The organism is Ralstonia sp. RRA (assembly GCF_037023145.1).
Classification (GTDB): domain Bacteria; phylum Pseudomonadota; class Gammaproteobacteria; order Burkholderiales; family Burkholderiaceae; genus Ralstonia.
On record NZ_CP146092.1, the window covers coordinates 689,024 to 1,609,156 of the forward strand.

General features: G+C 64.0%; 790 protein-coding genes, 2 tRNA genes, 3 rRNA genes, 14 pseudogenes and 3 riboswitches (2 of these 812 only partly in view). Of the genes and pseudogenes, 414 read left to right on the forward strand and 395 right to left on the reverse strand.

Features of this window, described 5'->3' with window-relative positions; all coding sequences use genetic code 11:
• Positions 1-841: the 5' portion of a helix-turn-helix domain-containing protein gene (locus tag V6657_RS21195; protein WP_248694622.1), read on the reverse strand. It extends 191 nt beyond the left edge of the window; the window shows 841 of its 1,032 coding nt (coding positions 1-841); it begins with the start codon at positions 839-841; its stop codon lies beyond the left edge, outside the window.
• Between the two features lie 169 nt (positions 842-1,010).
• Between V6657_RS21195 and V6657_RS21200 the strand changes: the two genes are divergently transcribed.
• Positions 1,011-2,129 (forward strand): DJ-1/PfpI family protein, encoded by a 1,119-nt coding sequence (locus V6657_RS21200; RefSeq protein ID WP_248694623.1) that lies wholly within the window; start codon positions 1,011-1,013, stop codon positions 2,127-2,129.
• Here the strand turns inward: V6657_RS21200 and V6657_RS21205 are convergent, their stop codons facing one another.
• Positions 2,130-2,639 carry a DUF1697 domain-containing protein gene (locus V6657_RS21205; RefSeq protein WP_048933775.1) on the reverse strand — a complete coding sequence of 170 codons (510 nt, stop codon included), beginning with the start codon at positions 2,637-2,639 and terminating at the stop codon, positions 2,130-2,132.
• A gap of 204 nt (positions 2,640-2,843) precedes the next feature.
• Here V6657_RS21205 and V6657_RS21210 point away from each other — a divergent pair, with 204 nt between their 5' ends.
• Both V6657_RS21210 and V6657_RS21215 read left to right on the forward strand, forming a co-directional pair.
• A complete protein-coding gene (locus V6657_RS21210; RefSeq protein WP_048933774.1) occupies positions 2,844-3,272 on the forward strand; it encodes a hypothetical protein in 429 nt (142 codons plus the stop codon).
• Between the two features lie 175 nt (positions 3,273-3,447).
• A complete protein-coding gene (locus V6657_RS21215) occupies positions 3,448-4,827 on the forward strand; it encodes an FAD-containing oxidoreductase (RefSeq protein WP_048933773.1) in 1,380 nt (459 codons plus the stop codon).
• Between the two features lie 18 nt (positions 4,828-4,845).
• Here V6657_RS21215 and V6657_RS21220 read toward each other — a convergent pair whose 3' ends face one another.
• Positions 4,846-5,556 (reverse strand): SDR family oxidoreductase, encoded by a 711-nt coding sequence (locus V6657_RS21220; RefSeq protein ID WP_048933772.1) that lies wholly within the window; start codon positions 5,554-5,556, stop codon positions 4,846-4,848.
• A gap of 196 nt (positions 5,557-5,752) precedes the next feature.
• Between V6657_RS21220 and V6657_RS21225 the strand changes: the two genes are divergently transcribed.
• Positions 5,753-6,664: a LysR family transcriptional regulator gene (locus V6657_RS21225; protein ID WP_048933771.1), complete on the forward strand. Its 912-nt coding sequence runs from the start codon at positions 5,753-5,755 to the stop codon at positions 6,662-6,664.
• A gap of 19 nt (positions 6,665-6,683) precedes the next feature.
• Here the strand turns inward: V6657_RS21225 and V6657_RS21230 are convergent, their stop codons facing one another.
• Entirely contained in the window at positions 6,684-7,148 is a 465-nt protein-coding gene (locus V6657_RS21230) for a RidA family protein (protein ID WP_048933770.1), read from the reverse strand.
• Between the two features lie 142 nt (positions 7,149-7,290).
• Entirely contained in the window at positions 7,291-8,004 is a 714-nt protein-coding gene (locus V6657_RS21235) for a cytochrome c biogenesis CcdA family protein (RefSeq protein WP_021193034.1), read from the reverse strand.
• 217 nt (positions 8,005-8,221) lie between these two features.
• Between V6657_RS21235 and V6657_RS21240 the strand changes: the two genes are divergently transcribed.
• Genes V6657_RS21240 through V6657_RS21250 form a run of 3 tightly spaced genes read left to right on the forward strand, consistent with a single transcriptional unit; the run spans position 8,222 to position 10,442 of the window.
• Positions 8,222-8,395, forward strand: coding sequence for a hypothetical protein (locus V6657_RS21240; protein WP_160315287.1), 174 nt, complete (start codon positions 8,222-8,224; stop codon positions 8,393-8,395).
• A complete protein-coding gene (locus tag V6657_RS21245; RefSeq protein ID WP_048933768.1) occupies positions 8,392-9,132 on the forward strand; it encodes a response regulator in 741 nt (246 codons plus the stop codon). Before V6657_RS21240 ends, V6657_RS21245 begins: the two co-directional genes overlap by 4 nt.
• Positions 9,129-10,442, forward strand: a complete 1,314-nt coding sequence (locus V6657_RS21250) for a HAMP domain-containing sensor histidine kinase (protein WP_048933767.1) — start codon at positions 9,129-9,131, stop codon at positions 10,440-10,442. Before V6657_RS21245 ends, V6657_RS21250 begins: the two co-directional genes overlap by 4 nt.
• A 22-nt stretch (positions 10,443-10,464) precedes the next feature.
• Here the strand turns inward: V6657_RS21250 and V6657_RS21255 are convergent, their stop codons facing one another.
• Together V6657_RS21255 and V6657_RS21260 are read right to left on the reverse strand one after the other, a co-directional pair.
• On the reverse strand, positions 10,465-11,547 hold the full coding sequence (locus V6657_RS21255; RefSeq protein ID WP_048933766.1) for an ionic transporter y4hA: 1,083 nt from the start codon (positions 11,545-11,547) through the stop codon (positions 10,465-10,467).
• A 223-nt stretch (positions 11,548-11,770) separates the two neighbouring features.
• Complete coding sequence (locus V6657_RS21260; protein WP_048933765.1) at positions 11,771-12,613, reverse strand: spherulation-specific family 4 protein; 843 nt, start codon at positions 12,611-12,613, stop codon at positions 11,771-11,773.
• A gap of 63 nt (positions 12,614-12,676) precedes the next feature.
• Positions 12,677-12,768: riboswitch (cyclic di-GMP riboswitch) on the reverse strand.
• A gap of 269 nt (positions 12,769-13,037) precedes the next feature.
• On the opposite strand from V6657_RS21260, the gene V6657_RS21265 reads away from it, so the two are divergent.
• Positions 13,038-14,012, forward strand: coding sequence for a D-2-hydroxyacid dehydrogenase family protein (locus V6657_RS21265; RefSeq protein WP_048933764.1), 975 nt, complete (start codon positions 13,038-13,040; stop codon positions 14,010-14,012).
• Here the strand turns inward: V6657_RS21265 and V6657_RS21270 are convergent.
• Positions 14,009-15,148 (reverse strand): hypothetical protein, encoded by a 1,140-nt coding sequence (locus V6657_RS21270; RefSeq protein ID WP_048933763.1) that lies wholly within the window; start codon positions 15,146-15,148, stop codon positions 14,009-14,011. The two genes, V6657_RS21265 and V6657_RS21270, sit on opposite strands and share 4 nt — an antisense overlap.
• Positions 15,149-15,540: 392 nt before the next feature.
• Between V6657_RS21270 and V6657_RS21275 the strand changes: the two genes are divergently transcribed.
• Entirely contained in the window at positions 15,541-15,987 is a 447-nt protein-coding gene (locus V6657_RS21275; protein ID WP_048933762.1) for a GNAT family N-acetyltransferase, read from the forward strand.
• Positions 15,988-16,002: 15 nt separating this feature from the next.
• Here V6657_RS21275 and V6657_RS21280 read toward each other — a convergent pair whose 3' ends face one another.
• Positions 16,003-16,509, reverse strand: coding sequence for a DUF2938 domain-containing protein (locus V6657_RS21280; protein WP_048933761.1), 507 nt, complete (start codon positions 16,507-16,509; stop codon positions 16,003-16,005).
• Entirely contained in the window at positions 16,502-17,368 is an 867-nt protein-coding gene (locus V6657_RS21285) for a class I SAM-dependent methyltransferase (RefSeq protein WP_137884675.1), read from the reverse strand. Before V6657_RS21285 ends, V6657_RS21280 begins: the two co-directional genes overlap by 8 nt.
• Before the next feature lie 74 nt (positions 17,369-17,442).
• Between V6657_RS21285 and V6657_RS21290 the strand changes: the two genes are divergently transcribed.
• Together V6657_RS21290 and V6657_RS21295 are read left to right on the forward strand one after the other, a co-directional pair.
• Entirely contained in the window at positions 17,443-17,889 is a 447-nt protein-coding gene (locus tag V6657_RS21290; RefSeq protein ID WP_048933760.1) for a helix-turn-helix domain-containing protein, read from the forward strand.
• Between the two features lie 54 nt (positions 17,890-17,943).
• Positions 17,944-18,582 carry a LysE family transporter gene (locus V6657_RS21295; RefSeq protein WP_048933759.1) on the forward strand — a complete coding sequence of 213 codons (639 nt, stop codon included), beginning with the start codon at positions 17,944-17,946 and terminating at the stop codon, positions 18,580-18,582.
• Positions 18,583-18,614: 32 nt separating this feature from the next.
• Here the strand turns inward: V6657_RS21295 and V6657_RS21300 are convergent, their stop codons facing one another.
• Complete coding sequence (locus V6657_RS21300; protein WP_048933758.1) at positions 18,615-19,508, reverse strand: LysR family transcriptional regulator; 894 nt, start codon at positions 19,506-19,508, stop codon at positions 18,615-18,617.
• An 85-nt stretch (positions 19,509-19,593) separates the two neighbouring features.
• Between V6657_RS21300 and V6657_RS21305 the strand changes: the two genes are divergently transcribed.
• The 5 genes from V6657_RS21305 (at position 19,594) to V6657_RS21325 (ending at position 23,191) form a co-directional block, all read left to right on the forward strand.
• A complete protein-coding gene (locus V6657_RS21305; RefSeq protein WP_048933757.1) occupies positions 19,594-20,370 on the forward strand; it encodes an NAD(P)H-dependent oxidoreductase in 777 nt (258 codons plus the stop codon).
• Between the two features lie 97 nt (positions 20,371-20,467).
• Positions 20,468-21,253 carry a sulfite exporter TauE/SafE family protein gene (locus V6657_RS21310; protein ID WP_048933858.1) on the forward strand — a complete coding sequence of 262 codons (786 nt, stop codon included), beginning with the start codon at positions 20,468-20,470 and terminating at the stop codon, positions 21,251-21,253.
• Between the two features lie 37 nt (positions 21,254-21,290).
• Positions 21,291-21,686, forward strand: a complete 396-nt coding sequence (locus V6657_RS21315; protein WP_048933756.1) for a carboxymuconolactone decarboxylase family protein — start codon at positions 21,291-21,293, stop codon at positions 21,684-21,686.
• Positions 21,687-21,824: 138 nt separating this feature from the next.
• On the forward strand, positions 21,825-22,640 hold the full coding sequence (locus V6657_RS21320) for an alpha/beta hydrolase (protein WP_048933755.1): 816 nt from the start codon (positions 21,825-21,827) through the stop codon (positions 22,638-22,640).
• Between the two features lie 5 nt (positions 22,641-22,645).
• Positions 22,646-23,191: a cysteine hydrolase family protein gene (locus V6657_RS21325; protein ID WP_048933754.1), complete on the forward strand. Its 546-nt coding sequence runs from the start codon at positions 22,646-22,648 to the stop codon at positions 23,189-23,191.
• A gap of 267 nt (positions 23,192-23,458) precedes the next feature.
• On the opposite strand, the gene V6657_RS21330 is transcribed toward V6657_RS21325, so the two are convergent.
• Entirely contained in the window at positions 23,459-23,971 is a 513-nt protein-coding gene (locus tag V6657_RS21330; RefSeq protein ID WP_048933753.1) for an acyl-CoA thioesterase, read from the reverse strand.
• A 122-nt stretch (positions 23,972-24,093) separates the two neighbouring features.
• Between V6657_RS21330 and V6657_RS21335 the strand changes: the two genes are divergently transcribed.
• From V6657_RS21335 to V6657_RS21385, 11 genes are all read left to right on the forward strand, one after another.
• Entirely contained in the window at positions 24,094-24,552 is a 459-nt protein-coding gene (locus tag V6657_RS21335; RefSeq protein WP_248694624.1) for a hypothetical protein, read from the forward strand.
• 98 nt (positions 24,553-24,650) lie between these two features.
• Entirely contained in the window at positions 24,651-25,025 is a 375-nt protein-coding gene (locus V6657_RS21340; RefSeq protein ID WP_048933751.1) for a hypothetical protein, read from the forward strand.
• A gap of 10 nt (positions 25,026-25,035) precedes the next feature.
• A complete protein-coding gene (locus tag V6657_RS21345) occupies positions 25,036-26,442 on the forward strand; it encodes a TolC family protein (protein ID WP_048933750.1) in 1,407 nt (468 codons plus the stop codon).
• A gap of 2 nt (positions 26,443-26,444) precedes the next feature.
• A complete protein-coding gene (locus V6657_RS21350) occupies positions 26,445-27,743 on the forward strand; it encodes a copper oxidase (RefSeq protein WP_048933749.1) in 1,299 nt (432 codons plus the stop codon).
• Between the two features lie 36 nt (positions 27,744-27,779).
• Positions 27,780-28,277, forward strand: a complete 498-nt coding sequence (locus tag V6657_RS21355) for a cupredoxin family protein (RefSeq protein WP_048933748.1) — start codon at positions 27,780-27,782, stop codon at positions 28,275-28,277.
• 41 nt (positions 28,278-28,318) lie between these two features.
• Entirely contained in the window at positions 28,319-28,642 is a 324-nt protein-coding gene (locus tag V6657_RS21360) for a copper-binding protein (RefSeq protein WP_048933857.1), read from the forward strand.
• Positions 28,643-29,127: 485 nt separating this feature from the next.
• Positions 29,128-30,135 carry a glycosyl transferase family 90 gene (locus tag V6657_RS21365; protein ID WP_082170191.1) on the forward strand — a complete coding sequence of 336 codons (1,008 nt, stop codon included), beginning with the start codon at positions 29,128-29,130 and terminating at the stop codon, positions 30,133-30,135.
• A gap of 125 nt (positions 30,136-30,260) precedes the next feature.
• A complete protein-coding gene (locus V6657_RS21370; RefSeq protein ID WP_048933746.1) occupies positions 30,261-31,064 on the forward strand; it encodes a phytanoyl-CoA dioxygenase family protein in 804 nt (267 codons plus the stop codon).
• A 119-nt stretch (positions 31,065-31,183) separates the two neighbouring features.
• On the forward strand, positions 31,184-31,408 hold the full coding sequence (locus V6657_RS21375) for a hypothetical protein (protein ID WP_048933745.1): 225 nt from the start codon (positions 31,184-31,186) through the stop codon (positions 31,406-31,408).
• A 219-nt stretch (positions 31,409-31,627) separates the two neighbouring features.
• A complete protein-coding gene (locus V6657_RS21380) occupies positions 31,628-32,077 on the forward strand; it encodes a DUF2141 domain-containing protein (protein WP_048933744.1) in 450 nt (149 codons plus the stop codon).
• Positions 32,078-32,097: 20 nt separating this feature from the next.
• Positions 32,098-33,630 (forward strand): carotenoid oxygenase family protein, encoded by a 1,533-nt coding sequence (locus tag V6657_RS21385; RefSeq protein WP_048933743.1) that lies wholly within the window; start codon positions 32,098-32,100, stop codon positions 33,628-33,630.
• A 13-nt stretch (positions 33,631-33,643) separates the two neighbouring features.
• Here the strand turns inward: V6657_RS21385 and V6657_RS21390 are convergent, their stop codons facing one another.
• The 5 genes from V6657_RS21390 to V6657_RS21410 all read right to left on the reverse strand — a co-directional run bounded on the left by V6657_RS21390 (position 33,644) and on the right by V6657_RS21410 (position 39,265).
• Complete coding sequence (locus V6657_RS21390; RefSeq protein WP_082170190.1) at positions 33,644-35,218, reverse strand: M20/M25/M40 family metallo-hydrolase; 1,575 nt, start codon at positions 35,216-35,218, stop codon at positions 33,644-33,646.
• A 106-nt stretch (positions 35,219-35,324) separates the two neighbouring features.
• Complete coding sequence (locus V6657_RS21395) at positions 35,325-36,806, reverse strand: AMP nucleosidase (RefSeq protein WP_048933742.1); 1,482 nt, start codon at positions 36,804-36,806, stop codon at positions 35,325-35,327.
• Between the two features lie 58 nt (positions 36,807-36,864).
• On the reverse strand, positions 36,865-37,626 hold the full coding sequence (locus V6657_RS21400; protein ID WP_048933741.1) for an amino acid ABC transporter permease: 762 nt from the start codon (positions 37,624-37,626) through the stop codon (positions 36,865-36,867).
• Positions 37,623-38,336, reverse strand: a complete 714-nt coding sequence (locus V6657_RS21405) for an amino acid ABC transporter permease (RefSeq protein WP_082170205.1) — start codon at positions 38,334-38,336, stop codon at positions 37,623-37,625. The genes V6657_RS21400 and V6657_RS21405 overlap by 4 nt, the downstream gene beginning before the upstream one ends.
• Before the next feature lie 53 nt (positions 38,337-38,389).
• Positions 38,390-39,265, reverse strand: coding sequence for an ABC transporter substrate-binding protein (locus tag V6657_RS21410; protein ID WP_082170189.1), 876 nt, complete (start codon positions 39,263-39,265; stop codon positions 38,390-38,392).
• Positions 39,266-39,593: 328 nt separating this feature from the next.
• Here V6657_RS21410 and V6657_RS21415 point away from each other — a divergent pair, with 328 nt between their 5' ends.
• Entirely contained in the window at positions 39,594-41,249 is a 1,656-nt protein-coding gene (locus tag V6657_RS21415; protein ID WP_048933740.1) for a diguanylate cyclase, read from the forward strand.
• Positions 41,250-41,269: 20 nt separating this feature from the next.
• On the opposite strand, the gene V6657_RS21420 is transcribed toward V6657_RS21415, so the two are convergent.
• Positions 41,270-42,655: a sensor histidine kinase gene (locus V6657_RS21420; protein ID WP_048933739.1), complete on the reverse strand. Its 1,386-nt coding sequence runs from the start codon at positions 42,653-42,655 to the stop codon at positions 41,270-41,272.
• 301 nt (positions 42,656-42,956) lie between these two features.
• Between V6657_RS21420 and V6657_RS21425 the strand changes: the two genes are divergently transcribed.
• A complete protein-coding gene (locus tag V6657_RS21425; RefSeq protein WP_048933738.1) occupies positions 42,957-43,454 on the forward strand; it encodes a thioesterase family protein in 498 nt (165 codons plus the stop codon).
• Between the two features lie 20 nt (positions 43,455-43,474).
• Here the strand turns inward: V6657_RS21425 and V6657_RS21430 are convergent, their stop codons facing one another.
• From V6657_RS21430 to V6657_RS21480, 11 genes are all read right to left on the reverse strand, one after another.
• Positions 43,475-44,866 (reverse strand): sensor histidine kinase, encoded by a 1,392-nt coding sequence (locus V6657_RS21430; protein ID WP_048933737.1) that lies wholly within the window; start codon positions 44,864-44,866, stop codon positions 43,475-43,477.
• 190 nt (positions 44,867-45,056) lie between these two features.
• Positions 45,057-45,809, reverse strand: a complete 753-nt coding sequence (locus V6657_RS21435; RefSeq protein ID WP_048933736.1) for a class I SAM-dependent methyltransferase — start codon at positions 45,807-45,809, stop codon at positions 45,057-45,059.
• A gap of 103 nt (positions 45,810-45,912) precedes the next feature.
• Positions 45,913-46,821, reverse strand: coding sequence for an amidohydrolase family protein (locus V6657_RS21440; RefSeq protein WP_137884676.1), 909 nt, complete (start codon positions 46,819-46,821; stop codon positions 45,913-45,915).
• 55 nt (positions 46,822-46,876) lie between these two features.
• Entirely contained in the window at positions 46,877-48,124 is a 1,248-nt protein-coding gene (locus V6657_RS21445) for an MFS transporter (RefSeq protein WP_048933734.1), read from the reverse strand.
• Between the two features lie 138 nt (positions 48,125-48,262).
• Complete coding sequence (treY, locus tag V6657_RS21450) at positions 48,263-51,085, reverse strand: malto-oligosyltrehalose synthase (protein ID WP_048933733.1); 2,823 nt, start codon at positions 51,083-51,085, stop codon at positions 48,263-48,265.
• On the reverse strand, positions 51,082-53,391 hold the full coding sequence (malQ, locus tag V6657_RS21455) for a 4-alpha-glucanotransferase (RefSeq protein WP_048933732.1): 2,310 nt from the start codon (positions 53,389-53,391) through the stop codon (positions 51,082-51,084). The genes treY and malQ overlap by 4 nt, the downstream gene beginning before the upstream one ends.
• 13 nt (positions 53,392-53,404) lie before the next feature.
• Positions 53,405-55,228: a malto-oligosyltrehalose trehalohydrolase gene (treZ, locus tag V6657_RS21460; protein WP_048933731.1), complete on the reverse strand. Its 1,824-nt coding sequence runs from the start codon at positions 55,226-55,228 to the stop codon at positions 53,405-53,407.
• The gene (gene glgX, locus V6657_RS21465; RefSeq protein ID WP_048933730.1) at positions 55,225-57,483 is read right to left on the reverse strand and encodes a glycogen debranching protein GlgX; all 2,259 of its coding nucleotides are present in this window, start codon (positions 57,481-57,483) and stop codon (positions 55,225-55,227) included. Before glgX ends, treZ begins: the two co-directional genes overlap by 4 nt.
• A gap of 118 nt (positions 57,484-57,601) precedes the next feature.
• Complete coding sequence (gene glgB / locus V6657_RS21470; RefSeq protein ID WP_048933729.1) at positions 57,602-59,905, reverse strand: 1,4-alpha-glucan branching protein GlgB; 2,304 nt, start codon at positions 59,903-59,905, stop codon at positions 57,602-57,604.
• Positions 59,902-63,387, reverse strand: a complete 3,486-nt coding sequence (gene treS / locus V6657_RS21475) for a maltose alpha-D-glucosyltransferase (protein ID WP_048933728.1) — start codon at positions 63,385-63,387, stop codon at positions 59,902-59,904. Before treS ends, glgB begins: the two co-directional genes overlap by 4 nt.
• Positions 63,384-66,941 carry a maltotransferase domain-containing protein gene (locus tag V6657_RS21480; RefSeq protein ID WP_082170204.1) on the reverse strand — a complete coding sequence of 1,186 codons (3,558 nt, stop codon included), beginning with the start codon at positions 66,939-66,941 and terminating at the stop codon, positions 63,384-63,386. The genes treS and V6657_RS21480 overlap by 4 nt, the downstream gene beginning before the upstream one ends.
• A 389-nt stretch (positions 66,942-67,330) precedes the next feature.
• Between V6657_RS21480 and ahpC the strand changes: the two genes are divergently transcribed.
• Positions 67,331-67,894: an alkyl hydroperoxide reductase subunit C gene (gene ahpC / locus V6657_RS21485; RefSeq protein WP_021192992.1), complete on the forward strand. Its 564-nt coding sequence runs from the start codon at positions 67,331-67,333 to the stop codon at positions 67,892-67,894.
• Between the two features lie 124 nt (positions 67,895-68,018).
• Complete coding sequence (gene ahpF / locus V6657_RS21490) at positions 68,019-69,593, forward strand: alkyl hydroperoxide reductase subunit F (protein ID WP_048933727.1); 1,575 nt, start codon at positions 68,019-68,021, stop codon at positions 69,591-69,593.
• Between the two features lie 64 nt (positions 69,594-69,657).
• Here the strand turns inward: ahpF and V6657_RS21495 are convergent, their stop codons facing one another.
• The 3 genes from V6657_RS21495 to V6657_RS21505 all read right to left on the reverse strand — a co-directional run bounded on the left by V6657_RS21495 (position 69,658) and on the right by V6657_RS21505 (position 71,881).
• Complete coding sequence (locus V6657_RS21495; RefSeq protein WP_048933726.1) at positions 69,658-70,455, reverse strand: alpha/beta hydrolase; 798 nt, start codon at positions 70,453-70,455, stop codon at positions 69,658-69,660.
• 133 nt (positions 70,456-70,588) lie between these two features.
• Positions 70,589-70,963 carry a GFA family protein gene (locus V6657_RS21500; protein WP_053166375.1) on the reverse strand — a complete coding sequence of 125 codons (375 nt, stop codon included), beginning with the start codon at positions 70,961-70,963 and terminating at the stop codon, positions 70,589-70,591.
• 24 nt (positions 70,964-70,987) lie between these two features.
• Positions 70,988-71,881, reverse strand: a complete 894-nt coding sequence (locus tag V6657_RS21505; protein ID WP_048933724.1) for a LysR family transcriptional regulator — start codon at positions 71,879-71,881, stop codon at positions 70,988-70,990.
• A 125-nt stretch (positions 71,882-72,006) separates the two neighbouring features.
• Between V6657_RS21505 and V6657_RS21510 the strand changes: the two are divergent.
• The 5 genes and pseudogenes from V6657_RS21510 (at position 72,007) to V6657_RS21530 (ending at position 75,570) form a co-directional block, all read left to right on the forward strand.
• Positions 72,007-72,647, forward strand: a pseudogene (locus V6657_RS21510) (ankyrin repeat domain-containing protein).
• A 31-nt stretch (positions 72,648-72,678) separates the two neighbouring features.
• Positions 72,679-73,134, forward strand: coding sequence for a nucleoside deaminase (locus V6657_RS21515; RefSeq protein ID WP_048933723.1), 456 nt, complete (start codon positions 72,679-72,681; stop codon positions 73,132-73,134).
• Complete coding sequence (locus tag V6657_RS21520; RefSeq protein WP_048933722.1) at positions 73,131-74,357, forward strand: CynX/NimT family MFS transporter; 1,227 nt, start codon at positions 73,131-73,133, stop codon at positions 74,355-74,357. The genes V6657_RS21515 and V6657_RS21520 overlap by 4 nt, the downstream gene beginning before the upstream one ends.
• Before the next feature lie 410 nt (positions 74,358-74,767).
• Entirely contained in the window at positions 74,768-75,226 is a 459-nt protein-coding gene (gene fur / locus V6657_RS21525; protein ID WP_048933721.1) for a ferric iron uptake transcriptional regulator, read from the forward strand.
• A gap of 98 nt (positions 75,227-75,324) precedes the next feature.
• The gene (locus tag V6657_RS21530) at positions 75,325-75,570 is read left to right on the forward strand and encodes a hypothetical protein (RefSeq protein ID WP_021192986.1); all 246 of its coding nucleotides are present in this window, start codon (positions 75,325-75,327) and stop codon (positions 75,568-75,570) included.
• 16 nt (positions 75,571-75,586) lie between these two features.
• On the opposite strand, the gene V6657_RS21535 is transcribed toward V6657_RS21530, so the two are convergent.
• From V6657_RS21535 to V6657_RS21555, 5 genes are all read right to left on the reverse strand, one after another.
• Entirely contained in the window at positions 75,587-75,892 is a 306-nt protein-coding gene (locus tag V6657_RS21535; RefSeq protein WP_021192985.1) for a hypothetical protein, read from the reverse strand.
• A gap of 106 nt (positions 75,893-75,998) precedes the next feature.
• Complete coding sequence (locus tag V6657_RS21540) at positions 75,999-76,319, reverse strand: DUF6587 family protein (RefSeq protein ID WP_082170188.1); 321 nt, start codon at positions 76,317-76,319, stop codon at positions 75,999-76,001.
• On the reverse strand, positions 76,316-78,181 hold the full coding sequence (gene feoB / locus V6657_RS21545; RefSeq protein WP_048933720.1) for a ferrous iron transport protein B: 1,866 nt from the start codon (positions 78,179-78,181) through the stop codon (positions 76,316-76,318). Before feoB ends, V6657_RS21540 begins: the two co-directional genes overlap by 4 nt.
• Before the next feature lie 47 nt (positions 78,182-78,228).
• A complete protein-coding gene (locus tag V6657_RS21550; RefSeq protein ID WP_048933719.1) occupies positions 78,229-78,540 on the reverse strand; it encodes a ferrous iron transport protein A in 312 nt (103 codons plus the stop codon).
• Between the two features lie 431 nt (positions 78,541-78,971).
• Positions 78,972-81,434, reverse strand: a complete 2,463-nt coding sequence (locus V6657_RS21555) for a diguanylate cyclase (protein ID WP_048933718.1) — start codon at positions 81,432-81,434, stop codon at positions 78,972-78,974.
• A gap of 276 nt (positions 81,435-81,710) precedes the next feature.
• On the opposite strand from V6657_RS21555, the gene V6657_RS21560 reads away from it, so the two are divergent.
• The gene (locus tag V6657_RS21560; protein WP_048933852.1) at positions 81,711-85,262 is read left to right on the forward strand and encodes an EAL domain-containing protein; all 3,552 of its coding nucleotides are present in this window, start codon (positions 81,711-81,713) and stop codon (positions 85,260-85,262) included.
• Positions 85,263-85,300: 38 nt separating this feature from the next.
• Here V6657_RS21560 and V6657_RS21565 read toward each other — a convergent pair whose 3' ends face one another.
• A complete protein-coding gene (locus tag V6657_RS21565; protein WP_048933717.1) occupies positions 85,301-86,890 on the reverse strand; it encodes a PAS domain-containing methyl-accepting chemotaxis protein in 1,590 nt (529 codons plus the stop codon).
• A 240-nt stretch (positions 86,891-87,130) separates the two neighbouring features.
• On the opposite strand from V6657_RS21565, the gene V6657_RS21570 reads away from it, so the two are divergent.
• Entirely contained in the window at positions 87,131-87,361 is a 231-nt protein-coding gene (locus tag V6657_RS21570) for a hypothetical protein (RefSeq protein WP_048933716.1), read from the forward strand.
• A 29-nt stretch (positions 87,362-87,390) separates the two neighbouring features.
• On the opposite strand, the gene V6657_RS21575 is transcribed toward V6657_RS21570, so the two are convergent.
• The 3 genes from V6657_RS21575 to V6657_RS21585 form a co-directional block, all read right to left on the reverse strand.
• The gene (locus V6657_RS21575) at positions 87,391-88,215 is read right to left on the reverse strand and encodes a siderophore-interacting protein (protein WP_048933715.1); all 825 of its coding nucleotides are present in this window, start codon (positions 88,213-88,215) and stop codon (positions 87,391-87,393) included.
• Positions 88,216-88,301: 86 nt separating this feature from the next.
• A complete protein-coding gene (locus V6657_RS21580; protein ID WP_048933714.1) occupies positions 88,302-88,982 on the reverse strand; it encodes a PadR family transcriptional regulator in 681 nt (226 codons plus the stop codon).
• Between the two features lie 110 nt (positions 88,983-89,092).
• The gene (locus V6657_RS21585) at positions 89,093-89,605 is read right to left on the reverse strand and encodes a MarR family transcriptional regulator (RefSeq protein ID WP_048933713.1); all 513 of its coding nucleotides are present in this window, start codon (positions 89,603-89,605) and stop codon (positions 89,093-89,095) included.
• A gap of 88 nt (positions 89,606-89,693) precedes the next feature.
• Between V6657_RS21585 and V6657_RS21590 the strand changes: the two genes are divergently transcribed.
• Genes V6657_RS21590 through V6657_RS21600 form a run of 3 tightly spaced genes read left to right on the forward strand, consistent with a single transcriptional unit; the run spans position 89,694 to position 91,266 of the window.
• Positions 89,694-90,197: a carboxymuconolactone decarboxylase family protein gene (locus V6657_RS21590; protein WP_048933712.1), complete on the forward strand. Its 504-nt coding sequence runs from the start codon at positions 89,694-89,696 to the stop codon at positions 90,195-90,197.
• Positions 90,194-90,643 (forward strand): GNAT family N-acetyltransferase, encoded by a 450-nt coding sequence (locus V6657_RS21595; protein ID WP_048933711.1) that lies wholly within the window; start codon positions 90,194-90,196, stop codon positions 90,641-90,643. The genes V6657_RS21590 and V6657_RS21595 overlap by 4 nt, the downstream gene beginning before the upstream one ends.
• Positions 90,640-91,266: an NAD(P)H-dependent oxidoreductase gene (locus V6657_RS21600; RefSeq protein ID WP_048933710.1), complete on the forward strand. Its 627-nt coding sequence runs from the start codon at positions 90,640-90,642 to the stop codon at positions 91,264-91,266. Before V6657_RS21595 ends, V6657_RS21600 begins: the two co-directional genes overlap by 4 nt.
• Before the next feature lie 484 nt (positions 91,267-91,750).
• Here V6657_RS21600 and pcp read toward each other — a convergent pair whose 3' ends face one another.
• The 3 genes from pcp to V6657_RS21615 form a co-directional block, all read right to left on the reverse strand.
• Entirely contained in the window at positions 91,751-92,371 is a 621-nt protein-coding gene (gene pcp / locus V6657_RS21605; protein ID WP_048933709.1) for a pyroglutamyl-peptidase I, read from the reverse strand.
• A gap of 78 nt (positions 92,372-92,449) precedes the next feature.
• Positions 92,450-92,869, reverse strand: coding sequence for a MarR family winged helix-turn-helix transcriptional regulator (locus V6657_RS21610; protein WP_048933708.1), 420 nt, complete (start codon positions 92,867-92,869; stop codon positions 92,450-92,452).
• A gap of 68 nt (positions 92,870-92,937) precedes the next feature.
• Entirely contained in the window at positions 92,938-94,545 is a 1,608-nt protein-coding gene (locus V6657_RS21615) for a hypothetical protein (RefSeq protein ID WP_048933707.1), read from the reverse strand.
• A 185-nt stretch (positions 94,546-94,730) separates the two neighbouring features.
• Between V6657_RS21615 and blaOXA the strand changes: the two genes are divergently transcribed.
• Both blaOXA and V6657_RS21625 read left to right on the forward strand, forming a co-directional pair.
• Positions 94,731-95,546: an OXA-60 family carbapenem-hydrolyzing class D beta-lactamase gene (gene blaOXA / locus V6657_RS21620; protein WP_048933706.1), complete on the forward strand. Its 816-nt coding sequence runs from the start codon at positions 94,731-94,733 to the stop codon at positions 95,544-95,546.
• 208 nt (positions 95,547-95,754) lie between these two features.
• Complete coding sequence (locus V6657_RS21625) at positions 95,755-96,210, forward strand: hypothetical protein (RefSeq protein ID WP_048933705.1); 456 nt, start codon at positions 95,755-95,757, stop codon at positions 96,208-96,210.
• Between the two features lie 41 nt (positions 96,211-96,251).
• On the opposite strand, the gene V6657_RS21630 is transcribed toward V6657_RS21625, so the two are convergent.
• Positions 96,252-97,865 carry a glucan biosynthesis protein D gene (locus V6657_RS21630; RefSeq protein WP_048933704.1) on the reverse strand — a complete coding sequence of 538 codons (1,614 nt, stop codon included), beginning with the start codon at positions 97,863-97,865 and terminating at the stop codon, positions 96,252-96,254.
• A 149-nt stretch (positions 97,866-98,014) separates the two neighbouring features.
• On the opposite strand from V6657_RS21630, the gene V6657_RS21635 reads away from it, so the two are divergent.
• Positions 98,015-98,350 (forward strand): hypothetical protein, encoded by a 336-nt coding sequence (locus V6657_RS21635; RefSeq protein WP_048933703.1) that lies wholly within the window; start codon positions 98,015-98,017, stop codon positions 98,348-98,350.
• 143 nt (positions 98,351-98,493) lie between these two features.
• Here the strand turns inward: V6657_RS21635 and V6657_RS21640 are convergent, their stop codons facing one another.
• Entirely contained in the window at positions 98,494-98,712 is a 219-nt protein-coding gene (locus V6657_RS21640; protein WP_274923396.1) for a hypothetical protein, read from the reverse strand.
• Here V6657_RS21640 and V6657_RS21645 point away from each other — a divergent pair, their 5' ends adjacent.
• Complete coding sequence (locus tag V6657_RS21645) at positions 98,713-99,651, forward strand: serine hydrolase (RefSeq protein WP_274923397.1); 939 nt, start codon at positions 98,713-98,715, stop codon at positions 99,649-99,651.
• A 12-nt stretch (positions 99,652-99,663) separates the two neighbouring features.
• On the opposite strand, the gene V6657_RS21650 is transcribed toward V6657_RS21645, so the two are convergent.
• Together V6657_RS21650 and V6657_RS21655 are read right to left on the reverse strand one after the other, a co-directional pair.
• Positions 99,664-100,134 carry a DUF1854 domain-containing protein gene (locus V6657_RS21650; protein WP_048933701.1) on the reverse strand — a complete coding sequence of 157 codons (471 nt, stop codon included), beginning with the start codon at positions 100,132-100,134 and terminating at the stop codon, positions 99,664-99,666.
• Positions 100,135-100,167: 33 nt separating this feature from the next.
• Positions 100,168-102,474, reverse strand: a complete 2,307-nt coding sequence (locus V6657_RS21655; RefSeq protein ID WP_048933700.1) for an ABC transporter ATP-binding protein — start codon at positions 102,472-102,474, stop codon at positions 100,168-100,170.
• Between the two features lie 289 nt (positions 102,475-102,763).
• On the opposite strand from V6657_RS21655, the gene cphA (V6657_RS21660) reads away from it, so the two are divergent.
• From cphA (V6657_RS21660) to V6657_RS21675, 4 genes are all read left to right on the forward strand, one after another.
• A complete protein-coding gene (gene cphA / locus V6657_RS21660; RefSeq protein ID WP_048933699.1) occupies positions 102,764-105,424 on the forward strand; it encodes a cyanophycin synthetase in 2,661 nt (886 codons plus the stop codon).
• Positions 105,425-105,461: 37 nt separating this feature from the next.
• The gene (gene cphA / locus V6657_RS21665; RefSeq protein ID WP_048933698.1) at positions 105,462-108,029 is read left to right on the forward strand and encodes a cyanophycin synthetase; all 2,568 of its coding nucleotides are present in this window, start codon (positions 105,462-105,464) and stop codon (positions 108,027-108,029) included.
• Between the two features lie 681 nt (positions 108,030-108,710).
• A complete protein-coding gene (locus V6657_RS21670; RefSeq protein WP_048933697.1) occupies positions 108,711-109,292 on the forward strand; it encodes a flavin reductase family protein in 582 nt (193 codons plus the stop codon).
• Positions 109,289-109,801 carry a GNAT family protein gene (locus V6657_RS21675; protein ID WP_048933696.1) on the forward strand — a complete coding sequence of 171 codons (513 nt, stop codon included), beginning with the start codon at positions 109,289-109,291 and terminating at the stop codon, positions 109,799-109,801. The genes V6657_RS21670 and V6657_RS21675 overlap by 4 nt, the downstream gene beginning before the upstream one ends.
• On the opposite strand, the gene V6657_RS21680 is transcribed toward V6657_RS21675, so the two are convergent.
• A complete protein-coding gene (locus V6657_RS21680) occupies positions 109,798-110,808 on the reverse strand; it encodes an AraC family transcriptional regulator (RefSeq protein WP_048933695.1) in 1,011 nt (336 codons plus the stop codon). The two genes, V6657_RS21675 and V6657_RS21680, sit on opposite strands and share 4 nt — an antisense overlap.
• A 185-nt stretch (positions 110,809-110,993) precedes the next feature.
• Between V6657_RS21680 and V6657_RS21685 the strand changes: the two genes are divergently transcribed.
• The 7 genes from V6657_RS21685 to V6657_RS21715 all read left to right on the forward strand — a co-directional run bounded on the left by V6657_RS21685 (position 110,994) and on the right by V6657_RS21715 (position 120,514).
• Positions 110,994-112,127 carry an acyl-CoA dehydrogenase gene (locus V6657_RS21685; RefSeq protein ID WP_048933694.1) on the forward strand — a complete coding sequence of 378 codons (1,134 nt, stop codon included), beginning with the start codon at positions 110,994-110,996 and terminating at the stop codon, positions 112,125-112,127.
• A 50-nt stretch (positions 112,128-112,177) separates the two neighbouring features.
• Entirely contained in the window at positions 112,178-113,872 is a 1,695-nt protein-coding gene (locus tag V6657_RS21690) for an AMP-binding protein (RefSeq protein ID WP_048933693.1), read from the forward strand.
• 57 nt (positions 113,873-113,929) lie between these two features.
• Positions 113,930-115,489, forward strand: coding sequence for a CoA-acylating methylmalonate-semialdehyde dehydrogenase (locus V6657_RS21695; protein WP_048933692.1), 1,560 nt, complete (start codon positions 113,930-113,932; stop codon positions 115,487-115,489).
• 19 nt (positions 115,490-115,508) lie between these two features.
• Positions 115,509-116,402, forward strand: coding sequence for a 3-hydroxyisobutyrate dehydrogenase (gene mmsB, locus V6657_RS21700; protein ID WP_048933691.1), 894 nt, complete (start codon positions 115,509-115,511; stop codon positions 116,400-116,402).
• Entirely contained in the window at positions 116,402-117,199 is a 798-nt protein-coding gene (locus tag V6657_RS21705; RefSeq protein WP_048933690.1) for an enoyl-CoA hydratase, read from the forward strand. Before mmsB ends, V6657_RS21705 begins: the two co-directional genes overlap by 1 nt.
• Complete coding sequence (locus V6657_RS21710) at positions 117,196-118,377, forward strand: enoyl-CoA hydratase/isomerase family protein (RefSeq protein WP_048933689.1); 1,182 nt, start codon at positions 117,196-117,198, stop codon at positions 118,375-118,377. Before V6657_RS21705 ends, V6657_RS21710 begins: the two co-directional genes overlap by 4 nt.
• Positions 118,378-118,744: 367 nt before the next feature.
• Positions 118,745-120,514, forward strand: a complete 1,770-nt coding sequence (locus V6657_RS21715) for a phospholipase D-like domain-containing protein (RefSeq protein WP_048933688.1) — start codon at positions 118,745-118,747, stop codon at positions 120,512-120,514.
• Between the two features lie 24 nt (positions 120,515-120,538).
• Here the strand turns inward: V6657_RS21715 and V6657_RS21720 are convergent, their stop codons facing one another.
• Positions 120,539-122,032 carry an acyl-CoA synthetase gene (locus V6657_RS21720; RefSeq protein WP_048933687.1) on the reverse strand — a complete coding sequence of 498 codons (1,494 nt, stop codon included), beginning with the start codon at positions 122,030-122,032 and terminating at the stop codon, positions 120,539-120,541.
• 175 nt (positions 122,033-122,207) lie between these two features.
• On the opposite strand from V6657_RS21720, the gene V6657_RS21725 reads away from it, so the two are divergent.
• From V6657_RS21725 to V6657_RS21740, 4 genes are all read left to right on the forward strand, one after another.
• Positions 122,208-123,131, forward strand: coding sequence for a LysR family transcriptional regulator (locus V6657_RS21725; protein WP_048933686.1), 924 nt, complete (start codon positions 122,208-122,210; stop codon positions 123,129-123,131).
• Positions 123,132-123,365: 234 nt separating this feature from the next.
• On the forward strand, positions 123,366-126,200 hold the full coding sequence (locus V6657_RS21730; RefSeq protein ID WP_048933685.1) for a molybdopterin cofactor-binding domain-containing protein: 2,835 nt from the start codon (positions 123,366-123,368) through the stop codon (positions 126,198-126,200).
• Positions 126,197-126,748 carry a (2Fe-2S)-binding protein gene (locus tag V6657_RS21735; RefSeq protein ID WP_048933684.1) on the forward strand — a complete coding sequence of 184 codons (552 nt, stop codon included), beginning with the start codon at positions 126,197-126,199 and terminating at the stop codon, positions 126,746-126,748. Before V6657_RS21730 ends, V6657_RS21735 begins: the two co-directional genes overlap by 4 nt.
• Before the next feature lie 11 nt (positions 126,749-126,759).
• Positions 126,760-128,046 (forward strand): cytochrome c, encoded by a 1,287-nt coding sequence (locus V6657_RS21740; protein WP_338755633.1) that lies wholly within the window; start codon positions 126,760-126,762, stop codon positions 128,044-128,046.
• A gap of 286 nt (positions 128,047-128,332) precedes the next feature.
• Here the strand turns inward: V6657_RS21740 and V6657_RS21745 are convergent, their stop codons facing one another.
• Positions 128,333-129,043: a helix-turn-helix domain-containing protein gene (locus V6657_RS21745; protein WP_048933682.1), complete on the reverse strand. Its 711-nt coding sequence runs from the start codon at positions 129,041-129,043 to the stop codon at positions 128,333-128,335.
• A gap of 170 nt (positions 129,044-129,213) precedes the next feature.
• Here V6657_RS21745 and V6657_RS21750 point away from each other — a divergent pair, with 170 nt between their 5' ends.
• The 7 genes from V6657_RS21750 to V6657_RS21780 all read left to right on the forward strand — a co-directional run bounded on the left by V6657_RS21750 (position 129,214) and on the right by V6657_RS21780 (position 137,175).
• Positions 129,214-129,912 (forward strand): diguanylate cyclase, encoded by a 699-nt coding sequence (locus tag V6657_RS21750; protein WP_048933681.1) that lies wholly within the window; start codon positions 129,214-129,216, stop codon positions 129,910-129,912.
• A complete protein-coding gene (locus V6657_RS21755) occupies positions 129,912-130,859 on the forward strand; it encodes an NAD(P)-dependent oxidoreductase (RefSeq protein WP_048933680.1) in 948 nt (315 codons plus the stop codon). The genes V6657_RS21750 and V6657_RS21755 overlap by 1 nt, the downstream gene beginning before the upstream one ends.
• A 5-nt stretch (positions 130,860-130,864) precedes the next feature.
• Complete coding sequence (locus V6657_RS21760) at positions 130,865-131,803, forward strand: SMP-30/gluconolactonase/LRE family protein (protein WP_048933679.1); 939 nt, start codon at positions 130,865-130,867, stop codon at positions 131,801-131,803.
• A gap of 56 nt (positions 131,804-131,859) precedes the next feature.
• On the forward strand, positions 131,860-133,233 hold the full coding sequence (locus V6657_RS21765; RefSeq protein WP_048933678.1) for an MFS transporter: 1,374 nt from the start codon (positions 131,860-131,862) through the stop codon (positions 133,231-133,233).
• A 75-nt stretch (positions 133,234-133,308) separates the two neighbouring features.
• Positions 133,309-134,634 carry an MFS transporter gene (locus tag V6657_RS21770; RefSeq protein WP_048933677.1) on the forward strand — a complete coding sequence of 442 codons (1,326 nt, stop codon included), beginning with the start codon at positions 133,309-133,311 and terminating at the stop codon, positions 134,632-134,634.
• 2 nt (positions 134,635-134,636) lie between these two features.
• Positions 134,637-135,569, forward strand: a complete 933-nt coding sequence (locus V6657_RS21775) for an amidohydrolase family protein (protein ID WP_048933676.1) — start codon at positions 134,637-134,639, stop codon at positions 135,567-135,569.
• A gap of 403 nt (positions 135,570-135,972) precedes the next feature.
• Complete coding sequence (locus tag V6657_RS21780; protein WP_048933675.1) at positions 135,973-137,175, forward strand: ABC transporter substrate-binding protein; 1,203 nt, start codon at positions 135,973-135,975, stop codon at positions 137,173-137,175.
• A gap of 71 nt (positions 137,176-137,246) precedes the next feature.
• Here V6657_RS21780 and V6657_RS21785 read toward each other — a convergent pair whose 3' ends face one another.
• Positions 137,247-138,002 carry an SIMPL domain-containing protein gene (locus tag V6657_RS21785; RefSeq protein WP_048933674.1) on the reverse strand — a complete coding sequence of 252 codons (756 nt, stop codon included), beginning with the start codon at positions 138,000-138,002 and terminating at the stop codon, positions 137,247-137,249.
• Between the two features lie 185 nt (positions 138,003-138,187).
• On the opposite strand from V6657_RS21785, the gene V6657_RS21790 reads away from it, so the two are divergent.
• Positions 138,188-139,483 (forward strand): aminotransferase class I/II-fold pyridoxal phosphate-dependent enzyme, encoded by a 1,296-nt coding sequence (locus tag V6657_RS21790; RefSeq protein WP_048933673.1) that lies wholly within the window; start codon positions 138,188-138,190, stop codon positions 139,481-139,483.
• A gap of 21 nt (positions 139,484-139,504) precedes the next feature.
• Here V6657_RS21790 and V6657_RS21795 read toward each other — a convergent pair whose 3' ends face one another.
• Positions 139,505-140,881 carry an amino acid permease gene (locus V6657_RS21795; RefSeq protein ID WP_048933672.1) on the reverse strand — a complete coding sequence of 459 codons (1,377 nt, stop codon included), beginning with the start codon at positions 140,879-140,881 and terminating at the stop codon, positions 139,505-139,507.
• A gap of 70 nt (positions 140,882-140,951) precedes the next feature.
• The gene (locus V6657_RS21800; protein WP_048933671.1) at positions 140,952-142,469 is read right to left on the reverse strand and encodes a sensor domain-containing diguanylate cyclase; all 1,518 of its coding nucleotides are present in this window, start codon (positions 142,467-142,469) and stop codon (positions 140,952-140,954) included.
• 340 nt (positions 142,470-142,809) lie between these two features.
• Here V6657_RS21800 and V6657_RS21805 point away from each other — a divergent pair, with 340 nt between their 5' ends.
• The 6 genes and pseudogenes from V6657_RS21805 (at position 142,810) to V6657_RS21830 (ending at position 150,023) form a co-directional block, all read left to right on the forward strand.
• Positions 142,810-142,998 carry a hypothetical protein gene (locus V6657_RS21805; RefSeq protein WP_048933670.1) on the forward strand — a complete coding sequence of 63 codons (189 nt, stop codon included), beginning with the start codon at positions 142,810-142,812 and terminating at the stop codon, positions 142,996-142,998.
• Between the two features lie 354 nt (positions 142,999-143,352).
• Entirely contained in the window at positions 143,353-146,019 is a 2,667-nt protein-coding gene (mprF, locus tag V6657_RS21810; RefSeq protein WP_048933669.1) for a bifunctional lysylphosphatidylglycerol flippase/synthetase MprF, read from the forward strand.
• Positions 146,016-147,803, forward strand: a complete 1,788-nt coding sequence (locus V6657_RS21815) for a virulence factor family protein (RefSeq protein ID WP_048933668.1) — start codon at positions 146,016-146,018, stop codon at positions 147,801-147,803. Before mprF ends, V6657_RS21815 begins: the two co-directional genes overlap by 4 nt.
• 331 nt (positions 147,804-148,134) lie before the next feature.
• Entirely contained in the window at positions 148,135-148,371 is a 237-nt protein-coding gene (locus V6657_RS21820; RefSeq protein ID WP_048933667.1) for a hypothetical protein, read from the forward strand.
• 161 nt (positions 148,372-148,532) lie between these two features.
• A pseudogene (locus V6657_RS21825) lies at positions 148,533-148,643 on the forward strand (IS5/IS1182 family transposase); the annotation flags it as partial.
• Positions 148,644-148,817: 174 nt separating this feature from the next.
• Entirely contained in the window at positions 148,818-150,023 is a 1,206-nt protein-coding gene (locus V6657_RS21830; protein WP_248694626.1) for a DUF6402 family protein, read from the forward strand.
• A gap of 399 nt (positions 150,024-150,422) precedes the next feature.
• Here V6657_RS21830 and V6657_RS21835 read toward each other — a convergent pair whose 3' ends face one another.
• Positions 150,423-151,397 (reverse strand): AraC family transcriptional regulator, encoded by a 975-nt coding sequence (locus V6657_RS21835; protein WP_048933665.1) that lies wholly within the window; start codon positions 151,395-151,397, stop codon positions 150,423-150,425.
• 143 nt (positions 151,398-151,540) lie between these two features.
• On the opposite strand from V6657_RS21835, the gene V6657_RS21840 reads away from it, so the two are divergent.
• The 4 genes from V6657_RS21840 to V6657_RS21855 all read left to right on the forward strand — a co-directional run bounded on the left by V6657_RS21840 (position 151,541) and on the right by V6657_RS21855 (position 153,941).
• A complete protein-coding gene (locus V6657_RS21840; protein WP_048933664.1) occupies positions 151,541-152,392 on the forward strand; it encodes an NmrA family NAD(P)-binding protein in 852 nt (283 codons plus the stop codon).
• Positions 152,393-152,529: 137 nt separating this feature from the next.
• Positions 152,530-152,943 carry a hypothetical protein gene (locus V6657_RS21845; RefSeq protein WP_137884521.1) on the forward strand — a complete coding sequence of 138 codons (414 nt, stop codon included), beginning with the start codon at positions 152,530-152,532 and terminating at the stop codon, positions 152,941-152,943.
• A complete protein-coding gene (locus V6657_RS21850; protein WP_021192909.1) occupies positions 152,944-153,066 on the forward strand; it encodes a hypothetical protein in 123 nt (40 codons plus the stop codon).
• Positions 153,067-153,185: 119 nt separating this feature from the next.
• Positions 153,186-153,941: a hypothetical protein gene (locus V6657_RS21855; RefSeq protein ID WP_048933662.1), complete on the forward strand. Its 756-nt coding sequence runs from the start codon at positions 153,186-153,188 to the stop codon at positions 153,939-153,941.
• An 8-nt stretch (positions 153,942-153,949) separates the two neighbouring features.
• Here the strand turns inward: V6657_RS21855 and V6657_RS21860 are convergent, their stop codons facing one another.
• The 3 genes from V6657_RS21860 to V6657_RS21870 all read right to left on the reverse strand — a co-directional run bounded on the left by V6657_RS21860 (position 153,950) and on the right by V6657_RS21870 (position 157,396).
• On the reverse strand, positions 153,950-155,662 hold the full coding sequence (locus V6657_RS21860; RefSeq protein ID WP_048933661.1) for a SulP family inorganic anion transporter: 1,713 nt from the start codon (positions 155,660-155,662) through the stop codon (positions 153,950-153,952).
• 98 nt (positions 155,663-155,760) lie between these two features.
• Positions 155,761-156,255: an alanine-rich signal peptide protein gene (locus tag V6657_RS21865; RefSeq protein WP_048933660.1), complete on the reverse strand. Its 495-nt coding sequence runs from the start codon at positions 156,253-156,255 to the stop codon at positions 155,761-155,763.
• A gap of 214 nt (positions 156,256-156,469) precedes the next feature.
• On the reverse strand, positions 156,470-157,396 hold the full coding sequence (locus V6657_RS21870; RefSeq protein WP_048933659.1) for a LysR family transcriptional regulator: 927 nt from the start codon (positions 157,394-157,396) through the stop codon (positions 156,470-156,472).
• A 112-nt stretch (positions 157,397-157,508) separates the two neighbouring features.
• Between V6657_RS21870 and V6657_RS21875 the strand changes: the two genes are divergently transcribed.
• The 6 genes from V6657_RS21875 (at position 157,509) to V6657_RS21900 (ending at position 162,326) form a co-directional block, all read left to right on the forward strand.
• Positions 157,509-158,258 carry an SDR family oxidoreductase gene (locus tag V6657_RS21875; protein WP_048933658.1) on the forward strand — a complete coding sequence of 250 codons (750 nt, stop codon included), beginning with the start codon at positions 157,509-157,511 and terminating at the stop codon, positions 158,256-158,258.
• A gap of 55 nt (positions 158,259-158,313) precedes the next feature.
• Complete coding sequence (locus tag V6657_RS21880; protein WP_048933657.1) at positions 158,314-159,237, forward strand: alpha/beta hydrolase; 924 nt, start codon at positions 158,314-158,316, stop codon at positions 159,235-159,237.
• A 55-nt stretch (positions 159,238-159,292) separates the two neighbouring features.
• Positions 159,293-159,937: a PAS domain-containing protein gene (locus V6657_RS21885; RefSeq protein WP_048933656.1), complete on the forward strand. Its 645-nt coding sequence runs from the start codon at positions 159,293-159,295 to the stop codon at positions 159,935-159,937.
• A gap of 8 nt (positions 159,938-159,945) precedes the next feature.
• A complete protein-coding gene (locus tag V6657_RS21890) occupies positions 159,946-160,914 on the forward strand; it encodes a threo-3-hydroxy-L-aspartate ammonia-lyase (protein ID WP_048933655.1) in 969 nt (322 codons plus the stop codon).
• A complete protein-coding gene (locus tag V6657_RS21895) occupies positions 160,911-161,300 on the forward strand; it encodes a RidA family protein (RefSeq protein WP_048933654.1) in 390 nt (129 codons plus the stop codon). Before V6657_RS21890 ends, V6657_RS21895 begins: the two co-directional genes overlap by 4 nt.
• Positions 161,301-161,453: 153 nt before the next feature.
• Complete coding sequence (locus tag V6657_RS21900) at positions 161,454-162,326, forward strand: flagellar brake protein (RefSeq protein ID WP_048933653.1); 873 nt, start codon at positions 161,454-161,456, stop codon at positions 162,324-162,326.
• Between the two features lie 7 nt (positions 162,327-162,333).
• On the opposite strand, the gene V6657_RS21905 is transcribed toward V6657_RS21900, so the two are convergent.
• Positions 162,334-163,224, reverse strand: coding sequence for a LysR family transcriptional regulator (locus V6657_RS21905; RefSeq protein ID WP_048933652.1), 891 nt, complete (start codon positions 163,222-163,224; stop codon positions 162,334-162,336).
• Positions 163,225-163,336: 112 nt separating this feature from the next.
• On the opposite strand from V6657_RS21905, the gene V6657_RS21910 reads away from it, so the two are divergent.
• A complete protein-coding gene (locus V6657_RS21910) occupies positions 163,337-163,774 on the forward strand; it encodes a multidrug/biocide efflux PACE transporter (protein WP_048933651.1) in 438 nt (145 codons plus the stop codon).
• Positions 163,775-163,896: 122 nt separating this feature from the next.
• Complete coding sequence (locus V6657_RS21915; protein ID WP_048933650.1) at positions 163,897-164,535, forward strand: helix-turn-helix transcriptional regulator; 639 nt, start codon at positions 163,897-163,899, stop codon at positions 164,533-164,535.
• Positions 164,536-164,610: 75 nt separating this feature from the next.
• Here V6657_RS21915 and V6657_RS21920 read toward each other — a convergent pair whose 3' ends face one another.
• From V6657_RS21920 to V6657_RS21960, 9 genes are all read right to left on the reverse strand, one after another.
• The gene (locus V6657_RS21920; RefSeq protein ID WP_048933649.1) at positions 164,611-164,829 is read right to left on the reverse strand and encodes a DUF1059 domain-containing protein; all 219 of its coding nucleotides are present in this window, start codon (positions 164,827-164,829) and stop codon (positions 164,611-164,613) included.
• 118 nt (positions 164,830-164,947) lie between these two features.
• Positions 164,948-165,910 (reverse strand): alpha/beta hydrolase, encoded by a 963-nt coding sequence (locus tag V6657_RS21925; RefSeq protein ID WP_048933648.1) that lies wholly within the window; start codon positions 165,908-165,910, stop codon positions 164,948-164,950.
• Positions 165,911-165,981: 71 nt separating this feature from the next.
• Positions 165,982-166,533: a hypothetical protein gene (locus V6657_RS21930; RefSeq protein WP_048933647.1), complete on the reverse strand. Its 552-nt coding sequence runs from the start codon at positions 166,531-166,533 to the stop codon at positions 165,982-165,984.
• Positions 166,534-166,643: 110 nt separating this feature from the next.
• A complete protein-coding gene (locus V6657_RS21935) occupies positions 166,644-167,045 on the reverse strand; it encodes a DUF488 family protein (protein ID WP_048933646.1) in 402 nt (133 codons plus the stop codon).
• Between the two features lie 45 nt (positions 167,046-167,090).
• Positions 167,091-168,119: an ABC transporter substrate-binding protein gene (locus V6657_RS21940; RefSeq protein WP_048933645.1), complete on the reverse strand. Its 1,029-nt coding sequence runs from the start codon at positions 168,117-168,119 to the stop codon at positions 167,091-167,093.
• Positions 168,120-168,400: 281 nt separating this feature from the next.
• Positions 168,401-169,294: an ABC transporter permease gene (locus tag V6657_RS21945; protein WP_082170185.1), complete on the reverse strand. Its 894-nt coding sequence runs from the start codon at positions 169,292-169,294 to the stop codon at positions 168,401-168,403.
• Positions 169,284-170,069: an ABC transporter ATP-binding protein gene (locus V6657_RS21950; protein ID WP_048933644.1), complete on the reverse strand. Its 786-nt coding sequence runs from the start codon at positions 170,067-170,069 to the stop codon at positions 169,284-169,286. Before V6657_RS21950 ends, V6657_RS21945 begins: the two co-directional genes overlap by 11 nt.
• Before the next feature lie 53 nt (positions 170,070-170,122).
• The gene (locus V6657_RS21955; protein ID WP_048933643.1) at positions 170,123-170,845 is read right to left on the reverse strand and encodes a GntR family transcriptional regulator; all 723 of its coding nucleotides are present in this window, start codon (positions 170,843-170,845) and stop codon (positions 170,123-170,125) included.
• A 137-nt stretch (positions 170,846-170,982) separates the two neighbouring features.
• Positions 170,983-171,708 carry an IclR family transcriptional regulator gene (locus tag V6657_RS21960; protein ID WP_048933642.1) on the reverse strand — a complete coding sequence of 242 codons (726 nt, stop codon included), beginning with the start codon at positions 171,706-171,708 and terminating at the stop codon, positions 170,983-170,985.
• A 131-nt stretch (positions 171,709-171,839) separates the two neighbouring features.
• Between V6657_RS21960 and V6657_RS21965 the strand changes: the two genes are divergently transcribed.
• The 4 genes from V6657_RS21965 (at position 171,840) to V6657_RS21980 (ending at position 176,231) form a co-directional block, all read left to right on the forward strand.
• Positions 171,840-173,111 carry an aromatic ring-hydroxylating dioxygenase subunit alpha gene (locus V6657_RS21965; RefSeq protein ID WP_048933641.1) on the forward strand — a complete coding sequence of 424 codons (1,272 nt, stop codon included), beginning with the start codon at positions 171,840-171,842 and terminating at the stop codon, positions 173,109-173,111.
• A gap of 10 nt (positions 173,112-173,121) precedes the next feature.
• Positions 173,122-173,904: an SDR family NAD(P)-dependent oxidoreductase gene (locus tag V6657_RS21970; protein ID WP_048933640.1), complete on the forward strand. Its 783-nt coding sequence runs from the start codon at positions 173,122-173,124 to the stop codon at positions 173,902-173,904.
• 9 nt (positions 173,905-173,913) lie between these two features.
• A complete protein-coding gene (locus V6657_RS21975) occupies positions 173,914-174,873 on the forward strand; it encodes a PDR/VanB family oxidoreductase (RefSeq protein ID WP_048933639.1) in 960 nt (319 codons plus the stop codon).
• Between the two features lie 110 nt (positions 174,874-174,983).
• Positions 174,984-176,231 (forward strand): MFS transporter, encoded by a 1,248-nt coding sequence (locus tag V6657_RS21980; protein WP_248694627.1) that lies wholly within the window; start codon positions 174,984-174,986, stop codon positions 176,229-176,231.
• A 41-nt stretch (positions 176,232-176,272) separates the two neighbouring features.
• On the opposite strand, the gene V6657_RS21985 is transcribed toward V6657_RS21980, so the two are convergent.
• The 9 genes and pseudogenes from V6657_RS21985 to V6657_RS22025 form a co-directional block, all read right to left on the reverse strand.
• Positions 176,273-177,037, reverse strand: a complete 765-nt coding sequence (locus V6657_RS21985) for an SDR family oxidoreductase (protein ID WP_048933637.1) — start codon at positions 177,035-177,037, stop codon at positions 176,273-176,275.
• Between the two features lie 75 nt (positions 177,038-177,112).
• Complete coding sequence (locus V6657_RS21990; RefSeq protein ID WP_048933636.1) at positions 177,113-178,147, reverse strand: phosphotransferase; 1,035 nt, start codon at positions 178,145-178,147, stop codon at positions 177,113-177,115.
• A gap of 19 nt (positions 178,148-178,166) precedes the next feature.
• Positions 178,167-178,841, reverse strand: a complete 675-nt coding sequence (locus V6657_RS21995; RefSeq protein ID WP_048933635.1) for a histidine phosphatase family protein — start codon at positions 178,839-178,841, stop codon at positions 178,167-178,169.
• A gap of 151 nt (positions 178,842-178,992) precedes the next feature.
• Positions 178,993-179,193: pseudogene (locus tag V6657_RS22000) on the reverse strand (alkene reductase); the annotation flags it as partial.
• Between the two features lie 24 nt (positions 179,194-179,217).
• A complete protein-coding gene (locus V6657_RS22005; protein ID WP_048933634.1) occupies positions 179,218-179,955 on the reverse strand; it encodes an aspartate/glutamate racemase family protein in 738 nt (245 codons plus the stop codon).
• Between the two features lie 16 nt (positions 179,956-179,971).
• A complete protein-coding gene (gene hydA, locus V6657_RS22010) occupies positions 179,972-181,387 on the reverse strand; it encodes a dihydropyrimidinase (protein ID WP_048933633.1) in 1,416 nt (471 codons plus the stop codon).
• Positions 181,388-181,414: 27 nt separating this feature from the next.
• Positions 181,415-182,143, reverse strand: coding sequence for an aspartate/glutamate racemase family protein (locus tag V6657_RS22015; protein WP_048933632.1), 729 nt, complete (start codon positions 182,141-182,143; stop codon positions 181,415-181,417).
• Between the two features lie 75 nt (positions 182,144-182,218).
• Complete coding sequence (locus tag V6657_RS22020; protein WP_053166373.1) at positions 182,219-183,442, reverse strand: serine hydrolase; 1,224 nt, start codon at positions 183,440-183,442, stop codon at positions 182,219-182,221.
• Between the two features lie 88 nt (positions 183,443-183,530).
• Positions 183,531-184,838, reverse strand: a complete 1,308-nt coding sequence (locus V6657_RS22025; protein WP_048933631.1) for an MFS transporter — start codon at positions 184,836-184,838, stop codon at positions 183,531-183,533.
• A 261-nt stretch (positions 184,839-185,099) separates the two neighbouring features.
• On the opposite strand from V6657_RS22025, the gene V6657_RS22030 reads away from it, so the two are divergent.
• From V6657_RS22030 to V6657_RS22055, 6 genes are all read left to right on the forward strand, one after another.
• Positions 185,100-185,825 (forward strand): GntR family transcriptional regulator, encoded by a 726-nt coding sequence (locus V6657_RS22030; RefSeq protein WP_048933849.1) that lies wholly within the window; start codon positions 185,100-185,102, stop codon positions 185,823-185,825.
• The gene (locus V6657_RS22035) at positions 185,822-186,670 is read left to right on the forward strand and encodes a fumarylacetoacetate hydrolase family protein (RefSeq protein WP_048933630.1); all 849 of its coding nucleotides are present in this window, start codon (positions 185,822-185,824) and stop codon (positions 186,668-186,670) included. Before V6657_RS22030 ends, V6657_RS22035 begins: the two co-directional genes overlap by 4 nt.
• 75 nt (positions 186,671-186,745) lie before the next feature.
• On the forward strand, positions 186,746-187,048 hold the full coding sequence (locus V6657_RS22040) for a LysR family transcriptional regulator substrate-binding protein (protein WP_248694644.1): 303 nt from the start codon (positions 186,746-186,748) through the stop codon (positions 187,046-187,048).
• Between the two features lie 55 nt (positions 187,049-187,103).
• On the forward strand, positions 187,104-187,988 hold the full coding sequence (locus V6657_RS22045) for a LysR family transcriptional regulator (protein ID WP_048933629.1): 885 nt from the start codon (positions 187,104-187,106) through the stop codon (positions 187,986-187,988).
• A gap of 147 nt (positions 187,989-188,135) precedes the next feature.
• The gene (locus tag V6657_RS22050; RefSeq protein ID WP_048933628.1) at positions 188,136-189,089 is read left to right on the forward strand and encodes an AEC family transporter; all 954 of its coding nucleotides are present in this window, start codon (positions 188,136-188,138) and stop codon (positions 189,087-189,089) included.
• A 160-nt stretch (positions 189,090-189,249) separates the two neighbouring features.
• A complete protein-coding gene (locus V6657_RS22055; protein ID WP_048933627.1) occupies positions 189,250-191,031 on the forward strand; it encodes a hypothetical protein in 1,782 nt (593 codons plus the stop codon).
• A 47-nt stretch (positions 191,032-191,078) separates the two neighbouring features.
• Here the strand turns inward: V6657_RS22055 and V6657_RS22060 are convergent, their stop codons facing one another.
• Together V6657_RS22060 and V6657_RS22065 are read right to left on the reverse strand one after the other, a co-directional pair.
• Entirely contained in the window at positions 191,079-192,122 is a 1,044-nt protein-coding gene (locus V6657_RS22060) for an alpha/beta hydrolase (protein WP_048933626.1), read from the reverse strand.
• A 41-nt stretch (positions 192,123-192,163) separates the two neighbouring features.
• Positions 192,164-192,562, reverse strand: coding sequence for a cupin domain-containing protein (locus V6657_RS22065; protein WP_048933625.1), 399 nt, complete (start codon positions 192,560-192,562; stop codon positions 192,164-192,166).
• A 334-nt stretch (positions 192,563-192,896) separates the two neighbouring features.
• On the opposite strand from V6657_RS22065, the gene V6657_RS22070 reads away from it, so the two are divergent.
• Both V6657_RS22070 and V6657_RS22075 read left to right on the forward strand, forming a co-directional pair.
• On the forward strand, positions 192,897-193,151 hold the full coding sequence (locus V6657_RS22070; RefSeq protein ID WP_048933624.1) for a hypothetical protein: 255 nt from the start codon (positions 192,897-192,899) through the stop codon (positions 193,149-193,151).
• Between the two features lie 44 nt (positions 193,152-193,195).
• The gene (locus V6657_RS22075; RefSeq protein ID WP_137884522.1) at positions 193,196-193,969 is read left to right on the forward strand and encodes an alpha/beta hydrolase; all 774 of its coding nucleotides are present in this window, start codon (positions 193,196-193,198) and stop codon (positions 193,967-193,969) included.
• A 37-nt stretch (positions 193,970-194,006) separates the two neighbouring features.
• Here V6657_RS22075 and V6657_RS22080 read toward each other — a convergent pair whose 3' ends face one another.
• The 11 genes from V6657_RS22080 to V6657_RS22130 form a co-directional block, all read right to left on the reverse strand.
• On the reverse strand, positions 194,007-195,098 hold the full coding sequence (locus tag V6657_RS22080) for an acyl-CoA desaturase (RefSeq protein WP_048933623.1): 1,092 nt from the start codon (positions 195,096-195,098) through the stop codon (positions 194,007-194,009).
• Complete coding sequence (locus tag V6657_RS22085) at positions 195,082-196,212, reverse strand: sterol desaturase family protein (RefSeq protein WP_048933622.1); 1,131 nt, start codon at positions 196,210-196,212, stop codon at positions 195,082-195,084. The genes V6657_RS22080 and V6657_RS22085 overlap by 17 nt, the downstream gene beginning before the upstream one ends.
• Complete coding sequence (locus tag V6657_RS22090) at positions 196,209-196,832, reverse strand: phosphatase PAP2 family protein (protein WP_048933621.1); 624 nt, start codon at positions 196,830-196,832, stop codon at positions 196,209-196,211. Before V6657_RS22090 ends, V6657_RS22085 begins: the two co-directional genes overlap by 4 nt.
• Positions 196,829-198,139, reverse strand: coding sequence for a F390 synthetase-related protein (locus tag V6657_RS22095; RefSeq protein ID WP_048933620.1), 1,311 nt, complete (start codon positions 198,137-198,139; stop codon positions 196,829-196,831). The genes V6657_RS22090 and V6657_RS22095 overlap by 4 nt, the downstream gene beginning before the upstream one ends.
• Positions 198,136-198,942 carry an MBL fold metallo-hydrolase gene (locus V6657_RS22100; protein WP_048933619.1) on the reverse strand — a complete coding sequence of 269 codons (807 nt, stop codon included), beginning with the start codon at positions 198,940-198,942 and terminating at the stop codon, positions 198,136-198,138. Before V6657_RS22100 ends, V6657_RS22095 begins: the two co-directional genes overlap by 4 nt.
• The gene (locus tag V6657_RS22105) at positions 198,930-199,946 is read right to left on the reverse strand and encodes an NAD(P)-dependent oxidoreductase (RefSeq protein ID WP_048933618.1); all 1,017 of its coding nucleotides are present in this window, start codon (positions 199,944-199,946) and stop codon (positions 198,930-198,932) included. Before V6657_RS22105 ends, V6657_RS22100 begins: the two co-directional genes overlap by 13 nt.
• Positions 199,943-200,929: a 3-oxoacyl-[acyl-carrier-protein] synthase III C-terminal domain-containing protein gene (locus V6657_RS22110; protein WP_048933617.1), complete on the reverse strand. Its 987-nt coding sequence runs from the start codon at positions 200,927-200,929 to the stop codon at positions 199,943-199,945. The genes V6657_RS22105 and V6657_RS22110 overlap by 4 nt, the downstream gene beginning before the upstream one ends.
• 163 nt (positions 200,930-201,092) lie before the next feature.
• Positions 201,093-201,797: a Crp/Fnr family transcriptional regulator gene (locus V6657_RS22115; RefSeq protein WP_048933616.1), complete on the reverse strand. Its 705-nt coding sequence runs from the start codon at positions 201,795-201,797 to the stop codon at positions 201,093-201,095.
• Entirely contained in the window at positions 201,790-202,425 is a 636-nt protein-coding gene (locus tag V6657_RS22120; protein WP_048933615.1) for a 2-hydroxychromene-2-carboxylate isomerase, read from the reverse strand. The genes V6657_RS22115 and V6657_RS22120 overlap by 8 nt, the downstream gene beginning before the upstream one ends.
• A 9-nt stretch (positions 202,426-202,434) precedes the next feature.
• A complete protein-coding gene (locus V6657_RS22125) occupies positions 202,435-203,118 on the reverse strand; it encodes a 3-oxoacid CoA-transferase subunit B (RefSeq protein ID WP_048933614.1) in 684 nt (227 codons plus the stop codon).
• A 30-nt stretch (positions 203,119-203,148) separates the two neighbouring features.
• Complete coding sequence (locus V6657_RS22130; RefSeq protein WP_048933613.1) at positions 203,149-203,913, reverse strand: CoA-transferase; 765 nt, start codon at positions 203,911-203,913, stop codon at positions 203,149-203,151.
• 241 nt (positions 203,914-204,154) lie between these two features.
• Here V6657_RS22130 and V6657_RS22135 point away from each other — a divergent pair, with 241 nt between their 5' ends.
• Positions 204,155-205,375, forward strand: a complete 1,221-nt coding sequence (locus V6657_RS22135) for a cation:proton antiporter (protein WP_082170181.1) — start codon at positions 204,155-204,157, stop codon at positions 205,373-205,375.
• Positions 205,376-205,413: 38 nt separating this feature from the next.
• Positions 205,414-205,968: an NADPH-dependent FMN reductase gene (locus V6657_RS22140; protein WP_048933612.1), complete on the forward strand. Its 555-nt coding sequence runs from the start codon at positions 205,414-205,416 to the stop codon at positions 205,966-205,968.
• Between the two features lie 433 nt (positions 205,969-206,401).
• On the opposite strand, the gene V6657_RS22145 is transcribed toward V6657_RS22140, so the two are convergent.
• Positions 206,402-207,076 (reverse strand): hypothetical protein, encoded by a 675-nt coding sequence (locus V6657_RS22145; protein ID WP_048933611.1) that lies wholly within the window; start codon positions 207,074-207,076, stop codon positions 206,402-206,404.
• Positions 207,077-207,386: 310 nt separating this feature from the next.
• Between V6657_RS22145 and V6657_RS22150 the strand changes: the two genes are divergently transcribed.
• Complete coding sequence (locus V6657_RS22150) at positions 207,387-208,100, forward strand: GNAT family protein (protein WP_048933610.1); 714 nt, start codon at positions 207,387-207,389, stop codon at positions 208,098-208,100.
• Positions 208,101-208,173: 73 nt separating this feature from the next.
• Here the strand turns inward: V6657_RS22150 and V6657_RS22155 are convergent, their stop codons facing one another.
• Complete coding sequence (locus V6657_RS22155) at positions 208,174-209,802, reverse strand: membrane protein (protein ID WP_048933609.1); 1,629 nt, start codon at positions 209,800-209,802, stop codon at positions 208,174-208,176.
• Positions 209,803-209,957: 155 nt separating this feature from the next.
• Positions 209,958-210,419, reverse strand: a complete 462-nt coding sequence (locus tag V6657_RS22160; protein WP_248694628.1) for a FlxA-like family protein — start codon at positions 210,417-210,419, stop codon at positions 209,958-209,960.
• Positions 210,420-210,708: 289 nt separating this feature from the next.
• Here V6657_RS22160 and V6657_RS22165 point away from each other — a divergent pair, with 289 nt between their 5' ends.
• From V6657_RS22165 to cheZ, 21 genes are all read left to right on the forward strand, one after another.
• Positions 210,709-211,530, forward strand: coding sequence for an ABC transporter ATP-binding protein (locus V6657_RS22165; RefSeq protein ID WP_048933608.1), 822 nt, complete (start codon positions 210,709-210,711; stop codon positions 211,528-211,530).
• Entirely contained in the window at positions 211,514-212,344 is an 831-nt protein-coding gene (locus V6657_RS22170) for an ABC transporter permease (protein WP_082170180.1), read from the forward strand. The genes V6657_RS22165 and V6657_RS22170 overlap by 17 nt, the downstream gene beginning before the upstream one ends.
• A gap of 27 nt (positions 212,345-212,371) precedes the next feature.
• Positions 212,372-213,382, forward strand: a complete 1,011-nt coding sequence (locus V6657_RS22175) for an ABC transporter substrate-binding protein (RefSeq protein ID WP_048933607.1) — start codon at positions 212,372-212,374, stop codon at positions 213,380-213,382.
• 20 nt (positions 213,383-213,402) lie between these two features.
• Positions 213,403-214,197: an IclR family transcriptional regulator gene (locus V6657_RS22180; RefSeq protein WP_048933843.1), complete on the forward strand. Its 795-nt coding sequence runs from the start codon at positions 213,403-213,405 to the stop codon at positions 214,195-214,197.
• Positions 214,198-214,259: 62 nt separating this feature from the next.
• Positions 214,260-215,447, forward strand: a complete 1,188-nt coding sequence (locus tag V6657_RS22185; RefSeq protein ID WP_048933606.1) for a CoA transferase — start codon at positions 214,260-214,262, stop codon at positions 215,445-215,447.
• A 2-nt stretch (positions 215,448-215,449) separates the two neighbouring features.
• Complete coding sequence (locus V6657_RS22190) at positions 215,450-216,310, forward strand: citryl-CoA lyase (RefSeq protein WP_048933605.1); 861 nt, start codon at positions 215,450-215,452, stop codon at positions 216,308-216,310.
• Positions 216,307-217,203, forward strand: coding sequence for an SMP-30/gluconolactonase/LRE family protein (locus V6657_RS22195; RefSeq protein WP_048933604.1), 897 nt, complete (start codon positions 216,307-216,309; stop codon positions 217,201-217,203). Before V6657_RS22190 ends, V6657_RS22195 begins: the two co-directional genes overlap by 4 nt.
• A gap of 841 nt (positions 217,204-218,044) precedes the next feature.
• Positions 218,045-218,362: a flagellar transcriptional regulator FlhD gene (gene flhD, locus V6657_RS22200; protein WP_048933603.1), complete on the forward strand. Its 318-nt coding sequence runs from the start codon at positions 218,045-218,047 to the stop codon at positions 218,360-218,362.
• A 74-nt stretch (positions 218,363-218,436) separates the two neighbouring features.
• Positions 218,437-218,997 carry a flagellar transcriptional regulator FlhC gene (gene flhC / locus V6657_RS22205; RefSeq protein ID WP_021192848.1) on the forward strand — a complete coding sequence of 187 codons (561 nt, stop codon included), beginning with the start codon at positions 218,437-218,439 and terminating at the stop codon, positions 218,995-218,997.
• A 490-nt stretch (positions 218,998-219,487) separates the two neighbouring features.
• On the forward strand, positions 219,488-220,348 hold the full coding sequence (motA, locus tag V6657_RS22210) for a flagellar motor stator protein MotA (RefSeq protein WP_048933602.1): 861 nt from the start codon (positions 219,488-219,490) through the stop codon (positions 220,346-220,348).
• A 77-nt stretch (positions 220,349-220,425) separates the two neighbouring features.
• Positions 220,426-221,385 (forward strand): flagellar motor protein MotB, encoded by a 960-nt coding sequence (gene motB / locus V6657_RS22215; protein ID WP_048933601.1) that lies wholly within the window; start codon positions 220,426-220,428, stop codon positions 221,383-221,385.
• 31 nt (positions 221,386-221,416) lie between these two features.
• Positions 221,417-221,830, forward strand: coding sequence for a response regulator (locus V6657_RS22220; RefSeq protein ID WP_048933600.1), 414 nt, complete (start codon positions 221,417-221,419; stop codon positions 221,828-221,830).
• 18 nt (positions 221,831-221,848) lie between these two features.
• Positions 221,849-224,029: a chemotaxis protein CheA gene (gene cheA, locus V6657_RS22225; RefSeq protein WP_048933599.1), complete on the forward strand. Its 2,181-nt coding sequence runs from the start codon at positions 221,849-221,851 to the stop codon at positions 224,027-224,029.
• Between the two features lie 80 nt (positions 224,030-224,109).
• Positions 224,110-224,601, forward strand: coding sequence for a chemotaxis protein CheW (locus tag V6657_RS22230; RefSeq protein ID WP_048933598.1), 492 nt, complete (start codon positions 224,110-224,112; stop codon positions 224,599-224,601).
• 121 nt (positions 224,602-224,722) lie between these two features.
• On the forward strand, positions 224,723-226,561 hold the full coding sequence (locus V6657_RS22235) for a methyl-accepting chemotaxis protein (protein WP_048933597.1): 1,839 nt from the start codon (positions 224,723-224,725) through the stop codon (positions 226,559-226,561).
• 222 nt (positions 226,562-226,783) lie between these two features.
• Positions 226,784-228,700, forward strand: coding sequence for a methyl-accepting chemotaxis protein (locus V6657_RS22240; RefSeq protein WP_048933596.1), 1,917 nt, complete (start codon positions 226,784-226,786; stop codon positions 228,698-228,700).
• A 117-nt stretch (positions 228,701-228,817) separates the two neighbouring features.
• On the forward strand, positions 228,818-229,708 hold the full coding sequence (locus V6657_RS22245; protein WP_048933595.1) for a CheR family methyltransferase: 891 nt from the start codon (positions 228,818-228,820) through the stop codon (positions 229,706-229,708).
• An 89-nt stretch (positions 229,709-229,797) separates the two neighbouring features.
• The gene (cheD, locus tag V6657_RS22250; protein ID WP_039598565.1) at positions 229,798-230,415 is read left to right on the forward strand and encodes a chemoreceptor glutamine deamidase CheD; all 618 of its coding nucleotides are present in this window, start codon (positions 229,798-229,800) and stop codon (positions 230,413-230,415) included.
• Between the two features lie 24 nt (positions 230,416-230,439).
• Positions 230,440-231,564, forward strand: coding sequence for a chemotaxis response regulator protein-glutamate methylesterase (locus tag V6657_RS22255; protein WP_048933594.1), 1,125 nt, complete (start codon positions 230,440-230,442; stop codon positions 231,562-231,564).
• A 149-nt stretch (positions 231,565-231,713) separates the two neighbouring features.
• A complete protein-coding gene (gene cheY, locus V6657_RS22260) occupies positions 231,714-232,115 on the forward strand; it encodes a chemotaxis response regulator CheY (RefSeq protein ID WP_048933593.1) in 402 nt (133 codons plus the stop codon).
• Positions 232,115-232,789, forward strand: a complete 675-nt coding sequence (cheZ, locus tag V6657_RS22265; protein WP_048933592.1) for a protein phosphatase CheZ — start codon at positions 232,115-232,117, stop codon at positions 232,787-232,789. The genes cheY and cheZ overlap by 1 nt, the downstream gene beginning before the upstream one ends.
• Positions 232,790-232,879: 90 nt before the next feature.
• Here the strand turns inward: cheZ and V6657_RS22270 are convergent, their stop codons facing one another.
• The 4 genes from V6657_RS22270 to V6657_RS22285 all read right to left on the reverse strand — a co-directional run bounded on the left by V6657_RS22270 (position 232,880) and on the right by V6657_RS22285 (position 237,521).
• Entirely contained in the window at positions 232,880-233,965 is a 1,086-nt protein-coding gene (locus V6657_RS22270) for a formylglycine-generating enzyme family protein (RefSeq protein WP_082170178.1), read from the reverse strand.
• Entirely contained in the window at positions 233,965-235,941 is a 1,977-nt protein-coding gene (locus tag V6657_RS22275; RefSeq protein ID WP_048933591.1) for an arylsulfatase, read from the reverse strand. The genes V6657_RS22270 and V6657_RS22275 overlap by 1 nt, the downstream gene beginning before the upstream one ends.
• Before the next feature lie 163 nt (positions 235,942-236,104).
• Positions 236,105-236,878, reverse strand: a complete 774-nt coding sequence (locus V6657_RS22280; RefSeq protein ID WP_048933841.1) for a hypothetical protein — start codon at positions 236,876-236,878, stop codon at positions 236,105-236,107.
• Between the two features lie 52 nt (positions 236,879-236,930).
• Positions 236,931-237,521 (reverse strand): hypothetical protein, encoded by a 591-nt coding sequence (locus tag V6657_RS22285; RefSeq protein WP_048933590.1) that lies wholly within the window; start codon positions 237,519-237,521, stop codon positions 236,931-236,933.
• Positions 237,522-237,779: 258 nt separating this feature from the next.
• On the opposite strand from V6657_RS22285, the gene flhB reads away from it, so the two are divergent.
• Positions 237,780-238,964 carry a flagellar biosynthesis protein FlhB gene (gene flhB / locus V6657_RS22290; RefSeq protein WP_048933589.1) on the forward strand — a complete coding sequence of 395 codons (1,185 nt, stop codon included), beginning with the start codon at positions 237,780-237,782 and terminating at the stop codon, positions 238,962-238,964.
• Between the two features lie 64 nt (positions 238,965-239,028).
• On the opposite strand, the gene V6657_RS22295 is transcribed toward flhB, so the two are convergent.
• Positions 239,029-239,721 carry a YitT family protein gene (locus V6657_RS22295; protein ID WP_248694630.1) on the reverse strand — a complete coding sequence of 231 codons (693 nt, stop codon included), beginning with the start codon at positions 239,719-239,721 and terminating at the stop codon, positions 239,029-239,031.
• 461 nt (positions 239,722-240,182) lie between these two features.
• Here V6657_RS22295 and flhA point away from each other — a divergent pair, with 461 nt between their 5' ends.
• Genes flhA through V6657_RS22315 form a run of 4 tightly spaced genes read left to right on the forward strand, consistent with a single transcriptional unit; the run spans position 240,183 to position 245,700 of the window.
• Complete coding sequence (flhA, locus tag V6657_RS22300; RefSeq protein ID WP_048933588.1) at positions 240,183-242,291, forward strand: flagellar biosynthesis protein FlhA; 2,109 nt, start codon at positions 240,183-240,185, stop codon at positions 242,289-242,291.
• Complete coding sequence (gene flhF, locus V6657_RS22305; RefSeq protein ID WP_048933587.1) at positions 242,288-244,144, forward strand: flagellar biosynthesis protein FlhF; 1,857 nt, start codon at positions 242,288-242,290, stop codon at positions 244,142-244,144. Before flhA ends, flhF begins: the two co-directional genes overlap by 4 nt.
• A gap of 15 nt (positions 244,145-244,159) precedes the next feature.
• Entirely contained in the window at positions 244,160-244,930 is a 771-nt protein-coding gene (locus V6657_RS22310) for a flagellar synthesis regulator FleN (protein ID WP_048933586.1), read from the forward strand.
• 8 nt (positions 244,931-244,938) lie between these two features.
• Positions 244,939-245,700 (forward strand): RNA polymerase sigma factor FliA, encoded by a 762-nt coding sequence (locus V6657_RS22315; protein ID WP_048933585.1) that lies wholly within the window; start codon positions 244,939-244,941, stop codon positions 245,698-245,700.
• A gap of 35 nt (positions 245,701-245,735) precedes the next feature.
• Here the strand turns inward: V6657_RS22315 and V6657_RS22320 are convergent, their stop codons facing one another.
• Positions 245,736-246,818, reverse strand: coding sequence for an MBL fold metallo-hydrolase (locus V6657_RS22320; protein WP_048933584.1), 1,083 nt, complete (start codon positions 246,816-246,818; stop codon positions 245,736-245,738).
• Between the two features lie 387 nt (positions 246,819-247,205).
• Between V6657_RS22320 and V6657_RS22325 the strand changes: the two genes are divergently transcribed.
• From V6657_RS22325 to V6657_RS22335, 3 genes are all read left to right on the forward strand, one after another.
• Positions 247,206-247,868, forward strand: coding sequence for a hypothetical protein (locus V6657_RS22325; protein ID WP_048933583.1), 663 nt, complete (start codon positions 247,206-247,208; stop codon positions 247,866-247,868).
• A 148-nt stretch (positions 247,869-248,016) separates the two neighbouring features.
• A complete protein-coding gene (locus V6657_RS22330) occupies positions 248,017-249,429 on the forward strand; it encodes a nucleobase:cation symporter-2 family protein (protein WP_048933582.1) in 1,413 nt (470 codons plus the stop codon).
• 191 nt (positions 249,430-249,620) lie between these two features.
• Positions 249,621-250,151 (forward strand): hypothetical protein, encoded by a 531-nt coding sequence (locus V6657_RS22335; protein WP_048933581.1) that lies wholly within the window; start codon positions 249,621-249,623, stop codon positions 250,149-250,151.
• Between the two features lie 54 nt (positions 250,152-250,205).
• Here the strand turns inward: V6657_RS22335 and V6657_RS22340 are convergent, their stop codons facing one another.
• The gene (locus V6657_RS22340; RefSeq protein ID WP_048933580.1) at positions 250,206-250,865 is read right to left on the reverse strand and encodes a cysteine hydrolase family protein; all 660 of its coding nucleotides are present in this window, start codon (positions 250,863-250,865) and stop codon (positions 250,206-250,208) included.
• Between the two features lie 137 nt (positions 250,866-251,002).
• Here V6657_RS22340 and V6657_RS22345 point away from each other — a divergent pair, with 137 nt between their 5' ends.
• Positions 251,003-251,971 carry a helix-turn-helix domain-containing protein gene (locus V6657_RS22345; RefSeq protein WP_137884523.1) on the forward strand — a complete coding sequence of 323 codons (969 nt, stop codon included), beginning with the start codon at positions 251,003-251,005 and terminating at the stop codon, positions 251,969-251,971.
• Between the two features lie 25 nt (positions 251,972-251,996).
• Here the strand turns inward: V6657_RS22345 and V6657_RS22350 are convergent, their stop codons facing one another.
• Together V6657_RS22350 and V6657_RS22355 are read right to left on the reverse strand one after the other, a co-directional pair.
• Entirely contained in the window at positions 251,997-252,179 is a 183-nt protein-coding gene (locus V6657_RS22350) for a glycine zipper 2TM domain-containing protein (RefSeq protein ID WP_048933578.1), read from the reverse strand.
• Positions 252,180-252,250: 71 nt separating this feature from the next.
• On the reverse strand, positions 252,251-252,811 hold the full coding sequence (locus V6657_RS22355; RefSeq protein WP_021192817.1) for a YggT family protein: 561 nt from the start codon (positions 252,809-252,811) through the stop codon (positions 252,251-252,253).
• A 202-nt stretch (positions 252,812-253,013) separates the two neighbouring features.
• Between V6657_RS22355 and V6657_RS22360 the strand changes: the two genes are divergently transcribed.
• Positions 253,014-253,589, forward strand: a complete 576-nt coding sequence (locus tag V6657_RS22360) for a YbhB/YbcL family Raf kinase inhibitor-like protein (protein ID WP_248694631.1) — start codon at positions 253,014-253,016, stop codon at positions 253,587-253,589.
• Positions 253,590-253,613: 24 nt separating this feature from the next.
• On the opposite strand, the gene V6657_RS22365 is transcribed toward V6657_RS22360, so the two are convergent.
• The 7 genes from V6657_RS22365 to V6657_RS22395 all read right to left on the reverse strand — a co-directional run bounded on the left by V6657_RS22365 (position 253,614) and on the right by V6657_RS22395 (position 259,532).
• Positions 253,614-254,378, reverse strand: a complete 765-nt coding sequence (locus tag V6657_RS22365; RefSeq protein WP_048933577.1) for a substrate-binding domain-containing protein — start codon at positions 254,376-254,378, stop codon at positions 253,614-253,616.
• 57 nt (positions 254,379-254,435) lie between these two features.
• Positions 254,436-255,428, reverse strand: a complete 993-nt coding sequence (locus tag V6657_RS22370) for a sulfonate ABC transporter substrate-binding protein (protein ID WP_048933576.1) — start codon at positions 255,426-255,428, stop codon at positions 254,436-254,438.
• Between the two features lie 96 nt (positions 255,429-255,524).
• Positions 255,525-255,815: a DUF971 domain-containing protein gene (locus tag V6657_RS22375; protein WP_048933575.1), complete on the reverse strand. Its 291-nt coding sequence runs from the start codon at positions 255,813-255,815 to the stop codon at positions 255,525-255,527.
• The gene (locus V6657_RS22380) at positions 255,802-256,758 is read right to left on the reverse strand and encodes a HEAT repeat domain-containing protein (protein WP_048933574.1); all 957 of its coding nucleotides are present in this window, start codon (positions 256,756-256,758) and stop codon (positions 255,802-255,804) included. The genes V6657_RS22375 and V6657_RS22380 overlap by 14 nt, the downstream gene beginning before the upstream one ends.
• A gap of 7 nt (positions 256,759-256,765) precedes the next feature.
• Positions 256,766-257,020 carry a ferredoxin family protein gene (locus V6657_RS22385; protein WP_048933573.1) on the reverse strand — a complete coding sequence of 85 codons (255 nt, stop codon included), beginning with the start codon at positions 257,018-257,020 and terminating at the stop codon, positions 256,766-256,768.
• A 2-nt stretch (positions 257,021-257,022) separates the two neighbouring features.
• Positions 257,023-258,747, reverse strand: coding sequence for a fumarate reductase/succinate dehydrogenase flavoprotein subunit (locus V6657_RS22390; RefSeq protein WP_048933572.1), 1,725 nt, complete (start codon positions 258,745-258,747; stop codon positions 257,023-257,025).
• Positions 258,744-259,532: a GntR family transcriptional regulator gene (locus V6657_RS22395; RefSeq protein ID WP_048933571.1), complete on the reverse strand. Its 789-nt coding sequence runs from the start codon at positions 259,530-259,532 to the stop codon at positions 258,744-258,746. The genes V6657_RS22390 and V6657_RS22395 overlap by 4 nt, the downstream gene beginning before the upstream one ends.
• A 117-nt stretch (positions 259,533-259,649) precedes the next feature.
• Between V6657_RS22395 and V6657_RS22400 the strand changes: the two genes are divergently transcribed.
• From V6657_RS22400 to V6657_RS22415, 4 genes are all read left to right on the forward strand, one after another.
• Positions 259,650-259,895, forward strand: a complete 246-nt coding sequence (locus tag V6657_RS22400; RefSeq protein ID WP_248694632.1) for a hypothetical protein — start codon at positions 259,650-259,652, stop codon at positions 259,893-259,895.
• A 231-nt stretch (positions 259,896-260,126) separates the two neighbouring features.
• Positions 260,127-261,698, forward strand: coding sequence for a methyl-accepting chemotaxis protein (locus V6657_RS22405; protein ID WP_048933569.1), 1,572 nt, complete (start codon positions 260,127-260,129; stop codon positions 261,696-261,698).
• Positions 261,699-261,789: 91 nt separating this feature from the next.
• Positions 261,790-262,770 (forward strand): helix-turn-helix domain-containing GNAT family N-acetyltransferase, encoded by a 981-nt coding sequence (locus V6657_RS22410; RefSeq protein WP_048933568.1) that lies wholly within the window; start codon positions 261,790-261,792, stop codon positions 262,768-262,770.
• A 34-nt stretch (positions 262,771-262,804) separates the two neighbouring features.
• Complete coding sequence (locus tag V6657_RS22415; protein ID WP_137884524.1) at positions 262,805-263,617, forward strand: arylamine N-acetyltransferase; 813 nt, start codon at positions 262,805-262,807, stop codon at positions 263,615-263,617.
• A gap of 38 nt (positions 263,618-263,655) precedes the next feature.
• Here the strand turns inward: V6657_RS22415 and V6657_RS22420 are convergent, their stop codons facing one another.
• Positions 263,656-264,672: a 1-aminocyclopropane-1-carboxylate deaminase gene (locus V6657_RS22420; RefSeq protein ID WP_048933566.1), complete on the reverse strand. Its 1,017-nt coding sequence runs from the start codon at positions 264,670-264,672 to the stop codon at positions 263,656-263,658.
• A 160-nt stretch (positions 264,673-264,832) separates the two neighbouring features.
• On the opposite strand from V6657_RS22420, the gene V6657_RS22425 reads away from it, so the two are divergent.
• Positions 264,833-265,348, forward strand: coding sequence for an AsnC family transcriptional regulator (locus V6657_RS22425; protein WP_048933565.1), 516 nt, complete (start codon positions 264,833-264,835; stop codon positions 265,346-265,348).
• Positions 265,349-265,604: 256 nt separating this feature from the next.
• Here V6657_RS22425 and V6657_RS22430 read toward each other — a convergent pair whose 3' ends face one another.
• The 5 genes from V6657_RS22430 to V6657_RS22450 all read right to left on the reverse strand — a co-directional run bounded on the left by V6657_RS22430 (position 265,605) and on the right by V6657_RS22450 (position 270,016).
• Positions 265,605-266,066 carry a MarR family transcriptional regulator gene (locus V6657_RS22430; RefSeq protein WP_048933564.1) on the reverse strand — a complete coding sequence of 154 codons (462 nt, stop codon included), beginning with the start codon at positions 266,064-266,066 and terminating at the stop codon, positions 265,605-265,607.
• Positions 266,067-266,226: 160 nt separating this feature from the next.
• Positions 266,227-266,940, reverse strand: coding sequence for an SDR family oxidoreductase (locus V6657_RS22435; RefSeq protein WP_048933563.1), 714 nt, complete (start codon positions 266,938-266,940; stop codon positions 266,227-266,229).
• Positions 266,941-267,012: 72 nt separating this feature from the next.
• Positions 267,013-267,387, reverse strand: coding sequence for a hypothetical protein (locus V6657_RS22440; protein ID WP_048933562.1), 375 nt, complete (start codon positions 267,385-267,387; stop codon positions 267,013-267,015).
• A 33-nt stretch (positions 267,388-267,420) separates the two neighbouring features.
• Entirely contained in the window at positions 267,421-268,302 is an 882-nt protein-coding gene (locus tag V6657_RS22445) for an NmrA family NAD(P)-binding protein (RefSeq protein WP_048933561.1), read from the reverse strand.
• A gap of 760 nt (positions 268,303-269,062) precedes the next feature.
• Complete coding sequence (locus tag V6657_RS22450; RefSeq protein WP_048933559.1) at positions 269,063-270,016, reverse strand: aromatic alcohol reductase; 954 nt, start codon at positions 270,014-270,016, stop codon at positions 269,063-269,065.
• 92 nt (positions 270,017-270,108) lie between these two features.
• Here V6657_RS22450 and V6657_RS22455 point away from each other — a divergent pair, with 92 nt between their 5' ends.
• Complete coding sequence (locus tag V6657_RS22455) at positions 270,109-270,522, forward strand: helix-turn-helix domain-containing protein (protein WP_048933558.1); 414 nt, start codon at positions 270,109-270,111, stop codon at positions 270,520-270,522.
• 217 nt (positions 270,523-270,739) lie between these two features.
• Here the strand turns inward: V6657_RS22455 and V6657_RS22460 are convergent, their stop codons facing one another.
• Complete coding sequence (locus tag V6657_RS22460) at positions 270,740-271,138, reverse strand: nuclear transport factor 2 family protein (RefSeq protein WP_171017925.1); 399 nt, start codon at positions 271,136-271,138, stop codon at positions 270,740-270,742.
• A gap of 81 nt (positions 271,139-271,219) precedes the next feature.
• Between V6657_RS22460 and V6657_RS22465 the strand changes: the two genes are divergently transcribed.
• A complete protein-coding gene (locus V6657_RS22465) occupies positions 271,220-272,161 on the forward strand; it encodes a LysR substrate-binding domain-containing protein (RefSeq protein WP_048933556.1) in 942 nt (313 codons plus the stop codon).
• Positions 272,162-272,306: 145 nt separating this feature from the next.
• Here V6657_RS22465 and V6657_RS22470 read toward each other — a convergent pair whose 3' ends face one another.
• Complete coding sequence (locus V6657_RS22470) at positions 272,307-273,878, reverse strand: MFS transporter (RefSeq protein WP_048933555.1); 1,572 nt, start codon at positions 273,876-273,878, stop codon at positions 272,307-272,309.
• Positions 273,879-274,029: 151 nt separating this feature from the next.
• Here V6657_RS22470 and V6657_RS22475 point away from each other — a divergent pair, with 151 nt between their 5' ends.
• Together V6657_RS22475 and V6657_RS22480 are read left to right on the forward strand one after the other, a co-directional pair.
• A complete protein-coding gene (locus V6657_RS22475; RefSeq protein WP_048933554.1) occupies positions 274,030-274,935 on the forward strand; it encodes a LysR family transcriptional regulator in 906 nt (301 codons plus the stop codon).
• Between the two features lie 602 nt (positions 274,936-275,537).
• Positions 275,538-276,161: a hypothetical protein gene (locus tag V6657_RS22480; RefSeq protein ID WP_137884525.1), complete on the forward strand. Its 624-nt coding sequence runs from the start codon at positions 275,538-275,540 to the stop codon at positions 276,159-276,161.
• 90 nt (positions 276,162-276,251) lie between these two features.
• Here the strand turns inward: V6657_RS22480 and V6657_RS22485 are convergent, their stop codons facing one another.
• The 3 genes from V6657_RS22485 to V6657_RS22495 form a co-directional block, all read right to left on the reverse strand.
• A complete protein-coding gene (locus tag V6657_RS22485) occupies positions 276,252-277,013 on the reverse strand; it encodes an alpha/beta hydrolase (RefSeq protein ID WP_248694634.1) in 762 nt (253 codons plus the stop codon).
• 300 nt (positions 277,014-277,313) lie between these two features.
• Positions 277,314-278,900 (reverse strand): isocitrate lyase, encoded by a 1,587-nt coding sequence (locus tag V6657_RS22490; RefSeq protein WP_048933551.1) that lies wholly within the window; start codon positions 278,898-278,900, stop codon positions 277,314-277,316.
• 351 nt (positions 278,901-279,251) lie between these two features.
• On the reverse strand, positions 279,252-280,223 hold the full coding sequence (locus tag V6657_RS22495) for a YafY family protein (RefSeq protein ID WP_048933550.1): 972 nt from the start codon (positions 280,221-280,223) through the stop codon (positions 279,252-279,254).
• 86 nt (positions 280,224-280,309) lie between these two features.
• On the opposite strand from V6657_RS22495, the gene V6657_RS22500 reads away from it, so the two are divergent.
• Positions 280,310-281,047, forward strand: coding sequence for an NIPSNAP family protein (locus tag V6657_RS22500; RefSeq protein WP_048933549.1), 738 nt, complete (start codon positions 280,310-280,312; stop codon positions 281,045-281,047).
• Positions 281,048-281,074: 27 nt separating this feature from the next.
• Here the strand turns inward: V6657_RS22500 and V6657_RS22505 are convergent, their stop codons facing one another.
• Complete coding sequence (locus V6657_RS22505) at positions 281,075-281,743, reverse strand: dihydrofolate reductase family protein (RefSeq protein WP_048933548.1); 669 nt, start codon at positions 281,741-281,743, stop codon at positions 281,075-281,077.
• Between the two features lie 46 nt (positions 281,744-281,789).
• Here V6657_RS22505 and V6657_RS22510 point away from each other — a divergent pair, with 46 nt between their 5' ends.
• Positions 281,790-282,152: a hypothetical protein gene (locus V6657_RS22510; protein ID WP_137884526.1), complete on the forward strand. Its 363-nt coding sequence runs from the start codon at positions 281,790-281,792 to the stop codon at positions 282,150-282,152.
• A 20-nt stretch (positions 282,153-282,172) separates the two neighbouring features.
• Here V6657_RS22510 and V6657_RS22515 read toward each other — a convergent pair whose 3' ends face one another.
• A complete protein-coding gene (locus V6657_RS22515) occupies positions 282,173-283,030 on the reverse strand; it encodes a LysR family transcriptional regulator (protein ID WP_048933547.1) in 858 nt (285 codons plus the stop codon).
• Between the two features lie 125 nt (positions 283,031-283,155).
• Here V6657_RS22515 and mdtD (V6657_RS22520) point away from each other — a divergent pair, with 125 nt between their 5' ends.
• Positions 283,156-284,568: a multidrug transporter subunit MdtD gene (mdtD, locus tag V6657_RS22520; protein WP_048933546.1), complete on the forward strand. Its 1,413-nt coding sequence runs from the start codon at positions 283,156-283,158 to the stop codon at positions 284,566-284,568.
• A 58-nt stretch (positions 284,569-284,626) separates the two neighbouring features.
• Here mdtD (V6657_RS22520) and V6657_RS22525 read toward each other — a convergent pair whose 3' ends face one another.
• On the reverse strand, positions 284,627-285,985 hold the full coding sequence (locus tag V6657_RS22525) for an ankyrin repeat domain-containing protein (protein WP_338755648.1): 1,359 nt from the start codon (positions 285,983-285,985) through the stop codon (positions 284,627-284,629).
• Between the two features lie 127 nt (positions 285,986-286,112).
• Positions 286,113-286,523 carry an HU family DNA-binding protein gene (locus tag V6657_RS22530; protein ID WP_048933544.1) on the reverse strand — a complete coding sequence of 137 codons (411 nt, stop codon included), beginning with the start codon at positions 286,521-286,523 and terminating at the stop codon, positions 286,113-286,115.
• A 287-nt stretch (positions 286,524-286,810) separates the two neighbouring features.
• On the opposite strand from V6657_RS22530, the gene V6657_RS22535 reads away from it, so the two are divergent.
• Positions 286,811-287,728 (forward strand): EamA family transporter, encoded by a 918-nt coding sequence (locus tag V6657_RS22535; protein WP_048933543.1) that lies wholly within the window; start codon positions 286,811-286,813, stop codon positions 287,726-287,728.
• Between the two features lie 8 nt (positions 287,729-287,736).
• Here V6657_RS22535 and V6657_RS22540 read toward each other — a convergent pair whose 3' ends face one another.
• Positions 287,737-288,558, reverse strand: coding sequence for an MBL fold metallo-hydrolase (locus V6657_RS22540; protein ID WP_048933838.1), 822 nt, complete (start codon positions 288,556-288,558; stop codon positions 287,737-287,739).
• 89 nt (positions 288,559-288,647) lie between these two features.
• Here V6657_RS22540 and V6657_RS22545 point away from each other — a divergent pair, with 89 nt between their 5' ends.
• Entirely contained in the window at positions 288,648-289,619 is a 972-nt protein-coding gene (locus V6657_RS22545) for a helix-turn-helix domain-containing protein (RefSeq protein WP_048933837.1), read from the forward strand.
• A gap of 21 nt (positions 289,620-289,640) precedes the next feature.
• Here the strand turns inward: V6657_RS22545 and V6657_RS22550 are convergent, their stop codons facing one another.
• Positions 289,641-290,435 (reverse strand): enoyl-CoA hydratase, encoded by a 795-nt coding sequence (locus V6657_RS22550; RefSeq protein ID WP_048933542.1) that lies wholly within the window; start codon positions 290,433-290,435, stop codon positions 289,641-289,643.
• Between the two features lie 334 nt (positions 290,436-290,769).
• Between V6657_RS22550 and V6657_RS22555 the strand changes: the two genes are divergently transcribed.
• The 5 genes from V6657_RS22555 (at position 290,770) to V6657_RS22575 (ending at position 296,910) form a co-directional block, all read left to right on the forward strand.
• On the forward strand, positions 290,770-292,131 hold the full coding sequence (locus V6657_RS22555) for a hypothetical protein (RefSeq protein WP_048933540.1): 1,362 nt from the start codon (positions 290,770-290,772) through the stop codon (positions 292,129-292,131).
• A 268-nt stretch (positions 292,132-292,399) separates the two neighbouring features.
• Entirely contained in the window at positions 292,400-292,924 is a 525-nt protein-coding gene (gene fae / locus V6657_RS22560; protein WP_064806650.1) for a formaldehyde-activating enzyme, read from the forward strand.
• Positions 292,925-292,935: 11 nt separating this feature from the next.
• Positions 292,936-293,958, forward strand: coding sequence for an aldo/keto reductase (locus V6657_RS22565; RefSeq protein WP_137884528.1), 1,023 nt, complete (start codon positions 292,936-292,938; stop codon positions 293,956-293,958).
• 14 nt (positions 293,959-293,972) lie between these two features.
• Positions 293,973-295,421 (forward strand): NAD-dependent succinate-semialdehyde dehydrogenase, encoded by a 1,449-nt coding sequence (locus V6657_RS22570; RefSeq protein WP_137884529.1) that lies wholly within the window; start codon positions 293,973-293,975, stop codon positions 295,419-295,421.
• Positions 295,422-295,575: 154 nt separating this feature from the next.
• Complete coding sequence (locus V6657_RS22575; RefSeq protein ID WP_248694645.1) at positions 295,576-296,910, forward strand: MFS transporter; 1,335 nt, start codon at positions 295,576-295,578, stop codon at positions 296,908-296,910.
• A 34-nt stretch (positions 296,911-296,944) separates the two neighbouring features.
• Here V6657_RS22575 and V6657_RS22580 read toward each other — a convergent pair whose 3' ends face one another.
• Positions 296,945-297,820, reverse strand: a complete 876-nt coding sequence (locus V6657_RS22580; protein ID WP_137884531.1) for a LysR substrate-binding domain-containing protein — start codon at positions 297,818-297,820, stop codon at positions 296,945-296,947.
• Between the two features lie 369 nt (positions 297,821-298,189).
• On the opposite strand from V6657_RS22580, the gene aldA reads away from it, so the two are divergent.
• The 15 genes from aldA to V6657_RS22655 all read left to right on the forward strand — a co-directional run bounded on the left by aldA (position 298,190) and on the right by V6657_RS22655 (position 316,083).
• The gene (aldA, locus tag V6657_RS22585; protein ID WP_137884532.1) at positions 298,190-299,614 is read left to right on the forward strand and encodes an aldehyde dehydrogenase; all 1,425 of its coding nucleotides are present in this window, start codon (positions 298,190-298,192) and stop codon (positions 299,612-299,614) included.
• Between the two features lie 108 nt (positions 299,615-299,722).
• The gene (locus V6657_RS22590) at positions 299,723-301,039 is read left to right on the forward strand and encodes an MFS transporter (protein WP_137884533.1); all 1,317 of its coding nucleotides are present in this window, start codon (positions 299,723-299,725) and stop codon (positions 301,037-301,039) included.
• Positions 301,040-301,075: 36 nt separating this feature from the next.
• Positions 301,076-302,368, forward strand: a complete 1,293-nt coding sequence (locus V6657_RS22595; protein ID WP_248694646.1) for an MFS transporter — start codon at positions 301,076-301,078, stop codon at positions 302,366-302,368.
• A complete protein-coding gene (locus V6657_RS22600; RefSeq protein WP_137884535.1) occupies positions 302,365-303,582 on the forward strand; it encodes a mandelate racemase/muconate lactonizing enzyme family protein in 1,218 nt (405 codons plus the stop codon). The genes V6657_RS22595 and V6657_RS22600 overlap by 4 nt, the downstream gene beginning before the upstream one ends.
• 18 nt (positions 303,583-303,600) lie before the next feature.
• Positions 303,601-305,271, forward strand: a complete 1,671-nt coding sequence (locus tag V6657_RS22605) for an FAD-dependent oxidoreductase (RefSeq protein ID WP_137884536.1) — start codon at positions 303,601-303,603, stop codon at positions 305,269-305,271.
• A gap of 175 nt (positions 305,272-305,446) precedes the next feature.
• Positions 305,447-306,592 carry a porin gene (locus V6657_RS22610; RefSeq protein WP_137884537.1) on the forward strand — a complete coding sequence of 382 codons (1,146 nt, stop codon included), beginning with the start codon at positions 305,447-305,449 and terminating at the stop codon, positions 306,590-306,592.
• Between the two features lie 247 nt (positions 306,593-306,839).
• Positions 306,840-307,940 (forward strand): branched-chain amino acid aminotransferase, encoded by a 1,101-nt coding sequence (locus V6657_RS22615; protein ID WP_137884538.1) that lies wholly within the window; start codon positions 306,840-306,842, stop codon positions 307,938-307,940.
• 15 nt (positions 307,941-307,955) lie between these two features.
• Positions 307,956-308,759, forward strand: coding sequence for an alpha/beta hydrolase (locus V6657_RS22620; protein ID WP_137884539.1), 804 nt, complete (start codon positions 307,956-307,958; stop codon positions 308,757-308,759).
• Between the two features lie 28 nt (positions 308,760-308,787).
• Positions 308,788-309,681 (forward strand): LysR family transcriptional regulator, encoded by an 894-nt coding sequence (locus V6657_RS22625; RefSeq protein ID WP_137884540.1) that lies wholly within the window; start codon positions 308,788-308,790, stop codon positions 309,679-309,681.
• Positions 309,682-309,856: 175 nt separating this feature from the next.
• On the forward strand, positions 309,857-311,149 hold the full coding sequence (locus V6657_RS22630; RefSeq protein WP_137884541.1) for a glycerate kinase: 1,293 nt from the start codon (positions 309,857-309,859) through the stop codon (positions 311,147-311,149).
• A gap of 292 nt (positions 311,150-311,441) precedes the next feature.
• On the forward strand, positions 311,442-312,605 hold the full coding sequence (locus tag V6657_RS22635; RefSeq protein WP_137884542.1) for an alkane 1-monooxygenase: 1,164 nt from the start codon (positions 311,442-311,444) through the stop codon (positions 312,603-312,605).
• A gap of 59 nt (positions 312,606-312,664) precedes the next feature.
• Positions 312,665-313,567: an AraC family transcriptional regulator gene (locus V6657_RS22640; protein WP_137884543.1), complete on the forward strand. Its 903-nt coding sequence runs from the start codon at positions 312,665-312,667 to the stop codon at positions 313,565-313,567.
• Positions 313,568-313,672: 105 nt separating this feature from the next.
• A complete protein-coding gene (locus V6657_RS22645) occupies positions 313,673-314,563 on the forward strand; it encodes an NmrA family NAD(P)-binding protein (protein ID WP_137884544.1) in 891 nt (296 codons plus the stop codon).
• A gap of 135 nt (positions 314,564-314,698) precedes the next feature.
• Entirely contained in the window at positions 314,699-315,484 is a 786-nt protein-coding gene (locus V6657_RS22650) for a hypothetical protein (protein ID WP_137884545.1), read from the forward strand.
• Positions 315,485-315,558: 74 nt separating this feature from the next.
• Complete coding sequence (locus V6657_RS22655; RefSeq protein WP_137884546.1) at positions 315,559-316,083, forward strand: BON domain-containing protein; 525 nt, start codon at positions 315,559-315,561, stop codon at positions 316,081-316,083.
• A gap of 3 nt (positions 316,084-316,086) precedes the next feature.
• Here V6657_RS22655 and V6657_RS22660 read toward each other — a convergent pair whose 3' ends face one another.
• From V6657_RS22660 to V6657_RS22675, 4 genes are all read right to left on the reverse strand, one after another.
• Complete coding sequence (locus V6657_RS22660) at positions 316,087-316,566, reverse strand: YbhB/YbcL family Raf kinase inhibitor-like protein (protein WP_137884547.1); 480 nt, start codon at positions 316,564-316,566, stop codon at positions 316,087-316,089.
• A 170-nt stretch (positions 316,567-316,736) separates the two neighbouring features.
• A complete protein-coding gene (locus V6657_RS22665; RefSeq protein ID WP_064809001.1) occupies positions 316,737-317,099 on the reverse strand; it encodes a DUF1304 domain-containing protein in 363 nt (120 codons plus the stop codon).
• 79 nt (positions 317,100-317,178) lie between these two features.
• Positions 317,179-317,613: a helix-turn-helix domain-containing protein gene (locus V6657_RS22670; RefSeq protein WP_048935757.1), complete on the reverse strand. Its 435-nt coding sequence runs from the start codon at positions 317,611-317,613 to the stop codon at positions 317,179-317,181.
• Entirely contained in the window at positions 317,610-317,984 is a 375-nt protein-coding gene (locus V6657_RS22675) for a GIY-YIG nuclease family protein (RefSeq protein ID WP_048935758.1), read from the reverse strand. The genes V6657_RS22670 and V6657_RS22675 overlap by 4 nt, the downstream gene beginning before the upstream one ends.
• 216 nt (positions 317,985-318,200) lie before the next feature.
• On the opposite strand from V6657_RS22675, the gene V6657_RS22680 reads away from it, so the two are divergent.
• Entirely contained in the window at positions 318,201-318,917 is a 717-nt protein-coding gene (locus V6657_RS22680) for a dienelactone hydrolase family protein (RefSeq protein ID WP_021192756.1), read from the forward strand.
• Between the two features lie 15 nt (positions 318,918-318,932).
• On the opposite strand, the gene V6657_RS22685 is transcribed toward V6657_RS22680, so the two are convergent.
• Together V6657_RS22685 and V6657_RS22690 are read right to left on the reverse strand one after the other, a co-directional pair.
• On the reverse strand, positions 318,933-320,555 hold the full coding sequence (locus V6657_RS22685) for an NAD(P)/FAD-dependent oxidoreductase (RefSeq protein WP_048935759.1): 1,623 nt from the start codon (positions 320,553-320,555) through the stop codon (positions 318,933-318,935).
• Positions 320,555-322,132 carry a polyamine aminopropyltransferase gene (locus tag V6657_RS22690; RefSeq protein ID WP_048935760.1) on the reverse strand — a complete coding sequence of 526 codons (1,578 nt, stop codon included), beginning with the start codon at positions 322,130-322,132 and terminating at the stop codon, positions 320,555-320,557. The genes V6657_RS22685 and V6657_RS22690 overlap by 1 nt, the downstream gene beginning before the upstream one ends.
• A 187-nt stretch (positions 322,133-322,319) precedes the next feature.
• Between V6657_RS22690 and V6657_RS22695 the strand changes: the two genes are divergently transcribed.
• The 7 genes from V6657_RS22695 (at position 322,320) to V6657_RS22725 (ending at position 328,734) form a co-directional block, all read left to right on the forward strand.
• Positions 322,320-322,718, forward strand: coding sequence for a DUF350 domain-containing protein (locus V6657_RS22695; protein WP_048935761.1), 399 nt, complete (start codon positions 322,320-322,322; stop codon positions 322,716-322,718).
• Between the two features lie 38 nt (positions 322,719-322,756).
• Complete coding sequence (locus V6657_RS22700; RefSeq protein ID WP_048935762.1) at positions 322,757-323,806, forward strand: SPFH domain-containing protein; 1,050 nt, start codon at positions 322,757-322,759, stop codon at positions 323,804-323,806.
• A gap of 75 nt (positions 323,807-323,881) precedes the next feature.
• A complete protein-coding gene (locus V6657_RS22705) occupies positions 323,882-325,333 on the forward strand; it encodes a DUF4178 domain-containing protein (protein ID WP_048935937.1) in 1,452 nt (483 codons plus the stop codon).
• Positions 325,330-325,518 (forward strand): hypothetical protein, encoded by a 189-nt coding sequence (locus V6657_RS22710; protein WP_048935763.1) that lies wholly within the window; start codon positions 325,330-325,332, stop codon positions 325,516-325,518. The genes V6657_RS22705 and V6657_RS22710 overlap by 4 nt, the downstream gene beginning before the upstream one ends.
• The gene (speD, locus tag V6657_RS22715; protein WP_048935764.1) at positions 325,515-325,934 is read left to right on the forward strand and encodes an adenosylmethionine decarboxylase; all 420 of its coding nucleotides are present in this window, start codon (positions 325,515-325,517) and stop codon (positions 325,932-325,934) included. The genes V6657_RS22710 and speD overlap by 4 nt, the downstream gene beginning before the upstream one ends.
• A gap of 215 nt (positions 325,935-326,149) precedes the next feature.
• Positions 326,150-327,439 (forward strand): alpha-hydroxyketone-type quorum-sensing autoinducer synthase, encoded by a 1,290-nt coding sequence (cqsA, locus tag V6657_RS22720; RefSeq protein WP_048935765.1) that lies wholly within the window; start codon positions 326,150-326,152, stop codon positions 327,437-327,439.
• A complete protein-coding gene (locus V6657_RS22725) occupies positions 327,436-328,734 on the forward strand; it encodes a HAMP domain-containing sensor histidine kinase (protein WP_048935938.1) in 1,299 nt (432 codons plus the stop codon). Before cqsA ends, V6657_RS22725 begins: the two co-directional genes overlap by 4 nt.
• Before the next feature lie 34 nt (positions 328,735-328,768).
• Here the strand turns inward: V6657_RS22725 and fumC are convergent, their stop codons facing one another.
• On the reverse strand, positions 328,769-330,154 hold the full coding sequence (fumC, locus tag V6657_RS22730; protein WP_048935766.1) for a class II fumarate hydratase: 1,386 nt from the start codon (positions 330,152-330,154) through the stop codon (positions 328,769-328,771).
• Positions 330,155-330,341: 187 nt separating this feature from the next.
• Between fumC and mdtD (V6657_RS22735) the strand changes: the two genes are divergently transcribed.
• Positions 330,342-331,778 carry a multidrug transporter subunit MdtD gene (gene mdtD / locus V6657_RS22735; protein ID WP_048935767.1) on the forward strand — a complete coding sequence of 479 codons (1,437 nt, stop codon included), beginning with the start codon at positions 330,342-330,344 and terminating at the stop codon, positions 331,776-331,778.
• Here mdtD (V6657_RS22735) and V6657_RS22740 read toward each other — a convergent pair whose 3' ends face one another.
• Together V6657_RS22740 and V6657_RS22745 are read right to left on the reverse strand one after the other, a co-directional pair.
• Positions 331,779-333,929, reverse strand: coding sequence for an ATP-dependent helicase (locus tag V6657_RS22740; RefSeq protein WP_048935768.1), 2,151 nt, complete (start codon positions 333,927-333,929; stop codon positions 331,779-331,781). It abuts the gene before it with no gap.
• A gap of 151 nt (positions 333,930-334,080) precedes the next feature.
• On the reverse strand, positions 334,081-334,560 hold the full coding sequence (locus V6657_RS22745) for a hypothetical protein (RefSeq protein WP_048935769.1): 480 nt from the start codon (positions 334,558-334,560) through the stop codon (positions 334,081-334,083).
• Positions 334,561-334,652: 92 nt separating this feature from the next.
• Here V6657_RS22745 and V6657_RS22750 point away from each other — a divergent pair, with 92 nt between their 5' ends.
• Complete coding sequence (locus V6657_RS22750; protein WP_048935770.1) at positions 334,653-335,681, forward strand: dienelactone hydrolase family protein; 1,029 nt, start codon at positions 334,653-334,655, stop codon at positions 335,679-335,681.
• A 10-nt stretch (positions 335,682-335,691) separates the two neighbouring features.
• Here V6657_RS22750 and V6657_RS22755 read toward each other — a convergent pair whose 3' ends face one another.
• Together V6657_RS22755 and V6657_RS22760 are read right to left on the reverse strand one after the other, a co-directional pair.
• Positions 335,692-336,000, reverse strand: coding sequence for a hypothetical protein (locus V6657_RS22755; protein WP_048935771.1), 309 nt, complete (start codon positions 335,998-336,000; stop codon positions 335,692-335,694).
• A gap of 154 nt (positions 336,001-336,154) precedes the next feature.
• Positions 336,155-336,487, reverse strand: coding sequence for a YnfA family protein (locus V6657_RS22760; protein ID WP_048935772.1), 333 nt, complete (start codon positions 336,485-336,487; stop codon positions 336,155-336,157).
• Between the two features lie 116 nt (positions 336,488-336,603).
• Between V6657_RS22760 and V6657_RS22765 the strand changes: the two genes are divergently transcribed.
• On the forward strand, positions 336,604-336,912 hold the full coding sequence (locus tag V6657_RS22765) for a DUF1272 domain-containing protein (protein ID WP_048935773.1): 309 nt from the start codon (positions 336,604-336,606) through the stop codon (positions 336,910-336,912).
• Positions 336,913-336,925: 13 nt separating this feature from the next.
• Here the strand turns inward: V6657_RS22765 and V6657_RS22770 are convergent, their stop codons facing one another.
• Positions 336,926-337,936: a TraB/GumN family protein gene (locus V6657_RS22770; protein ID WP_048935774.1), complete on the reverse strand. Its 1,011-nt coding sequence runs from the start codon at positions 337,934-337,936 to the stop codon at positions 336,926-336,928.
• A 49-nt stretch (positions 337,937-337,985) separates the two neighbouring features.
• Complete coding sequence (locus V6657_RS22775) at positions 337,986-338,597, reverse strand: TetR/AcrR family transcriptional regulator (RefSeq protein WP_048935775.1); 612 nt, start codon at positions 338,595-338,597, stop codon at positions 337,986-337,988.
• A 179-nt stretch (positions 338,598-338,776) separates the two neighbouring features.
• Here V6657_RS22775 and V6657_RS22780 point away from each other — a divergent pair, with 179 nt between their 5' ends.
• Positions 338,777-340,240, forward strand: a complete 1,464-nt coding sequence (locus tag V6657_RS22780) for an MFS transporter (protein WP_082170319.1) — start codon at positions 338,777-338,779, stop codon at positions 340,238-340,240.
• A gap of 37 nt (positions 340,241-340,277) precedes the next feature.
• The gene (locus V6657_RS22785; RefSeq protein ID WP_048935777.1) at positions 340,278-341,198 is read left to right on the forward strand and encodes an alpha/beta fold hydrolase; all 921 of its coding nucleotides are present in this window, start codon (positions 340,278-340,280) and stop codon (positions 341,196-341,198) included.
• A gap of 3 nt (positions 341,199-341,201) precedes the next feature.
• Here V6657_RS22785 and V6657_RS22790 read toward each other — a convergent pair whose 3' ends face one another.
• A complete protein-coding gene (locus V6657_RS22790; protein WP_048935778.1) occupies positions 341,202-342,392 on the reverse strand; it encodes a hypothetical protein in 1,191 nt (396 codons plus the stop codon).
• 177 nt (positions 342,393-342,569) lie between these two features.
• Here V6657_RS22790 and V6657_RS22795 point away from each other — a divergent pair, with 177 nt between their 5' ends.
• The 5 genes from V6657_RS22795 to V6657_RS22815 all read left to right on the forward strand — a co-directional run bounded on the left by V6657_RS22795 (position 342,570) and on the right by V6657_RS22815 (position 347,926).
• On the forward strand, positions 342,570-342,971 hold the full coding sequence (locus V6657_RS22795; RefSeq protein ID WP_048935779.1) for a DUF2946 domain-containing protein: 402 nt from the start codon (positions 342,570-342,572) through the stop codon (positions 342,969-342,971).
• Between the two features lie 96 nt (positions 342,972-343,067).
• The gene (locus V6657_RS22800; protein ID WP_048935780.1) at positions 343,068-345,386 is read left to right on the forward strand and encodes a TonB-dependent receptor; all 2,319 of its coding nucleotides are present in this window, start codon (positions 343,068-343,070) and stop codon (positions 345,384-345,386) included.
• Positions 345,386-346,648 carry a sialidase family protein gene (locus V6657_RS22805; RefSeq protein ID WP_048935781.1) on the forward strand — a complete coding sequence of 421 codons (1,263 nt, stop codon included), beginning with the start codon at positions 345,386-345,388 and terminating at the stop codon, positions 346,646-346,648. The genes V6657_RS22800 and V6657_RS22805 overlap by 1 nt, the downstream gene beginning before the upstream one ends.
• Positions 346,645-347,151: a redoxin domain-containing protein gene (locus V6657_RS22810; protein ID WP_048935782.1), complete on the forward strand. Its 507-nt coding sequence runs from the start codon at positions 346,645-346,647 to the stop codon at positions 347,149-347,151. Before V6657_RS22805 ends, V6657_RS22810 begins: the two co-directional genes overlap by 4 nt.
• Before the next feature lie 70 nt (positions 347,152-347,221).
• Positions 347,222-347,926 (forward strand): hypothetical protein, encoded by a 705-nt coding sequence (locus V6657_RS22815; RefSeq protein WP_048935783.1) that lies wholly within the window; start codon positions 347,222-347,224, stop codon positions 347,924-347,926.
• 286 nt (positions 347,927-348,212) lie between these two features.
• Here the strand turns inward: V6657_RS22815 and V6657_RS22820 are convergent, their stop codons facing one another.
• A complete protein-coding gene (locus V6657_RS22820) occupies positions 348,213-348,503 on the reverse strand; it encodes a hypothetical protein (protein ID WP_048935784.1) in 291 nt (96 codons plus the stop codon).
• A gap of 17 nt (positions 348,504-348,520) precedes the next feature.
• Positions 348,521-349,279 (reverse strand): sulfite exporter TauE/SafE family protein, encoded by a 759-nt coding sequence (locus tag V6657_RS22825; protein ID WP_048935785.1) that lies wholly within the window; start codon positions 349,277-349,279, stop codon positions 348,521-348,523.
• 134 nt (positions 349,280-349,413) lie between these two features.
• Between V6657_RS22825 and V6657_RS22830 the strand changes: the two genes are divergently transcribed.
• The 3 genes from V6657_RS22830 to V6657_RS22840 all read left to right on the forward strand — a co-directional run bounded on the left by V6657_RS22830 (position 349,414) and on the right by V6657_RS22840 (position 352,778).
• A complete protein-coding gene (locus tag V6657_RS22830) occupies positions 349,414-350,298 on the forward strand; it encodes a LysR substrate-binding domain-containing protein (RefSeq protein WP_048935786.1) in 885 nt (294 codons plus the stop codon).
• Between the two features lie 93 nt (positions 350,299-350,391).
• The gene (locus V6657_RS22835; RefSeq protein WP_248694635.1) at positions 350,392-350,949 is read left to right on the forward strand and encodes a hypothetical protein; all 558 of its coding nucleotides are present in this window, start codon (positions 350,392-350,394) and stop codon (positions 350,947-350,949) included.
• 140 nt (positions 350,950-351,089) lie between these two features.
• A complete protein-coding gene (locus V6657_RS22840) occupies positions 351,090-352,778 on the forward strand; it encodes an AMP-binding protein (RefSeq protein ID WP_048935787.1) in 1,689 nt (562 codons plus the stop codon).
• An 81-nt stretch (positions 352,779-352,859) separates the two neighbouring features.
• Here the strand turns inward: V6657_RS22840 and V6657_RS22845 are convergent, their stop codons facing one another.
• Positions 352,860-353,201 carry a DUF1488 family protein gene (locus V6657_RS22845; RefSeq protein WP_031328709.1) on the reverse strand — a complete coding sequence of 114 codons (342 nt, stop codon included), beginning with the start codon at positions 353,199-353,201 and terminating at the stop codon, positions 352,860-352,862.
• A gap of 898 nt (positions 353,202-354,099) precedes the next feature.
• Here V6657_RS22845 and V6657_RS22850 point away from each other — a divergent pair.
• The 3 genes from V6657_RS22850 to V6657_RS22860 all read left to right on the forward strand — a co-directional run bounded on the left by V6657_RS22850 (position 354,100) and on the right by V6657_RS22860 (position 358,497).
• A complete protein-coding gene (locus V6657_RS22850) occupies positions 354,100-355,176 on the forward strand; it encodes a hypothetical protein (protein WP_048935788.1) in 1,077 nt (358 codons plus the stop codon).
• A 110-nt stretch (positions 355,177-355,286) separates the two neighbouring features.
• A complete protein-coding gene (locus V6657_RS22855) occupies positions 355,287-356,876 on the forward strand; it encodes a S53 family peptidase (protein WP_048935789.1) in 1,590 nt (529 codons plus the stop codon).
• Positions 356,821-358,497 (forward strand): peptidase S1, encoded by a 1,677-nt coding sequence (locus V6657_RS22860; RefSeq protein WP_082170307.1) that lies wholly within the window; start codon positions 356,821-356,823, stop codon positions 358,495-358,497. Before V6657_RS22855 ends, V6657_RS22860 begins: the two co-directional genes overlap by 56 nt.
• A gap of 51 nt (positions 358,498-358,548) precedes the next feature.
• Here the strand turns inward: V6657_RS22860 and V6657_RS22865 are convergent, their stop codons facing one another.
• The gene (locus V6657_RS22865; protein WP_048935790.1) at positions 358,549-358,677 is read right to left on the reverse strand and encodes a hypothetical protein; all 129 of its coding nucleotides are present in this window, start codon (positions 358,675-358,677) and stop codon (positions 358,549-358,551) included.
• Positions 358,678-359,133: 456 nt separating this feature from the next.
• Between V6657_RS22865 and V6657_RS22870 the strand changes: the two genes are divergently transcribed.
• Positions 359,134-359,280 (forward strand): hypothetical protein, encoded by a 147-nt coding sequence (locus tag V6657_RS22870; protein ID WP_171017926.1) that lies wholly within the window; start codon positions 359,134-359,136, stop codon positions 359,278-359,280.
• 121 nt (positions 359,281-359,401) lie between these two features.
• Here V6657_RS22870 and V6657_RS22875 read toward each other — a convergent pair whose 3' ends face one another.
• Positions 359,402-360,028: an FMN-dependent NADH-azoreductase gene (locus V6657_RS22875; protein WP_048935791.1), complete on the reverse strand. Its 627-nt coding sequence runs from the start codon at positions 360,026-360,028 to the stop codon at positions 359,402-359,404.
• 127 nt (positions 360,029-360,155) lie between these two features.
• On the opposite strand from V6657_RS22875, the gene V6657_RS22880 reads away from it, so the two are divergent.
• On the forward strand, positions 360,156-361,106 hold the full coding sequence (locus tag V6657_RS22880; RefSeq protein ID WP_048935792.1) for a LysR family transcriptional regulator: 951 nt from the start codon (positions 360,156-360,158) through the stop codon (positions 361,104-361,106).
• A gap of 89 nt (positions 361,107-361,195) precedes the next feature.
• Positions 361,196-362,770: an MDR family MFS transporter gene (locus tag V6657_RS22885; protein WP_048935793.1), complete on the forward strand. Its 1,575-nt coding sequence runs from the start codon at positions 361,196-361,198 to the stop codon at positions 362,768-362,770.
• Positions 362,771-362,773: 3 nt separating this feature from the next.
• On the opposite strand, the gene V6657_RS22890 is transcribed toward V6657_RS22885, so the two are convergent.
• Positions 362,774-363,670: an oxygenase MpaB family protein gene (locus tag V6657_RS22890; RefSeq protein ID WP_048935794.1), complete on the reverse strand. Its 897-nt coding sequence runs from the start codon at positions 363,668-363,670 to the stop codon at positions 362,774-362,776.
• 174 nt (positions 363,671-363,844) lie between these two features.
• On the opposite strand from V6657_RS22890, the gene V6657_RS22895 reads away from it, so the two are divergent.
• Positions 363,845-364,765, forward strand: coding sequence for a hypothetical protein (locus V6657_RS22895; RefSeq protein ID WP_048935795.1), 921 nt, complete (start codon positions 363,845-363,847; stop codon positions 364,763-364,765).
• A gap of 32 nt (positions 364,766-364,797) precedes the next feature.
• On the opposite strand, the gene V6657_RS22900 is transcribed toward V6657_RS22895, so the two are convergent.
• On the reverse strand, positions 364,798-365,229 hold the full coding sequence (locus V6657_RS22900) for a PGDYG domain-containing protein (RefSeq protein WP_048935796.1): 432 nt from the start codon (positions 365,227-365,229) through the stop codon (positions 364,798-364,800).
• Positions 365,230-365,444: 215 nt separating this feature from the next.
• On the opposite strand from V6657_RS22900, the gene V6657_RS22905 reads away from it, so the two are divergent.
• Entirely contained in the window at positions 365,445-366,875 is a 1,431-nt protein-coding gene (locus V6657_RS22905; RefSeq protein WP_082170308.1) for a membrane dipeptidase, read from the forward strand.
• 64 nt (positions 366,876-366,939) lie between these two features.
• On the opposite strand, the gene V6657_RS22910 is transcribed toward V6657_RS22905, so the two are convergent.
• A complete protein-coding gene (locus V6657_RS22910) occupies positions 366,940-369,063 on the reverse strand; it encodes a hypothetical protein (RefSeq protein WP_048935942.1) in 2,124 nt (707 codons plus the stop codon).
• Positions 369,064-369,302: 239 nt separating this feature from the next.
• Between V6657_RS22910 and V6657_RS22915 the strand changes: the two genes are divergently transcribed.
• Positions 369,303-370,421 carry a LuxR family transcriptional regulator gene (locus V6657_RS22915; protein WP_048935797.1) on the forward strand — a complete coding sequence of 373 codons (1,119 nt, stop codon included), beginning with the start codon at positions 369,303-369,305 and terminating at the stop codon, positions 370,419-370,421.
• A gap of 50 nt (positions 370,422-370,471) precedes the next feature.
• Here the strand turns inward: V6657_RS22915 and V6657_RS22920 are convergent, their stop codons facing one another.
• From V6657_RS22920 to V6657_RS22935, 4 genes are all read right to left on the reverse strand, one after another.
• Positions 370,472-370,777 (reverse strand): NIPSNAP family protein, encoded by a 306-nt coding sequence (locus V6657_RS22920; protein ID WP_048935798.1) that lies wholly within the window; start codon positions 370,775-370,777, stop codon positions 370,472-370,474.
• Between the two features lie 62 nt (positions 370,778-370,839).
• Positions 370,840-371,871: a cytochrome d ubiquinol oxidase subunit II gene (locus V6657_RS22925; RefSeq protein ID WP_048935799.1), complete on the reverse strand. Its 1,032-nt coding sequence runs from the start codon at positions 371,869-371,871 to the stop codon at positions 370,840-370,842.
• On the reverse strand, positions 371,868-373,241 hold the full coding sequence (locus V6657_RS22930) for a cytochrome ubiquinol oxidase subunit I (RefSeq protein ID WP_048935800.1): 1,374 nt from the start codon (positions 373,239-373,241) through the stop codon (positions 371,868-371,870). Before V6657_RS22930 ends, V6657_RS22925 begins: the two co-directional genes overlap by 4 nt.
• Before the next feature lie 24 nt (positions 373,242-373,265).
• The gene (locus tag V6657_RS22935) at positions 373,266-373,826 is read right to left on the reverse strand and encodes a GbsR/MarR family transcriptional regulator (protein ID WP_048935801.1); all 561 of its coding nucleotides are present in this window, start codon (positions 373,824-373,826) and stop codon (positions 373,266-373,268) included.
• 592 nt (positions 373,827-374,418) lie between these two features.
• Here V6657_RS22935 and V6657_RS22940 point away from each other — a divergent pair.
• From V6657_RS22940 to V6657_RS22985, 10 genes are all read left to right on the forward strand, one after another.
• Positions 374,419-375,963: a PAS domain-containing methyl-accepting chemotaxis protein gene (locus V6657_RS22940; RefSeq protein WP_048935802.1), complete on the forward strand. Its 1,545-nt coding sequence runs from the start codon at positions 374,419-374,421 to the stop codon at positions 375,961-375,963.
• 147 nt (positions 375,964-376,110) lie between these two features.
• Positions 376,111-376,365 (forward strand): GlsB/YeaQ/YmgE family stress response membrane protein, encoded by a 255-nt coding sequence (locus V6657_RS22945; protein ID WP_021192695.1) that lies wholly within the window; start codon positions 376,111-376,113, stop codon positions 376,363-376,365.
• A gap of 175 nt (positions 376,366-376,540) precedes the next feature.
• Positions 376,541-376,840, forward strand: coding sequence for a hypothetical protein (locus V6657_RS22950; protein ID WP_048935803.1), 300 nt, complete (start codon positions 376,541-376,543; stop codon positions 376,838-376,840).
• Positions 376,841-377,206: 366 nt separating this feature from the next.
• Positions 377,207-378,538: an MFS transporter gene (locus V6657_RS22955; protein ID WP_048935804.1), complete on the forward strand. Its 1,332-nt coding sequence runs from the start codon at positions 377,207-377,209 to the stop codon at positions 378,536-378,538.
• A 23-nt stretch (positions 378,539-378,561) separates the two neighbouring features.
• Positions 378,562-381,117, forward strand: coding sequence for a nitrite reductase large subunit NirB (nirB, locus tag V6657_RS22960; RefSeq protein ID WP_082170320.1), 2,556 nt, complete (start codon positions 378,562-378,564; stop codon positions 381,115-381,117).
• Positions 381,118-381,131: 14 nt separating this feature from the next.
• Positions 381,132-381,470: a nitrite reductase small subunit NirD gene (gene nirD / locus V6657_RS22965; RefSeq protein WP_048935805.1), complete on the forward strand. Its 339-nt coding sequence runs from the start codon at positions 381,132-381,134 to the stop codon at positions 381,468-381,470.
• A 2-nt stretch (positions 381,471-381,472) separates the two neighbouring features.
• Positions 381,473-382,699, forward strand: a complete 1,227-nt coding sequence (locus tag V6657_RS22970; protein ID WP_053166426.1) for an FAD-dependent oxidoreductase — start codon at positions 381,473-381,475, stop codon at positions 382,697-382,699.
• A 292-nt stretch (positions 382,700-382,991) separates the two neighbouring features.
• Positions 382,992-385,742: a nitrate reductase gene (locus V6657_RS22975; RefSeq protein ID WP_048935806.1), complete on the forward strand. Its 2,751-nt coding sequence runs from the start codon at positions 382,992-382,994 to the stop codon at positions 385,740-385,742.
• Positions 385,743-385,864: 122 nt separating this feature from the next.
• Complete coding sequence (locus V6657_RS22980; RefSeq protein WP_338755245.1) at positions 385,865-386,497, forward strand: DUF2239 family protein; 633 nt, start codon at positions 385,865-385,867, stop codon at positions 386,495-386,497.
• Entirely contained in the window at positions 386,494-387,867 is a 1,374-nt protein-coding gene (locus V6657_RS22985) for an MATE family efflux transporter (protein ID WP_048935808.1), read from the forward strand. Before V6657_RS22980 ends, V6657_RS22985 begins: the two co-directional genes overlap by 4 nt.
• A 19-nt stretch (positions 387,868-387,886) precedes the next feature.
• Here V6657_RS22985 and V6657_RS22990 read toward each other — a convergent pair whose 3' ends face one another.
• The 7 genes from V6657_RS22990 to V6657_RS23020 form a co-directional block, all read right to left on the reverse strand.
• Entirely contained in the window at positions 387,887-388,201 is a 315-nt protein-coding gene (locus V6657_RS22990; RefSeq protein ID WP_048935945.1) for a Rieske (2Fe-2S) protein, read from the reverse strand.
• Between the two features lie 13 nt (positions 388,202-388,214).
• Entirely contained in the window at positions 388,215-388,787 is a 573-nt protein-coding gene (locus V6657_RS22995; RefSeq protein WP_048935809.1) for an alpha/beta hydrolase, read from the reverse strand.
• A gap of 97 nt (positions 388,788-388,884) precedes the next feature.
• Positions 388,885-390,027, reverse strand: a complete 1,143-nt coding sequence (locus V6657_RS23000; protein WP_048935810.1) for a porin — start codon at positions 390,025-390,027, stop codon at positions 388,885-388,887.
• A 56-nt stretch (positions 390,028-390,083) separates the two neighbouring features.
• Complete coding sequence (locus V6657_RS23005; protein ID WP_048935811.1) at positions 390,084-390,932, reverse strand: TauD/TfdA family dioxygenase; 849 nt, start codon at positions 390,930-390,932, stop codon at positions 390,084-390,086.
• Positions 390,933-390,941: 9 nt separating this feature from the next.
• Positions 390,942-391,922 (reverse strand): quinone oxidoreductase, encoded by a 981-nt coding sequence (locus V6657_RS23010; RefSeq protein ID WP_048935812.1) that lies wholly within the window; start codon positions 391,920-391,922, stop codon positions 390,942-390,944.
• A 134-nt stretch (positions 391,923-392,056) separates the two neighbouring features.
• Positions 392,057-393,394: an MFS transporter gene (locus V6657_RS23015; protein WP_048935813.1), complete on the reverse strand. Its 1,338-nt coding sequence runs from the start codon at positions 393,392-393,394 to the stop codon at positions 392,057-392,059.
• A 72-nt stretch (positions 393,395-393,466) separates the two neighbouring features.
• Positions 393,467-394,522: a 3-keto-5-aminohexanoate cleavage protein gene (locus tag V6657_RS23020; protein WP_048935814.1), complete on the reverse strand. Its 1,056-nt coding sequence runs from the start codon at positions 394,520-394,522 to the stop codon at positions 393,467-393,469.
• Between the two features lie 153 nt (positions 394,523-394,675).
• Here V6657_RS23020 and V6657_RS23025 point away from each other — a divergent pair, with 153 nt between their 5' ends.
• On the forward strand, positions 394,676-395,677 hold the full coding sequence (locus V6657_RS23025) for an AraC family transcriptional regulator (RefSeq protein ID WP_048935815.1): 1,002 nt from the start codon (positions 394,676-394,678) through the stop codon (positions 395,675-395,677).
• Positions 395,678-395,679: 2 nt separating this feature from the next.
• Here the strand turns inward: V6657_RS23025 and V6657_RS23030 are convergent, their stop codons facing one another.
• On the reverse strand, positions 395,680-396,942 hold the full coding sequence (locus tag V6657_RS23030; RefSeq protein ID WP_048935816.1) for an MFS transporter: 1,263 nt from the start codon (positions 396,940-396,942) through the stop codon (positions 395,680-395,682).
• A 94-nt stretch (positions 396,943-397,036) separates the two neighbouring features.
• Entirely contained in the window at positions 397,037-398,473 is a 1,437-nt protein-coding gene (cls, locus tag V6657_RS23035; RefSeq protein ID WP_048935817.1) for a cardiolipin synthase, read from the reverse strand.
• Positions 398,474-398,724: 251 nt separating this feature from the next.
• On the opposite strand from cls, the gene V6657_RS23040 reads away from it, so the two are divergent.
• Positions 398,725-400,431 (forward strand): phospholipase D-like domain-containing protein, encoded by a 1,707-nt coding sequence (locus V6657_RS23040; RefSeq protein ID WP_048935818.1) that lies wholly within the window; start codon positions 398,725-398,727, stop codon positions 400,429-400,431.
• Positions 400,432-400,530: 99 nt separating this feature from the next.
• Here the strand turns inward: V6657_RS23040 and V6657_RS23045 are convergent, their stop codons facing one another.
• On the reverse strand, positions 400,531-400,671 hold the full coding sequence (locus V6657_RS23045; protein ID WP_048935819.1) for an entericidin A/B family lipoprotein: 141 nt from the start codon (positions 400,669-400,671) through the stop codon (positions 400,531-400,533).
• A gap of 314 nt (positions 400,672-400,985) precedes the next feature.
• On the opposite strand from V6657_RS23045, the gene V6657_RS23050 reads away from it, so the two are divergent.
• Entirely contained in the window at positions 400,986-402,554 is a 1,569-nt protein-coding gene (locus tag V6657_RS23050; protein ID WP_048935820.1) for a methyl-accepting chemotaxis protein, read from the forward strand.
• A 94-nt stretch (positions 402,555-402,648) separates the two neighbouring features.
• On the opposite strand, the gene V6657_RS23055 is transcribed toward V6657_RS23050, so the two are convergent.
• The 3 genes from V6657_RS23055 to V6657_RS23065 all read right to left on the reverse strand — a co-directional run bounded on the left by V6657_RS23055 (position 402,649) and on the right by V6657_RS23065 (position 405,256).
• The gene (locus V6657_RS23055) at positions 402,649-404,076 is read right to left on the reverse strand and encodes a bifunctional diguanylate cyclase/phosphodiesterase (RefSeq protein ID WP_048935821.1); all 1,428 of its coding nucleotides are present in this window, start codon (positions 404,074-404,076) and stop codon (positions 402,649-402,651) included.
• A gap of 76 nt (positions 404,077-404,152) precedes the next feature.
• A complete protein-coding gene (locus tag V6657_RS23060) occupies positions 404,153-404,311 on the reverse strand; it encodes a hypothetical protein (protein WP_160315315.1) in 159 nt (52 codons plus the stop codon).
• A gap of 36 nt (positions 404,312-404,347) precedes the next feature.
• A complete protein-coding gene (locus tag V6657_RS23065; protein ID WP_048935822.1) occupies positions 404,348-405,256 on the reverse strand; it encodes a flagellar brake protein in 909 nt (302 codons plus the stop codon).
• Positions 405,257-405,425: 169 nt separating this feature from the next.
• Between V6657_RS23065 and V6657_RS23070 the strand changes: the two genes are divergently transcribed.
• Positions 405,426-405,869: a GtrA family protein gene (locus V6657_RS23070; RefSeq protein ID WP_248694636.1), complete on the forward strand. Its 444-nt coding sequence runs from the start codon at positions 405,426-405,428 to the stop codon at positions 405,867-405,869.
• Here the strand turns inward: V6657_RS23070 and V6657_RS23075 are convergent, their stop codons facing one another.
• On the reverse strand, positions 405,870-406,349 hold the full coding sequence (locus tag V6657_RS23075; RefSeq protein ID WP_048935824.1) for a hypothetical protein: 480 nt from the start codon (positions 406,347-406,349) through the stop codon (positions 405,870-405,872). It abuts the gene before it with no gap.
• Between the two features lie 672 nt (positions 406,350-407,021).
• Between V6657_RS23075 and V6657_RS23080 the strand changes: the two genes are divergently transcribed.
• Positions 407,022-408,380, forward strand: coding sequence for a diguanylate cyclase (locus V6657_RS23080; protein WP_048935825.1), 1,359 nt, complete (start codon positions 407,022-407,024; stop codon positions 408,378-408,380).
• Between the two features lie 97 nt (positions 408,381-408,477).
• Here V6657_RS23080 and V6657_RS23085 read toward each other — a convergent pair whose 3' ends face one another.
• The 5 genes from V6657_RS23085 to V6657_RS23105 all read right to left on the reverse strand — a co-directional run bounded on the left by V6657_RS23085 (position 408,478) and on the right by V6657_RS23105 (position 418,544).
• Positions 408,478-409,041 (reverse strand): acyloxyacyl hydrolase, encoded by a 564-nt coding sequence (locus tag V6657_RS23085; protein WP_048935826.1) that lies wholly within the window; start codon positions 409,039-409,041, stop codon positions 408,478-408,480.
• A gap of 265 nt (positions 409,042-409,306) precedes the next feature.
• On the reverse strand, positions 409,307-410,839 hold the full coding sequence (locus V6657_RS23090; RefSeq protein WP_048935946.1) for an AdeC/AdeK/OprM family multidrug efflux complex outer membrane factor: 1,533 nt from the start codon (positions 410,837-410,839) through the stop codon (positions 409,307-409,309).
• Entirely contained in the window at positions 410,839-413,946 is a 3,108-nt protein-coding gene (locus V6657_RS23095; RefSeq protein ID WP_048935827.1) for a multidrug efflux RND transporter permease subunit, read from the reverse strand. Before V6657_RS23095 ends, V6657_RS23090 begins: the two co-directional genes overlap by 1 nt.
• The gene (locus V6657_RS23100; protein ID WP_048935828.1) at positions 413,943-417,098 is read right to left on the reverse strand and encodes an MdtB/MuxB family multidrug efflux RND transporter permease subunit; all 3,156 of its coding nucleotides are present in this window, start codon (positions 417,096-417,098) and stop codon (positions 413,943-413,945) included. Before V6657_RS23100 ends, V6657_RS23095 begins: the two co-directional genes overlap by 4 nt.
• A 48-nt stretch (positions 417,099-417,146) precedes the next feature.
• Complete coding sequence (locus V6657_RS23105; protein WP_048935829.1) at positions 417,147-418,544, reverse strand: MdtA/MuxA family multidrug efflux RND transporter periplasmic adaptor subunit; 1,398 nt, start codon at positions 418,542-418,544, stop codon at positions 417,147-417,149.
• A gap of 243 nt (positions 418,545-418,787) precedes the next feature.
• Between V6657_RS23105 and V6657_RS23110 the strand changes: the two genes are divergently transcribed.
• The 3 genes from V6657_RS23110 to V6657_RS23120 all read left to right on the forward strand — a co-directional run bounded on the left by V6657_RS23110 (position 418,788) and on the right by V6657_RS23120 (position 421,331).
• Positions 418,788-419,528 (forward strand): response regulator, encoded by a 741-nt coding sequence (locus V6657_RS23110; RefSeq protein WP_021192659.1) that lies wholly within the window; start codon positions 418,788-418,790, stop codon positions 419,526-419,528.
• Positions 419,512-420,813 carry an ATP-binding protein gene (locus V6657_RS23115; RefSeq protein WP_048935830.1) on the forward strand — a complete coding sequence of 434 codons (1,302 nt, stop codon included), beginning with the start codon at positions 419,512-419,514 and terminating at the stop codon, positions 420,811-420,813. The genes V6657_RS23110 and V6657_RS23115 overlap by 17 nt, the downstream gene beginning before the upstream one ends.
• A 95-nt stretch (positions 420,814-420,908) precedes the next feature.
• Positions 420,909-421,331 carry a DUF333 domain-containing protein gene (locus V6657_RS23120; RefSeq protein ID WP_048935831.1) on the forward strand — a complete coding sequence of 141 codons (423 nt, stop codon included), beginning with the start codon at positions 420,909-420,911 and terminating at the stop codon, positions 421,329-421,331.
• 73 nt (positions 421,332-421,404) lie between these two features.
• On the opposite strand, the gene V6657_RS23125 is transcribed toward V6657_RS23120, so the two are convergent.
• Positions 421,405-423,060, reverse strand: a complete 1,656-nt coding sequence (locus V6657_RS23125) for a glycosyltransferase family 39 protein (RefSeq protein WP_048935832.1) — start codon at positions 423,058-423,060, stop codon at positions 421,405-421,407.
• Between the two features lie 170 nt (positions 423,061-423,230).
• Between V6657_RS23125 and V6657_RS23130 the strand changes: the two genes are divergently transcribed.
• On the forward strand, positions 423,231-424,190 hold the full coding sequence (locus tag V6657_RS23130) for a LysR family transcriptional regulator (protein ID WP_048935833.1): 960 nt from the start codon (positions 423,231-423,233) through the stop codon (positions 424,188-424,190).
• On the opposite strand, the gene V6657_RS23135 is transcribed toward V6657_RS23130, so the two are convergent.
• Genes V6657_RS23135 through V6657_RS23145 form a run of 3 tightly spaced genes read right to left on the reverse strand, consistent with a single transcriptional unit; the run spans position 424,184 to position 427,257 of the window.
• The gene (locus V6657_RS23135) at positions 424,184-425,110 is read right to left on the reverse strand and encodes a glyoxylate/hydroxypyruvate reductase A (RefSeq protein ID WP_048935834.1); all 927 of its coding nucleotides are present in this window, start codon (positions 425,108-425,110) and stop codon (positions 424,184-424,186) included. The two genes, V6657_RS23130 and V6657_RS23135, sit on opposite strands and share 7 nt — an antisense overlap.
• A 3-nt stretch (positions 425,111-425,113) precedes the next feature.
• On the reverse strand, positions 425,114-425,914 hold the full coding sequence (locus V6657_RS23140; protein WP_048935835.1) for a class II aldolase/adducin family protein: 801 nt from the start codon (positions 425,912-425,914) through the stop codon (positions 425,114-425,116).
• A 23-nt stretch (positions 425,915-425,937) separates the two neighbouring features.
• Complete coding sequence (locus tag V6657_RS23145) at positions 425,938-427,257, reverse strand: MFS transporter (RefSeq protein ID WP_048935836.1); 1,320 nt, start codon at positions 427,255-427,257, stop codon at positions 425,938-425,940.
• Between the two features lie 379 nt (positions 427,258-427,636).
• Between V6657_RS23145 and V6657_RS23150 the strand changes: the two genes are divergently transcribed.
• Together V6657_RS23150 and ribB are read left to right on the forward strand one after the other, a co-directional pair.
• Positions 427,637-428,860 (forward strand): Zn-dependent hydrolase, encoded by a 1,224-nt coding sequence (locus V6657_RS23150; RefSeq protein WP_082170310.1) that lies wholly within the window; start codon positions 427,637-427,639, stop codon positions 428,858-428,860.
• 92 nt (positions 428,861-428,952) lie between these two features.
• A riboswitch (FMN riboswitch) is annotated at positions 428,953-429,107 on the forward strand.
• Between the two features lie 120 nt (positions 429,108-429,227).
• Positions 429,228-429,953, forward strand: a complete 726-nt coding sequence (ribB, locus tag V6657_RS23155; RefSeq protein WP_048935838.1) for a 3,4-dihydroxy-2-butanone-4-phosphate synthase — start codon at positions 429,228-429,230, stop codon at positions 429,951-429,953.
• Between the two features lie 35 nt (positions 429,954-429,988).
• Here ribB and V6657_RS23160 read toward each other — a convergent pair whose 3' ends face one another.
• The 5 genes from V6657_RS23160 to V6657_RS23180 all read right to left on the reverse strand — a co-directional run bounded on the left by V6657_RS23160 (position 429,989) and on the right by V6657_RS23180 (position 434,876).
• Complete coding sequence (locus tag V6657_RS23160) at positions 429,989-430,615, reverse strand: bifunctional 4-hydroxy-2-oxoglutarate aldolase/2-dehydro-3-deoxy-phosphogluconate aldolase (protein WP_048935839.1); 627 nt, start codon at positions 430,613-430,615, stop codon at positions 429,989-429,991.
• Between the two features lie 38 nt (positions 430,616-430,653).
• Positions 430,654-432,006, reverse strand: a complete 1,353-nt coding sequence (locus V6657_RS23165) for a gluconate:H+ symporter (RefSeq protein WP_048935840.1) — start codon at positions 432,004-432,006, stop codon at positions 430,654-430,656.
• A 91-nt stretch (positions 432,007-432,097) separates the two neighbouring features.
• A complete protein-coding gene (locus V6657_RS23170) occupies positions 432,098-432,484 on the reverse strand; it encodes a RidA family protein (RefSeq protein WP_009240594.1) in 387 nt (128 codons plus the stop codon).
• Between the two features lie 35 nt (positions 432,485-432,519).
• On the reverse strand, positions 432,520-434,004 hold the full coding sequence (locus V6657_RS23175) for an amidohydrolase family protein (RefSeq protein ID WP_048935841.1): 1,485 nt from the start codon (positions 434,002-434,004) through the stop codon (positions 432,520-432,522).
• A gap of 2 nt (positions 434,005-434,006) precedes the next feature.
• Positions 434,007-434,876 (reverse strand): MurR/RpiR family transcriptional regulator, encoded by an 870-nt coding sequence (locus V6657_RS23180; protein ID WP_048935842.1) that lies wholly within the window; start codon positions 434,874-434,876, stop codon positions 434,007-434,009.
• Between the two features lie 151 nt (positions 434,877-435,027).
• Here V6657_RS23180 and V6657_RS23185 point away from each other — a divergent pair, with 151 nt between their 5' ends.
• Entirely contained in the window at positions 435,028-436,305 is a 1,278-nt protein-coding gene (locus tag V6657_RS23185; protein ID WP_048935843.1) for an amino acid deaminase, read from the forward strand.
• 13 nt (positions 436,306-436,318) lie between these two features.
• Positions 436,319-437,245 (forward strand): sugar kinase, encoded by a 927-nt coding sequence (locus V6657_RS23190; protein WP_048935844.1) that lies wholly within the window; start codon positions 436,319-436,321, stop codon positions 437,243-437,245.
• A gap of 322 nt (positions 437,246-437,567) precedes the next feature.
• Here the strand turns inward: V6657_RS23190 and V6657_RS23195 are convergent, their stop codons facing one another.
• The 4 genes from V6657_RS23195 to V6657_RS23210 all read right to left on the reverse strand — a co-directional run bounded on the left by V6657_RS23195 (position 437,568) and on the right by V6657_RS23210 (position 444,259).
• The gene (locus V6657_RS23195) at positions 437,568-440,009 is read right to left on the reverse strand and encodes a penicillin acylase family protein (protein WP_048935845.1); all 2,442 of its coding nucleotides are present in this window, start codon (positions 440,007-440,009) and stop codon (positions 437,568-437,570) included.
• Positions 440,010-440,282: 273 nt separating this feature from the next.
• Positions 440,283-442,352, reverse strand: a complete 2,070-nt coding sequence (locus V6657_RS23200; RefSeq protein ID WP_171017986.1) for an ATP-binding protein — start codon at positions 442,350-442,352, stop codon at positions 440,283-440,285.
• Positions 442,353-442,506: 154 nt separating this feature from the next.
• Positions 442,507-443,808: an MFS transporter gene (locus V6657_RS23205; protein WP_048935948.1), complete on the reverse strand. Its 1,302-nt coding sequence runs from the start codon at positions 443,806-443,808 to the stop codon at positions 442,507-442,509.
• A 187-nt stretch (positions 443,809-443,995) separates the two neighbouring features.
• The gene (locus tag V6657_RS23210) at positions 443,996-444,259 is read right to left on the reverse strand and encodes a hypothetical protein (protein ID WP_048935846.1); all 264 of its coding nucleotides are present in this window, start codon (positions 444,257-444,259) and stop codon (positions 443,996-443,998) included.
• Between the two features lie 352 nt (positions 444,260-444,611).
• Here V6657_RS23210 and V6657_RS23215 point away from each other — a divergent pair, with 352 nt between their 5' ends.
• Positions 444,612-444,860: a dodecin gene (locus V6657_RS23215; RefSeq protein WP_048935847.1), complete on the forward strand. Its 249-nt coding sequence runs from the start codon at positions 444,612-444,614 to the stop codon at positions 444,858-444,860.
• A 66-nt stretch (positions 444,861-444,926) separates the two neighbouring features.
• Here the strand turns inward: V6657_RS23215 and acpA are convergent, their stop codons facing one another.
• Entirely contained in the window at positions 444,927-447,074 is a 2,148-nt protein-coding gene (gene acpA / locus V6657_RS23220; RefSeq protein WP_048935848.1) for an acid phosphatase, read from the reverse strand.
• Between the two features lie 274 nt (positions 447,075-447,348).
• Here acpA and V6657_RS23225 point away from each other — a divergent pair, with 274 nt between their 5' ends.
• Together V6657_RS23225 and V6657_RS23230 are read left to right on the forward strand one after the other, a co-directional pair.
• Positions 447,349-448,743, forward strand: coding sequence for a cytochrome-c peroxidase (locus tag V6657_RS23225; protein WP_048935849.1), 1,395 nt, complete (start codon positions 447,349-447,351; stop codon positions 448,741-448,743).
• A 109-nt stretch (positions 448,744-448,852) separates the two neighbouring features.
• On the forward strand, positions 448,853-450,430 hold the full coding sequence (locus V6657_RS23230) for a TerC family protein (RefSeq protein WP_048935850.1): 1,578 nt from the start codon (positions 448,853-448,855) through the stop codon (positions 450,428-450,430).
• On the opposite strand, the gene V6657_RS23235 is transcribed toward V6657_RS23230, so the two are convergent.
• The 3 genes from V6657_RS23235 to V6657_RS23245 all read right to left on the reverse strand — a co-directional run bounded on the left by V6657_RS23235 (position 450,427) and on the right by V6657_RS23245 (position 452,891).
• Entirely contained in the window at positions 450,427-451,119 is a 693-nt protein-coding gene (locus tag V6657_RS23235) for a phenylalanine--tRNA ligase beta subunit-related protein (RefSeq protein WP_048935851.1), read from the reverse strand. The genes V6657_RS23230 and V6657_RS23235 overlap by 4 nt on opposite strands.
• Before the next feature lie 2 nt (positions 451,120-451,121).
• Positions 451,122-452,039: a DMT family transporter gene (locus V6657_RS23240; RefSeq protein WP_048935852.1), complete on the reverse strand. Its 918-nt coding sequence runs from the start codon at positions 452,037-452,039 to the stop codon at positions 451,122-451,124.
• A gap of 87 nt (positions 452,040-452,126) precedes the next feature.
• Positions 452,127-452,891, reverse strand: a complete 765-nt coding sequence (locus V6657_RS23245; RefSeq protein ID WP_048935949.1) for an AraC family transcriptional regulator — start codon at positions 452,889-452,891, stop codon at positions 452,127-452,129.
• A 323-nt stretch (positions 452,892-453,214) separates the two neighbouring features.
• On the opposite strand from V6657_RS23245, the gene V6657_RS23250 reads away from it, so the two are divergent.
• The 3 genes from V6657_RS23250 to V6657_RS23260 all read left to right on the forward strand — a co-directional run bounded on the left by V6657_RS23250 (position 453,215) and on the right by V6657_RS23260 (position 456,126).
• Positions 453,215-454,765, forward strand: a complete 1,551-nt coding sequence (locus tag V6657_RS23250) for an ATP-binding protein (RefSeq protein ID WP_048935854.1) — start codon at positions 453,215-453,217, stop codon at positions 454,763-454,765.
• Positions 454,749-455,408 (forward strand): response regulator, encoded by a 660-nt coding sequence (locus V6657_RS23255; protein ID WP_048935855.1) that lies wholly within the window; start codon positions 454,749-454,751, stop codon positions 455,406-455,408. The genes V6657_RS23250 and V6657_RS23255 overlap by 17 nt, the downstream gene beginning before the upstream one ends.
• A 154-nt stretch (positions 455,409-455,562) precedes the next feature.
• On the forward strand, positions 455,563-456,126 hold the full coding sequence (locus tag V6657_RS23260; protein WP_048935856.1) for a Spy/CpxP family protein refolding chaperone: 564 nt from the start codon (positions 455,563-455,565) through the stop codon (positions 456,124-456,126).
• Positions 456,127-456,153: 27 nt separating this feature from the next.
• Here the strand turns inward: V6657_RS23260 and V6657_RS23265 are convergent, their stop codons facing one another.
• The 4 genes from V6657_RS23265 to V6657_RS23280 all read right to left on the reverse strand — a co-directional run bounded on the left by V6657_RS23265 (position 456,154) and on the right by V6657_RS23280 (position 458,486).
• The gene (locus V6657_RS23265; protein ID WP_048935857.1) at positions 456,154-456,594 is read right to left on the reverse strand and encodes a universal stress protein; all 441 of its coding nucleotides are present in this window, start codon (positions 456,592-456,594) and stop codon (positions 456,154-456,156) included.
• Positions 456,595-456,733: 139 nt separating this feature from the next.
• The gene (locus V6657_RS23270) at positions 456,734-457,642 is read right to left on the reverse strand and encodes an AraC family transcriptional regulator (RefSeq protein WP_048935858.1); all 909 of its coding nucleotides are present in this window, start codon (positions 457,640-457,642) and stop codon (positions 456,734-456,736) included.
• Between the two features lie 50 nt (positions 457,643-457,692).
• A complete protein-coding gene (locus V6657_RS23275) occupies positions 457,693-458,124 on the reverse strand; it encodes a hypothetical protein (RefSeq protein WP_048935859.1) in 432 nt (143 codons plus the stop codon).
• Positions 458,121-458,486, reverse strand: coding sequence for a glycoprotein (locus V6657_RS23280; protein WP_338755266.1), 366 nt, complete (start codon positions 458,484-458,486; stop codon positions 458,121-458,123). The genes V6657_RS23275 and V6657_RS23280 overlap by 4 nt, the downstream gene beginning before the upstream one ends.
• Positions 458,487-459,192: 706 nt before the next feature.
• Between V6657_RS23280 and V6657_RS23285 the strand changes: the two genes are divergently transcribed.
• The 6 genes from V6657_RS23285 (at position 459,193) to V6657_RS23310 (ending at position 465,410) form a co-directional block, all read left to right on the forward strand.
• The gene (locus V6657_RS23285) at positions 459,193-461,970 is read left to right on the forward strand and encodes an EAL domain-containing protein (RefSeq protein ID WP_048935861.1); all 2,778 of its coding nucleotides are present in this window, start codon (positions 459,193-459,195) and stop codon (positions 461,968-461,970) included.
• Positions 461,971-462,089: 119 nt separating this feature from the next.
• Positions 462,090-462,593, forward strand: a complete 504-nt coding sequence (locus V6657_RS23290) for a DUF6622 family protein (protein ID WP_048935862.1) — start codon at positions 462,090-462,092, stop codon at positions 462,591-462,593.
• A gap of 106 nt (positions 462,594-462,699) precedes the next feature.
• Positions 462,700-463,512 (forward strand): TOBE domain-containing protein, encoded by an 813-nt coding sequence (locus tag V6657_RS23295; RefSeq protein WP_048935863.1) that lies wholly within the window; start codon positions 462,700-462,702, stop codon positions 463,510-463,512.
• 5 nt (positions 463,513-463,517) lie between these two features.
• Entirely contained in the window at positions 463,518-464,018 is a 501-nt protein-coding gene (locus tag V6657_RS23300; protein WP_048935864.1) for an NAD(P)H-dependent oxidoreductase, read from the forward strand.
• Between the two features lie 57 nt (positions 464,019-464,075).
• Positions 464,076-464,489: a hypothetical protein gene (locus tag V6657_RS23305; RefSeq protein ID WP_137884942.1), complete on the forward strand. Its 414-nt coding sequence runs from the start codon at positions 464,076-464,078 to the stop codon at positions 464,487-464,489.
• Positions 464,490-464,573: 84 nt separating this feature from the next.
• Complete coding sequence (locus V6657_RS23310; RefSeq protein ID WP_082170312.1) at positions 464,574-465,410, forward strand: ankyrin repeat domain-containing protein; 837 nt, start codon at positions 464,574-464,576, stop codon at positions 465,408-465,410.
• A gap of 41 nt (positions 465,411-465,451) precedes the next feature.
• On the opposite strand, the gene V6657_RS23315 is transcribed toward V6657_RS23310, so the two are convergent.
• Positions 465,452-466,195, reverse strand: coding sequence for a sulfate/molybdate ABC transporter ATP-binding protein (locus V6657_RS23315; protein ID WP_048935866.1), 744 nt, complete (start codon positions 466,193-466,195; stop codon positions 465,452-465,454).
• A complete protein-coding gene (gene modB, locus V6657_RS23320; RefSeq protein WP_048935867.1) occupies positions 466,192-466,878 on the reverse strand; it encodes a molybdate ABC transporter permease subunit in 687 nt (228 codons plus the stop codon). The genes V6657_RS23315 and modB overlap by 4 nt, the downstream gene beginning before the upstream one ends.
• Positions 466,879-468,691: 1,813 nt before the next feature.
• Here modB and wecB point away from each other — a divergent pair.
• From wecB to V6657_RS23400, 16 genes are all read left to right on the forward strand, one after another.
• Positions 468,692-469,885: a UDP-N-acetylglucosamine 2-epimerase (non-hydrolyzing) gene (gene wecB / locus V6657_RS23325; protein ID WP_048935868.1), complete on the forward strand. Its 1,194-nt coding sequence runs from the start codon at positions 468,692-468,694 to the stop codon at positions 469,883-469,885.
• A 30-nt stretch (positions 469,886-469,915) separates the two neighbouring features.
• Positions 469,916-472,114 carry a cellulose biosynthesis cyclic di-GMP-binding regulatory protein BcsB gene (locus tag V6657_RS23330; RefSeq protein WP_248694638.1) on the forward strand — a complete coding sequence of 733 codons (2,199 nt, stop codon included), beginning with the start codon at positions 469,916-469,918 and terminating at the stop codon, positions 472,112-472,114.
• A gap of 35 nt (positions 472,115-472,149) precedes the next feature.
• Positions 472,150-474,279, forward strand: a complete 2,130-nt coding sequence (locus V6657_RS23335; protein ID WP_048935952.1) for a glycosyl transferase family protein — start codon at positions 472,150-472,152, stop codon at positions 474,277-474,279.
• Positions 474,276-476,771 carry a bacteriophage N4 adsorption protein A gene (locus V6657_RS23340; protein WP_082170313.1) on the forward strand — a complete coding sequence of 832 codons (2,496 nt, stop codon included), beginning with the start codon at positions 474,276-474,278 and terminating at the stop codon, positions 476,769-476,771. Before V6657_RS23335 ends, V6657_RS23340 begins: the two co-directional genes overlap by 4 nt.
• Positions 476,772-476,787: 16 nt before the next feature.
• Positions 476,788-477,507 (forward strand): alginate O-acetyltransferase AlgF, encoded by a 720-nt coding sequence (locus V6657_RS23345; RefSeq protein WP_048935870.1) that lies wholly within the window; start codon positions 476,788-476,790, stop codon positions 477,505-477,507.
• A gap of 29 nt (positions 477,508-477,536) precedes the next feature.
• Positions 477,537-478,589, forward strand: coding sequence for a twin-arginine translocation pathway signal (locus V6657_RS23350; RefSeq protein WP_137884940.1), 1,053 nt, complete (start codon positions 477,537-477,539; stop codon positions 478,587-478,589).
• The gene (locus V6657_RS23355; RefSeq protein ID WP_082170315.1) at positions 478,586-479,761 is read left to right on the forward strand and encodes a cell division protein FtsQ; all 1,176 of its coding nucleotides are present in this window, start codon (positions 478,586-478,588) and stop codon (positions 479,759-479,761) included. Before V6657_RS23350 ends, V6657_RS23355 begins: the two co-directional genes overlap by 4 nt.
• A gap of 7 nt (positions 479,762-479,768) precedes the next feature.
• On the forward strand, positions 479,769-481,382 hold the full coding sequence (locus V6657_RS23360) for an MBOAT family O-acyltransferase (protein ID WP_048935872.1): 1,614 nt from the start codon (positions 479,769-479,771) through the stop codon (positions 481,380-481,382).
• 11 nt (positions 481,383-481,393) lie between these two features.
• Positions 481,394-481,630, forward strand: coding sequence for an acyl carrier protein (locus V6657_RS23365; protein ID WP_048935873.1), 237 nt, complete (start codon positions 481,394-481,396; stop codon positions 481,628-481,630).
• Between the two features lie 10 nt (positions 481,631-481,640).
• Positions 481,641-483,119, forward strand: a complete 1,479-nt coding sequence (locus tag V6657_RS23370; RefSeq protein ID WP_048935874.1) for a D-alanine--poly(phosphoribitol) ligase — start codon at positions 481,641-481,643, stop codon at positions 483,117-483,119.
• Entirely contained in the window at positions 483,112-484,035 is a 924-nt protein-coding gene (locus tag V6657_RS23375) for a hypothetical protein (protein WP_182570814.1), read from the forward strand. Before V6657_RS23370 ends, V6657_RS23375 begins: the two co-directional genes overlap by 8 nt.
• Before the next feature lie 332 nt (positions 484,036-484,367).
• Positions 484,368-486,650, forward strand: coding sequence for a type VI secretion system Vgr family protein (gene tssI / locus V6657_RS23380; protein WP_053166430.1), 2,283 nt, complete (start codon positions 484,368-484,370; stop codon positions 486,648-486,650).
• 4 nt (positions 486,651-486,654) lie between these two features.
• On the forward strand, positions 486,655-487,077 hold the full coding sequence (locus V6657_RS23385) for a DcrB-related protein (RefSeq protein ID WP_048935875.1): 423 nt from the start codon (positions 486,655-486,657) through the stop codon (positions 487,075-487,077).
• A 13-nt stretch (positions 487,078-487,090) separates the two neighbouring features.
• On the forward strand, positions 487,091-491,764 hold the full coding sequence (locus V6657_RS23390; RefSeq protein WP_137884939.1) for a DUF6531 domain-containing protein: 4,674 nt from the start codon (positions 487,091-487,093) through the stop codon (positions 491,762-491,764).
• 3 nt (positions 491,765-491,767) lie between these two features.
• Positions 491,768-492,178: a hypothetical protein gene (locus tag V6657_RS23395; protein WP_048935876.1), complete on the forward strand. Its 411-nt coding sequence runs from the start codon at positions 491,768-491,770 to the stop codon at positions 492,176-492,178.
• Between the two features lie 38 nt (positions 492,179-492,216).
• Positions 492,217-492,642: a tetratricopeptide repeat protein gene (locus V6657_RS23400; RefSeq protein ID WP_048935877.1), complete on the forward strand. Its 426-nt coding sequence runs from the start codon at positions 492,217-492,219 to the stop codon at positions 492,640-492,642.
• A 69-nt stretch (positions 492,643-492,711) separates the two neighbouring features.
• Here the strand turns inward: V6657_RS23400 and V6657_RS23405 are convergent, their stop codons facing one another.
• From V6657_RS23405 to V6657_RS23420, 4 genes are all read right to left on the reverse strand, one after another.
• Complete coding sequence (locus V6657_RS23405; protein ID WP_048935878.1) at positions 492,712-494,247, reverse strand: efflux transporter outer membrane subunit; 1,536 nt, start codon at positions 494,245-494,247, stop codon at positions 492,712-492,714.
• Between the two features lie 13 nt (positions 494,248-494,260).
• Positions 494,261-497,467: an efflux RND transporter permease subunit gene (locus V6657_RS23410; RefSeq protein ID WP_048935879.1), complete on the reverse strand. Its 3,207-nt coding sequence runs from the start codon at positions 497,465-497,467 to the stop codon at positions 494,261-494,263.
• A 28-nt stretch (positions 497,468-497,495) separates the two neighbouring features.
• Complete coding sequence (locus V6657_RS23415) at positions 497,496-498,794, reverse strand: efflux RND transporter periplasmic adaptor subunit (RefSeq protein WP_048935880.1); 1,299 nt, start codon at positions 498,792-498,794, stop codon at positions 497,496-497,498.
• 109 nt (positions 498,795-498,903) lie between these two features.
• Positions 498,904-499,986 carry an alpha/beta hydrolase gene (locus V6657_RS23420; protein WP_048935881.1) on the reverse strand — a complete coding sequence of 361 codons (1,083 nt, stop codon included), beginning with the start codon at positions 499,984-499,986 and terminating at the stop codon, positions 498,904-498,906.
• Between the two features lie 315 nt (positions 499,987-500,301).
• Between V6657_RS23420 and V6657_RS23425 the strand changes: the two genes are divergently transcribed.
• From V6657_RS23425 to V6657_RS23435, 3 genes are all read left to right on the forward strand, one after another.
• Positions 500,302-501,246 (forward strand): LysR family transcriptional regulator, encoded by a 945-nt coding sequence (locus V6657_RS23425; RefSeq protein WP_048935882.1) that lies wholly within the window; start codon positions 500,302-500,304, stop codon positions 501,244-501,246.
• Between the two features lie 99 nt (positions 501,247-501,345).
• Positions 501,346-501,750 (forward strand): hypothetical protein, encoded by a 405-nt coding sequence (locus V6657_RS23430; RefSeq protein ID WP_048935883.1) that lies wholly within the window; start codon positions 501,346-501,348, stop codon positions 501,748-501,750.
• A gap of 510 nt (positions 501,751-502,260) precedes the next feature.
• Positions 502,261-503,025: a Mut7-C RNAse domain-containing protein gene (locus V6657_RS23435; protein ID WP_048935884.1), complete on the forward strand. Its 765-nt coding sequence runs from the start codon at positions 502,261-502,263 to the stop codon at positions 503,023-503,025.
• A gap of 63 nt (positions 503,026-503,088) precedes the next feature.
• Here the strand turns inward: V6657_RS23435 and V6657_RS23440 are convergent, their stop codons facing one another.
• The 6 genes from V6657_RS23440 to V6657_RS23465 form a co-directional block, all read right to left on the reverse strand.
• Positions 503,089-503,514, reverse strand: a complete 426-nt coding sequence (locus V6657_RS23440; protein WP_048935885.1) for an organic hydroperoxide resistance protein — start codon at positions 503,512-503,514, stop codon at positions 503,089-503,091.
• 159 nt (positions 503,515-503,673) lie between these two features.
• Entirely contained in the window at positions 503,674-504,135 is a 462-nt protein-coding gene (locus V6657_RS23445; RefSeq protein ID WP_048935886.1) for a MarR family transcriptional regulator, read from the reverse strand.
• Between the two features lie 75 nt (positions 504,136-504,210).
• Positions 504,211-505,647 carry an alpha,alpha-trehalose-phosphate synthase (UDP-forming) gene (gene otsA / locus V6657_RS23450; protein WP_048935887.1) on the reverse strand — a complete coding sequence of 479 codons (1,437 nt, stop codon included), beginning with the start codon at positions 505,645-505,647 and terminating at the stop codon, positions 504,211-504,213.
• Positions 505,644-506,441, reverse strand: a complete 798-nt coding sequence (gene otsB, locus V6657_RS23455) for a trehalose-phosphatase (RefSeq protein ID WP_082170316.1) — start codon at positions 506,439-506,441, stop codon at positions 505,644-505,646. The genes otsA and otsB overlap by 4 nt, the downstream gene beginning before the upstream one ends.
• Before the next feature lie 160 nt (positions 506,442-506,601).
• Positions 506,602-508,647, reverse strand: coding sequence for an NADPH-dependent 2,4-dienoyl-CoA reductase (locus V6657_RS23460; protein ID WP_048935888.1), 2,046 nt, complete (start codon positions 508,645-508,647; stop codon positions 506,602-506,604).
• A 97-nt stretch (positions 508,648-508,744) separates the two neighbouring features.
• Positions 508,745-508,942, reverse strand: coding sequence for a hypothetical protein (locus V6657_RS23465; protein ID WP_082170322.1), 198 nt, complete (start codon positions 508,940-508,942; stop codon positions 508,745-508,747).
• A 71-nt stretch (positions 508,943-509,013) separates the two neighbouring features.
• Between V6657_RS23465 and V6657_RS23470 the strand changes: the two genes are divergently transcribed.
• The 4 genes from V6657_RS23470 (at position 509,014) to V6657_RS23485 (ending at position 514,336) form a co-directional block, all read left to right on the forward strand.
• Positions 509,014-510,009, forward strand: a complete 996-nt coding sequence (locus V6657_RS23470; protein WP_048935890.1) for a tyrosine-type recombinase/integrase — start codon at positions 509,014-509,016, stop codon at positions 510,007-510,009.
• A 158-nt stretch (positions 510,010-510,167) separates the two neighbouring features.
• Entirely contained in the window at positions 510,168-511,190 is a 1,023-nt protein-coding gene (gene galE / locus V6657_RS23475) for a UDP-glucose 4-epimerase GalE (protein WP_048935891.1), read from the forward strand.
• Positions 511,191-511,241: 51 nt separating this feature from the next.
• Positions 511,242-512,648: a PAS domain-containing protein gene (locus V6657_RS23480; protein WP_048935892.1), complete on the forward strand. Its 1,407-nt coding sequence runs from the start codon at positions 511,242-511,244 to the stop codon at positions 512,646-512,648.
• A 146-nt stretch (positions 512,649-512,794) separates the two neighbouring features.
• The gene (locus tag V6657_RS23485) at positions 512,795-514,336 is read left to right on the forward strand and encodes a methyl-accepting chemotaxis protein (protein ID WP_048935893.1); all 1,542 of its coding nucleotides are present in this window, start codon (positions 512,795-512,797) and stop codon (positions 514,334-514,336) included.
• A 110-nt stretch (positions 514,337-514,446) separates the two neighbouring features.
• Here the strand turns inward: V6657_RS23485 and V6657_RS23490 are convergent, their stop codons facing one another.
• The 5 genes from V6657_RS23490 to V6657_RS23510 form a co-directional block, all read right to left on the reverse strand.
• A complete protein-coding gene (locus V6657_RS23490; RefSeq protein ID WP_048935894.1) occupies positions 514,447-514,755 on the reverse strand; it encodes an H-NS histone family protein in 309 nt (102 codons plus the stop codon).
• Between the two features lie 402 nt (positions 514,756-515,157).
• The gene (locus tag V6657_RS23495) at positions 515,158-517,251 is read right to left on the reverse strand and encodes a bifunctional diguanylate cyclase/phosphodiesterase (RefSeq protein ID WP_048935895.1); all 2,094 of its coding nucleotides are present in this window, start codon (positions 517,249-517,251) and stop codon (positions 515,158-515,160) included.
• 269 nt (positions 517,252-517,520) lie between these two features.
• Positions 517,521-518,780 carry a helix-turn-helix transcriptional regulator gene (locus tag V6657_RS23500; RefSeq protein ID WP_048935896.1) on the reverse strand — a complete coding sequence of 420 codons (1,260 nt, stop codon included), beginning with the start codon at positions 518,778-518,780 and terminating at the stop codon, positions 517,521-517,523.
• A gap of 132 nt (positions 518,781-518,912) precedes the next feature.
• Positions 518,913-520,598, reverse strand: a complete 1,686-nt coding sequence (locus tag V6657_RS23505; RefSeq protein WP_048935897.1) for a ShlB/FhaC/HecB family hemolysin secretion/activation protein — start codon at positions 520,596-520,598, stop codon at positions 518,913-518,915.
• A 295-nt stretch (positions 520,599-520,893) separates the two neighbouring features.
• Positions 520,894-522,306, reverse strand: coding sequence for a collagen-like triple helix repeat-containing protein (locus tag V6657_RS23510; RefSeq protein WP_048935898.1), 1,413 nt, complete (start codon positions 522,304-522,306; stop codon positions 520,894-520,896).
• A gap of 501 nt (positions 522,307-522,807) precedes the next feature.
• Between V6657_RS23510 and V6657_RS23515 the strand changes: the two genes are divergently transcribed.
• From V6657_RS23515 to V6657_RS23595, 17 genes are all read left to right on the forward strand, one after another.
• On the forward strand, positions 522,808-523,932 hold the full coding sequence (locus tag V6657_RS23515) for a collagen-like triple helix repeat-containing protein (protein ID WP_048935899.1): 1,125 nt from the start codon (positions 522,808-522,810) through the stop codon (positions 523,930-523,932).
• Between the two features lie 575 nt (positions 523,933-524,507).
• Complete coding sequence (locus tag V6657_RS23520; protein WP_048935900.1) at positions 524,508-524,693, forward strand: Flp family type IVb pilin; 186 nt, start codon at positions 524,508-524,510, stop codon at positions 524,691-524,693.
• Between the two features lie 56 nt (positions 524,694-524,749).
• Positions 524,750-525,250 (forward strand): prepilin peptidase, encoded by a 501-nt coding sequence (locus V6657_RS23525; RefSeq protein ID WP_048935958.1) that lies wholly within the window; start codon positions 524,750-524,752, stop codon positions 525,248-525,250.
• Positions 525,251-525,312: 62 nt separating this feature from the next.
• Complete coding sequence (locus V6657_RS23530; RefSeq protein WP_048935901.1) at positions 525,313-525,807, forward strand: TadE/TadG family type IV pilus assembly protein; 495 nt, start codon at positions 525,313-525,315, stop codon at positions 525,805-525,807.
• A 52-nt stretch (positions 525,808-525,859) separates the two neighbouring features.
• The gene (gene cpaB / locus V6657_RS23535) at positions 525,860-526,786 is read left to right on the forward strand and encodes a Flp pilus assembly protein CpaB (protein ID WP_048935902.1); all 927 of its coding nucleotides are present in this window, start codon (positions 525,860-525,862) and stop codon (positions 526,784-526,786) included.
• The gene (locus tag V6657_RS23540; protein ID WP_048935903.1) at positions 526,779-528,146 is read left to right on the forward strand and encodes a type II and III secretion system protein family protein; all 1,368 of its coding nucleotides are present in this window, start codon (positions 526,779-526,781) and stop codon (positions 528,144-528,146) included. Before cpaB ends, V6657_RS23540 begins: the two co-directional genes overlap by 8 nt.
• A gap of 9 nt (positions 528,147-528,155) precedes the next feature.
• A complete protein-coding gene (locus tag V6657_RS23545) occupies positions 528,156-529,511 on the forward strand; it encodes a CpaE family protein (protein ID WP_048935904.1) in 1,356 nt (451 codons plus the stop codon).
• Positions 529,508-530,869: a CpaF family protein gene (locus V6657_RS23550; protein WP_048935905.1), complete on the forward strand. Its 1,362-nt coding sequence runs from the start codon at positions 529,508-529,510 to the stop codon at positions 530,867-530,869. The genes V6657_RS23545 and V6657_RS23550 overlap by 4 nt, the downstream gene beginning before the upstream one ends.
• A complete protein-coding gene (locus V6657_RS23555) occupies positions 530,862-531,788 on the forward strand; it encodes a type II secretion system F family protein (protein ID WP_048935906.1) in 927 nt (308 codons plus the stop codon). The genes V6657_RS23550 and V6657_RS23555 overlap by 8 nt, the downstream gene beginning before the upstream one ends.
• A gap of 14 nt (positions 531,789-531,802) precedes the next feature.
• Entirely contained in the window at positions 531,803-532,792 is a 990-nt protein-coding gene (locus V6657_RS23560; RefSeq protein ID WP_048935907.1) for a type II secretion system F family protein, read from the forward strand.
• A 1-nt stretch (position 532,793) separates the two neighbouring features.
• Positions 532,794-533,714, forward strand: a complete 921-nt coding sequence (locus V6657_RS23565; RefSeq protein ID WP_048935908.1) for a tetratricopeptide repeat protein — start codon at positions 532,794-532,796, stop codon at positions 533,712-533,714.
• Positions 533,711-534,043: a DUF3613 domain-containing protein gene (locus tag V6657_RS23570; protein WP_048935909.1), complete on the forward strand. Its 333-nt coding sequence runs from the start codon at positions 533,711-533,713 to the stop codon at positions 534,041-534,043. The genes V6657_RS23565 and V6657_RS23570 overlap by 4 nt, the downstream gene beginning before the upstream one ends.
• A 133-nt stretch (positions 534,044-534,176) precedes the next feature.
• Positions 534,177-535,790: a TadG family pilus assembly protein gene (locus tag V6657_RS23575; RefSeq protein WP_338755656.1), complete on the forward strand. Its 1,614-nt coding sequence runs from the start codon at positions 534,177-534,179 to the stop codon at positions 535,788-535,790.
• Between the two features lie 15 nt (positions 535,791-535,805).
• The gene (locus tag V6657_RS23580; protein WP_048935910.1) at positions 535,806-537,212 is read left to right on the forward strand and encodes a sigma-54-dependent transcriptional regulator; all 1,407 of its coding nucleotides are present in this window, start codon (positions 535,806-535,808) and stop codon (positions 537,210-537,212) included.
• 107 nt (positions 537,213-537,319) lie between these two features.
• Positions 537,320-538,120 carry a DUF2968 domain-containing protein gene (locus V6657_RS23585; protein ID WP_048935911.1) on the forward strand — a complete coding sequence of 267 codons (801 nt, stop codon included), beginning with the start codon at positions 537,320-537,322 and terminating at the stop codon, positions 538,118-538,120.
• A 148-nt stretch (positions 538,121-538,268) separates the two neighbouring features.
• Complete coding sequence (locus V6657_RS23590; RefSeq protein WP_048935912.1) at positions 538,269-541,508, forward strand: cytochrome P450; 3,240 nt, start codon at positions 538,269-538,271, stop codon at positions 541,506-541,508.
• Between the two features lie 168 nt (positions 541,509-541,676).
• A complete protein-coding gene (locus V6657_RS23595) occupies positions 541,677-541,967 on the forward strand; it encodes a membrane protein (RefSeq protein ID WP_048935913.1) in 291 nt (96 codons plus the stop codon).
• Positions 541,968-542,010: 43 nt separating this feature from the next.
• Here V6657_RS23595 and V6657_RS23600 read toward each other — a convergent pair whose 3' ends face one another.
• From V6657_RS23600 to V6657_RS23610, 3 genes are all read right to left on the reverse strand, one after another.
• Entirely contained in the window at positions 542,011-543,165 is a 1,155-nt protein-coding gene (locus tag V6657_RS23600) for a Gfo/Idh/MocA family oxidoreductase (protein ID WP_048935914.1), read from the reverse strand.
• Between the two features lie 137 nt (positions 543,166-543,302).
• Positions 543,303-543,647, reverse strand: coding sequence for an antibiotic biosynthesis monooxygenase (locus V6657_RS23605; protein WP_021192566.1), 345 nt, complete (start codon positions 543,645-543,647; stop codon positions 543,303-543,305).
• A 49-nt stretch (positions 543,648-543,696) separates the two neighbouring features.
• On the reverse strand, positions 543,697-544,833 hold the full coding sequence (locus V6657_RS23610) for a cytochrome P450 (RefSeq protein ID WP_048935915.1): 1,137 nt from the start codon (positions 544,831-544,833) through the stop codon (positions 543,697-543,699).
• A 108-nt stretch (positions 544,834-544,941) separates the two neighbouring features.
• On the opposite strand from V6657_RS23610, the gene V6657_RS23615 reads away from it, so the two are divergent.
• Positions 544,942-545,646: a winged helix-turn-helix domain-containing protein gene (locus V6657_RS23615; RefSeq protein ID WP_048935916.1), complete on the forward strand. Its 705-nt coding sequence runs from the start codon at positions 544,942-544,944 to the stop codon at positions 545,644-545,646.
• A 13-nt stretch (positions 545,647-545,659) separates the two neighbouring features.
• On the opposite strand, the gene speG is transcribed toward V6657_RS23615, so the two are convergent.
• From speG to V6657_RS23630, 3 genes are read right to left on the reverse strand one after another with little or no spacing between them, the layout of a single operon-like run.
• A complete protein-coding gene (gene speG, locus V6657_RS23620) occupies positions 545,660-546,202 on the reverse strand; it encodes a spermidine N1-acetyltransferase (RefSeq protein WP_048935917.1) in 543 nt (180 codons plus the stop codon).
• A 56-nt stretch (positions 546,203-546,258) separates the two neighbouring features.
• Positions 546,259-547,407 (reverse strand): PepSY-associated TM helix domain-containing protein, encoded by a 1,149-nt coding sequence (locus tag V6657_RS23625; protein WP_048935918.1) that lies wholly within the window; start codon positions 547,405-547,407, stop codon positions 546,259-546,261.
• Between the two features lie 22 nt (positions 547,408-547,429).
• Complete coding sequence (locus V6657_RS23630) at positions 547,430-549,496, reverse strand: TonB-dependent siderophore receptor (protein ID WP_338755657.1); 2,067 nt, start codon at positions 549,494-549,496, stop codon at positions 547,430-547,432.
• Positions 549,497-549,808: 312 nt separating this feature from the next.
• Here V6657_RS23630 and V6657_RS23635 point away from each other — a divergent pair, with 312 nt between their 5' ends.
• Entirely contained in the window at positions 549,809-550,909 is a 1,101-nt protein-coding gene (locus V6657_RS23635; RefSeq protein WP_048935920.1) for an oxidoreductase, read from the forward strand.
• Positions 550,906-553,041, forward strand: coding sequence for a cation:proton antiporter (locus V6657_RS23640; RefSeq protein ID WP_048935921.1), 2,136 nt, complete (start codon positions 550,906-550,908; stop codon positions 553,039-553,041). The genes V6657_RS23635 and V6657_RS23640 overlap by 4 nt, the downstream gene beginning before the upstream one ends.
• A gap of 6 nt (positions 553,042-553,047) precedes the next feature.
• On the opposite strand, the gene V6657_RS23645 is transcribed toward V6657_RS23640, so the two are convergent.
• The 4 genes from V6657_RS23645 to V6657_RS23660 form a co-directional block, all read right to left on the reverse strand.
• Positions 553,048-554,298 (reverse strand): patatin-like phospholipase family protein, encoded by a 1,251-nt coding sequence (locus tag V6657_RS23645; RefSeq protein WP_048935922.1) that lies wholly within the window; start codon positions 554,296-554,298, stop codon positions 553,048-553,050.
• 26 nt (positions 554,299-554,324) lie between these two features.
• Positions 554,325-555,110: a 3-hydroxybutyrate dehydrogenase gene (locus V6657_RS23650; RefSeq protein ID WP_048935923.1), complete on the reverse strand. Its 786-nt coding sequence runs from the start codon at positions 555,108-555,110 to the stop codon at positions 554,325-554,327.
• Between the two features lie 33 nt (positions 555,111-555,143).
• Complete coding sequence (locus V6657_RS23655; protein WP_048935924.1) at positions 555,144-555,887, reverse strand: acetoacetate decarboxylase; 744 nt, start codon at positions 555,885-555,887, stop codon at positions 555,144-555,146.
• A 362-nt stretch (positions 555,888-556,249) separates the two neighbouring features.
• Positions 556,250-557,653 (reverse strand): PLP-dependent aminotransferase family protein, encoded by a 1,404-nt coding sequence (locus tag V6657_RS23660; RefSeq protein WP_048935960.1) that lies wholly within the window; start codon positions 557,651-557,653, stop codon positions 556,250-556,252.
• Positions 557,654-557,813: 160 nt separating this feature from the next.
• Between V6657_RS23660 and V6657_RS23665 the strand changes: the two genes are divergently transcribed.
• Positions 557,814-559,151: an aspartate aminotransferase family protein gene (locus V6657_RS23665; protein WP_048935925.1), complete on the forward strand. Its 1,338-nt coding sequence runs from the start codon at positions 557,814-557,816 to the stop codon at positions 559,149-559,151.
• 1 nt (position 559,152) lies between these two features.
• Positions 559,153-560,676, forward strand: a complete 1,524-nt coding sequence (locus tag V6657_RS23670) for a CoA-acylating methylmalonate-semialdehyde dehydrogenase (protein ID WP_048935926.1) — start codon at positions 559,153-559,155, stop codon at positions 560,674-560,676.
• Positions 560,677-560,751: 75 nt separating this feature from the next.
• Here the strand turns inward: V6657_RS23670 and V6657_RS23675 are convergent, their stop codons facing one another.
• Positions 560,752-560,958 (reverse strand): cold-shock protein, encoded by a 207-nt coding sequence (locus V6657_RS23675; RefSeq protein ID WP_048935927.1) that lies wholly within the window; start codon positions 560,956-560,958, stop codon positions 560,752-560,754.
• Between the two features lie 204 nt (positions 560,959-561,162).
• A complete protein-coding gene (locus tag V6657_RS23680; RefSeq protein WP_021192552.1) occupies positions 561,163-561,366 on the reverse strand; it encodes a cold-shock protein in 204 nt (67 codons plus the stop codon).
• Between the two features lie 352 nt (positions 561,367-561,718).
• Between V6657_RS23680 and V6657_RS23685 the strand changes: the two genes are divergently transcribed.
• A complete protein-coding gene (locus tag V6657_RS23685) occupies positions 561,719-563,614 on the forward strand; it encodes a potassium transporter Kup (protein ID WP_048935961.1) in 1,896 nt (631 codons plus the stop codon).
• Positions 563,615-563,689: 75 nt separating this feature from the next.
• On the opposite strand, the pseudogene V6657_RS23690 reads toward V6657_RS23685, so the two are convergent.
• Positions 563,690-564,028 (reverse strand): annotated as a pseudogene (locus tag V6657_RS23690) (formate dehydrogenase accessory sulfurtransferase FdhD); the annotation flags it as partial.
• A gap of 62 nt (positions 564,029-564,090) precedes the next feature.
• Here V6657_RS23690 and V6657_RS23695 point away from each other — a divergent pair.
• Positions 564,091-565,177 (forward strand): IS3 family transposase gene (locus V6657_RS23695; RefSeq protein WP_237433453.1). Its coding sequence is split into 2 segments (ribosomal slippage): positions 564,091-564,344 and positions 564,343-565,177, totalling 1,089 coding nucleotides; the frame shifts between segments, so codons are not numbered across the junction.
• Between the two features lie 38 nt (positions 565,178-565,215).
• On the opposite strand, the pseudogene V6657_RS23700 reads toward V6657_RS23695, so the two are convergent.
• The 4 genes and pseudogenes from V6657_RS23700 to V6657_RS23715 form a co-directional block, all read right to left on the reverse strand.
• Positions 565,216-565,701: pseudogene (locus V6657_RS23700) on the reverse strand (formate dehydrogenase accessory sulfurtransferase FdhD); the annotation flags it as partial.
• Positions 565,698-565,943: a hypothetical protein gene (locus V6657_RS23705; protein WP_048935929.1), complete on the reverse strand. Its 246-nt coding sequence runs from the start codon at positions 565,941-565,943 to the stop codon at positions 565,698-565,700. The gene V6657_RS23705 and the pseudogene V6657_RS23700, both read right to left, overlap by 4 nt.
• The gene (locus V6657_RS23710) at positions 565,943-568,282 is read right to left on the reverse strand and encodes an FdhF/YdeP family oxidoreductase (RefSeq protein WP_048935930.1); all 2,340 of its coding nucleotides are present in this window, start codon (positions 568,280-568,282) and stop codon (positions 565,943-565,945) included. Before V6657_RS23710 ends, V6657_RS23705 begins: the two co-directional genes overlap by 1 nt.
• Positions 568,283-568,309: 27 nt before the next feature.
• Entirely contained in the window at positions 568,310-569,965 is a 1,656-nt protein-coding gene (locus tag V6657_RS23715; RefSeq protein WP_048935931.1) for an OFA family MFS transporter, read from the reverse strand.
• A 359-nt stretch (positions 569,966-570,324) separates the two neighbouring features.
• Between V6657_RS23715 and V6657_RS23720 the strand changes: the two genes are divergently transcribed.
• Positions 570,325-571,737 (forward strand): APC family permease, encoded by a 1,413-nt coding sequence (locus V6657_RS23720; RefSeq protein WP_048935932.1) that lies wholly within the window; start codon positions 570,325-570,327, stop codon positions 571,735-571,737.
• On the opposite strand, the gene V6657_RS23725 is transcribed toward V6657_RS23720, so the two are convergent.
• From V6657_RS23725 to V6657_RS23745, 5 genes are all read right to left on the reverse strand, one after another.
• Positions 571,734-572,237: an Hpt domain-containing protein gene (locus V6657_RS23725; protein ID WP_248694641.1), complete on the reverse strand. Its 504-nt coding sequence runs from the start codon at positions 572,235-572,237 to the stop codon at positions 571,734-571,736. The two genes, V6657_RS23720 and V6657_RS23725, sit on opposite strands and share 4 nt — an antisense overlap.
• Positions 572,238-572,349: 112 nt before the next feature.
• Positions 572,350-575,445 carry a CusA/CzcA family heavy metal efflux RND transporter gene (locus V6657_RS23730; RefSeq protein ID WP_048935933.1) on the reverse strand — a complete coding sequence of 1,032 codons (3,096 nt, stop codon included), beginning with the start codon at positions 575,443-575,445 and terminating at the stop codon, positions 572,350-572,352.
• A gap of 2 nt (positions 575,446-575,447) precedes the next feature.
• Positions 575,448-576,608 (reverse strand): efflux RND transporter periplasmic adaptor subunit, encoded by a 1,161-nt coding sequence (locus tag V6657_RS23735; protein ID WP_048935934.1) that lies wholly within the window; start codon positions 576,606-576,608, stop codon positions 575,448-575,450.
• A 4-nt stretch (positions 576,609-576,612) separates the two neighbouring features.
• Complete coding sequence (locus V6657_RS23740; protein WP_171017993.1) at positions 576,613-578,007, reverse strand: TolC family protein; 1,395 nt, start codon at positions 578,005-578,007, stop codon at positions 576,613-576,615.
• 164 nt (positions 578,008-578,171) lie between these two features.
• On the reverse strand, positions 578,172-578,558 hold the full coding sequence (locus V6657_RS23745; RefSeq protein ID WP_182570815.1) for a MerR family transcriptional regulator: 387 nt from the start codon (positions 578,556-578,558) through the stop codon (positions 578,172-578,174).
• Positions 578,559-578,642: 84 nt separating this feature from the next.
• Between V6657_RS23745 and V6657_RS23750 the strand changes: the two genes are divergently transcribed.
• Positions 578,643-579,065 carry a hypothetical protein gene (locus tag V6657_RS23750; protein ID WP_048936037.1) on the forward strand — a complete coding sequence of 141 codons (423 nt, stop codon included), beginning with the start codon at positions 578,643-578,645 and terminating at the stop codon, positions 579,063-579,065.
• Here V6657_RS23750 and V6657_RS23755 read toward each other — a convergent pair.
• The 8 genes from V6657_RS23755 to V6657_RS23790 all read right to left on the reverse strand — a co-directional run bounded on the left by V6657_RS23755 (position 579,062) and on the right by V6657_RS23790 (position 584,145).
• Positions 579,062-579,499, reverse strand: a complete 438-nt coding sequence (locus tag V6657_RS23755) for a BON domain-containing protein (RefSeq protein WP_048936038.1) — start codon at positions 579,497-579,499, stop codon at positions 579,062-579,064. The two genes, V6657_RS23750 and V6657_RS23755, sit on opposite strands and share 4 nt — an antisense overlap.
• An 83-nt stretch (positions 579,500-579,582) precedes the next feature.
• Positions 579,583-580,068: a DoxX family protein gene (locus V6657_RS23760; RefSeq protein ID WP_048936039.1), complete on the reverse strand. Its 486-nt coding sequence runs from the start codon at positions 580,066-580,068 to the stop codon at positions 579,583-579,585.
• On the reverse strand, positions 580,065-580,835 hold the full coding sequence (locus V6657_RS23765) for a DNA-binding domain-containing protein (RefSeq protein WP_048936040.1): 771 nt from the start codon (positions 580,833-580,835) through the stop codon (positions 580,065-580,067). Before V6657_RS23765 ends, V6657_RS23760 begins: the two co-directional genes overlap by 4 nt.
• The gene (locus V6657_RS23770) at positions 580,822-581,691 is read right to left on the reverse strand and encodes a DUF692 domain-containing protein (RefSeq protein WP_048936078.1); all 870 of its coding nucleotides are present in this window, start codon (positions 581,689-581,691) and stop codon (positions 580,822-580,824) included. The genes V6657_RS23765 and V6657_RS23770 overlap by 14 nt, the downstream gene beginning before the upstream one ends.
• Before the next feature lie 28 nt (positions 581,692-581,719).
• Positions 581,720-581,986, reverse strand: coding sequence for a DUF2282 domain-containing protein (locus V6657_RS23775; RefSeq protein WP_048936041.1), 267 nt, complete (start codon positions 581,984-581,986; stop codon positions 581,720-581,722).
• A 225-nt stretch (positions 581,987-582,211) separates the two neighbouring features.
• A complete protein-coding gene (locus V6657_RS23780) occupies positions 582,212-582,730 on the reverse strand; it encodes a hypothetical protein (RefSeq protein ID WP_048936079.1) in 519 nt (172 codons plus the stop codon).
• Between the two features lie 112 nt (positions 582,731-582,842).
• Positions 582,843-583,094 carry an H-NS family nucleoid-associated regulatory protein gene (locus V6657_RS23785; RefSeq protein WP_048936042.1) on the reverse strand — a complete coding sequence of 84 codons (252 nt, stop codon included), beginning with the start codon at positions 583,092-583,094 and terminating at the stop codon, positions 582,843-582,845.
• 148 nt (positions 583,095-583,242) lie between these two features.
• A complete protein-coding gene (locus tag V6657_RS23790) occupies positions 583,243-584,145 on the reverse strand; it encodes a DMT family transporter (RefSeq protein ID WP_048936043.1) in 903 nt (300 codons plus the stop codon).
• Between the two features lie 134 nt (positions 584,146-584,279).
• On the opposite strand from V6657_RS23790, the gene V6657_RS23795 reads away from it, so the two are divergent.
• A complete protein-coding gene (locus tag V6657_RS23795) occupies positions 584,280-584,732 on the forward strand; it encodes an Lrp/AsnC family transcriptional regulator (RefSeq protein WP_048936044.1) in 453 nt (150 codons plus the stop codon).
• 11 nt (positions 584,733-584,743) lie between these two features.
• Here the strand turns inward: V6657_RS23795 and V6657_RS23800 are convergent, their stop codons facing one another.
• Positions 584,744-585,922: a cystathionine beta-lyase gene (locus V6657_RS23800; protein WP_048936045.1), complete on the reverse strand. Its 1,179-nt coding sequence runs from the start codon at positions 585,920-585,922 to the stop codon at positions 584,744-584,746.
• A gap of 109 nt (positions 585,923-586,031) precedes the next feature.
• Here V6657_RS23800 and V6657_RS23805 point away from each other — a divergent pair, with 109 nt between their 5' ends.
• Together V6657_RS23805 and ggt are read left to right on the forward strand one after the other, a co-directional pair.
• On the forward strand, positions 586,032-586,508 hold the full coding sequence (locus tag V6657_RS23805; RefSeq protein ID WP_048936046.1) for an Lrp/AsnC family transcriptional regulator: 477 nt from the start codon (positions 586,032-586,034) through the stop codon (positions 586,506-586,508).
• A gap of 141 nt (positions 586,509-586,649) precedes the next feature.
• Entirely contained in the window at positions 586,650-588,380 is a 1,731-nt protein-coding gene (gene ggt, locus V6657_RS23810; protein ID WP_048936047.1) for a gamma-glutamyltransferase, read from the forward strand.
• A 69-nt stretch (positions 588,381-588,449) separates the two neighbouring features.
• On the opposite strand, the gene V6657_RS23815 is transcribed toward ggt, so the two are convergent.
• The 5 genes from V6657_RS23815 to V6657_RS23835 all read right to left on the reverse strand — a co-directional run bounded on the left by V6657_RS23815 (position 588,450) and on the right by V6657_RS23835 (position 594,044).
• A complete protein-coding gene (locus tag V6657_RS23815; RefSeq protein ID WP_048936048.1) occupies positions 588,450-589,523 on the reverse strand; it encodes a VOC family protein in 1,074 nt (357 codons plus the stop codon).
• 79 nt (positions 589,524-589,602) lie between these two features.
• Positions 589,603-590,793 carry an MFS transporter gene (locus tag V6657_RS23820; protein ID WP_048936049.1) on the reverse strand — a complete coding sequence of 397 codons (1,191 nt, stop codon included), beginning with the start codon at positions 590,791-590,793 and terminating at the stop codon, positions 589,603-589,605.
• Positions 590,794-590,798: 5 nt separating this feature from the next.
• Positions 590,799-591,632, reverse strand: a complete 834-nt coding sequence (locus tag V6657_RS23825) for a ThiF family adenylyltransferase (protein WP_048936050.1) — start codon at positions 591,630-591,632, stop codon at positions 590,799-590,801.
• A gap of 19 nt (positions 591,633-591,651) precedes the next feature.
• Positions 591,652-593,037, reverse strand: coding sequence for an MFS transporter (locus V6657_RS23830; RefSeq protein ID WP_048936051.1), 1,386 nt, complete (start codon positions 593,035-593,037; stop codon positions 591,652-591,654).
• Between the two features lie 239 nt (positions 593,038-593,276).
• Positions 593,277-594,044 (reverse strand): IclR family transcriptional regulator C-terminal domain-containing protein, encoded by a 768-nt coding sequence (locus tag V6657_RS23835; RefSeq protein WP_048936052.1) that lies wholly within the window; start codon positions 594,042-594,044, stop codon positions 593,277-593,279.
• 131 nt (positions 594,045-594,175) lie between these two features.
• On the opposite strand from V6657_RS23835, the gene V6657_RS23840 reads away from it, so the two are divergent.
• The 3 genes from V6657_RS23840 (at position 594,176) to V6657_RS23850 (ending at position 599,056) form a co-directional block, all read left to right on the forward strand.
• A complete protein-coding gene (locus tag V6657_RS23840; RefSeq protein WP_048936053.1) occupies positions 594,176-596,074 on the forward strand; it encodes a sugar phosphate isomerase/epimerase and 4-hydroxyphenylpyruvate domain-containing protein in 1,899 nt (632 codons plus the stop codon).
• Between the two features lie 125 nt (positions 596,075-596,199).
• On the forward strand, positions 596,200-597,264 hold the full coding sequence (locus tag V6657_RS23845) for a porin (protein ID WP_048936054.1): 1,065 nt from the start codon (positions 596,200-596,202) through the stop codon (positions 597,262-597,264).
• Between the two features lie 367 nt (positions 597,265-597,631).
• Positions 597,632-599,056 (forward strand): PLP-dependent aminotransferase family protein, encoded by a 1,425-nt coding sequence (locus V6657_RS23850; protein WP_048936055.1) that lies wholly within the window; start codon positions 597,632-597,634, stop codon positions 599,054-599,056.
• Positions 599,057-599,078: 22 nt separating this feature from the next.
• Here V6657_RS23850 and moaD read toward each other — a convergent pair whose 3' ends face one another.
• From moaD to fdhD, 3 genes are read right to left on the reverse strand one after another with little or no spacing between them, the layout of a single operon-like run.
• On the reverse strand, positions 599,079-599,336 hold the full coding sequence (moaD, locus tag V6657_RS23855; protein ID WP_048936056.1) for a molybdopterin converting factor subunit 1: 258 nt from the start codon (positions 599,334-599,336) through the stop codon (positions 599,079-599,081).
• 8 nt (positions 599,337-599,344) lie between these two features.
• Entirely contained in the window at positions 599,345-599,914 is a 570-nt protein-coding gene (locus V6657_RS23860) for a molybdenum cofactor biosynthesis protein MoaE (protein ID WP_082170327.1), read from the reverse strand.
• 27 nt (positions 599,915-599,941) lie between these two features.
• Positions 599,942-600,811 carry a formate dehydrogenase accessory sulfurtransferase FdhD gene (gene fdhD, locus V6657_RS23865; RefSeq protein WP_048936057.1) on the reverse strand — a complete coding sequence of 290 codons (870 nt, stop codon included), beginning with the start codon at positions 600,809-600,811 and terminating at the stop codon, positions 599,942-599,944.
• A gap of 369 nt (positions 600,812-601,180) precedes the next feature.
• On the opposite strand from fdhD, the gene V6657_RS23870 reads away from it, so the two are divergent.
• The 5 genes from V6657_RS23870 (at position 601,181) to V6657_RS23890 (ending at position 610,013) form a co-directional block, all read left to right on the forward strand.
• Positions 601,181-602,572 carry a cytochrome ubiquinol oxidase subunit I gene (locus tag V6657_RS23870; protein ID WP_021192517.1) on the forward strand — a complete coding sequence of 464 codons (1,392 nt, stop codon included), beginning with the start codon at positions 601,181-601,183 and terminating at the stop codon, positions 602,570-602,572.
• Positions 602,573-602,576: 4 nt separating this feature from the next.
• A complete protein-coding gene (gene cydB, locus V6657_RS23875) occupies positions 602,577-603,590 on the forward strand; it encodes a cytochrome d ubiquinol oxidase subunit II (protein ID WP_048936058.1) in 1,014 nt (337 codons plus the stop codon).
• A gap of 40 nt (positions 603,591-603,630) precedes the next feature.
• On the forward strand, positions 603,631-604,551 hold the full coding sequence (locus V6657_RS23880; RefSeq protein WP_048936059.1) for a bestrophin family ion channel: 921 nt from the start codon (positions 603,631-603,633) through the stop codon (positions 604,549-604,551).
• A gap of 281 nt (positions 604,552-604,832) precedes the next feature.
• A complete protein-coding gene (locus tag V6657_RS23885; protein ID WP_048936060.1) occupies positions 604,833-607,622 on the forward strand; it encodes an AAA family ATPase in 2,790 nt (929 codons plus the stop codon).
• A 99-nt stretch (positions 607,623-607,721) separates the two neighbouring features.
• Positions 607,722-610,013, forward strand: a complete 2,292-nt coding sequence (locus V6657_RS23890) for an FdhF/YdeP family oxidoreductase (RefSeq protein ID WP_048936061.1) — start codon at positions 607,722-607,724, stop codon at positions 610,011-610,013.
• A 56-nt stretch (positions 610,014-610,069) separates the two neighbouring features.
• Here the strand turns inward: V6657_RS23890 and V6657_RS23895 are convergent, their stop codons facing one another.
• Positions 610,070-611,323 (reverse strand): D-amino acid dehydrogenase, encoded by a 1,254-nt coding sequence (locus V6657_RS23895; RefSeq protein ID WP_048936062.1) that lies wholly within the window; start codon positions 611,321-611,323, stop codon positions 610,070-610,072.
• Between the two features lie 145 nt (positions 611,324-611,468).
• A riboswitch (glycine riboswitch) is annotated at positions 611,469-611,563 on the reverse strand.
• Between the two features lie 213 nt (positions 611,564-611,776).
• Between V6657_RS23895 and V6657_RS23900 the strand changes: the two genes are divergently transcribed.
• Entirely contained in the window at positions 611,777-612,166 is a 390-nt protein-coding gene (locus V6657_RS23900; protein WP_048936063.1) for a hypothetical protein, read from the forward strand.
• On the opposite strand, the gene V6657_RS23905 is transcribed toward V6657_RS23900, so the two are convergent.
• Positions 612,167-613,780 (reverse strand): ATP-binding protein, encoded by a 1,614-nt coding sequence (locus V6657_RS23905; RefSeq protein WP_048936064.1) that lies wholly within the window; start codon positions 613,778-613,780, stop codon positions 612,167-612,169. It abuts the gene before it with no gap.
• Positions 613,781-613,911: 131 nt separating this feature from the next.
• On the opposite strand from V6657_RS23905, the gene V6657_RS23910 reads away from it, so the two are divergent.
• Positions 613,912-614,517 carry a response regulator transcription factor gene (locus V6657_RS23910; protein WP_048936081.1) on the forward strand — a complete coding sequence of 202 codons (606 nt, stop codon included), beginning with the start codon at positions 613,912-613,914 and terminating at the stop codon, positions 614,515-614,517.
• 145 nt (positions 614,518-614,662) lie between these two features.
• On the opposite strand, the gene V6657_RS23915 is transcribed toward V6657_RS23910, so the two are convergent.
• Both V6657_RS23915 and V6657_RS23920 read right to left on the reverse strand, forming a co-directional pair.
• Entirely contained in the window at positions 614,663-617,830 is a 3,168-nt protein-coding gene (locus V6657_RS23915; protein WP_048936065.1) for a CusA/CzcA family heavy metal efflux RND transporter, read from the reverse strand.
• Between the two features lie 54 nt (positions 617,831-617,884).
• Positions 617,885-619,105: an efflux RND transporter periplasmic adaptor subunit gene (locus tag V6657_RS23920; RefSeq protein ID WP_048936066.1), complete on the reverse strand. Its 1,221-nt coding sequence runs from the start codon at positions 619,103-619,105 to the stop codon at positions 617,885-617,887.
• Positions 619,106-619,340: 235 nt separating this feature from the next.
• Between V6657_RS23920 and V6657_RS23925 the strand changes: the two genes are divergently transcribed.
• The 7 genes from V6657_RS23925 to flgK all read left to right on the forward strand — a co-directional run bounded on the left by V6657_RS23925 (position 619,341) and on the right by flgK (position 628,123).
• Positions 619,341-620,780, forward strand: coding sequence for an efflux transporter outer membrane subunit (locus V6657_RS23925; protein WP_137884953.1), 1,440 nt, complete (start codon positions 619,341-619,343; stop codon positions 620,778-620,780).
• 234 nt (positions 620,781-621,014) lie between these two features.
• Complete coding sequence (locus V6657_RS23930; protein WP_160315317.1) at positions 621,015-622,376, forward strand: HEAT repeat domain-containing protein; 1,362 nt, start codon at positions 621,015-621,017, stop codon at positions 622,374-622,376.
• A 144-nt stretch (positions 622,377-622,520) separates the two neighbouring features.
• Complete coding sequence (locus V6657_RS23935) at positions 622,521-623,477, forward strand: Dyp-type peroxidase (protein ID WP_048936069.1); 957 nt, start codon at positions 622,521-622,523, stop codon at positions 623,475-623,477.
• 101 nt (positions 623,478-623,578) lie between these two features.
• A complete protein-coding gene (locus V6657_RS23940) occupies positions 623,579-623,767 on the forward strand; it encodes a hypothetical protein (RefSeq protein WP_048936070.1) in 189 nt (62 codons plus the stop codon).
• Positions 623,768-624,057: 290 nt separating this feature from the next.
• Positions 624,058-625,269, forward strand: coding sequence for a flagellar hook protein FlgE (flgE, locus tag V6657_RS23945; RefSeq protein ID WP_048936071.1), 1,212 nt, complete (start codon positions 624,058-624,060; stop codon positions 625,267-625,269).
• Positions 625,270-625,360: 91 nt separating this feature from the next.
• On the forward strand, positions 625,361-626,146 hold the full coding sequence (gene flgG, locus V6657_RS23950; protein ID WP_048936072.1) for a flagellar basal-body rod protein FlgG: 786 nt from the start codon (positions 625,361-625,363) through the stop codon (positions 626,144-626,146).
• Between the two features lie 42 nt (positions 626,147-626,188).
• The gene (gene flgK / locus V6657_RS23955; RefSeq protein ID WP_048936073.1) at positions 626,189-628,123 is read left to right on the forward strand and encodes a flagellar hook-associated protein FlgK; all 1,935 of its coding nucleotides are present in this window, start codon (positions 626,189-626,191) and stop codon (positions 628,121-628,123) included.
• Between the two features lie 59 nt (positions 628,124-628,182).
• Here flgK and panB read toward each other — a convergent pair whose 3' ends face one another.
• The gene (panB, locus tag V6657_RS23960) at positions 628,183-629,055 is read right to left on the reverse strand and encodes a 3-methyl-2-oxobutanoate hydroxymethyltransferase (protein ID WP_048936074.1); all 873 of its coding nucleotides are present in this window, start codon (positions 629,053-629,055) and stop codon (positions 628,183-628,185) included.
• 74 nt (positions 629,056-629,129) lie between these two features.
• On the opposite strand from panB, the gene V6657_RS23965 reads away from it, so the two are divergent.
• The gene (locus V6657_RS23965; RefSeq protein WP_048936075.1) at positions 629,130-629,966 is read left to right on the forward strand and encodes a helix-turn-helix transcriptional regulator; all 837 of its coding nucleotides are present in this window, start codon (positions 629,130-629,132) and stop codon (positions 629,964-629,966) included.
• Between the two features lie 10 nt (positions 629,967-629,976).
• Here the strand turns inward: V6657_RS23965 and V6657_RS23970 are convergent, their stop codons facing one another.
• Complete coding sequence (locus V6657_RS23970; protein ID WP_048936076.1) at positions 629,977-630,666, reverse strand: epoxyqueuosine reductase QueH; 690 nt, start codon at positions 630,664-630,666, stop codon at positions 629,977-629,979.
• A 153-nt stretch (positions 630,667-630,819) separates the two neighbouring features.
• On the opposite strand from V6657_RS23970, the gene metE reads away from it, so the two are divergent.
• The 6 genes from metE to rrf all read left to right on the forward strand — a co-directional run bounded on the left by metE (position 630,820) and on the right by rrf (position 638,984).
• The gene (gene metE / locus V6657_RS23975; RefSeq protein WP_048936077.1) at positions 630,820-633,105 is read left to right on the forward strand and encodes a 5-methyltetrahydropteroyltriglutamate--homocysteine S-methyltransferase; all 2,286 of its coding nucleotides are present in this window, start codon (positions 630,820-630,822) and stop codon (positions 633,103-633,105) included.
• Positions 633,106-633,828: 723 nt separating this feature from the next.
• A 16S ribosomal RNA gene (locus tag V6657_RS23980) occupies positions 633,829-635,364 on the forward strand.
• 60 nt (positions 635,365-635,424) lie between these two features.
• Positions 635,425-635,501, forward strand: a tRNA-Ile gene (locus V6657_RS23985).
• A 36-nt stretch (positions 635,502-635,537) separates the two neighbouring features.
• Positions 635,538-635,613: transfer RNA gene (locus tag V6657_RS23990), tRNA-Ala, on the forward strand.
• 265 nt (positions 635,614-635,878) lie between these two features.
• Positions 635,879-638,755, forward strand: a 23S ribosomal RNA gene (locus V6657_RS23995).
• A 116-nt stretch (positions 638,756-638,871) separates the two neighbouring features.
• Positions 638,872-638,984, forward strand: a 5S ribosomal RNA gene (gene rrf / locus V6657_RS24000).
• The 16S, 23S and 5S rRNA genes sit together here with 2 tRNA genes alongside, the layout of an rRNA operon.
• A gap of 150 nt (positions 638,985-639,134) precedes the next feature.
• On the opposite strand, the pseudogene V6657_RS24005 reads toward rrf, so the two are convergent.
• Positions 639,135-639,326: pseudogene (locus V6657_RS24005) on the reverse strand (amidohydrolase); the annotation flags it as partial.
• A 205-nt stretch (positions 639,327-639,531) separates the two neighbouring features.
• On the opposite strand from V6657_RS24005, the gene V6657_RS24010 reads away from it, so the two are divergent.
• Together V6657_RS24010 and V6657_RS24015 are read left to right on the forward strand one after the other, a co-directional pair.
• Positions 639,532-639,864 (forward strand): calcium-binding protein, encoded by a 333-nt coding sequence (locus V6657_RS24010; RefSeq protein ID WP_048935488.1) that lies wholly within the window; start codon positions 639,532-639,534, stop codon positions 639,862-639,864.
• A gap of 206 nt (positions 639,865-640,070) precedes the next feature.
• Positions 640,071-641,189 carry a 3-deoxy-7-phosphoheptulonate synthase gene (locus tag V6657_RS24015; protein ID WP_048935487.1) on the forward strand — a complete coding sequence of 373 codons (1,119 nt, stop codon included), beginning with the start codon at positions 640,071-640,073 and terminating at the stop codon, positions 641,187-641,189.
• A 99-nt stretch (positions 641,190-641,288) separates the two neighbouring features.
• Here the strand turns inward: V6657_RS24015 and V6657_RS24020 are convergent, their stop codons facing one another.
• Complete coding sequence (locus V6657_RS24020) at positions 641,289-642,686, reverse strand: PLP-dependent aminotransferase family protein (protein ID WP_053166417.1); 1,398 nt, start codon at positions 642,684-642,686, stop codon at positions 641,289-641,291.
• A gap of 327 nt (positions 642,687-643,013) precedes the next feature.
• Between V6657_RS24020 and cyoA the strand changes: the two genes are divergently transcribed.
• From cyoA to V6657_RS24060, 8 genes are all read left to right on the forward strand, one after another.
• On the forward strand, positions 643,014-643,886 hold the full coding sequence (gene cyoA, locus V6657_RS24025; RefSeq protein WP_048935485.1) for a ubiquinol oxidase subunit II: 873 nt from the start codon (positions 643,014-643,016) through the stop codon (positions 643,884-643,886).
• A gap of 3 nt (positions 643,887-643,889) precedes the next feature.
• Positions 643,890-645,866, forward strand: a complete 1,977-nt coding sequence (gene cyoB / locus V6657_RS24030) for a cytochrome o ubiquinol oxidase subunit I (protein WP_048935484.1) — start codon at positions 643,890-643,892, stop codon at positions 645,864-645,866.
• Between the two features lie 2 nt (positions 645,867-645,868).
• Positions 645,869-646,507 carry a cytochrome o ubiquinol oxidase subunit III gene (gene cyoC / locus V6657_RS24035; RefSeq protein ID WP_048935483.1) on the forward strand — a complete coding sequence of 213 codons (639 nt, stop codon included), beginning with the start codon at positions 645,869-645,871 and terminating at the stop codon, positions 646,505-646,507.
• Positions 646,504-646,890: a cytochrome o ubiquinol oxidase subunit IV gene (cyoD, locus tag V6657_RS24040; protein ID WP_048935482.1), complete on the forward strand. Its 387-nt coding sequence runs from the start codon at positions 646,504-646,506 to the stop codon at positions 646,888-646,890. The genes cyoC and cyoD overlap by 4 nt, the downstream gene beginning before the upstream one ends.
• 244 nt (positions 646,891-647,134) lie before the next feature.
• On the forward strand, positions 647,135-648,217 hold the full coding sequence (locus V6657_RS24045; protein ID WP_048935481.1) for an ABC transporter substrate-binding protein: 1,083 nt from the start codon (positions 647,135-647,137) through the stop codon (positions 648,215-648,217).
• Between the two features lie 10 nt (positions 648,218-648,227).
• Entirely contained in the window at positions 648,228-649,142 is a 915-nt protein-coding gene (locus tag V6657_RS24050; protein ID WP_048935480.1) for an ABC transporter ATP-binding protein, read from the forward strand.
• Positions 649,139-649,927, forward strand: coding sequence for an ABC transporter permease (locus V6657_RS24055; protein WP_048935479.1), 789 nt, complete (start codon positions 649,139-649,141; stop codon positions 649,925-649,927). Before V6657_RS24050 ends, V6657_RS24055 begins: the two co-directional genes overlap by 4 nt.
• Before the next feature lie 46 nt (positions 649,928-649,973).
• A complete protein-coding gene (locus V6657_RS24060) occupies positions 649,974-650,900 on the forward strand; it encodes a transporter substrate-binding domain-containing protein (RefSeq protein WP_048935478.1) in 927 nt (308 codons plus the stop codon).
• Positions 650,901-650,922: 22 nt separating this feature from the next.
• On the opposite strand, the gene V6657_RS24065 is transcribed toward V6657_RS24060, so the two are convergent.
• From V6657_RS24065 to V6657_RS24075, 3 genes and pseudogenes are all read right to left on the reverse strand, one after another.
• A complete protein-coding gene (locus V6657_RS24065; RefSeq protein ID WP_048935477.1) occupies positions 650,923-651,567 on the reverse strand; it encodes a methionine ABC transporter permease in 645 nt (214 codons plus the stop codon).
• A gap of 88 nt (positions 651,568-651,655) precedes the next feature.
• A pseudogene (locus tag V6657_RS24070) lies at positions 651,656-652,423 on the reverse strand (ATP-binding cassette domain-containing protein); the annotation flags it as partial.
• A gap of 44 nt (positions 652,424-652,467) precedes the next feature.
• Positions 652,468-653,289 (reverse strand): MetQ/NlpA family lipoprotein, encoded by an 822-nt coding sequence (locus tag V6657_RS24075; protein ID WP_048935476.1) that lies wholly within the window; start codon positions 653,287-653,289, stop codon positions 652,468-652,470.
• Between the two features lie 209 nt (positions 653,290-653,498).
• On the opposite strand from V6657_RS24075, the gene V6657_RS24080 reads away from it, so the two are divergent.
• The 6 genes from V6657_RS24080 (at position 653,499) to V6657_RS24105 (ending at position 659,501) form a co-directional block, all read left to right on the forward strand.
• Positions 653,499-654,842, forward strand: coding sequence for an LLM class flavin-dependent oxidoreductase (locus tag V6657_RS24080; protein ID WP_048935475.1), 1,344 nt, complete (start codon positions 653,499-653,501; stop codon positions 654,840-654,842).
• A gap of 62 nt (positions 654,843-654,904) precedes the next feature.
• A complete protein-coding gene (locus V6657_RS24085) occupies positions 654,905-656,122 on the forward strand; it encodes an acyl-CoA dehydrogenase family protein (RefSeq protein WP_048935474.1) in 1,218 nt (405 codons plus the stop codon).
• A 22-nt stretch (positions 656,123-656,144) separates the two neighbouring features.
• Complete coding sequence (locus V6657_RS24090) at positions 656,145-657,500, forward strand: LLM class flavin-dependent oxidoreductase (RefSeq protein ID WP_048935473.1); 1,356 nt, start codon at positions 656,145-656,147, stop codon at positions 657,498-657,500.
• Positions 657,501-657,675: 175 nt separating this feature from the next.
• Positions 657,676-658,209, forward strand: a complete 534-nt coding sequence (locus V6657_RS24095) for a fatty acid desaturase (protein WP_274923401.1) — start codon at positions 657,676-657,678, stop codon at positions 658,207-658,209.
• 16 nt (positions 658,210-658,225) lie between these two features.
• Positions 658,226-658,687, forward strand: a complete 462-nt coding sequence (locus V6657_RS24100) for a fatty acid desaturase (protein WP_274923402.1) — start codon at positions 658,226-658,228, stop codon at positions 658,685-658,687.
• On the forward strand, positions 658,674-659,501 hold the full coding sequence (locus tag V6657_RS24105; RefSeq protein WP_048935472.1) for a PhnD/SsuA/transferrin family substrate-binding protein: 828 nt from the start codon (positions 658,674-658,676) through the stop codon (positions 659,499-659,501). The genes V6657_RS24100 and V6657_RS24105 overlap by 14 nt, the downstream gene beginning before the upstream one ends.
• Positions 659,502-659,742: 241 nt before the next feature.
• Here the strand turns inward: V6657_RS24105 and V6657_RS24110 are convergent, their stop codons facing one another.
• Positions 659,743-660,225, reverse strand: coding sequence for a GtrA family protein (locus tag V6657_RS24110; RefSeq protein ID WP_082170289.1), 483 nt, complete (start codon positions 660,223-660,225; stop codon positions 659,743-659,745).
• 308 nt (positions 660,226-660,533) lie between these two features.
• Between V6657_RS24110 and V6657_RS24115 the strand changes: the two genes are divergently transcribed.
• Positions 660,534-661,610: a methyl-accepting chemotaxis protein gene (locus tag V6657_RS24115; RefSeq protein ID WP_048935471.1), complete on the forward strand. Its 1,077-nt coding sequence runs from the start codon at positions 660,534-660,536 to the stop codon at positions 661,608-661,610.
• 106 nt (positions 661,611-661,716) lie between these two features.
• On the opposite strand, the gene V6657_RS24120 is transcribed toward V6657_RS24115, so the two are convergent.
• From V6657_RS24120 to msuE, 10 genes are all read right to left on the reverse strand, one after another.
• On the reverse strand, positions 661,717-662,865 hold the full coding sequence (locus V6657_RS24120) for a sigma-54 dependent transcriptional regulator (protein ID WP_048935470.1): 1,149 nt from the start codon (positions 662,863-662,865) through the stop codon (positions 661,717-661,719).
• 24 nt (positions 662,866-662,889) lie between these two features.
• Positions 662,890-664,092 carry an acyl-CoA dehydrogenase family protein gene (locus V6657_RS24125; RefSeq protein ID WP_048935469.1) on the reverse strand — a complete coding sequence of 401 codons (1,203 nt, stop codon included), beginning with the start codon at positions 664,090-664,092 and terminating at the stop codon, positions 662,890-662,892.
• Positions 664,089-664,898, reverse strand: a complete 810-nt coding sequence (locus V6657_RS24130) for an ABC transporter ATP-binding protein (protein ID WP_048935468.1) — start codon at positions 664,896-664,898, stop codon at positions 664,089-664,091. The genes V6657_RS24125 and V6657_RS24130 overlap by 4 nt, the downstream gene beginning before the upstream one ends.
• An 11-nt stretch (positions 664,899-664,909) precedes the next feature.
• Positions 664,910-666,163 carry a monooxygenase gene (locus tag V6657_RS24135; protein ID WP_048935467.1) on the reverse strand — a complete coding sequence of 418 codons (1,254 nt, stop codon included), beginning with the start codon at positions 666,161-666,163 and terminating at the stop codon, positions 664,910-664,912.
• A 55-nt stretch (positions 666,164-666,218) separates the two neighbouring features.
• Positions 666,219-667,526, reverse strand: a complete 1,308-nt coding sequence (locus V6657_RS24140) for an ABC transporter substrate-binding protein (protein ID WP_338755658.1) — start codon at positions 667,524-667,526, stop codon at positions 666,219-666,221.
• An 80-nt stretch (positions 667,527-667,606) separates the two neighbouring features.
• Positions 667,607-668,686: a branched-chain amino acid ABC transporter permease gene (locus tag V6657_RS24145; protein ID WP_048935465.1), complete on the reverse strand. Its 1,080-nt coding sequence runs from the start codon at positions 668,684-668,686 to the stop codon at positions 667,607-667,609.
• Positions 668,687-668,689: 3 nt separating this feature from the next.
• A complete protein-coding gene (locus V6657_RS24150; protein WP_137884900.1) occupies positions 668,690-669,589 on the reverse strand; it encodes a branched-chain amino acid ABC transporter permease in 900 nt (299 codons plus the stop codon).
• Complete coding sequence (locus tag V6657_RS24155; RefSeq protein WP_048935464.1) at positions 669,586-670,521, reverse strand: ABC transporter ATP-binding protein; 936 nt, start codon at positions 670,519-670,521, stop codon at positions 669,586-669,588. Before V6657_RS24155 ends, V6657_RS24150 begins: the two co-directional genes overlap by 4 nt.
• Positions 670,522-670,609: 88 nt before the next feature.
• Complete coding sequence (sfnG, locus tag V6657_RS24160; RefSeq protein ID WP_048935463.1) at positions 670,610-671,746, reverse strand: dimethylsulfone monooxygenase SfnG; 1,137 nt, start codon at positions 671,744-671,746, stop codon at positions 670,610-670,612.
• A gap of 45 nt (positions 671,747-671,791) precedes the next feature.
• Complete coding sequence (msuE, locus tag V6657_RS24165) at positions 671,792-672,373, reverse strand: FMN reductase (protein WP_048935494.1); 582 nt, start codon at positions 672,371-672,373, stop codon at positions 671,792-671,794.
• Between the two features lie 642 nt (positions 672,374-673,015).
• On the opposite strand from msuE, the gene V6657_RS24170 reads away from it, so the two are divergent.
• The 3 genes from V6657_RS24170 (at position 673,016) to uvrA (ending at position 680,957) form a co-directional block, all read left to right on the forward strand.
• The gene (locus V6657_RS24170; protein WP_048935462.1) at positions 673,016-673,903 is read left to right on the forward strand and encodes a mechanosensitive ion channel family protein; all 888 of its coding nucleotides are present in this window, start codon (positions 673,016-673,018) and stop codon (positions 673,901-673,903) included.
• 115 nt (positions 673,904-674,018) lie between these two features.
• Complete coding sequence (locus V6657_RS24175; RefSeq protein ID WP_048935461.1) at positions 674,019-674,903, forward strand: class II glutamine amidotransferase; 885 nt, start codon at positions 674,019-674,021, stop codon at positions 674,901-674,903.
• A gap of 216 nt (positions 674,904-675,119) precedes the next feature.
• Positions 675,120-680,957, forward strand: a complete 5,838-nt coding sequence (gene uvrA, locus V6657_RS24180) for an excinuclease ABC subunit UvrA (protein WP_048935460.1) — start codon at positions 675,120-675,122, stop codon at positions 680,955-680,957.
• A gap of 35 nt (positions 680,958-680,992) precedes the next feature.
• Here uvrA and V6657_RS24185 read toward each other — a convergent pair whose 3' ends face one another.
• The 6 genes from V6657_RS24185 to V6657_RS24210 all read right to left on the reverse strand — a co-directional run bounded on the left by V6657_RS24185 (position 680,993) and on the right by V6657_RS24210 (position 688,178).
• A complete protein-coding gene (locus tag V6657_RS24185) occupies positions 680,993-682,549 on the reverse strand; it encodes a TolC family protein (RefSeq protein ID WP_048935459.1) in 1,557 nt (518 codons plus the stop codon).
• Positions 682,536-684,524 carry an FUSC family protein gene (locus V6657_RS24190; protein ID WP_048935458.1) on the reverse strand — a complete coding sequence of 663 codons (1,989 nt, stop codon included), beginning with the start codon at positions 684,522-684,524 and terminating at the stop codon, positions 682,536-682,538. Before V6657_RS24190 ends, V6657_RS24185 begins: the two co-directional genes overlap by 14 nt.
• Positions 684,505-685,554 (reverse strand): multidrug transporter subunit MdtN, encoded by a 1,050-nt coding sequence (mdtN, locus tag V6657_RS24195; RefSeq protein WP_048935457.1) that lies wholly within the window; start codon positions 685,552-685,554, stop codon positions 684,505-684,507. Before mdtN ends, V6657_RS24190 begins: the two co-directional genes overlap by 20 nt.
• Positions 685,551-685,853, reverse strand: a complete 303-nt coding sequence (locus tag V6657_RS24200) for a hypothetical protein (protein WP_048935493.1) — start codon at positions 685,851-685,853, stop codon at positions 685,551-685,553. Before V6657_RS24200 ends, mdtN begins: the two co-directional genes overlap by 4 nt.
• A gap of 141 nt (positions 685,854-685,994) precedes the next feature.
• Positions 685,995-686,786, reverse strand: coding sequence for an ethanolamine ammonia-lyase subunit EutC (gene eutC, locus V6657_RS24205; protein WP_048935492.1), 792 nt, complete (start codon positions 686,784-686,786; stop codon positions 685,995-685,997).
• A 9-nt stretch (positions 686,787-686,795) separates the two neighbouring features.
• On the reverse strand, positions 686,796-688,178 hold the full coding sequence (locus V6657_RS24210) for an ethanolamine ammonia-lyase subunit EutB (protein ID WP_048935456.1): 1,383 nt from the start codon (positions 688,176-688,178) through the stop codon (positions 686,796-686,798).
• A 276-nt stretch (positions 688,179-688,454) separates the two neighbouring features.
• On the opposite strand from V6657_RS24210, the gene fliD reads away from it, so the two are divergent.
• Positions 688,455-690,482 carry a flagellar filament capping protein FliD gene (fliD, locus tag V6657_RS24215; RefSeq protein WP_048935455.1) on the forward strand — a complete coding sequence of 676 codons (2,028 nt, stop codon included), beginning with the start codon at positions 688,455-688,457 and terminating at the stop codon, positions 690,480-690,482.
• Positions 690,483-690,505: 23 nt separating this feature from the next.
• On the opposite strand, the gene V6657_RS24220 is transcribed toward fliD, so the two are convergent.
• The 11 genes and pseudogenes from V6657_RS24220 to kdgD all read right to left on the reverse strand — a co-directional run bounded on the left by V6657_RS24220 (position 690,506) and on the right by kdgD (position 703,839).
• Entirely contained in the window at positions 690,506-690,841 is a 336-nt protein-coding gene (locus V6657_RS24220) for a cupin domain-containing protein (protein WP_048935454.1), read from the reverse strand.
• Between the two features lie 26 nt (positions 690,842-690,867).
• Positions 690,868-693,654 (reverse strand): DNA translocase FtsK, encoded by a 2,787-nt coding sequence (locus V6657_RS24225; protein WP_048935453.1) that lies wholly within the window; start codon positions 693,652-693,654, stop codon positions 690,868-690,870.
• Between the two features lie 114 nt (positions 693,655-693,768).
• Complete coding sequence (locus V6657_RS24230; RefSeq protein ID WP_048935452.1) at positions 693,769-694,554, reverse strand: MHYT domain-containing protein; 786 nt, start codon at positions 694,552-694,554, stop codon at positions 693,769-693,771.
• Positions 694,555-694,893: 339 nt separating this feature from the next.
• A pseudogene (locus V6657_RS24235) lies at positions 694,894-695,046 on the reverse strand (MFS transporter); the annotation flags it as partial.
• Entirely contained in the window at positions 695,047-695,928 is an 882-nt protein-coding gene (locus tag V6657_RS24240; RefSeq protein WP_048935451.1) for an SMP-30/gluconolactonase/LRE family protein, read from the reverse strand.
• Positions 695,929-695,932: 4 nt separating this feature from the next.
• On the reverse strand, positions 695,933-696,787 hold the full coding sequence (locus tag V6657_RS24245) for an NAD(P)-dependent oxidoreductase (protein WP_048935450.1): 855 nt from the start codon (positions 696,785-696,787) through the stop codon (positions 695,933-695,935).
• A 3-nt stretch (positions 696,788-696,790) separates the two neighbouring features.
• Positions 696,791-698,392 (reverse strand): galactarate dehydratase, encoded by a 1,602-nt coding sequence (gene garD / locus V6657_RS24250; protein WP_048935449.1) that lies wholly within the window; start codon positions 698,390-698,392, stop codon positions 696,791-696,793.
• A gap of 36 nt (positions 698,393-698,428) precedes the next feature.
• The gene (locus V6657_RS24255) at positions 698,429-699,838 is read right to left on the reverse strand and encodes an enolase C-terminal domain-like protein (RefSeq protein ID WP_048935448.1); all 1,410 of its coding nucleotides are present in this window, start codon (positions 699,836-699,838) and stop codon (positions 698,429-698,431) included.
• A 19-nt stretch (positions 699,839-699,857) separates the two neighbouring features.
• Positions 699,858-701,210, reverse strand: coding sequence for an MFS transporter (locus tag V6657_RS24260; protein ID WP_048935447.1), 1,353 nt, complete (start codon positions 701,208-701,210; stop codon positions 699,858-699,860).
• Between the two features lie 93 nt (positions 701,211-701,303).
• Positions 701,304-702,875 (reverse strand): aldehyde dehydrogenase (NADP(+)), encoded by a 1,572-nt coding sequence (locus V6657_RS24265; protein WP_048935446.1) that lies wholly within the window; start codon positions 702,873-702,875, stop codon positions 701,304-701,306.
• 25 nt (positions 702,876-702,900) lie between these two features.
• Positions 702,901-703,839 carry a 5-dehydro-4-deoxyglucarate dehydratase gene (gene kdgD / locus V6657_RS24270; protein WP_048935445.1) on the reverse strand — a complete coding sequence of 313 codons (939 nt, stop codon included), beginning with the start codon at positions 703,837-703,839 and terminating at the stop codon, positions 702,901-702,903.
• Between the two features lie 338 nt (positions 703,840-704,177).
• Between kdgD and V6657_RS24275 the strand changes: the two genes are divergently transcribed.
• Positions 704,178-705,074, forward strand: coding sequence for a LysR substrate-binding domain-containing protein (locus V6657_RS24275; RefSeq protein ID WP_048935444.1), 897 nt, complete (start codon positions 704,178-704,180; stop codon positions 705,072-705,074).
• On the opposite strand, the gene V6657_RS24280 is transcribed toward V6657_RS24275, so the two are convergent.
• Entirely contained in the window at positions 705,058-705,216 is a 159-nt protein-coding gene (locus tag V6657_RS24280) for a hypothetical protein (protein ID WP_160315312.1), read from the reverse strand. The genes V6657_RS24275 and V6657_RS24280 overlap by 17 nt on opposite strands.
• On the opposite strand from V6657_RS24280, the gene V6657_RS24285 reads away from it, so the two are divergent.
• Positions 705,205-705,348 (forward strand): hypothetical protein, encoded by a 144-nt coding sequence (locus V6657_RS24285; protein WP_160315311.1) that lies wholly within the window; start codon positions 705,205-705,207, stop codon positions 705,346-705,348. The genes V6657_RS24280 and V6657_RS24285 overlap by 12 nt on opposite strands.
• Positions 705,349-705,384: 36 nt before the next feature.
• Positions 705,385-705,987 (forward strand): TetR/AcrR family transcriptional regulator, encoded by a 603-nt coding sequence (locus tag V6657_RS24290; protein WP_048935443.1) that lies wholly within the window; start codon positions 705,385-705,387, stop codon positions 705,985-705,987.
• Positions 705,988-705,991: 4 nt separating this feature from the next.
• On the opposite strand, the gene V6657_RS24295 is transcribed toward V6657_RS24290, so the two are convergent.
• From V6657_RS24295 to V6657_RS24325, 7 genes are read right to left on the reverse strand one after another with little or no spacing between them, the layout of a single operon-like run.
• Complete coding sequence (locus V6657_RS24295) at positions 705,992-706,933, reverse strand: ABC transporter substrate-binding protein (RefSeq protein WP_048935442.1); 942 nt, start codon at positions 706,931-706,933, stop codon at positions 705,992-705,994.
• A 5-nt stretch (positions 706,934-706,938) separates the two neighbouring features.
• Entirely contained in the window at positions 706,939-708,108 is a 1,170-nt protein-coding gene (locus V6657_RS24300; protein ID WP_048935441.1) for a cytochrome c, read from the reverse strand.
• 32 nt (positions 708,109-708,140) lie between these two features.
• Complete coding sequence (locus V6657_RS24305; RefSeq protein ID WP_048935440.1) at positions 708,141-708,962, reverse strand: ABC transporter ATP-binding protein; 822 nt, start codon at positions 708,960-708,962, stop codon at positions 708,141-708,143.
• Positions 708,956-709,999 carry an ABC transporter permease subunit gene (locus V6657_RS24310; RefSeq protein WP_048935439.1) on the reverse strand — a complete coding sequence of 348 codons (1,044 nt, stop codon included), beginning with the start codon at positions 709,997-709,999 and terminating at the stop codon, positions 708,956-708,958. Before V6657_RS24310 ends, V6657_RS24305 begins: the two co-directional genes overlap by 7 nt.
• A 27-nt stretch (positions 710,000-710,026) precedes the next feature.
• Positions 710,027-711,034, reverse strand: a complete 1,008-nt coding sequence (locus V6657_RS24315; RefSeq protein WP_048935438.1) for an ABC transporter substrate-binding protein — start codon at positions 711,032-711,034, stop codon at positions 710,027-710,029.
• 59 nt (positions 711,035-711,093) lie between these two features.
• Positions 711,094-711,933, reverse strand: a complete 840-nt coding sequence (locus V6657_RS24320; RefSeq protein WP_048935437.1) for a class II aldolase/adducin family protein — start codon at positions 711,931-711,933, stop codon at positions 711,094-711,096.
• A 10-nt stretch (positions 711,934-711,943) separates the two neighbouring features.
• Entirely contained in the window at positions 711,944-713,035 is a 1,092-nt protein-coding gene (locus V6657_RS24325; protein WP_048935436.1) for an LLM class flavin-dependent oxidoreductase, read from the reverse strand.
• 208 nt (positions 713,036-713,243) lie between these two features.
• On the opposite strand from V6657_RS24325, the gene V6657_RS24330 reads away from it, so the two are divergent.
• The 4 genes from V6657_RS24330 to V6657_RS24345 all read left to right on the forward strand — a co-directional run bounded on the left by V6657_RS24330 (position 713,244) and on the right by V6657_RS24345 (position 717,947).
• Positions 713,244-714,431: an acyl-CoA dehydrogenase family protein gene (locus V6657_RS24330; RefSeq protein ID WP_048935491.1), complete on the forward strand. Its 1,188-nt coding sequence runs from the start codon at positions 713,244-713,246 to the stop codon at positions 714,429-714,431.
• Between the two features lie 60 nt (positions 714,432-714,491).
• Entirely contained in the window at positions 714,492-715,136 is a 645-nt protein-coding gene (locus V6657_RS24335; protein ID WP_048935435.1) for a cysteine dioxygenase, read from the forward strand.
• Positions 715,133-716,782 carry a rhodanese-related sulfurtransferase gene (locus V6657_RS24340; protein ID WP_048935434.1) on the forward strand — a complete coding sequence of 550 codons (1,650 nt, stop codon included), beginning with the start codon at positions 715,133-715,135 and terminating at the stop codon, positions 716,780-716,782. The genes V6657_RS24335 and V6657_RS24340 overlap by 4 nt, the downstream gene beginning before the upstream one ends.
• 289 nt (positions 716,783-717,071) lie before the next feature.
• Positions 717,072-717,947: an EamA family transporter gene (locus tag V6657_RS24345; RefSeq protein ID WP_048935433.1), complete on the forward strand. Its 876-nt coding sequence runs from the start codon at positions 717,072-717,074 to the stop codon at positions 717,945-717,947.
• Positions 717,948-717,950: 3 nt separating this feature from the next.
• Here V6657_RS24345 and V6657_RS24350 read toward each other — a convergent pair whose 3' ends face one another.
• The 4 genes from V6657_RS24350 to V6657_RS24365 form a co-directional block, all read right to left on the reverse strand.
• Positions 717,951-719,963 (reverse strand): EAL domain-containing protein, encoded by a 2,013-nt coding sequence (locus V6657_RS24350; RefSeq protein WP_048935432.1) that lies wholly within the window; start codon positions 719,961-719,963, stop codon positions 717,951-717,953.
• Positions 719,960-720,517: a YfiR family protein gene (locus V6657_RS24355; protein WP_048935431.1), complete on the reverse strand. Its 558-nt coding sequence runs from the start codon at positions 720,515-720,517 to the stop codon at positions 719,960-719,962. Before V6657_RS24355 ends, V6657_RS24350 begins: the two co-directional genes overlap by 4 nt.
• A complete protein-coding gene (locus V6657_RS24360; RefSeq protein ID WP_082170294.1) occupies positions 720,514-722,484 on the reverse strand; it encodes a TonB-dependent receptor in 1,971 nt (656 codons plus the stop codon). The genes V6657_RS24355 and V6657_RS24360 overlap by 4 nt, the downstream gene beginning before the upstream one ends.
• Before the next feature lie 309 nt (positions 722,485-722,793).
• Positions 722,794-723,213 (reverse strand): F0F1 ATP synthase subunit epsilon, encoded by a 420-nt coding sequence (locus V6657_RS24365; RefSeq protein WP_048935429.1) that lies wholly within the window; start codon positions 723,211-723,213, stop codon positions 722,794-722,796.
• Between the two features lie 210 nt (positions 723,214-723,423).
• Here V6657_RS24365 and V6657_RS24370 point away from each other — a divergent pair, with 210 nt between their 5' ends.
• Positions 723,424-724,350, forward strand: a complete 927-nt coding sequence (locus V6657_RS24370) for a LysR substrate-binding domain-containing protein (RefSeq protein WP_048935428.1) — start codon at positions 723,424-723,426, stop codon at positions 724,348-724,350.
• A gap of 45 nt (positions 724,351-724,395) precedes the next feature.
• On the forward strand, positions 724,396-725,079 hold the full coding sequence (locus V6657_RS24375; protein ID WP_048935427.1) for an HAD family phosphatase: 684 nt from the start codon (positions 724,396-724,398) through the stop codon (positions 725,077-725,079).
• A 30-nt stretch (positions 725,080-725,109) separates the two neighbouring features.
• On the opposite strand, the gene V6657_RS24380 is transcribed toward V6657_RS24375, so the two are convergent.
• The 12 genes from V6657_RS24380 to V6657_RS24435 form a co-directional block, all read right to left on the reverse strand.
• Positions 725,110-726,087 carry a hypothetical protein gene (locus tag V6657_RS24380; protein WP_137884550.1) on the reverse strand — a complete coding sequence of 326 codons (978 nt, stop codon included), beginning with the start codon at positions 726,085-726,087 and terminating at the stop codon, positions 725,110-725,112.
• 14 nt (positions 726,088-726,101) lie between these two features.
• On the reverse strand, positions 726,102-727,079 hold the full coding sequence (locus V6657_RS24385; RefSeq protein ID WP_137884551.1) for a hypothetical protein: 978 nt from the start codon (positions 727,077-727,079) through the stop codon (positions 726,102-726,104).
• Positions 727,034-727,588, reverse strand: a complete 555-nt coding sequence (locus V6657_RS24390; RefSeq protein ID WP_048935424.1) for a reprolysin-like metallopeptidase — start codon at positions 727,586-727,588, stop codon at positions 727,034-727,036. Before V6657_RS24390 ends, V6657_RS24385 begins: the two co-directional genes overlap by 46 nt.
• A 102-nt stretch (positions 727,589-727,690) precedes the next feature.
• Entirely contained in the window at positions 727,691-728,542 is an 852-nt protein-coding gene (locus tag V6657_RS24395) for a hypothetical protein (protein ID WP_048935423.1), read from the reverse strand.
• An 80-nt stretch (positions 728,543-728,622) separates the two neighbouring features.
• Complete coding sequence (locus tag V6657_RS24400) at positions 728,623-730,692, reverse strand: hypothetical protein (protein ID WP_048935422.1); 2,070 nt, start codon at positions 730,690-730,692, stop codon at positions 728,623-728,625.
• A gap of 5 nt (positions 730,693-730,697) precedes the next feature.
• Positions 730,698-733,232, reverse strand: coding sequence for a type VI secretion system tip protein TssI/VgrG (tssI, locus tag V6657_RS24405; RefSeq protein ID WP_338755313.1), 2,535 nt, complete (start codon positions 733,230-733,232; stop codon positions 730,698-730,700).
• Between the two features lie 312 nt (positions 733,233-733,544).
• Positions 733,545-734,777 (reverse strand): TIGR03364 family FAD-dependent oxidoreductase, encoded by a 1,233-nt coding sequence (locus V6657_RS24410; protein ID WP_048932005.1) that lies wholly within the window; start codon positions 734,775-734,777, stop codon positions 733,545-733,547.
• The gene (locus V6657_RS24415; RefSeq protein ID WP_048932006.1) at positions 734,778-735,794 is read right to left on the reverse strand and encodes a putative 2-aminoethylphosphonate ABC transporter substrate-binding protein; all 1,017 of its coding nucleotides are present in this window, start codon (positions 735,792-735,794) and stop codon (positions 734,778-734,780) included. It lies immediately after the preceding gene.
• A gap of 64 nt (positions 735,795-735,858) precedes the next feature.
• The gene (phnX, locus tag V6657_RS24420) at positions 735,859-736,737 is read right to left on the reverse strand and encodes a phosphonoacetaldehyde hydrolase (RefSeq protein ID WP_048932143.1); all 879 of its coding nucleotides are present in this window, start codon (positions 736,735-736,737) and stop codon (positions 735,859-735,861) included.
• 28 nt (positions 736,738-736,765) lie between these two features.
• Positions 736,766-738,520 (reverse strand): putative 2-aminoethylphosphonate ABC transporter permease subunit, encoded by a 1,755-nt coding sequence (locus tag V6657_RS24425; RefSeq protein WP_048932144.1) that lies wholly within the window; start codon positions 738,518-738,520, stop codon positions 736,766-736,768.
• A gap of 7 nt (positions 738,521-738,527) precedes the next feature.
• Positions 738,528-739,631 carry a putative 2-aminoethylphosphonate ABC transporter ATP-binding protein gene (locus tag V6657_RS24430; RefSeq protein WP_048932007.1) on the reverse strand — a complete coding sequence of 368 codons (1,104 nt, stop codon included), beginning with the start codon at positions 739,629-739,631 and terminating at the stop codon, positions 738,528-738,530.
• Positions 739,632-739,760: 129 nt separating this feature from the next.
• Positions 739,761-740,627 (reverse strand): LysR family transcriptional regulator, encoded by an 867-nt coding sequence (locus V6657_RS24435; RefSeq protein WP_048932008.1) that lies wholly within the window; start codon positions 740,625-740,627, stop codon positions 739,761-739,763.
• Between the two features lie 309 nt (positions 740,628-740,936).
• Between V6657_RS24435 and V6657_RS24440 the strand changes: the two genes are divergently transcribed.
• Positions 740,937-742,676 carry a membrane protein gene (locus tag V6657_RS24440; RefSeq protein ID WP_048932009.1) on the forward strand — a complete coding sequence of 580 codons (1,740 nt, stop codon included), beginning with the start codon at positions 740,937-740,939 and terminating at the stop codon, positions 742,674-742,676.
• On the opposite strand, the gene V6657_RS24445 is transcribed toward V6657_RS24440, so the two are convergent.
• A complete protein-coding gene (locus V6657_RS24445; RefSeq protein WP_048932010.1) occupies positions 742,673-742,885 on the reverse strand; it encodes a hypothetical protein in 213 nt (70 codons plus the stop codon). The two genes, V6657_RS24440 and V6657_RS24445, sit on opposite strands and share 4 nt — an antisense overlap.
• A 22-nt stretch (positions 742,886-742,907) precedes the next feature.
• Entirely contained in the window at positions 742,908-743,207 is a 300-nt protein-coding gene (locus V6657_RS24450; RefSeq protein WP_048932011.1) for a PepSY domain-containing protein, read from the reverse strand.
• A gap of 215 nt (positions 743,208-743,422) precedes the next feature.
• On the opposite strand from V6657_RS24450, the gene V6657_RS24455 reads away from it, so the two are divergent.
• Positions 743,423-745,249: an ABC transporter transmembrane domain-containing protein gene (locus V6657_RS24455; RefSeq protein ID WP_048932012.1), complete on the forward strand. Its 1,827-nt coding sequence runs from the start codon at positions 743,423-743,425 to the stop codon at positions 745,247-745,249.
• A gap of 83 nt (positions 745,250-745,332) precedes the next feature.
• The gene (fdxA, locus tag V6657_RS24460) at positions 745,333-745,686 is read left to right on the forward strand and encodes a ferredoxin FdxA (RefSeq protein WP_048932013.1); all 354 of its coding nucleotides are present in this window, start codon (positions 745,333-745,335) and stop codon (positions 745,684-745,686) included.
• A gap of 67 nt (positions 745,687-745,753) precedes the next feature.
• On the opposite strand, the gene V6657_RS24465 is transcribed toward fdxA, so the two are convergent.
• Complete coding sequence (locus V6657_RS24465) at positions 745,754-749,359, reverse strand: hypothetical protein (protein WP_053166293.1); 3,606 nt, start codon at positions 749,357-749,359, stop codon at positions 745,754-745,756.
• Entirely contained in the window at positions 749,356-754,797 is a 5,442-nt protein-coding gene (locus V6657_RS24470; RefSeq protein WP_137884554.1) for a DUF11 domain-containing protein, read from the reverse strand. The genes V6657_RS24465 and V6657_RS24470 overlap by 4 nt, the downstream gene beginning before the upstream one ends.
• Before the next feature lie 1,414 nt (positions 754,798-756,211).
• On the opposite strand from V6657_RS24470, the gene V6657_RS24475 reads away from it, so the two are divergent.
• The 4 genes from V6657_RS24475 to V6657_RS24490 all read left to right on the forward strand — a co-directional run bounded on the left by V6657_RS24475 (position 756,212) and on the right by V6657_RS24490 (position 762,622).
• The gene (locus V6657_RS24475; protein ID WP_048932015.1) at positions 756,212-757,045 is read left to right on the forward strand and encodes a response regulator; all 834 of its coding nucleotides are present in this window, start codon (positions 756,212-756,214) and stop codon (positions 757,043-757,045) included.
• Between the two features lie 61 nt (positions 757,046-757,106).
• A complete protein-coding gene (locus V6657_RS24480) occupies positions 757,107-759,371 on the forward strand; it encodes a sensor histidine kinase (protein WP_248694728.1) in 2,265 nt (754 codons plus the stop codon).
• A 246-nt stretch (positions 759,372-759,617) separates the two neighbouring features.
• On the forward strand, positions 759,618-761,750 hold the full coding sequence (locus V6657_RS24485) for a TonB-dependent siderophore receptor (protein ID WP_048932017.1): 2,133 nt from the start codon (positions 759,618-759,620) through the stop codon (positions 761,748-761,750).
• Between the two features lie 44 nt (positions 761,751-761,794).
• Positions 761,795-762,622, forward strand: coding sequence for a crotonase/enoyl-CoA hydratase family protein (locus V6657_RS24490; RefSeq protein ID WP_048932018.1), 828 nt, complete (start codon positions 761,795-761,797; stop codon positions 762,620-762,622).
• Positions 762,623-762,641: 19 nt separating this feature from the next.
• Here the strand turns inward: V6657_RS24490 and V6657_RS24495 are convergent, their stop codons facing one another.
• A complete protein-coding gene (locus tag V6657_RS24495; protein ID WP_048932019.1) occupies positions 762,642-763,178 on the reverse strand; it encodes an Mpo1-like protein in 537 nt (178 codons plus the stop codon).
• 148 nt (positions 763,179-763,326) lie between these two features.
• Between V6657_RS24495 and V6657_RS24500 the strand changes: the two genes are divergently transcribed.
• Positions 763,327-764,052, forward strand: a complete 726-nt coding sequence (locus V6657_RS24500) for a Crp/Fnr family transcriptional regulator (RefSeq protein ID WP_048932020.1) — start codon at positions 763,327-763,329, stop codon at positions 764,050-764,052.
• A gap of 124 nt (positions 764,053-764,176) precedes the next feature.
• Positions 764,177-766,279 (forward strand): elongation factor G, encoded by a 2,103-nt coding sequence (gene fusA / locus V6657_RS24505; protein ID WP_021194035.1) that lies wholly within the window; start codon positions 764,177-764,179, stop codon positions 766,277-766,279.
• Positions 766,280-766,334: 55 nt separating this feature from the next.
• On the opposite strand, the gene V6657_RS24510 is transcribed toward fusA, so the two are convergent.
• The gene (locus V6657_RS24510) at positions 766,335-767,240 is read right to left on the reverse strand and encodes a LysR family transcriptional regulator (protein ID WP_048932021.1); all 906 of its coding nucleotides are present in this window, start codon (positions 767,238-767,240) and stop codon (positions 766,335-766,337) included.
• Positions 767,241-767,396: 156 nt separating this feature from the next.
• Here V6657_RS24510 and V6657_RS24515 point away from each other — a divergent pair, with 156 nt between their 5' ends.
• Entirely contained in the window at positions 767,397-768,227 is an 831-nt protein-coding gene (locus V6657_RS24515) for an aldo/keto reductase (RefSeq protein WP_048932146.1), read from the forward strand.
• 4 nt (positions 768,228-768,231) lie between these two features.
• Here the strand turns inward: V6657_RS24515 and V6657_RS24520 are convergent, their stop codons facing one another.
• The 5 genes from V6657_RS24520 to imuA form a co-directional block, all read right to left on the reverse strand.
• Positions 768,232-769,389, reverse strand: a complete 1,158-nt coding sequence (locus tag V6657_RS24520) for an SLC13 family permease (RefSeq protein WP_048932022.1) — start codon at positions 769,387-769,389, stop codon at positions 768,232-768,234.
• Positions 769,390-769,585: 196 nt separating this feature from the next.
• Positions 769,586-770,062, reverse strand: a complete 477-nt coding sequence (locus tag V6657_RS24525; protein WP_048932023.1) for a helix-turn-helix transcriptional regulator — start codon at positions 770,060-770,062, stop codon at positions 769,586-769,588.
• A gap of 527 nt (positions 770,063-770,589) precedes the next feature.
• Complete coding sequence (locus V6657_RS24530) at positions 770,590-773,826, reverse strand: error-prone DNA polymerase (protein ID WP_048932024.1); 3,237 nt, start codon at positions 773,824-773,826, stop codon at positions 770,590-770,592.
• 7 nt (positions 773,827-773,833) lie between these two features.
• Positions 773,834-775,396: a DNA polymerase Y family protein gene (locus V6657_RS24535; protein WP_048932025.1), complete on the reverse strand. Its 1,563-nt coding sequence runs from the start codon at positions 775,394-775,396 to the stop codon at positions 773,834-773,836.
• Positions 775,329-776,270 carry a translesion DNA synthesis-associated protein ImuA gene (imuA, locus tag V6657_RS24540; RefSeq protein ID WP_048932026.1) on the reverse strand — a complete coding sequence of 314 codons (942 nt, stop codon included), beginning with the start codon at positions 776,268-776,270 and terminating at the stop codon, positions 775,329-775,331. Before imuA ends, V6657_RS24535 begins: the two co-directional genes overlap by 68 nt.
• Positions 776,271-776,350: 80 nt before the next feature.
• On the opposite strand from imuA, the gene V6657_RS24545 reads away from it, so the two are divergent.
• The 4 genes from V6657_RS24545 to V6657_RS24560 all read left to right on the forward strand — a co-directional run bounded on the left by V6657_RS24545 (position 776,351) and on the right by V6657_RS24560 (position 782,164).
• Positions 776,351-777,337, forward strand: coding sequence for an IS1595-like element ISRama1 family transposase (locus V6657_RS24545; protein ID WP_024542051.1), 987 nt, complete (start codon positions 776,351-776,353; stop codon positions 777,335-777,337).
• 191 nt (positions 777,338-777,528) lie between these two features.
• A complete protein-coding gene (locus V6657_RS24550) occupies positions 777,529-777,714 on the forward strand; it encodes a hypothetical protein (RefSeq protein ID WP_048932027.1) in 186 nt (61 codons plus the stop codon).
• A gap of 19 nt (positions 777,715-777,733) precedes the next feature.
• Complete coding sequence (gene dbpA, locus V6657_RS24555) at positions 777,734-779,131, forward strand: ATP-dependent RNA helicase DbpA (RefSeq protein WP_338755320.1); 1,398 nt, start codon at positions 777,734-777,736, stop codon at positions 779,129-779,131.
• 105 nt (positions 779,132-779,236) lie between these two features.
• Positions 779,237-782,164: a Tn3 family transposase gene (locus V6657_RS24560; RefSeq protein ID WP_024542513.1), complete on the forward strand. Its 2,928-nt coding sequence runs from the start codon at positions 779,237-779,239 to the stop codon at positions 782,162-782,164.
• A gap of 25 nt (positions 782,165-782,189) precedes the next feature.
• Here V6657_RS24560 and V6657_RS24565 read toward each other — a convergent pair whose 3' ends face one another.
• The 4 genes from V6657_RS24565 to V6657_RS24580 are packed head-to-tail and all read right to left on the reverse strand — an operon-like array spanning position 782,190 to position 785,234.
• Positions 782,190-783,488: a site-specific integrase gene (locus tag V6657_RS24565; RefSeq protein WP_024542514.1), complete on the reverse strand. Its 1,299-nt coding sequence runs from the start codon at positions 783,486-783,488 to the stop codon at positions 782,190-782,192.
• Between the two features lie 6 nt (positions 783,489-783,494).
• On the reverse strand, positions 783,495-784,553 hold the full coding sequence (locus tag V6657_RS24570) for a DMT family transporter (RefSeq protein ID WP_024542515.1): 1,059 nt from the start codon (positions 784,551-784,553) through the stop codon (positions 783,495-783,497).
• A gap of 54 nt (positions 784,554-784,607) precedes the next feature.
• Positions 784,608-784,745, reverse strand: coding sequence for a hypothetical protein (locus V6657_RS24575; protein ID WP_157774043.1), 138 nt, complete (start codon positions 784,743-784,745; stop codon positions 784,608-784,610).
• 54 nt (positions 784,746-784,799) lie between these two features.
• Complete coding sequence (locus tag V6657_RS24580; RefSeq protein ID WP_003131969.1) at positions 784,800-785,234, reverse strand: mercury resistance transcriptional regulator MerR; 435 nt, start codon at positions 785,232-785,234, stop codon at positions 784,800-784,802.
• Positions 785,235-785,305: 71 nt separating this feature from the next.
• Between V6657_RS24580 and merT (V6657_RS24585) the strand changes: the two genes are divergently transcribed.
• The 10 genes and pseudogenes from merT (V6657_RS24585) to V6657_RS24630 all read left to right on the forward strand — a co-directional run.
• On the forward strand, positions 785,306-785,656 hold the full coding sequence (gene merT / locus V6657_RS24585; protein ID WP_003131974.1) for a mercuric ion transporter MerT: 351 nt from the start codon (positions 785,306-785,308) through the stop codon (positions 785,654-785,656).
• Between the two features lie 12 nt (positions 785,657-785,668).
• Complete coding sequence (merP, locus tag V6657_RS24590; RefSeq protein ID WP_003131987.1) at positions 785,669-785,944, forward strand: mercury resistance system periplasmic binding protein MerP; 276 nt, start codon at positions 785,669-785,671, stop codon at positions 785,942-785,944.
• A gap of 71 nt (positions 785,945-786,015) precedes the next feature.
• A complete protein-coding gene (gene merA / locus V6657_RS24595; RefSeq protein ID WP_003156770.1) occupies positions 786,016-787,701 on the forward strand; it encodes a mercury(II) reductase in 1,686 nt (561 codons plus the stop codon).
• A gap of 17 nt (positions 787,702-787,718) precedes the next feature.
• Complete coding sequence (gene merD, locus V6657_RS24600; RefSeq protein WP_000995360.1) at positions 787,719-788,084, forward strand: mercury resistance co-regulator MerD; 366 nt, start codon at positions 787,719-787,721, stop codon at positions 788,082-788,084.
• Positions 788,081-788,317, forward strand: a complete 237-nt coding sequence (gene merE, locus V6657_RS24605) for a broad-spectrum mercury transporter MerE (RefSeq protein WP_003132004.1) — start codon at positions 788,081-788,083, stop codon at positions 788,315-788,317. Before merD (V6657_RS24600) ends, merE begins: the two co-directional genes overlap by 4 nt.
• Positions 788,314-789,303 (forward strand): DUF3330 domain-containing protein, encoded by a 990-nt coding sequence (locus V6657_RS24610; protein ID WP_024542516.1) that lies wholly within the window; start codon positions 788,314-788,316, stop codon positions 789,301-789,303. The genes merE and V6657_RS24610 overlap by 4 nt, the downstream gene beginning before the upstream one ends.
• A gap of 130 nt (positions 789,304-789,433) precedes the next feature.
• Positions 789,434-789,994 carry a recombinase family protein gene (locus tag V6657_RS24615; protein WP_003124096.1) on the forward strand — a complete coding sequence of 187 codons (561 nt, stop codon included), beginning with the start codon at positions 789,434-789,436 and terminating at the stop codon, positions 789,992-789,994.
• A gap of 2 nt (positions 789,995-789,996) precedes the next feature.
• Positions 789,997-790,476 (forward strand): annotated as a pseudogene (locus V6657_RS24620) (DUF4158 domain-containing protein); the annotation flags it as partial.
• A gap of 145 nt (positions 790,477-790,621) precedes the next feature.
• Positions 790,622-793,537: a Tn3-like element IS1071 family transposase gene (locus tag V6657_RS24625; protein ID WP_045220660.1), complete on the forward strand. Its 2,916-nt coding sequence runs from the start codon at positions 790,622-790,624 to the stop codon at positions 793,535-793,537.
• A 142-nt stretch (positions 793,538-793,679) separates the two neighbouring features.
• Positions 793,680-796,172 (forward strand): annotated as a pseudogene (locus V6657_RS24630) (Tn3 family transposase); the annotation flags it as partial.
• A 37-nt stretch (positions 796,173-796,209) separates the two neighbouring features.
• Here V6657_RS24630 and V6657_RS24635 read toward each other — a convergent pair.
• On the reverse strand, positions 796,210-797,913 hold the full coding sequence (locus V6657_RS24635) for a sigma 54-interacting transcriptional regulator (RefSeq protein ID WP_024542572.1): 1,704 nt from the start codon (positions 797,911-797,913) through the stop codon (positions 796,210-796,212).
• A 337-nt stretch (positions 797,914-798,250) separates the two neighbouring features.
• Here V6657_RS24635 and V6657_RS24640 point away from each other — a divergent pair, with 337 nt between their 5' ends.
• From V6657_RS24640 to V6657_RS24650, 3 genes are all read left to right on the forward strand, one after another.
• A complete protein-coding gene (locus tag V6657_RS24640; RefSeq protein ID WP_015063409.1) occupies positions 798,251-798,643 on the forward strand; it encodes a DUF485 domain-containing protein in 393 nt (130 codons plus the stop codon).
• Positions 798,640-800,196, forward strand: a complete 1,557-nt coding sequence (locus V6657_RS24645; RefSeq protein WP_015063408.1) for a cation acetate symporter — start codon at positions 798,640-798,642, stop codon at positions 800,194-800,196. Before V6657_RS24640 ends, V6657_RS24645 begins: the two co-directional genes overlap by 4 nt.
• A 106-nt stretch (positions 800,197-800,302) precedes the next feature.
• Positions 800,303-800,989 (forward strand): haloacid dehalogenase type II, encoded by a 687-nt coding sequence (locus V6657_RS24650; protein WP_015063407.1) that lies wholly within the window; start codon positions 800,303-800,305, stop codon positions 800,987-800,989.
• Between the two features lie 86 nt (positions 800,990-801,075).
• Here V6657_RS24650 and V6657_RS24655 read toward each other — a convergent pair whose 3' ends face one another.
• Positions 801,076-802,410 (reverse strand): chloride channel protein, encoded by a 1,335-nt coding sequence (locus tag V6657_RS24655; protein ID WP_024542571.1) that lies wholly within the window; start codon positions 802,408-802,410, stop codon positions 801,076-801,078.
• Positions 802,411-802,657: 247 nt separating this feature from the next.
• Between V6657_RS24655 and V6657_RS24660 the strand changes: the two genes are divergently transcribed.
• Entirely contained in the window at positions 802,658-803,275 is a 618-nt protein-coding gene (locus V6657_RS24660) for a LysE family translocator (RefSeq protein WP_024542570.1), read from the forward strand.
• Between the two features lie 29 nt (positions 803,276-803,304).
• On the opposite strand, the gene V6657_RS24665 is transcribed toward V6657_RS24660, so the two are convergent.
• The 6 genes and pseudogenes from V6657_RS24665 to argC all read right to left on the reverse strand — a co-directional run bounded on the left by V6657_RS24665 (position 803,305) and on the right by argC (position 809,759).
• Positions 803,305-805,026 carry a site-specific integrase gene (locus tag V6657_RS24665; protein WP_015063404.1) on the reverse strand — a complete coding sequence of 574 codons (1,722 nt, stop codon included), beginning with the start codon at positions 805,024-805,026 and terminating at the stop codon, positions 803,305-803,307.
• Between the two features lie 72 nt (positions 805,027-805,098).
• A pseudogene (locus V6657_RS24670) lies at positions 805,099-806,136 on the reverse strand (HAMP domain-containing methyl-accepting chemotaxis protein); the annotation flags it as partial.
• 30 nt (positions 806,137-806,166) lie between these two features.
• Positions 806,167-807,195 carry an IS30 family transposase gene (locus V6657_RS24675; protein WP_003465026.1) on the reverse strand — a complete coding sequence of 343 codons (1,029 nt, stop codon included), beginning with the start codon at positions 807,193-807,195 and terminating at the stop codon, positions 806,167-806,169.
• A gap of 24 nt (positions 807,196-807,219) precedes the next feature.
• Positions 807,220-807,846 (reverse strand): DNA methyltransferase, encoded by a 627-nt coding sequence (locus V6657_RS24680; protein WP_003465024.1) that lies wholly within the window; start codon positions 807,844-807,846, stop codon positions 807,220-807,222.
• 414 nt (positions 807,847-808,260) lie between these two features.
• A pseudogene (locus V6657_RS24685) lies at positions 808,261-808,419 on the reverse strand (OmpA family protein); the annotation flags it as partial.
• Positions 808,420-808,829: 410 nt separating this feature from the next.
• A complete protein-coding gene (gene argC / locus V6657_RS24690) occupies positions 808,830-809,759 on the reverse strand; it encodes an N-acetyl-gamma-glutamyl-phosphate reductase (protein WP_003465021.1) in 930 nt (309 codons plus the stop codon).
• A 114-nt stretch (positions 809,760-809,873) separates the two neighbouring features.
• Here argC and V6657_RS24695 point away from each other — a divergent pair, with 114 nt between their 5' ends.
• From V6657_RS24695 to tnpC, 3 genes and pseudogenes are all read left to right on the forward strand, one after another.
• Complete coding sequence (locus tag V6657_RS24695) at positions 809,874-810,014, forward strand: hypothetical protein (RefSeq protein ID WP_157774042.1); 141 nt, start codon at positions 809,874-809,876, stop codon at positions 810,012-810,014.
• A 71-nt stretch (positions 810,015-810,085) separates the two neighbouring features.
• Positions 810,086-813,084, forward strand: a pseudogene (locus V6657_RS24700) (Tn3 family transposase).
• Positions 813,085-813,120: 36 nt separating this feature from the next.
• Positions 813,121-813,411 carry a Tn3 family transposase post-transcriptional regulator TnpC gene (gene tnpC, locus V6657_RS24705; RefSeq protein ID WP_338755337.1) on the forward strand — a complete coding sequence of 97 codons (291 nt, stop codon included), beginning with the start codon at positions 813,121-813,123 and terminating at the stop codon, positions 813,409-813,411.
• A gap of 165 nt (positions 813,412-813,576) precedes the next feature.
• Here the strand turns inward: tnpC and V6657_RS24710 are convergent, their stop codons facing one another.
• Genes V6657_RS24710 through V6657_RS24730 form a run of 5 tightly spaced genes read right to left on the reverse strand, consistent with a single transcriptional unit; the run spans position 813,577 to position 816,767 of the window.
• Positions 813,577-814,770: a tyrosine-type recombinase/integrase gene (locus tag V6657_RS24710; RefSeq protein WP_004637351.1), complete on the reverse strand. Its 1,194-nt coding sequence runs from the start codon at positions 814,768-814,770 to the stop codon at positions 813,577-813,579.
• Between the two features lie 34 nt (positions 814,771-814,804).
• Positions 814,805-815,446, reverse strand: a complete 642-nt coding sequence (locus V6657_RS24715; RefSeq protein WP_004637349.1) for a hypothetical protein — start codon at positions 815,444-815,446, stop codon at positions 814,805-814,807.
• Positions 815,447-815,460: 14 nt separating this feature from the next.
• Positions 815,461-815,736 (reverse strand): type II toxin-antitoxin system RelE/ParE family toxin, encoded by a 276-nt coding sequence (locus V6657_RS24720; RefSeq protein ID WP_004637348.1) that lies wholly within the window; start codon positions 815,734-815,736, stop codon positions 815,461-815,463.
• Positions 815,736-815,999, reverse strand: coding sequence for a ribbon-helix-helix domain-containing protein (locus V6657_RS24725; protein WP_004637345.1), 264 nt, complete (start codon positions 815,997-815,999; stop codon positions 815,736-815,738). Before V6657_RS24725 ends, V6657_RS24720 begins: the two co-directional genes overlap by 1 nt.
• 51 nt (positions 816,000-816,050) lie before the next feature.
• Positions 816,051-816,767, reverse strand: a complete 717-nt coding sequence (locus V6657_RS24730) for a head GIN domain-containing protein (RefSeq protein WP_238563858.1) — start codon at positions 816,765-816,767, stop codon at positions 816,051-816,053.
• 168 nt (positions 816,768-816,935) lie between these two features.
• On the opposite strand from V6657_RS24730, the gene V6657_RS24735 reads away from it, so the two are divergent.
• The 3 genes and pseudogenes from V6657_RS24735 to lspA all read left to right on the forward strand — a co-directional run bounded on the left by V6657_RS24735 (position 816,936) and on the right by lspA (position 820,986).
• Positions 816,936-817,976 carry a DNA-binding protein gene (locus tag V6657_RS24735; RefSeq protein WP_338755347.1) on the forward strand — a complete coding sequence of 347 codons (1,041 nt, stop codon included), beginning with the start codon at positions 816,936-816,938 and terminating at the stop codon, positions 817,974-817,976.
• A 143-nt stretch (positions 817,977-818,119) separates the two neighbouring features.
• Positions 818,120-819,913 (forward strand): annotated as a pseudogene (locus tag V6657_RS24740) (heavy metal translocating P-type ATPase); the annotation flags it as partial.
• Entirely contained in the window at positions 819,910-820,986 is a 1,077-nt protein-coding gene (lspA, locus tag V6657_RS24745) for a signal peptidase II (protein ID WP_012435818.1), read from the forward strand. The pseudogene V6657_RS24740 and the gene lspA, both read left to right, overlap by 4 nt.
• A 585-nt stretch (positions 820,987-821,571) precedes the next feature.
• Here the strand turns inward: lspA and V6657_RS24750 are convergent.
• From V6657_RS24750 to V6657_RS24785, 8 genes are all read right to left on the reverse strand, one after another.
• Entirely contained in the window at positions 821,572-821,841 is a 270-nt protein-coding gene (locus V6657_RS24750; RefSeq protein WP_012435817.1) for a hypothetical protein, read from the reverse strand.
• 131 nt (positions 821,842-821,972) lie between these two features.
• Complete coding sequence (locus V6657_RS24755) at positions 821,973-822,482, reverse strand: CzcE family metal-binding protein (RefSeq protein WP_012435816.1); 510 nt, start codon at positions 822,480-822,482, stop codon at positions 821,973-821,975.
• 116 nt (positions 822,483-822,598) lie between these two features.
• Positions 822,599-822,979, reverse strand: coding sequence for a hypothetical protein (locus tag V6657_RS24760; RefSeq protein ID WP_012435815.1), 381 nt, complete (start codon positions 822,977-822,979; stop codon positions 822,599-822,601).
• 355 nt (positions 822,980-823,334) lie between these two features.
• On the reverse strand, positions 823,335-823,673 hold the full coding sequence (locus tag V6657_RS24765) for a copper-binding protein (RefSeq protein WP_012435814.1): 339 nt from the start codon (positions 823,671-823,673) through the stop codon (positions 823,335-823,337).
• Complete coding sequence (locus V6657_RS24770) at positions 823,670-826,840, reverse strand: efflux RND transporter permease subunit (RefSeq protein WP_012435813.1); 3,171 nt, start codon at positions 826,838-826,840, stop codon at positions 823,670-823,672. Before V6657_RS24770 ends, V6657_RS24765 begins: the two co-directional genes overlap by 4 nt.
• Entirely contained in the window at positions 826,837-828,369 is a 1,533-nt protein-coding gene (locus V6657_RS24775; protein ID WP_012435812.1) for an efflux RND transporter periplasmic adaptor subunit, read from the reverse strand. The genes V6657_RS24770 and V6657_RS24775 overlap by 4 nt, the downstream gene beginning before the upstream one ends.
• A complete protein-coding gene (locus V6657_RS24780; protein WP_012435811.1) occupies positions 828,366-829,667 on the reverse strand; it encodes a TolC family protein in 1,302 nt (433 codons plus the stop codon). Before V6657_RS24780 ends, V6657_RS24775 begins: the two co-directional genes overlap by 4 nt.
• A gap of 70 nt (positions 829,668-829,737) precedes the next feature.
• On the reverse strand, positions 829,738-830,148 hold the full coding sequence (locus V6657_RS24785) for a hypothetical protein (protein WP_012435810.1): 411 nt from the start codon (positions 830,146-830,148) through the stop codon (positions 829,738-829,740).
• Positions 830,149-830,396: 248 nt separating this feature from the next.
• Here V6657_RS24785 and cueR point away from each other — a divergent pair, with 248 nt between their 5' ends.
• Together cueR and V6657_RS24795 are read left to right on the forward strand one after the other, a co-directional pair.
• A complete protein-coding gene (cueR, locus tag V6657_RS24790) occupies positions 830,397-830,825 on the forward strand; it encodes a Cu(I)-responsive transcriptional regulator (protein ID WP_012435809.1) in 429 nt (142 codons plus the stop codon).
• A gap of 12 nt (positions 830,826-830,837) precedes the next feature.
• Positions 830,838-833,258 (forward strand): heavy metal translocating P-type ATPase, encoded by a 2,421-nt coding sequence (locus tag V6657_RS24795; RefSeq protein ID WP_012435808.1) that lies wholly within the window; start codon positions 830,838-830,840, stop codon positions 833,256-833,258.
• On the opposite strand, the gene V6657_RS24800 is transcribed toward V6657_RS24795, so the two are convergent.
• A complete protein-coding gene (locus tag V6657_RS24800) occupies positions 833,255-833,656 on the reverse strand; it encodes a hypothetical protein (protein ID WP_157042467.1) in 402 nt (133 codons plus the stop codon). The two genes, V6657_RS24795 and V6657_RS24800, sit on opposite strands and share 4 nt — an antisense overlap.
• A 211-nt stretch (positions 833,657-833,867) precedes the next feature.
• On the opposite strand from V6657_RS24800, the gene V6657_RS24805 reads away from it, so the two are divergent.
• From V6657_RS24805 to dsbD, 11 genes are all read left to right on the forward strand, one after another.
• Entirely contained in the window at positions 833,868-834,083 is a 216-nt protein-coding gene (locus V6657_RS24805) for a hypothetical protein (RefSeq protein ID WP_049768034.1), read from the forward strand.
• 178 nt (positions 834,084-834,261) lie between these two features.
• Positions 834,262-834,567, forward strand: a complete 306-nt coding sequence (locus tag V6657_RS24810) for a hypothetical protein (RefSeq protein ID WP_012435805.1) — start codon at positions 834,262-834,264, stop codon at positions 834,565-834,567.
• Between the two features lie 51 nt (positions 834,568-834,618).
• Positions 834,619-834,864 (forward strand): DUF2933 domain-containing protein, encoded by a 246-nt coding sequence (locus V6657_RS24815; RefSeq protein ID WP_012435804.1) that lies wholly within the window; start codon positions 834,619-834,621, stop codon positions 834,862-834,864.
• A gap of 75 nt (positions 834,865-834,939) precedes the next feature.
• Positions 834,940-835,164, forward strand: coding sequence for a hypothetical protein (locus tag V6657_RS24820; RefSeq protein ID WP_157042466.1), 225 nt, complete (start codon positions 834,940-834,942; stop codon positions 835,162-835,164).
• Positions 835,165-835,223: 59 nt separating this feature from the next.
• Positions 835,224-836,147 (forward strand): cytochrome c biogenesis protein CcdA, encoded by a 924-nt coding sequence (locus V6657_RS24825; RefSeq protein WP_012435802.1) that lies wholly within the window; start codon positions 835,224-835,226, stop codon positions 836,145-836,147.
• Positions 836,144-836,836 (forward strand): redoxin domain-containing protein, encoded by a 693-nt coding sequence (locus V6657_RS24830; RefSeq protein ID WP_012435801.1) that lies wholly within the window; start codon positions 836,144-836,146, stop codon positions 836,834-836,836. Before V6657_RS24825 ends, V6657_RS24830 begins: the two co-directional genes overlap by 4 nt.
• A gap of 9 nt (positions 836,837-836,845) precedes the next feature.
• A complete protein-coding gene (locus V6657_RS24835; RefSeq protein ID WP_012435800.1) occupies positions 836,846-837,118 on the forward strand; it encodes a glutaredoxin in 273 nt (90 codons plus the stop codon).
• Positions 837,119-837,198: 80 nt separating this feature from the next.
• Positions 837,199-837,849: an isoprenylcysteine carboxylmethyltransferase family protein gene (locus tag V6657_RS24840; protein WP_041672617.1), complete on the forward strand. Its 651-nt coding sequence runs from the start codon at positions 837,199-837,201 to the stop codon at positions 837,847-837,849.
• Positions 837,850-837,907: 58 nt separating this feature from the next.
• Positions 837,908-838,513, forward strand: coding sequence for a ubiquinol-cytochrome c reductase iron-sulfur subunit (gene petA / locus V6657_RS24845; RefSeq protein WP_012435798.1), 606 nt, complete (start codon positions 837,908-837,910; stop codon positions 838,511-838,513).
• 59 nt (positions 838,514-838,572) lie between these two features.
• The gene (locus V6657_RS24850; RefSeq protein WP_012435797.1) at positions 838,573-838,902 is read left to right on the forward strand and encodes a P-II family nitrogen regulator; all 330 of its coding nucleotides are present in this window, start codon (positions 838,573-838,575) and stop codon (positions 838,900-838,902) included.
• A gap of 140 nt (positions 838,903-839,042) precedes the next feature.
• Complete coding sequence (gene dsbD / locus V6657_RS24855; RefSeq protein ID WP_012435796.1) at positions 839,043-840,980, forward strand: protein-disulfide reductase DsbD; 1,938 nt, start codon at positions 839,043-839,045, stop codon at positions 840,978-840,980.
• A 78-nt stretch (positions 840,981-841,058) separates the two neighbouring features.
• Here the strand turns inward: dsbD and V6657_RS24860 are convergent, their stop codons facing one another.
• The 8 genes from V6657_RS24860 to merT (V6657_RS24895) all read right to left on the reverse strand — a co-directional run bounded on the left by V6657_RS24860 (position 841,059) and on the right by merT (V6657_RS24895) (position 845,895).
• Complete coding sequence (locus V6657_RS24860) at positions 841,059-841,733, reverse strand: c-type cytochrome (protein ID WP_012435795.1); 675 nt, start codon at positions 841,731-841,733, stop codon at positions 841,059-841,061.
• 38 nt (positions 841,734-841,771) lie between these two features.
• Positions 841,772-841,936 (reverse strand): hypothetical protein, encoded by a 165-nt coding sequence (locus V6657_RS24865; RefSeq protein ID WP_248694822.1) that lies wholly within the window; start codon positions 841,934-841,936, stop codon positions 841,772-841,774.
• A 57-nt stretch (positions 841,937-841,993) separates the two neighbouring features.
• Positions 841,994-842,596, reverse strand: coding sequence for an organomercurial lyase (gene merB / locus V6657_RS24870; protein ID WP_041672613.1), 603 nt, complete (start codon positions 842,594-842,596; stop codon positions 841,994-841,996).
• A gap of 106 nt (positions 842,597-842,702) precedes the next feature.
• A complete protein-coding gene (gene merD, locus V6657_RS24875) occupies positions 842,703-843,065 on the reverse strand; it encodes a mercuric resistance transcriptional repressor MerD (protein WP_012435793.1) in 363 nt (120 codons plus the stop codon).
• A gap of 17 nt (positions 843,066-843,082) precedes the next feature.
• The gene (merA, locus tag V6657_RS24880; RefSeq protein ID WP_012435792.1) at positions 843,083-844,768 is read right to left on the reverse strand and encodes a mercury(II) reductase; all 1,686 of its coding nucleotides are present in this window, start codon (positions 844,766-844,768) and stop codon (positions 843,083-843,085) included.
• Positions 844,769-844,810: 42 nt separating this feature from the next.
• Positions 844,811-845,230: an organomercurial transporter MerC gene (gene merC, locus V6657_RS24885; RefSeq protein ID WP_012435791.1), complete on the reverse strand. Its 420-nt coding sequence runs from the start codon at positions 845,228-845,230 to the stop codon at positions 844,811-844,813.
• A 28-nt stretch (positions 845,231-845,258) separates the two neighbouring features.
• Positions 845,259-845,531 (reverse strand): mercury resistance system periplasmic binding protein MerP, encoded by a 273-nt coding sequence (merP, locus tag V6657_RS24890; RefSeq protein ID WP_012435790.1) that lies wholly within the window; start codon positions 845,529-845,531, stop codon positions 845,259-845,261.
• Positions 845,532-845,544: 13 nt separating this feature from the next.
• Positions 845,545-845,895: a mercuric ion transporter MerT gene (gene merT, locus V6657_RS24895; RefSeq protein ID WP_012435789.1), complete on the reverse strand. Its 351-nt coding sequence runs from the start codon at positions 845,893-845,895 to the stop codon at positions 845,545-845,547.
• Between the two features lie 71 nt (positions 845,896-845,966).
• Here merT (V6657_RS24895) and merR point away from each other — a divergent pair, with 71 nt between their 5' ends.
• Both merR and V6657_RS24905 read left to right on the forward strand, forming a co-directional pair.
• On the forward strand, positions 845,967-846,401 hold the full coding sequence (gene merR / locus V6657_RS24900; RefSeq protein WP_012435788.1) for an Hg(II)-responsive transcriptional regulator: 435 nt from the start codon (positions 845,967-845,969) through the stop codon (positions 846,399-846,401).
• Between the two features lie 52 nt (positions 846,402-846,453).
• Positions 846,454-846,591 carry a hypothetical protein gene (locus V6657_RS24905; RefSeq protein ID WP_248694823.1) on the forward strand — a complete coding sequence of 46 codons (138 nt, stop codon included), beginning with the start codon at positions 846,454-846,456 and terminating at the stop codon, positions 846,589-846,591.
• Positions 846,592-847,189: 598 nt separating this feature from the next.
• Here the strand turns inward: V6657_RS24905 and V6657_RS24910 are convergent.
• Complete coding sequence (locus V6657_RS24910) at positions 847,190-848,587, reverse strand: heavy metal sensor histidine kinase (RefSeq protein WP_012435786.1); 1,398 nt, start codon at positions 848,585-848,587, stop codon at positions 847,190-847,192.
• Positions 848,587-849,273 carry a heavy metal response regulator transcription factor gene (locus tag V6657_RS24915; protein WP_012435785.1) on the reverse strand — a complete coding sequence of 229 codons (687 nt, stop codon included), beginning with the start codon at positions 849,271-849,273 and terminating at the stop codon, positions 848,587-848,589. Before V6657_RS24915 ends, V6657_RS24910 begins: the two co-directional genes overlap by 1 nt.
• A 172-nt stretch (positions 849,274-849,445) precedes the next feature.
• Between V6657_RS24915 and V6657_RS24920 the strand changes: the two genes are divergently transcribed.
• Genes V6657_RS24920 through V6657_RS24940 form a run of 5 tightly spaced genes read left to right on the forward strand, consistent with a single transcriptional unit; the run spans position 849,446 to position 854,155 of the window.
• Positions 849,446-851,284, forward strand: coding sequence for a copper resistance system multicopper oxidase (locus tag V6657_RS24920; RefSeq protein WP_012435784.1), 1,839 nt, complete (start codon positions 849,446-849,448; stop codon positions 851,282-851,284).
• Positions 851,284-852,282, forward strand: coding sequence for a copper resistance protein B (locus V6657_RS24925; protein WP_012435783.1), 999 nt, complete (start codon positions 851,284-851,286; stop codon positions 852,280-852,282). The genes V6657_RS24920 and V6657_RS24925 overlap by 1 nt, the downstream gene beginning before the upstream one ends.
• Positions 852,283-852,314: 32 nt before the next feature.
• The gene (gene copC, locus V6657_RS24930) at positions 852,315-852,701 is read left to right on the forward strand and encodes a copper homeostasis periplasmic binding protein CopC (protein WP_012435782.1); all 387 of its coding nucleotides are present in this window, start codon (positions 852,315-852,317) and stop codon (positions 852,699-852,701) included.
• Positions 852,702-852,705: 4 nt separating this feature from the next.
• Entirely contained in the window at positions 852,706-853,635 is a 930-nt protein-coding gene (copD, locus tag V6657_RS24935; RefSeq protein WP_012435781.1) for a copper homeostasis membrane protein CopD, read from the forward strand.
• A gap of 31 nt (positions 853,636-853,666) precedes the next feature.
• Positions 853,667-854,155, forward strand: coding sequence for a DUF411 domain-containing protein (locus V6657_RS24940; RefSeq protein ID WP_012435780.1), 489 nt, complete (start codon positions 853,667-853,669; stop codon positions 854,153-854,155).
• Between the two features lie 589 nt (positions 854,156-854,744).
• Here V6657_RS24940 and V6657_RS24945 read toward each other — a convergent pair.
• The gene (locus V6657_RS24945) at positions 854,745-856,199 is read right to left on the reverse strand and encodes a hypothetical protein (RefSeq protein WP_012435779.1); all 1,455 of its coding nucleotides are present in this window, start codon (positions 856,197-856,199) and stop codon (positions 854,745-854,747) included.
• A 322-nt stretch (positions 856,200-856,521) separates the two neighbouring features.
• Here V6657_RS24945 and V6657_RS24950 point away from each other — a divergent pair, with 322 nt between their 5' ends.
• On the forward strand, positions 856,522-857,565 hold the full coding sequence (locus tag V6657_RS24950; RefSeq protein ID WP_235202000.1) for a DNA-binding protein: 1,044 nt from the start codon (positions 856,522-856,524) through the stop codon (positions 857,563-857,565).
• Positions 857,566-857,904: 339 nt separating this feature from the next.
• Here the strand turns inward: V6657_RS24950 and V6657_RS24955 are convergent, their stop codons facing one another.
• The 4 genes from V6657_RS24955 to pedF form a co-directional block, all read right to left on the reverse strand.
• The gene (locus V6657_RS24955) at positions 857,905-858,615 is read right to left on the reverse strand and encodes a hypothetical protein (protein ID WP_048932148.1); all 711 of its coding nucleotides are present in this window, start codon (positions 858,613-858,615) and stop codon (positions 857,905-857,907) included.
• 112 nt (positions 858,616-858,727) lie between these two features.
• Complete coding sequence (locus V6657_RS24960; protein WP_048932028.1) at positions 858,728-859,300, reverse strand: DUF4337 domain-containing protein; 573 nt, start codon at positions 859,298-859,300, stop codon at positions 858,728-858,730.
• A gap of 363 nt (positions 859,301-859,663) precedes the next feature.
• Positions 859,664-860,557, reverse strand: a complete 894-nt coding sequence (locus V6657_RS24965) for a transporter substrate-binding domain-containing protein (RefSeq protein WP_048932029.1) — start codon at positions 860,555-860,557, stop codon at positions 859,664-859,666.
• Between the two features lie 93 nt (positions 860,558-860,650).
• Positions 860,651-861,136, reverse strand: coding sequence for a cytochrome c-550 PedF (gene pedF / locus V6657_RS24970; RefSeq protein ID WP_048932030.1), 486 nt, complete (start codon positions 861,134-861,136; stop codon positions 860,651-860,653).
• A gap of 271 nt (positions 861,137-861,407) precedes the next feature.
• On the opposite strand from pedF, the gene V6657_RS24975 reads away from it, so the two are divergent.
• A complete protein-coding gene (locus tag V6657_RS24975) occupies positions 861,408-863,399 on the forward strand; it encodes a sigma-54-dependent Fis family transcriptional regulator (RefSeq protein ID WP_048932031.1) in 1,992 nt (663 codons plus the stop codon).
• Here V6657_RS24975 and V6657_RS24980 read toward each other — a convergent pair.
• Entirely contained in the window at positions 863,385-864,329 is a 945-nt protein-coding gene (locus V6657_RS24980) for an alpha/beta fold hydrolase (RefSeq protein WP_048932032.1), read from the reverse strand. The genes V6657_RS24975 and V6657_RS24980 overlap by 15 nt on opposite strands.
• Positions 864,330-864,428: 99 nt before the next feature.
• Between V6657_RS24980 and pqqA the strand changes: the two genes are divergently transcribed.
• The 5 genes from pqqA (at position 864,429) to pqqE (ending at position 867,675) form a co-directional block, all read left to right on the forward strand.
• Positions 864,429-864,503 carry a pyrroloquinoline quinone precursor peptide PqqA gene (pqqA, locus tag V6657_RS24985; RefSeq protein WP_082170111.1) on the forward strand — a complete coding sequence of 25 codons (75 nt, stop codon included), beginning with the start codon at positions 864,429-864,431 and terminating at the stop codon, positions 864,501-864,503.
• A gap of 138 nt (positions 864,504-864,641) precedes the next feature.
• The gene (gene pqqB, locus V6657_RS24990) at positions 864,642-865,559 is read left to right on the forward strand and encodes a pyrroloquinoline quinone biosynthesis protein PqqB (protein WP_048932033.1); all 918 of its coding nucleotides are present in this window, start codon (positions 864,642-864,644) and stop codon (positions 865,557-865,559) included.
• Positions 865,556-866,266, forward strand: a complete 711-nt coding sequence (gene pqqC / locus V6657_RS24995) for a pyrroloquinoline-quinone synthase PqqC (RefSeq protein ID WP_048932034.1) — start codon at positions 865,556-865,558, stop codon at positions 866,264-866,266. The genes pqqB and pqqC overlap by 4 nt, the downstream gene beginning before the upstream one ends.
• On the forward strand, positions 866,247-866,519 hold the full coding sequence (gene pqqD, locus V6657_RS25000; protein WP_048932035.1) for a pyrroloquinoline quinone biosynthesis peptide chaperone PqqD: 273 nt from the start codon (positions 866,247-866,249) through the stop codon (positions 866,517-866,519). Before pqqC ends, pqqD begins: the two co-directional genes overlap by 20 nt.
• On the forward strand, positions 866,491-867,675 hold the full coding sequence (gene pqqE, locus V6657_RS25005) for a pyrroloquinoline quinone biosynthesis protein PqqE (protein ID WP_048932036.1): 1,185 nt from the start codon (positions 866,491-866,493) through the stop codon (positions 867,673-867,675). Before pqqD ends, pqqE begins: the two co-directional genes overlap by 29 nt.
• 63 nt (positions 867,676-867,738) lie before the next feature.
• On the opposite strand, the gene V6657_RS25010 is transcribed toward pqqE, so the two are convergent.
• The 6 genes from V6657_RS25010 to V6657_RS25035 all read right to left on the reverse strand — a co-directional run bounded on the left by V6657_RS25010 (position 867,739) and on the right by V6657_RS25035 (position 876,171).
• A complete protein-coding gene (locus V6657_RS25010) occupies positions 867,739-868,071 on the reverse strand; it encodes a c-type cytochrome (protein ID WP_048932037.1) in 333 nt (110 codons plus the stop codon).
• A 79-nt stretch (positions 868,072-868,150) separates the two neighbouring features.
• A complete protein-coding gene (locus tag V6657_RS25015) occupies positions 868,151-869,905 on the reverse strand; it encodes a PQQ-dependent methanol/ethanol family dehydrogenase (RefSeq protein WP_048932038.1) in 1,755 nt (584 codons plus the stop codon).
• 219 nt (positions 869,906-870,124) lie between these two features.
• Positions 870,125-870,712 carry a cytochrome b gene (locus V6657_RS25020; RefSeq protein ID WP_048932039.1) on the reverse strand — a complete coding sequence of 196 codons (588 nt, stop codon included), beginning with the start codon at positions 870,710-870,712 and terminating at the stop codon, positions 870,125-870,127.
• Entirely contained in the window at positions 870,699-871,763 is a 1,065-nt protein-coding gene (locus V6657_RS25025) for a beta-propeller fold lactonase family protein (RefSeq protein ID WP_048932040.1), read from the reverse strand. Before V6657_RS25025 ends, V6657_RS25020 begins: the two co-directional genes overlap by 14 nt.
• A gap of 21 nt (positions 871,764-871,784) precedes the next feature.
• Positions 871,785-874,385 (reverse strand): TonB-dependent receptor, encoded by a 2,601-nt coding sequence (locus V6657_RS25030; RefSeq protein ID WP_048932041.1) that lies wholly within the window; start codon positions 874,383-874,385, stop codon positions 871,785-871,787.
• Between the two features lie 265 nt (positions 874,386-874,650).
• Positions 874,651-876,171 carry an aldehyde dehydrogenase family protein gene (locus V6657_RS25035; protein ID WP_048932042.1) on the reverse strand — a complete coding sequence of 507 codons (1,521 nt, stop codon included), beginning with the start codon at positions 876,169-876,171 and terminating at the stop codon, positions 874,651-874,653.
• Positions 876,172-876,456: 285 nt separating this feature from the next.
• Here V6657_RS25035 and V6657_RS25040 point away from each other — a divergent pair, with 285 nt between their 5' ends.
• From V6657_RS25040 to V6657_RS25055, 4 genes are all read left to right on the forward strand, one after another.
• Positions 876,457-877,230 carry a quinoprotein dehydrogenase-associated SoxYZ-like carrier gene (locus tag V6657_RS25040; RefSeq protein ID WP_048932043.1) on the forward strand — a complete coding sequence of 258 codons (774 nt, stop codon included), beginning with the start codon at positions 876,457-876,459 and terminating at the stop codon, positions 877,228-877,230.
• The gene (locus V6657_RS25045; protein ID WP_048932044.1) at positions 877,227-878,174 is read left to right on the forward strand and encodes a quinoprotein relay system zinc metallohydrolase 1; all 948 of its coding nucleotides are present in this window, start codon (positions 877,227-877,229) and stop codon (positions 878,172-878,174) included. The genes V6657_RS25040 and V6657_RS25045 overlap by 4 nt, the downstream gene beginning before the upstream one ends.
• A 31-nt stretch (positions 878,175-878,205) precedes the next feature.
• A complete protein-coding gene (locus V6657_RS25050; protein WP_137884576.1) occupies positions 878,206-879,144 on the forward strand; it encodes an MBL fold metallo-hydrolase in 939 nt (312 codons plus the stop codon).
• A gap of 267 nt (positions 879,145-879,411) precedes the next feature.
• A complete protein-coding gene (locus V6657_RS25055; protein WP_048932045.1) occupies positions 879,412-880,542 on the forward strand; it encodes a porin in 1,131 nt (376 codons plus the stop codon).
• Positions 880,543-880,670: 128 nt separating this feature from the next.
• Here V6657_RS25055 and V6657_RS25060 read toward each other — a convergent pair whose 3' ends face one another.
• The 15 genes from V6657_RS25060 to V6657_RS25130 form a co-directional block, all read right to left on the reverse strand.
• Positions 880,671-881,858, reverse strand: coding sequence for an acetate/propionate family kinase (locus V6657_RS25060; RefSeq protein ID WP_048932046.1), 1,188 nt, complete (start codon positions 881,856-881,858; stop codon positions 880,671-880,673).
• Positions 881,855-883,300, reverse strand: a complete 1,446-nt coding sequence (locus tag V6657_RS25065) for a bifunctional enoyl-CoA hydratase/phosphate acetyltransferase (protein ID WP_048932047.1) — start codon at positions 883,298-883,300, stop codon at positions 881,855-881,857. The genes V6657_RS25060 and V6657_RS25065 overlap by 4 nt, the downstream gene beginning before the upstream one ends.
• Positions 883,301-883,309: 9 nt before the next feature.
• Positions 883,310-883,816 (reverse strand): hypothetical protein, encoded by a 507-nt coding sequence (locus tag V6657_RS25070; RefSeq protein ID WP_048932048.1) that lies wholly within the window; start codon positions 883,814-883,816, stop codon positions 883,310-883,312.
• A gap of 21 nt (positions 883,817-883,837) precedes the next feature.
• Entirely contained in the window at positions 883,838-884,989 is a 1,152-nt protein-coding gene (locus V6657_RS25075) for an ABC transporter permease (protein WP_048932049.1), read from the reverse strand.
• 8 nt (positions 884,990-884,997) lie between these two features.
• Positions 884,998-887,838, reverse strand: a complete 2,841-nt coding sequence (gene rbbA, locus V6657_RS25080) for a ribosome-associated ATPase/putative transporter RbbA (protein ID WP_082170106.1) — start codon at positions 887,836-887,838, stop codon at positions 884,998-885,000.
• Positions 887,802-888,875: an HlyD family efflux transporter periplasmic adaptor subunit gene (locus V6657_RS25085; RefSeq protein ID WP_048932050.1), complete on the reverse strand. Its 1,074-nt coding sequence runs from the start codon at positions 888,873-888,875 to the stop codon at positions 887,802-887,804. Before V6657_RS25085 ends, rbbA begins: the two co-directional genes overlap by 37 nt.
• Positions 888,872-890,326: an efflux transporter outer membrane subunit gene (locus V6657_RS25090; protein WP_338755660.1), complete on the reverse strand. Its 1,455-nt coding sequence runs from the start codon at positions 890,324-890,326 to the stop codon at positions 888,872-888,874. The genes V6657_RS25085 and V6657_RS25090 overlap by 4 nt, the downstream gene beginning before the upstream one ends.
• A 60-nt stretch (positions 890,327-890,386) precedes the next feature.
• Positions 890,387-892,135 (reverse strand): alpha/beta fold hydrolase, encoded by a 1,749-nt coding sequence (locus V6657_RS25095; RefSeq protein ID WP_048932052.1) that lies wholly within the window; start codon positions 892,133-892,135, stop codon positions 890,387-890,389.
• A 154-nt stretch (positions 892,136-892,289) separates the two neighbouring features.
• A complete protein-coding gene (locus V6657_RS25100; protein WP_048932053.1) occupies positions 892,290-892,742 on the reverse strand; it encodes a hypothetical protein in 453 nt (150 codons plus the stop codon).
• A gap of 125 nt (positions 892,743-892,867) precedes the next feature.
• Positions 892,868-895,495 carry a magnesium-translocating P-type ATPase gene (gene mgtA, locus V6657_RS25105; protein ID WP_048932054.1) on the reverse strand — a complete coding sequence of 876 codons (2,628 nt, stop codon included), beginning with the start codon at positions 895,493-895,495 and terminating at the stop codon, positions 892,868-892,870.
• A 3-nt stretch (positions 895,496-895,498) separates the two neighbouring features.
• The gene (locus tag V6657_RS25110) at positions 895,499-897,073 is read right to left on the reverse strand and encodes a thymidine phosphorylase family protein (RefSeq protein WP_048932055.1); all 1,575 of its coding nucleotides are present in this window, start codon (positions 897,071-897,073) and stop codon (positions 895,499-895,501) included.
• 122 nt (positions 897,074-897,195) lie between these two features.
• The gene (locus V6657_RS25115) at positions 897,196-897,474 is read right to left on the reverse strand and encodes a DUF1488 domain-containing protein (protein ID WP_021193982.1); all 279 of its coding nucleotides are present in this window, start codon (positions 897,472-897,474) and stop codon (positions 897,196-897,198) included.
• A 54-nt stretch (positions 897,475-897,528) separates the two neighbouring features.
• Positions 897,529-898,491 carry a ribose-phosphate pyrophosphokinase gene (locus V6657_RS25120; RefSeq protein ID WP_048932056.1) on the reverse strand — a complete coding sequence of 321 codons (963 nt, stop codon included), beginning with the start codon at positions 898,489-898,491 and terminating at the stop codon, positions 897,529-897,531.
• Positions 898,492-898,493: 2 nt separating this feature from the next.
• Positions 898,494-899,852, reverse strand: a complete 1,359-nt coding sequence (locus V6657_RS25125) for an MBL fold metallo-hydrolase (protein WP_048932057.1) — start codon at positions 899,850-899,852, stop codon at positions 898,494-898,496.
• Positions 899,853-899,867: 15 nt separating this feature from the next.
• Positions 899,868-900,290 carry an Hsp20/alpha crystallin family protein gene (locus tag V6657_RS25130; RefSeq protein WP_048932058.1) on the reverse strand — a complete coding sequence of 141 codons (423 nt, stop codon included), beginning with the start codon at positions 900,288-900,290 and terminating at the stop codon, positions 899,868-899,870.
• A 320-nt stretch (positions 900,291-900,610) separates the two neighbouring features.
• Between V6657_RS25130 and V6657_RS25135 the strand changes: the two genes are divergently transcribed.
• From V6657_RS25135 to V6657_RS25150, 4 genes are all read left to right on the forward strand, one after another.
• The gene (locus tag V6657_RS25135) at positions 900,611-901,111 is read left to right on the forward strand and encodes a lecithin retinol acyltransferase family protein (RefSeq protein ID WP_048932059.1); all 501 of its coding nucleotides are present in this window, start codon (positions 900,611-900,613) and stop codon (positions 901,109-901,111) included.
• 49 nt (positions 901,112-901,160) lie between these two features.
• Positions 901,161-901,391 carry a hypothetical protein gene (locus V6657_RS25140; protein WP_048932151.1) on the forward strand — a complete coding sequence of 77 codons (231 nt, stop codon included), beginning with the start codon at positions 901,161-901,163 and terminating at the stop codon, positions 901,389-901,391.
• Between the two features lie 108 nt (positions 901,392-901,499).
• The gene (gene ftsH, locus V6657_RS25145) at positions 901,500-903,353 is read left to right on the forward strand and encodes an ATP-dependent zinc metalloprotease FtsH (RefSeq protein ID WP_082170112.1); all 1,854 of its coding nucleotides are present in this window, start codon (positions 901,500-901,502) and stop codon (positions 903,351-903,353) included.
• An 87-nt stretch (positions 903,354-903,440) separates the two neighbouring features.
• Entirely contained in the window at positions 903,441-904,457 is a 1,017-nt protein-coding gene (locus V6657_RS25150) for a CorA family divalent cation transporter (RefSeq protein ID WP_048932060.1), read from the forward strand.
• On the opposite strand, the gene V6657_RS25155 is transcribed toward V6657_RS25150, so the two are convergent.
• Positions 904,419-905,396, reverse strand: coding sequence for a 1-phosphofructokinase family hexose kinase (locus V6657_RS25155; RefSeq protein WP_048932061.1), 978 nt, complete (start codon positions 905,394-905,396; stop codon positions 904,419-904,421). The two genes, V6657_RS25150 and V6657_RS25155, sit on opposite strands and share 39 nt — an antisense overlap.
• A 163-nt stretch (positions 905,397-905,559) precedes the next feature.
• A complete protein-coding gene (locus V6657_RS25160; protein WP_048932062.1) occupies positions 905,560-906,153 on the reverse strand; it encodes a rhomboid family intramembrane serine protease in 594 nt (197 codons plus the stop codon).
• 234 nt (positions 906,154-906,387) lie between these two features.
• Here V6657_RS25160 and polX point away from each other — a divergent pair, with 234 nt between their 5' ends.
• The 3 genes from polX to V6657_RS25175 all read left to right on the forward strand — a co-directional run bounded on the left by polX (position 906,388) and on the right by V6657_RS25175 (position 909,130).
• On the forward strand, positions 906,388-908,136 hold the full coding sequence (gene polX / locus V6657_RS25165; protein ID WP_048932063.1) for a DNA polymerase/3'-5' exonuclease PolX: 1,749 nt from the start codon (positions 906,388-906,390) through the stop codon (positions 908,134-908,136).
• A gap of 81 nt (positions 908,137-908,217) precedes the next feature.
• Positions 908,218-908,601: a hypothetical protein gene (locus tag V6657_RS25170; protein WP_048932064.1), complete on the forward strand. Its 384-nt coding sequence runs from the start codon at positions 908,218-908,220 to the stop codon at positions 908,599-908,601.
• A gap of 181 nt (positions 908,602-908,782) precedes the next feature.
• A complete protein-coding gene (locus V6657_RS25175; protein WP_048932065.1) occupies positions 908,783-909,130 on the forward strand; it encodes an HPF/RaiA family ribosome-associated protein in 348 nt (115 codons plus the stop codon).
• Positions 909,131-909,186: 56 nt separating this feature from the next.
• Here the strand turns inward: V6657_RS25175 and phbB are convergent, their stop codons facing one another.
• From phbB to V6657_RS25200, 5 genes are all read right to left on the reverse strand, one after another.
• A complete protein-coding gene (gene phbB / locus V6657_RS25180) occupies positions 909,187-909,933 on the reverse strand; it encodes an acetoacetyl-CoA reductase (protein ID WP_048932066.1) in 747 nt (248 codons plus the stop codon).
• 66 nt (positions 909,934-909,999) lie between these two features.
• Positions 910,000-910,506: a hypothetical protein gene (locus V6657_RS25185; RefSeq protein ID WP_048932067.1), complete on the reverse strand. Its 507-nt coding sequence runs from the start codon at positions 910,504-910,506 to the stop codon at positions 910,000-910,002.
• 9 nt (positions 910,507-910,515) lie between these two features.
• Positions 910,516-911,166: a nitroreductase family protein gene (locus V6657_RS25190; RefSeq protein WP_048932068.1), complete on the reverse strand. Its 651-nt coding sequence runs from the start codon at positions 911,164-911,166 to the stop codon at positions 910,516-910,518.
• Between the two features lie 141 nt (positions 911,167-911,307).
• Entirely contained in the window at positions 911,308-913,119 is a 1,812-nt protein-coding gene (locus tag V6657_RS25195) for an adenosylcobalamin-dependent ribonucleoside-diphosphate reductase (protein ID WP_137884555.1), read from the reverse strand.
• Positions 913,120-913,226: 107 nt separating this feature from the next.
• Positions 913,227-914,264: a zinc-dependent alcohol dehydrogenase family protein gene (locus tag V6657_RS25200; protein WP_048932154.1), complete on the reverse strand. Its 1,038-nt coding sequence runs from the start codon at positions 914,262-914,264 to the stop codon at positions 913,227-913,229.
• A 122-nt stretch (positions 914,265-914,386) separates the two neighbouring features.
• Here V6657_RS25200 and V6657_RS25205 point away from each other — a divergent pair, with 122 nt between their 5' ends.
• The 5 genes from V6657_RS25205 (at position 914,387) to V6657_RS25225 (ending at position 918,457) form a co-directional block, all read left to right on the forward strand.
• Entirely contained in the window at positions 914,387-915,940 is a 1,554-nt protein-coding gene (locus V6657_RS25205) for a bifunctional aminoglycoside phosphotransferase/ATP-binding protein (RefSeq protein ID WP_048932155.1), read from the forward strand.
• Positions 915,941-916,094: 154 nt separating this feature from the next.
• Positions 916,095-916,601: a hypothetical protein gene (locus V6657_RS25210; RefSeq protein WP_248694726.1), complete on the forward strand. Its 507-nt coding sequence runs from the start codon at positions 916,095-916,097 to the stop codon at positions 916,599-916,601.
• A 21-nt stretch (positions 916,602-916,622) separates the two neighbouring features.
• Positions 916,623-917,087: a CBS domain-containing protein gene (locus V6657_RS25215; protein WP_048932070.1), complete on the forward strand. Its 465-nt coding sequence runs from the start codon at positions 916,623-916,625 to the stop codon at positions 917,085-917,087.
• A 32-nt stretch (positions 917,088-917,119) separates the two neighbouring features.
• Entirely contained in the window at positions 917,120-917,803 is a 684-nt protein-coding gene (locus tag V6657_RS25220) for a DeoR family transcriptional regulator (protein ID WP_048932071.1), read from the forward strand.
• A 3-nt stretch (positions 917,804-917,806) separates the two neighbouring features.
• Positions 917,807-918,457, forward strand: a complete 651-nt coding sequence (locus tag V6657_RS25225) for a phosphoribosyltransferase family protein (RefSeq protein WP_048932072.1) — start codon at positions 917,807-917,809, stop codon at positions 918,455-918,457.
• Positions 918,458-918,512: 55 nt separating this feature from the next.
• On the opposite strand, the gene V6657_RS25230 is transcribed toward V6657_RS25225, so the two are convergent.
• Positions 918,513-919,982, reverse strand: coding sequence for an efflux transporter outer membrane subunit (locus V6657_RS25230; protein WP_048932073.1), 1,470 nt, complete (start codon positions 919,980-919,982; stop codon positions 918,513-918,515).
• Positions 919,982-920,133, reverse strand: the 3' end of a protein-coding gene (locus V6657_RS25235) for a biotin/lipoyl-binding protein (protein WP_048932074.1). The gene runs 934 nt beyond the window's last position; the window shows 152 of its 1,086 coding nt (coding positions 935-1,086); its start codon lies beyond the right edge, outside the window; its stop codon occupies positions 919,982-919,984. The genes V6657_RS25230 and V6657_RS25235 overlap by 1 nt, the downstream gene beginning before the upstream one ends.

The window sequence follows — 920,133 nt, forward strand, 5'->3', positions numbered from 1 at the left end:
TTTCCTTGGTGAAGCGGCGGTGGAAGGTGCGGGGCGCCTCACCAGCCGCCGCGGCCATCTGCTCCACGTCGATCGGTTCGCGCAGGCGCGTGCGCAGCCAGTCGACCAGTGCGGCGTACTGCCCGGACTGGGTTTCCAGCGCCAGCGAGTACTGCGACTGGTTGCCCATCCGCCGCACGGCCAGAATCAACTGCTTGGCCACCCGCGCCGCCACCCAGCGGCCGAGATCCTGCTCGACCATCGACAGGCACATGTCGATGCCTGCCGTCACACCGCCCGACGTCCACGCCTTGCCATCCTGCACGTAGAGCGCGTCGGGCTCGACCGCAACGTTCGTAAAGACCTGCGCAAGCAACTGTGCCGATGCCCAGTGTGTGGTGGCGCGGTGCGCATCGAGCAGGCCCCAGTGCGCCAGCACGAACGCGCCGGTGCAGACCGACCCGAACCGCCGCGCCGAGGCACACACCTCGCGGGCCCACTGCGCCAGCGATGCATCGGCGCCCGTCGCCAGCAAGCCTTCGCGCTCGCCGCCGGCAACGATCAGCGTGTCGATGGCGGTCGATGCCAGCGAGGCGATCGATTCCGTATCGATGGCAATGCCATTCGACGCTCGCACCAGCCCACCCTGCGATGAGACCGGCACGACGCGGTAGGCCGGCTCCACGTTGAAGGCATTCGCCATGGCAAACACATCGGCGGGGCCGGCCACGTCCAGCATCTGCACTGCGGGGTAGGCGACCAGCGCGACTACGCGCGGGTCTGTCGGGCGACGGTTTGCATCAGACCGCTTGGCAGTGGAAGCGCGTGACATGGGCAGGGCAATCTTGGCAGAAATCGACAAATCATTGTCATTGCTGCCAATGGGGGCGTCAAGCTACGCTGAACTTCCCAAGACTGCATACACGCCTGACCATGAACCTCGCATTCTTTTCAACGTTCAACTGCCTGCTTGCCCGGGAGGGGCGTTGACCGTGCGGCGCGCTCTGCTAGTCGGTTGGAGTGTGTGTGTGATGGCTGTCGGCCTGGCCGGCTGCTTTGCGGTGCAGGTGCATCAGGACCCCGGTGGTGTGCCCGCTGCCGTGCAGCATGCAGACGCATCTGCCATGCAGTCTGAGATTCCCGCCAACCATACGCACCCGTTGCGCGCACGGCCGCTCGTGGCTGTGGTCGGGCATAACGCCAATACGGAGTTGACCGATTTCGTGGTTCCCTACGGCGTGCTCAAGCGTGCTGATGTGGCGGATGTGATCGCCCTCGGCACACAGCCGGGGCCGATGCAGATGTTTCCCGCGTTTCGGTTGGAACCCGATTCCACCATCGACGCATTCGACGCGCGTTTTCCCGATGGCGCGGACTACGTGGTGGTGCCGGCCGTGCATGAGGATGACGATCCGCGTTTGCTGGCCTGGGTGCGCCAGCAGTGGGCCAAGGGCGCGACGGTGATCGGCGTATGTGACGGTGCATGGGTGCTCGCGCGTGCCGGCCTGCTTGCGGGCCGCCGCGCGACTTCCCATTGGTATGCGCGGGATGCGCTTGCGAAGCAGTTTCCGCAGACGCAATGGGTGTCCGGCCGCCGTTACGTGGCCGATGGCCGTGTGGTGACGACGACGGGGGTGACCGCCTCAGTGCCCGTCACACTGGCGTTGATCCAGACGATTGGCGGGGCGGAGCGGGCCCGCGCGGTGGCGGATGCCATCGGCGCGCCGGGCTGGTCAGCCGAACACGCGAGCACGGGCTTCAGGCTGAGCCCTCGGCATCTGTACACGGCGGCCAGCAACATGCTGTCGCTGTGGCGGCGCGAAACACTGGGTGCTGCCTTGCAACCCGGTGGTGATGATGTTGCCCTGGCGCTGGTGGCCGATGCACATGCCCGTACCTATTTCACGCGCGTGTTGGCAACGGCAGATGCCTCGGGCGGTGTGCGCATGGGCAGCGGCTTGGTGTTTCTTCCCGACCGGGTGGGGGCGGCAGCACAGGCGATACCGCCGCTATCCAGCACGCCGCAACCGCCACGCGCGGTGGTTGCGCTGGACATGGCACTTGACGACATCGCCCAGCGTCATGGTGATGACACCGCAGCGTTTGTTGCCCTGCAGATGGAGTATCCGATGCACCGGACTGCACATTGATCACGTCGCCGCCCACGCAACCAGCGTGGCAACCGTGTTCATATTGCGCGCCGTCCCCGTCTTGGCAGCAGGAATCTTCAACTTGGAATGCGCCATGCCGTCGCCGTAGTGCACGTAGATCTCACGTGCGCCCAGGGCGACTTCCTCCTCCTGCCGGCCGCTCAGGGTTGCCAACGTATCGGCGGGCGGCGGCACATCCAGAAAGATGGCGACCGTCCGATTGGATGCCTGGGTCTTGAACGGATTGCCCTCCAGCACCGCCGCCAATTCCGCACCCGTGCGCACGAGCACACCCACGGGCTTGCCGGCGTAATCCTCCAGGCAGCGCTCCAGCTTGGCCTTGACCGACGCTTCCGATAGACGGCTCCGAAAGACCACATTGCCGCTTGCAATGTAGGTGCGCACGTTGGTCAGGCCGATCGATTCGCACATGGCGCGCAGTTCAGCCATGGGCAGCTTGCCGGTGCCGCCAACATTCACGGCCCGCAGGAAGGCGACATAAGTCGTCATGGGGGAGGTCTCTCCTGGTTCTGTCGGTCAACTTAGCGACGCGAGGGCTCGCGTACATTTTGTTACTCGTGTGACGGGAATGTATAACCCGCCACGCCGCCCGCCCGGTATTCTGCGCCGCGAATCGATTGACTCAGGAGCGGCCCGCCAACGGGGGTGTGGCGCATCCTGCATTTGAGCATGTGCAAACAAGGAGAACCCAGCATGTGGAAGAAGATTGCCCCGACGTTGATTGTTGCCGCACTCGCCGGGCTGACGGCTTTGCCGGCAGCGGCCGATGATTTGCGCAACGCACTTGGTGGCGCACTGGGCGGCGCAGGTGGCGCAGCCGTGGGCGGCGCGATCGGCGGCCAGACGGGTTCGGTGATTGGCGGTGCGATTGGCGGCGGTGCCGGCGGCGCTTTGACGGCCAACGGCCGCGAGCGCAAGGGTGCGATTGTTGGTGGCGCCCTGGGCGGTGGCGTGGGCGCTGCTGCGGGTAACTCCATGGGCGGTCGCACGGGCGGCATCGTTGGCGCGGGCCTGGGTGGTGGTGCGGGTGCTGCGCTGGGCGGCAACGTGCAGCGCAACTCGTACTCCGACTACGACGATCGTGGCCACCGCCGCCACGGCAAGCATCACCATCACCATTGATGTGATGTCCACCCGGGGGTGCTTGCATTCCCGGGTATCCAGATTTCCTGCCTTCAATCAGCCGTTCTGGCTGATGGCACTCATTCCCAAGTCATATCTCTGACGCCGGGTCGCTGTTGACGCCTGCGCGGTCTACCATACCGTGGCAATCGATGCCGCCACGCAGGAGATCGCCATGACGCAACGCTTCGACGCCATCATCATCGGTACCGGGCAAGCTGGCCCGGCGCTGGCCGCGCGGTTGTCCGGCGCGGGCATGCAGGTTGCCATCATCGAGCGCGGGCGGTTTGGTGGCACGTGTGTCAACACCGGGTGCATTCCCACCAAGACACTGGTCGCCAGCGCATACGCCGCGCGTCTGGCGCAGCGGGCTGCCGAGTACGGCGTGATGATCGATGGGCCGGTCAATGTCGATATGGCACGCGTGAAGGCCCGCAAGGATGAGGTTTCCGGGCGCTCCAGCCACGGCGTGGAGCAGTGGGTCCGCGGCCTTGAGCACTGCACTGTCTTCCAGGGGCATGCTCGCTTTGAGAGCGTGCAAACCGTGCGTGTCGGCAACGATCTGCTGGAGGCCGAGCGCATCTTCATCAACGTTGGCGGGCGCGCGCTGGTTCCCCCGATGCCGGGGTTGGATCAGGTGCCCTACCTGACCAACGCCACCATGATGGACGTGGACTTCCTGCCCGAGCACCTGATCGTGATCGGTGGCAGCTACGTGGGGCTGGAGTTCGGCCAGATGTATCGGCGCTTCGGCGCGCGCGTGACGATCGTGGAGAAAGGCCCGCGCCTGATCGCCCGTGAAGATGAAGACGTGTCGCAGGCGGTGCGCGAGATTCTGGAAGCCGAGGGCATCGACGTGCAGGTGGCCGCCAACTGCCTGAGCGTGCGTGGCGAAGCAGGCAACATGGTGGTCGGGCTGGATTGCTCGGGCGGCGCGCGTGAAGTGTCGGGCTCGCATCTGCTGCTGGCAGTGGGGCGTGTACCCAATACCGATGATCTCGGCCTGGACAAGGCCGGCATTGAGACTGATGCGCGCGGGTATATCCGCGTCGATGAGCAACTGCGCACCAACGTCTCCGGCGTCTGGGCCCTGGGCGATTGCAATGGGCGAGGCGCGTTCACGCATACGTCCTACAACGACTACGAGATCGTCGCGGCCAACTTGCTGGATGACGATCCGCGCAGGGTGTCGGACCGCATCCAGGCGTACGCCATGTACATCGACCCACCGCTCGGCCGCGTTGGCATGACGCTGACCGAGGCCAAGCAATCGGGCCGCAAGCTGCTGGTCGGCAACCGCCCCATGACGCGCGTCGGGCGTGCGGTGGAGAAGGGTGAGAGCCAAGGCTTCATGCGGGTGGTGGTTGATGCGCAGAGCCACGAGATTCTTGGCGCGGCGATCCTGGGTGTGACCGGCGACGAGGTCGTGCATGCATTGCTCGACGTGATGTACGCCAAGGCGCCGTACACCACCATCAGCCGTGCCATGCACATCCACCCGACCGTGTCGGAACTGGTGCCGACGCTGCTGCAGGAGATGCAGCCGGTGGTGTAGCACCGGCCGCTGGCGGGCTCAATGCCCCGCGCTCTGACCGCCATCCACGTGCAGGATCTCGCCTGTCACAAAGGGGGCGGACTCCAGAAACTGCACAGCCTGCGCGATATCGCGCATCTCGCCCATGTGGCCAACCGGATGCAGCGCGCCAAGAAAGTCGTGCGTTTCCGGTGCATGCATTGGCGACTTGATGACGCCGGGCGACACCGCATTCACGCGGATACCGCGCTTCGCATATTCAACCGCCAGCGACTTCGTCGCCGCGTTCAAACCGCCCTTGGTGAGCGAGGCAAGTACCGACGGCACACCGCTGATGGCGTGGTCCGTCAGGGTGGTCGTGATGCTGATCACGTGGCCACCGCCGTTCTTCTCCATCTCGGCAATGGCGAGCTGCGTGATGTGGAAGAAGCCGGTCAGGTTCACGCCAATGTTGGCTGCGTAGTCTTCCGCCGTATAGCTGGTGAAGGGCTTGGCCATGAAGATGCCAGCGTTGTTGACGAGCGTGTCGATGCGGCCGAACTTCGCCACACCCTCGGCAATCACGCAGCGCGCCGTTGCCGGGTCGGCAATGTCCCCGGCAACGGCCAGGATGCCGGCGTCGTCCACCGGCTTGATGCTGCGCGCCGTTGCCACCACGCGGTAGCCGCGTTCGCGGTACGACTTGACCAGTTCTGCGCCGATGCCTTGCGATGCGCCGGTGATGACGGCGACTTTTTGCGTTGCGCTCATTTCGAGACCTCATATTCAGTGGATTGGATGGCCGAGAAGCCGGTCGATCCGACGGGATCGATTGAGGTCCAATGTAGGCCGCACGCTTGTGCTGAAGAATGCCCATCGCGCACAAACACTTATGCGCGGCGGGAACAAATGCGATGCATCACATCCCGCACTATGATGGGGCCTTTGCATTGATGCGATAGGCGCCATGACGCGACAGTTCGATGATCTCCAGCTCGGCAGCATCGAGCTGTTCTGCCTGGCGGCAGAGCTTGGCAGTTTTACGGCCGCCGCAGTCGCTGCAGGCGTGACACCGCCGGCGGTCAGCCGCACCGTGTTCCGGTTGGAGGAGCGATTGGGCGTGCGCCTGTTCGTGCGCACCACGCGGCAGATCCGGCTGACTGAAGAGGGCCGGATCTACTTCGAGCAGAGCCGCCGCGCATTGGCGCAATTGGTGGAAGCGGAACGGCAGATCAGCGGCCAGCGCGCAGCGCCCTCGGGCTTGCTGCGCATCAGTCTGCCGACGCCCTATGCGCACTATCGCGTGCTGCCCATCCTGCCCGCGTTCCGGGCGCAATACCCGGATGTCGAAGTCGACGTGCACATCAGCAACCACAATGTCGATTTTGCGGACGACACGTATGACTTGTCCGTGCGCGGGCGCGCGCCGGATGACTCCAACCTCATCGCCCGCAAGCTGGAAGATGCCGAGATGGTGGTGGTGGCCGCGCCCGGCTATCTACGCCGCGCCGGCACGCCACGCAAGCTGGAAGACCTGCAGCAGCACGAGTGCATCCAGTTCGACGTACCCAGCAGCGGCCGCAAGTTGCCGTGGGTGTTCCAGGTGAACGGCGAAGAGACGGATCTGCTGACGTCGGGTACCTACGGCACGTCAGAAGACGCGCTCGGCGGCGCCACGCTGGCGCGCGCTGGGGCAGGCTTGTTTCAGACGTACCGCTTCGTGGTCGAGCAGGATTTGCGCGACGGCACGCTGGTGGAGGTGCTGCAGGACTACGGCGGCAGCACGCGGCCGTTCGTCCTGCTCTACCCGTCGGCCCGGCACGTGACGCGCCGGGTGCGGGTGTTCGTCGACTTCCTGGTGGAGAAGTGCTCCCCCTGAGAGTGCGGGGACAGGGCAATCAGGCGGGTTTGATCTGTGCGATCACCAGCAGGATGACGGCAGCATTGGCCGGCTGCTGGAAGTGCGAGATCACCATGCGCGCATGCCCGGCCTTCTCGGCCAGCACATCCGCGAAGAAGTCCGACGCGCCATCCACCACCGCAGGCTGCTGCAGCCAGCCGGGTGCGCTGGTGACATGTCCCTCGACACGGACAATGTGGTCCAGCCGCTCGAAGCCACCCAGATGCGCGTGGATCTGCGCGAGCACGTTGAGCGCGGCAAGTTCTGCGGCACGCTGGCCTTCATCCAGGGTCAGGTCCTTGCCGACCTGGCCTTGCCAGACCACCTTGCCGTTGGCCAGCGGCAACTGCCCTGACACGAACAGTAGATCGCCCGCCTGACTGACAGCGGTATAGCTGCCCAGTGGCCGCGGGGGAGGAGGCAGCACGAGGCCGCGTGCGGCAAGGCGTTTTTCGATGGTCATGGCGGCTCCGGGTTTCAAGCGGTTGTGAGGATGGAACCGACTCTAGGCGCGGCCGCCGCCCGGATGAAGGTACGGGCCGGAACAGGACTCAATACATCAAGGAACAAATCCCCCGGCGGCCGCTTTAGGCGCGACGCATGCTTCACACCCCCAGGTGAATCGACGGAAGCACCGTACTCAACCGTGCCACCACCAGCGTGTCGACCTGGAAAAGCATCGCCACGGCGGTAACAACGACAGCAGCCCCAAACACTTGCTGCAGGCGCTGCGCATACCGCGACACCTTGCGGACCTGCGCGGTGACATAGCGGCCGCCATAGGCGATGACGAGCAATGGAATGGCGGCGCCCGCAGAGAACAGCGCCAGCAGCACCCCGGCGCGGCCCAGGTCCTGTGCCTTGGCCACCAGCGCCAGAATGGCGGCCAGCGTGGGGCCGGCACACGGTGTCCAGACCACGCCCAGCGTCATGCCCAGCACGAACCCGCCCGCCAGGCCCGTGCCTGTGCCAGATGTGATACCTGCGGCCACCCCCGCAAAGCGATCGATGATGCCGCCCAGCGGTGCCACAAGCCGCTCGAACGCACTGGGCCACAGGCGGGCCAGCCCCGACAGCAGCAGGATCACGATCGCCACGGTGCGCACGGCGTCCTGCGCCCATGCCAGCGAGCTGGAGAGCGCGCCAAATGCCACGCCCAGCGCAGAAAACGCGAGCACGAAGCCCAATGCAATCGCCACGGGGCGCAGCGCGCTGGACTCGTCGCTGGACGCACTCAGCACCATGGGCAGCACCGGCAGCACGCACGGTGATGCAATCGTCAATACGCCGGCCAGTGCGGCAAGAATGAGGTCAATCATCGGGTGTCTCCTGGTTGGTTGATCCGATGACTGCATTGAAGGCCCCGCACGTATCGCGGCTGTTTCTGCAGGCCTGCGCAAGTGCAATGTTTCTTGTTCAAGAGCCTGCCAGATACAGGGCGATACAAAAGGCCCCCACATGGCCCCCCAGCCGCCGCACAATGCATCCATCGCTTGCCGTCGGTGTTACGGTGCGACTGCTGAAAGGATGCCTGCCATGAAGGATCTGCTGCTGCTTGCCGCCATGACGTTCGCTGCGTTGACCTGCGAGCTGGGCGGTGCGGGCGTGTGCCGCTGGGTGGCGCCCGGACCGGCCAGTACGTCTGACCGGCGCCGGCAGGCCACCCCCCTTCCTACGCCACTTTCCACCCCCATCGAGCGCAAACCATGAGCCAGCCCGATCACATCCTCATCGTTGATGACGACCGCGAGATCCGCGAGCTGGTGGGCACCTACCTGGAGCGCAACGAAATGCGCGTGACGCTGGCCGCCAATGGGCGCGAGATGCGCGCCGCGCTCGACAAGGGCTCGGTCGACCTCATCGTGCTCGACCTCATGCTGCCCGGTGAAGACGGCCTGGCCCTGTGCCGCGACCTGCGTGCCGGCCCGCGCAAAAACCTGCCGATTCTCATGCTGACCGCCCGCAATGAAGAGGCCGACCGCATTCTCGGCCTGGAGATGGGCGCCGACGACTACCTCGTGAAGCCGTTTGCCGCGCGTGAACTGCTGGCCCGCGTGCGTTCCGTGCTGCGCCGCACGCGCATGTTGCCGCCCAACCTGCAGATCACCGAGGCGGCTACGCTGCTGGCCTTTGGCGACTGGCGGCTCGACACTACGGCGCGGCACCTGCTGAATGCCCAGGACGTGGTCGTTGCCCTGAGCGGTGCGGAATACAAGCTGCTGCGCGTATTTCTCGACCACCCGCAGCGCGTGCTCAACCGTGACCAACTGCTCAACCTCACGCAAGGCCGTGACGCCGAGCTGTTCGAGCGCTCCATCGACCTGATGGTGAGCCGCCTGCGACAACGCCTGGGCGACGACGCGCGCGAGCCCAAGTACATCAAGACCGTGCGCAATGGCGGATACGTGTTCGCTTCGACGGTGGAGATTCGCGAGGAGCGCGCATGACGGCTTTGCGTACCCTGCGTCTATGGCCTCGCACGTTGTTTGCGCGCCTGATGGTCATCCTGCTGGTGGGGCTGGCGCTGGCGCAGGGGCTGGCCTTCAGCCTTGTGCTGCACGAGCGCGCTGATGCGGCAGACCGGCTGATGCTCGGCAATCTGGAAACCGACGTCGCCAGTTCCGTCGCCATGCTTGACATGCTGCCCGCAGCCAAGCGCGCGCTTTGGGCAGACCGCTTGAGCCGGCGTACCTATCGCTACGAACTCGACGCCGGCATCCGCAGCGACACGCCGCCGCGCGATGCCCTGTCCCGCGAAGCGGCGGCCACCATCGGTCGCGCGCTAGAGGGGCGGTACAACGTCACCGCCAACGCAGTGCCCGGCGGCGGCAATCAGTACCAGGTGCACCTGACGCTCAGCGATGGCAGCCCACTCACCATCGACGTGCATCCGAACCCCATGGGGTTGTCGACCTGGCTGCCGGTGCTGCTGGGTGTGCAGCTCGTGTTGCTGGGCGGGTGCGCGTGGCTGGCCGTGCGCCTGGTCACCCGCCCGCTCAAGCAGTTGGCCACCGCGGCAGAAAGCCTCGGCCCCGATCTCAAGAGCGAGGTGATTCCGGAACACGGCCCCGTGGAGGTGGCGCACGCAGCGGCGGCCTTCAACGCCATGCAGCAGCGCATTGCTGGCTATCTGGCCGAGCGTGTGCAGATCCTGGCGGCGATCTCGCATGACCTGCAGACGCCCATCACCCGCATGCGTCTGCGGCTGGATCTGATGGACCCTTCAGAAACGCAGGAGCGGCTGGTGCAGGATCTGCGCGCAATGGAGCACCTCGTACGTGAAGGTGTGACCTACGCCCGCACGCTGCACGGCAGTGCGGAAGCCCCCGCCCGTGTGGACATCGACGCGCTGCTCGACAGCCTGAGCTACGACTACCGGGACGGCGGCACGCCCATCGCGGTGGAAGGCAAGGTTGGCGTGCCTGTTGAAACCCGGCCGCAGGCGCTGCGGCGCATCCTGACCAACCTGATCGATAACGCCATCAAGTTTGGCGGTGATGCGGAAGTGATGGTGTCGCGCGAGTCCGGCAACCTCGCCATTGCCGTGCTGGACCGGGGTCCCGGCATTCCCGAGGCGGAACTGGAGCGGGTGATGCAGCCGTTCTACCGGCTGGAGACGTCACGCAACCGGGGGACGGGCGGTACGGGTCTGGGCTTGGCGATTGCGCAGCAGTTGGCGCAGGCCATGGGTGGACGCCTGGCGCTGGCCAATCGTCAAGGGGGCGGGCTGCAGGCAACGCTGACGTTGCCTGCGTGAGTGAGTGATGATCGTGCCGCCGTCAGGGCACGATCGAGAGGAACAGGTAGGCCGCAAAGATCGCGAGGTGAACCACGCCCTGCAGGATCGTCGTGCGGCCCTTGCCCAGCGTGAGCGCTGACACGATCAGGGTCAGGAACAGCAGGACCATCTCTTTCGGCCCAAGCCCCAGTTCCAGCGGCCGGCCGATCCAGATGAACACGGCGGCTACCGTGGGGATGGTCAATCCGATACTCGCCAGTGCCGAGCCCAGCGCGAGGTTCAGGCTGGTCTGGATGCGGTCGGCGTTGGCGGCGCGTGCGGCAGCCAGCCCCTCGGGCAGCAGCACCAGCGCGGCAATGACGATCCCCACCGTTGCCGCCGGCGCGCCCGCGTTCAGAATGGCCGCTTCCACGAAGGGGGACAGCACCTTGGCCAAGCCCACCACCGCCACCAGGGACACCATCAGCAGTACGGCGCTGGCTACGGCCACGCGGGCCGGCGGGGGTGGGGCGTGCACGTCTTCGTCCGAGCTGTCGACCAGGAAGTAATCGCGGTGGCGGATGGTCTGCACGATCACGAAGCAGCCGTACAGCACCAGCGATGTCACACCGGCAAAGCCGAGCTGCGAAGAGGTCAGGACCGGGCCGGGTGTGGAGCTCGTGTAATTGGGCAGCACCATGGTCAACGTGACCAGCGCGGCCAGCACCGCCAGCGCGGCGTTGGCGCCCGGCGCCTGGAATGCTTGCTCGCGGTGCCGCAGGCCGCCTACGAACAGGCACAGGCCGACGATGCCGTTACAGATGATCATGACCGCCGCGAATACCGTATCGCGCGCCAACCCGGCTTTCTCGGGCCCGGATGACAACATGACCGACACGATCAGCGCCACCTCGATCACGGTCACGGCAATGGCCAGCACCAGGGTGCCGAACGGTTCGCCCACCTTGTGCGCAACCACCTCGGCATGGTGCACGGCGGCAAAGACGGCACCGGCCAGCGCCAGTGCCATCAGCGCGATCAACCAGCCGGGAGGTGTCATGAGCGTGCCGGCCACCAGCACCACCCACGCGAGTAGCGGGGCGGCGATGGTCCAATGGGGCAGCTTGTTGGAAGTGACGGCCATGGAGGGTTCCTTGTTGTTGTCTCAACGCCGGTGGGCGGCGAAGGGCGCGGATTCGGGTGGCCCAAATATATAGCATGCGCCGCTGCCGACCGGTCATCGCCTGTCACCGTATGTGACGGCACGGCACGGCCGTCTCCCGCGCGCTAGCCGTCAGGGCGCGCGCCGGAGGGTGGTCAGCCTGGGCACGCCCAGCAGGACTGCCGAGCGTGTCAACCTGCCAGGATCACTTTGCAGCGGCCGCAGCCGAGACTTCCTGGCTCCAATAGCTTGGCAGTGCGCCATATGGGTTCGGCAGCGTCTTGGACGTGAAATACACACTGCCCGCGTCCTTGGCAGACGCCCCGCGCATGAAGGTCTGCATTTGCGTGGCCGATGCGGCGTACACGATATGCGCGAAGCGGCTGGCCGGGTAGTTGGCCTGCCAGGCCAGCGGCGCGTACTTGGTGTAGTTGCGCGCGCTGTCTTCAAACGTGACGATTTGGTCCGCCACCGGCAGGCTCGCGTAAATTTCCGGCACGTTGGTGCCCGGGTTGCCAATGACCGTGTACGCGGGTGACAGGCCCTTGATGTAGTTGTAGACCGATTGGTAGAACTGCACGTGTGCGGTCACGCTGTCGGCGGTCATCTCGTCAATGAAGAAGCCGTCGACCTGGTACAGCGCCAGGTAGGTGTGGATGTCCTGCACCACGGCTGACAACGCCCGGTTTGCGTACGAAGTCGACACGTAGCCGATCACCTTGCCGCCCGCGGCGTGCACCTTGGCCACTGCGGCGACGTAGTTCGGGTCTTGCGTGGTGCCCGGGCCGCTGTCGGGGTTGAGAATGACGGTGGTCGGTACCGACTGCGCCGTGGTGGCGAGCGTGTTCCACTGTGTTGCGCCGCTGCCGGATGGGTAGATGTAGGCCGGTACCAGCAGGCCCTCTGCCCTGGCGTGCGACGCACCTGCCAGTGCGCATGCCGCAAAGGCAACGGCTGATCCGATGATCCGCGCTGAATGTGCCACCGAACGTGCTACGGCGCGTGTGGCGAATGCGGGCGTGAGCCCCCCCGTGACTGTCTTTTTCATTGTGTGCCTCCTAACGGCGCAGAAATCTGCGTCCGTCAATTGGCCCGCCAGCATTGCGGGTTGGCGGGCAACTGGCTGACTTCCTGGCGGTTCGCCGTCTGGAAGTCCCTATAGCTTTGCGTCGCCGGATCACTCCGGTTTTGCCAAAGTTCTGGGCGCTCGCCCATTCGCCGAAAACTCTACCGGGGCGCCGTGCCGCCGGCAAACACAGATTGCGCAAATGCGCTGGGATTGCCCCAGAGCGTTGTCGGAAACCGACGCAGCGCGCGCTTACACGAAACAGAGCATTGACGCCGTTCGTGGATTCATAGATTTCGTGCATCAAACGGCGCCTCGAATTCATTTCACATTGGGGGGAGGCGCGGCGCAAGATTCCTGCGAATGTTCTCCGTTGCCCGCTTTTGCCACGTCTCCCGCGCCCGCCATGCACATCACCATCCTCGACGACTGGTTCGATACCCTCCGCCGCCTGCCTTGCTATGCCCTGCTCGACGGTCACGAGGTGACTGTCTGGACGGATCATGTGGAGGACACCGATGAGCTTGCACAACGGTTGGCCGACACCGACGCCCTGGTCCTGATTCGCGAGCGCACAACCATCCGCCGTGAGTTGATTGCGCGTTTGCCCAAGCTCTGCCTCATCAGCCAGCGCAGCGTCTATCCGCATATCGACATCAACGCCTGTACCGAGCACGGCGTGCTCGTCTGCTCCGACCTGCATGCCGGCACGCCGTCGTATGCGGCGGCTGAACTGACCTGGGCGCTGGTGCTGGCCGCCATGCGGCAGTTGCCGCAGCAGGTGGAGTCGATGCGGCAGGGGCGCTGGCAATGTGGCGTTGGTCATACCCTGCGCGGCAAGACGTTCGGCATCTTTGGCTATGGGCGTATTGGCAGGGAGGTGGCGGGCTATGCGCGCGCCTTTGGGATGCGCGTGTTGGTCTGGGCGCGCCCGGAATCCTTGGAGCGGGCGCGTCAGGATGGCTACGAGACGGCTGCCTCGAAGGCGGAGTTCTTCTCGACCTGTGATGTTGTCTCGCTGCACATGCGGCTGGTGGATGCCACCCGCAGTATCGTGACCGCCGCGGATCTGGCAGCCATGAAGCGCGGGTCTCTGCTGGTCAATACCAGCCGTGCCGGCTTGATCGAGCCCAACGCCCTGGTGCCCGCACTGCAAGCGGGACACCCCGGCATGGCGGCGCTCGACGTCTTCGAGCAGGAGCCACTGACCGACACCACGCATCCGCTGCTGACGATGCCCAACGTCGTGTGCACACCCCACATCGGCTATGTCACCTATGAGGAGTGGGACTTGCAGTTCACCGACATCTTCCGGCAGATCCTCGCGTACGAGGCCGGCGCACCGGTGAACATGGTCAATCCGCAGGCACTCGCGCGTTAGCGGATGCGTGCTGCCCCGGTTGCCTGGCAACGGGCCTGGTTTGCCGCCAGATCCGCCTCGGAAAACAACCCCTGCGACACCAGCGTCGCCTGTTCGCCGGGTGAAAGCGTGGCGCATGTGGCCACCGCTGCCACCAACATCTGCGTCTTGGCTTGTGTCGGGGTCTTCATGAGCCCGAAGTTGGATTCGGCCGCGTTCTTGCCGGGCTCGTCATACAGCTCGTAGAACTCGGCGCCCTCGATGTTGGCTTCGGTCTGGTTCTGCAAATAGGCGATGTGTGTTTTCAGGCTGACGAGGGCCTTTGCGTCGTCATACGGTTGGCCCTTCAGCGGGGCGTAGATTTCTGCAGCGTTCAGCTCGTTGATGATGACGGGCTTGCCGATGGTCTTCATCTCGGCAAAGACATCGACCGTGCCGCCCGGCACGCTGATCCGGTAGGGGCTGGTGCCCGCACCGTAGTAATAGTGGTATGCCAGCTTGTCGACCCGCGCGCCTTGCGCTTCCAGAAACGGAATCAGCCCGAAGTCTGCGTAGACCGTATCGACCACCGTGCGCAGGGGCCGTCCGGTGCGGGTGCCCACGTCATGCACGGCGCGTGACATGCCGCGCAGCACCGCTGCCCATTGGTGCGCGAGCGGCGTGGCGTAGTCGCTGGCGGCATAGCCGGCTCCGCTCTTGAAGCCCTGGCGCAGGCTCAGTTCGTTCTGCAATTCCCAGTCGCGGATATCGGCTGCGAAGCGTTGGACGATGGGTGCCACACGGTCGTAGCCCTGCGCTTCCAGCCCGGCGTCCGAATTGGGGTATCGGCCGCTGTCGGTTGCATCGCCCCAGGTGAACGGCACGTACAGAATCGGATGCAGTGTGATGTGGTGCGCATGAGACAGCGGTACCAGGGCTTGTAGCAATTGCACGGCGGCGGAGCCATCCCCGGTGAGCGGCACGTCAAAGCGATAGCTCTTCAGGCCGCGCTGCTCCAGCGTGGCGAACTGCGTTGCGTAGTCGGCCCAGAGCGCCTGGCTTGGACTTGGGTGCCCGCAAACGCCCCAGGTGAGGGAGGCGGCAACGGCAGCAGTGGCGCTGGTCAGCCATGTCGCGGCGAGTGTCAGCAGGATGGTGCGGATGCGTGGTGTCTTCATGGCGGGCAGGTCAAGAGGACAAGGCGAATAGTCGGCGTTCCAGCGGGGTGATGTTGCTGCCGTGAGGGTATCCAGATGGCGGGCGGGATTGCCCGAATTGCCTGTGGCTGTGTTCCCGGCATCCGCCTGCAAAGCCAATTGGAACTCGTTTGCGTGACGCCTGCGCGCATTCTGGCAGAGGTGCACGGTCCGCTCGATGTCCATAGACGGCGCACGGGTTTCATTTTTGCTGCCGGGTCTGGATGCTAGTCTGGGCGCGCACCTATTCGACGGTGGCCTCACACCCCAGAAGGCTTGATGAAGGGCGCGGCAGCGCAGTTTGCCGCGTGACGATAGAAGCGCGCCGCAGGTAGTGCATTGCCGGCGAGCGTGCTCCCGGAGACCACGTCCACATGCAGACCGACGACATTCATCTGCGCCAGGCTTCGCTCGACGATTGGAGCGAGGTTGCCGCGCTCCTCAGACGCTGCGGGCTGCCCGCAGAGGACACCCAGGGCAGCATTGATGCCTTTCACGTGGCCCTGGACAAGGGCCGCATCATCGGCTGCGTGGCGGGAGAGCAGGGCGGCCGCGCCATCGTGGTCCGCTCGGCAGCGGTTGACCCCATCTACCGGGACCGCGGCATCGCCAGCCGGCTGATCGAAACGTTGCTGCTGCGCGCACGCGGTACCGGCGCACGTGAGGCGTATCTCCTGTCGACGTCCGCGCCGTCGTACTTCGCACGCTGGGGTTTCTCGCTGTTTCCGGCGGAGAAGGTGCCGGCGGAAGTGCGCGCCTCGATGGTCTTCCGCAGCGCGGAGCGCACTTCTGCGCTGTGCATGCGGTGTGACTTGCGATAGCGCGGGATCGGGTGGTTAGCAGACACGCATCGCCACGCTGATCACCAACGCCGTCGCATACAACCCCAGACCGAACACCGTGTGCGTCACCACGCTGTGCAGCCGCGCCGCCGCCGGGCGTGGCGTGCGGCTGGCGGCAATGCCGGCACCCATGGCAGGCTGCATCACGAAGAAGGGCGCCGCCACGCTGCCGATACCGACGATGAGCGCAGGGCCGATCGTCGGATGACACACCCAGTCGAGCCCCCACCCCGCCAACAGCACGCCCGCGAAAGCGATGCCGATCACGTAGTGGGCAGTCCAGCCGATCATGCGTTCGCCCGCGATGGGGGCTGAACTTCCGATAGGGCGATGCCGGACGCGCCCCCGGACCAGATGGCCAAACCAGCGCCCGACCAGACGATAGTCCAATGGCGGCACACCAAGCAGCCGTTGCCGGACGATGGCCCAGATGTCCATGACGACCGTGGCGCCTGCGCCAATCAGCAGCGCGCAGAGCAGTGTGCGTGTGGTCTCAGTCATGTGCCGACTCCACTCGCGCGGCGCGCGCACGGGCGATCCAGCACGCAGCAGTGAAGCGGACTTCCGCGCCATGCACATAGGGCTCGAACGCCGTGCGCATTGCATCGATGACGCGCGCACGCGTCTGCGAGTCGGCCTCTTGCAGCGCCAGCCCGACCGGGCCGAGCCGGCTGAGATAGGGCACCAGTTCTCTCTCGGGTAGGGTGCATGCAAAGTCGACGGGCTGGATGTCGATATCGGTCCAGCCGCTGGCGGCCAGGGTGCAGGTCACCCGGCTGCGGTCCGCAAAGGCGAACTGCCCAGGCGCGCCGGGCTTGCGCGGTGGCAGGTTCGGCAGCAGCGGCGCTGCCGCACGTTCTGCAGCGGTCATGAACGGGTTGTCGGCAGGGCCGCGCCACGCGATGAAATAGAGCGCCGCGCCGTCGCGTGCGGCACCCCGCAGGTTGGTGAAGGCCGCGACCGGATCGTCGTAGAACATCACGCCCAGGCGCGAGACGATCATGTCGAAGGCGGCAGGTTGGAAGGCATAGGTCTGTGCGTCGGCACAAACGAAGCGCGCGGGTGGGGCTTCGCGTTCGGCACGCTCGCGGGCGGTCTGCAGCATGGGCGCCGAGATGTCGATACCGAGGCAGCTGCCGTTGGCACCAAGCTGGCGCGTAATGGCGAGCGTCGTGCTGCCGGTGCCGCAGCCGACATCGAGCACGTGCTGCGCCCGCTGGGCGCTCACCGCTTCAACAAGCCGGTCTTCAAGCGGCTGGAACATCTGGTCGAGCGCCGTCTGGCTGGCAACCCAAGCGTGTCCGGCGTGGCCGTTCCAGAGGGCGGCTTGGTTGCTGTCGATTGAGGCTGTGGTCTTCATGATGGGTGTCCTGTACGCGCGCTCCAGGCGCGAGGACTACACTGTGCAAGTTCAAGTCAACTTGAGGTCAAGCGGTGAGCACATTGGACATTGCCGAAGTGACACAGCACGCAGGTGTGCCCGCATCAACGCTGCGGTATTACGAAGAAAAAGGGCTGATTGTCTCGACCGGCCGACGCGGGTTGCGACGCCAGTTCCACGCCGATGTCTTGGAGCGGCTGGCGCTGATTGCGCTGGGGCGTGCGGCGGGCTTCTCGCTCGACGAGATCGCCCACATGTTCGCACCCGGCGGGCAGTTGCAGGTCGACCGGCCGATGCTGGCCGCCAAGGCCGAGGAGCTGGACCGGACGATCCACCGGCTCACCGCCATGCGCGACGGCCTGCGGCACGCAGCGGTCTGCCCCGCGCCAAGCCATATGGAATGCCCGACGTTTCAGCGGATCGTGCGGGCGGCCGCATCGGGCGCAATCGCACCGACCGGCACCCCGGAGCCGCGTATCCGGCGCCAGCGCGCGCGCTAGCGGCGTGCGACAATCCGGCACCCCAAGTTGCGCATGACCAACCAGGAGACCCCGATGACCGCATCTGCTGCTGTATTCGCCATTCTCGTTGCACTGCTGCTTGGGGCGATGATCCCGGGGCCGAGCTTTGTGCTGGTTGCGCGCAACGCCATCGGGTTGTCGCGTCGCGATGGCCTGGCCACTGCGCTGGGGATGGGCGCGGGTGCGCTCTTCTTTGGCGGTCTGGCGCTGGCCGGGCTCTACACGTTGCTGCAAGCCGTCGAGTGGCTCTATATCGGCTTGAAGATGGCCGGTGGCGCTTACCTGACCTATGTGGCGTGGAAGATCTGGCGCGGCGCCAAGCATCCCATCGCCATGGACGAGCGCGTTGCCCCGCAGGCCGGCAGCGCGCGCAAGTCGTTCTGGACGGGCATCACCACGCAGATGAGCAACCCCAAGACGGCGATCTGGTACGGCAGTATCTTTGCCGCGCTGCTGCCGCAGCATCCGCCAGTGTGGTGCTATTTCGTATTGCCGCCGCTGGTGTTCCTGGTGGAGTTCGGCTGGTACACGATCGTCGCACTGTGCTTTTCGAGCCGCGTGCCGCGCGAGATGTATCTGCGCGCCAAGGCCTGGGTGGACCGCGTGGCCGCCGTTGCGATTGCCGCACTGGGGCTGCGCCTGATCCTGACGGCGCCGAAGGCTGGGCTGTAACGCCCGCTCCGTCTGATTGGCCCCGGGGCGGGTTACACCGACCTGGCCACGGTCTCCCGCAACCACTGATGCGCCGGGTCTCGATGCACCCGCTCGTGCCACAGCATCGACATCTCATACCCGGGCACTTCCACCGGTGGCTCGACCACCTGTAGCGCGCTGGCACCGCGCACGAGCCGCTCGGGCAGCATCGCCACCATGTCGGAGCAGGCCACCGCCGTCATCACAAACAGGAAGTGCGGCACCGACAGCACCACGCGTCGCGTGGCACCGGCGGCCGTGAGCGCTTCGTCCGTCACGCCGAAGAACCCCCCGCCATCAGGCGACACGATCACATGGTCGAGCGCGCAGAACTGCGCCAATGTCGGCTTGCGCTTGAGGCGCGGGTGCCCCGCACGGCCGACCAAGACATAACGCTCGGTGAACAACGCGCGGCGGCGCAGGCCGGGTGGCGCGCCGTCGGTGGTGTGGAAGGCGAGGTCGATCTCGCCGTGCTCGGCCTGCTTTTCAATGCGTGGTGGCACCAGTTCGAGAATTGCCAGCCGCGTGCCTGGCGCGGCGCCACGCAGGGCGTTGAGCGCTGGCAGCACGATGGTCGATTCACCGTAGTCGGTGGCGGCCACGCGCCAGGTGTTGGTGGCGTGCGCCGGCTCAAACGGGCTGGCGGGCGCAACGGCCTGCTCCAGCGCTTCCAGTGCCTGCCGTAGCGGCTCGCGCAGTGCCTCGGCGCGAGCGGTCGGGCGCATGCCGCGTGGGCCGGGCAGCAGCAACGGGTCTCCAAAGATGTCGCGCAGCTTGGCCAGATGCACGCTCACGGAGGGCTGCGAGAAGTTCAGCCGTTCTGCCGCGCGCGTGACGTTGTGCTCGGTCAGCAGCACGTCCAACGTCACCAGCAGGTTGAGGTCCAGCCGTCTGAGATTATTCATGGCTATGCCTGGAATATGGATTATTCATTTCCAATATACCTTGGTGGCCACCATGCTTGAGCCTTCTCAGATTGGAGTTGCTGCCATGAATGTGCTGATCATCTACGCCCACCCCGAACCCAAATCGCTGAATGGCGCGCTCAAAGACTTTGCCGTTCAGCGCCTGGAGGCCGCCGGCCACACCGTGCAGGTGTCGGACCTGTACGCCATGCAATGGAAAGCCACGCTCGACGCCAACGACAGCACCGTCTCACCGATCGGCCCGCATTTTCATCCGTCGCTCGATTCCAAGCACGCCTTCCAGAACGGCCTGCAGACCGCCGACATTGCGGCTGAACAGGCCAAGCTGCGTTGGGCCGATGCGGTGATCCTGCAGTTTCCAATGTGGTGGTTTTCGATGCCGGCCATCCTCAAGGGCTGGGTCGAGCGCGTGTATGCCTACAGCTTTGCCTACGGCGTGGGCGAGCACTCCGACACCCACTGGGGTGACCGCTACGGCGAAGGCACACTGGCTGGCAAGCGCGCCATGCTGATCGTCACCACGGGCGGCTGGGAGTCGCACTACAGCCCGCGTGGCATCAATGGCCCGATTGACGATGTGCTGTTCCCGATTCAGCACGGCATCCTCCATTACCCCGGCTTTGATGTACTGCCGCCGTTTGTCACCCACCGCGCCGGCCGCATGGACGACACACGCTTTGCGCAGATCACCCGGGCGCTTGGCGACCGGCTCGATACGCTGTTCACCATCGATCCAATCCCATTTCGCCAGGAGAACGCGGGCGACTATGAGATTCCCGCCCTCACGCTGCGCGCAGAGATCGCGCCCGACAAATCCGGCTTTGCCGCGCACATCGCTTGAGACGCTGACGCTACAATTTCTCGCTCGACCTTCCGGCGGCGCGCTGTGTTCATCACGGCGCGCCGCCGTGTTTGCTTTTCTCTTCTTCCCTGCGCGCATGATGTCCCACGCTGTTCTCACTGGCCTGTTCAACCTGCTGCTCGGTATGGGCCTGGGTGTGGCGGGTGGGCTGCTGGGCATTGGCGGGGGGCTGATCGCCATTCCCGTGCTCGGCTATCTGTACGGCATGGACCAGCATCTGGCGCAGGGCACTGCGCTGGTGATGATTGCGCCCAATGTGCTGATCGGCTTCCTGCGGTATCACCAACGGCATCCGGTGCATCTGCGCTCGGTGGCGTTGATCTGCGTGTTCTCGATGGCTGCAACGTATGTGGCAGCGCGCTTCGCAGCGGGGCTGGATGCGCACCATCTGCACACCGCGTTTGCGGTGTTCCTGATCGCGCTGGCGGTGTACTTTGCTTCGCAGCTCAAAGACAAGTCGGACGTGGCCAAGGATGCTGAGCATGCTGCTCCACGTGCCATGCCGGCCGCGGCCATGCCGCTGATGGGGATCGCCAGCGGAGTAATGTCGGGCATCTTTACCGTAGGCGGCGGGCTGGTGGTTGTGCCGGCGCTGGTGACCTTCTTCGGCATGTCGCAGACACGCGCCCAAGGGATGGCGCTGGCACTGGTGGTGCCGGGCACGCTGATCGCGCTGGCAACGTATGCGCACGCGGGGCATGTGAACTGGGGCACGGGCCTTCCGCTGGCGATGGGCGGCATGGTGAGCGTGTCGTGGGGTGTGACGCTCGCGCACAGGTTTTCGCCGTTGCGTTTGCGGTTGGCCTTCTGCGCGGTGCTGCTGGGTACCGCGTTGATGATGCTGTTGGTCAAGCCAGCCTGATCGGCCTGCAACGGGTTTTCAGAACGGAGGAGGGATCGTGGCAGAACAGGACAAGGAAGCCGGGCGCGCACGCCGCGCACAGGTGATGGGCGATGCGTTTGTGGAGCGGGCGATGAGCGGGCTCGATGCCTTCTCCGCGCCGCTGCAGGACTGGCTCAATGAACACGCCTGGGGCAGCACATGGCAGCGGGATGGCATCGACCTCAAGACCCGTAGCCTCTGCACCTGCGCCATGCTCGCCGCGCTGGGCCGCGGCATCGAGCTCAAGGGCCACGTGCGCGGCGCCATCAATAACGGCGCAACGGCCGTGGAGATTCGCGAAGTGCTGCTGCACAGTGCCATCTATGCCGGTGCGCCCGCGGCCATTGAGGCATTCCGCTGCGCGCGTGAGGTTCTCAACGAACTGGGCGTGAGCATCGAAGACGGCAGCTAGTGTTAACGCGCTTAACACAACTTGCGTGACGAGAATGGCCTCCCTATGCTCGCGGAATCCTGCTTGCGGCAATGTTCTACTGGTGGTTCAAGCCGCAGTTTGCGGCGCTGGGATACGGCACCTGACAGGGAGGCTGATGTGGACATCACCGACGACGACCTCACGCGGTTTGCCGCGCAAGGTGCGGCGCCTTTGCCGGCGGCAGCCGAGCAAGGCCATGTGGAGCATGACGGCGCCAGCGTCTGGTACGCGACGTTTGGTGCAGGCACACCGGTGATCTTGCTGCACGGCGGGCTCGGCCACGGCGGCAACTGGGGGCATCAGGTGCCGGCGTTGGTGGCTGCGGGCTATCGCGCGATCCTCATCGACAGCCGCGGGCATGGTCGCAGCACGCGCGATGCACGGCCTTACACATACGAGCGCATGGCCTCGGACGTGCGCGCCGTCATGGATGCGTTAGGCATGGAGCGCGCTGCTTTCGTCGGCTGGAGCGATGGTGCCTGCATTGCACTCACGCTCGCCATGCAAGCGCCCGAGCGTGTGGCTGGCGTGTTCTTCTTCGGCTGCAATATGGACCCGAGCGGTGCCAAGCCTTTCCAGCCGACGCCGACGATCGACCGCTGCTTCAGCCGCCACCGGCAGGACTACGCCGCACTGTCCGCCACACCTGACGACTTCGACGCGTTCGTTGCCGCCGTCACCGAGATGATGCAGACACAGCCGAACGCCACGGCGGATGAACTGGCTGCGATTCGTGTGCCCGTGACCATTGCGCAGAGCGCGCACGACGAGTTCATCAAGCCCGAGCACGCGCAGTATCTAGCGCAGACGATTCCTGGTGCGCGGTTTGTGATGCTGCCTGGCGTGAGCCATTTCGCGCCGCTGCAGCGCCCCGCGTTGTTCAATGAAGCGGTGCTGGCCTTTCTGGGTGCACTCTCCCAACAACAGACATAGACCGTATGACGACCGCCCTGATCGTGATCGACGTGCAGACCGGCTTGTTCACGCCGCCGCCTGCGCAGGCCGAACGTGTGCTGACGACCATCAACCAACTGATTGCCCGTGCGCGTGAAGACCATGTGCCGGTGATCTTCGTGCAGCACGAGACGGCCGACGGCGAACTGCCCTACGGCTCGCCCGCATGGAGCCTCGTCAAAACCTTGCAGGCACTCCCCACCGATCCGGTGGTCCGCAAGACGACACCGAATTCGTTTCTACGCACAGGGCTGGCGGCATTGCTTGCTGGCCTCGGCGTCGAGCACCTGATCGTCTGCGGATACGCCACCGAGTTCTGCGTGGACACCACCATTCGCCAGGCCGCCGCGCTGGGTTATGCCATCACGTTGGCGGCTGATGCGCATACGACGCATGACAAACCGCACGCCAGCGGTGAACTGATTCGGCGCCACCACAACGCGACGCTGTCGTCGATTGAGAGCTTCGGGGTGCCGATCGTGGCCCAGTCTACCGATGCCATCGTGTCGGCAGGGCTTGCGCACGCTTAGAGCCGCTAACAAAACCGCCCTGGCGTCGTTGCGCCTCCCGCAGTGACGAACATTCGGTACTACTTGTACTGTCTGCGTCGGCGCGCCTAGCCAGGACAGTTTTGTTAGCGGCGCTTAATGCGCGTCTGCGCAAGCGTGATCAGTCGCCATGATTTATCCACAGAAACAGTGGGTAAGCCTGTGGATAACGATGGGAGTGCCCGGCGCCATGCGGTTTGCAGTGCATTGCTGCCCGCGTAGGCAGGCAGGCGTGGCGCCGATGGTGTCTTAGCTGACCACGTCCGATGTACCGGGCGTGCCGTACGCAGCCTTGATGGCCTTGTGCCGCGCTTCCATTTCCTGGCGCAGTGCACGACGCTGCTGGGCGGCTTCAAAGCGTTCCTTCTCTTCTGCGTTGGCGGGCGTGAGCGGCGGCACGTCGGCCGGCTTGCCGTCATCGTCTACCGCCACCATGGTGAAATAGCAGCTATTGGTATGGCGCACGACCTGGTTGCGGATGTTCTCCGTCACCACCTTGATGCCGATCTCCATGGACGTGCGGCCGGTGTAGTTGACCGACGCCAGGAACGTCACCAGTTCGCCCACGTGGATCGGCTGGCGAAACACCACCTGATCGACCGACAGCGTAACCACGTAGCGGCCGGCGTAGCGGCTGGCGCAGGCGTAAGCCACCTGGTCGAGCAGCTTGAGGATGTGGCCGCCGTGCACGTTGCCGGAGAAATTGGCCATGTCGGGCGTCATCAGCACGGTCATGCTGAGCTGGTGGGATTGCGTATTCATGGGGCGTTGGAACGGGAAGAATGGGGAAAAGCGGTGCGCAGAAACGGGTACGCAGTGGCGTGCCATTGTGCCGCGCCGGGGGCATTTTGTGCGTTGTCTTGTCCACCGCTGGGCAAAAATTGATGGCATCGCGCTACACTACCGGCTTTCGTGGCCGCCTTTTTGGTCGACATTCTTCTTCCATGCATCGCTTGCTGACCCGCCTTCTGCTCTGGCTGGTTGTCCTGGCGCTCCCCCTGCAGGGGATGGCCGCGACGGCCATGATGGCGCGCGCCGGCACGTTAGACGAGGCGACCGTTGCCATGGCAATGCCGGTGCACGACGGCGCCGCTATGGCGGATGCCTGTCACGAACACGAAGAGGCGATGGCTGCCGACGGCGACGCAAAAGCGCCCACGCAATCGCACTGCAAGACCTGCCCGATCTGCGCGGCCTGTTCGCTCGGTTCGGTCATCCCGCTGGCCGCCAGCCTTGGCGTGCCGCTGCTCAAGTTGCCGGCCGATGCGCCGCGCGAGCTGTCCACCGCCTTCCATAGCTTCATCCCCGAAGCGCTGCAACGTCCACCCTCGATTCGCGTTTGACGCCACCAGTCCGTCCATAGAACGGATCTGGCCTCTGGTTTCACGGCACCGTGCACGACTGCGCGGCCGTGCGTCATTACGCTTGATCGAGGTTTCTCATGTTTCTCGCACGATGGTTCATGGCCGCTGCACCGCTGCTGGCATGGACGGCGCTCGCGTCGCCATGGGCATTGGCGCAGGGCGCGGCTTCTGCGCCGGCCGCGGCTCCACCTGACCCACTGAATGCGGAGGCAGCGGTACCTGCTGTGTCCGCACCCCGCACGTTCGATCATTACCAGGCCTACCGCGACGCTGGCCCCGCGCCGTGGCGCGAGACCAATGCGGCTGTCAGCCCAAAGCCGGGCGCTGCTTCCGGGCACGACGCACATGGCGCTCACGCTGGGCCTGCAGGGCATGCAATGCCCGCGAGCGAGCCCGTGGTCTCCCCAGCCAAGCCTGCCGGCGACACCATGCCCGGCATGCATCACCACTGAGGAGGCCGCCATGTTGAATCACTCCACGCGTCGCCTTGTACCCGGTGCGCTGGGCGCGCTGGCTGCCGTGCTGCTGCTGGGCGGCTGCGCCACCGTCACCCAGGACAGCGGCTTCAAGACCGTTGCGGATGTCGCTCGCGACCGGCTCGGCAAGGACGCCACCTGGCAGCGCTCACCCGAAGCCCGCGACAGCGCCGCCCGACGCACGCGCGATCTGCTTGCCCAGCCGCTGACGATGGACAACGCCGTGCAGATCGCACTGCTGAACAACCGCGGGCTGCAGGCTTCGTACGCGGAGCTTGGCCTGTCCGAAGCCGCACTCGTGCAGGCCAGCCGCTTGCCGAATCCGGGCTTCAGCTTTAAGCGCACGCGCAGCGGCGATGACTTGTCGATCGAACGCACGTTCTCGCTGTCGTTCCTGAGCCTGCTGACGCTGCCGGTGGCTGCGCATATCGAAGGGCGCTACTTCGAGCAGACCAAGCTGCTGGTCGCCAACCAGATGCTGCAGGTGGCAGCCGACACGCGCCGCGCTTACGTCAATGCCGTAGCCGCAGAGCAGTCTGCACGTTACGCCGAGCAGGTTCAGCAAGCGGCAGAAGCCGGTGCCGAATTTGCAAAGCGTCTGGCCGCTGCCGGCAACTTCAGCAAGCTCGACCGCGCGCGCGAACAGGCCTTCTATGCCGAAGCCAGCGCCAACCTCGCGCGCATGCGCCAACAAGCCCAAGCCGAACGCGAAGCGCTCATCCGTCAACTCGGCGTGTGGGGTGCGGACACGGGCTTCAAGTTGCCCGAGCGTCTGCCTGACCTGCCGAAGGAGCGTCCGGAACTCCAGCAGATCGAGGCCTACGCGCTGCGCAACCGGCTCGACATCCAGGCCGGCAAGCTGCAGGTCGAGGGTCTTGCCTCGTCACTGGGGCTGACGAAAGCCACGCGCTTCATCAACGTGCTGGACCTCGGCTATGTGCGCAACAGCAAGTCCAATGAGCCGCGAGAAACGGGCTACGAGATCGGCCTCGAGATCCCGCTGTTCGACTGGGGTGGTGCCCGCGTGGCGCGTGCGCAGGCGATCTATATGCAGGCCGCCGATCAACTCGCCGACACGGCCGTGCGGGCACGCTCCGAGGTGCGTGAGTCGTACGTGCGCTACCAGACCGCGTACGACCTCACGCGCCATTACCGCGACGAAGTGGTGCCGCTGCGCAAGACCATCTCCGACGAGATGCTGCTGCGCTACAACGGCATGCTCGTGAGCGTGTTCGAGCTGCTGGCCGATGCACGCGAACAGGTCAATGCCGTCAATGGCTACATCGACGCGCTGCGCGGCTACTGGCTCGCGCAGACCGATCTGCAGATGGCGCTGGGCGGCAAGCTGCCGCCGGTCGAGGCCGAAGCCTCCCCTCAATCCCAAGGACACTGAACATGGTTTCCCGACGTCAATTTCTCGGTGGCACGGGCGCGGCCATGCTGGGCGCGGCGATGGTCTCGCGCGCTGGCGCTGCCTCGTTGCCCGAAGCGCCGCTGCAATCGAAGCCCGCCACGCAACCGCCGCTGGCGCCGCCCAATGGCCGGCCCTACAACCCCGTCGTTACGCTCAACGGCTGGACGCTGCCGTGGCGCATGCGTGGCGGCTGGAAGGAGTTCCACCTCGTGGCCGAACCCGTCGAGCGCGAATTCGCCCCCGGCATGACAGGCCACCTGTGGGGCTACAACGGCCAGAGCCCTGGCCCCACGATTGAATGCGTGGAAGGCGACCGCGTGCGCATCTTCGTCACCAACAAGCTGCCCGAGCACACCACGGTGCACTGGCACGGCATGATCCTGCCCGCCGGCATGGACGGCGTGGGTGGCCTCTCGCAGCCGCACATCCCACCGGGCAAGACCTTCGTCTACGAGTTCGAGATGAAGAAGTCCGGCACCTTCATGTACCACCCGCATTCCGACGAGATGGTGCAGATGGCGATGGGCATGATGGGCTTCATCGTCGTGCATCCGAAAGACCCGGCGCTGCATCGCGTGGACCGCGACTTCGTCTTCCTGCTCGCTGCGTACGACATCGACCCCGGCTCGTACACGCCGCGCGTGGCCGAGATGACCGACTTCAACATGTGGACGTGGAACAGCCGGGTCTTTCCCGGCATCGACCCGCTGCCCGTGCGGCTGGGCGACCGCGTGCGCATCCGCATGGGCAATCTCACAATGACCAACCATCCGATGCACATCCACGGCCACACGTTTGAAGTGGCAGGCACCGACGGCGGCTGGGTCCAGCCCAGTGCGCGCTGGCCCGAGGTGACGGTGGACATCGGCGTGGGCCAGATGCGCGCCATCGAGTTCGTCGCCGACAACCCGGGCGACTGGGCCTTCCACTGCCACAAGTCGCATCACACGATGAACGCCATGGGGCACAACGTGCCGACCATGATTGGCGTGCAGCAGAAAGACCTCGCCAAGAAGATGCGCAACCTGGTGCCCGACTACATGGGCATGGGCGAGGCCGGCATGGCCGACATGGGCGAGATGGAAATGCCGCTGCCCGACAACACCCTGCCGATGATGACGGGCCAAGGCCCGTTCGGCGCTATCGAGATGGGCGGCATGTTCACGGTGATGAAGGTGCGTCGCGACCTGCCGCGCAACAGCTACGCCGACCCCGGTTGGTACAAGCACCCCAAAGGCACCGTCGCCTACGAATACACCGGCAACGGCATCGATGAATGAGCGACAACTGAACCGCATCCGAATACGAGACCACCCATGCAGCGCAATCTGATCCGTTCTACCTTCCTGGCCGCGCTCCTTTCAATGGCGGCCATTGTGCACGCATCCGGCAATCACGCCGGGGGCCATGACCACGGCGACGCCGCCATCGGCGAGCCGGGCGACGCCGCGCGCGTCACGCGCACCGTGCGCGTCGACATGGCTGACACCATGCGCTTTACCCCCGCGCAGATCACCGTGCAGCGCGGCGAGACGATCCGCCTCCAGGTCATCAACAGCGGCCGCGTGCGGCACGAGATGACGCTTGGCTCGCCGGCCGACCTGATCGCCCACGCCGAGCAGATGCGCAAACACCCCGAGATGGAGCATGCCGACGCCAACGCCGTCACTGTGGACCCCGGCCAGACCGGCGAGATCGTCTGGCGCTTCACGCAGGCCGGTACGGTCGAGTTTGGTTGCCTACAGCCAGGGCATTTCGAAGCCGGCATGCGCGGCGCTGTACAGGTGCAGCAGGCACGTGTCGGCAAGTCCTGATCGCGCTCTCATTTCTTCTTGCTTACAAGGAGCCCAACATGTTGTTTCGTCATGCCCTGATGCTGGTCGCGCTGCTGGCCGGTGCCCCATTTGCCAACGCCGCGGATGACGCCGCGCCTGCACCGGCTGCTGTTGCGGCAGCCGCACCGCTGTCTGAAGGGGAGGTCAAGAAAGTCGATACTGCCGCCGGCAAGCTGACCATCAAGCACGGCCCGCTGGTCAATCTCGATATGGAGCCGATGACCATGGTCTTCCGCGTTCAGGATCCGGCAATGCTCACCAAGGTGCAGGTCGGCAGCAAGATCCGCTTTACCGCCGAGAAGGTGGGCGGCGCGCTGACGGTGACTGCGCTGGACGTGCAGTAATCGGACGACAAGGAGGCTGGGCCGGTCGGCTGAGATGGCCCAGGCCTCCTGCCCGGTTGCGTGGCTCAAGCCGCCTCTCGAGGTGATTGCCCGGCCACCTGCTGAAAAATGGACGCGCAGCCGGCCCTGCTAAGGTGCGTCGAAGTGTGACGTTATGGCAACAGTTAATGGATCGTGGATTGGGCCCGGTGCTGGCATGGGTGACATTGCCCCAAGAAACAGAAGGCGCCGCAAGAGACTTACGGTAGAGTAACGCCCGCCGCAGATGCGAATGGCGACTGGGGCTGAAACGCTGCCTGATGGGGAGCGCGATCAGTGGCGCGGCGCGTCAGTGGAATATAAAAAGTGGCCCATGTGCCACGTGTAGTCATGCGTGAGTTGGCGACTTCCACTCGAAAAACAACGTCCTGCCATCACACCTGTTGAGGAAGCGCGTCGGCGCGCTTCATCCTTGGGATCCATCTCCGCAATCGCTTGTTTGCTTCATGCCGCATTTCAAATATCGCCTGAGCCGGGTCTCCGCAAAAAAGTTCTGGTACTACTTCTCGAATGCATCGAGTCATTTTCTGGCTCGCGCGACCAAGCACGGAAGAGCTGAGGCGTTTCTGAAAAGAAAAGGCCATCACTGCAGCCGTCAGGATGTACTGGATCGCCTGAATTACTACAACTCCATTTCGGAAACGTTCGGCCCAAGTGGAAATGCAGTTGAGTATTCCAACTTCTTGTTGGAATCCTCAACAAGCACCATTCAGAGCAAAGATCGTAGTATCGGTAGCACGTATTTTTATGATCTGGTTGATCTGATGGACTATTTTGGTCCGGGCTACAACTTCGACTATGACTGCGGAGATGTAACCACCGAGCCGACTGCTCCCGCTTTTGTAAAAAGCCGTCCAATCAAGGACTCTTCGCACAACGGCATTCTTTTGAAGTTGGACGCAATCCGACATTTTTCCTTTGCGCGCGACAATATTGATTTTTCCGACAAAAAATCAATGGCGGTTTTCAGAGGGCCTTGTCATCAGGCGCATCGGCAGGCGTTTGTCGAGCGGTGCCATGACCTGCCGAACGTTGATATCGGTGATATCCGGAAATCCGTGCAGGGGAAGGCAATCTATAGAGCGCCCATGACGATTGCTGAGCAGTTGCAATACAAGTACATCGTCAGCGTTGAAGGGAATGACGTTGCCACCAATCTGAAATGGATCATGTCATCCAATTCGCTGTGCTTCATGCGGCGGCCCCGGTATGAGACGTGGTTTATGGAGGGGAGGCTGATTCCCGATGTTCATTATGTTCTGCTGAAAGATGATTTCTCCGATCTCCAGGAGAAAATGGAGCATTACCAAAAATTCCCGGGAGATGCGCTGAGGATCATTCGCAACGCCAACCAGTGGGTGGCGCAGTTCCTGAACCGCGACCAGGAGCGCCTGCTCGGTTTGATGGTCATCGCGAAGTATTTCCGCCTGTCCGGTCAACAGGCCTTTTGGTAAGGCGCGGCTGGGTCGACGCGTATAACGTTTGATCCAGGGCAGGGTTGGCGTCAGGGTGGATCGGCAGGCAGTGCGGCGGCGCGCTACACTCTTTGTCTTTCGCCGTCTCCGTACGATTCCCTGCCATGACCGCGTCTGTCGACACGCGCACCCCTGCGCCCACTTCCGCGCAATCGCTTTCCCCCGAGCAACAGGCATTTTTCAACGAGCACGGCTACCTCGTCCTGCGTGGTCTGGCCAGTCAGCATGAGTGCGCCACCTTGCTGGCGGCCGCCCAGGATGCGCTGGCGCGCGCCATTCCGCCCGTAGAACTGGAAACCGACGTCGGCTATGCCGGCGCACCCACCTCGCGCGAGGCGGAGGGCGGCCACACCGTGCGCCGCCTGCTCGACGCCGATTCGCGCGGCACGCCCTACACTGAATGGGCACGCGATGCGCGTGTTGCCGGGCCAATCGCACAGTTGATTGGTAGCCCGGTGCACCTCTCGCTTGCGCACCACAATTGCGTGATGACCAAGCATCCGGCCTTCGGCACGGCCACCCATTGGCATCGCGATAGCCGCTATTGGTCGTTCGCGCGCAATGCATTGGTGTCGTCGTGGCTGGCGCTGGTGGAAGAGACCGTCGACAACGGCTGCCTGTGGGTCATCCCCGGTAGCCACATGCTCGAATTGCCCGCCGAGCGTTTCGACGCCAAGCTGTTCCTGCGCCAGGATCTGCCCGAGAACCGGGATCTGATCGACACCGCGCGCCCCGTACCGCTGCTGCCCGGCGACGTGCTGCTCTTCCACTGCAACACCTTCCACGCGGCGCGCGCCAACCAGACCGGCACGGTCAAGTTCTCCGCCGTCTTCACGTACTACGGCCCTGACAACTACCCGCTGCCGGGCACGCGGTCGTCTGCGCGGCCTGATCCACTGGTTGGTTGAGGGGAGCTGGGGGAGCGATCAACGTTTGCTCTCCCCCGTTTGTAGGTGTGCGGCGGACAGATTCGTGTCACGCGTCTTTGCTAAGGTGAACCTCCAACGACGATGAACGGGGGAACACCATGCCGATTCAGGAAGTGACACACGGCGCGCACGTGATCCTGGTTGATTCGCTGCAGCGTGACGACCGCCGCTGGACGGCGCGTTTCCAGGTCTGCCGCGCAGGCCACGTCGTGTGTGACTGGGAGGACGTTGAGATGCCGGAGGGCTTCATCTCCGCGCAACTTGCCGTGAGCGCCAGCGTATTGCTGGCCGAGCACCGCCTCTCCAGCCTGTCGTCGCATTGATCAGAACGCCCGCCATGCAGCGGGCGTTTTTTCATGCACGTTCTTGCGCTTGCCGCGGGTGCCCAATTCCTGGTGTGCCCCATTCATCGCACGCAAGCGACCGTTTGCACCCAGCAGCCTGCACTTCGTCGCACCGTAGGCGACGCCTCCCAGGCCCCTGCCTAGACTGCCTCCTGACTGCCGGAGCCCGATCCGGCCATGCCAACTCAGGAGACTTCCATGACTGCACTGTTCTCGGCACCGCTGATGTCCCGCGCAGGCGCCACCTTGGTGTTGATGCTGGCCGCAGCTGGCGCATCCGCCGCCACGCTCACTGTTGTCGTTGAAGGCGCGCAGGGCCGCCAGGGCGCGGTGCGCGCTGCGATGTTCCGCGATGCCGCCGGCTGGCTCAAGCCCGATACCGCCGTCCGCGCAGACATTGCCGTGCTCGACAGCGTGTCCGGCAACAGCGTCACCTTCGTCTATCCGGATCTGCCGGCGGGGCGCTACGCGCTGTCGGTCTTTCATGACGTCAACAACGACGGCAAGCTCGGCACCAATCCGGCCGGCATTCCCGTCGAGCCCTACGGCTTCAGCCGCGACGCAAAAGGCCGCTTCGGCGCGCCGTCCTTTGACGATGCTGCGATCGACGTACAAGCCGACCAGCGTGTGACCATCCACCTACACTGACATTGAACCGGGGGCTTGCCATGCAACGCCGATCGTTTGTTGGGGCTGCTCTGGCGGCCTTGGGTGCCGCACCGTTTGGGCTGACGCTGCAAGATGTGATGGCGGCCAGCATCGACCCGTGGGCCGCAGGGTTTGCCGCCGCTCGCACGCAGTATCCGTGGCTGGCGGGTTACCAGGGCGCCAGCACGGACATGCCAACCAGCGCGCTCAAGGTGGAGGGCACGTTCCCGCCCGCCCTGCGCGGTGCGTTCTACCGCAATGGCCCCGCGCGGCACGAGATTGGCGGGGTGCGCTACCACCACCTGTTTGACGGCGACGGCATGATCCAGCGCTACGACATCAGTGAACAGGGTGTCACGCATCGCGGCGTGTTCGTGCGCACCGACAAATTCGTCGCCGACACCGCCGCAGGCAAGCCGCTGCGCGCCACGTTCGGAACCGCCAACCCCGACATGGAGCCGGTCACCACGCCCGACAGCATCAATGTGGCCAACACCAGCCTCGTGATGCACGGCGACGAGATGCTCGCGCTGTGGGAGGGCGGTTCGGCCACGCGCGTCGATCCGGATTCGCTGCGCACGCTGGGCGTGCAGACCTGGCGCGATGACTACAAGGGCATGCCGTTCTCCGCCCACCCCAAGGTGGAGCCCGATGGCACGCTGTGGAACTTTGGCGTGAGCAGCGCGGCGGGCTTGCTGACCGTGTACTGCGTGGGCGCGGATGGTGCGCTCAAGCGTGTGCAATCGGTCAAGGTGCCTGACGTGGCGATGGTGCATGACTTTGCCGTGACGCAGCACCATCTGGTGTTCCTGCTGCCGTCGTTCGTCTACGACGTGGAGCGCTCGCGTGAGGGGATGTCGTTTCTCGATGCACATGTGTGGCGCCCCGAGCTGGGCATGCGTGCGCTGGTGCTCGACAAGAACGACGTCACGCGCATGCGCTGGTTGCAACTGCCTGCTGGCTTTGTGTTCCACCTCGGCAATGCGTGGTCGTCACCGGATGGGCAGGAAATCCACCTGGACTACGTACGCTCGGACGACGCCACCATCGTCACCACCACGCTGCGTGAACTGATGCGCGGGCAGATTCGCCCGGCACCCGGCGCGCGCCTGACGCAACTGCATCTGAACTTGCGCACTGGCCGTGCCGAGCAGGTCATCACCGAGCATGTGGCGGAGTTCCCGAAGGTCGATGCGCGCCGCACGGCCTTGCGCCACCGCGCGTTGTTTACCGTGGCCCACACGGCGCCGTCCGGCAATGCGCAGGCGCTGCACGGCTTCGACACGGTCATGCGTTTCGATACGGACTCAGGGCAGGTGCAACAGTACCGCTTCGGGCACCGCGTGATGGTGGAAGAACACGTGTTCGTGCCGGCCTCGGCCAACGCGCGTGAGGGCGAGGGCTGGTTGATCGGCACGGTGTTTGATGTGGATGCCGGCTGCACCAAACTGACCGCGTTCGATGCGCGGAACGTGTCCGCCGGACCGGTGGCCGTGGCAAGCCTGAACGGCGTGGCGCCGCTGGGCCTGCACGGACTATTCCGCGCGGTCTAGCGCAGTAGGTGGATCAAAGCGGGCTGGTGATCAGGCCATAGATCGTGCGCACGCCGCTCACGTAGTTGCCCATGCGCAGGTTCTCGTTGGCGGCATGCTGGTTGTTGTCGGCATTGACCAGGGGGATGATCGCAAACGGCACCTGCAGCACACCCACGATTTCTGCGGTGGGCACCGTCCCGCCCATCATGCGGATGCGGACCGGCACGGGGTTGGTGCCATAGCTGTCGGTCAGCGCCTTGTAGGCCCACTTGCCCACCGCCGAGTCGATCGGCGAGCCGGCGGCGTCTGCACCCTCGGTCTGATACGAGAAGCTGGCGAGCTTGTCGTAGCGGTTGCGTTCTTCGTCCGTCGGCGTGGTCTTCACGAGGTGGTAGCCCTGGCGCACGATGTGGTCTTCGATCAGCTTGCCGAGGTAGGCCGCGCTGGAGTCCGGCGTGGTGCGCAGGTCCAGTTCGGCGACGGCCTTGTCGGGCACGATGTTCGCCACCTTGTCACCCACCGCTGCGGAGGCCATGCCGCGCACGTTCAATGACGGGTACTGCATGGCTTCCTGATAGTTGGCCCCGACCTTGTCTGCGTGGGCAATGCCCAGGCGCCGGTTGAGCGCGGCGTCGTCGTCGGGTACGGCCGCCATGATCTTGCGATCGGCTTCGCTGATCTTGACGTGGTCGTAGTAGCCCGGCACGGTTACCCGGCCCTGGTCGTTCTTCATCGATGCCAGCAGGCTGGCCAGCCGCTGCGCCGGGTTGGGCGCGTAGTTGCCGTAGTGCCCGCTGTGCAACGGCACCTTTCCACCGTAGACGGTGAGCTTGGCTTCAGCAGCGCCGCGGTTGCCGAAGATGAGCGTCGGCAGGTTGCTCGCGTGCATGGGGCCGTCGTGGATCACCATGGCGTCGCAGCGCAGGAGGTCATGGTTGGCCTGCATGATCTTGCTGATCGACGGCGAACCTTTCTCTTCTTCGCTGTCGAGAATCACCTTGACGTTGACTGCCGGCTGGCTGCCGCTGGCCTTCAGTGCGTCGATGGCGGCCAGCATCATCATGATCGGGCCCTTGTCGTCGGCGGACGCGCGGCCGAATACGCGCCATTCCGGGTCGAGCGGGCCGCTGAAGAGCGGCGCCGAATCGATTTCTTCCCAGCCGCCCTGCGCGGTCTTGCGCTTGAGGACGGGCGTCCACGGGCTCTTCTGCGCCCACTGCTCGGGAATCACCGGCTGGCCATCAAGGTGCATGTAGAACAGCACAGTCTTGCGCGCGGCATTGCTGTTGGGGAGTTCGGCATACAGCATCGGCTTGCCGTTGTTCGCCAGCTGCCGCGTCGTGAAGCCACGCTTGCGGAACGCCTGCTCCAGCCAGTCGACGTTCTTGCGGATGTCTGCTGGGGCGATGGCGTCGTTGGGCAGGGACAGCAGGTCGAAGTATTCGCGGTAGGTCGCCTGAGCGTAGCGTTCGGCATCCGCCGTCGAAAGATCGGCGGCGCTGGCCAGGCTGGCGGTGCCGAGCAGCACGGCAGGCAGCCACGCCAGCAGCAGGCGACGCGGGGTTTGGCGGGCGAAAGCTGCGCGGGCGGCGAGCTGAGTGGGCATGGGAAACCTCTACTGGTCAGACAAGGTCGCTGCAGTTTGGACAAGCGCGACCTATTTGACCATCGGAGTTTCCCTAAAGGATGAAGCTCCGCAGCCCGGCGATGCCTTATCGGAACGCCGGCTCGTCGAAGCTGCGCAGCTTGCGCGAGTGCAGCGCTTCGACACCGTTCTCACGCAGCAGGCGTACGGTTTCCATGCCGATGGCCAAGTGCTGGCTCACGCGCTGGCGATAGAACAGGTTGGCCATGCCCCGTAGCTTCAGTTCGCCGTGCAGCGGCTTGTCCGACACGCACAGCAGGGTGCCGTAGGGCACGCGCAGGCGGAAGCCGTTGGCGGCAATCGTGGCGCTTTCCATGTCGATGGCAATCGCGCGCGACTGGTTGAAGCGGCTGTACAGCGCCTGGTACTTCAGCTCCCAGTTGCGGTCGTCGGTGGAGACCACGGTGCCGGTGCGCATGCGCGATTTCATGTCGGCGCCGGACAGCCCGGTGATGCGCGCGACGGATTCCTGCAGCGCCACCTGAATCTCAGCGATGGGCGGCACAGGCACCCACGGCGGCAGGTCCTGGTCGAGTACGTGGTCGTCGCGCACATAGGCGTGGGCGAGCACGTAATCCCCCAGTTGCTGCGAACGGCGCAGGCCGCCGCAGTGGCCGATCATCATCCAGCAGTGCGGACGCAGCACGGCCAGGTGGTCGGTGATGGTCTTGGCGTTGGACGGGCCCACGCCAATGTTGACCAGCGTTACGCCCAGGCGGTCTTCGCGCACCAGATGGTAGGCGGGCATCTGCGGCAGGCCCTTGATGCGGTGCGCGTCATCTGGGGCGGGCGTGCCGAGTTCGTGCACGGTGTCGCCGGGTTCGACAAAGCGGATGTAGCCCTCGTCGTTGCCGTCTTCCATGAGCTTGCGGCCGAGCGCGGCAAACTCATCGACGTAGCGCTGGTAGTTGGTGAACAGCACGAAGCGCTGGAAGTGCTTCGGGTGCGTTGCCGTGTAGTGGTACAGGCGCTGCAGGGCCAGGTCGACGCGCTCGGCGGTGAACATCGACAGCGGTTGCGGCTCGTCGTCGACCGGGCGGTAGGTGCCGTTGGCGATGGAGTCGTCGATCTGCGCGAGGTCGGGCAGCGTGAACGCGCCACCGAGCGCGCGCGCCTGTTCGGGCGTGATGTCCACGGTGGAGGCTTCCACCACGAACGGCAGCGGAATCGGCCGGTTGCTTACGCCCACCACCACGGGGCTGTTGTGATAGTGCAGCAGCCGCTCGATCTGCACGCGGTAGTACTCGCGGAAGAGATCCGGCCGCGTGAGCGTGGTGCCGTAGACGCCCGGATACGCCACCGTGCCCCACGACGGCCGCGCATCGCTCACCAGCGTTTTCGGGTCGACGGTGATACCGAGGTACGGGTAGCAGGCGGAGCCGTCTTCGCTGCAGTCTTCACCGCGCGCGAAGGCGAGGAAGCGATCGCGAATCGTCTGCGCGGAGCGCTCGTAGATGGCGGTGATGCGCTCGACGGCGGTGTTGGCGTCGGTGCAGATCGCCAGGTCGTGCGCGGGATAGAGATGGGCGGTGGCGCGGGTATCGGTCATGTTTCGATGATACCGGCGTTTTGTGAACGCAAGATAGCCACTTACCTACGCAACTGCGCTACGTCACCGCATCTGCAGCGGGGCGGGCCCGCCAGCGCAGGAAGCGCTTCCAGGTCGACATTTCCACCTGCGGCGTGGAGGTTGCACGCCACCAATTGGGCAGTGCCTCAATCCCGCTGCACAGCAGGAAGTACAGCACGGCAACGGCGCCGAACACCTCGGCCGGATACGCCACGGTGCGGCTGTTGACCTGGCCCGCGGCGGTGGACAGCTCCACCACGCCCACGATGTACGCCAGTGACGTGTCCTTGACCGTCGACACCCATTGATTGGCCAGCGACGGCAGCATGATGCGCCACGCCTGCGGCAGCACGATCGTCAGCAGCGCCTGTGTGGGCCGCATGCCCAGCGCCAGCGCCGCATTGCGCTGCCCGGCGCCCACCGCGCGCAGGCCAGCCCCCATGCTCTGTGCGATGTAGGCGGCACCCACGGCGGCCAGGGCGGTGACCACGGTGGCGGTTTCCGGCACGGCCACGCCCAGCGCCATCGGGATCAGGAAGTACGCCCAGAACATCAGCATCAGCACGGGGATGGCGCGCAGCGTTGCCAGCGTGCCGCGCAGTGCGCGTGCCAGCCAGCGCAGGTTCGGCATGGCTTCCAGGCGATCCAGCAACAGCGCACAGCCGACCCCCACCACCGTGGCTGTCACACAGGCCAGCAGCGCCATCCACAAGGTGAGCGCCGCCCCAGACAGCGGCCCGTTCGGATACGGGCCGACCAGCAAATACCGCAGGTGCAGCAGGATGGCCTCTGCCGTCATGCCGCGGCTCCAATCGGCCCAGCCGCCGAAGCGGCCACCCACCCCAATCGGCGCAGCACCAGCGGCGCTGCCCACTGCAGCAGCAGGATCACCACCGCATACAGCACCGTTGCCACGGCAAAGGCCTGGAAGGCGAGCAGCGTATCGGTTTCGACCTGCCGCGCGCTGTAGGAGAGTTCTGCCAGCCCGATGCCCATGGCCAGCGAGGTGTTCTTGATGGTGTTGGCGCATTGCCCCAGCAGCGGCAGCGCCGATACGCGCAGCGCCTGCGGCAGCACCACGCGCAGAAAGGCCGCACGCGGCGTGAAGCCGAGCGACAACGCCGCCTCACGCTGCCCGTGCGGCACCGCCCGGATGCCGGCGCGCAGTTCTTCCGAGAAAAAGGCACCGGCATACAGCGCAATGCCAAATGCCGCCGCCAGGAATTCAAACGACGGCGCCGGCAGCCGCCAGCTACCCAGTGCGATGCCGTTCCAGCCCGTGATGGCGCCGACCACGTTCTCGCCCAGCAACTGCGCGGCCCCGAAATACCAGAAGAACAACTGCACCAGCAGGGGCGTCTTGCGCAGAAAGGCAATCAGCCCGCGCGCGGGCTGGTACAGCCACGGTTGGCCGCTGGCGCGCAGGGCGGTCAGCAGCAGGCCAATCGCCAGGCCGCCGGCGATGGCCGCGGCTGATACCAGCAGCGTCATTCCAAAGCCCTCCAGCATCCAGCCGAGGTAACGCGGCGGCAGGGGCTGGAGGAACGCCGGCAGGCTCAAGCTCACTTGGTGCTGCCGATCACGAAATCACGCGGCAGCGGTGCGGTGCTCTTCGGGCCAAACCAGCGGTCATAGATGCGGGCGGCGGTGCCGTCCTTTTCCAGGCCCTGCAGGATCTGGTCGACCGAGGCGGTGAGTTGCGCCTCGCCCTTGGGCACGCCCACGCCCATGTATTCACGCGTCAGCACGAACGGCGAGATTTCCAGCTCGCTGCGATTGGGCAGCGTGGCCAGCAGCGCGCCAAGCTTGGCGCCATCCTGCGCGAACGCCTGGATGGCACCGCTGCGCAGCGCCGTCAGTGCCAGCGGGGAGTCGTCATAGGCAATCACGCGCGCGTTGGGATAGCCGTCGCGCAGCGTGGTCTCCTGCGTGGTGCCCTTGTCCACGCCCAGGCGGATGCCATCCTTCTTCAGGTCATCCGGCTGCTTGAGGAAGCCCTTCTTGGCAATGAACTGCAGGCCGCTCGCAAAGTACGGCGTGCTGAAGTCGATCTGCTTCTTGCGCTCGTCGGTAATCGTGAAGTTGGCGGCAATCAGGTCGACCTTGCCCGAGGTCAGCAGCGGCACGCGGTTGGCCGGGTTGGTGGCGCGTAGCTCCAGCTTCACGCCCAGCTTCTTGGCGATTTCCTGTGCGTAGTCGACATCCAGGCCGACCGGCTGGCCGGTCTTGGCATCGGCATAACCGAATGGCGGGTTGGCGTCGAATACGCCCACGCGCAGCACGCCGGCCTTCTTGATGTCGTCCAGACGATCGGCCCGGGCCGCCGGCGCGTGCAGCACCGCCACCGCCAGCGCTGCCCCGATGACCACGCCCACCGCCTGACGCGCAGCGCGTGCCAACCCCTGCAACGAAAAACGCCCCGAAAATTCTGCTTGCATGACGACCCCCTGAAGATTTTGAGGGGCCCAGCGTAAGGTGGATGCTGCACCGCGCAAACGAATTCGTTGGCAGATCGATATGCGTGCTGCCCTGTTGTGGGGCAAGCGGCCCCGCATGGTGCTTCAGTTTTTACATTTACCGCCGATAGCGCTTGACAGGTGATCGAGCGTGCACCGGGCATTCACCCATCGCAGCGGCGCAGCCGATACACTGGCAAAAAAGAAAAACAGGCACAAACAGACGGGGGAAGTACAACGTGAACCAACCGGCTGGCGACAACCTCCGCCGGCATTCTCTCGGGCATTGTGGACACCGGGAGCGCGGATCATGCTGATCGCCGCGCTGGCCTGTGCTGCCCTTGTTTCCATTGCGTTGATCGGCCTGTCATGGCCGCGCCGCGACGACGCAGAAGTCTCCGCCTTCATGCTGCTGGCGCTGGGCACCGCCTTGTGGAGCGGTGCGCGGCTCATGGAGGTGGTCACCTTCGACATGCCCGTGCGCGTGGGCTGGGCCAAGGTGGCCTACCTCGGGATCATGATGGTGCCGGCCGCCTGGCTGCGCCTGGTGCTTGGCCTCACGCGGCCCGAGCTGAATGCGTTGCCGGTGGTGCGCGCGGGCTGGGTGGCCGCGCTGCTCGTGGCCGCGTCCTTCCTGGGGCTGGTTGCCACCAATGAACTGCATCACCTGGTCTGGCTCGACGCGCGCTTTGTCGCCATTGACGGCGTGCAGCGGGCGGTCTTTGAGCATGGGCCAATATTCTGGGTTGGCACCGCTTACAACTACGTGCTGCTGGCGATGAGCCTGGTGCTGCTGACGCTGCCCGCCAGCGAAGCCGTCAACGTGCTGTATGCCCACGCCGCCACGCGTACGCAGGTGCGGCTGGCACTTGTGGGCGGGCAATTGCTGCCGCTGGTGGCACATCTGGCCTATCTGCAACGCTGGACCACGGCCCTGGGTGGTGACCTCACACCCGCCACTTTCGCCATCAGCACCGCGCTGCTCGGCTGGGTCGTCTTGCGCCCGCGCCTGCGCGATACCGCCGCCTACGCGCGCGGCAAGATCATCGAAGCCATGCGCGATGGCTGCATCGTATTGGCGCGTGATGGAACCATCGCCAGCATCAACGCCGCCGCGCGCTACCTGTTGCCTACCGCGCGGCTGCACGCATTGCCGCCCGACGTGCTGAACGTGCCGGGCATCTTGCGCGAGTTTGAGCGCACGCGGCTGCCCAATCGCCACCAGGTCTGGCTGCACGACACGGGCCGCACGCTGGAGATCACGCTCGAAGGATTGATCGATGCGCGTGGCAGGCATACCGGCGTGTTCCTGCTGTTGCGCGACGTGACGGTGGAACAGTTGCAGCGTGCCGGCATGGCCAGTGCGCAAGATGCGCTGCGCGGCGAGTTGCAACGTACGCAGGCCAAGCTCAGCCTGCTGGAGAACGACGTCAACCGTGACCCGCTCACGCACCTGTTCAACCGTCGCTTTTTTGAGACCCAGGCACCGCGCCTGCTTGACCACGCGCGCCGCGACAGTCGCCCCGTCACGCTTGCGCTGTTCGACATCGATTGCTTCAAGCAATACAACGACACCTACGGTCACCTGCAGGGCGACGACTGCCTGCGCATGGTGGCCGACACGCTCGGCATGGCCTGCCGCCATCCCGATGATTTCATCGCCCGCGTGGGCGGCGAGGAATTCATCGCCATGCTGTTCGACCTTAGCCTGGACGATGCGCGCGGTGCCGTGGCGCGCGTGGTGGCCACGGTGGCCGAGCGGGCGCGTCCGCATGCGGCTTCCATCGTGGCGCCGTACGTGACGCTGTCAGCTGGCGCGGTGACAGTGACGCCAAATGGCGAACGCCTGGACGTGCTGTTCGAGCACGCGGATACGGCGCTCTACGAGGCCAAGCGCAACGGGCGGAATACGTTCCGTTTTCATCATGCTGCGTTGGGGTTGCGCAGTGTTGTGGGTGGGGAATGAGTCGGCAGCTGTAGTCAGGTTCAGATTGACGGTGCTTTGGGAAACCGCATAGAAAACAGCGCGTATTCCCCCACCACAGATTCGCATTGAATGCCGCCGTCAAATGCCTGCATTACGCGTCGGCAAAATGTGAGCCCAATGCCTGAGCCCTTGCCATGCCGCTTGGTGGAGAAGAAGGGATCGAAGATGCGGCGTTGGATCGTGGGCGGAATACCTGTCGCGCTGTCGCGCACCTCCAGCACGTAGCTGTCTTCCGTTTGCCGGCACGCAATCTCAATATGTCCTTTGCGCGCGATCTGGATGGCGTGCAGCGCGTTTTTCAGAAGATTGAACAGCACGTAGATCAGCAGGGTATTGGAGCCGATGAAACGCCAGTCCGCGTTGAAATCGTGGACTTCCACGCGTTCTCTTTCTCCCGACTGAAATGGGTACTGGGCCAGCGCAACGTCGACGCATTCGCGTAGCGAATGGCGGGCGAAGTTGCGGCGGTCCAGTTGCTCCAGCGTGACGGAAGCCAGCGCCATGTCGATCACACCATGTGCCGAAGCGACTTCGGAAGAGATGGTTCCCGCCAGCTTGGACACGCGCTCGAGCACGCCCGGATGAGGCGGCGGCTGATACAGGCCATGTTCGACCGCGAGCTGGTATCCGTGGAAGAGTTCGGGCCATGCCCGTGCGATTTCCGCGGCCTGCAGGCGGATAGTCGTCAGGGGTGTGCGTACTTCGTGCGCGACGGTGGCCGCGAGCGCGTAGGGCCGCATCAGGTCAAACATGATGATGCCGACCGCGATGGTGCCAGGGGCAATGGCCAGCGGTAGTACACCGGGCGGGTAGATCGCCACGCCGTAGTTTGTGACGTAGTCCACCGCCGACAGAGAAATCAGCCCGATGCCAAACAGGCAAGTCCGCAACCGTTTGCGTTTTTCGGCTGTGGCATGTTGTTGGCCCACATACAGCAGCCACATGCTGCGCGATACCAGCGCCAGCGTCTGGGCGATATGCACCGCCTCCAGTGGGCCAGCTTTGGGATAGAAGCCGAAGTGGAAATGCTGCACGCCGGTGATGACCAGATCGCTGCTGAGCAGGAACACAATGAGCACGGCATCCAATGCGTACGACGTGATCAGCCAGCGTTGCTGCTCCGGGTATTCCGCCACTTCTGTTGCAAAGTGGTAGAGCGTGGTGGGCAGCACAAGAATCGCCACCCAGCCCGCTTTGGCCAGCATCTGTGCGGTACCGATGTCGCTCGCCTGAAACAGAAAGGCCCACAGCCCCTGCCATACGCTGATAAGAACGGTCAGGCAGAAAAATACCCGGCCTGCGCGCGTTCGCCATCGCGTCGTAAGCACGTGGATGCCGCAGAGCAGGAAGAGGGACGAAACAAAGATCGGTAACAGCGCGTACATGGAATGTGAGGCCGGTCAGGGGCGATATTCACGACGCAAAATGTCGACGGTTCTCAAAAGTAACGATTGCTGCAGGGTTTGCGAGCGTTCAGGAGCCGTGTGTTTTAAGCAATGCGATTTGGAATGGGCTGCATAGCTGCCGTGCGCCGTGTGGTACATCGAAACAGAAATAGAGCGTATCGCGTGGGGTAGTCAATTTGCCTGTTACAAAGCTTAACGAGCGTCGCAAGAATGGGAGTGTGCGCGGGTTTCCGCGCATGCGCGGCTGCCGCCTGCAGCCAATCCATTCACGGAGCACACAATGCCGACAGGCCAATCCATTGACGCAGTGATTGATCAGTACCTGCGCAGCGCAGATCTTTCCGCCCCATTTTCTGCACACCAGACTTTCCACCATGCGTTCGATGTGTATTTGAAAGATTCCAACGCTTTTGCCAACACCTATTTCTCTCGCTATTTCGAATGGCAGGGTGTGGCGCGTGAGCGGTGGTTTTATGAGTGCATTGATGCAAACCTGGTGGGCGGCAATCTGATCTTCATCACAAAGCGGGCGCATCAGGAGTTTGTGCAGGAAACGTTTCCGTTCCAGCGGGTCGACTGCTATCTGAATACGTTCCGTGTTCGGTCCTGCTCGGCGTATCTGGTGTTCCGCTTCATGTCCGGCGGTCGACTGGTGTCGCTGGGGTATCAGCAGATTGTCATTGCGAGCACGGATCGCAACATCCAACGCATACCGGCGCACATCATGCAGCGCGCCAAGCAGTATGAGTTGATGGAGCCTGCGCAGATGGCTGCATAACGGCGTGGCGTAAAGCCTTGCTAAATCGTTGAGGGTTGGGGAAACCGCATGGAGAACAGCGTGTATTCCCCAACTACCGACTCGCATTGAATGCGGCCACCGAACGCATGCATGACGCGGCGACAGAACATCAGGCCCACGCCGGCCCCCTTGCCGTGATGCTTGGTGGAAAAGAACGGATCGAAGATGCGGCGAAGCACCTTCGGCGGAATGCCGGTCGCGTCGTCACGCACTTCCAGCACATAGGCATCGCCCTCACGCCGGGCGGAAATCTCGATCTGCCCCTTTCGGGCGATCTGGATGGCGTGCAAGGCGTTCTTGATGAGATTGAACAGCACATACATCAGCAACGTATCTGACCCGACGAAATGCCAGCCGGCGTCGAACTCGCGGACGCGTACCCGCTCACGCTCGCCTGGTTGAAATGGGTACTGCGAGACGGCCATGGCAACGCAGTCGTGCAGCGAATGCGCGCAGAACGTGCGCTTGTCGAGGCGCTCCAGCGTGACCGAGGCCAACGCCATTTCAATGATGCTGTGCGCGCTGGCAACTTCTGCGCTGATTGCACCGGCCAGTTTGGACACGCGCTCAAGCATGGCAGGCGAAAGTGGTTCGCGGTCGTTGCACAGTCCGTTGTCGACGGCCAACTGGTAGCCACGAAACAGATCAGGCCATGCGCGCGCGATCTCGCTTGCCTGCAGTCGGATGGTCGCGAGCGGTGTGCGGACTTCGTGGGCTACCGTGGCGGCCAGTGCGTACGGATGCATCAGGTCGAATTTCACGACGCCCACCGCGATGATGCCCAGGCTGGCGGCAATGAAGATCACACCGGGTGGATAGAGCGCGGCACCGTAGTTGACCGCGTAGTCTGCAGCGGAGAGGCTATAGAGCCCCAGGCCGAACAGGCAGACCCACAAGCGTTTGCGCTTTTCTGCCGTGGCATGTTGTTGGGCGGTATAGAGCAGCCACGCGCTGCGCAGCGCCAACACCACTGTTTGGGCGACATGAACGGCTTCCAGCGGGCCGGCCTTCGGATAGAACCCGAACGAAAAATGCCAGACGCCGGCGATCACCCAATGAGTGCCCAACAGCAGCGCGATCAGTACGGCATCAAGCGTGTACGAGGCGACGATCCAGCGGCGTTCTTCCACCCGCTCGGAAATTTCCGCCATGAAGTGATAGAACGCCGTCGGAACAATCAGAATGGCGACCCAGCCGAGCTTGGCCAGGAGATGTGCCACGTCGGCATCAGTGGTCTGGAACAGGAACGCCCACAGTCCCTGCCAGAGGCTGGTAAGCGCGGTCATGCTGAAGAACGCCAGGCTGGCGCGCGTCCGACCGCGTGTGCTCAGCACATACACGCCGTAGAACAGGAACAGCGACGAGACGAAAGCGGGAAGGAGGGCGTACATGTTGGCCGGAAGCCGGCGTAATGCACCGGGCACCACTACCGACACGGGCTGTCGGCGACCCTCAAGAGTACTGTCTTTCTCCGCCCTCGCGCACGGGTTCCGATGTCACATCTTTTTCATTCTGGCTTAAACGAAATCCTAAGAAGGGCGCCCTGCAAGGACCCCCCTCCAACGGATGGAACAAAACGTACTAGACCGCTTCGACCATCATCGCGTCGATGGCAAACGAATGGTCCGGTGCCACGGCAAAGTACTGGCGGGCTTCGTCGGCGGCGCGGTCGAACAGGTCGCGGATGGCATCGGCGCGCACTTGCGGTGTGCGGATGCGGCCAATCCAGGAGTCAAAGGACATCGTCAGCTTCCAGGTGCGCTGCGCGCCCGCCTGGAAGCCTGCTTCGGCCAACATGGCCTGCCATTCGGAGACACGGTAGTCGCGCACGTGTGACGCATCGCGCAGCACCTCGGCGGTTTGCAGTAGCGTGTCGAGCAGCGGGGTTTCCGGCGCAACGATGTCGACGATGACGAGCTTGCCGCCGGGTTTGAGCACGCGGCGCGCCTCGGCCAACCCTGCGCGTACGTCGTACCAGTGGTGCGCGGAGAAGCGCGTGGCGACGATGTCGAATGCGCTGTCGTCGAAAGGCAGGGTTTCTGCGCGGGCCGCTTGCGTATGCAGTTGCTTGAGGCCGCGCTTGGCAGCCTCAGCGGCCACCACGGCCAGCATGTCTTCCGACAGGTCGACGGCGACCAGGGCCGCCACATGCGGCGCCATGGCAAAGCTCACATGCCCGCCACCGCAGCCGAGGTCGAGCACCTTGGCGTGCGGCATCGACTGCGCCAGCGCGGCCAGCGCTTCCAGGTCGGCGCCCTGGGCATGTACGGCACTGGTCAGATAGGCCTGGGCCACCTGGCCGAATTGCTGGTCGACGAGTCGATGCTGCTGCATGGCTGCTCCGGTGTTCTTGTGAGGACGTGGAGCGGCCAGTGTAGAAGCGTGGCCCGTGCAGCGAAATTCGCGATTGGCGAAATGGGGTATCGCGCGAGCCGCTTTAGACGAAGCGGAACAGCTTCGCGGGCGTGTCGACCAGCACCTGCTTGCGATCTGCCGCGTCCGGCAACAGCACGTCAACAAAGGCCCACATCTTGTCGTAGGTGATGCGCGATTCGAATTGCGTGTGCGGCCAGTCGCTGCCCCAGACCAGGCGATCCAGGCCCAGCGAATCCTTGAGGCGCGGCATGGCGGCCACGGCGATGGCTTCACCGCGGCCATTGTCGCCATTGCGGTAGGCACCCGAAATTTTCACCCACACGCGGCGCGTGCGGCCGGCGGCGAGCAGCGCGCCAAAGCCAGGGTCGTCCACGCCCAGGGTGGGGTCGGGGCGGCCGAAGTGGTCGACCACCACGTTCACCTGGGCTTCTAGCAGCGGCGGCAGCAAGGTGGGCAGGCGGCGGGCTTCCACATGGAGCTCGACATGCCAGTCGAGTGCATGCAGATGCGCCAACGCGGCTTGCCATACGGGCGATTTCAACTGCGGGTCCGGTGCGCCGATCAGGTTCAGGCGGATGCCGACGATGCCCTCGGTGCCCATCTGCGCGAGCAGGGTTTCGGGCGCGGTCGGGTCGATGACGGCCACGCCGCGCAGGCGCTGCGGTGCCTGTTTGAGTGCGGCCAGCAGATAGCTGTTGTCGGTGCCCAGAAAGCTCGGCTGGATCAGCACGCCGTTCGACAGGCCATGCGCGTCGAGCTGCGCGAGGTAGGCAGACAGCGGTGCGTCATAGCCCGGCGCATAGCGGCGCGCATTGGCCAGCGGCAAGCCGCGCTCGAACACGTGCGCGTGGGTATCGATGCCGGTAATGCGTGCGGTGCTTTCACGCGCGCTGTTGGTGGCGCACCCGGCAAGAGCAGTGGAACCTAGCATGGCAAGCAACCCGGTGTTGAAGGCACGGCGTGTGGGCATGGGGTCTCCCGATGGCGACGGATGAAGAGCGTCGACATGATGTTGTTGTGGGTGTTCAGGCAGTGACCGCGGCGAGATCGCGGCCGCGTGTTTCGGGCAGCATCAGCACGGCCACGGCGACGATGGCGTACGCGATGGCGGCGTCAATACCGATGGCCGTGCCGAGCGACATCGATGCGCTCATCTTGCCCACCAGCACCGGGAAGGCGGCAGACACTACACGGCCAAAGTTGTAGCAAAAGCCCACGCCCGTGCCGCGCACGCCGTGCGGATACAGCTCGTTGAACAGTGCCCCCATGCTGGCCGGAATGCCGGCGGCAAAGAAGCCGAGCGGAAAGCCCAGCACCAGCATCGCACCGTCAGACAGCGGCACCAGCAGGTACACCAGCACCGTGACCACGCAGCAGCACGAGAACAGCAGGATGTTGCCGCGACGGCCGATCACGTCCAGCAGCCAGGCGCTGGCGACGCAGCCGCACCAGAACGCGAAGATGATCACCGCCAGGTAGCCGCCCGTGCCGAGCACCGACAGGTGGCGCTCCGTCTTCAGATACGTCGGCAGCCATGTCATCAGCGCGTAGTAGCCGCCGTGCGCGCCCACGCCCAGCAGACCGCCGATCAACGTCATGCGCAGCACCTGCGGGCGGAAGATGTCGAGCAGCGGAAAGCGCGAGATCGGCATGGCATTGGCACTCGCTTCCGGCTTGGCTGCCGGCACGGGTTCCTGCACACCCCGGCGGATGTAAATGATGAGCAGCGCCGGCAACAGGCCTGCGGCAAACATCACGCGCCAGGCGAGGTCTGGCTCGATGAGCGAGTACGTGAGCGCGTACAGCAGCACGGCCGCACCCCAGCCCACGGCCCATGCGCTTTGCACGGTGCCCATGGCCTTGCCGCGGTGGCTGGCGCGAATGCTCTCGGCCATCAGCACAGCACCCGCGGCCCATTCCCCGCCAAAGCCGAAGCCCTGGATGGCCTTGAGCACCAGGAACTGCTCGAAGTTCTGCGCAAAGGCCGAGGCGAATGTTGCGATGGAAAACCACAACACCGTGATCTGCAGCGTGCGCACCCGGCCGAAGCGGTCGGTCAGCGCGCCGGCTATCCAGCCGCCCAGCGCCGAGGCCACCAGCGTGACGCCCGACACCAGCCCCGCTTCCGTCTTGTCGATATGCCACGCCGCGATGATGGTGGGAATGACGAGGCTGAACATCTGCACGTCGAGCGCATCGAGTGCCCAGCCGCCAAAGCACGCCCAGAAGGTGCGCTTCTCCCCTTTCGAAATCTCTTTGAACCAGCCGAACATGCGGTCTCCTTCGGGTGACGTGAGCGATGTACTGAAAAGCACATTGCTCTAGTCATCTATATGAATAGAGGAATTCTAGAGCGGGCGACGGGAGGGTGCAGTCGGTGTTAACCCGTGACCGGCTGGCCGCCGGTGCGATCAGGTATGTAGCAGTGCGACGGGCAAATGGGCGAGTACTTGCCCCAGTGCCAAACGCGGCGCGTGCAGCGTTTGCCTGTCAAAGGCGCTGTGCAGCGTCACATGCGACAGGGCCGATGGCAGACAGACCGTGGTGTCGCGCCATGCGCCCGGAGGAAACGCTGGCGTTGAGCTGCGCCCGAGCAACGGCGTGACGTGCAGCGGCACGATGACGACCACGGTCTGCTCTGCGTGCTGACGCGCAAACGCCAGCACGTGTGCGGCAGCGCTGCCGGTGATGGTCAGCGGCTGGTAGCTACCGGACTCGAACACCTCTGGTAACAAGGCGCGCACGCCCAGCGCACGCGCCAGCACGGCTTGCTTGATACGGCCGTCTGCCCAGTGTGTGAGCAGCGGTGCGAGGGTATCGTCGCCGTGCGCGCACAGTGCCCGCAATGTGCGATGGCGCATGGCGTAGTCGACAGGGCGGCGATTGTCAGGATCGACCAGGCTGGTATCCCAGAAATCGGTGCCTTGATACAAGTCGGGCACGCCAGGCAGCGTTGCGCGCAGCACGGTCTGCGTCAGGCCGTTGATGGCGGCGGCCGGCGCCAGTTCCCGCACCAATACCGCCAGCGACGGTAGGAAGTCGGCGGCGGCATCGCCCGTCAGCAGCGTGAAGACGAAATCGCGGCTGATGGCTTCGTACGCGGTGTCGGGTGCAAACCAATCCGTGCGCAGCTTGGCTTCGCGCTGGGCTTTTTCCTGCCACTGCGCGGCGCGTTCTGCCAGCGCGTGCATGGCGCCCGCGTCATGCCAGTCCAGGTCGGCCGGGCACATGCCCACCAGGGTCTGGTACAGCATCCACTGTGCGGCGGGTGAGGGGGCCGGCCCGCTGGGCAGGTGGTGCACCCAGGCGGCATGTCTCGTACGCCACTGGTGGACCGCCGCGAGCCATTGCGCGGGCCGCTCAGATAGCACGGCCAGACGCGCACGTACATCTTCGCCGCGCTTGTGGTCGTGTGTGGCGGTGGTCAGCATGGCATGCGGCCAGGTGTGGGAACGCGCCTGCATGGCGTGATGAAACGCAGCGGTGCTGATGGCAAACTCACCCGGATCGGCGCCGACTTCGTTGCGCGACAGCAGCCGCCCATAGCGGTAGCACGCCGTGTCTTCCACCGCCTTGGCGGCCACGGGCGATGTCAACTGCTGACAGCGCCTGAGTGCCAGTTGGTGCAGCCTGTCATGCCCGGTCGGGTTTGCACCCATCCAGGTATCGAGCCATTGCAGCGCGGCTTGATCGACGTGCCGCAGTCGTGTGGCGGCGCCTGCCATGGCGGCTCGCATGATGGCGGCATCCTGTGCATCGCGCCCGTGAGCGTTGGCATACGTGCGATATACCGGAAAGTGGACGACCACCTCGGCCAGCGCGCGGCGGATGGCGTGCCATGTGATGTCGTAGCTCACGCGCTGTTGCTGCGCCAGCGTGTGCAGTGCGGTGGTGGCCGTGTCCAGGTCCGCTGCGAAGTGCTCGTGCAGGATCTGCCGCCGCGCAGGCAATGCCGTTGCTGAAAAAAGAGCTTCAGAAGCCGGCGCGCCGATCCATTCGAGCCAGCCCTGCGTCAGCGCGGCTTCGCCCTGCGCGTCATGCAGCAGCGCGCCCACCTGGTTCATGAAATCGTAGCCGCTGGTCCCGTCGATGCCCCAGTCGGTGCGCATGGGTTCGTCGCTGCCGAGGATCTTTTCCACGATCATCCACGGCCGGCCGACACGGCGGCTGGCCGGGCGGCCGGCATGCTCGACCAGCAGGCGCCGGCGCAGTTGGCGACAGTAGAGGGCGGGTTCTGCCAGGCCATCGACGTGGTCGATCCGCACACCGTCAATCCACCCCTGGCGATAGAGCCGGAACAGCAGCGCATGCGTGGCTTCGAAGACCTCGGTGCGCTCCACGCGCAGCCCCGCCAGCGACGTGATGTCAAAGAAGCGCCGCCAGTTGATCTCGTCGTTGGCGGTGTACCAACGCGCGAGGCGCCAATGTTGACGCTGCATCAGTGCATCGAGGCGTTCGGGTTGCGCATTGAGCGTGCGCAAGGCGCCGGTGATCTGTGCTGCGCCCGATTCCGTAGCGGCCAGGTTGCGCAGGGCATCGCGCGCCTGCTCTGCCTGATCGCGGCGGGTGCGCAGTGAGCGGACGGCGCCCAGCTGGGCAAAGCGCTCGGCCACGGCATCTGCGGCGGGGCCGGCGTTGTCTATCCGCAGTACCGTTGCGTAGTCCGCCAGGGCAATCGGGAACCGGTGATCGTGGTACGCAATCGCCAGCCGAGCGGTGGCGATGTCGAACGCGAGCCGCAGGTGCCCGGCGGCGAGCGCATCGGCGTAGGTCTCGCCCAGGAACGGGGCGAGCACCTTGTTGCGTAATGCTGGATTGGCTGGTTGCCAATCAATGTCGAAGACGTTGGCGTAAGCGCTGTCGGGGCCCGACTCCAGAACGTCCAGCCACCATGCATTGTGTGCGCCACCCACACTCATGTGGTTGGGGACGATGTCGACGATCAGCCCCATGTTGCGCGTGTGCAGTGCGTCTACCAGTTGCCCCAGCGCAGCTTCGCCACCCAGTTCGGGGTTCACGCGTGTTGGATCGACCACGTCGTAGCCGTGGAGCGAGCCGGGCTGCGCCGTCGTGATGGGGGAGGTGTAGAGGTGCGAAATACCCAGCGCAACGAAATCGTCGAGTCGTGCCCGCGCGTGGTCGAACGTAAAACCGCTGTGCAGTTGCAGCCGTACGGTAGCGCGAGGTATCGGCCGGACCGGTGCAGGTGGCGGCGGTGCGGCAGGCAAGTTCATGGCATGGCCGCGCGTGCGTGAGCGAGGGCCGTCAGGCGTGTCCGCACAACCGGGGTTTGCAGCAGCGCAACGGCAGACCCGGGCAGCCGGCGGCGCCAGTTCGGATGGGTGTCGATGGTGCTCGGCAGGTTGGGTTGCTCGACCAGCCCCAGCAGGTCTTCCAGCGGCGTCAGTGCAAGCGGTGTGGGCGCGGCACCCGTAAAGGCCGTGGCCGCAGTGGCAAAGGCCTGTGCGGTCGCTTGCAGGATGGCATCGGCCTGGGCTGCGGTGGCGCTGCGCACCTGCTCCAGTGCAGTCTGCAGCGGTGCTGTGTCGATGGTCGGTACGCCACCCGCGGCCAGTACGTATCGGTTGTGCTCAACAAAGGCCTTGATCAGTGCTGTGCGATCGGCCATGCGCTGCACGTGCGCCTGGCTCAGGCTCATGCCGACGGGCAGCAGGCCCAGCTTCCCCTGCCAATGCAGGTCATTGCCAATCCACCAGCCAACCAGCGTGGGCAGATCGTGCGTGCTGGTCATGGCCACGGAGGCCGGTGTCCACGTATGCGGCGGGCGGAACGGCGCATGCTCCTGCGCGTAGTCGCGCTCAAACCAGAGAATGCGCATGCCCAGCAGGCCATCGTTGGCCAGCTGATCACGCAGGCCGGCCGGTACGGTGCCGAGGTCCTCACCGATGACGATGCAGCGGTTGCGCCAGGACTCCAGCGCCACGAGCCGCAGCAGGTCTTGCAGTGGATAGCGCAGGTACACACCGTCGAGCGGGCGCGCCCCTTCGGGGATCACCCACAGCCGCATGAGGCCGAGCACGTGGTCGATGCGGATGCCGCCCGGTATGGCCATCACCGCACGCAGCATCTCGATGAAAGCCGCAAAGCCCTGGGTGCGCATCGCCCGCGGGTTGAAGGTGGTCAGGCCCCAGTTTTGGCCCTGTGCGTTGAATACGTCGGGCGGCGCGCCCACCGTTAGCCCGATCAGTAGCGCTTGCTGCTGCGCCCATGCGTGACTGCCGGCGCTGTCGGTACCCACGGCCAGATCGGCGATTAACCCAACGGCCATGCCGGCGTCTTTGGCAGCACGTTGCGCGTGGGCGAGCTGGTGTGCTGCCGCCCATTGCAGGAAGAGGTGGAAGTCGACCTCTTCCTGATGTTCCCGTGCAAAGGCCTGCACAGCCATACCTGCCGGGTCTTGGTATTGCGCGGGCCATTCTTGCCAGTGCGCAGCCCTTTTACCGCTGGCGTGCAGATGGGAGTGCAGCGCCTCAAAGCGTGCGTGATCGAGCAGCGCGCGGCCAGCTGCCGCGCAGTGTGCATGACATGCATTGCGCAGCCGGTGGGCGGTGTCATCGGTGCCCTGCAGCATCCGACGGTGCAGTGCGCGCAGTACCGTCAACCGGGCGGCGCCGCTGGCTTGCCAGTCGATCAGGGTGGCGGCTTCCAGGCGTGCGTAGTCGTCTACCAGCCCGTGGTCGATCACGGCTTGGCGCACGACCTCGGTGCCGAACAGCGCGGCGGGGTCAATCAGCCACGCGTTCAGGAACAGCCGGCTGGACGGTGAGTACGGTGAATATCGATGTGCCTCGGCGCTAAACATGGCGTGCACAGGGCTTAGCGCCAGCGCGTCGGCGCCGTGCTGCGCAAGCTGCTGCGCCAGTTCGGCGGCGGCGGTGTAGTCGCCCAGGCCAGCGCTGCAAGCGGCCTGTTCGCTGCCGTGCGGCGGGCCGTGGCGCAACCCATAGAGCTGTGCCGAGCCGCCCCACAGGCGTGCGTCGGTCGGCCGATCCCGTTCGCGCAACGCGTCAGCTACGCCGTAGCAGCGCGATGGCGCTATGGCCAATGTTGCTTCAATGACGGTGCCGGGGCCGGCATGAATGTGCAGGTGGTGATACCCGGGCACATCCACCGGGGGCAGGCGTAGTTGCAGGCTATGCTGATCGGCATGAACTTGGATTCGGCCGGCGGTGCCGCCACCGTGTTCGAACTCAATGCGGTAAGCCTGACCGTCAAGCAGCGTGGCTTGCGGCGCCATGGTGTCCAGCGCGATGGGTCGTCCAGCCACGCCGGTGACCAGTTTGGGGACGGCAGCGTCTTTGGCCTCGGCGCGCAGGTGGTCCCGGCTTTGCGAAACCTCCGCCGATGTATCGGCCGGCAGGCCCAGCGCATTCAATACGGTACGCAGCACGTCGTCGGCTACGTGCATGGGGTGGCCGGAGGCGTCTTCCCAATCGACCAGCAGGCCGGCATCAGACGCCAGTTGGTGAAGCGCTGAACGGGGAATGCTGGGGCGTGGCGGGTGGCTGCGTTCGTTCATGGCCGATGTGTGCCTACATGGGGGATGGCGTGTGCAGCAGGGCAACGCACGCCCGTGCCGGCATGTGGTGCGCCGCGAGTGCGGTTGCCACGCCTTCGCGCGATTCGTACAGCAGATCGGCGGGGTCGCCCGCGAGCGCGGTAGGTAAGGCCACCGGCTGCGCCCCCAGGTTGAGCACCAAGGTCAGGATGCAGCCGTCATTGAGACGCCAGCGCGCCAGCGCACCGGCGCTGCCGAGCGGCAGGGCATCGAGCGCGCGGGCGCCGGCCAGGCGCGGCACGATGTGCGTGTGGCGCAGGGCCAGCAAGGCATGTGTGCGGCTGAGCCAGCCGAGTTGCTCGGGGTCGGCCAAGCTGGCCTCACCCGGCCATGAGGCCAGGTAGGTGTGCTCGTCGTTTGGGTCGGGGATGCGCTCACGCTGGCGCGGATCGGCGAACGCCGTGAACTTTGCAAACTCGCGCCTGCGCCCTTCGCGCACCGCGTCTGCCAGCGTGCCGCGGTGGCTGGTGAAGTACAGGAAGGGACACCGGGCACCCCATTCCTCACCCATGAACAGCATCGGAATCTGCGGGCTTAACAGCAGCAGCGCATGGGCTGCGCGTAGCGCATCCGGGTGCGCAAGCTGCGTCAGCCGTTCGCCCATGGCGCGGTTGCCGATCTGGTCGTGGTTCTGCAGGAACAGCACGAAGGAGGTCGGCGGCAGATGCGCGCTGGGCTCGCCGCGCGGGGCGTTATCGTGAATGGGCGACGCTTCGCCCTGGTAGCAGAAGCCGTCCTGCAGCACACGTGCCAGACGCCGCGCGGGGCTGTCGGCATAGGCAGCGTAGTAGGCCTCGTGTTCTCCGGTCAGCAGCACGTGCAGCACGTTATGGCCGTCATCATTCCACTGGGCCGCGAAGGGGCCCGCGTCGCCCAACAGCGTGGCGGTGTTCTGTTCGTTTTCAAGCACAAGGTGAACGTGTCGGCCGGGCTCTACCGCCAAGCGCACGCGCGCTGCCAGTTCGCCCAGCCAGTCGCGCTCCGTGATGGCGTGCACGGCGTCGAGCCGCAGGCCATCGAAGCGATACTCCATCAGCCACATCAGCGCGTTCTGGATAAAGAACTCGCGCACCTCCGGCACACGAAAGTCGATGGCGGCGCCCCAAGGCGTATGCACATCGTCGCGAAAGAAGCGGCGCGCGTAATGGTGCAGGTAGTTGCCGTCCGGCCCGAAGTGGTTGTAGACCACGTCCAGGAAGACCATGATGCCGAGCCCGTGCGCGGTGTCGATCAGCGCCTTGAGGTCGTCTGGGCTGCCATAGCTGGCTTCGGGCGAGAAGGGCAGCACGCCGTCGTAGCCCCAGTTACGTGCGCCTGGAAACTCCGCGACCGGCATGAGTTCGACAGCCGTGATACCCAGACGTGCCAGTTCGGGCAGTCGTGCGCGTACACCGTTAAACCCCCCCAGCGCGCCGACATGCAATTCATAGAGCACCGTCTCGTGCCAGGGCCGCCCGCGCCACTCCGGGTGGCGCCAGTAGTAGCGGGCGGCGTCGATGACGATGCTGGACCCGGCCAGATCCTGCCATTGCGCGCGTGCGGCGGGATCCGGTACCGACAGGGTGACGCCCTCGCCGTCGACGATGCGGTAGCGATAGCCTGCGCTGGCGCCGATAGGGGCAACGGCTGCATACCAGCCGTCGGGCTCGGTGCTCATGCGTACGGTGTCGCCGTTATCGAATTCGACCCATGCTTTGGCAGCGTCCGGTGCCCACAGGCGAAAGCGCGTTGTGCCATTTGCCAGCACGGCGGCCCCAAAGGGCATGTCATGCACGAACCGGTTGGCGAGTACGGTCATGGTGTCAGGTCTCCATTGCTGGCGGTGGGGGCGATGTGGTCCGGATCCCTCGGTGTCGCATCCGGCGTGCCGGCAGGCGTTTGCGCCGGATGCGTGATCGTTTCATGGCGGGCTTCAGCGTCGGGCTGCCCGGCAATCTGCGCGATGGCTGCGAGTTGCGTGGCGAGCAGCAGCGCTACGCTGCGCCCGGCCACCTTCAACGTGCCGCCGGTGAACGGCCGTGCATCGTTCTCGGGGGCTGCGCTGTCGACGGCCAGCAACCAGTCCATGGCCGGCTCCGGCAGCGTGAAGGTGAGGTCGGCGGCGGCACCGTTGACGAGCAGCAGTGCCACATGCGGGCGGGTCCCACCATCAACGTGCTCGATGCAGGCACGGCGCAGCATCAGTGCGCGCGCTTCACCGTCGTTCCAGGCATCGGGCGAGAGCTCCTGGCCGCGCTCGTCAAACCAGGCGATGTCTGGCACGCCGGGCAGGATTTCAGTGTTGCCATGCACATAGTGCGGCCAGTGCAGCGCGGCGCTTGCTTTGCGCAGCGCGATCAATCGTGCGGTGAAGCGCGCCAGCGCCTGACCCGCATCCGTTTGCAGCAGCGACCAATCGAGCCACGACACTGCGTTGTCCTGGCAGTACGCGTTGTTGTTGCCACCTTGCGTTCGGCCAAACTCATCGCCTGCCAGCAGCATCGGTGTGCCGTTGGAAAAGAGCACCGTTGCCAACTGCGCGCGCATCACGCGTTCACGCAGCGTGCAGATGGCTGGATCGTCCGTCGGGCCTTCCACCCCCCAGTTGGCGCTGCAATTGTCATTGTGGCCGTCGCGGTTGTCCTCGCCGTTGGCCTCGTTGTGCTTGCTGCCGTAAGTGACGAGATCGCGCAGCGTAAAGCCGTCGTGCGAGGCAGCGTAGTTGATTGACGCCCAGGGCCGGCGATGTCGGCGGTCGAACAGATCGCCGCTGCCGGTGAGGCGGGCAGCCAGGTCCGGGCGCTGGCCGGAGTCTCCGCGCCAGAAGCGACGCACGCCGTCGCGAAAGCGGTCGTTCCATTCGGCAAATCCGGGCGGATGATTGCCGACCTGATAGCCGTCGGGGCCAACGTCCCATGGTTCGGCGATGAGCTTGACGGTGCTGAGCAAGGGGTCCTGGCGCACCGCATCGAAGAAGCCGGAACCGGTGTCGAAGCCGCCGTCTTCACGGCCCAGCGTGACGCCGAGGTCGAAGCGGAAGCCGTCGATATGGAATGCACTGACCCAGTAGCGCAGCGAGTCCATCACCATCTGCAGCACACGCGGATGCGACAGGTTGAGCGTGTTGCCGCAGCCGGTGTCGTTGATGTAGTAGCGTTCCTGACCGGGCACGAGGCGGTAATAGCTGGCGTTGTCCAGGCCGCGAAACGACAGCGTCGGCCCCAGTTCATTGCCCTCGCAGGTGTGGTTGTAGACCACGTCAAGAAACACCTCGATGCCGGCGGCATGCAGCCGCCGGATCGCCACTTTCAGTTCGTGCAGCGACGGCGCCGACAGGTACGAAGGCTCTGGCGCAAAGAAGCACAGCGTGTTGTAGCCCCAGTAGTTGCGCAGGCCGCGCTCGATCAGGAACTGATCGTGCAGGAATGCATGGATGGGCAGCAGCTCCACGGCCGTGATGCCCAGCTTCTGAAGATGCTCGATCAGTGCAGCATCCCCCAGCGCTTGAAACGTGCCGCGCTCGGGCGGCAGCAGGTCGTCGCGCAGCATCGACAGGCCCCGCAAGTGGGCCTCGTAGATGACGGTTTGCGACCACGGCGTGTTGGGGCGAACGTCGTTGCCCCAGTTGAACGATTCGTCGGTCACGATGGCCTTGGGCATGGCCGGCGCGCTGTCGCGGCGGTCGAACGAGAAGTCGGCGCGGTTGGAGTTCAGCCGGTACCCGAAGAGCGCGTCAGACCAGCGCAGCGTGCCGATCAGCTGATGGGCGTAGGGGTCGAGCAGCAGCTTGTGCGGGTTGAAGCGGTGACCGAGATGGGGCTCCCAGGGGCCATAGGCGCGATAGCCGTAGACGAGGCCCGCTTCTACACCGGGCAGGTAGCCGTGCCAGATTTCGTCGGTACATTCGGGCAGCGCAAAGCGGCGCAGCTCCTTGCGGCCAGTGGGGTCGAAGATGCATAGCTCGATCTTGCTGGCGTTGGCGGAGAAGACGGCGAAGTTGATACCCAGGCCGTCCCACTGGGCGCCTAGGGGGTAGGGCTTGCCGGGGGCTAGCGTGGTTGGGAGGCGGAGCATTGTGTGGTGCGGTGGTGCCTTGGTGTGTCTCTTGTCTTGGTGGTTTGCTTCCGTTTCGTCCCCTGCCGGGGCTGAAACAAGGGATGCACCACAACCAGAAAATCAAAAACCCAAAAATTCAAACCTTAAGCACAACAACCGACAGCGGAGGCAACCGCAAAACCAACGACTGCCCCTGTCCATGCGATGGCACATGGTCGACATCCACTGCTCCACCATTCCCCAGATTGCTTCCGCCATAAATGGCTGCATCGGTGTTCAGCACTTCCCGCCAGCGCACGGCCCCATCGACTGGGGGCACGCCAATGCGGTATCCATCGCGTGGTACCGGTGTCATGTTGGCCACTACCAGCATCGGCCGCCCCGCGTCGTCCAGGCGCAGATAGGCGAACACGCTGTTGACGCGGTCGTCGCCGACGACCCAGTTGAACCCTTCGGGCGCGCAGTCCCGCACATGCAGGGCTGGCTCATTGCGGTAGAGCGCGTTGAGGTCATGCACCAGGCGCTGCACGCCGCGGTGTCGCGGGTCGTCCAATAGATGCCACTCTGGCGAGGCATCATGGTTCCATTCGCCTAGCTGCCCGATCTCGCAGCCCATGAAGAGCAGCTTCTTACCGGGATGCGTCCACATGAAGGCGAGGTAGGCACGCAGATTGGCCAGGCGTTGCCATGCATCGCCCGGCATCTTGCCCAGCAGCGAGCCCTTGCCGTGTACCACTTCGTCATGGGAGATGGGCAGGATGAAGTGCTCGGAAAACGCATAGACCAACCCAAAGGTCAGACCGTCGTGGTGGTGCTGGCGGTACACCGGGTCGCGCTGCATGTAGTGCAGCGTGTCGTGCATCCAGCCCATGTTCCATTTGTAGTCGAACCCGAGGCCGTTGACGTCCACTGGGGCAGTCACACCGGGCCAGGCGGTCGATTCTTCGGCAATGGTGATGGCGCCGGGGCAGCGTTCGTGCACCACCGTGTTCATCTGCTGGAGGAAGGTCGTCGCTTCCAGGTTCTCGCGGCCTCCGTAGCGGTTGGGGACCCACTCATCGGCGCGGCGCGAGTAGTCTCGGTAGAGCATCGAGGCCACGGCATCCACGCGCAGGCCGTCGATGTGAAAGTGCTCCAGCCATTCCAGTGCGCTGGCGATCAGGAAGCCACGCACTTCATTGCGGCCGAAGTTGTAGATGAGGGTATTCCAGTCCTGATGAAAGCCCTCGCGCGGGTCTTGGTGCTCATAGAGTGCCGTGCCGTCAAAGCGGGCCAGGCCATGCGCGTCGGTTGGAAAATGTGCAGGTACCCAGTCGACGATGACACCGATGTTGGCCTGGTGGCAACGGTCAACAAAGCGTGCGAACGCTTCGGGTGCGCCGAAGCGCGCAGACGGTGCGAACAGCCCGAGCGGCTGGTAGCCCCAACTGCCGCCAAATGGGTGTTCTGCAACCGGCAGTAGTTCAATGTGCGTGAAGCCCAGGGCTCTGACATACGGGATCAGGCGATCGGCCAGTTCGTCCCAGCGCAAGCTGCGGCCGCCGGCTTCGAGATCGCGCAGCCACGAGCCGGCGTGCACTTCATAGATGGCGATGGGGGCATCGGGTTGCTGACGTTGCGCGCGCGTCTGCATCCAGGCGGTATCGCCCCAGCGAAAGGCCGCCGGATCGGCCACCACGGACGCCGTGGCGGGTGGTGGTTCGGTCTGGCGCGCAACGGGGTCCGACTTGACGAGCAACTGGCCGTCAGCGCCGATCAGTTCGAACTTGTAGCGCGCGCCTGGGCCCACGCCAAGGCCTTGCGGCAAGAACAGCTCCCACACGCCCGCTTGGTGGCGCCGGCGCATCGGATGGTGCCGGCCGTCCCACCGATTGAAGTCACCGACCACCGAGACGCGTTGTGCATTGGGTGCCCATACGGAGAACCGCACGCCTGCGATGCCATCGACCTTCATGGCCTGAGCGCCCAGGCAACGCGCCAATGCCCGGTGCGTCCCCTCGTTGATCAGATGCAGATCCAGATCGCCCAGCAGCAGACCGAACGCGTAGGGGTCTTCGGTTTCCTGCACCGCTTCATGGCCGGTACCGAAGGGCCAGATGATGCGCAGCCGGTAGGGCTCCGGATGGTCGGATTCGCGTTGGGCATCGGCAAGCAGTCGCCCATGAAAGAGGCCGGTGGGGCCGACCGGTGTCAACTCGGTGATGACCTGCCCGTGAGCGTCGATCAACTGCACGCGACGGGCCCCCGGCTGGAACGTACGCACCATCCAGCACGGTCCTTCGTCGGTTGGTACGCGATGGGGCCCCAGCACCGCAAACGGATCGCCCAAGCGGCCGTGCACGAGTGCGTCGATCGTGGCTGAGTCCACGCCCGGCGGCGGCACCACGACAGGTCGGGCCGTGGCCTGCGCCTTGGGTGGAGCAAAGTCGAGCGCGCTCATGACGGGCCTCCGGTTGTGGTTTCCGCGGCCCGCAGCGGCGGTTCTGCATGCAACACCCGGCGTGCCACGCGGGTGAGGCCACTCAGTGGAATCAGCAGCCAGGCGGGCCGGTTGGCCGCTTCATAGTTGACCTCGTATGCGGCCTTCTCCAGCAGGAAGAGATCGAGCAGCGCAAGGTTGATGACGGGTTGGTCGGTCGCGCCGAGGTCGGGCCCGCGAATGGCGGCCGCATAGCCTTCGAGGAAGCGCTCGGTGGAGGCGGCAAGGAACAGTTCCAACAACTGATCGCGACGCTCCCTTGCCGGGCCTGCCACATGCTCGGGGTGTTGCCGCATGGCGCCCACCACGTAGTCCAGCGAGCGCATCAACCCGGCAACGTCGCGTAGCGGGCTGGTCTTGCGCCTGCGCTCTTCTACGGGCCGTGAGGGTTCGCCTTCGAAATCGATCAGGAAGGCATCGCCCTGCGCCACCAGAACCTGGCCGAGGTGGAAGTCGCCATGAATGCGCGAGAGCCGGGTACCCAGGCCGTTGTCGGCAAGCGTGCGTGCAGCGCTCAGCAACGGCTCCCGCTGTGACAGCAGCCACTGCACGTCGGGGTGCGGATCGCTCTGTTGTTGCCAGGTGGCCAGGTGGTCCAGTGCGCGGGCGAGCTGCTCGGTCACACGCGCTGTCCAGTAGGTTGCATCGTCGGTATCGGCCAGACGTACATCGAAGTTCGCATCTGTCGTTGGCTGGGCCAGCGCCGCGTGCAGCTCACCCAGGCGCGTGCCGATCATGCCGATGAAGCCGGTGTAGCCGGCCAGTGCCTCGTCGGTATCCACGCGGGCCTCCGTTACCGCTACCGGGGAGGATTCACCGTCTCCTGCGGTGACGCCTTCGGTCACCACGGCCAGTTCGTCGATGGTGCGGCGCAGGTAGTCCAGCGCCCAGGTCCACGCATCGCCCTGATTGGGGACGAAACTTTGCATGACGGCCAGCGTGGCGCGCTCGCCATCGGCGCCGTGGTGAGAGATCTCGCCGATCAGCGCCGCCGTGTTGGCATAGCCCACGCGCGTGAGATGGCGTGTCATCTCCACTTCAGGATGGATACCGTTCGCGATGCGGCGGATCAACTTGACGATGACGGAATCGCCAATCACCAGCGAGCTGTTCGACTGCTCCGCCGCCAGCCAATGGATGGGCGCATCAGGTGCCAGGGGCAGCGGTGCGGGGCGCACGGAGCTGGTCTGCGGGTTCTCGGCCGGTTCAGCCAATTCAGCAAGGATCGATTCGGGTTCAAAGCAGACCGTGCCGTCGTTGGCTTGCAGCGTGGCGCCGCGCACGAGGTTGGTCAGCAGCGCACGGGCAAAGGTTTCGGTGGTGAAGGCGTCGGTCAGGTAGCCGACATGGCGGCCGCGCCGTACGCGCGCCAGCGCCAGTTGAACCGGCAACGCCGGCAACGTGGCAGATTCCCACGCAATGGACAGCGGCAGCAGGTAGCGCTCGATACGTTCCGTGTTGTCGGCATTGCCGAGCGTGACGGCGACTTCGTTCAAGAACACTTCAGGCCGCGTCGCACCGGCCAGCGGACGATTGGTGGAGGCGGCATCGACCGGCACCGCTGCGCCCCACGCAAACTTCGCGCTGCGCAGCACGCTGTCCTTGGCGGCAAACCAGCGGCGTTTTGGCAGGTACGCGGGCAGGATTTCGTGCTCGATCAGAGCGCGGTGTGCCTCACGCTGGCGTGTATCCGCCAGGGTGTCGAGTCCCGCGCGCAGTACCAGCGTGGTGAACTCGGGCAACTGCTCGGCAGCAGGCTGTGCCCAGCTCGGGCCAGGCTCGTTCTCGCGCAACTCCAACCAATAGAAGGCATACGGCGGCAGCGTGAGCAGATACGACAGCTGGCCAATGGGGGGGAACGCCGTCCCGCCTATCAACTCCAATGGCACGCGCTGTGCAAAGGCCGCCAAGTCCAGTTCCACCGCCTGTGAGGCGCGCGACAGATTGGCCACGCACAGGATGGGGGGTTCCCCTTCCAGCGCACGGATATACGCCAGCACCTTGCGATTGGCCGGCTGCAGGAACTGGATGGAGCCGCGTCCGAACACACGATGTCGCTTGCGTGTGGCGAGCAACCTGCGCGTCCAGTTCAGCAGCGAATGCGCATCGCGGCTCTGCGCCTCCACATTCACCGATTCATAGCCGTACAGCGAACCCATGATGGCCGGTAGCACAAGCTGCTCCGGGTCTGCACGCGAGAAGCCGCCGTTGCGATCGGGGGACCACTGCATGGGCGTGCGCACGCCGTCGCGGTCGCCCAGGTGGATGTTGTCGCCCATGCCGATCTCGTCGCCGTAGTACATGACGGGTGTGCCGGGCATCGAGAAGAGCAGGCTGTTCATCAGCTCCACACGGCGACGGTCGCGCTCCAGCAGCGGCGCAAGGCGGCGTCGGATGCCCAGGTTCAGGCGCGCGCGGCGGTCGCTGGCATAGACCTCCCACAGGTAATCGCGTTCGGCGTCGGTCACCATCTCCAGCGTCAGCTCGTCATGGTTGCGCAGGAAGATCGCCCACTGGCAGGCGTCGGGCACCTCCGGCGTCTGCCGCATGATGTCGGTGATCGGGAAGCGGTCTTCGCGCGCGATCGCCATGTACATGCGTGGCATGAGCGGGAAGTGGAAGGCCATGTGGCACTCGTCACCGGCGCCAAAGTATTCCTGCGTGTCTTCGGGCCACTGGTTGGCTTCGGCCAGCAGCAGGCGGTTCTTGAATTCAGCGTCCATGGCTGCGCGTATCTTGCGCAGCACCTCGTGCGTTTCGGGCAGGTTCTCGTTGGAGGTACCTTCGCGCTCCACCAAGTAGGGAACGGCGTCCAGCCGCAGGCCATCCACACCCAGGTTGAGCCAGAACTTCATGACGCCGATCACGGCCTTGAGCACGCGCGGGTTGTCAAAGTTCAGGTCGGGCTGGTGGGAATAGAAGCGGTGCCAGTAGTAAGCGTTGGCCACCGGGTCCCACGTCCAGTTGGAGGGCTCGCTGTCGATGAAGATGATGCGCGTGCCGGCGTATTTCTTGTCGTGGTCGGACCACACATAGAAGTCGCGCAGCGCGGAACCCGGCTTGGCCCGCCGAGCGCGCTGGAACCACGGATGCTGGTCTGACGTATGGTTGATGACCAGCTCGGTGATCACGCGCAGGCCGCGCGCATGTGCCTCGGAGATGAAGCGGCGCGCGTCGGCCATGGTGCCGTAATCCGGGTGCACGCCACGGTATTCCGCGATGTCGTAGCCGTCGTCCCGCCTGGGCGATGGATAGAACGGCAACAGCCAGACGACATCCACGCCCAACTCGGCGATGTAGTCGAGCTTGGAGATCAGGCCCGGAAAATCGCCCACGCCGTCGTTGTTGGAATCGCAGAACGATTTGACGTGCAGTTGGTAGATGACGGCGTCCTTGTACCAGAGTGGATCGTCCACCAGCAATGTGGTCGGATTGCGCGTCATGACGGCTGCTCCTCCGATGGCAGGGCGGGGCGCACGCGCCAGATGGCAAACGGCTGCGCCGGTTCGAGATGGATGTGCTGCCACTTGCCGCGCCACACAGTACGCTGGCCGCTGACGAGGTCTTCGGCCATCAGCGCGCCGTGGTCGGGCAGGCCCCATTGCCACAACGGCAGTTCAATGTCCGATGCGTGCGCGTGATGCGGGTCGAGGTTGATGGCAATGAACAGCGTGTTGTCGCCAAAGTGTTCAGGCGATGGGGCGTTGGCCAGGTCCGCCGGGTTGCTCGGCAGTGCAGGCGGCGTCGATTTGCTGAAAAACAGGATGTGCTCACTCGAGGCTGGCTGAAAGGCCACACCCAGGTGCGAGTGCAGCGCCGGATTGGCGCGGCGTATGCGATTGAGCAGCGCAATCTCACGCACGATGTTGCCGGGGCGGTCGTGGTCCCACGCGCGTAGCTGGTACTTCTCGGAATCGAGGTATTCCTCCTTGCCCGGGAGTGCCGTCCCCTCGCACAACTCAAAGCCGTTGTAGACGCCCCAGAGGCCCGATAGCGTGGCCGCCAGCGCTGCGCGAATCAGGAAGCCTGGCCGCCCGGACGTTTGCAGGAAGACGGGATTGATGTCTGGCGTATTGACGAAAAAATGCGGGCGGAAGTACTCGCGCACTGGCGTGCGGGTGAGTTCAGTCAGATAGTCGATGAACTCCTGCTTGGTGTGCCGCCAGGTGAAGTACGTGTATGACTGTGAAAACCCAACCTTGGCCAAGCGGTACATCACCTTGGGCCGCGTGAACGCTTCCGACAGGAACACCGCATCGGGGTAGCGCGCACGCACCTCACCGATCATCCATTCCCAGAACGGCAGCGGCTTGGTGTGCGGATTGTCGACGCGGAACAGGCGTACGCCCTCATCGGCCCAGAACATCACCACGTCGCGCAGGGCGTTCCATAGCGCGGGTTTGGCTTCATCTGCGTAGAAGTCGACGTTGACGATGTCTTCGTACTTCTTGGGCGGGTTTTCTGCGTACTTGATGCTGCCGTCGGGGCGCCATGCAAACCAGCCGGGGTGTTCGCGCAGCCAGGGGTGGTCGGGGGCACACTGGATGGCGAAATCCAGTGCGAGTTCCAGGCCGTGCTCGTGCGCACGATCACGCAGCCGGCGAAAGTCCTCCAGCGTGCCGAGTTGGGGGTGGATGGCGTCGTGTCCGCCTTCCTGCGCGCCAATGGCGTAGGGGCTGCCCGGATCGTCTGCGTTGGCGCGCAGGCTGTTGTTGCGGCCCTTGCGGTTCGTGCGTCCGATCGGGTGAATGGGCGGAAAGTACAGAACATCGAACCCCATGCCCCGTACGGCACCCAGCCGGCGGATCACGTCGTCAAACGTGCCATGCCTGTGTTCATCATCAGATGCGGAGCGCGGGAACAACTCGTACCAGCTCGCAAACGCGGCACCGTCACGCTCCACCTCCAGCGGGTAGGCGGCGCTCTCCGTATAGAACGGTCGGTAGTCCGACGCGTGGGCCATCACGCGCGCGGTGGCCGGATCCAGCAGCACAGTCAGGCGATGCGTTGGGTCGGCCTGCGCCAGCAGATCGGCCAGCTTGTGCAGGGCACTCACCGGTGCGTCCTTGGGGGCGTGATCGGCAGCATGTGCGACCAGCTGTGCGCCTTCGTTCAGCTCCAGTGTCACATCCACGCCGGCGGTGTGTTTCTTCTCCAGTTCTGAGCGGTACGTGCCAAACGCGTCGCGCCATGCGCCGATGGCGTAGACATGGCGGCCGAGCCGCTCGGGGCGGAATGCGCCTCGCCAGCGGTCATTGCCCAATGGCACCATCGGTACCTGCTGCCACGCGTCTTCGTCTTGCGCACGCCATAGCAGGCGCACTGCCAATTGATCGTGCCCATCCATCAAGACATCGGCCTCGACGACGATGTGGTCGCCCACCAGCCGCTTGGCGGCAAAGCGGCCATCGTCTACCGCAGGGCTGACCTGCTCGATGGCAATGCGCGGCGCCGCGACTGCGGCATTGGCGGGATCTTTGGTAACACCGGACTTTGCACGTGCTCCCGCGCTGGACCTTGCCGGTGCGAGATACCGTACCGGCGCGCTGCGGAATACGCGCCAGACCTGTACGCCACCGGGCGGTAGACCGATCTCCGTCAGTGGCCGGGCGCTGGGGCGTAGTGCGTCGTCGCAACTGCCAGGGGGCTCGGTCAACTGGTCCAGCACCACGCCACGCGTAAAGCCACCAGCCACGCCAGGCAGCAAGCGGTCCGCATTGACCGACACTCCCAGTTGCAGGTCCGGATTGATGACGATGAGCGTGGCCGCATCACCGGCGCGCAGGTCAGGGCCATCGGCACGCAGCAGGGCACTCACTGGAGCCTCGGGCCCAGTCAGCATGCGCAGTTCAGCGTTCGGCGCCAGCGTTCCGGAGTCCCGTGCGGCGCGGATGGTGGCGTTCACATCGCGCACGGCATTGCTGAGATCGAACGCCGCATGGGCATCGATCCACTGCTGGTCTGATGGATCGCCATGGTCGGCCAGCATGGGCAGCAGGGCTCCGCGTTCGAAGCCCCATGGCATGAGCCACCCTGCGTCAAGTGCATCGGCGGCGTGGAGGATGCGGCGATAGGCGCGCTCGCGCACCGTGGTATCGCCAAATGCCTGGCCGTAGCGCGTGCCGAACGGTGCTTCCACGGTGGCAATGGGCGGTGCCACGGCCGCAAGCCGGGCATGCTCCTCGACCACCCAGCCCGCACGAAAATCCCACCACCGCAGCGACGAGAACGTGGCATCGAAACCCACCCCAGCCAGCGTGTCCACAGCCGCGCCATCCATGCCGGGCGTCCATGCGAGGAACCGTGTGGCGCCGTCTCCGCGCACCGCGTTGATGAGCGTGCGCCAGCGTGGCGCGGCAAGGCGTGCTGGCGCTTCACAGCGGAATCCATCGATGCCCAGCGCCACCCACGCGCGCAACAGCTGCGTCCACCACGCAAGGATGGCGTCCGCATAGCGCGAATCGTCATGGTGGAAGGAAGCGACTTCCAGATGCGACGGCGGCAGGCGTGGGTCGAGCGCATCACCGTCTTCGGCTCGACTGGAGAGCCAGTCAGGGTGATCGACACGCAAAGGTGCGTCGATGGCCATCCGATCAATCACGAGATCGAGCAGCAGCGAGAGTCCGCGTGTGCGGCACGCCGCCGCAAGCGCGGCGAGTGCTGCATCGGCCGGGCCGCCACCCAGTGCGTCATGTAACTGCGTGTGGTCACGCGTGACGAATACGTTGCCGCCCGTGCCCACTGAAAACGGCGGTGCCATCAGCACGTGGTCGAAGCCCAGCGAAGTGATGCGGTCGAGCACACCCTCCCACCGGTCCAGCCGACCCAGTTGCAATGGGTGCAGATAGCAGATGGAGGGCGCATAGACCGACGCCTTCCACAGCCGGGTTGTCGGCTTTGCTACGGATTTCGCTTCGCTACCGGGCGGCTTGGTTGCCTTGAGCGCCGCAGTGGTCTTACGTGGGCTGGTGCCCTTGGGCGGTTGGATTGGGGGCATGGGTGCGGCACGGATCGACTGACCCACGTTGTCGCGCAAGAGCCATGCCAATCGGACACCTGCTGCCCGTCGTCCCCGTGCTGATGTGCCGCGCCGTGGCTTTGCGTGATCCGCTTATCCAGAGGGCGCGTGCAGCGTGTGCAACCTGGGCGTGCGCTGTGTAATTTCGTCTATGGCGCATACCGCACATCGCTTGTGGAAGCCGGGGGAAATGCGTGGGCGACGTCGGAGCCGCGTGAGATACCCGCCACCGCTCTCGCGGGAGGCGGTGCTTAGTGTCGCAATAGAAAAAAACAATCGACGAAATCAGATCAATCAACTTGTGCAATGCAGTGATCGACGATACGATCACTCCCGTCGTCAACCAAGCAACTCAACCGAAAACCACTATGTCGCTGATTAATACGCAAGTTCAACCGTTCAAGGCCGAAGCTTTCCACAACGGCAAGTTCATCACCGTTACGGAAGAGTCGCTCAAGGGCAAGTGGTCCGTGCTGATCTTCATGCCGGCCGCGTTCACGTTCAACTGCCCGACCGAAGTGGAAGATGCTGCTGACAACTATGCAGAATTCCAAAAGGCCGGCGCTGAGGTCTACATCGTTACGACCGACACGCACTTCTCGCACAAGGTGTGGCACGAAACCTCGCCGGCCGTGGGCAAGGCACAGTTCCCGCTGGTGGGCGACCCCACGCACGCACTGACCAACGCTTTCGGCGTGCACATCCCCGAAGAAGGCCTGGCTCTGCGCGGCACGTTCGTGATCGACCCGCAAGGCACGATCAAGACGCTGGAAGTGCACGACAACGCCATCGCACGTGACGTGAAGGAAACCCTGCGCAAGCTCAAGGCTGCCCAGTTCGTCGCCAACAACCCGGGCAACGTGTGCCCGGCCAAGTGGAACGAAGGCGCGAAGACCATCAAGCCGTCGCTGGATCTGGTCGGCAAGATCTAAGTTGTAAAGGCTGTTGCTGCAGAAATGCAGCGTGAAAAACGGCCGGCTCTGCCGGCCGTTTGCTTAAGGGCGCAGGCATGTGCCGCGCCCCGTAACTGAATCAAAACGAATAAAGGAAGTCGTCATGCTGGATGCTGATGTCAAGGCCCAACTGAAGGCCTACCTCGAACGCCTCGTGCAGCCCATTGAACTGGTCGCCAACGTCGATGACAGCGAGGGCTCCCGCGACATGATGGACCTGCTGCGTGATGTGGCCGAGCAGTCCAGCATGATCGTGCTGACCGAACAACGTGACGCGGCTGAGCGTGCGCCGTCGTTCCTGATCCGCCGCACCGGCTCCGATGTGAGCGTGCGTTTTGCCGCGATCCCGACGGGTCACGAGTTCACCTCGCTCGTGCTGGCGCTGCTGCAAGTGGGCGGCTATGCGCCCAAGCTCGAAGCCGACGTCATCGAACAGATTCGCAACATCGAAGGGGATTTCCGCTTCGAGACCTACATGTCGCTCACGTGCCAGAACTGCCCGGACGTGGTCCAGGCGCTGAACGTGATGTCCGTGATCAACCCGCGCATCCAGCACGTCGCCATTGACGGCGGCATGTACCAGGACGAAATCGAGCAGCGCAAGATCATGGCGGTGCCGACGGTGTTCCTGAACGGTGAAACCTTCGGCACGGGCCGCATGGGCGTGGAAGAGATCCTCGCCAAGATCGACACCGGTGCCGCAGCGCGTGATGCTGAAAAGCTCGCCGCCAAGGAGCCGTATGAAGTGCTGATCGTGGGCGGTGGCCCGGCCGGCGCTGCAGCTGCCGTGTACGCAGCACGCAAGGGTGTGCGCACTGGCGTGGTGGCCGAGCGCTTTGGTGGTCAGGTGCTGGATACGCTGGCCATCGAGAACTTCATCTCCGTGTCGGAAACCGAAGGGCCGAAGTTTGCCGCCGCGCTGGAGCAGCACGTGCGCCAGTACGAGGTCGACATCATGAACGCGCAGCGCGCAGTCAAGCTCACGCCGGCTGATGCGCCGGGCGGCTTTGCCGAGGTGACGCTGGCCAATGGTGCGGTGCTCAAGGGCCGCTCGATCATCCTGTCGACCGGTGCACGCTGGCGCAATGTGAACGTGCCCGGCGAGCAGGAATACAAGAACAAGGGCGTGGCGTACTGCCCGCACTGCGATGGCCCGCTGTTCAAGGGCAAGCGCGTGGCCGTGATTGGCGGTGGCAATTCTGGTGTGGAAGCCGCCATCGACCTGGCTGGCCTGGTCAACCACGTCACGCTGCTGGAGTTTGCTGAAGAACTGAAGGCAGACGCCGTGCTGGTGCGCAAGCTGAAGAGCCTGCCGAACGCGACCATCGTCACCAACGCACAGACCAGCGAGATCACCGGCAACGGTGAGAAGGTGAACGGTCTGCGCTACAAGGACCGCGTGGGCGGCGTCGAGCACGAGATCGCGCTGGAAGGCGTGTTCGTGCAGATCGGTCTGGTGCCCAACACCGAGTGGCTGGATGGCGCGGTGGAGCGCAACCGCTTTGGCGAGATCGTTGTCGATGCGCGCGGTCAGACCAGCGCGGAAGGCGTGTTCGCTGCAGGCGATGCGACCACCACGCCGTACAAGCAGATCATCATCGCCACGGGTGATGGTGCCAAGGCTGCGCTGTCTGCGTTCGATCACCTGATCCGGGTGCCGCTGGCGGAAGCTGCGTGAGCCTGAAGCGTTATCCGATGGAGAAAGCCGGACCTTGCGAAAGCAGGTCCGGCTTTTTTTTCGTCTAGCGCGTGTGCCTCAGTAGAAAGCGCTCGACCACCTGTACGAAATGCGGCGGACATTCCTGCATCGGGTAGTGACCGCACTGCGACAGTGTCACCAATTCCGCATTGGGATGCCAAGCAAGGAAGGTCTGCTTCATGGCCGTTTCATCCAGGCCAGGGTCGTTGCTTCCGACGATGATCAGGAACGGCGTTTCCAGCCCTTGCACGTCTTCGACGAAGCGGGTTGTCGTCAGCATGTGCAGGTAGCGCGGACGGTATTCGGGCGCGGTGCACGCTCTGTTCTGGCGCAGCTTTGCCTTGGCCCATCCATCCGATAGACCACCTGTGACGAACTGGATCAAACGGCAGAACGCCGCGTCGTTGTCACACGTGCTGGCAAAGAACGCGGCAGCGGCTTCTGGGAGCGGGTTGCCCGCAGCGGAAATCGGGCAGATCGCCACCGCGCTCTGGATGCGCTCCGGGGCGTCGGCTGCCATGCGCTGCGTTGCCATCCCGGTCATGGAGTGGCCGACTAGATGAAATTGCCGCCAGCCGAGGTGATCCGCCACGGCAAAGCTATCGGTAGCAATTTCGTTGATGGTGACGGCACCCGCGAGGTGCATGGACAGGCCGTAGCCGCGCAGGTCGACAAAGGCGTAGGTGAAGGCCGTGCTGTCCAGGTAGGGCAGTATGGCGTCGTAGTTGGTGTGGTCGCCCAGCCAGTCATGCATGACGAGCACGTGCTCTGGCCCGGAGCCGTGGAGCGTGAAGCCAAGGTGGGTGTTCGAGGGCTGGGGCGGCAAGAGGTTGCGGTGCATTTCGAAGACTCCTTTTTGGGTGTGGAAAGCCAAAAAGAAGCGCCCTCGCGGCGGACCGGGAGGGCGTTCGAAATTGGTACCGATGATATCGGCCAGGGTGACTCGATGTCAACGCGGCGCCCGACCTCGGGCGTCACTGGTCGCCTTGCGGCTGCGGACTCACCACGCTCCGGCTCTTGCCATCGACCTCTCGTACGGGCAATGCGGCAGCATCCACGCTGTCGATGCAGTACGCGTTCACGCTGAGAAACTCGGGATTGCTGCGGCGCTGGTGATAGACATAGATGCCGCACGTACCGCAAAAATAGTGCTGGGCGATGCCGCTGTTCCAGCGGTACAGGCGTAGCGCGTCCTGGCCGTGCGTGATGTGGAAGCGCTCGCGCGGCACGGTCGCCATCAGCGCATTGCGCTTGCTGCACAGTGAGCAGTTGCAGCGGATCAGTTCATCGAGTTCCGCGTCGAACATGAAGGCGACGGCTTGGCAGTGGCATGTTCCCGTGTGTTGCATCGTGTCTCTTCGCATCGTGTGGGGCTAGGCAGGATACGCTCCGACTTGCAGTGCCGTCGCCCGTTCGCTGCACATCTCCACAAGGCGATCGCGGAGCACGCGCCCTGCGCTGTCCAGGTCGGACCGCGCAAAGAGCGCCAGTTCCAGCCCGCCGATCTCCGGAAAACCGTCGGCGGTGCTGAGCATGCGATGCCCGGGCTGCATGCAACTGGCCGGCAGCAGGCTCACGCCCAACCCTGCGCTGACCGCCGCGCACAGGCTTGCCAGGCTCGGGCTCGAATATGTGATGCGCCACGCCTGGCCGAGCGATTCCAGCGCGTGCAGCATCTCCTGCCGATACAGCGCGCCCACCGGAAACACCACCAGCGGCAGCGCGGGCTGTGTCGGCCCGAGCGGCAGCGTGTGCGGCCGCTCAGCGCTATCGATCCAGCAGACCGGTTCCGCCCAGCGCGCATGGCAGTCGCTGTCGGTGCCCCATTGTTTGACCAGCAGCATGTCCAGATCGCCATTGCGGTACAGCCGCAGCAGGTGGTGGGACAGGCCACTTTCCACTTCCAGCCGCAGGCGCGGCCGCTCGCGCGCAAAGCTGGCGATGAGCGGCATCAACGCACCGCTGCCGAGGTCTTCCGGCACGCCCAGGCGCAGCACGCCCTCGGTGTGTTCCGGGCTGAGCGCCTCGCTGGCCTCACCAGCCAGACGTAGCAGCCGGCGCGCGTAGCCGAGCAGGCGGTCGCCTTCTTCGGTGGGCAGCACCTGCCGCTGGCTGCGATCGAGCAGGCGGCAGTTCAGTTGCTGCTCCAGCCGCAGGATCTGCTGGCTCACCGTCGATTGTGTGAGGTGCAGGTGCTCCGCCGCCCGCGTGAAATTGCCCGTGTCGACCACCGTGACGAAGCTGCGCAGCAAGACCAGATCGATCATTTGAAAATCCACTGAAGGTCATTCCACTATTTAATTTGAACATGTTTAGAGGCGCAACCATAATCGACCGGTTATTCAGCATGGATGGGGGGAGCCGCATGGCATTGCGTGTCTGGAAGCGCTGGATGGTTCTGGCGTGTGCCTTGGGTGCCCCAACCGCAGGTGCGGCCGCTGGCGAACCGGCGTGGCTGTTGAGCGCCGCAGCCAAGGGCGACACCGCCAGGGTGACCGAGCAACTGCGCCAGGGCGTTTCGGTGGATGTGCGCGACGGCGGCGATAACACACCGCTGCTGCTCGCCACGCATGGCAACCATGTCGACACCGCGCGCGCCCTGATCGACGCCGGCGCCGATGTCAACGCCCAGAACAAGCGCCTCGACAGCGCCTATCTGCTGGCCGGTGCAGAGGGCACCTGGACATCTTGCGCATGACACTCAGTCATGGCGCCAACCTCAAGAGCACCAACCGCTACGGCGGCACAGCCTTGATCCCGGCTTGCGAGCGCGGCCACGTGGAGGTTGTCAAGACGCTGATCGACGCCGGTGTCGACGTGAACCACGTCAACAACCTCGGCTGGACAGGGCTGCTCGAAGCCATCCTGCTGAGCGACGGCGGGCCGCGCCACCAGCAGATCGTCCGCCTGCTGATCGACCACGGTGCTGACGTCAATCTTGCCGACCGCATGGGCGTGACGCCGCTGCAGCATGCGTGCGAGCGCGGCCAGAAGGCGATTGCCGACATGCTCATCGCTGCCGGCGCGCGCTAAACCCCCTTTTCAAGAGATTCAGGAGATCACGATGTCCGGTGAACAGTACATGCACGAGGCGGTTGAGCTGGCCCGTGCCAACATCAACGCCGGCGGCGCACCGTTTGGCGCCGTGCTGGTGCGCGACGGCAAGATCATCGCCCGTGCCGTGAACGAGGTGCACACCACCCACGACCCGACCGCCCATGCCGAGATGCAGGCTATCCGCCAGGCCAGCCACGCGCTGGCCACACCGGACATGAGCGGCGCCGTCATGTACGCCAGCGGCCATCCGTGCCCGATGTGCTTTGCCGCCATGCATCGCTGCGGCATCCGCGCCGCGTACTTTGCGTATTCGAACGAAGACGGCGCGCCGTTCGGCATGTCCACCGCCGCCATCTACGAGGAGTTCAAGCGTGAGCCGCAAGCGCGCGCACTGCAGATGCGTGCACTGCGGCCGACGGGCGAGCAGGGCTTGTACGAAGCGTGGCAGGCGCACCAATCGTGACCGAGGCGACTGCACAGCAGGTCACGCCGGCTGCGTCCGCTGTAGCGCCTGCGCGCGCCGATGCCGGCTGGATCGGTGTGCTGGTGGTGATTGCGCTCGGCCTGAACTTGCGCCCCATCCTCACGACGATCGGCCCGCTGCTGGCGGAGATTCGCGCAGGCACGGGCCTCGGCCTGCAAGGCGTGTCGATGCTGACCGTGATCCCGGTGCTGTGCATGGGCGGCATCGCGCTATTCATTCCGTGGCTGGCGCGTTGGATGGCCGAGCACCGCGGCATCGTGTGCAGCCTGCTGGCAATTGCAGGAGCGTGCTTGTGGCGGTTGTGGGCCGAGCACGGCGCCGCACTGATTGCCAGCGCGGCGCTGGCCGGTACGGGCGTCGCGATCATTCAGGGTTTGGCGCCAGGCATCATCAAGCGTTGGTTTCCGCAGCGTGTGCCGCTCACGCTGGGTTTGTATTCCGCCTCACTCATGGCGGGCGGCGGCATGGCGGCCACGCTCGGCCCGCGCATTGCGCACGTGGCCGACTGGCACGTGGGCCTTGGCATCTGGGTGTTGCCGGCGCTGGCCGCGCTGGTGTTGTGGGTGACTGCCCGCCCGCGCGAGGCACTGCCAACCACGCAGCACGGGCCCGTGCTCAACTTTTTCGGCAATCGGCGCGCGTGGCTGCTGGCGTTCTACTTTGGGGCAACCAACGCTGGCTACACCAGCATGATTGCGTGGCTGCCGATGTTCTATCGCCAACTCGGCTGGAGCGCGCAGGATGCCGGCGGCCTCATCGGCGTGATGACGATCTTCCAGGTGATCGGGGCGTTTGGGGCGCCATTGCTCGCGCGGCGGCAACCGGATCGCCGCCCGTGGCTGGCGGCCATGTTGCTGGCGCAGTTGATGGGCATGACCGGTCTGCTGCTCGCTCCGCAAAGCGGGACGCTGCTCTGGGTCGCGCTGATCGGTTGCGGCCTGGGCTCCATGTTCTCGCTGTGTCTGACGCTGACGCTAGACCATCTGCCTGATGCGCGTGCTGCGGGTCATCTCGCGGCGTTCGTGCAAGGCATCGGCTTCATCATCACGGGGATCATTCCCTACGCAGTGGGCTGGCTGCGCGAATTGACGGGCGGCTTTCAGATGCCGTGGCTGCTACTGATCGCCATCGTGCTTGCCGCCATGGTCGCAACGCTGCGCTTTGCGCCGGCGGGTTACGCTCGTGCCATGGGGCGCATCTAACGCGCCTCCCGACCCCATCCCACCAAGGGTCTTCGACGATTTTCAGAAAAGGCTTGTAATGCGAATCATTCGCATTTATAGTTTGTCCATCGACAGCGCTGCGGCCGATGGAAAAACCGCCAAGCGCAACCTGTCGAACCGAATTCCGCTGTGAGTGTGCCGGCCGTTGAATGCCTGGCACCCCAGCAACCGATCTTTTGTGGGGACCGCTCTGACACACAGAGCGTTTGGCAGTAGCAAGCCGCCCGACAGTCGGGAAAGCACTCAGACCCCGCTTTCCCGACTGCGACTTTCCCGGGCCGCCAGCCATGCCGTCTTTTTTCGGAACCTCCGTCTGCACGATTGCGACGCCGCTTCCGGCCCTGCTGCGCTGTCTACGCTGACCTCCTAGCCTTACGCCCCCGAACGCCATGCCAAATTCGACCGACCTGCGCCGTGCTGGGCTCAAAGCCACGTCACCGCGCGTCAAGATTCTGGAAATCCTTGCTGCCGGCACGGACCACGGCCGTCACCTGAGTGCGGAAGACGTTTATCGTCAGTTGCTGACGTCGGATCTCGACATCGGCATCTCGACGGTCTACCGCGTCCTCAACCAACTGGTGGATGCCAGTGTGCTGCTGCGTCATACGTTCGAGGCCGGCCATGCGGTGTATGAGATCAACGAAGGTGCGCATCACGATCACCTGATCTGCATGTCGTGCGGCCGCGTGGAAGAGTTTCACGACGATGCCATCGAGGCCCGTCAGGAGCGTGTGGCAAGTGAGCGCGGCTTCGTGCTGCGCGATCACGCGCTGGCGCTGTACGGTGTGTGCCCTGCATGCCAGGCCAAAGCAGGTGCGCCGTTGGCTTCGGAGCGCGCTTCACATTGATGTGATCCCGTAACGCCTGGAAACATCATCGGCGGGATCGTGGCGAAACTCATCCGCTGCCGTGGGTTCCAACACATCGTGTTACCCAGGAGATGCCGATGCAACGCCGTCTGAAGTCCGAAGATGAACTCAAGACCCTGCTGGCCCGCTGCGTTCAGCAGCATCCGGAATGTGCCAACTGCGAACTGCGCACCATGTGCATTCACCGGCCCGATCACACCGGCTGTAACTGGAGCGCCGAATTCGATTTTCCCAGCGATGACGACGCCGCCGCCATTCGCGGTCTGTCGGTCGCCAAGCGTCTGCTGACGCGGGCGCGCACCCAGTACAACGTAGCGTCGTAACGCCCAGGTTTGGGCGTCAGCCCTTCGCCTGTCGGGCGATACGCTCGAGCAGTGCGCGGGCGCTTTCGCCGTGGCCCTGCTGTGCCAGCAGGCGCGCATTCAGTACGAGATTCTCCAGCACCAGTTTGGCAATGCTCGCCGTGAGCGAGACGATCACCTCGTCCTGGCTGAAGTGGGCATCTTCCATTTGCGTGAGCTGGCGCGAGACCAGCTTGCAGACCAGGTCGCGCAGCATCTGCTCGTCAAAGGGCAGGTTGGCGAAATCCACCGGGTCTTCCTTCTCGACTTCCGCAATCAACTGGACCAGCAGTTCTTCGGTCATGACGCGTCCCCCGTTCAGGTTTGGACCAGTCTACGCCTGCGTTCCACAAAAATAAAACGGGCCCGCATGATGCGAGCCCGTTGGTGTTGTGACGTTGCGTCGTCTGCTATTTGCGGCGCATGAAGTGGATTGGCTGTTCAGCTGCCGCAGCCGATGACGATTCGCCCGAGGCGCAGCCGCTGCAACCACTGCCGCATGCGCTGCCCGAGAGCGGATCGGAGTGACATGACGGCGATGCTCCCGGCGTAAGCAAACGTTGCCCGAAAGCACGCATCCAGTCCGGTCGCGATGGCCGATCACACCAGCCGGCCACGCGCGCCATTGTGCGGGCACGCATGGTCGGTGCATAGCGACCGGTAATCGACAGCGCGCTCATCGCCACGACTGTCGCGACGACGCCGGTTTCGACAACGTGGTACAGGCTCATGTCAGCACCCGTGCGATCTGGTAGGTGGCGAAGGCGGCCAGGTAGGCCAGCGCGAAGAGATAACCGGCCGTGCCCGCCATCACCTTCCACGAGTTGGTCTCGCGGCGGATGGTGGCCAGCGTCGAGATGCATTGCGGCGCGTACACGTACCACGCCAGAAAGGCCAGCGCCGTGGCCAGCGACCATTGCTGAGCAATGATCGGCGCCAGTTGCGCGGCGGCATCCTCATGCGTGGCCGACAGCGAATACACCGTTGCCAGCGCACCCACGGCCACTTCGCGTGCGGCCATGCCAGGAATCAGTGCGATGCACATCTGCCATGTGAAGCCGATCGGCGCGAACACGACTTCCAGCGCGCGGCCGATCATGCCGGCAAAGCTGTAGTCGATGGCCGGCAAGGTGGCGTTTGCGGGCGGCGACGGGAACGTCGACAGGAACCACAGCAGCACCATCATCTTCAGGATGACCGTGCCGATTCGGCGCAGGAAGATACGCGCGCGTTCCAGTAGACCCACAGCGAGGTTGCGCACGCTCGGCAGCCGATACGACGGCAGCTCCAGGATGAGCGGGTGCTCGTTGCGATCGCGCTTGAGGTACTTGAGTACGTAGGCCACGACCAGCGCCGACACGATGCCGGCCATGTACAGCCCGAACAGCACCAGCCCCTGCAGGTTGAACACGCCCCACACCTCGCGCACCGGAATGAACGCGCCAATCAGCAGCGCATACACCGGCAGCCGCGCCGAACACGTCATCAGCGGTGCCACGAGAATCGTCACCAGCCGGTCGCGCGGGTCCTGGATCGTGCGCGTGGCCATCACGCCGGGAATCGCACACGCAAAGCTGGAGAGCAGCGGAATGAACGAGCGGCCCGAGAGCCCCGCACCCGCCATCAGCCGGTCAAGCAGGAAGGCCGCGCGCGGCAGGTAGCCGGACTCTTCCAGCGAGAGGATGAAGAGGAACAGGATCAGGATCTGCGGCAGGAACACCAGCACGCTGCCCGTGCCCGCGATGATGCCGTTCACCAGCAGGCTCTTGAGCATGCCGTCGGGCATGACCGTGCCGACCCAAACGCCCACCGCTTCCACGGCACCCTGGATACCGTCCATGAGCGGCTGCGCCCAGGAGAACACCGCCTGGAACATGAAGAACATCAGCACGGCGAGCAACATCAGGCCCAGCACCGGATGCAGCACGATGCGGTCGAGCCGGTCATCCAGCTCGGCCGTGCTGCGCGGCATGGTGACAGCGGCGTCGAGCAGGCGTTTCACCTCGACGTGCGGGTCGGCATCGGCGGGCAGGCCCACCGGCACGGTCGGCAGTTGCTCGTGATCGATGTGCGCGACCAGCTCTGCCGCGCCATTGCGCTTGATGGCCACGGTCTGCACCACGGGCACGCCCAGTGCCGCTTCCAGCTTGGCGCGGTCGATACGGATGCCGCGCCGTTCGGCCGCATCCACCATGTTCAATGCCAGCACCATCGGCAGACCAAGGCGTTGCAGCTCAAGCACGAAGCGCAGGTGCAGACGCAGGTTGGTGGCGTCCACCACGCAGATGAGCATGTCGGGGCGCGGTTCGCCGCGGAACGTGCCCAGGCAGATATCGCGCGTGATGGCTTCGTCGGGGCTGGTGGCGACCAGGCTGTAGGCGCCGGGCAGGTCCAGGATCTGTACGTGCCGGCCCGACGGCGCCGTGAAGCGGCCTTCTTTGCGCTCAACCGTTACGCCTGCGTAGTTGGCCACCTTTTGGCGGCTGCCGGTCAGCAGGTTGAACAGCGCGGTCTTGCCGCAATTGGGGTTGCCGACCAGGGCAACGCGCAATGCCGGCGAGGAAGAGGAAGCGGGAGAAGCGTGCATCTGCATGAAGACCGGATAAGCGGGACCGGAAAGTGTCGGCAGCGAGCGGTGGGCTACGCTGCCTCGCGCACCTGCGCGGGCGGCGCCGCCTCGGTGGCGGCAACAGCCTCCGTGGCGGGTTGCGTGGTCGCTTCAGCGCGCAGGCGAACGCGAGCGGCCTCCTGACGGCGCAGCGCAAAGCGTGTAAAGCCGACCTGCACGACCAGCGGATCCCCGCCGAACGGGCCTACGGCCACCACGCGCACCACTTCGCCCGCGACGAACCCAAGTTCGCGCAGGCGTTGGCTGATGGGATCGGCGGACTCACGGTCTTCAACGTGATCCACCACCGCCGTTGCCCGGCGGGAAAGCTCGGAAAGCCGCATCGTGCCTAGTCGCTCACTTACTGAATGCGTTGATTATTACGTAAATGCGAATCGTTTTCATTATATCGCAACATCAAGCATGAAGGGGCTGCGGCACTGGGTCGCCGGGATGGTTATTTCGGACGAGGGATTCACCCGGGGGAGGGGCGTTGCACCGAACGCACAAAAACGCGGGGTGCGCGTAAAACCGCTACTGGTGCCGGGTTTTTGCCAAATTACCCTATCCTGGGTATTGGCCGGGCGGGGGTCATTGCCTATCCTTCAAGTGCGCTGAACTTCCCCGTTCAAAGCGTATTCTTGAGGCCACCGGATACCGCTATCCGGTGGTTTTTTCTTTGGTGCCTGCCGATTGTAGTCACGATCCTACTGCCCGGCCCGGTCTCGGCCCCCCGAACCGCTTGCTATGGATCGCAGGCGGATTCCCAACTATGCTAGTCGCTGGCGATCGCGCCGCGGCCTTCGCTTTTGGCGCGGTAGCAAGCGGCGTCCGCACGTGCCAGGAAGGCGCTGACGTCGGCATCGTCTGCATGCAATTCAACCACCCCCTGTGAGAGCGCAATCTCTGCCCGTGCGCCGGCGGCCAGCAGCGGCTGACGGGCCAGCGCCGCGCGGATGCGGTCGGCAAACGTAACGGCCGCCTGCATGTCGCAGTTGGGCAGGATGATCGCGAACTCGTCGCCGCCCAGGCGGGCCACGTAATCCTGTGTGCGCGTGTTCTGCACGACGAGCTCGGCCACGCCGCGCAGCACGTCGTCGCCGGCGGCATGGCCGTAGCGGTCGTTGATGGTCTTGAAGCCATCCAGGTCGATCATGATGAGGGCCAGCGGCGCACGCGTGACCGGGTTGCCGCCACGATGCGCTTCGACCTGCGCGCGCAAGGTCGCATCAAAACCGCGGCGGTTCAGCAGCCCGGTCAGCACGTCGTGCGTGGCATCCCAGGCGATGCGCTGCACGGTTTCTCGCGTGGCCGACACATCGCGCAGTACCAGGACGCCGCTACCCGACGTGCCTGGCAGCGGGCCCCATGACAACTCCACATCGTGCCGGCGCCCGTCGGCGCGTTCCAGCCGCAGGCTGCCCGAGAGCGTGCCGCCCGAGCGCAGCAACTGCGTGGGGATGACACGCCTGCCACTGTCGTGCTCCACCAGGTGCAGCAGGCGGTTGATCGATTGGCCGACCGCGCGCGCGGGGTGCGTGCCAACGAGCGTTTCAATGGCGCGGCTGGCGTGCGTGACGATGCCATCGCCGTCGATCGTCAGCAGCGGCTCCTGGATGGCATCGAGCACCAGCAGCGCGGCACGGACCTCTTGCTCGAGCGCCTCCTTGGCGCGTTGCTCGCGCGTGCTGTCGACCACGGCGACGATCCACCCGGCCAGCGGCGCGCCTGCCCCGCCGATGGGCCGCGCCGTCAGCAGCACCGCACCAATCCCGGCACCTTGCCCCGTCGTAATCACGACCGGCTGATCCGCCAGCGCCAGCGGTGCGCGCGGCAGATGGGCAAGTGCGGTGGCCACGGCCCGTGCTGCAGGTGAGACCGGGTCCCCTTCTTTGGCCTGCAAGGCCAGGCTGATGGCCTGTGCGCTCGTGCCCAGCAGCCGCTCGAAACGCACGTTGGCAAACGGCACCGCCAGCGCGCGATCCAGAAACGCCAGCCCGACCGGGGCCTGCTCGGCTAGCGCGCGGAAGAAAGCGACGTCCTGCTCGCTGATCTCCAGTGCCTGGTCCCAATACTTGGCGAGGTGGCCGACACGCACGGCCAGTGCGCCCACCTCGGTGGTCGGGTCAAATGTGGAGACCTGCGGGTCCGCCAGCTCGCCCAGGCGCGTGAGCGGGCCGGGCGGGTGGGCGTCGTGCAAGGGCGGGCGGCCAGAAGTGGGCGCGACCGGGTGGATCGGCAGACCGCCTTCCACCTCGTGGCGCAGGCGCTCCAGCGGGCTGACCGCACGCTCGATCCAGAACCAGGCGAACAGCAGGCAGACGGCGCCGAAGGCAATGCCGGCCGCAATGAGCGTGCGCGTCGTACGGGCGGCGCCCGCGTAGGCTTCCTGCACCGGCCACCAGACGCCCACGCTCCAGGGCACGGCACTCAGCCGGCGATAGCCGACGATGACGGGAGCCTGCCCCGGCGGGGTGAATTCAGCGCCCTGGCTCCAGCCCTGCGCGAGCGAACGCGCAGACGCGGGCAGCGTCGCCAGATCCGGCGCTTGCTGCAGCAGGCGCGAGCGATCCGGCGCGACGATGTATTTGCCCCCTTCCGACACCACCACCAGGCGCCCGGTGCGCCCCATCCGGACAGCCTCCAGATCGGCGAGCATCGGATTGCGCGATAGCTCGATCGATCCGATCACCAGCCCAGCAAAGCTGCCGTCATTACTGTGCAGCGGTGCCGCAAACGAGGCCACCGGGTGCTTGCCCTCCGGTGCAAGGAACGGCTCCGGTATGTAGAGCCGACGCGTGTCGCGCACGGTCTTGAAGATGGGGTGGTCGGCCATGTCGCCGCCGCGCCGTCCAGGCAGCGCCGGTGCGTCGGCCAGGAGGGTGCCGTCGGTGCCGACCACCAGTACGTTGTCGAAAGCGCCGCGCAAGTCGGCATGCGTGTCGAGCCAGGTTTGGCCGTCGGCAGGCGTGTGCAGGTCGCAGGCGCCCTCGGTGGCGGCGGAGAGGCGGTCGATGATGCTGGCCAGTCGTGCGTCGATCGGGCGGGCCGCCTGCGACATTGCCTGGTCCAGGCGGCTGTCAATCTCCTGCCGGGTGTCGTCGTACACCGTGGAGATGGCCACCGCAATCAACCCCGCAAACGGTACCAGCGCGGCAACCACCACGCCCGGCAGTAGGCGGAACAACAGGCGGCGTGGGGCGGTGCCCACGGGGCGAAATTCGGGCGTGTTTGGCATGTGCCCGGATTTTAGAGCGAGTTGGTCCCGTGGAAACCCCGAAACGTCAACAAAACCGCGTGGATTGCAATAGTTGCGTACACAGTTTCCACAAGTTGCGTGCGATAGGAATTGCAAGCAAAATGCTTGCGCACTGCGTCAGCCGTCAGCCGGCACGATGCCGCAACTGCATCGTGTGCCTTGGCGTACGGCCCCTGAGCCGCATGTCGTGCCGTCACTGAGGTGCAGCCGCAGAGTGCATCCGCTCTCCACACCAAGGCTCTACCGGTCATTCAAGTGCCGAAGCACGCTTTTTTTCCCACCACGCTGCGCGGCCGTTTGCTTGCACTGGCTGCGGTGGCCGCCTTGCCGGCCATTGTTGTGGCGATTGCCGGCGTGGCGCTCTACCGTGACCGGCTCAACGACCATCTTGCCCAGCGCCTGACCCACGAGACCGAGTCCGCCGCCGCGCGCGTCGGGATGGTGCTGTCCAATGCCAACGAACTGCTCTCCGTGCTGGTGGCCGATGATTCAGCGCTGCGCATGGACCAGCAGGAATGCAGCCGCTTCGTCAACCGCGTCTTCCATAACCAGAACGAGCTTTCCAACCTCGGCGTGATTGACGCGCACGGCAAGCTGGTGTGCACGCCCGATCCGGCCAATCTCGGGATCGACGTGTCGGATCGTGAATACGTGCACGAGATCCTGGCGACCGGTCAGCCGGCGCTGTCGACATTCGTGATTGGCAAGGCGTCCAACCAGGCCGTGGTTGTTTCAGCGCGGCCGATGGTGGCCAGCGATGGCGCCATCCGGGGTGTGGCCTACGCGGCCGTGCGGCAGAGTGCCCTGATTTCGGCAGCCTCCGGCGGCATGCCGGGTGCGCCGGTCTACCTGATCGACGCGTCCGGCAACGTGCTATCGATCAACGCCATGATGACGCCCGGGCAGGCCCCCACGATTGCAAAGGGAACGCTCGTGGCCATGGCTGGCCAGCAGCCGGGTGACCCCATACTGGTGGACGACACCGACGGCGTGCGCCGCGCCTATGCAGCCATGGTGGTGCCGCATGCCGCCGCCGGGCGCCTGCGCATTGTGCGGGGGGTGGACGCGACCGACATCATTCGCCAGCAGCGCGACATCGCGCTGGCCGGCGGCGGTGCCATCCTGTTGATGATCGTGCTGTTGCTGGCACTGATTCAGATAGCGATGCGGCGGCTGGTGCTGCCGCGCGTCGATGCGCTGGTGGATGCGGCGCGCCACTACGCCGCGGGTGATTTCTCCGCGCGCGTGGTCGAGCAGGGCACCACGCGCGATGAGCTGTCGTTGCTCGAGCGCACCTTCAACGAGATGCGCGCGGCCATCCAGCGGCACGACGCCACTGTTCATCGGCTGACGGAGCGTTTTCAGCGTGTGGCGCGTGCCACCAACGACTGGATTTTCGACTGGGATATCGCCACCGGAGAGTCCTGGGCCAATGCGAGCCTGCACCGGCTGCTGGGCAGCGACGCACTACTGGGCCCCGGCGAGGACGACGGTATGGGCGGCGGTACCTCGCGCACACTGACTTTCCACCAGTTCGTGCATCCCGACGATGTGGATGCGTTCGGCCAGCAGCTGCGTGCTGTGCTGCATTCAGACCGGGGCAGCTGGCACAGCGTCTGCCGTGTCATCGACGCCAACCGCGCCACGCGCACGGTGGAGATCCGCGCCAGCATCTATCGCGGCAAGGATGGCCGGGCCGTGCGCATGGTCGGTGGCGTGAGCGATATCTCACAGCGCTCGGCCATGGAGCAGGAACTGCGCGCGAGCGAGGCGAACCTGAGCGTGGCCGAACAGATCGCACAACTCGGTAGCTGGCGCTGGGACGTGCTGCGGGACTCCACCACGTGGTCTTCCGGCATGTACGTGCTGACCGGCGTGCCGGTGGGGTCGCCCCCCACGTTTGCACAGCAATCGCAGTTCTTTACCGCCGACAGCTTCAACCGGCTCCGCGAAGCCGCCAGCCATGCCGTGACCGAAGGCGAGCCGTATTCGCTGGAGTTGGAGATGATCCGTCGCGACGGCGAGCACCGCTGGGTGCTCTCGCGCGGCAACATCGAGCGCAATGAACGCGACGAGGTCGTGGCGCTCTTCGGCACCATGCAGGACATCACCGAGCGCCGCGAGTCCGACGAACAGTTGCGCCTGCTGCGCCGTGTGGTGGAGTCCGTGCCATCGGGCATTGCCGTGGCGGACGCGCAGCAGCCCGACATGCCGCTGGTCTACGTGAACCCGGGCTTCGAGCGCATGACTGGCTACCGCGCCGATGAGGTGCTGGGCCGCAACTGCCGCTTCCTGCATTCCTCCGAGCCGGGTCAGCCGGCGCTGAACGAAGTACGCACCGCCCTGCGGGATGCCAGCGAGATCCGTGTACTGCTGCGCAATTTCCGCAAGGATGGCCACCCGTTCCTGAACAACTTCCTGCTTTCGCCTGTACGCGATGCCAAAGGCGCAGTCACGCACTACGTCGGCATCCAGGACGATGTGACCGAGCAGGAGATGACGCGTGCGCGCCTGGCGCAGCACGCCACGGTCGATCCGCTCACCGGCCTGCCCAACCGCACGCTGCTGGCTGACCGTGTGCAGCAGTCGGTGGAGATGGCCGCGCGCCAGCGCAGCCGCTTCTATGTGGCGCTGGTCAATATCGACCGCTTCAAGGTCATCAACGACAGCCTGGGGCATCTGCTGGGCGATGAGGTGCTGCGCCGCGTGGCCGAGCGCTTGCGCGATGCAGCCGACACGGTCGACACCGTGGCGCGCTTTGGCGGCGACGTGTTTGCGCTGGTGGTCTCGCATGCGGGCTCGCGCGGCGTGGATTTCGGCTTTGACCTGTTTGCCGAGGCCATCCGCGTGGAAGGGCACGAAGTGTTCGTGACGGCGAGTATTGGCGTGGCGGAGTACCCCACGCACGGCTCGGATGCCGACACCCTCATCCGCCATGCCGAGATGGCGATGTACTACGCCAAGCAGAACGGCCGCAACCGGCTGGAGTTCTTCGCGCCCGAGATGGACATTGGCGTGTCGTACCGGTTGAACCTGGAACACCAGATCCGGGCAGCGTTGGAGCAGGGCCAGTTCCGCTTGCTGTATCAACCGCAGATCGACACCAAGACCGGCCGCGTGTGCGGGCTGGAAGCGCTGATCCGCTGGATTCATCCGACGCGCGGGCTGTTGCCGCCGGCGGCGTTCATTCCGGTGGCCGAAGAGAGTGGGCTGATCGTCGATATCGGCAACTGGGTGCTGGCCGAGGCTGCGCAGCAGCGCGCGGAATGGCATGCACGCGGCCTGGCTGACGATCTGACGATTGCCGTGAACGTGTCGCCGCTGCAGTTCAAGCGCGGCACGGTGCTGCCGACGCTGCTCAAACTGCAGCGCCAATACGGCCTCGGCTCGGGCTTCCTGGAGCTGGAGGTGACCGAGTCGATGCTGATGGAAGGCACCGAGCGCACCATCGAAGACCTGACCGCCATCCGTCAGCTTGGCGTGCGCATTGCCATTGATGACTTCGGTACCGGTTATTCGAGCCTGGCTTATCTGAAGCGCTTGCCGATCGACCTCATCAAGATCGACCGCGCCTTCGTCAAGGACATCGACCGCGATTCCAACGACGCGGCCATCTGCACGACGGTGGTGGTGCTCGCCCACAACCTGGGCGTGAAGGTGTGCGCAGAAGGGGTGGAAGACGCCGCGCAGGCTGCTTTCCTCACATCGCACCAATGCGACGTGCTGCAGGGGTACTACTTCAGCGAGCCGCTGCTGCCCGATGCGGTGGCCGCGCTGCTGGAGCGCGACGGGCGCTTCGCGGTGTAACTGCGGCTGGGCGCAGGCCTACGCGCGCCCGCACGCCATCACGCGCGGAACACCGCCACTGCGTGCTTCAGCTCTTCTGATTGCCGTGCCAGCACCGAGGTGGCTGCTGCGGCTTCTTCCACCAGCGTGGCGTTCTGCTGCGTCACTCCATCGAGTTGCGACACCGAGTCGTTGATCTGCGCAATGCCGCTGCTCTGTTCGCGCGAACTGGCCGAGATTTCCGACATGAGCTGCGTGACGGTCTGCACCGATTGCACGATCTGCGTCATGGTGGCGCCGGCCTGGTGCACCAGCGCCACGCCATCGCGCACGGACTGATCCGACGCGCGAATGATCTCCTTGCTCTGGGCAGCAGCCTGCGCGCTGCGTTGCGCGAGGCTGCGCACCTCACCGGCCACGACGGCAAAGCCGCGGCCTTCTTCGCCGGCACGGGCGGCTTCCACCGCGGCGTTGAGTGCGAGGATGTTGGTCTGGAAGGCGATGCTTTCGATGGTGGCGATGATCTCGGTCACGCGCTGGCTGTCGGCGCGGATGGCGTCCATGGTCTGCACGACGCGCTGCACGACCTGTCCGCCGTCGGCGGCGATGTGCGATGCCTGTTCGGCCAGCGCGCTGGCTTCGCGCGCGTGATCGGCATTCTGCGCAACCATGGACGTGAGCTCTTCCATGCTTGACGCGGTTTCTTCCAGCGCGGCAGCTTGCTGCTCGGTGCGGGCCGACAAGTCATGGTTGCCGGCGGAAATCTGCAGCGTGCTATTTGCGACGTTGGTGGCGCCATCCTGGATGTCGTGCACGATGGACGACAGGCTCGCGCGCATGGTGGCCATGGCACGCATGACCTCGCCCAACTCATCGTTGGAGCGGACTTCCACGGCCGTGGTCAGGTCGCCCGCGGCCAGGCGCGTGGCCAGCGTAGCCGCTTCTTCCAGCGGGCGGATCAGCGTGCGCGCCAGCAGCACGCCCGACATCGTCGCAAGCCCCGCACAGCCCACACCGGTCAGCCACAGCCAGTCACGGCTGAGCACCAGCCACGTTTTGTCGTGCAGGTCCGCTGCTTCCAATGCGATGTGCGCCCACAGCGTGCCAATCAGGATGGCCACGGCAATCAGGCTTTGCAGCCCGATGACCCTGAAGCGCAAACTGTCGCGCTGGAACAGATTGACGGCGCGTCGCCAGCCCGTGCGCAGGATGCGACCGGCACGCACGGTGTAGGACGTGTCGCCTTCGTTGATGGCGGCGTAGGCGCGCTGCGCGCGCGCAATCTGCGAGGGCGTGGCCATCGAGCGCACGGAGGTATAGCCGACGACGTTGCTGCCCTGGAACACGGGCGTGACGTTGGCGAGCACCCAGTAGAAGCCGCCGTCCTTGCGGCGGTTCTTGACGAAGCCGCGCCACGGCTTGCCGGCTTGCAGCGTGGCCCACAAGTCTGCAAAGGCGGCCTCGGGCATGTCGGGATGACGCACAAGATTGTGCGGCGCGCCCATCAGCTCTTCCAACGAGTAGCCGCTCACGCGCACGAACGCCGGGTTGGCGAAGACGATGCGGCCTTTGAGATCGGTACGGGAGATGAGGTAGTCGGTGGGGGCGAGTGCGGTTTCGGCTTGGGTGACCGGGAGGTTCTTGCGCATGATGTGCCGCGCCTTGTGGGCGCGCAGGTAGGCGGAAATCAGCAGGAATGGGCGGGAGTCCTCCCTTGCAACGGCACGCCTGGCGCGGGACTAAAGACCGAAGCCGGCCGAAATGTGACGTGATTTGATCCAGATCAAATTGGAGCGTGGTTCCTCCAGCCCCTCAGAACGGGTACGCGTGGGCATAGCCATTGCTAATTTGAAGGCAGCGGGCGCATCCGCTGGAAATGGAGGAACACGGTGTACAAGATCTGTGGCGACGTGGAGATCGTCCCTCGGGTGATCCCGGCGGGCGAGCATGGTTGGGCGGCCCGTATCGACGTGGTTTTCCGCAGTGCGGAGGGGCAGTCGATGAGGGGCTCGCAGCCCGTGCTGCCGAGTTGCACGTTCGGCTCACCGCGTGAAGCGATGGATGCCGCGCTGCTGTATGGGCAGCGCGTGCTGGGTGATTGGGTGCGCGGCGCGGCGTGACGGTACCGGCGCGCAGCCTCAGGTGGGGCCTAGCGGCGCTCCTGCGCCTTGCGTTGCTCGCGCGTGAGCCCTGCTGTCCAGTAGCCTTTGGCATCGATGGCATCACGCGGCACCGCCCAGGTGTCTTCAAGCAGCGTGCGCACCTGTTTGAGCAGTGAAGCTTCGCCCGCCAGAAAGACTTGCGGTGTGCCTGTCGGCAGCGTCTGTGCGCTCAGCGCGCCCACCACCATGGCGCCCGCGTGCGCCGTATCGGCTTCGATCCAGTGGATGTCGTGGCTGCGCGGGTGCCCGGCAAATGCACCTTCGAGTGGTAATTGCGCACGGGCATCGCTGATGGCGATAAAGGCATGCACGGGCGTGCGCTCCGGCAGACTCTCCAGAATGGCAAAGATGGCCGGCAGCGCGGTTTCATCCCCCACCAGCAACGTCCACGGTGCAGCGGGATTGGCCTGGAAACCGCGCTTGGGGCCGGCAAACTCCACTTCATCGCCCGGGGCGGCGTGCTCCAGCCAACGCGCGGCGGGGCCGTGTTGCGCAGTGGGCGTCTCGTCGTGCACGACAAAGTCAACCTCCAGCTCGGCACGCTCGGCGTGGTAGCGGCGGATGGTGTAGGCGCGGCCGAGTGTGCGATCGGCAGCGCCGTTTGCCTTGAGTGGAAACATCAGTTTGATTGCGGCGCCCGGCGACATGTCGGCCAGATCGGCCAGGTCAGTCGGCGAGATACCGGTAAAGACCACACGGCGCATACGCGGCGACAGCGTGTGGATGGCGTGCACGCGCACACGGCGCGTGGCGGGTTTGAGAGGGCTAAGCAGCTGCGACATGAGACCTTGTGTGCGGTAGAAGGCGAACATAGTTGGGCTGCGGAAAAGAGGGGAGATATGGCTGCGCAGATGTCATCCAGGTGGCGGTAGGCCACCCCGGATCAAGGCCGCACGGCTCAACGTTCCCCAGTGATTTCCTTGAGGGCGCGTAGCAGGATGTCTGCCACGCGTTGTTGCTCTTCGCGCGAAGCGAAGCGTTTTTCCATGATGGCGAACTTCAGGCGCCAGCGTGCGGTGCGCAGCGGGTCGTTGCCGGTGTCGGCCCATTCAGCCGAGCCGTCGGTTTCGCGGTCGAAGGCCATGGCTTCGTTCATGCGTTTGACGCGTTCACCCATGGCGCGCAGCTGCGCGAGGATGGCGTCGGCGCTGTGCTGGCGTTCGGCCAGCCAAGCCTCGCCTTCGGGCGTGATGCCGTAGCGCTTTTTGTTGCCCTCGGCCGTGACGGAGGCGAAGCCGTGGTCTTCCAGATAAGACAGCGCCGGGTAGACCATGCCAGGGCTCGGTGTGTAGAAACCCAGCGAGTGTTCTTCCACCGCCTTGATGAGTTCATAGCCGTGACGCGGGCTGCCTTTGAGCAGCGCCAGCAGCACGAGCTGCAGGTCGGCCGAGCTGAGTCGCCGGCCGCGCCAGGGGCTGCCGCCTTCGTCATCGCCCTCGCCGTAGCCGCCCGGGCCGCCAAAACCACCCACACCGCCCATCCCACGGCCAAAACCACCGCGGCCGTGGCCATGCCGGCCCATCATCATGAAATGCTTTTCCATCCACATTTTGTGGTGGCGCCCAAACCATCCGTGCATCGTCACGCTCCTGCTGAACATCATTCGATATATCTTAAGATACATCGAATGATAGTGGCGACCATCCTGAAGTCAAGGACGAGGGCGAAAAAAGTTTGAGGAGCAGGGCGTTAGGTTGCCGCTTTGTCGCTGCCGACCATGGCCGCGTGCACCAGCCAGCGCCGCACGACCTGTTCTTCCTCGGGTGTGAAGCCTTCGAGCAGTTCCTGTTCAATGCCGCCGGATCGCTTCCGGCAGGCGGCCAGCAGGGCTGCGCCTTCTGGCGTCACCTCGATGTGCTGGATGCGGCCGTGCACGGCATGCGGCCGGCGCGTGATGGCGCCGCTGCGCTCCAGGTTGGCGACGATCACGCTCACGGTTTGCGGAGTCTGCATGGCCAAGCGGGCGAGGTCGGCATTCGAGACGCCGGGGTAGGCGCGGATCATGGTCAGCACTAGGAACTGCGGCAGCGTGACACCCACGTCGGTCATGGCGCGCTCCATGCGCAGGCGGTGCGCCGCGTTGGCCTGGCGCAGCAGGTAGCCCAGATAGCCTTCCTCACCGCGTTTGCCTTGACCGGGCTCGGGAATGAAGGGCGTGTCCAACGTGTTGCCCGTGTTGGTGGTAGGGGCGCGCTTGCTCATAATGTCAGAGTTCGAATATTATGTTCGTGCACTGATATTACCACTCCGACAACTTCGTCACAGACAGCGCACAAAACAGGAGCCATACATGCACGATCTCTCGCCTCGCATGGACTACACAGAATTCGTCGACACCGCCGTTGGTGTGCCGGCCGCATTGCAAGCATTGAGCAAGGCGGTGGACGCCTCAGGGCTGGAAAAGCCGCTGACCGAACTCATCAAGGTGCGCGCTTCGCAAATCAACGGCTGCGCGTTTTGCGTGCAGTTCCATCTGAATCTGTCGCGCAAGCTTGGGGTGGCGCCTTCCAAGCTGGACTTGGTGGCCGTGTGGCGCGACACACCGGCGGTGTTCACCCCGCGCGAGCGCGCTGCGCTGGCCTGGACGGAAGCGCTGACGGCCTTGGCGCGCCCGGTCGATCACGGTGTGGAGGACCACGCGTACGACGCCGTGCGCGAGCATTTCTCCAAGACCGAAGTGGCATTCCTGACGGCTGCCATCGCCAATATCCAGGCGTGGAACCGCATTGCCGTGTCGTTGCGCTTTGCGCCGCCGGTGCCCGCAACCACCCCGGTTGCATCGCAGGAGGCATGACCATGGACACCATCCGCCCCATTGAAGACGAAGCCGCGTTGCGTGCGTGCTTTCCCGTCATGCATCAGCTGCGGCCGCATCTGGCCGATGCCGATGAGCTGGTCGCACGCTGGCGCCGGCAGGTTGAGGAGGGCTATCGTCTCATCGCGGTCTGGCGTGACGGCACGCCTGTCGCCTTGGCGGGTTATCGGTTGCAGGAGAACCTCGTCTATGGCCCCTTCCTGTACGTCGACGATCTGGTGACCGACGCCAACCTGCGCAGCAGCGGTTTGGGCAACGTGTTGATGGATCATCTGAAGGACACGGCACAGCGCCTGGGGTGCGCGCGGCTGGTGCTCGACACGCCGTTGTCCAACGTGCTTGGTCACCGCTTCTACTACCGCAATGGCCTGCTGGCTGGTGCACTGCGTTTCGGGTTCAACACGCCAGCAAGAGGCGCCGCATGACGACGTTGCTGCATGTGGCGGTGAGCCCGCGAGAAAGCCGATCGCACAGCCGGCGTGCTGCGCAGCTGGTGCTCGACCAACTGGCGGAGGCCAACGCTGGCTTGCGCATCATCGAGCGCGATCTTGCGGCAACGCCGCTGCCGCATCCCGATGCCGCCTTCGTCGAGGCCAGCCTGATGCGCGACGCCGATCGCACCCACGCACACCGTGCGGAACTGGCGCTGTCCGAGACGTTGATCGGTGAACTGGAGGCAGCGGATGCCGTGTTGATCTCCACGCCTGTGCACAACTACACCGTGCCGTCGACACTGAAGGCGTGGATCGACCTGGTGGTGCGGCCCGAGCGCACGTTCCGCCGTACGCCGACAGGCAAGGTGGGCGTGCTGGCGGATCGCTCGGTGCTGGTGGTGTCGGCATCGGGCGGCAATTTTGACGGTGCCCACGCGCAGACGGATTTCCTGATGCCGTATCTGCGCTATGTGTTCGCTACCGTGGGCATCCAGCAGGTGGAGGGCATCCGCTTGCAGAACACGGCGCGCGGTGCGGATTCGGTGGCGCAGGCGTTTGAGGCATTCCGCCAAGAGTTGGCGACACGCATGTTGCTGATGCCGCTGGTGGCGTAAGTCACCCTCGGCCAAAAAAAACAGGCCAGCGCTTGGCTGGCCTGTCTCGACTTCATCAGCACCTGCGGCCGGGAGGGCAGCCGTGGATGCGGTTCTTGGGGTGACCGTGGTTACGGTCCCAGCCACCTTGACGCATTTCCCAGCCATGGCGACCGTGCACCCAATGTGGGGCTCGCCAATGTTGGCCGGGGCGCCCGCGCATCTGGTGGCCAGGGCGCCAGACGTAACGGTTGCCGTGCAATTGCCAGTAGCCAGGTGCCCACACGTAGCCAGGCGGCAGTCTCGGAATCCGCTCGTGGCGTGGCGGCGGCGGTGGGCCGATCCGAACGTGAACCGACACCTGCGCCTGTGCAGGTAACGTAATCGAACCAAGCGCGCCCGCAACCGCCAGGCAGATGCCGAGCATCCATGCATTCTTCTTCATGTGAGGATCCTCGCGAAATGAAGTTTCGCCTGGATCGTAGCATCGGGCGCCGCGACTGCCCTAGTGCACCGCTCCACCGCTTACCTTGAGATCGGCACGCGTGGCGAGCGCAACGCCAATCGCCGTGCGTATCCCTTTGACTTGCGTCTCCAGCGACAGGCTTGGCCGGCCTGCATGCCGTGCGGCCAGTTCGGGCGTGGTCGGCACGTGGATGAAGCCACCGCGCACCTGCGGCGCGTGCGTGGCGATGTGGTGCATCAGGCCGTAGAACAGGTGGTTGCAGTTGTACGTGCCGGCACTCTGCGACACCGCTGCGGGCACGCCCGCCTCGCGCAGCGTGGAGAAGTACGCCGTCGGCCCGTCTGTCACCACGGGCGTGTCGACCGGCTGGTTACCTGCATTGTCCGGAATGCGCGCATCGATCACGTTGATTGCCACGCGTTCCACCGAGATCTCCGCCCGCCCGCTGGCCAGCCCGAGCGCGAACACCAGCGTGGGCGACGTCTCTTCAATTGCCGCCACCAACTGTTCATTGGCGGCGCCGAACACGCAGGGCAACTGCCGCGCCACAATGGTCGCACCGTCGATTTGCGTGCCATCGAGCGCCTGCGCGATGTCCCAGGAGGGGTTGGTCGGGTCGGATTCAAATGGCTCGATGCCGGTGACGAGGACTGTAGTCATGCATGGCTCCTTGCAAAAATGCGTAGGTATGCAACTAAATGGCGATAAAAAAGGCGGCAGGTGCCGCCTTGGCTTTTGTTACGTGTTCAGCGCGCTGCGCACGTCACGGAGGGCCTGGACCGTGTCGTCAAATACGTTGGTGCCTACGTGCTCGCGCAAGCGCCGCGCCACCTTGGCGCTGGCCGCTTGCAACGCAGCTTCCATCGCACGTGCGGCATCGGTGGGGAACAGATTCCACTCGCGGCCGTCTTCCGCTGAGGGCTGGCGTTCCACCAGTCCCTTGGCGACCAGACCATCAACGAGCCGCGTGGCGGTCGGCCGCGCAATGCCCAGTACCTCGGCCAGTTCGCGGTTGAGCACGCCAGGCCGTTTGAGCACCACACGCAGCACGAACCCCTGCGGCGGCGTCAGGCTGAACGGCGCGTATGCGGAAGTCCATTCGCGCTCGACGGTGCGGGCGAGGGCAGTCGTGTTGAAGTACAGGCAGTGATCGAACATGCGCGGCAGTCTAGCGATAGATCGTTAGGGATGCAACGAATATTTCCGCCGATCCATGATCGACAGATTCAGGGTGCAGCCTCGGTTGCCTGCGCAAGTTGCTTGAGCGCTTGCACGAAGTAGGCACGGTCATGCGGCGCGAGGTCTTGTGTGGTTTCCGACAGCCGCTCCATGGCAGTGCGGGTGGTGGCGTGATCGCCGTCGGCATTGGCAAACCAGGCCAGCTCGAGCAGCAGGCCGCTGACTTGCACGTGGCCGTAGCGATGGCGGCCGCTGTCGTGCTCACGCAGGCGCAGCGCCGCCACGTCGGCCCAGCGTTGCGGCCAGTAGCGCGCATCGAAGGCTTCGGCAAACGGGCCGGCCTGAGCCCTGAGGTCTGCCAGCGTGAGCGCGGCGTGCGGCGCATCGGCACGCGCAATGCGCATCAGCGCGATGGCGTTCCAGGCCGACTGCAGCGGCCCGCCGTTACGCAGCGCTTGCCACTCGCTCATGGCCAGCCAGCGTACGGCATCGGTGGTGCCATCGGCGGTTGCCGAGTTGCCCAGCGCATCCCGCAGCAGCCAGCACGTCATGCCGAGGTTGGCGGCAACCTGCTGCACGGCATCGGAGGCCTGGCTTTCCAGCGCGGCGGCCAGTGCAGTTTCGAACTGGGCGACGATGCGCTGCGCTGTTTGTCCGCGCACTTCCGGCGCAACGTCAGCCGTGTCGGCGTAAAGCAGCCGTGCGCGTTCGATCAGAGCACTGAGGTTGTTCCACTCAAACCGGATCTGCGGGTGATAGCGCAACAGGCTGCGGCCGGGTTCGGCGTCGGCCATGCGTGCGAGCAGGCCGGCGGCGAGGTCAAGATCGCGCCGGTCATACGCGCACCAGGCGGTGACGACACGCTCCATGGCGGCGAGGTAGTCGTTGCCGAGCACGTGCCGCTGGCGACGGTGTGCCCGCAGTTGCGAGAGCAGGGCACTGGCGCGCGTGGAGTCGCCCAGCCGGCGGGCGGCCATCGCCTCGCCCAGGGTGACGAGGGCGCGCTGGAAATCGTTGTCGGCAGCATCCCCCGCGTGGCGCAGGGCGAGGAGTGCGCCGCCGCGCTCGGCATCCGATGCGCTGCCGGTGTGGGTGCCGGCCCCCAACGCGTGCAGCAGGCGCCCTTCGCGCATGGCATGGCGTGCCGTCAGGAAGGCGTGCCAGAACGCCGGGTTGGGTGTGCCTGGGGCGGGGCCGGACAGCGCGCTGGCGGTGGCCTCTGCAGCGCTGTCCGTTGCGCATTCCGCGGTGGCGATGCCAAGGAAGGCGCGTACGTCCGTATCGTCGGCAATGCGCCCTTCGACCAGACACACGACGCGCGCGGCATCTTCGGGTGTGAGCCAGAACGGGCCCTGGCTGCGTTTGTCGGCGTTGAGGAAGCGCGGCTCGCGGTCGCGCTGTTCGCCCCAGCCGGCTTGCACGCCCCAGTTCTGCCAATCGCGAAACGCGCGGCTGATCATCATGCGCTGCGTGCTGGCATCCGATACCGCGCCGCGCAGATCGGCCAGTCGCACAAAGGGCTGCTCGGGCGACAGGCGGTGTGCATAGGCCAGCCGCACCAGCAGCCACAGGCTCTGGAACGGCGCGCGCCGGCCGTCGACGGTTTGCGGCGTGGTCAGTTCCAGGTGAAGGGCGGGCAAGGTGGGTGGCTGCATACGGAAACTGCGGTGGAGGCTGCAAGGCAAAAGCACTGCCGTCATTGTGCGCCAAGCCGTTTGTTACAGGCGTTACGCGTGTGACGTGCAGCCTGTCTTGCGCGCTGGAAAGGGCACAGCGCGCTCCCTACGATGCGCAGCGCCGGTGCTTGCCGGCAGCTACCGACAACGTTCAAGGAGTTCCTATGTTCCCTCGCTGGTCAAAGACCTTTGCGCTGGCCCTCACAGCCTGTGCTTTAGTGATGGGCGCCACTCAAGCGCACGCCGAGCTGGTCGTGCGCGATGATCTCAAGCGCGTGTTTGACGAAGCCGGTGTTGCCGGCACCTTCGTGCTGATGGACATCAGTGGCGATCGCACCTACGTGGTGGACCCGGCACGCGCCGCGCGGCGCATCCACCCTGCATCAACCTTCAAGATTCCCAACAGCCTGATCGCCTTCGATACGGGTGCCGTGCGTGACGATCACGAGGTGATCCCATACGGTGGCAAGCCACAGCCCTTCAAACAGTGGGAGAAGGACATGGCATTGCCCGAGGCGATCCGCGTGTCCAACGTGCCCATCTATCAGGAAGTCGCGCGACGCATTGGCCCTGCGCGCATGCAGGCCTACGTGGATGCCTTCGACTACGGCAACCGCCAGATCGGCAGCGTGATTGACCAGTTCTGGCTGCGTGGTCCGCTGGAAATTTCCGCATTTGAAGAGGCGCGCTTCACCAGCCGTCTGGCGCTCAAGCAGTTGCCAGTGAAGCCGCGCACCTGGGATCTGGTCCACCGCATGCTGCTAATCGAAAAACAGGGCGATGCCGCGCTGTACGCCAAGACGGGGGTCGCTACCGAGTATCAGCCCGAGATCGGCTGGTGGGTGGGCTGGGTCGAGCGTGAGGGGAAGGTGTATGCGTTCGCCCTGAACATCGACATGCCGCTTGAGGCCGACATGGCCAAGCGCATTCCGTTAGGAAAACGGCTGATGCAGGCATTGGAAGTGTGGCCAACACCCTAGATCTTGAATAACGCGGTATTTCCGATTCTGATGATCAATCGGGAATACCCGTGGTTAAGAATAAGAATCGGGTTGTGAGACGATTTTGTATGTAAAGAATTGTTGAATCTGGCTGGTACAAAATGGCGGTTAAAAACATGTCAGGTCTGGTCGTCCGTAAACGACTGGATAAAGAACATCGCCCGAGGGTCGGGTACTGGGGGTTGTTATGCGCAAGCGTTATACGAGAGGGGCCGTTGCACTGATGGCGGCGATTGGTTTGATTGGGGCGACCGGAGCACTGGCCGCTGGCGGCCAAAGCGGCGGCACGATCCGTTTTACGGGGGCTGTCGTTGCAACCGGGTACAGCGTGCAGGCTGGGCAGCGTGCTGCCGGCTCGGCCGATGGGCTGCAGGCCCGTACGGCCGCAACCGGCAATCAAGTGGTGGTGGACTTCAACACACCCGCGGTCAAGCCAGTGCCAGCCGAGGTGTCGGTTATGGCGCGCGGCAAGTCGTCGGGGATGTGGCATAGGGTTGGTGAAGCCGTGAGCGGGGCACTGATGCGCGCTCGGTATGACGGCTTCAAATCCAACGTGCTGGCGGGCAACCGCGGAATACTCACGCTCTCACATTCACCTGGCGCCGAACCAGCACTGGCCATCGTGACGGTTGCATACAAGTAAGGCGGGAATTCTCCCGCCTTTTTTATTGGTTGCGCCAACCCTTACGACGCCACCGGCCCCACTGGTGATTGAAACGGGTGGTACTGATACAGCCACGTTTCCGACAGCGGCTTGCCATCCACGCGCAGGAACAGGCGCATGTCCACCGGCTCCTTGCCGTCGACCGTCAAATCGAACTGCGCGCGCCAGTGGCCCGGCACGCCGTTGGGCACCGCTTCAGTAAATACATACGAGAACGTACCGCGCGAGGAGCTCAGCACCGCTTCGGGCTTTACGCCAAAGGGCAGCTTCTCCAGCGGGCCACCCTTGAACTCCACCATGAACTTGCGCACACCGTGCGGACGCGGTTGGCCCGGCTGGCCACCGTTGCCCAAGCGCGTGGCCACGCAGCGCGCCAGCGGCGTCGGATACGGCTCATCGGCCAGCCAGTGCAGGCGGTAGCGCAGGCGGTACTGGCTGCCTGCGCGTGCCGGCGCCTTCGGCACCCACATGGCGACGATGTTGTCGTGGATCTCGTCGTCGGTCGGGATCTCGATGAGTTGCACCGCGCCTTCGCCCCAACCTTCCAGCGGCTCGACCCACAGGCTCGGACGGCGCTCGTAGTGCACGCCGTCCTGATAATTGTTGAAATCGCGATCGCGCTGCAGTAGGCCGAAGCCGCGCGGGTTGTTGTCGCCAAACGCCGAGGCCATCGTGCGCGGCGGATCGTTCAGCGGGCGCCAGATGCGCTCGCCGCTGCCTGTCCACAGGGCCAGGCCGTCGGAGTCGTGCACCTCGGGGCGCCAGTCGGTGGCGGTGCCCTTGGCGGTTTCCGAGAACCAGTACATCGACGTAGCGGGCGCGATGCCGAAGCGGTCAATGTCCTTGCGCAGGAAGATCGCCGTGTCGATGTCCATCACCACGCCCTTCGTGCGATGCATGACGAAGCGGTACGCACCCGTGATGCTCGGGCCGTCGAGCAGCGTGTAGATCGTCACCGAATCGGCGCGGTTGTCTGCCGGCGTATCGAACCACACGTGCGTGAAGTTGGGGAATTCTTCCGGCTTGCCTGCCTGTGCCACGTCTAGCGCAATGCCGCGTGCCGAGAGGCCGTACTGATACAGCTCGCCAATCGCACGGAAGTACGACGCACCCAGGAAGGCCACCCAGTCGTTCTTCTTCCAGTCGAGCTTTTTCTGATCGCCCAGGCGGCTTTCCTGGAAGCGGAAGCCGGCGAAGCCGCTGCCGCGCGGCAGCTTGCGCGCGGGGCTGTCAGCGGGCATGTCGAAGTACGACTCGTCGTAGACGACCTCGCGCGCGGCGCCTTTCTCCACCACGTGCATGCGCACCGGTGCGCGGAAGAACGTGCCCAGGTGGAAGAACGTCACCGGAAACTGCCCCGGGCCATCGGCAAACAGCGCGTGCGCCGTGTCGAACTTGATCTTGCCGTGGGCTTCGTAGTCGATCTTGGCGAGGATGTCGGCCGGTGCGGTGGCGGGTGGCGTGTACGGTTGGCCGGCCATCGCGCGGGCGCGCTCGATCAGCGCATCGAAAGAAAACGGTGCGGCATCGCCCAGTTTGACGCGGCTGGCGGCCAGTGCTTCGGGCGTGATGCCGAGCGCTGCCAGCGTGGCGGTAACGGAGGCGGAGGCAAGAAGGGTTCGACGTGTGACCATAGGTGCCTGTAACGTAACTTTGAGAATCAGAACAGTCCGACATGGTAACGCGGGCAGGGGTTCCGGACGGGGACTTGGCGTCGCACTTGGTGAGGCCGGTTGGCATGCGACTTATACTTCGCCCATTGTGTTTTCAGAACAAGAACAATATGCCGGTTGATTGGAAAGCCCGCCCCGCGCGCGGTCGTTTTGTCCTCGGCTGCGTCGCCCTCGTCGTGATCGGGGCGCTCAGCAGCTATCTTGGTTATCAGGATGGTGAACGTCTGACGGCCGCGTGGTCGCGCCTGAGCGTCGGCGCAGCCGTTGTGGCCATTGGCCTGCTCGGCGTTCTGCTGCTGGCCTTTGGCTCCGCAGCGCGCCGTGAACGCATGCTGTTTTCGAGCGTAGCGGTGCGTTCGCGCCGCGCGCGACTCTCCGGCTGGGTGGCCTCGCTGGTGATCGGGGCGTTCGTCTTTGCTTATGTCTACACGTCGACGGGCGTGTAACCGCACCGCTCCCGCTGGCGTTCACGCCGCTGGTCCGCCGTTCGTCGCACGCCGCTTGGTTGACGCCAAACGGTTGGTGATACTGCCTGCCACCGATCCAATGTGGGGGCTTCATGGCGCAACGACATCGCAGTCTTGGCTGGTTAGCCCGCGCGGGTGTCGCGCTCGGCCTCGCCGTGTGCACGCACGCAGCGATCGCTGCGCCACAGTGCGATGCGCCAGCCCAGTTGAACGACGGCTGGCAGGTCGAAGCCAGCCCTGCCGCCGCCGACTTCGATGCCGAGCGCCTTTGCACCGTCCTGCACAATCTTGCCGACGGTGATATCAACTTCCACAGCCTGCTTGTCGTGCGCCACGGCCATTTGGTCACCGAAGTCTATCGGGCCGGCAAGGACGAGCGCATCAAAGACCTGTTCCGCACCACGCGAACATTCGGCCCATCGACCGTGCACGATGTCCGGTCGATCAGCAAATCGGTGACGAGCCTGCTCTGGGGGATTGCGCAGGCGCAAGGCAAGATGCCGTCGCTCGACACGCCCGCGTTGTCATTGTTTCCGGATCTGGCCGACCTCAATGGGCAGGGGCGTGAAGCGATCACGCTGGCGCAGATGCTCTCCATGTCGAGCGGCCTGGCCTGGAACGAATGGAACGCGACCGGCCTGCTGGACAACGACGAATTTGGCTTGATCTGGCGCGGTGCGCAGGCGCATTACGTGTTCGACAGTCCTATGGCGGCGTCGCCCGGTGCGCAGTTCAACTACAACGGTGGCAACACGGCAGTCCTGGCGCAACTGCTGGTGGAACGCGTCGGCATGTCGCTGCCCGACTACGCACGCAAGCACCTTTTTGAACCGCTCGGCATTACCGACTGGGAATGGGTCGATGATTTTCGCGGCCGCCCGATGGCGCACGCCGGGTTACGGCTGCGCCCGCGCGATCTTGCTCGCATCGGGCAACTGGTGCTGCAGCACGGTCAATGGCAAGGCCGCCAGATTGTGCCCGCCGAATGGATTGCGGAATCAACGCGCCCGCACATCGACACTGGCATCGAGCCCGGCTTGCAGTATGGCTACCAGTGGTGGCTCGGCAAGGTGGAGGCGGGCGGCGAGCAGCAGGACTGGGTTGGCGGCATCGGCCGGGGCGGGCAGCGCCTCTGGATCGTTCCGGGGCTAGACATGGTGGTGGTTGCCACCGCGGGTGACTACAACCAGCGCGCCATCTGGAAGCAGACCGAAACGCTGTTCAGCCAAGTCATGGCGACGGTACAACCAGCGCCGCCAGCTGCGTCCGCCGCCAGATAACCGCTGCGCGGTTCAGAGGAACCGGTCGAGGATCTTGCGGCTGGGCTTGTCCAGCGCAAAGTGATCGCGGATCAGGTAGTGGATGCCGTGGCTATCCGAGATCAGCAGCGTGCTGCCAGTCAAGCGGCGGATGTCCTCCTCGCCGCGCAGCACGAGGTCGGTCTGGCCGCGATCGGTCTGCACCGTCCACGTGCTGGGCGTGGCATAGGTCGATACGCCGATGATCTTGCGGATCTCGGGCATGAACTCGCGTGAGGCCAACTCATCGGCAATCAGCGTGCGTGTGGGCTCGGGCAGTGCATCCAGTCGCGTGATCCAGGCCAGCTCACGGCCGTCGGTGCTCATCAGGCTGAAGCCGTCGGTCGCCGCGGAAATCGGAAACGCGCGCACAGGCACCACGCCTTCATGCGAGGTGCCGTCGGCCAGGGTCATGACCAGCTTGCCGAGGGTGTTGCGGCTGAGGGTGAAATCGGGCGTCTGCATTGCCGTGCTATTCCAGAAACGTGATTGCTGCGCTTATTGCGCGTAAGCCGGCTCGGCAGCGTCCACACGCTCGCCGTCGCTCGTCATGTCGGTGTCTGCGTCGACATTGCGGGCCTGTGCCTGATAGAGCTTGTAGTACGCCCCTTCGCGCGCCAGCAGTTCATCGTGGTTGCCCACCTCGACGATCTGGCCGCGGTCCATGACGACCAGGCGATCCGCCTTGCGCAGGGTCGACAAGCGGTGCGCGATGGCAATGGTCGTCCGGCCCTGCACGAGGTTGTCGAGCGCCTTCTGGATTTCCTTCTCGGTGGTCGTATCCACGGACGATGTGGCCTCGTCCATGATCAGGATGCGCGGGTTGATGAGCAGCGCGCGCGCAATCGAAATGCGCTGGCGCTCACCGCCCGACAGCGCCTGGCCTCGTTCACCGACCAGCGAATCGTAGCCGTGCGGCAGACGCAGGATGAACTCGTGTGCGTGCGCGGCACGTGCAGCGGCAACGATCTCGTCGCGCGTGGCGTCGGGTTTGCCGTAGGCGATGTTGTCGGCGATCGTGCCGAAGAACAGGAACGGCTCCTGCAGCACCAGGCCGATGTTGCGGCGGAATTCCGAGATGGGCAGCGAGCGGATGTCGACGCCATCCAAGCGGATCGCCCCTTCCGACACATCGTAGAAGCGGCAGATGAGGTTCACGAGCGTGCTCTTGCCCGAGCCGCTATGCCCCACCAGGCCGATCATCTCGCCCGGCTGGATCGACAGGTTCAGGCCGCGGATCACCGCCCGGTTGCCGTAGCGGAAGCCCAGGTCGCGCAGTTCGATCGCGCCATCAACCTTGTCGAGGTGCATGGGCTTGGTCGGCTCCGGCACGCTCGACACGTGGTCGAGGATGTCGAAGATCCGCTTGGCGCCGGCCGCCGCCTTCTGCGTGACGGACACGATGCGGCTCATTGAATCCAGACGCGTGTAGAAGCGGCTGATATACGTCAGGAACGCCACGAGCACGCCCACGCTGATGGCGTCGTGACTGATCTGCCAGATCCCGAAGATCCAGACCACCAGCAGGCCCACCTCTGTGAGCAGCGTCACGGTGGGCGTGAACAGCGACCACACTGCGTTGACCCGGTCGTTGATCGCCAGGTTGTGCTTGTTGGCTTCGGCGAAGCGCGTGACTTCGCGCTTTTCTTGCGCGAAGGCCTTGACCACGCGGATGCCCGGGATCGTGTCGGCCAGCACGTTGGTGATTTCCGACCAGATCCGGTCGATCTTCTCGAAACCGTGGCGCAGGCGGTCGCGCACCAGGTGGATCATCCACGCAATAAAGGGCAGCGGCACCAGGGTGACGAGCGCCAGCCACGGGTTGATGGAGATGAGGATCACCGCCGTCATCGCGATCATCAGCACGTCGGTAGCGAAGTCGAGCAGGTGCAGCGACAGGAACACGCTGATCCGGTCGCTTTCCGAACCGATGCGGGCCATCAGGTCACCCGTGCGCTTGCCGCCGAAGTATTCGAGCGATAGCTTGAGCAGGTGCTCGTAGGTGGTGGTGCGCAGGTCCGCGCTGATGCGCTCGGACACGCGCGCCAGCAGGTAGGTGCGCGCCCAGCCCAGCGACCACGCCACCAGCGCAGCGCCAAAGAGGCCGGACAGGTAGAGGGTGACCAGGCTGTAGTCGATCGGCGTGCCGTTCTGATACGGGATCAGCACCTTGTCCATCAAGGGCATCGTCAGGTACGGCGGCACCAGGGTGGCGGCCGTGCCGAGCAGCAGCAGGGCGAAACCGGTCAGCAATTGCCAGCGATACGGCCGAGCAAAGCGCCACAGGCGCAGCAGCGCCCAGGTGGAAGGGGGCTGTTCCAGTTCGCGGCTGCACTGGGGGCAGGTGTCTTCACCGGGCGGAAGCGGCGCCTTGCAGGTCGGGCAGACGTCTGAGTCGGCTGGTGCGGGCTCCGCGCCTGTCGTGAGTGCGTTACGGCGCGCGTCGAACACATCGGTCAGCCGCAGGGCGTCGGCGTTGTGGCCCAGCGTGTACCGCCAGCTCGCCAGGCGGCGCTGGCCGTCGGACAGCTCCAGCGTGCCCACGCCGGCGTGGTCGGTGTGCGAGAGCGTCATGCCGGGCGCGATGTCCCAGCTTTGCAAGTCCTTTCCGCCGGGTGCCCGCCCGATCAGGCGGCGGTGCGTAACAACCAGCCACCCTTGGGTAAAATGCAACCTTGCGTCCAAATCCAGCTGCAGTCCGGCCAGGACGGTTTCCTCTGGAGCGAGGCTTGAGCCGAGCTCGACACTCCAGGGGTCCTGAGCGCGGGCAAGGTTGGGGGCGGATGTTGGGGAGGACTGGGTCATGAGCGGCGCAAAGAATTCAAAAAGCGCGTCCCAATGGCCCAAAAAACAGCCCAAAACGGGTAAAGGACGAACATAAATCGGAGCAATGGTGCAGCCATCGCGCGCGTTGAGCGCCCAGTGGCCCGCAAATTTTGCTCGCAAGTATACATAGGGGAGCGAGCCAGGAAATTGGTGCGATGCACAACGCACTCCTGGCTCAAGCGGTCAACGCCGAAGCCGTTGTAACGTTATTGAAAGGTAACGCTTCATTTTCTCGGGCATTTCGCCCACTGCTTTCCAAGCTAATTCGATGAAGAAGAAGGACATTGAGATTCTCGATGTCATGTCGCTGCGCGGCCCGAATATGTGGACATATCGGCCAGTGCTGGAGGCATGGGTCGACATTGGTGAACTGGAGGATTTCCCCTCCAACACGATTCCGGGGTTCTATGAGCGCCTGTCGACGTGGCTGCCAACGCTGATCGAGCACCGCTGCAGCCCCGGCGTGCGCGGCGGCTTCCTGATGCGCCTGAAGGAAGGCACCTGGCCGGGTCACATCCTGGAGCACGTCACGCTTGAGCTGCAGAACCTGGCCGGCATGCCGGGCGGCTTCGGCAAGGCACGCGAGACCCCGATCCGCGGCGTCTACAAGGTGATCGTGCGTGCCTGGCACGAAGACGTGACCCGCGCAGCACTGTTTGCGGCGCGGGACCTCGTCATGGCCGCCATTGAAGATCGCCCGTTCGACGTGGATGCGGCGGTCGAAACGCTGCGCGATATGGTGGATGACCAATGCCTTGGTCCGAGCACGGCCTGCATTGTGGATGCCGCTGACGACCGGGGCATCCCGTCCATTCGCCTGTCGGATGGCAACCTCGTGCAACTGGGCTACGGCGCACGCCAGCGCCGCATCTGGACGGCCGAGACGGACCGCACCAGCGCCATTGCCGAATCGATCTCGCGCGACAAGGACCTTACGAAAAGCTTATTGCAATCGTGCGGCGTGCCCGTGCCGGAAGGCCGCATGGTCGACAGCGCCGAAGACGCCTGGGACGCCGCTGAAGACATCGGCGTGCCGGTGGTGGTCAAGCCATACGACGGCAACCACGGCCGCGGCGTGTTCACCAACCTGATGACGCGCGAAGAGGTGGAAACCGCCTACGCGGTGGCCATCGAAGAGGGCAACGGCGTGATCGTCGAGCGCTTCGTCTCCGGCAACGAACACCGCCTGCTGGTGGTGGGCGGCCGTGTGGCGGCGGCGGCCATGGGCGAGACCGCATCGGTCGTGGGCGATGGCACCTCCACCATTGAGGAACTGATCGAATCGCAGATCAACGCCGACCCGCGCCGTGGCCCGACCGAAGAGCACCCGCTGAACCCCGTGCGCCTGGACTCCGCCGCGCGCCTGGAACTCAAGCGCCAGGGCTATGCCGATGGCACCGCCGTGCCGCCCGCAGGCCGCACCGTGCTGATCCAGCGCAACGGCAACGTCGCGTTTGATGTGACCGATCGCGTGCACCCGAGCGTGGCGGCCCATGTGTCGCTGGCGGCACGGGTGGTTGGGCTGGACATTGCCGGCGTGGATCTGGTGGCCGAAGACATCTCGCGCCCGCTGGATGAACAGCGCGGCGCCGTTGTTGAAGTGAATGCCGGGCCGGGTTTGCTGATGCATATCCGCCCCGCCCAGGGTGAACCGCGCCCGGTGGGCCGTGCGATTGTCGATCACCTGTTCTCCGGCAAGGACGGCGTGCAGGACGACGGCCGCATTCCCATCGTGGGCATCACGGGCACCAACGGCAAAACTGTCGTCGCCAAGCTGGTTGCGCAATTGCTGCAGCTGTCGGGCAAGCACACGGGCCTGGGTTGCAGCGACGGCCTGTACCTGGACCACCGCCAAGTGGAAGGTACAGCCCGCAGCGATCGCGCTGCCTGGGATGCCTGCCATCGCATCCTGATGAACCGTGCGGTGGAAGCCGCCGTGTTCGAAAGCGACAGCGGCATGATCCTGTCGCAAGGGCTGCCGTATGACCGCTGCCAGGTGGGCGTGGTCACCAACTTCGACAAGCCCGATCACCTGGGCGACTTCTATGTCGAAGACGAAGACCGCATGTACAGCGTCCTGCGTACGCAGATTGACGTGGTGCTGAAGACCGGCGTGGGCGTGCTCAATGCCGCCGATGCGCGCTTGGTCGAGATGGCCGAGCTGTGCGACGGCGAGGTGATCTTCTTCGCTCTGTCCGGCGACCTGCCGGCCATCGCCGCGCACCGCGCCGAGGGCAAACGGGCCGTGTTCGTGCGCGATGGCAAGGTTGTGCTCGCCACCGGTCAGACCGAGGTGGCATTGGCCGATGTGTCGGCCATTCCGCTCGCTTACGCGGGCCGGGTGCCGTTCCAAGTCGAGAACGTGCTGGCCGCCGTGGCCACCGGCTGGGCGCTGGGCATCTCGCATGAGCTGATCCGCGCCGGCATCGTCACGTTTGACGTTGGCCAGGTGGATGTACCGGGGCGCTTTACGCTGTTCCAGCACAACGGCGCCACCATTGTGGTGGATGACGCGCACAACGCGTCGGCGCTGCAAGCCCTGGCCGGCGCGCTGGACAACTTCCCGGCCGAACGCAGGACACTGGTGTTTGGCGCTGGCCTGCAACGTCGCGACGAAGACCTCGTGGCACAAGGCAAGGTGATCGGCCAAACGTTCGACCGCGTGCTGCTGTGCGAAGACGCAAGCGTTAAGCGCGCTGATGCCCAGTTCGAGCCCCAGGCGCGTGCGCTGCTCAAGCAAGGACTGCAGCAAGGAGGCCGCGTGGCCGAGGTCGTCGTCGACGGGGGCAAACGCCAGGATGCCGTGGAAGCGGCACTGTCGCAGCTCGCGCCTGGCGACCTGCTGGTCTTGCAATGCGACGAATGCGCGATTGATGCCACCGTCGAGCAAGTCCACCAGTGGATGGGCCGCACGGAACACCGGGCCTGACCAAAAGCAGCCCACAGCACAACGGAAAGCCGACTGTATGGAAGTTTCTCGTATCCGGGCCCTGCGCGGCCCGAATCTCTGGTGTCGTCACACGGCCATCGAAGCCATCGTGGCCTGCTCGGACCAATCGCTCCTGTTGACCGAGCTGCCCGGCTTTGAAGACCGCCTGCGGGCGCGTTTTCCGGCCATCGGCCCGCTGCGGCCGGATGACGAAGCCGATGCGCCGTCGATGGCGCACGCGCTGGAAGCCGCTGCGCTGGGCCTGCAGGCCGCTGCGGGCTGCCCGGTTACCTTCAGCCACACCGAGCCGACGCTCGAACCCGGTACATACCAGGTCGTTGTCGAATACAGCGAAGAGGACGTGGGTCGACTGGCGTTCGAGCTGGCCGGCCAACTCTGCCTGGCCGCGCGCGACGACCAGCCGTTCGATCTGGACGACGCGCTGTATCGCTTGCGTGATCTGGACGAGGACGTGCGCCTGGGCCCGAGCACCGGCTCCATCGTCGACGCTGCCGTGGCGCGTGGTATCCCGTACAGGCGCCTCACGCAGGGCTCGATGGTGCAGTTCGGCTGGGGCAGCAAGCAGCGCCGCATCCAGGCGGCCGAGACCGACATGACCAGCGCCGTGGCGGAATCCATCGCGCAGGACAAGGACCTGACCAAGACCCTGTTGCACGCGGCTGGTGTGCCGGTGCCGCTGGGCCGTTCGGTGCGCAGCGCCGAAGAGGCATGGGAAGCCGCGCAGGAAATCAACGGCCCGGTCGTGGTCAAGCCGCGCGACGGCAACCAGGGCAAGGGCGTGGCGGTGCGCATCCGCACGCAGGAAGAAGTGAAGACGGCCTACGAAGTGGCGGCCGACATCTCGTCGGACGTGATCGTCGAGCGCTACATCCCCGGCCACGATTTCCGTCTGCTCGTGGTGGGCAAGCACTTGGTGGCGGCCGCGCGCCGCGACCCGCCGCAAGTCATTGGCGACGGCAAGCACACGGTGCGCGAGCTGGTTGAAGAAGTGAACCGCGACCCGCGCCGTGGCGAAGGGCATGCCACGTCGCTCACGAAAATCCGCTTTGACGACATCGCACTCGCCACGCTCGCCAAGCAGGGCCTGAGCGCCGACGCTGTGCCGCCGAAGGGCACGCGTGTGGTGCTGCGTAACAACGCCAATCTTTCCACGGGTGGTGCAGCAACCGATGTGACCGACGACGTCCACCCGGCCATCGCGGCGCGTGCCGTGGCGGCTGCGCAGATGGTCGGGCTCGATATCTGCGGTGTGGATGCCGTTTGCGAAACGATGCTCAAGCCGTTTGAAGACCAGGCTGGCGGCATTGTGGAAGTCAATGCCGCGCCGGGTTTGCGCATGCACCTGCAGCCGTCGTACGGCAAGGGGCGCGCGGTGGGCGAGGCCATCATCTCCACGATGTTTGCCGATGGCGACGATGGTCGCATCCCCCTGGTGGCAGTCTCCGGCACCAACGGCAAGACGACGACCGTGCGCCTGATCACCCACCTGTTGGCCTCTAGCGGCCTGCGCATGGGCATGACCGGCACCGATGGCGTGTACATCCAGGGCCAGCGCATCGACACCGGTGATTGCAGCGGCCCGCGCAGCGCCCGCAACGTGCTGCTGCACCCCGACGTGGATGCCGCCGTGTTCGAAACCGCGCGCGGCGGCCTGTTGCGCGAAGGCCTGGCCTTCGACCGCTGCGATGTCGCCGTGGTGACCAACGTGGGCGAAGGCGACCACCTGGGCCTGAACTACATCAGCACCGTCGAGGACCTGGCTGTGCTCAAGAGCGTGATCGTGCAGAACGTGGCGCCGCACGGCATGGCTGTGCTCAACGCCGCCGACCCGATGGTCGCGCGCATGGCCGATGCCTGCCCAGGTTCGATCACGTTCTTTGCGCAGGACGTTGGCCTGCCGACCATGGCACTGCATCGTGCGCAGGGCAAGCGCGTGGTGTTTGTCGATGGCGCAGAGATTGTGGCCACCGAAGGCGCCAACGAAACGCGCATCGCACTGGCCGACATTCCGCTCACGCGCAACGGCACGATCGGCTTCCAGGTTGAGAACGCCATGTCGTCGATTGCAGCCGCTTGGGCGCTTGGCATCGAGTGGGCGGTCATCCGCCGCGGGCTGGCCACGTTTGTGAACGACGCCGCTACCGCGCCGGGCCGCTTCAACCTGTTCGACTACAAGGGCGCCACGCTCATCGCCGATTACGGCCACAACCCCGATGCGATCCAAGCGTTGTGCAACGCCGTGGCCACCATGCCGGCGCAGCGCCGCTCGGTGGTGATCAGCGGGGCGGGTGACCGTCGCGATGAGGACATCCGGAAGCAGACGCAGATTCTTGGTGGCGTGTTTGATGATGTGCTGCTGTATGAGGATCAGTGTCAGCGTGGGCGTGAGGATGGTGAGGTGCTGGCGCTGCTGCGTGAGGGGTTGCAGGGTGCTGAGCGCACCAGTCGCATTGATGAGATTCGCGGGGAGTTTCTTGCTATCGATACCGCGCTTGGTCGCTTACAGCCTGGTGATCTCTGTCTGATTCTGATCGATCAGGTGGAGGAGGCGCTGGAGCATATTGCTAAGCGCGTTGCTGAGTAAATCAGAGCCCCGGTTGAGTGATCGCCGGGGTTTTGTTTTTGTGGTTCATCTCTGTTTCGTACCCTGCCGGGCACGACCTACTTTTCTTTGTCTTGCCAAAGAAAAGTAGGCAAAAGAAAGGCGCGCCCGAGATGGCGACCCCCTCCTTGAATTTTCGTAACCGAGCGGAGACGGGAAAAACTCGCTGCGCTCAGACAGTTTCCCGTCTTTCTTCCGCTCGCTTACAAAAATTCAAGGCGCCATCAAGGGCAGGAACGTCAAAAGCCAAACCGACGGGGCATCGGTGCGAGCGCCGAAGCGAAGGGCTGTAGGACGCATAGCAACAGGCTCGCGTGCGAGACGAAGTGGCGCACTGGCAATCGATGGTGTGCTTTACCCCTGCCCTAGATGGCGCCTTGAATTTCTGTTGCAGGGAGGAAAAAGAGGGGAGGCTGTTTGAGCGCAGCGAGTTTGCCTCATCTCCCTCCCTGCGACATAAATTCAAGGAATCTTTCGCCATCTCGGGCGCGCCTTTCTTTGCTTACTTTCTTTGGCAAGACAAAGAAAGTGAGTCAGCCCCGGCAGGGGATGAAACAAGGGATGCACCAACACCCTAAAAACCAAAAGAAGGCCACCCCTGCCACCAGCGCATCCAATACCGTTGGCCTATGATGACGCCTCCCCCAGCCTCACCTAGCCATCATGTCCAATCCCATCCAGCTAGCTCCGGTAGAGCTGGCAAAGTCCTATCGCCTCCTGAACCACGGCCCGACCACACTGGTCACGAGCGCCCACAACGGCGTCCGCAACATCATGGCCGCCGCTTGGGCGATGCCGCTCGACTTCGACCCACCGAAGGTGCTGCTGGTGGTCGACAGCCGCACGCTCACGCGCGAACTGATCGAAGCCTCCGGCGTCTTCGCACTCAACATCCCCACCCGCGCCATTGCCGAGACCACGCTGACGGTCGGCACACTCTCCGGCCGCGACGGCGACAAGTTCGAAGCACTCGGCCTCACCAGCGTACCGGCCCGCACCATCGACGTGCCGCTGGTGGCCGGTTGCGCAGCGTGGCTTGAGTGCCGCGTCATTCCCGAGCCACACAACGAGAAGCGCTACGACCTCTTCATCGCAGAAGTGACCGCCGCGTGGGCGGACCCCGCGCTGTTCAGCAACGGCCGCTGGCACTTCACCGATGCCGGCAGCAAAACCGTGCACTACCTCGCAGGTGGTGCCTTCTTTGAAACGGGCGACGCATTCAACGTGGAAGCCAAACAGCCATGAGCGACATCGCCATCCGCCCGTTGATTGACGAGGATGCCGAAGCGTTCAAGGCGCTGCGTTTAAAGGCGATTCAGGATGCACCGACCGCCATCTGGCCGACGCACGACGAGGAGTCTGGACGCACGCTGGAGGAAACACGCAACCGCATCCGCACGACCGATCACCAGATCGTATTCGGTGCGTTTGCGGGGCAAGCGCTGATCGGCATTGCCGGGCTGCGCCGCGAGCCTCAGGCACAGGTTGTGCACAAGGCCGTGCTGTGGGGCGTATTTGTGGACCCCGCACACCGGCGGGGCGGCATTGCAGGCCGTCTGCTGGACGCCGCCATCGCACACGCCCGCACTGCACGCGTGCTGCAGATCCAACTCTGCGTCAACGCCGAAAACCCGCGTGCGCAACAGCTGTATCGCAACGCGGGTTTCGAAACCTTCGGCATCGAGCGCCGCGCCATGCGTGTCGGTGATCGCTTCTACGACGAAGAGCACATGGCGCTGCGGCTGGACGCCTAGTGTTCCGTGCGGTAATCCGTCGGCCGCATCCCCGTCCATTTGCGGAACGCGCGGTGAAACGCGCTCGGCTCCGCAAAGCCGACGGCGACTGCTATGTCGGCAATCGTCCGGCGCGTGTCCTGCAACTGGCCGATGGCGATGTCGCGCCGCAGGTCATCCTTGATGGACTGATATGTGTGGCCTTCAAGCTTGAGGCGGCGGCGCATGGTGGCTTCGGCCACGTTCAGCTTGAGCGCCATCGCATCCGATGCTGGCCAGTTCGTCACCGGCAGGTTGCGCAGCACCTTGCGCACGCGCGCCCCAAATGAATCGGGGTTGCGGTACTTGACGATGAAGCTGCCCGGCGCGTCGCGCAGGAAGGCCTTGATCGATGCGGTGGTCTGGATGACCGGCAGATCCAGAAAGCCGGGCGCAAGGTCGACGTATGAAGCGTCGTGCATGAACACCATGTCGTCGCAGAACATTAGGCGATATTCCTGCACGTCCTGCGGCTCGACACAACGGAAGCACGCAGCGATCAGCGGAATGCGCCGCCCCACCAGCCAGCAGACCAAGCCATACACCATGATGAGCCATGTGGCGTAGGTGAACATGGGCGGCACGCGTGTGCCCTTGCGGTGCACGAAGACCAGTCGCACGCGCTGCGCATCCTCTTCGATCTGCACATGCAGGTCGTCCAGCACTAGCCGCAGGAAACCCGTGGCCCGCGTCAGCGCCTGCCGGCCGGTGCGCGCGGTGAGCGCCGCCTGCGTCATCGTTACGAAGCTGCCCCAGCGCATGGGGTGTGCATCCTGCCCAAAGAACTCATCGTCCATCGCCTGCGCAATGCCGGCCCACAGCGCGCCGTACTGGGCAGACGACACGCGGCCGCGCGGTGAGGCGAGCATCTGTGGCGTGATGCCGGCCGCCGCCATGATCGGCTGCATGTCGACACCATGCGCGCGTGCCCGTGTCACCGCCTCATTGACGAGGCTGACGGAGACGGTCCCTTTTTCGTTGTTCTTCATCGTCGTAGCGAACGTTGCGGCAGCGCAGTATGGCAAATCCGCTCACGCAAGTTGAGCGTGACGGGCATCGAAGCCGGCGCGCCGCGTGCCTACACTTTTCCCCATCGAGTACACGCGCCGCGGGCTGCACAGTGTAAGGCGCCCATGCACGCAGCGTCACGCGGTCGGCAAGCAGAGAGCAAGCGATGGACGATTTCTACACGGAAGAGCAGCGGATGATCCACGACGCTGCACGCGACTTTGCCACCGAGCGCCTGGCGCCCAACGCGGCGCAGTGGGACCGCGATGGTGCACTGCCAGATGACGTGGTGCGCGAGATGGGCGATCTGGGGCTGCTGGGCATGATCGTGCCGGCCGAGCTGGGTGGCTCCTACACCGACTACGTGGCCTATGCGCTCGCGCTGGAAGAAGTGGCTGCCGGCTGCGCCGCCTGCGCCACGATGATGAGCGTGCATAACTCGGTGGGCTGCGGCCCGATCCTGAAGTTTGGCACCGAGGCACAGAAGGCGCGCTACCTGCCGGACCTGGCCACGGGGCGCTCCATCGGCGCGTTCTGCCTGACCGAGCCGCACGCTGGCTCCGAAGCCAATAATCTGCGCACACGCGCTGTGCTGCGCGATGGGCAGTGGGTGCTCAACGGCAACAAGCAGTTCGTCACCAATGGCGCACGGGCCGACATCGCCATCGTCTTTGCGGTGACCGACCCCGAGGCCGGCAAGCGTGGCATCTCCGCCTTTATCGTGCCGACGGATACGCCGGGCTTTCATGTCGGGCGGCCGGAGCACAAGCTCGGCATTCGCGCATCGGACACCTGCCCGATCACGCTGGAAGACTGCGCCGTGCCGGAAGAGAACCTGCTGGGCGAGCGCGGCGAGGGGTTGAAGATCGCGCTGTCGAACCTCGAAGGCGGGCGCATCGGCATTGCCGCGCAGGCCGTGGGCATTGCGCGTGCCGCATTCGATGCCGCACGCAACTATGCGAACGAGCGCATTCAGTTCGGCAAGGCGCTGCGCGAGCACCAGACCATCGCCAACATGCTGGCCGACATGGCCACGCGCCTGAATGCAGCACGTCTGTTGGTTCACCACGCCGCGCGCCTGCGTAGTGCGGACAAGCCCTGCCTATCCGAAGCCTCGCAGGCCAAGCTCTATGCGTCGGAACTGGCCGAGGAAATCTGCTCCAACGCCATCCAAATCCACGGCGGCTACGGCTACCTGGCCGACTACGCCGTCGAGCGGCACTACCGCGATGCACGCATCACCCAGATCTACGAAGGCACCAGCGAAGTCCAGCGGATGGTGATTGCGCGGCACGTGTAGTCACCAGGCACAGCACAAGAGAGCGCACACGCGCCGAACAGGAGACGACGATGAACGAAGTGGCATCTGCAGCACAGGGTTTTGTCGAGGCGCGCGATTTCCTGCTGCGCTATCGCACCGACTACGACCGCGCGTATCGCGAGTTTGCGTGGCCGAAGCTGGACACGTTCAACTGGGCGCTCGACTACTTCGATGTGATGGCGCGCGGCAACGACAACCCGGCGCTGTGGATCGTCGACGACCTGCAAGGCGACGGGCTGAAGCTCTCGTTTGCGCAGATGTCCGAGCGCTCGTCGCGCATGGCGAACTTCCTGCGCGGCCTCGGCATCGTGCGCGGCGACCGTCTGCTACTGATGCTGCCCAACCGCGTGGAACTGTGGGACGTGATGCTGGCGGCCATGAAGCTGGGTGCCGTGGTGCTGCCGGCGACTACGCAGCTGTCGCCCGACGACGTGCGCGATCGTGTGGAGCTGGGCGGGGCGAACTGCGTGGTTGCCGATGCGGCGGAACTGTACAAGTTCGATACCGTGGATGCTGGCGTCAAGCGTATCGCTGTGGGTGCGCAGCGTGAGGGCTGGATCGATCTGGCCGGTGCCTATAGCGCACCGGTCGAGTTCATCCCTGATGGCGCGACCAAGGCCACCGATCCGCTGCTGCTGTATTTCACTTCCGGCACCACGTCCAAGCCCAAGCTGGTGGAGCACACACACCAAAGCTATCCGGTGGGCCACCTGTCGACCATGTACTGGATTGGCCTGCAGCCGGGCGACATCCACTGGAACATCAGCTCGCCCGGTTGGGCCAAGCATGCGTGGAGCTGCTTTTTTGCGCCGTGGAATGCGCAGGCCTGCGTGTTCGTCTACAACTACGCGCGGTTCGTGCCGAAAGACACGCTGGATGTATTGGTGCGCTGTGGCGTGACTACGCTGTGCGCGCCGCCTACCGTGTGGCGCATGCTGGTGCAGGAGCCGCTGGCATCGTACGCCGTCAAGCTGCGCGAGATCGTTGGCGCGGGCGAGCCGTTGAACCCCGAGATCATCGAGCGCGTGCGCAGCGCGTGGGGCGTGACCATCCGCGATGGCTTCGGCCAGACGGAGACCACCTGCCAGATCGGCAACACGCCGGGCCAGCCGGTGGTGCCGGGCTCGGTGGGGCGTCCGCTGCCGGGCTACCGCGTGGAACTGGTTGACCATGACGACCAGCCCGCCAGCGAAGGCGAGATCGTGCTGCCGCTCTCGCATCGCCCGCTGGGTCTGATGCAGGGTTACGCCAACAACGCCAAAGCCACGGCCGAGGCGATGCGCAACGGCTACTACCACACGTCTGACGTGGCCATGCGCCGCGACGATGGCTACTTCGTCTACGTGGGCCGCACGGACGACGTGTTCAAGTCGTCCGACTATCGCTTGAGCCCCTTCGAGCTGGAGAGCGTGCTGATCGAGCACGAGGCCATTGCCGAAGCCGCCGTGGTGCCGAGCTCCGACCCGCTGCGCCTGTCCGTGCCCAAAGCGTTCGTCACGGTGCGCCAAGGCTACGAAGCCGGCCCCGAACTGGCGCGCGCCGTGTTCCTGTTCTCGCGCGAAAAGCTCGCACCGTACAAGCGCATCCGCCGCCTGCAGTTCAGCGAGCTGCCCAAGACCATCTCCGGAAAGATCCGCCGCGTTGAACTGCGCCGGCTCGAACTAGAGCGCACGCCTGAACCTGCCCGCATGCCCGGCGAGTTCTGGGAAGAAGACTTCGCCTGATTCCGGATGCCGCTGATCCCCATTGAACCCCGCCATCGATTTGCCTAGGAGACCCACATGAGCGCCGTTGCCTCTCTCGCTTCCGCCAAGCCTGCCGCCGAGCTTGCCACCAACAAGGACATCCCGCCCACCGTCAAGCTGCTGATCGGCGGTGAGTTTGTCGAGTCCAAGTCGAAGGAGTGGCGCGACATCGTGAACCCCGCCACGCAGGAAGTGCTGGCGCGCGTGCCGTTTGCCACGGCAGCCGAGGTGGATGCGGCCATTCAGTCGGCGCACGCTGCGTTCGCCACCTGGAAGAACACGCCGGTCGGCGCGCGCATGCGCATCATGCTCAAGTTCCAGGCGCTGATTCGTGAGCACTCGCCGCGCATCGCACGCACGCTCACGGCGGAGCAGGGCAAGACGTTGCCTGATGCTGAAGGCGACATCTTCCGCGGGCTGGAAGTGGTGGAGCACGCGTGCTCGATCGGCTCCCTGCAGCAGGGCGAGTTTCTGGAGAACGTGGCTGGCGCGGTGGACACTTACACGCTGCGCCAACCGATTGGTGTGTGCGCGGGCATCACGCCGTTCAACTTCCCGGCCATGATCCCGCTGTGGATGTTCCCGATGGCCATCGTGTGCGGCAACACGTTCGTGCTGAAGCCGTCGGAGCAGGACCCGCTATCGACCATGCTGCTGGTGGAACTGGCGCTGGAGGCCGGTGTGCCGGCGGGCGTGCTCAACGTCGTGCACGGTGGCAAGGATGTGGTGGATGCGCTCTGCACGCATGAGCATGTGAAGGCGATCTCGTTTGTCGGCTCCACTGCGGTGGGCACGCACGTGTACCGACTGGGCAGCGAGCATGGCAAGCGCGTGCAGTCGATGATGGGCGCGAAGAACCATGCCGTGGTGCTGCCGGATGCCAACCGCGAGCAGACGCTCAACGCGCTGGCCGGTGCGGCCTTTGGTGCTGCCGGGCAGCGTTGCATGGCAACGTCTGTCGTGGTGCTGGTGGGCGCGGCCCAGCAGTGGGTGCCCGAGCTTGTGGAGAAGGCCAAGACGCTCAAGGTGAATGCCGGCGTGGAACCAGGCACGGACGTTGGCCCCGTCGTTTCGCGCGCCGCCAAGCAGCGCATTCTTGGGCTGATCGAGTCGGGCGTGCGGCAGGGCGCCACGCTGGCACTGGACGGCCGCAATGTGCGCGTCGCCGGCTATGAAGACGGCAACTTCGTCGGCCCGACCATCTTCACCGATGTGACGACCGATATGGACATCTACACCAACGAGATCTTCGGGCCGGTGATGGTGGTGCTGACGGCAGCGACGCTGGACGACGCCATTGCGCTGGTCAACCGCAACCCGTTCGGCAACGGCGTCGGCCTGTTCACGCAGAGTGGTGCGTCGGCGCGCAAGTTCCAGAGCGAGATCGACGTCGGCCAGGTCGGCATTAACATCCCGATTCCGGTGCCGGTGCCGTACTTCAGCTTTACCGGTTCGCGCGGCTCCAAGCTGGGTGATCTGGGGCCGTACGGCAAGCAGGTCGTGCAGTTCTACACGCAGACGAAGACTGTTACCGCCCGCTGGTTTGATGACGAGGTCGATGCCGGCGGCGTGAACACCACCATCAGCCTGCGCTGAGCGGCCAAGGAGCGTTGTCATGAAGATCGCATTCATCGGCCTGGGCAACATGGGCGCCCCGATGGCGCGCAACCTGCTGAAGGCAGGCCACACGCTCAGCGTGTTCGACCTGAACACGCAAGCGGTCGGCTCGCTGGTGGAAGCTGGTGCCACGGCCGCGGCTTCGCCCAAGGAGGCCGTGACCGGCGCGGAGACCGTCATCACCATGCTGCCCGCCGCGGCGCATGTGCGGCATGTACTGACGGCGGCAGACGGTGTACTGGCGGGCATCAGCAAAGGCGTGCCCATCATCGATTCAAGCACCATCGACCCGGCCAGCGCCAAGGCGTTTGCTGCACTGGCTGCCGAGCACGGCAACACCTTTATCGATGCGCCGGTCTCTGGTGGCACGGGCGGCGCCGCTGCGGGCACGTTGACCTTTATGGTGGGCGGCAGCGCAGAGGCATTCGAGCAGGTGCGCGCGGTGCTCTCGGCCATGGGCAAGAACCTCGTGCACTGCGGTGACACCGGTGCGGGCCAGGGCGCGAAGATCTGCAACAACCTCGTGCTCGGCATCACCATGGCGGGCGTGGCGGAGGCCATGTCACTGGGTGAGGCACTGGGCATCGACCCGAAGGTACTGGGCGGGATCATCAATACGTCCACCGGCCGCTGCTGGAGTTCAGACACGTACAACCCGTTCCCCGGCGTGATCGAGACGGCGCCATCCTCGCGTGGCTATACCGGTGGCTTCGGCACGGACCTGATGCTCAAGGATCTGGGCTTGGCGGGTGATGCGGCCAAGTCCGTTCATCAGCCGGTCTACCTTGGTGCACTCGCGCAGCAGCTCTATCAGACCGTGAGCAGCAAGGGCGACGGCAAGCTGGATTTCTCCGCCGTCATCAAGCTGTACCGAAAAGACGGAGCCGCATGATGATCGAACTCGACTTCCTCCACGACAACACTGTCGCGCTGCTGACGCTCAAGCGTCCGCCCGCCAACGCGTTCACCCCCGAGGGCTTGCTGCAACTGCAATCCACCGTGGAACGCCTGAATGCCGATACGCGCGTGCGCGCCATTGTCATCACCGGCGACGGCCCGAAGTTCTTCAGCGCTGGCGCTGATCTCAACACCTTTGCCGATGGCGACCGCGATGTGGCGCGCGAGGCCGCTGCACGCTTTGGCGCGGCATTTGAGGCGTTGCAGAATGCGCGCCCCGTAGTGATTGCCGCCATCAACGGCTTTGCAATGGGCGGCGGACTGGAGTGCGCACTGGCTTGCGACATCCGCATCGCCGAGGCGCACGCCAAGCTGGCTGTGCCCGAAACCGCCGTCGGCCTGCTGTGCTGCGGTTGCGGCACGCAGACGCTGCCGTGGCTCGTGGGCGAAGGCTGGGCCAAGCGCATGATCCTGACCGGCGAGCGCGTCGACGCACAGACCGCCCTGCGCATCGGCCTGGTGGAAGAGGTGGTCGAGACCGGTGCCGCACGCGAGGCCGCCATCGCCATGGCGCTGCGGGTGACAACGCTCAGCCCGCAGGCCGTCACCTTTAGCAAGCAGTTGATCCACCAGGCGCGCAACGGTGTGCCGCGCGGTGCGGCGCTGGCCGTGGAACGCGAACGCTTTGTTGATCTGTTCGACCACCCCGATCAGCGCGAAGGCGTGAACGCATTCCTGGAGAAACGCGCGCCACGCTGGCACACCACACACGAATCGGAGACGCTGCAATGAGTGCCACCCAGATGCAGGTGCAGCCCGATACAGCTGTCACCGAACCCGAAGTGCTGATGCACGTGGTGAACCGCGTGGCCATCATCACGCTGAACCGGCCTTCTGCTCTGAACGCGCTGTCGCACGGCATGGTGCGGCAGCTGGCGGTGCTGCTGGAGCAGTGCCGTTATGACGACGGCATCGTCGCATTGGTGCTGCGCGGTGCGGGCCAGAAGGGCTTCTGTGCCGGCGGCGACGTTCGCGCGCTCTACCAGCTTGCCAAGCAAGGCCACCGGAACGGCGATGACGGCTGGCTGCAATTCTTCATCGACGAATACCGCCTCGACCACGCGCTGCACCAGTTCCCGAAACCCATCGTCGCGCTCATGGACGGCATCACCATGGGCGGTGGCATGGGCCTCGGGCAGGCTGCGCGCCTGCGCGTGGTGACCGAGCGCACGAAGATGGCGATGCCCGAGACACGCATCGGCTTCCTGCCCGACGTAGGGGCGACGCGCTTCCTGAGCGTGATGGAGCCTGAGCTGGAGTTGTACGTCGGGCTGACCGGCGTGACGCTTTCCGGCGCCGACGCATTGCATTGCCACCTTGCGGATCTGTGCGTGCCGGCGGAATGGCTGGCCACGTTTGAAGACCGCCTGCAGCGCATGCCGCACGACGGTGATCTACTGCAGGCCCTGCGCCGCGTGTTTGAGCCGCCCTGCAACATCGTTCCGCATGCGCCGCTGGCGCAGGCCCAGGCCATGCCGTGGGTGCTGCGCTATTTCGATCGGCGTTCAACGGTGGATCGCATTGTCGCCACGTTGCGCGAGAGCCTCGAGCGCGAAGCCGCCCGTGAGCCGCGCCAGTGGCTGCAAGCCACGCTTGATGCGATGACCACGCATTCGCCGACCATGCTGCATGTCACGCGCGAGGCGTTGCTGCGTGGGCGGCAACTGTCGCTGGCCGAGTGCTTCCAGATGGAGCTGGGCATCGTGGCGCGTGGGATTGAAGACGGTGATTTCTGCGAGGGCGTGCGCGCGTACCTGGTCGACAAGGACCACCGCCCGGGGTGGGCACCGTCCACGCTTGCTGCCGTGCGGCCGGAGCGGGTGCAGCACTTCCTGTCGTCGCCGTGGCGGGCAAGTGAGCATCCGTTGGCGGGGCTTGGGGCTCACTCACAAGCAGATCACATTGCTTAAATATGTGATCTATACAGACACATCCGCCAAGAATCCCGCTTTTGGTCGGCAGTTTTGCCCTAAAAGCGGCGATTAAGGCAGTTGCATGACATTTTTTTGTCATAACTTACGTGTAACTTACGCAGGCGAGGAGAGGTCTCCCTCACGTTCTCATCGTACGCAGCGGCTTCCGCTGCGTTTTTTTTTGCCCGCCGGAAAGCGCGACGGTATCCACGTGTGCGCGATTCTTGCAGATCCGATTGAAAAGGCGTTGAACGCATCGCCCGTAAACCCGCATGGCGCCTGCAAAATGCGCCGTTTGCGTCAGAGGATTGTCATGATCGCGGTGCTATAAAAACTGGATGCTTTGCCACCCCAGGAGACCCCCATGGCGACATCCGTCGATTCATTCCAGGTGAAGGTATATCAGGGCGACAGCGCGGTGCTGTTTGCTTTTGACGTGGCCGATGCAGACCGTGCTGATCTGGCCGGTTTTGCCATCCAGTGCACGCCGCAGGGCGGGGCGCCTTACTGGGTGCCCAACCGGCTGACGTTCGACACGCCCATCCACGCGGATGCCCCCCTGCAGGCCGGCAAATACGCCGACTCCATCGACGCGCCATTCCAGTCGTTCCACTGGGTCCACTTTCCGCCGCACGCAGCCGGGCAGTACACCTACACCGTGCACGCGCGCTACTTTGCGTCCACCAACCCGGTGCAGCTTGAAACACGCGCCACGCGCAACGTGAACGTGACCCTGCATCAGCCGATGAGCGACTGGGCCACGGTGGGCATGGTGCGCGGCTACGTGTCGTCTCAGGCGTTCATTGACCACTACGGTGGCAATACGGCGCTGGCGCCGGACAAGCGTGCGCAGACCAAATCGCCGCTGCTGTACGACACGCAGCCGTATCAGAACAAGTACGCCTATCTGGGTGCCACCGGCCGCCGCCTCATCATCGATCTGCTCAACCAGTGCCAGGCATCCGACGGTTACGGCATCGACGTGCTGGCCTATGACCTGGACGAACCGGACATCATCCGTGCCATTGCATGGCTGGCGCAGAACGGCCGCAAGGTGCGCGTGATCCAGGACAACTACATCGGCGCTGGCGCGCACCCAACGGGGCACGGCACCGAAGACGCCTTTGAAACGCAAGCTACCGACTATTTCAAGCAGGCCGGCGCGGATGTTCGCCGCACGCACTTCGCACGCTTCCAACACCACAAGGCGATTCTGCTGCGCGATGCCGCCGGCAAACCGGTGCGCGTGCTGGCGGGCTCGGCCAATTTCTCGCTGCGCGGGCTGTACGTACAGGCCAACAGCGTGCTGGTGTTCGAGCAGGCGCCTGCTCAGCTCTATGCGCAGGTGTTCGAGCACATCTGGGGTTTGATCGGCCAATACGGTGAAGACGCCACCGGCAGCCGCAAGGTGGCCACGGCCTTCCGCGCCGATGCGCTGGCCGCCAACTGGCAGGCTGTGCCACAGGGCGGCGCGCTGCGTGCACGCTTCGGCTTCTCGCCACACCAGACCGATGCGCTGCTTTCCGAAGCGGCTGACCGTGTGAAGGGCGCACTGTCGTCCGTGCTGTTTGCGGTGATGGCCACCGATGGAGGCGGCGAGATGCTGACCACGCTGGAACAGGTCGTGCCGCACAAGGCGGGGCTGCTCTCGCTGGGCGTGATCGACAAGCAGGGCGGCGTGGATGCCTTCGCACCGGGCCGCGACGTGCCTTCGCAAACCGTGCCATTCGCGTATTTGAAGGACGAAGCCCCCGCGCCGTTCAAGCAAGAGGTGGACGCCGGTACCGGTCAGCACATCCATCACAAGTTTGTCGTGTGCGATTTCAACGGCGACGAGCCGGTGGTGTTCTGCGGCTCCTCCAACCTGTCGAAGGGCGGCGAAGAGCAGAACGGTGACAGCCTGATCGCCATCTATGAGCCGGCTATCGTCACGGCCTACGCGATCGAGGCCATCCGCCTGTTCGATCACTACCGCTTCCGCGCGGGCGAATCGAAGGCCACGGCCGCCAACCCGCTGGTGCTGAAGACGACCGCTGCATGGGCCGACCCGTACTACGATCCGCAGAACATCAAGTTCACGGAGCGCACGCTGTTTGCCAAGTCAGGCGCGGCGCAGGCTGCTGCGGTTGCGTGACCCGCGCCAGCAGCGGTTTGGGCGTCAGACGCGCCGCTGCCGGTCGCCCCACCACGCATCGCGCAGGCGGCGCTTGGCGATCTTGCCGTTGTCGTCGCGCGGTAGGGCGGTGGTGAACTCGATCTGGCGCGGGATCTTGAAGCCGGCAATCTGGCCGCGCAGCCAGTCGATCACGGGCTCGGCCTGCAGTCCTGTATTTTCCGTCTGCACCACGGCGACAAGGCGCTCGCCGTATTCATCGCACGGCACGCCAAAGACGGCGCAGTCCACCACATCGGGGTGGCGCAGCAGCGCGTGTTCGATTTCGGCCGGGTAGATATTTACACCGCCCGAGATGACCATGTCCGAGGCGCGATCGCACACGTACAGGTAGCCGTCTGCGTCGAGGTAGCCCATGTCGCCGAGCGTGACCAGGCCGTCGCGCTCGATCTTGCTGCGCGCTTCGTCATTGCCGCGGTAGGTGAAGTCGGGGTACGCGGGTTGGCGGCTGTAGATCAGGCCGACCTCGCCGGTGGGGCAGGGCGTGCCGTCTTCGCGCAGGATGCGCACCTCAGCATCGCACACCGGGCGGCCGGCGCTACCGGGGCGGGCGGCAGCATCGCGCGGGTCCATTACGGTGATCATGCCGGTCTCGCTGGAGGCATAGGTCTCATAGATGACAGGACCGAGCCAGTCGATCATCTTGCGCTTGATCTCGGGCGCGCACGGGGCGCCGGTGGAGGCCACGAAGCGCAGTGAAGAGAGGTCGTATCGATTGCGCTCTTCTTCCGTCAGTTTGAGCATGCGCACGTACATGATCGGGACCAGGTAGACGGTGTCGATGCGGTAGCGCTCGATCTGCTCCAGCACGCGCAGCGGGTCGAAGCGCGGGTGCAGGACGAGCACTTCGGCCATCTGCGCGGCCTGCTGGGCGAAGAGGCTGGGGGCGCTGTGATACAGCGGTGCCGGCAACAGTGCGCGGCAGCCCGGCACGATGCCGAAGGTGGCGGCCACCACGGCGCGTGCCTGCTGCAGGTGGGTGTCGAGCTGGTCCAGCGGCACGGCTTGGCGCACCACGCCCTTGGGCCGGCCGGTGGTGCCTGAGGTGTAGGCCATGTGCCCGCGCGGCGCCACCAGCGGCCCGTCGTACGGCGTTTGCAGTGCGAGCCAGTTGGCGTAGCCGTCGGCGCGGTCGGTGCCTTCGGCATCCACGCGCAGCAGTTGCACGTGCGACGGCAGCAGCGGTTCCACCGCATCCACCAGGTCACGATGGCCGATCAGCACCTTGGCACCCGAATCGCGCATGAGGAATTCCACCTCGGCCGGCGTGAAGTGCCAGTTGATCGGGCAGAAGTGGCAGCCCGCAATGCGGCACGCATGCATCACGTCAATGTAGGCCGGCGCATTGCGCATCAGCACGCCGATCACATCGCCTTCCTGCACACCCATGCGGCGCAATCCACCGGCAAGGGCGGAGCCGCGCGCGAGCAGGGTGTCGGCATCGACGGGGCGGTCTTCGAAAATGAGGCTGGCGGTCATGCGTGTCTCCTTGAGGGCGAGGTCTCGTTATTGGGTTGGACCTCTGCTTGATCTGCGCAGCATGCCGGATTGAATCGCACTGAACAATCCGCTTAGTATTGCGCACACTGGTGAATGCCATTGAACAACACTGCCCGTCGGTCTCGCTTCTCAGCCGAGCCTTTCAGCTTCCATCATGGACCTCAACCTCATCCACCTGTTTGTCGAGATCGTGGAAGCGCGCAGCTTTACTGCTGCCGCGCAAAAGCTGGGCATGACGCGCTCCAACCTCAGCAACCGCTTGAAGGTGCTGGAGCGCGAGACCGGCGCGCAACTGCTGCGCCGCTCCACGCGCAGTCTGGAGCTGACACAGGCGGGCGAGACGCTGTTCGAGCACGGCCGCCGCATGCTGCAGGAGGTGGAGACCGCACGCGCTTCCATCGACGGCCTGGGCCAGACCGTGCGCGGCCACGTGCGCGTGAGTGTGCCGACGGGGCTCGGCCGCTTCTTCCTGGGCGACATGCTGCTCGAATTTGCGCGCGAGCACCCGAACGTGACATTGCGTGTGACGTTCAACAACCGCGTCAATGACCTGATTGCTTCGGAGATTGACGTGGCATTCAAGATCACCTCGGCACCGCCGCAGGACACCGTTGCGCGCGAGGTGTGCCCGATCGGCTGGAGCCTGTTCGCGACCAAGGCCTATCTGAAGACGCATGGCCCGGTGGCAACGCCTGAAGCACTGGTCGAACAAGCCATCGTCTGCCCGCCCATGCCGGGGCGGCGCCTGACGCTGGCGCTCTCGCGCACCGTGCGCGGCAAGACCACGCAGCACAGTGTGACGGTGGAGCCGCGCATGCAGTCGGAAGATTTTCCGTTCCTGGCCGATGCAGTGGCGCGCGGCATGGCCATCGGCTTGCTGCCCAATTACGTGACACATGCAGTTGCCACATCGGCCGCCACACCGTTCGAGCGCGTGCTGCCTGGCTATGAGGTGGGCGGACTGGGCACGCACCTGTTCATCCTCACGCTGCCCAATCGGTACGCCTCGCCCGCCATGCGCGCGCTGATCGATTTTGTGCGCGCGCGTGTCAGCGCGCAGGCCGCAGACTGGCGCTAAACGCAGCCACCGCAGTGGTCACGCGCTGCTGCGTATGCACAAAATCGTGCCAAGGCAGATAACGCCCGCCAAATAGACGATATTCGGCATCGCGCCTTGTCTTGGGTCAAGGCGAATACCAAAATCGAAAGAGGCGGAGCCGCCTGGCAATCACTTGCACCCAGGCTCCCCATCCCTCCCCACGCCACCCGCCGAACGCGGGTGCGCCGTAGCATTCCTTCGAGGAAGAAGTTCATGCCGCTTACCCATCCGTCGCGCCGCGCTTTCCTGAAAGCGACTGTCGTGGCCGGCGTCTCGGTGGTTATCGCACCGTTGGGCGGCCGCGCATTTGCGGCTCTGTTTGAAGAAAAGATCCTCACCCCGGTCCAGTGGGACCCCAAGACCGGTACCCCCAAGTTCCGTATTGACGGCATTGCAAAGGTCACGGGCGACAAGGTGTTCGCACGTGATATCCGCTCGCGCGACATGCCGCACTGGCCGCAGCAGCAATCGCACGCATTCATCCTGCGCACCACGCTGGCCGACCGCACGTACGAAGGCTTTGACCTGAGCCTGCTGGGCGACGCGTTGAAGCCCGATCGCGTTGTGACCGCTGAAGATCTGGTGCGCGACGGCGTGGCCTTCCCCGCTTTCTATGGCGACGACATGCTGCTGCCGACGGGCAAGACGCCTGCGTATCACGGCCACGCTGTCGCCATCCTGATCTATCACGACTTCGCGCGCTTCCGCTTTGCGAAAGACAAGCTCAAGTTCCAGGACAAGATCATCCGTTACGGCGCGGTGACCGGCCCGCTGGAGCGCGATCCGTGGGGCACCTTCCGCTTTGTGCGCGTGGGCGGCCAGACGCCGTATGACGACGACGTGTTCTCCAGCCTGAAGAACGCGCCGATCTTCCCCAGCCAGATGCGCAAGCACGAGCCCGTGTGGCCCGATGGTGTGGACCACGGCAAGCTGGGCGAGCAGGGCATGTTCTACGCCGGCCAGATCCGCGACGAACTGGCCAAGCCGCCTGAAGACTGGCTGGTGCTCGACCGCGAGTACAACACGCAGTCCATCGACACCGCCGCGCTGGAAGCCGATAACGCCAACTGCTGGTACGACAGTGCCACGCAGACGCTGCACATGGTGGTGCCCACGCAAAGCCCGATTGAAGTGGGCGAGAGCACGGCCGAGATGCTGGCCAAGGCCAAGGGCGCCTTCCCCGTGAAGCAGGTGATCGTGCACCCGTGCTACACGGTCGGCTACGGCTCGAAAGACCACTACAACTTCCCGTTCTACGGCCTGGTGACGGCGCTGTACGCGGACGGCAAGCCCGTGCGTCTGGCCAATGACCGCTACGAGCAGTTCCAGACCTCCATCAAGCGCCACGCGTTCGAGATGCATTACCGCATTGCCGTGGACAAGAAGACCGGTCTGTTCCAGTCGTTCCAGGGCGATTTCGAGGCCAACGGCGGCGGGCGCTGCAACTTCTCGCCGTCGGTGGCGATGGTGGGCGCCACGGCTGCGCAGTCGATCTACTACTTTCCGAAGAACGACCTCGCCACGGTGGCCATTGCCTCGCGCGCCATCGATGCGGGCTCGGCACGTGGCTACGGCACGCTGCAGAGCATGGCCGCGACCGAAATGATGGTCGACGAGTTTGCCGAGCAACTGAAGCTTGACCCGATCGAGTTCCGCCTGAAGAACGCGCTGCGCTCGGGCATGAAGAACACGCAGGGCGCGATTCCTGCCGGCGCCATCCGCGTGGATGAGGTGCTGGAGGCAGCCAAGGTGCACCCGATGTGGGTGAACCGCGCGAAGAAGAAAGCCGAGTTTGAAGCCGCGCACCCGGGCAAGCGCTACGGTGTGGGCTTTGCGTGCGTGCAGAAGGACTTCGGCACGGGCGCGGAGGCCTCGTTCGCCAAGGTGGAAATCCGCCCGGACGGGCAGATTGCGCTGCATCACACCGCAGCCGAGATCGGCACCGGTATGTCGACCTCGCAGGCGATGGCCGTGGCGCGCTGGCTGGGCCGCCCTGCATCGGAAGTGCGCGTGGCGGTGACGGACTGGGCAGACCTGCCCGTGACCACCAGTGGTGATCCGTACATCATGAGCCAGGCCGATCAGGACAAGCTGGCGGCCAACCCGCGCTGGTCTCCGGCCTATGCATCGCCGGCCAGTGCGACCAACTCGGCGTACTACTTCACGCACAGCACGCGTGAGGCGGCGCGCATCGTCTTCATGCACGGCCTGTGGCCGGCTGCGATGGCGATCTGGATCCAGGGCATTGGCGGTGGTCAGGCGACTTCGCTGGTGGTGCGCGTGGAAGACGCACGCTGGGTGGACGGCAAGCTCACGGCCGGCGGCCTGCAGGCGCTGCCGTACGAGCAGATCGTCAAGAAGGCGCATGACCTGGGCCTGGTGACGGGTGCCGTGGTGCACGTGTTCAACCGCTGGCAGTGGAGCGAGGCTGACTTCGACGTCAACGGTACGGCCACGCGCGTGCCGATCGATGGGCTGTCCGTGCGCTATGGCGACAACGCCGATGCCGCGCACAAGGCCAAGATGACGACAGCCGGCGGCTACCACGTGCTCGATCGCAAGAAGGTCTACATCGCGCCCACGCAGCGGAACAACGCGTCGGTCACGTACTACAGCGCGGTCGGCACGCTGGTCGAGCTGTCGGTGCACGAGGCCAGCGGCAAGGTGGAACTGCTGTCGCACCACTCGATCATGGAATGCGGCTCGCAACTCTCGCCGCAGCTCGTGTCGGGGCAGTTGCAGGGTGGTCTGGCGATGGGCATCGGCCACGCGCTGCACGAATCCCTGCCGCTGTATGAAGACGGCCCCGGCAACGGCACCTGGAACTTCAACCGCTACCAACTGCCGCGCGCCAAGGACGTGGCCGTCTGGACGCAGACCGGGACGGTGCTGCCGCCCCTGTCGGAAACCGATCCGCCCAAGGGCATCGCCGAGGTGGTGATGATCCCGGTGGTGGGCGCTATTGTGAATGGCATCGCGCATGCCATCGGACACCGCTTCACCAGCCTGCCAGTGACCGCGGAAAAGATTCAGGAGGTACTGGCATGAGCATTACGACCCAACCGATCACCTTGCACCTCAATGGCAAGGACCTGGGCCCCGTGCAAGTGCCCGAGGGCCTGATGATGATCGACTTCCTGCATGAGTACGCAGGCCTGACGGGCTCGCGCCTGGGCTGTGGGCAGGGCGTGTGCCGCGCGTGCACGGTCATCCTCGACAAGCCAGACGGTACCAGCGAAGAAGTCCGCACCTGCATTACGGGCGCGCATTTCTTCCAGGGCAAGAAGGTGCGCACTGTGGAAGGCCATGCCACGCGCAATGAGAAGGGCGAGGTGGTATCGCTCTCGTTGGTGCAGCAGAAGTTTCTGGAGCATTTCAGTTTCCAATGCGGCTACTGCACGCCGGGCTTCGTCAACGGCGCGACGGTGCTGGTGGAGCGCCTCAAGCGCCAGCCGGTGGCACGCGAGCAACTGGACGAGACCATCACCGAAGCGCTGAACGACCACATCTGCCGCTGCACCGGCTACGTGCGCTACTTCGAGGCCGTCAAGGACGTCGTGCTAAGCACACCCGGACTCGTCAAGGACGGCAAGTGATGACGATGACCATGGCTCAACCTAACCATCGCAATCTGCTTCGCCTGGCGCGCCTGGCCGTGTTGCCGCTGCTGGTCGCCGCCACGCTGGCCGCCTGCGGTGACCGCTCCACCGACATCCCGGCCGCTGCCGATCAACCATCGCCCACCAAGCTGACCGGTGCAGACCTGATCAACCGCGGCCGCTATCTCGTGCGTGCGGCGGACTGCGCGGCCTGCCACACAGCCAAGGACGGTGCGCCGTTCGCGGGCGGTGTGCCGCTGGCCTCACCGTTCGGCACGTTCTACGGCACCAACATCACGCCTGACAAGGAACACGGCATCGGCAAGTGGAGCGCCGATGAGTTCTACAAGGCGCTGCACGATGGCGTGACGCCGGACAAGCACCTGTATCCGGCGATGCCGTACACGTCGTACCGCGGCCTGTCGCGCGGCGATACCGATGCGATGTACGCGTATCTGACGCAGCAGGTGAAGCCGGTGGCAGTCGCCAACCGCGAGCATGAGTTGCGCTTCCCGTACAACATCCGCCTGGCCATGGCGGGCTGGAACCTGTTCTTCCTGAAGGACACACTGCCCGATGCATCCACCGGCAATTCGACGTCGTGGCAGCGCGGGCGCTATCTGTCCAACGCGCTCGGCCACTGCGCGGAATGCCATACCTCGCGCGGTTTTGCGGGCCAGCTGAGCGCCAGCAAACCGCTCGGCGGTGCGGATCTCGGCCGCGTGGTCGCACCGGACATCTCGCCAGCGGGCCTTGCCGCACGCGGGTGGACGCAGGCGGATCTGCAGGCGTTCTTCAGCACCGGCATCGCGCAGCAGGGCTCGGCCTTTGGTGAGATGTACCCCGTCGTGCACTTGAGCTCCCAGTACCTGAGCCAAGCGGACATTGGTGCGGTGGCAACCTACCTGCTTGGCGACAAGCCGCCTGCACCGCAACCGCTCAAGCCGGTGGCCGCCACGGCGGACAACGCTGACCAGCTCAAGGCTGGCCGCGCGAGCTACCTGGCCGTTTGCGCCGGCTGTCATGGCCGCGATGGCGAAGGCAAGCCGCACGTGGCCGTGCCGATGCTGGGCAACTCCAGCGTGCGCAATGCCAATGCGCATAACCTGCTCGTTGCCATGCTCGACGGCATTGAAGCGCAGCGCTTCCCGGGCACGGAAGCCATGCAGGAGATGCCGGGCTTTGCACAGATGGACGATGCAGAACTGGCCGCACTTGCGAACTACCTGCGCACGAACTTTGGCGGCCAGCCCGCTGATATCACCGCAGACAAGGTGAAGGGTTTGCGGCAGTAAGCAGCCTCTTTGAAGTGACAAAAGCCCGCCCCGGTGTTATGCCTGGGCGGGCCTTTCTTTTGGTGCGCGGGCGGTTGTGCCGGGTCGTGACCGCGGACACCTTCTGGCACTGTCTCGAGCGTTGCGGAGATGGCGTGCCTGCCTTAACCGCGGGTCAGCGAATAACGAAACCGGCTCAGGCCACACCGGCATTTATCACGAGCAGCGCATCGGCCACGCGAAACGCCCGTCCGAACCCGTGCGAACGCGCTCCGCCCTGACTGGGTGCGGGGGCTGGCGGCTCCAATCAGCGACCGTAGATTCGCTCGCACAGCGCCGCACTTGCACCGAGCTTGCGCGACAGGTCGGACGCCGCCTGCAGTTGCATCGCAACGACGTCACCGGAGGTGCGCGCCGCTTCGAGCCGGGAAGCCGCGCCAGACAGCGTCAGTGCCGCCATGAACTTGTCGCCGGAGCCGAAGACGGGCGTAGCAAACGCCGCCGTGTGCTGATCGCGCGCGCCCGAGGTGAACAGCGGCAGCGCTGGCGCTTCGTCATAGAGCGATTCGCCCAGGCCCCAGTAGCGGAGCACGTGGCTGATGGCCGTATCGTCCAGCGGCAGCGAGGTACCGGGCAGGCGCGTCTCGCGCAGACCCTCCGATGGCTCGGCGCGGAACAGGCACAGCCGCAGGCCGTGGTCGACGACGTAGTACGATGCGCTCTCCCGCGTGGCCGCCGCCAGCGCATGCAGCACCGGTTCCACCACGGAAGACAGGTGGAAGGACTGCTCATAGAGCTTGCCCAGATACAGCAGGCGAGGCCCGAGCGAATACGCGCCAGACTCCGAGCGAATGACATAGCTCATGCGCTCCAGCGAGTTCATCAGCCGGTACACCGTGGTCTTGTGCATGCCCGAGGCTTGCGCCAGGGCCGCCAGTGTTAGCGCTTCCGCCCCCGGCTTGAAGCAATCCAGCAAGGCCAACGCCTTTTCTACCGCGGCGACGCCGTCGTTCCCCATTCCCAACTCCCTGAACTGATGGACGGCATGATTGTACTGTGTACAACGCGGTTGTATAGAGCGGACGGGTAAACGCTAGTGGATCGTCTCGCTTGCCGTGGCTATAGTGATTTCACTCAGTACACCACTGTTGTACATTGTACAACGCTAAAGACAGAGGCAGGCTTTTCATGAGTACCCCTTCGCATACCACGTCCACCATCGTTCGCGACATCGAGCGCGTTTCCCCTCACCTCGTCGAGGCGGCTGCCCGCTTCCAGGCCGCCATCCTGGCCGACGTGGCTGGCCGCCGCGGCACGTTGAATGGCCGAGTCAAACCGCTCGCGCCAACAATGAAAGTGGCGGGCCCGGCCGTGACGGTCGAAGTCCGCCCCGGCGACAACCTCGCCATCCACGCCGCCCTGGCCGTCGCCAAGCCCGGCGATGTGATCGTGGTGGACGGCAAGGGCGACCAGAGCTGCGCGCTCATCGGCGAAATCATGGCCACGCAGGCGCATGCCACGGGCATCGCCGGGTTTGTCATCGATGGCGCGGTGCGCGATTCGCACGAGTTGGCGCACGGCACGTTCCCGGTCTTTTCTGCCGGCCTGAATCCATGCGGACCCACCAAGAGCGTGGCGGGGCGCGTGAACCTGCCGGTGTCTGTTGCCGGCGCAACGGTGCACCCGGGTGACCTGGTGGTGGGCGATGCAGATGGCGTGGTCGTCATCCCGCGTGAAGACGTCGAGCGCATCCTGGTGCTCGCGCAGAAGAAGGTGGATGCGGAAGCCGCCCGCATCGCAGCCATTCGCAAGGGCGACACGCGCGCGAGTTGGCTGGAGAAAGAACTGCGTGCCGTCGGCATGCTGGCCGAAGGCGAGGCACTCTGATGAGCGCGTCTGCACACAAGCCCGTCGTGTTGGTGACGGCGGCTGACTTGGCGCCGCAGGCACTGGACATGCTGAGCGACTTCGAAGTTGTGTTCGCTGGCAAGCAGCCCACAGAAGACGACATCGTCGCGCTCTGCACGCGCCACAAGCCGGTGGCGATCATCGTCCGCTATGGCAAGGTCAACGCACGCATCATGGACGCGGCCGGCAACCTGCAGGTGATTTCCAAGCATGGCAGCGGGATCGATGTCATCGATCAGGAGGCCGCTGCGGCACGCGGCATTGCGGTGCGTGCTGCCGTGGGTGCCAATGCGGCGGCTGTGGCCGAGCATGCGTGGGCGCTGATCCTCGCATGCGCCAAGGCCGTGCCGCAGCTCGACGCGCGCATGCGTGCCGGCCATTGGGATAAGGCTGTTCACAAGTCCGTCGAGCTGGATGGCCGTACGCTGGGTCTGGTCGGCCTGGGCGCGATCGGGCGTCGGGCGGCCGCCATCGGGGTGGCGTACGGCATGAACGTCATCGCGTTTGACCCGTATGCCAAAGAGGCACCGGCCGGTGTGAAGCTGGTCAGCCTGGGTGAGCTGTATGCACAGTCAGACGTGGTCTCGCTGCACTGCCCGCTGACCGCCGAGAACCGCAAGATGCTGAACCGCGATGCGTTCAGTTGTTTCAAGGAGGGGGCGATCCTCGTCAACACGGCACGCGGTGGGCTCATTGACGAGCCCGCATTGGCCGAAGCACTCGCCAGCGGCCGGTTGCGCGCGGCCGGGCTCGACAGCTTTGACGTGGAGCCGATGACCACGCCGCATCCGTTCCAGGGCATTGCGAACGTCATCCTGTCGCCGCACATCGGCGGCGTGAGCGACGCGGCCTACGTGAACATGGGCAAGGGTGCAGCGGCCAATGTGCTCGCGGTGATCGAGGAGCGCGCCCGCACGGCGGCGTGATAGCCATGTTCCTGCTCTCGCCACCTGTTGTGCGTGAAGCTGAAGTCTTCACGCGCATGCCGGCCAAGTTCCGCAAGCCCGACGTCCAGACGGACTGGGCGCGCGCCAATCGTGGCGGGCAAGCCACCGACTCCTTCCTCGAAGGGCCGGTGTGGAGCCCCGACGGCCATCTGTACGTGACCGACATTCCGCATGGCCGGATCTTTCGCATCTCGGCTGTGGGCGACTGGGAACTGGTGGCCGAGTACGACGGCGAGCCGAACGGCATGAAGTTGGTCGACGATGCGCATCTGCTCATCACCGACTACCGCAACGGGCTGATGCTTCTCGACATCCAGCGTGGCGAGGTCAGGCCTTACCTGGAGCGGCGCAACTCCGAGCGCTTCAAGGGCGTGAACGACCTCACGTTCGATTCGCAAGGCAACCTGTATTTCACCGACCAGGGGCAGACGGGTTTGCACGACCCGACGGGCCGCGTCTATCGCCTGTCGGTGGACGGCAAGCTCGACATGCTGCTCGGCAACTGCCCCAGCCCGAATGGGCTCGTGTTGTCGCCTGACGAGAAAGTGCTGTACGTCGCCATGACGCGCGGCAACTGTGTGTGGCGCGTGCCGCTGCAGGCGGATGGCTCCGTCAGCAAGGTCGGCCAGTTCTTTACGTCGTACGGCCCGAGCGGCCCCGATGGTTTGACGATCGATACGGCGGGGCGGCTGTTTGTGGCCAACCCCGGCCTTGGCCGTGCGTGGGTGCTGAACCACCGCGCGGAGCCCGAGGTGATCGTGATCAGCCCGGAAGGTGCCTCGCTCACGAACCTCTGCTTCGGCGGCCCTGAGATGAAGACGCTCTTCATGACGGAGTCGGTGTCCGGCACCGTGCTCAAGATCCAGATGGACGTCGCCGGCCCGCTGCCGCATCGAGCAAAGCAGGCCAGGCCCCAGCACTAGCTCATCGATACGTAACCCCTAGCGCTCACAGAAGCGCGATGGAGGAGACCATGCAAATGTCACACACCCTAGGCACGGTGAATGCCACCACGCCACCGCCTGGCGCGGATGTGCGCGCTGCGGCCACGTTGCCCGATGCGGATTACGAGGCGAGCGAACGTACGCTGGCCAAGGCGTTCCGCCGCATCCTGCCGTTCATCTTCGCCTGCTATGTGATCAGCTATCTCGATCGCACCAACGTGGGTTTTGCGGCGCTCACCATGAACAAGGACCTTGGCCTGACCGCCGAGCAGTTCGGGTTCGGGGCGGGGCTGTTCTTCATCGGCTACTTCCTGTTCGAGATTCCGAGCAACCTGATCATGCAGAAGGTAGGTGCGCGCATCTGGATCGCGCGGATCATGATCACGTGGGGCGTGTTTTCAATGGCCACGGCGTTTGTGGTGGGGCCCAAGAGTTTTGCCGCCGCGCGCTTTCTGCTGGGCGTGGCTGAGGCGGGCTTCACGCCAGGCATCTACCTGTATTTCACGCATTGGTTTCCGGGCAAGTGGCGCGCCAAGGTGACGGCTGCGTTCCTGGTGGGCATTCCGGTGGCGAACATGATCGGCTCGCCGATTTCCGGTGCGCTGCTTGAACTCGGCGGGCTGTATGGCTTGCTCAGCTGGCAGTGGCTGTTGCTGATCGAGGGGCTGCCTGCCGTGGTGCTGGGTATCGCGTGCCTGTTTGTGCTGGCGGACCGTCCCGAGAAGGCTAAGTGGCTGACGGACGAAGAAAAAGCCGTGCTCGCGCGCCGCCTTGCGATGGAGCAGCGCGACATCGCAAGCAAGCACGGCGCGAGCCTGCGTGACGCAATGACCAACTGGCGCGTGTTCGTGCTGGCGTTCATCAACTTCTGCGGCATCGTTGGCTCCATCGGCGTGGGCCTGTGGATGCCGCAGATCGTCAAGCAGTTTGGTGTCGAGCATGCGGTGGTCGGCTGGCTCACGGCCATTCCGTACGCGATGGGCGCGGTCGTCATGCTGTGGTGGGCGCGGATGGCGAACCGCGCGCAGAGCTGCATCCCGTATGTGGCGGGCGCGCTGGTGGTGGCGGCGGTCGCTCTGGCGGCCAGCACGGCGCTGGATGCGCCTGCGCTCAAGCTGGCGGCGCTGTGCCTGACGGTGAGCGGCATCCTCGCATTCCAGGCGACGTACTGGGCGATTCCCTCCAACTTCCTGACCGGCCGTGCGGCGGCGGGCGGCCTGGCGCTGATCGTTTCCGTGGGCAACCTGGGCGGCTTTGTCGGCCCGTCGATGATCGGTGCCATCAAGCAGTTCTCGCATGGCTTTACGGCGCCGCTGCTGGCGGTGTCGGCTGTGCTGCTCATCGGTGCGCTAGCCATCGCCTGGTTGGGCGACCCAGGCGCCGATGCCGGCGAGGCGGTCGCCCATTGACGGCCCGATCGCAGTACCTTGATTCCTAGACATCCAATAGCGCCGCGAAACCCACGACGGCGCCAGGAGACACACATGCAAGTGACGGGCAGTACCGGTGTGACCGATCTCGAGCAACGGACCCTGCGCAAGGTGGTCTGGCGGCTCGTGCCATTCCTCATGGTCTGCTACCTGCTGGCTTTCATCGACCGCGGCAACGTGGGCATGGCCTCGTTGCAGATGAACCACGACCTCGGGCTGACAGCCAGTGTGTTTGGGTTCGGCAGCAGCCTGTTCTTCGTGTCGTACTTCTTCTTCGAGGTGCCGAGCAACCTTGCGCTGCAGCGCTACGGCGCGCGCATCTGGATCGCGCGGATCATGATCACGTGGGGGTTGGTCTCGGCCGCCACGGCGCTGGTCCGCGGGCCGGCCTCGTTCTACACGTTGCGCTTCCTGCTGGGCGCGGCGGAGGCGGGGTTCTTTCCGGGCGTGCTGCTGTATCTGTCGTACTGGATTCCGGCAACGCACCGTGCGCGCATCGTGGCGACGTTCATGGTGGCGATTCCGGCCGCGAGCTTTATCGGCTCGCCTATCTCGGCCGCGCTGCTGCAGATGGATGGCTTTGCTGGGCTGCGCGGGTGGCATTGGTTGTTCCTCCTCGAAGGCATTCCGACGGTGCTGCTGGGCATCGCCTGCCTGCGCCTGCTGACCAATCGGCCGGAAGAAGCCAAGTGGCTGTCGACCGAAGAGCGCAATTGGCTCACGAGCACGCTGGCCGGTGAAGCGCGCGGGCCCAAGAAGGTCGCGCAGATGTCGCTGGCCAAACTGTTCTGCAACCGCTACGTGCTGTGCCTGGCGCTGGTGGATGTGTGCGCATCGGCAGCCGGCAGCACGCTGTCGGTGTGGCAACCGCAGTTGCTCAAATCGTTCGGGCTGACTGTCATGCAGACGGGGCTGCTCAACTCGGTGCCGTATGCCGTGGCATCGGTGCTGATGGTGGTCTGGGGCCGCCGCTCGGATCGCCTGAAGGAGCGCCGCTGGCACACCGCCATCCCCATGCTGCTGATCGGGCTGGGCCTGTTCGGCACATCGCTCAGTGGGTCGTTGATGCCCACCATGGTGATGCTGTGCGCGGTGCTGGTCGGGGCCTATTCGTTCAAGGGGCCGTTCTGGGCGCTGGCGTCGGGCATGCTCTCCAACAGCGCGGCGGCGGCGGGGCTGGCGACCATCAACGCGATCGCCAACCTCATCGGCGGCGGCCTGATGGTGAACGTGTACGGGTGGGTCAAGCAGGCGACGGGCAGCTATGCGCTCGCATTGATGCCGCTGGCCGTGCTGACGCTGGTAAGCGTGGCGACGCTGCTGCTGTTGAGCCGGGCGAAGCCCGAAGGGCAGATGCTGACCAAGACGGAGACAGCCTGACCATGGCCGCACTCAGCAGAAGGCAGTTCCTGCAACTGGCAGGCGCAGGTGCGGCAGCGGTGGCACTCCCCGCTGTCGCGCAGGCCGAAGAGGTGTGGTCCAGCGGCAGCGCCGGGCCGGTATTCAAGCTGCCGGCCGGCGCGGTGGATTGCCACATGCACATCTACGATGGCCGTTTTCCGAGCGCGCCGGGCACCACGCTCCGGCCGCCCAACGCGAGTATCGAGCAGTACCGCAAGGTGCAGGCGCGCTTGGGCGTGCAGCGCAACGTGGTGGTCACCCCGTCGACGTACGGCACCGATAACCGCTGCACGCTGGATGCCCTCAAACGCTTCGGCCCCAACGCGCGCGGTGTTGCGGTGGTCGACACGTCGGTAACCGACGCGCAGCTCACGGAGATGCACGCGGCGGGCGTGCGCGCCATCCGCTTCAACCTCAGCTATCCGGGGGCCACCACGGTTGACATGCTCGCGCCGCTGGCCTCGCGCATCGGCGCAATCGGGTGGCATATCGAACTGGTGGTGCAGGGCGCAAAACTGCCAGAACTGGAGCCCCATCTGCGCGCGCTGCCATGCCCCCTCGTCATCGACCACATCGCGCACGTGCCGCAGCCAGGCGGCACGCAATCCGATGCCATGCGGACCGCGCAACGCCTCGTCGACAAGGGCAACACGTGGATCACACTCTCCGGCCCCTACGTCGACAGCAAGACCGGCGCGCCGGCTTATGCCGACGTCGAGCCGGTGGCCAAGGCCTTCATCAGCATGGCCCCCGAGCGCATGCTGTGGGGCACCGACTGGCCGCATCCGACCGAGAAAGCGCACAAGCCTGACGATGCTGCACTGGTCGACGCGATGGCCGCATGGATCGGGCGGACCGATTGGCAGGAGATGGTCTTCGTTGCCAATCCGGTCAAGCTCTACGGGTTTGCATAACGCCGGAACTGCGCAGGCGGTGACCACAGCGGTCTCAATGTCTACGTGGCTTCCGAATCGGGGAGTTTGCCCGACGGCGGTGGTGGCAGCACCACGACCTGGCCAGACCGAAATGGCGCTGCGTACCGATGTGCAGAACCAGAAGTCGTGTGTGATGGCGTGCAACAGTGGGTTGCCGCATATCGTTGACTTCAGTACCGCCACCATCAACCCTAGCTCCACGGCAACAGGCATGTGCTTCTGAGCGCGGTACGGCGTATCGCAAACGGGCCACTGTCGACTCTCACTTGACAGTGTGTTTCGCACACCGGGGCTGTTCGCGATGGATGGTGTCGATACCATGTGCTCCAAACAGGTGCAGCCACTGGCATGCACCCACAACAAAACACACCAGGAGACACACATGCACGCACGCCGCGCCACGGCGGCGGTGGCTTTGGCCATCGCCTCCTTTTTCGCTCACGCACAGGTTTCCGACGACAAGGTCAAGATCGGCTTCATCACCGATATGTCGGGCGTGTATGCCGATCTGGATGGCCCCGGCGGCCTGGAAGCCATCCGCATGGCGGTGGCGGACTTCGGCGGCAAGGTGCTGGGCAAGTCCATCGAGATCGTCTCCGCGGATCACCAGAACAAGGCCGACGTAGCGGCTTCCAAAGCGCGCGAGTGGATCGATCGGGACGGTGTGGACGTGCTCTTCGCTGGCCCGAACTCGGCGGCGGGCCTGTCGATGAACCGCATCGCGGCTGAAAAGAAGCGCGTGTACATCAACCTCGGCGGCGGCACCCCGCGCCTGACAAACGAGGAGTGCACGCCCTACACCGTGCACTATGCGTATGACACCAACGCGCACGTGCGCGGCACCATCGGCGCGTTGCGAAAGCAGGGCGTGAACTCGTGGTATCTGCTGTCGGTCGACTACGCCTTCGGCAAGGACATGGATGCCGAATCGCGCCGCGTCATCACAGCCGGTGGCGGCAAGGTGGTGGGCGGCACCAGACACCCGCTGGGCGCGCCGGATTTCTCGTCGTATCTGCTGCAGGCGCAGAGTTCGGGTGCACAGGCCGTGGCGCTGGCCAATGCGGGCGGCGACACCATCAACGCCATCAAGGCCGCCAAGGACTTTGGCCTCGACAAGAAGATGCGGGTGGTGGGCCTGGTCATGACCATCGACGAGATCCACTCACTGGGCCTGCAGACTGCGCAGGGCATGCAACTGATCGATCCGTGGTACTGGAATTCCAGCGACGCCGCGCGCAAGTTTGGCGAGCGCTTCTACACCAAGTACAAGAAGATGCCGAGTGCCCTGCAAGCAGCCGATTACTCCGCCACGCTCTCGTACCTGAAGGCTGTGCAGGCTGCCGGCACAGATGACTCCGACCGCGTGATGGCCAAGCTCAAGTCGATGAAGATCGACGACATGTACACCAAGGGCGGCTACGTGCGCGCCGACGGCATGATGATCCACGACATCTACCTGTTCGAGGTCAAGAAGCCGTCGGAGTCGACCCGGCCGTGGGACTACTACAAGCTCGCGCAGACGATTCCGGGTGAGCAGGCGTTCAATACGCTGGCGGAATCGGCTTGTCCGTTGGTGAAGAAGTAGAGCGGGGTTTCCGCCAAAAAATCGCGAGCGCGGTGCTCGCGTTTTTTGTTATCCGGCGTAGGAATTGCGGACTACTTCTCTAGGAAGTAATCCACCGACACCACCACACGCACCTTCTTGTTCGGGTCCGACGCGGGCCCACCCCCACCTTCGCCACCCTCCGGGCCGGTGCGGTCACGGTCGGCAATGGAGAAGAGCCCCTGGCTAGCACGACGTATGGCCCCGACCTTGCTGCCACTGTCAGCCGCAAACTGGGTGGCGGCTTCTCGCGCAGATTTGGTGGCTTCGGCCATCATGCCCGGCTTGACGGCGTTGAGTTGCGTGAAGAGGAACTGGGGCGAAGTCTTGTCCCACGTGCCCTGAGAAGACAACACCACGCCCGCAGCGACCAGCTTGTCGGTCATCTGGCTGATCTTCTGCACCTTATCCACTTCAGCGGAGCGCACGAGGATGGTGTGCTCGACCATGTAGCGCAGTTGCGCGTTCGCCTGCGCATAGTCTGTCGCCTGGCGGTCGACGACATGAACGTCCCGTCCGACGATGTCCTTTGCGTTGATGCCGTTGTCTTGCAGGAACGCGAGGACCTTGTCGCGGGCGGCATCTGCCGATTGGCTGGCCGTGGCCAAGTCGTTGCCGGCAACGCGAACCTTCAGAGGCCAGATTGCCAAATCTGCCGTCACCTGTTTTTCTGCGACACCGCGCACCGTGACAAAGCGCTCGCTCGGGCGGATGTCGCGCAGCGAGTGACCCAGGATCGCCGCGCCGCCCAGCAGGCCGACAGCCAGTCCAATGGCAATCGCAGTCAGTCCGGTTCTTTCGGCAGCCATGTCAACTTCTCCTTCAGGTGGGTGATCGGTTACGCGGGGCGGATGGGCATTCTGGAGCATAAGCTACGCATCAGGCTGCCGCGAAGTTTCGAGGTGGGAAAGGAATAAGCAAAGACAAAAACGATCGTTTGTGCGCCGCGGGGCTGCCCATATGCTCGCCGGATCAACCCTCCGGAGACGACACGATGACGCAGCCCACCACGCCCAACTGGAAACTCGACACCCTGGCCGTCCACGGCGGCTACAGCGCCGACCCGACCACGCGGGCCGTGGCCGTGCCGATCTACCAGACCGTCGCTTTTGCCTTTGACGACACGCAACACGGCGCCGACCTGTTCGACCTCAAGGTCCAGGGCAACATCTACTCGCGCATCATGAACCCGACCAACGACGTGCTGGAAAAGCGCGTCGCGGCGCTGGAGGGCGGCATCGGTGCGTTGGCGTTGGCCTCGGGGCAGGCGGCCGTCACGTACGCGATCCAGACGATTGCGGAGGCGGGCGACAACATCGTCTCGGCCAGCACGCTGTACGGCGGCACCTACAACCTCTTCGCACACACGCTGCCGCTGTCGGGCATCACCACGCGCTTTGCTGACCCGCGGGACCCGGCCTCGTTCGAAGCACTGATCGACGATCGCACCAAGGCCATCTTTGCCGAGACCGTCGGCAACCCGCTGGGCAACATCACCGACATTGCCGCGTTGGCGGAGATTGCGCACCGGCATGGCGTGCCGCTCATCGTCGACAACACGGTGCCGACGCCGTACCTGGTGCGGCCGATCGAGCATGGCGCTGACATCGTCGTGCATTCACTGACCAAGTACCTGGGCGGACACGGCACCAGCCTAGGCGGCGCGATTGTCGATTCGGGCAAGTTCCCGTGGGCAAAGCACAAGGCGCGCTTCAAGCGCCTGAACGAGCCGGACGTGAGCTACCACGGCGTGGTCTATACGGAAGCGCTGGGTGAGGCGGCGTACATCGGCCGCGCACGCGTGGTGCCGCTGCGCAATACCGGCGCGGCACTGTCACCGTTCAACGCGTTCCTGATCTTGCAGGGCATCGAGACGCTGGGCTTGCGCATCGACCGCATCACGCAAAACGCCGCACGCATTGCACGTCATCTTCAGGGGCACGCCAAGGTGGAGTGGGTCAACCATGCCAGCCTGGATGACCACCCCGACTATGCGTTGGCAAAAAAGTACCTCTCCGGCAAGGCACCGGGGCTGCTGACGTTTGGCGTGAAGGGCGGGTTTGCGGCGGGCGCGCGCTTCCAGGATGCGCTGCAACTGTTCACGCGGCTGGTGAACATCGGCGATGCGAAATCGCTCGCCACGCATCCGGCATCGACCACGCACCGGCAGCTTTCAGAGGCGGAGCTGGCCAAGGCCGGCGTGCGGCAAGAGACCATCCGGCTGTCGATTGGCATCGAGCACATCGACGATCTGCTGGCCGATCTGGATCAGGCGTTGGCGCAGGCTTGAGCTTGGCGCGCGGTCAGGCGTTCACTGCCGGCCGCGCACCCAGCGAAACACCACCGCCATCACCACCAGAAACGGCACGCCCACCACCAGCGTCATCCGGAAATCCGCCATCCACGCCGTGCTGACGATGATGGCCGCCATGGCGACGGCGCCAATGAGGGTCAGCACGGGGTAGCCCCACATACGGAACCGCAGCGTGCGTCCTTCACGCTCCGCTGCACGACGGAAGCGCAGGTGCGTGACGAAGATGACGAGCCACGTGAACAGCGCGCCGAACATCGCCAGCGACATCATCAGCAGGAACGAGTGGCCGGGCAGCACGACGCTCAGCACCGCCGCCAGCGCCGCGCCGGAGCTGGACACCGCCAGCGCGCGCAGCGGCACGCCGCGATTGCTCACCACACCCAGCGCCCCTGGCGCCTGCCCGCCGCGCGCGAGGCTGAACAGCATGCGCGTGGACACATATAACTGCGCGTTCATTGACGACAGCGCCGCGGTGAGCACCACGAAGTTCATTACGCCCGCACCGCCGGCAATGCCCAGGATTTCCATGACCCGCACGAACGGGCTCTTGCCGGTGCCGGCCTGCTGCCACGGCACCACGGCCAGCATCAGCGCGAGCGTGCAGAGGTAGAAGAACACCAGCCGGAACAGCGTGGAGCGGAACGCGCTGGTGGCAGCGGCCTCGGGCTCGCGTGCCTCACCGGCAGCCACGGCAATCAGCTCAATGCCGAAGAAGCTGAAGATGCTGACCACCGCGCCAAACCAGACGCCAGACCAGCCGTGCGGCAAGAAGCCGCCCGCGTCCACGTAGTTGTGAAAGCCGATCGGCCCGCCATCCGGTGCGCGATAGATGGCGTAGCTCGCCACCGCTAGAAACGCGACGATGGCCACCACCTTGATCATCGAGCACCAGTATTCCGCCACGCCAAACACGTCCACGCTGCTCGCATTGATCCACACCAGCACGGCCGAGAACCCGACGATCCACACCCACGCCGGCACGCCCGGAAACCAGTACGCCATGTACACCGCCACCGCCGTCACCTCCGCGCCGATCACGAAGACGACCGCTGCCCAGTACGCATAGCGCACCAGGAAGCCGGCGAGCGGGCTGACGTAGTGCTCGGCATAGGCACCGAACGAGCCGGTGGTGGGGTGCGCGACGACCATCTCCGCCAGGCAGCCCATCAGCAGCAGCGCAATGACCGCGCCGGTGGCGTAGCTGGCAATCACGCCGGGGCCGGCCAGCTGGATGGCCGCACCACTGCCCAGGAACAGGCCGGTGCCGATCGCGCTGCCGATGGCGATCATGGTGAGTTGCGCGGAAGAAAGACGGTGCTGCAAGCCGCCTTCGCGTGCGGCCAGCGCTTCGAAGCTGCCGGTGGCCTTGTCCATCGTGTACCGTCCAGTGGAAAAAGCCGCGATGATACGCCCCCGGGCAGGATCGGCCTCAGCCGACTGGCAACTACACCACCGCCAGCTTGGGCCGCTCCTGGCGCGGGATGACTGTATTGCGCCCGGCCGCCTTGGCCTCGTACAGCCGCCCATCGGCCAGTCGTACCAGGTCTTCGGCGGTGTCTTCGGCCGTGACGATGCCCGTGTGCACGGCCACGCCGATGCTCACCGTCAGCTTGCCGTGCGCGCTGCCCGCATTGGGCTCGTCGGCGGCCAGCACGGCGGCGCGGATGTTCTCGGCCACGCGTACCGCGCCGGCCAGATCGGTACCGGGCAGGATGGCGCAGAACTCCTCGCCGCCGTAACGGCCGGCAAAATCGCCGGGGCGCTTGATGTTGTCGTTCACGCAGCGCGCGACGGTGCGCAGGGCGGTGTCACCGGCGGCGTGGCCGTAGCGGTCGTTGAAATGCTTGAACTCATCCACGTCAATCATCAGCACAGCCAGCGGCATGCGGGTGCGATTGGCGCGGCGCCATTCCACGTCCAGTGCGGCATCCAGTGCGCGGCGCGTGCCCAGGCCGGTCAGGCCATCCGTGTTGGCCAGCCACTGCAGTTGCTGCTCCATTTCCAGCCGCTTGCGCAACTGCCTGGCAAACAAGACCGACAGCGTCATGAACACCGCATCGAGCAGCAGCACGATGCCGCCGATCACCCATGCGCGCTGCCACCATTCGGCGTAAATGTCTTCAGTGGCCAGGCCGACTGCCACGATCAGCGGATGCTCGCCGATATGGCGGAAGCTGAACAGGCGCTCGACGTTGTCCAGCGCGGCCATTTCCACGTAAGACCCTTCGGACGACAGCAGGCGCCGCTGGAAGGCCGGACTATCCGCCACGCTGCGGCCGATGAGTTTTTCGTTGTACGGGCGGCGCATGAGCAGCGTGCCGTCGGAGCGCACCAGCGTTACGGCGGCGCGCGGCCCGAGGTTGAGGCCATCAAAGAGCCGCCGGAAGTAGTTCAGCCGCAGTGTGCCGACTACGATGCCCTTGAACTCGCCATGTGGCCCATTCAGACGCCGGCTCAGTCCCAGTGATGTATCGATGCCGTTGATGCGCGGCTTGAATGGCTCGCTGATATAGAGGCCGACATCCGGGGAGCCCTGATGCACCCGAAAGTAATCGCGGTCGCCCACGTGGATATGCCGCGGTGGTACCGAGTGCGAATCGATGATGACGTCGCCCGCCGGGTTGGCCACCAGCAGCGAGCCCAGGTCCTGCGCGTTGGTTGAGCGGTCGAACAGCACGAGCTGGCGGATGTCCGGGGGCAGGGCAACGATCTTCGGGTCCTGCATGCCGTCGATCACGGCCTGCAGCGACAGGTCGTACACCTCGATGTTGCGGGCGATGTCGCGCTGCAGGATCAGCGAGAGGTTGTCGGCGGCGTCGCGCGCACGTGCCAGCGCATCGACGCGCATCTCCCACAGCGACAGGGCCGTCAGCGCGGCCAGCAGCAGCGACAGCGCCGAGGCACCGATGATCAGCAGAGGAGGGTGCCGCAAGAAGGCGCCGACGGTGCGCTGGAGAGGCATGCGCGTGAGGTGCAAACAATGAATATGGAGGGATTGAAAACGTCACCTTGATTGTGTACCGGACTCCACCTGGCTAGGCAAATCGCCTAGAGCGTTTGTCGGGTTTGCAATCGTTTGCGCGATTGCTGCAACGCAGCGGTTGTCGTATTGGTGTCGAGACCGGGCCCACCGCTTGCTGAGCATCGCCTGAGTATCGTGCACGTCGCGCCCGGTTGTGCATGGCCCAGCGACATTTGCCCGTGCCACGCTGCACAGCCGCCTTTGCCGATCGCCGATCGCCCACCGCTGATTGCCGGCTGCCCGGATTGTCTATGCTGGGTAAGCCCTCTTGGAGAACGCCATGCCAGATGATCGCGTCTCGTCTGCCCCTGTGCCCGCTAACCCGCATCCGCCCGTGCCTGACACGCATGAGGAGGCCCTGCTGGACGAGGGCCTGGAAGAGACTTTTCCGGCCAGCGACCCGGTTTCCATCGACACCGGCAAGCCGGATGTGACACCAAAAGCGCCGGGGAGCGCGCCCGCGCCGTAAAATGTGTGTTTGCGTGTCAACGGAACGGCGGCTTTGTCCGTGTTACGTGGCATCAGAAACAACTGTGCGAATTCAGCGCGCGCATTGCAGGAGCAATCGGCGGAGCAACCGGTGCGCCGGTCGGACACTGTTCCGGCACGGACGACAACACGCCAGCACCGGCCAGTCGGGGTCAATTCATGATGTCGATGCCGCACATGTGGCAGCCGGGCGCCTTGCTCGCCGCCGTCTCCCGTCTGCGCGCCGTGGGATTCGCTATTGGCACATCGCCGGCGCCCGTATTCCGTCTATCAGGCTGGGATCCGGCGCCGCCTGACCCACACCAGCCCAGCCAGCGGGATCTCGTTTCACACCATGCCTGACGCCGCGTCCCACGACGCCAGCCCTAAACCACACCGATCGCCGGTCAAGCAGGCTGCGCCCGTGCCTGCTGAAACTGCGGTTGCTTCTCGCCCTGATGCCGATACCGGTCGTGGTTTTGGCCTGGGCAACTGGACCGTGCTCGGCATCGTGCTGATCGTCGGCGCGCTGGTGTTCGACAGCCTGTATGCGTTGCTCGACCACGTGCACTACGCCGATATGGTTGCCGCGCTGCATGCCATGCCGCGCTCGCATGTGTGGCTGGCGATTCTGGCCACCGTGCTCAGCTATGTCGCCCTCACAGGCTACGATGCCTCCGGTCTGCGCTATGCCGGTGCGCAGGTGGCGCCCGGCACGGTCGCCACGACGTCCTTCATTGCTTATGCGCTGGGCAACACCGTTGGCCTGGGTTCACTGACAGCCGGGGCGGTGCGCACGCGCCTGTATACCGCGGCCGGCCTGGACGCAGCGCGGGTGACCGAGGCAGTCGCCTTTGATGCGAGCGCGCTGGGTGTGTCCACCACGGCTTTCGGCGCGATCGGGTTGCTGTGGGGCGCCTCTCATATTGCCGGCATCACGCACCTACCGGCAGCGTTGCTGGAAGCGGTTGCGCTGCTGGTGCTGGCTGGCGTGTTTGCGCTGCTGGCGCTGTGCATGCGGCAGCGCCACGTCACGTTGTTCGGCCGATGGGAAATCCGCCCGCCGCCGCCGGCGCTGGCGGCGCGCCAGTTCGTGATTTCAGCGGCAGACCTGAGTGCGGCGGCCGCTGCGTTGTGGGTGCTCATGCCGGCGGGTGCCGTTGACTTGCCTACTTTCGTCGCCTTTTACGCACTGGCTGTCACGCTGGGCGTGCTGAGTCAGAGCCCGGGCGGCCTGGGCGTGTTCGAGGCGGTCATCCTGCTGGGCTGCAGCGGTCAGGCACCACCGGCCGAGGTGCTGGCTGCGTTGCTCCTCTACCGCGCTATTTACTTTCTGCTGCCGCTGATCGTGGCTGCAGCCATGCTTGGGGTGTTCGAGTTGCGCTCGGGGGCGGGGGCGCCCTTTGCTGCCCCATTCGGTCGCGCGGCGGTCAAACTGTCGCCTGGTTTGCTGGCTGCGCTGACCATGGTGGCGGGTGTGATGCTGCTCGTCTCCGGCGTCACCCCTGCCACGGATGAAGCCGAAGACCTGCTGCGCATGCATGTGCCGCTGTTCGTGGTGGAAGCGTCGCACATGATCGGCAGCGTGGCGGGCCTCATCATGCTGTTTGTCGCGCGTGGCCTGCTGCACCGGCTGGACGCTGCGTGGTGGGCGGCATTGGTGCTGTCGTTGCTGACCGGCGTGCTGGCGTTGCCCAAGGGCATTGCGGTGTCGGAGATGGTCGTGCTGGTGATGCTGGCGGTGCTGTTGATCATCTCGCGCCGGCAGTTTGATCGGCCGTCCTCATTGTTCTCGCAGCGGCTGGAGGTGGGCTGGCTGGTTGCCATGGCGTGCGTGTTTGCCGCCTGCGTGTGGATTCTCTTCTTCGCCTATCGCGAGGTGGCTTATGCCAACCAGCTCTGGTGGCAGTTCACCTTTGATGGCGATGCACCGCGTTCCATTCGCGCGCTGATGGCGGTGGCGGTCACGGGCCTGGGCTTCGGCATGTGGCAACTCTTCCGCCGTGAGTCGGGCGCGACCATTTGCCCGAGCACGGAAGAACTGGCCCGCGCCGCAGAGATCATCCGCAAGCAACCTGCCGCAGACGCCGTGCTGGCGCTGATGGGTGACAAGAGCCTGCTGTTCTCGCCGTCGGGCAACGCGTTCATCATGTATGCCAAGCAGGGGCGTTCTTGGGTGGCGCTGGGCGACCCGGCGGGCGCGCAGCAGGAGTGGCCTGAGCTGATCTGGCGGTTTATCGAGATGGCCGATGCGCACGGCGGCCGCGCGGCGTTCTACAAGACGCGCCCGCAAACGCTACCGCTGTATCTCGATGCCGGCCTGCGTGCCTACAAGCTGGGTGAAGAGGCTTATGTGTCGCTGCCTGAGTTCAGCCTCAAGGGCTCGCGCCGCGCCAACCTGCGCCACGGCGTGACGCGCGGCGAGCGTGAAGGGCTGTCGTTCGAGATCGTGCCGGCCGAAGGGGTGCCGGCAGTGCTGGAAGAGCTGCGTGCCATTTCCGATGAGTGGCTGCACAACCAGAACGCGCGTGAGAAGGGCTTCTCGCTCGGCGCGTTTGAAGACCGCTATGTGCTCAGCCAACCGGTGGCCATCGTGCGGCGCGAAGGCGCCATCCTCGCGTTTGCCACGCTGATGTGCCCCGAGGTGCTGCGCATCGAGGCCAGCGTTGACCTGATGCGCCAGCGCGGCACCGTGCCGCCGGGCACCATGGACTTCCTCTTCGGCAAGCTGATCCTGCACTTTCAGGCTGAGGGCTATCAGCGTTTCGGCCTAGGGATGGCGCCGATGTCGGGCATGGTCGAACATGAGCTTGCGCCGCGCTGGCACCGCTTCGGACGGATGATGTTCCGCCACGGCGCGCGCTTCTACAATTTCCGTGGGCTGCGCAGTTTCAAGGACAAATTCGAGCCGGTGTGGGAACCCCGCTACCTGCTCGCGCGCGGTGGGTTGGCGCCGCTATTCACATTGACAGACGTTGCCGCGCTGATCGGCGGCGGGCTGAAGGGAGTGATCTCCAAATGAGTTGGCAAGTACCGCGCACGCAAGAGGCGCGGCATCGGGGAGTGCAACGTACCGGGCGGCGTGTGGTGACGATGGCCGCCACGGCAATCGCGTGCTGGCTGGCGATGTCGTCGGCCATGGCTGCGGATGCGCCCGCGGCGGCTTCTGCACCCAAGCCCACACCGGTGCAGGGACCAGTGCTGGTGCCGCCGGTGGGCATGACCGGTGCCAGTGGCGTGACCGCAGTGCCGCCGCAAGGCGACATGCTGCCGCGCCTGCAGATGAGCGCCGCCGCCGTGACCGCCAACAAGGCCGCCAACGGTGGCGTGCTGTCGCTGCCCGTGGTGGCGCCGGCCACACCAGCTGCCGCGCCGGGCGCCGTCGAGTTCGTCACGCACGGGCGTTTTCGTGATGTGCCGGTCTACAAACCGAAGGGCGAAATCCGCTCTGTCGTGCTGATGCTCTCGGGCGACCAGGGCTGGACGCCCGCCACGTCGCGCATGGCGCAGAGCCTGGCGGAGCAGGGCGCATTGGTGGCCGGTCTCTCCACGCCCGCACTGTTTTCAAGCCTTGAGGCGGATCTGGGCGACTGCGCCTTCCCCGACGGCGATCTGGAAAACTTCAGCCGCTTCCTACAAGCCTACGAGAAGGTGCCGGGCTACTACCCGCCCATTCTCGTGGGTGACAACGAAGGCGGCGCACTTGCCTACGCGATGATTGCGCAGGCACGCCCGAACATCTTTGCCGCGGCCATGTCGATGGAGTTCTGCCCGGTGCTGGAGCTGCGCAAGCCGCTGTGCAAGGGCGAGGGCGTGCACTTCAGCCGTCGCCAGAGCGAAAGCCGCACAACCGCCAAACGCACCAAGCCACCGGAAAACGCGGGCGTGGTGCTGCTGCCAGCCACGAAGCTGTCGGCGCCGTGGGTGGCGCTGCAATCGGGCACGCTCACGCCGTTTGCGCGCCGCTCAGGCCCGCTGTGCGAGGCACGCGCCACGCAAGCTTTCATCGATACGATTTCCGGTGCGCAGTCCGTCGTGCTGCCGGCGGTGCAACCGACTGCGCCGGGCGGCGCCAACGTGCCCCCCGTGACGGCAAGCGAGCCGTTCAAGGCCGCCTTCGCCAAGCTGAACGCACAGCGCAAGCCGCCGCCCCCGCCGCCGCCTGCGGCCGTGTCGGATTTGCCGATCATCGAAGTGCCTGCACAACCGGGTACGTCGTCGGAGTTGTTCGCGATCCTGCTGTCGGGGGACGGTGGCTGGGCCGGGCTCGACAAGGAGGTGGCAGCGGCGTTGTCCAAGTCGGGCGTGCCTGTGGTCGGCATCGATTCGCTGCGCTACTTCTGGACCCCGCGCACACCGGCCTCGGCCGCGGCCGACATGGACCGCCTGGTGCGCTTCTACGCCGCGCGCTGGAAGAAGAGCAAGGCGTTGCTGATCGGCTATTCGCAGGGTGCGGACGTGCTGCCCTTCATCGTCAACCGGTTGCCTGCCGCATCGCGCGAGCACGTGGCGCTGGCGGTGATGATGGGCCTGGGCAAGCGTGCCGACTTCGAGTTCCACATGACCAACTGGGTGTCGAGCAGTGCCTCGGGCCTGCTGATCCTGCCCGAAGTGCAGAAGCTGCCGGCCGGCCTGGGCATGTGCATCTACGGCAAGGAAGAGAAGGACACCAATTGCCCGGGCCTGGACCCGAAGCAGGTGCAGCTTGTGAAGCTGCCTGGCGGTCATCACTTTGATGGCGACTACGCCAAGCTGGCACGCATCATCCTGGAAGGTGCGCGCGCAGCCGGCGCGGCTGCGCGCTAGGCGCGCCACGGTGTACGACGATTCTGATTTATAGTTTCGCCCTTGCTCGGGTGGAGCATCAGTCACTCCACTCTGCGGCACTGCTGTCGGTGCCATGGATGAAAGCGGTCGAGGCTTGGAACCCTCGTAGATAGCCGGCAAGTGTCGAGCATAGACACTTGTCGCCAATTGCTATGGCTTGGCTTCGTCTTCAAAGGGCGAGCCAGGCATGGACGGCTTCGGCCGTGCCGATCGCTATCTATCGGTGTTCCAACTGTGCTTGTGCTCGCCCACTCCCTTTCCCCGAGGGCGTGGCGCGCATCCATTCAAACAATGAAGAGGACGACGCCCAATGACCCAGCCCGCTCCCGAGTTTCTCGATTCCAAGCGCACTGACGCGCATGCCGAGTTGTTTGACAAGCTCTCCAAGTTGCGCACGCTGCTGACGATGTTGCATGCCGCCGGATTCGACATGTTCCGACGTCTTGATGTGATGAGGCGGCAGGCAGAATATCTGTGGATGTGTATCGAGCTTGGGGATCAGGCGTATCAGGCGCTGCTGGTGTCCGATGGGTTGGCGGCGGAGTAAGGCTGCCTCGTGACGATCTGAGCCTCCTGCTATCTGCTCTGAAAGCCCGCCGAAAATTGCGGGCTTACGCGTTATCCGTCAGTTCTAGAGCCGCCTTTGGCGCATCTCGCATATGCCGCATACCGGCATTCCGTGGAAAGACTCTCTCAGGACTTAGCCTTGGCAGCGGCACGCCGTGTTGGCGACGCTTGCGCGACTGGCAGGCAGCCAGCGTGTGGGATGAGGCGCGTTGGGCCGCGCTGGTGCGACTGCGTAAGTATGACCAAGTCGATACAGGTTACCGGTGGGGGCTCGGAGTCCGAGAAATACTGGATGATGAGCCGGTAACGTGCGCGCCTCAATTTGCCAACAATTGTCGTGAGCAATGGGAGTTACTTCATTCCCTTTCTATAGTCTCTGTTGCTGTCCGCGACTGAACGCGGAGAAGCTTACGAGGAGACATAGCGTTGGATCAGTCTGACCCAGAAATTCCGTACTTGGAAAGAGGTCTGATTTTAAATACATCGTGGAGACCTTCCAAGACGACCTGCTCGCGAATTGACGCTGATGAAATTGCGTTGTCGATGAATCGGGCCGCACCGCCCTTGCGAGATCAGCAGCCTCCATCGCCTCCTCCCGGCAAGCCTCCTACAGTCATGCGCCAGAAAAGGGACTTGGTCAACGATCTCATGGCGCTTCACGCATGGCTGAACACTCCATCACCGCCGAAGCCGGATAGACCAACGCCCCCTGCTGCACCTGCCATCAAGAAGCAAAAAATCAAGCCATTTGACCTTCAGGACATTCCTGATGCAATGGATCGCATCGGCTGGCCCATGTCAGCCAAGCTGCAGCGCAAGTGGTTTGCTGGGGAGCTGAACTATGCAACGACTGATGAAGGTGCGGTGAAGGGTATCAACCAAAATGGAGAACCATTTCCACCGAGCATGATTGATACAACCATGTTCAAGATGGATTGGATTCTTCAGTTCAAGCGAGCCAAAGAAAAATACGATGAACTGATAAACGAAAAAATGTTCAACCAAGCCGCCATCAGAGCGCTGAAAGAGCAATTCTCAATGCTAAATTCATCCCCGTACTATGTTTACCCATGGGACTTGTGCAATGGCGATATCCAAAGGTGGCACAGAGAATATCAATTCCAACGGGTTCCAGTTGATAGTGATAACTTGACAAAATTCGCGATGTTTGTCAAAGGAGTTGCTTGGGAAAATGGTCTGTTTATGGATGATCTATATGGTGCGCTCGGGGCATTTTCTTTTTATGCCACGCTGGGAGTGCATCAATTTAGTGCGGCCAACGGAAAAGGGGAGTTAACCATTAATAGCGTTCATGTTTACATGCGAGATGTTTTCACATTTCATGATCGCTCAGATGAGCGCGGAACTCAATATTTAGGGCATTGGAAAAAGGACGGTTTCATCGTTGTCCCCGCCGCGACTATTGCGGGGGAGCTTACAAAGAATGACTGGCCAAATTTCACTGTTGCAAAAGGTGGAGTAGTTTCGGAAAAAACAGTTTACTACCCAGTTCGAAATAAAGACTATCGGGCGTGGCAAATTCGACACGGGCGAGGTGGGGATTTGATTTTGTACTCAGATCGGAGAGAAGTCGAATTTCATCCACCAAAGGTCATAATATTTAATTTATGAAATTAATGAAGATTAAATACAGGGTTATGTCGGTTGTGGCGGTCGTAATTTGTGCTTTATATTTTACTTCCGCAATTAATCGGGTGCGGGCGCATGAATGTGTTAAAAAGGAAAGTAGATACGGGCCATATATCGGGGAGTATTGTTATCTGCCTTATCGCGACGGAATGTTGTTTAGATTATATGATGCAAAGACAAACAGGCTTCTGGCGGAAAGGGGTTACAGTGATATTGAGCCAAGAATTGTATTCAGCGAAGATGTTGTCTACTACAACATGAGTGCTTCGCCTGAGGAATACGTATCACTTCCGCCAACATGGCTAGATCGCTTGCGCGCAAAACTCCCTTGATCTTTTTTGTGCGCTCTGCTCAGCATATTCGGTAGCATGCGTCGATCAGTTAGGCCATCGCTTCCGGGGTCACGCTGCGTCGTGCGGCCCCGGGCGTTACCCCATTGAACCGTTTGAACGCCCGGCTGAACGCCGCCTCCGACTGGTAACCCAGCCGGCTGGCGGCCTCGGCCAGCGGCAGGCGGTCTTCCTGCAGCCAGCCCAGCGCAATCTGCATGCGCCAGCGTGCAACGTATTGCATGGCCGGCTCGCCTACCAGTCGCGTGAAGCGCGCGGCAAATGCCGAGCGGGACATCGCCGCCTCTTCGGCCAGCGCACCGAGTGTCCATTCCCGCGCGGGCTCGCGATGGATCAATGCCATCGCGCGGCCAATCTGCTTGTCCTGCAATGCGCCCATCCAACCGCTGCGTGCAGCGGGATCGCGCTCAATCCAATCGCGAATGGCGAGGATGACGAGAATGTCTGCCAGCCGCGTCACCATGGTTTCGCCGCCGGGTTGAGGCATGCGGGCCTCGGCGGCCATGAAGCGCAACGTTTGCTCGATCCATTGCGCGTGCGGTGATTGCCGGCTGTCGATGCATAGCGCCGCCGGCAGCAGTGCCGCCAGCCGCTGTGCGGCCGGGTGGCCGAAGCGCACAGCGGCGCAGATCATCTGTGCGGGCTCGCCGCTGCCGCCGTGGCGCAGCACTTCGTAGCGCTCGCTCATCAACTCGCGCGGAAGATCGAACAGGCCCGCACACGCCACACCCGGCTGGCTGGTCAACCGATGCCCGGTGCCACGCGGCACGATGGCCAAGTTGCCGGGGGCGAGTGCGCGTGCCGGCTCACCCTCCACCTCCAGCCAGGCGCGGCCGCTGGCCACCACGTGCAGCATCATGCAGTCGGGCATGGGCGGTAGCGCCAGTCCCCACGGCGCGGAGAACTCCGAGCGGCAATAGAACACGCCGCTCATGCGCAGAAAGTGCAGCGCTTCGCCCAGCGGGTCGATGTGGGTCCAGGGAGGTGGCGTGTTTGTCGAAGTCATGGCGACATCCTGAGCAACAACGTGCCCATTGTGCGCTGATCTGGACGATCGAGCATCAATGGTGGACGCCCGGTCACACCTGAAACGGGCCCGCTTTCCATACTGGAGGCGTCTTCCACCCCAACGCTTTCAGGAGTTTCGCCATGCAGATCGTCCAAGCTTTCCCCATCTCCTCCGTCCTCGTTCTGGGCGCCACCGGCAAGACCGGTGCACGCGTTGCGCAAGGTTTGCGTGCGCACGGCGTGACCGTGCGTGAGGGCTCGCGCAATGCCAACCCGGCCTTTGACTGGGAGGACCAGACCACCTGGCCCGCAGCATTGGCCGGCATGGACGGCGTCTACATCACCTACCAACCAGACCTGGCCGCGCCGGGCGCCGAGGTGGCTATCCACGCATTCGTCGCGGCGGCCAAGGCCGCCGGCGTGCGCCAGCTCGTGCTGCTCTCCGGCCGTGGCGAGCCCGCCGCCCAGCGCTGCGAAGCCATCGTGCAGAACAGCGGCTTGGCGTGGACGGTGCTGCGCGCCAGCTGGTTCAACCAGAACTTCAGCGAAGGCCATCTGCTGGAGCCCGTGCTGGCCGGCGTGATTGCGCTGCCCGGCGGCAACGTCGCCGAACCGTTTGTCGATGCGGGGGATCTGGCCGACGCTGCCGTCGCCGCCTTTACCGATGCACGCCACATCGGCCAGTTGTACGAGATGACCGGCCCGCGCGCGCTGACCTTTGCCGAAGTGGCCGAGATCCTGAGCGATGCGCTCGGCCGCGACATCCACTATCAGCCGATGGAGACGGATGCGTACGTGGAGATGCTCTCCGACTATGTGCCGCGCGAGTTTGCGGTGTTTCTCGGCGGGCTGTTTGCTGAGGTGCTCGATGGCCGGAACGTGCACGTGGCGGATGGTGTGCAGCGTGCGCTGGGCAGGGCACCGCGGGATTTCGCGGACTATGTGCGGGAGGTGGTCAAGACGGGCGTTTGGGATACGGCAGAGGCAATCTGATAGTCGTGGCACTGGATGAGTGTGGCACCCGTGCCGTCACATCTGCAAAGAGGGGTATTGGTTGGGCTGTTTCCGGTCATGTCGACTACTGATATGGTGATATAGCATATGTGTATTCGATTGATTTGAGGGATGCAGTGACGCGATCCTATTTAAATAGTGCCTGGAAAAAATGGCGTCGTCATTATGGTGATATGAAAATAAATGATTCAACTATTGATATTTTATCGTTTTCATTCTCACCTGAAATTAGGAAGATTGAAATTCGGTTTGATGATCAAATTGTAGTAATTCGCGAGGAGAAGTTGCCAGGATCGGATCTTTGGATTGTTCCAAGTGCGAACTTGGAAGCTGTCCTGTCCGAGAGATTTCTGCCTTTTTACCCTATGTTCTTTGGGATGCTCTTGACAGCGCTGCACGAGAATAAAACCCAAGTTCCGATTTTCGGAATTGTATTGAAAGACGTGGAGACGGCGTTCGAGGATCCGGATACGAGGCAAGGGTTTGTTAATTGTATTGCGTCTGGAATCTACATTTCGAACGGACAATAAATGAACGAGATCAGCGTTGATCCCAATCTCGTCGACCTGTTTGTCGGTATGCCGATCCACAAGCCAGCTACGTTCCATACGGCTGGCGTGACGGGCGGGTTTCAACTGATCTATCAGTACTAGTTGCACGTGCGCTGAGCGCTGCCGAGCAAGGCCCCGCGGGCGCTACGAACGCACAACGTTGCGGGCCACGATGGCGCGGCATAATGGCCGCGCCTATTAGCGCGATTCGGGGGGATCGGATGGCAGCACTCCAAACCGGGGTCATTGTGGTCGGCCTGGTTGCCACGCTGGCCGCATTTTCAGTGCGAGGGCGCTTCAAGAGCGAGCATCGTGAAGCGTTCATCCAGAACTACCGCTGGCCGCCAGGCCTGCTGGAGCGCTTTGCCGAGAAGCATCCCGACCTGACCCCTGCCCAGCGTGAGCAGGTCGTGCGTGGGTTGCGGCAGTTCTTCCTGGTCCACCTACGCAGTGATTGCGACTACGTGTCGATGCCCTCGCGCGTGGTTGACGACCTGTGGCACGAGTTCATCCTCTACACACGCGAGTACCGCGATTTCTGCCGGCGCGCATTCGGCAAGTTTCTGCATCACCTGCCCTCCGCTGCACTCTCGCCGTTGCGCAAGCGTTCCAACGTCGGGCTGCGCCGCACCTGGTGGTGGGCGTGCCGGGAGGAGTCGATCAACCCGCGCAATCCCGATCGGCTGCCGCTGCTGTTTGCCATCGACCACCAACTCGCCATTCCCAACGGCTTTCACTACGTGCCGGATTGCGCCGCCATCCTGCCCGGTGGCGAGGTCATGCAATGCGGCGCCGATTTTGCCAGCCGCCGCATTGACGGCACCATCGAGGGCTTTGGCAGAAAGCGCGACAGTGGCTGTGGCGCCAGCAGTGGTTGCGCCGGCAGTGGTGGTGATGGCAGCGGTTGCGGCGGCGATGGTGGTGGTTGTGGAGGCGACGGCGGTGGTTGTGGCGGTGGCGGCGGTGGTGGCGACTGAGTCCGCTGTCAGCGGCTGGTGCCGTTCTCCGTCAACGACTGCACACACTCATCCACGCTCAGTTCATGCAGCATCTCGGGCCGCAGCGTGTCGTCCGTGGCACGTTGCAACACCGTCAGCGCACGCGGCTTGAGCCGCACGAACATCAACTGCAAACCACGCGCCGCACATTCCGCCGCAAAGATGCGCAGCGCCTCAATGGCGGAGCCATCCACGTCGGGCGTTTCTTCCAGGCTCAGCATGACGGTGCGCAGCGGTGGTTGCTGCGGGGCTTGCAGCAGCGCGCGCACCTTGCCTAGCACACGCTCGGTGTTGGCGAAGAACAGTGGCACTTCCGGCCGCACGATCAGCACGCCGGGCAGCGGTTTGGCATCCGGGTGCAAGGAAACGTCGACAAAGTCATGGCTGTCACGCAGACGGCCGAGCAGGCTGACGGTCGGCTCGGAGAGTTTGCGCAGCGTCAGCAGCAGGCTTACGCCAATTGCGGCCAGCAGCCCGTGCAGCACGCCCAGCACCAGCACGGCGAGCAGCGCGGCAATCACCACGAGTCGATCCCGGTGCCACGACCAGTACGGCTTGAACACGCTCGGGTGCAGCGAGTGGCTGACCGCAAAGATCACGATGGCCGCCAGCACCGGCTCGGGAATGCGCGCCAGTTGCGGCAGGAACAGCCAGACGATCAGCGCCACCACCACCGCTGCGCACAGCCCGGCCAGGCGTGATTGCGCACCTGCGGCCTCGTTGGCGGAGGTGGCGGAGTAACCTGCGCCCACCGGCATGCCGTGCAGCAGGCCCGAGAGCAGATTGGCGCAACCCAGCGCGACGAGGTCTCGGTTGGCGGAGATGCCATCCCCATGTTTGAGCGCGAAGTTGCGGATGGACCCATACGACTCGGCATAGAGGATGAGCATGAGCGCGAAGCCGAGTTCGATGCTCTGCATCCACTCCGCTCGGCCAAGATCCGGCACCCCGAAGCTGATGTTCTGCAAGTCGATATGACCGACCACGGCAATGCCATACGCATGCCAGTCGAGCCAGTAGCCCGCCGCAATGGCCAGCACGATGACGACGAGCGTGGCCGGAATGCGGCCCCCCCAGCGCCCGAGACCAAACAGCAAGGCAAGCGCCACGGCACCCAGTGTCGTGCTGTAAGGGTTGGCGCTGGCTGCGCCGCTGAGCAGGTCGAGCGCAATGCGCGGCGTGTCGCTGTGGTGTACCGCCACGTCGAGAATCTTTGGCAACTGCTTGATGGCAATCGTCAGCGCTAGCCCGAAGGTGAAGCCGCGCAGCACGGGCCGGGCGATGAAATCCGACATACCGCCCAGCCGCCCCACGCCTGCGAGGATGAACAGCAAGCCTGTGGCAATGATGAGCGCCGACGCCAGCGTGAGCGCTGTGCCCGCGTTGCCGGGTTCCGACAGCACCGTCGCAAACAGCACGGCAGCCGACGATGAGGTGGCCGACACAATCGCAAAGCGGCTCGACCCGACCAGCGCATACACCACCAGCCCAGAGAGCAGTGCGATCAAACCGGCTTGTGGTGGCAGGCTGGCAATCCCTGCATACGCAACGGCTTCGGGCAGCAGCAGGCCCGCGATCGAGAACCCCGCAATCACGTCACGCAGTACGCGCTGCTGCGCAGGCAGCGGCGGTGCGCTCAATGGCGCGTAGTGGTCGGGGCGCTGGAGGGCGGTGGAAGGATGTTCGTAGCGGGGGGGCATGCGGTGCAACGGTGAGGCAGAAAAGGAATACGCCGCGACCCATGTGGGCCGCGGCGTGCGGGGCGCGCTTTAGATGGTTCGAGCGCGTCGGATTCGGCTTACTTGGTACAGGCCTTGCCGTGGCTTGCGTGCAGGCCCTGGGCCTTGGCATCGGCCTCGGTCATGTACGAACCTTGCTTGGTCTTGCCGTAGTAGCGGTCGCCCGGGCAGTGGTAGACCTTGGTGCTGGTGTTGGCCCACACCTTGTCGGGGCCGCCGCCGGGGGCGACAGCGCCAGCTGCTGCCGCCGGCTTGGCAGCGGCTGCAGCAGGTGCGGCCGGAGCAGCAGGCGTGGCCGGGGCGGCCGCAGCGGGCGCTGCGGCGGCTGGGGCGGCGGCGGAGGCTCCAGCAGCGCTGGCCTTCTTGTCTACGCCGCCGTGGCCATGGCAGGCCCCCTTGAGCGTTGCACCGGAATAAGGCGTGCCGTCCTTGCAGACCGCGTGGACAGCGGCGGGTGCTGCGGCAGGTGCCGTGGCCGGTGCGGCGGTGCCCTGCGCAAACGCCGAGCCCATCACCAGCGCGCCCATCGAAAACATCAACGCAGACAGTTTCATAACGAGACCCTCAACGAGGCACGGAGATACGTGCGTGACCGATTAACGCCGGGGTAATGCTTGCGTTGACCAAACCGAGGGTTTGTCTGAGGGCAAACGCTTCGGCGTTGATTATTCCGCAACAGTTGGCGGCGTGTAGATGATGCGCCGACGTTGCGTGATGCGGCGTCGGCGCCATCCCAGCATAGGCGAGATCACACCGCAGGGCGATGCTTCAGGCAAAGCTGTCGACGCCTTGCACGAGGCGTTTTGCCAGGCGCGGTTGACGCAATTGCTCGAGCCACCACTGGAGCGCCCGGCCTTCGCCAAGTCCGTCGCCGCTGCGCCAGCCGACGTAGAGCAGGTTGGGCTCGCGCGGGTCGGTGGTGCGTTTTTCCACCAGTTCGCCACGTGCAAGCAGCGACGTCACCCGATGTTTCGGCAGCCAGCCCACGCCCAGGCCGTCGCGCTGCGCGAGCGTTTTGGCATGCATGCTGGGCACGGCCAGCGTGGATTGCCCGCCGACAGTGCCATAGGCGCGGCCGGCCATCTGGCGCGAGGAATCGGCCACCACCACGCTGCGGTGCCGGGCGATCTCCTCGCGCGTGAGCGGCGCCTGGATGGCCGCCAGAGGATGGCGCGGCGACACGGCAAACACCCACTCGATCACGCCCAGTTCAAACCACCCCAGGTTGGGGATGGCCGGAGGCTCGTTGGTGGCCCCGATGACCAGGTCGGCACGGCCATCGCGCAGCGCTTCCCATGTGCCCGCCAGCACCTCATGCGTGATGCGCAGCGCCACACCCGATTGCAGCGCGTCAAACGCATGCATGACCGGCATGAGTGATTCGAACTCCAGCAGCTCGTCGGTCACGATCCATAGCCGGTCTTCCCAGCCGTTGGCCACCTGCCGCACGCGCTGCGTGATGCGCGACACGTCCTGCGCCAGTCGCGCCGCTTCCTCGGTGAGGAGCAGCCCGGCCCGCGTGAGCTGCAGCCGATAGCGGCGCCGATCAAACAGCAGGGCGTCGAAACGCTGCTCCAGTTGCCGCGCCGCATACGACACGGTGGAGGGCGCCTTGCCCAGTTGCGCTGCCGCGCGCGACAGGCTGCCGGTCTGGCGGATGGCCTCCAGCAAGGCCAATTCTTCGTCCGTCAACATGTGCAATTCCTTCGAACATGTTCATCGTCCGGATCGTATGGCAAACCGCTTGCCCGCGTCCACACTGCAGTCACGCGATTGTTCAAGTTCAACTTTCCTACTGGAGGACATCATGAATCGCTTCGAAGGCAAGACCGTTCTGGTCACTGGCGGCAACAGCGGTATTGGCCTGGCAGCCGCCCAGGCATTTGTGCAGGAAGGCGCCCGCGTGGTCATCACCGGCCGCGACGCAGCCGCGCTGGAAACGGCACGTGCCACGCTCGGCAGCAAGGCCATCGCCATCCGCAATGAAACTGGCACCGTGGCTGCGGCGCGCGAACTGACACGCCAACTGCAGGAAGCCGGCTTGCGTCTGGACGCCGTCTTCATCAACGCCGGCATGGCCAAGTTTGCAGCCGTGGCAGACGTGGAAGAGGCTATGTGGGACGCCACCTTCAACGCCAACGTGAAGGGTGCGTTCTTCCAGATCCAGGCGCTGCTGCCCATCCTGAACCCGGGCACCTCGATCGTGCTGAATGGCTCCATCAACGCACGCATCGGCATGCCGAATTCGTCGGTGTATGCGGCGAGCAAGGCGGCGTTGATCTCGCTGGCCAAGACGCTGTCGAGTGAGCTGCTCAGCGCGGGCATCCGCGTGAATGTGGTGAGCCCCGGCCCGGTCAGCACGCCCATCTACGGCAAGCTCGGCCTGGATGCCGACACCCTGTCGGCCACCGCTGCGCAGATCCAGAGCCAGATCCCGTTGGGTCGCTTCGGCCAACCCTCGGAGATTGCGGCCACGGTGCTGCACCTGTCGGCGCCCGAGTCGGCGTTCATCGTTGGCACGGAAATCATTGCCGACGGCGGCATGAGCCAGCTCTAAACCCATCCCCTTGTTCCTGCGGGCCGTACGGATGCGGCCCGCGCTGGAGACCACCATGAAGATTCTTCCTACCCTGGCGCGCCACCTGGGCGCCGCGCTGATCGGTCTGGCTGCGCTGCAGGCGCAGGCCGCCCCTGCCGTGCAGGACCGCATCGTCGATGCCGCCGGCCTGCAGATCCATACGCTGCAAGCCGGTAGCGGCCCAGAAACCCCGGTCGTGCTGCTGCATGGCTATGCCGAAACCAGCCACATGTGGCTGCCGCTGATTCCGCGCCTGGCTGATCGCCGCGTGGTGCTGGCGCCAGACCTGCCGGGTGCCGGCACGTCGTCGATTCCCGCCGCGGGCTTCGACAAGAAGACGCTGGCGCAGGACATCCACGCCATGGTGCAGGCCATGGGCTACCGCAAGGTCAAGCTGGTCGGCCACGACATCGGCCTGATGGTGGCGTACGCCTACGCCGCGCAGTACCCCGATGAAGTGGAAAGCATCACCCTCATGGACGCCTTCCTACCCGGCGTGGGCGACTGGACGAAGGTCTGGCTGCTGCGCGACCTGTGGCACTTCCACTTCTACGGCGACACGCCACTCAAGCTGGTGCAGGGCCGCGAGCGCATCTACTTCGAACACTTCTGGAACGACTTTGCCGCCGATCCGAAGCACTCGGTGCCCGAAGCGGATCGCCAGTTTTATGCGCGCACCTACGGCCAACCGGGCCGCATGGCTGCGGGGTTTGAGTACTTCCACGCCTTCCCGAAGGATGCGGAGGACTTTGCCGGCTTTGCCAAGACGCCGCTCAAGATGCCGATGCTTGTGCTGGCGGGGGAGAGGGCTTCCGGCGCCTTCCTGATCGAACAGGCCAAGCTGGTGGCGACCAACGTCAACAGTGTGACCATGAAGGGCTCTGGCCACTGGCTGATGGAAGAAGCACCTGAGCCCACCATGACGGAGTTGGTGCGCTTCATCAACGCGCCCGCCTAGTGAGTCCAAAACATGATATTGACGAAATGTCAGTAATTGACGTATCGTCAATATCATGACACTCGCTGAAGAAAATCACCTCCTGCTGCGCGAAGGTCGCAAGATCGTTGAAGCGCTGGGCAAGACGCTGGCGCCGCTGGTGGAGGTCGTGCTGCACGACCTGACCGACGCCGACCATTCCGTCGTCGCCATCGCCAACAATCTGTCGGGCCGACAGGTGGGCGATGCCGCCACCGAGATGGGCCTGGCGCGCATGGCCGATCCGGATTTCCCGGAAGTCATCGAGAACTACGCCAATCGCTTCCCCGACGGGCGGCCCGCCAAGAGCACATCGATCGGCCTGAAGAACAGCCGTGGCGACTACGTGGCCGCCATCTGCCTGAACATGGACGTCTCCATGCTGAGCGCCGTGACGACGGGCCTCACGCAACTGATGCGCGTGGATGTGGCTGCCCCGCCGGTGCCCGAATCCCTCACGCCACGCCGCGTGGAAGACGTGCGCACTGCGCTCGAACACTTTGCCGCCGCACGCAACACCACCCCCATGGCGATGACGCTCGACCAGCGCCGCGAAGCCATGCGTGAGTTGGCCGACAGCGGCTTGCTGAACCTGCGCCGCGCGCTGTCTGAAGTCGCGCAAACGCTGGGCGTGGCGCGCTCCACCGTCTACACCTACCTCCCCGAAAACACCCCAACTTGAGTCCTGCCATGAGCTTGCCGATTTCCTACGACGACGTTGTTGCCGCCCACGCCCGCCTGCAAGGCGTTGCCCACAAGACGCCCGTGCTGACGTCGAGTACCGCCAACGCCATGACCGGCGCCGAACTGTTCTTCAAGGCAGAGAACTTCCAGCGCATGGGCGCGTTCAAGTTTCGCGGGGCGTACAACGCGCTCTCGCAGTTCACGCCGGAGCAGCGCAAGGCGGGCGTGATCACGTTCTCGTCGGGCAACCATGCGCAGGGGGTTGCGCTGTCGGCCAAGTTGCTCGGCATGCGTGCCGTCATCGTCATGCCCAAGGACGCGCCCGCCCTCAAGGTGGAAGCCACGCGCGGCTATGGCGGCGAGGTGGTGTTCTACGATCGCTACACCGAAGACCGCGAAGCCATTGGCCGCCAGCTGGCCGAAGAGCGCGGCCTGACGCTGATTCCGCCGTACGATCACCCGCACGTGATGGCCGGGCAAGGCACGGCGGCCAAGGAGCTGATTGAAGAGGTCGGTCAGCTCGACGTGGTGCTCGCCCCGCTGGGCGGTGGCGGGCTGCTCTCGGGCACGGCCACGGCGGTGCGCGCGTTGAACCCCGCGTGCAAGATCATCGGCGTGGAACCCGAGGCCGGCAACGATGGCCAGCAGAGCCTGCGCAAGGGCGAGATCGTCCACATCGATACGCCCAAGACGGTGGCCGACGGCGCGCAGACGCAGCATCTGGGCAACTACACGTTTGCTGTGATCCGCGAGCTGGTCGACGACATCGTCACCGTGAGCGATGCGGAGCTGGTGAGCATGATGCAGTTTTTCGCTGGCCGCATGAAGGCGGTGGTTGAGCCCACCGGCTGCCTGGCTGCCGCTGCCGCGTTCACCGGCAAGGTGGATGTGGTGGCCAAGCGCGTCGGGGTGATCATTTCGGGCGGCAATGTGGACTTGCCGCTTTTCGCCAAGCTGGTCTCGGGGGCTGCATGAGTGACGTGCGCTATCTGAACGCACCGGACTTGCGTCCACCTGCGGGGCACTATTCGCACGTCGTCTGTGCGAATGGCTTCGTGTTTGTGGCGGGGCAGATTCCCGTCACGCCCACGGGTGAAAAGCTGGTCGATGCGCCGTTCGAGGCGCAGGTGCGGCAGGTGCTCGCCAACCTTGATGCGGTGCTTGCCGTCGCCGGCACGGATCGTTCGCGCCTCGTGCAGGTGCGTGTGTATGTGACCGACATGGAAACGCACTGGCCAGCCTTCGATGCGCTGTACCGCGAATGGATTGGCGAGTTGCGCCCGGCGCGCGCCGTGGTGCCGGTGCCGACGCTGCACTACGGACTGGCTGTCGAGATTGAGGCGACCGCGCTGGCAGGGTGACGCAAACGCTTGGCGTTGATGTGTGTCAGGCAAAGCGCAACGCGCGGCAGTTGATCTCCGTGCGTTTGCCGGCCATTGTTGCAAAATGGTCGACATATCTGCCGAGGCACGAGCCTTGGCAAAACCCTGACGAACACGCCCCCAACGCCAGCCATGACCCAGCCTACGCGGCAACTCACGCAGGAAGATGTACCGATCGGCCAGCCACTGCCGTTTGCCCTGGCGGACAGCGGTGGGCGGCTGCTCTTGCCGGCCGGGGTGGTGGTGCCCGACACGGAAGATGCGCGACTGTTGTTTCATCATGGCCCCGTGATGGTCTCCGACCAGCCGGGCGATGCCACCGTTGCTCCATCGGGTGATGCAGCGGAGGGCAAACCGCGCTTGGGGGCGACCGGCCTGTCGATCGGCACCATCCTGCAGGTTCAGGAGAAATCCGCCCCAGTGCGAGGCCCGTTGCCGTGCCGCTTGATTGGCTACATCGAAGGCGAGGCACTGTTCATCACGCAGCCCGCCGATGCCAAGCGCACGCTGCGTCCTGAGATGCGTGACGTGCTGCTGCTGCGCGGATTCTCCGGGCGCGCGGTGGTCAGCATGCTGTGCAGCGTGGTGGCGTCAGGGCAGTTTCCCTCGCCCTACATCGTCCTTGCGATGCCGACCAAGGTGCACAAGGTGCAACTGCGCAAGGCAAAGCGCGTGCAGGTCCGCATCGGCGCGACGATGCGTGCGGAGGGGCAACCGGCAACGGCCGCGGATCGTGTCGCCATCATCCGCGATATCTGCCTCAACGGTGCGCTGGTGCAAAGCGTGGGCGCAGCGTTCCAACCGGGCGATTGGCTGAATCTGGACTTCAGCGCCTATGTGGATGGGCAGCAAGAAGACTTCTCCATCACGGGGCGTGTTGCCAGCGGCTCACCGGCGCTGGGTGCGCCGACGTCTGCGTTTCCGTCGTTTGGCGTGGAGTTCTCGCTCTCGAAAGAGCAGACGGCGCGGCTATCGCGCCTGATCATCGAGCGGCTGGACGAGTAAGCCGCGCCTACGCCGTCTCCGCCAGCATCGTCTCCAGCAGCCACGCGCCGGCCTGGCCGAGCGTGCGCCTGCGTGACCACACCACATCGACCGGTATATGGCGGGGCCAGCCGCGCGCGCGCACCTCGTGCAAGCGGTCGGCGGCAAAGTGGTCGACCAGCCAGCGCGGCAGCTCCGTCCAGCCGAAGCCCAGCACGGCCATTTCCAGCAGCATCAGATAGCTCGGCGCAGACCACCGGCGCAGGCTGCGCACGGGCGTGGTCTCCGCACGGGGCCCCACCGGATCGACAAAGGTGTTCAGGCGCAGTTCGCGCGTCTCGCGCAGCACCGTGTGCGGCACTTCCGCGTCGCCGTATTGCGCGAACGGATGCTGCCGCCCGACGAACAGGCCAATCTCCGACTGCTCGGCAATGGTGGCCGCGCCAATGTCGGGCGGATAAGTCGGTTGTGTTGCCACCAGCCCCAGTTGCGCACGGCCCTGCTGGATGATGTCGAGCACATCTTCGTACTCGGCGATCAGGCATTCGAGTTCCAGGTCGGGAAAGCGCTGTTCAAGCGCAGCGAGGGTCTGCTCGTAGCGGTCGGACTGGTATGTGTCGGACACCACCAGGGTGAGGCGCGCCTCCAGGCCGCCGGCCATCTGCGCGGCCATGCGGTCCATCTGCTCGCCGGCTTCAAGCACGCGGCGCACCTGCGTGAGCATGGCGTGGCCGGCTTCGGTCAGGGTCGGCTGACGTGTGCTGCGGTCGAACAGCGTCAGGCCCAGGTCGATCTCCAGGTTGCCGATCGCCTCGCTGATGGTCGATTGCCGTTTGCCCAGCTTGCGCGCCGCTGCCGAGAACGAACCGAGCGTGGCGGCTTCTGCAAAGGCCAGCAGCGCTTCAGGGGAGTGACGCATGGTTGGCTCCAGGTGGCGGTGTCCGCTCAATATATCGGAAAAACCGATACTATCGAACTGGATAAACTGGCTTCCGCCGATGAAAATCACGCCCATTCATCGGAGTCCTGTCATGCAAGTCCCAGCCAAAACCCCTGTTGAGCGCGTCTTCCACGCGCTGAGCTTCGAGCTTCTCGCCACCATCATTTGCGCGCCGCTGTTCAGCTGGCTGATGGGCGTGTCGCTTGCCCACATGGGTGCACTGACACTCATGTTTGCCGGCGTCGCGATGGTGTGGAACATGATCTTCAACGCGCTCTTCGAGCGTGTGGAGCATCGCTACAAGCTCTCGCGCACGCTGGCCGTGCGTGTGGTGCATGCCTGCCTGTTCGAGGGCGGCCTGGTCATCATGCTGGTGCCGCTGGGCGCGTGGTGGCTGAACGTGAGCCTGTGGGAAGCCTTCGTGATCGACATCGGCATCATGCTGTTCTTCCTGCCGTACACGTTCTTCTTCAACCTCGCCTACGACCACTTGCGGGCCCGCTGGATGGCGCGCCGCGCGCTGGCCTGAGATTCCGGCCTAGGGCAAACGACGCAGCGCGCTGGATGGCGCGCTTTCTATAATGAAATCCCTTTTTGCAATGGGTCCTTCGGGGCGCACCGGCCGTAGGCTGCTGCGCCCGTATTCCATCCATGCCGCGTTTTGCCGCCATGCCATCCCATGCCTCGGCAACCGTGCTGCGCCGGTGTTACGAGTCGGCGTGCGCGGGTGATGCCGTGGGCATCATGAACGTGCTGCGCGATGTCTGCAGCGCGGATCATGCTGCGGCCATGGTCCGCTGGCGGGTGGATGGCCGCTTGCACTGGGCGGCCTCGCACGGTGCGCATACAGCGGATTTGCTATTACAGGCGGCACGTTGCGACGGGGTGGATGCCTGGCCGCTGGCCGATGCGGAAGTGCGCGGTGCGGTGTGGCTGGACTATCGCGTGCACGGCGTACCGCTGTCGCCCAAGCGTTCTGCGCCGCGGGATCTGCTGCCGCATCTTGCGCAAGCGCTGCCGCTTTGCTGGCAACGCATTGCGGCCCGCGCCGGCATTGCGCCTGCGCAATCCCCCAGCCTGTGGCTGACCGGCGCGTTTCACCTCACACCGCGTGAAGTCGACGTGGCCGATCTCCTTGCGCGCGGAGCAGATCCGGCTTGCATTGCGCGCACGCTGGGTATTTCACTCGACACAGTGCGCACGCACCTCAAGCACGTCTATCGCAAGACCAACACGCACAGCCAGTGCGATGTGGTGCGGCTGATGCTGGCGTCCTCTGTGCGTCGCTAGGCAGACGTTTGCGCGGTGGCGCAACACACATCCGCGTCGGCAGCAACGCATCAGGAATGGACTGCTGCACCTGCATCACGCGGTCGCCATCGGCGGCCGTTCGGCGGAGGGGGTGCCGTCCTTGAAGAGGGTTTGCAGTTGCGTGCGCAGCTCGGGCGAGTCGGTGTGCTTGTGCACGGACACAGCGTGCTGCACGGCTGCCTCCAGCAACTCGGCATCGCTGTCGGCGCTGATGGCGACCGAGCAGTTGTTCTCGCTGGGGAAGGCGCGGCAATCGATGTAGCGGCGGCCCATGGCGATACTCCTGAAATGACGAGGGCGCGCGCAGTGTGATGCCGGTCGCGCGTACTCTCGTTATAGGTCTGCCGGGAAGCCGTCGTCGTCCCCCGTATGGGGTAAGGCGGTGACGCAGTTATCGCGATGCTGACATCGTTGGGGTGGTGTTGGTGCCGCGGATGAACGCGAGGATCGCATCGCCCACACTTTGGTCCGGCGTGTTGAGCGAGAAGATCGTCGACAGGTGGTTGTGCCCCGCCAGGCGCACGAACGACGCACAGCGGTCCAGCCGGCAGCGCGCTTGCTGTAGCTGCAGGGCCTGGCGTTCGAATGGCTGTGGTTCCAACGCGCTGACCGCAATCAGCATTGGCAGACCGGTTTGCACGAGCCCTGGGAATGCGGAGCGCTCGGTATAGCGGTTCGGGTCGTCACCAAAGTACGCCTTGAGCGGTGCGCTCGGTTCCGAGGTGGTCGGGTCGAAGATGTTGGCCGACAGAAAGATTGCGCCTGCCAGCCCCACACCCGATGACCCATGGAACTGCGCTTGCCCCACATAAGAGGCCGCCAGCGACCCGCCTGCCGAGTGCCCGAGCAGATAGACCCGCTGCGGGTCACCACCTTGCGCGGCGATGTTCTCCTGCACCCAGCGCACGGCCAGGCCGACATCTTCGGTGCCGGCGGGCCACGGATTCTGCGGGGCCAGTCGATGGTTGATGTTCACGCCCACCATGCCGTGCTGCGTGGCCCACAGCATCACGTTGTCGTAGAAGGGGCTGCCGGCTGCGTGCTTGTCGCCGCCGACGAAGCCGCCGCCATGCACGAAGATCAGCACAGGGCGCGGCGTAGTGGAGGGGCCTTCCGGTGTGAAGACGTCGAGCTTCTGTGCGGCGTTCTTGCCATAGCTCACGTCGCGCGTGACGCGTGCGCCGGCGTACGACTGGTTCTTCAGCGTGGGTGCATACAGCGCGGTGACGGTGGGCAGGTCGATGGAGCGACCCATCGCCTTGAGCTTGTCGGCAATCGTGGGCGGTACCTGGGCGGTGGCGTGCAGTGCAACGAGTGCAAGGGTGCCGGCGAGGGCGCTGCAAAGGCGCATCATGCTGTCCAAAACGAGAGAAGGATGCGTGATCCTACTTGCTTTGGCGGTCTTCCGGTGAGCGGGCAGGCGACTCAGTGCACTTCCTTCAAGCCGTTCCTTTTCAGCACCATGTTGACCGTGCTGCCCATCTGCATGGAGTAGGCGAACATGCCTCTCATCAGCATTTGCTGATTCGCGGGGGAGTTCATGGCGGTCTGGTATTTCTGGTAGACCGGATCGTTCATGACTTTGACGAGGTGCGTCAACTCCGAAACCGTCATTGCTTGTGTTGCACCCCGAATCGATGTGTCCATCGGGCCGCCGGGCTCTAGGGTCAGTGCAGTCACTTCATCGGCAACCTGCTTTCGAATGTCGCGCCAGTTGATGTCGGGTTCCAGGTTGGCGTGCTGGGCAGCGCGGATCATGGAGTCGAGCAGGGGCGAGTCGTCTGCCATGTGGTAGCTGTGCACGACAGACTTGATAACCTCGTTCGTCAATTGCTCGCGCGCCGGATCATCCGCATGGCTTGGCGTGCTATGCCACACCAGGATGCTGGCGCATGCCGATAGCAGCAGCGCTTTGCACAACGCAGGGCGCGCGATGATCTGCTGCCCACCAAGAGCCGTCTTGTGTGTGGATGGCATGTGGTCCCCCCCGGTCGGGTGCCCCCGGCTGGACTTGTTGACGGGAGTCTCGGGTGTTCTATGCCAAGGCGGAGCAGTCTGCCATACGCCGTTCGGCCGAGGTGATGGTTTCAGGCTTCAGCCACCTTGGCTCCACGCTCCTTCAACAGCTCGCGCAGCACCGAGCGGTGGCAATGCGCTTCGTCCTCGCAATAGCAGCCGACGGAGAGATTGGTCTGGTGTGACAGCGCGGCCAGCATGTCGAGCAGGCGCGCGGCATCGCCGTCTCGCATTTCCGTGCGGAAGTGGCGCACGAAGGTCTGCCAGCCTTTCTCGTCATGCGCCGCCTGTGCAGCCTGGGCCTGCTTGACGAGTTCCGGCGTGGGCGAGAGCAGCGGCATCCAGACATCGTAGAAGTCGCGGCTGGCGAATTCTTCCTTGGGCACGCCGCGCGGCGGGCGTCGCACGGTGCCGATACGCAGGCCTTCATCGGGGGAGCGCGGCTCACCAAGGCGGACGATACGTAGGGTCATGGGATGTCTCCGTTTGGGATGCCGCGCTTTGTTGTTGATGCCTGCTTATGAACCCTGCCGGTTCTGCACCGTCGGGAAGAACAGGTCCTTCCACGCGGCCGGCTTGTTCTTGATGGTGCCCACGCGCTGCATGAACTCAGCATAGTGCGCGACACCCACCGGGGCGGTCGTGAAGCGCGAGTCCGGGTCGTCGAGGATCTTCTTCACCTCGTCCGGCGAGCTCTTCACCTTCGATTGCGCGATGTAGATCTGCGCCGCCTTCGTCTTGTCTTTGGCGATGAGCGCGTTGGCTTCATCCAGCGCCGCCACGAATGCCGCCGACAGCTTTGGGTTGGCGTCGTAGAACTTCTTGCTGGTGTAGGTCATGTCCAGCGTGATGTTGCCGAGCACGTCGACCGTGTTGAACACGCGGTGCAGGCCCGGTGCGGCGGCCTCGGTGTACGAGAACGGCGGCGAGGCCATGTGGCTGTTGATCTGGCTGCCGCCGGCCAGCATGACTGCGGTGGCATCCGGGTGCGGCAGCGGTACGGTGATCGGGTCGAGCTTGTTGAACTGCTTGTCGCCGAAGGTTTTGGCGGCCGCCATTTGCAGCACCACGGCCGGCAGCGAGGTCTTGATGCCTGGCACGGCGATGCGGTCTTTGTCGGAGAAGTCCGCCAGCGTCTTTACGTTCGGGTTGCGCGTCATCAGGTACATCGATGATGAGCTGAGCGACGACAGGCCGCGGACTTCCATGGCGCTGCCGCGGGTTTTGTCCCATAGCGTGAGGAAGCCTGGGACGCCGAGTGAGGCGATGTCCAATGCGCCGGAGAGCATGGCGTCGTTGATGACGTTGCCGCCGTCCAGGATGCGGTAGCTGGCCTTTACGTCGCCCAGGCCGGCGGCCTTGGCTTGCTTCTCTAGCAGGTGCTCGCTGGCCATCACCATGATGGGCAGGTAGAGGATGCCGTAGCCGTGGGAGATGCGGACTTCTTTGGCTTCTGCATGGGCAGCGGTGATGGCGCCGCCGAAGAGCGATGTTGCCAGTGTGGCGGCCATGGTCAGGCGTAGGACGTTGCGGCGGGTTTGCTGCATGGGGTGTCTCCTTGTTGTTTGTTGGGGGTGCATTCGTGGTTTCGTCCCCTGCCGGGGCCGACTCACTTTCTCTGTCTTGCCAGAGAAAGTAAGCAAAGAGAGGCGCGCCCAAGATGGCGACCCATCCCTTGAATTTCTGTCGCAGGGAGGGAAGGGAGGCAAACTCGCTTCGCTCAAACAGCCTCCCTTCTTTTTCCTCCCTGCAACAGAAATTCAAGGCGCCATCAAGGGCAGGAACGTCAAAGGCCAAACCGTCGGGGCGCCTTTGTGGGCGCCAATGCTTAGTTCTGCATGCCCCAGCGCTTCACGGTGCGCGCTTCCAGCGTGCGGAACACTAGGTTCTCCACCAGCAGGCCGATGATGATGACGGTCAGCAGGCCGGCAAACACTTCTGGAATTTGCAGCTGGTTCTTGTTCTCGTAGATGTACCAGCCGAGGCCGCCTTGGCCGGAGCTGACGCCAAACACCAGTTCCGATGCAATCAGCGTGCGCCATGCAAACGCCCAGCCGATCTTCAGGCCGGTGAGGATGGAGGGGAACGCGGCCGGGATCAGGATCTTGGTCAGGTACCCCATGCCCGACAGGCCGTAGTTGCGGCCCACCATGCGCAGTGTGTTCGACACCGACAGGAAGCCTGCATGCGTGTTGAGCGACACGGCCCACACCACCGAGTGCACGATCACGAAGATCAGGCTGCCGTTGCCCAGGCCAAACCACACCAGCGCGATCGGCAGCAGGGCAATGGCCGGTAGCGGGTTGAACATGGCGGTGAGCGTTTCCAGGAAGTCCTGGCCGAGGCGGTTGCTGATGCCGAGCACCACCAGTGCACACGATAGCGCCAGGCCCAGTGCATAGCCGGCGAGCAGGGTCTCCATGGACGTGCCGATGCGCGCAAACAGCGTGCCGCTGGCCAGGCCCGCCCATAGGGCCTGTGCTGTGTCGGAGAAGGTCGGCAGCAGCAGCGGATTGTCGAGCCAGCGTGCGCCGCCTTCCCACACGAGTGCCAGCACAATCAGGATCACCAGCTTGCGCAGCCATGCCTGTTCATACAAACGCTCGGCAATCGACAGCGGTTTTTCGACTACGCCGATACGCTCGAACGCCACAGGCGTGCGGTACACCGGCTCGCGATCGCTCACGTTGGCGGTGGGCATGGAAAGGGTCTCAGTCTGCATGGGTTTCCTCCACCGCGCGGTCGAACAGCATGTTGTGGATTTCGGCTTCGAGGGCCTTGAAGCGCTCGGGGTCATCGTCGCCGCGTGCGAGGCTCGGCAGTTCTGCGCGGACCTGGCCCGGATGCGGCGAGAGGATCAGGATGCGGCTGCCGCAGCGGATCGCTTCCGGAATCGAGTGCGTGACGAACAGCACAGTGAATCGCGTTTCGTCCCACAGTTGCAGCAGCTCGTCCTGCATCTTGCGGCGCGTGAGCGCGTCGAGCGCGGCAAACGGTTCGTCCATCAGCAGCACGTCGGGCTCCATTGCCATGCCGCGGGCAATCGCTACACGTTGCTTCATTCCGCCCGACAGCATGTGCGGATGGTGGTCCGCAAACTTGGTGAGGTTCACCTTGTTGATGTAGTGCAGCGCGCGTTCTTCGGCTTCGCGCGCGCCGAGCTTGCCGGTGGAGAGCAGCGGGAACAGGACGTTCTCCTTCACCGTCTTCCACGGCAGGAGTTGGTCGAACTCCTGGAACACCATCATGCGATCTGGCCCTGGCTTGGTCACGGGCTGGCCCTTCAGGCGGATCTCGCCTTCGGTGGGCGTGAGGTAGCCGCCGATGGCCTTGAGCAACGTCGATTTGCCGCAGCCCGATGGGCCGAGCAGGATATAGCGCTCGCCGGGGTAGACCTGGAAGTCGACACGATAGGTGGCTGTGACCAGATGCTGGCGTGTCTTGTACTGCAGCGTGACGCCGCGTACGTCCAGCAACGGCGGAGGGTTCGCCTGCATGGGGGTTGTCTCCTGTTTGTGTTTTGTAGATATGGGGTGTGGTGTTTGCGGCGCTATCGAATATCGACGTGGTACCGGAAGTGCGCCGCTGCGCCGCGCGAGCGCCGCCACTCCAGCGGCGTGCGGTCGTACCCGCGTGCCACACGTTCGATCACCATCACCGGGTCACCGGCCTGGATGCGCAGCAGGCGCGCATAGGTGGCGTTGACGGCCTCGGCGGTGAGGGTTTCTTCGGCGCTGGCGATGATCTGGCCGCAGTGCGATTCGTACAGCGGATAGAGCAGGTCGCCAAAGGCGCCCAGGTCCAGCGTGGCGAGATCGGCAAAGCGGTCGTGCGGCAGCCAGATTTCTTCGGCCAATAGCGGCGCGCTGTCGAGCAAACGCAGACGCGTGAGGCGGATGACCGGCGCGCCGGTTTCGATCTGCAGGCCAGCGGCGGGCGCAGAGGGCGCGTCGAGCACGTCTCGCTTGAGGATGCGGCTCTCGGGGATGCGCCGCTCGCCGGTCTCGCTCTGGAAGCGGAAGAAGCGGAAGAGGGAACTGGCAAAGCTGGCGCGCCGCACAAAGGTGCCGCGCCCCTGGAAACGCTCCAGCAGCCCTTCGGCTACCAGCACGTCCACCGCCTTGCGCACGGTGCCTACGGCCACGTTGTACGTTTTGGCGAGTTCCGCTTCGGTGGGAATGGCATCGCCAGGGCGCCAGTGCTGTTGGGCGATCTGCGCGGCCAGGTCATCGCGCAGTTGCTGGTAGCGGGGCAGACGGAGATCGGCGGGCATGGTCTGGTGAATGGGTCAACTATTCATCTATATGACTCCGCATTGTAGGGAGCTTGGCAGTTGCGGGCATTACAGGAAAACCCGCAACCCATGATGAGAACCGTTGACTTCATTTCCAGGCCGAGGGCCTGGCTGTGTTATTGCCCGAGCGCTTTCGACAGCGTGGTGGCTTCGGCCACCAGCCATTCGGTGAAGGTAGACACGCGGTCTTCTGTCATGCGCACGCCGGGGCCGAAGATGCAGAGCGAACCCGCGACGCGATCCGCGCCATTGAAGAACGGCGCCGCCAGTGCCACCGCACCTTCGATCAGCTCATTGCGGCTGACCGCATAGCCGCGCTCACGAATGGCGGCCAGCTCGGTCGGGTCGACGTGGACATCGAGCGCCTCCATCGCAGCGCTGTCCATGTGCGCGAGGATCGCGCGTCCGCTGGCGCCCATGGCCAGCTTTTCCCGATAGCCCAGACCACGGCGGAAGCTCAGGGGCTGCACGCTTTCGATCTCGGCCACGCACACGCGGTACGCACCTTCCGGCACGAACAGCGCCACCGTTTCTCCGGTGGCTTCCCACAGGCGGCGCAATGGCGCCTGTGCGATATCGGCAATGCGATGGCTTGAGGCCCAGACATAGGCCAACCGCGCGACCGAACTCCCCAGCCGGAACCGCTGGGGCTCCCCGGACGACACCAGAAAGCCGTTGTGCTCGAGCGCGTTGAGCAGGCGGTACAGCGTCGGCCGGCTCAGGTCGACGCGCTTGAGCAGTTCCGCCACCGTCAACGCTTCGTCGCCCGGGCGGAAGGCCAGAAGAATGTCCAGCGCACGGTCCACGGCGCGCACGCTGTCCTGGTTTTTTTCGGCTTCCATGTGATGTTTTCCCGTCATTTCTGCTTTTTTCATCTTCGCCATTGTATTCAAAGTCGGCCTTGACCTTTCTCAAGTTGTTCGTACAATGGACTGAAATCTCATCAGACGGACAAATCAAGGAGGATTTGGAGATGGACAAGCAGATGTCGGAAACATTGGTGCGCACGGGCCCCGGCACGGCGATGGGTGACCTGATGCGCCGGTACTGGGTACCGGCGCTGTTGGTGAGCGAGATTCCAGAGCCGGACTGCCCGCCGGTGCGCGTGCAACTGCTGGGCGAGAAGCTGCTGGCGTTTCGCGATACCGAGGGCAAGGCGGCGCTGATCGACGAGTTCTGCTCGCACCGTGGCGTGTCGCTGTATTTCGGCCGCAATGAAGAGAACGGCATCCGCTGCGCGTATCACGGCCTGAAGTTCGACCGCGACGGCAAGTGCGTGGACGTGCCCTCCGCGCCGGAGGCCTGCAAGCACATGGGTATCAAGGCATACCCGACGATCGAGCGCGCTGGCATCGTCTGGGCCTACCTGGGTCCGAAGGACAAGCAGCCTGCGCCGCCCGATGTGGAGTGGTGCAACCTGCCTGAGAGCCACGTGTACGTCTCCAAGCGGCTGCAGGAGAGCAACTACCTGCAGGCCATGGAGGGCGGCATCGACACCAGCCACGTGTCGTACGTGCACCGCTACGAGGTCGACGATGACCCGATGCACCAGGGCACCAAGGCGCTCGACTACATCAAGGCCGACGGCAACGTGATCTTCGAGATCGAGAAGACGCCCGTGGGCCTCACGCTGTTCGGCCGCCGCAACGGCGAGGCGGACAGCTACTACTACCGCATCACACAGTGGCTGTTCCCCTGGTACACGCTGATCCCTCCGTTTGGCGAGCATGCGCTGGGCGGCCATGTGTGGGTACCGATTGACGACCACAACTGCTGGGCCTGGAGCATCAACTTCCGCCCCGACCGCCCGCTCACCGAGCAGGAACTCGCCGATATGAAGGCCGGTAAGGGCATCCACAACGAATACGAAGAAGGCACCTGGCGCACCAAGGCCAACAAGGACAACGACTACCTGATCGACCGTCAGGCGCAGAAGGACAAACGCGCCTACAGCGGGGTGTTCGGCTTCGCGGTGCAGGACTCGTCGCTGCAGGAAAGCATGGGCCCGATTCAGAACCACGAAGCGGAGAAGCTGCTGCCCACCGACCGCGCGATCGTGATGTGCCGCCGCATGCTGTATGAAGCCGCCACGAACATGCAGAGCGATGTGGAGCCGCCCGCGCTCGACGCCAGCGCCCAGCGCGTGCGCGCTGCCGGCGTGCTGCTGCCCAAGGACCAGAAGCCGCAAGAGTGGGCACGCGTGCACCTGGATGACGGCAAAGACCAGCCGGTCTATTCGGTGTAAGGCGGTGACGATGGAACAACGACAACGGCTCCAGGGCAAACGCGCCCTGATCACGGGCGGCGGAGGCGGCATCGGGGCTGCCACGGCGCGCCTGTTCTGCGCCGCGGGCGCGTCGGTCATGCTGGTTGACGCGAGCGCCGAAGCGCTGGAACGCACCGCTGCGGACATTGCTGCGCAGATTCCCGATGCTCAGGTGCAAACGCTGGCGGCCAACGTGAGCGACCCGGAACAGGCTGAGCGCGCCGTGCGGCTGGTGGCGGACAGGTTTGACGGCATGGACGTGCTGGTGAACAACGCGGCCATGCGCAACTACTCGGCACTGGCGGACGTCACGCCGGAAGAGTGGCACGCCATGATTGATGTGAACCTCGTCGGCACCTCGAATTACTGCAAGGCGGCGCTGCCGCTGCTGCGGGCTTCCAAGCAGGGCAGCATCGTCAACGTCTCGTCGTGCTACGCCGTGACGGGCCGCAAGGGCATGGGCCTGTATGACGCCACCAAGGCCGGCATGCTGGCCATGACGCGCACGCTCGCCTTTGAGGAGGCGGCGCATGGGGTGCGGGCCAACGCAATCTGTCCTGGTTCAACGCTGACCGATTTCCATATCGGCCGCGCGCAGGCTGCCGGCAAGAGCGTCGACGTGCTCAAGACGCAGCGCCAGGACACCTCGCTGCTGGGGCGCTGGGCATCGCCTGACGAAGTCGCCTGGCCGATCCTGTGGCTGGCCAGCGACGAGGCTTCGTTTATCACCGGCACCACGCTGATGGTCGACGGTGGCTTGCACGTGATGTAGGAGGACGCGATGAACGCATCCCAACTCACCGTGCGTGTCGTGCGCAAGCAGGTGGAAGCGGAAGGCATCTGCAGCTTTGAACTGGCTGATCCGAGTGGTGCGCTGCTGCCGGTGTTCTCCGCCGGATCGCATATCGATGTGCACATTCCGGGCGGTTTGACGCGGCAGTACTCGCTGTGCAACCACCCGGACGAACGGCATCGGTATGTGATTGCCGTGTTGAACGACGCTCAGTCGCGCGGCGGCTCGCGCGCCATGCACGAGGCCGTGGAAGAGGGCAGCACGCTGCAGATCAGCGCGCCGCGCAACCACTTTCCGATCCAGCCGGACGTGCCGCGGCACCTGCTGCTGGCCGGCGGCATTGGCATTACGCCGATGCTGTGCATGGCGCAATACCTGGCGAGCGAGGGGCACGCGTTTGCCATGCACTACTGCGCCCGCTCGCGGGAACGCGCTGCCTTTATCGAGCAGCTTCGCGGCGCGTCCTATGCTGATCGGGTGGCACTCCATTTTGACGATGAGGACGCGGCGCAAAAGCTCGACATCCAGGCCCTGCTGGCGGAGGCCGGCGCAGATGTGCACTTGTATGTATGTGGCCCCAAGGGCTTCATGGATGCTGTGCTGGAGACAGCACGCCGGCTGGGCTGGTCAGAGGATCGCTTGCACTACGAATTCTTTGCCGCCAGCGTCGAGGCCACCGGCGATGCGTTTGAAGTGAAGCTCGCCAGCTCAGGCAAGACCGTTGCCGTGCCAGCGGAGCAGACCGTGGCGGAAGCACTTGCCGCGGCTGGCATTGAGGTGCCGGTCTCCTGCGGACAAGGCATCTGCGGGACGTGCCTGGTGCGCGTGCTCGAAGGGGAGCCCGATCACCGTGATCTGTACCTCTCCCCAGAAGAGCAGGCCAGGAACGACCAGTTCACGCCGTGCTGCTCGCGCGCCAGATCGCGCACGCTGGTCCTCGACCTTTGAAGAGCGGACATCGAGCCGCCAACCAACAAACGACGCCCCGGACCGCCGGTACCGGGACACCACTGACACACGCGGAGCGCCCCACACAAACGCCCGCGATGGAGGAGACCATGAAAACAAGCCTCTCGATGACGGAGGAGGCGGTGCAGGCGACGCAGGCGGCGCCGCCCGCACAGGCAGAAACATCACGTTACCGCTGGGTGGTACTGGCGGTTGTCTGGGCCGCATTCCTGCTGAGCTACGTGGATCGCGTGGCGTGGAGCAGCGTTGCCGCGCCGGTCGGTCACTCGCTCGGGCTGGCCGTATCGATGCTGGGCGCGTTCGTCACGGCGTTCTACATCGGCTACGTGCTGGCCAATATCGCGGGCGGCATCCTGACCGATGTGCTCGGCGGTCGCACCACGCTCACCGTGGCGCTGGTGCCGCTGGGCGTGCTCACGTTCTGCTTTGGCTTTGCGCATACCTTGTGGTCGGGCATTGCCATCCAGTTTGCGATGGGCTTGGCGGCGGGGGCGGACTATTCCGCCGGCATGAAGATCATCGCGGCATGGTTCCGAAAGGACCGCGGCCGCGCCATGGGGCTTTACACCACCGCCACGTCGCTGGCCGTGGTGCTGACTAACGCCACGGTGCCCACGATCTCGCAGTGGTATGGCTGGCAGAACGCCTTCCGCCTGCTGGGGGGGATCACGCTGGCGTGCGCAGTCGTTGCCTGGTTTGTCCTGCGCGATGCGCCCGAAGGCGAGCCGCCGCTCGCGCGCATCAAGGGTGCGGACATCCTCGCGCTGCTCAAGAACCGCAACCTCATCCTGCTGGCCATTGCCGGTTGCGGCGGCTTGTGGGCCACCGTGGGTTTCGGCGCGTGGGGTAATGCACTGATGACCAAGCAGTACGGGATCTCTCCGGTGACGGCCGGGTCGATTGCCGCCACCTTTGGCATCGGGGCCGTCTGCGCCAAGCCGTTGCTAGGCTGGCTCTCCGACCTGCATGGCCATGCACGCAAGCGGATCTCGATCCTGTGCCTGGCCGCCTTTGCCGTCATGCTGATGGTCTTCGGGCAGAGCTCCACGGTGACCCAGTTCTACCTGATCGCGCCGCTGCTGGGTGCCGTGGGGTTCGGCTATACGCCCGTGCTCATGGCGCAGGTGAGCGACGCATGCGGGCGCAATTCCGCCGGTGCTGGTGCGGGGCTGACCAATGCGATCTGGCAGTCGGGCAGCGCCATGTCACCGCTCGCGGTGGGCTACCTCTACGGACAGACGCATTCCTTCGCGGTGGCGCTACTGACGCTGGCCGTCGGGCCGGTGGTGGCTGTGGCGGCGCTCATGCTGCTGCCGTCGGGCCGATCGCAAAAGTAGGGTGCTCCCGCTATGCCAAGGTCTGCTGCCGCGCTGGCCCGTCAGACCGTCATGCCGCCATCCACGACGATGCACTCGCCGTTGGTGTAGCTCGCTGCATCGGACACCAGATAGAGCACCGTGCCGGCCATCTCGCGCGGCTCTGCGTGGCGGCGCAGCGGGATCTGGCTGATCCAGCGGTCGTACGTCGCCTTGTCTTCAAACAACGCACCGGCAAACTTCGTTTTGGTCAGGCCCGGCAGCAAGGCATTGACGCGAATGCCGAACGGCCCGCATTCCATGGCGAACGCGCGCGTCATGTGGGCAACCGCTGCCTTGGTGATGGAGTAGATGCCTTGCTTGTCGCCCGGGTGCAGCGCATTGACCGAAGCGGTATTGACGATTGCACCACCGCCTTGCGCCTTCATCATCTTGCCGGCTTCGACCGACATGAAGAAGTAGCCGCGGATGTTCACTTCCACCGTCTTCTCATACGCGCCGAGATCGGTGTCGAGGATGTGCCCGAAATGCGGATTGGCGGCCGCGTTGTTGATGAGGATGTCGAGCCGGCCATGCGTGCGGCGGATGGTGTCGAACGTGGCGGTGATGTCTTCCATGCGGCCGACGTGGCAGGCGAGTGCTTCGGCCTTGCCGCCGGCTGCGCGAATGCGCTCTGCCACGGTTTCGCAATCGGCCAGCTTGCGGCTGGACACGATGACGTGCGCACCCTGCTGGGCGAGCAGTTTGGCGATCTCCTCGCCAATGCCGCGGCTGGCGCCGGTCACCAGGGCGATCTTGCCGGTCAGGTCGAACAGGTTGGTGCTCATGTTGTGCTCCTCCAATGGTTGGAATGTCGTTGACCGCGGTGGTGGCCTCGTCGGGCCACCTGACTCGCGGACGTATCAGTGTTGGGTGTCGATCAGGCGTACCGCGGCTTCAGCCAGTGGGCCGGTCATGTCACCGGCCTTGCTGGCCTGCGCGCTCGACGCGTTGCCGTTGAGCGCGCGCCGTTTGACCCCCTGCGCAATGGACGCGAGGCGGAAGAAGCTGAACGCCAGATAGAAGTGCCAGTTCTCGATGGGCGGCAGGCCGCGCAGCTCGCAATAGCGCGCGACCATCTCCGCTTCTTGCGGAATCCCCAAGGCATCGCGGTCCTGTCCGGCAAGGCCTGGGATGTGCGAGCTCGACGAAGGCAACCGCAGGCACATGCAGAAGTACGCCAGGTCCGCCAGCGGATTGCCGAGGGTCGACAGCTCCCAGTCGAGCACGGCCTTCACACGGGTGCTGTCCGGCTCGAACATCATGTTGTCGAGGCGGAAGTCGCCGTGCACGAGGGCCGGTTTGCCGTCATCTGCCGGGCAGGCCGAAGGCAGCCACTCGATGAGCCGCTCCATCGCATCAATCCGCTCGGTTTCCGCCAGGCGGTACTGCTTGGTCCAGATGCCGATCTGGCGCTCGAAGTAGTTGCCAGGTTTGCCGTAGTCGGCCAGCCCCACCGCCTCCACGTCAATGTCGTGCAGTGCGGCCATCGTGTGCAGCATGGCGTCGTAGGCGGCGGTCCGGTCCGTTTGCGATAGCTCAGGCAGCGCGGGGTTCCAGAAGATGCGCCCGTCTTCGAAGCTCATCACATAGAACAGGCTGCCGATCACGGCGCGGTCTTCGCACAGGTGATATGGGCGCGCCACCGGCACCGCCGTGCCCGACAGCGCGGTCAGGATGCGGAATTCGCGATCGACTGCGTGGGCGGATTTCAGCAGCTCGCCAGGTGGCTGCCGACGCAACACATAGCGGGCTGTTGGCGTGCGCAGGAGGAAGGTCGGATTCGATTGGCCGCCGGAAAACTTCTCCGCAGTGACAGGGCCTTCAAAGCCGGGAACATGGTCTTGCAGATACCGCGCCAGTGCGGCGATATCGAGTTGTTGCGGGTCGTTCGTCATGGTGAAACGCGTGGAGCGCTTATCCGTAGGTCTGGAAATCGTGCCGCTCGGCATGGTCCAGGTGCGGGATGCCGTTGAAGGTGGCAAGCTGGAATGCGTCGGCGTTGAAGAAGTACTGCGAGATGCTGCAGTTGCGTACCTGCAGGTTCAGCGCGATGGCGCTGGGTGCCGGTGCCGCCAGTACCTGCTGTGCGGTGACGGCAATCGGGCCACCGGAGCTGACTGCCAGCACACGTTGCCCGCCACCGCGTTGGATGGCGGCGCGTGCATCGGCCACACGCTGCTGGAACTGGGCCCAGGTCTCGGGAACGGGCCCGCGAATCTTGTCTTCGGCCCACAGTTGCAACACGTGCTTGAGCGCGCGGTAATGATCGCGCATCGACCCCGTGGCCATGCGCGTCAACTCGGGGTGGTCGTCGCCAAGCGCGGCGAACAGTCCCTGGAAGTCGTATTCGTTCAGGCCGGCGTGCTGTTCGCACTGGGCGTCCGGGCGGCCCATGCCGCGCAGGATGGCTTCGACGGTCTGCTCGTGCCGCCGCAGCGTGCCGCAGATCACCCGATCAAAGGAGAGGTTCCGCTGCGCGAAGTACTCGCCCAGCCAGACGCTTTGCTGCACGCCGCGTTCGGAGAGCTGGTCGTAGTTCGCCGCGCCAAACGATGCCTGTCCATGCCGTACGAGATAAAGCTCCGCCATCGTCTGCTCGCTAAGTTGGGGGAGCCAGCTTAGCGGCAGGACATCTATTTTTGAAATTTATTGTTTTGATGGCTGGTCATTCTTCCCATGAATGACTTGCGGCCTCGCTGGGGCCGCGCTTTGGTGGCTGCATTGAACCACCAAGGGTGTTTCAGGCGCTCTGCGCTTCACGCAGCGTTGGGTAGTCCGTGTAGCCCTGCGCCGTGCCGCCAAAGAAGCCGTTGCGGTTCGCTTCGTTCATCGGCGCATCGGTTTGCAGGCGGGTCACGAAGTCCGGGTTTGCCGGCACCATCTGGCTGTACGCTTCCAGGTCTGCCACGCTGGATGCGACATCGCTGTCGATCCGGTCACGGCAGGCTGGCAGAACCGGGGGCGCTTACGCCAGCATGGCCGCCAACGCCGGCGGTAGACCACGGTTCGGTTTGTGTGGCTGGCGCGAAAAGCTGCCTTCGGCGGCACCCTTCGGGGCGAGTGCAACCAGGCTCTCACAATGGCGGATGGCGCTGGACACCCCATCGACGACCGGCACCGGAATGCGGTCCTTGAGCGTGCGGGCCAGCCCCGCGAGCGGCGCGCCGGCCACGATGATGACGTCGGCGCCATCCTCCCGCACGGCCTGCAGGCTCATTTCTTCCAGACGCGCGGCGTGGTCTTCCTGCACGCTGCCGATATCGCGCAGCGGCTGCTGCAACGAGCGCACGCTCGCCAGTCGCGACGACAGTCCATTGGCCGCCACGCACTCGCGGTACCACGCTTGAATGCGGTTCGAGATCGCGATGATGGAAAAGCGCTGGCCCAGCAGGCAGGCGCTGGCCAGCGCCGCCTCCGTCATGCCGACCACCGGCACATTGCACAGCTCCTTGATGCCGGCCAGGCCCGGATCACCGAACGCGGCCACAACCACGCCGTCGAACTGGCCCTGATGCTCAGCGACCACGCATGCCGTGGCGTAGCCGCCCACCAGCGCCTCGAAGCGCGTTTCGATATAGGCCACGCCAAACGGCGCCGTTGCCATGGTGAGCGTGGTGCCGGGGGACACGGAGCGCTGGGCCTCCGCGTGGATCAGATCCGTCACGCTCTCGGAGATGTTGGGATTGACGACCAGAATACGCATGATGAAACCCTAAAGATCAAACGAGAGACGGCGCGCCCGCCGGCAGGAACTGACCGCGCCCCGGTGCCGGTTCGAGGTACTTACCGTTTTCGACCAGTTGTTCGCCGCGCGAGAAGCAATGCACCGGCCAGCCGGTCACTTCAATGCCTTCGTACGGCGTGTAGTCCACCGCGTGATGCAGCGCATCGTTGGTGATGCGCACGCGGCGCTCCGGGTCCCACAGCGCGATGTCGGCATCGGCACCTACGGCAATCGTGCCTTTGCGCGGGTACAGGCCGTACAGGCGCGCCGGGCGATACGAGGTCAATTCCACAAACTGGTGCAGCGACAGCTTGCCGCGCGCAATGCCGTCGAACAGCAGCGGCAGGCGCGTTTCGATGCCGGGCACGCCGTTGGGGATGTGGTCGAACGGTTGCGCCTGCCCGCCGAGCTTCTTGCCTTCCGGATCGTCGTAATTGAACGGTGCGTGGTCGGACGAGAACACGCTGAACACGCCGCCGGCCAGCGCGCGCCACACGGCGGCCTGGTTTTCGGGATCGCGCGGCGGCGGGCTGCAGACGCACTTGGCGCCTTCGTAGCCGTCGTCGCCTGGCAGGCCCATGTCTTCTGCCGTCAGGTAGAGGTATTGCGGACAGGTCTCGGCCAGGATCTGCAGGCCGCGGCTCTGCGCCCAGCGGATCTGCTCGATGGCTTCCTTGCCCGACACGTGCACGATCAGGATCGGCACATCCACCAGCTCGGCAAACGTGATGGCGCGGTGCGTGGCTTCACGCTCCACCGCAGCGGGGCGCGACAGGCCGTGGAAGCGCGGCGAGATGCGGCCTTCGCCCACCAGCTTCTCTGTCAGCCACGAAATGCAGTCGGCGTTCTCGGCATGCACCATCACCAGCGCGTTGTTCTGCTTGGCGACATCCAGCACGTCCAGCATTTCGCGATCCGACAGCTTCAGGTCGTCGTAGGTCATGTAGACCTTGAACGAGGTGTAGCCCTTGCGGATCAGCTCCGGCAGTTCATGCTTCAGCACCTCGGGCGTCGGGTCGGCCACGATCAGATGGAAGCCGTAATCGGCCACCGCGCGGCCCTCGGCGCGGCGATGGTAGTCGTCCACCGCCGCCTTGAGCGAATGTCCCTTCTCCTGCGCGGCAAACGGGATGACCGTAGTGGTACCGCCGCACACGGCGGCGCGCGTGCCGGTGAAGAAGTCATCGGCCATGCGCATGCCGTCGGGCATGGGCTGGTCGAGGTGGCAATGGCCGTCGACACCGCCGGGCAACGCGAGCAGACCGGTGGCATCGATTTCACGTGCGCCGCGCGGCAAGCCATGGCCGAGCACGGCGATACGGCCGTCGCGTACGCCGATGTCGCATGTAAAGCGGTCGGAAGCGGTGACAACATCCGCGTTGCGGATCACCAGGTCGAGTTCGGTGGACATGCTGGGTGCTCCTTGATTCCCGTTCCGTTAAACCACTTCCGCAAACAGGCGGCCCCAGCCGCGCAGCTCGCGCGTGTCGACGCCAGCCAGCCGCAGCGATTTCCACACGACCGTCGAGATGGTGTCGTATACGGGGATGCCCGTCTCGGCCTCCAGCGCTTCCACCAGGTGTGCCGCGCGCAGGTTCGTGCAGAACGTGGTGATCGCTGCCGGCTTGTGCTGTGCCACTTCGCGCACCATGGCGCGGATCGTGTCTTCTTCCACGTCGGCAAAGCTGTGGTTGACGTGCAAGTCCAGGTGGCGCTCCGCCACGCAACGCATGCCACTGCGCGCGTAGTTCTGGACGATCAGTTGCTGCACGTCGTTGAGATACGGCGTGACGAGGGCAAAGTCCTGCGCGCCCGTCTTCTTCAGAATCTCGTTCAGTGCCAGCACCGACGTGGTGGCCGGGATGCCCGTGGCTTCCGTGATCTGACGGCACAGCGCTTCGTCTTTCTCAAAGCCGAGCCAGCCAGAGGACGTGCCGTTCCAGGCGATCACGTCTACATGCGCGTCGGCCAGCAGCCGGGCGGCGTTGAGGATCTTCTCCAGATCGAACTGCCCGAGCGCTTGATCGCGCAGCGAGATTTCGGTGACGGTGAAGCGCGAGAAATGCGCGCTGACATTGGGCAAGCCGCTCACCATGGCGCTGGTGATGGGTTCCAGCGCCGTATTGGACGACGGCGTGAGCATGCCGAGCTTGATGCGTTTGGTCATGGGAGTCTTCTTCGTGGTTGGCGCGGCCCTGACGCGCAGGACACTGCGCGCCGGACCGTGCTCGTTGTTTGGTGATTATTTTTCCGGCTTGTCGTTGAAGGCCATGGCGGTGCCCGGCTTGCCGTGGCTCGCGTGGGCCAGCGCCAATTCCTGTGCGAGCGCAGCCTTGCGTTCGGCATCAGGCTTGACGGTGTTGCCGGCCTTCAGTGCCGGCAGCACGTAGTCGTTGACCATCGAGCGATATAGGTTGAGGTACTTCGCATCGCGCAGGCCGCCTTCGGTCGACATGATGCTGTTCATCACGATCACCGCGTTCTCCTTCGGCAGCACCGTGATGAACTGGCCCTTGTAGCCCATGGCGCTGAACTCGCGCTCGCTCTTGACGATGTTGTTGACCCAGCAATAGAAACCGTAGTCAGGCGCCGGGCCGGACGGCGTGGTCATGCGCGCCACCCAGCTGGCCGGCACGATCTGCTGACCGTTCCAGCGGCCCTGGTTCAACATCAGCAGGCCGAGCCGCGCCATGTCGTTGGAGCGCAGGCGCAGGCCCCAACCTCCGGACACCGCACCCTTGCCGTCGGCGCCATCCCAGCGGTAATGCTGCATGCCGAGCGGGTTGAACAGGCGGGCCTCGGCATAGCGTTGCTCGGGCTGGCCGGTGATCTGCGAGATGGTCGCGCCCACCAGCACCGGATTGACGTCGATGTAGTCGAACTCGGTGCCGGGCTTGGCGCGCACGCTGGCAGAGGCTGCTACCTTCAGGCGATCAGGCACGCCGTAGTACAGCGTGTCGGTGCCTTCCACCAGCTTGTACGACAGGCCGCTGGACATCGACATCAGGTCTTGCAGGCGGATGTCTTTCTTGTCTGCCAGCGATGTTGCCAGGTCTGGCCGCGCGGCGGCCAGCAGCGCCGCAGGCTTGTCCTGCGCACTGAGCTTGCCGTCACCCACCAGCGTTCCCACCAGCAGCGCGCTGATGAACTTGGTGACGGAGTAAAGCTCATGGTTGTAGTCGCGCCCGAGTTCGTTGCCGTAGCGTTCGAAGATCAGCTTGCCGTCCTTGATGACGAGCAGGCTGCGTACGTCGAGCTGGTCGCGGCGGATCCATTGCGAGAGTTCGATTAGCTTGCGCGAATCGACACCGACCGCTTCCGGCTGCGCGGTCGGCAGTTCCTGTGAGGCATGCTGCTTGGCTGCTGGTGTGGCCGCCGGCGTGGCGGCGTGCAGCGGGGCCTGGCCGAACAGGCACAGTGCGGCGAGCGCGGCGGCGCTCAGCAGATAGCGTTGGCTTGCTTGCATGAGGTGTCTCCTCCACCGCTCCGCACCTTGCGGCGCGGGCGTGGAAAAATTTTTTGGGGGAATTGCAAGACTTCGCGAATCACGACGCTCAGATCGGCAGCTTCTTGCTGTAGTCGATCAGCAGCGTGGAGCAGACGAACAGCCCGGCACCGGCAGCGGCAAACAGCATCAGCGCCATGTCGTAGGAGCCCGTGGCTTGCACGATCACACCCACGATGATGGGCATGCCGATACCGGCCACGTTGCCGCCCAGGTTCATCGTGCCGCCCAGGAAACCAATACGCTTGCGCGTGCCCAGGATCGACGGAACACACCAGAACAGACCGCACCAGCGCAGGAAGAACAGCGTCACCGACAGCAGCACCACGACGACGACCGGGTCCTTGAAACGCGCGACGGTGTAGATAGCGATGGTGGCGACCACCGAGGCAATGCCGAACAGCGTGCGCAGCACCTTGGCCTGCGATGCGCCGGCAGCCTTCCACTTGTCGGCCAGCCAGCCGCCAAACATTTCTCCGACGAAGCCCGAGAAGAACATGGCGAACACAGCGCCGCCCATCTGCTTGATGTCCAGGCCGTGCACCTTCGAGAGGTAGGTCGGCATCCAGGTCAGCAGGCCGTAGAACAGTGCGTTGAAGCACATCCAGCCGAAGAACATGCCCCACACCGAGCGGTACTTGAAGAAGTCCAGCACATTGCCGCTCAGGTTGGCCGGCTCTGCGGCCATGTCGGCAGCGTGCGAGGCTTCGATGTAGGCGGCTTCGGCGTCATTGACGGAGGGGTGCTGGCGCGGGTGGTTGCGGACGTACCACCAGGCGAAGAAGCCCGCGATCATGGTGCCGATACCGGCCACCACGAACGAGGTGCGCCACGATTGGAACTCGGTGATCAGGCCCGCGATGATGAGCGCGCCCAGTGCCGCACCCAGCGGCGCGCCGCCGTCGAGCAGCGTGGCACCACGGCCGCGTTCGTTTTGCGTCATCCAGATGGCGTTGAGCTTGCCGCCGGCCGGATAGATCGGCGCTTCCGCAGCGCCCAGACCCAGACGCGTGAACATCAGCGACACCCAGCCGGTACAAATGGCTGCGACCGCCTGGAAGAAGCCCCAACCCAGCGTGGCGCCGGCAATCACGACGCGCGGTCCGAAGCGGTCGGCCAGCATGCCGCCGGGGATCTGCATGAAGGCATAAGTCCAGAAGAACGAGCTAAGCAGCAGGCCTTGCACCGCCGGACCGATGTCGAACTCCTTGGCGATCAGGGGCATCGCCACTGACAGCGATGCGCGGTCGATGTAGTTGATGGAGATGAGCATCAACATCATCAGAAAGATCTTCCAGCGCACGGAGCTCTTCGTCTCCGTTAGCGCCATGGCCGGGGCCTGGCTTGCGGTTTCCATTACGCGTGTCTCCTTGATCGCTCCTGAAGCCGTTTCGAGAAGCGCCCGACGGCCTGGCTGTCGTCACCAGTTTGCTTTGGGTACCGCTTCCCGAAACGACCTCAAAAGTCGGTTTGATTGAATTGTGTTGCGCAACGTGGCCGAGTATAGGATACGTAATCTGTAATTACAACACTTGTAAGTTATTGATTTATATATAATGAAATCGCACAATGTTGGTGTGTGATAGCCTTCTTGTGGTGCATGTTCCTCATTTCGGTGATGCCTGTGACTCAACCGTTGCTTCAATCCACGCGCTTGCGCACGCTCGGCATGTCGGCCGAAATCGCCACGCGTTTGCGTACCCTGATCGAAGAGGGCGAGCTGCCGCCCGGCGCCCGCATTGATGAGCGCGCTTTCTGCGAGATGTTCGATGTCTCCAAGACGCCGCTGCGCGAGGCGCTCAAGGTGCTGGTGGCCGAGGGGCTGGTGCTGCATCGGCAGTACATCGGCTATCGCGTTGCACCGCTCGACCTCGATGAACTGCGCGCCACCTTCGAGACCTTGCATGGGCTGGAAGCCACTGCCGGCGAGTTGGCGGCGTCGCGCTTGTCCGAGGTGGCCATGGCACGCCTTGAGCGCAAGCACCAGGCCATGCTCGATGCGCACGAGGCGGGGCGTCGCACCGAATACTTCCGCATCAACCAGGAAATCCACCAGCTCATCATCGACGGCGCGGCCAACCCTGTGTTGGCCAGCATCTACGCTGCGCTGATGAGCAAGGTCCACCGCGCACGCGGCGCCGCCAACGCCGACATGCTGCGCTGGCAGGAATCGCACGAAGAGCACGAGGCCATCATGGCCGCGCTGCGTGAGCCGGGCCGCCCGCGCTTGGCGCAGGTACTGCGCGAACACTCCGAGAACACGGCCAAGGAAGTGCTGAGCGTGGTCGCGCGCAGCTTGTCTGACCCGGCCCAAACCAAGAACGAAGCCAAAGGAAACCGATGAAACTTGTACGTGTGGGCCAACCGGGGGCGGAGCGCCCCGGACTGATCGATGCGCAAGGGCGTGTGCGCGACCTAAGCAGTGTGCTGAGTGACGTGGGGCCGCAGCAATTGTCCGATGCAGCCTTGGCGCAACTGGCGCAAGTCGATATGGCGGCGCTGCCCGTGGTACAGGACGCGCGCTTTGGCGTGCCATGGCGCGGCATCGGCAAGATCATCGCCATCGGCCTGAACTATGCCGACCATGCCGCTGAAGCCGGCATGCCGCCGCCTGCGGAACCGATTGTCTTTCTTAAGGCCAACAGCGCGTTGAACGGCCCAAACGATGCCGTCATGCTGCCGCGCGGTTCGGAGAAGACGGACTGGGAAGTCGAGTTGGGTGTGGTGATCGGCAAGACGGCGCGCGATGTTTCACGCGAAGAGGCGCTGTCGCACGTGGCGGGCTATTGCGTGGTCAATGACGTTTCCGAGCGCGAATTCCAGCTTGAGCTGGGCGGCACCTGGGACAAGGGCAAAGGCTGCGACACCTTCTGCCCGGTTGGCCCTTGGCTGGTCACGCGCGATGAGGTGCCCGACCCGCAGGCGCTTGGCCTGTGGCTCGAGGTCAACGGCGAGCGCATGCAGAAGGGCAACACGGCCACCATGGTGTTTGGGGTGGCGCACCTGGTGAGCTACGTCAGCCGCTTCATGACGCTGCACCCCGGCGACCTGATCTGCACCGGCACCCCCCCTGGCGTGGGCATGGGCTGTAAGCCGCCGCGCTTTCTCAAGGCCGGTGACACCATGCGCCTGGGTGTCGATGGCTTGGGCGAACAGATGCAGGCAGTGGTGGCCTACGCCAAAGGTTGACGAGCCGGTCGGCTACTGCACCCGCTGGCGCAGGCCGATTCCGTCGACCTGCGCGCGCTGGCGCGGTATCCGCTGATCCTCACCCATGCCGGCTCGCAAGACCTCGTGGCGCGCATGTTTGCACGGGCCAACGTGCAGCCGAAAGTCACGCATGAGCTGTCGCAGCTGCTGTCGATTCTCGAGTTCGTCGCGCGCGGGCAGGGCGTGTCGATCGTGGCATCGTTGGCGTTGCCCGAGCGGCATGAGGGCGTGGTGGTGCGCAAGATTACGCCGCGCACGTCACGCTGTGTCGGGCTGGTCTGCCTGAACCAGCGCCGGCTGTCGCCCGCGGCTGCCGCGCTGTGGCGGCAAGCGCAGGCCATCAAGCTGCGTCGATAGCGTTTGCACGTGCGTGCGATGCGCTATCCTCGCCCGATCAATTTCGCTCCTGACCATGTCTTTACGCGCACTGAGAACGCTCGTCGCCATTGCCCGTCACCGGACGTTTGCCCGCGCGGGTGAAGCCATCGGGCTGACGCAATCGGCCGTCAGCCTGCAGGTCAAATCGTTGGAGGAGGCGTTCAACGTGCGGCTGTTCGACCGCTCGCGCCGTGAGCCCTCGCTCACGGAAGCAGGGCGCATTGTGCTCGCGCAGGCCGAGCAGATCCTGGCCCTGTACGACCGTATTCCCGATGCGCTGAGCGATGAAAAATCGCTGATCGGCCGGTTGCGTATCGGTGCCATCCAGACCGCGTTGTCCGGGCCGCTGCCCAATGCCCTGCTGACCTTGCGGCGCGATCACCCAGGGTTGCGCGTGCATGTGGCGGCCGGCATGTCCGCCGAGCTTGCACAGCGCGTGGCCGATGGCGAGTTGGATGCGGCCATCACCTCGCAGCCCGTGCGGCCGCACCCTGCGGAGCTGGTCTGGTCAACGCTCTATGAAGACCGCTTCTGGTTGCTGGCCCCACCGCAGTACGCAAAGCACGACGCGCGTGCGCTGCTGACCGAACTGCCATTCATCCGGTTTGACGCGCAGGCATGGGCCGGCCGCATGATCGCTTCGGAGCTGCGCCGCCTGGGCGTGCGCGTGCGTGAAGAGATGGTGCTCGACAACAAGGACACCATCGTGCAGATGGTGGCGCGCGGCCTGGGCGCTGCCGTGGTGGCGCTGTCCGATGCCGTGTTGACGCAGCTGCCGCCCATCACACGCCTGCCGTTCGGCCAGCCGCAGACGCGCCGGGCCGTCGTTCTGCTTGAACATCAATCGCGCCCGGCAGAGCGCTTCACACAGGCATTGGCCGACGCGGTGGTCGAATCTGCCATGAGTATTTCTCGTTGATTGCACGATCAATCACAATGATTGCTGCTGTCACGGCGTGATAGCTTGGCGGTGTTCCTGTTCCTGATCGAGCATCGCCATGTTGTTCCGCATCTTTCCCCTGGTCTCTTCCGCGCCAAGCGCGCACTGCCACGCCGGAGTCTCGCGATGACCGCCGCGATCCTGCTGGCGCTGGCGCCGGTCGCCCTGCTGGTTGCACTCGGCTACGGGCTCAAGCACACCAGCTTCATTGCCGATACGTTCTGGCCGCAGGCAGAGCGGCTCTGCTACTACGTCCTGTTGCCTGCGCTGTTTACGCACGGGCTGGCCAGTGCACACCTGCAAGCTTTGCCGGTGCTGCCGCTGGCCGGCACGCTGATCGTGGCAACCGTGGTGGTGGCGTTGGCCCTGGTGCTGACCCGGCCCTGGATGCGTGTGGACGGCGCGGCCTTCACGTCGGTGTTTCAAGGTGGGGTGCGCTTCAACAACTATGTGGGCGTGTCGCTGGCCGCAGGGCTTTTTGGTGCCAAGGGCATTGCACTGGCGGCTGTGTGCAACGCGGCCATCGTGCCAACCGTCAATCTGCTGTGCGTGCTGGTGTTTGCGCGTTTCGGTTCGGTGCGGCTGAGCGGCAAGGCGCTTGCGCGCCAGATTGTGACGAACCCGCTGGTGGTGGCGTGCGTGTTGGGCATCGCCATGCAGATCGCCGGCGTGCAGGTCCCCACGTTGATCGAGCCGGCAGTGCGTTCGCTCGGCGTGGCATCGATGCCGCTCGGCCTGCTGTGTGTGGGTGCGGCGCTGAACTTCAGTGGTGTGCGTTCATGGGTGCAGCCGGTGGCCGTGTCGTCGCTCGTCAAGTTTCTGGCCATGCCGGTGCTGACACTGGTGGTGGGCCATGCCATCGGGTTGACCGATGTGGCGCTGATGGTCGCGCTGCTGTTCCAGGCGCTGCCGACGGCATCGTCGTCTTACATCATGGCGCGTCAGCTCGGTGGCGATGCACCGCTCATGGCGGGCATTACCGCGGCACAGACGGTGTTGGCCGCCGCCGCCATGCCGGCCGTGATGACACTGCTGGTGGTGACGCGGGGGTTGCCGCAGGGGTTGTTCTCGGCCTTGTGAGCGGCCACGGTTGGCGGCGGGTGGCGGTGTGCACACGCCGTCACCGTTGTTACGTTTTTGTCACGCGGGACGGGCGGTCGCGTGCTATTGGTTGTCGTGGCAACACCAACGCTGGCGCAGACGACGCCGGCTACGACAACCAAGCCCCCACGAGCACAACATGACCCCTCTCACAGCCAACACTTGCCGTCTTGCGGCATCCGTTGCGTTGCTTTCCACCCTCACCACCCTTGCCGCTTGCGGCGGTGGTGGTGGTGACGGAACCGCCAACGCGGCTTCCACTAGCCTGAGTGGAACTGGCAGCCCCAGCCCTGGCGCCGGCCCAGGAACAGCCACCAGCGCTACGCCGCCTTATGGCATGCAAGCCTGCGCCACCCCTAACGCCTGGGGCAGCAGCACGGCCCATAGCGCATGGGTGTATCCGTCCAACAACCTGCTCGCTTACAAGACGCTCAACGCCAACGGCGACACGGTCATGGATTACTCGTCCGCCGGCTACATGGGCGGTGGCGTGACACTGCCCGCGCCTGCGGCCGCCGTCACCGTCAACCCGCTTGGTGGCGGGCAGGACGACACGCAGAACATCCAGAACGCGATCAATCAGGTGGCCGCCTTGCCGGTTGGCAGCAATGGGTTGCGCGGCGTGGTGTTGCTGGCGCCTGGCACCTTCTCGGTGGCGAACACGCTGACGATCTCGGCGTCGGGCGTGGTCTTGCGCGGTAGCGGGTCCGGTACCAACGGTACCGTCGTCAACGACACGAGCCCGCTGCAGAACGGCACGACGCCGGCGGTGCCGACGCCCGGCACAGCCACCGGGCAGACGCTGCTGCAGGTGGGCGGCACCGGCGGCAACTACGGCATGTCGACCACGGCCAACGTGACCGACACCTACGTCCCCGCGGGCGCGCTGTCCTTCACGCTCGACAATGCCAGCGGTTTTCATGTGGGCGATGCGGTGCTGATCCAGCGCCCCGTCACGCAGGCCTGGGTGAACTTCATGCAGATGGCCAACATGGGGCCGGGCAAGAACTGGATCTCGGTCGGCTCCACGCTCAACACACCGCGCAAGATCACGGCCATCACCGGCAACAAGATCACGCTGGATGTGCCGGTGACCGATTCGTTTGATGCAACCTACCTGAACCCGCCTGGCACGAAAGTGAGCCTCTACACGCTGGGCGGCCAGATCCAGCAGGTTGGCATTGAGCATCTGCGTCTTGTCGGCGTGCCGCGCACCAGCTACACGAACAACAACATGCTGGCGATGGACAACACGTCCGATGCCTGGGTGCGTGACGTGGTGGGCGACAACTTCACCTCGGGCCTGATTCTCGGCAGCAAAGCCTCGCGCCTCACCGTTACGCAGGTCGCCCTCACGCACGAGAACAACGGTGCCGATGTGCCGTGTACCGGTGCGAAGTTTGCGGAGATCTCCGTTGGCGGCTCGCAGGTGCTGGTGGACCGCACGTCTTCAACCGGCGCGGCGGCGTCGTTCTACTACGCCACCGCAGCGCGCGTGCCGGGACCCAACGTACTGCTCAACTTCAAGGGCACGCCCGACGGTGTGTGCGGCTCCAGCTCGATCCAGCCGCATCAGCGCTGGGCCACGGGCTTGCTGATTGACGGCGCTACGCTGGCGGCTAACCCGGTCAGCGGCAACAGCTACTCGATCGACTTGTCGAATCGCGGCACCGCAGGTTCCGGCCAGGGCTGGGCAATCGGCTGGGGCGTGGTGTGGAACTCGACCGCCACCTTTAACATCCAGGCGCCGCCGGGTTCGATGAACTGGTTGATCGGCAGCACCGGTAACACGATGCCGCAGACCACAGAAACACCGGGTGATGTCGATTCGCCCAGCGTGCCTGTCGCGCCGAAGAGCCTCTATCTTGCGCAGCTCTGCCAACGTAACGGGCCAACGGCATTGACCAACATCGGCTACTGATCGCGTAGCTGCATCGGAGGGATGAGGCGTTGCCTCATCTCTCACCCTCAAAACCGCACCACATCCAGCATCGCCTGCACAAATGCCTTCGGCGCTTCCTGCGGCAGGTTGTGCCCGATGCCACCGCCGATGTTCCGGTGCTGGTATTTGCCCGTGAACTTCTTCGCATACGCAGCCGGCTCCGGGTGCGGTGCGCCGTTGGCATCGCCTTCCATGGTGATGGTGGGCACCGCAATAGCCGGTGCGGCGGCCAGGCGTTTTTCCAGTGCATCGAACTGCGATTCACCCTCGGCCAGCCCCAGGCGCCAGCGGTAGTTGTGGATCACGACGGCTACGTGGTCTGGGTTGTCGAACGCCGTGGCGCTGCGGTCGTAGGTGGCGTCGTCAAACTTCCACGTGGGCGAGGCGAGCTTCCAGATCAGGCGGTTGAAGTCTTTGCAGTTGGCGGCATAGCCTTGTGCGCCGCGCTCCGTGGTGAAGTAGAACTGATACCACCACGCAAACTCCGCCGCCGGTGGCAGCGGCTTGCGGTTGGCCTCCTGGCTGCCGATCAGGTAGCCGCTCACTGAAACCAGCGTCTTGCAACGCTCCGGCCACAGCGCCGCGATGATGTCTGCCGTGCGTGCCCCCCAGTCGTAGCCGCCAAAGTGGGCTTGCTCGATCTTGAGCGCGTCCATGAACGCGATGATGTCGATCGCCAGCGCAGCCTGTTGCCCATTGCGCGGCGTCTCTGCCGAGCGAATGCGCGAGGTGCCATAGCCGCGCAGGTACGGCACGAGCACGCGATAGCCGGCAGCCGCCAATGCCGGGGCCACTTCTGCGTAGCTGTAAATGTCATACGGCCAGCCATTCAGCAGGATCACGGCGGGGCCGTTCTTCGGGCCCAGGTCTGCATAGCCGATGTTGAGTACGCCCGCATCAATCTGATGCAGTGTGCCGAACGGGTTGGCCTGGCCAGCCGACAGTGCATTCGATGCGGATGGCGCGGGCTGGGCATGCGCAAATTCGGCCAGCCCGAGATCGAGCACGCCAATGCTGGCGATGGTGGTGCCAAGAAGACGGCGGCGACGGAGGTTGACGGCGTTCGACATGGGGGCTCCCTTCAGGTGGTCGGTTGGTGGGGTGAGTGCAGTTAGTGAACGAGCTGAACCAGCGGCTCGCCTTTCCTGACCACGTAGGTCGCCAGCTCCGATGCCTTGCCGCTGCCGACGTTTCTTGCCGAATGCGCGACACCGGCCGGAATGAACAGCGATTCACCGGCCTGCAGCGTCACGGGTGCCTTGCCGTCCAGCCGGTACTCAAGCGTGCCCTTCAACACGTGGGCGATCTCTTCGCCTGGATGCGCGTGGTTGGGGGCAAACGCCTTCTCATCAAAATCGACCCGCACCTGCAGGGTTTCGTAGCCATTTGCACTGAGGCCCTGGTGAACGAGGTCGGTGCGTTGCACGCCGCCTGACTGGGCCAACGTGCTGTGGGAAGCAAGGGCGCCGCTGAGCACGAGCAGGGCGGCGGCGATTCGAATCGGTTGCATGGGAGCTCCTGAAATCAAGGATGGATGACGAGGGAGGGTCCAGGAGTGGTCCGGCCGGCCTCGTTCCCTGCATTAGGCGACTGCGGTGTATCCCGCATGTTTCACCGTTCTGCGGATTTGTATCGCTGTGTACCAACGGGCTGCGGCGACTGGGGTTTTGTATGCGCATGTATCCGGCCATGGCGGCGGTACACGGCCAGACAAAACGGGCCGCTTGCTGCTACGTGCGGGATACGTCCGCCCGCTTCAATGCATTCCGTGGCCCGACGCTGAACCGATACGAAGCAACGCCGGGCTGCGCAACCACCAACCCATCCTTCTGAGGAGAACGATCATGACCCGCAATCTCGCCAAGTCTTTCGCTGTTGTTGCACTCGCCGTTGCTGCTGCTGGTGCACACGCCGCCACCGCGTTTGGCGGCGCACGCGACCCGTACACCGAAGGTGCGCGTTCCGTCCAGGAGGCGCGCGACGTGTACACCGAAGGCGCTCGCTCGACCGACATCTACACGGACGGCGCCCGCACGGCCGATGTCTATACCGACGGTACGCGCAACGCTGACCCGTACTACGACGGTGCCCACGCCTGAACGCCCGATCCACCACGCACTCGCTCAACGACTCAGGAATCGACATGTTGAAACGCAACGCCGTCTCCCTCGCATTGCTTGCACTGGGTACGGCCACCAGCGCACCGCTCCTGGCGGCAGACGCCGACCAGCCTTCCGTGGTGATCGTGCACGGCGCCTTTGCCGATGGCTCGGATTGGGCCAAGGTCATCCCGCTGCTGCAGGCCAAGGGCGTGAAAGTCCAGGCGGTGCAGAACGGGTTGAACTCGCTGGCCGACGACGTGGCGGCCACGCGCCGGGCCATCGGCAACCAGACCGGTAAGGTCGTGCTGGTGGGGCACTCGTGGGGTGGCACGGTCATCACCGAGGCCGGCGCGGACAGCAAGGTGGCTGGGCTGGTCTATGTGGCCGCCTTCGCGCCGGATGCCGGCCAGTCGACGGAAGAGGTCGGCAAGGACTACGCACCGGCGCCCGGCATCGGCAAGCTGGTGGCGGATGCCAATGGCTATCTCTCGCTACCCGCTGCGGCACTGGCGAGCGACTTCGCTCAGGATGTGCCGGCCGCGCAGGCCCGCGTGATGGCGGCCACGCAGGGCCCCATCAAGGCAACGGCGTTTGGTGAGCGGACCACGGTGGCCGCGTGGCAGAGCAAACCGTCGTGGTTCATTGTCAGCGAGCACGACCGGATGATCCAGCCGGACCTAGAACGCGCCATGGCCAGGAAGATCGGCGCCAAGGTGACGAGCCTGCCGACCAGCCACGTGCCACAGCAGTCGCAGCCGCAGGCGGTGGCGAAGGTCATCCTCGATGCCGTGCATGCGATCGAGGTGCGCAACTGAGGTGCGCGTGTGGTGCGAAGCGGTGACGGCCAGCGCGTCAGCTTGGCCGCTCACCCATCGCACGCAGAAAGGTCTGCTGTGCAGCCAGGAGTTCTGGATAGGTGAGCGTGCGGTAGTCGAGCGCATGCGCGCGTGCAACCTCCGCCACGCATGCGGCCAGCGCCGGATAGTGGCGGTGGCTGTAGGTCGGAAACAGATGGTGCGTGAGGTGCCAGTTCAGGCCGCCCAGCCAGTATCCGATCCACGCCGGTTGCGGTTGCCAGTCGCACGCGGTGTGGAAGGCGTGCTCGTGCCACGTGTGCGGCAACTGGCCGGATTCTGGCGGCAGATAGAACGTCACATCGGCCCAATGCGTGCCCAGGATCAGCGCCACCAGCACGCACGACGCCAGCATCTGCCCGACAAAGTAGCCGAACGCCACCCAGCCCCAGCCGAGGCCAAGCTGATGCGCTACCCAGGCCGGCACGGCCACGGCCATCAGCAGATGCAGCGCCTTTGCACACAGAAAGGTTGCCCAACCACGCAGGCCGGGCAGCACGCGGTCTGCTTTGAGTGCGGTGAGACCGAGGCGGTCTGACCAGTCGTAAATCCAGTTGATGTAGGGCAGCGACAGCGCGGCGATCAACGGCCAGTAACGATGCTGATATCGAAATTGCGGGTACCACGGCTGAAACGGCGTCTGTCGCAGGAAGCAGTTGGCGGCAGTGTCGAGGTCGTAGTGCTCGATGTTGGCGTGCGCGTGGTGGTAATGCACATGGCGCACTGTCCAGTACGCGGGCTCGATGCCGAGGGGGATGGCGGTGAGCCGGATCATGGCGCCGTCCAACCACGCCCACGGCGACAGCGCCCGGTGCGCGCCATCGTGCAGCACGTTCATCGCCAGCAGCATCGCGAAGAACGGAAACGCGAGATACGCCACCACGAAGACGACCGGGCTCGTCGCCGTGACCATGGTCACATAGAACAGCGCCGCGCAGATCGCGAGGAACAGGCCTTTGACGATCAGGCCGAGGTCGGCAAAGCGGTGGTCGCCGTTTGCCTGCAGGTACCCATGCGCGGCACCACGCAGGTCATCCGCCAGCGTAGAGGAGCGCGGCGAGGCGTAGCGGAGCTTACTGAGATTCGGCATGGGGTGAAGATTGCAACGGCGTGCCCGTACGCAGCGCATGCCACAGGCCGCAGGCGAGGCCATGCACACCCAGCGCAGTGGCCAGGCCATTGGAGAGCGCATCGCCAGTACCGCACACGCGGATCATCAGCGCAGGCAGCGCGAGCGCCAGCAAAGACCACAGCCAGCGGCCCCACGTGCGTCCGTCCGACAGGCCGCCCAGTGCAACCGTCAGCAGCAGGATGAGCGCGAACCACGCGGCCTGCCAGTGGCTTGGCCAGAAACCATCGGTGCGCACATAGTCGATCACCACGCCAAAGAGCAACACGCCGCCGGTGGCAATCCAGCCGACAGGTGTCACGCGCGTGTCGCGCTGCAGATGCGGCGCACGCAGGCCGAGCCAGTGCAGCGCAGGCACGATGTTGGCCCAGAACGGGTTGTCGCTGTGCGTGGGCTTGTGTACGCCATAGCGGATCGGCACGCCGGGCAGGGCGCGCTGGTAGGTGCCGAACACCTTGTCCCACAGCAGCAGCGTGCCGCCGAAGTTGCGGTCGATGTATTCCGGGTTGCAGCCGTGGTGCACGCGGTGGTTGGCTGGCGTGACCATGAACGTGTCGAGCACGCCCGAGCTGCCCACCAGCCCGCAGTGGTTGTAGAACTGCACGGAATAATGCAGGCCCGACACCGCCGCAAACATCTCCGGAGTTACACCCAGCAGCGCCAGCGGCACAAAAAATGGCAGCGACGTCAGCGAAGACAGCCACGCATTGCGCACCCCCAGCGACAGGTTGAAGTGCTCGCCCTCGTGATGCACCGCGTGAATGGCCCACAGGAAGCTGAACCGATGATGCATGCGGTGCAGCCAGTAGAAGCCCAGATCCCATGCCACAAAGGCAAAGGCCCAGCCGATGACCGGGGGCCAACTGTCTACCCAATGCAGGCTGGCATTGGCATACAGCCAGGTGAAGCCGGCCACCTCCAGGCCGCGGCACAACCACATCAGCACGTGACCGGAGTTCAGGTTGAGGATGACGTCACGCCACGGCAGCGGCTGGCCGCGCCACCATTTGAGCGCAGCCAGCTCCAGCAGCACGCAGCCGAGCATCAGGGCCAGCGGCAGGGCAAATGCATTCATGTCGATACGGGTTCAATCGAGAGGGTTAGAGCGCGCTGTGCGAGCCAATGGCGCACGGCCATGCCGCACAGCACGCCCACCGCCACACCGGCGGACAGGTCGAGCGCAACGTGCCGGCGCGTCTGGATGGTTGCGTACAGCACGCCAAGCCCCCACGCCGCAGCCAGCAGCGTACGGATGGGTTTGCGCGCATCGGCCAGCGCCCAGACGGAGAGCACCGTGAGCGCGCCATGCAGGGATGGCAGACAGTTCTGGCTTGAGTCCATGGCCATCAGCATGCGTTGCGCGCTGGCCGGCAGAGACCCGTCCGCCAGCGGCGGGTAGTGCAGCGTGGTCGGCCAGAGCAGGAAGACCGCGCCGCTCACCAGGGCGCTTATCTGCATGGCGCGTTCCAGCCAGCGCAGCCGATGCATGTCGGCCAGCAGATACGCCAGCGGAATCAGCGCAAAGAACGACAGGTACAGCCAGATGCCGGACGTGCTGAACGGGATGGCACGGTCCAGCGCCGTCTCGGGCACCACGGTGCCCACCCCTTGCAGCACACCGCATGTGCCGTAGACCAGGCCGACTGAGCTCCAGCCCAGTGCCATGTGACGCAAGCGTGTGGCGAGCGGGCTCATTGCGCGGCTCCCGATGCGGCAAGCCGGACGATGCGACGCCGCTTGGTGGTGAAGTCGGTCGCAATGTCTTGCGGTGCTGGGTGCCACGTCACGCGTGTCATGTCGACACCCTGGCACGCAAAGACGTCCGCCAGATGCGACTGACACGCGCGGACGATGTCGGCATCGGCGGGGTGGATGGAGAGCGCCAACGTGTGCGCATCGATCTGCACCAGGCGGTAGTCGGCCTGCAGCGGCAGCGCTTGCGCCAGGGCGCGCGAGCACACATCGGCAAACAGCGTGACGGTGCCACCGCCGTGTGCGGGTAGGACCAGCGTGTCGTCGCAGCGGCCCTCGATGCGCTCAATGGCCATTGCAGGGTTGCCGCAGGGGCAGGGCGGCAGTGCAGGGTCACGGCGGATGAGAATGTCATCGAGCCGGTAACGCACGATGGGCTGTGTGCTGCGCGTGAAATCCGTGACGATGGGCGCAAAGCGACGGTCGTCCAGCCACTGCGGCTCGATGTGCACATGTGCTTCGTTCAGGTGCAGCGTGCCGTGTGAACAGGTGGCGCCCAGGAAACCCTCGGTGGCCTGGTAGACCTCGCCCACGTTGCCGAATGCCTGCGCCAGCAGCGCGCGGTCCATCGGCTCAAGCACCTCGGCGCCAGAGAGCACTTGCACCGGCGCAATGTCCAGCCTGCCTGCCAGCTTCTCCAGCGCCAGCGCGCGCAGCACCTGCGCCGGCCCCACGACGATGGTTGGCCGCAATGCCTCCAGCGGCGCGCGGTGCGACGCGAACGGCGCAAACAAATCGAAGAACGCGAACGTCAGCCACGGGTTGCGCACTGCCGTGTACAGATTGTTGTTGGCACGCAGGAACAGGGCGACACGTTCACCATGCAGCAGCCCGCGCGGCAGCAGCTTGGCCAGCAGGACGCCGGCCCACTGGGCGCGCTCCGCAGGGCTGACGACAAACACGCCGCGTCCGCCCGACGTGCCGGAAGACAGGCCCACCGAATACGGCCCGACCATCGGTCGGAAGTCGCGCGACTGCTCGGCCTGGCGCGCGCAGGCCAGCACATCGTCCAGGCGCAGGCCGGCGGTGTTCATGGTGTCGAAGTTGGCCATCATCGTGGCCTTGTCCATCAACGGCCACTCGCGCATCGGCTTCGATGCGAAGACGCGGAAGTACGGGCTGCGTGTGAGCACACGCTGCGTGAAGCGCGCAATCTGGTGTTGCTGGTGCGCCTCCAGCGCGGCACGGTTGGTTGGCTGCAACCGGCGTGTCTGCCAGTACGACCACAGCAGGCGGTGGAACGCGGTCACAGCGTACCCTCGTGCGTGAGCAGGATGCGTACGTGGCCGCCTGCGTCCAGCGCGTGCAGTTTGCGCAGCGTGTCGAAGTAGGCGTGGCGGTCTTCCATGATGCTGTATGCCAATACCGAGGGCCCGCGCAGTTCGCGATAGCTCAGCGGTGACCACGCCGCATCCGCCGCCAGCAGCACCCAGCCATCGTGTGTGCGGACAAAGGCGCCGATGTGTCCGGCTGCGTGGCCGGGCAGCGGCACGAGCAATACGTCGCCGTTGCTGTCGGGCACAGCCCACGCCGATGTGAACGGCGCCAACTCGGGCGGCAGCGCGACTTGCTCGAACTGTTCGACAAAGCGCGTGCGCGTTTCGAAATCTTCGGGAATCAGCCCCGGCACGAAAGCGCGCCGCAATGCGGAGACTCCACGCAGCGCGCGCAAGTGCATCCAGCCCTCGCCCGAGCAGATGACGGGTACACCGGGAAAGTCGCGCAAGCCGGCCACGTGGTCACCGTGGAAGTGCGAGACGATCAGCCCGTCCAGATCGGCCGGCCGCAGCCCCTGCTGTGCAAGCTGCGCCGCCATCGATTCGGATGTATCGAAGTACACCGGCGTGACCTTGCGGTAGATCGCAAACAGGCCGCTGCGCGTGTGGTCGTGAAAGTGCGACGCATAGCCCGTGTCCCACAGCCAGCGGCGGCCGGCGGTTTCGATCAGCCATGCGCGCGCTGGAAACGCACACGTGCGCAGGCCCGCGCCGCGCAGCGCCACGCAGGCGGTGTGCGTGCAGTAGCCGGCTTCAAAGACCGTTAGCGTTGCCATATGCGGTTGCCATGTTCACGTAACCAGTGGGCAGTGCGGCGGATGCCTTCCGCCATGTCGATGGGCGGCACGTAGCCGAGTTCGGCGCGCGCACGGTCGTTGGCGAGCGTCATGTCGTAGTGCAGGGCGGCGGCGCTGTAGCGCGTGAGCAGCGGCTCGCGGTGCGTGACGCTACTGGCCGATTCCATGAGGCGCGCCGCCAGCGCCATGGCCGGATATGGCACCGCGCGAATACGGTAGCGCAAGCCAAGCTGCTGCCCTAGCAACTGGTCCAGCAGATCGCGCAGCGTGGCAGGCGCATGGTTGGTGATGTTGTACGCGGCGCCGCTGGGCACCTCGGCCGTGGTGGCGCACTGCATGGCGTGCACCACGTTCTCCAGATAGGTCAGGTCCATGCGCGCGGCGCCGCCACGCGGCAGGGGCAGTGTGCCGCCGCGCAGCTTCAGCAGATGCAGGATGCGCGGCAGCACCACGCGGTCGTGCGGGCCGAACAGACCGCGCGGGCGCAGGATGACGAAGCGGGTGCCGTGTTGCGCAGACACGTGCTGCTGAATCGCGTCTTCCGCCAGCATCTTGGTTTCCGCGTAATGATTGGCGAAACGGGCGGGGCGATAGGTCTCGGGCAGGTTCGCGTGGTGCTGGTAGTCGAAGTAGATCGACGGCGTGGAGATATGCACGAAGCGCCGAACGCCGCGTTTGACCGCGCCTTCGGCCAGAGTTGTCGTTGCACGCACGTTGGCCGCGTAGAAGTCGTCATAGGCACCCCACGGCGACGACAGCGCCGCGCAATGCCAGACCGTATCGACACCCTCGAACAGCGCATCCAATGTGGTCGGTGTGAGGCGTGCGAGATCGGCCGGTACGTAGTCGATACCACGTGCAAGAAAGGCTTCTCGCTGCGCGGCATCGCGCCCAGTAGCACGCACGCGCGCACCCTGTGCCAGCAACGCATCGACAGCGTTGCGGCCCAGTCCGCCCGTGGCGCCGGTCACCAGTGTCGTCATAGCGTCAGCACCATGCCGCCAAGCGTCAGCCCCGCTGCGGTGCCCACCAGTAGCACTGGGCGGCCCGGCGCAATACGTCCACTTGTGATGGCTTCATGTAAAGCTGTGGGAATCGATGCGGCCACCTGGTTGCCGTGCTGCGCATAGATGTCGACCACGCTAGCCTCAGGCACGCCCAATCGTTTGCGCAGGTGCTGCATGCCAAGGTGGCTGGCCTGGTGCGGCACGACCACGTGCATGTCGCGCAGCGTGTAGCTGCACCCCGCGAACAGGCGATTGAGAAAGCCGTCCATCAACTGCGATGCCAGCTTGAACACACGCTTGCCGTCCATGTGGAACAGGTAGTCCGACGGCTGCGCGCCCGTGCGCGGGTTGCGGCGCGTGCCACCGGCGGGGATCTCGCAGAAAGTCTTGCCGGCGGGGTAGGTCTCCATACGATAGGCATGGATGCCGGCGCCGGATGCCGCAGAGGCTGCCTCGACAATCACGGCGGCCGCGCCATCGCCAAAGATCAGCGCGGTCTCCGCATCGCTCCAGTTGATGCCGCGCGAGGCAAGGTCTGACGCCACCACGGCAATGCGCCGGTAGGCGCCCGTCGTCAGCAGATTGGCCGCCACGTGCAGCGCGGTGACAAAGCTCAGGCAACTGGCGTTGACGTCAAACGCGGGCGTGCCGGCGGGCAGCCCCGCAGGCTCCAGGATGCGCGTGGCCGTATTGGGCAGCGCCTGCTCTTGCACGCCTGAGGCGGAGATCAGCAGGTCGATGGAGGCGGCTGGCACATTCGCGCGGCGCAGTGCATCGCGTACGGCGGTGCCGGCAAGTGCTGACTGGTGCTCGGCAAGCGTCGCGTGGTGGCGCACGTCAATGCCGGACTTCTTGCGTACGTAGCCGGCCGAATGGCCCAGGCGCGTATCCAGTTCTGCGGACGTGACCCGTTGCTCCGGCAGCGCCTTGCCGGTGGAAAGCAGATGAATCGGCAGCATAGATGCAGGCGCGCACGTGGTGTGGCGCCCTGGTTCCTCTTCCGGCTGCGGGCGGCGCAGTGTGCGTGCCGCAGCGTAACGATCTTGTCTTCTTGTGCCGCGATTCTAGCGGCTGCAGGTCGTTGTGCTGAATGAAGATTCCGTAACAATGCGGCAGGTGTGATCAGGCGCCGTAGCTACGCAGCCGTTCGAGGTCTACCACCGTCACGCCGCCGTATTCCAGCCGCACCACGCCGTCCTTCTCCAGTGCCTTCAATGACTGGTTGGCCACCTGCCGCGTCATGCCCGAGAGCAGGCCGAGCTCTTCCTGCGTGATCTCCAGATGGTCGCCCGCGCCAGGGTAGAGCACCGGGTTGAACAGCGAGGCAATACACCGCGCCAGGCGCGGCGTGACATCGAGCAGGCGGTCGTATTCGAGCAGCGCCATGAAGTGGCCAAGCCGCTCGTTGAGCTGCTTCACCAGGAAGCGGTTGAAGGCCACGCTGTTCTCGACCAGCCACATGAAGGTGGCGCGCTCCATGAATGCCATGCGCGTGTCGCGCAGCGCAACGATGTCGTAGCGGCGTGGCTCGTTCTTGAGCACCGTGCCCTCGCCAAACCAGCCGCCAGCCGGCACGCCCGTAAACGTGATGCTGCGCCCCTCGGGCGATACCGTGCCGATCTTGATGAGGCCGGTGACCACGCCCGTCCAGCTTTCCAGCAGCGTGTTCTTCGGGCAGATGCAGGCGCCGCGCGCGTAGGTTTTTTCGACGATGCCGGCGCAGGCGCGGTCGGCTTCGTCGCCGGGCAGGTCGATCGACCAGGCAGCAATATGCGCAAGCCGCGCGCGGCTGATGCCGGGGCGCGAATTGGTGTCGTGTTCAGCCACGTTGAATGCCTACCGGCAACGTGCTCACGCGCAGCACTTCGGGTGTGGCCAGCCAATCGGTAGTGAGGCACTGCACGAACATGTCGGTTGCGTCTTCACCCCAGAACACCTCGCCGTTGTGGACCAGCGTGGGCACGCCAAATACGCCGAGTGCGATGGCGGCATCCGTGTTCGTGCGCAGGGCTTCTTTCACAGCAGGCTGCTCAACGGCTGCCATTCCCTCGGGAAATCCGACCGCCTCGCACAGTGCGGCAAAGCCTTCGGGCGAGGCCACGTCCCGCCCATCCCGCCAGATGTGCCGGAACACCGCGCGCACGGCATCGAGCGAGCCATCCATCGCGATCGTCAGCCGCAGCGCCTTGATCGGGTTGAACGGATGCGCAGGCGGCATGCAGAACGGAATGCCAAGCTGTTGCGCGCGAAAGAGCGCATGCCGATAGGTGAACACCCGCTTAGGCGCCATTTCCGCCGGGCCCTTCTGGCCCCAGTGGTTCAGCAGTGCGCCCAGCACAATCGGGCGTGGGCGGATGACGATGTCGTGGTCTTTCTGCAGCCGGTCGAACTGCTCAAGCTGCAGGTAGGCAAACGGCGAGATGACATCGAAGAACCAGTCGACGGTGGTGGGCATGAACGTTCCTCAGGCCTCAAGCGGTATGGGCGTCTGCAGCAGCGGCGCCAGTGTGAAGGGGGCCGCTGTCATGGCGCGAATGTCGGCGAGTGTCGCATGCGAGAGGATTTCACGCAGCACGAGCCCCGTGTCGGCCACATCAAACACCGCATGCTCGGTCACGATGACCTTGACGCAGCCCTGGCCCGTGAGCGGCAACGTGCAGCGCGGCAGGATCTTCGAGTTGCCGTGCTTGTCGGTATGCGCCAGCGCGGCAATCACCTTGCGCGTGCCGTAGCACAGGTCCATCGCCCCGCCGATGCCGGGCCACCACTTGCCGTGGCGATCGCACGCCCAGTTGGCCAGGTTGCCCAGCGCATCCACCTGCAATGCACCGAGGATGGTCACGTCGATATAGCCGTTGCGCATCGCACCCAGTGAGGTGGCGAGATCCATGATGGCCGCGCCGGGCGGCAGCGTGATCGGCTCGCATCCGGCATTGGTGATGTCACTGTCGATGGCGTCCAGCGCTGGGCGTCCGCCAAAGCCGAAGGCGCCGTTCTCGGTGTGGAAGATGACGCCGGCATCGGCATCCAGGTAGTTGGCCGTGAGCGTGGGGATGCCCAGGCCGAGGTTGACGACTTCGCCCGCGCGCAATTCCTGCGCGCAGCGGGCGGCAATGCGTTGTTTGGGGTGTTCGGGCAGCGGGTGCATGGCGGTCTCCTTGTTCGTGTTGTCGGCCGATCAGGCCTGCGCGGCGGCCGGCAGGCGGCCGAGCTTGGTCCAGTGCTGCTTGTAGAGCGCATGCTGGTCTTCCAGCGACAACCCTTGCACCACGGCGTTGACGAACACGCCCGGGCACCCCACGCGCTCGGGCGGGATCGTGCCCACCTCCACGATCTCGTTCACCTCGACGATGGTGTAGTCGCCGGCCATGGCGATGTCGCGCTGGTTCTGCAGCGCCGTGCCGCGAAACTCCACATTGCCGAAGGTATCGGCGCGCCAGCCCTTGATGATCGAGACGTCGGCGCGCAGCGGCGGCTCGACGAAGCACGTCATGCCGTCCACCGTGATCGTTGGCTTGGGGGCGCCCCGCTGGGGAAACATCCCCGGCTGGTCGAGGATGCCTACGCCCACCGGCACGAGTGCGCCGCCCAGGCCCATCGCGCCCGCGCGCACTTTCTCGGCCCAGGTGCCCATCGGGAAGAACTCAGCCACGCGCACGCTGTCGCTCAGGTAAGCCTGTGTCGATTCATCCGTGGTGCCGACGTGCGTGCCGATGTATTCCGCCAACTGGCCCGAGGCAAACAGTCTGGCCTTGAGGAAGCCGCCGCGCAGGCCCGCCGTGTTGGCGATGAGCGTGAGCTGGTTGACGCTGCTGGCGAGCAGCGCCTCGATGCAGCAGGCGGGCTCGCCGGCGCCGACGAATTCGCCCAGCATCAGCCGGCTGCCGCTGCGGACGTGGGCAATGGCCTCGTCCACGGAAAGGACCTTGTTGGCGTAGCGCATGTGTTGTCTCCTGGTCTGCCCGGCGGGAGCGGGTCTGCGGCGCAGTGTAGGAGCGACATTCCGGCGGCGATGTCTTCTGCATGACATTTGCTTCGTAAGGTTTGCCAAGCCGCATCCCTTATAGTTGTGACGCAACATGAACAAATCGGCACCGCCGTTGTCGCACAAGGGCCCGCAGGCCCGATCCCGCTGTTCCGCTGTCCACCCCGTCTTTCCATCCGCCCCAACTTCACAGGAACGCATGCACGTCGACACCCCGCTTATCTCCACCGTGATTGGTGGCTTGGTGCTGGCTTTCATCTTCGGCACCATCGCGCATCGGCTGCGCTTGCCGCCGCTGGTGGGCTATCTGGTGGCGGGGGTCGTTGCCGGGCCGTTCACCCCGGGGTTCGTGGCGGATCAGAGCCTCGCGCCGCAGTTGGCCGAGCTGGGCGTGATCCTGCTGATGTTTGGCGTGGGGCTGCATTTCTCGATGAAGGAGTTGCTGGCGGTCAAGTCCATCGCCATTCCGGGGGCGCTTGGGCAGATCGCACTCGCCACGCTGATGGGCATGGGGCTGGCGTGGCTGCTCGACTGGAGCTGGGGCCCCGGGCTGGTGTTCGGGCTGGCGCTGTCGGTGGCCAGTACGGTGGTGCTGCTCAAGGCACTGGAAGACCGCGGCATTGATAACTCGCACGAAGGCCATATCGCCGTCGGCTGGCTGATCGTGGAAGACCTCGTGATGGTGGTGACGCTGGTGCTGCTGCCGGCGCTCTCGGGCGCGCTGGGCGGGGCGGGCAGCACGACCGTGGGCGCGTGGGACATCATCAAGGTGCTGGCCATCACGCTTGGCAAGGTGGTGGCGTTTGCCGCGCTGATGCTGGTGGTGGGCCGCCGCGTGATTCCGTGGATGCTGGAGCGCATTGTCATGACCGGCAGCCGCGAGCTGTTCCGCCTGGGGGTGCTGGCGACCGCGCTGGGCGTGGCTTACGGGGCGACGGTGCTGTTTGGCGTGTCGTTTGCGCTGGGGGCGTTCTTTGCCGGCATGGTGCTGGCCGAATCCCCCTTCAGCCAGCGTGCGGCAGAAGAGTCGCTGCCGCTGCGCGACGCCTTCTCGGTGCTGTTCTTTGTGTCGGTCGGCATGCTGTTCGACCCGAGCGTGCTGGTGGAAGACACCTGGGCGGTGCTGGGCACGGTGCTGATCGTGGTGGTGGGCAAGTCGCTGGCGGCGTTTGCGGTGGTGCGCGCCTTTGGTCACGCCAATCGCACGGCGCTCACCATTTCCGCCAGCCTCGCGCAGATCGGCGAGTTTTCGTTCATCCTGATTGGCCTGGGCATCAGCCTGGAGATCCTGCCGGTGCGCGCCCGTGGCCTGCTGCTGGCGGCGGCCATCCTGTCGATCCTGCTGAACCCGTTGATGTTCGGCCTCATTGACCGCCTGAACAAGCGCGCTGCGCTGGCCGAGCCGGCGCGGGCGGAATAGGGCGCTACCCCTGAACCTTTGTCGAGCGAGGAGTCCTCATGAGCAATCTGACTATCGGTGTCATCGTCGGCAGCCTGCGCAAGGCGTCGTTCAACCGCCAGTTGGCGCACGCGCTGATTGGCCTGCTGCCGGCGGGTGCCACCGCCAAGATCATCGAAATTGGCGAGCTGCCGCTGTACAACCAGGATCTGGACGGCAACCTGCCCGAGCCGGTACAGCGCTTCAAGGCTGAAGTGGCAGGGGTGGACGCGCTGCTGTTCGTCACGCCGGAATACAACCGTGGCATTCCGGGCGTGCTGAAAAATGCGATTGACTGGGGTTCGCGTCCGTACGGCCAGAGCGTGTGGGGCGGCAAGCCAGCGGGCATTGCGGGGGCGTCACCGGGGGCAATCGGTACGGCTTTGGCGCAGGCGCAACTGCGCAACGTGCTCTCGGCCGTTGGCGTGCAGATCGTGCCGTTGCCGGAGGTGTTTTTCCACTTTGCGGGGGAACCGTTCGACGCCCAGGGCGGGGTTACGGATGCGCGTACGCGCCAGTTCCTGCAGGGGTTTGTCGACCGATTCGTCCAGTGGGCGGAGGCGAAGGGCGCCTGAGACGCGCCTGACGAACCAATCGACTTGAATACAAGGCCGGGCGGGAAGGGGTCCTGCTCGGCCGTTTTTGCTTCTGGGGCGGGGTCGAGCCCGATTCGGGCTTTAGGCCAGGAAGGAGGCTGCGCTGATGAGCCAGCCTGCTGCGACGCAGCTTGCGATCCAGGCGGCCATGACGGCGCCAATATCCAACCATTTCATGATTGTTCTCCTTACAACACTTGCATGTATGTCCAGGCAATCGATGTCTGGACAACTGCAGCGAAGTTTAGGTGTTGCAATGCGGAAGAACAATATGGTGCGGGGTGAACAGACTGTTCCAAAGGTAACAACAAATTTCAGAGCTTGCGTAACGCGGCCTGCGCTTGCGTGCTGACAAGCCAGAATCGGTACAGGTGATGTTGCAGCGCAACAAAGTTGGCGGTTTCAAGGCTGCTTATTTCGTGCGGAAGGTGGTGGCCACCGCATCGGCAAAGCGGGCTTCCTCGGCAAACTCGGGCTGGTTGTGTCCGGCTGCCCCGAACACCCGTAGCAGATACACCGCGCCGTTCCCGAAGAAGGCATAGCCTCGGACCATTGCGGTCTGGTTGCTGGAGGTATGCCACTCGCCTTCCCAGTAGATCACGCGGTGCTCGCCCAGCCGCCGTTGCGTGGGTGGCGTGCCGCGGATCAGGCGCACGGCCCAGATCGGCCGGTCCCCATGCACGCGGGACTCCATATGGTTGAGCAGGACGGCCAGGTGGCGCGGGGGGATGCTCTCCAGGTACTGCGGCGTGCCTTTCTCGAAATCGGATTTGCGTACCGTGACCAGGCCAAAGCCCTCGGAGGGCGTGGCCTGTTGCGCAAACACCAGCCGCGACGGCCCGAACGGCGAGTTGATCGTCCCGGCAACAGAGGGGATGGGCGCGTCCTGGCCCAACCGAGCCGGCCCCCACGTACGCGGCAGGGCAACGGTTGCACCGGCGTCAACGCGCACGGTGACCAGGTTGGCGAACTTGGGGTCAGCCAGCGCGGGGTTGCATGGCGCCAGGCAGGCCAGGGCAATCCACAACAGGAAGGCGTATCTGCACCGGATGTGCCGGCGCATCCACCTGTTGAACAATGGCGCCACGCGTGGGCTCCTGAAAGAAGACAGCAGGCCGAGGCATTGGCCGATGAACGACGCATCACGAAAGCGGACGCACGCTTTGCGAGCGGCAAAGCGCGTGCCCGCGCCGTTTCCTGGCGCTGTCCTCCCCCGCCGTCAACATATCGACGCATGCCGTTGGACGCTATTGCCACGTAGCGGGGCGCCGAATGGATTAATCCACATCAGGTGCTGCCGACCGTGGTTCTATCGTGCTGGGGCGGTATGGCTCTTTTCACAGAACCATGAGATTCGGTACGGTCTGCTGTATTGACGTCCGCACCCATGGTTTCGTATGACTGCCACCACGCTTAACCCCTACCAACAACCCATCGGCAACGCTTTGCCGAACTGGAGCCCCCGACCGCTGCCGCCGCATGTACCGTTGGCTGGCCACTACTGCCGGCTGGAGCCGCTGGATGCCGCGCGCCATGCCGACGCGTTGTTCGAGGCCTTTGGCCACGCGCAGGATGGCCGCGATTGGACCTACCTGATGGAAGGCCCGTTTGCCGATGTCGGTGCGTTTCGTGCCTATATCGAGCGCATTGCGGCCAAGCGTGATCCGCTGCAATACGCGGTGATCGACGCGCGCACCGATCGCGCGGTCGGCACGCTGGCGCTGATGCGCATCACGCCGGATCATGGTGTGGTCGAGGTCGGTGCCGTTACGTTCTCACCCTTGCTGCAGCGCACGCCGCTTTCAACCGAGGCCCAGTTTCTGCTGATGAAGCACGTGTTCGACGATCTTGGCTATCGCCGCTACGAGTGGAAGTGCGACACGCTGAATGCGCCGTCCCGTCAGGCTGCGTTGCGACTGGGTTTCGAGTTCGAGGGCATCTTCCGCCAGGCGGTGGTCTACAAGGGCCGCAGCCGAGATACCGCGTGGTTTTCCATCATTGACGCCGATTGGCCCCAACTGCGTGCGGCGTTCGAGCAATGGCTGTCGCCCGGCAACTTTGACGCGCAAGGTCGTCAGCGCGTGTCACTTGCCGCGTTGCGCGCGTCCTAGTCGTACGTGCAGCACCGCCCCACGCACAGGCGGCAGGTGATCCGGATCGCGGTTTTCCGAGAGGCGGGGAGCGTTACAAGTCCGGTGCAGACGTGCGTGCGTACATGCCGCGCAGTGCCAGCGCACGCTCGGCCTCCGGCAGCGCCAGGATGGAATGCGCGAACGCGATCAGTGCCTGGCAACGCTCGGCGGGCGGCGTTGTGTGCCGCAGCGCGGGCAAGGTCAGCACACGCTGCTCCTGCAGTGGCAGGGCCGCGACGGCCAGTTGCAGCGCGGGCAGGGCCTGCGCACGGGTGACGACGGGCACATGCTCCGGGTCTGCCGCCTGTACCAGATCGGAGAACAGGGTTTGCTCACGCGCGATCAATGCACGCGGCAAGCGTGCGGCCGCGGCGCCGGCATCGGCCGTGCCATCCAGGTACGCGACACAGGCTTCGGGGCTCAGGCGTTGCAGTGCCTGGGCCTCGTCAATGGTCAACTGCGCGTTGGCAAACAGCAGCACGTCTGGTGCGGTGGGGATGAGTGCGCGATACAGCTTGGCCGACTGGGTATGCAGCAGTGCCATGACCTCGGCGTCGTCGGCATTGCGCTTCAGGGCTTGCCACACGGTGTCGAGCAGGCGGCTGAAGTGCGCCGGATATTTGCGCTCCAGTGCGGCATAAAGCGCGACGCTGCGCAGCTCGGCGGCCAACGCATCGCGCGTGGTGAACCGCGTGGCCATGGTTGCGTATTCCCCGCCCCGTGAGACGCGCGTGACAACGTGGTTGTCCAGCAGCTCCTGTGCGCTGGGGAACCACATCTGGTCAAACGGCGTGTCCTGCACGCGGCGAATGAACGCGTCGGGCAGGCCGGCCGCCATGTAGGCTCGCCACAGCTCGCTGTCGGTGGCGCCGGGCGTCTGGTCGTGACTGGCGCCGACGGCGCGCGGGCGGTGGAAGCCGATGCGCGCGTTGGGTGCAGCAGCACGGTCTTCGCCCGCCAGGAAGGCGATCGTGCAGGCCGAGGCGCAGGCGCGTTCCACATAGGTGCGCAGATGGTGGCGGCGGATGACATCGGCCACCAGTGCACCTTCACGCAGCCAGCCGCCCTCGGAGTGCAGCACGACCGCAGTGGCGTTGGGCGCGCCACGCAGCGCAGCTTCCAGCGCATCGGCTGCGCCGTCGTTCATCCCGCCGGTGAAGAGCACCGCGCGGCCGTCACGTTGCGGCACCACGGTAAAGGGCGACGCAGCCTGCTCGCCAAGCGCCGTGCGCAGGTGTGCCTGCAGGCGCGGCAGGTCATTGATCACGCGCGAGCTTGTGCCGATGGCACCCAGCGCAATCATCAGTTTGGCAACGAGTGGCCACAGGCTAGTCATCCCGGCTTGCCGGTTGCGCGCCTGTTCGCGGTCGGCCGAACGCCATGTGCCGACCACCGCCCAGATCCACAGCATCACACCCAGCACGTAGATCACCAGCAGCGCCGACGAGGCCGCGCGTGCCGGCGCGTTGTGTGCCAGGGCGTGTGTGACACCGGCACTCAGCGCCATCACACCGAATTGCATCAGCGCGGTGTGCAGCCAGTACGAGCGGACGAGGCTGTAGTCACCACGCCAGTGGCGGGCGAAGAAGTTGCGGGACGGCACGCCCACCGGTTGCGGGTCGGCAGGCGCGTTCGGATCTGTCGGGTGAGCGGGGGGAAGGGCGTCGCTGGCGGCGGTCATGCGGGTTCTCGATACCGCACCTATCGCGGCAGCGCGGCGATTGTCGCTGTTGCCGATGCGCGCCGGCCTCCCCTCATTGGGAGGGTGTGGCTGATGCGCGAAGTGGAGATCGGCGGGAGCGCCTTCAAAACAGGGCCGCCGCCGAGGTGCTGCCGTCAGGCCCTGACTGAAACCAGGGGCGGCTCTGCCGGTTTGATGGCTTCGGCGCTGGCCGGATGGGTTGCCTGGGCGGCTTTCTGCGCTTGCAGCCGGGTATCGGTCAATGACGACGAGCCAGTGATCTTGTCAGTCGTCCGCGCCTTGGCCGCGACCTCGGTCTTGCTGGCGCTCGATTCGCCGCGGCGGCTTTCGAGTTGGGTTTCGGCCTGCTCCAGACCCTTCTGGGCCTGCAGGCGCGCGATCTGCGCCTGCACGATCTGGATCTGCTGGCTCAGAAGTTGAGCCTGCTCCTTGGCTTGCTCGGCAGGCAGCCCCTGGTTGGGCAGATCCGCCATCGACTTCTGCAGGTTTTTGAGCTGGCGCTGCAGGCGTTCGATTTCTGTGGCCGAGCTCCCGCCGCCGGAGACGCCGGTGCCCGCAGTGCTGGAAACGGGGGAGGAAGAAAGTTGCATCGCCATCTCGCTGGTCAGTACGCCCTTGAACGGGAGGCGAGCGGAAAACTTTAGGGTTGGCTTGCAAATTTTTCACGTTGACAGCGGTGTCTTCTTGGATTCTGTTGGGCAGAACTATGTTCTCTCAAAAAGAACATAGATAGGCAGGCTTTTCGCCAGGCAGTGTGGATGATTTGAGTGATTTGGCCGTGTTTACGGGTTTACGTGCCTTATTGGGTTGGATTTGATCTTATAAAATAGAACTACATTCCATCAAACAGAACGCGCGATAATCGGCGCGCTCAAGGAGACGCCAATGCTTTCCTCTTCTCAGGCCGCCAGCGGTCGGCTGCACGCCGGCTTGCCAGCGGTTCAGCTCAATCAGGTATCGGTACGGTTCGGCAGCTTCACGGCCGTGCAGGGCGTGGATCTATCGATCGGCGAGGGGGAGTTTGTGGCGGTGGTCGGCCCCACCGGTTGCGGTAAGAGCACGCTGCTCAACGCTGTGACCGGGCTGCTCAAGCCGGCTGGCGGCACCGTTACCGTGTTTGGCGAGCCGCTGACGGGCCTGAACGGCAATGCCGGTTTCATGATGCAGCAGGACTCGCTGCTGCCTTGGAAGACGGCGCTCGACAACGTCGCGCTGGGCCTGGTGTTCCAGGGCATGTCGGTGGACGAGGCGCGTGAACGCGCCCGCCCATGGATGAAGAAGGTCGGCCTGGCGGGCTTTGAGGCTCGCTATCCGCACCAACTGTCGGGCGGCCAGAAGAAGCGCATCAGCATGGCGCAGACGCTGATCCTCTCGCCCAAGATCGTGCTGATGGACGAGCCGTTCTCCGCGCTGGACGTCCACACGCGCCACCTCATGCAGAGCGAACTGCTGCGCCTGTGGCAGGAAGACCGCAAATCGCTGCTGTTCATCACGCATGACCTGGAAGAGGCGATTGCCCTGGCCGATCGCGTGGTCGTCATGTCCGCCGGGCCCGCCAGCCGCCCGGTCGGCGATGTGGAAATCACGCTGCCGCGTCCGCGCAACGTGTCTGAAATCAACATGTCTGACGCGTTCATCCGCCTGTATCGCGAGATCTGGTCGATCCTCGGCACCGAAGTGGAGAAGAGCCATGCCGTCCAGCACTAACGTCGCGCCTGCCATGAGCACGCCGCGCGCCGGTCTCGCGCACAAGACCAAGATCCGCCTGTTCCAACTCGCCGTGGTGGTGGTGCTGTTCGGCTCTTGGGAGGGCTTCGGCCGCGCGGGCGTGATCGACCCGTTCTATTTCTCGATGCCGTCGTCCATCGTCGCGCGCGTCTGGGAGTGGTTCACCGGCGGCGACATCTACACGCATCTGGCCATCACGCTGGCCGAGACGATCCTCTCGTTCGGCATCGGCACGTTAATGGGGATCAGCCTGGGGCTGTGGCTGGGTTTGTCCAAGCTGGCGGCCGAGGTGCTCGATCCGTTCATCAAGATCGTCAACGCGATCCCGCGGATTCTGCTCGCGCCCATCTTCGTGATGTGGTTCGGGTTGGGGCTCACCTCCAAGGTGGCGCTGGGCGCGACGATGGTGCTGTTCATCACGTTCTTCAATACCTATCAGGGCGTGCGTGAGGTGAACCCGGTCATCCTGGCCAACGCGCGCCTGCTCAAGGCCAGCCGCATGAGCCTGTTGCGCCATGTGTATGTGCCGTCCGCCACGAGCTGGATTCTCTCCAGCCTGCGCGCCTCCGTCGGCATGGCGGTGATGGGCGCGATCGTGGCCGAGTACCTGGGCTCGTCCGCCGGCCTGGGTCACCTGATTGCGCAGGCCGAGGGTGTGTTCGATGCCACCGGCGTGTTCTCGGGGATCGTCGTGCTGTCCGCTTTCGTGATCGTGCTGGACCGCAGCGTGGATGCACTCGAAGGCAAGTTGCTGGTGTGGCGCCCGAAGGCGGACCCGGAAACCGGCGCCTGACCCAATACAACATCTACGGAGACAACCATGAAACGATGGATTTCGACCCTGCTGTGCGCAGCCGTCTGCACGATGGCGGGCGCCAACGCAGCCGAGCCGGAAAAGAAGGACGTGAGCCTGTCGGTCGGCTCGATGATCCTGAACTACATGCCGGTGCCGCTCACGCAGTCGCTGGGCAACTTCCAGAAGGAAGGGCTGAACGTCAAGGTGGAGAACTTCCAGGCCGGCGGTAGCAAGGCGCTGCAGGCGCTGATTGCCGGTTCGACCGATGCGGTGGTGGGCTTCTATGACCACACCATCCACATTCAGGCGCAGGGCAAGGACATCGTCTCGGTGGCGTTGCTCAACACCACGCCGGGCATCGTGCTGGCGGTGCGGCCCGATCTCGACATCAAGAGTGGCAAGGACTTGAAGGGCAAGAAGATCGGCATCACCGCACCGGGTTCGTCTACGGACTTGTTCGCGCGCTACTACGCCATCAAGAGCGGCCTGCAGGTGAATGACGTGTCGTACATCGCCGTAGGGTCGGGTGCGCCGGGCATGGTGGCGCTCGATCGCAAGGAGATCGACGCGCTGGTCAACTTTGACCCTGTGGCGAGCCTGCTGGAGAAGCGCCGGGCCGCCAAGTTCCTCGTCGATACGCGTACCGATGCGGGCTCCAACGCCGTGTTCGGTGGCCGCTACCCGACCGCCACGCTGTACGTCACGCGCGACTTCATGACCAAGAACCCCGAGACCGTGCAGCGCCTGGTGAACGCCTTCATCCGCACGCTCAAGTGGATCGATGCCAGCACGCCCGAGGCCATTGCCGACAAGATGCCCAAGGAGCAGCAGGTGGGTGGCCGTGACGTGTTTGTCGACGCGCTGCGCCACTCCAAGCCGATCTTCTCCAAGGACGGTTTGATGACGGAGGCGGATGCCAAGGTGGCCCTGACGGTGCTCTCCAGTTACGACGAAAAGATCCGCAACGCCAAGATCGATCTGACGAAAACGTACACTAACCGCTTCGTCGACCAAGCCTTGAAGACGGTCCAGTGAACCGTCTCATCCAGCACGCCATGACCGCAGAGCGCCAAACCACGCAGAACGAGACCACGCCGGCCGCCAATGAAGGCGAGGCCGCTACGCCAGGGCAATCGGGTGTGGCCGCGCTGGACCGTGCGTTCGCGATCCTGTTTGCGTTCCGCCCCGGCGACTACGCACTCACGCTGGCCGAGCTGGCCGCGCGCACCGGGCTCTACAAGAGCACGATCCTGCGGCTGGCCGGCTCGCTCATTCAGCACCGCATGCTGTATCGGCTGGAGGACGGCCGCTACCAGATCGGCGCTGCGCCGTTGATGTTGGGCGCGCTCTACCAGCGCAGCATGCGCCTGGGCGACGTGGTGCTGCCGCACATGCGCGCGTTGGCCGAGGCCACGGGCGAGGCGGTGTCGTTCTACATCCGCGAGCGCGATGTGCGTGTCTGCCTGCACCGCGTGGATTCGAGCCACTCGATTCGTGACCACGTGCGCGAGGGCGACGTGCTGCCGCTGGAGCGCGGCTCGGGCGGGCGCGTGTTGTGCGCGTTCTCGGGCGTGCAGGGCCCTACGTATGACGCGATCCGGCGCGACCACTACTACGTGTCGGTTGGCGAGCGCGACCGGGAAACGGTCGGCCTGTCGGTGCCGGTGTTCGGTGCGCAGCAGGCGCTGCGCGGGGCGCTGTGCCTCGCCGGCCCGGCTTCGCGCATCGACGGGGCGCTGTTGCAATCGTGGCGCGTGCCGGTGCTGGAGCACGCGGCGCAAATCACTTCCACGCTGGGTGGCGACCCCGCGCCGTTGCGCCACGCCGCCCAACTGATCTCTAAACCCTAGGCTCCGCCAATACGCCCCAGACGGCGAGGGGCGGAGCCGCTGTAGTTGTAGGAGTTGTTTCCATGGCTTTGCCTCTCGCGGGTTTGCGCGTGCTCGACTTGTCGAACGTGCTGGCCGGGCCGTTCTGCGGCTATCAATTGGGCTTGCTCGGCGCTGAAGTGATCAAGGTCGAGGTGCCTGGCAATGGCGATCTTGCCCGCCGCCTGGGTGCCGATCCGGAACAGGCGCGCCGCAAGATGGGCGCCTCGTTCGTCGCCGTCAATGCGGGCAAGCAGTCCGTCACCGTCAACCTGAAGCACCCGGAAGGGCGGGCGATTTTGCTCAAGCTGGTGGCGCAGGCCGATGCGCTCATCGAAAACTACCGCCCCGGCGTGATGGACCGCCTGGAACTCGGTTACGACGTACTGCGCGAGGTCAACCCGCGCCTCGTCTATTGCGCCATCTCCGGCTTCGGCAAGGATGGTCCGCTAGCGCATCGCCCGGCATATGACCAGATCATCCAGGGCATTTCCGGCGTGATGAGCGTCACGGGCGACGACGCATCGGCACCATTGCGTGTCGGCTATCCGATCAGTGACACGGTGGGCGGCATCACGGCGGCGTTGGCCGTCACTGCATGCCTGCTCGGCGCGCAACGCACGGGCGTGGGGCAGATGGTGGATGTGTCGATGCTGGAATCGACGCTCGCCACCATGGGCTGGGTCGTTTCCAATTACCTGAATGCCGGCGTGACTCCGCGCCCGATGGGGAACCAGAACTTCACCGCCGCACCGTCGGGCACGTTCCGCACGGGCGATGGGCTCATCAACATTGCCGCCAACGAAGACAAGCAGTTTGCCGCGCTGTGCCGCGTGATTGGACAGCCCAACTTGGTCACCGACGCGCGCTTTGCCGAGCGCCACGCACGCAAGGAACACCGCCAGGCGCTCAACGACGCGCTGGAAGCCGCGCTGGCCGCGCGCCCCGCTGCCGAATGGGAACCGCTGCTGATCGACGCCGGCGTTCCCGCGGGGCTGGTGCTCGACGTGCCCGGCGTGCTCGCGCACGAGCAGGTGACGGGCCGCGGCTTTGTCACCTCGTTCCCGGAGGCCGGGCAGCACGTCACGCGTGCAGGCTTCCGCCTGTCGGGCGAAGACCCGTGCCCGCAGACGCCCGCCCCGGCGCTGTCCGCCCACACCGACGACTGGCTCGCCAAGCTCGGCTACCAGACTGACCAAATCGAAGTGCTGCGCGCTGAAGGCGCCATCTGACCATGACCACAACGCCTGTCCAAGACGCCGCCGGTCTCGCCGCCGACTACTGGCGCACCGACATCATCGACATCGAACCCGGCCGCATCCACGTGCGCGGCTACCCGATCCAGGAGCTGATCGGCCACATCGGCTTTGCAGAAATGATCTGGCTGATGCTGCGCGGTGAGCTGCCGACCAAGCGCCAGGCGGCGTTGCTGGAGGCGGCGCTGGTGGCCTCGGTCGACCACGGCCCGCATGCGCCGTCCATTGCGATTGCCAAGATGGCGACGAGCTGCGGCCTGCCGCTCAACGGCGCAATGGCGTCTGCACTGAATGCGCTGGACGACGTGCATGGTGGGGCTGGGCAGCAGGCGGTCGAGCTGTTCCATCACATCGAGGCGCGCATGTTTGATGGCGCATCGCTGGAGGCGGCCACAGCAGCGGGTGTCGACGCTTTCATCGCCGCACATGGCAAGTACCTGCCGGGCTTCGGGCACCGCTTCCATCCGGTGGACCCGCGCGCAGGGCGCTTGCTCTCACTGGTGGACGAGGCCGCGCAGGACGGGGAGGTAGGCGGTCACTACGCCGCCATCGGCCGCGCTATCGAGGCGCTGCTCTCCGCGCGCAAGGGCAAGCCGATCCCGATGAACATCGACGGCGCCACTGCCGTCATCTACGCGGAGCTGGGGTTTGCCGCACCGCTGGCGCGCGGGGTGTTCTGCCTGTCGCGCGCGGTCGGCATTCTGGCGCATGCGTGGGAGCAGAGCAGTCGCGGCGAGCGCAACAAGGGTCCGATGCCGCGCCAGCTGCCGTACCGCTATACCGGCGCTGCCACGCGCCATCTGGCCGAATCTGACGCTGACCCGGTGCCCGCGCCATGACGTACTTCAATTGGACGACAGTCGAGACCACGGTCTTTGCCGAGATGCCGGCAGAGCTGCGCCGCCCCGTGCCGACCGAATGGTCGCGCGCCAACAAGGGCGGGGCGCCGGTCGATTGTTTTCTGGAAGGTCCGTGCTGGGATGCGCAAGGCAATCTCTGGCTGGTCGACATTCCCCACGGGCGCATCCTGCGGGTCTCGCCGCAGGGCGATTGGAGCGTCGTTGCCGAATACGACGGCGAACCGAACGGCCTCGCCCTGCGTCACGACGGCACGTTGCTGATTGCTGACTATAAGAATGGAGTGCTGTCGCTCGACCCGGCGACGGGCGTGGTCAGCCCCTTCCTTACCCGCCGCAACAGCGAACGCTTCAAGGGTCCGAACGATCTGGTCGTCGCCCGCAACGGCGATGTCTATTTCACCGATCAAGGCCAGACCGGCCTGCACGACCCGACCGGCCGCGTGTACCGCCTGCGCCCGGATGGCCGGCTTGATTGCCTGTTGTCGAACGGCCCAAGCCCGAACGGGCTGGTACTCACCCCCGATGAATCCGCGCTGTTTGTGGCCATGACACGCGACAACGCCGTCTGGCGCTTACCATTGCTGGCTGACGGCAGTACCAGCAAGGTGGGCCGCTTCGCGCAGTTCTACGGCACCAGCGGCCCGGACGGCATGGCGATGGACGCCGCCGGCAACCTGTTTGTAGCTCATGCCTCGCTGGGCGCGGTCTTTGCGCTCTCCGCGCATGGCGAACCGCTGGCGCGCATCGCGTCGTGCCGCGGGCGGACCACCACCAATGTCGCACTGACACCCGACGGGCAATCTCTCGTCATCACCGAATCTGCCACGGGCACTGTATTGCTGGCCCGTTGGACCCCGCCCCAACACCCCTGAGCACACCTGCACGCGCGGGCGCTGTCCTACAACAGTGCCCGCGCGCAATCGCAAAAATTCCGACGTTTCTCTCGCGTGCGGTCGACCATGCTGCACTTTCCTGCGCGGCCTTGTAGGACAAGTGCTGCTGCCTTCCTTCCTGGCCCTGACAAGCTTGTCGAAGCGGTCAGTTGTGTATCTTTATATAAGACGTGTATTTTATAGAGATACATCTGGGTAGGAGGTGTCCTACAAAACCGTCATTCGGCTGTAGGAGTGTTCCTACAAAACCAGCAAGAAAGCGGTCGGAGCTGTCCTACACGACCTGTAGGACGGGGTAAGAAGTGTCCTACAAACCGTTAACCCGGCATCCGATGCTCACAGTCGCAGAAGTGCGACGCCTTCTTTGTCGATTCCGGTCTTCTTTAGGCAATAATATTGCTATTTTCAGGCAAACATTAGGGTAAAACCGTGTCAAACGACCGCTTTAGCGCACGGTCTACCCAGGCTCGCTGCGTCGGCAAGGGCCGTGTTTACAACATTTATTAACAGTTTTGTAGGAAGATGGCCTACAAGAAAACGGCTTACCTCACCCCTCCAAGGTAGGGGTCCCCCCTTCTTTACTTACCCCGGTCGTCAAACCACAATGTGTTCAACAGAAAACAACTTCGCCATGTCTTAGCGACGTGAGTAAGAAGGAGGCAGGAAGTGCCGGTAACGGTACCGACTGCCAAGAACATCCGATCTGTGGGGATTGGTGACCGCCCGGCGAGGGAAAGCGCGAGATTCAAATTGCGCCACCGGGCAGCACCATGCGGGATCGGATGCAGGTTGTACTTTTACTGCACACGACGGGACATACATGGACACGCAAGATATCGTTTCCGAGATCAGCGAGCTGAATCTCACCTATCTGATGCTTGCCCAGCAGATGCTGGCCAAGGATCGCGATGCCGCACTCTTTCGCCTCGGCATCTCTGAAGAACTGGCTGACATCCTGCAGACGATGTCGCCCGCGCAGATCGTCAAGCTGGCCAGCACGAACATGATGCTGTGCCGCTTCCGCTTCGACGATCACGCCATCCTGGGTCTGGTGACCCAGCCGCACCGTGACAAGGGCCTGCAGCAATCGCAAATGTCGATTCTGCTGGCGCGTCAGGCGGTTGAGCAGATCAGCTAAGCCTTTTGCGGCGGGTTTTCCGTCGGGTTTAGCGTGATTCGGATGGGTAGCAGAAGCAAAGCGGGAGCAGTGCCATGCGTCATACCAGCGTGATGAACGAAGTTCAGCAGATCCACCTCGCAGCGGAATTGATTTCGCTCGGTGCGCGTCTGCAATTGCTGGAACAAGAAACCACGCTCAGCCGTGAGCGTCTGGTCAAGCTGTACAAGGAAATTCGCGGGGAATCGCCGCCCAAGGGCATGCTGCCCTTCTCGGCAGACTGGTTCCTGACGTGGTCGCCGAACATCCACTCGTCGATCTTCCTGAACATCTACCGTTTTCTGGGTGAGAACAGCCGCAGCACGGGTGTGCGCCGTCTGATCTCGGCCTACAAGCTGTACCAGGAACACATTCACGTTCACGAGCAGGAAGAAGTGCTTTCCATCACCCGCGCGTGGATGATGCTGAAATTCTTCGAGGGGAAGATGCTGCACACCGTGAAGTGCACGCGCTGCACCGGCCATTTCGTGGCCCACGCAGAAGACCTGCACCATGGTTTCGTGTGCGGCGTATGCCAGCCACCCTCACGCGCAGGCAAGAAAAAGCGCGTCGCTGGCCAGGTCGATGCGGTCGCAGACAAGACGATCGACGCCTGAGCAGTACCACCGGGAACACGGGACGGTCGGGAACGAACGCCGGGGAATGACGGGAAATACGGGAATATAACAACAATAGCCGGCAAGTTCGGCACATAACAAGACAGCACAGAACACAGAGCAGGAACAGCACAGGGGCTCAGACAGCACAAAAGGGGAAGGGGGTAGGCCGGTCGTCGCAGGAAGCTGCGGACCGGCATTTTTTTTGCCGCCGCGCGTGAAGGGAGGGACGGAAAGCAATTTCCGTCCCTTTTTTCTTTCATTCGGCTTGATTTGCCTCGCTTTTCGGGTCTTTCCGGAGCGGCGTGGCGCTCAAGCCGCCCGTTTTGATGCCGTTCTTGGTGAAGAAGGGCGCAGCACAACGATTTTCAGTGGTCCTTAAGCGCCAACCCTTGCAGCAAAACCCGGTGCCAAGCCTTCAGTAAACCGGGGCGATGCCGTTAATCCCCCTTGTATTGATCGCAGGATCGCCAATTCAGGAGTTCGCCCAGTGTTAGTCGCCATCGGTTACATCGTGATTCTCGCCTCGGTGTTCGGCGGCTACATGCTGGCCGGAGGTCACCTCGGGCCCCTGTTCCAGCCGACTGAGCTGCTGATCATCTTCGGTGCCGGCATTGGCGCCTTTGTGGTCGGCAACGACAAGAAGGCCATCAACGCCACGGTCAAGGCCATTCCGGGCCTGTTCAAGGGCTCCAAGTACACCAAGGCGCTCTATATGGAAGTGATGGCGCTGCTGTATGTGGTGCTGTCCAAGATCCGTCGTGAAGGGATGATGTCGATCGAAGCCGACATCGAAGCCCCGCACGAGAGCGCGCTGTTTGCCAACTACCCCACCATCCAGGCTGACCACCACGCGCTGGATTTCATCTGCGATTACCTGCGCCTCATGGTGGGCGGCAACCTGAATCCGTTCCAGATCGAAGCGCTGATGGATCAGGAAATCGACACCCACCACCACGAAGCCGAGCAACCGGCCCGCATCATCACCAAGGTGGGCGACGCCATGCCGGCTTTCGGCATCGTGGCCGCCGTGATGGGCGTGGTGCACACCATGGGCTCGGTCGGCCTGCCGCCGGCAGAGCTGGGCAAGCTGATCGCCTCCGCGCTGGTCGGCACGTTCCTCGGCATCTTGCTGGCGTATGGCTTTATCGGGCCGCTGGGCTCGTTGCTGGAGCAGCGCGCCGAAGAATCGACCAAGTTGTTCCAGTGCATCAAGGTGACGCTGCTGGCCAGCATGAACGGCTACGCCCCGGCGATTGCCGTGGAGTTTGGCCGCAAGGTGCTGTTCTCGACCGAGCGCCCCTCGTTTGCCGAGCTGGAAGATCACGTGCGCGGCGCCAAGACGGCCTAGCGATGAACCCCGATTTCAAGAGTGCGGCCAACGAGCCGCGCCATTAACGACGCAGTACTGACCGACGGGAACGGACCATGAGCAAGTCCAGCACACCGACCTTCATTGTCATCCGGCGCAACAAGAAGGCTGCGCACGGCCACCACGGTGGCGCGTGGAAGATCGCCTACGCCGACTTCGTGACGGCCATGATGGCGTTCTTCCTGCTGATGTGGCTGCTCAGCTCGGTCACCAAGGCCGAGCTGTCGTCCGTCGAAACGTATTTCCGTACGCCGCTGAAGGTGGCGCTGTTTGGTGGCGCCGGTTCGGGCGACCAGTCGAGCATTCTGCAAGGCAGCCCGTCGCTCAAGCAGAACGTGCCGCAGCCGAACCCGAGCCCCAGCCCCACGGTGCAGCGCCAGCGCAATATCCGCGATGAGTCCGACGACGCCGCGCTGAACAAGCTCAAGCAGAAGATTGCCGAAATGGTCGAGACCAACCCGGTGATGAGCCAGTTCAAGCACCAGTTGCTGATCGACATGACCAGCGAAGGGCTGCGCATCCAGATCGTCGACCAGCAGAACCGCCCGATGTTTGCCAACGCCAGCGCCGAGGTGCAGCCGTACATGCGCACCATCCTGCGCGAGCTGGGCTCGGCACTCAATGATGTGCCCAACCCGATCAGCCTGTCGGGCCACACCGACGCCACGCAATACGCCACGCAACACGGCTACAGCAACTGGGAGCTCTCCGCCGATCGCGCCAACGCATCGCGCCGCGAGTTGATTGCGGGCGGCATGAAGCCCGAGAAGGTGAGCCGCGTGGTGGGTCTGGAGGCATCGGTGCCGCTGGATAAGACCAACGTCTACAACCCGATCAACCGTCGCATCAGCATCGTCGTGCTCAACGCACGGGCCGCTGAGGCCGTCCGTTCGGGTGGGGTCGAGCCGGTGGCCGACCTGCGCAATGACGGTAAAGACACGCTGCCCGATGCAGCCGCACGAGCAACAGGAGTGGCCGCGGCTGGTGCCGATGCCGCTGCTCCGGCCAAGCCATAAGCAATAAGCGCCCAGGGGGAGAACGTAGCCAATGAGCGAGAAACACATCCTGGTGGTGGACGATTCCACCTCGATCCGCCGCATGATCGCCGCATGCCTGCGCGAGTGCGGCTTTGCCGTGACGGAAGCCACTGACGGCGCCGCCGCGCTGGAAGCCGTGCGCAAGCAGGCCGACGGCAAGCACGACCTCGTGATTACCGACCAGGTGATGCCTGCAATGGACGGCCTCACCCTGATCCGCGCGCTGCGATCGCTGTCGGCCTATGCCGACACGCCGATCCTGATGCTGACCACCGAGGCAGACGGCACGATCCGCGAGCAGGCGCGTGCCGCCGGCGCGACGGGTTTCCTGCCCAAGCCGTTCGACCCGGATGGTCTGACGGATTCGGTGATGCAGCTGTTTGAATGGCATGCGCAGACCCACGGGTCTGCATCGACGCATTAAACGACCGAGACGACAGATATGAACCTCGACCTTAGCCAGTTTTTCGGCGCCTTCTTTGAAGAGGCGGAGGAGCTGCTCGTCGACATGGAGCGGCTGCTGCTCAATCTCGATGTCGCCAACCCTTCTTCTGATGATCTGAACGCCATCTTCCGTTGCGCGCACTCCATCAAGGGCGGTGCCGCAACCTTCGGTTTCACGCACATGACGGAACTCACGCATGTGGCGGAATCGATTCTGGACCGCGCCCGCACCGGCACCCTGCAGCTGCGCGAGAACATGGTGGATGCCTTCCTGGAAACGAAAGACGTGTTGAAAAGCCAACTTGATGCCTACCGGCAAGAGCACCCCATCGATACGGCCACGCTCGAATACATGGTGGCCAAGCTCAACAGCCTGGCTGCCGAGGATGGCGCCGCAGCGGTGCAGCCTGCACCGGCAGCCCCTGTAGCCGCGCCGGCCCCGGTGGCTGTCGAGCCCGTTGCGGCGGCGCCCGCCGTGGTGGAGGCACCGGCCGCGGCGCCGGCGGTGGCGATTGACGGCGGCCTCGACATCAAGCTCATCGACGTCTCCAACGAAGACTGCGAGCTGATCGTCACCGAACTCAAGCATCTGGGCACGCTGGTCAGCCACGCGCGCACCGGCCGCAACAGCGACATCGTTCTGCAAAGCAGCTGCACCGCCGACGACATCATCGCGGTGAGCTGCTTCATCATCGACGCTGACCAGATCGTCATCACACCGCACGTGGGTGGTGCGGCGCCTGCTGCAGCCGCTGCAGCGGTGGTGGAAGCCCAGGTTGCCGCCCCGACGCCCGCTGCTGCGCAGACCGAAGCGCACGCACCGGCCGCGAATGAAGTCGCCGCCCCGCCGGCCGCTGCCGTTGCAGCGGCACCGATGCCGGCTCGCCCGGCCGCTTCAGAGAAGCCGGCTGTTGCCGCGGAAACGTCGATTCGCGTGGGCGTGGAAAAGGTCGACCAGCTCATCAACCTGGTGGGCGAACTCGTCATTACGCAGGCGATGCTGGCACAGACCGCGTCGTCGTTCGACCCGGTGTTGAACGAGCGCCTGTTCTCCGGCCTGTCGCAGCTCACGCGCAACGCGCGCGACCTGCAGGAAGCCGCCATGTCCATCCGCATGATGCCGATGGACTACGTGTTCAACCGCTTCCCGCGTCTGGTGCGCGACCTGGCGCACAAGCTGGGCAAGCAGGTCGAACTGTCGACGTTCGGCAAATCGACCGAGCTGGACAAGGGCCTGATCGAACGCATCATCGATCCGCTCACGCACCTGGTGCGCAACAGCCTGGATCACGGCATTGAACTGCCCGAGGCCCGCGTGGCTGCCGGCAAGGATGCCACCGGCCAGCTGCTGCTCTCCGCTGCCCACCAGGGCGGCAACATCGTCATCGAAGTGAGCGATGACGGTCAGGGCCTGAACCGCGACAAGATTCTGAAGAAGGCCCGCGAGCGCGGCCTGCCGGTGTCGGACAACATGACCGACGACGAGATCAACCAGCTCATCTTCGCACCGGGCTTCTCCACCGCCGACCAGGTGACGGACGTGTCCGGCCGTGGCGTGGGCATGGACGTGGTCAAGCAGAACATCCAGTCGATGGGGGGCTACGTCGAGATCCAGTCGCAGAAGGGCAAGGGCACGACCATCCGTATCGTGCTGCCGCTCACGCTGGCCATTCTGGACGGCATGTCGGTCAAGACCGGCGACGAAGTGTTCATTCTGCCGCTGTCGTGCGTGGCCGAATCGCTGCAGCCGCGTCCGGAAGACATCAAGGCCGTGCCGGGCGGCGGACGCCTGCTCAAGGTGCGCAACGAATACCTGACGCTGGTGCCGATGTACGAGCGCTTCCGCATTACGCCGTCACTGCCCGATCCGTCGGAAGGTATCGTGGTCATCCTGGATTCGGAAGGCAAGAAGATCGCCCTGCAGATTGATGAGCTGGTCGGCCAGCAGCAGGTGGTGGTCAAGAACCTAGAGACCAACTACCGCCGGGTGCCGGGCATTTCGGGCGCGACCATCCTGGGTGATGGCAGCGTGGCGCTGATCGTCGACGTGTCGGCGCTGATGCGCGAGACCCGCGCCGGCCATTCAGAAAACGCCATGCGTGCCGTTACTGCCGAGAAGCAAGAAATGGCACAGGCACAGGGTGGCCGGTTCTCGACCGAAGCGATGGCCGCCGCATAAGCGCCACGCCGTGCTGTGTGGGATCAGTCGCCAGACAACGAATTCAATCTAGTGGCCCGACGGGGCCGAGGGGAGCCGCAATGGAAGTCAAGGAACATGCGATCGGTGAGGAAACCGGCGGGGAGGAGTACCTGGCCTTCACGCTCGGTCGCGAAGAGTACGGCATCGATATCCTGAAAGTGCAGGAGATCCGTGGCTACGAGACCGTCACGCGCATTGCCAACGCACCCGACTTCATCAAAGGTGTGATCAACCTGCGCGGCATCATCGTGCCGATCGTTGATCTGCGCATCAAGTTCCAGCTCGACCGCGTGGAGTACAACCAGTACACCGTGGTCATCATCCTGAACCTGAAAGACCGCGTGGTCGGCATCGTGGTGGATGGCGTGTCGGACGTGCTGACGCTGCAAAGCCAGCAGATCAAGCCGGCGCCGGAGTTCTCTGGCGCGCTGGACACGGAATATATCCGTGGCCTGGGCTCGATCGACGAGCGCATGCTGATCCTGGTGGACATCGAGCGTCTGCTGATGTCGGCTGACATGGCGCTGTGCGACGAGGCCGAAGCGGCCTAAGTCCAGCGAATCCGTTTGGCCGGGGCACGCAAGTGCGCCCGGCAGGCGACAAGACACCTTGCGGCGGGCACTCAAATGCCCGCCGTATAACAGGTGCGGCGCTGAAAGGGGAGGGAAATCCATGTTCAGCAAAATGACCATCCGGCTCCGGTTGGGGCTGATGATGGCGGGCATTGGTGTGCTCGCCGTCATCGTGGGTGTGACGGGCCTTGTTGGCATGCGTCACGCCAATACGCGCCTGCAGGACACATACGCCGTGCAACTGGCGGGTGCGGTGGCATTGGCTGATTCCGATTCCAACCTGCTGAGCTTGCGCATCGTGCTGGATCGCGCAGCCATGGCGCCTGGTGCGCCCGGCATGGACAAGACGATCGAGCGCGCCAGGATGTTCCTCGACAAATCGGATGCGGCCTGGAAGCGCTACCGTGCGCTGCCGACGTCATCGGAGGAGCGCACGCTGGCCGACGAAGCCGATGGGTTGCGCAACACCTTCGTGCGCGACGGCGCCGAGGTGCTCATGCGCGCCGTGCAGGCCGGTGACCAGACGACCGTCACCAAGACCGTGATGGATGTGATGCCTGCCCTGTATCGCCCGCTGGGTGACAAGGTGGCAGCGCTCAACCGTATGCAGCTGGAGTCTGCCAAGACGGGGTACGAAGCCGGCCAGCGTGAGTACGCCAGCCTGAGCGCGCTGACGATCAGCCTGCTGCTGGGCGGCATTGTGGTGGGTGGGTTGCTGACGTGGGCGCTGCGCCGCTCGATCACGCTGCCGCTGACGCGCGCCATCGAGCAGGCAGAACACATCACGCAGGGCGATCTCACGCACAGCATCCAGGTGAACCGTGCGGACGAAACCGGCCGCCTGCTGATGGCCCTGCAGCGCATGCAGGAGAGCCTGCAGAAGATGGTGGCGCAGGTGCGCTCGGGTTCTGATTCGATTGCCAGCGCCACGCAGCAGATCAGCGCTGGCAACGTGGACTTGTCACAGCGCACCGAGCAGCAAGCCTCGTCGCTGGAGCAGACCGCGTCGAGCATGGAGCAGCTCACGAGCATCGTGAAGCAGAACGCCGACAACGCCCGTCAGGCCAGCACGCTGGCCGGCAACGCGTCGGACATCGCCGTGAAGGGCGGCGAGGTAGTGGGCCGGGTGGTGGACACCATGGCCGGCATCAATGAAAGCAGCAAGAAGATTGCCGACATCATCGGCGTGATTGAAGGCATTGCCTTCCAGACCAACATCCTCGCGCTGAATGCGGCTGTGGAAGCAGCACGCGCGGGTGAGCAGGGCCGCGGCTTTGCGGTGGTGGCGGGCGAGGTGCGCAGCCTGGCGCAACGCTCGGCCACGGCAGCCAAGGAGATCAAGGAACTCATCGGCGATTCGGTGGGCCGCGTTGAAAACGGCACCACGCTGGTGGCCGAAGCGGGCAGCGTGATCGACGAAGTTGTTGTGGCCGTCAAGCGCGTGACCGACATCATGGGCGAGATCAGCTCGGCGTCGGACGAACAGAGCGCGGGCATCGAGCAGGTCAACCAGGCCGTCAATCAGATGGACGAGGGCACGCAGCAGAACGCGGCGCTGGTGGAGCAGGCGGCTGCGGCGGCGATGTCGCTGCAGGAGCAGGCCGACGGATTGCGTCAGGCGGTGGCCGTGTTCCGTACGAATGCCGGTACGCAGATCGAACCCGCCCAGCCTGTTGCCAGCGCGCCTCGCATGGTCAAGCCGGCAGTGGTGAAGCCGGTTGCGCGCCGCGCGGCAACCAAGGTTGTGCCAGCTCGCAAAACGCTCGCAGCCGTGCAGCCGACCAACGAACAACCCAAGCCGGCCGCTGCGGAAGCGGCCGCAACTGAACAACAACGCGTGCGACCCGCAGTTGCCAAGCCAACTGCGCAAGCGCCCAAGTTGCAATCGCCCAAGCTCGTTGCCGCCGGCGGCGACGATAGCGACTGGGAAACCTTTTAACCATGTATGCACGGGATCTTCGCTGCTCGCGAAAGCTCTCTCGTGTGTGTTTGTGGTGTGCAGCCTGCCCTTCGGGGCAGGTTTTTTTTTGCCTGGGCTAGGGCCTGCTAAGGAAGGGGCGATCCCCCTCTGAAGTGGCATGACCCCAAGGCGGTTCTAAAGAGCCGTCCCCTAAGAACCGATAGCGGTTACAGGGGCATACAAAAAAGAGGGGTAGACAAGATGGGTTGGATCAAGCGTTTGCCGGTGTCCACGGTACTGACCGGCGGATTCCTGATCGTGGCCGCCATGGGCGTGGCCATCGGCGGGTTGGGCATTTATACGATTACGCAGTTGACCCGCGCCAGTGAGGAGCTGGCGCAAAAGCAGATGCGCGCCATCACCCAGATGGGCAGCGCTGCCAACAGCCTCGCACATGCCAGCCGTGCGCAGACGGCATTGCTGATTGCCACCACGCTCAATGAGCGCAAGGCATTGAGCGGCGAGATCAACACCAGCATGCAGCGCCTGAAAGACGGCGTGGAGAATGTGCGTCCGCAGTTCGTGTCGGACGAAGGCAAGAAGATGATCCGCGAGGTGGATGCCATCTACCCCGTGTGGAGCAAGCGCATGACGGACTTTGTCGCGCTGATGGACAGGCAGGGCCTGGACCCGACCCAGTTCGACAGCCGCGTCACGGCAGAAAACGTGGGCTTGCTGGACGACACGGCGGCCTTTGAGAAAACGCTCGACAAGATGGTCAAGCGCGTGGAAGACGTCTCCGCAGCGTCCACCGCCCGCGCGCGTGAAGACGCGCAGCGCTCGCGCCTGTTGATGATCGTGATGGCGGCGGTGGGTGCAGTGCTGGGCATTGTGCTTGGCATCGTCATTGCACGTCGGCTGTCGCGCCAGTTGGGCGGTGAGCCGTCCTATGCGGCCGACGTTGCCCGCCGCATTGCCGCGGGTGATCTGGCTGTGCAGGTGCAGACCCGCCCCGGCGATCGGGACAGCATGCTCTTCGCCATGTCGCAGATGCAGCAGCAACTGACCGGCACCATCAGCAACATCAAGAGCTCGGCGGATTCGATTGCCAGCGCGACCAAGCAGATCGCTGCCGGCAACGCCGATCTGTCGCAGCGCACGGAAGAACAAGCCAGCTCGCTGGAGGAAACCGCCTCCAGCATGGAAGAGCTGACCAGCATCGTGAAGCAGAACGCCGACAACGCCCGTCAGGCCAGTGCACTGGCCGGCAGTGCATCGGACATTGCCGTCAAGGGCGGCGAGGTGGTGGGCCGCGTCATCGAAACGATGTCGGGCATCAACGCCAGCAGCAAGAAGATTGCGGACATCATCGGCGTGATCGAGGGCATCGCCTTCCAGACCAACATCCTGGCGCTGAATGCCGCCGTGGAAGCGGCGCGGGCAGGCGAGCAGGGGCGCGGCTTTGCCGTGGTGGCGGGGGAAGTGCGCAGCCTGGCGCAGCGCTCGGCCACCGCAGCCAAAGAGATCAAGGAGCTGATTGGCGATTCCGTTGGTCGCGTGCGCAACGGCTCCGCCTTGGTGACGGAAGCGGGCGGGGTGATCGAGGAGGTGGTGGTGGCCGTCAAGCGCGTGACGGACATCATGGGCGAGATTTCCGCCGCATCGGATGAGCAAAGCTCCGGCATCGAGCAGGTCAACCAGGCCGTCAATCAGATGGATGAAGTGACGCAACAGAACGCCGCGCTGGTCGAGCAGGCCGCGGCGGCGGCGCTGTCGCTGGAAGAGCAGGCGCACCTATTGCGCAACGCGGTATCGGCGTTCCGTACAGACGAGTCTGCTGAACTGGCGGCACCCGTGATGCCGCATCTACCGGCCGAGCCCGCCAAGCCGGCGGTGCGCAGCGAGGTTCACCCCGAGGGCAAGACGCGGGTTGTGCGTTCGGTGGCCCGTGCGATTGCTTCGCGCAAAGCGGGGCAATCAGCGAAGCCTGCACCGGCTGTTGCGGAAGCCCCGGCCGAAACGCCAGTCGTTGCGCCCGATCAAGGCGGAAAAGCGCATCAAGAAGCACATTCATCGGTTGCACCTGTGGTGGCGGCCGCAGTTTCGGCGGCCGTTGCGGCGCCAGCCCTCAAGCTGTCCGCCGCTTCTGCCGATGATGATGAATGGAGCACCTTCTGACGCCAGCGCCCGGCCAGCATCACCAGCTACAGCTGTGGCGCGGCACCAGAAGTCCGGTGCCCGCCAATCGACTGAAAGCGGGCATCAAGACTCGCGCAATTACGGGGTAGTTATCTAATGGCACAAACGGCACAAACCTTGGCGCCAGTTTCGCCGACGCTCGCGTCACGTGAGTTTTCGTTTACCGCGGCGGATTTCGCCCGCATCCGCGACCTGATCTATCGCCGCGTCGGCATTTCGCTGTCCGACCGCAAGAGCGAGATGGTGTACAGCCGCCTGGCTCGTCGCCTGCGAATAGTCAATCTCGGCTCGTTCCGCGAGTACCTGGACGCGCTTGAACACGGCCACCTGCCCGATGAGTGGGAAGCCTTTACCAACGCGCTCACCACCAACCTGACCGCGTTCTTCCGCGAGCAGCATCACTTTCCGCTCTTGGCCGAGCACGCCAAGGCCAAGCGCGCGCCATTTACCGTGTGGTGCTCGGCCTCGTCGACGGGTGAGGAGCCGTACTCGATCGCCATCACCCTGGCCGAGACGTTCGGCACGATGTCCCCGGGTCAGGTGAGCGTGGTGGCCTCTGACGTGGATACCAATGCGCTGGCGCGTGCCCGCGCGGGCATCTACCCGATGGAGCGCGTGGCAGCGCTATCCACCGACCGTCTCAAGAAGTATTTCCTGCGCGGCACCGGCAAGCAGGAGGGCTATGCACGCGTGCGGCCCGAGCTGCAGGCCATGATCGACTTCCGCCAGATCAACCTGCTCGACCGCGACTGGCCGTTGCAACAGAAGTTTGACGTGATCTTCTGCCGCAACGTGATGATCTATTTCGATAAGCCGACGCAGGCCAAGATCCTCGAGCACTTCATCGACGTGATGAAGCCCGATGGCCTGCTGTTTGCCGGCCACTCCGAGAGCTTCCTGCAGGTGACCAAGGCATGGTCGCTGCGCGGCAAGACCGTGTACGAAATCGCGCCTGAACTGCGCGCGAAGATGACGGGGGCGAAATGATCGAACTCGGCAAGAAGGCGGCCGCACATGCAACCTTGCGCACCGCCGCCGACTCCGTGCGCAGCGACAGCGGCATGACGGTCGGCGCCATGGCGACGCTTGCCCAGTCCGCCGCCAGCACCCACGCCTACTACGACACCACCTTCAGCCGCCGCGCCATGAAGGTGCTGCCCGGCGAGTACTACGTCACCACCGAAGACCTGATGCTGGTGACGGTGCTCGGCTCGTGCGTGTCGGCTTGCGTGCGCGACAAGATTCTCGGCATTGGCGGCATGAACCACTTCATGCTGCCCTCGCGCAACGAGGGCGAATCGATTCTCTCGCCCTCCATGCGCTACGGCACGCATGCCATGGAAGTGCTGCTCAACCAGCTCTACAAGGCCGGTGCCCGCCGCGAGCACCTGGAGATCAAGGTGTTTGGCGGCGCCGCCGTGCTGGCCGGCATGAGCACGCTGGACGTGGGCGAGCGCAACGGCAAGTTCGTGCTCGAATTCCTGCGCAACGAAGGGCTGGCGGTGGCCGCCAAGGACCTGTTTGACGTGCATCCGCGCAAGGTGTACTTCGTGCCCTCTACGGGCCAGATCATGGTGCGCAAGCTGCGCTCGCAAAGCTCCGCCGCCGAGCTGGACAGCGAAGCCCAATACGCCAGCAAGCTGTCGAAGTCCATTGCGACGAAGCCCACTTCACGCCTGCAACTGTTTACGTAATTCCTGACCTTGCCCCCCGAAAATATGAACGACAAACGCAAGATTCAGGTGCTGTGCATCGACGATTCGGCACTGATCCGCAGCATCCTGAAGGAGATCATCAACAGCCAGCCCGACATGGAAGTGGTGGGTGTGGCGCCCGACCCGATCATCGCGCGCGACCTCATCAAGCAGACCAACCCGGACGTGCTCACGCTGGACGTCGAAATGCCGAAGATGGACGGCCTCGACTTCCTGGAAAAGCTCATGCGCCTGCGCCCGACGCCGGTGGTCATGATCTCGTCGCTGACCGAGCGCGGCTCGGAAGCCACGCTGCGCGCGCTGGAGCTTGGCGCGGTGGATTTCGTTGCCAAGCCCAAGCTGGGCATGCGCGACGGTATGAATGAATACGCTGACCAGATTGCCGACAAGATCCGCGCGGCAGCCCGTGCCCGCCTGCGCCCGCGCGCGGCGGCACCGACCCCGGCAGCGGCTTCGGCGCACGGCGCACACGTTCGCGCGGAGCACGCACCGGCCGCTCCGGTGGCGTCCGCCCCGGCCCGTACCCATTTCTCGTCGACGGAAAAGCTCATCATCGTGGGCGCGTCCACCGGCGGTACCGAGGCCATCAAGGATTTCCTGCTGGAAATGCCGCCCGATTGCCCCGGCATCCTGATCGTGCAACACATGCCGGCGGGGTTCACCACGTCGTTCGCCAAGCGGCTCGATGGCCTGTGCCGCATCCGCGTGAAAGAAGCCGTGCACGGCGAGCGTGTGCTGCCCGGCCACGCTTACATCGCCCCGGGCGACATGCACCTGTCACTGGGCCGCAGCGGCGCCAACTACGTCACCGAGTTGGACCAGGGTCCGCCGGTCAACCGCCATCGCCCGGCAGTGGATGTGCTGTTCCGCTCCGCCGCGCGCAATGCCGGCGCCAACGCCTTGGGCGTGATCCTGACAGGTATGGGTAAGGATGGCGCGGTCGGCATGCTGGAAATGCGCAACGCGGGGGCGTATAACGTCGCCCAGGACGAAGCCTCGTGCGTGGTCTACGGCATGCCCAAGGAAGCCGTGGCCCACGGTGGCGTGCATGAAGTCCTGCCGCTGCACCAGATCGGCCCGCACGTGCTGGCCAAGCTATCAGCGCATGGTCGTGTGACGCGTGTGTAACGCGTAACTCTGCCGTTACATTGGTTGCGGGGCGCAGCAGTCAGGCGCCCCGAAGCGTTCCGGCGCTCAAGAAACGGCTCCTGGCGCCGATAAGACTGCCAAGGAAGCCCGAAACCCCCCATTTCAGTTAGTTTGCGGAGATTGTGTCCATGGACAAGAGCCAGTACCGATTCCTCGTCGTCGACGATTTCCCGACGATGCGCCGGATCGTGCGTAACCTGCTCAAGGAACTTGGTTTTGCCAACGTCGACGAGGCCGAAGATGGCGCCGCCGGCCTGGCCAAGGTCAAGGAAGGCCGGTTCGATTTCGTGATCTCGGACTGGAACATGCCCAACATGGATGGCCTGCAGATGCTGCAGAGCATCCGCGGCGACGCCAACCCGGTCATCAGCAAGCTGCCGGTGCTGATGGTGACGGCCGAAGCCAAGAAGGAAAACATCATTGCCGCCGCCCAGGCCGGTGCCAACGGCTACGTGGTCAAGCCCTTCACGGCTGCCACGCTGGACGAGAAGCTGGGCAAGATTTTCGAGAAGCTCGAAAAGGGGGCGTGATGAGCGAGATGCATGACGGCGCGCATTCCGGCACCCAAGTGCCAGCCGCAGAAGGCGTAGACCACGGTGACATGCCGGAAATGCTCCAGCGCATCGGCCACCTCACGCGCATGCTGCGTGAAAGCATGCGTGAGCTGGGTCTGGACAAGGGCGTGGAGAAGGCCGCATCGGCCATTCCCGACGCACGTGACCGCCTGAACTACATCGCCAACATGACCGAGCAGGCGGCCACCCGCGTGCTCAACGCCATTGATGCCGCCCGTCCGGTGCAAGACGCGCTGGAATCCGACGCCGAGGCGCTGGTCAACCGCTGGCAATCGTGGATGGACCGCCAACTGGGCGACGCAGAGATCCGCGAACTGGTCGGCCAGACCAACGGTTTCCTGCGCAGCGTGCCGGAAAAGACGCGCGATACGAACCAGCAGCTGATGGAAATCCTGATGGCCCAGGACTTCCAGGACTTGACCGGTCAGGTGATCAAGAAGGTGCTGGATGTCGTGCAACTGATTGAAAGCCAGTTGGTGGGCATCCTGCTGGAGAACGCACCCGAGCATCTGCGCACGGAAGCGTCGTCGACGTCGCTGCTGAATGGTCCGCAGATCAATCCGGACCACCCAGACGTGGTCGGTAGCCAAGAGCAGGTTGACGACCTGCTGGAAAGCCTCGGCTTCTGAGAAGCCGGTTACGAATCGGCTGTCAACGCTCCCCGTTTGCTGCCGGCGCCCGCCACTTTGGCGGGCGTTTTCGTTTCCGCGTGCAGGGTTTCAGTCGCGCAGAATTGTCCGGAACCCGATGTGCGCGGCGGGTAGGTCAGCCTCTTGCGCCTCACGCGCCGAGGCCCGATACCGCACGCAAAAATCCGGCGAGCACAGGAACGAGCCCCCCTTGATGACTGTCGGCCGATTCGGCTGGCTGCCGTTGCGCCCGAACAGTTGCGGCTGGTCCAGCGCCGCCACGGCACGCGTGTCGCCGTTTGCATGCGACTGGTGCGGGCCGGTGTACGCATCGCGCGTCCACTCCCACACGTTGCCGATCATGTCGTACAGCGCGAAGCCGTTGGCGGCGTAGCAGCCGACCGGGCCAATGCCGGCGCGGCCATCCTCCGCCGTGTCGAGTACGGGAAAGATGCCCTGCCAGTAGTTGGCGCCGGGTTTGCCGTTGCCGTCGCGCGGAGCTTTCTCCAGGTCGGCGCTGTCCTGCCCGGCCTTGCCGGCGTATTCCCATTCCGCTTCGGTCGGTAGGTCGTGGCCGAGCCAGCGTGCATAGGCCAACGCATCAGCCTGGGTGACCCGCGTCACGGGCTGGTTGTCGGCATCGACGAGCTTGCTGTCAGGCCCCGTCGGGTGCCGCCAGTCCGCGCCCTTGACCCAGCGCCACCACGCGTACGGGCGCGCCTGCAACCCCGCCGTGTCCGGTACGTGAAAGACCACCGCGCCACCCTGGCGCTCGGCGTCGGTCACGTAGCCGGTGGCGGTGACGAAAGCGGCGAACTGCGCGTTGGTGACTTCCGTCTGGTCGATCCAGAAGCCGCTCACGCGCGTCTTGCCGGCGCCCTGGGCGGGGCGCTCGTCCGGGTAGCCGAGCGTGGTGCCAAAGGTGAAGCTGCCGCTGCTCACATGCACCATGCCGGCCCGCGTGTCCTGGCGCCAGCCGGGCGGCAGGCCGGCGTAGCGGCCGCAGGCTTCGTTGGTGCCCAGCGGCAGGCGCGGTGCGGTGTGGGCGCTGACCACGTTGGCCGCCCGTGCGGCCATGTTGCCGCCGGCCGGGTGCAGCAGCACGGTGCCGGCGGCTGCCAGCGCCGCGCCCGCCAGCACCCAGCGCACGCGCTTGTGCGTGTTTGCTGCGCGCATCAGTAGAACCCACGCGGGCGCAGGGGCTCCACGCCGCCAACGCTGCGCATGTAGTCCTGCCATTGCTGGTACAGCGTGGCCGCCACATCCGGATATTGCGCAGACACATCGGTTGTCTCGCCACGGTCCTTCGAGATATCAAAGAGCTGCCAGTGGCCATCCGCCACGCCCAGTGGCGGTTCAGTCCACAGTGCCTTCCAGCGGCCGTCTGCACTGCGCAGGTAGGCGCGGCCATACGACTCATCACCAAAGGGCTGGGTGTGGATCGGGCCGGCATCCGCAGATTGCTGGATCGACGCCAGCAGCGACACGCCCGTCACCGGATACACCGCGCGGTTGCCGTACTGCACCTTGCCCTTGTTCTGGTCGACACCGTTGCCATCCACGGCTGGTTGTGCGGGCGTGCTGGGCGGCGCGATGCCGGCCACAGCCAGGAAGGTGGCGGTGTTGTCCGTCACGTGCGTGAAGCGCGTGATGGGCGGCAGTGCTTGTGTCTGGCCCGGCAGGCGCACGATGGCTGGCACGGAGACACCGCCTTCGGCTGCATGGCCCTTGACCAGGTTGAACGGCGTGGCGCTCACCTCGGCCCAGCGCAGGCCGTATTGCAGGCGTTGCGCGGCAGACAGGCCGTTGTCGGAGCCGAGCTTGGAGTAGACCGGGTCGGTGGCGTTAGCCTCGTCCGTGGCCTTCGGGTCTGCGCCCGAGTCGATCGGCCAGCCTTCAGCGCCGTTGTCCGACTGGAACATGATGAAGGTGTTGTCGTACTCGCCAATGTCTTTCAGGTGCTGGATCAAGAGGCCGATGTTGTAGTCGAGGTTCTCGACCATGCCGGCGTAGATCTCCATGTAGCGTGCCTGCGCCTTGCGCTCCAGCGGCGTGAGGTCGCTCCACTTCTTGTTGACGTAGCCGGGGCCGTAATCCGTATAGCCCTGCGCGGGGCCGTGGTTGGCGTTGATGTAGCGCGCGTTGGCCGTGCCGTTGTTGGGCGACGCTGCCGGGCGCGTGGTCGTGCCGGGCAGGCCGGCAAACGGCGTGAAATCGGCCGGGATGATGCCCAACGCCTTCTGCCGCGCAATGCGTGCGTTGCGGATGACGTCGTAGCCCGCGTCATAGCGGCCGGCGTACTTGTGCAGCCACGGGTCCGGCACCTGCAGCGGCCAATGCGGCGAGGTATAGGCCGCATAGGCGAAGAACGGCTTGCCGTCGCCCTTGTGCGAATCGATGTAGCTGATCAGCTTCTGCGTGTAGAAATCCGTCGAATAGAACACCGCCGGGCTGCCGCCGGTGCCGCCTGGTTGCCCAGGCTGGCCGGGCTGCACGTAGGTGCCGTCCTCCGTGTAGTTCTTGGCGTTGGCGTTTTCATGCCCGAAGTGGTTGGCTGCTGCGCCCGGCAGCAGCGCGTACGAGCGCTCGAAGCCCCACTGGTCGGGCGTCTTGCCCAGGTTGGCGGCGCTGCCCGGAATGCCGTTGCCCAGGTGCCACTTGCCGGCCATGTAGGTGTGATAACCGCCGTCCTTGAGCAGCTGCGCGACCGACAGCGAGCGGTCGTTCAGATAGCCCTCGTAGCCGGGCAGGCCGGCGCGCTCGTCATTGGGGGCGCCCATGGTGCCTTCGCCCACCAGGTGGTGGTCGGTGCCCGAGATGAGCATCGCGCGCGTGATGGCGCAGACGGTGCCGGCGTGATGGTTGGTCAGCAGCCGGCCCGATTGCACGAGCGCATCGAGGTTGGGCGTGTCGATCTCCCCGCCCATGGCGTGGATGTCGGAATAGCCGAGGTCATCGGCCATGATGTAGAGGATGTTGGGCCTGCGCGCCGGTGTAGTGGGCGTGCTGCTGTCGGCCACGGTACCGGCAGATGTGCCGGGCGGCGCATCACTGCCGCAGGCAGTGAGTGTGGCAATGGCGCCAGCAAGCAGCGCAGCCAGCGCACGTTGATGCAAGGGCAGGGCAGGAGAGATGGCTCGGTCGGGTGACATGACGGGTGGTCCGTTCTGGTTTGAAAAGAACGGGTCATGCTATGGACGCACCCGGTATAAGGCGACGAAGTTTTCCGCAGGTCGATATGACGGGGCAGGCGCTTGCCGCTGCCATGCCGGCGTGCGGCTCACATTGCGAACCGCACGTCTGCTCAGTCCTGCATCAGTTGCGCGCTTGCTGTGATACCTGCTGCAGGATCTGCCCTGCCGCGCTGTAGCTCGTGTTCATGTAGATCTTCGAGAACGAATGGCCCAGCGCATCCGACAGCGGGTGCCAACCGATCGAGTAGTTGGCGGGCAGCACTGTCTGCACCAGGCTCAATGCGCCGATCACCGTATCGGAGTGCGACGTCAGGTAGGTTGACCCCGGCAACTGATAGCGCGCCGCGTTCCCCACGTTGACCGCGCTGATCTTGCCCTGCGCCTGGTCCGGCCCGGTCACCAGCAAGTTGATCTCGAAGTTGGTATACAGCGTGCCTTGCGAGTGACCGACCAGCACGACCTTGCGCTGCGCCTTCAGATAGTTGCGGTACTGGTTCAGGTGGTCCGGCAGTTCCGGAATGTCGTTCTTCGTGAGGATGTCGATGTACTTCTGCTCAAGCGCTGCGTTCATGCCGCTGGCCGGCAGGCTGTTGCCGTCGATGGCGCGCCAGAAATCAGCCGGGCTCGAACCCTCCACGGCCTTCTGCTTGAACACCTGATAGACATCGCTGAAGAACCCCTGCGTGGCGTTATATGCGTTGCCGTAGAGGTAGGTGTTGCTCTTGTCGCGCGCATTGAGCTGGGTCTTCAGCACCTGCAGGTTGGCGACCGCATCGTCAAACGTGGTGTTGATGCCGTTGACGAACACGATGGCAGATCCGGGCGCGGCCGAGATGGCACTCAGGGGCGCAGCGAGCAGCGAACCGGCGAACACGATGGTGGCAAGTCTCTTCATCTTCTTCATGCAGCAGTCTCCTTGGTGGCGTGGGTGAAGTCAGGCGGGAAACTCAGTTCGGCAGCGTGGCCGGATCAAAACTGCACGAGGCGGCCCCGGGATCGTCGAAATATTGGCCGCCGGCCAGCGCCTGGAAGTGCAGGTAGGCCGTCGTGTCGTTGTCGCTGTCGAGCATGACGGCGCGCGCGGCCTTGATGCGGTCGAGCATCGTCTGCTGGTCGACGCCGGTTCTGGCGAGCACGCCGGGGCCCAGCGCGCAGGCAATGCCCTTGGCGATTTCGTTGCCGGCCAGCTTGGCGTCCTGCGGGCCGCGCACATCGTTGACGGCCTGGCTCCAGCCGTAGGCGATCTGCGTGAGGGCCTGGCGCGTGGCGGCGGAATTGGGGTACTCGCGGGCGAGGTAGTCGGTAAAGCGGGGTGGCAGCGGGCGCTCGGGCGGCGGCGGTGGCTGGTGTGCGGGGGCGGCTTGCGGTGGTGGTGTGCCGGCAGGTGCCGGGGCAGGCGAGGGCGGCGTGGCCGCAGCGGCTTGTCTTGGCGGATCGGCCGGCTGCGCATCAGCAGCATCGGCCGAAAACAGCCGCACCCCTGCAAAAACCAGTACTGCCGCTGCCAGGATGGCCCCGGCCTTGAACTGCCACCGCATATCCGCTCCTGCATGACGAGGTTGGACTGCCCGACGTACCGTATGCGCCACCGCGCATGTGACTGCGGCGCATGGTAGCGGCCATGGCAGGCGGTTTGGTTAGGCCAGTGTTACCAAACAGTTGTTTGGAGGTTGGCGCGGTGGCGGACGGTCATTTCATGGAAAAAGCCCGTCTGAGACGGTGTTCTCTGCGCTTTAGCGGGCGCCCGTTGCCGGAATAATGCGACCGTCTAGTCATCCATCTCTCGCACGCCCGGCATGTCCGACGATAGCGATCTCGAAAAAACCGAAGCCGCCTCTCCGCGGCGCCTCGAGCAGGCGCGCGAAGAGGGCGACGTTCCCAGATCACGGGAACTGGGTTCGTTCGCCCTGATGGCCGTCAGTGCCGGCGGGCTGTGGGTGATGGGCGAGTCGATCGTGCGTGCCGCATCGTCATTCCTGGCGCGCTGCCTGGAGCTCCACCGCTACGACTACACCCGGGCGCAGGACCAGTGGGTCTACATCGGCGCGCAGTTCACGCCGCTGGCCACCGTGCTGGGCGGGTTGATCCTCATGCTGATCTTGGCCGCGCTCACGCCGCTGGCGCTCACGCGCGGGGCAATCTCGTTCAAGCCGCTGGAGCCGGATATCTCGCGCCTGTTCAAGCTGCAGGGTTTGACGCGCATGTTCTCGGTGGAAGGGCTGCTGGAGCTGCCTCGGCTGCTGCTCAAGCTCGCGTTGGTGGGCGGCGTCGCCTGGGGGCTGATCCTGCATTACCGGGGCGAGTTCATGGAACTGCCCCAGCAGGACCTGCGCGCCGCCATGGGCGATGTCATGCACGTGGCCGGCGTGGCGTTTCTCTGCATGGCCGCGGTGATGCTGCTGGTGGCCGCCGTGGATGTGCCGCTGGTGCTGTGGCAATACGCCCGCAAGCACCGCATGACCAAGGAAGAGGTGCGCAAGGAGCACCGCGAGTCTGAAGGGGATCCGCACCTCAAGGGCCGCATCCGCGCCATGCAGCGCCAGGCGGCCCAGCGCCGCATGATGGCGGACGTGCCCAAGGCCGACGTGATCGTTACCAACCCGACGCACTACGCCGTGGCGCTGCGCTATTCCGAGAAAGAGGGCGGCGCGCCGCGCGTGCTGGCCAAGGGTGCCGATCTGGTGGCGGCCAAGATCCGCGAGCTGGGCACCGAGCACAAGATCCCCATTCTGGAAGCGCCGCCGCTGGCCCGTGCGCTGTATCGGCATACCGAGATCGGCCACCAGATCCCGGAAGCGCTCTACGCCGCCGTGGCGGAAGTGCTGGCCTACGTCTATCAATTGCGCCGCCTGCATCAGGTGGGCGGCCGTGCCCCCGTGCGGCCGACCGACCTGCCGGTGCCCGCCGACATGGACCCAGGGCCCGATCCCACGAACGCTGGCCCCGAAGACGCCGCTGACGACGTCACCAGCAACGCCTAAGGGCGGCAATAAGGGATCGGCAATCCCAACGTTGATGCTTTCGCCGGTGAGGCCCCGACTGGCGCTACCGCACCACGACGTTATATCGACCCGGGCGGTGCCATGCGATCACCATCGCACTCATGGCAACCGCGCTCAGCGCCGACCATCCCGCGCGGCCAGTCGGGATCACCAGGGTCGATGTCAGCAGAATCATCGAATCGATGGCCACCTGCACGATCCCCGCATTGATCCCATGCGCGCGTTGCAGCCAGAGCGTCAGAACGCCCGTGCCGCCAACGCCGGAGCCATGCCGGGCGAGCGCCAACACCCCCATGCCGTTGAGCGTTCCGCCCACCAGCGCTGCAAACAGCGGGCTCTCAAAATCGATGTGCAAGGCCTGCCGCGTCAACGCGAGCAGGAGGGTGATGCCACAACTGGCCAGCGTCGACTTGATGGCAAAACGCGGGCCCATCACGAAATAGGCAAACACGAAAAACGGCACGTTGACCAACGTGAAAATGGTGCCGACCGACAACGGCGCGACATACGACACGAGCAATGCGATCCCGGCAATGCCACCGGTCACGAGTCCGGCCGCGCTGAGCAACACCACCCCCGTCACGATAAACATCATGCCGACGGCCATGCCATAGATGTCCTCAAGCATCGTGTGTCCGGCTGCATGGGGGCTGCTTGCCGCAACGGTGCCGCTTGCGTGATGAAGCTGATGGTCCACGGCGCCGCTCATCGCATGAACGGCCAGTCCGGCAAACAATCGTGTATGTCCAGTAATGCAGATGTGGGGCGCTTCATTGAACGTTACCTATGATCGGGTTGGTGCATCCACGCACCGGCCAATGCACCACCTTCGTGCGGCGTGCGTGGATCCGGGTCTGGTGGGCGGGCGTTTCAGGATGATTTGCAAGTCCCATACCCAGCGCCCCTGGCGGCATGGAACATACAGCCAGGCCGCTGCTGCACTGCGAGGGTATCGCAGGGGGGCGGTTCAGGGACAGGATTGGCACAGCCCATTTGGGTACGCGATTCTGCATGGAAGTCTGGCGCGGCGCACGCCGCACCCTGCTGGGCGGCGGGAAGGGGCATAAGCGCACCCCCCGGTGGGAGGGTATTTCAAAGAAAAGCCGCCTTTTGGGCGGCTTTCTCACGTCTTCGATTTGGTGTCTCCCCCGGCAAGATGGCATTCATCGAAAAGCCCCCCGCTGCCCGTACCCTCAGATGAACGCCGCACTGCTCCGAGTCTCCAGCTTCCTGCGCCAGGGCGACTACCGCTCCGCCGCCGGCCCGGTGCTGATCATCCTGATCCTGGCGATGATGGTGCTGCCGCTGCCGCCGTTCATCCTGGACTTGTTGTTCACCTTCAACATCGCGCTGTCGATCATCGTGCTGCTGATCAGCATGCACACGCTGCGGCCACTGGATTTCTCGTCGTTCCCCAGCATTCTGCTGATCACCACGCTGATGCGGCTGTCGCTGAACGTCGCCTCCACGCGCGTGGTGCTGATGGAAGGCCACACCGGCCCGGACGCCGCTGGCAAGGTCATCGAAGCCTTCGGCCACTTCTTGGTGGGCGGCAACTACACCGTCGGCATCGTGCTGTTCGTCATCCTGGTGATCATCAACTTCATGGTGATCAGCAAGGGTGCGGGCCGGATCGCCGAGGTCAGCGCGCGCTTCACGCTCGATGCGATGCCGGGCAAGCAGATGGCCATCGACGCCGACCTGAACGCCGGCCTGATCCGCGAAGACGAAGCCCGCAAGCGCCGCACGACCATCGCCCAGGAAGCCGAATTCTTCGGCTCCATGGACGGTGCCAGCAAGTTCGTGCGTGGCGATTCGGTGGCGGGTATCGCCATTCTGCTGATCAACATCATCGGCGGCCTGGCTGTGGGCGTGCTCCAGCACAACATGGACATCGGCCACGCCGCCACCAACTACACGCTGCTGACCATCGGCGACGGCCTGGTTGCGCAGATTCCTGCGCTGGTGATCTCCACCGCGGCGGGCATCATGGTCAGCCGCGTGTCCACCGACAAGGACGTCGGCCAGCAACTGTCGAGCGAGCTGTTTGCCATGCCGATGGTGCTGATGACCACCGCCGGTGTGATCGGCCTGCTGGGCCTGGTGCCGGGCATGCCGCATATCCCGTTCATCCTGTTTGGCGGCGGCCTGGGTTATCTGGGCTGGTACCTCAAGAAGAAGCGCGAGATTCCCGAAGTCGAGCCCGTGCTGCAGGCCATTGCCCCGGTCGATACGCCGGAAGCGAGCTGGGACGACGTGTCGTGGGTCGACGTGCTGGGCCTGGAGATCGGCTACCGCCTGATCCCGCTGGTGGACAAGAGCCAGGACGGCGAGCTGCTGCGCCGCATCAAGGGCATCCGCAAGAAATTCACGCAGGACATGGGCTTCCTGGCACCGGTTGTGCACATTCGCGACAACCTGGAGCTGGGTCCGTCGTCGTACCGCATCACGCTCAAGGGCGTGGAGATTGGCCACGGCGAAGTGCAGCAGGGCAAGTTCCTGGCCATCAACCCGGGCGGTCAGGACGGGCATGGCGAACGCCTGGGCACGCAACTGCCGGGCACCCCCACCGTGGACCCGACCTTCGGCCTGCCGGCCATGTGGATCACCGCCGATGTGCGCGATCGCGCGCAGGCCGAGGGTTATACCGTGGTCGACTGCAGCACGGTCATCGCCACGCACGTCAATCAGTTGATTTACACCCATAGCACCGAGCTTCTCGGCCGTTTGGAAGTGCAGCAGTTGCTCGATCATTTGGCCAAGGAAGCACCGAAGCTGGTCGAAGACGTTTGCCCGAAGCTGTTGCCCGTCGCGACCGTGCAGAAGGTGCTGCAGAACCTGCTGGACGAAGGCCTGCACATCCGCGACATCCGCACCATCGTCGAGACGCTGGCGGAGCACGGAGGCAAGACGCAAGACCCCGCCGAACTCACCGCCGCCGTGCGGATCGCGCTGGGTCGGGCAATCGCCCAGCACCTGTTTCCGACCAAGAACGAAATGCAGGTCGTCACGCTCGACCCGAATCTGGAGAACATCTTGCTGCAAAGCATCGTTGGCGCGCATGGCGGAAACGCCGGTCCGATCGAACCGCAACTGGCTGACTCGCTCATGCAAGCGGCTGCGGATTCGTCGCGCCAATACGAACAGATGGGCCAGACGGGCGTCCTGCTCGTACCGCCCGCGCTGCGTCCCATGCTGGCCCGCTTGTTCAAGCGTGCCGCACCCAGCCTGCGCGTGCTGTCACACGCTGAAATTCCAGATCACCGAACGATTAAGGTTGTCGCCATGCTTGGAGGCCGCGCATGAAAATGCATCGATTCACCGGACTGACGTCGCGCGACGTGTTGCGTAAAGTGCGCGACCAGTTGGGCGACGACGCGCTGATCCTCTCGAACCGCGCCGTGCCGGGCGGCATCGAGGTCATCGCCGCCTCCGATACGCACCTGGATGCGCTGGTCGATACGCACTCGACCGCACCGAAGGCCGCACAACGCCGCCCGAGCATGCCGGCCCCGATTCCGGAGCCCGCACCGGTGGCTGAGGTTGCCGCCCAGGCGCCTGCCGAGCCGCAAGTGCAAGCCGTGGCCCAGGCCGACACGTCGGCCACACCGAATGCACTGGCCCGTCTGCGCAACCGCTTTACCGCCGCGCGCCGCGCTGCCGTGCAAGCCCCTGTGCAAGAAGACGCGCTGGCTGAGCCGGCCGCTGGCCGCAAGCTGCAAGCCCGCGTGGATGACGACGTGGAGCTCGGCGCATCGGAAACGCTGCTGGGTGTGGACCCGCTGGTGGCCTCCACCCGCATGCTGGCAGGCCTGTCGCTGGATCGCGCCAACGAAGATGCCGCCCAGACGCTGGCCAGCACGGCCCAGTTCATCGCCCGCCGCACCGTGGTGCCGGAAGACGAGCCGGTCGAACAGATCCAGCGCCCGGCCGCCCGCCGCGAGCCGCTGCGCACGCAAGAAGACCAGCCGACCACGCTGCGCTCGTTTGCCGAGCGCGTGGAAGCCCAGGCACGCGCTACGCGCGCCGCCGAGCAGCAGATGGCTCGCCCGCAACCGCAAGTTGAGACTGCCAAGCCGGCCGACATCTTCGTCCGCATGGAGGATTCGATGGCCAAACCTGACGCCCCGCGCGAAGACGTGAGCCTGCAGCACTCGGCCATCAAGGCCGACATCAAGGCGGAAACCGATGCCATGACCCGCCGCATGGTCAGCGAGATCGACGTGCTCAAGAGCACGTTGACCGACGCCATGTCGAGCCTGGCCTCGCTGGGCGTGAAGCTGGGCGATCCGGTGCGCACGCGCCTGTTCCAGACCATGCTGAACGCCGGTTTCTCGGCGCAGCTCACGCGCTACGTGCTGGAGAACATGCCGCAGCACGACACGTATGAAGGTGCGCTGGACTTCGTGCAGCGCGCCATTGAAAAGAACCTGACCACCGTGTCGGACGAAAACAGCCTGCTCGACCAGGGCGGCGTGTTTGCGCTGATGGGTCCGACCGGCGTGGGCAAGACCACCACCACCGCCAAGCTGGCTGCGCGCTTCGTGCTGCGCCATGGCGCATCGCGCGTGGCACTGCTCTCGACCGACAGCTACCGGATCGGCGGCCACGAACAACTGCGCATCTACGGCAAGATCCTGGGCGTCTCGGTGCATGCCGTGAAAGACGCGCAAGACCTGAGCCTGGCGCTCAACGATCTGCGTGAAAAGCACGTTGTGCTGATCGACACCATTGGCATGAGCCAGCGTGATCGCGCCGTGTCCGAACAGATGGCGATGCTGCATGCCGTGGGCCCGTCGATCAAGCGCCTGCTGCTGCTGAACGCTGCAAGCAACGGCAAGACGCTTGACGAAGTGGTGAGCGCCTACCGCGATGCCAACCTGGCCGGCTGCATCCTGACCAAGATCGACGAGGCCGCCTCGGTGGGCCACGCCATGGACGTGATGATCCGCCGCCGCCTGCCGCTGCACTACGTGTCGTACGGCCAGCGTGTGCCGGAGGACATTGCAGTACCGAACAAGAAGCTGCTGATCCACCGCAGTTTCCGTGCAAGTGCCGAGCAATCGTCGTTCGCGCTGGATTCAGATGAATCGCTGCTGGTGGCGCAAGGCGCCGCACGCAGCCGCGAACCGGGCCTGGCCGCTTTCGATTTCGCATAAAAGAGAGGGGCGACCATGACGACCCCATTCGCCAAGGACCAGGCCGCCGGGCTGCGCCGCATGCTCGGCCAGGTGGCAAGCCGCCGCGTGCTGGTGATCGGTGCAGAGGAGCAGATTGACGACTTTGTCGACAACCTGCGCATTGCGTTGTCGGCCATGGGTCGCGACGCTGCCGTGGTGAGCGCGCAAACCATGCTGGCGGTGGCCGGCATGCTTGAGCAGCACGACGACAGCGCCGACGTCACCCTGGTGGCGGCGCATTTCGGCTCCCGTGCGCTGGGCACGGTGGCCGAAGCCTGCGACGACGTGCTGCTGGTCTTCTCCGATGGCCCGGAAGGGATCAAGAGCGCGTACACGCTGCTCAAGAAGACCGCGGGGCTGCAAGGTGGCGCGGGTATCCGCACGGTGGTCTGTGGTGCGCATTCGGTCGACTCCGCCGTGCGCGTGTTCGGCAACCTGGCCAACACGGTGGGGCAGTACTTGAACACCCGTATCGACTTTGCCGGTTATCTGCCGGAAGACCGGCACGTAGAACTGGCGCTCTCGCTCGGCAAGCCCGTGGCGAGCGCGTTTCCCGCATCGCCTTCGGCCATGGCCTTCCGCCAGCTTGCCGAAGAGATGCTGAGCTGGGCCAGCGCCGAGGCCCAAGCCGCTGACGACAATGAGCCGTCGCGGGTGATGGTATCGGCGCAGGAATCGACTCAGACAGCGGCACATGAGTCGGCACAAACAACGTCGATCCTGACGCCCCGCGCGACCGCGCGCGCGGCCGAGATGGTTTATTGAGGCGCACCATGAACGAAGCGCCAAAGGCAGGCATGGATATGTACACCGCAACCGGTCGCAAGACCAAGTCCGACGAGATGGCGACGTATGCACCGCTGGTGCGCCGCATTGCCAACCAGATGATGGTGAAGCTGCCGGCCAGCGTCGAACTCGACGATCTGATCCAGGCCGGCATGATGGGCTTGCTCGATGCGCTGTCGCGCTATGAAGAAACGCAGGGCGTGCAGTTTGAGTTCTACGCTGCCCAGCGTATTCGCGGCGCGATCCTGGACGAGCTGCGCGGCTCCGACTGGCTGCCGCGCGGCCTGCGCCGCAATGCCCGCACGATCGAGCAGGCGATCCAGAAGCTGCAGCAGCAGAAGGGCCGCGCGCCCACCGAAACGGAGATTGCTGCCGCGCTGAACATGTCGCTGGCCGACTACCAGAAGCAACTGGTCGACCTGCAAGGCAGCCAGCTGCTGTACTACGAAGATTTCGACCGCGAAGACGCCGACGCCTTCATCGAGAACCGCGCCGCCGAGAACGATTCCACGCCGCTGGACCAGTTGCTGGACCACGACCTGCGCGAGTCGGTGGTGGCCGCCATCGAAGGCCTGCCCGAGCGTGAGAAGCTGATGATGAGCCTCTACTACGAGCAGGACTTGAACCTGCGTGAGATCGGCGCCGTGATGGGCGTGTCGGAATCGCGCGTGTGCCAGATCCACAGCCAGGCCATCGCACGCATCCGTGCCCGTCTGCGTGACCGTGCATGGCTGCCGACGCCGACCTGATGCCGGCTTAGTCTCTAGCGTTACCTGCCAGATTTTTACTGCGCGGCCAGCGAGTCATCTCGCGGCCGCGCTTTTTCTTTGGGCAACGCGGTGACAAGGCGTTGGGCCGCTGCGTCCCATACGCGCGTCTCGCCATGCTTGAAGAGGGCGAAGCGTTCTGCGGGCACGTCGGCAACCTTCAATGCGTGGGCCAGATCGGCGATGGGCTGGTCCAGCGGTTCGTCCGTCAGCGCGAACGTGCCCCAGTGGATGCCCACCGCCTGGCGCGCGCCGATGTCCTGCATGACCTGCACCGCCTCGGTCGGGTCGATGTGCTGGGCCTTCATGAACCAGCGCGGCTCGTAGGCGCCCACGGCAATGGCGGCCACATCAAAGTGGCTGAAGCGCGTGCCAATGTCGCGCGTGTCCTGCGAATACCCTAGGTCGCCCGAGAACCAGAAGCGCAGGCGCGGATGCAGCAATGCCCAACTGCCCCATAGCGTCTGGTTGCGGTCGTACAGGCCGCGAGCGGACCAATGCTGCACGGCGCAGAAGTGCGCGGTGAAGGGGCCGAATTGCGCTTCGTCGTCCCAGTCGAAGGCGCGCACGTTGGGGTTGTCACCTGATAGGCGCGTGCCGCGCACGTTGCGCGCAAACCAGTGGTCGATGCCCAGCGGCACGAAAAACATGGGTGCTCCGCCCGGCTGGCGCATCAGCGCACGCACGCTGGCTTTGTCCAGATGGTCGTAGTGGTTGTGCGAGATCAGCACCAGGTCGATATGCGGCAACTGCGTGAGCGACAGGCCCGGCGGCTGGTGGCGGCGCGGGCCGGCAAACGGCAGCGGCGAGGCGCGCTTGGAGAACACCGGGTCTGTCAGCACGTTGAGCCCATCAATCTGCAGCAGCAGTGTCTCGTGGCCGATCCAGGTGAGTTGCGGCACGTCGGGCGGCTGGTGTACCCCGCTCAGGTTGGGGGCAATGCAGGAGAGGTCCAGCGTGGGCGGCTTGGGGAGCCCGGCCTTGCGGCGCTCACGTTGCCATTTCCAGAAATCGCCGCCGGGGCGCGGATGGGGGTAGCGGTTGCGGAAGCCGTCCGGCGTGTGGTGAGGCTTGGCCGGATCGTAGTGAGGGTTCTTCATGGCATCGCTGGGGATGGACGAGTCCCGCAGTTGAGGGAACCCGCTTGAATATCAAGGAATATCAAGTTGTGTTGTTTCTTGAACTTTGGGTAAGCCACTGCCTAGGCTGAATCCGCCTCGCTGAGGCGCGCTGCGCAGCACATTCCGCTACGGGGTCGCGGCAGTTAAACCTTCCTCAAGGACCACAATGGATTCATCTCATCACTTGGCTGGGCAAACCGACGTTACGGATGCGCACGATGCGCATAAAAAAAGGGGACCGCCAACAATTTGACAGGTTGTCAGGAACCAGCGGCGAGCGGACAGATTGTTCTGCTGCCCGACGCCCGGGTTGCCACGTTTTCCACAGAATCACTGCCTGCCTATCGTAGTGCGCCGCCCCGCTTCATGCTGGGCAACGGGGCGCGGCAGGTCAGCGGTAGCGCTGCTCGGCTGGCGCAACTGCCTTCGGGTGCCATCGTCGGCATCAACGATTACCAGCTGATTGGCGACACCGCCGAGCTGGCCGATCTCCATCACCACCGCGGTTACATGCACGGGCGCTGGACGCGCGGCACCGTGCGCATGGGCGCGCAAACCTTAGCGGTTGGCGGCGGCGCGGGGGACTACCACTACGCCGTGATCGATCAGGCCGACTTGACCTTGCGCCAGCAAACCATGCTCGGCTGCCGCGGCTTGTTCACGACACCCACCGTGGTTGGCGGGTGCGGGCCCGTAGGCAGCGTGAGCGGCACGCTGGACATGGTCTGGCAGGACGGCACCCTGCGACTGATCGGCCGCCTGGAAGTGCAAGCCAACGGGCAGTGCGCGACGCTGCTGATCCGGCACTACCACCCCGATATTGGCGCCACCTGCCACGGTGGCAGCCCGTTTGGGCGCAGCACCTACGATCTCACGCCCGTGGTGGCCGACAACGGCATGCTGCGATGCGTCATCCTGTACCGCCAGCGATTCGACTCCGGCGTGACCTACCAGGGTGTGGCGATGTTCGAAGCACACTCGCATTTAAGAACGCAAAATATGTACACAAAAGACGGTAGCAATTGTTGACATAAGCCGGGGCGCGCTCCAAGATGCCGGCAAATGTGCGACATCACGTCGCGCAAATGTCGGCAGACGGGGCCCGCGCCCGGTCCGCTCGATGCACACCAGGCACGCTCCCGGCACGTACACGGGAGTGGCCTCAGGAGACAAGACAATGCGCCAATCCCCCGGCCTTCCCTCGCCGTCGTCCTCGACCTGCGTCGATCCTGTCAACGAACGCCTGCCGCTGCCGCGCCTGTTTGCACTCGGCCTGCAGCACCTGCTGGTGATGTATGCCGGTGCGATTGCGGTGCCGCTGATTGTCGGCAATGCGCTCGGCCTGTCGAAGAGCGATCTTTCGTATCTCGTCAATTGCGATTTGTTTGCGGCCGGTATCGGCACGCTCATCCAGTCGCTCGGCTTCCTGATCTTCGGGATCCGGCTGCCGGTGATGATGGGGGTGACGTTTGCCGCCGTGGCACCGATGATCGCCATCGGTGTGGAGCCCGGCATGGGGTTGCCCGGCATCTTTGGGGCGTCCATCGTTTCGGGTGTGTTCGGCATTGCCATTGCGCCGCTGATGGGCCGGCTGCTGGGCCTGTTCCCGCGCGTGGTGACGGGCACGGTCATCATGTTGATCGGCTTTTCGCTGCTGAGTGTGGGCATCAACTGGGCCGCCGGTGGCCAGCAGATGATTCCGCAGGTGGTGGACGGTGTGAAACACATGGTGCCGAACCCGGCCTTTGGCGACCCGTTCGGCCTGGCGATTGCCGCGCTGGTGCTGGTGACGATCCTGCTGCTGACCAAGTTCGGTAACGCGCTGCTGTGCAATATTGCTGTGCTGCTGGGCATCGTGGCGGGCACGCTGGTGGCCGCCGCGTTCGGCAAGGTGTCGCTGGCCGATGCAAGCGCCGCGCCGCTGATGACGCTGGTAACGCCGTTCCACTTCGGCATGCCCAAGTTCGAGCTGTCGGCCATCATCTCGATGTGCATCGTGATCGTGATCACGCTGGTGGAATCGACCGGCATGTTTCTCGCGCTGTCGCACGTGGTGGGCAAGCCCATCTCGCGCAACGAGCTGACCAACGGCCTGCGCGCCGACGGTCTGGCGACGGTGGTGGCCGGTGTGTTCAACACGTTCCCGCATACGTCGTTCTCGCAGAACATCGGGCTGGTGTCGATCACGGGTGTGCGCTCGCGCTACGTGGCGGCGGCGGGCGGTGTGCTGCTGATCGTGCTGGGGCTGTTTCCGAAGCTGTCGTACGTGGTGGCATCGGTGCCGCAGTACGTGCTGGGTGGCGCGGGGCTGGTGATGTTCGGCATGGTGGCCGCGGCCGGTATCCGCATGCTGGGCATGGTGGATTTCCAGAACCAGCGCCATAACCTGCTGATCATCGCCGTGTCGGTGGGCTTTGGCATGGTGCCGACGCTGGCGCCGACCTTCTTCCACCACTTTCCGGAATGGACGCACCCGATTACCCACAGCGGTATCGTCCTGGGCACGCTGGTGGCGGTGGTGCTCAACGCGTGGTTCAACGGCATCCGTGGTTCGCATGAGGTGATGAGCGGCGCCGCTGCAGCGCACTGAGTAACGCAACCCGCAACCATGCAACACCCCGCTTCAGGCGGGGTGTTTTGCTTTGGCGACACCAATCTGAGCGCAAGCGTTTGCTTATCGATTTCACAGTGCACGCTGCGCAGTTTCACGGTTCTGCAAATAAAGCGCCTTAGGTTGTGCCCAATCTTCGGAGGAGGAAGAGAAAAAGCGGGGAGGAAACCATGCAAGCGCTATCAGCACGATTCGAAAAGACAGACGCGGGGCGCCGTGAGATCGCCACGCGCAATGGCGCGCTCAGCCGCTCAAGCCGCGCGCTGCTCATCATGGTGGACGGCCAGGCCACGGGCGAGGATCTTGCCGTGCGTGCGAGCCAACTGGGTCTGGAAGCGCAGGCCGTGCTCGAACTGCTGCAGGCGGGTTTCATTCAGATTGCGGCCGATGTTGCTGGTGAGCCTGCCTTGGTTCAGGTTGCCGAACCGCAGCCCGAGCCGCTCAAACCTGCCGCGCCCAATCGCAAGCGCTCGCTGGCTGCGGCACGCATGTACCTCATGGACATTGCGGCGCGCACGTTCAGCTCGGCCGAGCATCCGATCCGCCAGCGCCTGGTCGAGGCCACCGACCGCGCGTCTGTGGAAGGGGCATTCGAGGCGCTGATGGCAGCCCTGCGCGAAGCCACCTCGGCGTCGATGGTGGAGCAGGTCGAGGTGTCCTTCCGGGGGTTTCTGCCGGCTGAAGAGGGTGCGGCTGGCTGAGCACAAACACCCCGCGCAAGGCGAGGTGTTTTTTTTTGCGATAACGCCGAGCGATCAAGCGGCCTTCTGCGCAACGTCGTCCTTCAGCAGACCACGCGCCCGCTGATTGGACTTGTAGATGTTGTCGCGCACCGGCACCGCACCGGTCTTCACGCTGTGCACCCAATCCTGGGTCGACATCACCGCCGCAAAGCGCGATTGCAGCACCACGCTGAACACACGGTGGATCTCTTCCGCGCTGGCAAAGCCCGCCTGGTTCTGATACGGCACCGAGCCCGACGCGTCGTGCAGAAACTCCACCGCCGTGCCGTTGTGCAGCGCGTGGTTGATGGTGGAGGCATCGCAGTTGTGCGTCATGTAGCCGACCACGGTCAATGTGTCGATGCCGTTGGTTTGCAGCCATTGCGCCAGATCGGTTTCCGGGTATGCACTCGGCAGCGTCTTGCTTACGTAGTGGTCGTGCGGGCGCGAGGCCACCACCGGGTGCAGTTGCCAGCCGTCCGTGTCAATGGCAAACAGCGGCGAGCTGGCGGGCGAGGTCTGCTGCACAACGATCACCGGAATGCCTGCCTCACGCGCCGTATCCATGGCAACGCCGACATTGGCGACAGTCTGCTGCGGGTTCGGATACTCGATCGGCAGGCCGCCGGTGAAGTACTCGTTCTGCACATCGATGACGATCAGGGCGCGCTTCGGGGTGATGTTTGCGGTCATGGCTGGCTCCTCGGAGAGGGTTTGGGGTTGGGGCATTGCGTGAGCCCATGGACAGCATCTTCGTGCATGGCTATCCTTCCCGACAGTGGCCCGGAAGACATTCATCGATGAAATTGGGCCAAACACGCGGAGCCCCCATGCAACCCCAGGAAATCGCCGTTCTGGCTTTCAATGACATCAGCCCATTTCACCTCTCGGTGCCGTGCTTGGTGTTCGAAGACCGCATCTGGGCGGGGCTGCCTGCGTACAACCTGCGGATCTGCGCGGGTGAACCCGCCAGGAAAGGCGGCCTGCGCACCACCGCAGGGTTTGCCGTACAGACGGACCTGACGCTGGAAGACGCGGCCCGCGCCGACGTGCTGATCGTGCCGTCATGGCGCGACACAGATGAGCGCCCGCCCGCACCCATGGTGAATGCCGTGCGCGATGCGTACGCGAGGGGTGCCACGGTCGTCGGCCTGTGCCTGGGGGCGTTTGTGCTGGCCGAAGCGGGCGTGCTCGACGGCCATGAAGCCACCACGCATTGGAGCGCGGTTGAGGCATTCTCGCAGCGCTATCCGCGCGTGAAGCTTGTACCCGATGTGCTGTATCTGGATGCCGACGATGGCCGGCTGGTGACATCTGCCGGTACGGCTGCGGGGCTGGATTGCTGCCTGCACCTCGTGCGCCGCTGGCATGGCGCAGAGGTGGCCAACCGCATTGCGCGCCGGCTGGTGGTGGCACCGCACCGGCAGGGCGGGCAGGCGCAATACATTGAGCAGCCGCTGCACGATGCACCGGGTGGCGATCGCTTATCCGATCTGCTGAACTGGGCCGTTGCCAACCTGGCTGAGCCGCACACGCTGGATTCGCTGGCTGAACGCGCCGCGATGAGCCGACGCAATTTCACGCGACGCTTTCGTGAGTTGACCGGCGCGACTGTCGGCCAATGGTTGCTCGGCCAACGTCTGGCCTACGCACAACGCATGCTGGAGACCACGCGCCAGCCGGTGGAAGCGATTGCACAACTGGCAGGCTTCGGCAGTGCGGTGTCGTTGCGCCAGCATTTCAGCCGGACGTATCACACCTCACCCAGCGCGTATCGCGCGCTGTTCGCGCACACCTGAAGAGAGAAGAGATGGGCGGGACTGGCTACTTGCTCAGCTCGTGGCCGATCACACCGCCGGCCACTGCGCCGCCGATCGTGCCGGCCGGGCTGTGTGTCAGCTCATGGCCTGCCACGCCGCCCGCCACTGCACCGCCTACGGTACATGCCGCCAATGCCGGGGCCAGTGCTGCAATCGCGCAAATCAGCGCCGTTTTCCATGTGTTCATGTGTGCTCTCCTGATAGGGCCGGCGCAGTGCGTGCGCTGGCACCTTCAGTCGAGCAAGGCGCGTGCCGCGCTCACATGAACAGCGGCGAAAGCGACAGGTGCGACAGCGCGATCACCAGCACCTGCGCAATCACCAGCAGGATCAGCGGAGAGAGATCCAGCCGCCCGCCCAGCGGCGGCACCACGCGGCGGATCGGGCGCAGCAGCGGATCGACCAACGTATTGAGCACCGCGCCCATGGGCGATGCCGGGCCCATCCACGACAGGATGGCCGACGCAATGGTCACCCAGACCAGCACGTTGAACGCCCACTTGAGCACCGTGAACAGCGCTGCCACAAAGCCCCACGGCAGGAGCGCCATCGGGCTCACGCCCACGGAGGCCAGCAGCAGGAACAGATACACGAGCGCCGTGGCATAGGCCGCCACCAGCGACGACCAATCGATGTAGCCCGTGGCCGGAATCACCCGGCGCAGCGGATGCACCAGCCAGCCCGTCAGTTGAAAGATGGCCTGCGACAGCGGATTGCGCGGTGACAGCCGCACCGCCTGCGTCCAGGCGCGTATCAACAGCGCGGCGCCAAAGAGCGAGAAGATCGTGTCGAGCAGAAAACGCGTGATGTCGCCGAACATGCGCCCGGGTCTCCTATGGTCAGGTGAGGCAAAAGCTGCGAGGGCGAGAGGCTCGCCGGAGGGCGGCTATTGTCGCATGGGACTCTGACGGTACGCTGCGTGGGCCACCTGTGATGATGTGTCGCGCGCGGTAGGCGCGTCGTGGGCCTTGGAGTATCGTCTCGGCGCTTTTCAGACCTCAAGCCTCTCAAGGAGATCCACCGTGATACTACGTGTGCTCCGCGCGCCGCTCAGCGCCGCGCTGTTTTTATTCGCAAGCCTGTCGGCCGTGCCTGCTGCGCATGCCGAGACCGGCGTCTTCACCCTTCAGTCGTCCGCGTTTGCTGACAACGGCGTCATCGACCGCAAGTACGCCGGCAAGAACCCCGCGAACCAGAATTGCACGGGCGAGAACATCTCTCCGGCGCTGAGCTGGTCCAACCTGCCGGCCGGCACCAAGAGCCTGGCGTTGATCGTGAGTGATCCGCAGGGCCAACTCGGCCAAGGTGCGAACCATTGGTTGACCTACGGCATTCCCGCCACGCAGACCGAGTTGCGCGAAGGCGCCGCCACAAGCGATGCCCTGCGCATGGGCCAGAATACCTTTGGCGACCCAGCCTACCTGGGGCCGTGCCCTCCCAAGGGCTCGGGCATGCCCCATTACATCTTCCTGCTGATCGCCACCGACTTGGCGCCCGACGCGCTGCCCAGCGGGCTCACCCGCACCGAGCTGGATGCCGCCCTCAAGGGGCACACCAAGGGCGCTGCGGCCTGGATTGGCCGCTTCGGCAACTTCTGATGTGAGTGCGCTGGCCGCCTGCGCTCACTGCGCTGCGGCCGGCTCCATGCCTTTGCGCACGAGTAGGGCGGCAGCCTCCTTGCTGCGCAGCGCCTGTAGCAAGGCCTGCGCACCCGCAAGGTTTTTCGCGTGGACATTCACACCGGCCGCATACACGGTGTAGTTCTGAATGGCCGCAGGCAGCGGTCCGACGTACTGGATGTGCGGCACCGCGAGCAATTCGCTGACTTGATGCACGGCCAGCGCCGCTTTGCCATCGACGAGCCGGGCACCCACCAGCCCGCCGTGAACCAGCACCGCCTTCGGCGCAATCGCCTGCGCAATGCCCAGCGTCTCAAACAGCTTCGATAGATAGATGCCCGACGACCCGCCCGCCGCCGGGTCCAGATACGCCACCGATGGTGCCGCCAGCAACGTCTGCTTGAACTGATCGACCGTCGAGATCGCGGGCCTGGGCGCACCCTCGGGCACGGCAACGCCAATGCCGACGCGCGCCACGTTGCTGAGCGTCGGTGCCAGATTGCCCGACGCACTGAGCGCTTTCGCCAGGGGCTCGGGCAGGATCGCCACGTCAAAAGCCTCGCCGGCTTGAATACGCTTGGCCAGTTCGCCTGCCGTGCCGTTGGAGATGATGAGGTGGACCGCGCCCGATTGTTCAAGCGAAGGTGCCAATGCATCGAGCACAGGCCGGAACGCGCCCGCGCTCAAGACGGTGATGTCAGCCGCGCAAGCCGGCCCCGCCATGCCCAGCGCGAAGAGCGTTGCCAGAAGCGGAATTCTCGGGATCAAGATGCGGCTCCGTTCATGTGTCGGTGCCGCACCTTAGCACTGCACGCTGCAACGGGCTTACAACCCCGCTACTGGAAAGCTCGCTTGCCAGACCGCGCTTTGCACGTTCACGGCTTTCGGAATCAGCTTCTGCTGCAGGAACAGGTCAGCAATCTGCTGTTGTGACGCTACGATTTCCGGCGTGATGGGCGTTACGCCGTAAGGCACGCGCCGCAGCCAGGTTTCCACCACGGGTTGTTCAATACCGAGCTTGGGCGCCAACAGCGCCGCTGTCTCCTGTGGATGCTGATTCACCCACAGGCCCGAGGTGCGCAACTGCGCCAGGATGGTATTGACCGCGCGCGGATGCGCTTTCACAAACTCCGGCGTGGCCTCGTAGAAGTTGGAGGTCGGCACCTCGCTGAAGTCGCCCAGCGTGCGCGTCTTCAGCGCTTTCTGCGCCAGCGCGTAGTACGGGTCCCACACGACCCACGCATCCACGGCACCGCTCTCGAAGGCGGCACGTGCCTCGGCGGGTGGCAGGTAGATCGGCTGCACATCCTGCACCGTCAGGTTGGCGCGCTTGAGCAACTGCACCAGCAGGTAGTGCGAGCTGGAGCCCTTCTGCAGCGCAATGCGCTTGCCCTTCAGGTCGGCCACGCTGTGCGCGGGCGAGCCGTCGAGCACGAACAGCGCCTCGTTGGTCTTGCCGCCCGGCTCCGCACCCACATAGACGAGGCGTGCGCCTGCCGCCTGCGCAAACACGGCCGGCGGCGCACCGGTATAGCCGAAGTCGATGCTGCCCGTGTTTAGCGCCTCCAGCAGTTGCGGCCCGGCGGGGAATTCCTTCCACTCGACCTTGTAGCCGAGCTCCCCCAGCGGCTTGTCGAGCGAGCCCTGCGCTTTGAGCACGGCCAGCAGCCCTGCCTTCTGAAAGCCGATGCGCACCGTGCCGGCCGGGTCGGCGGCTTGGGTGAGGCCCGCGCTCAGCGCAAGGCCGGCACCCAGCAGCGCGGCAAGCCAGCGTCGTCGGCCAGACGATGGGGGGGTATGAGGCGATTGGGTTTGCATGCTTCCTCCAGCGAGTTGGGTGTTGTGCGGTCGATGCTACGGACCGCACGTGCGCGAAGGAACGAACAAGATTGCATGTGCATAGATGCAGCTGCGTCAGCCTGTTGCTGTGGCAGCCAACTCCGCCAGATACGCCCACGGATAGATGCCGCGCGCATGCCCATCGTTGAAGATCAGTTGCACGCCATAGCCTGCAGGTTCGATGGCCATGACGCGCGTATCGGCCGGCGCATGGATCGGCGTGCCGTGATGACGCTTGAACTGGCATTCGGCGCATCGGCAGGCTTCACGCAACGCAACGTGGTCAAGCGTGATGGCTGCCTCTTTCCAATGCAGCTGCAATGCGCCCTTTGCGATGTCGTTATCGATGCGCTCAGGTGGTTGCACGGGCGGTTCCGATCTGTGCCAGCGCAATCCGCACGGCTTTGACGACTTCGGGGTCGCCATCGGCTTCTGCGTTGCGCAGGGCGGGCAGGGCAGCGGCATCGCCGATCTCACCCAGCGCCAGCGCCGCTTCCTTGCGCAGATTGCTGATGGGGTGCGCGAACAACGCGGCGAGTGCATCAACGGCATGCGCAGCGCGCCAGCGGCCAAGTGCGCGGGCGGCTTGTAGACGGACTTGCCAGTAGTCATCCGCCAGCGCATCGACCAAGGCTTGCGTGACGTGCGCCTCGGGAGCCAGCGCGCGCAGCTTGCCGAGCGTGCTGGCGCTTTCCTCTCGCACGCGCCAGGTGGTGTCGCGCAGCGCATCGAGCAGCGCAGGCAGCACGGATGCATCCGTCGCAAGGCCAAGCGCACCCACAGCCGCGCGCCGCACGTCTGCATCGTGGTCATGGCGGGCGCGTTCTGCCAGGGCAGGCAGCGCGGCCGCATGCTTGCGCCAACCGAGCACGGCCACCGCTTCGCGGCGCACGGTGGCATCAGCGTCTTGCAAGGCATGCAGTGCGGGCGCTTCGCTCTCCGGCACGCGCAGTTCTCGCAAGCCACGCAGGGCGGCTGCGCGCACGAAGCCACTCGCATGGTCGACGTACGGCAGCAGCGCGGGCGCAGAGTCGGGCGACTTCAGTTCACCCAGGCCGAGCGCTGCCGCATCACGCACGGCAGCATCTGCGTCTTCCAACGCGCGGGCGAGTGCGGCCACCGTATCGGGCTGCTCCCAGGTTGCGAGGATGCGGGCGGCTTCGAGCCGAACCTCGGGCGCAGGGTCGTGCGCAAGCAGCGCAATCACCTCGGGCAACGCATCGGCATCTTCCTCATCGGCGAGCTGCAGAAGCGCGACGCGGCGCGTGGCGGCATCGTCATCGTGTAATCGGTGCAGGTAGCTCGTCATCGCACCCTCAACGCAGCAGGTAGGGAATGTCGACCTTTACCGCGCCGGTTGGGCAGTCCTGCTCGCAGGGCATGCAGTACCAGCACTCGTCGAATTGCATGAAGGCCTTGCCCTTGGTGAGATCGATGGCGAGCAGGTCGAGCGGGCAGACGTCAACGCACACCGTGCAGCCCTTGTCGGCAATGCACTTGGCTTCGTCAATGGTGACGGGCGCGCTGCTGCGCGAGGCGATGTCGTGAGGGGTATGGGTGGTGTGGGGCATGATCAGGCGGCTTGGGGAATGCGCAGGTGTGCGTACGAGTCCGTACTGTGCACATCAACGGGAATGACATAAGGCTCAACGGCCTGCTTGCGACTGGTCATGGCGCCATGCGCATCTTTGTAGAGGCGCGTGTGGCAGAACCAGCTGGCGTCGTCGCGCTCGGGGTAGTCCACACGGTGGTGGTACAGGCCCCAGCGGCTTTCCGTGCGGAAGAGCGAGGCACGCGCGGCCATCTCTGCGCAGTCGCGGATGAAGCTGACTTCCATCGCACGCATCAGCTCGTGCGGGTTGCGGGCGTGCAGGTGCGTGATGTCTTCGGCAATCTCATCAAAGCGGCGCAGGCCGATCTCCATCTTGCGTGTGACCTTGGGCGGCTGCAGGTAGTCGTTCACCATGCGGCGCAGTTTGTATTCCACCTGCGCCGGGGCAAGGCCGTGTTCGCGTTGCAACGGCGCAAAGATGCGCGCTCGCTCGCGGGCAATCTGCTCGTCGTCGATGCGTACGTTGCCTTGTTTTCCGGCGATGTAATCCGCCGCGTTCTGCCCGGCAAACCAGCCATACGTGAACGCGCCCAGCATGTAGTTGTGCGGTACGGCGGCCATGTCGCCGGCGGAGTAGAGGCCTGGCACTGTTGTCTCCGCCCGCGCATTCACATACACGCCCGATGCGCTGTGCCCGCTGCAGAAGCCGATTTCCGAGATGTGCATCTCCACCATCTGTGTGCGGTAATCGGTGCCGCGCCCTGCATGGAAGCGGCCACGGCTTGGGCGTTCGTTGGTGTGCAGGATGGTCTCGATGGTCTGGATGGTTTCTTCGGCCAGGTGGTCGAGCTTGAGGAAGACCGGTCCCTTGCCGCCCTGCAGCTCCTGGTAGAACTCCCACATCATCTGGCCACTCCAGTAGTCGCACTGGATGAAGCGCTCGCCGCGCGCGTTGGCGGTAAAGCCGCCCAGTGGGCCGGTCACGTAGGCGCAGGCTGGGCCGTTGTAATCTTTGATGAGTGGGTTGATCTGGAAGCATTCCAGGTTGGCGAGTTCTGCACCGGCGTGGTACGCCATCGCATAGCCGTCGCCCGCGTTGGTGGGGTTCTCGTACGTGCCCATCAGGTAGCCCGACGCGGGCAGGCCGAGCCGCCCGGCGGCGCCGCAACTCAGCACCACGGCCTTCGCGCGCACCACGAGGAAATCCGCCGTGCGGCAATCAAAGCCGAGCACGCCGCACGCCGCGCCATCCACATCCGTCAGCACACGCGTGACGACGATGCGGTTGGTGATCTCCACCCGCGCACGCTTGAGCTGCCGATACAGCACCTTCTTGATGTCGTGCCCCTCGGGCATCGGCAGCACGTAACTGCCCATGTGATGCACCTTCTTGACGGCGTAGTCGCCGGTCTCGTCCTTCTCGAACTTCACGCCCCAGCGGTCGAGTTGCTCGATGGTGGCAAAGCTGTGCTGCGCATAGGCGTACACGCCGGATTGATCGACGATGCCGTCATTGGCCAGCGTGATCTCGCGCGTGTATTGCTCGGGCGTGGCGTGGCCGGGAATGACCGCGTTGTTCAGCCCATCCATGCCCATCGAGATGGCGCCACTGCGCTTGACGTGTGCCTTGTCGATCAGCAGCACGCGCAGCGCGGGGTTGCGCTCTTTTGCCTTGATCGCCGCCATTGGGCCGGCGGTGCCGCCGCCCACGATGACGAGGTCGTACTCCAGTTCCTGCGTGTTCATACGGTGCCTTGCGAGGGGAAGATGGTTTGCGCCGATGCGGCCACGTGTCGGTCCAGCCGGAGCCGGTACTGGAAGGTGTCACCGCGAAAGTAGAGGCGCTCAAAGTCGATGGGTTTGCCATGCGCGTCGTGCGTCAGCCGTTCCACACGCAGGATGGGCGCGCCTGCCCCCACGTCGAGTGTCGTCGCGGTTGCGTGATCCGCCAGCGCCGCATCAATGGCCAGCGTGGCGTGGCCCAGCGGCACGCCTGCGTCCTGCTCCAGCACAAGAAACACGTCGCGCGTTGCCAGATCTGCGCGGGCCACAACGCGCCCAAGGGCTTCCGGCAGCCACGTCACTTCCAGCGATACCGCTGCGCGATCCAGCAACCGCACGCGATGCAATTCGGTGACGGGCGTGCCGGGCGCAAGCTGCAGCGCCTGCGCTACATCCATTGGCGCGGGCACCGTTTCCAACCGCAGCACGCGGTTGTGGATGCTGTGGCCCTGCGCGGACATCGCCTCCGCAAAGCCCTGCAGCGCCGTCACGTTCTGGAACGCCTTCGGCGCGCTGACAAAGGTGCCCTTGCCATGGCGGCGGAAGATCAGCCCTTCGTTCTGCAGATCGGCCAATGCCTGGCGTACGGTGATGCGGCTGGCGCCAAACTGCTCGCACAGGGCGGCTTCGGATGGCAGCAGCGTATCGGGCGCGGCTTGTCCGCTGAGGATGATCTCGCGCAGCGCGCCCTTGATTCGCTCATAGAGCGGCGGCGCGGGCAGGCGGGGAGAGGGTGGGGACGTCGTCATCTGGGTGCGAACTCGTCATAACAAGTTCGCCCAGTCTAAAAAGCCAGCGTTGCCGGGGGAACGAAGCTTTTTCGATATGGTTCTGCGATTTTTGCGGGCGAAAGCCTGGGGCGTTTTGTGCGCGGCACGATGCTGACCGGTGGGGTGGGACTCATCAGCGGCAGTGTGGTGGGTGTGTTGCTGCTGGGTGTGATCCAGTCGCTGAGCCTCATGCAGCGCGTGCTGGGACGTAGCCAGCGTGGGGCGGCTGTGCCGCCATCGGGCGGGCATCGATCGGCACGGCAGGCTGCCAAACCGGCCAACGATGCCGCTGCCCCGGCAGCCATCGTGCACGCCCAGCATGCAACGGTATCGCCTGGCTGAGGTGTCGCGTTAGCACCGTACCGATGCCTCAGATTGGAGCATGTGGGCGCATCATTTTTGCTCGCCCGCTGGCTCCAATGCACCACATCCAAGCATTGTCTGTGTGCGGTGCCTTTGCACCCAGAGAAACGCAAAAATCCTCTTCAGGGGACCAGTCGCAAGTCGATATGCACCTTAAGCATGTCTCACATGCGGAATATTTATCACTGGGCAACGATCGGGGGAGAAAACATGAGCTCAATGGTGCATTCGGTACGGTTCAAACTCTTGGCGGCCTTCGGTCTGTGCTTGGCACTGCTGCTCGCCACGGGCGTGTTTGGTGTCACGGGCTTGATTCGGCTCAACAGCAATATGGCCGACGCCTACACCGGCAACACGCTGCCGATTGTGCAGTTGGGGGAGTTGCGCGCGGCGCAGCTCGATGCACGTCTGCAGTTACGTCGTGCGCAGTTGGTCAAGGACGATCCGGCCCAAGTGCGAACGTTTGTTGAAGCGCTCCGTAAGGACATGGACCAGATCAACAGCAGTTGGAAGCAATACTTCCCAGCCAGCATCACCAGCGAGGAGGAGCGTCGCATTGCGAACAAGTTCAATGGGGCGCTGCCGCAGTTCAATGCGAGCATGAATGACACGGTGAGCGCACTGCAAGCCGGTCAGGCCGACAAGGCGGTCCAGATCATCGACCGCCAAGCCGCTGCGAGCACAGAAATGGGCGACCTGCTCGAGCAAGACATCGCTATCAACGTGGCGCAGGCCAAGGATTTTGCGGCCGATAGCGATGCCACGTACCACCGGATTCTTGTCTGGGCCATCGTGCTGGTGTGCGCAGGGTTTGCAGTGGGTGTGGGCATGTGCTGGTACTTGCTGCGTGCGATCTCGCGCCCGCTCAGCCGCGCCGTCAACGTGGCCAACGACATTGCCGGTGGCAAGCTGGAGAACGGCATCGTTGTCGACACGCAGGGCGAGTTTCGCGAGCTGCTGGTCGCGTTGCGCAAGATGGACGAGCAACTGACCGAAACGGTGCGCGGCATCAAGGTCTCGGCCGAATCGGTGACGGTGGCGTCCAAGGAGATTGCCGCCGGCAATATTGATTTGTCCTCACGCACGGAGCAGCAGGCCGCATCGCTGGAAGAAACCGCGTCGAGCATGACGCAGTTGACCGAGACCGTGAAGCAGAACGCCGAGAACGCGGCCCAGGCCGATGCGCTGGCCTCCAACGCCAGCACCATCGCACAGGCCGGCAACGTGGCCGTGCAGGCGATGGTCGGCACGATCGACCAGATCAGCACCAGTTCGGGCAAGATTTCCGAGATCACCGGGCTGATCGAGGGCATTGCCTTCCAGACCAACATCCTGGCGCTCAACGCCGCCGTGGAAGCCGCACGGGCCGGCGAGCAGGGCCGAGGCTTTGCCGTGGTCGCCAGCGAGGTGCGCACGCTCGCACAACGCTCGGCCTCTGCTGCCAAGGAGATCAAGGGCCTGATTGGCGCCTCCGTTGCCGTGGTGCAGGCGGGCTCACAACAGGCCGCCGAAGTGGGCGAGACCATGGCCGAAGTGAAGGAGGCCATCCGCCGCGTGTCGGAGATCGTGACCGAGATTGCCGCGGCGTCTGCCGAGCAAAGCCGGGGCATCGAACAAGTCAACCAGGCCGTCGTGCAGATGGACGAAGTCACGCAACAGAACGCCGCGCTGGTGGAGCAGGCGGCAGCGGCAGCGCAGTCGCTCGAAGAGCAGGCAACGACCTTGCGGCGTGCGGTATCGGTATTCCGCATGGGGAATGGCACCGGCGCAGCATTTGCCTGAACCACGCGTAGCGCAGGGCAGAAGCGGGCGGCTTGAATAAGTTGTTTCATGCAACTATATTGGTTGTTCCACGCAACCAATCGAGGCTGTCATGGATTTCATCGAAGCGCCCGCCAAGCCCCGCGAGCAAACCATCAGCGACTTGCGCGAGGTGTCGCGCAGGCTGGTGCGTGAACTCGGTTTCATGCGCAGCACGCTGGCGCAGAGCGATCTACCACCCTCCGCCGTGCACGCCATCCTGGAGATTGCCGGCACGCCCGGCATCCAGGCGCGCGATCTGGCCGAACGCTTGCGGCTGGACAAATCCAGCACCAGTCGCCAGGTCACTCGCCTGGAATCTGCCGGGCTGGTCGAGCGCCGCGCCTGTGATGACGACGGCCGATCTTCCGAGCTCTACCTGACCCGCGCTGGCCAGCAATTGCGCCGCAAGATCGACGCCTATGCGTCTGACCAGGTATCGAACGCGCTGCGCCACCTCGCCCCGTTGGACCAACAGCGGCTGCTCGCGTCGCTGTCGCAATACGTCAGTGCGCTGGCGGATGACAACGATCACAAGCCGTCGCAAGGCGGCACCGGAAGTGGCATCCAGATCGTGCAGGGCTACGTGCCCGGCTGCATTGGCGACATTGCAAGCCTGCACGGCCGGTTCTATGCGCAGCACTGGGGGTTTGGTGTGTTTTTCGAACGCCGGGTGGCAACGGAGCTGGCCACGTTTGCAGCCGCGCTGCCCGACGACAACAAGGCGCTGTGGCTATGCGTGGAGAACGGCCGCAGCCTGGCGTCGCTGGCGATGGACGGCAACCCCCACTACCGCGCTGCGCACCTGCGGTGGTTCATCGTCGATGATGCGTTGCGCGGCACTGGCGTTGGGCGCGAACTCATGTCGCGCGCCATGCGCTTTGCCGATGCGCATTTCGACGAAACCTATCTGAATACCTTCAAGGGCTTGGATGCAGCACGCCACCTCTATGAGTCGTTCGGCTTTGTGCTCACGCAGGAAGAAGAAGGGTCGCAGTGGGGCAGCACGGTGACGGAACAGCAATTCCGCCGCCGCTCAAAAGGTCGTGCATAGTCGTGGCTTCGGTCATTTCGCAAGGACGTTGCACGTGACACCTTCCATCGATCTGGACGCGTATCTCAACCGCATCCAATGGGGCAGCGATGTTCGCCCAAGTTACGACACCTTGGCCGGGCTGCTGCGCGCCCACATGCTGCACATCCCATTCGAGAACCTGGATGTGCTGCTTGGGCGCGGCATCCGCATCGACCTCGACAGCATTCAGAACAAGCTCGTGCGTGCACGCCGCGGCGGCTACTGCTTTGAGCATTCAACGCTGCTTGCTGCGGTGTTGGAGCAGCTCGGCTTTCAGCCGATCCGCCAGTTGGCGCGGGTGACTGTGTTGAGGCCACGCACGGAGATGGCCCGCACGCACATGTTCCTGACCGTGCCGCTGAAAGAGGGCACGTTTGTGGTCGACGCCGGGTTTGGCGCATTGGCCCCGCGCGTGCCGGTGCCGCTGAAGGAGGGCGTGCCGGCCACGATCGACAGCGAAACCCATTGGATGGTGCGCGACGCAAACCGCTGGAGCCTGCGCGCGCAAGTGGGCGACAAACCTCCCGTGGACGCCTGGGTGTCGACGTTGGAAGAGGAAGGTCCGGCCGATTTTGAAATGGGAAACCACTTCACGGCAACGTACCCGGCATCTCCGTTCCGCAATCAGATCCTGCTGCGTGCGCTGACGAAAGACGGACGCGTCTCCGTGTTGAACCGCAACGTCACGATCGTGCGCGCAGGCACGTCGCACAAGATCGAGTTGGCGGATCGCACCGCGTTGCGCACGCTGCTTGCAGACCACTTTGGGTTCGATCTGCCGGAGGTCGAGCAGCTTCGCGTGCCCGACATTCCGGAGTGGACCTGATCGACGTCACTCCACCCCGGCTGTCGTGTGCGTGCAGGTCAACCGTTACGGAACAGGAAGCTGTAACCGTTCAGCGCGGGCACACCACCCAGGTGCGCATACAGCACGCGTGAGCCCGCCGGAATGTCACCCCGGCGGATCAGATCGATCATGCCCTGCATCGATTTGCCCTCATACACCGGGTCCGTCAGCATGCCCTCGGCGCGGGCGCACAGGCGGATGGCGTCGAGCGTCTCTTGTGATGGCACGCCGTACTCCGGATACGCGTAGCGCGTGTCGAGCACCACATCGGCATCGGTAATGTCGCGGCCCAGGTCCACCTTGTCGGCCGTCTGCCGGGCAATGCGCAGGATCTGCTCACGCGTCTGCTCCGGCTTGGCGGAAGCATCAATGCCGATTACGCGATCCGCGCGGCCATCCGCCGCAAAGCCCACCACCATGCCCGCCTGCGTGCTGCCCGTGACCGAGCACACGATGATGTAGTCGAAGGTGAAGCCGAGCGCTTTCTCTTGCTCGCGCACTTCCTCCGCAAAGCCCACAAAGCCCAGGCCACCCAGCGGGTGGTCTGACGCACCGGCGGGAATCGCATACGGTTTGCCGCCCGCGCGGCGCACGTCTTCCAGCGCCTGTTCCCAGCTTGCTTTGAACTCGATGCCGAAGCCCGCATCCACCAGCCGCACATCCGCACCCATGATGCGCGACATCTGGATGTTGCCCACGCGGTCATACGCGCCGTCAAACCAGTTCACCCAGTTCTCCTGCACCGTCACGCAGCGCATGCCCAAGTGCGCCGCCACCGCCGCCACCTGCCGCGTGTGGTTCGACTGGATGCCGCCAATGGTGACCAGCGTGTCGCAGCCCTGCGCCAGCGCTTCCGGAATCAGGTACTCCAGCTTGCGTGTCTTGTTGCCGCCAAAGGCCAGGCCGCTGTTGCAGTCCTCCCGCTTGGCGTAGATCTCTACCTTGCCGCCCAACTGTGAGGACAGGCGCGGCAACGCTTGAATGGGCGTCGGCCCAAAGGTGAGCGGATGGCGAGGAAAGCGTTGCAGGTTCATGTGCGTTGCTCCGGTTCAGATGGGTGAAGGGAGGGGGAATCGGGTGCCTCCATGCTAGGGAACAACACACGAAACAGGGTTGTGAATATTGGCCTGTTGACGCATCATGGCACGCAGAATCAGGTACGCTGGTATCTGAAATTGTGCGTAGATACTATTTATGGCAACAAAATTGCGTGCAAGAGCCAAGGCAGCGCCAAAACCAACCGCGCCGCCGCCCGAGCTGGATCGAACAGACAAAGCGATCCTCCGCGCCCTGCAGAAAGACGCCTCCATCAGCAACGTTGCGCTGGCCAAGCGGGTGAACCTGAGCCCGGCTGCATGCCTGCGGCGGGTGGAGCGGCTCAAGGCCGCCAAGGTGATCCGGGGGACGGTCGCGCTGCTCGATCCGCAGGCGATGGGGGCGGGCACCGTGGTGTTGATCGGCGTGGTGCTCGACCGCTCCACGCCGGAGTCCTTCGCTGCCTTTGAGAAGGCCGCGCAGAACATCTCCGGCTGCATGGAGTGCCACCTGGTGACGGGGGAGTTTGATTACTTCCTGCTGATCCGCACGCGGGATTCAGAGAGCTTTACGCGGTTGCATGCGGAGCAGTTGTTGTATCTGCCGGGGGTGCGGCAGGTAAGGTCGTTTATGGGGTTGAAGGAGGTGGTGAGTCGGGCGGAGGTGGTGGTTTGATTGGCTGCTTTCGACCCACAGGAGCCGCCCAGGGCAGTGAACGACAACGTCCCAAATGCACCGCGTAACGGTCATAGATCCACTGCGTCACATTCGCCCGTTCCATTGATGACCATCAATACGAACATCGCTTCCACACGCGTGGTCTCGATCCCCCTCCGTGAACGCTTTCTCGAACCCGCGTGGATTTCGTAGCCCTTCGTCGAACGACTATGTGTTTGAGGAACGACGTTGTTGCCGCAATGCATCCGGAGGCTTAGTCTTGCGACGAACGCATCGACACGTCGCCGATGACCACCCCTCTCAATCCTTCTCGCAACGCCGCAACATTGTCCGCGCCGTTCAGTTGCTCGAACTCCCGTTGCGCTTCCTGCCAGAGTGGGGATGCCCTTTCGTACAGATGCCGTCCCTCCTCGGTGAGTTCGACAAGGCGGCTTCGGCCGTCGGTAGGCGAGGGCTTGATCGTGACGAAGCCGTCGCGCTCCAGGAAGCCCACCATTTTCCCCATCGCCGTTCGTTCGATATCGAGCCGTTCGGCAAGGGCGTTGACCGGCGTGCTGCCCACTTCGTCCAGGGCGGCCAGGGTGAGGAATTGCGTGATGCGCAGGCCCGAGGGCTCGAGATGGCTATCGTAAAGTCGGGAGATCTGCCTGCTCGCCTTCCTGACGGCGAAGCAGTTGCATTGATCGATTCCGAGCGGCTGGTTAACGGGCAACATCTGTTGCACTCCTGATTTCAGTGAATTGCGCGAACGCCACGCGCGCGTCGCGCAAAGGTACGAATGTATCTATTGATGAAAGCCGGGAGCAACAGCGCCGGCGTACGATCTGCACACCTCGTGGCTCGCCGCTGAATCCGGCCCGTATCGACTGCGGTGTTCAAAGCCCTGCCGGCGGTGTGATGTAGCCGGGTATCTCGGCCGCGAGCGTGCGCTTCAGCACCGCTGTCCCCTCGTCGGCCATGACCTCGCTCTTGCCAGCGGCGAGCGCGTCGTAGGTCTGTCGCACGACGTCCTCGGGACTGGCTTTAGGCACGTCGATGCCGTTGGTCAGATCGGTATCCACGAACCCGACGTGCAGACCGAGAACCTGGATGCCACGCTCGCGCAGGTGAAAGCGAAGCTGGTTCGTGTAGCTCCAGGCGGCGGCTTTCGACGCGGCATACGGTGTCAAATAGGGCCGCGGGAGCCACACGATGTCGGAGAGCACGTTGATGATCGCGGCATGCGGCTGGGCCGTCAGGATCTGTTCGAAGGCCTGTGTGACGCGCACCACGCCGTAGTAGTTGGTATCGAACATGCGGGCGGATTGCGCCTGCACGTCGGCCGCCAAAGGCCCGTCGATCAGAGCGGCAATGCCTGCGTTGTTGACCAGCAGCGTCGTGTCGGCCGCCAGTTTCGCCGCCTCGGCGATCGACGCAGGATCCGTGACATCGATCCTGACCGGCACAATGCCCGGCTCGTCGAAACCGCTCGTGTTGCGCATGCCCGCGTACACCTTCGCCGCCCCTCGCCGAAGTGCCTCGCGTGCAAACGCAAGGCCCAGGCCGCGATTGGCGCCGGTGATGAAGACGTTCGCATTCTTGATATCCATGACAAGCTCCTTTTTCAAAAGCCGCGCGCCAGGGAAGTGCCGATGCCCTCCATGAGCGCGCGGGTGCCTGATTCAAAGAAAGACGTGTTCCGGCAACTGTTTCGAAAGCAACTCCCGCAGATGGGTCGCGAGCGTCAGTACGGCGCCAAGCGGGCTCATCCGCACGCTGACGCGCGACACCGAGCCGTCTGCGTTGCGATCGGCGACCGCGACCGCGCTCAACGTCTCGCCGCTCGTCAGGACGGCCTCGTATTCGAGAAAGAGTCGCGAGCCGACGGCTTGAACGAACGTTGGCGTCTGTGACACGTAAAAGGCCCCAACGGCGTCGACGGCGAGCCGGATTTCGTCGCGCCCGATCACGGGAGCGCGCAACACCGAGCTGACCAGCTCGGCGTCGGCCGTCAGATCATCGAGAAACGGGTGACGGTCAGGTTGGATAGGTAACATTTTCAAACCTCTCGATTCGTTTCAAGGACGTGTTCATACGAATGCGGCCCGATATTTCGCGACGAACTGCTGGACCGACAGCGGCGGCTGTCCGGTGACCTTCTCGACGACGTCGTTGGTGCCCGAGAAGATGCCGTCGCGGTAGTTCTGTGCGACTTCGACCAGATGCTGCGTGAGGAACGGTGGAAACTTGTAAAGGGTTTCCATCTTGATCCGGAATGCCTCGATGGAAGTCGGCGCGTATTCGATCCTGGCGTCAAGAACCTCGCTCATCGCGGCCGCGATCTCGACGTGGTCCATCTCGACGGGGCCGTGGAGCGTGTAGGTCTTGCCCTCGTGGCCTTCGGGGTTGGCGAGGATATGGGCGATCACGCGTCCCTGATCGTCGCTGGCGATGGGCGCGTGACGGCCATTGCCAAACGGAAATTCGATCTTCTTCGTGGCCCATATCTCCCGCGCAAAATGCGGATAGACGAGCCAATCGGCAAAGAAGGTCGGGCGCAAATGCGTCGTTGCGACACCCGACCAATCGAAGACCTGCTCGGAGACCCAGTGATCCTGTGCCGCGTGGCTCATCGACTCCCGGCGCGCGGAAATCTGCGACATGTTGACGATCGCCGTGACGCCCGCTTCCTTTGCCGCCTGCGCGAAATAGGCCGCGGCCCCGATGATTCCCGGCGCGATCGGATGAAGGAAATACGCAGACCGGATGCCTTCCATCGCTGCCCGAATGTCGTCGATGTCGGTGAAATCCCCGACCGCGACATCGACACCGCGCTGCCTCAGGGCTGCCGCCCGATCGTCGTCCGTGCGCACATAGGCCCGCACGCGTTTGTTCATCTTGAGCAGTTCGTCAATGGCAATACTTCCGGTACGTCCAGTTGCACCGCTCACAAGAATCTCTGGCTCGTTCATCGCTTCGCTCCATTCGAAAGTGAGAGCATATGCTCTCTTGAGGCAAATAATAGGAGCATATGCTCTCACTGTCGAGTTTTTTGGTTGGCACCCCGGATAACATCACGCTCGGTTCGGCAGACAGCATTGCTAGCGAGCATCGACGGGATGCCGCGCAGGTGTCCCGCAATTGAAAGCGCCAGAGGCGTCGATATCGTGGTTGCTTACCTCGATGGCGGAGTTCAGTGTCTGCTCACCTCAAGCAGGGACGGGACCATGCGAATCGACGAAGTGATTGTCCGTGGCGTGACGCGGGCGCTGGAGATCATCAGCAAGGGCCCCGAGCATTCGATCTGCCCCCGGATTCGTGCCAGTTGCAAACCGCAAATCGCCGTTCGCGCGGCTCATCGCTAACAATTCAGTGCCCGACGATGCGACGGATCAGCCAGATGTGTGAGGGGCCGCTACTCTCTCGGGAGCCGACATTTGAGTGTCCATCCGCGGGCGCGAGCGAACGACTGAAAGTGGCCGGAAGCAGCCACTCGTAAGGCAGGAGATCAACGACCGCAACCCGTAGCGGTCATTCAATCTTCGGCGCCATCAACGACCGCTGACAAGCAACTTCCGCCTCCCGTCACATTGCTTTAACACGCCAACTTCACCGAGCAGAACTCGGTAGAAGTCAGTACCGAATACGGAAGCCCGCCCCCTTCGCTGGGGGCGGCTTTCTGCTCTGGGAAGCTGTCGTCGATGACGTTTGCTGGGAGAGTCCGACCGACGATTACTCGCTGCGGCCCGAAGTAAGGTTTGCCTTGATCCACGATGCCACGTCGGTGACCGGAATGGCGTGGCGTTGATTGAACGTCCCGCTCTTGTCCCATGCGACACCCCGCCCTTGAGCAAAAGCCGCACGATACTTGCGCATCATGTTGTGCGGATCGCGTGCCAGCTCGTCCAGCAAGTACTGCTCGCTCCAGGCCGAATGGGTGAAAGGGCGGCCGAGGGCCGCTTGCAGCTTGTCGGCGACCTCACCGTAAGTCACGGTGTCGCCGGCCAGATACACGATCTCGTCCCGGATGCGCGGTTTGGCGAACACGATCTCGGCGGTCAGCGCTCCAATGTCATCCGGCGTCGTCAGCGTTACTGCGGTGTCGAGGCTGCCTAGTGCGTGGACTGCATCGTTTTGTAGGTCGACCACACCGAAATCTGGCTCAAACAGGTAGCTCATGAACATGCCGGTCGAGATGATGACCCACTCGGTCTGGTGCTGACCGCGCAGAAATTCGCGCACGTCCAACTGTGCGTCGAAAATGTCTTGCGGACTGCCGCGACCAATCACATCAAAATCGACCCCGAACTGCCATGGGAAGTACCTCGGGATACGCGCCTGCAAGGCCGCGCGCGCCAGCTTCATTGGCGTGTCGATGCCGGCTGCGTAGCCCGCGCAACCGATGACCGTGTCATATTGCGCGAAGACTTTGGCGAGCTCGTCGATGGAGCTCTTCACAAGATCGCCGACGACAATCTCGATCCCAAGATTCCGGATCTCCGCGATATCTTGTTGCTTGCCGGGTGTACTGGATTCAACGGCACTTGCGCGCAGCAGCACGCTGATCTTCGCGCCGTCCACGTCCTTCGCGCGGCGCGCAAGATTGCGCAGTACCGGCAGGCCGAGTTCGCCGGCACCGAGCACGAGAATGTTTTGCGACGTCGCGTTAGGATCTGTTGGGTTCATCGTCTAGCCTGCCAAGGAATGTGTTGCGGCAGTCTAGCGATGCATGGACGTGCGCGAAAGAAGGTACACGCGTGATACTGGGAGCCAGGCAGTTGGATCGAGACGAACTTCTCAACTATTCGCAGACCGTATGTGACGGCCTGAGAGACGATGATGATGGCCTGCGGCGGGAGGTGCTCGCACATGCCGGCAGCCGTTGGTCACTCGGTGTGGTCCACACGCTCGGCGTGTACGGCAGACTGCGCCACGCAGAAATCGGTAGGCGCATGCACGGGGTGACTCAGCGCATGTTGACGCGCACGTTACGACTGCTCGAGCGTGACGGCTTGGTGCTTCGTCACGATTTCGAAGAGATACCGCCCAGAGTCGAGTACGAACTGTCCGACACGGGCATGGAGCTGCTCGTTCGCATGGTCCCGCTTTGGACCTGGATCGTGGAGAACGCGGACCGCTTCCGGGAAGCGAGGCTGAATTTCGACAGACAGCACCGCGACGCAAACTCGTAGCTTGCCGGGTGTTGATTGCCCCCCTGCTGTCTGGCAGGGAGAAAGATTGGCGCCCCTTGGGTGGGCGGCCGATGGTGGCCGCGCGCAGGAAGTGCCGCGCTTCAGCTACCGGCGGATGTCGGCGTGATCAATGAATACCCTGCGAGTGCGTGGCGATCAAAGTCGGCACCAGCCCTTCCCAAACGCCAGCCTTCGGTATCGAGCGACATCGATTCGGCTACGCGTATTTGTCACCTACCGTACTGCGAATCGGATGGGTGTCGTAGACGATGATCATCCGCTCGATGAGCCCTTTGTCGTCGAATTCGAAAACATCGACGCACTCGAAACGCACTGCGGCCCCATCTTTGAGCCCCCAGTCGTAGATGAAGTAACCCGTCGCGCGTCGGGCGCCTGTCGTGCTAACGCAGATGTCGATCGGGGTTATTTTGCTTTCACCAGACGCTGCGTTGACCTTCGCAAAGAATGGGGCGGGGTGCATCCAGCCGAGAAAGGGCGAGAAGATTTGGGCGTCTGGCGTGAACAGCGCACAGATCGCCGCGACATCGCCGCGCTCCAACTCCCTGAGATAGTTGCGAACCTGCCGCGTGTATAGTGCTTCGGACGATGAGGCCATGTGCATTCTCCGGTCATTCGTTGACAACGCCGCACGCTCATGCGGACGCGCGTTAGATGCACGCACGATATCGATGCACCGATGCCCGAACAATCGAAAAATCCGCAACCCGGGTATGCAGCCCATGCATACCCATTGGCTGACTTGACGCGGGCGTTGCCGCCGTTGGCGGCGCTCCAGTCATTCGTCGCCGCGGCGCAACTCGGGAGCATCAGCAAAGCCGCTGATCATCTGTGTCGAACGCAGGGCGCGGTGAGCCGTCAGATCCAGCAGCTGGAAGCGCACTACCGGTGTGCTCTGTTCGTGCGCCATGCGTCTGGGCTGACGCTGACGGCGGAAGGAAGCGAACTGTTGAGCGTGGCCGTAAGCGTACTCACGCAACTGGTTCAGCACGCAGACATTCATGCCAAGACAGCGTCTATCGTCACCCTGCGGGTGCCGTCCACGTTCGCGATTCGCTGGTTGCTGCCACGTCTGGCAGACATCAATGACGCCTTGCCTGGAACAGAACTCCGTATCTCCACATCGGCGGACGACACGCCGGATTTCACTACGCCCGACGTCGACGCCATCGTTGTGCGTGGAACCGGTCAATGGGCAGGTATGGAAGCAATTCCGTTGTTTGCCGAGCAACTCACACCGATGTGCACAAGCGAAATGGCCGCATCACTGAGCTCGGCAGCCGATCTTGCTCATGTCACATTGCTCCATCCCGGGCACGGCCATGAGGAGTGGCGATGCTGGCTGGAAAGCGTTGGCGCACGGCACGTCGACGCGGACCATGGACTCGTTTTTGATACCCTCGAATTGACGCTCACCGCTGCGGCGGAAGGGCACGGAGTTGCAATCGGCGATCCCCGCATGGCGCGGGACCGCCTGCGAGCGGGGACACTGGTGACGCCTTTTGTCGACGTGGCGCGAAATGGCTTGTCGTACTTTGTCGTCTATCCGTCTCAACGAGCTGCACAGTCCAAGATTCGCGCCCTCGCTGACGTCTTGTTTCGGCTTGCGCAGGAAGACTGATTGTTATCGAGGGAAGCCGTGAGCAGAACGCCTCGAAATGGTGGCGACATCTGGACTCGAACCGAACACTTCCGGGGTATGAACCCGGTTGAATCCGCAGTCGGAAGCGGCCGATCTTCCCACACATCACAGCACGGCGCATGCCCTACGGGCTAGGGTGGCGGCCCGCCCCATCCAGCGCAGGCTCCCGGTGCTGCGCCCGCGTGTCGGGGCCAAACGCCATGATGCTGAGCACGGCCAAGGCCCACGCGGCGATCACACCGTACAGCATCACGCGCTCGAAACCGTGCACAAGCGCGGCATGAACGATCACGCTGTTCGGATCGACAGCGGCAAGTTCCGCGCTGCCCTGCGTGAGATGCGCAAGATTGCCGGCGGCGACCTTTTCTGCGAGCAAACGCAGCGGCCCGGTTTCGGAAAAACCGGAAAGTGCGCGCGTGAGGTAAGAGAGCACGCCTTCGAGAAGAATGAAACCCATGAGGGCGATGTTGATGGCCAGGCTGATCAATCGGGCGCTCATATCGATGCCCGACGCCATGCCTGCGCGGTCTGGCGAGACCGAGCCCGTGGCGGTATTGGTGACCGGTGTATTGGTCAGGCCCAGCCCCGTTCCGCACAACAGGCAACCCGGCAGCATCGTGAGCCAGCTGGCGTGCTCCATGTCAGCGCCAAGCCGCATCAGCATGAAACCGAGGCCGATGGAGAACATGCCGAGCGGAATGACTCTGCGTGCTTCGAACCTGAGCGCAAGCCGCTCGGCAAACGGTGGGATGACAAGTGTCGGTAGCGTATAGGCAAGCAGCGACAGTCCGGCGTCCACACTCGTATAACCGAGTGCGCCCTGAAAATAGATCGGCAGGTAGATCATGAACGGCCAGTAGCTGAAGTTCATGCCCATTGCCCCGAACATCGCACCGGAAAACGAGCGGATCCGGAACACCGAGAAGTCGAACATGGGGCGAGGGCTGCGCTTCTCGACAACGACAAACGCGACGAAACTCAACACCGTCGCGGCGGCGATGCTCAATGCGGTGGGGCTGCTGAACCCGAGGTCCGGACCTTGCGTGATGAGATAGACGAGGCCGAAACACCACACCGAAAGCGTGAGGATGCCGGGAACATCCAGCCGTTGCGCATGCGGGTCGCGGGACTCCTGCACACCGGCCAGGACCAGGCCCAGCGCAACGATCGAGATCGGCGCGTGGATGAGGAAGACCCACTGCCAGTTGGCAACGGCGACGATCATGCCGCCAATGATCGGACCGAAGCCGAGTCCGATGCCGAAGATGATTCCCCAAGCGCCAAACGCCTTGCTGCGCTCACGCCCTTCCTGGAACTGATGCGAAAGCACGGCCACCTGGCAGATCAGCATCGCGCCACCGCTCATCCCTTGAAGAAACCGGCTGACGATCAGGACGGACGCGCTTTGCGCGAGCCCGCAGACCAGAGAGGTGATTCCAAACATCACGATGCTGGCCACATAGATGCGTTTGCGCCCGAAGCGATCTGCCAGCGCCCCAGTGGCCATCAACACCGTGGTACACGCGAGCGTATAGGCGTTCATGATCCATTGGATCTCCTTGAAATCGGCGTGCAGCACGCGTTCAAGGGTCGATAGGATCGTCGGGACACTGGATATTTCGAGGCCAAACATCAGCGAGGTCAGGCAAACGGCTGCCAGTGCAAGCGCGTTTTTTGGAGGGCGGGAGAAGGTCATGACGCGTGTGGAAAAAGGGGGCAGCCGCTTGGTCATGTCCGGTGTGGACGACGGCGCGGCCCGGTCAGAAGCACGTCGGTGTACTGTATCGGGAATAAATTTCCCTATTGACGTGATTTTTTCCCATTAATTGCTCCGTAACAGAACCAATATGACTGACAGGCTCGATGGGGTGGCGGTCTTTGTGCAGGTGATTGAGGCAGGCAGCTTCACGCTTGCGGCCGAACGCATGAACCTCACGCGTTCCGCAATCGGCAAGGTGATTGCGAGGCTGGAGGCGCGGCTTGGTGTGCACCTACTCCATCGCACGACGCGCAGTCAGACGCTGACGGAGGCTGGACAGGCCTACTACGACCGATGCGTTCGGGCGCTTGCCGAGCTTGATGCGGCAGAAGCCGAACTCGAGAGCGGACACCGTGAGCCGCGCGGCCGCCTGAAGGTCAGCGTGCCGATCGCGTTCGGTCACCTTTGTGTCGCGCCGGTGTTGTTCGGGCTCGCACAAAAACATCCCAACCTTCAGATCGACATCTCGTTTACAGACCGGGCGGTTGATCTCGTGGAAGAAAACATCGACCTTGCCGTGCGCATCGGCGATTTGCACGACAGCACGAGCCTCGTGGCACGGCGCATCGGCGTGCAGGACACGAGCATCGCGGCCGCGCCGTCGTATCTGGCACGGCGGGGGACTCCAGTCGAGATTGATGACTTCGAAGGGCATGCGGGCATCGCCTACTCGCGCGCCGGCGTGCCGTCGCCATGGCGCGTGCGCGATGCAGACGGCAATGCGCAGGAACTCCGCATCACGCCGCAACTGAGCCTGGACGATATACAGGCGATTGCAGGCGCAGGCATCGCTGGCCTTGGGCTCGTGCAGTTACCGTGCTGGCTGTTGGCGCGCTATGTGGCAACGGGTGAGCTCGCCGTGGTGAGAGAGCGTTGCTGCGTGCGACCGTGGGATATCCATGCCGTCTGGCCGAAGACGCCGTATTTGCCCTTGAAGACCCGTTGTGCAGTCGATGCGCTTGTCGCCGAAATCCCGCTGATGGATCTTGGGTGAAGTCCCTAGCCTGACTTTGCCGGTTTCATTGGCCCGGCTGAGGTCAATAAGACTTCCCCGCCACGCTGGCAGATTCCAGTTCCCGCGTCACGATGCTGACCCCGCCGACATTGGCAACCGTCCTGATCATGCCGCCCCCGGGTGCAGACCATTCATCCGCCGTCGTCGTCACCGTTCGGACGAAGTTGGACGCCGTCTGTGTCGTTTGGTAGTGGCACGTTGCTAAACGACTTCCTTATCAACGTCTTTTTCTGTCGTGCAGCGCCCCTAAATTTGGGGATGTTTGCGCCCACCCGGTTTGTTATTTCTGCCCTTGCCTGAGCGATCCCCCTTTTCAACGGCTCAGGTCATGTTCAAAACAGGGAGAGACAACAATGAAACGTACAAACCGGCTGGCGACCTTGCTCTTATGTGCAAGCGCCGCTCTGATGACCGTCGCATGCGGCGGTGGCGATGATGGCAGCGGTGGCGGCAACGCATCCGGGTCTGGAGGTTCCCCCACCGGCGATGGCGCAAGCTGCAGTGCCGTTAAACCGCAATGCACGGTGTCTGCGTCTCCGGCATCCACGGCAAACAGTCCATTGCCCGCTGGGACCAACGTTGTGCTCAGCGCAAGTTGCAGCACGGGCGTAACGCAAGCGGATTGGTTTACCAATGCGCAGACCTTTGCCAAAGGCCTGAATGTGACCGTCAACCCGAGCACGACAACGGGCTACGGTTTTGCCTACAGCAACTGCGCAGGCGGTGACCACGCGGGCCTCTACGTCTACGTGGGGTCGGGTTCCAATGGCGGCACGCCGGGCAATGGGGGCGGAAACAACGGCGGTGGCAGCAGTGGTAGTAGTGGGAGCATCAGCACCAACTCCGGCACAAGCGCGGTCAATTGCTTGCGCATGGGCACCAACGCGCAGGGCTCGATTACCGTAACGAATACCTGCAACGCCAGAATCTTCACGTCCTATTGCACCCTCTATGCAACGCCGCCCAGCTCAACAGGCGCGTTGTTCGTCTGCCGCGGTCAAGCGGCTTCCTTTAGCCCCACGGGTTACGTGTATGAACAGGGCTCGGGGTCAATCGCCCCGGGGCAGACGGACATTCTCGTGGGCACCGCTGTGCAGAACCAGAAAGCCTGGGTGATGGCCTGCGCGAGTGGGAATCCGCATATCGTCGACTTCAATACGCCCACCATCAACGCCAACTCCACAGCAACGGGCATTTGCTCCTGAACGTATGCGTATGCCGAACCGGCTTTCGCCATGCCACACGTGCGGAAGCCGGTTCACACGTGGGCGAGGTGGGGCGTGTTGCGCTGGGGCTTACATGGCACCGTTGCCAGCGATGCGCTCAATCAGAATCGCGGCGTAGCGCTCGGGCTGCTCAATATCCGGAAAGTGCCCGCAGTCTTCAAAGCGAAGCATCTCCGCATGCGGTATGCATTCGCGTAGCGAGTCGGGATCGGTGCCGCGGTGCGAATGGTCCTGCGTCCCCCAGATGATGGTGCAGGGCGTCTTGACGGCTTGCTGCGCTGCTGCGTTCTCACGCATCAAACCTTGAACCACACCCGCCAGGCAGAAACACCCGCCGCCGGAAAGCGCGTGATGTGCGGTCTGCTGAAAAGGTTGCGCATCGGTTGTTCGTGGTAGCGCACGGCTATACCAGCGATGCGCCGCCTTTTGTCGGAACAGCCACGCCGCCACCTGCCCGATGAAGGGAACATGTAGCGGCCGAGGGACGTTCCGATGCGCCCAGGCGTGCATCGCAGGCAGCGATGGCGTTTGAGACAGCACCAGATGTGTAATGCGCTCCGGCGCCACGCGGGCGGTTTGCAGGGCATAGAAGCCATTGGCGCAACTGAATGCCAGCGCAGCCGTCTTGATTCCCAGCGCGTCCAGAACGCCCAACACGGCTTTCGCGCCCTGCACCAGAGAGTGCGTGTAGGTTGGCTGCGGAAACGAAAATCCAAAGCCCGGCATGTCGAAGCACACCACCCGGAAGCGCTGCGCGAGCAGGCCAATCAACACCGCATAGTGTTCGATCACATTGGGGCCGTCCGGCACAAACACGATGCACGGTTTCAAGGTCCCAGAGTCGTATGCGCGAATGGGCCCGACTGGTGTGTTGACTTGGAAGGTCGGCAGAGCGTCGCCGCCTTGGCGCTTGAGATGTAACTTCGAAAACCGTGTCAGCAGGCTATCAACGAGAGAACCAAGCATGGAGGTGGGGTGGTGGGGTGAGAGCGTGTCTTCGTGTTCGACGCGGGGGTGCCCGATGCCGCAGTCAACCCAGCATGGTGCCCCAGCCGGCGCGTCTTTTCACTTAGCCACCCCAAAAAAAACGCCAACCCTAAGGTTGGCGTTTTGCTTGAGGTAAGACCCGTATCAGTGGAACTGATTCATGGTGTTGTCCTTACCAGCTGCCTTCAGGGCTGCTTCACCGCTGAAGTATTCCTTGTGGTCGTCGCCGATATCCGAGCCCGACATGTTCTGGTGCTTGACGCAGGCGATGCCCTGGCGGATTTCCTTGCGCTGCACGCCAGCCACGTAGCCCAGCATGCCTTGGTCGCCGAAGTATTCCTTGGCCAGGTTGTCGGTCGACAGCGCGGCGGTGTGGTACGTCGGCAGCGTGATCAGGTGGTGGAAGATACCGGCTTCACGCGATGCATCAGCCTGGAACGTGCGGATCTTCTCGTCCGCCTGCTTCGCCAGTTCGGTGTCGTCGTATTCCGTGCTCATCAGTGCGGCGCGCTCGTAGGACGACACATCCTTGCCGGCTTCCTTCATGGCGTCGTACACCTGCTGACGGAAGTTCAGCGTCCAGTTGAACGACGGGCTGTTGTTGTACACCAGCTTGGCATTCGGGATGACCTTGCGGATCTCGCTCACCATGCCGCCGATCTGCGCGATGTGCGGTTTCTCGGTTTCGATCCACAGCAGATCAGCGCCGTTCTGCAGCGAGGTGATGCAATCCAGCACGCAGCGTGCTTCGCCCGTGCCGGCGCGGAACTGGAACAGGTTGCTCGGCAGGCGCTTCGGACGCAGCAGCTTGCCGTCGCGCTTGATGACCACGTCACCGTTGCCCAGTTGGTCGGCCGACAGCTCTTCGCAATCCAGGAACGAGTTGTACTGATCGCCCAGGTCGCCCGGCTCGTTGGTCACGGCGATCTGCTTGGTCAGGCCAGCGCCCAGCGAGTCGGTACGGGCCACGATGATGCCATCGTCCACACCCAGCTCCAGGAACGCGTAGCGGATCGCGCGGATCTTGGCCAGGAAGTCTTCATGCGGCACGGTGACCTTGCCGTCTTGGTGGCCGCACTGCTTCTCGTCCGACACTTGGTTCTCGATCTGGATGCAGCATGCACCGGCTTCGATGAACTGCTTGGCCAGCAGGTAGGTGGCTTCAGCGTTGCCGAAACCAGCGTCGATGTCGGCAATGATGGGCACCACGTGGGTGACGTGGTTGTCGATCTTCTGCTGGATGGCGGCCTTGGCGGCAGCATCCTTGGCAGCGTCCAGATCGCGGAACAGGCCGCCCAGTTCACGGGCATCAGCCTGGCGCAGGAACGTGTACAGCTCGCGGATCAGCGCGCTGACCGAGGTCTTCTCGTGCATCGACTGGTCCGGCAGCGGGCCGAACTCCGAGCGCAGCGCAGCGACCATCCAGCCCGACAGGTACAGATAGCGGCGCTCGGTGCTGTTGAAGTGCTTCTTGATGGAGATCATCTTCTGCTGACCGATGAAGCCGTGCCAGCAACCCAGCGACTGGGTGTACTTGGCCGGATCAGCGTCGTAGGCAGCCATGTCGGCGCGCATGATCTTGGCGGTGTACTTGGCGATGTCCAAACCCGTCTTGAACTTGTTCTGCGCGCGCATGCGGGCAGCGTACTCGGGGTTGATCGCATTCCATGCGCTGCCGTGGGTTTCTTTCAAACCGGCAACTGCCTTGATGTCGTCTTGGTACTGGGCCATGTGTCTCTCCTAAGGGCAAAACGTGTTTGAGTAACTGGCTGGGTGTGTCGCCACGTTGGTCGAAACTCGAAGCGAACCGCATGACCAAATTGTAGTTCTGCCTTGATGCGTCGCAACAAGGTCTTATATAAGACATAAGACTTTGTTTGTTGTTATTTTTCAATGGGTTACGTGATGTTTTTTGCAATGCGGAAAGTGTTTTCGCGGAGCGAAAACGAGGTGACGCGGAAATTCCAGACGGATTTCGTAATGTGAAACGGGCTTTCAGTCGCCGGAGAGAGGCAGGCTCGGGCAGGTCGAGCGACGACGGTTGGGGAACTTGTGGAGGTGCGCTGGCACGGCTGCGCGGGCTTACTTCTTATAGAGCGCCTTCAACTGCAACAGCTCTTCCATCAGCTGATGCTTGAGCTCCTGCGGCCCCAGGATCTTGACGTGCGCGCCGTATCCCAGCAGCTTTCGCGCACCGTGCTCGATGGATTCGATGGGCATCAGAAACGCCTTCCAGCCGGATGGCACCTCGGCACGCCCGGCATCCTGCGCGACAGGCATCGTTTTGACGCGCGCGTTGATCAGCCAATTCTCGCCACGCGGCGATACGGCAATGTGCGCCGTCAACCGATAGAGATCGGTCTCGTACCGGTGCATGGCGTCATGCCAGTGCTTGGCCAGATCAAACCGCGCAGGCCGCTTGAAACGGCGGCGCGAGGGTTTGAGTTCAACGATCTTCGCCAGCCGAAAGGTCAGTGGGCTGGGCTTGCCCACCACCTTGGCAACCAGGTACCAGGCACCGCCCTTGAGCACCAGGCCAAGCGGTTCAAGTTCGCGGTCGGATACGCCGCGCCAACTCTCGTACTTCACTTCGATACGGTGCGCGCTCCACACCGCGTCGGCCACCTCGCGCAAGAACACCGGCGTTTCCTGCGCGCGGTACCAATCCACCGTATCGATATGCAGCCGGCTGGCGACGCGATCCGCATGCTCGCGCGAGTCCGGGGCCAGGCTGGCGATCATCCTCCGCCGGGCAGAGGTTGCCATGCCGTCCAGGCCAAGCTCCGTTGCTGGGCCAGGCAAACCTGCCAGAAACAGCGCGTGCGCCTCTTGCTGGGTGAGGCCGGTGAGATCGGTGCGCCAACCCTCGCGCAGTTGAAAGCCGCCGTTGCGACCGCGGTCTCCCCAGATGGGCACGCCGGCGGTGGAGAGCTGATCGATATCCCGCAGGATCGTGCGCTCGGAAACCTCCAGCGCTTCAGCCAACGCCGGTGCGGTCATCCGCCCGCGCGCTTGCAGCAGCATCATGATCGACAGCAGCCGGCTCGCTTTCATGAATGTCCCACGACCTTAAATACATGACATGAGGTGTCATGTTAATGGACATATCGTGGGTGCATTCCCCCACGCAAAGGTCAAACATGAACGCGAGCATTCAAGACAGGCAACTGGAGGTGATCGAGCTGCGCCAGTACACGCTTCGCCCCAACAAGCGCGATGCGTTGATCGACCTCTTTGATCGTGAGCTGGTCGAGCCGCAGGAAGCGGTCGGGATGACGGTCCTGGGGCAGTTCCGCGATCTGGATCATCCGGATCTGTTTGTCTGGCTGCGCGGGTTTGAGAGCATGCAGACCCGCCTGAACGGGCTGAAGGCCTTCTACGGCGGTGTTACCTGGCAGGCGCATGCCGAGGCGGCCAACGCCACGATGCTGGATTCAGACAACGTACTGCTGCTGCGCCCCGCATGGGAGGGTGCCCACCTGCCCAAGGATGCGACGCCCCGTGCCAGCCGGGACGCAACGGCAATCCCGCCGGGGTTGGTCGACATCACGGTCTTCTATCTGGATGCGCCAGCATCAGCGGAGCTGCTGACGTTCTGCCGTGAACGCATGACCTACGTTCTCAACGTCGGTGGCGCGTGTGCTCAGGGTTGGTATATCACGGAGCCCCGTGAGAACAACTTCCCCCGATTGCCCGTGCGGGCACACGAGCATGTGCTGGTGGGGGTTGCCGTGTTTCCCGACCTCGCACGGTTCGAGGCATTTGGCCGTTCGAACCTGTGGGCGCGTGAGATTGCTCCGCAGTTGGCGCAGTGGCCGATCCGGTCGACCGAGACGCACCGGCTGCTGCCAACGGCGCGCTCGGCCATCCATGCGTAGGCCGAGCGCGGTCGGATCGGAGAGGCCTTAAGCGGCGGCGTCCGCATGCCCCTGGCGCTGCAGGACGACATGCGTGGCCTTCTCCGACGCGACGGATTTGACGCATGTGTATCCCAGCGCGCGCAAGTCCAACCCCTCGAACAGCGGCTCCCCCCGGCCGAGCAGCACCGGCGAGATCGCAATGTGCAGTTCATCAATGAGGCCTTCACGAAGATACTGCCGGATCGTGTTCGGCCCGCCGCCAATCCGCACGTCCTTTCCGGCAGCAGCCTCGCGTGCGCGGTCGAGTGCCTCGCGAATGCCGCCTGTGACGAAGTGGAACGTCGTGCCGCCGTCCATCTCGATGGAGGGTCGCGCATGATGGGTCAGGACGAACACCGGAACGTGGTACGGCGGGCTATCGCCCCACCAGCCTTTCCAGTTCATGTCCGGCCATTCCCCGCGAATGGGGCCGAACATGTTGCGCCCGAGAATCCAGGCCCCGACATTCTGAAAGCCACGGGCAGCGAACTCATCGTCCACCCCGGTCGTACCGCCGTCCTTGCCGAACAGGGCCTGCTGGAATGTGCGCGTCGGGATCAGCCACTGGTGCAGTTCAATCCCGCCATCGCCGAGCGGATTATTGATGTCTTGATTCGGACCCGCTCCATATCCGTCGAGCGAGAGGGTGAAGCCTGCAACTCGAACGCGTGCCATCGGTTTGCCTCCGTGTAGACGTCCAACAGGGATCCGCAGCCGTGCCATGCCTGAAGACGCCTCCGGGAGTGGAACAGCGTCATCCGGCTGCGGCAACTTAAGTGTTCCGCTTCAGGGCGAGGAAACTCCACGTCACATCACCCCGGCCAAGCATGTCTGCGAGCGTGCCGCGGTGATGTTCTTGCTAGCCGGCTTGCGGGCCACAGCGATTGTCTCGTCCGCAGATACGTCGAACATTCGCCGCCCATCCGGAACCGGACCGTGCCGGAGCGACATGACGATTACGCCACCAGCGCGCACCAATCCGGCCACGGCAGACATTGCAGCCTTCCGCTCCGCTTCGTCAAGGTGCATCCAGACCGCGGTGCACGTCGATCGCTTCACCTTTTACCGCTTGTTGCCGTCCTGACGGTATTCAGTTTTCTCTTTTCAATCCGTCCGCCCCGCGCGCAGGTCGCTCTTGCGGATGAGCTGCAGGAGCGTTTCCGCGGGCTTGGTCAGCCGCCGTGCCGACAGCGTGATGAACTCGATTGCCGGCAGGGGCGGCAGCGCATCGACATTGACGGGCGGCACCAATCCGCCGCCGCTCAGGTTTTGCGCACGCACCGTAATACCCAGTCCGCCGCGCGCTGCGGCAATGCAGCCGGAATGGCTGCTGCTGGTGCACACCACGCGCCAGAGCCAGCCTGCCGCAGCCAGCGTGTCCAGCACCACCGAGCGGGTCACACTCGGCTCATTGACGAGGATGAGCGGTAGCGGCTGTCCCACATCGACCACGGTGCCGGGCCGCGCCAGCCATTCGAGCTGACCACTGAACAGCGGTACACCACGCCGCCCGCCTTCGCGGCGCTTGCCGATGATCAGGTCGAGCGAGCCATCTTCGATGCCCTCGTAGAGCTTGCTGGTCATCCCCATCGTGATCTCGAGCTCGACGTCCGGGTGTGTGGCACGGAACGCCGCCAGCAAATTGGGCAAGGGCCCGGAGGCCAGGTCTTCCGATGTTCCCAGCCGAACGCGCCCCTGCAGCCGCGGCGCGCTGAATTGCAGCTCGGCGCGCGCCAGCGATTCAAGGATCAGCCTTGCGTGGACAAGCAACGCCTCGCCATCTGGCGTCAGCGACAGGGAGTGGGTGTCGCGCACAAACAGCCGCCGGTTCACGCTTTGCTCCAGGCGGCGGATGTGATCGCTGACCGACGATTGCGACAAGCCAAGCTGACGCCCGGCATCCGTGAAGCTGCGTGCCGCGGCCACTGTGGCGAAGGTCTGAATCCAGATGGGATTGAGCATGCCGCATTGTCATCGGATTTTCCGATGACAGTCAACGACTCCAGAGGGGTTCCCGATTGGCCAACCGTGCGTAGCATTACGGGTGTTGTCCGGAACGTTCTGGGCAGGGTCACCCAGGATTGCGCATGCACACCGCTTCTTCCTCCGCCGCCAAACAGGATGTGTCTCAGAAGGCCATGCTGTGGATCGTTTTTGTCGGCTTCTTCATGCAGGCGCTGGACACGACGATCGTCAATACCGCGCTGCCCTCGATGGCGCGCAGCCTGGGCGAGAAACCGCTCGACCTCAAATCGGTGGTGGTGGCCTATACGCTGACCATGGCGCTGCTGACGCCGGCATCGGGCTGGCTGGCCGACAAGTTCGGCACGCGGCGCGTGTATTTCAGCGCCATCCTGATCTTCGTTCTCGGCTCAGTGTTCTGCGCCACGGCGCACACGCTGCCGCAACTCGTCATCGCCCGCGTTCTGCAGGGCATTGGGGGCTCCATGCTGCTGCCGGTCGGCCGGCTGGCGGTGTTGCGCAATATCCCGGGCGAGCAGTACATCGCGGCGCTGGCTTTCGTGTCGGTGGCCGGGCAGGTGGGGCCACTCCTGGGGCCGGCCCTGGGCGGATGGCTCGTGCAGGATGCCTCTTGGCACTGGATTTTCCTGATCAATGTGCCGGTCGGCCTGGTGGGCCTGTTCGCGGTGCGACGCTATTTACCGCAGGACGCATCGAGCGTGGTGCCGCCGTTCGACTGGATCGGCTGCGGCCTGCTGTCGATGTGCATGGTGACGTTTTCACTGGCGTTGGAGAACGGCGCGGATAGCCCGTGGAGTGCGCTACTCGTTGCCGTCAGCCTCGTCAGCGCGCTGCTCTATATCCCGCATGCAAGGCGGCGTGCGTCTCCGTTGTTCCGGCTATCGCTGTTTCGCGAGCCCAACTTCAGCATCGGCCTGATCGGCAACCTTTTCTGCCGGATTGGTTCGGGCGCGGTGCCGTTCCTGCTGCCGCTGCTGTTTCAGTTGCAGCTTGGCTATTCACCGCTCCATTCGGGGTTGCTGCTGTTGCCGATTGCCATTGCGGGCATGATCGCCAAGCGCTGGGTCGTGCCCCTGGTGAACCGGTTCGGCTACGACGGATTCCTGCTGATCAACACCTGGATCGTTGGCGTATCCATTGCATCGTTTGCGGCCATGTCGCCGGGCTGGCCGCTGGCGCTGTCGATCCTGCAGTTGTCGATTTTCGGGTGGGCGAATTCGATGCAGTTTGCCGCCATGAACAGCATCACGCTCAAAGGCTTGTCCCACCAGGATGCCGGCAGCGGCAACAGCCTGTTTTCGATGGTGCAAATGCTGGCAATCGGCCTGGGCGTGACGATTGGCGGCGGGCTCGTCAGTCTTTTTTCGGTGAGGCTTGGCGTGGCCGCACCGGCCTACCAACTCGCCTTCCTCACGATGGGGCTGGTGACGGTGCTGTCCGCATTCATCTTCCGCCGGCTGGACGCCAAACCGTTCAATCCTGAGCGCGCTGAGCCTGAGGCTGTGCAAGCACGCTAGTGCGGTTGATTGACCAGCCCCGCAGTCACGGATGCCACCGAGCTGGCTGTGCCGGTACTCAACGCGGGCAGCTATCCGCTTGCGCCGTGGGGCTCTTCTGCTGCAGAAGTTGCGCAACCTCCGGGTGCCCATAGCAGCGTGCGTAGGCAAGTGCGGTGAAGCCCGACGGGGATTTGGCGTTGGGGTCCGCGCCCGCATCCAGCAGCGATTTCGTCAACGGCAGGTCACCATAAGCGGCGGCGCGGACCAGCAGGCTGTATCCCCGAGGGTCGCGCGCGGTGACGTCGGCAAGACGGCTCGACGGCGACATCGCGTTCAACTGATCATTGATATGCCGGAGTTGGGCTTCGGGAATCTTATTCGGTGCTTGAAACAGCACGGTTTTCATGCGCTGGTTGACCTCATCCGGAATCAGCGGCTGCGGCGACATGCCGATCAGCATCTCCAGCGCACGGGTATCTCCCTTGATGGCAACCTGGGCGCTGCTCATGAGCGGTGACGTCCAGACGCCGGTTGCGTGGCGTTGCATCGGCAGCGCATAGCCGCGTTGGATCAAGGTTTCGAGTATGTCCAGGCGGCCGGCATGGATGGCGTCATCCCAGACGGCCATCTCGGGCGGGGCGGGCTCGCGTAGGTCGAGCAGGGTGCGCACGACGTCGATGGGCGCGCGTTTGCGGATTGCAACCGCGATATCCGCGCTTCTCAGTGGGTAGGTCACCCCCGGATCCCGCTGCCACGCGTTGCGGCTCGGGGTGAACTGACTGAACTTGGCTTTCAGCCGTTGCAGGGCTCCCCCGCGCTGCGGTTCCGGTAAATCGACAATGCCTGACCAGAGTGTCGATAGATCTGCCGTCTGCTCCGCGGGTGCCTTGTCGAGCAGGCGATCAAGGAAGATATGAGCCACCTGCGCCGAATCCTCAGGCGTGACACGGCCGTTCCCCAACACTTGCAGAAGGCGCCCGACCTCTCCCCAGGCGTACTTGCCGTCTCGCATTGGTGCGGCGCCGTCGTCAAGCAGCAACTCGATCCCGCGCAAGACCGGCTCCACCTGCAATTGGTTTGGCGCCAGACCGACAAAGAAATCCAGGCGCATGTTATTCAGTTCTGCCCGATCTTCCGGGCGGGCAAGATCGCGGAAAGCCAGCCAGTCATCCTGCCGGAGATTTTCCGTTGCGATTTTCGCCAGCGTGAATACGGTATGCGGGCATTTGAAGAAAGGCTGCAGCGGTTCATTCAATGCACGCAAGCGTTGAATATCGCCGTCAATGACGGCCTCGCATTGCTTTTCAGGTGCCTCCGGGGTTGTCGGCTTTGCTGAACCCGCCGCCATGGCTAGCGTTGCGCTTCCGAGCGCCATGTTCAACACCACGGACAGTTGGGCCACTCGGCGCAAGCGGGCAGATGAAAATGGCGTCACTTAAACGTTCCTTGATCAGGTGGAGACACTGGGCGATGTAGCGCGTTGAGTGTATGACAGGGCTTGCGCGCTCCGGCTCAGCATAAAAAAAGGGGGCCTAAGCCCCCTTTCTTCCTGTTGCGGTGTATTACCCGTTCAGGGCTGCATCCTTGACCTTCTTTAGGGCACGGACTTTCACTCGCACCGTCGCCGGCTTGGCTTCGAACCACTGCTCCAGACCGGTGAAGGGGTTCTTGCCGAAGCGGCGCTTGGTTGCCGGAACCTTCACGGACGTCACCTTGAACAGGCCCGGCAGCGTGAACTCGCCGGCGCCTTTCTTGTGCAGTGCGCCTGTGATGGTGTTTTCCAGATGCAGCAGAACCGCTTTCACCGCCTTGGCGTCAACCTGTGCCTGCTCGGCCAGATGGGTCACCAGGGCCGATTTGGTGAACGTGTCCTTCAGCGGCTTGACGGATGCCGTGGTGGCGGCAGGCTTCTTTGCCGGCGCGGCCTTCTTCGGTGCTGCTTTCTTTGCTGCTGTTTTAGCTTTGGTTGCCATAGGAGTATTCAGAAGTAGGTGAATGGGCCAGCAAGGTTTTAGCGTATCGCACCGCGCGATACGCTGCAAGAAAGGATAGCAAAACTAGCGCGGATCGAATGTAGAAATCACGGGTGATGAGCGCAGCCGGCTTGCTCGCGAGGCCATCCGACAAGGGGTTTTCCATCCGCAGGGCAGGTAGCGCCATCGCCCACACTTTGGCCGAGACCGAACCGTTCCCGCTAGGGAAACGCCCCGGCCCGATCTACGATCCCCTGCATTGAGACACCAGCGGCGAGGCAATTCAGGTGCAAAAGACCGACACATCTGCGACCGGCAATCTGAACGGGCTGGCCTTGCTGCTTGTTCTATCAAGCTTGTGGGGCGCGTCGTACACGTTCATCCGGATCGGCGTGGAGACCATTCCGCCGCTGACGTTCATCGCGGCACGAACGCTGATTGCAGGCGCGCTGCTACTGCTGTGGATGCGGTGGCGTCGCATTCAGATGCCGCGCGATCGGGCCGTCTGGGTGCGCTTTGGTGTGCAGGCGCTGCTCAACAGCGTGATTCCGTTCACGCTCATCGCATGGGCGGAGCGCTCCGTGGGGGCGGGCCTGGCCACGATCCTGAACTCCACGTCGCCCGTGATGGTGTTCCTGGGGACGGCGCTGATCACCCGGCACGAGCCGGTGTCCTGGCGCAAGCTCGTGGGCGTGATCGCAGGGTTTGCCGGGACGTGCATGGTGATTGGCCCGAGCGCCATCGAAGGGCTGGGTGGTCAGCTCATCCCGCAGTTGGCGATCGTGGCGGCGACGGCTTGCTATGCCGGCGCCGCCATCTACGGCCGATCTTTCAAGGGGTTGAACCCCGCTGCACCTGCCGCAGGGTCGTTGATCGTGGGTGCGCTGCTGCTGACACCCGTCAGCCTAGTGGTCGATCGGCCTTGGGAGATTCACCCTTCCGCGCGCTCGTTGATGGCGTTGGTTGCACTGGCGGCATGTTCGACGGCCTTGGCCTTCGTCATCTACTTTCGGCTCATTCAGGTGCTGGGGGCGATCGGCACCACGGCGCAAGCCTATCTGCGGGTTCCGATTGGTGTCGGGATCAGTGTGGTCTTCCTGGGGGAGTCGCTGGCGCCTTCGGCCTGGCTGGGGCTGGGGCGCGTCGTCGCGGGTGTTGCAGCGATGTCGATGCCGGTGCGCCTGACGCAAGCGCAGCGGACGTAGGCTGCAGGTCAGGCAGTGGCTGTTGTCATCTGTGGGCTGCCCTGCGTTTCGGCACGATCGAGTTCCAGCGTCTCGCCATCGGCCGGGATGCGCAGCCGTGTCTCGACCCCGGCTGCCTTGGCGGCGCGCTTGAGGCCCTCGCGCGTCACGGGGCAGTGGCTCAGTGCTTCAAGATGATTCGCCACCACGATGCCGGGCGCCAGGCGCGTGAAATCGATGACTTCCTCGATGCCCATGATGATCTCTCCGCCGAGATCGAAGCGCGCACCGCCAGCAGGCACCACGCACACTTGCGGACGGTGTTGCGCAACGAAGTCTTCGACGGTGGGCGTGAGCACCGTGTCGCCGCTCAAGTACAGCGAGGGCTCTCCGGGGGCTTCGATCAGGTAACCGACGCCATGCTCCATCAGCCGGCCCACGAGCCCACGGCCGTGTGTGCAGCGCACTGTGCGTATCGTGCCACCCAGGAATGGGCCCGGCTGCACATGCTCCGGATGTAGTGGCTGCACGTTCAGGCCGCGTTGGGCCAGATGCTCAGCATCATGCGGCGTGCAGAAGACGGGGATCCGACGCTCGCGCAGCCATCGCTTGGCTGCGCGGTCCAGGTGGTCGAAATGACCGCGCTGGCAGTGCGTAATCAGGCAATGCGTTACGGATTCCAGCGCTGGCCCGGCAACGTCGGGCAACGCGACCAGCGGATTGCGTTGCCGCGTGCCGGACAGCCGCAGTGGCGGCAGCGCATGTCTGGGCGCGAGCATGGGGTCGATCAGGACGCGGTTGGCGCCGATCTCCACGATGATGGTGGCGTTGCGTAGCTGTTGGATCTTCATGAACACGTCTCCCAAGTACGCGTTCATTGTGTCGAGGTTCGCCGACTGCCAGAATGGCCGAATTGGACAAATTCAATTCAATTTCTGCCATGCCTGGACCGCTTCGGATTGGCTTGCTTCTCTACCCGCATTGCATGCCGGCGGGCTTGCTGGCGTTCTCAGATTTGCTTCATGCCGCCAACCGGCGCGCTGGGCGTGCGATCTTTGAGCTGCGCTACGTTGCGCTGCAGCCCACCGAGATCGCTTGCGGGCATGGGCTTTCTCTCCATGCCACGCATGGGTGGGAGGCAAAGGCGTTTGACGCTTTACTGGTGCCCGGCTTCTGGGCTGAGTCCGCTGCGCAGATCGAAGCGGTGCTCGGCGCAAACGCGGCGTTGATCAAAGCGCTGACGCTGCTTGACCGCAGCAAGCGGCTTTGGGGCTACTGCACTGGCGTTTGTCTGTTGGCGGCCAGCGGCAAGCTGAACGGCCAACCGGCCACCGTAACGTGGTGGGCGGCAGACGCCATGCAACGGCACTACGGCAAGGTCCGTTGGCAGGCGGAGCGCAGCTGCATTGTCAATGCACGCACGGCAACGGCGTCTGGCGTAAGCGGCTACCTTCCCATCGCCCAGGCACTGATCGAGCAGCATGTGAGCGCGGAAGCCTTGCATGACCTGATCAAGCTGATGGTGCTTCCGCGTCCGGCCCAGACACACGAGGCATTCCAGTCGATGAGTCTGATCCAGCAAGGCAGCGCGATGCTGCGCAGGCTGCACGCGCTGGTGGGGCAGCTTCCGGCGGAGTCGATCACCGTAACGAGGCTGGCCGATGCGCTTGGCATGTCAGCGCGCACACTGGCGCGCAAGGTGATCAGCGAGACGGGTGTCCCGGTTGCCGAGTATGCACGCCGGGTCAAGCTGAATCAGGTGAGCGAGCGTCTTGTGTTGACGTCTGTGCCGGTCAGCACCATCAGCGCAGACCTCGGATTCAGCAGCGACTCGAACATGCGGCGCATGTTCAAGTCCCTGACGTCGATGACGCCTGTTGAGTACCGCGGGAGGTACTCCCGCAGGTCGTGAGGGGGGCATGTCGGAATCTGTTTACCCCCGCCACTTGGCCGGCCGCTTCTCCAGAAACGCGTCAATGCCTTCGCCGGCATCCTCTTCCATCATGTTGCGCGCCATGACATCGCCAGCGTAGGCATACGCATCGTCCAGCGCCATCTGCCGCTGCCGATAGAACATCGCTTTGCCATAGCGGATGGCGGTGGGGCTCTTTGACAGGATGTCGGCCACCTTGCGTGCCACGGCCTCGTCAAGCGCTGCATCAGGCACGGCCTCGTTGATGAGGCCCCAGTCGGCAGCCGTGGCCGCGTCGATGAAGCGGCCCGTCACCAGCATGTCGAACGCGCGCTTGGCCGAGACGTTGCGCGACAACGCCACAGCAGGCGTTGAGCAGAACAGGCCAACGTTGATGCCCGAGACCGCAAACCGTGCCGCATCGGATGCAATCGCCAGGTCGCAACTGGCAACGAGCTGGCAGCCCGCAGCAGTGGCAATGCCATGCACCCGCACGATGACGGGCACCGGCAGGGCCTGGATGGCCTGCATCACCACACTGCAGCGCGCAAACAGCGCTTGGTAGTAGGCAAGCTGCGGTGTGCCGCGCATTTCGCGCAAATCGTGCCCGGCGCAAAACGCCTTGCCCGCGGCGGCCAGCACCACGCAGCGCACGCTGTCGTCTGCCGCAACGTCGTCCAGGGCACGCTGCAGTGCATCCAGCATGGCTTCAGACAGTGCGTTGAACTGCAGTGGGCGGTTCAGCGTGAGGGTGACGACGCCTTCGTGCGCTTCGCGCAGCACAAGCGCGTCCATTGTTGTGGAGTGGGATTCCATGAGTGCACCTCCTACAAGGGGAGTGAACACGGAAGTCCGCCACTCCGCAACCGCGCAGCGCCTGTACGGCGCAGAGAAATGCTTGGAGACGTTGAGGCCGGTGCTGCCTTCAGGTCAATACAGTGTGTACGAGAAGTTGATTGTGTCCAGCCTGGAGCAGGGCCGCATGCAGCATGCATGAGCCACGGCGCCGGACTGCGCGTCTGCTCTGGTCGTGCGAGCTGTGTTATGCCGCCGGCGCATGACTTCATCGTTTTATCTTCGTTCAGCCCGGCGTGCTGCTGTCACAGACTTTCTTGCTGCTGTTCACCCACAACAACCACAAGGAAGAAAGATGACCTCGCAGTTCTCTCCTCGCGCGCCTGCCGCGCTGGCCCGTTCCCTTCGCGTGGCGGGTGTTGCCGCGCTGTTTGCCGCATTGGCGGTGCCGGCTCAAGCGGCCTCACCGCTAGCGACTGCCGATCAGATTGCGCTCGACGCACTGGCCGTGCAGATCAACCGGACCAACGGCTATCCGGTGCTCAAGGCGGAGGCGAAGGCCGCCTACGCTTTGGCTTACGGCGGCAATGTCAGCGCTGAAGCGGCAAACCGTTTGGACAACGCCATCGACGAGCTGGCATTCAGCGCCATCCAGAAGTCGGTCAACGGCGATCCGTTCAACCCCAAGGTGTACTGGGTGGATGCCCCGCCGCGCAACTGGCCCGGCGTGAGTGTGCCGGGCGGGCGCTACTCCTATGACAACCCGGACAACATCTATCGCACCATCCCGATCGATGGTTCGTCGCGTTATGTCATCAAGGGCAAGCGCACCTATCCCGGCCCGACCGATGTCACGTTCTCGCTCATCAGCAATCCGAACTCGCAGCAGACCGTGGCCATTCTGACGGGCCAGGATCTGGTGGTGGATAGCGACGGCACGTACACCATTACGGTGGACAACACGCCAGCCAACGGCCGCGTGAACCATATCCAGTCCAACGGGCAGGCGCGGCAACTGTTCATCCGCAACAACCTTGGCAACTGGAATACCGAAACGCCCGACACGCTGAGCGTGCAGCGCGTGGCGGATGGCCGCAGCTATCCGGCCAAGGGTGCGTTTGCCATCGCAGCGGATGCTTGGATCAATCTGCAGGAATCCATCCTTGACTACGGCGTGGGTGCGCTGGGGCTCAAGACGCATACCAACCCGGCGAACACGCTGTCCAGCCCGTCGATCTCGTCCACGCTGGGCACGCTCACCACGCAGGCCAGTTCGTTCGGTTACTTCAAGCTGGCAGATGACGAGGCGCTGGTGGCCACCGTGCAGACAGGTGGGGCAGGGTACGTGGTCTTTCCGGTGACGGACCCATGGCTGGTGACGGTCGACCCGATCCGCCATCAGTCCAGCCTGAACAACGTGCAGGCGGCACCCAATGCAGATGGCAGCTACACCTTCGTGGTGTCGACCCAGGACCCGGGCGTGGCCAACTGGATCGATCCGGTGGGGCTGCATGAAGGCACCATCATGGTCCGTTGGCAGAACCTGCCGGCCACCAAACCGCTGGCCGGCGGGCCGTCCATCCAGACCCAGGTGGTGAAGCTGAGTAACCTCGCCAATGTGCTGCCGGTCGGCACGCGTTATGTGAGCGCCGCTCAGCGGGCCCAGCAACTGACTGACCGGGCCGCGGGGTATGCGCGGCGTCTCGCCATCCAGTAACCCAACGAGGAGGGGCGGCTTCGGGCACGCCCCTCCCTTTCCTCTCCTGCCATGGGGCATGCCGTAGCGTTGCCCCACGCTTTCCAGGCCGGCTGATCCGCCTCAATCGCACGCGTTACCTCCCTCCATAGATCAGCCACGCCGCAGCCCTGGGGCGAGTCCCGATATGCGGACCTCGCATACCCCGTCATCGAAATTTGTCGCTTCCCGGGTGGATTCGCGCGCCGACACAATGGCCGCGCATAACCCTCTTGAACGTGACATCGCAATGACTTCCTCCACCCAAAAGCAGCTCTACATCGGCGAAGGCTTTGAAGGCCCCGGCGTCAATCTCGCGCACATCAACGTGCTGGTTGGTCCGCGCAATGGCCCTGCTGGCCAGGCGTTTTCCACCGCACTGGCAACCCCGTCGGCTGGCCATGCACCGTTCGTCATCATTGCGCAGCCGGGCGTGCCGACCAAGCCGCTCACGCTGTACGTGAACAAGGCGCCGATTGAGAGCGACTTCCACGGCAACGCCACATGGGGTGCCTCGCAGGCAGGCATCGCCAAGGCGGTGGCTGAAGCGCTGGAAAACGGCACGCTGCCGCCGGAAGCGGAGAACGACTGGGTGGTCGTGTCGGCCAACTGGGTGAACCCCAAGACCGACGATCTCGACGCCGTGTTCGAGAACAACTACAAGGCCTGCCGCAACGCGATCGTCGCTGCCATGGAAGGCCTGCCGCGCAAGGAGGCGGTGTTTGCCGCCGCGCGTGACGTCTCCAACCCGTTCTACACCCCGAAGAAGGGCTGAGGAGACCCAAGATGGAATACGTCCGCCTGGGCCAATCCGGCCTGAAGGTGTCGCGCCTGTGTCTGGGCACGATGAACATGGGCACGCCGCAGTGGAAGCCGTGGATCTTTGATGAGGCGCAAAGCGAGCCCATCGTGCGTCACGCGCTGGAGGCCGGCGTCAACTTCATCGACCTGGCCGACTTCTACTCGACCGGTGTCGGCGAAGAGGTGGTTGGCCGCATCCTGAAGCGCCTTGCGCGCCGCGAAGAGCTGGTCGTCACCACCAAGGTGGGCTACGACATGGGCAACTACCCCAATGCGGGTGGCCATTCGCGCAAGCACATCCTCGACGGCATTGATGCGTCGCTCAAGCGGCTCGACATGGACTATGTCGATGTCTACATGCTGCATTTCTTCGATGTGCACACGCCTGTTGAGGAAACCATGCGCGCGATGCACGACGTTGTAGAGGCTGGCAAGGCGCGCTACCTCGGTGTGTCGACCATGTACACGTGGCAGTTCGCCAAGATCATGCAAGTGTGCGAGCGCAACGGCTGGCACAAGCCGATCAACATGCAACTTCAGCTCAACCTCGCTTACCGCGAAGAAGAGCGTGAGATGGTGCCGTACTGCATCGACCAGGGGGTTGGGGTGTCGGTGTTCAGCCCGCTGGCACGCGGCCTGCTGACGTGCGAGCCGACATCGACGCGCAATCAGACCGACTTTTTTACCGCCCAGATGTACGGCGATCCGGCATCGCTGGCGATTGCGGAATCGGTGGCGAGGGTGGCCAAGCGTCGCGGTGTGCCGCCCGCACAGATTGCGCAGGCATGGGTGCTCAGCCGCCCGGGCATCGCCAGCATGCTGGTCGGTGCGGATTCGGTTGCGCAGTTCGACAGCGCACTTGGCGCGCTCGAAACCAAGCTGAGCGAAGACGAGCTGTACGAACTCGACCGCAACTACACACCGTGCGACCTGATCAACGACTACACGGCCGGCAAGCGCTGCGCACGTGAGGGACGTCCGGCGCAAGGCGCCTTTGCGGCAGACTGAAGGAGCACGACACCATGAGCGAATTTCTCAAGACCGGCCACTACATTGGTGGCGAATGGTACGAGCCGCAGGGCGGTGCAGCCACCTACGCGGTGCTGAACCCCGCAACGGGCGAAGCCATTGCGCAGGTTGCCAAGGGTGGCGCTGCTGAAACCCAGCAGGCCATTAATGCCGCCGAGCGTGCGCTACCGGCCTGGCGCGCACTCACCGCCAAGGAGCGCGGCGCACGGGTCAAGCGCTGGGGCGAACTGATGCTCGAACACCGCGATGCACTGGCCGAGCTGATGTCGCGCGAGCAAGGCAAGCCGCTGCCAGAAGCCAAGGGCGAAGTCGCGTATGCCGCGAGCTTTCTGGAGTGGTTTGCCGAAGAAGCCAAGCGCATGTACGGCGACGTGATCCCCAGCCCGAAGCCGAACGCGCAGATTGTCGTCACCCGTGAGCCGATTGGCGTGGTGGCAGCCATTACGCCGTGGAACTTCCCGCTGGCGATGATCACGCGCAAGGCGGGCCCCGCACTGGCGGCCGGTTGCACGATGGTGCTCAAGCCGTCGGAAGAAACGCCGCTGTCGGCATTTGCGCTGGCCGTGCTGGCCGAGCGCGCGGGCGTGCCGGCCGGCGTGTTCAACGTCGTGTCGGGTGACGCGGTGGCCATCGGCACGGTGCTCACGGGGTCGGAGGTCGTGCGCAAACCGTCGTTTACGGGCTCGACACGTGTGGGCAAGCTGCTTGCCAAGCAGTCGGCCGATACGCTGAAGAAGCTGTCGCTGGAGCTGGGTGGCAACGCACCGTTTATCGTGTTTGATGATGCCGACCTGGATGCAGCGGTGGAAGGCGCCATGGCTTCCAAGTTCCGCAACACCGGGCAAACCTGCGTGTGCGTGAACCGCTTCCTGGTGCAGGACGGTGTGTACGACGCGTTCACGCAAAAGCTGGCGGCGGCGGTCAGGAAGCTGCGCGTGGGCAATGCGCTCACGGGCGAGGTCGAGCAGGGGCCGTTGATCAACGCGGCAGCACTCGCCAAGGTGGAAGCGCACGTTGCCGATGCAACAGCCAAGGGCGCTGCGGTGGTCACTGGCGGCAAGCGCCACGCGCTGGGCGGTACGTTCTACGAGCCGACCGTGCTGACCGGCATGACGTCTGACATGTTGATTGCCGAGGAAGAAACGTTTGGCCCGGTGGCTGCATGCTTCCGCTTCAAGACCGAAGAAGAGGCCATTGCCGTTGCCAATGACACCCCGTTTGGCCTGTCCGCGTACTTCTACACGCGTGACCTCGGTCGCGCATGGCGCGTCTCGGGTGCGCTGGAGAGCGGCATGGTTGGCGTGAACGACGGCATCATCTCGACCGAAGTCGCCCCCTTTGGCGGCGTGAAGCAATCCGGCCTTGGCCGCGAAGGCTCGAAGTACGGCATCGACGAGTACGTCGAACTCAAGTACACGCTGATGGCTGGTCTCGGCCGCTAAGTCGCTCCCCCAGCGATTGCGCCGCGCATCGTCTCCAGATGCGCGGCGCTTCCTTTCCCCTCGCCGTGGCGCTCCACGCCCGCGCGTCATCAATAAGAAATCAAAAAGGAGAGCCATGAGCCATTCAAATGCTCAATATGTCGCTGACGGCGCAATGCCGCAGTCGTCTGCGGCACCGCGCCCGCAAGGTCGGGTCAACCTCGACGACGTTCCGCTGAACCGCTTCCACATCAAGATCGCCGGCCTCACGTTCGGCGCGCACCTGACCGAAGGCTATGTGCTGGGTACGGTTGGTTACGCGCTCAGCGCCATGGGCAAGCAGATGCCGCTTGATCCATTCTGGATGGGGATGATCGGTAGCTCCGCGTTGATCGGCATCTTCCTGGGCAGCCTCCTGTTTGGCCGTCTGTCCGACATCATGGGCCGTCAGAAGATCTTCCTGACGAGCTTCTTGATCATCACTGTCGCTTCGGCAGCGCAGTTCTTCGTGACATCTCCGATGGAGTTGTTCCTGCTGCGTATCCTGATCGGTATCGGGATGGGCGGTGACTTTTCGGTTGGTCACGCGATTCTGGCGGAGTTCTCACCGCGCAAGCATCGTGGGGTATTGCTGGGCTCGTTCAGCGTGATCTGGACCGTGGGCTACGTCGTCGCCAACGTGCTCGGCATGGTCTATGCACACGCCTCGCCGGATTCCTGGCGCTGGCTGCTGGCCTCGGCTGCGTTGCCTGCCGCCATCATCCTGCTCTTGCGCATGGGAACCCCTGAATCGCCACGCTGGCTTGCCGGCAAGGGCCGTGTGAAAGAGGCCCGTGACATCGTCACCAAGTTCTTTGGCCCGAACGTGGTGCTGGACGGTGCCGGTGAGCATCATGAGAACGTGGGTTTCGGGCGCCTGTTCCGGCCGGATCTGATTCGCCGCACGCTCTTCAACTGCGTGTTCTTCATGTGCCTGGTGATCCCATACTTCGCGATTTACACGTTCTTGCCGACGATTCTCTGGACGATCGGTCTGTCGCAAGGCTTTGGAACGGATCTGCTGCTCAATGGATTCCTCGTGTTGGGTGCGTTGATCGGTATCTGGCTCACGATCGTGCTGTCGCGGCGGGGATTCCTGATCGGCTCATTTGCGGTGACCTGTGTGTCGTTGCTGGCGCTGGCGTTGCTGCCGTCTACCGCATCGGTTGCCATGATCATCGCCTTTGCCGTCTTCACGCTCACCATGTCGGCATTCAGCAACCTCGTTGGGGTGTTTCCTCCAGAGTGCTTCCCGACGGAAGTACGGGCAAGCGGCGTTGGCCTCTCGGTGGCGTGCAGCCGGCTGGGTTCAGCGGTCGGTACGTTCCTGCTGCCGGTCAGTATCACGACCCTTGGCTTTCAGGCGACGATGTTTGCTTTGGCCGGCGTGTTGCTGATCGGGATGATCGTGTCGATTGCCTGGGCACCGGAGACAAAGGACTTGACACTCAACCAGGCCGCCGGCCACTGAGTGTTCGGCACATGGGTGGTGGAGCGCCTGCCGGTCAGGTCCGCTCTGCCACCTGTTCCCGCAACCACGCCGCAAACACACGTACGTGCTCGGTTGCTACGTGGTTGGATGCGACATCCAGCCAGTAACCAAACGGCCCGACGACCTGCTCGGATGACAGTCGCACCAGCGTGCCGTCGCCGATCTCCTCCTCGATCATGTTCAGATCGACGATGGCGAGCCCCACACCCTTGCGTGCGGCGTGAATCGCCTGCTCGAGTGTCGAGAACTCAATGCCATCGCCGACGCGCGTGTAGTGAATTCCCGCTTGCGTGCACCAGTCGGCCCACATCGTCAGGCGCTTGCCCTCGTGCAGCACATGTAGCGGCGGCAACTTCCCGAGGAGCGCATCAAGAGGCTCGCCGGAAAATTTCGGTGCACCCACCAGGGCATGCCGCTCCATCATGAGCAGTTCTGAATGCATGTCGGGTAGCGCGGCGCGTCCGAAACGGATGCGGCAATCGCTGTCGTCCGACGCATCGGTGCGGATCGACAGTTCAACATCCGGCTGTGCCTCAGAGAGCGTGCCCAGCCGTGGCGAGAACCACTGTGTCGCGAGCGTGGGGGGCAGCGATACCGTGAGGCGGCGCTTCGTTTTCGGAGGCGCTGCGGCGACCTCTCCAACGCCGCGTTCGATGGCGTCGAACGCCTGCTCGACAAAGGGCAGAAGGCGCTGGCCAGCATCGGTCAGGTTGACGCCTTTGTGATCACGCTCAAAAAGCTGCACGCCGAGTGCGTCTTCCAGCAGGCGGATCTGTCGGCTGACCGCGCTTTGCGTGACGAACAGTGAAGCCGCTGCGCGGCTGAAGCTGAGGTGACGCGCGGTCTCCTCGAAGAATCGCAACGCGATCAGCGATGGTAGGCGTCGCATGGTGTCGGTGTCCTCTAGGTCATCGATGCCGGTTGCGCAGAGCTGCGGAAAGTCAAACTATGTCACAACGCCCAGGCACCTTTACGACGTTGACGCGGCGAGACGTTATGCGCTTCGCCGTCCGGTGACATTGGGAAATGTCCGAAATTTGCGGTGTCTCATGGTGGGCGATTCCTACGGCGATTTCGCACATCGCCTGATGTGGTGCGCACTTGCGAGGATGAGCCGACGGGCCATGCGCTTTTCGCATACCCGTCGTAACAATAAGTTGTTTGTCGTGCGCTGAACGCGTGAACAGAATGCGCTCCTATCCAGTGATGTGCGATCGCTCATGCAGCGATTGGCGCATCCGCCCGAAGGAGCCTCTTCATGCGTACCGAGCGCAACTATGTGAATGGCAGGTTTGCCGATGCGCAAAGCGATGCATTCATTGTTGTTCACAACCCCGCCACCGAAGCACCGTTTGCACGCGTCTCGGCCGCGACGGCCGAAGAGGCAATTGCCGCCGTCGAGGCTGCTGCCGTCGCACAGAAGGCCTGGCGCAAGCTTCCGAGCACCGAGCGCGCCGCCTACCTGCACAAGCTGGCCGATGCGCTGACGGCGCGTGCGCCTGAGATTGGCGCAGTACTCGCGCAGGAGTCGGGTAAGAGCCTGGAAGATGCCTCAAACGAAGCCATCTTCGCCGGTCAGATCACGCGCTATCACGCCGAGTGGGCGCGCCGTATCGAGGGCGAGATCATCCCCAGCGATACGCCGGACGAAAACCTCTTCCTGCAACGCGAGCCCATCGGCGTCGTGGCGTGCCTGATCCCGTTCAACTATCCCGTCTACACGCTGCTGCGAAAGATTGCACCCGCGCTGATTACGGGCAACACCGTGGTGGTGCGGCCCAGCAACAACACTCCCGTTTCGGCTTTCGAAATTGCAAAGGCGGTTGAGGATGCCGGCTTTCCGCCGGGTGTCGTCAACATCCTGGCGATGGATCACGCCACGGCTGAGGTGCTATGCACCCACGCGGCAGTGGGCATGATCACGCTCACGGGCAGCGTGAATGCGGGCCGCAAGGTACTCGACTACTGCAAGGTGAACATTGCCAGGCCGTCGCTCGAACTCGGCGGCAAGACGCCTGCCATCGTTGAGCCGGATACAGACCTGGAAGCTGTGGCCGCTGCGCTCGTCGCGGCCAAGGTCGCACATTGCGGTCAACGTTGCACGGCCATCGAGCGCGTGTACGTGCATGAGAGCGTGCACGACCGCTTTGTCGCCCTGCTCAAGAAGCAGATGGCCGCTGTGCGCATCGGTGACCGTGCGGTCGATCCGTCGTGCATGGGGCCCCAGGTGAGTGCATCGGCGCGCTCCAACATTCACGCAATGGTCGAGCGGGCCATTGCCGACGGTGCAACGCTGGAGACCGGCGGAAAGCTGCCCGATGGCCCCGGCTTCTTCTACCCAGCCACGCTGCTGACGAACTGCCGGCAGGACATGGAGATCGTGCAGGAAGAAACCTTCGGCCCGATTTTGGCCGTGCTGCGCTACGCCACGATCGACGAAGCCATTGCCCTGGCCAACGACCATCAGTTCGGCCTGGCATCGGTGCTCTACACCGAGAACTACCGCACGGCGATGAAGGTAGCCAATGCCATCGAATCCGGCGAGCTGTACGTCAACCGCACACCGGCTGATCCGTACCAGGGTTACCACGCTGGCTGGAAGCGATCCGGCCTTGGCGGCGACGACGGCAAGCACGGGATGCTCGAGTTCACGCAAACGCGTTTGGTCGTCATGAAGTATTGACCGGCGCGGTTGCGTCCAATCCGTGCGCTCGCCGCTGAGCGCACGGCACATCTGTTTCCCCATAAGAACAATCGGAATCGCGCACCGCGCTTTCCAAGGAGACTTCCGATGACGACTTCATCGTCAACAGCGCAAACGGCGTCGCTTTCTGCCGGTAGTGCGCAGCAATCCGCGCGCGTGCAGCGCTATATCCAGTTGGCGTTGGTCTTGCTGGCCGCCGGCACGATCTACCCCATGCTGTATTTGCGCAAGGTGTATGAAGTCACGATTCTGGAGTTCTTCAAGCTCAATGACCTGCAGCTCGGTACGCTGTATTCCATCTTGGGCACGGTGTTTGTTGTTTGCTATATGCCAAGCGGCTGGCTGGCAGACCGGGTCCGCCCGCGCATTCTGATCAGCTTTTCATTGGTGATGACGGGTGCGCTGGGCTATCTGTATTCCACCGCGCCATCCTACGAAACGCTGTGCGTCATCTATGCCTGCTGGGGCGTCACCACGGGATTGACCTTCTGGTCGGCCATTATCAAGCGCGTCAATTCCATCTCTTTGCCGGAAGAGCGGGGCCGCTTCTTCGGCATTCTGGATGGCGGCCGTGGCTTGGTGGAAGCCGCACTGGCGGTGATCGCGCTGACCATCTTTTCGTACTTCGCCAGCCAAAACGCGGAAGCGACCGGCTTTCGCGTGATTCTGCTGATGTACGCCACGCTGTGCGTGACGTTGGGCGCGATCTTGTTCTGCTTGAGAGACCCGCAAGGCGCCGAGAAAAAAAGCCCATCGGTTGCAAAGAAAAAAAACAACCTGTGGGCGGATCTCAAAACCCTGGCACGCATCCCGGAACTTTGGATTCTGGCGGCTGTGGTGTTTTGCGGCTATCAGATGTTCTGGGTGTCGTACAAGTTCTCGGCGTTTGTGCGCCTACCCGAATTCGGCACGTCGGCCACCATTGCCGCCACCATTACCGTCGCCATGATGTGGATGCGCCCCATTGGCGGCGTTGGTGGTGGATTCTTGGCCGACAAGTTTTCGCGCGAGTTGGTGTTGGCGGGTGTTCTGGTCTGTGGAGCGCTTGGCCTGGCTGGCTTGAGCATGGTGCCGGCAGGTGCGTCGGTCCCGGTGTTGCTGGGCTTTGTGCTGTTGCTCGGTATGTTGGGCTATGCGGTGCGCGGCTTGTACTGGGCGCTGGTGGGTAAGTGCGGCATTCCCGATCACTGTGTCGGGTTGGCCATCGGCATGGTGTCGATGATTGGCTACTCGCCCGATATCTTTCTGCCAAAGATCAGCGCCTACCTCACCACGAAGTACGCCGGCGTACTCGGTTACCGGTATTTCTTCGGCTACATCATCGTGATGGCATTGCTCGGTGCGGTGGGTGCCGTGGTGCTCAGGTATCGCTTTGGCCGTCTTGCCAAAACCGCAAAGGCATAACTGGATATGCCTACCCAATCGCACCAAGCCAGCGCCATGCCCGTGGCGGCCGATGTGCCGGCGTCGGGAAACGCGCACGTGCAGCGTTATGTGCAGCTGATGTTGCTGGTGATCGCCGCCGGCGCGATCTACCCGATGCTGTATCTGCGGCAGGTTTACCAGTCGACGATGCTGACGTTCTTCCACATCGACGATGTGCAACTGGGCTACCTGTATTCGTCGCTCGGAACGATTTTTCTATTGAGCTATCTGCCAAGCGGCTGGCTAGCAGACCGCTTGCCCCCACGCTGGTTGATCTGCTTTTCGCTGCTGGCAACGGGCGTGCTCGGCCTGCTGTACGCAACCGGGCCGTCGTTCGAGGTGCTGGTGGTGATCTTTGGCGCATGGGGCTTGAGCACGGGGCTGACGTTCTGGGCTGCTGTCATCAAGCGCGTGAACATGATTGCCGGGCCCGACCAACAAGGCCGCTTCTTTGGTCTGCTCGATGGTGGGCGTGGACTGATTGAAGCATCGCTTGCCACCATTGCGATTGCACTGTTCGCCTATGTCACGCAAACGCGTGGCGACTCGGATATCGAGGGCTTCAAGCGCGTCGTCCACCTGTATGCGTTCTTCTGTATTGCGCTGGGTGTGCTGCTTGCGCTGGTGAAGGATGGTCAGCCTGTCGCGCAGCGCGGTGCCAAGGCTGCCAGCGCCAAGCGCGGGAGCGTGCCGGCCGATCTGAAAACGCTCGCCGCCATTCCCGAGTTGTGGCTGGTCGTCGCCATCGTGTTCTGCGGCTATCAGGTGTTCTGGGCAACCTACAGCTTCTCGGCCTATCTGCACGAGGGCGGCTTTGGGCTGAGCGCTACCGCAGCGGGCGCCATCGCAACGCTCAAGCTGTGGATGCGCCCGATTGGCGGCATTGGCGGTGGTTGGCTGGGCGATCGTACATCCAAGGCTTCAGTGTTGTTCTGGGCGCTGGTGCTTGCGGCGGTATCGCTGGTCGGGCTGATCTTTGCACCGACCCATAGCCCCGCAGCCATGCTGGTGGTGTTGGTGCTGTTCATTGGCATCCTGACCTACGCGGTGCGTGGGTTGTACTGGTCGCTGCTGGATGACTGCAAGGTGCCGCCGCATTGTGCTGGCCTTGCCATTGGCCTGATCTCGGTACTGGGCTATGCGCCCGACGTGTTCCTCCCGCTCATCAATGGCTACATCACGCAGACCTTTGCTGGCGCGCGTGGCTATCAATTGTTCTTCGGCTACATCGCCGTCGTTGCCCTGCTGGGTGCGGGCGCAGCAGCCATCCTCAAACAACGCTTGAACTGCAAGAAGGAAACGCCATGAAAGTCGTCTCACTTGAAACACACGTCGTTGCTGTTCCGCCGCCGCACGTGGGCGGCATGTACTGGCTGTTTGTCAAGATCAAGACTGACGACGGCATCGAGGGCGTGGGCGAAATCTACTCCGCAACGTTCCACCCTAAAGCCATGGTGCCGATCATCGAAGATGTGTTCGAGCGCTACCTGCTGAACCAGGACCCGCATCACACCGAGCGCCTGTTCCGCCAGTGCTACTCGAGCGGTTTCACGCAGCGCCCCGACCTCACGATGATGGGCGTGGTCAGCGGCCTGGAGATGGCCTGCTGGGACATCATCGGCAAGGCTGCGGGCAAGCCGGTGTATGAACTGCTGGGCGGCAAGGTGAATGAGCGTCTGCGTTCGTACACCTATCTGTACCCGAAGAACGCGCAGGGCGAGTACGACTACGACGATCCGGATCTGGCTGCGGAATGCGCACTGGAAAACGTCAAGCTTGGCTTCACCGCCGTGAAGTTCGACCCGGCCGGTCCATACACCGCTTACTCCGGCCATCAACTTTCGATGGAAGTGCTCGACCGCTGCGAGCTGTTCTGCCACCGCGTGCGCGAGGCGGTTGGCAGCAAGGCCGACCTGCTGTTCGGCACGCACGGGCAGATGGTGCCGTCGTCTGCCATCCGCCTGGCAAAGCGGTTGGAGAAGTATGACCCGCTGTGGTTTGAAGAACCGGTGCCGCCGGGGCAGGAGGAGGCCATGGCGACGATCGCGCAGCACACCTCGATCCCCATCGCCACGGGCGAACGCCTGACCACGAAGTACGAATTCCACAAGCTGCTGCAAGCGGGCGGCGCGTCGATTCTTCAACTGAACGTTGCGCGCGTCGGCGGCCTGCTCGAAGCCAAGAAGATTGCCACGCTGGCTGAAGTGCACTACGCACAGATTGCGCCGCACCTATACAACGGCCCAGTGGGCGCCGCTGCGAGCATCCAGCTTGCCGCCTGCACGCCGAACTTCCTGATCCAGGAAAGCATCATGACGTGGGGTGGTTTCCACGCAGAAGTCGTCAAGACGCCGATCCGCTGGGAAGACGGCTACATCATCCCGTCCAACGAACCGGGCCTGGGCGTCGAGCTGAACATGGATGTGGTGCGCGCGCATTCGCCATACACCGGCCAGCGCCTGCATCTGCAGATGGGCGAAAAGCCCGTCGACGTGAAGGACCTGGCGCCCGCCAAGGGCTGATTGCGCGACGAGGGCAGCATGACTTACGACTACATCATCGTCGGTGCGGGTTCGGCCGGTTGCATTCTTGCGAACCGGCTGAGTGAATCCGGCAAGTACTCGGTACTGCTGATCGAGGCCGGCGAGCGCGATGCCTCGTTCTGGTTCAAGGTGCCGGTCGGCTTCACCAAGACCTACTACAACCGCCAGTACAACTGGATGTACTACAGCGAGCCGGAGGCGGAACTGAGCGGGCGCAAGCTCTACTGCCCGCGCGGCAAGGTGGTGGGTGGCTCCGGTTCGATCAACGCGATGGTGTACGTGCGTGGTCAGCGCAGCGATTTTGACGACTGGGCAGCAGCGGGTAACCCGGGCTGGTCATTCGACGATGTGCTGCCGTATTTTCGCAAGCTTGAATCGCACGCGGCCGCCGCGACCGATCCAGAGCATCACGGCGCGGCCGGGCCGATTCACATCACGTCGATGAAGGCGGATGTGCACCCGATCGTCCACGAATTCTTGAAGGGCTGCGAGCAGCTGAAACTGCCGCGTACGCACGACTTCAACGGTGCGCAGTTCGAGGGCGCTGGCATCTACGACCTGAACACGAAGAACGGCGAGCGTTGCTCGAGCAGCTTCGCGTACCTGCGCCCGGCGGAAAGCCGCTCGAACCTGACCGTGCGCTCCGGCACCCTGGTGCGACGTGTGCAGTTTGAAGGCAAGCGCGCAGTTGGCGTGGTCGTGGCAGGCCCCAACGGCGATGAAGTCATCGACGCGTCGCGCGAGGTGATTCTCGCTGCGGGCGCGGTCGACACCCCCAAGCTGCTGCAGTTGTCCGGCGTGGGGGATCCAACCTTGCTCAGGCGTCATCAGGTGCCGGTCGTGCAGGCGTTACCGGCCGTTGGGCGCAACCTGCAGGACCACCTGTGCGTGAGCTTCTACTTCAAGGCGAATCGCCCCACGTTGAACGACGAGATGGGCACGCTGCTTGGCAAGATGAAGATCGGGCTGCGCTATTTGTCGACCAAGCGTGGCCCGCTGGCGATGAGCGTGAACCAGGCGGGCGGCTTCTTCCGTGGTGCGCCGGATGTGCAAGCGCCGAACATCCAACTCTACTTCAACCCGCTGTCATACCGGATTCCGAAGAGCGAGCACGCAAGCATTGAACCGGAACCGTACTCGGGGTTTCTGATTGCGTTCAATCCGTGCCGACCGACGAGCCGAGGCGCGATTGAGATCGCCTCAAACCGTGCAGAGGATGCGGCAAAGATCCGCATCAACGCGCTCACGACGCAGAAGGACCTCGACGAGGCTGTGCAGGGCAGCAAGGTGATTCGATCGCTGATGTGCGCACCGGCCCTGAAGGCGATGACGGTGGAAGAGATCTCACCGGGGCCGCAGATGCAATCCGATGCGGATCTGCTGCAGTACTTCCGCGAGCAATCCGGTTCGATCTACCACCTGTGCGGTTCATGCGCGATGGGCCCGGATGCGGCCACGTCGGTCGTCGACGCGTCGTTGCGCGTGCATGGTCTTGATGGTCTGCGGGTGGTCGATGCGTCGATCTTTCCGAACATCACGTCCGGCAACATCAACGCGCCAACGATGATGGTTGCGGAGAAGGGCGCGGACCTGATTCTCCAGGGCGCGGCAGCCCGCGACGCGGCAGCCGTACGTCATGTCGAAGCACGCGAACCGGCGGTGGTGTAGCCAGCGGTTCGGGCGTGCGCCAAGTGAGCTGCGCAATTCAGATCAATCTCATTGGTGCGGGGTGTGGTGCATGTCAACGTGTCGCCCGTCGCGATGGCGGGCGGATGCGCGGGTGTGCATTCGCCACGCAGTTTGATACGACAAGAAAAACGACTGACTTAGGGAGCTAGCAGGAATGAAGAGACACGTTGTCGCGCTCGCGGTATTGACCGCATGGGCCGGAGCGGCAGCTGCGCAAAGCAGCGTCACGCTGTATGGCGTGATTGACCAAGGCATCAACTACACCAACAACGTTGGCGGCCACAGCCTTGTGGAGATGGCAAGCGGTCATGTGCAAGGCAGCCGCTGGGGCTTGCGCGGTAGCGAGGATCTGGGTGATGGTACGAAAGCCATCTTCCAATTGGAGAACGGCTTTAGCGCAGACACTGGCCGATTTGGTCAGGGTGGACGCATGTTTGGCCGGCAAGCCTATGTGGGCCTGCGCGACGCCCAGGCAGGCACGCTGACGCTGGGTCGCCAGTACGACTCCGTGGTGGATTTTCTCGCGCCAACGACCGCAAACGGCAACTGGGCGGGCTGGCAATTCGCGCATCCGTTCGATAACGACAATACCGACAACTCGTTCCGCTTGGACAACGCAATCAAATATGCGAGCCCCGATTTTGGCGGCTTCCAGTTTGGCGGTGCGTACGCGTTTGGCGAGAGCACATCGTTCTCCGATAACCGCGTCTATAGCTTCGGGGCGAAGTACACCAACGGCGGGCTCAAGCTGGGTGCGGGCTACATGTTTGGCAGCAAGGTCGGCAGTACCGCCGGGGGTGCCCTGGCAACGAACGACGCGACCTATATTGCATCGCAGATGCGCGTCTTCGGTGCAGGCATCAACTACACGACGGGCCCGGCAACGGTTGGTTTTGTGTACTCCAACTCGAACTACCGTAACCCGACCGGCAATAGCTATGTGAGCGCGATTGCCGCGCCGGGTGTAACCGTCGACGCGATCAAGTACCACAACTTTGAAGTCAGCGGTAAGTACCAGATCACGCCAGCGTTCTTCCTGGGCGGCCAATATGTGCTGTCGCTGCTGAAGTACGATGCGTCGACCGGTCGGGCCGAGCCGCGCATCCACACCGTGGGGTTGATGGCGGACTACGCCTTCTCCAAGCGCACGGACGTGTATTTGCAGACGTCGTATCAGCACGTTGCCGGCGGCAAGACCGGCGCAGCGGCACTGGACGGCGCATTCGTGCCGACCACGGCGGCACCGTCCTCGACGTCTTCGCAGGCCACCGTGCGCCTTGCGCTGCGTCACAGGTTCTGACGCAAACTTGCCTGGCCGGCCAGTAAGTCTTTGAAAATAAAGGCTTGCTGACCTCGCCCGTGAACGAGATACCCCGATGTGGGCGGCATTGCCGCTTGCGTCGGGGTATTTCATTTGGAACGTCGCGGGGGGATTGGTTCGGCTTGGGCAACGGCGCGCGCGTGAATACGCAACCAAATTGCATCGCCAATGGCGCAAAATAGCGGTTTGGGCGTTTTTGCGCCCCCTCGCACCCCATGGAGACGGTATGAACAACGTTGTCGAGTCGACCCTTTCGATCGAACAGAACCCGAACCCCGTGCCCGCCGCCGAGCGTGCTCGCCTGCTGGAGAGCCCCGCTTTCGGTCGCGTGTTCACCGACCACATGGCCACCATCCGCTACACCGAAGGCAAAGGCTGGCACGACGCGAAGGTTGGTGCGCGCGGTGTGATCCCGACGGATCCGGCGACGCAGGTATTGCACTACGCGCAGGAAATTTTTGAGGGCATGAAGGCATATCGGCTGCCGGATGGCGGCGGTGCACTGTTCCGCCCCGATGCCAATGCGCGCCGCTTCCAGAACTCCGCCAAGCGCCTGGCAATGCCCGCGCTGCCGGAAGATCTGTTCCTGCAATCCGTGCGCGAACTCGTGAAGCTGGACCGCGAATGGATTCCGACGGGCGAGGGTTCCGCGCTGTATCTGCGGCCGTTCATGATTGCCACCGAGGTTGCACTGGGCGTCAAGCCCGCGGCTGAATATCTGTATTGCGTGATCGCCTGCCCGGTGGGCGCGTACTTCAAGGGCGGCGCGTCGGCGGCGGTCACGATCTGGGTGTCCGATACCTATACGCGCGCCGCACCCGGCGGTACGGGCGATGCCAAGTGCGGTGGCAACTACGCCGCCAGCCTGCTCGCACAGGCCGAAGCCACGCGCGAAGGCTGCGACCAAGTGGTCTTCCTCGATGCGGTGGAGCGCCGCTGGATTGAAGAGCTCGGCGGCATGAACGTGTTCTTTGTCTTCGATGACGGCTCGCTGCAGACGCCCCCGTTGACCGGCACGATTCTGCCGGGCATCACGCGCGATTCGCTGATCACCCTGGCGCGCGACATGGGCTTGACCGTGCGCGAAGAGCCGTACTCCATCGACCAATGGCAGGCCGACGCCCAGAGCGGCCGTCTGCGTGAAGCCTTTGCGTGCGGTACCGCCGCCGTGGTCACGCCCATCGGCAAGGTGAAGGGCCACAAGCACAACTTCACCATCGGCGACGGCGGGGCGGGCGCGCTGACCACCAAGCTGAAGGCTGCGCTGGTCGAACTGCAGAACGGCCGCGCACCGGACCCGCACGGCTGGCTCGACCGCGTGTTCTGAACCCGGCGCTCGGATATGACGGAGTCGCTTTCCCTGGACGCAGCCGAGACGTGGGTCACCACCGTCAATGGCCGTCTCTATGCCAAGCGTTGGGGCGGCACGGCGGATGATGCGGCGCTGCCGCCCATCGTGCTGCTGCATGATTCGCTCGGCTGCGTTGCGCTGTGGCGCGAGTTTCCGCAGCGCCTGGTGCAGGCGACCGGGCGCGCAGTGATTGCCTATGACCGGCTAGGTTTCGGCCAGTCGGATCCGCACCGGGGCCCGATCGGCGCGGATTTCATCCGGCAGGAAGCGCATACCGGTTTTTCCGCCCTGATTGACCAGCTTGGCGTAGAGCGTTTCATTGTCTTTGGCCACAGCGTGGGCGGCGGCATGGCGGTGTCGATTGCAGCCGCGTATCCGGACCGTTGCGCTGGGCTGATCACCGAGTCTGCGCAAGCCTTTGTTGAAGCGCAGACGCGCGCCGGCATCCGCACGGCACAGGCCCAGTTTGCCGAGCCCGGTCAGATGTCACGCCTGGAGCGGTATCACGGTGACAAGGCGCCTTGGGTCTTGGATGCCTGGGTCAGCACGTGGTTGTCGCCCGCGTTTGCCGACTGGTGCCTGGATGAAGACCTGCTGGGTGTCCGCTGCCCGGTGCTCGCCATGCACGGCACGGAAGACGAGTATGGCTCGACCGCGCAGCCCGAGCGCATCGTGACCTTGGCCGGCGCACCGGCTCGGCTGGCGTTGCTGCAGCGCTGCGGTCACGTCCCGCACCGGGAGCAGGAGGCCACGGTGCTGGATGCAGTGAAGGCGTTCGTGACGGCGTCCCACTGATCCGCGATCGGCCATTTGGCGCTGCCCCATGGAACTCTATCAACTCAAAGCCGTACTCGCGGTTGCGCGCACCGGCCAGCTCGCGCGCGCTGCAGAGCAACTGCATCTGACGCAATCCGCCATCTCCAAGCAGATCAAGGGGCTGGAGGACGAGCTGGGCGTGCTGCTGTTTGATCGCACGCCCACCGGCATGACGGTCACCGCCGCGGGCCGGCGCCTGTTGCCGATTGCCGGGCGCGTGGTGGATGCCACGCAGGAGATGACCGCACTGGCGTCGTCGCTGCGGGGCAATGTATCCGGTGTGCTGCGTCTGGGCACGATCATTGATCCGGAGTCGATCCGTCTGGGGCCGCTGCTGGCGGCGCTGCTGCAGTTCTATCCGCACATCGACGTGACGCTGGCACACGGCATTTCTGGCAGTGTGCTGCAGATGCTGCGTGATGGCCAGGTCGACGCCGGTTTCTACCTGGGCACCTTGCACGATCCGGAGATCACCGTGCACCCACTTGCGGTGGAGCACTACGTGGTGGTGGCGCCCGCCGCGTGGGAGGCCAAGCTGCGTGGGGCCAGCCTGCAGGAGCTTGCTGCCATGCCGTGGCTGGCGACGCCCGCCGGCAGCTCGCAGCACGGCATGGTCGCGCAGATGTTTGCCGAACGCGGCCTGTCGCACAACACCGTGGTCGAGGCCGATCAGGAGGCGTCGATGATCGAGCTGGTGCAGTCCGGTGTGGCCCTGGGGATCATGCGCGAACGCCTGGCCGCCGGCATGGTGCAGAGCGGCCAAGCCGTCATCTGGGAGGGCGCCCGGCTGCCATGCCCGCTGTGCCTGCTGCATCGTCGTGCCAGTGCGGACAATCCCATGGTTCAGGCCCTGCTGGCGACCTTGCCGATGATCTGGCAGCCCGAGGCGGACGTCGCCTGAATCGACCGTCCCCTCCTAGGGTTTGCCCGGAAAGGAACCCCGGAAGTTGGCCGCAAAGCCTTGTCCCATCAGGGGTTTCCTGCGCGTTCAGTCGGTCTTGAAGATTCTCCAATAGGCGACTTGTGCGTCGCTCCGTAGACTGCCTCCAACCTGTTCATTCCGCTCGAGGCTTCTCATGCAACCCACGTCCCCCACCAACCACCCCGCCTTGCTGCGCGCCATGTTCGATGCCGCTGTGGCCAGCGCCCAGCCGTCGCTCTGCCTGGCGCAGCATCTGCCGCCGGCGCCCAAGGGACGGACCATCGTCATCGGTGCGGGCAAGGCATCGGCCGCGATGGCGCAGGCACTTGAAGCGCATTGGCCGGGGCCGCTCGAAGGGTTGGTTATCACGCGCTACGGCTATGCCGTGCCGTGCGAACGCATCGAGATCGTTGAGGCGGCACACCCGGTGCCGGACGCGGCTGGCCTGGAATCCACCGCGCGTGTGCGCCAGCTGGTGTCGGGGCTGACCGAAGACGATCTCGTCATCGCGCTGATTTCCGGTGGTGGTTCGGCACTGCTCGTGGCGCCGGGCGAGGGCATCAGCCTGGCCGACAAGCAGGCCGTGAATGCGGCGCTGCTCAAGAGCGGCGCCAACATTGCCGAGATGAATTGCGTGCGGCGCCACCTGTCGCAGGTGAAGGGCGGGCGGCTGGCGGCGGCCTGCCACCCGGCGCACGTGGTGACGCTGCTGATTTCCGACGTGCCGGGCGACAACCCCGTCGATATTGCTTCCGGCCCCACGGTGGCCGATCCGACCACGCGTGCAGACGCCCTGGCGATCATCGAGCGCTACCGGATTGCTGTGCCCGACAACGTGCGCGCATTCTTTGCCAAAGATGAGGCAGAAAGCATCAAGCCGGGCGACGCACGCCTGCAGAACATCACCACGCGCATCATCACGGCACCGCAGATCGCACTGGAGGCGGCGGCAAAGGTGGCGGAGGCGGCGGGCTACACGCCGTACATCCTGGGTGACAGCCTGGAAGGCGAGGCGCGCGACCTGGGCCTGGCGATGGCAGGCATCGCGCGTCAGGTGGTGCAGCGCGGCCAGCCGTTCAAGACGCCGTGCGTGTTGCTGTCGGGTGGCGAGACGACCGTCACTGTCACGGGCAGCGGCCGCGGTGGGCGCAACGTGGAGTTCCTGCTCTCGCTGGCAGTGGCGCTGGACGGGCTGCCCGGCGTGCACGCCATTGCCGGTGACACCGACGGCGTGGACGGTGCCGAAGAGATTGCCGGTGCCATCATCGCGCCCGACACGCTCACCCGTGCATGGGCCGCCGGCATCCAGCCGCGCAAGAGCCTCGACAACAACGACGGGCACGGCTTCTTCCAGGCGCTGGGCGACTCGGTCATCACCGGCCCGACGCTGACCAACGTCAACGACTTCCGCGCCGTCATCATCGACACGCCGACCGGCGCAGCGTAAGACGAACGTGCTGCCTGATGTGCTATCTGCGGCGCTTGTCAGGTAGCGCGTGCGTGTGCATCGCACCAAAATCGAACGATCGTTTATAAAACGCCGGTTTCAATCACCTGCGTTTTTCCCGCCCGTTCGCGCCATGCCACGGGCGTTCTTGTTTGGAAGTGCCAGCCTAAACTGAGACATTGGCAAGCTCCTTCTGTCGCTCCTATAAAACAGGCGTTGGGCAGGACCCGACGGCGCACCCACGTGCGTACACAAGCCAACCGAATCAAGCGGGGCAACCAGGAGGAAGACAATGGCCACACCCGGCACCGTCGCGTCCGTTGAATGGACCGACAGCAAGCGGTATCTCTGGATGCTCGGCGCGCTGACGATCACGCTACCGATGATTGCCGCCGCCCTGGCGCTGTCGACTGGGTGGCATCCGTTGTGGTGGGCTGGGCCGGTCATCGTGTTCACGATCATTCCGCTGCTCGATTACCTGATTGGCGACGACCGGGACAACCCGCCCGAAGAAGTCGTCCCCGAGCTGGAAAAGCAACGCTACTACCGCCGCATCGTCTATCTGGCGACCACCGTGCTCTACGTGAGCTTTGCCGTGGCGATGTGGGTGCTGCACACCTACGAGCTCACTTGGTACGACTACATTGCGTTCGCGTTTTCACTGGGCGTGGTGACAGGCATCTCGATCAACACCGCGCACGAACTCGGCCACAAGACCAACGGCTTTGAGCGCTGGCTTGCCAAGATCACGCTGGCACCGGTGGCGTACGGGCACTTCTTCGTCGAGCACAACCGCGGCCACCACGTGCGGGTGGCCACACCAGCCGACCCGGCGAGCGCACGCTTTGGTGAGTCGTTCTGGGAGTTTCTGCCGCGCACCGTGGTGGGCAGCGTCAAATCCGCCTGGGCGCTGGAGAAGCAGCGCCTTGAGCACAACGGGCATTCGGTGTGGTCGTGGCGCAATGACGTGCTCAATGCCTGGGCGATGACGGTGGTACTGTGGGCTGTGTGCATCGCCTTTGTCGGCCTCAAGGCTGTGCCTTTCCTGCTGATCCAGGCGGTGTATGGGGCTTCATTGCTGGAGGTGGTGAACTATCTGGAGCACTACGGCCTGTGCCGCAAGCAACTGCCCAGCGGCCGCTACGAGCGTTGCACGCCGCAGCATTCGTGGAACAGCAATCACGTGGTGACGAACCTGTTCCTGTATCAACTGCAGCGCCATGCCGACCATCACGCCAACCCGACGCGTTCGTTCCAGGCGCTGCGTCACTTCGAGCATTCACCGCAATTGCCCGCCGGCTATGCCGCGATGGTGCTGCTGGCCTATGTGCCGCCGCTGTGGTTTCGCGTGATGAACCCGCGCGTGATTGCGCACTACCAAGGGGACATGTCGCAGGCAAACATCAAGCCGTCGATTCGCGCACAGGTCGTGGCGCAGTATCCGGCGCGCGCCTGACGTACGCACGGGGTTGGCGGCAGAATGTCGGGGTGATCACGGGACTGCCTACCCACGCCATGAACACCGCCATGCCTGCCTCCTTGCCAGAACCCGCTCCAATCAGCCTGCGATCCAGTGATGGCTTCGGCTGGCAAGGCTTTGCCGCCACGCTGCTCGGCATCCGCCCAGGAACGTACCGCGTGCCGGCCATGGAGGCTCACCGCATCAATGTGCATATCGGTGCGCCTGTCCGGGCGAACTGCGTGTGCGACGGCCGCCGCTATTCCCGCATCCAGGCGCATGGTGATGCGGACGTGATCCCCGCCGGGTTGCCCGGCATGTGGACGGACGATGCCGACTGCCGCATCCTCCGGATCGCCATCAGCGACGTGTTCGTACGGAGCATCGGCGAGCAGGTTGGGGCGCCGGCGGCACAGATCGCGCCGCATCTGCAATGGCGCGATGCGCGCGTGCATTACTTGGCGGCAGCGCTCGGCGCAGAGCTGGAAGCGGAAGACACCTCCGACGCGCTGTATGCAGAAAGCCTGTGCACGGCGCTGGTGGTGCGCTTGCTGAACAGCAGCCGTGAGGTTGCCGCCGCTGCGGCCGACAGCGCACGCACCTTGGCCCCCCGTATGGCCGCACGCGTGATCGACTACATCGAAGCCCATCTGCATCAGCGGCTGACGCTGGCTGAACTGGCGGCACAGACCGGCCTGAGCACGCCGCATTTCAAGGTGCTGTTTCGCGCAACACTGGGTGTGCCGGTGCATCGGTACGTCGTGCAGCGCCGGGTGGAGCGCGCGAAGGTGCTGCTGCTGGAGGGCCGGCGCAGCGCTTCACAGGTGGCGCTGGAGGTCGGCTTTGCACACCAGAGCCACCTGACGCAGTGGATGCAGCGACTGCTGGGCGTGACGCCGCGTGAAATCATCCGGGCAGGCCGGGCTGCCGCGACTGTTGCCGACACGCTCGCCGCATAGCCGGCACAACCCGATCCTCCATTCCTGCCAGATTCCTCCGTTCCTGCAAGTTCGCATTGCGGGGGCGGCCTAAGCTCGCGTCTCTCATCTGAAAGGAGCGCGAGCATGTACGTCATCTTTGGGGCATCGGGCAAGGTCGGGCGTGCCACGGCCATTGCGTTGCGCAACACCGGTCGCCCTGTGCGCGCGGTGGTGCGCCAGGCCAAGCAGGGCGAGGTGCTGGCCAAGATTGGCTGCGAAATCGTCTGCGCCGATCTGACCGACCCCGCCACGGTTGCCCCCGCCATCAAGGGCGCCACGGCGGTGCAGATCCTGTGCCCGGTGCCGGTCGGCGACGCGGACCCTGCATCGACCATGCAGCGCATGATCGACGTTGCCGCCGATGCGCTGCGTGCCAACCCGCCACCGGCCGTGCTGGCGCTGTCGGACTACGGTGCAGAACTGGACCGGGGTACCGGCCTGACGCGCTTGTTCCACTTGCTGGAAGAACGGCTCAAGCCGCTACCTACGCACCTGACGCTGCTGCGCTCGGCGGAGCACGCGCAGAACTGGGCGGCGATGCTGCCCGTGATGCTGGCGACGGGGCGGCTGCCGAGTCTGCACAGTCCGTTAGACCGGGCGTTTGCGACCGTCTCAACGCAGGACGTAGGCGCGCTGGCTGCCGAGTTGCTGCTTGAGGTGCCATCTACCAAAGCGCCGCGTATCGTCAGCGTGGAGGGGCCACGCCGCGTGAGCCTGATCGAGGTTGCGCGCGCCTTCAGCACTGTCGTCGGTCGCGAGGTCGTTGCCGACGCCGTACCGCGCGAAGCCTGGGCACCGATGCTGCAACGGGCCGGCTTGAGCGAAAACCATACGCAGCTGCTCACCGAGTTGTACGACGCCGTCAACGCGGGGCAGATCGATGTGGAGAAGGGCGTGTCCGAGCAGCGCTTTGGCAAGACCGAGTTGACGGATGCATTCACCGCGATGCTGGCCGCGCATGTGAAATCGAGATGACCCGATGATGTGACCAGAGGGCGCAGCAGCCCGCAAATGCGAATGCCTCTTATGCGGATTTCTGTCTGCGCCTTCCGGTTATTTCGCGCAGCGCGCGTTGCGCCACTATGATCTCGGAAATTCCCTGGGGTCATCATGCTGGTTGGACGTGTCACACGCGCTGTTTGGATGGCGGCTGTGCTCGGCGGCGCTGCGCTGCCCGCGCGCGCGGTCTTGCCTGACGAGATTCAGGTCTACACCGGCGACATCAATGCCCCAGGGCAATTCGGCCTGGAACTGCACCTGAACACCACGCCCAGCGGCATCGGAGAGCCCAGCTATCCGGGCGAGGTCACGACACCGCACGGGTGGCGTGCCACGGCGGAGTTCTCCTACGGGCTCACACCGTCGCTGGAGCTTGGGTTGTACGTGCCGACCACGCTCACACGCGAGAACACGTATTACGTAACAGGCCCCAAGGTGCGCCTGAAATGGATGCCGATCCGCCCCGAGGACGACGTGGGTCAGTTTGCCGGCGTCAACGTGGAGGTGGCCCACGTTGCCGGGCGCTTCGAGCAATCGCAGAACGCACTGGAGCTGCGGCCCATCTACGGGTACCAGGGCGAACGCTGGCTGTGGGCAGTCAACCCGGTGCTGGACTGGAACCTGTCCGGTCCGGGCCGCAGTGGCGTACCGGAGGCCGCGCCGAGCTTCAAAATTGCCCGCACGGTCACGACGGGTGTGCGGGCAGGCATGGAGTACTACGCGGGTCTTGGACCCATCAACCACATCGCGCCGCTGCATGAGCAGCAGCACACGGTGTTCCTGGCGTTTGACGTCGACCGCAAGCCCTTCGTCTTCAACTTCGGCATCGGGCGCGGCCTGACGCGCGCAACGGATCGCTGGACGTTGAAGTGGATCTTCGAGATTCCGTTCAGTTGAGCCTTGGCCGCCGCGCCACGTAGCACCTATGCTTGGCAGCAACCGATTGCGCCGGGAACGCCCGGGAGGTCGCCATGACGATCGACATCCGCTGCATTGCACTAGGATTGGTGTTATTCGCCTTTGCCGCGCACGCAGAAGACGACCTGCAGAATCGCGGCCACGATCCGTTCTTCCAGATCTCGTCGGGTGTAGCCAATTGCCCTGAACCTGCCGGCCCGCGCATCAGCGAGGCTGAATGGAAGCGCGATTCCCATCACCGTATCGAGCACGGCAACCACTGCTGGGTCGAGGGCCGTTGCCGCCTACCCAATGCCTTTGCCTACGACGACGAGATTGCCGAGACGGCGCAGCGGCGCCTGCAGTGGATGGCGATTCACGTGCCCGGCTGGAAGCAAAGTACGACGCTGTGGGTGACGGTGTGGCAGCGCTGGATGCTCGTGCAGGGATGCGTGGCGCCGGGCTATGCGTTCGAGCCGTTCATGACCGCGCTGCGCGACGTGCCGGATGTCGAGCGCTTCATCAACGAGACGACGGCACACCCGGAGCGCGGCGTGCCGTATGCGCTGTTCCACAAGGGCGCGGTTGCCAAGCCCTGATCTTCAGGGCTTGTGCTTCTGATAGGTACCGACGAGCTCCGCCTCGGCAATGACGTGACCGCGCATGGCACGTTCCAGCGCCGCCTTGTCGGGTGCGCCCATCTCCGGCAGTTCCACGTTCAGCGCATAGAGCTTGTGATAGTAGCGATGGCGCCCGACGGGTGGGCAAGGGCCGCCGTACGCGGTGCGTTGCCAGTCGTTGGTGCCGGCGCGCGTGCCGGGTGGCAGTCCCTTGCGTGCTGCGTCTTCGGCGATGGCCGTTGCGCTGGGCGGGATGTTGTAGAGCAGCCAGTGCACCCAGGTCATCTTCGGTGCGGCGGGGTCCGGCGCGTCCGGATCGTCGACGATCAGCACCAGGCTGCGTGTGCCCTCCGGTGCGCCGGTCCAGGCCAGTGGTGGCGATGTATCCGAGCCTTCGCATGTGAGATGGCTGGGGATTTCGCCACCGGTGGCAAAAGCGGGTGAGGTCAGGGTGAGCGTCATGGCGGTTCTCGCTTTCACTTGAGCGGAGACGGGATGGCCGCATACGCCCGCCAGTAGCAACGTCAGGAAGCACCATTGGCAGGTTGCGCGCGACATGATTGGAATTCCGTGGATCCTTTCAAGCTAGTGCGCAATGGCGGTGCCGACAAGCACCGCCGGGTTTGCTCCGCTCAGGCAAACCACCCTAGCACCAGGGCTGCCACCGCCGGCACTGTCTGCACGTAGAGAATCCGCTTGCTGACCGTGATGGCGCCCCAGATGCCGGCCACCGCCACGCAGATCAACCCGAACAGCGCGAACGATGCGTTGACCACCGGGTCCGGCGCCACCAGCCCAATCACCAGCGCCGCCACCAGGAAGCCGTTGTACAAGCCCTGGTTGGACGCCATCGCCGCGGTTTCTGCCGCCTTCTCTGGCGTGATGCGGAACACCTTGGGGCCGCGTGTCTTCCACAGCACCATCTCCAGCACGACGATGTAGACGTGGATCAGCAGCACCAGCAGATAGACGATCAGGGCAAGGGTTTTGATCATGGCGTTTGTCATGTCAGGAATGAGCGTGCCGCCATGATAGAGATTTTGCGCCGCCTGCCTGCTCCCAGAAGGAGGGGTATCAGCGCGCCGTCAGCACGCGGGCTTGGGCAAAGGTGTGCAGCGACGCTTCTGCCGATGCGATGGATGCTGGCTCGATTGCCGTCAGCGCCTGGCCGCAGAGCCAGTCGATGGTCTCGCGTGCGTTGTGCGCGAGTGTCTTGCCTGCGGGGCGAATGGCGATCTGGCGGCCCGCGTGCGTGCTTCGGCGCTCGACCAGGCCGATCTTCTCCAGCGCCAGCACGCGCTGGAGCACGGCAGGGCGTGGCAGCCCGAGCGGCTGCGCACATTCCGCAAGGCTGGCGTGGCTGTCCGCATGTGAGGCCAGCCAATCCAGCAGCACGAAATCAGCGAAGTCGACGCCGTAGTGCGTGCCGAGCTTGTCGTCGAGTTTGCGCCGCAGGCTGGCCTGCGCGCGCTGCACCGCCATGCAGAACGTGAATCCGGCGGTGCTCATGCCGTGTGCTCCGCGTTCTCATAGGCGGACGCGCCTTGGCATGGGATCTCCTGGCGCCAGAGCGTCACCAGCGTTTCCAGTTCGTGCGCCGCATCAAAATCCGGCGTCTCGCGGTGCTTGACCAGATCGAGCACCTCAAACACGAAGCTTGATTCACCGTGGTCCGCCCAGTCCTTGCGCAGCAGCGCGTTGGCATGGGTGCCGTGCTTCAGCTCGAACTGGTGGCGGTTGAGCGTGCCTTGCGCGTTCGTGCTGCCCTTGACCAGCGCCCGGCCGGTGATGAGGTTGCGGATGGCATAAACACCCCAGCCTGCGCCTGCGCGGCTTCGGGTCTCCAGGTACTGGCGTTTCAGCTCCCGTCGGTCAGTCATGGTGGGTCCTTGTGCGATGCATGTGTGGTGCCGCCTGCGTTGATAGGCGGGCGTCGTCTTCTAATTATTACCCGGGTAATAATGGTTGGTCAATAATACCCGGGTTAAATGTTTGACGCGTGTGCTTTCGAACACTTGGCCTGTTGCGGGGGCGGCTGCAAATTTCACCGCCCGCGGCTATGCTGTGCGCTTTCGTTTCAGGCAAAGGAGCCACGCATGACTGCACCGCAAGGATCCATGATCTCGTTCAAGCGCCCGGATGGGCAGGAACTCCAGGGCTATCTGGCCAAGCCGGCCAAAACGGAGGGCGCCCCCGGGGTGGTCGTCATCCAGGAGTGGTGGGGCCTGAACGACCAGATTCGTGGCGTGGCCGACCGTCTGGCGCGCGCCGGCTACGTGGCGCTGGTGCCCGATCTGTATCGCGGCACGATGACGGTGGAAGAGGAAGAAGCCCACCACCTGATGAGCAACCTGAACTTTGGCGATGCGGCCACGCAAGACGTGCGCGGCGCCGTGCAATACCTCAAGCAGACCTGCGACCGCGTGGGCGTGACGGGCTACTGCATGGGCGGCGCGCTCACGCTGCTGGCGCTATGTAATGTGCCGGAGGCCGCCGCAGGCGTGGTGTGGTACGGCTTCCCGCCGCTGGAATACATCGATGCCTCGAAGATCAAGGTGCCGGTGCAGGGCCACTGGGGCACGCAAGACACCGCCTTCAAGATCGAAACGGTGGACGCACTGGAGAAGAAGCTGGTGGACGCCGGCGTCGATGTCGACTTCCATCGCTATCTTGCGCATCACGCCTTCGCCAACGAAACGGCCGTCGGCGAGAACCGCATCGCCATCACGCAGTACGACCCGGTGTGGGCGCAGCACGCGTGGGATCGTGCACTGACGTTCTTCGGCCGTACGCTCTGGCCGAACAAGGGCTAAAGCGCTAACGCTTCATCAGGCGGCCAGTATGGCCCGCGCCGCCTGATCGCCCCACCACGCCGCTTCTTCAAACACGGAATAGCCGGACAGGTCCGCATGCGCATAGTGGATCGGCCCGGTGTTCTCGCGCAGGCGCGCAATGCCCGGCCGCGAGAGAAAGCCCGGCGTGGGAATCGCCATGGCATGCCCGCGTAGTGTCAGGTCGGCCCGGCGGATCTGCGTGCGCAGGCGGATGCCGTACACCGTATCTAGATCAGCCAACGCGCGATCGAGCAATGCCTGCGGCGATGCGTTCAGCATCCACTCGCGCGCCGCCTTGGGCGTCATGTCTGACAGCGCCACGTAGGCCGTGAACACGCTCTGCGCGGGCGGCCCCACGCGAATGTCCTGGTGGTTGGCCACCACATAGCCCAGCCCCGTGCCCCGATAGACCACGTTGTCCCACGCGAGCGGCGTGTCGTCGTACTCGGGCGGAAAGCCTTCGATCAGCAGATTGGCAAGCAGCCACGGTGCGGCTTCGGGCAGCTCGGTGGCCGGCACATCAAAGCCTTCGACGACGTGCTTGGCAACATGCAGTGGCATTGCGTTCACCACGTGGTCGGCCAGTAGGCGCACCACGTGGCCGTCGGCTTGCAGCACGTCGGCATAGACGCGTGCACCGCCTTCGTTGGTCTTGCCGATGCGTGCGGCGCTGCCCGTAAGCAGGCGGCCGGCCTCGTTCAGGCCGGCGGCCTCGAACAGGCGTTCGGCCATCCAGTCCAGCCCTTCCGGCCAGGTGAGCACGGTGCCCTGTTCCGCATTGCTGGCCATGCCGCCACGGCTGGCAAAGTAAGCGATGCCGGCCCAGGCGGACACGTGATCCGCCGTGGCGCCGTAGTCGTCGCGGCAACAGTAGTCGGCATACCAGTGCAGCGTGGCGGCCTGGTAGCCCTCGCGGTGCAGCCAGTCGCGAAAGGTGAGCGTATCGAGCGCACGCCAGGCCGGGTCGGCGGAGGAGAGCGCGGTCGGCACGGCGAAGATACGGCGGCCGTCGTTGCCGGTGGTTTGACGCAGGCGGTCGATCTGCGCGAAGAAGCGGGTGTGCTCGGCGCGCTCGGCTTCGGTAATGCCCTCGTGCGGCACGAAGCCGTCTTGCCAGCGGTTGCCCAGCCACAGGCGTTCGTCGGGGGCATGCACGAGCACGCGTTCGTCGTAAGTCGGACGCAGCGCAAACGGATTGCGTTCGATCACGCCGAAGTCCGACAGCATCTCGCGCACGTGCGTCGATTCCATCGACGGCAGCGGCAGGTAATGCGCGCCGGTCGGGAAGCGTTGCGTGCCGAATGCACCGCCAGCGGCATTGCCGTAGCGCTCCGGGCCTTCCACGACCACCACGTCGCGCCGGCCGCTTTTCGCCAAGCGCCAGGCGCAGCTCAATCCGCCGATGCCGCTGCCGCAGATGACAACGCCAACGCGGCGTGTCTCCGACGGGGCAGGCAATGCCTTGAGGTCGCGCAACTGGTGGCCGGCGGCCTGGCCAGGCATACGCACGTTGGGCGTGATCTCAGTCAGCGCGCGAAAGCCGGCCCACGAGGCGGCACCAGCCGCTGCCACACCTGCCGCAGCGGCGCCGATCAGGAAACTGCGTCGCGTCGCCATCAGCGCAGCACGCCGTGCCAGTCTTCTTCAAAGTACCGCACCAGCGACTGGTTGTTCAGCCGGTTGGGCTCCACCTGCGGGCGCGGCATGTCGGGTGCGAAGCTGAACATCTGGTGTGTGGTGTCGGCGTCCAGGAAGCGCGTCGGCACGCGGTACGACGTGGGCGGCTGGAAATCCGCCCGGCCCGGCGCGGCGAGGATGAAGCCCCATTCGCCAAACGACGGCACCAGCGCGTGATACGGCCACGTGCGGTAGCCGGCTTCCTTCAGGGTCGCATCCACGCACCAGTACGAGCGTGGCGCGAAGTAGGGCGAAGTGGCCTGAATGACGACTAAGCCCGTATCCGCCACGTGCCGCGACAGCAGCCGGTAGAACGGCACCGAATACAGCTTGCCGATGCTGAAGTTGGACGGGTCCGGAAAATCGACGATGGCCACGTCGAACATGTCGGTGGCGGTCTGCAGCCATTGTCCAGCGTCCGCATTGACCACCGTCACGCGCGGATCGCTGAACGCATGCTCGTTGAGCGCAACCAGCGCCTCCGCATGCGAGAACAGGTTCGTCATGCGCGGGTCCAGATCGACCAGGGTGACGTGCTCGACTTGCGGGTACTTCAGGATCTGCCGCAGCGCCAGGCCATCACCGCCGCCCAGAACCAGCACGCGCCGCGCGCCGCGCACGGATTCCAGCGCGGGCAACACCAGCGCCTCGTGATAGCGGTATTCGTCACGTGAGGAGAACTGCAGGTTGCCGTTGATGTAGAGGCGCAGATCATCCTTCCAGCGCGTCACCACCAGCCGCTGATAGGGCGAGGAAATCGCGTGGATGATCTCGTCGCCAAATAGCGCGCGTTCAGACCAGTGCGTGAGCCTGTCCGATGCCGCAAAGCCCGCCAGCAGCGCGACGGCCACCGCGCCCGCGCGCCATGCCATCGCCATACGCATGCGGGCCGATAGTGCCAGCTCCGCGCGAAAGTGCCAGAGCGTCCAGACCGCAATCGCCGTATTGAGCAGCCCGAACAGGAAGCCCGTACGCACCAGCCCCAGGCGCGGCGCCAGCACCAGCGGAAACAGCAGCGATACGGCCAGCGCGCCCAGGTAATCGAACGTCAGCACACGGCTGACCAGATCCGAGAACTTGGCCTGCCGGCGATGCAGCATGCGCATCACCAGCGGAATCTCCATGCCGACCAGCACGCCGATCACCGTCACCAGCGCGTACAGCACCAACCGGAACGGTGCCGATTCCACCGCAAACAAGACAAACAGCGCCGCCGCCGACACGCCGCCGAACAATCCCACCAGCAGTTCCAGATCGACAAAGCGGGCGAGCAACGCATCGTCTGCCACGTAGCGCGAGAGCCACGAGCCGATGCCCATCGCAAACAGGTAGGCGCCGATGATGGAGGAGAACTGCAGGATCGAATCGCCCAGCAGGTACGAAGCCAATGCCCCGGCAATCAGTTCGTAAGCCAGCCCGCATGAGGCGACCACGAACACGGCGAGGACCAGCAAGGCGTTGCCGCGGCCGGCCGGTTGCGTAGGTTCGTAGGTGGCGTCAGGCTGCGGCGTCGACATGCGGAGGCGGGAGGAAAATGAACGTGCGTTAACAAACGGCTGGCGCAAATGCGAGCGCGATTGTGCCGCCTTTTTCCTGCCACGGCGAGCCGGCTGGTGCACGGCAACATCGGGGGGTACGCAAGCGACGGATCAGCCGCTATAGTGGCGCCACTTGCGCACTGCCCAGGCTGTTTGCCTTCTGCCCATGCCCGATATGACCGCTTCCGTGATCGCCTATGCCTCGCACCTGCTGGCGGGTGCTGTGGTGTTTGCCGGTTTCTTCTTCGTCTACCTGCGCCTGACGCCGTACGACGAGTTCAAGCTGATCCGTGAAGGCAACGTTTCCGCAGCGCTGTCGCTGGCCGGCGCGCTGCTCGGTTTCGTGCTGACCATCGCATCGAGCATCGCGCACGCCGATGGCCTGCTGCCGTTCCTGTTCTGGTCGGTGATGGCGTCTGTCGTGCAACTGGTCGTCTTCGTGGTGCTCACGCGCCTGATGCCCGACTACCGCCTGCAGATCGAGCACAACAACACCGCCGCCGGTATGCTGTTCGGCGTGAGTGCGCTGGCCGTTGGTGTGATCAACGCTGCCTGCCTGTCCTGATTGTTCCTGCACCGCGAATCATCGCGAAGGAGTTTCCTGTGAGCCTGTCCAGCTTTATCAAAAAGCAGTTTATTGACATCCTGCAGTGGACGGAGAGCGAAGACGGCGTGCTCGCCTGGCGCTACCCCATGCAGGACATGGAAATCCAGAACGGCGGCGCTCTGGTCGTGCGCGACTCGCAGATGGCGATGTTCGTCAACGAAGGCCAGATCGCCGACGTCTTCGGCGCCGGCACCTTCAAGCTGACCACGCAGACGCTGCCCGTCCTGACCTACCTGAAGAACTGGGACAAGCTGTTCGAGTCTCCCTTCAAGTCGGACGTCTACTACTTCAGCACGCGCCAGCAGCTCGGCCGCCGCTGGGGCACGCCGCAGCCGGTGACGGTGCGCGACAAGGATTTCGGCATGATCCGCCTGCGCGCCTTTGGCGTGTATGCGTACCACGTGGCTGATCCGAAGCTGTTCTACCAGCAGGTGAGCGGCACGCGCGACATCTATACCGTCGATGAAGTCGAGGCCCAGCTTGGCCCCGTCATCATGGGTGCCATGGCCACGGCGTTTGGCGAATCCGGTGTGCCGTTCCTGGACTTGGCCGCCAACCAGACGCTGATGTCGAACAAGGTGCGCGAGACCCTGGCGCCGCAGTTCACGCAGTACGGCCTGGCGCTCGACAGCTTCCAGGTCTCCAGCGTCACGCTGCCGGACGAACTGCAGGCCGCGATGGATCGCCGCATCAGCATGGACATGACCGGCGACATGGGGCGCTTCACGCAGTATCAGGCGGCGGAATCGCTGCCGCTGGCTGCGCAGAACGAAGGTGGCATCGCTGGCACGGGCGCGGGTCTGGCGGCAGGCCTGGCAATGGGCCAGACGATGGCCGAGAGCCTGCGCACCGCTGTGCAGGGCGGTGCCGGATCGGCTACCCCCGCTGCTGCACAACCGGCTGCCGCCGCACCGGTCGCTCCGGCTGCCGACGACCCGACCGCACGCCTGACCAAGCTCAAGGATCTGCTCGACAAGGGCCTCATCACCCAGGCTGATTTCGATGCAGGCAAGGCCGCCGTGCTCAAGGCACTGACCGGGGGCTGAGCGCAGCCTTGCTGATCGAATGACCGGGCGGCGCAGCTAGCCGCCCGTTTTGCTGTGCAATCGAACGACCCGACCATGTTTCATGCCAACTGCCCGGCGTGTGGCGCGCCGGTGGAACTGAAGTCCGCCGCTGCCGTGATGACGGTGTGCAGCTTCTGTAAGAGCACACTGCTGCGCGACGGCGAAATGCTGTCCGACATCGGCAAGATGTCTGCCGTGCTGGAGGACTACGCACGCGTGCAGATCGGCACCACCGGGCGCTACAAGAACAAGGCCTTCACCGTCGTGGGTCGCATCCAGTTGCGCTACGACGCGGGCTTCTGGAACGAGTGGTACGTGCTGTTCGACGACGGCACCGATGGCTGGCTGGCCGAGGCTTCAGGCCAAGTCACCATGACCTTCTCGCGTGGCGTGCCGCACAACGCCGTGGCGTTCGAAACGTTGCGCCCTGGCCAGCTCTACGATGCTGACGGCAAGCAGTTCACGCTGTCCGATGTGCGCGAGGCGGACTGCACCGGTGGCCAGGGTGAACTGCCCTTCCGTGTGGGCGAGGGTTGGCACGCGCGTGTGGCCGATGGCCGCCGCGAAGACGCCTTCATCACGCTCGACTACTCCGACGGCACCGCGCCCACGCTCTACCTGGGCGAGGCCACCACACTCGAAGCGCTCAAGTGCCAGCTCCTGCGCACCGACGCCGAGATCAAGGAAACCGCTGGCCGCGTCCCCCGCAAGCTCACCAACCTCGACTGCCCGCAATGCGGCACGTCGATCCCGTTCAGCCCCGGCGTGACCGGGCATGTGCTGTGCCCCGGCTGTGGCGCGGCCATCGATGCCGCCACGCCGCGCGGCGAGATTATTGCCCGCGCCCGCTCTGTGCCGCAGGTCGCCACCACGCTGGAGCTTGGCGACAAGGCGCTCATCGACGGCCAGCAATGGCAGGTGATCGGCGTGATGCGCCGCACGGTGGTCGACGGCGGCGGCGAGTGGTTCGAATACCTGCTATACACCCCCAAGCGTGGCTTCACGTGGATGGTCGAAACCGACGACGGCTGGTTCCGCGCCAACGTGCTCGACCGCTGGCCCACGCAGACCGACGGCCGCAAGGCGACGCTCGGCAACACGCAGTACACCCGCGACGAGGACTACACCGCACGCGTGACCTACGCTGCCGGCGCCTTCAATTGGCGCGTGCAGGCCGGTGACCAGACCCGCGTGGTCGAATACACGGCCGGCCAGGAAAGCCTTGCCGCAGAGAGCGATGCGCATGAATTGAGCTGGTCCCGGAGCACCCCTGTCAGCACCGCGCAGATCAAGGCATGGTTCGGCAAGGTGGTCGCCGAACCGGTCAAGGACGTTTCGGCCTCGGGTTACATGACGGTGGCCGTGGTGTCCTGCGTACTGCTCGGCTTGCTGAATCTGGTGCCGTTCTTCATGGCGCCGGGCTCGGTGTTTGTGATCACGTTCTTTGCAGCGCTGATGCTGATCGTGCCGGCATGGCTGGTCGCCAAGGTCGGGGGCGGGGAATGAAAGGCTGGTTCGTGTTGTATGCCGTGTGTGTGGTGATCGGCGCAACGGTCATGGACTGGAAAGCTGGCTTTGCCGCCCCGCGCACGCCGTCGTATGGCGGCAGCACCAGCGGGTCTTCGTACTGGGGGGGCTCGTCGTCGGGCGGCAGCGGTTACGGCGGTGGCTTCAGCGGGGGCCACAAGTGACGCGCACGGACGCGACGCCGCACGCCGCAGCAACCTCTGCTGCAGTGGGCGAGCATCTGCTGCTCGATCTGTATGGCGTGGCGCCTGCGCTGCTGCGCGATGCCCAGGCACTGGAGGCCGCGCTGCGCGAGGCCGCCGCCGCGCTGGGCGCCACCATTCTTCATGCGCATCTCCATCGCTTCGATTCGCTGCGTGTGGGCGCGCCTGCCGGTGAACAGGGCGGGGTGACCGGTGTCCTGCTGCTGGCGGAATCACACCTGTCGATCCACACGTGGCCCGAGCACGGGTTTGCCGCCATTGATGCCTTCATGTGCGGCACCGGCACGACGCATGGCGCGCGTGCCGTGTTTGAGCGTGCGCTGGCACCGGAGCGTGTCGACGTGCGTGTCGCGCAGCGCGGTAGCGCATCCGCCTAAAGCATTCGGTTTAATCCAATATCGTTTTCGGCCCACGCTTCAAGCAGGCAGTGGGCTTGGCCGCCGTCGCCTTGAACTGGCGCCGGCAGGCACCTCGTCGTGGGGGGAAATGCGTACGCATTGACGTGCCATGATGGTTGTTCGGATTGCATCCCGGTGGTCGATGCAAGGCCATCGGTGTTTGGTCCTTCCATTACCAACCCGACGAGGCCTCCATGACCACGCTGCCAACGCACGTCTCTTCTGCATTACTCCCCACACCTTCTCCTGCCGCGCCGGCGCTGCCGGACTGGATCGCTGTTCGCATGCGGCGTCACTATGACGATCGCATGGGCAAGCTCTGGGGCGGAGACCACCTGCTCCACGGCCGCACGCCAGGGCCCGATGCCCTGTTCCTGAACAGCAACGACTACCTATGCCTGCTCGGCGAGCGGGAATTGGTGCGCGCACAGGCGCGTGCGCTGCTTGGGCATGAGCACGAACTGCTCATGTCGGCCGTGTTCCAGCACGGCGATACCCCGCAGAGCCGGGTGGAAGCCCGACTGGCTGCCATGATGCGCGCCGAGGCCGGCTTGATCGCTCAATCCGGCTGGGCCGCGAATGTCGGGTTGATCCAGTGCATTGCGGGACCAGCCGTGCCTGTCTATATCGATATGGCGGCGCATGCCTCGCTGTGGGAGGGTATTACGGCAGCCGGCGCGGTGCCGGTGCCATTTCGCCATAACGATGTGGACCATCTGAACCGGCAACTGGAGCGGACCGGCCCCGGCATCATCGTGGTGGATTCCGTCTACAGCACGACCGGCAGCGTGGCGCCGTTGACGGCGCTGGTGGTGGCGGCCGAGGCCAGCGGCTCGGTCATCGTCGTGGACGAATCCCATTCACTTGGGACGCACGGGCCAGGCGGGGCGGGGCTGGTAGTGCAACTGGGGCTGGAGCGCCGTGTGCACTTTCGCACGGCGTCATTGGCCAAGACGTTTGCCGGCCGTGCGGGGTTTGTCGCCTGCAGTGGCTTGTTCAAGGATTTCTTTGCCGTGGAGGCTCGCCCGGCCATTTTCAGTTCGGGGTTGCTGCGGCACGAATTGGCCTGGTTCGAGGCCGCAGCGGATTTCATTGGCGCGGCGGAGGCTCGTCGCGAAAGTCTGCATGCCATCACCCGCTCCGTGCGCGCAGGTATCGCCGCGCTGGGCTACAACATCAGTGACGGCACCGAGCAGATCATCGGGCTGGAGGCGGGGCCCGAGCCGCAGGTCAAGGTGCTGCGCGATGCATTGCAGGCCCACGGCATCTTTGGTGCGGTATTCTGTGCGCCGGCTACGCCCAGAAACCGGGCGTTGGTGCGCCTGACGCTGCATGCCAAGCTCACGCCCGCAGAGATCGGGCGGCTGCTTGGTGTTCTGGCAGAGATTCGTGATCGGGTGGGGCTGGACGATTGGGCGTCCACGCGCCGGATGCGAAGACCTGCAGCCGCCGTTCAACTCAATGCATGTTTGGCGAACGCATGACGAACACAGTGGGTGGAGTCCCCGCAGACAATCCGGGTCGCTGGCCGGCCAGCGTCTGGCAGTACCTCGCTGCCTCGTTGACGAGCGCGGCATTGCTTGACGAAGAGAGCGCGGCGCGGCTGCGCCGCATCCGCTTCGTGGGTGCGCTGGGGGTGCTCGGCCACCCGTTGTACTTCGTGATCTGGTCGGTCGTTTTTCCGCAGCCGTATGAGAACGTCTGGCTGCGCGCCATCTGCACGCTGCTGTTCATCCCGCTGCTGTTTGCCAACCGGCTGTCGCAATACAAGTGGCTGCCGGCCTATGCCCTGTTTGCCATCACGGCCGGGTTGCCTTTCGCGTTCATCTTCTTCTATCTCGAGAACGCCGGGACGATGGTGTGGGCGGAGTCGGTGGTCATTGCCGTCGTCATCCTGTTCCACTTCAGCACGGCGTTTGCACTGATTTCGCTTATCAGTGGTGCCGTGGCTGCGACGGGGCTGTTCTTGCTGGCAGGCAACGCAGTGGCGGCGTTTCCGTGGCATGCGCTGCTGGAGCAGGTGCCGGTGGTGGCGTTTGTCATGGCCGTGCTCGTCGTCATCAAGCTGGACCGCCAGATCCTGGCTGAGCAGAAACAGCGCGGCGTGGCGCTGGCGTTGGGCACAGTGGCCCATGAGTTGCGCACGCCGCTGGCCAGCCTAGCCCTGACAGCGCGCGGCATTCAGGACCGCTTGCCCAAGCTGGTATCGGCCGATCACCCAGACCTGCCGGCAGTACAGCATGCGGTCGAACGCATGCGTACCGATGTCGTGCGTGCCAACAACAGCATCGAGCTGCTGGTCGCCAATTCAAAGGATCCGCAGACCGTCAGCATCAACTGGTTTGATCCGCACGAGGCGATCTGTTCCGCCATCGCGGCCTTTCCGTTTGAGCCTGGTACGCGGGAACTAGTGTCGATTGCACCGAGCATCGGTGTGCGGGTGCTTGGCAACGCAAGCCTGTTCGAGCACATCATCACCAACCTGACCAAGAACGCGCTGGAGGCGATCCAGCGCGTGGGCAAGGGTGACCTTTACATTGCCTATGAACGGCTGCCACGCGCCTTCGAGATCGTGGTGCGCGATACGGGGTCGGGCATCTCGTCGACCGTGCTCAAGCGGATGTTCGAGCCGTTCTTCTCCTACCCGGCGCATCGCGGTACGGGCATCGGCCTGATGTTCTGCCGAAAGGTGCTGCGTGGTTGGGGCGCCAGCATTTCGTGCAAGTCGGTCGAACACGAGTACACCGAATTCCGCATCCGCTTCCCGAACCCGCGCTGATGCTTCTGGCGCAGGGCTCGGGGCTGCCCGCGGCTTACCGGCCGACCATATTCTCTGGTCGCACCCACGCATCAAACTGCTCGGGCGTGACATAGCCGAGCGCCAGTGCCGCTTCACGCAGGCTCGTGCCTTCCTTGTGCGCTTTCTTGGCGATCTGCGCGGATTTGTCGTAGCCGATGTGCGGGTTGAGCGCCGTCACCAGCATCAGCGAGCGCTGCACAAGTTCGTCGATGCGGGCACGGTTGGGCTCGATGCCCACGGCGCAGTGGTCGTTGAAGCTGCGCATGCCGTCGGCCAACAGGCGTGTGCTGTGCAGGAAGTTGTAGGCAATCATCGGGCGGAACACGTTCAGTTCGAAATTGCCGGATGCGCCGCCAATGTTGACCGCGACATCGTTGCCGAACACCTGCGCGCACAGCATCGTCACGGCTTCGCTCTGCGTGGGGTTGACCTTGCCGGGCATGATGGACGAGCCCGGCTCGTTCTCGGGGATGGAGATTTCGCCCAGGCCGCTGCGCGGGCCGCTCGCCAGCCAGCGGATGTCGTTGGCGATCTTGGTGAGGCTGGCGGCCAGCGTCTTCAGCGTGCCGTGCGCATGCACTAGGCCATCGGCGGAGGCCATGGTTTCGAACTTGTTGGGCGAGGTGACGAAGGGCAGGCCGGTCAGGTTAGCCAGCTCGGCAGCCACCTGTTCGGCGTAGCCGGCCGGCGCGTTCAGGCCGGTGCCCACTGCCGTGCCGCCCAGCGCCAGCTCGCACAGGTGCGGCAGCGCCGCGTTCAGGTGCGTTTCGTTGTGCTGCAGTTGTGCGACATAGCCGGAGAACTCCTGGCCGAGCGTGAGCGGCGTGGCGTCCTGCAGGTGCGTGCGACCGATCTTGATGATGTCGTCGAAGTCCGCCGCCTTTTTGGCAAGCGTTTCGCGCAGCGTGCGCAGCGACGGAATCAGGTGCCGTGTGATGGCGGTAACAGCCGCCACGTGCATTGCCGTCGGGAACACGTCGTTGGACGACTGGCTGCGGTTGACGTCGTCGTTCGGGTGCACGAGGCGGCCCTCGCCGCGCTCGCCGCCCAGCAGTTCGCTGGCGCGGTTGGCGAGCACCTCGTTCATGTTCATGTTGCTCTGCGTGCCGGAGCCGGTCTGCCAGACCACCAGCGGGAATTCGTTCGGGTGCTTGCCCGCGATGACTTCATCCGCCGCAGCGATGATGGCGTTGGCCTTCTCGGCCGGCAGCAGCCCCAATCGGTGGTTGACGGCGGCACTTGCGCGCTTGATGCGAGCCAGCGCGTCGATCAGTTCGCGCGGCATGCGGTCGCCCGCAATGTCGAAGTTCTGCAGCGAGCGCTGCGTCTGCGCGCCCCACAGATGATTGGCGGGGACTTCAATGGGGCCAAAGGTGTCGCGTTCGGTACGGGTGGTCATGGCAGGTCTGCACGAGGGTGACTGGGACGAACGCCCACCAGTATAGGCGGCGGGTTTGCTCCTAGTGCCCGCGTTTGCTGTAGGGTGACCGGCACATTGCGTGGTTTGCGGACCAGCGCCGTACACGCCACAATGTCGCCTCGTCGTGCAATTCGGCGCCGTACGAAGTCTGCTGCCCCTGCCTGCCATGTCCACCTCCGTTTCCGTCGACAAGTCCCTCCAACCCTTGCTCTGGCTGGTGGCGGTTGGTCTCTTCATGCAGACGCTGGATTCCACCATCGTCAATACGGCATTGCCGGCCATGGCGCGCAGCCTGTCGGAAAGCCCGCTGAAGATGCAGTCGGTCATCATTGCCTACACGCTGACGACCGCCATGCTGATGCCCGCCTCGGGCTGGCTGGCTGACCGCTTCGGCACGCGGCGCATGTTCTTTGCGGCCATCTTCCTGTTCACCATCGGCTCGCTGCTGTGCGCGGAGTCGCGCAGCCTGAACATGCTGATTGCCTCGCGCGTGGTGCAGGGCGTGGGCGGTGCATTGCTGATGCCGGTCGGGCGGCTGACGGTGTTGCGCGTGGTGCCGCGCGAGCAGTTTCTGCCGGCCATGAGCTTCGTCACCATTCCGGGGCTGATCGGCCCGCTGATCGGCCCCACGCTGGGTGGCTGGCTGGTGGAGGCGGTGTCGTGGCACTGGATCTTCCTGATCAACATTCCGGTGGGCCTGGCTGGTGCGCTCGTCACGCTCAAGGTCATGCCCGATGTGCGCGCAGACGATGAGAGCCGTTTCGACTGGACTGGCTACGCCATGCTCGCGTTTGGCATGGCGGCGGTGTCGTTCTCGCTCGACGGGCTATCGGGATTGGGCTTTCAGCACGCGACGGTGTTGGTGCTGCTGATCTTCGGGCTGGCGGCGCTCACCGCGTACTGGCTGCATGCGGGGCGCACGGTTGAGGGTAAGGCGGGGCCGCTGTTTCCGCGCTCGCTGTTTGCAATTCCGAGTTTTTCGATCGGCATTCTCGGCAACCTGTTCGCGCGGATCGGTACCGGTGGGATGCCGTTCCTGATCCCGCTGCTGTTGCAGGTGAGCCTGGGCTACTCACCGCTGCAGGCCGGCTTGATGATGGTGCCGGTGGCCGCGGCCGGCATGGCGGCCAAACCGTTGGGCACCTGGGCCATCAAGCGTTTTGGCTATCGCCGCATGCTGTTCACCAACACGCTCATGGTGGGCCTGACGATGGCCAGTTTTGCGGTGATGACGCCCGATGTACCAGTGTGGCTGCGCATCGTGCAGTTGGCGCTGTTCGGCACGTTCAACTCGATGCAGTTCACTGCCATGAACACGCTCACGCTCAAAGACCTGAGTGGGCCGCATGCCAGCTCGGGCAACAGCATGCTCTCCATGGTGATGATGTTGTCAATGAGCCTGGGGGTGGCCGCGGCCGGCGCGTTGCTCACGGGCTTTACCGACTTTACCGTCGGGCCGGAAGGGCGCGATACGCTGGCGGCCTTCCACAAGACCTTCGTCTGCGTCGGCTTCATGACCGCGGCGGCGGCGTGGATCTTCGCGCAGCTTTCGCACGCAGAGCCCGCGCAGGTGCTCAAGCGGGCTGAGGTGGACGTCGAGTGATCACTTCTGCCAGTAGCCGCGCATCTTCTTGGTGAGATCGACTTTGGCGGCGGCGCGGGCTTCGGCTGCTGGGTCCGCACCGGGTTCGGGCGGCGGCCAGGCACAGGCCTCGAACAACGGCAGCAGCGCAGGCGGAATGAAGCGCGTGCGCGACGCATAGATGTGCCGGTCGCCATTGGGCGTCTGCTGCGTGACATAGAAGCGCTGCGGCACCAGGATGTCCAGGTGCTCGCGCGCACGCGTCATGGCCACGTAGAGCAGGCGGCGCTCTTCTTCCAATTCCTCGTGCGAACCGGCGCCCAGGTCGGCAGGCATGCAGCCATCCACGGCGTTGAGCACGTACACCGCCTTCCACTCCTGGCCCTTTGACGAGTGAATGGTGGAGAGGATCAGGTAATCCTCATCGCGATATGGGGCGCCGGATTCATCGCTGGTCAGCTCGGGTGGGTCGAGCGTCATCTCCGTCAGGAAGCGCTCGCGCGTGGCGTAGGTGGCGGCCATGCGGGCGAGCTGGTCCAGATCGCCCTGGCGTACGGCGGCATCGTCGTGCAGGCGTTCCATGTGCGGCGTGTACCAGGTGCCCACGGCTTCGAGTTCGCTCGCCCATTCCAGGCTGTCTTTCGGTGCGCGCAGCTGTTGCATGAGCGCCATCAACGCGGTCCAGTCACCGGCCAGGCGGGCGGGGGGCTCGTACGCGAGCAGCGCTGCAATCGGGTCCACCGCTTCGGCCATGGCGTCGAGCACGCGTGCGGCAGTGGCGGGGCCTGCGCCCGGCAGCAACTGGATCACGCGAAACCCGGCGATGCGGTTGCGCGGGTTCTCGGCCCAGCGCAGCACCGAGAGCACATCCTTCACGTGCGACGCTTCGAGAAATTTCAGCCCGCCGTATTTCACGAAGGGGATGTTGCGGCGGGTGAGTTCGATCTCCAGCGGCGCACTGTGGCTGGCCGTGCGGAACAGCACCGCTTGCGATTTCAATGCGAGCCCGCCTTCACGCTGATGCAGCACCTGCTCGGCCACGCAGCGCGCCTGCTCGGCTTCATCGCGCACCGAGATTAGCCGCGGGCGATGTGTGGATGCGCGGTCTGTCCACAGCGTCTTGGCAAAGCGCTCCGTGGCGAAGCGCATCACGCCATTCGACGCATCGAGAATCGGTTGTGTCGAGCGGTAATTGCGCTCCAGCAGCACCGTATGCGCCGGCCGGGTGAAATGGCGCGGGAAGTCGAGGATGTTGCGCACCGTCGCCGCGCGAAATGCGTAGATCGACTGCGCATCGTCGCCCACCACCGTCACGCCACGGCCGTCCGGGCGCAGCGCACGCAGGATGGATGACTGCAGCCGGTTGGTGTCCTGGTATTCGTCGACGAGGATGTGGTCGAAGCGCGCGCCGATCTCGGCGGCCAGTTCGGCATCGGATACCATCGCGTGCCAGTACAGCAGCAGGTCGTCGTAGTCGAGCACGTGCTGCGCCTGTTTGGCTTCCACGTAGGCGTCGAACAGTGTGCGCAGCGGTGTTTCCCACATCGCGCACCACGGAAAGTGGTGCTTGAGCACGGCGTTGAGTGGGCTCTCCGCATTGATGGCGCGCGAGTATATGGCCAGGCAGGTCTGCTTGAGCGGGAAGCGGCGCTCCTTGGTCGACAGGTTCAGCTCGTGGCGTACGACGTTGAGCAGATCGGCAGAATCGCTGCGGTCGTGGATGGTGAAATCGGGGGCGAGGCCGACGCGCTCGGCGTATTCGCGCAGCAGGCGCGCGCCGATGCCGTGGAACGTGCCGGCCCAGGGCAGGGTGGTCTGGTACGACGTGCCGGCAGCATTGAGGATGCTGTTGGTGCGTTCGCCTTGCATGGCGCGCGCCAGCAGATGGCCGGCGCGATTGGACAACTCGCTCGCAGCCCGGCGCGAGAACGTCAGCAGCAGGATGCGTTGCGGATCCGCCCCGTTGGCGACCAGGTGTGCGACGCGCCAGCCCAGCGTGTGTGTCTTACCCGATCCGGCGCCGGCCAGCACGAGCAGCGGCCCGGTCTCAGCCGCATCCGCCCCGGAAATGCCGAACTCGACCGCCTGGCGCTGCTGGTCGTTCAGTTGGGCCAGGTAACCCGGGGTGACCGGGTCATTGGCGGTGTCAGGGTTGGGAGAAGCGGAAAGCACGGCGGGGGCGTCACAGAAAATAACTGTATAAATATACAGCACTGTGCTATCCGTCGATCAAAAGCGAGAACGGTGATGTCACACCCTTGCAACGGGCGCGACACCACCGTGTTTGCGCACGGCAAGACCCGCTTGCGTGCGTCAGACCTGCTTAGTGGCGTTGTTGCACGTACCGCTGCACATCACTGATCGAGGCTTGGCCTGATTGCGCGGTGTCGATCTGGTCAAAGTGCTTTGCCACATAGCCCAGACCGCTGGCTTGGGCTTGCGCTTTGGTGATCGAACCACCCTTGCTCAGCGCCGCGTTTGCACTCAGCCGTTTCACAATGCGCTGCTGGGCCTCCTGCTGCAGTTGGTCGCCGGTGGTCGCGAGCTTCAACCCTGCGCTCGAGTTTTCGATGGCGGTGGTTTCAACCGCATCCGCAAAGTAATTCAGGATGGACGATTGCTGCACGATGCCGGTGTGGTGCACGCCCGCCGATTCCAGCGCCAGCGCCAGCATGTTGGTGCGCGGAGTGCCGTACGACTCGCCGTACAGATAGATCGGCGATCTGCTGCGGCTGTTCACCGTCAGGTAGCACTGGATGAAGTCGTTGTATGGGCGTACAGCCGGCAAGACGACCGCCGGCATGTACCCGGTGGCACATGGTATTGCGGTGCCAGAGGTTCTCCCTAAGATGGTTCTACGGGACATCAACCATCATCTGCGCAAGGGGATGTGTCATGCGATACGAAGCGGGTCATGCATCGCACTTCAACCGATGGGTTTCATGTCTGATATGGCTGGCTGCTGTCGTGCTGTCGCCCATGGCGGTGGCACAGGCGCTGCAACCGGACACCCAAGGTCGGATCGAGTTCAACAGCTTCACCCCCAAGACCATGTTCGATCTGGCGCGCGAGCGTCGGCAGAATTGGCCTGAGCAGAAAATCTGGGGAGACTTGTCGTTGCCCAAGACGGATGCCGCCAAGGTGCCCGCCATCGTGCTCGTGCACGGCAGCAGTGGTGTGGAACCCGCCATGGCGCAATGGGTGCAGGCACTCAACGAGGTCGGCGTCGCCACCTTTGTCATCTACATCTTCGAACCGCGCGGCGTGAAACGCACCGTGGAAGACCAGACGCGCGTGCCCCACTCGGCCGACATGGTCGATGCCTACCAGGCGCTGCAACTGCTGGCGACCCACCCGCGCATCGACCCAGCGCGTATCGGCATCATGGGGTTCTCGCGTGGCGGTACGGTGGCCTTTCAGACGGAAGAAGAGCCGCTGCGGCGCGCCGTGATCAAGAGCGACCTCAAGTTTGCGCTGCACATTCCGGTGTATGCGGCGTGCAGCCAGGTGTACTGGTCGCCTGAATTGAGCCGCGCGCCCATGCTCAATCTGGTGGGGGCAGATGACGACTACGTGATGCCTGAGCCGTGCGAACAACTGGCCAAGCGCTACGCAGATGCCGGTGTGCCCGTGCGGACGATCCGCTATGACAGCGCTCGGCACGGGTGGGACAGCACAGTTGCGCTGGCTTACCTGGGCCGGGCTACGAAGGCAACGTCATGCGGTGTTGTGCGGTGGGACATCGATACATGGACGGTAACCGCCGAACGCACTGGCGAAGTCATTGAACCCGCCAAGCTCCGGGATTTCTTCGCTGGGTGCATGTCGCTGGGCGCGCATGTGGGACGCAACGAGGCCGCGTACCAGAAGTCCCGTAAAGACGTGCAGGCCTTTGTGCGAGAGGTTTTCTTTCCCGGCCATTGAGGCGGGGCAGTCAGATTCCGTCGCGCAGGTTTTTTGCCAGATCCTGAGGTGAGGTGCGCTGGTTCACGGCGTTGACGAGTTCAGCAAGAAACCATGGCAGCACGAGTTCTGTGCTCGAATCGGACAGGCCGATGCGCAGCCTCGGCTTTGAGGTCGGCTCGGCAGTCTGGTCGGATTGCACCGGCCGGCTTTGCGCAAGCATCGCCTGAAGCTCCTGATCGGAGAAGGTGGTGGACGACGTCGTGAGCGCAGAAGCGGTCATGGCTGCGGACATCAACGCCGATGCCACGACAAGGTGTTTAAGGATTGCGGCAGGCATGGAGGCCCTCCATCGACAAAAAGGACTGAATTGACGGCAATCGGCCGCAGTGACTGACTGCGCGGTTGCCGACAGCAATGATCCTCCTTCCGATGATAGTCGTGGCTTAGCGTTCCGTTTTGGTCAGGAAAGCGTAAATATCGCGCGCAATCGATCAAGTTGCCTGCGGTTGCAGCGCAATCACCGCCATGCCGATCAGCGCGATGGCCGCGCCGCCGATGTCCCACCGCGTGAGGGGAATGCCATCCACCCAGCGCAACCACACCAGCGCCACAGCGATGTACATACCGCCGTACGCCGCATACGTGCGCCCGGCCGCCGTTGGGTGCAGTGTCAGCAGCCAGGCAAACAGCGCGAGCGACGCCGCTGCCGGCAGCAGCAGCCAGATGGGCCTGCCCTGACGCAGCACGAGCCACGGCAGGTAGCAGCCGACGATTTCCGCCAGGGCGGTCACGGCAAACAGGAGGGCGATGCGGAGGAAGTCCACGAGTATGAGTCGGTGCCGGGGCAATCAGGTGAGGGTGCCGATTGTGGCATGCGCGGGCGCGGTGGTTTCTCGGTATTGTTGCGGTCTTATCCAACAACAACACGATTGGGGACCCCATGCTTGAACTCCGGCCCACCTGCGAACACTGCAACACCGCGCTGCCACCCGACGCCACCAACGCCCGCATCTGCTCGTTCGAGTGCACGTTCTGCGTGGCCTGTGCGGATGGTGTGCTCGGCAACGTGTGCCCGAACTGCGGTGGTGGTTTTACCGCGCGGCCAATCCGTCCATCCCAGAACTGGAAGAACGGCAATTTTCTTGGCAACCATCCAGCCAGTGCCACGGTCAAGCATCGGCCGGCCGACTTGGCCGCGCATGCGCAATTGGCGGCCGCCGTCGGGGCGACCCCACCAGAGAAGCGCTAACGCCCAGCGCAGGTTAGTGCGAAGCTGCCGGCGGCAGCACTTGCGTGACCGTAAACCCGCGTGCCGCCATGAGGGCCGGCAACCCCTGCGACCCGATCATATGCAGCGCGCCCACGGCGCCAAACACACGTTGGCCACGCGCATGCACGCGGGCAATGTTGTCGGCCATGGCGCGGTTGCGGTTGGTCACCAGGCGCTTGAAGGCGCGCTTGTCCGATGGCGTCTTCAGGCAATCGCACCACTGCGGATAGCGCTCCAGCGTGCTGAGGTCGCTATCGGCCCAGGCGTTGGCGAGCGTGAGGGTTTGCGTGCGCGCCTCGCCTGATTCAATGGCGTCGAGCTCCGTGTCGAACTGCTGCACCATTTCATTCTTCGGCACGATCTCGTCCAGCACACGCAGTTGGTCGGCCAGGGTTTCCAGCGGCACGATGGTCAGGTGGACGCTGTTGGCGTAGGTGGTCAGGAACAGGTCGATGCCGAAATCGGGGTAGAGCCCGTCAGCGCGCAGCCCCAGTGCTGACAATGAGGCGAGTTGCATGATCGGCTGGAACTTGCGGATCTGCGTGAGCGCGGCATCGGGCAGGCACGCGGCAGCGATGAGCTTGTCGAGGCGCTCGCCGCGGCGGCCGCTTGTCAGGCGGACATCGTCCTTGGTCGTGCGCGCAGCGAATGCCTTGCGGCTGCCTTCCTTGTCGAGCAGGTTGAGCTCAAGTGCAACGGCATCGCTTTGCTTGAGCGCATCGCGAACGGTGGGCCCAGGCAGCATCCAGTCGGCGCGCGCAACGTGGATCGTGCCGTACAGCCACGATGTGCGGCCGTCCTTTTCGATGCGCCAGAGCAGGCCATGGTCGGTGGCGCGCTGGGCGGCGGCGGCCCAGCCGTCTTTGGGGATGGAGTCAGACGCAGGCGGCGGGCAGGCACTTGCGGTTTGCGGTGATACGTCTTGCGCCGTGGCGGTGCCGATGCCCGACAACAGGCAGAGCGCCGCCGCAAGCGTGCGCCACAGGGTGCGATTGCGTGCCATGACTCTTCCCCGAGAAATCTTGTGATTTTGTGAGTGTGATGCTTGCAGTTTAGCGGGCGCCGGCCATCGCGTCCCATGCCGCCATCGCGCAATCGACGGTGGCGAGCAGTGCATCACGCGGGGCGCCATCGCGCGCCTGGATCGACAGGCCGTTGAGCACCGTGGCGTAGTAGCCGCCCAGCGCATCGGCGTTGGTGGTGGCGGGCACATCGCCCTCGTCGATGCCGCGGCGGATGCGGGCGCGGATGGCGTCGATGGTCTCCAGCCGGATCGCGCGCATGTCTTCCTGCACCTGCTGGTTGGGCGCGGAGCACAGCAGCGCGCCGAGCACGACCATGCAGCCGCGCGGCGCGTCCGGTTGGCTGAAGGCGAGGGCGTTGCTGCGCAGGAGCGCGTCGATCGATTCGCGGGCGGTGGCAGGTTCGGTCAGCGCAATGGCGGTGGTGCTGCCCGCCGTCTGCCGGTAGAGCGCGACTGCCTCGCGGAAGAGTGCTTCCTTTGAGCCGAACGCGGCATAAAAGCTTGGCGCAGTGATGCCACCCATTGCTGCCTTGAGGTCGTCGAGCGTGGTGCCTTCGTAGCCGCGCGCCCAGAACACGGTCATGGCCTGGCGCAGGGCGGTGTCGCGATCAAAGGTGCGGGGGCGTCCGCGTGTTGCCATGATGACTTCCTGAAATCCCTATTTCTGTACTGGGCAATATATTAATTCTTGACGCCCGTCATGTCGTGCCCTTAATTTGTATACCGGTCGATACATAAATAAGGGTTGCGCCTTTGAACACCACAACACATCAACACCCGCAGCATGCCAGGCGCTGGCTGGTGCTGGCCGCGGTCTGCATGGCGGGGCTGATCCTGCCGCTGTCCTTTACCGGCGCGGCGGTGGCCACACCAGCCATCGGGCGCACGCTGGGCGGTAGCGCCACGGCGCTCAACTGGGTGGTCAACGGCTTCATGCTGGCCTTCGGCAGTTGCCTGATGGTGGCGGGGGCCATGGCTGATGCGTTCGGGCGCAAGCGTATTTTTGCGAGTGGCATCGCCTTGTTTGTGCTCGCGTCGATTGGCGTGGCGGTGGCGCCCGGTGTGACTGCCATCGGCTGGCTGCGTGGGCTGCAGGGCGTGGCGGCTGCGATGTCGATGGCCGGCGGCTCAGCGGCACTCGCACAGGAGTTTGACGGGCACGCGCGCATCCGCGCCTTCAGCCTGCTTGGCACGACGTTTGGCGTGGGGCTGGCCTTTGGGCCGTTGATTGCCGGTGCGTTGATTCAGGCGGCGGGCTGGCGCGCGATCTTCGCGTTGTGCGCGGTGGTAGGCACATTGGCTTTCGTGTTTGGCGTGCCACGCATGCGTGAAACGCGCGACCCCGATGCGCGCGGCGTGGATTGGGCCGGTGCGGCCAGCTTCACGGCCACGCTGGTCCTGCTGACCTGGGCGCTGATGGAGGCGCCGGAGCGCGGCTGGGCAGATGGTGCGGTGCTGATGCTGTTCGCGGCGGCAGTGATCGGGCTGGTGGCGTTCATCGTGATCGAGCAGCGCGTGTCCCGACCGATGCTGGACTTGTCGTTGTTCCGCTTCCGGCGCTTTGTCGGCGTGCAGTTCCTGCCGATTGCCACGGCGTGCTACGTGGTGATGCTGGTTGTATTGCCCGCGCGCCTGATCGGCATCGAAGGGCAGAGCGAGACCCAAGCCGGCATCACGATGATCGCGCTGTCGCTGCCCTTGCTGATGGTGCCGCTGCTGGCGGTGCAACTGGCGCACCGGTGGTCGGCGGCAACGCTCACTTGCGCGGGGCTGCTGGTGGCAGCGGTGGGTTTCTGGTGGCTGGGTGATGTCGCCCCGGGCGCTGCTGCCACCGCGTGGATCGCGCCGATGCTGCTCACGGGCTTTGGCACTGGTTTCGCCTGGGGGCTGATGGATGGCCTCTCGGTGAGCGTGGTGCCCAAGGAGCGCGCCGGCATGGCGACCGGCATCTTCAGTACCACCCGTGTGGCCGGCGAGGCGATTGCGCTGGCCGTGGTGGGTGCCGCTCTCACCGCGCTGATCGTTGCGCAGACAGGCACGTCCGGCACCGTGAGCGCGGCGGCATGGATGGAGGCTGCGCACCGCACCGCCATGGGCAATGTTTCAGCGGCACTGACGCTGCTGCCGGCGGGCTCGGGGCCCATGCTCACCGCGGCATATGGCGTGGCGTTTGCGCAGCTCGCGCATGCGCTGGCCGTGGTGTCCGTTGTGTCGGCAGCGGTTGTCTGGGGGCTGCTTGGGCGCTCGCGGGCGGCGCTGTCGGTCGCCACTGAATCGGTCTAGCACCGGCCACCTTTCCCACATCAAGACGAGGCACCTCATGCTCCAAGCCAGCGACACGTTGGATGGCTCCTTCCCGTTTGCCCCGCACTTTACGGATGCCCCGGGTTTCCCGATGCACTACGTCGATGAAGGCCCGCGCGATGGGCACGTCATCCTGTGCCTGCATGGCGAGCCGACGTGGGGCTACCTGTTCCGGCATCTGATTGCCGCGCTGCGTGGCGCGCATCGCGTGGTGGTTCCCGACCACATGGGCTTTGGCAAGAGCGCCACGCCGCAAGACCGCAACTACTGGCTGCAAGACCACGTCGACAACCTCGAACGCTTCGTGCTGGCGCTGGATCTGCGCGAGATCACGCTGGTCATGCACGACTTTGGCGGGCCGGTGGGAATGGGGTTGGCGGCGCGCCATCCTGATCGCATTCGCCGTGTGATCTCCATCAACGGGCCAGCGCCGTTCGGCCAGCCCAGCCTGCTCGAACGGCTGACGGCAAACGCGCAGGTGTCGCCGTGGTTTCAGTGGGTCGCGCGTGCGCAGTCCGAAGGGCGTCTCGACACCGTGCTGGGGGAGCTTGGCTACAACATCCTCAGCACGCTCAAACTCAACGGTTTCGAGAACCACGCATGCATCAATAACACGTGGCTGCGTGCTTATGGCGCACCGTTCTCCACGCCTGACGAATGCGCGGGCGCGATCGGCTGGGCCAAGGGGTTTGCTACAGGAGCGCATCAATTCGAGATGCCGGATGCGGTGGCCAGGCAGGCCATCCAATCCAAACCGGCCCTGGCGATCTGGGGGATGGCCGACCGCACGCTGCATGCCGAGCATTTCCTGCCGCTGTTCAGCGAGCTGTTTCCGCAGGCACCCGTTCACAAGCTGGGCGGAGTGGGGCACTACAGCCTGGAGGATGCGCCGGAACCGATCGCGGCGCTTGTGACTGCATTCCTCCAGCAACCGTAGCCTCTATGGACTCAAGCGCGGCGGCACGGCGTGTGCGCCGCGCGTTTCGCGAAACCACAGCGCCAGGCTTTCGTCTTCCAGCGCATACGCGCCGCGCGATTCCTTCCAGATCAGGTTCTTGTCGCGCAGCGCGTCGAGCGCGGCTTGCACCGTGGCGGTGGAGAAATCACTGTGGCCAAGACGGGCGGCGTAGGCCTTCATCGCGTCTTCCGAGAACGGCGAGTAACCTTGCCCGCGCTCGATCAGCACCGCCAGCACGGTGCGCTGGATCTCGGTCAACGCGCTGTACTCGCTTTCGATTTCGCCCCAGATGCGGTCACGAAAGCCCTGCGCGCCGCGCTTGAGCAGCTCGCCCAGGCTGGCGGCCTCGCCCAGTTCCAGCGCGATCTCGCTGACGATGCCCTTGAGCATCTCGGGCCGGTGTCCGACCAGTTGGAAGGCGGCAAAGATGTCGTCTTCCTTGAACTGGTTGTTGGGCGCCAGGTGCTGGTTGACCCACGCGGTATAGGCCGACACATAGGCGCGGCCCAGCAGGGGAAAGTTGGTCACGCGCGAGCCGAAGAACGGCTGCGTGCGGTTGAGCAGCAGGTTGGCGAGCTTGTCGCGGTTCGAGCCCGTAAAGACCAGGAACAGGCGCGGCGCTTCTACACCCTGGTTCATCTGGTCGCGCGCGGCCTTGAGCGCAAACATGGCATTGGTGCCCGCCTCGGTGGACAGCGCGTGCTGCGCCTCGTCGATGATCAGCACGATCGGCCGCTGCACTGCCTTGTAGAGCACATCCAGCGCATCAGCCAGGGTAATGCCGGGCGGCAGCCCGATCTTGCCCAGGTTGAAGGTGAAGGCGCGCAGTACCTCCACCTTCTCCATGCCGGCCTGCTTGGCCAGCTTGGCGATCGGTCCGTCGAATTCAGACAGCTTCGACTTGATGGCGTCGGCAATCAGATGGCCGGGGTCGCGGGCGCGGTCGGCCCAGAGGTCGACATAGATGGCGATCCACTTGCGGCGCTCGACTTCGGGCACGAGGTCTTCGCGCAGGAACGTGCTTTTGCCGGTGCGCCGGGGTGCCGCCAGGAATAGGCCGGAGCGGGCATCGGCCAGGCCCTTGCCCTCCAGGCTGTCGCACAGCGTGTGGGCGAGATCCTGGCGGTGGAAGTTGAAGCGGCCAGTGTCGGTGTCCGAATCGGTGGGTGCCATCGCTTTAGACTCGATTATGGATTGTGGTATAAATTATAGCTAACTCCATAATTAAGGATAAATCCCAGCGGACTGCAACTTGATCTGCCCGATTTGTACGCTGCGCGACAGTACGTCGCAGGCAAAACGGGGAACCATGTGCAGCGCTATACTCCTCGGACTCCATCGTCCCACCCCATGCTCCATCGCCGCTGGCTCGCTCTCGTCTGGCTTGCGATCGTACTGAATGTACTGTCGCCGGTGCTCGCTTCCGCACGCGCGGCAGCCACGGGCACGCTCGCCGTCGACCTGTGCAGCGCAACGGCCCCGCATGGCAGCACGGTGCAGGTGACCATTGACCTGCAAGGCAATGGCTCCAGCGAGGATTCGGCTGCCCACCACAGTGTGGCGCACTGCCTGTACTGCCCGGGGTTTGCCGCCGGGTTTGCGCTGGCATCACCGCCGGCGCTGGAAGTGCCCACCGCCCATTTCATCTATCGCGTGCGGCAGCCGGCCAGCCCGGCACCCGTGTATGCGCGCAGTGCGCTGCGCGTGGCCGAGTCGCGCGCGCCGCCTCTGTCTCCGTCGTTGTCGATCTGATGCGCCCGCGGGGTTGAGCCTCGCGGCGCTTTTGCGTCTGGCCGCACGCAGGTTCGCGTGCATGGCCAGCGCCATCGCAATCCGGAGACCACCTCGATGTCATTCCACAAGCGCGCTGTGGCTGCCCGCCCCAAGCGCACACTGGTGTGCCGTGCAGCGCTCGCCCTAAGCGCAGCGGCACCGCTGTCCATTTTTGCCGCCGAAGATGCCGCGCAAGCCCCTGAGCTTGTTGCCCAGGAGCTTGCGCCCACCGTGGTACGCGCCAACGCCGCGCCCGCGCCGTTCGCCCGCAACACGCCGGCCGTGGTGCAGACCGTCACCGCTGACCAACTGGCCGACCGCAACGTCGTCACCACCGAAGACGCCGTCAAATACCAACCGAACGTGATGGTGCGTCGCCGCTTCATTGGCGATCGCAACTCCATCTTTGCCGGCCGTGACTTCAACGAGATTCAGAGCGCGCGCGGCCTGCTGTATGCCGACGGCATCCTGCTTTCCAACCTGCTGGGCTCCAGCTACACCTTCCCGCCACGCTGGTCGATGGTCGGGCCGGATGATCTGGCGCGCGTCGATATTCTGTACGGGCCGTTCTCGGCACTGCTGCCGGGCAATTCGATGGGCACGACCATTTCGATGACGTTGCGCAAGCCCGAGACCTTCGAAGCCGCCGCACAAACGCAGGTCATGAGCCAGCGCTTCAGCGATGCCTACGGCTTCTCGCGCAACGTCACCGGCAACCATGAGAGCGCATCGCTGGGCGATCGCATTGGCAAGTTCTGGTATGCGCTGTCGGTCGATCGGCTGGAAAACGACAGCCAGCCGATGCAGTACGCCACGCCCAATTCCAGGTTCGCCCAGGGCGGCACGCCGGTGCCGGTAACCGGCGCCAAGCAAGACCTCGGCCCCAATGGACTGCCGCGCGTGATTCTCGGGCCGCAGATGCTTGAGCGCACGCAGCAATTGCAAGAGACGCTGCGCATGGGCTATGTCTTCAGCGAAAGCCTGGAGGCATCGCTGACGCTCGGCCACTGGGAGAACCACTACAACGATCAGGCGCTGAGCTTCCTGCGCGATGCGGCGGGCAACGTTGTGACGGGCGGCAATGTGCTCATCAACGGCACGCCGTACACCATCGCCCAGAACGCCTTTGCCCCGCAGAACGGCGACCAGGAAAACTGGCTCTATGGCCTGGGCGTCAAGGGCAAGCTTGGCGGCTGGAAGATCGACGCCAATGCCTCGGCCTACAACGTCACCCGCGACATCCTGCGCGCTTCCAACACGGCGGCCGGCAACGGCCCCGGCACGGTGTTCTACGGCGATGGCACGGGCTGGTCCAACTTTGACGTGAAGGCCGTCTCACCCACGGTGTCCGGCCACACCTTCACTACCGGCTACCACTACGACCAGTACCACCTGCGCAACCAGACCTTCAACGCGACCAACTGGTCGGCCGGGGCGATTTCAACGCTCAAGTCCAGCTACCAGGGCGATACGCAGACGCAGGCCGTCTTCCTGCAAGACGCCTGGGCCTTTGCGCCGCGCTGGCTGGCGACGCTGGGCCTGCGTTATGAAACCTGGCGCGCCTACAACGGCCAGCTTGGCAACGGCAATGCCACGCTAGGCTACGCCAGTCGCACCGAAGACGCGTTCAGCCCCAAGGCCGCGCTGCAATGGCAGGCCACGCAAGACACGCTGCTGCGCCTGTCGTATGGCCGTGCGGTGCGTTTCCCGACGGTGTCGGAGTTGTTCCAGGGGGCGATCAGCGGCAACACCATCGTCAACAACGACCCCAACCTCAAGCCCGAGCGCGCCAACGACTTCGACTTCACCGTCGAGCAGGCCGTGCCCTACGGCACGCTGCGCACGAGCCTGTTCCAGAGTGATGTGCGCGACAGCATCTACACGCAGACCAACATCCTGGTCACGCCCAACGTGACCAACGTGCAGAACGTTGACCGCGTGCGCACGCGCGGTATCGAACTTGCTTATTCCGGGCAGGACGTGATGCGCGATGTGGGCGTACGCGGCGTCGACGTGGAAGCCAACGTGGCCTTCACGCAAGCGAAGACGCTGGCCGATGCTGCCAACCCCACCTACGTCGACAAGACCTGGCCGCGCATGCCCCGTGTGCGTGCCAACCTGTTCGCGAGCTGGCACGCCACGCCGGATTGGGCGGTGGGCGCGGGTGTACGCTATTCGGGCCGGCAATACGGCACGCTCGACAACACCGATGTGCTGCCCAATGTCTACGGCGGCACCAGTAGCTTCTTCACGGTGGACCTGAAAGCCAGCTATCGCATCGACAAGCACTTCACGCTGGCGCTCGGCGTCGACAACCTGACGGATCGGAAGTATTTCGTGTACCACCCGTACCCGTCGCGCACGTTCTATGGGCAACTGAAATGGCGTCTGTAATGCACTCGATTTCTCCGTTGTTCCGATGGACCGCTGGGTTGCTGCTGGCGTTGGCAAGTACGTTGGCATTCGCGCACGAAGGGCACGATCACGGTGCCATGGCCGGCAAGGCCGCCGCCAAACCGCAACTCGCCACCACGGCCGCGTTTGATAAGGCGGGCCGGTTGTGGGTGACCTGGGCAGAAGGGCAGCACGTGGTGGTTGCGTCGTCCGACGACCTCGGCAAGACGCTCTCCAAGCCGCAGCGCATCAACCCGCAGCCGGAGCCGATCTACACCGACGGCGAGAATCGCCCGAAGGTGATCGCCAGCCCGGATGGCGCGCTGTATGTGAGCTGGTCGCGCCCGCTCGAAGCGCCGTACACGGGCTACGTGCGCTTCTCGCGCTCGCTGGATGGCGGCAAAACGTGGAGCGCGCCCATCGTCGTTCACCATGATCGCCAGCCGATCACGCACCGCTTCGATTCGATTGCGGTGGACGGCGACGGCCGCATCTTCGTCACGTGGATCGATAAGCGTGACCTGCTGCGTGCGCAGGCGGCCAAGCAGCCGTATGACGGTGCGGCGCTGTACTACACCGTCTCCACCGACCGGGGCGCCACATTCGCACCGGAGCGCAAGGTGATCGACCAGACCTGCGAGTGCTGCCGCATTGCGCTGGCGCCGGATGCTAATGGCCACATGCTCGCGCTGTGGCGCAACGTGTTTGCCGGGCAGATTCGCGATCACGCGCTGGCGACCTTGCCCGTCGACAACACGCCGTTTGCCATCACGCGCGCGACGTTTTCCGAGTGGCGTGTGGATGCCTGCCCGCACCACGGTCCAGCGCTGGTCGTGACGGCCGATGGTGTGCGGCACATGGCGTGGTTCTCGGTGCAACAGGAGAAGCCGGGGCTGTTCTACAGCCGACTCTCGGCGGATGGCCGACCGATTGGCGGTGCCTGGGCGTTTGCCGGTTCCGCGCAAGCGGGTGCACAGGCATCGCACCCGGCGTTGCTGGCTGCCGACGGAACGCTGTGGCTCGCCTGGAAGCAGTTTGCCGATGACCACATGCAGATCCTGTTGCGCAAGTCGACCGATGGCGGCGCGCACTGGACAGCGCTGGTCAGCCTGGCGCGCACCGATAGCGGCAGCGACCACCCGCAACTGCTTGCACGCGACGGCCACATCTACCTGTCGTGGCGCACGCAGGTCGAACGCTATCGGCTGATCGACGCGACCCATGCTGTTCCCGCCAATGCAACGCTGGAGGCTGCGCTATGAACATCCGCTTGAAGACGCTGGCGATGGGGTTGGCGCTGACTGCCGCCGCCTTTGTCGCGCAGGCCGCCGAAGCGCTGCACTTCCAACCGCTGCTTGCGCGTGATGTGCCAGCGCTGCTGCAGACCCCGCGTGCTCGCCCGCTCATCGTCGAGATCTGGTCGCTCGATTGCAGCTACTGCCGCGAGAACATCGGTCGTATCGCGCAATGGCGACGCACCGCCAAGCGGAACGTGGACGTGGTGATGGTGGCGATGGACGGCCCGGAACAGGCCGACATGATGAACCGCGCGTTGGCGCCGCTGGCGCGTGACAGCAAGGTCGGCCTTGCACATATGCCGCAATACGCCAACGCCGAGGCCATGCCCGAGCGCATGCGCGCTGCGCTGGACCCCGGCTGGCAAGGCGAGATGCCGCGCACGATCATCCTGCGTGCCGACGGCAAGCGTCATGCATCGAGCGGTCTGCTCACGCCAGAGACCCTGGATGCGGCGCTCGCGCACTAAGCTCCCTTAACCTAGCTGGAGGAACGCTCTGAAATAATCCCGGCCCCAATTCAACAACAAAGGCAGGGAAATGAGCGTTCTCAATAAAGTCGAAAGTGGTTATCTGCAACTGATGCGGATTCTGGTGCTGGCGCTGGCCACGATCGTGCTGGTGGGCGTAGTCGTGCTGGGCGTAAGCGCGGTGAGTGACTACAACGCCAAGCCGGCAACCGTCTCGGAGGCCATCGACATCAAGGCTTCGTCCTTCAAGCTCGACGACGACGCGGCAGAGGGTACAGGCGACGATGCCGCCAAGCAGCACCCGGGCGCAGCCAAGCTGGAAGCGGCACTGGCGGACGTCATCAACAAGCACGGCAAGACGCTGCTCGGTGCATCGTTCCAGTTCGACAAGGCGGAAGTGCATGAACTGGTGGTTGGCGCGCTGGAAGACCCCGATCAGGGCGAGCCGTTCCTCACCTCGCAGACGGCGTATCTGGACCAGGTGCTGGGCCGTGCCGATGTGGCCAAGCAGGCCAAGACGAGCGAAGCGTTCTATGCGATCGTCAACAAGGTGTTTGTGGACTACCACATGGCCTATATCACCGAGAAGGACCGCATCTCCACCGCAAAGGATGCGGCCAAGCTGGAAGCCAGCGACAAGCGCTCGAACGTCTATATCTCGGTGTACATGATTGCCGCGCTGTTCTCGGCGTTCATCATGCTGGTGCTGCTGATTGTGCAGATCCGCATTGAGCGCAGCATCCGCGTGATGTCGGAAGCCAACGCCCGCGCTTGAGGCCATCTGGCGGCCAAGGCGCGTCTCTTATCGGAAGTGTGAACAGTCCTTAAAGAAAATGGCGCGGACCCCCCTCGTTGTTGGGGTATGGCGGGGGGCGTGTACTTTTTATAATGGCCTCGCTTTGTGAATTCCGGCGCATTGCTCGTTCACAAAGCACACCCGACCATCTTTCGTCGTCAAAGGCTGAAGATGTTAAGCCCGCTCGCCCCCCGGCCCGCGGGCTTTTTCTTTGCGCGATCCATGTCGGATCTGTACTGCGGCGGGGGCGGATGATAACGCGCTCTTAACGCGTTGTCGCGTGCGACGAAGTGGGGTATGCGGCGGCCGGGCGCTCCGTTTCGTTGGAGGCCGCACCCAGGCCGATGCCGAGTGCCGCCAGCAGGATGGCAACACCGCGCGCAATGTAGAACACCGTTTGTGCGCTGAGCATTTCCGCTTCAGGGGGCTTTGCTTCGGCGGGTCGGGCATGCCAAGTGTCGTACGCGGTGTGGCGCGATGCGTGCATCGGCACAGCATCGCGATGGGCGCGCGGTGCACGCGTGCGGTGCGTCGGATGAGGCTGCATGTCTGACATGGCGGTGCTCCTCATACTCAAGCGTGGGACCAGGCGCGCCAGAACAGCAGCGCCGTCATCGAAAAGCCGAAGGTCGAAATCAACGCCCGCACGACCGGCACGGGCAGGCGCTTGCCGACGTGCGCGCCCAGATAACCACCGAGCGCGGCGGCCACCAGCATGACCAGCGTCTGCGGCCACCAGACCATCCTGGCCAGGGCAAAGCACAGCACGGCAACCAAGTTGGTGGCGCCCACCAGAAGCGTGCGCGAAGCATTCAGTGCTTTGATGTCGTCGTGGCCGAACAGGGCCCAGACCGCCATCATCATGATCCCGACCGCGCCGCCAAAATAGCCGCCGTAGATGGCCAGCCCTCCCTGGGCGATCAGCAGCATCGTGCGGTTGATCTGCATGCGCTGGCGCAACCATGCCCCGGCCTGTTTGCCGAAGGTGAACGCCAACGTGCCCACCAGCAGCAGCCACGGCACGATGAAGTCGAACGCGTGCGAGGACGTGCTCATCAGCAGCAGGGCGCCCGCGAGGCCGCCCATCAGGCTGACCGCCACCATGGCACGCATCGAGACCTGCTCGAACCCGCGGTAGTCGCTGCGATAGGCCCACGCCGAGGTGGCCGCACCGGGCAGCAGCGCGACCGTGCTCGATGCATTGGCCGCAACCGACGGCACGCCGGCAAACATGAGCGCGGGCAGGGTGACAAACGAGCCGCCGCCCGCCAGTGCATTCATCATGCCGGCGAGCAGGCCCGCGCCAAAAAGCAGCAGCGTGGCGGATTCCATTGGGGGCGAGGAGTGTGTTGGGGTGTTGCGTTGGAAGATGCCTCAGTTTCTGCCACTGGCGACCCCGCCACAATCTGCGATACATTGATCCAGCCTCAGGGTGAAGCTGAGGCTCAAGCCACTTTCACTCTGCCATGCGTTTCGATCTGACCGATCTGCGACTTTTTCTGCACACCGCCGAGGCCGGCAGCATTACCGCCGGCGCCGAGCGTTCGCACCTGACGCTGGCTTCCGCCAGTGCGCGCATTCGTGGCATGGAGGAGACGTTGGGCGCGCCGCTGCTGATGCGCAACCGGCGCGGCGTGGAAACCACCGCCGCCGGCCGAACGCTGGCGCACCACGCGCGTGTCGTCCTGCAGCAGATGGACCGCATGCGCGGCGAGCTGGGCGAGTACGCGCGTGGGCTGAAGGGCTACGTGCGGCTGTTGTCCAACACGGCCGCCATGACCGAGTTCCTGCCCGAAACGCTGAGCGCTTTCCTCGCGGCCCATCCCGAAGTCGACATCGACCTGGAAGAGCTGGTCAGCCACGAAATTGTCGAGGCGATTGCACAGGGGCGGGCCGACATCGGCATCGTCAACGATGCGGTGGATCTGTCGGGGCTTGAGACGTTTCCATTTCGCCATGATCGGCTGGTGCTGGTCACCGCGCGCGATCACCCGCTGGCCGAGCGCCGCGAACTGGCTTTCGTCGAGACACTGCAGGAGGCCTTTGTCGGCCTGACTGGCGACAACGCATTGCAGGCGTATCTGGCCGGCCATGCTGCGCGCGCAGGCTATCGGCTCAAGTACCGCGTGCGGCTGCGCAGCTTTGATGCGGTGTGCCGGATGGTGGAGCGCAACGTGGGTGTCGGTGTAATTCCCGAGCACGCGGCCATCCGGCTGCAGCGCTCAATGGGGATTCGCCGCGTGCGCCTGACCGATGCCTGGGCGACGCGGTTGCTGCGTATCTGCGTGCGCAGGTTTGATGACCTGCCGGTCTTTGCGCGGCAACTGATCGAGCATTTGCGCGAGGCCTGAGCGTGGTGCTCGTCCGTCATTCGGAGGAGGCGCGCTGTTTGAACTCGCGCGGCCGAAAACCCGTCGGTACACTGCAAAACAGTTGCGAGACGCATGGAAGACGTGCGGCACCGCACCAACCTTCCGCTCATGGAGCACATCATGGCCTCTGCCGGTGTTCCCCCGATTGGCCTGCTGCACGCCGCGCGTGCACTGCGTATCTATCGGCGTCACGAGATCAACGCGCTGGCGTGGATTGCGCTGGGCGTGTGCCTGCGCAGCCCGGCGCCAATGGCGGCGCTGAGCGTCGCGCTGCTGATCGTCTGCGCATGGACATTGACGCGGCATATCCAGCATCTCAAGCCCCTGTATGAACTGCCGGTGTTCAGCCGCGTGCTGACACACGGCGGCATGGCGTTCGCCGCCATCAACGCCGCGCTGCTGGCGGTGGAGCTGGCAACAGGCGCCGGGCGCGGTGCGTGGTTCGACGCCGATGGCTGGCTGGAACCCGCCTGGCCACAGATTCTGCCGGGCATGTCGGGCACGATCGAACTGATGCTGGTCTGCGCACAATGGGCCGCCGTACTGGGTGCGGTGGCTGCGGCCACTGCCTGGGCATGGCTGAGTCTGGGTGGTGGCCGTTTTCTGCGTTTTCCGCCGCGCTCGCAATGAGCCGATGAGCATGCGGCCCGGGTGTTCCCGGGCTGGTCTGGCGGAGGGTTTCCTTCTATAAGTTGGTGTGGCAGTTGTTGGTGCGTTGTCAGAGCGCCCGGACGAGGCGCGCGCGTGCAATCCAATTACAGGAGACTGGCATGACCTCGCTGGATGCATTCCTGCGGTGCCGCGATTTTCTGCTCGCGCACCGTGAGGACTACGACACCGCCGTGCGCGATTTCACATGGCCCGCGCTGGATCGCTTCAACTGGGCGCTCGATTATTTCGACACCATGGCCCGCGGCAACGATGCCGTCGCCCTCTGGGTGCACGACGATCAGGGCAACGAAACACGCCTGTCGTTTGCGCAGATGGCCGAGCGTTCCGCCCGTGCGGCCAACCACTTGCGCGCGCTGGGCGTGCAGCGCGGGGATCGCATCCTGCTCATGCTCGGCAACGTACCCGCACTGTGGGATGTGATGCTCGCCAGCATCAAGCTTGGTGCCGTCATCATTCCCGCCACCACGCTGCTGACAGCCGAAGACCTGCGCGAGCGCATTGCCATGGGCGATGTGCGGCACGTGATCGTGGGCGGGGCGGATTGTGCCAAGCTCGATGTCGTGTCGGGCACCTTTACGCGCATCGCAGCTGGCACAGACAAGGCGCCTGCCGGTTGGCACCGCTTTGAGGATGCGTACGGCGCCTCGCCCGAGTTCACGCCCGACGCGCCAACGCAGGCGAGCGATCCGCTGCTGCTGTATTTCACCTCCGGCACCACGTCCAAACCCAAGCTGGTGATGCACACGCACGCGAGCTATCCGGTGGGGCATCTTTCCACGCTGTATTGGATCGGCCTGCGTCCGGGCGATGTGCACTGGAATATCAGCTCACCCGGCTGGGCCAAGCATGCATGGAGCTGTTTCTTCGCGCCCTGGAATGCCGGCGCCACCGTGTTCGTCTACAACTACGCGCGCTTTGATTCCAAGGCTGCGCTCAACGTGCTGTGCCGCGCCAAGGTGACCACGCTGTGCGCGCCGCCCACCGTGTGGCGCATGCTGATCCAGGAGGACCTGGCCGCCTGGAAGCCTGCGTTGCGTGAACTCGTTGGCGCAGGCGAGCCACTCAATCCCGAGGTGATCGAACGTGTACGCGCGGCCTGGGGCATCACCATCCGTGATGGCTACGGCCAGACCGAAACCACCTGCCAGGTCGGCAACAGCCCAGGGCAGCCGGTCAAGCCGGGCTCGATGGGCCGGCCGCTGCCGGGCTATCAGATCACCTTGCGCGACCCTGACGGCAACGAAGCCAGCGAAGGAGAGATCTGCATCGAATTGAAATCACGCCCGCTGGCATTGATGGAAGGCTACGCCGGCAACGCCGAAAAAACGGCCGAGGCCATGCGCGACGGCGTGTATCACACCTCCGACATTGCCGCGCGTGATGCGAGCGGCTACCTCACCTACGTTGGCCGCGCCGACGACGTGTTCAAGGCATCGGACTACCGCGTGAGCCCGTTCGAGCTGGAAAGCGTGCTGATCGAGCACCCCGCCATCGCCGAGGCCGCAGTGGTGCCCAGCCCCGACCCCGTGCGTCTGGCCGTGCCGAAAGCCTTCCTGGTGCTGCGTGCAGGGCACGAACCTGGCCCCGAACTGGCGCGCGACATCCTGCGCTTCTGCCAAAGCCGGCTGGCTTCTTACAAGCGCGTGCGGCGCATCGAGTTTGCCGAGCTGCCTAAAACCATCTCCGGCAAAATCCGGCGCGTCGAATTACGCCTGCGCGAAGCCGCTCGCCCTGAAACAGGCCGCAACCCCCAGGAATACTGGGAAGACGATTTTCCAGCGGATTGACACCGATACCGACGCCCACCCGGTGCAGACGAGCATGCAGCCCCCCGAGGCCGCATGCTTGGTACTGCGTGAGACGGGTGTCTAGCGCGACGAGCGCGGGACCAAACGCAGCTGACGTGCGCGATCCAGGTCGTACGCCGGTACGCCACCGTGCGGCAGTGATGCACGCGAGGCCGCCAGATCACGGCCGCGCACGATCACCGGGGCAAGCGCGCCCGCACGGATCAAGTCCGATGCGGCCTGCTCGATCCAGTCGCGGTAGCTGCGATAGACGTCTTCGGCGGTGGCTTTTTGATGCGCGCAGTCGCACAACGACAGGGCCTCGGACGTGACAAAACAGCTCACGACCTTGCCGTCGACGATGGCTTGGAAGAACAGGTCTCCCACAGACCTGAAAGTCTTGCCGGTGAACGAGATGTTCATGATGCTCCCCCCAATGATCAAGCACGCTGTTTGGGCGGCGTGCCCCACATGCCGCTTTCGCGGCGCATTGATCACATGCGGGAGCGTGGTTTCCGAAAGGAGGGAAGACGCTGCTCCAGATACAAGTGCCATCCGGATGCAATTGACCCAATGAAGCGGGTCAGACTATCCCTCGGTGCCGTTATACGGTCTGTCAATTCGGTGTTGACTACGGTTTTGCTCTCGCGCTGCGACCTTCCCCGTACAAATCTTCTTCAATATTGTTTTGGTCACCACAGTCGGTGCAGCAGCACACGGCCGATACCGATTGCGATGGAAATCACCAGCAGCCAGAGCAAAACAACCGGAATACGTGTCGGCGGAAGGCGCGACGTTTGAAACAAGCGTCGTCGCGTTGGAATGACCTGCACGATCACTTGTGAACCGGCAGTGTGACGTTCCCACCCCAAGCGGGTTGATAGTCCCGCGCTTCCCCGTCTCATCGTTCCCATGGCTTGCTCCCGACAGCCTTATCTTTCCTGCGAATTTAGTTTTATTTAATTCTCCTTTTCCTGGGTTGCATTCTAGGACACTCTACGCGGAGCGCTAGTGCGCCTTGGCATGATTTCTCTACTCCATTTGGCTCACGTCTGTGCGATCTAAGACATATTGGGGGAGGGAATATGAAAGGGTTTTCCATAGCCCCAAACACGATTAAATCAGCGCGCAAACGCTTACGCTTCAAACGTGCTTAAGAAAAACCAAACAATCATCTCGCAAGGTGGGGCAACTAGAGTCGCGCCCTTTCCCAACGCTCGGATGTTGCAGTGCGATGTCAACGTCACGAGGTGGGAAATGCCACCAACACGCGGTAGAGTGCTGGCGGCTACAAAACACCATAAAAAGCAGGAAACCACACATGACGGAAGCAAAACGCGCCCGGAAGCCTCGGGCGCTGGCAGGGTTTGGCCGCTGTTCGGCCGCCGTGCTGGCCGCCGTGGGGGCGGTCGGGTGCATTGGGATGGCCGGGGCGGTACATGCGCAGGAGCCGAGTCTGGCAACGCGCCGGGCCGCCGTTGGATCGACACTGGCGCACGCTGGTGATTGCCAGCGCCTGGGCGACTACTACTGGGAAATCGGCAATGCCAGCGGCGTGCTCATGCGCGGCCAGCAGGGCCAGCGCATTGGCGCCAACAAGACGGTGCGGCTTGGATCCGCCTCCAAGTGGGTGTTTGGCGCCTACGTGGTCGAGCGCACGCGCGGCAAGCTCACGCCGGCCGAGATCGACGCACTCACCATGCGCTCGGGCTACGACGCGCTCAATCCGCTGCTCTGCAATCGCAACGACACGGTGCAAAGCTGCTTCCGCCGTGGGCGCAACGACGCGTTTACGCCGGGCCACGTCGGCCGGTTCAGCTACAACGGTGGCCATGACCAGAAGCTGCTGGTTGACCTCGGGTTGGGCAGCGCAGATGCGGCCACGCTCAGTGGCGAGCTGGATCGCGAACTTGGTCACACGCCCGGCATGCGGGATGCCGACAAGCCGCTCGGCATCAAGTACCTGGCACCGGAACCGTCCGGCGGCATGATCGCCACGCCTGCGGCGTACGGGCAGTTTCTGCGCCGGCTGATCCGGGGCGACTACCTGCTGGGCAAGATGCTCGGCCAGCACGCCGTGTGCACCGAGCCCGGCAGTTGCCCGACCGCAGTGAGCACACCCGCCGCACTGCCGTGGCACTACGCGCTCAACTACTGGATCGAAGACCAGCCCGGCGGCGATCGTGCATTCAGCTCGCCCGGAGCGTTCGGCTTCTATCCGTGGGTGACCGCGGACAAGCGCTACTACGGCATGATCGTGCGCGAGACGCTCGCCCCGCGTGCCTACGCACGCAGCGCGGCATGCGGCGCGCTAATCCGCAAGGCGTTTGCCGAGGGGCGCGCACAGCAATCCCCCGCTGAGAACGAGCAAGCCGGCAGCGCCGACGCCGGCGACTGATCAGCCGGGCAGACCATCGCCTACCTTGTCTGAGGGTGGCCTGACGTTCGTCCGACATGCCGGCACGCCGATTGCGACGCACAGGCCACCTTCACACATGGAGATGGCGTATGGTCCGGCACCCTCTGCACGGCAGCGAACGCACGATTCCCGAAGACGCGCGCATCCTCGGTGATGCGCACCCGGCGGAGCAGCTCCAGGTGTTGGTGCAGCTTCGCCGGTCCAACGAGGCCGCGCTCGACGCGCGCCTGTCCGGGTTCGCCCAACCCCATGCTGCGGGCACGCCGCCACCCGCACCGCTGACACGCGAAGAGTGGGCTGCACAGTTTGGTGCCAGCGCAGCCGACATCGAGGCCGTGCGCGCTTTTGCACACGAGCATGGCTTGCAGGTGGCGGAGGTGAATGACGCTGCTGCCACGGTCACGCTCGAGGGTTCGGTCGAGCAGTTCTGCCGCGCGTTCGATACACATCTGCACCGCGTCGCGCATGGCGATTGCGAATACCGTGGCCGTTCCGGCCCGCTGCGCCTGCCGGAGAACCTGATCGACGTGGTGGTGGCAGTGCTTGGGCTCGACTCGCGCCCGCAGGCGCAGCCGCATTTCCGATTCATCCCGCTGCCGACGGCGCCCGTATCGTTGCGGCCGTTGCGTGCAGCGCCAGCAGCGTCGTACACGCCGGTGCAGCTTGCACAGCTCTATCGCTTTCCGCCAAGCGACGGCGCGGGCCAGTGCATCGCCCTGATTGAGCTGGGTGGCGGTTATCGGGATGACGACCTGCGTGCGTACTTTCAGGCGCTTGGCGTGCCCAGCCCCAAGGTGGTGGATGTGCCGGTCGGGCAGGGCGCCAATCGCCCGACGGGAGACCCCAGCGGCCCCGATGGCGAGGTGATGCTCGATCTGGAGGTGGCGGGTGCTGCCGCGCCGGGTGCGACGTTGGCCGTCTACTTTGCCGGCAATACCGACGCGGGTTTCGTGCAGGCCATCAACGCGGCCATCCACGACACCACGCTGCGGCCATCGGTCATTTCCATCAGTTGGGGCGCGCCGGAAAACCACTGGACACCACAAGCCATGCAGGCCGTGAACGCGGCATTGCAGAGCGCTGCAACGATGGGGGTGACGGTCTGCGCCGCGTCGGGCGACAACGGCTCAAGCGACGGTCAGTCCGACAGCGCAGACCACGTCGACTTTCCTGCGTCCAGCCCGTACGCATTGGCGTGTGGCGGCACCAGCCTGCGCGCCAATGGCAACCGCATCGCTGAAGAAACCGTCTGGAACGATGGCACACAAGGTGGCGCGGGCGGTGGTGGCGTGAGCACGGTATTCACGCTGCCCACGTGGCAGGAGGGGCTGGCTGCGCAGGAGACCAACGGCGCCAGCGTGCCATTGGCGCGGCGCGGCGTGCCTGATGTCTCGGCCGATGCCGACCCACTGACTGGCTACGTGGTGCGCGTGGACGGAGAAACCGGCGTGGTGGGCGGCACCAGCGCCGCCGCACCGCTGTGGGCCGCGCTCATTGCGCGCATCAACGCCATCAAGGGCACGCCGGTGGGCTATCTGCACGCACGTCTGTATCAGCATCCCGACGCTTTCAATGACATCCAGCAGGGCAACAACGGCACGTTTGCCGCCGGCCCCGGTTGGGATGCCTGCACCGGCCTGGGTAGCCCCAAGGGCGACGCGATCGCCAATCTCTTCTAGCGCATCCAGCGTATTCAGTAGCGAGGCACGCATGACCACCACCGACCAGCCGTTCTTCGACCCCACCGCCTACGGCAACGGCCCCGACGACAACGTCACCGATACCAGCGAGGGCATGGCGATCACGCACCATACCGTGCGCGTTGGCGGGCGCGACATTGCCTATACCGCACGCGCTGGCCATCTGGTGACGGTGGATGCGAGCAGTTCGCAGCCGGCGGCCAAGATCTTTCACGTGGCCTTTACGGCGGATGGGCCCGAGGCGTCGGCCAGCGGCAAGGATGCGCGGCCGGTCACCTTCTTCTACAACGGCGGGCCGGGGTCTTCGGCGGTGTTTGTGCTGCTGGGGTCGTTTGCGCCACGGCGCATCGTGACGGCGATGCCATCGTTCACGCCGCCCCCGCCTTACCGCATGGAAGACAACCCTGACAGCCTGCTTGACCGTTCGGATCTCGTCTTCATCAATCCGGTTGGCACCGGGTATTCAGCGGCCATCGCACCCAAGCGCAATCTCGACTTCTGGGGCGTGGATCAGGACGCGCGCAGCATCGCGCAGTTCATCAAGCGCTGGCTGACGGCGAATGATCGTTGGAACTCGCCCAAATTCCTGTTTGGCGAGTCGTATGGTACGGCGCGTTCATGCGTGTTGTCGTACGTGCTGCACGAGGATGGCATCGACCTGAATGGCATCACGCTGCAGTCGTCGATTCTTGACTACACCAAGGCCGGCAACCCGGTGGGGCTGCTGCCGACGTGTGCGGCCGATGCGTGGTTCCACAAGCGGGCGACGTCGCCGGGCGGCGGGCAACTGCCGGCGGATGTCGGTGACTTTGCGGAAGCGGCCGCCGTGTTTGCCAGCACCGACTACGAGAAGGCGCTGGCCGATCCCGCGCATGCGGACCCAGCGGTGGTGAAAACGCTCTCGGCGTATACCGGCATCGATGCGGCCACGCTGCAGGGCTGGCGGCTGGACGTGGCGGCAACGGACGGTGCGGGCACCTCACTGTTCCTGACGACGCTGCTGGCCGACAAGGGCTTGTCGCTGGGCGCTTACGATGGCCGCGTGACTGGCATCCATACCGGCATTGCCGCCAGCATCGACCCGAATTCCGGCGGCAATGACCCGACCATGACAGCCGTGTCCGGCGTCTACACCACCATGTGGAACACCTACCTGAACGACGAGTTGAAGTTCACCTCCAACTCCGCCTTTACGGATCTGAACGACCAGGCCTTCCGCCACTGGGATTTCCGCCACACCGACCCGACCGGTAGGCAGAAGGGCCTCGATGCCAATGGCAACGTCGCGCTCTACACGGCAGGCGACCTGGCCGCAACGATGAGCCTGAACGTGGATCTGAAAGTGCTTTCCGCCAACGGCTACTACGACTTCGTCACGCCGTTCTACCAGACCATGCTCGACTTGAAAGCCATGCCGCTGCTGGATGCGGACGTGCGCAAGAACCTCTCGGCAGGGTTCTATCCGTCAGGGCACATGGTGTACCTGGACGGCGGCTCGCGCACCGCATTGAAGGCCGACCTGGCCAAGCTGTACGACGCGGCAACAACCGATCACCACGCTGTGGCGCGCATCCGCCTGCTGCAGGCCCGCAAGGCCTGAGCGGGGGGATGCGTCAGCCGTACCCCCGCTTAACGGGATAGGCACAGCGGATCAATAGCCGCGGTAGTACGGGTGATAGTAGTGCGGGCCGTAATAGCCGCCCGCCGGCACGACCACGCAGGCACTCAGCGCGGATGCAGCAGCAGCGGCAAGAATCAGCAGGGCAATCGTGCGTTTCATGATGAGGCTCCGGGTGTGTTGTTGGACTTGGCCTCACTCTATGGAAATGCCTCGCAACCGCGCTTTACCGTTTGTAAGAAAAACTGTGATGTCCGGGCTGGCAATCGACGGCTTGGGCTGTCCTTGCCGCGCTCGTGCATTGGCCGGCGTAACTTGCCGTTACCTTTGCGAGCAGACCGTGGAGCCGTATGCGCTGGCAAGAAGCCGCGCCACGCCAGCGCGGGGCTGTCAGGGCCGAGCCATAATGTTCTACAAACTTATCGTCAATCTATTGACAGATCGCCGCGATAGGCAGGAAATACATCAAACAGCAAACGTTGGGCATTCAAGTCTGAAAGCCTGGCGCCGATAGCTGTTCATAGAGACGTGTCGGGGCGCCATGACGCCCTGCGGGGACTACGCGATGCGCGCCAACCTGACCGCGTGCGTCGGCAATATGTGTCGGGGGAACGCATCATGACGACTTTTCTGGAATCCACCATTGCTTGGGCCGTGCCGTGCCTGATCGCCACTGCGATTGTCGTGCCGGTGATCTTGCGCAAGCTGCGTGCGCGCCGTGTCCTGGAAGCCATCCATCAAGCGCGCGAACACCGCGACGAGTAAGCGGCTGGTCTTTCCGCATTCTGCTTGCCCATGCAAAACGGGCGCCGCATTGCTGCAGGCGCCCGTTTGGCGTTGCTCGAATCCTGGGCGACGCGCTCTGTGGCGTCGCGCTGGGTTGTGCTTAGGCCGCCACGGCCTGGTTCACCACATCGCGCATCGCGGTGTGCGCGGCTTCCATGGCTTGCGTACGGGCATCCGGACCCATGGCCAGGCCTTCAGCGCGCACGAATTGCACGTCGGTAATGCCGAAGAAGCCGAACACCGCCTTCAGATAGGCTTCCTGGAAGTCCAGGCCAGCGGCCGGGCCCGTTGAATACACACCGCCGCGCGTCGACGCAACGATCACCTTCTTGCCGCCGGCCAGGCCAGCCGGACCCTTTTCCGTGTACTTGAACGTACGGCCGGCTTGCGCCACGCGGTCAACCCAGGCCTTGAGCTGGCTCGGCACCGAGAAGTTGTACATCGGGGCGCCAACCACGATCACGTCGCTGGCGAGCAGTTCGTTGACCAGCGCTTCCGAGCGGGCGTGTTCAGCGCGGGTGGCGTCGTCAAAATCGTCGCTGCCGGTGGCACGGAAGCCTGCGGCAATGGCGCCGTCCAGGTGGGGGATGGCTTCTACGGCCAGGTCACGGCGGGCGATGATGGCGTCGGGGTTTTCACGGCGCAGTTCGTCGACGATGGCGGCGGTAAGGATGCGCGAGGCCGAGGCGTCGCCGAGGATGCTGGAATCGATGTGAAGGACTTGCATGGTGTCTCTCCAAGAAAAAGGTGGGTTGCTGTAAAGATAGTGCGGCGCACCAAGTTCCAGTAGTGGGTCGAATCGACACACATCGTTCTATGGGTGAGACAATGCACGTGGATCTCGGAGAACGGCCATGGAAGACCTGAACGACCTCGTCCTGTTTGCCAGCGTGGTGACACACGGCAGCTTTTCCAGCGCCGCGCGGGCGTTGGGGATTCCCAAGTCGCGCGTGAGCCGCCGCGTGGCGGATCTGGAGGCGCGGTTGGGCGTGCGGCTGCTGCAGCGTTCAACACGTGCCGTGCACGTCACTGATGTCGGCTCGGCGTTCTATGCGCATTGCGAGACCATGACCCAGGCCGCCCGCGCCGCGCTTGAAGTGGCTGAGCACGCTGGGGAGAAGCCCTCCGGCCGGTTGCGTGTGAGTTGCCCCGTGGGCGTGTCGAGCCTGTTCCTGGCGCCGGTGATTCCGAGATTCCTGCGCGCCCATCCGGACGTGCGCCTGGAGCTGGACGTGACCAACCGCCGGGTGGATGTGATTGGCGAGGGATACGACGTGGCATTGCGCGTGCGCTCGACGCTGGACGATTCCAACCTGATCGTGCGGACCTTTGGCGTGAGCGACCAGGTGCTGGTTGCCAGCCCGGAATTCGTGGCCGAGCACGGGCCGTTCGACACCCCGGAGTCACTGCACGGCGTGGCTGGGCTGTGGCTGGGGACCCTCAGCGGTGAACGTTCACGCTGGCGCCTGACCGCGCCGGACGGTGCGGCTGTCGAGATTGAATGCCAACCGGTGCTCGCCACGGACGACCTGCGCCTGCTCGGCCTGAGCGCCATCGGCGGCGTGGGGGTGGGGCGGCTGCCGTACAACGTGTGCGCTGAAGCGCTGCAAGAAGGCCGGCTCGTGCAATTGCTGGCCGACTACAAACTGCAAACGCATCAGTTTCATGCGGTGTTTCCGTCGCGGCGCGGGCTGGTGCCGGCGGTGCGCGCATTTATTGAGCTGCTGGCCGCAGAAATGCCCCCATTGACCGAGAAAGTGCTCACCCGCTGCTACGAGGACGACGACGTCAACCTCAATCGTTGACGCTGCAACGAATTCGGATCGGCAGTATCATCAGAAGCTTCGCTCCTGCCCTTGTGTGACGCCCGTCCAGGGTGCTCACACGCGTTTCCATGTCCTCCCGCCCGAACCTCGAACCGCCCACCCCCGATACCGTGCCGACGCCGCCGGCCGCCTCGCTCGACGCGCCGCCGGTGCCCGAGATTCCGGTGATGGTGGTGATGAGCGGCTTGATGCTTGCCATCCTGCTGGGCGCACTGGAGCAAACGATTGTCGCGGTGGCATTGCCCGTCATTGCCGGGGAGTTCAACGGTTTTACGCTGATGGCGTGGCTGGTGTCGGCCTACCTCGTGGCCTCCACCGTGGTTACGCCCATCTATGGAAAACTGAGTGACCTGTATGGCCGCCGCGCCATGCTGACGACGGCGATCGCACTGTTCGTGCTGGCGTCCGTGGCATGCGCGCTGGCGACCAGCATGCCGATGCTGCTGGTGGCGCGCGTGCTGCAGGGGTTGGGCGGTGGCGGGTTGATCTCGGTGGCGCAGGCCACCATTGCCGACGTGGTGCCGCTGCGCGAGCGTGGCCGCTACCAGGGCTACGTGAGCGGCATGTGGGCCATGGCCAGTCTGGCCGGCCCGGTGATCGGCGGTTATCTGACGCACTACCTGTCGTGGCGCTGGATCTTCTGGATCAACCTGCCGCTGGGTCTTGTCGCGCTGGTGGTGGTGCGCCGTGCACTGCGACACCTGCCGGTGGCGCATCAGCGTCGCCCGATCGACGTGCCGGGTGTCGTGCTGTTTGCCGTGGGGCTGACCGCGTTGCTGGTCATGATCACGCGCGTTGGCCAGGGCGTGCCGCTCGTGCAGCCCGACAACCTGGGCCTGCTGGTGGGGGCGGTGGTGGTGCTGGGCGCCTTCGTCTGGCAGGAAAACCGCGCGGCCGAGCCGATCATTCCGCTGTCGATGTTCCGGGTGCGTACGGTCACGATCTGCTGCCTGGCGCTGTTCCTGTGCTTCTTCCAGCTGATTGCCACCTCGGTACTGATGCCGCTGCGCTTTCAGATGGTGGCGGGTGCCAGCCCGGATGCTGCGGCACTGCGTCTGGTGCCGCTCACGCTGTCGATTCCGCTCGGGGCCTTCCTTGCCGGCAAGTGGATGACGCACAGCGGCCGCTACAAGCCATTGATGATCAGTGGTGCCTGCGTGGTGCCATTTGCGGTGGCGTCACTGGGCTTGCTGGATCCGCACAGCGTGTTGCCACTGACCTTGGCGATGATCGTGCTGGGCCTGGCGATTGGCGTGCAGTTCCCCACCGGCCTGGTCGCAACGCAGAACGCTGTCCCGCCAGAGACGGTCGGGTTGGCCACGGCGCTCACAGCGTTCTCGCGCCTGCTGGGCGGCGCGGTGGGCGTGGCAGTGCTGACGTCCGTATTGATCGCGCTGCTGCGTCAGGCCGCGCCCGAGGCGCAGGTGGCGGCCGGCGGAGATCTGCTGATGGACCTGTTCCACGCAGCGCTCGCCAGCAACAGTGCCAACGCGCAAGCCTTGCAACGCGAGGGCGAGACAGCGTTCCGCCATCTGTTCTTCTTTGCTGCGGCTGTGTCGGTCATTGCACCGCTGTTGCTCGTGCGGCTTGAGGAAAAGGCGTTGCGCGGCAAGGTGTCGGTCGCGCACGCCGTGGTGGATTGATCGCTACGAAACGCGCGGTGCGAGGGCCCGGCGGCGGGCTCGACGCGCGACGCTGCCGTCGTGCAATGCCCAGCGCAGCGTCGGCGCCACGGTGCGCATGGCGGCCGCGCTGAAGGCGGCGCGCAACGGCGGGCGCTCCAGTTGCAGCATCTGCGTGGCCCACGGCGGCAACAACTGGATGCCGGCGTCGAGAAAAATGCGCACCGCCGGTTGCAGCCCTGGCCGCGGTGCCTGCCATGTCATCAAGACTTCCACCACGGTGCGGGTGCGATCGCTCGCCACCAGTTCGGCGCGCATCGCGTTCAGGTAAGCCTGCACCGCCGCCCGCGATTTCGGCACGTCGGTGGCACCCAGCAGCTCGGCAATCAACGCGGTTTCTGCAAAGTAGCGGTCTTGGTTTGCACCGCTCAGGCTGCCATCCACATAGCGCAGATAGCCGGCCAGGAAGCTCGACATTTCGGCCACGTGCACCCAGGTGAGCAGATCCGGATCGTTGGCGGAATAGGGGCGCCCATCGGGGGCAATGCCCTGGATGCGGCCGTGGATGACCTTGACGTGTTCGATCAGCGTGAGCGCATCGTGCCGGCTGCCGTAGGTGGTGCCGGCCACGAATTGCGCGGTGCGGCCCAGGCGCCCCTGCAGGTCTTCACGGAAGTTGGAGTGGTCCCACACGCCGGCGAGTGCGCGCGGATGCAGCGCCTGTAGCAGCAAGGCACTGATGCCGCCCGCCATCATCGAGGGGAAGTCGGCATGGACTTGCCAGCAGACGGCATCGGGGCCGAACAAGCCAGGGTCGCCGGGGGGCGAGGCAATATCGAGCGTGAGGCCGCCGGTGGCGCGCGTCAGGCCACGGACCTGGTTGGCGATGCGTTCGCGCAGCGTTGCAAGCGGGGAGGGCATGGTGCCGAATGGGGCCGAACGGCGGGAGAAGTGGATGCCTTCATTTTACCGAGCCGACCACACCCGCTGTGATGACGGAACGCCGCATGACATGCCCGGTGGGTGTGGCGCGTTTGTTGCGCACACGCTGCGATAGCGCCTCCTAAAATGCACAAACCACCTCGAGAACACGCCATGCAACGCACCCCTTACCGAAACGCCGGCTGGTTGGCCGTCATCATCCTGATGCTCGGTGGCTTGTGCCTGGGCGTGAGTCCGGCAGCGCACGCAGAAAGCGCCCAGGCCCTGCACGACAAGTACCAGAGCCTTGCGCCGCAGTTGGCCGACAACGCATTCCACCGCCCGCTGGCGCTTGAATCCACCGAGACGCCAGACAGGCTCAAGAGCGACATCTACAGCGTGCTCGACTACCCGTTCGCCACCGTCAAGGGCGCGTTGGACGACCCGGAGCACGGCGCCGCCAATTGGTGCGACGTGCTGATCCTGCATCTGAACATCAAGTACTGCCACGCCACGCAGGGCGCCGGCGGCAGCGTGCTCGACGTGAACCTGGGCCGCAAGGTGGAGGAATCACTTTCCAGTAGCTACCGGCTTGAGTTCAGCTATCGCCCGGTTGTGAGCAACGCGGATTACTTTCGTGTCGAACTCAGCGCGGATTCCGGCCCGCTCAGCACCCGGGACTACCACATCATGCTGGAGGCCATTCCCGCCCCGGGCGTCGCCAATCACACCTTTCTGCATCTGACTTACGCCTACGGTTATGGTGCCGCCGGCCGACTGGCCATGCGCACGTACCTTGCCACCGTGGGCAGCGGCAAGGTTGGCTTTACCAAGGCAGCGGAATCCTCGGGTGCGGAGCCCGAATACGTGGGCGGTGTGCGCGGTCTGCTTGAGCGCAACACGATGCGCTATTACCTTGCCATCGACGCGTATCTGAAGGCGCTGTCTGCGCCGCCGGACAAGCGCTTGCAGCAGCGGCTCAACACATGGTTCAACGCCACGGAGCAATACCCGCGTCAGTTACACGAGCTGGATCGACAGGATTATCTGGAGATGAAGCACCACGAAGTCGAGCGCCAGCAGACCGCGCAGTAGTGGTGCGGGGTGCTGGCAGTGCGCACGGCGCTTCAGGCCGGGCGATACACCTTGGCGAAGCGCTGCGCTTGCACGACACCATAATCGCCGGGGGCGTATTGCAGGACCCAGTCTCCGGCTTGCCCGTGCAGTACGTCGCCCGCTTCGGAGCGTGCCATCGAGAAAGGCTCATGCATCTGCTTGGCGAGCACCACACTCGGGCGGTTGCGGTATGCGCCGGCTTGGCCATGCGTGAGCGATGTGTCTGCTGGCAGGTACTTGGCATCGAAACGCTCGCGCGAGACCACCCAGCGGTCACCCGTTGAACCGGTGATGAGTGCATCGCCGGGCGCATAGCGGTTGGGGCCTTCCAGGCTCATCAGCTCGCCAGGCTGCCTGGCGAAATCGACCTGGACGGTCTCGTCCTTGACGAAGGGGTGTGCGGCGGGGTCGGTACGCAGATCGACGTGTTGCAGGGTGGGCATGAAGCGGCAAGAGCGAGGTCAGGCGGAAGGCCGTAAGGGTAGCGCGAAACGCGCCAGTATTGCGGAGGCCCTACAGCGTAGTAGGGTGCCCGCTGCGATCCAGCTCGAACACCTTGTGGCGTGTCGCGGTGGCGCGTAACGCAGTGTAGGCAGACGCGGTGGCAGCCGGGTGAGATCGCACGGACAATACCGCTGCCCAACCACGCGGAGTACCTATGCCGATCGACTGGACCCTCATCGAGACACGCGGGGCGGATGCCTTGCATGACACCATCGTTGAGATTGACGGTTGGGCACTGCCGCTCGATGCGGCAGCGCAGTCGGCAAGCTACTTTCTGCTCTCGGCAGACGCGCCTTGCTGTGGTGGCTGCGTGCCGCGTAGCCCGGCGACGAGCATCGAGGTGTTTGCCGCGCAGCCGGTGCGCATGGATGATGACGCCGTTCGCCTGCGCGGCCGTCTGCTGCGCTTGCAGGACGATCCGGCGGGTTGGCGCTATCAACTGGTGGAAGCCGCACTGACTGCGGTTCAACCGTCGGCCCAGCCAGCACGCGTGAGTCGCCGCGTGTTTCTGGCCGCCGGCGCCGCGTTGGGGCTGGCGGCCTGCGCGCCCGGCCGCTTTGCCAACTACACCGAAGGCGATGCCGGCGCGGACACCACTTGGACGTCACCACCAGGCGCACTCACCATCGACATCCACAGCCACGCCGGCCGCGTGATCGTCTCGCGCGATCCCAAGATCGGTGCTAACCGGCCGTTTCTGCCGGTGGCTGAGCCGATGCGCACCGGCGGCATGAACGTCATCTGCCTGGCCATCGTCACCGATACCACTGCCGTGCACGTGGCGGCCAGCGGCAACCGCTTCGAGGCCTTCCGTACGCCGGAGCCAGGCGAGTTGTACCAGCTCGGCCTGACCGAGTTTGCGCGTGCCCAGCGCTTGATCGACAAAGAGCAACTGCACGTGGTGACGGATGCCGCATCGCTGGCGGCCATGGGCACGCAGGGCCCGAGCGTCATCATCGCGTCAGAAGGGGCGGACTTTCTGGAGGGCCGCATCGAGCGTGTGGACGAGGCCTACACGCAGCATCGTCTGCGGCTTCTGCAGCTTACGCACTACCGCGTGAACGAGCTAGGCGACATCCAGACCGAGCCGCCTGTGCATGGCGGCCTGACAGACTTTGGTGCTGAAGTGGTGCGACGCTGCAACACGCTGGGCATCGTCGTGGACGTGGCGCACGGCACGTATGACCTCGTCAAGCGGGCAGCGGCGATCACCACCAAACCACTGGTGCTGTCACATACGGCGCTCTCCGGATCGCCCAGGGCGCGCAGCCGGTTGATTTCAGCAGACCACGCGCGCGCGGTGGCGGACACGGGCGGTGTGATCGGCGTATGGCCCAATGCGGCAGATTTCCCCAGCATCGATGCCATGGCACTGGGCATCAAGCGCATGGCCGATGTGGTGGGCGTGGCGCATGTGGGGCTGGGTACCGACATGCTGGGCTTCATCAAGCCGCCGGTGTTCACCAGCTACAAGCAGTTGCCCGCGCTGGCCGCTGCGTTGCTGCAGACAGGGTTCACGCAGGCAGAGGTGGGGCAGATTCTTGGTGGCAACTACCGGCGCGTGTTTGAGGCGACGGTCGGTTGATCGCGGCCCGCAAGGCAGTCAACCCTGCGGGCCGGATCACCGCGCCTTCCCCGTGTGCTCGGCTTTAGCGGTCGTACTCGACCGATGTGGTGAAGTTCAGGTCAAGCGGATCTGCCCACGACATGTTGGTGAACGACATGTCCAGCGTGCCTGTCCAGCCCGCCACCGCAGGGAAGGCTACGCCCTGGTCACCCGGCACCTTGACCGTGAGCGTGGTACCCGGCGCCGCCGGCGAGGCACGGCCCACACCATTTACGAACACCGTTGATTGGCCCGACATCGTAGAGCGAATCTGCACGTTGACGCGCTTCACGAACGGCACGCCTGCCTTGGTCGTCCACGTGACCGGCAGGGTGGCGCCGCCCGCAAACGTCGATGCCGTGCCGGGGGTGAGGATGTCGCGCGTGGCCTGGGAAATGTCCTGCCACGTGTATTGGCGCAGTGCTGTGGGCGATGGCGACGGCGTGCGCAGCCGTACCGTATAGCTGTGCGTGCGCACGGACGGTGTGCTCGTGGCCGGGTTGCCGTTCTGATAGATGTCGATCGTGTAGGCGCTGAACGGCGTGATCGTTGCCAGCTCTGATGCACTCAACTGCGGTTTGGCCCATGCGGTGTTGTTGCGCGGCGCGTCGCCAGGCCACGTGAATACGCCCTGGTTGGCGGGGTCTTGTGCCACGCCGGCCAGGCGGAAGTTGTTGCGGCACGCGCTTTGCTTAGCCAGTGCGGCAAGCTGCGCCACCGTCTGGCCTGCGCCAACCTGGGCGCGGATGTTCAGCGTGTCGCACGTGCCGGAAGACGGCTGCAGGAACACCCCGTTGCGCAGGCCCGGGCCGGTGACGATTGCAAAGTCGACCGGTGTGCCGCTTGCATCCACGATCCCAACCTGCATGTTCATCGAATCGACAAACGCGTTGGTGCCGGTCATTGCGGTGGCGCTGTTCAGCCAGTCCCACTTCTGCGCATTGGCGTTGACCTTGGTGAGCACGGCGCGCTGGTTGCCGACGATGCGCCAGCCGTTGTCGCCGCTGGCGCGCGAGGCGGCTTGCACGGCCACCTGCACATGCTGCTGCATGCCGTCACGCAGGCCATCGGCGCGGGTCCAGGCGAGCTTGACCCACAGCGTATCGCCACTGCTGGATGCCACGCGGATGATCTCCGGCAGGCTGAAGCTGGCGTTGTTCATCGCGTCGTCGGCAAACAGGCCGGGGGTGCCGCCGCCGGTTGCCGGGCCGAATTCCTGGTCGGCGGTCATGCCGTTGTTCAGGTAGGCCGAGGGCACGCCATTGATGCGCGCGCCGCTGGCCACGTCATCCACGAAGATCTGGCCGCAGACGGGCACGCTGCCGCCGGTGCGCCCGGCACCCGTCGATCCCGCAAAGCACTGGTTGAGCGCAGTTTGCAATGCGGCCAGGTCGCTGGCGGTGGGCAGATTGGAGACGGGGTTGCCGCCGATGGTTGCCGTGCTCGGCAGGCTGGCTTTGTCGCTGGCTTGCGGCGCCACGCCGGGCGAGAGTTGCAGTTGTGCGGGCGTATCGCTCGACGCACCCGCCACCGAGCTGATCTGCACGCTGCCGTCCGGCAGCACGTTCACCTTCACCTGATCGAGCAACCGATCAAGCCCGGGCGCGCCGGCTGTCAGCGGGCCGGAGATCAGGTCAGCGCCCGTATTGCCCGTGGCCGCCAGCAGGTCGGCCAGCGCAGCCGAATAAGCGGCAACCGTGCTGGACACGGCCGATGCCGTCACCTTGCTCTGCAGCAGACCGGTGTTGCCCAACAGCTTGCTGGGGTTGTCACCGACGATGGTGGCGGCAATGGCGTTGGTGATGGGCGTGATGTTGATCGTCTGCGTGCCGGCGCTGGCGGACAGCGCGATGAGCGTGGCCTGTGAGTCCGCCACATTGCCCGAGGCCGACAGAACGAACGGCGCACTGAGGCCCGTGACGTCGCACTGGAAGGCCCCTGACGTAGCGTTGGCGGGGCAATTGACCGACTTGCCGCTGGCGTCCATCAGCGTGACCGTGGCGCCTTGCATGGCGGCGCCGGCGGCCGCTACACCGCTGACGGTCAGTGTCTTGGGCGAGCCACCGCCGGGTGTCGTGTCGGTCGGGGTGCTGTTGCCCGAATCGCCACCGCCGCAGGCGGACAGGGCAAGCGTGGCCAGCGCAAGTGCAATGGGGGTGAGTTTCATGGGGTCCTCCCGGATCGTTGTGGGTTCGCCGTACGTGCGGCGACGTTGTTCTGCACGCAGATTCTCGAAGGGCGCGTGATCCCCGGCATCCTTCATTTGGAGGAAAGCCCGCGCCAAATGAACGATCCCGATGCGCGGGCGCACGTGGTAGTTTGCACACACAACATGCCCGGTGCCGACCATCATGGCGAGCACGACGGGCGTCATGGCCAGACAGCCATCCTTCGGGGGAGGGACGCTTGCTCAAAGACCAGCTCATCGGCGACCTGTATGAGGCCGCTGTCACGCAGGACGGTTTTCTCGAAACGTTTCACGAGGTCACCGAAGCGCTCGGCGCGAATGTCTTCCACATGTTCAGCTGGGACGCCGTTCGCAACGCCCCACAACTTTCGACTTACTCCCCAGGTAGGGGTTGGGACGATGTCATTGCCCGCTACGACCAGTACTACGGCGCGTTCGACCCGCGACGCGGCGTTGTAGCGAGTGCAAACGTGAGAGAGTTCGTCTTCTGCCAGGACTACCTGTCCGACGCTTACGTTGAACGCAGCGAGTTCTTCCAGGACTACCAGATACCGGCGGGCTTTCGCTATCTGACGGGCGTGCGCCTGGAGCGCCCGGGCTCCGGCGACATCCTGCTCGGCATGCTCCGTGCGCACGGGCGCACGCCTTTCTCAGAGGAAGACCGCATTAACGCAGCGAGCATGACGGGCCATCTGCAGCGCACGATCAACCTCTGGCAGGACACGCGCGTGTTGCACCGCGATGCGGCGCTTGGCGTGGAACTGATGCAGCAGCTCGGCTTGGCGGTGTTTGCGCTGGGGCGCGACAGGCGCGTGCTGTTCGCCAACACAGAAGCCGAGGCCATGCTGCGCACATCCACCTGTCTGCGGCTGGAGCACGGCCGTCTGAGTGCTGCGCTCGCTGCCGACAACGCTGTTCTGCAGACGGTGCTGGCGCGCGTGGCGAAAACCCGCAAGGGTGAGAGCTTTGCCGTGCGGCCCGCGCTGGGCGCGGCGCATGAAATCTTCCTCGGCATTTCGCTATTGCCCGCCAACGCGGCACAGACCGCGTTTGGCGATGCCGCACTGATGATCACGGCGCGCCGGCGTGGTGCGGATGGGTTGGTGACGGCAGGCCAGTTGCGTCAGGCCTTCGGCCTGTCGGCGGCGGAAGCGGCGGTGGGCGAGGCGCTGATCGCCGGCAAGACGCCCGACGAATACGCTGCCGCCGCCGGTGTTGCGCTGTCGACGGTGCGGTCGCAATTGCGCGCCATCTTCGAGAAGACCTGCACACGCTCACAAGCGGAGGCCGTCGGGGCGATGTTGTGGGTGCTGTCGCAGCGTAAGCCGCAGGGCTAGGGCTGGAGGCTTGCCACGCCGGCACGACTGCCCGGCGCGCGGACTATGAATTACGAGAAGACCGGGCGAAAGAAGCTGCGCTCGTAGCTGACGATGCAGCCGGTTTCGTCTGCATATTGGAAGGCGGCGATGCAGGCGGGGTCGGTTTTCGACTGCTCTCGATAGACCTCGTATGCCGCGAGGCTCGGGAACGAGAACAAAGCCAGCGCGACGTTGTTTGCGCCTTCGGACGGCAGAAAGTAGCCGTGGTGCTGGCCACCGAATTTCTCGACCAGCGGAATCCACATCTTGCCGTAAGTCTCGAATTCAACAAGCCGGGCCGGGTTGACGATATAGCGGAGGTAACAGGTGATCATGGCATGTGCGGGCAGACGAGAAAGGCTGTGAGCCTAAAGGTGTGCCCGCGGTGTCGTCAATCTCAGTAGTACCGCAGCTCCGTCGCCTTGCCGTGGAACACCTTGTACGCGTAGATGGTGTAGCCCACGATGGTCGGCAACACGATGGCCACGCCCACCAGCATGAACTCGAGCGATTCCGGGGCGCTGGCAGCCTGCCAGATGTCGAGCCGGTCCACCACCAGATACGGGAACAGGCTGTAGGCCAAGCCGTTGAACGCCAGCAGGAAAATGGCACCGGTGCCCACGAAGGGCGCCCAGATCAGGTGTTCATCCCCTTTGGCAATCTGCTGCGGCAAGCGTCGCAACACCCAGTCGATCAGGCCGAACAGCGCGATCGTCACCAGCGGCACGGGTGCCAGCAGGATGATGTTGGGCAAGGCAAACCACTTGTCGAACACGCGCGTGCTGACCCACGGCGTGGCGAGCGACACTGCAGCCACGCCCAGCGCCGTGAACCACAGGCTGCCGCGTGCCCACTGCACCGCGCGCAACTGCAGCGCGCCTTCGGTCTTCATGATGAGCCACGTAGCGCCCAGCAGCAGGTAGCCAGCAATCAGCCCACCTGCCGTGCAGAGCGCAAAGATGATGTTGGCGGTGTCGTAGTGGAAACCCGTGATGTACAGCCCCAGCATCAGCCCCTGCGCCGCCGTGGCAATGACGGAGCCTGCGTAGAACGCGCGGTTCCACCATGGCTTATGGTGCGCGCGCGCCTTGACGCGAAAGTCGAACGCCACGCCGCGCAGGATCAGCCCAAACAGCATGATGGCGACGGGCAAGTACAGCGCACCCAGGATCTCGCCGTGCGCGGCCGGAAACGCCACCAGCAGCAGGCCGACGCCGAGCACGAGCCAGGTTTCGTTGGCATCCCAGAATGGGCCGATGGAGGCGATCATGGTGTCCTTCTCGGCGTCGTCCGCACGGCGCAGCAGGATGCCGACGCCCAGGTCGTAGCCGTCCAGCACCACATAGGCCAGCACGGCAATACCCATCAGGGCCATGAAGACCACCGGCAGCCAGCCGGCGGGTTGGGAGAGATCAGGGAGGGTGCTCATGCGTGGCTCGCCACGGGGGCGGAGAGTTGGGGGCTGTGCTTGCCCGGAATGTCGGCGTCAGTCGGGTCGATGGTGCCCCCGGCCTTGCGGGCCAGGTAGAACACCACGCCGATATACGAGGCGATGAGGAAGGCGTAAAGCGCCAGGTACATCGCCAGCGTGCTGCCGATCATCTGGGCGGGCACGGTGGAGGCCGCCTGCGCGGTGGTCAGCACGCCGTAGACGAGCCACGGCTGGCGGCCAATCTCTGTGACGTACCAGCCGGCGACCACGGCCACCCAGCCGGAGAACGTCATCGCCACCAGGGCACGCGCCAGCCAGCGCGGCAACTCACCACCACGGCGCAGTCGCCAGGCGCTTGCCCATGACACGGCCAGCATCAGCAGCCCCACGCCAACCATCAGGCGGAAGGCGAAGAACACCGGCACCACGGGCGGGTGCTGATCGAACCGGTCCAACCCCTGCACCTCGCCGTCGAGCGAGTGCGTCAGATATAGCGATGCCAGCTTGGGCACCGCGATCTCGAAGCGGTTGCTCCGCGTGGCCGCATTCGGGATGCCGAACAGCACGGCGGGCACGCCGCGCTCGGTCTGCCAGATGCCCTCCATGGCGGCCAGCTTGGCCGGCTGGTGCTCCAGCGTGTTCAGGCCATGCGCATCACCCGCAACGATCTGCAGGGGGATCAGCATGGCGGCCAGCACCACGCCCGTCTTGAGGCTGGAACGCACGTCGGCACCACGATCGTTGCGCAGCCAGCGATAGGCGGAAAGCCCTGCCAGCAGGAACGACACCGTCAGCCCAGAGGCCAGCAGCATGTGCGTGAACCGGTACGGGAACGACGGGTTGAAGATGATCGCCAGCCAGCTTTGCGGATGCGCGCGGCCGTCGATCATCACGTAGCCGGCGGGCGTCTGCATCCACGAGTTGAGCGCGATGATCCAGAACACCGAAATGGTCGTGCCCAGCGCCACGAGGAACGTCGCAAACGTATGGATGCGCTGGCTCACGCGGCCGGTGCCGAACAGCATGATCCCGAGGAAGCTGGCCTCCAGAAAGAACGCGGTCAGCACCTCATACGCCAGCAGCGGCCCGGCGATATTGCCCACGGTGTTCATATAGCCCGGCCAGTTGGTGCCGAACTGAAAGCTCATCGTCACGCCTGACACCACGCCCAGCGCAAAGGTCAGCGCAAAGACCTTCACCCACAGGCGGTACGCGGCCATCCAGGCTTCATCGCCCGTTTTGCGGTAGCGCAGCTTGAAGAACAGCAGCACCCACGCCAGCGCGATGCTGATGGTGGGAAAGAGGATGTGGAAGGTGATGTTGGCGCCGAACTGGATGCGCGCCAGTACAACAGGATCAAGTGACATGGTTCTGCTTTTGCGTGGGGCGAGCTACTTCGATTTGCCGCCAACGACAACGGCAAGCTTGTTCTTCATCTCCAGCAGCTTGTGCACCTTGGCGCCCATCTTCATGAGCTGCTGCAAGGAGTCGGCATCGAGCTTCTGCACGTCGTCAAACCAGTTGGTCATGAGCGTGATGAGCTGATACATCTCCTTCATGCGCGCCTGGGCGTGACGGTCATCCGGATCGGTGGGGGATTCGAGCATCACGTCGCGCAGCAGCGTGAGCGTGGGGTCGATCTCGCGCTTGCGGCGCTCTTCGGCCAGTGTGCGGAAGATGGTCCAGATATCGTCGGGGGCGGAGAAGTATTCGCGCCGGTCGCCGGGCTTGTGCGAGAGCCGCACCAGCTTCCACGACTCCAGCTCCTTCAGGCCGATGCTCACGTTGGAGCGTGAGAAGCCCAGCGCCTCGGCAATCTCGTCGGCGTTGATCGGTTCGCGTGCCGCATAGAGCAGGGCATAGATCTGCCCAACCGTGCGGTTGATGCCCCAGCGGCTGCCCATCTCGCCAAAGTGCAAGACGAAGCGCTGTTTCAAGGGAGAAAGTTGCATCGTTTTGATCTTTCTCAATTTTCAGGAATTTCTGAAAGTTTAGTCGTCTTGTGCGCTTGCACAATGCGGCGCGCTGTCGCGGCACCTCCTGAGGCGAACCCGGCGGCAGGTCGCAGACTGGGCGGCGAGCACCTCCGTCTGCCGGTGGTCCTCACGACTTTCTTATGTGAGCGTTTTTGTCAAGCAAACGTATGACTTTGCATATTGACTAGGCAGTAAAACGGCGGTGGTTCATAAATTAACTCAGATGAGTAATTAACACGGGTTATTTGTTTGGATAATCGATTCACGCCTCTAGAGTGATTGAGTGATTTCCCTAATTTCGCACAAAAGATTACCGAAAATGATGATATCCAGGCATCACATAAAGCCATAAACAAAGGATCGGTGGCCGATCTGATCAACCAGATTGGATTTCGGATGGTGCATCGGATTGCAATAGATGAAACTCAATCTTATCTAGGGATTTCTACGAGGGTTAGTCCTGTTGACGGCGGACACCCTCCGAAAGTGGGGTGATTTTTTACTTAATAATTTCTGATTTCTGCCGAAGATCCGTTTGCAAAGTAAATCATCAAGGAGAAGCCCCGCCATGCGTGTCAACGAACCGGTGACCCAACGCGAATACGAGTTCCCCGACAACGCCACGCTCATGTCGACCACCGACACACAGAGCTACATCGCCTACGCGAATGCGGCCTTTGTGGAGGTGAGCGGCTTTTCGCGTGAAGAGATCGAAGGCCAGCCGCACAACATGGTGCGCCACCCCGACATGCCGCCCGAGGCGTTCGCCGACATGTGGGCGACGCTCAAGGCTGGCCAGCCGTGGACGGCACTGGTGAAGAATCGCCGCAAGAATGGCGACCATTATTGGGTGCGCGCCAATGCCACGCCGGTGGTGCGCAATGGCCGGACCAGCGGCTACATGTCGGTGCGCACCAAGCCGTCGCGTGAGGAAATCGCGGCGGCCGAGGCGCTTTATAGGGATTTCCGCACCGGCCAGGCGGGTAGCCGCAAATTCCACAAGGGCTTGATTGTGCGTACGGGGTGGATGGCCTGGCGCTCGGTGTTCCAGGTCATGCCCGTGCGCTGGCGCATTCGGCTCACGTTTCTTACCTTGCTGCCGACGCTGCTGGCCGCGGCGTGGGCGTTCGGCTTGTCTGGCACGGCGCTTGGCGGTTTTGCTGTGGCATTGCTGGCGGCGCTGGTGCTGGGCTCCTGGTCATTGAAAGTGCAGATCGCCACACCGCTCGAAAAGCTGCAGGAGCACGCCCTGAGCGTGGCTTCGGGTGAGAGCCGCAAAGTCGCCATCGCCGACCGCACGGACGAGATCGGCATGACGTTGCGCTCCATCAGCCAGCTCGGGCTGATGTTCCGCTGGTTGATCGACGACGTGGCCGAGCAGGTGGTCAACGTGCAATCGGCCAGCCAGGAAATCGCCAAGGGCAACGGTGATATCAACATCCGTACGGAACAGGCCGCCGCCAGCCTGGAGGAAACTTCCAGCTCGATGACGCAGATGACCGCCACGGTGGCCAGCAACGCAGAAACGGCCGGGCAGGCCAACACGCTATCCAGCGTTGCCACACAGGCCGCGCTCAACGGTGGCCGTGCCATGGAAGAGGTGGTGGCGACAATGGGCGCGATTTCGCAGAGCGCCAAGCAGATTGCCGACATCATCGGCGTGATCGATAGCATTGCTTTCCAGACCAACATCCTGGCGCTGAATGCGGCCGTGGAGGCCGCGCGCGCCGGCGAGCAGGGGCGTGGTTTTGCAGTGGTGGCAGGCGAGGTGCGCGCGCTCGCACAACGCAGCGCTGGCGCTGCCAAGGAGATCAAGGAGCTGATCGGCACCAGCGTTGACAAGGTGGAGTCCGGCTCCCGGCTGGTCGACCAGGCCGGCAAGACCATGGAAGACATCGTCGATCAGGTCAAAAAGGTGTCGTCCATGATTGCCGACATCAGTCTGGCCACCGCGCAGCAGACCGAAGGCATCACGCAGGTCAGCCAGGCGGTCAACCATCTGGATCAGGTCACGCAGGAAAACGCCACGCTGGTTGGGCAGAGCGCGTCAGCGGCGGAAGGTCTGCGCATTCAGGCCACGCGCCTGGTGGAGGCCGTGAACGTGTTCCGTTGAGCTGCTCGCATGTGCGTGCGAGGGGCTGCTGTGTGCCATCGGCAATTGCAAAAACCACGAAATCGCCACATGGGCGAATGTGTGGTCTTCGCCTACTATGCCTATGCAGCAACACCCCTTAAAACGCACATCCTCAGGAGTGGAAACATGGCCTCACACGGTTTGATTGCCTGGTTGATCATTGGCGCACTGGCTGGCTGGCTGGCCGGGCTGCTGGTCAAGGGCGGCGGCTTTGGCATCTTTGTCGACATCGTGGTCGGCATCGTCGGTGCATTCATCGGCGGTTGGCTGGCGGGGGTGCTGGGCATCTCGCTGGGTGGCGGCTGGATCGGCTCGATCATCACGGCGGTGATTGGCGCGGTGATCCTGCTGTTCATCCTCCGGCTCATCAAACGCGCGTAGCGACACCGATGCGGCCAGCGCCTCCGGCGGAGGCCTGGCCGCAATGCAGCAATCTGATCCCCTCCAAACCGCCGGATTCCACAACCCACCCCATCACCTAGACTGGTTGGTACAAGACAGCCAAGCCGCGCCAAAAGCGCCGGCGCGGCAGGCGTACGTCACAAGCGAGACCACCATGTCTGACCAGCCAGCTCCACCGCAAGAACTCTACGAAGGGTTCGAGATTCATGTGCTGCCCAGCCCAATCCGGGCCAACGGGGTCGATAGCACGCGCTACACCTACACCGGCTACGTCTGCCACCCCGGCGCCAACCCAGCGCTGCCCGGCCACGTTGTACCGTTCCATGCCGATGGCGACGACAGCTTCCACAGCCCGGAGGCCGCGATGGAGGAGGCGGTGCACGTGGCGCGCAGCATTGTCGACGGCACGCATCCGGACCTGTCTGTGCTGTCCCTCGTTACGCACGGGTACTGATCTCGTCATTCGCTTCGCCCCGTGTTGCTTCGGCGCCAGCATGTGACGCGCCGATGGCCTTCCATTGGCGCGTGCGGCGTTTGCTGTGCCGCACCATAACGAACCTCCCACGCACCGAAACCGTGCTTTGCGCTGCCCGCGCGCGAGGCACGGCAACTGTGCGCATCTGCTGTAAACCGCGATAGATCAAGGGTTTCCGGTGCTGGCACACCTGTTGCATAGCACCATTGCGCGTGTCAATGGCGATCCGCGCTCTTCGTGGTGAAGGCCCTGGTGCTCAGGGTCATTTGGACAACGGCGTCCCAGAACCTGGCAAGTGCAGCCCGGTTCTCGGGCGCCTTTCTTTTTTTGGAACTGGGATTCGACATGACCGCCAATGCCACTCGGGCCACCCGAATCGATCTGTTCAGCCTGCGCACGCCGCAGATGCGCGCTTTTCATCTGACATGGCTCGCGTTCTTCGTGTGCTTCTATGCGTGGTTTGCCTGCGCGCCGCTCATGCCGGTGCTCAAGGGCGAGTTTCATCTCACACCCGGACAGATCGCCAACATCAACATCGCCGCGGTGGCGGTGACGATTCTGGTGCGCTTGATTGTCGGCCCGCTGTGCGACCGCTTCGGCCCGCGCAAGACCTATACCGGTTTGCTGGTGCTGGGTGCCATCCCCGTGCTGGGTGTGGCTACGGCGCAGAGCTACGAAGCCTTCCTCTTCTTCCGTCTGGCGATTGGTGCGATTGGCGCGAGCTTCGTCATCACGCAGTACCACACGTCGGTCATGTTCGCGCCCAACGTGGTGGGCACTGCCAACGCGGCGGCAGCCGGCTGGGGCAATGCGGGTGGTGGTGTGGCGCAAGGGACGATGCCACTGCTGCTGACCGCCATCGTGATGATGGGCGTCACGCAAAGCATGGGCTGGCGCCTCGCCATGGTGGTGCCGGGTGTGGCCATGCTGATCGTCGCGGCGCTGTACTGGCGCTATACGCAAGACTGCCCGGAAGGCAACTTCGCAGAACTGCGCGCCGAGGGCAAGACCATCGAGGGTGGCAAAAAGGGTGGCTGGGGCAGCTTCGTCACGGCCGCTGGCAACTACCGCGTGTGGCTGCTGTTCGTTACCTACGGCGCGTGCTTTGGCGTGGAGATCTTCATCCACAACATCGCGGCCACGTACTACGTTGACCACTTCGGCTTGTCGCTGTCGGCCGCTGGCATGGCCGCCGCGAGCTTCGGCCTGCTGGCGCTGTTTGCCCGCGCGCTGGGCGGCATCGTGTCGGACCGCGTGGCGGCCAAGCGCGGGCTCGATGCACGTACCCAATTGCTGTGCGTGCTGATGCTGGGCGAAGGCCTGGGCCTGCTCGGCTTTGCCCATGCGGGCAGCGTCACCGTGGCCGTGCTGGCGATGCTCGGCTTCGGCCTGTTCACCCACATGGCTTGCGGCGCCACGTATGCGCTGGTGCCGTTTATCGACCGCCGTGCGCTGGGCGGTGTGGCCGGCATCATCGGTGCGGGCGGCAACGCCGGTGCGGTGGCTGCCGGCTTCCTGCTCAAGGGCATGGCCGATACGCAGGCCACGCTGTCGATCCTTGGCGTGCTGGTGGCGCTGTCGGCCGTCTGCGCCATCGCCGTGCGCTTCTCCGCAGAACACAAGGCGCGTGAACAAGCGCTGTACGACAACACGCTGGCCGCCGCCAGCGGCGCCTGATGACACCTACGGAAAACATCACCATGACCATGAAGATCGTTGTCATCGGCCACGGAATGGTGGGCCACAAGTTTCTGGAGAGCCTGCTGCACGCGCCAGACCACCACCTGCAAGTGACGGTGCTGTGTGAAGAGCCGCGTCCCGCGTACGACCGCGTGCACCTGTCGGAATTCTTCACGGGCAAGACAGCGGAAGACCTCTCGCTGGTGGCCCCCGGTTTCTTCGATCGCGATGACGTGGTCCTCAAACTCAACGCCCGTGCCACCGCCATCGATACCACGGCCAAAACGGTGACGGCCTCCACCGGCGAGGTGCTGCCGTACGACAAACTGGTGATCGCCTCCGGCTCGTCACCGTTCGTGCCGCCCGTGCCGGGCAAGGACCGCACGGACTGCTTCGTCTACCGCACCATCGAAGACCTTGAAGCGATGGCCGAATGCGGCCAGCGCGCCAAGACTGGCGTGGTGATCGGCGGCGGTCTGCTGGGCCTGGAATGCGCCAAGGCCCTGCGCGACATGAACCTGCAAACGCACGTGGTCGAGTTTGCCGGCCGCCTGATGGCGATGCAGGTGGACGACGGCGGCGGTCGCATGCTGCGCCGGAAGATCGAAGACCTGGGCGTGACGGTCCACACGCAAAAGAACACGGTGGAGATCGTCGACGGGGAAGCGTGTACGCACCGCCTCAACTTTGCCGATGGCGCGCACCTGGAAGCCGACATGGTCGTCTTCTCCGCCGGCATTCGCCCGCGTGACGAACTGGCACGCGCCTGCGGCCTGCAAGTGGGCGAGCGCGGCGGCATCGTGATCGACTCCGAATGCCGAACCTCCGCGCCGGATGTGTACGCGATTGGCGAATGCGCACTGTGGGGCGGGAAGGTCTATGGTCTGGTGGCGCCGGGCTACGAGATGGCGCGCATCACCGCCAAGCAGATTCTGGCCGCCGATGACGCGACCGAGTTCAACGGTGCCGACATGAGCACCAAGCTCAAGCTGATGGGCGTGGACGTGGCCAGCCTGGGCGATGCGCAAGGCACCACGCCGGGCAGCCGCAGCGTGCAGTTCACCGATGAACGCAAGCAGATCTACAAAAAGCTGGTGGTGTCGGAAGACGGCAAGTACCTGCTGGGCGGCGTGCTGGTGGGCGACGCAGCCGAATACGGCACGTTGCTGCAGATGATGCTCAACCGCATCGAACTGCCCGAGGCGCCCGAATTCCTGATCCTGCCGCAGGCCGATGGCAATGCGCGCCCGGCACTGGGTGTGGATGCGCTGCCCGACAGCGCGCAGATTTGCTCGTGCAACGACGTGTCGAAGGGCGCGCTGTGCCAGGCCGTATGCGGTGGCGCCACCTCCGTCGGTGCGCTCAAGGATGCGACCAAGGCCGGCACCTCGTGCGGCGGCTGCGTGCCGCTGATGACGCAGGTGATGAAGGCCGAGATGAAGAAGCAGGGCCGGGCCGTCAACAACCATATCTGCGAGCACTTCCCGTATTCGCGTCAGGAGCTGTATCACCTGGTACGCGTGGGCCGTATCGAATCGTTCGGGGCACTGCTGGAAGCGCACGGCCACGGCATGGGCTGCGACATCTGCAAGCCGGCCGTGGCGAGCATCCTCGCTTCGTGCTGGAACGACTTCGTGCTCAAGAAGGAACACGCCAGCCTCCAGGATTCCAACGACTACTTCCTCGCCAACATCCAGAAGGACGGCACGTATTCCGTGGTGCCGCGCATGCCGGGCGGCGAAGTGACAGCAGACGGCCTGATCGCCGTGGGCCAGGTCGCCAAGAAGTACGGCCTGTACACCAAGATCACCGGCGGTCAGCGCGTGGACCTGTTCGGCGCGCGCCTGGAGCAACTGCCGCTGATCTGGGAAGAGCTGATCGCCGCCGGCTTTGAATCGGGCCATGCGTATGGCAAATCGCTGCGTACGGTGAAGTCGTGCGTGGGCTCCACGTGGTGCCGGTATGGCGTGGGTGATTCGGTGGGTTTTGCAGTGGCGCTGGAGAACCGCTACAAGGGCCTGCGCTCGCCGCACAAGATCAAGTTTGGCGTATCGGGCTGCACGCGCGAATGCGCGGAAGCGCAAGGCAAGGACGTCGGCATCATCGCCACCGAAAAGGGCTGGAACCTGTACGTGTGCGGCAACGGCGGCATGAAGCCCCGTCATGCTGAACTGCTGGCCGCTGACCTCGACCAGGAAACGCTCATCAAGTACGTCGACCGCTTCCTGATGTTCTACGTACGCACCGCCGACCGCCTGCAACGCACCAGCACGTGGCGCGACAACCTCGAAGGCGGCTTGGACTACCTGAAGGACGTGGTCATCAACGACAAGCTGGGCATTGCGGCAGAACTCGAAGCCGAAATGCAGCACGTGGTCGACACCTACCAGGACGAATGGAAGACCGCCGTGACCAACCCCGAGGTGCGCAAGCGCTTCCGCCACTTCGTCAACAGCGACGCGAAGGACACCAACGTCGTCTTCGTGGAAGAGCGCGGGCAGATCCGCCCCGCCACGGTGGAGGAGCGTACGAAGACACGCCCCGTGCGCATTCCCGTTGTTGCGGAAGCCGCTTGAGAGAGGAGCCCATCATGCAAGCATCCCGCTGGACCCCCGTTTGCTCGCTGAACGACATCGTGCCCAACACCGGCGTGTGCGCGCTGGTGGAGGGCGAGCAGGTCGCCGTTTTCCACGTTGCGGGCAGTGCGCCGCAGCGGGTCTACGCCATAGGCAACTACGACCCAAACGCCGATGCGGCTGTGCTCTCGCGCGGACTGGTCGGCAACCTGGGGGATCGCATCGTCGTCGCCTCTCCGATCTACAAGCAGCACTTTGACCTGGCAACAGGGGAGTGCCTGGAGGCACCGGTCAACTCGGTGCACGCGTACGCCACCAAGGTAGAAAACGGCACCGTCTGGGTGGGGGTGTAACGATGACGACCGTGCGCCCCAAGCTCGTCGTCATCGGCAACGGCATGGCCGGCATGCGCACGGTCGAAGAGCTGCTCAAGCTGGCGCCGAACCTGTACGACATCACCGTGTTCGGCGAAGAGCCGCACGGCAACTACAACCGCATCCTGCTCTCGCCGGTGCTTGCAGGTGAGAAGCAAGTCGACGACATCATGCTCAACACGCGTGAGTGGTACGCGCAGAACCACATCACGCTGCACGCGGGCGACCCGGTGGTGAGTATCGACCGCCCGCGCCGCACGCTGCGCTCGCGCGGCGGCGTGGAAATGCAGTACGACCGCCTCCTGATCGCCACCGGCTCGCGGCCGTTCATCCTGCCGGTGCCGGGGCACTTGCTGCCCGGCGTGATCGCCTTCCGCGACATCCAAGACGTGGAGACGATGCTGGAAGCCGCGCGCAACCATCGGCATGCAGTCGTCATCGGCGGCGGCCTGCTCGGCCTGGAGGCGGCCAACGGCTTGATGCGGCAGGGCATGGACGTGACGGTTGTGCACCTGCCCGACACGCTCATGGAACGCCAGCTCGACAAACCCGCCGCGCAGCTGCTGCAGAAGGCACTGGAGGCCAAGGGCCTGCGCTTCCTGCTCGGCGCGCACACGGCAGAACTGCTCGGCACGGATCGCGTGACAGCCGTGCGCTTCAAAGACGGCACGCAAATCCCCGCCGACCTCGTCGTCATGACCGCCGGCGTGCGCCCGAACATCGACCTCGCCAAGGCCGCCGGCCTGCACTGCGAACGCGCCATCGTCGTCGACGACACACTGCAAACCTACGACCCCCGCATCTACGCCGTAGGCGAATGCGTGCAGCACCGCAGCGCCATCTTTGGCCTCGTCGCCCCCATCTGGGACCAGGCCCGCGTCTGCGCCGCACACCTTGCCGGTGCCGGCCACCGCCGCTACATCCAACAAGCCACGGCGACCAAGCTGAAAGTGACCGGCGTCGACCTCTACTCCGCTGGCGACTTCATCGGCGGCGAGGGTACCGAAGACATCGTCCTGCGCGACCCACGCCGTGGCGTCTACAAGCGCCTGGTGCTGAAGGACGACCGCGTGGTCGGCGCGGTGCTGTACGGCGACGTGGCGGATGGCCCGTGGTACTTCGACCTGATCCAGCGCCAGACCCCCATCACCCCAATCCGCCAGCGCCTATTGTTCGGCCGCGCGCTATGCGAAGCGGAGGCAGCGTAATGCACACAGGCAAGACACGAGACCGCGACACTTCTCGCAAACAGACGGTATGGCCGTTCCTGCCCTAGATGGCGCCTTGAATTTTTGTAAGCGGGCGGAAAAAGGAAGGAGGCCTGTTTGAGCGAAGCGAGTTTGCCTCCTTCCCCGCCCGGTTACGAAAACTCAAGGGATGGGTCGCCATCTCGGGCGCGCCTTTCTTTGCTTACTTTCTTTGGCAAGACAAAGAAAGTGAGTCAGCCCCGGCAGGGGATGAAACAAGGGATGCACCAAACGCGTACAGAGCAACACGGAAATGACGATGAAGACCATCCCTATTCAGCCGACAACTGACGCCGTGCGCACCACCTGCCCCTACTGCGGCGTCGGCTGCGGCGTACTGGCGACCCCCCAGCCGGATGGCACCGTCGACATCAAAGGCGACCCCACCCACCCCGCCAACGCAGGTCGCCTATGCGTAAAAGGCTCCGCACTAGGCGAAACCGTCAGCCTGGAAGGCCGTCTGCTCCACCCAGCCATGCGCAAACGCTCGCATGACCTAGACGCACCCATCGCGCCATTGCAGCGCACATCGTGGGACACGGTCCTCAACACCATCGCCCAAGGCTTCCGCCGCATCATCGACGAACACGGCCCCGACGCCGTCGCACTCTACGTCTCCGGCCAACTGCTGACCGAGGACTACTACGTCGCCAACAAGCTCATGAAGGGCTTCATCGGCACCGCCAACATCGACACCAACTCGCGGCTGTGCATGTCGTCCGCCGTGGCCGGGCACAAGCGCGCGTTTGGCGAAGACCTCGTGCCCGTCTGCTACGACGATCTGGAAGCGGCAGACCTGATCGTGCTAGTGGGCTCCAACACCGCCTGGTGCCACCCGATCCTGTTCCAGCGCATCGTGCGCGCAAAAGAAGCGCGGCCGCAGATGAAGGTAGTGGTGGTCGACCCGCGCCACACCGCCACGTGCGAACTGGCGGACCTGCACCTGCCCATCAAGCCCGGCACAGATGTTCGGCTGTTCAACGGCCTGCTGTCGTTCCTTTCGCGGCGCGGCGTGGTGGACCGCAACTTCGTCACGCTGCATACCAACGGCCCCGACGCCGCACTGCAAGCCGCCGGCACCGAGAGCGAAGACGTTGAAGCCGTCGCCAAGGCCTGCAAGCTCAAGCTGGACGATCTGCTCACGTTCTACAGCTGGTTTGCCAACACAGAACGGACCATCACGGCATTCTCGATGGGTGTCAATCAGTCCAGCGCGGGCACCGACAAGGTCAACAGCATTATCAACTGCCATCTGCTCACGGGCCGTATCGGGCGCGCGGGCATGGGGCCGTTCTCGATTACCGGCCAGCCGAATGCGATGGGCGGGCGCGAAGTGGGTGGCCTAGCCAACATGCTGGCCGCGCACATGGAGCTGAACGAGCCTGCGCATCGCGCGTTGGTGCAGACGTTCTGGAACGCCCCGCGCATGGCCGACAAGGTGGGCCTGAAGGCGGTAGACCTGTTCAACGCCATCGAGGAAGGGCAGGTGAAGGCCGTGTGGATCATGGGCACCAACCCCGTGGTCAGCCTGCCCGATGCCGATCAGGCACGTCGTGCGCTGGCCAAGTGCGAACTGGTCGTCGCCTCCGACATCGTTGAAGCGACCGACACGACCGTGCTGGCCGACATCCTCTTGCCCGCGCTCGGCTGGGGAGAGAAAGACGGCACGGTGACGAACTCCGAGCGCCGTATCTCGCGCCAGCGCGCCTTCCTGCCAGCGCCCGGTGAAGCGCGAGCCGACTGGGACATCATCGCCGACGTCGCCCGCCGCATGGGTTACGACGGCTTCGATTTCAAAAGCCCGTGCGACGTGTTCGATGAGCACGCGCGCTTGTCTGCTTACGCCAACGATGCAAGCGGCGTGCAAGGTGTTCGGCGTGCATTCCACCTCGGTGGCTTGACGGGACTCGATGCCGATGCCTACAACGGCATGACGCCAGTGCAATGGCCCATCGCCAAGCCGGGTAACAGCGAAGCGCGCCTCTTCAGCGATGGCCGCTTCGCCCATGCCGATGGCCGTGCGCGCTTCGTACCGACACCGGCCCGCGCACCCGCGCATGCGGCCAATGGCGACTACCCGCTTATCCTCAACACCGGCCGCGTGCGCGACCAGTGGCACACCATGACGCGCACCGGCCGCGCGCCCAAGCTGGCGGACCACGTGCCCGAACCGTTTGTCGATCTGCACCCGCACGACGCGCTGCTGGCCGGTGTGCGCGAAGGCAGCCTGGCGCGTGTGTCGTCGCGTTGGGGCAGTGTCGTGGCGCGCGTGCGCATGACGGGCGGCATCGTGCGTGGCAGCGTGTTTGTGCCGATCCACTGGAACGGGCAGTTCGCATCAGACGCACGCGTGGGCGCGGTCGTCAATCCGGAGGTCGACCCGATATCGGGCGAACCCGAGTTCAAGCACACGCCGGTGATGGTCGAGCCGTTTGATGTGGCTTGGCATGGCTTCGTGCTCTCGCGCCGCGCGCTGGATACCGATGACGCAACGTGGTGGACGCGCATCCAGGGCAAGCGGTTCGTGCGCTACGAACTGGCCGGGCGGCAGCAACTCGATTCGGTGCACGACTGGGCGCGCGCGCTGCTCGGCGTGGCAGACCCACATGCCGATTGGCTCGAATACGAAGACAAGACGGCGCGCGTCTATCGCGCGGTGCATGTGGTGGACGACCGTATCGAAGCCTGTGTGTTTCTCTCGCCGCGGCCGGACCTGCCATCGCGCAACTGGCTGGCGGGCCTCTTTGCGCAGGCGCGCCTGGAAGACCTCGACCGTGCAGGCGTACTGCTCGGCCAGCCGATCGAAGCTGGTGCGGATGTGGGGCCGACCGTGTGCTCGTGCTTTAGCGTGGGCCGCAACACCATCTGCGACGCCATCCGCACCCAGGGTCTGCAATCCACGGGTGAGATCACGGCTTGCCTGAAGGCGGGCGGCAATTGCGGTTCCTGCGTGCCGGAGCTCAAGCGCCTGCTGGTAGAGGCGCGCGTGCAACAGGCGGCGTGATCGGCTCGCAACGTCACCCGTAGGTGGCGCATTCTGCGCAACAACGTATTTCTACCCGGAAGATATTGACGTCAAATTAAACCCGGGTAGAATCGGCTCCCTCGTTTCACTGGAGCCTGTTCATGCATCCCGCATCGGTTGTGACCTGTACGGCGTTTGCCGGCGGGCGACGTATTGCCGCCGGCCCCTTGCGCGATGTTGCACAGGCGGTCAAAACCTACATCGACTGCCATGCCGATGCCGCCGTGCTCGTCTTTGACGACGCGACCAGCGATGTGGTCGAGCTTGACCTGCGTGGCTCGGTTGACGACGTCCTTGCCCGGCTTCCTGCCCAATCCGATTCCGAGATTCCCGACGAACCCGTGCCGCCGCGTGGCCCAGGCCGCCCGAAGCTGGGCGTGACCGCGCGCGAAGTCACACTGCTGCCGCGTCACTGGGAATGGCTGGCCTCGCAGCCCGGTGGGGCGTCGGTCACGCTGCGCAAGCTGGTGGAAGATGCCCGCCGCGCCAGCGAAGCACGCGATCGCCAGCGCGCGGCAGTCGACGTGGCCTATCGTTTTCTTTCGGCCATGGCGGGCAATGCCCCTGCCTATGAAGATGCCCTGCGTGCCTTGTTTGCTGGCGACGCCGAGCGCTTCGTTACCTGTACAGAAGCCTGGCCCGTCGACGTGCGCGAGCATGCTCACTTGCTTGCCGGCCGTGCATTCGGCACAGCGGCCCCCACGACACAAGAAGAAGGACAACACGCCGCATGAGCACCACCCACCCCAATGCACGTCCGCTGTGGCGGACCTTCGTGGCCTTTCTCGGGCCGCTGATCCTGGCCAACATCCTGCAATCGTTGTCGGGCACGCTCAATAACGTCTACGTCGGGCACATGCTGGGTGTGAAGGCGCTCGCAGCGGTGTCGGCGTTCTTCCCCATCCTGTTTTTCTTCATCGCTTTCATCATCGGGCTGGGCTCGGGCGCGGCGGTGCTGATCGGGCAGGCATGGGGTGCCAAGAAGCCGGAGGCGGTGAAGACCGTGGCGGGCACCACGCTGTCGGTGGGTTTTGCCGTGGGCTTGGCCGTCGCGTTGCTGGGTGGCCCGTTCGCGCAGGCGCTGCTGGGCTGGCTCGGCACGCCGGCTGACATCCTGCAGGACGCCACGCTCTACGCCAGCGTCATGCTCTACGCCATGCCGGGTCTGTTCGTCTACCTGCTTGCCACCGCGATGATGCGCGGCGTGGGTGACACGCGCACGCCGCTGCGCACGCTGGCGCTGTCCACGTCGATCGGCCTGGTGCTCACGCCGACGTTCATTCGCGGCTGGTTCGGCTTGCCGCAACTGGGCGTGGCAAGCGGTGCGGTGGCAACGATCATTTCGTTCACGATTGCCCTGGTGTGGCTGGCGTTCTTCCTGCGCCGCCGCAACCATCCGCTCGCGCCGGATGCCGTGCTGGCACGACATCTGTGGGTGGACTTTGGCGTGCTCAGGACGGTTCTGAAGATCGGTGTGCCGACGGGCGTTCAGCTTGTGGTGATCTCGATTGCAGAGCTGGCGCTGCTGTCGTTCGTCAACAGCTTCGGGTCGGACGCCACGGCCGCTTACGGCGCCGGCACGCAGATCATCAGCTATGTGCAGTTCCCCGCCATGTCGATCGCCATTACGGCGTCGATCCTGGGGGCGCAGGCCATTGGCGCGGGCAACACGGATCGGCTCGATGCCATCACCCGCACCGGGCTGATGCTCAACGTGGCAATCACCGGGCTGCTGGTGGTGCTGGCGTTGCTGTTCTCGCGCTCCGTGATCGGCTGGTTCACCTCGAACACGGAGGTGATGAGCCTGGCCCAGAGCCTGCTGCATATCTCGTTGTGGAGCTCGGTCATCTTCGGCATGGCGAGCGTGTTCTCGGGCGTGATGCGTGCCAGCGGCACGGTGATGGCGCCCACGGCCATCTCGATCATCGCCATTGCGGCGGTGGAAGTGCCGGTGGCGTGGATGCTCAGCAAGCACATCGGCACCGATGGCATCTGGGCGGCGTACCCGGCCGCGTTCATCGCCATGTTCGTGATGCAGGGGGCGTACTACGGTTTGGTGTGGCGGCGCCGCGCCCAACGCTTCGGCATCCGCCGCATGGTGTGATGCCGTACTGGCTACCACGCTATGTCGTGTGTGGCGAGTCCTCCAGCTTGACGGTCAGCATGCCGTCAGCCGTGCTGACCGGAAAATGCTTGAGGCACAGCGCGGCTGTATCGCTCGCCGCCAAATCGAAGTGCAGCCCGTGTGCCGGACATTGCAGCCGCGTGCCTTCCAGCTTTCCACCGGCCAGCGATGCCCCTTGATGCGGGCAGGTGTTGTCGATGGCATAGACCGTGCCATTGATGTTGAACAGCACGAGGCTGCGGCCCTCTACGAACACCAGCCTGCGCTGACCCGGCGGCAGCTCCGTCGCGGGAATCGAGACAGCGCGCGACATGTCGCCCTCCGATTCAGCGCAACGCATCGATGAGCGCCTGCGCTTGCAACCACGGTCCAAAGCCAGCGGCGGGGTTCAGGTGTCCGACATCCCCCAGATCCACCAGTCGGCTGCCCCAGTCGGCGGCCATGCCCGCGATGCGCTCGTACGATGCCAGCGGGTCGTTGCGGCTGGCCGCGACGATGCTCGGAAACGGCAGCGGACGACGCGGGCAGGGTAGCCAGCCGTTCTTCTGTAACACGTCGTGTGTGGGATAGCCCGCGGGCAGCGGTGTATCCAGATCGGCCGGCGTGGCAAGCAGCGCACCGTGAATGCTGCGTGCATGACACCGCGCCCAATGCACGGTGATCATCACCCCCGCGCTGTGCGCCACCAGAATCACGGGCCCGTCGATGGCGGAAACCGCTTTGTCCAACGCCGCCACGCGCGCCGCGCAACTGAGCTTGTCGGCCTCCAGCGGCGGCACCGATTCAGCTTTGCATCCAGTGGCTTGCAACGCGGCCTGCAGCAGCGTCTGCCAGTGGTCGGCTACGTGGTCCCGCAGGCCGGGCACCATGAGGATCGTCGGAGTGGTGTGAGTTTGCATCGGCAGAAAACGTAGGGTGAGAAAAAAACGAGGAGGTCGCCCTCCTCGAATGCCGACCGGGGAGACGGCGGCAACCGCCTCCCGTGGTGTAGGTCGCTTAGAACTTGTGGCGGATGCCGACCGCCATGCCGACCATGCTCGTCTTGCCGGAGGCCAGGCCGTAACCCGTTGCGTTGAGGTCTACCGTGGCCTGGTCCAGCGCCAGACCCGCGTTGCGCGCGTAGGCGGTGCTCAGGTACAGGTCCGTGCGCTTGGAGAGCGTGTAGTCGGCAATGAAGGCCACCTGCCACGGGTTCGGCTGGGTCGATGGCGCGCTGTTGATCGTCTTGATCTTCTGATACGAGTACTCCAGCGACAGCATCAGCGCATTGGTCGCCTGGTAGTTCACGCCCGCCCAGTAGTAGTCGTCGCGCAGGGCCACGCTGCCGTTGGTGTTCTTGTTCTGACCCCAGCGGTAGCCGCCCATGATCTTGATGGCATCACCAAACAGATAGCTGCCCGCGATGGCGGCCTTGCGCACGGTGCCTGAGCTGAACGCGCCGCCGCCCAGCGGCACGCTCGGGTTGTACTGGTCAAACGCCAGCGTGGCGCCGATGGGGCCGGCCGTGTACGCCACGCCGGCGCCGTAGCCGCTGTCGCGACGGGCTTGCCCGGGCACCTCGCCGTTGCCGCCGCCGGTGGGGTTGGCGCTCGGCGCGCCCGTGCCGAAGCTCCAGTGCGCTTGTGCGGTGACGGGGCCGAAGGTGCCCGTATACATGGCGGTGTTGTCCGAGCGGAAGTTGACACCCGTCTGCACCGCAGCCGGTTCGTACTGCGTGGAATATGCCATTGGCTCGAAGTTGGCGAGCAACTGGAACAGCGTTGTGTACTGGCGGCCGAACGTGAATTGGCCCACCGTGCTGCTCTTCAGCCCCACGTAAGCCTGGCGGCCGAACAGACGGCTCCCTTGCTGCGATTGCCCGGTGTCGCTCGCAAAGCCGCTCTCCAGCACGAAGAGCGCGCTCAGGCCACCGCCCAGGTCTTCCACCCCGCGCAGGCCCCAGCGCGAGCCGGACAGACCGCCGCTCTGCATGGACACGCGGTTGCCCGAACTGCCGGGTGTGGCGCCCGGCAGGTTGGTGGCGTATTCGATGTTGGTATCCACCACGCCATACAGCGTCACGCTCGATTGCGCATAGGCTGCACCAGCGCAGGCCAGCAGTGCGATCGGTGCAATGGGGGCGATGTGCTTGCTCTTCATGTTGCAGGGTCTCCTCTTGGTGTTGTTGCCGCGGGCTCGATTTGGCCCGACAGTCTTTAAAACGGCTTGCTGCCGATAATGCCTGCGCGCTCCATCTTGCGATGGCACGGCGCGTAATCCATGACCGCGTAGTGCTGCGTGGCGGTGTTGTCCCAGATGGCCACGCTATTGGGCTTCCAGCGCCAGCGCACCTGATATTCGGGGATGTACGCCTGGCTGATCAGGTAGCGCAACAGGTCTGCCGCGCCGCTGGTGGCGTCTTGTCCGTAACGCACGCGTGCGGGCGTGTGGTAGTTGGTGAAATGCGTGGTGAAGCCGTTGACGTACAGCACCTTCTCGTCGGTGTCCGGATGGGTGCGTACCACGGGGTGTTCGGGGTCGGGGTACTGCGCCTTGAGCGCGAGGCGCTTTTCGATCGGCATGGCGGCACCAAAGCTGGCTTCGATGCTGTGGCGTGCGCGCAGGTTGGCAATGTCGCGCTTCACATCGTCGGGCAGCCGCTCGTAGGCCAGCACCATGTTGGCCCACATGGTGTCCCCACCCACGGGTGGGCATTCCACACAGCGCAGTACGGCGCCGAACTGCGGTGCTTCGCGCCACGTGGTGTCGGAGTGCCAGCAGTTTTCATAGCGGTCGTTTGGCTGGTCGGGCGTCTTGTAGATGCGCACGAGGCCGGGGTGATCCGGGTCGCTGCCGGCCACGGGATGATCTTCCAGATCGCCAAAGCGGCGCGCAAAGGTGACGTGCTGCGCGCGGCTCAAGTCCTGGTCGCGCAGAAAGAGCACGCGGTGCGTGAGCAGCGCCGCGCGGATCTCGTTGAACAGGCCGTGGTCTTCAATGGCATCGGCCAGTTGCACGCCGATGAGTTCTGCGCCCAGCGCGTTGGTCAGTTGTTCGACTCGCATGGCGGTGCCTTAGATGACGAAGACGGACGAGCCCGTCGTCTTGCGTGCTTCCAGATCGCGGTGCGCCTGCACAGCCTCCTCCAACGCGTAGCGTTGATGGATCTCGATCTGGATGCGGCCGGCTGCGACGTGGTCGAACAGCTCGCCGGCAAGCGCTGCCTTCTCGGCTGGATCGGCGATGTAATCCGCCAGCGCCGGGCGCGTCATATACAGCGAGCCCTTCATCGCCAGCACTTGCGGATTGAACGGCGGGATCGGGCCCGAGGCCGTGCCGACGCACACCATCAGCCCGCGCCGCTTGAGCGAATCGAGCGAGGCGTCAAAGGTGGCCTTGCCCACGCTGTCGAACACCACGTTCACGCCCACGCCGTCGGTCAGCTCGCGCACGCGCTTGGCGACGTCTTCGTGCGCGTAATTGATGACGTGGTCGCAGCCATGTGCACGGGCGATGTCCGCCTTGGCTTCGCTCGATACGGTGCCGATCACCGTCAACCCGAGCAGCTTGGCCCACTGCGAGACGATCAACCCTACGCCGCCCGCAGCCGCGTGCAGCAGGATGGTGTCGCCCTTGGCAAACGGATAGATGCGGCGCAGCAGGTAGGCCGAGGTCAGGCCGCGCATGGTCATGGCGGCGGCGGTTTCGCAGGCAATGGCATCCGGCAGCTTGATGAGCGGTGCGGCCGGGATCAGGCGCTCGGTGCTGTAGGCGCCCAGCGTGTTGACGAAGCCGGTGTAGGTCACGCGGTCGCCCTCGGCAACGTTGGTGACGCCGTCGCCCACGGCTTCGACAATGCCTGCCGCTTCAACGCCCATGCCGGCGGGCAGTGGCACCGGATACAGGCCGGAGCGGAAGTACGTATCGGCAAAGTTCAGGCCGACGGCCTCGTGACGCAGGCGGACTTGGCCGGGGCCGGGGCGGCCGACTTCGACGGTCTCGCAGCGCAAGACCTCGGGGCCGCCGGTTTCATGAAAGCGGACTGCGGTTGCCATGGGGTATCTCCAGGTTTTTTTCAGATGTTTGGGGTGCGCGCCGCCGGCACGGCTCGCTGGGCGAGCCGCGGTCAAAGCGGAGAGGGGATGGAGGTGCCTTGGGAGGCGGCGCGCGGTTAAGTCGGGCTAGGTGCTCATGCAGAGGCCACCGCAGATGGGCTGAGGGCGGGCCCCGCATCCACTTGCACGCTGGCCGCGCGTTTCAGTTCGGCCTCGTAGCTGCGCGCGGCCAGCAGGAAGCAGCCTGCTGCCACCACACCGAAGATCGGCATGACGGCCAGCGCAGTCTGCAGGCCCCACGCATCGGACATCGCGCCGCCAACGAACGGACCGATCGCCAGGCCGAACAGGTTCTGGAACAGCGAGAGCACCGCAGCCCCTGTGGAGCGCACACCCGGGTGGACCACGTCGAACACCACGCTGGAGGCTGGCGCCACCGTGCACGTCATCAGGAAGCCGCCGAAGGCGATCAGCAGGAATTGCTGGTTGGCCGGCATGGTCGTGCCGAAAGCCGTTGTGAACACCAGCAGCGTCACGATCGCCAGCACCGCCACGGCAATCAGCCGGTTGCGCTGACGGCGCGCTGCCACCACGTCGGCCACCACGCCCCACACGAAGGCCCCCAGCGCGCCGCACAGCACAACCAGCGCGGCCTGCATTGCGGCGCGGTCCGGCGGTGTGCCGTGGTAGCGGTTCAGGTAGCTCGGCAGCCACGACCAGATGGTCGATACAACGATCAGCTGGAAGGCCGCGCCCAGGCAGGTCCACCACAGCGTGCGTGATTTGGTGAGTGCGCCAGCCACGCGTTGCAGGAGCGTGCCAGCGGACTGCCGTGCCTGCGCCGCACCGGGTGCCATCGCCACCGTCTTGTAGTCCGGCACAAACACATAGAGCAGCGCCAGCAGCAACCCGGGCACGCCCACCACGCCAAAGGCTGCCTGCCAGCCCCAGCGTGCCGCGATCACACCGCCGAGCAGTACGCCGAGCACCGAGCCCACGGATGCCGCCGCAAAGAAGGCGCCCATCAACGTGGCACGCAGGCGCTTGGGGAACAGGCTGGCGATGAGCGCTGCACCCACCGAGCCGTAGCCGGTTTCACCGACACCCACGATGGCACGCGCGGTGAACAACTGCGCGTAGTTGCGCGTGAACATGCACGAGATGGTGGCCAGGCTCCACACCGTCGCCATGATGACGATGCTCTTGACGCGGCTGAAGCGGTCGGCCAGCAGCGCCACCGGCAAGCCGCCCACCGCCACCACGATCGAGATGACCGAGACGAGTGCGCCGAGTTGTTTGTCCGACAGCGCCCAGGCTGTCTTCAGATGCGGGAACAGCGACACGATGACTTGCCGGTCGATGTAATCGAACAGCATCAGCGCAAAGGTCATCGCAAACGCAAACCACGCCTGGGGGCGGCTGACGAGGTAGTCGTCACGGTCTGCGCATGGGTCGGCGGCATGCAGATTCATGGTTGTCTCCGAGTGGCGGCGCTTGCGTTGAGCGCCGCCTGTGTTGGGCCCGGTGAAAGTGCGTCTTGTAGTTTAGGCTGCGCGCAGCGGCAGGTTCTTCACATTCGGCGTGCGGTTGGGGGCCATGCCGTGGGCTGCCAGCGTTTCCTCGGCGCTGTCGTACCAGGTGCCGATGCGGTAGATCTGGCGCGCCTCCTTGCCACTGGCGATTTCGCGCCCCAGTTCCTTGGCCACGCGCACGCATTGTTCGATCTGCTGCACCGAGGTCATGCGATTGCCGTGCTGGTCGATGATGGTGTCTTCAATGCCGCAGCGCGGGTGCAGGCCCATTGCCATGGCCATCATGTTGAACGGCAGCACGTTCTTGAGCAGCGACTCCGCCGTCAGCGTGCAGCCGTCCGGCGCACGGTGGATGAAGTTGAAGAAGTTGAACGGGTTGGGGCCGTCAAAACCGCCACCAATGCCGATCCACGTGAGGTTGAGCGGGCCCTTGTAGAGGCCCTTGCGCACCAGGCGCTCCAGCGTCTCCATCGCATGGATGCCGGTGAGCTGGAAGTGTGGCTGCACGCCGGCAGCCTGCAGGCGGCGCAGGTGTTCCTCCAGCCATTGCGGGCCGGCCGGCACGGTCATCTCGCGGTAGGCCTGCTGTAGCGCGGGGTGTGACAGTGAGGTGCCTTCCAGATACTCCGGATACAGCAGCTCCATGATGTTCATCTGCGTGGTGTTGATGGCCACGGTCACCTGATCGGGCGTTGGCGTCAGGTCGGCCAGCATGTGGCGCGTGTCGTCCGACAGCCACTTGGCGGCCTGGCCTTCGTCTTCCGGCGCAAACGAGATCGAACCGCCCACCTGGATGATCATGTCGGGCACCGCAGCGCGCACACCGGCAATCAACTCGTTGAATTTCGACAGCCGCTTGCTGCCCTTGCCGTCCAGTTCACGCACATGCAGGTGCAGCACGGTGGCACCGGCGTTGTAGCAATCCACGGCTTTCTGCACCTGCTCTTCCATCGTGACGGGGATGTCTTCCGGAAAATCTTCCGGCATCCATTCCGGGCCGTACGGCGCAGCGGTGATGACGACCTTGTCCTGGTTCTCGGGGTGCAGCGAATCATCGAGGAATTGCACGGTGTGTCTCCTGTAGGGGATGTCTCTGGTGGACTCCACTATAGGGAGACGGTAGGGTTGTATTTCTCATTTGGCGCCAAGTTTTTCTCTTTATGCGCCATTCCGTGTAAACACCAAGAGGACCTATCAGGCCCCGGATATTGGCGGACATCCATGGAGACAATGGTGCGCGCCCGGTCGCTGAACGGCTATTTTCAGGTCGTGCGGCGGCTCGGCTTCAACCCGCAGGAAGCGTTGCGGCAGGTGGGGCTCGACCCCGCCAAGCTGGCCGACACGGAACAGCTCGTGCCCGTGGTGGCGACATGCCAGTTGATGGAGGTCACAGCGGCCAGTGCGCCATGCCCGACACTCGGCCTGCAGATGGCCGAGGCGCGGCAGGAGCTGGACTTTGGCGTGCTCGGCCTGCTGCTGGGTCACAAGCGCACCCTGCGCGAGGCGTTGCAGGCCATCATCCAGTACCGCCACCTCATGAACGAGGCGCTGGCGGTCTATCTGGAGTCGGATGGCGACATGGTGGTCATCCGCGAGGAGATCATCACCGAGACGCCTGTGCCACTGCGTCAGGCCAACGAGTTGGCCGTGGGTGTGCTGGCCCGCATTTGCAGTGCGCTGCTGGGCACGCATTGGAAGCCGCGCGGCATCCACTTCACGCACGCAGCCCCGGCAGATGTCAGCCTGCACCGGCGCGTGTTCGGTTGCCCGATCGTGTTTGACAGCGATTTCAACGGCATCGTCTGCGTGGCGGCCGATCTGGAGACGCCCAATCCGGCCGCCGACCCGGCCCTCGTGCGTTATGCAGAAAGCCTGGCCGAGCCGCTCAACGTGTCGGGGCCGGATGCCGTGGTGCAGGAAGTGCGGCGCGCGGTGTATCTGCTGTTGCCGCTGGAGCGTGCCTCGGTGGAGCAGGTGGCCGAGCACCTTCACCTGAGCGCACGCACCTTGCAGCGGCAGTTGGAGTCCGCTGGCGCCACGTTCTCCGAGCTGGTGGAGGAGGTGCGCCACAACCTGGCCGTCCGCTACATGGCCAACCCGAGTTACCGGATCGGCCGCGTGGCGGCGCTGCTGGGGTACACGCGGCAGGCATCATTCACGCGCTGGTTCGTCGCCCACTTCGGCATGACGCCGCGTGCATGGCGCGATGCGCAGACGCAATAGCGTCAGGCAGGGTTGAGCGCAGTATCGGCATCATCCGGACTCGGCTGACGCGCGAGCCGGACTGCGGGCGACTGGAGGATGCACAACAGCTGTAGCGCAAAGCCGGCCAGCGCCATCAGCAGGCACGCACCCATACCCGCCTGCGCCGCCAACCATGCCGCCAATGCAGCACCCACCGGTCGTGCACCGTACGACATCACGTTCACCGCCGACACGCGTGCCAGCAGAGCGGGCGGCGTGACTGTCTGGCGCAGCGTGGTCGTGCTGACCACCCATAGGATCGGCCCACACCCCAGCATGAAGAACCCCGCATGGGCGAGCGCCGGCCACGGCTGCCAGAGCGTCGCTGCCAGCAACGCACCGCCGGCCAGCCCGCACACGGGGCCGGTTGCCACCACATGGCCAAAGCGCCAGCGCGCCAGGATGCGTGCAGCGAGCAGTGCGCCAATCACCATGCCCGCACCGTACATCCCGAGCGTGAGCCCGATGGCCTGCGCCGACAGCCCAAGCCGGTGCGCCGCATACGGCACGAATACGGCGAGCACCATGAAAAAGGACATCGTGAAGAGGCACTGCGTGATGAACACCGGCCGCAGCAGCGGGTGATGGAACACGAAGCGCGCACCCTCGGCGATGTCGCGCAGCGGATGCGTCGCGCGCCGTGCTGCAGGCGCGGGTGAGGGTACGCCCGTCAGCAGCGCCGCTGCACCAACGGATAGCGCGGCGGCAAGCACGAAGGCCGTCATGGCGCCGGTCCAGCCGATCAGCGCGCCACCGATGGCCGGGCCGCAGGCAAACGCCACGGTGCGCGCCAGTTCGATGCGCCCGTTGGCACGCGAGAGCATCGCCGGTGGCACGAGCGATGGCACCAACGCCGGTGCCGCCACACTGAACACCACCGTGCCGCAGACCGCCACGAAGCCCAGCACCACCAGCGCTGTCAGATTCAGTTGGCCAGCGAGCAGCAGCCCTGCCACCCCGAACAGTGCCGCTGCACGCACCGCTTCTGCCCCGGCCATCAACGTGCGCTTGGGCCAACGGTCCGCCAGCATCCCAACGGGGATGGCAAACAGCACGAACGGCAGCGTGAGCGCCACCTGGAGCCAGCTCGCTGTACTGGCATCGGCATGCAGGGTGAGCACCGCCACCATCGGCATGGCGGCCAGCGCGATCTGCTCGGCGGATTGCGCGGCGAGGTTGGAGCCCGCCAGCCGGTTGAAGCCGGCAGTCAGGCGGTCGATCGATGAGTCAAGGGGGGCGGGCATCGCACGTCTCCTGGTCCTGAAAGTGTTGGGCTTCAGGTTAGGGATGGCGCTGCGTTGTGGCGCTCCGCTTCTTGCGGGTGAATTCGAAGCGCGACTACAGGATCGGTGCGAACAGCTTGGCTACGTGCATGATCACGCGGCGCATCGGGTGGGCGCGCTCGTATTCGTCGCGGCCGATGCGGGTGGCTTCCGCAAAGTCGGCTTCGAGCATGTGTGCAACGTCGCTGGCGAAGCGGTGGTCGGCGGTCATGACCATCACCTCGAAGTTCAGGCGGAACGAGCGGTTGTCGAGGTTGGCGCTGCCCACGGCGGCCGCGTCGTCGTCGATCAGCACAACTTTCTGGTGCAGGAAGCCGGGCAGGTAGCGGTAGATTTTCACGCCCGCGCGGATGGCCTGATGCGCGTACAGCGTCGAGGCCAGGAACACCACGCGGTGGTCTGGCCGCGAGGGGATCAGGATGCGCACATCCACGCCGCGCAGCACGGCCAGACGCAGCGCGGCAAACACGGCCTCATCGGGAATGAAATACGGTGTGGTGATCCACAGCCGCTTGCGCGCCGACTGGATGGCCTCCATGAAGAACAGCGAGCAAGTCTCCTGCTTGTCGGCCGGGCCGCTGGCGACCACCTGGCAGACCATGTCTTCCACCGGACGCTGTTCGGGCACGATCAGTTGCGGCACCTCCTTCGCTGCCCAGTACCAGTCTTCGGCAAAGGTGAGCTGCAGGTCCATCACCGCCGCCCCAACGATCTCGATATGGGTATCGCGCCACGGCGAGAGTGGCGGCTTTTCGCCCAGGTACTCGTTGCCCACGTTGTGCCCGCCCACATAGGCGCGCTCGCCATCCACCACCACCAGCTTGCGGTGATTGCGGAAGTTGAGCTGGAAGCGGTTGACGAAGCCCCCGCGCGTGGCAAATGGCTTGGCGTGGATGCCGCCCTCGATCAGGCGCTGCACGTAGTGGCGGGGCAGGGCGTGGCAGCCGATGCTGTCGAACAGGAAGTACACGCGCACGCCGGCGCGGGCGCGCTCAAGCATCAGCTCCGCTAGGCGGCGGCCGAGCGTGTCGTCGTGCACGATGAAGAACTGAACGATCAGTACGCGCTTGGCCTGCGCGATGGCCGCGAAGATGGCGTCGAAGGTCTCCGCGCCGTTCACCAGCAGACGCACGCGGTTGCGCGACAGGCAGGGCATGCCGGTCAGGCGCGGCAAGGCCTGCATGCTCGCGTGGTGCGGTTCGACGACGGAGGATTCGTGATCGCGCAGGCGGCGCCAGTCGTCTGACAGCGTGATCTCGCGCAGGCGGGCGTTGTGGAAGCGGCGGGCGTCCACGTAGCCGGCAAAGGTGCTGCGTCCGAAGATCAGGTAGGGGATCAGCGTGAACTCGGGCAGCGTGACCAGCGAGATCGCCCAGGCAATGGCGCCCTGCGAGGTGCGCACGGTGAGCACCGCATGGATGGCCGCGAGCACGCCCACGCAGTGCACGAGGAAGAGGAAGGTGGCAAAAAACGCGGTGGTACTGGTCGGCATCGAAGAAGGAGAAAAAGGCCGGGGCCTGTCCTCTAGTCAAACGTGCTCGCGTTTGACTAGGACAGGCCCTGCGCCCGGCACACACGACGATGTGCGCATTCTGACATGCCCCGAGTGGCGTCGGACAAACACGGATACAGTGGCGCCGTACGGCTGGCGTAGTCTCGCCAGACATGAAGGCGGGGCACGCCGCATGCTGATGTGCAGATGGCGTCCTGTCGACCAACGGTAGCAAAAGAACACCATCGAACATGCAAGGGCACCCGCAGATTCCATCGTGCACGACTTGCCGCGCTTGGCTGGCTTTGTTTGCGTGGGTGGCTGCGCTGTGGCTGGCGGGCTGCGCCAGTCTGCCGGAGCATGTGGATCGGCCTGTCAGCAAGGCGCTGCCCAATGCCGAGTCGGCCACCACGCTCGGGCGTCTGGCACAAGCTGCGGCGCCGTCGGCGGATGTGTCCGGCTTTCGGCTGATCCCCTCCGGGGAGGAGGCCTATGCCACGTTGCTCACGCTGGCTGACCGTGCAGAGCGCACGCTGGATCTGCAGTACTTCATCATCGCGAGCGACAACTCCGTGCGCGAGCTGATGCGCCACGTGCGGGCAGCCGCCGAGCGCGGCGTGCGCGTGCGCATGCTGGTCGACGACCTCCACAGCGATGGGCGCGACCTCGCCTTCCTCAAGTTTGCGTCGCACAAGAACATCGATGTGCGGCTGTTCAACCCGTTTCCGGGCGGCCGCATGTCGAACCTGACGCGCTACCTGAGCGGTGTGGCCGAGTTCCGCCGCGTCAACCGGCGCATGCACAACAAGGCGTTTATCGCCGATAACGCGCTGGCCGTCACGGGCGGCCGCAACCTCGGCGCGGAATACTTCACGCAGGACCAGACCACCAATTTTGTCGACCTGGATGTGCTGGCAGCCGGGCCGGCGGTGCGGCAATTGTCGGCCGCGTTTGATGCGTACTGGAACAGCGAATTCGCCTATCCCGTCGAGGCGCTGGCGCCCGAACCGAGCACGGCACACCCGCCTGAGCGGAAAGAAGGCAACTATCCGCCGCCGGTGACGATGCCGGATCAGCCCGCCGCGCTGCCACAACACATTGAGGTGCCCACACGGCCCATCGACATGGATGCCGCACCCGGCCAGCAGGGGCCTGTACCGACGCTGGCGGGGCAGCCACCGGCGCAGACCGATGCATTGCCTTTGCGCCCAGGCACACGCGACTGGTTTCTGGCGGATCAGATTGCCCGCAACCGCCTGCGGCTCGCATGGGCGCCGGCACGGGTGACGGTCGATCGCCCGGCCAAGGTTTCTGGCGATGACGTTACCCCCGGCGAGGAGCGCGTCGCCCGAACCCTGCTGCACGAGATCGACCAGGCTCAGCGCGAGGTGATCCTGATCTCGCCGTATTTTGTGCCGGGTGTGCGTGGCATGGCGGTGACCAAGGGCCTGCAGGAACGCGGCGTGCACTTGCGCGTGCTGACCAACTCGCTGGCTGCGACCGATGCGCCCATCGTGCATGTCGGCTACGCCAAATACCGTAGTGCGTTGCTGGATGGTGGCGTCGAACTCTATGAACTGCGTCCGACGCTGGGTGATCGACCGAAGATGTTCGGCACGTTCCGGTCGGCGCAGGCGAGCTTGCACGTGAAGTCGGTCATTGTTGACCGCAGTACGCTCTTTGTCGGGTCGATGAACGTGGACCCGCGTTCAGTCGGGCTCAATACGGAAACGGGACTGATCATCCACAGCCCGGTTCTGTCACAGGCGGTGGCGCGGTTGTTCGACGCGGCGATCCGAAGCAGCGCTTACCACGTGACCCAGGCGGATGGCCACCTGCGCTGGACCACCTACGAGAACGACAAGGAGATCGTCACCGACCACGAGCCAGACGTGAGCCTGGGCCGGCGCGTGTGGATTCAGATGCTGGCGCCGTTCACGCCGGAAGAGCTGCTGTAGACGGCGTGCAGGGTGCATAAAAAAACGCCACGATGTGTGGCGTTTTTTTATGCAGCGTCTTTCAAGTCTGGCGGGGTAATCGTCCCGGCCAATCCTGCATTACATCTTCTGCTTGGTGTTGTCCGCAGCGTTTTCCAGCTTCTGGCCACCCGACTGGATGTCCTTGCCCACACCAGCCATCGTGTTGCAACCGGCCAGGACAGCGCAGCCCAGGGCCACCAGTGCAATCAGTTTCTTCATCTTGATCCCCTTGTGAGTAGTGCGGCCTACCGCGCGATCTCGCACGGTTTCGCAGGATTGCCCACCCATTTGGTGGTGCAGACCGCATTTTAGTGCCACCCCGCGCACGTGGGGTGCGTCGGGGGCATCTTTTTGACAGTCTTTCATATCACTTGCGGCGTATCCCGGACATTCGTGAGGAGGGCCTCTACTTCCGCCGCCCCCTGCCGTTAGGACATTTCAGGAGTGAAACGGGTGCCAGACAACCGGTGTGTCGAAGCCGGGAAAAGAGCACAAGACAGCGCCTGACGGCCAACCATACGGGGGGAATACATATGTGGAAGTGGATGGACACGAGCATTCGGACGCGATTGACGATGCTGGTTGCGGTGTTTGCCGTGATGATCGCGGTAGTGGGTTTTGCGGGCATCTCCACCGGCCGGGCGACGAATGACGACCTGCGTGCCGTGTACCTGGAAGACGCCAAGGGGCTCGACCTGCTGGCCAAGGACACCATCAACCTGCTGTGGGCGCGCATTCACCTGACCAATTTTGATTCGGTGTCGTCGCCGGAAGACCTGAAAAAGCTGCTGGCCGATGCGCACACGATGGTCAACACGGCCAACGACGCGTGGGCCGAGTTCATGAAGCTGCCGATTCCCGACGCCGATCGCGCCCAGTTGCAAGCCGCCGACGCCGCGCGCACCAAGTTCGTGAAGACGGCGTTGGAGCCTGCCATTGCCGCGCTGGAGCGTAGTGATCTCACCACCTACCGTGAACTGAACACGACCCAGGTGCCGAAGCTGTTTGTCGACTACGACACGGCGCTGGGGCCGCTGGTTGGCGCGCGCTTCAAGTACGGCAAGACGCGCTTCGACAACTCGCAGTCGCGCTATGCCATGAGCATCTGGATTGCGGGCGGCCTGCTGGCTGCGGCGCTGGTGCTGTCGGTGGTGGCGCGCAGTGTGCTGGGCCGTACGGTGGTGCGTCCGCTGGAGCGCGCCATCCAGGTGTTCGAACGCATGGCCTCGGGCGACCTGGCCACGCGCATGGAAGGGCAGACCACGGCCGGCCGTCGCGATGAAACCGCGCGTCTTATGCATGCCGTTGCCTCGATGCAGACAAGTCTGCAACAGATCATCGGCCAGGTGCGCACGGGTTCGGACTCGATTGCCAGCGCCACCAAGCAGATTGCCGCCGGCAATGCCGACCTGTCGCAGCGCACGGAGCAGCAGGCCAGTTCCCTGGAGGAAACCGCTTCCAGCATGGAAGAGCTGACCAGCATCGTGAAGCAGAACGCCGACAACGCCCGTCAGGCCAGCACGCTGGCAGTCAACGCGTCGGACATCGCGGTCAAGGGCGGAGAGGTGGTAGGCCGTGTCATCGAGACGATGACGGGCATCAACGACAGCAGCAAGAAGATTGCCGACATCATTGGCGTGATCGAGGGCATCGCCTTCCAGACCAACATCCTGGCGCTGAACGCAGCAGTGGAAGCCGCCCGCGCCGGCGAGCAGGGCCGCGGCTTTGCCGTGGTGGCCGGCGAAGTGCGCAGCCTTGCGCAGCGCAGTGCCACGGCGGCCAAGGAGATCAAGGAATTGATCGGCGACTCGGTGGGTCGCGTGCAAAACGGTTCGACCCTGGTGGCCGAGGCCGGCACGGTGATCGAGGAAGTGGTGGTGGCCGTCAAGCGCGTGACGGACATCATGGGCGAGATTTCTTCCGCATCGGAAGAGCAGAGCAGCGGCATCGAACAGGTCAACCAGGCTGTCACGCAGATGGACCAGGTGACCCAGCAGAACGCTGCGCTCGTGGAACAGGCGGCGGCCGCTGCAGAGTCGCTGGAGGAGCAGGCGGAGGCGCTGCGCAGCGCTGTTGCGGTCTTCCGCACGAACCACGCTTGAATGCCGCGCGCCTGAACGGTGCGCTTGAGCCTTCAACAACAACGCCCTTCCGTTTGCGCGGAAGGGCGTTGTTTTTGCAGGGGCGCTTTACGCCCTAAGGCATCAGATCGCGCGCGCGCTCGGCAATCACGCCTTGCGTATCGTCGATCCAGCGTGCCGGAAACGGTTGTGACAGCAGGTAGCCCTGGATCACGTCGCAACGGCAGGCACGCAGCGCTTGGAGTTGTGCCGCCGTTTCCACGCGTGTGGCAGTAACGGGCACACCGGCAGCGTGGGCGGCGGCCACCAGTTCTTGCAACGCGCCGTGATGGTGGGCATCCGCCACGGCGCTGACGACGCCCCGGTCGAGCTTGACCTGATCGGGGCGGTAGGTCTCCAGACACGCCAGGCTGTGGGCCGTTGCCCCAAAGTCCTCCACGGCTACGCGCGCACCGCATGCATGCAGTGCGTCGACGGCCTGACGCGCCGCGCCGTTGACACGCAGCAGTGTGTGCTCCGACACCTCGAACACCAACCGCGTGGTTGGCACCGCGTGGCGTGCCGCAATGTCGCGCACGACGTCGCTCAATTGCGGGTCAAGCAATTGCGCCACCGACAGGTTGACCGCCGCATGCACGCTGGACTGATGCCGTGGGCCGCCACGGCCAGGCCGCTCCGACTCCTCACGCTGCAGGCCGGCGAGCATCTGGGCGGCGTTGTCGAGCACCCAGCGGCCTACCTCGCGGATGTCACCGGTCTGTTCCAGGATTGGCAGGAAATCGGCCGGCGCCACGCCGCCCAATTCGGGCGAGATCCAGCGCAAGAGAAATTCGTAGCCGACGATCCTGCCGTCGGCCAGGCTCAATTGCGGTTGCAGGTTCAGGCTGAACTGGCGGCGTGCCAGCGCGTGGCGTAGCTGCGCCGCCAGGCGCGGATGTTCGGCGGCGGGGTCGGTTGCCGGGTCCGTCGCTGCTGCGCCGTCGGTACGTGGCGGCATTGCGGCGGGGGCGTACAGTGCGGGGCTTTGCTCGCCGCCGTGCTGCACATGATAGAGCGCACGGTCTGCCTGTTCGATCAGCCGTGCGGCTTCCGTGGGCGTGCTCTCGAACAGCGTCATGCCGATGCTGCACGAGCAGACCAGCTCGTACCCCTGCGCAATGAACGGCCGCGTGAGCGCTGCGGAGATACGTCGTGCGAGATCGTGTACGGCTTGCGCGGAGGCAAATTCAGCCGAGGCAATGGCAAAGGTTTCGTGGCTCACGCGCCCAACGATCGGGGCATTGCCATCGGTATCGGGCGTGCACAGCGCCTTGAGGCGCGCCGCACATTCAACAATGACCGCACGTGCCGCAAGGGGCCCCAGCGTGTTGGTCGCCTCGGCAAAATGATCCAGTCCAATCAGCAGCAATGCGCCGATCGCGGGCGCGGCACCGGACCGCGCGGCATGTGGCATCGCTGCCAGCAGGTGGACGAATCGTTCTCGGTCCGGCAGCTCGGAGATGGGATCCAGACCCGATGGCGCGACAGATGTTGCGCGACTCATAAATAGGGATCGTCTTGCAAATGCCTTTGAAACGGAAATGCACGGGTTTGCCCATGCCGTCAATTGTGTAACGTTGTTACGGCAAACCTTTAGGCATCATAAGCCCAAACCCGGCGCGGGTGGCCGACTCCCGGTAGGTTTTCGCAGGAGCCACTTGCGCCGTTTTTATAAATTTAGCTTCAATTAATTCAGATAAAAGTGCAATTGATATCAGTCTTGCTGTGTTCTTGTGCATGCGGTTTCTCACTGTCGCGGCAAGCATGCGACCGGCTTACACCATGCGCTGGCCACCCCACAGCAATTGCTCGTAGATGAAGCACTGCAGCAGCATTTTTTGCGCCGCTACCAACTCGATGAACTCCACGCCGTATTGGTACGTGTTGGGCAAATCGGCGGGCTTCTCGCTGCGGATGAGCGTCGCGGCCACCAGCTCTGAGTGGTAGTCGCGCGTCTTCACACGAAAGCGCAGACGTGCGGGCGCACCGCTGACTTCCAGCCGATGCGCAGAGCGGAATGACGCCCCTGTCGTGCTGATGTCGGAGATATGGATCATGCGCGGCGGCTCGCCGCTCACCAGCATCTTGCCGACCACGTTGGTGCGCACGCGCAGCGATTTGCGCAACGTGCGGTTCTTGATCCGCCGCGGCGGTGACAGCACCACGTATTCAAAGGGGATGCGACACACCGCCATCACCGTGCATTCGAAACTGGCGATGCCCTCGCCCGAGAACGCATGGATCTCCAGCAGTTCGTCCTTGACGGGCATGACCGCGCGGCCGCTGTCGGTCGGCATGGTGATGAGCAGGTGGCGCTGCGGGCTGTAGCCCATCACGCGCGCCGCTCCCTTGCTTTGCCCAGCGCCTGCTGTCAGGCGTACGGTGAGCATGCCGCCCGGGCGCAGGCCCAGCAGCTCCATGGCGATGTTGCGTTCTCCGTCGGGGTCCTCACCCACCATGTCGGGGAACACTGTGTTCGGAAACTGCGTGTTGGCAAACGCGGGCGCCGGCTGCGGCGAGCCATCCGCCTGGCGATGCGGACGATGCAGCGTGAACAGCAGATCGATCTCCTCCAGCGAGTGGATGACGTCGCCTTTGGGTACGAGCAGTTGCCCGTCGGCGTCCAGCATCGGCCACGGCAGGGGGATTGCAAGCGGAATGTCGAGAGGTTGAAGTTCAAGCATGGCAATGGCGCACCCGCACCCGCGCGGGTCCCACGACTTTATACGGCCAAATGTCACGCAACTTTAAGCGCAAAGCGCACTTGGCGTCGCTTCTGGCTCAGGTGGGCACAAGAGTTGCACACACGGTTGCTATGATCCGGCGCAGTTTTCCATCCACAGCAGGCGCGGCGTGACGACAATCTCTCGGCGGGGTTTTGGGGCGATGGTGGAGCAGTTCGCGCGCTACGTCGTGATTGGCGGCGGCGCGACGCTTGCGCACTACGTTGTGCTATTCGGGTTGGTGCAGGCGGGAGTGTCGCCCTGGCGGGCGTCGGTGGCTGGCAGCGTGATCGGCGCCACGCTCAACTACTTCATCAGCCGGCAGGCGGTGTTCAACAGTACGCGCGGGCATCTCGGCGCAATATTGCGATTTGGCGTGGTGGCGCTTCTGGCGCTGGGGTGCAATGCCACCATCATGGCGATCGGCTTAGCGCTCGGGCTGTATTACCTCGTCGCGCAGATGTTTGCCTCGGCCATCACCGCGGTCTTCAACTTTCTGGTGCACCGGCACTGGACCTTTCGCGATGCGGCGGCCGTGGGCAGGCCGAGCAGGCCGCCCCGGCCGTCAGCGTAATCAGTGCCGGCTGGCGGCGCTGCGCAGGCTCGGGGGGCTTTCGGTGGTGAAGGTGACTTCGCCGATGCTGTCGGCGGGCGGGATTGGGCCATCGTCGCGCAGGCGCTCGACGACAAGATGTACGTCGATGATGTCGGCCACACCCGCGGCCTCGAGCGAGACAAGTGCGGCAAGCTGCGCAATGGCAAACGTATCCGCAAGCAGCGGTGTGTCGTCATGCAGATCGCCGGCAATGCGTGTGGGTTGCGCGACGTCCGCAGCATGTGCGGGATGCTGCGCCGCATCTCGGGCGCGATAGGCGAAGTACGCATCGGCAAAGTGCACGCGGTGTGCGTCAAATACACGCACGGCCGCGGTGAGGGCATCGTCGATCCAGACCGGATCAATGGGCTGGGTGCCCTCAGGCCCGTCGGGCAGGCCCGCCAGCTTCAAGGCGTAGCGGTGCGTTTGCGTGCCGGGGGCGACAAAACTCAATTCCATACAACCTCCACCTGCCGCGCGCGCCGTATGGACGCGCGTCGGCTCGCCGTGTTCACTCGCCCCCCGAAGCGATCTTCAAGAATAGTAATGGAGCGCGCCCCCTTTTTGCGCGACTTCGTTCTTCTGGATGAGCGCCTAAGGCTTGTCTGCAAGTGGAGACATCCACAATGTGGAGAATCCTGCGCGTGTATCAGGCAAACGGTTGCGGCGCGCGTGGCATCCTTTCGACCTAACCAAATGGTTAGCTGCTCTGCGCGAGGCCTGGGTGTAGAGTTGTCGGATGTCCGGCGTCGCCGGGCGGCTGTCGACAAACGACAGCGACAAACGCTGACGGGAATGACGCGGGGCGCGTTTCCTTCGCGTCGACTTCGAGTACGAGGGGGCCAGAGTGAGCATGGTCCATGTCCCCTCGCGGGAAGGGATTGCCCCGTTAACCAGCGGCTTCTATAGTCCGCCTCGATTCGCGCGCATGCAATGCGCGCGGACCGGTCTGCCAGCCACCGCCGGTGTTGCAGACCACGAGACCGGTTACGGGGATCACGCCGACCGCCACAGCACCCGCGCTATGTGCCCAATCAAGCAAACCATTGCGTTGTCGGGCACGCTGGGGTGGGACGGCCGTCATCACATCAGCCACCCCCGGGACTGCCGCATTCGCGAAAATGCATCGCCATGCTTGAGGACCACCACTTGTACAAGGCTGCGATCGAACATTCGCCGATAGGGATTGGCCTGTGCGCGCCGGAGGGTCGATTCCTCGACGTGAACCGTGCGCTGTGCGCGCTGACAGGCCATGAAGCGCAGACGCTGCGCACGCGCGGTCTGTTCGATCTCTGCCACCCCGATCACACCGAGCGCGCGCGCGATAGCGTTGAAGCGCTGCTCTCCGGCCAGCGCGAAGCGCTGTCGATGGAAACCCGCTTCGTGCGCCAGGACGGCAGTACCGTGTGGGTACAGGCCGATCTTGCGCTCGCACATGAGAGCAGCGGCGCAAATACAAGCAGGCATCTCATCGTGCAGGTGCAGGACGTGACTGCGCGGCGCTTGGCGCTCGAGTCATTGCGTGCTTCGGAGCAGCGCCTGTCTTATGTGCTCGATGGCGCTGGCCTTGGCACCTTCGATTGGTCGACGCGGGCGCGGCACGTGTCGTTCAATCGCCGTACGGCTGACATGCTCGGCTACGATCCCGACGAATTGCCCAACGATCCCGACGCATGGTTCTCCATGGTGCATCCGCAGGATGCGGCGTTGAGCGCTCGGCGCATCTATCGCCATCTGCGCGGTGATGTCGAGAGCTTTGAGATTGAGCAGCGCATTCGCGCAAGCCACGGGCAGTGGATCTGGATTGCCGCGCGCGGCCGTGTGACCGAGCGTGATGCACGCGGCATGGCGACACGCGTGAGCGGCACGCTGCTCGACGTGACCAAGCGCCGTGCCATGCTCGACCAAGCGCATCATCTTGCGCTGCATGACCCGTTGACCGATTTGCCCAACGCGCGCCTGTTGCGTGACCGGTTGTTCGTCGCCATTCAAGCGGCACGCCGTGCGCGCGGCCAGGTGGCCGTTGTCTTTATCGACCTGGATCGCTTCAAGCCCGTTAACGACGAGTATGGTCACGGCGTGGGCGACCTCGTTCTCAAGGCCACCGCCATGCGCTTGCGCAGTGGCCTGCGTGCGTCCGACACGGTTGCCCGACTGGGGGGCGATGAGTTTGTTGCCATCCTCACGCATTGCGCCACGCGCGACGATGTGGAGCAGACGCTCGAGCGCCTGATCAATGAACTGCAGGCGCCGTTCCGCGTGGAAGGCCATGTGTTGTCGATGGGCGTGAGTGCCGGTGTGGCGCTGTACCCAGCCGACGGCCACGACGCCCAGACGCTGATCCGCAATGCCGACGCCGCCATGTACGAGGTCAAGCGTGCCGGCGGTAACGGTTTTGGTTTCCATGCGTCGCTCAACTACGAGCGCTTGATGGGCATGCGATCGCGCGATCGCGACCACGATCTCGACGGCGAAGCTGACGCGCGCTGATCTGGCGTCAATCCAGCGCGCAAAAACAAAACGGCCCGCCGCAAGGGCAGGCCGCTTTCACCAAGCACTGGGGCGGGCATCAGCCCGCTCACACCACTCAGAACGTGTAGCGCAGGTACAGCTCGTTCAAATCCGTACCCGGGTTCGGGCGCTTGATCGACGCGTTCGAGAGGTGCTCGAAGCGGTAGCCGACCTGGAACTGTTGCTTGCTGCCGAAGGCCACGCCCACGCCGATCATGTCGGAGAACTGGAAAGCCGTGCTGAAGTTGTGCTCGTCCGACGTGCGGGTGTGCGACAGCAGACGCGGGCCAACACCAGCCTCGATGAACGGCACCCACGAACCGCCGCGCTTTTCAATGCGGAACAGCGGCGTCACGCCAAACTCGGTCAAGTTCTGGCGGTTGGTGCCCTTCGTTGAGCGCCATTGGCCCAGTGCCACTTCCCAATCCAGGTTCACGAACCAGCCTTCCGGGTTGCCCCAGTGGAAGCCCGAATCGAAATCCAGATCAACGCCGTACTTCTCGATGCCGTGGCGATTGTCCTTACCGTAGATGACGCGCACAGACGGATCGGCCTGGGCGGGCAGGGCAGCGAACAACGAGGCGGCGCCGAGTGCGGCAGCCATCAGCTTGGCGGAGCGGGGAAGTGTCGATCGGGTCATCGGAGAGAGAGCGGCAGAAGCGATTGTGCAGCGCGCGATTACGGCAACGGCAGCGGCCGGCCACGCGCGCAGCGGACATGGCGGCAGACAAACAGACGACCGTGACTGCGATGGGTCTAACGCAATTTACGCGCCCAACGCAATCAGACTAGGCTTAAAAAATTCTGACGATTATAGGGGGAATACCCGCGCCGCGGGTGCGACCCTACATGCAAGGGGATATTGCCGGCGGCGAAACGTCAGCCACCGGCAACGGAGAGGGGATCTACTGCGCAACCGGCGCAGAAGCCGGCTGCAGTGCGGCCTGCCCAACGACCGGTACTTCACCGTGCCAGCCGCCGCCCAGCGCCTTGACCAGCAGCACCGCTGCCGAATATTGCTTGCCCTGCAGGGTAAGCAGCGTGCGCTCGGCGTTGTAGGCGGTCCCTTGTGCGGTGATCACGTCGAGGAAGCTGACAGTGCCCGCGCGGTAACGGTTGAGATAGAGTTGCGCGGCCTCTTGCGCGGCCTTGACCGCATCGGCCTGCACGTCGAACTCCTGGGTCTGCCAGCGCAGGGCTGCCAGGTTGTCTTCAACGTCCTGGAAAGCGCCGAGCACGGTTTGGCGGTATGTGGCCACCGAGCCATCGTAGGCGGCACCGGCCTTATCCAGGGCCGCCGAGCGTGCGCCACCATCGAACAGCGTCGCGGCCAATGTCGGGCCGATCGACCAGATGCGGCTGGGCAGCGTTGCCAGGTGCGTGAGCGTGTTGGCCGCAAGGCCAGTCGAAGCACCCAGCGTGAGGGTCGGGAAGAAGGCCGCCTTGGCGACGCCGATCTGCGCGTTGGCGGCGGCCATGCGGCGCTCGGCAGCGGCCACGTCGGGGCGGCGCTCCAGCACGGCAGACGGAATCTCCAGCGGAATATTCGGCAGCGCCGGTAGCTCATACACGTTGGTCGCCTTTGACGGCGCCAGCGAGAACGCTGCCGGCGGCTTGCCGATCAGCACGGCAATCGCATGTTCGAGCTGGGCGCGTGTGACTTCGGTATCCAGCAATAGCGCCTGCGCCTGCTTGAGTTGCGTTTGCGCGGTCAGCACGTCAGAGCGCTGCGCCACGCCCACGGCGTATCGGTTTTCCGTGAGCTTCAGGAAACGCTCATAGTCGGCCACCGTGCGCTGCAGGACCGCCTTCTGCGTATCCGTGACCCGCAATTGAAAATAATCCTGCGCCAGCGTCGCCTGTGCCGAGAGCAGGGCGGCGGACAGGTCTCCCGCGCTGGCTTGCGCGCTGGCCTTGTTGGATTCAACGTTGCGGCGGATGCTGCCCCACAGATCCAGCTCCCAGCTTGCGTTGAGCGAGAGGCTTTGTGAGTTCTGCAGGCTTGGGTTGCCGACCGACAGGCTGCCGTCCGGGTTGACGGTGGTGCGCACCGAGCGGCTGCGCGTGGCCGAGGCACTCGCACCCAAGGTCGGAAAGAACGATGCCTGCGCCGATTGCACCAGCGCCTGCGCCTGGCGGTATTGCGCCTCAGCCACCGCGATGTTCTGGTTGGCGGCGGCCACCTGTTCTTCCAGCGCGTTCAGTTGCGGGTCGTTGAAGATCTCCCACCACTTGCCGCGGGCGATGGCGTCGCTCGGGTTGGCGACCTTCCAGTCGCCGGCTTCCTTGTACTGCTGCGGCACCTCGGTGTCGGGGCGCTTGTAGTCGGGGCCGACCGCGCAGGCGGTCAGCAGTGCGCAGGCAGCCAGCGCCGGCGCACTCAACAACGTGCGCGGCAGCAGGCCGGGTGTGCGGTGGGCTTGATGGCCTCTTTTCATCATGTCGAGCTTCCTTGCGAACCCAAAGAGGGCAACGGTGTGTCTTTCGTGCGGCCGGCGCGGCGCAGGCGCAGGCGGTCCAGCGCCAGGTAGACCACCGGCGTGGTGTAGAGCGTCAGGATCTGGCTGACCAACAGGCCGCCGACGATGGAGATACCCAGCGGCGTGCGCAGTTCGGCACCGTCGCCGCGGCCGAGTGCGAGGGGCAGGGCGCCCAGCAGCGCGGCCATCGTCGTCATCAGGATTGGCCGGAAGCGCAGCACGCAGGCGTGGAAGATGGCGTCGGCCGGGCTCATGCCTTGGCTGCGCTCGGCCTCCAGCGCAAAGTCGATCATCATGATCGCGTTCTTCTTGACGATGCCGATCAGCAGGATCACGCCGATCAGCGCGATGATCGAGAAGTCCGTGTCGGTAATGATCAGCGCCAGCAGCGCCCCCACGCCTGCCGACGGCAGCGTCGACAGGATCGTGATCGGGTGCACGTAGCTCTCGTACAGCACGCCCAGCACGATGTAGATGGTGATGAGCGCAAACAGGATCAGCACCGGCTGGCTGGAGAGCGAATCCTGAAACGCCTTGGCGGTGCCCTGGAAACTGCCGTGCACGGAGGCTGGCACGCCAATGCGGTTCATCGTGTCCTGGATCTCCTGCGTGGCGGTGGACAGCGACGCCCCGGGCGCCAGGTTGAACGAGATCGTGCTGGCCGCGAACTGCCCCTGGTGGTTGACCGCCAGCGCCGTGTTGGTCGGCTCGTAGTGCGAGAAGGTGGACAGCGGCACCTGCGCACCGGACGACGTGATGACGTAGATATCGCGCAGGCCTTCCGGGCTCTGCCAGTACTGCGGCGCGGCCTCCATCACCACCCGGTACTGGTTGAGCGGGTTGTAGATGGTGGACACCTGACGCTGGCCGAACGCGTTGTTCAGCGCATTGTCGATGTCGCTCGGGTTGATGCCCAGCGACTTGGCCTTGTCGCGGTCGATCACGAGCGTGGTCTGCAGGCCTTTGTCCTGCGTGTCGGTGTTGACGTCCGTCAGCGACTTGGCCTGCATGAGCGCCTGCTTGATCTTTGGATCCCAGGTGCGCAGCTCGTCCAGGTTATCGGCCTGCAGCGTGTACTGGTACTGCGCATTGCTGGCGCGGCCACCCACGCGAATGTCCTGCACCGATTGCAGGAACAGCGTGGCGCCCGGCTCCTGAGCAAGCTTGCCGCGCAACCGGTTGATGACCTGATCGGCAGAGAGCTTGCGCTCGGCCAGTGGCTTGAGCTGGAGGAACATCTGCCCGGTGTTGCGCTGGCTGCCGCCTGTGAAGCCCACCACGTTCTCCACCGCCGGGTCTTGCCGCACGATAGTGATGAAGTCCGTCAGCTTGGTCCGCATGGCCTGGAACGAGATCGCCTGGTCAGCCTGGATGAAGCCCATCACACGGCCCGTATCCTGCTGCGGGAAGAAGCCCTTCGGCACGATGATGTACAGGTAGACATTCAGGCAGACCGTGGCAAACAGGATCAGCAGCGTGAGCCAGCTATGGCGCAGCGCCCATGCCAGCGAGCTGCGGTACATGTCGAGCAGGAAGGTGAAGAAGCCTTCGGTCTTGCGGTGGAACCAGCCGTATTCCTCCTCGTTGGCGGGCTTGAGCAAGCGCGCGCACATCATCGGCGTGGTGGTGAGCGAGACCACCAGCGACACCAGAATGGCCACCGACAGCGTCACCGCAAACTCGCGGAACAGCCGGCCGACAATGCCGCCCATGAGCAGCAGCGGAATGAACACAGCAATCAGCGAGAAGCTCATCGACACGACCGTGAAGCCGACCTCGCGCGCGCCCTTGAGTGCCGCCTGCATCGGCCGCATGCCGTTCTCGATGTGGCGCGAGACGTTTTCCAGCACCACGATGGCATCGTCGACCACGAAGCCGGTCGCCACCGTCAGCGCCATGAGCGACAGGTTGTCGAGGCTGTAGCCGCACAGGTACATCACCCCGAAGGTGCCGATGAGCGATACCGGCACCGCCACGCTCGGGATGAGCGTCGCCCGCACGTTACGTAAGAACAGAAACACCACCATGATCACCAGCGCAATGGACAGCACAAGCGTGCGTTCCACGTCCTTGAGCGAGGCGCGGATGGTGGGGGTGCGGTCCATCATCACGTCCAGGTTGATCTGGGCGGGAATGGTGTTGCGCAGGTAGGGCAGCGTCTCGTTGATGGCGTCGACGGTGTCGATGATGTTGGCGCCAGGCTGCCGGCTGATGATGAGCAGCACCGAGGCCTTGCCGTTGGCCGAGCCGTAGTTGCGGATGTCCTGCACGCCATCGGTGACTTCTGCCACGTCGGACAGCCGCACCGGGGCGCCTTTGTTGTAGGCGATGATCAGCGGCTTGTATTCGGCAGCTTTCTTGGCCTGATCATTGGCAAAGATCGTCCACACGCGGTCGCCGTATTCGACCATGCCCTTGGGCCGGTTGGCGTTGGTGGCGGTGATGATGGTGCGCACGGTCTCCATTGAGATGCCGTACTTGTTCAATGCCGTCGGGTTCAGCTCCACACGCACCGCAGGCAGCGACGCGCCGCCGATGGTCACCTGGCCCACGCCCGAGATCTGCGACAGCTTCTGCGCCAGGATGCTCGATGCCGCGTCGTACAGCTCGCCGCGCGACATGGTGTCTGACGTCATCCCGAGGATCATGATCGGCGCATCGGCCGGGTTGACCTTGCGGTACGTCGGGTTGCTCGGCAGACCAGACGGCAGCAGGCTGCGCGACGCGTTGATGGCGGCTTGCACATCGCGCGCCGCGCCATCGATGTCACGTGACAGATCGAACTGCAGCGTGATGCGCGACGAGCCCAGCGAGCTGGACGACGTCATCTCCGTAATGCCGGCGATGCGGCCGAGCGAGCGCTCTAGCGGCGTGGCCACGGTGGCGGCCATCGTTTCCGGGCTAGCGCCGGGCAGCGAGGCACTGACTGAGATGGTCGGGAAATCCACCTGCGGCAGCGGCGATACCGGCAGCAACCGGAATGCCGCCATGCCCGCCAGCGCCACACCAATGGTCAGCAGTGCCGTGGCAACCGGCCGCGCGATGAAGGTGGCGGACAGGTTCATGACTGGCCGCCCGGTTGATCGGCGTCCGGTGCGTTGTGGCCGCCGCGCGCATTGCGCCCAGCGCGGCGCTCACGCCAACCGCGCAGGCGCTCGCCCAGGCCGTCAAACGCCAGATAGATGACCGGCGTCGTGAACAGCGTCAGCACCTGGCTGAACAGCAGGCCGCCCACCATCGTGATGCCCAGCGGCTGACGCAGCTCCGAGCCCACACCCGAGCCGAGCATCAGCGGCAGCGCGCCCAGCAGGGCCGCCATGGTCGTCATCAGAATCGGGCGGAAGCGCAGCAGACACGCCTGGTAGATGGCGTCGCGCGGGGCCATGCCTTGCTCGCGCTCGGCCTCCAGCGCGAAGTCGATCATCATGATCGCGTTCTTCTTGACGATACCGATCAGCAGGATGATCCCGATAATGCCGATGATGCCCATGTCCTTGCCGGCAATCAGCAAGGACAGCAGCGCACCCACGCCAGCCGAGGGCAGCGTCGACAGAATCGTCACCGGGTGAATCGTGCTTTCGTACAGCACGCCCAGCACGATGTACATCGTGATGATGGCGGCCAGGATTAGCCAAAGCTGGTTCGACAGGGCCGCCTGGAATGCCAGGGCCGCACCCTGGAAACTGGTCGCCATGCTGAGCGGCAGGCCGATTTCCTGCTCGACAGCCTTGATGGTTTCCACGGCCGCGCCCAGTGATGCACCCGGTGCCACGTTGAACGAGATGGTGGCCGACGGGAACTGGCCCTGGTGGTTGATGACCAGCGAGCCCGGTTGTTCGACCACCGTGGCAAAGGCACCCAGTGGCACCTGCTGCACAGGTGATCCATTGCTGGAGGGCACGTGCAGGTCATACAGCGATTGCGGGCCGGCGTGGTGGTTCGGATCGTTCTCCAGCACTACCCGGTACTGATTCGACTGCGTGAAGATAGTCGACACCAGGCGTTGGCCATAGGCGCTGTACAGCGCGCTGTCGACCGCTGCCATCGTGATGCCGTACACCGCTGCCTTGTCGCGGTCCACTTGCACATAGGCGCGCAGGCCGTTGTCCTGCAGGTCGCTCGCCACGTCGCGCAGTTCGTGGGTCTGCTTCAGGCGCTCGACCAGCTTGGGCACCCATTTCGACAGGTTGGCAGGGGCCGGGTCTTCCACCGTGAACTGGTACTGCGTGCGGCTGACGCGGTCTTCAATCGTCAGATCTTGCACCGGCTGCATGTACAGCGAGATACCGGCCACCTTGGCCAGCTCGGGCTGCAGACGCTGGATGATCTCGCTCGCATCGGCGTCGCGCTGGTCCTTCGGCTTGAGGTTGATCAGCATGCGGCCGCTGTTGAGCGTGGTGTTCGTGCCATCCACGCCAATGAACGACGACAGGCTCTCCACCGCCGGGTCTTTCAGCACCACCTCAGCCAGCTTCTGCTGGCGCTCGGCCATCGCCGAGAACGAGATCGACTGCGACGCATCCGAAATACCCTGGATCACGCCCGTGTCCTGCACCGGGAAGAAGCCTTTGGGCACCACCACATACAACACGCCAGTCAGCACCAGCGTGCCGATGGCCACCAGCAGCGTGCTCTTCTGGCGGTCGAGCACCCACTGCAGCATGCGGCCGTAGTGCGCGATCACGTTGTCGAAGAAGGCGCCAGCAGCGTGGTAGAAGCGGCTCTGCTCGGCTTCGGGAATATGCTTGAGCAAGCGCGCGCACATCATCGGCGTGAGCGTGAGCGACACCACCGCCGAAATCAAAATCGACACCGCCAGCGTGATGGCGAACTCGCGGAACAGCCGCCCGACTACGTCGCCCATGAACAGCAGGGGAATCAGCACCGCAATCAGCGAGAACGTGAGCGAGATGATGGTGAAGCCGATCTGCTTGGAGCCCTTGAGCGCGGCCTCCATGGGCGGGTCGCCGTCTTCAATGTAGCGGGCGATGTTCTCGATCACGACGATGGCGTCATCCACCACAAAGCCGGTGGCAATGGTCAGCGCCATCAGCGTCAGGTTGTTGATCGAGAACCCGGCCATGTACATCACGCCAAAGGTCCCCACCAACGACAGCGGCACCGCCGCGGCTGGAATCAAGGTGGCCGGCACGTTGCGCAGGAACAGGAAGATCACCATCACCACCAGCGCCACGGCCAGCATGAGCTCGTGCTGCACGTCCGTGACGGAGGCGCGGATGGTGCTGGTGCGGTCGGTCAGCACGGCAACGTCCACGTTGCCGGGCAGGGTGTCCTTGAGTTGTGGCAGCAGTGCCTTGGCACGATCCACCACCTCGATCACGTTGGCGCCTGGCTGGCGCTGTACGTTCAGGATGATGGCGGGCGTCGCGTTTGCCCAGGCGGCCAGCTTGCTGTTCTCAGCACCGTCGACGATCTGCGCCACGTCCGACAGGCGGATGGGTGCGCCGTTCTTGTAGGCGACGATCATCTTGCTGTACTCAGCAGCCGACTTGAGCTGGTCGTTGGCGTCAATGGTGGACGCGCGCATCGGGCCGTCAAAGCTGCCCTTGGCGCCGTTCACGTTGGCCGTGCCGATTGACGTGCGGATGTCGTCGATCGACAGCCCCAGCGCCGCCAGCGCCGACGTGTTGGCCTGGATTCGCACCGCTGGCCGCTGCCCGCCACTGATGCTCACCAGGCCAATACCCGGCAGCTGCGACAGCTTTTGTGCGATGCGCGTGTCGACCAGGTCTTCCAGCTTGGGCAACGGCATCGTGTTGGAGGTGATCGCCAGCGTCAGGATCGGCGCATCCGCCGGGTTGACCTTGCTGTAGATCGGCGGCATCGGCAGGTCGTTCGGCAGCAGGTTGCCGGCGGCGTTGATGGCCGCTTGCACTTCCTGCTCACCAATGTCGAGCGACAGCGACAGATCAAACTGCAGCGTGATGACCGAGGCGCCGCCCGAACTGGACGACGTCATCTGCTTCAGGCCCGGCATCTGGCCGAACTGCCGCTCCAGCGGCGCGGTGATGGCTGACGTCATCACATCCGGGCTCGCGCCCGGGTACAGCGTGGTCACCTGGATGGTCGGGTAGTCGACCTCGGGCAGCGCGGAGAGCGGCAGCATCCGGTACGCCACCAGGCCCGACAGCAGGATGGCGACCATCAGCAGGGTGGTCGCCACGGGCCGGAGGATGAAAATTCGTGAGGGATTCATGCCAACTCAGAACAGAAGACTTCGTCAGGCGAGTGCGCGAGGCACGGCTTACTGCTTGGCGGCCGGCGCGGATGCACCACCCTGGCCACGGCGGTGGCGTTGGCCTTGCCCACCCTGTTGGGCCTGGCCCGCAGCAGGCGCACTTGCCGCATTGGCCGCGCCGGGCTGGATCACTTCTACCGGTGCGCCGTCGCGCAGCTTGTCGGCCCCGTCAATGACCACGCGCTCGCCGGGTTGCAGGCCAGAGGTGATCGAGACACGCTCGCCTTCGGTCACGCCCAGCTTGACCACGCGCAGCGTCACGTTGCTGTCCTGGCCCACGATGTAGACGAACGTGCCTTGCGTGCCGCGCTGGATGGCGGCGCCCGGCACGATCACCTGGTCGTGCAGCGTATCCACGCGCATGCGCACGTTCACAAACTGGTTGGGGAACAGCGCAGCGTTCTGGTTCGGGAACTGCGCCTTCAGTTTGACCGTGCCGGTGGTGTTGTCGATGGTGTTGTCCACCGTCATGAGCATGCCGTGCGCGAGCACCGTGGTCTGGGCGCGGTCCCAGGCATCCACCGGCAGCTTGTCGCCGGACTGCAGGCGCGGCATGACCTTGGGCAGGTTGTCTTCGGGGATGGAGTAGATGACCGTCATCGGGTCGATCTGCGTGATGACGACGATGCCGTTGGTGTCCGACGCATGCACGATGTTGCCCGGGTCCACCTGGCGCAGGCCCACGCGGCCCGACACCGGCGCAGTGATGCGCGTGTACGAGAGCTGCACGCGGGCGTTGTCGACGTTGCCCTGGTCCAGCTTGACGGTGCCTTCGTACTGGCGCACCAGCGAGGCCTGGGTGTCGACCTGTTGCTTGGCGATGGAGTCCTGCGCAGCCAGCGTCTGGTAACGCTGCAGGTCGAGCTTGGCGTTCTGCAGCAGGGCCTGATCGCGGGCAAGCTGGCCCTGTGCCTGCAGCAGTTGCGCCTGGTAAGTGGCCGGGTCGATTTCAGCCAGCAGGTCGCCGGCCTTCACGTTCTGCCCCTCGGTAAAGTGGATGCGAACAAGCTGGCCGTCCACACGGCTCTTGACGGTCACGTTGGCCACGGGCGTCACGTTGCCCAATGCCGAGATCACCACATTGATATCACCCTTGGCGGCGGTGGCCACCATCACGGGCATCGGCTTGTTGGCCATGGCTGCGCCGCGTCCGCCCGGGCCACCTCGGCCTGCGCCGCCAGGGCCGCCGGCGTTGCGGTGCGTTGCGTGCCAGACCGCGTAGCCGATCAACACCACAATGACGAGCACCACCCAGATGCCCCAGCGTCGGCGCTTGCCACCTTCGCGCGGCGGCGGCAGCAGCGTCGGCGAGACTCCATCGCGCGTCTCTTGCGTGCCGTGCTCCGCATCTTTGTGGCCGGCGTTCTTGTTGTTGCCGCGTTCAGGGTCCATCGCCTCGGACATGTCGTGCTTCCTGGTTGGATCAATATGGGGACGAGCGCACATGATAACCGGCGCCTATTTCAGTCAGACCGCAGCTTAAAGGCATCGTCTTTGCGCAGAATTAGTCGCGCGGTGGGTTGTATTACGTCAGATTACAAACCCATTCTGCTGTTACCGCGAGAAACAATATGACGTCAGTGCATAGACGCTTCGCGCGCGTGACAATCGTTATCATGAGCACACTTTCAAGCGCCTTCCCCAGACATGAGCGGCACCAAGATCCTGGTCGTCGATGACGACGTCGAACTGCGCGACCTGCTGCGCGAATACCTGACCCAGCAGGGCTTTGCCGTGTCCGTCATGCACGACGGTGATGGCCTGGCCGCCCGGCTCGAGCGCGAGCGCCCGGCGCTCGTGGTGCTTGACCTGATGATGCCCAAGGTGGATGGCCTGTCGGCCCTGCGCGACCTGCGCGCCCGCAACGACGACGTGCCGGTCATCCTGCTCACCGCTCGCAGTGACGAAATCGACCGCATCATCGGCCTGGAGATCGGCGCGGATGATTACCTGGGCAAGCCGTTCTCGCCGCGGGAGCTGTTGGCGCGCATCAACGCCGTGCTGCGCCGCCGCCAAGCGGTGCCGGCCTCCGCACCGGAAGACCGTGACAGCTTCGCGTTCGGCCCGTTCAAGCTCAACTTCCGCATGCGCACGCTGTTTCGCGGCGATCGCGCGCTGTCCATCAGCGACACCGAGTTTGCGCTGCTCAAGCTGCTGATTGCGCATGCCATGCAGGTGCTGACGCGCGAGCACATCGTCGAGCTGATGTATGGCCCGGGCAGTGGTGTGTCTGACCGCGGGATCGACGTGCAGATCTGGCGCCTGCGCCGTGTGCTGGACGAGGATGCCCAGCGCCCGCGTTACATCCAGACCGTGCGCGGCCGCGGCTACACCTTTGTGCCGGACGAGCGGGAAGAGCAGGAAGTGCGCGATGAAGTTCAAGGCTAGATTCGATACGCCGCGGTTTGACACCCTTTTTGGCCGGTTGGCCGGGCTGATCGTGGTGGTGCTGGTGCTGAGCCATTTTTCGTGGCTTGGCGTGCTGCGTACCGAACGGCGCGAGCGGCAGTACCAGGCGTCGGTTGATCAGATGGCGTTCCAGTTGCAGGCGTTCCAGGCGGTAATGGAAGGCCACCTGCACGTGAAGCTGCCCGATCTGGTGACCGAAACCAATGACGCGCCCCCCAACGACACGCTGTCGGCGTCCGACAAATCCGCCGAGCTGGCGCGGCAACTCGCACGCCGCCTGCCTGCCGGCACGGAGCTTCGGCTGGAAGCGTCGGCCACGCCTCGGGTCTACGTGCGCTTTCCGCAGCGCGACAAATGGATCGCCATGCCGCTCGTATGGGTGCATGCGCCACCTACCATCTCGGCGGTGGTGCCGGGCGTGATGGTGGTGCTGGCGATTGCCATTGCGTTCTCGTTGTTCGCGGCGTGGCAGATCCAGCGCCCGGTGCGCGCACTGGCCGAGGCTGCCGGTGCACTGGCACGGCGCCGCTATGTGGCGCCGCTCAAGGAGCGCGGCCCGTACGAGTTGCGCCAGTTGACCGATCAGTTCAACCACATGGCCGCAGACTTGTCCGCCACGGACGAAGAGCGCAACACCATGCTGGCCGGCATTGCGCATGATCTGAAAACACCGCTCTCACGCCTGCGCCTGCGTGCCGAGATGCTGGCTGACCAGAAGGCCGGCGCCGGCATCGAGCGCGATGTCGAATCCATGTCGGCCATCGTCGAGCAGTTTCTCGCCTATGCGCAGAGTGGCGACAGCGAGGCACGCGAGGTGGCGGTCGATCGCCATCTGCGTGGGCTGGTGCAGCCGTTTGCGGAGCAGGGCAAGCATGTTGCGCTGGACTTGCACGCGGGAGACCGCTTCCGCCTCAAGCCGACGCACCTGGAGCGCATCGTCGTCAATCTGCTCGACAACGCGTTTGCTTACGGTGCGCAGCCCGTCAACGTGTGTACGGCATCGGATGAGCGCGGCTTTACGCTCACGGTGGAAGACCACGGCGCGGGCATCCCCTCGGCCGATTTTGATCGGGTGATGCGCCCATTCGTCCGCCTGGACCCGGCGCGCGGCGGCAACGCGCACTGCGGGCTGGGCCTGGCGATTGTCGACCGGCTGGTGCGGCATCTTGGTGGCGACCTGTCGATCGGGCCGGCTGCGAGCGATGCGCCGACGCCGGGTTTTCGCGTCACCATGCGGTTTCCCCTGCCAGCTGCGGCAGCCTGACCGTCTGACATACGGACCGGCGGTTTCGTAAGCTATCCTTAGGCGGTCAAGCACGCCGGTTGCGTGCGCAGCACTGGAACCCCGGGAGGAAACGCATGGATCGCGCAGTCTGTCTCGCCACGGTTGTTGAGGATGTCGGCCAAGGCCGCCGCGCTGCCGTTGTTGCCGCGTTGATGCTGGCAATGGGACTGACGGCCTGCTCGTCGCCGATGCCGCCCTGGCAGCCGCCGCGCACGACCATCCAGCCGGCGCCGCCGCCCATGTCGTCCCCTGTTTCGCAGCCGCCGGTCGCGCGGCCTTCACCGGTGGTACCGGCCACGCCGCCTGCTGGCACAGCAACGGAGCCGCCGCGCTCCAATGTCGGCATGGCCAATCCTGCTTCGGAGTATTGCCTGCAGCGTGGTGGGCAGCTTGAGTTTTCCACCCGCGCCAATGGCACCGAAGTTGGCACCTGCGTGAGCCCTGGCGGAGACGAGTGCGAGGAGTGGGCGTTCCTGCGCGGCAGTTGCACGTGGTAACGCGTCGCGCACCATGAAAACAGGGCCGCAGATGCGGCCCTTTGTTTTTGCGTTCGCGAGGCGTCGCGCGTGCTTACCGGCGCGCTACCACCACCTTGTCGGCGGATTCGGCCACCAGGCGCATCGGTACGCCAGCGGCTTGCAGCTTTTGCCATGTCATGCGACGCATGAAGGCGTAGGCGGGCGGGCCGTCGGTCCAGCGCTTGATCCATTCGTCCGTGGTGGCGACCACCTTGTTCGGCTCCAGGCCGGCGCCCATTTCCAGCTCGTCAAAACCGGAAACCAGCGTCATCGGGCGGCCCAGGTAGTAGATGGCGGTCTGGTCCAGCCACTCGACCGAGTAGAACGGCATCTCGGCGGGAATCGGCCCGACGGCGTGTTGCGTCTTCTCGATGACGTCACGCGCGGAAAGCGCATCGCGGAAGATCTCGGTTGCGTTGAGCACGCGATCCCAGCAGAACAGGGCGGAGAGCGACAGCACGATCACCGCCAGCGTGTGCCGCTGCCAGCGCAGGGCCGCCAATGCTGCCACCGTGCCGATGGCCAGCATGGCCATCACACTGCGCAGTACCGGCATGGCTTGCGCCACTTGCTCGGCCGGCATCTTGGCGCCCGCCTTGGCGCCAATCAGGGGCACCGCAAACCACAGCCCGATGGCGACCAGCAGGTTCACGCCCAGCGCCCATGCCACGGCGCGGGTCGGCATCTTCTCCAGTGCCAGCGCCAGGATGATCGCCAACGCAGGGAAGGCCGGCACGATGTAGCCCGGCAGCTTGGAGCTCGAGACCGAGAAGAACAGGAAGATCATCGCCGTCCAGGCGATCGACCAGCGCATCAGATCGAACTCCCGCGTGCCGACAAACAGATCGGCCACGCGCCCAATGCGTCTGCCAATTGCCGTGAAGAGCAGTGGCGTCCACGGCAGCAGCCCGGCTGCACCCACCGCGATGAAGTACCACCACTTGCCGCTGCGATGGTGCTCGTTGGTGAGGAAGCGCTGGAAGTGCTCGTGGATAAAGAAGAAATCGAAAAACTCGGGATTGCGCTGCTGCACGATCACGAACCAGGGCACCGTGGCGATCAGGTACAGCGCCAGACCCGGCAGCCAATGCATGCGGCGGATCAGCGCCCAGTTGCGCGTCATCAGCAGGTAGGCCACACCGATCAGCCCTGGCAGCACCAGCCCGATCAGGCCTTTGGTGAGCGTGGCGCCAGCCAGCGCCAGCCACACCACCAGCATCCAGCCCAGACGCCCACCACGCGATGCGCCTGGCCGTTGCGCCAGCGCGAAACCGCACGCGCCAACGGTCAGGAAGAAGCCCACGCCCATGTCGAGCGTGATGACCTGTCCGAACAGCAGATACAGCAACGACGAGGCGAGGATCGCCGCGCCCGTTGCCGCCGCGCGTCCACCGCGGTAGACCGCCAGCGTCCACGCCGTCATGACGATGCCGCCCAGGCCGAACAGCAGCGGCCACAGGCGCGCACCCCAGGCATTGATGCCGAACGCCTGGAAGGTGGCGGCCGTCGTCCAGTACTGCAGGGGCGGCTTTTCGAAATACTTGAGATCGTTCAGGCGCGGTGTCACCCAATCGCCCGAGACCACCATCTCGCGAGGGATCTCCGCATAGCGGCCCTCATCGGGGCGGAACAGGGTGGAGCGCTGGAACAGGTCGTCCGTCCACAGCGCGAGGAACATGGCGATGAGCGCAACGACAATCAGCGCCATCCAAGGCGAGCGGCGGGAGGGAGTAATGCGGGATTCCATGCTGGGGTGAACTTCGCGGGCACGGTCGGAAAGGCTAGGATTCTAGTCCATGCCGGGTTAGCGCACGGTTAGCCGCTGGCATATGGCTTGCAATGGCCGAATCCTCCCAATCCCCCAACGCAATTCGCCCCATGAGCAAGACCAAGCTCGACACCTACCTCAACGACCGCCTCGACTGGAATTTGCTGCGTACCTTCCTCGCCATTGCGCGGGAACGCAGCATCAGCCGTGCCGCAACACGCCTGCACCTGACGCAGCCCGCCGTGAGCCAGGCACTCAAGCGGCTCGAAGACCAGCTCGGCCTGCAACTGATCGATCGCCAGGCCAACCCGATTGAGATTACCCGCGCGGGCGAGGAAGTCCGCCAGATTGCCGAAGAGGTCTACGGCACCATCTCGCGCCTGTCGCAAGCCAGCGGAGAGGGTGGGCACGAGATTGCCGGCATGGTGCGTGTGGCCATCGTCAGCGGCTTGGACTTTCCTGACTACGACGCGTTTCTCGGGCGCTTCCACCGAGACTATCCGCGCATCGAACTCGAATGCCAGGAAATGCGTAGCGCCGATGTGGTGCGCAGCCTGGAGCTGCGCACGGCCACGCTGGGCCTGTCACCCAAGCGCGCGCTGCCCAAGAAGATCGAGCACCGGCTGTTCTTGCGCCAGCGCTACGCCTTGTTCTGCGGGCAGTACCACCCGCTGTTCGGCAAGGCGGATGTGCAGATTGCCGATCTGGCTGGCGAGAAATTCGTCTCCTTCACTGGGGACAAGATTGGCGATCCGCTTTCGATGCTGACGTTCTTCCGCGACGAGATGGGCCTGACGGGCCAAGTGGTTGGCTCGTCATCGAGCATGTGGGAAGTGCGGCGGCTGATCGTGGCGGGATTCGGCATCGGTTGCCTGCCCGAGCACGTGGCGCAGGACGACGTGGAGCAGGGCCGTCTGCAACGCTTGCCACCCGAAGGCGGCGTGGCCGATGTCGACATGCACCTGCTCTGGATGGCCGACCGCAAGTTCAGCGCGGCGGAAGCGGCATTCCTGGAAGCGCTGCATCGCTTTATCGATGCGCGCTATCCGGAAACAGCGGGTAGTCAGTAACCGCGCGAGACGTCGACGACGTTGGCGAGCGCCTCGCCGTTGAGCAGGCGCCGCACATTCTGTGCGACCTGTACGCCAATCGTGTCAGCGCTGGCGACCGACGCCATGTGCGGCGTGACAATCAGGTTGGTTGCGCGCCAGAGTGGGTCATCCGCCGGCAGCGGCTCGTTGGGGAACACGTCGACGATGGCGCCGCCGAGGTGCCCGCTTTGCAGCGCTTCCAGCAGATCGGCCGCGACAAGATGTTCACCGCGCCCCACATGAATCAGCCTGGCGCCGGGCTTGAGCCGCGCGAAGGTGTTGCCATTCAGCAGGCCGCGCGTCGCATCGGTGAGCGGCAGCAGGCAGATCAGGATGTCGGTCCCTTCCAGGAACATCGGCAGGCCAGCCTCGCCGCAATACACGCCAATGCCCGGCAGATCACGCGATTGCCGCGCCCAGCCGCGCACGTTGAAGCCGAGACGGTGCAGTTCTCCTGCTACGTGCGAGCCGATCTCTCCCAGGCCCATCACGCCGACGGTGCAGGTTGACGGATGCTGCTGCGCCGGCCGGAACCACGTTGCGCTGCGCTGGTTGGCCAGCACGCGGTGCAACTGCCGGTGGAAATGCAGCACGCCCCAGGTGATGAACTCCGCCATGCCACGCGCGTGCTGTGGGTCGACCACGCGGCACAGCGGCACGGTGGGCAAGGTGGGATCAACAAGGATGTTGTCGACGCCGGCCGCAATGCTGTGCACAAGGCGCACGTGCGGCATCGCGGCGATGGCGCCTTCCGGTGGGTTCCAGCAGACAGCGACTTCCGCATCCTGCGCGGCGGGCTCGCCGTACATGCGCACGTCCAGTTCCGGGGCCGCGCGCAGGATGGAGGACACCAGGTGCGACATGTCGTAGTCGCGGCTGATGAGGGCGAGGGTGGTCATACGTCAGCTCCGGTAGTCGGAGCGGGAGGTGTCGATCAGCCGCAGCGCCGCAAGCCATGCACGGCGTGCGATGACGGGCGACTCTTCCCGATTGAACTGCGCGGCGGTGCGTTGGCGCACCTCTTCCGGCGGAAAGCGCAGCGGCGTACCCCCGGCCAGCGCCTGGATCTGTGCCTGGCAAGCGCGTTCGAGAAAGTAGATCTCGTGGAATGCATCCGCGGCTGTGTTGCCACCCGCCAGCAGACCGTGGTTGCGCAGGATCATCGCCTTGTGCTGGCCGAAATCACACACGAGGCGTTCGCGCTCGCCCAGGTCCAGCGCGATGCCCTCGTAGTCGTGATACGCGAGCTTGCCGTAGAACTTCAGCGCGTGTTGACTGATCGGTAGCAGGCCATGCTCTTGCGCAGAGACCGCAATGCCCGCCGCCGTGTGCGTGTGCACCACGAAATGCAGGTCCTCACGCGCGGCGTGGATGGCTGAGTGGATCGTGAAACCAGCTGCATTGACGGCGTAGTGCTCTGGGTCCGCATCAGCGCGTTCGTCGATGACGTTGCCGTCCAGATCGATCTTCACGAGATCCGACGCGCGCATCTCGCCAAACAGCACGCCGTAGCGGTTGATGAGGAAGGTCGGGCGTCCGTTCTCGTCGGGCAGGCGCGCGGTGATGTGCGTGTCGATCATGTCCGTCATGCGGAAATGGTCGATCAGCCGGTACAGCGCGGCGAGGTCGGTGCGGACCTGCCATTCGGCTTCAGAGAACGCCGCCGGGCGGCGCGTGTGCAGCGAAACGTGTTGGGCTTCCATGGGAATGCGTGTGAGGGAAGACATCAGTTCGTGGCAAGTGCGGCTGCTTGTTCTGGCTGCTTGCCGTCGCGATAGCGGCCCAGGCCGATGATGCCGATGAGCGAGATCGCGGAAAGGACGGTGAAGAACAGCGCCAGCGGTAGCCATTCGCCCTTGTAGCGCTCGGCCAGCATCGTGCCGATCAGCGGCGTGGTGCCGCCCGCGATCATGGTGCAGACCTGATAGGCGATCGAAATACCGGAGTAGCGCACGCGCGTCGGGAATGCCGGCGTCATGAAGCCCGCAATCACCGCATACACGGCCGACAGCGTGACCACCGCCAGCGTGATGCCTGCCACCATCGCCACGGGGTTCTGCGTGCTCACCAGCAGGAACATCGGATACGGCGTGAGCATCGAGATGAACGCGGCCCACGTCAGGAAACGCGTATCGCCGTAGCGTTGCGCCAGCAGCGCCGACACCGGCTGCGACAGCAACTGCAGGATCGTCACGACGAACAGGCAATCGAGAATCAACGCCTTCGACATGCCCAGGTACGTGGTCACGTACGAGATCATGAACGTGTTGGTGAAGAAGAAGCCCGCCGAGCCGATCGTGGTGGCCATGGCCGCCAGCACGATCGGGCGCCACGCCGTGCGCAGCACTTCGCCCACCGGGTTCTTGAGCACCTCGTTGTTCTGCTTCATGCGCTCGAACTCAGGCGATTCCTTCACGCCCATGCGGATCGCCACCCCCACCAGCAGCAGGATGAAGCTCGCCAGGAACGGCAAGCGCCAGCCCCACGTGATGAAGCTCTCATGATCGAGCGACGACACCAGCCGGAACGACAGCAGCGACAGGATCAACCCCACCGGGCTGCCCATCTGTGGGAACGACGCAAAGAACACGCGCTTGGCTTTCGGTGCGTGTTCACTCGCCATCAGCACCGCGCCGCCCCATTCGCCGCCCACCGCAATGCCCTGCAGCACGCGCAGCAGCACCAGCAGGATCGGCGCCCAGACGCCGATGGTCGCGTAGCCCGGCAGCAGGCCGATGCCCGTGGTGGCAATGCCCATCAGGAACATCGTCACCAGCAGCATTTTCTTGCGGCCGATGCGGTCGCCCAGATGGCCGAACACGGCACCCGACAGCGGCCGCGCGATAAAGCCCACAAAGAACGTCGCGAACGACGCCATCGTGCTCAGGAAGTGGTTGCTGCTCGGGAAGAACACCTCGCCAAGCACGAGCGCCGCGGCGGTGGCGTAGGTGTAGTAGTCGTAGAACTCGACGGCGGTGCCGATGAAGGCGGCGGTGGCCGCGCGCACCGGCTGGTGCGTCACCGTGGATGGTTGTGCTGCTGACATGGGGCGTCCTCCTTTATTGGGCGTGCCCGCCGCCACGCCGCCGGCGTTCGTGCGCCGGTCTGTGCCGTGGAGGCGGGGTGTCGGTCGTCAGCCGATGCTGCCATTTATGCGCATCCACGCAGATGCCGGCAAATTCGCATTTTTGATTCCCCGTATTAGCCGTGCTTATGCCCTTGGGTTGGGCGCTGGCCGCTGTGATTGCGCCATCGCGGTGCGAGCGCTTGGCAGATCCATGACCTCATGCATGCTTCGCGCCAACGGTATTTGCCTGATTTATATGCCGGATAAACATTCGCAATTTGACGCGTCTTCTCCCGCTGCCAGATAAAGACGCCCAGATGCGCCGAGCCGGTCGGCGTGCATGCGAAGGAATGGAGACATGTTGAAGGTCAATGGGGCGCGGCTGTGGTCGAGCCTGATGGAAATGGCAGCGGTGGGCGGCACGCCCAAGGGCGGTGTGCGGCGTCTGGCGCTCACGGAAGAAGACGCAGCAGGCCGCGCGTTGTTTGCACGCTGGTGCGAAGCGGCTGGTATGACGCTCAGCACCGATCGCGTCGGCAACCTGTTTGCGCGCCGTGCGGGCAAGTCGGCTGATGCACGACCAGTGGCCAGCGGTAGCCACCTCGACACGCAGCCGGAAGGCGGTCGCTTTGATGGTGTGTACGGCGTGTTGGCCGCACTGGAGGTTGTGCGCACGCTCAACGACGCGCGGGTCGAAACCAACAAGCCCATCGAGATCGTCGTGTGGACCAACGAGGAAGGCGCGCGCTTCACGCCGGCCATGCTCGGCTCCGCCGCGTTTGCCGGCGTGATGCCGCTCGACCAAGCGCTGACTTCGCGCGATGCGCAGGGCGTTTCAGTTGCGGATGCCTTGGCGGCGACGGGTTACGCAGGCGAACGCGCCATCCCCGGTGAGCCGTTCGATACGTACTTCGAGGCGCATATCGAGCAAGGCCCGATCCTGGAGGAGAACGGTGTGCCGATCGGCGTCGTCACGGGCGGGCAGGCCATCCGCTGGCTCGACGTGCGCGTGCAGGGGCAGGCCGCGCATGCCGGCACTACACCGATGCGCTTCCGTCGCGATGCACTGTTCGCTGCGGCCGAGATGGCGGCTTCGCTGGAAGCGCTGGTCGATGACTTTGCGCCACGTGGCTTGGTCACGGTTGGTGAGATCGGCATCCGCAATGCGTCGCGCAACACCATCGCCGCTGACCTGACCTTCACCGTCGATCTGCGCCACCACGACGACGCCCGTATCGCGGAAATGGAAGCCGCGCTGCGTGGGCGTTTTGCTGAGGTTGCCGCGCGCCGTGGCCTGACCGTGCAGATCGACCAGCATTGGGTGAGCCCCGCCACGCCGTTCGATGCCGCCTGCGTGAAAGCCGTGGCCGATGCGGTGGCGGCACTCGACTACCCGCACCAGCGCATCGTGAGCGGCGCGGGGCACGACGCCATCCACATCGCCAAGCATTGCCCGACGGCGATGATCTTTATCCCGTGCGTCAACGGCCTGAGCCACAACGAGGCCGAAGATGCGCTGCCCGAAGACGTCACGCGCGGTGCCGACGTGTTGCTGCATGCCATGTTGGCGCGGGCGAAGTGAGTAGCGCATCGCTTTTCCCGACCCGTCAGTAGGGTCGATGCATTGCAACTTGTTGCGGTAGCATGACGCCTGCCGGCAATCCTGCCGGTGCAGTACGTCTTCAGGGCGGGGTGGAATTCCCCACCGGCGGTATGCGGACCTTGGTCCGTGAGCCCGCGAGCGCCCGATATGCACCTGCATATCGGGGTCAGCAGATCCGGTGAGATGCCGGGGCCGACGGTCAGAGTCCGGATGGAAGAAGATGTGCGGAACAACACGCTCCCGCTACTGGGGCGCGCTTGGCCTTTGCCAGGTGTGCCGCTGCACGGGCGTGTTTGTCTGCTTGCCCTGGAACGTCTTGTCGCCAATCTCAGCGAGGAGCGTTTCCATGTTGTCCACTCAGCAATCTCCTGTAGTTCACCCGCCCGCATTGCCCACCAGCAATGGGATTCTTGACGCCATCGAAGCCCGCTTTGATCCGGCCGACATGCCTGCACGCATGGCGGCTGCACTCGATGCGGCGCGGCTTGGCGTGCCCGTCGTTGTGCTCGACGACGCCGACCGAGAGAACGAGGCCGACCTCATCGTTGCCGCCGACAAGCTCACGCAGGCCAGCATGGCCATGCTGATCCGCGAGTGCAGCGGCATCGTCTGCCTGTGCCTGACGGCGGAGAAGAGCGCATCGCTCGGCCTGCGCCCGATGGTGGAAGACAATCGCAGCCAGTACGGCACGGCGTTCACCGTGTCGATTGAGGCGCGTACGGGCGTGAGCACCGGCGTGTCGGCGGCGGACCGCATCACGACCATTCGCGCGGCCACTGCGCCGGATGCCGATACGCAATCGGTCGTCAGCCCCGGGCATGTGTTCCCGCTGGTGGCGAAGGAGGGTGGGGTGCTCACGCGGCGCGGCCATACCGAAGGCTCGGTCGACCTGGCGCGTCTGGCGGGCTTGCCGCCCGCTGCGGTGCTATGCGAACTGATGCTGCCCGACGGCACCATGGCGCGCCGTGACGACGCGGTGCGCTTTGCCGATCAGCACAACCTGCCGGTGCTGACCATTGAGGACATCGTCCAGTATCGGGAACAGATGGAGCGCGCGGTCAGTTTTGCTTGATGCGGAAACCGGCCGCGCGAGAGAGGAGAGGTTGATTACCGCTTGAGCGCGGCCGCTTCCTTGGCGAGCGCCGTGATGCCTGCCCAGTCGCCGGCAGCGACCTTGTCCTTGGGCACCATCCACGAGCCGCCCACGCACACCACGTTGGGCAGCGCGAGGTAATCGGGTGAGCTCTGCGGCGTGATGCCGCCCGTGGGGCAGAAACGCACGTCGCCGAACGGGCCGTAGATCGACTTGAGCATCGGGATGCCGCCTGCCGCTTCCGCCGGGAAGAACTTCAGCGTGGTCAGGCCAAACTCCAAGGCTGTGATCAACTCGGAAGGCGTGGCGATGCCCGGCAGCCAATCGAGGCCGACATCGGCCTGCGCCAGTGCCAGCGCAGCCGTGATACCCGGCGATACGGCAAACACAGCACCGGCTTCTTTCGCCTGCGCAAAGTGCTCCGGCCGCGTAAGCGTGCCGGCACCAACGATGGCGTCGCTGCCCAGGTCCTTGGCAACCGCGCTGATCACATCCAGCGCCACCGGCGTGCGCATCGTGATCTCGAACGTGCGGATACCGCCTTCGTACAGCGCGCGGCACACCTTGACGCCTTCATCGACAGATTGGAACTGCAGCACCGGAATGACTGGGCCGGCCTTGACGACGGAATCGATACCCACAACGTTCTCCTAGATCAACTTCACATCAACAGAACAGCTTAAACGATGGTCGACAGCGCCAGCGTCAGCAGCAGCGCCACGACCGAGATGATGGTTTCCAGCACCGTCCACGTCTTGAAGGTTTCCGGCACGGTCAGGTTGAAATACTCCTTCACCAGCCAGAAGCCGCCGTCGTTCACATGCGACAGGATCAGCGAGCCGGCGCCGGTTGCCAGCACCATCAGCTCCGGACGAACAGCGGCACCCGACGCAGCAGCGATGGGGGCGACGATGCCGCAGGCGGTGGTCATGGCCACGGTGGCCGAGCCGGTGGCGATACGGATCATCACGGCGACAACCCAGCCCAGCAGCAACGGCGACAGGTGCGCATCCGTGGCCACGCCCACGATGGCCTTCGACACGCCCGAGTCACGCAGGATCTGGCCGAAGCCGCCGCCTGCACCCACCACCAGCGTGATGGTGGCGATCGGCGCCAGGCACTCGTTGGTGAACTTGAGGATGGCCTCACGGTTGAAGCCGCGCGCCTTGCCGAACGTATAGAAGCTCACCAGCGCGGCGATCAGCAGCGCCATGACCGAGTTGCCGGCCAGCTTGAGGATATCGTTGGCCAGCGTCTTGGGCGTGGCGATCAGGTCCGCCCAGCTGCCGATCAGCATCAGCACCACCGGCAGCAGGATCGTGAACAGCGTGATGCCGAAGCCCGGCAGTTCGCGCTTCTGGTCGGCTTCAACGAACTGCGCGGCCAGCGGGTTGTTTTCATTCGGCTTGACGTAGCGCGAAACGAGCATCGCCCACACCGGACCCGCCAGGATGGCAGTCGGCAGGCCGACGATCAACGCATACATGATGGTCTTGCCGATGTCCGCCTGGTAGGCCGTCACGGCCAGCAGCGCAGCCGGGTGCGGGGGGATCAGGCCGTGCACCACCGACAGGCCTGCCACCATCGGCAGGCCGACCATCAGGATCGGCGTGCCCGTGCGCTTGGCCACGTTGAAGGCAATCGGAATCAGCAGCACGAAACCGACTTCAAAGAACACCGGCAAGCCGATGATGAAGGCCACCACCATCATTGCCCAGTGCGCGTTTTTCTCGCCAAAGGCGCTGATGAGCGTTTTGGCGATGCGCTCGGCACCACCGGATTCCGCCATCATCTTGCCGAGCATGGTCCCCAAGCCCACCACCAGCGCAATGTGGCCAAGCGTGTTGCCCACGCCGGTTTCGAACGCCTTGACGATGCCGCCCATCGGCATGCCGACCACCACGCCCAGCGCGAGCGAGACGACGATCAGCGTAACGAACGGGTTCAGTTTCTGGACGGCGATCAGGTAGATCAGCGCGACCACCGCCAACGCGGCGGTTAGCAATAGCGAGTTGCCTTGCATCGGGACCATCGGGTTTCCTCCTCAGGGATATTCACGGCTCTTGTTGTTGAGACGCCCCGTCGTGCAGGGCGCCTCTTTTGAAATGCGCTTGTGTTGCGAACTACGGCTTCTTGTACGCCACGCAATCGACTTCGACCTTGCAGTCGATCACCATGCTCGACACCACGCACGCCCGAGCGGGCGGGTTGGCGCCGAAGTACTCCTTGAACACCTTGTTGAACGACTGGAAATCACGCGGATCATCCAGCCACACGCCGCAGCGCACGACGTGCTCGGGGCCGTAGCCCGCTTCGGCCAGGATGGCCAGCACGTTCTTGATAGTCTGGTGCGACTGCTCGACGATGCCGTTGCCGACTACCTCGCCGTTCACCATGGGCGTCTGGCCCGAGACGAACAGCCAGCCGTCTGCGCCGGCTGCGCGGGCAAAGGGGAGGTGCTGGCCACCGGTGCCGGTGCCGCCTTCAACGCCAATTCGGGTAATCGTCATCGCTACGTTCCTTTCTTTCAAGCAGATACAGAGATTCAGTGAAGCTCAACGGCGGCGGCTGCCTGTGCACGCGGCCCGCGCTTGAGGAAGCGCCCGGCGCGATGCGGCTGCACAGCGCCATCCTGATACGACAGATGGCCGTTCACCCAAACCGCCGCAATGCCGGCCGCCGGTTGCTGCGGATCGGTAAAGGTGGCGACGTCGCGCACCGTTTCGGGGTCGAACAGCACGAGGTCGGCCCAGTAACCTTCGCGTACCAGGCCACGCTCGGTCAGGCCGAAGCGCTCGGCAGACTGGCCCGTCATCTTCCGAATGGCCGCTGACAGGGAGAGCAGTTTGCGCTCGCGGCTGTAGTAGCCGAGCACGCGCGGGAAGGCGCCCCACAGGCGCGGATGCGGCTTCGGATCGTTCGGCAGGCCGTCGGAGCCGATCACCGTGGCCGGGTGCGTGATGATGCGGTCCAGGTCTTGCGCCGACATGTTGTGGTACACCGCGCCCGCCGGTTGCAGGCGGCGGGCGGCTTCCATCAGGTCAGTGCCCCAGGCAGCGGCGATCTCCTTGAGCGTTTGCCCAGCCATGCCCGGCTCAGGTTCCGACCACGTGATGAAGATGTCGAATTCGTCCGTCACCTGCTTCAGGTCCAGCGTGGATGAGCTGGCGGTATACGGATAGCAATCGCAGCCCACCGGCTGATAGCGCTGGGCACCTTCGATTGACTCCAGCACTTCGCCCGCACGGCCCCAGTTGGCGGCGCCCGCGCACTTCAGGTGGGAGATCACGATGGGCACGCGCGCGTGCTTGCCGATACGGTAGGCCTCCTCCATCGCGTCGAGAATCGCGGCGAATTCGGTACGCAGATGCGTGGTGTAGATGGCGCCGGCTTCAGCCAGCGGCTCGGCAAGGCCCATCACCTCTTCGGTGGTCGACGCAAACGCGTTGGCGTAGGCCAGGCCGGTGGACAGTCCCAACGCTCCGTTGTCGAGCGCCTCGCGCAGTTGCGTGCGCATGCCTTCGACTTCGTCGGCGGTGGCGGGGCGGTCGAGGCGGTCCAAGTGGTTGTTGCGCAGCGCCGTGTGACCAACCAGCGCGGCCACGTTGACGGCCGGCTGCGCACGCTCAACGGCATCTACATACGACGCAAAGGTCGGATACGCAAACGCACTGGTGGGCCCCAGCAGGTTCATCGGGTCCGGCGGATCGCCCTTGAGCGTGGCGGGCGACGCGCTGATCCCGCAGTTGCCGACGATGACCGTGGTGATGCCCTGCGACACCTTGGGCAGCATGTCGGGCGTGCGGATCACGTTGGTGTCGTCGTGCGTATGCACGTCGATGAAGCCGGGGGCCAGCACACGGCCCTCGCCGGCGATCTCTTCGTCGCCCAGCCACGCGGTGGAATCCGACGTGGCGATGGCAGCGATGCGCCCATCGGTGATGGCCACGTCAAACAACGTGGCCTCGGGCTCGTGGCCGCTGCCGTCGACGATGCGGACCTGGCGGATGACGGTGTCGTACTGCTGCATGTTCAATCCCCAAGCGGCTGGCGGTTGCCGCCGCCGCGATGCGCATCGAGCACGTACTTGATGCGCCGTAAGAGCTCCTTGCTGCGATCGGCCTGCCGCAGTGCGACCTCCGTCGCCAGCAGGTCGATCATCATCATCATGGCGTAGCGCGATGACGACGGCTTGAAGATGAAATCGGTCTCCATGGCCTGGATCGGCAGCAAGACATCGGCCAGCGCCGCCACCGGCGAACCGATGGCCGTGATGGCCACGATCTTGGCGCCGTATTCGCGCGCGATGGTCACGCTGTCGATCACCTCCGGCACGTGGCCGGTCACGGAGAACACGACCACCACGTCGTCCGGACTGAGCGTGGCCGCGACCATCCGCTGCAGCATCGAATCATGATAGGTGGTGACTGGCCGTCCCAGGCGGGCGAGGCGGTAGCGCATCTCGTCGGCCATGGTGGTCGAGCCGCCGCCCATGCCGAACACGGCGATCATGCGGGCCACGGCCAGTGCCTCGGCGGCGGCGCGGAAGGCCTCGGGCCGCACCAGTGCGCGATTGGCTTCGAGCACGTTGCTGATGTCAGCCAGGATGCCGTCGGCGCTGGAGGGCGGGCGATCGGCGCCGCCATCCAGAAAGCGCTGGCCGACTGCGGCTGCCTGCGCTAGCTTGAGTTTGAGTTCACGCACGTCGCGGCAACCCATGGCCTTGGCAAAACGGGTGACGCTGGCTTCGCTTACGCCGGCGCGTTCGGCCAGCGTCTGGATGCTGCCGGCGGCCGCTTCGGCAATGTCGCCCAGCACCGTTTGCGCGACCTTCTGCTCAGCGGGACGCAACTCGGCGGCACGCTGAGAGATTCGGGTGACGATGTCCATCGGTTCGCGCATTGGTTCAAGCATGCTGGGCTCCCGGTAGTTGTCCGGATAGCTGCGATCGGGGTGTTTTGGTACTTTGTAACAGGCTGGCCCGGAGAATAGTTTCGCCGCTATCATTGTGTCAACCCGATGTTTACCCCCAAAGGAACGCGAGTCGATTTCCATGAGTGATACAAAGTACCAAGGAGACACCAACGCCGTCGTCAACCCGCTCGACAAGGGTTTGGGTGCGTTGGAAGCCGCTTGCGCGCCGGAGCAGATCGCTGCGCAGCGCTGGAACGTATTGAGCGAAGACCTGAACCTGCCGGTGGCAGTGCTTTCGCAGTCGCGCCTGGAACACAACCTGGCCTGGATGCAGCGTTTTGTGGGCGAATACGGCGTCAAGCTGGCACCGCACGGCAAGACGACGATGGCGCCGCGCCTGTTCCAGCGCCAACTGGAGGGTGGCGCCTGGGGCATCACGCTGGCAACGGCACACCAGACGCGCGTTGCCTACGCGCATGGCGTGCGTCGCGTGCTGATGGCCAATCAGTTGGTCGGCAAGCGCAACATGGCGATCCTGGCGGAGCTGCTGGCCGATCCGTCGTTCGAATTTTTCTGCCTGGTGGATGCGGCGGATCAAGTGGATCAACTCGCGGCCTTCTTTGGCAAGGCGGGCCATCCGATCCAGGTGCTGATCGAGCTGGGCGTGCAGGGCGGCCGTACCGGTGTGCGCGATGAGGCGCAACTGCAATCGGTGCTGGATGCGCTCACGCGTGCCAATGGCGCCGTCAAGCTGGCGGGCGTGGAAGTGTATGAAGGCGTGATCAAGGAAGAGGCCGACATCCGTGCCTTCCTGCAGCGCGCCGTGAAGGTGATTGGTGATCTCGCAAAGGCTGGCCGCCTGCAACGCACGCCCGCCGTGCTGACCGGTGCCGGTTCAGCCTGGTACGACGTGGTGGCCGAAGAATTTGCCAAGACCGAGATCGGCCAGCCGCTGGACGTGGTGCTGCGCCCCGGCTGCTACCTGACGCACGACGTCGGCATCTACAAAGCCGCGCAGGCCCGTATCGACGCCAACAACCCGATCGCGCACAAGATGCGCTCCAGCCTGCTGCCCGCGCTGCAACTGTGGGCCTACGTGCAATCGGTGCCGGAAGGCGAGCGCGCCATCGTGGCGCTGGGCAAGCGCGATGCGGCCTTCGATGCCGGCCTGCCGTTGCCGGTGCTGCATTTCCGTCCGGGTGACAAGGCACCGTCGGCCACGCCTGCGCATTGGGAAGTGACCGGCATGATGGATCAGCACGCCTACCTGAAGATCGCCCCGGGCGACGACATCAAGGTCGGCGACATGATCGCCTTCGACATCTCGCACCCGTGCCTGACGTTCGACAAGTGGCGCCAGATTCCCGTCATCGACGATGCATACAACGTCGTCGACGTGGTGCAGACGTACTTCTGAGCAGAGCACGCATATGGCAGACATCCTCGCCTATGGCGAAGCGCTGATCGAGTTCAACCAGGCGGATTCCGGCAGCACGTCGTGGAACTTCGGCTTTGGCGGTGATACGTCCAACTTTTGCATTGCTGCGGCACGGCAGGGCGCACGCACCGGCTACATCAGCGCGGTGGGTGGTGACCGCTTCGGCCAGGCGCTGCGTGCGTTGTGGCAAGCGGAGGGCGTCGATCACACCTACGTGCATACCGATGCGCAGGCGCCGACCGGCCTGTACTTCGTCTCGCACGATGCGCGTGGCCATCACTTCGACTACCTGCGCGCGGGTTCCGCTGCCAGCCGTTTCCAGACGGCACAACTGCCGCTGCAGGCGATTGCGGCGGCCAAGGCGTTCCACCTGTCGGGCATCAGCCTGGCGATCAGCGATACGGCTTGTGATGCTGGCCTGGCGGCGATGTCGCATGCGCAGGCGTCAGGCGTGCTGGTGTCGTTCGATACCAATCTGCGCTTGCGCCTGTGGCCGCTGGCCCGCGCTCGCGCGGTGATGCGCGAGGCCATGCGCACGTGCGACCTGTGCTTGCCGAGCTGGGATGACGTGACCGTGCTGCTTGACTGTCATGACCGTGATGGCATCGTCGATACGCTGCTCGGCTGGGGCGTGAAGCTGGTGGCGCTCAAGATGGGTGCGGAAGGCTGCTATGTGGCGACGCCCGAGTCGCGCACGCTGGTGCCGCGGCATACGGTGGATGCCATTGATGCGACTGGAGCGGGGGATTGCTTTGGTGGCTCGTTTGTTGCGCGTATTGTGGCGGGGGATTCGCCGATTGAAGCCGCGCGCTATGCCAATGTGGCTGCAGCCATTTCGACCACCGGCTATAGCGCCGTTGCGCCGATTCCGCGTGCGGATGCTGTGCGTGCGGCGTTGGCTTTGGGGCGGGCTGCTTAGATTGATGTTGGTGGTGCGCCGGTGTTTCGTCCCCTGCCGGGGCCGACTCACTTTCTTTGTCTTGCCAAAGAAAGTAAGCAAAGAAAGGCGCGCCCGATGCGGCGCCTTCCCCTTGAATTTGTGTGACCAGGCGGAGAAGGAGGCAAACTCGCTTCGCTCAGACAGGCCTCCTTCTTTTTTCCGCCCGCTCACAAAAATTCAAGGCGCCGCATAGGGCAGGGTACGGCCAAACCGTCTGGTGCCTGTGTTGGCGCTCGTGATCGGCTAAAGGAAAACGCCACCGCGTTGTTTGCGGTGGCGTTTCCTTTTGGGACTTTGCTACTTACTTGGCCGGTATCAGATGCACACGTGACTCCGTGGCTGCCTCCACCGCCTTGCGCGAATACAGCAGCGGGAAGTAGTCGCCCTTGAGCCACAGCGGCGCGAGGTCGCGGTAGTGCGGGCTGTCGGGGTTGCCGGATTGGCCGGGCAGGTTGACGGCGCGAGAGTTGTCCCAGTTGCCAACATCCACCACCGTGCGGAACGACGGGCCGTTGGTCTGCAGGAAGTCGCTCGCGCGATACGTCGACTGGTTAGGCGTGTAGGCGCTGCCGCCTTCGGGCGTGGGGCCAACGTTGAGCTTGGCACGCGTGGCCTCGTCGACGATGGCGGCGAACGGATGGGCGTTCAGGTTGTGGTGCAGCACGCCCCAGTTCCAGGCTTGCGGGTTCGGGCCCTGGCGCTTGACCATGTCAGCCCACGCGTCTTTCAGACTGGCGAGCAGCACGGTGTCGCGCTTGGTGGCGGCCTGTTGTGGGTCTTCGCCAAACTTGCGCTCGGTGCCTTGCGGGTGTTCCAGCGTGTCGAGCACGACAGCGGTATCCGGCGCACCCATTGCATCGGCACTGGCCTTGGGCAACACCGCGCTCTTGAACGCACGGCCCAGGTGATGCGTGAACCAGACCTCGTGCAGCGCAGCCTGCGGAGAATCCGCCAGCATGGTTGCATTCCAGCCTTTGAAGAGGTTGAGTGCGGCCTGTGTATCCGCGTCGTTGGACGATAGCGGCGCCAGCAGTGCCATCAGCCGGCGCGCGGGAATCGACACCATGTCGTTCTGCAACCGCATCGAATCTTCAATCGATACCTTGTCGAGCTTGGCCAGCACTTCGTCAATGCGTGCGTGACGCGAGCCGTTGGTCCACTCGAAGCCAAGCTTGCGCTCGCGGTACGGGTAGTCCGCCGGCAGGTTCATTTCGTTGGACGAGGTGAAGTACCCCGACGTCGGGTTGTACGTGCTGGGCAGCTGGTCGCCGCGCCAGAACCCGGCCCACTCGTAGCGGCCGTCGCCGGGCACGGGCAGCAGGCCATCCCAGTTCGGGCGGATGGGGGCGAGGCCGCCCGGCACCCAGCCGATGTTGCCCTTCGTATCGGCATAGACCTGGTTTTCTGTGGGCGCGCCCCAGTTCAGCATCGATTGCTTGAACTGCGCGAACGTGCGCGCGCGCATGTAGCCGACCGAGCCGAAATACGGCGACATGCCAGGCGACAGCCATGCCGAACGCACGGCATACGCGCGGTGCTTTTCGGCATCGACGTAGATGACGGGGCCGTGGCGCGTGAAGGTCAGGTCGACGGGGCGGGATTCACTGCCGCGCACCTTCACGGTTTCGTGCAGCACGGTAAAGGGCTCCCAGCCGTCCTTGTAGCGGTATTCGCTGTTGTTGGCCGGGTTCAGCTCGTAGACGTAGAGGTCTTCCTGGTCGATGTTGAAGATGGTCAGGCCGAAGGCGACGTGGCCGTTATGGCCGATCGATACAGCCGGCAATGACGGCTCGCCCGCGCCGATGATGTCGAGCGTGGGCGTGCTGATGTGGGCGATGTAGCGCAGGCTCGGTGCGGAGTACGCGCGGTGCGGGTCGTTGGCCATCACGGCGCGGCCGGTGGTGGACTTGCCAGGGGCGATCACCCAGTTGTTGCTGCCCTCCATGGTCTCTTCGAGGTTGGTGGCAGCCGCTACGCGGGTGCTGTCGATATCGACGCCCTTGAGCGATTCCGGCGTGAGGCGCACGCCTTGCGTGGCAAGCGAAAAGACCTTCAGCAGATCCTTCGGCAGGCAAGGGTCCAGGCCTTCGGGCAACTGCGTTTGCCAGGCAGGCTGCAGGCCAAAGCGGATGGTGTCGTCGGCCAGGCTGGCCTTGCAGGCCACGTTGGCGCGTGCGACTTCCGATTGCAGGTTGCGCGTCAGGCCGTGGCTGCGGATGCGCACCACGTCTTCCGGCGCCCAATGCGCTGGCGTGTAGTTCAGCTTGCGGAACTCGAGCGGCGTCTGTTCCGGGTGCTTGGCCAGCCAATCGACATACACATTGATGCCGGCAACAAAGCGCGTGGCAATGTGCTGTGCATCCGGGCTGTAGTGGTTCCATTCGACCTGCATGTCATCGCGATAGAGGAACAGCCGCGTGGCGCGATCCTGTTCCACATAGGCGGGGCCGAACACTTCGGAGAGTTGCCCCAGCCCGCGGCGGCGCCACAGGTCGATCTGGAACAGGCGGTCGCGCGCGGCATTGAAGCCCTGCGCGAAGAAGCCGTCGTCTTCGCTCTTGGCGTAGATGTGCGGCACGCCCCAGCGGTCGATCAGGATGTCGGCGGGCTTGGACAAGCCGGGCACGGCGATGGTCTGCGCGGCGGCTGAGTTGGCCGGTTTGGCCGCATCTCTGGCGATAGCTTGTGCAGACATGCCGAGCGCAATGGCCGACAACACAACGGGAAGCGAACGGATGGGCATGGCGATGCAGTCTCCTCTCTGAGCCCGGAATGCCAATGCAACCCAAGATGGGGCAGGATTCAGGCGTTCTTATGGGTACAGCAGACAGCCGCGCGACTGACGAATGGCGGCGGATAGGAAGGGCAAGCTGGCCGATCGGTGAGGCTGGGTGGGAACTGCTAGGGGAGAGATGCCCACCGGCCGGCACAGACGCCCAGTATGCGGATGCGCCCACACCCGCGCCAATGACTTTTGTTTGGTCAACCATTCCGTCAAGGCATGGTTGCACGCAGGTCAGGCCAGTGTTTCTGGACCGGTCTTGCGACGCACGTTGGCGGCCAGCACGTGGCCCAGCTCACCGGGGAAGATCGGCTTGGTGATGACGGATTGGTAGCCGGCCTCCTTGGCCGCTTTCAATCGGATCGGGTCGGCAAATGCGGTGACGGCAATGGCGGGCAGGTCGATCATGCCTTTCGCGCGCACTGCACGCACAAGCTGCATGCCATCCATGCCGGGCATGGCCAGGTCGCTGACCAGCGCATCGAACGGGTAGTCTGCTGCGGCTTGCTCCAACGCGTCGAGTGCAGCGGGCCCGTTGGACACGGTAACGACCTCGGCGCCGTAGCGCTCGAGCATCAGCGCAATCACGCCGAGCGATTCCGGGTTGTCGTCCACGGCCAGCACACGCATGCCGTCCAGCGCAGGAGCCGACGTGCCGGAAACGAAGCCGGGCACGCGGCCCTGCTGCTCATCTGGCTGCGCGGCGTGCAGCGGCAGCGTGACCGCCATCGTGGTGCCGTGATTGGCCCCGCTGCTGGCCGCGGTAATGCGCCCATGATGCAGTTCGACCAGTTGCTTGGCGATCGACAGCCCCAGCCCCAGGCCGCCATGGCGCCGCGTGTTGGACAGGTCTGCCTGCTGGAAGCGATCAAAGATATGCGGCAGGAAGGCGGGCTCAATGCCGATGCCGGTATCGCGCACCGTCGCCACCACGCCTTCTGGTGCCGGGTGTACCGATAACCGGACGTGCCCACCCTCGGGCGTGAACTTCACGGCGTTGGCCAGCAGGTTCCAGAACACCTGTTTCAGGCGCCCCGCATCGCCTTGCAGCATGGGCACGGGCAGGTATTCCGTGTCGATGCTGATCTGTTTCTGGCGCGCCATCGGCTCGATGGTTTCGCGGGCGCGCTCCAGCACGTCGGCCAGATCGACTTCTCCAATCTCCAGCGGCACCTTGCCCGACAGGATGGCCGACATGTCGAGCAAGTCGTCGATCAGGTGAACTTGCGTGCGGGCGCTGCGCTCGATGGCGGCCAGGCCACGCTTGAACATGGTCTCGTCGTAGGCGCGCATATTCAGCAACTGGGCCCAGCCCAGCACGGCATTGAGCGGCGTGCGCAGTTCGTGGCTGACGGTGGCGAGGAAGTCGTCCTTCAGGCGGCTGGCGCGTTCGGCCTCTTCACGGGCGCGCGATTCGGCTTCAAGCAACTGCGCGCGGCGGGCTTCGGCCTGGCGGTGTTCGCTGATGTCGATCACGGCATTGGTCAGGCCGACGATCTCGCCCGTGTCATCACGCAGGGGCATGACCACCACGTCGTAGACCACGCGCTGGGTGTGCCGACGCCGGAAGGCGAATTCCACCCGCGTGGGCATGCCGCTGGCAATCACGCGTTGGCCGGCTTCCGTCAGGCGTGCGGCGGCACGGCGGCCGAACACCTCACGCACGGTGCGTCCCATCAGTTGCTCAGGTTGCAGGCCGAACACGGGGTTGTGCACCCAGGTGAAGTGCATCGTGTTATCGACGTCATAGAGCGAGATGGGCGAGGCCTGCAATGCTGCCAGCAGGCGCTGTTGCGACACGCGCTGCAGCGTTTCAGCGCGGGCGCGGCGTTCGGCACCGGCGCGCGCCCGACGCAACTGTTCGCACAGCAGGCAGATCAGCAGCGCGCCCGCAGCAAACACGCTCAACTGCACGGGCGTGAGGTTGATGGGCGGCACCGCTTGCAGCTCAACCAAGCCAGCATACAGCAGCGCGTACGTGGTAATGGCAGCGATGCCCGGCCAGAAGCCGCCGTACCAGGCGGCAATCGTCACGACCGGAAACGCCAGATAGAACGGCAGGCGAATGCCTGCAGCCGACTCCAGCATCAGCCGCCCGAGCGTGCCGACCACGGCTGCGCCGATCGCCACCAACCAGGCGGATGGCCGAATGGCCGGTGCGACGTTCAGGCCGCTGCCGCTGAATGGCCCGGGATCGGGCACGCGCTCAGTTGGCCCGGAGGGGCGTGCGGGACGCGTGTAGTGCCCGGAGCGCGCAGCGCGTGCGTCCAGCGGGCGAGAGGTAGGGTGCAGGATGAACTTCACGATCGGGCGCGGCAGCACCGAGCGGCCAAAGGTGACTCAGCATATGAATTGGCCGCCGCCGCCGCCATCGGGGTTTCGCTGACATGCCTGCCAGAGGGTCGCCCATTTGACGCCCGATTCCTGCCCGGGCCAATACTGGCGCGGGTGTGCAGCGTTATCCCCCTGACGAGGGGGGTGTTGGGTGTGGCGGATGGGGCTCGCGCAGGCGGTCTCGATGCGTCAGATCCGGAAACAGGCGCATCCAGATCGCCACCACCAGCAGCGTGCCCATCGCGCCCATCACCACCGAGGGCACCGGCCCCAGCAGCCCGGCCAGCATGCCCGACTCGAACTCGCCCAACTGGTTGGATGCACCCACAAAGACCGAGTTGACTGCACTTACGCGCCCGCGCATCGCATCTGGCGTATCGAGTTGCACCAGCGAGGTCCGGATGACCACGCTGATCATGTCTGCCGCGCCCAGCACCACCAGCGCCAGCATCGACAGCGGCAGCCAGCGCGAAACCCCGAACACCAGCGTTGCCAGCCCAAAGACGGCGACGGAAGCAAACATCACCTTGCCCACGCGCCGCTCCAGCGGCCGATGCGCAAGAAAGATCGCCATCCCAAGCGCGCCCACAGCTGGTGCAGAGCGCAGCAGCCCCAACCCCCACGCCTGGGTGCCCAGGATGTCGCGCGCATAGATCGGCAGCAGCGCCGTTGCGCCGCCCAGCAGCACGGCAAACAGGTCGAGCGAGATGGCGCCCAGCACCACCGGCCGCCCTTTGATGAAAGCGATACCCGCGAACAGCGACTGCAGGCTCACCGGTGTGCTGACCGGCACCACGCGCTCCATGCGCACAAACGCCAGCAGAACATGCGCAAGCAGAAAGAGTCCGGCTGCCGTGGCATACACCACCGGTGCGCCGGCCACATAGAGGAGGCCACCCAGCGCCGGCCCGAGGATGACGCCGGTCTGCCCGGCCGAACTGGACAACGCCACGGCGCGTGGCAGCGCCTGCGGCGGCACCAGCGATGGCAGCAGCGCCTGCAGCGTCGGCGTCTCGAAGGCGCGCATCGCGCCGATCACCACCACGCACAGGAAGATCGACTGCACGCCGGCGTGGCCGTGGAATGCCATGATCGCCAGCGTCATGGCCACCAGTGCCTCGATGGCCTGGCATGCACGCACTACGCGGCGCCGGTCGTAGCGATCGGCGATATGGCCCGAGGCCAATACCAGCACCACCGAAGGCAGGAATTGGGCAAGGCCTACCAGCCCGAGCACGTAGGCGCTGCGCGTGAGATCGTAGATCTGCCAGCCCACTGCCACACCAAACATCTGGTAGGCGAAGGTGGTGGACAGCCTGGTGAACCAGAACAGCCGGAAGGCCGGGTAGGAGAAGGGCGCGTGCGACAGCACTATCGCTGAAGCAGCAGGCGCGGAAGACGAGGAAAGGCCGGCGTCGCCAGACACGGTGAATGCGCGCCGGAAACCGGCGGTCTGCAAAAGTGATGAACGGGATGCCCGTCATCGTAACGGATGTGGGCCGCCAGCGTTCGGGCGCACGGGCGTTGGATTGGCGAAACGGCTGGCAAACCATTACAGGAACTTTCACCATGCCCCGCCCGCGGGCTGAAGGCCGTCTGGCTGCGCTGCGTGCTCAGATAGTCAGCATGACGCTGAGCAGTTGACGCGCAACGGCCTTGAAGTCGCCCTGCGGTGAATAGGTGGACAGGGATTTGCCCTGATGTTTGACCGTGACGATGCCGTTGCGGGCCGAGTAGGTGGCCTCGATGCGGCGCCCGCTGCGTTCGATATGGAAGGCGACAGTCTCGGCCAGCAGGCGCGAGGTGTCAGACGGCGATGCAGACGACGAGCGGGACAGCGGGGGCGTGGCGATAGCTTGTTGGGCGGGGTGGCGCATTGCGCCTCCTCAAGGGGACACGGGTGAACTACCTAAGGCACGTTCTGTGCCACCGGCAGAATGCCGTGATGTCATACAAAAGCCGCGCAGGATACCTGCGCAATATGACAGTTCAAGCAGATGCCGTGGCCGGGTTTGACGCGCCGCGTCGGTTGGCGTGACAAGCTTTGTCAATTTTGTAAACGCAATTAACCGCCAGGCATTCAATTCGCCCACCAAAAAATGGGCTGGCAGAGTGGGGCAGCAGCAGCCATTCTGGTAAGTGACGTGGCGCACGCTCAGTTGCGGGCACGTTCAGCGTGCAGTCTGCAGGAGACCTTCTGCACGACACCCAGACCAACATGGAGGCGATATGGGTTCCCATACCTACAAGATGATCGAATTGGTGGGTTCTTCACCGGAGTCGAGCGACGCGGCCATCCGCAATGCCGTCGCCCGGGCCGGCGAGACGCTGAAGTACCTGGACTGGTTTGAAGTGCTTGAGACGCGCGGCCACCTGGTGGATGGCAAGATCGCTCACTGGCAGGTGACGATCAAGGTGGGGATGCGGCTGGAGAGCCTTGAGAGCGAAAAGCCTGCCGGCAAGAAGAAAGGCAAGTAGGCAAAGAAAAAGGCAGCCAGGAATGCCTCCTGGCCGCCTTTTTCATGTGGACTGCGCTTGCAGGCGTTATTGCGACTGCGAGAAGTCCAGCGCGTTGGTCAGGTCGCCCATCGGCTTGTTGCCGTTGGAGACGAGTGCTGCGTCGCGTTGCTTCAGACCCGGCAGCGTCGGCAGGGCAAAGCGGTGCGTGATCAGGCGCAGCACCGACGCCGTGTCGTACTGGGTGTGGTCAACGAAACCCTTCTTGGCGAACGGCGAGACGATGATCGCCGGGATACGCGTGCCCGGGCCCCAGCGGTCAGCCTTCGGCACCGTGGCGTGGTCGTAGAAGCCACCGTTTTCGTCATACGTCACGACGATCACCATGTTCTTCCACTGCGGGCTCTTCTGCAGTTGGGCGATCACGTTGGCGATGTGGGCGTCACCGTCCGTCACGCTGGCGTAGCCAGGGTGCTGGTTCAGGTTGCCTTGCGGCTTGTAGAACGTCACGGCCGGCAGCTTGCCTGCGGCTGCATCTTGCAGGAACGCTGCGTCGTAATCCTTCAGGTGGGCCGCACGCTCGGTGGTACCGGTGGTGGTGGCCGGGTCGAAGCGCGTGAAGTAGTTGAACGGCTGGTGGTGCGGCTGGAACTGGATCGTGCCGCTGTAGATCACGCTGCGCGTGGCGTTCGGGGCGTCGGCGATGGCCGCGTTCCAGGCGCCGGCGTACCAGGCCCAGTTCACGCCCTTGGCGGTCAGCAGGTCACCAATGTTGGTCTGTTGCGATTGCGCCGGCATGGTCGATGCCTTGGTCGGGTCCGCATAGGCAGCGTTGCCGCTGGCCACGCCGTTGCCCGACGGCTGATACGGCGGCTGCATCGTGTTGACCGCGTAGAACACGCCCGAGCCATCGTCGGCCGTGAGCGTGCTGTCCTTGGCATAGACCGGGGCACCCGACAGGGCCGAGGTCGGGTTGTTCGTGCCCGGGTTGAGCACGGGGATGCCGTTTGCGTTGACGGTGACTTGCGAGATGTTGCCGCTGGCAACCGAGGTCTTTGCGTTCGGGTAGATCGGTGCGCAGGCGCAGATCAGGTACTGGTGGTTCAGGAACGAACCGCCAAAGGCGCCCTGGAAGAAGTTGTCGGCCAGCGTGTATTGCTTGGCAATGTTCCACATCGACATCTGGCTGCCGTCGTAGTAGCCCAGCGACAGGCCGCCCGCGTCGGAGTAGGCAGCGAACATGTCGTTCTTGCCGCCGTTGATCTGCATCTGGTTGTTGTAGAAGCGGTGAACCAGGTCACGCGTGATGACGTTCTGCCCAACAACCGTGCTCGTGCCGTTGATGCCGTTCGGATTGTCGATCTGGAAGGGCTTATTGGCCCAGCCAGTGGTGCTGGCTTGCGGCAGCGTCACGGTCTGGCCGGCGGCGGTCAGGCCACCCCAGGTCGGCGGCAGGCTCGGCAGCACGGAGCCGTCGAAGTCCTTTTGCGCGACGAACGAGCCGGTGGAGGTCGGGTTCACGCCGGGGATGCCGTTGGCGCCCGGGAACAGGCCGTACAGGTTGTCGAAACCGCGGTTTTCCGCGTAGATCACGACGATGGTCTGCACGTTGTTGTTCAGCGCCATGCGCTTGGCAACGCCGTCGCGGATGCCCTTGTTGATGTCGCCGCCGGTGGCCACGGCATCGGCGATCAGCGCGATGGCCTGATCGATTTCAGCCTGCAGGGCCGCCTTGGTGTTGGCGTCGCTTTCCTTGTTGTGGTCTTCCAGCAGCTTGTCGATCGTCACGCCCAGGCGTGCGGCCAGGGCCGTCTTGGCAGCATTGATGTCGCCGCCGTTGCTGTCCATCAGGGCAGCCAGTTCCGTCGAGATTGCGCTGATCACGCCAGCAGCGCCGGCCGGTGCGCGGAACACCAGCGGTTGCGTGATGGCATTGTGGGCGCCCGTAGCCGGGTCATTGCGGAAAGCATCCGTGCCGACTTCCACCGTGATGGCGCCCGTGCCGCTCAGCGTGTACGCGCCGTTGGCATCGGTATAGGTGCTGGCTTCACCCGAATCGCACTTGCCGTTGTTGTTGGCATCGATGCAGACCTTGGCATGCTCGAAGTAGCTGCCGGTCACCACGCCCGAAGTGGACTGGGTGGAGGCGCTGCTGTTCGAGTCACTGCCGCCACAGGCGGACATGCTGGCCGCGACCAGCGCGGTCAGCGGCAGAAGACGGAATGCTCGGCTCATGATTTCCCTGGATTGTTGTGGGGGGGACGAAAGCGAGCCGGAGTCTGGTCTTCCTGTGTGACAAGTTGATGATGAAAACGTTGGCCTGAAGCGAGTCTCGGCCCAATTGATCGTGATAACCATCATCAGGAGGAGTAGGGGCACCACCGAACGTTTGAAGACATTTGCCACCATGAACGTTCTCCAAGGGCTGACGTGACAGACGGTTGACGACATCAAAGTGTCATCACTTGCATGCTAAGTTGCAAGGCTCCCAATATTCCGCCCACCGCCAATGCGCCGCCTTTTGCCTGTTGCCACGTTTCGCGTGATCGCTGTTTCGGCGCTTGCGCTTGCCGGGTTGGCTGCGTGTGGACGCGGCGAGCCCTCCTCGGCGCAGGCGGCGACGGCCGCCTCGGTTCCGTCGGCTTCTGTGCCTGTAGTCACGCCGGTGGTTGCCTCCGCACCGGCAGCACCGGCCTATGAAAAGGCCTTCTACACAATGATGGCGACGCGCCGTCCATCGGTGGCGGCAATGACGGCACTGGGCAAGGCGCTGTTCTTTGATCCGGCGCTGTCCGCCTCCGGCAAGCAGGCCTGCGCAAGCTGCCATAGCCCCACCCACGCCTACGGCCCGCCGAACGATCTGTCCGTGCAATTGGGCGGCACCGACATGCACAAGACCGGCGTGCGCGCCGCGCCGTCATTGCGCTACATCCAGAATGTGCCGCCTTTCTCCGAGCACTTCTACGAGAACGACGGCAACGATTCCGAAGACCAGGGCCCGACCGGCGGCTACACCTGGGACGGCCGTGTGTCGTCCACGCACGACCAGGCACGCATCCCGCTGCTCTCCGCGCACGAGATGGCCAACGGCACGCCGGCTGCGGTGGTGGCCAAGCTGCGCAATGGCCGCCACGCGCAGACATTTCGTCAGGTGTTTGGTAACGATATTCTCGACAACGAAGACACCGCCTTCCGCGCCGCGCTGATGGCGCTGGAGGTGTTTCAGCAGACGCCGTCGGAGTTCTATCCGTACGACAGCAAGTACGACGCGTTTTTGCGCCGCCAGGTCAAGCTGTCGCCGCAGGAGATGCGTGGCCTGCAGGTCTTTGCCGATCCGGCCAAGGGCAACTGCGCCACGTGCCACGTGAGCGCAATCAAGCAGGACGGTGCCTTCCCTGCGTTCACCGATTTTGGCCACATTGCCGTGGGCGTGCCGCGCAACCGCACGCTGGCAGCCAATGCCGATCCGGCGTTCTTTGACCTGGGCCTGTGCGGCCCCGACCGGACCGACCTGAAAGACCACACTGACTACTGCGGACGCTTCCGCACGCCGTCACTGCGCAACGTGGCGCTGCGCAAGACGTTCTTCCACAACGGCGCCATCCACTCGCTGGAAGACGCCGTGCGTTTCTACGCCCAGCGCGATACCCAGCCGCAGAAGTGGTATCCGCGCAAGGCCGACGGCACTGTCGACAAGTTCGACGATCTGCCTGCCCAGTACCGCGCCAACGTCAACATGGAGCCGCCCTTCGGTGGCAAGCCCGGCGACAAGCCGGTGCTCTCCGAGGCTGACGTACGCGACATCGTTGCCTTCCTCAAAACACTGACCGACGGCTATCGTCCCGTGCAGGCTCCGAAGCCGGCCGCGCAAGCCACCCGGGCTTCCCAGATGGCCCAGCGCTGAGCACATGGGCGTCCGGCCCATCTGTTGCGTTCTCTGCCGCAGCGCGGGCCATGCGTGCGCTGCGGTTATCATCGGCGCATTGCGTTTGCGCTGTCACTGACTTCTCCCTATGACCTGGCTTGCTGACCCGTCCATCTGGATCGGCCTGTTCACCCTGGTGGTGCTCGAGATTGTTCTCGGCATCGACAACCTCGTTTTTATCGCCATCCTCGTCAACAAGCTGCCGCCGGCGCAGCGCGATCGTGCCCGGATGATCGGCCTGGGGCTGGCGCTGGGGATGCGGGTGGTGTTGCTCATGGCCATGTCATGGCTGATCGGGCTCACCAAGCCGCTGCTGACGATCGGGCCGGTGGATCTGTCGGGGCGCTCGATCATCCTGCTGCTGGGTGGGTTCTTCCTGCTGTTCAAGGCTACGTCCGAGCTGCACGAGCGCCTGGATGGCGAGCCGCAGGACGAGAGCCACGGCACCGGCCACGGCAAGTTCTGGAACGTGATCGCGCAGGTGGTGATCCTGGATGCGGTGTTCTCCATCGACTCCGTCATCACTGCGGTGGGCATGGTCAACGACCTGCCGGTGATGATTGCCGCCGTGGTGATCGCCATGGGTGCCATGCTGTTTGCGTCGCGTCCGCTGACGAACTTCGTCAACGCGCATCGCACCGTGGTGGTGCTGTGCCTGAGCTTCCTGCTGATGATCGGTTTCAGCCTGGTGGCGGAAGGGCTGGGCTTCCATATTCCGAAGGGCTATCTGTATGCGGCCATCGGTTTCTCGATCCTGATCGAGTTTTTCAACCAGGTGGCCCAACGCAATACCGTGCGCTACGAGCGCCGCCGTCCGCTGCGTGAGCGCACCGCCGACGCCGTGCTAAGCCTGCTGGGCGATCGCCGCGGTACCCCTGCCGATACCGAGGCCCACGAAACCGCGCCCCATGCGGACCAGCCCGCGCCCGAGACGGTGTTCCGCCCCGAAGAGCGCAGCATGGTCAGCGGCGTGCTGGATCTGGCAGAACGCTCCGTGCGTTCGATCATGACGCCGCGCCACGACATCTCGTGGGTGGACCTGGATGCCGATCCGGCAACCACGCGCAAGTTGTTGCTGGCGGTACCGCACAACCAGTTTCCGGTCTGCCGCGGCGGGCTGGATGACCTGGTGGGCGTGGCACGCGCCAAGGACTTGATGGGCGATCTCGATACGCGCGGCACCATCGACGTGGAACGCTCGGTGAAGCCCGCGCTCAAGGTGGGGGACAACATCGGCATCCTGCGTCTGATGGACAAACTCAAGCGCGCGCGCGGACGCATGATGGTGGTGACCGATTCACTGGACGTGATACAGGGCGTGGTCACCCCCATCGACGTCCTCGAAGCCATTGCCGGCGAGTTTCCCGATGAGGACGAGCGTCTGGGCGTGGTTGAAGTGGGCGAAGGCTGTTGGGAGGTTGCTGGCGAGGCTGATCTGCGCCAGCTCGAAGACGTATTGCACGTCGACTGGCTGCTCGACGAAGGCGGCGGTGCCACGAGCCTGGGCGGCTACCTGTTCAACCAGTGGGATCGCCTGCCTGAGGTGGGCGACTCGCTGGTGCGCCACGATTTGCGCTTCGTCGTGCTGGAAGCCGGCAGCCGCCGCATCGTGCGCGTGCGCATCGAGCGCATGGAGGAGGTGACGGCGCCCGACGCCGAAGCCTAAGCCACGTATTCCGGCGCCGCCGCACTCAGCAGGCGGGGCGCCGAGACCCGCATCCCGGCAGCCGTCAGTGTTGCCGCCAGCGTTTCCAGCAGCGCGCGCACGTCTGCCGCTGCGTTTGCGTGCATGCCTTCCGCCACGATCAACGCGCTCGATGTGTCTGCGCGGACAGCCGAATCGCCGCTCTGGCGGTGGCACCAGCGGCGCGCATGCGCATGGTTGGCGCCATCGGCAAAGATCACCTCATCCACATCGGGCTGCTCGATTTCGCCGGCGAAGGTCAGATAGCGCTCGTCGCCAGTGGCGCGGCGGACGGTCAGATGCCCGTCGATGGCCGTTGCATCGAACACCGCCACCGGAATCGCAAACGCGAGCGAGCCCGCGTTGCAGATGTCGATCAGCGGATGTAGTTGCGGTAGCGCGTCGTCCTTCCTGAAGCGCCGCAAGAGCGATTCCGCAGCGCAGCGGTATTGCGTGGGTTTCAGGCCCATGCGTGAGAACGCGCGTCGCCACGCCTGGATTTCGGGCAATTCGCCTTCCGGTGTGCCTGCCAACCGAGCGCGCGCGGTTGCCTGCAGCCGGGCAATCTCCGCATCGACGCTCGCATCCTGTCGGACACCCTCGACGGACAGCACGCCGGGCACGAGTTCGGGAAAGTCTTGCCAGATCTGTGGGGCATGAATGAAGTGCATGGTCAGGTGGATTCCTTGGGTCGGGAAGAAACCGGCGCAGACGAACGCGCCAAGGCGAGGCTCAATACCGCCGCCAGCACACATGTGATACCGCTGATCTGCCGCACGCTGACCACCTCGCCGAGCAGCACGGCGGCGAACACGACTGCGGCCACCGGCGCGAGGGCGGTGAAGAGCGCAGCCTCTGCGCCGCTCACGCGTGCGGCCCCCGCATACCAGAGCACAAAGCCGCCGACGGTGGGCACGATGGCGTAGTAGGCAACAGCGGCCAGTGCATGCGTTGCCTGGGCGGAGGCATGCAGTTGCCAGGGGGCTTCCCATAAGGCGGGCAGCAAGGCCGTCAGCAAGCCAAACATGCTCATCAGGGTGGATAGCGCCAGCGGCGGCACAGGTGTGCGCAACCGCTTGTTGAGCAGGATGAACAGCCCTTCGCACACCACCGCGCCAATCACCAGCACGTTTCCCACCAGCGGATGCGCGGCGTCGCCACCTGGTTGGAACGCGATGGCCAACACGCCGGCCGTCGCCAGTGCAATTGCCCCTAATACCGCGCGCCCTGGCCGTTCACCCAGCACCACAATGGCAATGAGCGCGGATACCACCGGCAACGTGCCGATGATGACGCCCGCATCTGCCGCAGACGCATACCGAAGCCCCGAGATCAGCAGCGTCGTATAGCCCACGCTGCCGGCCGCCGCCTGCAGGAACAGCAGGCCCCACGCCTTGCGTGAAAGCACGGGCCAGCGCGCCCCCGTCACGCGCATGGCAATGAGAAACAGCGGCAGCGCTATCGCAAAGCGCAACGCGGTGGCGGTGAATGGCGGGAGCCCGGCGGCGATGATCTTGCTGGCTGCAACCGTGCTGCCCACCAGCACCATCGCCAGTGCGAGGTAAAGGCAGCCTTCGAGGCGTCTGGACATGTCGAACCCTGCGTCTGTGAAAGCCCGCAGGATGGCCGCGCCCGAAGCGCACGTCTTGAACGAAATTGCAGGGGGGGAGGCGGCCGGTTACCGCGCCGCCGCCACCATGCCCGGCGATACGCCGTACTTGCGCACGAACTGGCGGGTCATGTGACTTTGGTCGGCAAAACCGCAGGCCGCGGCGGTCTCTGCCAGCGGTAGCCCCTGGGCGATCAAACGGCGCGCGAGAGCAACGCGCCGCTGCAATTGATAGGCATGCGGCGTGAGGCCCGTGACACGCGCAAAGCCGCGCAACACCTGAAAGCGGCTGAGACCGGTCTCTTGGGCAAGATCGAGCAGGGAGACCGCGGCGGCCGGGTCATCGTCAATGCGCATGCGCGCGATGCGGATGGCGTCGGGGGCATCGTCGGCGTGGCTGTTGGCGGTATGCAGCGCATCGGCCAGCACCGATAGCAGCAACTGCTCGCGCAGCAGTGCATCGCATTGTGCGGCGGGTGCCGTCATTTGCCCGAACAACAGGTGCACACGCCGTGCCAAGTTGACGTCGTGCGCGACTGGGCGGTCGAATTCGGCATTGTCGTTGCCGATCAGGAGATCATGCGCAAGCGCGCCGACCGTGCCCGGGTCGAAGTACAGCATGCGCCAGGCACGGCCCGCATCGCCAATCGGGGTACCGTCGTGCACCTCGGCCGGGTTGACCATGATGACGTCGCCTGCACCGGCTTCCACCATGCCGCGCCCGCTGAATGACTTCTGTGCACCCCGGTCGACAATGCCAATGCCGAACTGCTCGTGCGTGTGGCGCGGGAATGTGTGGCCGGAGTCGGCGGCAACGGCCTCCACGCCGTGCATGGCGCAGCGGAGCATCGAGAAAGCAGTCTGGGCCGGCCGGCTGGGCAAGGCGGGTCTCCTGGCGGGAGGGCGAATGCAGCAGGATAGCGTGCTTTACGGGGCAGGGCGCAACGAGGCGGCCGACCGCGGCACGTGCGCGCGGCGCCATATCGAAACGCCGTGGAACGTGTTCTTCTCATTTCGCTCAATTTCTAGCGCCTTGCGGTTGTTATCCTCAAGACTTCCCGCCCCGGGGTCACCCGGTAAGATGATGCAGAGCCTGAAGCTTCGCCATGCGGGAATCGTCCCCGCTGGGGCGGGCGACAGTGTGTTGGCATCCATCCATGCGTCCGTCTTTCGGCATTACCTCCAAGCTGTTCGTTGTGCTGTTCGCGTTGAGCATCGTCGTGGCGCTTGCCATGGGTGCGGCCGTGCGCTGGCGCTTCGACGCCAACTTTCTTGAGTACGTCAACACGCGCGAGGCAGAGCGTATGACCGTGCTCGCCCGCGGCGTTGAAGCGGCTTACGCCGAGCACGGCAACTGGGAATTCCTGCGCAACGACCGCCAGGCGTGGTTCCACCTGCTGCGCCGCGAAGGCGCTCGTGCACGTGCCAATGGCATGGGTGGCGAGCATCTCGACCCGCCGCCCGGTCACCGCTTTGATCCGCTTCCGCCCGACATGGACCGTGGCATGCCTGCGCCGCCGGATGTTGCCCGCGCCGGCAGCCTGCCTTCGCACCCGCCTGGGGAGCCTCCACCACCGATGCCGCGTTCGCCGATCTGGCTGTTGGATGCCGAGCGCCACGTCATCATTGGCGATGGGCCACCGCTGGGGCCCACCGCAAAATGGCATGAGCTCCGCCGCAACGATCTCACCATCGGCTGGCTGGCCATGCCGGCGCGCATGCGTGTGCCCGAAGGTGCAGACCAAGCCTTTCTTGGGCAGCAACTGCGTGCGACATGGATCATTGCCGGGTTGTCGGTATTGCTGGCCGCGCTGGTGGCGGTGTTGCTCGCGCGCGGGCTGCTTGCGCCAATGCGCCGGCTGACCGATGCCGCCCGCCGCATGGCCGACGGCGATTACGCCACCCGTGTCGACGTGCATTCGCGCGACGAACTTGGCGAGCTGGCGGCAGACTTCAACCACTTGGCGGTATCGCTGGAAGCCAACCAGAAAATGCGTCGCCAGCTCACCGCCGATATCTCGCACGAGCTGCGCACACCACTGGCGGTGCTGCGGGGCGAGCTGGAAGCCCTGGAAGACGGCGTGCGTCCGTTGACGGCCACGTCGCTGGCCTCGCTGCAGGCTGAGGTGACCACGCTCAGCAAACTCATTGACGACTTGTACGAGCTGTCACTGGCCGATGTGGGGGCACTGGCCTTCCATATGGAAGCGCTGGATCTGGCCGATACCGTGTGCAGTGCCGTGCAGGGCTTCACGCCGCGCCTGATGGAGAAGGGCATCGCGCTGCAGCTCGATTTGCCGAGCGTGCCTTCGCAAGAGGCCATGGTGAACGGCGACCCGCAGCGCCTGCGCCAGGTCATGCAGAATTTGCTGGAAAACACGCTGCGCTATACCGACGCGGGCGGCACGCTGCGTGTGCATGTCCACCAGGATGGCCAGTGGCAACAGATCGACGTGCAGGACAGCGCGCCGGGCGTGCCCGAAGCGATGTTGCCGCGCATCTTCGACCGGCTCTTCCGCGCCGACCCTTCACGCAGCCGCGCACAGGGCGGGGCGGGGCTGGGCCTGAGCCTGTGTCAGACCATTGTCGCCGCACACGGCGGCACCATTGAGGCCAGACCCTCGCCGCTGGGCGGGCTCTGGATCATCATCCGCCTGCCCATTCTTGATCTGCTTGATCCGCTTGCCGACCATGATTCTGATCATTGAAGACGAACCCAAACTGGCCGCACTCACGATCGATTACCTGCGTGCCGCCCACTATGAAACCGAGTGGCTGGCCGACGGTACGAACGCGGTGCAGCGCGTGCGCGAGGCCATGCCCGAACTGGTGGTGCTCGACCTGATGCTGCCCGGAAAGGACGGCCTGGAAATCTGCCGAGAGGTGCGCACCTTCAGCGAGGTCCCCATCGTCATGGTGACCGCGCGTGTAGAAGAGATCGACCGCCTGCTCGGCCTCGAGCTCGGCGCAGATGACTACCTCTGCAAGCCCTTCAGCCCGCGCGAACTGGTGGCGCGCATCAAGACCATTCTGCGGCGCGCGCAGCGCGGCGGCGGCCTGCCTGAGAGTGCGCTCGTGATCGACGGCGCCGCGTATTCCGCCACGCTGCGGGGGCAGCGCCTGGACCTGACGCCCGTGGAGTTTCGCCTGCTCGCGGCGTTGGCCGGTGCGCCGGGGCGCATCCTCTCGCGTGCGAATCTGCTTGAACAGATCTACGACGATCATCGCATCGTGACCGATCGCACGGTCGATACGCACGTCAAGAATCTGCGCCGCAAGATGGAGCTGCTGAGCCCGGGCACCGACATGATCCACTCGGTCTACGGCGTGGGATATCGGCTCGACGCCTGATACACGTGATGCGGTTGCATGCCGATTGTGGCGTAACGGGCGGTCAAGAAAACTCCTCCGTTTGCCCACCTTTGGTGCGACATCGATGGCTACAGTGAGCGTATGGCTGGCATGGTTGACATGCGCGGCCGACGTTCTCATCAGGAGCCTCACCATGATCGCTGTGACTTCCCGCCGCCTGGTTGCCGTTGCTGCCGGGCTTCTCTTGTCTTGCGCCGCGCTGGCCCAGACGGCCGCCCCCGACGCAGTTCCCATGTCGCCGATGCCTGGGCATGGTCCCGGCATGATGGGCCGTGGGCCGGGCCCCGGCTTTGGCCAACCCGGGCCGCACGGTATGGAGCGCGGGCGTCACCACGGTGGCGAGTTCTTCCTGCGTGGCCTGAATCTGACCGAAGAACAGCGCGACAAGATTTTCGCGATCAAGTATGCGCAGATGCCGCAAGAGCGCGAGCAACACAAGGCCGTCGCACATGCGCGTCGTGACCTGCGTCAGATGGTGACGTCCGGCCAGTACGATGAGGCACGCGTTCGCACGCTGTCCGAAGCGCTGGGCCGAGCAGTCACCCAAGAAGCCCAACTGCGCGCGCAAGCCGGCGCCAAGATCATGCAGGTGCTGACGCCTGAACAGCGCAAGCAGATCACCGATCGCGAAGCCCGGCACGTGGCCGTGCTTGAGCAGGGCGAAGATGCACCCGCGCAGGAACTGGCGGCAATGTAATCAGACTTGCCTGATGGTCTACTGCAGCTAGCGGTAGACCACCACGGGCACCTGCGCGTAAGTCAGCACCTTGCGCGTTTCATTGCCGATCAGCAATCGCCCCATCAGGCTGCGGTGCCCGTGCGATGCCATGAAGATGACGTCGCATGCGTGCCGCTTCGCCGCGTCCAGAATGCCGAGGTAGGGCTCGGAAAATTGCGAGACATCGCTGTCGAACTGGATGCCTTCTTCCCGGGCGCGCTCAGCAATCCGATCGATGCAGTCTTTCGCATAGCCCTGCACTTGCTCCATGTAGTGCGCGTGCGGACACTCGCCCACCCCGGCGGAATACGCCATGTTGGGGAATTCTTCGATGCACGTGTAAGCGGTGAGGCGGCAACCGGTGGCGCGCGCGAGTTTCAATGCGCCGTCGATTGCCTTGCGGCATTGCTCGGAGCCGTCGGTCGGCAAGAGGATATGGGTAAACATGGCGCTCTCCATGGGGAACCCACTTCCAAATTACTGCACTGCACACGACAGCTCTATCGTGGAAAACGCTAGGCCCGGCGCCACTCTTCAGCGGTTGCTGAAATACGGTCGTTCGTTTTTTGTGCGGTAGGCAAGCGTGTTACTTGCCTTGCCAAGCCTGCCGATAGCGCGAGGGCGACGCCCCGAGTTGGGTGGCAAAGCGCCGGCTGAAATGGCTTGGGCTGGCAAAGCCGCAGCGCTCCGCAATCGTTGCCAGCGGCAGCGTGGTCGATCGCAGCAGGTCTTGCGCACGTGCAATGCGCCGCTGCAGAACCCACTCGTGCGGCGCCACCCCGAACGATGCGCGGAACATCCGCGCAAAGTGAAATTCCGACAGATTGGCCTCTGCCGCCAGCTCCCCGATCGACAGCAGCAAGTGCAGCTCAGCTTCAATGCGTGAGGCAATGCGGCGGCACACATGGGGTGCCAGCCCGCCACGCACCGCCATTGCGCGTGTACGGCCCTGTGTCTGCACGAGATACGACAGCGTGTCGTTGGCCAGCGCGTTGGCACGCATGCGGTCGTCCAGGTCGGACCAGTCGAGTTGGGCGATGCGCGCGCACGATTGCGCGAGGTGCACGTCTTCAATGAAAGTGCGGTCGTGCAGGGTAAACAGGCGCGGCTCGGCGTCGAGCAGACGCACTGCATGCCCGGCCAGTGCATCGGGTGCGAAGTACAGATGGACAAAACGCATCGGCTGCTCGATCACCCAGGCAGATTCGTGCTCGGCCGGCAGCATGCACACACGGCCCGGCGCGCCGAACAGGTTCGGCAAGTCCTGCCGGTGCGTGGTGTAGCCGCCTTGCAGATACACCGACAGTGTGTGGTGACCCGGCTGGACGTAGTGTGCCTCGTCGTGTTCGTTGCACCAGATAGCGGCGGTCACGCCATCGCCCAGATTGACGACACGCTCCAGCGATGCGCGCGACCCACGCGCGAGCGTACCGAAGACGCTGGCGTCTGCGGTCACGCGTGGGTCAGGCGAAGTGGGGTCGAGGGTAGGGCGCACGCGTCGATGTTACCAACGATCGCGCCGCCGGTGAGCGGCGGCTTCGGCCGCTAGCCCGGGCAGAGTTCGTGCGCCACCGCACCCGCCAGGCCCACGCCATCCACGCGTTGCCAGTTGGCATCGTTGGCGAACTGCTTCTCGCTGACGGTCATGGCGCCCTGGTACAGCTTGGCGCGAGAGACAGAGAACTGCCGGCTGCGGCAGTCGACGGTGTAGAGGAAGTCGGCCATGTCGCCACGGAAGGCGCCGAACATGCGCTGCAATGAACGCATGCCCGCGCGGTTGGATGCCTCCACGCGCACCCAGGCACTGATCGGGCCGCTGGGCATGCGCTGGATGCTGCCGGCGTCGAGCGATGCATAGCTGTCCGGTTGATCGGGCAGCGTGATCCAGCGTTCGGCGCCGATCGCGCTGAAAACAGTCATGGCCAGTCCGGCCAGCATGCCGGCAAGTACACCGCGTGCGATTGCGGCGGTGGTCATCGTGGCTTGGCGTTGCCTGGAACCGGAATGGCGACGGCGTCGGAGTGGCTGCAGGCCATGGTCACGCCGGATTTTTCGAAGTCGACCATTACCGCGCCAGGCTTATCGGCGCGGCTGGGCGTGCCGGCCAGGCTGCCTGACAGGCGCTGCATGATGGCCTGGCAGGTGGGGACCTTGCCTTCCTTTCCGGTCTTGGTTGCAGTTGCTGAAGCTGGTGCCGGCGGCTCGGCAGCAGCCGGTGCGCTCGGCTGGGTTGAGGCATGCGCGCGCGGCAATGTCACCAGCGCGGCAAGCGCCGCTACGGCAATCAGCAATCGCGTGGAACGCCGCAACAGGGGCGATGCCGACGACGATCGGGACATGGGGGAAAGAAACGGCATGACGGTCAAAGCACGGGGGTCAGAATGCGCCTGTACAGCAACGCGGGCAGGCGGGATCTCTGGAGTGTAACGGCACTTCGTGTCGAAACTTGACGCGGCAAACTGCCCCATCGTCCAGGTGAGGGTGATGCACCCTGCCCAAAATGATTCATGCAATCGACATAATCGGCCGGTCGAACCAGACCAGACGCGGAACATTCGTGCGCATGTTCCGACCAACCAATATGCCGGGGGATTTATATGCACCATCGGTATCACACTGCGGTGCATCGTAGATCGCCAGCGCACGCAGACGGGGCAAGCAGCACAGGGGTTCGTGCAGTGCCAAAAAGAAGGCACCGGAAAAATGAGGTGGATTATAAAAAGGGATGGAATACCCTGCCTTTTCTGCACTTTGTTTTTTTGGGCGGGACACTATTATTTAAAGCATGGAAGCGATGCCGCGGCAGCTATGTGCCCGTCGCTTCGTGGGTCGGTTCTCCTCTCTGGAACAGATCGACACGGTCCAGAGATTTCAACCCGCGCCTCGTCAACTGAGCGCGGGTTTTTCTTTGGGCGCAGTGCCAGCGCTCAGGCAATCGCGCAGAGTGCTCTTCAGTTTTCCGCTGGCGTGCCGTTGTGGATAGGGTCGAAACGCGTGTAGGCTGCACTTTCCATTGCAGTCGCTGACCAAGCAACCGTATCCCCGATGAACCGTTCCCATCCGGCCGATGCCGGAGCCCTTCCTGTTGACGCGGAGCTGGCTCCAGAGGCCATGCCACGCCCGGCAACGGCACCTGTTCCCTCGGCGCAGACCGCAGCCGAAGAACAGGCTACAGGCACGGATTTCGATGCGCTGGCGCGCCTGTCGTCCGATGCTGTGCTGTTGACGGTGGAGGGGCGTGTCGTGCGAGCCAACCCTGCTGCCGCGCGCCTGATGAATGCGCAGGCGCCGGAGCAGCTTGAAGGTGTGCAGCTTGCCGGCCTGATCCACCCGGATGATGTGGGCCAGGCCGTGCCGCGTCTGGCGCGCATGGTGAGCGGTGGCTTGGGTGCCCAGCCCGTCGAGCACCGTTTGGTGCGGGCCGACTACACCCATGTGCTGGTTGCCAGTGAGGCCGCCGCGTGCGAGCACGAAGGCCAACCGGCGGTGATGCTGGTACTGCGTGAAGCCGGCTCGCGCCACGCGCTTGAGCGCCACGCCGTACAGGCCCGTGCCGAAGCCTTGCAAGCACGCCGCCTGCTCGCCTCGGAGAACGCCGTGCTTGCGCAACTCGCTTCCAACGCGACGCTGTCGACAGTGCTGCGCCATTTGTGCCTGTACGTCGAACAGGTCTACCCGAATGCCATGGCGGCGGTACTGCTGCTTGCTGAAGACAACCCGGACGAAAGCCAGACCCTGCGCGTGGCCGCCGCGCCCACGCTGCCCGCGGCCTACGCTGCCACGCTGGAGAATTCGCCCGTCGGCCCCGATGCCGGCGCGTGCGGCTGTGCGGTCTACCTGGGCAACGCCGCCCTGATTGGCGACATCGCAACCGACCCGCGTTGGCAGCATGAACGCACCGCAGCACTGGCTGCCGGCTTTGCGGCAGCCTGGGCGTTGCCGATCCGGTCTTCACGCGGCGACAAGCTGGGTGTGCTCACGCTGTTCTATCGCCAGCCCTGCTTGCCTAGCGAAGAAGAGCTGAATTTTCTCGACGACGTAACCCACCTGGCCGGCGTCGCCATTCAGAAAGACACCATTGAGCGCGGCCTGGCCGAGAGCGAAGCGCGCTATCGCCTCGCCATTTCGCACCTGAACGAGGGCGTGCTGATCCAGAGTCTGGACGGCGTGGTGCTGGCAGCCAATGCCAGCGCCGAGCGCATCCTGCGCGTGCGTGCCGGACAATTGGTCGGCCGCAACCGGCTGGACCCGCTGCAGCGCGTGATTGACGAAGACGGCAACGAGATCGCCCACGATGTCCTGCCTTCGCAGCTCGTCAAGCGCAGCGGCGAGCCGATCCTGGGGCGGGTCTACGGTCTCCTGCTCAAGACCGGCGAGTTGGTCTGGATTCGCGAGAACATCATCCCGATCCGTCGCCATGGCGAGCCGGTGCCCAGCAGCATCATGCTGTCGTTTGCCGACATCACCGACATCAAGCGCGCCGAGCAGCGCCTGCGCCATCTTGCTGCGCACGATGCGCTCACTGGCCTGACCAACCGCAGCTTCTTCATCGCCCATCTGGAAGCCGCCATCGAGCGTGCGCGCGACGAAAGCCGCGAGCTTGGGTTGTTCTTCCTGGATCTGGACCGCTTCAAGAGCGTGAACGACACCGCGGGCCACGCCTGCGGCGACACGCTGCTGCAGAGCGCCGCCGCACGGTTGACGGACTGCATTGGCCCCGGCGACGTGATCGCGCGCCTGGGCGGCGACGAATTCGTCATCCTGATCGAGCAGCGCGTGGAAGGTAAGCGCATTGCGCTGCTGGCTGAACGTTTGCTGCTGACCATGCGCGAGCCGTTCGATACCGTCAACGGGCGCTACTACCTGGGTGTATCGATTGGCGTGGCGCTGTATCCGCACGATGGCATTTCGGGCTCCGACCTGCTGCGTTCGGCCGACGCTGCCATGTACCGCGCCAAGCAGAATGGCCGCAACCGCGCGCAGTTCTACACGGCCGAGCTCAACGCCCGCCTGCAGCGCCGCTACCTGCTGGAGAATGCGCTGCGCGACGCGCGCGAGAACAACGAACTGCAGCTCGTCTATCAGCCCAAGTACGACCTGGCCAGCCACCGCATCGTTGGTGCCGAAGCGCTGCTGCGCTGGAACAGCGCGAAGCTGGGTGCCATCTCGCCGGTCGAGTTCATTCCGGTGGCGGAAGAGACCGGTCTGATCGTGCCGATTGGCGAATGGGTGCTGCGCCGCGCGTGCGAACAGGCCACGACGTGGTACGAGGCGCTAGGCTACGACTTCCGCATGGCGGTCAACCTATCGGCGCGCCAGTTCCAGGCCGGTGATGTGGTGCCGATGATCGAGCAGACGCTGGCCGAGACCGGCCTGCCGCCCACCGCGCTTGAAGTGGAAATTACCGAAAGCCTGCTGATGGGTGGCGCGGATGAAGTCCGCCCGATGTTCGACGCGCTCACCGCGCAAGGCATTCGTATTTCCATCGACGATTTTGGCACGGGGTACTCGTCGCTGTCGTACCTGCAGCGCTTCCCGATCAGCAACGTGAAGATCGACCGCTCGTTCATCACGGGCATTCCACACGACCCGGATTCGGTGGCGCTGACCGAGGCCATCGTCGCCATGGCGCGCGCCCTGGGCATGACCGTCACGGCCGAAGGCGTGGAAGATGCCGACCAAGTGGAGTTTCTCGCCAAGGCCGGCTGCCAGGAAATCCAGGGCTACTACATCGGCAAGCCTGTCACGGCGGAAGGCTTTGACCGGCTGCTGCGGGCGCACCTTTCGGTCGTGGATGCCGGGGTGCGCGCGGCACTGGGCTGACCGCTTGGTAGGCCCTCCAGGCTGACCGTTCGCGCCAGCCTTCCTGCCATTCGTCGCAAATCGCTCCCGTGTGTGGAATGCGGTGCCTAAGCTGGCGTCATTCCAACAGGGAGACCGCCATGCTCGAATCGATCACCTCCATCGTGTCGCACACGCCCACCTGGGTGTTCGGGGTGTTTGCCGTGCTGATTGCGCTTGGCCTGCGCCAGACGCAGCCCCGCGTGGTATCACGCCGTCGCCTGATCGTGCTGCCACTGGTGGTGGCTGCGTACTCGTTCTACGGCGTGGTGATGGCGAGCCACGGCAGCGCGCTCGCGCTGGCAGCATGGCTGGCGGCCATTGCAGCGGCCTTCCTGTTGACGCGTCTAATGCCGCCCAACGGCGCCATCTCCGAATCAGCCGCCACCGTGCGCGTGCCCGGTAGCTGGGTGCCGATGGTGGTGATCCTGGGCCTGTTCACCGCGCGCTACGCTTACAACGTGATGCTGGCGATGCATCCGGATGTCCTGCAATCCGCCGGTTTCATGACGCTGTTCAGCGCGCTGTTCGGGTTCCTGGGTGGTTTGCTGCTCTCGCGTTCGGTGCTGATGCATGTGCGTACGCCGCGCCTGATGGCGGCTTGAGTTCGCCTCACACGACGATGCACCGATCCGCCCCCTGATCGGCGCGACCCGACGCCAATCGGCGTTAACATCCGCATGTTGCAATCTCCATCCAATACGAGACGACATGCTGGAACTCGACGGCACCATCTGGCTGCGCGCCGGTGAAGACAACTGGGGCGGACACGGCCGCATTGCATTGCTGTCGGCCATCGGTCAGACGGGCTCCATCACGGCGGGTGCCAAGGCGGTCGGCCTTTCCTACAAGGCCGCCTGGGACGCCATCGACACCATGAACAACCTGGCCGGCGAGCCGCTGGTGGTGCGTACTACGGGCGGCAAGGGCGGCGGCGGCAGCGTGCTGACGCCGCGCGCACAGCGGCTGATCGAGAGCTTCCGCGTGCTGGAAGCGGAGCACCGCCGCTTCGTCGAACGCCTGGATGCCGCAGCCCAGGCCGCCAGTGAAGACGTGACATTGCTACGCCGCCTGATGCTGCGCACGAGTGCGCGCAATGCGCTGTTCGGCACGGTAGAGTCGATCGCATCGGGCGCGGTCAACGATGTGGTGACACTGCGTCTGCCGGGCGGTCAGGCTGTCGCCGCGACCATTACGCAGGAAAGTACGCATGCGCTTGGGCTGGCACCGGGGGTACAGGCTGTCGCCCTTATCAAGGCGCCGGCTGTGATGCTGATGCGCGGGGCTGGGGAATGGCGCGTGTCTGCCGAAAACCAATTGCCATGCGTGGTCACGGAAATTCGCGATGGCGCAGTGCAGGCTGAGGTGCGGTTGCGCCTGCTCGATACAGATGCCGCCGCCGCGCAGGAAACCGTTCTGGTGGCAATGCTCTCGCGCACGGCGGTCGAAACGCTGGCCCTGGCGGAAGGTGTGGAAGCCGTGGCCGTGTTCGAGGCGTCGAGCGTGATCCTGGGCTTGGCCTGAGCCCCATGGCTGCCCCCAAGACCCTGCTGATCGTCTATCACTCGATGACGGGCGGCACGCGGCAGATGGCTGAAGCCGCGCAGGCCGGCGCGACCGCAGAGGGCGGTGTTGCCGTGCGGTTGCTGCATGCCGCACATGCGGGCCCCGATGATGTGCTCGCGGCGGACGGCTACATCTTTGCGACGCCGGAAAACCTGGCGGCCATCAGCGGACAGCTCAAGGATTTCTTCGACCGCTGCTATTACCCTGCGCTCGACCGCATCAACGGCCGCCCCTATGCCTGTCTGATCTGCGCCGGCAGCGACGGCCAGAACGCCGCGCGGCAGATCGAGCGCATTGCCACCGGCTGGCGGCTCAAGCCCGTGGCCGAGCCGATCATCGTATGCACGCGTGCGCAGACGCCGGAGGCTATCCTGGCGCCGAAGCAGATCGGCATGGAAGATCTGGAGCGCTGTCGCGCGTTGGGCGAGGCGATGGCAACGGGGTTGGCGCTGGGCGTGTTCTAGCCGCGTCAACGGCGACCAAAAAGGGGGGCGGGTATGGGGTGGGGAAGACTCTACGCCGTGAATGAAAGCGCCGGCCAGTTGCTGAGCACATGTCGAACGAAAGCAGACTGGTATGAAGCGATGAACACGCTGGGTATCGAGAACGCGCCGCAACTCGACGCCGAGGACTCGATACGCTTCTGGGCATCGAAGCTTGACGGCATCGCTCACCCTGCTGCGAAGTTCTTCGCCGGTGATTTGCATGCTGAGGACAACGGAGCCGATGATCCGAACGTCTGCTTCGTCAGCGGCGAGTCGGCGAGCGCGTTTCTTTCGCAGCTCGAGCAACTCGGCGAAGCATTCTTCATCAACCTGTTTCCTCATGAAGGGCCGTACGGTGTCGGACATGCCTGGCTGTACGAGCCGCTTTGCGTTTTCTTGCGGGACGCCCGCCTCCAGGGCAATGCCGTCATGATTCTGTGGGAAAACTAGATGCCCTCCGGCGGCAGCGCATGAGGCCAACCGCGTGAAGACCCGAAGTGTTTTGCAATCCAAGATAGCGATCAAGGAGTCAGCATGGCGAAGCCCAGTACCTCGATTGAACCCGCTGACATCTTTGCGGCGGCCCGTACAGCAAACCTCGTCGCTACACGCGCCTTTCTTGATGCTGGCGCTGAGCCTGCCGCAGTGAACGACCATGGCTTCACGGCACTGGAATGTGCGGCGATGGGAACGAATGGAACGCCCACCGAGCAACATCTTGCCGTACTGCGCCTGTTGATTGAGGCGGGAAGTCCGCTTGAGCATCAAGGTGGCGGAGGTCGAACGGCGCTTTACCTTGCGGCGGAATTCTCACGCGGCGTGGAGGCCGTTCAGTTGCTGCTGGATGCCGGAGCACAAGCCGACATTCGTGACGGGCACGGGAACCACATCGTTGAAAACGCCATGATGCCTGCGGTCAAGGCGCTGCTTTCACAGATCACCGGCCACCTGATCCCCCAAAAGGAAGCGGCGCCCGAGCCGAGGAAAATGTCGGTGCTTGAGTGGCGCGCCGCTCGAAAGAAAATCGACGCAGCGTTCGACAAGCTTGAGAGCGTTGGCATCGTCGCCTTGCATGACGTGGGCCGTACGCAGGAAGACGGTTTTGCGGATGCCTCTGCGTTGTTCAGGGAGCGCGGTGGCTCCGAGGCCGGGCTCTCCGGCATGTGTTTCTATACCCGGCAAGACCTCGATCGGGCCAAGCGCAGCAGTGATCTCGCCCTGGCTTTCTGGGGCGGGCCGGGAGGTGAGGCAGCGTCAACGAAGCGAGTCGGCCAACAGATTGCCGAGGCTTTCGGCAGCGTCGGCTTGCCAGTGAAATGGAACGGATCGGAGCGTGTTCGCCCAACCGTGGACCTCAGAGCGGTCGATTGAAGCGGGGCGACACATCTGCTGCAGGAATGCCGGCGCGATTCCTAGCCGTTGGACACCACCGTCAGGTGCGGATACGGCTTCACGGTGGTATCGCCCGGCGCCTGCACCGCATCGGCCACCACGCGGCCATCGCGTAGTTCGAACACGTGGTCACCGAAGATCTCCACGTCCGCCGGATCGTGCGTGATCATCAGCATCGGTATATCCAGCCGCCGCTGCAGTGCCGACAACTCCGAGCGCATGCGCGTGCGCAGCGCCGGGTCCAGCGCGGCAAAGGGCTCGTCGAGCAGCAGCATCGAGGGTTCGGCGATCAACGCCCGGGCCAGGGCCACGCGCTGGCGCTGTCCACCGGAAATCTGCGCAGGGTAATTGGCCGCCACCGCCCCTAGCTCGAAGGTGTCGATCCACTGTTGCACGCGCGGGTCTTGTGCCCGGCGCGGCGGATTGAGCCACCCGCGCTTGAGTCCGAAGCCGATGTTCTGCGCCACCGTCAGGTAGTTGAAGAGGGCGTAGTCCTGGAAGAGGTAACCGACGCGGCGCTCCTGCGTGCTGAGGTTAGTGCCATCTGCATGGTTGAACAGCGTGCGGCCATTCAACACGATGCGGCCCCGGTCGGGCGTCATCAGGCCGGCGATGGCGCGCAGGGTGAGGCTCTTGCCAGCACCAGACGGGCCGTAGAGCACCACGCGTCGGCTATCGGAGCGCACGGCAATGTCCAGCGAGAACACCCGCGCAGCGCTCGTCAGCGTCTTCTGCACCACAAGATCGACCATGGCTGCGCTCATGCCGGTTGCTCCTGCAGGCTGGGTGCGCGCCCTTGCAGCAGGCGGCTGGCCACCACCAGTACCACGATGCAGGTGAGCGAGGTGATCAGCACCAGCGTGTTGGCCGTGGCGTCGTCGCCGGCCTGCACAGCTTCGTAGATGGCGACGGACAGCGTCTGCGTACGGCCGGGCAGGTTGCCGGCAATCATGAGCGTGGCACCAAATTCACCCAGTGCGCGTGCAAACGCCAGCAAGACGCCAGCGGCGATGCCGCGCGCGGCCAGCGGCAGGGTCACGCGAAAGAACACGGCGGCTTCCGGCAGGCCGAGCACGCGGGCGGCATTCTCGAGCTGATGGTCGACGCCCTCAAATGCGGCACGTGCCGATTTCATGACCAGCGGAAACGCCACCACAGTCGAGGCAATGACCGCCCCTTGCCACGTGAAGACCAGCTGGATACCAACGCTGTCGAGCCATGCGCCGACCGGGCCACGCCGGCCCAGCAGCACCAGCAGGTAGTAGCCCAGCACCGTGGGTGGTAGCACCAGCGGCAGGGTCAGGACGGCGTCGATCAGGTCACGCAGGCGGCTGCGCGTGCGCGCCAGCGCGTAGGCCGCGGCCACGCCCAGGATGAGGTTGAGGGCGGTCGCCCAACCGGCCACTTTCAGTGAGAGCAGCAGGGGCGTCCAGACGGAATAGGTCATGCGGGTGCTTGGTATGCCAGCGGGCTACCACTGGCGGGCGAAGGGTCAAGCGTGTGCTTCTAGCGCAATATAGGGTTGGTTATAACGGATGGTCAATCCGTTGCGCTTGATGCCGCACATGAGACGCGGGAAATACTGCTGGCCAGAGGTTGGGTCGCTGGGTGGGGCGGTGCCGGATCCGCAGAGGCACCTTCGGCCATGCAGCCTTGGCGGAGCGACAACCGAATGCCTTCTTGGTAATTGTCCGGGGTTGCGGAATGTGGACCTGATCTCCAAGCATGGCTCTGCAGTTGATGCATTGCCAATGCGAAATGTCGCGCGATCAAAACAAATTGTCGTTCAATCAAAAGTATTTGAATCGCTATCCCCCCGAATGGGTGGGAGCGTTGGGCTGATATCGCTTTTGCATTCCTGTAAAATTCAATCTGTGCTAGTGCGTTGAAATTGCGTGGGGCGCAGCCCCTTTTTCTGGATGACTCTGCGTGGGCCACTTCGCCTGTCGTGTTGGGTGGGGGCTTTCAAGCACATTGGCAATTCTTTTTGATTGCTGACTTTTAAAGATTTCAAGAGTGCCGGGTGAGGCGGGGAATAGGAATGGTCCGGAGCCATCGTTCTATTTGGAAATAGAGCGCGGCGATGGAAGGCGGCGCCGCACCGTAATCATCGGTGCTGGCATGTTGCCAATATCCTGCGTCGTCTGAGTTTCGGGATACGGGCGGCGTCGCGTCTTGCGTCAATCAAGATGGCGCGGCACTCCCGGGGCTGATGATGCAGACCCAGACGCTGCACAGGTTCAGCGTGCATGCTGACTGGCTTTGATGCGCCGAAGGCGGTGCGTGGCCAGGAATGGTGTGTGCTGTCGCAGCCATTTTTCCGATTATTAAGTGCAGATTACGACCAAATGACGCGGGCAGCGGCTTGGGGCGTGAAAGGGCGGTAACGAGTGCGATGGCGTTTCATCGAGCATTGCCATCAAACAGATTTTCAGGGGATTTCCTCAACATTCGACTCATTTCGTTATTTGCCCGGTATTCGTGGGCTGTGAAGAAACACTAACGAAATATTTAACAATTGTTGGAAACCAAAGAATCCCTGCTGGCGGGTGGGGCGTGCCAGGAAGTCTTGGGCTAGTATGCGCATCGCTGTACCCACTGAGCCGCGCGTTGCGTGAGCATGGGGGGGTGTGGCAACAATAAAAATAAGTAATCCAATCAATAAAAAGGTTTAAGCCTTGAGTTGGTGGTCGGACGATGTTGGTCTGTATCTATTCGTGACGGGGAAGGTTATGAAACAACGCACTCTGGTGACGCACAAGGATTCCCAACGAGGGATCGCGATGCTCACTTCCATCACACGGAATGGGACGCCGTCCCATTTGCCGACCCGCCCGTGCCGCTACGGCACGCGGGCCGACTTGCTGTTCGGCCCGACCTGATTCTCTGCTGACGTTTTCCAGGCCCAGGAGCGCTGTGCTCCGGGGTTGACTTGATGCGCGGTCGCTGCGGGCCCGGCGTGGTGTTTTTGTCCGGATGCCGCAGGGCGCGTGGTACGTGGTCGAGTCAACCGATCGATGGGTGATCGGGCCAAGCATTTCGGATAGGTGATTGGCGCCACGCGTGCTTGCGGGTCGTATCTGCACGCCCGCGCTCAACCTTTCTGTTGAAGTCGTCGTGAGCCGGGTGATGGCCGCTGGCGTTGCGCGCAAACGCTGGCGCCCTGTAATGTCGCGCCCCGCTTGGATTGAGAACCGTGGCTGTTTCGCTTCGTGGCCAATGTCGGCCGCAGCGACGCATTTGTAAGAGAGCGAATCCTGATGTCAACCAAGATCCTGTCCATCTTCGGTACGCGGCCCGAGGCCATCAAGATGGCGCCGGTCGTCAAGCAGCTTGAGCTGACGCCGGGCGTGGAGTCCATCGTCTGCGTGACGGGGCAACACCGCACCATGCTGTCGCAAGTGCTCGACCTGTTCGGCGTTCGGCCGCATCACGACCTTGCGCTGATGACCGGCAACCAGACGCTCAACGGGCTGGCGTCACGGCTGATTGCTTCGATTGACGACGTGCTTGCCATTGAGAAGCCGGACCGCGTGCTGGTGCACGGCGATACCACCACGGCCTGCGCCGCCGCGCTGGCTGCGTTCCATCGGCAGATCCCAATCGGACACGTGGAAGCCGGCCTGCGCACCGGAAACCTCGCGCAGCCGTGGCCTGAAGAGATGAACCGCCGCGTGATCGACGTGATGAGCGACCTGATGTTCGCGCCAACGGAGAGCTCTCGGATCAACCTGCTGGCCGAGTCGCTGGCGGGCCGCATCATCGTCACGGGCAACACCGTGATCGACGCGCTCTATCTGAGCGCCACGCGCATCGACACCGACGCCGCGCTGCGCGTGCAGCTGGATCAGACCCTGGCGTTTCTCGATCCGCAGCAGCCGGTGGTGCTGGTGACTGGTCATCGCCGCGAGAACTTCGGTGCGGGCTTTGCCGAGATCATCGCCGCGCTGGGCGATCTTGCACGCAGCAACGTCGCGCAGATCGTCTATCCGGTGCACCTCAACCCCAACGTCAGCGGGCCGGTGCGGCAGGCGCTCAGCGGCGAGCCCAACGTGCATCTGATCGAGCCGCTGGACTACCTGACCTTTGTGCGCCTGATGCAGCGGTCGGCCGTCATCCTGACGGACTCGGGTGGCATTCAGGAAGAGGCTCCGGCGCTGGGCAAACCTGTACTGGTGATGCGCGACGTGACCGAGCGCCCCGAGGCCATCGCGGCCGGCACGGTGCGCCTGGTCGGCACCCAGCGTGAAACGATTGTGCGGGAGACGCGCACGGTGCTGGAGTACCTGGCAATCGGCGAGACCTTCGCGGGCCGCTCCAATCCGTACGGCGACGGCCACGCATCGGCCCGCATCGTAGCGGCACTGATGGGGCAGCCGTTCAATGAGTTCAATCCTGACGGGCCCGGCCGCACCTTTGTTGGTGCCGCCGTCCGCGAGCCTTTGCTGCGGTAAGGCGCCATCCATCATTGCGAGACTATCGACGTGAATTCTGAACGTTCTCCTCGCCGCATGACGCGCGCTTACGTCGCGACGTTTGCGGTTGCCCTGGTGGTTGCGGGCCGTGTCCAGGCTGCTCCCGATGAGCTTGGCGCGGCATTGGCCCAGCTTTCGCAAGGACGCGTCGTGACGCGCAGCTTGTCGCTGGCAGACGTGGGCGTGCGCGAGCCGCTGGTGCTGCAGGCGCCGGATGCCATTCGCGAGCTGTACCTTCCGGTGCCCGCCAACCTGCCGATCTCCGATGCGACGCTCCAGGTGGATGGCGGTTACATGCGCGCAGATGGCGGGCGTACCACCATGCTGGTGTCGCTGGACGGGGCACCGGTGCTGGCGCGCGGCTTTACCCAGTTTCAGGGCGACGCTGCGGCCAGCCTGGGTGTGGACGGCGGCCCGCGGCCCACAGGTTTTGTCCGTCTGGGGCTGCAGTGGTCGTCGATCATCAACGACACCATCTGTACCGACCAGACGGCCATTGGCAACGTGCTGCGTATCGCGCCCACGTCGCGGTTGACGTACCGCTTCGATCCGGCTGCGATCAAGGATCTGCGCACCGCGTGGAGCGCATTGCCGACGGCACCGACGGTGGCGCTGAGCGCAAACAAGGTGGGTGCCCCTGCGTACGACGTGAGCTGGCGGACGATCGCGCTGCTCCAGGCGGAGAACAAGCGCCCGGCGGTGCGGGCATGGCCCGTTGTGGGCGATACGGTTGACCTGACCGGTGTGAGCGTACCCAAGGCATTGCAGGCCGCGCCCGCATTTGCGGCGCTGGCTGCTGGCGGCCAGCGCAAGCTGGCCAACCCGGCGGAGGTGGGCGCGTTCGTGTTGCTGGCCTCGCGTTCGGCATTCGCACCGGACATCGTGGTGGCAGATGACACGTTGCGCGGGAGCCTGAAGGCATCGCTGGATGCACTGCGCGCGCAGGTTGCCGCAGTCTCCGCGTCGGGTGCCGAGGCCTTTGACCAATGGCGTGCGCAGACCTGGGCACCGATCACCGAGCCGCTGGCGGCGGGTGAGGTTCGGCTTGCGCATCTGCCCGGGCAGGTCGTGATCGTGACGGGCGATGTAGGCGGGGTGGCGGCGCTGGCGGCAGCGTGGCGTCCGATCGATGCGTCCAACCAGATCGTGGTGCACCAGTTGGAGGGCGCACCGCATGCCTACGGTGACAAGGTTGCACTGGCCCTGCTGGGCGGCGAGCCGCGGACGATGGAGGTACTGGGCCGTGCAACGTGGGATGCCAGCTTTGATCTGAGCACCGTCTCCGGCCAGGGCAAGCTGCCGGGCGAAGTGGTGCTCGACGTTGCGGCGGCACCGTCGGCCAGCGTGGGCGGTCAGGTGGCGTCAGTCTATTTCAACGGCATGCTGATCGGCTCGGAGCTGCTCAAGCAGGACGGTCGCGTACAGCGCATCACGGCACGCATTCCGCGCTACGCGCTGGGCGCATCCAACCTGCTGCGCGTGCTGTTCCAGCGCCCGCCCGAAGACGGCTGCCGTGCGCGTCTGCAAGGCTATCCGGTGGCCGTGCTGCCGAGCAGCCACGTGACACTGGAAACTGCCAGCCTGGACCCGGATTTCACGGGCATGGTGGCGCGCTTTGCCTCGCAGGCCAACGTGATCGTGCCGACAGCCTATCTGGGCGATGCGGCTGCAACGCTGCCACGTGTCGCACGCCTGGCCAATGCCGCCGGGATCGCGCCCACGCGCAGCCAGCTCACCGCAGTGGCGGATAGCGAGGCGGCTGCACCCAAAGACACCTTCCTGGCAATCGACGTGCCCTTGCGCGACGAGACCGGCCGCGCCGTGCTGTCGAAAGACCGCCTGACGCTGACGACGGCGTCCGACAAGCTGCTGGCCGATGTTTCGGGCCTGACCAATCTCGGCATTGTTCAAGTGGCGAAGGCGGGCGGCGCGACGGGGGTGGTCTACCGCACGGTCGGGCCGGTGGCGCCGGTATTGCCGGCCACGCTGCGCCTGTCTCGCGGCGATGTGGCGGTGGTGGCCAGCGACGGCATCGCCCGCGTGTTCGACACGCTGCACCCCGGTGAAGTGCTGCCCAGCGACGAAGACCGACCGCGCCTGACCAAGAGCTTCTGGTCGTGGGCCGGGCCGGGCATCGTGGTAGTGGTGTTCCTGATCCTGTTGGCGGTGGCGGGCTACGCACGCCGGCGTCGTCAGTCCAAGTCGTGACGCTCGACGTTATCCAATGGTATGCGGGCCATCTGATGGCCCAGTACTACCACGGGCTGGAGTTGCTGGCCATCGTGGTGGCGGTGCTCATCCTGATTTCGAGCCTCGACGATCTGTTCATCGACGTGTGGTACTGGGTGCGTGAGGTCTACCGCTTCTTCACGGTCAAGCGCGTGTACACGCCGCTGACGGCCGAGCAGCTCAAGGCCCGCGCTGAGCAGCCGATCGCCATCATGGTGCCGGCATGGCTGGAGTACGACGTGATCGCGGCCATGATCGAGAACATGGTCAGCGTGATGGACTACCGCAGCTACATGGTGTTCGTCGGCACGTACCAGAACGATGCGCAAACGATCAATGAAGTCGAGCGCATGCGCCGCCGCTACAAGCAGTTGCGCCGCGTGGAAGTGCCGCACGACGGCCCGACCTGCAAGGCGGACTGCCTGAACTGGGTCATCCAGGCGATCTTCAAGCACGAGCGCGATCACAACATCGAGTTTGCCGGCGTGGTGCTGCACGACAGCGAAGACGTGCTGCACCCGCTGGAGCTGCGTTTCTATAACTACCTGCTGCCGCGCAAGGACATGATCCAGCTGCCGGTGGCCTCGCTCGAGCGCAACTGGTTCGAGCTGGTGGCCGGCACCTACATGGACGAGTTTGCCGAATGGCACGGCAAGGACCTTGTGGTGCGCGAGAGCCTGGCAGGCACCGTGCCGTCGGCCGGTGTCGGGACGTGCTTCTCGCGACGCGCGCTGCTGGCGCTTGCGGCCGAAACCGACAACCAGCCCTTCAACACCGAAAGCCTGACCGAGGACTACGACGTAGGCGCGCGGCTGGGCAAGATGGGCATGCAGTCCATCTTTGCGCGCTTTCCCGTGCAGTTCAGCATGCGGCGCAAATCGTGGTTCGGGCTCGGGCCGGAACGCGAATTCACGCTCACCATGCCGCTGTGCGTGCGCGAGTTCTTTCCGGATACCTTCCGCACGGCCTATCGGCAGCGGGCGCGCTGGGCGCTGGGCATCGGGCTGCAAGGTTGGAAGCAGACCGGCTGGACGGGCGGCCCCGCCAACCGTTACCTGCTCGCGCGTGACCGCAAGGGCATCGTCACCGCGTTCGTCGGCATTCTGGCGTATGTGCTCATCGTGCAGTTTCTGCTGTTTGCGCTGGTTGACCAGTTTGGATGGATGCCCGAGCTGATCGCCTCGCCGCTGTCGAAGTACGAATGGCTGGGCACGCTGCTGTGGTTCAACGCCATCGCGCTGACGCTGCGCGTGGTGCAGCGGGTGTACTTCGTCACCCAGCTGTATGGGTGGGAACACGGGGTGCTGTCGGTGCCGCGCATGATCGTCGGCAACTTCATCAACTTCATGGCGGTATCGCGGGCGTGGAAGATGTTCCTCACCCACCTGCTGACCGGCAAGCGGCTGGCATGGGACAAGACCATGCACGATTTCCCGTCGGAAGACGGCTTCACCGGCGAGCGCCCCCGGTTGGGCGAGCTGCTGGTGACGTGGCAGGCGATCGGGCAGGAGAACCTGGACCAGGCACTGCAAGACGCGCATGCCCGTCAGGCGCCCCTGGGCCGTGTGCTGATGGCCAAAGGCTGGCTGGATGACGAAACCTTGGCCGAGGCGATCGCATTCCAGGCGGATCTTGAGCGCGGTGCGCTCGACCTGGCCCAGCTGCGCGCGCATGCGGACCTGCTGCCGCTTGACACCGTGATCCGCCACCGCGTGCTGCCGCAAGGTGAAGACGCCGCGGGGCACGTGGTGCTGCTGGTTGCCAGCCCGCTGCCGGACGCGGAGCTTGCGCAGGTGGCCGCCGAACTGCAGCGCGATGTGGTGCAGCGGATTGTGCGTGAAGGCGAAATCGCCACGGGCCTGCGCCAGTTGCGCGGCATGAGCGCGGCTGACGCAGGTGCGCTTGCTGCGCACGTGGATGGCACCGCGACAACGCGCGGCGTGCCGTTGCTGGGCGATCTGCTGATCGAGCGCGGCCATGTTCTGCGCGAAATATTTGACGCCACGCTGCGCGATTACAGCCCCCACCGCGATGGCCGCATCGGCGATTACATGGTGAGCCGCGGTGTGATTTCGCACGATGCGCTGGACGACGTGATCAAGGAGCAGCACCGCCTGGGCGGCGTGCTGGCGGCAGCGGCATGAGGCGACTGAACGTGATACCCGCGCGCTTGGCCACGGCTGCGTTGGCAAGCGCACTGTGCGCGCCAACGCTGCTGCATGCCCAAGCGCATGACACCAAGCCGTTGCCGTTGGCTGGTACTGCCTATCGCGTCGCGCAGCAGGCCTACGATGCCTGCAAGCGCCGCGCGTATAGCAGTTGCGTCGCACTGGCGCGCGAGGCGATTCGGCAGCGTCCTGATGTGATGTCGCTCCATCTGCTGCTGGCGGATGCGCTGGCGGCGCAACGGCAGTATGCGGAGGCCGGGCGCGTGCTCAACGGTGCCGCTGCACGTTTTGGCCCGGACCGGCAACTCGCTGAGCAGCGCAGGCGCGTTGCAGCCTTGCGGGCGCCTGCCAACGCGGCCGGGCATGTGCAGGCCAAGGACGAGGAGGGCGGCGCGCTCCTGACCGGCGCAGCACTGGAAACCGCCCAGAACGCCTACAAGGCGTACAACGCCAAGGATTTTGCCGGCGCCGCACGTTACGCCAACGAGGTCATTGCGCTGCGCCCCGACCTGAAGCGCTTTCGCCTGTTGCTGATCGACGCCTCCAGTGCAGCCGGCGATGATGCTGCCGCGTGGGATGCCGACATCGCCGCCGTCCGACAATTTGGCGACAGCGAACCACTGCGCATCCGCCGCGAGTTCATTGGCGTCGGCCTGGGCATGAAGGTGGCGGAGGACGCGCTCAACGCACGTCAGTCGGGCGATACAACGCGCGCCATCGCGCTGGCACGCCAGGCGGTGGTCTATGCGCCGGCGCGTTTCGACTACCGCTTGCAAGTCATCGACGGGCTGCTCGCCACGGGCGATCTGCCGGGTGTAGAACGCGCCATGGACGATGCCATCACCTACGACGATACGGAAATCATGGCCTGGACGTTGCGCGGCTACGCACGCGCGGCACAAGGCAAGTCGGAGGCGGCAAACGCTGATCTGGCGCAGGCACTCAAGCAGGCCGATGCCACGGCTGCGGTGCGGCGCTCGATGCAAACCATTGCTGCCGACATCTGGTTGGCACAGGGTGAGCCGCAGCGCGTGATCGACGTGCTTGGCGATCTCAAGCCGATCGATGACGACACGGATTCGCTCACCACGATGCGGGTACACAGCGCGCGTAAGCAATTGGCAACTGCGCAGGCAGCAGCGGCCGCCCCGGCGCCGTCCGCCGAGGAGACCGCACAACGCGTGGCCGTGGCGGCGCGTCCGGTGATCGACTGTGCCGCCAGCGAGTTCGGGTCGGACTGCGATCTGTATCCGGCAGACCCGGGCTTTGCGCCGGCACAGGCCTCCGCCCGGGCCGCCGAAGCGAAAGACACCAAGGCGGCGCTTGAATACGCCCGTCAGGCCGTGCAGGCGGCGCCGCAAGACGCACAGCACCGTGTTGATCTGGTCAATGCGCTCATCGATGCCAAGCAGGAACGGGCGGCGACCCGCGAGTCGAAGGCGATCGTCGACGACGGGCTGCTCGATGCTCTGCCGCCATTGTCAGCAGCCTACATCGCGCAGCGGGCAGGCGAAGACCAGACTGCTTCCGACCTGTTCGAGCGCGCCGACAAGATCACGCCGCTGTCCATTGACGAGCGTACCGATGCCGCCTATTCGGCCATGGCGGCACGCCGCAACCCGCTTGCCATTGGGCATCTGGAGCGCGCCATCGACGAGGGTCTGGCACCGCCGGAGGGCGATGACCCGCCGCCCACGCCGCAGGCCATGCTCGACATGCGCGAAGCCCATGCCGAGGCCACGCGCAACTGGGGCTTTGACGCAACGCTCAGCTACCGTGGCGGCGGCATGCCGTCAGGCCCGCTGCTGGCCACCACGCCCGGCGAGGCCAACGCCTGGCAGGCAGGGGTTGAAGCGTACTGGCGCCCGTTTGGTCCGCTGGGTGAACGGATGTTTGAAGTCTATGCACGCGCCTTCGAGAGCTTTGGTGTCAAGGGTGGTGAATCCAGCGGCGCCCAGACGCTGCAGGCTTCCGTGGGCGCGCGCGTCAAGCCGTTCACCGATCTGAACGTGATCTTCGCTCTTGAGCGCGTGATCCCGATCGGCTCTGCTGCCAACGGGGATTGGCTGGCGCGCACCGCCTATTCCGACGGCTTCGGCACCGAGCGCCGCATCGACGTCCCATCGTGGTGGACCGGCCGCGTTTACGCAGAGGCCGGGCGCTACCTGCAGGCCGGCACCAACTACGCCACCGCCAACGCAGAGTTCGGCCGCACCTACCGCATTGACAGCGTCAGCTCGCGCTGGACGGTGTTCCCGTACGTGGTCGTTGGCGCGGACTACGACAGCAACGTCAACAGCAGTGTGCCGATCGGCGCGGGGGTGGGGGTGTCCACACGCTATGTTTTCCGCGAGAACAAGTACGATGCACCGCGTTCGTACGTCGACGTGTCCTTGCAGTACCGCTTCAAGCTGGCCGGCGACGACCGTGCTCGCGGAGTGTTCTTCAACGCCATCTATTCCTATTGATCCTATGCAACGTCGCATGACATTGACCGATTTGATGCGCGCGCTGGGCGCGGTGCTCGTGCTGGGTGCGCCCGCTGCCGCGCATGCCGCCGCGCAGGATGTTGCCAGCCTGTATGGCCCGCAGCCTCCCGCCAACGCCACGTATGTGCGCGTGGTCAATCTTGGCGCCCAGCCGGCCCGCGTGACGTTGCCGGGCAGCGAAGCCGCGCAAACACTGGCAGCCGGTGCGTCGACGCGCCTGAGCGTCGTGACCCCAGGTACGCCGCTGCGCGTGACGGTCGATGGGCGCGAGCCTGTGCAGGCAACTGCCACGGATACAGCAGGCGCGGCGTCGGCCAGTGATGCCACGGCCGGCCAGGCCATCACCGTGATGCTCACGCGTGAGTCGCAAGGCTGGCGCGCCACACGTGTGGCCAACCCGCAGGAGCGTCTGGATGCGATGCGCGCCACGCTGCGCGTCTACAACGTTGCGGGCGCCTGCACGGGGAAGATCGCCGTGGCCGACAACGGCCCGACCGTGTTTGCGCAGGTGCCCGCTGGCACGCAGCAGGCCCGCGCCATCAACCCGATTGCCGCTCGCCTGACGGGCAGCTGTGGCAATGCCACGACCGCGCCGCTGCAACTGCCCACGCTGGCTGCGGGTGACAGCTACAGCCTGTTCCTGACCGGCGACGCTGCCAAGCCTGTACTCACCGGCGTGCGCGATGACATCGCCTGGCCGCCTGCCAAGAAGTGAACCTCACCACCGAATTTGAAGGCCACACCATGACCGTATCGCTTCGTTCGTCGCTCGGCTCCGACAGCCCGACCATCGATGCCCGCCGCCGCCGCGTGCTGCTCTCGCTGGGCGCGGCACCGTTGGCCGGTGCGCTGTCCGCGTTGCCGAGCCTTGCACTTGCCGTGCAGGGCGCACAAGCACCTGCCACCAAGGCCCAGACCATCATCGAAGGGCGCGACCGCTGGCTGTTCCCCGGTTGGGAGAGTCTGACCGAAGACGATACCGGCGGCTGCCTGCAAGCGCTCGATCTCGTCCGCAAGGCGGCCGACAAGCTCAGCGCCGCGGATATCCGCACGGTGATCGTCATCGCGCCGCTCAAGGCCCGTGCGTACGCCGACAAGCTGCCTGATGGCATGACGCTGTCACCGGCGGTGAAGGGCCGCTACGCCGCACTGGCGGCCCATGCCGGCAAGATCGGGCTCGACATGGTTGACGCAGAGGCGGCCATTGCCACCGTCAACCCGACCGACGACACCACGTTCATCCGCGCCGACTATCACTGGTCCGGACGTGCCGCCGAGGCCAACGCCGCCGCAACGGCCAAGCTGCTGCAAGCGCGCGGCTTGTTTACTGAGCGTACCGGTGGCGGCACGCGGCTTGGCAAATGGACGGAAGAGATCAGCTACGGCGATCTGGCCGACCTGCTGCCGCCGGAAAAAAAGAAGGCGGTCGGCAAGGACCACTTCTTCGTTCGCCAGGCCGGCAACAACAAGGACTTGCTCGATAGCGCACCCTCCCTGGTGCAGGTGGTCGGCAACAGCATGGTGCAGCCGTACCTTGGTTTTCCGCAGAAGCTTTCGAACGCCATCGACAACCCCGTCGGCCTGACCTGGACGTTCGGCAACGTTGGCCCGTGGAAGACGCTGCTGAACTATCTGGAGTCGCCCGCGTTCAAGTCCGCCAAGATCAAGGCGCTGGTCTGGCAGTTCAATGAAGGCCAGATGATGAACGGCCCGAATGCGGCAACGCAGTGGGATGCCGCTTCGATCATGGCGGAAGACGCGTGGCTCGCCCGCTTGGACAAGGCGCTCGCGCGATGAGCGACGGGCTCGCACGTTCGCCTGCCACCGCGCTGCCCGGGCAGGAGCCGGCAGAGGCGGCGCCGCCGGATCGGTCCGCGTTCTGGCACCGGGCTTTGGCTTGGGCCGTGGCGGCGCTTCTGGTCGTCGGCCTTGGCATAGCGGCGGTTGCGCTGGGCCGGCAGGCTGACAACGGTGAGCCATTCAATTGGGCCGGATGGCGCGACGGCACCCTCGGTCATCAGATTGAAGGTGCCATCGACGTGCCGTACGCACGTACGCTGCACCGCTGGCAGGCTGCACTGCGTTATCGCGTGCAGGGCGATCTCGGCCAGCAGGTGCGCGAGGGCTGCCCGGGCTGGCTCTTCTACGCCGATGGATTGCGCCCGCCCCCCGCTGCGGCCGGGCAGGTGCGGCAAGTGGGCGTGCCGGGTGCCGATGCATTGCTCGATGCGCGCATCGCGACGCTGCACCGCTATGCCGATGCCCTGCGCAAGGACGGCATCCGTCTGGTGGTTGTGACGGTGCCTGACAAGGCGCGCGTTGAAGCGCAGGCCCTCTGCGGCCTGCATCAGGACGCCCGCATGACACAGCGCCTGGCCGGATGGCAGCAGGCGCTGGACGCTGCCGGTGTCGCGCGTGTGGAACTGCTGCCCGCATTGCAGCAGGCAAGCCCCGCGTACTTCCGCACCGATGTGCACTGGAACGCGAGCGGCGCGCAGGCCGCCGCCAATGTGATTGGCGCCGCTGTGCTGCCGTTGCTCGGCGGGCGGGGCGATGCACGCTTCGAACATCAGCAGGCTGCGGTGGAGCCGCGCGTGGGCGATCTGCTCACGCTCAGTGGTCTGGGCGATGTGCCCGACGCATGGCGCCCGGCGCCCGATCAGGTGGCGCCGCAAACCATCAGCGCGGTGCATTCGGGCGGCCTGCTCGACGACGCGCCGCCGGTGGAAGTCATGCTGGCGGGCAGTTCGTTCTCACGGCGCAGCGAGTTTGCAGGGCGCCTGGGCGAACAGCTTGGCCGCGAGGTCTGGAACGTGAGCCTGGACGACGGCCAGTTCGACCGTGCCATGCAAGCCATGTGGGACAAGCGCGCAACGTGGCCCAAGAGTGTGCGCGTGCTGGTGTGGGAGATGTCGGAAGACGCGCTGCACCTGCCGGTCAAGACCCTCCCCAACGGCGCCAGCCATTGAGGCCGAGATGCTATTCAACTCGTTCATTTTCCTGACGCTGTTCCTGCCGGTTTCGATTGCCGGCTACTACCTGCTGGGTGCACGCTCGCCGCGTGCGGCATCGGTCTGGCTGTGCTTGGCGTCGTTCCTGTTCTACGGGTGGTGGAACCCGTCGTTCGTGCTGCTGCTCACGTTGTCGATCGCGTTCAACTTTGCGATGAGCTGGCTGATCCTGAGCAACCCGACGGGATCGCGTGCGCGCCGCGCTTGGCTGGCCTTCGCCATCGTGGTCGATCTGGCGGTGCTGGTGCGCTACAAGTACCTGGCGGCGTTGATTGGAGTCGTGGTGAACGCGGCCGACATCATGCCGGCCGGCTGGGTTGCCGTGGCGATGGAAGACGTGGCGTTGCCGCTGGGCGTGTCGTTCTTCACCTTCACGCAGATCGGCTATCTGCTCGACTGCAATGCCGGCATCGTCAAGGAGCGCGATCCGCTGGGCTTCATCCAGTTCGTCACGTTCTTCCCGCACCTGATTGCCGGGCCGATCCTGCACCACAAGGAAATGATGACGCAGTTCGCGCGCCCCGAGACGTATCGGCTGCGTGCGGAGAACCTGTCCATCGGGCTGACCATGTTCACCTGCGGGCTGGCCAAGAAGCTGCTGCTGGCCGACACGATTGCGCCGTACGCCGACCACGGCTTTGCCGCGCCCCACGAGCTGCAGATGCTGGCCGCCTGGGGCGCCTGTCTGGCCTATGCGATGCAGCTGTACTTCGACTTCTCGGGCTACTCCGACATGGCGATGGGGCTGGCGAAGATGTTCGGGGTGCGCTTCCCGCTCAACTTCAATTCGCCGTTCAAGGCCGGCAGCATCATCGAGTTCTGGCAGCGCTGGCACATGACGCTCACGCGCTACCTGACCAGCTACCTCTACTACCCGCTGGCGATGCGCATCAACCGTGCGCGCATGACCAGCGGCAAGTCGACCGGGCGCTTGGCGCAGCGCTCGGCAGGCGGCTTTGCGGCCACCGTGGCGGTGCCGACCTTCTACACCATGGGGCTGGCAGGCGTGTGGCATGGGGCAGGGCTGCAGTACCTCATCTACGGCCTGCTGCACGCGGCCTTTCTGAGCGTCAACCATGGCTGGCGGGCGTGGCAGGCTGCGCGTGCGCCGGCCGGTGCACCGGCGCAGCCAGCACTGCCCACGCCGCTGCGGCATGCAGGCAATGTGCTGCTGACTTTCTTTGCGGCGCTCGTGGCGTTCATCTTCTTCCGTGCCCACGGCGTGCATGATGCGCTGCAGATGCTGGGCGGCATGGTTGGTCTGCGCGGCATCGAACCGCTGGGCTGGCCCGCCTGGGGCGAGGCCGGCATGAGCGGCCTGGAGTGGCTGCGCATCGTGCTGGGCCGCTCGATGCTGGCACTGCAGATCGTGGCGATGCTGGCCATCGTCTGGTGCCTGCCCAACGTGCATCAATGGATGGGCCAATTCTCACCGGCGCTGGAGCGTCCTGCCAATACAGCGGCTGCGCGTTTTGGCTGGCAGCCCTCGCTGCGCTGGGGCGTGGTCATCGTCGTTCTGCTGCTGTTCTGCATGGCGCAGTTGCACGGTGAAGTGCGCTTTCTCTATTTCCAATTCTGACCGACCCGATCATGACTCAAACCGAAACCCTGCTGGCCGATGTAAAGGCGCTTGTCGAGAACATCGTACTGCGCACGGTCGAACCCGACACGCCGCTGATCGAAATGGGGCTGGTCGATTCCGTACTGGCAGTCGAAATCGTGATGGCTGTTGAAATGCAGTTTGGTGTGCGTGTGCCGCCCACGGAAATTGCCGAGCATCTGGCCTCGGTCGACGCGTTGGCGGCGTATATCCAATCCACCAGATAGGAGAAGGGCGATGCGGCTTGATCTTCATACGGGCACGTTTGTCGATACCGGGCTGCGGCCCAACCACGATGCGGTGATCGGCGCCGATCGCACGCTCACCTGGCAGGCGCTTGCGCAAGAGGCTGCCGCGTGGTGCGTACAGGCACGCGCGGCGGGCTTTGCCGCCGATGTGCCGGTCATCATCCGCGGGCACAAGGAAGCGGCGTTCTTCGTTGCCATTGCCGGGGCACTGATGCTGGGCGCCCCCTTTGTGCCGCTCGACACGATCTACCCGGATGAACGGATGGGCCGCATCGCGCACACGCTGGGCGCGCATGCCTATTACGATGCGCGCACCGCAGCCTTCGAGACGCTGCCGCATGCCAGCAGCCCGCAACCGCTGCAAGAGAAAGGGCTTGCCTACGTGCTGTTCACCTCGGGCACCACGGGCGAGCCCAAGGGCGTGCAGATCGGCCGCGAAAGCGTTCACACCCTGGTCGACTGGATGGCATACGACTTTGCGCTCGGCTCGGCACCGGTGTTCCTGAATCAGGCGCCGTTCAGCTTTGATTTGTCGATGTACGAGGTGATGGCAACGCTCGCGCTGGGCGGTACCGTGGTGCTGGCCTCGCGCGAGGCCATTACGCAGGGCGATGCGTTCCTGAAGACGCTGGCCGCGCACGGCGTGACGACGTGGGTGTCGACCCCGTCGTTTGCGCAACAGCAGTTACTGCAGCCGGATTTCTCGGAGCAAGGCCTGCCCACGCTCGACACCTTCCTGTTCTGCGGCGAGGTGCTCCCGGTGTCGCTGGCACGTCACTTGCGGCAGCGTTTTCCGAAGGCGCGCATCATCAACACCTACGGCCCCACCGAGGCCACCGTGGCCACCACCTGGATCGTGGTGGACGATGCGATGCTTGCCGGCGCAGACAAGCTGCCCATCGGCTATCCCAAGCGCGGCAGCGAGGTCTTTGTGCAAGACGGCGAACTGTGCATTGCCGGCCCGCATGTGATGCGGGGCTACCTGAACCGCGAAGACCTCAACGCCACGCGCATGTTCTCGCACAACGGCACGCGCGGTTTCCGCACGGGCGACCTGGGTGCGGTGGATGAGCTGGGTCGCCTGTTCTGCCACGGCCGGATCGACGATCAGGTCAAGGTGGGTGGCTACCGCATCGAGCTGATGGAGATCGACGCTGCACTCGGCAAGCTGCCCGGCGTGCAGAACGCTGCAGCGGTGCCATTGCGGCGGCCGGATGGGTCGGTGGCGCGCATTGTCGGTTTTGTGCAGCCGGCATCGGGCGATGCGCAGTCGTCGTTTTTGCCACAGGACTGGAAGGCATCGCTGGGTGAGGCGCTGCCGCCGTATATGATTCCGTCGGAGTTGATCCCGCGGCAGACGTTGCCGGTGTCCGTCAACTTCAAGATTGACCGCGCCAAACTGGCACAGGATTACCGTGACATGCAACTCAACCCGATCCGCCACCCCGAGGGCAAGCTCAATGGATGAGCGGCGTCCTTCCTGGCGATGTGCCGCGCTGGTCGTGGCGCTGGCCCTGTCCGGGTCGTTGACGGGCGGGGCGATCGCGCAGGAGCTTGCCGGCGAACCGCTCGCACAGGGCGTCGTCTGGCAGCCGGATGCCCTGCACAAGAACCCGAAGGGCACCTGGGACAGGCTTGGTGTCAGCAACTTGCTGGTGCAATGGACGGCCGTGGACGATGCGGCCTTCGTGCCCGGCGCCAAGCCGTCGGCCATGGTGCATGCGCCGGATTGGCCACGCATTGCCGCTGAACCGTGGGCGCGCAATGTCATCGTCGGGTTGGCCGGGGCATTTGATGAAACCTGGGCACGTGCCCACGTTGAAGAGCTGGCCGAGCGCTCGCGGCATCTGGTGGCAGTGCGGCCGCCCGTCAATGTCGAGGGCTGGTACTTCCCGGTGGAAGTCGATCCCACCTGGAAAGACATGGCGCGGCTCAAGCGCGCGCTGGACCGGTTGCCGCGCCCGCTGTGGATCAGCGTGTACGACCATAGCGAGCTTGGCGCCCAGCAATTTGCCGACTGGGTTGCACGCTGGCTGCCTGCGGATGTGGGCGTGTTCTGGCAGGACGGTTGCGGTGCATTCAAGCGTGATCCGGCTACTGCGCGCGCCTATGCCAATGCGCTGGCTGGGCGCTTCGGCACCGAGCGCGTACGCGTGATTGCCGAGGCGTTCCGCCCCAAACGCCGTGGCGGTTTCCGCCCCGCCACCGCCTATGAGTTGGCGCCGCAACTGGCACACTACCAAGGTCTCAAGGTCTACCTGTTCGACGGCCCGCACTACGTGTCGCCAACGCTCGTCGACGGACTGCTCAAGCACCCGCTGCGCAACACGCCAGGATTGGCGCTGGATGTGCCGTTGAAGAGCGGCTCTGGGCAGGATTCGTAGACGCCGTTCAGCGCGCTGCGGCGTTTTGAAGACACCGCGCTTTTTATCAAACGTTAATGTTGCTCGACCACGGAAGTCACCAAGTGCTTCCGTAGTGACGTCGCGCGTCGCGATTAAAACGCGTTAAACCAGAATTCAAAAAGTTTCAGGCTCCAAGTAACGGAACGCTCATCTGCCAAACGCAAGCTTCCACTAGCATGCGATCCATCGCCAATCGACAACGTATCGGTTGGACGTGCCGGGGGGATTCCGGCCGAAGACAACGGGTGTTTCTGTTGACTGCGTAGTTGGCCCGGCCGGTGCAGATCGCATAGGACGATGGGAGCGGGCCCATGAGTTTCACAACAACCGGAGGCGGCAATGCGCCGTCCGGCAATGCTTTTCTTTCGACGCTGTCTGGCAGCGGGTTGCAGGCGGGTACGAGCCTGCTGACGGATGCCGCCGGCATGCTTGGCAATGTGCCGGGCGCAGGGCTGATCGGCGGTGCTGCACGTGCGGCGCAATTGGCGCAGACGGGCATGTCATTGCTCGGGCGCACGCCGGCCTCGATTGCCGATGCCATCAACGGCATGTCGGGCGCCAAGGCGCGCCTGACGCAGGACAGCCGTTTCGTGCGGATGGAATCGCCGCTCGGGCACGACGTGCTGCTGGTCAACGCGCTGGTGGTGGACGAGTACGTCAACCGCCTGCCGGAGATCCATCTCGATCTGCTCTCGCACCAAAGTGATATCGAGATCGACAAGATCGTCGGGCAGCAGGTGTCGGTGTCGCTGGAGCCGAAGTCGAGCGGCGGTCTGTTCAGCCAACTGGCGGGCGGCCCAGAGATCGGCCAGCGCTACTTTCAGGGCTACGTTGCATCGTTCGGGCGGGTGGGGCATCCAGGCTCAGTCACGCGCTACGAGATGACGGTGGTGCCGTGGTTCTGGTTCCTCACGCGTTCAACCGACTGCCGCATCTTCCAGAACAAGACCGCTGAAGAGATCCTCTCGGAGATCTTTGTCGAGCTTGGCTTTCATGATTTCGAATTCCACCTGAAGTCGGAACAGACGCGGCTTGAGTACATCGTCATGTACCGCGAGTCCTACTACAACTTCTGCGCCCGTTTGATGGAGCAGGAGGGCATGCTGTGGACGCACCGCTACGAGAAAGACAAGCACGTGCTCGTGATTGGCGACACCAACGACACGTTCAAGCCGCTCGAACCCGTGGATTCGATTCCGTACTACGGCGCCAGCGCCGCCAGCGAGCGCAACGGCATTGACCGCTGGGACGAGGCATTCAACTTTCGCGTCGGCAAGATCACCTATCGGGATTTCAACTACGACACACCATCGTCACCGCTGATGCACGTGGAGGTGCCCACCACGCTGAAGAACCCCAACATTGGCGGCACTGAGCGCTACGAATATCACTCGCTCTACGACCACGGCGACGACGGCCGGCGCTATGCGCGCCAGGCGATGGAGGCGGAAGAAGCGCTGGCGCATCGCTTCAAGGGCACGGGCTTTGTGCAGGCCATGACCACGGGCGGGCGCTTTCGGCTGACCAATCACCCGGTATCCGCCTACGATGACAAGCCCTTCGTGCTGCTGCACGTGCGGCACCACGCGGTGAACGACTACACGCGCAACGGCACCGATCTGCCGTACCGCAACAGCTTCACGTGTCTGCCGGCGGAGGTGCCGTTCCGCCCCGAGCGCCGCACGCCGAAGCCTTACATGTACGGCACGCAGGCAGCGGTGGTGGTGGGCCCCAAGGGCGAAGAAATCCATACCGACGGCAGCCGCGTCAAGCTGCACTTCTACTGGGACAGGCGCGGCAAGCAGGATGGGTCCGACTCGATCTGGGTGCGTGTCTCACAGCCGTGGGCGGGTGCGGGCTGGGGTGGCGCGGCCATCCCGCGTATCGGGCAAGAGGTGATCGTCGCCTTCAACGAGGGCGATCCCGATAACCCGGTGATCGTCGGGCGCGTGTTCAACGGCGAGGCCGCCAACCCCTACCACGGCGACAACGGCCAGACCATGGGCATCCGCAGCCAGACGCACAAGGGCGGTGGCTCCAACGAGCTGCGCTTCTCCGATGTGAATGGCGCGCAGGAAGTCTTCATGCATGCGCAGAAAGACATGAACACCGTCGTGCAGGACGCGCAGAGCACGCACGTCATCAAGGGCGACCGGACGATCCTGGTGTCGACAGGGGACCATGCAACGGAGGTGTCCACCGGCAACATGAGCGAAGCCGTGAAGGGCAACCACACCACGCTGGTGACGCAGGGCGACCACAAGGCGCAGATCGACACCGGCAACATGGAAACGACCGTCGGCAAGGGCGACAAGAAGCTCACCGTAGCCAAGGGCAACTATGAGACGACGGTGTCCGTGGGTGATCAGACCCACACCGTCACCCAGGGCAATACGACGCAGAAATCGCCCGCGGGTGTGCACACGATCGAAGCCAAGGAACTGTGGATCAAGGTGGGTGGTGCGGGCGGGACGTCGATCCACATGACGGCCGACGCGATCGAGCTGCACAAGGGTTCATCCACCATCCGGCTCGATGCGGCCGAGATCAAGATCCAGGCCCCCAACACCCATATCAACCCGGACAACGGCTGACACCATGTATCAGATGCAGGAAGGTTCTCTGTCGCTCCCGCTCGACTGGATCGACAAGACGATGAACGTGTTCGTCTCTGCCGCAACTGGCACGGAGGGCGTGAGTTTTGTCGTGACGCGTGAACGTTTGCCGTGGGGCATGCAGTTTGCGGAGTACGCCACGAGCGAGCTGCAGAAGCTCGCCAAGCAGGTGCCCGACTACGAAGCCGTGGCCAGCAACGAAACCACGGTATCCGGCCGCACAGCCTATGCGCACGAATACAAGTGGTCAAACAACGGGCGCCCGTTGCAGCAACTGCTCACGATGGTGGAGAACGGCAAGCAGGTACTGATGCTCACGTTCACTGCGCCCGGCGTGCTGAGCCCAAGCCAGAAGGCGCTGGTAGAAGGGGTCGTACAGAGCCTGCGCCTGAACGAGCCGGCCTGAGCACAGCGCAGTCATGGCCGATCAAGATCCGAGCACGCCAACGCCTCCGACGGGCCCAAGCGGCACTGCTGAGGAGCGCATGGCCGCGCTCCAGAACCTGGAAGACGGCGAGGCGAAGAAGCAGTCGCAGATGAAGTGGGTGGACGGCGCCAACTACGGCATGTTGGGCGCCGACGTCGGCTATGGTGCGTACGCAGCCGGCACTGCCGCAACCGCAGCAGGCGCGACCGGTGCGGCTGCTGCCGGTGCTGCGGCGCTGGCCGCTGTGCCTGCTGTAGTGGCACTGGGCGGTGCTTGGCTGCTCGGCAAGATCGGCGTCACGGGCGCGGTTGAAAAAGGCGCCGAATGGCTTGGCGACAAGCTGGGTCTGAGCATCGGCAAGGGCGATCCCCATCCGGCGTGCGTGGGCGATGACATCGCACATTCATCAGGCTTCTGGGGCATGGTGGCTGGTCTCGCAATCGGGGTCGCCATTGGAGCGGCGGTTGCCGCGACGGTTGCTACCGGTGGGCTGGCCGGTGCGGTGATCGTGGGTGCATGCATGGCAGGTGGCCTGAGCCTCGGCAGCGGCTTGGCCGCCGCCAGCCAGAGCATGGGCAGCAACTGCGGCAAGATCGCCTCGGGCTCGGGCAACGTCACGTTCGAGGGCAAGGCCGCTGCGCGCGTGACCGACATCATTGCCTGCGACAAGCACCCCGGGCCCGAACCCCTGGTCGAAGGCAGCCTGACCATCACGGTCAATCAGCTGCCGATCGTGCGCATCGGCCATTCGAGCCATTGCAGCGGCAAGGTGAACTCTGGCCGCAAGAGCATCCTGATCGACAAGACCACCGGACAGTTCGGCCCCAAAAATCCAGAGCTGACGGCTGGTGAAGAGTTTGTAGCGGGCCTGCTGGGCGGTCTGCTCGGCGCCAAGCTGGGCGGCATGATCGGGGGCAAGGCGCCGGGCGAGCCGAACAAGTCTGCCGAGCGGGATGGCGTGAAGGACGAGACCGCCACCAACTGCAAAGACCCGATCGACGTTGCCACCGGCGAGATGGTGGAGATTCGCACGGACGTGTCGCTGCCCGGTGTGCTGCCGCTGGTGCTGACGCGCCGCTACCGCACGCGTTCGGACGACGCTGGTCTGCTCGGCCCAAAGTGGTCGACCAACTGGTCACAGCGCTTGCGGCTGGATGAGGGCCACCTCGTTCGCTTCTTTGATGGCGGTGGATTGACCATCACGTTTGAAGCGCCGGACGCCGATCTCAACGGCATCAACCTGCGCGAATCACGCTATCACCTGGAGGGCACGCGCACCGCGCCACGCATCCTCGACGACGAAACGCGCCGCATCCTGTGGTTCGCGCCGCTGGCCGAGGGGGCGACATCTCGTATCGAGCGCGTTGAAGATTGGAACGGCAATGCCATCGACTTCGAGTACGACACGGATGGCCGGTTGACGACGCTGCGGCACACCGTCGGTGACGCGCTGGTGCTGGCGTATTCCGGTGATGCACGTACCGTGTCCAGCATCACGTTGCATGAAGTTTCGGGCGACACGCGCCGCCTGGTCGACTACGCGTACGAGGGCGGCATGCTCACGCAGGTGTCGAGCCTCCAGCACGGCCAGTTCCGCTACACCTACGACGCGCACGGCTGGATGACGAGTTGGCGTGACACCGACCAGACCGAAGTGCGCTACGCCTACGACAGCGCTGGCCGCGTGATCGAAACCGGTACGCGCGAGGGCTATCACACCGGCCGCTTCATCTACGAAGACGGCCTGACACGCGTGCTCGATGTCGATGGTGAATGGCGCTATGAGCACAACCCCGAGGGACTGGTCACGCGTGAGGTCAACCCGCTCGGGCACGTTACCCAGCGGGAGTGGCAACTCGGCCGATTGGCCTCGCAAACCGATGCGCTCGGGCGACGTACCGATTTCGGGTACGACGAACACGGCAGGCTGGCCAGCATGGGTGACCCGGAGGGTAGCCCCACGCTGTTCAAATACGACGCGCAGCGCCGCCTGGCTGCAGTGGTACAGCCGAACGGCGATCGCGTGGCCCTGGAGTACGACGACAGGCATCGCCTGATTGCACGCACCGAGCCCGATGGCCAGGTCAAACGCTATCGGTATGGTGAACAAGGCGAGCTCCTGCGTGCAACGGAAAACGAACAGGAAACCCGCTTCGACTATGACGCGCAGCTCCGCCTGATCAGCACGCGGTTGCCCACCGGTGCCAAGCTCGGCACGCGCTTTGATGCGCTTGGCCGCCTGCTGGAAGAAACCGATGCAGATGGCAACGTCACGCGTCATGACTACGCCGCCGGCCTGGACAACCCCCGTGGCGACCGGGCGCAGACCACGCTGCCGGATGGCAGCCCGCAGCGCATCGCTTACAACACGGAAGGTCTGGCTGTTGCAAGCACCGATCCGCTGGGGCGCGTCACCCGTCATACCTATGGCCCGTTCGATCTGCTGACCGCCACCATCGATGCAGCCGGTCATGCCACCCGCTTCGAGTACGACCACGCGACGCGACCGACCCGCATCACCAACGCGCGCGGCGAGGTGTGGGAGTACCGTTACGACGCAGCCGGGCGGCTTGTGACCGAGATCGACTGGGGTGGCCGCGTCTCTCACTACGAGCGTGACGTTGCCGGGCGCGTGATCAAGAAGACGTGGCCCGATGGTGGAGTGTGGCTGTATCGCTATGACGCGGGGGATCGGCCTGTGGCGATCGATGCGGGCGATGTCAAGCTCGTGTATCGCTATGACGCAGCGGGGCGCATGACGGCGGCAGCGGTGCAAAGCGGCACCACCTACATCAATCGCTTCCGCTACGACGCCAAGGGCCGCCTGATCGAAGAGGATCAACACGGCCAGCGCCTGGCACACGCATACGATGCGCAAGGGCGGCGCAGCGCACGCAAGACGCCACATGGAGAGACGCGTTACGCGTATGACGCGCTGGGCGCACTGACACAGGTTGGCGATCTCGCCATCCAACGTGATCTGGTGGGGCGCGAGACGGGGCGGCAGGCAGGTGAGTTTGTCCTGCAGCGGCAGTACGACGTGGTTGGCCGTCTGCAGCGCCAGGCTGTCGGCCCGCGCGCCGCCTTCGACGTGCTGCAATCAACCCCCGTGGAGGCGCTGCAGCGTCTCACCCGCCAGCGCTATCGCTACGACGCTGCAGGGCAACTCACACAAGTCGATACCGACGCCGACAGCTTGACCTACGCGCACGACGAGTGCGGGCAGGTAACGGCCGTCGACAGCATCCGCCAGCCCGCAGAGCACTACGCCTACGATGCGTCCCGCAATATTGCCGCGCATGGCCGCCAAGGCCCGGTCGATCGGCACGACTACCTGGCGGGTGGTCTGCCCGTGCAGGCTGGCCATGTCCACTACCGTTATGACGCACGCGGGCGCGTTATCGAAAAGACCATTGACCGGCCTGGGGCTCCGGCGCGTACGTGGCAGTACACCTGGGATGGCCTCAACCGCCTGGTGGAGGTGCACACCCCCGACAACGGAACCTGGACGTACCGCTACGACGCCTTTGGCCGACGCATCGAAAAGACGCATGTCGATACCGGGCGCGCAGTGCGATTCGTGTGGGACGGCTACACGCTTGCCGAACGTTGGGACCGCCAGCCCGATGGCACGGACGGCGTGGCCACGACATGGCATTTCGAGCCCGAAAGCTTTACGCCGCTGGCGCAGGAGCGCGATGGGGCGCAGTACGCTGTCTTCAGCGCACCCACCGGCTTGCCGCTGGAGATGTATCGCACCACGGGTGAGAAGATCTGGTCTGCGCGCTACAACCTATGGGGCAAGCGGCTGGATGAGAAGGCGCACGATGAAGGTGCCTTGCTGGACACCAGCTTGCGCTTTGCCGGGCAATGGGCCGATGAAGAAACCGGCCTGCACTACAACCTGAATCGCTACTACGACCCGGACAGCGGCTGCTATCTCAGCATCGACCCGATTGCGATTCCGGGTGGGCACCGTACGCACGGCTACGTGCAGAACCCGCTGCGGGAGATGGATCCGCTTGGGTTGCAGGTTTGCCAGGAGCGCATCGACCGCTACAAGGAACTACGCGCCAAGGGGTACTCCGCCCAGGATGCAGCGAGGTTGTCGAAGACCGGTGCAGACGGCACGCTGCCGGAGCTGCCAGGCAAGACCGGGAACCCTGGTGGCAAGGTTGACTATGGCAGTATTCCGCTGGAACACCAATGGCGCTACGATCGCTATCTCGACGGAGCGTCTAAGAACAAGCTGGGCCCCGATGCTTGGTACAAGAAAGCGCAGCAAGCGTGGTCCAACAACGAAAGCGGAAACGGCTTCGAACAGGAAGTCCGGCAAAACCTTGGTGCCCCGCTGGGGCGCGGCTCAAAGCCCGTGTCCATTGATGGGTACATTCCCGATTTGCCCGTTGGCAAGGAGTTTGGGGTGACCGACGTCAAGAACTGGGTGGAGGTGACGAACAACGACCAGCTACGCGCGTTCCACAAGTATGCAGCGGAGAATGACATGCCATTCAACCTCATCGTCGGACCCCGTACGCAAACGATCTCGGAGCCGCTTCTGGACAACATTCGCCAGACGGGCGGCGGTGTGATCGAATACAACCCAACCACACGCGAATTCAATCCAATTGATATTGGGGATAAAGGCCCCTGGAAAAGGAATTAAGGAATGACGTTTTCTCTACTTGCCCTGCTGACCGAACAATCGCCAGTCATCTCGAACGAATCCCTGGCCGACGAGCTGAAGGCGTACTTCGAGAACGAGGAGGACTTTTCCTTGAAATTCGAGCGGTTGCCATTTGCCAAGACGGATACGCTTGCCCTGCGCTGGGGAAACTGGCTGATGCGCGTTGCTTACGAAGAGGGAAGCCGCATTCAGGATGAGTCCGCTCAGATTCAGGAGATTCTCGGCAAGCGCTCTCCGCGCGAGCTCTCTGGCATTGACCGGCGTGTACGTGTCGTCTTTGCAGATGACAATGACCGGGAATACACGAATCAGATCGTCGACATGATGCAGTTTCTGCAGGATATCGAGGGCAGCATTGTTTTCGATCCGCAGAAGAACGATCTGATGGAATAAGGGTAGCGCCTCCGCTTTCCCCTTCTGCTGCCGCACCAATGTCCGAGCTGCCATATGCCATCCAGACGCAAATCGCGGCACTGTGCAGCGAAGGGGATATTATGGTCGAGCAGGGCGACCTCGAAGCCGGCAAGCAGCAATACATCGCCGCGCTCCGCCTGCTACCGGACAGCCCGCTCGACTGGGGAGCCGCCACGTGGATCTACGTCGCTATCGGCGACGTGCACTTCCGCACGAACAACTTCGACAAGGCGTTCAAGTGCTCCTGCAACGCCGTGCAGTGCCCCAAAGGATTGGGCAACCCGTACATCCATCTCCGCCTCGGTCAGCTTTACTACGAGCAGGGCAATTTCCACAAAGCCGCAGATGAACTGACCCGCGCCTACATGGGCGGTGGGTTGGATATTTTTTTGGAAGACGATCCGAAGTATCTGGAGTTTCTGGAAACGAAGATCAAGCTCTGAGGTGTTCAGGTAAAAAAAGCGCGGCCGAAGCCGCGCAGAGTCTCGCTTTCCAGAGAGAGAAGAGAATCCTTACTGCTGCGCCACCGTTGCCGGTTTCGCCCGTTCCTGCGGCAAGTCACCCCAACCACCACCCAGCGCCTTGATCAACCCCACCGTGGCATTCACGCGGCTGCCGGCGAGCTGCACGCCGACGCGCTCGGCGGACAGCATGTTGCGCTCGGCATCAATCACATCCAGGTAGTTGACCGAGCCCGCGTTGTAGCGCGTGCGCGAGAGCTGCGCGGCGCGCGTGGAAGCGCGCACGGCATCGTCCTGAGCCTTGGATTGATCGGCCAGCAGGCGCAGGTCAGACAGGTTGTCTTCCACCTCGCGGAAGGCGACGAGCACGCTTTCCCGATAGTTGGCGACGTTCTCTTCGTACGCTGCACGTGCTTGCTTCACACCGGCGCTGCGGGCACCGCCGTCAAAGATCGGCAGCGACAGCGCGGTGCCCACCAACGGCCCGAGAATCCACGTGCGGCTGCCCCACTTGAGCAAGTCGCCGATGTCGTGTGACTCGTAGCCGAAGCCGCCCGTCAGTTGCAGTTGCGGGAAGAACGCCGCGCGCGCCACACCGATGCGTGCGTTGGCCGCAGCCATCGAACGCTCGGCGGCGGCCACGTCCGGGCGGCGTTCCAGCAGGGCGGAGGGCAGGCCAGCCGGCACGCGCACATCCAGCGTGGTGAGCGGCTGCCCGTCCATGTTGAAGTCAGCGGGGGCTTTGCCCAGCAACGTAGCCAACGCATGCTCCAACACGGCGCGACGACGCTGTACGCCGATCCGGTCCGAGCGTGCGGTCGCCAGCTCGGTATCAGCGCGGGCGACGTCGAGCTCGCCGATGTCGCCGGTCTTGAAGCGGCGCTGCACGAGCTTGAGAGCCTCTTCGCGGCCGATCAGCGTGCGGGCCAGCAAGGCCTCTTCTGCATCGAGCGTGCGCAGGCTGAAGTACGTCTGCGCCACGTCGGCTTGCAGTGACAGGCGGGCCGCGCGGTACAGCGCTTCTACCCGCTCTGCATCGGCGCCGGCCGCATCGATGTTGTTGCGCACGCGGCCGAACAGGTCGACCTCATACGCTACCGTGGCCTGCGCGCGCCAGTACGTCTGCGGCTGCACAGGCGCACCCACCGGCAAGCCCGCCGATGCGGCCGAAGCCCGCTGGCGCGTCGGGCCGAAGCCCGCATCCAGTTCCGGGAACAGCGCTGCACGGTTGGCTTGCACAAAGGCGCGCGCCTGGTTCACGCGTGCGGCTGCAGCGGCCAGCGTGGGGCTGGCCTCGGCCGCCTGTGCTTCGAGCTTGTCGAGTGTCGGATCATTGAAGATCTTCCACCACGCGCCGTCGGCGGGCAGGGAGGGCTCGGCGGTCTTCCACTTGCCTTGTTCACCGGCAGCCAGCGGTGCATCTGTCGGTTGTGCTGCTTCCTTGAAAGCCGTGGGCGTGCCCACGTCCGGCTTCTCGTAGGTCGGGGCCAGCGAGCAGGCCGCGAGGAACAGCGCGGCAGCCAGCGCCAGCGGGGTCCAGCGGCCAGGCCGCGTGGCCTGACCCGTGTGTTGTTTGAACGCGTTCATAGCGATGTCTTGATTAGTGTTGACCCGACGGCACAGGCAGTGCGCCATCCAGATCCAGATCGCGATCAGGTGCATCTTCAGCGCGCTGGCCGCGGCGCGTGGCCAGCGTGCGCAGCAGCACGTAGAACACCGGCGTGAGGAACAGGCCGAACAGCGTCACCCCCAGCATCCCCGCGAACACGGCCACGCCCATGGCATGGCGCATTTCCGCGCCGGCACCGGTCGACACCACCAGGGGCACCACGCCCATGATGAAGGCGATCGACGTCATCAGGATCGGGCGCAGACGCAGGCGGCAGGCCTCGATGGCGGCTTCCACGATGGAGCGTCCTTGCAGCTCGAGCTCCCGCGCAAACTCCACGATCAGGATCGCGTTCTTGCACGCCAGCCCCACCAGCACCACCAAGCCGATCTGCGTGAAGATGTTGTTGTCTCCATGCGAGACCCACACGCCCAACATGGCGGCAAACAGACTCATCGGCACGATCAGGATGACGGCCAGCGGCAGCGTCAGGCTTTCGTACTGGGCGGCCAGCACCAGGAACACCAGCAGCACGCAGATCGGGAAGATCCACACGGCGGAGTTGCCGGCCAGGATCTGCTGATACGTCAGGTCCGTCCACTCGAAGCGCACGCCCTTGGGCAGCGTTTCATGCGCAATGCGCTCCACAGCCGCCTGTGCCTGGCCCGACGAGAAGCCCGGCGCCGGACCACCGTTGATGTCCGCAGCGGTATAGCCGTTGTAGCGCACCACCATGTCCGGCCCGAAGCCTTGCGACACACGCAGCAGAGACGACAGCGGCACCATGTCACCCGCGGTGTTGCGCGTCTTCAACTGCAGGATGTCTTCAGCATGGGCGCGGAACGGCGCGTCCGCCTGCACCTTCACTTGATACGTGCGGCCAAAGCGGTTGAAGTCGTTCACGTACAGCGAGCCCAGGTACACCTGCATGGTGTCGAACACGTCCGTGACCGGCACACCAAGCTGTTTGGCCTTCACGCGGTCCAGGTCCGCATTCAACTGCGGCACGTTGATCTGGTAGCTCGAGAACGACGGGCCCAGTTCCGGCGTCTGGCGTGCCTTGGCCATGAAGGCTTGCGTGGCAGCAAAGAGCTGTTCATAGCCGACCGAACCACGGTCTTCGATCTGCATCTTGAAGCCACCCACCGTACCGAGGCCTTGCACCGGCGGCGGTGGAAACACTGCTATGAACGCATCCTTGATGGCGCCGTACTGCTTGTTCAACTGGCCCGCAATCGCACCGCCCGACAGGTCAGAACTCTTGCGCTGGTCAAACGGCTTGAGCGTGACGAATACGATGCCGGCGCTCGGGCTGTTGGTGAAGCCGTTGATCGACAGGCCCGGGAACGCCACGGCGCTTTCCACGCCGGGGTGCTTGAGGGCGATGTCCGACATGCGGCGGATCACGTCTTCCGTGCGGTCCAGCGATGCACCGTCCGGCAGTTGCGCAAAGCTCACCAGGTACTGTTTGTCCTGCATCGGCACGAAGCCGCCTGGCACGCGGTTGAACAGCAACGCAGTCAAGCCGATCAGTGCGAGGTAGATGCCGAGCATCACAGCCTTGCGACCAATCACACGCGACGTGCTGCGGCCATACGATTCCGAAGCCGCACCAAACACACGGTTGAACGGACGGAAGATCCAACCCAGGCCCTTGTCCATTGCACGCGCCAGCCAATCCTTCGGCGCATCGTGGCTCTTGAGCAGCAGCGCAGCCAGTGCCGGCGACAGCGTGAGCGAGTTGAACGCCGAGATGACGGTCGAAATCGAGATCGTCAGCGCGAACTGCTTGTAGAACTGACCGGTCAGGCCCGTCATGAAGGCCAGCGGCACGAACACGGCAATCAGCGTCAGGGCAATGGCGATGATCGGGCCGCTCACTTCGCGCATGGCCTTGTACGTCGCCTCGCGTGGTGATAACCCTTCGGCGATGTTCCGCTCGACGTTTTCCACCACCACGATGGCATCGTCCACCACGATCCCGATCGCCAGCACCAGCCCGAAGAGGGACAGCGCGTTGATCGAGAAGCCGAACATCAGCATCAGGCCAAACGTACCGATGATCGACACCGGCACCGCCAGCAGCGGAATGATCGATGCACGCCACGTCTGCAGGAACAGGATCACCACGAGCACCACAAGCGCCACCGCTTCCAGCAGCGTGTGCGTGACGGCTTCGATACTCGATCGGACGAACTGCGTCGGGTCGTAAACAATGCGGTAGTCGACGCCTTCAGGAAAGTCCTGCTTCAGTTCCTCCATCGTCTTGCGCACGTCATCCGAGATCTGCAGCGCGTTGGAACCCGGCGCCTGGAAGATCGGAATGGCCACCGCCTGTTTGTTGTCCAGCAGCGAGCGCAGGCCGTACTCCGATGCGGCCAGCTCAATGCGGGCCACGTCACGCAGGTACGTCACCGCGCCGTTGGGCGAGCTCTTGAGGATGATGTCGCCGAATTCCTGCTCGGTCTTCAGACGGCCCTGTGCGTTGACGGACAGTTGCAGGTCCGTGCCCGGCACCGACGGCGAGCCGCCGATCACGCCGGCCGCCACCTGCACGTTCTGGTCGCGGATGGCCTTGACCACTTCGTTGGCGGTCAGGCCACGTTCAGCGACCTTGTTCGGGTCGAGCCACACGCGCATCGAGTAGTCGCCCGAGCCGAACAGCTGCACCTGGCCCACGCCGCCGATACGCGCAAGACGATCCTTGACGTTCAGCACCGCGTAGTTGCGCAGGTACGTCATGTCGTAGCGGTCGTTCGGCGACAGCAAGTGCACCACCATCGTCAAGTCAGGGCTGCTCTTGATGGTGGTCACGCCCAGGCGCTGCACCACATCAGGCAGGCGCGGCAGCGCTTGCGACACGCGGTTCTGCACGAGCTGCTGTGCCTTGTCGGGGTCGGTGCCCAGCTTGAAGGTAACCGTCGTGGTCATGTTGCCGTCGCTGTTGGCCTGCGACTGCATGTACAGCATGTTTTCGACGCCGTTGATCTGCTCTTCGAGCGGCGAGGCGACGGTCTCGGCAATCACCTTCGGGTTGGCGCCCGGAAACTGCGCGCGCACCACCACCGAAGGCGGCACGACCTCGGGGTATTCCGAGATCGGCAATCGCCAGATCGAGATGATCCCGATCAACAGGATCAGCGTGGAGAGCACGCCCGCAAAGATCGGGCGGTCCACGAAAAATTTAGAGAAGTTCATGGCTGTGAGCGATGAGGTTCAGTCGCAATCAGGCGCGGTCGGCCGGAAGGCGTTGTGCGGTGGCTGCGGTCTTGGCGTTCGCGGGCTTGGTTTCAGCCTTGGCGGCAGGCGCAGTGGGGGTGTCGGCTTTGGCCTCGGCGGGCGCTTCGGGTTGCGCACCCGGCAGCACCACACGCTTGGTGACCAGGCTATCCATGGTCACCGCATTGGGTGCCACGGCGTCTCCCGGGCGCACGCGCTGGATACCGTTGACGACGATGCGGTCGCCGGCTTTCAGGCCCGACTTCACCACGCGCAGGCCGTCGATGGATGCACCCACCACCACCGGGCGATAGCTCGTCTTGTTGGCCGCATCCACCACCAGGACGAACTTCTTGTCCTGGTCCGTACCGATGGCCTTGTCGCTGATGAGGATGGCGTCGTGCGGTGCACCCGTGCTCATCCGCACACGGGCGTACAGGCCCGGCGTGAGGCGGCCGTCGGCGTTGTCCAGCGTGGCGCGCACGCGGATCGTGCCCGAGCGCACATCCAGCCGGTTGTCGACGGACTGGATCACGCCTTGGCGCGTGTAGCCGTCTTCATTGGCCAGGCCGATGTAGACCGGCGTCTTGGTGCCCTGGGCCGCCTTGGCGGAGTAGCGCAGGTAGCTCTGCTCATCCGCATCAAACGCCACGTACATCGGCGAGACCGACACCAGCGTCGTCAGCACCGGCGCAGCACCACCGGTGGCCACCACGTTGCCCACGGTAATTTCTGCGCGCGACACGCGGCCCGAGACCGGCGCCACGATGTGCGTGTACTCCAGGTTCAGCTTGGCAGCATCCAGCGCGGCGGCGGCGCCTTGCAGGTTGGCCTGGGCTTCGCGCGCAGCGTTTTCCTTCTCTTCAAACTCACGGCGGGCGATGGCGTTGTCGGCCACCAGCGTTTGCGCGCGGGTCAGCTCCGATGCGGTGTACGCCACGCGTGACTTGGCTGCCGTCAGCGCGGCTTGCGTGCGGGCAACTTCAGCGGCGTAGGGGCGCGGGTCGATGGTGAACAGTGGGTCGCCCTTCTTGACGATGCTGCCGTCCTTGAAGTGGACCGCCGTGACGGTGCCGCCCACCAGCGGGCGGATCTCGACGCGCTCCACGGCTTCAATGCGGCCGGAGAATTCATCCCACTCCGCCACGTTGCGCGCGACAACGGGGGCTACATCGACCGGTGTGGCAGCAGGTGCGGCCGGCTGCTGTGAGGCGCCGGCACTGGAAACAAGGCCGTAGGTGCCCACGGCGGCAACGCCAAGCACTGCTGCAGCCGAAATGGCGATGGTGCGTTTGGACAGGCTCATGATGTCTCTCGATTTCGTTGGGTCAGCAAAGAGGAAAGGTTGGAAAGCGTTTGGGCCGCAGCGTAGAAACACGCGCGCGGCCTCGCACTCCGCTTCTTGTTATGTGGGTTCAGCCAGGCGTCTCCCCGGTTGCGTCAATGGAGGTTGGGTCTTTGCGATCCGCACGTGCGCGGCGTTTGCGAGGCGTCGCCGCCTGACGCGTCATGCCCAGGTGCCAACGCAGGAAACAGGTCATCTCGTCTTGCGCGACGGCGCTCATGGCAATCGAGTCATGGCAGGCCTCGCTCACGCGTACGACTTGCGTAGCCACGCCCGCTTCAATGAGGGCAGTGGCGTAGCGCTCGGCCTCGGTGCGCAGCAGGTCTTGCGGCGCGGTCAGCAGCAGGGCTGGGGGCAGGCCCTGCAGGCGGCGCGATTCCACCGGTGCGGCATACGGATGCACGCGTTCGGTCGGGCGGGGCAGGTACTGGCGATAGCAATCAGCGCAGACTTCGGCCGAGTTGGTGGCATTGGCCAGGTGATCGGGGCGCACGCGCGCCATGGTCGGGTCCAGCATGGGGGCGATCAGCACCTGCGCACGCAGGTTGGGGCCGCCACGGTCACGCGCGATCATCGTCAATGCGGCTGACAAGTTGCCGCCCGCATCGTGACCGGCCACGGCCATGCGGCGGCGGTCGATGCCCCATGCGGCGGCATGCTCAGCCATGCAGCACAGCGCGGCGTATACGTCTTCGGGCGCAGCAGGGAAGGGCGCTGCCGGTGCCAGTGAATAGCCGACCGTCACCACCACCGCGGGCAGCGTGGCCGCCAGATGGCGCGCGGGGGCATCCGCATCGTCGATCGAGCCATTCACGAAGCCGCCGCCATGGAGATACAGCACAGCCGACTGGCGTAGCGGCGCAGCCTCGTCCGCGTGAAATTCGGGGCGGAACACGCGCAGCCGGATGCGGTTGGCGTAGCCCTGGGTCCAATAATCCTCGGCCCGCACCTCGCGTGGCAGGGCATCCCCCGGTTTTCCGGCGGGCAGTCGTTGCTCAGGCAACGTGCATGCTGCGCTGCGCAAATGGTGATTCCGTGCAACATTTGTGGCGCCGTTGGCGGAGAGCGAACGCTCTGCGCGAACATCGGCCGAAGCCGGCGAGGTGGCGAGCGAGCGATCCGAAACAACCAGACGCGGTGGAGAAGAACCCATGATGTCAGGCGGGGCTTACCTTTGCGGATAACCCGGATGTCGATGGGCTGAATGATGGTGATTAGACGATCGCCGATAAATGCCTATAATCGGACATCACTATTAGTCACAGCCGAACAATCAAAATCCACGGTTGTGCTACAAAGTGGCATTGCTCGAGGCCGATCTTATTGCGCTGCAAAATCCCTGCGCGCAGCAATGTTTATTCATCGAGCCAACCGGGTGCACCCCTTCAGATTCCACAGGTCCAGCACATTGCCGTTCTGATTCCGGCAGTGCGCCCGCCCCGTGGAGTCCGACCCTCAGGAGCCGCAGATGGATCGATTGCAGGCGATGCAGGTTTTCACGCGCGTTGTGGAAGCCAGCAGTTTCACCAAGGCTGCCGACAGCCTTCAGTTACCTCGCGCCACGGTGACGAACCTGGTGCAAAGCCTTGAGGCGCATCTCGGCGTGCGCCTGCTGCACCGGACCACGCGCCGGGTGAATGTCACTGCTGACGGTGCGGCTTATTACGAGCGCTGCGTGCGGCTGCTCGGTGACTTGGAAGAGACCGAAGCCGCGTTTTCGCAAAGCGCATCGGGCGCGCGCGGCACGTTGCGTATCGACGTGCCCGGCTCGATTGGCAAACGGTTGCTGGTACCGCGTATCCGTGATTTTCATGACGCGTACCCCGATCTTCAGCTCGAGATCGGCATGAGCGACCGCACCGTCGACCTCGTGCAGGAAGGCGTGGATTGCGCCGTGCGTGTGGGTGAGTTGCAGGATTCCAGCCTGGTGGCGCGCCGCATCGGCCAGCTGTCGATGGTGAACTGCGCCTCGCCGGAGTACCTCGCGCGGCATGGCACGCCCACGACGCTGGAGGATCTGCAGGATCACACGGCGGTGAACTACTTCTCGCCGCGCAATGGCCGCCGCATGGATTGGGATTTCATCATCGATGGCCAGAAGCAGATCCACAAGGTGCGCGGCATGGTGTCCGTCAACGATGCGGAATCTGCCGTGGCGTGCGGGTTGCATGGCCTGGGGCTGATGCAGACGGCGCGCTTCCTGGTGTACGAGCACCTGATGTCGGGCGCTCTGGTGGAGGTGCTGCCGGACTACATCTCGGAGTCGTTGCCGGTGTCGGTCATCTATCCGCATAACCGCCATCTGTCGCCCAAGGTGCGCGTGTTTGTGGACTGGGTAGCGACACTGTTTGCCGACCATCCGTGCCTGCAGCTCAAGGAAAATCCACGGCTGCAGATTGTTAGCGCCGCCTGAACAGTCTTTTTTCGGAAGTCACATTTATCAATCGGGAGCAACGATCTATTCTGGGTTCCAAGCGCAACACAACGAGCGCAACCGAACAAGGAAACGATCATGAACTCCCGTCTCTCCTCCCTCTTCTCCCGCCGCGCTGCACTGGCCCTGGTGGCTACGCTGTCGGCTTCCGCAACCCTGCTGTCGGCCCAACCGGCAGCAGCTTCGGAGCAGCCCAACTTCGACGCACCGGCTGCCACACAGGCCGGCCGTTTCGATCCGTACACACAAGGCGCAGATCGTCAGGCCGACACCTACGGCTATCTGTCCCGCGCGGGTGATCGATTCGATCCGTACAGCCAAGGTGCAGACCGCCAAGCCGATACGTACGGCTATCTGTCCCGCGCAGGTGATCGCTTCGACCCGTATAGCCAAGGCGCCGACCGCCAGGCGGATACCTACGGTTACCTGGCATGGAATGGCGACACCAGCTACCCGAACGGCAGCACCGCGTCGCGCGTTTAAACCGCACCCCTGATTTCTCCTCCCTTGTTGTGGCGTGACTGAATAGGTCACGCTTTTTTTTTTGTTTTCGCGAGCGCGGAGCTCAACCGTCCAAGCGTCGAGAAAAAAGCTCGGGACGCCGAGCTCAGAACTCCAAGTGCCAAGCAAAAAGCTCGGAACGTCGAGCTCAGAACTCCAAGCGCCAAGCAAAAAGCTCGGAACGTCGAGCTCAGAACTCCAAGCGCCGAGCAAAAAGCTTGGAGCGCCGAGCTCAGAACCCCAAGCGCCGAGCAAAAAGCTCGGAACGTCGAGCTCAGAACTCCAAGCGCCGAACTCGGAATCTGGAAGTCACGGAGCTCAGGACCCTGGACATGACATTCCAGCCTTCACGCGTGGCGCTCAAAGCCCGGTGTGCGGCGTTGGGGGGGGCCGCGCAGGGCCTGGCCCTCCAGTCGCCACGCAGCGATCTCCGTGTGAGGGCGGGCTGCGCTGTCAGGGCGGCAATGGCGGGTTGAGAGTATCGTGGCAGTCATGCAGACCGTCGCTTTCACGTTCGATGCCGACCTGACGCCGCTTTTGCCATCGGCCTTGCGCGGACACACCATTGCGCGTGCCTGGGCATCCGGCGCCACGCTCAAGCACGCCATTGAGGCGCTTGGCGTGCCGCATACGGAAATCGGCCAGGTGCTCGTCGATGGCCATGTGGAGGTGCTCGAAGCCATGCTGCCGGTGCATGGGCATGTTGTGGTGTCCGCCGTGGAACCCGCGCTGCCGAGCGAGCCGCTGCGCTTTCTGTGCGACGCGCACCTGGGCGCCACCGCCCGCCTGCTGCGCATGGCTGGTTTCGATACCGCCTACGACAACAATTACGCCGACGCCGCCATCGAAGCCCTGGCGCAGGAGGAAGACTGGGTCATCCTGTCGCGCGATCGCGAGTTGCTCAAGCGGCGGGGTATCCGGCGTGGTGCGTTTATCCGCGCGCAGGTGCCGCAAGAGCAGATGCGTGAGATCGTGGCGCGCTTCCAGCTGGCCGGTGTCGCCAAGCCGTTTTCGCGCTGCCTGGAGTGCAACGTGCCACTGCGCATGCTGAGTGTGGAAGAGGCCGCAGCCAGTGTGCCCTTGCGTGTGCGCGAGCGGCAGCGCCTGTTCAGCACCTGCGATGTCTGCCGACGTGTCTACTGGCCGGGCTCGCACTGGATGCGCATGAATGCTGTGCTGGCCGGCATGCTGGCGCCGCAGGACGACGAGGCACCGAACATCGAGCACATCCTGCGCAGCGGTAGCGCTGGCGCTTGAATGCAAAACGCCCGCCGTGTCACCACCGGCGGGCGTTTCTACTGCATGCAATCGCTCAAACCATCAGACCAGATTCAGACGCACGTCGATGTTGCCGCGCGTGGCGTTCGAATACGGGCAGACGATGTGGGCGCGCTCGATCAGCGTTTGCGCTTCGGCGCAGTCCATGCCGGGCAGGCTGATGGCCAGGTCGACTTCGATACCGAAGCCATTGGGGATCGGGCCGATGCCCACGGTGCCCTGCACGCTTGCATCCGCCGGGATGCGCAGCTTGTCGCGTGCCGCGACGAACTTCATCGCGCCGATGAAGCAGGCGCTATAGCCGGCAGCAAACAGTTGCTCGGGGTTGGTGCCTTGACCACCGGCACCGCCGAGTTCACGCGGCGTGGACAGGCTCAGATCCAGGCGGCCATCGGCGGTGGTGGCGCGGCCATCACGGCCACCGGTGACGTTGGCTTGGGCACGGTAGACGACGTTTTCGATCGACATGGCAGTTCTCCTGATAAAGGTTTGGGAGCGGAGTGCAACGGCCGTCGAAGCCGTGGCACCAGGGTTGCAATAGTTTGCTATTAAATAGCGTGCTATTTATTTGCTTCAAAAAAACGGGTGCGTTGCGGCACCCGCGGGGGTATTGGTGTTGCTCATGCGTCAGGCGGCATGCTTGAAGAGCCGCCTGCGCAGGTCATTCAACTGTGTCCGCAAGGATTCGATCTCCCCGGGCGCGCATTCTGCGGCGGCACCGATGCAGTTCGGCACATCCTTGGCGCGTTCCTGCAGCTGCCAGCCCGCGTCGGTCAGCGAGATGATCACCTGGCGTTCGTCTTCCTCGGAGCGGTGACGCTCGATCACGCCCGCAGCCTCCAGCCGCTTGAGCATGGGGGTGAGGGTGGCGGAATCGAGAAACAACCGGTCGCCGATGGCCGACACGGTTTGCGCATCGTTTTCCCACAGCACCAGCATGACCAGGTATTGCGGATACGTCAGGCCCAGAGGCTTGAGCAGCGTCCGATACACCTTGTTCAACCCGATCATGGTCGAGTACAGCGCGAAGCACAGCTGCACGTCCAGCGTCAGGTTCGGGTACGGAGAGGAGGTCTTGCGCGTGTCCATGTCGGGTATATTAGATAGTGCGCTATCTAATAGCAAGCTAAATTTTTGCAACGGCACCAAAGTGACGGTGCGGCCCTATCGTTCGGGCGGCTCGGGCGTGTTGCGAAGATCGGCCACAAAGCGCTCGCGCCAGACCGTCAGGTTGGCTGTGCGTAGTCGATCCATCATATGGGCGTAGCGCGCCTTGCGCTCTTCCAGCGGCATCGTCAGGGCGCGGTTGAGTGCCTCGGACATGCCGCGCGTGTCGTACGGGTTGACGATGAGTGCCGCATCCAGCTCGCGCGCCGCACCGGCAAAGCGTGAGAGCACCAGCACACCGGGGTCCTCAGGGTCCTGTGCGGCCACGTACTCCTTGGCAACAAGGTTCATGCCATCGCGCAGCGGCGTGACGTAGCCAACGTGTGAGGTGCGGAACAGCGCCATCAGCACGCGCCGCTCGTATTGCTTGTTGATGTAGCGGATGGGTGTCCAGTCCAGCTCCGAATGCTTGCCGTTGATGCGCCCCGATTCTGCCTCCAGCCGCTGGCGAATCTGCTGGTAGCTCTGCACGTCCTGGCGCGAGGTCGGCGCGATCTGGATGAAGGTCACGTGCCGGCGGTGGTCTGGAAAATCGTCAAGCAGTTGCTCGAATGCGTGGAAGCGCTCAGGCAACCCTTTTGAATAGTCCAGGCGGTCCACGCTCATGATGAGTTTGGGCTGGCTGCCGTTGTGCTCGCTGCGGGGGGTGGTGCGCCGCATGAACGGACTGAGCGGATTGCGCCGCGCCAGCGACGACATCGCCTGCTGCGCGATCTCATCCGGGTGCACGCCGATGGGGTAGACCTCTGCGCGCAGCGTGTGGCCGAACGCATGCACCGGGCCGTTCTGTTCCTTGTTCTCGACATAGCCGCGGGCCTCGCGCTCGATGTAGTCGTAAAAGGCGACGCGGTCGGTTTCGGTCTGGAAGCCGACCAGGTCGTACGCACACAGCGCGCGCATCAGCTCTTCGTGCGGTGGGATGGTCGTCAGGATTTCCGGCGCTGGAAACGGGATATGCAGGAAGAACCCGATGCGGTTGGTCAGCCCCAGTGCGCGGCATTCGGCAGCAAACGGGATCAGGTGGTAGTCGTGCACCCAGAGGATGTCGTCCGGCTCGATCAGCGCCTTGAGTTGATGTGCGAACTGCGAGTTGACGCGTCGATAGCCGTGGTACTCCTGGCGCTGAAAGCGCGCCAGATCCACGCGGTAATGGAAGATCGGCCACAGCGTCGCGTTGGCAAAGCCGCGGTAGTACTGGTCGTAGTCGCGCCGGCTCAAGCCAACGGTGGCATAGGTGATGTTGCCCTTGGCGACGATGGCGGGCTCGCTGGATACGTTGGTGGCGCTCTGTGTCGTCACCTCGCCGCTCCAGCCGAACCAGACGCCGCCAGTCTCGCGCAGCGCATCGAACACACCCACGGCCAAGCCGCCTGCCGTTCCCTGGCCTTCGGTGATGGGCGCAACGCGGTTGGAGACGACGATGAGCCGGCTCATGCTGCACCACCGTTGCTCGCCACCATCGTCGACAGCCATGCGCGCAGCGCTGCCGGGTCGTGCACGCGCCACAGGGCCTGGCTTGGGCCGGTGCCGATCTTGACCGACCAGCCGTCAAGTGCGTTGACGGCGTCGAAGGCGCTCTCGTCGGTCAGGTCATCGCCGGCAAACAGTGGCGTGCGGCCCATGAACGGGCGCTCGGTCATCAGCGTGTGGACGACATCGCCCTTGCTTGCGCCGCGCGGCTTGAGCTCGACGACCATCTTGCCGGCCTGCAGCCGGATGTGGTCGGAGTAGCGGTGCGCCAGGCGATCGGCCACGGCGAGCACGGCGTTTTCAGCGGCAGGCGCATGGCGGTAATGCAGGGCGAAGGCGATGCCTTTGCCCTCCAGCATCACCCCCGCAAACTGCGCAGACAGTTGCGCGAGTTCAGCACGCAGCTCGCGCTCCATTTCGGCAAGGACATCGGCGTCGGTATTCAGACGCATGAAGCTGCCGTCGGCATAGCGCCGTTCAGCGCCGTGCACGCCGGCAATCACAAGGCCGGGCAGGGCGAGCAGGGATTCGATATCGCGCACGGTGCGCCCGCTGATGACGGCCAGCGCGCCACCGCAGGCCGCATGCAAGGCGGCCAGTGTTTCGCGCAGCGGCGCAGGGACATGCACGGCATCGGGCTGTGGTGCGATGTCGACAAGCGTACCGTCAAAGTCCAGCAGGAAGGCTGTGCGGGCAACGTCCACCTCGGGCAGAGGCGCAGCACTTGGCAGATGGGGGGATCGATCGTTCTTGGACAAACCGGTTCATGTGAATGTGCGTGATGCGCCGTTTCACGCAAGAACCGGACCGGCCGCGCCGGGCGTTGTCATTTCGCCATCTGCGGCCGGTTGGATGGGGGCTTGGCATGTAAAAACGGGCGCGGGGTGCAAATCCTTCACACCGCGCGCGCAGCCGGCGTCACAACGAGGCGGCCAGCCGTGTACCTTGGTCGATGGCGCGTTTGGCGTCGAGTTCGCGCGCTTCATCGGCGCCGCCAATCACATGCACCTTGGCGCCGCCGACCTGCAGGGGGTCGACCAGCTCGCGCAGCGGTTCCTGCCCGGCGCATAGCACGATGGAATCGACCGGCAACCATTCAGCGGCTTCGCGCTTCTCGCCATAGCTCACCAGCAGGCCTTCGTCGCCGATGCGCTCGTAGTTGACGCCGCCCACCATGCGCACGCCCATGTTCTTCAAGCTCGTGCGGTGGATCCAGCCGGTGGTCTTGCCCAGGCCCGCGCCCAGCTTGCCGGCGCGCCGCTGCAGCAACACGATCGCGCGATCGGGCGCTTCGGGCTGCGGGCGGATGCCATCTACGCCACCGCGCACCTGTGTCGGGTCGCCCACGCCCCATTCAGTGCGCCAGGTTTGCAAATCCAGCGTGGGCGAGTGGCCATCGAGCGCAAGGAACTCCGCCACGTCAAAGCCGATGCCGCCTGCACCGACAATCGCCACGCGCTTGCCCACCGGCTTGCGATGGCGCAGCACGTCGATGTACGACAGCACGCTCGGATGGTCTTGCCCCGGAATCTTCGGATTGCGCGGCGACACGCCCGTCGCGATGATGATCTCGTCGTACTTGCCCGCCAGCAGTTGCTGCGCATCGACACGCGCCCCCAGGCGCAGCGTCACGCCGGTGGCCTCCACGCGGCGCGTGAAGTAGCGCACCATCTCGTAAAACTCCTCCTTGCCCGGAATCGTCTTGGCCATGTTCAACTGGCCGCCGATTTCCGACGCGGCGTCATACAGGTCCACCGCGTGGCCGCGTTCGGCCAGCGTGATCGATGCCGACAAGCCCGCAGGCCCCGCACCCACCACCGCAAAGCGGCGCTTCGCGGGCGTCTGGCGGATGACCAGTTCGGTCTCGTGGCATGCGCGCGGGTTGACCAGGCAACTGGCAATCTTGGCCTTGAATGCGTGGTCCAGGCACGCCTGGTTGCAGGCGATGCAGGTGTTGATGTCCTGCGCGCGATTCGTTGCCGCCTTGCGTACGAAGTCGGGGTCGGCCAGCAGCGGGCGCGCCATCGACACCATGTCGGCGCAGCCATCGGCCAGCACGCTCTCGGCCACTTCCGGCGTGTTGATGCGGTTGGACGTGACCAGCGGAATGCCGACCTCGCCCTTCATCTTCTTCGTCACCCATGCGAAGGCTGCGCGCGGCACGCTCGTCGCAATGGTGGGGATGCGCGCCTCGTGCCAGCCGATGCCGGTGTTGATGATGGTGGCGCCCGCCTGCTCCACGGCCTTGGCGAGTTGCACGACCTCTTCCCACGAGCTGCCGTCGGGAATCAGGTCGATCATCGACAGGCGGTAGATGATGATGAAGTCACGGCCGACGGCTTCGCGCGTGCGGCGCACGATCTCGACCGCCAGGCGCATCCGGTTGGCGTAGCTGCCGCCCCAGTCGTCGGTACGCTTGTTGGTGTGGGTGACGAGGAACTGGTTGATGAAGTAGCCCTCGGAACCCATGATCTCGACGCCGTCGTAGCCGGCCTCGCGCGCCAGTTGCGCGCAGCGCACGAAGGCGCGGATCTGGCGTTCGATGCCGCGCACGGATAGCTCGCGTGGTGTGAACGGGCTGATAGGGGAGCGCAGCGCGGTGGGCGCCACGGCAAACGGGTGATAGCCGTAGCGGCCGGTGTGCAGGATCTGCAGCGCGATCTTGCCGCCTTCCTGGTGCACTGTGTCGGTCACGATGCGGTGGCGGCGCGCTGCGCCATGCGTGGCCAGTCGCCCGGCAAACGGTTTGGTCCACCCGGCAATGTTGGGCGCAAAGCCGCCGGTGACGATCAGGCCGACATCACCACGTGCGCGCTCGGCAAAGTAGGCGGCCAGGCGATCGAAGTGATTGCCGTCTTCCAGCCCGGTATGCATCGAGCCCATCAACACGCGGTTCTTGAGCGTGGTGAAGCCGAGGTCGAGGGGGCGAAGCAGGTGGGGGTAGGGCGTGGCGGGTGTGGACATGGTGCCGGCGCGTTTATCGTGTGGGAACGCGCCGGACGGTAGCACCCAAGCGCCCGTTGGAACAACAGGGCAGGGTTCTAGAGGTGGTGGGCGTGCGTCAGGACTTTTTCGGCTCGTCTTCGGCGGGCTTGCCCAGCAGCGCCTTCAGCAATTTGTTCTGGGGAATCGCACGGCCGGTGCCTTGGCCGGGCTTGCCGGCGCGCTGGCTGTCGCGCTTGAGGTTGTTGGCGATCTTGAGGCCCTTGAGTTTTTCGAGGTCGGTTTTCTTCACAATGGGGTCCGCAATGGGAGTCATGAGCTGCGTGTTACGCTCGGCAGGATACGCGAAACACCTGCTCCCGCCGGTTTTTTCCTGCATTTTCCCGCATGTCCGCCAGCCCAACGCCGCCTGCCACGCCCGTTCCCGACCTGTTCCAGCCCACCCTGCAGGATTGGGCCGACCAGCCCGCGCAGGCCTTCGAGCATTGGCTGGCTGTGCGCGGCTATCGTGCATCGTCGGCGACGGTGTACCGCGCAATGTGGCGCAAATGGCTGCGCTGGGCTGAATCGCACCAACGCGCGCTGGCGGATTGGAGTGCGGGCGATATCGCCGCCTTCCTGGATGAATCGGGCCTGACCAAGCTGCACCGGTATCGCTATGCACGCCTGATCGAGCGCGTCTTCCATCAGATTGAACTGCTGCGCACAGGCACGCACAACCCGGCCAGCGCGGCAGTGCAGCAGAAGCTGGCCGAGGGCGAGAACGACCCGACCACCTTTCTTTCCACGGCCGAGCGCGTTGCCATCGAGGCCTCGCTGGAGGTGGGCGCGCGGGCGAGTGAGGCGGCGGTCAACGCCAGTGCTTTCAAGCTGGCGCGCGACAGGGCACTGGTGGCGGTGTGCCACGGTGCGGGGCTGAAGGTCGCGCAGGTGCAGTCATTGCTGCTGCGCCATGTGGGCGAGGCGCTGGAGAGTATTACCGTCGAGCCGTCGCGCGGCCCCGCGTATCACGCGCCGCTGCTGGAGAGTGCGCGCCCCGCGTTGGCGGCCTGGCTGGCCGTGCGCGGTCACGCCGAAGTGCCGGGCGAGCGCATCTTCGTGGCCGATGCCGGTGGGCGCGTCATGCATGCGGCCTCGGTATATCGCCGTGTGGAGGCCTGGCTGGCCGCGCTGCCCGCTTTGATGCACCGCAGCGAACGGCTCTCGCCGCAGACGCTGCGCAACGGCTATGCCGCAGCGCTGTTCGATGCCGGCGCGGCCCCTGCCGAGGTGGGGTACGCGCTGGGCTTGCGGGATCAGACCTCGGCCTGGCGCCTGCGCTCGGCGTATGTCGACTGGCAGGCGGCGGCCCATCCGGATGCGGATAAAGGCTCCGCGTCATAGCACGGTTTTTTGCGCAATATCGCGTGCAAACTGCCCGCCAACCGGCGCTGGGCTTGCTATGATCGCGCTGTTCCGCCGCGCCGGCTGTATCGGTCGGTGAACCCGATGCCGCGCTCGAATCGGCACGCCACGATCTCTTTCTCGATACCTCGCACCCAATGACAGAAACCATTCTGCTGACCGGCGCCACCGGCTATATTGCTTCGCATACCTGGGTTGAACTGCTGGATGCGGGCTATCAGGTGATCGGCCTCGACAATCTGTGCAACAGCAGCTCTACCGTGCTTTCACGCATTGAGCAGATCACCGCCAAGACGCCCAAGTTCGTGCAGGGCGATGTGCGTGACCGCCGCCTGCTTGATGATCTCTTTGCCAGCACGCGCATCTCGGCCGTCATCCACTTTGCAGCGCTCAAATCGGTGGGCGAGTCGGTGCAGAAGCCGCTGGCCTACTACGACAACAACATTGGCGGATTGGTCACGCTGTGCGCATCGATGGCCCATGCCAATGTGCGCCAGTTGGTGTTCAGCTCGTCGGCCACCGTGTACGGCAATCCGCATACAGTGCCGATTACCGAGTCGTTTCCGCTGTCGGCCACCAACCCGTACGGCCAGACCAAGCTGATGGGCGAGCAGGTGCTGCGCGATCTGGAGATCTCTAACGCAGCCTGGCAGATTGCCTACCTGCGTTATTTCAACCCCGTTGGCGCGCACCACAGCGGCCTGATCGGCGAAGACCCGCGCGGCATTCCGAACAACCTGATGCCGTACGTTGCCCAGGTGGCCATTGGCAAGCGCGAGAAACTTTCCGTCTACGGCGGCGATTGGCCCACGCCCGATGGCACGGGCGTGCGCGACTACATCCACGTGGTCGACCTGGCGCGCGGGCATCTGTCGGCGCTTGATGTGCTGCGCCGCGATGGTCGTGGCTTTACCGTCAACCTGGGCACTGGGCGCGGCTACTCGGTGCTGGAAGTCGTTGAGGCCTACAAACGTGCGAGTGGCCGCCCGGTTCCGTATCAGATCGTGGACCGCCGCCCCGGCGACATCGCCGCGTGCTACGCCGATCCGGCACTCGCTGCATCCATGCTGGGCTGGCGCGCGCAATACGGCATCGAGCGCATGTGCGAAGACTCGTGGCGCTGGCAAAGCATGAACCCGGACGGCTTTCAGTCCCGCTGACTCACGACATACAACGCTGTTTGACCCCCGCAGAACTGGAACCACCCCGCAGTGGATGACGTCGCTCACCTTGTTGCGCAACTGACCGGCAGGCTTGCTGGCGCATTGCTGCCATTGATCGTGGCATGCGGCGCGGGCAGCTTGCTGCTGCGTTTGCTGGACGATCTGCGCAGTGCCGGCGCCACGCGCGCCCGACTGCCGCTGGCCATGACAGCGCTGTTTTGTGCGATTGCGTTGTGGACGGTGCCGCTGCTGCCGCTGGTTGCGCGTTGGCCGCTACACGAGGGCGCCGCGCTGTTGGTGATGTCGCCGGCATCGTTCTGCTGGAGTCTGGCAGTGGCCGCGCTGTGGTGCATCCTGGGTGGCCAGGCGGGCACCGTACGCGCGGTGCTGCTGGGTGCGTTGCTGAGCATCAGCGGCCCTGTGGCCGTGCTGTTGCTCGCGGGTGTCACCAGCTTCGATGCGCTGGCGTGGGCGGATGCCGGCATGCTCGGCATCGTCATGCTGCTGTCGGCGGCGGCCTGTGCGGCGGCGTTGCAGTTTGCGCTGTCGGCGCAATCCGGTGCGACGGGGGTGGCTGTCCGCCGCCCCGTCGTGAGCCTGTTCGTGAGTGTGCTGTTCGGCATCGGTCTGGCCATCGACGCGGTGTATGCGGCGTCGCTGGTGGATTCGCCATCGGTTGCCTTCGGCAGTGCGCCGGCCTGGCTGCAATTGCTGGTGGCAGGCGGGGCAGTGGCGACGGTGCTCGCCGGCTTCCTGCTCGGTTACCGTGACCGCGCATCGGGTGACACCTCGGCTGCAATTGCCACCCGCGAGATCCGCCGCCGCAAGGAAACGATGCAGGCGCTTAACGATCTGGAGCAGAGCTACCGGCAGCGCGAGGCGGAGTTGGCCGCGCGGCATCAATTGCTGCTCGATGGCGCGGATGTCGGCTTGTGGGAATTTGATCTGATTACGCGCAGCGCGCAGTTCTCCACGCGCTTTGCCGACATGCTCGGCTACTCGCTCAAGGAGATCGGCCCGAGTACCAGCGAGTACCTGCGCCTCGTGCACCCGGATGACTTGCCGCTCGTGCTCAACCGTATCCAGGCGCACGTTGACGGCAATGCGCCCGCTTACGCTGCGGAATTCCGCATGCGGCACAAGGATGGCAGCTATCGTCAGCTCATCGCGCACGGTGTGGCTTTGCGCGATGCCGGCGGTCGTGCCACACGCATGGCCGGCTCGCATGTCCAACTGGCACTGAAAGTAGCTGCAGCAAATACTGCCTTGCCAGACATTGCTACGTCTGCGGCGCAGCCCGAGACGCTTCGTCGCCAGGGGCTGTGGGAGTCGTGGTCGCCGCTGGACAATGCGCCCGATACTTCGGGCACACCAGCCACAGCGACTGCGCCGACCGAGCCCGCGTCGGCCAGCAACGGCACATTGCCCAGCATCAATCCCAACGCGCTGCGTTGAGGCCGTTCATCTTTACGGATGTTGATCACGCCTCGTACTCAAGTTTCCTTCCGGCTTGCCCGATAGCGCATGTAGAGCGCGTGCAATCGCGCCGGGGAGCGCCGCCAGCATCACGCGGACAAGAAGAAACGCTTGGAGGAAGGAAGATGAACCGACTCACGCTTCGACAGAAGCTGTGGCTGCCGCTCGTCCTGAGCTGGCTGTGCCTGCTTGTCATCACATTGTGGAGTGCATGGAGCGCACGCACCGTGCGCATGGAGGAGCGGCAACGCGATCTCCAGAACGTCAGCGCCACCGCATTCAGCGTCATCAAGGAATACGGCCAACTGGCGCAAGACGGCAAGATGACGGTGGACGAGGCCAAGGCTCAGGCCATCGCGCGTTTGAAAGACATGCGCTATGGCACCGACGGCTATTTCTCGCTGTCGAGAACCGATACCGTTTCGGTCATGCACCCGTTCAAGCCCGAGATGGTCGGCAAGAACATGTCTGCTGCGACCGACCCTGAGGGTAAGCATCTGTTCTTGGACATCGCGCAGACGGCCAAGGCGGGCGGCGGGTTTGTACGCTACCTGTGGCCCAAGCCTGGCAGCGACAAGGCGGAACCCAAGCTGACCTACGTCTCGTACTACGCGCCCTGGGATTGGTCGATGACGACGGGGCTGTACATCGATGACGTTGATGCAGCGTTTCGTACCTCGCTCATGCAATCGCTCGGCCTGTTGCTGGGTGTTGGCTTGCTGATGACCGTGGTTGTCGTGGCCGTCACGCGCGGTTTGCAGCGTCAGCTGGGCGGTGAGCCGGCGTATGCCGCAGACGTTGCCGCACGTATTGCTGGAGGCGACCTGGCGGTGCGCGTGCAGACGCGCCAAGGCGATCGCGACAGCATGCTTTTCGCCATGTCGCAGATGCAGCAGCAACTCACGGGCACGATCAGCGACATAAAGAATTCGGCCGATTCCATTGCCAGTGCAACCAAGCAGATTGCAGCCGGCAATGCCGATCTGTCACAGCGGACGGAGCAGCAGGCATCTTCGCTGGAAGAGACGGCATCGAGCATGGAAGAGCTGACATCGATCGTGAAGCAGAACGCCGACAACGCGCGTCAGGCCAGCACGCTGGCAGTCAACGCGTCAGATATTGCCGTCAAGGGCGGCGAAGTGGTGGGGCGCGTGGTCGAGACCATGTCGGGCATCAACGAGAGCAGCAAGAAGATTGCCGACATCATTGGCGTGATCGAGGGTATTGCGTTCCAGACCAACATCCTGGCGCTCAACGCCGCGGTGGAAGCCGCGCGTGCCGGCGAGCAGGGCCGCGGCTTTGCCGTGGTGGCGGGCGAGGTGCGCAGCCTGGCGCAGCGTTCGGCCAGTGCCGCCAAGGAGATCAAGGAGTTGATCGGCGACTCGGTAGGGCGTGTGCAGAACGGTTCTGCTCTGGTGCAGGAAGCGGGAACGGTGATTGACGAAGTGGTGGTCGCGGTCAAGCGCGTGACCGACATCATGGGGGAGATTTCTGCCGCATCCGACGAGCAGAGCTCCGGTATTGAGCAGGTCAATCAGGCCGTGAATCAGATGGATGAGGTGACGCAACAGAATGCTGCGCTGGTGGAGCAGGCTGCTGCGGCGGCGCTTTCGTTGGAAGAGCAGGCGCAATTGCTGCGCTCAGCAGTGGGGCGCTTCCAGGTATAACGCGCCAAAGCGCAAGAAAAAAACAAGGCCGGCAATATCGCCGGCCTTGTTTTTTGTGGTTTCCGGTTGCCTCTTTGTGCAGACTCGGATGTGCTGCTTTTCTGCGCGGGTCAGGCGATCAGAAAATCCTCCATCTTGCGACCCGACGACAGTTCCTTCACCAGCCAGCCCGGACGCTTGCCACGACCCGTCCAGGTATTGCCGCTGCTGTCGCGGTAACGCACCGGTACCTTGCGGCCGGCCTTTTTCGAAGCCACTGCACCCTTGGCACCAAAACCGAGGTCGTCGGCGGTCAGGCCATATTCCACGATCTTCTGCTTGATTTCAGCGATCACCGTCGCCTGTTCGTTTGCCCGGAGTTCATCGGCCTGGCGCTGCAGTTCAGAGATCTTCTGAACGATTTCCTTGTAAGTCGGCATTATGGATTCCTCAACTTTGCAATTGAAACATGGGCACGCTCCCCGTAGCCCACCGCATTATAACGACTTTGACCGAGTGAAATGAATTTCGTTAAGACCTCATGTCAACGGCGTCGATTTTGCGCAGCAGTTTGCGTTGCGCAAATCGGCATGGTGCGGCCATTTGTCCGGGAAACCGGAAATTGTGAACATATGAAGAAGCGAGAAGCCGTGCGGCTACGTGTGTTCAATGCCAGCGAGCAGCATTGAGCGTGCACGGCACACTTTCTTTTTATGTGATTGCTTCATTGCTTCGGCAGCCGCACTGGGAGCCGATTTGATGAAAAGCTTTCGAGCGTGCGTTGAAAGGTTATCGAAAGGGAAATGAAAAATGCATCAGAATGGCGCATTTTTACAATTGCTTCAGGCGAACTGCACGCCTTCAAGCAAGCCCTGAAAATCCTTTGCCGGTAACGGGCGCGCCAACAGATAGCCTTGAACCTGATCGCAATGCAGATTCACCAAGGCCTCCATCTGCGCCTCGGTTTCCACGCCTTCCGCCACCACCGTCATATCCAGCGAATGCGCCATCGCGCAGATGGCGCGGATGATTGCGGCCGCCTCGGGCGGGTTGTCATCAAGCGCGGAGACGAATGCCCGGTCGATCTTGATCTGCTGAGCGCGGAAGCGCTGCAGATAACTCAGGCTGGAATAACCGGTGCCGAAATCGTCGATGGCGACTTCGATGCCAAGTGCCTGGATCTGGCGGATCGCTGCAATGCTCTGGCTGGCATCGCGCATGGCGGCTGTCTCGGTAATCTCAAACATCAGGCGGTGTGCGCTCACCTGATAGCGGTGCAGGATCTGCGACAGGCGCTGCACGAGGTCGGGTTGCTGAAACTGGCGCGGCGAGAGGTTGACCGCGATACGCTGCGGGGCCATGCCCGCCGCATCCCAATGCATGATCTGGCGACAGACTTCTTCGACCACCCAGTCGCCCAACTCGACGATGGTGCCGGTGCGCTCCGCCAGCGGGATGAACTCGGCGGGTGATACGGGGCCAAGCTCTGGGTGATTCCAGCGCAGCAGTGCCTCCGCGCCGGTCATTGCCTGCGTGAACGCATCGAACTTTGGCTGGTAGTGCACCGACAACTGACCATTGAGCGCTGCATGCGAAAGCGCGCGCTGGATCTGCAGCACGCGATGCGCCGTCGTGTTCAGGCGCGGCTCGTAGAAGCGGTAGGCATTGCCGGTGGACTGCTTGCAATCGAACATGGCGGCGTCGGCATGCTCCAGGAGCGTGTCGGCCGTTGCGCCATTGTGCGGATGGATCACCACGCCGATGCTGGCCGTCGCGCGCAGGCGGCGGCCGTCCACTTCCACCAGCTCGCGCAGACGGAACAGCAGCTTGTCGCCAACGGTGGCGGCTGCCTCAGGCAGGGTGAGGCCTTCGACCAGAATGGCGAACTCGTCGCCGCCCAGCCGGGCGACCATGTCTTCGCCGCGCATGGTCTGGCGCAGGCGCTCGGCGATGATCTGCAAGACGCGGTCGCCGGTGGCGCGGCCGTATTGCTCGTTGATCTGGCTAAAGTTGTCCAGGTCTAGGCAGAAGAGGGCGAAAGGACGCCCGCGCCGCGTTGTCGAGAGGATCGCGCTGTCCAGCGATTGCCGAAGCTGCAGCCGATTGGGCAAGCCGGTCAGTGCATCGTGATGCTGCGGTGTGGGTGGCTGATTTGCGACACGTGCCAGAGATGCGGCCAGATGGGCCTGTGCGGAATCGACGCGCGTCTCCAGCATGATCAGCACCGCGTGCAGCCCAAGCGCAAGTAGCACACCGCCGGCACTCAGCATGATGACGGGCACCACATGCAGCGTGGTTGCCTCGTCTGCGGGCCAGACGCTGACCGACGGCCACGCCGCCAGCGATAGCACTGCGGAGGTGGCCAGCACTGCCGCCGCTCGTGCGCGCAAGCCGACGGCGGCCCGGCGCTGCGCCGGCGGTAGATGAAAGGCCATGCACATCGCTAGGCACGTCCCCGCACCGAGCACAAGGGCGCCGCCCCCCCAGCCAGCGAGCGTGCGCTGCAGCGAGAGGGTGTCGTTGTGCAGCCATGGGCGCGCCAGATACAGCTCTGTCATCAACAGCCCGATACCGAGCGCGATCGCGCCCATGGCAATGCGGTGGCGATGCGGAGGTTGCCCGGCGATGGCGGGCGACGTATCAGGCAATACCACCAGAAATGCCGCGAGCGAGGCCGCCAACGCCGTCATGAGCGTGACGGAAATGGGTACCGTGAGCTGCGCAGCCAATGACCGGTGCAGGCCGACCTGAGCGAGCCAAAGCCCCGACCATAGCCCGATGCCGAGAATGGCGGCGCAGGCAATGCGCCAGTTACGGCGTTTTGCGATCGTCGAACCCCCCGGCAGACGTGTCGCAGCGTCTAGTGCGGCAAACGTGGTTAAGCCCGTGCTTACCCACGCAAACAGCAGCAGCGCAATATGGAAATCGTTATGCATGCGAGCGCATTTGGCGCGGCCCCCCGACTTTCGACCGACGCCTGTCTGTGTTTTGCGGCGAGGATAGCGCAAGAGCCTGGTGTTTCAGGCGGTGAAAAAGCCCGCTTGTTGCGCGCTATTCACAGAATGCGTCGGGATAATCCGCCGCTATTGCATTGCATCAAGCAATTGCGGCGGCTCCACGCCTGTCTTCATGCATCGGCAAAAAACCGGGCCGCATGACCCGGGTATACGCGAATGGTCGCTCGCCCGCGATTGCGGGTGGAGATTCAGGCGTTCAGGCGAGTGCGCCGGCGGGATGCGGGGGTGGCGGCTCCGGCACGTTCCAGGTCGACGCTGGGCAGCAGGTGCAGCAGGCGCACGAGCTCGGATTGGCGGTGCGTGCCGGTCTTGCGCAGGATGTCGCGGATATGCACGCGCACGGTATGCAGCGACAGGAATTCGCGGTCGGCGATTTCCTGCAGGGTCTCTCCTGCAGCCAGTCGCGCAGCGACGATGCATTCCTTGTTCGTCAGCCCGAAGAGCGAGGCGAGCACGCCTGCATCCATGACCGACCGCGCCTCCGAGTTGCCCACCAGTACCAAGGCGAGCGGCGCCGCCCAGGTCGAGCGCATGGCATCAGAGGGCGCCAGCGGCGTGGCGATGAAGGGAACGGGCCGCCCATCGCGTGCCAGATACATCCACGAGCCGGCAGCGCCTTGCACACCCATCGAGCCGGCAGCGTGTTCGATCAGGTTGCGCAGTGCCGCGTTGTGTGTGTGGTCAGCGGAGTGCAACATGCCGCCATCAAGCGACAAACGATCGTCTTCTGCGGCCATCGTTCGCGCCCATGCGTTAGCGTATTTCACGCGCATGCTGCGTTCGATCACCATTACGCCAAAGTCGAGCGTATCCAACCCGGCCATGCCGAGCGCGGCGAGTTCGTTCAGTTCCTGATTGCGCTGCTGCATGCGCGCCGCACGCTGCAGGTGGGGCAGGACGCGTTGCAGGCGCTCTTCGCGTTCGGCTGCGCTCACTTCCGAGATGCTGTCCCGTGTGCGCAGGCGCATGGTGATGCTCAGGTCCGGCGTGTCCATCAACGTCACGCCGCGCGCAGGTGCGTCTTCGGGCTGCGGGGCGCGCAGTAGTTGAGGGTCTTGGCAGAAGGCGTTGCAGTGGCCCGGTTGCGGGCAGTTCTGGCACCAGCCCGACGAAACGCCTTGGCGTGGCGCGTCAGTGTGCTTGTCCCAGACGAAATAATGTGCGCTTTCTGCCCCTGCGTAGACGGAGAGCAAGGCCAGGGCAGTCGGCATCTGCGCGGGGTCTAGCACCGCCTCGTAGATGGTATCGACGAGTCGATGAAACTCTGCGTCATCCGATAGACGTTGCAGCATAGTGGCCCCCGGTGCGTATTGCGATGACTGAGGGGACTGACCCTCGCCATCGGCGTGTTGCGGCCTGATGTGCTGTTGGCCGCTGTCGCTGTGTTGATTGTTGTTCTTCTGCGCGACTTCCTTGGTAATCGGCAACTCTTTGGAAAAACTTAACATTCCGCTTCTGATGCTCCCAAATTCCGGCGGTGCTGTATCCCCCCCTTTGGAAGGGAGTATGGGTGACTTTCAGCGCTGAAAATATAAAAAATATACAAAATTCCTTAACCTGTTCAGTGCCTTGTCTGCCGCCTAGTTGAACTGGTACGTGTAGGCAGCGGTGAAGCGCAGGCTGCGAGAGCTCGTGTTGATCGGCTTGTCGCCCACCGGGCGCGCAATGGCCAAGTCCAGCGTGTAGTACTTGCGGTCGGAGAAACGCACCCCCAGCGCAATGGAGCCAAGCTGGTCATGCACCAGCGTGCCGGCGTTTGAATACACCTTGGCTGTGTCGTACAGCACGTAGGGCTGCACGGTCTTCAGGTATTCCATCGACACCGGGAAGACCCGGTTGAGTTCTACCGATGCGCCCCAACCGCGGTCGCCTGCCACTTCGCCCGCCGGATAGGCCAAGCCGAAGAAACGTCCGCCAAAGCTGATCTGCTCCGACGACGGCAAGTTCGCCCCGCTGTATTGCGCCGCGCCCGAGACCGCGATGCCAAAGCCGAAGGGCAGGTCATGGGCTTCGCTTGCGGTAATGCGCGTGCGCAGAAAGCCAAGATCGACGTTGTTTTGGGCCTTGGGCGATGCAGATTTGCCGGCACCGAGCCCGCTGATCCCTTGATACACCCCAATGGATGCGCGCCGCGTTTCACCGGGATTCACTTCCGTGTAGACCGCTTCAGCGCCGGCAACGCGCACCTTCGTGTCCAATTCCGTTTGTGGGAGGGTGATGTCTTGCGGCGAGTACTGCTGCTTGTCGTCGTTGCCATAAAACGTGCCGGTGACTGTCAGGCTGCGCGTGTTCGACAGCAGCACCGGATAGCTCAGCGACAGGCCCAGCCGCTGCGTGTCGGTCAGATAGCGCGACTGATAGCCGAGCTGCTCAAGCGGCAGGTTCTCGGGCATGCCGCGATAGTGCGACCACGTGAGCTTGGCCAGCAGCCCGTCGGTGCCGATCGGTTGCGCCCAGGTGGCGGAGTAGAACGTTTCGTGATCGGGCCCGCGCGGCTGCAGCGTCGACACCGTGATCTGCTCGCCGAGCGGCGTCACGCTGTTGAGCGTGCCCGTGATGACGGCACGCACACCAGGTGAGCGGTATTCGACGCCGGTACCGATGGTGTACGGCTGGCGCTTGACGTTGAGCACCAGTTCGCTCGCGCCATCGGTGGTGGTGGGCGGCTGCACGGTCGCGGTGATCTGTACGCCGGGTTGCAGTGCCAGCACGCCGGTTACGCGCTCGAAGGTCTCCTTGCGCAGCGGCTTCTCATCCATCAAGCGCTGCGAGATCTCGCGCAACCGACCTTCCAGCGGCCCGGGCGTGCCCTCGATGCGCATGCGCGCCACGTAGCCTTCCACCACTGTGATGCGGACCACGCCGCCTTCGAAGGTTTGCGCCGGCACGAACGCGAAGGAGAGCGGATAGCCGCGGTCGGCATACAGCTTGGTGACATCGTTGGCCGCCTGCAGCAGCTGCGCGACGGTGACGTCGTGCCCGGCCAGCGGCGCGAAGTACGCAGCAATCTCGGGAAACGGCAGCGTCTTGACGCCTTCGATCTGGAACTTGGTGGGCGTGAGGTGCGTGGCGAGCAGGTTTTCCAGCGCCGGGTTCGGCCGCTGCACTTGCACCTGGATCTTCTGCTCAGGCGGGCGGGAGGTATCGACCTTGGGCAGCGTGTCGATCGGGTTGCCTTGCGTGGGGCTGCTCTGTGCCCAGCTCAGTGCCGGGCTGGTCAATGCAACGCCTGTGGCCAGCGCTAACCGCATCGTGGTGCTCCGCACGCGTGTCTCCTCCGTGGTGTTTGTTCTGCAGTGAAGCGATTCGCCGGTCCGGGCCGGTCGACGCCGCGCATGGTTGCGCACTGCATGGAACGATAACCGCGAGACATGGTGCTTTACAACAAAACACATAGAAGCAACGTTCACGCGACGCAACGCCATGGTTGATACCAATGGTGTGTGACTCCGTGCCCGTTGGCCCAGCAATCGTGCCGCTTGGCGCGACATCATCGCGTTTGAAACGCAACAGCGGACCGGCTGGTCAGGCCGATCCGCCGCGCGTTGTACTGCGCTTTGATCAGTGATGCGCGCCGCCCAGTACGCCACCCACCGTGCCCAGCAGGCCGCCTACCGCGCCGGTCACCGGTGCCAGCGGCGTTGCAGCGCCGGCTGAAGTCAGGCCGCTGCCCACTGTGGTGACAACCGTGCCCACCGGCGCCGTGATCGAGCTGACCGGGTTGCCGCCGCCTGCCGCACCGCCGAGGCCGCCCAGTGCGCCGGTAATCGGTGTGAGCGGGTTGGACCCAACAGCCGCGCCACCCGTCAGGCCACCCAACGCACCGGTGATGGGTGCAAGCGGATTGCTGCCACCCGCACCACCCAAGCCGCCGAGTGCTCCGGTAATCGGTGCGAGCGGGTTGGAGCCACCAGCCGCGCCACCCGTCAAGCCACCCAACACACCGGTGATGGGCGCCAGCGGATTGCTACCACCCGCACCGCCCAGGCCACCGAGCAGGCCAGTAATCGGAGCCAGCGGGTTGCCGCCCGGCGACGTCGTCGGCGAGTACACCGCACCGCCCAGCGCGCCGACCGTATTGCCGACTGCCGTCACCACACCGCCCAGATTGCCGACGACCGGTGCATGGGTTGCAGTGATGGCGCTGCCGCCGTTGGCGACCGCACCGCCCAACTGGCCCAGCAGCGTGTTGCCCGGCGACCCCAAGCCCGAGGTCGCGCCGAGCGTCTGCGTGGCGCCGGTGAGCTGCGAGGTAATCGGAATGATGGCTGTGCTGAGTTGCTGCGTGAGCTGCTGTACAGGGCCCGTCGACAGCGCCGTGCCAAGCGTGCTGCCGCCGTTGGCAACAGCTTGGCCGACTTGCGTGACCACGCCGGCCAGCGGCGTCGTTACCGGGGCCAGCGGCGCCAGCGGGCCAGTGCCCAGATTGTTGACCAGCGTACCGGCGCTGGTGACTGTGTTGCCTGCGCCCGTGACCACGTTGCCGAGGCTCGACACCGTGGTGCCAACCGGATCCGGATTGCGTCCGATGCTGCCGAGGCCATTCTGTACGCCAGCGCCCAGCGCCGAAACGGTCGTGCCAACGTTATCCACCACACCACCCAGGCCGCTCTGCACGCCGCTCAACTGCGAGGGCAGTGGTGCGTTCTTGATGTCCGCGCCGATACCGCTGACCGCCGAGCCGGCGGCCGATACGACATTGCCCGTGTTGTTGAGGATCGTGCCTGCCGGCGTCAGGGGCGCCGGTGCGGGTGTCGGTGACGGAGAGGGCGACGGGGACGGCGAAGGCGAGGGTGACGGAGAGGGCGACGGCGAAGGCGAGGGTGTCGAGCCGCCCGCGTTGTTGTTCGAGCCGCCGCTACCGTTCGAGCCACCCAACTTGCCACCCACATCGCCCGAACCCGAGCTTGCGCAACCGCCCAAGACCAACAGGCTAGCCATCGTAGCTGCCAGGCACTTGATGTTCTTATTCATGATCGTTCTCCCGTTTTAAAAGTCCGCTTTTGTCAGCTGGAAAATGGTCCCAATGTCGATTTGGGTAGCGGGACTCTGCAAACGGTGTGCCATGTCTTGATTATTGCGCTATGCGTAATTGATTATCAAAATTCGGCGTGATTTTCTCTTTTGGAATGGAGGAATCGTGAAAACTAACTCAAATATGGGATTTACCCTGCCCTACGAATGAGGGAGGGAAACGTTTGCTATGGGGGTTATGTTTGGGTTGAATATGTTCCGTGTCACGTTACAACGTAACGCCGGGAACACGTGTTTTCTGACCGTAACACCTCTCCGTCGTATTCGGGTAATGCCGGATGCGCTGTCTGCAAAGCCTGTTGTGACGCCGCTCTTCAGCAGTCGATGTTTCTCTCTAATGAGGCTGGCATGGCAATTGCAGAATCTGGCCCGCAGTTCGCAATACCGAGCTCAGATACAACAGGTAAGACTTAAGACAAATCCTTGAGAAGGGGACGGGACATGAAACAGATCCAGAAAACCATCCACGTCATGCCGCTGGCGTGCGCCGTTGCTGCTCTCATGCTGGCAGCGTGCTCTTCAGGTGGCGGCGGTTCCGGCAGCTCGCCGAACCCCAGCCCGAATGATCTGACAGGGGTGACGCCTGTCGGCAAGGTCGCCAACGGCACCGGCAACACGGTTGTGGCGACGGGCCAGGCCATCAGCAGCCTGGGTACGACCCTGCAGAACGCCAATATTCCGGGCCTTTCCGACCAAGCCAAGGCAGGCCTGGGTGGTACGGTCAGCAATGCCGGCAAGGCTGTCAGCGACCTGGGCTTGGGCGTGCAAACCGGTCTGGGCAAGATGGGCCAGAACCCGAATCCAATTGGAACGACGGTGGCCAGCACTGGCAACGTCGTGACGGACCTCGGCCAAACCACGGTCAGCGCCGGTACGCTCGTGCAGGGCCTGGGCCAAGGCTCGGGCGCGCCGCTTGCGCCCGTTACTCAGCCGGTAGGGGCTGGCGTGCAGCAGATTGGCCAGGCGCTGATTGGCGGTGGCACCTTGCTGGGCAGCGCGCTGTCGTCCGGCGCGGTACAACAAGTCACGCAGCAGGCCAGCTCGGCCATCGTGCCGGTTACCACGCAATTGACCAACGCCACGCAATCGGGCGGCGACGCGACTGGCCTGGGCGGTCCGTTCAGCTCGCTGCTGGGTACGGTTGGCGGCGGCGTGGCCGGTGCCGGTAACACCATTACCGGGACTGGCGTGCCGGTAGTTTCAACCCTGGGCCCGGTGGTTTCCTCTATTGGGGTTACGGTGGCCGCAGTGGGTGGCGTAGGCACTGCCGGCGGCTCGTCTGGCAGCAATCCGCTGGGTGGTTTGCTTGGCGGCGTGGGTGGTGCCTCGGGCGGCAGCAATCCGCTGGCACCGCTGACAGGCCTGCTGGGTGGCGCGGCCGGTGGCTCCAACCCCTTGGCGCCCGTTACCAGCTTGCTGGGCGGGGCCGCGGGTGGCTCCAACCCGCTCGCGCCTGTCACTGGCCTGTTGGGCGGCGTGACCAGCGCAGCCGGCGGCGCCTCGGGCAGCAATCCACTGGCGCCTGTTACGAACTTGCTGGGCGGCGTAGGCAGCCTGGCGCACTGAGCAGTACCTGTCTGTGCTCTTGAAGGTGCGCGGGCGTGTTCCCGTCGCTCGCGCATCCTTTTTTTTGCCATGACAGAGAATGGGGAGCGTTCAGATCACCCCCGGATTAATGGAGAACCCGCACACATAATGGGCATAGTCTGCCGATCATTAAGGGATTTCCATTAGTTTTCAGAGGGTTGGTGCGTCTTTAATGAGGTTTAATAGAGCCTTTACTCTAATTTTGAGTAAGTACCTAAATTGAGTTATTTTGTTTGCGGCGCCGCACGCCTATAAAACCGTTACGGGATGTTACGTGACATACGTGACATTCTGATGGCGAGGTAACGGGTTGGGGGTGTGCGGTGGTCATCGGGTGTTTTTGCGGGACCAAGATCACCTGATGGCTTGTCATCTTTGTTTTATTGATAAAACGAAGGTGGCGCGGCGAAAAGATTTTGTTTCGACCGTGTCATCGCTATAAATCCCCAAGCGTTTTATCCGTTATTAGCCAATATGAACTGGTCGCGGCCGGAGCACCGCAGGCTGGTCAAGACCAACAACATCCGCGGGCGAGTGCAAACAGGAGAGCAATCATGAAAAACGCCGTTCTGAAGTTCCTTCGCGACGAACAAGGTGCTACGGCCGTCGAGTACGGCATGATCGCGGGCCTGATCGCAGCAGCGATTGCAGCCACGATCAAAGCGCTGGGCACCGACCTGACGAACGTGTTCAACACCATTTGCGGCGCGATCAAGGGCGGCACTGCCACCACGTGCTGACACGCTGGTACGGCCATATAGATACCGCAGGCTGGGTCAGTGTCGTAGTTTTCGCCATTCTTGCCATCACGTTGGACTTTCGCTCGCGGCGCGTGCCGAACTGGCTCGTCGCCGCTGGCGTGGTGCTGTCTATCGTGCTGATCGAGTTTGGCGGCGTGACAGCACTGGCCTATGACTGGCAGGACTTCTGGCTCGGCGGGGCGATCGCATTTGCCTGCTTTCTACCGCTCTATGCACTGGGCTGGATGGGCGCGGGTGATGTCAAGTTTTTCACAGTGGCTGGGTTGCTGGCTGGTTGGCACGGTCTAGTGGCCGTGTGGCTTGTCTCAAGCATGATCTCAGGACTGCATGCGCTTGCGATCATGGCACTGCGTCAGCTTGATGCGTCGTCGCCCTCTGCCTGGCTAGTGATGCGAGTGTGTCCGGCGATCACCCGCTGGGATACCGCGCAGGCTGGACGCCGAGGCATTCCCTACGCAGCGCATATGGCGATCGGCTTGCTGAGCCTGCCTTGGGTGCCAGCCGCGATGCGGATGCCGTGGCTGCCTGGCATGTAGTTCGGACAGTTGAAGAGCTGAAAAAGAGCCGCCAAGCGGCCTGATAAGAAAAGGAGTCGGCCATGCCGACATTGCAATGGGAACGGGAGAGTGCACGACTGCACTCTGGCGTACGTATGTTTGCGGCCAGGCGACGCCGTAGTCGCGGCGCGACGGCGGTCGAGTTTGCCGTTGTCCTGCCTGTGCTTCTGGTGCTCATGCTCGGGATCGTGTACTACGGCGTGATCCTGGCCATGCAGCAGGTACTGACGCTGGCGGCCGAAGAGGGCGCCCGAGCTGCTCTGCGCTACCAATCTTCCAACACCCAGCGCGTGACCGCCGCTTACACGGCTGTCAACGCAGCGCTGCCTGTTTCCATTCGCTCGCAGGTCACAACCAACCAAAGCGGATCGCCGTTGGTAACGTGCCCAACCATCGCGAGCATGCAATGCCTGAGCGTCGTGCTTACGCTGCCGGTTACGACTGGCGCCACCCCGCTTTTGCCTTCCATTCCACTGCTGCCGGTGCCGTCCACGTTGACGGGTTCGGCGATCGTGCAGCTTGTGCCGAGTTCTTGAGTCGAAACGGCCCGCCAGTTCCACTTAACGATTGCATCGACAGGCTGCCTAGATGACCAGCAAACATCTCCAGATCTTCGCCGCCGTGCTGCTGCTGCTTGCGGCCATTCTTGGTGCCGTGGCTTGGAAGAGTGCGCATCGTCCGCCCGCGCCGGTAGCCGTGCAGAAAGACGGCAAGACGGCCTACCCGATTGTTGTCACGGTCAAACCGCTGGAGCCTGGCAAGCCCATTACGGCGGACCAACTGGGCATTGAGCAGTTGCCGATCAATCCGGTCGAGGCATTCTCCGATGTGTCCAAGGTGGTGGGGCGCGAGCCGATTCTCCCGGTTGGCGTGGGCGTGCCGCTGCTTGCCTCCCAACTTGCGTCCGGATTGGCGCAGCAGGTGGGGGCGGGGCAGCGCGCGATTGCGATCACCGTTGATGAGGTGATCGGCGTTGGCAACCGCGTGATGCCTGGTGACTACGTGGACGTGTTCCTCGTGGTGCGCAAGGATGGCCAGGAAATCGAGGACAGCCAGGCGCGGCTGCTGTTGCCGCATCTGCGCGTGCTGGCGTTCGGACCGCTGGCGGTCAATGAGGGGCCGCAGAAGCAGCCGGACGGCAACACCGTCACGCGGAAGGTCGACCAGGCTAGGACAGCCGTGCTGGCGGTGCCCGTGGAAGCCGTCAGTCAACTGGCGATGGCTCATCAGAGCGGCCGCCTGCTGCTTGCCTTGCGCAACCCAGGGGACGATGCCGAACCCACGGTGAAACCGCAGGACGCCGCATTGTTGGCCGCTGCCAATCGCAACCCGATGGACGTGGCGCAGGCTGGCGTCTCGATGTCCAGCCTGACGGGGTCACCGCGCCGCCCTGTCCTGACGCAGCCAACACCGTTGCCCGCAATTGCGGCAGCACGCACGACGGTGCGCAGCAGCACTGCCAGCACCGGTGTGGAGATCATCCGCGCAGGTAAACGTGAGGAGCAACATGACTGATGCCGCCGTGGTTCGCGGTTGGATGGGCGCAGTTGCGTGGGGCTGCGCCGCCTTTGTATCGACAGCATTTGCCGAGACGGCGCCGGCTGGGCAGACACTGCATCTGCTGACCGGTAGTCAACGCGAGGTCCGCCTGGGCAAGCCGCTCGAACGCATTGCGATCGGCAATCCCGAGATTGCGGATGCTCTCTTGCTCAAAGGGCGTGGCGCGGCCAACAGCCTGCTGATCATCGCCAAGAAGCCGGGTGCGGCCAGCGTCATGGTCTGGACGCAAGGCGGCGCCGCCACGACCTACAACGTTCAGGTTGATGCTGCGGTGTCTGAGCCGGGCGACCCCAATGTGACTACGCAGGGCGACACCGCTGTGGTGTCTGGTCAGGCGAAGGATGTGTATGCCTTGGCACGCGCTCGCCGCTCGGCTGCTGCGGCTGGTGGAGGTGAGAAGCCAAAGAACGGCAACGTGATCGACAACACCTCGATGAATGTGCCCGGCACGGTGCAGGTCGACGTGCGTGTGGTGGAGTTCAGCAAGACGGTGCTGAAGGAGTCGGGCCTGAACTTCATGCGCACAAAGGGTGGGTTCTCTTTTGGCACGTTCTCACCGTCATCGCTTACGCAGGCCACGTTTAGTCCGTCGACGGGGCTGACCGCGCAATCGACCATGCCGTTGAGTTCGGCATTCAACCTGCTGGTCGGCTCCGTCAGCAAGGGCATTTTCGCCAACCTGAGCCTGATTGAATCGAACGGCATGGCACGCGTGCTGGCCGAGCCTAGTCTGGTCGCGCTCTCTGGCCAGAGTGCCAACTTCCTGGCTGGTGGTGAGATTCCGATTCCCGTGCCGCAGGCATTGGGCACGACCACCATCGAATACAAGCCATTCGGTATCGGGCTGACGGTGTCGCCCACCATCCTGTCGGAAAACCGCATCGCCCTGAAGGTGGCGCCTGAAGCGAGCGACCTCGATTTCAGCCGGGGCATCACGCTTAACGGTGCGACGGTGCCGGCCATCGTCACACGCCGTGCGGATACCACGGTTGAGCTGGGCGATGGTGAGAGCTTCGTCATCGGCGGCCTGGTCAGCCGCTCGACGCTTTCCAACGTCGACAAGGTGCCGTTCCTGGGCGACGTGCCGATCATCGGGACGTTCTTCAAGCGCCTGAACTACAACCAGGAAGAACGTGAGCTGGTGATCATCGTGACGCCGCATCTGGTCAAGCCGATGGCACGCAACGCGCCCATCGAGAAGATGTTGCCCGGCCAGAGTGGCGGCCAGGATCGTGACACCGCAGGCGGGGCCGTCTGGCGCCCGTTTGCACTGGGGGTGGCGGATCCGGCCACCATGCCCGGCTTCTCGCAGTAAGGGGCTGGCATGGACTACTTCCTTCTGCACGGTGGCGCACGTGGTGGCGTGCAGGGCGATGCGCAGGCGGCGGGCGTGCACCGCTGGTTGGCCGCAGCGATTCGCGAGCTGGGTGTGCTGGTGGCGGAGACCACCGGTCACGACGCGTTCCTGGAGCAGATAGGCTCGGTGAATCCCGAAGTCGTGTTCGTGCGCTTTGCGTCGTCCCCCACGTTGATCGACGTGCCAGACCAGGATCAGAAGCTGGGCGAGGGCGCTGACGACATTGGCGAGGCAACGCAACTGGTTGGCCAGCTCTCGCGGTTGTTTCCGGGGCTGCCGCTGGTGGCTGTCGGCTCGGCAGCCGACGGCCGTGCCATGCTGGCCGCGCTGCGCGCCGGCGTGAAGGATTTCGTTGACGTGGAAGGCGCTCCCGCCGAGGCCGTGCGCGTGGTGCGTCGCCTGCTGGCCGAGCGCGCCTCCACTGAGCCGACGCGTCGTGGCCGCGTGCTGGCCGTGCTCGGCGCACGTCCCGGCGTTGGCGCCACAACGCTTGCCACCAATCTGGCCACGCTGGTGCGCCGCACGTCAGCCAGCGACGTGATGCTGATGGACCTCGGCCAGCCGCTGCGTGACGGTGCGCTGTACCTGAACGTGCAAGCCAACTTCCATTTTGTGGAAGCCGTGCGCAACCTGCGCCGTTTCGACCAGGTGTTTGTACAGACGGCCCTGTCGCGCCATCCGAATGGGCTGGCGGTGCTGCCGCTGCCGATCTCGCTGGCGGAGATGCGCGACATCTCGTTCTCCGAGGCACTCGGGCTGCTGAACCGCTTGCGCACGTTCTTCGATCTGCAGGTGGTTGACCTGGGCGGCTTCGGCAACATCGACTTCATCGCCCAGCTGGTCAAAGCCGCAGACGACGTGATGCTGGTGACCGAGCAGAGCGTGGGCGCGATTGTCTCGGCAGCCGAGTTGATGCAGGAGCTCAAGAAGCGCGAGATTGATCGCGATCATCTGCATCTGACCATCTCGAAGTTCGACTCGCGTCTTTCACTGGACGCAGCGCAGATTGCCGAACGATTGGAGATCCCCTCGGTGCTGACTGTACCGAGCCGCCGTGAGGCGCTGGTCATTGCCTCCAACCAGGGCGCAATGCTGGCGGAAACCCACCCGGCCGACGTCTACGTGAAGGCGCTGGCCCACATTGCGCAGACGCTGGGCTACGCGCAGCAAAGTGAGCGCGCGTCGGGTATGTCGGGCTGGGTAGCCGACGCACGGGCGCGCTTGGGCGGGCGGTTCGGCAAAGGGCGGGACGGGCGCCTCAAACGTAAATCGACAGACCAGGACGAACTGGATCTGGGCACCACTGGACGGAACGCGACATGACACAACCCATCGAGTTTTCCAACCAGGCGGACGCAGGTAACGGCGCGTTTGCTGTCACGCAGGCCTTCCAGGACATCAAGGAAGCAGCGCACGAGCATTTGCTCACGCGCATTGAAGAGCTGGGCGCCGAGTTCGGGCGTTGGTCGCGCACGGCCATCCAACGCTTTGTCGACCTGGAAGTCGAGGGCTTTACGCGCATGCGCCGCATTCCCGTCAACGAGACGGAGGTGCGCCAGATTGCCGAGGCGCTGACGAAGGAACTGGCTGGCTTCGGCCCGATCGAGGATTTGCTGGCCGACCCAGCGGTGGAAGACATCCTCGTCAACGGTCACCTGGATGTGTACGTATCGCGTCATGGCGTGCTGGAACGCATTCCGGTGCGCTTTGCCGATAACAACCACCTGTTGCGTATCGTGCGCCGCATCCTCGCGCCGATTGGCCGCCGGCTGGATGAATCTAACCCGATGGTGGATGCGCGCCTGCCCGACGGTGGCCGTATCAACGTGGTCATTCCGCCGCTTGCGCTGGAAGGGCCAGTGGTGTCGATCCGCAAGTTCCGCAAGGACCCGCTCAAGCCCGAAGATCTGCTGGGCCTGGGCACGATGAATGAAGAGATCGGCGCGCTGATTGAAGCCGCCGTGCGGGCGCGCTGCAACATCTTGGTGAGCGGCGGTACGAGCTCGGGCAAGACCTCGCTGCTCAATGCGATGGCGTATCACATCCCGATTACTGAGCGCGTGATCACCATTGAAGACACGGCGGAACTGTCGCTCAACCACCCGCATGTGGTGCGCCTGGAAAGCCGCCCCGGGGGTTTTGAGGGCACTGGTGTGGTGACGATTCGCGAGCTGCTGCGCAACAGCCTGCGTATGCGCCCGGACCGCATCATCGTGGGTGAAGTGCGCGGTGGCGAAGTGCTGGAAATGCTGCAGGCCATGAGCACGGGCCACGATGGCTCGATGGGCACCATCCACGCCAGCAGCCCGCGCGAATGCCTGTATCGGCTGGAAATGCTGGCGGGCTTCGCCGGTTTCCAGGGCAGTGAGGTGAGCTTGCGCCGTCAGATCACCAACGCCATCGATTTCATCGTGCAGATCGGGCGCTTGTCCAATGGCAAGCGGCGCATCCTGTCGATCACGGAGGTCACGGGGCTGGGGGACAACATCATCTCTACGCAGGAGCTGTATCGCTACGAGCCATATACCGGCCCGGACGGCGAAGAAGTCGATCGTTGGACGGCACTCGGCCTGCAACCGCATTCACCCAAGCTGGCACGCATGCGCAACAGCGGAGCGGAGGGCGGCGGCATGGACGGCGGGATGAGCGGATTCGGCAACGGGGGCCGCTTCCATGTCTAGCATGACGCTCTGGTTTGGCTGCCTGGCACTCCTGCTGATGGGTGCGTCGCTCATGCTGTGGGCGGAGTCCGTGCGCCGACGTGAGCGCGAAGCGTCGCGCAGCTTCGTGCGCGCGCAGACCGAGCAGATCAATGCGCGCTACCAGCCCAATGCGGAGGCGGTGCCCGCCAGCGTGCCCGACTCCATCACTCGGGCCTGGAATGACGCGCTGCGCCGCGCCGACATCGAGCCGGGTCGGCGCTTCTACATACTGTTGATTGTCCCGGCGCTGGTCATCGTACTGATTGCATGGGCCGTGTCGGGCCTGCTGTCTGCGGTGATGGCGCTTGGGTTGTACGTTCTTATTGCTGTCTTTCTCTTCTGGAACCGCACACAGAAGATGAATGAACGCCTGCTGCAGCAACTCCCAGGGTTCCTGGATGGCGTGGTTCGCCTGATGAGCATCGGCAGTGCCGTGCCAGCGGCATTCCAGGCTGCCAGTGGCAATACCGAGCAGCCATTGCGCTCATGCCTGATTGCCATTACGCAGATGCAGCGTGCAGGCAAGGATCTTGATGCGGCGGTATTGGCAGTGGGCCAGCAGTACCGCGTCAATGAGCTGATTCTGCTGTCGTCCGTGCTGCGTTTGTCGCTGCGCTACGGCGGGCGGGCAGACATCGTCATGGAACGCACCGCGGCGTTCATGCGTGACCGCCAGCAGGCTCAGCGCGAGCTATTTGCGCTCTCGGCCGAGACGCGCATGTCTGCATGGATCATCGGGCTGCTGCCGGTCGTGGTTGGGGGCTTGATCACCATGTCCAATGCGGCCTACATCATGTCGATGTGGCGTGATTCCTTCGGCAAGACGTTGATCTTGGCAGCGTTTGCCATGGAAGTGCTTGGCGCAATCATGCTCGCCAGGCTGGCGAAGTCGGTCTAGGGAAAGGGCACGCCATGGATGATGCGCTTATGACCCTCAGCCTCACTGCCGCCGCCGCGGGTGTGTTGGTCTTCGGCGGATTGGCGTTGCGGGCAACGCTCACTCGCCATCGCAGCGCACGCAAGCTGGATACGGCGTTGTCAAACATGCGCACGACGGCGGCCAATCCAACCACAACTTCGACAACACCTGCGGTGCCGCCGGTGGCGAAGGCGAGCCCCCACGGCGCGCGCGAGGCTAAGCAGATTCAGCAGCAGATTGCCAAGGTGGGGCAGCGTTGGATTGACACTGGCTTGGGGCGCCGAATCGTTACCGATGAGGACCGCAAGCTGCTGGAAGAGTGTGGCTACTACGGTGAGCACGCTCGCACCGTGTTTGGTGGTACGCGTATTGTGCTGCCGCCCCTGCTGGCGGTTGTGGGCGTACTGAATGCCTCGTCGCTTCTGTTTTTGTTTGTGTGGGGTTTTGTTGGCTTTGCACTGGGCTATCTGGGGCCCAAGTGGTTGCTGGGGCGCCGCAAGGAAAATCGCCGCCGTCGTGTTGATGACGAACTGCCTGTCATGGTCGACATGCTGCGCTTGCTGCAGGGGGTGGGCCTGTCGATTGATCAGAGCCTGCAGGTCATTGCCAACGAGTTTCAGAGCATGCTGCCTGTGCTGGCCGGGGAGTTTGGCCGGGCTAACCAGCAGTTCGCGTCGGGCCGCCCACGTGAGCAGACGCTGCTGCGTATTGCCAGATTGTTTGACAACGAAGATCTGAAGGGCTTGATCACGCTACTCACCCAGGTTGACCGCTTTGGCGGCGCCGTGCAGGAGCCTCTGCGTCAGTTTGGCGGTCGCCTGCAAGAGAATCGCCGTGCCCGCCTGAAAGAGCAAGTGGGCAAGCTAACCGTAAAGATGACCATGATCATGGTGATCACACTGCTGCCAGCGCTACTGATCATCGCCGCAGGGCCGGGCTTCATGAGCGTGATGCGCAGCCTGCAACAAACCGGAGGGCATTGAGATGACACGAATCCCGAAGGCAGTCCACATACGGTTGGCTGGCTTGTCCATCCTGACGGCGTTAATGGCCGGCTGCGGCTCGATGGCCACCTCTGACATGAGCCTGCGTGCTGATGCCGACATTGAAATGGCACGTCAGCGCCAAAGCCAGGAGAAGGCAGAGATCACCAACCCGGCGACGTATCTGTCATTGATACGCAGGATGCAGGAGCAGGGGCTGTATTACGCGTCGCTGGCGCATATCGATGCTTATCAGCAGCGCTATGGCCGCACGCCGGAGGTGATGCTGTTGCATGCCGATGCGCTGCGCGAGACCGATCAGCTTGTCGCGGCTGATGGCGAATACCGCGCGGTGGTGGGTGCAACCTCCGCCATGGGAGCGGGCACGCAGGGCGCATTGCTCAATGCCTGCGCCTGGCGCGGGCTGGGCATCACTGCTGGCCGCCAGGGCAACTTTGTTGAGGCTGCGCGCCGACTGCAGGTGGCGGCTCAAGCCAACCCAACCGACCCCAGCACCGCAAGCGACTACGGCTACGCCCTGATGCGCGCCGGCGAGGTCGAGCAAGCCCGTGTGCCCCTGATGCAAGCGCAACAGATGGCTGCCGGCAGCCCGAAGATTTCCGGAAACCTCGTGATCTGGCTGACCGTGAATGACCGCAAAGACGATGCCGCATCGCTGGCCTCGCATGCGCAATTGACACCGTCGGCGCGCAAAGCCATCGACGACGACGTGGCGCGTGTACGTAGCGCTTGGCGCGATCGCCGCATCGCTCGTGAAGCTGCACCCGTGGCCCCGCGTGCTGTGGCGGCGGCTCCGTCGACGGGGGCGCCCACCGCGGGTGCCAATGCTGTTCGCACTTCGGTCGGCCCGTTGGCGTTACAACGCGGCCGCCTGCTCGATACCTTGGAGGCGGCGCAATGATCGATCGCATTGTTATGGCTGCCGGTTTGACGGCATGGTTGGCGTGTGGCATGGCTGCCGCCCAGGGTTTCTCTGGGGCAGACGCACAGAGTGCTGCATTAACGGCTCCCAAGGTCGGAACCAACGTCAATGAGGCCACGCGCGCGTTACTTAAAGCCCAGCGCGATGGGACGTATGCGGGCGAATTGGTGCCGTTGCGAGGTGAGCAGGCCGCGCTGGCGTACCAGCGCTACCTCAATTCATTCAACCAGCCGATGCCAAGCCTGGCCGCGCAGAGCACCGGTGGGCGTGCTTCTACCCAGAGCGCGGCACAGCCGTCGACGCGTTGAGCTGCAATCAGTCCCCGACGTGATGCGATCCGCCACCCGCCTTCGTCAAACCGCCACTCCATTGCGCCGCATGCGCGGTGCCGTGAGCGTGATGACGGCCATCTTTGTTGCCACCGTTGGCTTGGCGGTGCTGGTGTCGATCGACATTGGCAATCTGTTCTATACGCAGCGCGCGCTGCAGCGTTCCGCTGATCTTGCGGCAATGGCAGCGGTGCAGCGGCTGGATTTGTCCAATGCAGCGCAACAATCGGTGTTGCAGAACGGTCTGACCGTCGACGGCACCAACGTCACGCTGACGGTCGTGCCGGGGGTGTGGGATGCCAGCGCCGGTACGGCACCGACGTATTTCGCCGCGCAAGCCGCCGTGGACGGCAACACCAATGCAGCACAAGTGACGATCACCAAGAAGGTGCCGTACTTCTTCCTCGTCGGAAATCGGCAGTTGCAGGCCTCGGCAATCGCAAAGAACACGTCCATCGTGTCGTTCTCACTCGGCTCTGGGCTGGCGTCCGTCAACAATGGATTGCTGAACCAGTTGCTCGGGTATTTGCTGCACACCAACCTCAATATCGACGCCGTCTCGTATCAGGGGCTGGCGACCACCAACATCCGGCTGGGGGATCTCGCCGTGGCGCTCGGCGCGGGGTCCATGCAGCAGTTGCTGGCGCTGTCGCCCAATCTGGGGACGTTCTTCAATGCGGTCATCTCCGTTGCGTCGCAATCGGGGCTAGCCGGCGTATCTGTGGGCGGATCTGGCGCCAGTAACGCGCTGTCGTTTGGCAACGACTTGAATTTGCCCATCAACATTGGCGATGGCGGCGCCAGTTCTCCTGGGCTGCTCTCGGTGCTTGCGCTTGCTGGCAACGAGCAGGCTGCACTCGATGCCACGGTCAATGTGCTGGACTTGCTGACAACCGCTGCGCAGATTGCCAACAGCAAATCGGCGGTGAACGTGGCGCCCGTCACGTTGAACCTTCTCAACCTGGGGGCTGTGACGCTGTCGCTGAAAATCATCGAGCCCCCGGTTATTGCTGTTGGGCCACCGGGGCAATTCCTCTCGGGGCCAAACGCGGGGCAGTGGAAGACGCAGGCGCGCACGGCCCAAGTGCGGTTGGGGTTGGACGTGAACGCCAATCTGCTCCTCGCAGGCCTTGATTTGCCGATCGGTCTACAGGTGGCGGGTGCACAGGCACATGCAAAATCGACCAGTTGTACAGTCCCTCGCAAGAATTCGACTGCCACCATCTCAGCCCAACCTCAGCCTGTGTCGTTATGCATCGCAGCGGGCGCGGCTACCGCAGTGAATGGCGCAATGAACTGCGCAGCAGCATCGCCTGCGCCTTTGGTGGACTTGGGCCTTTTGGGAGCAGTAACTATCAAAGCCAACGTATCGCCCACCGCCAATTCCAACTGGAGCGACGAAACCATTGCCGCATCCCAGATCGGATTGAATCCTCAAACGGATACGAGCGGTAACTCTCCACCGCGCGTCGCGACGCAATCTGTCTTCGGCTCTATCTTGAACAGCAATCTGAATCAACTTCAGTTGAACGCCACACTCCCGCTTGTGGGAACCATTCCGCTGGGGGATGCCGGCAAGCTCGTCCTTGCGCCCGTGTTGGCCTTTGTCGGGTTGACCCTCGACACTGTTCTCACTCCTTTGCTCGAAGTCCTCGGCATCCAACTCGGCTACGCCGACATCAAACTCCTTTCGCTCGACTGCGATTCCGTCGAGCTGGTTTTCTGACATGGAAGCGACGACATGAAAACCGATCGCTGGGCGTACGAAACGCTTGATATCTTTGTCTGGGAAGGTCGTTACGACATTGCCGATCGTGTGGCGCGCTTCATGGCGCCGTTTGGTGCGGAGGTGATCCGCGCAGGCGGTATCGACTTCCAGCCGGCTGAGCCGCGCGCCAAGCCTAGCATCGCCATCATCAGCGCGTCGGTGGTGGAAAGCGGCGGCTTTACCGTGCTGGATTGGCAAGCCGCGCAGGGCATGCCGGTGATCTGGGTGGCGGCGGATACGCAGCACGATTCGAGCCGCTTCCCACCCGAATACACCTACGTACTTGGGCCGGATTTTGGCGCCACCGAGCTGCGCGCACAGATCAGCAAGGTCTTGCCGTCGATGTCGTCGGCGCAGGATCAGGCGCCCGACCAGAGCGATCTCGTGGCGGCATCGCCGGCCATGCACGGGCTGCTGGAGCAGGTCGACACTTTTGCCGACTGCGACAGCAACGTCATGCTCTACGGTGAGACCGGCGCCGGCAAGGAGCGCATCGCCCGCCTGCTGCACGACAAGAACCGTATGTATGGCAAGGGCCCGTTCGTGGCGGTCAATTGCGGCGCCATTCCCGATGGACTGTTCGAATCGCAGTTCTTTGGCCACGCCAAGGGCGCATTCACGGGGGCCATGTATGCGCACCGTGGGTATTTCGAGCAGGCCAACGGCGGCACGCTGTTCCTCGATGAACTGGGCGACCTGCCGCTGTATCAGCAGGTGAAGCTGCTGCGTGTGCTGGAAGACAGCGAATGCACGCGGCTAGGCTCGACCGTGCCCGTCAAGCTGGATTTCCGCCTGGTGGCGGCCACCAACAAGAATCTGCGGGAGATGGTTGCCAGGGGCCAGTTCCGGGCAGACCTGTACTTCCGTCTGGCCGTGATCGAGTTGCGGATCCCCAGCCTGGAGCAGCGCGGCGCAGACGACAAGGTGGCTCTGTTGCTGTCTTTCCTGCGGCATTTGCTGGGCGAAAAGACCTACGAGAGCATGCCACCGGTGCCGGAGTGGGTGAGGGCATCGGTCGGCCGTGCGTACTTTGCCGGCAATGTGCGTGAGTTGCGCAACCTGGCTGAACGTCTCGGTATCACCCTGCGCCAGTTCGGTCGCTGGGACGAGGCTCGCATCCTGCCCTTGTTTGCCGGCCTCCAGCGCGATGCCTTCGAGCGCGAGACCAACGGCGGCAACGGTGGCAATGGCGGCAACAGCCATGACCGCGGCAGTGGCAGCGATGAGGAACGCCGCCGCATCCTGGCCGCGCTGGACGCCAACAACTGGCGCCGCCAGGACACCGCCGCCACCCTGGGCATCAGCCGCAAGGTGTTGTGGGAAAAGATGCGGAAATACCAGATCGCCGACGGCGAAGCCGAGTTGCGTGAGATGGAGTGACGCCATACAACACCCTCCCACCCGACGGGCCCCCCGGCGTGCCACTCGGGCGGCGGATCGCGTATAGTTTTCGGCTGCAACACCTGCGCAGAATCCACAGGGTCGAGATGACAACAACAAAACAGTCAGGGAAAGCGTCGCAACAGGCGTTTCAGAGGGGATTGGCCATCGCGGCCGCGGTGGCAGTCATGGCGGGCGGTACCGCCTGCACATCTGCCGTGGCGCAGAGCCCGGCTGTAGCACCCACCGCCATCGCACCGATTGCCGCAGCCGCGCCGGTGCCGGCACTGACCGCCACCGTTGGCCAGACCACCGCAACGGCTGCCACCAGCACGCCTGCAGCCAGCAACAGCATCGCCCGTGCCGAGAGCCCAGTCAGCAATGGGGCTGGCAACAGCACCGTGCTGGATCTGCAGCGTCGCATGCAGGCCCACGAATTGTCGGAGCTGCGCACGACCTACAACGGCGCCTACGGCGCCAGCCTGCTGTTTGCCCAGAGCGACCTGACGTATTACGTGACGCTGTTCCAGCAGAAGGACCTCTGGCGCGTCATCAAGACCACCAACGAGGCGGCTGCAGAGCGCCTCTACAGCGATTTCGCCAAGCAAACGCGCACGATGGCCGATCTGGAGCTGCAGCGCATTCGCCTGGAAGCCCAGAAGGAGCGCTCCGAGCGCCAGATTGCAGCGCAGGAAGAAAAGCTGCGCGGCCTGAAGACTGACCTGGACATCCAGCGCCAACAGCAGGCCCAGGCGCAAGAGCGCCAGAAGGTTGCCCGCTCCGAAGCCGATACGCTGGATGTGGAGCGCCGCGCCGCCCGCGCCCGCGTGGACGAACTGCAGCGCCAGATCCGCGCGCTGGAAGCGCAGGTCAACGCGCCGTTCAACGCGTCGCAGCGCAATCGCTGATCGCCACATCGCAGTACCCCAGATCGGGCGGCCCACGGGTCGCCCGATGCACTTTTAGGGGGCGGCATTCAAACACGGCAATGGCGTTTGATACTGCACCGGGCGGCGCGTACATTGGCAGACAACCCATTTTCGCAGTCGACCGCGCATGCGTTCTGCCTCTGAGTTGCCCGCCAACGCCTCCTCCGCAGCGGCGGAGCCCATCCCGCAGCCCAAGGGCCTGCCGTGGCTGGGCAACCTGCTTCAACTACCCAGAGACCGCGTAGCCCAGACGTTTCTAGAGATCAGTCGGCAGTTTCCCCAAGGTCTGTACCAGCTCGACTTTGTCGGCCGCTGCGTCCCATTCGTCTATTCCGCCGACTTGGTGGCCGAGCTGTGCGATGAAACCCGCTTTCGCAAGCTGATCGGCCCACCGCTGTCCTTCCTGCGGGCAGGCGCAGGCGACGGCCTCTTCACCGCGCATCAGAACGAGCCCAACTGGGGCAAGGCCCACCGGATCCTGTTACCGGCCTTCAGCCAGCGCGCCATGAAGGGCTACTTCGACGTGATGCTCGAAGTGGCCAACGCCCTGGCCGACAAATGGACGCGGCAAGGCCCCGACGCCGACATCTCCGTTGCCGACGACATGACGCGGCTTACGCTCGACACCATTTCGCTGGCCGGCTTCGGATACCGCTTTGATTCGTTCAAGACGCCCGCGCTGCATCCATTCCTGGAAGCCATGGCGGGCGTGCTGTCCGAGGCGATGGGCAAGCTCACACGCTTGCCGTTCAAAGACCGGTTCATGCATGAGCACCATCGCCGCTTCGAGCGGGATGTGGCCGCCATGCACCAGCTGGTGGACGAGGTGATCCGCAAGCGCCGCCACGCGCAGGATGGCGGCACGGGGGCGAGCGATCTGCTGGGGTTGATGCTCAATGCGCGCGATCCGGTGACGGATCTGCCGCTGGACGACACCAACATCCGCTTCCAGGTGATCACCTTCCTGATTGCCGGGCACGAGACCACCAGCGGGCTGCTGACGTTCGCGCTGTACATGCTGCTGCGCCACCCAGCTGTGCTTGCGCAGGGGTATGCCGAGGTCGATCGCGTACTCCCGGGCGACACCGTGCCGCAGTACGCGCACCTGGCGCAGCTCGACGTGATCGAGCGCGTGCTGAAGGAAACGCTGCGCCTGTGGCCCACGGCCCCCAGCTTTGGCGTAGCGCCGTACGAAGATACGCGCATCGGTGGCCGCTACGCCATCCGCAAGGATCAGCGCGTGGTGACGCTACTGATGGCCTTGCACCGCGACCCCGCGGTGTGGGATCGCCCTGAAGTGTTCGACATCGACCGCTTCCTGCCCGAGAACGAAGCCCGCATCCACCCACACGCCTACAAGCCCTTCGGCAACGGCGAGCGCGCGTGTATCGGCCGTCAGTTCGCGCTGACCGAAGCCAAGCTGGCGTTGGCCGTGATTCTGCAGCGTTTTGCGCTGTCAGATCCGCACGACTATGCGTTCCACATCAAGGAGACGCTGACGCTCAAACCGGACGGTTTCCGCCTGCGTGCGCGGCTGCGCAATGCGCGCGAGCGGCTGCTGGTTTCGGTGCCGTCGCAAGCCAATGCGGCGGCGGATGCCGATACACAAACCACGCTGGCCGGCGGCGGGGAACCGATGCACGTGCTGTATGGCGGCAGCCTCGGTACCTGCCAGGACATTGCCGAACAGATTGCCGCCACCGCATCGCGTGCAGGCTTTGATGCCAAGGTGGCGGCGCTGGATGCCATTGCCGATGCGTTGCCGCAGCAGGGCACGCTCGTCGTCGTGGCGGCGACTTACAACGGCCGTGCGCCGGACAGCGCTCGCACGCTGGAAGGGCGCCTCGATTCTGCCGATGCGCTGGTCCGGCAGGCACCTGGCTTGCGCTATGCCGTGCTGGGTTGCGGTAACTCGCAGTGGCCGGCGTTCCAGGCGTTTCCAAAGCGGGTGGACGCCATGCTGGCCGCCGCGGGTGCGCAGGCCATCGTGCCGCGCGGTGAGGCCGACGGCAATGGCGGTTTCGATACGGCCGTCGATGCCTGGACGCGCAGTCTGTGGGCGGCCCTCGGCGCGCGGCAGGTGCAGGCCGACGTTGCCGCTGTCAGCGTGCAATACCTGGCGCCGGATGCCGTGCGTGCCACCGTGTTGCCGGCTGCCGCACGCAGCATGACGGTGCTCGCCAATGAGGAACTCGTCCGCGATCCCACTGGCCTGTGGGATTTCACCCGTGAGGCGCCGCGTGGCCCGACGCGTCATCTGACCGTGCGGCTGCCCGAAGGCGTGACCTATGCCACCGGCGATCACCTCGCCGTCTATCCACGCAATGCTGATGATCGTGTTGAGGCGGCCATCGCCCGGCTCGGCCTGGAAGGCGAGGCGCTTGTCACGCTGACGGCGCAGCACGCCCATGTGCGGCACTTGCCGCTCAACCAGCCAGTGACCGTGCGCCAACTGCTGCGCGACTTTGTCGAGCTGCAGGACACGGCCACCGCGCGTGACATCACCGCATTGCATGCGACAACGCGCTGCCCGTTCACGCGCAGCCAGCTTGCCGTGTGGATCGACGGGGAGGCGGCAGCGCAGCGTTTCGATCAGGACATCCAGGCTGCGCACCTGAGCGTGCTCGACCTGCTGATCCGCTTTCCGGCCATCGATCTGACGCTGGAGGGCTTTCTCGCGCGTCTTGGGGCGATGCGGCCGCGCTTCTATTCGATCGCCTCTTCGGCGCGCGTCTCGCCGGATGTAGCAGCGCTGACGGTGGGCACGGTGTCGGGGCCGGCATGGTCGGGCGTCGGCACGTATCGCGGTACGGCGTCGAACTACCTGATGCAGTTGCAGGCCGGCGCGGAGATCGCTGCCACCGTGCGGACCCCCAATCCGCTGTTCGCGCCCGATGTGGATGCCTGCAAGCCGATGGTGCTGATCTGCGCCGGCACGGGCATCGCGCCGTTCCGGGGTTTTCTGGAGGAGCGAGCTGCACAGCAGGCGGCAGGCGAGGCCGTTGCGACATCGCTGCTGTGTTTTGGCTGCCGGCATCCCGAGCACGATTTCCTCTACCGCGATGCCCTACGCGCCTGGGAAGACGCTGGCGTGGTGCAGGTCTTGCCTGCGTACTCATGCGTAGACAGCCACCCGCATCGCTTCGTACAGCACGCGCTGTGGGATGCACGCGAGGCCGTCTGGGCTGCATTCGACGCCGGCGCCACGCTGTACGTTTGCGGTGACGGCCGCGCCATGGCGCCAGCCGTGCGCGACACGCTCATCCGCCTGCACCAGGCACGCTACGGCAGTGATCTGGCCACCGCATCGGACTGGCTGACCGAGCAGATGCAGTCCGGACGTTACCGGCAGGACGTCTTCAACTGAGTTGCCGAGGCCGTTCCCAGAAGGCTGCGCTGCCGCACCGCCTTCCCCGCCCGGGCAGAGGCGGGCGCGCCGCATGTTACGATTTGCGTTTGAAGCACCGCATTTTTTGAGCTTGGCGACGCACAGTCTGACGCGTCCGGCGCGGGGCTTCTGCGAGGAGAAATGACAATGCGACGCCGAATCAAAGCGTCCTGGATGGCGATCCTGGTAATCACCCTGTTGGGTCTTGGGTACTTGTGGATGTACCGATTCGAGCCGCTGCTCTCCGGCGAGGCCGGAAGCGATGTGTTCGTGTGGGACCGCTGGACCCACCGCGTCTGTGCGCTGACTGACAGCGGCGCAGCCACCGAATGGCGCTGCGACAACGCCATGGAAACCGACAGCGGCGGCAACACCAACAACTCCGACGTTTCCACCCGCCTGCGCATGCGTGACGCTGTGCAGCGCATCAAGCTGTAATACCCTGCGCCCGCAGTTCGTTGCGGGCGCTGTTCCTTCCGCTTCAACCCACGCTTGGCTCCGCCGCATCCACCAGTTCCGGTGCCGACACGGCCGGTAGCTTGCGCACCTGTGCAGCCTCCATGCGGCCGTGGCGATGAAACGGCCCCAGGCTTTGCGGTTGCCCTGATTCCAACGCACGCTCGATGGCGGCCAGGATGCGCACGTCGGCCAGGCCTTCCTCACCATTCGGTTCCGGCTCCAGGTCGTTCAGGATGCAGTCGGAGAAGTACTGCAGCTCGCCGCCAAACTGGTTGGTGGCCTCGAATGCGCGTTCCTGCGTGTGGCCGTTCAGCGTGAGGCGGTGCCGCAAGCCTGATCCAAACGTAAAACCCGGTGAGACCTCCAGGTCGCCCTTGGTGCCGAGAATGCGGTATTGGTCCACCCACGTTGCGCTGTAGCTGACGGTGAATTGCGCGACGCGGTGGTCGGCAAAGCGCAGCGTCACGGCCACCGTGTCGTCAAAGTTGAAGGTCAGGTCCGGATCACGCACGCCAACGGCGGCCACTTCCACCGGCTCTTCACCAAACAGATTGCGGACAGCGTTAATCGGGTACACCCCCATGTCGGATACCGGCCCCGCCCAGTAACCGTGGCTGGCGCGGTGATTGGACGGCGCAACCGACTGGCTGAACACCGCCGAGAACGCTCGGATGCGCCCCAGCTTGCCTGCACGCACCAGTTCAATGGCGGCCAGCGTGGCCGGCTCGAAATGCAGCCGGTACGCGATCATTAGCTTGGCGTTGCCGAGGCGGGCCGCTTCGATCATGGCTTCGCAGTCGGCCTCACTGGTGGCCATGGGTTTTTCCAGAAGAACATGGATGCCGCGTTGCAGCGCGGGCAGCGCGTACTGCCGGTGCATGTCGTTGGGCAGAGCCAGGTAGATGGCGTCGATCTCTCCGCCGGTCAGCAGGTGCTCATAGTCGGCATAGTCGCAGACGTGCTCGATGCCGTAGCGCCTGGCCAATGCGTTGGCCTTGGTGGCGTCGCCCGTTACCAGTGCGGTGACAACGGAGTTGCCGCTATGCGCCACGCCCGGGAGGAAGGCGGCCTGGGAGATCCAACCGGCCCCCACCACGGCATAGCGCACTGGCCGTTGCATGGTGCGGGCGGGTGTGGCCTGCAGAGCAGGTTCTGCCTCGTGAAAAGCGGTAGTCATGACAACTCCTTTGCAATCGTTGCGCACGGATGTGACGCGGGATGGTGCGATGCGTCATTCCGTGCCGGCTCCGCAACCAAGTAGCAAAGGAGATGCCCACGGACGCCCGAGGGCGCCACACAGGGCTGGGCGGCAGGTCAGGCGTGTTCGGTGCGGCTGTCGGCAGGAGCCTGTTCGCGCTCGTTCAGGCCGTAGTCGCGCACGACGTGGGCGATGCGCAGGCGGTAGTCGGCAAACGCGCTTTCGCGGCCGACATGCTGCGCGCTGCGGTGCTGCTCCAGGTTTCGCCAGGCCTTGATGGCCTCTTCATCGCGAAAGAACGACAGCGAGAGCAACTTGTCGGGGTTGGTGAGGCTCTGAAAGCGTTCGACTGAGATGAAGCCGTCGATCTGCTCAAGCAACGGTTTCAGGCGCGCGGCGATGTTGAGGTAGGTATCGCGCTGGCCCGGGGCGGGTACGACTTCAAAGATGACGGCGATCATGGTGGGGCTCCTGTGGAGAGTCGAATCGTTGCGTTGTCGAAACGTCAGATCAGGCTTGGAAGACGGGGATGCGTGCGTTGGGCGATGGCCGGTACGTGATCTCGCCCAGGTTGGCGAGCCATCGCGCAATGCCGGGCAGGCGCAACAGATGCTGCACGGTTTCGCGCGCAATCACCACCGCCAGGGTTTCGGCCGGGCAACGGTGTGCGCCGCCGCCGAAGGTCCAAAGGCGCGGCTGGGCACGATCCATGTCAAAGCGCAATGGATTGGGGTTGGCTGCGGCATCCACGTTGGCGGCGGCCAGCAGTACGAGGATGCGATCACCTGCGCGCATCGGTTGTCCAAGCAATTCGGTGTCCTGTGCGACAAAGCGGCGGGTGTTCTGCACCGGCGCGTCCAGGCGCAGGACTTCTCGCACGAAGGGTTCAATCGCCTCCGGTGCGGCATGCAGGCGTTCGACCAACTCCGGATGCCGGGCCAGCGTGACGATGCTGTTGCCGAGCAGCCCGGCGCACGCATCATAGGTTTGCGCGAGCAGGGCGGCAAGGTTGCTGATGTCGGCATCGTTTTCGCTGGTGGCGAACGGCGAGTCGGCAAAGCGCTGCTGCAGGCGGCCAACGGCAGCGTCTGCACGTTCGACGGTCGAGGCGTTGGCGTTGGGGCCGAGCGCTGCAAGATAGGCGGTGATGTCGCTCTGGCAGGCGTGTGTGTCGGCTTGATCGGCCAGCAGCGTTTGCGCGATGGCGGCCAGCGGCACGCGGAAATGAGCGTCGGTGCTCAGCGCGGCGTCCAGGGCGGTTGCGTCGGGCAGGGCGGCATGCGCTTGTTGATGCGCGCGGTGGGCCAGCGCGGCCACATCCAATCGGCCCAGCGCAGCCATCACCGTGGCTTTGCGTGCAGCGTGGTCCGGCCCGTCGATTTGCCGGACGAGGCGGCCGAAGAACGTGCCTGTTGGCGAGGCGGCTACCGCTTTGGGGACGGGCTCCTCTGCGGGGCGGACACGGCAGGCGGTGCAGCCCAGTACGGCGTCCACCGCATCGGCGCTGGCGGCTATCCACCAGCCGAGCGCGGCATCGAAGAAGAACGGCCGCGTGGCGGCAAGCTCGGCGTAATACGGCGCGGGGTCGGCATGCACGATGCCCTGCAGTGGATCGGCGGGTGGGGCGAGGGTGAGGGTGGTGTCCATGGCAGCGGTCGGCCTGATAGAGGGGGCGGGGGCGGGAGTAAGATGGCCCCTATTGTCTGGATTGGCCCCGCGCCTGTCACGCACCAACAGTTTGGTCTGCATCGAACCATGACCGCATCTTCCCCAGCGACACAACCTGATATCGGCCGGGTGGCCGCCACCATTGGCGATCCGACGCGCATCCGCATGCTGCTGCTGTTGATGGAAGGCCGCTCGCTCACCGCCAAGGAGCTGGCCTACGGCGCCGGCGTGGAGCCCGCCACCGCCAGTGCGCACCTGCGCCGGTTGGAGGCGGATGCGCTGATCACGTCGCTGGCCAGTGGGCGCTACAAGTACTTCGGGCTGCGCTCGCCGGCGGTGGCGGAGATGATCGAATCGCTGCTGGTGGTTGCGCCGGAAAAGCCCGCAGACCCAAGGCGTTCGACCGTGCCTGAAAACCTGCGCGCGGCACGGCTGTGCTACGACCATCTGGCCGGGCAGCTTGGTACGGAGGTATCAGAGAAGTTGCTGGCGCGCGGCTGGCTCGAACAGCTTGATGAAACGCACGCTGCCTACGACGTTACGTCCGAAGGCGAGCGTGCCTTCACAGCCATTGGTGTTGACGTGACTGCATTGCGCAGCGGGCGCCGCCGCTTTGCTTACGGCTGCATGGATTGGAGCGAGCGCCGCCCACATCTGGCCGGTGCGCTTGGGGCGGCCGTGGCGGAGCGTTGCATTGCGCTGGGCTGGCTTGCGCGGCAGAAGCACTCCCGCGCGTTGCAAATGACCGAACTCGGGCAGCGTGAATTACACGCGTGGCTGCGCACGGCGTAGCCACCCGCCTTCGTTAGTTGGCGCCGCGAACCGCGCTCACGTAGTCACGCTGGAACACGCACATCCGCAAGGCGTTGTGATATGCGCCGTTGCTGAAGAACTCTTTGATCAGTTCACCTTCACGCTGAAAGCCGCATTTCTCGTACACGTGAATGGCGCGCTCGTTTTCCACGTCGACGACCAGATACAGCTTGTGCAGATTCAGCACCATGAAGGCGTAGTCGACCGCCAGCCGTGTCGCGGTTGAGGCGTAGCCATGCCCTTGCCAGCCGGGCGCGATGATGATCTGGAACTCACCACGGCGGTGGATGTAGTTGAGCTCCATCAGCTCGACCAGGCCAACGGCTTCACCGGCATCGTTCTCGCAGATGAAGCGGCGTTCGCGCTGGTCGTGCACGTGGCGGTCGTAGAGTTGCGAGAGCTCGGTAAAAGTCTCGTACGGTTCTTCGAACCAGTAGCGCATGATCTTCGCGTCGTTGTTCAGTTCGTGCACGAAGCGCAGGTCATTGCGCTCCAATGGGCGCAGGGAAAGGTCGCGGGCTTTTTCAATCACCATGATGTTGTCCTTGTTGTGTTGAGGGCGCTCGACATCGCGTCGACGTCCCCACGTGGTCAGCAAGGACGCGTCGATGCGGATGTGTGTTTGCGCTGCGGTTGCGCGCGCCTGCGCCGATCCAGATACAGCCACCACCCCGTTATCGCAAAGACCGGCAGCATCAACGCGCCGATCAACACCAGCACAATGCCGACAGGCCCGAAGTAGCGCCCATTGTGCAGCGGCAGCATGCCAGCCAGCAGGCGTTGCATCGGTGGCTTGTCAGTGAAGGATTCCTGGCGGAGGACCGCGCCAGTGGCTGCGTCGAGCGTCAGGCGGTTGAAGGCGCGGTCGTGCGGTGCGTTGAGCGGCAGCCAGTTGATGTCAACCTGGCTGGTGCGCGCATCGTCGATGCGCAGGGTGGCACTCGCATAGTTCGACGCGTTGGCCAGGAAAGCGTTCCAGGTGCGCTCCAATGCCGCACCGTCGAGTGGTTTGTGCGGGCCCGAAGCCCCCGTTGATTTGGCCTTGGCAGCAGCCGGCATGCCGGCCATGTGCTGCAGGCCTTCGCGATACCAGTCATAGGCCCAGTACAGTCCGCTGAATGCCGCCAACAGATAGAGCGGCAGCACCATCGTCCCGATGACAGTGTGTACATCCCACCAACGGATGCGCCCGCTGCGGCTCCAGCGGATGACGAGCCAGCTCCGCCAGTTCGTCACGCGGCGCGGCCAGCGTAGATACAGTCCCGACAATGCCATCACCACCAATGCAATCGTGCTGGCACCGACGATCTGTTTGCCGACCTCGTCTGCCAGCAATGTCCGGTGCAGCAGTTTGACGGTGGCAAAGAAACGTTGCCCACGCGCCTCGGGCAGCAAGGTGCCGGTGGCCGGGTCGAAGTAGTGCAACTCGCCGCGACTGCTGCCGCCACGTTTGCCCGTCGGCCACGCGTACCAGATACGCCACGGCTCGGTGGGCGCCGAAGCTGCGGTGATGAACGTGACGGGGCGCTCAGGGATGGCGGCCTGCGCCTGTGCGGCAACCTGTGGCAGCGTGGGCGCCGGGCCAGTGCGCGCTGGCAAGTTGAACACGCCGGGGTTCAGCCAGCGCAGCAGCTCTTCGTCATACGCCATCAGCGCGCCGCTGATGCCGACGACGGCCAGCACCACGCTGGCTGACAACCCGATCAGCCAGTGCAGCCGGAAGAGCACCCGTCGCAGCATCGCGTGTTTGCCTATTCCACGCTTACATCTTGTAGCGCACGCCCAGCAGCGCCATGCGCGGGGCACCCGGCATGTTGTAGTTCTCGGCACCGCCGTGGGCCGAGACGTAGTACGCGCGGTTGAACAGGTTCTGCAGGTTCAGCGTCACGTCGACGTTTTTGCTGCGATAGCCCGCACCCAGATCGACCGTCATGTAGCCCGGCAGCGTCGTCACGTTGTACTGCGATGCGTAGCGCGAGGCCTCTGCACGCACACCACCGGCCACATAGAAGCCATTGGGCAGATCGTGCTTGAGCCACAGCGAACCGCTATGCCGCGGTGTGAGCGACGGCTGGTTGCCGTTGACGGCCACGCCAGCGCTCTTGTCGAGCGGGTTGGTCAGCACGCCGTTCAGATAGGCATAGCTGGCGATGAGGGACCACGTCTTCACCACCTCGCCCGTGAACGACAGCTCCAGCCCGCGCGTGCGCTGCGTGCCGATGGGCACTGCCAGCAGCGTGGCCGGGTCTACGCCGGTCAGGTTGGTCTGTTTCATGTCGAACAGTGCGGCGGTCAGGCTGGCGTTGGCCGACACATCGTATTTGGCGCCGATCTCGTAGTTGGTCGTGGATTGCGGCGCCAGTGCGCTGCTGTTCGGGTACACGCTGAAGCTGTCCGCCACTGGCTGGAACGAGCGGCTGTAAGACGCGTAGAGCGAGAGCGGCTCCACCGGGTGATACACCACCCCCAGGCGCGGGCTGACCGGTGTGTCGGTGCGCGCGTAGTTCTGGTTCTTGGGCGTAAGGTCTGTGCGGCTCTGCTTGAGCGCTTCATAGCGCAGGCCGGCCAACACCGTCCATTGCGGCGAGAACTTGATCAGATCCTGCACATACGCGGCGTACGTCTCGTTGTGCGAGAGACCGTAGTTGGTGGGCGTGGCGTTGGCCGGCACCGTAGGCAGCAGCGGCAGCACCGGGTTGAACAGGTTGACGTTGAAGTTGCCCGGGGTGGATGCCACGCGGTCGCTCTTATCCTGATAGCCCAGTTCGATGCCATACAGCAGCGTGTGCTGGATGCCCCAGGTCTCGGCCTTCTGCGTCAGCTCGTTCTGCCACACGGTGCCGCGATCGCTGCGGTTGCGCTGGTTGACGTTGAGCGTGACGGTCGGGATCGGGCCGTCGTTCACGCTCTTTACGGTCGTGTAGTTGTTGCGCCCCAGCGAGTATTCGTAGTTGCGCACCACGCTGTGGAACGACCACTGATCATTGAAGCGGTGGTCCAGCGTGCCGGTCACACTCTTGACGGTGGTGTCGATGTTGCCCGCGCCCGCATCGGCCGAGCCGTAGCGCGTGCCGATGGGCACATCCACGGGGCGGCCGTGGTACGACGGTACGCCCTGGTCGGCAATGCGCTTGTCGTGCAGGTAGTCAAACTGCACCGTCAGCTTGGTGTCGGGCGACAGGTTGAACAGGAACGACGGCGAGATCGCCTGGCGGCGCAGGAAGTAGTCGTTGCGGAAACCGCCCGAGTCTTCCACCGCGCCGGTAATGCGCGCGCGGATGGCGTCGTCGTTGATGGAAGTGTTCAGGTCGAACTCGGCGCGCTTCTGGCGCTCGGTGCCCACCAGCACGCCAATCTCGGCCTGCGGCGTGGCCAGCGGTTTCTTGGTGACGCGGTTGATGATGCCGCCCGACGAGCCGCGCCCATACAGCACGGCAGCCGGGCCTTTCAGCACTTCAATGCGGTCGATGTTCGACAGATCGCGGAAGTACAGCGAGTCATCGCGCAGGCCGTCGACGTACTGATCGTTGATCGACGAGAAACCGCGAATGGTCACCTGATCGCGCTGGGCATCCCCCAGCGAGGCCGATACACCCGGTACATTGCGCAAGGTGTCGTTGAGCGACAGCGCGCCTTGGTCCTGGATCACTGCGCGCGGCACGACGTTGACCGACTGCGGAATCTCGCGCAGCGGCACGGGAATCTTCGTGGCCGTATTGGCGACGGGCGTGTCGTAGCTCGTGCTGCTGCGCGTGCTCTTGGTGGTGGTGGTCGGCAGCGTGCCGGCATCGGCGGCCGCAATCGTGTCGGCAGCAGTTGCCACGTGCATCAGCGGCAGGGTTCCAAGGACGGCCAAGGACAGGCACAGGCCATCTCGTCGAAAATTCGGCGGCATTGCAGTTCCCGTAAAGTAAAAAGCAGGACGCCGTTCCTCCCCCCCGGAGGCTGGCGCCATCACTTTGTGAAGGCGCAGATAATAATGAGAACAATTCCTATTTACAAGGGAGTTAAATCATTCTTTTGACGGAATGCAACGTTTGCGGATACAAGATGCAGCAACTTTCCACGAGGCAACACCAAATACACGGCACCAAATTGCGTGTGCAGCGTCTGACTCAGTTGTTTTCTGCCTTTTCCTGATATGTCGTCTTCACCACATCCATTGAGCCCCCTGCGTGTTGCCCTGGTGGGCTACGGCTATGCGGGCAAGCTGTTCCACGCGGCGCTGATCGACACCACACCCAGCCTGCGCCTGCACGTGATCGGCTCGAACCGCCCGGACGCGGTGCTCGCGGATCGGCCGGACGCTGTGGTTTGCGCGCCCGAAGCGGCTGCCGTGCACCCGGACGTTGACCTCGTTGTCATCGCCGCCCCAAACGACCGCCATGCGCCGCTGACCGAAGCCGCGCTCCGCGCCGGCAAGCACGTTGTGGTGGACAAGCCCTTTACCGTCACGCTGGCCGAGGCGCGGCATCTGGCCCACGTGGCGCGGCAGACCGGGCGTTTGCTGTCGGTTTTCCAGAACCGGCGTTGGGACAGTGATTTCCTTGCCGTGCAGGCTGTGCTCGCCAGCGGTGCCGTGGGCGAGGCGATGCACGTGGAGGCGCATTTCGACCGCTACCGCCCACAGGTGCGCGCACGCTGGCGCGAACAGGCCGGGCAGGGCACCGGTATCTGGTTTGATCTCGGTCCGCATCTGATTGATCAGGCGTTGCTGCTGCTTGGCCTGCCCGATGCGGTGAGCGCATCGTTTGCCCGGCAACGCCCCAGCGCGGAGACTGCCGATTGGGCGCACGTGGTGCTCCACCACGGCGAGCGCCGCGCCATCCTGCACGCCAGCATGCTGGTGGCCGGCGGCGCACCGCGCTGGATCGTGCATGGCATGCGTGGCTCGTTCATCAAGCGCCGCATGGATCAGCAGGAGGCGCAACTGCTGGCCGGCATGGCACCTGGCGCGCAAGGCTGGGGCGTGGATGACGATGCGGGCATCCTCATCGATGGCGCAACGTCGTCGGCAAGCGATGTCACCACACCTGCTGGCGATCAACGTGCGTACTACGCTGCCGTGCGCGATGCCATCCTCGGCCAACGCGCCAATCCTGTTCCTCCGGTGCAGGCATTGGCGGTGATGGCGGTGCTCGAAGCCGCCATCGCAGCGGCCGAGACGGGCACAGCGGTCGTGCCGGACCTGACCGATACCGAGCGTGCCGATTGGCTTGCCGTACGGGAGTCCACCTCGTGAACGGCGTCGTCATTCTCTTGTTGGTGGCGGGCGGGTTGCTCGCCGTGGTGGCGTTGGTGCAGATGCTGGCTTCGCGCCTGACGCTGCCCGAATCGACGTTGCTGGCGCTGGCGGGTATCGGCATCGGCGGTGCGTATGTGGGCTTGCAGAACACGGCGCCCGCATTTGCGACGACCTTCTTTGCGCCGCTCATTGATCCAAGCTGGCCGGCCGAGGCCTATCTGTGGCTGTTCCTGCCGCCGCTGCTGTTTCAGGCGGCGTTGTCGGTGGATGTGCGCAGCATGGCGCCGGATGCCGCGCCCATCCTCATGCTCGCCATCGTGGCGGTGATCGTGGCCACGGGCGTCATCGGTTTGGCAGCGGCGGCCGTCACGCCGTTCGGCATCGTCACGTGCCTGCTGCTGGGCGCGATGATTGCCACCACCGACCCGTCTGCCGTGATTGCCGTGTTTCGCGACGTGGGCGCGCCGGCGCGGTTGATCCGGTTGGTGGAGGGCGAGGCACTGCTTAACGACGCGGCGGCCATTGCCATCATGGGGGTGCTGCTGGCCATGCTCACGGGCCACGGTACCGACGCGACGGTCAGCGGTGGCCTGCGCGAACTGGCGAAGGCATTCGGCGGCGGCGTGATCTTTGGGCTGATTGCAGGGCGTATCGCCGCATTCCTGCTGCCGGCACTGCGCGGCATTGCGCAGGCAGAGGCCGCGTGGACGCTTGCGTTGCCGTATCCGCTGTACCTCGTGGCGGAGAATGTGCTCGATGTATCGGGCGTGGTGTCGGTGGTGTGTGCAGGGCTGGTGATTGGCGCGCTGGGGCGCACGCGCTTGACGCCACGCAACTGGTCTCACCTGCAGTTGATCTGGGAACAGATTGCTGCGTTGGCGGGGGCGGTGGTCTTCCTGCTGGCTGCGGTGCGTGTGCCGGAGTTGCTGCACGGCGTGGTGTGGAAAGACGCGCTGTGGCTGGCGGTGATCGTGGTGGCTGCATTGGCCGCACGTTTGGCGGTGCTGTTTGGCCTGCTGCCGGTGCTGGCGTGGTTCAAGCTGTCCGCACCGGTCAGCCATGCCTATAAGCTGGCGATTGCATGGGGTGGCTTGCGCGGTGCCGTCACCTTGGTGCTGGCGTTGGGCGTGGCCGAGAACCACGCCGTACACGCGGCCGACCGGCATTTCGTCACCATTCTCGCCACGGGCTTCGTGCTGGTGAGCGTGCTCTTCAACGGCGCGACGCTGCGCTGGGTGATGCACCAGCTCGGGCTCGATCAGCTCTCCCCGCAGGAGCAGGCGCTGCAGAGGCAGGCGCTGAACATGTCGACGGAAGAAGTGGAGGCGATCATGCGCCGCATTGGCGGGCACTTCCACTTTGCGGCGGGAGCGGCGGACCAGGCGGCGGCTGCGTATCGGCTGGAAGTGGCAGCCGGCGCTGCAGAGCTGAACCTGGATGATGCCTTGTCCGAGCGCGACCAACTCACCATCGGCCTGGTGTCATTGGCCACGCGCGAGCGCGAGTTGATTCCCGAATACGGCAACGGCCTGATCTCCATCCGCAACCTTGACGCGATGATGCGCAACACCGCCGACATGATCGACGCAGCACGCGCCGAAGGCCGCGTTGGCTACAAGCGCGCATCGCGCCGGATTCTTGCCAAGAGCCTCGGCTTTCGCGCTGCGATTTGGCTGCACCGCTTGATGCATATCGATCGGCCGCTCGCCAACGCGTTGGCCGACCGCTATGAGCTGCTGGTCTGCCGCCAGACCGTGCTGGAACGCCTGCGTGCTTACAACCGTTTGTCCCTGCAGCCGGTGCTGGGCGAGCGCATGGCCGATCTGCTCGACGGTGTGCTGATCGCGCGGATCGAAGCGGCAGAAGAGGGCCTGGCCGAACTGCGCGAGAAGTTTGGCGACTACAGCGCCGCGCTCGAAAAGCGCCTGCTGTTGCTGTTTGCGCTGCACATCGGCCAGAACAAGATCGACACCATGCTGGCCGAAACGGTGATCTCGAAGGAGGTCTACAAGCAGATCAGCGGTGTGATCCGCCGGGCGTGGTCGGCGGCGCTGCCGCGGCCGCCGCTGGGGGTGTCGCTGCGGACGCTGCGTGCACAGCAGGCAAGCGCTCCGCAGCCGCCCGGGTAACCCGCCTTAAAGCCGCTTGCTGCGCCGCTCGGCGTGCGGGTGGCGGTGGATGTCGTGCGTGACAAAGCCGGACTCATCATCCGGCATCGCCAGCCACTCGGGGTGCGAGAGCGATTCGCGGATGTCCGACAGGCCCGAGCCCCAGTGGTCGCGCATGGTGGACGGCCCGAACTGGATGTCCTTGCCGGGGCCCTCGTGCTCCTTGGCTGCGTAGATCAGGTGGATCACGTTGTAGCGCTTGGTGCAGGCCAGCTCCTGCGCATGCTTGTACCACTGTGTGCGCTCGAATTCCTTCTCGGGCAGATGCTCGAGCATCTTGCGCACCAGCCGGCGCGTCGATTGCGAACGCTCCATCCAGTCGGTAATCAGCCGGGTGCGGCTGGAATACTGCAGATCCTTCTGGCGGCTGGCGACGCCGATCATGGTGTTAGGCACCGGACCCAGCGCGGCCCACAGGTCCACCTGAAACACGAGCGTGTCGCGGCGTGGCTTGGAGCCCAGCACGTACGACAGCGGCGTGTTGGAGACGACACCGCCGTCCCAGTAGTACTCACCATCGATCAGCACCGGCGGGAAACCCGGCGGCAACGCGCCCGACGCCATGAAGTGCTCGGCGCACAGGCGGCGCTCGGTGTTGTCGAAGGCTTCCAGGTTGCCGGTGCGCACGTTCACCGCGCCCACCGATACGCGGATGCCGCCGTCGTTGATGCGATCGAAATCGCACAGGCGTTCAAGCGTGGCTTTCAGCGGCGTCGTGTCGTAGTAGCTGGCGTCGAGCGGGTCCATTTCATTGGCCGGCAGCGGCGCGGGAATGCGTGGCGTAAAGAAGCCGCGCTGCCCCTCGATGAGGGTGTCTGCCGCCTGCATGGCGGTCAGCCATTTGCGCAGATGCGAATTGCCGTCAAACCAGGCGTTTTCCAGGATGTCCGGCAGCGGCGGCGAGAAGGTGGGCTGCGTGATGATCTGCCAGAACTCGCGCAGCTTTGCCAACCGATGCTCAGGCGCGTTGCCCGCGATGATGGCCGTGTTCAACGCCCCGATGGAGATGCCCGCAATCCAGTTCGGCACGATGCCGGCCGCATCCAGCCCCTCGAATACGCCGGCCTGATACGAGCCGAGCGCGCCACCGCCCTGCAGCACCAGCGCGATGTTCTCGTAGGGCGGCAGTTCGATGCGCGACGGCGAGGTGCTGGCGGCTTCCGCAGTGTCGTTGGACTTGGCGCGGCTGGCCGCCACGCGTAGCTTGGGTGCGGGCATGTCTCCTCCGGTCTCCTGGATTGGGCTTACTGCATGAACCAGCCGTGGCTGACCACGAACGACTGGCCGGTCAGCGCCGCGCTCGGGAAGGTGGCCAGGAAGCGCACCGTCTCGGCCACGTCTTCCACCGTCGTGAATACGCCGTCCACCGTATCACCCAGCATGACCTTCTTGACGACCTCTTCCTCGCTGATGCCGAGTTCCTTGGCCTGCTCGGGGATCTGCTTTTCAACCAGCGGCGTGCGCACAAAGCCCGGGCACACCACGTGCGAGCGCACGTTATGCGCAGCGCCTTCCTTGGCCAGCACCTTGTTCAGCCCCAGCAGCGCATGCTTGGCCGCCACGTAGGCCGACTTGAGCGGCGAGCCCTCGTGCGAGTGCACCGAACCCATGTAGATCACCACACCGCCGCGGTCGTCCTTGTACATGTGGCGCAGCGCTGCGCGCGTGGTCAGGAAGGCACCGTCGACGTGGATGGCCTGCATCTTCTTCCAGTCGGCAAACGAGTAGCTCACGAACGGGTTGACGATCTGGATGCCGGCGTTCGAAACGAGGATGTCGACCGAACCCAGCTCTTCCGCCACGCGGTCGATGCCGCTGTCGACGGCTTGTTCGTCGGTTACGTCCATGCGCAGGCCGATGGCTTTGCCGCCTGCATCGGTAATTTCCTTGGCGACGGCCTTTGCACCATCTTCGTTCAGGTCAACGATGGCGATGGCGGCGCCCGAGTTGGCGAGCGTGAGGGCGATCTGCTTGCCGATGCCGCTGGCGGCACCCGTGACAACAGCGACTTTGCCTTTCAAATCAGACATGGTGTTTGCTCCTGAAGGGGGATGGAGGTGGAATTACTTGGCGAGGTAGTCGAACACGACCTCGCCCATGCCAAGGGTCAGGTCCGCAATGATGTGCCGAGCTTCGACAATCTCCAGCACCGGCAGTTCGGCCACCGGCGCCAGCGCGTGATGTGCGAGTTCCAGCGAGGCCGGGCCCGTCCAGGCGCCTTTCATGTCGACGTCGATCATGTAATTGCGCGACAGCTCGCAGATACGCGCGGTCTTGCCATCGACGTGCGGAATGATCTTGAGCAGGTAGTTGGGCAGCTCCAGCCGGCGCTTCTGCTCGGCCAGATCCAGCTCGCGGTGCTTGTAGCCCATCGTGCCCGTGGCCACGCGCACGGGGCCGTAGTCCAGCGTGCCGATCAGCGTGTCCTTGTCGGTTTCCAGCTTGGGGCTGGCGAGTTTCTTGGGGAAGCCCCACATTTCGCGGCCGCCGGCCAGGGGAGGGTGGTCGTCCAGGTACATCGCCAGCGTGTAGGTGCCAGGCTTGCCCTCGTAGGTGACGGGGATCACCTGGCCGCTCTCGGTGTAATCGCCAAAGCCGGTGGAGTCCGCCATGCGGATGAACTCATAGGCGACCAGCGGCTCGGGCACTTCCAGCGGCTCTGGCACCATGGCGCGCAGCTTGGCCGGGTCGGTGCGGTACGTGATGATGAAGAACTCACGGTGGATGAAGCGGTACGGACCGGGCGGGTAGGCCGGGCTCGTGATCGGCATCGCGAACGCGGTTTCGCGGACAGTCTTGATATCCATGGCATTCCTTGTGCGGTAAGGGATCGAGGAGGGAGGGGAATCCGGACAGCGAGAAGAGCGGGAAATCAGCCGGCCTCAGGACAGGCTCTGTGAGGCCGGCATGCCTGGAACACGATAGACAAAGCCTGACGGTGGTGCGCCAGCCGACATGCACGTGAAACAAAAGCCGATGCTGCCGGGCTTATGTGACAGGAAGGTCAAACCGTCACATGCGCAGGCGAATCACTGATACCGAGACGCGCTTCCCGTACTCGCCTATGTCATTGCATAGGCAAATATCGTACTGTGAAGCCGCATGTGGATGTGTGATCGGCAACCTTAGTTGACGGGCGCAATGCGTTGTTGTGCCTGCGTGAAAAGCGCTATTGCCGGGCGAGAAATGCCCATAGCGCGGGCTCGGCGGAGTACGCCACGTTAAAGCGCAGCCAGGGGTCGATGGCCTCGTTGGTGCGGAAATACTGGCCCGGTGCCAGCCAGATGTTGTGACCGATCGCCTGGTCGGCCAGCGCGGAGGCATTCGGGTGGCCCGGCAGGCGTGCCCACAGGAAGAGCCCGCGCCCCGGCGTATCGAACGTGACGGCACCGTGCTCGCGCATCAGCGCTTCCACATCGGCATGGGCCTTGGCCAGGCGCGCAATGAGCCGCGTCACGTGCTCTGCATACACCGGCCGGGTCACGAACGCATGCACGATGCGCTCGGTAATTTCCGACGATGTGAGCGCGACGGCCATCTTGGTACGGGCCAATTCGCGCGTGATGGCGGCATCCGCCACCACATACCCCGAACGCAGCGACGGCGAGATCGTCTTGGAGAAGCCGCTCACATACAGCGTGCGCCGCAGGCCATCGAGCGCGGCCAGCATGGGGGCGGCGGGGTCGGCCAGTTCGCGGTGCAGGTCGTCCTCGACGATCCATAGGCCGTGCTGCTCGGCCAACTGCAACACGCGGTAGGCGTTCTGCGCGGTCATCGAGGTGCCGGTGGGGTTCTGCAGCACGGAGCTGGTGAAGAGCGCGCGTGGGCGCTCGGCATCGTCGGTGCGCAGGATGGCTTCCAGGGCCGCTGTGTCCAAGCCATCTGGCGTGCGCGGCACGCCGACCACGCGCAGGCCGGCCAGTTTCAGCACCTGAAGCACGTTGCAATAGCCCGGCTCATCCACGGCCACCACGTCACCAGCTTTGAACAAGGTGCGCACGATCAGATCAAGCCCCTGGGTGGCTCCGCTGGTCAGCAGTACCTGCGAGCGCTCGACCGGCAAGCCGCGCAGGGTGAGGGACTCCGCCACGTACTCGCCCAACGGTGCGTAGCCCCATGGGTGCCCGTAGCCCGCCACGCGCAATGCAGAAACCCGGCTCACGGCGCGCATCGCCTCCTGCACGCCACGCTCGTCCAGCCAATCGTTCGGCAGCCAACCGCAACCTGGTTTGATGGCGATGGAGCGATCGGCAAACACATCCGACAGCAGCCACGCCGCGTTGAGCTTGGGTGGCTCCCATCGCGGCGCAACGGACGCGGGTTGTGCTGGCGCACGCGCGGCCACCAGATAGCCCGAGCGCGGCCGCGCCACGATGGCCCCTAGCGCGGCCAGCCGCGTGTAGGCCTCGGCCACGGTGAACGTGCTGACGTCGTGTGCCTGAGCAAGCTTGCGCACCGAGGGCAGCCGTGTGCCCGGCGGCAGGCTGCGGCTTTCCACGGCAGTACGAATGCCTTGGACTATCTGATCGACCAACGTACGCTGGGGGTGATGAGGATCGAGTTCGAGTTGCATGTTGCGATGCGGCATTTAAGCGACATAAGCGCGGTGGGCACCTATACAGTTTCATGCAGAACCGCCATCTGTGCATGTCCGCAGTGCGTGTGACTCTGTACAGTTTGCCCGAACCGTTGTGCTGCATGCACGCTTGCCTGCTTTTCTTCCGGAGACGCCGATGAAACCCGCACCGCACCCGCTGGAAACGACCGATCTGTCCTACTTCTGGATGCCGTTTACGGCCAACCGCCAGTACAAGGCCGCACCGCGCCTGCTCACGTCGGCCCAAGGCATGTACTACCGCGACGCCGATGGCCGCGAGGTGCTGGACGGTACGGCCGGCCTGTGGTGCGTCAACGCCGGCCACAGCCGCAAGGAGATCGTCGACGCCATCACCGCGCAGGCCAGCACGCTGGATTTCGCGCCCACCTTCCAGATGGGCCATCCGATGGCCTTCCGCGCGGCCGAGAAAGTGGCTGAGCTGATGCCGGAAGGGCTGAATCGCATCTTCTTCGTCAACTCCGGTTCGGAGGCGGTGGACACGGCGCTCAAGATTGCGCTGGCCTACCACCGCGCACGTGGCGAGGGGCAACGCACGCGCCTGATCGGCCGTGAGCGCGGCTACCACGGCGTGGGCTTCGGCGGCATTTCGGTGGGCGGTATCTCGCCGAACCGCAAGGCGTTCTCGGGCAACCTGATCCCGGGCGTGGACCACCTGCCGCACACGCATGCACCGGAGCACAACGCGTTCTCCAAGGGCCAGCCGGCCTGGGGTGAACACCTCGCTGATGAGCTGGAGCGCCTCGTCGCGCTGCACGACGCGTCGACTATTGCGGCCGTCATCGTTGAACCGTTGGCCGGCTCCACGGGCGTGCTGGTGCCGCCCAAGGGCTATCTGCAGCGTCTGCGTGCACTGTGCGACAAGCACGGCATCCTGCTGATCTTCGACGAGGTCATCACCGGTTTCGGCCGCCTGGGCGCGGCCACTGCAGCGGAGTTCTTTGGCGTGACGCCGGATCTGCTGACGATGGCCAAGGGCATCAACAACGCCGCCGTGCCAATGGGCGCCGTGGCCGTGCGCCAGTCGCTGCACGACACGATCATTGATGCCGGCGCACCGGGCGCGATCGAGCTGTTCCACGGCTATACGTATTCCGCGCACCCGCTGGCTGCTGCCGCTGCGGTTGCTGCCATCGACCTGTATCGCAGCGAAGGCCTGTTCGAGCGCGCACGCGCACTGTCACCGGCATTTGAAGCGGCGGCGCATTCGGTCAAGGGCGCACCGCATGTGAAGGACATCCGCAACCTGGGGCTGGTCGCCGGCATCGAGCTGGAGTCGCGCCCGGGTGCGATTGGTGCACGCGCGTACGAAGTCTTCCTGAAATGCCTGGAGCGTGGCGTGCTGGTGCGCTACACCGGCGACATCCTGGCGTTCTCGCCGCCGCTCATCATCGACGAGGCGCAGATCGCGCGCATCTTCGATACCGTTCGTACCGTTCTGCAAGAGGTAGCTTGAGATGAACCGACCGATTGATCCCGCTGTGACCGAATCCGTGGTCAGCCACTACATCGGCGGACAGCGCTATGCCGGCGCAGGCACACGCAGTGCCGATGTGTTCAACCCCGCTACTGGCGCCGTGAGCGCGCAGGTACTGTTGGGTGGCAAGGCCGAGGTGGATGCTGCCGTGGCTGCCGCGCAGGCCGCCGCAGCGGCGTGGGCCGAGACCTCGCCGCTCAAGCGCTCGCGGGTCCTGTTCAAGTTCAAGGAGCTGCTCGACCAGAACCACGATGCCCTGGCTGCGGCCATTACCCGCGAGCACGGCAAGGTGTTCTCCGATGCCAAGGGCGAAGTCACGCGCGGCATTGAGGTGGTGGAGTTCGCCTGCGGCATTCCGAACCTGCTCAAGACCGAATTCACCGACAACATCGGTGGCGGCATCGACAACTGGAACCTGCGCCAGCCGCTGGGCGTGGTGGCCGGCATCACGCCGTTCAACTTCCCGTTCATGGTGCCGATGTGGATGGCGCCGGTGGCGCTGGCCTGCGGCAACACGTTCATCCTCAAGCCCAGCGAACGTGACCCGAGCCCGAGCCTGATGATTGCGGATCTGCTCAAGCAGGCCGGGCTGCCCGACGGCGTGTTCAACGTTGTGCAAGGCGGCAAGGATGCCGTCGATGCATTGCTGGTGCACCCGGACGTGCAGGCGCTGTCATTTGTGGGCAGCACGCCCATCGCCGAGTACATCTATACGGAAGGCACGAAGCACGGCAAGCGCGTGCAGGCGCTGGGCGGTGCGAAGAACCATCTGGTGGTGATGCCCGATGCCGATCTCGACCAGGCCGTCGATGCACTGATCGGCGCCGGTTACGGTTCGGCCGGCGAGCGTTGCATGGCGATCTCCGTGGCCGTGGCGGTGGGCGACGTCGCAGACAAGCTCGTGCCGCGCCTGGCGGAACGTGCGAAGGCCCTCAAGATCGGCAACGGCATGGACGCCGCCAGCGAAATGGGGCCGCTCGTCACTGGCCCGCACAAGGCCAAGGTGGAAGGCTATATCGCCAAGGGCGTGGAAGAGGGCGCCAAGCTGGTGGTGGATGGCCGCGGCCACACGGTGGATGGCCATGAACAAGGTTTCTTTACCGGCGGCACGCTGTTCGACCACGTCAAACCCGGCATGACGATCTACAAGGAAGAGATCTTTGGCCCGGTGTTGTCAGTGGTGCGTGTGCACGATTTTGCCGAGGCGGTGGATCTGATCAACGCGCACGAGTTCGGCAACGGTGTGTCGTGCTACACCAGCGACGGCGGCGTGGCGCGCGCGTTTGCGCGGCAGATTCAGGTTGGCATGGTCGGTATCAACGTGCCGATTCCGGTGCCGATGGCCTGGCACAGCTTTGGCGGCTGGAAGCGCTCGCTGTTTGGCGATCACCACGCCTACGGCGAAGAGGGTGTGCGTTTTTACACGCGTTACAAGAGTGTGATGCAACGCTGGCCGGATTCGATCGGCAAGGGCGCCGAGTTCGTCATGCCGACTGCCAAGTAAAGCGGTATGCACCAAAGAAGAAGGGAGGCTATGCCTCCCTTTTTTCTTTGAGCATGCGGTTGGTCAACCGCGCTGTCATATTGGTTTGATATTCACGGCGATCGGCTCGCCATCGGGGCCAATCTCGATATCGAAACTCACGCGCTGGCCCTCACGGAAAGCCGGCGTGCGTGAAAACTGGATCTCCGAATCCCGAATAAAACGCGGGGCAGCGTGCATTTCTGCAGCTGCCCCGGCGGGCGGATCATATTGAACGGCGTAATCTTCAATTCGGCTGGCCATTGCATTCTCCCGAGAGGGACTTCGTCAAACCGGAGCGCTGTTTCCAGCAACCCTTCGACCGCTTGATGGCAAACACGTACTGAACAACCCTTACAACCTGACTTCTAGGGGCTTTTGACCGGCGCGCCTCCTGCCCGGAAGGATGACGCGCCGTCCTGCAATCGCAATGACGATCTTGGCTGTGCCTGTGCCCCGGCTTTCGACTTACTGCGGCACGATATTCGACGCTTGCTTACCCTTCGGGCCTTGCGTGACGTCAAACGATACCTTTTGACCTTCCTTCAGGCTTTTGAAGCCCGCCGCATTGATCGCAGAGAAATGCGCGAAAAGGTCCTCACCGCCGTCATCCGGGGTAATGAAGCCGAAGCCCTTTGCGTCGTTGAACCACTTAACAGTACCAGTAGCCATGATCTTGAGTCGTAAAGTTGAGAAATCGATCGGCCGCCGGCCAAGAGAAACATAGCAGGCAGACCCGGCCAAACCGGCCAAACGATCGTTTGGTGAATATATGCTCGGCGCGTCTCCTCGTCAAAGTCTGTTTTCTCACTTCTTTTGTTTTGGTCAAGCATAGACGATGCCTGCTGGGCCCATCAGGGTCCGGGCGTTCTCGCCATCGGTGCAAACACTCGCACAAAACCGAGCGTTTTCACCTAAGCTTTAGTGGCTTCTGCCGCACTCCAAAGCCGCGCCAGGCGTGGGCGGCATGGCAGATCGTGCACAAGAATTGCGTGTGCTCCCGCCGTTCCAGTCGCAAGCAACCATGACGACAGCCACCGCCAGCACAATCAGAAAAAAACCCGCGTTGATGGCCACCATGGTGGGCGCAATCGGCGTGGTCTTCGGAGACATCGGCACCAGCCCCCTGTATGCGTTAAAGGAATGCTTCAACCCCGAGCATGGGGTTCCGTTCTCGGATCAGACCGTTTTCGGCATCCTGTCGATGCTGTTCTGGGCGATGACGCTGGTGGTCTCCATCAAATATGTGGTGTTCGTCATGCGCGCCGACAACAACGGCGAAGGCGGCATCCTTGCATTGACAGCGCTGGCCATGCGCGCCAGCGGCGGCAGCGCCCGGTTTACCCGCACACTCATGATGCTCGGCCTGTTGGGCGCCGCCATGTTCTACGGCGACGCGGTGATCACGCCGGCCATTTCGGTGCTTTCCGCCATTGAAGGCATGGAAATCATGGCGCCCGCGCTGCAGACGTGGGTGTTGCCGCTGGCGTTGATTGTGCTGATTGGCTTGTTTCTGCTGCAGAAGCAGGGCACGCACGTGGTCGGGCGCCTGTTCGGGCCGATCATGTTGATCTGGTTCGTGCTGCTGGGGCTGATCGGTTTGGTGTCGGTGGTGAAGTCTCCGCAGGTGCTGGTGGCATTGAGCCCGGTCTATGCCCTCGAATTTGCGTTCCGGCACACCATCCTGGCGTTCATCGTGTTTGGCTCGGTGTTTCTGGCATTGACGGGCGCCGAAGCGCTCTATGCTGACATGGGCCACTTTGGTGCGCGGCCGATCCGCTTTGCCTGGTTCTACATCGCCATGCCGTGCCTGCTGCTGAATTACTTCGGGCAAGGAGCGTTGCTGCTGCGCGAGCCTTCCGCCGTGCAGAACCCCTTCTTCCTGTTGATGCCGAACTGGGCCGTCGGGCCGATGGTGGTGCTGGCGACGGCCGCTACCGTGATCGCATCGCAGGCGGTCATCTCCGGCGCATTCTCGATGACGGCGCAGGCCGTGCACCTGGGCTATGCGCCACGCATGAAGATTCTCTACACGTCGGACGTGGAGATCGGTCAGATTTACGTGCCGGTCGTCAACTACATCCTGTTGTTGCTGGTGGTGGCCGTGGTGCTGGCCTTCGGCAAGTCCGACAACCTGGCCGCGGCTTACGGCATTGCCGTGACGACTACGATGCTGCTGACCACGGGCCTGGTGACCGTGGTGATGCACAATGCGTGGAAGTGGAGCCTGCCCGTGGTGGCCTGCCTCGGCACTGTGTTTCTGGTGGTGGACCTGTCGTTCTTCAGCGCCAACCTGCTCAAGATTGCGGCGGGTGGCTGGTTCCCGCTGCTGCTGGGCGGCCTGATCTTTTTCCTGATGGTGACTTGGCACACGGGCACGCAGTTGCTCAAGGCGCGCAACGTGGAGGGCGGCATTCCGCTTGAGCCTTTTATGGAAGGCTTGCTGCGTCATCCGCCGTATCGCGTGGATGGTACGGCTGTGTATCTCACGCCGAGCATCGAGTTTGTGCCGCTGGCGTTGTTGCACAACCTCAAGCACAACCACGTGCTGCACAAGCGCGTGCTGTTCATCCATTTCCGCACGCTGGCGGTGCCCTATGTGGAGCCCGCCAAGCGGATGGTGCTCAAGACCATCGGCGAAGACATCTACACGGCAACCGTGGATTTCGGCTTCAAGGAAACCCCCGCCGTGGACGACATCGTCAAGAGCGTGGGCCAGCGCCTGAACATCGTCTTTGAAGACATGGAGACGTCATTCTTCATTACGCGCGCCACGGTGGTGCCGTCGCCGCTGCCCGGCATGGCGATGTGGCGTGAGTCGCTGTTTGCATGGATGCAGCACAACAGCGCCAAGCCATCGGATTTCTTCCGGATTCCAGCCAACCGGTTGGTTGAGCTGGGGAGCAAGGTGGAGATCTAGCGCAAGCGCTTCGACCAAGCCCAATCCATCTACGCCGATACCGCTAAAGCCGTGCTTGCGGAACCCTCAGCCGGTTCAGGCGAAGCGCGTCACAGCATCGCCCCGGCAGAACGCCAGTAGCGTGAGGTTTCCAGCCTTCGCATGGCGGATGGCCAGCGATGACGGCGCGGAGATTGTCGCCAGCAGCGGTGCACCCACGTGCACACACTTGCGTGCCAGCTCAAAGCTCGCACGGCTGCTCATGATGATGAAACCGTCTGCAGGGCGGATGCCCAATCGCACCAATCGGCCAATCAATTTGTCGAGCGCGTTGTGGCGGCCGACATCTTCCAGCACGTGCAGTGGCACGTCGCCTTGCGACGGAACCCAGCCGGCCGCATGCAGACCGCCCGTCAGCGCGTTGAAGGGTTGGTAATACCCCCTGAAATCCACCGCTGGGAGAAGTAGAATTTTCTCGTTAAGAGGGAGTTCTGCAGATGAAGAAGTCGAGATTCACAGATAGCCAGATATTGGAGGCGCTCAAGCGCGCGGAGGCTGGGCTTGCGGTGCCGGAGCTATGCCGGGAACTGGGCATCAGTTCGGCAACGTTCTACAAATGGCGCTCGAAGTACGGCGGGATGGACGCGTCGATGATGTCGCGCATGAAGGAGCTCGAGGCGGAGAATGCCCGGCTGCGCAAGATGTACATCGAGGAGAAGCTCAAGGCTGAGATTGCCTCGGAGGCGCTGCAAAAAAGTTCTGAAGCCATCTCGCCGGCGCGAGATGGCAAAGCAGGTTGTGCAACAGCGCCGCGTGTCAATTCGTGTGGCGTGCACAGTGTTCGGCATCAGCGAGTCGTGCTACCGATACGAGGCGAAGTTGAACACGGAGAACGAAGAGATTGCAGACTGGCTGATGCGTATCACGGGCTGTCATCGCAACTGGGGCTTTCTGCTGTGCTATTACTACTTGCGTAACGTGCAGGGATTCGGGTGGAACCACAAGCGCATCTACCGGATTTATCGGGAGCTGGAGCTGAACCTGCGCATCAAGCCGAAGAAACGCTTGGTGCGCGAAACGCCGCAGCCGCTGTCGGTGCCGCATGCCATCAACGAAGTGTGGTCAATGGACTTCATGCATGACCAGCTCGTTGACGGGCGCAGCATCCGGACGCTGAACGTGATTGATGATTTCAACCGCGAGGCGCTGGGCATTGAGGTGGATTTCTCGCTGCCGTCCGAGCGGGTGATTCGCACGCTGGAGCAGCACATGGAATGGCGTGGCAAGCCGAAGGTAATTCGTTGTGACAACGGCCCAGAATACCTGAGCACAGCCATCGTGACTTGGACGCAGAAGCTAGGTATACGGCTGGAATACATTGAGCCGGGCAAGCCGCAACAGAACGCGTACATCGAACGGTTCAATCGGACCGCGCGATACGAATGGCTCTCGCAATATCTGTGGGAAGACCTGGAGCAGGTTCGGCAGGCAGCGGCCGACTGGATGTGGACTTACAATCACGAGCGCCCAAATATGGCATTGGGCGGCTTTACCCCGAAGCAGCGGCTGGCCATGGCCGCTTAGTTTCTACTTCTGCCGACTGTGGAAAACGGGGGCATTACCGGTTGATGTGCGGTCATTGCGTTCAACGCATCCAGCACCTGCGCCTCAGTCAACGTGTCGACCCAAGCCGGACGCATGAGCGGCATCGGCGTTTCATCAAAGGTCTGCAGGCTTTCGATGCCGCACAGGCCGCACCCCGTGGGGCCGGCCAGTGCGCGGCGGCGTTCCTTCAAGCGTGCGAAGCAGCCAGTGGCAATCTCTGCGTGCACCTCGATCCCGGGCGCATGTGCTGCGACATCGGCGCCGCGCCAGTCGGCACGGCTGTCAATGATGCCTTCCGACAGCGCGAAGCCCAGCGCAAAGTCTTCCAGATCCATCGGCGACGCCATCATCACGGCATGTGTGATGCCGTTGAAGACGAGTGCCACAGGCGCTTCGTCTGCGACAACGGTGGCGGCGTCTTCATGCGTGCCGGCACGTGTGCGCCGCGTCGCCGAGGTGGAGACGACGGGCAGGCCGGCAGGGTGGCGGGTGAGGGCGGTCATGCGGTGGTACTCGGTACAGCGCGGCCGGCATCGAGCAGCACGACCAGCCAGCGTGTGTCATCCATGGTGACGCGCAACAGGCCCGCATCGGCCAGCGGATGCAACGCGCGCAGCACGGTGCTGGCGCGTTCTCCCACGCGTTTGGTCAGCCAGGGCAGCGACACCAGTTTGCCCGGTTCGGTCTCGTGCAGTGCCGCGAGCAGCGCAAGCTGCAGCGCAGACCACGCCGGTTCGTTGGACATCAGGCTTCGGCCGAGGTGGCCGCCTGCGCGTCGGCGGTGCGTTCAACCTGGCTCGGCACCAGCATCACCGGAATCGACTTGGACGTCGGTGTACGTGCCTGATCGGCCACGGCAGAGAGCGGCACCAGCGGGTTGGTCTCCGGGTAGTACGCCGCAAGGCACCCGCGCGGGATGTCATACGCCACCAGACGGAAGCCATCAGCACGGCGCGTGGTGCCATCGTCGGACAGCGTCACCATGTCCACCCACTCGCCATCCTTCATGCGGATGGTGTGCAGGTCTTCCTTGTTGATGAAGACCACGCGGCGCTGGCCGAACACGCCGCGGTAGCGGTCGTCCATGCCGTAGATGGTGGTGTTGTACTGGTCGTGCGAGCGCACCGTGGCCAGCGTGAAGACGGTGGCATCGGCATGGCGCTCGCGGGCGCGGTGGACGGGCGTGTCGGTCGGGATGCCGTGCGTGTGGAATTCCGCCTTGCCAGACGGCGTGTTCCAGACGCGCTCCGATGCGGTGTTGCGCAGGCGGAAGCCACCCGGCACGCGGATTTTCTCGTTAAAGCCCGCAAAGTCATCAAACACGGCTTCGATGCGCTCGCGGATACGGTCATAGTCTTCGACCAGCCAGCGCCAGGGGATGGTGCTCTCGGGTAACGTTGCCTCGGCCAGCCGCGCCACGATGGCGGGCTCCGACAGCAGATGCGGCGATGCCGGCGGATTGATGCCCGCCGACATGTGCACCATGCTCATCGAATCTTCCACCGTCACGCCTTGCGTGCCACCGGCTTGCTGGTCGACTTCAGTCCGGCCTAGGCAAGGCAGGATCAGCGCGGCCTTGCCGTGCACGATGTGGCTGCGGTTGAGCTTGGTGGTCACGTGCACGGTCAGGTCGCACTGGCGCAGGCCGGCCCACGTCGCAGCGGTGTCCGGCGTGGCCGCGGCAAAGTTGCCGCCCATGGCAAAGAACACGCGCCCCGCGCCGTTGCGCATCGCTTCGATGGCACCGACGGTGTCATAGCCATGTTCGCGCGGCACGTTGAAGCCAAACACCTTTTCCAGCCGATCGAGAAACGCGGGTGCGGGCTTCTCGTAGATGCCCATTGTCCGGTCGCCCTGCACGTTGCTATGGCCGCGCACCGGGCACGCGCCGGCGCCCGGGCGGCCGATGTTGCCGCGCAGGAGCAGCAGGTTGACGATCATCTGGATGGTCGCCACCGAGTGCTTGTGCTGCGTGATCCCCATGCCCCAGCAAGCGATCACGCTGCCGGCCTTGAGGTACGTATCGCCGGCCTGGCGGATTTCGTTTTCCGGCAGGCCTGATTCGGCTTCGATGGTCGCCCACGATTCGGCGCGTACATCGGCGGCAAAGGCGTCGAAGCCACCGGTGTGCTGGGCGATGAACGCGTGGTCGATGATGGCGGGTTCGCCGCGGCTGCGCGCCACGTCATCGCGCTCGATCACATGTTTGATGATGCCCTTGACCGTTGCCAGATCACCGCCGATGCGCACCTGGTGGTACTCGGTGCTGATGCGGGTGGAGCCCAGCGTCAGCATCTCGATCTTGCTTTGCGGATCGGCAAAGCGTTCCAGCCCGCGCTCGCGCAGCGGGTTGAATGACACGATCTTCGCGCCACGCTTGGACGCCTCGCGCAGCTCACCGAGCATGCGCGGGTGGTTCGTCCCCGGGTTCTGGCCGAAGATGAAGATGGCATCAGCCTTGGTGAAATCGTCGAGCGTGACGGTGCCCTTGCCGACGCCGATGCTGCCCCGCATGCCCGTGCCGGAAGGCTCGTGGCACATGTTGGAGCAGTCGGGGAAATTGTTCGTGCCATATGCACGCACGAACAATTGGTAGAGGAAGGCCGCTTCATTGCTGGTGCGGCCCGAGGTATAGAAGATCGCCTGGTTCGGATCGGGCAGCGCGCGCAGGTGCTGTGCGATCAGCGCGAAGGCGGCGTCCCATTCGATCGGGACGTATTTGTCGCTGGTAGCGTCATAGACCATCGGGTGCGTCAGGCGCCCTTGGTCTTCCAGCGCGTAGTCGGACCACTCGGCCAGTTCGCGCACGGTGTGCTGCGCGAAGAACTCGGGCGTGGTGCGGCGCGACGTGGCTTCAGCAGCCACGGCCTTCACGCCGTTCTCGCAAAATTCGAATGTGGAGGCGTGGTCACGATCAGGCCATGCGCAGCCGGGGCAGTCGAAGCCGTCAGGCTGGTTGGCCGACAGCATCGTCTTGGCGCCCTTGGCGGCGATGCCCTGCGACAGCAGTTGATGCGCAACGCTTTTAAGCGCGCCCCAGCCACCGGCCGGATGACGGTAAAACTCGATTTTCTGATGCTTCATGACGGCGCGGTGGCTTGATTTCAGGCGTTAAGAGAACAGAACAGCAGCTTTTTGGAGTGTAATCCAAACCCCCCAGCCCAACGGCAGGCCAACGGCCGCCCAGGCCAGCACCACAGCCACGGCGGAACCCGGATGGGCCTTCCATTCCAGCGATGTTTCCGGCGCCGTCACCGACGGCGTCAGGCTCTTGGCTGCCACTGCATGGCGTTGCGCGTCGAGTTGTGCGTCGGTCATGAAGTGCTTCGCGTTCACCGGGCGTACCAGCAGGTTGCAGATAAAGCCCAAGACCAGCAGACCGGCCAGGATCATCATCGTGATGTCGTACACGGCAGCGCGTTCCACGCCATGGGCAATCTGGTACTCACGCAGATAGTTCACCAGTACCGGGCCCAGGATGCCGGCGGTCGACCACGCGGTCAGCAGGCGACCGTGGATGGCGCCCACCATTTGCGTGCCGAACATGTCAGCCAGGTAGGCCGGCACGGTGGCAAAGCCGCCACCATACATTGACAGGATCACGCAGAACGCCAGCGCGAACAGCGCGATGTTGCCGGTGTGCGAAGTCCACGGAATCGACGCATACAGCACGAAGCCCAGCACGAAGAAGATCGCGTAGGTCATCTTGCGGCCCAGGCGGTCCGACAGCGACGCCCAGAAGAAACGGCCGCCGATGTTGAATAGACTCAGCAGCCCCGTAAAGCCGGCAGCGATGGCGGCGATCTGGCCCTTCTGTGCAGCGGTCAGCTCGGTGAAGGCCGTGGTCGCGCCCAGCAGCTTGCCGCCAAACACTTCCTGCAGCAGCGGCGAGGCCATGCCCAGTACGCCAATGCCGGCCGATACGTTCAGGCACAGCACGGCCCAGATCAGCCAGAACTGCGGCGTCTTCAGTGCCTCGTTCACGTGCACATGGCGCTGCGTGACCATGGTGTCCTTCGCCTTGGCAGGCGAGGGCGCCCAGCCGGCCGGCTTCCAGCCAGTGGGCGGCACGCGGTAGCCCAGGGCACCGGCCATCATGAACACGAAGTAGATGCCGGCCAGCACGATAAACGTTTGCGCGACACCCACGGAATCCGGCGTGGCAAACAGCTTCATCAGGCGGTCAGCCAGCGGCGCACCGATCATCGCGCCGCCGCCAAAGCCCATGATGGCCATGCCCGTGGCCATGCCGCGCTTGTCCGGAAACCATTTGATCAGCGTCGATACGGGTGAAATGTAGCCCAGCCCGAGGCCAATGCCGCCGATCACGCCGGAGCCGACCCACAGCAGCCAGAGCTGATGCATTTGGATACCGAGTGCCGAGATCAGCAGGCCGCCGCACCAGCACACCGCCGACACGACACCGGCCTTGCGCGGGCCGACGCGTTCCAGCCAGCCGCCCCACAGCGCAGCAGACAGGCCGAGGAAGACGAAGAACAACGTGAACATCCAGCCCAAGCTGGAAATGCGCCAGTCGCAGGTGGTGGTGAACAGCTCAGCGATCAGCGAGATATCGGCGCCGCAGGTTTGCGGCTTGGCAATGCCCAGTGCACGCCCGAGCGGCAGCCAGAAAACGGAAAAGCCATAGGCCATGCCGATGCACAGATGGATGGCCAAGGCGGCCGGCGGAACCAGCCAGCGGTTGAACCCCACCGCGGCGATGGTGCGCTCGCGCGAAAAAAATGGATGCAGTACAGCTTCGGACATCGAAATCCCCCCGGATGCGTTGATGTGCCTGGTTGCTACGGTATGAAGTGAGTTGGCCGGACCAGTCATGGCTGGTACGTACCCGCCGGCTGCAGAGGGACTGCGCCGACGTTGCCCGCGAAGATAGTGATGAGCCCTGTTCTAAATCAATAGTTGTAGAAATCCGTTGTATTGCGGGATAAGCAACATACAGCCTAATCAAGTGATTTATGTGACCAGAAACATAAATAGTCCTGAGGAATGGCATTGCTGATGCCCGGTTGGTGCTTGACATCAAATCGGTTGGTGTTGTGGCTAGGAGCGCCAATACTGCAATTGAAGACAGGCAGTGCCTGAGCAGCCGGACAACGGAGGTGGCGATGACGACGCGTACAACGGATACGCCAGCGCAGCCGGAGCAGGCAGGGCTCGATGCACACGCTTTGGGCGTCGGCGAATCCGTTGTGATGGGCGTAGCGGGCACCGCGCCCGCCTTCAGTATTGCCGCCACCACGGCTACGCTGATTGCGGCAGTCGGCGCGCTCACGCCCGCAAGCCTGCTGTACTGCGGGCTGATCATGTTTGGTGTGACCTTTGCCTACCTGCACCTGAATCGCATCAACCCGCACGCAGGCGCGGCGTATGCCTGGGTGGGCGCCATCTTCAACCGCACGCTGGGCTTCTTTGCCGGCTGGGCACTGCTGGTGGCCTCTGGCGTGTTCATGGTGTCGGGCACGATCCCGGCGGCAACCGCCACGCTCACGCTGGTGGCGCCGTCGCTGGCCGACCAGCCCGCCGTGGTCACGCTGGTGGCTGCCGCGTGGCTGCTGGTGGTGAGCGCCGTCATCATCAAAGGCATCAAGCTGACGAGCTATTCGCAAGTCGCCATGACGGTGGTGGAGACCGTCATCCTGATTGCGCTGATTGCGTTGGCGGTGTCGAAGTTCGGTGCGCACCCGGCGCATGCGTTGTCGTGGGCTTGGCTGTCACCGGGCGCATTCACGCCGCAGCTTTTCGCCACGGGGGCGCTCACGGCCTTGTTCTTCTTCTGGGGCTGGGATGTGACCGTCAACCTGACGGAAGAAACACGCGACGCCAATCACGCACCGGGCCGCGGCGCGTTGTGGGCCATGGTGATCGTGCTGGCGCTGTTCATGGGTTTTGCCGCCGTGATCCTGCTCGTGCTGAGCGATGCAGAAATCGAGCAATCCAGCACCAACGTCATCTTTGCCGTGGCCGACAAGCTATTGCCGCGCCCATGGAGCTACGTGGCCGTGGTGGCCGTCATGCTCAGCACGATCGGCACGCTGGAGACCTCCATCCTGCAGTTCACGCGCACGCTCTACGCCAAGGGGCGCGACGGCATGCTGCACGCACGCTATGCTCGGCTGCACAAGACCTGGCACACGCCGTGGATGGCCACGGCCGTCATCTCCACGATTGGGCTGGTGCTGCTGTTTGGTGCGTCGTTCTTTCCGAGCATCAACGCGATCATCAAGGATTCGGTCAATGCCATCGGCTTTCAGGTGGCGTTCTACTACGGGCTAGCCGGCTTTGCCTGTGCGTGGCACTCCCGGCGCGATGCGCTGCGCTCGGTGTTTGATGCAGTGTTTCTGGTGCTGTGGCCGTTGGGTAGTGCGCTGTTCTTGTGGTTCATTGCGGCCTACAGCGTGCCGACGTTCGATTGGGCGACCAACCTGATCGGCCTGGGCGGCATTGCAATCGGTGTCGTGCCGCTGCTGCTCAACCGGAGGCTGGCCGAGCGCAATGGCCGCCTGGCTGGCAACCCTTAGCCGGCAACTGCCGAGTTCGGCCAGGTGCAGCGGCTGATCTGCTGGCGGAACTCATCTGCCAGCGCAGACAGATGCGTGAAGCTCGATTGCATTTCCGCCGCGCGCTCGTGATACGGCCCCACGCTTTGCGCAACGCGCTCAATGGCGCGCGCGGCATCGCCGATGGCCAGGTGCCCCAGCATGCGAGACGAGCCCACGATGCGATGCGAGGCCTCGATGATCTCTGCATCCACGCCACCGTGCAGGGCCTTCTCCAGGTTGGCGAGGTCCTGCTCGACTGTCTCGGTAAACAAGTCGACGATGAAGCGCCACTGCTGCAGGTCGAGCCCGAACAGCTCGGTCAGTGTGCTGATGACCTGCGGGGGGAGCAGGCCGGCGATGATGGCGTGACTGGCCTCGTCGGAAGCGGGGGCTGCGGGCGTGTCGCGGAAGGGCTGCATGGCGTGGCGCGTGGATTTGGGCTCGAACCACACTTTGCGTGCCGGGCCGGCTTGCAGCAATGAGATTCGTCCGATTTGGGTGCGGCCAGGGACAAACGTGCAGACCCCAAAAACAAATCGGGCGTACCGCTTGTGAGGCGATACGCCCGACCGGGCTGTGAGCGCTTGGGGCTCAGGGCAGCATGGCGGCAGTCGGCGTGACGTCCGGCTCGCGCGGCGGCGTGCCGCGATTGCGGTGCGCCCACGTGAACACCACCGGCAGCACCAGCAGCGTGAGGATCGTCGTCGTCACCATGCCGCCGACAATCACCAGCGCCAGCGGGCGTTGCGCTTCGGAGCCGATGCTGTGCGACAGCGCCGCCGGCAGCAGGCCCAGGCCCGCCAGCATGGCCGTCATGATGACGGGGCGCAAGCGCAACGCGGCACCCTCTACCGTCGCTTCATGCAGGTTCTCGGAGTGCGCCAGGCGGTTGACGTACGAGATCAGAATCACCCCGTCCTGAATGGCGATCCCGAATAGCGACAGGAAGCCGATACCCGCCGAGATCGACAGCGTCTCGTTGGCGATATGCAGCGCCAGCAACCCGCCGATAGCAGCAAACGGCACGTTCAGCACCACCATCAGCGCGTCTTTGAAGTTGCCGAACGTGCTGTACAGCAGCAGGAAGATCACCAGGATCGTCAGCGGCACGATCACCATCAGCTTGCCCTGGGCGACCTTCATCTCGTTGAACTGGCCGTCCCACTTGACGGTGTAGCCCTCGGGCAGCTTGACGTTGTTGCCAACCATGCGCTGCGCCTCGTCTACTGCACTGCCGAGGTCACGCCCACGCACACCGAACTTGATGGCGATGTAGCGCTTGCCTTCTTCGCGGTAGATGAAGAACGGGCCGTCGGTCATCTGCACCTTGGCGATCATCGACAGCGGGATGTGCTGGCCATCAGGCGTGTCGATCAACAGCTCGCGGATGGCGTCGTACGAGGCACGCGACTGCTGGTTCAGGCGCACTGCCAGCCCGAACGATTTCTCGCCTTCCAGGATCTGCGTGACCGGCGAGCCGCCAATGGCGTACTGCACCAGGTTTTGCACGTCGCTCACGTTGATGTTGAAGCGCGCGGCGGCCTGGCGGTCGATCGATACGTTCAGCGTTGGCTGACCCAGCTCGCGGAAGATGCCCACGTCCACCAGACCCTGCACCTTCTTGAGCTGTGCCTGGATTTCGGTGGCCTTGGCCTCGAGCATGTCGAGGTCGTTGCCAAACAGCTTGACCGAGTTCTCGCCCTTCACGCCCGAGAGCGCCTCATCCACGTTGTCTTGGATGTACTGCGAGAAGTTGTATTCGATGCCCGGAATCTTCTCCAGATGCTTGGCCAGACGTTCAACCAGATGCGTCTTGGTCACGCCGGGGCCCCACTTGTCAGGCGACGAGAAGTACAGGCCGTACTCCTGATTGAACACGCCGGTGGAGTCGGTGCCGTCGTCCGGCCGGCCGATCTGTACCGAAACCTTCTGGATTTCCGGCTGCTTGGCGAAGTACGTGCGCAGGTCGTTGGCCACCGAGGCGGAGTAGTTCAGGTCCACCGTATTCGGCAGCGTGATGCGCAGCCACAGGTTGTTTTCTTCCAGCGTTGGCAGGAACTCCGTGCCCAGGAAGCTGGCGCTGTACAGCGTCAGGCCCAGTGCGGCGAGGGCAGCGGCAAACACCGTTTTCGGGCGCGCGATAAGTTTGCGCAGCAGCGGCTTGTACCAGCGCAGGATCGCACCGACAAAGGCCGGCGAATGCGGATGCAGCGACTTGCCGAACACGAACGACGTGGCGGCCGGCACGAAGGTCAGGCTCAGCACGATCGAGGCCAGCAGCGCAAAGCCCATCGTGAACGCCATCGGCTTGAAGATGATGCCTTCCACACCACCGATGAAGAACAGCGGCGAGTACGCCACGATGATGATGCCCGTGGAGAAGATCATCGCGCGCTGCACTTCGTTGGTGGCCTTGACGATGGCGTCTTCCAGCTTTTCGGCACCTTCTTCCAGGTGACGCATGATGTTTTCCATCACGATCACCGCCGCATCCACAATCACGCCAAAGTCGATCGCGCCCAGCGAGATCAGGTTGGCCGGCACATGGAAGTGCTCCATGTTGATGAACGACACGCACAGTGCCAGCGGAATCACCGCCGCCACAACGGCCGCCGCACGCAGGTTGCCCAGGAACACGAACAGGACAGCCAGTACCAGCGCAATGCCCACCACCAGCGTGTGTTCCACCGTGCCCATGGTGATGTCGAGCAGCACTTGGCGGTCGTAGAACGGCTTGATCTGGATGTCCTTCGGCAGGATGCTGTTGTTCAGCTCGGCAACCTTGTCGCGCACCTTGGCCAGCACCTCGGTGGCATTGGCGTCGCGCTTGAGCAGCACGATGCCTTCCACCACGTCGGGCTGGTCGTTGTACTGCACCATGCCCAGGCGCTGCACGTTGCCGACTTCCACCTCGGCAATGTCACGCACGCGCACCGGCACGCCGTTGTTGGCGTTGACCACCACGTTGCGGATGTCTTCCACCGTCTGCAGCAGGCCCACGCCGCGCACCACGAACTGCTGCTCGCCGTCGCGCAGCAGGTTGCCGCCGGTGTTGTTGTTGGCGTTGCCGATGGCCGTGATGAGCTGCGACAGCGTGATGCCATATGACTGCAGCTTCGCCGGCGACGGCACGATGTGGTACTCCTTCACCTTGCCGCCGAAGGAGCTCACGTCCGCCACGCCTTGCACGTGCTTGAGCTCCTTGGTGATGTCGTAGTCCTGGTAGCTCTTGAGCGTGGTGAGATCCACGCCGTCGCCCACCAGGCGGAAGCGCATGATTTCACCCGTGGCGTCGGAGTCTGGGCTCAGGGCAGGTTGGATGCCCGTGGGCAGATTGGCCTGCGCCAGGTACTGCGAGAAGTTCTGCCGTGCCTTGAAGCTGTCGGTGCCTTCCTTGAACTTGAGCGTCACCACCGACAGCCCGAACAGCGACACCGAACGGAACGACTGCACCTCCGGCACGCCAGCCAGTGCGTTTTCAATGGGGATGGTGATCTGCTGCTCGACTTCAGTCGTGCTGCGGCCCGGCCACTGGGTAATGGCCTGTACCGACAGCGGCGCCACGCCCGGATACGCCTGCAGCGGCAGTTCCTTGAACGACAGAATGCCTACCACCAGCAGCGCAATCGCCAGGAAGACGATCAGCAGCCGCCGTTTGAGAATGCCCGCGATCGGGTTGAAGCTCATGCCTACGCCCCCGCCTTCACGATCATTTCATTGAGCAGGGCAGCACCGCGCACCACCACTTGTGATGAGGCATCCAGACCGGCTGTGACCGCAAAGCTGCCATCGGCGCCGGTGTCCTTGCCTTGCACCTGCACGCGCTTGAAATGCGTTGCATCGCTCTGCACGATCACGTAGTAGCTGCCGCGCTCCTTGACCAGCGCGGACTTGGGCACCACCGACGCCAGGCCGCTGCCGATCTGGATGCGCGCGGTCGAATACATCTCGGGGCGTAGCAGGCCATCCGGATTGGGTACGTCGCAGCGGACCGTCAGCGTGTGCGTGGCCGGGTCAATATTCGGGGCGATGAAGCTCACGCGGCCGGTGAAATCGCGGTCGGGGTACGCAGCCGTGTGCAGCGTGATCGGCTGGCCGATGTGCACGCTGGCGATGTCGTTCTCATACAGATTGCCGGTGAACCACAGCTGGCGTGTATCAACGATGCTCATGAACGAGTCGCCCACGTTCAGGAAGGCACCTGGGTCCATGTTGCGCTTGACGATGGTGCCCGAGATGGGCGCGCGCAGCGTCATGTGCTCGGCGGGCGCGCCACGCTTGGCAATCTGCGCGACATCCGCGTCGGTCAGGCCCAATACGTGCAGCCGACCCGCAGCGGATTGCACGGTGGCCTCCGCGTCTTCCTGCAAGTCTTTCATGTTGGAGCCCTTGAGCTGGCGCGCGGTGCTGAGCGCCAGCAGGTACTCCTTCTGGGCAGAGATGAAATCTGGCGAGTACAGCTCCGCCAGCGGCTGGCCTTCCTGCACCAGCGCGCCTTCGAACACCAGGATGCGATCCAGTCGGCCCGCCACGCGGGAAGACGCCAGCTTGGTGCGCTCCGCGTTAAAGGCCAGCTTGCCGGGGCTGGACAGCTCCACCGGCACAGTGCGCTGGCTGACGTGCGCGACCTGCACCTGCTGCGGGTCAAAGCCGCCGGCCGGGATTTCCACGGAATCGGGTTTCGGGCGCGCAGCGGCTGCAGCGGGGGCAGATGCCGCGTTGCTTGCAGGCTTGGCGGTGTCGGCAGCGTTGGGCGACGGGGCGGCGGGCCACTTGCGCCCCACCACTACGCCAACAGCAACAGCGGCAGCCAGGGCAATCACGGCAACGATAGGAGAAAACTTCTTCATGGTCTTATTGAGCTTGAACCGGCGAACGGCCGGTGGCCGCGAGCAATGCGTGATAGGCCTGCAGGGCCGTGGCCTGCGCCTGGGCGACCGCCAGTTCGGCGTTCTTGAGTGCGCCCTGCGCGGTCAGCAGGTCATTGAAATCGGCGTTGTTGCTGGCGTAGTTGGTCATCGTCACGCGATAGGCCGCCAGCGCCTGCGGCAGTTGCCGCTGCTTGTTGAAGTCGAGCTGCGCGAGCGTCTGGCGCAGCGTGTTGTACGAGGTATCGACCGCCAGCAGCGTTTGCTGACGCACGGACACGTCATTGGCCTCGGTGGCGATCTGGCTTTCCACCGCCTGGTTCACGCCGTACTTCTCCTTGGTGAAGAACCAGAAGGGGATGATCAGATCCAGCTCGATCTGGTAGCTGTTCGGGCGCACGCCATACGGCGGGTTGTCGGTTGTGACCGTGGCGATGACCTGGAAGTCAGGCAGGTACGCCTTGCGCGCCAGCGTCACGCTCTTGCGTGCGGCGTCAATCAACTCGGCTGACGCCTTGATCGACGGGTGCTCGCGCAGCGCCTGGTTTTCCAGCTCGGGCAGCGGCTCGTCGGGCAGGCGCACGGATTCATCGTCGGTGCGCAGCTCCAGCGGGAAGCTCGGCTCTTTGCCGATGAGGGTGTTGAGCGTTTGCAGCGTGCTGTCGTACTGGCGCTGCGCGGCAAACAGATCGTTCTGGGCGCTGCTCTGCATGACCTGCGCGTTGAGGAAATCGGCATACGCCGCCGCATTGTTGGCGTAGCGCACGCGCGTGATCTGCTTGACCTGCTCCAGGCGCGTGATGGTCAGCTTTTGCACGTCGATCTGCTTCTGCAGCGAGATCGCCTGGTAATACGTGGTCGAAAGCTGTGCGTAGAGCTGCAGGTACAACGCGTCGGACTGGGCGTTCAGCGATTCGGCCTGTCGGTCGGCAATCTCGGCGGCCAGCGATTTCTTGCCCGGAAACGGAATCTGCTGCGTCAGGTTGTACTGGCTGCCGCCCGCCCGGTTGACTGCCAGCGGAAACCCCTTGGGGATGCTGTTCCAGATGTAGCCGAGCTGCGGGTTGTTGGGCGCGGCCAATTGCGGTGGCACAGACTTGGCCGCCAGATAGGCATGGCGGGCCTGCATGAGCTGCGGATTGTTGCCTTTCAGTTCCTGCAGCAGCTCAACCAGGTTGAAACCAGGGCCGGTCACGCCCGGCACGGCCGACTTGACGGGTGGCATGGTGGCCACAGGCAGGCTGGCGGCAGCCGGCATCGTCGGCATTGGTACCGGTGTGGCCGGCTTTGACGCGCCTGCCCATGCCGCTGTCAGCGGCAGGCTGGTCGCCACGCACAGCGCGGCCCAGGCACGTGGATGGAATGCACCCCAATGTTTCACTGCAGAGACTCCCCTTGAGACGGGAGCGTTTTTACCGACGCGATCTTTCAAGCGCCTTTCATGACTCAGCAAGCCGTCAGGAGGTGGGAAAACGCGAAAAACCGCAGCAAATCGCTCCAAGGCGGCAGTCTGCGTCAGTTATATGACAAGACATGTCGGCCTTCTCACGTTGGCGCAAGTGGGCATGGCAGGCCCAGCCGCGTGGCCAGGGCGTCGCGCATGGCCTGCAGGCTGGCGATGCGGGCGTCGATGCTGGACAGCTTTTCGCGCAGTAGGGCGGTGACTGCGGCATCCGTGTCGGGTTGCTGCCACACCAGGTCCATGCCCTCGCCAATTTCGGCCAGCGTGAAGCCGAGCTGCTGGGCCGTGCGCACGTAGCGCACCAGTTCAACGGTTTCAGGCGGGTAGGCGCGGTAACCGTTGCTGCGTCGCCGCGCGCGGATCAGGCCGCGCGCCTCGTAAAAGCGCAGGCCGTCGCGCGAGACGTCGGTGGCGGCGGCCAGGTCGCCAATGGAAAGATCGTCGGTGCGGGCGGGGAGGGTGGGGGGCATAGGGTCTCGCAACAGAAACGGGCTTGACCTTGGAGCGTACACCAGAGTTTACGGTGATGCTTCTTTCACTTCTGGAGTGTTGCCGTGGTTTCCGAATCGACTTTTCTGCGCATCGTGCGCGCCAGCGCCTGGTACGACCTGATCGTATCCGCACCGTTTGCCACGCCGTGGACGTTCGCGCTGCTGCATCAAGCCTTGAATGTGCTGGCCGGTGCGCTGGGTATCGGCAGCCTGCCGGCGTTCGAGCCGGCGCATCTGCTGATGGCCAACCTGATGGGGTCTGTGGTGTGCGTGTGGTCGGTGCTGCGACTCCGGCAGGCCAGTGTGACGCTGGGCCGTTACGACGCCGTTGCGCGTTGGCTCTTTTCAGCCTGGCAAGCGTTCGCATTGATGTCAGGGGCTACGCTGCTGGTGGTGCCGTTCCTGATCGCGGAGGTGGGTTTCGGGCTGTTGCAGTTGATGCCGGTGGGGCGCGTGCCCGCCCGTACGGGCACGCAACACGCTTAGCGCGCGGCTGGAGCGCTGGCCGGTGCTGCGGGCGGCAGGCCGGCCGGGATCAGCGGGCCGCCGCCGAGCACCTGGCTGCGCGAGAGGATTCGCAGTTGGTTGTCCAACTTGGCCGGATCAACGAAGCGCTTGACGTCTTCGCCCGCGCGGCGCGCCATTTCGGCGGAATCGACCCAGCCGGTGAGGGTGACCTTGCCTTCCGGCGTGGTGTGGATGCGGATCTGGTGGGTATTCAGGGCCGTGTCCTGATCAAGTGCGGCCTTCACCTGATATGACAGCAGGGAGTCGTCGGTCATGCGGGCGCCGGTGCGGTCGGGGCCATCGCCCCAGGCGCATGCCGTCAGCACCGATGCGGCGCCAATTGCTGCCAGTACGCCGATCTGCCGGCGTGGCATACCAGCCCGGACTACCAAGGACAACGAGGGGAAGCGCATCGATGCTCCTGAAAAAATGGCGACAGGCCCACATGATAAGCCTGCCGCCCTGCACCGAAACTGCGCGTCTTATGCTCTGCTGGTCAATATGCGTGACCCGGCGCGGTGGTTTGCTTGCGCTGCCACAGCGTCTGCAACGCCAGCCAGCCCGGCCCAACCGTCGCCACGATCGCGATCAGCACGCCCCATACGAAGTGGAATTCGATGGCCGAGGCGGACAGGTTCGCCCAGTACGACAGCGCGGCCACGACGTTGACGAAGAACAACCCCGCCGCCGCCAGTCGCGGGACGATGCCGATCAGCATCAACGAGGGGAAGACGATTTCGCCAAAGGTGCCCAGCGCCGCTGCCAGCATGGGCGGCAATAGCGGGACCTTGTATTCCTCGGTGAAGAGCAACACGGTGGTGTCCCAGTCGTGCAGCTTGGTCAGGCCCGAGCGGAAGAACACATAGAAGAGGTACGCCCGTGCGATCAGCAAGATGAGCGAGCACAAGCCGCTCTGCGGGCCGGCAAAACGATCGAACACGGCGCGGATGCGCGTGAACGGGGCGAGGGTGGCGGTGTTCATGGCGTGTCTCCGGAGGGGGATGTGGTGTGTGTAGACAGCGCGAGCAGCCCCGCGCGATAGAGACCGGCCAGGCAAGCCGTGAGGTCGAAATCTGCCTGTACAGCCAATGTTTGTGTGAGAGCCGCCTCCAGTGATGGCGTTGCATCGCAGGCTGCGAGAAACGCGGCGGTGCTCGCATCAAGATCGAGCACGACGACGCGGCGGTCTTGCACGGTGACGATCGCTGCTTCGTGCGTATCCAGGCCGATGTTGCTCAACGCGATCGTCGCGTCGGGCTGATGCGCCCGCCAGATCGACACAACCGGCCACGGCGATGCTACATACCAAGCCCCGTCGACGAGACCCGCACGGAGGGTGTCCGCTGGCTGTGCGAGCAGCGTGCCGAGTGCCGCGGCGTCCAGCGCCTGAGGTTGCGCATCGGGCGCGTAGTGCGCCCAGTGCACATGCCATTCCAATCGCGCCACGTCAGCCAGATACGGCACGCTGCCGGCCAGCGGCGATTGCGCAATCACCTCGGGCAAGGCATCGCCATACCGATGCAGGTTGGCCGACGTCGAGCCCTGTACTGCCAGCGTGTCGCGCACGATGGCATCGAAGCAGTCATCGCCAACGAGTGCACGGCAGACCGGATAGGCACCAGCCAATGTGTTGCGCAGGATGGCCAGGCGCGCGTTGCGATAGACGGCCACGCCGCGCGAGTCGTCACTGCCTGTGGGCGGTGCTGTGAGCGTACTGATCAGATGAGCTTCCCAGTCAGGCAGGCGCATGGTCGCTCTCCGTGACTGTGGAACGTGCATGCCGGTCGAGGATGACTTGAGCACGCGCGGCTTCCTGCAGCAGCACCTGCACGGGCGGGATGTCTGCATCCCACTCGATGAGCGTCGGACGTGCACCATGGGTGGCGATCCACGCTTCGTAGATCGCCCAGACCGGCGCATGGACCGGCGCGCTGTGCGTGTCGATCAGCATGCCGTCTTCCACGCTGAAGCCGGCCAGGTGAATCTCACCCACCAGCGCGGGGTCGATGTCGGCCAACACCGATTCGACTGTCACGCCGTGGTTGACGCTGTTGACGTAGAGATTGTTGAGGTCCAGCAGGATGCCGCAGCCGGTGCGGCGCGCGAGTGCAGTCAGGAAGGTGCCTTCGGAGACGGCCTCCTCGGCATCGACCAGCGCGCGGCAATCGATATACGCGGCGATGTTTTCAATCAGCAGCGGCCGCTTGAGAGTGTCCTGCGCGCGCATGACGTTGGCGCACACGAGTTCGAGCGACTCGCGGGAATAGGGCAGGGGCAGCAGGTCGTTGACGACCTGGGCACCGCTGCGGTTAAAGCACAGGTGCTCGGAAATGGCGGCGGGCGCCACGGCATCGGCCAGCGTGGCAATGGCACGCACGTGGTCAATGTCCAGCCCGTCGGCATTGCCGAGCCCCATGCCCACGCCGTGCAGGCTCACGGGCTGGTGCGCCCGTGCGGCCAGCAGCGCGGCGCGGGCCGGGCCGCCATACAGGTAGTTCTCGCTGTGCACTTCCACCCAGGGGAAGCGGGCTTCCTCGTGCAGCAGAGCGGGAAAGTGCGGGGCGCGCAGGCCTGCACCGGCGCACGTGGGTAGAGTGGTCTGCATGGCGGTCACCCGGGTCGTCGGCTGACGCTTACTTGGACGGCGCTTGCATCGTGCCGCCCATCTGCGCGCAGGTGCCGGCCGGCACGTACTTCCACGACATCGGGTCCTTGTCGATCTTCGATTGGCCGGCGCAGGCGTGGGCGCTGCCCGGGCTGGCGCAATCGTTCTGGCCGGCCTTGGCCACGCCGTAACACTTTTCTTTGCCAGCGGCGTCTGCCGCTTGCACCGGAGTCGACAGGGCGCCCAGTACGAGCAGGCTACCCAGGGCGGCGGCGATGATGGCTTGTTGTTTCATTTGCGTTCTCCTTGATTGAGCAGGTGTCTTTTGACCAGCAAAGGCGTGATTGCCTCGCTGTACGGTGCGCTGCGGCAATGCGCAAACGCGTTCCGTGCAACTTGGTCGCCGCACTGACAGATTCCTGATACGGAAAACGAAAAATTTTTTTGGTGGGCGAAAAGCCGTGCCGCCCAAGAAAAAAGGCGGCCCGGAAAAGGCCGCCTTCAGGTGATGCTGGCGTGACTATCTGGCGCGCGCCGCACGGGTGCGTGCAGCCTTCTTGGCGGCGGCTGAGCGCCCGGAGACCCCCTTGGTTGCAGCGCCGCGCTTCGCTGCCGCAGAGCGCTCGCGGCTGGAGTGCTCGGATGCTGCACTGCGTCCCTGACGGGACAGCGCTGGTTTGGAGACTGCGGCGCTGCTCTCTTTCTTCAGCGCGCGGGAGGTTGCCTGGCTGCGTGTGCTGGTGGATTCGCTGCTGGCTGCACCCTGGGTCTTCTTGCCGCTGCCAGCCTGGATGTCGCGCTCGGCTTTCTTGCGGGTAGCGGCAGAGGCCTTGCCGGCCGCAGGCGGTTTGACGGCGACCCCAGCCCGGCGCGCCTTGGATAGCCCGATGGCGACGGCTTGCTTGGTGTTTCCGGCACCGTGCTTGCCCTCGCGGATGTGATCGATCTCTTCCTTGACGAAGTTGCCAGCCTGCGTCGAGGCGGCTTTGCCGTGGCGCTTGTCGGCGCGCGCACGTTCAACGGTCTTGCGGTCCGGCATGATGACGTCCTCCGTAGGTTGGGGCGCCAGCCGGGCCATCTGATGGTCAGGATCGGTCAATCGGCGGCGCCTGTACCCCAAAAGACGCAACCCGTGTACCTGCGGCGTTTTTTCAGCTCACACGGAAATGCTCGATGCTCTGCCCTGCGTTGACTGCGCGCTGCAGCCAGTCGGGCATGTCGCCTGCGCCGTCCCAATGCTGGCCGTCGGCGCTCATATAAGTGGGGCCGACGGGTGGGGGCGGTAAATCGAAGCAGCCCCGTGCCTGCAGGTCTTCGACCGACAGCGCATAGGTTTGCATTTGTTCCCGGATCCAGGCGATCGCGGCTTCGCGGCCCGGTTGTGGCGGGTGGCCTTCCTTCATCTTGTGCGTATGTTCTGGAGTTCTGCGTCCGTCCGGCGTCAAGAGAGAGAGGCGGGCGCAGGGCGCGCCCGGGTGGCCGGCGGAAAACGCACAAGAATAACAGCAGTTGGGCGGCGGATTCGTGTTGTGGGGGCTTAAGCGTATTGCATTATTTGACAGCGGCCGAATCTGCCCCCGGCCGTAGCCACCGATAAGGCGACCAACCTAGGTTCATGCCCGCCGCCGCCAGCAGGATGGCCCCCGCGCCCAGAAACTGCGCCAGTTGCAGCCGATGCCCGAAGGCAATGATGTCAACGGCAATTGCGACGATCGGGTAGATGAACGAGAGTGACCCCGTCAGGTGCGTCGGCAACCGCTGAATGGCGCCGTACAGCAGGATGTACATCAGCCCGGTGTGCACCACGCCCACCGTCACCAGCAGCACCCACGTATGGGCATCGGCCGGCGGGTGTGACAGGTTGGCCAGCGGCGCCAGCATCAGCACGCCCACGCACACCTGGATGAGCGCAATCAGGTGCGGTGGCGTACCGGCCAGCTTCTTGGTGATGATGGCCGCCACCGCATAGGCAAATGCCGCCCCCAGCGCCAGCGCGATGCCCATCAGGTAGTCCGTGCCGCTAGCCGCCGCCGGCCCCACTTGCACGATCAGCACGACCCCGACAAAGGCTATGGCCAACCATGTCAGCTTGGCTGCCGTCAGGCGCTCCGATAGAAACAGGGCACCCAGCCCCACCAGCATGAACGGCTGCGTGTTGTAGACCGCCGTGGCAATCGAGATGGACGCCCTCGGATACGCAGCAAACAGCAGCAGCCAGTTGATAACGATGGCCACTCCGCCCAATGCGGCAATGCCCGTGCGCTTCCAGGTGATAGCGCCGCGCAGCAGCCCCAGCGCTGCGCATACCGCCAGCAGCGTGATCGCGCCGAACAGACAGCGCCAGAACACCACGTCCATCACCGGTTGGCCCGAGCGGACCACGAACCAGCCGATCGTCCCGGAAATCGTCATGGCGGTGGTCATCTCGACCGTGCCGCGTGTCTTGTCGTTCATGAAGCTGCCCCGTGTTTTTGTATGCAAGAAGGATCGCATGCGCATTGCCTGACTTCCATTGCTTTTCTGAGGCAAACTGATGGTTCTTGCTAATGAAATAAGGCCAAAGACACCAATGGCCGTCAGGAGGCGCAATGAGCACGATTGATGAGCTGGATCAGCGGATTCTGGATGTCCTGCTGACCGATTCCCGCATCTCGCTCAAGCAACTGGCCGAGCAGGTGGGGCTGTCGTCGCCGAGCGTGTCGGAGCGCCTGCGCCGGCTGGAGGAGCGTGGCGTGATCCGCCATTACACGGTCGACATCGACCCGAAAGCGCTGGGCTACACGCTGCAGGCCATCGTGCGGGTGCGGCCCATGCCGGGCAAGCTGCATATCGTGCAGAAGCTGATCGAAGAGATTCCGCAGATTGGCGAATGCGACAAGGTCACGGGCGAGGACTGCTTTATCGCCCGGCTGTATGTGCGCTCGATCGACCAGCTCGACCACATCCTCGATCGCGTGGCTGACCATGCTGAGACCAACACCGCCATCGTCAAGGCGCAGCCGGTGCGGCGGCGGGCACCGCCATTTGTGTCGGCTGATTGACGTATTGGGCGCTACGCAGTGACGGCCTGCTGGGTGGTGAACGCGTGCGCCATGGCTTGCCGCAGATCGGCAACCAGGTCTTCCGGCGCCTCCAGCCCGACATTGAGCCGCACCAGGCGGCCGCGATAGTGCCGATTCGGACGCGCCAGATCGGGATACGGCATCACCAGGCTGCTTGTGCCGCCCCAGCTCATGCCAATCCGGAACACACGTAGCGCATCGATAAACGCGTTGACCTGTGCGGCGGACACGCTCTCCAGAAACACCACCGAGAACACGCTGGTCGCGCCGGTAAAGTCGCGCTTCCAGAATTCGTGACCCGGGCATGACGGCAACGCCGGATGCAGCACGGTGGCGATGCTGTCCTGCAGATGCAGCCAGCGCGCCACCGCAAGCGTGGAGGCCTGCAGGCGCTCCAGCCGCAGCCCCAAGGTTTGCAGGCCGCGCAGTGCCAGGCTGCAGTCATCGGGCGATGCGCCCATGCCCAGGTCTGCAAACGCACTCCCCACGCGCTCGAACATCGCCTCCGAGTTGACCGAGACCGAGCCGAGCAACAGGTCGCTGTGGCCGCCCACGTACTTGGTCAGCGCCTGCATGCTGATGTCGACCCCGTGGGCGAAGGCATCGAAGTACACGCCGGCCGCATACGTGTTGTCGAGCGCAACCGGCACGCCGCGCGTGCGCGCCGCCGCCACGATGGCCGGCACGTCCTGCACTTCCATCGTGACCGAGCCAGGGCTTTCCGTCCAGACGAGCGTCGTGTTCGGGCGGATGAGTGCTGCAATGCCGGCACCAATGAGCGGATCGTATGTTTGCACCTCGATGCCCATGCGCTTGAGCAGGCCGTCGGCCATGGCGCGGTTGGGCCCATAGGCGTTGAACGGCACCAGCGCGTGGCTGCCCGCGCCGCAGCAGGCCAGATAGACGAGGGCGATGGCCGCCTGCCCACCCGGCACGATAAAGCTATGGCGGGCACGTTCCAATTGCGCAATCCGCGCACCCAGTTCGATGGCGGTGGGCGTGCCGTAGAGACCGTAGGTGTAGCCGTGCTGGGCGTGGCGCCAGTCGTCCACCACCTGTGCTGCGTTGTCGAACAACACGGTTGAACCGCGGTAGACCGGTGTCGCCAGCGAGCGAAAGCCGCCAGGGGCCAGCGTTTCCGGGTCGACGAGCTGTGAATGCCAGTGCATGGGAGGGGCCTCTGCAAACCAGTGATCACGAAATCCTATGTCACGTCCGCAGAGCAATTTCCGCTATTCTGCGTGGCCAGACGCAAAAATTTCTCACCTAGAGCCCGTCATGGCTGCGCAGAAACCGCTCGAACTCGACACCTTCGATATCGCCATCCTCAACGCCGTGCAACGGTGCTACACCACGCCGCTGCGTGTGATTGGGGAGCAGGTGAACTTGTCGACCGCCGCCGTGCAGCGGCGCATCAAGCGGATGGAAGAGGCGGGTGTCATCGTCGGCAACGTCGCGGTGGTGGATCCGGAACGGGTAGCCAAACCGATCACCGTGATCGTCGAAGTGCATGCCGAGCGCACCAACACCGCTGCCATGGTTGCGCTCAAGAAAGCGCTGTCCGGCCCCGAGGTGCAGCAGTGCTATTACGTGACCGGGGAGGCCGATTTCGTACTCATCCTCAACGTGGCCACGATGACGGAATACGAAGCCCTGGCGCGCCGCATGTTCGATGACAACGACAACATCAAGTGGTACCGCACGGCCGTCGTGCTCAATCGCGTGAAGGTCGGGCTCGAGGTGCCGCTGGGCTAACGCTGTACGGCCCACCGCCTGCGCAAGGCGTCAATACGGGGATGAGGCTATAGTGCCCGGGCGCAGCGCCTGATAAGGTTCGCGCGCCATAACACGTACGCCGGCACGACTGGCGTCCATGAAGGTACCAAAGGAGCTCCTATGCAGAATCCAAGAACAGGCATGCGGTGGATCGCCGCCGCAATCGCATCGATCAGTATCACGACCGTCGCACACGCCGCATCCGTGGCACCGGTTGCAGCAGAAAACGGGATGGTCGTCTCGGCGCAGCACCTGGCCAGCAAGGTCGGTGTGGAAGTGCTCAAGCGCGGCGGCAACGCGGTCGACGCTGCCGTGGCGGTGGGCTACGCGCTGGCCGTGGTCTATCCCGCTGCCGGCAACCTGGGCGGCGGTGGTTTCATGACCATCCAGCTGGCCGATGGCCGTAAGACCTTCCTCGACTTCCGTGAAGTCGCGCCGAAGGCCGCCACCGCCAACATGTACCTCGACAAGGACGGCAACGTCATCAAGGGCGCCTCCACCAAGGGCCATCTGGCCGTGGGCGTGCCGGGCACCGTGTCGGGCATGGAATACGCCCGCCAGAAGTACGGCACCATGCAACGCGCTGCACTGATCGCACCGTCCATCGCACTGGCTGAGAAGGGCTTCACCCTCGACCAGGGCGACGTCGACATGCTGCACACCTCCACCAAGGACTTCCAGGAAGATGCCGCCTCGGGCGCGATCTTCCTGAACAAGGGCCAGCCCTTCCAGGTGGGTGAGAAGCTGGTTCAGCATGACCTGGCCAAGACGCTGCGCGAGATCAGCAACAAGGGCACCGACGGCTTCTACAAGGGTTGGGTCGGGGAGGCCATTGCTGCATCAAGCAAGGCCGGCGGCGGTCTGATTACGCAGGCAGACCTGACGAGCTACAAGACGCGTGAACTGGCGCCGGTCGAGTGCGATTACCGCGGCTACCACGTGGTCTCCGCACCGCCCCCGAGCTCGGGCGGCGTGATCATCTGCGAGATGCTCAACATTCTGGAGGGCTATCCGCTCAAGGAACTGGGCTGGCACTCCGCGCAGGCGACGCACTATCAGATCGAAGCCATGCGCCATGCCTACGTGGACCGCAACAGCTACCTGGGCGACCCGGACTTCGTGAAGAACCCGCTGGATCGTCTGCTGAGCAAGGACTACGCAGCAAAGATCCGTGCCGTGATCGACCCGAAGAAGGCCGCTGTGTCGAAGGACATCAAGCCGGGCGTCGAGCCGCATGAAGGCAGCAACACGACGCACTACTCGATTGCCGACAAGTACGGCAACGCCGTGTCGGTCACGTACACGCTCAATGACTGGTTTGGCGCCAAGGTCACGGCCGCCAAGACGGGCGTGATCCTGAACGACGAGATGGATGACTTCACTGCCAAGGTCGGCGTGCCGAACCTGTACGGTCTGGTGCAGGGGCAAGCCAACTCGATCGCTCCGGGCAAGCGTCCGCTGTCTTCCATGAGCCCGACCATCGTCACCAAGGACGGCAAGCCCGTCATGGTGGTGGGCACGCCGGGTGGCAGCCGCATCATCACGGCCGTCATGCTGACCATGATCAACGCGATCGACTACGACATGAACGTGCAGGAAGCCGTGGATATGCCGCGCTTCCACCAGCAATGGCTGCCGGACGTGACCAACGTCGAGCCGTATGCGCTGTCACCGGACACGCGCAAGGTGCTGACGGACATGGGCCACAACCTGGGGGCGCCACAGCCGGCCAACCATCTGGCGGCCATCATCGTCGGGGCGCCGTCGCTGGGCGGCAAGCCGGTGGGCAACAACAAGTTCTATGGCGCGAATGATCCGCGTCGCAATACGGGTCTGGCTGCTGGTTACTGATCAGCCCCGCACCACAAAAAAGCCCGCCGAAACTCTGGCGGGCTTTTTTCATGGCTGGGTGGAAGCGGGTCAGGCCGCCGCGGTCAACACGGGCAGATTGCCCTCGCCGAAGCCATGGTGCCCACGCCGCTGCACGATCTCGAAGAAGATCTCGCCCGGGTGGCGTTTGACAAAGGTCTGCAGGAACAGCTTGGGCACACCGCCGACAATCTCGCCATCAATGAGGATGCCGTACTGACGCAGGGCACCGAGATCCAGGCCATGCCCGGGCAGGCGTGCATCAACGGTGTCGTAATAATGCGGCGGCGGTTCAACAAAGGTGAGGCCGTTGGCTGCCAGCGCGGCGGCCGTATGCAGGATGTCGTCGGTGGCCAGTGCAATGTGTTGCACGCCTTCACCGGGGTGGTCGGGCAGGTAGGCGTGCATCAGGTGGGCGCGGTGCGTGCCTTCTTCGTAGAGCGGAATCCGGATGGTGCCGCACGACGACACCATCACGCGGGAATCCGCCGCCACGTGCCAATTGGCGTGCAGCTCGTGGATTTCGCTAAAGCCCAGCTGGTTGCGATAGAAATCGATCCAGTCCTGCAGCCGGCCGGCACCGACGGTTTGCGTCAGATGATCGACCCGCGCCAGCCCAACACCGGCGTGGTGCCAGTCTTCGTGCGCGGTGTCGGGGTCCAGCGGCCGGAAGTCGATGTCGTAGATGGAGATGTCGCCCAGACCGCCCTTGGCGCCGTGCTTGCCGCGCCAGCGATCGACAAAGTACAGGTGCGTATCGCCCACGCCCTGGATGGCTGGGATGACCAGTTCACTCGGGCCGATCGGCTCGGCCTCGGCCGGCCATGCGCCCAGTTCGACAGCACGGTCATAGGCGCGCTGCGCATCATCGACGCGGATGCCGATCGCGCAGATGCCCACGCCGTATTCCTCGGCCCAGCGGTGCGCGAAGGAATCGGCTTCGGCATTGACGAGGAAATTCATGTCGCCTTGCCGATACAGCGTGACGTCCTTGCTGACGTGTCGTGCGATGGCCTTGAAGCCGAGCGAGGCGAATACCTGGCCGAGCGCGGCCGGCGCCTGCGTGGCGAACTCGATGAACTCCAAGCCGGCGGTCTTGAACGGCAGGTCGGCATTGCGGCTCATGTGCGAACTCCTGTGATGAGCAAAGAATGAGGACACCGCATTGTGTACCACACGCGTGGCAATGCGCACCCGACAACCGCTATGCGGCAGCCCTTTGCGGATTCGACAGATCGGACAACCTGGGCAACCAGAGGAAGGCGATGCACGCCAGCACAGCCCCGGCAAGCATCATCGGCGCGACCATGGGCCATGCGCCCAGGCTGTGCGATGGGTTGTCAAAGGCGGCAGCCGTTTGCCCCAGGCAGAAGGCGGCCAGCATCATGATGAAGCCCGACCATGACACCGCGCGCCCCGCAAGATGCGGTAGTTCGCCCACCGCTCCGGCTTGGCCGCAGGGCTGGTGAATGCCGTGGCCCATGCAATAGACGCCGTGCCCAAGCAGCAGCGGCCATGCCTCTCCGGGGAGTAGCCAGCAGCCCAGCGCCTGGATGCCGGCGCCGCATAGGCTGAGCGTTGCGCCTTGCTGCACCGTCCGCACGAGGCTTTGGTGACGCAGCAGGCGCCGGCAGACGGTCGTACTCACGATATAGACGAGCGAGCCGCCGGCCGGTATCCAGCCATACAGCTCGGGCGACAGGCCGAGGTATGCGATATAGACCATCGGCGAGAGCAGCAGGAAGCAGAACATGCCGGCGTAGGTCGTGGCGGCCAGCAGCCCCCAGACGCGAAAGTCCGCGCTGGCAAAGATCTCGCGCACGCCGCCTGCCTGGGTGTGGGTGTCTTGCCGGGTCTCTGCAAAGCCGTACCAGCACATTGCCCACAGCACGAGCGCATAGCCGCTCATGCCTGCGAGCACCCACCGCCAACCGGCATGCTGCGCGACAAAGGCGCCAAGAATCGGCGCCACCAATGCCACGAAGCCCAGCCCGGTGAGACCACGCGCCATCACATGTGGGCCGTCGCGCGCCGGATGCAGATCGCGTACGGCCGCACGTGCGCACACCAGGATGGCCGCCATGGCGAAACCCTGCATGGCGCGCGCTGCCGTCAGCATCGGCGCGGTCATCGACAGGGCGCCGGCCAGCGCCGCAAGGGCGTAGCACGCCAGCCCGATCAGAAGGACCTGTCGACGGCCAAACCGATCGGCAAGGCTGCCCATCGGCAGCTGCCCCATGCCAAAGGCCAGCGCGAAGACCGTGAGGCTCGTGCTGGCTGATCCCAGCGCCTGGGCGATCGCGGGCAGGGCGGGGAGGTAGCTGTCGGTGGCCACTGGCTGCGCAGACAGCAACAGCGGCAGCAGCAGGGCAAAGCTCAGCGGGCGACGCGTCATCGAACTCAGTAGGCAATGGCTGCCGTACGCCGCAGTTCTTCTGCGGTTGCGGTGCCAAAGCCGAAGAACTCCAGGTAGGCGGGAATCATCTCGAACAGCATGTCGGTGCCGACCTGGACTTCGCAGCCCTTGTCGAGCGCCGCGCGCAGCAACGGAGTGTATTCCGACTTCATGACCACCTCGCCGACAAAGCAGCTGGGCGCGATGCGTGACACGTCGAAGGGCAGCGGGTCGTCGTCCTTCATGCCCACCGGGGTGGCGTTGACGACGATGTCGAAGCCGTCCGGGTCATTCGAGCCGGTGCGCACCACCAACGCAGGGTAATGCTCGCGCAGACGCCGCCCCAGCGATTCAGCCGAGGCTGCGCGCGTGTCGTACAGGGCCAGCTCGCCAACACCGGCGGCGGCAAGAGACGCGGCAATCGCCGAGCCCACGCCCCCAGCACCGGAGAGCAGCACGCGCGCGCCTTCCAATTTGTGCCCCTTGCGCAGCACGCCGCGCACAAAGCCTGCGCCATCAAACTGGTCGCCCAGCAGCGTACCGTCTTCGCGCTTGAGCACCGCGTTGCACGCGCCGGCAATGCGCACAGCGGGCGTCACCTCGTCGACCAGACCGACCGTCGTCACCTTGTGCGGCATGGTGATCAGCGCACCGCGCAGGTTGGTGAAGCGGAAGATCGACTGGAGGCTCTGCGTGTAGTCCTCCGCCTTGACCCCCATCGGCACCACAACGGCGTCGATGCCCTTCTGTTCGAACCAGGGGTTGTAGATCATCGGCGACTTGAAGGTCTCGGTCGGGTCGCCGATGTGGGCGATGAGGGTGGTTTTTCCAGAAATCATGGTTCAGGAGGTGCGTGTTTCAGGTAGCCAGGGCGCCGGCCCGCTGGCGGGCGTATTCGGCTTTGTCGACGGGTTGCGCGGCTGGCTGGCCCAGGTCGTCCATGTGGATGCGGTAGGTCTCGCGGGCACTGATAGCTGCCACGGCGGCCACGATGGTCACGCCAAAGGCGATGGCGCCAACGGTCAGCCAGATGTTGTCAGAACCCGGGGGCGCCACGGCCGTGAAGAGGGCCGGCAGCATGGCGGTGATGGCGGTGCCGATGTTTTGCGAAATGGCCATCGCCGACACACGGGTGCGCGTCGGGAACAGCTCGGGATAGAAGCTCGGGAACACCGCGTTGTAGCCCTGGTAGACCACGCCCCACATCAGAATCGACATGCCAAACGCCAGCGGCACATTCTTGATGCTGATGGCATACAGATAGCCAAACGCGAGCAGGCCGGCAAGCAGCGAGCCGATCACGATGGGCGGCTTGCGGCCGACGCGGTCGGACAGGTCGCCCACATACGGAATGACCAGCACGGCGACGATGTTGCCCACCACCGGAATCCACAGGTAGATGTCCTTGGCAAAGCCGATGCCGTACGCCGGCTGCACCGCATAGGCTGCGCCGAAGATGGTTGCCACCACCGGAATCACGTTCATCAGCGCCATGCAGACCACGCGCAGCATGTCGGGCGTGCTGTATTTGAAAGCCTCGAGGATCGGCGAACGGGGGCGGCCCTGTTGCTGTTGCTCAGCGGTAAAGGCCGGCGTTTCGTGCACTTCGCGGCGGATGACGTAGCCCGCGACGATGACGATGAAACTCAGCAGGAACGGAATGCGCCAGCCCCAGGTGTTGAACTGTTCGGCAGGCATGTAGTGCGCCAGCGGCAAGAAGACGGCAGCCGCCAGGATCTGCCCGGCCTGCACACCCTGCAGCGTAAAGCTCGCAAAGAATCCGCGCCGGCCAAACGGTGCATGCTCCAGGATCATCGAACTGGCGCCCGAAATTTCACCGGCCACGGCAAAACCCTGGATCAGCCGCATGATGACCAGCAATGTGGGGGCCAACAGCCCAACTTGGTCATACGTCGGAAGCAGACCCACGGCGATGGTCGAAAAACCCATCAGGAACATGCACACCAGCAGCACGTTCTTGCGCCCATGCGTGTCGCCAAGATGGCCCAGCACAAACGCGCCGATCGGCCGTGCGATATACCCCACGCCGTACGTGGCCAGTGAGGCGACGATGGCCGTCTTCGGATCGCCCTTGGGGAAGAAGATCTGCGGGAAGATCAGCGCCGCCGCGGTGGCGTAGATAAAGAAGTCGTAGTACTCGAGCGCCGAGCCGATCCAGCCGCTGGCGGCGGCTTTCTTCGACTGGTGCTTGCCCAGGGGCTCGTGGGCAGGGGCTGCGGTCATGGTGGTCTCCGGTTTTGATCTGTGCGGCCTATCGTGAAGTTGGTGCAATGAAGGGCCGTCTGTACACGCACCGCAGCGTAGTCCGCCGCCATGGCGGGGCACAAGCCGCTGCCGGCTAAAAACGTTCGATAATCGCACAACATGGTGCGAATAACGTACGACTCAAGGGTTTCTCCGAGTCCGTACGCGTGACAAAGGGTGAGGTATTGCGCCGGGAAAGTGCGTGATGGGCTGTCGGCCTACAACACCCGCATGATCGACAGCGCGGTGTCCTGCAGCACCTGCAGCACGCGCTGCAAGGCCTGCTCCGTGGTCTCTTCGCCGACTTGCATGTTCACGCTCAACGCGGCAATCACGTTGCCTTGGCGATCGCGCAGCGGCACCGCCACGCCGCGCACGCCGATCTGCAATTGCTGCTCAACCACGGCGTAATCCTGTCGACTGGCCTTGCGAATTTCATCGAGCAGCCGTTCGCGCTGCAGGATCGTGTACGGCGTATAGGGCGTCAGCACGCAGGTCTCCAGCCATGCCTTGACGGCCTGCTCGGGCTGCGCGGCCAGCATCATCACCCCGGCGGATGCAAGCGGCGCCGGCACGCGCGCGCCCAGCACAAAGCCCGTGCTCATCACGCGACTTGTGCTGGTACGCGAGATGAACACCAACTCCCATTCATCCAGCACGCTGAGGTAGGCCACCTCGCCAACGGCGGCCGTCACCTGCTGCAGGAAGGGCTGCACCGTACGCGGCAGGCGGGCCGAATCGAAGTAAGACCACCCCACCTTCAGCACACGCGGCGTCAGGCTGAAGAGCGTGCCTTCGCTGGTGAGGTAACCGAGGTGCTCCAGGGTCAGCAGGTAGCGGCGCGCGGCCGTGCGCGTCAGCCCGGTCAGCTCGGCCGCCTGCGTGGGCGTCAGGCGTGGATGGTCATGGTCGAACGCCTCAAGGATGGCGAGCCCTTTCTCGAGCCCGGCGATCCAGTCGCGCCGATCGAGTGGTTCTTTCTTCATGGCGATAACCCTAGGAACGTGCGATATGTGCGCATGATTGTACGATTATCGAACGCTGTTGCGCGAATGCCGCTTGTGAGCGCACGGGGTGCCCACCTACGCTGCGGTCATTGTCTGACCACTGCATCGCCATGAACCCGCATCGCCCTGGGCGCCATCCCAAATGTATTGCCACCGTGTGCCTGTCTGGCACGTTGCCCGAGAAACTGGAAGCGGCTGCCGCCGCCGGGTTTGACGGCATCGAGATCTTCGAGAGCGACCTGCTGAATTTCGACGGCTCGCCGGCGCGCGTACGGCAGATGGCGGCAGACCTGGGGCTGGCGATCATGCTGTATCAGCCGTTTCGCGATTTCGAGGCGATGCCGCACGATCTGCTCGCCCGCAATCTGGCGCGTGCCCAGCGCAAGTTCGACGTGATGGCCGAACTGGGTGTCGAGACGGTGCTGGTGTGCAGCAACGTGCAGGACATCGCAATCGATGACCCCGCGCGTGCTGCGGACGATCTGCGCCAGATGGCCGAAGCCGCTGGGCAACGCGGGCTGCGCGTGGGTTACGAGGCGCTCGCCTGGGGCCGGCACACCCGGCGTTGGCGCCAAGCATGGCAGATCGTGCAGCAGGCCGACCACCCCGCGCTCGGGCTGATCCTGGATAGCTTCCATACGCTGTCGCTGGGCGACACGTTGGATGGCATCCAAGACGTGCCTGCAGACAAGCTCTTCTTCGTGCAGTTTGCGGATGCGCCCAAGCTGTCGATGGACGTGCTGTCCTGGAGCCGGCATCACCGCAATTTCCCCGGACAGGGCGATCTGCCAGTCGCGGCGTTCGCGCGCGATCTGCTTGCCGCCGGTTATGCGGGGCCGTTGTCGCTGGAGGTCTTCAATGACGAGTTTCGCTCCGCCCCTGCGCGCTTGACGGCCCTGGACGGCATGCGATCGCTGATCTGGCTGGAGTCGGAAGCCGGTGGCGTTGCGCTGCCTGAGCCCGCCCGTTTTGCCGGCGTGGATTTCCTGGAGTTTGCCGTGGATGCCTCAGCCGGGCGGGAGCTGGAGACGCGCCTGCGTGCGTTGGGGTTTGGCCTGGCGGGGCACCATCGCTCCAAGGCGGTCGATCTGTACCGGCAGGGTGGCGTGAATGTGATCCTGAACATGGAGCAGGACAGTGCGGCGTCCGAACACTTCCAACTGCATGGGCCGTCCGTCTGCGCGATCGGCCTGAAGGTGGACGATGCCGAGCGCGCAATGACACGTGCCCGCGCGTTGTGTTGCCAGGAGTGGCGTGGGCCGGTGGGGCCGAGCGAGCGCAGCATTCCTGCGTTGCGCGCACCGGATGGCACGTTGCTCTATCTGATCGACGATCGCCACGCCGAGCGCAGCATCTACGAGAGCGATTTCATTCTGCAGCCCGAAGCGCAGCCCGAAGCGCAGCCCGATGCCACCGGATTGGCCTCGATCGATCACGTTGCACAGGCGCTGCCCGCGCATCGGCTCGACAGCTTTGTGCTGTTCTATCGTGCCGTTTTCGGCATGCAGGCCGAAGCGGTGCAGGAAATTGCCGACCCCTACGGCTTGGTGAAAAGCCGGGCGATGGTGAGCCCGGACCGCAACCTGCGGATTCCGCTCAACGTGTCGGAAAGCGGGCACACGGCAACCGGCCGCTTCATTGCCGCGTATGCGGGCTCGGGCGTGCATCACATTGCCTTCCGTACGGACCGGCTGTTCGACGCCGTTGAAGCCATCGACCGCGGCGCGGCCCGCATGCTGCACGTGCCCGAGAACTACTACGCCGACGTGGCCGCCAGGCTCGGCCTGGACGACACGCTGCTCACGCGCCTGCACGACGACGGGCTGCTCTACGACCGCGATCCCCACGGCGATTTCCTGCACGTCTACACCGAGCCCTTCCGCGAGCGCTTCTTCTTCGAGCTCGTCCAGCGCGACGGCTACCTGGGCTATGGCGCTGCAAACGCGGCTGTGCGCATGGCCGTGCAAGCGCAGATGAGCCGAACGGGCGCGACAGCGGCTGATCGCTAAACCACGACGACACCTTTGACGCCCACGGCGTGTGCGGCTGTGGGCGGTTTCCACGCACCGCTACGGTTGCGCGGGCAGCCATCGCACATCCAACCCCATCACATCAAAGAGGAGACAGGGGAGCCATGAACAAGACAATGATCGCCGCACTGGTACTCGGAGCCACGAGCCTGCCGGCAGCGGCACAAACGGCAGGCGGCGTCACGCTCTATGGGCTGATCGACACCACCATCCGCTACAGCACGCATGAAAATGCGGCCGGCAACAGCAATCTGCAGATAATGGACGGCGTGCTGACCGGCAGCCGCTGGGGTTTGCGCGGCACGGAAGATCTGGGCGGCGGCACCAAGGCCATGTTCATCCTGGAGTCTGGCTTCTTTCCCGATACCGGTGGTAGTCAGCAGGGCGGCCGGCTGTTTGGGCGCACCGCGGTCGTCGGCCTGGAGGGCGACTACGGCAAGCTTTACCTCGGCCGCCAGTACACGCTGGCGCATGAGGTGCTGTCTTCGTATGAAGCGATGGCGTTTGCCAACAACTCCATCGTCGGCTATCAGGGCGGCAACTACACCGGCCTGCGCTATGACAACACGGTCAAGTACATCAAGTCGTTCGGTGGCTTGCAGCTGGCCGGCGCGTGGACCTTTGGCGAGGCCGCCGGCAGCTTCAGCAAGAGTTCGGCCGGAGCAGGCTCGATTGTCTACAGCATGGGGTCGGCGGAAGTGGGCGCGGTGTACCAGGTCACGCGCGATGTGTCTTCGGCATTCTTTGGCGCGGTGCCGGCGGCGCTGGCCAGCAAGCAGACGGTCTGGGGCTTTGGCGGCAAGCTCGATACCGCCGTTGCCACGTGGTACCTGGGCTATACGAACAGCCGGCTGGATGTGGCGGACTACAAGAACCAGGCCGCCTATGTTGGCGCGAAGGTGCCAATCTCCGGCGCGTTGAGCTTCATCGGCACCGTGCAGTACGACTGGATGAAGCATCTTGATACCAGCGGCAAGCGCCTGACCACCGCCGGCATGCTCGACTATGCCTTCAGCAAGCGTACCGACGTGTATGCAGAGGTGGACTACACGCGCCTGCAAGGTGCCTGGATTGCGCTGAACAGCGCTGCTGCGTTCAACAACTCGGGCAATACCTACGGCAACAACTCGCGGCTGGGGGTGATGCTGGGGGTGCGTCACAAGTTCTGAACGCTTGGATATTCGTTGTTGTGACTTCGGCCCGCCGCGATCTGTGGCGGGCGCATGCCCTCCTGGGTATCGACATCGCTGCGCCTGCGTGCGCTCGGGACATCCCGCCCCAAAATGTGACGCAATCGCCGTCCTGATCGATCGGAATACAGTTCGCGAGAAATTAAGAATTCGCGTAAAACTGTACTCTTCCGCGCTGTACTGATGTGTGCTCATGCCCGTCTGCACTGTGCCTTTACGCTTCCCATATCGAATACACATGCGGCCTGCCGGACATGGCGAGCCGTCAAGGGAGCACAGTCGTGGAACGCGCAAGACGGAGCACAAGTACTGACGCTGGCGGAGAACCGTGGGCAGGGAGCAGCCGATGAAGCTCTATGAGAAATTTGCAGACGATCTCGAGCGCCTCATCCGGCAAGGCGTGTATCGCCACGGAGACCGCATCCCATCGGTGCGCCAGGCCAGCCAGCAGCATCGCATCAGCATCACCACTGTGCTGCACGCCTATCTGCTGCTGGAAAGCCGTGGGCTGTTGGAGAGCCGCCCGCAGTCGGGCTACTTCGTGAACTTGCAGCGCGGCAATGGCGAACTGCACATGCGCGAGCTGCAGCCGTCCAAGCCGATGGCGATCTCGTCGTCGGTGGACGTGAGCCGGCTGGTGCTCTCGACCCTGCGCTCGATTGGCGCCAACGATGCGATACCGCTGGGCTCGCCGTATCCGGACCCTGCGCTGTTCCCGTTCGAGAAGCTCAACCGCTACGCTTACACCGCCGGCCGCGAGAAGGGGCTGTGGGGCGTGACGGGCGCACTGCCGCCCGGCCATCCCCGACTGGTGCGCCAGATCGCGCGCCGCTACCTGGAGAACGGCCTGTCGGTCGACCCCAACGAGATCATCGTCACCGTGGGCGCAACGGAGGCCATGAACCTCTGCCTGCAGGCCGTCGCCAAGCCCGGCGACGTGATTGCGGTGGAGTCACCCACGTTCTACGCCATGCTCCACGCGATCGAGCGGATGGGCATGAAAGCCATCGAGGTGGCGACGCACCCCGAATACGGCATCGACATTGCCGCGCTGGCCGCGATCGTGAAGTCGCAGCCGATTGCGGCGTGCATGGTGATGCCGAACTTTCAGAACCCGCTGGGTTTCCAGATGCCAGACGAGCGCAAGCGCGAGCTGGTTGAGTTCCTCACGCGGGTGGATATTCCCGTGATCGAGAACGGCGTCTATAACGAGCTGTACTACGGCAACGCACACCCGAGCAGCCTGAAGTCGTACGACAAAAAGGGGCTGGTGCTGCATTGCTCGTCGTTCTCGAAGAGCCTGACGGCTGCGTACCGGATCGGCTGGGCGCTGCCGGGCCGGTATCGCGATCAGGTGGAGAAGCTCAAGTTCCTGAACACGCTGACCACGCCGTCGATTCCGCAATTGGCCATCGCGGAGTTCCTGGAGCACGACGGCTACGAGCACCACCTGCGACGGGTCCGCAAGGCCTACGCGCAACAGGCCAACCTGATGCGGGCGATGGTCTCGCGGTTTTTTCCGGCGGGCACGCGCATGTCAAGCCCGGCAGGGGGCTACGTGCTGTGGGTAGAGCTGCCGCCCAAGGTGGATGCGATGCGCTTGTATCAGCTTGCGCTGGAACGTGGCATCACCATTGGGCCGGGTTACATGTTCTCGATCTCGGATACCTACCGCAACTACATCCGGCTCAACTACAGCAGTACGTGGTCGAGCGAGATCGAGCAGGCTGTCATTACCGTCGGCAAGCTGGTCGCGATGTGCGACCGCTGAGCGTGGGGGAGGTGGCTGCAGGTCAGCCACCGGTGACGGGCGGGAAGAACGCAATTTCGCAGTCTTCGCGCACGATGAACGCGCCGTCGACGGTTTCCTGATTGACGGCAGCCCGCACCGGCCGGCCTGTGCGCAGCGCCTCGGCGGTTTGCGCATTCCTCGCGGCCAGGGTGGCGCGCAGTGTGTCGATGCGCAGTTCGGGCACGTCGATGTCGATGGTTTCCTGCGTGATGCCCAACTGCTCGCGAATGCTGGCGAAATATCGGATGTTGAGTTTCATGGATGTGCTTACCCCCAGCGCTTCATGGCCTGCTCGTCGCCGATCTTGGTCGTGACCCATTCGGATGCGCCGCTGCGCTGGATCTCCTTCTTCCAGAACGGTGCATGGGTCTTGAGAAAGTCCATCAGGAACTCGCAGGCGTCGAACGCCGATGCACGATGCGGTGCGGCTACTGCAACCAGCACCACCGGATTGCCCAGCGCGATGCGGCCCACGCGGTGGACGATCTTCACAGCCTCGACTTCCCAGCGTGCGGCCGCTTCTTCAATGAGTGTCCAGAGCGTTTGCTCGGTCATGCCGGGGTAGTGCTCCAGCTCCAGCGCGATCACATCATCGAGGTCGCCGCTTTGTCGTACGACGCCCACGAAGTTCACGACTGCGCCGACTTTCGGGTTGCGCATGATCGGCTCAAGCTCGGCTTGAATCTCAATCGGGCTGCGCTGCAGGCGCACCTCGAAGCCTGCAGCAATGTTCAGTTGTCGGCCATCAGACTGAAAAGCTGTGTCCTCGATGTCTGGGGTGTCGGTGCTGGTCTGTACGTCAGACTGTGCGGGTGGGTGATCGGAGGCGGGTGTCATCGCTATGCTCCATGAGGCATCGCCGCGCTAGCGGGAAGGACCGCAGGCCATTGCTGGCGCCAAGTTGGCAGTGGATTCGGTGATGGGCGAGGTGTACTCGACAAAGCCGTTCTCACGGCAGAAGCCAAGCAGCCGGATGCCCGCTTGCTGTGCAATGTCGATGGCGAGCGAAGTGGGGGCGGAGATCGTCGCGACCATCGGAATGCCCACACGGGCGGCCTTGCGGACCAGTTCATAGCTGGCGCGGCTCGACAAGAACACGAAGCCCGTGCGCGTATCGATCTTCAGCCGGGCGAGTTGGCCGATCAGCTTGTCGAGTGCGTTGTGGCGGCCCACATCTTCAAAGACGCTGAGCACTTCACCGTTACGGGAGCACCATGCCGCGGCATGGATACCACCGGTCTCGTGCATGAGCACCTGATGCGCTGGCAGTTCGCGCGCGGCGCGCTCGATGGCAGCGGCGCCGATATCGTTTGCGGTGCCCGCGTGGTCGATGTGCGTGGGGTGAAGATCGAGCAGCGCAATGCTTTCGATGCCGCAAACGCCGCACCCGGAGCGTCCGGTCAGCGTGCGGCGCTTGTCCTTGAGCGCCATGAATGCCTGCTGCGAAATCGTCAGCTGTACCTCGGCACTGTCTGGCCGGTGGATGGCTTCGATGTCGAAGACGTCGGACGCGCACTCGACAATGCCTTCGCTGAGCGCAAAGCCCAGTGCGAACGCTTCCAGGTCGATGGGCGTCGCCATCATCACCGCATGCGAGATACCGTTGAAGACCAGCGCGACCGGCAACTCCTCGACCACCTTGTCAGCGGTTGATATTGGGGCGCCGTTCCGATAGCGCGTGACCGCGCAGGACTCGCTGCCAGCGTGGTCGGCGGACGTGAAGCGTGGCTGCATGGTGGTCCTCGTGGCGGCGCATGGGTCTCCAAGGTTAGGCGCGTCATTGCGGGCCGGACAGGCACACATTGACCGAGTTGGGCAGAGCACAGTTTGAGCACGGCGGCATGTGCAAGCCTGCTCAGCCAACGTCCGGAACCGAGCGCGCAGAGCACAGTTTTGAGCAGAGCCGCCAGTTGTGTGCGCATTCCATGCACACCTCGCGGCAGTTGCTCGGAGCACAGTTCACGCGCAGCGAGATTTGATTGCGGGCGGCATTCGTGTCGCGTTACCGTCGGGCACGACTCGCACCAACCCACGTGCGCGTCGCCTTGAAACGCTGCTGCGCAATGCGGCAGTGTCCCGCTGTCACCCAGAGCCATAGACATCATGGAAATCTTCGATGCACTTCATCTCGCAAGATTGCAGTTTGCGTTCACGGTGTCCTTCCATATCGTCTTTCCAGCCATCAGCATCGGCATGGCCAGCTTTCTGGCGGTACTGGAATGGCGCTGGCTGCTGACAGGAGACCAGGCCTACAAGGACATGTTCCTGTTCTGGTCGAAGATCTTCGCCATCGGCTTTGGTATGGGGGTGGTGTCGGGCGTGGTGATGGCCTACGAGTTCGGTACCAACTGGAGCGGGTTCTCGCAGGTGGCGGGCAACATCACGGGGCCACTGCTGCACTACGAGGTGCTGACCGCGTTCTTCCTGGAGGCGGGGTTTCTCGGCATCGTGCTGTTTGGCTGGGAGCGCGTCAGCCCGCGTGCGCACTTCTTTGCCACGCTGATGGTGGCGCTGGGCACGTTGATCTCCACGTTCTGGATTCTGGCGTCGAACAGCTTCATGCAGACACCGCAGGGGTTCGCCATCGAGAACGGCCGCATCGTGCCGGTCGACTGGCTGAAGGTGGTGTTCAACCCGTCGTTCCCGTATCGACTGGCGCATATGACGATTGCCGCGTTCATCGTGGCGGGCTTCATGGTGGCGGCATGCGGTGCGTGGCACTTGTTGCGCGGGCGGCGTGACGTGCCGGTCAAGCGCAGCTTTTCCATGGCGCTCTGGCTGCTGTTGCTGCTCGCGCCAATCCAGATCTTTATCGGTGACGCGCACGGCCTGAACACGCGCGAGTATCAGCCCGCCAAGATCGCCGCCATCGAAGGTCTGTGGGACACCGAAAAGGGCGGCACCGCGCTCAACCTGTTCGGCTTGCCCGACATGGATGCCGAGGTCACCCGCTATGCAGTGCAGGTGCCGCACCTGGGCAGCCTGATCCTGACGCATAGCTGGGATGGCGAGATTCGTGGCCTGAAGGAGTTCCCGAAAGAAGAGCGACCGTATTCGCCCATCGTTTTCTGGTCATTCCGGATCATGGCCGGGCTGGGCATGCTGATGCTGCTCACAGCGGTGCTAGGTCTGCTGCTGCGAAAGGGCGGACGGCTGTACGAAGCCCGCTGGTTCCAGCGCTTCGTGCTCTGCATGGGCCCATCGGGCCTGGTGGCGTTGCTCGCAGGGTGGGTGACAACCGAGGTTGGCCGGCAGCCGTGGACGGTCTACGGCGTGCTGCGCACGGCGGACTCCGTCTCGCCTGTCAGCGCGCAGCTTGCGGGGGTGTCGCTGTTGATCTTCGTCATCGTCTACTTCGCGGTGTTTGGCATGGGTGTGTATTACATGCTCAAGCTCATGCGGCGCGGGCCGGTGGCGCAGGCCGACGCGCACAGCACTGCGCGCAAGCATCCGGAATTGCACAACCGCGCCTTGGATGCGCTGCAAGGGGAGTAAAGCCATGCAAATCGATCTGCCTGTCATCTGGGCCGGAATCATCGGGTTCGGTGTGTTCCTGTACGTCATGCTGGACGGCTTCGACCTGGGCATCGGCCTGCTGTTTCCGTTCTTTGAATCCAAGGTGCACCGGCAGGTGATGATGAACACGGTCGCGCCTGTGTGGGACGGCAACGAGACGTTTCTCGTGCTGGGCGGCGCCGGGTTGTACGGGGCGTTTCCGGTGGTGTACTCAACGCTGCTGCCGGCCAACTATCTGCCGCTGATCCTGATGGTCGTGGGGCTGATCTTTCGCGGTGCGGCGTTCGAGTTGCGTGGCAAGGCACGCCGCACGCAGAACCTGTGGGATCTCGCATTCATCTGCGGTTCCGCCCTGGCGGCGTTCTGTCAGGGCATCGTGCTGGGCTCGCTGCTGCAGGGGATCAAGATTGCCGATGGCCGTTTCGTTGGTGGCGCGTTTGATTGGTTGTCGCCGTTCAGCCTGTTCTGCGGGTTCGGCGTGATGTTCACCTACGCCATGCTTGGCTGCGGCTGGCTGATCATGAAGACGGAGGGCCGGCTCCAGCACGAGATGCGCTTGCTGATGCGGCCGCTCACAGGCGTCTTGCTCGGCATCATGGCGGTCATCAGCCTGTGGACGGTGATTGGGCTGCCTGCGGTTGCGCATCGCTGGTTCGGCAGCGGCAATCTCGGCTGGTTCCTGCCGGTACCCATTCTGGTGGTGGCCTGCGTCTGGGGCATTTTTGGCACCAGCCAGCGCGCACATCATCACGCCACGCCATTCCTGCTGGCGCTCGCGCTGGTCTTCCTGGGCTATACGGGGCTGGTCATCAGTATCTGGCCGAACATCGTGCCGCCGTCGTTGACGATCTGGCAGGCGTCGTCCAGCCATTCCAGCCAACTCTTCGCGCTGGTCGGCACCGTCATCGTGCTGCCTATCATCCTTGTCTACAACGCGATGCAGTATCGCGTGTTCCGGGGCAAGGTGCGCGAGGGGGATCCGGGCTACCACCACTGACCACACCGATGAACGATTTCAAGGGCGCGGGTGACGCATCATGATTGTGCGGCCACGGGAGAACTGGTTTCGCATGCTGTTCGTCTGGAACGGCTCGGTGCTGCAATCCATTATTCCGCAGCTGATGTTCATGGCGGTGTTCAGCAGCTTGGCGGTCATCACACAGGGCCGCATCCTGGGCGAGAAGATTCCGCTCAATACGACGCCCTTCACGCTGTTCGGCCTCGCCTTGGCAATCTTCCTGTCGTTCCGGAATAACGCCAGCTACGCACGCTTTGATGAGGCGCGGCACCTGTGGGGCAACCTGCTGATCGCGTCCCGCGCGTTGACTTCGCAGATGCTGTGCTATCTGCCGGAGCACGTGAGTCAGGCTGACCGCATCAGGGTGGCCAACACCGTGATTGCGTTCGTCTATGCGCTCAAGCATCAGTTGCGCAAGACGGACCCGACGGCCGATCTAACGCGCCTGCTCGGTGCAGAACAGGCGCAAGCGCTGCAACACAAGTGCTACCGGCCCGCGGCGATCCTCAATGACATCCGAAGCCGCCTGGTCCGTTTGCAAGGCGAGGCGCCGGCTTCGGACACAACACGCTGGATGCTGGATGCGCAGCTCAACGACATGGGCAAGACACTCGGCGGCTGCGAGCGGATTGCGTCCACGCCCATCCCATTCGCCTACAGCGTGCTGTTGCACCGCACGGCATATGCGTACTGCATGTTGCTGCCGTTCGGCCTGGTGGATTCCACGGAGTTCTTCACGCCGCTGCTGTGTGTGTTCATCTCGTACACGCTGATTGCACTGGAGGCGATTGCCAATGAAGTTGCCGAGCCGTTCAGCGTTGCGCCGAATGCGTTGCCGCTCGATGCCATTACGCGCACGATCGAGCGGTCCGTCCTGGAGCTATGTGATCGCGAGATTCCGCCCGAAGTTGTGCCGCAGCGCCGGTATCTGCTGACCTAGTGATGGCTCGACCTCGGGGGCGCCAAGTTCTGTGCTCTTCACCCGCAGCGGGGCGTTGCCTGCCGTGCAGCGCAGGATCACGTGTTTGCTGTGCCATGACGGGGCCATGACAAGCGCAGTGCGCTGTACACAGGCCGGCGGCTGTCAACTGTACCTTGGAGCGGATACGGCGATCAGCTAACGTAAGCGGACAGGCTTGCACGGCCGCATCCGCATGAAGCGCATCGCGCTTGCGACGGCAGCGTGCGAGATGCGCACTCATAGAAGGAGGTTGTCGCATCGTGTCCACTCTCTGCGATATTTGCAATGTCCGGCCCGCCGTCGCGCGTGTCGCCGTGGTGCAGGACGGCGAGCGCAAGTCAATCTCGATCTGCGACTACCACTACCGGCAACTCATGCGGCATCAAAGTATGCTCAATCCGTTCGACTCCCTGTTGGGGGGCGGAGGTGGTGGGCTGTCACGCCTGTTCGATGAGTTTGGCGACGCTGATGAGCATGGCGCAGGTTTCTCTGCCGAGGTCCCCCGGGAATCGGTGGACGTGATCGACGCCTTCAGCGAGCAGACCCTTGAGCTGCTGCAGCGTGCTGCGGAGAAGGCCCACGAGCTGCATCGCCGTGAACTGGATACCGAGCACGTGTTGTACGTGCTTGCGGACACCGATATCTGTGCCGCGCTGCTCAAGGAGCTGAAGCTTTCTGCGCAGGATATCCGCAGCTATATCGACGAACACGCCAAGACGGGCACTGACGACGGTGACGCGTCAATGGACAAGACGACGGTGTCACCGCGCCTGAAGAAGGCGTTCCAGTATGCGTTTCAGGCATCTCGGGATCTGGGGCACTCCTATGTGGGCCCCGAACACCTGCTGATCGGGCTGGCGGCGGTGCCGGAGAGCATTGCCGGCGCGTTGCTGAAGAAGTACGGAGTGACGCCGGAGGCCTTGCGCCAGAAGGTCGTCAAGGTGGTCGGAAAAGGCGCGGAAGACGGCCGGGTGGATGCGCCGAGTGGCACGCCCACGCTCGATAAGTTTGGCCGCGATCTCACCACGCTGGCGCGCCAGGGCAAGCTCGACCCGGTGCTTGGGCGCGCGCAGGAGATCGAAAGCGCAATTGAAGTGTTGGCCCGTCGCAAGAAGAACAACCCGGTGCTGATTGGCGAGCCGGGTGTCGGTAAGACGGCCATTGTCGAAGGCTTGGCGCAGCGCATTATCAACGGCGATGTGCCGGAAGTGCTGCGCGGTAAGCGCCTCGTGGAGGTCAACATCAACTCGATGGTGGCGGGCGCGAAGTATCGCGGCGAGTTTGAGGAGCGTGCCAAGCAGCTGATTGACGAAGTGACCGCCAAGCAATCGGAGCTGATCCTGTTTATCGACGAGTTGCACACCATCGTGGGCGCGGGGCAGGGCGGCGGCGAGGGCGGGCTCGACATTGCCAACGTGCTCAAGCCTGCGCTTGCTCGCGGCGAGTTGAGCCTGATCGGTGCCACCACGCTCAATGAGTATCAGAAGTACATCGAAAAGGATGCCGCGCTTGAGCGGCGCTTCCAACCCGTGCTTGTGCCGGAGCCCAGCGTCGAGCAGACCATCGTCATCCTGCGTGGCCTGCGCGACAGCCTGGAGGCGCACCACCAGGTGACCTTTGCCGATGATGCGTTTGTTGCCGCGGCCGAGTTTGCGGACCGTTACATCACATCGCGCTTCCTGCCCGACAAGGCCATCGACCTGATTGATCAGGCAGCGGCGCGCGTGCGGATTGGCGCGACATCGCGTCCGGCGGACATTCAGGAAGGTGAGGCGGAAATCGCACAACTGAAGCGCGAGCAGGACTACGCCGCGTCGCGCAAGCGCTTTGATGAAGCCAAGCAGTTTGAAGAGCAGATCAACGCCAAGCAGACTACGCTCGACGAGAAGATGGAAGCCTGGCAGCGCAAGACCGGTTCGGAGACGCGGGAGGTGACGGTGGCATCGGTGGCCGAGGTGGTATCACGCCTGACCGGTGTTCCGGTGTCGGAGCTGACAAAGGAAGAGCGCCAGAAGCTGCTGAAAATGGAAGAGCGCTTGCGCGAGCGCGTGGTCGGTCAGGACGACGCCGTCGTCGCCGTGAGCGATGCAGTACGGCTCTCGCGCGCTGGCCTCGGGCAAACGCATCGCCCGATAGCCACCTTCCTGTTCCTTGGCCCCACTGGCGTGGGCAAGACCGAGCTGGCGAAGGCGCTGGCCGAAACGGTGTTTGGCGACGAGCAGTCGATCATCCGCATCGACATGTCGGAATACATGGAGCGCCACGCGGTTGCGCGCCTGATTGGCGCACCTCCGGGATACGTCGGCTACGACGAGGGCGGCCAACTGACCGAACGCGTGCGACGGCGCCCGTACAGCGTGATCCTGCTCGACGAAATCGAGAAGGCTCACCCGGACGTGAACAACGTACTGCTGCAGGTGTTTGACGATGGCCGGCTGACTGACGGCAAGGGCCGTGTGGTGGACTTCAGCAACACGATCCTGATCGCTACCAGCAACCTTGGCGCGTCGATCATCATGGACAACCTTGAGCGACCCGAAGACGAGCGCAAGACCGACAAGGCGCTGCGCGATGCACTGATGCCGGTGCTGAAAGGCCACTTCCGCCCCGAGTTCCTGAACCGGATCGACGAGATCATCGTGTTCAACGCGCTGTCCAGGCAGAACATTCGCGCGATCGTGCAGATCCAGCTTGACCGGGTGAGGCGTACCGCGGCGGCACAGGACATTACGCTCAAGATGGGTGAGGCGCTTGTCGAGCACCTGGTGGAGGAGGGCTATCAACCCGAGTTCGGTGCGCGTGAGCTGAAGCGTCAGGTACGGCAGATGATCGAAACGCAGCTTGCCAAGGAGATTCTGAGCGACACGCTCAAATCGGGCGATACCGTGGAGGTGGATTTCGACAGGGACAGCGGTACGGTGACTTTCAACAAGCTCGCGTCGCCCGCAACGGAAGGGAAATCCCCTCTCTCGCAAGAGAAAAACACCGCTGAGAAAAAGAGCGGCAAAGGCACCAAAGGCACCAAAGGCACCGCCACATCTGAGGCCTGACGTATCAGGTGCGTCGAACCGTTTCATTTCAACCCATGGCCGCGCCGCGGCTTTACCAACGCAAGCCCCCAACCCTGGCTGGGGGCGATGGAGATTCACATGGCAAATCGACGCGAAGTTCCCGGCATCCGGCCTTATGACGGCCCTGCCGGCGGCTGGGGCGCGCTGCGGGCAACGGCACAGGCCGTTCACGACCAGATGGACAAATTCCAGGCGCCGATCACGCTGATGCGGACCAATCAGCCCACGGGCTTCGATTGCCCGGGGTGTGCCTGGCCCGACAAGGAGCACCGCTCCACCTTCCAGTTTTGCGAGAACGGTGCCAAGGCCGTAACCTGGGAGGCGACGAACAAGCGTGTGCCGCCCGAGTTCTTTGCCACGACCACCGTATCGGAACTGCTCACATGGTCCGACTACGAACTGGAAGACAAGGGCCGGTTGACGCATCCGCTGGTCTACGACCGCGAGAAAGACACCTTCCGCGCTGTCGAGTGGGAAGACGCCTTCAACCGCATCGGCGAGATCCTGCGCGGGCTCCAGCCCGATGAGGTCGAGTTCTACACCTCCGGGCGGGCATCGAACGAGGCGGCCTACCTCTATCAGCTCTTCGCGCGAGAGTACGGCACGAACAACTTCCCGGACTGCTCGAACATGTGCCACGAGCCCACCAGCGTCGGCCTGCCGCAGTCGATCGGCATCGGCAAGGGCACGGTGTCGCTGGAGGATTTCGAACACTGCGAGCTGATCATCTCGATCGGTCACAACCCGGGCACCAACCATCCGCGCATGATGGGCACGCTACACGAAGCGTCACGGCGCAACGTGCCGATCATCGTGTTCAACCCGCTGCGCGAGCGCGCGTTGGAGCGCTTTGCTGACCCGCAGAACTGGCTGGAAATGGCCACCTATGGCTCGACCCGTATCGCGTCGACGTACTACCAGGTCGATGGCGGTGGCGATGCTGCCGCGCTGATCGGCATCATGAAGGCCCTCCTGGCCATGGAGGCGACGCAAGGCGATGTGCTGGACCGCGACTTCATTGCAGAGCACACCCAGGGCTTTGATGCATTCGCAGCCGAACTGGAAGCCGCAACGTGGCCCGACATCGAAAAGGCCAGCGGGCTGACGCGCGCCGAGTTGGAGCAGGTTGCTGAGGCCTATGCCAAGTCGAACGCCACCATCATCACGTATGGCATGGGCGTGACTCAGCACAACAAGGGCACGGCCAACGTGCGCCTGATCGCCAACCTGCTGCTGATGCGCGGCAATTTTGGCAAGCCGGGTGCCGGCATTTGTCCGCTACGGGGCCACTCCAACGTGCAGGGCAACCGGACGGTGGGCATTACGGAAAAGCCGTCCGCCGATTTTCTCCAGCGCATTGAAAGCGTGTTCGGCTTCAAGCCGCCTGCGGCGCATGGGCACGATGCCGTCAACGGCATGCAGGCCATGATCGACGGCAAGGCGAAAGCGCTGATCTGCCTGGGCGGCAATTTTGCGGTGGCACTGCCCGATCCGGAGCAGAGCTTTCCGGCCATGGGCAAGCTTGACCTGAGCGTGCACGTCGGTACAAAGCTCAACCGCTCGCACCTGCTGGTGGCCAAGGAAACCTACGTATTCCCCTGCCTGGGCCGGACGGAGCTTGATATGCAGGCCGGTGGCCCGCAATCGATCACCGTTGAGGATTCGATGTCGATGGTCCATGCATCGGCGGGCAAGCTGACGCCGGCGTCCGAGCACCTGCGTTCCGAGCCGGCCATTGTTGCCGGTATGGCGAAGGCGACGTTGCCGCACAGCAAGGTGCCTTGGATGGAGCTGGTTGCCGACTACGACAAGGTTCGCGACCTGATCGAGAAGACCATCCCTGGTTTCGAGCGCTTCAACGAGCGCATCCGCACGCCGGGCGGCTTCCGCCTGCCGTTGCCGCCCACCGAGCGCCAATGGCCAACGCCCACGGGCAAGGCGATGTTCTCCGTGTACGGCGGGGTGCGGGAGGACGCCGATGTCCTCGGCGGCGAGGACGTGCTGCGTCTCATCACGTTGCGCAGCCACGACCAGTACAATACCACCATCTACGCGCTGGACGATCGCTACCGCGGCGTGTTTGGTCGGCGCGACGTGCTGTTCATGAACGAAGCTGATCTTGCCGCACGCGGGCTCGAACATGGCGACCTGGTCGACATCGAGACCATCGTGTCCGGCCGGAAGCTGCGCCTGGAGAGGATCACGGCCATCGCCTACAGCATTGCGCGTGGCTCCGTGGGGGCGTACTACCCCGAGGCGAATGTGCTGGTGCCGCTGGACTACATCGACAAGGAGAGTGGCACGCCGTCCTACAAGTCCGTGCCGGTTCGGGTGCTGCGCTCTGAGGCGCCGGTATCCCCGACTGCGTAACACCCAACCGGATCGGGCCTGGATTGTGCTGGCCCGATCCGTTGTGGGATTGGCGATCAGTGCAATGGGCAGTCGCGCGCGATCACGTCGCCGATCATCGCGGCCGTGGCGCCAGAGAGCGTCCAGCCAAGGTGCCCATGGCCCGTGTTGTAGAACACGCGCGCATGCCGCCCGCGACCAACGCGCGGCATCATGTCCGGCATCATCGGGCGCAAGCCGGCCCACGGCACCACGCGTGAGGTGCCGATGGCAAAGTTGCGGCGCGTCCAGGCCACCAGGGGTTCAATGCGATCAGCGCGGATGTCGCGGTTGTAGCCGTTGAACTCCGCGGTGCCGGCCACGCGGAAGCGGCCCGCGCCCAGGCGGCTGGTGACGATCTTCGCGCTCTCGTCCAGCAGGCTGACCCACGGCGCGCCTTGCATGCTGGCCTCATCGTCCAGATGCACGGTGATCGAGTAGCCCTTGACCGGGTACACGTTGATGCGGTCGCCCACCATCTGCGCGACATGCCGGCTGCCGACGCCGGCGCAGACGACCAGCGCATCGGCGGTGATCTCCTGCACCACGTTGGCCTCACTGGTGGAGAGGCGATCATCGAGTGTGGTCTGCAGCAGCAAGCGCACACCGCGTTCAGTGGTTTCCACGTCGCGCACATCCACGCCTTGCATGAAGCGCACGCCGCGTTTCTCGCAGGCCTGCGCAAGACCGCGCGTGAACTTGTGGATGTCGCCTGTGGCGTCCGATTCGGTGAAGTAGCCGCCGTAGTAGTTGCCGCGCAGCGTGGGCTCGATTGCAGCAATGTCTTCGGGGCTCACGGCGTGGCGTTCCAGCCCGCCGGCAACGAGCAGCGCGTTGGCCTTGCCTGCTGCGGTAAAGCTCGCCTTGTCGTGATAGACGTGCAGGATGCCGCGCCGTTGCAGGTCGAAATCGATCTGTTCGCGCTCGGCCATCGCAAACAGGTGCTTGCGCGCTTCGATGGCCATGCGCGTGGTCTCGATGGTGTTGCGGCGGTAGTGGGCGATGCTCGCCACGAACTCGCCGATCCACGAATACTTGTGCCACGACGGCTTGGGATTGAGCAGCAGCGGCGCATCGTTGCGCAGCATCCATTTGATGCCTTTGAGCAGCGTGCCGGTGCTGTTCCAGACCTCGGCATTGCTGGCGGAAAGCTGTCCACCGTTGGCAAACGAGGTTTCCATGGCCGGATACAGATGCCGGTCGAGCACCGTGATCTGATAGCCGAGTTGCGAGAGCGTGTAAGCAGTGGTGACGCCGGAAATACCGGCGCCGACGATGACGATATGCGTCATGGCGGTCCCTATGGAGTGATGTCATAACCGGACGATCCGGTCGGCTCACCCCATCTGTCTTGGGACCTGAGAGCTTGGGCGTCAGCTGCGCTGGCGCCTTCCCCTTCGGTGGGCATGCCCGTGCATGCCTCTCTCCAGATTCGCAGTCGACGCCACAGTCCTTTTGCCTGAGAGTTTCCGGGGTGGTTGCTCCATCGGCGCCGGGCATCGTTGCAACCCGGTCTCTCCTGCGGCGTGTTGCAGCGGTGCGTGTTGCGCCCGCCGCGCCTGCGTGCTGCCGGTGAAGGCAGCGGGTTGGAGTGTGTCACGGGTTGTGATGTTCGGCAAGCCGGGTGATTGCCGAGGTGGTGTGCCGACCGAATGCTATGCTGCGCATCCAAGCGATCTGGGCGCCGCATTTACGCCGGTCGATCGATGTGAAACCGTCCGCAAGAACACAGAGAAGAGGGGAAGATGGATTCAAAACCTGTAGACCAGAACGCCAGCACGTCCAACTCGCCCGCCACCGATTCGACGCGCGCACCACTTGTCATCGCAACGTTGCTGCAGCTTGGCTTCACCCTGCGTTACGCATGGGCCTATTGGGAGCTTGTGCGTACGGGATCGACATCATTGCTAACGGCACTGATTTCCTTGTTGTCCTGCATCCTGCTCTACAACAGTGTGATTCGTCACCTCGCGGGCAAATCCGCGCAGTGGGGCCTGGTTGTGGTGACGGTCGGTTTGGTTTGGTCGTTTCTCAAGTGGGGTCCCGGGAATTTGTGGTCGTACCCGTTCCTGTTCGGTGCGATTGTGGGCACCGTGACATGGGCGTTGTCGCTCAAGGCTTCGAAGCGCGCCTGATCAGGGCTCCAGCCGTGGCAGGCGCACGATGAACCTGGAGCCTTTGCCTTCTGCGCTGCTCACGGTAATCGTGCCCCGGTGCAGTTCGACCACAAGCTTGACCAGATACAAGCCGACACCGGCACCCACTGTGCCGGCCACATTGCCGCCGCGGACGTAGCGCTCGAACAGCCGCTCGATGTCGCGCTCCGGAATACCCATGCCGCGGTCTTCCACCACCACCGATACGCTTTCGGCATTGCCTTGCACATACACGCCAATCGGTTTGCCGGGCGGCGAGTATTTGACGGCATTGCCGATCAGGTTGCTGAACGCCTGGAAGAGCAGCTTGGCGTCACCAAAGAAGGTGTCGGGCCCATCGGCTTCGATGTGTTCTTCGATGCGTGCGCCGGGCGTGCTGTCCCGGTGCATCTCGCAAACTTCGTGAAGCAACGCCGGCAGCGGAAACAGGGTGCGCCGCATCGCTGCGGGCGTCGTGCTATCGAGCCACTGCGAAGAATCGAGCAGATGGTCCATCAGATGCGTCATGCGTTGCACGGCCGCGCGGATCTTGCCGCATCGCTCTTCGATCACCTCCGGTGGGGGCACTTCGCGCATGCGCATCAGCCGCTGTGCATGGCCGTCAATCACGCCCAGCGGTGTGCGGAATTCATGTGAGGCCATGGAGACAAAGTTGCGCTGCAGTTCAGCCAGGCGGCGCTCCTTGTCCAGCATGTCCTGCAGGACGGTCGCCTGTGCAACCAGGGCGTCCTTGCTGCGGCCCAGTTCGATGGTGTTGTCGCGAAAGCGTGCGACGGCCTGTGCGATGTCGCCGATTTCATCGCGACGGTCCAGGCCCGGGATGTCGACGTGCGTATCGTTGTTGGCGATGTGGTGCATGCGGTCAACCAGCACGGCGATCGGTCGGGAGACTGCGTAGGCAAGGTAGGCCACCGCAACCACGACCAGGCAGGTTGCCACGATGATGGCGCCGATGATGAGTTGCCGTGCGTCGTGATAGGCCTGCGCCTCGCGTTCGGTTTCTGCGGTTGCGCTGGCGGTGCTGCGCTCGGTCAGGACGCCCAGCGTGTCGTTGGCATGGTCATAGGCCTGCCATGATTCATCGTGATAGAGCTGCTTCGCGCCCCGAATGTCTCCTGCCTTGGCCGTGATGATCACGCGCCTGGCCAGATCACGGTAGGTATTCCATTGGATGACGAATTGCTGGTACAGCGCACGCTCGGCTGAATCGTGTTCGATTCTTTCGTACCGGGATTGCGATCGCAGGATCAATTCATCGAGCTTGGCAACCTGTTGATCTGCGGCGACCAGATCGGCGTGCGAGGTCGAAATCAGGTACTCCGCTTCCCCATAGCGGTAATCGGAAATGTAGTTGTTGAGATCGCCTAGAATGCGGCTGTTTTGCAGCCAGCGGCCACTGATCTGCGATGACACGCTATGGAAGCTGGCAAGCTGGTCAATGCTGAATGCACCCAGGCCGATGACCAGCAGCAGAAACGTCACAAAGGCAAGCGAGAGCCGAACGCGGACGGGCCGCAGTGCTGACAACGGACGGAATCTGGGCAATCGTGTGTCGGTCGACACGGAAACCGGGCTATGCGTGGGACGTGCCATACGCTTTTTCTAGCAATGCATCAAACTGCAGCGGAAGAGTTCGGCAGATAATGCCACGTGATTACACAGCCAAGGCGTCTATGCCTGCCGTGACATTGGCTGATGGCCCCCCATATTGACGCGGAATGATCATGAGCGATGCTGATCGAAAAATCCTCTGTATTGAGGATGACCGCGAAACCGCGGAATTGATCGTCGAAGAGCTGGTTGAGCGCGGGTTCTCGGTCAACCAGGCCCACGACGGAGAGCAGGGCTTGACCGCCATTCTCCATGACGCGCCGGATCTTGTGCTGTGCGACGTCAGCATGCCCGGCATGACGGGTTTCGAGTTGCTGGAGAAACTCGGCACGCTGGCGCCGCGCTATTCCGAGATTCCCTTCGTGTTTCTCACGGCGTTCGCGCAACGCGAGTACGAACTCAAGGGCCGCCGCCTGGGGGCTGACGACTATGTGACCAAGCCAGTCGACTTCGACATCCTGAGCAGCATCATCGAGACACGGTTGGCCAAGAGCGCCCGCACGCGCAAGCCGCTGCCGGCGGTCAACCTGAGTGAGCGCGAGGTGGAAGTGCTGGCCTGGTCCGCACGTGGCAAGACCTCCGGCGAGATTGCCACCATCCTCGGCTTGTCCAAGCGCACCGTGGATTTTCATATCGATAACGCGCGGCAGAAGCTGGGCGTGGCCACGCGCATCGAGGCGGTGGTCAAGGCGTCTTCCGCCGGCATCATCAAGCTTTAAGGCCCGCCTCCTCCGGGGCTTGTTGCTCTCATACGCAGCAGGGCCCGACACTAATCCCCCCCAAAAAACAGCGCGCCGGACTGCAGGAGTCACGGCGCGCTGTATAGCACCTCGTTGTCACCCCGCCCAGAAGGCGGGCGCTGCGTCAGACCGGTGCCTCCTCAGGTGGCGTCATGTCGGGCGGCGGCGTCTTGCCGAGAAACACCATCCGCAGTGCCGGCACGATTACCAGCAGCATCAACGGGCCGATCAGCATGCCGCCCACCACCACGGTGGCCAGCGGACGCTGCACTTGGCTACCGATGCCGGTGGAGATGGCCGCCGGGAACAGGCCGATACACGCCGACAGCGCCGTCATCAGCATCGGCCGCATCCGGTGCTGCGCGGCATGGAACATCGCCTCGGTCGGCTTCATGCCCTGCTCGCGGTGCAGGTCGTTGTAGTACGTGATCATCAGGATACCGTCCATCACCGAGACGCCGAACAGCGAGATGAAGCCGATCGCCGCGGAGATACTGAAGTCCAGCCCGGTCAGGAACAGTGCCAGGATGCCGCCCATGATGGCGAATGGAATACCGGCCAGTGCCATCAGGCTGTCGCGCGCCGAGTTGAACAGGCCATAGAGCAGCACCAGGATCAGCATCATGCTGACGGGCACGGCAAACTCCAGGCGTTTCTTGGCCAGTTCCAGATCTTCAAACTCGCCGGCCCACTGGATGCGATAGCCTTCGGGCAGCTTCACATGCTTGGCGATGCGCTCCTGCGCTTCTTCCACCGTGCCGCCCAGATCACGCCCACGCACGCTGAACTTGATCGGGATGTAGCGCTCGTTGCGCTCGTGGTAGATGTAGGACGCCCCCGTGTCGAGCGAGATGTCAGCCAGCTCACGCAATGGGATATAGCCCGTGGTGCTGTTCGACGCGGTGTAAGGCACCCGGATATTGCGGACCGCTTCGATGTCTTTGCGGTACTCCGGCGCAAAGCGCACCAGCATCTGGTACTGGCGATCGCCCTCGACCACCTGGGTCGCCACCGAGCCGCCCAGCGCCGCCTGCACGATGTTGTTCACATCGCCGGTGTTGAGCCCATAGCGCGCAGCCGCCTCCCGGTTGATGCGGATGTTCAGGTTGGGCTGACCCAGCACGCGGAACACGCCAAGGTCGGCAATGCCCTTGACCTGATTCATCTCTGCATAGACCTGGTCAGCGAGCGACTCCAGCGTCTTCAGGTCGCGCCCGATGATCTTGACCGAGTTTGCGCCCTTCACGCCGGACAGGCCTTCCTCCACGTTGTCCTGGATGTACTGCGAGAAGTTCATGGCAACGCCCGGCAGTTCATCCGTGAACTCCTTCTGCAGTTGCGCCACGATCTTTTCCTTGGTCACGCCCGCCGGCCATTCGTCGTAGGGCTTGAACGGGACGTAGAACTCCGCGTTGTAGAAGCCCGCGGCGTCGCTGCCGTCGTCGGGGCGGCCATGCATGGACACGACCGTCCGGATTTCCGGGTGGCGCAGCAGGATCTGCCGGATCTTCGTCACCGTCGGCGCGCCCGCCTCGAGCGAGACCGTCTGGGGCAGGGTGGCGCGCAGCCAGAGGTTGCCTTCTTCCAGCGCTGGCAGGAATTCCGTGCCCAGGCGCGGGATCAGCAGACCCGTGATCACCAGCGCCGCGGCGCCGATGGCCACCGAGATCTTCTTGTTGGACAACGACCAGTGCAGTGCCGGCGCGTAGATGCGGTGCAGCCCGCGCACCAGCAGCGTTTCCTTTTCTTCGATGTGCTTGGGCAGCAGGTACGACGACAGGACCGGCGTGATGGTGAAGGTGGAGATCAACGCGCCCATCAAGGCGTAGGCGTAGGTCCGTGCCATCGGCCCGAAGATCTGGCCTTCCACGCCCTGCATCGTAAAAAGGGGCACGAAGGCGGCCAGCGTGATCGCCGCCGAGAAGAACACCGCCTTGTCCACCTGCAGCGCGCTGACAAAGATCATGCGGATGCGTTCTGGAACACGCATGCCGAGCACTCTGGCATCGCGGCTGGCCAGCATGCGCGCCTGTTCGGCTGCGGGCATCTGCAGGTTGCGGAAGATGTTCTCCACCAGAATCACCGAGGCGTCGACGATGATCCCGAAGTCGACCGCGCCCACCGAGAGCAGGTTGGCCGATTCCCCCGCCAGCACCAGGATGATGATGCTGAAGAACAGGGCAAACGGAATGTTGACGCCGACGATGATGGCGCTGCGCAGGTCGCCCAGGAAGATCCACTGGATGAAGAACACCAGCAGGAAGCCGAACACCAGCGCGTGCAGCACGGTGTGCGTGGTGGTGGTCACCAGCTCTGATCGGTCGTAGACGAGATCGACCTTGACGCCCGGCGGCAGCGTGCCGTCGGTGTTGATCTTCTGGATCTCGGCCTTGACGCGGGCCACCACGTCGCTCGTCTTCTGCGTGCGGTTCATCACGACGGTGCCCAGGGCCACGTCGTCCTCGTTGTCACGGCCCGCAATGCCGAGCCGCGGCACGAAGCCGATCTTGACCGTCGCCACGTCCTTGACTTGCACCGGCACGCCGTTGTTCTGCGTCAGGACGACCTTGCCGATGTCCTTGACGTTCTCAACCAGACCGACGCCCCGGATGTTGATCGACTGCTGCCCGAAGTTGAGCGTGCGCCCGCCGACGTTGATGTTGGCGTTGCCAAGCGCCGTCATCATCTGCGGCAGGGTCACGTTGTACGTTTCGAGCTTGCGCGGGTCGACCGAGACTTCATAGCTCTTGGTCGGGCCGCCCCAGCTCACCACCTGTGCCACGCCGGGGACCGTCAGCAGCCGGCGCTGGAGCACCCAGTCCTGGATGGAGCGCAGGTTCGTCAGGCCGAAATGCGGCGGCCCCTTGACCTGATAGCGCAGGACTTCGCCCACCAGGCTCGAGGCCTGGATCTGGGCCTGCACATTGTTCGGCAGGCTGACGTTCTGCTGCAGGCTCAACGCGGCCTGCGAATAGGCGAAGTAATAGTCGATGCCGTAATTGAAGGTCACCCGTACGAAGGACAGGCCGTAGAACGACGTGGAGCGGATGCTCGCCACGCCCGGCGTGGCCGCCAGGCCCACTTCCATCGGCACGGTGTAATAGCGCTCCATCTCCTCGGCGGACATACCGGCTTGCTGCGCGGTAATTTCCAGGATGACGGGAGCCGGGTTCGGATACGCCTCGATATTGAGCTTGGAATAGGCGTACAAGCCCGCTGCGACGAATACCAGCAGGAACAGCAGAATGAGTGGTCGGCGCGTGAGCGACAACCTGAGAATGGCCCTCAGCACGGTCTACCTCTTTGTGAGCGCTTGATTGATCCGATCAGGAAGAAGAGCCGGGGGTCACTGGCCGTTGATTGCCGCGACGCTGCTCAGGAAGAGTGCACCCTCGCTGGCCACCATTTCGCCGGGCTTAACGCCGTCGACGATCTGGACCAGCCCGTCCTGTTCCTGTCCGAGCTGGACCGTACGCGGCACGAATTGCTTGCGATCGGTGGTCACCCAGACGGTCATGGTGCCGTCGCCTTCGCGCGCGATACCGTTGGGCGGGATAGCGGGCGAGCGCGTAGGTTCACCCGTGCGGATCGCAAACGAGGTGAACATGCCCGGGCGGAGTTCATGCTTCGGGTCCTGGATTTCCGAACGCACCAGCACGCGGTGCGTGTTCGCATCCACCGTCGAGCCGATCGTTGTCACGACCCCGGCAAACGCGCGGTTCGGGAATGCGTTCACCTTGATCTGGACCTTCTGACCCACACGCAGCAGCGGGCTGTCTGTTTCCGGCACGAACGCCTGCATCCACATGGTGGAGAGGTCGGACACCGTAAACGGTGCGGTGCCGTTGCCAGGTTGCAGCAACAGCCCAGGCTGCGCGCTGCGTGCAGTGATGCGGCCGGCGATGGGGCTGACGACCGTCAGGACGGGATCGATCCGGCGCTGCTCCACGATGCGGTCCATTTCCGCGGCGCTCTTGCCGAAAATGGCCACCGCGTCGCGTGCGGCCTTGTAGGCGGCTTCGGCGGCCTGCTGGTCGGACGTGGCCTGATCCAGATCTTTTTGCGCAAGCCCTTGAATCTCGAAGAGCTGGTGTGCACGCTCCAGGGCCCGCGTCGTCAGCTTGCGTGTGGCGGCGGTCGAGATCAGGGTGGACTCGGCCTGCACCAGGTCGGGGCTGTCGATGTCGAACAGCGGCTTGCCCTTGGGCACGTCGTCGCCGATCTTGGCGAAGACATTGCGGATCTTGCCCTGGTAGGACGTGAAGACCTGCACTGAACGGTCTTGATTGAAGTCGATGCTGCCGATCGCCTCGCGCTGGTTGGCGAACTCGTGTTCCTCCACCGGCGCCACCTTGACGTGCTCACTCTGCGACGCGTTCAGCGTCACGTTTTGTTTTTGCTTGCGCGACGCCGCATCCGGGGCGGCCTTGGCGCCGGCCTTACCGGATTCAGTCTGTTCGTATACAGGCGTGGATTGTGTCCGCCCCGTGAAGGCGAACATCAGGCCGGCGACAGCAACAGCGGCGGCAGCGCCCCCCACGGCGGCGGATTTTGCATCGAAACGCACGACAACCCCCAAGATGACAAAAATTTGCCCGCATGATGGAGGCGTGAAGCGGTCCGGTCTACTGTGATCAATCACAGTACGCGGCTGATCCGCTGCCGAATAGAATCGCCGCCATTCCACGCTGACAAGAATCGGGCGAACCATGTCGCGAATTACGTTGCTCCCGGGCCACAAACTCAATGCAGTTCTGAATGCCATTCCTTCGCACGCTCGTGTCGTAGCGGTTGTTGCTTGCATGCTGGTCTCGGCCTGTGCGGTCGGGCCCGATTTCAAGACGCCCGAGGCACCCAAGGTGACCGGCTATGCACCGCAGCCGCTGCCGGAGCAGACATCGTCCGCAGCCACGCAGGGCGGCGAGGCCCAGCGCTTCGTTTCGGGCATGAAGGTGTCCGACCAGTGGTGGAAGACGTTCCAGTCGGACAAGCTGAACAAGGTGATTGCCGATGCGTTTGCCGCCAGCCCAACGCTGGTTGCCGCGCAGGCGGCGCTGAAGGCGGCGCATGAGCAGACACGTGCCCAGCAGGGCGCGTTCTTCCCGCTGGTGCAGGGTGCGTACCAGGGCGCCCGCAAGCGTGATGCCGTGGGCACCATCGCACCCTCGCTCACCTCGAATGCAGAGATCTACAGCCTGCATACGGCGCAGGTCACGGTCAGCTACGCACCCGACGTGTTCGGCCTGAACCGGCGGCAGGTCGAATCCCTCAGGGCTGCGGAAGATGCACAGTACTTCCAGTTGGAAGCCGCCCAGCTGACACTGGCTTCCAATATCGTCGCGGCGGCGGTGCAGGAGGCGTCGCTGCGCGCGCAGATCGACGCACAGCAGCGGATCGTAGACATCAACACGCAACTGGTCGACAACCTACATAAGCAGTTTGCGTTCGGCGCCATCACCGGGCTGGATGTGGCCGCGGCGCAAACGGCGTTGGCGCAGGCCGAACAGGCGCTGCCCAATCTGCAGAAGCAACTGGCCGTGCAGCGCGATCTGCTGTCCGCGCTGGCAGGCAAGCTGCCGAGCGAGGGCATTCCAGAAACCTTCACGTTTGCCGATTTCACGCTGCCGCAGGAGCTGCCCGTCTCGCTGCCGTCCGATCTGGTGCGGCAGCGCCCGGACGTGCGCGCGGCGGAAGAACAGTTGCACGCCGCCACGGCGCAGGTGGGGGTGGCGATTGCCAATATGCTGCCGCAGCTCACACTTTCCGCCACGCGAGGCGGCACGGCCTCTCAGTTCAGCCAGATGTTCCAGCAGGGCAATGTCTTCTGGAGCCTGGTGGGCGGTGTGGCGCAGACCTTCTTCGACGGCGGCACGCTGCTGGCCAAAAAGCGCGCGGCCGACGCAGGCGTTATCCAGGCTGAGGCCCAGTACCGCAGTACGGTCATCACCGCCTTCCAGAACGTGGCCGACACCCTGCACGCGCTGGATGCCGATGCCAACGTGCTGAAAGCCGCGCTCAAGTCCGAGCAGGCTGCCCGCACCACGCTCGATATCACTGACAAGCAACGCGCGATCGGTCACGTCAACATCCTCGCAGTGCTCAATGCAGAGCAGGCCTACCAGACTGCAACGCAGGCCACCGTGACAGCGCGCGCCAATCGGTTTGCCGATACGGCAGCGCTGTTCCAGGCGCTAGGCGGCGGATGGTGGAACCGGGATGGTGTGAGTACAGCCAAGAACTGAGCGTCGGGGGGCCGTCGCCCCCAGCCATCCCGCTCGATATGCCCGGCCAGCCCACGCCGGGTGCGCTACTTGCAACATCGATGGCATGCGCGCTACGATCCGCGCTCGCCGGAACCTGATCCTCGACTCGCGGGCAAGCCGCCCCGGGGCGCTCCTTTCTCCCGCTGTAGCGGGCGCGTTTCTGGCCTTGACCTAACGTAGAGGAGCTGCCACTCCATGGGCTTGATGTCGCTGATGGCTCGTATCAAAACCGCGCTGGCCAATCGCCGCGAGCGCGCCGGCGCTGTCGATCCTGATGCGGCGCCAGCCAAGGCGCACCGTGCCGCCGAGATCGAGGCGCTCATCGCCGCGCTCAGGCAGCAAGCCCCCGACATGCGCCGCGGTGCCAATGTCAGCCTGACCGATCTGGGCGTGGATGATGCGCTTGTTCCCCCACTGGTGGCCACCACGCGCGACGCCGACGCCTACTTTCGCGCGAGCGCCGTTCATGCGCTGGCGGACTACGACCTGGGCCAATATCCGCAAGCCGAATCCGCAGTGCTGCATGCACTGACGCACGACACCGAGGCGGACGTCCGCGCCGCTGCCGTGCTCACCCTGGGCATGCAGTCGGAGGCAGTCGCGCACGCGCACCTGCCCGCATGTCTCCAAGCCCTCAAGGATCCCAGCGCCGAGGTACGGCGGGAGGCGGTGCAGGTGCTGGGGCGTTGGTCGTCCGAGCCCGTGGCTGCCGCATTGCGCGCACGACTGCATCTGGATACCGACGTCGACGTGCGCATCTGGGCAATCCATGCACTCGCCAGATGCGATACCGCCAACGCGATGGCGGATCTGTTTGCCGCCACGGCGGATCTTGATGGCAGCGTACGCGCCGCTGCATTGAGCGCGCTGCGCGAATGCCTCGACACAGAAGACGCCACGTTGCGCGACCTGCTGCTGGCGGCTTTGTCCGATTCCGCGCCGGAAGTTAGGCGGCAGGCGGCTGAGGGCTTGCGCTTCGGGCCACCGCAGGTGCTGCCTGCCTTGCTGGCGGTCGCCAACGACCCTGAGCCTCGCGTGCGGCTGGAAGTTGTCATTGCGCTGGGTTGGCAACGCGATGCGCAGGCGGTCGACGCGATTGCGGCGCGCGTGTTTGACGAGGTGGATGAAGAGGTGCGCTACTACGCCGTCGGTTCGCTCGGTGAACAGCGTGACGCACGTGCCACGCAACACCTCATCACCGCGTTCCAGACACCCGCGCTGGGGCAGCGTGTACGTATTGGAGCGCTGTGGGCGCTTGGCAATAGTGGTGATGCAGCGGCGATGCCGACCCTTGTCACGGCGCTGCGTGACCCGGATGCAGAAGTCCGTGCACAGGCCGCCGAGTCGCTCCGCAATCTGCATCGAGGCTCGCATGCGGATGCGGCGCACGCATTGCCGGCGTTGACGCAAGCCCTGCGGGACGATGATGAAAACGTGCGGGAGCATGCCGCACGGGCATTGGTGGCGATCTGCACGCTGCCGGCGCTGCACGCTTTGCTTTCCGGTCTGCCGGCGCAAGATGGGCCTGCCAGGCAGGCATTGCAGCGCGCGATCGCTGCACGCGAGGAAGAATAGGCCGCTGCAGTTGAGCTAGCCGGTCTCGGTACCGTGCACTACGAGTAGCTGCCATGAGGTGGATTCACGAGGTGTGGCATCCGCCAATGGAGAACATGTTCTGTTAGGCTGCAAAACCTTACCGCCTTCAATGCACGCCAACCGATGCCAACCCCAGAACCACAAGCCGTTGCCGGCCCTGTCACCCGCAGCGCCATCTTTATTGTCGCCACCCTGAATCCGGGCACCGACCACGCCAATGTTGTCCGCGCATGGTGCGCCGACGTTGCCGCGCTGGTTCGCTCGGTCGGCAAGCGTGTTCCGGCGGGTCAACTGTCGTGCGTTTGCGGCTTTGGCTCGGATGCGTGGGATGCATTGTTTGGCGCACCGCGGCCGGCATCGCTGCATCCGTTCCGCGTGTTCGGATCGGGGGAACGTACCGCTGTCGCAACGCCGGGCGATCTCCTGCTGCATATCCGAGCAGACCAGATGGATCTCTGCTTTGAACTCGCCACACAGCTGATCGGCAGACTGGGCGCTGCGGTCAAGGTGGTCGACGAGGTGCACGGCTTCCGCTACTTCGACCAGCGCGCCATGGTCGGCTTTGTTGACGGCACGGAGAATCCGGAGGGCCGCGAAGCCGTTGATTTCACCGTGATCGGTGATGAGGATGCGCCCTTTGCCGGCGGGAGCTACGTGCTCGTGCAAAAGTATCTGCATGACATGGCCGGGTGGAACGCGCTTTCCGTCGAGGCGCAGGAGCGCATCATCGGGCGGACCAAGCTGTCCGACATCGAACTGGACGACGATGCCAAACCGTCGTGGTCGCACAGTTCGCTGACCACGCTTGAAGAAGATGGCCAGGAGGTGAAGATCCTGCGCGACAACATGCCGTTCGGCCGGCCGGGTTTCGGTGAGTTCGGCACGTATTTCATCGGCTACGCCCGCTCGCCGGCGCCGATCGAGCAGATGCTCGAAAACATGTTCGTCGGCCGCCCGCCCGGCAACTATGACCGCCTGCTGGACTACAGCCGCGCGGTCACGGGCAGCCTGTTCTTCGTTCCGTCTGCAGATCTACTGGAAGCGCTGGCTGAGCGCGGACCGGGTGAGGGCGGCGCCTGAGGTGCGACATGTCGATGCAACTCGCAGGACGTACGAGATGTTCGATACAGTCGGCTGAGTGCACACGAACAGAGTCGTCTCTGAGAAGAAGCGTGCATGTCATGTCTATTCTCGTGATGAATCGCCAGGGGATCGGCAGGCAGGCAAAGTGTGTGGCGAACGCCGCGCTGAAAAACGCCATTCAGGTGCGTTCATTTTCCACTCGGCGTGGGGAATCCGTGGCGTGTGTTCACCTGTATGGAGAGGGGCAGCGCTCCGGCCCGACGATTGCGCGCGGCGCTGACATCTGAGCAGCAGGTCATGCAGGTTCAGGTGCAAATCGAAGAGATACGGTGCATTTATCCATCTAATTCATCGATTGAATGTCAGGTTGCACAAAGAATCGAAAGGTACCGCTTTAAAGCCAGGTTTAATAAGGTGTTCGCAAGGGAAATACAACACGCTGTCTAAAGACGAAATCGTCTCGCTCGTTGAGCGGGTGGTGATACCGAGAGATCGATTTCCGAGTCTTTAGCGCTGGCTGACGAGATTGCACCGTCTGCCAACACAACAGCGGTACAACTTTCCAAGCGAGAACATCATGGGATTCCAACAAGGGCTGAGCGGCCTCGATGCCGCATCCAAGTCGCTGGACACGATCGGCAGCAATATCGCCAATGCCAACACCGTGGGCTACAAGAAGGCGACCACCGTGTTTGGCGATGTGTATGCGCGCTCATTGGTCGGCGCATCGGACAGCCAGATCGGACAAGGCGTGAATGTGACGCGCGTGTCGCAGTCCTTTACGCAGGGCAATGTCACGCGTACGGGCAATCCGCTGGATATCGCCATCAACGGCACGGGTTTCTACCGCATAGTGGACCCGGGCAGCGGGCAGGTTTCGTACACCCGCAACGGGCAGTTCCACACGGATAAGAACGGCTACATCATCTCCGCCACCGGCCAGAACCTGACGGGCTACGGTGTGGATTCCACAGGCAAGGTCAACACGGCCGTGCTGACCAACCTACAGATTCCGGTGAACGATCTGGCGCCGCTGGCAACCACCAACACGGCATTTGGCGTCAACCTGGATTCTGGTGCCAAGCTGCCGACCACCACGCCGTTCTCGTCCGCCAACTCGCAAACGTTCAGCCATTCGGTGTCGCAGCAGGTGTATGACGGCACGGGCAAGGCCCACGTGCTCACCAACTACTACGTGCGCACGGCCACCGGCTGGGATGTGCACGCCATGGTGGATGGCGCTGCCCCCACCGGCGGCAACCCGATCACCTCGCTCACCTTCAACGGCAATGGCCAGTTGACGTCCGCCCCCAGCAAGATCCCGGTTGCATTTGCCGGCATGAGCATCGGCAACATCGACCTGACAGGCACCACGCAATTCGGCGGCGGCTACAACGATACGGCCCCCGGTGTTTCGCAAGACGGCTATGCCACCGGCCGCCTGGCCAGCTATGCCGTGGGCAACGACGGTACGGTGATGGCGCGCTACTCGAATGGTCGCAGCTCCGTACTGGGGCAGATTGCCATGGCCAACTTCAAGGCGCCGGACGGCCTGCAGAACATTGGCGGCAACCAGTGGGTGGAGACCTCCAACTCGGGCGCTGCGAACCTCGGTACGCCGGGCATGGGTTCGTTCGGTCTGCTGCAATCCCAGTCGGCAGAACAGTCGAACGTGGACCTCTCGGCCGAGCTCGTCCACATGATCGTTGCCCAGCGTTCGTACCAGGCCAACGCGCAAACGATCAAGACACAGGACTCGATCCTGCAGACGCTTGTCAGCCTGCGTTGATCGCGCACGGCAATTGACAACCCGCCTGGGGCGGTTTCGGCATGCCGGGGCCCCGGGCGGCTTCCCCCCAACTCTGACGAGAGGCCTCCAATTGATTCGCTCTCTGTGGATCTCCAAGACCGGGATGGACGCCCAGCAAACGCAGCTGGACGTCGTCTCCAACAACCTGGCGAACGTCAACACGACGGGCTTCAAGCGCTCGCGCGCTGTGTTCGAAGACTTGCTGTACCAGAATGCCCGCGAACCGGGTGCGCAGTCGTCGCAGCAGACCACGCTGCCTTCGGGCATGCAGATCGGCACCGGCACGTGCGTTGTTGCCACCACGCGGCTGCACACGCAAGGCAACCTGACCAAGACCGGCAACTCGACCGACGTGGCCATCAACGGCAACGGCTTCTTCCAGGTGCAGATGCCGGACGGCACCCTGGCCTACACGCGTGACGGCAATTTCCAGATCAACCAGCAGGGGCAGCTCGTCACGTCGAGCGGCTACGCCGTGCAGCCTGCGATTACCGTGCCGCAAAACGCCAAGAGCCTGACGGTTGGCAAGGACGGGGTGGTGACGATCACCACGGCGGGCACCACGAACAACACGCAAGTGGGCACGTTCCAGTTGGCCAGCTTCATCAACCCGGCCGGCTTGCGTAGCATGGGCGAGAACCTGTACGCAGAGACGGAAGCTTCCGGCACCGCCAACCTGGCTGCGCCCGGCTCGAACGGCGTGGGTGTGCTCAACCAGAACTACGTGGAAACGTCCAACGTGAACGTGGTGGAAGAAATGATCCAGATGATCCAGACGCAGCGCGCGTACGAGATCAACAGCAAAGCCGTGCAGACGTCCGACCGCATGCTGGAAAAAGTGGCGCAGCTCAAGTAACGCAGTGCGTTCCTGATCACGCAGATTCTTCTCCTCGCAACGATGAGTTCCTCTCTTCTGAACATTGGCGCATCGGGGCTGCGCGCCGCGGGCATCCACCTGCAGGTGACGGGCAACAACATCGTCAATGCCAATACGCCCGGCTATTCGCGCCAGGAGGCGGTACAGACGCAGAACGTCCCGCTGTATGCCGGTGTCGGCTACCTGGGGCAGGGCGTCGATGTTGCCACCGTCAAGCGCATCTACGACCAGTTCCTGACCACGCAAGTGCAGAGCGGCCACGCGGCCACCAGCGCTGCCAACCAGCTCAGCAGCCTGCTGACTGGTTTGGACAAGTACCTGGGGGATCCCAACAGCGGGCTGAGCTCAGCGCTCACCAGCTTCTTCAATGCCGCCGACGGCCTGGCGTCCAAACCGTCGGACACCACTGCGCGGCAGGTCTTCCTGAATGCCGCTGCTGGCCTGCAAAACCGCTTCAATGCGATTGCAGGGCAGATGAACGCGCTGTCCAACCAGGTCAATACGCAGGTGCAGACGCAAGTCAGCACTGTCAACGGCACCGCCAAGCAGATCGCTGCGCTCAATGAGCAGATCGCCAAGGCGGAGGCTTCCACCGGCCAGCCTGCCAACGACCTGCGAGACCAGCGCGACCAGCTGGTGCTGACGCTCAACAAGTCCATCAAGGCCAGCGCCGTGCAGACGAGCGATGGCCAGTACAACGTCTACATTGGCAATGGGCAGGCCCTGGTGCAGGGCAATCAGAGCTTTGAGCTGACGACGGTGTCGTCGCCGTACGATCCGACGCAGCTGTCAGTGGGCTACAAGAGCCCGGCCGGTACTGTCAGCATTGATGATAGTCAGCTAGGCGGGGGCGCTCTGGGTGGGCTGATGGATTTCCGCCGTAATACGCTTATCCCCGCACAGAACAGCCTGGGCCGTCTGGCGACCGCGATGTCGTCGGCAGTCAACGCGCAGAACAGGCTGGGCATGGATGCCAACGGCAAGCTGGGCACTGATCTGTTCTCTGTGGCCGGCCCCACCGTCGCACCCAGCAGCGGCAACACCGGCAGCGGCACGCTCACAGCTAGCATCACCAATGCCAACGCAGGGCAGGGGTACGACTATCAGGTGAAGTATCAGGGCGGTGCCTATACCGTATCGCGCTACCCCGATGGCTCCGGCGCGGTCACTGTCACCAGTTGGCCGACCACGGTGGATGGCGTCTCGCTCAACCTGAGCGGTGCCATGAACAATGGGGATTCGTTCCTCGTGCGCCCGACCGCCAACGCTGCGTCCAGCATGAAGACGCTGACGAACGACTACCACGCAGTCGCCGCAGCCTCGCCCGTGGTGGCAGACCTGGGCAGCAACAACAAGGGCAGTGGGGCGGTCACGTCCGTCGGCGTGAATGCGGGTTACGCGGGCGCGCCGCTTGCCTCGCCGGTCTCGCTCACCTACACCGCGGCGGGTGGCGGTTCGCTTTCAGGCTTTCCGGGCACGGTGACTGTCACCGTCAACGGTACGTCGACCACGTATTCCGGCACGGCACCTTACACGCAGGGCGCGACGTACGCGTTCAACGGCGTCCAGATGACGATGACGGGCACGCCCGCAAACGGCGACACCTTCAAGCTCTCGCCCAACGCCGCCAACAGCACCGACAACGGCAACGCCAGCGCGTTGGCCAAGCTGCGCAATGCCGCACTGCTTGATGGTGGCACCACGTCGATCGGCTCGGCATGGAACAACCTCACTACGCAGGTGGGCGTGCGGACCAACCAGGCCAACGGCAATCTGACGGCGCAGACGGGGTTGCTGGCGAGTTCTATGCGGCAGCAGCAGTCGGTGTCTGGCGTGAGCTTGGATGAAGAGGCAATGAACCTGATGCAGTATCAGAAGGCCTATCAGGCGTCGGCCAAGGTCATGCAGACGGCAAACAGCCTGTTTGACTCGCTGCTGTCCATTGCAGGGCGTTGAGATCGGGTGATGCCTGCCTGAGCCGGGCCAACGTCATGCTGGCCCGATGCATTTCGCAGTCAAGCTGGCACCAGGCTTGTCGCGGCGATCAGGTGTGAGGGCAGTTGCAGCGGCTTGCCGTAGCCAAAGCAGTGTTGTGCCAGCGGGAAGGCGCCTTGCCGAACCTCGTCGGCATATTGCGCGACGGCCTCACGCATGACGGCATTGATGTCTGCGTAGCGTTTGACGAAGCGCGGTGTGTAGGCATCGAAGCCGCCCACCATGTCTTCGGTCACCAGCACCTGGCCATCGCACGCGGCAGAGGCACCGATGCCGATGGTCGGGATCGCGAGCGTTTCAGTGATGTGCCGCGCCAGTGCCTCGGCGGTGCCCTCGATGACAACCGAGAACGCGCCAGCCTGCTCCACTGCGCGTGCTGCCTCGAAGATGCGTGCCGCCGACGCGGCCTCGAGCCCCTGCGCCTTGAAGCCACCGGTGGCGTTGGCCTGCTGCGGCATCAGCCCGATATGCGCCATGACCGGCACACCACGTTCGGTCAGGAAACGGATGGTGTCGGCCATCTCGACGCCGCCTTCCAGCTTGACCGCCTGCGCGCCGGTTTCACTCAGCAGACGCGCCGCACTGCGGAACGCCTGCGCGGGAGATTCCTGGTATGTCCCGAACGGCAGGTCGACCACCACGCAGGCCCGCGTCGACCCGCGCACCACCGCTGCGCCGTGCGCGATCATCATCTCGAGCGTGACGCCCAGCGTGCTGGGCATGCCATACAGAACCATACCCAGCGAATCGCCGACGATGATCACATCGGCATGCGCGTCGACCAGGCGAGCCATGGGGGCGGAATAGGCCGTCAGCGAGACCAGGCTGCCGGCGCCTTTACGTGCGCGCAGCGCAGTGACGGTGTGGCGGGAGAGGGCGGTATGTGTGCTCATGGAACGTTGCCGAACAGTGGATGCGCCACGGTATCATCCGCGGCGCGCGCCCGATCCCGCGCGGAGGACACCCTATGCTGCTCGCAGGACAAGCTCGCAACGCCTACGTGGTTCCGCCCATGGCAGTGCTGCCGCGGCCGCTGTTCGTGCGGGCGTTCGAGATTCCCGGCAACGGTTGGGTGGAGTCCCACAGCCATCCCTGGGCGCAGTTCACCTACGCCACCGCCGGCGTGATCGAGATCGATACCCCACTGGGCCGCCATCTGCTGCCGCCGCACTACGCGATGTGGATTCCGCCGGACATGCCGCACGCCGTGTCGACGCGCGAATGCGTGGCCTTCCACAGCCTCTATCTCGATGCGGCCGCGTTTGGTGCCCATCCACCACGTGCAGGCGCGATGCTGTGCGTGACACCGTTGCTGCGCGAACTGGTGGCAGCAACCGCCGAATTGCCGGTGAACTACGACATGAACGGCCCCGACGGCGCCCTGGTGTGCCTGATCATGGATCGCATCCGGCGTCTGCGGGCTGCGCCGTTATCTGTGCCAATGCCGAGCGACACGCGCCTGCTCAAGATTGCGCGCGCATTGCACGTTGATCCGGGCGACCCTCGCACGCTGGACGATTGGGCTGGTCAGGTCGGAGCCACCCGTCGCACGCTTTCGCGCCTGTTTCGGCAGGACACCGGGTTGTCGTTCGTCGAGTGGCGGCAAGCGCTGCGGCTGCTTGCCGCGTTGCCCTTGCTGGAGGCGGGTACCGCCGTGAGTGTGGTTGCTGAGCAATTGGGCTACGCGTCGGTGTCCGCATTCATCGCGGTCTTCCAGTCCCGCTTCCAGGTCACCCCGGGGGTGTTCGCCCGCACTCGGCAACTTGAGGGCAAGGCGGATTTGCCGGCGGCGCTACCTGTCTAGGGCTCGTCCCTCAAACGCTTCCTTCACCGGCCTCGGCGTCCGGTGCTCCGTAATAGAGCGCGCCAAGTTGGATCGGCGCGCGGCCCGCAGCCTTGCGCTGCTGGTTCGTGTCGCGCAGCGAGTAAGCGCAGCCGCAGTATTCCTGCTGATAGAAGATCTCGCGCTTGCTGATCTCGATCATGCGGGCTGAGCCCCCACCCTTGCGCCAGTTGAATTCCCAGTACATCAGATCGGGATAGCGTGAGGCCGCGCGTACGCCGCTCTCGTTGATCTGCTGCATGTTCTTCCAACGCGAAATGCCCAGCGAACTCGTGATGACCGGAAAACCGTGCTCGTGCGCATACAGTGCTGTGCGCTCGAACCGCATGTCGAAGCACATCGTGCAGCGCACGCCGCGCTCGGGTTCGTGCTCCATGCCCTTGGCGCGGGCGAACCAGTTGTCGCGATCGTAGTCCGCGTCGATGAAGGGGATACCGAACTTCTCCGCAAAGCGGATGTTTTCATCCTTGCGCAGGTCGTACTCCTTACGCGGATGGATGTTCGGGTTGTAGAAGAAGATCGTGTAGTCGATGCCGGAAGCCAGCATGGCTTCCATGACCTCACCGGAACATGGCGCGCAGCATGAGTGCAGCAGCACCTTGTTGTGACCGCCGGGCAGCGGCAACGCCTTGCGTTCAATCGGAGTCGTAGGGGCTGTCATGGGGTTCCTTGCGCCCCGGGCTCACGCTCAAGGCATGCTCAACTGCTATGTATGAATATGATTCATTTAATTTGAAAAACACATCATTTTACTTCATGAGATGGGGTTTCTAGAATCGGCGGATCGATTTGATTCCACCGGAAACTCCAGAAAATGACCACCGTCCACAACCTCGGTTTTCCCCGCATCGGCGCCAAACGCGAACTCAAGTTCGCCCTCGAGTCCTATTGGAAGGGTGAGTCGTCGCGCGACGAACTGAAAGGCCTCGGTGCCCAACTGCGCCAGCGCCACTGGCATAACCAGCAAGACCTGGACCTCGTGCCGGTGGGCGACTTCGCGTTCTATGACCAGGTGCTGGACATGAGTTTCACGCTCGGCAACCTGCCCGAGCGCGTGCGCGACTTCCACGGTGATGCGCTGGACAACTACTTCCGCGTAGCCCGCGGCCGCTCGGCGCAATCAGCAGAACATGCCGCCTGCTGTGGTGGCGTGGCAGCCGGCGAGATGACCAAGTGGTTCGACACCAACTACCACTACATCGTCCCAGAGTTCGCCGCCGATACGACATTCAAGCTGGATGCCTCGCGCCTGGTCGAGCAACTGGCCGAAGCCCGCGCGCAAGGCGTGCGTGCCAAACCGGTGATCGTCGGCCCTGTCACGTACCTGGCGCTGGGCAAGGCCAAGGACGAGTCCGACAAGCTCGCACTGCTGCCGCGCCTGCTGCCGGTGTATGCCGATCTGCTGGCCACACTGGCCGCGCAGGGCGTGGAATGGGTGCAGATTGACGAGCCCGCGCTGGTGACTGAGCTGGCGCCGGAATGGCAGGGCGCCTTCCGCACCGCTTATACAGCGCTGGCCAAGAGCCCGGTCAAGCTGCTGCTGGCCACGTACTTTGGCCAACTGCAAGAGAACCTGCCGCTGGTGGCCGAGCTGCCCGTGCAGGGCGTGCACCTGGATGCCATCAATGCGCGCCAGGAAGTTGCAGTTCTGATCGCCAAGCTGCCAGTCGACCGCGTAGTCTCGTTGGGCGTGATCAACGGCCGCAACATCTGGAAGACGGACCTCAACGGCGTGCTGGACTGGCTGGAGCCGGTGGCCAAGCAGTTGGGTGATCGCCTGTGGATTGCGCCGTCGTGCTCGCTGCTACATGTGCCGGTGGATCTGAGCAGCGAACAGAAGCTCGATGCCGATGTGAAATCCTGGCTGGCCTTCGCGCTGCAGAAGCTGGAGGAGCTCAAGGTGCTGGCCGTTGCGCTGCGCCAAGGGCGTGACGCGGCAAAGGATGCGCTGTCGGCCAACCGTGCCGCCATCGATGCGCGCCGTAACTCACCGCGCGTGCACAACCCGGCCATCAAGGCGGCGGTCGACAAGATCACCCGCGCGCTGGGTGAGCGCCAGAACGCCTACGGTGCGCGCGCCCCGAAGCAATCGGCGTTGCTGAACCTGCCGGCGTTCCCGACCACGACGATTGGCTCGTTCCCGCAGACGGCGGAGATCCGCCACGCGCGCAGCCAGTTCAAAGCAGGTGCATTGGATGCGGCCGGCTATAAGCTGGCCATGCAGGCCGAGATCGAGCGTAGCGTGCGCGAGCAGGAAGCCCTGGGCCTGGACGTGCTGGTGCACGGCGAAGCCGAGCGTAACGACATGGTCGAGTACTTTGGCGAGCAACTGCAGGGCTACGCCTTCAGCCAATTCGGCTGGGTGCAGTCGTACGGCTCGCGCTGCGTGAAACCGCCCATCCTGTTCGGCGACATCAGCCGCCCGAACGCGATGACCGTCGAGTGGATTCAGTACGCCCAGTCGCTCACCAGCAAGCCGATGAAGGGCATGCTCACGGGCCCGGTCACGATCCTGAATTGGTCGTTCGTGCGTGACGACCAGCCGCGCTCGGTGTCGTGCTACCAGCTTGCCTTGGCGATCCGCGAAGAGGTGTTGGACCTGGAGCGTGCCGGCATCAGCGTGATCCAGATCGACGAGGCCGCCCTGCGTGAAGGCCTGCCGCTGCGCCGCGCGCAATGGCAGGAGTACCTGGACTGGGCGGTGGAGTCGTTCCGCATCACGGCCAACGGCGTGCGTGATGAAACGCAGATCCACACCCATATGTGCTACTCGGAGTTCAACGACATCATCAAGTCGATCGCTGACATGGATGCCGACGTGATCACGATCGAGACCTCCCGTTCGGACATGGAACTGCTCGACGCGTTCGACAACTTCAAGTACCCGAACGAGATCGGCCCGGGCGTGTACGACATCCACTCGCCGAACATTCCGACGCAGGATCACATCGTGCAACTGATGCGCAAGGCCGCCGAGCGCATTCCGCAGGAACGCCTGTGGGTCAACCCGGACTGCGGCTTGAAGACTCGCCAATGGGCAGAGGTGATTCCGGCGCTGACCAACATGGTCGCCGCTGCGAAGACGCTGCGCGGCCAGTAAGCGCATTGCCGGCTGCGCCTTGAGCGTAGCTGGGCGTCCGTCTGGGTATCTCCATATAAGAAGATCCATCGCCCCGGACATGCCCGGGGCGATGCCGTTCCAAGGCTCCTTTCATAGGCAAACGCGGCCGCCAACGCGTCAATCGGATCGCCCTGCGGGATGCGGCGGTTATTTTTGAAATATTTTTTTTGCCCGCAATCCCAGTCCCAGCCTGGGCTAGCGCGGATTCTTCACGCGCTGGTCATCAGTTGGTCACGAGAAAGGTGTTGCCAAGTGCGGGAAACGTCCTTATAGTTCGCCCCTCGCTGCAAACGACAGCGCCGAAACGAAAGCGACGGCGGGGTGGTTAAGGCGGTGGAGAAGTAGTGGTGGTGCGGGTTTGCGGGTTGTCGGGTGGTTAGCGACGGTCCGCGGTTGCAGTGAAGTTAGCGACGCGTTGAACGATAAAAATTCTTCAGCAAGTTGTTGACAGCGACGAAAAAGCTCTGCATAATCTCGTTTCTCTGCTGCAGCAAACGCAGCGACGCGGTGAACAAAGTTGATCGCGCAGTTCTTTAACAAGCAAACAGCCGATAAGTGTGGGCGCTTAATACTGGATGCGGCGAATGTAAATTCGCTAGCTTACAAGTAATGAAGTGCTCGCACAGAAGTAAGGTTTGAACGAAAGTTCAAGTCAGATTCTGAGAGTGAGCGACCGCTCGTAAAGAGCGAAAACAGCAGATTGAACTGAAGAGTTTGATCCTGGCTCAGATTGAACGCTGGCGGCATGCCTTACACATGCAAGTCGAACGGCAGCATGATCTAGCTTGCTAGATTGATGGCGAGTGGCGAACGGGTGAGTAATACATCGGAACGTGCCCTGTAGTGGGGGATAACTAGTCGAAAGATTAGCTAATACCGCATACGACCTGAGGGTGAAAGTGGGGGACCGCAAGGCCTCATGCTATAGGAGCGGCCGATGTCTGATTAGCTAGTTGGTGGGGTAAAGGCCCACCAAGGCGACGATCAGTAGCTGGTCTGAGAGGACGATCAGCCACACTGGGACTGAGACACGGCCCAGACTCCTACGGGAGGCAGCAGTGGGGAATTTTGGACAATGGGGGCAACCCTGATCCAGCAATGCCGCGTGTGTGAAGAAGGCCTTCGGGTTGTAAAGCACTTTTGTCCGGAAAGAAATCGCACTTACTAATATTAGGTGTGGATGACGGTACCGGAAGAATAAGGACCGGCTAACTACGTGCCAGCAGCCGCGGTAATACGTAGGGTCCAAGCGTTAATCGGAATTACTGGGCGTAAAGCGTGCGCAGGCGGTTGTGCAAGACCGATGTGAAATCCCCGGGCTTAACCTGGGAATTGCATTGGTGACTGCACGGCTAGAGTGTGTCAGAGGGGGTAGAATTCCACGTGTAGCAGTGAAATGCGTAGAGATGTGGAGGAATACCGATGGCGAAGGCAGCCCCTGGGATAACACTGACGCTCATGCACGAAAGCGTGGGGAGCAAACAGGATTAGATACCCTGGTAGTCCACGCCCTAAACGATGTCAACTAGTTGTTGGGGATTCATTTCCTTAGTAACGTAGCTAACGCGTGAAGTTGACCGCCTGGGGAGTACGGTCGCAAGATTAAAACTCAAAGGAATTGACGGGGACCCGCACAAGCGGTGGATGATGTGGATTAATTCGATGCAACGCGAAAAACCTTACCTACCCTTGACATGCCACTAACGAAGCAGAGATGCATTAGGTGCTCGAAAGAGAAAGTGGACACAGGTGCTGCATGGCTGTCGTCAGCTCGTGTCGTGAGATGTTGGGTTAAGTCCCGCAACGAGCGCAACCCTTGTCTCTAGTTGCTACGAAAGGGCACTCTAGAGAGACTGCCGGTGACAAACCGGAGGAAGGTGGGGATGACGTCAAGTCCTCATGGCCCTTATGGGTAGGGCTTCACACGTCATACAATGGTGCATACAGAGGGTTGCCAAGCCGCGAGGTGGAGCTAATCCCAGAAAATGCATCGTAGTCCGGATCGTAGTCTGCAACTCGACTACGTGAAGCTGGAATCGCTAGTAATCGCGGATCAGCATGCCGCGGTGAATACGTTCCCGGGTCTTGTACACACCGCCCGTCACACCATGGGAGTGGGTTTTGCCAGAAGTAGTTAGCCTAACCGTAAGGAGGGCGATTACCACGGCAGGGTTCATGACTGGGGTGAAGTCGTAACAAGGTAGCCGTATCGGAAGGTGCGGCTGGATCACCTCCTTTAAGAGCGTGCATCCGACGTTAGGCGTCCACACTTATCGGTTTGTTTGATGTTACAGCCAAGGGTCTGTAGCTCAGGTGGTTAGAGCACCGTCTTGATAAGGCGGGGGTCGTAGGTTCAAGTCCTACCAGACCCACCAAGTTACGGACGGTGGAAGAAGTTCTCTGCCGTGACTGGGGGATTAGCTCAGCTGGGAGAGCACCTGCTTTGCAAGCAGGGGGTCGTCGGTTCGATCCCGTCATCCTCCACCAATACCTTTTGGTTGCCAAATGCAAGCATCGACGATGCGTCGATGGTGTTTGCATTTGGCCTAGCCAAGACGAGCGTAAAAGTTCGGCTGTTCTTTAACAATATGGAATGTAGTAAAGGTGTCGCGGAGCATTGATGAGATGCTCGGTAGTAACGCGACACTGGGTTGTGATTGTATCAACCAGTATTACCAGAGCAATCGAAAGATTGTCTTGGAATACGGCACAACGCGAGAACTCAGCCTGTAACGAGACATACTCGTTATAGGGTCAAGCGAATAAGTGCATGTGGTGGATGCCTTGGCGATTACAGGCGATGAAGGACGTAGTAGCCTGCGAAAAGCTGCGGGGAGCTGGCAAACAAGCTTTGATCCGCAGATGTCCGAATGGGGAAACCCGGCCCGTATGGGTCATCCCTTGCTGAATACATAGGCAAGGGAAGCGAACGCAGCGAACTGAAACATCTAAGTAGCTGTAGGAACAGAAATCAACCGAGATTCCCAAAGTAGTGGCGAGCGAAATGGGATCAGCCTTGTACTCTTTAGCAGTATTGCTAGCAGAACGGAATGGAAAGTCCGGCCATAGCGGGTGATAGCCCCGTATGCGAAAGCAGTATTGTGGAACTAGGTGTACGACAAGTAGGGCGGGACACGTGAAATCCTGTCTGAAGATGGGGGGACCATCCTCCAAGGCTAAATACTCGTAATCGACCGATAGTGAACCAGTACCGTGAGGGAAAGGCGAAAAGAACCCCGGGAGGGGAGTGAAATAGATCCTGAAACCGCATGCATACAAACAGTCGGAGCCTGGAAACGGGTGACGGCGTACCTTTTGTATAATGGGTCAGCGACTTACATTCAGTGGCAAGCTTAACCGATTAGGGAAGGCGTAGCGAAAGCGAGTCCGAATAGGGCGTTCAGTCGCTGGGTGTAGACCCGAAACCAAGTGATCTATCCATGGCCAGGTTGAAGGTGCGGTAACACGTACTGGAGGACCGAACCCACTAACGTTGAAAAGTTAGGGGATGAGCTGTGGATAGGGGTGAAAGGCTAAACAAACTTGGAAATAGCTGGTTCTCTCCGAAAACTATTTAGGTAGTGCCTCGTGTCTCACCTTCGGGGGTAGAGCACTGTCATGGTTGGGGGTCTATTGCTGATTACCCCGCCATAGCAAACTCCGAATACCGAAGAGTGCAATCACGGGAGACAGACATCGGGTGCTAACGTCCGGTGTCAAGAGGGAAACAACCCAGACCGCCAGCTAAGGTCCCTAAATATTGCTAAGTGGGAAACGAAGTGGGAAGGCTAAAACAGTCAGGAGGTTGGCTTAGAAGCAGCCACCCTTTAAAGAAAGCGTAATAGCTCACTGATCGAGTCGTCCTGCGCGGAAGATGTAACGGGGCTAAGCAATATACCGAAGCTGCGGATGCACGTAAGTGCATGGTAGGAGAGCGTTCTGTAAGCCTGTGAAGGTGTCTTGTAAAGGATGCTGGAGGTATCAGAAGTGCGAATGCTGACATGAGTAGCGATAAAGGGGTGAAAGGCCCCCTCGCCGTAAGCCCAAGGTTTCCTACGCAACGTTCATCGGCGTAGGGTGAGTCGGCCCCTAAGGCGAGGCAGAGATGCGTAGCTGATGGGAAGCAGGTTAATATTCCTGCACCGTCGTATGATGCGATGGGGGGACGGATCGCGGAAGGTTGTCCGGGTGTTGGATGTCCCGGTCCCTGCATTGGAGATGGCACTTAGGCAAATCCGGGTGCGTGATTCAAGGGTGTGGGGCGAGCGACTTTAGGTCGCGAAGCAATTGGAAGTGGTTCCAAGAAAAGCCTCTAAGCTTCAGTCATACGAGACCGTACCGCAAACCGACACAGGTGGGCGAGATGAGTATTCTAAGGCGCTTGAGAGAACTCGGGAGAAGGAACTCGGCAAATTGGTACCGTAACTTCGGGATAAGGTACGCCCTTGTAGTTTGACTGGCTCGCGCCAGAAGGACGAAGGGGTTGCAATAAAATGGTGGCTGCGACTGTTTAATAAAAACACAGCACTCTGCAAACACGAAAGTGGACGTATAGGGTGTGACGCCTGCCCGGTGCCGGAAGATTAAATGATGGGGTGCAAGCTCTTGATTGAAGTCCCGGTAAACGGCGGCCGTAACTATAACGGTCCTAAGGTAGCGAAATTCCTTGTCGGGTAAGTTCCGACCTGCACGAATGGCGTAACGATGGCCACACTGTCTCCTCCCGAGACTCAGCGAAGTTGAAGTGTTTGTGATGATGCAATCTCCCCGCGGCTAGACGGAAAGACCCCATGAACCTTTACTGTAGCTTTGCATTGGACTTTGAACCGATCTGTGTAGGATAGGTGGGAGGCTTTGAAACCGGGACGCTAGTTTCGGTGGAGCCGACCTTGAAATACCACCCTGGTTTGTTTGAGGTTCTAACCTTGGCCCGTGAATCCGGGTCGGGGACAGTGCATGGTAGGCAGTTTGACTGGGGCGGTCTCCTCCCAAAGTGTAACGGAGGAGTTCGAAGGTACGCTTGGTACGGTCGGACATCGTACCTAAAGTGCAATGGCAAAAGCGTGCTTAACTGCGAGACCGACAAGTCGAGCAGGTGCGAAAGCAGGACATAGTGATCCGGTGGTTCTGTATGGAAGGGCCATCGCTCAACGGATAAAAGGTACTCTGGGGATAACAGGCTGATACCGCCCAAGAGTTCATATCGACGGCGGTGTTTGGCACCTCGATGTCGGCTCATCTCATCCTGGGGCTGTAGCCGGTCCCAAGGGTATGGCTGTTCGCCATTTAAAGAGGTACGTGAGCTGGGTTTAAAACGTCGTGAGACAGTTTGGTCCCTATCTGCCGTGGGCGTTGGAATCTTGACGGGGGCTGCTCCTAGTACGAGAGGACCGGAGTGGACGTACCGCTGGTGTACCTGTTGTCTCGCCAGAGGCATCGCAGGGTAGCTATGTACGGAAGAGATAACCGCTGAAAGCATCTAAGCGGGAAACTTGCCTGAAGATGAGGATTCCCTGGAGACTTGATCTCCCTGAAGGGTCGTTCGAGACCAGGACGTTGATAGGCTGGGTGTGGAAGCGCAGTAATGCGTTCAGCTAACCAGTACTAATTGCCCGTGCGGCTTGATCCTATAACCGGTATGTTTCCGGCTGGGTCTGCCTTGTGCCTGATACAAAATACACAACCTGAACTACATTCCCATATTGGCGGCGTTGACCATCGAGTCAGCGACGCGACAAGTCATAGCCTGGTGACCATAGCGAGTCGGTACCACCCCTTCCCATCCCGAACAGGACCGTGAAACGACTCCGCGCCGATGATAGTGCGGATTCCCGTGTGAAAGTAGGTCATCGCCAGGCTCTCCATAAAAACACCCCAGCCCTCATCCGGCTGGGGTGTTTGCTTTTACGCCTCCCAAACGCAGCACCACCGCTGCCTCCCTGCCGCAACAGCCCAATAAAAAAGCCACCCAACGGGTGGCTTCTTGCGCTCTGCTGCGCCAAACAACCTCAGCCCCGCGCCAGGTACCGCTCCACCAGCCTCACCCAATACGTCGCGCCCAACGGCAGCAGCTCGTCGTTAAAGTCGTAGCTCGGATTGTGCAGCATGCACGGTCCTAGGCCGTGGCCTTGCTCGCGGTGGTCGCCGTCACCGTTGCCGATGAAGGCGAAGCAGCCAGGCTTCTCGAACAGCATGAACGCTTTGAGGCAGCCCTCCGAGTTATCCGTTGGGGCCCACTTTGAGAACGGATACAGGATTCGCCGTTATCGAATAGCGCATCTGACGGTTGGCGTTATCTCCCACGTGACCTAGATTGAACTCGGCCCCGCGCGCGCTTGGCGTTGCGGCATCACCGGAATGGCAAGAGATCTGGGGCCAACACAAAAACCTTGAGGAGATCGAACCATGATTCTGCGTAAGTCTTGTGTCGGCCTGGCCATCGTAGCGGCATTCATATGCGCAAGCGCGACTGCGCAACAGCAAACTGAGCAAGAGCCCATGAAATGGAGCCTCAAGGAGGCGAAGGCCAAAATCGCCGAACGTTTCAAGGCGGCCGATACCGATCACGATGGCAAGTTGACGCGCGAGGAGGCCAAGGCAGGTATGCCGCGTGTCTACGAGAATTTCGACAAGATCGACATCAGAAAGCGTGGCTATGTCACGCAGCGCCAAATCGGTGCGTACTGGTCGAAGGTCTCCGGGGCGCAGGAGCAGAAGGACAATCCCGTCTGGAACTGATAGCGGTACCAGCATTTGAGCAAGCGGCCTGGTGGTTGGGTGATCAGGCCGCGCTCGATACCCAAGCGTCTAGCGCGCAGTAGACGACAAGCGCCGAAAGCACCCCGAGCCGGTCATCGCGTCGTTCAGTTAAGCATTGTCATCCCATCTGTCGTCAATTTCCTGCACCATGCGGGGTGACAGAAATGACGTAATAGGTGACGACGATGATTCGTATCGATAATCCCCAGCATGACCAAGAGGTTGGAGTGGCAGATGCCACCCAGGACACGACCCGTATTGACGATGTGCGGATTGGTGCCGTCCGGCCGCTTATTTCTCCGGCGCTTCTGCTTGATGAGCTGCCTGTTTCGCCCGATGTGCAAGCCCATGTCGAGGTGAGTCGAGCGGCCATCACCAACGTTCTGCAAGGCCGGGGCGATCGCCTGATCGCTGTGGTGGGTCCGTGTTCGATCCACGATCACGACCAGGCCATCGAATACGCGCATCGGCTGAAAGCGGCAGCACAGCGCATGCGAGACGATCTGCTGATCGTCATGCGCGTGTATTTTGAAAAACCGCGTACAACCGTCGGCTGGAAGGGCTATATCAACGATCCGCGGCTTGACGGTAGCTTCCGCATTAATGAAGGGTTGCGCCGCGCGCGTGAACTCCTACTGGAGATCAATGCGCTGGGGCTGCCCGTTGCTACTGAGTTTCTTGATCTGCTGAGCCCGCAGTACATTGCGGACCTGATTGCATGGGGTGCGATTGGGGCGCGAACGACTGAAAGTCAGAGCCATCGGCAGCTTGCCTCCGGGCTGAGTTGTCCCATCGGATTCAAGAACGGCACAGATGGTGGCGTCCAGATCGCGGCGGACGCGATTTTGGCTGCGCGCGCCAGTCACTCGTTCATGGGCATGACGAAGATGGGGATGGCTGCGATTTTTGAGACGCGCGGCAACAATGATGCTCACGTCATTCTTCGCGGTGGGAAGAAGGGGCCGAACTATGATGCGGCAGCGGTTGAAGACTGCTGCAAGATTCTGCGGACGGCTGGGCTGCGTGAGCAGGTGATGGTGGATTGCTCGCATGCAAATTCCGGGAAGTCGCATGCACGTCAAGTCGACGTGGGTCGTGACGTGGCGCATCAACTGTCTTCAGGTGAGCGGCGCATCATCGGCGTCATGATCGAGAGCCATCTGGAAGAGGGGCGCCAAGACCTGAAGCCCGGCGTACCCCTGCAGCATGGCGTGTCGATTACGGATGCGTGTCTTGGCTGGTCCCAGACGGAACCCCTGCTGGAGGAGCTTGCCGCGGCGGTACGTGCACGGCGGGGTAGCTAATCGCTGTACGTTGCAACGATGACGCGCGCGAGCTGCGCGTCATCGTTGCCGATAAGCGCGTGCTGGACGTGTCGCAAGGGCACGCTGCTTGATGAGCGACTAGACCACGACTTGGTGATAAGCAGGCTTGCGCTCGAGCAACGTAGCGAGTTTGCGGAGCGCAAGCGACAGCTCGGCCTTGTCCTGTACGCCGCCGAGGGAAATACGAATGGCATTGGGCGGCGTCGGGCCATTGTAGAAAACATCCGACGGCGTCACCCGCAGAGCCTCCGCCAGGGCGGCTTTGGTCAACTGTTCCGCCGACCAGTGATCGGGAAGCGTGTGCCAGACGTGGATGCCCGTCGGTGGCAGTTGCCCGATGCCGCTCAACCACCGGTTTGCAATGTCTTTCCGTGCGCGGGCTTCGGTGTGGATGCCTTCGAGCAGTGTCTGCGCCGAGCCGTCGTGGATCCATTGCGTCGACAAGGCCACGGCCAGCGGCATCGACATGAGCGCGAACGAGCGCAGCGCGGCGAGGAACCCCTCGCCAGTGACCCCATCTTCGGGCAAGAGCACGTAGGCGGTGCGCAAACCTGGGCTCAGTGTTTTCGAGAGCGTCGCCACGTAGCAGGTCAGTTCGGGGGCAATGCTGGCGATGGGCGGCGGTGCATCCGTCGATAGTAGCCAGTAGGGGTCGTCCTCGATGATCCGCGCCTTGTATTTCGCCGCGACCCGCGCGAGTTCCTTGCGGCGCGACATCGGCATGGTGTGCGTGGTCGGGTTCTGCATGGTCGGGTTCAGGTAGATCAGCCTGACGCCACCAGTGCACGCGGCCGCCAGCGCGTCCGGCCGCATCCCGGCGGCATCGCACTCGATGGCCACCACCTTGCGATCGAGCTGCAGCGCTGCCGAGCGCAGCCCGGGGTAAGCGAGGGGCTCGGCCGCGATGCTATCCCCAGGACGCGTCAGGCTCTGGATGAGCGCGGCAAGCGCCGCCTGCGCCCCTGGGCACACCACGACTCTGGACGGTTCGATCGGGCCCATCATCTGCCCGAGCCAGCGCGCACCCGCGACCCGGTCCGCGGGGCTCCCGCCGCCCAGGTGATACGTCATCAGCAGATGCGGGTCACTGCGCAGGAGAACCTGGGAGAGCCCGCGACGCAGCATGTCGTCAAAGTCGACCTGCGCGGGCGGGGGCGGCACGTTCATGCTCATGTCGACCACGGCGGCAAGCTCGGCCCGTGGTGCAGCGATGAAGGTGCCGAGCGCGCCTTTGGCGTCGACCAGGTTGCGCCGCTTGGCCTCGGCATACGCCCGCGTGACGGTGGTCAGGTCGACGCCAAGCGTTTTGGCCAGATCGCGCTGCGGCGGCACGCGGTCGCCCGGTCGCAATCGCCCGTCACCAATGGCTTGCTCGATGTAATTGACGATCTGCTGATACCGGGCGCCACGCCCTGGGGTGATTCGCAATGCCCATTGACCCGTGGGAGCATCGGCCGCATCTTGCATGGATTTCATTGCCAAAAATTACGTTCTTGTATGGGTTTTGTCTTCGATTAGCATGCCAGACATCGCCACAGGAATCCATACATTCAGCGGTATCAGCATCAGCAGGGCGCCCAGCTGCAATTCACGATTGCGGGCAAGCGCAGCCAGTGCGTGTACGTGAATCTTCCGGAGTAGGGATGCCTGGTGGCGGGTCACAACTCAGGTCATCCGAAGATGCACAACTCGATCGCTTGGCGCACAGGTGAGCCCCCCAGTCCTGCGCGCCCCTCAAGACAGGCTTTGACATCCCCGCGCCGGTTCGGCGCACTCGCGCTCGGCATCCTGGCGAGCACGCTCATGAGCGGATGCACGCTCGAACTGCTGTCGCCCAAGGGCAGCGTCGGTGAGCAGGAAAAAACGCTGATCCTGGTCTCGCTGGGCGTGATGCTGCTGGTGGTCATTCCGGTCATCGTGCTCACGCTCTGGTTTGCCTGGCGGTACCGCGAATCCAACACGCGCGCCACCTACGCGCCCAAGTGGTCGCATTCGACAGCCATTGAAGTGGTGGTGTGGGGCATCCCATGCCTGATCGTCGCCTGCCTGGGTGTGTTGATCTGGGACACCACGCACAAGCTGGATCCTTACCAGCCGCTGACCGCGCAGGTCGAGCCGGTCGAGGTGGACGTTATCGCGCTCAATTGGAAGTGGCTGTTCATCTATCCGCAGTACGGCGTGGCGTCGCTCAACGAGCTGACCATCCCGACCGGCACGCCGATCAATTTCCGCCTGACGTCGGAATCGATGATGAACGCGTTCTTCGTGCCGCAGCTCGGCAGCATGGTCTACACCATGGCCGGTATGCAGACGCGTCTGCATCTGATTGCCGATCACCCCGGCACTTACCTCGGCCAGTCGGCTGCCTACAGCGGTGCGGGCTTCTCCGACATGCACTTCAAGACCCTCGCCACCTCGCGCGCGGAGTTCGATGCGTGGGTCAGCCGGGCGAAGGCGTCCGGCAAGGTGCTCGACCGCAACGCCTATCGCACGCTCGAGCAACCCAGCAGCAAAGACCCGGTCACGCTGTATGGCGCTGTCGCCCCCCGGCTGTTCGACGGTGTCGTCGACAAATACATGCTGGCCAACGGCCAGGTCTGCCGCGCAGATGGCTCCGAAGCACTGTTGGCCGCCAGGCCCGCCGTGCCGGCATCCGTCTCCCGCACGGAGCAATAAGTCATGCTAGGAAAGCTCAATCTTCAAGCCATTCCACTGCACGAGCCCATCATCATGGTGGTGATGGTTGCTGTGCTGCTCGGGGGTGCCGCACTGGTGGCGGCCATCACGTACTTCGGCAAATGGAAGTACCTGTGGACCGAATGGATCTGCTCGGTCGACCACAAGAAGATCGGCGTCATGTACATCATCATGGCGCTGATCATGCTGCTGCGAGGCTTTGCTGACGCCATCATGATGCGCGCCCAGCAGGCCATCGCTTACGGCGATGCTGCGGGCTACCTGCCGCCGCACCACTACGACCAGATCTTCACCGCGCACGGCGTGATCATGATCTTCTTCGTGGCCACGCCGCTGGTGCTCGGCCTGATGAACGTGATCGTGCCGCTGCAGATCGGCGCGCGCGATGTGGCCTTCCCGTTCGTCAATTCGCTGAGCTTCTGGCTCTCGGCCATGGGCGCGGTGCTGGTCATGCTGTCGATGTTCGTGGGCGACTTTGCCGCCACGGGCTGGGTGGCCTATCCGCCGCTGTCCGAGCTGGGATACAGCCCGACACCCGGAGTCGACTACTACATCTGGTCATTGCAGATATCCGGCCTGGGTACCACGCTCACCGGCATCAACTTCATCGTCACCATCCTGCGCATGCGTGCACCGACGATGGGCCTGATGAAGATGCCGGTGTTCACCTGGACGGCGCTGATCACCAACATCCTGATCCTGGCGATCTTCCCGGTGCTGACCGCCACGCTCGCGCTGCTCACGGCTGACCGCGTGCTCGGCATGCACTTCTTCACCAACGAGCTGGGCGGCAACGCCATGATGTACGTGAACCTGATCTGGGTGTGGGGACACCCCGAGGTCTACGTGCTGATCCTGCCGGCCTTCGGTGCCTTCTCGGAGATCATCGCCACCTTCTCGCGCAAGCCGCTGTTCGGCTACAAGTCGATGGTGTACGCCACCTCGTCGATCGGCGTGTTGTCGTTCTTCGTGTGGCTGCACCACTTCTTCACCATGGGCTCGGGGGCCAACGTCAACGCCTTCTTCGGGATCATGACGTCGATCATCTCGATCCCCACCGGCGTGAAGCTGTTCAACTGGCTCTTCACGATGTATCGCGGCCGCATCCGCTACCACTCCGCAACGCTGTGGACGATCGGCTTTATGGTGACGTTTGCCGTGGGCGGCATGACCGGCGTGCTGCTGGCTGTGCCCGGTGCCGACTTCGTGCTGCACAACAGCCTGTTCCTGGTGGCGCACTTCCACAACGTGATCATCGGCGGCGTCGTGTTCGGCTGCCTGGCCGGCATCAGCTTCTGGTTCCCGAAGGTGTTCGGTTTCACGCTCAACGAGCGTTGGGGCAAGATTTCGTTCTGGTGCTGGCTGGTGGGCTTCTTCCTGGCCTTCATGCCGCTGTACGTGCTCGGCTTCAAGGGCATGACGCGCCGGATGAACCACTATGCCAACGTCGACTGGCATCCGTATCTTGTGGTGGCACTGGTGGGCGCGGCTGTCATCGGCATGGGCATCCTCGCCATGCTGGTGCAACTGGTGGTGAGCATTCGCGACCGCCACCAGAACCGCGACCTCACCGGTGACCCTTGGGATGCTCGCAGCCTGGAGTGGTCGACCGCCTCGCCCGCGCCGTTCTACAACTTCGCGCACGTCCCGACCATCACGTCACTCGAACAGCACTGGGACGACAAGGAATCCGGCAAGGCCTGGAAGCAGCCGGACCGCTACGAAGACATCCACATGCCGCGCAACACGGCGTCGGGTTTCATCGTCTCGTGCTTCGGCCTGCTGCTGAGCTTTGCGGTGGTCTGGCACATGTGGGCGATTGCGATTGCCGGCCTGGTCGGCGCCATCGCGACCTTCATCCTGCGCAGCTACGACCGCGACACCGACTACTACGTGCCGGCCGCCGAGGTCGAGCGCATTGAGCGCGCCCGCTACGTCCAACTGCAGAACGCTGCCTGAACATGACTGCTTCACTCGCCCCCAACGTCGGCGCGGCCGGGCAGGGCACCGCCCACACCCACGCGCACGATCACGCCCATCACGACGCCAGCACCAACACCACGCTGGGCTTCTGGCTGTACCTGATGAGCGACTGCCTGATCTTCGCCGTGCTGTTCGCCACCTTCGGCGTGCTGTCGGAGAGCACCGCCGGCGGCCCCAGCGGACGCCAGCTTTTCGAGCTGCCCTTTGTGTTTGCCGAAACCATGCTGCTGCTGGTCAGCAGTTTCACCTTCGGCGTCGCCATGCTCGACCAGAGCGAGGCTGCTCGCGGCCGCGTGGTCCGCTGGCTGCTGGCCACCTTCGTGCTGGGTGCGGCCTTCGTCGGCATGGAGCTGTATGAGTTCGCGCATCTTTTGCATGAAGGCGTAGGCCCCGGCGTGAGCGCGTATCTGTCGGCGTTCTTCACGCTGGTTGGCACGCATGGTTTGCACGTGTCGTTCGGTTTGCTGTGGATCCTCGTGATGGTCCACCAGGTGCAGCGCTTCGGGCTGGACAGTGTCACGCGCCGGCGGCTGGCATGCCTGAGCCTGTTCTGGCACTTCCTGGATCTGGTCTGGATCTGTGTGTTTACCTTCGTCTACCTCCGGGAGTTCGCATGAGCACGTCCCAACTGCATGCCACTCACGTGCTGCATGCCGATACGCCCGCCGTGCACGGCAGCCTGCGCAGCTACATCTTCGGGCTGATTCTGTCCGTCGCCATGACCGCCGCAGCGTTCGGCGTGGTCATGTACGGTGGGCCGTCGTCGGCCACGACCACGGCGGCGATCGTCGGGCTGTGTGTGGCGCAACTGCTGGTCCAGCTGGCGTTCTTCCTGCACTTGGGTTTCAAGCCTGGCCAGCGTAGTAACGCCGGCATCTTCATCTGCACGGCGCTGCTGATCGTGATCGTGGTCGCCGGGTCGCTATGGGTGATGCACAACGCCAACCTCAACATGATGCCGACCAGCATGTCAGTCGAGCGGGCGCGCGCGAAGGATTGATGGCGTGCGCGGGAAGGCGCGGAAGGAGGGGAGAGGTCACTTCGTGTCTAGCCTTCTCGGCATGCGCAAACCGTGCTGCCGAACGCAAGCGAGAGCATTGCGGTATGCGCGCGCATAAGCCCATGCTTTTTCCTTCGTTGGCGCGCGCACAGGTTTCCCCAATACTAAGTCGTCGCGTCTTGCGGCGCGTTGAGGTATTGGCGTGCCGTTAGCCCCTTGCACGTCAAACTCGATAGAACCTCCGATGTCATCCCGCGCTCCCCAACGCACTTCGCGCCGCCGTGCGCTCAAGCAGCTCGCTTCACTTGCCGCGCTGGGCAGCGCGGGTCTGGGCCTGACGGCCTGTTCGCGCAGTGGCGATGGGTCGGCCGATAAATCAGCTGGTGTTTCGGGTGGCGGTCCTGCTGTCATCAAGCAGGCGGGTGACAAGGTCCGCTTCAAATATCCGGATAACCCATCGTTCGACCTGATCTACCTGGCCGATCAACTGGGTTACTTCGATGGCACCAACACGCGCCCCAAATACATCGGCAAGGTGGCTGCGCCGCAGATCATCCCGTTGGTCGGTACCGGCGAGATCGACTTCGGCTCGCGCATGGTGCCCCTGGTGATCTCCGCCTATGCCAGCGGTGCCGACATCAAGGTGGTGGCTGCCGGTGGCAAGACGTTGGAAGAAGCGCCGCACATGAAGTACTTCGTGCGCAAGGATTCTGGCATCCGCCAGCCCAAGGACCTGGAAGGCAAGACCATTGGCTTCAACAGTTTTGGCGCGTGCGCCGAGTTTGTGACCAAGACCTTCCTGCGGCAGAAGGGCGTGGACGTCAACAAGGTCAACTTCGTGGTCATCCCAGACGACCAGGCCGAACAGACGCTGGTGTCCGGCAATACCGATCTCGCCATCATCCACGCGCCGTTCTCGGGCCGTGCGGACCACGCGCAAAGCCTGGTGCGACTGTGGAGCGACTACGACCTCGACCGTGGTCTGGGTGGCATGTCGCCGTACAGCGCGCACGGCAAGTTCATCCGCGAGCAGCCTGAGGCGGTGCGCGACGTGGTGACGGCGCTGGCCAAGGCCGGCAACTGGGTTAACGCCAACCCGGAAGATGCACGCAAGCTGGTCTCGCAGCGCATCAAGCTGGAGTTGCCTTTCGTCGATCGCTTTGCCTATGTGGATGACCTCGTCATCACCGAGCCGCCGATCCAGTACTACATCGACGTGCTGGAGCGCGAAGGCAAGCTCGCCAAAGGCAAGGTGGCTGCGCGCGACATCTACACCAACCAGTTCAACCCCTACGCGACCGGCGCCGCCGCATCCGCAAAAGCCTGAAGGTGCCGTCATGAGCAGCAAGATCGTGGCCCGTGGCGTGCGCATGGATTACACCGTGCGCAACGACGCAGGGCAGACGGAAGAGGTTGCCGTGCTGCGCGATTTCGACCTCGACATCCGAGACGGCGAGTTCCTCTCAGTACTGGGGCCTTCGGGCTGCGGCAAATCGACTTTCCTCAGCATCCTGGCGGGGCTGACCGAACGCACCGGCGGCAACATCCGCATCGACGGCCATGCGCTGGCGGGCATCAACCCGCATCAGGGTGTGGTGTTCCAGGGCTATGCGCTGTTTCCGTGGCGCACGGTGCTGGAGAACATCGAAGTCGGCCTGGAGATCCGCGGCGTGCCTAAGGCGGAGCGCCGCCGCATCGCGCAGGAGCATCTTGAGCTGGTTGGCCTGACCGGTGCCGGTGCGCGCTATCCGCACGAGATCTCGGGCGGCATGAAGCAGCGCGTGGCGATTGCCCGCTCGCTGGCCTACAAGCCCGACGTGCTGCTGATGGACGAGCCGTTTGCCGCGCTCGACGCGCAAACGCGCGAGATCCTGCAGGGCGAGCTGCTGCGCATCTGGGAGCAATACCGCAAGACCATCGTGTTCATCACCCACAGCCTGGATGAGGCGATCTTCCTGTCGGACCGCATTGCCGTCATGACGCGGCGCCCCGGTACCGTCAAGCGGATTCTGGAAATACCGCTGCCGCGTCCGCGCCTGCCTGAGCTGCGCAATTCCGAGGCCTTCGTCGCGCTGCGCCAGCAGGCGTGGGACATCCTCAAGGACGAAGTGCAGTTCGCCAACCCGAGTACCACGCCGCGCCCGCTGGGCGCCACGGCTGACCCACGCGAGCGCGCCGAAGGCGAAGTGGTACATCGCCCCACGCAACACGACACCCCTGGCGAGACCGCCATACCGGAGGCAGCTCGATGAGCGCGCGCAGATTAGCTGTCCGCCTGGGCGATCGCGCACTCGGCCTGGCCGGCGTGATCGGGTTCCTGCTGCTCTGGGAGTTGGTGCCGCGTCTGGGTATCGTGAGCGACGCCTACCTGAGCCCACCCTCGCAGGTGGTCGATGCTATCTGGCAGCTTGCGCACAGCGGGGCGCTGCTCAAGCACGTGGCGGCCAGCCTGCAGCGCTCGTTGTGGGGGCTGTTGCTGGCGATCGGGCTGGGCGTGACGCTGGGCCTGCTGATGGGCTGGTTTACGCGCTTTGAAGCCATCGTCGATCCGATCCTCCAGCTCTTCCGGCAGACCTCGGCGTTTGCGTTGTTTCCGGTGTTCATTCTCTTTCTGGGCATCGGCGAGCTGTCGAAGGTGGCCATCATCTTCTGGGCGTCGTTCTGGCCGGTGCTGCTGAGCACGATCGGCGGGGTGCGCCAGGTGGACAAGCTGCTGATCCATTCGGCCCGGTCGATGGGGGCGTCGAACCTGTTCGTGTTCCGCAAGGTGGTGTTGCCCTCGGCCACGCCGTCGATCTTTACCGGCATCCGGCTGGCGGGCACCTATTGCGTAACCGCCCTGGTGGCGGCCGAGATGATTGGCGCGCATTCCGGGTTGGGCTTCCTCACGCTGAACTCGCAGGAGGTGTTCCAGATTCCGACGATGTACGCGGGCATCCTGCTGCTGGCCTTGCTCGGGCTGGTGCTGAACACCATCCTGGCGCGGATCGAGCAGCGTCTGACCCGCTGGCGCAAGGGGCTGACGCTCAATGCCTGAGCCGGCGCAAGTATGGCGCCGGCCAGCTTTAACGGGCGGTGCACGCGTGCCGTCCAAGCGGCGCCGGTCGCTGGCGGCCGCAGCTGTGGCTTTTGCTGCAACAGGCGCGCTGGCATGGTTCGGTCTGCCAGTCCTCATCCACGATGTGCCCCACGTGCCCGAGCGTTTTCCGGCGCCTATACAGGCGTGGCTGGCGCAACATCAACCCGAGCCTGACTGGACGGCGCTGCCGCTAGGCCCCGCGTTGCGCGAGGCACAACGCCGCGGCGAGTTGGTGGTTGCCGTGCGCGCCTACGCACGCCCTGCGCCGCCCGGCGTGCCAACGCCCCTCGGGCCTGACAGTTTCGATGCTGATCTGGCGCGCACGCTGGCCCAGCACCTGCAACTCAGGCTGCGGCTGATCGGCGTGCCGGCGGATGGCCATCTGCCGGACGATGCCCCTGTCGATCTGGTGATGGCCGGCGCTGGCGCGGCGCCGGCGGCATGGCAGCCTGTGCCCACCGCCTATACCGGCGGGCAGGGCGCCCTGGTGGTGTTGCGCAACACGGTGTATCGAACCACCGACGATCTACACGGGCGCAGTGTCTGCGTCCCCCAGGGCAGCCCGTACGCGGCGGCGCTGGTTGCACGCCATGGCGCTGTGCCTCAGGCATACCCGTCGGCCATTCGCGCCATCTGGGCATTTTTGTCGGGCGACTGCCAGGCGCTGGCCGATGACGAGCGCGTGCTCGAGCGGCTGGTGCGGTTGCCCGAATGGCGCTTCTACCGAACGCTGGAGCAGGGCGTGGCGCCCGACAACGGCCAAGCGCAGATTGCCCTGCGTAGCCCGGACCCCGTCTCAGCCGCGTATCTGGACCAGGCAGTGCGCTTCTGGAAGACCAGTGGTGCGCTGGCCCGGGCGCGCGAACAGCGCGCGGGCGATATCGTCTTTGAGGTGGCGCAATTGCAGGATGGTCTGGTCTGCCACAACTAGGCTTGGGCGGGATGGGGGCCGGTCAAAGACGATGATCAAACCGGCGCGCCAGGCGTTCCCCGCCCAGTTGCACCAGCGTCACCAGCACAATCAGGATGGCGATCACGTTGAACATGACCGCGGTTTCGTAGCGCTCATAGCCGTAGCGGATGGCCAGATCGCCCAGGCCGCCTGCACCAACCGCGCCGGCCATCGCAGAAGCGCCGATCATGGCGATGACCGTGACGGTCGCACCGCCAACGAGGGCCGGTAACGCCTCGGGCAACAGCACATGGCGCACGATGTGCCAACGGCGGCAGCCCATGGCACGCGCGGCCTCCACCAGGCCATGATCGACCTCGTTCAGCCCCACTTGCGAAACGCGCGCGAAGAACGGGATCAGATGGGCGCTCAGGGGCACCACCGCTGCCCAGGTGCCCATCGTGGTGCCGACAATCAGCCGCGTGACCGGCAGCATGGCCACCAGCAGGATGATGAACGGGATCGAGCGGAAGGTATTGACCAGTACCGACAGCGTCCGATGCAGACGGGGCTGTGGCCGCAGACCGCCCGGCGCCGTCAGCGTGAGCACGATGGCCAGCGTCAGGCCGACGACAAAGACCACCAGGCATGCACTGCTGACCATCAGCAGCGTCTCGCCCAGTGCGCGCAGGTATTTTTCAAGCATGGGCGTAGGTGCGTTCGGATCGGTCTTGGGGGTGCGTGTGCGGGGCCCGCGCAACCGATGCGCCATCGGCCGAAGCGGCCCATCGCTGGCGCAACGGGCGCAGCAGCGCCAGCGTGGCTTCGGCGTGGGGGGCGGCAAAGACGTGGTTGACGGTGCCGTGTTCGACCACGCGGCCGTGATCGAGCACCAGCACGCGATCGCAAGCATCGCGGATCACCGCCATATCGTGCGTGACCAGCACCACCGTCAGTGCAAGGCGGTGGTTGATGTCGCGCAGCAGCGCCAGGATCTGCTCCGTGGTCTCGGGGTCCAAGGCGGAGGTGGCCTCGTCGCACAGCAGGATCTCCGGCCGATGCACCAGCGCACGGGCGATGCCCACGCGCTGCTTCTGGCCGCCCGACAGCTTGGCCGGATAGACGTGCGCCTTGTCCGCGAGGCCGACCAGTTCAAGCAGCTCCGTGACGCGAGCGGCGATGGCATCGCGCGGCACGCTCGCCACGCGCAGGGGCAGGGCCACGTTCTCGAACACGGTCTTGGCCGAGAGCAGGTTGAAGTGCTGAAAGATCATGCCGATGCGACGGCGCAGCGTGACCAGGCCGTCTTCATCCAGGGTGCTGATATCGGCACCGTCGATGCGGACCTGCCCGGCATCGGGGCGCTCGAGCATGTTGATCGTGCGTAGCAGCGTCGATTTGCCCGCGCCGCTGCGCCCGATGATGCCGAATACCTCGCCGCGGGCAATGTTGAACGAGATGCCATCGAGTGCCAGCGCACTCGCCCCGGGATACGTCTTGTCGACACGCTCGAATGTGATGTGCGGCGGGCGGTCTGGCAATGCGGTGAGATGCGTCACGATGCGGGCTCTGCGAAAGGCGGCCGGGCGTGCCCCCGGCCCTGGTTTCAGAATGCCGGGATCACCGAGCCTTGATATTTGCTCAGGATGAACTGCCGGACCTCTTCCGACTGATAGGCCTTTACCAGCGGTGCCACCCACGGGGCGTTCTTGTCTTGCTCGCGCACGACAATGATGTTCACGTACGGGTTGTGCTCCTTTTTCTCCACTGCAATGCCGTCGCGCGTGGCGATCAGGCCGGCCTGGTAGGCAAAGGTGTTGACGATGGCGGCGGTATCCACGTCCGGCAATGAGCGCGCCAGCACCACCGAGGCGCTCTCCACCCATTCGAGCTTCTTCGGATTGGCGGTCACGTCAGCCAGCGTTGCCGTGCCGGTATACGGGTCGAAGCCGTCGCGCAGCTTAATCAGGCCGTGGTCACGCAGGATGACGAGCGCGCGGGTCTGGTTGCTCGGGTCATTCGGCAGGCCGATACGGGCGCCGACCGGCAACGCCTCGAGCGACTTGTATTTGCGCGAATAGAAGGCGATGGGCGAGATGAGCGTATTGCCCACCGTCGCCAGCTTGTAGCCGCGCTGCTTGATCTGGTCGCGCAGGAAGGGGATGTGCTGGAACGCGTTGGCATCCAGGTCGCCGTTGTTGAGCGCCTCGTTCGGGCTGGCCGTGCCGGTGATGACGATGGGCTGCACCTTGAGCCCCTGCTTCTCGGCCACGCGGGTCACCACTTCCCAGATTTCTTCATCGACACCGCCGCGCACGCCGACCTTGATCGGCTTGTCAGCCGCCAGTGCGGGACCGGCTCCGAGGGTGATGGCGGCCATAGTGGCCATGGTGGCCAGAAGTGCTTGGAGGAGCGAGCGTCGTTTCATGGTGATGGTGATGTTCTGGACAAGGAAGCGAGTTGCCAGTCTAGGGTGGGGCGGTCTGATGGGTCCAAGAACAAAACCGAGCTTGCAAATTCATCGGATGCGGCTGCCCCGGGCGCGTGGGCAATCCGCATATCGAACCAAGGATTGCTTCGTTAGCGCTGTGCGGCAGGGCCGGTAAGGTGACTGCTTGTCCATGAGCGGAGCACGCCGTGAGCGACTCGCACGTCCGCCAGCTGCATCTGAACGTCAACATCCTGCACTCCGGTTTTGTGCCGTCTGCCTGGCGGCTTGCCGAGAGTGACCCTGCTGCGTTTGTCGACGTGCAGCACTATGTGAACGTGGCGCGGATTGCGGAATCTGCCAAGTTCGACGCCGTGTTCCTGGCCGACAACGCGGCCATCGTCGATCAGATCCATTTCCGGCCCATCACCGCGCTGGAGCCGACTGTGGTGCTGGCCAGCATTGCGGCGGCGACCACGCACATCGGCCTGATCGGCACGGCCTCCACCAGCTACAACGAGCCCTACAACATCGCCCGGCGCTTCGCCACGCTCGATCACGTGAGTGGCGGGCGTGCGGGCTGGAACGTGGTCACGACGGCGGATCTGCCATCGGCACGCAACTTCGGTCTGGATGCCGTGCCGGACCATGCCGAACGCTACGCGCGTGCAGATGAGTTCACGGGCGTCGTCAAGGCGCTCTGGAACAGCTGGGCAGACGATGCCTTTGTCGGCGACAAGGCCGGCGGGCGCTTCGTGAATGCGGACAAGGTGCAGCCGCTTGCCCATCGTGGCGCGTTCTTCCGTGTGCATGGGCCGTTGAACCTGCCGCGCTCGGCGCAAGGGCATCCGGTGCTCGTCCAGGCCGGTGCTTCGTCGGATGGCCGCGAACTGGCGGCGCGTCATGCCGAGGCGGTGTTCTCGGCAGCGCAGAGCTTTGACGAGGCGCTGGCTTACGCGCACGGCCTCAAGGCACGCGCGCAGGCACTGGGGCGCGGTGCGGAGGCGATCCGCGTGCTGCCGGGCCTGACCACCATCCTTGGCGCCACCGAGGCGCAGGCACGCGCGCGGCGCGATCAACTGGTCGACCTGATCCCGTGGGACTACAGCCTCACGCGGTTGGCCGGCATCCTCGGTATTCCCGTGGATCGGCTCCAGCTCGACGCGCGCCTGCCAGACGATCTGCCGCTGCCCAACAACGGCAATGGCAATCACACATTCTTTACCGTCACGCTGGCCCTGGCGCGCAAGCAGGGGCTGACCGTGCGCGCGCTCATCCGCGAACTGGCCGGCGGCGGTGGGCACCGTGTCCTGGTCGGCACGCCCGAGCAGATCGCAGACGAGATCGAACACTGGTTCCGCCATGGCGCGGCCGATGGCTTCAACCTGATGCCCGACGCGCTGCCCGGCGGGCTGCAGGATTTTGTCGATGGGGTTGTGCCCATCCTGCCGCGGCGCGGGATCTTCCGCACCGACTACGCAGGCCGGACCCTACGTGAACACTTCGGGTTGGCGCGGCCAGCCAGTCAGGCGGAGACACGCGCTGCCGCATAGGCGCATAGGCACGTTCGTTCCCCCCCCCCCGTTTGCCAATCAACCCATATCGTTTTGACCTTATGAACACACCACGCGATCTCCATCTCCATCACCGGCTTCAGGATGCCATTGCCGCGTTGCCGGCCCTGGCCGAGCGCATTGGTGAAGATGCTGCCGCGCGCGAGGTGCGGCGTGTATTGCCGTACGAGGGCTTCGCGCGCTTTCGCGAGTCTGGGCTGGGTTTGCTGCGGATTCCTGCGGAGTGGGGCGGGCTTGGTGGGTCCCTCGTTGATCTGTTCGAGACGGTTACCACGCTGGCTGCGCACGAATCGAACGTGGCCCACGCGCTGCGCATCCACTACGACCTGACGGAGGTGATCCGCCTGTCGCCGCTCACGGCGTTCCACCAGACGCAGCTCGATCGGCTGCTGGCCGGCGCCATCTTTGGCGGTGGCTCCACCGAGCGCGGTACGTCGCGCCCGGGGGAGATCACCACCACGCTCCAGCGCGAGGGTGAGCACTACCGCCTGAGCGGCCGCAAGTACTACACCACCGGCACGGCATTTGCCGACTATGGCCGTTTCAACGTGCACGACGAGGCGGGCGCCGATCTGCAGATCATCATCCCCGTGGCGCGCACGGGGGTGCAGGTGGTTGATGACTGGGATGGCATGGGCCAGCGCATGACCGCCAGCGGCAGCATCGTGTTCGATCACGTGCAGGTGCTGGCCGACGAGGTGGCCTCGCGCATCGCCAGCACGCTGGTCGGGCGCCATACGGGTGCGCTGCGCCAGTTGCACCTCGTGGCTGTGGCGGCCGGCATCGTGCGCAATGTGGTGGCCGATGCGCAGCGGTATGTGGTCAACCACGGGCGGCCAGTGCTGCACAGCCCCGCCCCCACGGCGCGCGACGACCACTTCATCCAACAGGTGGTGGGCGACCTGGCGGCGCACAGCCATGCCATCGACGCCTTGGTGCGCGAGAACGCGCGCGTGCTGGATCGCTCGTCCGAAGCCATCCGCCATGATGCAGCCGACGCCGACGCGCTGGTGCTGGAAGGCGCACTGGCCACGGCGAAGACACAGTTGGTGGTGAGCAAGCTGGCACTGCATGCCGCGCAGCAATTGTTCGAAGCCGGCGGCGCCTCGATGACCGCGCGCACGCACAATTTTGACCGGCACTGGCGCAACCTGCGCACGATCTTCAACCACAACCCGTTGCTGCACAAGGCGCGCGTGGTAGGCGCCTACCACCTGACCGGCGAGACGCAGCACCTGAAGGAAGGCCGCATTTTCTGAACTGTCGATCGGGAGATTGTCCATGGCACGACGCACTGACCAACTGCGCCTTGGCGCGTTCCTGTACCCAGGCGGACACCATATTGCCGCCTGGCGACATCCCGATACCCAAGCCAACGCGGGCATCGACTTCCAGCACTACGTTGCACTGGCGCGCGCTGCCGAGGCCGCCAAGTTCGATTTGATCTTCCTGGCCGACGGCGTGGGCACACGCGGGGACGATGTGGCCTTCCTGAGCCGAACGGCCCATAGCTACCAGGCCCAGTTCGAGCCGATCACGCTGCTGTCGGCGCTGGCGGCGGTGACGGAGCGCATCGGGCTCGTCGGTACGGCCTCGACCAGCTTCAACGAGCCCTACCATGTCGCCCGCAAGTTCGCATCGCTCGATCACATCTCCGGCGGCCGGGCAGGGTGGAACCTGGTCACCTCGTCCAGCGAGTACGAAGCACTCAATTTCAACCGGGACCACCACTTCGCACATGCCGAGCGCTACCAGCGCGCGGAAGAGTTTGCCGATGTGGTGACGGGCCTGTGGGACAGCTGGGACGACGATGCCTTCCTGTACGACAAGGCGGGCGGCCAGTTCTACGATCCGTCGCGCCGGCATGTGCTGGGGCACAAGGGCACGCACTTCAGCGTGCGCGGGCCGCTCAACGTGGCCCGCACGCCGCAGGGGCATCCGGTCGTGGTGCAGGCAGGCTCTTCCGAACCAGGCAAGGAGCTTGCCGCCCGCAGCGGCGAGGTTGTGTTCACCGCGCAGCAGACGCTCGCCGATGCCGTCGCGTTCTACGCCGATCTGAAGGGCCGGCTCGCCCGATATGGGCGTGCGCCCGACGATCTGAAAATCATGCCGGGGGTGTTTCCGGTGGTGGGGCGCAGTGAGAGCGAAGCGCGCGAGAAGTTCGAGGCACTGCAATCGTTGATCGATCCGGTGGTCGGCCTGGCACTCGTTTCCGGGCTGACGGGCGTCAACCTGTCGGGTTATCCGCTCGATGGCCCGATTCCAGAACTGCAGGCAACGAACGGCAGCAAGAGCCGGCAGGCGCTGATGCTCGACCTTGCGCGGCGCGAGCAGCTCACCATTCGCCAGCTCTACCAACGCGTGGCAGGTGCGCGCGGCCACTGGCAGGTGATTGGCACGCCGGAGCAGATTGCCGATGCGCTGGAAGAGCGCTTCCTGGCGCATGGCGCAGACGGCTACAACGTCATGGCGCCCATCCTGCCCGGTGGGCTGACCGACTTCATCGAACTCGTACTGCCCGAACTGCGCCGGCGCAACCTGTTCCGCAGTGAATACGCCGGCACGACGTTGCGCGAGCACCTGGGGCTGCGTCGCCCCGAGCATCCCGCACGGGCCCAGGCGCAGCAGGTGGCCTGAGCCGCAGATGCGCTCCACGTCACGGTAAAGAACCGTTCCAAGGAATCAAAGACGTTTTCAGGCGCCATGTGCGCTGGGCTGCAGCACCACATATCGTTATCGGCAATCCTTCGTTCCGGTCATGCAGGGTGGGCACGTAATCTGTGCCTTCATTCCACAGCGCGAGCGCACATGCATGGCCACCTACCTTGACGACCGACAGCGCGCGGAGCTTGCGCATGCCGCCCGTCACTGGGTATGGCGCACAGAATTGCCGACATGGTTGCTGATCGCAGTGGTGTATTCGGCTTGGTTTGGCGTTGCCACACATGCGCGTCAGCTTGGGTTGCCGCTGGCCTGTGTGCTGCTGACGCTCTGCACCACGTGGTACCTGTCGTTGCAGCACGAACTGCTGCACGGCCACCCGACACGCTTGCCGTGGCTCAATGCGCTGCTGGGCGCCGCGCCGCTCGGCATCTGGCTGCCGTATGGCCTGTACCGGCGCTTGCATCTGCAGCACCACGAGGCTGAGCTGACGCATCCCGACACCGACCCGGAGAGCTACTTCCTCTACGCTGTCGATTGGCATGCCGCCAGCCCGGCGACGCGCAAGCTGTATGCCGTACGCAATACGCTGGCGGGGCGGATGCTGCTGCAGCCTGCGTTCTCGATCCTGGCCGTGGCTGCCGACGCCTTCGCAACGCTGCGCGCGGGTGATGGGCGCGGGTGATGGGCGCGACAGGTGCATGTGGATCGCCCATGGGCTCGCGGTGGTGGCACTGCTGACATGGCTGCAAACGTCTTGCGGCATGCCGGCGTGGCTGGTGCTGGTGGGCGTGGCCTACCCGGCGCTGTCGCTGGCGGCGATCCGTTCCTTTCAGGAGCATCGCGCCGGCGGTGCCCACGCGACCAGCAGCGTGATCAACGAGGCCGGGCTGGCGTGGCGGCTGCTCTTCCTCAACAACAACTACCACCTCGTGCATCACGACCTGCCTTGCGTCCCCTGGTTTGCATTGGCGTGGGTCTACCGCCGCCGTGCCGGCGACTACCTCGCGCGCAACGGCGGGTTCCACGTGCGCGGCTACTGGGAATGGCTGAGCCGCTATGCGTTGCGCGCAGCAGCACCGGTCGCGCATCCGTTGTTCCATGGCCCGACCGACCGGTATACCTACGCGGCACATCCTGATGGTGACTATGGCAAAGCTTGAGCGCTGGGCCGCGGCCCTCCCGATGTACAACGTGTCGCCCGCGTTGCGCGACGATTGGTCCACGCTGATCGAGCGCACTGCCCAGGCATTGGGCCGCGGCAGTGCCCCCGTGATGCTGGACACAGTGGACCCTGGCGAAGGCCCCGATGCGCTGCACGCGTTCTGGCGGCGCGACGACATGTTGCTGTCGCAGACGTGCGGCTATCCGCTGATCCGTGGGCTGGCATCGCAGGTGCGGTTGATCGGCGCGCCTCGATTTGCGGTGCCCGGCTGCCACCATGAGGAGTACAGCAGCGCGCTCGTGGTGCGAGCCAAAGATGGCCCCGCCACGTTGGCCGCATGCCGGGGCGCGCGCGCCGCCTGCAACAGCCTCGATTCGCACAGCGGGATGAACGCGCTGCGGCACGCCGTGGCACCGCTGGTGCGCGGCGGGCGGTTCTTCGGTGCCGTGGTGCATACGGGCTCGCACCTACGGTCGCTGGCGGCTGTCGCGAGTGACGAAGCCGACGTTGCAGCCATCGATTGCGTGACGTTGGCCTTTGCCGCCGAGCACAGGCCGGAACTGGTGGCGGGGCTTCGGCAGATCGGCTCGACACGGCGGGTGGCCGGCCTGCCGTTCATCGCATCGCGCCGAGCCGACGATGCACTGGTGGCACGCGTGAGGCAGGCAATGTGCGAGGCCTTGCGCGATGACGCCGACCTGCGCTCCCGACTGCGGCTGGAAGACATCGTGCCAAGCACGATGGCGCACTACCGGCCCATCGCCGTGATGGCGCGGGAGGCGTGCATGCGTGGGTATGGTGAATTGAACTGAGGCTTCCGCAGGCATGCGCCATGTAGCCGAGTTACGTGGTCGATACCGCGCCTCGCTTGGCGGGCGTTTGGCTCTGTCAGGCCAGCCACACGGTCAAGCGAGTAGGTGCATCTTTGGCTCTCATACGAGAATTAGAACAATTTCATCCCGGAAAAACCTTCCGTAGACGGGCGCAGTGCTAGCGGATCGCGTGACCGCAGACAGTACTGGAAGACGGCAATGCCACCCAGCATCGCCAGAATCATAGTAGTGATAGGGCTTCAAAGTGCTCGAGAGGGTCGCTGAGCGCCGAAATCGGTGAGGATGGCAGTGTCGTGCTGAGCGCCACGCCATCGCGGAAGGTCCAGTACCGGTGCGCCAGGAAGGCGAGCGTGGCCGACAGGGCGGAGGCACACATTTGTGCAACCAGGTAGTACAGGCCCAACCGCAGGGCGACTGCCATGATGGCGGCATTGCATCCCACGGCCATGACCGCCACCAGGGCAAAGCGAATCATCGCGTTCACGTGGCCGCGGGCGGTCTGAAAAACCGCGCGCCGGCTGATCACGTAGTAAAGCCCTGCACCGATCGCGTTACTGATGACGGAGGCACGCCAGACCGGCACATTGGCGTGCACAAGCCCGAATAGGGTAGCGTAGTGCACCAGCGTCGCACCGCTGCCGAATCCGACATAGCGGACAAACTGCTCCACCATGGCAAGAAGATGCTGCCGAGGGGTTTTCATGCGCGCGCTCCTGTTCCCGGATTCGGTGATTGCATCGTGCAATTCCCATACCAGGGGTTGCACACGGCCGGAGAGGGGGGCAGGGCGTACAACGATGCCGCCCAATGACGGCAGGATGGTGCGCGCAAGCAATGCACCATGCACGTTCGTGATGCATCGCATTGCCTGGAGTGCGCGGTTTTCGTGCAACCGACCCCGCTAGCTTGTGCAGCCCCGCGTTGGCACATATTTCGCATGTGGCCCGACAACAAGCACATCCAGCTCCTGCGCGGCGCATGCGGGAGCCCAACGCGTGGGGGCGTTATCCAATGGCAAGCGCGGAGCGCATCGTCGAGTTGTCACACCATGTTGGCCGCATCGCCAACCACAAGATTGCCGGTATTGCCGAAATCAACCGTGAAACCAAGTTCCTCGCGCTGAATGCGCTGATTGAAGCTGCACGTGCCGGCGAAACGGGCCGCAGCTTCAGCGTCGTGGCGAATCAGGTCAAGCACGTGTCGGAACGCATTGCTGGCATCACAGGTGAGTTGACGACCGAACTGGCCGGCTCGATCGTCGAGCTGACGCAGTTGGGCGATGCCATGATCCATAAAATGCGCGGTCAACAAGGCCAGCGCCTAACGGACATGGCGCTCAACATGATCGACATCGTCGACCGCAATCTCTATGAACGCTCCTGCGACGTGCGCTGGTGGGCGACCGACGCGGCCATTGTCGAAGCAGTCAGCCGTCCCGACGGCGATGCGGCTGCATTCGCCAGCAAGCGGCTTGGCATCATCCTCAACAGCTACACGGTATACCTGGACCTGTGGGTCATCGACGCCGAGGGGCGGGTGATTGCGAACGGCCGGCCGCAAACCTACCCTGGGGTGCGTGGCCGAGTCGTGTCAGGTGTGGATTGGTTCAAGCGCGCATTGGCAACCGCGTCGGGCGATGCGTATGTGGCACACGACATCACCGTCTCGCGGACGCTTCAAAACGCCAGCGTAGCCACCTACGCCACCGCCATTCGCGAAGAGGGTCGGGCCGACGGTGCACCGCTCGGTGTGCTTGCCGTGTTCTTCAACTGGGCACCCCAGGCCGAGACGGTGGTCAAGAGCGTGCGGGTCTCTGCCGAAGACTGGCAGCGTACACGCTGCCTGCTGCTCGACTCCAGCTACCGTGTGATCGCGGCTTCGGATGGCAAGGGCCTGTTAAGCGAGAGATTTCCATTGATGGCCGGTAACGCATCGACTGGGTGCTATGAAACGTCGGATGGCACCCAGGTCGCCTTCGCGCGTACCCCTGGCTATGAGACCTATCCCGGCCTGGGCTGGTACGGCGTGATCGTGCAGAAGCCTGAGCAGGTGCCAGGGCTCCCGGCATTGAGCACGAAGAATCGTTGACAGGGCGTTGTCCAAATCAGGCGCCCGATGCGTGGGCGAAGGCTGACGCGCCCCCGGAGCCGGTACCGCCACGTTCCGATGCTCTGGTCGCTACGTTTTCAAGTCGTCAGAGCTTGTCCTCGCAAACGGCCGATGCGGTAACAAGCGGGCCTCTGCGTGACGCACCAACTTCGCCCAACCGAACAAGACGGGCGCGGACTACGTTGCGGCTCACGCCGAGCAGGCGCGCGGCGTCGCTCTGACTGTAGTGGCAATACCGGAACACCTCACGGAACAAGGCATCCTCGACAACCTGGTAGACATCGACCACGTTGGCGTTGCAAAGCTGCTGGATGGCTTGCTGCAGCAAACCTGTCTCATCGGTGGTGCCGGCCGTGGCCGGTTGCGTAGGTGAACCAGTGGTAGCGTGGGCTGAGACTTGAGGGGTTTGTATCGCGTGCGAGTTGGAGGCCCGATTCGACAGGCGCAGGGTGCTGGCGTCGATGATGTTTCCGTCGCACAGCAGCAGGGTCCGGTGGATGACGTTTTCGAGTTCGCGCACATTCCCATGCCAGGGCGCGGCCGTCAGCAGGCGTTCGGCCTCGGGCGTGAGGCTTGCGCGCGGATGGCCCAGCCGCTTGCTGTAGAGATCGATGAAGTAGCGTGCGAGCGGGACGATGTCGCCAGGCCGTTCCTTGAGCGTGAGGACGTTGAGGCTGACTACGTTTAGCCGGTAGTAGAGATCCTTGCGAAAGCGTTTTTCCTGCACCAGCGTTTCCAGATCAACCGTGGTGGCCGCCACGATCCGCAGGTCGACCGGAATGGGCGTTCGCCCGCCCAGGCGTGTGATTTCGCGCTCCTGCAACACGCGCAGCAGCTTGTTCTGCACGGGCAGCGGCAGGTCATTGACCTCATCCAGAAAGATGGTGCCGCCGTTGGCCTGCTCAAACCAGCCGACCTTCGTGCCAAATGCGCCTGCAAATGCACCGTTTTCGTGGCCGAACAACTCAGCGTCGACCAGCGCATCGGAAAACGCGCCGCAGCTCACCACCACGAAGGGTCCATCCTTGCGCGTGCTGTGGTTGTGCAGGTGGCGGGCGATCAGTTCTTTGCCCGTGCCGGTTTCGCCGGCAATGAGAACGGTGGCATCGCTCGGCGCCACCTGCTCGATTTCATCGAGCAGCGCCCGTGAGCGTGGGTCTTCAAAGATCCACGCGGGTGCGCTGGTCTGGGGCGCGCGGCCCAGCGGCGGAGGCCATACAGGGAACGTCGCCATGATTGCCCATGCAGTTCAGGAGTGTCAGGAATAGAAGGAAGGTTCCGGCAGCGCACCGTTCAGGGCCCAGTCGCCAAGTTCGTGCAGCTTGTAGTCGACCGGATTGTGCAGCGTTTGCGTGCGCAGGTTGCGCCAGAAGCGGTCGAGCCGCAGCGCGCCGTGCGTGGCACGTGCACCAGTGGTCTCAAACATGCGGCTGCTTACCTCCAGCCCCACACGCGTGGCGGCCACCTTGGCTGTGGCCACGGCCACGGCCACGTGCCCACGTTCGTGTGCACTCAGCGCGGGGCCTTGCGCCCAGGCGTCATCGAACAGGGTGGCGGCCCGCTGTGCCAGCAGCCGCACGCTTTCCAGGCCGACAAAGAACTCACCATAGTGGGCCAGCGTGTATGGGTCCTGGCTGGCGCGCTCGGCACCGGAGCGATGCCATGGCCGCGCTTCATGCAGCGTGTAGTGGCGGGCCTGCTCGAATGCACCTTCGCCCAACCCCAGAAACACGTGTACGAAAACAAGCTGGGCCAGCAACGGCCTGAGCGCAGAGAACGGCGTGGTCAGCGGCCCCGGATCGCGCAGCAGCTCGTTTTCTTCCACACGCACCTTTTCGAAGAGGGCGCTGCCGCTGTCGGTCTGGCGCTGGCCGAAGGCGTTCCAGTCGTCATTGATGGTGATGCCGGCGCGCGCGGTGGGCACCGCTGCAATGAGCAGCTTGCGGCTGTGCTCGTCCAGCCCCGAGGCGATCAGCATCTGCGAATCGAGCGCGCCGGAGCAGAAGCTCTTCTTGCCCGAGAATTCGTACCAACCATCGAACCGGCGCACGATGGTGCGGTCGTCCAGGGGGTTGAGCGCGTTGCCCCAGAACCAGTTCCTGCGCGCGGTCTGCTCATACCACGGCTCCCACTGGTCGGGCCGAGCGAACAGGCGCACGGTGGCCAGCAGCAGGTGGTGAAAGCCGTAGACATGGGCGATTGAGCTGTCGACCTTCGCAAACTCGCGCACGGTATCGAGCGTCTCGGCCCAGGTGGCGCCTTGGCCGCCGTAGTGCTTGGGAATGGCCAGCGACAGCAGGCCGCTTTGCCGCAATGCGTTGCGCTCGGCCAGTGGTGTGCCGCCCGCGGCGTCACGTTCCACAGCCGTGTTTGCGAACTCGGCGGCGAGTGATTTGGCCGACTGCCGGATCGGCACCGCCGGGGCTTGGGTTTCAGGAAAGATGACCGTCTCAGTCGTCATGAAAATTGGGAATACTGGGTAGAGGCCGGCAACGCCAGCGCCGGTGCGTGCCCGGCAACGTCACGGCCGAAATAGAAATGCTGGATGTCTTCGCGCTGGCGCAGTTCGTCGGCGCTACCTTCCAGCACTGCGATACCGGCCTCCAACACGGTGGCGCGGTCCGCATACTGCAGGGCCACCGTGGAGTTCTGCTCCGCCACCAGGATCGACAGCCCTTCGTCGCGGTTGAGCTGCCGCAGCCGCGCGAAGATGTCTTGCACCACCAGAGGCGCCAGGCCCATCGACGGCTCGTCGAGCACCAGCAGGCGTGGGCGTGACATCAGTGCTCGACCAATGGCCGCCATCTGCTGCTCGCCGCCGGACGTGAGGCCTGCTGCCACCCGGCGCCGTTCCTGCAGGCGCGGAAAGATGGCGTACACCCGTTCCAGATCCACAGCCGTTTCTGCGCGCGAAGCATCACGGCCCAGCGCGCCCGTCACCAGATTGGCTTCGATCGACAGATTGGGAAAGCAGCGCCGCCCCTCCAGCACCTGCACGAGCCCTAGGCGCACAAGCTGTGCCGGCGTGGTGCGGGCTACATCGCGGCCGTCGAAGCGGATGGTGCCAGCCGTGATCTGACCACGCTCAGCCGGCAGCAGATTGGAGACCGCTTTGAGCGTGGTCGACTTGCCTGCGCCGTTCGCGCCCAGCAGCGCATGTATTTCGCCGCGGCGCACGGTCAGGCTGACGTCGTGCAGGGCGACGATGGCGTTCTGGTAGGTCGCCTCCACGGCGTCCAGTTGTAGCAGCACGGCGGGATCGCTCATCGCGCTTGTCCTCAGGCAGCTTTCGCCACGGGTTGCGCTGCCGCGCCTGGGCCTGCGCCGATCTGCCAGACATACGGCGGCTCGGTGCCGTTGATATGCCAGTCGCCCACGATGCGCGCCTTGTAGATCAGCGGGTTGTGCGAGGCGACCGTGCGCGCGTTGCGCCAGTGGCGGTCCAGCGACTTGCTCGATGCGGTGGCCGATGCGCTGAGCGCGTTGAAGAACTGCGTGGCCGCGCGCAGTACAAAGTCCGAGATCGCCACTTGACCCTGGGCGGATTCGAGTTCGGCTTCGATATTGGCCTGGCGCTCCTGCTCCGCATCGCCGGCCCAGTGGGCATCGTAGGCGCGCTGCGCTGCAAATGTCGCGCGGATGGCCGTGGCCTCCGCCGCGTAGGCCAGTGCCGATACCTCGCCCACCACCTGTTGCACCTGCACGTCCTGCGCCACCGCTGGCGCATTGCCGGTGCTGAAGATGCGCTTGCGCTCGCGCACGTGCTGCGCCACCTCCCGCGTGATGGCACGGGCGATGCCCGCCAGCGTGGCCAGGTGAAAGAGCTGGTAGAAGGCGGTCTGGTATTTGAAGCGGCTGGCAAACGGGAAGATGTTTTCTTCCTGCACGACAGCGTTCTCATACACCGAGGTGCCGCTGCCCGTGGTGCGCTGGCCAAAGCCGTCCCAGTCGTCGTGGTGCGTGACGCCGGGCTGGTGCGAGTGGACGGCGGCGATGATGTCGGTGCCGTCTTCCAAGCGCGCGTACAGGTCGACCCAGTCACCAAAGATGCTGCCGGTGCTGTAGTACTTGCGGCCGTTGACTACCCAGCTGCTGTCCCGTTTCGAGACGCGCGTGATGACATCGCCAATGGCCACGTCGCCCACTTCCGTCCAGGCGTTGCCGACCAGATCACCTGCCGCGAAGCGCCGCAGCCAGACTTCGGTGCGGGCATCGCGCGGCGCGTTCAGGCGGTCTTCCACAAAGGCGAAGTGCCCGCGCAGCGCCTGCACGATGTTGGAGTCGGCGTCTGCCAGTTCGATCAGCAACTGGAACAGCTGCGGCAGCGTGGCGCCGTCGCCGCCATATTCCACCGGCACGCGCACCGCGCCGAAGCGCACTTCCTTGAGCCACTGGATGGGATCTACGCCCAGTTGCCGGTTGTGTTCGCGCTGCAGGGCGGTGTCGCGGATCCGCTGGAAAATGGGGCGGTATTTCTGCGCCAGGGCTTCGTACTCGGCACCGAAGAGGGTGGCGGCGTGCGCTTGGGTCATGTCAAACCTCCATCAAATTGGGGGAAGGTGGCAATGGGAGAGCCGGCAACGGGCATCAGTCGTTGATGCTGGTGCGCACCTTGATGTTCTTTTCCTTGGCATAGGCCAGCGACGATTTCACGATGATGGGCCGCAGCAGCTTCCAGTCAGGCGCGATCCAATCGGAGATCACATTCCATTTGGTGCCGTCCCACTGCTGGAAGGCCACGCGGCCATCGCCTTCATGGTTGTCCCATGTCACGTTGATGGAGTGGAACAGACCCTTGGCGCCCAGCGCGGCGGCACGCGCCTCGTCGATCTTCAGGTTCTCCAGGCCCCAGCGGACTTCGTCGCCAGTGAGGGTGCGCTTGCCGAACTTGGCTTGTGCGATGCGGATGGCCTCGACGTTCAAGATGCCGTTGAGCACGCCCAGGTTGTGGTACACGCTGCCGATGCGTTTCTTGTCTTGCAGGTTGCCCTTGCCGTTGTCATACAGCGTCTTGGTGATCTGCTGGAGCACCGGGTATTGCGCGCCCGCTGCCACCGTGGTGATGGCCACGTAGCCCTTGGCGGCATCGCCCGCTGGAATCACGTCTTCTTCCGAGTTGGACCACACGTTGCCGATGATGTGGTCGGCCGGGAAGCCCGTCTTCTGTGCGGTCTTCAACGCCACGGGGTTCATCACGCCCCAACCGCGCAGCACCACGTAGTCGGGTTTGGCACGGCGGATGGCGAGCCACTGCGATTGCTGCTCGTTGCCCGGGTGCGGCACCTCGATCTGCTGCACCGTAAAGCCGTACTTCTTGGCCAGCAATTCATAGATGGGGATCGTCTCCTTGCCGTACGGCGATCCGTGATACAGCACCACGATCTTCTTGCCCTTGAGCTTGTCGATGCCGCCTTCCTTGGTGCCGATGTAGTTGACGATGCCCGAGGTCTCGCTGTACGGGTTGAGCAGCAGCGGGAAGATGTACTTGAACACGCGGCCGTCGGTGGTGTCAGTGCGGCCGTGGTTGATGGTCAGCAGTGGCACCTTGTCGGCTGTCACACGATCCAGCAGCGCGTAGGCAATGCCCACCGACAGCGGGTTCCACGCAGCAATGCCGGGGTGGGTCTTTAGGCGCTCGTACACCTCCACGCCGCGCTCGACTTCGTATTGCGTTTCGCCTTCCTCCCAGGTCAGCTTGACGCCGCCCACACCGCCATCACGCGTGTTGACCAGATTCAGATAGTCGATGAAGCCGCCAAAGAATCCGGTGCCCCCGGCTGCGTACGGACCTACGCGGTAACTCTGCAGCGGGAAGAACTGCTCATCCGCATGGGCGGCTTGGACGCAGAGTCCGCTCAGGCCGGAAAGGGCCAGCGCGCCGGCCAGCAACGCCATTTTGATGGTGCGGGGAAAGGACATGGTGCAAATGCTCCTGTGTCGATGCGACGTAGGTGGAATGGAGAAGGCGAAGGGAATCAGGTTTCAGAGGCGGGCGGCGCCGCTTTGCTTATCCGGCGCAGCATCCGCTGCCACAGGGCGGCAAGGCCCTGGGGCTCGGCAATCAAGAAGGCCACGATGAGCGCGCCGATCACGATGCGCTGGCTCAGGTCCAGCACGCCGGAATCAAACCGGCTGCCGAACACGAAGGCCCCGAAGCGGGACAGCAGCAGCGGAAACACCGCCACCAGCGCCGCGCCCAGGAAGGCGCCCCGGATGGTTGCCAGGCCGCCGATGATGATGATGAACAGGATCTGGAAGGAGCGATCGAGGTTGAAGCCCGCCGGCTCCACCGTGCGCAGATAGACAAAGCCCCACAGCACACCCGCCACGCCAATCACGAAAGACGACACCGCAAACGCCAGCAGCTTGGTGCGCAGCACTGGCACACCGGTCACGCGTGCCGCCAGTTCGTTGTCGCGCACGGCAATGAAGTGGTGGCCGGTGGGCGTCTGCACCAGGCGCCAGACCAATGCCGTGAGCACCGCCACCACCGTGAGCGCGAACAGGTAGCGCAGCACCGGGGTATCGAACAGGAAGCCCCCAACCGCGATGGGCGGCGCGTCGATCACGCCCGAGGCGTTGTTGTTGCTGAACCAACCGTACTTGGTCAGCGCCCATTGCACGAAGAACTGCGCGGCCAGTGTGGACACCGCCAGATAGAAGCCACGCAGACGCAGGCTGGGCAGCCCGAAGACCACGCCGATGGCGGTAGCAGCCAGTCCTGCCAGCCCAATGCTGGCCAGCAACGGCAGGCCTTCGACGCGCAGGTTGAAGTTGTACGCTGCAAACGCGCCCACCGCCATGAACGCAGCCGAACCCAGTGACAACTGGCCTGCGTAGCCCGTCAGCAGGTTCAGGCCGACCGCCGCCAGCGACAGCGCAAGAAAGGGGATGAGGATGGCATCCAGCCAATAGTCGGACGCCACTAGCGGCACCACGAAGTAGGCCAGCAGCAAGGTCGCCGCCGGCGTTGCCCAGGTGGGCCAGGGTGCGGTCGTTCGGCCGGTGGCGTCGCGCGGTGCGCGCGCGGAAGAAGAATCCAATGCAGTCGGCATGGCTTAGGCTCGTTCGACGGGGCGCTGGCCGAACAGGCCGCCCGGTTTGACCAACAGGAAGGCCAGCGCGGCCACGTAAGCGATCCAGCTCTCGATGCCGCCGCCCACGAACGGGCCGAGATACACCTCGGCCAGCTTCTCCAGCGCGCCGATGATCAGCCCGCCGACGATGGCACCCAGGATGGAATCGAAACCGCCCAGCACCAGCACCGGCAGTGCCTTGAGCACCACCAGAGACAGCGAGAACTGCACGCCCAGGCGTGCGCCCCACAGCAGCCCGGCCACGAGCGCAATCACACCGGCCGTCGCCCACACCGTGGCCCAGATGCGCGGCAGGCGCAGGCCCACGGCGATGGCGGCAAAGGTGTCGTCGGCCACGGCACGAAACGCCAAGCCAACGCGGGTGTAGCGGAAGAAGAGCGACAGCACCGTCACCATGAGTGCGGCGGTGGCCGCGGCAAACAGGTCGAAGCTGGAGACGAGGATGCCAGCAATCTGCAGCGGCGCATCGGAGATGCCGAGGTTCAGCTCATGCACCTGTGTGCCCCATACCAGTTGCGCCACGCCCTCGATCACGTACGACAGCCCCAGCGTGGCCATGAACAGCGTGATGGGCGGTTGGTTGACCAGGGGCCGCAACACGGCGCGCTCGATGGCCAGCCCGAGCAACAACATGAGCGCAAAGGTGAGCAGCAGCGCCAGCGGGAACGGCACGCCGCGCTCCACCAGACTGACGAAGGTGAGCGCCGCAAACAGCAACTGCGCCCCCTGTGCAAAGTTCAGCACGCCCGAGGTCTTGTAGATCAGCACAAAGCCGATCGCCACCAGCGAATACATGACGCCGGAGAGCAGGCCACCCACCAGCACCTCGGCAAAGAACGCCGCGTCGAAGTCGCCGATCATGCGGCCTCCGCGACGTTGCTGGCCGCGTCTTGTGTCGCCTCATGCGCCACGCCGAGATAGGCATCGATGACCGCCGGATCGTCGCGCACCTCGGCTGGCGTACCGTCGGCGATCTTGCGGCCGTAGTCGAGCACGGCCACGCGGTCTGATAGGCCCAGTACGATGCCGATGTCATGCTCGATCAGCACAATGGTGGTGCCCCATTGATCGCGCGCGGCACGGATCAGCGCGGCCATCTGCGTCTTCTCCGTCACCGTCATGCCGGCAAGCGGTTCGTCGAGCAGCAGCAGGCGTGGGCGCGCAATCAGCGCGCGCGCAAGTTCAACGCGCTTCTGCAGGCCATAGGGCAGGGTGCCGGCCAGCCGGTCCTGCACGTCCGCCAGACCAACGAAGTCGATGACCTGCGCGGCACGTTCACGTGCGTCAACCAGCTCGCGGCGTGCGCGGCCAAGACCGATCAGTTGTTCCACGAAGGTGGAGCGTGTGTACTCCACGCGGCCGAGCGCAATGTTGTCGCGCACGCTCAGCCCTTTGAATAGCGCCAGGTTCTGAAACGTGCGCGCGACCCCTAGGCCTGCCAACTGTGCGGGCGATACCTTGGCAAAGGCTCGGCCGTCCAACGAGATGCCGCCGCCATCGGGCCGGTACAGGCCACTGATGATGTTGACGAGCGAGCTCTTGCCCGCGCCGTTGGGGCCGATGATGGCGCGGATCTCCCCCTGGGCCACCGTCAGGTCGATGCCGCTGAGCGCCTGAATGCCGCCGAACGACAGCGTGATGCCCGACAGCCTGAGCGCCGGTGCGACAGCCTTTGCGGAGCTGGAGGCGCTGGACGCCACGGCTCGCACAAGTTGCGGGTCGTCCGCGCCATGCGCAGCGGTGCCGCGTGCAAGCGGCGGCGGTACGGCCAGTTCAGACGACGTGTGGGGCATGGCGGGTCTCCGCAAAGCGACAGGCAACACGACTCCCCCGCGCCGGCTCGCACGAACTGGCGCGTTGGGGGAGAGTGCGGGGTTCAGATCAAGCGACGGACGCGGCAGGCTCCGGCTCGCGGGCACCGGTGTTGGCGCTGGCGGCCTTGGCTTCCAATTCGCGCACCAGCGGCAGCACCTTGCGGCCGAAGTACTCGACTTCCTCAATGAAGTGGAGGAAGCCCGCGAGCACCAGATCCACGCCAATCGACTTCAGGTGGACGATGCGCTCGGCAATCTGCTGGGGCGTCCCGATCAGGTTGGTGCGGAAGCCATCGTTGTACTGGACCAGGTCTTCGAAGGTGGATTTGGCCCAGTTGCCTTCACCTTCGGGTGAGGCCTTGCCAGCCTGTTTCACCGCATCGCCAAAGGCGTGCACAGCTTCTACGTGGGCGTGCTTGATGATGTCGTCCAGCACGGCCTTGGCTTCTTCTTCGGTGTCGCGCGCGATGATGAAGGCGTTCACCCCGATGCGGACCTTGTGGCCGTTCGCGCGGGCCTTCTCCTGGATGTCGTCGATCTGCGCTTTGATGCCCTCGGGCGTGTTGCCGTTGGTGAAGTACCAGTCCGACACGCTAGCCGCGTTGTCGCGCGCAGCGCGCGAGCTGCCGCCCTGGAAGATTTCCGGATGCGGTTTCTGCAGCGGTTTGGGGCTCAGGGTGTAGTCGTTGATGCGGTAGAAGTCGCCCTTGAAGGTGAACTTGTCCTGCGTCCAGATGCCCTTGAGCACGCGGATGAATTCGTTGGAGCGGCGATAGCGCTCGTCGTGCTCCAACCATGGTTCGCCCAGCGCCTGGAACTCGCCCTTGAACCAGCCGCTGACCACGTTGATGGCGATGCGGCCGTTGGAGATGTGGTCGATGGTCGCCAGTTGCTTGGCCACCACCGCCGGATGCCACGGCCCCGGCAGGATGGCCGCCAGCACCTTGAGCTTGGTGGTGGCGTGCAGGATGGCCTGGCTGAACGACACGGATTCGTGCTGGTGCTCGGCGCCGTAGCCGGCGGTAAAGCGGATCTGGCTGAGTGCGTAGTCAAAACCGGCGTTCTCAGCCGTCTGCGCGAGCTTCTGGTTGTATTCGAGGCTCCAGTCGGTGCGCTGCTGGATGGTGCTGACCACCAGCCCACCGCTGACATTCGGAACCCAATAGGCAAACTTGATACCGGCGCTGGAAGAAGATTGGCTCATCGCAATGGTCCTGTGCTGGAGGGGAACGGAACTGCGCAGGCCGCTTCAGGCAGCTTGCGCGATGGGAGTGGCGCGCACTTCATCGGCGCGCGGAGCAGTCAGCAGGGGCAGCGCACGCGCGGCAGCCAGTGCAATGCGCTCGCGTAGCGCGTTGCTGGAGATCTCGTAGCCGCTGAAATCCTGCTCCGATGCGTACACGCCCAGTGGCAGCGTGCGGGCCTGGAAGAAGCTGAAGAGGGGGCGCAACTGGTGGTCGATCACCAGCGCGTGACGGTCGCTGCCACCGGTAGCGGCCAGCAGCACGGGCACATCAATCAGGGCTTCGTGGTGGACGAGGTCGAAGAGATGCTTGAACAGCCCGGTGTAGGAGCCGCGATACACGGGGCTCGCCACCACCAGCACGTCGGCCGATTCGATGGCCGCCAACTCCGCCTGCACCGTGCTCGGCAACTGGTCGCGATACGACACACCGCCGATGGCAGGAGCGAGGTCTTCAAGTTTGATCAGGTGAGCATCAATCGGCACAACCTCGGCCAGCGCTGCCAGCAACTGTTCAATCAGTACGAGCGTCCGCGAGGGGCTCTGCACGCTCCCCGAGACAGCGACAACCTTGACCTTGCGACTCATCTTGAACACCTCTGCACTTGTGCAACCAACGGAATGACATGCATGCGTGAGCGCAGCCAGCCTCAACATATGTCTCAAGGCGTGTCCTGCGCTTGCAAATCATTCTGCTGTGCACCATGCGGGGCGGCATACGTAGAAATCGGAGCATCTATATTTCGCCGCCACCGTTGGTCGCTAAGTGGTTGAGCGATAAAGAGAATTGAACTCAGTGTTCGATGTTGCGCAGGCGCAATGGCCTGTTTTCATATGAAAAGAAGGTTTCCGGATGCTGGAAAGCGAGCAATCTGCTGGTGAGTTGCGTGCCAAGCATCACGGTAGAACCCATGGCCTGCGAGGAGGCCAGCGCATTGGAAGTGCGATTGGCGAGGCGATACGATCAACGCGTCAACAAAGAGGAACGCTAGTCAGCTGTGGGCTCGAGCGAAGCAAACTCGAGCAGTGGTTCCGCACGCCCTGGATGTGTAGCCGAGATGTGAACAGAGTTGCCTCATGAAAGTGAATCGATTTGCTTCCGTTCGCCACCGTCGCTTGGCCACCGCCTTCCATTTTATTTAACATAAGATACATTATGCGGATAATTCAGAGGGAACCAAGCACTAAAGTCTGGTTCCCACCACAAGGTCACGTCATACACACTCAACGATGGAAAACCTTCACGCCTACCTTGATCCCATCCTTTGGGGCACCTTCAGCCATTTCGCGATCAGCCTGTGTACTGCGCTGCTGATTCTCCTCAGTGGCTGGTGGCTGTCCAAACTCATTGGCCGTTGGCTGAACCGGCTGATGAGCCGCCAGGCCAAGCTTGATGCCACGCTTACGCCCATCCTTTGCGACATCAGCGTCTGGGGCATCCGCATTCTGGCCGTCATCGGGGCGTTGTCTCGACTGGGCATTGAAACGACCAGCATCATTGCCGTGTTGGGTGCCGCTGGTCTTGCCATCGGCCTGGCTTTGCAGGGCACGCTCCAGAACATTGCGGCCGGCATCATGCTGCTGGCGCTGCGCCCGTTCCGGGTGGGTGACTATGTTGAGGGTGGCGGTGGGCAGGTTGCGGGCACGGTCGAGGAAGTCGGCCTGTTCATGACGCGTCTGGCCAAGCCGGATGGCATTTGCGAATACGTGCCGAACAGCGCGCTGTGGAGCAACTCGGTGCGCAACTACACGCGCAACCCGACGCGCCGACTGGACCTGGAAACCGAGGTGTCGCTGCACGACGACATTGCAGGCGCGATCGAGGCACTCAAGGCGTTGGCCGCCAGCGAGCCGCTGGTGTTGCCGGATCCCGCCCCGATGGCGATGGTCATGCGCTTTGACGACAGCGTGGCGGTGCTGAACTTGCGTGTCTGGGCCAAGACGGAGCACTTCTGGGACATGCGCTGGAAGCTGGCGCAGCAAGTTCGCACGACGCTCAAGGACGCGCGCTGCACCCTGCCCGTCCGCATGCGCGAGCTGCATATCGTGCATGACGCAACGCAAGACGCCGGCAATATGGCCACACCGCGCGGCGGTGAGGCCTTGGCGCAGCGATAAGCCGCTGCGTTACGGGAATGCCTGGAGTGTGCCAACGCGCAACACTTTTCCTGTGCATTCCCGACCGCATTGCCTAGACTCACTTTCCAGGTATTCACCCTACGAGTAACGCATCATGTGTCGCTGGCTGGCCTACTCTGGCAACCCCATTCAGATGGAGACGGTGCTGTTTCGACCGACGCATTCGCTAATCGACCAGAGCCTGCGATCTCGTCTGGGACACACCACGACCAACGGTGACGGCTTTGGCATCGGTTGGTACGGTAATCATTCTGAGGTGCCTTTCCGGTATCGCTGCCTGCACCCCGCCTGGAACGATACGAACCTGCGTGAGGCTGCCCGGGCGATTCGATCGCCGTTGTTTATCGCGCACGTTCGTGCGGCCACGGACACCCCCACGCAGGAAACCAACTGTCACCCATTCCGATATGGCCGATGGCTGTTTGCCCACAACGGGCTGATCCGCGAATATCCGACGCTGCGGCGTGACCTGATGATGGAGGTCGCGCCAGAGCTGTTTCGCTGGATCGAGGGGTCGACGGATTCCGAGGTCATGTTCTTCCTCGCGCTCACGTTCGGGCTGCAGCGGGAGCCGCGCGGCGCCTTGGAGCAGATGGTGGGACTGATCGAGCACGTCGGCCACCGGCATGGTGTTGAACACCCGCTGAACATGACGGTCTGCGTGACCGACGGTGAACAGATCATCGCGGCACGCTATTCCAGCGAGCGGGATTCGCGATCCCTCTTCCACAGCACATCCTTCCGGCATCTGCACGAGCTTTATCCGGACAATTCCCGGATCACGGACGCGGGCGACGATGCCGTACTTGTGCTGTCCGAACCGTTGATCGACCTGGCCGACGCCTGGGAGGAAATTCCGGAAGAGACGCTTGTCTTCGTCAAGGGTGGTGTTGTGGAGCACCACCGGTTCACCCCCCGACTGCCCGTATCGGAAGTGTCGGGCAAGCAACAATCCTCCTACGGGCTTGCTGCCGGCTGATCGGCCGCGCTTCGCCCGCTATCTCCCCTTTCCCACTGAAGGCTCCTGACAAAACGTTGTCAGGAGCCTTGCGTTACCCTCCCGCCCGCGACTCGTAACGTAAATAAACCGATTCTTAGGAATCCGCTACAGTTTACGGCCCGAATTCTGTTTGCCGACCGGCGCCAGTTTGGCTAGCCGTCTGGCATTCCTCACGTTTTCCAAGGACCACCCCTCATGTCTTCCGGTGTCATTCGCCTGCGCGGAGCCCGTCAGCACAATCTTAAGAACCTCGATCTGGACCTGCGCACGGGCGAGATGACCGTGGTGACCGGTCCGTCCGGTTCTGGCAAGTCGAGCCTGGTATTCGACACCCTCTATGCCGAGGGCCAGCGCCGCTACGTTGAGACATTCAGCGCCTACGCCCGCCAGTTCCTGGACCGCATGGACCGCCCGCAGGTCGACCATGTGGAGGGTGTGCCGCCCGCTATCGCCATCGACCAGACCAACCCGGTGCGCAGCTCGCGCTCCACGGTCGGCACGATGACGGAGCTGAACGACCACCTCAAGCTGCTGTTTGCGCGCGCCGCGCAGTTGTTTGACCGCGATACCGCCCTGCCGGTGCGCCACGACACGCCGGAGACCATCTACAACGAACTGCTGGCGCGTACGCGCGAGGCAGATCCGCGCCTGGTGGTGACCTTTCCGGTGGAGCTGCCGGCCAATACGAGCGCGGAAGAAGTCGCGCAGTGGCTGTCCGTCAGCGGCTATACGCGCGTGCAGGCTGAACGCGTGAGCGGCGAGCGCAAGTTGCTCGACGTGGTGGCCGACCGCTTCCGCCTGCAGGGCACCGAGCGTGTCCGTGCGCTGGAAGCCATCGAGTCGTCGCTCAAGCGCGGCGGCGGTCGCGTCAATGTGTACGTGCTGCCCGCAGACGAGGCTGCCGAGCCTGAAATCTGGCGCTTCTCCACCGGCCTGCACTGCCCGGAAAGCGATCTGCGCTATGCCGATCCGCAACCCGCGCTGTTCTCGTTCAATTCCGCCTATGGCGCGTGCGATGCCTGCCGTGGCTTTGGCCGCGTGATCGGCGTCGACCTCGGCCTGGTGATTCCGGACGAGCGCAAGACACTGCGTGAAGGCGCCATCAAGCCGATGCAGACCCCGGCCTGGAAGGAATGCCAGGACGACCTGATGCGCTATTCGGCGGCGGCCGGCATCCCGCGCGATACGCCTTGGGCGGAGCTGACCGAAGCCCAGCGCAACTGGGTCGTCAACGGCGACCCGGCCTTCAAGCGCGGCGGCTGGAACAAGCAGTGGTATGGCGTGCGCCGCTTCTTCGATTACCTGGAGTCGAAAGCGTACAAGATGCACATCCGCGTGCTGCTGTCGAAGTACCGCAGCTATACGACGTGCGAGACCTGCGGCGGTGCGCGCCTGAAAACCGAATCCATGCAATGGCGCCTGGGCAGCAAGGAAAACGCCGACGCCGTGCTCGCACCCGAACACCGCTTCATGCCCCGCGGCGTGAAATGGAGCCGTGCCCAGCTTGAAGCCCTGCCCGGCCTGACCGTGCACGACGTGATGCTGCTGCCCATCGAGCGCATCCGCCGTTTCTTCGATGCACTGACGTTGCCTTCCTCGCTGCTCGACGATGCGCTCAAGCTGTTGCTGGACGAGGTGCGCACGCGCCTGGCGTATCTGTGCGACGTGGGGATTGGCTACCTGACGCTGGACCGCCAGAGCCGCACGCTGTCTGGCGGTGAGGTCCAGCGGATCAACCTGACCACCGCGCTGGGCACCTCGCTCGTCAATACGCTGTTCGTGCTGGATGAGCCGAGTATCGGTCTGCACCCACGCGATCTGGATCGCATTGTTGAAGCCATGCAACGCCTGCGCGATGCCGGCAACACGCTCGTGGTGGTGGAACACGACCCTTCCGTCATGCTCGCCGCCGATCGCCTCATCGACATGGGCCCCGGCCCCGGCGAGCGTGGCGGCACCATCGTTTTCGACGGCACACCGGCGGCCATCCGCAAGGCAGATACGCTCACCGGCGCTTATCTGTCCGGCCAGCGCCGCGTGGCCAATGCGACTGACTGGCAGGCGCGCCCTATCAACGGTGCGCCGCGTCTCGTGCTGGAAGGCGCGAGCCAGCACAACCTGCAAGACGTGACGATCGAAGTGCCGCTGCAACGCCTGGTGTGCGTAACGGGCGTATCCGGATCGGGCAAGTCGACGCTGATTCAGGACGTGCTCCACCCTGCCCTGGCGCGCCATTTCGGCAAGGCGACGGAATCGCCCGGCGCGTTTCGTGCGCTGCGTGGTGCGGACCAGATCAGCGATGTGGTCTTTGTTGACCAATCGCCCATCGGCAAGACCGCGCGTTCGAACCCGGCCAGCTACGTGGGCGCGTTTGATGAGATCCGCAAGCTGTTTGCCAAGGTGCCGATGGCACTGCAGCGCGGCTATACGGCCGGCACCTTCAGCTTCAACTCCGGCGACGGGCGCTGCCCGACCTGCGGCGGCTCGGGCTTCGAGCACGTCGAGATGCAGTTCCTCAGCGACATCTACCTGCGCTGCCCCGATTGCGACGGCACGCGCTATCGCGCGGAAATCCTCGAGGTGAAGCTGGAACGCGGCGCGCACAAGCTGTCGGTGGCCGACGTGCTCGAGCTGACGGTGAGCGAAGCCGCCAGCGTGTTCGCCGATGATGCAGACGTGTTGCGCGTGTTGCAGCCCATTGTCGATGTGGGCTTGGAATACGTGAAGCTGGGCCAACCGGTGCCGACGTTGTCCGGTGGCGAGGCGCAGCGTCTGAAGCTCGCCGGCTTCCTGGCCGAAGCTGCGCAAGCGGCTCAAGCCGCTGCACGCAAACGCGTCAAACAAGACGTGCCCGCCAACGCCGGCCGCCTGTTCATGTTCGACGAGCCGACCACCGGCCTGCACTTTGACGACATTGCCAAGCTGATGCGCGCGTTCGGCAAGCTGCTCGATGCCGGGCATTCGCTGATCGTGATCGAGCACAACCTCGACGTGATCCGTGCCGCCGATTGGATCATCGACCTCGGCCCCGAGGGCGGCGATGCGGGCGGTCTGCTGGTCTGCGCCGGCACGACCGAGCAGGTGAAGGCATGCGCCGCTTCGCACACGGGTGCAGCGCTCAAGCAGTACGAGGCAAGCATTGGGCAACCGCAAGCCGCTGACGAAGGCGTGCCACTGCAAAGCGCGCTGGCCGCACGCCGCGCACAGCGCGCCGCCGTGGCCGAAGTCCAGGGTGAGAACGTGGTGCGGATCGTCAATGCGCACGAGCACAACCTGAAGGCGATGAACGTCGACATCCCGCATGGCAAGTTCAACGTCGTGACGGGGGTGTCCGGTTCGGGCAAATCGACGCTGGCGTTCGACATCCTGTTCCACGAGGGGCAGCGTCGCTATCTGGAGTCGCTCAACGCCTATGCGCGTTCGATCGTGCAACCGGCGGGCCGGCCGGAGGTGGATGCGGTGTATGGCATTCCGCCCACGGTGGCGATCGAGCAGCGCCTGTCGCGCGGCGGCCGCAAGAGCACGGTGGCGACCACGTCCGAGGTGTGGCACTTCCTGCGCCTGCTGTATGTGAAGCTGGGCGTGCAGCACTGTATCCACGACGGCACGCCCGTCTCGGCGCAAAGCCCCGAGGCTATCTTCGCCCAGCTCATGCGTGACCACCGTGGCGAGCACATTGGCCTGCTCGCCCCGCTGGTGGTGAACCGCAAGGGTGTGTACACCGACCTCGCCAAATGGGCCAAGGCGCGTGGCTATACGCACCTGCGCGTCGACGGTGAGTTCCTGACCGTTGATCCGTGGCCCCGTCTGGACCGCTTCCGCGAGCACACGCTGGAGCTGCCGGTGGGCGACATCGTGGTCTCCCCGGAAAACGAAGCCGCGCTGCGCACGTTGATGGAACAAGCGCTCGAATACGGCAAGGGCATCATGCATGTGCTGGCCCCGCTCGATGGCCTGCAAAACGCCATGCACAGCGGTGGCACGGCACACGTGGGCAATGTGAAGGTGTTCTCCACCAAACGAGCATGCTCCACCTGCGGCACCAGTTACCCAGAACTGGACCCGCGCATGTTCTCGTACAACAGCAAGCACGGCTGGTGCCCGAGCTGCGTCGGTACGGGTCTGGCGCTCACGCGTGAGCAGCGCGCTGCATTTGACGACACGGTACTCGGCGGTGATGACCGCGGCCGCGAGCAGACGCTGCCTTCGGAAGAAGTCGATCCGGACGGCATGACCGACGTGCCCTGCCCCGACTGCCATGGCACGCGCCTGAACCCGACGGCACGCGCGGTGACGTTCTCCGACAAACCCATCGTCGACATTGCGCAATGGACCGTGAGTCAGACGCGCCGCTGGATCGAAGGGTTGGACCTTGTCGGCCGCGAGGCTGACATCGCGCGTGATGTGGTGGCCGAGATCCACAGCCGCCTGTCGTTCCTGGAGGAAGTTGGCCTGGGCTACCTGAGCCTGGACCGCGCCGCGCCCAGCCTGTCCGGTGGCGAGGCACAGCGCATCCGCCTGGCCGCGCAGCTTGGCAGCAACCTGCAGGGCGTGTGCTACGTCCTGGATGAGCCGACCATCGGCCTGCATCCGCGCGACAACCAGATCCTGCTGGATGCCCTGCGCAAGCTGGGTGACAAGGGCAACACGCTGGTGGTGGTCGAGCACGATGAAGACACCATCCGCCGCGCCGACCACATCATCGACATCGGCCCCGGTGCCGGTAAGCGTGGCGGCACGCTGGTCGCGCAAGGCGGTGTGGCCGATCTTGCCGCGCAACCGGATTCGCTGACCGGCCGCTTCCTCTCCCAGCCGATCGAGCACCCGCTGCAGCCGCGCCGCGAGGTGGTGGCGCCGCGCGCCGGCACACAGGCGGTGCCCGAGCAATGGCTGACGGTGCATGGCGCCAAGCTGCACAACCTGCGCAACGTCACGGCCACGATGCCGCTGTCGCGTCTGGTGGCGATTACGGGCGTGTCCGGTTCCGGCAAGTCGACACTGGCACGCGATGTGTTGATGACCAATCTGCTGGATGCGGTAGGCCGCTCGGTGCTGTCTTCGCCTGCCACGCGCCGTGCGCGAAAGGCCGCGCAGGCCGAGGTGCCGGATGCCAAGGGACCGCGCAAGCTTGACGTCAAACACGACTGGCATGGCTGCGACGGCGTGACAGGCTGGGAAGCCATCGACCGCGTGCTGGAGGTTGACCAGACCCCGATTGGCAAGACGCCGCGCTCGTGTCCGGCCACGTACATCGGCGTGTGGGACACTATCCGCAAGCTCTTTGCCGATACGCTGGAAGCCCGCGCCCGCGGCTACACCGCTTCGCGCTTCTCGTTCAACACCGGCGATGGCCGTTGCCCTGCCTGCGAAGGCCAGGGCGTGCGCACCATCGCCATGAGCTTCCTACCCGATGTGAAGGTGGCCTGCGACGTGTGCCACGGCCAGCGCTTCAATCCCGAGACTCTGGCCGTTACCTGGCGTGGCAAGAACATCGGCGAAGTGCTGACCATGGAGATCGACGAAGCGGTGGAGTTTTTCAGTGCGATGAACAGCATCGCCCACCCGCTGCAGTTGATGAAGGACGTTGGGCTGGGTTACCTCACGCTGGGGCAGCCCTCGCCCACGCTGTCGGGCGGCGAGGCGCAGCGCATCAAGCTCGTCACTGAACTCTCCAAGGTGCGCGACGACATTACGCGCCGTGGCCAGAAGGCGCCGCACACGCTGTACGTGCTGGACGAGCCCACCGTGGGCCTGCACATGGCCGACGTGGCCAAGCTGATCCGCGTGCTGCATCGCCTGGCAGACGGCGGCCACAGCGTGATCGTGATCGAGCACGATCTTGACGTGATTGCCGAGGCCGACTGGATTCTCGATCTGGGCCCCGAGGGCGGCGATGAAGGCGGCACGATTGTTGCCGCATGCGGGCCGGAGGCGCTGGCGCAGGTCAAGGCCAGCCATACCGGGGCGGCGCTGGTGCCGTTGCTGGCGCGTGGAAAGCAGGTCGATCAGCGCAAGACGGGCGAGACGGTGTAACGCTGCGCGCGACGGTCTCCGCGCAATGGGGGCCGTCAGCGCGGCGCCGCGTCCAGCGTTGCGCCGATTGCGCCGGTGGCGAGCGCCAGCGTAGCCGCAGCAGTACGCGCACCACTGTAGGTGTCGACGTAGGCGTTCTTGGCCAGCAGCAACTGGTTCTGCGCCACCAGTACGTCCGTGATCGACCCGACGCCGTGGCGGTATGCCGCCAGCGCTGCGTCGTAGGTCGTCTGGGCGGCGGCCACCAGCGCTTGCGCCGCTTCATGCGAGGTCAGGCTGGTCTGCAGCGTGTTCTGTCCGGCCACGATCTGGCGCACGGCCTCCTGCGTCGTGCGCACACGCTTGGCTGACGCACTTTCGGCATCGTTGCGCGCTTGTGCCAACACGGCGGAGCGCAAACCACCGTCATACAGCGGAATGGTCACGCCCACAAAGGCACCCACGCCATAGCGCGTGCCGTTGAGGTTCACCGTTGGTGCCTGCTGGCCGACCGGCGGGATGGCCGTGACGGCCGCACGGCCCGAGTTGTACGACGTCGAGGCGGACACAAACACCTTGGGCATGAACTCCGATTCCGCTGCCTGAATGCGCGACTGGCTGGCCTTTTCGGCCGCATAGGCGGTCAGCACATCAGGGCGCCGGGCGATGGCATCGGCAACGATCTGGTCGACGGGGGTGCGCAACGCCGGGTTCAGCGTGCGGATCGGCAGGTCGGCAATCTTGGGCTTCGACAGCGGCGAGATGCCCACCGCAGAAAGCAACGCCAGATACCGGTCGCTCTCTGCTCCCAGCGCCTGGACTTGTGCCAGGTTGGCTTGCGCACGGTTCTGCGTGGCTTGTGCGACTTCGACCACGGTGCCGATTCCCTGCTTGTAGCGCGCCTTGGCGGCCACCAGGATCGCCTCGGCGTTGCTTAGCCCTTGCGCTGCGGTCACAGTACGGGCGCGTGCCGCTTCATAGGCGTAGAACGCAACGGTCACGTCGTAGATCACTTGCTGATGCACCGCTGTGAAACCGATGTTGGCCGCAACCGATAGCTGCTCGGCGGCATCCACACGCGCGGCGCGGCCGCCAAAGTCGAACAACAGCCATTGCAGCGACAGCACCGACACCGTTCCGTGCACCGTGGTATCGGTGCCGGCCGTACCGAGGGGTGTTGACGATGAGCCATGCCCGGTCTGGTACCCAGCCATGGCCGTGGCCGAGAGATAAGGCAGATAGGCGCTTTTTGCCATGCCTGCCACGAGTGCGGCATTGCGCGCATCGTTCCACGCAACGCGTGTCAGCGGGTTGTTCGATTCGGCAACGTCGATCAGCTCGGGCAGCGCGTAGGCGTGTGCAGCGTCGAATGCGGCTGCAGGTGGAATCACCGCTGCGGCGGTGTTGGCCGGCAATGTGTAGCCGCCCCGTGCCTCGTTCGACGACGTGGGCAGTGATGGCGCACCTGGGATGATCTGGCCGGTGTCAGTCGTGCGTGGCTGCCATGGGCGGTCGGGGCGCTCCGGTGCCATGTCCAGTGCGGACGTCGCACACCCGGCCGTGACGGTCACGGCCAGGCTGAGGAAAACGGCCAACAGATCAGGCTGGCGCATGCGTCAGCGACTCCTTCGATACGGCTTCGGGGATCTCCCGCGCGATTCTCGCCAAGCGCTCGTCCGCCAGCGCCAACAGCGCATCACGCGTGGTATCGGGTGTGGTGGGCGCTCCAGCGTCGATCGCAAACCCGCTCACGCCGGCACGCACGGCCACGCCTCGCAACCGCGCTTGCGAGGGGGCGTCATCGGGCGCGCGCTCGGCGATCAGGAACAACGGGCCTTCGAGCGCTTCCAACTCGACCAGCGCGCGGCGGCGCTGTGCAATCCATTCTGGCGCGGGGCGCACCCAGGTCGGTTCATACCGCAGCAGCGCGACGTTTGCTTCCAGCGCGCCTTGCTGCGCCACGGCCTGTGCGGCCAGCATCCGCCTTTGCCCGGCACGTGCGGTGCGCAGGATGGTTTCCCACTGGCGCAGCAGCGCCGCCAATGCGGCATCCGCCTGCCCGGCAATGCTCACCGGCCAGACCCGCGTGAACATGAGGTACACCACCACATTGCCCAGCAGGATGCCGATGATGCGGTCCCGCGCGATGGTCAGGTCAAATGCCGGCGCCGCGCCCTGCAGCACGCACAGCAGAAAAGCGAAGGCAATCTGGAAGCCCGCATACGCAATGCGCGGCGAACCCTGCGCGACCCACGCCGCCAGCCAGATGCCCACAAACATCAGCGCCATCAGCTCGGTGATGGACGTCATGGCCGGCAGCACCCACACGATCGCCGCAATCCCCAACGCCGCCCCCACCAGACAGCCTGCGATGCGCAGTGTCAGCTTCTCAACCGTCTCCGCTGCGCTGCTCAGCGACACCACGTAGCACGTGATGAAGCAGGTGTGGATGCCGGACCAGTTGAGCTGCATATACAGCAGGTAGCAGAACATCGCCGCGGCGGTGGTCTTCAGGGCGTAGCGCAAGTGGGCCGGGTTGGTGCGCGCGTCTGGCAGGAGGAAGCCGCCACGGGCCTTGGGTATTGCCGGTTTTGCGGCGGGCTCGCTGTCCACGACTGCAAAGTGGACGATGGCGGCTTGCAGTTCCGCCGCCACCGCGCTTGCCAGCGGCGGCAGCGCAACGCCAGCGGGCAGCCTCAGCTCGATATCGACCGGGTAGCCGCCCTGCTCCAGCATGTTCGCCATGGCGTGCAGTGTTTCGATGACCGGCGTGGTAACCGATTCAGGCAGGTGTGCCTGCGGTTCGCTGGCTGCCAGCTCCGCCGCCATCAAAATGGCCGTGGTGGATGCCACCGCCTGCTGCAGCGCCGCCAAGTCGGCTGCTGAGGTCGACCCCTCCACCTTCGACAGACGTAGCCACGTGGCAATCTGCTGGCTGCCCTCACGCAGGCAGGCGGTCAGCGCAGTACGGTCAGCGCCCGCCGCGCCCAGCTGTTCGGCGGCCAGGCGCAAGCGCCGGGCCAACGCCTGGCAAGCCAGCTTACGCGGCGATGGTCCCATCAGCAGGTTCACAACAATCACCACCCCAACCGGAATCGCCACCATCAGCCACGCGTAGAGCAGCGCCCGTGTTGCCAGCTCCCCCACCGGCGCAATCCCTAGTTCGTCCAGCCCGTACCCGACAATCATCGCCAGGATGGCCCCGACTGGACGGAGCTTGCTGGCCGACGTCAAAAACAGCAAACCCACCGACAGCACGACCATCCACACCACCCGCCACATCGGGTCATCGATACAGAAGATGGCGATGACGATGATCAGCCCGAGCACCACCGTCACCAGCAGCAACATGGCGATCGACAGCACGATGCTCGTCACGCGGTCGGGGCGGATCATGAAGAACACCACGTAGGCAGAGATGGCGGCAAAGGGCGTGCCGTACATGCTCGTGACCAGCGTCGTCAGCGCGCAGATCAGGGCGATGCGGGTGGTGGCTTCCAGCCTGCCCGGCGCGGGCGCCAGCAGCCGCAGCACCTCGCCGGGGCGAGGCCACGGCCCGCGTGCGATGTCACCGGCAGGCTGCGCCATGCTTGATCTCGACAATCGCGCTGGCACCCACCCGGACCAGACGGTCGGCCGGTTCCTCCAGGCGGATGCGCACCGGGAAGCGCTGCGCCACCCGCACCCAGTTCACCGATGGCTGGACGATGGGTAGCGTGCGCGGCAGGTTCACCCGATCCGTATCGGCGATACCGGCACCGATGCCGTCCACCTTGCCGTGGATGGCTTGGCTGCGGTCGATCATGGAATACACCGTGGCGCAGTCGCCCACCTGGATGGCGGAGAGCGTGGTCTCACGGAAGTTGGCCACGGCAAACCATTCGCCCGAGTGGATGAGCGTGAAGATCGACTGGTTGGGGGCGACCGTCTCGCCCGCCAGCACGGATAGGCCCGTTACCCAGCCATCGTGCGGTGCGCGCACCACGGTGTCTTCCAGCGCGTGCTGGGCACGGGCCAGCGCGGCTTCGCGGGCGTGCAGCATGGCAATGGCATCCGCCTCGTCCCCAATGGTCTGCGCGCTGGCACGCTTCTGCTCATTGGCTTGCTGCAGCGAAATGGCGGCATCACGCTGCGCCACCTGCGCCTGGTCCAGTTGCTGGGCGGGCACGTATCCCTGAGCGGCCAGCGGGGCCAGCCGGTTGACGGTGCGTGAGGCCAGTTCGTAGTTGTAGGCGGCGCGGCTGCTCTGGTCAGACGCAATGCTGGCTTTGGAGCGCTCGCCGATCAATGACCGACGCCGCGTATCGAGCGAGGCCTGGGCCAGTTCCAGATCGGCTTGCGCCTGCGCAACGGTCAGGCGGTACGGTACGGGATCAATCTCAAACAGCAGGTCGCCCTTCTTGACGTGCTGGTTTTCCGTGACGGCCAGCTTGACGATGCGACCGCCCACCGGCGTGGCAACGTGCACGACATCGGCATCGATGGTCGCGTCGTCGGTGGAGGGGTAACGCGACGTATGGACGTAGGCATACACCGCCACTGCCACGCCGATCAGGATGATCGCCAGCGCGATCAGGTAGCCGCGCAGTGCGGGTTTGTGCAGGCCGGCCATTTTCATAGGAGATGCCCGGAGCCAGACAGCCAGACGATCACGGCAATCACGACCCCGATCGCCACACAGACAGAAAGCTGGAGCGGTATCCAGCTTGCCCACCCGGTCATGACCAGAACCCGATGCGCGATCAGAGCACCCGCGGCACCAATCAACCCGCTCAGCAGCCAGAGAGGAAAGTACGCACCAAAGATTGGATACGAAGGCGCGCCGTGCGTGCTGCAACCTTGAAGTGCCAACCCGAGCCCCGCCAGGGCAGGAGCCAGCAAGACGCGCGTCGGAAAGGGCAGGTTTCGGCGTGGCATCGATGTCTCGGCGCCGCCCGCCAGCATGGCGCTGACTGGCTCGACGATGGATCAGGGCCGAGCCACTTTATCAGCACACCTTGCGCTTGACCAGTTGTAACAAATCAGGCCGCTGCTCCCGGGGCGGAAAGCCGATTTGCCCTATTCCTTAAGTTGCGCAGTGGTTGGTGCGGCAATGGCATTGGTGACAGGAGTGTCGTCCTTCAGATCGATGCCACTGCGGCCAAGCGCTTGGGCCCCTTTGAGCAGAAAGACGAGTTTGTCCGCGGCCTGGTCATAGCCAAGCCCTGCGGGACGAACGTTCGAGATGCAGTTGCGCTCGGCATCCGTGCGGCCAACGCGTGGCGCATGCGTGAGGTAGATGCCAAGGCTGTCCGGCGAACTCAGCCCAGGGCGCTCGCCGATGAGCATGACCACCTGCCGCGCGCCCAGCAGTTCGCCAATCTCATCGCCCAGCGCCACGCGGGACTGTTCCGCGATGACGACGGGGCCAATCGCCCACTCCGCCGGCAAGCGCTCGCGCACGCTGTGCAGGAGCAGCGCGCCGTGATTGACTGCTGCGAGTGCAGAGAGGCCATCGGCAATCACGAAGACGGTATCGACCGGTTTGGCTGGCCGTGCCGCAGCAAGGCTGGCGCGGCTGGCGTCGCTCAGCCGCCGGCCGAGATCGGGCCGGCACAGATACTGGGCGCGATCTGCGGCTGCGCTATGCACGACCAGGCTGGCGAAGCCCGCTTGTGCAAGCGCGGCTGCCACGGCTGTGCTGTCGAGGGGCTGGTGCACGGCATCGCGGGCTTGTGCGTGCGCCAGGCCAAAGGCGAGCACGGCATCGGTGGTCTGGCTGTTGCCGACCCGGCCGAGTGCGATGCGTGCATCGGTAAACGCGCGCAAGTGCGCCCAAGGGTTGAGCTGAACGAGATTTCGCGTCGACATGGCGGGCATTTACAGCGTGTGAGCCAACTGCAGCAGCGGCTGGCGTGCGGTGGTGTCTAGCAGGCGGCCGGCCATGTCGACAATGCCCATGCCTTGCAGCCAGGCCTCGAACTCTGGCGCGGGCCGCAAGCCCAGCGTGTCGCGCAGGTAGAGGGCGTCATGAAACGACGTGCTCTGGTAGTTCAGCATGATGTCGTCCGCGCCCGGTACGCCCATGATGAAATGAATGCCCGCCACGCCAAACAACGTCAGCAGCGTATCCATGTCGTCCTGGTCGGCTTCAGCGTGGTTGGTGTAGCAGACGTCGCAACCCATCGGCAGGCCCATCAGCTTGCCGCAGAAGTGGTCTTCCAGCCCAGCGCGGATGATCTGCTTGCCGTCATATAGATACTCGGGCCCGATAAAGCCCACCACCGTATTGACCAACAGCGGCGAGAACGCCCGTGCCACTGCGTAGGCACGCGCCTCCATGGTCTGCTGGTCGACGCCGAGGTGTGCGTTGGCAGACAGCGCGCTGCCCTGCCCGGTTTCGAAGTACATCACGTTGTTGCCGACGGTTCCACGCGCCAGGCTCTGCGCGGCGTCGTGCGCCTCCGCCAGCAGCGCCAGACTGATGCCAAACCCCGCATTGGCCTGCTCACTGCCCGCAATGGACTGGAACACCAGATCCACCGGCGCCCCCTGCGCGATGGCGCGCACCGTATTGGTCACGTGGGTCAGCACACAGGATTGCGTGGGAATGGCATAGCGCCCGCGCAACTCATCAACCAGTTGCAGCAGCGAGATGATGGCCCCCAAGTTGTCGGTGGCTGGGTTGATGCCGATGGTGGCGTCACCGCAGCCGTAGAGCAGGCCGTCGATGATCGACGCGGCAATGCCCTTGGGGTCATCCGTCGGGTGATTGGGTTGCAGCCGGACCGACAGGTGACCTGGCAAGCCGATGGTGTTGCGAAAGCGCGTGACCACACGGCACTTGCGGGCCACCGCAATCAGGTCCTGATTGCGCATCAGCTTGCTGACCGCCGCGGCCATCTCCGGCGTAATACCGGGTGCCACCTTTGCCAAGGCCGCACTGTCGGTCTCATGCAGGAGCAGCCAGTTGCGGAATTCCCCCACCGTGAGTGACGCGAGGGGTTTGAAAGCGGAGGTGTCGTGGCTATCCAGGATCAAACGCGTGACCTCGTCGTCCTCGTAGGGCACGAGCGCTTCATTCAGGAAGGTCGGCAGCGGCACGTCGGCCAGCGCCATGCGCGCGGCCATGCGTTCGGCCTCGCTGGTGGCGGCCAGGCCGGCAAGGTAATCGCCCGAGCGTGCCGGGCTGGCCTTGGCCAGCAGCGTCTTGAGGTCGTTGAATACGTGGCGCTGTGCGCCGACGGTGTGGGAAAAGTGCATGATGGGATACACGCTTGATCAGTGCGGCGTTGCAACGTCTACCGTCTCACTTTAGGCGCCGGCAGCCCTGGCGCTTATGAAGACTGCGGGGTTGGCTCACTTACCGTTTGAAACGGCGGCGCCCCTCCTCCCGGCCGACCTCCTCCTCGCATTCTTTCTGTTCCCTGACGAAATCCGCATATAGAGTCTGCCTAGACAGGGTTTGCCCTTAAGAAGTGCGCTTGGCTGCCGTCACATTGTGAAGAAACAACCGTTTGCGCGCGCGCGTTCTCACCCATGGCGACGACCAACACCTATATCCCACCGATTTCCATCCCGGGCATCGGCACGAGCATCGATGTCAACACCCTCGTCACCAAGCTGATGCAAGCTGAAGGCAAGGGGATGGTGGTTCATCAGAACCAGCAGAAGGTCTTCCAGGCTCAGCTTTCTGCCGTGGGTTCACTCAAGGGCGCACTGTCGACCTTTCAGACGGCGATGGCCAACCTGACCAACGCTGACACCTTCAGCGGCATGAAGGCCAGCGGGCACGACACGTCGATCCTGAACGTCAACGTGGGCAGCACGGCGCCGTCGGGCACGTACAACGTCAAGGTGACGCAGCTTGCACAGGCGCAGGTGCTCAGCGCGCAGGGCCAGGCATCCAACAAGGTGCCTGTCGGTAGCGGCACGCCCACCACGATCTCGTTCTCGTTCGGCACGGTGTCGGGCGGCACGTTGACCAACGGCAAGTACAACGGCGCCACGTTCACGCAGAACGGCAATCTGGCGGGCGGCTCCATCAAGATCGATGCGTCCAACAACACGTTGTCAGGCATCCGGGACGCCATCAACTCGGCCAATCTGGGCGTGTCGGCCAGCATCGTCAATGACGGCAGCGGCAATCCGTACCGCCTGGTGCTGACCTCCACCGCCGGCGGTGCCAATTCTGAGATGAAGATTTCGGTGTCGGGGGATTCGACACTGCAATCGCTGCTGGCGCATGATCCGGCTGGCACGCAAAACATGACCGAAGTGGCGACGGGCCAGAACGCCCTGGCCAACGTCAACGGCATTGATGTGCAAAGCCCCACCAACACCCTCACGGATGTGGTGGATGGCACGTCGTTCACGCTGTCCAAGACCGGCAACACGACCGTAACGGTCGGCAACGATGCCGGCCAGGCCAGCGCGTCGGTGCTCAATTTCGTCAAGGCTTACAACGCGCTGCGTATCCAGCTCAACTCGCTGACCAAGTTCGATACCGCCAACGCAGCCAACAACGGCGCGCTGGCGGGGGATGTCAGCACCAAGGCGCTCATCAACCAGGTAACGGATGTGCTGGGCCAGGGGATCGGCAGCGGCGCGTTTCAATCGCTGGGCAGCATTGGCGTGACGATGGACAAGGAAGGCACGCTGTCGATCGACGACAGCAAACTCACCGCGGCCCTCAAGAAGTCGCCCAGCCAGGTGGCCGCCCTGTTTGCGGGTACCGGTACGGCAACGGACTCGATGCTCAAGGTCGCGGCGTTCTCCAACACCACGCAGGCGGGCAACTACGCTATCAATGTCACGCAACTGGCAACGCAGGGTTCGCTCAAGGGCTCGGCGCCGGCCAATACGACCATTCAGAGCGGCGTGAACGACAGCCTGTCGGTCACGCTCAGCGGCATCACCACCAGCATCAAGGTGCCGGCCGGCAGCTATACGCCGCAGAGCCTGGCTACGCAGATCCAGAGCCAGATCAACGCATCGCCTGACCTGCAGAGGGCCAAGGTGGATGTGTCGATTGCGGCGGATGCCAACGGCGTGCTGACCTTCACTGATCGGCAATACGGCTCGATTTCAACCGTGTCGGTGTCGGGCAATGGCGCGGCGTCGCTGTTGGGCGGCAGCCCCACCGCCACGGCTGGGCGCGACGTGCAAGGCACCATCAACGGCGTGGCAGCCACCGGCTCCGGGCAGAACCTGTACGGCGCCAACGGCTCTGCAGCCGACGGCCTGACCGTGCAGGTGATGGGCGGCGCGTTGGGCGACCGTGGCAGCGTGACGGTCCAGCGTGGTTACGCAGCACAACTGCACACCGTGTCGACCAATCTGCTGGCAGACAAAGGCATGGTGCAGAACGCCACCGATGCCATCAACAGCTCGCTGACGTCGCTGTCCAACCAGATGACGCAGATGCAGCGCCAGTTGGACGCCAAGCAGGCGCTCTACTACGCGCAGTTCAACGCGCTGTCGAAAGTTGTGGCCGGCATGACGAACACCAGCAACTACCTGACGCAGCAATTGGCAATTCTGCAGAAGCAGCGTACGGGCGGCTAAGCTGACGTGAGGCGGCCCCGTATTCAACCAGCGCCGTAGTGCACGGCCAGCCAGACGGTCGGTCGGCTGGTATCAGTCCATGCCACCCGGTGCCGACAATGCGCGGGAAGGTGTAGCCAGGCACCCGGCCGCAACAGGCGCGGTTCCGTTTCGCCCTCGATCTGCACCGCCGCGCTGCCCTCCATCAGCAGCACCCATTCTTCCTGGGCACTGTCGTACCAGAAGCCGGGCGGGCTGGCCTGCCCATTGGAGACGATGCGCTCGATCTTCAGCCCGGGGCGCTCCAGCAGCGCGGTGAGGACCTCTTCGGGAGCTCCGGCCGGTACATCAGCGAAGAGATTGCCCTGGTTCTCGCCCATCGCTTGTCTCCATGCGGTGGCGGCGCTTAATCGCCGCCGCCCGGTGCCAGTACCTCGCGTTGGCCGTTGCGGCCCATGGGCGACACCAGCCCTGCGGCTTCCATCTGCTCGATGAGCCGTGCGGCGCGGTTGTAGCCGATGCGCAATTGCCGCTGCACGGAAGAAATCGAAGCGCGCCTCGTGTTCAGTACAAACGCCGCAGCTTCGTCATAGAGCGGGTCGGCTTCTGCATCGCCACCCTCGCCACCGAACAGGTCGCCGCTGGCAGCGGCCTCGCCCGGGTCGCCGGCCAGGATGGCTTCATCGTACTCGGGCTCGCCGAACTGCTTCCAGTGTTCGACCACGCGGTGGACTTCTTCATCGGCCACAAAAGCGCCGTGCACGCGTTGCGGATACCCGGTGCCCGGCGGCAGGAACAGCATGTCACCCTGGCCAAGCAGCGATTCCGCGCCCATCTGATCGAGAATCGTGCGCGAATCAATCTTGGACGACACCTGGAACGCCACGCGCGTCGGGATGTTGGCCTTGATCAGCCCGGTGATGACGTCCACCGACGGACGCTGCGTCGCCAGGATCAGGTGAATGCCCGCCGCCCGCGCCTTCTGCGCCAGGCGCGCAATCAGTTCCTCAATCTTCTTGCCGGCCACCATCATCAGGTCGGCCAGCTCGTCGATCACCACCACGATCAACGGCAGCGTGGAAAGCGGCTCCGGCGCTTCAGGCGTCAGCGAGAACGGGTTTGGCACCTTGCGGCCAGCCTGCTCTGCCGCGCGGATCTTCTGGTTGTAGCCGGCCAGATTGCGCACGCCCAGGGTCGACATCAGGCGGTAGCGCTTCTCCATTTCGCCCACGCACCAGTTGAGCGCGTGCGCGGCCTGCTTCATGTCGGTCACGACTGGCGCGAGCAGATGCGGAATGCCCTCGTACACCGAGAGCTCCAGCATCTTCGGGTCGATCATGATCATGCGCACGTCGTCGGGCGTGGCCTTGTACAGCATCGACAGGATCATCGCGTTGACGGCCACCGACTTGCCCGAGCCCGTTGTGCCGGCCACCAGCAGGTGCGGCGCACGTGCGAGGTCCGTCACCACCGGGTTGCCGGTGATGTCCTTGCCCATGGCCAGCACGAGGTGTGAGGCGTGCGACTGGAAATCCGCCGCGTTCACGACTTCCGACAGGCGGATCATTTCGCGGCGGGCGTTGGGCAGTTCCAGGCCCATGCAGGTCTTGCCGGGGATGGTTTCAACCACGCGGATGGAGGTCACGCCCAGCGCGCGCGCCAGATCCTTCATCAACCCCACCACCTGCGCACCGCGCACGCCGATGGCCGGATCGACCTCAAAACGCGTGATGACCGGGCCAGCCGAGGCACCGACCACCGTCACCGGCACCTTGAACTCGGCCAGGCGCTGGGTAATCAGGTTGCTGGTCTCGTCCAGGTGTTCGGGGGAGACGGACTCGGTGTTGGCGGAAGCGGCCGTCAGCAGTGCGGCGCCCGGCAGGCGATAGTCCACATAGCGCGGCACGACAGGGGCCGGCGCAGGCACGGGGGCAGCCACGGCAGCGGCCTGCGGCACCGCGCGTGAGACCACGTTGCCCACCACAGCGGGCAGAACGATGCGCGGCTTGGTGGCCGGTGCTGCAACGGGCGATGGCTCCAGCTCTTCCAGCGATGGCTCGGCGGCAGGTGCCTCAGGCATCGGCAACGCTTCGACAATCGGCTCCAGTTCAGCGGTGTCGACTTCGACTTCGGCGTCGACTCCAGCTTCAGTTTCAACTTCGACAGCGCTCGGCGTTGGGTCAGGCGTCGTCTCGGGCGTCGCGGGTGCAGGTGTGATCAGACCGCGCAGTTCCGCCAGCAGTGCTTCGGCTTCCTGGCGCACCGCCTCCAGATCCACTGTCTGCGCCTCGGGTGCCGCTTCCTGCGTCTCAACGGTCTCCACTTCCGGATGGTCTGTCATGACCGTTTCGACAACAGGTTCATCGGTGGCCTTGGGCGGCTCGGGAGGTGTCTCCACTTGCGCGGTCACAGGCGCCGGTTGCATTTGCGGGCGCAGTCCCAACTGAGGCTGATGGAACGGGCTGCTGACGATCGTGGCGCGCGGCTTGGGGCGAGCCGTTGCGGACGCAGGCGCTGGAGAAGGCATCGCTGCAGGTGCCGGCGCCGATTTTGTGTCGACGGCAGGATTGGCAGCCGCAGCCTTCTGCGCATCGAGCAGCGGCCAGATCTCGCCTGGCTGCGGCGGCGACGGACGCGTGCGCGGCGGCGGTTGCCACGTCGGCTGGCGGCGGGCAGAAACGGCTTCGATGCCACGGTGGCGCACAGTCGGCTGCGCAGGGCCGGCGTTGCCGGTCCAATGGGCTTGCGCAGCGCCGCCCAGGCCAAGCGCAGTCGGCTTCAGGCTCTCGTCATGCGGTTCTTCATGATCCGGGGCGGGCTCGTCGAGTGCATCTTCCTGCACGGCGCGGCTGCGATTGAACAGCTGCCGCCACGATCGTCCAAACACCATGGGTGCCACCCAGACCAGCACGCCGAGCATCAGGAGGAAGGCGCCAGTCCAGCCCAGCATGTGGGAGAACAGCGCCGACAGGGCGCGCCCTGCTGCTCCGCCGGCCTTGTCCTGCGGATCGGCGCCCGAGGTGAGCGCTTCGAGCGTTGCGCTGGTGCACAGCGCCACAACCGTGACCAGCCAGAGCCGCACGGTGCCCCGGCCCGTGAGGAAGCCGCGCTCCCCCGCCAGTGCACGCGTCGCATACCGCCACACCATCGGCAGCAGCCACACGGTAGAAATGCCAAACCAGCCAAGCCCCATTTCGAAATGCCATCTACGAATCCAAGCCCGCGATTGTAGCGGGCGGGCGCGGGCAAAATGAAAACGCCCAGCCAAAAAATACATGGCTGGGCGCTTCGTGCGGCCGTGTTGACGTCAGCGCGTGCCGCCGGCCACTGCTGTGTGCGTGCTGCTTGTGCTACGCGTGGCCTCAATCAACAGGATGATCATCAGGATCGTGCCCGCCAGCGCAAACACCGCGTAGCCGATGTTGGCACCCTCGATGGCAAGCAGCGCAGGTGAATAGCTCCGTCCTGTGCAGATCATGGTGCCGGCGGTCATGCCCGTGTAGTGCATGCCGCAAACGGCCACCCCCATGATGAGCGCTGCCCCCAACTGTTGGCCGCGCGTCTTGACGGTCGTTGCCAGCCACAGCGCCACGACGGACACCACCACCGCGATCAACGCCGAGAACCCCATGATGGAGATGTTCCAGTCGAATGTGCTGTTGGTGTGCACGGCGGCCATGCCGGTGTAGTGCATGACCGCCACGCCCAGGCCGGTCACCACCCCGCCTTCGGCGATGTTCTTCAGGCGGTTGCCAGTGGGACGCGAGGCCAGCACCAACCCGGCCCCGGCAAACACCATCACGACCAGCAGCGACAGCACGGTCTGCAAGAGGCCAAACTCGATCCGCACCGGTGTTCGGTAGGCCGCCATGCCGATGAAGTGCATGGACCAGACGGCACCCCCACCCAGCGCCACACTTGCGCAGATCAGCCGGTCTGTATCGATGCTGCCGTTCTTGTTGCGTATGCGTCTGGACCATCGCAGGCCCACATACGCGCCCACCACTGAGATGAGATACGACAGCCCGACCAGCGGCCAGTCGTACTCATAGGGCACGATCGCGCCCGGCACCGCTTCAAAGCCGTAGAACATGGCACACCCTCCCGTTTCAACACCAGAAAAGCCGCCGGATTGCCGGGCGGCGTCGGCTGGCTGCCCGGTGTTCTGGGTAGCCACGTTTTCGTTCTGTTTTCGTTGGAATGGAATGGCCGCTGTGGGTCGCGATGCAGCCGTCGGTGGGCAGTATGTCGAGGTGATTTTGCCTAGCCAATCACCTGATCTAGGTAACTTTTGCAGCGTATGGGCGATTGCCACGCGCCATGAGAAACGCGTTTCGCGGCAAGCACGTTTTTCCGGCTTGCCGCGTGCGTTTTAGAGGATGTGCTCAGTCATTCAACCCATCAACTGCCCAGTGCACCTGCAGCAGAAGTGTGAAGTCACCAGCGACACCGAGAAGCACTTCTGAAACCACGGTGCGGGGTAGCCACCCAATACGCAACCGATATCCGCAGCCAGGAACGGCAGCCACGCGAACAAGGCAATCTCGTTGAGATTCATGTGCCGCTCGGTGGCGAGGTACGGCGGTTAGCAATGCATGGCAGGTTCCGGTAGTCCGGTCACGCCCGGGCGCACGGCAAACGTGGCGCCCGAGAGCGGGTCGTTGTCGATGCGGATCGACGTGACGAACAGGGTGTCCAGCCCGGGGCCACCGAAGGCACACATGGCGGGCTTTGCAGCAGGAATGGCAATGCTGCGATCGAGCTGGCCGTCTGGCGTAAAGCGGTGGACGAGACCGGCATCGTTGCCGCAGATCCAGTAGCAGCCGTCGGCATCCACGGCGGCGCCATCGGGGCGACCGGGGTGGGCGCGCATGTCGATGAAGACGCGGCGGTTATGCGGCGTGCCGGTGTCGATGTCGTAGTCGAATGCCCAGACAGTCTGGCGGCTGGCGTGTGAATCCGACAGGTACATCGTGCGGCCATCGGGGCTGAAGGCCAGGCCGTTCGGGACGATCAGGTCGTCGATGACGGCTTCCACACGGCGCGCGGCTGCATCGAGGCGATAGAGCTTGCCGGCGGGCACACCCAACGCGGTGTCGAACACCATCGTGCCCGCCCAGAGGCGGCCTTGACGGTCGCATCGGCCATCGTTGAAGCGCATGTCGGGGCGCGCATGTTCCACCGTGGCGAGGCGCTCCAGCGGTGCAAGCGCAACGTCTGCTTTCGGCTGCTGCGCGCGGAAGATGCCGGTCTCCATGGCCAGGGCCCAGCCACCGGACGTCATGGCGATGCAGCCTGCCATTTCGGGCAACGTCCATGCGTCGCAATGGCCTGTGGATGCGTTCCAGCGCCACAGCGTGCGCCCTGGAATGTCTGTCCAATACAGCGCCTGCTCCCCGTGGTGCCACACCGGGCTTTCGCCGACACCGCAGTGCATCGTGCCGATGCGTTCTACATTTGCATGCATCGGGTCAGTCTCCGAACGGGCCGGCTTTGACGAAGGCGCCGCCTTGATACAGCGCGGCCGGATCGTCCGCGGGCAGCGGCGGTTGTGCTTCGACCTGCGTGCGGAAGATCTCGCTGGTCTCGGTGGGCACATAGCCGAGGTGGGCGGCGTAGCGGTTGTCCCACCAGCGGTCTCGGTTGGCCGACATGCCGTAGACCACCGTAAAACCAACCTTTGGCACGAATACGGCGCGGCGGATCAGTTGCTCCAGATCGTCGTAGCCCAGCCACGTGACCAGCATGCGACGGTCCTGGGGCTCGGCAAACGACGAGCCAATGCGGATGGCCACCGTCTCAATGCCATAGCGGTCGAAATAGAAGCTGGCGAGCTGTTCGCCAAAGACCTTGCTCAAACCGTAGTAACCATCGGGCTTGGTCGGCACCGTGTTGTCGATGACCTCGCCCTGCTTGTAGAAGCCGATGGTGTGATTGGAGCTGGCGAACACGATGCGGCGCACACCGTGGCGACGCGCGGCCTCGTACAGGTTGTAGACGCCCTGGATGTTGGCCGGCAGGATCTCTTCAAATGGGCGCTCGACCGAGATGCCGCCCAGGTGCACGATGGCATCCGTGCCTGCCACGAGCGCGTCAACTGCGTGCGGATCGGCCAGGTTGCAAGGGATGACCTCCTCGCCCTTGCGCGCGGCGCCCAGGTCTGAGATGTCGGAAATGCGCAGGACGTCGGCGTACTTCGGCAGGCGCTCGCGCAGCACCTTGCCCAGATTGCCGCCCGCGCCCGTCAGCAGCAGACGATGGCAGCGGGTGGAGATGCCTGCCAGCGGATCGGCTTGCACAGGCGTGTCGGTATGGGTCACAGTCATAGATCAGGTTACGGGAGCGGGGTTGAACAGCGCGAGCGCATTATGCAAGCCGAGCTTGTCGGCGCAGACTTGCTTGCGGCCGCTGGCCACGTCGAGAATCAGGTGGAACAGCTCCCAGCCGATGTCGGCAATGCTGGCTTCACCCGTGGCGATGCGGCCGGCGTCGAGGTCGATCAGGTCATGCCAGCGCTCAGAGAGCGCCTTGCGTGTCGACACCTTGATGACAGGCGCCATGGCCAGGCCGTACGGCGTGCCGCGTCCGGTGGTGAACACCTGCAGGTTCATGCCCGAGGCGAGCTGCAGCGTGCCGCACACAAAGTCGCTGGCCGGTGTGGCGGCAAAGATCAGGCCCTTGCGGCGTACTTTTTCGCCGGGGCCGAGTACGTCGACGATGGCTGTGCTGCCGGATTTGACGATGGAGCCCAGCGCCTTCTCGACCACGTTGGAGAGCCCGCCCTTCTTGTTGCCCGGCGATGGGTTAGCGCTGCGATCGGTTTGGCCGCCGCTCAGGTAGTCGTCGTACCACGCCATTTCGCGCAGCAATGCACGGCCGACGTCTTCGCTGACGGCGCGCGGCGTGAGCAGGTGGATGGCGTCCCGCACTTCGGTCACTTCCGAGAACATCACCGTGCCGCCAGCGCGCACGATCAAATCGGCCGCAAAGCCAACGGCCGGATTGGCCGTCACGCCGGAAAACGCATCGCTGCCACCGCATTGCACACCCACCACCAGATCGGAGGCGGGACAGGTTTCGCGCTGGCGCTTGTTGAGGTGTTCCAGTCGGCGCTCGGCCATCTCCATGATGGCATCAGTCATGCCGATGAAGCCGTCGAATGCTTCGTCTTGCAGACGCAGCACGGGGGAGTCTGCCGTGCCAGCAACCTCGATGGGAATGCGGCCACCGGGAGCGAGCTTTTCCGGCACGAGGCGCTCGGGCACGAGCTTTTCGCAGCCCAGGCCGATCACCATGATCTCGCCGCCAAAGTTCGGGTTGAGCGCAAGGTTCTGCAGCGTACGGATCGGCACGATGGCCGCCGGCGCGTTGATGGCCACGCCGCAGCCGTACACGTGGTTGAGTGCAACTACGTCATCGACGTTCGGGTAGCGCGGCAACAGTTCACGCTTGATGCGGCCGACCACGTAGTCCGTCACGCCGGCCACGCACTGCACACTGGTCATGATGCCGAGCACGTTCTTCGTGCCGACCGTGCCGTCTGCGTTGCGGTAACCCTCGAAGGTGTAGCCCTCGAGCTTTGCCAGTTTGGGATCGGGGCGTGTGGCAAGGGGCAGCTCGTCGAGCGCCGGCGCGGACGGCAGCTTCACGGCATGCTCGTTGATCCAGCTGCCACGCGGCAGCGGCTTGACGGCATAGCCGATCACCTCGCCGTAGCGGATGACGGCATCGCCTTCTGCAAGGTCAGTCAATGCCACCTTGTGCCCTTGCGGTACGCCTTCGACCAGCACGGTGCCGTCGGCCAGTGCCGTGCCGGCAGGCAAGCCGCGCGCGTTGACGACGATGGCGACGTTGTCGCCGTCATGTACACGGATCGTCAGCGCTTTTTCGGTTTCAGTGCCAGCCTCGGCGGCCAGCGTAGATTCGGACATCACAGACTCCGGAATCGGGTGAAGCAATCAAACGGGTCAGCGCCCAAGGCTTGGGCGCTTGGGGTCATACGTCCAGCCTGGCACGAGGTATTGCATGGCCATGGCATCGTCGCGCGCGCCAGGGCCCAGGGTTTTGTACAGCGCATGGGCCGCCATGACGCGGTCCATGTCGATCTCGATGCCCAGACCCGGGCGGTCCGGCACAGCCACGTGACCGCCCTGGATGCTCAGCGGCTCGCGTGTCAGGCGCTCTTCGGCTTCCTGCCAGATCCAGTGGGTATCGATGGCGGTGATGTTGCCCGGTGCGGCGGCGGCCACATGCGTGAACATCGCCAGCGAGACATCGAAGTGGTTATTGGAATGCGAGCCCCATGTGAGCCCCCATTCATCGCACAACTGCGCAACGCGCACGGACCCCTGCATCGTCCAGAAGTGCGGATCGGCCAGTGGAATATCCACGGCGTGCAGCGGGATCGCGTGACCCATCTGCCGCCAGTCGGTGGCGATCATGTTGGTGGCGGTCGGGATGCCGGTGGCGCGCTTGAATTCGGCCATGATCTCGCGCCCCGAGTAGCCGGCTTCCGGGCCGCAGGGGTCTTCGGCATAGGCCAGCAGGTGGCCCTGTCCTTTGCACAGGGCAATCGCCTCGTTCAGCGACCAGGCACCGTTCGGGTCCAGCGTGACACGTGCGTGCGGGAAGCGCGCCTTGATGGCGGCAATCGCCTCCATCTCTTCCGCGCCGCGCATCACACCGCCCTTGAGCTTGAAGTCGGCAAAGCCATAACGCTCGGAGGCGGCCTCCGCCAGGCGGGCGATGGCCTCCGGCGTCATGGCGGCTTCGTGGCGCAAACGCAGCCAATCATCCGCACCGTTTTTCCCGTCCAGATACGGTAGATCCGTCTTGCGGCGGTCGCCCACGTAGAACAGGTAAGCAAGCATCGGGGCCGAGTCGCGCTGCTGTCCGGCGCCCAGCAGTTCCGCTACCGGCACCTCCAGGCACTGGCCAAGCAGGTCCAGCAGCGCGGCTTCCACTGCCGTGATGACGTTGTCCATGCGCAGGTTGATTTCGTGCGGCTGGCGCAGCACAGCGGCTTCTGAGGCGGACGTCACCTGATGCACCGTTGCCTGATGTGCGGCATTGCCGCCGCCTGCCAGTGCGCGGCGGATGCCGTTCAGCACGCCGTTGGTGCGGCCGATGGATTGCCCAACCACCAGCGGAATCACGCGCTCCAGCGCCTGGCGGATGCCCTCCCCGCCCGGCACCTCGCCCACGCCGGTGCGCCCGGCGTTGTCCTTCAGGATGACGAGGTTACGGGTGAAGAACGGGGCATGCGCGCCACACAGGTTCAACAGCATGCTGTCGCGCCCGGCAACGGGAATCACCTGCATCTCCGTCACACGTGGCGTGCTGGTGCGTGCGCCGGATTCGATCGATTGCAACGTCACAACGGCGTCTCCTGTCGGCTTACAGTGGCTTGAGTTCGACGCGTTTGATCTCGCCCACCATCACCAGGTAGCAGAGGATCGCCACCGCAGCATGGATACCCACGTACACCAACGCCCCGTTGAACGAGCCCGTGGTATTGACGATGTAGCCGATGGCGATGGGGGTCGTGATGCTCGACAGGTTGCCAAAGGTGTTCATCAGCGCACCCGACAGCCCGGCAATCTGCTTGGGTGCCGTGTCGGAGTTGACGGCCCAGCCCAGCGCACCCAGGCCCTTGCCGAAGAACGACAACGCCATCACCGCCACCACAATGGTCTGTGCATCCACGTAGTTGCAGATCACCATGCTCATGGAGAGCAGCATGCCCAGCACGATCGGCACCTTGCGCGCCACTGACAGCGATGCCCCCTTGCGCAGCAGTGCATCGGAAATGATCCCGCCCAGAATGCCGCCGAGGAAGCCGCACACCGCCGGAATCGACGCCACGAAGCCCGCCTTAAGGATCGACATGCCGCGCGCCTGCACCAGGTACACCGGAAACCACGTGATGAAGAAGTACGTGAGCGCGTTGATGCAGTACTGCGCGATGTACACCCCCATCAGCATGCGGTTGCCAAGCAGTTGCTTGACGTAGCCGAGGTTCGGCCCTTCGGTCTTGGCCACGCCAGCGCGGTCCATGTTGACCAGGCCGCCGCCGGCTTCGATGTACTCGATCTCGGCACGGTTGATGCCGGGGTGGTCCTTCGGATCGTGCACGAAGGTCTTCCACACGAAGGCCATGACAATGCCGATCACGCCCATCATGATAAACACATGGTGCCAGCCGAACTCGTGCACCAGCCATGCCATCAACGGGGCAAACACCACCGTAGCTGCGTACTGTGCTGAATTGAAGATGGCCGACGCCGTGCCCCGTTCATTGGCCGGGAACCATGCCGCGACGATGCGGCTGTTGGCTGGGAAGGACGGCGCCTCTGCTGCCCCCACCAGAAAGCGCAGGCAAAACACCATGGTGATGGCCGCCGCGCCCGTAAAGAAGCCGACTGCGCCCTGCGCCAGGGTGAACAGCGACCACAGCAGGATGCTGAAAGTGTACACGCGCTTGGAGCCGAAGCGGTCGAGCAGCCAGCCGCCCGGAATCTGCGCAATCACATAGGCCCAGCCGAATGCCGAGAAGATGTAGCCGAGCGACACGGCATCGATGCCGAGCTCCTTCTGCATGGCTGAGCCTGCAATGGAGATGGTCGCGCGATCGGCATAGTTGATGGTCGTCACGATGAACAGCATCGCGAGGATCACGAAGCGCACGCGAGTCATGCGCTCGGTGCGCGGCACGCTCTGCGCTCCCACAGCTGGGGCTTTGATATCCATTGTCTCCTCCATCGTCCGGCGCCAGATGCGCCGGGGTTCAAGCTGCCGGGTCCTGTGCGGCCCGGCTTTTTTATTCGCTTGCTGACTGCTTGGTTACTGCCACTGCCCGTCGACCAGACGGCGCAGATTCAGCGGATTCGCGTCTTGCAGCGCCTGCGGCAGCAGTTCTGCCGGCAGATCCTGGTAGCACACCGGGCGCAGGAAGCGCTCGATGGCTGCCGTGCCGACCGAGGTCGTGCGCGAATCGGTTGTGGCGGGCCACGGGCCGCCGTGCACCATGGCCTGGCACACCTCAACGCCGGTCGGCCAGCCATTGGCCAGGATGCGGCCCGCCTTGCGCTCCAGGATCGGCAGCAGCGAACGGGCGATCGCCGTATCGCCGGCATCCAGATGCAGCGTAGCGGTCAACTGGCCTTCCAGCGATTCGGCCAGCGCACGCAGCTCTTCCGCATCGCGGCAACGCACGACCAGACCGGTGGCGCCGAAGATCTCGTCGTGCAGAGTCGGCTGGGCCTGGAAGCTCTTGGCATCCGTGGTGTAGAAGCCGGCCTGCCCGCGGTTGGGCTGGTCGCTGTCCTGTCCGCGTGCAACGCAACGCACGTTGGCTTCGCCTGCCAGCTTGTCGACACCGCGCGTGTACGCAGCGTGAATGCCGGCGGTGAGCATCGGTTGTGCAGCGGCTCCGGCCATGGCGGCAGCGGCAGCGGCTTCAAATGCGTCGAGATCCGGCCCATCGATCGCAAGCAGCAGGCCCGGGTTCGTACAGAACTGACCAGCGCCCATCGTGAGGGACGCCACGTACTGTTGCCCCAACGCGGCGGCACGCTTGGCCAACGCATCCGGCAGCAGGAAAACGGGGTTGATGGCGCTCAGTTCGCCATAGACGGGAATCGGCTGCGGACGCGCCTGCGCAATGCGCAGCAGTGCCTGACCGCCAGCACGCGAACCGGTAAAGCCCACCGCCTGGATGCGCGGATCGGCCACCAGGGCGCCTGCCACATCGTTGTCGGCCAGGATGAGCGAGAACACGCCTTCGGGCAGGCCGCACTGGGCAACCGCCGCCTGGATGGCGCGGCCCACCAGCTCGGACGTCCCCGGATGTGCCGGATGCGCCTTCACGACGACCGGGCAACCGGCTGCCAGCGCCGACGCGGTATCGCCACCGGCCACAGAGAACGCCAGCGGGAAGTTGCTCGCGCCAAACACGGCCACTGGGCCCAGCGCGATACGGCGCAGGCGCAGGTCGGAACGGGGCAACGGCTTACGCTCGGGCAGTGCCGAATCGAGGCGTGCGCCCACGGCATCGCCGGCACGTACCACGTTCGCAAACAGGCGGAGTTGGCCGCACGTGCGGCCGCGCTCGCCTTCCAGACGGGCACGCGGCAGTGCGGATTCGGCCATCGCGCGCTCGATCAGCGCATCGCCCAGCGCTTCGATCTGGCTGGCGATGGCTTCCAAAAACGCAGCACGCACTTCCGGCGCAGTCTCGCGGTAAACGTCAAAAGCCGCGGCGGCCAGTTCAGCGGCACGCGCGGCATCGGCCTTGGAGGCCAGGGTGAATTCGGGTTCGAGCCATTCCCCGGTGGCGGGGTTCATGGCGCGAACCGTGCCGGCACCGCCCGCAACGCGGGCAGCACCCAGCAGCAGTTCGCCGCTCAAGGTCATAGTGGGTTCCTTGTTCAGGTTGCGTTTATGCAGCCAGTTTTTCGACTTCGGCCACGCGCGACACCAGTGCCGACAGTTCGGCCAGTTCTGCGTCGGTCAGGTCCGTCAGCGGCGCGCGCACCGGGCCCGCGCTGCGGCCAACCACCTTCATGCCGGCCTTGACGATCGACACTGCATAGCCGCGCTTGCGGTTGCGCAGTTGGATGTACGGCAGCACGAAGTCATTGAGCATCTTATAGACCTTGGCGTTGTCGTACGCACGCACGGCAGCGTAGAACTCCAGGGCGAACTTCGGCACGAAGTTGAAGATGGCCGACGAATACGTCGTCACGCCCATCGTCAGGTACGGCAGCGCGAAGGTCTCGGCGGTGGGCAGGCCACCGATGTACGTGAAGCGGTCGCCCAGGCGGGCGTAGATGCGCGTCATCAGTTCCAGGTCGCCCACACCGTCCTTGAAGCCGACGAGGTTCGGGCAACGGTCGGCCAGACGCTCGAGGTGATCGGCGTCGAGGATCTGGTTGGCGCGGTTGTAGATGATCACGCCCAGCTTGGTCGACTTGCAGACCTGCTCCACGTGGGCGGCCACGCCGTCGGCGGAGGCTTCGGTCAGGTACGGGGGCAGCAGCAGGATGCCGTCGGCGCCGGCGGCTTCCGCGGCCTTGCAGTACTCGATCGATTCAGCGGTGCCACGGCCTGCCGGGGCGATCACCGGGATCTTGCCGCCCGTCTCAGCCACGGCAGCGCGCACAACGCGGTCCGTTTCTGCAGCGGTGAGCGAGAAGAACTCCCCCGTACCACCTGCGGCAAACAGGCCGGCAGCATCGTGGCTGAACAGCCATGCCAGGTTCTTGCGATACGCGTCTTCGTCAAACGACAGGTCGGATGCCTTGAAGTGCGTGATCGGGAACGACAGCAAACCGGAGCCAATCTGTTGGGCGAATTCTTTGGGGGTATATCGGGACATGTCTCGCTCCGCGTGGAGACCACCGCTGGGCAGTGGTCACGTGTTGTTGGTGAGCGGATTCTTGCATCGGGAGCGATTCAAGTCCAAGCCAACTACTAACTCGATTGATACACGTTTTGTATTGATACGGGGTGCTCCCTAGGCCGCCGGGTCGGATGCTGCAAATGCACATGAAGCGACCGCCGCTTGGCGCCCAGACACACTATCGCGACGTGCGGGAAGAGGGCCGTGCCACATGCCGGCACTGTTCGGGGACTGCCGAGCGGGCCAATTCTTGCGCTGCGTATCATTCCAATTCAAGATAGTCATGAACGTCAATCCATACCTTTCTTGAATCAATGTTCGAGCTGAGCCAACTCCGTTGTTTTGTCGCCGTGGCAGAAGAACTGCATTTCGGGCGTGCCGCTGAACGCCTGCACATGACACAGCCGCCGCTGTCGCGCCAGGTGCGTCTGCTGGAGCACCAAGTCGGCACCGAACTGCTTGAGCGCAACAGCCGTTCCGTCAGATTGACCGCTGCTGGGCGTAGCTTCTTGCCGGATGCCGCGCGCATCCTGCGGTTGGCCGATGAGGCGGCGGCCACGGCACGGCGCGTCGCCACGGGTGCGGCAGGCGCACTGGCGATCGGCTTTACGGCAACGGTCGGCTATGGGCAGTTGCCCGCGCTGGTGAGCGCCGTGCGCGCTGCGTCCCCTGGGGTGCGGTTGACGTTGAAGGAGATGGTGAGCGGTGCGCAGCTTGCGGCGCTCGATGCGCGCGAGATTGACGTTGGCCTGTTGCGCCCCCCCGTGGAACATGGCGAATTGATCGCCGTGCCGTGTTCGCAAGAGCCGCTCGTGCTGGCGCTGCCGGAAGCGGTGGCCAACACCTGGCCACAGCGCCCCAGCCTGCGCGATTGCGAGGGCAAACCGCTGCTGATGTATTCGCCTTACGAGGCGCGTTACTTCCACCAGTTGGTGAGTGGTCTGCTCGAACGCGCCGAGGTGTTGCCCGACATCGTCGAATATGTCAGCCAGATCCACTCAATGCTGGCGCTGGTGCGCGCAGGGATTGGCGTGGCGCTGATTCCCGCAGCGGCATCAATGCTGCATTTTGAAGGCGTGGTCTACCGCCCCGTGCGCACCACCCCCGCGAAGCCGGTCGAGCTGTGGCTGGCCTATCGCAAGGACAACGACAACCCAGCGTTCCAGGTGTTGAAAGACACGCTGCGCCAGTCGCTCACGAGTGGCCGCTGATGGCGTCAGAGGACCGCACGGGCCCCATCAGCGCGCCGGCCACATTCAGCACCACACCCATCCCATTGATGAGAATGGCGGCCACCCAGGCAACCGCTGACCGATAGGCCTGCGTCGGCCCGCGACGCAGATGGGCGAGCACGCCACCTATGCGCTCTCGCAAGGCATCGTCCGGGCGCCGCTCTACTACCTGCTGGCAGCGGCCGTGGTGTCGGTGGCGGCCATCCTTAGCATGCGCAAGCCGCCACCTTGGCAGCACCCATTGATCGCGTAGACTGGCGAGCAATCCGAGCCTTGAGCAGCATCCTGTATGACCACCGCCGCACCGCGCAAGAAGCGCACTGAGACCCCGTTCACGCCCAGCGAATCCGCCGTCAAGTCACTGGATGCGGCGGTTCGCTATGTGCTCGACAACGGTATCGGCGACATGTCGTTGCGGCGCGTGGCCGAGGCCATCGGCACGAGCCACCGCATGCTGATCTACCACTTCGGCTCCGCCGACGAGTTCTGGGAGATCGTGCTGCGCGAGATCCGCCACCGCGAGCAGCTCGCGCGCGTGCGCGTCCAGAACGACATCGCCGACCCCGTGGCCGCCATTGAAGCCGCATGGGACCGCTACGCGTCCGACGCCTACCTGCCCATCATCCGGCTGTTGTTTGAGCTCTACGCACGCGCCATTCGCGAGCCCGAGCGCTTTCATGATTTTCTCGGCGATGTGGTGGACAGCTGGCTAGCGCCCGTTGCCGCGCTGTTTGAAGCCCAGCTTGGCCTAACGCCTGCAGAAGCCCGCGCCCGTGCCCGTATTCAGGTGGCGACGATGCGCGGCCTGCTGCTCGATCTTGTCACCACGGGCGATCGCAAAGGCACCACTGCCGCATTGAAGCGCTTTGCGCGGATGATCACCGCGCCCTGAGCGCTCAAGCTGTCAGCGGAAAGCCGGTATCAAAGGTCGATGCCACGTCCAGCTTTTGCCTGAGCAGGCCCGACTTCAGATAGAAGTCCGCCGTGCGCTGCTGCTCAGCAATGAGTTGCGCATCAATGGGGCGCCACACCGTCTGGCGCCGGGCGAACTGCAGCCGCGCCGCCTCGGGCGCAATGCCGATGATGCGCGCCAGCGTGGCCGAGTAGCTGTCGACATGCTGGTACGACCATACCTGTGCACGCACCACACGCTGCAGGAAATCACGCAGAACATCGTGCTTGGCAGCCAATGCTGCGTCCGTGGCGGCCAGGTAGCTCAGGCCCGACCACAGCCCGCGCCCGCTCACCAGCACGCGCGCATGCCCGGCGGTTTCGGCCATCGCCGTATAGGGTTCCCACGTCGACCACGCATCAATGGAGCCGTTGACCAGGGCAAGCTTGGCATCGGCGGGCGGCAGAAAGCGGAAGTTGGCATCTTGCGGCCCCAGCCCGGCAGATTCCAACGCCTTGAGCGCCACCAGGTGCCCGATCGAGCCCCGGTTGGTGCCGATGGATCTGCCCTTGAGGTCTGCCGCCGTCTTCAGCGGGGAATCCGGACGTACCAGCACCGCCGTGCCGTAGGGGTCCGACCGGTTCGCGCCGATCAGCTTGATGCGTGTGCCTGCTGCCAGCGCGAAGATGGCCGGCGCATCGCCAATCGGCCCCAGATCCACTGCGCCCGCGTTGAGCGCTTCGGCCAGCGGCGCTGCAGCGGGAAACTCTGTCCACTGAATGTCGTAAGGCACGCCTTTGAGCGCGTCTGCTGCCTCCAGCAGCGCGCGTAGCCCGCCCTTCTGGTCGCCGGCCTTGAGCACGGGGCGTGCCTGTGCAAAGGACAAGGCCGGCGCAGCCGCCAGCATCAGCGCAGATTGTGCAAAACGTCGTCGAGAAATCGGCATGGTGGTCAGTGGATGAAGCCGCCCTTCACATAGCGCACCGGCTCGGTGTCCATGCGGGCGATGAGGGTGTCGAGCCCCGCGGCGCGCGGCGTTTCAGAGACGCGAGAGGCGGAGGTGCAAAGAAAATCGGCGTCGGACCAGGTGGTGCCCGGTTCGCCACGTGCACGCAGCCAGCCATTGCGGTCCGCCAGCAGTTGCGTGCCCGAGAACGCTTGTGGCGTGGTGCCGGCAAGCGCAGCAAAGATGGGCCAGGCATCGCGGCCCACCACCACGCAGTGCGCTCGCATGGGCAGTGCGGGAGACGGCAGCGTGCCGTCCGGCGTAACAAGCAGGGTCTGGAAGCGCGGGTCTTCAATGGGCACCTGCTCTGCCGAGGCGGCATCGATGGCGACGACGCGCACGCGCTGTCTATCACGCCAGGCATTCAGCGGTTGGGGGGCGGCATCGCCGCAACGCACGGACAACGCTGGCAGCGCCACCGGCAACGGCCAGCCCCCTGTGCGCACGCCACCGCTGGCGGCCAGCACTTTCATGTAGTCGAGTACCGCCCAGATGTCGTTGTCGCTCAGCCGGTTGGCGAAGGCGGGCATGGTGGCGACACCTTGCGCGTCCCGCATGCCGTGCGCGATGTGCCAGAACAGTTCGCCATCGGCGTGGCGGCCAAGCAGCGGGCCGACAACGGTGGGCGGCCAGCGTGTGAGCGTGGCGGCCAGCGGGCCCTCGCCGCGGCCATCTGCGCCGTGGCAGCTTGCGCAGGCTGCGTTGTAGACACGGGCGCCGTTGGCAATGGAGGCCAGGGAGAACGAGGTTGGGCTCGCATGAAAGCTGGTCGGCACGGCGGAGGACAGCACCACCGCCGACGGCCACGGCGCCACCACCAGCAAGCCCGCCGCCACACCCAGCGCGACCGCACGCCAACGACGCACCAGTATCGCCACAAGCACCGCTAGCACCGTCAGCGCCAGTGCGATGAGCGTGATGCCCAGTTGTCGCGCCTGCCCGAGATCAATCAGCAGCGTTTCACCGGCAATGCGTGTTCCCCAGGGCCATGCTGCCTGGCCGTGCACATCGCCCGTCAGGCCCAGCGTGTGCAACAACGTCAGCAAACCTTGCTGCGCCCACTGCAGGAAGCCGAGCAACGTGTTGAGCCAGGCCGTCGCTGGAGGGCCGCTCATGACTGCACCTTCATCGTGGAATGTCCTGCGCGCTACCAGGTCTGGCCCAGGCCAAGGTGGCCAAGCGCCTCGTGCCGCAGGGCGTTCAGGCGTGGATCACCGCGATGGCGTGGATAAGGCAGGTCGACCGTCAACTCCGCTGCAATACGCGCCGGGCGCGGGCTGAAGATGATCACGCGCTGGGCCAGGAACAATGCCTCTTCCACATCGTGCGTGACCAGCACCGTGGAAAAGCGCGCACGCTGCCACAACGCCACCAGCTCGCTCTGCATGGCCAGCCGCGTGAGGGAGTCAAGCTTGCCCAGCGGCTCATCCAGCACCAGCAACTGCGGATCATTGACCAATGCGCGCGCCAGCGCCACACGCTGTGCCATGCCGCCCGACAACTCGTGCGGGAACGCGCGATGAAAGCCCTTGAGGCCGACACGCTCCAGCGCATCGTCCACGCGGTCGCGCTCCGCCTTGAGCACGCCGCGCGCCTGCAAGCCGAGGGCGACGTTGTCCCACACCCGGCGCCACGGATACAGCGTCGGGTCTTGAAACACGACAACGCGCGACGGATCCGGCTCGGTGATGGGCGCATCGTCCTGCAGGATGCGGCCACGCGTGGGCGCTTCCAGCCCGGCAATCAGGCGCAGCAAGGTGGATTTGCCGCAGCCGCTGGGGCCCAGCAGTGCGACGAACTCGCCGGGCTGCACGGCCAGGTCAACGTTGTCGAGCACCTGCAGCGGGTTGGCGCGGCTGCCAAACCAGTGGCTCACGCCCTGCACGTCAATGCGTGCGCCGGTGGCCGTGGGTGTGGGGGTTGCCGCCGCAACGGATGCAGCCGCCTCGCGTTCAAGTACGGCTACCATTTCAGCGTCCCCTTCTGCCAGACCAGCGCGCGATCACGCACCTTGAACAGCAGCGTGATGATGCTGGAGAACAGCAGCGCCATCACGATCAGCGCGGCGTACATGTTCACGTAGGAGGCCCAGCCCTGGGCCCACGTCAGATACCACCCGAGGCCCGATTTCACGCCCATCATCTCGGCCGTCACCAGCACCGTAAACGACGCGCCCAGCCCCATGAACAACCCGACGAATACCTGCGGCAACGCGGCCGGAATCGCCACACGCAGCACCAGGAAGGCGTTGGAGGCACCGAGCGTACGGGCCACGTCGTAGTAGCTCTTGTTCACCCCGGCCACACCCGACCACGTGAGCACGGCCACCGGAAAGCCCGACGCCAATGCAATCAGAAAGGCCGCTGCCGAATAGCTCGACGGGAAAAAGTAGAACGTGATCGGCAGCAGCGCCGTGGCGGGCAACGGGCCCAGAATGCGCAGCACCGGATGCACCCAGTACCCCACGGCGCGCGACCAGCCGATCGACACGCCCACCAGAAAGCCCGTCAGCGCGCCAAAGAAGTAACCCAGCCCCAGCAGCTTGAGCGTGTTGATCACGCTGCCACCCAGGCGCGCCCAGTCTTCGGTATAGACCTCGATCAACGCCTGCGGCGGCGCAAAGAACGGCGTAGGCAGGAAGCCCGATTTGGCTGTCAGCGCTTCCCATGCGCCCAGCACGACCGGCACGGCAATGAGCCACGGCCCAAGCGGCAGTAGCGTTTCCTGCACGGCACGCAGGGGTGCCACGTACGCACCCACCAGCGCCAGCACGAACAGCGCAACGCCCACCAGTAATGCCGCGATACCAAGTTCTGCTGTGAAGGCCCAATCGCTGAAGCCGATCACATGGTTGGGCCAGCGCCACGTCAGCAACCCGAAGGCGGCCCACGCCAGCCCGGCCACCGTGCCAGAACGCCATACGCGCGCATTGGTAATCGCGCCGCCAAAAGGGTTGGACAGCGCGGCAGGCGCCTCCAGCGTTTGAGGGGCGGTAGTCGTAGTCATGTCGATGCTCTCCTCATGTCGCGTGCCCTAGGCCAGCACGTTCACGTACACGTGCTGCGCCAGGCGCTGCGGGTCGGTCGTCTTCTTGATGACGCCGATGCGGCGGAAGTCTTCCGCATAGAAGGCGATCTCGTCGCGCAGGTCGACGCCCGTCGGGTGGTGCGTATAGGTGAGCGTGGCGTAGAGCTTGCGCAGATCGTCCACCGCCACCTTGGGCGAGTACTTGGCAAACACCTTGGCGGCTTCGTTCGGGTTCTCGTTGACGAAGTCCGTCGCCTGCACGATGGCGCGTGCCAGGCCGGAGGCCGCCTGGCGGTCATTGCGCACGAGTTCGCCACGCGCGCCGATCACGCAGCAGACTTTGCGTGCGTACTCGCCAGTGAGGTTGGTCGCCAGTTCCACATAGGCGCCGTTGGTGCGCTTTTCCAACAGGTAGAGGTTTGGGTCGCCGTCGGCAATGGCCTGGATCTCGCCCTTGTCCACCGCCACGCCCAGCAGGTCCGCCGGGTACTGGCGCCAGGTGATGTCGCGGTCCGGATCGATGCCGTGCTTGGCCAGCAGGATGGTGAAGAAGTGCTTGCCCGGCGCGGCCAGATCGCTCACGCCCACGGTCTTGCCCTTGAGTGCGGCCAGGTTGGTCACGCCCGCCGCCTTGGAGCCCACCAGCCGCACGCAGCCACCGTGCGAGCTGCCGATGATCTTCACATCAAAGCCCGCCTCCAACGGTTTGAGCCAGCGGTGGATCATCCCCACCGCGGCGTCGGCCTTGCCGGTGGCGATGGATTCGAGCAGTTGGTCGGTCGATCCGCTGTAGTTGATCAGGTCGACCTGTAGACCGTTCTTCTCGAAAAAACCGCGCTCCTGCGCCACCACGATGGGCGTCAGGCAGAACGAATTCTGGTTCCACGCAAACGTCAGCTTGCGCTGTTGCGAGTACGCCTTGCGACCCAGGATCAGGGCCGGTGCGGCCAGCGCCGTGGCAGCGGCCGCGTGCAGTACCTTGCGGCGTGATATGCCCGCATTGTCTTGGCTCATTGAGTGCTCCCCGTATGGTGATGCGTTGGATGTGTTCTGTGCTCGATGTTCTGTTTGGCTCAGTCCAGCACGTCCGGCTCAGCCGCCACAAGGCCCGCATAGAGGCTCTCGAACGCGTGCAACGCGCCTTCGGGCCCGCCGACCTGGCTGTGCGTGTGCTGCGCGGTGACCGCGTCGATCAGCTGCGGCGTGCCGGCCGCTTCGGCCAGCAGTTGCGTGTGCGCGGCGTTGTCCAGCGCGATGTACCACCACGCGGCGGCCTCCACGGTTGGGCCGGCGGTGAGGATGCCGTGGTTCTTCAGGATCACACCCTTGTGCGTGCCGCCGCCCGGTTTGGTCAGTGCGTGCGCAATGCGTTCGCCCTCGCTGGCGTCGACCACCATGCCGGTGAAGTCGTCAAACAGCGCATGGTCTTCGTAGAACGAGCAGGCATCCTGCGTGAGTGGATCGAGCGGCCGGCCCAGCGTCGACCACGCTTTGCCGTACGTCGAATGCGTATGCGCTGCCGCCACGATGTGCGGGTGCGCCTCGTGAATCGCCGCATGAATGGCGAACGCCGCCTTGTTGAGCGGCTGGTTGCCGATGACCGTCTCGCCATGCGCGTTGACAAGCAGCAGGTCCGACACCTTGATGCGCGAGAAATGCACGCCCAGCGGGTTCACCCAGAAGTGGTCGGGCAGTTCCGGATCGCGTGCAGTGATATGCCCGGCCAGCCCAAGGTCAAAGCCATGCCGCGCAAAGATGCGGAAAGCTGCGGCCAGGTGCTCTTGCCGATGGCGCCGTTCTGCCTCAACGGACGTGCGCGCCGCCGGCGGATCGAACCAGAACTTTTGCTGTGGCTGCGGGTTGAGCCGAAGCGAGGTGGACGCTGGGCGCTCGATGGAAAGGACTGCGCTCATGCCCGCCCCCTCACGCCGCCTTGCGCTGCGCGTCGCGCTGGGCAACCAGCTCGCGCACACGCGGGATGAGTGTGCGGCCGTAGTCGACCACATCTTCCAGCGGATCGAAGCCGCGAATCAGGAAGGTCGTGACGCCCAGGTCGTAGTAGTCGAGCAGCGCATCGGCCACCTGCTCCGGCGTGCCGACCAGCGCGGTAGAGTTGGAGCGTGCGCCGGTTTCCTTGGCGATAGCCGTCCACAAACGTTTGTCCACGCGCTCGCCCTGCTCGGCCGCGGCCAGCAGGCGGCGCGCGCCTTCGCTCTGTTGCGGGCCGCCACGGCTGTAGCCTTGCTGCAGACGCAACGCGCGGGTGCGTTCGAGAATGCGCTCGGCGCGGGCCCAGGCAGCTTCTTCCATATCCGCCAGAATCGGCCGGAACGATACCGAGAAGCGAATGCTGCGGCCGTGCTTGGCGGCTTCTGCACGCACACGCGTGGTCAATTCACGCACCTGGTCGAGCGACTCCCCCCACAGGGCGTACACATCGGCGTGCTTGCCCGCCACCTCCACCGCCACGTCCGACGCGCCGCCAAAGTAGATCGGCACATGCGGCTTCTGCGCGGGCTTCACCTCCGAGAAACCCTGCTCGAAACGGTAGAACGCGCCCTCGTGATCGAACGGTTTGGCCTCGGTCCAGATGCGGCGCAGGATGCTGAGGTATTCATCGGTGCGTGCGTAGCGCTGGTCGTGATCGAGGTAGTCGCCATCGCGGCGCTGCTCGCTGTCGGAGCCACCCGAGATGAAGTGCACCCCCAGGCGTCCGCCGGTGAACTGGTCCAGCGTTGCAATCTGGCGTGCGGCCAGCGTCGGGTTGGTGAAGCCTGGCCGATGCGCCAGCATGAAGTGGATGCGCTCGGTCAGCGCGGCTGCGTACGAGATCGTCAACGTGGCCGATGGGCCGGTCGAATGGTGCGGCACCAGAATGCGGTCGAAGCCGGCCTGCTCGTGTGCCTGCGCAAAAGCACGCACATAGTCGCGATCGATCACCGGCCCATTCGGATCAGGCGGATGGATTTCCGACTGCTTCTGGCTCTGGATCATGCCGATGAAATCGACGCTCATGATGGCTCGCTCCGCATATCGTTAGAAGATCGGCGAGGCTGTATTTGCTGCGCTGCACCTCGCCATGAATGCGAATGAAGTTACGTCACCACCAGCGTTGCACTAACGAATAAATTCAACGCTGCATATTCGGCATGGATCGTTCGCTGTGCATGGCAACACGGATACGCTGTGCGGCAACATCACTTGCCTCGTGCGCTGCTTCGCCATGTCGTCCATCCCCCTGCATCGCCTGCCCACGGCACCCGAACGGCTTGCCGAGGTGCTGGCCGCCATCACGCCGCAACTGGCTGCCACCGCTGCGGAGCACGATGCGCAGGGCACGTTTGCGCACGAGAACTTTGCCCTGCTGCATGCCTCCGGGCTGACCGCGCAAGTCATTCCGCAAGCACACGGCGGCGGTGGCGCTGACTTGGCCACGGCGCGCCGCATCATCGCGTCGGTTGCGTATGGCGATGCCGCAACAGCGCTTGTGCTGACGATGACGTATCTGCAGCATCGTGCGCTGGGCCGCGCCGATACGCGATGGCCCGCGCATCTACGGCAGCAGGTGTTTTCCACGGCATTGAGTGAAGGTGCCCTCATCAACGCATTGCGCGTGGAGCCAGATTTGGGCACACCGGCACGCGGCGGCCTGCCCGGCACCGTCGCCACGCGTGTGGGAGACCACTGGCGCATTCACGGCCGCAAGCTCTACAGCACCGGCAGTCCAGCGCTGCGCTGGCTGGCGGTGTGGGCGCGCACCGATGAAGCGGAGCCGCGCGTCGGCATCTTCCTCGTCCCGCGCCCGCTGCCGGACACGCCCGGCATCCGTATCGAACCCACCTGGAACCACCTTGGCCTGCGCGCTTCCGGCAGCCACGACGTTGTGCTGGAAGACGTGACCATCCCGCTCGACCACGCCGTTGACATCCGGCCTGCCGCTGAGTGGGCAGATAGCGGCGCGCATGTCGATCCGCAAGCCTGGATGGCCGTCTTGCTCGGCAGCCTGTACGACGCCGTGGCGCAGGCTGCGCTCGATTGGCTTGTGCAGTTCCTGAATACGCGCGCGCCCGCCAACCTCGGTGCACCGCTGGCAACGCTTCCCCGTATGCAGGAAGCCGCCGGTGAAATTGCTGCCGCGCTGCGCACCAACCGTGTGCTGCTCGACCACGCTGCCGAGGCAGCCGATGCCGGCACACCGCTCTCCACGACCGATAGCGGCTTGCTCAAATACACCGTCACCGGCAATGCCATCCGCGCGGTGGAACTGGCGCTGCAGCTCTCGGGCAACCACGGCCTGTCGCGCCACAACCCACTTGAGCGTCACTACCGCGACGTGCTCTGCAGCCGCATCCACACCCCGCAGAACGATTCGATCCTGCTGGCCGCCGGCCGCACTGCGCTTGGGGTTTAGCTGGACGCCAGAACCCCAGTCCAGCAAGATGAGCCGAACCCCCACATCAGGAACCTGCCGATGAGCACGCCTGCCCTCGCTACCGCACCTGCACAAACGCAATCCCCGCAATCCATCTTGCCGCTGCGCGATTTCGTGACCGCACTGTCCCGCCTGCTCGATCAGCAGCCGACGGAAGCGGAAATTCTCTCGCGTGCCGGCGCGCTGCTCGGCGCGCTCGTCGCGCAAGACAACTGGCTGCCTACCGAATACGCCCAGCCGCACCCCGAGCATTTCCAGCAGTACCTGCTGCATGTCGATTCCGGTGAGCGCTTCTCCATCGTCAGCTTTGTCTGGGGCCCGGGGCAGCGCACGCCCATCCATGACCACACCACGTGGGGCCTGATCGGCATGCTGCGCGGTGCGGAGTACTCGCAGCCATTCAAGCTCGAAGCCGATGGGCGCCCACTGCCCGATGGTGCGGCCATCCGTCTGGAGCCCGGCCAGGTCGAGCGCGTGTCACCGCGTGTGGGCGACATCCACCGCGTGCACAACGCGTTTGACGATCGCACGTCGATCAGCATCCACGTGTACGGCGGCAACATCGGCGGCATCCACCGCTCCGTCTATACGGAAGACGGTGAGCGCAAGCCGTTCATCTCCGGTTATTCGAATACTCACCTGCCCAATCTCTGGGACCGTTCCAAGGACACGTCTGCCTCATGAGTACCGCCATCGACACCCTCGAAGCCACCGACTCGCCGGTCGCCGCACCGCTGGCCGAGACCCACGTCCCCACGCTCACCTACGCTGACGTGCGCGCTGCGTTGCTGGCCCGCAAGGAAATCGCCCTGGTCGATGTGCGCGAAGAAGACCCATACGCGCAGGCGCACCCGCTGTGGGCGGCCAACCTGCCGCTCTCGCGGCTGGAGCTGGAGGCATGGTCGCGCATTCCGCGCCGGGATACGTTGATTGTTCTGTATGGCGTGCACGACGGCGTGGACTTGGCCCCGCAAGCGGCCGCCAAACTGGCTGAACTCGGCTACACGCGTGTCTATCTGCTCGAAGGTGGTCTGGATGGCTGGCGTGCGGCTGGCGGCGAGGTCTTCCAGGACGTGAACGTGCCCAGCAAAGCCTTTGGCGAATACGTGGAGGCACAACGCCACACGCCTTCGCTCAGCGCGCAGGAAGTCAAGGCGCTGCTCGATGCCAAGCGCGACGTGGTGATCGTCGATGCGCGCCGCTATGACGAATTCCAGACCATGAGCATCCCCACTGCGACCAGCGTGCCGGGGGCGGAGCTTGTGCTGCGCATCCGTGAACTGGCGCCGGACCCGGCCACGCAGGTCATCGTCAACTGTGCCGGGCGCACGCGCAGCATCATCGGCACGCAATCGCTCGTGAATGCCGGCATTCCCAACCCGGTGGCGGCGCTGCGCAATGGCACCATCGGCTGGCTGCTGGCCGATCAGGTGCTGGACCACGGCATCAACCGTCGGCACCCGGAAGCCGTGTCCGCACAGACCCGCGCGCAGGCCCAGGCTGATGCCCGCGCCGTGGCGGAACGTGCCAACGTGCCCCGCATTGCCTTGGCCGACGTTGCCAAGCTGGAAGCCCCGGACCGCACGCTCTACAAGCTGGACGTGCGCACGCCCGAGGAATATGCCGCCGGCCACCTGCCCGGCTTTGCCAGCGCCCCGGGCGGACAGCTCGTGCAGGAGACTGACCACACCGTCGCCGTGCGCGGCGCCCGCATTGTCCTGACCGACGACGACGGCGTACGTGCGGATATGACCGCCTCGTGGCTCGCGCAGATGGGCTGGGAGGTGTACGTGACCGATCCGGTCGACGCCAGCGCGCGCAGCGCGACCGGCCCGTGGCATGCCCCCACCGCCGACACGCCCGCCGTGCGGACGGTCGATGCGCGCGCCCTGGCCGGTTGGCTGGAAGCCGGTGACACCGCCGTCATCGACGTCACCCGCAGCGCCAACTACGTAGCGCGGCATGTTCCAGGCGCCTGGTTTGCCGTGCGTTCCGACCTGGCCTGCGCGCTCCAGCGCATCCCGCCGGCCCGCCGCTACGTGCTGACTTGCGGCTCCAGCTTGCTTGCCCGCTTTGCCGCTGTGGATCTGGCCAAGCTCACGCAAGCCGAGGTCTGGGTGCTCGACGGCGGCACGGCAGCCTGGGTGGCGGCCGGCCTGCCGGTTGAATCGGGCGAAACGCACCTCGCCTCCGACCGGATCGACCGCTACCGCCGCCCGTACGAAGGCACCAACGCGCCGCGCGCGGCCATGCAGGGCTATTTGGACTGGGAGTTCGGTCTGGTGGAACAACTCGGCCGGGACGGCACGCACGGTTTCCGGGTCATCTGATCAAGCGGCTGAGGTTCTGGTCTCCGCCCTTGAGGTTTTGAACGCCGCATCTGACGTTCTGAACCTCAGGGTGCCGGGTTCTGAACCCGCCCCTCTAGGTTCTGAACACCCTCGTTGAAGTTCGGAGCGCCAACGATGGCCTTTGGAGCGCGAAAGGCGGCGTTCCGAACGCGTCGCCCTCACAAACTCACTTGCTTGCTAACGCCGCTAACAACGAGCGATAACAAAACTCGTTTTGCGCATAAGCCCGCCTTGAGTAGCATCGGGACTTCCTCGCCGAGGTCTCGACATGTCTCCGTTCATCGCGGTCTGCCTGCTCATCACTTACGTGGTGTGGGGCACGACCTATCTCGCCATCCGTTTTGCGCTGACCGATCTGCCGCCCTTCCTGATGATGGGTTCGCGGTTTCTGGTGGCGGCAGCGCTGCTCGCCCCCCTGATCCTCCTGCGCCAGCGTGAGCGGCCGAGCTGGCGCCAAGTGCGCAACTGCGCGCTGATTGGTGCCTTCATGCTGGTGGGCGGCATGGGCATGACGGCGGTGGCCGAGCAGACCATCTCGTCGGGCGCCACCACCGTGATGATCGCGTCGATGCCGCTGTTCTCTACCCTGTGGACGCTGCTGGCGGGCGGCCGTCTGCGGGCGTATGAGATTGGCGCAATTGCGCTGGGCAGCATCGGCATTGCCGTGCTGTTTCACGGTGCGGAATTCCAGGCCAGCACCGCCGGCGTGCTGGCGCTGACCACGGCCATTGCTTCGTGGTCGTTCGGCTCGCAGCTCTCCAAGCGCATCGACATGCCCAAGGGCACGACGGCCTTTGTGTTGGAAATGGCCTTTGGCGGCGTGGCGCTGGTGCTGCTCAGCCTGATCGTGGGTGAAAAGTGGCCGCACAGCATCGGGTTGCACTCGGCGCTGGCGTGGGGCTATCTGGTGGTGTTCGGTTCGGCCATTGCGTTCACGGCTTACATGGCGCTGGTGGAGCGCGTGTCCACCGTCATGGCGACGAGCTATGTCTACGTGAACCCGCCCATCGCCCTGCTCATGGGCGCATGGCTGGCCGATGAGCAGGTCGCACCGCAAACGCTGGGGGCCACGGGCATCATCCTGGCGGCCGTGGTGGTGCTAACAACCGGCGCCACACGTGCCGCGCGGCGAGCGGCGGCCTGAGCGTCACCCCGCAAGCGACGAGGGCAACGCGCCCGAAGGCTCGGTTTCGCCCTCCGGCGTATCGCCCGGTGCGCCGGCATTGCCACTGCCCCGCCGCTGGAGCCACGCCATCAACGGCTGGGCCTGCAGTGGGCGCGAGAACAGGTAGCCCTGCCCCAAGTCGCAACCGGCCTTGCGCAGCAGCGCGAGTTGCTCGGCGTCTTCCACCCCTTCAGCCACCACTTCCATCTTCAGGCTGTGCGCCATGGCGATGACCGCGCCGGCAATGGCCTCGCCGTCGCCCGGCATGCGCTGCACAAAGCTGCGGTCAATCTTGAGCTTCTGGATCGGGAAGCGCTGCAGATACGCCAGCGACGAATACCCCGTGCCGAAATCGTCGATCGACAGGCTGATGCCCGCCAGGTGCAGTGCCTCAAGCAACGCGATGTTGGCTTCGATGTCTTCCATCAGCACGCTTTCGGTAATCTCCAACTCCAGCATGTGCGGCGGTAGGCCCGTCTCGGCCAGCACGTTGAGCACGTTCTGCACGAGGGCCGGATCGCGCGCCTGCCGTCCAGAGAGATTGACCGACACGCGCAGTGCGACACCGTCTTCACGCATCCAGCGCGCGGCCTGCTTGCACGCGGTGCGCAGCACCCACAAGCCCAGCGGCACGATCAGGCCGGTTTCTTCCGCCACGGCGATGAACTCGCCGGGGCCAATCACGCCAATCTCCGGATGGCGCCAGCGCACCAGGGCTTCCACGCCGTGCACGTGCGAGGCGGGCACCATTGCACCATCCGTGTCGAGGCCTTGCAGGCGCACCTGCGGCTGATACGCCAGCAGCAACTCTTCGCGGTCGAGTGCGCGGCGCAGGTCGGCCTCCACGCGCAGGCGGCGACGGGCTTGTTGGTCCATCTCGGATGTGAAGCTTGCGGCAGCATTCTTGCCGCGGTTCTTGGCGTAGTACATCGCCGTATCGGCATTGCGCGTGAGGGCCTGCACATCACGAGCGTCATGCGGATACAGGCTCACGCCCACGCTGGCCGTGACGTAGATCTGGTGCAGATCCAGCGCAAACGGCGCCGCCAGCGCCGCGAGAATGCGCTTGGCCAGGCCATCGGCAAGCTCGGCAGCGTCCGAAGGGGTAATCGATGCGCGGCCGGACAGTTCGGCAATGATGGCGAACTCGTCTCCCCCAATGCGGCACAGCACGGCGCGCAGGTTGGCCTGCTCAATCACCTCGTTCAGGCGGCGCGCCACCTGGCGCAGCAGGCGGTCGCCATTGTTGTGGCCCAGCGTGTCGTTGACCACCTTGAAGTTGTCGAGATCCAGCAGCAACAGGCCAACCGCCCCCGCCTGTCCTGCACGCTTGAGCGAAACCTGCAGTCGTTCGTTGAAGGCGTGCCGGTTCGGCAGCTCCGTCACCGAGTCGATGTGGGCGAGATAGTCCAGGTGGGCTTCGGCCTGCAACACCGCGCGGCGCATGCGGGCACACACCAGATAGGCGACGCCCATGGCGCCAATGCCCACCGACACCGTCAGCACGGCGTAGCCCAGCAACTGCATGTACAGGTCGATCAGGCTGGAGCGGATCACCACGTAGCCGATCACGCGGCGCTCGGACTCCACCGGTTCCACCACCTCCAGCGTGGTCAGCGTGGAGACGTTTTCTTCGCGCAGCATGGCGGCATCGGGCGCACGCACGGGGGCGGCCTCACCATGCTGGTACAGCGCCAGCGGCTTGCGTAGCGCCGTGAAGATGCCGGCCGCGCGCAATGGTGGGGATGCCCCCAGGGCGCCCAGCGTTTCTTCGGCCGCACGGCGATCGTTGAACAACAGCGCCGCCACACTGTTGGCGCCAATGATGCGCGCCTGCACGTGCACGTCGCGCACCAGCGCCGCATGCAGGGCGATGAACTGGAACACGATCAGCAGGAAGCCAGCGATGGTCAGCGCTGCACCGGCACCGGCCATGTTTGCCCGCACCACGGTGTGCCCCAGGCGGGGACGTTGTGTCATCAGGGCCGGGTTCATTGCACGCTCCTTGCCAGGCGCAGCAACTGCGAGCTGAGTTGCAGGCCGGCTTGCCGCGCCGCCCCGGCATCGATGTCGAATACGACCCGCTTGTCCTGCAGCGCCAGTGCAATCATCGGCACCAGCGCACTATTACGGCCATCGCCCACCGTGAGCACGGGGGTGGCCGGGTTCAGGCGGACGCCGGCAGCCGATCGTGCATCAAGCACCAGCACATGGCAGCCGCCCACGGCGCCATCGTTGATCTTTCGGATTTCCAGCCGGTGTCCGCGCACGGGTTTTCCTGTCAATTGTTCCAAGGCCGCTTGCAGAGGGGGCTCGGCGGCCACGCACAGCACCATGGGGGCGTCTGCCAGCATCGCGTCAGTCGGCCAGGTGGTGAACAGTGCAAAGTTGTAGATGAAGGCCGCCTTGATCTGGACTTCGCTGGCCTGCATCTGCGCATAGGTGGCCCGCATCCACGCCACCGTTGTCAACACCACGGCCAACGCCGCGCACAGCCGGCGCAGGCGCTGGATCGTGGCACGACGGAGGTAGGCGCGCAGTGCGTTCATCGGAAGGTGTAGGTGAGCTTCAGGCGAAACGTGCGGCCGTCCTGCTGGATGGCAGGCATCACCACCTCTGGCCCGACCGGATCGGCATAGCGCCGGTCGAACAGGTTGTAGAGACTGGCCGACATCTCCAGATTGGGCGCCAGCCGCGTCGCCAGCAACGTCAGGTTGGCGATCCAGTAGCCACCCACGCTGCCCGATGTCGTCAAGCGGTTGCTGATGTACTGCGCCTCGAGCCCCGCCCGCCAGTCGCTACGCCACAGCGGCATGCTGGCGTTGAGCTTGAGCATGCGGCACGGGGAATCGCTCAGCGTCTGGCCGGTGATGCCGTCTTCTGAATGCTGGAAGCTGTAGCTCGCACGCAGGCGGGTGCCGCCAGGCCAGTTCTGCTGGTAGCCGAGTTCTGCGCCGCGCGTGCGCACACGCGACACGTTGCTGAAGACCAGCAGCCCAGTGTTGGGGTCTTCGCTCTGGCTGATCAGGTTGGAGACGTTGTTCTGAAACACCGACAGCGTGGCCTTGCCGCCGGCGCTGACCTGCTGCTCCAGCACGGCTTCATACGTCCGGATGCGCTCGGCGACCAGGCCCGTGTTGACCTGCTGGCCACCGGGGGCCACGGTCTGGTAGTTCAGCTCGTAATCGTTGGGCGCGCGGTAGGCCATCCCGTAGATCGCCTTGACGGTTGTGGTGGGGGCGGCGTGCCAGATCAGGCCTACACGCGGGCTGAAGATGCCCGGTGAAAAGGTGGTGTGGTCGTAGCGCAGGCCGGTGTCGAGCACCCAGTTCTGGTTGATGGCGAACTGGTCCTGCACGTAGACGCCAACGCGAGTGTTGTTGCGATGGTCGTCCAGGTAGCTGAAGTACGGCGTGACATCGAAGTTGCGCATCGCGTCGCGGTAGTCACGCTGCAATTCGGTGCCGATGGCAAGCGTGTGCTGATCGAAGCGGCGCGTGACGAGCTTGAGTTCCGCGCCATACCAGGCGGAGTCGTACCAGTCCCGGTTCTCGGTTACCGGCGGATAGTCGTAGATGTAATGGCCCTGCGATACGTAGCGGCCCCAGTACAGCCGCGCCGACACATCGGTGGTGTCGTCCAGCGCGTGCTGCCACGTGCCGTCCAGCATCTGGCGCGTGTCGATGCTGCGCGAGCGCTGGTCGTTGAAGAATTGGTCGTACGGTGCGGTGGGCGTGCCCTTGGTGCGGTCCGCATAGCCGAAGGTCAGTCCGAATTCACCAAAGCTGCCCCTGGCGAACAGGCGCTTGCTGCGGTCGAAATCCATGCCGCGCGCAATGCCGTCGCTCACGCCGGGCCGGTTGAACTGCGGGAAGTACAGGTCACGGCCGGGCGCGTCGCTCACGCTGGCCGAGAGCAGCCATTCGGCGCCGTTTTCTGCCCGGTTACCCCAGGTGACGCGGCCTTCGCGTGCGTTGGCACTGCCGGTGGCGCCGCTGACCTGCACGCCGCCGATGTCCCTCCCGCGCTTGGTGATGATGTTGATCACGCCAAACAGCGCATTCGAGCCATATGCGGCAGAGCCTGCGCCGGGCACGTATTCGATGCGCTCGATCAGGTCCACATCGAGCATCGCATCGGTGCCCACCGCAGCCTCGTCGAAGACGGAATCATTGGTACGGTAGCCATCGATCAGCAGCAGGAAGCGCGTGTCGTAGTCGCCCGGGCGCAGGAAGCCGCGTGCGCCAAGCGAGGCGTAGCTGCAGTCGTAGTTGGTGTAGAGCCCTGGCAGGCTGGCCAGGATGTCGGCCAGCGTGCGCCAGCCGTAGGTCTTGATGTCATCGGCCGTGATGACCTGCACGTTGGCGGGTGCTTCATTGGCCGCTTCTGCGTACTTGGACGCACCGGTCACCACCTGCACTTGCATCAACTGCTCGATGGGCAGCGCGGTCAGATCGCTCACGTCGGTTCCCGCATAGACGATGGCTGGTGTCAGCAGAAATGCCAGCGCAAACATTTGCGCATTGCCGATCCGCCTGAAATTCCGCAAAAACAGGTGCAGCGACAAGACAAACGGAACCATGGCACGTACGCGCTTTCGAGGGCCGTGGGGGGCACGGCAGACGAGCGCGCGGGCAATCACAACTAGGGGCGACATCGGCAAAGCAGCAGAACCGATCACGTCTCTGGAGGACGTTCAACGGGATTTCAATCGTTCTGCTCTAAAACGGAGGACGGAGGCGGTTCTTTACCCCCTCCGTGGGCGGGACGACACAATGCCGCGCTTGTGGTGCGCGGCAGGTGGTGTGGTGACCGGGGTGGAAACTCAGCGGCGGCGCTTGCGCAGGCGCTCGATGGCGGCCAGTTGGGCCACGGCTTCGGCCAGTTCCGCCTGGGCGCGGGCGTAGTCGATCTTGCTGTGGCTGTTCTGCATGAGTTCTTCGGCGGCCTTGCGTGCCTGCTGGGCTTTGGCCTCGTCCAGATCACGCGCACGTACGGCGGTGTCGGCCAGCACGATCACCTGTTCGGGCTGCACGTCAACAAAGCCGCCCGCCACGAACAGGATGACCTCCTCGTCGTTCTCCAGCGTGACGCGCACGGTGCCGGGGCGCAGGCGCGTGAGCAGGCGCTCGTGGCCGGGCAGGATGCCCAGTTCGCCCTCGGTGCCGGGAATGACCACGAACTTGGCTGCGCCTTCGTACAACCGCTCTTCTGCCGTTACGACATCGACCTTCAGCACCGGCATGGTGTCTCCTGTTCCTGTGTTGCGTGCACTGGTTCACAAGGTAGCACGATGTGCGCCCAGCGCCCTACCCTCTGCCACAGGATGCGTGTGCTGCAAGGCTCGCCGCCTGCGCTGCCCCAACGCTTCGTAAGGTTTCACAGTGTGAAGCGTCACAAAGGCTGTCTACACTCTGTCGCCAAATAGCGAATGAAATGCAGAGGAAACACGAGCATGCTGGGCGATCTGTTGATGTCGTTCTTCGAGGTGGCCCGCCAGGGCAGCGTGACGGGCGCGGCCAAGCGCCTGCGCCTGTCGCAGCCCACCGTGACCGGACGCATCCGCCAACTGGAAGAGATGTACGGCGTGGAGCTGTTCCACCGCCGTGGCAGCCGGCTGGACCTGTCTGACCTAGGCGTGAGTCTCATGCCGATTGTCGAGCGCCTTGCCCAGCAGGAAGGCGACGTCGATTTTCTCCTGCGCAATGCGGGCGACCTACGCACCGGCAATCTGCGTGTGGGCGCCACCGGCCCTTACTACATCCTGCCCAGCGTGGCCGCCTTCCGCGCCCGCTACCCGACCATCGAGATCACCATCGAATTCGGCAACTCGCAGCAGATGCTCGAAGCGCTGTCCGAAGTCCGCATCGACCTGGCCGTTTCGTCGCATGCGGTGGATGACGAACGCCTGCATCGCATCACCCTGGCTGACGACACGATGGTGCTGGTGGTGCCGCTGGATAGCCCGCTGGCGCGCCGCCCGCATGTGACGCTGGACGACGTTGCAGGCTGCCAGCTGCTGATGCGCGAGCAAGGCTCCGTCACCCGCCGCGTGACCGAAGACGCCCTGGCCGCCGCCGGCATCGAGCCGGCCAGCATGAGCATCATCGGCAGCCGCGAGGCCATCTATGAGGCGATCAGCCTGGGGTTGGGCTGCAGCATCGTGCCCGCACGTGAGGCACCGCGCCGGCCCGACGTGCGTGTGCTGCCATTTGCCGCCAATGCGCCGGTCATCCACGAATACCTGTATTTCCTGAAGGAGCGCAGGGATTCTCGGCTGGTGCGCAGCTTCCTGGATTGTCTGGACAAACACCACCCGAAGAAAAACGCCGATGCGTTCATCGCCAAAGTTATGGCGATGGACACAACCACGACGCGTTGAGGCAGTAACCTCGCGGTTTTTCCAACCGCCACTGCCACCCGTTGTATGCAATCGCTTGCCCTGTTCGACCTGGACCACACCCTGCTGCCCATCGACAGCGAATATGAATGGGGCCGCTTCCTGGTTGCCCAGGGCGCAGTCGATCGCGAGGCCTTTGAGCAAGCCAACGATCGCTGGATGCGCGAGTACCGCGAGGGCACGCTCGACTTCGCACGCCATGCACGCTTCTCGCTCGGGCTGCTGGCGCAGCATCCGCGCACCCGGCTCGATGCCTGGCGCGCCACCTTCATGCGCGAAGTCATCCAACCTGCCATGCTGCCGCGCGCCAGGAAACTGGTGGACACGCACCTGCACGTAGGCGACCTCTGCTGCATCGTCACTGCCACGCACCGCTACCTGACCGAGCCGATTGCCGCCGCCTTCAATGTGCCGCACCTGCTGGCTGTGGAAGGCGAGACGGTTGGCAACCAGGCTGACAGCGATTTCACGGGCAACCTGGTCGGCACCCCAAGCTTTGGCGCCGGCAAGATCGTGCGCGTGAATGAATGGCTTGCGCAGCGCGGCCAACGCATGGCGGACTTCTCCCGCACGGTGTTCTACAGCGATTCACGCAACGATCTGCCGCTGCTGGAAGCCGTCTCCCATCCCATTGCCATCAGCCCCGATGCCACCTTGCGCGGCGTGGCCGAAGCACGTGGCTGGCCGGTGATCGAACTCTTCGCCGCTTAAATTTTTTCTGGCGTTTCTGTTTAGTGCCACTTACTGTGCGTCCGTTACCGGATACGGTTCATCCGTGACGGTGTAGCCCAGGTCCCGCAGCTTCTGTTTGACCAGATCTCGCTGCGCTTTGCTGTACGTCACGTCGTCTTCGACCTTGAACGGCACATCGATCTTGAGCGTGTTGACAAGGATGTTCAGGGCGTAGTCCCACGCGCGAACGTGGTGCAGCTCTTGAGAGACGAGGTATGAGTTGCGGCCTTCTTCTCTGTAGTGACTGACGACGATGTCCTTGAGCGGCATCGAATCATTCAGCACCGGGATCAACACAGACATGAACTTTGGAATACACCAGGCGCTGTATTGGTGGAAAGTGGAAAGAAACTTGGCTTTGGCCGCAGGTAGCTTTGTTCCCAGTTCATAAGCAAACCGCTCGTTACTGCCCGGAAAGTCCAGAAGTGCGAGGCCGAAGACGGCGCCATAGCGGGTGTCAATATATTTGGTACCCAGGTACGGCCTGATGTCCGCAATCCTCTGCCCAACCGGCACAGGCATTTGGGCCATAATGAGCAAGAGGTCGTTTTTCGGGTATGAAAGGGGGAAATCCAATCTAGCCTTGAGTATCGGATAGACCTCCGGGCGTGGGTCCTCAAGCAAACCAAGTACGGTGTTACTCCGACCCTCCATGATCGGCCCATATGCGAGTAATACAGTCGATTCCAGCGTGTGAAAGGGCCGCAAATACCCGTATGCAGTAAGTTGCGTGGAAGGGTCTAGTTCCGGGTCACTTATGATAGAACGTATCTCCGGAATAATTTTAATTCCCTGCTGATCAACATAAGCTTGGGCAGCACCCCAATCTTGCTCTTGGAGCATTCTTGCTAGCGGCTGCTTGGCGGTACTTACCAGCCTGACTGGGACGCTGAGCGCATGAGATGACGGCATTGGTATGCCGAGGAAGCTCAGCGCACCACTCAAGAAAATGCACCATGATTGGATTCGCGCACGATTGCATTTCATGATTCTGTCACCTCTCACTGCGCCGCCGTTACCGGATACGGTTCGTCCGTGACGGTATAGCCCAGGTCGCGCAGCTTCTGTTTGACCAGATCACGCTGCGCTCTGCTGTACGTCACGTTGTCTGCAATCTTGAACGGTACGTCCAGATTGAGCGTCTTGACGATGATGTTCAACGCGTAGTCCCACGCGCGTACATAGCGCAACTCTTCGGGGGTCATGTATGACTCGCTGCCGTCTTCGTTGCGACGGCGCACGCCGATGTCTTTGAGTGGGGTCGGGTCATTCAGGACGGGGATCAGCACCGGTACGAACTTGGGGATACGCCAGGCGCGGTATTCGTAAAAAATAGAAAGAAAAGTTTCTTTTGCAGAGGGCCATTTTGTTCCCAACTCATAGGCAAACCGCTCGTTACTGTTCGGGTCGCCCAATAACGCAAGGCCGAAAATTGCGCCGTAGCGAGTATCGATATAGCTAGCCTCCAGATACGGCTTGATGTCCGCAATCCGTTGCTCTTCGGGTACCGGCATCTGGGCCATCACGAGCAGAAGGTTTTTGTTTGTCTCCTCCCTTGGGGGAAGCAATTTGGCTCTGAGAATAGGATAGACCTCGGCCCGAGGATTTTCGATCAGGCCCAGCACGCTGTTACTTCGCCCCCCTTCTCCTAGTCCTTGCGCCAGCAGCAAGGCGGAGTCCAGCGTGCGCACGCGACGCAGATAGCCGTACGCAATATCCCGTGTGGTGCTGTCCGTCTTTGGATCATTCACGATGACACGAATCTCCGGAATGATGCCGATGCTTTGCCGGTCAACATAAGCCTGGGCGGCATCCCAGTCCCGCTTCTGAATCATTTGTGCCAACGGCAACATGGTGGCGCTCTCCTGGGTGGTCGGGGCTTGTGCGGCCGCATAGGCTGGCAACAGCGGCGCGCAAAGGATGCTGATTGCGATCAGGCAAACATGCCCTGATCGGTTTTTTGTTCGAATGGGTTCCATGAGGCTTGGGTATTGGTGGATGAAATGACTCTGTTCTGCAGCGCAATCGCCCGCGCTGTCACGATCTCGGAGTGGGGGTATGAAGACACGATCTTCGGCACCACCTGACAGCACAGCATCTTGCCGCCCACATCCCAGCCGTTGCCCACGTTGGACTGCCGGCCAAGCTGCCGCGTGGTGGCCGCAAGTGGGCCGTAGGTGGTGATCAGACCCGTGTAGCAATACATCAGCATGCGGCGGGACCAGTAGTCTTGCAACGCGTGCGATTCACTGGGCCCGTTCGGGATCGGCACCACCACGTTGTCGCCCTCGGCGTTGGCGGTGGCTGGGTGCCATAAGCCCAGGAAGTGCCCGATCTCGTGCGCAAAGGTCTGCACCAACCTGTCTCGGGAGGATGGCGTTTGACCATGCATCTTGTCGGCTGCCACCAGTGCGGTGTTCTTGCTGCCCCAGCCGATACCGCCACCCACCACGGAGTCCACCACGTACATGTTGAGGTGGTTGGGCACGCGGCCGTGGCGAGCATGATGATGGCCGGGGTGCCACGGAAGACCTGCTAGATGGTGGCCCGATTCAAGGCAGGCGCCATGTGCAGCACCTCACGTGCGGTTTTACTCCGCCGCTGTCACCGGATACGGTTCATCCGTGACGGTGTAGCCCAGGTCCCGCAGCTTCTGTTTGACCAGATCACGCTGCGCTTTGCTGTACGTCACGTTGTCTGCGATCTTGAACGGCACGTCCAGCTTGAGCGTCTTGACGATGATGTTCAACGCGTAGTCCCATGCGCGCACGTAGCGCAGCTCTTCGGGTGTCATGGATGACTCGCTGCCGTCTTCGTTGCGACGGCGCACGCCGATGTCTTCGAGCGGTAACGGATCGTTCAGGACGGGGATCAGTACCGGTACGAACTTGGGGGTGCGCCACGCCCGGTACTCATAAAAAATCGTCAAAAAATCTTGCTTGCGCTGACGGCGGTCGGTGCCCAGTTCATGTGCCATGCGCTCAAGGCTGCCTGGCTCATTCAGCAGCGCCAAGCCAAACAAAGCGCCGTACCGAGTTTCGTAGTAACTAGCCTCCAGATACGGCTTGATGTCCGCAATCCGTTGCTCCTCAGGTACGGGCATCTGCACCATAACGAGCAGCAGTTTTTTGTTCTTCTCCTCCCTTGGAGGAAGCAATTTGGCCTTGAGAATAGGATAGACCTCGGCACGAGGGTTTTCGATCAGGCCCAGCACGCTGTTGTTTCGACCTCCCTCCCCAACCCCCTGTGCTAGCAGCACAGCCGAGTCCAATGTACGTACACGGCGTAGATAGCCGTAGGCGATATAACGCGTGGTGCTGTCCGTCTTCGGATCATTCACGATGGCACGAATCTCCGGAATGATGCCGATGTTCTGTCGGTCAACATAAGCCTGGGCGGCATCCCCGTCCCGCTTCTGAATCATTTGTGCCAACGGCAACATGGTGGCGCTCTCCTGGGTAGTCGGGGCTTGTGCGGCCGCATAAGCTGGCAATAGCGGCACGCAGAGAAGGCAGAATGCGATCAGGCAAACATGCCTTGATCGGTTTTTTGTTCGAATGGGTTCCATGAGGCTCGGGTATTGGTTGAGGAATCGACTTGGTTCTGCAGCGCTATCGCGCGCGCTGTCTCGATTTCTGACTTGTCAGCCGAAGACACAATCTTCGGCACCACCTGACAGCACAGCATCTTGCCGCCCACATCCCAACCGTTGCCCACGTTGGACTGTCGGCCAAGCTGCCGTGTGGTGGCCGCAAGTGGGCCATAGGTGGTGATCAGACTCGTGTAGCAATACATCAGCATGCGGCGGGACCAGTAGTCTTGCAGTGCGTGGTTTTCTGGAGGGCCGCCAGGAATCTTCGTCACCACGTCGTCGCCCTTGGCGTTGACCGTGGCTGGGTGCCACAAGCCCAGGAAGTGCCCGATCTCGTGCGCAAAGGTCTGCACCAACCGATCTCGCGTGGATGGCGTTTGGCCATGCATCTTGTCGGCCGCCACCAGTGCGGTGTTCTTGCTGCCCCAGCCGATACCGCCACCCACCATGGAGTCCACCACGTACATGTTGAGGTGGTTGGGCAGGCGGTTCAGGTTCGTGATCGCGTCAAACTCGTGGATGAGCACGTCGTTGCCGGCGGCATCCTTGACCGTGGCAGCCGTCATGGCGCCAGCCTGATGCAGATCAATGGTCTCGTCCAACCATCGGGTGACGCTAAAGCGGATGCCCGCAGCACGCCAGATGTGGTTGATGCCGTGCATGGCGGCCGTGGCGGGTATGGTGACGGCCGGGGTGCCATGAAAGATCTGTTGGATGGTGCTCTGACTCAGGGCAGGCGCGATGCGCGGTACATCCTGCTCCGACCGGCCCTTCTGGCCAATGCTCACGAAGTGCACGGCGACAGCGACTTCGATCGGTGCGTAGACCTGCACGTAGAGCTTGTGCAACAGCAAACCATCAGAACTGCCATAGCGCACTTCAACCACAGCTTGTTTTGGAGCAGCCTCCTCGCTCCCCTTGACACCGGTGAACTTGTACAGCCCACCCGGCCGCTCAACCACCGACACCACCCCAGGGTCGCTACTGGTCACGCTCAGCGGCACACCATAGGCCATGTGCAATCGCTCCAACCGCAAGGTAACGGTGTGCCCCACCTCCAGGCTCAGGATCGGACCGTCGTGGGTGGTATAGCCTCGCTCGTCCAGCTCAGGGCTGTCGGGGTCATATTTGATCGCCGGGTTGTAGCGCGCGAAGCGCACCGGTATGAAACGGTGGCCGTCATAGATCTCACGCACCAGCGGGGTGACGGTTGGTATGCCGTTGCCCTTGGGCGCGGGGCCGGCGGGTACCTTGCACGGGACCATGGTGTCCGGGGGCGCGCTGCCTCCGCCCTGCGCGAGCTTGGCGACAAATTCTGGCTGGAAGCGCTTGAACTCCGAGTGGGCGGGGTCGGTATGAAATCCCAGGGCTTCATTGGGATCGATCTTGCCGTTGACCAGCAGGCGCCGCTCGATTTCTCCATTGGGCTCCAGTGCGTTGTCCACCTGGAAGCGCAGGATGGCGTCTTCAATCTCGGGGTTGCCGAGCTTGTCGTCGGGCTGTTGGCTATCGGTGGTGGGGCGCTCCCACGGGCGGAGCGTTTCGGGCGCTGGCGCGACGGGCCGGTACGGCTTGTCGTAGTAGCCCATCACCATCAGGCGCCGCTTGGCGCCTTGAATACTCATGGTGGTCTCGCCATCGGTGTGCTCGTCTTCGCTGTAATCGCGCACACGCAGATGCAGCGTAGTACCGAGGATGGTCAACTCCCCCGTGAGCCCGGGCTGCAGGCCGGTCAGCAGGATCTGGCCACTCTCGGGGGTGCGGTCTTCCACGTCCGGCTGGTTGGGAATGCGCAGCGTGTACGGCAGGCCGCCCAGGCCCCGCTCTGCTTCCGTACGAGTGTTGCCGGGCATGTGCTGGAAATAGATGCGCAGCGGGCGCAGCGGCAGTTCGACCTTGCACACCGCGCCGCCAGGCTTGAGTGTGAGATCGGGCAGTGAGGCGCCTTTCTTGGGCGCAGGCTTGGGATTCGGTTTGGGGGTGGGCTTCTTGGTGGCCATCGGTCTTACAGAATTTCAATCTTGAGGGTTTCGCTAAATTCAGCCAGCCGCAGGCCCGTTTCGCCTCGGGCGTTGGTGACGCCTTCGAACACGCTGCCGTCAGCCCGCGTAATGCGGTATGGCTGGTATGGGGCGATCTGGTCTGTGCCAGCCCAGTGCAACTTGTAGTGGCCCGAGTACCCTTGACCAAAACTGGGCATGGCGATGCTGCTTGTCTTGGGGCCGGTGAGCGTTCGGCTGCCGGCGTATACGGACCAACCGCCGCTGGTGCCACTTTCAATGCCGTCAGGCGTCATGCGGTAGTACGTGCCGCCCACGTTGAAGACGATCTCTTTTGCGGCTGTAATTTCTACGCGGCCTTCTGTGCTGGCGATGCGCAGCGCCTGCTGCGCAACCACCTCCATTGCGTTGCCCTGTGCCTCCACCGCAACCTTGCCTTTGCGGGCAACTAGTCTTACGTCTGCGTTGTGACCACACAGCGAGACGCCCTGCACAGCGCTGCCCACAATGCTGGCCCCGGCCGACATCGATAAGTGTTGCCCCGTGGTCAATGCTGTGTGATCGCCGCTATGCAGGTGCGTGGTCTTGGGTGTGGTGCTGGCAATGCCTGCTGGGCTGGCCAGCACCATCATCGGGGTCGATAGTTCACCCATTGCCTCGCTGCTGCCCAGAATGCTGGCGTTCTGCTCGGCAATCGCTTGGGCCACGTCCTTCTGCTCGCTCGTTTGCGCCAGCGCGGCAACGCTGGCTTCCAAAACGTTTCTGGCTTCGGCCAATGCCTGCTCCAGCCGGCGTATCGTCTCTTGCATCGACAAGACATGGCCTTCAGCCTTGCGGCGCGCTTCGGTGGTAATCAACAGGCCTTGGGCACGAATCGAACCTCTGCCGTCTGTGCGCAACTCAAATCCTTCACCGCGCTTGTCTTTACGACCCACAGCATTGGGAACGCGAACGTTGTGCCCGAGTGCCAGCAAACTGTGCTCATGATCTGATGCAAGCTGAACCTGTTGCTGACCTTGCGTGTCGTCAAACAGCAGGTGGTTGCGCCCTTCGGCGTAGTGCTCCTTGCTGGCATACCCCGAGAGTGCATGCTGGCTTGGCAAAGACCATGGCGGTAGGTTGAGCCGGTTGTTGACCGGGCCAACGATATAGGGGCGATCCGGGTCACCCCCCACAAAGCCGATCGTGACCTCCTGGCCAATGCGCGGCACGAACTGCGCGCCAAAGCTGTCGCCTGACGCGAACTCTGTGGTGCGCAGATAGCAGGAGCTGTTTTCGTTGTTCTGCCCCTCGCGGTCCCAGGGAAATTGCACCTTGACCCGGCCGATGTCGTCACACCAGATCTCCTGGTTGTCAGGGCCAACCACACGCGCCATCAACGTACCGTGGATGTAAGGCTTCGCCACGCGCTCGGGCCGCAGCAACGCATTGCTGGGCTGGGCCTCGAAGTCCACCTCGCAGTGCCAGCGTTGCTCGGTGCCTGTGCGTTCACCAATATCTTCGATCAACAGGCGGGTTGCATGGACGACATACTCTCGGTTGGCATCGCGCTTCACAAAGCGCGCCAGGTTGAAGCTGCATCCGGGAATGAGCGCGCGCACGTTGCCTTTACCGCGCACACGCACACCGTGCTGGCGCACAGCCTCCATACGGATGCGGGCCAGCATGTCACCTTCGTCCCAAGGGTCATTGCCGGTTTTCGGCTGAGCGTAGTCGCCGGGCCAATCGTAGATTTCCTGCTCTGCGTGACTGGTCTTGCGTGGGGCAGATGTGGAAATGGCCAAATCCGCCCGAGGCTTACCGTGGTCATAGTCCGTGTGCGTCCACCGGCCAGCAACCAAACGGTCAACCACTTCGAACTCGTAGAGATGTTCTTCGTCTATCCGATCCGAAGAGGGGTACCACTTAATGGTGTGATAAGCCGGTGAGGCGGTATTGCGGAACGCCCCATTGCCATCCGTCAGCACCAGACGATGATGGCAATCGGAGTGCTCGAAGAAGAACGATATGCCCCATTCGGCAAGCAGGCGGCGGACAAATTGATAATCTGATTCGCCGTACTGGACTTGGTATTCCCGCACGGGATACTGTGGCCCGACTGCGCCAATCAGACGATTTTCTATTGGGAAGATGTATTCGGACAGTACGCTTTCAACAATTTCAACGACGTTTTTTTGTTGAAAGATCCGATAGTTTTTGTTCAATGACGCGAGCCACAACCAAGGCCGCAATGTGAGCCGGTACAGAATGGCATTTTCCACGCAGAGCGGGCCGCGCACTTCCGTGACGATGCCGGTGATCTGGCGGGTGCCACGGCCAATGCTGCCGTCAAGGCCCGTGCCATTTCCATCCAGCTCGATTTCGACCGTCAACTCTTTGCCCTGCATGGCCTCCATATTCAGCTCAACTGCAGGGCCATGGAGCAGATTGCGTGCGTCCGGTGTCTTGAGCTCCAACGTGTAGCAGAACAGGTCATTGACGTTTTCAATGCCCGACAGCCTTGCAAACACCAGTGCAGGTTGCCCAAGAATTTCTGGCATTCCTGGTCCGGTAACACGCACCGTACGGAAATGGAGCGGAAGACGATTGCCCATGGCGACACCCCTAAAGCCAGGAAATTAGGGGCAGCGCCAAACCTATGCCGCCCAAGGCGGCATAGATTCGAAGAAATAGGCACTGAGATATATGAGACGAATCTGAATTCTGTGTTGGTATTTACCCGGAGCCAGCCGTTTGCAGAACAATTTCTACAGACGCAGTAGCGTCGATTCAAGTTGTGCACGCTTTGCTTGAATAAAAAAAATGCCCGCACGGCACAAACCATGCGGGCATTTCCTTCGAGCAGCGAGATATCAGGCGACAGCCGAGGTCGGCAAGATTGCTGGCGGCGTCCACTGCGGCAACGCGGTACCGTCAACCAACGCGTCGACATGACGATGCGCCAGCGCGGGCCCCACGCTCATGCCGATGCCGCTGTGCATCAGCGCGACGGTGGTGCGGTCATCGACGCGGGTCACCGAGAACGCGCCGCTGCCGGGCACATGGCACTTGGCGCCGTATACACCCTGCCAGCGCTCCACCACGCGCAGCTTGCTGCCAAAGGTGTCGCGAGCCAGGTCCAGCATGATGTTGTCGACCGACTCGGCGTTGAACGGGCGAGCGTCCTGGCTGTAGTCGTGCGAATCGCCGATGATCCAATCGCCGTAGGGCGTTGGGCTCACCAGCAGGTGAATGCCGTGGCGTTGCAGTTCAGGGCGCTCATGCTCGATCCGCATGGCGAGCGCCTGGGCGGTCGGCAGATCGGCGAACGCGCCGTAGTGCGTGCACGACAGACCCGTCAGCACAGCGTGTTCCAGCTGGAAGCCGTCTTCGGGCGTCACGCGCAGCATCTGCAGGCGGCACACCTGCGGTTGCAGCGCGCGCAGTTGGTCGGCACACAGCGTCTGGTAGTCATGGCCGCTGCAGACGATCACGCGCTGCGCGTTGCACACGCCTGCCGTGGTCTCCAGTCGGCCACCTTCCACATGGCGCACGAGCGTGCCGAAGTGGAAGCGTACGCCCTGCGTGGCAAGCCATGCCGCCAGTGCGGGAATCGCTTCGCGTGAATACAGCTGCAAGTCATCAAAACCCTGCAGGGCTGACCGATGACGCGTGAAGCGGCCGCCGTACAGATTGGCCAGATCGGCGCCACGCAGCAGCTTGACGTTGTAATCAAACGCCGAGGCACGGGTGGACATGAACTCATCCAGCACCGCGTCTTCTGCACTGTTGCGGGCAAACAGCAACACGCCCTTGGCGCGTGCAAAGATGCCAGCCTTGTCAGCCCAGCCGAGATACAGTTCGCGGCTTTCACGCGCGAGATCGAGCATGATGCCCGGCGGCTGGCCGGTCACCAGCATCTGCCCGAAATTGCGGATGGAGGCACCGACAGCAATTTCGCTGCGCTCGAACACCGTCACGCGCAGGCCGCGTTTGACGGCGGCAGCGGCGTGCGCCAAGCCCAAAATGCCAGCCCCGACGATGGCGACGTCGGTGCTGGCATCCAGGCCCCCTTGAGCAACAGAATTCAGGGGAGCTTCACTCACTTACTTCTTCTCCGACTTGCCGTCGTAACGCTTGGTCCACTCGGCGAGGATGCGGTCACGGTTGGCGCTGGCCCACGTGAAATCGTTCTTGATCAGGTGCTTCTCGTAGTCGGCCGGCAGCAGCGGGTCCGGCTTGGAGAAGCCCGGCGTGGCAACCACGGCAAAGTTCTTCTCGTACAGTGCCATGGCAACCGGGCTTGCCGAGAAGTCAGCCAGCTTCTTGGCGGCGTCCAGGTTCTTGGTGCCCTTCATGATGCCGGTGGCTTCCACGTCCCAGCCCAGGCCTTCGGACGGCAGCACGATGTCGATCGGCGCGCCTTCCTTCTTCGACTTCACGGCACGGTATTCAAACGCGATACCGATCGGGAATTCACCCGAAGCCGCCATCTTGCAAGGCTTGGAGCCCGAGTGCGTGTACTGGCCGATGTTCTTGTGCAGGGCGTCCATGTAATCCCAGCCCTTCTGCTCGCCCAGCATCTGCAGCCATGCGCTCACGTCCAGGTAGCCCGTGCCTGACGAGGCCGGGTTCGGCATGACGATCTTGCCGGCGTACACAGGCTTGGTCAGGTCAGCCCACGACGTCGGCTTCGGCAGGTGCTGCTTTTCAGCTTCGACCGTGTTGAAGCAGATGGCAGCGCCCCAGGCGTCCATGCCCACCCACGCCGGCGGGTTGGCCTTGTCGCGGTACGTCGCGCCGATCTTCGACAGATCGGTCGGTGCGTATGGCGTCAGCATACCTTCCTTGTCCAGGATGGCCAGGCTCGATGCGGCCAGGCCCCACACTACGTCAGCACGCGGGTTGTTCTTTTCGGCCAGCAGCTTGGCGGTGACGACACCGGTGGAGTCGCGCACCCACTTGATTTCGATGTCCGGATTGGCCTTCTCGAAGGCTTCCTGGTACGCCTTCACTTGGTCAGCTTCCAGCGCCGTGTACACGGTCAGCGTGGTCTTGGCGAAAGCCGACGTGGCAAAGGCCATCGTAGCGGCAACAGCCAGCAGGGAAAGACGTGCGGTCATGGTTTCCTCGGTATGGTGTGATGCAGGGGAAAGGACAACAAACAGGACAACAAACGCAGATGCGTCAAACGCATTGCGGCCGTTCACCGCGCGCCAGACGGCGGTTGATGTCGGCCACGACTTCGGGCAGATCGGCAATCGTGTCGATCTCGTAATGCGGGCGGCAGGCGGCAAAGCCGGCCGAAATGGCGACGCGATGGCGCGCACGTTCGTCAGCGGACAACGCGGCGTACTGCTCGTATGGCAGCCCCAGTGCATTGCCCGACATCAGCAGCGCCACGGTCCACATGCCGGCGCGGCGGCCTTCTTCGATACCGGGCACGGTGTCGTCCACCTTCACGCAGGCGGCCACATCACCAATGGCAAGATCCACCACGCAACGCAGTGCCTGTGCAGGCCACGGGCGCGCGCGCGGTACCTCATCGCAGGCGATCACGCAGTCGGGCGTATAGCCGGCCTTGGTGGCCAACTCCACCACGCGGTCCATCACCACACGCGGATAGCCCGAGCACGTACCAATCTTCAAGCCAGCTTCGCGCAGCGCGGCGATGGTTTCCAGCGCGCCGGGGATCATGGCCGAATGCGCGCCTACCTTCTCGATCTGCAGCGGCATGAAGCGGTTGTAGATGGCGGTGACGTCGTCATCGGTGGGCATGCGGCCGTGGGCGAGCGAGAAGCGCGCGGCAATCGCGCCGTCGTTGCACAGCGTGCGGATGTGGTCCCACTTGCCCAGGCCCATGGGGCCGCGGGCCTCGTCCAGCGTAATGGCTACGCCAAACTCCCCAAACGCTTCCACGAAGATTTGCGTGGGGGCAAACGAACCGAAATCGACTACGGTGCCGGCCCAGTCGAGCACGGCGGCTTCCAGGCGCAGTGGCGTGGCACCGGGGTTGATACGGTCAGCACCCGCCTGGCGGGCCGTGATTGGGGATGCGTCACCCATGTTCATGTTTCCTTGACTTACAACGAATTCAATGTGAGGTGGTGCGCCAGGCCTGCGTGCGGCGCGTGATGCCGCGGGTGGCAAGTTCCAGCAGCAGCGAGACGACGATCGACGTGACCAGAATCAGTGTGGACATGGCCGCAGCGGGGCCGATGTCGCCGGCGTCGTCCATGTTCAGTACGGCCACGGAGGCCAGCACGGTGTCGGGGCTGTACAGGAAGATCACGGCTGACACGGTGGTCATGGCCGAGACAAACAGGTAGCGCGCGCAGGACAGCACCGCGGGCAGGCACATCGGCAGCGTCACGCGCCAGTACGTGCGTAGCGCCGAGACCTTGAGCGAGGCCGATACCGCCTCAAACACCGGGTCCAGCTGCCCCAGCGATGCCACCGACGTCAGGTGGGCTGCCGTGGCGCAGTGCATGATCGTGCAGAGCACCATCAGCGTCATGCTGCCGTACAGGCCGTTGAGCGGATTGGCCGGGTGGTTGAAGAAGAACACATAGCCCAGGCCGAGCACGAGGCCGGGCACGGCCATCGGCAGCAGCACCGCAAAGCGGATGGCCGGATGCAGCCACGCGGTGGCGCGGGTGGTGCGCGTTTTTTCGACCAGCCATGCGCCAGTAAAGATGAGTACGGTGCCAAACACGGTGGTGAGCGCGGCCAGCTTCAGACTGTTGCGATAGGCCAGCCAGCCGCCGCCATCCATGTTGTCGAAGTCGTAGTTGCGCAGCGACAGCTCAAGGTTGTACGGCCACAACTTGACGAGCGATGCCCCAACGGCGGTAGCGAGCATCACCAGAATCCAGCCCACCACCAATGCGGTCAGCAGCAGATAGAGGCCATCGCGCATGCGATCCGGCTGCGGGTGATACGGCTGTGCACGGCTGGCCAGCGCGGCATGCTGTCGACGCTGCACGAGACGTTCTACGGCAAAGGTGAGCAGCGCAGGCAGCAGCAGCATCAGGCCGATGATGGCACCGCGTGCAAACTGCTGCTGGCCCACCACGGCCTTGTAGGCTTCCACCGCCAGCACCTGGTAGCTGCCGCCTACCACGGTCGGCACGCCAAAGTCCGTGGCAACCAGCGTAAACACCAGCGCAAAGGCACCAAACAGGCCATACCGCGCACCCGGCAGCGTGACGGTGCAGAACGTACGCCACGGGCCCGCGCCCATTGCCCGGGCGGCGTCATACAGGCGGCCATCCGCCAGCGTGAGCGTAGCCAGTAACAGCATCAGCGCATACGGGAAGGTGTAGAACGCCTCGCCCACCACGATGCCCCAGAAGCCGTAGATGTTGCTGCCGCCCAGCCAAGCTTTGAACAGCCCCTGGTTGCCGAACAGGTAGACCAGCGCAATACCCGGCAGCAGGGACGGTGCAAACAGCGGCAACATCGCCAGCGTGCGCATCGTGCCGCGCAACGGCATGCGCGTGCGCTGCACGGCGTAGGCAAAGGCAAAGGCCAGCGGCACGACGATGGCGGCCACGCTGCCCGACACGGCCAGGGTGCGCCCCACCATGGCCAGAAAGTTGGGGCCTTGTACGACATGGGCGACCAGCGCCAAGCCGTGCTCATCAGAGCTGCGTGCACTGGCCACCAGGCCCGTGGCCTGCAGCAGCATCATCGCCGTGGGCAACAGCAGGCCGAGCGTCAGCAGGAGGAACCACCCCAGCTTCATGCCCGTCAGCACCGGCACATCGGTACGCCAGAACGACGTGCGTGCGGCTTGCTTTTGCGGGGTGACATTGACCACGTTGGCCTCGGGCGGGAGCATCGACATCACCACCTCAGGCATAGACGCGCAGGCCATCGCGCTCGAGCGCGATCCACAGCTTGCTTTCGCCAAGCGCGCCACGACCGGCGCGCAGCGCATTCGATGCCACTTCGGCCACCAGCGGCGCGTTGGCCAGGCCGTCAATAGCCAGCGTCACGCGCGTGCGGCTGCCCAGGTAGATCTGGTCGACCACGCGGGCCAGATGGCGGTTGGGGGCATCGTCGTCCGGGTGCAGCGTCACGGCCTCCGGACGGCAGAACAGGCGGCCGGTGCTCGCCGCGGTATCGGCAAACGCCGGATCAAGCAGCAACGGCTGGCCGGCCAGCGTGGGCGTGCCATCTTCGGTGCGCTCCAGTGGCAGCCAGTTGGCCTGACCGACGAACCCGGCAACGAAACCGGTCGCGGGGTGCGTATAGATTTCCGACGGCGAGCCCGTCTGTTCGATACGGCCGTTGGACATGACCGCAATGCGGTCCGCCATCGCCATGGCTTCGTCCTGATCGTGCGTGACCATCAGCGTGGTCACGTTCAGCTTGCGCTGCAGGCGGCGCAGCTCGATGCGCAGGTGTTCGCGCACCTGGGCGTCCAGCGCCGACATCGGCTCGTCCAGCAGCAGCAGCGACGGCGCAGGCGCCAACGCGCGGGCCAGTGCCACACGCTGTTGCTGGCCACCCGAGAGCTGCGACGGGTACTTCGCCTCGCTGCCGGCCAGGCCCACCAGCGCAAGCATCTCCGACACCCGCGCCTGCATGCGGGCGCGGTTGCCGTTGTGCGTATCCAGACCGTAGGCAATATTCTGGGCAACCGTCAGGTTGGGAAACAGCGCATACGACTGGAAGACGATGCCGTAGTCGCGCTCCCGCGGCGGCAGGTTCGAAATATCACGGCCACCGGCAACGATCTGGCCGCCGTCCTGTGCTTCCAGCCCGGCAATGATGCGCAGCAGCGTGGTCTTGCCGCAGCCCGACGGGCCCAGCAGGCAGACGAATTCGCCCTGCGCCACGTCCAGCGAAACGCCGTCAAGCGCGGTGAAGGCGCCAAAGCGGCGGGTAACTTGCCGCACGGAGAGGAACGGCGTGGCGTTACCCTGGGTCGGGTCGGAAGCAGGCTGGGGCATTGACAGGGGCGACTAGGCAGTAGCGAAAACGGTCGCCACTGTAGCCAGCCGACATGTACCCCTTGTGGCAGTTACCCCAAAAACGCCAATGCGCGCATTTCCGGATTTTTGTTCAGGTGGGTGACGAAACTAAGGCGTTGGCGGGCGCACTTCCGCAAGAAAGGCCGCAATCAGCCGTGTCTCACGCCGGTCTTGCAGGCAGTAGAGGTACTCGCTCAGCTCCGGTGCGCCGCCCTCGAAGGCCAGCACGCGCAGGTCCGGATGGCTAGGCACCTCCTGGCGGGCGATGACGCTCACACCGAGGTTGCGCATGATGGCCTCGCGGATGGACTCCCGACTGCCGATTTCCACCGTGGATGCGGCGGTCACGCCGGCCTGGGCCATCATCGTTTCCGTCATCGCCCGGGTGGTGGAGCCCACCTCGCGCACCAGCAGCCGGCACTGTGACAGCGCTGCCACTGGCACGCTTGTCTGGGCGGCCAGCGGGTGACTGCGGTGCACCACCAGCACCAGCGGGTCGCGGGCCAGCTCAATGCGCAGGAAGCGAGCGTCGTCCACCCGCTGCGACGACGACGCCACATCCACCCGATACTCTTGAAGTGCTTCGAGCATCTGTACCGAGTTGCCGGCTTCGATGCTCACGTCGATGCCGGGATGGCTCTGACAGAAGCGGTCAACGATGTCGAGGATGTAGTACGGCGCCGTGGCGCCGATACGCAGGTGGCCGGAACCCATGTCGCCGGAGTTGCGCAGGAAGAAGTCGATCTCGGTTTCCTGCCGCACGAGCTGGTCGACCAGCGGCATCAGGCGCACGCCGGCGTCCGACAGCGCCAGCCGGCGCCCACCCCGGTAGAACAACTCGACGCCGTAGGCCTCCTCCAGCGCGCGGATCTGTGATGTCACGGTCGGCTGGGACAGCCCGAGCTGCTTGGCGGCCAGCGTGATGCTGCCCAGGCGGGCAACCATGAAGAACGATTTGAGCTGCGCGACGAGCATGAATGGGTGATGTATCCGGCGCCTGGAATGGCGCAATCGGCGGGAAGGCGGCCCATTCTAGCGGACGGCCCCGGCGCAAAAGTGCGGGGCGGCGCTCTCCCCCGTTTTCTGCTTCTACATCCTGGGGCTACGACTTTCTCAACCTTTCCGACAGGATGTGCGTGATGACACCCCCACATCGGGGGGAATTGGGCCTTGCTGACCCGTTATTTCCACGGATCGAATCCGTCACCTCGCCTTGAGAATCCGCCAGCGCGCCGCAGTCACGAGCCGACAGCGCGCCGGAATTCGGATTTTGGAGAGATGAGGATGGAAGGCAGCAAGGGCGGTAGCAGTACGAAGCAATGGACCATCGCAATGATGGTGGCAGCCGCAGGCGCACTGGCAGCCTGTGGCGGCGGAGGCGGAGGCGGCGGCGGTAGCTCCGGGGCCACACCGGCGGCCACGCCAGCCACCCCGGCCAGCATCAATCTGGCGGCTGCCTGCAGCGGCTCCAACTGCGGCGCATTGGGCAATACCTACGCCGGCTCCGGCGTGGGCGTGTGGCAGGCCACCAATACGGGCGGTTCGGCCGGCACCGTGAATGTGTCGATTGCCGGGCTTACGGGCCAAAACGTCACCCTTATCTACACCAACCAGGGGGCGGCCGCACAGCCGATGCCGTCGGTGTCGCTCACCAATGCGGGCCTGCTTGGTCTTGGCGGTGGCACAACCACCGGTACTGCGCCCACCAACGGCGCCTCCGGCAACCTGACCACGGCGTCCGTCAAGAACGACGCAATGAACGCGGCCTTCGACCGCCAGATTTCCGAATTTAACGCGCACGCACTGGACAGCTACGCCACCGGTGCGGGCCCGCTCAAGACGCAAGGCGCTTCCAACGACACGGTCTTGCGTCCGCAGTCGGTTGCCGCCGTTGGCGCGCAACGCACCTGGAATCACCAGCAGCCGGACGGCACCGCCACGGTGCGCACCGCCACGCTGAAGCAGCAAGCGACCGCCACCGATGGCCGCATCATCAACCTGTGGGTGGAGAACACGGAGTACGGTAGCAGCAAGATCTCCGACAGCATCATCAACACGCTGATCACCAAGTTCGCATCGGGCACACAGTCGGTCTACACGCTGGCCACCTCGATCGTCGGCCAACCGTGGGGCAGCTACTCCAGCTCGGCCAGCCTGATCGACCCGAGCCAGGCGCTGGACATCGTGGTGCTGAACATCCAGCCCGACGGCCAGCCTTATGGCCGCGTGGGCTACTTCTGGGCGCGCAACAACTTCACGACCAGCTCGCAACCGCTGTCGAACCAATCGCTGTCGCTCTATGTGGATTCGGAAACGATCTACCTGGGTGGCGCCGACGGGCTGAACACGGTCATCTCCACCCTGGGCCACGAGTTCACGCACATGGCCAACTTCTACCAGCGCGGCGTGCTGAACGGCTCGCAGTACATGTATGGCACGTGGCTGGAAGAAATGACGGCGATGACGATGGAAGATGTGCTGTCCAGCCAGATCGACCCGAGCTTCAACAACGTGCGCGACAGCCGTTTTCCGGCCTGGTTGCAAAGCGCGTATGACTGCTCGCTGACGGCGTTCGACCCGTCGCTCACGTCGTCGTGCCCGGGGTATCCGATCTCGGGCAGCCTGGGCGGCTTCCTGCTGCGCCAGTACGGCGTGGCGTACTACAAGAACCTGCTGCAGAACTTCTCGTCAACGGATTCGGCCACGGTGCTGAGCAGCGCCATCCAGGCCGGCGGCGGCGCGGGCCTGGGCGATGCACTGGGTCGTTGGGGGACCGCAGTGGCATTGCTGCCGGTGCCGGGCAGCCCGGCAGGTTTTGCGTATCCGGCCCGTTCGGACACCGGTTTCTCGATCCCTGCCATCAATGGCCAGAACTACAGCAGCCAGCGCTCGATGCCAAGCTCCGTGCCAGCCACGCTGCAAGGCTTTGGACAGTTCCCGGTGGCGCGCGGCTTCAAGACCGGCACGTATAGCGAGACGATTACGGTGCCGGCCAACTCCACCGTATCGATCATCGCGAACTAAGCGCGTTCGGCGGCGCCAACGGGTGCCGCTGCCGCTGCCGCTGCCGCTGCGATGCAGGCGCTCAGCCGGCGCATCGCAGCGGAGATCGGCGCGATGATCGGTACGTCGAATCGCTGCGCCAGACGCACGGCGGCCTGCCCCAGCGGCCCGCCACCGATGATCACGGCCTGCGCGCCATCCGCAAGACAGGCGCGCACAGCGTACCCCACGCGGGCACGCCATCAGCAAACGCTACTTGTTGATCGCAGCAGAGAGAATCCGGCCGCTTCGCGCATCGAGCCGCACATCGAAGATCCGGCCAGCCTTGACCACCGTCACGTCGTAAATCAGGCCCGATGCCGACCGTTCAAGCCCGGCCCGGATCGCCTTGCCGTGCAGGTAGTTTTCCGCCGTATCCACGGCTGACGCGAGCGGCCCGTTGGCCAGCGTTGGGCGGATGGCCGGCCCACCCGGACGGCGGGCGATGAGGATGGCCACAACGGCCATCAGAACCGCCAGCGTGAGGAAGGTGAGTGTGCGACGTCGGCGCATGCCATGTCTTGGAAAACCGGAGAGATCGCAAGACTAGACGGCTGGACTTAGCGAGCGCTGAGAGCGGTTATAGGGTGTGACGCGAGCGCATCAAATGGTTTCAGCGGCGCAAACGGTGGTCGGCTCGAACATCTGCAATCGCTGCATGCGTGCCAGTCACAGGCCAATCGGGGGGCTGAGATAATGAGTGTCTTCTGAATCTGCTGCCGATTCCCATGCCCTCCGCTGCACCCCTATCGTCGCGTATCGGCCCCCTCTTCGCGCTCATGCCTTTCCTGCGCCCGTATGCGCGGCGCTGGGCGGTTGCGTTCCTGGCGCTGGTGACTGCGGCCGTTGCAACGCTGGCGCTGCCGGTGGCCTTCAAGTTCCTGATCGACCGTGGATTCGCCAGCGGCGAGCGATCGCACATCGACCGCCACTTCATCGCCCTGTTCGTCCTCTCGCTGGTGCTGGCCGGTGCCACGGCGCTGCGCTTCTATTGCGTCTCGTGGCTGGGTGAACGCGTGACGGCCGATCTGCGGCGTGCTGTGTACCGGCACATCGTCGGCTTGAGCCCGGAGTTTTTCGAGACGATGCAAACGGGCGAGGTGCTGTCGCGGCTCACGACCGACACGACGTTGATCCAGACCGTGGTGGGGACCAGCCTGTCGCTCGGGTTGCGCAACACGCTGCTGACGGTCGGCGGGGTGGTGATGCTGGTCGTGACGAGCCCGGTGCTCTCGGGCTACATCATCGCCACGCTGATCGTGGTGGTCGCGCCCATCGTCATCTTCGGGCGTCGTGTGCGGCGGCTCTCGCGTGACAGCCAGGACAAGGTGGCAAGCGCGAGCGCGCTGGCCGGCGAGGTGCTCAATGCCATGCCGACCGTGCAGTCGTACACGCAGGAAGCGCATGAAGCGAAACGTTTCAGTGCCGCCGTGGAAACGGCGTTTGACACCGCACTCACGCGCATCCGGGCCCGTGCCCAGTTGACCGCGGTAGTCATCGTCTTTGTATTCGCCGCGATTGTGTTTGTGCTCTGGCTCGGCGCAAAAGCTGTGCTGGCCGGAGAGATGACGGCGGGCCAATTGTCCCAGTTCATCCTCTACGCGGTGTTCACCGCGGGCGCCGTCGGTACGATTGCGGAAGTGTGGGGAGACCTGCAAAGAGCCGCCGGTGCCACAGAGCGCCTGCTGCAACTGCTGGCAACCCGCTCCCCCATTGCGGAGCCGGACACCCCCGTGGCGCTGCCCGCGCATGCCGAGGGCATCCGCTTCGACAATGTCACCTTCCACTATCCGTCGCGTCCGGGTGCCGCTGCGCTCTCCCACTTCACGCTCGAAGTTGCGCCCGGGGAGCACGTTGCGCTGGTGGGGCCTTCCGGTGCGGGCAAGACGACGCTGTTTCAGCTTCTGCTGCGCTTCTATGAGCCGCAGTCCGGAAGCATTCTGATCAGCGGCGTCCCAACGCGGCAAGTTTCACTCGCGGCGCTGCGACAGGCCATTGGTGTGGTGCTGCAGGAATCGGTGATTTTTTCTGGGAGCGTGCTCGACAACATCCGCTATGGCACGCCCGAGGCCACGCTCGCGCAGGTACACCGCGCCGCCGAGATGGCTGCCGCTGCCGACTTCATCAACGAACTACCGCAGGGCTACGACACGCAGCTGGGCGAGCGTGGCGTCAGGCTGTCGGGTGGACAGCGCCAGCGGATCGCCATCGCGCGGGCCATTCTCAAAGACCCGCCCATCCTGCTGCTGGATGAAGCCACCAGCGCACTCGATGCCGCAAGCGAGCGGCTGGTGCAGACTGCCCTGAACAATGCCGCGCGAAACCGCACCACGCTGGTCATCGCACACCGCCTAGCCACCGTGCAGCAGGCTGACCGGATCGTTGTGCTTGAGCAAGGCCGCATCGTTGCACAAGGCCGCCATGCTGAGCTTTTGCAGCGTTCGCCGCTTTATGCGCGTCTTGCGGCGCTGCAGTTTGGTGGGCCGTCAATGGAGACCGAAGGGCACGGTGCGCCGTCCGAACTGGCAACCGGAAGTACTGACAGGTCACATTGAAACCCGTGCCCGACGCGGCTCGGGTTGATGCTGCATAATTTCGAATGTTTTTCTGAACGGGTGTTGAACACCCCCGCTTTGCCATGCCGTACGTCGTCACCGAATCCTGCATCCAGTGCAAGTACACGGACTGCGTTGCCGTCTGCCCGATGGATTGCTTCCACGCCGGCCCGAACTTCCTGGTGATTGATCCGGATGAATGCATCGATTGCTCGATCTGTGTGGCGGAGTGCCCCGTGGGGGCGATCTACCCCGCCGCCGAGGTGCCGGCTGATCAGCAGGACTTCATTGCACTGAATGCGCAGCTCTCGCGCCGTGCAGATTGGCCGCGCCTGACCCAAGTGCAGGCCCCGCTGGCAGACCACGCCCATTGGGCGCAAGTCAAAGACAAGCGCGACGCATTGCGCATCGCGCCCGAGTCACCACCGTCAACCTGACGACACGGCGGCCATGGCGCTGGGTTTCAATCAGCGCCTGCAGCACGTGGCGTCAAGTCAATCGGGCTTAGATGGACATCACCGCGTTCACAAACCAGCCGCGATACCGGTATCCAGGCTTGGCCATGTCGTCACTGAACCTAGTGAAGTTGTAGCCCACGCCCAGGCGGACATGCTTAGCGACGTCGTAGTCGACGCTGGCCAGCCAGCCCTGCCGGGTCCCGCCATCGGTTGCGCGCAGCACGCGGTACTCGCCCATCGCGCTCAGGCCGCCGTAGACGTAGCGCCGCACCTGCCCTGCCATCAGCGTCGCGCGGTTGCTGTACCAATCACCGCTGCCGCGATCCAGGCGGGCTTCACCGGTTCGGGTGGCGAGCTTGGCGGCAAATTCCCAGTTGGCATCCAGCCGGTAGATACCTTCCAGCGACCAGATGGAGGAGCGCTGATCAGGCAGCAGGCCAGCGCCCGAACTGCCGTCCACCTGTCCGGCCGAGGCCAGGTTGTACAGGTACGTGTACTTACCGATGACCGTCCAACGCACGCTGTTCCACGGCCGCCAGGCGAAGCCAAGGCTGGCCTCGGTGTAGCGCGCATCGTTGACCGGCTGATTGGCATCGCTGGTATTGGCCCAGTTGAAGCGTCCGCCCAGGCGCAATGACTCGTTGATCTCATAGCCGACGCGGTTGGCTGAAACCCACTGCCGGCGCTGCTCGGCACCCTCGTCGCTGCGGTATTCCAGCTTGCTGGCCCAGGTGGTGCCAGGCTGGGTCAGGCCCACGTTCACGCTGGCGGCTTGCCGATGCACCTTGCCCGCGCCGCTCACGGCATCAAGTTCTGCCTGCTGCAGGCTGAAACCCGTCGTCCAGCCGCGTGCGGGGTAGAAGTCCATACCAAAGGTATGCCCCACGCCCGTGGTGGGCCCGCTCTTCAGGCTTTGCGTTTCGTTGTAGAGATTGGTGGTATTCGAGATGCGCCAGCGCTGGCCCAGCGTAATGCTGCTGGGCGCCTGCGAAAGCAGCGGCGACTGGTCGTATACACCGGTCGAGTCGATCAGGCGGGTGTAGTTACCGTACAGCGAGTGATCGGGGCTCATCCGGTATTCACCGGTGAGCTTGGCCGCGTTGCCCCGATTGCCTGCCGTGTATTCGGCACCGGCCGAAGACTGATTGGCAAACTGGTACTTGGCGCCCACGGTGGCGGCATTGTTGCGCGGGTAAGCGCCGCCGTCATCATCGAGCGTGATCTGCCCGGTGCCGTACACGTCGAGCGTGCCGATCAGGCGCCGGGTGTAACCCAGCGCTGCCAGCGTTCCGGTACCGCTGTTCCCCTGATATGTCTCGGTGACGCGGCGGATTTCGGCAATCAGGTCGGAATGCTCTGCCAGGCGCCAGTCGATCTGCGCCTGTGCCTGCTCCAGGGCATCCGTGCCACGCTCGGATTTGCTGTAGCGGCCGGCGATCCGGATGTCTTCGCGCACCTGACCGGCATATTCAAAGCCGTATTCTCGGACGGGGTAGCCCAGGTCGGCTCGCGCCACGGAATACCCCGAGCTCACGTCTCGCCACCAGGCACCGACGGTCCAGTCGCGTGACGTCCACCCCAGCTCGCGCAGGTTGGCACGACCTTCGATGGCGGTGGCGTTGCCGCTGCGATGGGTCTGCGTTTGCGGGTTGATCTGCATGAAGCTCAGACCACCATTGTCGGAGTAGAAAATGGGCGCCATCGCAGCCTGCGTCTGCGAGTGCTCCATCTTGAGGTAAGTCCCGCGTCCGGCCTGCAGCGTCGCATCCACCCCTTTCAAGGTGTACGCCTGGTCCGAGCGCCCTTCGCTCACGTAGGTGCCGCCAACGGCAACGTGCTCGCCAAACCAGTGCTTGGCGCGCACGCCACCCGTCACGTTGTTGCTGTCGAATCCGCTTGGCACGTATTCGTAGTCCGCCAGCAGGTGGTTTTCGTAGCCACCGGTCGGGCGATCACGGAACAGCGTGCTGGTGTTCTGGTCGGCAATCTGGGCAAGCGGCTTCGTCATCATGATCCGCCCTTGCATCTCGTTGATGTCGTAGTCGATGCCGCGCACCAGCGAGATGCGGTTGACCACGCTACCCGTGGAGGGATCGCGCACCTCCAGCACGAGCTGATCGGAACCCGGCAGCAGATCGGTATGCCGCAGGTAGTACAAGCTACCGCCCGTGCCAAGGAATTCCGAGTGCCCCGCCACCGTTTGCGCCTGCGAGGCGAAGACCTTCACCTGCGTGCTCGGATCGCCCAGCGGCGTGCTGGAGCGGCTGCGCCAGTCGACCGCGGCGCCATACAAACTGCGCACGTACTGCGCGTACTGCGTGCCTGTGAAGCCGGTCTGGTAGTTGCCCCACAGCGCCTGGCTCTTGTCCCAATCGACCCGCAAGTACAGCTTGCCTTGCGTGTCGATGTCGCGGTACGTGGTGGAGTCATCGCCGTACACCGGGTAGTACATGTTCGGGTCCAGGCGACGGAACACGTCGCGCGGGTCCGCCTTGAACAGTCCGTCAAAGAGGTTGCCGACGTTGCGTTCGGTCGTATCAGCCTGGGCGGTGAACAGGTAGCGCCCGTCCACCTTGCCCTTGGTGTAGAAGGCCAGCCGCCCCTCGTCGAGGAAGCCGTTGCGGTAGCGGTCGTCCACGGTCAGGCCCGACGCACCGTCGCCGCTGATCGAACTCTTGGACATCGTCAAATCCGCAATGGCGACGATGAACAGGTAGTTCTCGCGCACGTTGATGTCCAGCGGGTAGCTGGTGCCCTCTCCGTTGGGGCCTTTCACATCGACGGCAAACCGGTGCATGCCAGTCGGCAACAGATACTCAGCCACGAACTTGCCGCGCTGATCCACGGGTACGGTCTGACCGTCGATGGTCAGACCATAGCCCTCGGGCACGTTCTGCCCGAACACCCGCACCCTCGATCCGCGGATGATGATGTTCTGCTGGCGCAGCGCGTTGTTGCCGAACGTACTGTCGAGCAGCGCGCGCGACTCCAGATCGCTGGCGCTCAATGCGCGCAGTGGGCCGCTGGCGTTCTGGTGCATCTGGTCAAGAATGCGCTGCCGATCTGCCGGCGACACCAGCAGCAGACTGCGCGGATAGGTCTCGTCGACGCTGCCATCGGCCGCCGTGGCACGCAGGATGTAGGTGAGTCGATCCCCGGGGCGCACGCGCGTGCCCTCGGGCAGGCTGCCGTCCCACGTTGCCTGAACCACGCCACCGGGCGCAATGTCCACCGTCGCCAGCGGCGTCACCAGGTCGGTGTCTTCGGCCCGGTAGATGCTGATCTGCATCCGCTTGATGAAGGCGGCGTAGTTGCTATAGACCTGCAGCTTGACCGGCTCGACGATGCGGCCACCCTCAACCGCCGCTTCGGACCCGGCCTGCACGCTCAGTACGGGCGTCGTCTGCGTGGGGTCTTCGGTTGCCCAGACCATCCCGCCGTTGGGCAGGTCGATGCTGAAATGGGTGGCCACGGCTTCTTGTCCGATGGCCGCGGGTTGTTTGTCGGCAGACGGCGTCTGTGCCGAGGCGGGCATCCCATAGCCCACGAAAAGGATGCCAGCGATGGCTGCATCCAGCGTTTTGAGTCGCATGGTCTTGGTGGCCTTCGAGCGGGGTCGGGACGAGGTTTGGGAGGCGAGACGCGTGTTCATTGCTGTCCCTCCTTGCCACCGTTGCCCTGCACCGCTGCACCCGCTTGAGCAGGTACCGCCGTCGGCAGCCTGACGCCGAAGTCGAAACGCGCCGGCACACCCTGCGTGATCCGCTTGACCAGCGGATTGGCCGTGGTGAACTCGCTGCGTGGCGGCAGCGTTGCCGGGTCCACCTTCATGATGAAGTTGCGACCGCGTGCGATGTTCGCAACGTCGATGCCCTCCAGGTGATACCGCCCGTAGGCATCCGTCTCGATGATGTTGCCCTCGACCGTCGCAATGCGGACACCCGGAATACCGCGCTCTTCCAGGCCGCTGTTGACGATGATGTAGTCGACGCGCAGCGTGCCGCCGTCTTCCTTCGTGACTTGGCGTTCAACGCTCAAGGCTTGTGACGAGAGCTGCTTCGCCACATCACCGCTGGGCGTGCTTTCCGTGCGGCCGTCTGCGTAGAGGCGAATCTTGCTGCCTTCTGCCGTCGTCAACGTGAAGTCGTCGGTTAAGGCGGCTTCGCGCAGGCGCTGCGAAATGACGATGCGATGCTTGTTCACGGGCTGCGCCATGCTCAGGCGCCCTGACAGGCTGCCCAGTGAGATGCCGTGCAGCAGCGGTGCGCTGGCGTCGGGCTCGGGGCGCGGGCCGTCGCCACGGTCCACCGTGGTGGAACCCGGTACGTAGGCGTCCGGATTGAAGCCGCCCTGTACGCGCAGGCTGGTCGCATTGGCGCTGGCTTGCCAGCCGTCACCGTTGCGGTCATCGAACACGGTGCCGAAAACACGGGTTTCCTCAAACAGCGGGTCGGCATCGCGGCGCACGGTTGCCTGTGCCTGGTTACTGACGCGCATGCCGTTGAGCAGCAGCAGTGCAGTGTTGACGTACTCCCCGCGAGCAGAAGCCCCCGGGCCCACGCGCAGCATGTAGACCACCGTCATCGAAGCGCCTGCGGAGAGGTCAATGCCTTCGATCCGGATCGGGCTGGTACCGGCCAGACGACCATTGCTCCCTGTCACCGTGAGCGAGTTGGCGATCAGGCTAAAGCCGACCGGCGGCGTATCCACCAGAACGGCGCCCTGGATGTTGGTCTTGCTGGGGTTCTGCACCGTCAGCGTGTAGCGCACGACATCGCCCACGTTCACCTTCTGCGGTGCCGCCTGTTTGTTCACATGCAGCAGCGCGTCATCGCTCACGGCAAAGCGGATCGCGGCGTCGCTGCAGTTTGTCGGCGCCATCCGGTCGCAGATGCGATAGCGCAAGGTGTAGCTGCCGCCGGGCGTGCCCGGGGGCACGATCACGGTACCGTCCGGACGGAGCGACAGCCCCGGCAGGCCGCCGTTGTCCAGCAGCGTCACGTTGATGTTGCTCGGGTTGGTGATCGGCTTGCCGCCCTGGGTGTCGTTGCCCAGGACGATCCCGATCGGGCCGCCGGTCGCGCCGTTCACAGGAGTCTGGCGGTAGTCGTCATCGGTCGCCTGCAGCGGCTGCGATGTCACCGTCACCGAGACGCTGGCCGTGGCGCAGTTGGCCGGGTTCAGCTTCTCGCAGATCTGGTAGCCGATCGTGTACGTGCCAGCCGGCGTACCCGGTGCCACGGATACCAGGCCGGTATTCGGGTCGAGGCTCACCTTCGGGTTGCTCGATGGCGTCGTCACGCTCACGTTGATGTTGCCCGGCGTTGCCTTCGAGCCATTGAGCGTGTCGTTGTCCAGCACATTGCCGACCTGCGGGCTACCGCTCGAGCCATCGACTCCGGTGTAGTTGTCATTGCCCGCCGCGATCTTGCCCGGCGCCACCGTCACCGTTGCAGTCGCGTTTGCGCAGTTGGTCGCGTTCAGCTTCTCGCAGATCTGGTAGCCGATCGTGTACGTGCCGGCCGGCGTGCCCGGTGCCACCGACACCAGACCGGTGTTCGGGTCCAACGTCACCTTCGGGTTGCTCGACGGAGAGGTCACGCTCAGGTTGACCGTGCCCGGCGTCGCCTTGGCACCATTGAGCGTGTCGTTGTCCAACACGTTGCCCACGCTGCTGTTGCCCGCGTTGCCGTCGATGCCGGTGTAGGTGTCGTTGTTGGCAACGATCTTGCCCGGCACCACCGTCACGGTTTCCGTGGCGGTCGCACAGTTGGTCGGGTTCAGCTTCTCGCAGATCCGGTAGCCGATGGTGTACGTGCCTGCCGGCGTGCCCGGCGCAACCGACACCACACCGGTGTTCGGGTCCAGTGTCACCTTCGGATTGCTCGACGGCGTCGTCACGCTGACGTTGACGGTGCCCGGCGTGACCTTGGTGCCGTTGAGCGTGTCGTTGTCCAGCGCATTGCCAACGTTGCTGTTGCCCGCGTTGCCGTCGATGCCGGTGTAGGTGTCGTTGCCGGCAACGATCTTGCCCGGCGCCACCGTCACCGTGGCGGTGGTATTGGCGCAGTTGGTCGGGTTCAGCTTCTCGCAGATCTGGTAGCCGATGGTGTACGTGCCTGCCGGCGTGCCCGGTGCCACTGCCACCAGACCGGTGTTCGGGTCCAGCGTCACCTTCGGGTTGCTCGACGGAGAGGTCACGCTGATGTTGACCGTGCCCGGCGTCGCCTTGGCACCGTTGAGCGTGTCGTTGTCCAGCACGTTGCCGACGCTGCCGTTGCCGGCGTTACCGTCGATACCGGTATAGCTATCGCTGCCAGCCGTAATCGGGCCCGTCACCACCGTCACCGAAGCGGTAGCGTTTGCGCAGTTGGTCGGGTTCAGCTTCTCGCAGATCTGATAGCCGATGGTGTACGTGCCCGCCGGCGTGCCCGGTGCCACCGACACCACGCCCGTGCTCGGATCCAGCGTCACCTTCGGGTTGCTCGATGGCGTCGTCACGCTCACGTTGACGGTGCCCGGCGTGGCCTTGGTGCCGTTGAGCGTGTCGTTGTCCAGCACGTTGCCAACCTGTGGGTTGCCGGTGGCGCCGTTCGTCCCGGTGTAGGTGTCATTGCTTGCAATGATCTTGCCGGGTGCCACCGTGACCGTGGCCGTGGCGCTCGCACAGTTGGTCGGGTTCAGCTTCTCGCAAATCTGATAGCCGATGGTGTACGTACCCGCCGGCGTGCCCGGTGCCACTGCCACCAGACCGGTGTTCGGGTCCAGCGTCACCTTCGGGTTGCTCGATGGCGAGGTCACGCTGATATTGACCGTGCCCGTTGTCGCCTTGGCGCCGTTGAGCGTGTCGTTGTCCAGCACGTTACCGACGCTGCTATTGCCTGCGGTGCCGTCAATGCCGGTATAGGTGTCGTTGCTGGCCGCAATGGGCGCCGCGCCCACCACAATGGTGGCCGTCGCCGAAGCGCAATTGGTCGGGTGCACGGCGTCGCACACCGTGTACGGAATCTTGTAGGTACCCGCCGGCGTGCCGGGCTTGACCGTGATCGTGCCGTCAGGATTGAGCGTGAAGCCCCCCGAAGACGGCGTGGGCGTTGTGGCACCCCAGGTCAACGTCACGTTGCCCTTGCCGGTTCCACTCGTCGGACCATTCGTGCTGCCCAGGGTGTCATTGACGAGCACGCTGCCAAGCGAGCCCCCTGCTGCGCCGCTGGGCACGTTGTAGTTATCGTTGTTGGCGACGATCTTCGGGTCGCCAATCGGCGTATCAACAACGCCAGTCGACGTGACGGGGCTACCGCCGCCCGAGGGCGTGGCCGTGACGGTCGCAACGTTGTGGATCGGCACGCCGGCATCTACGTCAGCCTGCGTCACCGTGTAGGCAAAGCTGCCGCAGTTCGCGGAGCCACCCGGGTTGATCGTTGTGGGCGTACACGCCAGTGCGGTACCGCCGGCTTTCGGGTCCGACACCGTCAAGCCGGTCAGCACAACGCTGCCGCTGTTGACGGCCGTGATGCTGTAGCCGATGGTTTCGCCCGCATCCGCCTTGCCGTTGCCATTGGCGTCATTGAGCGTAGCCGTCTTGGTGACCGACATGGCAGGCGTGCCCTGCACGGTGGTCGATACCGTCGCGCTATTGTTGCCCGTTGAGGGTTCCGCCACCGTGGTATCGGTGGTGGCCAGTTGCACGGTCGCAGTGTTGCTGATATTTCCAGCCGCGCCCGGCGCATTCACATTGATGGTGATCTGTACGCTGCTGCCGGCCGGCAGGCTCTGCACGGCGCCGGTAATCACATACCCCGCGGCATCGCTGCCCGTAACGCTGGTACCCAGCGCGCCGCAGATTGCACCGCCGGTCGGGTTGCCGCAGCTCACATTCCCGGCAGTGACACCCGTGATGCCCACGGGCATGGTGTCCTTGAAGGTGGCGCCGGTGGCAGGGTATGCGCCGGTGTTGGTGATGGTCAGCGTGTAGGTCATTGGCTGACCTGCCTGCACCGTGGCGGGCCCCACCTTGGTGACGCCCAGGTCCACCACGCGCGGGATGTTCGTGAGCGTGCAGTCCACCCGGTCAGCCAGTTGCAGCAGGTTCAGCGTCGGCGGATTGGCCGGATCGAACGTGCCGCTGGGCAGCACCGTGCTCGAACCCGCATTGCCGTTGGTACAGGCGATCGTCCTGTCGTACTGCGCCAGCGTGTAGCGGCTGCCCGGCGCCATCTGCTCGATCAGGGTGAGCACGTTGCCCGGCATGACGGCCTGGCCGCTGATGTACGGATAGTTGCCGGTACCGGTGCCCGACGTGGAGGTGTTGATGACCTCGTTCCCCTTGGCATTGAGAACGCGGTAGGTAAATTGATCCGAAGGGTCCAGGCGACCGCTCGGCAGTGCCTTGCGCAGCCGCACCCCGCCCCAACGCACGCCAAACGCCATGCCTTGCAGGCTGGAGCCGTTGGTGTGGACTTGCCCCATCACGGTAAACGGGGAACCCGTGCGCGTGGTGGAGAACACTGCGGCGTTGGCGGTGCCGGCTTTGCCCACCAGCCGCTGACAGTCGGGCATGGCAGCGCAAGCCGATGGCGGTGAGGCGGAGCCTCCCGGCGGGCCATAGGAGGGGTTGTTGTTCGCCGATGCGCCCAGCCACTCCACCAGATGAAGCGCACTCCCGCCGGACACCACACCGAAATCCAGGTTTTCGCCGGTGTTCGTGCTCTCGCCATCGGCCAGCACCATTTCAAAGCTGTTGGTCGCTTCCTGGCCCGCCGGGTTGTAGATGTGGATGTCCTGCAGCGTGACCGTGGTGTGGTTCGCGACGCTGCCGTTGTTGGTATAGAGCGCGGCCTTGTTCGGCGTGTAGATGGTGTAGTAGCCGCTGGTGCCGCTGAACTGGGACCCAGTCCAGGATGGCGCCTGCACGCCGCTCAAGCCAGAGCTGGTCCCGATGTTGCTCACGACCGCCGTCAGGGTCAGGGTCGAGCCATCCGGCAGATCAAACGTGAGCGGCGTTGAGCCGTTCGTGGTCAGCGATACGCCGTCGAGCTGCAGCCAGCAGATCTCATCGACATGAACCCCCTTCGAGTTCGGATCGGCCATGCGGCAAAGGTTGTTGGCAAATGCCGGCGATGCCAGCAACCATGCCAACGATGCCAGTAAGAGCAACCCGCAACGCTTCCACCAGGCACGCCGAAAAGCACTGTGCCGGCGATAACCCCCACCTTGATATTCCATCTTTGGAACGCCCCGTTATCAACAAACGACCGCCCGTCATGCGTAACCGTTTGGTTTAAATATTTCGACGCATACCCGACGCCGCCACCAAATGAAACGGCGGCAACAAGCAAGGTAAAAACGGGGAGAAGAAAAGGGGAGCAGCGAGATGAGGTCTATAAAATGAACGAGCGAATGCTGCCCGCACGATAAAATCGCGCTTGCAAATACCGCCGTCAGATTTAGAACTGCGTTATGAGCGTATTTCGTGACAAAGCAGACAGGCCTGCCCGCATACGCGCAGCAATGCCTGCCATTGAGCGCAGACCAGGCGCCCTGACACGAAAGAACCTCTCATTTTGACCCGCCATGAATGACTGGCGACGGCTCTTGACGATGGCCACACCCCGCCTCTCGCCAACCGCACCAACCCTGGACCGACTCCCGAACCCTTAAAAAGCGGTAGCTCAAGCCGGCTACAGCCAATTTCCCCTACAACCCGCAACGTCGCTTCTTTCTGTTCCTGCACATGTTCCCAAAAGACACTGAGAACCTTTGCAGCCCACCAGTTTTTTTACAGCGCTATTCGCTTTGACTCTTGTACGTAACGCCAGAAAGCCGCACCGGACGGGTTTATGCAACAACACCGTACGACACTACGCTGACATGGCGCGCAATATTACCAACTAAGGAGCAAATTAAAACAAACTCCCCTCATCAAACATGTCAAACAATTGTAAAAACGCAGTCTGAGTGTTTTCTTGAAAAGCAGGAATTTATTCGGAGGAGGCAAAAAAAATCCTGCCTCAAAATAGGCGATGTGCATTCTGGGAGCATTCGGGTAGGCGCGTTTTTTGATCAGCGGAAAAATACTTTGCCCGAGCGGATGGATCTTCAAAGTTCCCACAAGATCGGATGCCTGCCGGGTTCAACGCTGGGCAAGGACGGTGTGCGCGAACCGGAGATGCATCAATAGAGAGGCCGCTGGACAACTGCCCGCGCAAAAAGCGCGCCTCTCGCATGCGTGGTTGATGTGCTTAGCCACAACAGTAACGAGGTTATTGGCGCAGTCATGGCGGCGCTCACCCTGCCCGGCGTCCCGCGTGCGGGGTGGGATCAGTTCAAGCGGTTGCGCTGTATGCCAGACAACGTTTTCCCCGAAACGGCATCGCGTCTCGCCAGCCGTGCGCAACCTCCCTCTATGTCATATAGGTCCGCTTATACTTGCGCGGGACCATGGCGCATGCGCGGACCACGATGCCCCACGGTTCGGCCTACCCTTCTCCGCTTGCTCGTCGTCATGCCATCTCGCCCGTCATATTCGACGTCGCTTCGTGCCGCCCCGGATCTCGCCGGTGCGCACATCCTTGTCGTAGATGATTGCCCTAACGAGCTTCAACTACTGATCGAGATTTTGCGTGTTGCCCGTTGCCGGATCAGTGTTGCGTTTGACGGCGTCCAGGCGTATCACCGGGCACAGGCCGTGGCCCCTGACCTGATCCTGATGGATTTACGCATGCCCCGCATGGATGGCTTTGCCTCGTGCCGGTTGCTCACTGCAACGCCCTCAACACAGGCCATTCCGATCATTATGTTGACGGCGGCGACGGATCTCGATGACCGACTCGAAGGGCTCGAAATCGGTGCGATTGACTATATCGTCAAGCCGTTTGAACCCGCAGAAGTCATTGCGCGCATCCGGAATCATCTGAAGAAGGCGCTCACCAGTCGTTCCGAGCACTATCTGCCCGCGCTCCCCGACACGCCGGATGCGTCCTTGGTACGCGCAGCCAGCCAGCTTCTGCTGCGTGACGTGCGCAACCCGCCCACCGTCGAAGATCTCGCCAAGCAGGTGGGTACCCACGAAAAGCGCCTGTCTCGGGTATTCCGCGACCATCTCGGAAAGACCGTCTTCGAATATTTGCGCGACACGCGACTGCAGATGGCGCAGCGTTTTCTCGCTAGAACTTCGATGGGCACGGGGGAGATCGCTGAAGAGATCGGTTTTTCCAGCGCCGCCAATTTTGCAACGGCGTTTCGCGACCGCTTCGGTACCACGCCATCTGCCTGGAAGCGGCAGCACCGCGAAGTCGACATCACCGATCCCATTCAGGTCCCGAACACCGATGCGTGACCGATGCAAAGCATGTGCAGTGTTGTATCGCACTGCGCTGTGCTTCCTGCTGCTTGCGTGCATGCCCCTTCCGGCAGCTTGGGCCGCCACGGCTGAAGGCCCAGGGCTGCTGGAAGATGTATCGATATTCGAAGACGCCACGGCCGCGATGCCGCTCGAAGCGATCGTTGCCCTGCCCAAGAGTGATCATGGTGGCTTCGTGCCGGCCACAAAGGCGCGGTTGAATCCAGGATTCTCGCGGTCTGCCTGGTGGGTCCGCCTCACGCTGGTCAATCACGACCATGTCGAGCGCCCAATCGTGCTGGCGCTGCGCGACGCACGTGTTGATCGGGCGGACTTCTATACCCCGCGGAGCGGCCACTGGGCACAGGATGCCGTATTCCCGCCCGCTAGCACCGACGCGAATCAGGCGCAGCCCCGGTATCCGGTGCTCAACATGACCCTGCATCCAGGCGAGAGGATCCCGGTCATGGTGCGAGTCACCTCCCGCAAGACATTGCAACTGGAGCCCATGGCCTTTGCTCAGGAGGCATGGCATGCAAGGGAGATTCGCGCCGCCCTGTGGAACTTTGGGTTCCTTGGCGGCCTGCTGGCGTTGACGTGGGCTGCCTTGCTGATCGGATTCTTTTCCCGCAGTAGCGCGTTCTATCTGTTGGCAGGCCTGTCCCTGAATACTGCCTTGTATGAGGCATCCATTCGCGGCTATACCCGTGCGTATCTTTGGCCGCATGCGCCCGAATGGTCAGCGCGCAGCGAAATACTGTTTGTGTATCTTGCTATTGCACTCTTCATTGCGTTCATCCTGAAGATTGCGCGCGGAGAAAACGTCAGGATGCCGGTGCAGGTCATCTACGTGGCGATACTGTGCCTCGAGTGCATTGGCATGATCGGTGCTGCGTTCGGCGACCTCCTTGTCTTTACGCGGTTCTGCCTGCAACTGAGCGTCGCACTCGGCATCCTCAATATCTGCATTGCGCTGCTGTTTGCCAAGCGCGGCACCCCTACCGGCCGTCTGTTGCTGGTAACGGTCTGCTTTGCTCTATTCAATTTGCTGATACGGACTGTCGAAGGGCTCGATGCGCTACCTGCAGCGCTTTCATGGCTCAAGTCCGACATTTACCCCAATCCCGTCATGGCGATCATCGGCCTTGCCACGCATCTCGTGGTGCTGGCCGCCTGGATCCACCATGTGGGCCGTCAGCGCACGGAAGCAAGGCAGCGGCTGGAGCATTGGCAGCTCACGGAACAGGATCGGCTGCGGGACGAAGTCGCGAAACGGACAGTCGCGCTCAACGAAGCGCTTGGCCAGGCGCAAACCAGCATGCAGCAAAAGATCGAAACCCTGGGGTACGTCAGCCACGATTTGCGTGCACCGTTGTCTACGATCAATGGGTACGCGAAGCTCCTGCTGGATAGCGCGACACAGAGTCAGGCCAAGCTGATCCAATCCATCGACCGCAGCATCCGCTACCAACTGACGCTCATTGACGAGCTGCTGGAATATACGAAGGCCGAACTGCAGCCACTCGGCGTTGCGCCCAGCCCCGTGGACTTGCCAGACCTTCTGGATGACATCGCCGGCTATGCCATCGCACTTTGCGCACAACAGAACAACCAGTTCATCTATCGGCCGCTGACGCCGCTGCCGAAAACGTTGGAGATCGACGGAATCCGTCTGCAGCAGGTCTTGCTCAACCTCCTGTCCAACGCTTCGAAGTTCACACACAACGGCGTCGTCACGCTAACCGTAGAGGCCCACAAGCAGGTCGACGGCTATCGCATCGGCCTTGAGGTGGCCGACACCGGCATCGGGATCGACGTCGCGAAGAAAACCGACATTTTCGGCGCCTACCAACAAGTCCAGGCAATCAACGGCGGGACTGGACTCGGTCTGTTTATCGCACAACGCATCGTCAAAGCCATGCGCGGCGAACTGCTTGTCTCCAGCAGGCCCGGCGTTGGAACATCGTTCACGTTCGAAATCGTCGCACCGGCCCTTGGGCATGTCCTGATCGATGTGGACGACCTCCCTCGCCCAGCACAGCCCAAGACCGAACCCGCACGGCCCCGTACGCCAACGCTCCGACCTCCTGCCCAGGACCTTGATGAACTTGCCCAGTTCGCCAGAAACGGCCGCCTGACAGACGTGGAAGACTGGATCCGCAGATTTGCGAATGTCCCCGGCTATGCCAGCTTTCTCGATGAAGTTCAAAAATGCGTCGATGCCTTGGAATTTGCAGCGATAGAAGCGCTGCTTGGTTCGGCACAAGACCAGGCGGATCTGACCTCTGTTGATCTGGACCGAATCCTGCCCCACCGGGTGTAGCCCAATCAACCACGTCTCGCCTGTCTGCGGCGACGCGCCTCCACAAGGCCACGCCCGCACTCTTCCTGAACGCATCCAATAACAACGAAGCCTGCGTTGAAACTCATGAACTTGCCACCAAGCTCCAGTCAGCGAAATGCGGGGTATTCGGACCTTCGCTGCACTCCACTGCAGCCGTGCTGCGTAGTGCGACGAAAGGTCGGGAGGGCAACATATCAAGGTCGACGGGCGATCATTGCTGGAGCGATGCTTTGCGCAACGGCCGCTGGCGATGCGTACGCGCAGGCGGCACAACAAGCGGACGATGCACAAGCGCCGGTCGCCGCGCTTCCGGAGATCGTTGTGAAAGGCGTGGCGAACGCGCCGTCAGTCGGGCTCGTCGGTCAACGCACCACAACGGGAACGAAGACCGATACGCCGATCACGGAGATTCCTCAAACGGTCAACATCGTCACTGAGCAGCAGATGGCGATGACCGGCGCAACCGACCTCAGCCAGGCACTGCGCTACCTGCCAGGGTTCGCATCATATGGATCCGACAACCGCTCGGACCTGTATGCGACGCTGCGAGGCTTTAAACCTTCTCTGTTTGTCGACGGGTTGCAAGCGCCGAATACAACGGTCATCGCAGATTGGCGCGTTGCCCCGTATACGATCGACAGCATCACTGTGCTGCGTGGGCCGACGTCGGTGCTGTATGGGGCCGGCGATCCGGGCGCGATCGTCGATGTGCAGACGAAGCAGGCCGACGGCCAGCGCGTGCGCGAGGTGGGTGTGCAGATCGGCAACTACGCCCGGAAGGAGACGATGCTCGACATCGGCGACAAGCTCGACGCCGACGGTAGAGTTGCCTATCGCTTCGTCGGCGTTGCGAGCGACGGCAACGCACTGACCGGGCCGCATGACGAGCAGCGCGTCGCGCTTGCGCCTTCACTGCGCTGGCGGCCGGATGCCGACACCTCGCTGACACTCACCGCGACCTACCTGCAGGACCGGAGTGATTTTTCACACAACTTCCTCCCCGCGCAGGGCACCGTGCTGCCCAACCCCAATGGGCAGCTCACGCATGACGTCTACACGGGCGACCCGACATTCAATGACTACCGAAAGAAGCAGTGGTCGCTCGGCTATCAGTTCTCGCACAACCTCAATTCGACGTGGACATTGCGCCAGAACGTGCGTTGGATGCACTTGTCGCTTGATGACGCATCGGTCTTCGGCGCGGGTCTTGCCCCGGGCAGCACCACCAACATCACGCGCTACGCAGGGCTGTTCCAGTTCAACTACAGCCGCTTCGATATCGACAACACCGCACAGGCGCGCTTCGGCACAGGGCCACTCGAACACACGGTGCTACTCGGCTTCCAGTACAGCCGGCAGACAACGACCGATAGCGAGTGGCTTGCGCTGGCGCCGCGCCTGAATCTCTACAACCCGGTCTATACGCCGGTCACGACCGCGATCTTCTCGGGCCCGACGTTCCTGGGCCACCCCAATCTGTACACGGCGATGAGCACGGTCAGTACCTACGCACAAGACCAGATCAAATGGAACCGCTGGGTTTTGACGCTCGGTGGCCGCGAGGATTGGGTCAACGTGCGCCAGGACAACCGCGGGGCCGGCACGCAGACGAACCAGGACGTCAGCGCGTTCTCGGGCCGTGTCGGCCTCACGTATCGCGGCAGCTACGGGCTTTCGCCGTACGTCGGCTATTCGACATCGTTCAACCCGGTCATCGGTGTGAGGATGTTTGGTGGAGGATTGCCGCAACCAACGCGCGGCAAGCAGACCGAGGCTGGCCTACGCTGGCAGCCGCTGGGCGAGAAGCTGATGCTGAGCGCGGCGGTCTACCAGATCAACCAGACGAACGTCGTGACACCGGCGCCGAGAAATCTCGATCCCACCGGCATGTCCTCCGTGCAGACTGGCGAGGTGCGTTCGCGCGGCATCGAGCTGAGCGCGGTCGGCAACCTGACGCGCGAGTTATCGCTGATCGCGTCGTACATCTATCAGGATGTGAAGAACGTGAAGGCGAACGACGCGTCGCTGAACCACTGGCCGGTCGACATTCCGCGGCCGCGCCAGATGGCGTCGCTGTGGGCTGACTGGACATGGCGCACCGGAGCCCTCGCGGGATTCGGCATTGGCGGCGGGGTCCGCTACCAGAGCGCGTCGGCGGGTGCGTCGGACAACTCGCTGACGGTCCCCAGCTACACGCTGTACGACGCGGCACTGCACTATGGCACACGCGATTGGCGTTTTTCGCTGAACGTGATGAACCTGTTCGACCGTCGCTACATCAGCGGCTGCCAGTCGTACGCGGTTTGTGTATTCGGCAACGAGCGCACCGTGCTGGCCAGCGCCAAATACAATTGGTGACGATACACCTCTGATTGCCAGCCCCACCATCCGACAACCCCACCATGACAGAACGCATCCTGCTCAGCATCGACGCCGGCGTGGCCGAAGTCCGGCTCAACCGGCCCGAGAAGATGAACGCCATCGACCCGGCCATGTTCGAGGCCCTGGTCGCAACCGGTGAACGCCTGATGAATGAACCAGACTTGCGCGCCGTGGTGTTGTCCGGCGAAGGTCGCGCGTTCTGCGCCGGGCTGGACATGGGCAGCATGGCAAGCCTCGGCACGGGCGACAGTGGATCAGACATCGGCGCTGGCCGGTTGGCTCGGCGTACGCATGGATCGGCCAACCTGCCACAGTACGCTTGCACGGTCTGGCGCGATCTGCCGGTGCCGGTGCTGGCGGCAGTGCATGGCGTTGCTTACGGCGGTGGGTTACAGATTGCGCTGGGCGCAGACGTCCGCTACGTGCGCGCCGACACGCGCATGTCAATCATGGAAGTCAAATGGGGGTTGGTGCCCGACATGGGCGGCATGGCCCTCACGCGTGGCCTCGTGCGGCCCGACCGGCTGCGTGAGCTGATCTATAGCGGGCGCGTCGTCAACGGTGACGAAGCCTGTGCCCTGGGTCTGGCAACCCACGTGGTCGACGACCCGCGCGCGGCTGCCCTGGCGGCAGCGCGAGAAATTGCGCAGAAGAGCCCGGACGCAATCCGTGCAGCCAAGCGCCTGATGGGCGTTGTGGAGGATGGCGATACCGCTGCCATCCTGCTGGCCGAATCGATTGAGCAGGACCGCCTGATCGGCGCGGCTAACCAGCGTGAGGCGGTGCTCGCCGGCATGGAAAATCGCGCACCGGCGTTTCAGCCGGCCGCGAAGCACTCAAACAGCTAGCTCAACGGAAGTGATGCACTCAGGCGGCGACGGGCTTGCCGCCGAGCGCCGCACGCATGGCACGCGAACGGCTGACCACCTCGTCACGCAGCGGCGCGCGCAGGCCCATCGCAAAGGCGGTCTCGGCCACCAGAAACAGCGGCCCAACCACCAGCCCCACCAAGTCATCGACAAAGGCTGGTTTGCGCCCTTCGTAGTAGTGGCCGACAAACTGGATGATCCAGCCGATCACAAACAAGCCGATGCCCGCCGATAGCCAAGCCGCTACCGAATGTCCGGCCACCTGCTGGCCAATCCACACACACAGGCCGATCAGCACAAACATCACCACGCCAAACGCCACATCCAGGCGCAGGTAGAACACCGTGACGGCCGCCAGCAGGAACAGCGCCGGCGTAACAGCCACACCGCCGGGCAACGCTGCAAACACGGGGCGGGACAACAGAATCGCCACCGCCAGCACAATGGCCGGGATGCCGACAAAGTGCGTGGCGATATTGCGCCCGTCCTGGTGGTAGGCCGCGTAGTTGGAAAGATGGTCTGACAGGCTGCGCATCGTGGTCTCCAGTTTTTGTGCGTTTGCAGCATGGACGCTGCAGTTGCCCTCTCGTTATGATCCTTTCATCTTAGTCAGCGGATGGAACGGCGCTCTGTCATATAGCCGACAAATTCGCCTTGTCTGTTGCCCCTCCACTGCCGGCCCCATGGACCGTTCCGCTCTCTTCCACCCACAAGCAGATGCTGCGTCGTACCGTGAACGCCTGCATGCCAGCAGCTGGTTCGGTACGTTGGATGCGCCCTTACAGGACGCATTGATCGGCATTGCCGCCGTGCGCCGCCTGAGCGCGGGCGATGTGCTGTTCCGGCGCGGCGATCCACCCGACGGGTTGTATTGCGTGGTGGAGGGCACCATCTGCATCGGCGCCACCAGCGCGGAGGGGCGCGAAGCCCTGTTGGCGGTGCTGGAACCCGTCAACTGGTTTGGCGAAATTGGTGTTTTCGACCGCCAGCCGCGCACCCATGACGCCCGCGCCGACGCCAGTACCACGCTGTTGCACATGCCGCAGGCCGCGCTGATCGCCCTGCTGGACAGCAACCCGGCACTGCTGCATGCCTTCGCCCTGCTGCTCACGCACAAGCTGCGGCTGACCTTCACCGTACTGGAAGAAACCGCCCTGCTGCCCGCCTCCGTGCGCGTGGCCCGGCGCTTGCTGTTGATGGCCGACGGCTACGGCGACCTGCGTCTGGGCACCCGCCGCGTGCTGCGGGTGCCGCAGGAGCAGCTTGCACAGTTGCTGGCGCTGTCCCGCCAGACCGTCAATCAGGTGCTCAAAGACCTGCAGGCACGCGGGATTCTCAAGGTCGCTTACGGCGAGATTGAACTGCTGGATTTCGCCGGATTGCGTGATCTTGCCCGGGGTGAGGGTTGAATCACCAACCAATACCCCTACATGCGGTGAGATAGGACCGATCCTATAATGTGTTCCCACTCGCACATTCGCCCTTCGCATGGTGTGGAGGGCGTGAAGCGAGACTTTCTCCAAGAGATCCATCATGCCCCGCCAGACCCCCATCGAGCGCTATCGCAACATCGGCATCTCGGCGCACATCGACGCCGGCAAAACCACCACGACCGAGCGCATCCTGTTCTACACCGGGGTCAATCACAAGATTGGCGAGGTGCATGACGGCGCGGCCACGATGGACTGGATGGAGCAGGAGCAGGAACGCGGCATCACCATCACGTCGGCGGCCACGCACTGCATGTGGAAAGGTATGGCGGGTAACTACCCGGAACACCGCATCAACATCATCGACACCCCGGGCCACGTCGATTTCACCATCGAGGTGGAGCGCTCCATGCGCGTGCTGGATGGTGCGTGCATGGTCTATGACTCCGTGGGCGGCGTGCAGCCGCAGTCGGAAACCGTCTGGCGCCAGGCCAACAAATACAAGGTGCCGCGCATCGCGTTCGTCAACAAGATGGACCGCATCGGCGCAGACTTTTTCCGCGTTGAGCGCCAGATGCGCGAGCGCCTGAAGGGCAATCCGGTGCCGATTCAGATCCCGGTCGGCGCGGAAGATGGTTTCCGCGGCGTGGTCGACCTCGTCAAAATGAAAGAGATCCTGTGGGACGATGCCTCACAGGGCGTGAAGTTCACCTACGTCGACATCGACCCTGCGCTGCTACCCATCGCCCAGGAATGGCGCGAGAAAATGGTCGAGGCCGCCGCAGAGGCGAGTGAAGAGCTGCTCAACAAATACCTCGGCGGCGAAGAGCTGACCGAGGAAGAGATCAAGCGCGCCCTGCGCAAACGCACCATCGCCGGTGAAATCCAGCCGATGCTGTGCGGCTCTGCGTTCAAGAACAAGGGCGTGCAGGCCATGCTGGATGCGGTGGTCGACTACCTGCCCTCGCCGGTGGACATTCCCGCCATTGAAGGCCACGGCGAGAAGGATGAGCCGCTCGAACGCCACCCCAGCGACAGCGAGCCATTCTCCGCGCTCGCCTTCAAGATCATGACCGACCCGTTTGTCGGCCAGCTCGCGTTCTTCCGCGTGTACTCGGGCAAGATCAATTCGGGCGACACGGTCTACAACTCGGTCAAGCAGAAGAAGGAGCGCCTGGGCCGCATCCTGCAGATGCACGCGAACCAGCGCGAAGAGATCAAGGAAGTGCTGGCCGGCGACATTGCCGCCGCCGTGGGCCTGAAGGACGTGACGACCGGCGAAACGCTCTGCGACCCCGAAAACGTCATCGTGCTGGAGCGCATGGAGTTCCCCGAGCCCGTGATCAGCCAGGCCGTGGAGCCCAAGACCAAGGCTGACCAGGAAAAGATGGGCATCGCCCTGAACCGCCTGGCACAGGAAGACCCGTCGTTCCGCGTGAAGACGGATGAGGAATCCGGCCAGACCATCATCTCGGGCATGGGCGAACTGCACCTGGAAATCCTGGTCGACCGCATGAAGCGCGAGTTTGGCGTGGAAGCGACGGTCGGCAAGCCGCAGGTGGCGTACCGCGAAACCATCAAGAAGGCCGCCGAAGACGTCGAAGGCAAGTTCGTCAAGCAGTCGGGCGGGCGCGGTCAGTACGGCCATGCGGTCATCACGCTGGAGCCGAACGAGGGCAAGGGCTACGAGTTCGTCGACGAGATCAAGGGCGGCGTGATTCCGCGCGAGTTCATCCCGGCGGTGGACAAGGGTATCCGCGACACGCTCAACACGGGTGTGCTGGCCGGCTATCCGGTGGTGGATGTGAAGGTGCGCCTGACGTTCGGCTCGTACCACGACGTGGATTCGAACGAAAACGCGTTCCGCATGGCCGGCTCGATGGCCTTCAAGGATGCGATGCGCAAGGCCGGCCCCATCCTGCTCGAACCGATGATGGCCGTGGAAGTGGAAACGCCCGAAGACTACATGGGCAACGTGATGGGGGACTTGTCTTCACGGCGCGGCATGGTGCAAGGCACGGAAGACATCGCTGGTGGCGGCGGCAAGATCGTCAAGGCCGAGGTGCCGCTGGCTGAGATGTTTGGGTACTCGACCGCGCTGCGTTCGGCCACACAAGGCCGTGCGACGTACACGATGGAGTTCAAGCACTACGCGGAAGCCCCGCGCAATGTGTCTGAAGCGGTGATCTCGGCCAAGAAGGTCTGAGGCTGTTTTGCTTCATTCGCTGCGGCCGCCTCGTGCGGCCGCAGTGCTTTGCGGGCTAACCCGCGGGCAGGTTCTCGACGCAAAAATCGATGAACGCATGCACCTTGGCCGGCAGGTGGCGCCGTGTTGGGTATAGCGCGTACAAGGCAAAGCGTTCGTCCGGCCAGTCGGGAAACAGGTCAACCAGTTGGCCGCTGCGCCGCAGGTCTTCCGTACCCAGCGCCATCACCTGGGCAATGCCCGCCCCCGCCACGCACGCCGCGTGCATCGTGCGCACGTCCGACACCATCAACCGCCCGGCGGGCCGGATCTCGATGCGCTCGTCCTTGCGCCAGAACTCCCACTCGTAGGGGCGCCCCGTGACCGGGTTGTAGAACAGGATGCGCTCGTGTGACGGCACATCGCGCGGATGCGCGGGTTTTCCGTGGCGGGCGATGTAGCCCGGGGAAGCCACGGTCACGATGCGCGTCTCAATCAGCTTGCGCGCCACGAACGAGCCCACCGGCGGTGGCCCGAATCGGATCGCCAGATCAAACCCATCGGCCACCAGATCGCCCACGTCGTCACGCATGATGAGCTCCAGCGACAGATCAGGATGGCGCTCCAAAAAACCCGCCACCGGCGTCGCCAACGCCATCCGCGAGAAAAACGGATCGACGTTCACCCTCAGTCGGCCCTGCACGGCGCCCGCTGCGCCCGAAGCCATTGCGGCGGCCTCGGCGATACCCATCAGGTGGGGCCCGACCTGCTCGTAGAGACGGCGCCCCTCGTCAGTGAGCGTGAGCGAACGCGTGGTCCGCTCGATCAGGCGCACGCCAATGCGCGCCTCCAGCCGACTGACCGCACGGCTCACCCCGGACGGCGACAACCCCAGCGCATCGGCCGCACGTACGAAGCTGCCGCTTTCTGCCACGGCCGCCAGCAGCGTGATGCCAGAGAACAATTGCCCATCGAACGTCATGCAAACCCCTTCTGCCCATCGTCATTACGGGAGATTTTTCACGAATGATTTGCATGTTACGCACTTTATTCAAAGCAGAGTGGCCGGCACTATGGCGGCCTGTTCACCCGGTGGTCCCTCCGTTCATCCATCAGGCAACCCAAGGAGCCGCACATGCTGCACGCATTGAAGACGCAAGGTGTTTCCATCCCCCGGCTGGGGCTCGGCACATTCCGCGTGCCCAATGAAGATTGCCAGCCCGTGGTCGAAAGCGCGCTGGCGCTTGGCTACCGGCACATCGACACCGCCGCGATGTATGCCAACGAGGCCGCCGTGGGTGCAGCCATCGCTGCCTCGGGTCTGCCACGCGACGAGATCTTCGTCACCACCAAGGTGTGGCATGACCAGCTCGCGCCGCAGGCTGTCCCGCAGGCGCTCGAACAGAGCCTCGCCAAGCTAAAGCTGGATTACGCCGATCTGTATCTCGTCCATTGGCCGGCACCGGGCATGGATATGGCGGCCACCATGGACGCCATGGTGGCGTTGCGCGAAAGCGGCCGCGTGCGGGCCATTGGCGTGTGCAATTTCAATCTGCCGATGCTCAAGACCGCCATCGATACCATCGGTGCGCCGCTTGCCTGCGTACAGGTGGAATACCACCCGTTTCTGGATCAGTCGGCGCTGCTGGCTTATCTGGGCGACAGGGGAATTCCGCTCACTGCTTACGCTCCGCTGGCACAAGGGCGCGTGGCGGAGGATGCCACGTTGCAGGCCATCGGCCGCAAGCATGGCGCATCGGCAGCCCAGGTGGCCATTGCATGGCTGATGGATCAGCCCAACGTGATCGCCATTCCCAAGGCCCAGCGCCGCGAGAGCCAGCAAGCCAACCTCGACGCACTGAACCTGCGCCTGGACGATGCGGACCGCGCCGCCATTGCGGCCCTGCCCAAGACACTGCGTTACGTGCAGCCGACCTTCGCGCCGGATTGGGATGCCGTACCGGCCTGACGCCCTAGCGTAACCAAGTCAGCCACGCGTACACGGTCCCCGCCGCAACCACCAGGAACGGGATCGAGTAGGCGTGAAATGCCAGCCAAGCTCGCCGGTCTCCCGCCATCCGCAGCGCAATCAGGTTGGCCAGCGAGCCGACGAGCGTGCCAAACCCGCCCACGCTCACCGCAAAGGCAATCAACGGCCAATCGTGCGAATACTCAGCTAGCAGGATCGCAGCCGGCACGTTGCTGATGACCTGCGACACGCCAATGCCGGCCCAGTACAGATGCATCGGATTGGCCAACGCCAATGCATCCAGCGCCTGCCGTACCACGCCAAGCTGTGCCACCAGGCGCAGGTCGATGAACATCAACACGAACACCAGCAGCAGGCCCCAGTCCACCCGCGCCAGCACGTAACGCGCGCCAATCAGGTAGAGCACGACCAGGCCCGCCAGCGCTGCAAGCGGATACCCCAGGTCAGTCAGCACCAGAAACGGCACGTACAGCGCCAGCGCTGGCAGCAGCAGGCGCTTGTGCACTTCCACATCACCCGTTTCGGCATGCAGATGGATTTCGTGCGATGGAAACGCCAGCCACGTGGCCACCAGCAGCAGCACCGTCAGCAAGGCGACCATCGGCGCCATCTGCCAGACAAACGCCCCGAAGGACAACCCTGACTGGTGCCATAGGAAGAGGTTTTGCGGATTGCCGATCGGTGTGAGCGCCGAGCCTGCATTGACAGCCAGCGCCTCAAAAATGACCAACCGCGTGACCGGCAGCTTCGCCACCTGCCGTAAGCCGACGGTCAACGGCACGATCACGAACAAGGCGACATCGTTGGTCAGCAATGTCGACAACGCCGCCGACGCGCCCACCAGGCTGAGCGCGAGCACGCGTTCGCTGCTGACGGCATCAACCAGACGCATGCCCAGCAATTGCAGCATGCCGCTGGACTCAACCGCCTTGGTCAGAATCAGCAAGCCGGCCAGCGCAGCGATCGTGTGCCAGTCAACCAACGATGGATAGCCGGCCACACGCTGCGGCGACACGATCGACAACGCGCCGCAGACGAGCAGCAGCAGCCAGAAGAAGACGTCTTGCTTGAGGTGGTGCCAGAACGGCGGATGGTGTTGCGCGGCAGAGGCCGGATGGGACGCCGGCATGGCTTGTGCCATGCGCGTGCGAGGCCGCGAGTGAGGCGAACTGCCGTGCATACGGAAAAACAGGAAACGTTGGCGCAGATGCGCACAAACCAGCCGGGCGCGGTTTGCCCGGCCGATTGTACGTGCTGCGGCCTCAGCGGCTCAACTCAAGCGCTCAACCGCTGACCGGGCGCGCGGTGCGCACCCGATCAAGGCTCGTCGGCCCCGCTTACGACTCGCGCGAGCCGCCGGAACCCGACCCGCCTGGACGATCCGAGCCGCCAGACGAACCCGTACCGCCAGCACTCGGGCGATCGCTCGTGCCGCTGGCGCCACTCGGGTGGTAGGCCGCCTGCGGGGTACGCTCCGGACCGCGATACTGGCCTGCCAGGCCGTGACCGCCCGTCGAGCCGCCCATTGAACCGGACTGGCTGGCCTCGGTGCTCGACACGCCGCCTTGCAGCGGCTGGGTCGGATGGCTGGCAATCACGCGCTCGATCTCGGCAACCGCCTCGCGCGGGGCCAGCACGACTTCCAGCCCCAGCGCGCCGGCCACGGCCATCAGCGTCGACAGGCGCGGGTCAGCGCGACCGGATTCCGCGCGCAAATACGCTTCGCGGGAGATGCCGGCCATCTTGGCGACGTCTTCCTGTTTGAGCTTGCGCGACTTGCGCAGACTGTGTAACTGCTTGAAGGGCTGTTCCATCTGTTCGCTCCTGCACCTGAGATGGGAAACACCGCCGAGCCCGGGGGGACCCGCACGATGGGCTGAAAACAAAGCGAATGTCGGGTGCGCTGCACCTTGATTCGCGGTCGTACACATGTGTGCGGGCGGTGTCATCGTTGTATTGCACACCGTTGCACACGCTTTGGGTGGCGGCCTCCGCGATGTGTTTTCTACAGAGTAGACGTAATTTCGACTGCACCCAACATTGACGCGTGATGAAAGCGCATCCCGTCATCCGTGTTTACCGTGACAAGCCCGGTAACGGGTCGGTTCCCTCGCAGATGCTGTTTTCTTCGCTTGGTGTGTCACGTTTGTGACGTCTCATGCGCAAATCCTTGCACCCGCACAACGTTTCGTCGATCCGCGCTTGCCCTATCCACCAATTGGAGGGGTCTCGGGGGAGAGCCTGGGATTAGAGACCCCGGCGTCGCGGGCGTATCTTGGGAGCGGGCGGCGCGCACCTTTCGTCACGCAATTGCCGTGCCGGAAGGTGACTCGGCGGTCAGTTAGTGGAAATCGCGGCTGAAGGTTGCCAGGCGCCCCAGAAGTGGCGTCAGATCGACCAGATGCTGGGCGACCAAGTGCCGCGTCTCGCGCTCGCACTGCCATTTGCCGTAAACGCCCAGTAGCTGGGCATTGAGCACCTCACGGCGCTGGCGCTCGATCAGGCGCGGCCAGAGCACGACATTGATGGTGCCGGTCTCATCTTCAATGGAGACGAAGATCGTGCCCTTGGCCGTGCCCGGCCGCTGGCGCACCGTGACAATGCCGCAGGCACGCGCGAGCTGTCCGTTGCGATACCCCGCCAGCGTGGCGGCGGTGACAAAGCGCATGTCGTCAAGCCGGGGCCGCAGCAAGCTGATGGGGTGACGCTGCAATGACAGGCCCAGGCTGCTGTAATCGGCCACCACCTCCTCGCCGATGGGCGGAGCAGGCAGCACGAGCGATGCCTCCACCGGGCGGGCCTGGCGCAGCAGCGCGTGGTCGTGTCCGGGCTCCTGCAAGGCGAGCGTTTGCCACAACGCTTGCCGGCGATGGCCCGCCAGCGGTTTGAGCGCGTTGGCAGCGGCGAGCACATTCAGGTCGTGGCGGTCGAGTTCCGCGCGATATGCCAGGTCGTCCACGCTGGAGAAAGGGGCTTGCGCGCGGGCAGCTTCGATACGCTCGGCGGCCGGTTGGCGCATACCGCGGATGCGGCTGAAACCGAGGCGGATGTCCGGCTGCGCCCTCTCCTCGCTTGCCGCGCCCGGGCGTTCGTGCAATGTGCTGTCCCACACGCTGGCCGTGACGTCGACCGGCAGCACGCGCACCCGGCTGCGCCGCGCCTCCTGCACCAGTTGCGACGGCGAATAGAACCCCATCGGCTGGCTGTTAAGAAGCGCGGCAAAGAACGCCGCCGGCTCATGACACTTCAGATAACTGCTGATGTAAGCCAGCTTGGCGAAACCGGCTGCGTGGCTTTCTGGGAAGCCGTACTCGGCAAAGCCCTCCATCTGACTGCACAGCGCATCCACGAAAGCCGGGTCGTAGTTCCGCTCTTCCACCATCACCTGCTTCAGCCGCACCTGATGCTGCACCAGATTGCCCTTGCGCTTCCAGGCAGCCATGTCGCGTCGCAAGCGGTCAGCCTCATCGGGCGTGAAATCCGCAGCATCGATGGCGATCTGCATGACCTGCTCCTGGAAGATCGGCACGCCGAGCGTACGCTTCAGCACGCCCTCCACTTCCTTGCCGGGATACGTCACGCAATCGGTGTTGCCGTTACGCATGGCCTCGCGCCGCTGCAGGTACGGATGCACCATGCCACCCTGGATCGGCCCCGGACGCACGATGGCCACCTGGATCACCAGGTCGTAATACTTGCGCGGACGCAGGCGCGGCAGCATCGATTGCTGTGCGCGCGATTCGATCTGGAACACGCCGATGGTCTCGGCACGGCAGATCATGTCGTAGGTTTCCTCATCGCCCTCCGGCAGATCCTGCATGGCGAGCTTGTCAGCCGCCTTGTAATACGCACGACGACCAGGCAGCGCATCGACCATATCGAGCGTGCGGCGAATGGCCGTCAGCATACCGAGCGCCAGCACGTCCACCTTCAGCAAGCGCAGCGATTCGAGGTCGTCCTTGTCCCACTGGATGACGCGGCGGTTCTCCATGGCCGCGTTCTCGATCGGCACGAGGCGCGAGAGTTTGTGCTGCGCGATCACGAACCCGCCCACATGCTGCGACAGGTGGCGCGGAAAACCACGCAACTCGCCCACCAGTTCAGCCCAGCGCTGCACCAGCGGTGATGCGGGGTCCAACCCCTGCTGGCCCGCACGCTCGGCAAACTCCTTGCGGCTATCCCACCACGCCTGCCCCTTGGCCACCTGCTCGATGATGCCGAGATCGATACCGAGCGCGCGGCCAACGTCGCGCAAGGCACTGCGCGTGCGGTACGTGATGAGCGCGGCGGCCAGCGCGGTGCGTGTCACGCCGTATTTCTCGTAGATGTACTGGATGACCTCTTCGCGGCGCTGGTGCTCGAAGTCGACATCGATGTCGGGTGGCTCGCTGCGTGCGCGTGAAAGAAAACGCGCGAACAATGCATTGCCGCTGTCCGGGTCTACCTCGGTGATCCCCAGGCAGTAGCACACCGCAGAGTTGGCCGCTGAGCCACGCCCCTGGCAGAGAATGTCCTTACTGCGAGCAAACTTCACCACGTCGTAGACGGTCAGGAAGAACGGCTCGTAGCCCAGATCGGAAATCAGATCGAGCTCCATGCTGATCTGCTTAAGCACCTTCTCGGGCGTGCCTTGTGGGTAGCGCCGCTTGGCACCGGCGTAGACCTCGGCGAGCAGGTACTCAGCAGGTGTCATGCCCTCTGGCACGACCTCGCTCGGGTATTCATATTCGATTTCATCGAGCGAGAACTGGCACAAGCCGGCCAGCTCCACACTGCGATGCAGGGCACGCTTGCCACGCTCGCCCTGGTAGAGAAACGCAAGCTGCATGCGCGTGCGCATGGCCTGCTCGGCGCTGGGTGACAGCTCCAATCCACACTCGGCAATCGGCTTGGACAGGCGAATGGCCGTCAGCACATCGTGCAATGGCTTGCGCTGCCGCGTGTGCATCTGCACACCACCGGTGGCAACCATCGGTACGTCGATCTGCTCGGAGACCGCAGCCACCGTGCCGCGATGGCGGTCATCCGCATGACGCAGTGGCAACTCCAGCGCAATCGATAGCCGATCGCCGAACACGCGCTGGCACCACAACGCCTGCATGCGTAGTTGTTGCGGATCGGCGTCATAGTCGGGCAGCAGAATTGCCAGGCAGTCAGGCACGCCGCGCAGGTGGGCCAGCTCCCCCTTGGGCGCAGCCAGGTCATCGGCCAGCAGGCGGTATTCCCCTTTGGGCGCTGCCAGCCGCGCGTGCGTGATGACCTCGCTCAGGTTGCCGTAGCCCTCGATGTTCTGTGCCAGCAGCACCAAGCGCAGCCAGGGCTCGCCCTGTGCATTGCGCACGGCAAAGCGGCTGCCGATGATGAGTTTGAAGTCCTGCTCCTTGGCCGCCACAAGCGCACGCGCGGTGCCAGCCACGGAGCATTCGTCGGTCAACGCCAAGGCCTGATAGCCGTATTGCTTGGCGCGCTCCACCAGTTCTTTTGGATGCGATGCGCCGGTCAGGAACGTGAAGTTGCTGATGCAATGCAGCTCGGCATAGTCAGGCAGGCCGATGGAGGGCAATGCGCTTGTCGCCATGACACACCTAGCCGAACAGGCCGTGCAGATACCAGCGGGCGTCTTCCTCGCTGGCCGATGCCGAAACACGCTCGCGGTAGACCCAGTAGCGCACGGCTTCCTCACCTTCTGCGATGAAGTAGTCGCGCTTGATGAGGGCGTCGTCCCACCAGCCGGATTCGATGCGCTCGGGCAAGGACACTAGCCGCAATGGCCCGCGGTAGTACGGATAGTGCTGGCGCGTCAGCAGCGGGATGGGCTTCTCCAGCAGCCACAGCGGCCGCTCGGGCTGCTGCGCGTGCCATTGCGCCAGCGCCTGACGCACAGCGGCGCGGCTGTGCGCGGTGGTGGCGGCGTTCACCTCCACCCAATGATTGGCACGTTCGGGGCGGTGGTCAGCGCATGGCTGCGGGTGGCGCACGTTGTCTGCACCCAACCGGGCGATGAGCGTGTCGATCAGGCGGGCCGCATCTTCCGCCCGGCCACCGGGTTCGGGAAACAACGACTCGGTGGGCGGTGCCAGCGGTGTGGCGTCTGTCACCGTCAAACGTAGCTCGACCACCGGAGCGATCAGCGTGAGCCGGTGCACGCGCTCGTGCAGCACGCGTGACAGATGCGCCAGCGTGCGGACCGGCTGCGCCAGGGCGATCTCCACCGGCGTGGAGGATGCGGCATCGTCACTGCTCCGGCCGCGCCGGCGCTCGTGCTCCAGCGTGAGCCGGTAGGTCTTCGCCCCCAGTTGATGCGCCGACAGCCAGCCCACCAATTGCAGCAGCAGTTGCTCGGACGCAGCCAGCACACCTTCGGCGCTGTCGATACGGCCGGGCAGCTCCAGCGGCACATCAAAGCTCAGCGGCGCGGCAAACCATGTGAAGCTCTCGTGCCCATCGCCGTAAGCCGCGTCGAGCGTATCGACCAGCAGCGGCCCGCAGCGGCGGCGCAAGCCGGCACGTGGCAGCGCTCGCAAATCGGCCAGCCTGCGGCAACCGAGGCCCTCAAGCCAGTCCGGGCGTGTCAGGCGAACCACGGCATCGATCGACAATGCATCCAGCAACGTCGACATGCGTTCCAGTCGCACTGCCCGTCGTACGCCACCTGGGGGTGCTGTGCGATGCCCGCGCACCGGTCGCGTGCTCGCCAGCCAGGCCGCACCGCGCGCCGTCGGTCCGGCGCCGAGCACTGGCACGGCGCCCAACCGGTACGCGCAATACTTCACTGCCCGACACAGCGCGCGATGCCCACCGAACAGGCGCAGGCTTGCCTCCACCTCCAACAGCACGGTCGCCTCGTCGGCCACATCCAGCGTCACGTGCGGCGTGAATGCCAACAGCGCCAGCGCCAGCGATTGCATCAGCCGTGCCTCGGCCGCCAAGTCGCGCTCAAGCTGCACAGCGTGCGGTACCAGCGCCTGTGCACCCGCCCGGCGTAGGCCCGCATGCACGCCTTCCCGCACCGCCAGACGGTTGGCCGATACCACGCGCTCCTGCTCCAGCACCACCACCGGCAGGGGCAGCGCGGCCGGGTCAGACCACCGGGGTCGAAGCGCGTCCAGCGGCAGCCGGGGCAGATGCACCGCGATCCAGAACGGCATGATCAGAAGCGTCCTGATCGCTCGATAGCGCATCGAACGCAGAAGACGATGACAGCGTAGCCAGCAACGCCGCAGTGGCCGGGTCCATGGTGAATGGCTCGGCGGGTTGCATTGGCAACGAACGAACGGAAGCGCGCCCCGCCTGCAACGGGTCCGCCAACGGCAGCAGCAACGGCGTGTCACGCAACGGCCCGCGCCGCTTGTGAAAGAGGATGGACAACGCATCGCCACCCGCCGGCACCAGCCCAAGGCGCAGCACCGCAGGCGACGACTCCCGCAACGCCTGTGCCGGCCGGAACACCCAGATGGCGCTCTCGCCTGCTTGTGCCAGCACCTGCAGCCGGCGCAGTGCTCCAGGGCGCGCCTGGTTCAGCCAGATCAGCACGCCACCGAATGCCTGGCTGCGCACGATCTGCTCGGCGGCCCACAGCAGGTCAGCGGGCTTGTCGGCGCGCACCCAGACGATCTGCTCAGGGGAGAAATCCCAGCCGACCAGCCGCACGGCGTTGGGTAGATGTGGGGGGCCGACTAGCGCAATGCGCCCGGTTCCCGCACATAGCGTGGACAGCGCCGGGCGCAGCAAACGACACTCACCGATACCGGGCTGAGGACACAGCAGTTCGGTCAGCCCGCCCAGCGGCCAGCCGCCACCGGGCAACTCGGTATTCAGCGCGTCATAACCGGTGGCCAGAACGCGCCCGCTGGCGCGTGCCAGACTGCCTGCACGCCACAGTGCCGGATGTAATGTTTCGGGCGCTGGTACTATCCGGGCTCTTTGCGCAGGCAGGCGCGGCCCGCCCCCCGCCGGCCAAGTGGCGACAGGGCGTTCCGCTACACCTTCAGCAGGAAAAAGAGACGGGGACGGCGCAAACATGGAAAGCGCGGGAGAAAATCGCAAATACTGTATGGATATAAGGGCTATCCACTTAGCTCCAGCCATGCCAGAATCACTGGATGGATATACAGGTAAAGCAGATATTACCCCCAGAACCGGGGAAGGACTACCCCCGTAACTGGAACGAGTTTCTGGACCGGTTCGGGACGGAAGAGGCTTGCCTGTCCTACCTGGAGGGATTGCGGTGGCCGCAGGGGTTCGTTTGCCCTGATTGCGGCGTAGCGGCCGAGCCTTATCGGTCGAGCCGCACGCGCCTGATGTGTCGCAGTTGCGCTCACCAAACGACGGTGACCGCTGGCACGATATTCGACAAGACCCGTACCCCGCTACGTGTGTGGCTGGCTGGTGCGTGGTATCTGACCAATCAAAAGCAAGGCGTCAGCGCCCTTGGTTTGCAACGGGTGCTAGGCCTGGGAAGCTACCAGACCGCTTGGACGATGCTGCACCGGTTTCGCCGCGCTATGGTGCGACCGGACCGCGAACGCCTGAAGGGGTGTGTAGAGGTTGACGAGACCTACCTGGCCATCACGGACCGAGAGGCCCCTATCTCGGCCATCAACCGCAAGAACCGCACGAGCAAAGTGCTGGTCATCCTTGCGGTCGAAATGCTTCAGCCCAAGGGCTTCGGCCGGATACGCTTGCAGCGCATCCAGAACGATGGCGCCGAATGCGTCATCCCGTTCATACAGGCGTCGATTGAGCCTGGCGCCCAAGTCAGAACTGACGGGTCAGCAGCCTACCGGACATTGAGCAAGCTGGGTTACGAACACCAGCGCAATGTGATGCTGGGTGCCGAGGTGCCAGCTCACGTTTCGATGGCTGGCGTTCATCGGGTTGCTTCACTGGTCAAACGCTGGATTCTCGGCACGCATCACGGCTCGGTTCAGCCCGAACATCTGGACGCCTACCTGGATGAGTTCGTGTTCCGCTTCAATCGCCGCACCTCGGGCTCGCGCGGTCTCTTGTTCTATCGGCTGCTTCAGCAAGCGGTCGTTACCGGCCCTGTGACGTATGCGGATGTAGTGAACCGGGTCGAGACGGTGTAGCATACGAATACTGTATATCCATCCAGTTATCCTGTGCTGGTGGAGCTAAGTGGATACCCCACATGGATATACAGTATCACAACTTTCGCTCTGCGCTAGCCTGTTTCTAACGTCCTTGCCGTTGCCCCATCTTGTCGCCCCATCCCGCCTTGCCACCAACAGTGCGCAACCGAACCCATCCGGAGAAAACCGTGTTCACTTGCAAAAACCAGAGCTGCGGCACGCAGTGGGAGCTGTCCGAAGTCGTCATCAAGGACGAAGGTCAGGGACCGCTGTTCCGCTGCACGCTCTGTGGCGCGCGCAACTACGTCGAGCGTTTCGAAGCCGACGACGGCACGGTCGTCTACGAGCAAATCGAAGGCCGGCCGTTCAATTGAATTGACCCGACGCAACAACATGACCACCGAACCGACCGCCACGCCCTTCAGCACCCTTGCGCTCGCCCCCGCCGTGCTCGCGAATCTCGCGCAGCTCGGCTACACCGACATGACGCCAATCCAGGCCGCGAGCCTGCCGATCACGCTCGCGGGCCACGACCTGATCGCACAGGCGAAGACCGGCAGCGGCAAGACCGCGGCCTTCTCGCTCCCGCTGCTCACGCGACTCGACACACGCAGCTTTGACGTGCAAGCGATGGTGCTGTGCCCGACGCGCGAACTCGCCGATCAGGTCACGCAGGAAATCCGCCGCCTCGCGCGCGCCGAAGAGAACGTGAAGGTGCTGACGCTCTGCGGCGGCACGCCGATGCGTCCGCAGGCGGAGAGCCTCGAGCACGGCGCGCATATCGTCGTCGGCACGCCGGGTCGCATCATGGACCATCTCGAACGCGGCAACCTCACGCTCGGTGCGCTGAAGACGCTTGTGCTCGACGAAGCGGACCGGATGCTCGACATGGGCTTCTTCGACGACATCGCGACGGTCGTGCGCCAGTGCCCGACCGACCGGCAGACGCTGCTGTTCTCGGCGACCTACCCGGACGGCATCGCCAAGCTGTGCCGCCAGATCCTGCGCAATCCGAAGGAAGTGAAACTCGAAGAGCGCCACGACGACAGCAAGATCCGCCAGCGTTTCTACGAGGTAACGGATAACGAGCGACTGCATGCGGTCGGGCGGTTGCTCAAGCACTATCGGCCGGTCAGCACGCTCGCGTTCTGCAATACGAAGCAGCAATGCCGTGACCTGCTCGACGTGCTGCGTGCGCAGGGCATCCACGCACTGGCGCTGCATGGCGAGTTGGAGCAGCGCGAACGCGATCAGGTGCTGATCCAGTTCGCAAACCGGAGCTGCTCGGTGCTCGTCGCAACCGACGTTGCCGCGCGCGGGCTCGACATTGCGCAGCTCGAAGCGGTGATCAACGTTGACGTGACGCCTGACCCCGAAGTGCACGTGCACCGGATCGGCCGCACAGGCCGTGCCGATGAGAACGGCTGGGCGCTGAGCCTGGCGAGCATGGATGAGATGGGGCGTGTCGGCAACATCGAGGAGGTGCTCGGGCGCGAGGTCGAATGGCACAAGCTCGCCGAGCTCGACGCCGGCAGCGACGCGCCACTGCTGCCGCCGATGGAGACCCTGCAGATTCTCGGCGGACGCAAGGACAAGATCCGCCCCGGCGATGTGCTCGGCGCGCTGACCGGCGACGCGGGCTTTCGCGGTGACCAGATCGGCAAGATCAACGTGACCGAGTTCTCGACCTACGTCGCCGTTGAACGCGGCATTGCACGCGACGCGCTACGCGGGGTAATCGTACTTCTCGTGCAAAATCTGGCGGTTTCCCGGCAAAGCCTTTTTTCATAAGGCTTTCCAGGTGATTCCGACTATTGTCTGCTGCCTTCCGGCGTCTTCGGGAGTACGATGTCCGCCCCGCGATTTCGGATCGCGTCACCTGAACGGGGGCGGAAGATGTCGGACTTGCAATTTCGCTATGTGGGAAAGGACTGCTTACCGGCCCGCTTATCCGAGTTCGATATCGATCATTACTTTGCCTTGACCGGCAGCGATATCGCCGCGATTAACAACAAGTTCCGACGGGACGGGCGAGCCGGCGCCGCCATTCAGCTGGTTTTCCTGCGTGCTAGCGGCCGCACCCTCGACCAGCTCAATACCCTACCCCGGCAGTTGCTGCGCTACGTCGGCGACAAGCTCGGCTTGCCAACCCCGACCATTGCGTCACTACGCACAATCTACCAACGCTACAAGACGCTTTACGAGCATCAGGTCTGGGCTTGCGATTACCTCGGCCTGAGGCGGCTGGATGAAGACCAGTGGACGGGCCTCGAAGCCTGGATGCGGCAGGACGCCACCGAATCGCTGTCGCTGGACGAGCTGGTCCAGCACGCCAACTACTGGCTGTACGAACGGCGGATTCTGATCCCTTCCACGCGCGCGTTGCAGGACTTGGCGCGTTCCATTTGGGCGAGCATCGAGCGTGACCTGCTGGCCACGATTGAAGCGGTCGTGCCCATGGAGCAGGTTGCGCGGGCTGAGGCCGCTGTATTTGCCCAGCATGCGGCCTCCAGTTCGACCGTGCTGGAATGGCTCAAGACGCCGCCCGCACGCCACAGCCCGTCCACCATGAGCGAGACGCTGGACAAAATCCGCTTTCTCAAAGGACTGGGCGCGCATACCTGGGCGTTGGATGGCATCCCGATCGAGAAACAACGCGCCTATGGCCAGCGCGTCCAGGCCCGCCGTCCTGCCAAGATCCGCGAACTGAAAACGTCCACGCGCACCATCGAACTGTTGTTCTTCCTGCGTGTGACCCTGCTGGAGTTGACGGACGCGATGGCCTACCAGGCCGGACGCCGCGTCTCCGATCTCATCAGGCAGGCCTACAACAAGACCACTACGAAGCAAGCGCGCTCGGCGCTCCAATACCGGCAGCAACTGGTCGAGATCAAGGGGCTGGTTGACGACGACAGTCGCTCGGCCGAAGCGCGCCTGGCAGACATCGGCCAGCTGCTCGAAGGCCTGTCTGCCAAGCCCACCGCAAGCCATGCCGCGAGCGTGCGCGAAACACTCACAGAAGATCACCACCGCATCCGCAACCTGCTGGCGCCCCTGCGGGAATTGGAGCTGGCCGGAAACGGCAACGAGCCGGTCATGCGGCAGCTTGAGGTCATCGGCAAGCTGTACGAACATGGTGCGACGGAACTGCCGCCCGATTGCAATGTGCCGGTGAGCGCAAGCTGGCGTGATTTGGTCGATGGCGAAGATCGTAAGCGCGCGCTGCGCGCGATGGAAGCCTGCGCGATCACGGGCTTGCGCAAAGCTCTGCGCCGCGGCACGGTCTGGATCAGCCACAGCCTGTCGTTCCGGGAGCGCGATCAGTTGCTGATCCCGCCGACACAGTGGGAATCGGAGCGGGACCGGTATCTGTCCTCGATCGGTTTGCCGAACCAGGCTGACACCTACCTCAACCGCCTCACGGATCATCTGAAGGCAGGTCTTGCGGCGCTGGACGAGGCCCGCGAGGCGGGTCACTTCACGATGGATGCGAACGGTGTGTTGCATCTGTCGCCGCTGGACGCGGCCCCAACCGACGGTGTACCCACGCGTACACGTGATCTGCTCTTCAAGGACATTGGCAGCGCGCAGTTTGCCGACATGATCCTGGAGATGGATGCCCGTACGAATTTCAGCGAGGTGCTGCTCGCACGCAAGGCGCGCGATGCGCACGAGTTGATCTCGCTCTACGCTGCATTGATCGCCCACGGTACCGAACTGGATGCCAAGGGTGTGGCGGCCATGATCCCGCAATTGGACACGGCGCACGTCTCTACTGCGATGCGCGCGTTGGAGATGCCGGGGCGGCTGCGCCGCGCGAATGAGCGCGTGGTGGAGTTCCAACGCACGCACGCGATCACCGAGCTGTGGGGAACCGGTCAGCAGGCGTCGAGCGACTCGATGAGCCTGGATACCTCACCCCACTTGTTTTACGCACGCGCCGATCCGCGCCGGCGCACCCATGCGGTTGGCATCTACACCCACGTGCTGGACCAGCACGGTATCGCGTACAACCAGCCCATGGTGCTCAACGAGCGGCAGACCGGCGTAGCGATCGAAGGCGTGCTGCGCCACAACGAGACCCGTACCGGCGGCGGGCTCCTCCGGCTCGCGGTCGATACGCACGGCTATACGAACGTGGGGATGGCGGTGGCCAAATTGCTCGGCTTTGACCTGTGCCCATGGCTTCGCAACCTGTCCGAGCGCAAGCTGTACGTGCCGCGTGGGCTGCTAGTGAGCGACGGCTTGTCGGCCGCAGCGTCTCACGAGATCTCGCTCAAGACTATTCGTGAGGGCTGGGATGGGTTGCTGCGCTTGGTGGCGTCAATCTATTCGGGACGCGTGAGTGCGATTGTCGCGCTGCAGCGCTTCGGCAGCGCCGCCCAAGGCGACCCCATCCACAAAGCTGCGGATCACCTGGGCAAACTGCTGCGCACGCTGTTCCTGTGCGACTTCTTCAGCAATGCGGAGTTTCGCCGCGAGTTGCGCACCCTGCTCAATCGGGGTGAGTCGGTCCACCAGCTTCAGCGGGCCATCTATTCCAGCAAGGTGGCACATGACCGCGGGCGCCGTCAGGACGAAATGATCGCGATTTCCGGATCGCTGACCCTACTGACGAACCTGGTGATTGCCTGGAACACGCAGCGTATGCAGGCCACGGTCGATGCGTGGCGCCGCAAGGGGCTGCGCGTCGAAGACGACTGGCTGCGCCGCATGGGCCCGGCCCACTTCGCGCATGTGAATTTCCGGGGCATCCTGAGTTTCCCGATCCACCAGTACCAGGACACCCTGCTGGAGGCAGCGCCTCGCCGGCGTGCGGGATAATGGCAATTCGCAAGTCCCAGGCTGATTAGCTCCAGTGGGTATCGGTCACCGGATCGTGCAGCGTCACCTCGACAAAGCAGTTGCACAGGTCCGCCTGGTCGTGCATCTCCGCAATCAGTTCCGCGATGGCCTGTTCCAGTTCGGGGCCAGCGGCAAACGGCATCACGATCTCGTATTCGGTGCGGGGGCCCTCCAGCGGCCGCATTTGGTACTGGGCCAAGCAGCACTGCTCAATCCAGCGACGCGCCTTGGACTTGCCGCGCACGAACTTGCTGTTGCGCTCGATATAGAGGCGCACGATCAAGCGCGTCTGAGCCACGGGCTTGGGCACAGCCATGGGGCGCTGCTCCGTCGATGCGGGTGGGATGGCCCGCGGTGGCATAGGTGCTGCAGGCGGCGCCAGCGCCGATTCGATACGGTGTTGTGCGAATGGGTCTGCCGCGTCAATGTAGCGCATGGCGGAGCGGACATCCTTCCAGCCGACGTACTCCATCAGCATCTTGAGATCCCACTGGTTCGCGTTGGCCCAGGAGGCAAAGCCGCGCCGCAGCGAGTGACTGCTATAGCGAGCCGCCTCGGGCAGGCCGGCTTCCTGGAACAACGTTCGCAACAAGGGCACGACGCTGGCGGCCTGCAGCCCGGCGTCGGCGATCTTCCCCCAGCGATCGATGCGCCGAAAAACCGGACCCCGCGTCAAGCCGGATGCGGCCAGCCATGCCTCGTAGGCCGCCACCGGGCACAGACGCGACAAGGCCGGTGCCCGGTGCGTCGTACCAACGTGGTCTGTCTTGGTGCGCGGCAGGAAGATGGTCATGCCGCGCCCAGGTTCGACGGTGATGTGCTCGATCTGCAGCCGGCTCAGTTCGTCCGATCGGAAACCCCGCCAGAAGCCGATCAGCACCAGCGCCTTGTTACGGGTGTGGACCTGGAGTTGACGGCCCGCATTTGCCACCGTAGCTGTGGCGATCTGGGCATCGAGCCACGCGACCAATCGCTCCAGTTGCATGAGTTGCAGCGGTTTGGCGCGCCGCTCCTGGGCAGGGTGCAGTGCCTGGATGCCCTTGAGCACCTTCCGCACGTGTGGCGCCCGGGTCGGGTCGGGGAAACCCTGTGAAACGTGCCACTGCCCGATCGCAGCAAGGCGCTGACGCAGCGTGTTGATGGCAAGCGTCTGCGCGTGGTCGGCCAGGTAGCGCGCAATGCTGTCGGCGCTCGCCGGCAGGAAGCCTCCCCACTCGACCTCGAAATGCCGAATGGCCGATTGGTAGCTGCGCCGCGTGTTATCGCGGGTCGCGGCTTCGAGATAGCGGTCAATATCCGGCATCGCGCCCTAGTGCGTATGACGATGGTGGATGTCCGGATAATGCGGGTGTTTGTGGACCAGCACCTCATGCTTGTGCGCATGCACGTGTGGCTCCTTGCCATCCCACGGGAAATCGTGCTCATGCTGGTGGTGCTCGTCGTGTCGATGCGCATGCATGTGCTCCATGGGCTCGTGCACGTGCTCATGCTCGTGCCGCTCGCGCAGATGCAGCCAGACCCCTAGCGCCATCAGCGCCGCAGCGATCCAGAACAGAATGCCGGGAACCTCAGGCCAGATGAGGAATGAAATCACGACGCCGAACAGCGGCGCGACCGAGAAGTACGCTCCGGTGCGCGCGGTGCCCAGATGTCGCAGCGCGACCACGAATAGCGCCAGGCTAATCCCATAGCCAGCAAAGCCGACCACCATGGCCGCGACAAGAGGCAACGCAGCCGGCAGCGCATTGCCGGCCACCAGTGCGAAGCCAGTATTGCAGGTGCCGGCCACCAAGCCTTTCAGGCAGGCGATCAACACCGCATCGTTGGACGAGACGTTACGCGTCAGATTGTTGTCGATCGCCCAGCAGGCACAGGCGGCAACGATCAACAAGGCGCCCGGTGACAGGCTCGCCGCATCGGGTTGCCACGACAGCAGCACGCCGCCCGCGACGATGGCGACCATCCCGAGAACGATTTGCCGGTCGGCGTTTTCCTTGAATATGATCCACGCCACCAGCGCGGTGAAAACCCCTTCGACGTTCAGCAATAGCGACGCGGGCGCGGCGCCCGTGTGAGTCAACCCCGTCATCAGGAGTGCTGGCCCCGCCACGCCGCCGGCGACAATCGCGCCCAGCAGCCAGGGAATCTCACCCCGAGGAATGGCAGGCCCAGGCTGTGCCGCCTCGCTGGCTGTCCTGGTCAGCCGCCTGAATAGCAGAACACCCGCCAAGCCAAGGCCACTTCCCAGATAGAGCAGTCCCGCCAGCAGGATCGGTGAAACCGCGCCAGTCAGGGTCTTAGCCAAGGGCGTGCTTGCGCCGAACAGCAGTGCGGCTGCCAGGGCTGGGGTTGCGGAGCGGAGGGACATGTCGACAATCGTGGTTGAGCGCGGGCTCGACTATTGTCGCGCGTTCGGCGTGCGTCAGGTGTCGGGCTTCAAGACACGCATCACCGGATGATGGTCGATGTCCGGCAGGGGAAGATAAATCTCATGCGTGGCGGGATCGATCGCCAAGCTGTGCGCATTCGGCCCCACCCAACCTTCGCCGATCTTGGCCACTCCGGCTGCCTCAACCTTAAAGGGGTCGTCTCAGAAAACGGAAAATAAAGCACGCTAAGGCATAGCCGAACCTGCCAAGCTTGCTCCACCCTGTAGTGACGCGATCAGCGGGCAGGAAACGTTCCCCCTTCGCGCATGGCAGGCGCACACCAACTCAGACAGCACGGCCTCCATGCGCGCCAGGTCAGCCATTTTCTCGCGCACGTCCTTGAGCTTGTGCTCGGCCAGACTGCTGGCTTCCTCGCAATGGGTGCCATCCTCCAGCCGCAGCAGCTCGGCGATCTCATCCAGGCTGAAGCCCAGCCGCTGGGCTGATTTCACGAAGCGCACCCGCGTTACATCCGCCTCGCCATAGCGGCGGATGCTGCCATAGGGCTTGTCAGGCTCCAGCAACAAGCCCTTGCGCTGATAGAAACGGATGGTCTCCACATTGACCCCGGCCGCCTTGGCGAAAACGCCAATGGTCAGGTTCTCCAAATTGTTTTCCATATCGCTTGACTCCGTACATGAGTACGGAAGTAAGGTTACGCTATCCAATTTCAATTCGAAAGGACAAGCGCATGTCTGAACCAAAAACCGGGCGCGGCGCGCTCTTCACTGGAGGGCTTGCCGCCATCCTCGCCTCGGCTTGCTGCCTCGGGCCGTTGGTTCTGATCGCCTTGGGGTTCAGCGGCGCTTGGATCGGCAACTTGGCGGTGTTGGAACCCTATCGCCCCATCTTTATCGGCGTGGCGCTGGTGGCGTTGTTCTTCGCCTGGCGGCGCATCTACCGGCAGGCAGCGGCCTGCAAACCGGGTGAGGTCTGCGCGATTCCCCAAGTGCGAGCTACTTACAAGCTCATTTTCTGGATCGTGGCCGCGCTGGTTCTGGTCGCGCTCGGATTTCCCTACGTCATGCCATTTTTCTACTGATCGGAGTTCACCATGAAGAAACTGTTTGCCTCCCTCGCCCTCGCCGCCGTTGTTGCCCCCGTCTGGGCCGCCACCCAGACCGTCACGCTGTCCGTACCGGGCATGACCTGCTCCGCCTGCCCGATCACTGTCAAGAAGGCGATTTCCAAGGTCGAAGGCGTCAGCAAAGTTGACGTGACTTTCGAGACACGCCAAGCGGTCGTCACCTTCGACGATGCCAAGACCAGCGTGCAGAAGCTGACCAAGGCAACCGCAGACGCGGGCTATCCGTCCAGCGTCAAGCAGTGAGTCACTGAAAACGGCACCGCAGCACAACGGACGTCATTGTCTGGCGCCACAAACGATAAAGGATCTGTTGCATGACCCATCTAAAAATCACCGGCATGACTTGCGACTCGTGCGCGGCGCACGTCAAGGAAGCGCTGGAAAAAGTGCCAGGCGTGCAGTCGGCGCTGGTGTCCTATCCGAAGGGCACAGCGCAACTCGCCATCGTGCCGGGCACATCGCCGGACGCGCTGACTGCCGCCGTGGCCGGACTGGGCTACAAGGCAACGCTAGCCGATGCGCCACTGGCGGACAACCGCGTCGGACTGCTCGACAAGGTGCGGGGATGGATGGCCGCCGCCGAAAAGCACAGTGGCAACGAGCCCCCGGTGCAGGTAGCGGTCATTGGCAGCGGTGGAGCCGCGATGGCGGCGGCGCTGAAGGCCGTCGAGCAAGGCGCGCAGGTCACGCTGATCGAGCGCGGCACCATCGGCGGCACCTGCGTCAATGTCGGCTGTGTGCCGTCCAAGATCATGATCCGCGCCGCCCACATCGCCCATCTGCGCCGGGAAAGCCCGTTCGATGGCGGTATTGCGGCAACTGTGCCTACGATTGACCGCAGTAAGCTGCTGGCCCAGCAGCAGGCCCGCGTCGACGAACTGCGGCACGCCAAGTACGAAGGCATCCTGGGCGGTAATCCGGCCATCACCGTTGTGCACGGTGAGGCGCGCTTCAAGGACGACCAGAGCCTTACCGTCCGTTTGAACGAGGGTGGCGAGCGCGTCGTGATGTTCGACCGCTGCCTGGTCGCCACGGGTGCCAGCCCGGCGGTCCCGCCGATTCCGGGCTTGAAAGAGTCACCCTACTGGACTTCCACCGAGGCCCTGGCGAGCGACACCATTCCCGAACGCCTTGCCGTAATCGGCTCGTCGGTGGTGGCGCTGGAGCTGGCGCAAGCCTTTGCCCGGCTGGGCAGCAAGGTCACGGTCCTGGCGCGCAATACCTTGTTCTTCCGTGAAGACCCGGCCATCGGCGAGGCGGTGACAGCCGCTTTCCGTGCCGAGGGCATCGAGGTGCTGGAGCACACGCAAGCCAGCCAGGTCGCCCATATGGACGGTGAATTCGTGCTGACCACCACGCACGGTGAATTGCGCGCCGACAAACTGCTGGTTGCCACCGGTCGGACACCGAACACGCGCAGCCTCGCGCTGGACGCAGCGGGGGTCACTGTCAATGCGCAAGGTGCCATCGTCATCGACCAAGGCATGCGCACGAGCAACCCGAACATCTACGCGGCCGGCGACTGCACCGACCAGCCGCAGTTCGTCTATGTGGCGGCAGCGGCCGGCACCCGTGCCGCGATCAACATGACCGGCGGCGATGCGGCGCTCGACCTGACCGCAATGCCGGCCGTGGTGTTCACCGATCCGCAAGTGGCGACCGTGGGCTACAGCGAGGCGGAAGCCCACCACGACGGGATCGAGACCGACAGCCGCACCTTGACCTTGGACAACGTGCCGCGTGCGCTCGCCAACTTCGACACACGCGGCTTCATCAAGTTGGTTATCGAGGAAGGCAGCCATCGGCTGATCGGCGTACAGGCGGTCGCGCCGGAAGCGGGTGAACTGATCCAGACGGCGGCTCTGGCCATTCGCAACCGCATGACGGTGCAGGAACTGGCCGACCAGTTGTTCCCCTACCTGACGATGGTCGAGGGGTTGAAGCTCGCGGCGCAGACCTTCAACAAGGATGTGAAGCAGCTTTCCTGCTGCGCCGGGTGAGAAAAAGGAGGTGTTCAATGAACGCCTACACGGTGTCCCGGCTGGCTCTTGATGCCGGGGTGAGCGTGCATATCGTGCGCGACTACCTGCTGCGCGGATTGCTGCGCCCGGTGGCGTGCACACCAGGCGGCTACGGCTTGTTCGATGACGCCGCCTTGCAACGGCTGTGCTTCGTGCGGGCGGCCTTCGAGGCGGGCATCGGCCTCGACGCGCTGGCGCGGCTGTGCCGGGCGCTGGATGCGGCGGACGGCGACGAAGCGGCCGCGCAGCTTGCCCTGCTGCGTCAGTTCGTCGAGCGTCGGCGCGAAGCGTTGGCCGATCTGGAAGTGCAGTTGGCCACCCTGCCGACCGAGCCGGCACAGCACGCGGAGAGTCTGCCATGAACAACCCCGAGCGCTTGCCGTCCGAGACGCACAAACCGATCACCGGCTACCTGTGGGGCGGACTGGCTGTGCTGACTTGCCCCTGCCACCTGCCCATCCTCGCTGTCGTGCTGGCCGGCACAACCGCCGGTGCTTTCCTCGGCGAGCATTGGGTCATCGCGGCGCTCGGTTTGACCGGCCTGTTCCTTCTGTCCCTGTCGCGGGCGTTGCGGGCATTCAGGGAAAGAGAATGAGCGCTTTCCGGCCGGATGGATGGACGACGCCGGAACTGGCCCAAGCGGTCGAGCGCGGGCAGCTTGAACTGCACTACCAGCCCGTCGTCGATCTGCGCAGTGGTGGGATTGTCGGCGCGGAAGCCCTGTTGCGCTGGCGTCATCCGACGCTTGGACTATTGCCACCGGGCCAGTTCCTGCCCGTGGTCGAATCGTCCGGCCTGATGCCTGAAATCGGCGCTTGGGTGCTGGGCGAAGCCTGCCGCCAGATGCGTGACTGGCGAATGCTGGCATGGCGACCGTTCCGGCTGGCCGTCAATGTTTCGGCGAGCCAAGTGGGACCGGACTTCGACGGGTGGGTAAAGGGCGTGCTGGCTGATGCCGAGTTGCCCGCCGAGTATCTCGAAATCGAGCTGACCGAATCGGTCGCGTTTGGTGATCCGGCGATCTTCCCCGCCCTGGACGCCTCGCGGCAGATCGGTGTGCGCTTCGCCGCCGATGACTTCGGGACGGGGTATTCCTGTCTGCAACATCTGAAGTGCTGCCCAATCAGCACGCTCAAGATCGACCAATCGTTTGTCGCCGGGCTCGCCAACGACCGCCGCGACCAAACCATCGTGCACACCGTGATTCAGCTTGCGCACGGGCTGGGCATGGATGTGGTGGCTGAAGGCGTGGAAACATCGGCGAGTCTTGATCTATTGCGACAAGCGGACTGCGACACAGGACAAGGCTTCCTGTTCGCGAAGCCAATGCCGGCGGCGGCATTCGCCGTCTTCGTCAGTCAATGGAGGGGTGCCACCATGAATGCAAGTGACTCGACCACCACCAGTTGCTGCGTGTGCTGCAAGGAAATCCCGCTCGATGCCGCCTTCACCCCGGAAGGCGCGGAATACGTCGAGCACTTCTGCGGGTTGGAGTGTTATCAACGCTTCGAAGCGCGTGCCAAGACAGGGAACGAAACCGATGCCGATCCGAACGCCTGCGACTCGCTACCGTCAGATTGAGGCATACCCTAACTTGGCGTCAGACCATCCGGCGCTAAATCGTCAGAATAGAGTTGCCTTCCGAATTGATTGACATACGCCGTCAAGGGTCATAGATTTCTTCCTGACACATTTCCCTCAGGAGGATACCTTGCACGGTCAGCGCATCGGTTACGTCCGCGTCAGCAGCTTCGACCAGAACCCAGAACGGCAGCTCGAACAGATCCAGGTGGATAAAGTGTTCACCGACAAGGCGTCGGGCAAGGACACACGGCGGCCCGAACTGGAACGGCTGCTCGCCTTCGTGCGCGAAGGCGACACGGTCGTGGTGCACAGCATGGATCGTCTGGCGCGCAACCTCGACGACCTGCGCCGCCTGGTGCAGGGCCTCACCCAGCGCGGCGTACGCATCGAGTTCCTTAAGGAGCATTTGACCTTCACCGGCGAGGACTCGCCGATGGCGAACCTGATGCTGTCGGTAATGGGCGCGTTCGCCGAGTTCGAACGCGCCTTGATCCGCGAGCGGCAGCGCGAGGGCATCGCGCTCGCCAAGCAGCGCGGGGCCTACCGTGGCAGGAAGAAATCCCTGTCGTCTGAGCGTATTGCCGAACTGCGCCAACGTGTCGAGGCTGGCGAGCAAAAGACCAAGCTGGCTCGTGAATTCGGAATCAGTCGCGAAACCCTGTATCAATACTTGAGAACGGATCAGTAAATATGCCACGTCGTTCAATCCTGTCCGCCGCCGAGCGCGAAAGCCTGCTGGCGTTGCCGGACACCAAGGATGAGTTGATCCGTCACTACACGTTCAGCGAAACCGACCTCTCCATCATCCGGCAGCGGCGCGGCCCGGCCAACCGGCTGGGCTTCGCCGTGCAGCTCTGTTACCTGCGCTTTCCTGGTGTCATCCTGGGCGTCGATGAGCCGCCGTTTCCGCCCTTGTTGAAACTGGTCGCCGACCAGCTCAAGGTCAGCGTCGAAAGCTGGGACGAATACGGGCAGCGGGAGCAGACCCGGCGCGAGCACCTGGTCGAACTGCAAACGGTGTTCGGCTTCCAGCCCTTTACCATGGGCCACTACCGGCAGGCCGTCCAGTTGCTGACCGAGATGGCCTTGCAGACCGACAAGGGCATCGTGCTGGCCAGCACCTTGATCGAGCACCTGCGGCAGCAGTCGGTCATTCTGCCTGCCCTCAACGGGGTCTCCTCGTTTTCAGTGCAATAAGTGACGGTACGCAAAGCTAGCACTGGCGCGGGGGTGGTCTGGGTAGACCGTTGATTTCATTGACTTTCCTGTTCGCTTTGTAAACGGGTATGGTGGCCTCCCACTTTTGAGGTTCACGATGCAGGGTTGGCACACAACGTTTTTGGGGATGCGTGGGCTCCCCCGCGATATCAGCGACTTCGAGATGAAGGCATTTTTCACCTTCGATGGTGCCGAGCGCGACGCAATCAATGCACGCCGAGGTGATTCCCACAAGCTTGGTCTGGCGCTCCATATTGGTTTCCTGCGCATGAGTGGGCGTTTGCTCGGTGCCTTTCGGGTAATTCCAGTAGCCTTGTGGCGCCACCTTGGCAACGAGCTTGGCATTGCAGCACCAGAAGTCGCCTCGCTGAGAGCCATGTATGAACGCGGGCGCACGCTATTCGATCACCAACAAGTAGCCTGCACGGTCCTTGGATTCCAGTGGATGAGCGAGCACCAGCGCCGCTCACTGGTACGTGAACTGCGCGACGAAGTGGCGCGCTGCGCCGACCGCGATCAGCTACTCGTGCGGGCGCGTCAATGGCTGTACAAGAACAAGCTGGTGATCGTGCACGAGCGGGCAATTCGGACACTGATTGCGGCGGCACTTGCCCAGCTTGAAGTTGAAACAGGCACCGCCATCGCCGCCAGCGTTGATCCAGCAACACTTGATCGCTGGCGAGCCTCAGTTTCAGAGCCGCGCCCAGATGGACAAACCCAGCAGAGTTGGCTATGGGCTGCACCGGCGAAACACTCAACCCGCCAAATCAGCGAGGTACTGGAGCGCATCGACCTGCTTTACACGCTGGACGTTCATAAGCACCTGGCAGACATCCCCGATCTCATCTTGCGCCGCTACGCGCGCCGACTTGTCTCCAGGCCGCCCTCAGCCGGAGCCAAGATCAAAGAGCCAGCGCGCACCGTGGAGGTCGCATGCTTTCTTCGGTATTGCCTGTTCACCACCACAGACCAGTTGATCCTTATGGTGCAGCGCCGGATCGCCGATCTGTGGCGTCAGGCTGCCGCCGATGTCCCCGCTACCGTCAATTGGGCCGCAATGTACAAAACGCTGCTCGGCGAACTTGTTGCCTTGAGCGCGCAAGGTGCGGTGCCAGATGCTGAGTTGCGTGCCCGTCTTGAAGCCTTGATCACCGAAACCCAGAAACGCAAACCACCGAGCAGGGCCTCCCTGGTCCGCGAGGGATTGATTGATGGAATTCGCCCCGTGCGGTCGTTGCTCGTCGCCATTGCAAAGCTGCCCTGGCAGGCCACCGGCGAGCATCCTGCCATCGAGTACCTTGCCAAGCTGCAAGCTTTATATCTCAAAGGATCCAGAAAGCTGCCAGTTGAAGTGGTGGCACCAAGTCTGGGAATGATCTGGCAGGTTTCGATCTCCAGCCCAGACCGGGAACGGGCGTTTCAGGCGTTGGAGGTGGCCACCCTGTTTGCCCTGCGCCGCGCGGTGCGCAATGGCTCGGTCTGGATTGAGCACAGCCTGAGCTTTCGGGGTCGTGCGCGCTTGTTCTTCACGGACGAGCGTTGGCAGGCAGAGTCCAAGAAACACTATGCCCGTCTATCGTTACCCAGCAAGGCTGCCACTTTCTTGAAGCCTTTGCTGGCCAGAGTAACTGCCGGTGTCGATGCGGTGGCCGCTGCAGCCCGCAGTGGCGTACTGCGCGTGGATGATGAACTCCATTTGTCGCCATTGCCCGCAGAGGACGAAGACCCAGAAGTGACCAAGCTGCGCGCGGCTTTGGATCACCGCATCGGTGAGGTTCAATTGCCGGAAGTGATTCTGGCCGTTGACGCCCAGGTGCGCTTTAGCTGGATCATGCTCGGACGTGAGCCGCGCTCTACCGACGAGCTGCTGATGGTCTATGCCGGCATCATGGCCCACGGCACCAGTCTGACTGCGGTCGAATGCGCGCGCATGATTCCGCAATTGTCTGCCACCAGCATTCGCCAGGCCATGCGCTGGGCGCGGGACGAACGGCGTCTGAGCCAGGCCTGCCAGGCTGTGCTGGAATTCATGCAGCGACACCCGATTGCCGCCACCTGGGGGCGGTCCGATTTGGCATCTTCTGACATGATGACCATGGAGACCACCAAACGGGTGTGGCAAGCCCGGCTTGATCCTCGGCGCAACACACCTTCCATTGGAATCTACTCCCATGTAAAAGACCGGTGGGGCATCTTCCATGCGCAGCCCTTTGTGCTCAATGAGCGCCAGGCGGGCGTGGCCATTGAAGGTGTCATCCGCCAAGAAAAGCTGGAGACCAGCCAGCTTGCTGTGGATACCCATGGCTACACCGACTTTGCCATGTCACATGCCCGTTTGCTTGGTTTTGATCTTTGCCCGCGGTTGAAGGAACTCAAACAGCGCCACCTCTTTGTGCCACGCGGCACCAAAGTGCCCGCAGAAATCGCTGCGGTGTGCGAAGCCAATGTCGACGTCGCTTTGATCGAAAAGCATTGGGATAGTCTGGTGCACCTGGCAGCCTCGGTCATGAGCGGACATGCCAGTGCGGTGGCAGCTCTTGCGCGGTTCGGTTCTGCCGCCCAGGGCGATCCAATCTATGAGGCTGGCGTGCAATTGGGGCGGTTGCTGCGTACGGCGTTTTTGGCTGACTACTTTGTCAAGGACGCTTTCAGGAACGAGTTGCGCCGGGTGCTCAATCGGGGCGAGGCTGTTAACGCCCTCAAGCGCGCCATTTATACCGGCCGGATCAGCCCGGCGCAGGCCAAACGTGTCGATGAAATGCAGGCTGTGGCCGATGCGTTGAGCCTGATGGCCAACATCGTGATGGCGTGGAATACCTCACAGATGCAGGCGGTCCTGGATCGCTGGTCGAACCGCCGCCAGGTCATTCCACCGGAACTGATCGGGAAGATTGCGCCCACCAGGCTGGAGAGCATCAACTTGCGGGGTGTGTTTCGCTTCCCGGTTGACCGCTATGCTGACCAAATCCTGCCTTCGCGGCCAAATGCATCGATAACTGGCACCAATGGATGAAACCGACCACGGTTTGACGCCACGAATCGCAGATTTGAAAGTGAACAGGAAAGTCAATGAAATCAACGATCTACCAACACCACCTCCGCGCCAGTGCTAGCTTTTCGTACCGTCACTTATTGCACTGAAAACGAGGAGACCCCTCAACGCCGTCGAGCGGGCGAGCGCCGAAGCAATCACCCGCGCCAACCGGCGCATCTACGATGCCTTGGCCGAACCGCTGTCGGACGCGCATCGCCGCCGCCTCGACGATCTGCTCAAGCGTCGGGACAACGGCAAAACGACCTGGCTGGCCTGGCTGCGCCAATCGCCCGTCAAACCGAATTCGCGGCACATGCTGGAACACATCGAACGCCTCAAAGCGTGGCAGGCGCTCGACCTGCCTTCTGGCATCGAGCGGTCGGTGCACCAGAACCGCCTGCTCAAGATCGCCCGTGAGGGTGGCCAGATGACGCCCGCCGACCTGGCCAAGTTCGAGGCGCAGCGACGCTATGCCACCCTGGTGGCGCTTGCCATCGAGGGCATGGCCACCGTCACCGACGAAATCATCGACCTGCACGACCGCATCCTGGGCAAGCTGTTCAACGCCGCCAAGAACAAGCATCAGCAGCAATTCCAGGCGTCCGGCAAGGCGATCAACGCCAAGGTGCGGCTGTTCGGCCGCATCGGCCAGGCGCTGATCGAGGCCAAGCAGGCGGGCCGCGATCCGTTCGCCGCCATCGAGGCCGTCATGTCCTGGGATGCCTTCGCCGAGAGCGTCACCGAAGCGCAGAAGCTTGCGCAGCCCGAGGACTTCGATTTCCTGCACCGCATCGGCGAAAGCTACGCCACGCTGCGCCGCTACGCGCCGGAATTCCTTGCCGTGCTCAAGCTGCGGGCCGCTCCCGCCGCGAAGGACGTGCTCGACGCCATCGAGGTGCTGCGCGGCATGAACAGCGACAACGCCCGCAAGGTGCCCGCCGACGCGCCGACCGAGTTCATCAAGCCGCGCTGGCAGAAGCTGGTCATGACCGACACCGGCATCGACCGGCGCTACTACGAACTGTGCGCGCTGTCGGAGATGAAGAACGCGTTGCGTTCCGGCGACATCTGGGTGCAGGGGTCGCGCCAGTTCAAGGACTTCGAGGACTACCTGGTGCCGCCCGCGAAATTCGCCAGCCTCAAGCAGGCCAGCGAATTGCCGCTGGCCGTGGCCACCGACTGCAACCGGTACCTGAACGACCGGCTGACGCTGCTGGAAACACAGCTTGCCACCGTCAACCGTATGGCGACGGCCAACGAGCTGCCGGACGCCATCATCACCGAGTCAGGCTTGAAGATCACGCCGCTCGACGCGGCGGTACCCGACACCGCCCAAGCGCTGATCGACCAGACGGCAATGATCCTGCCGCACGTCAAGATCACCGAACTGCTGCTGGAGGTGGACGAATGGACGGGCTTCACTCGGCATTTCGCGCATCTGAAATCGGGCGACCCGGCCAAAGACAAGAACCTGTTGCTGACCACGATCCTCGCCGACGCGATCAACCTGGGCCTGACCAAGATGGCGGAGTCTTGCCCCGGCACGACCTACGCCAAGCTGGCTTGGCTGCAAGCCTGGCACATCCGCGACGAAACCTACGGGGCGGCGCTGGCCGATCTGGTCAACGCACAGTTCCGCCATCCCTTCGCCGAGCACTGGGGCGACGGCACCACCTCATCGTCGGACGGCCAGAACTTCCGCACCGGCAGCAAGGCCGAGAGCACCGGCCACATCAACCCGAAATACGGGAGCAGCCCAGGGCGGACGTTCTACACCCACATTTCTGACCAGTACGCGCCATTTCACACCAAGGTCGTGAACGTCGGCGTGCGCGATTCGACCTACGTGCTCGACGGCCTGCTGTACCACGAGTCCGACTTGCGGATCGAGGAGCATTACACCGACACGGCGGGCTTCACCGATCACGTCTTCGCCCTGATGCACCTCCTGGGCTTCCGCTTCGCGCCGCGCATCCGCGACCTGGGCGACACCAAGCTCTACATCCCGAAGGGCGACGCCGCCTATGACGCGCTGAAACCCATGATCGGCGGCACGCTCAACATCAAGCACGTCCGCGCCCATTGGGACGAAATCCTGCGGCTGGCCACCTCGATCAAGCAGGGCACGGTGACGGCCTCCCTGATGCTCCGAAAGCTCGGCAGCTACCCACGCCAGAACGGCCTGGCCGTGGCGCTCCGCGAGCTGGGCCGCATCGAGCGCACGCTGTTCATCCTGGACTGGCTGCAAAGCGTGGAACTGCGCCGCCGCGTGCATGCCGGCCTGAACAAGGGCGAGGCGCGCAATGCGCTGGCCAGGGCAGTGTTTTTCAACCGCCTGGGTGAAATCCGCGACCGCAGTTTCGAGCAGCAGCGCTACCGGGCTAGCGGCCTCAATCTGGTAACGGCTGCCGTCGTGTTGTGGAACACGGTCTATCTGGAACGGGCTGCGCACGCGCTGCGTGGCAACGGCCATGCCGTTGATGACGCGCTGTTGCAGTACCTGTCGCCGCTCGGTTGGGAGCACATCAACCTCACCGGCGATTACCTCTGGCGCAGCAGCGCCAAGATCGGCGCGGGCAAGTTCAGGCCGCTACGACCGCTGCAACCGGCTTAGCGTGCTTTATTTTCCGTTTTCTGAGGCGACCCCGGGATCAGTCGCCGCGCCTGAGCTTGCGCACCACGCTGGACTGGCTGATGCCAAGCGCCCGTGCGACCTCCCGGGTATTGCCGTACTTGCGCATCGCGTCCTCGATGAGCCGGCGCTCGAAACGGTCGACGCGCTGGCGAAAGGTGCTGGCGTCGAGGATCTCGGCCGGCAGCACCCCGTCGAGGAACGCCGGCTCGACAAGGTCGCTCTGGCTGGTCACCACCAGCCGCTCTACCACGTTGCGCAGCTCGCGCACGTTGCCGGGCCAGTCGTACGCCAGCAGCAATGTCATTGCCTCCTCCGATACGATGCGGTTCACGCCATAGCGCTGGTTGAATTCCCGCAGGAACTGGAACACCATCGGCGCGATATCGTCCTTGCGCTCGGCAAGCGGCGGTACGCGCAGCGGCACCACATTGAGGCGGTAGAACAGGTCGTCGCGAAACGTGCGCTCGCGGACCATCGCTTCGAGGTCGCGATTGGTGGCCGCGACGACGCGCACATCGACCGGCACGGTACGCGTCGAGCCGAGGCGCGATATCACGCGGTCCTGCAACACTTGCAGCAACTTGACCTGCAGGTCCAGCGGCATGTCGCCGATCTCGTCGAGAAACAGCGTGCCGCGGTTGGCCAGCTCGATGAGGCCCGACTTGCCCTGCCGCTGCGCCCCGGTGAAGGCGCCCGCTTCATAGCCGAACAGTTCCGATTCCAGCAGGTCGCGCGGCACCGCGCCGCAGTTGATCTTGATGAGCGGTCCCGCTGCGCGCGGACTCTCGCGGTGGATCAGGCGCGTGATCACGTCCTTGCCTGCGCCCGACGGGCCCGTGATCAGGACGGTGGCATCGACCTTGGCAACGCGCACGGCCAGCGATGCCACCCGGTGCATGGCCTCGCTGCGGATCACCAGGCCATCGACGTTCAGGTTCTGTGTCCGCAGCGCTTCGATCTCCTCGTCCACGCGCCGCAGGTCTGCCTTGGCCTGCGCCAGTGCATCCTGCAACTGCACCAGTTCGGTGGTGTCGCGCGAATTGATCACGACTTTGCGTACCTTGCCCGCGCCGTCGAATAGCGGCATGCCGGTGACCATGATGGTCTTGCCGGTGTGCGTATGTTGCGTGGTGGTGATGCGCTGGCCGGTTCGGGCAACGTGCTGGGCGACCACCGGCCGAATCCATCCCTTCTTCTCGAACTCCGAGACGTGGTGGCCAATCATGTCTGCTGCCGGCAGATCGTAGTTCCGCTCGCAGCCCTCGTTGACCATCATGGTGACGCCATTGCCGTCGGCGACAAAGATGCCATCGAAGGAATGGTGGAAGATCTCCTCCAGATCGCCACAGTGCTGGCGTAGCTTGTCTATCGCGGGAAAGACGGTCTCGTGCCCGTCAAGGGGCATCAGCATGACGAGGGTGTACTGGCCCTGTGCATGCACGCCGACCGCATAGGTCCGCCCGGACAGCGAGACCGTGTCCGGCACGGAGGCCGGGTCCGCGCGAAGCGCGGACAACAGACGGCTCCAGGACATCGCATCCTGCCGGCCGCCGTCGCCGTCGCCGTCGCCGTCGCCGTCGCCGTCGCCCTCGCCCTCCGTCCGCGCCGGCTCGCCGTGATGTCTGCCCACGGCATCGCGCGCGACGGCGTTCTGCAGCACCACGGCGTCGCCGCGCAGCCACACCAGGCCGATCGGCAACGCTTCCAGTATCTCCACCATTGGCTTGTTTTCCCCAGGCCACTTGTCCGTCGGGCCGTGCGGCGAGCTTACACCACGTCGTTGCGGGTTCGAAAGCCGCCACGCCCGCCCGCCGCTGATTCATATCTGAATCAGGCGCCGTCAAAAGCGGTTCGCGTTACCGGGCCGGCATGCGCGCCCAGCGTGCGGCCGTGCCGCGATTCGATCGCGCGTGGGCATTGGCAGCGCCGGGGCGCCGTGGCTCGCACGTCGGCATGCCGCTTGCTCAAGGGACGTCGGCGCCAGGACGCCGCGTCTGCCGGCTGTGCGGCGCCAACAAATCACGCCCGCCTGAACGGGCGCAATCCAGGAGACAACCATGATCGAACTATCGGAGGACGCGGTCTGTCCGGCCGCGCACGTCGCGCAAACGACTCGCACCCCAGAGGCTATCGCGTCGGGTCCGCCGTGGCGCGGTGCGGCATACACGCACAGCTTCCGCGAACTGATCGGCGCCAAGCGGCGCCTGGTCGTGCCGCTGCTTGGCGGCAGTCTGGCCTTCATCCTTGCCGTCACCCTACTCGCCGGTTACGGCCGGGAGCTGATGGGCTGGAAGGTGCTTGGACCGCTGAACGTGGGGTACGTGCTGATCCTGCTGATCTACGCCCTGTGCTGGCTGGTCGCCACCGTGTATGTGAACACCGCCAACCGACGCTTCGAGGAACTCGCGGATCGCGCCGCAGCCGAGGCCCACGCCAGGAGCCAGTCATGAAAGCCCTGACCATCGGAATCTTCCTCGGCATTCTCGCGCTGACGCTGGCGGTGACGTGGTGGGCCGCCCGCCACACCAATACCACCAGCGAGTTCTACGCCGCCGGCGGGAAACTGACGGCCCGCGCCAACGGCTTCGCCCTGGCAGGGGACTGGATGAGTGCGGCGGCTTTCCTGGGCTTCTCGGGCCTGATCTCGCTGTACGGCATGGACGGCTCGCTCTACGCGGTGGCGGCGCTGGCAGCCTTCCTGATCGTACTGATGGTGGTGGCCGAGCCGGTGCGCAATACCGGCAGGTTCACCTATGGCGACGTGATCGCCGAACGCATGCGCAGCCGGCATGCGCGGCTCGCGGCGGTCATCGGGACCTTCGTGGTCAACCTGGCATACATGGTGCCGCAGATGGCAGGGGCCGGCGCCCTGATCAAGCTGATGCTCGGCATCTCGTACGAGTCCGCCGTGGTCATGGTTGGCGTCGGGATGATCGTGTATGTGCTGTTCGGCGGCATGATCGCCACCACGTGGGTGCAGATCATCAAGGCCGTTCTGCTGCTCGCGGCGGCTGCCGTGCTGGTGGCGATGCTGCTGGCTGCTGTCCAATACGACCCGCTGCGGCTGTTCGCTTCGGTGGAGCAGCAGTATGGCGCGCAGATGCTGTTGCCGGGCGGCTACTTCAAGCATCCGCTGGACCCGCTATCGCTGTTCCTGTCGTTCATGTTCGGCGTCGCCGGCCTGCCTCACATCATGACGCGCTTCTACACCGTGCCGGATGCGCGGACAGCGCGCAAGTCGGTGCTGTGGCTGATGTTCCTGGCCGGCAGCTTCTTCCTGGTCACCACGCTGATCGGCTTCGCGTCGGCCACCCTCGTGGGACAGGACGCCATCCGCGCGGCCGACAAGGGCGGCAACCTGGCACTGCCGCTGCTGGCGCAGCATCTCGGCGGCGGTCCCGGCACCTTCGGCGGCCAGTTCTTCCTGGCATGTATCTGTGCCGTGGCCTTCGCCGCCATTCTCGCCGTGGTGGCCGGACTCACGCTCGCGTCGTCGGGCGCCATCGCGCACGACCTGTATGTGAATGTGATTCGCCGGGGCGCGGTCAGCGAAGAGCAGCAGGTCCGCGTCGCGCGCATCGCCACGTTGGGCGTGGGCGTGCTGGCGGTCGCGCTGGGACTGCTGGCGCAGGGCATCAATGTGGGCGTGCTGGTGATCCTGGCCATCGCGATCGCGGCGTCGGCCAATTTCCCCATCATCCTGCTGTCGATGTTCTGGCGCCGCTTCAATACCGCCGGTGTGATCGGTGGCGTCACCGCGGGCCTGGTTTCGTCGGTCGCGCTGGCGTTTCTCGGCCCGGCGTTCCTGAAGGACCAGGCGCTGTTTCCGATCGTGAATCCAACGATCCTGAGCATGCCGATCGGCTTCCTCGGCGCATGGCTTGGCACGATGCTGAGCCGGCGCAGCGCCGAGCACGAGGCCCGCTTCGACGCCTTCGTCTTCCAGGCGCATACCGGGGCCAGGCCGGATGCTCCGCCGGCTCCTGTTGTGCCGGCGGACTGATCCCGCTGGTTCCACCCGATCCATGTACATGCCGGCGCCGTCCACGGTCGGCGCGGGCAAGACTGACCCGCGGGCACATTGCCCGCTCCATTACTGGGGATTTACGATGAAAGCAATCAAAGGTGTAGTGTTCGATCTCTACGGCACGCTGTTCGACGTGCATTCGGTAGCCGGCCGCTGCAGCGACCTGTATCCGGGACGCGGACTGGAGATCAGCGTGCTGTGGCGCCAGAAGCAACTGGAATACACCTGGCTGCGCAGCCTGATGGGCCAGTACCTGTCGTTCGAGGCTGCCACCGAGGACGCGCTGGTCTATACCTGCAACCATCTCGGGCTGCAGCTGCAGGCGCCGGACCGCGCGGCGTTGTGCGAGGCGTACCTGAAGCTGAATCCCTACCCGGATACTCCGCCGGCCCTGTCGATGCTTCAGGCGCTCGATCTTCCGCTGGCCATCCTGTCCAACGGCTCGGTACGGTCGATTCATTCGGTCGTGCACCACGCGGGGCTGCAGGATCGCTTCGCCCATCTGATCAGCGTCGATAACGTCGAAGTGTTCAAGCCGCACGGCAAGGTCTATGCGCTGCCCGAAAAGACCATGGGCCTGGCGCGCGACAACATGCTGTTCGTCTCGTCGAACGCCTGGGACGCATCAGGGGCCAAGCACTTCGGTTACCAGGTGGCGTGGATCAATCGCGTGGGCAACACCTACGACGAGCTGGGTGCGCGGCCGGATGTCCAGGTCGAGTCGCTGGAAACGCTGGCCGATTGGGTCCGAGGCCAGGATCGCGCTTGAGCGGCTGCCGCTGGCCTCCGCCCTTCCCGACGGGGAGGGCGCGAGGCGGCGGCAATCCAGCCTGCCGTGCCACCCGCTACTTCCTCTTACATACTGCCCGTGGCTGTCGCGGGCGCATAGCGCCCCGACAGCGCTGCATACAAGGGCGGCACCGCCATCCTCGATACGCCGGCCGCGATCAACGCGGTAGCCATCAGCGGAATCGTCAGGCCGCGCGCTCCCACCAGTTCGATCATCACCACGAAAGCCGTGACCGGGCGCTGCGTCACCGCGGCAAGATAGCCGCACATCGCCAGTGCCGCGTACACCGGCAAAGGTGCCTGCCCGATCGTGTATTGGAGCAGGTTGCCGATCCCTGCGCCGATGGCCAGCGATGGCACGAACAGGCCGCCCGGAATGCCGGACAGCCAGGTCAGCAGCAAGGACAGGCCCTTGAGGAAGGGATACGCAGCCGGCAGCACGAGGTCGCCGGCCAGCAGCGCGCGCGTTTCGCCGTACCCGCTGCCGTGGCTGGTTCCCGATGACGCCAGCCCGAGGAGCGCAACGCCCAGCCCGCACAGCGCGCCGAACATTGCAGGGCGTTGCGCGCGCAGACCGCGTATCCGAGGCGGCAACCACCGCTCGCTGTGAACCAGCAGCCAACAGAAGCCGGCGCCGGCCAGCCCGGCCACCGCGCCCGCTGTCACGACCGCGACAGCCATGCGGTACGGTGCCGACGGGCCGGCCGCTATCATGCCGAGCGCCGGACCCTCGCCTTGCAGCACGCCCGCCACGGTGCCGGCACAGACCACCACCGCGATCAACGCCGCGCTGCCGCGCGGCGGGATGCCGCGCGCCAGTTCCTCGATGGCGAAGGCAATGCCGGCCAGCGGCGTGCAGAACGCTGCCGACAATCCGGCCGACGCGCCGGCAAGGGCAAGCTGGCGATCGAGCGCGGTGAGATGGGCGCCGGCTGGACCGGACAGCCCGGGGAGCCACCGGCGGAGGCTGACGAGCAGCGCGGCGCCGATATGGACGGTGGGGCCCTGGCGGCCGAGCGTGAAGCCGCCCAGCGTGCCGAGAAAGGACAGGCCGATCTTGCCGACGATCACCGCCGGCCGCAGCAGACGCGGCTTAGCCGTTCCATTGCCGCCGCTGACGATGGCCACGATCTGTGGAATGCCACTGCCTTCGGCACCGTCGAAATAGCGGTGTGTGAGCCAGACTGCGAGTGCGCCCAGTGCTGGCGAAAGCAGCAAGGTGACCCACGGCCCGTGGGCGCTTGCCGCGAGAAACAGCTGGTGGCCGATGTCGATCAGCCAGGCATATAGCGTGGCGACACCGCCGACCAGGGTGCCACCGACGCACAGTACGGCGTGATGCCACCACAGCCGGCCACGGGCCCGTGGTTTCCTCCAGTTCGCGCTCCCACGCAGCTCCATATCGTCCCCTCGTTGTTATCGTGCCGACGTGCGTCAATGCGCGTCGGAGCGGCTGACAAACGCAGGATGCATGCCAGTGGTGAGCCCCAGACCGACTTGTCAGGCTCGCCACCGGCACAGGGCGCAGGGGCCTTCGGGTCTTCTCTGACCGTTGGGACCGAAATCCGATACCATGACTGCCGCGCACGGTGCGCCAAGCTGGCGCGACGCTGCTTTCGCCGCAGTTCCGAAACAACGGGAGACTTTGATGTCGTTCGAACATTGGATTGCGTTTGTGCTGACCAGTGTCGTGATACTGGCGATTCCAGGACCGACGATCCTGCTGGTGATCGGCGATGCCTTGGCCCACCGCGGCAAGTCGGCGTTCGCCACCGTGGCGGGTGTTGCCGCGGGCGATCTCACGGCCTTTACCCTGTCAATGGCCGGGTTGGGCGCGGTCCTGGCGACCTCCGCCACACTGTTCACCGCATTGAAGTGGGCCGGCGCCGCCTATCTGATCTATCTTGGCGTCCAGGCGCTGCGGAGCGCCGCGCGAAGCGGCGCAAGCCAGGTACCGGTGAGCGAGGGCCGTCCGTTACAGCGCTTCGGCAAGGCGTGGCTGGTAACGGCGCTGAATCCGAAGAGCATCGTCTTCTTCGTTGCGTTCGCTCCCCAGTTTATTGATGCCAGCCGTTCGTTCCTGCCTCAGGCCGGCATTCTGATCCCGACCTTCGTGATCATGGCGGCGGCCAATGCCGCCATCTATGCGCTGCTGGCGCGATCGCTGGCGACGCGGCTGACCAGTGCCCGAGCGCAGGCGAACGTCCAGCGCGTGGGAGGCCTGACGCTGATCGGCGCAGGGACACTGGTGGCAGCCCGGGCCTGATGGCCTGATGGCCTGATGGTCTGATGGACTCAGGGGATGGCGGCGGCAAACGCCTGCCCCATCTGCCGAGCCCGCTTTACCTCATCGCTGTGCAGATAGACCGACGTCGTCGACACCGACGCATGCCGCAGATTGTCCCGCACGATGGTCAGGTCCACGCCACGCGCCAGCGCATGTGTGGCGTGCGTATGCCGCATCCAGTGCGGACTGGCGCGCCTTAGCTTCTCTGCCGCCGTCGGATGATCGGCGCCGATGACATCGGCGGCCAGCAGGAAGAACCGCTTGACGATATGTCCAAGCCGGGTGGTCGTGATGCCGGCGTCCGGCGTGTCGGTCAGACCCCCGAGGCCCCCGAGGCCCCCCAGGCCGCCGACCAGCAGCGTGTCCGGGCGCCACAGGCGCCGGCTGACGGGCAATCCGCGCTCTGTCAGGTAGCGCTCCAGAGCCGTTCTCGCCAGCGGCGGCAGGGCCACCTTGCCGCTACGCCCGCCCTTCCCCGTCAGCTGGAGCCATTCGTCGCCCTCGCGGTCGGCGCCGATATCGCCCAGCCTGGCGGCGACGAGTTCGCTCGCCCGCAGCCCTGTCGCATAACCGAAATCCAGCACGAAACGCAGGCGCTGCGCGGCGGCGGCTTCCCACCCATAGGACCACTCCAGTCCATCGGCGATGGTCCGGACGAGCCGCCACTCGCCTTCGCTGAAGGCATGGGAGCCATCCAGCGCGGCGGTGCGGCCACCGCCCCGGACCTTGATGCCCGCGAATGGATTGGCCAGGACATACCGCTGCTGCGCCAGCCAGCGGAACATGGCCCCGACGATGGAGAGCGCGTGCGCGACCGACCGGGCCGATAGTGCGCCGGTAAAAGGCCGCCATTCCGGCGACGTGCGCGAGCGCGGCGGGCCTGCCCAGCGATCCCGAGGCGTCGGGCGGCGCAGGAAGGCGCGGTACGCAACGGCGTCCTCGGTGGTCAACGATGACAGGGGCCGCTGCCGCTCGACGATGGCCCACAGGATCAGGCGTTCGGCTTCCTTGCGGTAGGTGCGTTGCGTCGCTGGCGATTCATGCAGCGCCAGCCAGGCCTGTACTGCCTCGTAGTCATTGTCGGCCGTCAGCGTGCAGGTCTGCCGCGGCGCGCGAAAGCGCCCTTGCGAGCCATCGACCTCTTGTGGCAGCCGCAGCTGTTCCCAGGGCACGACCACGCTGCGCCGCTCCTGCACGACCAGCGCGCGGGCGCGTTCCGTCAGCGCCGGGTGGGCGGCGAAGAATGCCTCGATATGCGCGGCGCTGCGCGCGCCGAGTCCTGGAATGGCGGTCCACCACCGGCGGCGCCTTGGGATACGCACGGTCAGCGCCGCCAGCGTGTCGATGCCATGGGCCCGCAAGGCAGCCACCGCGCGCGCCGGCAGCCAATGGCCAATATCGTCCGCAATCGATGGCCGTGGGGCTGGCAGCGTGCGCAAGAGGTCGATGGCGCGGTCGGCCGCCCTGCCCTGCGCGGCGCGTTCGGACGCAGGGATTTCGAACAGCGCGGCGAGATCGTCGCGGCCGCGCTGCCGTGCGAACGCCGCCAGCTGGCGCCGGATGCGGCCGAGGATGGCGCGTGAAGACTGGCCATGCGCCCTGTCATCTCCGAGATATTGCGCCACCGCCTGCCGCGAGCCGAGCCCGGCATGCCAGGCGCGCAGCGCGGCGACAGAGGCGGCGTCCGGGAAGTCAGGTGGGGTAAGGGTGGAAGGCGGGCGCGGTTTCATGGCTGCCAGTTTAGCGCAGCAATGTGGCCATTACGATAAGAATAGTTATCCCTGTCGAGATACTGAAAAGCGTTATCCTCGTTTTTCCCAAAACTGTTTTGCCAGTTCGCTCAGAGCGCTAGTTAACTGAGCGACAGATTTCGCACTTTGCAAATTATTCTGCCCGGTCTGTACATTGGTATCAGCAGCATCGCGTATATTGATAATACTGCGGTTTATGTCTTCACTTACTGCTCCCTGCTGCTCGACCGCAGTCGCTATTTGCGCGTTCATGTCGGTAATTTCGTTAACGCGTTGGCCAATTCCATCAAGAGCTGTAGCTGCTTCCTCTGCGTGAGCTACACTCGTGTGCGCTTGCCGACTACTTTGCTCCATGACTGTAACAGCGGATTGCGCTCGCTCTTGTAGAGCGCTGATCATGCTTTGAATATCCGTTGTCGATTGCTGTGTGCGAGCAGCAAGACTGCGAACCTCATCGGCGACAACAGCAAAACCACGCCCCTGCTCACCAGCACGCGCGGCCTCAATTGCTGCGTTGAGTGCCAACAAATTCGTTTGCTCGGCGATCCCTCGTATAACGTCAAGAACTTTTGATATCTCGTTACTTTGACCTTCAAGCTCATGAATAACCTGAGCGGCTTGCCTAATTTCACCTTCAAGGGCAGTGATTGACTGGCTTGTGTGGGCTACCAGACGCTGGCCAGATGCCGTCTCAGTGTCTGCTCTTCCGGCCGCATCTGCAGCATGCTGTGCATTGCTCGCAACCTCTTGAATGCTTGCCGCCATTTGGTTTACTGCCGTTGCTATTTGATCTGTCTCTGCCTGCTGCTCAACTGTAAGTACATTGCTTGACTCAATATCCTTTAGTAGGCCTCGGGTGTGTTCGCTAAGCCGATTTGATGCATCACCTATGCGACCTACTATGGCGCCTGTTTCAGCTTGCATCATTCGTAAAGCAAACTCTATTTGGCCAAACTCATCGGTGCGCCCAGTGTAGAGGGATTGACTTAATGGGTTATTGGAAATATTCCTGGCTCTTTCAACCAGTCTTCCAAGAGGAGAGAGAATAGCCAAAACACTAACAGAGCTTAAGCTTCCTGACATTAAAGTGGGCGGTTACAGGAGCTGAGTGCAACACGGTTATTGAATTGAAGCTGGAGCATCATGCCGCATAGCCATAGCTTCCTGCATCACCTCGTCCATAACCTCGATCGGACACTTGAAGTCGAAGCGCTTACGGGGGCGCATGTTCAGTTGCAGTGCGATGGCATCCAGTTCCTCCTGGCTATGCACCGACAAGTCCGTGCCTTTGGGCAGGTACTGGCGGATCAGGCCATTGATGTTTTCGTTACTGCCGCGCTGCCAAGGGCTGTGCGGGTCGCAGAAGTAAATCGCCACCCCGGTCTGCTGGGTGATTTCAGCATGCCGCGCCATTTCTCGGCCCTGGTCGTAGGTCATGCTCTTGCGCATCGCCAGCGGCATGCCATTGAGCGCTGCACTGAAGCCTTCCATCGCCGAGGTCGCCGTCGCGTCGTTCATCTTCACCAGCATCAGGTAGCCACTGGTGCGCTCCACCAGCGTACCTACAGACGAGGCGTTGGCCTTGCCCTTGATCAGGTCGCCTTCCCAATGCCCTGGCATCAGTCGGTCTTCGATCTCCGGCGGACGTACATGAATACTGACCCTCTCAGGGATCTGACCGCGCCGATCCACGCCGCCAGAGCGCGGCCTGCGCATCGTCTTGCTTTGGCGCAGGCAGATGATCAGCTCTTTACGCAGCTCGCCGACTGGCAAGGCATAGATCGCGTTATAGATCGTCTCGCGACAGACGTAGGCATCTCTGAGGCTGGGAATATTCATGCTGCGCAGCTTGCCGGCAATCTGCTCGGGAGACAAACGCTCACGCAGCATATGCGCCACCAATTCGAAGCGCTCGCTACCCGGCAACAGCTTTTGCTTCGGTCGACACACCTGACGGCGGGCCTGCATCTGCTGCTGGGCCACGCGGGCCGAGTAGCCGCCACAGGCATCTCGATTGCGGCGCAGCTCCCGGCTGATGGTCGAAGGGGATCGGTTGATCAAGCAGGCAATCCCGCGCAGGCTGAAACCTTGGGCATGACCGATTTGAATGGTGGCGCGCTCTTCAACGCTGAGTTCGGAATAAGACATAGGGACAGCACCGTACCGGAAAGGTCAGGTGTTGCACTCAGTTTTCGCCGCCGCCCCCTTATTATCACTGCGAGGTGAATAGCTTTTCTGCCAATTGATTATGCCAATGCGATTCTCTTCGCCGAAGATTTCGTCCATGAGCATGCCAAGTCTAAATAGTTCCCTATGATCAATACAGATAGCCATAACCCCGCCTGGGGTTAGCATCTCACGCATCATCCAGATTCTGGGTGTCATGAAGCGCAACCATTTGCTGTGCTTGGACCCATCATCTTTAGGAACTACATCGCCGAGATCTGGATCGTTTGGATCCTTGTCCCACTTGTCGTTATAGCGGAAGTCCTCGCCGGTGTTGTACGGCGGGTCTGTTACTACAAGATCAACTTGACCACGATATTTATAGAGCGTGACCATCGCAGAAAGGTTTTCACCGTCCCAGATCTCATTCTCTGACTGGGCGGTTTCCTCTCCAAAGGATACTTTCTTGATAATACGATGCAGCTTCGGCTTGACCTGGCGGATGATCTGCCAGGGAGCAGCCCGCCCGGTGTAACTCATAACGATGCCATTCTTGCCAGCATCGGCAAGCGCCGCATCATGCTCCTGCAGCATACGGACCAAGGCGGCCCTCGGCAGTTGTTCGTAATCCATGCTTGCCCCTTGAATTCGTGCGGCGGCACCGAAAAGCTGAAAATTCTAGTACCGCTCGTGGATGCTTCACCATCCCTAGGGTGGCGAGTGTACTTGTGAACGTATTGATTTGGCTGTTAAACCGTTGAAAAAGACGGATCAACTGAGTTCCAAACGGGCTGCGTACTGGCTGGCAGATGCGAATCCGGCGCACGCCGCTCCCTTCTGGGCTCAAGCCCGCGAAGCGGGCATAAAGAACCCGGCCGAGGCCGGGATCCTTATGGGCTTATGGGCCGGCGTATTGGTCTGCCCAGTCCAAAGCCGGTGCCACGGGAGCTTGCACCTCCTGAGGCCAGGTTTTGGAGCCCACTGCAAATCGCCCGTAACCCATTAAAAGATAGCTGGGCATCCGACGAAAAGAGCACCAAGGCACCATTACCCTTGAGCTACAGCGCCGCTACGGGGCACCAGTTTGATTTCAACGCGGCGATTTTGGGCGCGACCCTCGGCGGTGTCGTTGGGGGCAATGGGCGAGCTGGAGCCTGCACCAAAGGTTTGCAGGCGCGAAGGATCGACGCCATTGCTGCGCAAAGAGAAAAAGGGGACTGATTTATGTGCGCCAGGCAAAGCTTGGTCGCCTGGGAATGACGGCGCAAGCCGTCACGAAATGGCGTAAGAAACCCAGCGGGTATGACCCCCGCCCGGTAAAGGTTAGCCACCGACCGGAAGCGAGTCTTGCGTGGTGACCGGGTAACCGGCGCTGCGAAGCGTAGACAGCAGAAAAGGGGATTTATTTTCCCTACTCTAAAACGGCCGCTGTTGGCCGATTGCTGCCTGTCGTGGACGACCGTTTAACTTCAAAGCCTGACTGGATTGCAAACTGCTGACACGCGTAGATTCTGTTTTCGACTCGTTTAATGCCGTCGATGCCAGGCCATAAACAGAGAGGAAACAACCGCTCGAAAATTCGAGCCATAGACTCTAGAGCCAGTGGGTAGTCGGAGTCATGTTCCTGCAACCATCAAATCCAGATTCTGCACCGCCGCTCCAGCGGCTCCCTTCCCAAGATTGTCAAACACCGCAGCCAACAAAACCTGCCCCGTCTCATCATTTTCACACACCACCAATCGCAAACTATCAGTCCCGTTAAGCGCCTGAGGATCAAGGCACGTCAACCCTTTGGCCTCCTGCATCGACATCACCTGTACATGGTCCGCATCGACGTAGTGCTGCATAAGACACGCATGCAACCGCACCGCATCCACGCCCGGCGCCAACAAGCGAAGTTGCAACGGTATGGTCAGCACGATCCCCTGCCGAAAAGCCCCATAAGCCGGCACAAACATCGGCCGCTCCATCAGACCGCTTTGCTGCTGAATCTCCGGAATATGTTTGTGTGCCAGCCCCAGACCATAAACCTGAAACGCGGGCGCCTGTGATGCGCCCTCTCCCTCATGCTCTTGCACGCCAACGCGCCCTTTTCCGGAATAGCCCGACACAGCATGAATGTTCGTCGGATAGTCCCTGGGCAGCAACCCGGCCTCCAGCAATGGGCGCAGCAGCCCTATCGCCCCCGTGGGATAGCAACCGGGATTGCTGACCCGCCGTGCCGTGGCGATGCGTTGGGCCTGCTGCGAGTTCATCTCCGCGAAACCATAGGTCCAGTCTGGATGGGTGCGGTGCGCCGAACTCGCATCGATCACCCGAACGGCGGGGTTTTCGATGCTCGCTACAGCGTCGCGTGCGGCTTGGTCGGGCAAGCAGAGAATCGCGATGTCGCAGGCGTTGATGATTTCGGCGCGACGTTGCGGATCCTTGCGATGTTCGGGGCTGAGCGTGATAAGCCGCAGATCGGTCCGGTCGCGTAGACGTTGATGGATTTGCAACCCGGTGGTGCCTTGGTCGCCGTCGATGAATATAAGAGGACTTGCCATGGAATGCTCTCGGACATAGGAAATCAGGAGTTCCAATCTTCAGTGAGGGGCTAAGATAGGAAAAGTTGAATTTCTAAACGATGAAATTCAGCTTTTCTGAACAAGGAGTGACTCATGCGCGAAATCAGCCTGGACCGTCTGCGCACGTTGGTGGCCATTGCCGACCTGGGTTGGGGTCATGCCAAGATAAGGCCAATTCGCTATCATAAGCCCGCCAGTTATGTAGAAGTTTGCATGCATGCCTCTTGGTTATAAAGAGCCTCTGGATTTCCGCCTTTGCCGTCGGCTAGACTGGCCGGCCCTTCAGCGATTGTGGAGATCCCTGTATGGCCACCGTCGAGCGCACTGCCTACCCGCGTTTCCCAAAGGTCTTCTCCACGAAAGAGCTGCAGGCCTGCTACACGCCGACCGCTGAGGAGTTGGACTGGGCAACCCGCTCGACCCGCGGCCAGAGTCCGCGCCTAGGTCTCTTGGTGCTGCTCAAGATCTTCCAGCAACTGCACTATTTCCCCTATCTTGATGCGATTCCCACCGCCGTAGTCGATCACGTGCGAGTTTGCGCGGGGTTGGACCCCGATACGCCGTTCGGTTACGACCGCAAAGTCTCTCCCACGCTGTTCCGGCATTACGTCGTCGTGCGGCAATTCCTCGGCGTGCAACCCTACATTGGCACCGACGCCAATGAGGTCACCATCCGCGCTGCACGTGAAGCGGCCGAGACGATGGATCAGCCGGTGGACATTATCAACGCGACTATTGATGCGCTGATCTTGCAGCAGGTTGAACTGCCTGCGTTCTCAACGCTCGACACCATCGTCGAGCAAATCCATGCCCGCACCCAAAACGCAATGTTCAGGCGGGTCGCACGCCGGCTCTCTGAAGAGGATCGGCAGCGCCTGGACAAGCTTCTCACGCGCGAATTCGCCAACCGGCAGACCGCCTACAACAACATCAAGCGACATGCCCGGCGGCCCTCGCGCAAACACCTGAACCTGCTGATCGAGCATCTGGAGTGGTTGGATTCTTTTGGCGACCTATCCGGCGTCCTGGAAGGCGTGCCTGCCACCAAGCTACGTTCGCTGGCCAACCAGGCCATGGGCCTGGACGCAGCCAACCTCAAGGAAACGCTGCCTGAGAAGCGCTATACGTTGATCGTGGCCTTGCTTGCTCACATGCGCGTGCGCAGTCGCGACGATCTCGCCGAAATGTTTATCCGGCGTATGGGCGCGATCCACAAGCGGGCCCAGGACGAACTGGAATACATCCAGTCTCGCCAGCGCGCCAAGCTCGAAGGCCTTGTCACCGTGCTGGACGGTGTCGTCGATATCGTCGCCGATGGCGGTGACGATGCCCGAATCGGCGCGCAGGTGCGCAAGCTGTTGGCTCCCAATGGCGACCTGGAGCCCCTGCGCGAGCGCTGCGCCGAAGTGCGGGCTTTCAGCGGCAACAACTATCTGCCGCTGTTGTGGCGGCACTTCCGCGCCCACCGTTCGGTGATGTTGCGCCTCGCCCGCGTGTTGGAGTGGGAGTCGACCAGCCAATCACGCACGTTGTTAGCCGGGCTGGAGGTCGCGCTGGAAAACGAATCACTGCACCGGGAGTGGATCGCTGCTGAAGTCGATCTCAGTTTTGCCTCCGAGCGCTGGCGCAAGCTGGTCCGGCGAGCGCACCACGAGGGTCCGCCCACCAACCGGCGCTACTTGGAGTTGTGCGTGCTGTCCCACATGGTCAACGAGTTGCGCTCGGGTGATCTGTGCGTGGTGGGGTCAGACGCCTTTGCCGACTACCGGGGCCACCTGTTGCCGTGGCGCGAGTGCGAGCGGCGCTTGCCAGAGTACTGCGCCAAGCTGGATCTGCCGGCCAACGCGCAGGAGTTCGTCGCGCACCTCAAGCAGTGGCTGGCCGACGCCGCGCAGACGCTGGACAAAAGTTTTCCGGACAAGCGCCAGCACGTCACCATCAGCGCTGACGGCGAACCCTTACTCAAGCGCACCGCTGCGCGCGAAACTCCGCCCTCGGCCGTTGCCTTGCAGCAGGCGCTGATCCGCCGCATGCCGACGCGCAACCTGCTCGACGTGCTGGCCAATATCGAGCACTGGACCCAGTTCACCCGGCACTTCGGGCCGCTCTCCGGCAACGATCCTAAGATCCGCAACGCCGCCGAACGCTATCTGCTGACGATCTTCGCGATGGGTTGCAATCTCGGACCCACTCAAGCTGCGCGCCATATGGGCGATCGCGTCACCCCCATATGATGTCGTTCGTCAACCGGCGGCACATGAGCCTGGAGAAGCTGGAGACCGCGCAGCGCGAGCTGATCGAGCTGTACCTGCGCCTGGATTTGCCTAAACACTGGGGCGACGGCAAAACGGTGGCCGCCGACGGTACCCAATACGACTTCTACGACAACAATCTGCTGGCCGGCTATCATTTTCGTTACCACAAGATGGGCGCCGTGGCTTACCGGCATGTGGCCGACAATTACATCGCGGTGTTTCGGCACTTCATCCCGCCTGGTGTGTGGGAAGCCATCTATGTCATCGAAGGGCTGCTCAAGGCCAACCTGAGCGTCGAGGCCGACACCGTGCACGCCGACACGCAGGGGCAGTCGGCGGCGGTCTTCGCTTTCACCCACTTGCTTGGCATCAATCTGATGCCCCGCATTCGCAACTGGAAGGAACTGGATCTGTACAAGCCCGATGCCGGCGTCAAATACAAGCACATCGATTCGTTGTTCTCGGCGGTGGTCGACTGGGATCTGATCGCTTTTCACTGGCAGGACCTGATGCAGGTGGCGCTGTCGATCCAGGCCGGCACCATCTCTTCGCCGCTGCTGCTGCGCAGATTGGGCTCGGAGAGCCGCAAGAACCGCCTCTACCTGGCCGCGCGAGAACTGGGCAACGTCGTGCGCACCGTGTACCTGCTCGAATGGGTCGGCAGTCGCGAGCTGCGCCAGGAAGTGACCGCCACCACCAACAAGATCGAGTCGTACAACGGCTTTGCGAAGTGGTTCTCGTTCGGTGGTGACGTGATCGCGGAAAACGAGCCCGAGGAGCAGCAGAAACGCCTGCGCTACAACGACCTGATCGCCTCGGCCGTGATCCTCCAGAACACCGCAGACCTGATGCAGGCCCTACGCACGATGGTCAGCGAGGGCATCAAAGTGAACGTCGCCGACATCGAATTCCTGAGTCCTTATCTGACCCACAACATCAAGCGCTTTGGTGACTACAAGCTGCACCTAGAGCGCGTACCGGAGGCCTGGATTCGCGATGGGTTGTTCGCGGGACCCGCCCGCGCTGTCCGCAGGGCTCGCCATGCCTGAGACCAAGACCCCTACGGGGATGTCGACAGCGAAGCATTGCAGGGGCTCCGGCAGTCGTTCGATACCCGCACCATTCTGCATGCGGTGGAGTTGCTCGATGGGATTCGAGCACGATGCGCGCCGGACGGGTTGCGCGACGATCTGCTGCGCCTGCACGGCATGGCTCATACCGTGATTAACGACGCGAGCCTAGCCTACAGCACGGATGGACCGACACTGGTTGAACAAGTCGACGCGGTGCTGATGGAGCTTGGCGACTGGCTCGCGGCACTGGAGCGGATGCGCCAATCATTGGAGCCACTGGAACACCTGAGCCCAGCCGACTAGCCGAGCCATTCGGCCCGAAAGCCAACGTAGAAGGCGTCGCCACGCTTCGTTGGCCAGCTCATGGTGGCGCCTTCGATGCGCTGGCTGCCATGGCGATTTGCCCGTTTTCGTGGGTGATGCCGGCAGCCGCCGCGCGTGGAGCATGCCATCGAGAATTGGGTACGCTCAGTTCCAGCCAAGCCGGTGGCTGGCTTGCGTTGCCTGGTGGCGTGCGTCATCTTCCGCGTGGAGGTAGACACTCGTCGTGGCGAGCGACGCATGGCCGAAGTTGTCACGCACGAAGCGCAGGTCCACCTGTTGGTCGGACATGTGCGAGCCGGCCGTGTGGCGCAGCCAGTGGGACGATGCGCTGGCGAGCACGTCAGCCTGCGCGCCAAACTCGGGACCCTGTGCACGCACGCGGTCGGCCGCGAGCTTGAACACCTCCTTGACGATCAGGTGAATCGCCGCGCGCGATAACGGCTTTTCCGGGCCGATCACGGGCAGCAGCAAAGGGCGTGTTTCGCCGATCTGCGGTGACGGCGGCAGGCCGCAGATGCGCCGATAGCGCGCCAGCTCCGCGATCAGTTCATCGGTGGCGGGCACCAGGCGCGTCTTGCCGCCTTTGCCGTGCACCTCGATCCACCAGCGCTCGACGCCCGCCGCGTCCCGGCGAGAGAACACGGCGCCCATGCGCGTGGAGGCGATTTCCGCTAAGCGCAGGCCGGCCAAATACAGCACGGAGAACAACCACCGGCAACGGGCCGCGTGCAGCCGGTCGCGTTCCGTCGCGACGGGCAGGGTTTCGATCGTGGCTTTGACGATGTCCCAATGCGCATGCGTGAGGTAGCGCGTCACGCGCGGGGCTGTCTTGGCGCTGCGACGGCGCGCGAGCGAGAGCGGATTCCCGGCGAGGTATCCGGCTTGCACCAGCCAGGCGAAGAGCGCGTTGAGGATCGTCATCGCATGCCGCACGCTCGTGGGCGACAGTGGACCGGCGAAGGGGCGCCAGTCGGGCGAGCTTCTCGCCAGCTTCTTGCGTGAGGCCATCACCCAACGCCAAGCTGGCTGCGGGTCGGCCAGGAAGCGCTCGTAGAGCAGCAGGTCCTCGTGGGTGAGTGAAGACAGCGGCTTGCCGTGCTGGAGAATCGCCCACAGTATCAGGCGTTCGGCTTCCTTGCGGTAGGTGGCGACCGTGCCGGGCACGCCGGCATAGCGGGCGAGCCACGCAGCCACGGCGGCCAGGTCGTCATCCGCCGTGATTTGGCGGCTCGCTTCGCGTGCGCGGTTGGCGCCGTGAAGGCCCGAGAGCGCTGGCGGGATGCGCAACTGCTCGATGGCCACCGCGGGACCGTTGAACGATGGAACGGGATGGGTCATCGATGCAGGGCCGCCGTCCTAGCGTGCGGGCGTTTCACCACTCGAAGTCCGGCCAGTCTTCGTCGCTGTCGACGAAGGCGGTGGGTGGGATGACATCGGGGCGCAACGTGATATCCGACTTGGCCAAGATCCCGTACATCGGGTCGAACGTCGCCATCACCTTGGGCAGCATCTTGAGGCGCTGTTTGGGCGGCAGTGCAATGAAGTACCGGCAGCGGCTATCGAGCACGCTGTCTAGGTGGACATAGGTGGCGCTCGCAGCGGACCGCGTGCGGTGGATGACTTCATCGGCCAACACCGGCGTGGCGGCGCGCACCGCCGATTCGACCACGTGCTCCAGCTCGAACATGATCGACTGGTCCAGCTTGTTGGTCGGGATGAAGGCCATGGCCTGGCGCAGCACCCCGACTTGCGTCAGGAGTACGGGCCACAGGACTTCGACGCCGTAGATACGGCAACGGTCGTCCTTGGTATCGCCGCGTTGGTCCACGCTGCGCTGCCCCGAATAGGCTTTGCGCACGTCGTACGCCAAGCCGAGCACGAAGCCTTCCTTGTCCTCGATGTAGACGCTTTCCTGCACGACGTAGTGGATGAAGCCGTGCAGGCGCTCCAGCGCCGCGAAATCCCACCACAATGCGACGCCGGCATGGTTCGGCGTCAGTCGGTACTCCAGCATGGTCTTGCTCCCTGTTATCGGTCTTCGCGGGTGTGCCACAGCCGCAGCAGGTAAATGCTCTCGCCCCGGATCTCGTAGCGCATTTCATACTGGCCGACGAGCATGCGCCGCACTTCGCGCGGTTCGAACTGGAACAGTTGCTCGCCCACGCGCGGGTTGGTCAGCAGGATTTCTGGCGCCTTGACCAAAGCCTGCACCGCGCGCGCGGCGGCCGGCCTGTTCACCGGCGCGAGAAACTCATACAGGCGCGTGAGGTCTTCCTGCGCCTTGCTGGTCCACTGCAGTTCCATCAGCGCGGCACCGGCTCACCGGCACCCAGGCTGTCCGCCCAGGCCTGCACGGCCTGGTGGCCAATGACGCGGCCGGCGTCCACGTCGGCCAGCGCCTCGCGGGTGAGGCGGTCGCGCTCCTCTTCCTGGGCGATCCAGGCCGACAGTGCCTGTTTCATGATCCAGCCGCGCGAGCGTTCGAGGCGGTCGGCCAACTGGTCCACCTTCTCGGCCAGCGGCACTGGGACATGTGCGGTCAATACGCGGGTTTCGGCTTTGGACATGGCGTCCTCCTGAAATCGGGTCAATGCAGCGGAGTGCTGGGCCTGCCGCCGTCAACGAAACTTGATCGTGCCGGAGCCAGCCACGTGGTCGTCCCAGCGCAGCGGGTTGCCCCGCACGACGATGTCACCCGAGCCGGCCACGCGGGCGCGCACCTCGGTCCGCACGAAGGCGTCAATGTCGCCGGAACCCGCCACCGACAGGTCGGCCGACTCGGCGATCAGCGCACTGGCATCGACATCGCCAGAGCCCACGACCTGCACGTGCAAGCGGGCGACGTGGCCGCTGGCGGTGATATCGCCCGAACCCGGGATTTCCAGGTCCAAGGCGTCTTGCTGCAGATCGAGCAAGGTGACATCGCCGCTGCCCTTGATCTTGATCGCCGGGAACTCGGGCAGCGCGATGCCGACCACCGCGCGCGGCTGGTGCAGGGAAATGGCCGGCCCGGTGGGCTTGCCGTTCACGATGTCGCCCAAGACCACCGAGCCGACCGTGCCGTGGAAGGTCATGTGGCTGCTGCCGAAGCGGATCGACACGCCTTCGCGCTCGATCACCAGTTTGTCGCCTTTGTAGGCGGTCCGGACCGAGGTCACCGCATCCGCCGTTTCGCCGGCAACGACCAGCGTTGGCGTGTCCGCGCGCCGGAACACCATGTCGACCGAGCCTTTGACGACGATCTTGCGGATCGGCTGCAGGGGACGCTCCTCCTTGAAGGCGGCTTCAAGGCGATCCCAGCCGGTACCGGTGGAGGGCATATCGGAGAGATTCATGAGGTTCGGCGTCATCCAATCATGTCGATTAGAAACCAATCATAGTGATTCAACGTAGGACAATCAACCGCCTGCGAGGTCACCTCGGGCGAGGCGTATTGTGCGGGGCCAGTGCGCAGTATAGTCTAGACAGAAGCGTACTTATGTCTCAAGTTTGTACTTGAAATTATGAAATCACGCGGTTTACGGCATATTATTGACTCATTCGAACTGAAATCCAGGCCCGTCATGACGCTTGACCCCGCATCCACCGCCGAAGACCAAGCGCTGCAGGCCGATATCGCGGCGCTGCGCGGCCGTTTCACCGAGACGCGGGAGCTGTACCGCGAAGTCTGCGCGCTGCTGTTTTTCCGCTATGGCGTCACACCGACGGCCAACAAGCTCTACAGTCTGGTGCGCAAGGGCAGCATGAGCACACCTTCCCACGTGCTGAACCGGTTCTGGCAGGACCTGCGCGACAAAACACGGGTGACGATCGACCACCCAGATCTCCCCGAGGCCTTGAAGCAGGTTGCCGCCGAGGCAGTGTTGGCCATCTGGCAAGCGGCCTCGTCCGCGGCGGCCACCGAACTGGCCGCACTGCGGGCCGAAGCGCGCCACCAGGCGCACGCCGCCGAAGCCGCGCGCGACCAAGCCACTGCGGAAAGCGAAACCGCGCGACAAGCGACCGCGGTCATTCAGGCACAGCTGGACTCGGTGCGCGGGCAGCTTGCCGCGCTTCAAGAAATGCTGTCTGCTGAGCGCCAGGGCCACGCAGCAACCGAAGCGCGTCTGCAGGAGACCCGCCGGCAGTTGGACGAGGCGGCACAGCAGCTCACACAGGCTCGGGTTGAATTTGGCGCGCAGCTCGATCGTGAGCGGGCCCGCGCGGATGCAGCAGAAGAGCGTGCCGCCAGCCACGAGAAACGTGCGTTGCGCGAGATCGACCAGGAGCGCACCGCCCGTCAGAAAAGCGACAAGCTGGCCGATGAGCTACGTGCGCAGGTTGTGGCCGCGCGTACCGCGATGCAAGAAAGCGCCGTGACACATGCCAATGCGATCGGCACGTTGCGCATGGAACTGGGCGCAGTGCGGCAGCAGGCGGAGGAGCCGCCACGCGGCAGCGTGAAACGGCCGAAGAACTGGTGCAGACCCAGTCGTTGCTGGAGGAGGCGCTACGGCGGGCTGAGCGCGCCGAAACCGAAGCGGAAACAACGCGCCGGCTGGTGAGCGAGTTGAAGAAGGCAACACCAGGACGCGTTGGCCAGCGGACGAAAGCGCCGTGATCCTTAATTACTGAAACGTATGATTCGCGCCGCCTTCATTACTTGAAGGCTTATGATAGCGAACTGGCCTCATCTTGGCATGACCCCTATTGGCTCAACGGCGGCAATCACTGGGTTGTGGTGGTCCTGGCGCTGGCCGCGATCCTGACCGGTGGGCTGTCCACCTACAAGAAAGGCTGGATCGCGCTCAAGAACCGCAACTTGAACATGAATGCCCTCATGTCGATCGCGGTCACGGGGGCGATGGTGATCGGCCACTGGCCGGAAGCAGCGATGGTGATGGTCCTCTTCGCCCTGGCTGAAGTCATCGAAGCCCGCTCGCTTGACCGCGCTCGCGACGCGATTCGCGGCCTGATGGATCTTGCCCCGGAGACGGCCACGGTTCTGCATAGCGATGGCAGTTGGACCGACGTCGATGCCAAGTCCGTCGAGGTCGGCAGCCGGGTACGGGTCAAGCCGGGCGAGCGTATCGCGCTCGATGGCACGGTCCTGCAGGGACGCTCCTCCGTCAATCAGGCGCCGATTACCGGCGAGAGCCTGCCGGTCGAGAAAGCTGAAGGCGACCCCGTGTTCGCCGGCACCATCAACGAGTCCGGATCGTTCGAGTATCGCGTTACTGCTACGGCGAACGACTCCACACTGGCTCGTATCATTCACGCAGTCGAGGCTGCTCAAGGCAGTCGAGCACCCACGCAGCGCTTTGTCGACCAGTTCGCCCGGCTGTACACGCCCATCGTGTTCGCGGTCGCACTGCTGGTGGCGATCATCCCTCCGCTGGTCTTCGGTGCAGCCTGGCTGGGCTGGATCTACAAGGCCCTGGTTCTCCTGGTGATCGCTTGCCCCTGTGCCCTCGTGATTTCGACGCCGGTAAGTATTGTGAGCGGCCTGGCCGCTGCCGCACGGCGCGGCATCCTCATCAAGGGCGGGGTCTATCTCGAGGAAGGCCGCAAGCTGAAATGGTTGGCGCTGGACAAGACCGGCACCATCACACATGGCAAGCCGGCGCAGACCGACGTCCTGGCCTGGAACGGTGCGGACGCATCTGCCGCCCAATTCCTGGCTGCCAGCCTGGCGGCTCGTTCCGATCACCCCGTCTCCCAAGCCGTGGCCCGTGCGGCGCGGGACACAGCTCAAGCCCCACGCGACGTCACCGACTTTGCGGCTTTGCCCGGGCGCGGCGTCCAGGGTCATATCGACGGCGCGCTCTATCACCTTGGCAACCATCGCCTGGTCGAGGAACTCGGTGTGTGCTCACCGGCGCTGGAAGCCAACCTTGCCGCGCTTGAAACCCAGGGCAAGACCGTTGTGATGCTGATCGGCCCGGACGGCGTACGCGCGCTGTTCGGCGTGGCCGATACCATCAAGGACAGCAGTCGCCAAGCCATCAAGGATTTGCATGCTCTGGGCATCAAGACCCTGATATTGAGTGGCGACAATCCGCACACCGCCGAGGCAATCGCGCAGCAGGTCGGTATCGACGAGGCTCGGGGCAACCTGCTGCCGGAAGACAAGCAGCGCGAAATCGAGCAGCTATCCGCACAGGGGACCATCGGCATGGTCGGCGATGGCATCAACGACGCGCCGGCTCTGGCGCGGGCCGATATTGGATTCGCAATGGGCGCCGCAGGCACGGACACTGCGATCGAAACGGCCGACGTCGCGCTGATGGACGACGATCTGCGCAAGCTTCCGGCCTTCGTACGGCTCTCGCGGTCCACGGCTGGAGTGCTGAAGCAGAACATTGCGTTGGCGCTTGGCATCAAGGTCGTATTCCTGGTGTTGACCTTTACCGGCCAGGCCACCATGTGGATGGCCGTGTTTGCCGACATGGGCGCCAGCCTGCTGGTGGTCGGCAACGGGTTGCGGCTGCTGCGCAAATGAATTGGAAGTTCCTTGTGTACGACTGGGGCGGCTGGAACGTCGCGATGTTCAGTGCCATCAACTCGGCGACGCCAAGCACCCTTGATCCGGTGGCGTGGTTCTTTAGCCTGATTGGCAACTATTGGACCGCGCCGCTCTTGCTGCTGACGCTCTGGTGGTGGTCGGTGTCTGTGTCGAATCCGGCACGCGCATGCGCGGTCCGGCAACGTCTCATCACGTTCGGGGTGGCCTTTGTACTCGCCTTGCTGGCCGCCTCCACGTTGAAATGGTGGCTGGACTTTCCTCGGCCGCCTGCGGTGCTCGGCCATCTCGTGCATGTCATTGGCGTCGCGGAGCTGCATTACAGCCTGCCCAGTGGGCACGCGACCTACGCGGCGCTCGTTGCGGGAGCACTCTGGCCTTTGGTGGGCTTTCGGGGCCGTCTCGGGTTGGTGCTGTATGCCGCTTCGGTCGGGTGGTCGCGCGTTGCAGCCGGGATGCACTTCCCAGCGGACGTGCTGGCGGGTTGGACTCTTGGGACTAGCTGTGTCGCTGTCGCCGGTTACGCCGCGCCGCTGCTCGCTGCAATGTGGATCAAGCATCGTGGCACACCGAATGTGGCCTGGTATGGGATTGCGGCGTGTTGCTTCATGGCCGATCAAGCTGCCAAGTTCGCCATCACGCGGACGTTTGCCTATGGTGAGCGGATTGAGGTCACATCAACCTTTGACCTTGTGTACGTGCGCAATCCCGGCGCGGCATTTAGTTTCCTCGCCGATGCAGGTGGTTGGCAGCGCTATCTCTTTATGGGCCTAAGTCTGGTTGTCTCGGTATGGTTGGCCCACGTGTTGCGTAAGCGGTTGTCTAACATGGAAGCCTTGGCCTACAGCCTGATCCTCGGCGGTGCAGCAGGCAATCTCGCAGACCGCATCTGGCGCGGCCAGGTTGTGGATTTTCTGGATCTGCATTGGATGCAACTCCACTGGCCGGCATTCAACCTCGCCGACGTGGCGATCACAACAGGTGCGGGCTGTTTGATGCTGGCAGTATTGATGCAACGACAAGGCACCACGGCGAAAAGCCTATCTGGCTGATAGTTGCCCGGGTTAGCCGCGCTCTTGGCTTGAAGGATTCACTTAGCCCATGCCGAGGCTCGTGCGGCGAGATGCTTCAAAAGCAGTAGCCCATATTTGACGAAAGACCTGACGCTTACGAGTGGCAGCAGGAGCGTCGCGGAGGCCCCGTTGGCAAGGAGGATAGGACAAGGCTACTTGCGGCGTCTCACGGTCTTCCGGATGCGCGTGCGCGAACGAGCCGCGCGAGCCTGCTTGCGCGGGGGGCGAGAGCCATACCGTCGGCGTAGGTACCAAGCGAACAAGCCGATCGCACACAACGTCAGTGCCAAGGCGACTAAGACCGCCACAATGACGTCATGCGGCAGGTCGAAAACAGGTGATCGGTTCACGGTCAGGTGTTTGCATTCGCTTGGAAGGCACGTATCGCTTGCCTTAAGGGCTTCGACGGCGCGCTGGGTTGTGCAGGCTGAAACTCGTACGAACAAGCCGAAGGCTGTCCAGGTGGCCTCGTTGCGCCATCACATTTTGATCCCGTGGGAGCGCTTGAAGGCCGGGGGCGCGTGGCGCTCCCGGCCTTCTTGCTGATTAGAAGAACGAGCAGCATCAGGCCGTTGTGGTTTCCCGGCCTGCCAACGCATTACCTCCGTCGGTGAATGGATCGCGCGGGCTTGCTGAGATGTGGCCGCCATCCGTGAACGGGTCGCGTGGATCGGTCACCGAGCGTGCACCGTCGGTGTAGATATCCCGTTTGTCTGCGACGTGTGCACCATCGTGATAGGGGTCGACCTTCTGCGCGGCCATTACAGCGCCCGAGGCCGTGCCAAGAGTCGCCAGCGCCACGCTGGCGAGGATTATCTTATTCATCGTATTCATGATTCTTTCTCCAATCGTTGGGATCTGAGTGGCTGTGTAGCCGTGGCTCAGGCTCCTTTGTTTCTCATGTCCAGTGATGCCGTGCGCAATGCGCTGCCTCTGGACACTTGGTCGGTTCACCGCGAGTCGGCTTAGTGGCCCGCGTACATGCCGGTGCCGTTGGGATACGCCCAGATGCCCTTGGCGGCAGGAATCTCCGGAAAGAGCATGCTGAGCTCAACTGCAGAGCTGCCCGGCCGCGCGGCAAAGGTCCATGCCGCTGAGCTCTGGCCGAAGTCAAAGCGCACCGTCTCGCCTGCGAGGACGGGAACGGCTTTCATTCCCGGCGCGATAACGACTGTGCGAGCACCCACGGCTGTTGTCGCCCGTTCGCCGAACAAGGGAGCATTTGCGCTGCGCGGTGCGCCACCTAGTCGATGCATCATCTGATCGTGCATCTTGTCCCCGTCAGAGGACATCTGGCCCATCATTTGCGCGCAATGGTCGTGCATCGCTTGCTCGGCCGGATCACCGGCGGTGGCGACCTTGCGTTGTTGCGCGGCTTGGCGCGCACTGTTGATCGCGTCCCAGTTCGGTCCCGCAAAGGCGGAGAGGCTGAGCGCGGCGAGTGTGGCGGTGGTAAGAATTTGAATCGCTTTCATGATGAATTGCCCCGAATATTGGCTGTCATGCACGCGACACCGTGGCGGCTGGCTTGCCGCGTGGCGTGCGCACCGGTGTTACTGAAAGCGGCGGGAGTTGCCGCTTTTCGGGGCAGTCAGAGTCGGAGTCTGGCCGTCTGGAGATAGATCGGCGCAGACACCGTCACGCGAGACGGTAAGGGAAGCAGAGAAACGGCGTGGGCGCTCGGGAGCGGCCAGGGATGGCGAACGTTCTGGGGTGGCGGGCCATCATGATCGGGTGGATGGCCGTTGCTATTTGCCCAGATGCGTCCATTGGCAAATGAGTCGGCGCACAGCGTTAACTGGTCGCCGCCAATATTCAGGCAGTCGGTCCGTGACATCCCATATTGGGCCGCGGGGGTGACTGCCAACTCCATCTGGCACACGTAACTTGCTGCCGCCAGACGAGAGAAGAACAGGCTGGCCAGAAGAATCCAGCCGATCAATCGTCGAAGGTGCATGCCATTGAATTTCATCGCCGTTCCCCAATGGCCAACTCGACAGCGGGATCAATTCGGCCGATCGCAAGCAGCCCACGCACACTGCGCCATGGGGCGGCAGTTTGTGCATCGGACAAGCAGGTGGCCATAGTGCTCACGATGTTGGATTCCAGGTTTGGCTATACGAGCGATGGTTCTAAAGTAATCCTTCCAGCCATTGGAAGGTCAAGTGTCTTTTGCAAAGGAATGCGATCGTCGCCTCGTCCATGCAGCCTTAACTGCAACCAAGCCGTGGCATACGCAAGGTAGACAGCCCTCGCGTTTGGCTCGCGCTGGTCACGGTATGGGTGGCACCTGTGCAATGCACTGCTGCACAAGTGCCACCGGCAACTTACTTGCGCTGCATATCCACGATGGTCGGCTTACCTGCAACCTTGTCGAACATGACCGAGACCGACTCGCCTTCCTTGAAGTTCTTCAGCGAAGCGCGGTCCTTAATCGGAAACGCCATGGTCATGGCCGGCATGCCGAGGTTCTCAATGGCAGCGTGCTTGAGCGTGACCTTGCCCGCCTTCATATCGATCTTCTGGATCTCCGCGGCAACCGGGGTGGGCGCCTGCTTCGCTTGGCCGGCAGGCTTCATGTCCATGCCATCCATGGATTGGGCCGCAAACGCTGCCGGTGCAGCAGCGAGAGCAAGCATGATTGCGAAGGTCTTGATGTGCTTCATGGTGATTCCTCTTGATGTGAGGGGTGGGTGGGAAGCGGTGATGATTTCGTCTGCCGCCGGCGGATCAGCAGATACACGGCTGGGACGACGAACAGGGAAAGTAAGGGCGCAGTGACCATGCCACCGACCATCGGTGCTGCAATGCGCTGCATGATCTCGGAACCGGTGCCGTGCGCCCACATGATTGGGATCAGGCCGGCTAGGATGACGGCGACCGTCATGGCCTTTGGGCGCACCCGCAGGACGGCGCCTTCCTGAATGGCTTCCAGTAACGCTTGGGGCGTGTCCCGGCCGGCCTCCTGCCGCTCCGACCATGCTTGCTTGAGGTAGAGCAGCATGATCACGCCGAACTCGGCCGCCACGCCGGCCAGCGCGATAAAGCCGACGATCCCGGCCACCGACAAGTTGTAGCCCAGCAGGTACAGCAGCCAGAAACCGCCGATCAGCGCCAGCGGCAGCGTGCCCATGATGAGCAGCGCCTCGTCGATGCGGCCGAACACGAGGTACAGCAGCACGAAGATGATCAGCAGGGTGAACGGCACCACCACCTTCAGCTTGGCGCTGGCACGCTCCAGGTACTCGAACTGACCGGACCAGCTCAGCGCGTAGCCTGCCGGCATCGGCACCGCCTTGGCCACGGCCGCCTGCATGTCCTGCACCGCCGAGCGCAGATCGCGCCCTCGGATATCCACATACACCCAGCCAGAAAGCCGGGCGTTCTCGCTGCGCAACATCGGCGGCCCCTGCACAACCTGGATACGGGCCACATCGGCCAGCGTGATCTGCTGGCCGCGGTCGGTGACGATAGGCAGGCTGCGCAGTTGCTCGACCGAGTCGCGATAGTCCCGTGGGTAACGGACGTTGATGGGGAACCGTGCCAAGCCATCCACGACTTCACCCACGTTGTCTCCCCCTACAGCTGACGACACGATGCTCTGCACATCTTCGATATTGAGGCCGTATCGCCCTGCAGCCATCCGGTCGATATCGACGTCGACGTAGCGCCCGCCGGACAGGCGTTCGGCCAGCGCAGACGTGACCCCCGGTACGGTCTTGACTGCCTCCTCGATCCGAGTGGTCAGTCGGTCGATCTCCTTGAGGTCCGTGCCCGCCACCTTGATGCCGACCGGGCTCTTGATGCCGGTGGCGAGCATGTCGATCCGGTTGCGGATGGGCGGCACCCAGATATTGGAGAGGCCCGGCACCTTGACCACGCGGTCCAGCTCTTCCACCAGCTTGTCGGTCGTCATGCCGGGTCGCCACTGGTCGCGCGGTTTGAACTGGATGGTGGTCTCGAACATCTCGATGGGCGCCGGGTCGGTGGCGGTATCGGCGCGGCCTGCCTTGCCGAACACGCTGGCGACCTCCGGGACGGTCTTGATGAGACGGTCGGTCTGCTGTAACAGTTGGGCCGCCTTGCCGGCAGAGAGCCCCGGCAGTGCCGATGGCATGTACAGCAGGTCGCCCTCATCCAGCGGCGGCATGAACTCACCGCCCGTGCGCAGGATCGGCCAGGCCGTGGCCGCCAGCAGCACGGCGGCGATGACAACCGTCGCTTTGGGATACGCGAGCACCCTGGCCAACACCGGTTGATAAAGCCGAATCAGCCAGCGGCTAAGCGGATTCGATTGCTCGGTTGGGATGCGCCCGCGGATCAGGTAGCCCATCAGGACTGGCACCAATGTGACCGACAGCCCCGCGGCGGCGGCCATCGAGTAGGTCTTGGTGAAGGCCAGCGGCGAGAACAGCCGGCCTTCCTGTGCCTCCAGCGTGAACACCGGGATGAACGACAGCGTGATGATCAGCAGCGAGAAGAACAGCGCCGGGCCCACTTCCGCCGCGGATTCGCCGATCACGCTCCAGCGCTCGTGCCCGGCCAGCTCCCGTCCGGGATTGTCCGCATGCCAATGTTCCAGGTGCTTGTGCGCGTTCTCGATCATGACCACGGCGGCGTCGACCATGGCACCGACGGCGATGGCAATGCCGCCCAGCGACATGATGTTGGCATTGACGCCTTGGTACCGCATCACCAGGAAGGCAGCGAGCACGCCCAGCGGCAGCGACACGATCGCCACCAGCGCTGAGCGCAGGTGGAACAGGAACACCAGGCACACCAGCGCGACGACGATGAATTCCTCGATCAGCTTGTGCGTCAGGTTCTCCACCGCGCGGTTGATCAGCGCGGAACGGTCGTAGGTCGGCACGATTTCGACGCCGGCCGGCAAGCTCTTCTGCAGCGTGGCGAGCTTGGCCTTGACCGCTTCGATGGTCTCCAGCGCGTTCTTTCCGGAGCGCATCACGATGACGCCGCCGGCGACTTCACCTTGGCCGTTGAGATCGGCAATGCCTCGCCGCATCTCCGGTCCGAGCTGGAGGGTGGCGACATCGCCCAGGCGAACGGCGATGCCTGCGTCGCTCGTCGTCAGCGGAATCTGCCGGAAGTCGTCCAGTGTCTTCAGATAGCCGCTGGCGCGGACCATGTATTCGGCCTCGCCCAGCTCCAGCACCGAGCCGCCAGTCTCCTGGTTGGCCGCCTTGAGTGCGGCCAGCACCTTAGCCTGGGACAGGTTATATGCCCGCAGGCGATCCGGCATCAGGACGACCTGGAATTGCTTGACCATCCCGCCGAGCGATGCCACCTCGGCGACGTTGGGCAGCGATTTGAGTTCGAAGCGCAGGAACCAGTCCTGCAGCGCGCGCAGTTGACTGAGGTCGTGCTGGCCGGTCTTGTCCACCAATGCATACTCGTAGATCCAGCCCACGCCGGTGGCATCCGGGCCCAGCGCAGGCTTGGCGGCAGCCGGCAGGCGGGATTGCACCTGGTTCAGATACTCCAGCACCCGTGAACGGGCCCAATACAGGTCGGTTCCGTCCTCGAACAGCACATAGACGAAGGAGTCGCCAAAGAACGAGTAGCCGCGCACCGTCTTGGCACCTGGCACCGACAGCATAGTGGTGGTCAGTGGATAGGTGACCTGGTTCTCCACGATCTGCGGCGCTTGGCCGGGGAACGGTGTGCGGATGATGACTTGCACGTCCGACAGGTCGGGCAGCGCATCGAGCGGGGTGCTGCGGACGGCCCACAATCCCCACGCGGTCAACATCAGCGTCGCCAGCAGGATCAGGAAGCGGTTGCGGATGGACGCGAGAATCAGCCGGGCGATCATGGTTTGCTCCCCGTGCCAGCGGCGGGCTCGACCGAAGACAGAATCGCCATGCCCTCGGCGTTCAGATGGAAGCGGAAGCGGACGCGATCGCCGGGCTTAAAACCCTTGGGCAACCCTGTGGGAGGTGCCGCAAACTCCATTGTCATGGCCCCCCACTGGATCGAGGGAATCGGACCATGCGAGATCGTCAGGCCTTCACCCGTGACGGTCTCGATGCGACCGACGCCTTCGTGTTCGGCGTTGGCCGCTGCCGGCGCAGATGCCGCGGCCGGTACCGCCATACGCTCGGTGGTTCCACGCAGGCTGGCTTCCGAATCGATCAGGAACTGGCCGGACGTAACGACCTTCTGGCCAGCCTTGAGACCAGTCAGGACCTCGACCATTCCACCGGCCTCGCGCCCGGTCTTGATCTCGGTGGCCACAAAGCCGGCCTGGCCTCCATCGACCATGACAATGCTGCGCTGACCGGTACGGATGACGGCTTCCAACGGGATGGTCAGTACGTCCTGCTGCTCGCCGCTGTCGAAGCGAACCGTGGCAAACATGCCCGGCAACAGGTGCCGGCCCTTGTTGGGCAGGACGATGCGCACCTTGATGGTCCGCGTCGCCGGGTTGACGTCGGGCAACACGGTGTCGACCTTGCCGACCAGCGGCTCGGCCGCCCCGGTCGGTGTCACCTTGACCGCCAGGCCGGGCGCAATGGTGCGGGCCTGGCCTTCCGGCACCTCGGCAACCACCCAGACCTGGCTTAAGTCGGCCAGACGGAACAGAGTCATGCCGGGCGAGACTGTCATCCCGTCTCGCACCGCGACCTCGGTCACGATGCCATCGATGGGGCTCGCGATGCCCACGCTGGGCTGCAGCCGTCCGGATGCCTCGACGGCGCTGACCTGCCCGGGCGTCATGCCGGTCTGCAGCATGCGCGCCTTGGCCGCACTGGCGAGATCGGCCTGACCGTGTGCCGACTGGCGCAACACGGCCAGATACTCTTCCTGGGCCGCCACCCAGTCCGGCGAATACAGAGTCACCAGTGCCTGCCCACGCCGAACTGGGTCAAGCGTCGCCCTGACCGCGACGTGCTGGACGAAGGCGTTCGTGCGCGCCTGGATTACTTGCACGCTGCGCTCGTCGATGACGATGTTGCCGGGCGCCTCCAGTACCGTGCTCAACCGGCCGGCTTTGACTTCGGCCGTGCGGATGCCGAGGTTTTGCGCGACACGGCTATCGACCGTGATGCCGCTGGCACCGCTATCCCCGTCCGCATAGACCGGCACCAACTGCATGTCCATGAAGGGGGATTTGCCCGGCTTGTCGAAACGCTGTCCGGGCACCATGGGGTCGTGCCAGTACAGTACCTTTTTGCCGGTCTTGGGATCGACGTCGCCGGCCTTGAGACCGGATGCCGCGCTGGCCGGCGCCGACGATTGTGCCGACCGTGCTCCCTGCGTGACGCCGAAGTGGTAAGCGCCATACATCGCGGCGCCGAGAATGGCGAGGCCGGCCGCCGTGGCGATAATCTGTTTTTTCATTTGGGTTCCTTGATGGCGGACTCGGTCTGCGCGGTGGGCAGCGGGACCAGGAAGGTCAGGTCCGCCCACAGCTTGGCCGTCTTGGCCTCCAGCGCGAGTCGCTCCAGTTCCATATCAATGGCGCGATGGTTGGCCTCGGCAACGGCCAGCAGCGATCCGGCATTGGCCCGGTAGGCGGTCAGGGCCGCCTCCGCCTGTGCGTTGGCGAGCGGCAAGGTTTGTTCGTCGTAGCGCTTGAGCCGTTCGGCATTGCGCTGCAGCTCGGCCAGCTTGGCGCCGACCATGGCCTGGGTATCGCGCCGGAGGATTTCGGACTTGGCGCGCGCCGCCTGGGCTTGCGCCAGCCTGGCCGCAACTTCGCGGTCCTGCCGGTTGCCCTGGTCCCAAGGCAGGGGAAAGCTGATGTTCACGGAGCCCATGTTCGAGAAGGCGGAGCCACGCTGGCTATACATCAACTCGACCGTGACATCCGGCTTTTTCGCTTCGGCTGCGGCCCGGATCTCGCTCTCAGCCAGCCCCACATCGCGCTGCGCGGCGGTGATCTCGGGCACCGCGTCCAACTCACCGCGCGCCAACTGCTCGACCGGTTGAGGAATATCGAGACGCGGGCGCTCGGACATCGGGCGCCTCGCAGCCGGACCAACCCAGCGCTCTAGCGCGACGGTGCTGGTCGCCACGGCAGCGCGGTTTTCATCCAGGCGATCGTGCAGCTTCTGGATTTCCAGTTCCATCACCAGCACGTCGGCGCGTGTGCCCCGTCCGCTGCGATACGCGGCAGTCGCCGCCTGCAATGCGAGTTCCAGTGGGTGGTCATGGTGGCCCAGCAACGTGCCAGTCTGTTCGGCATACCAGCGGTCCAGCCATGCGCCGACAGCATTGCGCTGCACGTTGGCGAGGCCGACGGCGCGCTGCGCTTCAGCAGATGCCGCCTCAGCCTCGAAACGTGCGGCCTTGGCGCGGCGCTTGTCCGCACGCGTGAATTCCTGCATCACGCTGATGGAGCGCATGGTCATGAAATCCCGGCTGACCGAAAACTGATCGGCACCGTTGACCGGCACGTTATTGATTCCGAGCTTGAGCACGGGGTCCGGCAGTTGGCCGGCGGCGACCGCCATTTGGGTCGCGGCTTCGATGGTCCCGCGCGAGGATTCTGCGTCGCCGGCATGCGCGGTGGCGAGCGCGACGGTTTCCTCAATGGAAAGCGGAGGGACAGATTGCGAGGTCGCGGCGTGCGACATCGCGATGCCGAAGGCAGGCGCGCAAAGCAACGCCAGCGTCAGGCGACGAGGAAAAAACATAAAACCTCCAAGAACGACGACAGCTACCCCAGTCTAGAGAGGGCAGCACCGGATGACGTCGATCTGGAGGCTACGTTTGGAAACTGCAGTGAAGAATGGCCAGAGGTGGCGGCGGCGCGCGCGCTGTCACTTGGGTGCGCAGCACAGTGCGGATACTGGCAAACGCCACGGGGGCCGGTGCGATGACCCCCGTCAGCACCGGCAAAAACACCGGCAGTTGCGGCGAGACATGGTCAGCGCTCTTGGAGTCAGCCTGGCAGTGAGCCAGACACAGCGCGCCGTTGTCCTTGTCCTGGCTGCTGCCCTGATCGGTCCCATTGACCATGTCGGCGCACGACTCGGTCAGGGCGGCCTTGTTGTCGCTGCCCACTTGGTATCGGCTGCCCGCACAGGCGTACGCCGCCGCCGCCAGTTGGACTGACAGGAAGACCAGCAGGAGGAAGCCAGCGAAGAAAGAATGCCGGCGCAGCGTGTGACGCAAGGGTTCTTTGCAGAGGCGGAATTTCCGCAAGGATACCGTTTTTTTCTCGCAAAGCAACTCCGCAGGAAGCGGGATCGGATACCTACATCGCGATCGGACAAAAGAACGATTGAACCGTCCTTGACCTTCCCACGTGGGCAGGCTCTATCGTGAAACCGTGAAGATTTTGGGTACGCGTCGGTCCCGCGGAAGATGCTACGAACACGGAATACCGAAGCTGCCACGCGCACAGGAGCGAGGAGCACGTCATGAATATTGGACAAGCCGCGAGCGTCTCGGGCGTCTCGGCCAAAATGATCCGCTACTACGAAAGTATTGGCTTAGTCGCATCAGCTACCCGGAGCGAGGGGAACTACCGAATGTATCGTGAAAACGACATTCACACCCTGCGCTTCATCGGGCGTGCGCGGGCGTTAGGTTTCTCCACGGCGCAGATTCGAGAGCTGCTCGGGCTGTGGCAAGACAAGCGCCGCACGCGCGCAACAGTGAAGGCCATCGCGTTACAGCGCATCCAGGAACTGGACGCTCGGATTGCCGCGCTCAGCGACATGCGGGACACCCTGCTGTATCTGGCACAGCATTGTGACGGTGACGATCGCCCCGCCTGCCCGATCCTGGAGGCGATCAGCAGCGTCGCCCCACGGCAATTACCTGCCCCGCAGGCCACGAGACATTGAGGCAGCGCAAAAATGAATGATCAACGATCGCATCCGCAGACGCCATCCCCTGCACCCGGCCACGTCAAAGGTGTGGAATGCGGAAATTCGTGCACAGAAGGTGGGGGCCATCAGCATGCCACAGCGAAGCGACTGACGCTCGTGACCGCCATTGAGGAGCGGGACCCGGTATGCGGCATGACAGTGAAGCCCAATACGCCGTACCAGTCTAGCTACGCGGAGACCCGGTACGGCTTCTGCAGTACAACATGCCAGCGGAAGTTCGATGCGGACCCCAAGCTGTACACGCATTCGCAGGTCGCCTCCGCTGCTGACGACGCCAACGCGGCGCCGGACACCGTCTACACCTGCCCGATGCACCCCGAGATCCGCCAAGACCATCCCGGGAATTGTCCGAAGTGCGGCATGGCGCTTGAGCCCGCAATGCCGAGTCTTGAAGCGGATGAGAATCCCGAACTCGCGGCGTTCCGCCGGCGCTTCTGGTGGACCTTGCCGCTGACGATCGCTGTCGTTGCGCTGGTGATGCTGGGGGGGCGTGTCACAGGAGTGGCCCCGGCAGCGCAAGGCTGGGTGGAGTTTGCATTGTCCGCGCCGGTGGTCTTGTGGGCCGGCTTCCCCATCTATACCCGGTGCCTGCAATCGTTCCGCAATCGCAGCCCGAACATGTGGACGCTGATCGGGCTAGGCACTGGCGCCGCGTTCGTGTACAGCGTTGCGGCCACCGTGGCGCCCGACCTGTTCCCCCGCAGCTTTGTTGTGCATGGCCGCATTGCGGTCTACTTCGAAGCCGCTGCCGTCATCATTTCGCTCACGCTGCTCGGCCAAGTTTTTGAACTCAAGGCGCGCTCGCAGACCTCGGCGGCCATCAAGTCTCTACTTGGTCTGGCACCCAAGACGGCACGCCGCCTCAATCCGGACGGCAGTGAAGAAGACATCCCGCTTACGCACGTGCATGTCGGTGACCTGCTGCGGATTCGCCCCGGCGAAAAGGTGCCAACCGACGGCATCGTGATGGAAGGGGCAAGTGCCATCGACGAATCGATGATCACCGGCGAGCCGCTGCCTGTTTCCAAGCGTGCTGGCGACCACGTGATCGGCGCTACCCTCAATACGTCGGGCAGTCTGGTGATGCGCTCGGAAAAGGTCGGCGCGCAGACGGTGCTGTCGCAGATCGTGCAGATGGTGGCCCAGGCGCAGCGCTCGAAGGCACCCATGCAGCGCATGGCGGACCAGGTGGCCGGAGTGTTTGTGCTGGTGGTGGTGGCCATCGCCGTGCTTGCTTTCTTTGGCTGGGGATTGTTCGGTCCCGAGCCGAGCTGGGTCTTTGGGCTGGTCAATGCGGTGGCCGTGCTGATCATCGCTTGTCCGTGCGCGTTGGGACTGGCGACTCCGATGTCCATCATGGTGGCGAGCGGCAAGGCGGCGACCCAGGGCATTCTGTTCCGGGATGCGGCGGCTATCGAGCATTTCCGCAAGGTCGACACACTGATCGTCGACAAGACCGGCACGTTGACCGAGGGCCGTCCGGTCTTCGAGCGCGCGTTGGCCGTCGATTCGTTGGATGAAACCGCGGTGCTGCGCCTGGCGGCGAGTCTCGATCAGGGTAGCGAGCACCCTCTGGCGGCCACCATCGTTGCGGCAGCACGTGAGCGTGGCCTGACGTTGGGGAAGGCTGAACATTTCGCATCGGACGCGGGCATGGGTGTGCAGGGCCGGGTTGACGGTCACCAACTGATACTCGGCAACGCCTCCCTGATGCGTCGGGAGCAGGTCGATATTGAATCACAAGCGTTGCGGGCAAACGTGCTGGGGCAATACGGCGCCAGTGTCATGTACCTGGCCGTAGACCGGAAATTGGCGGGACTGCTGGCGGTCTCTGACCCGGTCAAGGCCAGCACCCCCGAAGCGCTTGCGGCGCTCAAAGCGGCAGGGATTCGCGTGGTGATGGCAAGCGGCGACAGCACCGCGACAGCGCGAGCCGTGGCCGGCCCTCTTGGCATTAGCGAAGTTCACGGTGAGGTCAAACCGGCCGACAAGCTGGCGCTGGTGGCAAAACTCCAGAGCGAAGGCCACGTGGTGGCAATGGCTGGCGACGGCATTAACGATGCACCTGCACTGGCCAAAGCCGACGTCGGCATCGCCATGGGGACTGGAACCGATGTGGCGATGCATAGCGCCCAGGTCACACTGGTCAAGGGCGACCTGCGCGGCCTTGCGCGCGCGCGGGAACTGTCGCAAGCCACCATTGCCAATATGAAACAGAACCTGGGATTCGCATTCGTCTACAACGCGCTCGGGATACCGTTGGCCGCCGGCCTGCTGTACCCGTTCACAGGATGGCTGCTGTCACCAATGATCGCGGCCTTGGCCATGAGCCTGAGTTCGGTATCGGTGATTTCCAATGCGCTTCGGTTGAGAGCGCAGGTGTTCTAGGCTCTGCCATCTTGGATGACCATCATGCCCGCGCGCAATCGCCCCACACAGTTTTTGCCCGCCTTGCGGTCACGGTTTGGCAGAACTAGAGTGAACACAATTGTTGGCAGTGATTCATGAAGCATCACCAAAATCCTCTCGCCCAACTGCTTTCGCTCCTGTTGATCGCGATGGTGCTTTTCTCGCGCCTTGCGATTGCGGGATACGTCTGCCCGCCCGAGGCAGGGACCATGGCGAACCCCTCGACGATGGTTGTTTCCGTCGTGAACTGCCAGGACATGGATGAGGCGCAGCCCGCGCTCTGCGCGGACCATCGACACGATGGGCGCCATTGGGCGGATGCCAACGGCCACGCTCCTGATCTTGGCATGCTGCCCGCCGCAATTGGGCTCGTGCACGTTCTTCCTCCTGCGCCTTACGCCGGACCGGCTTCCCGGACGGCTTCTCGGCCCGTTGCAGTACCTGGGCCCATCTACCTCGCAACAGCACGCTTGCGAATCTGATCGCTCCCCATACGCGGCAATCCGTCGCCGCAAGCCTTGATTTCAATCGCCTCCAAGCGGGATGTCTGCTGATTCCCGTTTGGACCGGGCCCGAAGGAAACCTTGTGTGGGGAAGACCATCATGCACTCCATTCTCAGAATCACCGTTCTCGTTTCGCTTGGTGTTGCCGCTGGCGCGGCCTTCGCGGGTCCCAACTGGGACGCCATCAACAGTGCGCGCGCGGCTGCGAAACACTCTGCCGCTGCTCCTGGCACCGCATCGGCCAACGAGGCGATGCGGAAGCAGTGCGCTGAAATGATGAAGTCGACGGATTCTCACTAGGCGGACGGCGTCAGCCCGAAGGGTTCTTCCGAAGTGAAATGAACCGTGCGCTTCGGCCGAATGGTTGGGGCGCCCGTATGTCGACGCCATCGTTTCCTTGAGCTGAGCACCGCTTGAGCTTGCGGCAGATGGAATCCGCAGCGAACAGTATGGAATCCGACCGAATTTGGAGGTTGTTATGAAGATGAGACCAGTCGTGGCTGCAGCGCTTGCACTTGCCCTGTTCGGGGCCAGTGGATGGAGCGCAGCAGCCGGCCCTGGCCGGGGTACTGAAGGCGCCAAGGCAAGTCCGCAAGACCCCATGCATTCCATGAAGATGGATCACATGATGGACGGCGGCATGATGGGCGGTTGTCCGATGATGGGGCAACTGCCGCCCGGCAACGAGAAGCTCTCGATGCAGATGCATGGAGAAATGATGCAGGCGATGGGGGAAATCCTGCGCAAGTACGCGGACAAGATCCAAACCTCGCCGTCCAAATAAGGATGCCGCGCAATATCGCGAGCAGCCGCATCCCGTGAAAGGAGTAACGCTATGAAATGCAATACGAAAACCATGGCCACCATGGGCATTGCCCTGGTGGCAATCCTGGCGATCGCCTACGCCATCTTCCCGCCTGTCCGCGCGTTCGTACTGGGTATCGGGCCTTTCCTGCTGATCTTGATCTGTCCGCTATCGATGTGGCTGATGATGAAGGGAATGAATGATCAGGAGGGTCAACACCGTCCGACGCCAGAACAGACGCCAGAGCAGAAGGAGCCGTTTCGGATCGAAAAGTGAATGGTGGCGCAGCTGCTGGCCCATACCACGGACGCCAGCGCTGCCGCGAGCAACCCAGGGACTGGAGGTGGCGTGATGAGCGAACTATCGGCATGGAAGGTGGTCTGGATCGTCCTTGCCGTCGTCGGCGCCATCGCGATCCTTGGGGGCTTGGGCATGCTGGCGATGCACCGTTGCATGACTGGCAGTTGGGCGTGCTGCCAACAGGCTAGCCGCAAGGTCGGCTGGGTTGGGCCGGGCAGTACCTCAGCAGTTGACGGCCTACTTGGTTCCCGGGCGATTGAAGGCCAACCTGCGTGACTGCGTTGTTGTCGGCTCCGTAAAAAGCGAGGCCATCAAATAGGCGGCGGGAGAGGCAGATGGACACCAGTATTTTCTTCGGCGGCTCGGTCATCGCTGCGTTTGTCGCCGGCATGATCGCGCTGTTCGCGCCGTGCTGCCTTTCAGTCATGTTGCCGGCCTATTTCGCCAGCTCCTTTCAGAATCGAAGCCGACTGGTCGCCATGAGCTTCGTCTTCGCCGCCGGCGTTGGGACCGTCATTCTGCCGTTGGTCATGGGTTCCATCGCGCTACGCCAGCTGTTTGTTACGCAGCATGCTGCCATCTATCTGCTGGGGGGCTCGATCATGCTTGGCATGGCGCTTTTTACCTTGCTGGGTGGCAAGCTGCAACTGCCGATGCCGGCGCGGCGCGCAGCCGCAGACACTGGGCCATTCGGCATCTACACGCTTGGCATGTTTTCGGGTGTAGCCAGTGCATGTTGCGCCCCTGTGCTGGCCGGAGTCCTCGCGCTTTCCAGCCTCGCGTCATCCGCAGCGCTCGCTGCTGGATTGGGTAGCGCCTACGTATTCGGGATGGTCGCGCCACTCTTCGCCATCTCGCTGCTGTGGGAGCGGTTCGACTGGCGCTCCAGTGTCCTGTTTCGGACACGAATGGTGACATGGCGCATCGGCCCTCTGCAGCGCACGCTATCCGTGTCCATGTTGATGAGTGCAGCGCTGCTCGGTGTCATGGGGGCCCTCGCCATTTGGGAGGCGTTTTCCACCGACTCGATGTCGACGTCGAGCCACTGGTCATTGGCCGTTGCCGTGCAGTTGCAACACGTCGGTCGCAGTGTCACGCAAGCCTTGTTGGTCGTGCCGAACTGGCTGATGGCCGTGGTTCTTCTGTTTTCGATCGCGGCACTCGGCTGGCGAGCCCGATCGCAATGGCGAAGGAACGGCCTGTCGGATGGCGCCGCTGGCGTCGAAGAAGAACCGACGCCTTCACGGAGAATCGAATGAGACAAGTCCGCGGAAAGGCAATCCAGGGGCGCGGCCGCGGCTTGGCACGCCTACCCAGGGCATTCCTCGTTGCTGTCATCGGCATGCTGGTGCTCTCCGCCATCGTTTGGTGGAGCTATCCGAACAAGCGACAGGCGATCCTTGATGGCGCGCAGCCTACGCCCGCAAGCGCGTCATCTGGCCGTTACCCGTTTCAGACGGGTGACCCGGGTCCGGGTACGCTTGCGCCTCCGATTCAGTTGCGCGGCGTCGGTGGCAGGGATTTCGATCTCCGCAGGCTACGCGGAACGACGGTCCTGCTGTATTTCCAAGAAGGTGTCACCTGCCAGTCGTGCTGGGATCAAGACAGGGATATTGCCCGGCACTTCAGCGAATTCCGTGCGCTCGGAATCGACACGATCGTCACCATCACCACGGACCCCATCGATCTGCTGAAAAAGAAGGCGTCCGATACTGACATCGTCACGCCGGTGCTCTCCGATCCGGATCTGGCTGTGTCCAGGGCGTACCACGCCAATGACTACGGAATGATGGGAACTAGGCGGGATGGTCACACCTTCATAGTGGTCGGCCCGGATGGCCGTATCCAATGGCGAGCGGACTACGGTGGCGCTCCGGCTTACACCATGTATGTGCCGGTCGATGTTTTGGTCGCAGACCTGCGCCGAGGCCTTCATCGAGACAAATGAGAACCGGCCATGGAACCGCTGAACGTCATCCTTCTGGTGCAGGCGCACTGCGCCTTCTGTGAGTCTGCCAAAGCCATGCTTGTGCGGCTGTCGGCGGATTACCCCTTGTCTGTATTCACACTGCCGCTGGAGTCCGAGGTCGGGCAAGAGATTGCGGCCAAGCACGGCATTCTCTTTGCACCGGGCATATTGGTGAACGGCGAGGCGCTGTGTTATGGCCGGCCCTCCGAACGGAAACTGCGACGGGAATTTGAACGACGCTTCAAGACCAGCGAACAGTGAAACCCATCTAGCGATATGGCGATGAGCCAGACCTGAGAGATTGCGCAAGGCGTGGATGCCAAGGAGGTACCGTGGACGATATGAACAGTTTTAGCGCGCATTACGGGCATTGGGGACTCGTCGTAGTCCTGGTCGTGGTGGTGTCGTGGATCTTGTATCGCTACGCAGCACCTCATAGCTGGCGCGAATGGACTGGGGCTGGACTCGTTCAGGCCTTCGTGATCGCGCTGTACGCGGAAATGTATGGATTCCCTCTCACGATCTACCTCCTGACCGGCTTTCTCGGAATCGACATACCGCTCAGCGAGTACAGCGGACATCTTTGGGCAACACTCCTCGGCTACGGACCGCTAGGTGCAATCGTCGAGATGATGCTCGGTGGCATCTTCATCCTGTTGGGCATCATTCTATTGATCTGGGGCTGGACCACTGTCTATCGGGCGAGCCGCGAAGGCAGCCTAGCCCAGAACGGGCCTTACGAGCTTATCCGGCACCCTCAGTACACCGGCATCATGCTGGCCGTGTTCGGTCAGGTGGTGCATTGGCCGACCTTGATCACCGTGGCACTGTTTCCGCTGATTGTGCTTGTCTACGTACGGCTTGCGTGGAAGGAGGAGCAAGACCTGGTTCGCCGTTTTGGGGCCGCCTACGAGGCGTATCGAAAAGACGTCCCCATGTTCTTGCCGGGCGTCAGGCAATGGAAGCAATTGTTCAGCACACTCGCGGACTGATCTGCTCGGTCAAAGCCCCGTGGCTGACCATATCGATCCCGGCCTGGAGATAACCGCAATGAGCAAGCCAAGCGTTGATTCCCGAACCGTGCGCCAGCGCAGATTGCTTCTGCTGGCCACCGGCACCGTAGGTGGTGTGGGACTGGCCGGCGCCACGCTGCCATTCGTCGCGAGCATGGCGCCGAGCCGCGCCGCGAGATCGAAGGGAGCCCCAGTCGAGGTGAACCTCGATTCTGTTGAGCCCGGTGCTCTGGTTACCGTCGCTTGGCGCGGTAAGCCCGTTTGGATTTTGCACCGTACCCGCGACATGCTGGATCGTCTAGGCACACACGACAATCTGTTGGGCGATCCGCGATCCAAAGAAGATCAACAGCCGGCCTATGCACGCAACGCGACACGCTCCCTTCGGCCTGACTACTTTGTGGCAGTAGGCATCTGCACGCATCTTGGCTGCATACCGAATTATCGGCCGGAAGTCGGCGCCCCAGATTTGGGCGATCACTGGCCTGGTGGCTTTTTTTGCCCTTGCCATGGTTCCAAATTCGATCTGGCCGGGCGAGTGTTCCTCAATGTTCCGGCGCCGCTCAACCTGGAGATCCCCCCGTACCAGTACCTGGACAACACCCGCCTGATAGTCGGCGAGGATCGCTTTGGAGCCAGATGATTTATTGCCCCGCTGCCTCAGCAGCGGTGGTCCCTACCTCGGTTGTCAAGGAGACGGTCATGAGCACCAAATGGGTGATTGCCATTGTTCCCACCGAACTGCTGGAGCAGCTTGAAAGGTCGCTTGCGACCGTCCACGTCCCTGGCCTGACGATTACAAGGGTCAAGGGGTACGGCGAGTACAAGAATTTCTTTTCCAGCGACCTGACCAGCGTGCATACCAAGGTCGAAATCTTCGCGGACGAGGCCGAGGTCGAGGCCATCACCAAAGCGATCGTTGAGGTCGGAAAATCGACGGTGCCGGGCGCCGGGATCGTGGCGGTTGTTCCCGTCGAGGCGTTCTTGCATCTTCACGTTCCCCCTGGGGAGTCGGCTGGCGCGGCGGAATAATCCCATCGTGTGTCAATGGCGGGGCGCCGAGCGGCACGGGCTCACATGCCCGTGTGACCCGCGAGACGTGAGGGCATCCGCCGAGAGGCGATAGCGCGATCAGCACGGTGTGGTCGGTCATTGAGGTCAGGGAGTGCGGTATGGGGTGGAGCGTGGCAGCGACGCGCACTGGAGGTGGCGGGCGAGTACGAGGCGTCGCCCCGGCACAGCTCGTTTTGCTGCTGCTCGCCGCCCTGTGGTTCTGCGTCACAGGCACCGGTGGTGTTGCCCATGCTGCGGGCGAGCAAGACCTCCTGCCACCGGAGCAGGCTTTCCGCTTTGCTGCGCGGCAACTCGAAGACCGCTCCATCGAGGTGCACTTCGACATTGCCGACGGCTATCACCTCTACCGTGAGCGATTCGCATTCGCCGCACAGCCGGCAGGGGTCAAGCTCGGTACACCCGAATTTCCGCCAGGGCAGGTCAACTTTGACGAAGCGCTCGGCAAGCAGATGGAGACCTATCATGGCGGGGTCACCATTCGCGTGCCGGTGGCGGTCGCGCAGGTCGACGGCAAATGGTTGCTGACGGTGACGTCGCAAGGCTGTGCCGACAAGGGAGTCTGCTATCCGCCGATGCACAGTGTGTACAAGGTCGGCGGTGGCTCGCTCGGTGGCCTATTCGACAAGCATCGGAGCAGCACGCCAATGACGTCGCCCGCGCCGCCGGCGACGCCGACTTTGCCCAGCTTGGGAGGGGGGCAAATTGGGCCTGCTGTTCCATCAGCCGCGCCAAGGAATGACGACGGCGACCACATTGCCCGCGTGCTGGCCAGCCGCCAGCTGGGCAAGATTGTCACGGTCTTCCTCGGCTTTGGCCTGCTGCTGACGCTCACGCCGAGCGCGCTGGCGATGGTACTGATCCTGTCGTCAATCGTCGTCGGCGAGCACGTGACGCGCGTTCGCGCCTTGCTGGTTTCGTTTGCCTACGTGCTCGGAACGGCAGTGGGTGTCGGCGCGGCAGCGGAATTGCTCGGCGAGAGACTTTCGGCGAGGCTGCAGGCGCCGTGGGCGCTGGGGGCTTTTGCCGCGCTGGCGGTGGCCCTGGCGCTGTCAATGTTCGGGCTTTATGAGCTGGGGCGGCAGCTCCCAACGACGGCGCCATCGAACCGGTGGTCGGGTGGACGGATTGCCGTTGCCGCAGCATCGGGGGTGATTTCGACGTTGGTCGTCGTGCGCAGCGTGCCAGTGCCGCTGTCGAGCACGCTGGCCTATCTCAAGCAAACCGGTGATGCCATTGGTAGTGGCGGTGCACTATTCGGTCTGGCGATCGGCATGGGAGTGACGCTGGTGCTGGTCGGCGTCGCTACCGGCTATCTTCTGCCGCGCGCTGGGCACTGGTTGATGGTGACGAAGCGCTTCCTGGGCTTCCTGCTGCTCGGCGAGGCGCTCTGGGCTGTCAGCCCGCTTTTGCCACCCTGGGCATTGATGGCGGCGTGGGCCATGCTGCTGCTGATTGCCGCCGCCTTCCTGGGCGCCTTCGATTCGCTTGGTCCAGAGCCGCGCAGCATGGCCCGGTTGGGCAAAGGCATGGGCATGGTGGCCGCGCTGGCAGGGGCGATCCTGCTGGTCGGTCTGGCGTCCGGCGGACGGGATCTGCTCCAGCCGCTGTCGCATCTGCGTGCTGGCCCGATGGCACCCGCCTCCACTGCTGGCCCGGCGCTGGTGCGCTTCGAGCGCATCCGCTCCGTGGCCGAACTCGACGCGCGCCTGGTGCAGGCCGCCGCGGCCGGCAAGCCGGTGCTACTGGATTTCTATGCCGACTGGTGTGTCAGCTGCAAGGAGATGGAACGCTTGACCTTCAGCGATCCAAGAGTCCAGGCGCGGCTGGCGGGTGTTGTGCTGCTGCAGGCCGACGTGACACGCAATACTGCCGACGATCGCATCTTGCTCAAACGCTTCGGCTTGTTCGGCCCACCCGGCATCATCTTGTACGGTGCCGACGGGCGTGAGAGCCCGGTGCGGGTGATCGGCTTCCAGTCTGCAAGCCTTTTCCTCGACAGTCTCGCGAAAGCCTTCGGTGACGACGGGAAGCGTTGAGAACTACCTGGCCCGCCCGCAGCTTATTCAGCGGTATCGCCACTGGGTTCCAGATGCTGTTGGCTGGGTGGCCAGTCTTTATGGACACCGCCTCTGAATGAAGGCAGAGATTTCTTCGGGGCGTGCGAAAACCACGGCGGCGCGGTCGCCCTGCATGCCTGTGCCGATCAGCACAGGCTGACCGGCAGCCGGGCCGGCAGCGCTGCCATCGGTTTTGAATCGCAGGTTGAACTCCCAAAAGGCGTGAGTCTTCCGGTCGGCGGTGGTGAGGCGATAGGCATCGTCACAAAAGCGGATTGAGGTAACCCGCGACGCCGCATCGGACTCCTTCAAATTCGGCAGGCCACGATCAGGAACCTTTACGCGACCCGTGGAAACTGCCTCAAGGTAGGCGATCAGATCGGCCCGCGTGCGTGCATCGGCAATGCCGGGAAAGGTCATCGCGTTACCCGACACCAGCGCTGCCGGATTCTTGAGCCATGCATCGAGGTTTCGCTTGTCCCAGACCAGGCCTGATTGCTTGAGGGCATCGGAATAGCGCGCGAAACCGTCCGCTGTACCTGCTTTGCGGCCCAAAACGCCCGCCAAGCTCGGGCCTGTCATGTGGCGGCCTGGCGCAAATGAATGGCACGCCATGCAGGCGCGGGCGGCTTGCGCGCCGCGCGCGAGGTCACTCTCGGCAAGAGCTGACGCGCTAAAGACAAGTGAGACCAAGGTGACCGTGATCGCTCGAATACCAAGTCGTCGAACCATTGGGAGCTCCCATTTGCCATCTGAAGTTTGTCACGAAGCTAATGGCAACAGTTCGGCTCCGCTTCCGGTGTGGCTTCGCCATCACTGAGGTCAGCGTAGGCCTTGAACGCCTTGAGCGCCCACATCTCGCCAACGCAGCTGCCCATCGTCGATGCGACGGCAAGCACCTCGCCCACTTCATGCTCGGTCGCCCCCAATTTCACCGCCTGCTGCACGTAGAACTTGAAACACGGTTCGCAGAGGAAAGCGTTCTTCCGGTGTCAGCGTTGCCCATGGTGGCGCAGCAATCGCCGTTGGAACGCGAAGAAACCGTTTCCCACCGCGGCCGCTTCGGGAAGCGAGAGGCCCGTCGCCCCGGGCAGTTCGGCACACTGCCTGCAGACGAATCGGATGCCGGGGCATGGGATGTGGCAACAGGCTCCCTCGGCGACCGCGCTGGAACGCCAGACCACACGCACGCCTTGCGGATTCCCTCCGTCAACGCTGCCGCTGGCCGCGACCGTGCACTCAAGGTGGCAACGACATACGGCGCACCGAGCCGTGACGCGCGACGTGTGTCGCACCAGGCGGGGGATCGCCAGGGCGTCGATCGCACACATTGCCGCAACGCGATGCCCAGAGAAGTGGACATGGATGCCCGTATCGCGGGCGCTAAACGGATAGCAGCCAATCCTGCACTCATCAATGATCAGCGCATCCAGCGCGACCAGTTCCTGTATTGCCGCGTTGGAAGCGAGATCTCGCGGGGGTGGTGTGCCCTGCAGAGCCCAGTGCGAAAGCACCTTGGCATAAGTCGTGCGCAGGACGGGGTTGGCCTCGTCCACGGCCTGTTGCAAAGGGAATGCATCTCGCAGCTTCTGCATGGCGCTCAGCACGGCTGCCTTGCGTTCACCCCGGATCTCGTCCGAAACCCTCACGCGTCACCTCATATGGTCAATCCAGTTGTCATCATCGCCAACGCCTCTCCGCCTAGGATGGGGCACGAACTTCGTCGGCGCAGCAAGCCAGCTCGTTCAGTTCCGCCTTAACCGCGCACAATGTTGCCTGCCGGGCCGCGATCTGCTGGCCTAACTGCTCGACACACTCGATCAAGGTGGCGCGATCGTTCGCGTCGAGCGCCCGACACAGGCGGCTCAGTTCATCCAGGCCGATGCCGGCCTCGAACGCAGCCCGAACGAAGCGCAATCTGGCCAGCGCCCGAGCATCGTAGAGCCAATAGCCACCCTCCGTGCGGCGCGCGGGGTGCAGCAGGCCGCGCAGCGCATAGTCACGCACCACGTTGACGCTCACGCTGGCATCGTGGGCCAGACGCGACACTGTGTAGGCATTCATCGAACACCTCCTTTGCCTCACCCAGCGCAGCAGGACAGCTGCTTCACGTCCTTGGAGAAGGTCTGCGCGGCAAGCTTGAGTCCCTCGACCATGGTCAGGTACGGGAACAACTGGTCGGCCAGTTCCTGCACCGTCATGCGGTTGCGAATTGCCAGGGCCGCCGTCTGGATCAGTTCACCCGCTTCCGGCGCCACCGCCTGCACGCCGATCAAGCGCCCACTGCCAGCATCAGCGACCAGCTTGATGAAGCCGCGCGTGTCGAAGTTGGCGAGCGCCCGCGGCACGTTGTCCAGCGTGAGCAGCCGGCTATCGGTCTCGATGCCATCGTGGTGCGCTTCCGCTTCGCTGTAGCCAACGGTGGCGACCTGCGGGTCGGTGAACACCACCGCCGGCACGGCGCTCAGATCGAGCGCGGCATCGCCTCCGGTCATGTTGATCGCCGCGCGGGTGCCGGCCGCTGCGGCCACATAGACGAATTGCGGCTGGTCGGTGCAATCGCCGGCGGCGTAGATGTTCTGTGCGCTGGTGCGCATCGCCTTGTCGATGACGATGGCCCCTTGCGCGTTGTCCCTCACCCCCGCCGCCTCCAGCGCCAGCTCACGCGTGTTCGGCGCGCGGCCGGTGGCGACCAGCAACTGGTCGGCGCGGATTTCACCGTGCCCGGTGGTGAGCACGAATTCACCGTTCGCGTAGGCCACCTGGCTGGCCTGCGTGTGGTCCAGCACCGTGATGCCCTCGGCGCGGAACGCGGCCGTCACGGCCTCGCCGATGGCCGGATCCTCACGGAAGAACAGCGTGCTGCGCGCCAGGACCGTGACCTGGCTGCCCAGCCGGGCGAATGCCTGCGCCAGCTCCACGGCCACCACCGACGAGCCGATCACGGCCAGCCGCTTGGGCAGGGTGTCGCTGGCCAGCGCCTCGTTCGAGGTCCAGTATGGGGTGTCCTTCAGGCCGGGGATCGGCGGCACGGCCGCGCTGGCGCCCGTGGCGATCAGGCAGCGGTCAAATGCCACCTCGCGCTCACCGCCCTCGGCCAGGCGCACGCTCAGGGCATGCCCGTTCTGGAAGCGGGCCTCGCCGCGCAGCACCGTGATGGCCGGGGTGCTGGCCAGGATGCCCTCGTACTTAGCGTGGCGCAGCTCATCGACGCGCCCCTGCTGCTGGGCCAGCAGGCGTTCGCGCACGATGGCCGGCGGTGTGGCCTGGATGCCGCCGTCGAACGGGCTTTCGCGGCGCAGGTGGGCGATATGGGCCGCGCGGATCATGATCTTGGACGGCACGCAGCCGACGTTGACGCAGGTGCCACCGATGGTGCCGCGCTCGATCAGGGTGACCTGCGCGCCTTGCTCGACGGCCTTGAGGGCCGCCGCCATCGCGGCGCCGCCGCTGCCGATGACGGCGATGCGTAGCGCGCTGCCTTCGCCTGCGGATTTCTCACCGCTGGCAAGCCAGCCCAGCGCCTTGTCGAGCAGGTTGCCGCGTTTTTCCACTGGCGGGGCCTCACCGAGCATGACCCGGTAGCCGAGTCCGGCCACGGCCGCAGTCAGCGCATCCGTCGAAGTGCCGGGGTCGGTAGCGATTTGCGCCGTCCCCTTCGGATAGGATACGACCGCCGACCGCACGCCCGGCACCTTCTCCAAGGCATCCTTGACGTGGACGGCACACGAATCGCAGGTCATTCCAGTGATCTTCAGATGGGTCATGCCACAGTTCCTTCTTTGATACAGTGATACAGGGCTAAAGCGTCAGCCGCGTTTGGCCGGGAGTTCACAGGTGTCCGGTGCGCTGCAGCGCTTCGCCGGTGAGACGAAGTCCCAGATCGATATCCCGACCATGAAGGTCAGGCCGACGTAGAGCAGCGCCTCGCCGCGCCAGCCATAAGTCAAATACACCGCAGCCAGCACCAGGAGCGGTCCGGCTACGCCAAGCGCGGTCCGTTGCCACTGTCGATGGTTAAGCCAGGCGGTCGCATTGGCGAGCAATGCGATGCCAGCGAACACCGGCAGCAGGATACGAATGAACAGCCCTTCGTACTGGCTCAGGAAGCCCAAGCCAATGGCCGCGCCCAGCCCGGCGATGGCGGGAAAGCAACTCGCGCACCCCATCGCCGAGACGATGCTGCCAAGCGCCCCTGCCTTGTTGGTCACGCGCGCAATCCAGCCCATGATTTCGCTCCCGTGTTCGCCCAGGGACTCAGTGCTTGACGCTGGATGGGTAGCCCGCGTCCTCGGTTGCCTTGATCAGTTTCTGCACGCTGGTCTTGGCATCATCGAAGGTGACGACGGCCTGACGCTTTTCGAAGCTCACCTCGGTCTTGCTCACGCCGTCGACTTTGGAGAGCGCATGCTTGACCGTGATCGGGCAGGTTTCGCAAGTCATGCCTGGCACGGACAGCGTGACGGTTTGCATGGCGGCCCATGCGGGAGCAACGGCGGCAAGAGCGAGGGCGGCAAATAGCTTCTTCATGACGAACTCCTGATCAATAGAAAAATGGCATCACGTAGGGAAATCCGAGTGCAACCAAAACCAGCAGGGCGACGACCCAGAAAATGACCTTGTAGGTGGCGCGCACTTGCGGGATGGCGCAGACCTCGCCCGGCTGGCAGACCTGGGCCGGGCGGAAAATGCGCCGCCACGCGAAGAACAGTGCCAGCATCGCAGTACCGAGGAACAGCGGCCGATACGGCTCCAGCGCGGTCAGGTTACCGATCCAGGCCCCGCTGAACCCGAGCGCCACTAGGACCAGCGGTCCCAGGCAGCAGGTGGAGGCGAGGATGGCGGCCAACCCGCCGGCAAAGAGTGCACTGCGCCCGTGTTGCGGTTCCGACATGCGCTTGTCCTTTCGAATCGGGAGGGTATAACGTAAGCTTACTTCCGTACTGTTGTACGGAGTCAAGCAGGATGGAATGCAATCTGATGAATTTGACTATCGGCGCCTTTGCGAAGGCGGCCGAGGTCAATGTGGAGACCATCCGGTTCTACCAGCGCAAAGGGTTGTTGTGCGAGCCAGACAAGCCCTATGGCAGCATCCGCCGCTATGGCGAAGCGGATGTGACGCGCGTGCGGTTCGTGAAATCGGCCCAGCGGCTGGGCTTCAGCCTGGACGAGATTGCCGAGCTGCTGCGGCTGGACGATGGCACCCATTGCGAGGAGGCCGGCAGCCTAGCCGAGCATAAACTTCAGGATGTGCGAGAGAAGATGGCCGACTTGGCGCGCATGGAAACCGTGCTATCCAAGCTTGTGTGCGCCTGCCATGCGCGGCAAGGGAACGTTTCCTGTCCGCTGATTGCGTCGCTGCAAGGGAAGAAAGAACCGCGCAGTACCGACGCGGAGTAGCCGGGTAGCTACGCCTTAGCGTGCCTTATTTTCCGTTTTCTGAGACGACCCCATGAAGACGCAATCAGTCATGGCTGCAGCGCTTGCGCTTGCCCAGCTCGGGGCCGTCGGATGGGCTGCCGCAGTCAGCCCCAGCCGTCGCACCGAAGGCGCCAAGGCGGGTTCGAAAGACCTCATGCACTCCACATGATGATGGACCACATGGTGAGCGGCAACCTGATGGGAGGCTGCCCGATGATGGGGCAACTGCCCCCGGAGAACCCCGGAGTGGTTCTCCGGGGTGTGAGGAAAGGGGGATTCCAAGGCTGTCGTCTATCGATGACCGCCGTCCGAGTATGGATCCCGCGTACCCATCGAATGCGCACCATTGGTGTAGACATCGCGAGTTGCGCCCCTGCCATCAGTGTAGGGGTCGCGAGCTCCAACGGATTGAGCACCGTCGGTATAGACGTCGCGCGGACCGGGGCCGCTCGCCGCACCGGCCACGTTCACACTCAGCGCCAGCAAAGCGGCCGCCACTAGGACGGACTGTTTGAGGTAGTTCATCGCGTTCTCTCCTGCTTGAAGTTGAAACAAGGTCTGACTCTGCGAATGCAGTGTAGAGACTCGCGACTAACAGAAACGTGACCCTCGTATTACAAGTTCGTCAGGCCGACGCGCTATTGTGTGAGGCACCTCCCAGCATCGACGGCGCGGTGCCAGATAGGCCGCAAACTCCCATACCTGTCCGAATCGTAATCGGATCGCCATGTGGCGGTAATGTGCGCCTGCCCGCAAGGGTTCCCAAGCTAAGCGAGCGCGTCGGACACCTCGGCGCGATGGGGTAAGCGAACGGAGAACCGGGTGCGCTCGTCGATGCGCGACACGGTAATGGCGCCGCCGTGTGCCACGACGATCGCCTTGGTGATGGCCAACCCGAGGCCAGCGCTTTCTGACTCGGGCCGCGCGCGTGACTTGTCCGCGCGGAAGAAGCGCTCAAAGAGGAAAGGCAGCAGATGCGGTGGGATCTCGTTTCCGTCATTGTCGACGGAAATCGTCACGCCTTCGCGTTCGTCGCTGACCGAAACGACCACGTGGCCGAGTCGGGGAGTATGCCGGATCGCGTTGGACAGCAAATTGCTCAACGCGCGCCGCAGCATCAGACGATCGCCCACGACGTGGCCGTCACCGCGCAATTCGAGTTGGACCGCCTTGTCTTCGGCGAGTGCGTCATAGAACTCAAACAACGCGCGGATTTCGTCAGCGATTCGGATGTCTTCGGCGCTTGGCAGCGTCAGGCTGTGCTCCATCTTGGCAAGGTACAGCATGTCGGACACCATGCGTGCCAGGCGCTGCAGTTCCTCCGCGTTGGAGGTCAGCACATCGCGATACTTGGTGCCCTCGCGCGGCTGGGATAGCACGACCTCCGTCTGCGTGAGTAGGTTCGTGATGGGCGTACGCAGTTCATGTGCGATGTCGGTTGAGAAGTCCGACAAGCGGCGGAAATCGTTCTGCAGCCGCTCCAGCATCGCGTTCAGGGTGGCGGCAAGGTCCGCCACCTCTACCGGCACGGTGTCAACGGGCATGCGCTCGTCGAGCTTGTCGGCCGTCACGGTCTGCGCCCGCGAGGCCATGGTGCGCAGTGGCGCCAGGCCATGGCGTGCGGCCCACCATCCGAACAGGCCGGTGGCCAGCGCGGCGACGGCGATGTAGAAAGCCAGCGTGCCACGGAACGTATGGAGAAAGTGGGCGTGGATGTCCGTGTTGATACCCAGCAGGACATCGAGGGCGCCGGATGAGCCATCTCGCATGGGGATGGCCGCGTGCATGCCCCGATATTGCTGAACGCCTTGCTCCCAGACAAGGGCATCGCTCTTGCGCCGTAGCTGCGCCAGCGCTTGCGCCGCAGCCCGGAAATCAAAATCCTTGGTCACGTACAGGATTCGCCGGTCGGATCCCTGGATGCGCGCCACGAGATCGGTGCGGTGCTGGAGCGCTTCCCGAATGCGCTCGGGCACCTGCGTGGCGGGGCTCGATTCGACGATCTTTTCAATGACGCTGACGTTCTCACGCAGCGCGGTGTAGTCCTCCACCGCGAAGTGTTGGTCCATAGCCAGCGCAATCACGACACCCAGCCCCAGCAAGACGGCAGCCGAACACAGCGAGAAATACGCGGTCAGCCGCGTCGTGAGGGAGAACCGACCCATCAAGCCACTTCCTCGGGTGCTTCGAGCACATAACCCATGCCGCGCACCGTTTGGATCAGCTTCGGCTCGAAGTGATCATCGATCTTTGCGCGCAGGCGGCGGATGGCGACGTCGATCACGTTGGTGTCGCTGTCGAAGTTCATGTCCCAGACCTGAGAGGCGATCAGCGAGCGCGGCAGGACTTCGCCACGGCGCCGAACCAGCAGCTCGAGCAGCGAGAACTCCTTGCTCGTCAGCGGGATTTTCTGGCCACCGCGCGACGCGCGGCGGCGGGCAAGATCCAGCACCAGATCGGCCACCTGGATGCGGTCGGCAGTGACCGCGCTGTTTCCGCGGCGCAGCAGCGTGCGAACCCGCGCCAGCAGCTCGGCAAACGCGAACGGCTTCACCAGGTAGTCGTCAGCACCCAGTTCGAGTCCTTTGACGCGGTCTGCCACGCTGTCGCGCGCGGTCAGGAACAGCACCGGCACTGCTTGTTCCGAGGCTCGCAACGATTGGACGATCTGCCAACCATCGACGTCCGGCAACATCACATCCAGCACCAGTAAGTCGTACTCACCGGTCATAGCCAGATGCCGGCCGTCAGTGCCGTTGCAGGCCAGATCTACCACGAAGCCGGCTTCAGTCAGGCCTTGCTGCAGGTACTCTCCGGTCTTGGGTTCGTCCTCGACGACTAACAGCTTCATATCTCGCCTGAATCACTTTCTATGGCTTGTATGGGCTGTAGAGTACCGTGCTGTGGGCCGCATCACACCAAGATGACCGATTTGTAATGTTTCGGTCAGGTCGGGGTAGCCTGGCACTGGGTAGCCTGCGCGCAGCTTTCTGAGTCGGACATTACGTAAGGAAAACTCGATCATGCGCAACAATCGTGCATCCGGCCTCGTACTGCCGAATCTGCCGCGACGGCGATTCGTGCAAGGTTTGGCCGCCGGCGGGGTCATCGCCGGCTTGGGGCTGGCTGGCTTCACTTCGGCGGCACCCGCTGCGTCCACCGCGCTGGGTACCGCCCCAGTGCTACGCGGCACCGAATTCGACCTGGTGATCGACGAGACGCCGGTGAACTTCACCGGTAAGCCGGCCATGGCGACCACCATCAACGGCATGCTGCCCGGGCCCACGCTGCGCTGGCGCCAGGGCGACACCGTTACGCTGCGCGTGACCAACCGCTTGCGCGAGCCGACGTCGATCCACTGGCACGGCATCATCGTGCCGTTTCAGATGGACGGCGTGCCCGGCATCAGCTTTCACGGCATCCCGCCCGGCGAGACCTTCACGTATCGCTTCAAGGTCCAGCAAAGCGGCAGCTACTGGTATCACTCGCACTCGGGCTTCCAGGAAATGACCGGGGTCTATGGTGGGCTCATCATCGATGCCGCCGGCGGTGACCCGATCCGCGCGGATCGCGATTACTCGGTTCTGCTCTCCGACTGGACCGACGAAGATCCGATGCGCGTCCTCTCCAAGCTCAAGAGACAGAGCGACTACTACAACTACCACCAGCCCACAGTGGTGGATTTCTTCCGCGACGTCTCCAACGATGGCTGGAAAGCGGCCATGGACAAGCGGAGCATGTGGAACCAGATGCGCATGAATCCGACTGACCTGGCGGATCTTTCCGGCGCCACACTGACGTACCTGACCAACGGCGTCACACCTGCCGGCAACTGGACGGGCCTCTTCGCGCCGGGGGAGACCGTGCGGTTGCGCTTTATCAACGGATCGGGCAACACGTTCTACGACGTCCGCATCCCGGGGCTAAAGCTCAAGGTAGTGCAGGTCGATGGGCAGAACATCGAGCCCGTCACCGTTGACGAGTTTCGCTTCGGCCCCGGCGAGACGTGCGACGTGCTCGTTTCACCCAAGGACGATGCCTACACGATCTTCTCGCAGTCGATGGATCGTACCGGCTACGCGCGCGGCACGCTGGCAGTTCGCCAAGGCCTGCAGGCTGCAGTTCCCGCGCTCGACAAGGTCGAGTGGCTTTCGATGGCCGACATGATGGGCGACATGGGCGGAATGGGCCACGCCGGCATGTCGGGCATGGATCATGGTGGCATGCAGATGATGGGCGATGGCGGCATGACCACGATGGATTCCGGTGGCATGACGATGATGGGCGATGGCCAGCCTGCGGCATCCAGCAGTGCGCCGGACAATCTGAAGGTGCCGAGCAAGAAGGCGCGGCATGCGCGCACGGAATATGGTCCGAGCACCGACATGCACGTCGACATGGCTCGCACCAATCTGGACGATCCCGGCATCGGGTTGCGTAACAACGGACGGCGCGTCCTGGTGCTTGCTGACATGCATACCATCGGCGGCCCCATGGACAAGCGTGGTCCGGGGCGCGAGGTGGAGCTGCACCTCACTGGCAACATGGAGCGCTACACGTGGTCGATCGACGGTGTGGAGTTCGGCAAGTCGACGCCGGTGCATTTCCAATATGGCGAAAGGCTGCGGGTCATCCTCCACAACGACACGATGATGACCCACCCGATGCACTTGCACGGGATGTGGAGCGAGCTGGAAGCACCAGACGGCACGTTCCTCGCGCGCCGGCACACCCTCCCTGTCCAGCCTGCCCAGCGGATCAGCTTTCTGGTCACAGCAGACGCGCTGGGTCGCTGGGCGTGGCACTGCCATCTGATGTTGCACATGGACGCGGGTATGTTCCGCGAAGTGGTGGTGGCCTGATGCTCGACTTCCAACGCAGATCAATCATGCGCAAGCACGCAAGGACATTGTTGACTGTAGCGCTGGCCGCCGCTGGCATCGGAGCTGCCTCGGCTCAGGACATCCAACTGATGAACGGGGAGACTGCCCCGGCATCCCAATCTGGGACCCAGAATACTGGCGGTTCAATGCAAGGGATGGACCATAGCTCAATGCAAGGGATGGACCACGGCTCGATGCAGGGGATGGATCACGGCAGCATGAACATGCAAGGCGGTTCGGCGCCACCCGATGCGCGCGATCCCGATGCCTATTCGGGCGGATACCAGCTCGGCACCGGCAAATACGCGCTGGGCGACCCCCGCCACATGATGATGATGGCGGACGCGCACAACTTTGGCTCGGTGCTGGTGGACCGGTTGGAGTGGGTGCACGGTAACAATGCCAATGCAACGGCCTACGAGCTGCAGGCTCGGTTCGGCAGCGCGTACAACAAAGCTGTCCTGAAAGCCGAGGGTGACGTATCGAAGGGGCGCTTCGAAGAAGCGCGCACCGAATTGCTATGGAGCCATGCCGTAGCAACGTTCTGGGATACCCAGTTGGGGATTCGGAACGACGCGGGCTTTGGCCGGCCCGCACGCAACTGGGTGGCGTTTGGCGTGCAAGGCTTGGCCCCGTATTGGTTTGACCTCGAAGCAACGGCTTATGTGGGCAACAGCGGACGCACAGCACTGCGCCTCTCCAGCGAATATGAACTGTTGTTGACCCAGCGGCTGATTCTGCAACCGCGCATTGAAGCCAACTTTTATGGCAAGCGCGATCCGGATCTTGCCATCGGCAGTGGGCTTTCCAACGCGACGGCCGGCTTACGGCTGCGCTATGAGTTCAGTCGCCAGTTTGCTCCCTATATCGGTGTCGAACGCAGCCAGTCATTTGGCGGTACAGCCAACATGATCGAAGCGGCGGGCGGACGTCGTGGCGAGACCCGCTTCGTTGCGGGCGTGCGCCTCTGGTTCTAGTTTTCTCACCTCCTAACCTCACGGGTGTTCCTATGTTCACGTCTCGTTTTGCTACCAAGGCCATCATCGGCACGTCCCTGGCGCTCCTGGCTTCGGCCGCGCTCGCGCACCCCAAGCTTCTGTCTTCGACGCCCGCTGATCAGGCGGAAGTGACCGCGCCGGCGAAGATCGAGCTGAAGTTCTCGGAGACCCTCACGACACAATTCTCCGGGGCCAATCTCGTCATGACGGAGATGCCCGGCATGTCGGGGCATAACCCGATGAAGGTTGGCGCAAAAGTCTCCGCCGGCGACGACGCCAAGACGATGGTCATCACGCCCGCACAACCGCTGACGACCGGGACGTACAAGGTGGAGTGGCGCGCGGTCTCGTCGGATACCCACCCGATGACGGGGAATTTCACGTTCAAGGTGAAGTAAGGCCATGGCGGACGATTGGCTCAATATCGCCCTGCGCTTTGGGCTGTACCTGGACTTGACGATCCTTTTCGGGGTCTCGCTGTTCGGGGTCCAGGCGTTGCGACCCGATCACCGGGCCACGGCGATTGCGCGCCGATACGTCCGTGCCGTCGGAGTCACTGCCGCATTGGGCATCGTGCTGTCGCTCTGGAGCTTCATTGTGATGGCGAAGGCGATGACGGGGGCCACCGAGTACGCTGAACTCACCAGCCATGTCTTCAGCATGATGCTGACCACCACCGCGGTTGGCCTGGCCTGGATGGCGCGATTGGTGGCCCTGGCCGGATGCTTGGTCGCCGTTGCGCGTTTGCGGAAGCACCCAGCGCCTCACTTCGGCGTGTGCGCCGGGCTGGGTGCGGTGGCTCTGCTAACGGTCACTTGGGCCGGGCATGGGGCGATGGACGACGGTGTGAAGGGATACCTTCATCTCGCATTCGATATCGCCCACGTTTTGGCCGCTGGCGCCTGGGTTGGAGCATTGACGGCGTTTGTGCTGCTAGCGTCAACAAGGCAAGCGGCCTCATCGGAAGCCGTGGAAATCCTTAGTCATACATCCAATGGCTTCGCGCGTCTTGGGACGCTGATCGTTGCCACGCTGCTTTCGACTGGGACGTTCAACTATCTTTTGATTGTCGGGCCGACGATTAACGGGCTGTTCTCCACGCTTTACGGGCGCTTATTGTTGATCAAGCTGGCCTTGTTCGCGCTGATGCTCGGCTTGGCTGCGGCCAATCGTTATCGGCTGAGCCCGCGGCTTGAGGCGGCGGTTCGGGCCGCAGACCACGCCCATGCGGTGATGGCGTTGCGTCGCAGCCTGGTCATGGAGACCAGTCTCGCCGTACTGATTTTGGCGTTGGTCGCTTGGCTTGGCGTGCTTTCGCCGCCTGGAACCTGATACTGATGACCTGTTTGCCGGAGGAACCACGATGATGGAATCGCAGATCGCCAAGCCAGTGTCCGCGATAAGACGGTTCATGGTTGCGGGTCTGGTACTACTACCGGCCATGGTCCTAGCGCAAAAGACCGGATCGAAACCCGTGATCCAGGTATGGAAGACGCCGAGTTGCGGCTGCTGCAAAGACTGGCTCACGCACCTGCAGGACAACGGTTTCGACGTCGTGGCGCACGATGTCGAAGACACCGTTGAAGCCAGGAAGAAGGCAGGAATTCCCGAGCGCTATGCTTCTTGCCACACTGGGATGGTGCAAGGGTATGCATTGGAAGGACACGTTCCCGCCCGCGAAATCAAGCGGCTGCTACGCGAACGCCCAAAGGCCGTGGGCCTTGCGGTGCCGAGCATGCCGCTTGGCGCACCCGGCATGGATGGGCCAGCCTACGGCCGCCGCCGCATGCCTTACAACGTGCTGCTCATTGGCGCAGATGGCCAATCGACCGTGTATCAGGCGTACAACTGATTCGCGCAAGTGCCGTAATAAGTCCGCGATGAACGGTCCATTGATGATCTCCATGCGTGGGGCGAGGGGCGGCCATCCATGAGAGGGATGTCTCCTGTCGATCTGCCGGCCAGCATTCAAGCGGCTATGGCGCTGGTCCTCATCGTTTGGATTAGCATCCTGATCGGTTTTGTGTGGTACTTGCGCCGTAGGCATGGTCCAGGACGACCGTCACCCGAGCGTCGGCGCCCCCGTGGACGCCGATCGGCCAAGCAACGCCGACGCGGTTGATACTTCCATGGTTGGGGCCTCGGGGGCCGGTCACCCTGGAAGAGACGGAGTATCTTTTCCGCGATGGTGGGAAAGGAGGACGTCATGCCTGCAGACACGTTGGGGCAACTCATGAAAAGCCCCTGAGTTCCTTCAGCGCGCCAACTCGGGAGGCACGGCATCAAGCCAGCCTATATCGAACGGCACTTCGCTCAGGTAGAAGAGCTCCGCGAGCATGATGCCGCCGGGCCGCCATAGCGATCACCAATAGGCGTGCTGCAGAGGCGCCTGTCCGCTTGACAGGCTTGGATACTGTGGCCAATGGGCGAGGCTCATTCGGCTACGAAGCTCCGACGTGCCCCGTCAGCGCTTCCAATCGGCTGAGTTTTTCAATAATCGGGTCGACAATTGCGTCGTAGGTGGCCGCCAAATGCTCGGGCGCGCGGTCTAGCCGATATGGCGCTTCCGTCAAAAGTTGGCCAGGTGCGAACAAGACTCGCGCTGGATCCGATTTTCGAGCCAAGAAATCGGCAAAGAACTGCCCCATGGTGCAGCGCTTGAGTCGGACGGCTTCAACCAAGGAATCCAACTCGTCGACGCTCAGGATCAGAATGGGCTCGGCCGGCCCCTCTGCCTCGCCATACAGATAGTCGGGTTGACCCAGCATCAGGTCGCCGTAGGTCACGATGATGCGGTACAGCGGCAGCTTGGCCAGTTCCGGGGCGTTACGTACATGGGCAGCAACGTTGGCCAATTGTCCGTCGGCTTTGATCAGCGTGCCGCGCAACTTTGCCTGAAGCGTTTTGACCGACGCCGAGGCTGGCAAGTCCAGTGACAGCGACTTGTTCTTGACCTCGAACAAGACAATCGCGGCGTCCTCGATCACCATGAAATCGCTACAGAGCCCCTGCACCCCGAATCGCCGCTTGATGGCTTGCTCGTCGAGCACTTGAGCGCTGGTACGTTCAAGTACCACACCAACATAGTCCTCGAAGGCATCCTCGAATGCCTGTTTGGCTGCCGGATCGCCTGCGTTGGCCACAATGTCGCTGAACGCGTATTCGATGTGCCTGTGCAAACATGGGGCACCCCAAAAGTACAGTCCCCGCGGCGAATGGACGAACGGAAATCGGTACAGGACGTTCGGCTGAAACCACTCGTCGTCATCGAAATCCTTCAACTCCCGCCGCACCACATCGATCGGCGTAGTGACGGTACGCAGGAAGGTTTGCAGTACCTCTGTGCCGAATGCCTGCGCGAGCGTATTGAGATACGGTGGGGTAAAGACGTCGTGAATGCCCTCGGTCGCCTTGAGCCAAGGCAAGAACGCCAATTGCAAATAAACCTCGGGGGGTAAGCCCACTGTGCGCTCGATGACCCGCCGCAAGCGGCTGTTGGGTTGAAGCCGGCCCAGCAGGGCGATTTGTCGTGCAAACGCGCCCATGCGCCGGTCCTGTTGATGAGGCACCTGCGCGAGCAGTATCTTGCGCACCAATAAAGCGAGGGGGTTGTGGTTCTTTGGCCATCCGGCCAGGGCATCGATACCGACCCAAGCCATGTTCATGCACTTGAGTAGATCGCCTTGCTGCATGGGTGTGTGGCCATACAGACGTGGCTCGTCGCGCAGCACCCAAGCCGCCAGTCGTTCTGCGACCCAGGGCAGTCGCTTGGCGCGCTCGGCTCCGCGAGCATCTGTTTCGAGCAGGTATTGGGAAATCGCGAGCAGGACCGAGTGGTAGTCGAACTTGCGCATGCGGTTGCGCACGGGCTTGATGGTCTCGCGATAGCTGCTCATCGTTGCAGTCGTTCGTTGGGGTACTCCCATTCTAGGGGCGTCGCGGTCTCATTCAGCGCATGTCAGGAATACCGCACCCAACGGCTCGGCGAACGATTGTGCCGACGGATGGCCGGCAACGACGATAGGTGAACGATCTTGGGGAGGAAAGCGGATGGCGCACGTGCGCGCCATCGCTACGACGATTCTGACAAAGAGGCCAGCGAGGCCGATTTCGTACTGAGGGCGAGGCGATTCGGGGTTCCTGGCATGCTGACACTTGATAATCCGCCATTATCACGTATTAGATTCAAGAACCAGCGATCCACGTTGACGCCGCAATTTGGTACGTATATACATAGTACGTAATACGGTATCAAATTGTAGGAGCACCATGGCCCGGGCCGGACTGAGTCGCCTCGATGTTAAACGCGCCCGCGATTCACTTCTGGCGCAGGGACACCACCCGTCCATCGATGCAATACGTATCGCGCTGGGCAACACCGGCTCGAAAACGACGATCCATCGCTATCTCAAGGAGCTGGAAGAAGAGGAAGGCGCGGCGCTGAACCGCGCTGGCTCGACCTCCGACGCCATCCTGGATCTGGTGGGCAGATTGGCGGCGCGGTTGCATGAAGAAGCGCAGGCGGTGGTCGATCAGCAGGCGGCGGCCGCCACGGCCCAGCGCCAGCTCGTTCGTGCCGAAGTCGACAAGCTGGCCACGGATGTGGTCGCACTTCGCGCCGAACTGGAACAGGCGCAGAGCACACTCGCCAGCGTGCGGGCCGCGCACGCTGACACGCAGACAGCGCTGCAGCAGCGCGCGATTGAGGCTGAACGCTCGGCACAGCAGGTCCAGGACCTCGGCACCCGGTTGGCAGAACATGAAAGTTTTCGGCGCTCGCTGGAGGACAAGCTACAGCACGCTCATCAATCACTGGAGCACTTCCGCAATGCCAGCAGGGAACAGCGCGATCAGGATGCGCGCCGGCATGAGCAGCAGGTCCAGCAACTGCAGGCGGAAGCCCGACAGGCCAATCAGACGCTGATCATCAAGCAGGGGGAGATCACGCAACTGAACAAGGACAGCGCTCGGCTGGTCGCGGAACTTGCCGCCTCGGGCAAACGCATCCGAGAATTGGAAACGCAGGCAGAACAGGCTCGCGTCAACCTGAACCAAGCGCGCGTCGATCAAGCGCGCACCGAAGCGGAACGAGATGCGCTGCGATCTGCGGCGCAACAGCAGGCGGATGAACTAGCCACCGAACGCGCCGAACGCGAACGCCTGGCCGGCGAGTTGGCCAAGGGCAACGCCCGACTCGAAGCCCAGCAGGTGTTGTTGACTGAATATCGGGCGAGGCTCGGCCTGGCCGATGCGGCAAACTGATGATGTCCGCCTCCGCCCGGCGCTCCGAAGTGAGACGGTGGCCCAACTTTCGCTGAAACCGGCTTATTTACTGCGCAGTGAATATGGCACCTGCAGCGCCGAGCCGTGTCGCCACGACGCAGGGAAACCGCCAGATTTCGCACGAAAAGGACAGCGCCCAGGAAAATGCTGAATTCCCAAGCCGTTGATCTGAAAGGGAAATCCCACCTAAACCGCCAGATTTTGCACGGAAAGGACGACTACCCCTACGCAAGCTCAACGGTGGCACGGTAAAGGGCAAGAAGGTCCGGGTTCGGTTGATGGACGAATGACCCCAGCGCCCTCCTCGAAGCCGCACTGTCAGTGCTTGGCAGGCGTCTTGCACAACCCCTGGTTGTAGAGGATGGCCTTGCTGGTGGAGGCGTAGTTGTCGGCGTCGCACGGCGGCAGGAAGCTTGAACTGTCGCCCTGCATGCGCACGGCAACGGTATCGGACAACGCCGCCAGGCACTGTGCGTTGTCGCCACGGTGGTATTCCGTTACGGCCAGGTCGCTACGCGCCTTGTCGCGCTCGATCCAGCCCATGAAGGTGTCGCATTCGGAAAGCAGCGCACGCAGCGTCGTGCGGGCGCCGTCATAGTCCTTGGTGGCGTATTGCTTGTGCGCCTGGCCGATGCGGACCGTACGTTGGCGATCGGTGCACGCAGCCGGCGGGCGGCGGTACTCGCCATCGAACCCGGCGCGCATGCCGCAGAAGTCGCGGCAAGCTTCCTGCGTGGCGGACGTATCGAGCTTGAGCACGCCGTTATCGCCCGACACCGCGATGCGGCATGCATCGGCCACGCCGGTGCGGCCCTTGAACGTACCGCTGACGGCGCACGTATGGCAGTTCGCGCCCATGGTTTCGATGTTGAAGCTGTTGCCTTTGACCGACATCGCGCCGTGGCCGCTGCCGCCTTCCACATAGATGTACTCGCCCGGCTCAACTGCTGGGCCTGCTGCCATCGCCAGCACGCTGACCGACAAGCCCAGGATTGACACTGCGCGCCGTATCCACATTCCGCGTGTCATGGTGTTCGTATCCAGTTTCGGAAGGCGGACTGCCTCCTGCACGGGCGACATTCTGGCGGCAGCGCACATGACGGCGCAACCGCCGTGTGATGAGCGATTGTGCCGGCTCAGTTCAGATATGCAGCATCGCCAGCACAGCCAACACGCCACCCAGCCCACCTACACCGTACGAGATCACCTGCAGCCAGCGCCGGCGCGACAGCAACGTGATGGCCGCCAGCGCAATCGACACCTGCATCGCAACCACCGCCTGTGCCCAGCGATGGTGGTGATGCACGGCGCGTTCGCTGGCTTCGTCGGCTTCCTTGGCCAGGCGTTCCTGGTCTTCAGCCTGGCGGCGGATGTCTTCCTTTTCAGTGGCGTAGCGCTGGGCTTCGCGCTTGGCCGCAGCCTGCTCGGCGCCGGGCAGTTGTGCGGTCAGCTCGGCAATTGCCTGCTTCTGGCCCTTGGCCTGGTAGTAGGCCCAGCGGTTGGCGGCCTCCGTCTTGTGGATGGCGGCTTCATTCTTGGCAAGCAACGCCTCGTTTTGCGTGGCACCGCCCTGGTAGCCAAAGATGGCGCCGGCGGTCGACAGAATGGCCGTCATGACGGCGATGCGGCCGGCAAAGCTGTCGGCGTGGCCGGTTTCTGCGGCGTGTTCCAGCACATGGTCGTGTGCGCCGTGCACGTGAAATCCTTCAGACATCGTTGCTCCCCGTTTTAGTCTTGTGTGGTCATGCGCCCCGTCAGGCGCGGGCCTCACAATGCATGGACTTGTACGGAAACGCAACGCCCAGCGGTGCGGGGATCCAACGGCATGGAACACCCTTCCCTCAGGTATCCGTCCGGGCTATGGCCCGATCGCCCGTTCGCGAGCGCGTAGCCAGCCAGTCAACCAACCAAACGGTACTGCGCCAGGTCAGCTCTCCGCGCCGATCTCGTGGCGAAAGCCAACGAAGCCGGGCGGACCTGATCGCGTTTGTGCTGCCGAAAGCGCCACTCGCAAGACCAGCAAACCTGTGTTGACGGTTCGCGGCGAGATTGAGGAACAAGGGGCGATATTTACCCCCTAAGGCGCGACGATCGACACCCCATACCGGGCAAAAATGCGCTGCAATTCACCGCTCTCGCGCAGAGCTTGCAGCGCACTTTCCAGCGCCTGCGCCAGCGCACGCTGATCCTCCTTGACCGCCATGCCAATGGCCCAGCCACGCGGAGGCAGAACGGGCGACTCAAGTTCAGTGATTGGGAAGCGCGCGGCAGATTTGCCCTGCGTTTTCAGCGCGCTTTCATACTGCGAGCGCGTCACCATCGCCGCGGCGATTTCGCCGGAGAACAAAGCGCGTAAGGCCTCGTCAGCTTCAGCGTAGATCTTCACCTTGTCGCGCAGCGCGCCTTGGGCGCCCGAGAGCAAGGCATTGGCACCTGCCGACCCCTGCTCTGCACCGGTCGGCTGGCCGGCCAAGTCCTCGAAGCGGCTGACCTGATGGATACGGTCATGATCGTAGGCCAGCACGAACCCCTCACGGTGATACGGCGCGAAGATCAGCACCTGGTGGTTCTGGCGTATGAACGCGGGGTCAACCGGCACGTGCAGCATGACGTCGGCCGGGCCATACCCCAGGTAGTGCCCCTTCCAAACCATGTTGCGCAGGTCGCCCGACATGCCGTCGTCGTCGGCATCGAACGGCAGCAGCGCGGCAGACAACCCCATCTGCTTGCTGAGTGCGTTCGCCAGCGCAACGTCGATGCCCGTGAACTGGCCGCCAACGTTGTCTGAGAATGGCGGCAGGCCTTTGTACAGCGCGACCTTCAGGCTGCCGCTCTGACGAATCTTTGCCATGTCGGCATGCGCCGGTGCGGCGCCCACCCAAATGACTGCCGCAGCAAATAGGAAGCCGGCTAGGTTGCGGCCAAGACGACAAAAGAACCGAGCCGTGTCCAACCGAAGACGGGCGTTCATGAGACCTCTCCTGGCGGATAGATAGACGAGCCGACGCAACACGCAGACTGGGACAGCGCCGGCTCGCGAAACAGCGAACAACGGGACGGCCGCTTAATCCTGCACGCGGCGCGACTCAAGATAGGTCTTGATCGCCCAGACGGCTTCCTGGCTCAGCACGCCTTCGAACGGCGGCATGTAGACGCGGCCGTCACGCGTGCGGCCATGGCGCACGGTGCTCGTCATGTACTGCGAGACCTCTGCGAAACAAGCGTCTTTCTTCTTCGCGTCGGCCAGCGACATGCAGTCGGTATCGAGCTTGCGCAGGTCCGGCGCAATCCCACCGGAAATGGCCTCCAGCCCGTGGCAGCGCGCGCAGTTCTGGTTGAACGCCGAGGCCCCAATACGCAGTGCCTCTTCATGTGCGGGGCCTGCGCGGTATGGATTGTCCTGACGCCAATCGGCGCCCAGTTGCGGTAAGGTGTGCGTGTCCACGGCCTGCGGCGTGACATCGCCATGCGCGGTTGCGGTGGCGGGCAATCCCCCAGCCAGAAGTGCGCAGGCAGAAAGCAGCGCGAACAAGTTGCGAGGCGTTTTCAAGAGTTGTCTCCTTAGTGTCGTTAAAACGATTTTTGGAGACCTTTCTGCAAGACCCATACCAAGGCGATAAAGCCACCGGCAAATCGGGGGAACATCCGCGAAGCGGTCTGGCGATCCGGCGTGTGGGTTGGCAACAGGTGCTCAGGAATGCAACACCCTGGCAAGGGTCTTGCTTCATGGCGCAACACTTCCGGCTTGTCCCCGGCGATAGCGACCAGGGCGAGCCGGGCGACCCGCACACAGATTGCGGGCGAGTTTAAGGAGACCCACCATGATCCCTCACGCGGCGGCCGACTCGCGCGGTTCCGAAAACGCTCCGGCAGACCAGCCCGAGCTGATCGCGCAATCGCACGAACGATCCAAGTCCTATGGCTTGCGGCCCTATGAGTCGCCTGACTTCTGCCCGGTGCTGCAAAGCGAGCTAAAAACCGAGATCGAGCGTAGCCAATCCTTGTTTGCGCATGCGCTGCCCGTGATGGAGACGCTCTACAGCCAGATCGTCAACACGCAGAGCATGGTGATCCTGACCGACACGTCGGGCCTGATCCTGCATTCGCTGGGCGACGACGATTTCCTCGCCCAGGCCAGCAAGGTGGCCTTGCAGCCGGGCGCGTCATGGTCGGAGGAAGCCCGGGGCACCAACGCCATCGGCACCGCGCTGGCCGACGGCAAGCCCACGCTGGTCCACGGCTCCGAACACTATCTGCAGGCCAACCAGTTCCTCACCTGTTCCTGCGCGCCGATCTTCGATCCGTACGGTGCAACGGTGGGCGCGCTGGACGTGACGGGCGACCACCGCGGCTTCCACAAGCACACCATGGCCCTGGTGCGCATGTCGGCGCAGATGATCGAGAACCAGTTGTTCGCCAACACGTTCCAGGACGTGGTGTGCATCCATTTCCACTCACGCCCGGAGTTCATCGGCACGCTGGTCGAAGGCATTGCCGCCTTCACGCCGGCGGGGCGCTTCCTGTCGGCCAACCGCAGCGGGGAATTCCAGCTGGGGCTGTCGATCCGCTCCCTGCATGCGCATACCTTCTCGTCGCTGTTCGGGCTGTCGATGTCGCAACTGATCGACCGGGAACGCAGCGCGCCGGCGGGCATCGTGCAGTTGCAGTTGCCCAGCGGCGTGAAGGTGTTTGCGCGCGTGGAATGGAAGCAGCCTGCCAACCGCATCGTGGGCGGTGCAATCGGCACGGATATGCCGATCGACCGTGATATGGCACCGCGCCGCCCTTACATCGAGCCGGCCAGGCAACCCGCCAGCCTGGAGGCACTGGACACGGGCGACGCCCAGATCAAGACCGTCATCGGCAAGCTGCGCAAGGTCATCGGCAAGGACATCACTGTCATGGTGCTGGGCGAAACCGGCACCGGCAAGGAACTGCTGGCCCGCGCCATCCACGCCGACAGCCCGCGCCACGCCGGGCCGTTTGTCGCCGTGAACTGCGCATCGATTCCGGAAGCGCTCATCGAATCGGAGCTCTTCGGCTACGAAGAAGGCGCCTTCACCGGCGCGCGCAAGAAAGGCGGCATCGGCAAGATGGTGCTGGCCAACGGCGGCACGCTGTTCCTCGACGAGATCGGCGACATGCCACTGCACCTGCAGGCCCGCATGCTGCGCGCGCTGCAGGAGCGTGCGGTGTCGCCGCTGGGCAGCAACAAGCTGATCCAGGTGGATGTGGCGGTGGTCTGCGCGACCCACCGCAACATGCGCGAGATGGTAGCCGGCGGCCAGTTCCGCGAAGACCTGTACTACCGCCTCAACGGCCTCGTCGTGCGCCTGCCGGCATTGCGCGAGCGCAGCGACCTCGATGTGGTGGCCAGCAAGCTGCTGCTGCAGGAACAGGCCGACGCGCCACCCATCAGCGAGGCCGTGATGCAGATGTTCCGCAGCTACCACTGGCCCGGCAACATCCGCCAGCTCGGCAACCTGCTGCGCACCGCCCGGCTGATGGCCGATGACGCGCCGGAAATCACGGAAGACCACCTGCCCGACGACTTTCTTGAAGACTGGCAGGCGCGCCACGGCGATCGACCGGCACCGGTCAGTGCAACGGCTGCGGATGTGCAACCAGCCGCTGTCGCCCCCGGCAACGCTCACCCCAAGCGGCTTGCCGATGTGGAAAGCATGGCCATCATGGCAGCGGTGAAGGCGCACAACGGCAACATCTCGGCTGCCGCCAAGGCGCTCGGCATTTCGCGCAACACCATCTACCGCAGGATCGACGAGGCCGGCGGCCTGCCCTCAGACACCGACTGACCACGCCGACGCGCGAATGGCGGTGCCCAGCGCCCGCGCCATCTCGCCCTCGGCCAAATGGCCGCCCTCCACCCACACCAGCCGTGCCTGCGGCATTGCTGCAGACAGACGCAGTGCGTTCTCCGGTCGGCAAACGTTGTCTTCCCGACCATGCAGCAGCGTGACCGGCAACCCGCTTGCACCGATACGTGCCGCCGCCCTCAGCAACGCAGATTTGCCCAGCCCTGCCCGGCGATACAGGTAATGCGCCTGAATCTGGTATTTGCGCACCAGGGCCATCTGCTGAGGCCACGTTGGGCGCCCCACCTGAGACCGTAGCCCCAACAACCGACGCTCTGCGCGCTGCCACTGTGTGGCGATGTTCAATTTCTGAACAGTTGTCCCAACGTGCAACATGTCTGTTGCAACGAGAAGGCGCCCGCGTGCCGCGGGAAAACCCTCGCCCCGTCGATCAATTCCACGCAATAAATCCCGGCCGGCGCCGCGCGCATTGAACAGCGCCTGCACATCGTCAAAGCCGGTGAGGAAGGTTCCGCGCAACACCAGCGCCGACACCGCATCGGGAAAGCGGTCTGCATAAGCCAGCGCCAGCGCCGCACCCCACGACCCGCCGACCACGCCCCAGCGTTCGATGCCCAGCGTGCTGCGCAACTGCTCCAGATCAGCCAGCAGCGCCGTCACCGTATTGCGCCGCGGGGTGCCGGCTGGGCGCGAGCGTCCTGCGCCGCGCTGGTCTGGCAACACGGCGCGATGCCGCAACGGATCGAACCACGCGGCCATCGAAGGTGAGCAGCCGCTGCCGGGGCCGCCATGCAACACCAGCCAGGGCTCACCGCTGTCCGGCCCGCATTGCCGCACATGCAGGACATGGCCGTCCGGCGTGCGCAGGTCAAGGCGGGCGGAGGTGGCGGGCCAGTCTGGAGTGGGCATGGATGTTGCCTTCATGGTGGGCGGCTGCGTTCGGCAGAACGCCTGCGTCAGCCGCAGAACACTGCACTCACTAACTATGCCAACCCTCAAGGAGGAGACATGAACTGGACAACGCCCGCCTACACCGAACTGCGACTGGGGTTCGAGGTCACCATGTACATCGCGAACCGCTGATGTCGCACGACTGAGCACGCAACGCCCTCCAAGCCCGCTGGTTGTTCACGGCGGGTTTTTTTTTCGCCCGTCGACTCGCGTGGCGCATCTTCCTGGCCGACTTCTTGCTCAATCCGCTCAACACGTTGGGCTCGCATCATGACGATACTCAGAGTTCTTGGCTCGGCCGCCGGCGGCGGTTTCCCGCAGTGGAACTGCAACTGCCGCAATTGCGACGGCGTACGGCGCGGCACCGTGCGCGCCACCCCGCGCACGCAATCTTCCATCGCACTGGGCGATGGCCAGCACAACTGGATCGTGGTGAATGCCTCGCCGGACATCCTCGCGCAGTTGCGCGCCTCACCGGCGCTGCAACCGGCGCGCACGCCGCGCGATACGGGCATCGCGGGCGTGGTGCTGATCGATGCACAGATCGACCACGTGACCGGCTTGCTGATGCTGCGCGAGCACCGGCAGGCGTTGCCGCTCTATGCCAGCGCGGCAGTGCTCAGCGATCTGTCCACCGCATTCCCGCTCACACACCTGCTGTCGTACTACTGCGGGCTGGATACCCACACGCTTTCGCTGGACGGCACGGCATTCTCGGTTCCCCCGCTCGATGATCTGGCGCTGACGGCGATCCCGCTGGAGAGCAAGTCGCCGCCCTATTCGCCCAGCCGCAATGCCCACCGCATGGGCGACAACATCGGCCTGCGCATTGTCGATCGCAAGAGCGGCCGGCGCGCCTTCTATGCACCGGGCCTCGCGCGTATCGAGCCGCACGTCTTCGACGAGCTGGGCGCGGCCGATGTGGTGCTGGTCGATGGCACCTGCTGGCGCGACGACGAGATGCTCGCCCTCGGCTTCTCCACCAAGACCGCGGCCGACATGGGCCACCTCGCGCAATCCGGCCCTGGCGGCATGATCGAGACGCTCGACCAGTTGCCGGCCGCACGCAAGATCCTCATTCACATCAACAACACCAACCCGATCCTCGACGAAGACTCCCCGCAACGCCGGGAGCTGGAAGCGCACGGCATCGAGGTGGCTTACGACGGCATGGAAATCGCGCTATGACACACCCTGTTGCCTGGACCGCCAACGAGTTCGAAGCCCGCCTGCGTGCGAAGCAGGCCGGCTACCACATCCACCACCCGTTCAACCTGCGCATGCGTACCGGGGAATGCACGCCGGAGGAGATCCGCACCTGGGTTGCCAACCGCTTCTACTACCAGGTCAACATCCCACTCAAGGATGCGGCCATCCTTTCCAACTGCCCCGACCGCGAAACGCGCCGCGAGTGGATCGTCCGCATTCACGATCACGACGGCGACGACGGCCGGCCTGGCGGCATCGAGAGCTGGGTGCGTCTGGGTGAAGCGGTTGGGCTCAAGCGTGACGCGCTGTGGTCTCACCAACATCTGCTGCCCGGCGTGCGCTTTGCGGTGGACGCGTATGTGAACTTTGCGCGCCGCGCGCCGTGGCAAGAGGCCGTTTGCTCCTCGCTCACGGAGATGTTCGCACCCGACATCCACAAGGAGCGGCTGGCCGGCTGGCCCGAGCAGTACCCCTGGGTGCAGCCGGAAGGGCTGGCGTATTTCCGCTCACGTATTCCGCTGGCCTCGCGCGACGTCGAACACGGCCTGCGCGTGACGCTCGACTACTTCCGCACACCCGAGCAACAGCAGCGCGCGCTGGACATCCTGCAGTTCAAGCTCGACATCCTCTGGTCGATGCTCGATGCCATCCAACAGGCCCACGCTCATGACGCCATCCCTGCCTGATCCCAGCCACCCCACGCTGCACCGGACCTTCCGGCTGCAGTGGGAAGACATGCAGCAGAGCTGGGTGCTGCTCTACCCCGAGGGCATGGTCACGCTCAACGACAGCGCCGCCGCGATCCTGCAGCGCTGCGACGGCGCCCATACCCTCGACATGCTGATCGATGATCTGCAGTCCGCTTTTGGCGTGCAGGGCATCGCGCCGGAGGTCCACGCCTTTGTCAAACATGCATTCGAACGCGGCTGGCTCGTTTGAGGCCGCCTCCCCTCCGCTCCCGGGCCCGCCGCTCTGGCTGCTGGCCGAGCTGACTTATCGCTGCCCGCTGCATTGTCCGTTCTGCTCGAATCCGGTCGATTACATGCAACACGATCGGGAACTCACCACCGAGCAATGGTGCGATGTCTTCACGCAAGCACGGGCGCTGGGCGCCGTGCAGCTTGGCCTGTCCGGCGGCGAGCCACTGATGCGCAAGGACCTCGAAACGCTGGTCGCGCACGCGCACAAGCTCGGGTTCTACGTCAATCTGGTGACCTCGGGTGTCGGCCTGACCGATGAACGGCTCGGCGCATTGCGTGCCGCTGGGCTCGACCACATCCAGCTGTCGTTCCAGGATTCCACACGCGAACTCAACGACTTTCTGTCGAGCACACGCACCTTCGACCTCAAGCGCCGCGTGGCCGATCTGATCAAGGCACACGGCTATCCGATGGTGATGAACTGCGTGATGCACCGGCACAACCTGCCGCACGTGGGCGCCATCATCGACATGGCGCTGGAGATTGGCGCCGAATACCTGGAACTCGCCAACACGCAGTACTACGGCTGGGCGTGGGAGAACCGCCTGGCGCTGATGCCGACGTTCGAGCAACTGCGCGACGCCGAAGCCGTGGTGAACGAGTACCGCACTCGCATCGGCAAACGCTGTCAACTGCTCTACGTGGTGCCGGATTATTTCGAAGACCGCGCCAAGAAGTGCATGAACGGCTGGGGCACGACGTTCCTGGGGATCGCGCCTGATGGGGTGGCGTTGCCTTGCCACTCGGCGCGCATGCTGCCGGGCTTGGAGTTGCCCAACGTCCTCAGCCAATCGCTGCGCGAGATCTGGCAAACCAGCGATGCCTTCCAGCGCTTCCGTGGTACGCACTGGATGCCTGAGCCCTGCCAGTCGTGCGAATCGCGCGAGCAGGATGCCGGCGGCTGCCGCTGCCAGGCCTATCTGCTGACGGGCGATGCCACGCGCACCGACCCGGCATGTGGCCGCTCGCCGGACCACGGCGTGCTGCAGAAGGTTGTGCTGCAAGGTCGGATGGCCGCAATGAACGGCTTCGGGAAGATGCGCGACACCCGCACCGGCGAAGTGCCTATCGTATTCCGGACCGATGCCAATTCGCGCCACCTCACACCGTCATAGCAGACAACCATGAAGAAGGGCCGGACAATGCCGGCCCTCTTCCTTCGCAAGCAACGCAGAAAATCAAGAGCCTGCGCTCAGCACCCAGGCCACCAGTTGCTTCGCCTCGTCTTCATTGAGGTTGGGGTGCGGCGGCATCGGAATGCGGCCCCACACACCCTTGCCACCCTCGCGTACCTTCTTGGCCAACTTGGCGGGCGCGTCTGCATCGCCCTTGTATTTCGCGGCCACATCGACGAAGGCGGGACCGACAATCTTGGTCTGCACGCTGTGGCACGAGAAGCAGCCGCTCTTGTCAGCCAGGGCCTGCATATCGGGGGCGGCATGCGCGCCAGTCGCGCAGAATGCTGTTGACGAAAGGGCCAACAGCGAAACAACTCCAATGCGCATCATCACGTTCTCAACTCCATGACGCAGTGAATCGGCCGCGCTGCGCTGTGCACTGTTGGGAGCGCACAGCACAGCGCGGACCCGCTTAGTTCTTGTGCAGCTTGAACACCCAGACCGAACCGCCCTGCTCCAGGAAGTTCACGCGCTTGGCCACCTCACCGCCCCACAGCGGCACTGCGCCACCCCAGCCCGACACGACGGCGACGAACTGCTCGCCGTTGTCTTCCCAGGTGACCGGCGGGGCGACAATGCCGCTGCCGGTCTGGAATTCCCACAGTTCCTTGCCGGTCTTGGCATCGGCGGCCTTCAGGTAGCCCTCAGGCGTGCCCCAGAACACCAGGCCGCCGGCGGTGGTCATCACCCCACCCCACAGCGGCGCGTTGTTCTTGATCTGCCACTCGATCTTGCCGGTCTTCGGGTTGATCGCGCGCAGGGCCCCGATGTAATCCTCATTGAGCGGCTTGATGGTGAAGCCGGCACCCAGGTAGGCGGCGCCCTTCTTGTAGCTGATCGGCTCGTTCCAGATGTCCATGCCCCATTCGTTGGCCGGCACGTAGAACAGGCCGGTCTGCGGGCTGTACGCCATCGGCATCTGGTTCTTGCCGCCCAGGAAGCCGGGCTCGGCAAACACCGACTTGCCCTTCTTGTCTTCGCCCGTGGCCTCGGACGGATCGCCCGGACGGTGGTCCGGTGCGTAGTTCGGGCGGCCGGTCTTGAGGTCGATGCTGGTGGCCCAGTTGACCTTCACAAACGGGAAGGCGTTCAGCAGCTTGCCGGTCTTCGCATCGTTCACGTAGAAGAAGCCGTTGCGATCAGCCTTGCCGCCCACGCGCTTGCCGTCCATGTCGAACGTCACGAACTCGTTCACGCCATCGAAATCCCAGCCGTCGTTCGGGGTGTTCTGGTAGTGCCAGACGATCTTGCCGGTGTTCGGGTCGATGGCCAGCGTCGACGACGAATACAGGTTGTCGCCCTTGCGGAGGTGGCTGTTCCACGGGCCAGGGTTGCCGGTGCCGAAGTAGGCCAGACCGGTCTGTGCGTCATACGTGCCGCCCAGCCACGTCGATGCGCCGCCGGTCTTCCACGTCTCGCCGGGCCAGCTCGCGTTGAGCGTGCCGGTCATGCCGTTCTCGGTCTTGTTGCCGTCCTTGTCGTACTTGTAGCCCATGTGGCCTTCGACAGTCGGACGCGTCCAGATCAGATTGCCGGTCTTGGCGTCACGCGCTTCCACGCGGCCCACCACACCGAACTCGCCGCCCGACACACCAGTCAGCACCATGCCCTTGACGATCAGCGGTGCGGCGGTGCTTGAGTAGCCTGCGGCGTAGTCGTCGATCTTCTCTTTCCAGACGATCTTGCCGGTGTCCTGGTTGAGCGCGATCAGCTGCGCATCGAGCGTGGAGAAGATGACCAGGTTGTCATACAGCGCCGCGCCACGGTTGACGACATCGCAGCAGGGCATGATGCCGTCCGGCAGGCGCTGCTCGTACTTCCACAGCTTCTTGCCGGTCTTCAGGTCAATCGCGTAGATGCGCGAGTACGACGCCGTCACGAACATCTTGCCGTTGTAGATCAGCGGCTGGGCTTCCTGCCCGCGCTGCTTCTCACCGCCAAACGAGAACGACCATGCCGGTACGAGCTGGCTGACGTTCTTCGTGTTGATCTTGGTGAGCGTCGAAAAGCGCTGCCCTTGCGTGCCCATGCCCCAGGTCAGCACGTCGCCCGACGATTTGCCGTCGTTCTCGATCATGGCGTCGGTGACGGGGGGCGTTGCCGCGTGTGCGGCAACACTCGCAGCCGCCATCGCAGCTGCAAGTGCAATCACTCGTAGTGTCCTCATTCTTATCTCCTCTACCTCTGTCTTTATGGTCCGGGTCTGGCAGTGTGATGTCACACCGGAGGGACCCAGGGCAAATCCCGTGCCATCGGAAAACGCCGTGAAACTGCGATTTCACACGGGGCGGAACGCCACGGTGCGTGCCATACCGGAACACATCGTGTGTTCTGTTGCGAAATGGAACAGCGCAACCGAACCAGGGTTCTTCATCGATACCTCGGCCTACAGGGTGTGCCCGCCCTGGCCAGGCAACATGCGTTGCACGCAGCGCTGCGCATCGAACCATTGATGCTTGATCACCCCGGCGACGTGGAACACAACCAAACCGAGCAGCAGATAGGCGGTCATGCCATGCAGCGTGGTGAACAGGTGCTGCAGTGCGTTGTCCACCCAACCCCAGCGCGGCAGCGGCACACCCCAGAAGCGTGTTCCGTACTGGTTGAACGACGAGCCCAGGTAGCCCGAAAGCGGCATCACGACCATGCACATGTAGAGCAGGCGATGGGTGATGCGCGCCAGCTCCGTCTCCCAGCAATGCAGGCCCGGAATTGCCGGCGGTGTGGACTGGCGCATTCGTACGATCACGCGCCACGCAATCACCAGTGCGGCCGTCAGCCCGAGCGATTTATGCAGATTCACCAACGCCGCTTTTCCAGGGGCGCCCTTCGCCAGGCTGGTCATGTAGTAGCCCAGTGGAAACAGCGCGAACAGCAGCAAGGCGCTCGCCCAATGCAATGCGATCTGGATGCCCGTATAGGTTGTGGCAGCGCCTCGCATCAGCGTGCCCGCAGGGCGGTTAGTGCGGCGCATCAAGGCTTCCCACTGCGGTTGGATAGGTCACCACGCCCCACGGCAGCTTGTAGCCCGGGAGCGTATCGACGACCTCGCGCTTGTGCGGGTCGATCACCTGCACGCTGTTCGACCGGCCGCAAGCCAGCAGAAGTCTCTGTGCATCGGGCGTGAAGCTGAAGTGCCAGCAGCGTTTGCCGACCGGAATGGCGGCCACCGGCGCAAAGGTGCGCGCATCGAACACCTGCAGCTGATCCGCACGGCTGGCCGCCACCCAGAGGTATCGGCCCTCGCGATCGAACGCCACACCATAAGGGCCCTGCCCGGTCGGCACGGCCTTGATCGGCTTGAAGCCGGCATCGAGCAACAACAGGTTGTTCGAGTTTTCCAGCGTCACGACGTAGGTCTTTCCATCCGGCGCGATCTTGATGCCGCGCGGCCGATTGCCGAACGGCGCGACATCCACCGACCGAACCTGCTTGAGCGTGGGCAGGTCATAGACGCCGACCGTGTTGTCGCCTTCGTTGGCCACCAGCAGCAACTTGCCACTTGGCGAGAACTCGATGGCCTCCGTCTCGCGAGCCGCCTTGATGCGGCCGACGACCGCCCATTGGCTGAGATCGATGATGGCCACTTCGGCGGGGGCGTCGTCCTTGTCCTGCTTCTCGGTGGGCGGGTTCTTGCCCGGCGGCCCACCTTCGGACGACGGCTCGTACGTGACGAACGCCCGGCGGCCATCCGGCGAGATGCGCATGAACTCGACATTCCTGCCGACCGCGATGCGTTTGATTTCCTTGCGCGTGCCGGTATCCACCACCGACACATCCGCGCTGCCCTGGTTGGCCGTCAGCAGCCAGCGGCCATCGGACGTCACGGCCAGCCCGCGTGGGTCCTTACCCACCGCAATCTCGGCAAGCGGCTTGAGTGTGCGGGCATTCAGCACGGTCACGCCGCCCCCTTGATTCGTGACATAGGCGACCGGCTCGGGCACCTCTGCGACTGCCTGGAAGGTGGACAGCAAGCCTGCGCAGATCAACGTGGCTATCTGAGCGGTGTACGTGAGTGCATTCATGATGTGTCTTCTTCAATGAGTTCAGTCCTTGTCCGGGCTGGAAGCCTTGCCGCCAAACGAGTAGGTCAAGCCAATCCAGATCGCACGCGGCGGCGCCGGCGTCATGAACTGCTGCGTCGCGAGCGTGTAGATGCTCGTGGTGCCCGACAGGCCGTACGTGGAGTAGCGCTTGTTGAACAGGTTGTTGATGTACGCCGAAATCTCGAGGTTCTTTGTCGGCTTGTAGTGCAAGTTCAGGTTGACGAGACCGTATCCGGCCACGACACCGTTCGGGTCGGCATTGCTTTCGTTGCCGTGCGCGATCTGCTTGCTGACCAGGATCACGTTCCCGCCCACCGACAGGCTCGGGCTGAATGCGTACGACGCCGCCAGCTTGAGCGTCTTAGCGGGAATGCCGGGAATCTTGTTGCCGCTGACCACGTTCTGCCCGCTGGCCGTGGTGAATGCCGATTTGTAGATCGCATCGACATAGCCAAAGTTGGCCGACAGGCTCAACTTGTCGATCTGCGTGCTCGCGCCCACCTCGAAACCACGCCGCTCCGTCTTGCCAACGTTGGCGAAGTAGCCGTACGTGTTCGACGTGGCAATGAACTGGATGTCGTTGCTCAACCGCGAGTCGTAGACCGACGCACTCCAGTAGGTGGACTTGCCCACCTTTCCGCGCCCGCCGAACTCGATGGTTTTGGCCACCACGGCCTTCAGGTCAGGGTCGCCATTGAAGCCGGTGGGCAGCGAACACGGGCTGTTTGGATCGGCGCACGAGAGCTCAATCGAGGTGGGGGCCCGCATCGATTCGCTGTAGCTGCCGAAGATGCCCTGACCTTTGCCGAGGTCGTAGTTGAACCCCAGCGCAGGGTTGAACCGCTGGTAGTGGTGTGAACCGGCAAGGCTGTTCGTTTCTGGCCCGGCCACCGCCCCCGCCGGAACGCCATTCGGGCTGGATGCGACACCCGACCCCGAGTTCGCATACCGATAAGCACCCAGGTAGTCGGGGTTGTAATACGAAGTGCCCGATATGCTGTCCGTCCAGGTGTAGCCGCCGTCTTCGTTCAGGAATTTGCGGTTTGCACCGCCCTGGTTGAGCGCCGTGTAGTTGAAGCTGCCGGACGCGGTCACGCTCAGCTTTTCCGTCACGCTGAACGTGTCGGTGAAGTACGCGCTGAAGTTGTTGACGTTGGACGCCAGGTTCACCGCCCCGATGACGTTGCTGCCAGTAAACGACGCGGGGTTCGATGCAGACGGTGCCAACCCATTGGCGGTGAAGCCGTATTCCTGATTGGGGATCACCACCGTCTGGTAGTTGATCAACCGGGCCAGGTAGGTGGTCTGGTCATAGGTAATGCGCGAATGGTCAAACGCGCCGCCCAGCGTGAACGCGTTCTTGTGCCCTGCCAGGTTGTCGAAATTCGACCACTGGAGGGACGAGCCCACCGTGTCTTCATGCGTGGCGGAATCGACGAGGCTGGTATTGATGGAACTGGTCCAGCGGCCATAGCCCAGCGCCAGCGCTTTGGCGCCGGTCACGGAGTTCACGGCCGTACCGTTCGGCGCCTTGTTCGCGCACTTGTAGTTGGTAATGCCGCCCGCCGTGGTCGTTGCCAGCGAGCCATCGTCGTTGAAGCAGCCGTCGTCCAGCTGCGCGTTGCTGTTGACGTTGTGCAGGTTGGCTTTGCGATAGTAGATGCTGCCGGCAAGCTGATTGTTGTCGTTCAGCCAATGGCTGCCTTTCAGGTTCAGCAGCGCCATCCGGTTCGAGATGGTGTCCGGCCAGGTATAGGCGGCACTGCGGTTCGACATCATGTCCGCCGGCAGCGACTGCGTACCGCTCAGCGATGAATCCGCCAGCGCCGCAGACAGCTCCAGTTGGGTCGCGCCTTCGTTGCCGCGCCACCGTACCTTGCCGAACAGTTGCTTGACCTCCGAACCGGAGTGGTCACGAAAGCCATCCTGCTTATCGAAGTTGCCGGCCGCGAAATAGTCGAGGTTGTGCGCCTCGTCAACACCGCCGGTCTCGAAGCTCACCGCCTTCCGGCCGAACGATCCGCCAAGCACGTCGATCGACGTTCCAGGGTAGTCCTTTCCATTCTTCGTATTGACGACGAGGGCCCCGCCCAGGGTGTTGAGCCCGAACATCGGGTTAGAGCCCGGCAGGATGTTGACGCTGGACATCGCGTTCATAGGAATGAGATCCCAGTTCACGATCGAACCGAACGGCTCGTTCATCCGCACACCGTCAAAGTAGACCGATACTCCGATCGGCACGCCCAGCAGCGAAGACACCTGGAACCCACGGTAGTTGATGTCGTTCTGGTACGGGTTGCCCGAGCCGTTGCTGACGCTGACCTGACCGAGGTTGTCGTTCAGCAGGTCAGCCAGGTTCGAACTGCGCTGCTCGCGCACATCCTTTGCGCTCACGCGCTGCGCATTGGCCGGAAACTGGGATAGCGGCACGCCGATGCTATCGATCGGGGTCGACCCGATGACCTGGGCCGTGGGCAATGCCACAGCGATGATCTGGTCCTCAGCCAATGCCGGCGAATGCAGCCCGGCAGCGGCGAGCGCCAACACCACGCCGCTTGCGCGGGGTGCGGCTTGGCACAGATGGCGAGTGCTTGAATGCACGGCGTGTCTCCCTGGTTTTTCTCTCTCGCCGTGCCCTGGGTGTGCAAGCGGGGCATCCCAAAGGAAAAGAAAGGCGTGGCGATGGCGATTCCCGATCAGGAATCAATGGCAACGGGTAGACACCTGCCGTCACGCGACAGCATGTGTGATTGGCGCATGGCCATGTCTCCTCTTCTCTTGTATTTGCCTGCGAGGTCTTTGCCTCGCAGGTCAGCAGCTGGCGCACGGGTGTCGATGACCGCGCGCCAGCTGTCCTGCTACACCATCAGAAGAAGCCCAGCGGCTTGGTGTCGTAGCTCACCAGCAGGTTCTTGGTCTGCTGGTAGTGGTCGAGCATCATCTTGTGGGTCTCGCGGCCCACGCCCGACTTCTTGTAGCCACCGAAGGCCGCGTGCGCCGGATACAGGTGGTAGCAGTTCGTCCACACACGCCCCGCCTTGATGGCGCGGCCCACGCGGTAGGCGCGGTTGATGTCGCGCGTCCACAGGCCGGCACCCAGGCCGAACTCCGTATCGTTGGCGATCTGCACGGCTTGCGCTTCGTCCTTGAAAGTCGTCACGGCAATCACCGGGCCGAAGATCTCTTCCTGGAACACGCGCATGCTGTTGTCGCCCTTGAGCAGCGTCGGCTTGATGTAGTAGCCCTTGGCCAGATTGCCGGGCAGCACTTCCACATCGCCGCCGACCAGGCATTCGGCGCCTTCTTCCTGCGCGATTTCCAGGTAGCTGCGGATCTTGTAGAACTGCTGCTCCGAGGCCTGTGCGCCGACCATGGTGTCGGTGTCCAGCGGGTCGCCGCGTTTGATGGCGGCCACCTTGGTCATCACGGCATCCATGAAGCGGCTGTAGATCGATTCCTGCACCAGCGCGCGCGACGGGCACGTGCACACTTCGCCCTGGTTGAAGAAGCCCAGCACCAGACCTTCAGCGGCTTTCTCGATGAAGCTCGGCTCGGCCTGCATGATGTCTTCGAAGTAGATGTTGGGCGATTTGCCGCCCAGTTCCACCGTCGACGGGATGATGTTGTCGGCTGCGCACTTCATGATGTGCGAGCCCACCGGCGTCGACCCCGTGAAGGCGATCTTGGCGATGCGCTTGCTGGTGGCCAGTGCCTCGCCAGCTTCCTTGCCGTAGCCGTGCACAACGTTCAGCACGCCGGCCGGCAGCAGGTCGCCGATGATTTCCAGCAGCACGCAAATGCCCAGCGGTGTCTGCTCAGCCGGCTTGAGCACGACGCAGTTGCCGGCGGCCAGCGCGGGTGCCAGCTTCCAGGCGGCCATCAGCAGCGGGAAGTTCCACGGGATGATCTGACCGACCACGCCCAGCGGCTCGTGGATGTGGTACGCCACGGTGAATTCGTTGATCTCCGCCGCCGAGCCTTCCTGCGCGCGGATGCAACCGGCGAAGTAGCGGAAGTGATCGGCCGCCAGCGGGATATCGGCGTTCAGCGTTTCGCGCACGGGCTTGCCGTTGTCCCACGTCTCGGTCACAGCCAGCAGCTCGAGGTTCTGCTCGATGCGGTCGGCAATCTTCAGCAGGATCAGTGAGCGGTCCTGCACCGAGGTGCGGCCCCAGGCATCGGCCGCAGCATGCGCGGCGTCGAGCGCGAGGTTGATGTCTTCAGCGGTCGAGCGAGGGAACTCGGCAATCGTCTCGCCCGTCACCGGGGTGGTGTTGGTGAAGTACTGGCCCTTGACCGGCGCAACAAATTCGCCGCCGATGAAGTTGCCGTAGCGCGACTTGAACGAAACGATGGCGCCGGGAGTGCCGGGGTGAGCGTAACGCATGGGTTGTCTCCTGATGTTTGCGTGATGACGTCAGCGTCGTGGTTTGCGCTGTGTCTGCCCGTCATCTGCAAAACCCGGGCCATGCCCTGCGACAGATGTTTCGCCTCTCCGGAATCGGGGGTTCTTACTCGTTTGTCCACCCGACTGCTCCAGAATGGAACACCGGGTGTTGCAAAGCTCAACGCCCCATCGCCTGAACACCCAATGCAGCCGCATGTGCGCACCCAGGGCGCATGGCATGACTTTCGCAATCCCAGCCGTTCATCCGAACCCTCAAGGCAAACGATGAGAACGGCTCCACTCCTTATCGCCGCCGCGCTGCTCCTTGTGTGTCAGTCCTGGCCGGTACGGGCTGATACGAACACCGACCCTGCAGGCTCACCGCTCTGGCCAATGATTCATCAGCAGATGTTCGGCGCCGCGCGGGCCACGTTCGACAACCGCATCAAGATCACCGGGCCCGCGTTTGCGGAAGATCCGATGCAGGTGCCCATTGCGTTTGACGCATCTGCGCTTGGCAAGGTCGAACGCGTTGTCGTCGTCGTGGATCGCAACCCGATCCGCAAGGTGCTGGAGTTCGAGCCGATGCGCTTGCGCCCGGCGCTGTCGTTCCGGTTCAAGCTGCAGGAGGCATCACCGGTGCGCGTAGCGGCACGCACGCAGGATGGCGTCTGGCATGTCGGCACCTTCGTGGTGGACGCCACCGGCGGCGGCTGCACACTGCCCGGCGCCACCCGCAAAGACGCCACCTGGAGCACCACGCTGAACCAGGTCGAGTCGCGCGTGTTTCCGGACTTCAACGGCGCGGGCAGCCGCATCCGCCTGCGCGTGATGCATCCGATGGACACGGGGTTGGTGGCAGGCATTCCCGCCTTCCATATCGAACAACTCGACCTGCTCGATGCACGGCGCCAGCCCATGCTTCGGCTGGCGCTGTACGAACCGGTGGCGGAGAACCCGATCTTCTCGTTCGATCTGGATGGCCCCGTTGAGCACGGCATCAGCGTGGCCGGCGTCGACAACAATGGCAACCGCATCCGCGCACAGGTGACACGATGAGCTGGCTGACCCAACGGTTGGGCATCCTGCTGTGTCTCGCGATGCTCGCGTCCATCGCACACGCCCAAGGCCTTGATTACCGCCTCGTGCCGCGCGCCGTGGCACCCGACATCTGGGTGCTCGAAGGTGCCAACGCGGATTTTTCCGCACGCAACGGCTGCAACATCATCAACACCGGCTTCATCGATACCGGCGACGGCGTGCTCGTCATCAATACGGGGCCGTCCGTGCTATACGGCGAGCAGCAGCGGCAGGCCATCCGCCAGGTCACATCCGCCCCCGTGCGCTGGGTGTTCAACCTGAACCTGCACCCCGACTACTTCTTCGGCAACCAGGCCTATGCGGATGTCGGCGCGCAGGCGCTGCCAGGCACGATCGCCGGCGCACAACGCGAGGGCGAAGCCTATGCGGACAACCTCTACCGCCTCTGTGGCGACTGGATGCGGAACACGGTATCGACGCCGCCCAGCCAGCCGTTGACGCCAGGTGAGCGCACCCTGGGCCGCCACCGCATCGACCTCATCCGGCTCGAAGGGCATACCGACGATGACCTCGTCCTGGTGGACCGGACGAGCGGTGTGGTCTTCGCCGGTGGCCTGGCGTTCCGTGATCGGATTCCCACCACGCCGCACGCCAACATTCCGCATTGGCTGGCAAGTCTCGATCAGCTGCAGAAGATCGTTGCCGAGAGCGGCGCGCGCATCCTGATCCCCAGCCACGGCCCGGCACTCAGTCAGGCAGACGCCATCGCACAGACGCGCCAGTACCTGCGCTGGTTGGATGCACGCATGCGGCATGCGGCGCAGGAGGGGCGCGATCTGGCCGAGGTCATCACGATGCCGGTGGACGCGCCCTATGCGCAGTGGGGCGGCGTGCCCGCGGAGTACGTGCGTAACGTCACCCGCTTCTATCCACGCTATGAGAACGCCGCGCTGGCGCCCTGACATGGCGCCAGACCCTGCCCGGCGACGCTGGATGCGCATGATGCTCGCAACCCTGATCCACCCGACGCCGAATGCCGTTGCAGCGCCCGCACGCGTCACGCTGCTGCGCCTGCAGGACGGCCTGTACGCCGCACGCGCCGACAACGCCGAAGCCTCAGGCGCCAACGCCGGAGAAGTCGTACCGACGCTGGTGCACGTCACGGGCAACGGCGTGCTGGTGGTCGACCCCGGCCCCCATGCGCGATGGGGCGATCGATTGATTGCCGCCATCCGGCACATCACCGCGGAGCCCATCCGCTGGGTGGTCAACACGCACGCGCATCCCGAGCACGTGCTGGCCAACGCAGTCTTCGCGCAACTGCAGCCGCGCCCCGCCTTTCTTGCGTCGGCTGCCACCGCCAGCCTGATGCGGCAGCGCTGTGAGACCTGTCTGGCCAGGTTGACCGCCATGCTGGGCGAGCGCGTCATGCGTGAGACGCAGATCGTGATTCCCGAGCCCGCACTGCGCGATGGCGATTGGCTGCACACCGGCAAGACAGCGTGGCAGGTGCACGTCTATGCAGCCGCGCACAGCGCATCAGACACGGTGCTGTACGCCCCGCAGCGGCGCGTGCTCTGCGTGGGCGGCCTGGCCTATCGGCAGCGCATTCCGGACCTGCAGGAAGGCTCGCTGGGGGGATGGCAACACGCATTGCGTGCGTTGATCCCACTGCCCGCCGGCATCGTCGTCGGCACCGCCATCGGCACCCCGGCGCAGATGCTCCAGCCCACGCTGTCCTATCTCGACATGCTGGATGGCGCGATCACCCAGGCCATCGAGTCCGGCGCAGACGCAGCCCGCGCGCTCGACTACGTGCCGGGCGATGGCTATCGCGACTGGCGCCACTTTCATCCTCGACACGCATTCAACGTGGCGCGTGCCTGGCGCGAGTTGGAAGACCGCTGGATGCAAAACGCGCCGTCAACCTGACAGCGTTGCGCGCTGCTCCATTGCTGAACAGACGCAGCACAGGTGTTGCGCCGACTGTCCCGCCACGCCACAGCACCCATCCAGCTCTCAGCACCCGCAAACGTTGCCCACCCGCTTGCAATGCGCCGCGAACGGCCGCATGCGCCTTGGTACGCGTATTGCAAAAGCCCCCGCCGGCGTTGAGCGCGCTTCGCGCAATTGGCGCCCATCCCAATGCGTCCGAGCCGAATCCTTAGACGCATCAGACAAAGACAATACGGAGACAACATGCAGAACACACGCTTTCGACAATGCGCCCTGGCGGCCCTTGCAACCGCCCTCGGCAGCGCAGCGGGTAGCGCTATCGCGCAATCGTCCGTCACGATCTACGGTACGGTCGACGCCGGCTTGCAATACCAGAACCGGAGCGCAGCCGGCGGCAGCATCACTGAGTTGCATTCGGGCGGCATCAGCCCAAGCATCTGGGGCCTCAAGGGCGTGGAAGACCTGGGCAGTGGCCTGAAGGCCAGCTTCAACCTCGAAGGCCATTTCAGCAGCGATACCGGCACGCTCACCACCGGCCCCGGCTTCAGTTCAGAGCTCTTCCGCCGTCAGGCGAACGTCGGCCTCAGCGGCAACTGGGGCGCGATTACGCTGGGTCGCCAGTACAGCCCGGCACTCATCGGTACGATCGGCACCGAAGCACGCGGCTTCAAGGAGCAGTTTTCGAACCTGTACGGCTGGGCCTACAACCAGCTCCCCGCGCCTGGCAACGCAATGGGCGCTGGCACAAACCCCGGCAACGATGTGGGCGTGTTCATCGGCAACGCCGTACAGTACGCCAACAACTTCGGCCCCGTGTGGCTGGGTGTCGCGTATTCGCTGGGTGAGACGGCAGGCAGCTTCAAGCGCGGCAATGAGCTCTCGCTGGGGGCGACCTATACGGGCCCGGTGACGATCGGCCTCGGCTATCAGTCCACGTCGGACAGCGGCACCGGCCAAACACTGAGCCGGCTGTGGAGCGCGGGCGTAGCGGTGCCGTTCGACGTCTTCACAGGCAGGGTGAACTACATCGGCGTCACCAACAATGCGCCCACCGGTGGACGCGTGTCCGAGGTCAAATCGCTCGGCGTGGGGCTTGATTACAAGTGGAGCGCCGCCAATACCGCCACACTGGCCGGCTACTACAGCAAATACGAAAGCAGCACGCACGACAGTTCCACCAAATCGGTCGTGCTGAGCAACGACTACGCGTTCTCCAAGCGCACCACGCTGTATGTGCAGTTGGTCTACGTGGACGCCGGTGCCGTGGGCACGGCGGATCCGCTCGAAAGCATCAAAACGTCGATTGTTGCCGGCGGCACCGCCCCCGGTGCGAAAACGGTGCTGGCTGGGGTTGGCCTGAAGCACGCATTCTGATCCGTTGAGCGCAAGCCCCCTCCTTCCGTGGCGGATGAGCGGGTCAGGAATGACCTTGCCTGAAGAAGAAGGAGGGGCGGCAAGCTGAAGGACACTGCTGCCGTCCGCAACGTACTGCAGCAGCCCGCTCAACCGCGTCCTTGCACACATCGGGCACCGTGCTGGGCAGCAACCCACTCCTCGTTGGTCGGCTCCACCGCCACGCGAATCCGGCTGGCCGAACTGGAGATGATGGCGGCATGCGCCTGGTTGGCCGCGTCATTCAAATCCGCGCCCAGATAGCCGAGCGCATGCACGACGCGCTCACGCAGCACGGCGTTGTGTTCGCCAATCCCCGCCGTGAAAACCAGCAAGTCCAAACCGCCCAGAACAGCCACCAGGGCGCCGATCTCACGGACGATGCGGCGCACATAGAGTGCCAGCGCCGCCCGCACGCGCGGATTGTCGGCTTCTTGCGCCAACAGGTCGCGCGGGTCAGATGACACTCCCGACACGCCGAGCAGACCGGATTCGTGATACAGCACATGCCCCACCTGCGCCGGAGAAAGATGCTCCGTCTCCATCAGGTAAAGCACCGCGCCTGGGTCCAACGCGCCGCAGCGTGTGCCCATCATCAGGCCGTCGAGTGCGGAAAACCCCATCGTGGTCGCCACGCTCTCCAGCCCGCGCATGGCACACAGGCTGGCACCGCTGCCAAGGTGCGCGACGATGGTCCGCCCACGGGCAATATCGCCATGTCGCTCGGGCAGGACGATCGACATGTACTCGTACGACAGCCCGTGAAAGCCGTAGCGCCGCAGTCCACGCTCCCACGCCGCATACGGTAGCGGCAGCATCATTTCAACTTGCGGCAGCGTGTGGTGGAACGCGGTATCAAAGCACGCGACCTGCGGTACCTCGGGCAGCTCTGACAGAAGCGCCTCGATAGCCTCCAGCGCAAACGGCTGGTGCAGCGGCGCAAGCGGGATGTAGCTGCGCAGATCAGCAAGCACCTCCGCATCCACGCGTACGGGTGCGAAGTACTTGGCGCCGCCGTGCACCACCCGGTGCGCCACGGCAACCAGACGCCGGTTGCCCAGCATGTGCTCGACACGCTGGCGAATGTGCAGCAGTGCAGCGTGATACGGCTGCGCGGTGTCGAGCTCCAAAGCCTGCGTTGGCGCCCCGGCTTCCGTCGCCGTGGGGTGAGCGGTGCCGATCCCTTCCACTTTCCCGCTCCACACGGGGGTACGGGGCAACGGCAGCTGCGTGACATCGAACAGCGCAAACTTGATGCTCGACGAGCCGCAGTTCAGTACGACGATGCAATCGGTCATGGCGGCAGGATGCGGTAACGGTGTGCCAGCAACGTGGCGATAGCACATGAGGCAATGCGCGATTCGCGCGAATCGGCACGGCTAGTCAATACGATGGGCACGCGGGCGCCGAGCACAATGCCAGCGCTGGCGGCTCCGCCCAGGTACTCCAACTGCTTGGCGAGCATGTTGCCGCTTTCCAAATCCGGCACCACCAGCACATCGGCCTGACCCGCCACCTCAGAAACAATGCCCTTGATACGTGCGGCAGCAGCCGATACTGCGTTGTCGAAAGCCAGTGGCCCGTCCAGCACGCCCCCTTCGATCTGGCCGCGGTCGGCCATCTTGCACAACGCCGCAGCGTCAAGCGTGGCAGGCATGTGCGGGTTCACCGTCTCGACGGCTGCTAGGATCGCCACGCGCGGTCGTGCCACGCCAATCGCATGCGCTAGGTCGATGGCATTGCGGATGATGTCGGCCTTCTGATCCAGGGTCGGTGCAATGTTGATGGCGGCATCCGTCACGATAAACGGGCGCGGATACGCTGGTGTCTGCATGACGAAGCAATGGCTGATCCGGCGCTTGGTGCGTAGCCCGGCTTCGGCACGCACCACGGCCGCCATCAGTTCATCGGTATGCAGGCTGCCTTTCATGAGCGCCTCGGCCTTGCCCTGCGTTACGAGCTCCACGGCGCGCGTGGCCGCGGCGCTGCTGTGCGGCACGTCTTCGATTTCCATGCCGCTCAGGTCAAGTCCGGCCTCAGCGGCGACGCGCATCAACTTATCGCGCGGTGCGACCAGGCACGGCACGATGAGCCCTTCTGCACGCGCATCCAGCGCGGCGGACAGGCTCAGCGCGTCGCACGGGTGCACGACCGCCATGCGGATCGCCCCCAGGGGCCGCACGTGGTCGAGCAGCCGGTGGATGCCATTGCCGCCGGTGGTGATGCGTACATCGGGCAGCGTGGTACGTGGCCGCTCGATCCGTTCGGTGGGCGCGATGACCTCGGCCTCCCCCGTGATGGCGACGGTGCCACTGTCGTTCGTACAGGTGCACGCCAGCTTGAGCCGTTTCTTGTCGTCGTCCTTGCTGGTCACCGTCACGCGGATGGTCAACGTATCGCCAATACGCACCGGCGCGTGGAACTGCAGCGTCTGCCCAAGGTAGACCGTGCCGGGTCCAGGCAGGCGCGTACCGAGCACGGCGGAGATCAACGCGCCTCCCAGCATGCCGTGGGCAATCACGCCATGAAAGCGCGTGGATGCTGCAAACTCAGGGTCCAGGTGCTGCGGGTTGACATCCCCCGACAGCACCGCAAAGAGCTGGATGTCCTCCGCTGTGAGCGTGCGCTGGATGGCGGCCGTTTCGCCAACGGCGATTTCGTCGAAGGTGCGATTGCGCACGACGCTCAGGTCGCCGCCCGGCAGTGATGCCGGCGGTGCCGGCAGATGATCGGGGCCCATGCGCGCTCCTCAGGAAGCCGTACGAAGTTGACCGTTACCCTTGCCGCGCGCGGGTGCCGCGCTTGGCGACACCGCTGCCGCACGGATGAACACATCGGCCGGCGCCCCCAACGACGACAGCATGCCCTGGAGCGCCGTATGCACCGGCATGGCATTGCCAGCCGCGCTCAGTGCCTGCACCAAAGCTTGCTGCCATTCCAGCATGGCGCGCTGGTAATCCGTGGCAAAGCTGGCTTGATTGGCCATGGCGGTCTGCATCACGCCCTGCAGCACATTCATTGCGCGCTGATTGGCCTGCCAGAAGGCGTTCGGCAGCCCTGTTGCCAATGCGCTCCAGTCTTCAACGCCTTGCAGATCGGTCAGCGCAGATTCTGTACGTGCGACGTCTTCGGCCAGCAATTCTGCACCCAGTGCATACCAGCGCTGGCGCGCCGTCTTGAGCAAGCCCAGCGTTTGCAGCCCGAGTGCGGCTTGCGCCTTGAAGAGCGCGAGAGGAAGGTTGGCAGGTGTGTCCATGTTGGCTCCTTAGGCCATCTCTTAGGCCATCTGGCTGATGGTTTTGCGAAAACGCGTCAATGATGCGACAAACAGTACGGCGCCGATTGCGCAGATGGCCAGGCACTGCGGCCACACCACGGACAATCCTGCGCCCCGATAAAGAATCGCTTGTGACGCCGATACGAAATGCGTGGTCGGCGCGGCCAGCATGATGTCCTGCACCAGTGCGGGCATGCTCTCGCGCGGGGTGGTACCGCCCGAGAGCAACTGCAGCGGCAGCAGTACCAGAACCAACAGCATGCCGAACTGCGGCATGGACCGGGCCACCGTAGCAAGGAAGATGCCCATGGAGGTGGTGGCAAACAGGTGCAGCGTCGCCACCAGCATGAACAGCAGAATGGAGCCTTCAACGGGCACATGCAGCGCGCCTTGCACCACGAACACCAGTGCCACCAGTGCAGCCAGCACCACCACCAACCCCATCGACCACACCTTGGCCGTCATGATCTCGAACGGCGTGACGGGCATCACCAGCAGGTGTTCGATGGTGCCGTGTTCCCGTTCACGGATGAGCGCGGCGCCCGTCAGGATGATCGACAGCATGGTCACGTTGTTGATGATCTCCATCAGCGAGCCGAACCACGTCTGTTCCAGGTTGGGGTTGAAGCGCGTGCGCAGCACCAGATCGACCGGCGCGGCAGGTGCGGCGCGGTGGCGCTGCAGGAACTCGTTCACCTCACCCGAGACGATCTGCTGGATGTAGCCGTTGCCAGTAAAGGCCTGGCTCATGCGGGTGGCGTCGATGTTGAGCTGGATGGCCGGTGCGCGCCCCGCCAGCACGTCGCGCTGGAAGTTGGGCGGGATGTCGAGCACAAAGGTGTAGCGCCCGCTGTCCATGCCGGCATCCATCTCGGTAAGCGGAATCAGCGCCGGTGTGCGGAAATGCGGCGGATAGAAACTCGCGACAATGCGCGCGGACAGCGGCGAGCTGTCTTCATCCACGATGGCGATCGAGGCGTTGTGCAGGCTCTCCGGCATGGCGGTGGCTGCCACGTAGATCGATAGCGTGAAGGTGTACGCGATCAGCACCAGCATCATCGGGTCGCGCACCAGGCTCCACAGCTCCTTGACGCCCAGGCGGAAGATGTTGCGCAGGCGGGCTGCGCGGCGATCGGTCGGATGGTCTGACATGGCGGCCCCTACCGATCCTGCTTGCGCAGCATCAGCAGCGTGGCGGCCAGGATGACCGGCACCGCCGCCAGCAGCGGCCAGAAGGCGCTGCCCAATGCGCCCGCATCCAGCGCCTTGCTGAACACGCCCCGGCTGATGGTCAGGAAATGGGTGGCCGGATACACACGCCCGATCATGGCCCCCACCCCCTCCAGCGACGACACGGGATTGAGCAAGCCCGCAAACTGCACACACGGGATGATCGTGCCGATCATGGTGACGAACATGGCGGCAATCTGGCTTTGCGTGAACGTGGACGCAAACAACCCGAAACCCGTCGAGCACGTCACGAAGATCAACGCCCCCAACGCGAGCGTCGCAAAGCTGCCCTTGATCGGCACACCAAACACCGTCACCGCCAGCAACGCCAGCAGCAGGAAGTTCAGCATCGCCAGCACGATGTACGGCGCCTGCTTGCCCAGCACGAATTCCGCACGGGTGACCGGTGTCACGTAGAAGTTGATGATGGAGCCCAGCTCCTTTTCGCGCACCACCGACAACGCCGCCAGCATGGCGGGAATCATCATCAGCAGCATCGGGATCACGGCTGGCACCATGGCGGGCAGGCTTCTCACATCGGGGTTGTAGCGATAGCGCGTCTCAATCGTGCTGGGCATCGCGAGCCGCATCCCCAGCCGGTGCACGGCGGCGTCTGCCAGCCAGAGCTGGTGGATCGCCTGCACATAGCCGCGTACGGTTTCTGCGCGGGTGGGCATGGCGCCGTCCACCCAGGCGCCGATCTGTACGGCCGCGCCGCGCTCCACATCGCGAGCGAAGCCTGGGGGGATTTCAATCGCCAGCGACAGCTCGCCGTTGCGCATGCGGCGGTCCAACTCAGCGTAGTCGCGAATCGGGGGTTTTTCGATGAAATACCGCGAGCCGGCCAGATTGAGCGTGTAATCGCGGGAGATTGCGGTCTGGTCTCGGTCGAGCACCGCGTAGGTAAGGTTCTCCACATCCAGGCTGATGCCGTATCCGATGATGAACATCAGGATGGCCGTGCCCAGCAGGGCCAGCGTGGCGCGCACCGGGTCGCGGCGCAGTTCCAGGGCCTCGCGTTGCGAGTAGCTCAAGGCACGCGCAAGGCTAAAGTGACGGCGGGTAGACGTGCCGGTTGATGCGGCGGCGGTTGGTACGGGTGCAGGTGCCGGCATGGCAATCTCGGCGGTGTCTGGAGCGGCTTCGGACACCGTTTCAGACGCTTCCCGCAGATAGGCAATGAACGCCTGCTCCAGCGTCTGCGTGCCGCGCGTACGTACCAGCGCGGCAGGCGCATCGCTCACCAGAACACGGCCGGCATGCATGAGCGAGATGCGATCGCAGCGCTCGGCCTCGTTCATGAAGTGCGTGGAGATGAAGATGGTCACGCGGTCCTGCCGTGCGAGGTCGACCATCAGGCGCCAGAACATGTCGCGCGCGACCGGGTCCACGCCGGAGGTCGGCTCGTCCAGGATCAGCAGTTCCGGCTTGTGCACCATCGCCACGGCCAATGACAAGCGCTGCCGCATGCCCAGCGGCAGGCTCTCGGGCAGGCTGTCGGCCACCTCCTGGAGCCCGAAGCGGGCGAGCATCTCAGCCGCGCGCGGCTGCACCTCGGGTTCGGGCAGCTGAAACAGGCGCGCATGCAGCACGAGGTTCTGGCGCACGGTCAGCTCGCCGTACAACGAGAACGCCTGCGACATGTAGCCTACGCGCCGGCGCGTGTCGATGTCCTTCGGGTTGACCGGATGGCCAAACAACCACGCCTGGCCCTCGCTGGCGGGCAGCAGGCCGGTGAGCATCTTCATGGTGGTCGACTTACCGCAGCCGTTGGAGCCGAGAAAGCCGAAGATCTCTCCGCGACGGATGCGGAAATCGACGTGGTCGACTGCCACAAAGTCGCCAAAGCGCATGGTCAGCCCGCTCGCCTGCACGGCCACATCGTCGTCTGCGCCGGCCACCAGTGGCGGCACCACCACAGCCTGGTGCCCCTGCCGGCGTGCGGGCGGCAGCAGCGCAATGAACGCGGCTTCCAGTGAATCGGTGCCCGTGCGGCTGCGCAGCGCTGCCGGCGTGCCGGTGGCAAGCACCTGCCCTGCGTCCATGGCAACCAGCCAGTCGAAGCGCTCGGCCTCTTCCATGTAGGCGGTGGCCACGATCACGCTCATGCCCGGGCGCTCGGCCCGAATGCTGGCAATCAAATCCCAGAACTGGCTGCGCGAGAGCGGGTCAACGCCCGTGGTCGGCTCGTCGAGAATCAGCAGATCGGGGTCGTGGATCAGCGCGCAGCACAGCGCCAGCTTCTGTTTCATACCGCCCGACAACTTGCCTGCCGGCCGCGAGAGGAATGGCCGCAGGCCAGTGCTGGCTGTGAGCGCATCGATGCGTCGACGGCGCTCCGCTGCGTTGTGACCGAACAGGCGGCCGAAGAACTGCAGGTTCTCTTCGATCGACAGCGTGGGATACAGATTGCGCCCCAGGCCTTGCGGCATGTAGGCAATACGCGGGCCGACCGCGGCACGCGCGCGACGATCGGCCATGTCGCTGCCCAGCACGTGCACCGCCCCATCCTGCAGGGCCCGCGCACCCGCCACCAATGACAGCAGGCTCGACTTGCCCACGCCGTCGGGCCCGATCAGGCCCACCATGCAGCCGGCCGGCAGGTCCAGCGTGACGCCATCCAGCGCCAGCGTCTTGCGGTAACGCAGGCACACGCCGGCCAGGCTGACGACTGGTGGACCAAGCCGCGGCCCAAGCTGGGCATCGTGCTGGGTAAGCGGATTGGCGAACTGGGTCACTGCGGAACCTTGATCGCCAGGTTGGCCGGCCATTCGGCTTGGCCATCGAGCTTGAGCCACGCCATGCCGGGCAGACCGGTCTTCACCAGCTTGAGGTGCTTGCGCAGCAGGTCGCGATCAATCTGCGCCTTGACGCGGAACATCAGCTTCTGGCGCTCGGTGGCGGTTTCCACGGTCTTGGGTGTGAATTGCGCGGTGCTGGCGACGAACGACACGCGGGCCGGAATCACGTACTGCGGCGCGGCGTCGAGCACGATGCGCACCTCGCTGCCCATGGCAATGCGCCCGGCGTCCGTTTCCGGCACGAAGAAGGTCATGTAGACGTCGGACAGATCCACCAGGTTGAGCAACCGCCCACCACCGGCCAGCACCTCGCCGGGCTGAGCGATGCGATATTGCACACGGGCGTCACGCGGTGCAGCCAGGGCGCTGTCGTCGATATCCGCTTTCACGCGCGACACCGTCGCGTCTGCCGCCTTGACGGTGGCATTGGCGCCGGCCACCTGCGTGCGGGCTGCGGCCACAGCGGCCTGTGCCGCTTCCGCTTGCGCGCGGGCCGCCACCAGTGCAGCTTTGGCGCCGCGCACGCGGGCGCGGTCGTCATCCAGCTCTTGCATGGACGACGCCCCTTCGTGCGACAGCGTTTCAGAACGCGCCAGCCTGCGCTGTGCGGCATCCAGGTCGCTCTCACGCAGGGCGATCTGCGCCAGGGCCGCCTGCCGGTCTGCCTCGCGCACGGACACCTGGGCCTGCGCGCTGGCCACGGCGGAAACGGACTGCTGCTGCCGCGCCTGGGCCTCATCGCGCTGGGCTTCCAGCGTCTGTATCTGCATGTGCGCCAGCGGCTGACCGGCAGTCACGAAGTCCCCCTCATCCACCAGGATGTCCTGCACGCGGCCGGAGAGCTTGGTGGCCACGTCGATCTCGGTGGCCTCGATGCGGCCGTTACCGCTGGCAAAGCCCTTGCCGGGGCCGTCCTGCCGCAAGGCCTTCCATGCAAATGCACCACCGGCAATCACCAGGGCGGCAGCGATCAATGCAATCCATCGTTGTTGGGGCGTTGTTGTCATGGTGTTGTTTCTCCCGATGCGCGCGCAGTGGGCGTCAGGCTCAGATGGGTATGGGGATCGGATGCGAATTCGACGGCCTGCGTGCCGCCGCCCAGCGCTGCATACAGGCCAACGCGGCTGGACAGCAGCGCGCGGCGCACCTGCACCAGTTGCTGCTGCGCGGCCAGCAGATCGCGCTGCGCGTCGAGCACCTCCAGAAACGTCGAGGCTCCGGCATCGAAGCGCAGTTGCGACAGCCGTGCGCGCTCGGTCTGTGCCGCCAATGCGGCCTGTGCGATGTCGAGCTGCTCGGCCAACCACTTGCGCGCAGAGAGCGCGTCGGACACATCGCGGAACGCGCTTTGTACGGTCTTCTCGTAGCCGGCAACGGCAAGGTCACGGCGGGCTTCCGCCAGGTCGAGGTTGCTGCGCAGCTTGCCGCCTTCGAACAGCGGAAGGGTCACGCTCGGCGCAAAGACCCAGGCGCGCGTGCCTGGTGCAAACAGGTTGCCGAGTTCGGGGCTGACCGTGCCGTAGGCGCCCGTCAATGCCACGCGCGGGAAGAACGCCGCGCGTGCTGCGCCGATGCTGGCATGCGCGGCACGCAGCCGGTGCTCTGCGGCGGCGATATCCGGGCGCTGCGTCAGCAGATCGGAGGGCAGCCCTGCACGCAGTTCCGCCAGCATCCGGCGCTCGTCGAGCGGCTCGGCCACCGGCGGCAGGTCGATGGGCTTGCCCACGAGCAGCGCCAGGCCGTGCGCCTGTGCGTCGCGCGCCTGTTGCAGTTGCGTGAGCAGTGCCTGTGCCTGGGTCAGCAGGGTCTCAACCTGTGTCTGGTTCAACCGCGATGTCGCCCCCACCGCCACGCGGCGCGAGAAGATGCGCAGGGTCTCGGTGCGGCTGTCCACGGTCTGCTGCGCCAGCGCAATGCGCTCATCCAGTTCACGCAAAACCAGATAGCCGTCAGCCACCTGTGCGATCAGCCCGAGTGCGACAGCACGGCGCGCCGCATCAGACGCCACGTAACTTTCCAGTGCGGCGTCATTGAGATTGCGCACGCGGCCCCAGAAATCGATCTCCCAGCTGGAGACCCCGGCGCCCACCTGGTACTGGCTCACCCGCATGGGCATGCCGAAGGGGCTCAGGTCAGCCGGAATGCTCAGGCGGTTGATGCCCGCCTGCGCATTGAGGTGCGGAAACGTTTCCGCCCGCTGGATACCAAACGCCGCGCGTGCTTCTTCCACGCGCAGCACGGCGGTCCGCAGGTCACGGTTGTTTTCCAGCGCCTGGGCAATCAATGCCTGCAGACGTGTGTCCGTAAAGTACGCTTGCCAGCCGACGGCAGCGGCGGACAGGCCATCACGGCCATCGTCGGCGTCATAGTGCTGGGCCACGGGCAGCGCGGGGGCTTCGTAAGGCGGCGCCATTGAGATACAGCCCGACAGCGCCAAGACGGCCGTGGCTGCGGCCATTGCGGCCAACCGTGTGCCGGCGTACCAGCCGCACGCCAAGGGTTGTTTCTGCACACGCATTTATTTCTCCAGCACGTAGGTGCCAGGCGCATCACCCACAGGCGGCAGACCCGGAGCGCCCATCTTGGGTGGCTTGACCGGTGTGGGGGCGGATGCATGCGCCGTCAGCCATGCATGCCATGCCGGCCACCATGAACCATCCGTAGCGGGGGCGGACGCCAGCCAGTCATCCGGCGCTGCCGAAACCGCGCCTGCGCGGCGTGTCTGCATCTGGAAGCGCCGATGCGAGTTTGCCGGTGGGCTGACGATGCCGGCGTTGTGGCCGCCGCTGGTCAGCACGAACGTCAGTTCCGCCTCGGTCAGGTGATGCAGTTTGTAGACCGAGCGCCACGGCGCCACGTGATCCGTCAGCGTGCCCACCACGAAGATCGGCAAGTCCAGATCGTTCAGGACCACCGGCTTGCCGTTGACGGGGTAGCGCCCCTCGCTCAGGTCGTCATTCAGGAACAGGCGCCGCAGGTACTGGCTGTGCATGCGCGCGGGCATGCGTGTGGCGTCGGCATTCCAGGCCATCAAGTCATTCATGGGCGCGCGATCGCCCAGCAGGTATTCGCCCACCACGCGAGACCACAGCAAGTCGTACGACCGCAGCATCTGGAAGGCGCCGGCCATCTGGCTTGCACGCAGATAGCCGGTCTGCGCCATCTGCGCTTCAAGCAGACTGACCTGCGCCTCGTCGATGAACAGGCCCAGTTCGCCCGGCTCGCAAAAGTCTGTCTGCGCGGCGAAGAGCGTCATGGACGCCAGCCGCGCATCGCCATCGCGTGCCATGGCCGCTGCGGCAATGGCAAGCAGCGTGCCGCCCAGGCAGTAGCCCGTAGCGTGCACGCGCTGATTCGGCACGATGGCATTGACCGCATCAAGCGCGGCAAAAACGCCGAGCTTGAGGTAGTCATCCATGTCGAGATCGCGGTCCGCCTCGTCTGGGTTCTTCCATGAGATGCAGAACACGGTATGGCCCTGCTCCACCAGATAGCGGATCAGCGAGTTCTGCGGGGATAGATCCAGGATGTAGTACTTCATGATCCACGCCGGCACGATCAGGATGGGCTCGGCCTGGACCTTGGGCGTGGTGGGGGTGTACTGGATCAGCTCCATCAGGCGATTGCGCAGCACGACCTTGCCGGGCGTCACCGCCACGTCGCGCCCCACCACGAAACGCTCGGTGCCGGCGGCCGGCGCCCCGCTCATGGCGCGCTCCAGATCGTCAAGCGCATTGAGCGCGCCCCGCACGAGATTCGTGCCGTGCTGCTCAAAGGTCTGACGCAGGACGACAGGGTTCGTTGCCAGCTGGTTGCCTGGCGACATCATGTCGAGCCACTGCCGTGCGGCAAAGGCCACCACGTCTTCATGGTGCCTGGCGACGCCCCACACGCCGCGCGTGGCCGCCTCCCACCATTGCTCGGTCAGCAGAAAGGATTGGTGCAGCACGTTGAACGGCCACAGACGCCACTCGTCGGCTTGGAAGCGACGATCTTGTGCCGGCGGCAGAACGCAAAGACATGGCTGCTGAGGACCAGTTGCCATGCAGTTCTGGATGTAGCGCCCGAGCTGTTCGGCCTGGGTCAGCGCCAGGCGGCACAGGTCGAGCCGCTTGCCGGGCGACACCGCCAGGTGCAGGGCCCAGTCGAGCAACGCCAGTTGCATCGATACCAGCGACAGCGAACTCGACGTACGTGCAAGCGCAGCGTGAAACGGTGGATCAATCAGCTCGGCAGCTGGGGAAGACGGCACGGGGGCGGCGCGCATGGTCGGGGCGTCAAACGGTTGCAAATATGCAACCCATTAGATGCCAGCTGCCGCGGCACGAACTTGATGCATCTCAAACCGAGACAAGAGTGCCGACTCTAGACGCCCTTCACAGCAATGACACGCGGCCTTGGAAAGGCATCACAGCAGGGCATCACACCGGCTGTGGCGGCGGCGCGCCCCGATACAGTGCAAAGTCGAGCCGTTTGTCTTGCGCGGTGACGCGAATCGATTCCACGTCATCAAAGAACAGTGCTGTCGGCACCGTGCGGTTGATGCTGAAGCCGATCTCCGCTGTCAGTTCGGTGAACTGGGACTCAAGCTCAGCACTGAGCCACTCGCCAATGCGTCGGCGCACCTCTTCCCGCCCCGGGTGGCCCAGCGCGCAGTAGACACGGGACTCGGCGGCAGGAAAATGGATCGCCAGCGCGCACAACATCGAATTGCCATGTGACCCCATCCAGGGCCATTTGGCTTGAACGTTGTAGCTGCCGCAATCCGAGCGCGTCGCACGAATCAACGCGCTCCAAGGCAAGGTTGCTGCCACCGTTGCTTCAAGCTCCCAAAGCGTGGCCGCAACGACTTCATCGGGCTGTTCTTCCAGCATGGTTTCCCCCTTGCCGGGGCGTATTCCCGCCCCTTCTTCTCTTGACCCATGCTACGACGCCAGAGCCACGGCGCGGCTGACGATACTCGCGCGCTCAATACAGGGCGTCTACGCCGCCGACCGACTTAGTCGAGCCCGTAGCGGCGCACGTACCAGGTCTTCATCAGATGGGTGAGCACGGCATAGACGACAACAATCGCCGCCAGGCAGGGCCAGTAGCCCACCGGCAACGGCACGAAGCCAAACAACGTGCCTAACGGCGTCAGTGGCATGGCAACCCCGACACAGGCAATGGCGACACTGGTTGCGATCAAGGCCGTACTTGCCCGGCTTTCCACGAAGGGCACCTTGGCGGTCCGGATGATGTGGATGATGAGCGTCTGGGTCAGCAGTGACTCGACAAACCACCCGGACTGGAAGAGTGGCGGATTGCCCCACGCATGGAACACCCACAGCATCAGGGCGTACGTCGCAAAGTCGAATACCGAACTGACGGGCCCGATGTACAGCATGAACTTCAGGATGTGGCCGATCTCCCACCGGCGCGGCCGGACAAGGTAGTCCTCATCCACGTTGTCCGTCGGGATGGCGGTTTGCGAGAAGTCGTAGAGCAGGTTGTTGAGCAGCACCTGGACCGGTGCCATCGGCAGAAACGGCAGAAACAGGCTGGCGCCCAGCACACTGAACACGTTGCCGAAGTTCGAGCTGGCACCCATCTTGATGTATTTGACGATGTTGCCGAAGACCTTGCGCCCCTCCGTCACGCCCTCGCCCAGCACGGCCAGACTTTTCTCAAGCAGGATGATGTCGGCGGATTCCTTGGCGATGTCGACGGCGCTGTCCACCGAGATGCCGACGTCGGCCGCCTTGAGCGCCGGCCCGTCGTTGATGCCGTCCCCCATGAAGCCGACAACGTGCCCCTTGCGATGCAGTGCCTCGACAATCGCCGCCTTCTGCGCGGGCGACACCTTGGCGAACACCGAGGCACGCTCCGCCGTCTCGGCCATCTGATCCGGCGACATGGTGGACAGCTCCGTGCCAAGTACAACCGGATCAACGTCCAGACCGACCTCCCGGCAGATCTTGCGCGCAACGATGGCGTTGTCACCGGTCAGGATCTTGACGGCCACGCCGCTGGTCTTGAGTTCGGAGAGGGCTTCGGCGGCGGTGTCCCGCGGCGGGTCAAGAAAGGCGATGAAGCCGAGCAATATCAGGTCCGACTCATCCGCCACGGCGTATTGGGACTGTTGCTGCGGTAGCTCCTTGTACGCCACCGCCACCGCACGGAAGCCATCGCTATTCAGGTCCTCCGCCATGCGCTTGGCGTGTTCCAGATGTCCAGACTCCAAAGGCCCGAGCTCGTCGCCACTGGCGTAGCTGGAGCTAACGCCCAACACCTCTTCCACCGCGCCCTTGCAGATCAGGACGTGGCTGCCATCGCTCCGCTCCAGGACGACCGACATGCGTCGCCGCTCGAAGTCGAACGGCAGTTCGTCAATCTTGCGAAAGCGCGCATGAACATCCAGCCGCTGCTCTAGTTCAACGTGCTTGAGCACCGAGATATCCAGCAGGTTCTTCAAACCAGACTGGTAGAAGCTGTTCAGGAATGCGTACTCCAAGACCTGATCGGACTCCTCACCACGCAAGTCCAGGTGGTGCTTGAGAATGATGCGGTCTTGGGTAAGCGTGCCCGTCTTATCGGTACACAAGACATCCATGGCGCCGAAGTTCTGGATCGCGTTGAGCCGCTTGACGATGACCTTCTTGCGCGACATGGCGATCGCGCCCTTGGCAAGGTTCACCGTCACGATCATTGGCAGCATCTCCGGCGTCAGACCGACCGCAACCGCCACGGCAAACAGGAGCGCCTCAAACCAGTTGCCCTTGGTCAACCCGTTGATCAGGAAGACAGTGGGTGCCATCACCAGGATCAACGTCAGCATGAGCCAGGTAAAACGCGTGATGCCGCGATCGAAGCTGGTCTGCACGCGCTGTGCGGCAATCAGGTCTGCCACGTGTCCGAAGGCGGTCTGCTGGCCGGTCGCCAGCACGACGCCTGTGCCGAATCCGCTGACGATCGCGCTGCCCATGAAGCACAGGTTGGGCAGGTCGAAGTCTGCGTCGACCATCCCGCCATACTGCTCGGCGTGCCGTTCTTGCGGCATGGCTTCGCCGGTCAGGGCGGACTGATTGACGAACAAATCCTTTGCGCTGAGCAACCGCAGGTCCGCCGGCACCATGTCGCCAGCGGCGAGTTGCACGATGTCACCCGGCACCAACTGTTCGATGGGAATCTCTTCGTTGCGCGGGGTGCCATCGTCGCCCGTGCGGTGCGCAGCCGCGGTGGTGTGAACCATGCGCCGCAACGCCTCTGCGGCCCGGTTAGAGCGATGCTCCTGCAGAAACCCCAGCGTCACGCTCAGCACCACCATCACCGCAATCAGGACAGCCGCCCGAATGTCGCCAAGTGCGGCCGAGATGCCCGCCAGGGAGATCAACAGTACGTTGAGCGGATTGAGTGAGCGATTTGCCAGCTCGGCAAGTACGGATGCATGGTGCCCGTTGGCCACGCGGTTCAAGCCGTACGCGCGAAGGCGCGCGGCGGCCTCCTGCTGCGTCAAGCCTTGCGGTTGTGTCTCCAGGCTGTCGAGCACATCCTGCGGCGCCATCGCCGCCCATGCCGATGGGCTTGTGCGGGTCGAACGCGGCTGCATCACCCTTGGGATCGCCCTCCAGGATGGCCGCCCGCGCATCGTTCAGTGCCCTTGCTGACAAGCAGGTACCACAGGCGAGCACACGCCAGCATGCTCGATTGGGGCCAGAGATACCGCCGAGTGCATCCGCGCATAGGCTGAGGAATACTCCAGTTCGCCCGAAGCCTGGGCGTGAATGGTAAAGAGCGGCTGCCCCGCCTGAACCTGATCATGCAACCTCGCGTGCATTTCCACGCCGGCCACTTGGCGCACCGGTGCCCCGGCAAGCTTGGCAATACGGGCGAGATGCCGGTTGTCGATCTCGGTCACGATGCCATCCTGCTCAGCAACAACATCGCGACGGAAGATCGCTTCGCCCGGTACGCGCAGCCCGCCTTGCGCTTCGCAGATCTCCTCGAACTTGCGCCACGCAGCGCCACTGTCAAGCAAGTTCGTCGCCAGTTGAAGCCCCGCACCCTGCTCTGCCGCCTCACAGAACTCCAGCAGCACCGCGGCCAGCAGCAACGACCGTTCCCGCAAATCAAACGGTGCCGTTGGCGAGCGCTGCAGCACGGCCAGAACATCTCGCGCTTCAAGCGCCGGGCCAATGCCACGGCCTACGGGTTGAGCGCCATCGGTACGCACGATCATGACGTGCACACCAAACGCTCGCGCTACGCGTTCGAGCAGCATGCGCAAACGCTCCAGATCCTGCAGACGGCGCACTTTGGCCGTCGGTCCCACTGGTACGTCGATCAGCACGTGGGTCGACCCGGCCGCGATCTTCTTCGACAGGATAGAGGCCACCAGTTGGGCATCGCTGTCGACATCCAGCGCCCGCTCCACGCGGATCAGCACATCGTCTGCGGGGCTCAGGCTCAGCGCCCCGCCCCACGCCAGTGAAGCCCCCACCCGATCAACCACGCGCCGCAGCTCCGTGGCGCTCAACGCTACGCGGGTGAGGGTTTCCATCGTATCGGCGGTGCCGGCAGGCGAGGTGATCGCGCGTGAAGACGTCTTGGGCAGCAGCAGACCTGCCGCCGCTGCAATGGCCACCACGATGGGGCTCGTGCGGTTGCCGGGCAGGCCGCCCACGCAATGCTTGTCCGCCACGATGGCGCGGTCCCATTTGAGGCGCTCACCCGTGTCAACCATGGCCTGCGTCAGGTCGATGGTCTCTTTGATGCTCATACGCTCGCCGCCGCAAGCGCTCAGGAATGCTGCGATGTGGACATCGGCATAGCGCTCCTTGGCGATGTCACTCACGACGCTGGCCAGTTGATGCGTATCCAGATGCGCCCCATAGATCTTGGCGCGCACCGCCCGCAACGACTCCAGCGCGGGGGCGTGGCTGACCGTCACCACATCACCAGGCCTTGCCATCAGCGACTCGACGGCACTGACGGACAGGCTGACCTCGCACATCTCCAGCAGTCCTGAACCGACCATATTGAGCGTGGCAATCAAGGACCGCTGGCCAATCCGTACCTCCACCCGCGCCTGCGCGGTGAACCCTTCTGACCGGCAGATCGCACAGTCCGGATGCATGTAGATGACATGCTCCTGCCAGGTATCGATACCCAGGGGCTTGAAGGTCAGCCGGTCCGGCAGCACCGCTACCTCAGGCGGAACAAGCATGGCGATGGCTCCCAATCGGCTTAAAGCCGCTAACAAAACCCAGCGTAGCGGTCCTGGCTAGGCGCGCCGACGCAGACAGTACTGAAGGCGCAACGACGCCAGGAGGGTTTTGTTAGCGGCGCTTAGAGGCGAAAGCGGAAGTGGCCGCTGTGCAGGGTGATCTGTTTGGACCCGGTCATCTCAAACATGGCCCGTGCAACGGCCTCGATATCGTTGCGGTGGCCGGAGAAAGCCTGCACGAGATCTTCCGAGCGGCACGACCGCGCGCCAAAGTGGTCTTCGAGTGCTTCTGCGGTAATGGCATAGGTGGCGTTATTGCCATCCACCGAGGCGCCGCACAGCAACGTTGGGCCCGCCGCGCAGTAGATTGGCTCGCAAGCCTGGAATTCGATCTGTTTCATGGTGCGTCTCACACAGGGTTGGGGTCTTGCCTTCGTCAGCGTAGGACCCTGCCACTACCGTACAAGGCACCGCGTAGCGGTGGGCAGAGGTAGATCAAACATGTTTGAAATCGCCACGACAATGGGCTCCGTCAGCTCGATGCGGTTGGTGGGGTGGGCGATGGTGTCGCAGGTGACCACGTCGGCTGCCACGGCACTCAGCTCGCTGTAGGCATCGGCAGAAAACACGGCGTGAACGGCTACGCATACGGGGTGCGGCAGCCCTGCCCTGCGTAACTGGTTGGCCGCTGCAATCATGGTGCGGCCGGTGGAGATGATGTCGTCGACCAATACAGGCGTGCGCTCCGCCCGCAAATCGGATCGGACTGCCGACACCTCCACGCTCCAGGCGCTGTGGCGCGTCTTGCTCAGAACCGTCCAGGGTGCTCCACAGAGGTTGGCCACGTGTTCGACCCATTGGCGGCTTTCCTCATCCGGCCCGACCAGCAGTGGGTCGGTGATGTGGGCCTGCACCCACGCGGCCACGGCCGGTGCCGCCTGCACTGCGGCAGCCGGCACGCCATAGATGTCCGACAGGTTCGGAATGCGATGCAGGTGAGGGTCGACTGCGACCAACCAGTCGAAATAGCGCGTCAGCAACTCGGCAAAATGCCGTGCCGCGCAGATCTCCCCCGGCTGGAAGATGGCGTCTTGCCGCATGTAGGCCAAATACGTTGCGACCAGTCCAACACGGGCTGCCCCACCCTGGCGGGCGGCAATGGCAAGCCACAGCAATGCCATGACCTTGTCGTCCGGCCTATCCAGCGTGCAGACGATGACCACGTCAGCATCGCTCACGGGCGTTTGCAGCCTCACGTGGAATTCACCATCGGGAAAACGTTTCAGTTCAGCGTGTCCGATCTCGGCTGCCAGCGGCACGGCCAGCCTGGCGGCCGCAGCCTGATTGCCTGGCAAAGCCAATACGACCCGCCTTTGCGGCTTGCCCGAGAACGTTCGAAGTGACGTAAGGGGTTCCATGATCAACTCAGCGCATAGGACTGCCGGTACTCCGGCATGCACACCGACCATTGCAGTTCGCGTTCGATCCGCTGGCGCAAGGCGTCACTGGCGGCCGGCTCGCCATGGACGATGAACGTCTGCTGCGGCGCGCGCGAGAATCCACGCAGCCAGGTCATCAGCTCGTTGGCATCGGCGTGGGCAGAAAGATTGGCGATCTGCTCAACCGTCGCACGGATGGCAACATCGCGGCCATGCACGCGCAACTGCCGCTGCCCGGCCAGCAGCGCCGCCCCACGCGTGCCGGCAGCCTGGAACCCTGACATCAGAATGGCATTGCGCTTACCGCCGCCGAAGCTCTTCAGGTGATGCAAGACGCGGCCGCCCGTGGCCATGCCGCTGGCGGCGAGGATGATCTTCGGCGCGCGGTCGTTCGACAGATGCATCGACTGCTGCGGGCTTTGCACTGGAATCGCCAGCGCACAAGCCGCCTGGCAATCCACGGCATCGATATGCAACTCGTCAACGTGGCGGGCAAACACCTCGGTGGCCCGCTCGGCCATCGGGCTGTCGAGATAAATCGGCACGTGCGGAATCCGATGCGCCTGGATCAACTTGTAGAGGCAGTACAGCAGCGCTTGCGTGCGACCGACCGCAAATGCGGGAATCAGCAGCGTACCGCCCTGCTCCAAGGTCCTGTGCACGATCCGTTCGAGTGCGTCGAGCGGGTCGCCAGATGGATGCAGCCGATCCCCATAGGTGGATTCCACCAGCAAGGTATCGGCCTCTGCCACCGCCTCCGGCGGGCGCATCACCGGATCGGCCTGCCGCCCCAAGTCGCCCGAGAACACGATGCGCCGGCCTTCCGTCAGCACCGTCACGGTGGAGGCACCGATGATGTGTCCGGCACGATGAAACTCGGCCTCAACCCCATCGGCCACGGGAAAGCGTTCCCCATAGTTCACCGGATGCAGCCTGCGCAACGCTTTGGCAGCGTCGTGCTCGTCGTATAGCGGCAACGCAGGATGGTGACGCGAGAAGCCCTGCGCATTGGCGTACTGCGCATCTTCAACGGCAAGCCGTGCGCTATCGGGTAGCAGGATGTTGCACAGCTCGGCCGTACCCTTCGTGCAGTAGACGGGGCCGCGAAATCCGTTGCGGACCAGCAGTGGCAAGTAGCCGCTGTGGTCGATATGGGCATGCGTGAGGACGACAGCGTCGATGTGGTGCGGATTGACGGCGAGCGCGTCCCAGTTCCGCAGTCGCAAGGACTTGTAGCCCTGGAACAGCCCGCAATCGACCATGACGCGATGCCCGCCTGTTTCCAGCACGTACTTCGAGCCGGTCACCGTGTCGGTGGCTCCGAGAAACTGCAATCGCATGCGCCGCTCCCGCGCTTAGCGAATCGTGATGCGTTGCTGCGGCGAAGCTTCCTTCTTGGGCAGCGTCACGCGCAGCAGCCCGTTCTCGTAAGTGGCTTCCACCTTGCCTTCGTCGATGGCGGCATCCAGCGTGAACATGCGCTGCATCGATCCGCTGTAACGCTCGCTGCGGATGACGCGCTCGCCCTCCTTCTTCTCGGACTGGCGCTCCACCTTGGCCGAGAGCATGACCGTGCCGCGGTCGACGGTCACGTCAATGTCTTCCTTCTTCGCACCCGGAATTTCCGCAACGACGTTGTACGCGGTGTCGGATTCCGTCACGTCGACTTTGAACGGCAGTGCGCTGTCCACGCCACTGCGGAACGAACGCAGAAGCCCTTGAAAAATGTCGCCCACCGGTTCGATGGCGAATGGGTCGTAACGCCTGAGTTGGCTCATGACAGCCTCCTGATGGATGGCCCCACTGGGCTTGGGGGCCGGCTTATTTATCGTGGCACGACAGGTCGGACACGTTTTGCGGCAGATCAACGTCGCGAGACATCGCCATCCCGAACGCGTGCGCCATCCGCCCCAGGAGGTTCGATAGGCCCCCTCCCCGAGCGTCTCGATGCCCTCGGCGGTTTCCACAACGTGCGTCAGATTTCCCTGACATGGAAGCCCGCCGGCCCGACAGCATGTTCAGCCGAGCCTGCATGACACCCTTGCCCGCGCCGCCAATACTGGGGACATACAAACACCCAACCCAACAGGAGCACGCCATGCGCCGGAATACCGCAGCCCTCGCCGCATGGCATGCACAGGAAAGTGTTGCCGAGCCGCATCTGGCCCTGCCCGTCGGCGCCCACCTCGTCACCGAGCGCAAGGGGTATGCGCATCACGGCATCTATGTGGGTGATGGTGAGGTGATTCACTACGCGGGCTTCTCGCGCCGCCAGCGCCGCGGGCCGGTGGAAAGAACCTCCATTGCCGGATTTGCCCACGGCTTTGCGGTGTCCATCCAAATCGACAACTGCCCAAGGTACGACGGCGAAGAAGTCGCCCGCCGTGCCGGTTCACGCCTGGGTGAGAACGACTACCGGTTGCTGACCAACAACTGCGAGCACTTCTGCTCGTGGTGCCTGTTTGGCGAGCGCCGCAGCGCGCAGGTCGAAGCCTGCATGAAAAGCCCGCTGCTGGCCGTACGGACGCTTTTTTGGCTGATGCTGCTGGCGCTTGCAGTCGAGTGGCACGCAGCACTGCCGCAAGCGCAGATTGCTTGAAGCACCAAACGGCGCGCATGCATGCAAACCGCAGGAGCAGGAGGACAAGATGCCCAACGACCACACGTCCCTTCGCGATTTGCTCGCCAAGTGGTTTGGCCCCAGCGACACGCCGCATCTGCGCATCACGCGCGTGCACTGCCCAGGCCTCGAACGCGGTTGCGTGCGGGCTGAGTTGGCCACGGCAACGCGGCCGCTGGCGATCATCTTCTTTCGCCACCAGACCGGCTGCTGGCGGCTGTTCCCACCGACCCCACCGTCGCGCGTGCGGGTCCGTTGATCCGCATCAAACACGCTTTGATTGAAGGCGCGAAGCTCCAAGCAGGGTCAGTACGTAGGCCACGCAACGGCAGCGCGCTTGGGCGAGGCCGACAAACGGATGGACGGCATGGAACCTCGGCAGCAAAAGTTCTCGATCTGGTATGGCGTCGTGGCGATGTTGACCATACTCGCCATCCAGACCTTGTTCCTCTCCGATCAGGTTGAGACACTGCCTTACAGCGATTTCAAAGTGCTGTTGAAGGCGGGCAAGATCAAGGATGTTTCCGTTGGCGAACAGGACATCACCGGCACGTTCATCACGGAAGGCGTTGACGCGCTCCTATCAAAGCCGCAGGTCGAAGACATCCACCGCGCAGGTAAAGGTGATCATGCCTTCCTGACGCTACGTGTGACCGATCCGACGCTCGTTCAGGAACTGGAGGCCGCCAAGGTGCGCTTTGTTGGTCGCCCTGACAACAAGTGGCTGGGGTCGCTCCTGTCGTGGGTGGTGCCTGCGCTGATCATCTTGGCCCTGTGGAGTTTCCTCATCAAGCGCATTGGCGGCGCTGCCGGCGGGCTGATGGAGATCGGAAAAAGCAAAGCCAAGGTCTACATGCAGAAAGAAACCGGCGTGACCTTTGCCGATGTTGCCGGCATTGACGAAGCCAAGGAAGAGCTGTCTGAGATCGTGAGCTTTCTGAAGGATCCCCTGCGGTACCAGCGCCTGGGTGGCCGGATTCCCAAAGGGGTCTTGCTGGTGGGGGCGCCCGGCACCGGCAAAACGCTGCTTGCCAAGGCCGTGGCCGGTGAAGCGGCCGTCCCCTTCTTCAGCATGAGCGGTTCCGATTTTGTCGAGATGTTTGTGGGCGTGGGTGCCGCGCGGGTGCGTGACCTGTTCAGCCAGGCCGAGACCATGGCGCCTTGCATCATCTTCATTGACGAACTCGATGCCCTGGGCAGAACCCGGGCGCTGAGCATGGTCGGCGGCAACGAAGAACGCGAGCAGACCCTGAACCAGCTCCTGGTGGAGATGGACGGCTTTGACAGCAACAAGGGCGTCATCATCATGGCGGCGACCAACCGCCCCGAGATTCTTGACCCGGCGCTGCTGCGCCCCGGCCGCTTTGACCGTCACATCGCACTGGACCGGCCAGACCTCAAGGGGCGCGAGCAGATCCTTCGGGTTCACGTCAAGAACGTCACGCTCGGCAGCGATGTGGACTTGAACAAGATCGCCGCCCGCACGCCCGGCTTCGCGGGGGCGGATCTGGCCAACCTCGTCAACGAAGCGGCGCTGCTGGCGGCCCGCAAAGGCAAGTCGGCGGTCGAGACAGCAGACTTTGACGAAGCGCTGGACCGCATCGTCGGCGGGCTCGAAAAGAAGAACCGCGTGATGAACGCCAAGGAAAAAGAAACCATCGCCTACCACGAGGCGGGGCACGCCATCATTGCCGAGCATCGCCCCCTGGCGGACCGCGTGTCGAAGGTGTCCATCATCCCCAGAGGCATTGCTGCGCTGGGCTACACGCAGCAAACGCCCACGGAAGACCGTTATCTGCTCAAGCGCAGCGAGCTGCTCGACCGGCTTGACGTGTTGCTGGGTGGCTATGTGGCCGAGCAGATCGTCTATGGCGATGTCTCCACCGGCGCACAGAACGATCTGCAGCGCGCCACCGACATGGCCCGCCAGATGGTCACCCAATTTGGCATGAGCCAACAGCTTGGCCTGGCGACCTACGAAGACGCCCCGAACCCCCTCTTTGCGGGCACGGGATGGGCACGGCGCGAACACAAGGACTACAGCGAGAACACCGCGCAGTTGATCGACACCGAGGTGCGCAACGTGCTGGCCGAGGCAAGCAACCGCGTGACAGCCACATTGAAGGGGCAGCACACCAAGCTCGAAACGCTGGCCCGGCGGCTGCTCGAGAAGGAGGTGGTCGATCGGCAGGATCTGGACATGATCCTGGCCAACCCATGACTGAACAGATCCAAGTCAAGACACTGCGTGAACGATGTCAAGATCGGATGCGGGACCATTCAGCCGGACAGATGCAAGGAGGCCGGAATGAGCACCGAAACACTGGCAAAAGAGGAGGTACGCTCCCTGCCGCTGGACCGTGGCTACGTGTTCACGGAAAGTGGAACGGGCCACAGGATCAACGCAGACGAGGCCATCGCGTGGCTCAGCCGCCCTCAAGGTGACACCCCTGGATTTCTTTGGCTGCACTTCCGTGATGTGCCGACCGTACTGAGCGGTTGGCCAACCAAACTTGTGGCGCTGCCTCTGGGGTTCGGCGATGCCCTGCGGGAAGGTCTACGCTCGACCCGCATCGAACACGTTCATCAGAATCTCATTGCGGTTGTGAACGACGTCGATTACGACGTGGACCACAAAGGCCCGCCCAGCGTCGCGACGTTGTGGCTGAGTGTCGGCGTTCGGTGTCTGCTGAGCGTCAGCAGCCTTCCACCGCGTTCAGTTGACCAGTTGAGCCACGAAGTGGAGGCTGGCGGTAGTTTTCTCAGCCCGGCGGCACTCCTGATCCGACTGTTGCAAGAGCAGGCGGATGTCTTGCTGGGCATTGTGCGAAGTGCGACCCAAACGGCGAATGAAGTGGAAGCAGCCCTGCGCGTGGGGAATCTGCCAACGCACTCGAGCCTGGGCGGCATTCGTCGCGATCTCGTGAGCCTACGGCGCCTGCTGGCGCCGGAACCGGCAGCGCTGTTCCGGCTGGTCAATCGCCCTCCACGCTGGATGCGCGAGGAAGATGCGCAATCCCTGAGGCAATCGGCCGAGGAGTACTCCCTGGCGCTGCGGGACATGGCAGGCCTTCAAGAGCGGATTCAATTGATCGAAGGCGAGATCGCCGACAAGGTCGCCGAGCACACCAACCAGAGCGTGTGGGTGCTGACGGCGGTGACTGTGGTCGCCTTGCCGATCAATCTGGTCTCGGGGCTGCTGGGGATGAACATCGGCGGTATTCCGTTCCGAGGCGCACAGAACGGTTTCTGGATTGTCGCCCTACTATCACTCACGCTGACGAGCCTAAGTGCATGGCTCATCTTTCGGCGAAGACACAACTGAAGCAGCGCTCGACAGCAAAACGCCCTGGTAGCACTGCTCGATCTCGGCGGCGCTACCCAGTTCGGTGCCGGCATGCCTCAGGGCGGCGCCAGCGGCGGCCACGCCGTACCGAAACGCCTGGCGCACGTCAGCCCCTCGATTCAGCGCCCACACCATTGCGCCCACGAAGCTATCGCCCGCGCCAATGGTGCTGTGAACTGACGTTGCGACGGGGCATGCATGCGCCACGTCGTCCTGGGTCACCAGCATGGCTCCGCTCGCACCCAACGTGAGTGCAACGACATCGGCATGCCCTGCCCGGACAATCCCCCGGGCCGCCGCCAAACAATCGGCTTCCGTCTCCAGGGCCAGCCCAGTCAGTTGCCGGAGCTCGTTGAGACTCGGCTTGATCAGGTAGGGGGCGCTCGGCAGCGCAAGATGCAGCGCCGGCTCCGATGCATCCAGCACGACGCGGCTGCCGCGCGCCTTGGCCATTTGGATGACGCGCGCGTAAAAATCCTCAGGCACCCCGAGCGGCAGGCTTCCGCTCAGCACGAGGTAGCGCGGCGCCGGTTGCAGCGCATCGAGGCGGTCCAGGCAGTGCTGCCATTCCACCTCTGAGACGACTGGGCCGGGCATCACGAATCGGAACTCGCGGTGGGTGGAGGTTTCCGTTACCGAGAAGTTCTCTCGGGTCTCGCCTTCGATCTGGAGCGGCTCGAACGGTAGGCCTTCGGCAGTCAACAGCCGCTCCAATCGTGCTGCCATGGGTCCACCGGCAAGATAGACGGCAAGGCAATCACCACCCAAACGATGTACGACACGGGCAACGTTGATGCCCCCTCCGCCCGGGTCGCAGCGCGCCGGGGCGCAGCGCATCTTGTGCGTATCCGTCATGCGTTCGACCGACGTGGCGATATCGATCGCTGGGTTGACGGTGAGCGTGACGATTTCCGCCATGGCAAGCCTCCTGAGGCGACGGTTGGCAGCACGACACTGCGCCACATCCACAACCGGTTCTTCCCGGCACGCAGTAGGCGATCAACGTTTGATGCGCCACGAGATCACCTTCACCCATCATGCCAGCGCACAGGACGCAGATGGCATTGTTCATCCCAGGTGCCTACGATTCCTGCTTCGCACCATGCAGCCAACGCCAGAGCAACAACCCACTGCCAGCCATGCCGCCCAGGTGAGCGAAGTGCGCGACGTTGCTTTGCATCTCGCTCACGCCGAGCGTCAGTTCGACGACTGCATAGAGTGTCGCGAACACCCAGGCCGGCATCGGGATGGGGGGAATCAACGGCACGATCGTCCGATTCGGGAACAGGACGGCATAGGCAAGAAGCAGCCCGAACACGCCTCCTGAAGCGCCAATCACCGGGCCCGCCGGCAGGATGCCCAGGATCGTACAAACGATCTGCGCGAAGGCGGCGCTCAATATGCTGGACACATAAAGCAGCCAGGTGCGCATCGTGCCGAGCGTGTGTTCAACGTCACGCCCGAACATGTAGAGGCCAAGCATGTTCAACGCCAGATGTGCACCGTTTGCATGCAGGAATGCGTAGGTCAGTGGCTGCCATGGCATGAACACGCCATGGCTCCCGCCGGCCGATGCAGCCGGGGGCCACAGCGCGAACGCACGTATCAGCGCATCTCCTGCAAAGAGTTCCGCGACGAATACGACCACGTTGGCGAGGATGAGCAACTGGACCATGGGAATCCCTCAGATCTCTTCCCAAGATACGGGTGCGTGCATTTGTGGAATTGATCTCGCGCAACTCGGCTTCACGGCCGCTCATAGCCTGCAAAAAAGAAACGTGATTTGACGTACCGCAACATCGATTCGCACGTAAATGAAACGATGGGATCGTCACCGTCGTGTCTGCGTTTGGCTTGATGGCCCCGTACGACACGGGGGCGGTATCGTGCAAACAACCGAGGACATCACATGCCGCAAGTTGCTTCATCGCCAAACGTGGGCAACCAAGCCATCGCGGCGGTCTTCAACGAAATCGCCGATCTCCTTGAGGTTGAGGAGGCCAACCCCTTTCGTGTGCGCGCCTACCGCAATGCCGCGCGCGTCGTTGAGGGCATGACGGAAGGCGTTGACGTGATGCTGGCGCACGGGGCAGATCTGACCGAACTGCCCGGTATCGGTACCGACCTTGCGGCAAAGATGCGGGAGATTGTTGAAACAGGCACCTGCGCCATGCTCGTCCGGGTACGTGGAGAGGTCCCGCAGTCCATGGTGCAGCTCCTTCAGTTGCCGGGGCTCGGCCCGAAGCGGGCCCGCATGCTGCAGCACGAACTGGGGATTACCACATTGGATGAACTGGCCAGGGCGGCGGCCACGCATCAGATTCGAGAACTGCCCGGCTTTGGCGCGCAGAGCGAGCTGCGCTTGCTGGAGGCCACCAATGCGCGCCTGGAGCGCCATCGACGCTACGGGCTTGTCGTCGCCAAACCATGCGCCGAAGCCCTGATGCGCTACCTGCAGGCAAGCGGCACGGTGGAGCAGCTTGTCATCGCGGGCAGCTACCGCCGGGGGCTCGATACCGACGGCGATCTGGACTTGCTTGCCACGGCCCGACACCCCACCCGAGTCATCGAGTACTTTGTCCAATACCAAGAGGTCGCCAGCCGGATTTCAGCCGGAACAACCCGCGCCAGTGTCGTACTCAAGAACGGCATGCAGATCGATCTGCGGGTGGTGAAACCCGACGCCTTCGGGGCTGCACTGGTGTATTTCACAGGCTCGAAGCCCCACAACATCGCGCTGCGCAAGATCGCGCAGGCACAAGGTCTGAAGATCAACGAATACGGTGTGTTTCGAGACAGCGAACGTATCGCCGGGCAAACCGAAGCGTCGGTCTACCGTGCGATCGGCCTACCGTGGATCTGCCCCGAACTCCGCGAGGACCAAGGCGAAATCGAGGCCGCACGCAAAGGCCGGCTACCGTCCCTCTTGGAAGAACACGACATCAAGGGCGATCTTCATGTCCATACAACTGCCAGCGATGGAACCGCCAGCCTGGAAGCCATGGCAGAACAGGCACGCCAACGAGGCCTTCAATACCTGGCAATTACCGATCACTCGCCGCGCATTGCCGTCACCCATGGATTGACAGCAGAACGCCTGGCCGCGCAGGCGGACGCCATCGATCGTTTCAACGCCGAACACAAAGGGTGGCCGGTGTTGCTCAAGGGCGTTGAGGTCGACATTCTCGAAGATGGCGCGTTGGACCTGCCTGACGCGGTGCTGGGGCGCCTGGATCTCGTCGTCGGCGCCGTCCATAGCCACTTCAACCTACCGATGGAGAAGCAGACTTCCCGCATCCTCCATGCAATCGATCACCCGCATTTCAGCATCCTGGCGCATCCACTGGGCCGCCTGATCGGCGAGCGCAATGCCTGCAATGTGGACCTGAAACGGGTGTTGAAAGCGATTGCCGCGCGCGGCTGCTACGTTGAGGCCAACGCCCAACCCGCACGTCTCGACCTATCCGACTACGGATGCCGTCTGGCGAAAACCGAAGGCGTACTGGTGAGCATCGCCTCGGATGCCCACAGCCCAGCCGACTTCGCGAACCTGTCGCTTGGCGTCACACAGGCGCGTCGGGGATGGCTCGAGCAGGCCGACGTGCTCAACACCCGCCCGCTTGAATCGCTGCTCCCGCTGCTGAAACGGACCATGTAGGCACACCGGCCCCGAGCGCATTTATCCAATGGGGCAAGCTTTGCTCACGATCAAAGCTGGATAGCCCGGAGGACTACCGCCATGCATCAGACACGTTTCTGCACGACGTCTTGCCCGTGCCCGCGTGTTGCCTTCGATCCGACTTGCCGGGAATCAACAGACGAGATCCTTCGCGCCTATGCGGTGCTCTTCTGGTTCAACCTGTATCTCAGGTGCCCGGAGTTTCCGTCGACTGACGGCATGTTTCCGCGGCACCCCGAGGTTCGCCAAACCTATCTGCAGGTCCATGAGAGCGTTTTTTCGCACTGGGCAACGGCCGCCAACCGGATTGGGGTCACCACCGCGCGGTTCCGGGAGGCCTGCGTGAACGTGCGTGCCTCGTGGATCGGCCCCAACGACCCGTTACGCGCCTGCCGATCGCGAGCCAGTGTGCTGTCCGATTACCCTCAGCTCGATCTCGACTGATGCCCCGTGCTCCCGCAGCAACGGATCGGCGTAAAGCATTGCCGAGTTGATCGCGATCAACGGTCCAGGGCTCCGGCCATCGAGAATGGTCTGGCTGGTGGCCGGATTCGATTTGCTTCACACAACGCGTTGGGCACACCAGTGTGTTCCGCATCCTTGCATTGCTTTACGGAGTCCAACTGTGTCCCTGCCGATCGATATCTCGTTTCAAGGCCTGCTTCACTCCAAAGCGGTAGAAGAGGCCGTGGTCAACCAGGCCAATCGCCTCACCCGCATTCGCAACGACATCACCCGCTGCCGTGTCAGCCTAACCCTGGGTGCGAAGCATCAACACCAGGGCAAGCCCGTCGATGTCCATGTCGTGATCACCACGCCGCATCAGACGCATATTTCCAGCAAGACCTCGAACGAGGACGCTTACCTTGCGCTCAACGAGGCCTTCGCGCACGTAGAACGCATGCTGGTAGACGCCGCGCAGAAGCGCCAGCCGCACGCAGGTCAGCCCACCTGCCGGACAGAGGAAGCGTAGTACGTGCTGAAACGCTGTCGGCCAAGCCTCTGCGGCCTCTCCGGCGCCCTGCAGCGTTACTGCATATGCAGGCCGCCGTTGACCGCGAGGTTGGCCCCGGTCAAGTAGGCGGCGTCTTCGGTACAGAGAAATGCCACCAGGGCGGCCACCTCTTCCGGCCGCCCAAGACGACCCAACGGAATCTGGGGAAGAATGCGCTGCTGCATGACGTCCTCCGGAATATCCCGCGTCATGCGCGTGGCAAGGTAGCCTGGCGATACCGTGTTGACGGTCACGCCCTTTGCCGCACACTCCAGCGCCAGCGCCTTGGTAAAGCCGTGTATCCCGGCCTTGGCTGCGGAATAGTTCGTCTGACCGAACGCCCCTTTTGATCCATTGACCGACGAGATATTGATGATGCGGCCCCAGCCGCGCGCAATCATGCCGTCATACAGCGGCTTGGTCATGTTGAAGACCGAATCCAGGTCGGTTGCCAGGACATGCCGCCAAGCCTCGAGCGTCATGCGCTTGAAGGTCACATCCTGCGTAATGCCGGCGTTATTCACCAGGATATCGACCGGGCCGACCTTCGCCACCACCTCCGCCGCGCATCGTTGGCAGGCCTCGTAGTCGGCCACGTCCACTGCGAATGCCTGGAAATCGCGGCCATGGGTCTGCTGCTCCGCGAGCCACGCGCCCACATGCGGATTCCCCAGCGAATGCGTGACCGCCACCCGATGCCCCTGCGCGTGCAGGCGGACGGCGATGGCTTCACCCAAGCCGCCCATGCCACCGGTGATCAGCGCGATACGGTCTGTTGCCATGCCAGCCTCGTCTGTGTGTATGCATTGTTTGCAGGGCCCCCGCGGGCTGAGCCCTGGGGCCAACGGCTATCGCCCGGAAGGTGCGCGGACGCCGCGTTGAGCACATCCCTTCTTGCACAGGAGCCACTCCTCCTGCTCAGACTGCACAGGAAGCGAAACGACCATGTCAACCGGTTGCGCATTCACGCGCAGGGGGAACGTGCGCATTGCCTGCCCATACGTTGCCGTCAACTGGTAGCGCCCGCGCGGAAGCTTCATGTACAGCAGCGGGCCAGATGTGCGCAGGTGAAGCCGTAGCTTTCCGTGCTCGTCCACCACGGAGACATCGATGTCGGACAACGCCTCCCCTGTCTTTGCCGACACCACATTCAACCGGACGTTGAACCGGCTGGCCATCGCGTGCATGGCGTCTCGCTCGTCGCGCCCCACACCGCCCGAGACATAGGCGATCTCGTTCTGGAATCGAATCTCCAGCGTCGCACCGATGTCGGGTTCCGCCGCGATGACAGCCTGGCTCGCCAGCAGAAGCGTTGCCAGGCAGTACTGTGGGAGAAGAAGGATGGCCCAGTTCACTTGATCGCCCTATACAGAAATCGGGTGCCCTACCGTCTGCGCCAGCACCGGCATCTCATCCTCATTGAGTGACAGGGCCTCGGCCAACAGCCTGTGGTTGAGCCACCCACGTACCACGCACGCCAGCCCGGCCGAAGCGCAGTACAGCGATACGTTCTGCGAGATCGCACCCGCTGCAACGCCTGAGAACGTCTCGCGCTGCGATTGCGGCATCTGGTCCGCGCGTGCGTGATTGACCACGTACACCAGATCCAGGGGCGCCGTGCCGACAAAGTCCTGATAGCCCGTCAGGTTGCGTGCGTCCACGGCGTGCTTGAGCCGCAGGCGGTGCGGCTCCGGTTCATAGCGATAGACGCCCTCGGGCAGCGCAACGTAGATGTCGACCTCGTTCAGGCCGTGCGCCGACGGCGCGGTGTGTCCGCCTGTCTCGGGTCGGTTGATGCCATCCGCCGCCCATAGCAGCTCACTAAGCTGCTGGAGCGAGAGCGGGGTCTGTGCAAACGCGCGCACGCTCTTGCGCTTGGCCAACGCGGTCATCAACACCGTGCCGCCACCCAGATGCGGCGGCGGCAGCGCAATGGCGGCAGGTGCGGTATGCGCGGTCGGCTTGGGCAGCGCACCATGCACCGGTGCATAGGAAAGAAGCATCGCTTCGCTCATGGCATTGACCTCAAGAACACGGAAAGATCGGGAGGCATCGCCCGATTGATTCGAGCGTAGCCAGCCAGCGCCGTTGGATGTTGATGGGCATCAACCGAAACGCCGGTGACCGAACAACCCGTGGAAAAAAGCGCGATGCGCTCAACAGAAGCATGCGGGCCGGCCGTCGGCCTCTTGCATCACGGACAGCACTTCGTCCAATGCAGGATCCGGCCGGAAGATCGTGATGCCCTTGAGACGAAACTGCCACGCCTGAAAGAGCAACGCCCCCACCTCGGCGTGCGACACCCCGCCCGCGACAAGAACCGTCTTGGAGATCGAAGCGTCAATGAATGGCTGCAGCGCAGCGACCATGCGTAGATGATCCATACCGGCTACCTGTCTTGCGGTGACGAAGTAGTCGGGTAACGCAGCGTGGTCTCCGTGCAAGGCCCGGAAGCATCGATAGGCGTGGTTCTCGATACGCAAGTGCTGCGGCGGGCCATGTTGAACGCGCACGCGCCGCTCATACGTCCAGTCAAAGGCCGGTTCGATGCCGCTGGAACAGTTGCCGCCAAAAGCCAGGCTCACGCTGCCAGTGGGCGCCAGCGACAGCAGATGACTGTTGCGCAATCCGTGGCGGGCGATGGCATTGCGCACGGCGCCAGGCAGGTGAGTCGCGAAATGCCCAGGTGCGAGGCTGCGCTCGGCCCGGAACAGCGGGTAGGCCCCACGTTCCTGTGCCAGTGCGGCAGACGCCGCGTAAGCGCCATCGCGCAAGCACCGTCCAATCTGGGTTGCAAGGTTGCGCGCTTCGGGGGCATCGTAGGGTAGGCGCATCATCGTCAGCGCGTCGGCCAGACCGGTCACGCCCACGCCGATCCTGCGCTTGGCGCGCGCCTCATGCATGTGCTCGGGCAACGGCCAGCGCGTGATGTCGATCGCGTTGTCGAGCATCCTCACCTGTACCTGCACCGACCGGCTCAGCCCGACAAAGTCGAACATCGGTTGCCCGCTCACTCCAAACGGGCACTCGACCCAACGGGACAAATCGATCGGGCCCAGCACGCAACTGCCCCAAGGCGGCAAGGGCTGTTCACCACAAGGATTGGTCGCGGCAATGGTTTCAACTTCGGCGAGGTCGTCTGCCGCGTGAATGGTGTCGATGAACAGAAGCCCAGGCTCCGCACTGTGATGCGCGGCCTCGACAACCATGCGCCACAGTTGCCGTGCGGGCAGTGTTGCGTAGCACCAGTTGCCGCTGCGCAACTGGTGGGCACCGGCCGCGCGCGTTGTCGCATCGGGCTCGGCGCAATGTTGCAGGCGCCACAACGCATCGTCGGCAACCGCCTGCATGAAGGCGTCTGTCACGGCAACCGATACGTTGAAGGTCGTCCAGCGCTTGCGCCCACGTTTGGCGCAGACAAACAAGGCAAGATCGGGATGATCACAGCGCAGCACGGCCATCTGCGCACCACCGCGCGTGTCGGACAATGCGAGCGACTTGCAAGCGTGGTCGAAGCGCTCGATGACGTCGCACACGCTGCCGGTGCCAACCTTCGCCTGCAGCGCAGCGCGTGGCGCGACGGGCGAGAAGTCGTAGCCTACGCCGCCACCCATGCGCAGCGTGACCTGCACCTGTGCCAATGCCCGGTCTACATCGCCGGCGCCCGCAATCTGCACACCGGGGCCGACGATCGGTTGCACGAAGCAATTGACCATCGTGGCCTGCCTGGCCACACCGGCATTCGCCATGATGCGCCCCGCCCCGATGGCGCCATGCAACATGTTGGCGTAGAACAGCCGCGCAAAGTGTGCGCGTCGCTCGGGCGCTTCTGCAGCGGCCAATGCATGGGCGACCCTTCTGAAGACCTGTTCGCGCGTCGACTCGCCAGGCGCGAGATAGCGGTCTGCCAGCACAGCAGCACAGACGGGAGGCAACACCTCTGACGCAATCCGCATCTCGGCCCCCATGACAATGGCCTCCCTGGGCAAGGACACCAGCGGCGTCAGCCTGTGCGTGGTGCTCCCGCCGGGTGGGACGTGCACGACCCTCCGTAGCCGCTGTCCACCCGGGTGCCCTACGCGGCGATGATGACCTTGAGTGCATGTGACTCCCCCGCGTTGCGGAAGGTGTCGTAGGCGGAGAGGATGTCGTCCAGCTTGAACCGGTGCGTGATGAGTTGCCCCGGTTGGAGCTTGCCTGCGCGCACTGTCTTCAGCAGCATCGGCGTGCTCACCGTATCGACCAGTCGCGTGGTGATGGCGACGTTCTGGCTCCACAGTGTCTCCAGATGGAGATCCGCCTTCACGCCGTGCACGCCAATATTGGCAATCACGCCGCCCGGTGCAACAAGATCCTGGCACAGCTCGAACGTGGCAGGCACGCCCACCGCCTCGATCGCGCAATCCACGCCCACGCCATCCGTCAGCTTCTTGACCGCGGCAACCGCATCTTCACTGGTGACGTTGATGCACGCACTCGCGCCCAGCCGACTCGCCACCTCCAGGCGCGCTGCGTTGGTGTCGATCAGGATGAGTTGGGCAGGCGAGTAGAACTGGGCGGTCAGCAGCGAGGCCAACCCGATGGGCCCGGCGCCGACAATCGCCACAGTGCTGCCCGGCTGCACGCGACCGTTCAGGACGCCGCATTCGAAGCCGGTCGGGAAGATGTCAGACAGCATGACCAGCGCCTCTTCGTCGATACCCGGCGGCAGCTTATAGAGACTGGTTTCTGCGTGCGGTATCCGGACGTACTCAGCCTGCACGCCATCGATGCGGTTCCCCAGGATCCAACCTCCCGTCTCGCAATGCGAATACATGCCGCGTCGGCAGTTCGCACATTTGCCGCACGAAGAAATGCACGAGATCAGCACGTGATCGCCTGGCTTGAGCGACGTCACGGCGGCGCCGACAGACTCGACCACGCCAACACCTTCATGCCCCAGCGTACGCCCGGGTTCGCAGGTGGGCACATCGCCCTTGATGATGTGCAGATCGGTCCCGCAGATTGTCGTCAGCGTCACACGGACCACGGCGTCACTGGGCGCTTGCAACTCGGGCTTCGGCTTGTCTGCCAGTGAGATCTTGCCGGGGCCGTCATAGACCAGTGCTTTCATGGAGATCATCCCTTGGAGTAGAGATTCCATGCTAGGCAACAGCCTCGCCCGACCATTGATCTGCATCAGGTACACAAAACCAGGGCTGATCGATATTGGTCTGCAGGAGGCGACACATGCGCATGGCCGAACGCCCGAGCCCGACCTCAGCCACCCAGATTGCCGAAGCACTCCCCGCGTGCATGCTCGATGCGCGCGCGTATCCGCATCCGGCAACCCATCTTCGGATGATCGAAACGCATCTGTCGTGGGTATTCCTGGCGGGGGCGTTTGCGTACAAGGTGCGCAAGCCGGTCACGCTCGATTTCGTCAATTTCGGGTCTCTCGCCGCCCGCCGTGCCGACTGCGACGAGGAATGGCGGCTCAACCGCCAACTCGCGCCAGACCTGTACCTTGGTGTGGTGCCGATCTCGCGCGATGCGGTCAGTGGTGCCGTGCATGTGAACGGACACGGCGAGCCTTTCGACTACGCAGTGTGCATGCGACGCTTCCACCAGCGCGATGTGCTGAGCGAGATGGCACGCAACCAGCAGCTCGGCCCCGAAACCATCGACCCACTGGCCGACCTGATCGCAGACTTTCATGGCGCAGCGCCAGTTGCGCCTCCGAGCTCCGATTACGGAACCCCGGCACGCATCCGGCGCACGCTTGAGGACTGCGCGGCCGGAGTCGCTGCGTTGAGCACGGACGCGCAACGAACATCGGCAACCCTATCGTTGCTGCGCCAGCATGCAGACCGGCTCGACAAAGCCTTTGCGTCACGCCGGCGCACCGGACACATTCGAGAATGTCATGGCGACCTCCATCTGGGCAACATCGTCATGGTCGAGGGAAGACCCACGCCATTCGACCGCCTGGAGTTCTCTGCGCCGCTGCGCTGGATTGACACCATGTACGACGTCGCGTTCCTGTTCATGGATCTTGTAGCGTCGGGGCTTGCCGGCCTGGCTTACCGCCTGATCAACCGCTACCTCGAACGTTGCGGAGACTATGGCGGGCTCGCAGTCCTGCCCTTCTACGCGGCCATGCGGGCACTGGTGCGCGCCCGCGTGCTGCTCGAACGGGCCCACCAACTAGAGAACGACCCTGAATTGGCGGCGCCACACCGAGACGAAGCGCACCGACTGCTTGACCTGGCGCGCGACCTGCTCAGTCGGAGCGACGGTTGCATCATCCTCATGCATGGCCTGTCAGGCAGCGGAAAATCGACCCAGGCGGCGCAGTTGATGGAAGCGGAGTGCATGATCCGCGTGCGTTCCGATGCTGAACGACGCCGCGGTATCTGTGCCAACGCAGTTGATCGCTACGCGTCACACGCAATCGACCAGACGTATCGACGTGTAGCGGCCATCTGCAGGATCGGCGTGCGTGCCGGCTTTCCCATGATTGCCGACGCCACGTTCCTGGCGCATGGCCAGCGCAGCCGGTTCTTTACGTTGGCGAGGCGCCTTGGTGCGCCCTTCGCCATCGTGGATTGCGCTGCCGAACCGGAGGTCCTGCGGGTGCGTATCCGCGCCAGAATGCACGCAGGCCGGGACGCTTCTGAAGCCGATCTTTCCGTACTGGATGCCCAGATGGCCACACAGCAGCCGTTGACTGCGGAAGAGCGCACCTACGTGATTCGATGCGCCACGCGCCCGCTGCTTCCCTCGCTCGGGCGCGTGCGAGTCACGTAGGCTCCAGGCGGTACGATCGCCCACAGGTTTCTGGCCGCACCCTCTGATTCGCACAACCACAGACTTGCGCCATATCAATCCACACCTGTGCAAAGTGCCTACGCTGCATATAGAAGAACCATCGTCCGGCGGGCATCCAACCTGCCAAGCCCAAATGGAGATCGCAATGCAACAACCTTCAGATATGGCCTGCAACCTCGTCAGTGCTGCAATGCGCGACATGGGGCGCACCGCCGAATTTCTTATCGAGGCACAGATTGAGCTCTCTCGCTTGCGCCTGAAGATCGCTGAAGCCGCGTTGGAAGACATGCATGAACTGCAGCACGAGTTGGGTAGCGCCCATGACTGGACCTCCTTGGCCGCCACGCAAAGCGTGTTCATGAAAATGCAAACAAGCCACAGCGCCAATGCGATGAAGTCGTGGGTCGACTTCGTGAACAACCTGCAGGCGGCGTATCTGCGCCAACTGACCGACTGGACCAACCAGGTGCAGCATGCACAAGGACAAACGTCCTCAGCGCAGTTGTTCCAAGCCTCCACAGATTCGCTGCGGGCATTCTTCGATAGCTTCAATCTGGTAGGCATTCCAGATTCCGAGGCCAAGAAGAAAGTGATGCCGCGATCTGTCGTAGAGAAGACGGCGAGCCCGCAGGCCGCCTGACCGCCACAAGCAGGAGCCGCCATGCGAGTTCAAGACATCTACTCACACAACGCCGTACACATCCCGCTTTCCTGCACGCTTCAGGAGGCGGCGCAGCAGATGCGCCAGAAGCACGTCGGCGCACTGGTGGTGACGGAAAACACCCCCAGCGGCCCGCACGCCATCGGCGTCGTCACCGACCGAGACATGGTGCTCGACGCCGTTGCGGTGGGCCTGCATCCAGCCCAGACCTGCGTGGCGGATGTGATGAGCCGCGGCGTGATCAACGTCACGCCAGATACCAGCCTGAGTGATGCACTGCAGGAGATGCTGTCCGCCGGAGTCCGGCGCGTGGGTGTGACCTCCGATGGGGCATTGGTCGGCGTGCTGTCTCTGGACGATGTCCTGAGCGCGATGGCCTCCGAGTGGAGCCTGATTGCACGGCTGGTGCGCAATGAACGTGAGCGCGAAATGACCGGCAGCGTTGAGCCGCCGCTCAGCGTGTAAGGCCATTGCCGGCCCGTTTCAGGGCGCCCCACATGAACACCGAAACCCTTTCCCAGCGCACAAGCATCGTTGCCGACGGCGCGGTATTGGAAGGGCATCTGACCTGCCCCGACAATGCAACCGGCCTGGTGATCTTCGCGCATGGCAGCGGCAGTTCGCAGTGGAGCCCGCGCAACCGGTTTGTCGCCGATCAGCTCAATGCGGCAAAGCTGGGGACGCTGCTCTTCGATCTGCTGACCGCCGACGAGGCCGCACACGCTGCATGCCGCTTCGATATCGGCCTGCTTGCACAGCGTCTGCGTACTGCCACACACGCTGTTGGCGACATCGCCCGCAAGCGCAAATTGCGCCTCGGGTACTTCGGCGCCAGTACAGGTGCCGCTGCCGCCATTCAAGCGGCGGCGTTGCCTGATGATCTGTTCCGGATCGACGCCGTGGTCAGCCGCGGCGGGCGTCCGGATCTGGCCGGCCCACTTGCGCTGGAGCAGCTTGCCTCCCCCACCCTGCTGATCGTCGGCACCGCAGACCCGGACGTGCTGGATCTCAACCGTCAGGCCCTGAGCCTGATGCGATGCGAGAAGGCCCTGGAGACCGTTCCCCACGCCACGCACCTGTTTGAGGAACCCGGTGCACTTGAGCACGTGGCCGCGCTGGCACGCGCCTGGTTTGTACGCTATCTCAGTGAAGAGCAACCATCCCATCAATACGCGAGGTGAGCCATGCGGTTCAAAGACCGGTTGGACGCGGGGCGCCACCTCGCGGTTGCGCTGGACAAGTACAGGGGCAGTCATCCGCTGGTGCTCGCCATCCCACGGGGCGCTGTTCCCATGGGCCAGCTCATTGCAACGGCGCTGGACGGCGAGTTGGATGTGATTCTCGTCCGCAAGATCGCCGCACCTTTCGACCCCGAGTTTGCCGTGGGCGCTGTTGCAGAGAATGGCTGGACGTATGTTGCACCGTATGCGGCACATGCCGGTGCCGACACCCACTACCTTGAGCAGGAAAAGGCCGTGCAGATGGACGTCATCCACCGGCGGCGCGCGCTCTACACACCCCGGCGTAGTCCGCACGACGTCATGGGACGTGTCGTGATCGTGGTGGACGATGGCCTGGCGACGGGCGCCTCCATGAAGGCCGCGTTGCACGCTGTGCGGCAACTCCAACCCAAATGGTTGGTCTGCGCCGTTCCGGTGGCAGCCCCGGACAGCCTTGAAGATATTCGCCCGTTGGCTGACGAGGTTGTCTGCCTCTATGCCCCACCGGGCTTCCGCGCGGTCGGCATGTACTACGGCGATCTTCCTCAGATTGAGGATGCTCAAGTGTGCGCAGCGCTCAATGCTGCGCGGCACGATGAGAACACGCCTGGCTGAAGAGTCTGGCAGGTGAGTCGATCAGCCCCTTAGCAGACAAGGCGCAACACAAGGCTTAGGTCGATGGCCCTGTTCCGCCCGCCGATTTGCTATCTCGCCAGCCGCCGCCCAACGCCAGGAACAGCGCCACCGTATCCTGCAGCCGCTGCGCACGCACCTGCACGCTACCGAGCACCGCCTGCTGGTACTGCAGATTGGCACTCAGCACTTGCAGGTAGCTGGCCACACCTGCGCGGTAGTCGGCATTGATCTCATCCAGTGCGGCACTTGCCGCCGCTTGCTCGCGCAGTTGTGCATCGAGTTGAATCGCGTCGTGTTCTAGCGCGCGCAACACATCCGCCACTTGCTCAAAAGACGTGAGCACCACTTGTCGGTAGTCCGCATCCGCAGCCTGCAAGGCCTGCTGGGCCGCACCGCGCCGGTAGTACAGACTGCCGCCCTCGAACAACGGTGCGACGAGGCTGGCGCCGATGCTCCATGCTCCGGTCTGTGCACCAAACAGATCCGCGCCGCGGTTGCTCATGCGTGCGTAGTTCGCGCTGAGCGTCAAGCTCGGCAGCATCGCGGCCGTGGCAACGCCCACTTCGGCGCTGGCCTGATGCAGGCGCGCCTGAGCCGCCAGAACATCCGGCCGCTGCCGCACCAGCTCGGAGGGCACGAGGCTGGGCAGGTCAACCGGCAGCGCCAAGCTGCCGAGCCCCACGTCTGCGGTGTCGGCTTGGGCCGGAAAACGGCCCGTCAGCACGGCCTCGAGATGCGTTGCTTGATCTCGCTTCTGCTCTAGCGGCGGCAGCGAGGCTTCCAACGCCGCCAGTTGAGCGGCCAGGCTGAGCTCGCTGGAATGCGCCATCACCCCGGCATCGACCTGGGCGTGCGCAATGTCCACCTGCTCACGCACCACCGCAATCAAGCTGCGCGTGGTGTCGATCTGTGCGGTATAGGCTGCACGCGCGATGACGGCGTTGACGAGGTTGCCAGTCAGGGTGAGATAGGCAGCGGCAAGGGCATAACGCTGGCCCTCAGTTTGTGCTGCCAGCGCTTCCACGGCCCGACGGTTGCCGCCAAACACATCGAGCACATAACTAATCGATGGGCCGAGCGTCCACAGCGTGAAGAGGCTTGGGGCCCCAGCCTGACCTAGCCGGGCAGGCACAACAGCCTGGCGTGATACATCGGCCGATGCCGTGACTTGTGGGTAGAACACCCCGGCGCCGGCTCGCAACAGGTCTTGCGCTGCGCGCAGGTTGGCTTCAGCCTGCTGCAGTGTCGGATTGGCCGCGATGGCGGTCTCCATGACGTTGTCCAGCGCGGGGCTGCCAAACGCATGCCACCAGTCGGCAGACACCGGTGCCAGGGCAAACCGTTGTGCAACCCCATCCACCAGCCTGGTGGCGAATGGATCGCCAGCACGAAGGTAACGATCAACGTCTGGCGCCGACGGCTCACGGAAATCCGGCCCCACGGCGCAACCACTGGCCACCAGCGCAATGGCTGTCATGCACGCCACCTTGCACGCGGCCTTCATCACGAAGCTCCTTGCAGGTAGACATCGACCAACTGCCCTGGATAGACCACGAGCTTGTCCGGCTGCTTGAACCGGAAGAGCAAAGGCAGCACGCGCACATCCACGCGTTCGGAGCGCTGGTCAGACAGCTCTACCTTGGGCGAGACATAGG

Bases quoted from the DNA above. Each gene is read 5' to 3' on its own strand.
- V6657_RS21855 (WP_048933662.1), top strand. From the start codon at position 153,186: ATGGCAGCACTCCAAACCGGGGTCATTGTGGTCGGCCTGGTTGCCACG.
- V6657_RS24360 (WP_082170294.1), bottom strand. From the start codon at position 722,484: ATGTTTGCGCTGGCATTTCTGCTGACACCAGCCATCGTCTATGCGGGA.
- V6657_RS23150 (WP_082170310.1), top strand. From the start codon at position 427,637: ATGTTGAAGGTCAATGGGGCGCGGCTGTGGTCGAGCCTGATGGAAATG.
- V6657_RS23500 (WP_048935896.1), bottom strand. From the start codon at position 518,780: ATGTTAAGTTTTTCCAAAGAGTTGCCGATTACCAAGGAAGTCGCGCAG.
- V6657_RS22780 (WP_082170319.1), top strand. From the start codon at position 338,777: ATGGCGGGGCTGATCCTGCCGCTGTCCTTTACCGGCGCGGCGGTGGCC.
- V6657_RS24480 (WP_248694728.1), top strand. From the start codon at position 757,107: ATGCCCCTTCCGGCAGCTTGGGCCGCCACGGCTGAAGGCCCAGGGCTG.
- V6657_RS21600 (WP_048933710.1), top strand. From the start codon at position 90,640: ATGACGACGTTGCTGCATGTGGCGGTGAGCCCGCGAGAAAGCCGATCG.
- V6657_RS21350 (WP_048933749.1), top strand. From the start codon at position 26,445: ATGGTTTCCCGACGTCAATTTCTCGGTGGCACGGGCGCGGCCATGCTG.
- V6657_RS23765 (WP_048936040.1), bottom strand. From the start codon at position 580,835: ATGCGCCTGCCTGACTGGGAAGCTCATCTGATCAGTACGCTCACAGCA.
- msuE (WP_048935494.1), bottom strand. From the start codon at position 672,373: ATGAGTCGCAAGGTCAAGGTTGTCGCTGTCTCGGGGAGCGTGCAGAGC.
- flhB (WP_048933589.1), top strand. From the start codon at position 237,780: ATGTCCGACGATAGCGATCTCGAAAAAACCGAAGCCGCCTCTCCGCGG.
- V6657_RS21410 (WP_082170189.1), bottom strand. From the start codon at position 39,265: ATGCAAGCAGAATTTTCGGGGCGTTTTTCGTTGCAGGGGTTGGCACGC.
- V6657_RS24495 (WP_048932019.1), bottom strand. From the start codon at position 763,178: ATGCGCAGCCTGTCAGACCATCTTTCCAACTACGCGGCCTACCACCAG.
- V6657_RS21430 (WP_048933737.1), bottom strand. From the start codon at position 44,866: ATGTACGCCCTCCTTCCCGCTTTCGTCTCGTCGCTGTTCCTGTTCTAC.
- V6657_RS24125 (WP_048935469.1), bottom strand. From the start codon at position 664,092: ATGACGACTGAGACGGTCATCTTTCCTGAAACCCAAGCCCCGGCGGTG.
- pcp (WP_048933709.1), bottom strand. From the start codon at position 92,371: ATGACTACAGTCCTCGTCACCGGCATCGAGCCATTTGAATCCGACCCG.
- V6657_RS22090 (WP_048933621.1), bottom strand. From the start codon at position 196,832: ATGAGCCCGCTCGCCACACGCTTGCGTCACATGGCACTGGGCTGGAGC.
- cpaB (WP_048935902.1), top strand. From the start codon at position 525,860: ATGACCAGCAAACATCTCCAGATCTTCGCCGCCGTGCTGCTGCTGCTT.
- malQ (WP_048933732.1), bottom strand. From the start codon at position 53,391: ATGAACGAACGCAGCCACCCGCCACGCCCCAGCATTCCCCGTTCAGCG.
- cyoA (WP_048935485.1), top strand. From the start codon at position 643,014: ATGAGCGGATGCACGCTCGAACTGCTGTCGCCCAAGGGCAGCGTCGGT.
- V6657_RS21495 (WP_048933726.1), bottom strand. From the start codon at position 70,455: ATGCACCGCAACCTCTTGCCGCCCCAGCCCTCGAACACCCACCTTGGC.
- V6657_RS22935 (WP_048935801.1), bottom strand. From the start codon at position 373,826: ATGCAACTTTCTCCCTTGAAACAGCGCTTCGTCTTGCACTTTGGCGAG.
- V6657_RS25160 (WP_048932062.1), bottom strand. From the start codon at position 906,153: ATGGTCCAGTTGCTCATCCTCGCCAACGTGGTCGTATTCGTCGCGGAA.
- mdtD (WP_048935767.1), top strand. From the start codon at position 330,342: ATGTCCACCTCCGTTTCCGTCGACAAGTCCCTCCAACCCTTGCTCTGG.
- V6657_RS24660 (WP_024542570.1), top strand. From the start codon at position 802,658: ATGTCGTTCGAACATTGGATTGCGTTTGTGCTGACCAGTGTCGTGATA.
- V6657_RS21980 (WP_248694627.1), top strand. From the start codon at position 174,984: ATGAAAACAAGCCTCTCGATGACGGAGGAGGCGGTGCAGGCGACGCAG.
- V6657_RS22285 (WP_048933590.1), bottom strand. From the start codon at position 237,521: ATGCGGTGGCAGTTCAAGGCCGGGGCCATCCTGGCAGCGGCAGTACTG.
- V6657_RS24830 (WP_012435801.1), top strand. From the start codon at position 836,144: ATGAGACAAGTCCGCGGAAAGGCAATCCAGGGGCGCGGCCGCGGCTTG.
- V6657_RS23420 (WP_048935881.1), bottom strand. From the start codon at position 499,986: ATGGGTTCTTCTCCACCGCGTCTGGTTGTTTCGGATCGCTCGCTCGCC.
- V6657_RS24155 (WP_048935464.1), bottom strand. From the start codon at position 670,521: ATGCCCCACACGTCGTCTGAACTGGCCGTACCGCCGCCGCTTGCACGC.
- V6657_RS25025 (WP_048932040.1), bottom strand. From the start codon at position 871,763: ATGAATGCACTCACGTACACCGCTCAGATAGCCACGTTGATCTGCGCA.
- V6657_RS21880 (WP_048933657.1), top strand. From the start codon at position 158,314: ATGAAGATTCTTCCTACCCTGGCGCGCCACCTGGGCGCCGCGCTGATC.
- V6657_RS24355 (WP_048935431.1), bottom strand. From the start codon at position 720,517: ATGAACGCACTGCGCGCCTACCTCCGTCGTGCCACGATCCAGCGCCTG.
- V6657_RS21740 (WP_338755633.1), top strand. From the start codon at position 126,760: ATGGCTCAACCTAACCATCGCAATCTGCTTCGCCTGGCGCGCCTGGCC.
- V6657_RS22555 (WP_048933540.1), top strand. From the start codon at position 290,770: ATGACCTCGCAGTTCTCTCCTCGCGCGCCTGCCGCGCTGGCCCGTTCC.
- V6657_RS22390 (WP_048933572.1), bottom strand. From the start codon at position 258,747: ATGAACACGCAGGAACTGGAGTACGACCTCGTCATCGTGGGCGGCGGC.
- V6657_RS24655 (WP_024542571.1), bottom strand. From the start codon at position 802,410: ATGGAGCTGCGTGGGAGCGCGAACTGGAGGAAACCACGGGCCCGTGGC.
- V6657_RS22805 (WP_048935781.1), top strand. From the start codon at position 345,386: ATGCACTCGATTTCTCCGTTGTTCCGATGGACCGCTGGGTTGCTGCTG.
- V6657_RS24825 (WP_012435802.1), top strand. From the start codon at position 835,224: ATGGACACCAGTATTTTCTTCGGCGGCTCGGTCATCGCTGCGTTTGTC.
- V6657_RS21800 (WP_048933671.1), bottom strand. From the start codon at position 142,469: ATGCCTCTCCAGCGCACCGTCGGCGCCTTCTTGCGGCACCCTCCTCTG.
- V6657_RS24335 (WP_048935435.1), top strand. From the start codon at position 714,492: ATGAGCACGCCTGCCCTCGCTACCGCACCTGCACAAACGCAATCCCCG.
- V6657_RS23340 (WP_082170313.1), top strand. From the start codon at position 474,276: ATGAGGCGACTGAACGTGATACCCGCGCGCTTGGCCACGGCTGCGTTG.
- V6657_RS22565 (WP_137884528.1), top strand. From the start codon at position 292,936: ATGGAATACGTCCGCCTGGGCCAATCCGGCCTGAAGGTGTCGCGCCTG.
- V6657_RS21355 (WP_048933748.1), top strand. From the start codon at position 27,780: ATGCAGCGCAATCTGATCCGTTCTACCTTCCTGGCCGCGCTCCTTTCA.
- V6657_RS23490 (WP_048935894.1), bottom strand. From the start codon at position 514,755: ATGCCGACTTACAAGGAAATCGTTCAGAAGATCTCTGAACTGCAGCGC.
- V6657_RS21815 (WP_048933668.1), top strand. From the start codon at position 146,016: ATGAGTTGGCAAGTACCGCGCACGCAAGAGGCGCGGCATCGGGGAGTG.
- V6657_RS22135 (WP_082170181.1), top strand. From the start codon at position 204,155: ATGCACGTCGACACCCCGCTTATCTCCACCGTGATTGGTGGCTTGGTG.
- V6657_RS24645 (WP_015063408.1), top strand. From the start codon at position 798,640: ATGAAAGCCCTGACCATCGGAATCTTCCTCGGCATTCTCGCGCTGACG.
- V6657_RS22930 (WP_048935800.1), bottom strand. From the start codon at position 373,241: ATGTCACTTGATCCTGTTGTACTGGCGCGCATCCAGTTCGGCGCCAAC.
- cheY (WP_048933593.1), top strand. From the start codon at position 231,714: ATGGACAAGAGCCAGTACCGATTCCTCGTCGTCGACGATTTCCCGACG.
- V6657_RS22810 (WP_048935782.1), top strand. From the start codon at position 346,645: ATGAACATCCGCTTGAAGACGCTGGCGATGGGGTTGGCGCTGACTGCC.
- V6657_RS21990 (WP_048933636.1), bottom strand. From the start codon at position 178,147: ATGACGAACGACCCGCAACAACTCGATATCGCCGCACTGGCGCGGTAT.
- V6657_RS22940 (WP_048935802.1), top strand. From the start codon at position 374,419: ATGCGTGTCAACGAACCGGTGACCCAACGCGAATACGAGTTCCCCGAC.
- V6657_RS22745 (WP_048935769.1), bottom strand. From the start codon at position 334,560: ATGCCGGCGGTCGTCTTGCCGGCTGTACGCCCATACAACGACTTCATC.
- V6657_RS24720 (WP_004637348.1), bottom strand. From the start codon at position 815,736: ATGGAACTGCAGTGGACCAGCAAGGCGCAGGAAGACCTCACGCGCCTG.
- V6657_RS24750 (WP_012435817.1), bottom strand. From the start codon at position 821,841: ATGAATACGATGAATAAGATAATCCTCGCCAGCGTGGCGCTGGCGACT.
- ahpC (WP_021192992.1), top strand. From the start codon at position 67,331: ATGTCGCTGATTAATACGCAAGTTCAACCGTTCAAGGCCGAAGCTTTC.
- V6657_RS21435 (WP_048933736.1), bottom strand. From the start codon at position 45,809: ATGCAGCAGCATCGACTCGTCGACCAGCAATTCGGCCAGGTGGCCCAG.
- V6657_RS25130 (WP_048932058.1), bottom strand. From the start codon at position 900,290: ATGAGCCAACTCAGGCGTTACGACCCATTCGCCATCGAACCGGTGGGC.
- V6657_RS21655 (WP_048933700.1), bottom strand. From the start codon at position 102,474: ATGACCCAGTCCTCCCCAACATCCGCCCCCAACCTTGCCCGCGCTCAG.
- V6657_RS23510 (WP_048935898.1), bottom strand. From the start codon at position 522,306: ATGAATAAGAACATCAAGTGCCTGGCAGCTACGATGGCTAGCCTGTTG.
- V6657_RS23965 (WP_048936075.1), top strand. From the start codon at position 629,130: ATGCTGCTCGCAGGACAAGCTCGCAACGCCTACGTGGTTCCGCCCATG.
- V6657_RS21790 (WP_048933673.1), top strand. From the start codon at position 138,188: ATGACGCAGCCCACCACGCCCAACTGGAAACTCGACACCCTGGCCGTC.
- V6657_RS23870 (WP_021192517.1), top strand. From the start codon at position 601,181: ATGGAAATCTTCGATGCACTTCATCTCGCAAGATTGCAGTTTGCGTTC.
- V6657_RS22765 (WP_048935773.1), top strand. From the start codon at position 336,604: ATGCTTGAACTCCGGCCCACCTGCGAACACTGCAACACCGCGCTGCCA.
- V6657_RS25095 (WP_048932052.1), bottom strand. From the start codon at position 892,135: ATGCGCGCCGCCCCCGTGCCGTCTTCCCCAGCTGCCGAGCTGATTGAT.
- V6657_RS24175 (WP_048935461.1), top strand. From the start codon at position 674,019: ATGTGTCGCTGGCTGGCCTACTCTGGCAACCCCATTCAGATGGAGACG.
- tssI (WP_338755313.1), bottom strand. From the start codon at position 733,232: ATGCCAGAAATTCTTGGGCAACCTGCACTGGTGTTTGCAAGGCTGTCG.
- V6657_RS22985 (WP_048935808.1), top strand. From the start codon at position 386,494: ATGAGCACCACCCACCCCAATGCACGTCCGCTGTGGCGGACCTTCGTG.
- V6657_RS22175 (WP_048933607.1), top strand. From the start codon at position 212,372: ATGAAACGATGGATTTCGACCCTGCTGTGCGCAGCCGTCTGCACGATG.
- eutC (WP_048935492.1), bottom strand. From the start codon at position 686,786: ATGTCGACGCGAAATCTCGTTCAGCTCAACCCTTGGGCGCACTTGCGC.
- V6657_RS22245 (WP_048933595.1), top strand. From the start codon at position 228,818: ATGGCACAAACGGCACAAACCTTGGCGCCAGTTTCGCCGACGCTCGCG.
- V6657_RS23615 (WP_048935916.1), top strand. From the start codon at position 544,942: ATGACCGCATCTTCCCCAGCGACACAACCTGATATCGGCCGGGTGGCC.
- fusA (WP_021194035.1), top strand. From the start codon at position 764,177: ATGCCCCGCCAGACCCCCATCGAGCGCTATCGCAACATCGGCATCTCG.
- cyoB (WP_048935484.1), top strand. From the start codon at position 643,890: ATGCTAGGAAAGCTCAATCTTCAAGCCATTCCACTGCACGAGCCCATC.
- merA (WP_003156770.1), top strand. From the start codon at position 786,016: ATGACCCATCTAAAAATCACCGGCATGACTTGCGACTCGTGCGCGGCG.
- V6657_RS21385 (WP_048933743.1), top strand. From the start codon at position 32,098: ATGCAACGCCGATCGTTTGTTGGGGCTGCTCTGGCGGCCTTGGGTGCC.
- V6657_RS22370 (WP_048933576.1), bottom strand. From the start codon at position 255,428: ATGCAAACCCAATCGCCTCATACCCCCCCATCGTCTGGCCGACGACGC.
- V6657_RS21245 (WP_048933768.1), top strand. From the start codon at position 8,392: ATGAGCCAGCCCGATCACATCCTCATCGTTGATGACGACCGCGAGATC.
- cqsA (WP_048935765.1), top strand. From the start codon at position 326,150: ATGACCACGCTGCCAACGCACGTCTCTTCTGCATTACTCCCCACACCT.
- V6657_RS23835 (WP_048936052.1), bottom strand. From the start codon at position 594,044: ATGAAGAAAGAACCACTCGATCGGCGCGACTGGATCGCCGGGCTCGAG.
- V6657_RS21540 (WP_082170188.1), bottom strand. From the start codon at position 76,319: ATGAGCCTGTACCACGTTGTCGAAACCGGCGTCGTCGCGACAGTCGTG.
- V6657_RS21515 (WP_048933723.1), top strand. From the start codon at position 72,679: ATGTCCGGTGAACAGTACATGCACGAGGCGGTTGAGCTGGCCCGTGCC.
- V6657_RS23540 (WP_048935903.1), top strand. From the start codon at position 526,779: ATGACTGATGCCGCCGTGGTTCGCGGTTGGATGGGCGCAGTTGCGTGG.
- V6657_RS22475 (WP_048933554.1), top strand. From the start codon at position 274,030: ATGACTGACAGGCTCGATGGGGTGGCGGTCTTTGTGCAGGTGATTGAG.
- V6657_RS21975 (WP_048933639.1), top strand. From the start codon at position 173,914: ATGAACGCATCCCAACTCACCGTGCGTGTCGTGCGCAAGCAGGTGGAA.
- V6657_RS24530 (WP_048932024.1), bottom strand. From the start codon at position 773,826: ATGGCGACAAGCGCATTGCCCTCCATCGGCCTGCCTGACTATGCCGAG.
- V6657_RS22905 (WP_082170308.1), top strand. From the start codon at position 365,445: ATGCCGATCGACTGGACCCTCATCGAGACACGCGGGGCGGATGCCTTG.
- V6657_RS21650 (WP_048933701.1), bottom strand. From the start codon at position 100,134: ATGCAGACGCCCGATTTCACCCTCAGCCGCAACACCCTCGGCAAGCTG.
- V6657_RS22255 (WP_048933594.1), top strand. From the start codon at position 230,440: ATGAACGACAAACGCAAGATTCAGGTGCTGTGCATCGACGATTCGGCA.
- V6657_RS23295 (WP_048935863.1), top strand. From the start codon at position 462,700: ATGCTGGAACTCGACGGCACCATCTGGCTGCGCGCCGGTGAAGACAAC.
- V6657_RS23940 (WP_048936070.1), top strand. From the start codon at position 623,579: ATGTCTATTCTCGTGATGAATCGCCAGGGGATCGGCAGGCAGGCAAAG.
- V6657_RS24545 (WP_024542051.1), top strand. From the start codon at position 776,351: ATGGATATACAGGTAAAGCAGATATTACCCCCAGAACCGGGGAAGGAC.
- V6657_RS22635 (WP_137884542.1), top strand. From the start codon at position 311,442: ATGGCCACACCCGGCACCGTCGCGTCCGTTGAATGGACCGACAGCAAG.
- V6657_RS22590 (WP_137884533.1), top strand. From the start codon at position 299,723: ATGACGACTTCATCGTCAACAGCGCAAACGGCGTCGCTTTCTGCCGGT.
- V6657_RS25135 (WP_048932059.1), top strand. From the start codon at position 900,611: ATGCGCCGGAATACCGCAGCCCTCGCCGCATGGCATGCACAGGAAAGT.
- V6657_RS21305 (WP_048933757.1), top strand. From the start codon at position 19,594: ATGAATGTGCTGATCATCTACGCCCACCCCGAACCCAAATCGCTGAAT.
- V6657_RS23735 (WP_048935934.1), bottom strand. From the start codon at position 576,608: ATGAAGAAGTTTTCTCCTATCGTTGCCGTGATTGCCCTGGCTGCCGCT.
- ggt (WP_048936047.1), top strand. From the start codon at position 586,650: ATGCAGAATCCAAGAACAGGCATGCGGTGGATCGCCGCCGCAATCGCA.
- V6657_RS23580 (WP_048935910.1), top strand. From the start codon at position 535,806: ATGAAAACCGATCGCTGGGCGTACGAAACGCTTGATATCTTTGTCTGG.
- V6657_RS23015 (WP_048935813.1), bottom strand. From the start codon at position 393,394: ATGAATCTGCATGCCGCCGACCCATGCGCAGACCGTGACGACTACCTC.
- V6657_RS22120 (WP_048933615.1), bottom strand. From the start codon at position 202,425: ATGCCCACCACCGTCGACTGGTTCTTCGATGTCATCTCGCCGTTTGCC.
- mgtA (WP_048932054.1), bottom strand. From the start codon at position 895,495: ATGCGCGGGCGGCCATCCTGGAGGGCGATCCCAAGGGTGATGCAGCCG.
- V6657_RS24510 (WP_048932021.1), bottom strand. From the start codon at position 767,240: ATGACGTTCGATGGGCAATTGTTCTCTGGCATCACGCTGCTGGCGGCC.
- V6657_RS22980 (WP_338755245.1), top strand. From the start codon at position 385,865: ATGCATCCCGCATCGGTTGTGACCTGTACGGCGTTTGCCGGCGGGCGA.
- V6657_RS21220 (WP_048933772.1), bottom strand. From the start codon at position 5,556: ATGAGCGCAACGCAAAAAGTCGCCGTCATCACCGGCGCATCGCAAGGC.
- V6657_RS24135 (WP_048935467.1), bottom strand. From the start codon at position 666,163: ATGACCCAAGCGCACGCCGCCACCCTCTTCGGTGCCGAGTACGAAGCC.
- V6657_RS25100 (WP_048932053.1), bottom strand. From the start codon at position 892,742: ATGCTGGAAGAACAGCCCGATGAAGTCGTTGCGGCCACGCTTTGGGAG.
- V6657_RS23055 (WP_048935821.1), bottom strand. From the start codon at position 404,076: ATGAGTCGCGCAACATCTGTCGCGCCATCGGGTCTGGATCCCATCTCC.
- V6657_RS23550 (WP_048935905.1), top strand. From the start codon at position 529,508: ATGACACAACCCATCGAGTTTTCCAACCAGGCGGACGCAGGTAACGGC.
- phnX (WP_048932143.1), bottom strand. From the start codon at position 736,737: ATGGGTGACGCATCCCCAATCACGGCCCGCCAGGCGGGTGCTGACCGT.
- V6657_RS23395 (WP_048935876.1), top strand. From the start codon at position 491,768: ATGACGTTTTCTCTACTTGCCCTGCTGACCGAACAATCGCCAGTCATC.
- V6657_RS24710 (WP_004637351.1), bottom strand. From the start codon at position 814,770: ATGACCCATCCCGTTCCATCGTTCAACGGTCCCGCGGTGGCCATCGAG.
- V6657_RS24580 (WP_003131969.1), bottom strand. From the start codon at position 785,234: ATGGAAAACAATTTGGAGAACCTGACCATTGGCGTTTTCGCCAAGGCG.
- V6657_RS22870 (WP_171017926.1), top strand. From the start codon at position 359,134: ATGACGACTTTTCTGGAATCCACCATTGCTTGGGCCGTGCCGTGCCTG.
- tssI (WP_053166430.1), top strand. From the start codon at position 484,368: ATGAGTTTCACAACAACCGGAGGCGGCAATGCGCCGTCCGGCAATGCT.
- V6657_RS24145 (WP_048935465.1), bottom strand. From the start codon at position 668,686: ATGCCGACTGCATTGGATTCTTCTTCCGCGCGCGCACCGCGCGACGCC.
- wecB (WP_048935868.1), top strand. From the start codon at position 468,692: ATGTCAACCAAGATCCTGTCCATCTTCGGTACGCGGCCCGAGGCCATC.
- V6657_RS24725 (WP_004637345.1), bottom strand. From the start codon at position 815,999: ATGTCCAAAGCCGAAACCCGCGTATTGACCGCACATGTCCCAGTGCCG.
- V6657_RS23315 (WP_048935866.1), bottom strand. From the start codon at position 466,195: ATGAGCGCAGCCATGGTCGATCTTGTGGTGCAGAAGACGCTGACGAGC.
- V6657_RS21420 (WP_048933739.1), bottom strand. From the start codon at position 42,655: ATGTACGCGCTGTTACCGATCTTTGTTTCGTCCCTCTTCCTGCTCTGC.
- V6657_RS21480 (WP_082170204.1), bottom strand. From the start codon at position 66,941: ATGCCCCCAATCCAACCGCCCAAGGGCACCAGCCCACGTAAGACCACT.
- V6657_RS22180 (WP_048933843.1), top strand. From the start codon at position 213,403: ATGACCGCAGAGCGCCAAACCACGCAGAACGAGACCACGCCGGCCGCC.
- V6657_RS22380 (WP_048933574.1), bottom strand. From the start codon at position 256,758: ATGACGAGCTACCTGCACCGATTACACGATGACGATGCCGCCACGCGC.
- pqqC (WP_048932034.1), top strand. From the start codon at position 865,556: ATGACACACCCTGTTGCCTGGACCGCCAACGAGTTCGAAGCCCGCCTG.
- V6657_RS22835 (WP_248694635.1), top strand. From the start codon at position 350,392: ATGGAAGACGTGCGGCACCGCACCAACCTTCCGCTCATGGAGCACATC.
- V6657_RS21330 (WP_048933753.1), bottom strand. From the start codon at position 23,971: ATGAATACGCAATCCCACCAGCTCAGCATGACCGTGCTGATGACGCCC.
- V6657_RS24625 (WP_045220660.1), top strand. From the start codon at position 790,622: ATGCAGGGTTGGCACACAACGTTTTTGGGGATGCGTGGGCTCCCCCGC.
- V6657_RS21610 (WP_048933708.1), bottom strand. From the start codon at position 92,869: ATGTTCGATCACTGCCTGTACTTCAACACGACTGCCCTCGCCCGCACC.
- V6657_RS24910 (WP_012435786.1), bottom strand. From the start codon at position 848,587: ATGGGTCGGTTCTCCCTCACGACGCGGCTGACCGCGTATTTCTCGCTG.
- V6657_RS21885 (WP_048933656.1), top strand. From the start codon at position 159,293: ATGACACTCGCTGAAGAAAATCACCTCCTGCTGCGCGAAGGTCGCAAG.
- V6657_RS24315 (WP_048935438.1), bottom strand. From the start codon at position 711,034: ATGAGCCAAGACAATGCGGGCATATCACGCCGCAAGGTACTGCACGCG.
- V6657_RS24115 (WP_048935471.1), top strand. From the start codon at position 660,534: ATGGCAAGCGCGGAGCGCATCGTCGAGTTGTCACACCATGTTGGCCGC.
- merD (WP_012435793.1), bottom strand. From the start codon at position 843,065: ATGAATGCCTACACAGTGTCGCGTCTGGCCCACGATGCCAGCGTGAGC.
- V6657_RS24665 (WP_015063404.1), bottom strand. From the start codon at position 805,026: ATGAAACCGCGCCCGCCTTCCACCCTTACCCCACCTGACTTCCCGGAC.
- V6657_RS23105 (WP_048935829.1), bottom strand. From the start codon at position 418,544: ATGTCCGAGGCGATGGACCCTGAACGCGGCAACAACAAGAACGCCGGC.
- V6657_RS23635 (WP_048935920.1), top strand. From the start codon at position 549,809: ATGTCGTCTTCACCACATCCATTGAGCCCCCTGCGTGTTGCCCTGGTG.
- V6657_RS22340 (WP_048933580.1), bottom strand. From the start codon at position 250,865: ATGACCGCAAACATCACCCCGAAGCGCGCCCTGATCGTCATCGATGTG.
- V6657_RS24835 (WP_012435800.1), top strand. From the start codon at position 836,846: ATGGAACCGCTGAACGTCATCCTTCTGGTGCAGGCGCACTGCGCCTTC.
- V6657_RS22665 (WP_064809001.1), bottom strand. From the start codon at position 317,099: ATGATCAAAACCCTTGCCCTGATCGTCTATCTGCTGGTGCTGCTGATC.
- V6657_RS22595 (WP_248694646.1), top strand. From the start codon at position 301,076: ATGCCCGTGGCGGCCGATGTGCCGGCGTCGGGAAACGCGCACGTGCAG.
- V6657_RS23715 (WP_048935931.1), bottom strand. From the start codon at position 569,965: ATGTCCGAAGCTGTACTGCATCCATTTTTTTCGCGCGAGCGCACCATC.
- dsbD (WP_012435796.1), top strand. From the start codon at position 839,043: ATGGGGTGGAGCGTGGCAGCGACGCGCACTGGAGGTGGCGGGCGAGTA.
- V6657_RS22770 (WP_048935774.1), bottom strand. From the start codon at position 337,936: ATGGCACGCAATCGCACCCTGTGGCGCACGCTTGCGGCGGCGCTCTGC.
- copC (WP_012435782.1), top strand. From the start codon at position 852,315: ATGTTCACGTCTCGTTTTGCTACCAAGGCCATCATCGGCACGTCCCTG.
- V6657_RS22280 (WP_048933841.1), bottom strand. From the start codon at position 236,878: ATGAAGAGACTTGCCACCATCGTGTTCGCCGGTTCGCTGCTCGCTGCG.
- V6657_RS23720 (WP_048935932.1), top strand. From the start codon at position 570,325: ATGACGACGCGTACAACGGATACGCCAGCGCAGCCGGAGCAGGCAGGG.
- V6657_RS24230 (WP_048935452.1), bottom strand. From the start codon at position 694,554: ATGTTCTACGGCTTTGAAGCGGTGCCGGGCGCGATCGTGCCCTATGAG.
- V6657_RS24085 (WP_048935474.1), top strand. From the start codon at position 654,905: ATGAACACACCACGCGATCTCCATCTCCATCACCGGCTTCAGGATGCC.
- pqqB (WP_048932033.1), top strand. From the start codon at position 864,642: ATGACGATACTCAGAGTTCTTGGCTCGGCCGCCGGCGGCGGTTTCCCG.
- V6657_RS22130 (WP_048933613.1), bottom strand. From the start codon at position 203,913: ATGCGCTACGCCAACAAGGTCCTTTCCGTGGACGAGGCCATTGCCCAC.
- V6657_RS23190 (WP_048935844.1), top strand. From the start codon at position 436,319: ATGGCAGACATCCTCGCCTATGGCGAAGCGCTGATCGAGTTCAACCAG.
- V6657_RS23785 (WP_048936042.1), bottom strand. From the start codon at position 583,094: ATGAAGGAAGGCCACCCGCCACAACCGGGCCGCGAAGCCGCGATCGCC.
- V6657_RS23280 (WP_338755266.1), bottom strand. From the start codon at position 458,486: ATGTCCCGATCGTCGTCGGCATCGCCCCTGTTGCGGCGTTCCACGCGA.
- V6657_RS21945 (WP_082170185.1), bottom strand. From the start codon at position 169,294: ATGCAGACTGAGACCCTTTCCATGCCCACCGCCAACGTGAGCGATCGC.
- acpA (WP_048935848.1), bottom strand. From the start codon at position 447,074: ATGAGCCGAGCATTCCGTCTTCTGCCGCTGACCGCGCTGGTCGCGGCC.
- V6657_RS22550 (WP_048933542.1), bottom strand. From the start codon at position 290,435: ATGGAATCCCACTCCACAACAATGGACGCGCTTGTGCTGCGCGAAGCG.
- V6657_RS22865 (WP_048935790.1), bottom strand. From the start codon at position 358,677: ATGAAACGCACGATTGCCCTGCTGATTCTTGCCGCTGCTGCTGCATCC.
- V6657_RS22075 (WP_137884522.1), top strand. From the start codon at position 193,196: ATGTTGAAACGCAACGCCGTCTCCCTCGCATTGCTTGCACTGGGTACG.
- V6657_RS24905 (WP_248694823.1), top strand. From the start codon at position 846,454: ATGAAGACGCAATCAGTCATGGCTGCAGCGCTTGCGCTTGCCCAGCTC.
- V6657_RS22025 (WP_048933631.1), bottom strand. From the start codon at position 184,838: ATGGAAACCGCAAGCCAGGCCCCGGCCATGGCGCTAACGGAGACGAAG.
- merE (WP_003132004.1), top strand. From the start codon at position 788,081: ATGAACAACCCCGAGCGCTTGCCGTCCGAGACGCACAAACCGATCACC.
- V6657_RS22680 (WP_021192756.1), top strand. From the start codon at position 318,201: ATGACTGCACCGCAAGGATCCATGATCTCGTTCAAGCGCCCGGATGGG.
- nirD (WP_048935805.1), top strand. From the start codon at position 381,132: ATGCAAGCATCCCGCTGGACCCCCGTTTGCTCGCTGAACGACATCGTG.
- V6657_RS23260 (WP_048935856.1), top strand. From the start codon at position 455,563: ATGATCGCTGTGACTTCCCGCCGCCTGGTTGCCGTTGCTGCCGGGCTT.
- V6657_RS22545 (WP_048933837.1), top strand. From the start codon at position 288,648: ATGCCTGGACCGCTTCGGATTGGCTTGCTTCTCTACCCGCATTGCATG.
- merC (WP_012435791.1), bottom strand. From the start codon at position 845,230: ATGGGCTGGATTGCGCGCGTGACCAACAAGGCAGGGGCGCTTGGCAGC.
- V6657_RS23385 (WP_048935875.1), top strand. From the start codon at position 486,655: ATGTATCAGATGCAGGAAGGTTCTCTGTCGCTCCCGCTCGACTGGATC.
- V6657_RS23850 (WP_048936055.1), top strand. From the start codon at position 597,632: ATGAAGCTCTATGAGAAATTTGCAGACGATCTCGAGCGCCTCATCCGG.
- V6657_RS21670 (WP_048933697.1), top strand. From the start codon at position 108,711: ATGTCCAATCCCATCCAGCTAGCTCCGGTAGAGCTGGCAAAGTCCTAT.
- V6657_RS22355 (WP_021192817.1), bottom strand. From the start codon at position 252,811: ATGTTCGGCGACATCACGCGTTTTCTGCTCGACACGATCTTCTCGCTC.
- V6657_RS22825 (WP_048935785.1), bottom strand. From the start codon at position 349,279: ATGGAATCCGCCACGCTGCTGCTTTTTGGCGCGGGCCTGCTCGCCGGC.
- V6657_RS22185 (WP_048933606.1), top strand. From the start codon at position 214,260: ATGGCTTTGCCTCTCGCGGGTTTGCGCGTGCTCGACTTGTCGAACGTG.
- V6657_RS21210 (WP_048933774.1), top strand. From the start codon at position 2,844: ATGTGGAAGAAGATTGCCCCGACGTTGATTGTTGCCGCACTCGCCGGG.
- V6657_RS23770 (WP_048936078.1), bottom strand. From the start codon at position 581,691: ATGCAGACCACTCTACCCACGTGCGCCGGTGCAGGCCTGCGCGCCCCG.
- V6657_RS24220 (WP_048935454.1), bottom strand. From the start codon at position 690,841: ATGGGCGAGAACCAGGGCAATCTCTTCGCTGATGTACCGGCCGGAGCT.
- V6657_RS24090 (WP_048935473.1), top strand. From the start codon at position 656,145: ATGGCACGACGCACTGACCAACTGCGCCTTGGCGCGTTCCTGTACCCA.
- V6657_RS21785 (WP_048933674.1), bottom strand. From the start codon at position 138,002: ATGGCTGCCGAAAGAACCGGACTGACTGCGATTGCCATTGGACTGGCT.
- V6657_RS23090 (WP_048935946.1), bottom strand. From the start codon at position 410,839: ATGAAAAGAGGCCATCAAGCCCACCGCACACCCGGCCTGCTGCCGCGC.
- V6657_RS24735 (WP_338755347.1), top strand. From the start codon at position 816,936: ATGAAATCACGCGGTTTACGGCATATTATTGACTCATTCGAACTGAAA.
- V6657_RS24045 (WP_048935481.1), top strand. From the start codon at position 647,135: ATGTCATCCCGCGCTCCCCAACGCACTTCGCGCCGCCGTGCGCTCAAG.
- V6657_RS22170 (WP_082170180.1), top strand. From the start codon at position 211,514: ATGCCGTCCAGCACTAACGTCGCGCCTGCCATGAGCACGCCGCGCGCC.
- V6657_RS24920 (WP_012435784.1), top strand. From the start codon at position 849,446: ATGCGCAACAATCGTGCATCCGGCCTCGTACTGCCGAATCTGCCGCGA.
- V6657_RS23445 (WP_048935886.1), bottom strand. From the start codon at position 504,135: ATGGACACGCGCAAGACCTCCTCTCCGTACCCGAACCTGACGCTGGAC.
- V6657_RS22815 (WP_048935783.1), top strand. From the start codon at position 347,222: ATGAGCGTTCTCAATAAAGTCGAAAGTGGTTATCTGCAACTGATGCGG.
- galE (WP_048935891.1), top strand. From the start codon at position 510,168: ATGACAGAAACCATTCTGCTGACCGGCGCCACCGGCTATATTGCTTCG.
- cphA (WP_048933698.1), top strand. From the start codon at position 105,462: ATGGAAGTTTCTCGTATCCGGGCCCTGCGCGGCCCGAATCTCTGGTGT.
- V6657_RS24075 (WP_048935476.1), bottom strand. From the start codon at position 653,289: ATGAAACGACGCTCGCTCCTCCAAGCACTTCTGGCCACCATGGCCACT.
- V6657_RS23410 (WP_048935879.1), bottom strand. From the start codon at position 497,467: ATGAACTTCTCTAAATTTTTCGTGGACCGCCCGATCTTTGCGGGCGTG.
- V6657_RS22925 (WP_048935799.1), bottom strand. From the start codon at position 371,871: ATGAGCACCCTCCCTGATCTCTCCCAACCCGCCGGCTGGCTGCCGGTG.
- V6657_RS22430 (WP_048933564.1), bottom strand. From the start codon at position 266,066: ATGTTGCCCGTTAACCAGCCGCTCGGAATCGATCAATGCAACTGCTTC.
- V6657_RS22505 (WP_048933548.1), bottom strand. From the start codon at position 281,743: ATGGCACGCGTTCGAGTTGCAGGCTTCACCCTCTCGCTCGACGGATAT.
- V6657_RS21575 (WP_048933715.1), bottom strand. From the start codon at position 88,215: ATGTTCGCCTTCTACCGCACACAAGGTCTCATGTCGCAGCTGCTTAGC.
- V6657_RS22970 (WP_053166426.1), top strand. From the start codon at position 381,473: ATGACGACCGTGCGCCCCAAGCTCGTCGTCATCGGCAACGGCATGGCC.
- glgB (WP_048933729.1), bottom strand. From the start codon at position 59,905: ATGAGCGCGCTCGACTTTGCTCCACCCAAGGCGCAGGCCACGGCCCGA.
- V6657_RS21685 (WP_048933694.1), top strand. From the start codon at position 110,994: ATGGACGATTTCTACACGGAAGAGCAGCGGATGATCCACGACGCTGCA.
- V6657_RS22070 (WP_048933624.1), top strand. From the start codon at position 192,897: ATGACCCGCAATCTCGCCAAGTCTTTCGCTGTTGTTGCACTCGCCGTT.
- V6657_RS24245 (WP_048935450.1), bottom strand. From the start codon at position 696,787: ATGACTGTGACCCATACCGACACGCCTGTGCAAGCCGATCCGCTGGCA.
- V6657_RS24475 (WP_048932015.1), top strand. From the start codon at position 756,212: ATGCCATCTCGCCCGTCATATTCGACGTCGCTTCGTGCCGCCCCGGAT.
- V6657_RS23405 (WP_048935878.1), bottom strand. From the start codon at position 494,247: ATGAACGCGTTCAAACAACACACGGGTCAGGCCACGCGGCCTGGCCGC.
- V6657_RS21955 (WP_048933643.1), bottom strand. From the start codon at position 170,845: ATGCCCGCCGATCTCCGTCTGCCCCGCTACCAGCAACTGCGCGATGAC.
- V6657_RS22670 (WP_048935757.1), bottom strand. From the start codon at position 317,613: ATGAGCACCGCCGGATTCACGTTCTGCATGGCGGTGCAGCGCGCGCAG.
- V6657_RS21205 (WP_048933775.1), bottom strand. From the start codon at position 2,639: ATGACGACTTATGTCGCCTTCCTGCGGGCCGTGAATGTTGGCGGCACC.
- cyoD (WP_048935482.1), top strand. From the start codon at position 646,504: ATGAGCACGTCCCAACTGCATGCCACTCACGTGCTGCATGCCGATACG.
- V6657_RS23590 (WP_048935912.1), top strand. From the start codon at position 538,269: ATGCGTTCTGCCTCTGAGTTGCCCGCCAACGCCTCCTCCGCAGCGGCG.
- V6657_RS23435 (WP_048935884.1), top strand. From the start codon at position 502,261: ATGCAGACCGTCGCTTTCACGTTCGATGCCGACCTGACGCCGCTTTTG.
- V6657_RS23625 (WP_048935918.1), bottom strand. From the start codon at position 547,407: ATGCTGCGACGGGTGCTCTTCCGGCTGCACTGGCTGATCGGGTTGTCA.
- V6657_RS24275 (WP_048935444.1), top strand. From the start codon at position 704,178: ATGTTCGAGCTGAGCCAACTCCGTTGTTTTGTCGCCGTGGCAGAAGAA.
- V6657_RS25115 (WP_021193982.1), bottom strand. From the start codon at position 897,474: ATGAAACAGATCGAATTCCAGGCTTGCGAGCCAATCTACTGCGCGGCG.
- V6657_RS25060 (WP_048932046.1), bottom strand. From the start codon at position 881,858: ATGACCGATTGCATCGTCGTACTGAACTGCGGCTCGTCGAGCATCAAG.
- V6657_RS21755 (WP_048933680.1), top strand. From the start codon at position 129,912: ATGAGCGCGTCTGCACACAAGCCCGTCGTGTTGGTGACGGCGGCTGAC.
- V6657_RS22150 (WP_048933610.1), top strand. From the start codon at position 207,387: ATGACTGCCACCACGCTTAACCCCTACCAACAACCCATCGGCAACGCT.
- V6657_RS24440 (WP_048932009.1), top strand. From the start codon at position 740,937: ATGGAAGGCAGCAAGGGCGGTAGCAGTACGAAGCAATGGACCATCGCA.
- V6657_RS23140 (WP_048935835.1), bottom strand. From the start codon at position 425,914: ATGGAAGCCCAACACGTTTCGCTGCACACGCGCCGCCCGGCGGCGTTC.
- V6657_RS21890 (WP_048933655.1), top strand. From the start codon at position 159,946: ATGAGCTTGCCGATTTCCTACGACGACGTTGTTGCCGCCCACGCCCGC.
- V6657_RS22800 (WP_048935780.1), top strand. From the start codon at position 343,068: ATGTCATTCCACAAGCGCGCTGTGGCTGCCCGCCCCAAGCGCACACTG.
- flgK (WP_048936073.1), top strand. From the start codon at position 626,189: ATGAGTTCCTCTCTTCTGAACATTGGCGCATCGGGGCTGCGCGCCGCG.
- V6657_RS21215 (WP_048933773.1), top strand. From the start codon at position 3,448: ATGACGCAACGCTTCGACGCCATCATCATCGGTACCGGGCAAGCTGGC.
- V6657_RS23120 (WP_048935831.1), top strand. From the start codon at position 420,909: ATGGATCGCGCAGTCTGTCTCGCCACGGTTGTTGAGGATGTCGGCCAA.
- V6657_RS22410 (WP_048933568.1), top strand. From the start codon at position 261,790: ATGGATTTCATCGAAGCGCCCGCCAAGCCCCGCGAGCAAACCATCAGC.
- V6657_RS25195 (WP_137884555.1), bottom strand. From the start codon at position 913,119: ATGGGGGCCGAGATGCGGATTGCGTCAGAGGTGTTGCCTCCCGTCTGT.
- mmsB (WP_048933691.1), top strand. From the start codon at position 115,509: ATGAAGATCGCATTCATCGGCCTGGGCAACATGGGCGCCCCGATGGCG.
- V6657_RS23010 (WP_048935812.1), bottom strand. From the start codon at position 391,922: ATGGCAACCGCAGTCCGCTTTCATGAAACCGGCGGCCCCGAGGTCTTG.
- V6657_RS22580 (WP_137884531.1), bottom strand. From the start codon at position 297,820: ATGCGACGCCTACCATCGCTGATCGCGTTGCGATTCTTCGAGGAGACC.
- V6657_RS24380 (WP_137884550.1), bottom strand. From the start codon at position 726,087: ATGAAATGCAATCGTGCGCGAATCCAATCATGGTGCATTTTCTTGAGT.
- V6657_RS22045 (WP_048933629.1), top strand. From the start codon at position 187,104: ATGTCTTTACGCGCACTGAGAACGCTCGTCGCCATTGCCCGTCACCGG.
- flgE (WP_048936071.1), top strand. From the start codon at position 624,058: ATGGGATTCCAACAAGGGCTGAGCGGCCTCGATGCCGCATCCAAGTCG.
- V6657_RS22910 (WP_048935942.1), bottom strand. From the start codon at position 369,063: ATGAAACTCACCCCCATTGCACTTGCGCTGGCCACGCTTGCCCTGTCC.
- V6657_RS22490 (WP_048933551.1), bottom strand. From the start codon at position 278,900: ATGGCCCAGTACCAAGACGACATCAAGGCAGTTGCCGGTTTGAAAGAA.
- V6657_RS22750 (WP_048935770.1), top strand. From the start codon at position 334,653: ATGCGATACGAAGCGGGTCATGCATCGCACTTCAACCGATGGGTTTCA.
- V6657_RS24015 (WP_048935487.1), top strand. From the start codon at position 640,071: ATGATTCGTATCGATAATCCCCAGCATGACCAAGAGGTTGGAGTGGCA.
- V6657_RS23645 (WP_048935922.1), bottom strand. From the start codon at position 554,298: ATGCCCGCACCCAAGCTACGCGTGGCGGCCAGCCGCGCCAAGTCCAAC.
- V6657_RS21405 (WP_082170205.1), bottom strand. From the start codon at position 38,336: ATGCTGGAGGGCTTTGGAATGACGCTGCTGGTATCAGCCGCGGCCATC.
- V6657_RS21255 (WP_048933766.1), bottom strand. From the start codon at position 11,547: ATGGCCGTCACTTCCAACAAGCTGCCCCATTGGACCATCGCCGCCCCG.
- imuA (WP_048932026.1), bottom strand. From the start codon at position 776,270: ATGTTTGCGCCGTCCCCGTCTCTTTTTCCTGCTGAAGGTGTAGCGGAA.
- V6657_RS23935 (WP_048936069.1), top strand. From the start codon at position 622,521: ATGCCAACCCCAGAACCACAAGCCGTTGCCGGCCCTGTCACCCGCAGC.
- V6657_RS23095 (WP_048935827.1), bottom strand. From the start codon at position 413,946: ATGAACCTGTCCGCCACCTTCATCGCGCGGCCGGTTGCCACGGCACTG.
- V6657_RS24120 (WP_048935470.1), bottom strand. From the start codon at position 662,865: ATGGCGACGTTCCCTGTATGGCCTCCGCCGCTGGGCCGCGCGCCCCAG.
- V6657_RS22495 (WP_048933550.1), bottom strand. From the start codon at position 280,223: ATGAAAGCGAGCCGGCTGCTGTCGATCATGATGCTGCTGCAAGCGCGC.
- hydA (WP_048933633.1), bottom strand. From the start codon at position 181,387: ATGTCCACCGAACTCGACCTGGTGATCCGCAACGCGGATGTTGTCACC.
- V6657_RS21905 (WP_048933652.1), bottom strand. From the start codon at position 163,224: ATGCGTCACTCCCCTGAAGCGCTGCTGGCCTTTGCAGAAGCCGCCACG.
- V6657_RS23650 (WP_048935923.1), bottom strand. From the start codon at position 555,110: ATGTCTGATTTGAAAGGCAAAGTCGCTGTTGTCACGGGTGCCGCCAGC.
- flhC (WP_021192848.1), top strand. From the start codon at position 218,437: ATGCGTCATACCAGCGTGATGAACGAAGTTCAGCAGATCCACCTCGCA.
- petA (WP_012435798.1), top strand. From the start codon at position 837,908: ATGAGCAAGCCAAGCGTTGATTCCCGAACCGTGCGCCAGCGCAGATTG.
- V6657_RS24780 (WP_012435811.1), bottom strand. From the start codon at position 829,667: ATGTTTTTTCCTCGTCGCCTGACGCTGGCGTTGCTTTGCGCGCCTGCC.
- mdtD (WP_048933546.1), top strand. From the start codon at position 283,156: ATGCACACCGCTTCTTCCTCCGCCGCCAAACAGGATGTGTCTCAGAAG.
- V6657_RS24055 (WP_048935479.1), top strand. From the start codon at position 649,139: ATGAGCGCGCGCAGATTAGCTGTCCGCCTGGGCGATCGCGCACTCGGC.
- V6657_RS25200 (WP_048932154.1), bottom strand. From the start codon at position 914,264: ATGAAAGCACTGGTCTATGACGGCCCCGGCAAGATCTCACTGGCAGAC.
- V6657_RS22015 (WP_048933632.1), bottom strand. From the start codon at position 182,143: ATGACCAAACGCATCAAGCTCGGCATGCTCACGCCGTCGTCCAATACG.
- V6657_RS21895 (WP_048933654.1), top strand. From the start codon at position 160,911: ATGAGTGACGTGCGCTATCTGAACGCACCGGACTTGCGTCCACCTGCG.
- V6657_RS23545 (WP_048935904.1), top strand. From the start codon at position 528,156: ATGGACTACTTCCTTCTGCACGGTGGCGCACGTGGTGGCGTGCAGGGC.
- V6657_RS24350 (WP_048935432.1), bottom strand. From the start codon at position 719,963: ATGAACCCGGCCCTGATGACACAACGTCCCCGCCTGGGGCACACCGTG.
- V6657_RS25230 (WP_048932073.1), bottom strand. From the start codon at position 919,982: ATGAAGGCCGCGTGCAAGGTGGCGTGCATGACAGCCATTGCGCTGGTG.
- V6657_RS21240 (WP_160315287.1), top strand. From the start codon at position 8,222: ATGAAGGATCTGCTGCTGCTTGCCGCCATGACGTTCGCTGCGTTGACC.
- V6657_RS22955 (WP_048935804.1), top strand. From the start codon at position 377,207: ATGACCGCCAATGCCACTCGGGCCACCCGAATCGATCTGTTCAGCCTG.
- V6657_RS23825 (WP_048936050.1), bottom strand. From the start codon at position 591,632: ATGATTTCTGGAAAAACCACCCTCATCGCCCACATCGGCGACCCGACC.
- V6657_RS22920 (WP_048935798.1), bottom strand. From the start codon at position 370,777: ATGATCACCTGTTACCTCCGCTATATCGTCAACCCGGCCCGGCTTGTT.
- V6657_RS25215 (WP_048932070.1), top strand. From the start codon at position 916,623: ATGCGAGTTCAAGACATCTACTCACACAACGCCGTACACATCCCGCTT.
- V6657_RS21265 (WP_048933764.1), top strand. From the start codon at position 13,038: ATGCACATCACCATCCTCGACGACTGGTTCGATACCCTCCGCCGCCTG.
- V6657_RS24815 (WP_012435804.1), top strand. From the start codon at position 834,619: ATGAAATGCAATACGAAAACCATGGCCACCATGGGCATTGCCCTGGTG.
- V6657_RS25070 (WP_048932048.1), bottom strand. From the start codon at position 883,816: ATGGACACACCTGCCAACCTTCCTCTCGCGCTCTTCAAGGCGCAAGCC.
- V6657_RS23250 (WP_048935854.1), top strand. From the start codon at position 453,215: ATGCGTCCGTCTTTCGGCATTACCTCCAAGCTGTTCGTTGTGCTGTTC.
- merP (WP_003131987.1), top strand. From the start codon at position 785,669: ATGAAGAAACTGTTTGCCTCCCTCGCCCTCGCCGCCGTTGTTGCCCCC.
- V6657_RS22890 (WP_048935794.1), bottom strand. From the start codon at position 363,670: ATGCCCTCCCCGCTTGCAACGCTGCGCGAACGCATCGCCAACCAGGTC.
- V6657_RS22435 (WP_048933563.1), bottom strand. From the start codon at position 266,940: ATGGATATCAAGAATGCGAACGTCTTCATCACCGGCGCCAATCGCGGC.
- V6657_RS23930 (WP_160315317.1), top strand. From the start codon at position 621,015: ATGGCTCGTATCAAAACCGCGCTGGCCAATCGCCGCGAGCGCGCCGGC.
- V6657_RS21770 (WP_048933677.1), top strand. From the start codon at position 133,309: ATGCAAGTGACGGGCAGTACCGGTGTGACCGATCTCGAGCAACGGACC.
- V6657_RS24190 (WP_048935458.1), bottom strand. From the start codon at position 684,524: ATGGCGCAGCCTGCCGGTGACATCGCACGCGGGCCGTGGCCTCGCCCC.
- V6657_RS23365 (WP_048935873.1), top strand. From the start codon at position 481,394: ATGACTCAAACCGAAACCCTGCTGGCCGATGTAAAGGCGCTTGTCGAG.
- V6657_RS23605 (WP_021192566.1), bottom strand. From the start codon at position 543,647: ATGATCGCCGTCATCTTTGAAGTCGTACCCGCCCCGGGCCAGCGCGAT.
- V6657_RS23275 (WP_048935859.1), bottom strand. From the start codon at position 458,124: ATGACCACCGCCGCAATCGCACGCGGTGTACTTGCCGGCATGCTGGCC.
- V6657_RS23345 (WP_048935870.1), top strand. From the start codon at position 476,788: ATGACATTGACCGATTTGATGCGCGCGCTGGGCGCGGTGCTCGTGCTG.
- V6657_RS21910 (WP_048933651.1), top strand. From the start codon at position 163,337: ATGCAAGTCCCAGCCAAAACCCCTGTTGAGCGCGTCTTCCACGCGCTG.
- blaOXA (WP_048933706.1), top strand. From the start codon at position 94,731: ATGTTCCCTCGCTGGTCAAAGACCTTTGCGCTGGCCCTCACAGCCTGT.
- V6657_RS21930 (WP_048933647.1), bottom strand. From the start codon at position 166,533: ATGCCATCCACACACAAGACGGCTCTTGGTGGGCAGCAGATCATCGCG.
- V6657_RS25085 (WP_048932050.1), bottom strand. From the start codon at position 888,875: ATGACAACAACGCCCCAACAACGATGGATTGCATTGATCGCTGCCGCC.
- V6657_RS23230 (WP_048935850.1), top strand. From the start codon at position 448,853: ATGACCTGGCTTGCTGACCCGTCCATCTGGATCGGCCTGTTCACCCTG.
- V6657_RS21725 (WP_048933686.1), top strand. From the start codon at position 122,208: ATGGACCTCAACCTCATCCACCTGTTTGTCGAGATCGTGGAAGCGCGC.
- V6657_RS21310 (WP_048933858.1), top strand. From the start codon at position 20,468: ATGATGTCCCACGCTGTTCTCACTGGCCTGTTCAACCTGCTGCTCGGT.
- V6657_RS23780 (WP_048936079.1), bottom strand. From the start codon at position 582,730: ATGCCGGACCGCAAGACCGTTGAACGTGCGCGCGCCGACAAGCGCCAC.
- V6657_RS21860 (WP_048933661.1), bottom strand. From the start codon at position 155,662: ATGCCCCCCCGCTACGAACATCCTTCCACCGCCCTCCAGCGCCCCGAC.
- V6657_RS22315 (WP_048933585.1), top strand. From the start codon at position 244,939: ATGAACGAAGCGCCAAAGGCAGGCATGGATATGTACACCGCAACCGGT.
- V6657_RS24010 (WP_048935488.1), top strand. From the start codon at position 639,532: ATGATTCTGCGTAAGTCTTGTGTCGGCCTGGCCATCGTAGCGGCATTC.
- V6657_RS23585 (WP_048935911.1), top strand. From the start codon at position 537,320: ATGACAACAACAAAACAGTCAGGGAAAGCGTCGCAACAGGCGTTTCAG.
- V6657_RS24760 (WP_012435815.1), bottom strand. From the start codon at position 822,979: ATGAAATTCAATGGCATGCACCTTCGACGATTGATCGGCTGGATTCTT.
- V6657_RS23115 (WP_048935830.1), top strand. From the start codon at position 419,512: ATGAAGTTCAAGGCTAGATTCGATACGCCGCGGTTTGACACCCTTTTT.
- V6657_RS22705 (WP_048935937.1), top strand. From the start codon at position 323,882: ATGTTTCATGCCAACTGCCCGGCGTGTGGCGCGCCGGTGGAACTGAAG.
- V6657_RS21900 (WP_048933653.1), top strand. From the start codon at position 161,454: ATGACCCAGCCTACGCGGCAACTCACGCAGGAAGATGTACCGATCGGC.
- V6657_RS23910 (WP_048936081.1), top strand. From the start codon at position 613,912: ATGAGCGATGCTGATCGAAAAATCCTCTGTATTGAGGATGACCGCGAA.
- V6657_RS24560 (WP_024542513.1), top strand. From the start codon at position 779,237: ATGTCGGACTTGCAATTTCGCTATGTGGGAAAGGACTGCTTACCGGCC.
- V6657_RS22035 (WP_048933630.1), top strand. From the start codon at position 185,822: ATGAAACTTGTACGTGTGGGCCAACCGGGGGCGGAGCGCCCCGGACTG.
- V6657_RS24340 (WP_048935434.1), top strand. From the start codon at position 715,133: ATGAGTACCGCCATCGACACCCTCGAAGCCACCGACTCGCCGGTCGCC.
- V6657_RS24525 (WP_048932023.1), bottom strand. From the start codon at position 770,062: ATGGAACAGCCCTTCAAGCAGTTACACAGTCTGCGCAAGTCGCGCAAG.
- fliD (WP_048935455.1), top strand. From the start codon at position 688,455: ATGGCGACGACCAACACCTATATCCCACCGATTTCCATCCCGGGCATC.
- V6657_RS23060 (WP_160315315.1), bottom strand. From the start codon at position 404,311: ATGCACAAGAACACAGCAAGACTGATATCAATTGCACTTTTATCTGAA.
- V6657_RS25020 (WP_048932039.1), bottom strand. From the start codon at position 870,712: ATGCGCCGCACTAACCGCCCTGCGGGCACGCTGATGCGAGGCGCTGCC.
- V6657_RS24955 (WP_048932148.1), bottom strand. From the start codon at position 858,615: ATGACACGCGGAATGTGGATACGGCGCGCAGTGTCAATCCTGGGCTTG.
- V6657_RS21555 (WP_048933718.1), bottom strand. From the start codon at position 81,434: ATGCCAAACACGCCCGAATTTCGCCCCGTGGGCACCGCCCCACGCCGC.
- V6657_RS23130 (WP_048935833.1), top strand. From the start codon at position 423,231: ATGAGCAAGACCAAGCTCGACACCTACCTCAACGACCGCCTCGACTGG.
- phbB (WP_048932066.1), bottom strand. From the start codon at position 909,933: ATGGCAACAGACCGTATCGCGCTGATCACCGGTGGCATGGGCGGCTTG.
- V6657_RS23515 (WP_048935899.1), top strand. From the start codon at position 522,808: ATGAAACAGATCCAGAAAACCATCCACGTCATGCCGCTGGCGTGCGCC.
- V6657_RS21760 (WP_048933679.1), top strand. From the start codon at position 130,865: ATGTTCCTGCTCTCGCCACCTGTTGTGCGTGAAGCTGAAGTCTTCACG.
- V6657_RS23600 (WP_048935914.1), bottom strand. From the start codon at position 543,165: ATGACTACCGCTTTTCACGAGGCAGAACCTGCTCTGCAGGCCACACCC.
- V6657_RS23705 (WP_048935929.1), bottom strand. From the start codon at position 565,943: ATGTCCAACGAACCGGCGTGGTCTGCGCTGCAGCTTGCGCTGCTCGCG.
- V6657_RS21505 (WP_048933724.1), bottom strand. From the start codon at position 71,881: ATGATCGATCTGGTCTTGCTGCGCAGCTTCGTCACGGTGGTCGACACG.
- V6657_RS21750 (WP_048933681.1), top strand. From the start codon at position 129,214: ATGAGTACCCCTTCGCATACCACGTCCACCATCGTTCGCGACATCGAG.
- fumC (WP_048935766.1), bottom strand. From the start codon at position 330,154: ATGACCACCCGTACCGAACGCGACACCTTTGGCCCCATTGAAGTCCCC.
- V6657_RS24490 (WP_048932018.1), top strand. From the start codon at position 761,795: ATGACAGAACGCATCCTGCTCAGCATCGACGCCGGCGTGGCCGAAGTC.
- ribB (WP_048935838.1), top strand. From the start codon at position 429,228: ATGTTGTCCACTCAGCAATCTCCTGTAGTTCACCCGCCCGCATTGCCC.
- V6657_RS21250 (WP_048933767.1), top strand. From the start codon at position 9,129: ATGACGGCTTTGCGTACCCTGCGTCTATGGCCTCGCACGTTGTTTGCG.
- V6657_RS22235 (WP_048933597.1), top strand. From the start codon at position 224,723: ATGTTCAGCAAAATGACCATCCGGCTCCGGTTGGGGCTGATGATGGCG.
- sfnG (WP_048935463.1), bottom strand. From the start codon at position 671,746: ATGAGCCAATCTTCTTCCAGCGCCGGTATCAAGTTTGCCTATTGGGTT.
- V6657_RS24975 (WP_048932031.1), top strand. From the start codon at position 861,408: ATGATCCCTCACGCGGCGGCCGACTCGCGCGGTTCCGAAAACGCTCCG.
- V6657_RS23310 (WP_082170312.1), top strand. From the start codon at position 464,574: ATGGCGAAGCCCAGTACCTCGATTGAACCCGCTGACATCTTTGCGGCG.
- V6657_RS23710 (WP_048935930.1), bottom strand. From the start codon at position 568,282: ATGAAGCATCAGAAAATCGAGTTTTACCGTCATCCGGCCGGTGGCTGG.
- V6657_RS23565 (WP_048935908.1), top strand. From the start codon at position 532,794: ATGACACGAATCCCGAAGGCAGTCCACATACGGTTGGCTGGCTTGTCC.
- V6657_RS22610 (WP_137884537.1), top strand. From the start codon at position 305,447: ATGAAGAGACACGTTGTCGCGCTCGCGGTATTGACCGCATGGGCCGGA.
- V6657_RS23350 (WP_137884940.1), top strand. From the start codon at position 477,537: ATGACCGTATCGCTTCGTTCGTCGCTCGGCTCCGACAGCCCGACCATC.
- V6657_RS22540 (WP_048933838.1), bottom strand. From the start codon at position 288,558: ATGAAGATCCAACAGCTACGCAACGCCACCATCATCGTGGAGATCGGC.
- V6657_RS22500 (WP_048933549.1), top strand. From the start codon at position 280,310: ATGAACGCGAGCATTCAAGACAGGCAACTGGAGGTGATCGAGCTGCGC.
- V6657_RS23030 (WP_048935816.1), bottom strand. From the start codon at position 396,942: ATGCCCGCCCCCCTTGACTCATCGATCGACCGCCTGACTGCCGGCTTC.
- V6657_RS22755 (WP_048935771.1), bottom strand. From the start codon at position 336,000: ATGCCTGCCGCAATCCTTAAACACCTTGTCGTGGCATCGGCGTTGATG.
- dbpA (WP_338755320.1), top strand. From the start codon at position 777,734: ATGACCACCGAACCGACCGCCACGCCCTTCAGCACCCTTGCGCTCGCC.
- V6657_RS24680 (WP_003465024.1), bottom strand. From the start codon at position 807,846: ATGGATTACGAACAACTGCCGAGGGCCGCCTTGGTCCGTATGCTGCAG.
- V6657_RS25220 (WP_048932071.1), top strand. From the start codon at position 917,120: ATGAACACCGAAACCCTTTCCCAGCGCACAAGCATCGTTGCCGACGGC.
- V6657_RS24265 (WP_048935446.1), bottom strand. From the start codon at position 702,875: ATGACCTTGAGCGGCGAACTGCTGCTGGGTGCTGCCCGCGTTGCGGGC.
- V6657_RS22330 (WP_048933582.1), top strand. From the start codon at position 248,017: ATGCGCCAATCCCCCGGCCTTCCCTCGCCGTCGTCCTCGACCTGCGTC.
- V6657_RS22270 (WP_082170178.1), bottom strand. From the start codon at position 233,965: ATGCGCGCAGCAAACACGCACAAGCGCGTGCGCTGGGTGCTGGCGGGC.
- V6657_RS24455 (WP_048932012.1), top strand. From the start codon at position 743,423: ATGCCCTCCGCTGCACCCCTATCGTCGCGTATCGGCCCCCTCTTCGCG.
- V6657_RS25170 (WP_048932064.1), top strand. From the start codon at position 908,218: ATGCATCAGACACGTTTCTGCACGACGTCTTGCCCGTGCCCGCGTGTT.
- V6657_RS23880 (WP_048936059.1), top strand. From the start codon at position 603,631: ATGATTGTGCGGCCACGGGAGAACTGGTTTCGCATGCTGTTCGTCTGG.
- V6657_RS24765 (WP_012435814.1), bottom strand. From the start codon at position 823,673: ATGAAGCACATCAAGACCTTCGCAATCATGCTTGCTCTCGCTGCTGCA.
- V6657_RS25055 (WP_048932045.1), top strand. From the start codon at position 879,412: ATGCAGAACACACGCTTTCGACAATGCGCCCTGGCGGCCCTTGCAACC.
- V6657_RS21275 (WP_048933762.1), top strand. From the start codon at position 15,541: ATGCAGACCGACGACATTCATCTGCGCCAGGCTTCGCTCGACGATTGG.
- V6657_RS24370 (WP_048935428.1), top strand. From the start codon at position 723,424: ATGCTGGGCGATCTGTTGATGTCGTTCTTCGAGGTGGCCCGCCAGGGC.
- V6657_RS21200 (WP_248694623.1), top strand. From the start codon at position 1,011: ATGGCTGTCGGCCTGGCCGGCTGCTTTGCGGTGCAGGTGCATCAGGAC.
- V6657_RS23175 (WP_048935841.1), bottom strand. From the start codon at position 434,004: ATGCAGCAGTACGACACCGTCATCCGCCAGGTCCGCATCGTCGACGGC.
- V6657_RS22395 (WP_048933571.1), bottom strand. From the start codon at position 259,532: ATGACGACGTCCCCACCCTCTCCCCGCCTGCCCGCGCCGCCGCTCTAT.
- V6657_RS25120 (WP_048932056.1), bottom strand. From the start codon at position 898,491: ATGGAACCCCTTACGTCACTTCGAACGTTCTCGGGCAAGCCGCAAAGG.
- V6657_RS24020 (WP_053166417.1), bottom strand. From the start codon at position 642,686: ATGAAATCCATGCAAGATGCGGCCGATGCTCCCACGGGTCAATGGGCA.
- V6657_RS24945 (WP_012435779.1), bottom strand. From the start codon at position 856,199: ATGAGCAGCTATCGCGAGACCATCAAGCCCGTGCGCAACCGCATGCGC.
- V6657_RS24565 (WP_024542514.1), bottom strand. From the start codon at position 783,488: ATGCCGGATATTGACCGCTATCTCGAAGCCGCGACCCGCGATAACACG.
- V6657_RS23425 (WP_048935882.1), top strand. From the start codon at position 500,302: ATGGATCGATTGCAGGCGATGCAGGTTTTCACGCGCGTTGTGGAAGCC.
- V6657_RS21375 (WP_048933745.1), top strand. From the start codon at position 31,184: ATGCCGATTCAGGAAGTGACACACGGCGCGCACGTGATCCTGGTTGAT.
- V6657_RS24095 (WP_274923401.1), top strand. From the start codon at position 657,676: ATGGCCACCTACCTTGACGACCGACAGCGCGCGGAGCTTGCGCATGCC.
- merB (WP_041672613.1), bottom strand. From the start codon at position 842,596: ATGCAGAAGCTGCGAGATGCATTCCCTTTGCAACAGGCCGTGGACGAG.
- V6657_RS24285 (WP_160315311.1), top strand. From the start codon at position 705,205: ATGGGCGAGCACGCCACCTATGCGCTCTCGCAAGGCATCGTCCGGGCG.
- V6657_RS24770 (WP_012435813.1), bottom strand. From the start codon at position 826,840: ATGATCGCCCGGCTGATTCTCGCGTCCATCCGCAACCGCTTCCTGATC.
- V6657_RS23375 (WP_182570814.1), top strand. From the start codon at position 483,112: ATGGATGAGCGGCGTCCTTCCTGGCGATGTGCCGCGCTGGTCGTGGCG.
- V6657_RS23970 (WP_048936076.1), bottom strand. From the start codon at position 630,666: ATGACAGCCCCTACGACTCCGATTGAACGCAAGGCGTTGCCGCTGCCC.
- V6657_RS23400 (WP_048935877.1), top strand. From the start codon at position 492,217: ATGTCCGAGCTGCCATATGCCATCCAGACGCAAATCGCGGCACTGTGC.
- V6657_RS24050 (WP_048935480.1), top strand. From the start codon at position 648,228: ATGAGCAGCAAGATCGTGGCCCGTGGCGTGCGCATGGATTACACCGTG.
- V6657_RS23125 (WP_048935832.1), bottom strand. From the start codon at position 423,060: ATGGCGCTGATTGTCGTTGCGCTCATCGCCATGTTCCTCGCGCTGTGG.
- V6657_RS23085 (WP_048935826.1), bottom strand. From the start codon at position 409,041: ATGACCCGATCGACACTTCCCCGCTCCGCCAAGCTGATGGCTGCCGCA.
- V6657_RS21530 (WP_021192986.1), top strand. From the start codon at position 75,325: ATGCAACGCCGTCTGAAGTCCGAAGATGAACTCAAGACCCTGCTGGCC.
- V6657_RS24225 (WP_048935453.1), bottom strand. From the start codon at position 693,654: ATGGGGCTTGGCTGGTTTGGCATTTCTACCGTGTGGCTGCTGCCGATG.
- V6657_RS23685 (WP_048935961.1), top strand. From the start codon at position 561,719: ATGACGACAGCCACCGCCAGCACAATCAGAAAAAAACCCGCGTTGATG.
- V6657_RS23415 (WP_048935880.1), bottom strand. From the start codon at position 498,794: ATGAGCCTGTCCAAACGCACCATCGCCATTTCGGCTGCAGCAGTGCTT.
- V6657_RS24105 (WP_048935472.1), top strand. From the start codon at position 658,674: ATGGCAAAGCTTGAGCGCTGGGCCGCGGCCCTCCCGATGTACAACGTG.
- cheA (WP_048933599.1), top strand. From the start codon at position 221,849: ATGAACCTCGACCTTAGCCAGTTTTTCGGCGCCTTCTTTGAAGAGGCG.
- otsA (WP_048935887.1), bottom strand. From the start codon at position 505,647: ATGAGCCGGCTCATCGTCGTCTCCAACCGCGTTGCGCCCATCACCGAA.
- V6657_RS24260 (WP_048935447.1), bottom strand. From the start codon at position 701,210: ATGGATATCAAAGCCCCAGCTGTGGGAGCGCAGAGCGTGCCGCGCACC.
- V6657_RS24635 (WP_024542572.1), bottom strand. From the start codon at position 797,913: ATGGTGGAGATACTGGAAGCGTTGCCGATCGGCCTGGTGTGGCTGCGC.
- V6657_RS22140 (WP_048933612.1), top strand. From the start codon at position 205,414: ATGAGCAATCTGACTATCGGTGTCATCGTCGGCAGCCTGCGCAAGGCG.
- V6657_RS21715 (WP_048933688.1), top strand. From the start codon at position 118,745: ATGGCGACATCCGTCGATTCATTCCAGGTGAAGGTATATCAGGGCGAC.
- V6657_RS22470 (WP_048933555.1), bottom strand. From the start codon at position 273,878: ATGACCTTCTCCCGCCCTCCAAAAAACGCGCTTGCACTGGCAGCCGTT.
- V6657_RS24960 (WP_048932028.1), bottom strand. From the start codon at position 859,300: ATGTCTGAAGGATTTCACGTGCACGGCGCACACGACCATGTGCTGGAA.
- V6657_RS22795 (WP_048935779.1), top strand. From the start codon at position 342,570: ATGCTCCATCGCCGCTGGCTCGCTCTCGTCTGGCTTGCGATCGTACTG.
- V6657_RS22425 (WP_048933565.1), top strand. From the start codon at position 264,833: ATGGCAACAAAATTGCGTGCAAGAGCCAAGGCAGCGCCAAAACCAACC.
- V6657_RS23555 (WP_048935906.1), top strand. From the start codon at position 530,862: ATGTCTAGCATGACGCTCTGGTTTGGCTGCCTGGCACTCCTGCTGATG.
- V6657_RS23905 (WP_048936064.1), bottom strand. From the start codon at position 613,780: ATGGCACGTCCCACGCATAGCCCGGTTTCCGTGTCGACCGACACACGA.
- V6657_RS23925 (WP_137884953.1), top strand. From the start codon at position 619,341: ATGCTGGTCTCGGCCTGTGCGGTCGGGCCCGATTTCAAGACGCCCGAG.
- merT (WP_012435789.1), bottom strand. From the start codon at position 845,895: ATGTCGGAACCGCAACACGGGCGCAGTGCACTCTTTGCCGGCGGGTTG.
- V6657_RS21585 (WP_048933713.1), bottom strand. From the start codon at position 89,605: ATGAGCAAGCGCGCCCCTACCACCAACACGGGCAACACGTTGGACACG.
- V6657_RS22100 (WP_048933619.1), bottom strand. From the start codon at position 198,942: ATGGCAACGCTAACGGTCTTTGAAGCCGGCTACTGCACGCACACCGCC.
- V6657_RS21995 (WP_048933635.1), bottom strand. From the start codon at position 178,841: ATGGCGGAGCTTTATCTCGTACGGCATGGACAGGCATCGTTTGGCGCG.
- nirB (WP_082170320.1), top strand. From the start codon at position 378,562: ATGACCATGAAGATCGTTGTCATCGGCCACGGAATGGTGGGCCACAAG.
- V6657_RS23630 (WP_338755657.1), bottom strand. From the start codon at position 549,496: ATGCACGTGGCAACTGCTGCCGACACGATTGCGGCCGCCGATGCCGGC.
- V6657_RS24640 (WP_015063409.1), top strand. From the start codon at position 798,251: ATGATCGAACTATCGGAGGACGCGGTCTGTCCGGCCGCGCACGTCGCG.
- V6657_RS21270 (WP_048933763.1), bottom strand. From the start codon at position 15,148: ATGAAGACACCACGCATCCGCACCATCCTGCTGACACTCGCCGCGACA.
- V6657_RS21400 (WP_048933741.1), bottom strand. From the start codon at position 37,626: ATGACGGCAGAGGCCATCCTGCTGCACCTGCGGTATTTGCTGGTCGGC.
- V6657_RS23675 (WP_048935927.1), bottom strand. From the start codon at position 560,958: ATGGCCAGCCGAATTGAAGATTACGCCGTTCAATATGATCCGCCCGCC.
- V6657_RS21865 (WP_048933660.1), bottom strand. From the start codon at position 156,255: ATGAAACTGTCTGCGTTGATGTTTTCGATGGGCGCGCTGGTGATGGGC.
- V6657_RS21625 (WP_048933705.1), top strand. From the start codon at position 95,755: ATGCGCAAGCGTTATACGAGAGGGGCCGTTGCACTGATGGCGGCGATT.
- argC (WP_003465021.1), bottom strand. From the start codon at position 809,759: ATGGCAAGTCCTCTTATATTCATCGACGGCGACCAAGGCACCACCGGG.
- cydB (WP_048936058.1), top strand. From the start codon at position 602,577: ATGCAAATCGATCTGCCTGTCATCTGGGCCGGAATCATCGGGTTCGGT.
- V6657_RS23730 (WP_048935933.1), bottom strand. From the start codon at position 575,445: ATGAGCTTCAACCCGATCGCGGGCATTCTCAAACGGCGGCTGCTGATC.
- V6657_RS24185 (WP_048935459.1), bottom strand. From the start codon at position 682,549: ATGCGCCAGCCTGATCTGTTGGCCGTTTTCCTCAGCCTGGCCGTGACC.
- V6657_RS25035 (WP_048932042.1), bottom strand. From the start codon at position 876,171: ATGCGTTACGCTCACCCCGGCACTCCCGGCGCCATCGTTTCGTTCAAG.
- V6657_RS22830 (WP_048935786.1), top strand. From the start codon at position 349,414: ATGCGTTTCGATCTGACCGATCTGCGACTTTTTCTGCACACCGCCGAG.
- V6657_RS25015 (WP_048932038.1), bottom strand. From the start codon at position 869,905: ATGAGGACACTACGAGTGATTGCACTTGCAGCTGCGATGGCGGCTGCG.
- V6657_RS24400 (WP_048935422.1), bottom strand. From the start codon at position 730,692: ATGGCCACCAAGAAGCCCACCCCCAAACCGAATCCCAAGCCTGCGCCC.
- V6657_RS21500 (WP_053166375.1), bottom strand. From the start codon at position 70,963: ATGCAACACACGGGAACATGCCACTGCCAAGCCGTCGCCTTCATGTTC.
- V6657_RS23430 (WP_048935883.1), top strand. From the start codon at position 501,346: ATGAACTCCCGTCTCTCCTCCCTCTTCTCCCGCCGCGCTGCACTGGCC.
- V6657_RS23840 (WP_048936053.1), top strand. From the start codon at position 594,176: ATGAACCCGCATCGCCCTGGGCGCCATCCCAAATGTATTGCCACCGTG.
- V6657_RS21795 (WP_048933672.1), bottom strand. From the start codon at position 140,881: ATGGACAAGGCCACCGGCAGCTTCGAAGCGCTGGCCGCACGCGAAGGC.
- V6657_RS24320 (WP_048935437.1), bottom strand. From the start codon at position 711,933: ATGAGCGCAGTCCTTTCCATCGAGCGCCCAGCGTCCACCTCGCTTCGG.
- V6657_RS24465 (WP_053166293.1), bottom strand. From the start codon at position 749,359: ATGAACACGCGTCTCGCCTCCCAAACCTCGTCCCGACCCCGCTCGAAG.
- V6657_RS22230 (WP_048933598.1), top strand. From the start codon at position 224,110: ATGGAAGTCAAGGAACATGCGATCGGTGAGGAAACCGGCGGGGAGGAG.
- uvrA (WP_048935460.1), top strand. From the start codon at position 675,120: ATGTCTTCCGGTGTCATTCGCCTGCGCGGAGCCCGTCAGCACAATCTT.
- V6657_RS22900 (WP_048935796.1), bottom strand. From the start codon at position 365,229: ATGCCCACCCTGCAACACGTCGATCTGCGTACCGACCCCGCCGCACAC.
- V6657_RS21395 (WP_048933742.1), bottom strand. From the start codon at position 36,806: ATGACCGATACCCGCGCCACCGCCCATCTCTATCCCGCGCACGACCTG.
- speG (WP_048935917.1), bottom strand. From the start codon at position 546,202: ATGGTGATTGAAAAAGCCCGCGACCTTTCCCTGCGCCCATTGGAGCGC.
- V6657_RS22640 (WP_137884543.1), top strand. From the start codon at position 312,665: ATGAACACCGCCATGCCTGCCTCCTTGCCAGAACCCGCTCCAATCAGC.
- V6657_RS23390 (WP_137884939.1), top strand. From the start codon at position 487,091: ATGGCCGATCAAGATCCGAGCACGCCAACGCCTCCGACGGGCCCAAGC.
- V6657_RS22440 (WP_048933562.1), bottom strand. From the start codon at position 267,387: ATGTTACCTATCCAACCTGACCGTCACCCGTTTCTCGATGATCTGACG.
- V6657_RS23665 (WP_048935925.1), top strand. From the start codon at position 557,814: ATGAAACCCGCACCGCACCCGCTGGAAACGACCGATCTGTCCTACTTC.
- merR (WP_012435788.1), top strand. From the start codon at position 845,967: ATGGAATGCAATCTGATGAATTTGACTATCGGCGCCTTTGCGAAGGCG.
- V6657_RS21335 (WP_248694624.1), top strand. From the start codon at position 24,094: ATGGCATCGCGCTACACTACCGGCTTTCGTGGCCGCCTTTTTGGTCGA.
- V6657_RS24415 (WP_048932006.1), bottom strand. From the start codon at position 735,794: ATGACCGCACGTCTTTCCCTGCTGGCTGTTGCCGCTACGATGGCCTTT.
- V6657_RS23290 (WP_048935862.1), top strand. From the start codon at position 462,090: ATGCTCGAATCGATCACCTCCATCGTGTCGCACACGCCCACCTGGGTG.
- glgX (WP_048933730.1), bottom strand. From the start codon at position 57,483: ATGCTCCGCCTCCCAACCACGCTAGCCCCCGGCAAGCCCTACCCCCTA.
- cheZ (WP_048933592.1), top strand. From the start codon at position 232,115: ATGAGCGAGATGCATGACGGCGCGCATTCCGGCACCCAAGTGCCAGCC.
- V6657_RS24755 (WP_012435816.1), bottom strand. From the start codon at position 822,482: ATGAAAGCGATTCAAATTCTTACCACCGCCACACTCGCCGCGCTCAGC.
- V6657_RS21690 (WP_048933693.1), top strand. From the start codon at position 112,178: ATGAACGAAGTGGCATCTGCAGCACAGGGTTTTGTCGAGGCGCGCGAT.
- V6657_RS23235 (WP_048935851.1), bottom strand. From the start codon at position 451,119: ATGCACTTCATTCATGCCCCACAGATCTGGCAAGACTTTCCCGAACTC.
- V6657_RS24150 (WP_137884900.1), bottom strand. From the start codon at position 669,589: ATGATCGGCGACTTCGACGCGGCGTTCTTTGCCGAGGTGCTGGTGGGT.
- V6657_RS22675 (WP_048935758.1), bottom strand. From the start codon at position 317,984: ATGACTGACCGACGGGAGCTGAAACGCCAGTACCTGGAGACCCGAAGC.
- V6657_RS22460 (WP_171017925.1), bottom strand. From the start codon at position 271,138: ATGGCCTCATCGTCCGAAGCACTATACACGCGGCAGGTTCGCAACTAT.
- V6657_RS21950 (WP_048933644.1), bottom strand. From the start codon at position 170,069: ATGCAGGCGAACCCTCCGCCGTTGCTGGACGTACGCGGCGTCACGCTG.
- V6657_RS21735 (WP_048933684.1), top strand. From the start codon at position 126,197: ATGAGCATTACGACCCAACCGATCACCTTGCACCTCAATGGCAAGGAC.
- mdtN (WP_048935457.1), bottom strand. From the start codon at position 685,554: ATGAAAATGGCCGGCCTGCACAAACCCGCACTGCGCGGCTACCTGATC.
- V6657_RS25190 (WP_048932068.1), bottom strand. From the start codon at position 911,166: ATGAGCGAAGCGATGCTTCTTTCCTATGCACCGGTGCATGGTGCGCTG.
- V6657_RS22110 (WP_048933617.1), bottom strand. From the start codon at position 200,929: ATGCTGCCGATTCATCTGCTTTCCACCGGCAAGGCGCTGCCGGAGCAA.
- V6657_RS21370 (WP_048933746.1), top strand. From the start codon at position 30,261: ATGACCGCGTCTGTCGACACGCGCACCCCTGCGCCCACTTCCGCGCAA.
- V6657_RS25050 (WP_137884576.1), top strand. From the start codon at position 878,206: ATGCGCATGATGCTCGCAACCCTGATCCACCCGACGCCGAATGCCGTT.
- V6657_RS21805 (WP_048933670.1), top strand. From the start codon at position 142,810: ATGCCAGATGATCGCGTCTCGTCTGCCCCTGTGCCCGCTAACCCGCAT.
- V6657_RS23775 (WP_048936041.1), bottom strand. From the start codon at position 581,986: ATGAAACAACAAGCCATCATCGCCGCCGCCCTGGGTAGCCTGCTCGTA.
- V6657_RS24730 (WP_238563858.1), bottom strand. From the start codon at position 816,767: ATGAATCTCTCCGATATGCCCTCCACCGGTACCGGCTGGGATCGCCTT.
- V6657_RS22275 (WP_048933591.1), bottom strand. From the start codon at position 235,941: ATGTCACCCGACCGAGCCATCTCTCCTGCCCTGCCCTTGCATCAACGT.
- V6657_RS23000 (WP_048935810.1), bottom strand. From the start codon at position 390,027: ATGAAGAGCAAGCACATCGCCCCCATTGCACCGATCGCACTGCTGGCC.
- V6657_RS21285 (WP_137884675.1), bottom strand. From the start codon at position 17,368: ATGAAGACCACAGCCTCAATCGACAGCAACCAAGCCGCCCTCTGGAAC.
- V6657_RS22690 (WP_048935760.1), bottom strand. From the start codon at position 322,132: ATGTCGACGCCGCAGCCTGACGCCACCTACGAACCTACGCAACCGGCC.
- metE (WP_048936077.1), top strand. From the start codon at position 630,820: ATGACCACCGTCCACAACCTCGGTTTTCCCCGCATCGGCGCCAAACGC.
- V6657_RS21920 (WP_048933649.1), bottom strand. From the start codon at position 164,829: ATGGGCCGCCGCTACATCGATTGCCGCGCCTTCCCCAGCGAGAACAAC.
- V6657_RS23830 (WP_048936051.1), bottom strand. From the start codon at position 593,037: ATGACCGCAGCCCCTGCCCACGAGCCCCTGGGCAAGCACCAGTCGAAG.
- V6657_RS24130 (WP_048935468.1), bottom strand. From the start codon at position 664,898: ATGAGCGATCCCGCCGTGCTGCTACAACTGGACGCCGTGGAGGCGACC.
- cphA (WP_048933699.1), top strand. From the start codon at position 102,764: ATGAAGAAGAAGGACATTGAGATTCTCGATGTCATGTCGCTGCGCGGC.
- fdhD (WP_048936057.1), bottom strand. From the start codon at position 600,811: ATGCAGCCACGCTTCACGTCCGCCGACCACGCTGGCAGCGAGTCCTGC.
- V6657_RS24485 (WP_048932017.1), top strand. From the start codon at position 759,618: ATGCTTTGCGCAACGGCCGCTGGCGATGCGTACGCGCAGGCGGCACAA.
- moaD (WP_048936056.1), bottom strand. From the start codon at position 599,336: ATGAAACTCAACATCCGATATTTCGCCAGCATTCGCGAGCAGTTGGGC.
- V6657_RS23080 (WP_048935825.1), top strand. From the start codon at position 407,022: ATGCTTGAGGACCACCACTTGTACAAGGCTGCGATCGAACATTCGCCG.
- V6657_RS21680 (WP_048933695.1), bottom strand. From the start codon at position 110,808: ATGAAGAACAACGAAAAAGGGACCGTCTCCGTCAGCCTCGTCAATGAG.
- V6657_RS24295 (WP_048935442.1), bottom strand. From the start codon at position 706,933: ATGCCGATTTCTCGACGACGTTTTGCACAATCTGCGCTGATGCTGGCG.
- V6657_RS24860 (WP_012435795.1), bottom strand. From the start codon at position 841,733: ATGGTTCGACGACTTGGTATTCGAGCGATCACGGTCACCTTGGTCTCA.
- V6657_RS22320 (WP_048933584.1), bottom strand. From the start codon at position 246,818: ATGAAGAACCCTCACTACGATCCGGCCAAGCCTCACCACACGCCGGAC.
- V6657_RS21445 (WP_048933734.1), bottom strand. From the start codon at position 48,124: ATGTTCGGCTGGTTCAAAGAGATTTCGAAAGGGGAGAAGCGCACCTTC.
- V6657_RS22155 (WP_048933609.1), bottom strand. From the start codon at position 209,802: ATGACCGCCGCCAGCGACGCCCTTCCCCCCGCTCACCCGACAGATCCG.
- V6657_RS23790 (WP_048936043.1), bottom strand. From the start codon at position 584,145: ATGAACGACAAGACACGCGGCACGGTCGAGATGACCACCGCCATGACG.
- V6657_RS24305 (WP_048935440.1), bottom strand. From the start codon at position 708,962: ATGGTAGCCGTACTTGAACGCGAGGCGGCTGCATCCGTTGCGGCGGCA.
- V6657_RS22710 (WP_048935763.1), top strand. From the start codon at position 325,330: ATGAAAGGCTGGTTCGTGTTGTATGCCGTGTGTGTGGTGATCGGCGCA.
- V6657_RS23170 (WP_009240594.1), bottom strand. From the start codon at position 432,484: ATGACGATTACCCGAATTGGCGTTGAAGGCGGCACCGGCACCGGTGGC.
- V6657_RS22325 (WP_048933583.1), top strand. From the start codon at position 247,206: ATGCTGGGCAACGGGGCGCGGCAGGTCAGCGGTAGCGCTGCTCGGCTG.
- V6657_RS23240 (WP_048935852.1), bottom strand. From the start codon at position 452,039: ATGTCCAGACGCCTCGAAGGCTGCCTTTACCTCGCACTGGCGATGGTG.
- V6657_RS24375 (WP_048935427.1), top strand. From the start codon at position 724,396: ATGCAATCGCTTGCCCTGTTCGACCTGGACCACACCCTGCTGCCCATC.
- V6657_RS24915 (WP_012435785.1), bottom strand. From the start codon at position 849,273: ATGAAGCTGTTAGTCGTCGAGGACGAACCCAAGACCGGAGAGTACCTG.
- cyoC (WP_048935483.1), top strand. From the start codon at position 645,869: ATGACTGCTTCACTCGCCCCCAACGTCGGCGCGGCCGGGCAGGGCACC.
- V6657_RS23485 (WP_048935893.1), top strand. From the start codon at position 512,795: ATGAACCGACTCACGCTTCGACAGAAGCTGTGGCTGCCGCTCGTCCTG.
- V6657_RS23440 (WP_048935885.1), bottom strand. From the start codon at position 503,514: ATGTCGATCGAAAACGTCGTCTACCGTGCCCAAGCCAACGTCACCGGT.
- V6657_RS21415 (WP_048933740.1), top strand. From the start codon at position 39,594: ATGCTGATCGCCGCGCTGGCCTGTGCTGCCCTTGTTTCCATTGCGTTG.
- V6657_RS23595 (WP_048935913.1), top strand. From the start codon at position 541,677: ATGCGACGCCGAATCAAAGCGTCCTGGATGGCGATCCTGGTAATCACC.
- V6657_RS23900 (WP_048936063.1), top strand. From the start codon at position 611,777: ATGGATTCAAAACCTGTAGACCAGAACGCCAGCACGTCCAACTCGCCC.
- V6657_RS23495 (WP_048935895.1), bottom strand. From the start codon at position 517,251: ATGCATAACGATTTCCATATTGCGCTGCTGCTGTTTGCGTGGGTAAGC.
- V6657_RS23065 (WP_048935822.1), bottom strand. From the start codon at position 405,256: ATGCTTGAACTTCAACCTCTCGACATTCCGCTTGCAATCCCCCTGCCG.
- V6657_RS22125 (WP_048933614.1), bottom strand. From the start codon at position 203,118: ATGCACCCGCTGCCCGAACACCCCAAACAACGCATTGCCGCCCGCTGC.
- V6657_RS24795 (WP_012435808.1), top strand. From the start codon at position 830,838: ATGAATGATCAACGATCGCATCCGCAGACGCCATCCCCTGCACCCGGC.
- V6657_RS23180 (WP_048935842.1), bottom strand. From the start codon at position 434,876: ATGCGCGAACCGATGGACATCGTCACCCGAATCTCTCAGCGTGCCGCC.
- V6657_RS22335 (WP_048933581.1), top strand. From the start codon at position 249,621: ATGCAAGCGCTATCAGCACGATTCGAAAAGACAGACGCGGGGCGCCGT.
- V6657_RS21325 (WP_048933754.1), top strand. From the start codon at position 22,646: ATGACGACCGCCCTGATCGTGATCGACGTGCAGACCGGCTTGTTCACG.
- V6657_RS23360 (WP_048935872.1), top strand. From the start codon at position 479,769: ATGCTATTCAACTCGTTCATTTTCCTGACGCTGTTCCTGCCGGTTTCG.
- V6657_RS23745 (WP_182570815.1), bottom strand. From the start codon at position 578,558: ATGCCCCCCACCCTCCCCGCCCGCACCGACGATCTTTCCATTGGCGAC.
- V6657_RS22195 (WP_048933604.1), top strand. From the start codon at position 216,307: ATGACGTACTTCAATTGGACGACAGTCGAGACCACGGTCTTTGCCGAG.
- V6657_RS25110 (WP_048932055.1), bottom strand. From the start codon at position 897,073: ATGCTTGTTCCGCCTGAGGTAGCGGTGCTGCCGGACCGGCTGACCTTC.
- V6657_RS21960 (WP_048933642.1), bottom strand. From the start codon at position 171,708: ATGGAAGCCGAAAAAAACCAGGACAGCGTGCGCGCCGTGGACCGTGCG.
- V6657_RS22165 (WP_048933608.1), top strand. From the start codon at position 210,709: ATGCTTTCCTCTTCTCAGGCCGCCAGCGGTCGGCTGCACGCCGGCTTG.
- V6657_RS23050 (WP_048935820.1), top strand. From the start codon at position 400,986: ATGTGGAAGTGGATGGACACGAGCATTCGGACGCGATTGACGATGCTG.
- V6657_RS24535 (WP_048932025.1), bottom strand. From the start codon at position 775,396: ATGCCGTTCTGGATCGCGGTGCATCTGCCCCGGCTGCCGCTGGACGCG.
- garD (WP_048935449.1), bottom strand. From the start codon at position 698,392: ATGTCCGAATCTACGCTGGCCGCCGAGGCTGGCACTGAAACCGAAAAA.
- motB (WP_048933601.1), top strand. From the start codon at position 220,426: ATGAGCAAGTCCAGCACACCGACCTTCATTGTCATCCGGCGCAACAAG.
- V6657_RS22630 (WP_137884541.1), top strand. From the start codon at position 309,857: ATGCAACCCACGTCCCCCACCAACCACCCCGCCTTGCTGCGCGCCATG.
- V6657_RS23755 (WP_048936038.1), bottom strand. From the start codon at position 579,499: ATGCGCTTCCCCTCGTTGTCCTTGGTAGTCCGGGCTGGTATGCCACGC.
- V6657_RS21875 (WP_048933658.1), top strand. From the start codon at position 157,509: ATGAATCGCTTCGAAGGCAAGACCGTTCTGGTCACTGGCGGCAACAGC.
- V6657_RS25090 (WP_338755660.1), bottom strand. From the start codon at position 890,326: ATGGCCGCAGCCACGGCCGTCTTGGCGCTGTCGGGCTGTATCTCAATG.
- V6657_RS21835 (WP_048933665.1), bottom strand. From the start codon at position 151,397: ATGACTTCGACAAACACGCCACCTCCCTGGACCCACATCGACCCGCTG.
- V6657_RS21775 (WP_048933676.1), top strand. From the start codon at position 134,637: ATGGCCGCACTCAGCAGAAGGCAGTTCCTGCAACTGGCAGGCGCAGGT.
- V6657_RS24610 (WP_024542516.1), top strand. From the start codon at position 788,314: ATGAGCGCTTTCCGGCCGGATGGATGGACGACGCCGGAACTGGCCCAA.
- V6657_RS22685 (WP_048935759.1), bottom strand. From the start codon at position 320,555: ATGGCGACGCGACGCAGTTTCCTGATCGGCGCCGCTGCGGCAGGTGTG.
- V6657_RS22220 (WP_048933600.1), top strand. From the start codon at position 221,417: ATGAGCGAGAAACACATCCTGGTGGTGGACGATTCCACCTCGATCCGC.
- V6657_RS23760 (WP_048936039.1), bottom strand. From the start codon at position 580,068: ATGAACACCGCCACCCTCGCCCCGTTCACGCGCATCCGCGCCGTGTTC.
- V6657_RS24200 (WP_048935493.1), bottom strand. From the start codon at position 685,853: ATGCCACGCCGAAACCTGCCCTTTCCGACGCGCGTCTTGCTGGCTCCT.
- lspA (WP_012435818.1), top strand. From the start codon at position 819,910: ATGAATTGGAAGTTCCTTGTGTACGACTGGGGCGGCTGGAACGTCGCG.
- V6657_RS21345 (WP_048933750.1), top strand. From the start codon at position 25,036: ATGTTGAATCACTCCACGCGTCGCCTTGTACCCGGTGCGCTGGGCGCG.
- V6657_RS25150 (WP_048932060.1), top strand. From the start codon at position 903,441: ATGAGCACCGAAACACTGGCAAAAGAGGAGGTACGCTCCCTGCCGCTG.
- V6657_RS22055 (WP_048933627.1), top strand. From the start codon at position 189,250: ATGACCCCTCTCACAGCCAACACTTGCCGTCTTGCGGCATCCGTTGCG.
- V6657_RS22405 (WP_048933569.1), top strand. From the start codon at position 260,127: ATGAGCTCAATGGTGCATTCGGTACGGTTCAAACTCTTGGCGGCCTTC.
- V6657_RS23045 (WP_048935819.1), bottom strand. From the start codon at position 400,671: ATGAAGAAACTGATTGCACTGGTGGCCCTGGGCTGCGCTGTCCTGGCC.
- V6657_RS22895 (WP_048935795.1), top strand. From the start codon at position 363,845: ATGCAACGCACCCCTTACCGAAACGCCGGCTGGTTGGCCGTCATCATC.
- V6657_RS22975 (WP_048935806.1), top strand. From the start codon at position 382,992: ATGACGATGAAGACCATCCCTATTCAGCCGACAACTGACGCCGTGCGC.
- treS (WP_048933728.1), bottom strand. From the start codon at position 63,387: ATGACGCGCAATCCGACCACATTGCTGGTGGACGATCCACTCTGGTAC.
- V6657_RS21595 (WP_048933711.1), top strand. From the start codon at position 90,194: ATGACCATGGACACCATCCGCCCCATTGAAGACGAAGCCGCGTTGCGT.
- V6657_RS23370 (WP_048935874.1), top strand. From the start codon at position 481,641: ATGCGGCTTGATCTTCATACGGGCACGTTTGTCGATACCGGGCTGCGG.
- V6657_RS23225 (WP_048935849.1), top strand. From the start codon at position 447,349: ATGCGCCGCCTTTTGCCTGTTGCCACGTTTCGCGTGATCGCTGTTTCG.
- V6657_RS23185 (WP_048935843.1), top strand. From the start codon at position 435,028: ATGAGTGATACAAAGTACCAAGGAGACACCAACGCCGTCGTCAACCCG.
- V6657_RS23805 (WP_048936046.1), top strand. From the start codon at position 586,032: ATGGCTGCGCAGAAACCGCTCGAACTCGACACCTTCGATATCGCCATC.
- V6657_RS21365 (WP_082170191.1), top strand. From the start codon at position 29,128: ATGCCGCATTTCAAATATCGCCTGAGCCGGGTCTCCGCAAAAAAGTTC.
- V6657_RS22995 (WP_048935809.1), bottom strand. From the start codon at position 388,787: ATGCAAACTCACACCACTCCGACGATCCTCATGGTGCCCGGCCTGCGG.
- V6657_RS21765 (WP_048933678.1), top strand. From the start codon at position 131,860: ATGTCACACACCCTAGGCACGGTGAATGCCACCACGCCACCGCCTGGC.
- V6657_RS24450 (WP_048932011.1), bottom strand. From the start codon at position 743,207: ATGCGCCGACGTCGCACACTCACCTTCCTCACGCTGGCGGTTCTGATG.
- V6657_RS22570 (WP_137884529.1), top strand. From the start codon at position 293,973: ATGAGCGAATTTCTCAAGACCGGCCACTACATTGGTGGCGAATGGTAC.
- V6657_RS24240 (WP_048935451.1), bottom strand. From the start codon at position 695,928: ATGCATGCAAATGTAGAACGCATCGGCACGATGCACTGCGGTGTCGGC.
- V6657_RS22450 (WP_048933559.1), bottom strand. From the start codon at position 270,016: ATGAACCCAACAGATCCTAACGCGACGTCGCAAAACATTCTCGTGCTC.
- V6657_RS22240 (WP_048933596.1), top strand. From the start codon at position 226,784: ATGGGTTGGATCAAGCGTTTGCCGGTGTCCACGGTACTGACCGGCGGA.
- V6657_RS24310 (WP_048935439.1), bottom strand. From the start codon at position 709,999: ATGACTACGACTACCGCCCCTCAAACGCTGGAGGCGCCTGCCGCGCTG.
- V6657_RS24100 (WP_274923402.1), top strand. From the start codon at position 658,226: ATGTGGATCGCCCATGGGCTCGCGGTGGTGGCACTGCTGACATGGCTG.
- V6657_RS21870 (WP_048933659.1), bottom strand. From the start codon at position 157,396: ATGTTGACGGACGAAGAATTGGCCTTGCTGGAGGCCATCCGCCAGACC.
- V6657_RS23025 (WP_048935815.1), top strand. From the start codon at position 394,676: ATGGAGACAATGGTGCGCGCCCGGTCGCTGAACGGCTATTTTCAGGTC.
- V6657_RS22645 (WP_137884544.1), top strand. From the start codon at position 313,673: ATGTACGTCATCTTTGGGGCATCGGGCAAGGTCGGGCGTGCCACGGCC.
- V6657_RS25210 (WP_248694726.1), top strand. From the start codon at position 916,095: ATGGAGATCGCAATGCAACAACCTTCAGATATGGCCTGCAACCTCGTC.
- aldA (WP_137884532.1), top strand. From the start codon at position 298,190: ATGCGTACCGAGCGCAACTATGTGAATGGCAGGTTTGCCGATGCGCAA.
- V6657_RS21635 (WP_048933703.1), top strand. From the start codon at position 98,015: ATGCCGGTTGATTGGAAAGCCCGCCCCGCGCGCGGTCGTTTTGTCCTC.
- V6657_RS24965 (WP_048932029.1), bottom strand. From the start codon at position 860,557: ATGAACGCCCGTCTTCGGTTGGACACGGCTCGGTTCTTTTGTCGTCTT.
- V6657_RS22885 (WP_048935793.1), top strand. From the start codon at position 361,196: ATGTCCTCCCGCCCGAACCTCGAACCGCCCACCCCCGATACCGTGCCG.
- fur (WP_048933721.1), top strand. From the start codon at position 74,768: ATGCCAAATTCGACCGACCTGCGCCGTGCTGGGCTCAAAGCCACGTCA.
- V6657_RS22385 (WP_048933573.1), bottom strand. From the start codon at position 257,020: ATGCCCCACACCACCCATACCCCTCACGACATCGCCTCGCGCAGCAGC.
- V6657_RS22190 (WP_048933605.1), top strand. From the start codon at position 215,450: ATGACCACAACGCCTGTCCAAGACGCCGCCGGTCTCGCCGCCGACTAC.
- V6657_RS25125 (WP_048932057.1), bottom strand. From the start codon at position 899,852: ATGCGATTGCAGTTTCTCGGAGCCACCGACACGGTGACCGGCTCGAAG.
- V6657_RS23255 (WP_048935855.1), top strand. From the start codon at position 454,749: ATGATTCTGATCATTGAAGACGAACCCAAACTGGCCGCACTCACGATC.
- V6657_RS22945 (WP_021192695.1), top strand. From the start codon at position 376,111: ATGGCCTCACACGGTTTGATTGCCTGGTTGATCATTGGCGCACTGGCT.
- V6657_RS21225 (WP_048933771.1), top strand. From the start codon at position 5,753: ATGACGCGACAGTTCGATGATCTCCAGCTCGGCAGCATCGAGCTGTTC.
- V6657_RS24330 (WP_048935491.1), top strand. From the start codon at position 713,244: ATGTCGTCCATCCCCCTGCATCGCCTGCCCACGGCACCCGAACGGCTT.
- V6657_RS24940 (WP_012435780.1), top strand. From the start codon at position 853,667: ATGATGGAATCGCAGATCGCCAAGCCAGTGTCCGCGATAAGACGGTTC.
- V6657_RS22420 (WP_048933566.1), bottom strand. From the start codon at position 264,672: ATGAACCTGCAACGCTTTCCTCGCCATCCGCTCACCTTTGGGCCGACG.
- V6657_RS25155 (WP_048932061.1), bottom strand. From the start codon at position 905,396: ATGGCGGAAATCGTCACGCTCACCGTCAACCCAGCGATCGATATCGCC.
- V6657_RS24325 (WP_048935436.1), bottom strand. From the start codon at position 713,035: ATGAGCGTCGATTTCATCGGCATGATCCAGAGCCAGAAGCAGTCGGAA.
- V6657_RS24675 (WP_003465026.1), bottom strand. From the start codon at position 807,195: ATGTCTTATTCCGAACTCAGCGTTGAAGAGCGCGCCACCATTCAAATC.
- V6657_RS23660 (WP_048935960.1), bottom strand. From the start codon at position 557,653: ATGCAACTCGAACTCGATCCTCATCACCCCCAGCGTACGTTGGTCGAT.
- V6657_RS22515 (WP_048933547.1), bottom strand. From the start codon at position 283,030: ATGCTCAATCCCATCTGGATTCAGACCTTCGCCACAGTGGCCGCGGCA.
- V6657_RS24345 (WP_048935433.1), top strand. From the start codon at position 717,072: ATGTCTCCGTTCATCGCGGTCTGCCTGCTCATCACTTACGTGGTGTGG.
- ahpF (WP_048933727.1), top strand. From the start codon at position 68,019: ATGCTGGATGCTGATGTCAAGGCCCAACTGAAGGCCTACCTCGAACGC.
- V6657_RS23655 (WP_048935924.1), bottom strand. From the start codon at position 555,887: ATGGATATCAAGACTGTCCGCGAAACCGCGTTCGCGATGCCGATCACG.
- V6657_RS21440 (WP_137884676.1), bottom strand. From the start codon at position 46,821: ATGCCCACACGCCGTGCCTTCAACACCGGGTTGCTTGCCATGCTAGGT.
- V6657_RS21720 (WP_048933687.1), bottom strand. From the start codon at position 122,032: ATGACCGCCAGCCTCATTTTCGAAGACCGCCCCGTCGATGCCGACACC.
- V6657_RS23470 (WP_048935890.1), top strand. From the start codon at position 509,014: ATGTCCGCCAGCCCAACGCCGCCTGCCACGCCCGTTCCCGACCTGTTC.
- V6657_RS23355 (WP_082170315.1), top strand. From the start codon at position 478,586: ATGAGCGACGGGCTCGCACGTTCGCCTGCCACCGCGCTGCCCGGGCAG.
- V6657_RS22345 (WP_137884523.1), top strand. From the start codon at position 251,003: ATGCAACCCCAGGAAATCGCCGTTCTGGCTTTCAATGACATCAGCCCA.
- V6657_RS24300 (WP_048935441.1), bottom strand. From the start codon at position 708,108: ATGAGCGGCCCTCCAGCGACGGCCTGGCTCAACACGTTGCTCGGCTTC.
- V6657_RS21565 (WP_048933717.1), bottom strand. From the start codon at position 86,890: ATGCGCAAGAACCTCCCGGTCACCCAAGCCGAAACCGCACTCGCCCCC.
- copD (WP_012435781.1), top strand. From the start codon at position 852,706: ATGGCGGACGATTGGCTCAATATCGCCCTGCGCTTTGGGCTGTACCTG.
- polX (WP_048932063.1), top strand. From the start codon at position 906,388: ATGCCGCAAGTTGCTTCATCGCCAAACGTGGGCAACCAAGCCATCGCG.
- panB (WP_048936074.1), bottom strand. From the start codon at position 629,055: ATGAGCACACATACCGCCCTCTCCCGCCACACCGTCACTGCGCTGCGC.
- V6657_RS22530 (WP_048933544.1), bottom strand. From the start codon at position 286,523: ATGGCAACCAAAGCTAAAACAGCAGCAAAGAAAGCAGCACCGAAGAAG.
- V6657_RS21425 (WP_048933738.1), top strand. From the start codon at position 42,957: ATGCCGACAGGCCAATCCATTGACGCAGTGATTGATCAGTACCTGCGC.
- V6657_RS23100 (WP_048935828.1), bottom strand. From the start codon at position 417,098: ATGAATCCCTCACGAATTTTCATCCTCCGGCCCGTGGCGACCACCCTG.
- V6657_RS21710 (WP_048933689.1), top strand. From the start codon at position 117,196: ATGAGTGCCACCCAGATGCAGGTGCAGCCCGATACAGCTGTCACCGAA.
- V6657_RS22875 (WP_048935791.1), bottom strand. From the start codon at position 360,028: ATGCAAGTCCTTCACATCGATTCCAGCATCCTCGGCGACGCCTCGGCC.
- V6657_RS24170 (WP_048935462.1), top strand. From the start codon at position 673,016: ATGGAAAACCTTCACGCCTACCTTGATCCCATCCTTTGGGGCACCTTC.
- V6657_RS22660 (WP_137884547.1), bottom strand. From the start codon at position 316,566: ATGACGCTCACCCTGACCTCACCCGCTTTTGCCACCGGTGGCGAAATC.
- mprF (WP_048933669.1), top strand. From the start codon at position 143,353: ATGCCTGACGCCGCGTCCCACGACGCCAGCCCTAAACCACACCGATCG.
- V6657_RS21820 (WP_048933667.1), top strand. From the start codon at position 148,135: ATGACCCAGCCCGCTCCCGAGTTTCTCGATTCCAAGCGCACTGACGCG.
- V6657_RS23135 (WP_048935834.1), bottom strand. From the start codon at position 425,110: ATGACCACCCTCGCCCTCATCAGCCGCGACTACGACATGTCGCACCTG.
- V6657_RS24365 (WP_048935429.1), bottom strand. From the start codon at position 723,213: ATGCCGGTGCTGAAGGTCGATGTCGTAACGGCAGAAGAGCGGTTGTAC.
- V6657_RS23285 (WP_048935861.1), top strand. From the start codon at position 459,193: ATGAACCGTTCCCATCCGGCCGATGCCGGAGCCCTTCCTGTTGACGCG.
- V6657_RS23265 (WP_048935857.1), bottom strand. From the start codon at position 456,594: ATGTTTACCCATATCCTCTTGCCGACCGACGGCTCCGAGCAATGCCGC.
- V6657_RS24065 (WP_048935477.1), bottom strand. From the start codon at position 651,567: ATGCTTGAAAAATACCTGCGCGCACTGGGCGAGACGCTGCTGATGGTC.
- V6657_RS22620 (WP_137884539.1), top strand. From the start codon at position 307,956: ATGACGGAGTCGCTTTCCCTGGACGCAGCCGAGACGTGGGTCACCACC.
- V6657_RS21640 (WP_274923396.1), bottom strand. From the start codon at position 98,712: ATGGCCGTGGCGCACGACAAGCAGGCTGTGGAAGTTGATATCACCGTC.
- V6657_RS22655 (WP_137884546.1), top strand. From the start codon at position 315,559: ATGACGATCGACATCCGCTGCATTGCACTAGGATTGGTGTTATTCGCC.
- V6657_RS24850 (WP_012435797.1), top strand. From the start codon at position 838,573: ATGAGCACCAAATGGGTGATTGCCATTGTTCCCACCGAACTGCTGGAG.
- V6657_RS25065 (WP_048932047.1), bottom strand. From the start codon at position 883,300: ATGGGCCCCGATCATCTGCCGGCACCGCCGGCATCACTGCCGGGCGGC.
- V6657_RS23145 (WP_048935836.1), bottom strand. From the start codon at position 427,257: ATGTCAGCAGCACAACCATCCACGGTGACGCACCAGCCGGTGCGCGCG.
- V6657_RS21630 (WP_048933704.1), bottom strand. From the start codon at position 97,865: ATGGTCACACGTCGAACCCTTCTTGCCTCCGCCTCCGTTACCGCCACG.
- V6657_RS22575 (WP_248694645.1), top strand. From the start codon at position 295,576: ATGCCGCAGTCGTCTGCGGCACCGCGCCCGCAAGGTCGGGTCAACCTC.
- V6657_RS21300 (WP_048933758.1), bottom strand. From the start codon at position 19,508: ATGAATAATCTCAGACGGCTGGACCTCAACCTGCTGGTGACGTTGGAC.
- V6657_RS22880 (WP_048935792.1), top strand. From the start codon at position 360,156: ATGGAAGACCTGAACGACCTCGTCCTGTTTGCCAGCGTGGTGACACAC.
- V6657_RS21580 (WP_048933714.1), bottom strand. From the start codon at position 88,982: ATGCACGGATGGTTTGGGCGCCACCACAAAATGTGGATGGAAAAGCAT.
- V6657_RS23860 (WP_082170327.1), bottom strand. From the start codon at position 599,914: ATGACACCCGCCTCCGATCACCCACCCGCACAGTCTGACGTACAGACC.
- V6657_RS24425 (WP_048932144.1), bottom strand. From the start codon at position 738,520: ATGTCGATGCTCCCGCCCGAGGCCAACGTGGTCAATGTCACCCCGCAA.
- V6657_RS21705 (WP_048933690.1), top strand. From the start codon at position 116,402: ATGATCGAACTCGACTTCCTCCACGACAACACTGTCGCGCTGCTGACG.
- V6657_RS24980 (WP_048932032.1), bottom strand. From the start codon at position 864,329: ATGCCCACTCCAGACTGGCCCGCCACCTCCGCCCGCCTTGACCTGCGC.
- V6657_RS23570 (WP_048935909.1), top strand. From the start codon at position 533,711: ATGATCGATCGCATTGTTATGGCTGCCGGTTTGACGGCATGGTTGGCG.
- V6657_RS24650 (WP_015063407.1), top strand. From the start codon at position 800,303: ATGAAAGCAATCAAAGGTGTAGTGTTCGATCTCTACGGCACGCTGTTC.
- V6657_RS22840 (WP_048935787.1), top strand. From the start codon at position 351,090: ATGACCTCGCTGGATGCATTCCTGCGGTGCCGCGATTTTCTGCTCGCG.
- V6657_RS22860 (WP_082170307.1), top strand. From the start codon at position 356,821: ATGCCTGCACCGGCCTGGGTAGCCCCAAGGGCGACGCGATCGCCAATC.
- V6657_RS24290 (WP_048935443.1), top strand. From the start codon at position 705,385: ATGACCACCGCCGCACCGCGCAAGAAGCGCACTGAGACCCCGTTCACG.
- V6657_RS21340 (WP_048933751.1), top strand. From the start codon at position 24,651: ATGTTTCTCGCACGATGGTTCATGGCCGCTGCACCGCTGCTGGCATGG.
- pqqD (WP_048932035.1), top strand. From the start codon at position 866,247: ATGACGCCATCCCTGCCTGATCCCAGCCACCCCACGCTGCACCGGACC.
- V6657_RS21295 (WP_048933759.1), top strand. From the start codon at position 17,944: ATGACCGCATCTGCTGCTGTATTCGCCATTCTCGTTGCACTGCTGCTT.
- V6657_RS21780 (WP_048933675.1), top strand. From the start codon at position 135,973: ATGCACGCACGCCGCGCCACGGCGGCGGTGGCTTTGGCCATCGCCTCC.
- V6657_RS21935 (WP_048933646.1), bottom strand. From the start codon at position 167,045: ATGACCCTACGTATCGTCCGCCTTGGTGAGCCGCGCTCCCCCGATGAA.
- V6657_RS22725 (WP_048935938.1), top strand. From the start codon at position 327,436: ATGACGAACACAGTGGGTGGAGTCCCCGCAGACAATCCGGGTCGCTGG.
- V6657_RS22850 (WP_048935788.1), top strand. From the start codon at position 354,100: ATGACGGAAGCAAAACGCGCCCGGAAGCCTCGGGCGCTGGCAGGGTTT.
- V6657_RS21840 (WP_048933664.1), top strand. From the start codon at position 151,541: ATGCAGATCGTCCAAGCTTTCCCCATCTCCTCCGTCCTCGTTCTGGGC.
- V6657_RS21390 (WP_082170190.1), bottom strand. From the start codon at position 35,218: ATGCCCACTCAGCTCGCCGCCCGCGCAGCTTTCGCCCGCCAAACCCCG.
- V6657_RS24820 (WP_157042466.1), top strand. From the start codon at position 834,940: ATGAGCGAACTATCGGCATGGAAGGTGGTCTGGATCGTCCTTGCCGTC.
- V6657_RS21915 (WP_048933650.1), top strand. From the start codon at position 163,897: ATGCCGCGTTTTGCCGCCATGCCATCCCATGCCTCGGCAACCGTGCTG.
- V6657_RS24435 (WP_048932008.1), bottom strand. From the start codon at position 740,627: ATGCTCGTCGCGCAGCTCAAATCGTTCTTCATGGTTGCCCGCCTGGGC.
- cls (WP_048935817.1), bottom strand. From the start codon at position 398,473: ATGCCGACCAGTACCACCGCGTTTTTTGCCACCTTCCTCTTCCTCGTG.
- V6657_RS21380 (WP_048933744.1), top strand. From the start codon at position 31,628: ATGACTGCACTGTTCTCGGCACCGCTGATGTCCCGCGCAGGCGCCACC.
- V6657_RS22785 (WP_048935777.1), top strand. From the start codon at position 340,278: ATGCTCCAAGCCAGCGACACGTTGGATGGCTCCTTCCCGTTTGCCCCG.
- flhF (WP_048933587.1), top strand. From the start codon at position 242,288: ATGAAAATGCATCGATTCACCGGACTGACGTCGCGCGACGTGTTGCGT.
- V6657_RS22845 (WP_031328709.1), bottom strand. From the start codon at position 353,201: ATGAACATCTCGTTCACCGGCAAGACTTTCAGGTCTGTGGGAGACCTG.
- V6657_RS25140 (WP_048932151.1), top strand. From the start codon at position 901,161: ATGCCCAACGACCACACGTCCCTTCGCGATTTGCTCGCCAAGTGGTTT.
- V6657_RS23795 (WP_048936044.1), top strand. From the start codon at position 584,280: ATGAGCACGATTGATGAGCTGGATCAGCGGATTCTGGATGTCCTGCTG.
- V6657_RS21615 (WP_048933707.1), bottom strand. From the start codon at position 94,545: ATGCAGCCACCCACCTTGCCCGCCCTTCACCTGGAACTGACCACGCCG.
- V6657_RS23520 (WP_048935900.1), top strand. From the start codon at position 524,508: ATGAAAAACGCCGTTCTGAAGTTCCTTCGCGACGAACAAGGTGCTACG.
- V6657_RS22695 (WP_048935761.1), top strand. From the start codon at position 322,320: ATGCCCGATATGACCGCTTCCGTGATCGCCTATGCCTCGCACCTGCTG.
- V6657_RS21965 (WP_048933641.1), top strand. From the start codon at position 171,840: ATGGACAAGCAGATGTCGGAAACATTGGTGCGCACGGGCCCCGGCACG.
- V6657_RS23895 (WP_048936062.1), bottom strand. From the start codon at position 611,323: ATGACGCATATCGTCATCGTCGGCGCCGGTATTTCCGGCGTCACCACT.
- V6657_RS23005 (WP_048935811.1), bottom strand. From the start codon at position 390,932: ATGCGAGTCGAACAACTGACCAACGCGCTGGGCGCAGAACTCATCGGC.
- V6657_RS23110 (WP_021192659.1), top strand. From the start codon at position 418,788: ATGAGCGGCACCAAGATCCTGGTCGTCGATGACGACGTCGAACTGCGC.
- V6657_RS24140 (WP_338755658.1), bottom strand. From the start codon at position 667,526: ATGGCGTTGCTGGCCGGCGCGCTGGCCCTTTCCGGCCTGAGCGGACTC.
- V6657_RS21590 (WP_048933712.1), top strand. From the start codon at position 89,694: ATGCACGATCTCTCGCCTCGCATGGACTACACAGAATTCGTCGACACC.
- pqqE (WP_048932036.1), top strand. From the start codon at position 866,491: ATGCATTCGAACGCGGCTGGCTCGTTTGAGGCCGCCTCCCCTCCGCTC.
- V6657_RS23465 (WP_082170322.1), bottom strand. From the start codon at position 508,942: ATGACTCCCATTGCGGACCCCATTGTGAAGAAAACCGACCTCGAAAAA.
- merA (WP_012435792.1), bottom strand. From the start codon at position 844,768: ATGACCCATCTGAAGATCACTGGAATGACCTGCGATTCGTGTGCCGTC.
- ftsH (WP_082170112.1), top strand. From the start codon at position 901,500: ATGGAACCTCGGCAGCAAAAGTTCTCGATCTGGTATGGCGTCGTGGCG.
- V6657_RS23040 (WP_048935818.1), top strand. From the start codon at position 398,725: ATGCAAGGGCACCCGCAGATTCCATCGTGCACGACTTGCCGCGCTTGG.
- V6657_RS22445 (WP_048933561.1), bottom strand. From the start codon at position 268,302: ATGAACGAGCCAGAGATTCTTGTGAGCGGTGCAACTGGACGTACCGGA.
- merD (WP_000995360.1), top strand. From the start codon at position 787,719: ATGAACGCCTACACGGTGTCCCGGCTGGCTCTTGATGCCGGGGTGAGC.
- V6657_RS22085 (WP_048933622.1), bottom strand. From the start codon at position 196,212: ATGAATGCATTTGCCCTGCCGCTGGCCCTGATGCTCGGCTGCGTGCTG.
- V6657_RS21230 (WP_048933770.1), bottom strand. From the start codon at position 7,148: ATGACCATCGAAAAACGCCTTGCCGCACGCGGCCTCGTGCTGCCTCCT.
- flhD (WP_048933603.1), top strand. From the start codon at position 218,045: ATGGACACGCAAGATATCGTTTCCGAGATCAGCGAGCTGAATCTCACC.
- V6657_RS24715 (WP_004637349.1), bottom strand. From the start codon at position 815,446: ATGCTGGAGTACCGACTGACGCCGAACCATGCCGGCGTCGCATTGTGG.
- V6657_RS24810 (WP_012435805.1), top strand. From the start codon at position 834,262: ATGAAGATGAGACCAGTCGTGGCTGCAGCGCTTGCACTTGCCCTGTTC.
- V6657_RS22820 (WP_048935784.1), bottom strand. From the start codon at position 348,503: ATGTCAGACATGCAGCCTCATCCGACGCACCGCACGCGTGCACCGCGC.
- V6657_RS24430 (WP_048932007.1), bottom strand. From the start codon at position 739,631: ATGCCCCAGCCTGCTTCCGACCCGACCCAGGGTAACGCCACGCCGTTC.
- V6657_RS24470 (WP_137884554.1), bottom strand. From the start codon at position 754,797: ATGGCCGATCCGAACTCGAAGGGGGTTCATGTCGATGAGATCTGCTGG.
- fae (WP_064806650.1), top strand. From the start codon at position 292,400: ATGACTTCCTCCACCCAAAAGCAGCTCTACATCGGCGAAGGCTTTGAA.
- V6657_RS22020 (WP_053166373.1), bottom strand. From the start codon at position 183,442: ATGCAAGCAAGCCAACGCTATCTGCTGAGCGCCGCCGCGCTCGCCGCA.
- V6657_RS22990 (WP_048935945.1), bottom strand. From the start codon at position 388,201: ATGTCGCGCGCTGTCTCGATTCCCGCGACGGAGCTGCCGCCGGGTCAG.
- merP (WP_012435790.1), bottom strand. From the start codon at position 845,531: ATGAAGAAGCTATTTGCCGCCCTCGCTCTTGCCGCCGTTGCTCCCGCA.
- V6657_RS21260 (WP_048933765.1), bottom strand. From the start codon at position 12,613: ATGAAAAAGACAGTCACGGGGGGGCTCACGCCCGCATTCGCCACACGC.
- V6657_RS21985 (WP_048933637.1), bottom strand. From the start codon at position 177,037: ATGAGCACCAACCTGTTCGACCTGACCGGCAAGATCGCCCTGGTGACC.
- V6657_RS23075 (WP_048935824.1), bottom strand. From the start codon at position 406,349: ATGGAATTGAGTTTTGTCGCCCCCGGCACGCAAACGCACCGCTACGCC.
- V6657_RS24395 (WP_048935423.1), bottom strand. From the start codon at position 728,542: ATGTTGCCGTTGGCACAAATGATTCAGAAGCGGGACGGGGATGCCGCC.
- V6657_RS22350 (WP_048933578.1), bottom strand. From the start codon at position 252,179: ATGAACACATGGAAAACGGCGCTGATTTGCGCGATTGCAGCACTGGCC.
- V6657_RS23610 (WP_048935915.1), bottom strand. From the start codon at position 544,833: ATGGACACCACCCTCACCCTCGCCCCACCCGCCGATCCACTGCAGGGC.
- V6657_RS24925 (WP_012435783.1), top strand. From the start codon at position 851,284: ATGCTCGACTTCCAACGCAGATCAATCATGCGCAAGCACGCAAGGACA.
- V6657_RS22060 (WP_048933626.1), bottom strand. From the start codon at position 192,122: ATGTCGAACGCCGTCAACCTCCGTCGCCGCCGTCTTCTTGGCACCACC.
- V6657_RS23195 (WP_048935845.1), bottom strand. From the start codon at position 440,009: ATGCCCATCCGTTCGCTTCCCGTTGTGTTGTCGGCCATTGCGCTCGGC.
- V6657_RS22790 (WP_048935778.1), bottom strand. From the start codon at position 342,392: ATGGCACCCACCGATTCGGACACCGACACTGGCCGCTTCAACTTCCAC.
- V6657_RS23890 (WP_048936061.1), top strand. From the start codon at position 607,722: ATGGCAAATCGACGCGAAGTTCCCGGCATCCGGCCTTATGACGGCCCT.
- V6657_RS24110 (WP_082170289.1), bottom strand. From the start codon at position 660,225: ATGAAAACCCCTCGGCAGCATCTTCTTGCCATGGTGGAGCAGTTTGTC.
- V6657_RS22310 (WP_048933586.1), top strand. From the start codon at position 244,160: ATGACGACCCCATTCGCCAAGGACCAGGCCGCCGGGCTGCGCCGCATG.
- V6657_RS22050 (WP_048933628.1), top strand. From the start codon at position 188,136: ATGACCGCCGCGATCCTGCTGGCGCTGGCGCCGGTCGCCCTGCTGGTT.
- V6657_RS22105 (WP_048933618.1), bottom strand. From the start codon at position 199,946: ATGACGACACTGGTGACCGGCGCCACGGGCGGACTGGGCCGCAACGCT.
- V6657_RS23335 (WP_048935952.1), top strand. From the start codon at position 472,150: ATGGCCCAGTACTACCACGGGCTGGAGTTGCTGGCCATCGTGGTGGCG.
- kdgD (WP_048935445.1), bottom strand. From the start codon at position 703,839: ATGTCCCGATATACCCCCAAAGAATTCGCCCAACAGATTGGCTCCGGT.
- V6657_RS23460 (WP_048935888.1), bottom strand. From the start codon at position 508,647: ATGTCCACACCCGCCACGCCCTACCCCCACCTGCTTCGCCCCCTCGAC.
- V6657_RS22625 (WP_137884540.1), top strand. From the start codon at position 308,788: ATGGAACTCTATCAACTCAAAGCCGTACTCGCGGTTGCGCGCACCGGC.
- V6657_RS24695 (WP_157774042.1), top strand. From the start codon at position 809,874: ATGCGCGAAATCAGCCTGGACCGTCTGCGCACGTTGGTGGCCATTGCC.
- cheD (WP_039598565.1), top strand. From the start codon at position 229,798: ATGGCGACGCTTGCCCAGTCCGCCGCCAGCACCCACGCCTACTACGAC.
- V6657_RS22005 (WP_048933634.1), bottom strand. From the start codon at position 179,955: ATGCGTATTCTGGTCGTCAATCCCAACATCTCCGAGAGCGTGACGGAT.
- V6657_RS23670 (WP_048935926.1), top strand. From the start codon at position 559,153: ATGAACCGACCGATTGATCCCGCTGTGACCGAATCCGTGGTCAGCCAC.
- V6657_RS24385 (WP_137884551.1), bottom strand. From the start codon at position 727,079: ATGGAACCCATTCGAACAAAAAACCGATCAGGGCATGTTTGCCTGATC.
- V6657_RS23800 (WP_048936045.1), bottom strand. From the start codon at position 585,922: ATGCACTGGCATTCACAGCTCGTCGACCCGGAAACGCTGGCCCCTGGC.
- V6657_RS22465 (WP_048933556.1), top strand. From the start codon at position 271,220: ATGCCCGAACAATCGAAAAATCCGCAACCCGGGTATGCAGCCCATGCA.
- V6657_RS23245 (WP_048935949.1), bottom strand. From the start codon at position 452,891: ATGCACGGCGTGGAGGCCGTTGCCGCCGACTCCGGCCACACATTCCCG.
- V6657_RS23845 (WP_048936054.1), top strand. From the start codon at position 596,200: ATGAACAAGACAATGATCGCCGCACTGGTACTCGGAGCCACGAGCCTG.
- V6657_RS23680 (WP_021192552.1), bottom strand. From the start codon at position 561,366: ATGGCTACTGGTACTGTTAAGTGGTTCAACGACGCAAAGGGCTTCGGC.
- V6657_RS25205 (WP_048932155.1), top strand. From the start codon at position 914,387: ATGGCCGAACGCCCGAGCCCGACCTCAGCCACCCAGATTGCCGAAGCA.
- V6657_RS23215 (WP_048935847.1), top strand. From the start codon at position 444,612: ATGGGTTCCCATACCTACAAGATGATCGAATTGGTGGGTTCTTCACCG.
- fdxA (WP_048932013.1), top strand. From the start codon at position 745,333: ATGCCGTACGTCGTCACCGAATCCTGCATCCAGTGCAAGTACACGGAC.
- treY (WP_048933733.1), bottom strand. From the start codon at position 51,085: ATGAACTTGCCTGCCGCACCGCCGCCACCTGCACCGGTCCGGCCGATA.
- V6657_RS22160 (WP_248694628.1), bottom strand. From the start codon at position 210,419: ATGGCGATGCAACTTTCTTCCTCCCCCGTTTCCAGCACTGCGGGCACC.
- V6657_RS21850 (WP_021192909.1), top strand. From the start codon at position 152,944: ATGAACGAGATCAGCGTTGATCCCAATCTCGTCGACCTGTTTGTCGGT.
- V6657_RS21745 (WP_048933682.1), bottom strand. From the start codon at position 129,043: ATGGGGAACGACGGCGTCGCCGCGGTAGAAAAGGCGTTGGCCTTGCTG.
- treZ (WP_048933731.1), bottom strand. From the start codon at position 55,228: ATGACCGTACTCGCCAACCGGTTCGTGCATGACATGCCCTTTGGGGCC.
- V6657_RS23210 (WP_048935846.1), bottom strand. From the start codon at position 444,259: ATGCGCCACCCCGCCCAACAAGCTATCGCCACGCCCCCGCTGTCCCGC.
- V6657_RS21695 (WP_048933692.1), top strand. From the start codon at position 113,930: ATGAGCGCCGTTGCCTCTCTCGCTTCCGCCAAGCCTGCCGCCGAGCTT.
- V6657_RS23530 (WP_048935901.1), top strand. From the start codon at position 525,313: ATGCCGACATTGCAATGGGAACGGGAGAGTGCACGACTGCACTCTGGC.
- feoB (WP_048933720.1), bottom strand. From the start codon at position 78,181: ATGCAGATGCACGCTTCTCCCGCTTCCTCTTCCTCGCCGGCATTGCGC.
- V6657_RS21675 (WP_048933696.1), top strand. From the start codon at position 109,289: ATGAGCGACATCGCCATCCGCCCGTTGATTGACGAGGATGCCGAAGCG.
- rbbA (WP_082170106.1), bottom strand. From the start codon at position 887,838: ATGGCCGGCCAACCTGGCGATCAAGGTTCCGCAGTGACCCAGTTCGCC.
- V6657_RS23815 (WP_048936048.1), bottom strand. From the start codon at position 589,523: ATGAGCCGCAATGCCGACCTGCCGTTCAAGACCGCCGGCTTGGAGTTC.
- V6657_RS21940 (WP_048933645.1), bottom strand. From the start codon at position 168,119: ATGCAGCAAACCCGCCGCAACGTCCTACGCCTGACCATGGCCGCCACA.
- modB (WP_048935867.1), bottom strand. From the start codon at position 466,878: ATGACCTATTCCGTCTGGACGCCCCTGCTGCTCTCACTGAAAGTGGCC.
- V6657_RS25040 (WP_048932043.1), top strand. From the start codon at position 876,457: ATGAGAACGGCTCCACTCCTTATCGCCGCCGCGCTGCTCCTTGTGTGT.
- V6657_RS25225 (WP_048932072.1), top strand. From the start codon at position 917,807: ATGCGGTTCAAAGACCGGTTGGACGCGGGGCGCCACCTCGCGGTTGCG.
- V6657_RS24570 (WP_024542515.1), bottom strand. From the start codon at position 784,553: ATGTCCCTCCGCTCCGCAACCCCAGCCCTGGCAGCCGCACTGCTGTTC.
- cueR (WP_012435809.1), top strand. From the start codon at position 830,397: ATGAATATTGGACAAGCCGCGAGCGTCTCGGGCGTCTCGGCCAAAATG.
- flhA (WP_048933588.1), top strand. From the start codon at position 240,183: ATGAACGCCGCACTGCTCCGAGTCTCCAGCTTCCTGCGCCAGGGCGAC.
- V6657_RS22065 (WP_048933625.1), bottom strand. From the start codon at position 192,562: ATGCAACCGATTCGAATCGCCGCCGCCCTGCTCGTGCTCAGCGGCGCC.
- V6657_RS25045 (WP_048932044.1), top strand. From the start codon at position 877,227: ATGAGCTGGCTGACCCAACGGTTGGGCATCCTGCTGTGTCTCGCGATG.
- V6657_RS22615 (WP_137884538.1), top strand. From the start codon at position 306,840: ATGAACAACGTTGTCGAGTCGACCCTTTCGATCGAACAGAACCCGAAC.
- V6657_RS22775 (WP_048935775.1), bottom strand. From the start codon at position 338,597: ATGGCAACACGCGGACGCCCCCGCACCTTTGATCGCGACACCGCCCTG.
- V6657_RS22080 (WP_048933623.1), bottom strand. From the start codon at position 195,098: ATGCCGAATCTCAGTAAGCTCCGCTACGCCTCGCCGCGCTCCTCTACG.
- V6657_RS24500 (WP_048932020.1), top strand. From the start codon at position 763,327: ATGGACCGTTCCGCTCTCTTCCACCCACAAGCAGATGCTGCGTCGTAC.
- V6657_RS24840 (WP_041672617.1), top strand. From the start codon at position 837,199: ATGAACAGTTTTAGCGCGCATTACGGGCATTGGGGACTCGTCGTAGTC.
- V6657_RS23165 (WP_048935840.1), bottom strand. From the start codon at position 432,006: ATGGTCCCGATGCAAGGCAACTCGCTATTGCTAACCGCCGCGTTGGCG.
- V6657_RS22650 (WP_137884545.1), top strand. From the start codon at position 314,699: ATGCTGGTTGGACGTGTCACACGCGCTGTTTGGATGGCGGCTGTGCTC.
- V6657_RS24210 (WP_048935456.1), bottom strand. From the start codon at position 688,178: ATGCACTTTTCCCACACCGTCGGCGCACAGCGCCACGTATTCAACGAC.
- V6657_RS21235 (WP_021193034.1), bottom strand. From the start codon at position 8,004: ATGATTGACCTCATTCTTGCCGCACTGGCCGGCGTATTGACGATTGCA.
- V6657_RS23300 (WP_048935864.1), top strand. From the start codon at position 463,518: ATGGCTGCCCCCAAGACCCTGCTGATCGTCTATCACTCGATGACGGGC.
- V6657_RS24520 (WP_048932022.1), bottom strand. From the start codon at position 769,389: ATGGCACAAGCCATGCCGGCGTCCCATCCGGCCTCTGCCGCGCAACAC.
- V6657_RS22605 (WP_137884536.1), top strand. From the start codon at position 303,601: ATGACTTACGACTACATCATCGTCGGTGCGGGTTCGGCCGGTTGCATT.
- V6657_RS21550 (WP_048933719.1), bottom strand. From the start codon at position 78,540: ATGCGGCTTTCCGAGCTTTCCCGCCGGGCAACGGCGGTGGTGGATCAC.
- V6657_RS21925 (WP_048933648.1), bottom strand. From the start codon at position 165,910: ATGATGCGCCTTTGCAGCGCCCTCGCCGGCACCCTTGCACTCGTTGCA.
- V6657_RS21730 (WP_048933685.1), top strand. From the start codon at position 123,366: ATGCCGCTTACCCATCCGTCGCGCCGCGCTTTCCTGAAAGCGACTGTC.
- V6657_RS22030 (WP_048933849.1), top strand. From the start codon at position 185,100: ATGCCTGTGACTCAACCGTTGCTTCAATCCACGCGCTTGCGCACGCTC.
- V6657_RS23560 (WP_048935907.1), top strand. From the start codon at position 531,803: ATGGATGATGCGCTTATGACCCTCAGCCTCACTGCCGCCGCCGCGGGT.
- V6657_RS21970 (WP_048933640.1), top strand. From the start codon at position 173,122: ATGGAACAACGACAACGGCTCCAGGGCAAACGCGCCCTGATCACGGGC.
- V6657_RS21280 (WP_048933761.1), bottom strand. From the start codon at position 16,509: ATGACTGAGACCACACGCACACTGCTCTGCGCGCTGCTGATTGGCGCA.
- V6657_RS22855 (WP_048935789.1), top strand. From the start codon at position 355,287: ATGGTCCGGCACCCTCTGCACGGCAGCGAACGCACGATTCCCGAAGAC.
- V6657_RS22950 (WP_048935803.1), top strand. From the start codon at position 376,541: ATGTCTGACCAGCCAGCTCCACCGCAAGAACTCTACGAAGGGTTCGAG.
- merT (WP_003131974.1), top strand. From the start codon at position 785,306: ATGTCTGAACCAAAAACCGGGCGCGGCGCGCTCTTCACTGGAGGGCTT.
- V6657_RS24775 (WP_012435812.1), bottom strand. From the start codon at position 828,369: ATGAAAAAACAGATTATCGCCACGGCGGCCGGCCTCGCCATTCTCGGC.
- V6657_RS25075 (WP_048932049.1), bottom strand. From the start codon at position 884,989: ATGTCAGACCATCCGACCGATCGCCGCGCAGCCCGCCTGCGCAACATC.
- V6657_RS22510 (WP_137884526.1), top strand. From the start codon at position 281,790: ATGCCTGAAGACGCCTCCGGGAGTGGAACAGCGTCATCCGGCTGCGGC.
- V6657_RS22600 (WP_137884535.1), top strand. From the start codon at position 302,365: ATGAAAGTCGTCTCACTTGAAACACACGTCGTTGCTGTTCCGCCGCCG.
- V6657_RS23820 (WP_048936049.1), bottom strand. From the start codon at position 590,793: ATGACGCGTCGCCCGCTGAGCTTTGCCCTGCTGCTGCCGCTGTTGCTG.
- V6657_RS21535 (WP_021192985.1), bottom strand. From the start codon at position 75,892: ATGACCGAAGAACTGCTGGTCCAGTTGATTGCGGAAGTCGAGAAGGAA.